The 922,746-nt window shown below is 39.8% G+C and carries 815 protein-coding genes, 18 tRNA genes, 2 other RNA genes, 6 pseudogenes and 1 riboswitch (2 of these 842 cut by a window edge); of the genes and pseudogenes, 475 read left to right on the forward strand and 366 right to left on the reverse strand.

From position 1 onward, the window contains the following. A protein-coding gene (locus J9318_RS02945; RefSeq protein ID WP_210561059.1) for a DUF3630 family protein crosses the window boundary here: on the forward strand, positions 1 to 104 show its 3' end. 145 nt of this gene lie to the left of the window's left edge; only the last 104 of its 249 coding nucleotides appear in the window; its start codon lies off the left edge, out of view; it ends in the stop codon at positions 102 to 104. Between the two features lie 178 nt (positions 105 to 282). On the opposite strand, the gene speE is transcribed toward J9318_RS02945, so the two are convergent. After that, entirely contained in the window at positions 283 to 1,137 is an 855-nt protein-coding gene (gene speE, locus J9318_RS02950) for a polyamine aminopropyltransferase (protein ID WP_210562347.1), read from the reverse strand. A 212-nt stretch (positions 1,138 to 1,349) separates the two neighbouring features. Here speE and speA point away from each other — a divergent pair, with 212 nt between their 5' ends. Genes speA through J9318_RS02965 form a run of 3 tightly spaced genes read left to right on the forward strand, consistent with a single transcriptional unit; the run spans position 1,350 to position 5,038 of the window. Continuing rightward, complete coding sequence (speA, locus tag J9318_RS02955; protein ID WP_210561060.1) at positions 1,350 to 3,242, forward strand: biosynthetic arginine decarboxylase; 1,893 nt, start codon at positions 1,350 to 1,352, stop codon at positions 3,240 to 3,242. A gap of 11 nt (positions 3,243 to 3,253) precedes the next feature. Beyond that, on the forward strand, positions 3,254 to 4,138 hold the full coding sequence (locus J9318_RS02960) for an acyltransferase (RefSeq protein WP_210561061.1): 885 nt from the start codon (positions 3,254 to 3,256) through the stop codon (positions 4,136 to 4,138). Positions 4,139 to 4,147: 9 nt separating this feature from the next. Further along, the gene (locus J9318_RS02965) at positions 4,148 to 5,038 is read left to right on the forward strand and encodes an acyltransferase (protein ID WP_210561062.1); all 891 of its coding nucleotides are present in this window, start codon (positions 4,148 to 4,150) and stop codon (positions 5,036 to 5,038) included. A gap of 127 nt (positions 5,039 to 5,165) precedes the next feature. On the opposite strand, the gene J9318_RS02970 is transcribed toward J9318_RS02965, so the two are convergent. The 4 genes from J9318_RS02970 to J9318_RS02985 form a co-directional block, all read right to left on the reverse strand. Continuing rightward, positions 5,166 to 5,843 (reverse strand): hypothetical protein, encoded by a 678-nt coding sequence (locus J9318_RS02970; protein WP_210561063.1) that lies wholly within the window; start codon positions 5,841 to 5,843, stop codon positions 5,166 to 5,168. Between the two features lie 100 nt (positions 5,844 to 5,943). Continuing rightward, positions 5,944 to 6,387 carry a DUF2489 domain-containing protein gene (locus tag J9318_RS02975; protein ID WP_210561064.1) on the reverse strand — a complete coding sequence of 148 codons (444 nt, stop codon included), beginning with the start codon at positions 6,385 to 6,387 and terminating at the stop codon, positions 5,944 to 5,946. Between the two features lie 6 nt (positions 6,388 to 6,393). Then, positions 6,394 to 6,966, reverse strand: a complete 573-nt coding sequence (gene yihI / locus J9318_RS02980; RefSeq protein ID WP_210561065.1) for a Der GTPase-activating protein YihI — start codon at positions 6,964 to 6,966, stop codon at positions 6,394 to 6,396. A 766-nt stretch (positions 6,967 to 7,732) separates the two neighbouring features. Then, positions 7,733 to 8,359, reverse strand: coding sequence for a c-type cytochrome (locus tag J9318_RS02985; protein WP_210561066.1), 627 nt, complete (start codon positions 8,357 to 8,359; stop codon positions 7,733 to 7,735). Positions 8,360 to 8,548: 189 nt separating this feature from the next. Between J9318_RS02985 and yihA the strand changes: the two genes are divergently transcribed. Then, on the forward strand, positions 8,549 to 9,274 hold the full coding sequence (gene yihA / locus J9318_RS02990; RefSeq protein ID WP_210562348.1) for a ribosome biogenesis GTP-binding protein YihA/YsxC: 726 nt from the start codon (positions 8,549 to 8,551) through the stop codon (positions 9,272 to 9,274). A gap of 510 nt (positions 9,275 to 9,784) precedes the next feature. Here yihA and polA read toward each other — a convergent pair. Further along, a complete protein-coding gene (gene polA, locus J9318_RS02995; RefSeq protein ID WP_210561067.1) occupies positions 9,785 to 12,607 on the reverse strand; it encodes a DNA polymerase I in 2,823 nt (940 codons plus the stop codon). 639 nt (positions 12,608 to 13,246) lie between these two features. Between polA and J9318_RS03000 the strand changes: the two genes are divergently transcribed. Beyond that, on the forward strand, positions 13,247 to 13,600 hold the full coding sequence (locus J9318_RS03000; protein WP_342345697.1) for a c-type cytochrome: 354 nt from the start codon (positions 13,247 to 13,249) through the stop codon (positions 13,598 to 13,600). A gap of 75 nt (positions 13,601 to 13,675) precedes the next feature. Here J9318_RS03000 and rep read toward each other — a convergent pair whose 3' ends face one another. Further along, on the reverse strand, positions 13,676 to 15,688 hold the full coding sequence (gene rep, locus J9318_RS03005; RefSeq protein ID WP_210561069.1) for a DNA helicase Rep: 2,013 nt from the start codon (positions 15,686 to 15,688) through the stop codon (positions 13,676 to 13,678). A 167-nt stretch (positions 15,689 to 15,855) separates the two neighbouring features. Between rep and traF the strand changes: the two genes are divergently transcribed. Together traF and ubiK are read left to right on the forward strand one after the other, a co-directional pair. Then, positions 15,856 to 17,409: a conjugal transfer protein TraF gene (traF, locus tag J9318_RS03010; RefSeq protein WP_210561070.1), complete on the forward strand. Its 1,554-nt coding sequence runs from the start codon at positions 15,856 to 15,858 to the stop codon at positions 17,407 to 17,409. Positions 17,410 to 17,540: 131 nt separating this feature from the next. After that, positions 17,541 to 17,807: a ubiquinone biosynthesis accessory factor UbiK gene (ubiK, locus tag J9318_RS03015; RefSeq protein ID WP_210561071.1), complete on the forward strand. Its 267-nt coding sequence runs from the start codon at positions 17,541 to 17,543 to the stop codon at positions 17,805 to 17,807. Between the two features lie 51 nt (positions 17,808 to 17,858). Here the strand turns inward: ubiK and J9318_RS03020 are convergent, their stop codons facing one another. The 7 genes from J9318_RS03020 to gmk form a co-directional block, all read right to left on the reverse strand. Next, entirely contained in the window at positions 17,859 to 19,088 is a 1,230-nt protein-coding gene (locus J9318_RS03020; RefSeq protein ID WP_210561072.1) for a diguanylate cyclase, read from the reverse strand. 86 nt (positions 19,089 to 19,174) lie between these two features. After that, positions 19,175 to 21,268: an ATP-dependent DNA helicase RecG gene (recG, locus tag J9318_RS03025; protein WP_210561073.1), complete on the reverse strand. Its 2,094-nt coding sequence runs from the start codon at positions 21,266 to 21,268 to the stop codon at positions 19,175 to 19,177. Positions 21,269 to 21,277: 9 nt separating this feature from the next. Continuing rightward, positions 21,278 to 22,060, reverse strand: a complete 783-nt coding sequence (gene trmH, locus J9318_RS03030) for a tRNA (guanosine(18)-2'-O)-methyltransferase TrmH (protein ID WP_210561074.1) — start codon at positions 22,058 to 22,060, stop codon at positions 21,278 to 21,280. Positions 22,061 to 22,107: 47 nt separating this feature from the next. Beyond that, the gene (locus J9318_RS03035) at positions 22,108 to 22,497 is read right to left on the reverse strand and encodes a RidA family protein (protein WP_210561075.1); all 390 of its coding nucleotides are present in this window, start codon (positions 22,495 to 22,497) and stop codon (positions 22,108 to 22,110) included. Positions 22,498 to 22,518: 21 nt separating this feature from the next. After that, the gene (gene spoT / locus J9318_RS03040) at positions 22,519 to 24,618 is read right to left on the reverse strand and encodes a bifunctional GTP diphosphokinase/guanosine-3',5'-bis pyrophosphate 3'-pyrophosphohydrolase (protein WP_210561076.1); all 2,100 of its coding nucleotides are present in this window, start codon (positions 24,616 to 24,618) and stop codon (positions 22,519 to 22,521) included. A gap of 120 nt (positions 24,619 to 24,738) precedes the next feature. Next, positions 24,739 to 25,011, reverse strand: coding sequence for a DNA-directed RNA polymerase subunit omega (rpoZ, locus tag J9318_RS03045; RefSeq protein WP_210561077.1), 273 nt, complete (start codon positions 25,009 to 25,011; stop codon positions 24,739 to 24,741). A 54-nt stretch (positions 25,012 to 25,065) separates the two neighbouring features. After that, the gene (gene gmk / locus J9318_RS03050; RefSeq protein ID WP_210561078.1) at positions 25,066 to 25,683 is read right to left on the reverse strand and encodes a guanylate kinase; all 618 of its coding nucleotides are present in this window, start codon (positions 25,681 to 25,683) and stop codon (positions 25,066 to 25,068) included. A 149-nt stretch (positions 25,684 to 25,832) separates the two neighbouring features. Between gmk and J9318_RS03055 the strand changes: the two genes are divergently transcribed. From J9318_RS03055 to J9318_RS03065, 3 genes are all read left to right on the forward strand, one after another. Beyond that, positions 25,833 to 26,375 (forward strand): heme NO-binding domain-containing protein, encoded by a 543-nt coding sequence (locus tag J9318_RS03055; protein WP_210561079.1) that lies wholly within the window; start codon positions 25,833 to 25,835, stop codon positions 26,373 to 26,375. A 151-nt stretch (positions 26,376 to 26,526) separates the two neighbouring features. Continuing rightward, positions 26,527 to 27,474 carry a zinc metalloprotease gene (locus tag J9318_RS03060; RefSeq protein WP_210561080.1) on the forward strand — a complete coding sequence of 316 codons (948 nt, stop codon included), beginning with the start codon at positions 26,527 to 26,529 and terminating at the stop codon, positions 27,472 to 27,474. Between the two features lie 76 nt (positions 27,475 to 27,550). Continuing rightward, positions 27,551 to 28,009, forward strand: coding sequence for a hypothetical protein (locus tag J9318_RS03065; protein ID WP_210561081.1), 459 nt, complete (start codon positions 27,551 to 27,553; stop codon positions 28,007 to 28,009). Positions 28,010 to 28,076: 67 nt separating this feature from the next. On the opposite strand, the gene J9318_RS03070 is transcribed toward J9318_RS03065, so the two are convergent. Then, on the reverse strand, positions 28,077 to 29,369 hold the full coding sequence (locus J9318_RS03070; protein ID WP_210561082.1) for a metal-dependent hydrolase family protein: 1,293 nt from the start codon (positions 29,367 to 29,369) through the stop codon (positions 28,077 to 28,079). 320 nt (positions 29,370 to 29,689) lie between these two features. Between J9318_RS03070 and J9318_RS03075 the strand changes: the two genes are divergently transcribed. Continuing rightward, positions 29,690 to 31,810 carry a TonB-dependent receptor plug domain-containing protein gene (locus J9318_RS03075; protein WP_210561083.1) on the forward strand — a complete coding sequence of 707 codons (2,121 nt, stop codon included), beginning with the start codon at positions 29,690 to 29,692 and terminating at the stop codon, positions 31,808 to 31,810. Between the two features lie 5 nt (positions 31,811 to 31,815). Here the strand turns inward: J9318_RS03075 and J9318_RS03080 are convergent, their stop codons facing one another. The 5 genes from J9318_RS03080 to J9318_RS03100 form a co-directional block, all read right to left on the reverse strand. Beyond that, positions 31,816 to 33,357, reverse strand: coding sequence for an AbgT family transporter (locus tag J9318_RS03080; RefSeq protein WP_210561084.1), 1,542 nt, complete (start codon positions 33,355 to 33,357; stop codon positions 31,816 to 31,818). 71 nt (positions 33,358 to 33,428) lie between these two features. Next, the gene (locus tag J9318_RS03085) at positions 33,429 to 33,920 is read right to left on the reverse strand and encodes an invasion associated locus B family protein (RefSeq protein WP_210561085.1); all 492 of its coding nucleotides are present in this window, start codon (positions 33,918 to 33,920) and stop codon (positions 33,429 to 33,431) included. 68 nt (positions 33,921 to 33,988) lie between these two features. Then, entirely contained in the window at positions 33,989 to 35,365 is a 1,377-nt protein-coding gene (locus J9318_RS03090) for a nidogen-like domain-containing protein (RefSeq protein ID WP_210561086.1), read from the reverse strand. A gap of 221 nt (positions 35,366 to 35,586) precedes the next feature. Beyond that, positions 35,587 to 37,257: a dipeptidyl-peptidase 3 family protein gene (locus J9318_RS03095; RefSeq protein WP_210561087.1), complete on the reverse strand. Its 1,671-nt coding sequence runs from the start codon at positions 37,255 to 37,257 to the stop codon at positions 35,587 to 35,589. 225 nt (positions 37,258 to 37,482) lie between these two features. Continuing rightward, positions 37,483 to 38,886 carry a nidogen-like domain-containing protein gene (locus J9318_RS03100; protein WP_210561088.1) on the reverse strand — a complete coding sequence of 468 codons (1,404 nt, stop codon included), beginning with the start codon at positions 38,884 to 38,886 and terminating at the stop codon, positions 37,483 to 37,485. A 276-nt stretch (positions 38,887 to 39,162) separates the two neighbouring features. On the opposite strand from J9318_RS03100, the gene J9318_RS03105 reads away from it, so the two are divergent. Further along, complete coding sequence (locus J9318_RS03105; protein WP_210561089.1) at positions 39,163 to 40,695, forward strand: bifunctional GNAT family N-acetyltransferase/carbon-nitrogen hydrolase family protein; 1,533 nt, start codon at positions 39,163 to 39,165, stop codon at positions 40,693 to 40,695. Positions 40,696 to 40,800: 105 nt separating this feature from the next. Here J9318_RS03105 and J9318_RS03110 read toward each other — a convergent pair whose 3' ends face one another. The 3 genes and pseudogenes from J9318_RS03110 to J9318_RS03120 form a co-directional block, all read right to left on the reverse strand. Further along, entirely contained in the window at positions 40,801 to 41,238 is a 438-nt protein-coding gene (locus tag J9318_RS03110) for a hypothetical protein (protein WP_210561090.1), read from the reverse strand. Positions 41,239 to 41,450: 212 nt separating this feature from the next. Further along, positions 41,451 to 43,187 carry a sodium:solute symporter family protein gene (locus J9318_RS03115; RefSeq protein WP_210561091.1) on the reverse strand — a complete coding sequence of 579 codons (1,737 nt, stop codon included), beginning with the start codon at positions 43,185 to 43,187 and terminating at the stop codon, positions 41,451 to 41,453. Continuing rightward, positions 43,187 to 43,439: pseudogene (locus J9318_RS03120) on the reverse strand (DUF4212 domain-containing protein). Before J9318_RS03120 ends, J9318_RS03115 begins: the two are co-directional and overlap by 1 nt. 237 nt (positions 43,440 to 43,676) lie before the next feature. Here J9318_RS03120 and J9318_RS03125 point away from each other — a divergent pair. From J9318_RS03125 to J9318_RS03135, 3 genes and pseudogenes are all read left to right on the forward strand, one after another. After that, positions 43,677 to 45,521: a putative nucleotidyltransferase substrate binding domain-containing protein gene (locus J9318_RS03125; RefSeq protein ID WP_210561092.1), complete on the forward strand. Its 1,845-nt coding sequence runs from the start codon at positions 43,677 to 43,679 to the stop codon at positions 45,519 to 45,521. Then, positions 45,521 to 46,282 carry an exonuclease domain-containing protein gene (locus tag J9318_RS03130; RefSeq protein ID WP_210561093.1) on the forward strand — a complete coding sequence of 254 codons (762 nt, stop codon included), beginning with the start codon at positions 45,521 to 45,523 and terminating at the stop codon, positions 46,280 to 46,282. Before J9318_RS03125 ends, J9318_RS03130 begins: the two co-directional genes overlap by 1 nt. 37 nt (positions 46,283 to 46,319) lie before the next feature. Further along, positions 46,320 to 49,759 (forward strand): annotated as a pseudogene (locus J9318_RS03135) (PAS domain-containing hybrid sensor histidine kinase/response regulator). Positions 49,760 to 49,834: 75 nt separating this feature from the next. On the opposite strand, the gene J9318_RS03140 reads toward J9318_RS03135, so the two are convergent. Both J9318_RS03140 and acs read right to left on the reverse strand, forming a co-directional pair. Then, complete coding sequence (locus tag J9318_RS03140; protein WP_210561094.1) at positions 49,835 to 50,485, reverse strand: response regulator transcription factor; 651 nt, start codon at positions 50,483 to 50,485, stop codon at positions 49,835 to 49,837. Between the two features lie 24 nt (positions 50,486 to 50,509). Further along, positions 50,510 to 52,453 carry an acetate--CoA ligase gene (acs, locus tag J9318_RS03145; RefSeq protein WP_210561095.1) on the reverse strand — a complete coding sequence of 648 codons (1,944 nt, stop codon included), beginning with the start codon at positions 52,451 to 52,453 and terminating at the stop codon, positions 50,510 to 50,512. Positions 52,454 to 52,659: 206 nt separating this feature from the next. Here acs and J9318_RS03150 point away from each other — a divergent pair, with 206 nt between their 5' ends. Then, a complete protein-coding gene (locus J9318_RS03150; RefSeq protein WP_244731836.1) occupies positions 52,660 to 53,703 on the forward strand; it encodes a DcaP family trimeric outer membrane transporter in 1,044 nt (347 codons plus the stop codon). A gap of 61 nt (positions 53,704 to 53,764) precedes the next feature. Here the strand turns inward: J9318_RS03150 and J9318_RS03155 are convergent, their stop codons facing one another. Beyond that, positions 53,765 to 55,435, reverse strand: coding sequence for a hypothetical protein (locus tag J9318_RS03155; protein ID WP_210561096.1), 1,671 nt, complete (start codon positions 55,433 to 55,435; stop codon positions 53,765 to 53,767). Between the two features lie 181 nt (positions 55,436 to 55,616). Here J9318_RS03155 and J9318_RS03160 point away from each other — a divergent pair, with 181 nt between their 5' ends. Further along, positions 55,617 to 56,252, forward strand: a complete 636-nt coding sequence (locus J9318_RS03160; RefSeq protein ID WP_210561097.1) for a YceI family protein — start codon at positions 55,617 to 55,619, stop codon at positions 56,250 to 56,252. Positions 56,253 to 56,329: 77 nt separating this feature from the next. On the opposite strand, the gene J9318_RS03165 is transcribed toward J9318_RS03160, so the two are convergent. After that, on the reverse strand, positions 56,330 to 57,613 hold the full coding sequence (locus tag J9318_RS03165; protein WP_210561098.1) for an acyltransferase family protein: 1,284 nt from the start codon (positions 57,611 to 57,613) through the stop codon (positions 56,330 to 56,332). 208 nt (positions 57,614 to 57,821) lie between these two features. Between J9318_RS03165 and J9318_RS03170 the strand changes: the two genes are divergently transcribed. Further along, on the forward strand, positions 57,822 to 58,679 hold the full coding sequence (locus J9318_RS03170) for a LytR/AlgR family response regulator transcription factor (RefSeq protein WP_210561099.1): 858 nt from the start codon (positions 57,822 to 57,824) through the stop codon (positions 58,677 to 58,679). On the opposite strand, the gene J9318_RS03175 is transcribed toward J9318_RS03170, so the two are convergent. Further along, entirely contained in the window at positions 58,672 to 59,793 is a 1,122-nt protein-coding gene (locus J9318_RS03175) for a M28 family metallopeptidase (RefSeq protein ID WP_210561100.1), read from the reverse strand. The two genes, J9318_RS03170 and J9318_RS03175, sit on opposite strands and share 8 nt — an antisense overlap. Before the next feature lie 381 nt (positions 59,794 to 60,174). On the opposite strand from J9318_RS03175, the gene cdd reads away from it, so the two are divergent. The 3 genes from cdd (at position 60,175) to J9318_RS03190 (ending at position 63,847) form a co-directional block, all read left to right on the forward strand. Beyond that, a complete protein-coding gene (gene cdd, locus J9318_RS03180; RefSeq protein WP_210561101.1) occupies positions 60,175 to 61,098 on the forward strand; it encodes a cytidine deaminase in 924 nt (307 codons plus the stop codon). A 77-nt stretch (positions 61,099 to 61,175) separates the two neighbouring features. Beyond that, the gene (locus J9318_RS03185) at positions 61,176 to 61,973 is read left to right on the forward strand and encodes a hypothetical protein (RefSeq protein WP_210561102.1); all 798 of its coding nucleotides are present in this window, start codon (positions 61,176 to 61,178) and stop codon (positions 61,971 to 61,973) included. Between the two features lie 95 nt (positions 61,974 to 62,068). After that, positions 62,069 to 63,847 carry a class I SAM-dependent methyltransferase gene (locus J9318_RS03190; protein ID WP_210561103.1) on the forward strand — a complete coding sequence of 593 codons (1,779 nt, stop codon included), beginning with the start codon at positions 62,069 to 62,071 and terminating at the stop codon, positions 63,845 to 63,847. Positions 63,848 to 63,877: 30 nt separating this feature from the next. Here J9318_RS03190 and J9318_RS03195 read toward each other — a convergent pair whose 3' ends face one another. Beyond that, positions 63,878 to 64,702, reverse strand: coding sequence for a hypothetical protein (locus J9318_RS03195; protein ID WP_210561104.1), 825 nt, complete (start codon positions 64,700 to 64,702; stop codon positions 63,878 to 63,880). A gap of 141 nt (positions 64,703 to 64,843) precedes the next feature. Between J9318_RS03195 and J9318_RS03200 the strand changes: the two genes are divergently transcribed. Beyond that, positions 64,844 to 66,202, forward strand: coding sequence for an outer membrane protein assembly factor BamB (locus tag J9318_RS03200; RefSeq protein WP_244731839.1), 1,359 nt, complete (start codon positions 64,844 to 64,846; stop codon positions 66,200 to 66,202). A gap of 52 nt (positions 66,203 to 66,254) precedes the next feature. Here the strand turns inward: J9318_RS03200 and J9318_RS03205 are convergent, their stop codons facing one another. Next, positions 66,255 to 66,773 (reverse strand): nuclear transport factor 2 family protein, encoded by a 519-nt coding sequence (locus J9318_RS03205; protein ID WP_210561105.1) that lies wholly within the window; start codon positions 66,771 to 66,773, stop codon positions 66,255 to 66,257. A 113-nt stretch (positions 66,774 to 66,886) separates the two neighbouring features. Then, positions 66,887 to 68,407, reverse strand: coding sequence for a winged helix-turn-helix domain-containing protein (locus J9318_RS03210; RefSeq protein ID WP_210561106.1), 1,521 nt, complete (start codon positions 68,405 to 68,407; stop codon positions 66,887 to 66,889). Positions 68,408 to 68,565: 158 nt separating this feature from the next. On the opposite strand from J9318_RS03210, the gene J9318_RS03215 reads away from it, so the two are divergent. Continuing rightward, positions 68,566 to 69,120 (forward strand): C40 family peptidase, encoded by a 555-nt coding sequence (locus J9318_RS03215; RefSeq protein WP_210561107.1) that lies wholly within the window; start codon positions 68,566 to 68,568, stop codon positions 69,118 to 69,120. A 25-nt stretch (positions 69,121 to 69,145) separates the two neighbouring features. Then, positions 69,146 to 70,726 carry an FMN-binding glutamate synthase family protein gene (locus J9318_RS03220; RefSeq protein WP_210561108.1) on the forward strand — a complete coding sequence of 527 codons (1,581 nt, stop codon included), beginning with the start codon at positions 69,146 to 69,148 and terminating at the stop codon, positions 70,724 to 70,726. A 109-nt stretch (positions 70,727 to 70,835) separates the two neighbouring features. Here J9318_RS03220 and J9318_RS03225 read toward each other — a convergent pair whose 3' ends face one another. The 6 genes from J9318_RS03225 to J9318_RS03250 all read right to left on the reverse strand — a co-directional run bounded on the left by J9318_RS03225 (position 70,836) and on the right by J9318_RS03250 (position 75,123). After that, positions 70,836 to 71,516 (reverse strand): GNA1162 family protein, encoded by a 681-nt coding sequence (locus J9318_RS03225; RefSeq protein WP_210561109.1) that lies wholly within the window; start codon positions 71,514 to 71,516, stop codon positions 70,836 to 70,838. Then, positions 71,516 to 71,860, reverse strand: a complete 345-nt coding sequence (locus tag J9318_RS03230) for a DUF4810 domain-containing protein (RefSeq protein WP_210561110.1) — start codon at positions 71,858 to 71,860, stop codon at positions 71,516 to 71,518. The genes J9318_RS03225 and J9318_RS03230 overlap by 1 nt, the downstream gene beginning before the upstream one ends. Next, on the reverse strand, positions 71,857 to 72,165 hold the full coding sequence (locus J9318_RS03235; protein WP_210561111.1) for a hypothetical protein: 309 nt from the start codon (positions 72,163 to 72,165) through the stop codon (positions 71,857 to 71,859). Before J9318_RS03235 ends, J9318_RS03230 begins: the two co-directional genes overlap by 4 nt. Further along, positions 72,165 to 73,115, reverse strand: a complete 951-nt coding sequence (locus tag J9318_RS03240) for a CsgG/HfaB family protein (protein WP_210561112.1) — start codon at positions 73,113 to 73,115, stop codon at positions 72,165 to 72,167. The genes J9318_RS03235 and J9318_RS03240 overlap by 1 nt, the downstream gene beginning before the upstream one ends. Positions 73,116 to 73,359: 244 nt before the next feature. Further along, the gene (locus J9318_RS03245) at positions 73,360 to 74,508 is read right to left on the reverse strand and encodes an iron-containing alcohol dehydrogenase (protein ID WP_210561113.1); all 1,149 of its coding nucleotides are present in this window, start codon (positions 74,506 to 74,508) and stop codon (positions 73,360 to 73,362) included. Between the two features lie 219 nt (positions 74,509 to 74,727). Beyond that, complete coding sequence (locus tag J9318_RS03250; protein ID WP_210561114.1) at positions 74,728 to 75,123, reverse strand: universal stress protein; 396 nt, start codon at positions 75,121 to 75,123, stop codon at positions 74,728 to 74,730. Positions 75,124 to 75,274: 151 nt separating this feature from the next. Here J9318_RS03250 and htpX point away from each other — a divergent pair, with 151 nt between their 5' ends. Then, positions 75,275 to 76,147 carry a protease HtpX gene (gene htpX, locus J9318_RS03255; RefSeq protein WP_210561115.1) on the forward strand — a complete coding sequence of 291 codons (873 nt, stop codon included), beginning with the start codon at positions 75,275 to 75,277 and terminating at the stop codon, positions 76,145 to 76,147. A gap of 109 nt (positions 76,148 to 76,256) precedes the next feature. Here htpX and J9318_RS03260 read toward each other — a convergent pair whose 3' ends face one another. Continuing rightward, positions 76,257 to 76,889, reverse strand: coding sequence for a hypothetical protein (locus J9318_RS03260; RefSeq protein WP_210561116.1), 633 nt, complete (start codon positions 76,887 to 76,889; stop codon positions 76,257 to 76,259). 412 nt (positions 76,890 to 77,301) lie between these two features. Here J9318_RS03260 and J9318_RS03265 point away from each other — a divergent pair, with 412 nt between their 5' ends. The 3 genes from J9318_RS03265 to J9318_RS03275 all read left to right on the forward strand — a co-directional run bounded on the left by J9318_RS03265 (position 77,302) and on the right by J9318_RS03275 (position 82,079). After that, a complete protein-coding gene (locus J9318_RS03265) occupies positions 77,302 to 77,511 on the forward strand; it encodes a hypothetical protein (RefSeq protein WP_210561117.1) in 210 nt (69 codons plus the stop codon). 97 nt (positions 77,512 to 77,608) lie between these two features. Continuing rightward, a complete protein-coding gene (locus J9318_RS03270; protein WP_210561118.1) occupies positions 77,609 to 79,522 on the forward strand; it encodes a CocE/NonD family hydrolase in 1,914 nt (637 codons plus the stop codon). Positions 79,523 to 79,763: 241 nt separating this feature from the next. Next, a complete protein-coding gene (locus J9318_RS03275) occupies positions 79,764 to 82,079 on the forward strand; it encodes a hypothetical protein (protein WP_244731842.1) in 2,316 nt (771 codons plus the stop codon). Between the two features lie 197 nt (positions 82,080 to 82,276). On the opposite strand, the gene J9318_RS03280 is transcribed toward J9318_RS03275, so the two are convergent. The 10 genes from J9318_RS03280 to J9318_RS03320 all read right to left on the reverse strand — a co-directional run bounded on the left by J9318_RS03280 (position 82,277) and on the right by J9318_RS03320 (position 95,621). Beyond that, on the reverse strand, positions 82,277 to 83,140 hold the full coding sequence (locus J9318_RS03280) for a DUF4145 domain-containing protein (RefSeq protein WP_210561119.1): 864 nt from the start codon (positions 83,138 to 83,140) through the stop codon (positions 82,277 to 82,279). 29 nt (positions 83,141 to 83,169) lie between these two features. Further along, a complete protein-coding gene (locus tag J9318_RS03285) occupies positions 83,170 to 84,192 on the reverse strand; it encodes a PDDEXK family nuclease (protein WP_210561120.1) in 1,023 nt (340 codons plus the stop codon). Between the two features lie 327 nt (positions 84,193 to 84,519). Next, a complete protein-coding gene (locus J9318_RS03290) occupies positions 84,520 to 87,684 on the reverse strand; it encodes a type I restriction endonuclease subunit R (protein ID WP_210561121.1) in 3,165 nt (1,054 codons plus the stop codon). Next, positions 87,681 to 88,922, reverse strand: coding sequence for an FRG domain-containing protein (locus tag J9318_RS03295; RefSeq protein WP_210561122.1), 1,242 nt, complete (start codon positions 88,920 to 88,922; stop codon positions 87,681 to 87,683). Before J9318_RS03295 ends, J9318_RS03290 begins: the two co-directional genes overlap by 4 nt. Further along, the gene (locus J9318_RS14010; RefSeq protein ID WP_244731847.1) at positions 88,919 to 90,265 is read right to left on the reverse strand and encodes a restriction endonuclease subunit S domain-containing protein; all 1,347 of its coding nucleotides are present in this window, start codon (positions 90,263 to 90,265) and stop codon (positions 88,919 to 88,921) included. Before J9318_RS14010 ends, J9318_RS03295 begins: the two co-directional genes overlap by 4 nt. After that, positions 90,255 to 91,994 carry a type I restriction-modification system subunit M gene (locus J9318_RS03305; RefSeq protein ID WP_210561123.1) on the reverse strand — a complete coding sequence of 580 codons (1,740 nt, stop codon included), beginning with the start codon at positions 91,992 to 91,994 and terminating at the stop codon, positions 90,255 to 90,257. The genes J9318_RS14010 and J9318_RS03305 overlap by 11 nt, the downstream gene beginning before the upstream one ends. A gap of 452 nt (positions 91,995 to 92,446) precedes the next feature. Further along, positions 92,447 to 93,256, reverse strand: a complete 810-nt coding sequence (locus J9318_RS03310) for a hypothetical protein (RefSeq protein ID WP_210561124.1) — start codon at positions 93,254 to 93,256, stop codon at positions 92,447 to 92,449. 100 nt (positions 93,257 to 93,356) lie between these two features. Beyond that, positions 93,357 to 93,812 carry a tyrosine-type recombinase/integrase gene (locus J9318_RS14015; RefSeq protein ID WP_244731850.1) on the reverse strand — a complete coding sequence of 152 codons (456 nt, stop codon included), beginning with the start codon at positions 93,810 to 93,812 and terminating at the stop codon, positions 93,357 to 93,359. Next, a complete protein-coding gene (locus J9318_RS03315; protein ID WP_244731853.1) occupies positions 93,767 to 94,567 on the reverse strand; it encodes a tyrosine-type recombinase/integrase in 801 nt (266 codons plus the stop codon). The genes J9318_RS14015 and J9318_RS03315 overlap by 46 nt, the downstream gene beginning before the upstream one ends. A 190-nt stretch (positions 94,568 to 94,757) precedes the next feature. Continuing rightward, the gene (locus tag J9318_RS03320; protein WP_210561125.1) at positions 94,758 to 95,621 is read right to left on the reverse strand and encodes a YicC/YloC family endoribonuclease; all 864 of its coding nucleotides are present in this window, start codon (positions 95,619 to 95,621) and stop codon (positions 94,758 to 94,760) included. Between the two features lie 148 nt (positions 95,622 to 95,769). Here J9318_RS03320 and J9318_RS03325 point away from each other — a divergent pair, with 148 nt between their 5' ends. The 7 genes from J9318_RS03325 to J9318_RS03355 all read left to right on the forward strand — a co-directional run bounded on the left by J9318_RS03325 (position 95,770) and on the right by J9318_RS03355 (position 102,167). Beyond that, a complete protein-coding gene (locus J9318_RS03325; RefSeq protein WP_210561126.1) occupies positions 95,770 to 96,492 on the forward strand; it encodes a hypothetical protein in 723 nt (240 codons plus the stop codon). Positions 96,493 to 96,688: 196 nt separating this feature from the next. After that, positions 96,689 to 98,596, forward strand: coding sequence for a DEAD/DEAH box helicase (locus tag J9318_RS03330; RefSeq protein WP_210561127.1), 1,908 nt, complete (start codon positions 96,689 to 96,691; stop codon positions 98,594 to 98,596). 142 nt (positions 98,597 to 98,738) lie between these two features. Then, positions 98,739 to 99,452, forward strand: a complete 714-nt coding sequence (rph, locus tag J9318_RS03335; RefSeq protein WP_210561128.1) for a ribonuclease PH — start codon at positions 98,739 to 98,741, stop codon at positions 99,450 to 99,452. A gap of 125 nt (positions 99,453 to 99,577) precedes the next feature. Then, the gene (gene pyrE / locus J9318_RS03340; protein ID WP_210561129.1) at positions 99,578 to 100,219 is read left to right on the forward strand and encodes an orotate phosphoribosyltransferase; all 642 of its coding nucleotides are present in this window, start codon (positions 99,578 to 99,580) and stop codon (positions 100,217 to 100,219) included. A gap of 57 nt (positions 100,220 to 100,276) precedes the next feature. Then, a complete protein-coding gene (gene pip, locus J9318_RS03345) occupies positions 100,277 to 101,251 on the forward strand; it encodes a prolyl aminopeptidase (protein WP_210561130.1) in 975 nt (324 codons plus the stop codon). A 16-nt stretch (positions 101,252 to 101,267) separates the two neighbouring features. Continuing rightward, positions 101,268 to 101,705, forward strand: coding sequence for a D-aminoacyl-tRNA deacylase (gene dtd / locus J9318_RS03350; RefSeq protein ID WP_210561131.1), 438 nt, complete (start codon positions 101,268 to 101,270; stop codon positions 101,703 to 101,705). A 96-nt stretch (positions 101,706 to 101,801) separates the two neighbouring features. Next, positions 101,802 to 102,167, forward strand: a complete 366-nt coding sequence (locus tag J9318_RS03355) for a hypothetical protein (protein ID WP_210561132.1) — start codon at positions 101,802 to 101,804, stop codon at positions 102,165 to 102,167. Positions 102,168 to 102,213: 46 nt separating this feature from the next. Here the strand turns inward: J9318_RS03355 and J9318_RS03360 are convergent, their stop codons facing one another. Further along, the gene (locus tag J9318_RS03360; protein WP_210561133.1) at positions 102,214 to 103,023 is read right to left on the reverse strand and encodes a spermidine synthase; all 810 of its coding nucleotides are present in this window, start codon (positions 103,021 to 103,023) and stop codon (positions 102,214 to 102,216) included. A gap of 47 nt (positions 103,024 to 103,070) precedes the next feature. On the opposite strand from J9318_RS03360, the gene J9318_RS03365 reads away from it, so the two are divergent. After that, positions 103,071 to 103,979, forward strand: a complete 909-nt coding sequence (locus J9318_RS03365) for a bifunctional GNAT family N-acetyltransferase/hotdog fold thioesterase (RefSeq protein ID WP_210561135.1) — start codon at positions 103,071 to 103,073, stop codon at positions 103,977 to 103,979. A 1-nt stretch (position 103,980) separates the two neighbouring features. Beyond that, positions 103,981 to 104,829 carry an NAD(P)H-binding protein gene (locus J9318_RS03370; protein WP_210561138.1) on the forward strand — a complete coding sequence of 283 codons (849 nt, stop codon included), beginning with the start codon at positions 103,981 to 103,983 and terminating at the stop codon, positions 104,827 to 104,829. 16 nt (positions 104,830 to 104,845) lie between these two features. Here J9318_RS03370 and J9318_RS03375 read toward each other — a convergent pair whose 3' ends face one another. Further along, positions 104,846 to 105,292 (reverse strand): YaiI/YqxD family protein, encoded by a 447-nt coding sequence (locus J9318_RS03375; RefSeq protein WP_210561140.1) that lies wholly within the window; start codon positions 105,290 to 105,292, stop codon positions 104,846 to 104,848. A 118-nt stretch (positions 105,293 to 105,410) separates the two neighbouring features. Here J9318_RS03375 and J9318_RS03380 point away from each other — a divergent pair, with 118 nt between their 5' ends. Beyond that, a complete protein-coding gene (locus J9318_RS03380) occupies positions 105,411 to 106,502 on the forward strand; it encodes an alpha/beta fold hydrolase (RefSeq protein ID WP_210561142.1) in 1,092 nt (363 codons plus the stop codon). Positions 106,503 to 106,509: 7 nt separating this feature from the next. Here the strand turns inward: J9318_RS03380 and J9318_RS03385 are convergent, their stop codons facing one another. Further along, positions 106,510 to 107,208, reverse strand: coding sequence for a 2OG-Fe(II) oxygenase family protein (locus tag J9318_RS03385; protein WP_210561144.1), 699 nt, complete (start codon positions 107,206 to 107,208; stop codon positions 106,510 to 106,512). Between the two features lie 121 nt (positions 107,209 to 107,329). Here J9318_RS03385 and trmL point away from each other — a divergent pair, with 121 nt between their 5' ends. The 3 genes from trmL (at position 107,330) to J9318_RS03400 (ending at position 111,663) form a co-directional block, all read left to right on the forward strand. Beyond that, the gene (gene trmL / locus J9318_RS03390) at positions 107,330 to 107,794 is read left to right on the forward strand and encodes a tRNA (uridine(34)/cytosine(34)/5-carboxymethylaminomethyluridine(34)-2'-O)-methyltransferase TrmL (RefSeq protein ID WP_210561154.1); all 465 of its coding nucleotides are present in this window, start codon (positions 107,330 to 107,332) and stop codon (positions 107,792 to 107,794) included. 105 nt (positions 107,795 to 107,899) lie between these two features. Next, positions 107,900 to 109,864, forward strand: a complete 1,965-nt coding sequence (locus J9318_RS03395) for a putative bifunctional diguanylate cyclase/phosphodiesterase (protein WP_210561156.1) — start codon at positions 107,900 to 107,902, stop codon at positions 109,862 to 109,864. A gap of 8 nt (positions 109,865 to 109,872) precedes the next feature. Next, complete coding sequence (locus J9318_RS03400) at positions 109,873 to 111,663, forward strand: GGDEF domain-containing phosphodiesterase (RefSeq protein ID WP_210561158.1); 1,791 nt, start codon at positions 109,873 to 109,875, stop codon at positions 111,661 to 111,663. Here J9318_RS03400 and J9318_RS03405 read toward each other — a convergent pair. Together J9318_RS03405 and rraA are read right to left on the reverse strand one after the other, a co-directional pair. Continuing rightward, positions 111,660 to 112,709, reverse strand: coding sequence for a formimidoylglutamase (locus J9318_RS03405; protein WP_210561160.1), 1,050 nt, complete (start codon positions 112,707 to 112,709; stop codon positions 111,660 to 111,662). The two genes, J9318_RS03400 and J9318_RS03405, sit on opposite strands and share 4 nt — an antisense overlap. Continuing rightward, a complete protein-coding gene (gene rraA / locus J9318_RS03410) occupies positions 112,709 to 113,194 on the reverse strand; it encodes a ribonuclease E activity regulator RraA (protein ID WP_210561167.1) in 486 nt (161 codons plus the stop codon). Before rraA ends, J9318_RS03405 begins: the two co-directional genes overlap by 1 nt. 286 nt (positions 113,195 to 113,480) lie before the next feature. On the opposite strand from rraA, the gene J9318_RS03415 reads away from it, so the two are divergent. Further along, entirely contained in the window at positions 113,481 to 114,335 is an 855-nt protein-coding gene (locus J9318_RS03415; RefSeq protein ID WP_210561169.1) for a lipase family protein, read from the forward strand. Between the two features lie 10 nt (positions 114,336 to 114,345). Continuing rightward, complete coding sequence (locus J9318_RS03420; RefSeq protein WP_210561174.1) at positions 114,346 to 115,455, forward strand: DUF4785 domain-containing protein; 1,110 nt, start codon at positions 114,346 to 114,348, stop codon at positions 115,453 to 115,455. A gap of 90 nt (positions 115,456 to 115,545) precedes the next feature. Here the strand turns inward: J9318_RS03420 and purH are convergent, their stop codons facing one another. The 4 genes from purH to prmA all read right to left on the reverse strand — a co-directional run bounded on the left by purH (position 115,546) and on the right by prmA (position 119,790). Continuing rightward, the gene (purH, locus tag J9318_RS03425; RefSeq protein ID WP_210561176.1) at positions 115,546 to 117,159 is read right to left on the reverse strand and encodes a bifunctional phosphoribosylaminoimidazolecarboxamide formyltransferase/IMP cyclohydrolase; all 1,614 of its coding nucleotides are present in this window, start codon (positions 117,157 to 117,159) and stop codon (positions 115,546 to 115,548) included. A gap of 131 nt (positions 117,160 to 117,290) precedes the next feature. Further along, entirely contained in the window at positions 117,291 to 117,581 is a 291-nt protein-coding gene (gene fis / locus J9318_RS03430; RefSeq protein ID WP_155695828.1) for a DNA-binding transcriptional regulator Fis, read from the reverse strand. 70 nt (positions 117,582 to 117,651) lie between these two features. Next, complete coding sequence (gene dusB / locus J9318_RS03435; protein WP_210561178.1) at positions 117,652 to 118,614, reverse strand: tRNA dihydrouridine synthase DusB; 963 nt, start codon at positions 118,612 to 118,614, stop codon at positions 117,652 to 117,654. Between the two features lie 294 nt (positions 118,615 to 118,908). After that, entirely contained in the window at positions 118,909 to 119,790 is an 882-nt protein-coding gene (gene prmA, locus J9318_RS03440; protein WP_210561179.1) for a 50S ribosomal protein L11 methyltransferase, read from the reverse strand. 161 nt (positions 119,791 to 119,951) lie between these two features. On the opposite strand from prmA, the gene J9318_RS03445 reads away from it, so the two are divergent. Next, a complete protein-coding gene (locus J9318_RS03445) occupies positions 119,952 to 120,806 on the forward strand; it encodes a 23S rRNA (adenine(2030)-N(6))-methyltransferase RlmJ (RefSeq protein WP_210561181.1) in 855 nt (284 codons plus the stop codon). A gap of 56 nt (positions 120,807 to 120,862) precedes the next feature. Beyond that, positions 120,863 to 121,756, forward strand: coding sequence for a class I SAM-dependent methyltransferase (locus tag J9318_RS03450; RefSeq protein ID WP_210561183.1), 894 nt, complete (start codon positions 120,863 to 120,865; stop codon positions 121,754 to 121,756). Positions 121,757 to 121,821: 65 nt separating this feature from the next. On the opposite strand, the gene J9318_RS03455 is transcribed toward J9318_RS03450, so the two are convergent. Next, complete coding sequence (locus J9318_RS03455) at positions 121,822 to 122,121, reverse strand: DUF6482 family protein (protein WP_210561185.1); 300 nt, start codon at positions 122,119 to 122,121, stop codon at positions 121,822 to 121,824. Positions 122,122 to 122,305: 184 nt separating this feature from the next. Here J9318_RS03455 and purD point away from each other — a divergent pair, with 184 nt between their 5' ends. Continuing rightward, the gene (gene purD, locus J9318_RS03460) at positions 122,306 to 123,586 is read left to right on the forward strand and encodes a phosphoribosylamine--glycine ligase (RefSeq protein ID WP_210561187.1); all 1,281 of its coding nucleotides are present in this window, start codon (positions 122,306 to 122,308) and stop codon (positions 123,584 to 123,586) included. A gap of 6 nt (positions 123,587 to 123,592) precedes the next feature. Here purD and J9318_RS03465 read toward each other — a convergent pair whose 3' ends face one another. The 3 genes from J9318_RS03465 to J9318_RS03475 are packed head-to-tail and all read right to left on the reverse strand — an operon-like array spanning position 123,593 to position 125,678. Then, positions 123,593 to 124,348, reverse strand: a complete 756-nt coding sequence (locus tag J9318_RS03465) for a DUF481 domain-containing protein (protein WP_210561189.1) — start codon at positions 124,346 to 124,348, stop codon at positions 123,593 to 123,595. Positions 124,349 to 124,368: 20 nt separating this feature from the next. Then, positions 124,369 to 124,779 carry an MAPEG family protein gene (locus tag J9318_RS03470; RefSeq protein WP_244731856.1) on the reverse strand — a complete coding sequence of 137 codons (411 nt, stop codon included), beginning with the start codon at positions 124,777 to 124,779 and terminating at the stop codon, positions 124,369 to 124,371. 8 nt (positions 124,780 to 124,787) lie between these two features. Next, the gene (locus tag J9318_RS03475) at positions 124,788 to 125,678 is read right to left on the reverse strand and encodes a TolB family protein (RefSeq protein WP_210561194.1); all 891 of its coding nucleotides are present in this window, start codon (positions 125,676 to 125,678) and stop codon (positions 124,788 to 124,790) included. A 107-nt stretch (positions 125,679 to 125,785) separates the two neighbouring features. Here J9318_RS03475 and J9318_RS03480 point away from each other — a divergent pair, with 107 nt between their 5' ends. From J9318_RS03480 to J9318_RS03505, 6 genes are all read left to right on the forward strand, one after another. Continuing rightward, positions 125,786 to 126,688, forward strand: a complete 903-nt coding sequence (locus tag J9318_RS03480) for a phosphoribulokinase (protein ID WP_210561196.1) — start codon at positions 125,786 to 125,788, stop codon at positions 126,686 to 126,688. 234 nt (positions 126,689 to 126,922) lie between these two features. Beyond that, complete coding sequence (gene glnA, locus J9318_RS03485; RefSeq protein WP_210561198.1) at positions 126,923 to 128,329, forward strand: glutamate--ammonia ligase; 1,407 nt, start codon at positions 126,923 to 126,925, stop codon at positions 128,327 to 128,329. A 128-nt stretch (positions 128,330 to 128,457) separates the two neighbouring features. Continuing rightward, a complete protein-coding gene (locus tag J9318_RS03490) occupies positions 128,458 to 128,985 on the forward strand; it encodes a DUF4124 domain-containing protein (protein WP_210561203.1) in 528 nt (175 codons plus the stop codon). A 78-nt stretch (positions 128,986 to 129,063) separates the two neighbouring features. Further along, complete coding sequence (gene glnL / locus J9318_RS03495; protein ID WP_210561209.1) at positions 129,064 to 130,173, forward strand: nitrogen regulation protein NR(II); 1,110 nt, start codon at positions 129,064 to 129,066, stop codon at positions 130,171 to 130,173. Further along, positions 130,166 to 131,578: a nitrogen regulation protein NR(I) gene (gene ntrC, locus J9318_RS03500; RefSeq protein ID WP_210561211.1), complete on the forward strand. Its 1,413-nt coding sequence runs from the start codon at positions 130,166 to 130,168 to the stop codon at positions 131,576 to 131,578. The genes glnL and ntrC overlap by 8 nt, the downstream gene beginning before the upstream one ends. A gap of 126 nt (positions 131,579 to 131,704) precedes the next feature. Then, positions 131,705 to 132,565, forward strand: coding sequence for a PEP-CTERM sorting domain-containing protein (locus tag J9318_RS03505; RefSeq protein ID WP_210561213.1), 861 nt, complete (start codon positions 131,705 to 131,707; stop codon positions 132,563 to 132,565). Between the two features lie 33 nt (positions 132,566 to 132,598). On the opposite strand, the gene J9318_RS03510 is transcribed toward J9318_RS03505, so the two are convergent. From J9318_RS03510 to hutC, 7 genes are all read right to left on the reverse strand, one after another. Beyond that, positions 132,599 to 133,558: a hypothetical protein gene (locus J9318_RS03510; RefSeq protein ID WP_210561215.1), complete on the reverse strand. Its 960-nt coding sequence runs from the start codon at positions 133,556 to 133,558 to the stop codon at positions 132,599 to 132,601. A 21-nt stretch (positions 133,559 to 133,579) separates the two neighbouring features. After that, positions 133,580 to 134,710 carry a hypothetical protein gene (locus J9318_RS03515; protein ID WP_244731858.1) on the reverse strand — a complete coding sequence of 377 codons (1,131 nt, stop codon included), beginning with the start codon at positions 134,708 to 134,710 and terminating at the stop codon, positions 133,580 to 133,582. Positions 134,711 to 134,741: 31 nt separating this feature from the next. After that, positions 134,742 to 135,404 (reverse strand): PLP-dependent aminotransferase family protein, encoded by a 663-nt coding sequence (locus J9318_RS03520; protein WP_210561219.1) that lies wholly within the window; start codon positions 135,402 to 135,404, stop codon positions 134,742 to 134,744. Between the two features lie 80 nt (positions 135,405 to 135,484). Next, positions 135,485 to 136,426: an LPP20 family lipoprotein gene (locus J9318_RS03525; RefSeq protein ID WP_210561225.1), complete on the reverse strand. Its 942-nt coding sequence runs from the start codon at positions 136,424 to 136,426 to the stop codon at positions 135,485 to 135,487. A gap of 118 nt (positions 136,427 to 136,544) precedes the next feature. After that, positions 136,545 to 138,062: a histidine ammonia-lyase gene (gene hutH / locus J9318_RS03530; protein ID WP_210561227.1), complete on the reverse strand. Its 1,518-nt coding sequence runs from the start codon at positions 138,060 to 138,062 to the stop codon at positions 136,545 to 136,547. Beyond that, a complete protein-coding gene (gene hutU / locus J9318_RS03535) occupies positions 138,062 to 139,759 on the reverse strand; it encodes a urocanate hydratase (RefSeq protein ID WP_210561228.1) in 1,698 nt (565 codons plus the stop codon). Before hutU ends, hutH begins: the two co-directional genes overlap by 1 nt. A gap of 136 nt (positions 139,760 to 139,895) precedes the next feature. Continuing rightward, a complete protein-coding gene (gene hutC, locus J9318_RS03540) occupies positions 139,896 to 140,603 on the reverse strand; it encodes a histidine utilization transcriptional repressor HutC (RefSeq protein ID WP_210561233.1) in 708 nt (235 codons plus the stop codon). 118 nt (positions 140,604 to 140,721) lie between these two features. Here hutC and hutI point away from each other — a divergent pair, with 118 nt between their 5' ends. From hutI to J9318_RS03555, 3 genes are all read left to right on the forward strand, one after another. Next, on the forward strand, positions 140,722 to 141,966 hold the full coding sequence (hutI, locus tag J9318_RS03545; RefSeq protein WP_210561235.1) for an imidazolonepropionase: 1,245 nt from the start codon (positions 140,722 to 140,724) through the stop codon (positions 141,964 to 141,966). Positions 141,967 to 142,033: 67 nt separating this feature from the next. Then, positions 142,034 to 143,641: a phosphoenolpyruvate carboxykinase (ATP) gene (gene pckA / locus J9318_RS03550; protein ID WP_210561240.1), complete on the forward strand. Its 1,608-nt coding sequence runs from the start codon at positions 142,034 to 142,036 to the stop codon at positions 143,639 to 143,641. Between the two features lie 170 nt (positions 143,642 to 143,811). Further along, positions 143,812 to 144,333, forward strand: coding sequence for a paraquat-inducible protein A (locus J9318_RS03555; RefSeq protein ID WP_210561242.1), 522 nt, complete (start codon positions 143,812 to 143,814; stop codon positions 144,331 to 144,333). A gap of 16 nt (positions 144,334 to 144,349) precedes the next feature. On the opposite strand, the gene J9318_RS03560 is transcribed toward J9318_RS03555, so the two are convergent. Further along, on the reverse strand, positions 144,350 to 145,651 hold the full coding sequence (locus tag J9318_RS03560; protein ID WP_210561247.1) for an inosine/guanosine kinase: 1,302 nt from the start codon (positions 145,649 to 145,651) through the stop codon (positions 144,350 to 144,352). 91 nt (positions 145,652 to 145,742) lie between these two features. Further along, complete coding sequence (locus J9318_RS03565; protein ID WP_210561249.1) at positions 145,743 to 146,006, reverse strand: GrxA family glutaredoxin; 264 nt, start codon at positions 146,004 to 146,006, stop codon at positions 145,743 to 145,745. 266 nt (positions 146,007 to 146,272) lie between these two features. Between J9318_RS03565 and amrB the strand changes: the two genes are divergently transcribed. From amrB to cspE, 3 genes are all read left to right on the forward strand, one after another. Continuing rightward, positions 146,273 to 146,977 (forward strand): AmmeMemoRadiSam system protein B, encoded by a 705-nt coding sequence (gene amrB / locus J9318_RS03570; RefSeq protein WP_210561251.1) that lies wholly within the window; start codon positions 146,273 to 146,275, stop codon positions 146,975 to 146,977. 31 nt (positions 146,978 to 147,008) lie between these two features. After that, positions 147,009 to 147,170 (forward strand): DUF1289 domain-containing protein, encoded by a 162-nt coding sequence (locus J9318_RS03575; protein ID WP_342345698.1) that lies wholly within the window; start codon positions 147,009 to 147,011, stop codon positions 147,168 to 147,170. A 250-nt stretch (positions 147,171 to 147,420) separates the two neighbouring features. Next, positions 147,421 to 147,630, forward strand: a complete 210-nt coding sequence (gene cspE / locus J9318_RS03580) for a transcription antiterminator/RNA stability regulator CspE (protein WP_155695803.1) — start codon at positions 147,421 to 147,423, stop codon at positions 147,628 to 147,630. Positions 147,631 to 147,765: 135 nt separating this feature from the next. Here cspE and queG read toward each other — a convergent pair whose 3' ends face one another. Then, positions 147,766 to 148,911, reverse strand: a complete 1,146-nt coding sequence (gene queG, locus J9318_RS03585; protein WP_210561258.1) for a tRNA epoxyqueuosine(34) reductase QueG — start codon at positions 148,909 to 148,911, stop codon at positions 147,766 to 147,768. A gap of 15 nt (positions 148,912 to 148,926) precedes the next feature. Here queG and J9318_RS03590 point away from each other — a divergent pair, with 15 nt between their 5' ends. The 4 genes from J9318_RS03590 to tldD are packed head-to-tail and all read left to right on the forward strand — an operon-like array spanning position 148,927 to position 156,857. Next, positions 148,927 to 150,510, forward strand: coding sequence for an NAD(P)H-hydrate dehydratase (locus J9318_RS03590; RefSeq protein ID WP_210561260.1), 1,584 nt, complete (start codon positions 148,927 to 148,929; stop codon positions 150,508 to 150,510). Between the two features lie 48 nt (positions 150,511 to 150,558). Continuing rightward, positions 150,559 to 154,560, forward strand: coding sequence for a YhdP family protein (locus tag J9318_RS03595; protein ID WP_210561262.1), 4,002 nt, complete (start codon positions 150,559 to 150,561; stop codon positions 154,558 to 154,560). Positions 154,561 to 154,562: 2 nt separating this feature from the next. After that, positions 154,563 to 155,384 (forward strand): carbon-nitrogen hydrolase family protein, encoded by an 822-nt coding sequence (locus tag J9318_RS03600; protein ID WP_210561264.1) that lies wholly within the window; start codon positions 154,563 to 154,565, stop codon positions 155,382 to 155,384. 33 nt (positions 155,385 to 155,417) lie between these two features. Beyond that, positions 155,418 to 156,857, forward strand: coding sequence for a metalloprotease TldD (gene tldD, locus J9318_RS03605; protein WP_210561273.1), 1,440 nt, complete (start codon positions 155,418 to 155,420; stop codon positions 156,855 to 156,857). Positions 156,858 to 156,957: 100 nt separating this feature from the next. Here the strand turns inward: tldD and J9318_RS03610 are convergent, their stop codons facing one another. Both J9318_RS03610 and yjgA read right to left on the reverse strand, forming a co-directional pair. After that, a complete protein-coding gene (locus J9318_RS03610; RefSeq protein WP_210561275.1) occupies positions 156,958 to 159,453 on the reverse strand; it encodes an Ig-like domain-containing protein in 2,496 nt (831 codons plus the stop codon). A 10-nt stretch (positions 159,454 to 159,463) separates the two neighbouring features. Beyond that, positions 159,464 to 159,979, reverse strand: coding sequence for a ribosome biogenesis factor YjgA (gene yjgA / locus J9318_RS03615; protein ID WP_210561278.1), 516 nt, complete (start codon positions 159,977 to 159,979; stop codon positions 159,464 to 159,466). Between the two features lie 88 nt (positions 159,980 to 160,067). Between yjgA and pmbA the strand changes: the two genes are divergently transcribed. Beyond that, positions 160,068 to 161,411: a metalloprotease PmbA gene (pmbA, locus tag J9318_RS03620; RefSeq protein ID WP_210561280.1), complete on the forward strand. Its 1,344-nt coding sequence runs from the start codon at positions 160,068 to 160,070 to the stop codon at positions 161,409 to 161,411. Positions 161,412 to 161,549: 138 nt separating this feature from the next. Here the strand turns inward: pmbA and J9318_RS03625 are convergent, their stop codons facing one another. The 13 genes from J9318_RS03625 to J9318_RS03685 all read right to left on the reverse strand — a co-directional run bounded on the left by J9318_RS03625 (position 161,550) and on the right by J9318_RS03685 (position 171,757). Continuing rightward, positions 161,550 to 162,398, reverse strand: coding sequence for a CvfB family protein (locus tag J9318_RS03625; RefSeq protein WP_210561282.1), 849 nt, complete (start codon positions 162,396 to 162,398; stop codon positions 161,550 to 161,552). 56 nt (positions 162,399 to 162,454) lie between these two features. Further along, on the reverse strand, positions 162,455 to 163,810 hold the full coding sequence (gene mgtE / locus J9318_RS03630; protein ID WP_210561284.1) for a magnesium transporter: 1,356 nt from the start codon (positions 163,808 to 163,810) through the stop codon (positions 162,455 to 162,457). Between the two features lie 99 nt (positions 163,811 to 163,909). Then, complete coding sequence (locus J9318_RS03635) at positions 163,910 to 164,179, reverse strand: HPr family phosphocarrier protein (protein WP_210561286.1); 270 nt, start codon at positions 164,177 to 164,179, stop codon at positions 163,910 to 163,912. Between the two features lie 13 nt (positions 164,180 to 164,192). Continuing rightward, positions 164,193 to 165,053 (reverse strand): RNase adapter RapZ, encoded by an 861-nt coding sequence (gene rapZ / locus J9318_RS03640; RefSeq protein ID WP_210561288.1) that lies wholly within the window; start codon positions 165,051 to 165,053, stop codon positions 164,193 to 164,195. 2 nt (positions 165,054 to 165,055) lie between these two features. After that, complete coding sequence (gene ptsN / locus J9318_RS03645; RefSeq protein WP_210561290.1) at positions 165,056 to 165,505, reverse strand: PTS IIA-like nitrogen regulatory protein PtsN; 450 nt, start codon at positions 165,503 to 165,505, stop codon at positions 165,056 to 165,058. Between the two features lie 91 nt (positions 165,506 to 165,596). After that, the gene (hpf, locus tag J9318_RS03650; protein ID WP_210561295.1) at positions 165,597 to 165,884 is read right to left on the reverse strand and encodes a ribosome hibernation promoting factor; all 288 of its coding nucleotides are present in this window, start codon (positions 165,882 to 165,884) and stop codon (positions 165,597 to 165,599) included. Between the two features lie 33 nt (positions 165,885 to 165,917). Further along, positions 165,918 to 167,411, reverse strand: coding sequence for an RNA polymerase factor sigma-54 (locus J9318_RS03655; protein WP_210561297.1), 1,494 nt, complete (start codon positions 167,409 to 167,411; stop codon positions 165,918 to 165,920). A gap of 52 nt (positions 167,412 to 167,463) precedes the next feature. After that, entirely contained in the window at positions 167,464 to 168,189 is a 726-nt protein-coding gene (lptB, locus tag J9318_RS03660; RefSeq protein ID WP_210561299.1) for an LPS export ABC transporter ATP-binding protein, read from the reverse strand. Positions 168,190 to 168,204: 15 nt separating this feature from the next. Beyond that, positions 168,205 to 168,693: a lipopolysaccharide transport periplasmic protein LptA gene (gene lptA, locus J9318_RS03665; RefSeq protein WP_210561306.1), complete on the reverse strand. Its 489-nt coding sequence runs from the start codon at positions 168,691 to 168,693 to the stop codon at positions 168,205 to 168,207. Beyond that, on the reverse strand, positions 168,686 to 169,243 hold the full coding sequence (gene lptC / locus J9318_RS03670) for an LPS export ABC transporter periplasmic protein LptC (protein ID WP_210561307.1): 558 nt from the start codon (positions 169,241 to 169,243) through the stop codon (positions 168,686 to 168,688). The genes lptA and lptC overlap by 8 nt, the downstream gene beginning before the upstream one ends. Continuing rightward, entirely contained in the window at positions 169,243 to 169,809 is a 567-nt protein-coding gene (gene kdsC, locus J9318_RS03675; RefSeq protein WP_210561309.1) for a 3-deoxy-manno-octulosonate-8-phosphatase KdsC, read from the reverse strand. The genes lptC and kdsC overlap by 1 nt, the downstream gene beginning before the upstream one ends. Continuing rightward, a complete protein-coding gene (locus J9318_RS03680; protein WP_210561311.1) occupies positions 169,809 to 170,774 on the reverse strand; it encodes a KpsF/GutQ family sugar-phosphate isomerase in 966 nt (321 codons plus the stop codon). The genes kdsC and J9318_RS03680 overlap by 1 nt, the downstream gene beginning before the upstream one ends. Positions 170,775 to 170,791: 17 nt before the next feature. Beyond that, the gene (locus J9318_RS03685) at positions 170,792 to 171,757 is read right to left on the reverse strand and encodes a calcium/sodium antiporter (RefSeq protein ID WP_210561313.1); all 966 of its coding nucleotides are present in this window, start codon (positions 171,755 to 171,757) and stop codon (positions 170,792 to 170,794) included. A gap of 237 nt (positions 171,758 to 171,994) precedes the next feature. On the opposite strand from J9318_RS03685, the gene mlaF reads away from it, so the two are divergent. From mlaF to murA, 7 genes are read left to right on the forward strand one after another with little or no spacing between them, the layout of a single operon-like run. Then, on the forward strand, positions 171,995 to 172,828 hold the full coding sequence (mlaF, locus tag J9318_RS03690) for a phospholipid ABC transporter ATP-binding protein MlaF (protein WP_210561315.1): 834 nt from the start codon (positions 171,995 to 171,997) through the stop codon (positions 172,826 to 172,828). After that, the gene (gene mlaE, locus J9318_RS03695) at positions 172,825 to 173,601 is read left to right on the forward strand and encodes a lipid asymmetry maintenance ABC transporter permease subunit MlaE (RefSeq protein WP_210561317.1); all 777 of its coding nucleotides are present in this window, start codon (positions 172,825 to 172,827) and stop codon (positions 173,599 to 173,601) included. The genes mlaF and mlaE overlap by 4 nt, the downstream gene beginning before the upstream one ends. A 15-nt stretch (positions 173,602 to 173,616) precedes the next feature. Beyond that, on the forward strand, positions 173,617 to 174,087 hold the full coding sequence (gene mlaD, locus J9318_RS03700) for an outer membrane lipid asymmetry maintenance protein MlaD (protein ID WP_210561319.1): 471 nt from the start codon (positions 173,617 to 173,619) through the stop codon (positions 174,085 to 174,087). A gap of 3 nt (positions 174,088 to 174,090) precedes the next feature. Further along, complete coding sequence (locus tag J9318_RS03705; RefSeq protein WP_210561321.1) at positions 174,091 to 174,726, forward strand: ABC transporter substrate-binding protein; 636 nt, start codon at positions 174,091 to 174,093, stop codon at positions 174,724 to 174,726. 6 nt (positions 174,727 to 174,732) lie between these two features. Further along, positions 174,733 to 175,032 carry an STAS domain-containing protein gene (locus tag J9318_RS03710; RefSeq protein WP_210561323.1) on the forward strand — a complete coding sequence of 100 codons (300 nt, stop codon included), beginning with the start codon at positions 174,733 to 174,735 and terminating at the stop codon, positions 175,030 to 175,032. A gap of 15 nt (positions 175,033 to 175,047) precedes the next feature. Continuing rightward, positions 175,048 to 175,305, forward strand: coding sequence for a BolA family protein (locus tag J9318_RS03715; RefSeq protein ID WP_210561325.1), 258 nt, complete (start codon positions 175,048 to 175,050; stop codon positions 175,303 to 175,305). A gap of 12 nt (positions 175,306 to 175,317) precedes the next feature. Further along, positions 175,318 to 176,577, forward strand: a complete 1,260-nt coding sequence (gene murA / locus J9318_RS03720) for a UDP-N-acetylglucosamine 1-carboxyvinyltransferase (RefSeq protein WP_210561327.1) — start codon at positions 175,318 to 175,320, stop codon at positions 176,575 to 176,577. A gap of 83 nt (positions 176,578 to 176,660) precedes the next feature. Here the strand turns inward: murA and J9318_RS03725 are convergent, their stop codons facing one another. Continuing rightward, positions 176,661 to 177,566 (reverse strand): hydrogen peroxide-inducible genes activator, encoded by a 906-nt coding sequence (locus J9318_RS03725; protein ID WP_210561329.1) that lies wholly within the window; start codon positions 177,564 to 177,566, stop codon positions 176,661 to 176,663. Between the two features lie 148 nt (positions 177,567 to 177,714). Between J9318_RS03725 and ahpC the strand changes: the two genes are divergently transcribed. Both ahpC and ahpF read left to right on the forward strand, forming a co-directional pair. Next, the gene (ahpC, locus tag J9318_RS03730) at positions 177,715 to 178,278 is read left to right on the forward strand and encodes an alkyl hydroperoxide reductase subunit C (RefSeq protein WP_210561331.1); all 564 of its coding nucleotides are present in this window, start codon (positions 177,715 to 177,717) and stop codon (positions 178,276 to 178,278) included. Positions 178,279 to 178,335: 57 nt separating this feature from the next. Beyond that, positions 178,336 to 179,895 carry an alkyl hydroperoxide reductase subunit F gene (gene ahpF / locus J9318_RS03735; RefSeq protein ID WP_210561333.1) on the forward strand — a complete coding sequence of 520 codons (1,560 nt, stop codon included), beginning with the start codon at positions 178,336 to 178,338 and terminating at the stop codon, positions 179,893 to 179,895. A gap of 1 nt (position 179,896) precedes the next feature. Here the strand turns inward: ahpF and J9318_RS03740 are convergent, their stop codons facing one another. The 3 genes from J9318_RS03740 to J9318_RS03750 form a co-directional block, all read right to left on the reverse strand. Then, on the reverse strand, positions 179,897 to 180,970 hold the full coding sequence (locus J9318_RS03740; RefSeq protein ID WP_210561335.1) for a trypsin-like peptidase domain-containing protein: 1,074 nt from the start codon (positions 180,968 to 180,970) through the stop codon (positions 179,897 to 179,899). Positions 180,971 to 181,076: 106 nt separating this feature from the next. Further along, the gene (locus J9318_RS03745) at positions 181,077 to 182,459 is read right to left on the reverse strand and encodes a DegQ family serine endoprotease (RefSeq protein ID WP_210561337.1); all 1,383 of its coding nucleotides are present in this window, start codon (positions 182,457 to 182,459) and stop codon (positions 181,077 to 181,079) included. A gap of 110 nt (positions 182,460 to 182,569) precedes the next feature. Then, positions 182,570 to 183,010: a ZapG family protein gene (locus J9318_RS03750; RefSeq protein ID WP_210561339.1), complete on the reverse strand. Its 441-nt coding sequence runs from the start codon at positions 183,008 to 183,010 to the stop codon at positions 182,570 to 182,572. Positions 183,011 to 183,134: 124 nt separating this feature from the next. On the opposite strand from J9318_RS03750, the gene zapE reads away from it, so the two are divergent. The 8 genes from zapE to J9318_RS03790 all read left to right on the forward strand — a co-directional run bounded on the left by zapE (position 183,135) and on the right by J9318_RS03790 (position 189,304). Beyond that, positions 183,135 to 184,232: a cell division protein ZapE gene (gene zapE / locus J9318_RS03755; RefSeq protein WP_210561341.1), complete on the forward strand. Its 1,098-nt coding sequence runs from the start codon at positions 183,135 to 183,137 to the stop codon at positions 184,230 to 184,232. 210 nt (positions 184,233 to 184,442) lie between these two features. Then, positions 184,443 to 184,871, forward strand: a complete 429-nt coding sequence (gene rplM / locus J9318_RS03760) for a 50S ribosomal protein L13 (RefSeq protein ID WP_210561343.1) — start codon at positions 184,443 to 184,445, stop codon at positions 184,869 to 184,871. A 14-nt stretch (positions 184,872 to 184,885) separates the two neighbouring features. Further along, positions 184,886 to 185,278: a 30S ribosomal protein S9 gene (rpsI, locus tag J9318_RS03765; protein ID WP_210561345.1), complete on the forward strand. Its 393-nt coding sequence runs from the start codon at positions 184,886 to 184,888 to the stop codon at positions 185,276 to 185,278. Positions 185,279 to 185,486: 208 nt separating this feature from the next. Continuing rightward, a complete protein-coding gene (gene petA, locus J9318_RS03770; protein ID WP_210561347.1) occupies positions 185,487 to 186,083 on the forward strand; it encodes a ubiquinol-cytochrome c reductase iron-sulfur subunit in 597 nt (198 codons plus the stop codon). Continuing rightward, entirely contained in the window at positions 186,083 to 187,351 is a 1,269-nt protein-coding gene (locus tag J9318_RS03775) for a cytochrome b (RefSeq protein WP_210561349.1), read from the forward strand. Before petA ends, J9318_RS03775 begins: the two co-directional genes overlap by 1 nt. Beyond that, the gene (locus tag J9318_RS03780; protein ID WP_210561351.1) at positions 187,351 to 188,100 is read left to right on the forward strand and encodes a cytochrome c1; all 750 of its coding nucleotides are present in this window, start codon (positions 187,351 to 187,353) and stop codon (positions 188,098 to 188,100) included. Before J9318_RS03775 ends, J9318_RS03780 begins: the two co-directional genes overlap by 1 nt. Before the next feature lie 97 nt (positions 188,101 to 188,197). Next, entirely contained in the window at positions 188,198 to 188,821 is a 624-nt protein-coding gene (gene sspA / locus J9318_RS03785) for a stringent starvation protein SspA (RefSeq protein WP_210561353.1), read from the forward strand. Between the two features lie 6 nt (positions 188,822 to 188,827). Then, positions 188,828 to 189,304: a ClpXP protease specificity-enhancing factor gene (locus J9318_RS03790; RefSeq protein WP_210561355.1), complete on the forward strand. Its 477-nt coding sequence runs from the start codon at positions 188,828 to 188,830 to the stop codon at positions 189,302 to 189,304. 76 nt (positions 189,305 to 189,380) lie between these two features. On the opposite strand, the gene dolP is transcribed toward J9318_RS03790, so the two are convergent. From dolP to J9318_RS03810, 4 genes are read right to left on the reverse strand one after another with little or no spacing between them, the layout of a single operon-like run. Continuing rightward, on the reverse strand, positions 189,381 to 189,941 hold the full coding sequence (gene dolP / locus J9318_RS03795) for a division/outer membrane stress-associated lipid-binding lipoprotein (RefSeq protein ID WP_210561356.1): 561 nt from the start codon (positions 189,939 to 189,941) through the stop codon (positions 189,381 to 189,383). 25 nt (positions 189,942 to 189,966) lie between these two features. Beyond that, the gene (locus J9318_RS03800) at positions 189,967 to 190,554 is read right to left on the reverse strand and encodes a D-sedoheptulose-7-phosphate isomerase (RefSeq protein WP_210561359.1); all 588 of its coding nucleotides are present in this window, start codon (positions 190,552 to 190,554) and stop codon (positions 189,967 to 189,969) included. Further along, positions 190,551 to 190,922, reverse strand: coding sequence for a YraN family protein (locus J9318_RS03805; protein ID WP_210561367.1), 372 nt, complete (start codon positions 190,920 to 190,922; stop codon positions 190,551 to 190,553). The genes J9318_RS03800 and J9318_RS03805 overlap by 4 nt, the downstream gene beginning before the upstream one ends. Continuing rightward, complete coding sequence (locus tag J9318_RS03810) at positions 190,897 to 192,738, reverse strand: penicillin-binding protein activator (RefSeq protein ID WP_210561369.1); 1,842 nt, start codon at positions 192,736 to 192,738, stop codon at positions 190,897 to 190,899. Before J9318_RS03810 ends, J9318_RS03805 begins: the two co-directional genes overlap by 26 nt. Before the next feature lie 102 nt (positions 192,739 to 192,840). Between J9318_RS03810 and rsmI the strand changes: the two genes are divergently transcribed. The 7 genes from rsmI to J9318_RS03845 all read left to right on the forward strand — a co-directional run bounded on the left by rsmI (position 192,841) and on the right by J9318_RS03845 (position 199,894). Then, entirely contained in the window at positions 192,841 to 193,677 is an 837-nt protein-coding gene (gene rsmI, locus J9318_RS03815) for a 16S rRNA (cytidine(1402)-2'-O)-methyltransferase (RefSeq protein ID WP_210562353.1), read from the forward strand. A 57-nt stretch (positions 193,678 to 193,734) separates the two neighbouring features. Next, an RNA gene (gene rnpB, locus J9318_RS03820) (RNase P RNA component class A) lies at positions 193,735 to 194,134 on the forward strand. A gap of 363 nt (positions 194,135 to 194,497) precedes the next feature. After that, the gene (locus tag J9318_RS03825; RefSeq protein WP_210561371.1) at positions 194,498 to 195,964 is read left to right on the forward strand and encodes a methyl-accepting chemotaxis protein; all 1,467 of its coding nucleotides are present in this window, start codon (positions 194,498 to 194,500) and stop codon (positions 195,962 to 195,964) included. Continuing rightward, positions 195,945 to 196,475, forward strand: a complete 531-nt coding sequence (locus J9318_RS03830) for a DUF6436 domain-containing protein (protein ID WP_210561373.1) — start codon at positions 195,945 to 195,947, stop codon at positions 196,473 to 196,475. Before J9318_RS03825 ends, J9318_RS03830 begins: the two co-directional genes overlap by 20 nt. A gap of 140 nt (positions 196,476 to 196,615) precedes the next feature. Then, entirely contained in the window at positions 196,616 to 197,854 is a 1,239-nt protein-coding gene (locus tag J9318_RS03835) for a hypothetical protein (protein ID WP_210561376.1), read from the forward strand. Continuing rightward, on the forward strand, positions 197,854 to 198,300 hold the full coding sequence (locus J9318_RS14020) for a hypothetical protein (RefSeq protein ID WP_244731861.1): 447 nt from the start codon (positions 197,854 to 197,856) through the stop codon (positions 198,298 to 198,300). The genes J9318_RS03835 and J9318_RS14020 overlap by 1 nt, the downstream gene beginning before the upstream one ends. Continuing rightward, positions 198,287 to 199,894, forward strand: a complete 1,608-nt coding sequence (locus J9318_RS03845; protein WP_244731864.1) for a sensor domain-containing diguanylate cyclase — start codon at positions 198,287 to 198,289, stop codon at positions 199,892 to 199,894. The genes J9318_RS14020 and J9318_RS03845 overlap by 14 nt, the downstream gene beginning before the upstream one ends. A gap of 28 nt (positions 199,895 to 199,922) precedes the next feature. Here J9318_RS03845 and J9318_RS03850 read toward each other — a convergent pair whose 3' ends face one another. Beyond that, positions 199,923 to 200,891: a PstS family phosphate ABC transporter substrate-binding protein gene (locus J9318_RS03850; RefSeq protein ID WP_210561384.1), complete on the reverse strand. Its 969-nt coding sequence runs from the start codon at positions 200,889 to 200,891 to the stop codon at positions 199,923 to 199,925. Between the two features lie 165 nt (positions 200,892 to 201,056). Beyond that, a complete protein-coding gene (locus J9318_RS03855; protein WP_210561386.1) occupies positions 201,057 to 201,959 on the reverse strand; it encodes a porin in 903 nt (300 codons plus the stop codon). 269 nt (positions 201,960 to 202,228) lie between these two features. On the opposite strand from J9318_RS03855, the gene J9318_RS03860 reads away from it, so the two are divergent. Genes J9318_RS03860 through J9318_RS03870 form a run of 3 tightly spaced genes read left to right on the forward strand, consistent with a single transcriptional unit; the run spans position 202,229 to position 204,604 of the window. Next, complete coding sequence (locus J9318_RS03860; protein ID WP_210561388.1) at positions 202,229 to 203,152, forward strand: Dyp-type peroxidase; 924 nt, start codon at positions 202,229 to 202,231, stop codon at positions 203,150 to 203,152. Positions 203,153 to 203,198: 46 nt separating this feature from the next. Next, complete coding sequence (locus J9318_RS03865; RefSeq protein ID WP_210561390.1) at positions 203,199 to 204,134, forward strand: SPFH domain-containing protein; 936 nt, start codon at positions 203,199 to 203,201, stop codon at positions 204,132 to 204,134. An 11-nt stretch (positions 204,135 to 204,145) separates the two neighbouring features. After that, positions 204,146 to 204,604: an NfeD family protein gene (locus tag J9318_RS03870; RefSeq protein ID WP_210561392.1), complete on the forward strand. Its 459-nt coding sequence runs from the start codon at positions 204,146 to 204,148 to the stop codon at positions 204,602 to 204,604. A gap of 20 nt (positions 204,605 to 204,624) precedes the next feature. On the opposite strand, the gene argR is transcribed toward J9318_RS03870, so the two are convergent. Then, positions 204,625 to 205,089 (reverse strand): transcriptional regulator ArgR, encoded by a 465-nt coding sequence (argR, locus tag J9318_RS03875; protein ID WP_210561398.1) that lies wholly within the window; start codon positions 205,087 to 205,089, stop codon positions 204,625 to 204,627. A gap of 145 nt (positions 205,090 to 205,234) precedes the next feature. Here argR and mdh point away from each other — a divergent pair, with 145 nt between their 5' ends. After that, complete coding sequence (gene mdh, locus J9318_RS03880) at positions 205,235 to 206,176, forward strand: malate dehydrogenase (protein ID WP_210561400.1); 942 nt, start codon at positions 205,235 to 205,237, stop codon at positions 206,174 to 206,176. Positions 206,177 to 206,211: 35 nt separating this feature from the next. Here mdh and J9318_RS03885 read toward each other — a convergent pair whose 3' ends face one another. The 3 genes from J9318_RS03885 to ispB all read right to left on the reverse strand — a co-directional run bounded on the left by J9318_RS03885 (position 206,212) and on the right by ispB (position 208,499). Then, positions 206,212 to 206,865, reverse strand: coding sequence for an SdpI family protein (locus J9318_RS03885; protein ID WP_210561401.1), 654 nt, complete (start codon positions 206,863 to 206,865; stop codon positions 206,212 to 206,214). After that, a complete protein-coding gene (locus tag J9318_RS03890; RefSeq protein ID WP_210561403.1) occupies positions 206,862 to 207,146 on the reverse strand; it encodes an autorepressor SdpR family transcription factor in 285 nt (94 codons plus the stop codon). Before J9318_RS03890 ends, J9318_RS03885 begins: the two co-directional genes overlap by 4 nt. A gap of 381 nt (positions 207,147 to 207,527) precedes the next feature. Continuing rightward, entirely contained in the window at positions 207,528 to 208,499 is a 972-nt protein-coding gene (ispB, locus tag J9318_RS03895; RefSeq protein ID WP_210561405.1) for an octaprenyl diphosphate synthase, read from the reverse strand. 244 nt (positions 208,500 to 208,743) lie between these two features. On the opposite strand from ispB, the gene rplU reads away from it, so the two are divergent. From rplU to J9318_RS03920, 5 genes are all read left to right on the forward strand, one after another. After that, entirely contained in the window at positions 208,744 to 209,055 is a 312-nt protein-coding gene (gene rplU, locus J9318_RS03900) for a 50S ribosomal protein L21 (RefSeq protein WP_210561407.1), read from the forward strand. An 18-nt stretch (positions 209,056 to 209,073) separates the two neighbouring features. After that, positions 209,074 to 209,331: a 50S ribosomal protein L27 gene (gene rpmA / locus J9318_RS03905; protein ID WP_210561409.1), complete on the forward strand. Its 258-nt coding sequence runs from the start codon at positions 209,074 to 209,076 to the stop codon at positions 209,329 to 209,331. A gap of 140 nt (positions 209,332 to 209,471) precedes the next feature. Continuing rightward, on the forward strand, positions 209,472 to 210,617 hold the full coding sequence (gene cgtA, locus J9318_RS03910; RefSeq protein WP_210561411.1) for an Obg family GTPase CgtA: 1,146 nt from the start codon (positions 209,472 to 209,474) through the stop codon (positions 210,615 to 210,617). A gap of 76 nt (positions 210,618 to 210,693) precedes the next feature. Next, positions 210,694 to 211,188, forward strand: a complete 495-nt coding sequence (gene folA / locus J9318_RS03915; RefSeq protein ID WP_210561413.1) for a type 3 dihydrofolate reductase — start codon at positions 210,694 to 210,696, stop codon at positions 211,186 to 211,188. Positions 211,189 to 211,267: 79 nt separating this feature from the next. Continuing rightward, positions 211,268 to 211,639 (forward strand): DUF3718 domain-containing protein, encoded by a 372-nt coding sequence (locus J9318_RS03920; protein ID WP_210561415.1) that lies wholly within the window; start codon positions 211,268 to 211,270, stop codon positions 211,637 to 211,639. A 61-nt stretch (positions 211,640 to 211,700) separates the two neighbouring features. On the opposite strand, the gene J9318_RS03925 is transcribed toward J9318_RS03920, so the two are convergent. Then, the gene (locus tag J9318_RS03925) at positions 211,701 to 214,190 is read right to left on the reverse strand and encodes an EAL domain-containing protein (RefSeq protein WP_210561417.1); all 2,490 of its coding nucleotides are present in this window, start codon (positions 214,188 to 214,190) and stop codon (positions 211,701 to 211,703) included. A gap of 154 nt (positions 214,191 to 214,344) precedes the next feature. Between J9318_RS03925 and queA the strand changes: the two genes are divergently transcribed. The 6 genes from queA (at position 214,345) to J9318_RS03955 (ending at position 221,041) form a co-directional block, all read left to right on the forward strand. Beyond that, positions 214,345 to 215,406, forward strand: a complete 1,062-nt coding sequence (queA, locus tag J9318_RS03930; RefSeq protein WP_210561419.1) for a tRNA preQ1(34) S-adenosylmethionine ribosyltransferase-isomerase QueA — start codon at positions 214,345 to 214,347, stop codon at positions 215,404 to 215,406. A gap of 119 nt (positions 215,407 to 215,525) precedes the next feature. Beyond that, positions 215,526 to 216,668, forward strand: coding sequence for a tRNA guanosine(34) transglycosylase Tgt (tgt, locus tag J9318_RS03935; RefSeq protein WP_210561420.1), 1,143 nt, complete (start codon positions 215,526 to 215,528; stop codon positions 216,666 to 216,668). Between the two features lie 110 nt (positions 216,669 to 216,778). Continuing rightward, positions 216,779 to 217,114, forward strand: coding sequence for a preprotein translocase subunit YajC (gene yajC / locus J9318_RS03940; protein WP_210561422.1), 336 nt, complete (start codon positions 216,779 to 216,781; stop codon positions 217,112 to 217,114). Between the two features lie 61 nt (positions 217,115 to 217,175). Beyond that, positions 217,176 to 219,035, forward strand: coding sequence for a protein translocase subunit SecD (gene secD, locus J9318_RS03945; protein ID WP_210561423.1), 1,860 nt, complete (start codon positions 217,176 to 217,178; stop codon positions 219,033 to 219,035). 15 nt (positions 219,036 to 219,050) lie between these two features. Then, positions 219,051 to 220,025 carry a protein translocase subunit SecF gene (gene secF, locus J9318_RS03950; RefSeq protein WP_210561425.1) on the forward strand — a complete coding sequence of 325 codons (975 nt, stop codon included), beginning with the start codon at positions 219,051 to 219,053 and terminating at the stop codon, positions 220,023 to 220,025. A 656-nt stretch (positions 220,026 to 220,681) separates the two neighbouring features. Then, complete coding sequence (locus tag J9318_RS03955; protein ID WP_210561431.1) at positions 220,682 to 221,041, forward strand: YacL family protein; 360 nt, start codon at positions 220,682 to 220,684, stop codon at positions 221,039 to 221,041. A 15-nt stretch (positions 221,042 to 221,056) separates the two neighbouring features. On the opposite strand, the gene J9318_RS03960 is transcribed toward J9318_RS03955, so the two are convergent. From J9318_RS03960 to ygfZ, 3 genes are all read right to left on the reverse strand, one after another. Continuing rightward, positions 221,057 to 222,700, reverse strand: a complete 1,644-nt coding sequence (locus tag J9318_RS03960; RefSeq protein ID WP_210561434.1) for a methyl-accepting chemotaxis protein — start codon at positions 222,698 to 222,700, stop codon at positions 221,057 to 221,059. Between the two features lie 182 nt (positions 222,701 to 222,882). Next, positions 222,883 to 223,368 (reverse strand): FKBP-type peptidyl-prolyl cis-trans isomerase, encoded by a 486-nt coding sequence (locus J9318_RS03965; RefSeq protein WP_210561435.1) that lies wholly within the window; start codon positions 223,366 to 223,368, stop codon positions 222,883 to 222,885. Positions 223,369 to 223,376: 8 nt separating this feature from the next. Continuing rightward, on the reverse strand, positions 223,377 to 224,210 hold the full coding sequence (gene ygfZ / locus J9318_RS03970) for a CAF17-like 4Fe-4S cluster assembly/insertion protein YgfZ (protein ID WP_210561437.1): 834 nt from the start codon (positions 224,208 to 224,210) through the stop codon (positions 223,377 to 223,379). Between the two features lie 151 nt (positions 224,211 to 224,361). Here ygfZ and J9318_RS03975 point away from each other — a divergent pair, with 151 nt between their 5' ends. Together J9318_RS03975 and J9318_RS03980 are read left to right on the forward strand one after the other, a co-directional pair. Next, positions 224,362 to 224,664 (forward strand): FAD assembly factor SdhE, encoded by a 303-nt coding sequence (locus tag J9318_RS03975; protein ID WP_210561439.1) that lies wholly within the window; start codon positions 224,362 to 224,364, stop codon positions 224,662 to 224,664. Between the two features lie 26 nt (positions 224,665 to 224,690). Beyond that, positions 224,691 to 225,083: a hypothetical protein gene (locus J9318_RS03980; protein WP_210561440.1), complete on the forward strand. Its 393-nt coding sequence runs from the start codon at positions 224,691 to 224,693 to the stop codon at positions 225,081 to 225,083. On the opposite strand, the gene nadB is transcribed toward J9318_RS03980, so the two are convergent. Next, positions 225,080 to 226,693: an L-aspartate oxidase gene (gene nadB, locus J9318_RS03985; RefSeq protein ID WP_210561443.1), complete on the reverse strand. Its 1,614-nt coding sequence runs from the start codon at positions 226,691 to 226,693 to the stop codon at positions 225,080 to 225,082. The two genes, J9318_RS03980 and nadB, sit on opposite strands and share 4 nt — an antisense overlap. A 163-nt stretch (positions 226,694 to 226,856) precedes the next feature. Here nadB and rpoE point away from each other — a divergent pair, with 163 nt between their 5' ends. The 11 genes from rpoE to acpS all read left to right on the forward strand — a co-directional run bounded on the left by rpoE (position 226,857) and on the right by acpS (position 236,406). Then, positions 226,857 to 227,438, forward strand: a complete 582-nt coding sequence (gene rpoE / locus J9318_RS03990; protein ID WP_210561445.1) for an RNA polymerase sigma factor RpoE — start codon at positions 226,857 to 226,859, stop codon at positions 227,436 to 227,438. An 18-nt stretch (positions 227,439 to 227,456) separates the two neighbouring features. Beyond that, the gene (locus J9318_RS03995; protein WP_210561447.1) at positions 227,457 to 228,083 is read left to right on the forward strand and encodes a sigma-E factor negative regulatory protein; all 627 of its coding nucleotides are present in this window, start codon (positions 227,457 to 227,459) and stop codon (positions 228,081 to 228,083) included. A gap of 116 nt (positions 228,084 to 228,199) precedes the next feature. After that, a complete protein-coding gene (locus tag J9318_RS04000) occupies positions 228,200 to 229,228 on the forward strand; it encodes a MucB/RseB C-terminal domain-containing protein (RefSeq protein WP_210561449.1) in 1,029 nt (342 codons plus the stop codon). A gap of 1 nt (position 229,229) precedes the next feature. Next, on the forward strand, positions 229,230 to 229,703 hold the full coding sequence (locus J9318_RS04005) for a SoxR reducing system RseC family protein (RefSeq protein WP_210561451.1): 474 nt from the start codon (positions 229,230 to 229,232) through the stop codon (positions 229,701 to 229,703). A gap of 198 nt (positions 229,704 to 229,901) precedes the next feature. Continuing rightward, a complete protein-coding gene (lepA, locus tag J9318_RS04010; protein WP_210561457.1) occupies positions 229,902 to 231,692 on the forward strand; it encodes a translation elongation factor 4 in 1,791 nt (596 codons plus the stop codon). 65 nt (positions 231,693 to 231,757) lie between these two features. Continuing rightward, a complete protein-coding gene (gene lepB, locus J9318_RS04015) occupies positions 231,758 to 232,678 on the forward strand; it encodes a signal peptidase I (RefSeq protein ID WP_210561459.1) in 921 nt (306 codons plus the stop codon). A 23-nt stretch (positions 232,679 to 232,701) separates the two neighbouring features. After that, on the forward strand, positions 232,702 to 233,373 hold the full coding sequence (rnc, locus tag J9318_RS04020) for a ribonuclease III (protein WP_210562357.1): 672 nt from the start codon (positions 232,702 to 232,704) through the stop codon (positions 233,371 to 233,373). Positions 233,374 to 233,471: 98 nt separating this feature from the next. Then, a complete protein-coding gene (era, locus tag J9318_RS04025) occupies positions 233,472 to 234,335 on the forward strand; it encodes a GTPase Era (protein ID WP_244732012.1) in 864 nt (287 codons plus the stop codon). Between the two features lie 59 nt (positions 234,336 to 234,394). After that, positions 234,395 to 235,195, forward strand: a complete 801-nt coding sequence (recO, locus tag J9318_RS04030) for a DNA repair protein RecO (protein ID WP_210561461.1) — start codon at positions 234,395 to 234,397, stop codon at positions 235,193 to 235,195. Between the two features lie 92 nt (positions 235,196 to 235,287). Further along, positions 235,288 to 236,025 (forward strand): pyridoxine 5'-phosphate synthase, encoded by a 738-nt coding sequence (pdxJ, locus tag J9318_RS04035; RefSeq protein ID WP_210561463.1) that lies wholly within the window; start codon positions 235,288 to 235,290, stop codon positions 236,023 to 236,025. A gap of 3 nt (positions 236,026 to 236,028) precedes the next feature. Beyond that, complete coding sequence (acpS, locus tag J9318_RS04040) at positions 236,029 to 236,406, forward strand: holo-ACP synthase (RefSeq protein ID WP_210561465.1); 378 nt, start codon at positions 236,029 to 236,031, stop codon at positions 236,404 to 236,406. Between the two features lie 11 nt (positions 236,407 to 236,417). Here the strand turns inward: acpS and J9318_RS04045 are convergent, their stop codons facing one another. Then, positions 236,418 to 237,287 (reverse strand): patatin-like phospholipase family protein, encoded by an 870-nt coding sequence (locus J9318_RS04045; protein WP_342345699.1) that lies wholly within the window; start codon positions 237,285 to 237,287, stop codon positions 236,418 to 236,420. Positions 237,288 to 237,422: 135 nt separating this feature from the next. On the opposite strand from J9318_RS04045, the gene J9318_RS04050 reads away from it, so the two are divergent. The 5 genes from J9318_RS04050 (at position 237,423) to J9318_RS04070 (ending at position 244,235) form a co-directional block, all read left to right on the forward strand. Then, entirely contained in the window at positions 237,423 to 239,576 is a 2,154-nt protein-coding gene (locus J9318_RS04050) for a recombinase family protein (RefSeq protein ID WP_210561469.1), read from the forward strand. 1 nt (position 239,577) lies between these two features. Then, complete coding sequence (locus J9318_RS04055; RefSeq protein WP_210561471.1) at positions 239,578 to 240,624, forward strand: patatin-like phospholipase family protein; 1,047 nt, start codon at positions 239,578 to 239,580, stop codon at positions 240,622 to 240,624. A gap of 270 nt (positions 240,625 to 240,894) precedes the next feature. Then, positions 240,895 to 241,905, forward strand: coding sequence for a hypothetical protein (locus J9318_RS04060; RefSeq protein WP_210561473.1), 1,011 nt, complete (start codon positions 240,895 to 240,897; stop codon positions 241,903 to 241,905). A gap of 86 nt (positions 241,906 to 241,991) precedes the next feature. After that, entirely contained in the window at positions 241,992 to 242,741 is a 750-nt protein-coding gene (locus tag J9318_RS04065) for a hypothetical protein (RefSeq protein ID WP_210561475.1), read from the forward strand. A 438-nt stretch (positions 242,742 to 243,179) separates the two neighbouring features. Next, positions 243,180 to 244,235 (forward strand): hypothetical protein, encoded by a 1,056-nt coding sequence (locus J9318_RS04070; RefSeq protein WP_210561477.1) that lies wholly within the window; start codon positions 243,180 to 243,182, stop codon positions 244,233 to 244,235. A 78-nt stretch (positions 244,236 to 244,313) separates the two neighbouring features. On the opposite strand, the gene J9318_RS04075 is transcribed toward J9318_RS04070, so the two are convergent. Beyond that, positions 244,314 to 244,508: a hypothetical protein gene (locus tag J9318_RS04075; protein WP_210561479.1), complete on the reverse strand. Its 195-nt coding sequence runs from the start codon at positions 244,506 to 244,508 to the stop codon at positions 244,314 to 244,316. Positions 244,509 to 245,032: 524 nt separating this feature from the next. Between J9318_RS04075 and J9318_RS04080 the strand changes: the two genes are divergently transcribed. From J9318_RS04080 to J9318_RS04115, 8 genes are all read left to right on the forward strand, one after another. After that, positions 245,033 to 245,413: a hypothetical protein gene (locus J9318_RS04080; RefSeq protein WP_210561481.1), complete on the forward strand. Its 381-nt coding sequence runs from the start codon at positions 245,033 to 245,035 to the stop codon at positions 245,411 to 245,413. Positions 245,414 to 245,474: 61 nt separating this feature from the next. After that, positions 245,475 to 246,128, forward strand: a complete 654-nt coding sequence (locus J9318_RS04085; RefSeq protein ID WP_210561483.1) for a hypothetical protein — start codon at positions 245,475 to 245,477, stop codon at positions 246,126 to 246,128. Further along, positions 246,125 to 246,409 carry a hypothetical protein gene (locus J9318_RS04090; protein WP_210561485.1) on the forward strand — a complete coding sequence of 95 codons (285 nt, stop codon included), beginning with the start codon at positions 246,125 to 246,127 and terminating at the stop codon, positions 246,407 to 246,409. The genes J9318_RS04085 and J9318_RS04090 overlap by 4 nt, the downstream gene beginning before the upstream one ends. 237 nt (positions 246,410 to 246,646) lie before the next feature. After that, complete coding sequence (locus J9318_RS04095) at positions 246,647 to 248,713, forward strand: type I restriction-modification system subunit M (protein ID WP_210561487.1); 2,067 nt, start codon at positions 246,647 to 246,649, stop codon at positions 248,711 to 248,713. Continuing rightward, positions 248,713 to 250,083 carry a restriction endonuclease subunit S gene (locus J9318_RS04100; RefSeq protein WP_210561488.1) on the forward strand — a complete coding sequence of 457 codons (1,371 nt, stop codon included), beginning with the start codon at positions 248,713 to 248,715 and terminating at the stop codon, positions 250,081 to 250,083. The genes J9318_RS04095 and J9318_RS04100 overlap by 1 nt, the downstream gene beginning before the upstream one ends. 2 nt (positions 250,084 to 250,085) lie before the next feature. Continuing rightward, positions 250,086 to 251,084, forward strand: a complete 999-nt coding sequence (locus J9318_RS04105; RefSeq protein WP_210561490.1) for a hypothetical protein — start codon at positions 250,086 to 250,088, stop codon at positions 251,082 to 251,084. Position 251,085: 1 nt separating this feature from the next. Further along, positions 251,086 to 251,658 carry a hypothetical protein gene (locus J9318_RS04110; protein ID WP_210561493.1) on the forward strand — a complete coding sequence of 191 codons (573 nt, stop codon included), beginning with the start codon at positions 251,086 to 251,088 and terminating at the stop codon, positions 251,656 to 251,658. Between the two features lie 9 nt (positions 251,659 to 251,667). Then, positions 251,668 to 254,859, forward strand: coding sequence for a type I restriction endonuclease subunit R (locus tag J9318_RS04115; RefSeq protein WP_210561495.1), 3,192 nt, complete (start codon positions 251,668 to 251,670; stop codon positions 254,857 to 254,859). A 58-nt stretch (positions 254,860 to 254,917) separates the two neighbouring features. On the opposite strand, the gene J9318_RS04120 is transcribed toward J9318_RS04115, so the two are convergent. The 3 genes and pseudogenes from J9318_RS04120 to J9318_RS04130 all read right to left on the reverse strand — a co-directional run. Next, a complete protein-coding gene (locus tag J9318_RS04120; RefSeq protein WP_210561497.1) occupies positions 254,918 to 255,676 on the reverse strand; it encodes a HEPN domain-containing protein in 759 nt (252 codons plus the stop codon). Between the two features lie 26 nt (positions 255,677 to 255,702). Next, positions 255,703 to 256,788 carry a DUF262 domain-containing protein gene (locus tag J9318_RS04125; RefSeq protein ID WP_210561500.1) on the reverse strand — a complete coding sequence of 362 codons (1,086 nt, stop codon included), beginning with the start codon at positions 256,786 to 256,788 and terminating at the stop codon, positions 255,703 to 255,705. Positions 256,789 to 256,902: 114 nt separating this feature from the next. Then, positions 256,903 to 257,025 (reverse strand): annotated as a pseudogene (locus J9318_RS04130) (patatin-like phospholipase family protein); the annotation flags it as partial. A 154-nt stretch (positions 257,026 to 257,179) separates the two neighbouring features. Between J9318_RS04130 and J9318_RS04135 the strand changes: the two are divergent. From J9318_RS04135 to J9318_RS04145, 3 genes are all read left to right on the forward strand, one after another. Further along, positions 257,180 to 259,351, forward strand: coding sequence for a S46 family peptidase (locus J9318_RS04135; protein WP_210562358.1), 2,172 nt, complete (start codon positions 257,180 to 257,182; stop codon positions 259,349 to 259,351). Positions 259,352 to 259,476: 125 nt separating this feature from the next. After that, positions 259,477 to 260,178 (forward strand): ABC transporter ATP-binding protein, encoded by a 702-nt coding sequence (locus tag J9318_RS04140; RefSeq protein ID WP_210561502.1) that lies wholly within the window; start codon positions 259,477 to 259,479, stop codon positions 260,176 to 260,178. Beyond that, on the forward strand, positions 260,168 to 261,493 hold the full coding sequence (locus J9318_RS04145) for an ABC transporter permease (RefSeq protein ID WP_210561504.1): 1,326 nt from the start codon (positions 260,168 to 260,170) through the stop codon (positions 261,491 to 261,493). Before J9318_RS04140 ends, J9318_RS04145 begins: the two co-directional genes overlap by 11 nt. Positions 261,494 to 261,506: 13 nt before the next feature. Here the strand turns inward: J9318_RS04145 and recJ are convergent, their stop codons facing one another. From recJ to xerD, 3 genes are all read right to left on the reverse strand, one after another. Next, positions 261,507 to 263,261 (reverse strand): single-stranded-DNA-specific exonuclease RecJ, encoded by a 1,755-nt coding sequence (recJ, locus tag J9318_RS04150; protein ID WP_210561506.1) that lies wholly within the window; start codon positions 263,259 to 263,261, stop codon positions 261,507 to 261,509. A 7-nt stretch (positions 263,262 to 263,268) separates the two neighbouring features. Then, positions 263,269 to 263,991 (reverse strand): bifunctional protein-disulfide isomerase/oxidoreductase DsbC, encoded by a 723-nt coding sequence (dsbC, locus tag J9318_RS04155; protein ID WP_244731868.1) that lies wholly within the window; start codon positions 263,989 to 263,991, stop codon positions 263,269 to 263,271. A 105-nt stretch (positions 263,992 to 264,096) separates the two neighbouring features. Continuing rightward, positions 264,097 to 264,993 carry a site-specific tyrosine recombinase XerD gene (gene xerD / locus J9318_RS04160; protein WP_210561508.1) on the reverse strand — a complete coding sequence of 299 codons (897 nt, stop codon included), beginning with the start codon at positions 264,991 to 264,993 and terminating at the stop codon, positions 264,097 to 264,099. A 108-nt stretch (positions 264,994 to 265,101) separates the two neighbouring features. Between xerD and fldB the strand changes: the two genes are divergently transcribed. Beyond that, positions 265,102 to 265,626, forward strand: coding sequence for a flavodoxin FldB (gene fldB, locus J9318_RS04165; RefSeq protein WP_210561510.1), 525 nt, complete (start codon positions 265,102 to 265,104; stop codon positions 265,624 to 265,626). Here fldB and J9318_RS04170 read toward each other — a convergent pair. Then, entirely contained in the window at positions 265,621 to 266,934 is a 1,314-nt protein-coding gene (locus J9318_RS04170; protein WP_210561512.1) for a winged helix-turn-helix domain-containing protein, read from the reverse strand. The genes fldB and J9318_RS04170 overlap by 6 nt on opposite strands. Before the next feature lie 242 nt (positions 266,935 to 267,176). Between J9318_RS04170 and J9318_RS04175 the strand changes: the two genes are divergently transcribed. Continuing rightward, complete coding sequence (locus tag J9318_RS04175) at positions 267,177 to 267,461, forward strand: peptidylprolyl isomerase (protein ID WP_210561513.1); 285 nt, start codon at positions 267,177 to 267,179, stop codon at positions 267,459 to 267,461. A 101-nt stretch (positions 267,462 to 267,562) separates the two neighbouring features. On the opposite strand, the gene J9318_RS04180 is transcribed toward J9318_RS04175, so the two are convergent. The 3 genes from J9318_RS04180 to J9318_RS04190 all read right to left on the reverse strand — a co-directional run bounded on the left by J9318_RS04180 (position 267,563) and on the right by J9318_RS04190 (position 271,042). Further along, entirely contained in the window at positions 267,563 to 267,976 is a 414-nt protein-coding gene (locus J9318_RS04180; protein WP_210561515.1) for a group I truncated hemoglobin, read from the reverse strand. 1 nt (position 267,977) lies between these two features. Next, the gene (locus tag J9318_RS04185) at positions 267,978 to 268,952 is read right to left on the reverse strand and encodes a DUF3034 family protein (protein ID WP_210561517.1); all 975 of its coding nucleotides are present in this window, start codon (positions 268,950 to 268,952) and stop codon (positions 267,978 to 267,980) included. Positions 268,953 to 269,131: 179 nt separating this feature from the next. After that, positions 269,132 to 271,042 (reverse strand): endonuclease, encoded by a 1,911-nt coding sequence (locus J9318_RS04190; RefSeq protein WP_210561519.1) that lies wholly within the window; start codon positions 271,040 to 271,042, stop codon positions 269,132 to 269,134. Between the two features lie 664 nt (positions 271,043 to 271,706). Between J9318_RS04190 and J9318_RS04195 the strand changes: the two genes are divergently transcribed. From J9318_RS04195 to glpQ, 13 genes are all read left to right on the forward strand, one after another. Next, a complete protein-coding gene (locus tag J9318_RS04195) occupies positions 271,707 to 271,964 on the forward strand; it encodes a DUF3081 family protein (protein ID WP_210561521.1) in 258 nt (85 codons plus the stop codon). A gap of 263 nt (positions 271,965 to 272,227) precedes the next feature. Next, positions 272,228 to 272,836, forward strand: coding sequence for a TlpA family protein disulfide reductase (locus J9318_RS04200; RefSeq protein WP_244731871.1), 609 nt, complete (start codon positions 272,228 to 272,230; stop codon positions 272,834 to 272,836). Positions 272,837 to 272,876: 40 nt separating this feature from the next. Continuing rightward, a complete protein-coding gene (locus tag J9318_RS04205; RefSeq protein WP_210561523.1) occupies positions 272,877 to 273,101 on the forward strand; it encodes a DUF4266 domain-containing protein in 225 nt (74 codons plus the stop codon). Further along, the gene (locus J9318_RS04210) at positions 273,092 to 274,378 is read left to right on the forward strand and encodes a DUF3570 domain-containing protein (protein ID WP_210561525.1); all 1,287 of its coding nucleotides are present in this window, start codon (positions 273,092 to 273,094) and stop codon (positions 274,376 to 274,378) included. The genes J9318_RS04205 and J9318_RS04210 overlap by 10 nt, the downstream gene beginning before the upstream one ends. A 19-nt stretch (positions 274,379 to 274,397) precedes the next feature. Continuing rightward, complete coding sequence (locus tag J9318_RS04215) at positions 274,398 to 275,306, forward strand: FAD:protein FMN transferase (RefSeq protein ID WP_244731874.1); 909 nt, start codon at positions 274,398 to 274,400, stop codon at positions 275,304 to 275,306. Beyond that, positions 275,303 to 275,956 (forward strand): response regulator, encoded by a 654-nt coding sequence (locus tag J9318_RS04220; RefSeq protein ID WP_210561527.1) that lies wholly within the window; start codon positions 275,303 to 275,305, stop codon positions 275,954 to 275,956. The genes J9318_RS04215 and J9318_RS04220 overlap by 4 nt, the downstream gene beginning before the upstream one ends. After that, complete coding sequence (locus J9318_RS04225) at positions 275,957 to 277,324, forward strand: ATP-binding protein (protein ID WP_210561529.1); 1,368 nt, start codon at positions 275,957 to 275,959, stop codon at positions 277,322 to 277,324. 4 nt (positions 277,325 to 277,328) lie between these two features. Continuing rightward, positions 277,329 to 277,748, forward strand: coding sequence for a cupredoxin domain-containing protein (locus tag J9318_RS04230; RefSeq protein WP_425314326.1), 420 nt, complete (start codon positions 277,329 to 277,331; stop codon positions 277,746 to 277,748). Then, positions 277,741 to 278,475 carry a hypothetical protein gene (locus tag J9318_RS04235; protein ID WP_210561530.1) on the forward strand — a complete coding sequence of 245 codons (735 nt, stop codon included), beginning with the start codon at positions 277,741 to 277,743 and terminating at the stop codon, positions 278,473 to 278,475. The genes J9318_RS04230 and J9318_RS04235 overlap by 8 nt, the downstream gene beginning before the upstream one ends. Continuing rightward, positions 278,472 to 279,170 (forward strand): hypothetical protein, encoded by a 699-nt coding sequence (locus J9318_RS04240; protein WP_210561532.1) that lies wholly within the window; start codon positions 278,472 to 278,474, stop codon positions 279,168 to 279,170. The genes J9318_RS04235 and J9318_RS04240 overlap by 4 nt, the downstream gene beginning before the upstream one ends. Positions 279,171 to 279,279: 109 nt before the next feature. Next, entirely contained in the window at positions 279,280 to 280,533 is a 1,254-nt protein-coding gene (gene nhaD, locus J9318_RS04245) for a sodium:proton antiporter NhaD (protein ID WP_210561534.1), read from the forward strand. 63 nt (positions 280,534 to 280,596) lie between these two features. After that, positions 280,597 to 282,240 (forward strand): phosphoethanolamine transferase, encoded by a 1,644-nt coding sequence (locus J9318_RS04250; RefSeq protein ID WP_210561541.1) that lies wholly within the window; start codon positions 280,597 to 280,599, stop codon positions 282,238 to 282,240. A gap of 242 nt (positions 282,241 to 282,482) precedes the next feature. Further along, on the forward strand, positions 282,483 to 283,580 hold the full coding sequence (glpQ, locus tag J9318_RS04255; protein ID WP_210561543.1) for a glycerophosphodiester phosphodiesterase: 1,098 nt from the start codon (positions 282,483 to 282,485) through the stop codon (positions 283,578 to 283,580). 24 nt (positions 283,581 to 283,604) lie between these two features. Here glpQ and J9318_RS04260 read toward each other — a convergent pair whose 3' ends face one another. Further along, positions 283,605 to 284,060: a GNAT family N-acetyltransferase gene (locus J9318_RS04260; RefSeq protein WP_244732015.1), complete on the reverse strand. Its 456-nt coding sequence runs from the start codon at positions 284,058 to 284,060 to the stop codon at positions 283,605 to 283,607. Positions 284,061 to 284,337: 277 nt separating this feature from the next. Between J9318_RS04260 and J9318_RS04265 the strand changes: the two genes are divergently transcribed. Continuing rightward, complete coding sequence (locus J9318_RS04265; RefSeq protein WP_210561547.1) at positions 284,338 to 286,863, forward strand: zinc-dependent metalloprotease; 2,526 nt, start codon at positions 284,338 to 284,340, stop codon at positions 286,861 to 286,863. 154 nt (positions 286,864 to 287,017) lie between these two features. On the opposite strand, the gene J9318_RS04270 is transcribed toward J9318_RS04265, so the two are convergent. Then, positions 287,018 to 288,934: a methyl-accepting chemotaxis protein gene (locus tag J9318_RS04270; protein ID WP_210561549.1), complete on the reverse strand. Its 1,917-nt coding sequence runs from the start codon at positions 288,932 to 288,934 to the stop codon at positions 287,018 to 287,020. A 336-nt stretch (positions 288,935 to 289,270) separates the two neighbouring features. On the opposite strand from J9318_RS04270, the gene mraZ reads away from it, so the two are divergent. From mraZ to J9318_RS04375, 21 genes are all read left to right on the forward strand, one after another. Continuing rightward, entirely contained in the window at positions 289,271 to 289,729 is a 459-nt protein-coding gene (gene mraZ / locus J9318_RS04275; RefSeq protein WP_210561551.1) for a division/cell wall cluster transcriptional repressor MraZ, read from the forward strand. Between the two features lie 33 nt (positions 289,730 to 289,762). Next, positions 289,763 to 290,698 (forward strand): 16S rRNA (cytosine(1402)-N(4))-methyltransferase RsmH, encoded by a 936-nt coding sequence (gene rsmH, locus J9318_RS04280; protein ID WP_210561553.1) that lies wholly within the window; start codon positions 289,763 to 289,765, stop codon positions 290,696 to 290,698. Further along, positions 290,695 to 291,024, forward strand: coding sequence for a cell division protein FtsL (gene ftsL / locus J9318_RS04285; RefSeq protein WP_210561555.1), 330 nt, complete (start codon positions 290,695 to 290,697; stop codon positions 291,022 to 291,024). Before rsmH ends, ftsL begins: the two co-directional genes overlap by 4 nt. Beyond that, complete coding sequence (locus J9318_RS04290; protein WP_210561557.1) at positions 291,021 to 292,862, forward strand: penicillin-binding transpeptidase domain-containing protein; 1,842 nt, start codon at positions 291,021 to 291,023, stop codon at positions 292,860 to 292,862. The genes ftsL and J9318_RS04290 overlap by 4 nt, the downstream gene beginning before the upstream one ends. Continuing rightward, entirely contained in the window at positions 292,846 to 294,450 is a 1,605-nt protein-coding gene (locus J9318_RS04295) for a UDP-N-acetylmuramoyl-L-alanyl-D-glutamate--2,6-diaminopimelate ligase (protein ID WP_210561559.1), read from the forward strand. The genes J9318_RS04290 and J9318_RS04295 overlap by 17 nt, the downstream gene beginning before the upstream one ends. 3 nt (positions 294,451 to 294,453) lie before the next feature. Beyond that, complete coding sequence (locus tag J9318_RS04300; protein ID WP_210561561.1) at positions 294,454 to 295,911, forward strand: UDP-N-acetylmuramoyl-tripeptide--D-alanyl-D-alanine ligase; 1,458 nt, start codon at positions 294,454 to 294,456, stop codon at positions 295,909 to 295,911. Further along, positions 295,905 to 296,987 carry a phospho-N-acetylmuramoyl-pentapeptide-transferase gene (gene mraY / locus J9318_RS04305; RefSeq protein WP_210561563.1) on the forward strand — a complete coding sequence of 361 codons (1,083 nt, stop codon included), beginning with the start codon at positions 295,905 to 295,907 and terminating at the stop codon, positions 296,985 to 296,987. Before J9318_RS04300 ends, mraY begins: the two co-directional genes overlap by 7 nt. A 22-nt stretch (positions 296,988 to 297,009) precedes the next feature. After that, positions 297,010 to 298,401, forward strand: a complete 1,392-nt coding sequence (gene murD, locus J9318_RS04310; RefSeq protein ID WP_210561566.1) for a UDP-N-acetylmuramoyl-L-alanine--D-glutamate ligase — start codon at positions 297,010 to 297,012, stop codon at positions 298,399 to 298,401. Further along, a complete protein-coding gene (gene ftsW, locus J9318_RS04315; RefSeq protein WP_210561567.1) occupies positions 298,398 to 299,606 on the forward strand; it encodes a putative lipid II flippase FtsW in 1,209 nt (402 codons plus the stop codon). Before murD ends, ftsW begins: the two co-directional genes overlap by 4 nt. Further along, a complete protein-coding gene (gene murG, locus J9318_RS04320) occupies positions 299,590 to 300,690 on the forward strand; it encodes an undecaprenyldiphospho-muramoylpentapeptide beta-N-acetylglucosaminyltransferase (RefSeq protein ID WP_210561570.1) in 1,101 nt (366 codons plus the stop codon). The genes ftsW and murG overlap by 17 nt, the downstream gene beginning before the upstream one ends. A 33-nt stretch (positions 300,691 to 300,723) precedes the next feature. Further along, the gene (gene murC / locus J9318_RS04325) at positions 300,724 to 302,136 is read left to right on the forward strand and encodes a UDP-N-acetylmuramate--L-alanine ligase (RefSeq protein WP_210562363.1); all 1,413 of its coding nucleotides are present in this window, start codon (positions 300,724 to 300,726) and stop codon (positions 302,134 to 302,136) included. Next, positions 302,133 to 303,092 (forward strand): D-alanine--D-alanine ligase, encoded by a 960-nt coding sequence (locus tag J9318_RS04330; protein ID WP_210561572.1) that lies wholly within the window; start codon positions 302,133 to 302,135, stop codon positions 303,090 to 303,092. The genes murC and J9318_RS04330 overlap by 4 nt, the downstream gene beginning before the upstream one ends. 2 nt (positions 303,093 to 303,094) lie before the next feature. After that, on the forward strand, positions 303,095 to 303,841 hold the full coding sequence (locus J9318_RS04335) for a cell division protein FtsQ/DivIB (protein ID WP_210561580.1): 747 nt from the start codon (positions 303,095 to 303,097) through the stop codon (positions 303,839 to 303,841). A gap of 18 nt (positions 303,842 to 303,859) precedes the next feature. Next, complete coding sequence (gene ftsA / locus J9318_RS04340) at positions 303,860 to 305,089, forward strand: cell division protein FtsA (RefSeq protein WP_210561587.1); 1,230 nt, start codon at positions 303,860 to 303,862, stop codon at positions 305,087 to 305,089. 26 nt (positions 305,090 to 305,115) lie between these two features. Next, complete coding sequence (ftsZ, locus tag J9318_RS04345) at positions 305,116 to 306,267, forward strand: cell division protein FtsZ (RefSeq protein ID WP_210562364.1); 1,152 nt, start codon at positions 305,116 to 305,118, stop codon at positions 306,265 to 306,267. Between the two features lie 90 nt (positions 306,268 to 306,357). Then, positions 306,358 to 307,269 carry a UDP-3-O-acyl-N-acetylglucosamine deacetylase gene (gene lpxC / locus J9318_RS04350; RefSeq protein WP_210561589.1) on the forward strand — a complete coding sequence of 304 codons (912 nt, stop codon included), beginning with the start codon at positions 306,358 to 306,360 and terminating at the stop codon, positions 307,267 to 307,269. 243 nt (positions 307,270 to 307,512) lie between these two features. Continuing rightward, complete coding sequence (gene hppD / locus J9318_RS04355; RefSeq protein WP_210561591.1) at positions 307,513 to 308,589, forward strand: 4-hydroxyphenylpyruvate dioxygenase; 1,077 nt, start codon at positions 307,513 to 307,515, stop codon at positions 308,587 to 308,589. A 97-nt stretch (positions 308,590 to 308,686) separates the two neighbouring features. Further along, entirely contained in the window at positions 308,687 to 309,232 is a 546-nt protein-coding gene (locus tag J9318_RS04360; RefSeq protein WP_210561593.1) for a VOC family protein, read from the forward strand. A 12-nt stretch (positions 309,233 to 309,244) separates the two neighbouring features. Next, a complete protein-coding gene (locus tag J9318_RS04365; RefSeq protein ID WP_210561606.1) occupies positions 309,245 to 310,255 on the forward strand; it encodes a fumarylacetoacetate hydrolase family protein in 1,011 nt (336 codons plus the stop codon). Between the two features lie 154 nt (positions 310,256 to 310,409). After that, a complete protein-coding gene (locus J9318_RS14100; RefSeq protein WP_210561608.1) occupies positions 310,410 to 312,194 on the forward strand; it encodes a patatin-like phospholipase family protein in 1,785 nt (594 codons plus the stop codon). A 1-nt stretch (position 312,195) separates the two neighbouring features. Then, a complete protein-coding gene (locus J9318_RS04375) occupies positions 312,196 to 316,011 on the forward strand; it encodes a non-ribosomal peptide synthetase (RefSeq protein WP_210561610.1) in 3,816 nt (1,271 codons plus the stop codon). 19 nt (positions 316,012 to 316,030) lie between these two features. On the opposite strand, the gene J9318_RS04380 is transcribed toward J9318_RS04375, so the two are convergent. Both J9318_RS04380 and J9318_RS04385 read right to left on the reverse strand, forming a co-directional pair. Further along, positions 316,031 to 317,305 carry an HlyC/CorC family transporter gene (locus J9318_RS04380; RefSeq protein ID WP_210561612.1) on the reverse strand — a complete coding sequence of 425 codons (1,275 nt, stop codon included), beginning with the start codon at positions 317,303 to 317,305 and terminating at the stop codon, positions 316,031 to 316,033. A gap of 70 nt (positions 317,306 to 317,375) precedes the next feature. Continuing rightward, positions 317,376 to 318,185 (reverse strand): cytochrome C assembly family protein, encoded by an 810-nt coding sequence (locus tag J9318_RS04385; protein ID WP_210561620.1) that lies wholly within the window; start codon positions 318,183 to 318,185, stop codon positions 317,376 to 317,378. A gap of 222 nt (positions 318,186 to 318,407) precedes the next feature. Between J9318_RS04385 and ffh the strand changes: the two genes are divergently transcribed. From ffh to J9318_RS04420, 7 genes are all read left to right on the forward strand, one after another. Then, positions 318,408 to 319,781, forward strand: a complete 1,374-nt coding sequence (gene ffh / locus J9318_RS04390; RefSeq protein ID WP_210561622.1) for a signal recognition particle protein — start codon at positions 318,408 to 318,410, stop codon at positions 319,779 to 319,781. Between the two features lie 194 nt (positions 319,782 to 319,975). Continuing rightward, positions 319,976 to 320,224 carry a 30S ribosomal protein S16 gene (rpsP, locus tag J9318_RS04395; protein ID WP_210561624.1) on the forward strand — a complete coding sequence of 83 codons (249 nt, stop codon included), beginning with the start codon at positions 319,976 to 319,978 and terminating at the stop codon, positions 320,222 to 320,224. Positions 320,225 to 320,254: 30 nt separating this feature from the next. Further along, positions 320,255 to 320,794 carry a ribosome maturation factor RimM gene (rimM, locus tag J9318_RS04400; protein WP_210561625.1) on the forward strand — a complete coding sequence of 180 codons (540 nt, stop codon included), beginning with the start codon at positions 320,255 to 320,257 and terminating at the stop codon, positions 320,792 to 320,794. A gap of 5 nt (positions 320,795 to 320,799) precedes the next feature. Further along, positions 320,800 to 321,564, forward strand: coding sequence for a tRNA (guanosine(37)-N1)-methyltransferase TrmD (trmD, locus tag J9318_RS04405; protein WP_210561628.1), 765 nt, complete (start codon positions 320,800 to 320,802; stop codon positions 321,562 to 321,564). 32 nt (positions 321,565 to 321,596) lie between these two features. After that, a complete protein-coding gene (gene rplS, locus J9318_RS04410; RefSeq protein ID WP_210561630.1) occupies positions 321,597 to 321,965 on the forward strand; it encodes a 50S ribosomal protein L19 in 369 nt (122 codons plus the stop codon). 89 nt (positions 321,966 to 322,054) lie between these two features. Further along, the gene (gene tyrA, locus J9318_RS04415) at positions 322,055 to 323,185 is read left to right on the forward strand and encodes a bifunctional chorismate mutase/prephenate dehydrogenase (protein ID WP_244731877.1); all 1,131 of its coding nucleotides are present in this window, start codon (positions 322,055 to 322,057) and stop codon (positions 323,183 to 323,185) included. A 123-nt stretch (positions 323,186 to 323,308) separates the two neighbouring features. Next, positions 323,309 to 324,151, forward strand: coding sequence for an HDOD domain-containing protein (locus J9318_RS04420; RefSeq protein ID WP_210561632.1), 843 nt, complete (start codon positions 323,309 to 323,311; stop codon positions 324,149 to 324,151). Between the two features lie 137 nt (positions 324,152 to 324,288). On the opposite strand, the gene rdgC is transcribed toward J9318_RS04420, so the two are convergent. Together rdgC and J9318_RS04430 are read right to left on the reverse strand one after the other, a co-directional pair. Next, the gene (gene rdgC / locus J9318_RS04425; RefSeq protein ID WP_210561634.1) at positions 324,289 to 325,197 is read right to left on the reverse strand and encodes a recombination-associated protein RdgC; all 909 of its coding nucleotides are present in this window, start codon (positions 325,195 to 325,197) and stop codon (positions 324,289 to 324,291) included. 81 nt (positions 325,198 to 325,278) lie between these two features. Continuing rightward, positions 325,279 to 327,018 carry a sensor histidine kinase gene (locus J9318_RS04430; RefSeq protein WP_210561636.1) on the reverse strand — a complete coding sequence of 580 codons (1,740 nt, stop codon included), beginning with the start codon at positions 327,016 to 327,018 and terminating at the stop codon, positions 325,279 to 325,281. A gap of 164 nt (positions 327,019 to 327,182) precedes the next feature. On the opposite strand from J9318_RS04430, the gene ung reads away from it, so the two are divergent. Further along, entirely contained in the window at positions 327,183 to 327,854 is a 672-nt protein-coding gene (gene ung, locus J9318_RS04435; RefSeq protein WP_210561638.1) for a uracil-DNA glycosylase, read from the forward strand. A gap of 13 nt (positions 327,855 to 327,867) precedes the next feature. Here the strand turns inward: ung and J9318_RS04440 are convergent, their stop codons facing one another. The 4 genes from J9318_RS04440 to tal all read right to left on the reverse strand — a co-directional run bounded on the left by J9318_RS04440 (position 327,868) and on the right by tal (position 331,802). After that, positions 327,868 to 328,050 (reverse strand): DUF3545 family protein, encoded by a 183-nt coding sequence (locus J9318_RS04440; RefSeq protein WP_210561640.1) that lies wholly within the window; start codon positions 328,048 to 328,050, stop codon positions 327,868 to 327,870. A gap of 201 nt (positions 328,051 to 328,251) precedes the next feature. Further along, complete coding sequence (locus J9318_RS04445) at positions 328,252 to 329,166, reverse strand: DMT family transporter (protein WP_210561642.1); 915 nt, start codon at positions 329,164 to 329,166, stop codon at positions 328,252 to 328,254. 26 nt (positions 329,167 to 329,192) lie between these two features. Then, complete coding sequence (gene pgi, locus J9318_RS04450) at positions 329,193 to 330,836, reverse strand: glucose-6-phosphate isomerase (protein WP_210561644.1); 1,644 nt, start codon at positions 330,834 to 330,836, stop codon at positions 329,193 to 329,195. A gap of 12 nt (positions 330,837 to 330,848) precedes the next feature. Then, on the reverse strand, positions 330,849 to 331,802 hold the full coding sequence (gene tal / locus J9318_RS04455) for a transaldolase (RefSeq protein ID WP_210561646.1): 954 nt from the start codon (positions 331,800 to 331,802) through the stop codon (positions 330,849 to 330,851). A gap of 286 nt (positions 331,803 to 332,088) precedes the next feature. Between tal and J9318_RS04460 the strand changes: the two genes are divergently transcribed. The 5 genes from J9318_RS04460 to J9318_RS04480 all read left to right on the forward strand — a co-directional run bounded on the left by J9318_RS04460 (position 332,089) and on the right by J9318_RS04480 (position 340,167). Beyond that, positions 332,089 to 332,574 (forward strand): DUF3429 domain-containing protein, encoded by a 486-nt coding sequence (locus J9318_RS04460; protein ID WP_210561648.1) that lies wholly within the window; start codon positions 332,089 to 332,091, stop codon positions 332,572 to 332,574. A 74-nt stretch (positions 332,575 to 332,648) separates the two neighbouring features. Further along, a complete protein-coding gene (gene yaaA / locus J9318_RS04465) occupies positions 332,649 to 333,425 on the forward strand; it encodes a peroxide stress protein YaaA (protein WP_210561650.1) in 777 nt (258 codons plus the stop codon). Further along, entirely contained in the window at positions 333,361 to 336,351 is a 2,991-nt protein-coding gene (locus J9318_RS04470; protein ID WP_210561651.1) for an FAD-binding and (Fe-S)-binding domain-containing protein, read from the forward strand. Before yaaA ends, J9318_RS04470 begins: the two co-directional genes overlap by 65 nt. A gap of 146 nt (positions 336,352 to 336,497) precedes the next feature. Further along, on the forward strand, positions 336,498 to 338,150 hold the full coding sequence (locus J9318_RS04475) for an electron transfer flavoprotein-ubiquinone oxidoreductase (RefSeq protein ID WP_210562366.1): 1,653 nt from the start codon (positions 336,498 to 336,500) through the stop codon (positions 338,148 to 338,150). 166 nt (positions 338,151 to 338,316) lie between these two features. Next, positions 338,317 to 340,167, forward strand: coding sequence for a DUF885 domain-containing protein (locus tag J9318_RS04480; protein ID WP_425314331.1), 1,851 nt, complete (start codon positions 338,317 to 338,319; stop codon positions 340,165 to 340,167). Between the two features lie 142 nt (positions 340,168 to 340,309). Here J9318_RS04480 and pulA read toward each other — a convergent pair whose 3' ends face one another. From pulA to purE, 5 genes are read right to left on the reverse strand one after another with little or no spacing between them, the layout of a single operon-like run. After that, the gene (pulA, locus tag J9318_RS04485) at positions 340,310 to 343,063 is read right to left on the reverse strand and encodes a pullulanase-type alpha-1,6-glucosidase (protein WP_210561654.1); all 2,754 of its coding nucleotides are present in this window, start codon (positions 343,061 to 343,063) and stop codon (positions 340,310 to 340,312) included. An 8-nt stretch (positions 343,064 to 343,071) separates the two neighbouring features. Further along, on the reverse strand, positions 343,072 to 344,043 hold the full coding sequence (gene rlmF, locus J9318_RS04490; protein ID WP_210561656.1) for a 23S rRNA (adenine(1618)-N(6))-methyltransferase RlmF: 972 nt from the start codon (positions 344,041 to 344,043) through the stop codon (positions 343,072 to 343,074). A 3-nt stretch (positions 344,044 to 344,046) separates the two neighbouring features. After that, complete coding sequence (locus J9318_RS04495) at positions 344,047 to 344,655, reverse strand: carbonic anhydrase (protein WP_210561658.1); 609 nt, start codon at positions 344,653 to 344,655, stop codon at positions 344,047 to 344,049. 18 nt (positions 344,656 to 344,673) lie between these two features. Beyond that, entirely contained in the window at positions 344,674 to 345,846 is a 1,173-nt protein-coding gene (locus tag J9318_RS04500; RefSeq protein WP_244732018.1) for a 5-(carboxyamino)imidazole ribonucleotide synthase, read from the reverse strand. A 33-nt stretch (positions 345,847 to 345,879) separates the two neighbouring features. Then, positions 345,880 to 346,365: a 5-(carboxyamino)imidazole ribonucleotide mutase gene (gene purE / locus J9318_RS04505; protein ID WP_210561662.1), complete on the reverse strand. Its 486-nt coding sequence runs from the start codon at positions 346,363 to 346,365 to the stop codon at positions 345,880 to 345,882. A 185-nt stretch (positions 346,366 to 346,550) separates the two neighbouring features. On the opposite strand from purE, the gene nhaA reads away from it, so the two are divergent. Continuing rightward, positions 346,551 to 347,708: a Na+/H+ antiporter NhaA gene (gene nhaA, locus J9318_RS04510; RefSeq protein ID WP_425314327.1), complete on the forward strand. Its 1,158-nt coding sequence runs from the start codon at positions 346,551 to 346,553 to the stop codon at positions 347,706 to 347,708. Positions 347,709 to 347,738: 30 nt separating this feature from the next. Here the strand turns inward: nhaA and J9318_RS04515 are convergent, their stop codons facing one another. The 12 genes from J9318_RS04515 to J9318_RS04570 all read right to left on the reverse strand — a co-directional run bounded on the left by J9318_RS04515 (position 347,739) and on the right by J9318_RS04570 (position 359,271). Next, positions 347,739 to 349,094 carry a magnesium transporter gene (locus J9318_RS04515; RefSeq protein WP_244731880.1) on the reverse strand — a complete coding sequence of 452 codons (1,356 nt, stop codon included), beginning with the start codon at positions 349,092 to 349,094 and terminating at the stop codon, positions 347,739 to 347,741. A gap of 2 nt (positions 349,095 to 349,096) precedes the next feature. After that, positions 349,097 to 349,966, reverse strand: coding sequence for a mechanosensitive ion channel family protein (locus tag J9318_RS04520; RefSeq protein WP_210561666.1), 870 nt, complete (start codon positions 349,964 to 349,966; stop codon positions 349,097 to 349,099). Positions 349,967 to 350,123: 157 nt separating this feature from the next. Further along, on the reverse strand, positions 350,124 to 351,356 hold the full coding sequence (locus J9318_RS04525; RefSeq protein ID WP_210561668.1) for an SAM-dependent methyltransferase: 1,233 nt from the start codon (positions 351,354 to 351,356) through the stop codon (positions 350,124 to 350,126). Between the two features lie 34 nt (positions 351,357 to 351,390). Next, entirely contained in the window at positions 351,391 to 352,179 is a 789-nt protein-coding gene (locus J9318_RS04530; RefSeq protein ID WP_210561670.1) for a DUF1365 domain-containing protein, read from the reverse strand. A gap of 11 nt (positions 352,180 to 352,190) precedes the next feature. Then, positions 352,191 to 353,444, reverse strand: coding sequence for an NAD(P)/FAD-dependent oxidoreductase (locus tag J9318_RS04535; RefSeq protein WP_210561672.1), 1,254 nt, complete (start codon positions 353,442 to 353,444; stop codon positions 352,191 to 352,193). Between the two features lie 19 nt (positions 353,445 to 353,463). Beyond that, positions 353,464 to 354,210: an SDR family NAD(P)-dependent oxidoreductase gene (locus tag J9318_RS04540; protein ID WP_210561674.1), complete on the reverse strand. Its 747-nt coding sequence runs from the start codon at positions 354,208 to 354,210 to the stop codon at positions 353,464 to 353,466. 3 nt (positions 354,211 to 354,213) lie between these two features. Then, positions 354,214 to 354,693, reverse strand: coding sequence for a nuclear transport factor 2 family protein (locus J9318_RS04545; RefSeq protein WP_244731883.1), 480 nt, complete (start codon positions 354,691 to 354,693; stop codon positions 354,214 to 354,216). Between the two features lie 3 nt (positions 354,694 to 354,696). Next, complete coding sequence (gene phrB, locus J9318_RS04550; RefSeq protein ID WP_210561676.1) at positions 354,697 to 356,133, reverse strand: deoxyribodipyrimidine photo-lyase; 1,437 nt, start codon at positions 356,131 to 356,133, stop codon at positions 354,697 to 354,699. Further along, positions 356,133 to 357,083 (reverse strand): YbgA family protein, encoded by a 951-nt coding sequence (locus J9318_RS04555; protein ID WP_210561677.1) that lies wholly within the window; start codon positions 357,081 to 357,083, stop codon positions 356,133 to 356,135. Before J9318_RS04555 ends, phrB begins: the two co-directional genes overlap by 1 nt. Positions 357,084 to 357,263: 180 nt before the next feature. After that, positions 357,264 to 357,989, reverse strand: a complete 726-nt coding sequence (locus J9318_RS04560) for a ChrR family anti-sigma-E factor (RefSeq protein WP_210561679.1) — start codon at positions 357,987 to 357,989, stop codon at positions 357,264 to 357,266. Further along, complete coding sequence (locus J9318_RS04565) at positions 357,982 to 358,557, reverse strand: sigma-70 family RNA polymerase sigma factor (protein ID WP_210562369.1); 576 nt, start codon at positions 358,555 to 358,557, stop codon at positions 357,982 to 357,984. Before J9318_RS04565 ends, J9318_RS04560 begins: the two co-directional genes overlap by 8 nt. A 129-nt stretch (positions 358,558 to 358,686) precedes the next feature. After that, entirely contained in the window at positions 358,687 to 359,271 is a 585-nt protein-coding gene (locus J9318_RS04570) for an LON peptidase substrate-binding domain-containing protein (protein WP_210561682.1), read from the reverse strand. A gap of 150 nt (positions 359,272 to 359,421) precedes the next feature. Between J9318_RS04570 and J9318_RS04575 the strand changes: the two genes are divergently transcribed. After that, a complete protein-coding gene (locus J9318_RS04575; RefSeq protein ID WP_210561684.1) occupies positions 359,422 to 360,027 on the forward strand; it encodes an NAD(P)H-dependent oxidoreductase in 606 nt (201 codons plus the stop codon). Further along, positions 360,028 to 361,884, forward strand: a complete 1,857-nt coding sequence (locus tag J9318_RS04580; protein WP_210561686.1) for a monovalent cation:proton antiporter-2 (CPA2) family protein — start codon at positions 360,028 to 360,030, stop codon at positions 361,882 to 361,884. Between the two features lie 56 nt (positions 361,885 to 361,940). Here the strand turns inward: J9318_RS04580 and J9318_RS04585 are convergent, their stop codons facing one another. The 3 genes from J9318_RS04585 to J9318_RS04595 all read right to left on the reverse strand — a co-directional run bounded on the left by J9318_RS04585 (position 361,941) and on the right by J9318_RS04595 (position 364,964). After that, on the reverse strand, positions 361,941 to 362,696 hold the full coding sequence (locus J9318_RS04585; protein ID WP_210561688.1) for a cytochrome b/b6 domain-containing protein: 756 nt from the start codon (positions 362,694 to 362,696) through the stop codon (positions 361,941 to 361,943). A gap of 386 nt (positions 362,697 to 363,082) precedes the next feature. Then, positions 363,083 to 364,060 carry an alpha/beta hydrolase gene (locus tag J9318_RS04590; protein WP_210561690.1) on the reverse strand — a complete coding sequence of 326 codons (978 nt, stop codon included), beginning with the start codon at positions 364,058 to 364,060 and terminating at the stop codon, positions 363,083 to 363,085. Between the two features lie 37 nt (positions 364,061 to 364,097). Next, positions 364,098 to 364,964 carry an alpha/beta fold hydrolase gene (locus J9318_RS04595; protein ID WP_210561700.1) on the reverse strand — a complete coding sequence of 289 codons (867 nt, stop codon included), beginning with the start codon at positions 364,962 to 364,964 and terminating at the stop codon, positions 364,098 to 364,100. 180 nt (positions 364,965 to 365,144) lie between these two features. On the opposite strand from J9318_RS04595, the gene J9318_RS04600 reads away from it, so the two are divergent. Next, entirely contained in the window at positions 365,145 to 365,390 is a 246-nt protein-coding gene (locus J9318_RS04600; RefSeq protein WP_210561702.1) for a type II toxin-antitoxin system CcdA family antitoxin, read from the forward strand. Next, the gene (locus tag J9318_RS04605; RefSeq protein WP_210561704.1) at positions 365,390 to 365,707 is read left to right on the forward strand and encodes a CcdB family protein; all 318 of its coding nucleotides are present in this window, start codon (positions 365,390 to 365,392) and stop codon (positions 365,705 to 365,707) included. The genes J9318_RS04600 and J9318_RS04605 overlap by 1 nt, the downstream gene beginning before the upstream one ends. An 87-nt stretch (positions 365,708 to 365,794) precedes the next feature. Here the strand turns inward: J9318_RS04605 and J9318_RS04610 are convergent, their stop codons facing one another. The 7 genes from J9318_RS04610 to J9318_RS04640 form a co-directional block, all read right to left on the reverse strand. Continuing rightward, the gene (locus tag J9318_RS04610; RefSeq protein ID WP_210561711.1) at positions 365,795 to 366,184 is read right to left on the reverse strand and encodes a hypothetical protein; all 390 of its coding nucleotides are present in this window, start codon (positions 366,182 to 366,184) and stop codon (positions 365,795 to 365,797) included. Positions 366,185 to 366,284: 100 nt separating this feature from the next. Next, the gene (locus tag J9318_RS04615; protein WP_210561713.1) at positions 366,285 to 367,073 is read right to left on the reverse strand and encodes a trypsin-like serine protease; all 789 of its coding nucleotides are present in this window, start codon (positions 367,071 to 367,073) and stop codon (positions 366,285 to 366,287) included. A gap of 151 nt (positions 367,074 to 367,224) precedes the next feature. Then, on the reverse strand, positions 367,225 to 368,115 hold the full coding sequence (locus tag J9318_RS04620) for a putative phage abortive infection protein (RefSeq protein ID WP_210561715.1): 891 nt from the start codon (positions 368,113 to 368,115) through the stop codon (positions 367,225 to 367,227). A gap of 154 nt (positions 368,116 to 368,269) precedes the next feature. Then, positions 368,270 to 368,647: a hypothetical protein gene (locus J9318_RS04625; protein ID WP_210561717.1), complete on the reverse strand. Its 378-nt coding sequence runs from the start codon at positions 368,645 to 368,647 to the stop codon at positions 368,270 to 368,272. Between the two features lie 129 nt (positions 368,648 to 368,776). Beyond that, positions 368,777 to 369,514: a hypothetical protein gene (locus J9318_RS04630; RefSeq protein WP_210561719.1), complete on the reverse strand. Its 738-nt coding sequence runs from the start codon at positions 369,512 to 369,514 to the stop codon at positions 368,777 to 368,779. Positions 369,515 to 369,680: 166 nt separating this feature from the next. After that, positions 369,681 to 370,013: a hypothetical protein gene (locus tag J9318_RS04635; protein ID WP_210561721.1), complete on the reverse strand. Its 333-nt coding sequence runs from the start codon at positions 370,011 to 370,013 to the stop codon at positions 369,681 to 369,683. A 616-nt stretch (positions 370,014 to 370,629) separates the two neighbouring features. Then, positions 370,630 to 371,784 carry a hypothetical protein gene (locus tag J9318_RS04640; RefSeq protein ID WP_210561730.1) on the reverse strand — a complete coding sequence of 385 codons (1,155 nt, stop codon included), beginning with the start codon at positions 371,782 to 371,784 and terminating at the stop codon, positions 370,630 to 370,632. 285 nt (positions 371,785 to 372,069) lie between these two features. On the opposite strand from J9318_RS04640, the gene ssrA reads away from it, so the two are divergent. Further along, positions 372,070 to 372,437, forward strand: a transfer-messenger RNA (tmRNA) gene (gene ssrA, locus J9318_RS04645). Positions 372,438 to 372,590: 153 nt separating this feature from the next. Here the strand turns inward: ssrA and J9318_RS04650 are convergent. The 5 genes from J9318_RS04650 to J9318_RS04670 form a co-directional block, all read right to left on the reverse strand. Continuing rightward, a complete protein-coding gene (locus J9318_RS04650; RefSeq protein ID WP_210561732.1) occupies positions 372,591 to 373,475 on the reverse strand; it encodes an LOG family protein in 885 nt (294 codons plus the stop codon). Between the two features lie 18 nt (positions 373,476 to 373,493). Then, entirely contained in the window at positions 373,494 to 374,912 is a 1,419-nt protein-coding gene (locus J9318_RS04655; protein ID WP_210561739.1) for an MBL fold metallo-hydrolase RNA specificity domain-containing protein, read from the reverse strand. 15 nt (positions 374,913 to 374,927) lie between these two features. Beyond that, a complete protein-coding gene (locus tag J9318_RS04660) occupies positions 374,928 to 377,294 on the reverse strand; it encodes a phosphoketolase family protein (RefSeq protein WP_210561741.1) in 2,367 nt (788 codons plus the stop codon). A 118-nt stretch (positions 377,295 to 377,412) separates the two neighbouring features. Continuing rightward, positions 377,413 to 380,079 (reverse strand): ATP-binding protein, encoded by a 2,667-nt coding sequence (locus J9318_RS04665; RefSeq protein ID WP_210561743.1) that lies wholly within the window; start codon positions 380,077 to 380,079, stop codon positions 377,413 to 377,415. Between the two features lie 12 nt (positions 380,080 to 380,091). Further along, positions 380,092 to 381,372, reverse strand: coding sequence for an ABC transporter substrate-binding protein (locus tag J9318_RS04670; RefSeq protein ID WP_210561745.1), 1,281 nt, complete (start codon positions 381,370 to 381,372; stop codon positions 380,092 to 380,094). A gap of 280 nt (positions 381,373 to 381,652) precedes the next feature. Between J9318_RS04670 and J9318_RS04675 the strand changes: the two genes are divergently transcribed. The 5 genes from J9318_RS04675 to J9318_RS04695 all read left to right on the forward strand — a co-directional run bounded on the left by J9318_RS04675 (position 381,653) and on the right by J9318_RS04695 (position 390,601). Next, positions 381,653 to 383,065, forward strand: coding sequence for an efflux transporter outer membrane subunit (locus tag J9318_RS04675; protein WP_244732024.1), 1,413 nt, complete (start codon positions 381,653 to 381,655; stop codon positions 383,063 to 383,065). Continuing rightward, entirely contained in the window at positions 383,058 to 384,344 is a 1,287-nt protein-coding gene (locus tag J9318_RS04680) for an efflux RND transporter periplasmic adaptor subunit (RefSeq protein WP_210561748.1), read from the forward strand. The genes J9318_RS04675 and J9318_RS04680 overlap by 8 nt, the downstream gene beginning before the upstream one ends. Next, the gene (locus tag J9318_RS04685; protein WP_210561751.1) at positions 384,341 to 387,427 is read left to right on the forward strand and encodes an efflux RND transporter permease subunit; all 3,087 of its coding nucleotides are present in this window, start codon (positions 384,341 to 384,343) and stop codon (positions 387,425 to 387,427) included. The genes J9318_RS04680 and J9318_RS04685 overlap by 4 nt, the downstream gene beginning before the upstream one ends. Before the next feature lie 157 nt (positions 387,428 to 387,584). Then, the gene (locus J9318_RS04690) at positions 387,585 to 389,504 is read left to right on the forward strand and encodes a methyl-accepting chemotaxis protein (RefSeq protein ID WP_210561753.1); all 1,920 of its coding nucleotides are present in this window, start codon (positions 387,585 to 387,587) and stop codon (positions 389,502 to 389,504) included. Positions 389,505 to 389,701: 197 nt separating this feature from the next. After that, a complete protein-coding gene (locus J9318_RS04695) occupies positions 389,702 to 390,601 on the forward strand; it encodes a mechanosensitive ion channel family protein (RefSeq protein WP_210561755.1) in 900 nt (299 codons plus the stop codon). A 35-nt stretch (positions 390,602 to 390,636) separates the two neighbouring features. Here J9318_RS04695 and J9318_RS04700 read toward each other — a convergent pair whose 3' ends face one another. Next, positions 390,637 to 391,200, reverse strand: a complete 564-nt coding sequence (locus J9318_RS04700) for a hypothetical protein (protein ID WP_210561757.1) — start codon at positions 391,198 to 391,200, stop codon at positions 390,637 to 390,639. Positions 391,201 to 391,436: 236 nt separating this feature from the next. Here J9318_RS04700 and J9318_RS04705 point away from each other — a divergent pair, with 236 nt between their 5' ends. Next, positions 391,437 to 391,814, forward strand: coding sequence for a MerC domain-containing protein (locus J9318_RS04705; protein ID WP_210561759.1), 378 nt, complete (start codon positions 391,437 to 391,439; stop codon positions 391,812 to 391,814). Between the two features lie 30 nt (positions 391,815 to 391,844). On the opposite strand, the gene J9318_RS04710 is transcribed toward J9318_RS04705, so the two are convergent. Both J9318_RS04710 and J9318_RS04715 read right to left on the reverse strand, forming a co-directional pair. Continuing rightward, the gene (locus tag J9318_RS04710) at positions 391,845 to 392,351 is read right to left on the reverse strand and encodes a DUF6702 family protein (protein WP_244731889.1); all 507 of its coding nucleotides are present in this window, start codon (positions 392,349 to 392,351) and stop codon (positions 391,845 to 391,847) included. A 95-nt stretch (positions 392,352 to 392,446) separates the two neighbouring features. Continuing rightward, positions 392,447 to 394,936 carry a M1 family metallopeptidase gene (locus J9318_RS04715; RefSeq protein WP_210561760.1) on the reverse strand — a complete coding sequence of 830 codons (2,490 nt, stop codon included), beginning with the start codon at positions 394,934 to 394,936 and terminating at the stop codon, positions 392,447 to 392,449. Between the two features lie 280 nt (positions 394,937 to 395,216). On the opposite strand from J9318_RS04715, the gene J9318_RS04720 reads away from it, so the two are divergent. After that, positions 395,217 to 396,716 carry an Hsp70 family protein gene (locus tag J9318_RS04720; RefSeq protein ID WP_210561762.1) on the forward strand — a complete coding sequence of 500 codons (1,500 nt, stop codon included), beginning with the start codon at positions 395,217 to 395,219 and terminating at the stop codon, positions 396,714 to 396,716. A gap of 59 nt (positions 396,717 to 396,775) precedes the next feature. On the opposite strand, the gene J9318_RS04725 is transcribed toward J9318_RS04720, so the two are convergent. Both J9318_RS04725 and xseA read right to left on the reverse strand, forming a co-directional pair. Beyond that, positions 396,776 to 397,975: a serine hydrolase domain-containing protein gene (locus J9318_RS04725; RefSeq protein ID WP_210561764.1), complete on the reverse strand. Its 1,200-nt coding sequence runs from the start codon at positions 397,973 to 397,975 to the stop codon at positions 396,776 to 396,778. A 31-nt stretch (positions 397,976 to 398,006) separates the two neighbouring features. Beyond that, complete coding sequence (gene xseA / locus J9318_RS04730) at positions 398,007 to 399,284, reverse strand: exodeoxyribonuclease VII large subunit (protein WP_244732026.1); 1,278 nt, start codon at positions 399,282 to 399,284, stop codon at positions 398,007 to 398,009. Positions 399,285 to 399,551: 267 nt separating this feature from the next. Between xseA and guaB the strand changes: the two genes are divergently transcribed. Further along, positions 399,552 to 401,021, forward strand: coding sequence for an IMP dehydrogenase (gene guaB, locus J9318_RS04735; protein WP_210561773.1), 1,470 nt, complete (start codon positions 399,552 to 399,554; stop codon positions 401,019 to 401,021). Between the two features lie 110 nt (positions 401,022 to 401,131). Next, positions 401,132 to 402,715, forward strand: a complete 1,584-nt coding sequence (gene guaA, locus J9318_RS04740; RefSeq protein ID WP_210561775.1) for a glutamine-hydrolyzing GMP synthase — start codon at positions 401,132 to 401,134, stop codon at positions 402,713 to 402,715. Between the two features lie 43 nt (positions 402,716 to 402,758). Here guaA and J9318_RS04745 read toward each other — a convergent pair whose 3' ends face one another. Together J9318_RS04745 and J9318_RS04750 are read right to left on the reverse strand one after the other, a co-directional pair. Next, complete coding sequence (locus J9318_RS04745) at positions 402,759 to 402,929, reverse strand: hypothetical protein (RefSeq protein ID WP_210561777.1); 171 nt, start codon at positions 402,927 to 402,929, stop codon at positions 402,759 to 402,761. A 49-nt stretch (positions 402,930 to 402,978) separates the two neighbouring features. Continuing rightward, positions 402,979 to 403,221: a hypothetical protein gene (locus J9318_RS04750; protein WP_244731893.1), complete on the reverse strand. Its 243-nt coding sequence runs from the start codon at positions 403,219 to 403,221 to the stop codon at positions 402,979 to 402,981. 256 nt (positions 403,222 to 403,477) lie between these two features. On the opposite strand from J9318_RS04750, the gene tadA reads away from it, so the two are divergent. Beyond that, positions 403,478 to 404,002 carry a tRNA adenosine(34) deaminase TadA gene (gene tadA / locus J9318_RS04755; RefSeq protein WP_210561779.1) on the forward strand — a complete coding sequence of 175 codons (525 nt, stop codon included), beginning with the start codon at positions 403,478 to 403,480 and terminating at the stop codon, positions 404,000 to 404,002. On the opposite strand, the gene J9318_RS04760 is transcribed toward tadA, so the two are convergent. Further along, complete coding sequence (locus tag J9318_RS04760; protein ID WP_210561781.1) at positions 403,999 to 404,163, reverse strand: hypothetical protein; 165 nt, start codon at positions 404,161 to 404,163, stop codon at positions 403,999 to 404,001. The two genes, tadA and J9318_RS04760, sit on opposite strands and share 4 nt — an antisense overlap. Further along, positions 404,160 to 405,635, reverse strand: coding sequence for a membrane-bound lytic murein transglycosylase MltF (mltF, locus tag J9318_RS04765; RefSeq protein ID WP_210561783.1), 1,476 nt, complete (start codon positions 405,633 to 405,635; stop codon positions 404,160 to 404,162). The genes J9318_RS04760 and mltF overlap by 4 nt, the downstream gene beginning before the upstream one ends. A gap of 146 nt (positions 405,636 to 405,781) precedes the next feature. Here mltF and purL point away from each other — a divergent pair, with 146 nt between their 5' ends. The 3 genes from purL to J9318_RS04780 all read left to right on the forward strand — a co-directional run bounded on the left by purL (position 405,782) and on the right by J9318_RS04780 (position 412,408). Beyond that, positions 405,782 to 409,684, forward strand: a complete 3,903-nt coding sequence (gene purL / locus J9318_RS04770; RefSeq protein ID WP_210561784.1) for a phosphoribosylformylglycinamidine synthase — start codon at positions 405,782 to 405,784, stop codon at positions 409,682 to 409,684. A 189-nt stretch (positions 409,685 to 409,873) separates the two neighbouring features. After that, positions 409,874 to 411,448: a glutamate--cysteine ligase gene (gene gshA / locus J9318_RS04775; RefSeq protein WP_244731896.1), complete on the forward strand. Its 1,575-nt coding sequence runs from the start codon at positions 409,874 to 409,876 to the stop codon at positions 411,446 to 411,448. Positions 411,449 to 411,796: 348 nt separating this feature from the next. Beyond that, on the forward strand, positions 411,797 to 412,408 hold the full coding sequence (locus J9318_RS04780) for a transglycosylase SLT domain-containing protein (RefSeq protein WP_210561786.1): 612 nt from the start codon (positions 411,797 to 411,799) through the stop codon (positions 412,406 to 412,408). Position 412,409: 1 nt separating this feature from the next. Here the strand turns inward: J9318_RS04780 and J9318_RS04785 are convergent, their stop codons facing one another. From J9318_RS04785 to murQ, 3 genes are all read right to left on the reverse strand, one after another. Continuing rightward, entirely contained in the window at positions 412,410 to 413,177 is a 768-nt protein-coding gene (locus J9318_RS04785; RefSeq protein ID WP_210561788.1) for a formyl transferase, read from the reverse strand. Between the two features lie 39 nt (positions 413,178 to 413,216). Continuing rightward, positions 413,217 to 414,548, reverse strand: a complete 1,332-nt coding sequence (locus tag J9318_RS04790) for an exo-beta-N-acetylmuramidase NamZ family protein (protein WP_244731900.1) — start codon at positions 414,546 to 414,548, stop codon at positions 413,217 to 413,219. A gap of 130 nt (positions 414,549 to 414,678) precedes the next feature. Further along, on the reverse strand, positions 414,679 to 416,619 hold the full coding sequence (gene murQ, locus J9318_RS14125) for an N-acetylmuramic acid 6-phosphate etherase (protein ID WP_210561790.1): 1,941 nt from the start codon (positions 416,617 to 416,619) through the stop codon (positions 414,679 to 414,681). Between murQ and J9318_RS04800 the strand changes: the two genes are divergently transcribed. After that, positions 416,569 to 418,788, forward strand: coding sequence for a glycoside hydrolase family 3 protein (locus tag J9318_RS04800; protein WP_210561792.1), 2,220 nt, complete (start codon positions 416,569 to 416,571; stop codon positions 418,786 to 418,788). The genes murQ and J9318_RS04800 overlap by 51 nt on opposite strands. Before the next feature lie 60 nt (positions 418,789 to 418,848). On the opposite strand, the gene J9318_RS04805 is transcribed toward J9318_RS04800, so the two are convergent. Beyond that, positions 418,849 to 420,219 (reverse strand): Na+/H+ antiporter NhaC family protein, encoded by a 1,371-nt coding sequence (locus J9318_RS04805; protein ID WP_244732032.1) that lies wholly within the window; start codon positions 420,217 to 420,219, stop codon positions 418,849 to 418,851. A 420-nt stretch (positions 420,220 to 420,639) separates the two neighbouring features. Here J9318_RS04805 and acnB point away from each other — a divergent pair, with 420 nt between their 5' ends. The 13 genes from acnB (at position 420,640) to J9318_RS04870 (ending at position 434,908) form a co-directional block, all read left to right on the forward strand. Then, the gene (gene acnB, locus J9318_RS04810; RefSeq protein WP_210561796.1) at positions 420,640 to 423,234 is read left to right on the forward strand and encodes a bifunctional aconitate hydratase 2/2-methylisocitrate dehydratase; all 2,595 of its coding nucleotides are present in this window, start codon (positions 420,640 to 420,642) and stop codon (positions 423,232 to 423,234) included. A gap of 119 nt (positions 423,235 to 423,353) precedes the next feature. Beyond that, a complete protein-coding gene (locus J9318_RS04815; protein WP_210561798.1) occupies positions 423,354 to 423,788 on the forward strand; it encodes a DUF2177 family protein in 435 nt (144 codons plus the stop codon). A gap of 103 nt (positions 423,789 to 423,891) precedes the next feature. Further along, positions 423,892 to 424,563, forward strand: coding sequence for an SOUL family heme-binding protein (locus J9318_RS04820; protein WP_210561810.1), 672 nt, complete (start codon positions 423,892 to 423,894; stop codon positions 424,561 to 424,563). A 189-nt stretch (positions 424,564 to 424,752) separates the two neighbouring features. Then, a complete protein-coding gene (gene trmJ / locus J9318_RS04825) occupies positions 424,753 to 425,475 on the forward strand; it encodes a tRNA (cytosine(32)/uridine(32)-2'-O)-methyltransferase TrmJ (protein WP_210562374.1) in 723 nt (240 codons plus the stop codon). 22 nt (positions 425,476 to 425,497) lie between these two features. After that, entirely contained in the window at positions 425,498 to 426,307 is an 810-nt protein-coding gene (gene cysE, locus J9318_RS04830) for a serine O-acetyltransferase (protein ID WP_210561812.1), read from the forward strand. A 219-nt stretch (positions 426,308 to 426,526) separates the two neighbouring features. Continuing rightward, positions 426,527 to 426,997, forward strand: coding sequence for a Fe-S cluster assembly transcriptional regulator IscR (gene iscR, locus J9318_RS04835; protein ID WP_210561814.1), 471 nt, complete (start codon positions 426,527 to 426,529; stop codon positions 426,995 to 426,997). A gap of 44 nt (positions 426,998 to 427,041) precedes the next feature. After that, the gene (locus J9318_RS04840) at positions 427,042 to 428,256 is read left to right on the forward strand and encodes an IscS subfamily cysteine desulfurase (protein WP_210561816.1); all 1,215 of its coding nucleotides are present in this window, start codon (positions 427,042 to 427,044) and stop codon (positions 428,254 to 428,256) included. Positions 428,257 to 428,353: 97 nt separating this feature from the next. Continuing rightward, positions 428,354 to 428,737 (forward strand): Fe-S cluster assembly scaffold IscU, encoded by a 384-nt coding sequence (iscU, locus tag J9318_RS04845; RefSeq protein ID WP_210561818.1) that lies wholly within the window; start codon positions 428,354 to 428,356, stop codon positions 428,735 to 428,737. Positions 428,738 to 428,798: 61 nt separating this feature from the next. Continuing rightward, on the forward strand, positions 428,799 to 429,122 hold the full coding sequence (iscA, locus tag J9318_RS04850; protein ID WP_210561826.1) for an iron-sulfur cluster assembly protein IscA: 324 nt from the start codon (positions 428,799 to 428,801) through the stop codon (positions 429,120 to 429,122). Between the two features lie 82 nt (positions 429,123 to 429,204). Beyond that, on the forward strand, positions 429,205 to 429,723 hold the full coding sequence (hscB, locus tag J9318_RS04855; RefSeq protein ID WP_210561827.1) for a co-chaperone HscB: 519 nt from the start codon (positions 429,205 to 429,207) through the stop codon (positions 429,721 to 429,723). Positions 429,724 to 429,746: 23 nt separating this feature from the next. Then, positions 429,747 to 431,606, forward strand: a complete 1,860-nt coding sequence (gene hscA / locus J9318_RS04860; RefSeq protein WP_210561829.1) for a Fe-S protein assembly chaperone HscA — start codon at positions 429,747 to 429,749, stop codon at positions 431,604 to 431,606. Between the two features lie 24 nt (positions 431,607 to 431,630). Beyond that, positions 431,631 to 431,969, forward strand: coding sequence for an ISC system 2Fe-2S type ferredoxin (gene fdx / locus J9318_RS04865; RefSeq protein ID WP_210561831.1), 339 nt, complete (start codon positions 431,631 to 431,633; stop codon positions 431,967 to 431,969). Positions 431,970 to 432,142: 173 nt separating this feature from the next. Then, positions 432,143 to 434,908, forward strand: coding sequence for a CHASE domain-containing protein (locus tag J9318_RS04870; RefSeq protein WP_210561833.1), 2,766 nt, complete (start codon positions 432,143 to 432,145; stop codon positions 434,906 to 434,908). 52 nt (positions 434,909 to 434,960) lie between these two features. Here J9318_RS04870 and suhB read toward each other — a convergent pair whose 3' ends face one another. The 3 genes from suhB to J9318_RS04885 all read right to left on the reverse strand — a co-directional run bounded on the left by suhB (position 434,961) and on the right by J9318_RS04885 (position 438,728). Further along, a complete protein-coding gene (gene suhB, locus J9318_RS04875) occupies positions 434,961 to 435,767 on the reverse strand; it encodes an inositol-1-monophosphatase (RefSeq protein WP_210561835.1) in 807 nt (268 codons plus the stop codon). Between the two features lie 185 nt (positions 435,768 to 435,952). Continuing rightward, positions 435,953 to 436,312, reverse strand: coding sequence for a DUF2750 domain-containing protein (locus tag J9318_RS04880; RefSeq protein WP_210561837.1), 360 nt, complete (start codon positions 436,310 to 436,312; stop codon positions 435,953 to 435,955). 106 nt (positions 436,313 to 436,418) lie between these two features. Further along, positions 436,419 to 438,728 (reverse strand): YgiQ family radical SAM protein, encoded by a 2,310-nt coding sequence (locus tag J9318_RS04885; protein ID WP_210561839.1) that lies wholly within the window; start codon positions 438,726 to 438,728, stop codon positions 436,419 to 436,421. A gap of 235 nt (positions 438,729 to 438,963) precedes the next feature. On the opposite strand from J9318_RS04885, the gene J9318_RS04890 reads away from it, so the two are divergent. The 7 genes from J9318_RS04890 to J9318_RS04920 all read left to right on the forward strand — a co-directional run bounded on the left by J9318_RS04890 (position 438,964) and on the right by J9318_RS04920 (position 443,692). Next, a tRNA-Arg gene (locus tag J9318_RS04890) sits at positions 438,964 to 439,039 on the forward strand. Between the two features lie 62 nt (positions 439,040 to 439,101). Beyond that, positions 439,102 to 439,710, forward strand: coding sequence for a FlgO family outer membrane protein (locus tag J9318_RS04895; RefSeq protein WP_210561840.1), 609 nt, complete (start codon positions 439,102 to 439,104; stop codon positions 439,708 to 439,710). 9 nt (positions 439,711 to 439,719) lie between these two features. Further along, positions 439,720 to 440,532: a FlgO family outer membrane protein gene (locus J9318_RS04900; RefSeq protein WP_244731902.1), complete on the forward strand. Its 813-nt coding sequence runs from the start codon at positions 439,720 to 439,722 to the stop codon at positions 440,530 to 440,532. A gap of 28 nt (positions 440,533 to 440,560) precedes the next feature. Then, positions 440,561 to 441,331 (forward strand): FlgO family outer membrane protein, encoded by a 771-nt coding sequence (locus J9318_RS04905; protein WP_210561842.1) that lies wholly within the window; start codon positions 440,561 to 440,563, stop codon positions 441,329 to 441,331. Positions 441,332 to 441,379: 48 nt separating this feature from the next. Further along, positions 441,380 to 441,922, forward strand: a complete 543-nt coding sequence (locus tag J9318_RS04910; RefSeq protein WP_210561844.1) for a hypothetical protein — start codon at positions 441,380 to 441,382, stop codon at positions 441,920 to 441,922. Positions 441,923 to 442,016: 94 nt separating this feature from the next. Continuing rightward, complete coding sequence (locus J9318_RS04915) at positions 442,017 to 443,219, forward strand: dipeptidase (protein ID WP_210561846.1); 1,203 nt, start codon at positions 442,017 to 442,019, stop codon at positions 443,217 to 443,219. Positions 443,220 to 443,347: 128 nt separating this feature from the next. Further along, positions 443,348 to 443,692, forward strand: a complete 345-nt coding sequence (locus J9318_RS04920) for an outer membrane protein assembly factor BamE (protein WP_210561847.1) — start codon at positions 443,348 to 443,350, stop codon at positions 443,690 to 443,692. A 60-nt stretch (positions 443,693 to 443,752) separates the two neighbouring features. On the opposite strand, the gene J9318_RS04925 is transcribed toward J9318_RS04920, so the two are convergent. Continuing rightward, a complete protein-coding gene (locus J9318_RS04925) occupies positions 443,753 to 444,100 on the reverse strand; it encodes an RnfH family protein (protein ID WP_210561855.1) in 348 nt (115 codons plus the stop codon). Then, entirely contained in the window at positions 444,093 to 444,524 is a 432-nt protein-coding gene (locus tag J9318_RS04930) for a type II toxin-antitoxin system RatA family toxin (protein WP_210561857.1), read from the reverse strand. Before J9318_RS04930 ends, J9318_RS04925 begins: the two co-directional genes overlap by 8 nt. 110 nt (positions 444,525 to 444,634) lie before the next feature. On the opposite strand from J9318_RS04930, the gene smpB reads away from it, so the two are divergent. The 3 genes from smpB to J9318_RS04945 all read left to right on the forward strand — a co-directional run bounded on the left by smpB (position 444,635) and on the right by J9318_RS04945 (position 446,414). Then, positions 444,635 to 445,114 carry an SsrA-binding protein SmpB gene (smpB, locus tag J9318_RS04935; RefSeq protein ID WP_210561859.1) on the forward strand — a complete coding sequence of 160 codons (480 nt, stop codon included), beginning with the start codon at positions 444,635 to 444,637 and terminating at the stop codon, positions 445,112 to 445,114. An 87-nt stretch (positions 445,115 to 445,201) separates the two neighbouring features. Next, entirely contained in the window at positions 445,202 to 445,714 is a 513-nt protein-coding gene (locus tag J9318_RS04940) for a DinB family protein (protein ID WP_210561866.1), read from the forward strand. Then, on the forward strand, positions 445,692 to 446,414 hold the full coding sequence (locus J9318_RS04945) for an NRDE family protein (protein WP_210561868.1): 723 nt from the start codon (positions 445,692 to 445,694) through the stop codon (positions 446,412 to 446,414). Before J9318_RS04940 ends, J9318_RS04945 begins: the two co-directional genes overlap by 23 nt. Here J9318_RS04945 and J9318_RS04950 read toward each other — a convergent pair. From J9318_RS04950 to tolC, 4 genes are all read right to left on the reverse strand, one after another. Next, entirely contained in the window at positions 446,400 to 448,037 is a 1,638-nt protein-coding gene (locus J9318_RS04950; RefSeq protein ID WP_210561870.1) for a vWA domain-containing protein, read from the reverse strand. The two genes, J9318_RS04945 and J9318_RS04950, sit on opposite strands and share 15 nt — an antisense overlap. 41 nt (positions 448,038 to 448,078) lie before the next feature. After that, positions 448,079 to 448,675 (reverse strand): TcpQ domain-containing protein, encoded by a 597-nt coding sequence (locus J9318_RS04955; RefSeq protein WP_210561872.1) that lies wholly within the window; start codon positions 448,673 to 448,675, stop codon positions 448,079 to 448,081. Between the two features lie 9 nt (positions 448,676 to 448,684). Next, positions 448,685 to 449,671, reverse strand: coding sequence for an LpxL/LpxP family Kdo(2)-lipid IV(A) lauroyl/palmitoleoyl acyltransferase (lpxL, locus tag J9318_RS04960; RefSeq protein ID WP_210561874.1), 987 nt, complete (start codon positions 449,669 to 449,671; stop codon positions 448,685 to 448,687). A gap of 152 nt (positions 449,672 to 449,823) precedes the next feature. Beyond that, positions 449,824 to 451,146, reverse strand: a complete 1,323-nt coding sequence (tolC, locus tag J9318_RS04965; protein WP_210561876.1) for an outer membrane channel protein TolC — start codon at positions 451,144 to 451,146, stop codon at positions 449,824 to 449,826. A 200-nt stretch (positions 451,147 to 451,346) separates the two neighbouring features. Here tolC and J9318_RS04970 point away from each other — a divergent pair, with 200 nt between their 5' ends. From J9318_RS04970 to rraB, 14 genes are all read left to right on the forward strand, one after another. Then, complete coding sequence (locus tag J9318_RS04970) at positions 451,347 to 451,985, forward strand: NUDIX domain-containing protein (RefSeq protein ID WP_210561878.1); 639 nt, start codon at positions 451,347 to 451,349, stop codon at positions 451,983 to 451,985. Between the two features lie 12 nt (positions 451,986 to 451,997). Then, positions 451,998 to 452,462, forward strand: a complete 465-nt coding sequence (locus tag J9318_RS04975) for a DUF1249 domain-containing protein (RefSeq protein ID WP_210561879.1) — start codon at positions 451,998 to 452,000, stop codon at positions 452,460 to 452,462. A 22-nt stretch (positions 452,463 to 452,484) separates the two neighbouring features. Continuing rightward, positions 452,485 to 453,060 carry a YqiA/YcfP family alpha/beta fold hydrolase gene (locus J9318_RS04980; RefSeq protein ID WP_210561887.1) on the forward strand — a complete coding sequence of 192 codons (576 nt, stop codon included), beginning with the start codon at positions 452,485 to 452,487 and terminating at the stop codon, positions 453,058 to 453,060. A gap of 58 nt (positions 453,061 to 453,118) precedes the next feature. Next, positions 453,119 to 455,020, forward strand: a complete 1,902-nt coding sequence (parE, locus tag J9318_RS04985) for a DNA topoisomerase IV subunit B (protein WP_210561889.1) — start codon at positions 453,119 to 453,121, stop codon at positions 455,018 to 455,020. A gap of 22 nt (positions 455,021 to 455,042) precedes the next feature. Further along, entirely contained in the window at positions 455,043 to 456,980 is a 1,938-nt protein-coding gene (locus J9318_RS04990; RefSeq protein WP_210561890.1) for a hypothetical protein, read from the forward strand. Between the two features lie 21 nt (positions 456,981 to 457,001). Beyond that, the gene (gene parC, locus J9318_RS04995) at positions 457,002 to 459,314 is read left to right on the forward strand and encodes a DNA topoisomerase IV subunit A (protein WP_210561892.1); all 2,313 of its coding nucleotides are present in this window, start codon (positions 457,002 to 457,004) and stop codon (positions 459,312 to 459,314) included. A 296-nt stretch (positions 459,315 to 459,610) separates the two neighbouring features. Next, positions 459,611 to 460,867 (forward strand): efflux RND transporter periplasmic adaptor subunit, encoded by a 1,257-nt coding sequence (locus tag J9318_RS05000; RefSeq protein WP_210561894.1) that lies wholly within the window; start codon positions 459,611 to 459,613, stop codon positions 460,865 to 460,867. 76 nt (positions 460,868 to 460,943) lie between these two features. Then, positions 460,944 to 461,675, forward strand: coding sequence for an ABC transporter ATP-binding protein (locus J9318_RS05005; protein ID WP_210561896.1), 732 nt, complete (start codon positions 460,944 to 460,946; stop codon positions 461,673 to 461,675). Position 461,676: 1 nt separating this feature from the next. After that, on the forward strand, positions 461,677 to 462,990 hold the full coding sequence (locus J9318_RS05010; protein ID WP_210561898.1) for an ABC transporter permease: 1,314 nt from the start codon (positions 461,677 to 461,679) through the stop codon (positions 462,988 to 462,990). A gap of 9 nt (positions 462,991 to 462,999) precedes the next feature. Continuing rightward, a complete protein-coding gene (locus J9318_RS05015) occupies positions 463,000 to 464,205 on the forward strand; it encodes an ABC transporter permease (protein WP_210561900.1) in 1,206 nt (401 codons plus the stop codon). Positions 464,206 to 464,268: 63 nt separating this feature from the next. Continuing rightward, positions 464,269 to 465,687: a sigma-54-dependent transcriptional regulator gene (locus tag J9318_RS05020; RefSeq protein ID WP_210562376.1), complete on the forward strand. Its 1,419-nt coding sequence runs from the start codon at positions 464,269 to 464,271 to the stop codon at positions 465,685 to 465,687. Further along, complete coding sequence (locus J9318_RS05025; protein ID WP_210561902.1) at positions 465,687 to 466,985, forward strand: sensor histidine kinase; 1,299 nt, start codon at positions 465,687 to 465,689, stop codon at positions 466,983 to 466,985. Before J9318_RS05020 ends, J9318_RS05025 begins: the two co-directional genes overlap by 1 nt. A gap of 120 nt (positions 466,986 to 467,105) precedes the next feature. Further along, the gene (locus tag J9318_RS05030; RefSeq protein ID WP_210561904.1) at positions 467,106 to 467,852 is read left to right on the forward strand and encodes a 1-acylglycerol-3-phosphate O-acyltransferase; all 747 of its coding nucleotides are present in this window, start codon (positions 467,106 to 467,108) and stop codon (positions 467,850 to 467,852) included. A gap of 2 nt (positions 467,853 to 467,854) precedes the next feature. Further along, entirely contained in the window at positions 467,855 to 468,196 is a 342-nt protein-coding gene (gene rraB / locus J9318_RS05035) for a ribonuclease E inhibitor RraB (protein WP_210561906.1), read from the forward strand. Positions 468,197 to 468,413: 217 nt separating this feature from the next. Here the strand turns inward: rraB and rpoD are convergent, their stop codons facing one another. The 4 genes from rpoD to rpsU all read right to left on the reverse strand — a co-directional run bounded on the left by rpoD (position 468,414) and on the right by rpsU (position 473,150). Continuing rightward, positions 468,414 to 470,255, reverse strand: a complete 1,842-nt coding sequence (rpoD, locus tag J9318_RS05040; protein WP_210561908.1) for an RNA polymerase sigma factor RpoD — start codon at positions 470,253 to 470,255, stop codon at positions 468,414 to 468,416. Positions 470,256 to 470,458: 203 nt separating this feature from the next. Beyond that, positions 470,459 to 472,210 carry a DNA primase gene (gene dnaG, locus J9318_RS05045; RefSeq protein WP_210561910.1) on the reverse strand — a complete coding sequence of 584 codons (1,752 nt, stop codon included), beginning with the start codon at positions 472,208 to 472,210 and terminating at the stop codon, positions 470,459 to 470,461. 245 nt (positions 472,211 to 472,455) lie between these two features. Next, the gene (locus tag J9318_RS05050; RefSeq protein WP_210561912.1) at positions 472,456 to 472,902 is read right to left on the reverse strand and encodes a GatB/YqeY domain-containing protein; all 447 of its coding nucleotides are present in this window, start codon (positions 472,900 to 472,902) and stop codon (positions 472,456 to 472,458) included. Positions 472,903 to 472,934: 32 nt separating this feature from the next. Next, the gene (gene rpsU / locus J9318_RS05055) at positions 472,935 to 473,150 is read right to left on the reverse strand and encodes a 30S ribosomal protein S21 (protein ID WP_105053374.1); all 216 of its coding nucleotides are present in this window, start codon (positions 473,148 to 473,150) and stop codon (positions 472,935 to 472,937) included. Positions 473,151 to 473,347: 197 nt separating this feature from the next. Here rpsU and tsaD point away from each other — a divergent pair, with 197 nt between their 5' ends. Next, positions 473,348 to 474,406 carry a tRNA (adenosine(37)-N6)-threonylcarbamoyltransferase complex transferase subunit TsaD gene (gene tsaD, locus J9318_RS05060; protein WP_210561914.1) on the forward strand — a complete coding sequence of 353 codons (1,059 nt, stop codon included), beginning with the start codon at positions 473,348 to 473,350 and terminating at the stop codon, positions 474,404 to 474,406. Here the strand turns inward: tsaD and plsY are convergent. Continuing rightward, positions 474,389 to 474,979 carry a glycerol-3-phosphate 1-O-acyltransferase PlsY gene (plsY, locus tag J9318_RS05065; RefSeq protein ID WP_210561920.1) on the reverse strand — a complete coding sequence of 197 codons (591 nt, stop codon included), beginning with the start codon at positions 474,977 to 474,979 and terminating at the stop codon, positions 474,389 to 474,391. The genes tsaD and plsY overlap by 18 nt on opposite strands. Before the next feature lie 129 nt (positions 474,980 to 475,108). On the opposite strand from plsY, the gene folB reads away from it, so the two are divergent. Then, positions 475,109 to 475,480 (forward strand): dihydroneopterin aldolase, encoded by a 372-nt coding sequence (gene folB, locus J9318_RS05070; RefSeq protein WP_210561922.1) that lies wholly within the window; start codon positions 475,109 to 475,111, stop codon positions 475,478 to 475,480. Positions 475,481 to 475,522: 42 nt separating this feature from the next. After that, positions 475,523 to 476,317, forward strand: a complete 795-nt coding sequence (locus J9318_RS05075; protein ID WP_210561924.1) for an undecaprenyl-diphosphate phosphatase — start codon at positions 475,523 to 475,525, stop codon at positions 476,315 to 476,317. Between the two features lie 84 nt (positions 476,318 to 476,401). Here the strand turns inward: J9318_RS05075 and J9318_RS05080 are convergent, their stop codons facing one another. Further along, the gene (locus J9318_RS05080) at positions 476,402 to 477,628 is read right to left on the reverse strand and encodes a multifunctional CCA addition/repair protein (RefSeq protein ID WP_210561927.1); all 1,227 of its coding nucleotides are present in this window, start codon (positions 477,626 to 477,628) and stop codon (positions 476,402 to 476,404) included. Between the two features lie 151 nt (positions 477,629 to 477,779). Here J9318_RS05080 and J9318_RS05085 point away from each other — a divergent pair, with 151 nt between their 5' ends. Both J9318_RS05085 and J9318_RS05090 read left to right on the forward strand, forming a co-directional pair. Further along, positions 477,780 to 478,643: an ExeA family protein gene (locus J9318_RS05085; protein ID WP_210561929.1), complete on the forward strand. Its 864-nt coding sequence runs from the start codon at positions 477,780 to 477,782 to the stop codon at positions 478,641 to 478,643. After that, positions 478,640 to 479,662, forward strand: a complete 1,023-nt coding sequence (locus tag J9318_RS05090; RefSeq protein WP_210561931.1) for a general secretion pathway protein GspB — start codon at positions 478,640 to 478,642, stop codon at positions 479,660 to 479,662. The genes J9318_RS05085 and J9318_RS05090 overlap by 4 nt, the downstream gene beginning before the upstream one ends. A gap of 46 nt (positions 479,663 to 479,708) precedes the next feature. Here the strand turns inward: J9318_RS05090 and J9318_RS05095 are convergent, their stop codons facing one another. Next, a complete protein-coding gene (locus J9318_RS05095; protein ID WP_210561933.1) occupies positions 479,709 to 480,878 on the reverse strand; it encodes a cyclic di-GMP phosphodiesterase in 1,170 nt (389 codons plus the stop codon). Between the two features lie 25 nt (positions 480,879 to 480,903). Beyond that, positions 480,904 to 482,052, reverse strand: a complete 1,149-nt coding sequence (locus J9318_RS05100) for a cyclic di-GMP phosphodiesterase (protein WP_244731906.1) — start codon at positions 482,050 to 482,052, stop codon at positions 480,904 to 480,906. Between the two features lie 218 nt (positions 482,053 to 482,270). On the opposite strand from J9318_RS05100, the gene hisS reads away from it, so the two are divergent. The 9 genes from hisS to yqfB all read left to right on the forward strand — a co-directional run bounded on the left by hisS (position 482,271) and on the right by yqfB (position 493,102). Then, on the forward strand, positions 482,271 to 483,554 hold the full coding sequence (gene hisS / locus J9318_RS05105) for a histidine--tRNA ligase (RefSeq protein ID WP_210561937.1): 1,284 nt from the start codon (positions 482,271 to 482,273) through the stop codon (positions 483,552 to 483,554). Between the two features lie 45 nt (positions 483,555 to 483,599). Beyond that, positions 483,600 to 484,247: a YfgM family protein gene (locus J9318_RS05110; protein ID WP_210561939.1), complete on the forward strand. Its 648-nt coding sequence runs from the start codon at positions 483,600 to 483,602 to the stop codon at positions 484,245 to 484,247. Positions 484,248 to 484,259: 12 nt separating this feature from the next. After that, positions 484,260 to 485,531: an outer membrane protein assembly factor BamB gene (bamB, locus tag J9318_RS05115; protein WP_210561942.1), complete on the forward strand. Its 1,272-nt coding sequence runs from the start codon at positions 484,260 to 484,262 to the stop codon at positions 485,529 to 485,531. A gap of 106 nt (positions 485,532 to 485,637) precedes the next feature. Next, a complete protein-coding gene (gene der, locus J9318_RS05120) occupies positions 485,638 to 487,203 on the forward strand; it encodes a ribosome biogenesis GTPase Der (RefSeq protein ID WP_210561943.1) in 1,566 nt (521 codons plus the stop codon). 145 nt (positions 487,204 to 487,348) lie between these two features. Next, positions 487,349 to 488,647 (forward strand): peptidoglycan DD-metalloendopeptidase family protein, encoded by a 1,299-nt coding sequence (locus J9318_RS05125; RefSeq protein ID WP_210561945.1) that lies wholly within the window; start codon positions 487,349 to 487,351, stop codon positions 488,645 to 488,647. A gap of 11 nt (positions 488,648 to 488,658) precedes the next feature. Next, on the forward strand, positions 488,659 to 489,783 hold the full coding sequence (locus J9318_RS05130; protein ID WP_210561947.1) for an anhydro-N-acetylmuramic acid kinase: 1,125 nt from the start codon (positions 488,659 to 488,661) through the stop codon (positions 489,781 to 489,783). A 112-nt stretch (positions 489,784 to 489,895) separates the two neighbouring features. After that, positions 489,896 to 491,116, forward strand: a complete 1,221-nt coding sequence (locus tag J9318_RS05135; protein ID WP_210561948.1) for a GGDEF domain-containing protein — start codon at positions 489,896 to 489,898, stop codon at positions 491,114 to 491,116. A gap of 131 nt (positions 491,117 to 491,247) precedes the next feature. Continuing rightward, the gene (locus J9318_RS05140) at positions 491,248 to 492,795 is read left to right on the forward strand and encodes a DUF418 domain-containing protein (RefSeq protein WP_210561950.1); all 1,548 of its coding nucleotides are present in this window, start codon (positions 491,248 to 491,250) and stop codon (positions 492,793 to 492,795) included. Position 492,796: 1 nt separating this feature from the next. Next, a complete protein-coding gene (yqfB, locus tag J9318_RS05145) occupies positions 492,797 to 493,102 on the forward strand; it encodes a N(4)-acetylcytidine aminohydrolase (protein WP_210561952.1) in 306 nt (101 codons plus the stop codon). Positions 493,103 to 493,122: 20 nt separating this feature from the next. Here yqfB and J9318_RS05150 read toward each other — a convergent pair whose 3' ends face one another. Beyond that, complete coding sequence (locus tag J9318_RS05150; RefSeq protein ID WP_244731909.1) at positions 493,123 to 494,673, reverse strand: tryptophan halogenase family protein; 1,551 nt, start codon at positions 494,671 to 494,673, stop codon at positions 493,123 to 493,125. 157 nt (positions 494,674 to 494,830) lie between these two features. Then, positions 494,831 to 497,878 carry a TonB-dependent receptor gene (locus J9318_RS05155; protein ID WP_210561954.1) on the reverse strand — a complete coding sequence of 1,016 codons (3,048 nt, stop codon included), beginning with the start codon at positions 497,876 to 497,878 and terminating at the stop codon, positions 494,831 to 494,833. Positions 497,879 to 498,319: 441 nt separating this feature from the next. Here J9318_RS05155 and J9318_RS05160 point away from each other — a divergent pair, with 441 nt between their 5' ends. Further along, a complete protein-coding gene (locus J9318_RS05160; protein WP_210561956.1) occupies positions 498,320 to 501,259 on the forward strand; it encodes a pullulanase-associated domain-containing protein in 2,940 nt (979 codons plus the stop codon). Positions 501,260 to 501,540: 281 nt separating this feature from the next. On the opposite strand, the gene J9318_RS05165 is transcribed toward J9318_RS05160, so the two are convergent. The 3 genes from J9318_RS05165 to J9318_RS05175 all read right to left on the reverse strand — a co-directional run bounded on the left by J9318_RS05165 (position 501,541) and on the right by J9318_RS05175 (position 504,105). After that, a complete protein-coding gene (locus tag J9318_RS05165) occupies positions 501,541 to 501,693 on the reverse strand; it encodes a DUF5989 family protein (RefSeq protein ID WP_244731912.1) in 153 nt (50 codons plus the stop codon). Then, the gene (locus J9318_RS05170) at positions 501,693 to 502,199 is read right to left on the reverse strand and encodes an SxtJ family membrane protein (RefSeq protein ID WP_210561958.1); all 507 of its coding nucleotides are present in this window, start codon (positions 502,197 to 502,199) and stop codon (positions 501,693 to 501,695) included. Before J9318_RS05170 ends, J9318_RS05165 begins: the two co-directional genes overlap by 1 nt. Positions 502,200 to 502,269: 70 nt before the next feature. Then, positions 502,270 to 504,105 (reverse strand): carbamoyltransferase family protein, encoded by a 1,836-nt coding sequence (locus tag J9318_RS05175; RefSeq protein WP_210561960.1) that lies wholly within the window; start codon positions 504,103 to 504,105, stop codon positions 502,270 to 502,272. A gap of 151 nt (positions 504,106 to 504,256) precedes the next feature. On the opposite strand from J9318_RS05175, the gene J9318_RS05180 reads away from it, so the two are divergent. From J9318_RS05180 to J9318_RS05205, 6 genes are all read left to right on the forward strand, one after another. Next, a complete protein-coding gene (locus J9318_RS05180) occupies positions 504,257 to 506,002 on the forward strand; it encodes an SGNH/GDSL hydrolase family protein (protein WP_210561962.1) in 1,746 nt (581 codons plus the stop codon). Then, entirely contained in the window at positions 506,003 to 507,847 is a 1,845-nt protein-coding gene (locus tag J9318_RS05185) for an SGNH/GDSL hydrolase family protein (RefSeq protein ID WP_210561963.1), read from the forward strand. Positions 507,848 to 508,003: 156 nt separating this feature from the next. Further along, a complete protein-coding gene (locus J9318_RS05190) occupies positions 508,004 to 512,236 on the forward strand; it encodes an alpha-1,6-glucosidase domain-containing protein (protein WP_210561965.1) in 4,233 nt (1,410 codons plus the stop codon). 128 nt (positions 512,237 to 512,364) lie between these two features. Then, positions 512,365 to 513,081 carry a VC0807 family protein gene (locus tag J9318_RS05195; RefSeq protein WP_210561972.1) on the forward strand — a complete coding sequence of 239 codons (717 nt, stop codon included), beginning with the start codon at positions 512,365 to 512,367 and terminating at the stop codon, positions 513,079 to 513,081. A gap of 52 nt (positions 513,082 to 513,133) precedes the next feature. Next, positions 513,134 to 515,611, forward strand: coding sequence for a glycoside hydrolase family 31 protein (locus J9318_RS05200; RefSeq protein ID WP_210561974.1), 2,478 nt, complete (start codon positions 513,134 to 513,136; stop codon positions 515,609 to 515,611). A gap of 109 nt (positions 515,612 to 515,720) precedes the next feature. Continuing rightward, complete coding sequence (locus J9318_RS05205) at positions 515,721 to 516,017, forward strand: hypothetical protein (protein ID WP_210561976.1); 297 nt, start codon at positions 515,721 to 515,723, stop codon at positions 516,015 to 516,017. Here J9318_RS05205 and J9318_RS05210 read toward each other — a convergent pair. Then, on the reverse strand, positions 516,007 to 516,510 hold the full coding sequence (locus J9318_RS05210; protein ID WP_210561978.1) for a hypothetical protein: 504 nt from the start codon (positions 516,508 to 516,510) through the stop codon (positions 516,007 to 516,009). The genes J9318_RS05205 and J9318_RS05210 overlap by 11 nt on opposite strands. 403 nt (positions 516,511 to 516,913) lie before the next feature. Here J9318_RS05210 and J9318_RS05215 point away from each other — a divergent pair, with 403 nt between their 5' ends. The 4 genes from J9318_RS05215 to J9318_RS05230 all read left to right on the forward strand — a co-directional run bounded on the left by J9318_RS05215 (position 516,914) and on the right by J9318_RS05230 (position 520,826). Further along, on the forward strand, positions 516,914 to 518,398 hold the full coding sequence (locus J9318_RS05215; RefSeq protein ID WP_210561980.1) for an MFS transporter: 1,485 nt from the start codon (positions 516,914 to 516,916) through the stop codon (positions 518,396 to 518,398). A 71-nt stretch (positions 518,399 to 518,469) separates the two neighbouring features. Continuing rightward, complete coding sequence (locus J9318_RS05220) at positions 518,470 to 519,057, forward strand: NADPH-dependent FMN reductase (protein ID WP_210561982.1); 588 nt, start codon at positions 518,470 to 518,472, stop codon at positions 519,055 to 519,057. Between the two features lie 231 nt (positions 519,058 to 519,288). Continuing rightward, positions 519,289 to 520,323: a LacI family DNA-binding transcriptional regulator gene (locus J9318_RS05225; protein ID WP_210561989.1), complete on the forward strand. Its 1,035-nt coding sequence runs from the start codon at positions 519,289 to 519,291 to the stop codon at positions 520,321 to 520,323. 23 nt (positions 520,324 to 520,346) lie between these two features. Further along, positions 520,347 to 520,826, forward strand: a complete 480-nt coding sequence (locus J9318_RS05230) for a glutathione peroxidase (RefSeq protein ID WP_210561991.1) — start codon at positions 520,347 to 520,349, stop codon at positions 520,824 to 520,826. Positions 520,827 to 520,930: 104 nt separating this feature from the next. Here the strand turns inward: J9318_RS05230 and J9318_RS05235 are convergent, their stop codons facing one another. The 7 genes from J9318_RS05235 to J9318_RS05265 all read right to left on the reverse strand — a co-directional run bounded on the left by J9318_RS05235 (position 520,931) and on the right by J9318_RS05265 (position 529,680). Next, positions 520,931 to 522,943 carry a methyl-accepting chemotaxis protein gene (locus tag J9318_RS05235; protein ID WP_210561992.1) on the reverse strand — a complete coding sequence of 671 codons (2,013 nt, stop codon included), beginning with the start codon at positions 522,941 to 522,943 and terminating at the stop codon, positions 520,931 to 520,933. Positions 522,944 to 523,060: 117 nt separating this feature from the next. Then, entirely contained in the window at positions 523,061 to 523,885 is an 825-nt protein-coding gene (locus tag J9318_RS05240) for a symmetrical bis(5'-nucleosyl)-tetraphosphatase (RefSeq protein WP_210561994.1), read from the reverse strand. 10 nt (positions 523,886 to 523,895) lie between these two features. Further along, positions 523,896 to 524,258 (reverse strand): Co2+/Mg2+ efflux protein ApaG, encoded by a 363-nt coding sequence (gene apaG / locus J9318_RS05245; protein WP_210561996.1) that lies wholly within the window; start codon positions 524,256 to 524,258, stop codon positions 523,896 to 523,898. Positions 524,259 to 524,263: 5 nt separating this feature from the next. Continuing rightward, positions 524,264 to 525,115 (reverse strand): 16S rRNA (adenine(1518)-N(6)/adenine(1519)-N(6))-dimethyltransferase RsmA, encoded by an 852-nt coding sequence (rsmA, locus tag J9318_RS05250; RefSeq protein ID WP_210562002.1) that lies wholly within the window; start codon positions 525,113 to 525,115, stop codon positions 524,264 to 524,266. Then, positions 525,116 to 526,114 carry a 4-hydroxythreonine-4-phosphate dehydrogenase PdxA gene (pdxA, locus tag J9318_RS05255; protein ID WP_210562004.1) on the reverse strand — a complete coding sequence of 333 codons (999 nt, stop codon included), beginning with the start codon at positions 526,112 to 526,114 and terminating at the stop codon, positions 525,116 to 525,118. Then, entirely contained in the window at positions 526,114 to 527,403 is a 1,290-nt protein-coding gene (gene surA / locus J9318_RS05260; RefSeq protein WP_244731915.1) for a peptidylprolyl isomerase SurA, read from the reverse strand. The genes pdxA and surA overlap by 1 nt, the downstream gene beginning before the upstream one ends. 15 nt (positions 527,404 to 527,418) lie before the next feature. After that, positions 527,419 to 529,680, reverse strand: coding sequence for an LPS-assembly protein LptD (locus J9318_RS05265; protein WP_210562012.1), 2,262 nt, complete (start codon positions 529,678 to 529,680; stop codon positions 527,419 to 527,421). Positions 529,681 to 529,858: 178 nt separating this feature from the next. Between J9318_RS05265 and djlA the strand changes: the two genes are divergently transcribed. Next, positions 529,859 to 530,704, forward strand: a complete 846-nt coding sequence (djlA, locus tag J9318_RS05270; RefSeq protein WP_244731918.1) for a co-chaperone DjlA — start codon at positions 529,859 to 529,861, stop codon at positions 530,702 to 530,704. A gap of 5 nt (positions 530,705 to 530,709) precedes the next feature. On the opposite strand, the gene J9318_RS05275 is transcribed toward djlA, so the two are convergent. Then, positions 530,710 to 531,612 carry a DUF3530 family protein gene (locus J9318_RS05275; RefSeq protein WP_210562013.1) on the reverse strand — a complete coding sequence of 301 codons (903 nt, stop codon included), beginning with the start codon at positions 531,610 to 531,612 and terminating at the stop codon, positions 530,710 to 530,712. Positions 531,613 to 531,817: 205 nt separating this feature from the next. Between J9318_RS05275 and hemH the strand changes: the two genes are divergently transcribed. After that, positions 531,818 to 532,897: a ferrochelatase gene (hemH, locus tag J9318_RS05280; protein WP_210562015.1), complete on the forward strand. Its 1,080-nt coding sequence runs from the start codon at positions 531,818 to 531,820 to the stop codon at positions 532,895 to 532,897. An 84-nt stretch (positions 532,898 to 532,981) separates the two neighbouring features. Further along, positions 532,982 to 534,325 (forward strand): Na+/H+ antiporter NhaC family protein, encoded by a 1,344-nt coding sequence (locus J9318_RS05285; RefSeq protein WP_210562017.1) that lies wholly within the window; start codon positions 532,982 to 532,984, stop codon positions 534,323 to 534,325. Between the two features lie 111 nt (positions 534,326 to 534,436). On the opposite strand, the gene J9318_RS05290 is transcribed toward J9318_RS05285, so the two are convergent. From J9318_RS05290 to J9318_RS05305, 4 genes are all read right to left on the reverse strand, one after another. After that, on the reverse strand, positions 534,437 to 535,630 hold the full coding sequence (locus J9318_RS05290) for an amino acid aminotransferase (RefSeq protein ID WP_210562018.1): 1,194 nt from the start codon (positions 535,628 to 535,630) through the stop codon (positions 534,437 to 534,439). A gap of 35 nt (positions 535,631 to 535,665) precedes the next feature. Further along, the gene (locus tag J9318_RS05295; RefSeq protein WP_210562019.1) at positions 535,666 to 536,337 is read right to left on the reverse strand and encodes a GAF domain-containing protein; all 672 of its coding nucleotides are present in this window, start codon (positions 536,335 to 536,337) and stop codon (positions 535,666 to 535,668) included. Between the two features lie 107 nt (positions 536,338 to 536,444). Next, on the reverse strand, positions 536,445 to 538,103 hold the full coding sequence (locus tag J9318_RS05300; protein ID WP_210562020.1) for an ATP-binding SpoIIE family protein phosphatase: 1,659 nt from the start codon (positions 538,101 to 538,103) through the stop codon (positions 536,445 to 536,447). 10 nt (positions 538,104 to 538,113) lie between these two features. Next, positions 538,114 to 538,419, reverse strand: coding sequence for an STAS domain-containing protein (locus tag J9318_RS05305; protein WP_210562021.1), 306 nt, complete (start codon positions 538,417 to 538,419; stop codon positions 538,114 to 538,116). A 215-nt stretch (positions 538,420 to 538,634) separates the two neighbouring features. On the opposite strand from J9318_RS05305, the gene J9318_RS05310 reads away from it, so the two are divergent. The 4 genes from J9318_RS05310 (at position 538,635) to bamJ (ending at position 540,935) form a co-directional block, all read left to right on the forward strand. Next, positions 538,635 to 538,979 (forward strand): SUI1 family translation initiation factor, encoded by a 345-nt coding sequence (locus J9318_RS05310; RefSeq protein WP_210562022.1) that lies wholly within the window; start codon positions 538,635 to 538,637, stop codon positions 538,977 to 538,979. Between the two features lie 38 nt (positions 538,980 to 539,017). Then, positions 539,018 to 539,821: a response regulator gene (locus tag J9318_RS05315; RefSeq protein WP_210562023.1), complete on the forward strand. Its 804-nt coding sequence runs from the start codon at positions 539,018 to 539,020 to the stop codon at positions 539,819 to 539,821. A gap of 27 nt (positions 539,822 to 539,848) precedes the next feature. Next, positions 539,849 to 540,244 carry a DUF2391 family protein gene (locus J9318_RS05320; RefSeq protein ID WP_210562024.1) on the forward strand — a complete coding sequence of 132 codons (396 nt, stop codon included), beginning with the start codon at positions 539,849 to 539,851 and terminating at the stop codon, positions 540,242 to 540,244. A 73-nt stretch (positions 540,245 to 540,317) separates the two neighbouring features. Next, on the forward strand, positions 540,318 to 540,935 hold the full coding sequence (bamJ, locus tag J9318_RS05325; protein WP_210562025.1) for a BamJ family beta-barrel-assembly machinery protein: 618 nt from the start codon (positions 540,318 to 540,320) through the stop codon (positions 540,933 to 540,935). 124 nt (positions 540,936 to 541,059) lie between these two features. On the opposite strand, the gene J9318_RS05330 is transcribed toward bamJ, so the two are convergent. From J9318_RS05330 to J9318_RS05345, 4 genes are all read right to left on the reverse strand, one after another. Next, positions 541,060 to 542,556 (reverse strand): aminotransferase class V-fold PLP-dependent enzyme, encoded by a 1,497-nt coding sequence (locus J9318_RS05330; protein ID WP_210562026.1) that lies wholly within the window; start codon positions 542,554 to 542,556, stop codon positions 541,060 to 541,062. A gap of 153 nt (positions 542,557 to 542,709) precedes the next feature. Further along, the gene (locus J9318_RS05335) at positions 542,710 to 543,168 is read right to left on the reverse strand and encodes an Lrp/AsnC family transcriptional regulator (RefSeq protein WP_210562027.1); all 459 of its coding nucleotides are present in this window, start codon (positions 543,166 to 543,168) and stop codon (positions 542,710 to 542,712) included. A 124-nt stretch (positions 543,169 to 543,292) separates the two neighbouring features. Next, a complete protein-coding gene (locus J9318_RS05340) occupies positions 543,293 to 544,003 on the reverse strand; it encodes a DUF3379 family protein (protein ID WP_210562028.1) in 711 nt (236 codons plus the stop codon). Next, positions 543,996 to 544,511: a sigma-70 family RNA polymerase sigma factor gene (locus tag J9318_RS05345; protein ID WP_210562029.1), complete on the reverse strand. Its 516-nt coding sequence runs from the start codon at positions 544,509 to 544,511 to the stop codon at positions 543,996 to 543,998. The genes J9318_RS05340 and J9318_RS05345 overlap by 8 nt, the downstream gene beginning before the upstream one ends. A gap of 112 nt (positions 544,512 to 544,623) precedes the next feature. On the opposite strand from J9318_RS05345, the gene J9318_RS05350 reads away from it, so the two are divergent. The 3 genes from J9318_RS05350 (at position 544,624) to J9318_RS05360 (ending at position 547,456) form a co-directional block, all read left to right on the forward strand. Continuing rightward, positions 544,624 to 546,390 (forward strand): bifunctional lysophospholipid acyltransferase family protein/GNAT family N-acetyltransferase, encoded by a 1,767-nt coding sequence (locus J9318_RS05350; RefSeq protein WP_210562030.1) that lies wholly within the window; start codon positions 544,624 to 544,626, stop codon positions 546,388 to 546,390. Positions 546,391 to 546,401: 11 nt separating this feature from the next. Next, positions 546,402 to 547,130: a 1-acyl-sn-glycerol-3-phosphate acyltransferase gene (locus J9318_RS05355; RefSeq protein WP_210562031.1), complete on the forward strand. Its 729-nt coding sequence runs from the start codon at positions 546,402 to 546,404 to the stop codon at positions 547,128 to 547,130. Between the two features lie 119 nt (positions 547,131 to 547,249). Beyond that, positions 547,250 to 547,456 (forward strand): hypothetical protein, encoded by a 207-nt coding sequence (locus J9318_RS05360; RefSeq protein WP_210562032.1) that lies wholly within the window; start codon positions 547,250 to 547,252, stop codon positions 547,454 to 547,456. A gap of 119 nt (positions 547,457 to 547,575) precedes the next feature. Here the strand turns inward: J9318_RS05360 and J9318_RS05365 are convergent, their stop codons facing one another. Both J9318_RS05365 and J9318_RS05370 read right to left on the reverse strand, forming a co-directional pair. Further along, positions 547,576 to 548,757, reverse strand: a complete 1,182-nt coding sequence (locus J9318_RS05365; protein WP_425314332.1) for a chorismate mutase — start codon at positions 548,755 to 548,757, stop codon at positions 547,576 to 547,578. After that, positions 548,753 to 551,155 carry a penicillin acylase family protein gene (locus J9318_RS05370; RefSeq protein WP_210562034.1) on the reverse strand — a complete coding sequence of 801 codons (2,403 nt, stop codon included), beginning with the start codon at positions 551,153 to 551,155 and terminating at the stop codon, positions 548,753 to 548,755. Before J9318_RS05370 ends, J9318_RS05365 begins: the two co-directional genes overlap by 5 nt. Positions 551,156 to 551,275: 120 nt before the next feature. On the opposite strand from J9318_RS05370, the gene J9318_RS05375 reads away from it, so the two are divergent. Then, positions 551,276 to 554,092 (forward strand): bifunctional diguanylate cyclase/phosphodiesterase, encoded by a 2,817-nt coding sequence (locus J9318_RS05375; protein WP_210562035.1) that lies wholly within the window; start codon positions 551,276 to 551,278, stop codon positions 554,090 to 554,092. Here J9318_RS05375 and J9318_RS05380 read toward each other — a convergent pair. From J9318_RS05380 to J9318_RS05405, 6 genes are all read right to left on the reverse strand, one after another. After that, positions 554,089 to 555,828: a BatD family protein gene (locus tag J9318_RS05380; protein WP_210562036.1), complete on the reverse strand. Its 1,740-nt coding sequence runs from the start codon at positions 555,826 to 555,828 to the stop codon at positions 554,089 to 554,091. The two genes, J9318_RS05375 and J9318_RS05380, sit on opposite strands and share 4 nt — an antisense overlap. Continuing rightward, entirely contained in the window at positions 555,822 to 557,774 is a 1,953-nt protein-coding gene (locus J9318_RS05385; RefSeq protein WP_210562037.1) for a VWA domain-containing protein, read from the reverse strand. Before J9318_RS05385 ends, J9318_RS05380 begins: the two co-directional genes overlap by 7 nt. Then, complete coding sequence (locus J9318_RS05390; RefSeq protein WP_210562038.1) at positions 557,771 to 558,748, reverse strand: vWA domain-containing protein; 978 nt, start codon at positions 558,746 to 558,748, stop codon at positions 557,771 to 557,773. The genes J9318_RS05385 and J9318_RS05390 overlap by 4 nt, the downstream gene beginning before the upstream one ends. Beyond that, positions 558,741 to 559,298, reverse strand: a complete 558-nt coding sequence (locus tag J9318_RS05395) for a DUF4381 domain-containing protein (protein WP_210562039.1) — start codon at positions 559,296 to 559,298, stop codon at positions 558,741 to 558,743. The genes J9318_RS05390 and J9318_RS05395 overlap by 8 nt, the downstream gene beginning before the upstream one ends. Before the next feature lie 8 nt (positions 559,299 to 559,306). Beyond that, positions 559,307 to 560,275: a DUF58 domain-containing protein gene (locus tag J9318_RS05400; RefSeq protein WP_244731922.1), complete on the reverse strand. Its 969-nt coding sequence runs from the start codon at positions 560,273 to 560,275 to the stop codon at positions 559,307 to 559,309. A gap of 76 nt (positions 560,276 to 560,351) precedes the next feature. Continuing rightward, complete coding sequence (locus J9318_RS05405; RefSeq protein WP_210562040.1) at positions 560,352 to 561,308, reverse strand: AAA family ATPase; 957 nt, start codon at positions 561,306 to 561,308, stop codon at positions 560,352 to 560,354. A gap of 320 nt (positions 561,309 to 561,628) precedes the next feature. On the opposite strand from J9318_RS05405, the gene fadI reads away from it, so the two are divergent. Both fadI and fadJ read left to right on the forward strand, forming a co-directional pair. Beyond that, a complete protein-coding gene (gene fadI, locus J9318_RS05410) occupies positions 561,629 to 562,939 on the forward strand; it encodes an acetyl-CoA C-acyltransferase FadI (RefSeq protein WP_210562041.1) in 1,311 nt (436 codons plus the stop codon). Positions 562,940 to 562,968: 29 nt separating this feature from the next. After that, positions 562,969 to 565,149 carry a fatty acid oxidation complex subunit alpha FadJ gene (gene fadJ, locus J9318_RS05415; protein ID WP_210562042.1) on the forward strand — a complete coding sequence of 727 codons (2,181 nt, stop codon included), beginning with the start codon at positions 562,969 to 562,971 and terminating at the stop codon, positions 565,147 to 565,149. A gap of 114 nt (positions 565,150 to 565,263) precedes the next feature. Here the strand turns inward: fadJ and J9318_RS05420 are convergent, their stop codons facing one another. The 4 genes from J9318_RS05420 to msrA (J9318_RS05435) form a co-directional block, all read right to left on the reverse strand. Then, positions 565,264 to 565,722 carry a Fur family transcriptional regulator gene (locus J9318_RS05420; protein WP_244731925.1) on the reverse strand — a complete coding sequence of 153 codons (459 nt, stop codon included), beginning with the start codon at positions 565,720 to 565,722 and terminating at the stop codon, positions 565,264 to 565,266. A gap of 51 nt (positions 565,723 to 565,773) precedes the next feature. Further along, entirely contained in the window at positions 565,774 to 566,673 is a 900-nt protein-coding gene (locus J9318_RS05425) for a ketopantoate reductase family protein (RefSeq protein WP_210562044.1), read from the reverse strand. Next, complete coding sequence (locus J9318_RS05430; RefSeq protein ID WP_210562045.1) at positions 566,666 to 567,025, reverse strand: VanZ family protein; 360 nt, start codon at positions 567,023 to 567,025, stop codon at positions 566,666 to 566,668. Before J9318_RS05430 ends, J9318_RS05425 begins: the two co-directional genes overlap by 8 nt. A gap of 395 nt (positions 567,026 to 567,420) precedes the next feature. Further along, a complete protein-coding gene (gene msrA / locus J9318_RS05435) occupies positions 567,421 to 567,957 on the reverse strand; it encodes a peptide-methionine (S)-S-oxide reductase MsrA (RefSeq protein ID WP_210562046.1) in 537 nt (178 codons plus the stop codon). Between the two features lie 145 nt (positions 567,958 to 568,102). Between msrA (J9318_RS05435) and J9318_RS05440 the strand changes: the two genes are divergently transcribed. Further along, complete coding sequence (locus J9318_RS05440) at positions 568,103 to 568,792, forward strand: DUF2982 domain-containing protein (RefSeq protein WP_210562047.1); 690 nt, start codon at positions 568,103 to 568,105, stop codon at positions 568,790 to 568,792. A 69-nt stretch (positions 568,793 to 568,861) separates the two neighbouring features. Continuing rightward, entirely contained in the window at positions 568,862 to 569,191 is a 330-nt protein-coding gene (locus tag J9318_RS05445; protein WP_210562048.1) for a hypothetical protein, read from the forward strand. 63 nt (positions 569,192 to 569,254) lie between these two features. Here the strand turns inward: J9318_RS05445 and J9318_RS05450 are convergent, their stop codons facing one another. Next, entirely contained in the window at positions 569,255 to 570,055 is an 801-nt protein-coding gene (locus J9318_RS05450) for a substrate-binding periplasmic protein (RefSeq protein ID WP_210562049.1), read from the reverse strand. 114 nt (positions 570,056 to 570,169) lie between these two features. On the opposite strand from J9318_RS05450, the gene J9318_RS05455 reads away from it, so the two are divergent. Beyond that, a complete protein-coding gene (locus J9318_RS05455; RefSeq protein ID WP_210562050.1) occupies positions 570,170 to 570,754 on the forward strand; it encodes a hypothetical protein in 585 nt (194 codons plus the stop codon). Positions 570,755 to 570,824: 70 nt separating this feature from the next. After that, complete coding sequence (locus J9318_RS05460; RefSeq protein WP_210562051.1) at positions 570,825 to 571,028, forward strand: hypothetical protein; 204 nt, start codon at positions 570,825 to 570,827, stop codon at positions 571,026 to 571,028. Positions 571,029 to 571,059: 31 nt separating this feature from the next. Here J9318_RS05460 and J9318_RS05465 read toward each other — a convergent pair whose 3' ends face one another. Both J9318_RS05465 and J9318_RS05470 read right to left on the reverse strand, forming a co-directional pair. Next, entirely contained in the window at positions 571,060 to 573,138 is a 2,079-nt protein-coding gene (locus tag J9318_RS05465; RefSeq protein ID WP_244731928.1) for a sensor domain-containing protein, read from the reverse strand. A 277-nt stretch (positions 573,139 to 573,415) separates the two neighbouring features. Beyond that, positions 573,416 to 576,112, reverse strand: coding sequence for an insulinase family protein (locus J9318_RS05470; protein ID WP_210562052.1), 2,697 nt, complete (start codon positions 576,110 to 576,112; stop codon positions 573,416 to 573,418). Positions 576,113 to 576,324: 212 nt separating this feature from the next. Between J9318_RS05470 and sixA the strand changes: the two genes are divergently transcribed. Then, positions 576,325 to 576,807: a phosphohistidine phosphatase SixA gene (gene sixA, locus J9318_RS05475; RefSeq protein WP_210562053.1), complete on the forward strand. Its 483-nt coding sequence runs from the start codon at positions 576,325 to 576,327 to the stop codon at positions 576,805 to 576,807. Positions 576,808 to 576,837: 30 nt separating this feature from the next. On the opposite strand, the gene smrB is transcribed toward sixA, so the two are convergent. Beyond that, complete coding sequence (smrB, locus tag J9318_RS05480; RefSeq protein WP_210562054.1) at positions 576,838 to 577,455, reverse strand: endonuclease SmrB; 618 nt, start codon at positions 577,453 to 577,455, stop codon at positions 576,838 to 576,840. A gap of 86 nt (positions 577,456 to 577,541) precedes the next feature. Here smrB and prmB point away from each other — a divergent pair, with 86 nt between their 5' ends. From prmB to J9318_RS05505, 5 genes are read left to right on the forward strand one after another with little or no spacing between them, the layout of a single operon-like run. After that, on the forward strand, positions 577,542 to 578,486 hold the full coding sequence (gene prmB / locus J9318_RS05485) for a 50S ribosomal protein L3 N(5)-glutamine methyltransferase (RefSeq protein WP_210562055.1): 945 nt from the start codon (positions 577,542 to 577,544) through the stop codon (positions 578,484 to 578,486). A gap of 19 nt (positions 578,487 to 578,505) precedes the next feature. Then, positions 578,506 to 579,600, forward strand: a complete 1,095-nt coding sequence (aroC, locus tag J9318_RS05490) for a chorismate synthase (protein ID WP_210562056.1) — start codon at positions 578,506 to 578,508, stop codon at positions 579,598 to 579,600. Positions 579,601 to 579,641: 41 nt separating this feature from the next. Beyond that, positions 579,642 to 580,292, forward strand: a complete 651-nt coding sequence (locus tag J9318_RS05495) for an elongation factor P hydroxylase (RefSeq protein WP_244731930.1) — start codon at positions 579,642 to 579,644, stop codon at positions 580,290 to 580,292. Further along, entirely contained in the window at positions 580,270 to 581,421 is a 1,152-nt protein-coding gene (locus J9318_RS05500; protein WP_210562057.1) for an ATP-NAD kinase family protein, read from the forward strand. Before J9318_RS05495 ends, J9318_RS05500 begins: the two co-directional genes overlap by 23 nt. Next, positions 581,422 to 581,706, forward strand: a complete 285-nt coding sequence (locus tag J9318_RS05505) for a YfcL family protein (protein WP_210562058.1) — start codon at positions 581,422 to 581,424, stop codon at positions 581,704 to 581,706. It begins immediately after the preceding gene. Positions 581,707 to 581,856: 150 nt separating this feature from the next. On the opposite strand, the gene J9318_RS05510 is transcribed toward J9318_RS05505, so the two are convergent. The 4 genes from J9318_RS05510 to nhaB form a co-directional block, all read right to left on the reverse strand. Further along, positions 581,857 to 585,774: an EAL domain-containing protein gene (locus J9318_RS05510; protein WP_210562059.1), complete on the reverse strand. Its 3,918-nt coding sequence runs from the start codon at positions 585,772 to 585,774 to the stop codon at positions 581,857 to 581,859. A 101-nt stretch (positions 585,775 to 585,875) separates the two neighbouring features. Then, positions 585,876 to 588,074: a S8 family peptidase gene (locus tag J9318_RS05515; RefSeq protein WP_210562060.1), complete on the reverse strand. Its 2,199-nt coding sequence runs from the start codon at positions 588,072 to 588,074 to the stop codon at positions 585,876 to 585,878. Between the two features lie 161 nt (positions 588,075 to 588,235). Next, positions 588,236 to 588,766, reverse strand: coding sequence for a disulfide bond formation protein DsbB (dsbB, locus tag J9318_RS05520; protein WP_210562061.1), 531 nt, complete (start codon positions 588,764 to 588,766; stop codon positions 588,236 to 588,238). A gap of 2 nt (positions 588,767 to 588,768) precedes the next feature. Next, positions 588,769 to 590,352: a sodium/proton antiporter NhaB gene (nhaB, locus tag J9318_RS05525; protein WP_210562062.1), complete on the reverse strand. Its 1,584-nt coding sequence runs from the start codon at positions 590,350 to 590,352 to the stop codon at positions 588,769 to 588,771. A 202-nt stretch (positions 590,353 to 590,554) separates the two neighbouring features. On the opposite strand from nhaB, the gene fadR reads away from it, so the two are divergent. The 4 genes and pseudogenes from fadR (at position 590,555) to J9318_RS05540 (ending at position 593,927) form a co-directional block, all read left to right on the forward strand. Continuing rightward, entirely contained in the window at positions 590,555 to 591,268 is a 714-nt protein-coding gene (fadR, locus tag J9318_RS05530; protein WP_210562063.1) for a fatty acid metabolism transcriptional regulator FadR, read from the forward strand. A gap of 151 nt (positions 591,269 to 591,419) precedes the next feature. Continuing rightward, positions 591,420 to 591,530 (forward strand): annotated as a pseudogene (locus J9318_RS14130) (DUF1289 domain-containing protein); the annotation flags it as partial. A gap of 51 nt (positions 591,531 to 591,581) precedes the next feature. Further along, a complete protein-coding gene (locus tag J9318_RS14135) occupies positions 591,582 to 591,707 on the forward strand; it encodes a hypothetical protein (RefSeq protein ID WP_342345700.1) in 126 nt (41 codons plus the stop codon). Between the two features lie 111 nt (positions 591,708 to 591,818). Next, positions 591,819 to 593,927 carry a TonB-dependent receptor plug domain-containing protein gene (locus tag J9318_RS05540; protein WP_210562065.1) on the forward strand — a complete coding sequence of 703 codons (2,109 nt, stop codon included), beginning with the start codon at positions 591,819 to 591,821 and terminating at the stop codon, positions 593,925 to 593,927. 101 nt (positions 593,928 to 594,028) lie between these two features. On the opposite strand, the gene J9318_RS05545 is transcribed toward J9318_RS05540, so the two are convergent. Further along, positions 594,029 to 594,595, reverse strand: a complete 567-nt coding sequence (locus J9318_RS05545) for a YceI family protein (protein WP_210562066.1) — start codon at positions 594,593 to 594,595, stop codon at positions 594,029 to 594,031. 77 nt (positions 594,596 to 594,672) lie between these two features. Beyond that, the gene (locus J9318_RS05550; protein ID WP_210562067.1) at positions 594,673 to 595,233 is read right to left on the reverse strand and encodes a cytochrome b; all 561 of its coding nucleotides are present in this window, start codon (positions 595,231 to 595,233) and stop codon (positions 594,673 to 594,675) included. Between the two features lie 490 nt (positions 595,234 to 595,723). On the opposite strand from J9318_RS05550, the gene J9318_RS05555 reads away from it, so the two are divergent. The 5 genes from J9318_RS05555 (at position 595,724) to J9318_RS05575 (ending at position 599,425) form a co-directional block, all read left to right on the forward strand. Further along, the gene (locus J9318_RS05555) at positions 595,724 to 596,200 is read left to right on the forward strand and encodes an RNA polymerase sigma factor (protein WP_210562068.1); all 477 of its coding nucleotides are present in this window, start codon (positions 595,724 to 595,726) and stop codon (positions 596,198 to 596,200) included. Between the two features lies 1 nt (position 596,201). Beyond that, entirely contained in the window at positions 596,202 to 596,798 is a 597-nt protein-coding gene (locus tag J9318_RS05560; RefSeq protein WP_210562069.1) for a hypothetical protein, read from the forward strand. 124 nt (positions 596,799 to 596,922) lie between these two features. Beyond that, positions 596,923 to 598,347 (forward strand): serine hydrolase, encoded by a 1,425-nt coding sequence (locus J9318_RS05565; protein ID WP_210562070.1) that lies wholly within the window; start codon positions 596,923 to 596,925, stop codon positions 598,345 to 598,347. Between the two features lie 483 nt (positions 598,348 to 598,830). Continuing rightward, positions 598,831 to 599,238, forward strand: coding sequence for a hypothetical protein (locus J9318_RS05570; protein ID WP_210562071.1), 408 nt, complete (start codon positions 598,831 to 598,833; stop codon positions 599,236 to 599,238). Beyond that, on the forward strand, positions 599,228 to 599,425 hold the full coding sequence (locus tag J9318_RS05575; RefSeq protein WP_210562072.1) for a helix-turn-helix transcriptional regulator: 198 nt from the start codon (positions 599,228 to 599,230) through the stop codon (positions 599,423 to 599,425). The genes J9318_RS05570 and J9318_RS05575 overlap by 11 nt, the downstream gene beginning before the upstream one ends. A 57-nt stretch (positions 599,426 to 599,482) precedes the next feature. Here the strand turns inward: J9318_RS05575 and J9318_RS05580 are convergent. Next, a pseudogene (locus J9318_RS05580) lies at positions 599,483 to 599,581 on the reverse strand (endonuclease III); the annotation flags it as partial. A gap of 27 nt (positions 599,582 to 599,608) precedes the next feature. Further along, the gene (locus J9318_RS05585; protein ID WP_210562073.1) at positions 599,609 to 601,648 is read right to left on the reverse strand and encodes a winged helix-turn-helix domain-containing protein; all 2,040 of its coding nucleotides are present in this window, start codon (positions 601,646 to 601,648) and stop codon (positions 599,609 to 599,611) included. A 147-nt stretch (positions 601,649 to 601,795) separates the two neighbouring features. On the opposite strand from J9318_RS05585, the gene J9318_RS05590 reads away from it, so the two are divergent. Further along, positions 601,796 to 604,111: a CocE/NonD family hydrolase gene (locus tag J9318_RS05590; protein ID WP_210562074.1), complete on the forward strand. Its 2,316-nt coding sequence runs from the start codon at positions 601,796 to 601,798 to the stop codon at positions 604,109 to 604,111. Positions 604,112 to 604,285: 174 nt separating this feature from the next. Here the strand turns inward: J9318_RS05590 and nth are convergent, their stop codons facing one another. From nth to J9318_RS05645, 11 genes are all read right to left on the reverse strand, one after another. After that, positions 604,286 to 604,945, reverse strand: a complete 660-nt coding sequence (gene nth, locus J9318_RS05595; protein WP_210562075.1) for an endonuclease III — start codon at positions 604,943 to 604,945, stop codon at positions 604,286 to 604,288. Between the two features lie 21 nt (positions 604,946 to 604,966). Beyond that, positions 604,967 to 605,668 carry an electron transport complex subunit E gene (locus J9318_RS05600; protein WP_210562076.1) on the reverse strand — a complete coding sequence of 234 codons (702 nt, stop codon included), beginning with the start codon at positions 605,666 to 605,668 and terminating at the stop codon, positions 604,967 to 604,969. A gap of 1 nt (position 605,669) precedes the next feature. Next, positions 605,670 to 606,332: an electron transport complex subunit RsxG gene (rsxG, locus tag J9318_RS05605; RefSeq protein WP_210562077.1), complete on the reverse strand. Its 663-nt coding sequence runs from the start codon at positions 606,330 to 606,332 to the stop codon at positions 605,670 to 605,672. A gap of 5 nt (positions 606,333 to 606,337) precedes the next feature. Beyond that, a complete protein-coding gene (rsxD, locus tag J9318_RS05610; protein ID WP_210562078.1) occupies positions 606,338 to 607,399 on the reverse strand; it encodes an electron transport complex subunit RsxD in 1,062 nt (353 codons plus the stop codon). Then, the gene (gene rsxC / locus J9318_RS05615) at positions 607,399 to 609,444 is read right to left on the reverse strand and encodes an electron transport complex subunit RsxC (RefSeq protein ID WP_244731934.1); all 2,046 of its coding nucleotides are present in this window, start codon (positions 609,442 to 609,444) and stop codon (positions 607,399 to 607,401) included. The genes rsxD and rsxC overlap by 1 nt, the downstream gene beginning before the upstream one ends. A 35-nt stretch (positions 609,445 to 609,479) precedes the next feature. After that, positions 609,480 to 610,037 (reverse strand): electron transport complex subunit RsxB, encoded by a 558-nt coding sequence (gene rsxB / locus J9318_RS05620; RefSeq protein WP_210562079.1) that lies wholly within the window; start codon positions 610,035 to 610,037, stop codon positions 609,480 to 609,482. Beyond that, the gene (rsxA, locus tag J9318_RS05625; protein ID WP_210562080.1) at positions 610,037 to 610,618 is read right to left on the reverse strand and encodes an electron transport complex subunit RsxA; all 582 of its coding nucleotides are present in this window, start codon (positions 610,616 to 610,618) and stop codon (positions 610,037 to 610,039) included. The genes rsxB and rsxA overlap by 1 nt, the downstream gene beginning before the upstream one ends. A gap of 140 nt (positions 610,619 to 610,758) precedes the next feature. Beyond that, complete coding sequence (locus tag J9318_RS05630) at positions 610,759 to 612,690, reverse strand: EAL domain-containing protein (RefSeq protein ID WP_210562081.1); 1,932 nt, start codon at positions 612,688 to 612,690, stop codon at positions 610,759 to 610,761. 172 nt (positions 612,691 to 612,862) lie between these two features. Then, a tRNA-Asn gene (locus J9318_RS05635) sits at positions 612,863 to 612,939 on the reverse strand. Between the two features lie 22 nt (positions 612,940 to 612,961). Continuing rightward, positions 612,962 to 613,038, reverse strand: a tRNA-Asn gene (locus J9318_RS05640). Between the two features lie 35 nt (positions 613,039 to 613,073). Continuing rightward, positions 613,074 to 613,150, reverse strand: a tRNA-Asn gene (locus tag J9318_RS05645). A gap of 619 nt (positions 613,151 to 613,769) precedes the next feature. Between J9318_RS05645 and J9318_RS05650 the strand changes: the two genes are divergently transcribed. Then, positions 613,770 to 615,140, forward strand: coding sequence for an MATE family efflux transporter (locus J9318_RS05650; RefSeq protein ID WP_244731937.1), 1,371 nt, complete (start codon positions 613,770 to 613,772; stop codon positions 615,138 to 615,140). Beyond that, positions 615,140 to 617,161, forward strand: coding sequence for an excinuclease ABC subunit UvrB (gene uvrB / locus J9318_RS05655; RefSeq protein WP_210562082.1), 2,022 nt, complete (start codon positions 615,140 to 615,142; stop codon positions 617,159 to 617,161). The genes J9318_RS05650 and uvrB overlap by 1 nt, the downstream gene beginning before the upstream one ends. A 130-nt stretch (positions 617,162 to 617,291) precedes the next feature. Here the strand turns inward: uvrB and J9318_RS05660 are convergent, their stop codons facing one another. Next, a complete protein-coding gene (locus J9318_RS05660) occupies positions 617,292 to 618,944 on the reverse strand; it encodes an AMP-binding protein (protein ID WP_210562083.1) in 1,653 nt (550 codons plus the stop codon). Positions 618,945 to 619,213: 269 nt separating this feature from the next. Continuing rightward, complete coding sequence (metG, locus tag J9318_RS05665; protein ID WP_210562084.1) at positions 619,214 to 621,292, reverse strand: methionine--tRNA ligase; 2,079 nt, start codon at positions 621,290 to 621,292, stop codon at positions 619,214 to 619,216. 111 nt (positions 621,293 to 621,403) lie between these two features. Between metG and J9318_RS05670 the strand changes: the two genes are divergently transcribed. The 4 genes from J9318_RS05670 to J9318_RS05685 all read left to right on the forward strand — a co-directional run bounded on the left by J9318_RS05670 (position 621,404) and on the right by J9318_RS05685 (position 625,857). Continuing rightward, positions 621,404 to 622,516, forward strand: a complete 1,113-nt coding sequence (locus tag J9318_RS05670) for an Mrp/NBP35 family ATP-binding protein (protein WP_210562085.1) — start codon at positions 621,404 to 621,406, stop codon at positions 622,514 to 622,516. An 18-nt stretch (positions 622,517 to 622,534) separates the two neighbouring features. Further along, positions 622,535 to 623,125 (forward strand): dCTP deaminase, encoded by a 591-nt coding sequence (dcd, locus tag J9318_RS05675; RefSeq protein ID WP_210562086.1) that lies wholly within the window; start codon positions 622,535 to 622,537, stop codon positions 623,123 to 623,125. 43 nt (positions 623,126 to 623,168) lie between these two features. Then, on the forward strand, positions 623,169 to 625,721 hold the full coding sequence (locus J9318_RS05680; protein WP_210562087.1) for an EAL domain-containing protein: 2,553 nt from the start codon (positions 623,169 to 623,171) through the stop codon (positions 625,719 to 625,721). Positions 625,722 to 625,780: 59 nt separating this feature from the next. Further along, positions 625,781 to 625,857: transfer RNA gene (locus tag J9318_RS05685), tRNA-Pro, on the forward strand. 240 nt (positions 625,858 to 626,097) lie between these two features. Here the strand turns inward: J9318_RS05685 and J9318_RS05690 are convergent. Beyond that, entirely contained in the window at positions 626,098 to 627,513 is a 1,416-nt protein-coding gene (locus J9318_RS05690; RefSeq protein WP_210562088.1) for a YfcC family protein, read from the reverse strand. A gap of 166 nt (positions 627,514 to 627,679) precedes the next feature. Here J9318_RS05690 and msrA (J9318_RS05695) point away from each other — a divergent pair, with 166 nt between their 5' ends. Both msrA (J9318_RS05695) and J9318_RS05700 read left to right on the forward strand, forming a co-directional pair. Next, positions 627,680 to 628,987, forward strand: coding sequence for a peptide-methionine (S)-S-oxide reductase MsrA (msrA, locus tag J9318_RS05695; RefSeq protein ID WP_425314329.1), 1,308 nt, complete (start codon positions 627,680 to 627,682; stop codon positions 628,985 to 628,987). Between the two features lie 122 nt (positions 628,988 to 629,109). Beyond that, the gene (locus tag J9318_RS05700) at positions 629,110 to 630,714 is read left to right on the forward strand and encodes an AbgT family transporter (RefSeq protein WP_280518178.1); all 1,605 of its coding nucleotides are present in this window, start codon (positions 629,110 to 629,112) and stop codon (positions 630,712 to 630,714) included. A gap of 131 nt (positions 630,715 to 630,845) precedes the next feature. Here J9318_RS05700 and J9318_RS05705 read toward each other — a convergent pair whose 3' ends face one another. The 4 genes from J9318_RS05705 to J9318_RS05720 all read right to left on the reverse strand — a co-directional run bounded on the left by J9318_RS05705 (position 630,846) and on the right by J9318_RS05720 (position 636,365). Then, positions 630,846 to 631,895, reverse strand: coding sequence for a hypothetical protein (locus tag J9318_RS05705; RefSeq protein WP_210562089.1), 1,050 nt, complete (start codon positions 631,893 to 631,895; stop codon positions 630,846 to 630,848). A gap of 15 nt (positions 631,896 to 631,910) precedes the next feature. Beyond that, the gene (locus J9318_RS05710; RefSeq protein WP_425314330.1) at positions 631,911 to 633,392 is read right to left on the reverse strand and encodes a S10 family peptidase; all 1,482 of its coding nucleotides are present in this window, start codon (positions 633,390 to 633,392) and stop codon (positions 631,911 to 631,913) included. A gap of 130 nt (positions 633,393 to 633,522) precedes the next feature. After that, entirely contained in the window at positions 633,523 to 634,392 is an 870-nt protein-coding gene (locus J9318_RS05715; RefSeq protein ID WP_210562091.1) for a helix-turn-helix transcriptional regulator, read from the reverse strand. A gap of 119 nt (positions 634,393 to 634,511) precedes the next feature. Continuing rightward, positions 634,512 to 636,365, reverse strand: a complete 1,854-nt coding sequence (locus J9318_RS05720) for a tetratricopeptide repeat-containing diguanylate cyclase (RefSeq protein WP_210562092.1) — start codon at positions 636,363 to 636,365, stop codon at positions 634,512 to 634,514. Positions 636,366 to 636,556: 191 nt separating this feature from the next. Here J9318_RS05720 and ligA point away from each other — a divergent pair, with 191 nt between their 5' ends. The 53 genes from ligA (at position 636,557) to J9318_RS05985 (ending at position 694,024) form a co-directional block, all read left to right on the forward strand. After that, the gene (gene ligA, locus J9318_RS05725) at positions 636,557 to 638,593 is read left to right on the forward strand and encodes an NAD-dependent DNA ligase LigA (RefSeq protein ID WP_210562093.1); all 2,037 of its coding nucleotides are present in this window, start codon (positions 636,557 to 636,559) and stop codon (positions 638,591 to 638,593) included. A gap of 131 nt (positions 638,594 to 638,724) precedes the next feature. Beyond that, entirely contained in the window at positions 638,725 to 640,218 is a 1,494-nt protein-coding gene (locus tag J9318_RS05730) for a sigma-54 interaction domain-containing protein (RefSeq protein WP_210562094.1), read from the forward strand. 129 nt (positions 640,219 to 640,347) lie between these two features. Beyond that, positions 640,348 to 641,559, forward strand: coding sequence for a sensor histidine kinase (locus J9318_RS05735; protein ID WP_210562095.1), 1,212 nt, complete (start codon positions 640,348 to 640,350; stop codon positions 641,557 to 641,559). Next, positions 641,556 to 642,905 (forward strand): sigma-54-dependent transcriptional regulator, encoded by a 1,350-nt coding sequence (locus J9318_RS05740; protein ID WP_210562096.1) that lies wholly within the window; start codon positions 641,556 to 641,558, stop codon positions 642,903 to 642,905. Before J9318_RS05735 ends, J9318_RS05740 begins: the two co-directional genes overlap by 4 nt. Before the next feature lie 257 nt (positions 642,906 to 643,162). Continuing rightward, positions 643,163 to 643,516 (forward strand): flagellar hook-basal body complex protein FliE, encoded by a 354-nt coding sequence (gene fliE, locus J9318_RS05745; RefSeq protein ID WP_210562097.1) that lies wholly within the window; start codon positions 643,163 to 643,165, stop codon positions 643,514 to 643,516. Positions 643,517 to 643,612: 96 nt separating this feature from the next. Further along, positions 643,613 to 645,277, forward strand: coding sequence for a flagellar basal-body MS-ring/collar protein FliF (fliF, locus tag J9318_RS05750; protein WP_244732042.1), 1,665 nt, complete (start codon positions 643,613 to 643,615; stop codon positions 645,275 to 645,277). Further along, positions 645,270 to 646,325 carry a flagellar motor switch protein FliG gene (gene fliG, locus J9318_RS05755; protein WP_210562098.1) on the forward strand — a complete coding sequence of 352 codons (1,056 nt, stop codon included), beginning with the start codon at positions 645,270 to 645,272 and terminating at the stop codon, positions 646,323 to 646,325. The genes fliF and fliG overlap by 8 nt, the downstream gene beginning before the upstream one ends. Positions 646,326 to 646,358: 33 nt before the next feature. After that, on the forward strand, positions 646,359 to 647,318 hold the full coding sequence (gene fliH, locus J9318_RS05760) for a flagellar assembly protein FliH (protein ID WP_210562099.1): 960 nt from the start codon (positions 646,359 to 646,361) through the stop codon (positions 647,316 to 647,318). Beyond that, complete coding sequence (gene fliI, locus J9318_RS05765) at positions 647,318 to 648,643, forward strand: flagellar protein export ATPase FliI (protein WP_210562100.1); 1,326 nt, start codon at positions 647,318 to 647,320, stop codon at positions 648,641 to 648,643. The genes fliH and fliI overlap by 1 nt, the downstream gene beginning before the upstream one ends. Before the next feature lie 12 nt (positions 648,644 to 648,655). Continuing rightward, positions 648,656 to 649,108, forward strand: a complete 453-nt coding sequence (gene fliJ / locus J9318_RS05770; RefSeq protein ID WP_210562101.1) for a flagellar export protein FliJ — start codon at positions 648,656 to 648,658, stop codon at positions 649,106 to 649,108. 121 nt (positions 649,109 to 649,229) lie between these two features. Continuing rightward, a complete protein-coding gene (locus J9318_RS05775; RefSeq protein ID WP_210562102.1) occupies positions 649,230 to 651,284 on the forward strand; it encodes a flagellar hook-length control protein FliK in 2,055 nt (684 codons plus the stop codon). 148 nt (positions 651,285 to 651,432) lie between these two features. Beyond that, a complete protein-coding gene (gene fliL / locus J9318_RS05780; protein WP_210562103.1) occupies positions 651,433 to 651,957 on the forward strand; it encodes a flagellar basal body-associated protein FliL in 525 nt (174 codons plus the stop codon). Between the two features lie 32 nt (positions 651,958 to 651,989). Then, a complete protein-coding gene (fliM, locus tag J9318_RS05785) occupies positions 651,990 to 653,057 on the forward strand; it encodes a flagellar motor switch protein FliM (RefSeq protein WP_210562104.1) in 1,068 nt (355 codons plus the stop codon). Between the two features lie 31 nt (positions 653,058 to 653,088). After that, complete coding sequence (gene fliN / locus J9318_RS05790) at positions 653,089 to 653,475, forward strand: flagellar motor switch protein FliN (RefSeq protein ID WP_210562105.1); 387 nt, start codon at positions 653,089 to 653,091, stop codon at positions 653,473 to 653,475. A 70-nt stretch (positions 653,476 to 653,545) separates the two neighbouring features. Continuing rightward, positions 653,546 to 653,914 (forward strand): flagellar biosynthetic protein FliO, encoded by a 369-nt coding sequence (fliO, locus tag J9318_RS05795; RefSeq protein ID WP_210562106.1) that lies wholly within the window; start codon positions 653,546 to 653,548, stop codon positions 653,912 to 653,914. A 24-nt stretch (positions 653,915 to 653,938) separates the two neighbouring features. Next, positions 653,939 to 654,691, forward strand: coding sequence for a flagellar type III secretion system pore protein FliP (gene fliP, locus J9318_RS05800; protein ID WP_210562107.1), 753 nt, complete (start codon positions 653,939 to 653,941; stop codon positions 654,689 to 654,691). Between the two features lie 12 nt (positions 654,692 to 654,703). Then, entirely contained in the window at positions 654,704 to 654,973 is a 270-nt protein-coding gene (gene fliQ, locus J9318_RS05805; protein ID WP_210562108.1) for a flagellar biosynthesis protein FliQ, read from the forward strand. Between the two features lie 8 nt (positions 654,974 to 654,981). Continuing rightward, a complete protein-coding gene (gene fliR / locus J9318_RS05810; RefSeq protein WP_210562109.1) occupies positions 654,982 to 655,755 on the forward strand; it encodes a flagellar biosynthetic protein FliR in 774 nt (257 codons plus the stop codon). Between the two features lie 11 nt (positions 655,756 to 655,766). Then, on the forward strand, positions 655,767 to 656,897 hold the full coding sequence (gene flhB / locus J9318_RS05815) for a flagellar biosynthesis protein FlhB (RefSeq protein ID WP_210562110.1): 1,131 nt from the start codon (positions 655,767 to 655,769) through the stop codon (positions 656,895 to 656,897). Positions 656,898 to 656,978: 81 nt separating this feature from the next. Further along, a complete protein-coding gene (gene flhA / locus J9318_RS05820; protein ID WP_210562111.1) occupies positions 656,979 to 659,081 on the forward strand; it encodes a flagellar biosynthesis protein FlhA in 2,103 nt (700 codons plus the stop codon). 22 nt (positions 659,082 to 659,103) lie between these two features. Beyond that, positions 659,104 to 660,657, forward strand: coding sequence for a flagellar biosynthesis GTPase FlhF (gene flhF, locus J9318_RS05825; RefSeq protein WP_210562112.1), 1,554 nt, complete (start codon positions 659,104 to 659,106; stop codon positions 660,655 to 660,657). Continuing rightward, complete coding sequence (locus J9318_RS05830; protein WP_210562113.1) at positions 660,650 to 661,504, forward strand: MinD/ParA family ATP-binding protein; 855 nt, start codon at positions 660,650 to 660,652, stop codon at positions 661,502 to 661,504. The genes flhF and J9318_RS05830 overlap by 8 nt, the downstream gene beginning before the upstream one ends. Positions 661,505 to 661,514: 10 nt before the next feature. Then, positions 661,515 to 662,240: an RNA polymerase sigma factor FliA gene (locus J9318_RS05835; protein WP_210562114.1), complete on the forward strand. Its 726-nt coding sequence runs from the start codon at positions 661,515 to 661,517 to the stop codon at positions 662,238 to 662,240. Positions 662,241 to 662,309: 69 nt separating this feature from the next. After that, positions 662,310 to 662,693, forward strand: coding sequence for a chemotaxis response regulator CheY (gene cheY / locus J9318_RS05840; RefSeq protein ID WP_210562115.1), 384 nt, complete (start codon positions 662,310 to 662,312; stop codon positions 662,691 to 662,693). Between the two features lie 17 nt (positions 662,694 to 662,710). Beyond that, complete coding sequence (locus J9318_RS05845) at positions 662,711 to 663,454, forward strand: protein phosphatase CheZ (RefSeq protein ID WP_210562116.1); 744 nt, start codon at positions 662,711 to 662,713, stop codon at positions 663,452 to 663,454. A gap of 17 nt (positions 663,455 to 663,471) precedes the next feature. After that, positions 663,472 to 665,640 carry a chemotaxis protein CheA gene (locus tag J9318_RS05850; protein WP_210562117.1) on the forward strand — a complete coding sequence of 723 codons (2,169 nt, stop codon included), beginning with the start codon at positions 663,472 to 663,474 and terminating at the stop codon, positions 665,638 to 665,640. Between the two features lie 10 nt (positions 665,641 to 665,650). Beyond that, a complete protein-coding gene (locus tag J9318_RS05855) occupies positions 665,651 to 666,859 on the forward strand; it encodes a protein-glutamate methylesterase/protein-glutamine glutaminase (RefSeq protein ID WP_210562118.1) in 1,209 nt (402 codons plus the stop codon). After that, a complete protein-coding gene (locus J9318_RS05860; RefSeq protein ID WP_210562119.1) occupies positions 666,852 to 667,601 on the forward strand; it encodes a flagellar motor protein in 750 nt (249 codons plus the stop codon). The genes J9318_RS05855 and J9318_RS05860 overlap by 8 nt, the downstream gene beginning before the upstream one ends. A gap of 12 nt (positions 667,602 to 667,613) precedes the next feature. Beyond that, positions 667,614 to 668,591, forward strand: a complete 978-nt coding sequence (locus J9318_RS05865) for an OmpA family protein (RefSeq protein WP_210562120.1) — start codon at positions 667,614 to 667,616, stop codon at positions 668,589 to 668,591. An 8-nt stretch (positions 668,592 to 668,599) separates the two neighbouring features. Beyond that, positions 668,600 to 669,367, forward strand: coding sequence for a ParA family protein (locus J9318_RS05870; RefSeq protein WP_210562121.1), 768 nt, complete (start codon positions 668,600 to 668,602; stop codon positions 669,365 to 669,367). 4 nt (positions 669,368 to 669,371) lie between these two features. Further along, positions 669,372 to 670,388, forward strand: a complete 1,017-nt coding sequence (locus tag J9318_RS05875; protein WP_244731940.1) for a chemotaxis protein CheW — start codon at positions 669,372 to 669,374, stop codon at positions 670,386 to 670,388. Positions 670,389 to 670,414: 26 nt separating this feature from the next. Next, positions 670,415 to 670,909, forward strand: coding sequence for a chemotaxis protein CheW (locus tag J9318_RS05880; RefSeq protein WP_210562122.1), 495 nt, complete (start codon positions 670,415 to 670,417; stop codon positions 670,907 to 670,909). 17 nt (positions 670,910 to 670,926) lie between these two features. Continuing rightward, positions 670,927 to 671,388: a DUF2802 domain-containing protein gene (locus J9318_RS05885; protein WP_210562123.1), complete on the forward strand. Its 462-nt coding sequence runs from the start codon at positions 670,927 to 670,929 to the stop codon at positions 671,386 to 671,388. Between the two features lie 120 nt (positions 671,389 to 671,508). Continuing rightward, on the forward strand, positions 671,509 to 672,276 hold the full coding sequence (gene flgF / locus J9318_RS05890; protein ID WP_210562124.1) for a flagellar basal-body rod protein FlgF: 768 nt from the start codon (positions 671,509 to 671,511) through the stop codon (positions 672,274 to 672,276). Between the two features lie 24 nt (positions 672,277 to 672,300). Next, positions 672,301 to 673,089 carry a flagellar basal-body rod protein FlgG gene (gene flgG, locus J9318_RS05895; RefSeq protein ID WP_210562125.1) on the forward strand — a complete coding sequence of 263 codons (789 nt, stop codon included), beginning with the start codon at positions 672,301 to 672,303 and terminating at the stop codon, positions 673,087 to 673,089. Between the two features lie 68 nt (positions 673,090 to 673,157). Next, a complete protein-coding gene (gene flgH / locus J9318_RS05900) occupies positions 673,158 to 673,841 on the forward strand; it encodes a flagellar basal body L-ring protein FlgH (RefSeq protein WP_210562389.1) in 684 nt (227 codons plus the stop codon). A gap of 9 nt (positions 673,842 to 673,850) precedes the next feature. Further along, entirely contained in the window at positions 673,851 to 674,945 is a 1,095-nt protein-coding gene (locus J9318_RS05905) for a flagellar basal body P-ring protein FlgI (RefSeq protein ID WP_210562126.1), read from the forward strand. 32 nt (positions 674,946 to 674,977) lie between these two features. After that, positions 674,978 to 675,385, forward strand: a complete 408-nt coding sequence (locus tag J9318_RS05910; RefSeq protein ID WP_210562127.1) for a hypothetical protein — start codon at positions 674,978 to 674,980, stop codon at positions 675,383 to 675,385. A gap of 269 nt (positions 675,386 to 675,654) precedes the next feature. Beyond that, positions 675,655 to 676,719, forward strand: coding sequence for a flagellar assembly peptidoglycan hydrolase FlgJ (gene flgJ, locus J9318_RS05915; RefSeq protein ID WP_210562128.1), 1,065 nt, complete (start codon positions 675,655 to 675,657; stop codon positions 676,717 to 676,719). 12 nt (positions 676,720 to 676,731) lie between these two features. Then, positions 676,732 to 678,753, forward strand: coding sequence for a flagellar hook-associated protein FlgK (gene flgK, locus J9318_RS05920; RefSeq protein WP_210562129.1), 2,022 nt, complete (start codon positions 676,732 to 676,734; stop codon positions 678,751 to 678,753). Positions 678,754 to 678,759: 6 nt separating this feature from the next. After that, positions 678,760 to 680,283 (forward strand): flagellar hook-associated protein FlgL, encoded by a 1,524-nt coding sequence (gene flgL / locus J9318_RS05925; protein WP_210562130.1) that lies wholly within the window; start codon positions 678,760 to 678,762, stop codon positions 680,281 to 680,283. A 326-nt stretch (positions 680,284 to 680,609) separates the two neighbouring features. Further along, positions 680,610 to 682,175 carry a flagellin gene (locus tag J9318_RS05930; RefSeq protein ID WP_210562131.1) on the forward strand — a complete coding sequence of 522 codons (1,566 nt, stop codon included), beginning with the start codon at positions 680,610 to 680,612 and terminating at the stop codon, positions 682,173 to 682,175. A gap of 362 nt (positions 682,176 to 682,537) precedes the next feature. Beyond that, positions 682,538 to 684,082, forward strand: a complete 1,545-nt coding sequence (locus tag J9318_RS14105) for a flagellin (protein WP_210562132.1) — start codon at positions 682,538 to 682,540, stop codon at positions 684,080 to 684,082. Positions 684,083 to 684,273: 191 nt separating this feature from the next. Next, positions 684,274 to 685,785, forward strand: a complete 1,512-nt coding sequence (locus J9318_RS05940) for a flagellin (RefSeq protein WP_210562133.1) — start codon at positions 684,274 to 684,276, stop codon at positions 685,783 to 685,785. Positions 685,786 to 685,905: 120 nt separating this feature from the next. Continuing rightward, complete coding sequence (locus J9318_RS05945; RefSeq protein ID WP_210562134.1) at positions 685,906 to 686,355, forward strand: flagellar protein FlaG; 450 nt, start codon at positions 685,906 to 685,908, stop codon at positions 686,353 to 686,355. A 39-nt stretch (positions 686,356 to 686,394) separates the two neighbouring features. Then, positions 686,395 to 687,786 carry a flagellar filament capping protein FliD gene (gene fliD, locus J9318_RS05950; protein ID WP_210562135.1) on the forward strand — a complete coding sequence of 464 codons (1,392 nt, stop codon included), beginning with the start codon at positions 686,395 to 686,397 and terminating at the stop codon, positions 687,784 to 687,786. Continuing rightward, entirely contained in the window at positions 687,786 to 688,067 is a 282-nt protein-coding gene (locus J9318_RS05955) for a hypothetical protein (protein ID WP_210562136.1), read from the forward strand. Before fliD ends, J9318_RS05955 begins: the two co-directional genes overlap by 1 nt. Before the next feature lie 33 nt (positions 688,068 to 688,100). Then, positions 688,101 to 688,478, forward strand: a complete 378-nt coding sequence (fliS, locus tag J9318_RS05960; RefSeq protein ID WP_210562137.1) for a flagellar export chaperone FliS — start codon at positions 688,101 to 688,103, stop codon at positions 688,476 to 688,478. A gap of 74 nt (positions 688,479 to 688,552) precedes the next feature. Then, the gene (locus J9318_RS05965; RefSeq protein ID WP_210562138.1) at positions 688,553 to 690,124 is read left to right on the forward strand and encodes a flagellin N-terminal helical domain-containing protein; all 1,572 of its coding nucleotides are present in this window, start codon (positions 688,553 to 688,555) and stop codon (positions 690,122 to 690,124) included. Between the two features lie 96 nt (positions 690,125 to 690,220). Then, positions 690,221 to 691,906, forward strand: coding sequence for a flagellinolysin (locus tag J9318_RS05970; RefSeq protein WP_210562139.1), 1,686 nt, complete (start codon positions 690,221 to 690,223; stop codon positions 691,904 to 691,906). Between the two features lie 119 nt (positions 691,907 to 692,025). Beyond that, positions 692,026 to 692,835, forward strand: coding sequence for a flagellin N-terminal helical domain-containing protein (locus J9318_RS05975; protein WP_210562140.1), 810 nt, complete (start codon positions 692,026 to 692,028; stop codon positions 692,833 to 692,835). A 70-nt stretch (positions 692,836 to 692,905) separates the two neighbouring features. Continuing rightward, complete coding sequence (locus J9318_RS05980; RefSeq protein WP_210562141.1) at positions 692,906 to 693,538, forward strand: DsbA family oxidoreductase; 633 nt, start codon at positions 692,906 to 692,908, stop codon at positions 693,536 to 693,538. A gap of 33 nt (positions 693,539 to 693,571) precedes the next feature. Then, complete coding sequence (locus J9318_RS05985) at positions 693,572 to 694,024, forward strand: DUF2919 family protein (RefSeq protein ID WP_210562142.1); 453 nt, start codon at positions 693,572 to 693,574, stop codon at positions 694,022 to 694,024. 129 nt (positions 694,025 to 694,153) lie between these two features. On the opposite strand, the gene J9318_RS05990 is transcribed toward J9318_RS05985, so the two are convergent. Beyond that, positions 694,154 to 695,782, reverse strand: a complete 1,629-nt coding sequence (locus J9318_RS05990; protein WP_210562143.1) for a response regulator — start codon at positions 695,780 to 695,782, stop codon at positions 694,154 to 694,156. 205 nt (positions 695,783 to 695,987) lie between these two features. Here J9318_RS05990 and J9318_RS05995 point away from each other — a divergent pair, with 205 nt between their 5' ends. Beyond that, positions 695,988 to 697,247: an MFS transporter gene (locus tag J9318_RS05995; protein WP_210562144.1), complete on the forward strand. Its 1,260-nt coding sequence runs from the start codon at positions 695,988 to 695,990 to the stop codon at positions 697,245 to 697,247. A gap of 26 nt (positions 697,248 to 697,273) precedes the next feature. On the opposite strand, the gene J9318_RS06000 is transcribed toward J9318_RS05995, so the two are convergent. Then, positions 697,274 to 697,774 (reverse strand): lactoylglutathione lyase family protein, encoded by a 501-nt coding sequence (locus J9318_RS06000; RefSeq protein WP_210562145.1) that lies wholly within the window; start codon positions 697,772 to 697,774, stop codon positions 697,274 to 697,276. Between the two features lie 97 nt (positions 697,775 to 697,871). Here J9318_RS06000 and J9318_RS06005 point away from each other — a divergent pair, with 97 nt between their 5' ends. Further along, entirely contained in the window at positions 697,872 to 698,756 is an 885-nt protein-coding gene (locus tag J9318_RS06005; protein WP_210562146.1) for a LysR family transcriptional regulator, read from the forward strand. 69 nt (positions 698,757 to 698,825) lie between these two features. On the opposite strand, the gene add is transcribed toward J9318_RS06005, so the two are convergent. Continuing rightward, a complete protein-coding gene (gene add, locus J9318_RS06010) occupies positions 698,826 to 699,821 on the reverse strand; it encodes an adenosine deaminase (RefSeq protein ID WP_210562147.1) in 996 nt (331 codons plus the stop codon). Between the two features lie 173 nt (positions 699,822 to 699,994). On the opposite strand from add, the gene tkt reads away from it, so the two are divergent. The 3 genes from tkt (at position 699,995) to J9318_RS06025 (ending at position 704,470) form a co-directional block, all read left to right on the forward strand. Further along, a complete protein-coding gene (tkt, locus tag J9318_RS06015; protein ID WP_210562148.1) occupies positions 699,995 to 701,986 on the forward strand; it encodes a transketolase in 1,992 nt (663 codons plus the stop codon). A gap of 165 nt (positions 701,987 to 702,151) precedes the next feature. Next, the gene (gene epd, locus J9318_RS06020) at positions 702,152 to 703,189 is read left to right on the forward strand and encodes an erythrose-4-phosphate dehydrogenase (protein WP_210562149.1); all 1,038 of its coding nucleotides are present in this window, start codon (positions 702,152 to 702,154) and stop codon (positions 703,187 to 703,189) included. 117 nt (positions 703,190 to 703,306) lie between these two features. Beyond that, entirely contained in the window at positions 703,307 to 704,470 is a 1,164-nt protein-coding gene (locus J9318_RS06025; RefSeq protein ID WP_210562150.1) for a phosphoglycerate kinase, read from the forward strand. Positions 704,471 to 704,649: 179 nt separating this feature from the next. Here the strand turns inward: J9318_RS06025 and pxpA are convergent, their stop codons facing one another. Beyond that, positions 704,650 to 707,178, reverse strand: a complete 2,529-nt coding sequence (gene pxpA, locus J9318_RS06030) for a 5-oxoprolinase subunit PxpA (RefSeq protein WP_210562151.1) — start codon at positions 707,176 to 707,178, stop codon at positions 704,650 to 704,652. Positions 707,179 to 707,343: 165 nt separating this feature from the next. On the opposite strand from pxpA, the gene J9318_RS06035 reads away from it, so the two are divergent. Both J9318_RS06035 and fba read left to right on the forward strand, forming a co-directional pair. Then, positions 707,344 to 708,078 carry an alpha/beta fold hydrolase gene (locus J9318_RS06035; RefSeq protein WP_210562152.1) on the forward strand — a complete coding sequence of 245 codons (735 nt, stop codon included), beginning with the start codon at positions 707,344 to 707,346 and terminating at the stop codon, positions 708,076 to 708,078. A gap of 173 nt (positions 708,079 to 708,251) precedes the next feature. After that, positions 708,252 to 709,286 carry a class II fructose-bisphosphate aldolase gene (gene fba / locus J9318_RS06040; RefSeq protein WP_210562153.1) on the forward strand — a complete coding sequence of 345 codons (1,035 nt, stop codon included), beginning with the start codon at positions 708,252 to 708,254 and terminating at the stop codon, positions 709,284 to 709,286. A 242-nt stretch (positions 709,287 to 709,528) separates the two neighbouring features. Here the strand turns inward: fba and J9318_RS06045 are convergent, their stop codons facing one another. Further along, positions 709,529 to 710,260 carry a glutathione peroxidase gene (locus tag J9318_RS06045; protein ID WP_210562154.1) on the reverse strand — a complete coding sequence of 244 codons (732 nt, stop codon included), beginning with the start codon at positions 710,258 to 710,260 and terminating at the stop codon, positions 709,529 to 709,531. Positions 710,261 to 710,483: 223 nt separating this feature from the next. Then, complete coding sequence (locus tag J9318_RS06050) at positions 710,484 to 713,828, reverse strand: amidohydrolase family protein (RefSeq protein ID WP_210562155.1); 3,345 nt, start codon at positions 713,826 to 713,828, stop codon at positions 710,484 to 710,486. A 171-nt stretch (positions 713,829 to 713,999) separates the two neighbouring features. Between J9318_RS06050 and J9318_RS06055 the strand changes: the two genes are divergently transcribed. Both J9318_RS06055 and J9318_RS06060 read left to right on the forward strand, forming a co-directional pair. Continuing rightward, positions 714,000 to 714,824: a HupE/UreJ family protein gene (locus J9318_RS06055; RefSeq protein WP_210562156.1), complete on the forward strand. Its 825-nt coding sequence runs from the start codon at positions 714,000 to 714,002 to the stop codon at positions 714,822 to 714,824. A gap of 360 nt (positions 714,825 to 715,184) precedes the next feature. Beyond that, positions 715,185 to 715,925, forward strand: coding sequence for an enoyl-CoA hydratase-related protein (locus J9318_RS06060; protein WP_210562157.1), 741 nt, complete (start codon positions 715,185 to 715,187; stop codon positions 715,923 to 715,925). Positions 715,926 to 715,959: 34 nt separating this feature from the next. On the opposite strand, the gene smrA is transcribed toward J9318_RS06060, so the two are convergent. Further along, the gene (gene smrA / locus J9318_RS06065; RefSeq protein ID WP_210562158.1) at positions 715,960 to 716,547 is read right to left on the reverse strand and encodes a DNA endonuclease SmrA; all 588 of its coding nucleotides are present in this window, start codon (positions 716,545 to 716,547) and stop codon (positions 715,960 to 715,962) included. A 337-nt stretch (positions 716,548 to 716,884) separates the two neighbouring features. Between smrA and J9318_RS06070 the strand changes: the two genes are divergently transcribed. Further along, positions 716,885 to 717,268, forward strand: coding sequence for a response regulator (locus tag J9318_RS06070; RefSeq protein ID WP_210562159.1), 384 nt, complete (start codon positions 716,885 to 716,887; stop codon positions 717,266 to 717,268). A 20-nt stretch (positions 717,269 to 717,288) separates the two neighbouring features. Next, on the forward strand, positions 717,289 to 717,591 hold the full coding sequence (locus J9318_RS06075) for an ArsR/SmtB family transcription factor (RefSeq protein WP_210562160.1): 303 nt from the start codon (positions 717,289 to 717,291) through the stop codon (positions 717,589 to 717,591). Between the two features lie 41 nt (positions 717,592 to 717,632). On the opposite strand, the gene J9318_RS06080 is transcribed toward J9318_RS06075, so the two are convergent. Further along, on the reverse strand, positions 717,633 to 718,385 hold the full coding sequence (locus tag J9318_RS06080) for an outer membrane protein assembly factor BamD (RefSeq protein ID WP_210562161.1): 753 nt from the start codon (positions 718,383 to 718,385) through the stop codon (positions 717,633 to 717,635). Between the two features lie 129 nt (positions 718,386 to 718,514). Between J9318_RS06080 and rluD the strand changes: the two genes are divergently transcribed. The 7 genes from rluD to J9318_RS06115 all read left to right on the forward strand — a co-directional run bounded on the left by rluD (position 718,515) and on the right by J9318_RS06115 (position 727,811). Then, a complete protein-coding gene (gene rluD / locus J9318_RS06085) occupies positions 718,515 to 719,504 on the forward strand; it encodes a 23S rRNA pseudouridine(1911/1915/1917) synthase RluD (RefSeq protein ID WP_210562162.1) in 990 nt (329 codons plus the stop codon). After that, on the forward strand, positions 719,479 to 720,240 hold the full coding sequence (gene pgeF / locus J9318_RS06090) for a peptidoglycan editing factor PgeF (RefSeq protein WP_210562163.1): 762 nt from the start codon (positions 719,479 to 719,481) through the stop codon (positions 720,238 to 720,240). The genes rluD and pgeF overlap by 26 nt, the downstream gene beginning before the upstream one ends. A 121-nt stretch (positions 720,241 to 720,361) precedes the next feature. Continuing rightward, positions 720,362 to 722,947, forward strand: coding sequence for an ATP-dependent chaperone ClpB (clpB, locus tag J9318_RS06095; protein WP_210562164.1), 2,586 nt, complete (start codon positions 720,362 to 720,364; stop codon positions 722,945 to 722,947). A 92-nt stretch (positions 722,948 to 723,039) separates the two neighbouring features. Continuing rightward, positions 723,040 to 723,879 carry an ABC transporter ATP-binding protein gene (locus J9318_RS06100; RefSeq protein WP_210562165.1) on the forward strand — a complete coding sequence of 280 codons (840 nt, stop codon included), beginning with the start codon at positions 723,040 to 723,042 and terminating at the stop codon, positions 723,877 to 723,879. Next, a complete protein-coding gene (locus tag J9318_RS06105) occupies positions 723,872 to 724,906 on the forward strand; it encodes a FecCD family ABC transporter permease (RefSeq protein WP_210562166.1) in 1,035 nt (344 codons plus the stop codon). The genes J9318_RS06100 and J9318_RS06105 overlap by 8 nt, the downstream gene beginning before the upstream one ends. Positions 724,907 to 724,915: 9 nt before the next feature. Then, a complete protein-coding gene (locus J9318_RS06110; protein ID WP_210562167.1) occupies positions 724,916 to 725,794 on the forward strand; it encodes a helical backbone metal receptor in 879 nt (292 codons plus the stop codon). A gap of 11 nt (positions 725,795 to 725,805) precedes the next feature. Next, a riboswitch (cobalamin riboswitch) is annotated at positions 725,806 to 725,946 on the forward strand. Positions 725,947 to 725,993: 47 nt separating this feature from the next. Continuing rightward, positions 725,994 to 727,811 (forward strand): TonB-dependent receptor plug domain-containing protein, encoded by a 1,818-nt coding sequence (locus tag J9318_RS06115; protein ID WP_210562168.1) that lies wholly within the window; start codon positions 725,994 to 725,996, stop codon positions 727,809 to 727,811. Positions 727,812 to 727,818: 7 nt separating this feature from the next. Here J9318_RS06115 and J9318_RS06120 read toward each other — a convergent pair whose 3' ends face one another. Continuing rightward, complete coding sequence (locus tag J9318_RS06120) at positions 727,819 to 730,362, reverse strand: PilZ domain-containing protein (RefSeq protein WP_210562169.1); 2,544 nt, start codon at positions 730,360 to 730,362, stop codon at positions 727,819 to 727,821. 123 nt (positions 730,363 to 730,485) lie between these two features. On the opposite strand from J9318_RS06120, the gene radA reads away from it, so the two are divergent. Then, positions 730,486 to 731,850 (forward strand): DNA repair protein RadA, encoded by a 1,365-nt coding sequence (gene radA / locus J9318_RS06125; protein ID WP_210562170.1) that lies wholly within the window; start codon positions 730,486 to 730,488, stop codon positions 731,848 to 731,850. A gap of 17 nt (positions 731,851 to 731,867) precedes the next feature. On the opposite strand, the gene J9318_RS06130 is transcribed toward radA, so the two are convergent. Next, entirely contained in the window at positions 731,868 to 732,230 is a 363-nt protein-coding gene (locus tag J9318_RS06130; protein ID WP_210562171.1) for a PilZ domain-containing protein, read from the reverse strand. A 128-nt stretch (positions 732,231 to 732,358) separates the two neighbouring features. Beyond that, positions 732,359 to 734,032: an energy-dependent translational throttle protein EttA gene (gene ettA, locus J9318_RS06135; protein WP_210562172.1), complete on the reverse strand. Its 1,674-nt coding sequence runs from the start codon at positions 734,030 to 734,032 to the stop codon at positions 732,359 to 732,361. A 222-nt stretch (positions 734,033 to 734,254) separates the two neighbouring features. Between ettA and J9318_RS06140 the strand changes: the two genes are divergently transcribed. The 10 genes from J9318_RS06140 to J9318_RS06185 all read left to right on the forward strand — a co-directional run bounded on the left by J9318_RS06140 (position 734,255) and on the right by J9318_RS06185 (position 742,851). Then, the gene (locus J9318_RS06140; protein ID WP_210562173.1) at positions 734,255 to 735,361 is read left to right on the forward strand and encodes a response regulator transcription factor; all 1,107 of its coding nucleotides are present in this window, start codon (positions 734,255 to 734,257) and stop codon (positions 735,359 to 735,361) included. 147 nt (positions 735,362 to 735,508) lie between these two features. Then, the gene (glyA, locus tag J9318_RS06145) at positions 735,509 to 736,765 is read left to right on the forward strand and encodes a serine hydroxymethyltransferase (protein ID WP_210562174.1); all 1,257 of its coding nucleotides are present in this window, start codon (positions 735,509 to 735,511) and stop codon (positions 736,763 to 736,765) included. A gap of 80 nt (positions 736,766 to 736,845) precedes the next feature. Further along, positions 736,846 to 737,346: a transcriptional regulator NrdR gene (nrdR, locus tag J9318_RS06150; RefSeq protein ID WP_210562175.1), complete on the forward strand. Its 501-nt coding sequence runs from the start codon at positions 736,846 to 736,848 to the stop codon at positions 737,344 to 737,346. Between the two features lie 8 nt (positions 737,347 to 737,354). Beyond that, positions 737,355 to 738,554, forward strand: coding sequence for a bifunctional diaminohydroxyphosphoribosylaminopyrimidine deaminase/5-amino-6-(5-phosphoribosylamino)uracil reductase RibD (gene ribD / locus J9318_RS06155; protein ID WP_210562176.1), 1,200 nt, complete (start codon positions 737,355 to 737,357; stop codon positions 738,552 to 738,554). 26 nt (positions 738,555 to 738,580) lie between these two features. After that, positions 738,581 to 739,240 carry a riboflavin synthase gene (locus J9318_RS06160; protein WP_210562177.1) on the forward strand — a complete coding sequence of 220 codons (660 nt, stop codon included), beginning with the start codon at positions 738,581 to 738,583 and terminating at the stop codon, positions 739,238 to 739,240. A 25-nt stretch (positions 739,241 to 739,265) separates the two neighbouring features. Beyond that, on the forward strand, positions 739,266 to 740,375 hold the full coding sequence (gene ribBA / locus J9318_RS06165; protein WP_210562178.1) for a bifunctional 3,4-dihydroxy-2-butanone-4-phosphate synthase/GTP cyclohydrolase II: 1,110 nt from the start codon (positions 739,266 to 739,268) through the stop codon (positions 740,373 to 740,375). 90 nt (positions 740,376 to 740,465) lie between these two features. After that, entirely contained in the window at positions 740,466 to 740,930 is a 465-nt protein-coding gene (gene ribH / locus J9318_RS06170) for a 6,7-dimethyl-8-ribityllumazine synthase (RefSeq protein WP_210562179.1), read from the forward strand. Positions 740,931 to 740,939: 9 nt separating this feature from the next. After that, on the forward strand, positions 740,940 to 741,359 hold the full coding sequence (gene nusB, locus J9318_RS06175) for a transcription antitermination factor NusB (protein ID WP_210562180.1): 420 nt from the start codon (positions 740,940 to 740,942) through the stop codon (positions 741,357 to 741,359). Between the two features lie 28 nt (positions 741,360 to 741,387). Beyond that, positions 741,388 to 742,365, forward strand: a complete 978-nt coding sequence (thiL, locus tag J9318_RS06180) for a thiamine-phosphate kinase (protein WP_210562181.1) — start codon at positions 741,388 to 741,390, stop codon at positions 742,363 to 742,365. Positions 742,366 to 742,371: 6 nt separating this feature from the next. Next, the gene (locus tag J9318_RS06185; RefSeq protein ID WP_210562182.1) at positions 742,372 to 742,851 is read left to right on the forward strand and encodes a phosphatidylglycerophosphatase A family protein; all 480 of its coding nucleotides are present in this window, start codon (positions 742,372 to 742,374) and stop codon (positions 742,849 to 742,851) included. Here J9318_RS06185 and J9318_RS06190 read toward each other — a convergent pair whose 3' ends face one another. After that, complete coding sequence (locus J9318_RS06190; RefSeq protein ID WP_210562183.1) at positions 742,852 to 743,640, reverse strand: chemotaxis protein CheW; 789 nt, start codon at positions 743,638 to 743,640, stop codon at positions 742,852 to 742,854. 68 nt (positions 743,641 to 743,708) lie between these two features. Continuing rightward, a complete protein-coding gene (pssA, locus tag J9318_RS06195) occupies positions 743,709 to 744,527 on the reverse strand; it encodes a CDP-diacylglycerol--serine O-phosphatidyltransferase (RefSeq protein ID WP_210562184.1) in 819 nt (272 codons plus the stop codon). 82 nt (positions 744,528 to 744,609) lie between these two features. On the opposite strand from pssA, the gene J9318_RS06200 reads away from it, so the two are divergent. Further along, on the forward strand, positions 744,610 to 745,035 hold the full coding sequence (locus J9318_RS06200) for a DUF4124 domain-containing protein (protein WP_210562185.1): 426 nt from the start codon (positions 744,610 to 744,612) through the stop codon (positions 745,033 to 745,035). A 78-nt stretch (positions 745,036 to 745,113) separates the two neighbouring features. On the opposite strand, the gene rnt is transcribed toward J9318_RS06200, so the two are convergent. Continuing rightward, complete coding sequence (rnt, locus tag J9318_RS06205; RefSeq protein ID WP_210562186.1) at positions 745,114 to 745,812, reverse strand: ribonuclease T; 699 nt, start codon at positions 745,810 to 745,812, stop codon at positions 745,114 to 745,116. 156 nt (positions 745,813 to 745,968) lie between these two features. On the opposite strand from rnt, the gene J9318_RS06210 reads away from it, so the two are divergent. Then, positions 745,969 to 746,886 (forward strand): flagellar protein MotY, encoded by a 918-nt coding sequence (locus tag J9318_RS06210; protein ID WP_244731944.1) that lies wholly within the window; start codon positions 745,969 to 745,971, stop codon positions 746,884 to 746,886. Between the two features lie 39 nt (positions 746,887 to 746,925). Here the strand turns inward: J9318_RS06210 and mnmC1 are convergent, their stop codons facing one another. Further along, positions 746,926 to 748,233, reverse strand: a complete 1,308-nt coding sequence (gene mnmC1, locus J9318_RS06215; protein WP_210562187.1) for an FAD-dependent 5-carboxymethylaminomethyl-2-thiouridine(34) oxidoreductase MnmC1 — start codon at positions 748,231 to 748,233, stop codon at positions 746,926 to 746,928. Continuing rightward, on the reverse strand, positions 748,226 to 748,951 hold the full coding sequence (gene mnmC2 / locus J9318_RS06220; protein WP_210562188.1) for a tRNA (5-methylaminomethyl-2-thiouridine)(34)-methyltransferase MnmC2: 726 nt from the start codon (positions 748,949 to 748,951) through the stop codon (positions 748,226 to 748,228). Before mnmC2 ends, mnmC1 begins: the two co-directional genes overlap by 8 nt. Before the next feature lie 186 nt (positions 748,952 to 749,137). Between mnmC2 and fabB the strand changes: the two genes are divergently transcribed. From fabB to J9318_RS06275, 11 genes are all read left to right on the forward strand, one after another. Next, entirely contained in the window at positions 749,138 to 750,346 is a 1,209-nt protein-coding gene (fabB, locus tag J9318_RS06225) for a beta-ketoacyl-ACP synthase I (protein ID WP_210562189.1), read from the forward strand. Between the two features lie 74 nt (positions 750,347 to 750,420). Further along, complete coding sequence (locus J9318_RS06230) at positions 750,421 to 751,596, forward strand: 4-phosphoerythronate dehydrogenase (RefSeq protein ID WP_210562190.1); 1,176 nt, start codon at positions 750,421 to 750,423, stop codon at positions 751,594 to 751,596. Positions 751,597 to 751,603: 7 nt separating this feature from the next. Next, entirely contained in the window at positions 751,604 to 752,623 is a 1,020-nt protein-coding gene (locus J9318_RS06235; RefSeq protein ID WP_210562191.1) for an aspartate-semialdehyde dehydrogenase, read from the forward strand. Between the two features lie 248 nt (positions 752,624 to 752,871). Continuing rightward, on the forward strand, positions 752,872 to 756,405 hold the full coding sequence (locus J9318_RS06240) for a FimV/HubP family polar landmark protein (RefSeq protein WP_210562192.1): 3,534 nt from the start codon (positions 752,872 to 752,874) through the stop codon (positions 756,403 to 756,405). Between the two features lie 77 nt (positions 756,406 to 756,482). Then, positions 756,483 to 757,262: a tRNA pseudouridine(38-40) synthase TruA gene (gene truA, locus J9318_RS06245; protein ID WP_210562193.1), complete on the forward strand. Its 780-nt coding sequence runs from the start codon at positions 756,483 to 756,485 to the stop codon at positions 757,260 to 757,262. Between the two features lie 149 nt (positions 757,263 to 757,411). Further along, the gene (gene accD / locus J9318_RS06250; protein ID WP_210562194.1) at positions 757,412 to 758,284 is read left to right on the forward strand and encodes an acetyl-CoA carboxylase, carboxyltransferase subunit beta; all 873 of its coding nucleotides are present in this window, start codon (positions 757,412 to 757,414) and stop codon (positions 758,282 to 758,284) included. Continuing rightward, a complete protein-coding gene (folC, locus tag J9318_RS06255; RefSeq protein WP_210562195.1) occupies positions 758,284 to 759,585 on the forward strand; it encodes a bifunctional tetrahydrofolate synthase/dihydrofolate synthase in 1,302 nt (433 codons plus the stop codon). The genes accD and folC overlap by 1 nt, the downstream gene beginning before the upstream one ends. Positions 759,586 to 759,602: 17 nt before the next feature. Further along, positions 759,603 to 760,262, forward strand: a complete 660-nt coding sequence (locus tag J9318_RS06260) for an SPOR domain-containing protein (RefSeq protein WP_210562196.1) — start codon at positions 759,603 to 759,605, stop codon at positions 760,260 to 760,262. Positions 760,263 to 760,327: 65 nt separating this feature from the next. Next, a complete protein-coding gene (locus J9318_RS06265) occupies positions 760,328 to 760,819 on the forward strand; it encodes a CvpA family protein (RefSeq protein ID WP_210562197.1) in 492 nt (163 codons plus the stop codon). Positions 760,820 to 760,832: 13 nt separating this feature from the next. Next, positions 760,833 to 762,347: an amidophosphoribosyltransferase gene (gene purF, locus J9318_RS06270; protein ID WP_210562198.1), complete on the forward strand. Its 1,515-nt coding sequence runs from the start codon at positions 760,833 to 760,835 to the stop codon at positions 762,345 to 762,347. 31 nt (positions 762,348 to 762,378) lie between these two features. Further along, positions 762,379 to 763,791 (forward strand): tetratricopeptide repeat-containing sulfotransferase family protein, encoded by a 1,413-nt coding sequence (locus tag J9318_RS06275; RefSeq protein ID WP_210562199.1) that lies wholly within the window; start codon positions 762,379 to 762,381, stop codon positions 763,789 to 763,791. A 191-nt stretch (positions 763,792 to 763,982) separates the two neighbouring features. On the opposite strand, the gene J9318_RS06280 is transcribed toward J9318_RS06275, so the two are convergent. After that, positions 763,983 to 766,916, reverse strand: coding sequence for a TonB-dependent receptor (locus J9318_RS06280; protein ID WP_210562200.1), 2,934 nt, complete (start codon positions 766,914 to 766,916; stop codon positions 763,983 to 763,985). 311 nt (positions 766,917 to 767,227) lie between these two features. After that, on the reverse strand, positions 767,228 to 768,082 hold the full coding sequence (folD, locus tag J9318_RS06285; RefSeq protein ID WP_210562201.1) for a bifunctional methylenetetrahydrofolate dehydrogenase/methenyltetrahydrofolate cyclohydrolase FolD: 855 nt from the start codon (positions 768,080 to 768,082) through the stop codon (positions 767,228 to 767,230). Positions 768,083 to 768,365: 283 nt separating this feature from the next. Here folD and J9318_RS06290 point away from each other — a divergent pair. From J9318_RS06290 to J9318_RS06345, 12 genes are all read left to right on the forward strand, one after another. Beyond that, a tRNA-Pro gene (locus J9318_RS06290) sits at positions 768,366 to 768,442 on the forward strand. A gap of 33 nt (positions 768,443 to 768,475) precedes the next feature. Beyond that, a tRNA-Arg gene (locus J9318_RS06295) sits at positions 768,476 to 768,552 on the forward strand. Between the two features lie 28 nt (positions 768,553 to 768,580). Then, positions 768,581 to 768,656 (forward strand) — tRNA-His (locus J9318_RS06300). 7 nt (positions 768,657 to 768,663) lie between these two features. Next, positions 768,664 to 768,748: transfer RNA gene (locus J9318_RS06305), tRNA-Leu, on the forward strand. Between the two features lie 22 nt (positions 768,749 to 768,770). After that, positions 768,771 to 768,847: transfer RNA gene (locus J9318_RS06310), tRNA-Pro, on the forward strand. Between the two features lie 193 nt (positions 768,848 to 769,040). After that, the gene (gene tig, locus J9318_RS06315) at positions 769,041 to 770,348 is read left to right on the forward strand and encodes a trigger factor (protein WP_210562202.1); all 1,308 of its coding nucleotides are present in this window, start codon (positions 769,041 to 769,043) and stop codon (positions 770,346 to 770,348) included. A 92-nt stretch (positions 770,349 to 770,440) separates the two neighbouring features. Then, positions 770,441 to 771,079 carry an ATP-dependent Clp endopeptidase proteolytic subunit ClpP gene (gene clpP / locus J9318_RS06320; RefSeq protein ID WP_210562203.1) on the forward strand — a complete coding sequence of 213 codons (639 nt, stop codon included), beginning with the start codon at positions 770,441 to 770,443 and terminating at the stop codon, positions 771,077 to 771,079. Between the two features lie 82 nt (positions 771,080 to 771,161). Next, the gene (clpX, locus tag J9318_RS06325; RefSeq protein ID WP_210562204.1) at positions 771,162 to 772,430 is read left to right on the forward strand and encodes an ATP-dependent protease ATP-binding subunit ClpX; all 1,269 of its coding nucleotides are present in this window, start codon (positions 771,162 to 771,164) and stop codon (positions 772,428 to 772,430) included. A gap of 123 nt (positions 772,431 to 772,553) precedes the next feature. Next, positions 772,554 to 774,905, forward strand: coding sequence for an endopeptidase La (lon, locus tag J9318_RS06330; RefSeq protein WP_210562205.1), 2,352 nt, complete (start codon positions 772,554 to 772,556; stop codon positions 774,903 to 774,905). Between the two features lie 200 nt (positions 774,906 to 775,105). Next, positions 775,106 to 775,378, forward strand: a complete 273-nt coding sequence (hupB, locus tag J9318_RS06335; protein WP_210562206.1) for a nucleoid-associated protein HU-beta — start codon at positions 775,106 to 775,108, stop codon at positions 775,376 to 775,378. Between the two features lie 17 nt (positions 775,379 to 775,395). After that, positions 775,396 to 775,472: transfer RNA gene (locus J9318_RS06340), tRNA-Asp, on the forward strand. Between the two features lie 86 nt (positions 775,473 to 775,558). Continuing rightward, entirely contained in the window at positions 775,559 to 777,424 is a 1,866-nt protein-coding gene (locus tag J9318_RS06345; RefSeq protein ID WP_210562207.1) for a SurA N-terminal domain-containing protein, read from the forward strand. Between the two features lie 59 nt (positions 777,425 to 777,483). On the opposite strand, the gene J9318_RS06350 is transcribed toward J9318_RS06345, so the two are convergent. The 6 genes from J9318_RS06350 to pspF are packed head-to-tail and all read right to left on the reverse strand — an operon-like array spanning position 777,484 to position 783,882. Continuing rightward, on the reverse strand, positions 777,484 to 778,257 hold the full coding sequence (locus J9318_RS06350; RefSeq protein ID WP_210562208.1) for an ATP-binding cassette domain-containing protein: 774 nt from the start codon (positions 778,255 to 778,257) through the stop codon (positions 777,484 to 777,486). Next, a complete protein-coding gene (locus J9318_RS06355; RefSeq protein ID WP_210562209.1) occupies positions 778,257 to 779,252 on the reverse strand; it encodes an oligopeptide/dipeptide ABC transporter ATP-binding protein in 996 nt (331 codons plus the stop codon). The genes J9318_RS06350 and J9318_RS06355 overlap by 1 nt, the downstream gene beginning before the upstream one ends. 6 nt (positions 779,253 to 779,258) lie before the next feature. Further along, positions 779,259 to 780,152: an ABC transporter permease subunit gene (locus J9318_RS06360; protein ID WP_210562210.1), complete on the reverse strand. Its 894-nt coding sequence runs from the start codon at positions 780,150 to 780,152 to the stop codon at positions 779,259 to 779,261. Beyond that, positions 780,139 to 781,173: an ABC transporter permease gene (locus tag J9318_RS06365; protein WP_210562391.1), complete on the reverse strand. Its 1,035-nt coding sequence runs from the start codon at positions 781,171 to 781,173 to the stop codon at positions 780,139 to 780,141. The genes J9318_RS06360 and J9318_RS06365 overlap by 14 nt, the downstream gene beginning before the upstream one ends. Continuing rightward, on the reverse strand, positions 781,170 to 782,798 hold the full coding sequence (locus J9318_RS06370) for an ABC transporter substrate-binding protein (RefSeq protein ID WP_244731948.1): 1,629 nt from the start codon (positions 782,796 to 782,798) through the stop codon (positions 781,170 to 781,172). Before J9318_RS06370 ends, J9318_RS06365 begins: the two co-directional genes overlap by 4 nt. Then, positions 782,785 to 783,882: a phage shock protein operon transcriptional activator gene (pspF, locus tag J9318_RS06375; RefSeq protein ID WP_210562211.1), complete on the reverse strand. Its 1,098-nt coding sequence runs from the start codon at positions 783,880 to 783,882 to the stop codon at positions 782,785 to 782,787. Before pspF ends, J9318_RS06370 begins: the two co-directional genes overlap by 14 nt. Positions 783,883 to 784,097: 215 nt before the next feature. Between pspF and pspA the strand changes: the two genes are divergently transcribed. The 17 genes from pspA to J9318_RS06460 all read left to right on the forward strand — a co-directional run bounded on the left by pspA (position 784,098) and on the right by J9318_RS06460 (position 794,338). After that, a complete protein-coding gene (gene pspA / locus J9318_RS06380) occupies positions 784,098 to 784,769 on the forward strand; it encodes a phage shock protein PspA (protein ID WP_210562212.1) in 672 nt (223 codons plus the stop codon). Between the two features lie 25 nt (positions 784,770 to 784,794). Next, positions 784,795 to 785,034, forward strand: a complete 240-nt coding sequence (pspB, locus tag J9318_RS06385; protein ID WP_210562213.1) for an envelope stress response membrane protein PspB — start codon at positions 784,795 to 784,797, stop codon at positions 785,032 to 785,034. Positions 785,035 to 785,053: 19 nt separating this feature from the next. Beyond that, complete coding sequence (gene pspC / locus J9318_RS06390; protein WP_210562214.1) at positions 785,054 to 785,491, forward strand: envelope stress response membrane protein PspC; 438 nt, start codon at positions 785,054 to 785,056, stop codon at positions 785,489 to 785,491. 187 nt (positions 785,492 to 785,678) lie between these two features. Then, complete coding sequence (gene megL, locus J9318_RS06395; RefSeq protein ID WP_210562215.1) at positions 785,679 to 786,923, forward strand: methionine gamma-lyase; 1,245 nt, start codon at positions 785,679 to 785,681, stop codon at positions 786,921 to 786,923. Positions 786,924 to 786,929: 6 nt separating this feature from the next. Then, positions 786,930 to 787,724 carry a phenylalanine 4-monooxygenase gene (phhA, locus tag J9318_RS06400; protein ID WP_210562216.1) on the forward strand — a complete coding sequence of 265 codons (795 nt, stop codon included), beginning with the start codon at positions 786,930 to 786,932 and terminating at the stop codon, positions 787,722 to 787,724. A 147-nt stretch (positions 787,725 to 787,871) separates the two neighbouring features. Then, positions 787,872 to 789,437, forward strand: a complete 1,566-nt coding sequence (gene tyrR, locus J9318_RS06405) for a transcriptional regulator TyrR (protein WP_210562217.1) — start codon at positions 787,872 to 787,874, stop codon at positions 789,435 to 789,437. A gap of 2 nt (positions 789,438 to 789,439) precedes the next feature. Then, positions 789,440 to 790,078 (forward strand): maleylacetoacetate isomerase, encoded by a 639-nt coding sequence (gene maiA / locus J9318_RS06410; RefSeq protein ID WP_210562218.1) that lies wholly within the window; start codon positions 789,440 to 789,442, stop codon positions 790,076 to 790,078. A 121-nt stretch (positions 790,079 to 790,199) separates the two neighbouring features. After that, positions 790,200 to 790,847 (forward strand): UvrY/SirA/GacA family response regulator transcription factor, encoded by a 648-nt coding sequence (gene uvrY / locus J9318_RS06415; protein ID WP_210562219.1) that lies wholly within the window; start codon positions 790,200 to 790,202, stop codon positions 790,845 to 790,847. 7 nt (positions 790,848 to 790,854) lie between these two features. Next, complete coding sequence (gene uvrC, locus J9318_RS06420; protein ID WP_210562220.1) at positions 790,855 to 792,687, forward strand: excinuclease ABC subunit UvrC; 1,833 nt, start codon at positions 790,855 to 790,857, stop codon at positions 792,685 to 792,687. A 50-nt stretch (positions 792,688 to 792,737) separates the two neighbouring features. Beyond that, entirely contained in the window at positions 792,738 to 793,331 is a 594-nt protein-coding gene (gene pgsA / locus J9318_RS06425; protein WP_210562221.1) for a CDP-diacylglycerol--glycerol-3-phosphate 3-phosphatidyltransferase, read from the forward strand. 152 nt (positions 793,332 to 793,483) lie between these two features. Next, a tRNA-Gly gene (locus J9318_RS06430) sits at positions 793,484 to 793,559 on the forward strand. 25 nt (positions 793,560 to 793,584) lie between these two features. Continuing rightward, a tRNA-Cys gene (locus tag J9318_RS06435) sits at positions 793,585 to 793,658 on the forward strand. A gap of 21 nt (positions 793,659 to 793,679) precedes the next feature. Further along, a tRNA-Leu gene (locus J9318_RS06440) sits at positions 793,680 to 793,766 on the forward strand. A 59-nt stretch (positions 793,767 to 793,825) separates the two neighbouring features. Continuing rightward, a tRNA-Gly gene (locus tag J9318_RS06445) sits at positions 793,826 to 793,901 on the forward strand. 59 nt (positions 793,902 to 793,960) lie between these two features. Further along, positions 793,961 to 794,036: transfer RNA gene (locus J9318_RS06450), tRNA-Gly, on the forward strand. A 61-nt stretch (positions 794,037 to 794,097) separates the two neighbouring features. Beyond that, positions 794,098 to 794,184 (forward strand) — tRNA-Leu (locus J9318_RS06455). A 78-nt stretch (positions 794,185 to 794,262) separates the two neighbouring features. Further along, positions 794,263 to 794,338, forward strand: a tRNA-Gly gene (locus tag J9318_RS06460). A gap of 98 nt (positions 794,339 to 794,436) precedes the next feature. On the opposite strand, the gene J9318_RS06465 is transcribed toward J9318_RS06460, so the two are convergent. Together J9318_RS06465 and J9318_RS06470 are read right to left on the reverse strand one after the other, a co-directional pair. After that, positions 794,437 to 795,339: a mechanosensitive ion channel family protein gene (locus J9318_RS06465; RefSeq protein WP_210562222.1), complete on the reverse strand. Its 903-nt coding sequence runs from the start codon at positions 795,337 to 795,339 to the stop codon at positions 794,437 to 794,439. Positions 795,340 to 795,348: 9 nt separating this feature from the next. Beyond that, entirely contained in the window at positions 795,349 to 796,320 is a 972-nt protein-coding gene (locus J9318_RS06470) for a magnesium transporter CorA family protein (protein WP_210562223.1), read from the reverse strand. A 258-nt stretch (positions 796,321 to 796,578) separates the two neighbouring features. Between J9318_RS06470 and J9318_RS06475 the strand changes: the two genes are divergently transcribed. Next, a complete protein-coding gene (locus tag J9318_RS06475; protein ID WP_210562224.1) occupies positions 796,579 to 797,301 on the forward strand; it encodes a YebC/PmpR family DNA-binding transcriptional regulator in 723 nt (240 codons plus the stop codon). Between the two features lie 214 nt (positions 797,302 to 797,515). Here J9318_RS06475 and J9318_RS06480 read toward each other — a convergent pair whose 3' ends face one another. From J9318_RS06480 to J9318_RS06490, 3 genes are all read right to left on the reverse strand, one after another. Then, the gene (locus J9318_RS06480) at positions 797,516 to 798,235 is read right to left on the reverse strand and encodes an RluA family pseudouridine synthase (RefSeq protein ID WP_342345695.1); all 720 of its coding nucleotides are present in this window, start codon (positions 798,233 to 798,235) and stop codon (positions 797,516 to 797,518) included. Beyond that, positions 798,198 to 798,536, reverse strand: a complete 339-nt coding sequence (locus tag J9318_RS06485) for a PBPRA1643 family SWIM/SEC-C metal-binding motif protein (protein WP_210562225.1) — start codon at positions 798,534 to 798,536, stop codon at positions 798,198 to 798,200. The genes J9318_RS06480 and J9318_RS06485 overlap by 38 nt, the downstream gene beginning before the upstream one ends. Positions 798,537 to 798,638: 102 nt before the next feature. Continuing rightward, the gene (locus tag J9318_RS06490) at positions 798,639 to 799,451 is read right to left on the reverse strand and encodes a class I SAM-dependent methyltransferase (protein WP_210562226.1); all 813 of its coding nucleotides are present in this window, start codon (positions 799,449 to 799,451) and stop codon (positions 798,639 to 798,641) included. A 214-nt stretch (positions 799,452 to 799,665) separates the two neighbouring features. Between J9318_RS06490 and J9318_RS06495 the strand changes: the two genes are divergently transcribed. Then, positions 799,666 to 800,697 (forward strand): substrate-binding domain-containing protein, encoded by a 1,032-nt coding sequence (locus J9318_RS06495; protein ID WP_210562227.1) that lies wholly within the window; start codon positions 799,666 to 799,668, stop codon positions 800,695 to 800,697. A gap of 49 nt (positions 800,698 to 800,746) precedes the next feature. On the opposite strand, the gene gtfA is transcribed toward J9318_RS06495, so the two are convergent. Continuing rightward, complete coding sequence (gene gtfA / locus J9318_RS06500) at positions 800,747 to 802,204, reverse strand: sucrose phosphorylase (RefSeq protein WP_210562228.1); 1,458 nt, start codon at positions 802,202 to 802,204, stop codon at positions 800,747 to 800,749. A 278-nt stretch (positions 802,205 to 802,482) separates the two neighbouring features. On the opposite strand from gtfA, the gene J9318_RS06505 reads away from it, so the two are divergent. The 4 genes from J9318_RS06505 to J9318_RS06520 all read left to right on the forward strand — a co-directional run bounded on the left by J9318_RS06505 (position 802,483) and on the right by J9318_RS06520 (position 807,710). Beyond that, a complete protein-coding gene (locus tag J9318_RS06505) occupies positions 802,483 to 803,730 on the forward strand; it encodes an MFS transporter (RefSeq protein ID WP_244732055.1) in 1,248 nt (415 codons plus the stop codon). Positions 803,731 to 803,834: 104 nt separating this feature from the next. Next, positions 803,835 to 806,225, forward strand: coding sequence for a TonB-dependent receptor domain-containing protein (locus J9318_RS06510; RefSeq protein ID WP_210562229.1), 2,391 nt, complete (start codon positions 803,835 to 803,837; stop codon positions 806,223 to 806,225). A 115-nt stretch (positions 806,226 to 806,340) separates the two neighbouring features. After that, complete coding sequence (locus tag J9318_RS06515) at positions 806,341 to 807,291, forward strand: carbohydrate kinase family protein (protein ID WP_210562230.1); 951 nt, start codon at positions 806,341 to 806,343, stop codon at positions 807,289 to 807,291. Between the two features lie 92 nt (positions 807,292 to 807,383). Further along, positions 807,384 to 807,710, forward strand: coding sequence for a hypothetical protein (locus J9318_RS06520; RefSeq protein ID WP_210562231.1), 327 nt, complete (start codon positions 807,384 to 807,386; stop codon positions 807,708 to 807,710). A 106-nt stretch (positions 807,711 to 807,816) separates the two neighbouring features. On the opposite strand, the gene J9318_RS06525 is transcribed toward J9318_RS06520, so the two are convergent. From J9318_RS06525 to J9318_RS06570, 10 genes are all read right to left on the reverse strand, one after another. After that, on the reverse strand, positions 807,817 to 808,287 hold the full coding sequence (locus tag J9318_RS06525) for a YehS family protein (RefSeq protein ID WP_210562232.1): 471 nt from the start codon (positions 808,285 to 808,287) through the stop codon (positions 807,817 to 807,819). Positions 808,288 to 808,419: 132 nt separating this feature from the next. After that, positions 808,420 to 808,881, reverse strand: coding sequence for a lipocalin family protein (locus J9318_RS06530; RefSeq protein ID WP_280518179.1), 462 nt, complete (start codon positions 808,879 to 808,881; stop codon positions 808,420 to 808,422). A gap of 131 nt (positions 808,882 to 809,012) precedes the next feature. Then, positions 809,013 to 809,582, reverse strand: coding sequence for a hypothetical protein (locus tag J9318_RS06535; protein ID WP_210562233.1), 570 nt, complete (start codon positions 809,580 to 809,582; stop codon positions 809,013 to 809,015). A 9-nt stretch (positions 809,583 to 809,591) separates the two neighbouring features. After that, a complete protein-coding gene (locus tag J9318_RS06540) occupies positions 809,592 to 810,488 on the reverse strand; it encodes a pentapeptide repeat-containing protein (protein ID WP_210562234.1) in 897 nt (298 codons plus the stop codon). Next, positions 810,485 to 811,465: a hypothetical protein gene (locus tag J9318_RS06545; RefSeq protein WP_210562235.1), complete on the reverse strand. Its 981-nt coding sequence runs from the start codon at positions 811,463 to 811,465 to the stop codon at positions 810,485 to 810,487. The genes J9318_RS06540 and J9318_RS06545 overlap by 4 nt, the downstream gene beginning before the upstream one ends. 88 nt (positions 811,466 to 811,553) lie before the next feature. Continuing rightward, on the reverse strand, positions 811,554 to 812,162 hold the full coding sequence (locus tag J9318_RS06550; RefSeq protein ID WP_210562236.1) for a fumarylacetoacetate hydrolase family protein: 609 nt from the start codon (positions 812,160 to 812,162) through the stop codon (positions 811,554 to 811,556). A gap of 44 nt (positions 812,163 to 812,206) precedes the next feature. Next, positions 812,207 to 812,941 (reverse strand): SIMPL domain-containing protein, encoded by a 735-nt coding sequence (locus J9318_RS06555; RefSeq protein ID WP_210562237.1) that lies wholly within the window; start codon positions 812,939 to 812,941, stop codon positions 812,207 to 812,209. A 74-nt stretch (positions 812,942 to 813,015) separates the two neighbouring features. After that, complete coding sequence (locus tag J9318_RS06560) at positions 813,016 to 813,411, reverse strand: ACT domain-containing protein (protein WP_210562238.1); 396 nt, start codon at positions 813,409 to 813,411, stop codon at positions 813,016 to 813,018. Between the two features lie 96 nt (positions 813,412 to 813,507). Further along, on the reverse strand, positions 813,508 to 814,185 hold the full coding sequence (locus J9318_RS06565) for a 2OG-Fe(II) oxygenase (protein WP_244731952.1): 678 nt from the start codon (positions 814,183 to 814,185) through the stop codon (positions 813,508 to 813,510). A 111-nt stretch (positions 814,186 to 814,296) separates the two neighbouring features. Beyond that, positions 814,297 to 814,548, reverse strand: a complete 252-nt coding sequence (locus tag J9318_RS06570; RefSeq protein WP_210562240.1) for a TIGR03643 family protein — start codon at positions 814,546 to 814,548, stop codon at positions 814,297 to 814,299. Positions 814,549 to 814,811: 263 nt separating this feature from the next. Between J9318_RS06570 and J9318_RS06575 the strand changes: the two genes are divergently transcribed. Together J9318_RS06575 and J9318_RS06580 are read left to right on the forward strand one after the other, a co-directional pair. Continuing rightward, a complete protein-coding gene (locus J9318_RS06575) occupies positions 814,812 to 815,690 on the forward strand; it encodes an EamA family transporter (RefSeq protein ID WP_210562241.1) in 879 nt (292 codons plus the stop codon). A 7-nt stretch (positions 815,691 to 815,697) separates the two neighbouring features. Beyond that, positions 815,698 to 816,660: an ATP-grasp domain-containing protein gene (locus J9318_RS06580; protein WP_210562242.1), complete on the forward strand. Its 963-nt coding sequence runs from the start codon at positions 815,698 to 815,700 to the stop codon at positions 816,658 to 816,660. Here the strand turns inward: J9318_RS06580 and J9318_RS06585 are convergent. The 10 genes and pseudogenes from J9318_RS06585 to J9318_RS06630 form a co-directional block, all read right to left on the reverse strand. Continuing rightward, positions 816,631 to 818,277: a SulP family inorganic anion transporter gene (locus tag J9318_RS06585; protein WP_210562396.1), complete on the reverse strand. Its 1,647-nt coding sequence runs from the start codon at positions 818,275 to 818,277 to the stop codon at positions 816,631 to 816,633. The genes J9318_RS06580 and J9318_RS06585 overlap by 30 nt on opposite strands. 160 nt (positions 818,278 to 818,437) lie before the next feature. Beyond that, the gene (locus tag J9318_RS06590; RefSeq protein WP_210562243.1) at positions 818,438 to 818,731 is read right to left on the reverse strand and encodes a YkgJ family cysteine cluster protein; all 294 of its coding nucleotides are present in this window, start codon (positions 818,729 to 818,731) and stop codon (positions 818,438 to 818,440) included. A 7-nt stretch (positions 818,732 to 818,738) separates the two neighbouring features. Beyond that, complete coding sequence (locus tag J9318_RS06595) at positions 818,739 to 819,506, reverse strand: EAL domain-containing protein (protein ID WP_210562244.1); 768 nt, start codon at positions 819,504 to 819,506, stop codon at positions 818,739 to 818,741. A gap of 243 nt (positions 819,507 to 819,749) precedes the next feature. After that, complete coding sequence (locus J9318_RS06600) at positions 819,750 to 820,781, reverse strand: alpha/beta fold hydrolase (protein ID WP_210562245.1); 1,032 nt, start codon at positions 820,779 to 820,781, stop codon at positions 819,750 to 819,752. A 96-nt stretch (positions 820,782 to 820,877) separates the two neighbouring features. Continuing rightward, a complete protein-coding gene (locus J9318_RS06605; protein ID WP_210562246.1) occupies positions 820,878 to 821,144 on the reverse strand; it encodes a hypothetical protein in 267 nt (88 codons plus the stop codon). Positions 821,145 to 821,178: 34 nt separating this feature from the next. Further along, positions 821,179 to 821,722, reverse strand: a pseudogene (locus tag J9318_RS06610) (IS3 family transposase). Between the two features lie 73 nt (positions 821,723 to 821,795). Continuing rightward, positions 821,796 to 822,332, reverse strand: coding sequence for a GNAT family N-acetyltransferase (locus tag J9318_RS06615; protein ID WP_210562247.1), 537 nt, complete (start codon positions 822,330 to 822,332; stop codon positions 821,796 to 821,798). A gap of 99 nt (positions 822,333 to 822,431) precedes the next feature. Beyond that, on the reverse strand, positions 822,432 to 822,863 hold the full coding sequence (locus J9318_RS06620; RefSeq protein WP_210562248.1) for a hypothetical protein: 432 nt from the start codon (positions 822,861 to 822,863) through the stop codon (positions 822,432 to 822,434). A 100-nt stretch (positions 822,864 to 822,963) separates the two neighbouring features. Then, the gene (locus J9318_RS06625; RefSeq protein WP_210562249.1) at positions 822,964 to 824,097 is read right to left on the reverse strand and encodes an alpha/beta hydrolase; all 1,134 of its coding nucleotides are present in this window, start codon (positions 824,095 to 824,097) and stop codon (positions 822,964 to 822,966) included. A 174-nt stretch (positions 824,098 to 824,271) separates the two neighbouring features. Next, entirely contained in the window at positions 824,272 to 824,625 is a 354-nt protein-coding gene (locus tag J9318_RS06630) for a hypothetical protein (protein WP_210562250.1), read from the reverse strand. Positions 824,626 to 824,781: 156 nt separating this feature from the next. On the opposite strand from J9318_RS06630, the gene J9318_RS06635 reads away from it, so the two are divergent. Both J9318_RS06635 and J9318_RS06640 read left to right on the forward strand, forming a co-directional pair. Further along, positions 824,782 to 825,021 carry a type II toxin-antitoxin system ParD family antitoxin gene (locus J9318_RS06635; RefSeq protein ID WP_210562251.1) on the forward strand — a complete coding sequence of 80 codons (240 nt, stop codon included), beginning with the start codon at positions 824,782 to 824,784 and terminating at the stop codon, positions 825,019 to 825,021. Position 825,022: 1 nt separating this feature from the next. After that, complete coding sequence (locus J9318_RS06640) at positions 825,023 to 825,313, forward strand: type II toxin-antitoxin system RelE/ParE family toxin (RefSeq protein WP_210562252.1); 291 nt, start codon at positions 825,023 to 825,025, stop codon at positions 825,311 to 825,313. A 119-nt stretch (positions 825,314 to 825,432) separates the two neighbouring features. Here the strand turns inward: J9318_RS06640 and J9318_RS06645 are convergent, their stop codons facing one another. The 21 genes from J9318_RS06645 to J9318_RS06745 all read right to left on the reverse strand — a co-directional run bounded on the left by J9318_RS06645 (position 825,433) and on the right by J9318_RS06745 (position 841,064). Next, entirely contained in the window at positions 825,433 to 826,431 is a 999-nt protein-coding gene (locus J9318_RS06645; protein WP_210562253.1) for an alpha/beta hydrolase, read from the reverse strand. Positions 826,432 to 826,588: 157 nt separating this feature from the next. Beyond that, positions 826,589 to 826,822: a hypothetical protein gene (locus J9318_RS06650; protein WP_210562254.1), complete on the reverse strand. Its 234-nt coding sequence runs from the start codon at positions 826,820 to 826,822 to the stop codon at positions 826,589 to 826,591. Positions 826,823 to 826,978: 156 nt separating this feature from the next. Beyond that, positions 826,979 to 827,344 carry a hypothetical protein gene (locus J9318_RS06655; protein ID WP_244731956.1) on the reverse strand — a complete coding sequence of 122 codons (366 nt, stop codon included), beginning with the start codon at positions 827,342 to 827,344 and terminating at the stop codon, positions 826,979 to 826,981. 109 nt (positions 827,345 to 827,453) lie between these two features. Continuing rightward, positions 827,454 to 827,777 (reverse strand): hypothetical protein, encoded by a 324-nt coding sequence (locus J9318_RS06660; RefSeq protein WP_210562256.1) that lies wholly within the window; start codon positions 827,775 to 827,777, stop codon positions 827,454 to 827,456. 79 nt (positions 827,778 to 827,856) lie between these two features. Beyond that, positions 827,857 to 828,237, reverse strand: coding sequence for a hypothetical protein (locus J9318_RS06665; protein ID WP_210562257.1), 381 nt, complete (start codon positions 828,235 to 828,237; stop codon positions 827,857 to 827,859). Between the two features lie 1,634 nt (positions 828,238 to 829,871). Further along, a complete protein-coding gene (locus J9318_RS06670; protein ID WP_210562258.1) occupies positions 829,872 to 830,198 on the reverse strand; it encodes a hypothetical protein in 327 nt (108 codons plus the stop codon). Positions 830,199 to 830,270: 72 nt separating this feature from the next. After that, positions 830,271 to 830,660 (reverse strand): hypothetical protein, encoded by a 390-nt coding sequence (locus J9318_RS06675; RefSeq protein ID WP_210562259.1) that lies wholly within the window; start codon positions 830,658 to 830,660, stop codon positions 830,271 to 830,273. Between the two features lie 113 nt (positions 830,661 to 830,773). Next, a complete protein-coding gene (locus tag J9318_RS06680) occupies positions 830,774 to 831,214 on the reverse strand; it encodes a putative NADH:ubiquinone reductase complex subunit (protein WP_210562260.1) in 441 nt (146 codons plus the stop codon). A 107-nt stretch (positions 831,215 to 831,321) separates the two neighbouring features. Continuing rightward, entirely contained in the window at positions 831,322 to 832,110 is a 789-nt protein-coding gene (locus J9318_RS06685) for a toll/interleukin-1 receptor domain-containing protein (protein WP_210562261.1), read from the reverse strand. A 112-nt stretch (positions 832,111 to 832,222) separates the two neighbouring features. Further along, entirely contained in the window at positions 832,223 to 832,402 is a 180-nt protein-coding gene (locus J9318_RS06690; protein ID WP_210562262.1) for a hypothetical protein, read from the reverse strand. A 1-nt stretch (position 832,403) separates the two neighbouring features. Then, positions 832,404 to 832,643, reverse strand: coding sequence for a hypothetical protein (locus J9318_RS06695; RefSeq protein WP_210562263.1), 240 nt, complete (start codon positions 832,641 to 832,643; stop codon positions 832,404 to 832,406). A 135-nt stretch (positions 832,644 to 832,778) separates the two neighbouring features. Beyond that, entirely contained in the window at positions 832,779 to 834,386 is a 1,608-nt protein-coding gene (locus J9318_RS06700; protein WP_210562264.1) for a hypothetical protein, read from the reverse strand. Further along, positions 834,376 to 835,398: a hypothetical protein gene (locus J9318_RS06705; protein WP_210562265.1), complete on the reverse strand. Its 1,023-nt coding sequence runs from the start codon at positions 835,396 to 835,398 to the stop codon at positions 834,376 to 834,378. The genes J9318_RS06700 and J9318_RS06705 overlap by 11 nt, the downstream gene beginning before the upstream one ends. Positions 835,399 to 835,526: 128 nt before the next feature. Then, a complete protein-coding gene (locus tag J9318_RS06710) occupies positions 835,527 to 836,834 on the reverse strand; it encodes an AAA family ATPase (RefSeq protein ID WP_210562266.1) in 1,308 nt (435 codons plus the stop codon). A 152-nt stretch (positions 836,835 to 836,986) separates the two neighbouring features. Further along, the gene (locus J9318_RS06715) at positions 836,987 to 837,718 is read right to left on the reverse strand and encodes a leucine-rich repeat domain-containing protein (RefSeq protein ID WP_210562267.1); all 732 of its coding nucleotides are present in this window, start codon (positions 837,716 to 837,718) and stop codon (positions 836,987 to 836,989) included. 92 nt (positions 837,719 to 837,810) lie between these two features. Further along, positions 837,811 to 838,257, reverse strand: a complete 447-nt coding sequence (locus tag J9318_RS06720) for a GyrI-like domain-containing protein (RefSeq protein ID WP_210562268.1) — start codon at positions 838,255 to 838,257, stop codon at positions 837,811 to 837,813. A 117-nt stretch (positions 838,258 to 838,374) separates the two neighbouring features. Then, a complete protein-coding gene (locus J9318_RS06725; protein WP_210562269.1) occupies positions 838,375 to 838,782 on the reverse strand; it encodes a hypothetical protein in 408 nt (135 codons plus the stop codon). 129 nt (positions 838,783 to 838,911) lie between these two features. Continuing rightward, positions 838,912 to 839,283 carry a hypothetical protein gene (locus J9318_RS06730; protein WP_210562270.1) on the reverse strand — a complete coding sequence of 124 codons (372 nt, stop codon included), beginning with the start codon at positions 839,281 to 839,283 and terminating at the stop codon, positions 838,912 to 838,914. Positions 839,284 to 839,416: 133 nt separating this feature from the next. Further along, positions 839,417 to 839,809, reverse strand: a complete 393-nt coding sequence (locus J9318_RS06735) for a hypothetical protein (protein ID WP_210562271.1) — start codon at positions 839,807 to 839,809, stop codon at positions 839,417 to 839,419. 503 nt (positions 839,810 to 840,312) lie between these two features. Continuing rightward, entirely contained in the window at positions 840,313 to 840,612 is a 300-nt protein-coding gene (locus J9318_RS06740; RefSeq protein WP_210562272.1) for a hypothetical protein, read from the reverse strand. A gap of 125 nt (positions 840,613 to 840,737) precedes the next feature. Then, entirely contained in the window at positions 840,738 to 841,064 is a 327-nt protein-coding gene (locus tag J9318_RS06745; protein ID WP_210562273.1) for a hypothetical protein, read from the reverse strand. 322 nt (positions 841,065 to 841,386) lie between these two features. Here J9318_RS06745 and J9318_RS06750 point away from each other — a divergent pair, with 322 nt between their 5' ends. Next, a complete protein-coding gene (locus J9318_RS06750; RefSeq protein ID WP_210562274.1) occupies positions 841,387 to 842,349 on the forward strand; it encodes an integron integrase in 963 nt (320 codons plus the stop codon). Here the strand turns inward: J9318_RS06750 and J9318_RS06755 are convergent. From J9318_RS06755 to J9318_RS06795, 9 genes are all read right to left on the reverse strand, one after another. Further along, positions 842,340 to 843,623: an ABC1 kinase family protein gene (locus tag J9318_RS06755; RefSeq protein ID WP_244731959.1), complete on the reverse strand. Its 1,284-nt coding sequence runs from the start codon at positions 843,621 to 843,623 to the stop codon at positions 842,340 to 842,342. The two genes, J9318_RS06750 and J9318_RS06755, sit on opposite strands and share 10 nt — an antisense overlap. A 95-nt stretch (positions 843,624 to 843,718) precedes the next feature. Continuing rightward, entirely contained in the window at positions 843,719 to 844,996 is a 1,278-nt protein-coding gene (locus J9318_RS06760) for an MFS transporter (protein ID WP_210562275.1), read from the reverse strand. 3 nt (positions 844,997 to 844,999) lie between these two features. Next, entirely contained in the window at positions 845,000 to 845,515 is a 516-nt protein-coding gene (locus tag J9318_RS06765) for a GNAT family N-acetyltransferase (protein ID WP_210562276.1), read from the reverse strand. Between the two features lie 167 nt (positions 845,516 to 845,682). After that, positions 845,683 to 846,594 carry a hydroxymethylglutaryl-CoA lyase gene (locus tag J9318_RS06770; protein ID WP_244731962.1) on the reverse strand — a complete coding sequence of 304 codons (912 nt, stop codon included), beginning with the start codon at positions 846,592 to 846,594 and terminating at the stop codon, positions 845,683 to 845,685. A gap of 2 nt (positions 846,595 to 846,596) precedes the next feature. Then, on the reverse strand, positions 846,597 to 848,612 hold the full coding sequence (locus tag J9318_RS06775; RefSeq protein ID WP_210562277.1) for an acetyl/propionyl/methylcrotonyl-CoA carboxylase subunit alpha: 2,016 nt from the start codon (positions 848,610 to 848,612) through the stop codon (positions 846,597 to 846,599). An 11-nt stretch (positions 848,613 to 848,623) separates the two neighbouring features. Beyond that, positions 848,624 to 849,505: an enoyl-CoA hydratase/isomerase family protein gene (locus J9318_RS06780; protein WP_210562278.1), complete on the reverse strand. Its 882-nt coding sequence runs from the start codon at positions 849,503 to 849,505 to the stop codon at positions 848,624 to 848,626. Positions 849,506 to 849,518: 13 nt separating this feature from the next. Then, positions 849,519 to 851,129 (reverse strand): carboxyl transferase domain-containing protein, encoded by a 1,611-nt coding sequence (locus tag J9318_RS06785; RefSeq protein ID WP_210562279.1) that lies wholly within the window; start codon positions 851,127 to 851,129, stop codon positions 849,519 to 849,521. 121 nt (positions 851,130 to 851,250) lie between these two features. Then, positions 851,251 to 852,420 carry an isovaleryl-CoA dehydrogenase gene (locus J9318_RS06790; protein ID WP_210562280.1) on the reverse strand — a complete coding sequence of 390 codons (1,170 nt, stop codon included), beginning with the start codon at positions 852,418 to 852,420 and terminating at the stop codon, positions 851,251 to 851,253. Between the two features lie 165 nt (positions 852,421 to 852,585). After that, entirely contained in the window at positions 852,586 to 852,996 is a 411-nt protein-coding gene (locus J9318_RS06795) for a MerR family transcriptional regulator (RefSeq protein ID WP_210562281.1), read from the reverse strand. Between the two features lie 216 nt (positions 852,997 to 853,212). On the opposite strand from J9318_RS06795, the gene J9318_RS06800 reads away from it, so the two are divergent. Continuing rightward, on the forward strand, positions 853,213 to 854,397 hold the full coding sequence (locus J9318_RS06800; RefSeq protein ID WP_210562282.1) for an acetyl-CoA C-acyltransferase: 1,185 nt from the start codon (positions 853,213 to 853,215) through the stop codon (positions 854,395 to 854,397). A gap of 105 nt (positions 854,398 to 854,502) precedes the next feature. Next, positions 854,503 to 855,651, forward strand: coding sequence for a CNNM domain-containing protein (locus tag J9318_RS06805; protein WP_244731965.1), 1,149 nt, complete (start codon positions 854,503 to 854,505; stop codon positions 855,649 to 855,651). On the opposite strand, the gene J9318_RS06810 is transcribed toward J9318_RS06805, so the two are convergent. Both J9318_RS06810 and J9318_RS06815 read right to left on the reverse strand, forming a co-directional pair. Next, entirely contained in the window at positions 855,610 to 856,035 is a 426-nt protein-coding gene (locus J9318_RS06810) for an MAPEG family protein (RefSeq protein WP_210562283.1), read from the reverse strand. The genes J9318_RS06805 and J9318_RS06810 overlap by 42 nt on opposite strands. Continuing rightward, positions 856,035 to 857,846 carry a M1 family metallopeptidase gene (locus J9318_RS06815; protein WP_210562284.1) on the reverse strand — a complete coding sequence of 604 codons (1,812 nt, stop codon included), beginning with the start codon at positions 857,844 to 857,846 and terminating at the stop codon, positions 856,035 to 856,037. Before J9318_RS06815 ends, J9318_RS06810 begins: the two co-directional genes overlap by 1 nt. A 215-nt stretch (positions 857,847 to 858,061) precedes the next feature. Here J9318_RS06815 and J9318_RS06820 point away from each other — a divergent pair, with 215 nt between their 5' ends. Next, positions 858,062 to 858,991 (forward strand): patatin-like phospholipase family protein, encoded by a 930-nt coding sequence (locus J9318_RS06820; RefSeq protein WP_210562285.1) that lies wholly within the window; start codon positions 858,062 to 858,064, stop codon positions 858,989 to 858,991. Between the two features lie 103 nt (positions 858,992 to 859,094). On the opposite strand, the gene asnB is transcribed toward J9318_RS06820, so the two are convergent. Further along, positions 859,095 to 860,867, reverse strand: coding sequence for an asparagine synthase B (asnB, locus tag J9318_RS06825; RefSeq protein WP_210562286.1), 1,773 nt, complete (start codon positions 860,865 to 860,867; stop codon positions 859,095 to 859,097). Positions 860,868 to 861,234: 367 nt separating this feature from the next. Next, on the reverse strand, positions 861,235 to 862,851 hold the full coding sequence (locus J9318_RS06830; protein WP_210562287.1) for a M28 family metallopeptidase: 1,617 nt from the start codon (positions 862,849 to 862,851) through the stop codon (positions 861,235 to 861,237). A gap of 129 nt (positions 862,852 to 862,980) precedes the next feature. On the opposite strand from J9318_RS06830, the gene J9318_RS06835 reads away from it, so the two are divergent. From J9318_RS06835 to J9318_RS06845, 3 genes are read left to right on the forward strand one after another with little or no spacing between them, the layout of a single operon-like run. Beyond that, complete coding sequence (locus tag J9318_RS06835) at positions 862,981 to 863,811, forward strand: DUF3025 domain-containing protein (RefSeq protein WP_210562288.1); 831 nt, start codon at positions 862,981 to 862,983, stop codon at positions 863,809 to 863,811. A 51-nt stretch (positions 863,812 to 863,862) separates the two neighbouring features. Next, complete coding sequence (locus J9318_RS06840; RefSeq protein WP_210562289.1) at positions 863,863 to 865,065, forward strand: PQQ-dependent sugar dehydrogenase; 1,203 nt, start codon at positions 863,863 to 863,865, stop codon at positions 865,063 to 865,065. A 9-nt stretch (positions 865,066 to 865,074) separates the two neighbouring features. Continuing rightward, on the forward strand, positions 865,075 to 865,320 hold the full coding sequence (locus J9318_RS06845) for a DUF6868 family protein (protein WP_210562290.1): 246 nt from the start codon (positions 865,075 to 865,077) through the stop codon (positions 865,318 to 865,320). Here J9318_RS06845 and hisF read toward each other — a convergent pair. Further along, the gene (gene hisF / locus J9318_RS06850) at positions 865,317 to 866,090 is read right to left on the reverse strand and encodes an imidazole glycerol phosphate synthase subunit HisF (RefSeq protein ID WP_210562291.1); all 774 of its coding nucleotides are present in this window, start codon (positions 866,088 to 866,090) and stop codon (positions 865,317 to 865,319) included. The two genes, J9318_RS06845 and hisF, sit on opposite strands and share 4 nt — an antisense overlap. A 242-nt stretch (positions 866,091 to 866,332) precedes the next feature. On the opposite strand from hisF, the gene J9318_RS06855 reads away from it, so the two are divergent. Both J9318_RS06855 and J9318_RS06860 read left to right on the forward strand, forming a co-directional pair. Further along, a complete protein-coding gene (locus J9318_RS06855) occupies positions 866,333 to 868,123 on the forward strand; it encodes an alpha-amylase family glycosyl hydrolase (protein ID WP_210562292.1) in 1,791 nt (596 codons plus the stop codon). 204 nt (positions 868,124 to 868,327) lie between these two features. Then, positions 868,328 to 870,022 carry an NAD-dependent malic enzyme gene (locus J9318_RS06860; RefSeq protein ID WP_210562293.1) on the forward strand — a complete coding sequence of 565 codons (1,695 nt, stop codon included), beginning with the start codon at positions 868,328 to 868,330 and terminating at the stop codon, positions 870,020 to 870,022. A gap of 86 nt (positions 870,023 to 870,108) precedes the next feature. Here the strand turns inward: J9318_RS06860 and J9318_RS06865 are convergent, their stop codons facing one another. The 12 genes from J9318_RS06865 to J9318_RS06920 form a co-directional block, all read right to left on the reverse strand. Continuing rightward, positions 870,109 to 871,047 carry a M14 family metallopeptidase gene (locus tag J9318_RS06865; protein ID WP_210562294.1) on the reverse strand — a complete coding sequence of 313 codons (939 nt, stop codon included), beginning with the start codon at positions 871,045 to 871,047 and terminating at the stop codon, positions 870,109 to 870,111. A gap of 1 nt (position 871,048) precedes the next feature. Continuing rightward, complete coding sequence (lipA, locus tag J9318_RS06870; RefSeq protein ID WP_210562295.1) at positions 871,049 to 872,020, reverse strand: lipoyl synthase; 972 nt, start codon at positions 872,018 to 872,020, stop codon at positions 871,049 to 871,051. Continuing rightward, positions 872,017 to 872,700 (reverse strand): lipoyl(octanoyl) transferase LipB, encoded by a 684-nt coding sequence (lipB, locus tag J9318_RS06875; RefSeq protein ID WP_210562296.1) that lies wholly within the window; start codon positions 872,698 to 872,700, stop codon positions 872,017 to 872,019. Before lipB ends, lipA begins: the two co-directional genes overlap by 4 nt. 13 nt (positions 872,701 to 872,713) lie before the next feature. Continuing rightward, positions 872,714 to 872,986 carry a DUF493 family protein YbeD gene (ybeD, locus tag J9318_RS06880; protein ID WP_210562297.1) on the reverse strand — a complete coding sequence of 91 codons (273 nt, stop codon included), beginning with the start codon at positions 872,984 to 872,986 and terminating at the stop codon, positions 872,714 to 872,716. A 52-nt stretch (positions 872,987 to 873,038) separates the two neighbouring features. Beyond that, entirely contained in the window at positions 873,039 to 874,193 is a 1,155-nt protein-coding gene (locus J9318_RS06885) for a serine hydrolase (protein WP_210562298.1), read from the reverse strand. Positions 874,194 to 874,273: 80 nt separating this feature from the next. Then, a complete protein-coding gene (locus J9318_RS06890; RefSeq protein WP_342345696.1) occupies positions 874,274 to 875,056 on the reverse strand; it encodes a septal ring lytic transglycosylase RlpA family protein in 783 nt (260 codons plus the stop codon). A gap of 1 nt (position 875,057) precedes the next feature. Continuing rightward, positions 875,058 to 876,176: a rod shape-determining protein RodA gene (gene rodA / locus J9318_RS06895; protein WP_244731970.1), complete on the reverse strand. Its 1,119-nt coding sequence runs from the start codon at positions 876,174 to 876,176 to the stop codon at positions 875,058 to 875,060. After that, the gene (gene mrdA, locus J9318_RS06900; RefSeq protein ID WP_210562300.1) at positions 876,169 to 878,112 is read right to left on the reverse strand and encodes a penicillin-binding protein 2; all 1,944 of its coding nucleotides are present in this window, start codon (positions 878,110 to 878,112) and stop codon (positions 876,169 to 876,171) included. Before mrdA ends, rodA begins: the two co-directional genes overlap by 8 nt. Positions 878,113 to 878,114: 2 nt before the next feature. Further along, positions 878,115 to 878,585 carry a 23S rRNA (pseudouridine(1915)-N(3))-methyltransferase RlmH gene (gene rlmH, locus J9318_RS06905; RefSeq protein ID WP_210562301.1) on the reverse strand — a complete coding sequence of 157 codons (471 nt, stop codon included), beginning with the start codon at positions 878,583 to 878,585 and terminating at the stop codon, positions 878,115 to 878,117. Positions 878,586 to 878,591: 6 nt separating this feature from the next. Next, the gene (gene rsfS / locus J9318_RS06910; protein WP_210562302.1) at positions 878,592 to 878,921 is read right to left on the reverse strand and encodes a ribosome silencing factor; all 330 of its coding nucleotides are present in this window, start codon (positions 878,919 to 878,921) and stop codon (positions 878,592 to 878,594) included. A gap of 80 nt (positions 878,922 to 879,001) precedes the next feature. Continuing rightward, positions 879,002 to 879,328: an Mpo1-like protein gene (locus J9318_RS06915; RefSeq protein ID WP_210562303.1), complete on the reverse strand. Its 327-nt coding sequence runs from the start codon at positions 879,326 to 879,328 to the stop codon at positions 879,002 to 879,004. 11 nt (positions 879,329 to 879,339) lie between these two features. Beyond that, the gene (locus tag J9318_RS06920) at positions 879,340 to 879,981 is read right to left on the reverse strand and encodes a GNAT family N-acetyltransferase (RefSeq protein WP_210562304.1); all 642 of its coding nucleotides are present in this window, start codon (positions 879,979 to 879,981) and stop codon (positions 879,340 to 879,342) included. A 132-nt stretch (positions 879,982 to 880,113) separates the two neighbouring features. Here J9318_RS06920 and J9318_RS06925 point away from each other — a divergent pair, with 132 nt between their 5' ends. Next, positions 880,114 to 880,344, forward strand: a complete 231-nt coding sequence (locus J9318_RS06925) for a DUF2789 domain-containing protein (RefSeq protein WP_210562305.1) — start codon at positions 880,114 to 880,116, stop codon at positions 880,342 to 880,344. A gap of 106 nt (positions 880,345 to 880,450) precedes the next feature. Here the strand turns inward: J9318_RS06925 and J9318_RS06930 are convergent, their stop codons facing one another. Genes J9318_RS06930 through J9318_RS06945 form a run of 4 tightly spaced genes read right to left on the reverse strand, consistent with a single transcriptional unit; the run spans position 880,451 to position 883,016 of the window. Next, a complete protein-coding gene (locus J9318_RS06930; protein WP_244731973.1) occupies positions 880,451 to 880,882 on the reverse strand; it encodes a DUF4426 domain-containing protein in 432 nt (143 codons plus the stop codon). A gap of 12 nt (positions 880,883 to 880,894) precedes the next feature. Beyond that, positions 880,895 to 881,437, reverse strand: a complete 543-nt coding sequence (locus tag J9318_RS06935; protein WP_210562306.1) for a YggT family protein — start codon at positions 881,435 to 881,437, stop codon at positions 880,895 to 880,897. A gap of 1 nt (position 881,438) precedes the next feature. After that, positions 881,439 to 882,284 (reverse strand): pyrroline-5-carboxylate reductase, encoded by an 846-nt coding sequence (proC, locus tag J9318_RS06940; RefSeq protein WP_210562307.1) that lies wholly within the window; start codon positions 882,282 to 882,284, stop codon positions 881,439 to 881,441. A 24-nt stretch (positions 882,285 to 882,308) separates the two neighbouring features. Then, positions 882,309 to 883,016 (reverse strand): YggS family pyridoxal phosphate-dependent enzyme, encoded by a 708-nt coding sequence (locus J9318_RS06945; protein WP_210562308.1) that lies wholly within the window; start codon positions 883,014 to 883,016, stop codon positions 882,309 to 882,311. A 33-nt stretch (positions 883,017 to 883,049) separates the two neighbouring features. On the opposite strand from J9318_RS06945, the gene J9318_RS06950 reads away from it, so the two are divergent. Next, complete coding sequence (locus J9318_RS06950) at positions 883,050 to 884,108, forward strand: type IV pilus twitching motility protein PilT (protein ID WP_210562309.1); 1,059 nt, start codon at positions 883,050 to 883,052, stop codon at positions 884,106 to 884,108. A gap of 9 nt (positions 884,109 to 884,117) precedes the next feature. Continuing rightward, positions 884,118 to 885,242, forward strand: a complete 1,125-nt coding sequence (locus J9318_RS06955; protein ID WP_210562310.1) for a PilT/PilU family type 4a pilus ATPase — start codon at positions 884,118 to 884,120, stop codon at positions 885,240 to 885,242. A gap of 104 nt (positions 885,243 to 885,346) precedes the next feature. Here the strand turns inward: J9318_RS06955 and rne are convergent, their stop codons facing one another. Beyond that, a complete protein-coding gene (rne, locus tag J9318_RS06960) occupies positions 885,347 to 888,340 on the reverse strand; it encodes a ribonuclease E (RefSeq protein WP_210562311.1) in 2,994 nt (997 codons plus the stop codon). Positions 888,341 to 888,876: 536 nt separating this feature from the next. Here rne and rluC point away from each other — a divergent pair. Beyond that, positions 888,877 to 889,848: a 23S rRNA pseudouridine(955/2504/2580) synthase RluC gene (gene rluC, locus J9318_RS06965; protein ID WP_210562401.1), complete on the forward strand. Its 972-nt coding sequence runs from the start codon at positions 888,877 to 888,879 to the stop codon at positions 889,846 to 889,848. Between the two features lie 94 nt (positions 889,849 to 889,942). Here the strand turns inward: rluC and J9318_RS06970 are convergent, their stop codons facing one another. Beyond that, positions 889,943 to 890,554, reverse strand: coding sequence for a Maf family protein (locus J9318_RS06970; protein ID WP_210562312.1), 612 nt, complete (start codon positions 890,552 to 890,554; stop codon positions 889,943 to 889,945). 135 nt (positions 890,555 to 890,689) lie between these two features. On the opposite strand from J9318_RS06970, the gene yceD reads away from it, so the two are divergent. The 14 genes from yceD (at position 890,690) to acnA (ending at position 903,491) form a co-directional block, all read left to right on the forward strand. Continuing rightward, on the forward strand, positions 890,690 to 891,223 hold the full coding sequence (yceD, locus tag J9318_RS06975; RefSeq protein WP_210559241.1) for a 23S rRNA accumulation protein YceD: 534 nt from the start codon (positions 890,690 to 890,692) through the stop codon (positions 891,221 to 891,223). A 9-nt stretch (positions 891,224 to 891,232) separates the two neighbouring features. Continuing rightward, positions 891,233 to 891,397: a 50S ribosomal protein L32 gene (gene rpmF, locus J9318_RS06980; protein WP_208832017.1), complete on the forward strand. Its 165-nt coding sequence runs from the start codon at positions 891,233 to 891,235 to the stop codon at positions 891,395 to 891,397. A gap of 19 nt (positions 891,398 to 891,416) precedes the next feature. Beyond that, a complete protein-coding gene (gene plsX / locus J9318_RS06985) occupies positions 891,417 to 892,442 on the forward strand; it encodes a phosphate acyltransferase PlsX (RefSeq protein WP_210559242.1) in 1,026 nt (341 codons plus the stop codon). Between the two features lie 34 nt (positions 892,443 to 892,476). Beyond that, positions 892,477 to 893,439 (forward strand): beta-ketoacyl-ACP synthase III, encoded by a 963-nt coding sequence (locus tag J9318_RS06990; RefSeq protein ID WP_210559243.1) that lies wholly within the window; start codon positions 892,477 to 892,479, stop codon positions 893,437 to 893,439. 28 nt (positions 893,440 to 893,467) lie between these two features. Beyond that, positions 893,468 to 894,394: an ACP S-malonyltransferase gene (gene fabD / locus J9318_RS06995; RefSeq protein WP_210559244.1), complete on the forward strand. Its 927-nt coding sequence runs from the start codon at positions 893,468 to 893,470 to the stop codon at positions 894,392 to 894,394. 15 nt (positions 894,395 to 894,409) lie between these two features. Next, positions 894,410 to 895,153, forward strand: coding sequence for a 3-oxoacyl-ACP reductase FabG (gene fabG, locus J9318_RS07000; RefSeq protein ID WP_210559245.1), 744 nt, complete (start codon positions 894,410 to 894,412; stop codon positions 895,151 to 895,153). A gap of 155 nt (positions 895,154 to 895,308) precedes the next feature. After that, entirely contained in the window at positions 895,309 to 895,542 is a 234-nt protein-coding gene (acpP, locus tag J9318_RS07005; RefSeq protein ID WP_210559246.1) for an acyl carrier protein, read from the forward strand. A gap of 94 nt (positions 895,543 to 895,636) precedes the next feature. Next, positions 895,637 to 896,875, forward strand: a complete 1,239-nt coding sequence (gene fabF, locus J9318_RS07010) for a beta-ketoacyl-ACP synthase II (protein WP_210559247.1) — start codon at positions 895,637 to 895,639, stop codon at positions 896,873 to 896,875. A 74-nt stretch (positions 896,876 to 896,949) separates the two neighbouring features. After that, a complete protein-coding gene (gene pabC / locus J9318_RS07015) occupies positions 896,950 to 897,762 on the forward strand; it encodes an aminodeoxychorismate lyase (protein ID WP_210559248.1) in 813 nt (270 codons plus the stop codon). Beyond that, positions 897,755 to 898,789 carry an endolytic transglycosylase MltG gene (gene mltG / locus J9318_RS07020; RefSeq protein ID WP_210559249.1) on the forward strand — a complete coding sequence of 345 codons (1,035 nt, stop codon included), beginning with the start codon at positions 897,755 to 897,757 and terminating at the stop codon, positions 898,787 to 898,789. Before pabC ends, mltG begins: the two co-directional genes overlap by 8 nt. Positions 898,790 to 898,804: 15 nt before the next feature. Then, positions 898,805 to 899,437 (forward strand): dTMP kinase, encoded by a 633-nt coding sequence (tmk, locus tag J9318_RS07025; protein WP_210559250.1) that lies wholly within the window; start codon positions 898,805 to 898,807, stop codon positions 899,435 to 899,437. Further along, positions 899,437 to 900,333, forward strand: a complete 897-nt coding sequence (locus tag J9318_RS07030; protein WP_210559251.1) for a hypothetical protein — start codon at positions 899,437 to 899,439, stop codon at positions 900,331 to 900,333. The genes tmk and J9318_RS07030 overlap by 1 nt, the downstream gene beginning before the upstream one ends. Continuing rightward, complete coding sequence (locus J9318_RS07035) at positions 900,334 to 900,660, forward strand: PilZ domain-containing protein (protein WP_210559252.1); 327 nt, start codon at positions 900,334 to 900,336, stop codon at positions 900,658 to 900,660. It begins immediately after the preceding gene. Positions 900,661 to 900,827: 167 nt separating this feature from the next. Continuing rightward, positions 900,828 to 903,491, forward strand: a complete 2,664-nt coding sequence (gene acnA, locus J9318_RS07040; protein WP_210559253.1) for an aconitate hydratase AcnA — start codon at positions 900,828 to 900,830, stop codon at positions 903,489 to 903,491. Here acnA and J9318_RS07045 read toward each other — a convergent pair. Next, on the reverse strand, positions 903,460 to 904,998 hold the full coding sequence (locus J9318_RS07045) for a sensor histidine kinase (RefSeq protein ID WP_210559254.1): 1,539 nt from the start codon (positions 904,996 to 904,998) through the stop codon (positions 903,460 to 903,462). The two genes, acnA and J9318_RS07045, sit on opposite strands and share 32 nt — an antisense overlap. Before the next feature lie 89 nt (positions 904,999 to 905,087). On the opposite strand from J9318_RS07045, the gene nosR reads away from it, so the two are divergent. Beyond that, complete coding sequence (nosR, locus tag J9318_RS07050; protein ID WP_210559255.1) at positions 905,088 to 906,374, forward strand: response regulator c-di-GMP phosphodiesterase, NosR family; 1,287 nt, start codon at positions 905,088 to 905,090, stop codon at positions 906,372 to 906,374. Here the strand turns inward: nosR and J9318_RS07055 are convergent. Both J9318_RS07055 and J9318_RS07060 read right to left on the reverse strand, forming a co-directional pair. Next, positions 906,371 to 907,840: a DUF3413 domain-containing protein gene (locus J9318_RS07055; protein WP_210559256.1), complete on the reverse strand. Its 1,470-nt coding sequence runs from the start codon at positions 907,838 to 907,840 to the stop codon at positions 906,371 to 906,373. The genes nosR and J9318_RS07055 overlap by 4 nt on opposite strands. A 30-nt stretch (positions 907,841 to 907,870) precedes the next feature. After that, complete coding sequence (locus J9318_RS07060; RefSeq protein ID WP_210559257.1) at positions 907,871 to 908,095, reverse strand: YejL family protein; 225 nt, start codon at positions 908,093 to 908,095, stop codon at positions 907,871 to 907,873. A 63-nt stretch (positions 908,096 to 908,158) separates the two neighbouring features. On the opposite strand from J9318_RS07060, the gene J9318_RS07065 reads away from it, so the two are divergent. Genes J9318_RS07065 through J9318_RS07075 form a run of 3 tightly spaced genes read left to right on the forward strand, consistent with a single transcriptional unit; the run spans position 908,159 to position 909,880 of the window. Further along, positions 908,159 to 909,172, forward strand: coding sequence for a nucleoid-associated protein (locus tag J9318_RS07065; RefSeq protein WP_210559258.1), 1,014 nt, complete (start codon positions 908,159 to 908,161; stop codon positions 909,170 to 909,172). Between the two features lie 3 nt (positions 909,173 to 909,175). Beyond that, complete coding sequence (locus J9318_RS07070; protein WP_210559259.1) at positions 909,176 to 909,409, forward strand: hypothetical protein; 234 nt, start codon at positions 909,176 to 909,178, stop codon at positions 909,407 to 909,409. A gap of 3 nt (positions 909,410 to 909,412) precedes the next feature. Then, positions 909,413 to 909,880: a hypothetical protein gene (locus J9318_RS07075; protein ID WP_210559260.1), complete on the forward strand. Its 468-nt coding sequence runs from the start codon at positions 909,413 to 909,415 to the stop codon at positions 909,878 to 909,880. On the opposite strand, the gene J9318_RS07080 is transcribed toward J9318_RS07075, so the two are convergent. Both J9318_RS07080 and J9318_RS07085 read right to left on the reverse strand, forming a co-directional pair. After that, the gene (locus J9318_RS07080; protein WP_244731588.1) at positions 909,870 to 910,121 is read right to left on the reverse strand and encodes a hypothetical protein; all 252 of its coding nucleotides are present in this window, start codon (positions 910,119 to 910,121) and stop codon (positions 909,870 to 909,872) included. The two genes, J9318_RS07075 and J9318_RS07080, sit on opposite strands and share 11 nt — an antisense overlap. 200 nt (positions 910,122 to 910,321) lie before the next feature. Continuing rightward, a complete protein-coding gene (locus J9318_RS07085; protein ID WP_210559262.1) occupies positions 910,322 to 910,621 on the reverse strand; it encodes a YciI family protein in 300 nt (99 codons plus the stop codon). A gap of 153 nt (positions 910,622 to 910,774) precedes the next feature. Between J9318_RS07085 and J9318_RS07090 the strand changes: the two genes are divergently transcribed. After that, positions 910,775 to 912,196 carry a sodium-dependent transporter gene (locus tag J9318_RS07090; RefSeq protein ID WP_210559263.1) on the forward strand — a complete coding sequence of 474 codons (1,422 nt, stop codon included), beginning with the start codon at positions 910,775 to 910,777 and terminating at the stop codon, positions 912,194 to 912,196. A 123-nt stretch (positions 912,197 to 912,319) separates the two neighbouring features. Here J9318_RS07090 and J9318_RS07095 read toward each other — a convergent pair whose 3' ends face one another. Next, positions 912,320 to 912,709, reverse strand: coding sequence for a ribonuclease E inhibitor RraB (locus tag J9318_RS07095; RefSeq protein WP_210559264.1), 390 nt, complete (start codon positions 912,707 to 912,709; stop codon positions 912,320 to 912,322). Between the two features lie 11 nt (positions 912,710 to 912,720). Then, a complete protein-coding gene (gene queF / locus J9318_RS07100; protein ID WP_210559265.1) occupies positions 912,721 to 913,569 on the reverse strand; it encodes an NADPH-dependent 7-cyano-7-deazaguanine reductase QueF in 849 nt (282 codons plus the stop codon). Positions 913,570 to 913,634: 65 nt separating this feature from the next. On the opposite strand from queF, the gene syd reads away from it, so the two are divergent. Then, entirely contained in the window at positions 913,635 to 914,192 is a 558-nt protein-coding gene (gene syd / locus J9318_RS07105; RefSeq protein WP_210559266.1) for a SecY-interacting protein, read from the forward strand. 76 nt (positions 914,193 to 914,268) lie between these two features. Here syd and J9318_RS07110 read toward each other — a convergent pair whose 3' ends face one another. Next, a complete protein-coding gene (locus tag J9318_RS07110) occupies positions 914,269 to 914,544 on the reverse strand; it encodes a hypothetical protein (protein WP_210559267.1) in 276 nt (91 codons plus the stop codon). A gap of 159 nt (positions 914,545 to 914,703) precedes the next feature. On the opposite strand from J9318_RS07110, the gene J9318_RS07115 reads away from it, so the two are divergent. Beyond that, the gene (locus J9318_RS07115; RefSeq protein ID WP_210559268.1) at positions 914,704 to 915,096 is read left to right on the forward strand and encodes a DUF3192 domain-containing protein; all 393 of its coding nucleotides are present in this window, start codon (positions 914,704 to 914,706) and stop codon (positions 915,094 to 915,096) included. 106 nt (positions 915,097 to 915,202) lie between these two features. Here the strand turns inward: J9318_RS07115 and J9318_RS07120 are convergent, their stop codons facing one another. Beyond that, a complete protein-coding gene (locus J9318_RS07120) occupies positions 915,203 to 916,567 on the reverse strand; it encodes a dicarboxylate/amino acid:cation symporter (protein WP_210559269.1) in 1,365 nt (454 codons plus the stop codon). Positions 916,568 to 916,757: 190 nt separating this feature from the next. Here J9318_RS07120 and J9318_RS07125 point away from each other — a divergent pair, with 190 nt between their 5' ends. Then, positions 916,758 to 919,502: an Ig-like domain-containing protein gene (locus tag J9318_RS07125; protein ID WP_210559270.1), complete on the forward strand. Its 2,745-nt coding sequence runs from the start codon at positions 916,758 to 916,760 to the stop codon at positions 919,500 to 919,502. A 94-nt stretch (positions 919,503 to 919,596) separates the two neighbouring features. On the opposite strand, the gene astB is transcribed toward J9318_RS07125, so the two are convergent. After that, positions 919,597 to 920,943 carry an N-succinylarginine dihydrolase gene (astB, locus tag J9318_RS07130; protein WP_210559271.1) on the reverse strand — a complete coding sequence of 449 codons (1,347 nt, stop codon included), beginning with the start codon at positions 920,941 to 920,943 and terminating at the stop codon, positions 919,597 to 919,599. Between the two features lie 393 nt (positions 920,944 to 921,336). Between astB and topA the strand changes: the two genes are divergently transcribed. Next, a protein-coding gene (topA, locus tag J9318_RS07135; protein WP_210559272.1) for a type I DNA topoisomerase crosses the window boundary here: on the forward strand, positions 921,337 to 922,746 show its 5' portion. 1,269 nt of this gene lie beyond the right edge of the window; the window shows 1,410 of its 2,679 coding nt (coding positions 1-1,410); it begins with the start codon at positions 921,337 to 921,339; its stop codon lies off the right edge, out of view.

Genomic DNA, 922,746 nt, shown 5'->3' on the forward strand with positions numbered 1-922,746 from the left:
ACTATGGAATGGATAGACATCAAGTGGATTACGAACTTAATGGTGAGCGCTTTTTACTTCACTATGAGCATTACTCGCAGTCGGTTTGGATTGAACGGCAGTAACCAAGTGGCGATCAAAAATTCAGTAGAATGTAATTAGAAAACGAATAAAGAATAAGAAAGGTCAGAATTAAATAGGCACAAAAAAAGCGGCTAGTTAAATAAGCCGCTAATTTATCATCCTTACCAGTTACCAGTTACCAGTTACCAGTTACCAGTTACCAGTTACCAGGCATGGTAATTACTTTTGAGAAGAGAATGCGCGTTTCACAAAGTTTGGTAGTGCTTGTGAGGCAACATGCATATCTTCGTTGTAATATTGTAATGCCGAGCTTTCAGCCAATGCTTTTGCATCATCTTGTCGGAAGCCGTCAAACTCACCAGACTTTTTAGCTAATGTGCCACTCCACCAGCCTGAAGGGTAAATCATCTGCGGAAAGTTCACGTGTTGTAGTGAACTAAAGCCGACATCTAACATAGCTTGGCGCATGTCTAATAGTAGCGGTAAGTGCAATAGTGGTGACTCACTTTGTTGAACAAAAATACCGTCTGAGCGCAACGCACGTAAACAGTTTTTGTAAAAGGCGTGATTAAACAAACCTTCGCCAGGGCCAACAGGATCGGTGCTATCTACAATGATTACGTCAATTGAATCGTCAGCAGCTTCGGCCATGTATTTAATGCCGTCGTCAAACATGATGTGTGCACGAGGGTCATTATTAGACTCGCAGAGCTCAGGAAAGAACTCTTCGGCCATGTCAGTAACCACTTTATCAATGTCGATTTGATGAACAGACTCTACCCCTTTATGGCGCAATACTTCACGTAAAGTACCGCAATCGCCGCCACCAATAATCACAACGTTTTTTGGATTTGGATGCGAGAACATGGCCGGGTGACTCATCATTTCATGATAAAGAAAGTTTTCGCGGCTAGATACCATAGTACAGCCATCTAACATCATTAGATTGCCAAATTCTTCCGTTTCAAAAATTTCAACGAGCTGAAAGTCAGATTGTTTGCTGGCTAATTTACGTTTGGTTTTTAAGCCGATCGCGGCGCCATTATTAATTTCGTTGCACCATTCGTCGTTCATTAACGAAGGTGTAGATGTGTGTTGAGTAGTCACTCAAGTCTCCAAAACAATTAAAAGCGTTTATTTATGAGAGTATTTTCGTTGATAATTGCCGTTAGCGCAATTTTTACTTTTTGTTTGTGGTCATTTATAGGCTAAAATGCGCCATCTATTTTACGTCGGTCTCTAGCTTTATTGATTCGACCGTGAGCTCTGTTTTTCGAGGATAATTAATGGCTAATCCAGCAGTGCAGTTTGCAAAAAAAACCTACAACGTTAAGCGTTGGAGTGAAGGCTACGTTGATATTAATGACAGCGGTGAGCTGTGTGTTAATCCAATGAGTAAAGCGGGCGGCACGACCATCAACTTAGCGACCTTAGCAGAGCAATTAAAAGAGGAAGGGTTAACCCTGCCAATTTTAGTGCGTTTTACCGATATTCTTACTCATCGCGCCAGTTCATTAGTTAGCGCTTTTACCAAAGCAAAAAAAGAGCGCGAATATCAGGGTAAATATACCGCGGTATATCCAATTAAAGTGAACCAACAGTTTTCCGTAGTTAAAAAACTAGTTTCACATCCGTCTAATAAAGTCGGCTTAGAGGCGGGCAGTAAGCCAGAGCTAATGGCAATTCTTGGTGTGTCTGAAAAACCGCTTACTATTGTGTGTAACGGCTATAAAGACAGTGAGTTCTTGCGTCTTGCCTGTATTGGCCAAGCATTAGGGCATAATGTTAACGTTGTTATTGAAAAGATGACGGAAGTAGAAGCATTAGTCCAGGCCGCACAAGAAATTGGTAGTATGCCAACTATCGGCATTCGAATTCGTTTGAACTCTATTGGTAAGGGCAAGTGGCAGAATACCGGTGGTGAAAAAGGTAAGTTTGGGCTTTCCGCTAATCAAGTTCTGCAAGTGGTTGATAGCCTTAGACAAGCTGGGAAGATAGAGCATTTAAAACTGGTGCATTTCCATATTGGCTCACAAATCGCTAACATTCGAGATATCCATAATGCGATTCGTGAATGTGCTAGGCATTATGTGGAGCTGCGTCAATTAGGCGTACCAATCACTATTATTGATGTTGGTGGTGGCCTTGGTGTTGATTATGAAGGTACAGGTTCTCGTAGTGCATGCTCAATGAATTACACAATGGCGGAATACGCTAAAAATGTAATAAACCCAATTGCAGAGGCGTGTGAGCTATTTGATTTACCACACCCAGATATTATTACAGAATCTGGCCGCGCCATGACTGCACATCATGCTATGTTGATCACGGATGTTATCGATGTTGAAAAAGCACCAGTACCTGACGTCATTAGTGAGCCAACCGAAGACTGTCCAACAATAATCTCCGAACTTTGGCGTTCTTATCAAATGATAGATAGACGTCATGCGCTCGAGTCTTTTCATGATGCCGTACATTTATTTGCCGATGCGCATCAACAATATGTAGTTGGCTTAATAAGTCTTACGCATTGGGCAAAAGTAGAGCAGTTGTATTTCAAAATTTTGAGTTTAGTTCGTGAAGAATTAGACCCTCGCTCTCGTTCTCACCGTGAAGTTCTCGATGAGATCAATGAAAAGTTGGCTGACAAGCTGTTTGTTAATTTTTCGTTGTTCCAATCATTGCCAGACGTGTGGGGTATTGAGCAACTATTCCCTGTTATGCCGATAAAATACTTAGATAAACCGCTAGTAAATAGAGCGATTATCCAAGATATTACTTGTGACTCAGATGGCCAAATCCGCCAATATGTCGATGGCGCTGGTATTGAAAGCACCTTAGCGTTACCGCCTTACACCGACAACAATGATTATTTAATTGGTATGTTTATGGTGGGAGCGTATCAGGAAATTTTGGGTGATTTACATAACCTGTTTGGTGACACCGACTCGGTTCACGTCGAACTGAATCCTGATAGCGAAAAAGGGTATGAGTTCTCTATGTCACTCAAAGGTGAAAACGTAGCAGATGTATTGCAACACGTTCAATTTGATAGTGAAAAGCTGATGCGCAGTTATGAGCAACAAATCGAAAACGCACAAATAGACGTAACAAAAGCAGAGCAATTTATTACAGAATTACAAGCAGGCCTGACCGGCTACACTTATTTTGAAGACTAGTTGAGGGAACAATGATAAGAGCGCTATTGTCATTTTTACTATATTCCGTAAATACAATCTTTTGGTTCACGCCGATTATTATTTTAGCGGTATTTAAGCTTATTCCAATATATGCAGTTAGAAGACTCATTACAATTGGTTTGGATTTTTGTGCCAGTAGTTGGGTTACGGTCAATACCGGTATCCAAAAGTTATTTGGTGATTACAAGTTACATGTTAGCGGTCAAGCGGAGCTGTCTGAAAAAGAATGGTATCTAGTTTTGGCGAACCACCAGTCTTGGACTGATATTTTAATATTACAGAGAATGTTCAATGGCAAGGTGCCATTTTTAAAGTTTTTCTTGAAACAAGAATTATTGTATGTTCCTGTATTAGGGTTAGCTTGGTGGGCACTAGACTTTCCATTTATGCGTCGATACAAAAAGAGTTTCTTAGCGAAGTATCCTCATCTTAAAGGTAAGGATTTAGAAACCACAAAAAAGGCGTGTGAACGATTTAAATATAAGCCTGTATCGGTTATGAATTTTATTGAAGGTACTCGTTTTACGCCAGCGAAACACAAAATTCAAGACAGCCCATATCACGGTTTACTCAGACCTAAAGCGGGTGGGGTTGGATTTGTTTTAACGGTAATGGGTGAGCAACTTCATAAAGTAATAGATGTAACTATCTATTATCCTGGAAAACAGATCCCAACGTTTTATCACTTTTTATCTGGTCGTATTAAAGATGTTTATTTACATGTTAATTTGCACGATATTACCAAAGATTTATTAGGTGATTATGCAAATGATGCCGAGTATAAAAAGAGGCTGCACCAGTGGGTTAATACTCTGTGGGTAGAAAAAGAAAGAACATTGCTGAAATTAAAGCAGCAATCAGAAGTTACGCAGTAAGGATTTAATATGTTGTCATTTTTGCCAGGATGGATCTTAATTTTCATCACAATACCTCTATTTTTTACTATAACGATGGTCTTAGGTGGATCGATATTTTTGTTTGGTTTGGTGAAGTTTTTTATACCGTTAAAACCAGTGTCTCTAGCGGTCGCGTTTATCAATAACTTTTTATTTCGTGGCTGGGCATTGTGTAATTTGCTAGCGATGAATTTGACCAATCCAATTAAGTGGGAAATTGAGTCGGATGACAACTTTAACAAAAAAAGTTGGTACTTACTGATTTGTAACCACGTAAGTTGGGTGGATATTTTAGTACTTGCTCAGGTTGCATTACATCAATTACCAACGCCTCGTTTTTTCTTAAAAAATGAACTGAAATGGGTGCCGTTTATCGGTATGGCTTGTTGGGCGATGGACATGCCGTTCATGAAACGCTTCAGCAGCAGTTATTTGAAAATGCACCCTGAGAAAAAAGGTCAAGATATTGAGAGCACAAAAGCGTCTTGTGCCAAGTTCAAATACATTCCAACGACCATTATTAATTTTGTAGAAGGTACACGTTTTTCAAAAAGTAAGCATGTGAGTAGTGGCAGTGACTTTGAAAACTTATTACCACCTAAAGCCGGTGGTATTGCATTTACATTAGCAGCTATGGGTCACTTATTTTCTGGTGTATTAAACGTAACACTCAACTACCCTGATAATAAAGTTCCTGGGCAAGACATGCTTCTGGGTAAACTAAAACGAGTACAAGTTAAAATAGAAGTGCACGAAGTTAGTGATGAGATAGTAGGTGACTACTTTAATGACGATGCATTTAAAGCTCGTTTTCAAGGCTGGTTAAATGATGTTTGGGTTAAAAAAGACAAGCTTATTGCCAAGTTAAATAATCAATAATTATTAATTAACTTAGAGCTTTGCATTTTGAACTTTGGCTTCTCGTTTTCCTTGAAAGTTCACTTTTAAACCTCAACTCTGAAACCTCAATACTAAAACCTCAACTCTGAAAAGGTGTTGAGGTTTTTTATTGCCTAATGCCCTTAATAAAACCACATTTAACTATATAACTAGAGTCATTCAGAGGAACTAGTTTAGTAATATTAACAGAGCCCAGCATGTCAGTTTGTTGGCTAAAGCTAAACTCAAAATACAAGTTAATCCAAGGTTCATCTCTTTCAATAAATAAGTAGGTAGAGTCTAGTATTGACCAGTTGCCTTTTGCATCGTCACCGCCTGAATATTGATACGTCCATTCACCTGATTGTTTAATGGACAGTGAGGCGTCGTGTTCACAGTTATGGGTAACATAGTCACCGACCATTTTGTCGTTAATAGTTTGCTTAGCCGGTTTAAAGTCGGCAGGAAGCAAATAGAGACCAATTGAATCTTTGGTATACCAATGATTTGAGTTGGCTAACATATCAACCTGCACGACCTGATAATCACGTTTTTTGACGGTGGATAGTACGGTATTTACTGAGTCTGTGTTTTTTATAAGAGGTGAGTAGATAATAGTGGGCTGTAAATGATTGCCGGGAAAATCAACTTTATTGGTGACAACGTTAAACCCTGCTGTGGTTAGGTCGGTTACTATTTTTTGTTGTGCGTCTTGATCAAGATATTTTACATTTAAATGCACTGTAGTTGGTGCGGTGCAAGCAACAAGCAGAAAAGAAAAAATGAGTGCTACAACAAGCTTCATCCTAAATCCTAAATCCTAAATCCTAAATCCTAAATCGTGTTATCGCGCGGATAAATAGGTAATAAAAAAGGGCAGTGATAGCCCTTTATTTGAAGCGCGGTTAAAATTCTTTTAAAAGAACTTCTAGATCTGTTTCGATTTGTTGTTCAAACTCTTTTTCAGCATCCCAACGTTTGGTATCCATTTCAAAAATTTCTTTTTTACTGAATTTCTTACGCGCTTCGTGCGTAGGCATGTCTTTAACGACTTCGTATAAGTTAGCGAAGCCAGGGTATAATGCCTTGTAGTCTTTAGGGGCAGTTTGAGCAGCGTTGTAATGGTCTAATAAAACCCATATACGTAAAACACCTTCAGAGTACTCACATTGCTTCGCATGCATTGCTTTTGCTATATGTGAAACACTCTCAGTTATATAAGTAAGCTTCTTACTTTTTTCCTGTTTTTGCGCTTCTTCTTGTGCCTTCACTTTCCACAACAACTGACCAGCGTAAAATGCTAAGCCAGACACTACTAAAACAGCAATTGTTATAAGTGCATACCACATATCTAATTATTTCTCGTCATCTAATAAGTCATCCCACTCAGATCCACCAAGCTTACTCAGGGCATCAAGTTCGTCTTCATCTTCGTCATTATCTGAGTCTGGGTCAATACCTAACTTTTCAAGTAGCTGATCTAATCTTTCCATCTGTTTATTAAAGTATTTAGCTTCTTTGCCAGATAATAATTCGCCTTCCTGGACGCGCTCGACTAGCTCAATTAAACGCTCATCTGATTCTATATTTGCTAACTCTTGTTCTGGCGTAAGCACAGCAGGCCCGGCTTTTGTTAATTTAGCAGAAGGTTTAGTTTTAGAATGATCGACCTGTTTAACTTCTTTTACTTGTGGTTTGTCAGCCGGAAGCAAGCTAATAGGTTTTTTGCTTCCTAGCTTTGGATTTGTTTTTTTGTCTTGATTTTGAGGTGTACTAATTACGTTTTCCTCGATAAGACTATTTCTATTACCTGAAGGCTGTCCTTTAGGCTTTTTATTGCGACGTGGTTGCTTAGTGTCAGCTGGACGAGTTTCTTGTTTTCTGGTGCCGATGCTACCGATTTTTCTGCTCTTTTTTTGACGAGTCATGGAGTCCCCACGTTATGGATAAATAGATGAAAGAAGTTTGGATTGCGGATTCTACTGATTTGCCAAATTTTAGGCAATAAAAAAGGCGACAGTGTGACCGCTATCGCCTCTAATTCTAGCAAGTGTTCAAATAAAAATCTGACACTTCTCCTATTTTAATTTCGAAATCCTTCCGAACGCACGACACCTTGTCTTGTCACAACTGCTAATTGTCCATTTTGTTTTTGTTTAACATTCCATGTATGTATTTATATATTTATTGACCATCAATGGTACTTTTTTGGTTCATCCATGTTTGCCAACTTAGCAAAAATATAAAATTATTTACCACCCCACTTCCTTGGGTTAAATCCTTTTTGTTATCCATTACGTGGCAACGAGGTATAATTTACCCGACCTGATCTATTACTCAAGCATTTATTAATATTTTTTTACATTTCAATGTTGGTTAAAAAGTGAACTCTTTATTAAACAACAACTTAGTAAATATACACTTGTATTTTTACGAAATTGCTTATAGTAGGAATGGTCAATGTCTCACAAATGGTGGGGGATATTCTTAATGGAGCTTTATTCTAACTAATACAATACGGTAATTATTTTTCTTTGATCACATCTTTTTCGTAATAAAAATTTTATTTACCGCCTCAAAATAGTAAATCTCTTTTTAAAGTAGACCGTAGATATTCAAAAAAGTACTCGCTTAACAAAAATATTAGATACAAAAAAAGCACCCGTAGGTGCTTTTGGCGTTCAAATATGAGGCCTAATGTAAGCCAGAAACGTATTTAGATATTGCATCAATGTCTTTATCGGTAAGCTTCATTGCGATATCACGCATCATACCGTTCATGTCGTTAGCTCGTTCACCAGAACGGAATAATTCTAGTTGCGACTTAATATACTCTGGGTTCTGGAATGAGATTTTAGGGAAACCAGCTAAGCTGTGGCCTACGCCTCTAGGACCATGACAAGCTTGGCATGAAGGAATTCCACGTTCCATATCACCACCACGGTATAAGGCTTGACCTGCTGGAATGACATCTTCAGGCGTTGAGCCCGCTGTCATTGTTTGTGACGCAAAATAAGCCGATAAGTCTTTCATATCTTGATCAGATAATGGCATCACCATACCACCCATTACAGCATTCATACGGCCCTCTTTGCCGCCTGTTTCCATCGCAAGCTTAAACTCTTTTAGTTGCTTGTATATGTAGCCTTCATGCTGACCTGCAATTTTTGGGTACATGCCAATAGTGCTGTTTCCATCTGGGCCATGACAAGCTGCACAGGTTGCTGATTTAGTTTTACCTGCTTCAACATCGCCGTCTGTAGCTTGAGCTGAACCGATGAGTCCGAATAGCATAGTAAGTGATAATGCAATATTTCTCATATTAGTATCTCTATTATTTAAGTTATTCTAAATCCTTTGGCTATGAAGCAGTTCACGCAAAGAGTATAATTAGCCATATTCTACACCAAATGCCACAATGTGAAAGATTCTTCGACGTTATATTTGATACAAGTTGTTGAATTTCTAACGTTCAGTTTCACAGCGAGAGGATTATCCGTGTCAAAATCGATTATTAATTACAGAAAAGCTTCATTTTTTACGTCTGCACCAGACATTCGTCGCCTTCCACCAGATACTGGTTACGAAGTTGCGTTTGCTGGACGATCCAATGCAGGTAAATCTAGTTCGTTAAATACATTAACGCAACAAACTGGTTTAGCAAGAACAAGTAAAACGCCAGGTCGTACTCAGCTTATTAACGTGTTTAGCCTTGAAGAAGAAGACCGTCGCCTAATAGATTTGCCAGGGTATGGCTTTGCGAAAGTACCTTTGCAAATGAAGTTAAAATGGCAAAAATCATTAAACGAATATTTAGAGAAACGCGAATGTCTTAAAGGCTTAGTTGTTCTTATGGACATTCGTCACCCAATGAAAGATCTCGACCAAAATTTAATTTATTGGGCCGTAGAAGTTAATTTACCTGTATTAGTGTTATTGACCAAAGCTGATAAATTTAAATCAGGTAGACAAAAAGCCGAGCTATTAAAAATACGGGAAGCGGCATTGGCGTTTCAAGGCGATGTCACTGTTGAGCTATTTTCTTCACTTAAAAAACAGGGCATTGTGCAGCTATCTAGGATGTTAGACAAGTGGCTAAATGCGGCAGAGCTTGTTGAGCCTAACCCAGAGTATGATGGTGAACCAGAAGTTAAAGAACAATTAGAACCTGTCGTAGTGGAAGAAAGCGTGACCACTATTATTGATGCGCAAGACGGTGACAAGAAAGCCGATTAATTGTCATAGATAAATACGTTAAAAAGAGCGGAAACGCTCTTTTTTTGTAACTAATTTACAAAGAGTTGATGTTTATTGTTAAATATCAGGCAAAAAAAAACCGACGCTCAAAGAGCATCGGTCATAGCGAAAGGGGAGAGGCTATTAAATGTCAAATATCAACAGGGTCAACTCATTCGAGAGACATAACTATAATAACCAATCAGGAATGAAAGTAAAGTATATACTCTAATTTTTTTAAAAGTTTTTTAGTTATATATAATAAGGCTTTGCGAGCTTCTTGCTGTTTATTTAAACAAATGTTTTTACAAACAATCAGTTAGTTTATGTAGTGGGTAACGTTTTAAGTCTAAAAAAGTTGGCGAATTTAAGCTAACTAAACAGTAATACTAATAATTAATTAACTTTTTGGGGAAAGTTTCATTTTTGTAACTAGGTTACATGTTGGGTGGCCGAATAGTTCAGGAGCTATTTTAGCCTCCCTCGTATTCGGCATGACGTCACGAGTGTTTAGTGAGCTTCATCCCAGTTGTCACCTTGGCCAGCTTCCGCTGTTAAAGGGACATCTAATTCTGCGGCTTGTTCCATTTGCTCAATTAGCTTTGGCACCAACTCATCAACTTTTTCTGTTGTTATTTCAAATACCAATTCATCGTGCACTTGCATAACCATCTTTACATCATTCTGTGCATTATCAATGATCCATTGATCAACCGTTAGCATGGCTCTTTTGATAATATCTGCAGCTGTACCTTGCATTGGTGCATTTATCGCAGCGCGTTCAGCCGCTTTTTTACGCATATTATTTCTTGCGTTAATGTCAGGTAAATAAAGTCGGCGACCAAATACCGTTTCAACATAACCATTTGCCAGTGCATTTTGTCGTGTAGTTTCCATGTAAGTTAATACACCAGGAAAGCGTTCAAAATATTTATTGATATAGTCTTGTGCTTGACCTCGCGCAATATCTAGCTGGTTAGCTAAGCCAAATGCTGACATACCATAAATTAACCCGAAGTTAACCGCTTTTGCTGCACGACGTTGTTCTGTTGTTACTTCATCAAATGGTGTAGCAAAAACCTCAGATGCCGTTGTTTTATGAATATCTAAGTTATTAGCAAAGGCATCAAGTAAGGCTTTATCTCCACTTAAATGCGCCATAATTCTTAATTCGATTTGTGAATAATCGATAGCGACAACCTTTTTCCCCTCAGGAGCAATAAATGCCTTTCGAATTCGTCGACCATTTTCGTTTCGAATTGGAATATTCTGCAGGTTAGGATCGGTAGAGCTTAATCTTCCTGTTGCTGCGATGGCTTGATGATACGAAGTATGCAAACGACCAGTGGCAGACTTAACCATGGTCGGTAACTTGTCCGTGTAGGTGGATTTTAGTTTACTCAAGCCTCGATATTCGATAATTAACTTTGGTAATTCGTATTTATGAGCTAGTTCTTGTAATACGTCTTCTGCTGTTGAGGGCGCACCTTTAGGCGTTTTTTTGATAACCGGCAACTCAAGCTTGTTAAATAAAATTTCTTGTAGTTGTTTGGGGGAGCCCAAATTAAACACTTCACCGGCAACATCATGCGCTTGTTGCTCAAGTGTTTGTAGTTTCCCTTCAAACTCACTACTTAATTCATGCAATACATCAGAGTTTATCAATACGCCGTTTTGCTCTACTTTTGAGAGAATTGGCATTAACGGCAATTCTATATCATTAAATACAGCATTTAATTTAGGCTCATTACGTAGTTTTTCTGAAAAATAATTGTATAGTCGTAACGTAACGTCAGCATCTTCTGCGGCATAAGGTGCTGCTTGGTCTAATGGTATTTTGTTAAAGGTGATTTGTTTTGCACCTTTTCCTGCAATATCTTCAAACGAGATACAATTATGCCCTAAATACTTAAGTGCTAAACTGTCCATGTCGTGGCGGGTAGACGTGCTATTAAATACATATGATTGCAACATAGTATCACCGACGACACCGGCAATAACTAGGGAGTATTTAGCCAAAACATTAATATCATATTTTAAGTTTTGTCCCACTTTACTTATGGTTTTGTCTTCTAATAGTTGCTTTAAGCTAGGCTTAATATCTTCAAGTGATATTTGTTCAGGCGCACCTTCATAATCATGAGCTAATGGAATATAAGCTGCCTTTATTTTACTTTCGTATTTATAAGCAACAGAAAAGCCGACCAATTCAGCTTCCATATAATCTAAAGATGTTGTTTCGGTATCAAAGGCAAATAAACCGGCCTCTTTAATTTCTTTTAGGCAAGCTTGCCAATCTTCAATAGAAAATAAGGTTTGATATTGGCTACGATCAAGCGTTATAGCCTGTATTGCTGGTTCATCATGGTTACTGGAGTTTGTAGCATCAGCCTTACTAGATGGCTTGCCCTTTGATGGTGCTGATGTTTGGGATTCTTGTCCCGATAAAATTTCTTTTAGCCATCGTTTAAACTCACATTCTTTAAATAACTCGGCAAGTTCGTCTTTATTTGGTTTCTCCAAATGCATTAATTCATCGGTAATACCGTGTTCAACATCTAGTTTAATGGTGGCGAGTTCATATGAAAGTAATAGTTGTTCTTTGTGCTCTTCGAGCTTTTTAGCCATGGTTTTTGAACCACGGAAACCAAGATCAGCAACCTTATCTAAATTCTCATAAATAGACTGAATACTGCCAAGGCCTTGTATTAATGCGACAGCTGTTTTTTCACCAACACCTGGAACGCCAGGAATGTTATCAACCTTATCACCCATTAGCGCAAGGTAATCAATAATCAATTCAGGTGGTATGCCAAATTTATCAACGACACCATCGGGATCCATTACAGTATTTGTCATCGTATTAATTAAGGTGACGTGTTGATTAACCAACTGCGCCATATCTTTATCGCCAGTACTAATTAATACATCATTACCCTTTTTAGACTGCTCATCTGCAATCGTGCCAATAACATCATCGGCCTCAACGCCCTCAATAGCGATCAACGGCAACCCCATTGCTTTAATAATCTTATGCAGAGGCTCAATTTGATATCGCAAATCATCAGGCATAGGTGGACGATTCGCTTTATATTCGCTGTACATTTCGTTTCTAAACGTGGGGCCTTTGGCATCAAAGATCACTATCATACGTTCAGGAGAGTATTGCTTTACAAGACTTTTCAGCATGTTCACCACACCGTATATAGCGCCGGTCGCTTCACCCTTAGAATTTGTTAGGTGTGGCGGCGAGTGATAAGCACGAAATAAATAGGAGGAGCCGTCAACTAAAACCAGTGGCTTATAAGCTGATGATAAGTCTTGTTTTGTCATGTGGATTGTTTCCGTGTCGCTTTGGATAAATTGGTGAATAAGAATGCCATAAAGATTGTAAAGTCGCCATATATATGAGGTGCGCAGAAAGTCAGCAAGTGTTAATAAATATCACTTCCTGTGGATAACTTAGTTGATAAGTACAATAAACCTTGGCAATCAGGCGGTTAATCCTTAGCTGGCCAATAGGAACATTATCTAGAAAAACTACGCAGTGTTCCGCTTTTATTATTGTTGTTCTACAGCGAATACCAGTGAAAATTTGAGGGCATTCAGAAAGCTCAAAATCGATTTATTTCGAGCGGATTGATAATTTACACTCGAATATTAAATTGATCCAGTTTTTTAGAGAAAAAAACTGATCTTTTTTTTGGATCCTATTTTAGTGCCTACTAAACGCCCATTTTTAAAGGTTTGTGTAGAAATAGCGTGGATCATTTGTGGTACAAACAATAAGATCAATGCTATATTTTATTTGAAAAAAATTAACGTCTACCTAAAATTTATCAGTAATAACTAAGGTTATATATTGCAAGGGTTTACCCAATAGGTAGAATGTACAAAGTATAAAATTCTATCCCATAAGGTGAATTCAAAATGATCAAAATGCTTTTGACCATAGTGACAGTGTTTGCAGTTATGACCGCAAATGCATCAACTGATAAAAAAACTGAAATTGAAAAACGTATTAAGCCAGTTGGCCAAGTTTATATTGCCGGCGCTGAGCCCGTAGCCGCGGTTGCAACAGGCCCACGTTCAGGTGAGCAAGTTTATCAAAGTTCATGTGCAGCTTGTCACGGTGCCGGTATCATGGGCGCGCCTAAGATGGGTGATGCAGGTGCTTGGTCTCCTCGTGTTGCACAGGGTATGGATGTGTTAGCGCAGCATGCAATTAATGGTTTTAATGCAATGCCAGCAAAAGGTGGTTGTGTTGCGTGTTCAGATGATGAAATTAAAGCGGCAATTGTCTATATGGTTGATGCTTCTAAATAGGAAGCGCATGCTGGTTATTAGTTGACCCTAATTTATCGAAACAAAAAAGCTCCTTATATAGGAGCTTTTTTTTCACTATTTTTTTAGTAGCGATCTTAAATTTGCAATATTTGCTTTGTTCTTTTCTTTACGTTCGGCTTCAGGGATGGCTTGCCCTAATTTTTCCCAACGAAGATCTTTTTGATCAAGCTCTTCTAAAAATCTAGATGGTTCTGTGGTAATAGTTTCACCATATTGACGCCGTTCTTTTGCATAAGTTAAAAATAAGCGTTGTTGGGCACGAGTAACACCTACGTAGGCAAGTCTGCGTTCCTCTTCGACATTATCCTCATCAATGCTTGATTGGTGAGGTAGTAAGCCTTCTTCCATACCAACCATAAATACATATGGGTATTCTAAGCCTTTTGAAGCGTGCATCGTCATTAGCTGTACTTGGTTATTAGCTTCTTCTTCTTCGTTACGTTCCATCATGTCGCGTAATGTTAATTTACTCACCACTTCAGCAAGTGTTAATGGCTCATGCTCATCATCGCCATCTAACATTTGGGTAATCCAGCTATAGAGTTCACTGACGTTTTTCATACGCATTTCGGCGGCTTTAGGCGATGAACTAGTTTCAAACAACCAGTCTTCGTAATGAATGCCTTTCATTAGATCTTTTACCGCTTCTTTTGGATCACTACGAACCACTTGATCGCTTAACTCTACAAACCAGCGAGTAAAATATTGAATCGCATTTTTCGCAGGTCCGTTGATCATGCCTAAGAAGGCGTTATCAAATGCGGCTTCAAATAAACTGCAATGTCGATCATTTGATAATATGCCTAACTTCTCTAAGGTAGCTGGCCCTATTTGTCGCCTCGGCGTATTGATAATTCGTAAAAACGCATTGTCGTCATCTTGATTCACCAATAATCGTAAATAGGCCATGATGTCCTTGATTTCGGCCCGAGAGAAAAAGCTCGTTCCGCCACTTATTTTGTATGGAATGCGGTTTGATGTTAATAACTTTTCAAAAATGCGACTTTGATGATTGCCACGATACAAGATTGCATAGTCACCGTAATTGGTTTTATTAGTAAAGCGATGGCCAATGATTTCAGCGATGACTCGCTCCGCTTCGTTGTCTTCATTTTTAGTTTGAATAACACGAATGGGCTCACCGTATTCCATATTTGTTTTTAGCTTTTTATCGAATACGTGTGGGTTTTTATCAATTAATACGTTAGCCGCGTGCAACACACATCCAACGGAACGATAGTTTTGTTCTAATTTAATTAAATTTAAATTAGGGAAATCTTTGCTTAGTAAAACTAAATTTTGTGGTTTTGCGCCGCGCCAAGAATAAATGGACTGGTCATCGTCACCTACAACAGTAAAATGTGCGCGTTTTCCGACTAGCGACTTTACCAATTCATATTGGCTTGTATTGGTATCTTGATATTCATCAACCAATAAGTAGCGAATTTTGTCCTGCCAACGAGCACGAACCTCATCGTTTGTTTTAAATAGTAAGGTGGGTATCAAAATAAGATCGTCAAAATCTAACGCATTGTAAGCTCTTAGTTGATTTTGATAGCGCATGTAAAGTTCTGCATATAACGCAGATTCAGAGTCAGTCGCTTCGGCCACGGCTTGTTTAGGCAAAATAAGATCGTTTTTCCAGCTCGAAATACGATTAATAAGCTGATAAATGCTTTCTTTGTCTTCTTGTAACTCAGGCTCTGTCAGTTCTTTTAACAGCGAAAAGCAGTCTTGATCGTCAAATAAAGAAAAGTTTTTCTTAAATCCTAGTATTTTTATTTCTTTTTTTATGACATCCAAGCCAAGTGTATGGAAGGTTGAGATCCGTAAGCCTTTGATCTTACTTTTATCCATAGATGCGGCAATACGTTCACGCATTTCTTTAGCGGCTTTATTAGTGAAAGTTACCGCCGCTATATTTTTGGCGTTGTAGCCATGATTTTCTATAAGGTGAGTAATTTTATTAATAATTACTCGTGTTTTACCTGAACCTGCGCCGGCTAAAACGAGGCATGGGCCACTTACATAATTAACAGCAGATTCTTGTTCAGGGTTTAAACGCATTAAATTTGAGCACCTTATAAATTAGCGCGACATGATAACAAAATAGCAGCGAGTTTCGCATTAGAGAATGTACCCAAACGAATAATAATTTTTGCTTTTGAAGTGTTCATTTATTCGACTACAATGTATGGGCTTATTCGCTGTTATCTATGAAAAGAGGATTTATCATGAAAAAATCAGCAGTATCTTTGGCCATCACCCTTGGCTTATTTAGTACTTCAGCATTCGCTGTCGATAGTTTTGTTCAGTCAGCAAGAAACTTAGGTAGCGGTGGAGCTGGTCTTACTTACGCTCACTGGTCATCTGCTGCAAATTATAATCCAGCCTTATTAGGCACAGCCGCAGGTACTGACAACGACTTTTTCTTTGTTTTGAATGCAACGGGACGTGTTGCAGATACAAAAGATGACGGCGATAGCATAGATTTATTTGAAAGTTTAGAGGAAGAAGTATCTAACTTTGAAGACCTCGATAACTTAGACCTACTTGAAGGCGACGTACAAAGTCTTCAAAACACTATAGATACAGCCAATCGAATAGTATCTAACTTTGAAGACCTAGATGGTGCTGGCCTGCAGAGCACACTAGGCTTTAACGCGGGTTTTGGTATGGCGTTTGAACGTGTTGCTATTTCATTTAACGCGATGGTTAAGTTTGATGTTGGCGGTACGGGTGACATCTCACAGAGCGATATCGATTTATTAAGACGTTACACAGGGCTTGGCCAAACGTTGTTAACGAATGTTCGTCCGTTATATGATACAGCTTTAGCTTATGAGTCAGAGTTTGAAGCGCTACAAGCTGAATTAGAAGCCTTACAAAATAGCGGTACTGCAACGCAAGATGAAATAAATAGAGCACAAGAACTTGCCGATGAAGCCGAAGTGCTTTTCACGCAAGCTGAACAATTAGCTGAAGACGCTAAGTTAGACCAAACGACGTTAGAAAATGACTATGGCGATATTTTTGATCAAAACAGTCAAAGCATAGTATTTAACGAAGATGAGCTAGACTCAAAGGCGCGTTTTGCCGCGATAGGTTGGGCCGAAGGTGGCGTGACATTGGCGTCGAACTGGAAGCTAGAATCAGAAAAAACATTAAGTGTTGGTGCGACGGTAAAAGCGGTACGCTTAGAGTTTATTGACTATCAATCAGCGTCATCTGACTTTGATGAAGATAATATTGATGGTGATGATTACCGCAGTACAAAAGACTTTGTTACCGCTGATTTTGGCGCAATTTTGGCGATGGATAACATGGACAAGTGGCGTATCGGTGTAACGGTTAAAAATATTATTGGCGAAGAGATTGAGTCTCGTCAAGAAACATTAAAGCCAGGTCAAGAGTCATTAATCTATAAAGTTGAACCACAAATTCGAGTTGGAACTAGTTATAACGCAGGTTGGATTCGGCTAGCTGCTGATATTGACTTAACTGAGTCTAGAGGACCTGAGTTTGCTAATGGCGATCAGTTTTTCCGCGGTAGCCAGTATGCCAGTTTTGGTGCAGTGTTAAATGCATACGACTTTTTAGAGTTGCGCGCCGGTTATCGTCATAACTTAGCGGATAAGGTTGGTAACTCTACATCAGACGAAAGTGATGGCCTAATTACCGTCGGCGCAGGCTTATACTTAGCCGGCATTCAGTTTGATCTAGGTTTGCAAGCTTCACCTGAGTTAGATGATGTTGGTGGTGGTTTACAAGCAATGATCACTTGGTAATATTCAAACGTAAGATTAAGTTAAGAAATTGACCTAGACTTACCGTATTTCAATAATTAAAGGTCAGCAATGCTGGCCTTTTTTATTGCAGCAATTACAATGAGCACAGCAAAAATGATTAAGGTACTAAAATGATAGATGCAAAAAAGATTGAGCAATTTGCTGCTCAAGTTGCGGATGCATTGCCTGCTGGTGTTAAAACTATGGCGGACAATGTTGAAGATAAAGTTAAAACAGTATTGCAGAATAAACTTTCACAACTCGATGTGGTCAGTCGTGAAGAGTTTGACGTACAAACTCAGGTTTTAGCGCGGACACGTGCCAAATTAGAAGCGTTAGAAAAAGAAGTTTCTGAGCTAAAAGCGTCATTAGAGAGCGGCGTGTCTAATAAAGAATAAGCTTATTTTGCTATATTTAGGCCGTAACAGGCCCACAAATAAAGGGTGGTATTAATCGTATACCACTTTATTTTTTCCTTGTTCTTTTGCTTTATATAAAAGTTGGTCCGCGTGTATTAATAGGCCGTCTAATCTCTCACGTTTATCTTTACAAACGCCAATACTGACAGTGCAATTTATTGTTCGCTCACCGATATCAATATTTTTATTGGCAAGTTCAGATCTAAAGCGCTCTAATTTTTCTGCTGCATCAGTCAAGTCCATTTCAGATAAAAAGACACTAAATTCTTCGCCTCCCAATCGGGCAACTATATAATCTTGGCCAAAGTGCTGTTTTAACAGCTCAGAGATCGTTTTTAATACAATATCACCTGCATCATGACCATATGTGTCGTTAATAACTTTAAAATTGTCAATATCCATCATGGCGATGGTCGCCGATTGTTGTGATTGGATTATTGGCTGAACGGTGTCAAAGAAATAACGACGATTTGCTAACCCCGTTAAATAATCGGTGTTGGCTTGTTTTCTGATAATGTCGATACTTTGTACGTATTCAATATTCTGTACAACTCGACAGTAAAACTCTTCTAAACAAAATGGTTTTCGTAAAAAGTCGTTCGCACCATTTTTGATAAATTTTGCAGTAAGTGACTGTGACGCATTACCCGAAATACCAATAATACCGACTTCTTCTTTGGTAAAGTTTGCTCTTATTTCGTTGCATAACTCTATGCCGTCCATATTGGGCATTTCTTTGTCGGTAACAACCAGTTTAATATCTGGGTTTTCCTTAAGTGTAGCCAATGCAGATAAGCCAGAATCAGCAAGCAAAACTGTAAAGTTATGACGAGTTAACAGCTGCTTTAGGTAGTTTCTGGTGATGCCAGAGTCATCAACAACAAGTATTTTAATATGATGATTAGTTTGTAGTTTAATAACTAGAGCGAGTAAATATTGAAAGGCTTGTTTACTTTCTTTAGTAATATAATCGATTACGGGTAGTTTAAGAATGTGCTCACGTATTTTATCGTCGAGCATACCAGTCATAACAATGCCCGGCACATTTTTCGATAAAACGTAATCGATAGCTTCACCGTTTTGAGCGTCTGGCAGACTGTAATCGATTACAGCGCAAAAGAAGTCATCAAACTGAGAGGAAAGCTGTTTTACTTCCGCAAAAGTTGTTGCTACTACTGGGTCTAATCCGGCCTTTATGGCAATACTTTTATGCAATGCAATAATTGGCAGACTATCCTCAACAATTAGAATTTTCTTCATGCACTCCGCTTCTAGTCATTTTAACAATAGAATCATTTCTATAATCTAGCTGTAAAGTATTGTTTATATGTTTAAAAATTGCAATGTTAAGCGTTGCCGTATAGCTGTTTCTCTCCTAACCAGCGACTAATTAAAATAGGTATGCGCTCTGGTTGTGAAATAAGAAGATCATTTGCAACGACAATAGCGCGCTCACATAGTGTGGCATCTCTGTCTAAATCTGCAATTTTAAAATCAGCAAGGCCGGTTTGACGAGTACCTAATATTTCACCTGCTCCGCGAATTTCCAAATCTTTTTCGGAGATAATAAAGCCGTCGTTGGAATCTCGTAATACCGCTAAGCGTTGTTGTGCCGTTTGTGACAAAGGGGCATGGTAAAGCAACACGCAGTGAGATTGTAAAGCGCCACGGCCTACACGCCCGCGAAGTTGATGTAGCTGAGCCAGTCCTAAGCGTTCGGGATTTTCAATGATCATTAAGCTCGCGTTTGGCACGTCAACCCCAACTTCAATAACAGTAGTAGCAACGAGTAAATTAAGCTCGCCATTTTTGAATGCTTGCATTACGTTTTGCTTTTCATCCGCTTTCATTCGACCATGAACAAGGCCAATCTTAAGCTCAGGTAACAGGCTCTGTAGTTCAATCGCCGCATCTTCAGCTGCTTGGCACTGCAATGCTTCACTCTCTTCAACTAATGTACACACCCAATAAGCCTGTTGCCCCGTTGTAATACAAACATGTTTTACTCGTTCAATGACCTGTTCACGCTTGGTATCTGGGATTACAACAGTTGTAATCGGCGTCCTACCCGGTGGTAACTCGTCAATAATTGAGCAATCTAGATCGGCGTAGGCGGTCATTGCAAGCGTACGCGGGATTGGCGTTGCCGTCATGACGAGCTGATGAGGGTATAAAATGGTGTCTTCAAAATGAATAGCGCCTTTATTTCTAAGCGACAGTCGTTGGTGCACGCCGAATCGGTGTTGTTCATCAATAATGATGAGCGCTAAATTTGCAAATTCGACTTGGTCTTGAAAAATAGCGTGAGTGCCCACTATCATTTTAGCTTCACCGTTTCCAATAACTTCAAGTGCGTCACGTTTTTCTGCCGCTTTAGATTTACCGGCTATCCAAGCTACATTAATACCTAATGGCTCAAACCAAGCTCTAAAATTATTTGCATGTTGCTCGGCAAGAATTTCCGTCGGCGCCATTAATGCCACTTGATATCCTTGAGCGATAACCGTTAGCGCTGACAAAGCCGCAACAAGTGTTTTACCAGATCCTACATCCCCTTGAACTAGTCGCATCATAGGCAATGGCTGGTTTAAGTCTTTTGTTATATCGGCAACTACTCTTGATTGCGCAGCTGTAGGAGTAAATGGCAACGAATGAAGAAATTTATCGATATAGTCATTCTTAATTGGGAACGCGACTGCGGATACTTGTTGGGAGTCTTTCTTGATATTGAGCATACTTGCTTGATATGCGCATAATTCTTCAAACGCTAAACGTTGTTGCGCTGGATGTATGCCTAAGTCTAGTAGTGAGGTGTCAGTATCAACTGGAGGCCGATGACATATCTGTAAGGCTTTAACTAGCGAATATTGATTGGGTAATGATTCGAATGGAATAAGCTCATCGACTCGATATTTTTCAAGTCTAGAAAGCGCTTGCTCGGTAATCGTTCGTAAAGTCGCTTGTTTAACCCCTTCCGTAGTTGGATATATTGGTGTTAACGACTCTTCTACTATAACGTCATTCGGTCCGTTTATTTTTACATAATCTGGGTGAAGTATCTCTGGACCAAATTTGCCGCCTCTAATTTCACCAAAGCATTTTATCCAAGTTCCATCTTCTAACGAGTTTTTTTGTGCCGCAGAAAAGTTGAAAAACCTCAGAGTCATACCACCGGTAGCATCACCGATTTTTACAACCAGCATTCTCTTTCGACCAAACTGAATATTACAAGATGTGACTTGCCCAACAACGGCAACATGAGTACCGACCACGGTATGCGCAATAGGATAGACACGACTCCGGTCTTCATAACGCAACGGCAAATGAAACAAGGCATCCTCAATACAGAAGATACCTAGTTTTTTTAATTTTTCTGCGACTTTGGGGCCAACGCCTTTAAGCGTTGTAATTGGCACTGAAGAAAGAGAGGTTAGCGCCATATTAATCCATTAATTACATTTATCAGTTACAGAGCCCGGCTCAAACTCAAATGTTTGATCGGTATGAGTAAAGTCTACACGGCGAGATTTTTTATCGGCTGGTAAAAGATTATATTTATCTTTTAATTCAGTATACCAAGACTTAGGCGCATCAATTTGACCTTCCTCATCTAAAGGAGGATATGGCGTGTCGGTTCTTACACAAAGTTCAGCATAAATAGGATGGCCACCCTCAAATAGCATTTGATGGCGGATAGCATCGCTAATTACAGGTTTATCATACATACCCGCAACTAAGCGTTGGCGTTGCGCTTCATACATGATTAGCGCCCCTGCAACACTGACATTTAGCGACTCAACCATACCAAACATTGGCACAACGACATGATGGTCGGCTAGCTCTAGCGCTTCATCGGAAATGCCATCACGTTCTTGGCCTAAAATTAATGCCGTTGGTTTTGTGTAGTCAATCTCTCTAAAGTCTTTCGCACGTTCAGATAAGTTAGTCGCTAATACTTGCATGCCTTGTGCTTTAAACTGTTTTATAGCCGTTGCGGTGTCAGGTTGCTCGGTTACCTTTACCCACTTTTGACTACCTGACGCTCGTCCACCGGATAACCAGCGACTTTCAGTTGTATATATCGCGTGTATGTTATGAATGCCTATTGCATCGGCGGTACGAATGATTGCGGACAAGTTATGCGTTTTATGCACTTGCTCCATACACACGGTCAGGTCTGGCTGGCGCTTATCAAGGATCTCACTAATACGTTTAAAACGTTCCGGTGTCATATTTAAAAACCTAGTTTTACTAAATGATTATATGAATAAAGTGCGATCTAAACGTCAGAAAGCTCTAACACACCATCAATTTCAATTTGTACACCCTTTGGCAAAGCTGCTACTTGAACCGCGGCGCGAGCAGGATAGGGTTCCACAACATACTTAGCCATTATTTCATTAACTTTTGCAAACTGGCCTAGATCCGTAAGAAATATATTTAGTTTAACGGCATTTTCTAGAGAGCCACCGGCCGCTTCACAAACGGCTTTCAGATTTTTAAATACTTGTTCGGCTTGTGCTTCAAAGTCTTCAGAAATAATTTCCATTGTTTCTGGAATCAGCGGTATTTGACCGGACAAATAAACGGTAGTACCTACTTTAATAGCTTGATTATAAGTACCAATAGCGGCGGGTGCCGCATCTGTGTTAATAACAATACGAGTCATGTTGAATTCCTGTTGAATAAACTATTTGCGGCTAATGCGTTGCACGTCCGGCATAGTTCTTAATTTTTTGATGACGCGAGCCAAGTGAATACGATCTTTGACGGTAACATCAGCGGTGATTACATATATATTTGATTCTTTTTCTTCGGTAAATATATGTTCTACGTTTGAATTACTCTTTGAGATTAGATGCGTTACTTTAGCAAGCGCGCCTTGATGGTTGATAAGTTCAATTTTTAGTGTGGTGACATAATCTCTATCAGACGTGTCATCCCATTTTACTTTGAAAAACTTAGCGGCTTCTTTTTCCCAATTCCGGCAGTTAGGGCAGTCTTCTCTGTGAATAGTTAAGCCTTTTCCTTGCGATACGTGAGCAACAATTTCATCGCCAGGAATAGGGTGGCAACATTTACTGTAAGTGACCAACATGCCTTTTGCGCCGACAATAGGCGTTTTATCGATTCTTTCTTTGTTGGTTTGCTCGGAGTCTGAATTTAGTAAGCGATTACTAATAGTAAGGCCCATTAAATTACCTAAGCCGATTTCTCGATAAAGATCTTCTATGGTACTTAAATTAAAGTCAGTTAATAACTTAATGATATCTTCAGGTGATATTTGTTCAATCTCAACTTCACCAAGCGCCGATTTTAACAAACGTCGACCTAAGTTAATGGCTTCATTCGATCTTTGATGTTTAAGGTAATTACGAATGCCTAAACGTGCTTTGGCGGTTACTACAAAGTTAAGCCAATTTGCGTTTGGTTTAACATTTGGTGAAGTAATAATTTCTACTGTTTGTCCAGTGTCTAAAGCGCGACTAAGAGGATGAGGCTTACGATCGACTTTCGCGCCAACGCAAGTGTTACCAACGTCTGTATGAACAGAATAAGCAAAGTCTACCGGTGTAGCGCCCATTGGCAATTCATGAATTTTACCGTCTGGTGTAAATACATAAATTTCCTCAGGGAACATCTCTGTTTTCACGTTTTCAATAAATTCAAACGATGAACCAGCGCTTTGTTGTAGCTCTAATAAAGTTTGCATCCATTGGCGAGCTCGTTGCTGTGCTGTGTTTCCAGCTGTATCGCCAGCGCCTTTATACGCCCAATGTGCCGCAATTCCTTTGTCAGCCAGCTGATCCATTTCTTTAGTACGAATCTGAATCTCAATAGGGATACCATGCGGGCCAATCAATGACGTATGTAAAGATTGATAACCATTTGATTTCGGAATTGCAATGTAGTCTTTAAAACGAGTTTCAATTGGCTTATATAAGCCATGCATTGCACCAAAGACTCGATAGCAGGTGTCAATATCATCAACCATGATTCGAAATGCATAGATATCCATTACTTCGTTAAACATTAATTCTTTGTTTAACATCTTTCGATAGATACTAAATAAATGTTTTTCTCGACCTCTAACTTCGCCGGGGATCCCAACCTCGTCTAATCGAGTTTCTATTTCTGACTGGATATTATGGATAATCTCTTTACGGTTACCGCGAGCCTGCTTTACGGCATTTTCTAACGCACGGGAGCGCATTGGGTATAGCGCCTGAAAGCCGAGGTTTTCGAGCTCGTTTTTAAATTCGTGAATACCAAGGCGATTGGCAATTGGAGCATATATCTCTAGTGTTTCTTTAGCGATACGACGCTTTTTATCGGGCCTTAGGGCACCAAGCGTTCGCATATTATGGGTACGGTCAGCAAGCTTTATCAGAATGACACGAATATCTTGCGTCATCGCCATAACCATTTTACGGAAGTTCTCTGCTTGGAACTCTTTTTTATCTTTGAAATGAAGTTTGTCTAATTTAGACACACCCTCTACTAAATCCGCAATAGTATCGCCAAATTCGTCAGCTAGGTCTTGTTTGGAAACTGGCGTATCTTCAATAACGTCGTGCATTAGGGCTGCCGACAGGGTTTCGTGATCTAACTTCATATTGGCAAGCAGCACAGTAACTGCCACCGGATGAGTGATATAAGGATCACCACTTGAGCGCATTTGGCCTTCGTGAGCATCACGCGCGACGACATAAGCTCTTTGCACAATGGCAACTAACTCTGGTGGCAAATAGGCCGAAATTTGTTGTTTTAAACCTTCAAATAGATACACCAAACGACTCAGTAGAAAAAACGATTAGATATGAGATGAGTATAAACTAAAGGAAAATAGGAAGGAAAGCCAACACGTTAAAAAAACATGCTGGCTATATAGAAATTGTACGTTGGTACGTTATTCGTTGCCAACGATTGCAGCTACTGCTGCCATTTCTTCCGCTTCACGAACTGTCTCAGCTTCGTTATCTTGACGATCCATGATCTCGTTGGTGATTAAACCAGCTTCAATTTCGCGAAGCGCAGTTACAGTTGGCTTATCATTACCAGCGTCAACAAGAGGCTCTTTACCTTGAGTTGCTAATTGACGTGCACGACGAGCAGCAACCAAAATTAAATCGAAACGATTTCCTACTTTTTCAACAGCGTCTTCAACAGTTACGCGAGCCATTCAGTATCTCCAATGAGGCAAAAAAATATTAAGGGGCGTAATATTACACCAAGGTTAGCTTTTAGCCAATAGCTGAGTAAGCAGTTGACTGTTTTTACTTTGCTGATTTTTTGTTTTTAACCGGTGCGCTAATACAATTTGTTCAAAGTTATTAAGCGTTTCTTCAAAATTATCGTTAATTAACAAAAAGTCATATTCATTATAGTGCGACATTTCGCTTTGTGCTTGTGCCATTCTTTTTTCAATCACTTCGGCGCTATCTTGACCGCGTTTATTTAAACGGCTTTCTAACTCTTCGCGTGATGGCGGTAATATAAATAAAGTAATAATTTCAGGCACTATTTTGCGCATTTGTTGGGCGCCTTGCCAATCAATGTCCAAAAACACATCTATGCCTTGGTCTAGTTGATCCTGTATGGCTTGTTTAGAGGTACCGTAATAGTTGCCAAATACTTCTGCCCATTCATAAAAACCATTATCTGCAATCAGGCTTTTAAAAGCGTTAACATCGGTAAAGTGATAGTGAACGGCGTCTTCTTCGCCAGGTCTTGGCGCGCGGGTCGTGTGCGACACAGAAACTTTCATATCATTATGTCTTTGCAAAAGTGCAGAGATTAAACTGGATTTACCCGCACCACTCGGTGAGGAAACAACAAATAAATTACCTTGCATAGTTATAAATACTTTAACGTTAATGAAGTGAGGTTTATAAATTATTGGGTAGTTTAACACATCACCAATAATAGACGCCCAATAAATATCGCCATGACGAATACTTTTTTGTCTACACTTAATATAAAAATAAAGTTAAGAGGTAGCTAATGCTGGGAGTTATTTTTACTAATTTAATCGAGATGATGGAGCAAGAGGTTGGCTTAGAACTAACAGGCAAAGTCCTAGACGACGCTGACTTAGCCTCAAATGGTAGCTATACCAGTGTTGGGTTTTACCCGCCAGAGGAAATTCTTTCTATCGTAGCAACATTGTCGAAGCACACCGGCATACCCGGGCCTGAATTAGTTGAACGTTTTGGCTATTTTTTATTTCAACGACTCGCCGAATATCATCCTCCTGCAGTTCAAAACAAAACATCAATAATAGAAGTTTTATCTATTTTGGACTCAAATGTTCATGTCGAAGTTCAAAAACTCTATCCAGACGCTCAGCTGCCAACCTTTGAAACCATTGAAGAGTCGAAAAGGCATATCGAACTTTTATACACGTCACCAAATAACATGGAGGCATTAGCAAAAGGATTGATATTGGGAGGGGCTAATTATTTTAATGAAAATGTGAATGTAACCATTACGCCTAAGTCAGCAACATCTTCTTACATCAAGGTTGAAAGTTTTAGCCAAGATTAGAATATCTAATGAAAAATATAACCGCCTTAAAAACCTTTGTTAGAAAGTTTACCTTACTGGCGCGAATGGCTACTATGCAAATTAAGCAATTCAGGTCTCAATATAATCAATATCTTGAATTCGCTTTCAAAAAATAATAATAGGGGTAAACATGAATTTAAAATATGCAAAGTTGTTCGCATCTGTGACATTAGGTCTCGCTGCTGTAACAACATCACAATTACACGCTGCGAGTGCGAACGAAGTGGCTTTTTCTCATGCAAATGAAAATGCATCATTTCTTAGGTGTGGTACTAAACACCCTTCGTTAAAAGAAGCGGAATTAAAAGAAAAGCATTTTAAAAACTTACGTTCAAACGCCGCTGGTAAAGGTAAACCTGGTAGCGGTGGTGGTGATGGCGGTTCTGCCGATCAACCTAGAGCGGCCGGTTCAGTGGTTATAGATGTTTACTTCCATGTGATTACGGATTCTAATGGTAACGGTGCTTTGTCTGCAGGTGATATTGCTTCGCAAATGAATGTATTAAATAATGCATATGCCAACACGCCATTTACTTTTAACTTAGTAAGTTCTCAAACAGTATCAAATGATGCTTGGTTCACAGCTGGTTATGGTACTCAAGCAGAGACTTCTATGAAGTCGACACTTCGTCAAGGTGACGCAGGTGATCTTAACTTTTACACCAACAACATGGGCGATGGCTTGTTAGGTTGGGCAACGTTCCCGTCTGACTACGCGTCTCGACCAATGAACGATGGTGTTGTTGTGTTATTTGAAACTTTACCAGGTGGAAACGCAGCACCTTACAACCAAGGTGACACAGGTACTCATGAAGTAGGTCATTGGTTAGGCCTTTATCACACGTTCCAAGGTGGCTGTAGCGGCAGTGGCGATTACGTAAGCGATACGCCAGCAGAAAAAAGTCCGGCTTATGGTTGCCCAACAGGTCGTGATAGTTGTACAAAAGGGAAAAACGCGGCTGGAGCGGATCCAATAAATAACTTTATGGATTATACCGACGACGCATGTATGTATGAGTTTTCGTTTGGACAGGCATTACGTGCTGACCAACAGTCAATCACATACCGTGGTTTATAATCGTTAGTATTTGTTAACGCGTTTAAAAGGCACTTAGGTGCCTTTTTTAGTTTATAAATCGCTAAAATGTAAGAATATGAGCTTTGAGACGTTATTGCTTAACAATATGGTGGTATTTGATATGTATTTAACAAAATTAGTCATCCCTTTAGCTTTAATCATTTTGAGCACTTTTGCTATTGAGGATGCACATGCTGCTGATAAGAGGTTAAGAGTACCAGATTTTGTAACGTGTGATAGAAATCAGCTTACGTCGTGGCAAGGGGTTGCTAGCAAATATCAGCGAGATAACGGACATTTAGCAATAACTATTAACACTAGCTATGGTACGGAAGAATCATTAAAACTGGAGTTTGACTCGAAGGATGCACTTGCAACAAACTTTCGTCTAAATGGATTACCATTCAATGAAAATAACTGGGCGGAAATTGAAAACGAAAGTGGCGTATTAAAAGATTCAATAAAAGTGATTGTGTGGGTGTGTGAAACGCCTTTAGTAAAACCAATTATCGATTGGAAATTACCTAAACGTTAAGCGCAGCTTATAAAAAGACGACACACTTTGAGTGGCCGCCTTTAAATCTAATTAATTCAAAATTTAACTACTTAATAAACTTGTAAACTTTGCCATCTTTCATAACAAAGTTAATGTTCTTCATTAAACTTATATCTACTAGCGGATTTCCTTTTACCGCAACAATGTCAGCCAGTTTACCCTTTTCGAGGGTACCAAGTTCGTCTGATATTTTTAGAAGCTTAGCTCCATGGAAAGTAGCACTTCGAATCGCATCGATAGGTTTCATGCCAGCACGAACCATTAATTCAAATTCTAATGCGTTGTCGCCATGAGCAGAAACACCTGAATCTGTTCCAAACGCAATGTTTACGCCCGAAAAGTATGCTTTCGCAAATGTCTTTTCAATTAATGGACCGATAGATGCCGCCTTAGGACGAACTAATTCTGGAAAAAAACCATCTATTTTGGCTTTTTCAGCAACCCAATTACCCGCCATAACCGTTGGCACATAATAGGTGTCATATTTTTTCATTAACTTAAAAATTTCTTCATCCATGAAAGTGCCGTGTTCAATTGAGTCTACGCCAGCTTCAATTGCTCGCTTCATGCCTTCTTTACCATGAGCATGCACCGCTACTGTCATATCATAATCCTTAGCGGTATCAACAATGGCTTTTAATTCATCGGTCATAAACTGTGGGTTTTGGCCGCTTTTAGCAACACTTAATACACCACCAGTTGCTGTTATTTTAATTAAGTCTGCACCATCTTTATAACGCTGACGAACCGCTTTTCGCGCTTCTGCAACGCCATTGATCACACCCTCTTTAGGACCTGGGTCGCCAGTTATCGCCATTGCACGACCATTGGTTGGGTCGGCATGACCACCAGTGGTCGCTATGGATTTTGCAGCAGTGTATATCCTTGGACCATCGATCATGCCATTATTGATAGCCTTTTTTAATGCCACTGATACGTTGTAACTGTCGCCTAAATTACGAACGGTAGTAAATCCGGCATCTAACGTTTTTTTTGCGTAAACAACACCTTTTAACGCATAGTCCGCCTCATTTAATTTAAAGCCGTCTAAGTAACTCGCCAGTCCATTATGCTGAGAGCTAATGTGCGTATGCATGTCCATCAATCCTGGCATAACGGTGTAGTCTTTTAAATTAATCACCGTGTCTTTGCTTGTCGGTGTTTTAAAACCTGATTCAATAGCTTTGATTTTGTTACCGTCAATAACAATGGTCATGTTGTTTTTAACGTCATTATTGTTAGCTTTAATAACACGCCCAGCATGAATAAGTGTGTCCGCGAAAACGGTTTGGCTTAATAAAGCTAGCCCCACTATTGATAAGTTAGAAATACGTTTCATGTAGTTTTCCCTAATGAGCTACCTGTAAAGCGATAGCGTGAAATTGTGAACTTAATCTAGCAGACAAGTGAGGTTAAAAAAAGAGCAATTAAATTTATAATAAATGCATTAATTATTAGTTGGTTACCTTTGTTATCCAAGTTTGTACCTATAACTTACATTGTAAAACTAGCATCGTTTCCTAGTATTAAAGTAACCTCAATAACCAGTGATGATTTATGGTAAAGCAGTTGCGCCTGCCTCTTAAGGTAATACTTTTAATATTTACTCTTCTCATATCGATCCTTCTGTATTCAATCAGTGCAGTAGCGGATACCCCTGTGAAAAATAAAAAACCTCATGTCGACTACTTCGATTTAAGTTTAGAGCAGCTGTTAAATATTAAAGTAGATATAAGTGCGGGTACTGAATCTAGGCAACAGTTTGTTCCTTCAGCGGTGACTATCATTACCAGCAATGACATTGCTGAGTCTGGCGGTCGAACTTTAAACGACGTATTAAATTTGCATGTTCCCGGTTTCTTTAAAGCGGAAGATAAAGACGACACTATTTCTTCTTTTCGTGGACTCGCACCCGACAATAATACGAAAGTACTACTGTTAATAGACGGTGTTAAAGTAAACGCAGAATGGTTTTGGGGACCAGCGGACAGTATATTAAATGGTCTAGGTTTAGACTTTATTGAACGCATTGAAGTTATTCGTGGTGCGGGAAGTGTTATTTTAGGTCAAGGTGCACAACTGGGCGTGATAAATATAGTCACGAAGGAAGCGGAGGGAGCCGAACTAAACTTATCCGTAGGTGAATTTGGTGGACGCTCGGTTAGTGCAGCAGCGAGCTTGGAACACAATGGTTTAAAATATCAATTTATTGGATCTACTCACAATTTTGACGGTTTTTATTTACCGAGCATAGGCTGGGCTAGCGAAGTAAAAGAGAGCGACTCATCACACCCGTCTTTTCCCGCAGACAGAGGCAACAAATTAAACCGTATCGAATCGACCAGACTTATCACTAAAGTATCAGACTTTGATTGGCAAATATGGTTTCAACACCATCAACAAACTCGAGATTTATATAATTGGACCAAAGATAGAGATCAGGTTGAACAGCGGATATCTATTATTGCCGGCGACTATTATTATCCAATAAATGATGAGCTGACTATCAAGCTAATCGGCAACTGGCAAAATGATGACTATGCCCTATACGATCATTATTCTGGCTTAACAACAGCAGGAGCTAACGAACAAAGAGCTTTTGGGCAGGTTAGGATGTTTACGAGAAAAAACGAGCAAGGTATCAGTTGGTTACTCGGTGCCGAATTAGAGCACATTAAAACAGGTGATACTAATTGGCAGGGGGATAATTTTTTAGTAAACAAAACTGAGAATTTGACGACTAATTTAAATGAAACGAATACCTGGCTGTTTGAAGATAGTTATACCAATAAAGCGTTATTGGGTGAGCTAAACAGCGAATGGCAGAGTGCATTAAAAGCGAATATTGGCTTTAGATATGATGATCATGGTCATTGGGGTGAGCATTTTACGCCACGGATGAGTCTAACCTATCAAAGCGAGCCAGAAGCGAATGTTTATCGATTGACTTATCAACGCGGTTTTAAAGGGCCACCAGGTGTACATTATACTGGGGGCTTTTTAGGTGACGGCTTGTTATCTGAGCAGAACTTTAGTCAGCTGGAAGGTTCAGGGATGACATCCTCAACGACAGGCGAACCAATGCTAAATGTAAGCCCTCCTAAACCAGAATCTATGACTAGTTACGAGTTCTCGGTGAAGGGGGTGGCAGATAAGTATTGGAGTTACGAAATTGCGACATTTTATAATCGAATCAACAACTATATTCTGACGTTATCGACTAGAAATGGAGTCCCGGGGAAATCCATAGGAACGGATCGGGTTGGAGACTGGGGGGGCGTTTTTTATTACGCAAATCAGCCAGGCGAATTAAAAATTCGAGGCATTGAGCTGTCGTCAGTTTGGAAAAAAAACAATTGGCGTCATAAATTATCTTACAGTACCCATGATGTTGTTAGTGCAGAAGGTTTCGATTTTGGAATGAAATCACCAGTGGCCGGTAACCAAGACGACATCAACGCCAACGGCATGCCAGAGGGTATTTGGCGATATCAAGGATTTGTAAAGCTGAACAATAAATTTAGTTTATCTTATCAGCATATTTTATTTGAGCGCTGGTGGGCGCCTTGGACAAACTCAGCAGAGCCCGGTTTAGGTTGGGGTAATGTTTCGGTTAAATGGCAATATAACCAGTCGTTAAACTTGATGTTGTTGGTAAATAATATATGGAATGAAAATGGGTTATACCCAATTAGGGCAAGAGGGAATGGAAACGATACTCCAGGTACGCCAGCGTTAGAGCCAAGAAACCTGTCGTTAACAATGAAGTATCGTTTTTAAATATACTATTTTGCTGGTACGTAATCGTAACTAGCTTGCAGTCCTAGCGGTAAATCCAATCCCCAGTAAGCCAGTAAAAATATTGTCCAAGCAATTAAGAAAGATATTGAGAATGGCAACATCATTGCCGTCAATGTTCCTATACCAGCTCCTTTCACGTATCGCTGACAAAATACAACAACAAGCGGGAAGTAAGGCATTAGTGGTGTAATGATATTGGTACTTGAATCACCAATTCTATAAGCGGCTTGCGCTAAATCTGGCGATATACCAAGCTGCATAAGCATAGGAATGAATATTGGCGCTAGCAATGCCCATTTTGCAGAAGCAGAGCCGACGAATAGGTTTATAAAACCTGTTAAGAATATTATTCCAGCAATAGTTACGCCACCTGGTAGCGCCATCGCTTTCAAAAACTCAGCACCTTTAACAGCGAGTAAAATACCCAAATTAGATTGGCCAAAAGCGTAAATAAATTGGGCGATAAAGAACATGATAACCAAATAGTACCCCATGCCAGACATCGCTTTACTCATGCCTTCAATAAACTGTTTACTGTTAGTAATAGTGCCTATGGCAATGCCGTAAACAACGCCAGGGATTAAAAATAGTAAAAATATAAGTGGGACTATGGATTTCATCAACGGTGCTGCAAATGCAGTCAAGCTGCCATCTGGTGCACGCCATGGTGATGACTCAAAAGACGCGGTGATAAATAATAACGCTAAACTAACAACAATAGATCCAAGTGCTAAGCGCAAAGCTTTACGCTCATTATCTGATAACGGGTCCATTGTCGGTAAGTCTGACAAGTCGCCGTCTAATTTATTATTTTGCAATTTAGGCTCAACAATTTTATCAGTGATAAACCAACCTAAGCCGGTAATTAAAATTGACGATGCTGTTGTAAAATAATAGTTATTAAGCGGGTTTAAAGTAACCGAAGGGTCTAGCAACTGAGCACCGGCCTGGGAAATGCCTTGTAACATTGGGTCAAGAGCTGATGGAACAAAGTTAGCAGAAAAACCACCTGACACGCCAGCAAACGCGGCGGCAATACCGGCTAAAGGATGACGACCAGCCGCATAAAATATTACACCACCTAATGGAATAACAAGTACATAACCAGCATCAACTGCAGAGTGGCTAACAATACCAATTAAAATAATCATTGGGGTCAACAGCCACTTAGCGGTTACAGAAAGTAAAGCTCGAAGACCAGCGTTAATGAAGCCTGAATACTCCGCCACACCTATACCCAGCATTGCAACTAAAACAACGCCGACAGGGTGAAAGTGAGAGAAGTTAGTCACCATAACGGAGAAGAACTGGGTCATTGCACTACCGGCTAACTGATTGTTAATGATTAACTCTTCGCCAGAGCGAGGATCAATAACATTAAAATCTATGCCAGACAGTGCCCAGGATAATACCCAAACAAAAACCATAAGTGAGATAAATAACGCTGCTGGGTCTGGTAGTTTGTTACCCCACACCTCAACTTTATTTAATATTCTCTGCATAACAGAAGACGATGGATTACCCATTTTTAGCCCTTTTTGTAATTATTATATCGACGAAATAACCTACGACAAAAAGGGTTAAATTTACAGTGTTTTTAATGATTTTTTAGGGCTTGGTACGCTTTAGAGTAGTTTTTTAAACCAAAGGGCAAAGTAATTTGTTTTTTAGAGTTCTTATCCAAATAAACCAATTGCATCAAGGTTCCATTGGTTAACTCTTTTTGCATTTGCTCATCAATGGCAATATTGGTTTGACATAACTGCGCATTACACTCAAGAATTTTAGCTTTAATATCTTTGTTGTTATCAATTTTTATTCCGATACCAGCTTCTTTTAACGCATTACTACCAAGTCTAACGGAAAGGACATCCATGTTTTTTGGCATTAGAGCAACATTAATAGATGCAACGATACCGGCTTTTTTGCCGTTATCAGCAACGAGCGATTGATGGATATAGCATAAACTAGATTTACAACTTAATGTCCATTCACCAAACTTCTCCGGTGTAGCTTGTGCTGAATTGGAAAATACGGAAGCTGAATTAGAAAGCAATAAAAAGCCAAATAATAACGTATGAAATTTCATTTTTACTCCATTAAAAAAGGGGACGAATCCCCTTAGTTAAACATAATACATTTAGAAATGCTCTAATGTTACAGAAGCTTTTTCTTACGGCGAGCAACTAAAACTAAGCCACCCATTGCAATTAACATTAAAGCTAAACCGTTTGGTTCATTTACAGAGGTGACAGAATCATCAACAAACTCAGTAATTGCTACCTGTCTAACTTGCGCATTTACCGAAGCACCCGCTGGATCACCAACAAAAGAAACACCAGTAACAAATGCGACTGGATCATTCGGGTCTAGCATAGTGTCAACATCAATACCTAAAATACGGAATGAAGACACGCCACCTTGTGCAAAAACGTGCTCAACACCACCGGTAAGAATTTGATCGAAAACCCAGCCATTGGCAGTCATTAACCACAATTCAAACAAGTTGTCGTCAAATCCAGTAGGTAGCACTACAGAATAGAAATTAACACCAGAATCCGAATAGTAGTCATAACCAACAGCAACATCCGGATCAATAAACACCACTTGTTCAGGCACTACCACTAAATCGAAGAACCAGCCTGGTAAATCAGACACACCTTCAACAGGCATAAACGGGTCATCGTTTGTACCAGAACCAGTTCCTGTGCTTGTTGGATCTTGAGGAACAGGCGGCTCTTCAGCAAGTACGTTATCTAACGAGTTTGTAAGTTGTCCATTTGTGTAGCTAAAACGCCAAACACCTGCTTCGCCAATGTTTGAGCCAGTGGTTAACTCTTCTGTCACACCAACAGTGCCTGATTTAGGCAACAAAGTGCTTTGTTCAACACCGTCTACTTCAGTAATAATGCCAGCAACGCCGATGTCTTCAGCACTACCCAGTGAACCGTCCCATTCTAATTGGCCGTATCTGAACTCAATATCATAGTCCGTCGCGACAGGCCTATCATTGAAAAATTCTGTTACGTTACTTGGATCTGTACGGTCGATAATAACTAACTGGAACGTATTTCGTGCTTGGCTCTCACTGCCTGCTTCGGCAACTCCATCCCACGTATAGGCAATAGTAGAATAGTCGTCGCTTATCCCAAAATAAACAGAACCGCAGTCATCGCAACTAACATCCACAGAGCTAGTGAATGGCGCTAATATGCCAAAGTCAGTAGGGCCACCATTTGAAAAGTCAAGCGAGCGAATCTCAAGGGTTGGGATTTCACTTTGTCTAGCACTTACGTAACCATCTTTTGATAGTGAGGCCGTATTGATTATAGTATCTTGATATTTAAAGGTTTTGTTACCAATAAAAAAACCGCTATAGTCATAATTCTTATTAATTATTTCACTACCGTAAGTGCCCGAGTTAGCATCAATACCAACGTCATTAAAGCCAGTAAGGATAGGATCTGCATTTGAAACGAATGGCGACAAGCCAATCATTAAACCTGCAATTAAAGAAAGGGATTTATTTTTCATATTGGAAAAGTCCTTTTAATTGAAATTTGAGCTCTACTCACCAAAAGCAAGATTTACGCCATATATAGGGGCTGTCGTAGAGATCATTTACACTGCTATGACCAATCGCCCTAATTTATTATGATAGAGCGTTTTTAATTTTAAGTGTCCATACATAAGCGTTTGATAAAACTTTAAAAAGTGTCAGCTATTGTAAAAATAACTGACACTAAACGGTGTGTTTATAAGCCTAACACTTGTTTACCTTGCTTAAAGGTAATATCTACAGGAATATTCGCTTTAGTCAGTTTGGCTAAGTCAGCTCTAAGGTCTGCATTAATCAAACCTTTTTCGGCTACTAATTTAGCAACGCCGTCATAATCACCATCACCTTGAAGCTTTAAGATGATGTTAGATAGACCGTCAATAGCGGCTTTCATTTTTTCAATATCTACACTGTAAAAGCCTTGTTCATCGCGGCTAAACGCACCTTGCTCTTTAAAGTAGTTAAAGCGAACCATGTTGGCTTTACCATGGGCACTTGATGCGCCAAAACGAACAGAGCGGAAGATACCGGCCATGAATGTCGTGTAATAGTCTTCAAGCGTACCCTCATCAATTGCGCCTTTTTCTAGTAACTGACGGATCATATACAAACCTAAAATATCCGCTTTGCCTTCTTCAAGTGCAGAAGCGTGTTCTTTTAACGCGCCTCGAACAGTTTGATCAGAACCAACGACCTGTTTGATGCCTAGACCATGAGCGACTTCGTGGAACATAGTATTGGCAAAAAACGCAGTAAAAGTGATATTTTTACGTTGCTCAGGCACAATTAATTGCTCAGCGATTGGAACTAGTATGTGATCAAACTTAGCTTGCATAGCGTTTTTAAGCTGTAAGCGTCGCGTACCTTTTTGAAGTTGTACTTCTTCATCGTTTGGTAAATTAATCGCAATGGTTTTGCTGCCCGCATTTGAATGGCCCGCGTAATAGATAACGTCATAGGCATTTAAGTCAGCATCTGATCCAGGCGTTTCTGCTTTATATTTTGCAGGAACTGGCAAGCCTTGTTGTAATTCTGGTAAGTATGCAGCGTATTTTGCTAATCGCTCGCTCCAGCTCATGTCTTTTACCAATACATAAGATTCAAATGCCGCGCGATAACCAAATAACTGGTCTTCATAAGTTTCAATAGGTCCAATAACAACATCAATTGGGTTGTTCTTCATGTCCATCCAAGCGAAGTCTGATGCTTGATATTCGTCGGTTACCAATGCTTCAGCACGCATAGTTAGGTAGTTTTTGAACTCCTCATCTTCTGCATAAGAAGCTGCGGTAATTAACAACGAAGCTGCACGGCGCATTTCACCTTGATACTCTTGATGATAAGGCGCGATTTCTAATTTGCCTTTTTTGTTGCGTTTAATCACTGAATACAAACCATCTTTATTATCAAGCTCTAGCTTCTCAAACTCAGATTTGGTCATATCCGCAGGATAAAACTCAGCGCCTGGAGACTTTTCTTTGTAGCCAGATAAAAATAATTTGTCGCCGTTTAATCGATCCCATGGGCCGTAGTTAATTTCTGCGAATGCACGTACTTTAGGATCTTTAATTTTGTCTAAAAACTCAGTTTTGTCTTCACCAAAGGCTTGTAACCAAAATAAGTCGTCCATTATTTCAGATGCATCAATAAGAACTCCCAGCATCTCTTGTTGTTTTTGACTTAAGTGGCTTAAATCAGCGGTTAGTTCAACGGGATGATAAATATCTAGTCGTGATTGCTCGCCGATATATTCAACGGATTGCTGGCCGTTCGAGTCAATTCCAGAATCAGATGGTGCTTTAGAGCAGGCCACTAACAAACTAGCAGCTATGGCTGTAAACGCTATTTGCTTAAGTTGGGTTTTCATATTGAACCTCAGGAGAATAATATTGTGTTGTTATTAAAATTCATCACACGCCATCTCATTTTGTAAATAGAATAATAGTGGCGCAGAGTATCTGTCGTTTTTATCATTTATAACGCTAACTTGCATTATTTAAAGCAAATCGATCATGAAATTGTAGAAAAGTTTGCAACAAAAAAGGGACCGAAGTCCCTTTAAAACAATAAATAGTTAAAAGCTATTTAGCGATTACGCCACATTTACCTTTTTCTTACGCTGTAATGCTAAGAAACCACAGCCAAGAAGTAACAGTAGTAACGGGCTAGGCTCACTCACATCGGTGGCATCTGCCACGAACTCAGTGATAGGAACTTGACGGATTTGTTGATTACCCGAACCAGTAAATGTAAGGCCAGTAACAAATGCATTTGAGTCTGTAGGGTCAACCATATTTGAGATATCAATACCTAATATACGGAATTCAGTAACACCTAATCCACCAAAAAAGTACTGCTCGTCTGCGTTTAGGAAAGCAGAGAATTCCCATACACCGTTAACTAATAGCCACAGTTCGTAGTTTGCATTAAAGCCGCTAGGTAAAATAACAGAAGCAAAGCTAGAGCCGTTATCAACAAAGTAGTCATAACCAACCGCAACATCAGGGTCGATAAATACGATTTCACCAAAGTCTACGTTGAAATCAAATCCCCAACCATTTTCATCTTCAGAAATTGGCATAATTGGGTTTGACGGAGTTTGACCAGGCTCTAAAAACGTTCCATCACGGAATGAAAACGTCCAAATACCGTCTTGACCCGTATTTGAAGTATTAGCCAACTCAACAACATCTTGAGATAATGCACCTGGAAGTGAGTAATAATTTACCGACTCAATACCTTCAACAGTAAGTTCGCTAGACGCTAATTCTACTACTTGAGGAGTTGGGATGCTTTGTGGAAAATTTACAGGGCCACATTCTTCAACAGGACATTCACAATCGCCATTTGGACACTCACAGTCTCCACCCGGACATTCACAGTCGATTTCACAACCATCGCCTGGGCCACCGCCATTAAAACCGTTGCCCGCGGCAAAACCAGCTTGTGCACTATCGGCCCACTCTAATTGTTGGTAACGAAATTCAATATCAAAGTCGCCGTCTACACCAGTATCGCCAGAACGATCAATGAGCACTGCTTGGAACGTATTACGTTCGCCAGATCCTGAATTCCCATACTCTGCAACGTCATACCAAGTCACAGCTGTTACGCCTTCTTCTGGCGACCCAACATAAATATTTCCGCAACTAGGGTCTTCTTCCGAACCACAAGATACATCAACATCGCCCCAGTAAGGTGCAATCATAGGACTAGAGACGGTTTCAAAACTCTCTGGTGTGAAGTCTCTATAACCACTACCAAAAGTTAGGTTACCGTTAGAGTTCACAAAAAATGTGTTATACGAATTGTTAAAAAAATTAACATTAAAAGGTAGGTTTAATGCATTGCTAGAGCCGTCATCAATAAGAGGTAAAGCTTGTACGCCAAGCCCTAATTCTCCGCCCATGCCGGTTAAGATAACGTCAGCCTTGGATTCTTGCGATAGTGCAAAAAATACCACCACTGCGCAAAATAACGTTTTAATAAACTTCATTCAAAAGATGTCCTTATTAGAGTTTTAAAATATGATGTATCTTGTTGCGACAAAGCAAAAACAAAGCCAATACTTAAACCGTTGATTTCAATGAGTTTTTTAAAACAATATTGGGTTGGTGTAAAAATAGTCGACAATAAAGCTAAGTTTTTCAATGACTTGTACTCTAATTGGGTACGCTTTTTATGAACAAAAACGGTTGTTATTGAACTAAAATAAACGCGTTTAAGTATTTGAACGTGTTAATGCAAAGATATTTTAATAATTGGAGTAGGTATGTCTGTGGAAAAAACGCATTTAGAGATCTGTAACCTTACTAAAGGGCAATACCCGGAAATTAAGACCTTAATGGATCGAGCTTACCCAGACCTTGGCGGAGCATGGCCTTCTCACACTATTTTTAGACTAATAGATCAGTTCCCAGAAGGGCAAATCGGCATTGTTGATGATGGTGTGTTAGTTGGGATTGCTTTGAGCGTACAAGTTGATTACGCACGTTTTTCAAACCCACATACCTATGAGGACATTGTTGATGGTCATGACCGTGTATACTCCGATGAGGAAGGTGATGCGTTATACGGCCTTGATGTTGTTATATCACCTACACACCGAGGCATGCGACTAGGCCGACGATTATACGATGCAAGGAAAGAGCTGTGCCGACAATACAATTTAAGGGCGATTTTAGCGGGCGGTCGAATTCCGCTTTATCATAACTACAGTGACGACATGTCACCAACGGAATACATTGAAAAAGTAGACCACAAAGAATTGTATGACCCTATTTTGAGCTTTCAACTATCTAATGACTTCCAAGTAAAGCGACTACTTAAAAAGTACTTGCCTGAAGATCAGGGCTCAGTCGGTTATGCCACTTTATTAGAGTGGAACAATATCATGTTTGAGCCCACCGACACTGTGCTTGAGTCGACCAAGTCGATTGTTCGTGTTGGAGCGGTGCAATGGCAAATGCGTTGTGTTGAGTCAGTTGAAGAATTGTTGAAACAGGTGGAATATTTTGTTGATACGGTATCAGACTACCAAAGTGATTTTATTTTATTCCCAGAATTTTTTAATGCGCCACTTATGGGCTTAACTGAACAAAGTAATCAAACAGAAGCTATTCGTTATTTAGCAGAATATACAGAAACATTTAAAAACGCGATGTCGCGTATGGCAATTGAGTACAACGCCAATATTATTACCGGCTCAATGCCTCTGGCTGAAGGTGACAAGATTTATAACGTTAGTTATTTATGTCATCGAAGCGGAAAAATAGATGAGCAACGAAAAATTCATATAACGCCTCATGAGCAAAACGATTGGGTTATTCAAGGCGGTGATAAAATTGCCGTATTTGATACCGATGCAGGACGTGTAGGAATACAAATTTGTTATGACGTTGAGTTCCCTGAACTGTCACGAATCTTAGCCAAACAAGGCTTAGATATTTTATTTGTGCCATTTTGGACAGATACGAAAAACAGTTACTTACGAGTACGTCATTGCGCGCAAGCTCGAGCTATTGAAAATGAATGTTATGTTGTAATCGCAGGCTCAGTGGGCAATTTACCAGAGGTTGAAAGCCTTGATGTACAATATTCACAATCTGCGGTACTAACACCGTCGGACTTTTCGTTTCCACATGATGCAACATTAAATGAAGCAACGCCTAATACCGAAATGCTGCTGTTTAGCGACTTAGATATGGACAAATTAAAGGTATTGCACAGTGAAGGTACAGTACGAAACTTAAAAGATCGCCGTGAAGATTTATACAAAGTGCTGTTAGTGAACGAACCGCAATAATAGCTGAAACTAGAGTAGCTGGAATTAAATTAGCCTAAATTAACGCAGCCTAAATTAACCTAGCCTTCATTAACCATGAAGCTGTAAGCTAAGACTTAGGCTGCATTAGGTTCTTTTAGTGACAAACTCGCTAATGTATTTTCCACCTTTTATTTGAGCGATTACACGCATAGTTCGTGAATCCCCGGGATTAGTTAATTGTGCTCGAATTGGGGTGGGAAGTTTCCAATAAAATGCGTTGTCCTCTTGTGCTAATGAGTATTCAACAGCATCACCGTTATCATTAACAATAAATAAAGTCGCTGCATCTAATGCAAACGTAGAGTTTACGTAGGTTTCGCCATTTTTATCGTAAATGTTTAATTGTAAATCTCCCGCTTCTAAAACACAGATTTGCTCAAGAACATCGCATATACCTTGCTGCTGCATGATCACAACTTTGTCTTTGGCGGCCTGACTCTCCACCCACATATCAGACAAAATATAACCACCCAATATTAAAAAAGGCGCTACGTATAATGCCATTTTGGTGTGTTTATTCATGTTAAACCTCGGTTGCTTTATTTAAGTCGTTCACTAAATAACTAAATAACTAAATAACTAAATAACTAAATAACTAAATAACTAAATAACTAAATAACTAAATAACTAAATAACTAAATAACTAAATAACTAAATAACTAACTCAATTTACCAGAAAAAATGGCTTCCCAAATGTAGAATCAAATGGGAAGCCAAAGGGTAAAAACACATGTTTAGTGTGCGTGCGCTTTTCCAGCTCCATGAGGGACACGGAAGTTATCTACCATGTCTTGGATTTCTTGTGGTGCAGGGCCAGTAAACTTAAGCATGATAAATGCAACAGTAAAGTTCACGATAGCGCCTACAGCACCAAAGGCATTAGGCGAAATGCCTAAGAACCAGTTTTCTTCCATGCCACCTAAGAATGAAGTGCCCGGTATAAACATGAATCCTTTATGTTGGAATACATACAACATAGTCACGCCTAAACCTGCACACATACCTGCTACTGCAGCTGTGCCACTCATTTTTTTAGAAAATATACCCATCATTAATGCTGGGAATAAACTTGATGCAGCTAAACCAAAGGCCAATGCAACAGTACCAGCGGCAAAGCCAGGCGGATTTAAACCAAGGTAGCCTGCAACAATAATGGAAATGGTCATTACCACTCGTCCGGCCATGAGCTCGTCTTTTTCAGAAATATTAGGAGTTAACACCCCTTTCATTAAGTCATGGGAAACCGACGAGGATATTGCCAACAATAAACCAGCGGCGGTTGACAGTGCCGCGGCAATACCACCTGCGGCCACAAGAGCAATCACCCAGTTAGGTAGGTTTGCTATAGCAGGGTTCGCCAATACCATAATGTCACGATCAACCTTCGTCATTTCATTAGTTTCAGCATTTGCTGTGTATTGGATTTTACCGTCGCCGTTCTTATCTTCGAACTGTAATAGACCTGTTTTTTCCCAATCTTTAAACCACTGAGGACGCTCAGCATACTCTAGGTTTTGACCAGCAACAGGCTCTACCGTGTTCATAAGGTTAAGACGAGCCATTGCGCCAACAGCAGGTGCTACTGTGTATAACAGAGCGATAAATACTAATGCATAACCTGCAGACGAACGTGCCGCTTTAACAGAAGGAACCGTGAAGAAACGCATAATTACGTGAGGTAAACCTGCTGTACCAATCATCAGCGATAAGGTGTACGCGAACATATTTAAAGTGCCACCCATATTATCAGTGGTGTATTCTTTAAAGCCTAAATCCGTTACAACCAGGTCTAGTTTGTCTAATAAATACATGCCACTGCCATCGGCCAAGGTACTACCTAAACCAAGCTGCGGAATTGGGTTACCAGTTAGCTGCAGTGAAATAAACACGGCAGGAATGGTGTAAGCAAAAATAAGTACGCAGTATTGTGCGATTTGCGTGTAGGTAATACCTTTCATGCCACCAAGCACAGCATAAACCCAAACAACGCCCATACCTATGTATAAACCTAAATCGTAGTCAACTTCTAAGAAACGAGAGAACGCAACGCCCACACCCTTCATTTGACCAATGATATAAGTAAGCGATGCCACAATTAAACAAACAACAGCAACAATACGTGCCGTTTTTGAATAATAACGGTCAGCAATAAACTCAGGTACAGTAAACTTACCGTGTTTTCTCATGTAGGGAGCAAGCAACATGGCTAGTAAGACGTAACCACCTGTCCAACCCATTAAGAATACAGAGCCGCCGTAGCCTAAAAAGGCAATTAGTCCGGCCATAGAAATAAATGATGCGGCACTCATCCAGTCAGCACCAATTGCCATGCCGTTTTGGAATGGTGTTACGCCACCGCCAGCAACATAAAAGTCACTGGTTGAGCCTGCACGAGCCCACCATGCAATGGCGAAATAAAGAGCAAAAGACCCAAAAACCGCAATATAGGTATAGAGTTTTAATTCATCCATTATTCGTCCTCCACCTTGTATTTGGCATCGAGTTTATTCATTTGCCTTGTATACCAAAAAATTAAACCAACAAATGTATAAATAGACCCTTGCTGAGCAAACCAGAATCCTAGTTTGTAACCGCCAAGTCTAAATTCGTTGAGTTGCTCAACCAGCAAAATGCCAAATCCATATGAGACAACAAACCATATGATGAGGCATATAAATATTTAAGCGCAGATTTTCCTGCCAATATGTTGTTTTATGTTCCACGACACGCTCCAAATTAATCTTTGTTAAACAAAGTTAGAATTTGTACATCAACCGTCGTCCACCCAATTGCTGTTTGACATCTAATCGATATACAAATGACTGAGCTTAAGTTAGCAAGAAGGCGTTCTACAAAGGTATTAAACTTTAGTCTAAGACCCTCGGTTATTCGTTGCATTTCGGCTTGAAAGCGCCTAAAACAGTAGGGTGAAGAAAATAAAATAAGTGAAAAAGGATGCCATGAATACAGAATTGACCGAGCAAATCGCGTTTATCGCTGCCATTCCTGCATTCGAACCTTTGCCGAAATCCGCATTGGGTGACCTGGTTGCTTGTTTTTCTATTAGTTATCTTCGGCATCAAGAAACGTGTGAAACGACCTTAGTGCAAGAACAGCCGGTCATGTTAATTATTAAAAAAGGCGTTATTGCACAGCACAATAATAACCACGTAATAGCCAAATATAGTGATGGCGACGTTATTGTTATAGATAGCATGGCTTTAGCGAGTGAGCTTGAAGTAGAAGAAGACGCTCTTGTTTATCTTGCCAATATTCAAAAATTGCAGCTGCAGTTAAAGGACTATCCAGAAATTTTAGCGCATTGGTTAAAAGCCCCCGAACAGCGCATACACGACTCACTTATTTCTCAGCAATTGAGCGAAGTTGAGCGCTCTCCACTGAATAACATGACGGTACAAGACTTTGCGAAATGTCCAGTGGCGACAATCGAGCAAAATGAGTCCATTCAAAATGCAGCAATTAAGATGACAGAACTTGGGTACTCAAGTTTAGTGGTCGTCGACAGTACCACGCATCTTGGCATCGTTACCGACAAAGACATTAGAGCCCGCTGTGTCGCCTTAGCGTTAGATCCTCAATTGCCCATCCGTAACATCATGACCGAAAAAATGGCAACGATAGAAGCAGATCAAATCGCCTTTGATGCGTTACTGATCATGATAGATAAGGGTATTCATCATTTGCCGGTTACTAAAAATAATGATTTATACGGTATGTTAACACTTACCGACTTAATGCATAAAGAAGGGCAAAATGCCGCACATTTAACAAGTGCAATACGTAAGGCAGGATCAACAAACGAACTTGCACAAATTGCACAGCTGTTGCCCCAGTTACAAATTAACTTAACAAAATTAGGCATTTCCGCGGCGCCTATCGCCAAAAGCATAACGGCGCTTTCAAAAGCCATTACGGTTAGATTAATACAGCTGGGCGAAGTGGAATTGTCTCACCTAGATCAGCCATCGGTTCCGTTTGCTTGGTTATGCGCTGGTTCTCAGGCTCGTGGAGAGCAGCTAGCCTTTTCCGATCAAGACAATGCGTTGATATACGGTGACGGAGCAACGGATTCAGACAAACACTATTTTGCAACATTAGCCGACTGGGTCTGTGATGGTTTAAACGACTGCGGTTTTGTTTTTTGTCCCGGTGATATTATGGCGAGCAATGCAAAGTGGTGTCAGAGCGAATCAAAGTGGCAGGGTTATTTTAATCAATGGGTTTCTACACCTAGCCCACAAGCCTTATTAAACAGTAGTGTATTTTTTGATTTGGAAGCGATTTATGGCGAAAAACAATTACTGAAAAATATCAAAAATAAAGTTTTATCAGCAACTAAAAAAAACACGTTATTTATTGCGCACTTAAGTCGCAACGCCATCGCAAATAAACCACCGCTGGGTTTTTTTAGAGATTTTGTTTTGATCCCATCAGGCGAAAACAAATCAACCATGGACTTAAAACACAACGCGATTGCACCCATTGTCGACTTAGCAAGAATTTACGCGTTAGCGCTAGGCTTACCGAATAATTCTACGTTAGAACGATTAAAGCTAGCATCCGGAACGAGCATACTGTCAAAACCTGCGGGTCGAAGCTTAATTGCCGCGTATGAGTTTTTAATTCAATTGCGCATCGAGTTGAATGCTCAACAAATACAAGACAATAAAAAACCAAGTAACTTTTTATCACCCAAAGATATTTCTAGACTTCAGCGCAGTTATTTAAAAGACGCGTTTAAAGTCATAAAAGATCTGCAAGATGCAAGACAGGTTGTCTATTAATGCGTTTATTATCCAAGTGGTTTTCACCCAAAAAGTATCAGTACGAAAGCCAACGAATAGCCACAAAGAATCAGTTTCAAATGGTTTTGGAGGACTCTAAGCCACACCATGACATAATTGATTTTGAGCCTGACTTATATGCCGGAATTCGTGCCTTTTTATCAACACCCTTGCCCGACTTATCAACATCACTTGGTACAGTACCGATCGTGTCAGTGGACTTTGAGACGACAGGTCTGCATCCTCAAAGGGACAAACTACTTAGCGTCGGCTGTGTTGATGTTATGCGAAAACAAATATTTTTAGCCAAGCACTATCATCAAATCATTGATGTTGAACAACAATTAGACAATGATAATGTTTGTGTACATCAAATTACCGAACAAGAAAGTCAAGCTGGTAAGTCGCTAGATGTCGTGGTTAATGAATTACTCTTAGCGATTGCAGGAAAAGTAATGTTGGTGCATTTTAACAAAATTGAACGAGCTTTTTTAACTCAAGCCTGTTGGGAACTCTATGGCATAAAGCCGCAGTTTCCAATGATAGATACGTTGTTATTGGCCAACGAGTCGTTGCGTAAAAAAGGCTTTATTATTGAACCTCGTGATCTTACGCTGAGCAACTTGCGGCAGCGTTATTATTTGCCAAATCACAATGCGCACAATGCGTTAGGTGATGCGGTGGCAACAGCCGAGCTTTATTTAGCCATGATGTCAGAGCGAGATTTAGCGTCACTTACCCTCAAAGATGTGGTGGTATAAACGTGAGTAGGGCAATAACAACCATCAAGGAAACCGTATGACTTTTGCTATTTTTGCCGTTTCAATTGTTTATGTCGGCATTATGTTCATGCTTGCGCGTTGGGGCGATAAAGGTGGCACATTATCTCAAAAAGTAACGCATCATCCGATTATCTACAGTTTAGCGTTAGGTATTTATTGTACCAGTTGGACGTATTTTGGCGCCGTAGGGACCGCGTCCACAGAGGGTTGGCAATTCCTGCCCATTTTACTTGGCCCCATTCTGTTATTTACCTTTGGTTATCCAATACTCGCTAAGCTGGTCACAGTAAGTAAAAAGCAAAATGTAACCTCAGTTGCCGACTTCATTTCATCGCGTTACGGTAAACGTCAGCAAACGGCGCTTATTGTCACTATCATTGCCACATTGGCGATTATTCCCTACATAGCACTGCAGCTTAAAGCCATTAACGCCAGCTTTAGTGCATTTTCGGTGATATCCAATATTGAATCAGAACAAGCCACTTCTGCATTAGTCGCGACCTTTGTTATTGCATTGTTTGCCATTTTATATGGTGCGCGAAAAGCCGATGTGACCGAGTATCGCTCGGGACTTATTTTTGCGATTGCCTTTGAGTCTATGTTTAAACTACTAGGCTTAATTATTTCTGCTTCAATCGCGGTAACCTTACTTAGTGATTCTGCTGCAGAGGGCGTATCCGTTTCCACAAGTCAGTGGCAATGGTCAACCATGACGTCAACGGATTTTATTGTCCAAACCTTTATGGCCGCAGCAGCAATACTTTGTTTACCAAGACAATTCCATGTCATGGTGGTGGATAACTCAGACAAAAGAAACTTAAATACGGCACGTTGGCTATTTCCGTTATATTTATTGTTAACCATTGCTGCGATAGTGCCTATTGCAACCGCAGGGCATCATTTTTTGGCAGATAGCGGCGTTAGCAAAGACATATTTACCATGCAGATGCCAATGTTTGTAAACAACCAGTGGGCAACGTTGTTGGTATTTATTGGCGGCATATCTGCAGCAAGCGCAATGATCATCGTTGCTACGCTAACTCTGAGTACCATGATCACCAACGATGTATTTATGCCTTTGGTATTAAAGCGTGAACAGCAAAAAATACTAGCTGAAGGAAAATATCAGCATCGTATCGTCCAACTTCGTCAGGTGACCATTGGCGCAATTTTGTTTTTATCATTTGCTTATTACTTTGTTTGGGCAAAACAAACGTCATTGCATAGCATTGGACTGATTGCTTTTTCATTAGTCATTCAGTTGCTTCCACCAATTATAGGTGGTTTATATTGGCGAAAAGGCCATGCCAATGGTGTATATGCAGGTTTGCTTATGGGATTTTTAACTTGGCTTATGTTCTTGTTAATGCCACTTGCATCGTCAACAGACCCAGGCAGTCAAAGCTCGGTGATTAGCCAAGGTGTCATCATCTCACTTATTGCAAATAGCGTAGGTTATTACATCTTTTCTTTGCTCGCGAACGACTCATTGACAAAATTCAAGCGACTGCATTTGTTTATCCTAATACCCGTGCTGATTTGTCCGGCCAAAAATTACGTCATACTCAAGCCAGAGTAAAAGACTTACAAGATTTACTTATGACGTTTTTAGGCAGCGAACGCAGTGCCCAACTTTTTGTTGAGTACCAACAAGAGCATCGGCTTAACTTAAACGAAGATGACGACTTAACCCATCAATTTGTGAATTACTGTGAACGAATGCTCGGCGGTGTTTTAGGTGCGTCATCGGCCCAGTCATTGGTAAATATTGTACTGTCCGGCAAGCAACTTGATGTGGAAGATGTGGTTAACTTCTTTGATGACACCACACAAGCATTAAAAAACAATCAGGCAATCTTATTTAGCTCTCTTGAGAACCTTAGCCAAGGCGTCAGTGTGGTAGACGCTAATTTGAATTTGGTCGCATGGAATAAAAGATATTTAGAGCTGTTTGAGTATCCTGATCATATGGTGCAAGTTGGCTTACCAATTAAAGAGTTGATTCGTTTTAATGCCGAGCGAGGCGAATGCGGACATGGCGAACTAGAAGACTTAGTCAATAAACGTCTATCGCACCTTAAAAGCGGCAAGAGTCACACCTTTATTCGCAGAAGAACCGACGGTAAAGTGATTGAGATGGTGGGTAACCCTTTACCAACGGGCGGATTTGTTACGAGTTTTAACGACATTACCAGTTTTGTTGAAACCGAAAAGGCCCTAAAGGATGCCAACATCAATTTAACAGATACCGTACAACGACGCGTTAATGAAATTAGTGAAATTGCCGAAGAGTTAAAAAAAGCCAAACAAGAAGCGGACGATGCTAACGCTTCTAAATCGAGATTTTTAGCACTGGCGAACCACGATGTTTTGCAACCTCTAAATGCAGCTCGTTTGTACTTGTCGTCATTAAGTGAAGATGCGCTAAACGCAGAACAGCAGGGCACATTAAATAAAGTCGATCAGTCACTATCGGCAATGGAAGACTTGTTATCCACTTTGTTGGAGATTTCAAAATTAGAACAAGGTGCGCTTAAACCAAGCCTGAGCCACTTTAAGCTAAGTACTATATTGGCACAGTTGTGTGATGAAATTTCCGCCCAATGTAAAGCAAAAAACCTAGAGTTTGTTCAGCATTGGCAAGATGTTACCGTGCATTGCGATGCAACCTACTTGCGTCGTATTTTACAAAACTTCTTATCAAATGCGGTTAAGTACACAGAAACAGGTAAGGTATTAGTTGGGCTACGTAAGGGTGGACAAGGTGTACGAATTGAGGTATGGGATACGGGAGAGGGCATTTCAAAAGCCGAGCACGATCGCGTGTTTGACGCCTTTTATCGAACCCATAGCGGCAGTGCCAAAGGTTTAGGGCTGGGGCTCAGTGTTGTTGAACGTATGAGTTCGCAATTAAAATGCCCAATAAAAATGACTTCAAAGTTAGGTAAAGGTTCGTGTTTTGGTGTGACCGTACCGTTAGGATCAGAAAGTCTAACGATACAAAATAATCAGTTTGAACAATTTGAATCGAGCCAGTTTAATCAACTTAACGTTATTTGCATTGACGATGAAATTCAAAACTTAGACGCCACTAAAACCTTGCTCGAAAAATGGCAATGCCAATGTTTATGTTTTTCGAGCGTTGAACAAGTCAGTGATTTTTTAGCCAGTTGTGCGCCTGATAGCTCAAACCCAAGCTTCACCAAACCCGATGTATTGCTGGTGGACTATCAGCTAGTGCCATCTAATATAACCGGCTTAGAGCTTATTCAGTCTATCCGTTCACATTTTCAAGAAGCGATACCGGCCGCATTGGTCACCGCAATGAAAGATGAGGAGCTCAAAGCGCAATGCGATGCGTTAGGGGTAAGGTACATGTTAAAACCGTTAAAACCAGCACCGTTAAAATCGTGGTTAAAGAGCCTTATTCAAAAAGCACAACGTGATGCAGACTAATTTGGTTGGCCTCTTTGGCTAGGAGCTTATCTTAGATAAGTGGGTAAGATGTTTGTTAAAATACTTTGTTAAAAGCTAGGCTGGCTCAACGGGAGTTAGTTGGAGTTTCTCAGCGAGCAATACCGCCTGAGTGCGGCTGTTAATCCCAAGTTTGCGGAAAATAGCGGTGATATGTGCTTTTATCGTTGCTTCCGTTACCTGCAACTCATAGGCAATTTGTTTGTTAAGCAAACCTTCGTGCAATAAGTAGAGCACTTTGTATTGTTGTGGTGTGAGTTCAGCAACCCGATTGGCTAAATCAAGATCGTCCTTGCTCAATGCTTTAATTTTCCCAGCCATGCCTTCAGGTAACCAGCTATCGCCGTCTAAAATGCAGTTAATAGCACTAGCAATTTGCGCCGACGGTGACGACTTAGGAATAAATCCCATAGCACCAAAGCCCATAACTTTTGAAATAACATCAAGCTGTTCAGAGCCAGAAATAACGGCTACAGGAATGTCAGGGAAGTCTTCGCGGATACGAATAATGCCGTACAGATCACCACTGCCCGGCATGTGTAAGTCTAATAACACCAAATCAAGATCTGGGTTTTGATCAATTTGTTGAATGGTGGATTCTAACGAATCCGATTCGGCCACTTCCAAGTCTGCAAATTGCAAACGTAAGGCACCAATAAGTGCCTCACGAAATAAAGGGTGATCATCTGCAATTAAAAAGTGAGCCATAAATGATCCATTTGAGCAAAACTGCTATTTATTTAGTCTGTTCTCAATGATGTTATCAACAACACTCGGATCTGCCAAGGTGGAAATATCACCTAATTGATCATGCTCATTGGCAGCCACCTTGCGTAAAATACGACGCATAATTTTTCCTGAGCGTGTTTTAGGCAAACCAGGCGACCATTGAATCATATCTGGCGTAGCAATAGGGCTTAAGTCATGACGAACCCAATCACGCACCGACTTAGTCAGCTCAGGCGTTATTTCCGTGCCCGATATTGGCGTTAAATAAACATAAATGCCTTGGCCTTTAATATCGTGCGGGTAACCCACAACGGCAGCCTCAGCTACTTTTTCATGCGCCACTAAAGAGCTTTCAATTTCTGCCGTACCTAAGCGGTGACCAGACACATTTAGCACGTCATCAACGCGGCCAGTAATCCAGTAATAACCATCGGCATCGCGCTTACATCCATCGCCAGTAAAGTAAACATTGTCGTAGGCCGAAAAGTAAGTTTGACCAAAACGTTCGTGATCGCCATGAATAGAACGAGCTTGTCCAGGCCACGAATCTTTAATGATGAGGTTACCTTCAGCTTCGCCTTCTAATTCATTACCATCACTATCTACGAGTGCCGGTTGTACACCAAAAAATGGTAACGTTGCTGAGCCAGGTTTTAAATCTGTCGTACCCGCAAGTGGCGTGATCATCGCGCCGCCCGTTTCAGTTTGCCACCAGGTATCTACAATCTGACACTTCTTCTCGCCCACTTTTTCGTAATACCATTGCCATGCTTCAGGGTTTATTGGCTCGCCAACGGTACCAAGTAATCTTAGTGAGTCGCGTGTTGAATCTTGTGCGGCTAAATCACCTTTACACATCAAGGCTCTAATCGCGGTGGGCGCGGTATATAAAATACTAATTTGATGCTTATCAATAATTTGACCAATTCTACGCTCGTCTGGATAGGTAGGCACGCCTTCAAACATTACCGTCGTTGCGCCATTAGCCAGTGGCCCGTATACAATGTATGTGTGGCCGGTAATCCAGCCTACATCAGCGGCACACCAATACACTTCGCCAGGTTTGTAGTTAAATATCTTTTCATGGGTCATCGACGCCCACACTAAATAACCGCCAGAAGTGTGAACTAAGCCTTTCGGTTTACCAGTAGAGCCAGAGGTATAAAGTACAAACAAAGGATCTTCCGCGTTCATTTCTTCTGGTTCACAGGTCATGGCGCAGTTTGATACTAAGTCATGCCACCACACTTGTGTGGTTGCGAGCGGATTGATTGGCGCACCGTTATTAAATACAACAGTGTGTTTAATACAATTAACGTCATCACGCTCTAGCGCTTCTTCAACGTTTTCCTTAAGTGGTAATGGCTTGCCACCACGTTTGTTTACATCGGCAGTGATAACAACGCTAGCACCACAATCTATAATTCGGTCGGCAATCGCGTTAGGAGAAAAACCAGCAAAAACAACAGAGTGAATAGCGCCAATCCGAGCACACGCTAACATGGCATAAGCAGCTTGAGGCACCATTGGCATGTAAATAATGACACGGTCGCCTTTTTTAACGCCAAGTTTTTTCAGGCCATTAGCTAGTTTACAAACCTCGTCATGCAGTTCTTGGTAGCTTACGCGTTTATCAACGCCTGGAGAGTCGCCTTCCCAAATAATAGCCGTGTCTTTTGCGCGTGTTGGCAGGTGACGGTCAATACAGTTGGCACTAACATTTAACGTGCCATCTTCAAACCATTTAACTGATACGTTGTCTTTTTTAAATGAGGTGTTTTTTACTTTGGTATAGGGTTTCATCCAATCAAGACGCAAACCTTGTTCGCCCCAAAACTCATTTGGGTGATTGATAGAAGATTGATAAAGCACTTTGTACTCTTCCATTGAAAGTGCGTTGTCGTGTTTATATTCAAAATCCGCAACGGGATACAAGCTAGCAGTCATGTCAATTACCTTTGTTTAAACTATCACCTAAATTCATCGTAACTGTTTTAAAGCTTTAGGTCTAAAAAAGGTATTAGACCATAGTCGAATAGACTAAAGACTAATTGTGCATTTATATAGCCAATAGATACTGTGATGCAGTGTTGAGGAGGCAAGTGAGAGTTGGGTCTTGCTCCTCATATAATAAATAAACTTGGGGAAGCAGGATGAAAAACGCGAACAAACTACTTTTGGTGTCGATGTTAGGCTTAGGAATGGGCTTTAGCACGATAGCCAATGCCGCCTACGAAATTCAAATTAGTGACGATCAAAAAATTAAATTTGGTGGTTATATAAAAATTGATGGCCGTTATGTTGATGGTGATATCGCTTATCGAGACTTTTGGATTGGTTCCGGTACGGTTTTGGCTGAAGATGTATCGCAATTTAAAATGTTTGCCAATGAGTCACGTATTAATACGACATATAGCAATGGCGACGTAACGGCATTTGTCGAGATGGACTTTTTTGGTGGCGGCGGGAACGAAATTATTTCAAATTCATCGCATCCGCGTTTACGTCATGCCTTTATTAAATACAAAGACGTATTAATTGGTCAAACGTGGACCACCTTTATGAATACCTCAGCACTTGCTGAAACTGCAGACTTTGCAGGCCCAATGGTAGGCGAGGCTTTTGTTCGTAATAACCAAGTGAGATACACCAATGGTAATTGGCAGTTTGCGATTGAAAACCCAGAGTCATACGGTGGTGATCCAACGCAAGATGTTATGCCAGATGTGGTAGCAAAATATAACTTCAAAGGCGACTGGGGTAATGTTTCAGTGGCTGGATTATTTAGACAGCTGCATACACCAATGGATAACAGCGAAACAGCATTTGGTATATCGGTAGCCGGTAAGATTGTAACAACTGGCAAAGACGATTTTCGTTTCCAAATTCACACAGGCAATGTAGGCCGTTATGTTGGTGTAACGGCAGCGCAAGACATAGTTGGCGAAGAAGCTGAGGAGTCGACTAGCTACATGGTTGCTTATCGCCATTTTTGGAACGAGGATACTCGAAGCTCAGTCTTTTATGGCAATATCACCACAGATAAAACCGACGTAGACAGAACCCATTGGGGAGTAAATGTATTTAAAAACTATACATCGAACCTCGCTATTGGCGTAGAAGTGGGTAGCTTTGAAATGGCCGAACAAAACGCCGAATCAACTTACGTTCAATTTAGTGCTAAATACAATTTGTAATTACGCAGATCATGAAATAAAAAAAGAGAAGCAAAGGCTTCTCTTTTTTATTGCCGAGTGATTACATTAAATTAAATAAGGGCATATCAAAGGCAACAAACAATAACATTCTGCTTTCACTGCTTGCTTGCTCGTCAAATTTAGCGCCTTTTTGATAAGCAACACCAACCACTAACGGCCACTTCTGTAGTCCATAACTAACGGCCAAAGAAGGCGCAAATATTTCATCCACCTCAAAGTCTTGCTCAATACCATTTAGCTTTAAGTTGATGGGATAACCAAAATCAAAAGGCGCAACCATAATACTCAGTGCCCCTTCGTTTAAGCCTAGCCAGTCGCGATCAACGGTGTATTCCAAACCAATAGGCACATAAAAGCCATTGTTATGACTTTCACTATTCGAACTTGCTAAATCATTAGACTTCATATTGTACGCGGCACCAAAATATGAGGTGACCATCAAGTGCGGCTCCGGTGTTCGCTTTTGCCAAAAACCCGTGGCTGGCAGAGCAAAGGTCGATAAAATCCCTTTAACTTCATCAGCCGTGTTCGCATCACTTAACAAAGCAAAAAATTGAATATGTTTGGATAGTTTCCACAATTCTTGGTTTTCAGTGTCATTAGGATGTTGCACCTTCCACCATTTTTTTATCAAAGCTAGGGCTTGTTGTGCTAACTCAGACGTAGACTGTTGATTATTTTGAGTATTTGATTGCACAGCCTTTACACTGTCATAAAGTTTTTTAATTGGGCTGATTAAGGCTTTGTAATCAGCCAACAAGGTTTCAATATCACCAGAATCTGGCAGTACCGCCATGTCATTTATCAAATAAGCCTGCGCATCAAAGCCGGGTTGCAAACTAAACGTTGTGATCAGTTGCTGAACAAAATGTTCACGGCTGGTACAAGCTTGAGGACTTTGAGTATTGGCTTTTTCACAAACGGCTTGCCAAGCTTCAGACTCAGTTGGAAACTTAGTTAACAATTGGGCAGAAGGGCGTAAATCCGCTTGGTGCTTTTTAACGTGCTCAAGCCAGGTTTTTAAGGTGTCAGGTAAGGCGGTTAAGCCATTAATTTGTTGGGTAAATTGAAGATAGTTAAAGCGAGGTAAGTTACAAATACTGCCAGTCTCGCTAGGCGTGTAGGCTTTAAATACGGCTAAACTGGCCAGCAATTCCTCAAAAGGTTGATAAAAGGCCTGCATTTTTTTGCGTGACTCAGAATCAGCGTCAAACATAGTCACTGTTAATGGCGAATAAGCTGTTGCGCCTGTCGTTGTCGTGTACCGAATATCTAGTTGCTGCATAATACCGATGACGGTATTGGCAATAGGCACTTGTTTGTTGCCGAAGTTAACATTAGCTTCGATTTCTTTTGCGAAACTACGAACCAGCAGGGTTTCCATGTCATTTCGAATCGCATTTTGCCACTGCGCTTTAGAACTGATAAAAATCTTTAAAGTCCCTTGTTGATAGCTGTTTAGCGTGTCGTAAGTGGTTGGAAAGTAACACTGTAAATTTTTGTTATCACGGATACTTTGCTCGTATAAATACAAAGCAGTGTCTTGTGCTCGTTCTAATAAAAAGTCGGCTACGCCATTAATGCGCGCACTATGATTTTGGTTTTGTTGAGTAGTAGAAGTATTAGCGTGAATTGAGTTTGAAAAGAGTGATAAAAGCAGTACGACAGTATAAAGCTGTATCAACCCTGATTTAAGCTTAAATAGGCGCATAATATTTTCCTTAATGGCCAGATAGAATTATTAGCATACTCTTCTGGTTAAATAATGCACGATTTGATTTTTGCTTGCTGTTCAACGGCTACACGTTTGATCTTTTGTCGCTAAAGTTTAGTATTCCTATTAAAATTATTTTAGTGCCTGCTCAGGTATTCAATTATTTAAAGGATCCATAATGAAACTCGAAAACCTATTATCAATCAAACCGCTACTACTTACATCTGTATTGGCTATGTCAGTATTTGGATCATCCTTTCAAGCATTAGCCGGCCATCATAAAAATAGTGTCTACGAATTGAAAAGCAAACAATCTTTACTTACGTTTTTCTCAATAAAAAGCGGCAGTATTGGTGAAGTTCATGAATTTAAGTCGTTAAATGGCCACATCGATAAAGAAGGGTTAGCGACAATAACAATAGACTTAACGAGCGTTGAAACCGGCATCGAAATTCGAAACGAACGCATGAAGTCTATGCTTTTTAACACAAACGAATTTACCACGGCCCAAGTGCAAACCGAGGTTTCTCTAGATGCACTTAAAGCGCTAAAAGTTGGTGAATCATTTCATCGTCACGTACCGGTTACCCTAAACTTGCACGGCCAAAGCCAAAAGTTGATCGCTCATTCAGACGTGGTAAAGATAGCCGACAATAAAATTGTGATTTACAGCACCAAACCAGCGGTAGTGGATGCGTCACAGTTTGGACTGGTTGATGGCATTGCCGCCTTGCAAAAAATTGCGGGCTTACCGTCAATTGCTACATCGGTTCCGGTCACCTTTAAGTTAACTTTTGAACTACCTAGCAAGTAATACAACTAGTTACCAAGTAAATACCAGCTAACAGGTAAATACCAAGCACTAGGTATTTAAGCACCAAATCAAATTAGCTAAAGCAGTAAGGTTAGCGCCAGTGGTAAAATTAAAATACTGGCGCAAACATATCCAAGCCGCTGGGCTTGATTAGAATAAGCCACCGCTTGTTTCATGCCAAATAAAGGCCGTAAAAGCGAGCTTCGTCTAATCACCTCATAACAACCTAAACATCCGGCTATCGTGATAACGACTACAGCAATAGGCTCTAATACCGCGCCAAAACCACCAAAATCGACGCGTGATAGCCAGTAAGCCGCCACAATAAGAATGCTTTGATGCAAGATATAAAAAGGGTATACGCCTTCAGACCAATAGTTGAGTTTGTCTGATTTTACATTTAGGTAGGTATAGGCCAGCGACAATAACGTTAATACCCCTAGCGTTCGAGAAAGACTGTAACTAATTAGGCCCAAAATCTGTAAAGCTGGGTGCGAATCGTCGCCAAACGGTAGCCACATAAATTGGTAAAAACAAACAAAACTAATTAGAACAATCGGCGTGACTTTGAGCAACAAAGGCAACCCTGCTTTTAAGCGTTGCCAAAATAACGGTGACCAGCCAATAACATACCCGTAAAGCATAAAGGTGAATCCCAGTGGATAACGAACCGTGTCGGGATCCCAAAATGTTTGCAACAAAAAAATAGGCAGTGTCATTATTGCAGTGGCCACCGCAGAGTGTTGACGCAATATCCAATGAAAAAGTTGCTCAACCCAGTGTGCGTTTAGTAACGGCAATAAACAAACTAACGCCAAAGAGTATTGCCATAACGATCGTAAATACCACAGATGATTAACATCGACATGGGGCCATATCCCGGCCTGAAAGTCGTCAAATAGTGTGGTGTCAGCAGAGAAAAACTCCAGCATGAATTGCCAGTAGGACATATCGAGTGCGGCTTTTTGAGTCATTTCAACATACAGCTGTGGCGGCACAATCACCAAAATTCCAAACAACAAAGGGAGCAACAAGCGAATTGAGCGCAGAAAAATAAAACGCTCAATAGACACTTTCACCAATAAAAAACGAATAGCGACGCCCGATATCAACCATAAAATTGCCATACGCCATGGTGAAATCATCAACATCGCTAATTCCAAACCTTGCCACTGATATTGGCTTTTGTAGTGATAGCCCCAATTTTCAACATAAAGCATACCAATATGAAAAAATATCAGTAATCCAAATACACCAACTCGTAACCAATCTAAATCAAAGCGGCGACCAGGCAAATCAATGCGACTCGGTACAAAGTAATGGTTGAACAACTGGTATAAATTGTTAATGCTAAATTTCATCACGGGCTTGCTCCATATGCTCTTTTACAACATCAATTTCTATAACGACAGTTTGTCATAGCGTTGTCGGAATAAAGTGGGAAAAGTGTTTGGTGACGGGCTATAGGGACAAGCGGTGGCTGAGTGTGATGAATTACTTTCAGAATATAGGGAATAATGCGACCGAATAATATATCGTAATAAGGTCAATCACTTGTGAACAAAATAAATGAACTACTTATCTCACTTTCAGCGTTATAAATTCAGGTATGAAGTTAGCGCATTAATTGCGTACTTTTTAATTAATGCCACGGTGTTGGCGACCTCCGTCATCATGGAAAAAAGTCGAGTGACGGATGCATTACCCTTTAGTCTGTGGGAGCCCTTTGTTTGGGAATATTCTAGCGGATTAAGCTCGTTACTATTGTTTCCCGCCATAGTCTACTTACTAAAAAAATACCCATTTCAATGGCAGAGCATAAAACGTTCACTGGCATTTTATTTTTTAATTTCGATACTGTTCTCGTTAAGTCATGTTGGCCTAATGGTAGGCATGCGCGAGATTGCTTATGCGCTGGTAAGTCGTGATTATGATTTTGGCCAAGTGGGTTTCGAACTACTATACGAATATCGAAAAGATCTGTGGAGCTTCATCTTTTTTGTGATTGTTATTAAAGGGTATCAATTTATTGTTGGTCAGCTGCAAGGTGAGGCTAATCCTATTGCTCAAGGCGAAGACAACAGCGACAAACCGGCCATGAACCTAGACCGACTGCTCGTTAAAAAGCTAGGCAAAGAATTTATAATAAAAATTGACGACGTAGAGTGGCTAGAGTCATCGGGCAATTACGTTAATTTACACATTAACCAACGCATATATCCAATTAGAACAACGCTTACGGCTTTAACTAAACAGCTGAGTGAACGCGGTTTTTGTCGTATCCATCGCTCTCACGCTATTCGGCTCGATATGGTTGAATCTATTACGCCATTAGCGAGTGGCGATAGTGAAGTGAAACTTAAAAACGGCAAAACACTCATGTTGTCTCGCCGTTATAAAGACGCTTTTAAGCAAACGTTTACTTAACCCACTTATTTGCTTGTTTCACAAACTCCAGCAGCACCTTCACATTTTGTTGTTGCTGGTTTTTTAAGTGCTCTTTCATCACTGGAAATAGCGCCGTCTTTTTATCAAATTTAGTGTGCCAAATTTCGCCCCAGGCTTTTTCATCATCACGGTTACAGCTGGTTAAGTTTTTCTCGTCAAAACAATCCCAGTAAGCCTTATCAGCCACTTGAGAATAACCGTCGTTGCCTCGTTTACCGTTTAATGCAAAGTTAGTGGCTTCAATATAGGCTGTGGTTACGCCGCTGCAGGCAAACGGAGAATGATCCGACCAAGATCCAGTTTCGCCCTCAGGGTAACCTTTGTATTCTTGGTGTAATAAGTGAGGTGTGTCTGGGTAAAGTTGTGTTGAAACCGCTCGAATACCTTCACGCAGCTCAGTGCCGCTTACGTAGTTGATTTCTTTTATGTAGTCACAGCGATAAGGTTTTGAGTGTGCGCTGTGTACGTACAACTTGTCGCCGCCAATAATCGTATCTAAGTTAATCATACCTATCATGTTGCTGGTGTCATTGTTATTTACATAGGCGACAGAGCCTTGCAAACCGCGTTCTTCTGCACCAAAAGCAATGAGTCGAACGGTATAAGGTAAAGTTGTGTTTTCCTTTGAAGACGCAGCGTTAGCACTTAATAAGTCAGCGAGAGACAACAACGCCGCCACACCTGAACCATTATCAATTAAACCTTGTGAGCCTGATTTTACACCTACCGAGTCATAATGCGCGCCGACCACTAATAACTTGTCCGATTGACCTTTTATATCAATAAACAGGTTTTGAGAATTATAGTTTTTAGTACGCAGAGTGTAACTAAAGGCTTGCATTGTGACTTCGTAACCCGCTTTTTTCCATTCCGACGCTATCCACTCAGCAGTTTGTTTTTCTTGCTCTGAGCCACCAACACGGTCGGCTTTAATTTCAATATAATCGGCTACTTTTACAAACTCAGACCAAGCCGAGCTCTCTGCTGAATTCTCCGCTGAATTTACGGCAGTACCGACGGCTGTGGCACTCATTGCTGTAGTAATTAAAATAAGTGAAATGGATAACATGACCGAACGTTTAATAAAATTCACACCGACTCCAAAGTTAGTATCTAGCTTTTTGAAAAAGCTGGTAAAAAGGTTTGTTAAATAAAACTCAATAAATTGTAACCTTTATTTTATGTATAGGAAGTGAAAACACTTAGTTTTAAACTTGTGTAGCCTTAAGTTCAACACAGCGAGTAACGCGCTACCATTAACTAAGGAAGGTTATTTTTAAAAACAATAGTTATATAAAGGGTGTTTGTCATCTATTGCCTTAACCTTCTGCAACCTCGCTAGTATTAAGTTTGATTAAAAATAGCCGAGAAAACCCGCGAACACGTTTAATCTAGAGGTGATGGGTAAACTTTCACTTCACTCTCTAGGCATTTTTATTTATAGTACTGTGCCTTAAGCAACGTCATTTTATGTATGAATCATTGCAACGCAACAGACCCAAAAAGCTCGCTAAGCCAATGTGAGTTACAAGACCTTTTCGAACTTATCGCCATGCAAGGCGGTGTATTAAAATCTCATCAAGTTTTGTCGTTAATGACACAGCACGCCGTTTCTTTTGACACAATAAAAGAAATGCTGTTACCGGTTTGTGAATTGTTCGCTATCGCGCCTATTTCTAAGTTTCACGCTGGGGCTATAGCGCAAGGGCAGTTAACCGATGTTGTGGAAAACACCAACACCAAGCAGCAAGTGGCGAATTTGTATTTTGGCGCCAATTTAGAATTTGCTGGTGAGGCACTTAACTTAACGGTTCATGCAGAACAAGCCGCCATTAATAATGCATGGCATCATGGCGAATCAAAAATTACTGCTATGGTTATCAACGCTGCACCTTGTGGATTTTGCCGACAGTTTATTAATGAAGTAAGAGACGCGCGTTTAATGCCAATGAATATTGCAGGTAAAAGCGTGAGCTTAGACGACTTACTGCCTGATCCCTTTTCGCCAGAAGTATTAGGCAGCGATGTGATGTTGTTTGATACCATTAATAACGGCATTGCTTTTACTGACATTGATAAAGACCTGTTGCACGCGGTGAACTCGTCGTATGCGCCTTACACTAAAAACCCAAGTGCAGTAATGATTGAATGCCATGGCGACACAAAATTTATTGGTCGATATGCCGAGAATTGTGCCTACAATCCGAGTTTGTCACCATTGCAAAGTGCACTAAGCATAATGGCGCTGCATGGGCTTAACCCAAACAAACACCCAATTAAACGAATTACCTTAGCAGAAGTGAAAGGCCAAGCTAATCAACTGGGCGCAACCAAAAACGTATTAACCAGCTTGCCGCAAGGTATTGAATTTGTTCATTTGTTAGGTGAAAAAGTATAGGTAGTTGTATATAGTCCAGTGAGTACATTTAAACGCTATATTTAATTAATAGCTAGGTTGATAAAAACAAGGACGTTATGAATACTCACAATGACAACGCATTAAAACCACTGCCAGTTATACAAATACTAACCGTTAGCTTGCGCTTACCTTTTGAAAATGCCGCTACAATTTTTCGTTTGGGCTGGCCGTATCTAATCGTTGCATTATTGCTTCCTGTATTGGCTACTCAAATGGGTAACAGTGCCTTCAACATAGTTTTACTTCCATTTGTAATTGCCACCAGTGTACTTGCAGGCGTTGCTTGCCATCGAATATTTTTGTGCCCTCAAGAAGAAGTAAAGCAGTTATCAACATTCCGTTGGGCGAGCTCTGAAGCTGACTTCTTTGTTGCTGGTTTAAAGTTAATATTTGCATTAATTGTAGGGCTATTATTAACGGTTGGTCTTGGCTCAATGATTGTTAATATCTTCGACACACAGTTAGTGCCAACCGAGGTCTATTTCGGATACAACCTAGCCGAATGGGCTGGTATGCTTGTATTTGGTTACGTGTTTTCAAGAATTAGCTTTATTTTACCTGGCGCTGCGGTTGGCCGTTACTTCAATTTTAATACTTCATGGGCGGCAACAAAGCCTTATGCTTTGCGTCTATTTTTTGTCATTTCTTTTTTGCCAATACTATTGGCAACGATAGTAAATAGATTTACTACTACCATGATGAGTGACGTTTCAGGTAACCCTCTTGGTTTGCAATTAGCAATATCAGTGTTGTCCATCGTCGGCGCTGTTATTGAACTATGTATATTGTCGAAGTCTTTTGAGTGGGTAACTAGCCAAATGCCAGAAGAGCACCAAGAACCCACCACTGAATAAGGAACTTTTTTAGGGCTCGAATCGTTGGCTCGGGCTCCAACTAACTAGCAGAAGCCCATAGTTTTAATGTTCACAGTAATAAACAAGGAACGCGAGTGAGTAACGAGTTTTATAATTTGAATGCACAGGAAGTGTCAGCGCAGTATCTAAGTAAAAGCTTTGAGCAAGTGCATCAAAGTTGGATTCACTTATTACCAGCCACTCTTAATAAAACAAGTGTACGAATTTTAGATGTGGGTGGTGGCTCTGGTCGTGACGCCAAATATTTTGCTGAGCAATTGCAAAACATTAACAGCAGTCAAAGCTCAGGCCAGTCTACTGAAAGCACAGGTCAGGTGTTTGCCATTGAGCCCGCCGCCGAACTAGCTAAATGGGGAGAGCAAACTACCAAAGGCTTAGGTGTAACTTGGTTGCAAGATACCTTGCCAGCGTTGGAAAATACCACCAAACTCGAAATCAGCTTTGATCTTATTTTACTCAGTGCGGTGTGGATGCACATACCACCAACTGACCGCGCTCGCGCCTTTCGAAAACTCACTAATATATTGAAGCCGGGTGGCCAGTTAGTTATTTCACTGCGCCACGGTCATACCGACGATGAACGAAAAAATCGTAATATGTATGATGTCAGCGCCGACGAACTAAAAAAGCTCGCCAGTGAACATGGCTTGTTTGTAAAACTTGAAACCGAACTAGACAAAGATCAATTAGGCCGTGGCCATGTAAGTTGGCAAACTGTTGTTTTGGCAATGCCTGACGACGGTACAGGTGCTTTTCCATTTATTCGGCATGTCGCGATTAATGACGGAAAGTCAGCGACCCATAAATTGGCACTGATGCGTGTTTTATTGAGAATCGCAGACGGTCATGCTGGAGCTGTTTTAAGAAGAGAGTCCTCGCCTGATGGTGATCGAGTAATATTACCAGCAGGTTTAGTTGCGCTTTATTGGTGTCATCAATATAAAGATTTAATAGATTTACATGGCCTTTTTCAAACGCCAGCTAAAAGCGCTAATATGGGTTTCATGAAGGAAGATGGGTGGCATAAGTTAACTCACCGAGTCGCATCTGACTACCGGATAGGAAATCTATTTAACGGTGATGATGCCAAAGCGCTTCATAAAACACTGTCGGCAGCCTTACGAAATATAAAAAATATGCCTTGTAAGTATATTACGTTCCCCAACAGTTCAACGCCTGTGTTCGAAGTAGAAAGCAAAGTTGTGAAAGCCAAAGATAGCTTGTTTCTTGATCTAACGACTCTTGAGCAGTGGGGTGAATTTTCACTGCCTGAATCAACTTGGTTAGCATTTAATCGTTATGCTTGTTGGATTGAGCCTGTACTTGTGAGTGAGTGGGTAAAAACCATGGCAAGTTACAAAGGTAATGAAAAGTATTCACATCCTGAGGCCCAATATCAACTTTATAAAGCGCTAGACTGGTTAGAACCTAAACGGACAACAACAGAAGTTCGGCAACGTGTCGAAACCTTAAAAGCTTCACAAAAAGTCGAATGTATATGGTCCGCAAAAGCAATTAAGCAAAAATTCGACATAGATCACAGTATGCCGTTTTCAAGATGGCCAAATAATGATTTGTGGAATTTGGTTCCTAGTGACAGCAAAGTTAATAACGAAAAGCGAGATCGTCTACCAACGGAGCATAAGTTAAAGGCTTCGAAGGATAGAATGCAGAGTTGGTGGATTAATGCGTGGCTTAGTGATGAAAAAAAATACGAGCAACGCTTTTTTGCAGAAGCTAATATTGCGCTACCCGGGTTAGACTCAAACAACACATCAATTGATGATTTATTTGAAGCACTAATGATGCAAAGAGGTCGATTGAAAGAAATGCAGCAATTGCGAGAGTGGTAATTTTTAGTGTTTTCAACACCATTAATAACCCTAACGCTCAACCCTATACAACTGAAACGAGGCCGTTTCCAGCGCTTGTCCCTTGTGATATGAATACCAGTGGCCGCTTATCATATTCTTGTTTTGCTGGTGCAGTACAATTTGATTTGCAAAGGTTGGGTGACTGGTTTTAATTGTAATGAACGGGTTATCTTTGTCGCTATTAAGTATGATGTCATCACTGTTAAAGGTCGATTTAATCACGACGTCTGAGCCATTAGCAAAATAAACAAATTCAGATGACTCGCCTGGCTGAACATTTAAAGCGATGAGTTGTTTTTTATTATGATAATCAGCAACGCCAATCCAAAATCCATTGATTCCGTCATAATCAGGTCGCTCGCTTTGCATTAGTTTGAGTGTGTTGCTGTATAGGTTAATAAATTCACGAACGGTAGAAGGACCGTTTTTTTTCTCCAGTTGGTAGCTTTGGCTAAGTACTGGCTTTTCATATGAAAAGGCGGTTTCTAAAACATGCAGTGAGTCCGTATTGCCTAGCGCTGGCACAATAATAAAACGGAGTGCTCTTTTGTTGTTTTTAGGGCTTGTTACAGTCACAGTGCATTCAGATTGCGTACAGACAATGTCATTATTGGTAAAAGGTATGCGCTTACCATCGCGAAATGCGCTGGAGAAATTGGCAGTGAAAAAAGCATGCTCGCCACCTTCATTTATTTGTAACAGGTGATAGTCCAACCCCACAGAGTCGCTAATGCCTTCCCATAAACCAGTTTCAAGCTTTAATGGTTTCTGTTCGGCTAATACCCAAGGCGACAAAAGTGCCATAAACATCAAACTTAAAAAAATATATTTCATCTGGTATTTGCTTTCCGACAAATAAGTAAATTTTTAGTAGTTATTATAAACGTTAATAAATACAATGTTTTGTGCAAATAATAAACTAAAGTGGCGTTTATAAATACAAGCCCAAGAATACTAACGTAAGGATACACCCGAATGAACAATTATCTTAAATTAGCGCAAATACTGACTTTTACTGCTGTGCTTGCAGCCTGTGGCGGTGGAGGAGGTGGCTCTTCGGATGGCGGTTCAAGTTCTGGTGGTGAGTCTGGTGGCAGTTCAGGCGGTTCTAGTAGTGGTTCAAGTTCTCGATTGGTTTGGGATGCTGCCCTGCCAACGACGAGTTTTGCCTATTACTCGTCTCCTGCGTTAAGTGCAGACGAGCAAACGATTTATGTAGGCACTGCAAAGAATGTTAGAAATGCATCAGCGGGCAACGACGTTATGGCAGCATACGACCGAAATGGCAATGTTAAATGGCAGTACACCTTGCCTAATGCTGAAGAGGTTCGCTCGAGCCCAGTGGTGCACAAAGGCAATATTTATTTTACCGTTGATAAGCGTACTGCCGAATTTAATAAAAGCTATCGAGACTTAGTGGCATTAAGCGCCGCAGGTAATGAAATTTGGCGACAACGTGTATCAGAATACGGCAGCCAAACTGGCTCAGGCTTAACAAAAGTGGTGGCAACGGGCGATCAAATTATTTACACCGGCTTAGATGTTTTCGTTTTTAACGCAGATTCGGGTACTAAACTTTTTGAGCGCTTATGTAATTGCAGTGGCCGCCAAGATCGCTTTGTAAATGGTGCGCTAAATAATAACGGCGAGCTGGTTTATTACGATGAAGGTAGGTTACTTAAATTAAACCTAACCACTTATCAAGTGTCTGGTGAGTTTGCTGATATCGAAACTTTTCCACAAGACTTAGTATTGTCTTCGCCAGCGGTTGACTCAAACAACAATGTTTATTTAGGCTCTGAAGCTGGCATTTTATATGCGTTTAATGACAATTTAGAGTTGCTTTGGGACTTTAGATTAACCACACCTAACGTTATTGAAGCGCCGCATATTCGCTCGTCGGTAGCGATTGATGAGTCTAGACAAACGCTATACTTTGGCACAAAGAGTAACGAAAACAGTGAATTTTATGCGCTAGACATGAACGACCAAAGTGTGAAATGGAAAGTGTCTATCCCGGGTGATGTATACGTTTCACCAACTATTGGCGACAACGGCAATATCTACTTTGCATCAGAAACTGACTTGCTTTATGCCTACACTCCAAGCGGTACATTAGCCTGGCAGTATGACCTAAAAGTGAATGTCACTTGGTCATCTCCGGTTATCGACAGCTCAGGCATTTTGTATATTGGTGGCTTATCTGAAGCGGAATTATCGTCGTCGAGCGCAACGGGTAAAGTGTTTGCTATTCAAACTGACAGCACCGGCTTAATGACAAATACGTGGGCTAAAATCCACCGTGATAATCAAAATACCGGTGTATCTAAATAAAGTACAGCAGGTTAATACAATGCCTTTGCTCAGCCTGATAAGCGTTACAAGGTTATTGTTCAGAAGTAAATGAATACACCACCGAGGCTATTTTCCAGCCTTGGTTGGTTTGTATCATTTGCATATTTTCCTGTCCCCAGTGAACCTTTTTGTTGTTTTTATAAAATTCATAATCGAAAAAAACAGAGGCGATATTGCCATCAGTTTGTATTTTTACATTACTGATCCTTTCTTCTACAGGACCTTTGTTATTTGAACTCATTGCTATCAGTTTTTTAGCAGATGTTGTCCAGTAGCGGGTGGCAACAAAATTTTTATTATCGCGTTTGTTAATTTCTGCAACTCCGGCTCGTCGTAACACCATAGTTTTTGGTGAGACAATACCATACATGGGCGCCTCAGGATCTATAAATAAGCTTAAAAACGTGTCTTTATCTTTGTTAATAATCGACTGCTCAAAAGTAGCGATCACCTCTTTAATGTTAGTCAGTTCATTTGAGTTTTGATTTTCATTGGCGTCACAAGTGCCTGAAAAAATAACGAATATCATGATAAATATTAAGTGCTTCATAATTATTCCTTTTTAATTGATTAAGCACTTATGTTGTAGGCTAACCACTAGTAGTAATACCAATAAAAAGTTCTATAATTATCTAAAGTCTTTGTTTTTAATAAATAAAATAGTTACAGCCATTGCGCTTTTGTTTGTTGGTATAACGCTGTTTGCCAGTGCAGTTCGCGACTAGTTGATATCTTGATGGCCTCATCGAGTGCGTGATGAAACTCACTTTTACTGTCATTCATTTTTGCAATTTGTGCGAGCTTAGCCCACGAAGCCGACTCTCCCACGGGACAGCGTAAAACCTTATGGTAGGCTTTTCCTTCGTGAACCAATCGTGCGGCTTCTTGGTAGTCTTTTTGATTAATCGCAATGTTGGCCATTTGATCTTTTAAATAGGCCATATACAGCCAATCATTATTTTTCGTGGCAATACTCAGCGCCTGTTTAGCAATCGCCAAGGATTGTGAGTCATTCATTGTCACGTAATAATACAATGACTTAGAAAATAGCAATTGCGTTAACTCGGTATCGTCATTTAGCGCTTCGGCGATAGGGATAGCAATATCTAGTCGCGCTTTGCCTTGTTCAAATTGTTTTAATCTGAAAAAGCTATCCACTAATAAACGCTGTGCAGTGAGGTTGTTTTCATCTCTAATTACAATACTAGTAAGTAAAGACTTACTTAATTCATAATTTCCATTCATATTGCTTTCTAAAGCAGCAACAAGTAGCTCGTTATCAAAGTCAGAACGGCGTTGTTGGCTTGGATTATCTTCGTTTTGATTATCCAATTGCTGTGCAATGATCTGAGTGAATTTGTCGGTCATTGCCTGCAGGTCTTGATTGACTAACGCGCCCGAGGTATTTCCATTTCGATAGTAAAAGACATAAATCAGTTGATAATCGCTAGCCGAGCCGCCCAACGTTGAATGCACAATAAGCTCAGCACCAGAGACTTTAAAAATTTGCTGAATATCGGCAGGGCGGATAGCAGCGGTTTTACTTTCAGGTAATGCAATGTCGGCACGTTGTAATACCTCTAAAACGTAGTCCGTTTGTAAAACTTGGTGGTTGTTTGAATTGTTTAATCGACTAATCACTTGATCCATCATGCCGAGCCTGACCCAAGCATGATCATTCCCGGCAACTTGGTTTAATGTGGGTAATACAACAATGGAGCCGGGGGTTTTGTTTGAAGGATAAAGCGTTGTTGAAGTAAAAAATGCAAAAGCGGTCAATAGGAACAGGCAGGCAATAGCAAGCCTTACACCTGAAAAAATAGAAGATTTATTGGCGTTTAATGAGTCAGTTTGAGGCGCCTGAGATTGAGGCTCTGTGCTTTCAACTGAAGTAACTTCGGGTAACCATACATAGCCTTGTTGAGGAATGGTTTTTATTACATCTTGATTTGGAAATAGCTGTCTAATTTCGTTTATAGATTGAAATACCACTTGTTCACTAACCACGGTATTTGGCCACACTTGTGAAAGTAAATTTTGTTTGTTGATGGGCGTGTTAGCGCTTTTAAGCAAAACAATTAGCAGCTGGCACGTTTTAGGACGTACTTTTAATTGCTTACCATTTTCATTACAAACCGTCAGCGCCTGCTCATTAATATTATGGCTAAGTGTTTGGTAAATCAAAATAAGTACATTTCCTTGTGTGATTGCTATTCACTATAGAGCGTTAACTTTCCAAACACAAATCATGTTAAGAATAGAATACTTTGTTTAAAATTCGTGCTATTGGTAGTCTTGTAAATTAAAAGGATTTAACCGGACTTACTTAAGGACAGCTAAGCATGGGACTATTTACGTTAACTGATGCAGAAAAGTGCGCCGTATTTGACTATACCTCGTTAGTGCCAGGAGACATTTTGGTGAGTGACTTTAGTTTTGGGCCTATAGATTATCAGCATTGGTCATTAGTATCCGACAGACGTTGTGAGCAGGGCATTTACATGCTGATTTCTGCTACAGAGCGCACCGGCACTGTATGTGAAGAGCCCGCCCATGAAGTTATTCAATGCGCAAATACCTACAAAGCTTTGCATAAGTCCCTGTGGCCGGTACCAAAAAGTATTGCCTTGGCGCGCAGCCATATTGGCAAATGGGATTACTCGGTTACCGAACGAAACTGTCAGCACTTTATTAATTTAGTCACGGGATTGGGGCTAAGGTCTAGTCAGGTTTATGCGGGAATAACGTCGGGGCTTATTGGCGGCGTAGGCACGGCGCTGTTAAAAAAAGACGCTTCCTGGTTAGAGATTTTAAGTGTCACGGTAGCAGGTATCGCTAGTGGCGTAGTGGCTTCAAAAGCGTTGCAAAAAGGCTCGGATCCATTAACGGAAACATAGATTTATTCAAATTGAAGGAGCGTTTATGAACGTTAGAGTTACGGTGGTTTTGATTTTAGCGGCATTAATTTTAGGTTCGGCGCTTATTCAATTTTATTGGCTCACTGCCGTGTTTGTCGCACTATTAATCATGGCTTTAGTTGATATTACCCAACGCAAGCATACGATTTTACGCAATTACCCTCTGTTAGGTCATATTCGGTACTTCATGGAGTTTATTCGGCCTGAGATTCAGCAATATTTTGTGGAGTCTAATCTAAGTGGCCGACCGATTAACCGAGAATATCGCGAACTGGTTTATCAGCGTTCTAAACAAGAGTCTGATACAAGACCCTTTGGGACACAATTTGATGTTTACCGAACGGGTTACGAATGGATGTCTCACTCATTGCACCCAATACATATAGAGAACAAAAACCCACGAGTAAAGTTTGGTGGGCCAGATTGCACCTTGCCATATATGGCGTCGCCATTAAATATTTCTGCTATGAGTTATGGCGCATTAAGTAAAAATGCGGTTTTGGCCTTGAACAAAGGGGCAAAAGAAGGCGGTTTTGCTCACAACACAGGTGAGGGAGGGTTAAGTCCATACCATTTAGAGTATGGCGCTGATGTGATTTGGCAAATAGGTACAGGTTACTTTGGTTGTCGTACCGAAAGTGGTGGTTTTGATGCAAACCTTTTCTCGGAAAAAGCGACGCTTGATGTTGTTAAGATGATTGAAATAAAGCTTTCACAAGGAGCAAAACCCGGTCACGGTGGGATCTTGCCGGCGGCGAAGCTGACCAAAGAAATTGCGGAGATTAGACATGTGCCTCTTGGTAAGGATGTTATATCACCGGCTGCGCATTCGGCATTTGATTCACCTATTGGATTACTCATGTTTGTTAAACAGTTACGTAAATTATCCGGTGGCAAACCTGTTGGGTTTAAACTGTGTATTGGTCAGCGACATGAATTCTTAGCGATTTGTAAGGCCATGCTAGATACAGGCATTACACCTGACTTTATCACGGTTGATGGCTCAGAAGGTGGCACTGGAGCGGCGCCAATCGAATTTACTAACTCTGTTGGTATGCCACTGACCGAAGCCGTTGTATTTGTGAATAACGCGCTAATTGGTATTGGTGTTCGCGATAAAATTCGAATTATTGCAGCTGCTAAAATTTTTTCCGCTTTTCACATCGCAAAAGTAATGGCGCTTGGTGCTGATACGGTTAACTCGGCTCGTGGCATGATGTTAGCGCTTGGTTGTATTCATGCTAGAAACTGCAATAACGACAAATGCCCAACGGGGATCACAACACAAAACCCTAATCGCTATAAATTGTTAGATATCGACTTAAAAGGCACCCGAGTATTTAACTTTCATAAGGCCACGATAACTAACTTATTAGATTTGGTTGGTGCTTGCGGGATTAATGATCTTAGTCAGATCACGCGAAGTCATGTAAATAGACGTGTAAGTGCAACCGAAGTAAAAACTTATCATGAAATATACCCATTATTTACACAAAACTGCTTGTTGGACATCAACACCATTCCAGAGCTTGTTCAGCAAGACTGGCAACGAGCAAATTCGAGTGACTGGGCGGCAGTAAATTAAAATAAAGTTCGGCAATGAAAGTAAAAAACAGAGCCGACAATTAGGCAGTAAAAAGGCGCATAAAGCGCCTTAAAAATTTACATCAAAGAGACTGGCTCTTCCTAACGTTTTATTTCGCTTTAAAGCGGTTCACACTAGGAGTTTGCTGATCTTTGTTATGTTGTTGATGGTATTGACCGACTGGTGCAGAGCTTAACGCCATAAAGTTAACGCGTTTAGCAATTGGCACATAGTCAGTTGTGGCCGTTTTTATAGCCGTAGCAATAGCATTTACCAATAATCCAGCAACACTGCCGCTATTATCATTACTAGATGTATCAACAACTAGGCTGTCGTTATAAAACCATAACTTTTCGCCAGTTTTAGTTGAAAACAACTCATATTGCAACGCAACTTCAACATTACCAGACACTACGTAGTAGTTGGTTTGCCATTTGTTAATTGATACAAACAGTACTGCATCAACGCCAAACTGCTCGCCAAATACGCTTGGATCAACATTTGCTAATTGCGCGCCATCTAGAATGCCTTCTTGTTGAAAGATACTCTGGACTAACTCGATTGGTGCAACATAAAAACCGTGATAAGACAGCGGCTCTGCTAATGTTGTTGTTATGAAGTCAGTAGACTCAGGTGCGGTTGTGTTATTAATCGCGGGCACGACTAAAATAGAAGCCGGTTGTTCGTTATACATCTTCGGAAACGCTTCCGATTTAGTGACGTATGTTGATTGACAGCCCGTTAAAAAAATAGCGAAGGCTAACATGCCAAAAAGTTTTATTGATTTCATTATTTGGCTCCTACCATTTGAATCATTCTATCCATAAGTAATGCTGATTCAGGGTACGTTGCTTTTTCTTTTTCGAAATAAACTAACGCATCGGCTTTTTTGCCTTGCTTTAACAATAGTGTTGCATACTCTGCATTTACGCCAGGAGGCACTCGTAAGCCATATTCTTGTGACTTATTGAATACGTCTTGAATACTCACATAGTGTTGAGCAAGCGTCTCTTCACTAGGTTCAGCTTTATACTGATATAGGGTTGCAGAATAGTCACCCCAGTAATACATGGTTGGTTTTGCAACACAAGCTGCAAGAACCAAAGCCATACCTGCGATTAATATTTTTTTCATGGTAATGTTACTTCCCTGTTGTCGTTATTCGATAAGAATAACTTTCTGTTTAAAATAAGTTTATCCGCCTTATATACTTGAAATAGCACTGTACCTAATGGCACTTGTACTCTCACCGTATCCATTTTTGATTCAGGGAACGCCACTGGTGTACTGTTGTTTACACTGTATGTCTTATTAGCTACATCACCTTTTACCACTATGTAAGCTGCTTCTTCGGCTTGTGATGTTGTATGTGTAACTGTTCCGCATGCAGTAACAAACGTTAGCGAGATGCCTAAAATGATCGACTTTAATAAATTCATTATTCACCCTCTTCCATGATGTAATAGTCGTTAAGGTTATTAGTGTTCAGGTTTTCACTAGTGAATGAAGCCAACGACACTTCGTTATCGCCAGTGCCTACAGTTTGAACAACTGTAAGTTGACCTACTTTTTTACCTGGTAATTCAATCATTAAGCCGTTTTGAGGGTTCTTGATTTTTTTGCCACGTTTAAAGATACCAAAGTCGCTACCCGCTTTTATACCTTGTGATGCGCCGCCTGATATCACTAGCATATCGTCTTGTTTATCAAGAATATAAGCTCTCCAAGGCTTGTCCATCAGGTTTTCAACAACGTCGCTGATCATTTTAGAAATGGCCGCTGAGATCGCCTTATCATTAATGCTTGAGTCATAACCGGCACGACCACCAACACCTAGAGTTGTGCTCGCTTCAACTTCAGCCTCACCAGTACCTTCTTGTGAATAGATAATCTGGCCATTGCTTGTGTCGATCAAACGGATGTTCACGGTTGCCGTTGCGATTTGTTTGTTAGTGCGACTAAAAACACCAACATCGCTGACATTTTTACGGCCAAATTCAGATACCGAACCAACAATTAAATAATCAGCTTTTACTTTTTCCATCGCTTCTGAAGAGAAGGCGGCTTCTTCAGTTAATTTACCTAGCTCTTGACGCTCTAATAGAATGAATTTGCCAGTAGAGGCAAGTCGGCTTGATAAAATATCAGAAGCTTGTTTACCAATAACGTCACCATCTTTGTCAGTAAAAAAGAAATTTTTACCTTGTTTGGTTTCGTTGGTAAATCGAGAAATTGCAACAACGCGTTTTAATACTTTTTCATCTTGTACTAAAGTCGGGCTAGTAGTCGCAACACTTGGTGCTTTAACTGTTGGAGCAGGGGTTGATTGGCAACCGGCTAAAAATAGGGCAGCCGATAGCACTGATAAAGGTATAATTTTTGTATTCATTTTGGTCCTTGTGTTGAATGGCTTCAACTTTTAATTTTCCGTTTGATTACACAGAGGTTGTGTTTTCAACTTGAATTTATAGCAATCGAACGCGTATTTCAAACAAAAAAGTGTATCAAACTAAGGTGGGAACAAAAGGTGCTTACAAGATGAACAACTTAATATGATAAGAAAAAGGCGCACTAGGCGCCTTTTAAAAGAGAAGTCGCCGAGTGGCAACATTTAATAGCAGGAAGGTATTGGCTTAAGCCGCTAATTCTAAAATAGTGCGCGCTTTAGCAGGGTCAATATCTCCATGTTCACCTAACGCGGTCATGCCATTGTTTTCTAAACTCGCAATAAGTTTATCAATGGCTACGTCTGTTGAGTCACCATTTAAGTCATAATCTGACATTTTTGTTTCAACGCCCATGTCTTCAAAAAAGCGAACAACGGCTTGAATCGTTTCGTCAATGCCGGTAACGCCAAATACACGTTCACCAAGTTGAAGAATTTTCTCTTTTTTAGATTCAGCTTGAACCTTCATTAACGCAGGTAAAACAATGGCAAGTGTTTGTGCGTGATCTAAGCTGTAAAGGGCCGTAAGTTCATGGCCAATCATGTGTGTTCCCCAGTCTTGAGGCACACCTTTACCTATTAGGCCGTTTAGCGCCATGGTTGCCGACCACATAACGTTGGCTCTTACGTCGTAATCTTCTGGGTTTTCTAACGCCTTAGGGCCTTCGGTAATAAGTGTTTGCATAATGCCTTCTGCAAATCTGTCTTGCAGCGGGGCGTTAACAGGATACGTTAAATACTGTTCAATAACATGAACAAAGGCATCTACGGCACCGTTGCTCACTTGGCGAGCTGGCAATGAAAACGTATATTCTGGGTCAAGCACAGCAAAAACAGGTTGAACCGTTTCAGAAGAAAAACCACGCTTTTGTGCCGTCTCTTTTTTAGTAACTACCGAATTTCCGTTACTTTCAGAGCCCGTTGCCGGAAGGGTTAACACGGCACCAATAGGCAATGGGTTTTCAAAGCTTGCGCCTTTAATTAAGATATCCCACGGATCGCCAGCAAAGTCTTTAGCAGCTGCAATAAATTTAGCACCGTCAATAACGCTACCGCCGCCAACAGCTAAAATAAAATTAACATCATTGTTACGAACAACTTCAACCGCTTTCATTAATGTTTCGTACGACGGATTAGGCTCAACACCCGCAAATTCAAAAATTTCTGCATCTTTTAGGGTCGTTAAAACTTGGTCGTAAATACCATTCTTTTTAATCGAACCACCGCCATATAAAAACAACACCCTAGCATCGCTTGGTAGTCTCGACGACACTTGTGAAATCTGACCTTTACCAAATAAAATCTCGGTCTGGTTTTTAAACGTAAAATTAAGCATGAAGACTCCTGTATGTAAGGAAAATAAAAATCCGTAAAGGATATAGAAACAAGTTGTTGTTAAGTGGGGATGGGTTTTTAAATTTAAACCTTTTTATACGTAAAGGTACAAAATGTTACTGTTTTTTTAGGTAATAGGTAATAGATGATACGAGATAGTAGATAGGAGTGAAGTGGGCGAGTTCTAAATGTGAACTTAATAACTCGCCAACTTGGTAATTTAGATTTTTACTAGCGATACGTCACATTTGGCGTAGTTAACAACACCGTTTGCTGTTGAGCCGATAAGGGCCTGAATGCCTTTTTTAGAATGAGTACCGATTACAATTAAGTCGGCTTCTTTCTTTTCGGCCAATGTGCAAATTTGCTCGTAAGGTTTGCCTACTTTTACAAAGACTTTTTTCGGCGGAATTTCGAAGGCTGTTGCTATCTCATTAACGGCCGGCAATGCTTCTTCTTGCAGTGTCTTTTGGTAGTCTTTTGGAAGAATGGTGTAAGGGATAACATTGATTACATATAACTTTGCGCCGCAGAGTTTGGCTAGCGTGTGAGCTTTCTTTAAAACAATTTTACCTTCATCGCTGGCTTCTATGGCACAAATAATTTTTTTATACATTTGCTAACCTCTATTTTTATTATATTTAATAAAAGATAGTGAAATTAAGTTGGTAAGTAAAGATTCTGTTGAATATTCAAGCAACACATAATATGTTCCACTCATCCTAGGTATGTAACCTAAAACAACGATTTATTAGTAGGAAATAAAAATGTTTCGAATTGGTTTATTTATCATTTCAAATATAGCAATCATGGCATTGCTAGGCTTAACGTTCCGTCTGTTTGGTTTAGAGGGATTGCTGGCACAAAATGGTGTAGATTTAAACCTACAGGCTTTGCTCGTATACGCTGCGGTACTTGGCTTTTCTGGCTCAATTATTTCTTTGTTATTGTCTAAAATGTTGGCAAAACGCTCAATGCGAGTCGAGCTTATAACTCGCCCTCAAACACAGCAAGAACGCTGGTTGGTCAGTACGGTTGAGCGACAAGCAAAACAAATGAAAATAGGAATGCCAGAAGTCGGCATTTTCCCAAGTCGCGATCCAAATGCGTTTGCAACTGGTTGGAATCGTAATAATGCCTTAGTTGCGGTAAGCCTTGGCTTATTAGAACAAATGACTCAAGACGAAGTAGAGGCTGTACTTGCTCATGAGGTGAGTCATATAGCAAATGGCGATATGGTAACCATGACTTTGTTGCAGGGGGTGATGAATACCTTTGTGGTGTTTTTGTCACGAGTGATTGGTCACGTTGTCGACCGAGTTGTGTTTAAAGTTGAACGCGGACATGGACCAGCGTTTTGGATAGTGTCTATTGTCGCTGAGCTTATTTTAGGTGTGTTGGCAATGATTATTACCATGTGGTTCTCTCGCTATCGTGAGTTTCGTGCTGATGCGGGTGCCGCGTCGATAGTTGGCAAACAAAAAATGATTGCGGCATTACAACGTTTACAAAGCCATAAAGGTGAGCCTGCGGTACCGGATGAAATGGCAGCGTTTGCAATTAATGCGGGACGAGTGCATGCCTTATTTTCCAGCCATCCGCCGCTTGAGAAACGCATTGAGGCATTAAAAAACAGCTAGCATGGCAATAAAAAAGCTAACTAATTACTTAGTTAGCTTTTTAGTTTAGACGTTTAAGTCTTCACTTATAGAGTCGTTGTAAAAAGGCTGTGTGTTTATTCACAACAAGCTATTTAGCAACCATAAAACCATTCAAGAAGTTATCGATCTCATCTTGGTAGTCTTTAACTAAATTTGCACCTGTGTAGGTTAGGTATTGCGTTACGCCAGCATCATTTGAGTGGTAGTAACCAAGGTATCTAAACTTAACGCCTTGGATAGTGCCTTCCATTTCTAAATAAATCACTTTATTGCCGTTAACCATGCGGTATTCTTTTTTTACAATACGCGTGTCTGGCGCAGCATCTTTGGCATTTTCCAGCGCTTGATCTGCCAATGAGTCTAAGTTCATTGCAAGACGTTCAGTAATGGCCATTGCGTATAAGTCTTCACCTTTTAGCTGAAACGTATACTCAGAAGGCGCGTTACCATCTTGGTTTTTTTCAAACTTCCACTTTTTAGGGTTTATCCAAAAGTTTGCATCGGTTTTGCCACTTTTGATTTTAAAGCTGGCACTGTCTGGTTTAGTAAATGTGCCCGGATTCATTTGTAGCTCAGCCTCAGACTGAGGTATGGCACTTTCATAAACCCATGTGCCATCGTCGTTAAGAATAACCACGTCGCCATTTTCCGTGACGGCTTTTTTACCTGCAACAGCAAAGGTACTAAATAAAACTAACGCTAAAATAACAAAATATTTCATTTTATTTCCTTATAAGTAGGCCAATCACTCTGATTGACTTTGCTGGGTAGTGAACAATAAGTTCATTATAAAATCAAGACGTAACATGTGTTTGGTTCGCCGCAATTGGTCGAACAATTCCGTTTGACTGTCTTTTTTGCTTAAAAAGTAAATTCGACAATGTATGACAATGTTAAGTTTACATTCAGGGAGAGCAAAATATGCAGGTGTTTATTTATAACGCGAGTTTAACGTCAACAGGAACTAGGGCATTGTTGTTAACACCTGTTTTCATCATGATCTTGTTTTTTCCTCAACTCAAAAGTTAGACACCAAGTCACAACCATTTGCATTGCAGTGGGCCTTTGTCCACTTACCGCCGATAGCTTTTTTAGATAAAGAAGGCAGAGCGCAAGGTGAGTTAGCCGAGCTTATGAATAAGGTAAGCGAACTAAGTGGCGTGCCTTATGAAGCATTTGAGTTTCCAAACATAAGAGCAATCTCCAACCTTAATCGTCATCAATTAAACTTTTCTATTGGCGTCAAAACATTAGTTAATCAAGTTGATGATTTGTCTGGCAAGCGACTAGAAACCGCATTTTTGGATTACCAAACCAAAGATTTAGACTCTCTCAAGAAATAACCCATCGTAAGATAGCCCGCAGTTGTCTCATCTTTATTGTGTTGTTTGATTAAAAATAATACAACCATTGCAGCAAACAAAATAAAAGGGAATCAATATGCGAGCGTTCACCACTCGACTAGTCATTTTTTGTCTATTAGTCTCAAGTGCCATGGTTACGACCTCTGTGGCCTATGCAGCAGATAAAGCCAATCCTCGCGCGGACTATATTCGCGCAAACTACACTAAGTATGAATACCAAATTCCAATGCGCGATGGCATTAAGTTGTTTACTTCGGTTTATATACCAAACGACGACTCTCAATCTTATCCAATGATGTTCCAACGTACCCCGTATCGTGTTGCGCCATATGGCGCTGATAACTACAAAACCTCATTGGGGCCAAGTGAGTCGTTTGAAAAAGAGAAGTTTATTTTTGTATTTCAAGACGTGCGCGGGAAGTACATGTCGGAAGGCGAATTTGTTAATATGCGACCGCAAGATGCCTACAAACGCGGAAAAGGCGCCACCGATGATGCTACTGATACCTACGACAGTATTGATTGGTTAGTTAAGAACATACCGACGAATAACGGTAAAGTGGGGATGTGGGGAACCTCTTATCCTGGTTACTACACGTCAGTTGCCTCAATTAACAGTCACCCAGCGTTAAAAGCAATATCGCCACAAGCGCCTATCGCAGACTGGTTTTTTGATGACTTTCACCGTAATGGGGCCTTTGTGACGCCAATGGCGTTTATCTTTTTTGACAGCTTTGATAAAAAACGAGCAGGCCCACAAGCACATAACGAAAAACGGATGGACTCAGTAACACCAGACGGCTATCAGTTTTTTAAAGAGCTAGGCCCATTGAGCAATGTCAATAAAAAGTATTTTAACGGCACGCGTCCCTTCTGGAACGAGTTAACGGAACATCCAAATTATGATGATTATTGGAAAGCGCGTGACGTACTGCAGCATTTGGGTAATACCAAACCTGCTACCTTAGTTGTTGGTGGTTGGTACGATACAGAAGATTTATACGGTCCACTTTATACTTATCAAACCATGTCGGATAACAATAAAAAAGACCATATCAAACTGGTGATGGGGCCTTGGTATCATGGTCAGTGGAACAGTCGTTCTGGCGGTTCTAAGCTAGGCGAAGCCAACTTTGGTTTTGATACCAGCAAATGGTTTCAAGAGGAAATTCAGCTGCCGTTTTTTAAAGAGCACTTAAAAGGCAACGCGTCGAACTCGACAAATAGTAAACAAGCTAAGGCATCGAATATCGCCACTGCGACTATTTTTGAAACGGGCAGTAATCGTTGGAGAAAGTTTGATGTTTGGCCGCCAAAAGAAGCCAAAGCTCAAACCTTATACTTAAGTGGCAATGAGTCTCTTAGTGCAAACAAGAGTGACTCTGGTGCAAGCGAATACATTAGCGATCCAAACAAACCGGTTCCACATTCTGCAAAAATAAGCCGTGGTTGGGACCGTCCTTACATGGTTGAAGATCAGCGCTTTGCAGCGCGCCGCCCTGACGTTTTAGTGTTTGAAACCGAAGTGTTGGATAACGACTTAACGTTAAGTGGTGCCATTGATTTAGACTTATGGTTTTCAACCACGCAATCGGCCGCCGATATTGTGGTGAAGCTGGTGGACGTAAAGCCAGGCAAAGATGAGACAAACAATAGAGTGGATCGTGCAACGGGCAATCGTCACGAGCTCGTTAGGTGGGGCGTGATTCGTGGGCGTTTTAGAGACAGCATGAGCGAACCAAAACCGTTTAAACCTAATACGCCAACACAGGTGAAGTTTGAACTTTATGATGTGCTGCATACCTTTAAGCGTGGCCACAAGCTGCAAATTCAAATACAAAGCAGCATGTTCCCGTTTATCGACATCAATCCTCAGAAATACGTAGATAATATTTTTGAAGCGAAAGAAAGTGATTTCAAGCGTGCCTTCCACAAAATTTATCACACCAAAAAATACCCAAGTGCGATTAAATTTAAAACCTTAAATTAGAAGGTAAAGATTGGAAGGTAAATATTAGAAGTTTTTGAATTAAATTTTTGGTCAGAAAAAGCGCCGACATCTGATAATTTATGGATGTCGGTTTTTTTAAATAACATATATATATTAGCCATTTAGTTTCCCCTAAAAAAAGCTCACTCCAAATTAGTATTTCTTTGATTTATAAACTAGGTTTTATTAATCGGTTTATTTTTGTACACAATCGTGAGAAAAATCATTAGGGAATGAAGTCATGGCAAATACAACAAAGTCGGGCGGCAAGTCGCCAAAAATAGAACCTACTCTAGATCAAACTAATTCAAACACTAGCCTGTCTGAGGATGCTGTTTTAGAGAGAGAGGACGCCATTGAAGCGGATGTAAAAACGCAAGTTGAAAGCAATGCTGTTGTTGCAAAATCACCAGGCGACTATAAGTATTTCACGGAAGATGACTTAAACAAAATTCTTCAAAACTTAGATGTATTGCGTGGCGACGTTTTACCTAAGCCGGTTGTGGCTGAAAACGCCGAGCCCGTTGAGACTAATTTCCCTTCTGTTTGTTTAATAGGGCTTGGTCGCTGTGGGTCTAACATTGCGTTAGACGTGGCTACCTTGGTGCATAACGCTCGGGTATTTTACCTTAATGACTTTCACGATGCAGAAGACAAACACAAAGAAAAAAACCGCAAAGCACTTAACTGGATACAGCGCAGTTTAAAAATTCAACCAGAAGAAGATTTACAGCCGGTATTTTTAATTGAGCCTCTGGTGATGTTGGGCGATTTAGATAAAGACATTCGTGGTCGAATTCAGTTTTCGGCTAAAAACGGTGGCATTAACTTTTTAAACGAATATACCAAATTAAAGATCATGGACTTGTCAGAAGTTCATGCAGGCGGTGCTGGTAACGCGCCAATTTTAGGCCAGTACTTAGCTAAAGTAATTTTAAATAAAGAAACGGAAAAATTTAGCAACGAAGACTGGAAGTTCATTCATTCTTACCTTATTGATTCTTGCGGTATTAAAGCCAACCAATCACGTTTGTACTTTTACATATTCAGTGCGGGAGGCGGTACCGGCTCGGGTATGGCATCTGAATTTGGACTTGCGCAGCAATACTCTTACATGAGTAAAACCTTTGATATTCGTACCGAACAAGAAATGCAGGCGCACAACCAGTCCTTTGTATTTGAACCAATATTTACCAGCGGTATTTGTATATTGCCTAACATTACTCATCGTACAGTTGAAATGTCGGAAGCCTTACACATCAATGCGGGGCGACTGTTATGTAAATACTTGTCGGAAGAGTGGAATTTTTCTTACAGCATGGATAATGACGGCAGTGACTCGGACAGCATTAAAAAGCGTATTCGTCCTTGGAATGCCATGATGTTGATCTCTAATGACATTATGCGTTACGCCGAAGAAACCGACGATTCAAATATTGGCGAAAATGACAATGGTCAGTTTATTGATGTCAACGCTATGGAGAAACATGCTAACCAATACATTAGTCAGCAAATATTTAATATCTTAACGGCACAAGCCGTGACTACGGATTACGATGAAAATTATTTTAGACGTGCCGGAATCGACATAGGCGAGACGATACGTTTAGACGCTAACGACTTATTTATGAGTCTGGCGGGACCTATTGCGGTGGCTTATGCGGAGTCGGTCGTGCGAGTGCGCGATTCCCATGAAGGAAGAGTGGGCTTTTTTGATAAATCGAGTGAAGAGCTCGACATTGATGATTTGTTTTATCGCTCAATTGATTTACCGCACTTTAATAAACAGACTACAGCAATCGAGGGTATTAGCCTGTTGCCTGTAGAGTCAGAGCGTTATAAAAGCTCACTTAAAAAGTATCGTGAAAGTGGTTATGATGCGAAACATTTAAAAGATTTACACTTCTTCAAAAACTGTTCGTCAGTGGTGTCCATTGTATCTTTACCGAAAGACTATAAATTGTCGTATATGGATTTGAACAAGCTGAAACTGCATCTAAATAGCTTGTTCCCGAATACCACGCTTAAACGCTTTGCATTGGTTATTGGTGCGTCGGCTAATTTGTCGTTAACTACGTTAGTAGCTAAAAGCCCGTGTTTAAGTGACGACTTCTTAACCCTCATTGTTTCGTACATTAAACGTTGTTTTGCAAAAGAAAACTTTGCCTTTGATGAAACCTTAGACAAAGCCATAATCGAATTTATCACCGCGCCAGAGTTTGACGAAGCTAAGTTAGAAGGCATGTTAGAAGAGTTTGAAAATCCAGCTAAGATTCTAGATACCAACTGGTTTGCCATCAAACCTATGTACGAGAAAAAGTATCGTGAGCTCATTCACGACGAAAGTAAGTTCACTTCAATAAACGACATTCGACTCAGCATCACCAGTGTCAAACAGGCGATTTACTATTTACGTAAAATCTACCGCCACCGCATTGGCAAAACAAACGTTGTGTCGCTTAACAATGTGTCTATGTTTGATGCCGACCCCGCGCCAGAAAGCAGCGCTCAAGCTGAAAGCAGCGCACCAGCAGGAAAAGGTAAGTCGAAAAAGTAGGTTTAAATATGAGTGCTTAAATAGAAAGGCCCAGCATGACTGGGCTCTTTTTATATGTGTTTAAACGTATTTGGGTTTATTCAATATTTTGGATCTGAATGTTGATTTGACTTCTCAAGTCCTTTATTTTGCTGTATTTGTGTGTATTTTAGGTTTTCTAAATTTACATTAGTAACCATATTGGTTTGCCTTTGAGTTTAGGAAACTTTAGGTACTTCTTTATTTGGTTCAAACTTATCAACGAGTTGTTTGGCTCGGGTTTTCAAGTCTTCCAGCTTTTTGAGTTTTCTAAATATTTGAAGCACCTCTTCAACAATGTCGAATGCAATTAATAAGTCCTCTTCTTCAACACCATTGGAGTGCGTGCCTTCATTCCCAATAAGCCTGATTGCATGTAGGAGTTTGGTTTCAATAGGATACTCCTCAGATAGTTCCTTTAATTGTCTTGCCAAACTATTAGGTTTTGCTTTAAGTTCCAAGCAGAATGCTTCAACAGCCTTCCTTAGTTTGTGAGCAGAACCGTTGGTATCAAAATGAAAATAACTGAATGCATTGTATAACTCTGACTTTATTGAGCTGGGGACTTCTTTGTCTAAATGGATAATAGGAATAGGTATGGAGAAATAATCTACTTTGTAGATATCTGCCTTCTTTTTTTCATTTTCGTTTTTATTAATATGTTTCTGTTTTAGACCTGAACATGAAATGTTCCCATCACAAGCGTCACACACTAAAAATGCATTAAACAGTTCAAATTTAATTTCTGGTGCATTTAGCTCTTGAAGCCCGATGAAAATACCGCTGACTATCCCCAAAACTGGGCTTGTCTCATATATTTCTTTTACATTATTATGCTTAGCCTCCTGAGCAACCCGTTTACGTTGTTGCTCTAATTTGTAATGTCGAGAAGCGAGCTTTTTATAATTTTCAGTTAATGGCCTAGTTTGGATCGAACTTTTGTCAAAATTAAGAGAGACAGAGTTGCAGAGAGGGCAGGGTAGATCTGGGTAATTTTCTATCTCTACAAAACCAAGAATTGACTTCCATGTACTGCGATTCACATTTGTTCCTTTTCTTTTTGTTGTTTCTATTAATCTTTATGTAATTCAAAAGTAATTTGAGGGAAAGTCGTAGTCACCTTCTGTGCGAATTGAGCTGCACTTTCTTTTCCCCAATTTCGTGCAACGTAGTAATCTCGTCCGTTATAAGTAAGTTCAGGTTCACGTGATACACGGTATTTTCTGTATTTCTTATTTGTTTCAGTGACTTCAGATTCGAGTTTTATTAATTGAAAGGCACATGTAGTATCCTCTCTCAAAAACTTAAAGGCTTCGTCATCTATTAAGTTATTCTGACTTAGAGTTTTGACGGTACAATAACCTATATCAGCCTTCTTGATACGAGAGTGAACTACATCGCCGTTATAGCTGATAGAATACAGGCTTCTGTCTTTTGTGCTTTCTCTTGATGCTCTCTCCTTTTGGCGTTTTTCACGGATCTTAACTTGGTAATCTTCAATTTCAGGAATAGGAATGACTGATTGAATATCCAAGAGAATTTTACCATTACTTTCATATGGATGCATTCGTACACAGCGTATTGATAAGCCATAGTCATTTAACCACATGACCGTTGTTGTCAGCTCTCTAGAAAATTCAGCAGAGGCTAAAACGATTTTTACTTCCTGTGCAAATTCATCTTCGTCTTTTTCATCCCAGCCTAAAAATTCTAATATCGATGATTCGGCATCTAAATCTATGTCATTTACTTTCAAGTAATCCGAATAGATATCAACTAAACGGTCAAACGTAAGTGTAGAAACCATTGCGGCATAACGAACCGCTTGCAGTTCCATATGGCCGCCATCTTCTGTTCGCTTAAGTTCGATTACAACGATGTTTGCTTGTTTATCAATGCCTAGTAGATCGATACGTCTGCGACTTTCATCCCATTCGCCAAACTCTTCAGCAACAACTAAAGTGTCTGGCGAAATTATCTCAATTTGATGTTTTAGCAGACGTTGTAAATCTTCACGTTCTTTTAAACCTGATTCAGAGAAGGTGGTGCGTGAAATTGTTTTAATTTCGTTGTCTGTTACTTGGTAAATTGGCATTATCCATGTACCTATTATTTCTTATAAACTTTATAAAACTAATTCGCAAAACCAATACATAATTATATCTAGTGTATGCTTTAATATTGTTAAGCAGAACTATGAATCGAACTACTAATCTAGATTCTTCTCAGCTGTTCTTGATGTCGCTTTTTCAGGCCGTACTGGCGAAATCATATCAAGGGAATCTTGTTTCGTTTATATTTGTAAACATTTAGATGTAATTGAAGCAAATTTATTTAACTTTTTTGTGCATTCGCTTCAGCATTTTGTTTACACTAATAACGAGGAATAGAATATTCTCCACCATCGTAGGTTAATTCCAATTTAACTGCTCCATGAATTAGATAGCAACTCTGCTTGTTTTAACACCAGGTCAACAGCTTCAGCGGCTTTGTCAGGTGGATATTTATAACGCTGCAATGTACGGCGCACCAGTATTTTTAATTTAGCTCGAACGCTGTCACGAACCTGCCAGTCAACTGTGGTCGATTTTCTGAGTTTGTCAGTAATTTCGACAGCAATCTTTTTAAGGATCTCATCACCAAGTTCACGTACTGCACTTTCGTTGTTGGCTAGAGCATCATAAAACGCGATTTCATCTGGATTTAACCCCAGTTCAGCCTCGCGCATCATTTCTTCCTGAAACTCTTTGGCCATTTGAATAAGTTCTTCAATGACCTGAGCTGTTTCAATGGCGCGGTTATTGTACTTTCTAAGCGTTTCTTGCAAGCGGTCTGCGTATTTCTTCTCTTGCACAACGTTATTACGTGTTTTCGCTTTAATGTCATCCTTGAGTAATTTTTCAAGTAACTCAACGGCGAGGTTGCGCTCTGGCATCTGTCGCACGTCTTCTAAAAACTCATCCGATAGCAAACCAATATTGGGTTTATCCAAGCCACAAAGTGCGAACACGTCAGCAACGCCCTCGGCAATCACGGCATTATCGAGAATCTGTTTCAGTGCCGAGTTCTTTTCTTCCTGAGTAAGCTTTTTATCAACGCTGGTAAATTTGCTGATAGCGGCCTTGATAGCAGAATAAAAGGCAATTTCTTTCCTTAATTCTTTTGCCTCATCCAAGGTACTACATAGTGAGTAAGATTTTGTTGCCGCCAACACTAAGTCTAAGAAACGCTTTTTACCATCCTCCAAGCCGAGCACATAGTTAGCGGCAGGCACCAAGAGTTTGTGCGCTTGTGATTCATAACCCGATATGTCCAAACCATCGGATTTTGGCGTTTTACCGAACATGCCTCGGATAGCATCCATTTTTTCTAAAAGGATTGAAAACGCTTCCTCTGCATTGAGTGTTGGCTCGCCTTTACCTTTAGAGTCTGTATAGATTTTTAATGCTTGCTTAAGTTCATTGGCTATTCCGATGTAATCAACGATTAGACCGCCTGGCTTATTTTTGAATACGCGGTTAACCCGAGCAATGGCCTGCATTAAGTTATGGCCCTTCATCGGTTTATCCACGTACATAGTGTTACAACAAGGCGCATCAAACCCCGTTAACCACATGTCCCTAACAATGACGAGCTTCAGTGGGTCGTTAATATCCTTAAAGCGCTTCTCTAAGCGTTTTTTGGTTTTTTTGTTATAGATATGGGGTTGCAGCAATGGCTTGTCCGAAGCAGGCCCTGTCATAACAATCTTAATCGCCCCTTTTTCAGGATCATCCGAATGCCATTCAGGACGCAATGCAACAATTTCATTATAGAGATGCGCACAGATATCACGGCTCATACCAACAATCATGGCCTTGCCATCCATAGTGGCATTGCGTGTCTCAAAGTGCTCGATCAAGTCAGCCGCAACTTGGCTTAATCTAGGAGTCGCGCCAACAAGCTTTTCAAGACGGCTCCATTCCCCTTTAGTTTTCTCACGGTTGCTGACGTCCTCTTCATCCTCGACCACTTCATCCACTTGATCGGACAACTCAGCGATTTCGGCGTGGTTCAAATCAAGCTTTGCCAAGCGAGATTCATAATAAATCGGAACCGTGGCACCATCATCTACTGCATCTTGAATGTCGTAGATGGACACATAGCCACCAAATACAGCGCGAGTGTCTTTGTCTTCTTGTGAAATGGGTGTACCAGTAAAACCAATAAAGGAAGCAGACGGTAGCGCATCGCGCATATGCTTGGCGTAACCAAACTTATATTGACCATCTGCACTTAAGGTGGCTTTCAGGCCATATTGGCTGCGGTGTGCTTCGTCTGAGATAACAACTATATTGTGACGATCATTGAGTATTGGATGATGCTTCTCGTCTTCAAGCAGGGCAAATTTTTGCACTGTGGTAAAAATGATACCGCCGGACTCTCTTTCAGCTAATAACTGTCTTAACGCATCTCGGTCAGAAGCTTGAACAGGTGTTTGCTTCAATAGCTCTACTGCGTTGCAGAAGGTGGCATAGAGCTGACCGTCTAAGTCATTGCGGTCAGTAACGACAATCAGGGTTGGGTTATTCATAGCCTTTTGCTGAAGCAACATACCGGCATAACAACACATTGAAATACTTTTTCCGCTGCCTTGAGTATGCCAAACCACACCTGCTTTTTTACTACCAGGTACAACCTCATCACCATAGGTTGCCCGCTTCTCTGTTACGCCATCAATTTGCTGAGCAGCAATGACTGTCGCCTTTACCGCTTCTCGCACAGCATGAAACTGGTGATAACCCGCAATCTTTTTGATGATCGTCTCACCATCTGTTTCAAACAATACAAAAAATCGTATGTAATCCAGCAACAACTCGCGGTCAAAGAAACCGCGAACCATGGTTTCTAGTTGCCACTCCAGTAGCGGTTTGTCATCTTCATTTTTAATGGTACGCCAAGGCATAAAACGCTCTTGGTTAGCAGTTAGAGAGCCTACCCGAGCGGTGTAACCATCACTGACAACTAACGCCTCATTGAAGATGAAAAGGTCTGAAACTTCATCTTTATAGGTTTGCAGCTGATTAAAGGCATCCCAAATATCGGCATTTTCATCGCTTGGGCTTTTCAGCTCAAGCACAGCAATCGGTAAGCCGTTGATAAAACAAATGACATCAGGCCGACGTGGCTGTTTAGTGCCTGTAATGGTGAACTGATTGACAACTGAAAAGGTGTTGTTGTTTAGATTATCGAAATCAATGATAAAAGCATGGTCAGTTACTGGCTCGCCATCCTCTTTTTTGTATTCAACAGGCACACCCTCCAATAACAAGCGATGAAATGCGCGGTTATTGGTTATTAAATCCAAGCTTTCAGGCTTTAAAACAATCGCTTTAAACTGCTCGAAGCAATGTTCTATCTGCGCGGCAGGTAAGTGTTTATTAACCGTTTCAAATGCCGCTCTAAGTTGCTCATCCAATACCACTTGCGCGTAGTCATTACGCAGTGGGTTATCGCTATCTGGCGCAATATCAGGGCCATGCAAAACATCCCAACCACCTTCGTTGAACCAGTCTAAGCAGAGATTTTCTAGTTGTTCTTCGTTCATTGGTTACTCCCTCCACCAACAACTTCCAAAATATTCTCGACGATGGTATCTCTCGCATTAACGGGGTAACCATATTTACGTAATAATACGCGGGTAGCATTTTTCATTTCGGCTTGCACCGTGTCGCGGGCTTGCCAATCGACAACCATCGACTTTGAAAGGTATTTATTTAGCTCATCGGCAATTAGCTGAACGCGACTCGGTTCTACCTTTTGGCTTTCTGGTGTGGATTTTAGTAATTCGAGGATGGAACCAGCATTTTGGCTAAGAGGCAGTGCTGTTTGCTCTGGTAGGGCCGATGCTTCAGTCGCAGGCTCGCGGGCAGCCACAACTTGCTTGCTCTGCAAGGCTTTATCACGCTCAACCTCTGCCATAAAGATATTGCAATAATCAGCCGCACCAATTAAATCAGGAAATAAGCTAGCATGGTGAACATTCATGCGCCTTAGGTGTTTTAAACACTCTTGTTGTTCTTCGTTTTTGATGTACACCTTGCAGATATATTTAGCGAGAATGCCCGCTTGCTCTCCCTCAGCCGCAGTTTTTAGTTCGTCATCTGGAAAATCGTCATTGGTTAACACTTCGGTTAACTTGTTTTCAATAGTGGCGTCATAAGGCGAAAAGGTAAACAGCCCTGCTTGGCTCACCAAGCGCCCATGATCATCTTTTTTCGGCTCAAATACACGAATATCCGAGCAAAGTTCATCATCCGATATAAAACTTTTATTTAGGATATAAACGGCCCGATAAGGGTTGTCTTTTTCGTCTGTTTGATCTTCTTTGGCGAAAGCAAAAAACAAAGCTACATAAGGTGAGTAGGTCCAATCTAGCAATGGCGTCATCAAACCGTGATGCTGACCGATTGACCATAGTTCATCATGCTCACGCTCATTTTCATCATCGAGCAATGAGTGGTCTGCAATACGACCTCTAATGGCCTTACGGAACAAATCTAGCTGCTGTTTTGCAATCTCTTCTGTTACAATGCCATTATCGGTAACACGAGCTAACGTTGGTGTCATCTCCCAATCAAAGCGACGGTGGCCACGAAAAATAGATTGCTGGTCAATACGATTAAAAAACGGGCTTTCCAGCAAAGAAGAAAAATCGCGCCAATGCTCTACACGAGTAACCGGAATTCGACCACTAACGTGATCAGCCGTAATTTCGAAACTTTGGCTTGGACTTTCACTATTCCATAGGGGGATTTTATCCCAATAAGAAGTTGAGGTTGTCATGCAACAACCTCACTCGCTAAGTCTATTTCGCCGGAAAGTAATTTAGGGAGTAGCGCATCACGAAGAAGCTCTAGTTGTTTAGACTCACGCCTCAATGATTCGATCATCAAGTACTTAGTGGTAACTAATTCTGTATAGCTTTCTGCCAGTTTTTTTGATGGAAGAACAATGTCTTTAATAATGAACTCAGACCAGTGACGTCGATACTCTTGGAACTCTTGCTTTCCTTGAATTGCGAAGTAGGTCCAAATAGTTGGCCGTACAGATCCTTTCAAAGGAATAACGTTCGAAGATATATCGAAGCTTGAGCAAGATAAATGTGTTATACAAGTGTGATCACCAAAAATAAAAATAGGATCTTTGGGATTTGCTTCAAAGCCAGCATCATCATTGTGAAAACCAAGAAGAATACTAGCTCCTTGCTCATAGACAGGAGTCTTGCCATGAGGCTCAACCTGTTTCTTGCTGTATCGTTTATTTGGTTTTAATCTTTTAACTATGTCACCAATTCGAACTACATCCCACCCCTCTGGTATCCCACCAAGTTCAGAGTCTTGCATTGCCGCAGGAAATAGGGAAGCGGTTTGGGCAAGTTTGTTAAATGCCTCGAAATTGCTGGCTTTTAAACCGCTTAGCTCATCAAGTGTTTTGGCAGAAATAACACGCATGGCAGCGAGCTCTGCATCGTCAGCGCTACCACCCGCTGCCAAAGCTTCAATTTTGGCTTTGACCGGATCAAAATCGACAAACCAGCTTTTGAAGATTGCTTGAGCGATTTGTTCTAAGGTTTGGCTGGTTTGGGTGTTGTTTTTTTGCTTAGTATTTAGGTTAAAAGCCAAATCATTTATAACCCTTAAACTATCTTTATCTGGCCAGAAGATAACAGCATCTTCAATTTCTTTCGGATTAAATGCTGGGTAAGTACCACCATCTGCAACTCGGACAAGATGTTCGTTAAATAGTTCTGAAGTAATAACACTATACAAATACCATTCTGTTCCTGTCGCAATCGCTGAAACTACAACAAAACCTGTTGAGGCTATCCAGTTTTCATGAACTTCATCCAAAAAAACATACTGTTTTAAATTTGGTCTAACAGTTGACATAATGAAGTCATTCTTTTTGACTATTCTCTTGGCTCTAGACGGAGCATCGGCATAAATCATATGTTTTGGAGGCTCGAACGAACCATTAGAAACCGATGAGATATCGATATAATATATTTCGTCAGGAGCATCTTTTTTTCTGATGGTGTTTGCATTAACTGTTGCTACATCACTAATTTTTTTATATCTCCATCCCTTTGGCAATGGCAAGTTATGCTCTCTAATATCAAAACTCATAATTAATCCCTGCCAGATTTTCCTTAATTGCCTTTTCTAATCGGTCAGACTCTTCAAACTGAGATTTTAATTGCGCGGTTAATCGCTGCATCTTCTCTGGGAAAGGCTCGCTATCTTCCTCAGCATCGGCTGCGCCCACATAGCGTCCTGGTGTTAGCACATAATCATGCTTTTTCATGTCTTGAAGTTTGGCGCTGAAGCAAAAACCTTTTTCGTCTTCATAGTCTGTACCAGCTTGCCAAGCATGAAATGTATTCGCGATTCTTTTAATATCTGTTGGATCAAAATCGCGCAATACACGATCTTTCATAAAACCGAGGTTGCGGGCATCAATAAACAACGTTTCACCACGGCGATCGCGCTTGCCTTTTTGACCTGGTGCCGTGCCACCTTTTTTGTTTTTGGTTAAAAACCAAATACAGGCGGGAATTTGCGTGTTGGTGAACAGTTGCCCTGGCAAGGCCACCATACATTCGACAAGATCTTCCTCAATCAATGCTTTACGAATTTCCCCTTCATTGTTGGTATTCGAGCTCATGGAACCATTAGCGAGTAATAAGCCCATTGATCCGTTATCGTTAAGGTGATGCAGCATGTGCTGTATCCAGCCGTAGTTGGCATTACCTTGCGGCGGAGTGCCATATTTCCAGCGGATATCCCCCTCTAATTTAGCATGCCACCAGTCTTTGATATTAAACGGTGGGTTAGCCATCACAAAATCAGCACGTAGGTCGGGATGTTGATCATCTAGGAAGGTATCGGCGTTCTTTTTACCAAAGTTAAAGTCGATACCGCGAATCGCCATATTCATGGCGGCTAACTTCCAAGTCGTCGGGTTACTTTCTTGACCATAAACAGAAATATGCTTGCGCTGTTCAGCTGCGTTGTAATGTTTATCAGCGGCATGAGCTTCGATGAACTTATCATTGCTCACAAAGAAGCCACCGGCCCCCATTGCCGGATCATAGACTCGGCCTTGATATGGCTGTAGCATTTCAACGATCAAGGTTACGATACTTTTGGGGGTGTAATATTGACCACCTTGTTTGCCTTCGGCTAAAGCGAATTGCCCCAAGAAGTACTCATAGACATGGCCCAAAATGTCTTTGCTGTGCAGATCGAGCTTTTCGCCGTTGTGAACTGGGTTATGAAATTGAGTCTTAGAAAACTCATTAATTAACGCGATTAAATTTTCATTTGATACTTCATAGCGTCCAACTCTCGGCAAAACACCTTTTAGCTTTGGGTTTGCCAGCTTGTCGTCAACTTTAAAGGTTTCGATTGCTTCTAAGGCATTGTCGATTAACTTGGATAGAGAAGTAAGCTTAAATGTTTCACCATGCTCTAATTCAATGTCATCACCAATGGATCTTGCTGCGGTGCTTTTAAGAAACTCCCAGCGAGATTGTTTAGGCACCCAGAAAACGTTTTTTTCCTGATAATACTCATGCAGCTCTAACTCTGCGTTTACTGCTTCGTTATATTCTTCTTCAGAGTCGTAATCTTCACGTGGCATAAAGTAGATGTTGTCGTCGCTATCATCTTTTGTGAACAACGTACGCAACTCTTGTTGGCGCTCTTCAAATGCGTCTGACACATACTTTAAAAAGATGATCCCTAGTACGACGTGTTTATAGTTAGCGGCATCAAGGTTATTGCGTAATTTGTCTGCTGCAGACCAGAGCTTTTGATCGAGTTCTTTTAAAAATTGCTGTTCTAAATTATTCATGTATGACCCAATAATGATTTGATGCGGTTGTAATTAACTTATTTGAGAAATTAATACCATTCTGGAAGTATGTGGACTGTTGTTTTCAATAACGATCTGTCTTCCATGTCAATTGCAATATCAAACTTAAGTTTAAGAGTTATAAACTTAGAGCTCAATTCTATATTCTATGTAAGCTCATAGAGTACTACAAACTAAGTCAATATTAATAGTAGTTACAACAAATTGAAAATTATGGAATTGTTAATTGGTATCCGGGTTAGTAACCTTTTTTTGAAATCGGCAAGCTAGGTGTCTATGAATTCAGGGGAAGATCATCCATCATCATTCCTTTTGTGTAAAATTACCGCCTAGTTCCGAAGCAAACAATTGTTGGCTAAACAGTGGCAAATAAATTTAACCATTTAAATTAAAACAAAAAAGTAGCTCTATCTCTGTGTGGAAACTCGAAGTTAATCATCCTGACTTGTCTTTAGTGACCAGCCAGGGGTATACAAAATAGAAGAATCTGAAACCTGTCTTTTAACAGTTCTTTGATCAACCTTTATGTCATTCCTACTGATTTTTGGAGCCTTAAAGGAAGGCTGGAGGCCATAGCCTATTTTTACATCACCCAAACTTGGTTGGGACTTAGGCTTTAGTGCCTTTTCAGCGTAATGACTGGTAACTAAATCCTTATTAGATTTATTATTGGGTTGCTCTAGTACAGGTGAGTTTTTTCTTAATTCGTTATTAAGGCCTGATTTGTTTTTAGGCTTTTGAGTACGTTCCACTAGCCCGAATTTAGACTCGTAAAAATATGTGTTATGCGTAATTTTCTTGTCATAAACTTCAGCATTCTCTTGGCTTATATAGGGATTATCAGAAAAATAATAATAGTCAAAATAATTTTTAGAAAACCAATCTCTTGCCTCAGCCATGACTTCATTGACTTTTTGATTGGTTATCTTCCCAGGATAAACCTGGGCAAATTTAATATGATTTTTGATGAAAATAATATTGTCGAAGTGAAGAGGATCTCTATTTGGGCTTATCAATGAAGGGGTGAACTTTCCGATATATGCTTTGGCCCATTGTAGAATCTTTTCTGCATTTTTTATTCTAAGAGTGGATAATGACCTTCGAGTTAAGTTAAATGCTCTGTTTATTGCTTCGGTCGACCCTCTATTTTGCAAATACTTAAGCATTCCATAATCAATGTCACGGAACAGTTCCTCCAAAATAAGCTGTTCTTTAATGCTTAACTCACTGAAATTAAACATGTTTTAATCCTCTATTATTCCTTTAAAACGCTTAAATCGAATTTTTTAAATTAAACATTATTTAATGTAGGTCAGCAAGACGTATTTAAATCCGCTATCTTTAAACTATTATCGGTTCGATTACCGACGATAGTTTTTGTAGTGCTTTTTTTCTGTCTTCAAAGTAGTCATGTCTGTCATATACACCAGCAACTCCTTTAATCTTATGATAAAGGCAACGCTCCGCTATGTCGTTAGCAGTGCCTAATTCAGAAAGTAAACTGCGGAATGTGCGTCTAAAGTCATGTACCGTAAAATGTTTAATTCCAGCGTCACCAAGAAAGTTTGGATAATTGCTCTTTTTTGAATAGCTTTTGGGGCCAAATAATTTTGATAGAGCATGATTTATGGTGTCATCCGAAATATATTCTCTATTTTTACTTTTTCTTCTAGAAGGGAATAAGTAGCTTGAACCAGCAGATCGGACTTTAAGCTCTTTTAATAAGGTGATTACGAGCTCGGGTAGAGGAATTACATTCTCAGAACCTGTTTTGTCCTCTCTTCTTCTAGCTTCCAAACCCCTTTCTCTAGGTCAAACTCTTCCCACTTTGCAGCTGTAAGTTCAGTTTTTCTTACCCCAGGACTAAGTAACAGTGATATTGCGAGGTAATTGTCCCTGACAAACATATCTTGGTTTTGTCGAAAAATCTCGAAGACAGTTTTCAACTCAGAAAAAGAGAGGACTATTGCTCGACTTTTTTGTACTCCACCAGCATCGGCTGGCTTAAATGCAGTAGCAGGGTTGTTGTTAGCTAAATCCAATTTACAAGCATGGTTAAACAACTTTTTACAGCATAACAAGGTCTTATTTGCGATAGAAGGGCGGTTGCTTTTTGTCACCTTGTCTATTATTCCTTTTATGTCCCTTGCATTTACATGACTAATTGTTAGGTCACCAATAAGAGGCCGTATCTCTTTTTCATAGTACCGTTTTGTTATTTCGGGGTGTTTTAAGTTTCTAACTAAATATTTATACCAGTCGTCAACAGTTCGAATTTTAACGGAATCGGCTCTAGCCTTTTCAGCCAAGGGATCTACTCCCTCTCTAACTTTCTGAATCAATGATGACGATTTATGCTTTGCAGTTGCAAGACTCATTGCAGGATAGGAGCCACCTTCAATACGCATAAACTTTCTTTTGTTGTTGATACTATAACGAACTTCCCAATAGGCCTTCCCTATTGTTTGAACTCTGATGTAAAGGTTGTCCGCGACTGCTTTTCGCCCTTTCGTTTGATCTTTCAAAAAAGATTTTATTTGTTTATCGTTCATATAATTCCATGCAGTGGTTACTAATTTCTTTTAATTGATATTTAGGGTGGTTACTAACCGTTCTAGTAACCAGTTTAGTAACCACTAAATTGTTAACTTAGGGCAACAATAAGAAACGCTATATAATAAAAAACCCCGCAATAACGAGGTTTTTCAGTGTTTTATGAATTGATGGAAACGGTTGGAAACTCTATTCGATATTCTGGATCTGCTCACGCATTTGCTCAATAAGCACTTTCAATTCTACCGCTGCATTTGTAACGTCTGCATTAATAGACTTCGATGCTAATGTATTTGCTTCGCGGTTAAACTCTTGCATCATAAAATCTAAGCGTCGGCCACAGGCGCCGCCTTTTTTCATTATTTTTTGGGTTTCGCTCACGTGCGACTTTAAGCGGTCTAGTTCTTCCGCTACGTCGGTTTTCTGGGCAAGGTAAATCAATTCTTGCTCTAGGCGAGCTTCATCAATATCGACTTTAGCGTCGGCGAGTTTGTTTTGAAGACGTTCTTTTTGCCATTCCATAATCGCAGGCATGTGTTGTTCGACTATCGCGGCTTGCTCAAGAATGTTTTCTAGGCGGGTATCAATCATGACTTTAAGGTTGGCACCTTCGCTGCCACGGGCTTCGATGAAGTCTTTTACTAGGCCATCAAAACCGGCAAGTATTTGCTTTTGAACTTCGTTCATGTCGGTTTCTTCAGCTTCCATCACGCCTGGCCACTTAAGAATATCGAGCGGGTTCAATTCGCCATTTGACGCTTCTGTTAAAATCCAATTTGCACTATCAATAAGCTGTTTCGCTAACTTTTTGTTTACCGTGAGTTGACTGATGGCTGATGGATTTGCCGTGTACTTTAAAAATACCTCAACTTTACCGCGTTGTAATTTTTTTCGAAGGCGTTCACGCAGTACCGCTTCTAACGAACGAAACTGTTCAGGAAGACGAATATAGGTTTCTAAATAACGTTGGTTAACAGATCGGATCTCCCACACTGCAGTGCCCCAATCGCCTTTTATCTCTTGTCTTGCGTATGCCGTCATGCTTTGAATCACAACAAATCCCTAACTTTTAATTTGAAATCAATTTACGAATAGTATAAACATGACTTATGGGTTCTCACAGGTTAATTTAGAAATTTTTGAGAACGTTGCTGTAATGGGGTGAATTAGTATTTATAAAACATTAATCATTGTTGTAGTTATGGGTTTTTATGTAGCCTCTGCCAATTCATTTCCTCTAACCTTAAACAACACTGGCAACACAATTATAAAAAATACTGATAATGACGTCGGTGTATCCTGTCCTGTTCCAAAACAACTGGTTTTTTCCTCGCTTAGACACCCAAAAATTCAAAAAGACATTCAACCCGTTTTAAAGCGTGCTTATAAACGACTAGGAATAGAAGTTGATTTTGTTGTGACCAGTTCCTATCGAGACTTATTATTAGTTTCTGAGAATAAGCTGATGGGGAGTGCGGCTTTTGCCGAAGATATCATCGACACAGTACCAAATGTGTTGCCCGTGTATCCGCCATTAACGGCGATGTCATATGTTTTACTGTGTCAAAAAGGGGTGGTTTGCGACAGTAGTATTTTTAATAATAGCGATAATCCAGAGGCGATAGTGGTGTCTACTGCGATGTCGAAAGGACTAAAAGATCATTACCCTCAGATTCGAGATGATCGCTTAACTACAACGAATGAAGTTAAAAATGTCATACGCTATCTAAAAGAAAACCGGGTTAATTACGGTATCTATCCTATATCTGACAAAACCAAAGGTGGGCTAAAAGAAATCCCGCCGAACGTAAACTATTCTATTTTATATGACTTACAAACTTTTCACGTAATTAGTAAGCAAATTTCCTGTCTATTACCTAAAATAGAGTTCGCACTGCGTGAAGAATTACACAAATTTAAGTAATTACTTTAATTTGTCGCTTTTTTAGTCAAAAAAGGTCGCTATTGTCTTAAAAAAAGCGTATGATTCGCGCCCTTTTGAATTCCCCCACAGACAGGCTAAGCTCAATTGAACACGTTGCAACACGGTTGCAGGCGTAAATGGTAATTGAGTGATGATGGACTACGCGTGAAGTTGGGGTAGAGATGTGAGTAATAAAATGACAGAAAATGTAACCCCAAAGTTTGTTGACTTAGGTTTATCCCCAGCAGTTTTAGAAGCCGTTCAACACGTAGGTTATGAGACCCCTTCACCAATCCAAGCCGAATGTATTCCGCATATTTTAAATGGCCATGATATTTTAGGTATCGCACAAACAGGTACTGGTAAAACAGCCGCTTTTGCATTGCCAACTTTGTGCCACTTAGACCCAAAGATTAATTCGCCGCAAATTTTAGTATTAGCCCCGACTCGTGAATTAGCGATTCAGGTAGCAGAAGCGTTTACGACTTATGCTGAAAAGTTAGATGGTTTCCACGTATTACCAATTTACGGTGGTCAAGATTTCCGTACGCAGCTTCGTGCCCTTAAGCGTGGTGTTCACGTTGTTGTTGGTACGCCTGGTCGTGTTATGGACCATATGCGCCGTGAAACGTTAGACTTATCTAACCTTAAAACAATTGTTCTTGATGAAGCTGACGAAATGTTACGCATGGGCTTCATTGATGATGTTGAGTGGATCATGGAACACGTTCCTGATGCAGCGCAAATCGCGTTATTCTCAGCAACAATGCCTGCGCCAATCTTAAAAGTGACGCAGAAGTATCTTAAAGATCCTAAAGAAGTTCGCATTAAGCCTAAATCAGCAAGTCACTCTAACATTACGCAACAGTACTGGATTGTGAACAACAACCAGAAGCTAGACGTATTAACGCGTTTATTAGAGTTAACTGAGTTTGATGGCATGATCATCTTTACCAAGACTCGTCAAAGCACGTCTGAGCTAGCGGATAAATTATCTGCACGCGGTCACGCAGCTGCGGCGCTTAACGGTGATATGAATCAGTCGCACCGTGAACAGTGTATCGAATCACTTAAATCAGGTCGTTTAGATATCATTATTGCAACAGACGTTGCTGCACGTGGTATCGACGTTGAGCGTGTAAGCCACGTAATCAACTATGACTTACCATATGATGTTGAGTCTTATGTTCACCGTGTTGGTCGTACAGGTCGTGCGGGTCGTAAAGGTAATGCAATCTTATTTGCTACACCACGCGAGCGCCGTCTTCTTAAGACGATTGAACGTGAAACTAAACAAACAATTTTACCTTATGAGCCACCTTCAAATGAAGAAGTAACTGCATTACGCGTTGCTGCATTTAAAGAGAAGATCGCTGATGTTATTGGTGGGCAGGATTTAGATTTCTTCAACAACTTAATTAGTGAGTTTGCTGCAGAATCAAATCAAGACGTAGCAACAGTTGCAGCTGCCTTAGCCCTTATGGCTCAATCAGAAGCTCCATTAATTGTGACTGGCCGTGGCATGCCGGGCAACAACAAATTTGACGATAGTCGTGGTGACCGCGGTGATCGTGGCGGACGCGGTGAAGGCCGTGGTCGTGACAGAGAACGCGGTGGTCGTGGTGAAGGTCGTGAGCGTGGCGGACGCGGAGATCGTGATCCTGGCGTTAAAATGCAAGCTTACCGTATCGAAGTTGGCCGTGAACACGGTGCAACGCCTCGTGATATCGTTGGTGCAATTGCAAACGAAGCAAACCTTAACTCGAAGTTTATTGGTAACATCAAGTTAATGCCTGGCTTCTCAGTTGTTGAGCTACCTGCTGATATGCCTGCTGAAACTCAACAGAAGTTAAAGCAAACTAAAGTTCGTAACCAAGTATTAGACATCAAAGTTGACCCACGTGGCGGCGAAGGTGTTGGTGGTCGCGGCGGTGAAGGTCGTGGTCGTGGAGAGCGTGGTGGACGCGGTCGTGATGATCGTGGCGGACGTGGCGGTGAAGGTCGTGGACGTGGCGGCGAAGGTCGTGGACGTGGTGCTGAAGGCCGAGGTCGTGGTGGCGAAGGTCATCGTGGTCGTCGTTCAGAGAACAAACCTCGCGACTAATCACAGCGTGTAAACAATAACTATCAAAGCAGCTTTCGGGCTGCTTTGTAGTAATTACTTATAGATGTTTCTATTTTAGTTTTCTCAAATAGAATACACTGAATAAATTCAACTTAATCAGATTCTTAGAAAGGTTTTTAATATGCGTCCAAGCGGAAGAACAACAGCCCAAATTCGTCCTGTTACTATTACTCGTAACTTCACAGCATACGCTGAAGGGTCTGTGTTAATTGAAATTGGCGACACTAAAGTTTTATGTAATGCCACTGTTGAAACGGGTGTTCCTCGTTTTATGAAAGGCCAAGGTAAAGGCTGGGTTACTGCTGAATATGGCATGTTACCTCGTTCAACTCATACGCGTAATCAGCGTGAAGCGGCAAAAGGCAAACAGTCGGGTCGTACACTAGAGATATCACGTTTAATTGCTCGTTCATTACGTGCAGCAATCGATTTATCAGCATTGGGTGAAAATACTATTACCGTTGACTGTGATGTGATTCAAGCGGATGGAGGCACTCGTACTGCGTCTATCACAGGTGCGTGTGTTGCACTTGTTGATGCGATTAATTACATGCGCAAAGAAAACATCATTAAAACAAACCCACTTAAGCATATGATTGCAGCTATTTCTGTTGGTGTTTACAAAGGCACACCAATTGCTGACTTAGAGTATTTAGAAGACTCTGAAGCAGAAACAGATATGAATGTAATCATGACTGAAGATGGTCGTTTAATTGAAGTGCAAGGTACGGCGGAAGAAGAGCCTTTTACCTTTGACGAAATGAATGAAATGATGAGCCTAGCTAAAAATGCTATCGGCGAGTTAGTTGATGAGCAGAAAAAAGCGTTGGCGTAATTTACTGTAAAATTTAATTTTTCAGCTATTTTAAGAAGTCGCCGTTTGAATAAAATGCGCGACTTTTGTGTATCTGGATTATGATTTATTAAACGATAAAGTAGAGTTCGAAGTAGGAGAATGAAGTGAAAGATTATCAGAAGGCGTTTATTGAGTTTGCGTTAGAAAAACAAGTGTTAAAGTTTGGTGAATTCACCCTCAAATCTGGCCGCACTAGCCCGTACTTTTTTAATGCTGGACTTTTTAATACAGGACGCGACTTAGCACGCTTAGGCCGATTTTATGCCGCTGCGTTGGTAGACTCTGGTATTTCATACGATGTTCTATTTGGTCCTGCTTATAAAGGCATTCCTATTGCCACGACAACTGCAGTGGCATTAGCAGATCATCACGATCACGACACGCCATACTGCTTTAATCGCAAAGAAGCAAAAACTCATGGTGAAGGCGGCAGTTTAGTGGGTGCAGAGCTTAAAGGTAACATCATGCTGGTTGACGATGTAATTACTGCTGGCACTGCAATTCGTGAATCTATGACTATTATTGAACAAGCTGGCGCGGCCTTATCGGGTGTTTTAATTGCGCTTGATCGTCAAGAAAAAGGTAAAGGTGAGCTGTCTGCCATTCAAGAAGTTGAGCGCGACTTTGGCACAAAAGTAATTTCAATTGTTACCTTAACCGACGTAGTCAGTTTCTTAAAAGAAAGCCCAGATTTTGCCGAGTTTTTACCAAGCGTAGAAGCGTATCGAGCTCAGTACGGTATCTGAGCTTCGGACAAGCCGAGAAGCTATCGTATCACCGCTACTAATTTCAAAGGATAGGTCATGAGAACGTTATACCCAGAAATTAAAGTTAACCAAACTTATATGCTTGATGTAGGTGACGGTCATACCCTTTATGTTGAAGAGTCTGGAAATCCAGAGGGTATTCCAGTTATTCATTGTCATGGTGGACCCGGCGGTGGCAGTTCGCCAACACAAAGGCGTTTTTACGATCCAGAAAAGTATCGCATTATATTATTTGATCAACGTGGTTGTGGGCAGTCAACTCCTCTTGCTGCGACGGACATTACCGCGACTTGGAACAATACAATAAGTCATATTATTCGTGATATGGAAACGATAAGAGACCACTTATCTATTACTCGTTGGGTGGTGACTGGAGGCTCTTGGGGCACTACGGTTGCCTTGTTGTATGCAATTCGAAATCCTGCTGTGGTACAGGCTATTATTTTGCGTGGTGTATTCTTGGGTCGACAGCAAGATCTAAATTGGTTGTTTGGTGCAACGGAAGGAGCGAGCCAAATATTCCCTGAGTACTACGCAAAATTTATCAAAGACGTTCCGTCCGATTCAGTAGAAGAAACGCTCGAGTACTACAAAGACAAGTTGATGGGTGATAATGATTTTGAACAGCTTGCTGCCGCTAAAAAGTTTGGCGCATGGGAGGCAAATATGATGGAGTTAAATTATCATTTGTCTCACCATGATTCACCTCATAAAGAGTTGTTAACAATGGCTATTTTGTACTGCCATTATTTTACAAACCATTGTTTTATTTATGAGTCTGAAATACTGAGTGAAATAGCCGCGATTCAACATATTCCCGGATATATTGTGCATGGTCGAAACGATGTGATATGCAAACCCGAGGGTGCGTTTGTGCTAAATAGTGCATGGACTGCAAGTGTGCTAGAAATGGTTCCAGCAGCCGGACATGCTTCAGTTGAGCCTGGTATTGTGGATGGTTTGATTAGAGCGAGTCAAAAAGTTGCTCGGTTTATTAACGAGAAAAAGTAAAAGTAGTGGTAGTAACGTGATTGGATTAATTCAGCGAGTAAGTCAGGCAAAAGTTGAAATAGCCGGTGATATATCGGGGCAGATTGACGGTGGTTTATTAGTGTTGCTTGGGGTTGAACAAGATGACGATGAAGCAAAAGCAAAAAAGCTAGCAGAACGTATAAGCAAATATCGAATATTTAATGACGAAAACGGCAAAATGAATTTAAACGTTCAACAAGTTAAAGGCTCGTTATTAGTAGTTTCGCAATTTACCCTAGTCGCCGATACCAAATCAGGTAATCGTCCAGGTTTCTCTCGAGGGGCAACACCTGAACATGGCAAGGCGATTTACGAGTATTTTGTCGAGTACTGCAAAACACTTGGTCTGCCAGTCGAGACCGGGCAGTTTGGAGCGGATATGCAAGTATCACTAGTTAATGACGGACCTGTGACATTTTCATTATCGGTATAAAGACTAATCCTCAACAAAACAAAACAAAACAAAACAAAACAAAACAAAACAAAACAAAACAAAACAAAAAATAATAATAAAACAGGAGTGTGCGCGGTGGGATTTTTAAAATTAATTACTGTATTAGTCGCTGGAGTAGCTTTGGCTATGAGCGGTTATTTGTATCAATTAATAGATCAAACTAACTTTTTTAACCAATCAATAGAAATTCCAGCCGATCAGATTTGGATGTACCACTTAGTCGCTGCGATTGTAATTGTGTGGTTAGTGATAAGTTTGTTTTTGAAGCTACTTCCGCCATTATTAATAGTGGGCTTGCTTATTGTAGCAGTAGGCAGCGAGGGCATGTTTGTTGGGCTTAATTTTAACGGCACAATTGTTGAGCAATCAGAGTTTATGGAAAAATTAGAAAATAGCGCTGAAGACTTAATGAAGAAGGCTGAAGACTTACTAGATAACTAGATAACTAGATAACTGTATTTTCTATAAAGGCCGGCTTATGTCGGCCTTATTTATTTTTGATTTGTTCAGCAATGTTATGTTGCTCAATCTCTTTGGGGAATACATATGCTGTTAATTTTGAATCAGTGTTGTCAGCAGGCGCTTTATGCGCAAGGTAAATATGATTCAGCATCCCGGGCACGGCAAAAAGTTTAACAGGGCCATTAAACGCATGTTCAATATTGTGCGCTATGGTTCGTAACACCTCGCCTTCTGATTTTAAACAATTAAAAATAAGCCATCCATCTTCATTTATTAACTGATAGCAACGTTTAAAAAAACAATCATCAAATACTTGTTCTGGTTCGCTTGAACCAAGAAATAAGTCTACCACTAACCAGTCAAAGCTCTGCTCATTGGCGAGAGCAGCATCAATATAAACAAAGGCGTCGGCAGCAATAATATTTAGATCAGCAGACTCAGGCATATACTGTACTACCGCGTTGATAACTTCTTGGCTATATTCAATACTCGTAAAATTTATTTGCGGCTGAGTGAGTGCCAGATACCGTTGCATAGACTGACCGCCACCACCAAGCTCTAGTATTGAAGTTGGGATTTTATGGTGGACTTGCGGCAACATCATGGTCAGGGTATGGGCTAGAACCGGTCTATATGGTGCGTGTAATTGGCAGGCGCTCTGAACCACGCCGTTTATTTCTAACCAAATATGGTGTTGATTTTGCAAGACTTCTAATCTGAAGTCAGTACACTGATAAAAATAGAGTTGTTGTTCAGCGGCGAAACTGTAGGTGATTTGCGTCGCATCCATAGATAGTTTTAAATACCGTAAGCTATTTTTAATACTTCTAAGCATAACAATAAGTTGCCTGTGCGCAACAGAGAAAATTTAGAGGATAAAATATGTATCAAGTTGTCGCCCCCCAAACTGAAGAAGAATGGGAACAGTATTATGAAATTCGCTGGCAAATACTCAGAGCTCCGCTGCAACAACCGAGAGGTTCAGAAAAAGACGAGTATGAGCAACATGCTTGGCACCGAATGGTTAAAGATGATAACGGCAAAGTCGTCGGTGTCGCTAGATTACACTTAGTTAGCAATGAAGAAGGGCAAATACGCTATATGGCGGTGGTTGAAGATCACCGTCGACGAGGTTTAGCCACTATGATGCTTGAATCACTTGAAGCCATAGGTCGACAAGAAGGTGTTGAGAGAGTCATTTTAAATGCACGCACTTCAGCAACTAATTTTTACGAGAATTTAGGTTATCAAGTAACGGGTGATGCGCCAGAAATCTTCGGCTCTATTCCCCATGTTCAAATGTGCAAGCCTCTTGATAAGGTGGAAGTCATCATTCGCCATCCGCAATGGTGCGTAGATTTACAAAACATATGGCATCAACAAATTCCTATTACGCAGTTAATGGGAATTAGAGTGTATCAATATACTGGTGATACGTTTGAAACGCGTGCCGCGCTCAATCCAAATATGAATCTTCATGGCACTATGTTTGCGGGAAGTATTTACTCACTTGCTACTTTAACCGGTTGGGGATTAGTGCACTTAACCATGAAAGAAAATGAGGTTGACGGCGATATTGTATTAGCCGATGCCAACATTCATTACCATAAGCCGGTTACTGAACTACCTCGTTGTATTGCTCATTTTGAGCATGTTAAAGGAGACTTTGAACCACTAAAAGAGAATAAAAAAGCGCGTATTCACGTGCAAGTTGATGTGATGGACGATCAAGTGAAAGTCGCAGAGTTTAGTGGCCAGTATGTGGTTATTCCAACAAAGAAGACGAACTAGAATGAATCAAAGAGTAGGCATTATTGGTGGTGGTTTCGTTGGCCGAGCATTAGCAGAGTCATTAAACAAGTCAAAATACAAGGTTAAGCTGTCTTTTAGGTCAAATAAGCCAGAATCATTGATTTTAGGGGTTGAATATTATTATTGTGATGTTCAAGAGTCCACGATAAAAGCTGAGGATCCTTTATTTGAAGTCGATTCACTCGTTATTTGTATTCCCCCAGGGTTTCGTCAGGATATGGGTGATTCTTATACAGCCAAGATAAAATCCTTAGTCGAAAAGGCCGAAAGTAGTAATGTCAAACAGGTTATTTTTACAAGTTCAATTGGAATTTATTCTAAAGACGGTATTAATGATGAAAATACTGACCTCGACTTGTCTGTAAATAAGGTGAGGGTCTTACACAGCGCGGAACAGACGGTTTTACAAAGTAGGTTACAATATAAACAGGTGTTAAGATTAGGTGGACTCATTGGCGGTAGTCGTCATCCAGGACGATTTAAAGTACCTATTACCCAAACGAATGCTAATGAAGCGGTAAACATGGTGATGTTACAAGATGTGGTTGGTTCAATTGAAACTGTCATTGAAGATATAAAGAATAACGAAGTATCGCCACAGGCAATTTTAAACGTTGTTGCACCGCACCATCCAAATAAGCAAAGCTTCTATCGTTATGCTAGGCAAAAGTTAAATACGCTAGATGGAATGCCTATTATTAACGACTACCAACCAGCAGATGAAACTCAGAATAATAGTGGCCCAATTGGGCGTGTGGTGCAGGGTGATCAAATTACCAAGGTGTTTGCTTTTACGTATCAGGTAGACAGCTTTTTTACCGCTTTTTAATTGTCTTGGTTACGACTTAACGATGTTTAGCTAAATATTTATCGAGTTGGTTGGCAAACTGTTGCTTATCTTTGTCGCCATATTTAGCTTGGCCACCTGATTGCACGCCACTTGCTCTCATGGTGTCCATAAAGTCTCTAATGTTCAGTCGCTGTTTTATGTTTTCAGTAGTGTAAAGTTCGCCCCTTGGGTTTAACGCAATGGCTTTTTTATCAATGACTTCTGATGCTAACGGTATATCAGCGGTGATCACTAAATCGCCTTCCTGAGCTTGCTCAACTATATAGTTATCGGCGACATCAAAACCTGAACTTACTTGCATGCTTTTTATTACTAACGATGGAGGAGTGGCGATGTATTGATTTGCCACTAAAATAAGTGGTGTTTTAGTGCGCTCGGCAGCTTTAAACAATATTTCTTTTACAGGCACTGGACAAGCGTCTGCATCTACCCAAATAGTCATGGTATGGTCTCTTGCTAATTATGGCTGCAGTGTATGTTATTCGTTAGAAGCTTGCAAAACAGAAATGCCACCAAAAAATAACAATCTTTTGTAAGATATCGCGTTAAAAGGCAATGATATGAAATTAATCAAAATCATTCTGCAATCTCTATGGCTATTTGCCCTGCTTAGCTCATATAATTGCCAAGCGTTGTCTAATTTATCAAATGACATGAAGGATTTTATGCTCGATTTTAAGCGTGAACCACAGTTTAGTAAGTTTATCTCTGAGACGATAGAGCCCTTTTGGGAGCGTTACGCAACGCCAGGTCAGTTCATTAACCGTCAAGGTTTAACCATTCATTTTGTTGAAGTTGGTAACGATGACGCGTCACACACAATTGTGATTTCCCCGGGTCGAGTTGAAGGTTATCTAAAATATAAAGAGCTCGCTTTTGATTTTGTTTCGCAAGGCTTTAGAGTCTTTATTATTGATCATCAAGGGCAGGGCTTATCATCTCGCCTATTAGTAAATCGCGAAAAAGGCCATGTACAACACTTTGACGATTATTCTAGTGATTTTAATCAGTTTTTAACTGAGATTGTTGAGCCGAAAGTGGTGGGTAGTTTGTCTTTAGTTGCTCATTCTATGGGATCTGCAATTGCACTAAGATATTTGCAAACACATCAACACAAGATCAATAAAGCTATTTTTTCATCGCCAATGTGGGGGTTGCCGACTGGACCCATTCCTGCGACGGTGTTAAAGCCTATGGTAAAATCAGCGGCATGGCTGGTTGAGCAGGTTAAGCCACAAAGCCCTTACTTTGTGGGAAGCATGGATTATGAAGCTTTACCGTTTGATAGTAATCCTCTTACTCACTGCAAAGTGCGCTATCAGTATTTTCGAGATACCTACGAGAAAAATCCAGACTTGAAGCTCGGCGGTATTACCTACAGCTGGGTATTAGCGTCTATTAACGCTTTAGACAAAGCGTATGAGCAATTAGACCGGGTGAATATTCCTGTGATGGTATTTCAAGCCGGCGATGACAATGTGGTTGATAACAGTGCGCAAGATAAATTTTGTGAACGCTTAAAAGAAGTCGGGAACGAGTGTGAAACAGGTGTGCCTATCGTTATGAAAGGTGCTCGTCACGAAATATTTATAGAACAAGATACTATACGCAATAAGGCGCTGAGCAAGGTGCTTAAGTTTATAAGAGAATAACACGGCTTTACTCGTACAAAAACTTGGCTTCTCTGAACATAACCCAAGATGCAATAACATACTTGTCGTTTGATATTGGCGTCAGTCCTCTGTGGGTGTGTGTAAAGTCACAAGGCGCTAATATTAGGCTGCCAGTCGCGGGCTTAACTTTGGCTTGTTGATAAAAAAATTCCGTTTCCCCACCATCTGCAATGTCATTTAAATAGAATAAAATGAGCAGGCTACGTCTAAGTGAACGCTGAGTTGTGTCGGTTGGATGCGGAAAGTGTTCGGAATGCCAATGTGGGTATCCACCTTGTTGTTTTTGGTATTTTTGAATATTCAGAATATCGAGTTCGTAAATTCTAGAAGCAATTTGGCTTATTTGTTCGTCTGACAAAGTGTTAACGTGCTCGTGGGATAAGGTTTTAACTTCACCGGTATGTGGATCTTGAAATGACGTGGATAGCGCGCCAGTTAATAACATAGGATGCATGCGTACGTATTGCACTAGAGCCTTGAGTAAAGTTTGAGATAAGGCGTTTTGGATAGGCTGCCAACTTTGGTGATGGTTGATGGTCAGATCAAGACTGTTCTTTTTAGATATATCAACGCCGTTGCCGGTTCTGCCAGGGTGTTTATTGGCATCATTTTCAAATTGATTAATAATTTGCTGACAGAAATCGGGTGATAATGCATTTTTAAACTCTAAAATAAACTGACTCATACTGCATGCCTTTATTGCTTTTAACTGAGTAATGCACGCAATGTGTCATGTTCTAACATATAATGTCAAAAATTCGAGCCAACAGGCTAGTTAATCTTATAAATTTAGTGAAGAGAGCAGTATGCTTAACATTGTTTTATTTCAACCAGAAATCCCACCAAACACAGGTAATATCGTACGCTTGTGCGCCAATAGCGGTTTTCAACTTCATTTAATTGAGCCGCTGGGTTTTGATCTTGATGAGAAAAAAGTACGTCGAGCAGGACTTGATTATCATGAATTTACTAAAGTAAAGCGCTATCCAAACTTTCAAGCTTATGTTGACGCAAACCCTGGTAGTCATTTATATGCCTGCACAACCAAAGGGCAAGGTTATCATAGTGACGTTGCTTACAAGCCTGGCGATAGTTTGGTGTTTGGACCAGAAACTAGAGGCCTACCGGACGATGTGTTGGCCTTGATTGGTCAACAAAATTGGGTGAAAATTCCAATGCAACCCGATAGCCGAAGCATGAACTTATCAAACGCGGTATCGGTATTTGTCTATGAATCATGGCGCCAATTAGGCTACGAAGGGGCAAAGTAAGCTAAAAAACTGATTTAATTGCTATTTACTTGGCACTTTACTGTACTACATCTATGCTTAATTGACGGTATATTTGGCTTATAGTACGGGAAGAGTGCCTTGCTGTTGATCAATCCCCACCAAATTTTTAACTTGTTTTACAAGCTACTACATTTCAGCAGTGACCTTGTCGCGCCTGCACTTCTAAAGTCTGATGAACCTCCACAAGTAGAGGAGTCTATTAATTTACTCATCACTCACGATACATTCATGATCGTAATTACCTTATTTTTCGCAGTGATCTTTTTAATTGTAATGTACGGTCGTTGGCTCAAAGTAAAGTTGGCTTTTCAGGCAACAAGCAAACAGTCTTTTATCGATTCACTACTATCAAATACAAAAGAGGGTATTTGGATTGCCAACAAAGATCGAGAAATTGAAAAGGTAAACGTTGCTTACACAGATATTATGGGTTTTGATGAATCTGAAACAACGGGTAAATGCTTTAAGGTTTTTAAGGACGAAGGTCGAAATTACGAAGTTGAAAATATTATTTGGCAAGAAGTGGTAAAAACGGGTTTTTGGCACGGTGAAATCTGGACTGTAACTAAAGACGGACATCGAATATCCGTAGATATGTCAGTGACACGAGTGGCCACAGAACAAAAGTTTACTGGCCAAGTAGACGTAAAATACGTAGGCATGATGTTTGATGTGACTGATCGTAAATATAACGAACGGGCTTTACATCAACTTGCAACACGAGATCAATTAACTGAGTTGCCGAACCGAACACTATTTGTCGAATATATTAAACACTCTATCGCCACAATTCAGCCGACGTTACCGCACTTTGCGGTGGTGTTTATTGATATTGATAATTTTAAAAAAGTTAATGCAAACGTAGGGTTACTGCAAGGCGATACTATTATTGGGCTTGTAGCAGAGCGTTTACAAAAGCAGTTAGATGCAAGTGTTACGCTCGCTCGATTAGGAGGTGATGAGTTTGCGTTGCTATTGCCAAGTCAATTGTGTGCAAGTCAGCCAATTAATTATATAGAAAAAGTTATTCATGACATTCAATCATGTTTTGTCGAAACTTTTAGATTAGATGATCATGAAGTTAACCTTACTACGAGCATAGGTGTGGCTATTTACCCTACCCATGGCGCGCAGTGTGATGAGTTAATGCGCTGTGCCGATACCGCTCTAAACCGAGTAAAGATTAGCAGTAGAAACGATGCCTTAATCTTTGACCATGTGATGGATGATATTTCCTCGGATAATTTAAACGTTGAAAGTGAGTTAGTAGCGGCCATCAACGGAAATGAGTTATCAGTGCACTACCAGCCTTTATTTCATTCAAAACAAGATCAAATATATGGATTTGAAGCCTTAGTCCGTTGGAATAGCAAAACTCGAGGTGTAGTACCTCCCGGTCAGTTTATCCACATTGCAGAGCAAAATGGACTAATAAGACAGGTTGACTTTTTAGTATTAAAAGAGGCGTTTGCCGCCGCTGAACGGTGGGATGAGTTGGGTTTGATGCGGGGCCGAATCGCGGTGAACATTTCGTCAGTAAACTTTCAGCAAGCTGAATTTGTCAGTCACATCAAAAAGCTAGTCGCTGATGTAAACGGTAACTGTAAGAATATCGAATTAGAGCTGACTGAAACCGCTATGATGATAGATGCGGATACCGTTGCAAAAAACATTTCAATTTTAAAAAGCATGGGGTTCACCATTGCGTTAGATGACTTTGGTACCGGGTTTAGCTCACTTGGCCACTTAAAACAATTTGATATTGATAAAGTTAAAATAGATCGCTCTTTTATTCACGAAATAGAGTTTAATGAGCAAGACCGAAATATAGCATCGGTAATTATACAGCTGGCGCACCATTTGCGACTTGATGTGGTTGCAGAGGGTATAGAGAACGAGCAACAAGCTTATTTGTTGCATGTTATGGGATGTCACCGTATGCAAGGGTATTTATTTAGTCGCCCGCTTACGGAGCCTAAGTTGATAGAATTTTTAAAAAGTGAAGAAAAAAATGTTATGGGCTTGTCAAAACGAATAAAAGTGAGTTAGGAATTTACATGGAGCTTTTGGGTTTATTGAATACTCTGTTTGGCGTTAATCTTGTTATTGCCTGTATGATACTCGCGCTTATTTTATGTTTAAAAAAACATGAGTATTGGTTAGGCTTTTTATCCAACATTTTAGCAGCTAGTTATTGTTTTTGTGCCACACAAGGCATTCTTTCGCCTGACTACCTTCCTGTTTTACTGTTAGCTTCTGTTGCAGCCGCACTGTTTTCTATCCCCCTGATTTGGAAAGATATGTTGTTTAACATTGTAGACCATGCTTATCAGTGGACGTTTTTATTGATAGTGGTCGGCGTTTTAACGATTAATCAGCTGCTACTAAATCAAATCGTCCTCTTTTTAGGTGCATCCATTTTAGTGTCTGCGATTATATTATTTAGAAGTATCCATCAGCATGGAGCGCTGATTCGACGGTTAAATATCGTGAGTAATGAGTTGGAGAGAGCGTCATTTAAAGTAGGGTTTGATCTTTCTACAGGCTTACCGAATAAAAACGGATTTGAAGAACGTATCGATAAATGGATATATGTAAATCCTAAAGTTAAAGTCAATATCGTTGCATTTAAGCTAACTCGCTTTGCGGAGCTGAACCGATTGATTGGTCATAACAATGCTGATTTGGTCAAGCTTCAGTTGGTAAGCCGAATTCGTAAAAAGTTAGAAAGTGTCGCAGAGATTATTCTTCTAAATGATGATAATGGAGAGGCTTATTTCGCCAGCGTTGGCGGTGTAGACTTTGTGGTCGCAATACGCGAAGACTTAAATAATTACGCAACCGAAAATATTATTAGTTTGTTAAACGGGAGTGTTAACGAACCCATCGTTGTGGACTCTACCGCAGTGGATGTTGGTATAGAGTTTGGAGTTTCATGTTATCCGGAACAAGGCAATGCCGTAAGTAGTTTAATCGAAAATGCATTTTTAGCGATGAACCAAGCACATGAAACGAATAGTTCTATTTATTTTGATACTGCGCAGCACACCAAACTCATCAATAAAAAAACCATCATAGTTCAGTTAAAAGAAGACTTCGACTTAGGGCGATTCAGTGTTTATGTCCAACCACAAGTTAATATCAAAACTAGGGAAATAATTGGTGGTGAGCTGTTGGTTCGCTGGAATCGGGAAGGAGAGGGCATCGTTACAGCGAAAGAGTTTATTAGCTTAGCGGAGCAATCAGGAATTATATATCAACTCAATATGTGGACAATAGAAAAGGCGATTCAAACGCTGGCCTCGATGAAAGCTGATGGTTTAGAGCAGACCTTATCGGTAAACGTCTCAAACCGAGAGTTATTACAATCCCATATGGTGGAGTCTATTTTAAATTTGTTAGACGAGTATATGGTTCCACCAGAGCAATTAATAATTGAAATAAAAGAGTCTGCTTTTGCTGAAAATAAATCCAAAGCATTAAAAGTGGCTAGATTGCTCCAACAATCAGGGGTTAAAGTGGCGATTGATGATTTTGGTAAAGACTTTACGGCGATAGAAACATTTAATCACTTTATGCCACACTACTTAAAAATAGACTGTCGCCATATCTCTGACAGTAATAAAGGTAGTCAGCTTAACACCTATACTAATGCGATAATCGGCGTCGCTAAGTCACTAAAAATACCTGTGGTAGCCCATGGCATTGAGTCTGAGCAAACTGAACAACAACTTTTGGATTTAGAGTGCGAAATGGGCCAAGGCTTTTTTTACAGTAAACCTTTTGAGTTGGTTGGCTTTTCTATTTGGTTAGAGCAATGGCGTCGTTCTCTGCAACGCAGAGACTAAAGTTTATTATTGCCAATTAAGTAGCTATAAGTGAGTTGAGTCAGTACCTGCGCAACTTCTAAACTTTTATGGTTTGGCGGTTCATTGCCATCTGGAGCCCCTTCACAGAGATGCAAATACTTATTTTGCGGCAGTCTTGCTAACTGGTTTACATAATACATAGCTTGCTCGGAGCTAAAGCCTGTTGCGCTGTAAGCGCTAGCTGGCATGTGCATAATACTGTCTAAGTCTAGCTCTATACCCACTGCATTTTTATTGTTATTTACATAAGACTTAGATGTCGCAACCGCTTCTTCAAAACGGACACTTCTTTCTACAAACATTTGTTGATAGGTAATAAATGAGAACTCGGCGTCAAGTAAGCCTTTTATTGTATCTGAGTTGTTCTTTTGTTCATGCAAGCCTAATACGCAGTAATGGCTCAGGTGTCCATTATGGTAGGCATATCTAAATGGGTTACCCGAATGTCGACCTTCCATTGCTCTAAAGTCTGCATGCGGATCAAGGTTAACGCATGCCACTGAAGTTTCATTTGCTTTACTAAGTGCTTCGATGATGGGGAAGGCATTATTATGCCCACCACCAATAATTATCGGTTTTAAGCCAAGTAAAAAAATAGGTGCGAGTAACTCTTCTACTCTTTGATCTAATTGGCTGCATAAATCTCTAAGCGAACTGAGTTTGTGGTCAGAAATTGTGGCGACGTTACTTTGTTTCTGTAAATCGCTAACGTCGAGCTGACCAAGCAATAAAACTGAATTCCAATTAAAGAATTGATTGGCTTGCTGACTTAACATCGTTGGTAAATATTGATGCCACGCGTTTTTAGCGCCGCCTTTGCCACAATTTGCTCTTGGTCCAATATCTTCTGGTATACCTAATATAACAAATTCAACGCCTTGCTCTTTTGCATGTTTAAGATTGTCAACGAGTGATAATCCATGCTTAGGAATTAAAATAACATCGGCCACATGGGTTTCGTTATTTCGACGGTTTTGAAATGACTCAATGTCGTTTAGTTCGGTATAAAGAAGGTAATCAGACATTATTCGATATCTAACGGATCGGCTGAAAGAATAGTACCAGTGCTGTCAGCGTATAAATGATCGTCTGGTAAGAAGGTTACACCTGCAAAGTTAACTGCGACATCTTCCTCGCCGGTACCAACGTCATCGGCACTTACTGGAATTGAGTTAAGGGCAAGAATGCCAATATTAATGTCTTCCAATGCATCAACTTCGCGAACGCTGCCGTTACAAACGATGCCTTCCCAGTTGTTTTCAGCGGCTAATTCAGCTATTTCGGCATCAATGAGTCCGCGGCGAGTTGAACCACCACCATCAATGACTAATACACGCCCCCGACCATCTTGGCTAAGTAAGGTAACAATTAAGGCGTTGTCTTCGAAACACTTAACGGTTTGAACTTGGCCACCAAAAGAAGTGATACCGCCGTAATGTTCAAAAAGTGGATCTAGCACATCAACTTGTTCAGCGAAGGTATCGCATAATTCTGATGTATTGTATTGCATAGTTACCCCAATGTTTTTAATTAAAAAGTAGCCAGTCCTTGGTATCTATCCCAAGTATATAATCCAAAACCAGCATTACCAATTGTTTATAAAAAAGAACAGTTAAAGCACATTTTGATAGCTCAATACGTAATTGGTAAAATTTTCTATCCAATCTTAATTAGAGTAATAATTCTAGACTAATTTGCTGTTATTTTAGAATTATATTGCAAAATTCGCAGTTTTATCTATCTTTCCTGTGGGGCGAAGATCCCAATAATAAAAAATAATATCAACAGGATAAAACATGAAACTACTAAAACTATACGCTTTTGCGTTCAGCATGTTGTGCTGTAACGCGTTTGCGAACGAGGGCGTGGCATTAATCCACGGTACCGGAAAGCAAACCGATGCTTATAATGACTATTGGACAGGCTCATTTGTAACTAAAGTGGCCAGTGGATTACCAAACTCAAATAACTACACTGTTATTAATTGTGATTTTGATCAGTTTATGTGGAATGCGGGTGCATCAGGTTGTTTAGCGGAGCAACTTACAACATTTATCAATTCTAAAAATATTAGTAAGTTAACACTTATTACACACTCCAATGGCGGAAACATAGTTCGCTGGATTATGTCGAACCCAACGTGGGACAGTCGATATCCAAATATCATTAATAAAACAGTCAAAGTAATCGCTTTAGCGCCGTCTAGTGGTGGAACGCCATTAGCAGACGCCGTTGTTGCAGGTAATTCATTTGAACAGTCGTTAGGCTGGTTACTTGGTTTTGGTAGTGACGCGGTAAAACAGCAACAGGTGTCTTGGATGGCGTCTTATAACGCTAATTGGTTAAACGGAACACCAGGCCGACCTGCGTTGAGTGCGCCTTTTGAATCTGTGGTCGGTAGTGACGTTGACTCTGCTATTTGGGATGGCGATAGCTATTGTGGTGGATATCAAAATCAAGTGGCCTTAGAAGTAACACAAAATTGGTTAGACTCATGTTCAGATGGTTTCCTTAATTGCTCATCTCAGTCTTTAGCTGGCACGGTATGGTTTACCGATAAGAGTAAAACGCGTGGTCGCGAGCCACTTAGTCATCAGCAAAGCCGACGTGATTGTTTTAATCTTCCGTCATTGATCAGCAACCGTATTTAGGAACATCGTAATGAAAAACTTATTATTAATTTTTGTACCGGTTTTATTACTTGGTTGTAACGCTCAAGACGATGACAGCAGTCAGGTTAACGAGAGTAGCCAAATTGAACAAACGGTGTATCAGTGGGCAAGTGTTCAAAAAGGCGGTACTCCGCAACGCAATGTTGTAAAGACGAGCGATGAGTATTGGCAAACCGTTACTGGACGTGAATTAAAGAAGGGCGTTGCCGTTTATCTAACGACTGACGACAACCTTATTCGCGTTGCACCTAAAGCAAGCTATTATCATGGTCAGGTCTTTAAAGCGAAAGGCATCGATATTGATCAGCTTGAGCTTTTAAATAACAATGCTAAAACTAAATATGACTTAACCGCAACAGCCTCACAAAGTGTCATGCAACAGGCGGGTTTTGATGATGGTAGCGTGGCATTAAAGGGACTTACAAATGGCGATAATGCTATTTTAAAAACGCGCCAAGCACTGTCTGACGATGATGTGTATTTAATTCATGTAAAGGAAAAAAACTCACCACATTTATTAACAATAAAAAGTGGGTTTGAGAAGTCTAATGAAGCTCAACGCCTTCCGGTAGAACTAAGCGTCGGTGATAAAGCTTTGTTAAAAGACGAAATAACCTTGTCACTCATTAGTCCGGTTTCTGAGCAGGTGAACGTACAATACAACGCAGGAACGGCAGAGTTTTCTCAACCTCTTGAGCAACTCGGTGCAATAAACGGCTTTTATGAGATTGAAGCTCGCGTAATGACTGAAATTAAAGGCAAGAAAGTAATGCGTTCGGTAAAAGTACCGTTCACCAATGTTACTACTACGGCTTTGTTAGGTGCGCCTAAGTATCAAACTAATGCAAATAAAGTGGTTGTTAACTTGCCAATTGAAGCTGAAATGCCAGGAAGGTTTGCGATAAAAGCGACATTAGCATCTAAAAATGGTGATGTTGTTACTCAGCTTGCGACTGTAGAGGTGGCTGCGCAAATCGACTCGTTTGAACAGTTATCTTTACCATTTGATATAGCAACCGCACCTAAGGGTGAGTTGTTCTTGATGAATGTAGAGTTGACAGATCAAACCCGAATGATGAAAACCTATCCGAAACTTTAATTCATAAGTGAAGACGGTTGGCTAACTAAACGTTAGCTAACCGTTTAATAAGAGGCTCAATCCTAACCGTAAGTGATTGAGCCTTTTTTATTAGTGTCTAAAGTGACGCATGCCTGTAAATACCATGGCAATACCATGCTCGTCGGCAGCTGCAATAACTTCTTCATCACGCATCGAACCACCTGGTTGAATGATGGCCTTAATACCCGCTTCTGCGGCAGCATCAATACCGTCACGGAATGGGAAGAACGCGTCGGATGCCATTACTGAGCCAGGAACTTCTAGACCTTCGTCGGCTGCTTTTATGCCTGCGATTTTGGCCGAGTAAACGCGGCTCATCTGGCCTGCACCTACACCAATAGTCATCTCATTTTTTGCGTAAACAATGGCGTTGGACTTAACAAATTTAGCCACTTTCCAGCAGAACAACATGTCTTTTAATTGCGCTTCGGTAGGTTGTACTTTTGAAACGATTTTTAAGTCATCAAGAGTGATCATACCTTGGTCTCGGTCTTGAACTAATAAACCACCATTCACTCGTTTAATGTCTGGAGCAGATGTTTTGTCTTTACCTGATAAATCCCACTCACCGCATTCTAATAAACGAACGTTCTTTTTAGCTGAAACAATTTGCACGGCTTCCGGGCTAATTTTAGGTGCGATAATAACTTCAACAAACTGACGAGAAACGATAGCTTCCGCTGTATCTGCGTCTAATTCACGGTTGAAAGCTATAATGCCACCAAATGCTGAAGTTGGATCTGTTTTAAAGGCACGGTCGTAAGCATTTAGAATTGAATCATCGACTGCAACACCACAAGGATTAGCATGTTTAACAATGACACAAGCTGGGCGGTCAAACTCTTTTACGCATTCAAGGGCAGCATCAGTATCGGCAATGTTGTTATACGACAATGCTTTACCTTGTAGTTGCTTAGCCGTTGAAATTGAAGCTTCCATTGGGCCTTGGCTACCGTTTTCAGTATAAAAAGCGGCTTGCTGGTGGCTATTTTCGCCGTAACGCATTTCCAGCTTTTTGGTAAATTGCATATTAACGGTGCGCGAGAACTTGGAATTCTCAACTTCGTCTTTATTGTCTGAATAATCAGGAACCATAGTGCCAAAATAGTTAGCAATCATGCCATCGTATTGTGCTGTGTGTTCAAAAGCTGCAATGGCTAAGTCAAAACGAGTTTCAAAGGTAGTAGCGCCTTGGTTAGCATTTAATTCGTTTGTGATTCGATCATAGTCTTTGGCATTCACAACAATCACGACATCTTTGTGGTTTTTTGCTGCGGCGCGAACCATTGTTGGTCCACCAATATCGATATTCTCGACCGCGTCTTGCAACGTGCAATCTGGGTTTGCAACGGTATTTGCAAATGGGTATAGGTTAACCACGACCATATCGATGGCAGAAATATTATTCTCTGACATCACCGCTTCGTCTTGACCACGACGAGCTAGAATGCCGCCATGAATTTTAGGATGAAGAGTTTTAACGCGACCGTCCATGATTTCTGGGTGACCAGTATGATCTGAAACTTCAATTGCGTTTACGCCGTTTTCTGTAAGTAGTTTGAATGTGCCGCCAGTTGATAATATCTCAACACCGTGAGTTACCAAAGTACGTGCGAATTCTACTATACCAGTTTTGTCTGACACGCTTAGAAGAGCGCGGCGAACAGGTCGTAATGTATCCATTGAGTAGTTAACCTTTATTTTGAGTTAATAGTGAGTTAATTGCTTAGTGAGTATATCGTTATTAAATAATTTTAGTGCAGAAACAAAAAAGCACCCGTTGGGGTGCTTTTTGCGGTTCTTCCGCGGCTGAATTAGTTCATGCCGTACTTTTTCAACTTCTTGCGAAGTGTGCCACGGTTAATGCCTAGCATATTCGCAGCTCTTGTTTGGTTGCCACGAGTATAAGTCATAATCTCTTCTAGAAGTGGTTTTTCTAGCTCAGATAAAACCAAGTCGTAGACTTCAGTAGAATCTTGACCATTTAACGTTTGTAAGTAGTTACGAACTGCTTTTTTAACTTCGTTACGTAACGGCTGAGGCTTGTCAGCTGTTTGGATGTGCGCATTTGTAATGAACGGAGTCTGTACGTTTTGATCAAACATGGTTTACTTCTTCTCTCTAAAATTGTTAAGACTAAAGTTACTGTGTTGTGGGCAGTAACTTTCTATTTATTTAAATTTGGTCGAAATACCCATTTAATGTTTCGATTTGAACCTCACCAGATTCAATTCCATTAAATAGTTTTCGAAAAGACCTATCCGTGTCTTGATCTTCTAGGTACCACCCAACATGCTTTCGCGCAATTCGGGGCCCCATCACATCGCCATATAGTTGGTGCAAATTCGCGACATGCTCCAACAATATGCTACGAACCTCTTCCTTTTCTGGTGGCGCCAGAATGTGACCGGTTCGTAAAAAGTGATCGACTTCTCGAAATATCCAAGGTCGACCCTGCGCGCCGCGTCCAATCATAAGACCGTCCGCGTTAGTAAACTCTAAAACTTCTTTAGCTTGCTGTGGTGTACGAATATCACCATTAGCAATCACAGGAATCTTTATTGCTTCTTTAATCTCTTTAATGGTGTGGTATTCCGCGTTGCCTTTGTACATGCAGGCGCGGGTTCGACCGTGTATTGCTAAGCATTGAATTCCATTCCGTTCAGCAATTTTCGCGATTTCCAAACCATTTCTATTGTCAGGATCCCAACCAGTACGGGTTTTAAGCGTTACTGGAACCTTAACTGCACCTACCACAGCCTTAACGATTTTCTCGACTAATTCTGGGTATTGCATTAAGGCAGAACCTGCCATTTTTTTATTAACTTTTTTAGCCGGACAACCCATATTAATATCGATTATCTGAGCACCGTTTTTTTCGTTAAATGCAGCCGCTTCCGCCATCAAATCAGGGTCCGCACCGGCAATTTGAACAGAACGTATGCCTGTTTCGCCCATGTGGTCCATTCGATTTAAAGACTTATCCGTTTTCCAAACCTTAGGGTTTGAAGACAACATTTCCGAAACGGCTAAACCAGCGCCCATTTTTCTACATAACTGTCGAAAAGGTCGATCGGTCACACCCGCCATTGGCGCAACAATTAAATTGTTGTCTAACGTGTAAGGACCAATTTGCATGTTAATACTTACCTTCTCTTAACGACTATGTTTATTGGCTGTCCCAAAAAAGGGCGGCAAGTTTACTGTTTTTTTCGACAAAATCAAAGGTTGTTTTTTAAACAAATTTTGTGTTTTTTTCGGTCTTTACTATTGACATTTAAATTTGAGTATTAACACTAAAAAAAATGTCTAGAATTGCTAATTAGTTAGTGAAAAAAGCAGTAAAAAGGCCGTGTGTAGGTTGACAAACGGCCTAGTTATTGAGTAGAGGTACAAGCTTTAAGATGTAATTATTTTGAAAAAAAATTTAGATTATTTTATTTTTCCGTTAATCCTTACCCACTCGTCTTCTTGTTCAGGTGGTAATAAATCAGTTAGGCTTTTGTAGGCGTCTGCTACATCATCGGCTTGCTCAGCCAAAATTCCCGAAAGTGCTACTAATGTGCCCGGTTGTCCGTATCCACAAATCACTTCTTTAAGCTCTTTTAACGGTCCCGCTAAAATATTGGCAACAATGACTTCAGTTTCAAACTGAGGTGCATCTTCTGGCAAGTACAATTCAATTTGATCTGCAACGCCATTTCTTTGTGCGTTTTCTTGGCTGGCGATGATCGCTTTAGGGTCGATGTCGATACCAATCGCTCGTTTGGCACCAAGCTTCAGCGCTGCAATGGCTAAAATGCCGCTGCCACAGCCAAAGTCTAAGACCGTTTTGTCGCTTAAATCCATCGCCTCTAACCATTTTAAACACAATGCCGTGGTGGCATGAGTTCCGGTACCAAATGCTAGTCCAGGGTCTAAAATAACGTTGATTGCTTCTGGATCTGGAATGTCGCGCCAGCTTGGACAAATCCATAAACGTTCACCAAACTTAATAGGGTGAAAGTTGTCCATCCATTCGCGTTCCCAGTCTTTGTCTTCAACTTGTTCAATTTTATAACTGAAGTCATTGTCCATATTTGGGTGGTTAGCAATAGAACGAACGACAAAGTCCATATCATCAGCGGCATCAAATAAGCCAACACAGGTAGATGTTGCCCAGTAAGTCACGTCGCCAGGTTTCAGCTCATAAATGGCCTGTTGCTCATTACTCGCAGTGAAGGTGACGGATTGACACCCAATATCCATTAAAAAGTCACTTATCGAATCTACATGATCCGCTAATACTGCAAATCGGATTTGCACCCAAGCCATAATTATTTCCAAACTGTAATTCTAAAGTGGCAATTTTAGTTTAATTTGAGCTTAGAAGGAATTGCCCATTGGAATAAACCTGCGCTTTTGTTCCCGCTTTATTCTTTCTGCTGTTAAAATAAAGACAATTTATTGAATACCACCCATTTAAGGCTTTATTTATGCTTAGTTATCGCCACGGCTTTCACGCTGGCAACCATGCCGATGTATTAAAACATACGGTTTACCAATTAGTTTTAAAGTATTTAGGCAAAAAAGATAAGCCATATAGCATTGTAGATACGCATGCCGGCGCAGGCGCTTATCAACTAATGGATGAGTTTGGTCAGAAAAACAAAGAGTATGAAACAGGTATCGGAAAATTATGGAACGCATCAACGACGAATATGCCAGAGGCGATTCAAGATTATGTATCGGCGGTTCGTCGTTTTAATACCGAGTCAGAGCAAGCCGATTTAAACGTTTATCCAGGCTCACCTTGGTTTGCTTTAGATGAATTGCCTTTAGAAGGAAAGGGCTTCTTTCACGAGTTACATCCAAGCGATTTTGAACTGTTACGCAGTTTTGTCCGCACAAATCGTTATCGAAAAGTAATTAAAGGCGATGGCTTTAAAGAAAGTGTGGGATTATTTCCACCGCCTAGTCGTCGCGGTGTTGCTATTATTGACCCTCCCTATGAATTAAAAGAAGACTACCATCGCGTTGTTGAATACGTAACGGCAATGAAAGCGCGGTTTGAATCTGGTGTTTATATGATTTGGTATCCAGTTGTAGACAGATACCGCATTGACGGAATGGAACACGCGTTGAAAAAGTCAGGCATCAGAGACATCCAAGTTTTTGAATTAAACGTACTTCCTGATACAGACGAGAGAGGTATGACTGGGAGCGGCATGATTGTTATCAATGCGCCGTATACACTTAAGCAACAAATGCTCGAGGTTTTACCTTATTTAGATGAGCAACTTGGTGAGCAAGGCAGTTCATGGCGATGTGAGCAACTTGTTGAAGAGTAATAGTTAATTGACTAGACTCGCTGTAATTGAATGTTTTTTACTCAAAGGATAAAAGAATGATAAAAAGTAACTTATTAAAAACAGTATCTGTACTTGCGCTAACAGCAGGTTTGGCAGCGTGTTCTGGAAATGGCGATAGTAACTCTGCTTCTAAAGCCGAAAGTGTATTAAATGAAAAAACTGGAAATGTCGTTGTTTCAGCTTCTAACGAAGCGATTAAAGCGGCGGTGAAAAATCCACTGCGTGGAGAAGCGTCAAAAAGAGATATGTATCGTCACCCGGCAGAGACGTTAGCGTTTTTTGGCTTGCAACCAAATATGACGGTCGTTGAAATTTTACCAGGCGGTGGTTGGTACACATCTATTTTGAATCCTATTTTAAGCGCCAAAGGCCAGTTATACGCAGCGCATTTTCATCCGTATGAAGGCGCGCCGGGTTATTACGCGCGTTCGCTAGCAGGCTTTAAAGAAAAAGTAGCGAACGATCCGCTTTATAAAGGAATTGAAGTAACTGAATTTCATCATATTAAAGCACATGATATAGCGCCGGAAGGTAGTGCTGACATGGTGCTAACTTTCCGTAATGTTCATAACTGGTACATGGGCGACGGTGATGAAGGCGTTGAGCAGGCATTTGCGGCGTTTTATAAAGCACTTAAGAAAGGCGGTGTGTTAGGGGTTGTTGAACATCGTATGCCAGAAAGCCAAGACCAAGCTGCGAATAAAAACTCTGGTTATATGAAACAATCTTACGTCATTGCTGCAGCGGAGAAAGCGGGCTTTGTTTTAGAAGCGTCGAGCGAAGTAAATGCAAACGCAAAAGATACAGCAAATCATCCAAAAGGTGTTTGGACTTTACCACCACGCCTAGCGAACGGTGATGTAGATAGAGAAAAATATGTTGCGATTGGCGAGAGCGATCGTATGACGTTAAAGTTCGTTAAGAAATAAGTAAAAAGAAGAATCAAAACTGGCGGTTTACTTAACGAACTCGCCAGTTTTGCTCCCCGAAAGTATTAGTGTTTAAAATTAAGTTCTATTTTTAACTCATTACTACCGCCCTCTGCACCACCACACATTTCATCGTAAGCAGATTGATGGACTAGGTATGCGCTTTTAACGCGACATTCATTAAGCGCTTCTTTCACTTGGCTGACATTTTTAAATTTAACGATATTATCTTGGTCGTCAAAAACATAGCCTTTGTGATCGTTGTAGTCGACTTCTAGAAGATAATCGCCCATTTCAAAAGAGTGGATGTTTATTTCAGGAATTTCAATGTCATTAAAGTTTAAATGGGACAATCTATGTTTCATTGGTCGCTCCAGAGAAGTCTAGTTTCGGGCTTTCGTTATAGGTGTTTAGGGTAAGTATTTTTGCCGTTAATAGATTTACGCTGACTTTTTCAAAATAGATTAATTAATCATCAATAAATTTACATTTTGACGTGTTATACTCCCGCGCAAATTTTTAATGACCTTCTATTCAGTGGATAAAGATATGAAAATATTGGTGATTGGTGGTGGTGGCCGTGAACATGCATTAGCGTGGAAAGCAGCTCAAAATGATTTGGTTGAAACGGTATTTGTTGCGCCAGGTAATGCAGGCACTAGCCTAGAGAAGAAACTTAAAAATGTAGATATTGGTGCTGAAGACATTGATGGCTTATTACAATTTGCCAAGCAAGAGCACATCGCCTTAACGATTGTTGGACCAGAGGCTCCATTAGTTATGGGAGTGGTTGATCGGTTTGAGCAAGCTGGATTAAAAGTATTTGGTCCTTCACAAGGCGCTGCGCAACTTGAAGGTTCAAAAGCATTTACTAAAGACTTCTTAGCTCGCCAAGCGATTCCAACCGCGGCATATCAAAATTTCACTGAAATAGAACCTGCAATTCAATATGTGCATGAACAAGGTGCACCAATTGTTATTAAAGCCGATGGTCTAGCTGCCGGCAAAGGCGTTATCGTTGCGATGACGCTTACAGAAGCAGAAGACGCCATCAAAGACATGCTAGCCGGTAATGCATTCGGCGAAGCTGGTTCTCGCGTAGTTATTGAAGAGTTCTTAACAGGCGAAGAAGCAAGCTTTATAGTCATGGTTGACGGTAAAAATGTGTTACCAATGGCAACTAGCCAAGATCACAAGCGCGCCTATAACGGTGATAAAGGCCCAAATACTGGTGGCATGGGTGCCTATTCTCCAGCGCCTGTTGTTACACCTGAAATTCATGATCGTATTATGGATGAGGTGATTTATCCTACGGTTAAGGGTATGGCGGATGAAGGTCACCCTTATACTGGTTTTTTGTATGCGGGTTTGATGATTGATGAGTCAGGCACACCAAAAGTAATCGAATACAACTGCCGTTTTGGCGACCCAGAAACGCAACCTATTATGATGCGAATGCAGTCGGACTTGGTTGATCTTTGTTTTACAGCATTAGCTGGTGAATTAGATAAGGCCACAATTGAATTTGATCCTCGTCCAGCTGTAGGAGTTGTATTAGCGGCTGCAGGATACCCTGGTAATTATCCAAAAGGAGATATTATCTCTGGTATTCCAGCGGCAACAGACGCGACAAAAACCTTTCATGCAGGCACAAAAGACCAAGATGGCAATGTGGTCACAAACGGCGGGCGTGTATTGTGCGCAACGGCGATGGGAGATTCGGTGACTTCTGCACAACAAGCGGCGTACCGACTTGTTGAGCAGATTAAATGGCAAGGTGTTGAATATCGTACTGATATTGCTTACCGTGCTATTCAACGAGAGTCGTAAATTCGTTTAGAATTCGTATGAAAAGCCAGCTTGGTATTTGATGTCCGTTTTCTTAACATCGAGTACCGGTTGGCTGTCATGCTCAACTAACAATCCAAACTTAAGCGATAAACTTTCGGTTAATTTAGACTTAATCGATAAACGGTTATAAGCCCTAAAGTCACTGAATTTGCTTATATCTGGTTGATAGTAAAGTGTATTAGATAACTCTGCGCCGTTGTTCAGTGGCACCGTAGTGACCCAATATAAACTTAAACGAGTTTGATCAAATTCGAGCGTTTGGCCGTTTACTTTATATTCTTCTTGTTCTTGAAAAATACCTAAGCCTGCTGTGTTTTTATCTGAAAACTCTTTTCTATAAGCAACACCAATAAGATTCCTAGATTCAAGTGACTTAAAGTCATCAGTATTACTTTGAGCGAACACTTCAAAAGCTTCGTTTGTTGAAAAGTAATAGTTATATCTAGCATGCAAAAATGAACTGTCTTCACTTTTAACATCGTTACTTTTTGCGTAGTCGCGACTAGCCATTACAAAACCAAAGTGTTCATTGCTTCGTTCTGAGTGATAGATACCAAATGAGAAATCTTCTTTGTCTGAGTTACCGCTTTTACCTGATAAGTCTAAAGATAAACTGGTGAAACTTGGTTTGTCTTGTGAGCGCTGACGTAATGATTCTGTTTCGTCTATCGCCGCAGCACCAGCGGACATGAGTAAAGAGGAGAGTATCGTTGACGCGATTAGAGTGTTATTAAACTTCATAACTTCCTTAGCCTGCTAAATTAGGGCAGGCAATTTATCATTATTGCAACTGAACTTACAATGCCAAGCAGCCAAACAGTACTACGAAGCTTGTCCCAGTTCAGCCAGTAACAGGCTAAATAGAGTAAACGACAGACAACAAAAGTAACGGACAATATTGCGATATTGCGAGTTACATTACCTGTAGCAATAGCTAGTAGTATGGCTGGCGCAAACAAAATAAGCGCTTCGAAAGAGTTTTCATGCGCCGCTAAACATCGAGCTCCGAAACCTTTTAATGCTCGTTGTTGCTCACGAGGGTGCTGATTGTCATAACCTGTGCGGTGGCTTGTACCTTGTTTGTGCATAGCAATCGCTAAGGGAGCTTTTGCTACGTATGGCAACAAGCAAGCGACAATTAAGCTATAAATCATCCATGTAAGTTCGTTCATAATTATTCCTATTTATTAATTGCACTTTCATTACAGACTAATGCAATTTTTGTTTGAATTGAGTTTACTGAAATTCGAGAAACACCTTCAGGGCAAATAGTGCTTACGTCTTGGAATAACGACCAGGCTTTATCTGTACCTAACTGCCAAGTAAATAGCTTACTTTTGCTGGCTGTAAGTAACGTGCTGTCATCAAACCAAGTGTAATATTGACTACGGGCAGGCATAGCAATAAGTTCAGTGGTTTTTTTAGTATTTGCGTTAAAGGCCCATATGGTTTGTTGCTGCTCATTTCCCTTTGAGTAGGTGAATAAGTCTTTAGTTGAGTTATAGCGAATACTACGGCCAATGTTTTTATCTACTTTAAGCGCGTTCGTGGTTTGATATTTATCAAAATACTGCAATGTCATTGGCTCACCTAAAACAAAAGTGGTTAAGTCTGACTGTTTTCCCCAAGCGTGATATCCAACGGGCTTAATAGCGCGATTTAGCATTTGTTGCTGACCGGTTTTGGTATCGACGGTCCAAAGGCGTTGCGTACCGTCAGGCTCAACTTTGATGATTGAAAGCTGTTGTTCCTTGAGTGGGGTTTCCAATGGCGAGTATTCGCTGCTTTGTATTGTTCTGGTTAGATTTGAGTGCGTGTTACTGGCAAAGTGATAATAAAAAATATCAGCTTGTTGCTCACCTAAATGGTTGTTTAGCATTTTTGTGTAGTACAAGCCTTGATGATCTTTGCTAAAAGAAGGTTGATTGTCATAACCTGCTCGGTTGGTAATATTTTTTGCACTTTCTATTTTTACGGTTTTATCACTATTGATATCGATTAACCAAATATCGGTTTGTGCATGGCTAGAAAGGCTTAAGGCGATTCCAACAGAGAAGATTAATTTGCGCATCAGGTGTTCCTTTTTGTTATTTTTAGATTTTTCCAGTCGGGGCAAAACTTGACGGTGTCGCTTTATCACTTTATAACAAAGCTTACTCATAACTAAGAAAAAATTCTATGTCGGTTAAACATCCAATTATTGCCGTTACTGGTTCATCAGGTGCTGGTACAACAACAACGACTAATGCGATTACCCATATTTTTAGAAATTTAAATGTGGACGCAGCGTTGTTAGAGGGCGACAGCTTTCATCGTTATGCGAGAGCAGAGATGGATGTTGAAATCCGCAAAGCCCAAGAGCAAGGCAAACATATTTCATATTTTGGCTCGGAGGCTAACGACTTTGGCGCACTTGAGTCGTTATTTAAGAGTTATTCAGAAACTGGCACAGGAAATGTGCGTAAATATCTGCATTCATTTGATGAGGCGGTGCCTTATAACCAGATGCCAGGCACATTTACCCCTTGGCAGGAATTACGACCTAATACTGATTGTTTGTTTTACGAAGGCCTGCATGGAGGAGCGGTAACGGACGAACACAACGTCGCCAAACATGTCGATCTTCTTATAGGTATGGTACCAATTGTAAACCTTGAGTGGATTCAAAAAATAATTCGCGATACAAATCAACGCGGTCATAGCCGTGAAGCAGTAATGAGCTCCATTGTGCGCAGTATGGAAGATTATTTTACGCATATTACGCCACAGTTTTCTCGGACTCACATTAACTTCCAACGTGTACCGACCGTTGATACTTCTAATCCTTTTAGCGCAAAAGACATCCCAACATTAGACGAAAGCTTTGTAGTTATCCGCTTTAGAAATCTTCAAGGTGTTGATTTTCCATATTTATTACAAATGATCGATGGCTCTTTTATGTCACGAATCAATACTTTTGTTGTGCCCGGGGGCAAAATGGGATTAGCACTTGAACTTATTATGACCCCATTAATCGAAAATCTAATAGAGAAGCGTCGCAAGCTCATTGGTCAGTTAGACTGGATAGACAATAAAAAATAACTGACAAAACTAATCTACACACTACACTTTTGTTGGCGAAAGAAGAACCTTTTTGGATCAATTTGGTGCACTGGTTGTGCCATTTTGGTGCGTACTTGTTTTTTTATTCGCCCTGCTTGTATTATGCTGTTGAATTAAAACAACTTTTATTATGGCACGAAATTAGCTCTTGGTTGGGCACAGGACAACAAGAGTTGTTTATAAAAAGACAATATTTATCATCTGGAGAAAAAAATGTCTGATTCGGTTTTAAACCTTATTAAAGAAAATGAAGTTAAGTTTATTGATTTACGCTTTACCGACACGATAGGTAAAGAGCAGCATGTGACTATTCCGGCGCATCAAATCGATGAAGACTTTTTTGAAGACGGAAAAATGTTCGACGGCTCTTCAATTGCAGGTTGGAAAGGAATTAATGAGTCTGACATGATTTTAATGCCAGATGCTGATTCAGCAGTTTTAGACCCATTCACAGAAGAAACAACGTTAAACGTTCGTTGTGACATTGTAGAGCCTACTACAATGCAAGGTTATGAGCGTGACCCTCGCTCTGTTGCTCGTCGTGCAGAAGATTACATGCGTGCTGAAGGTATTGCAGATGAAGTTTTCATTGGTCCAGAGCCAGAGTTTTTTGTATTTGATGATGTAAAATTTAAAACAGACATGTCAGGTTCGTCTTACAAAATTGATGCGGCCGAGTCGGCATGGAACTCTGATAAGCATTATGAAGACGGTAACATGGGTCACCGTCCGATGGTTAAAGGCGGTTATTTCCCAGTACCACCAGTTGACTCATCACATGACTGGCGTTCATCTACTTGTTTAGTAATGGAAGAAATGGGCTTAACGGTTGAAGCGCATCACCATGAAGTAGCAACAGCAGGTCAAAACGAAATCGCGACTTTGTTCAATACGCTAGTATTAAAAGCCGACGAAGTACAAATTTATAAGTATGTTGTGCACAACATGGCACATGCTTACGGCAAGACAGCGACTTTCATGCCTAAGCCAATCGTTGGTGACAATGGTTCTGGTATGCACGTGCATCAATCATTACAAAAAGGCGGCGAAAACCTATTTGCTGGTGATAAGTATGGTGGTTTATCTGAAACTGCACTTTATTACATTGGCGGTATCATTAAGCATGCTAAAGCAATCAATGCGTTTACAAATGCTTCAACAAACTCTTACAAGCGTTTAGTTCCAGGATTTGAAGCGCCAGTAATGCTTGCTTACTCTGCACGTAACCGTTCAGCTTCTATTCGTATTCCAGTAGTACCTTCGCCAAAGGCACGTCGTATCGAAGTACGTTTCCCTGACCCAACAGGTAACCCGTACTTAGCATTTACGTCTATGTTAATGGCTGGCCTAGACGGTATCAAAAATAAGATACACCCTGGCGATGCAATGGATAAAGACTTGTATGATCTTCCAGCTGAAGAAGCTGCAGCAATCCCACAAGTAGCTTCTTCTTTAGAAGAGGCGTTAAATGCGCTAGATGCAGACCGTGATTTCTTAACGGCTGGTGGTGTAATGACAGACGACATGATTGATGCTTATATTGAACTTAAGCGTAAAGAAGTTGAAAAGCTAAACATGACGACTCACCCGGTTGAGTTTGAAATGTATTACAGCTTATAAGCTAGAATTAACTTTTAATTTTAAAAGCTAAAAAATAAGCCCACTTTAATCAGTGGGCTTTTTTTCTGGTGTATTTTCCCAAAATTGGTTAAATTCTAACTATCTATACTTAATAAGGTTGAGAGGACATGAGGAAGTTCGTATTGCTGCTTTTGGTTTGCCTAATTGCAACTCAAACCTTTGCAGCGGCCAACAAAAAGATTTACGTTTGGCGTAACGCAGAGGGTGTATTGGTTTTTTCTGATTCGCCAATTGCAGACGTTAATGCAGATACAGTGGATGTGAATGCAACACCTAATATTATTAAATCCGTTGATACAAATATTTTGGAAGGCAAAAAAGATCCTGCCGAAAATAAGATATCTATTGAAATCCTTAAGCCAACAGCGGAAGAAACAATAAGAGATAATACAGGTTCAGTATATATATCAGGTGCAATTAAACCCTCTTTTAAACGCGGTTTGTCAGTTGTACTGAAGCTAGACGATAAAAAAGTAAAAGGCCCTCAAAAATCTGCCGTTTTTATTCTTAGAAATGTTGATCGTGGTGAACACCGAGTTCAATTGGAAGTTTGGAACGAATCAGGCAAGGTTATTGCAGTTAGTAAGCCGGTTACCTTTTTTCTTCACAGAGCGTCAGTTAATTCACCAAATTAGTGCATTTAGCTTTGAGTCAAAAGGAATTATGACTTAGACTAAATGTCCTATGCACCATAATGGTGCGGAGTGTTAACGGTGAGTAAATATCCTATTCAATCTTCAATTAGTGAACAAATATTAGAGCAACTTACTCTCGCCGTGGTTTTAGTGGATCGTGATATACGCGTGATATTTGCAAACCAGCAAGCTGCCACTATTTTTGGCCAAACACGTAAAAAGCTGATTTCTCAGCAGTTACTTAGACTGCCTATCAAACATAGTTTTCCTGAAGGGCTGTTTGAACAATTATGGAGTTCTCAACAGTCTTTTTCTGACCATGAAGTAGAGTGGTTTTTTATTGATGGACGCCATGTCATTTCAGAGGTCAATGCCGACCTCGTTATGGTTGATGGAGCACCTGCGTGTTTATTGCAGATACGTGATAATGACAACCTTCGCCGAATTAATAGTGAAAATGCTCATAAGCACCATATTAGTGCATCCCGACATTTGATTCGTGGACTGGCACATGAAATTAAAAATCCATTAGGTGGGATACGCGGCGCTGCACAGCTTTTGTCTCGAAGCTTAGATTCAGATGAACTTCGAGAGTACACGCAAATGATCATTGATCAATCTGATCGGTTAAAAGAGTTAGTAGATCGACTGTTAGGCCCAAATACACCACCGAAACGAAGTGCGACAAATATTCACAGTATTTTGGAGCGGGTTTGCAACTTAGTACAAATTGAATTGACCCACCATATTAATATTAAAAAAGATTACGATCCAAGCTTGCCGGAAATACTAGTTGATTCAAATCAGATAGAGCAAGCCTTATTAAATATCGTTCAAAACGCCTTATATGCAGCATCACAAGACTCGCATAGGAATGCCCACGAGTTAGGCGCCGTAACTATAAAAACTCGTTTTGAGGCCAGTAAAATCTTACATGGCAATACATTTAAAAAAGTGATCAAAATATCCATTATTGATAATGGACCAGGCATATCAGAACAAATTAAGTCAACGCTGTTTTATCCAATGATCACAGATAAACCCGATGGCAATGGATTAGGCTTGTCTATTTCCCAACGACTTATAGATCAACACAAAGGCGTTATAGAGGTTGATAGCTGGCCGGGACACACTGAATTCTCAATTTATTTGCCAATACAAGAAGCGGAGCAAAATCACAATGGTTAAAGTTTGGGTAGTTGATGATGATAACTCCATTCGTTGGGTATTGGAGAAAGCCTTGAGTCAAGGTGGCTTTAATGTGGAGTCTTTTGCGACGGGCGAACTAATATTACAACGTCTTGAACATGAGCAACCTGAAGCGATATTTTCCGATATTCGTATGCCTAACATGGACGGTATGCAGTTGCTGCAAAATATCCAGCTTCAATTCCCGGACTTACCCGTTGTGATCATGACGGCACATTCAGATTTAGACAGTGCGGTTAACGCATTTCAGCACGGTGCTTTTGAGTATTTACCAAAACCATTTGATATTGATGATGCTGTTTCTTTAGCAAAAAAAGCAGTAGAACATAGTAAAAACCTGGCTAAAAAAAATAAGCCAGAAGAGAGCAAACCTGGCTCGGAAATTATTGGTGAAGCGCCGGCAATGCAAGAGGTATTTAGGGCGATTGGTCGCTTATCTCGTTCGAGCGTTAGCGTACTTATTAATGGTCAGTCAGGCACAGGTAAAGAGCTTGTAGCCCATGCATTACACAAACATAGTCCAAGAGCCTCAGAAACTTTTGTTGCGCTGAATATGGCGGCGATACCAAAAGAGTTAATAGAGTCGGAGTTGTTTGGTCACGAAAAAGGCGCTTTTACCGGTGCAACTGCAACAAAAAAAGGACGATTTGAACAAGCAGACGGTGGTACTTTATTTTTAGACGAAATTGGTGATATGCCTCTTGATGTGCAAACTAGGCTATTAAGAGTATTAGCTGAAGGACAATTTTACCGAGTTGGCGGACATGAACCCGTGTCTGTAGATGTAAGAATTGTTGCAGCAACACATCAAAACTTAGAGCAACTTGTATTAGATAATAAGTTTAGAGAAGACTTATTTCACCGTTTAAACGTGATACGAATTCATATTCCCGCGTTAAAAGATCGCCAACAAGATATCGCGAAACTTTGCCGTCATTTCTTATATAAAGCCGCAGAAGAATTGGCCGTTGAGGTCAAAAGTATTAGTAAACCCGCGTTAGAATTTTTAGAAAATTACAATTGGCCAGGCAATGTCCGTCAGCTAGAAAATACCTGTCGATGGTTAACCGTTATGGCCAGCGGTAAAGAAATTCTATTTGAAGATCTGCCACCGGAAATGATAACGGCCAACAAAAACCAGGCAACAACTTCATCAGATATAAGTGAAGACGAACAGGCGTGGACAAATGTGTTTGAGAGTTGGTTAAAGGAACGTTTGGAACGCGGTGATAATGACATTATTTTGCAAGCCCAAGCGGACTTTGAACGGTCGCTGATAAACACGACTTTAAATTTCTGTAATGGCCATCGTCAAATGGCGGCAAAAAAAATTGGTTGGGGACGAAACACAATAAGTCGAAAAATGCGTGATTTGAAGCTGTAGAGAGACAAAGTTGGTTTCTTAAGTGTTTGATTTTTAAAAGGTTCAGGTACAGAATTACGCCGTTTTTTTTGCATTCTTGCTGCTAACTTACTAAGTTCTTTATTCAATAACGAATAGGGAACTAAAATGAAAAAACTTCTTAAAAAAGAATTACCTGTACTATTATTTTGCTCATTGTGTGGCGGCATATCAACAGCTCAAGCTGAACTTATTGGATACGACTTATTAAACGGCGATTTAAACGCCTCACTTGGACTCACGTATTATCAAAATAATGCGGCGGGTCAATTCTCAAGTGCTCAAGATGCATTTGCTAAATACCAAAGCTCGTTTGGCTCAACTAATAATGTACCTGATGGTTTAATAGACTTAAGTGGTCAAGGTTTACTCGATAACTTTGGTTTAGTGATGCCGGCATCAGACTATGCGTTTTTTGGCATATCCGACACCCTAAATTCAAGTAATCCATCTGGTGATGCGGAGGCTGAGTGGGGATTCAATATTGCCAATTATAATAATCTATCGGTAGATATAGACTTTGCGGCAATGGGTGACTTTGAAGCGAGTGATACTTATTCTTTAACTTATGCCATTGATGATGGGCCCTTTTCAACGCTATTTGCGTTTAATGCGGAAACCTCTCAAGCACTAAATTACACTATGGTAAACGGTAATCAGCGTATGCTTAACGATCCCATAAGTATCCGCAGCGCAAACAGCCCATTCTCATTTAATTTAACAAATAATTTTAGTCAATATTCCTCATATATCGCAGGTGAAGGCAGTACTTTAAGATTGCGAATGCAAGCAAATGCCGATGGTGGCACAGAAGGGTTTGGCTTTAGTAATATTCGAATCAATGGCACTGGGCTTTTAACTTCAACACCTGACTTACCAGACAACCCGACAACTAGTGTTAGTGAGCCAGGTACGTTACTCATTATGTCACTGTCTTTATTAGGTTTTGCTAGAAGGTTAAGGTGTTAAAGATTGCATCCGTACTCTCATTTTAGAGCACGATTACTTAGCTTGAAAACTAAGTCGCCCCGAAAGATCCATCATGGTCAAATGAACTTTAATTAGCTTGTTTAGTTGGGCGTCATTTGAAGCGTTAGCATTAGATTTACTGAGGCTAAAGGGGATAGCATCACTTTCCAGATTAATGGTCTCAGATTCACTTTTTATTTCTAGATTAACAAGGACGTTTTCTAGATTTGGCAATACAGTTAAATTTAAATGCCAATAAGCAGATTCGGGATTCATTTGCACTTCGAAGCCATAGTCACTTAAATACTGGTTGATTGCATTTCGATGCTTATCAGCAACGTTGACATACACGGTTTTATTCCGTTCATTAATAAAAGCTAAGTACTTGTCTGTATCAAACAGGTAATAGTTTTTTGTAATATTGTCGTCGATTAATGTTGTTACCTCTGTTGTTGCAGCGTTTATCCAGACGTCATTTTTTGGCCATTTATATTGGGATAGTATGTTTTTAACGTTCAGATTGTGTTCCGCTTCTGTAGCAATCCAGTGGTATTTACGTGGCGTAGAAAATGGAATTAAGGCACTGATATCTTCATCAAGATTGATTGTGAGTTCTGTGTTAGCCGTGCCACATAACTCGTTGCCTATTTTTTTGATATTTTGTTGTAAATTTATGGTGTCGGATTTAAACGCGGAACCAATTACCAGTTGCTCAGCTTGAGATTGGGTAACGCCATATTTTTTTTGTAGCTGTTGTTCAATATCGCTTTTATCGACAAAGAACTGCTTTTTAACAAGTTGTAAGCTGTATTCTTTTAAAGCCGAAGCATTTGACGCACCATACATACAAATGTTGGTTGCTATTAAAAATGCGCGTGGTGACGGTTGCACTTTGATATCTACAGTGTTCGCCGATGCAGCCCCAGCCATCAAAGCCAATCCAGCCAGCCCTATATAATTTCTTACTTTCTGCTTAAATGGGTGAATTATCACTGCGCGCTTTCCTTTTATAACTTACAGTCGGTTATCGACATAATCTTGCGGTAAACCAACCGAGACTGCAAACACGCGCTGATTCATTGGTGTTTGGTAAATTTTACCATCTGCTTTGTCTTTTATTTTTTCGGCAATATCGGTGTTTTTCCATTTAACGATTTGTGCAATAGCACTGTTGCTAGAAGGTTTTACCGTTGCGACGGCGATAGGCTCAACAAACCCTTGTTGGTATTGAAATAAAATCATTGTTTCGTTATTCAAAATACCTGCGTTGCGACCTCTATCTAAAGTAACTTGGTTGTTTTTAAAAGCAACGACTTGAGCACTTGATGGCATCTCGATTAATAAGCGTGATAACAACACGTCAAACGCTTTTGACGCCATGGAATTAAAAACAGCTTGAACGTTATCTTGATTAGAATAGTCAAACCCAGTGTAATAGCGGTTGTTCACTTCTGTGTATACAAGAGACTCTTTGCTACGAACGTCAGTACCTTTTACTCTAATTTTACCAAGGTTCGGATATGCTAGTTTTTGTTTGGTATAAGGGTCAATCACACTGGTTGTCATTTCTATCTGGTATTGAGCCAACCCGTTATGCTCACCATAAAATCGGTCCGCGGTTTTAATCGTATCTATTTTTACGGCATAGTCTGGACGCAATACTTTGCTGTTTTTGTTAAGTTCAGCGACGGTTTTTATATCTTGTTCAGTAAATTGTTTTTGCTTTTCTGCATTGATCACATCGTCATCGTTTGTGACGATTTTAAAACGATTAACACCCGCTAGTTGACTCTCTAACATCAGTCCTAATGTTTGGTTATTTAGCTTTGTCAACGCGGCAGACTCAGAAGCAAACTTGCTGTTTATTTGGTTATCGCCAAAATAAATTCGAATTGCTTTTTTATCTAATGGACAAGCACTCTTTTCTAGTTGAAAGTCATCATCACAAAATTGTAAGCCTTGGGTATCAAAGTTGGCAGGAACTTGAATGTCTTTATCTTCAAAATCATAGGCGCTTTTGGCGATACGCATTAATGATAGCTTTGATGTTGGTGCCGAAGTTTTCGTTTGTTCGGCCGGATATTGTATTGTTTGGCTCGCGCAGCCTGTTAGTGTTAATACGGCTGTTAATACAAGTAATTTCATGTTCATTCCCTAATACTATCTGTTGTGACAATCATAGTTTGGTGTCTAATATTTTCTGAATTTCTTTTGTTATTTCAATGACTGATTTTTCTTCTTCAATAAATTCGTTGGCAACACGAGTCATGTGAATACGAGCTTGGGCCAGTTCAAAACCTTGATTTGTCCGGTGTGCATTTAATAACATGGCGATGCCTTCTAGCTTGAGCATCTCCTCAAAATTATCTCTTAGAATAAGAGATAAACGAGCGCCTAGTAGAACTAACTCTGCAGCCAAGCGTGCATTTTCAGCTTGAATGCTATTGCTCGCTGCTTGATACTCTTTAAGTTTTGTGGCTATTTTCTCTTTATTATTTGAATGTCGCCGATCAAATCTTTCAGCTTCGATTTTAAGCTCCTGCGGCGTTTTGTCTTTGTTAGCCATTACAAATGACATAACGTCACGATGATTATCTACCAGTATTTTGTATTTTTTTAAAAGGCTACGCTGATTTCTAAACACACTCAGGATAGCCTGACTAACACTGTCGAAAATCGGTGAAACGGCATGATGGCGAAACCCGACTTTTTTCATGTCGTTGTCTATTCTAGTTACTCGCTGGTCACGGTCTAATTTTCGAGCTTGCTCCTTAGTTAACAGCTGGTGCTCACCAAACGCGACAAACGATTCGCCAAATTGGTTGACTTGTGTCTGCATTGCACACCCAGACAACCCAAAAAGCGCGATTGTAACCACGACTATTTGAAAAAGGTTTTGGTGTGTCCGCCACATCGTACTTATTTACTGCCTAATGATAATTGATTAACAAAGTTGTTTTGTGCAGCAACCATAACGCTGTCTTTATTATCACCTAATTCAAAAGCGGTAATAGGTCGTTGCACGACAATTTTTTTATTATAAGTAACAACTTGCTGTGCCTCTATTTTTACTGCATGAATGGGTGCTTGGTCAAAATACGAAATCGTCGGGCCTAAAATAATTATTTCTACTTTGTTGCTGGCATTTGGCTTTTTAGTTAATAGCGATTGATATTGAAGTTGTAGTCGGTCATTAATATTAATGAGTTGTGACGACTGTTGATGAGACTTATGTTGAGCTTGAGTTGCGCCAACAACAAGCGATATATCTGTTTCTGAAAGTATGTTTATAAAATGTTCTTTAAAGTTGCTTAACTGACTTTTTATAAAACGCTTGTCTTGGTTGTGCTGTGTAAGCAAAGACACATACTTTTCTACTTTAGTGAGTTGTGGCCACAACAAGACACCGTTACTAATTATCTGAGCTGAGTCTTGATTGCTCATTATTAATGGCACAACTTGAATGTCTAAATAATTATGAATTGAGTCAAAGACACTTTTTTTATCAACTTGCATTAACACGTGAACAACGCCGTTAACTTGTTGGCTTTTTAACACTGTCGCGTTAATAAAACTAAATTGTTCTGAATTAAGCACACCATAACTCTCAATGCTTTGAGTCACTTGGTTTTGTGCGTTTTTTACATTGTTAGTGAGTGTTGTATTTGCAACATCAACGATGAGTCGGTTGCTTAATTGCTCTAAGGCATTTGATTTTGCTGACTCTAAGTTATTGCCACTACCCGTAGTGATGAATAAATTTGAAGTATCCTGTGGTGGTGAAATTGACCAATCAGGAAATGTTGAGGAGCAGGCGGTTATAACGATTAGACTAAGGACCATCCATAGAGTTTTGTGCATAAAATCCGCCTGTATTAATGTTATTCTGCCAAATTAATGAGTCTTACAAAGTTAGTCAATGCAAGACTCATAAAGTTTCTTAACAAGATGTGTATTGCCTTGTTAATTTAGCATAATTTTAGTGAAGTAACTCGGCGAGAACGCGTTGTTCAAGCAATTGCTTGGCATGTTCAATATCAGGCGCAAAATAACGATCTTCATCATAAAACGGGACGACAGCACGCAATCTAGCCTTGCCTTCCTCTACCATCGCCGATGACTTGTGCGGCGCTCTGAAATCCAAACCTTGGCACGCAGCTAACCATTCAACCGCTAAGATCGCAAAAGTATTGTCTGCCATGTCTTGTAATCTTCTTGCCGCAAAGGTGGCCATAGAAACGTGATCTTCTTGGTTTGCACTGGTTGGTAAGCTATCAACTGAAGCTGGATGAGCGTAGCTCTTGTTTTCAGATGCTAAAGCCGCAGACGTAACTTGGGCAATCATGAAACCTGAGTTTACTCCGCCGTTATCCACTAAAAATGGAGGTAACTTGCTTAGGTTCGAGTCGATTAACATGGCCATTCGACGCTCTGAAAGCGCGCCAATTTCTGAAATCGCAATGGCTAAGTTATCCGCCACCATAGCGACCGGCTCAGCATGGAAGTTACCACCTGAAATAATGTCAGCGCCATCATCGTGTAAAAAAACGAGTGGATTGTCTGTTACACCGTTTGCTTCGGTTTTTAAAATATCGCCGGCGTGACGGATTTGCTGTAAACATGCCCCTAATACTTGAGGCTGACATCTTAATGAATAAGGGTCTTGGACTTTGTCGCATTGAATGTGTGATGCGCCAACACCCGATGTTTCAGTTAATACTTTTCTAAATGCCGCCGCAATGTCGATTTGACCTTGCTGACCGCGAGCTAAATGGATTCTTTCATCAAAAGGGGAACGAGAGCCAAGCGCTGCTTCTACCGTTGTTGCGCCAATCATAATAGAAGATGCTAATAAGTCTTGTGCTAAAAAGTAACCTTTTAATGCTAACGCCGTAGAGGTTTGGGTGCCATTTAATAATGCTAAACCTTCTTTAGGCGCCAGTTCTATTGCCGATAAACCAGCTTTTTTTATACCTTGTTCTGAGTGAACAATATCGCCATTGATTCTAACGACGCCTTCGCCCAACAACGGTAATACTAAGTGAGCCAGTGGCGCTAAATCGCCGGATGCGCCTACTGAGCCTTTAGCTGGGACGCAAGGGTACACCTCATTATTGACCAAGCTAATTAATGCTTCGATAACCGATAATCTAATGCCAGAAAATCCGCGAGCTAGTGAGTTGATTTTAAGCACCAGCATCAATCGAATGACATTGTCACTTAAGTACTCGCCAGTACCGGCTGCATGCGACAATACGATTTTGCGTTGTAGAATTTGCAATTCTTGTTTTGAGATTCGTGTATTGGCCAATAAACCAAAGCCGGTATTAATTCCATAAACGACTCTGTCTTCATCGATAACTTTTTGCACCGCTTGTTGGCTTTTATTAATAGCGTCTTTGCAAGACTCATCAAGACTAAGTTGAACGGGCGCATCGTAAATTTTACGAAGTGTATCAAGGTCTAACGTCCCTGGTGTAAGTACTAATTTGTTCATTATTTTACTTCCTTAGCTACCGCGTCATTTTCCAGCGACGGTAAGTTTAAACCTTGTTCTTTTGCACAATTAATTGCGATGTCGTAACCCGCATCGGCATGTCGCATAACGCCTGTGGCTGGGTCGTTCCAAAGGACGTTTGCCAATCTTTGCTCCGCTTCTGCAGTACCGTCGGCAACGATGACTACACCGGAGTGCTGGCTAAAGCCCATGCCAACACCACCGCCATGATGTAAGGAAACCCAAGTTGCCCCACCTGCGGTATTTAATAATGCGTTTAATAAAGGCCAGTCTGAAACCGCATCTGATCCGTCTAACATGGCTTCGGTTTCTCTATTTGGGCTCGCGACTGAACCTGAGTCTAAGTGATCACGACCAATCACTATGGGAGCCGATAACTCGCCGCTTTTCACCATGTCGTTAAAGGCTTTGGCGATTCGAGCGCGATCTTTTAATCCAATCCAACAAATACGTGCTGGTAAACCTTGGAATTGAATACGCTCTCTGGCCATATCTAACCAATTATGTAAGTGCAGGTTATCAGGGATCAGTTCTTTTACTTTGGCGTCGGTTTTATAGATGTCTTCAGGATCGCCTGATAACGCAACCCAACGGAATGGACCAATACCTTCACAAAATAATGGGCGAACATAGGCGGGCACAAAACCAGGGAAGTCAAAGGCATTCGTTACGCCTTCTTCTAGCGCCATTTGACGAATGTTATTGCCGTAGTCTGTTGTTGCGGCACCTGCGGCTTGAAGGTCTAACATGGCTTGGACTTGTTTCGCCATTGACTGCTTAGCGGCTTTGACAACAGCAGCTTCATCTTTTTTGCGCATTTCTGCGGCATGTTCCATGCTCCAGCCTAGAGGCAAGTATCCATTTAATGGGTCGTGAGCAGAAGTTTGGTCGGTGACCACATCAGGTGTGATGCCGCGCGTGACCAATTCAGGGAATATTTCTGCTGCGTTGCCAAGTAAACCTACCGACACAGCCTGTTTATTTGCGACCGCCTCATCAATCATGGACAAAGCTTCATCTAACGTTGTGGCTTTTTTATCAACATAGCCAGTACGTAAACGGAAGTCGATTCGTGATTCGTCACATTCAACAACGAGTGCTGCGTATCCCGCCATTGTTGCCGCTAGAGGCTGTGCACCACCCATTCCACCAAGGCCACCAGTTAAAACCCAGCGGCCAGAAGCGTCACCATTAAAATGTTGTTTTGCCATGGCAACAAAGGTTTCGTAGGTACCTTGAACAATGCCCTGCGAGCCAATATAAATCCAAGAGCCTGCTGTCATTTGGCCGTACATCATAAGGCCTTGCTTATCGAGCTCGTTAAAGTGTTCCCAGTTTGCCCAATGTGGTACTAAATTAGAGTTCGCAATTAATACTCTAGGGGCGTTGTTGTGTGTATTAAACACGCCCACTGGTTTACCTGACTGAACTAATAAAGTTTGATGATCTTCCAGTTGATCTAACACTTCTACGATTTTGTCGAATGATGGCCAATCTCTTGCTGCACGGCCAATCCCGCCATACACCACTAAGTTTTGCGGATGCTCTGCAACTTCTTCGTCTAGGTTGTTCATTAACATGCGCTTTGCGGCTTCTGTTTGCCAAGACTTCGCGGTGATTTCAGTTCCGCGAGGGGCGCGAATGACGCGCGTAGAATCGAAACGTTGATTTGACATGATGTATTCTCTTTTATAATTTTTTGTATTTGTATTTGTATTTGTATTTGTATTTGTATTTGTATTTGTATTTGTATTTGTATTTGTATTTGTATTTGTATTTGTATTTGTATTTGTATTTGTATTTGTATTTGTATTAGTGCTTGCCAAAGGTGAGCTGGCCACCAAGGCGGTAGCTAGAACCTGGATATATAATTCGAGCAAAACAAACGACGTTATTTTTACTCGACGTACGGCGGATCAATTGCAAACAGGGTTCTTGATTAAAAAGCTGTAACCATTCACAAACTTGTTCAGTTGGCGCAACAGCCTCAATGGTATGACGCGCTTCAGTGAGAGGAGCGACGTGTGATAAATATTCATGCGGTGAGGTGCTCGTGAAGTCTTGTGACAAATAGTCAGGCGCGGCCTTTGGGTTAATAAAGCGTTCTTCAACTTGTACGGCTTTATCATTGTCAAAATGGACAATAACAGAACGAAAAACTTCTGAGTCCACTTCTACATCGAGTGCAATAGCAATGGGAGCAATAGCCTGAATAGTTTCCAATTCAATAACGGTGGCTTTGTGCTGGTGGCCACGAGCGGTAATTTCATCGGCGATGTCTTTAATTTCAAACATAGACCCTTGGCCTTTAAGAGAAGCCACGTAGGTACCTGAACCTTTAGTTCGGTTTAGAATGCCTTGTTGGCTCAGCTCTTCAACGGCTCGCCGTGCTGTCATTCTGCTAACTGCAAAATCATCAGCTAATTTATTCTCAGAGGGTACAAGGGCGTTTTCTTGCCACTCGCCAGATTCAATTTTTTCTAGAATGTACTTTTTAATTTGTTCAAACTTTGCTGTCATCTTGCGCTACCATCTAGTTGTTATTGGCTGATTGAAACCTTTTATAAAAGGTGACACACTAAACCTGTATATACAACTTAAAGTAATTCATAACCTCAAAGATCGTCAAGGTTGTTTAATGAAAAATTCTGAAGCATTACCGCAAACGTTTGACTTAGTTATAAAAAATGTTCACTTATTAACAATGGACAAAAAAACGCACCACCAGGCCTATGGGCTTATAAATGATGCAGCGATTGCTGTATTAAACGGGGAAATTAGCTGGCTAGGTCAAGCGACGGATTTGCCAGACATACCTTGTAAAAACGTGGTTGATGGCCAAGGCCAATTCCTATCGCCAGGGCTTATTGATTGTCACACGCACTTAGTGTTTGCAGGTAGCCGAGCTGATGAGTTTGAAAAACGCTTAAACGGTATGAGTTATAAAGAAATTGCCGAACAGGGCGGTGGTATTTTAAGTACGGTTAACGCAACACGAGAAGCTTCTTTTGATGAGTTATTGGCGTTAGCCGAAACCCGAGTGAATACCTTGATGAAAGAAGGTGTAACTTGCATCGAAATAAAGTCTGGATATGGTTTAAATACAGAAACAGAGATTAAGATGTTAAAAGTTGCACAAGCGCTTGAGCAGTCTTTTCCTGTAGAAATCCGACGTACGTTTTTGGGGGCACATGCGGTTCCTCCAGAATTTAAAAATGATCCAGATGGTTATATTGATTATCTCATTACGGATACTTTACCAGCACTTGTTGAACAAGACTTAGTCGATGCGGTTGATGGTTTTTGTGAAAATATTGGATTTAGTACAGAACAGATCAAAAAACTTTTTGACGCAGCAAAAAAATATAATTTGCCGGTTAAATTGCACGCAGAACAGCTAAGCGATAGTGGTGGTACGGGTTTAGTCATCGACATGGAGGGCTTGTCTGCGGATCATGTAGAGTATTTATCTGAAAAAGATTGTATAAAACTATCCCATTCTGTAACCATTCCTGTATTATTACCAGGTGCCTTTCATTCTTTGTCTGAAACGCAGCTGCCACCAATCAAAATATTAAGGGAATTAAACGTCCCAATGGCGATAGGTAGTGATTACAACCCGGGGTCTTCGCCACTATGTTCATTAAAGTTAATGCTTAGTTTGGCCTGTACTCATTTTAAATTAACACCAGAAGAGTCTTTACTCGGTGTTACTTGTAATGCAGCAAAAGCGTTGGGTTTAGACAAAGTTGGAGCATTAAAAGTAGGCTACAGAGCTGATTTTTGTTTATGGGATATAAAACACCCTGCAGAACTTAGCTATACATTCGGGATAAACCCGTTAACGCGAATGTGGATTCGCGGGCAAACCTGCTTTTTATAACGAATTACTTTAACTCGTCGTCGTTTAATTATGGCGTAAATGCGAACAAAACTTTGGTGATGTAAATATGACAACAACTATCGACTTATCTCGTTATGGCATTAATGAGCCGACTGAAATCTTGCATAATCCGTCTTACGAGACTTTGTTTGCAGAAGAAACGAAATCTGAATTATCAGGTTATGAAAAGGGAACCGTAACTGAGCTAGGCGCAGTTAACGTAAACACAGGTGTATTTACAGGTCGTTCACCTAAAGATAAATACATTGTATTGGATGATGTTTCACGAGATACCGTTTGGTGGAATTCAGAACAAGCACCAAATGATAACAAGCCATTAGACCCAGCGGTTTGGACTGACCTTAAAGGTTTAGTTTCAAAGCAACTTTCTGGTAAGCGCTTATTTGTTGTTGATACATTTTGTGGTGCAAATGCAAAAGTTCGCTTAAAAGTGCGCTTCATTACAGAAGTTGCTTGGCAGGCCCACTTTGTTAAAAACATGTTTATCCGTCCTACTGAAGAAGAATTAGCGACCTACGGCGATCCAGACTTTGTGGTTATGAACGGCTCAAAAACGTCTAACCCAGACTTTGAAAAGCACGGCATGAACTCAGAAGTATTCACTGTATTTAACATGACTGAAAAAATGCAGATCATTGGCGGTACTTGGTACGGCGGTGAAATGAAGAAAGGTATGTTCGCGATGATGAACTACTACCTTCCTCTGCAAGGCATGGCATCAATGCACTGTTCTGCAAACGTTGGTAAAGATGGTGACACCGCTATTTTCTTCGGTTTATCTGGTACAGGTAAAACAACCTTATCAACCGACCCTAAGCGTGAGCTAATTGGTGATGATGAGCATGGTTGGGATGACGATGGCATCTTTAACTTCGAAGGTGGTTGTTATGCTAAAACTATCGACTTGGATAAAGAAAGCGAGCCTGATATTTATAAAGCTATTCGTCGTGATGCGTTGTTAGAAAACGTTGCGGTAGATGAAAATGGCGTTATAGATTTTACAGATGGTTCGGTTACTCAAAATACTCGTGTATCTTATCCTCTATACCACATTGATAACATTGTTAAGCCGGTATCAAAAGCGGGTCATGCTAAGAAAGTTATATTCTTATCTGCTGATGCGTTTGGTGTATTACCGCCAGTGTCTAAATTAACAGATGCACAAACTAAATATCACTTCCTATCAGGCTTTACCGCTAAATTAGCAGGTACTGAGCGTGGTATTACTGAACCTCAACCAACGTTCTCTGCGTGTTTTGGTAAAGCGTTTTTAACTTTACACCCATTACAATATGCTGAAGTCTTAGTGAAGCGTATGAACGATGCTGGTGCAGAAGCTTACTTAGTAAACACAGGTTGGAATGGTTCTGGCAAACGTATTTCTATAAAAGATACGCGTGCAATCATTGACCGTATTTTAGATGGCTCAATCGAAAAAGCGCCAACTAAAAACGTACCAATTTTTAACTTAGAAGTACCAACTGAACTTGAAGGTGTTAACCCTGCAATTTTAGACCCTCGTGATACATACGCGAATGAAGCCGAGTGGACTGAAAAAGCGGAAGACCTTGCTGGTCGTTTCATTAAGTACTTTGAACAATATACTGATTTAGAAGACGGCGCTGAACTAGTAGCAGCAGGTCCACAGCTATAAGCGGAACAGGCATGCTTAATGCGTGTCTTTCGCAGCAAGCTTTTCAAATTATTTGTTAAGCTATATTAGTAAATTGATAATTAAAGCCGGTCTAAAGACTGGCTTTTTTTATGCCGGTTTGTTACTTCTCTCTACTAACATCATATTCATAAGTTAAATTAGGAGCACGCGTGCAAGGTTTATCATCAAAGCGATATCGCTATAGCCTTTTAACGTTATTAATATTAACAACTGGATTGTTTTTATTAGGATTGTCTATGCCAATCATGACGGTGAGTAAGTTTATCTTTTTGGATAATACTTTTTCTATCGCGTCAGGTATCTACGACTTGTTTACCGAGGGGCGATATTTTTTATTTGTTGTGATCCTGAGTTTGAGTGTGCTGCTACCATTGTTAAAGCTAGGTGTGCTGTTTTATCTTTTGCTCAGTTTTGAGAAGTTAGAATATTTAAATAAAACCAAACGATTATTGAACCTTATGCACGACTACGGACGCTGGGCCATGCTTGATGTGATGGTGGTTGCTATTTTGATTGTGACGGTTAAGTTAGGTGCCTTTGTTAATATTCAAACTCACCAAGGTTTGTATGTATTTGGCATTTCGGTTTTACTTACAATGGCGGTAACTCATTTAGTGGTGCGTGTTGCCAATAAAAAAGACGACTCACAAGAGTCGCCTATTAACCTATAGCGTATTGCATAATTGACTAGTGCCAGTATGCAGACTCTAAACTATCTTCTCTGTCTGGTAAGCCTTTAGATAACCTTGGTGAACTTTGTGATAAGACTTCAAAGCTCACACGGTTTGCGTATTTACAAATCTGTGCAAGAGAAGAGTAAGAAATGGCAGGTATTGCGTGTTTACTAGACTCAGGAACATTCAGCTTATGGAAAACATTAGCGGTAATGTCATGGATCACAGCGGCTAATGCGCCATCGCCTGCACCATTTGTATTCTTAATCTCGTCTGGACCACCCATATACGGCGCAATATGCGAATATATTTTTATTGGGGCCTTACAGTTTTGTTTTAGCAAAGGACGAGAAAATTCGTACTTGTTAAACTCTGAAATGCTGCCAGGTAAAAGAGGATATTGAGTTTTACGTCTAAACTCTTTGTCCGTATAACCAGCCATATATAAGCCTTGTGGACCAGCAGTACATAATACTAAATCGGCAAGTTCTAATGCTTTTTCAGCAGCAAGTAGAGGATCTTTTGTGCCAACTAAGGCTTCTGCTTCTTCCTCATTCATTGCTAACACTTGCACGTGCTTTTTAATGAAGTCTCGCCACCACTCTGGTTTTTCATCAATCATAAAGCGGGTGCCTAGAGTAAGCACAACAGGCACTTGATGCTTATTCGCATATTCAATGGCTTGCATTGCTGCTTGATCTAGTGTGTCACCTTCGGAACAACGAGTGAAGTAAGCACTCACAACAAATGATGATGCATTTTTAATTAGATCTTCATCGATAAACTCAGGTGTCAGTTTATTCATGACACCAGAGTCAATGGCAAAGGTACGTTCACCATCTTCTGTGATTAGCGTGAAAGCTCGACCGATAGGTCCATCTACTGGCTGAAGGTGTTGTAAATCAACTCGTGATGACGTGTTGCATAGATAGCGGTATGCGTAGTTACCAACTTTTATGTTTTCACTCATCACGCCGTACAATACTGAACGATCATCGGCTAGCACAGAATAGTTGTGCATTGTATTGCCGATGGTACCGCCAGCATGTTGGTCTACAATTAAGTCGTTTTCAAAAATATAACGATATAATTCTTCTGCAAGCTCACTGCTGACTAGCTGCGATAAACCAATTTTTAAATTAAATTGATCTAAGAGCTCACGAGACACGTGGGCCTCAATATCAACGATGGTTTGATCCATACCAACCACATAAGGATGCTTTAACTTGCCATCCACTTTGATTTTGTTGGTTACAGGATCCTTTTTCTCTACCGGGAAATAATGTCGGTGTTTTCGTCTACCAGGAAATCTCATAGCTCAATTTACGCGAATAAAAAATTGGCGCGCATTGTATGACATTTTGGTTACATTATTAACCAATAGTTTATTCTATTTTGTAATAGATTTATTGATATAAGCCTAAATTCGCTTTTGCGTATGCTTCAAATTCTGTAAATCCACCTATATGTGTTTGATCAAGAAAGATTTGTGGCACAGTTTCTACAGGTTTGCCTGCAGACTTTTCTAAATCAGCTTTTGAGATCCCCTCGGCTTGGATATCTACATATCTAAATTTAAAATCGTCTCTCGACTCTGTTAGCTGCTCAGCTACTTCTTTAGCGCGAACACAATATGGACAACCTGGACGACCAAAAATAACGGTAAACATAAAATATCTCCTAAATGAATTACATACAGTTTAGCAAAATCTAAATCAGCGTAAATTCAATTTAATCGATGAGTTTGATAGAAACTATTGATGTATAAATTTTACTTTTTATTCCAAAATTTTATGAACTCCAAGCCATTGGTTTCTTATAGAAAACTTAATTTGTACCTATCAATTACTGCTTATGTCCCATTTTTAAAGGCTTTGGCAAGTGTACCTGTATATAAACCTTCTATAATAGTTAGTGATGCTATTAGGAGAAAAACATGATTGTTAGACCAGCCCAGGTCGCTGGGAAACTCTATCCTGCTGATGCGGATGACTTAATTACCGATATATCACAAAACTTATTGTATTTTCCCGTTGGAAATACCTTTCCATATGCGCTAGTTGTACCTCATGGCGATATGACACGTTGTGGATTGTCTAGTGCAGCTGCATTTCGTCATCTCTCTAAATATTACCCTTATATAAACAATGTGATAATTATTGGGTGTGCGTCAGTAGGTTCCATGGGCGCGTCATTACCGATATGTGACGAGTATTCAACGCCTTTAGGTCGAGTGAAGGTGGCGCAAAGGTACATGCAGAGCTTAGCATTGTTTCCCTTTGTTCATAAAAGTGACAAGGAGCATTTTAAATCAACGGCAATTGAGACACAGTTGCCTTATCTTCAAACTTGTTTAGCGGAGTTTCAAATCCTACCGATTTTAATTGGAGAAATGTCATTACTTGATATCAATTCGTTGTTAGCGAGTTTGCCACTTAATCGAAAAACACTCACAGTATTAGCGCTTGATATAGATAGAAGTGAACAACGCTGCTTTGATCATCGTGAACAGCAACTTTTTAATAGCTATTTAAATTATATAAAGTCTGAGAATAGGCACATAATAAATGCCGAACATTTGGGGATGCAGAACGGACTTAATTGCGTTAACTTGAACTACCAAAGTTACATAGTGCATTAATAAAAGAGAATTAAAATTGGATCAAAAAAAGGTGCCGTCGCCATGTGTAAGAAACTGTTGTTTAAACGAACAGGATGTCTGCATTGGTTGTTTTAGGGACATTTCAGAAATAATGGCTTGGTCGAGTATGTCAAATAGCGAAAAGGAAGAGACCCTTAAACATTGTAAACAAAGGGAATTAAAAGAAAATTAAAATTAAATTGAATTTTAACGTTCATTTAATGAGCTTTCTGTTTTTATTGTGTTATGATACGCCCCGTCTTTAACGAGACTTATTAAATTGTTTGAAAGCTTCATGATATATATATACCTATGTACTCAAATTTTAGTCGATTTTGAGAGACGTAATCTTTACATAAGTGACATTGCAATTGATTAAACTCCGCAAAGATACAGCTGATACATGTGTATCAAAAAAACATTGAAAATATATAGAGGTTATTATGTCTAAATCGACTGGTACAGTAAAATGGTTTAACGAAGAAAAAGGTTACGGATTCCTAACTCAAGACAACGGCGGCAAAGACGTATTCGTTCATTTCCGTGCTATCGTTGGCGAAGGTTTCAAAAGCCTTAAAGAAGGTCAAGCGGTAACTTTTGACGTTGAAGAAGGTCAAAAAGGTTTACAAGCTGCAAACGTTGAAGCTAACTAATTTAGCCTTTAATGTTTGACAAGAAGAGCGTCTAGAACGCTCTTTTTTTATGCCTGTTATTTGATAAAGCGTTAAAGCGAAGTGTTAACAAACTTCAAAACTTCAAAACTTCAAAACTTCAAAACTTCTACTGTATTAAGCGTCTCGAGGTAATCCAATTCTCACCGCTTTAATTAAGCGTCTTAATTTTCTATTTTCAATACCCGCTGTTTCTGCTTTTTCTTTTTGTTGTTCTAAAGCCCAAATTATATGCTCATCAACTAGCTCGCTTATTTCGCCTAATTTGCTCTCAAGCTCATTGATTACAGTGATCGAAAGTGGCGCGTTGCCGAGTGCTACCGCAATATTCCGCACCCAAGACTCGAATCCAATTCGTCGAATTGGTGATCCTTCAGTCACTTTTAAAAAGTAATCTTCTGTCCACTGCCATATTGCTAATAGATCTGGCTGATTTAATTCATTTCTAGGTAAAAAGTCAGGTTGCGTGGCAATTTGGGCGTGGCGATTCCAAGGACAAATAAGTTGGCAATCATCACAACCATAAATTCTGTTGCCCATCGCCTTTCTAAATTGCTCTGGGATAGCAGTTTTAAGCTCTATCGTTAAGTATGAGATGCATTTGTTACTATCTACTACATAAGGTTCAACAATTGCTTGGGTTGGACAAATTGTAATACAAGCGATACAAGAGCCACATTTTTCTTCTACAGGCTTATCATTGGGCAATTCTATCGGTAAAAATAGTTCACCTAGAAAGAACCAACTACCTGCACTTTCATCTAATAACAGTGAGTGTTTTCCTACCCATCCGAGTCCAGCTTTCTCAGCAAGAGGTCGCTCTAAAACCGGCGCCGAATCTACAAATGGTCGAAATACCATGTCTTTGTCGTCAATCTCGTTAGCTATTAAATTGCCAAGCTTTTTCAGTTGGTTTCGTAAAACTTTGTGGTAGTCACGGCCCAACGCATATCTGGAAATATAAGCGGTATTTGGGTTATCCAGAGTATTGGCAAATGCTGCACCTTCAGGCAAGTAATCCATTCTAGCGCTAACAACGCTGACCGTACCTGGCAAAAGCTCATTAGGTCTACATCGTTTTAATCCATGACGGGCCATAAACTCCATATCGCCGTGATAGCCATTTTCTAACCACTTTAAAAAGCGTGGTTCTTGATCGCTTAAATCGATATTTGTAATACCGACTTTTTCAAAACCAAGTTGTTCACCCCATTGCTTGATTTTATCTGCAAGTTGGTAATAGTTAGAAGTAGCTGAGGTCATAAGATAAGGTTTGTTATGCCAATCATTAAAGATAACGCTACTTTACCATCTAAACTGTTTGTTGCGGAACAGATAAAAGAATTAGAGCGCGAGGCAGCTAAAAAATTAGCCATTGATATGTACCAATTAATGGAGCGAGCAGGCCATGCTGTTTTTGAGTCGTTCATTGCACATTTTCCTAAAGCACATAGCTGTTTGATATTAGCAGGGGCTGGCAACAATGGTGGCGATGCTTTTGTAGTCGCGCGGTTGGCGCAACAATCAGGGATAAAAGTGTTGTTGTACGCCACGGAGCAGGGCCTAACACTATCAGGTGACGCATTGATCGCTAAGCAAGGGTTTATTTCCTCGGGCGGCGATATCTATGACCTTGAATCGTTACCAAGCCATGTATCAAAATTAAATGTCGACATGGTGATAGATGGCTTACTTGGAACTGGATTTTGCGACTCGTTACGTGACACTGAAAGGGCAGCGCTACAGGCTGTAAATAGTTTGCAGGCAGGTAAACTCGCCATTGATATACCTTCAGGCCTCGAATCTGATACTGGTCACGCCGATAAAGATGCGTTTAAAGCAGATGCTACGGTGACTTTTATTGGCTTAAAGCCGGGTCTTTTTACCGCAGATGGACCTGACATACGAGGCGAGTTGGTGTTTGCAGATTTAGAGGTAGGTCAAGTGTTTGAAAGGCTTGGTAAGAGCAAGATCTCACTGCTACATAAACATAGTGTCGGTGCCATTAAAAAACGCAAATTCAATAGCCATAAAGGTAGATTTGGTAGCGTATTGGTATTGGGTGGTGCTTTGGGAATGAGTGGAGCCGCTTACTTAGCCGGAAAAGCCGCGTTACGAAGTGGTGCCGGTAAAGTAAAAGTCATTTGTGCGCCTGGTAATGAAACTATTATTGCCCAGCTTAGTCCCGAATTAATGGTTAAAAGTTTTGATAATACTAGTTCCAGTTTTAGAAGTGAGCTTAGCGAAGAGGTGGCTCGAGCCAGCGTTATTATAATAGGACCTGGTCTTGGTTTAAGCGAGTGGAGTCGCAGCGTTTTTAACGCTTTTTTAGAAATAGACGATATCGAAAATAAAGTGGTTATTGTTGATGCAGATGCGTTAAATTTAATTGGCGATAATGTAAATAACGATAGCGCACGAATAGCTCAACTTAATTCAAATAAATACAAGCCTTGGGTATTCACGCCGCATCCGCTAGAGGCGGCTCGTCTGTTGGACCAGAACACGCTACAAATTAACACCAATCGACTAGCATCTGCGAGTAAAATTGCCAAACACTTTGGTGTTTGCTGTGTCCTCAAAGGCTGCGGCACTATAGTCGCTCATAGTGATGATTTGAGCATCAATACAAGTGGCAATCCAGGTATGGCAACAGCGGGAATGGGCGATGTTTTAACGGGGGTATTAGCCGGAGCAATTGTCAATCAGTTTAGCGGTTCAGGTGACGTCAAAAAAAATGTAGATTATGCTGTTTTTTTACATGGTTTTGCGGGAGATTTTACTGCAAAAGATGCGGAAATAGGTATGATAGCAACAGATGTATTAGAGTCTTTACCTATCGCAATTAAAGCGTGCCAATAAGTCCGACTGAAACTTATTGAGAAATGGATTGTCAGACTAATTGTGAGAATGGCGTTGTTAAAAAAACTATTATTAAGAAGCATAAAAACCGTGTGGGTCTTATTTGCCACTGCGGTGCTTGTGCTTGCAGTTATAATCAGTTTGTTAAAGGTGTTATTACCCTACGCCGATAACTATAAAAACGATATCGAAGCGTATTTGTATACCAACTTTAACGCTAATGTAACCATTGGCAGTATTGGTGCAAGTTGGCAACAATTAGGGCCAGCTATTGTTCTTAATGAGGTATCCTTATCCGCTACTGAGGATGCCCCGCTTGATATCACTATCATGGAAACCAAAGTCAGTATCGACTTTTGGCGTTCTTTGCAAGAACAGCGTCTAGTCACCGGAACGTTCCAACTTAATGGTATTAACACCTATATCAATAGCGACGTGTTTTTTAAAGTTCGTCCGCAGTCTCAAGGCTCGCAACTATTTGAGGGCTTAAGTCATTTATTTCTAGCGCAAATTCAACAATTCCAAGTTACCGACAGTACTATTATTGTTCGTCATCAAAGCGGTCAAAATCAAACTTTTCAAATAGATTATTTGTCATGGCTCAATGAAGGTAACCGACACCGAGGTCAAGGTGATGTTTACATAGATGGTTTTTCTGATAACTCATTGTCAATAAGAATGGATTTATACGGGCAACGCCGTAGCGAAATTTTTGGCATGATATACCTAGAAGCACAACAGGTTGATATTACACCTTGGCTTACACAGTTCATAGGTGAACATATTTCTGTGACTTCGACAGAGGGTAATTTCCAACTTTGGGGCGATGTAAGTGACGGTTTGGTAAAACAAATTCTGGTGGATGTGAAAAACACCGGCGTTCGCTGGCAAAAACAAAAACAGCCTAAAAAATTATTTATCAATGAAGCAACGTTAAAGTGGCAACAACTTAAAAGTGATTGGGCATTGGTGGCCAATGAAATTAAGTTAAAAACCGAACAGCAAGAGCCAGAACCGTTTGATTTAAATTTACTGCGTAAAAAGAACCAGACAGAGCTAATCGCAAATAACGTCGACTTAAATACTATTACACAGCTGTTCTCGCTTTTTTCCGCAACTAAAGAAACAAGTTTGTTAGCGGACACAAATGTAAATGGCGATGTTCGTTCTTTGCATATCGCTTGGCCTGATGATGCACCAATGATGGCGTCGATTGATGTCAAAGATTTTTCATTTTTACCAGAGTCTTCGCCAAACTCAGCCTACTTAGGGCTAAATGATTTAGACTTAAAAGGTGCGTGGAAAGGCAATGTTGGTCGTTTCTCGTTAACTGGAGCATTTGGTCAATTAGAGACAAAAGACACCTTTGCAAAACCATTTAGCTACGAAACTCTAGAAATGGTCACGGATATTCGAGTGTTAGATACTGGGGTTGAAGTTTGGCTGCCTAAAATTAAGTTAGTAAACGACGATATTCTTATTCGCGCGACCGCTGAGTTTTTATTGTTTGATGAAAGTCATTTAAAAGTTTATGCAGAAGTTGAAGGGCCGAAGACAGGTCAAATACCGAACTATTTACCTAAGTATCTGATTGGCAAAGATACACACGATTATTTAATACGCTCAATTCAGGCTGGCCGAGGAAAACTTACGCAAGTTGTTATTGATGGCGACCCCGCGGATATTCCATTTTCGGATGCCAATTCAACAGGCACTTTTATTGTGAGGGCAGAATTGGCAGATACATTATTTGAGTTTGACGAGGAATGGCCAGCGCTTGTTGATTTAAATGCAATTTTAACAGTTGATAAAATGGATATGTTTATTGATGCAAAAGATGGCGAAATAGGCCCTTTGACAGTAAATAATAATGTCCACGCTAAAATTGATTTAGCCGCTCAAAGTACTGTTCTTGAACTCGACATTAACCCAAATAATTTGGCTTTTTCAAAATTTCATACGCTGGTAAAAACAACACCATTAGCAGAGATCTTAGGCGATGTTTTTGACTTTGTGCAGCTAGATGGCAGCGGTGACGCTAAGGTTCACTTGTCTATTCCGTTAAGTGATACACCAAATGAGTTGGGTGTAATACCTGAGTTTGTAGCAAAAGGTAATGTCATCACGAAAGATGCTGGATTAGCTTTACCAAGTATTAACCTAGATATAAAAAATCTTACTTCAGTGGTTTCTTTTGAAAATGATGCATTCTCAATTTCTGATGCTTCGGGCCTATGGTTTGATTTACCAATTGCTTTTAATGTTACAGGTAGTGATGGTAATGGTGGTTACAAGATTGACGGACAAGTTGATGCAACATGGGAGCACCAGCAATTAGCCACGCAAATTAACGGGCCTATCGCTAACTATTTTGATGGTGAACTTAATTCTAGTTTAGCGCTCGCAGTTAACATTGAAGAGGGCGACGACTATCAGTATTTTGTAGATGCGAATGTTGACCTCAGTAACGCAAGTTACCGTCTAACGGGTCCACTTAATAAGTCGAACGGTGAGCCTGCAACAATTAACATTTCGGTTCTAGGTGACGCGAACAGCAACGATGTATATATCGACTTGGCCAATGATCTTAAGTTTATGGGTGTTATTCCAGCTACTTCAGGACGAATGGAGCAAGCTATTTTAGCGATAGGTGAGCACGATCAAGTCGCGAGTTTGTTGTTGCCTGAATCAGGATTTAACATAGATATAAAATTGCCAAATATTGAGTTTGATCCAACCTTATCTTTTGTAATGGATTTACTTGATTCATTGCCTTCTGGTGGCGAAGAATCAGGATCTTTTATGGATGCACCTCAGTCAATTAAAGGTCAATTCGATAACGTCTCTATCTTTGGTCAGCAATGGCAAAACATTGCTCTGACCGCTCAGCCAAATAATGATGATTGGCTATTTCATGCGGTTGGAAAAGATGTGGACGCAAAAGTGTTTGTGCCAAATCAAATTGACGTAGACGGTTTGACAATTAATGCAGACTATTTACACATTAAAAATGTGCCTGTAGAAGGTGAAAAAGTTTCAACACCAACGGTTAACTCCAAAAAGTTGATTAATGGAATACCAGCACTAAATGTAGTTTGCCAAAAATGTACTTATAACGATAAGCCTCTTGGTAAGATAAGTTTAAATACCTTTACGCGTGATGGCTCTTTATTTATAGAGAGAGCTGAAATGGAATATGAACGCAATAAGGTGTCGTTAACGGGAATATGGGCCGGTAATGAAGGTCCAGGTAAAACGACAGTAACGGGCGACATATACTCACGTTATTTAGGTCCTTGGATGCTGGATTGGGATTTTAACTCGGGTATTAAGCAAAGTGACTTAAAATCTAAACTTGCCCTAAGTTGGAATGGTGCGCCACAAGACTTTGAGTTTTCATCGTTAAATGGTGAGTTGTCGTTTGAGTTGGGAGAGGGTTACTTATCTGAAATTAGTGATAAAGGTGCCAGGATTTTTTCTCTGTTTAGTTTAAATTCGCTATATCGAAAGCTTAAGTTCGACTTTAATGATGTATTCCAAAAAGGTTTATTTTATAACGATATCAAAGGGTCATTGTTAGTAGAAAGCGGTGTTGTTTATACCGAGGATATTCGTATGGATGGTGTTGCAGGAAACATGAACATGCGAGGGTTTACTAATCTAAATCAAAGTATATTGGATTATGACGTTACGTTTAAACCCAAAATTAGCTCAAGTATCCCAGTAATTGCCGCTTGGTTGGCGCCTGGGTCTGCGGGTCTATCGCTACTAGCCGGAATCGCGATTGATAAAATTATAGAAAAAGCCGACGTAGTGTCAGAGGTCCGTTTGAAAGTGACCGGCAATCTTTCTGATCCGCAAGTCCAAGAGGTGAAACGATTTACCAAAACGATTTCAATCCCGCGACCGCCACAAAGGCCGATCACGCCGATTGATCCTAATGAACAACCGGCTGAAAAATCTGATAATAAGTCGACTGAGCAATCAAAATCTCAGTCAGAAGCTAAACCAGAAACGAATACCGACAAAAAGTCTGGTCAGGGGCAATAAATATGAATGCTTTTGTACTGCAAATGACGTCGACGCCAAGCATCGACGACAACATTAACTTTGTCATTAACTCGCTTAGAGAGAGTCGCCCGCCTGCCAATAGCCTTGTTGTTTTGCCTGAGTGTTTTGCGTGTTTTGGTGGAAAAGATAATTTAAACTTACGATTCGCTGAAAAAATTGGTACCGGTGATGTTCAAGATAAATTAAGCAAAATAGCAAAAGATTTTCAGATTTATTTAGTTGCTGGCTCCTTTCCGACACACTCAGCTAACCCAGACAAATTTATGGCGTCTTCTTTAGTTTTCGCACCTGATGGCAAACTAATTAGTGATTACCAAAAAATACATCTGTTTGATGTGGTTGTAGCAGACAGCACCGGCAGTTACCGAGAATCAGACTCAACAGTACCTGGTAATAAGCTGGCTGTTTTTGATACGTCGTGGGGCAAGGTTGGGTTAGCTATTTGTTACGATTTACGCTTTCCGGGCTTGTTTCAAGCATTAAGGCAATTAGGTGCAGATACCATAGTTTTACCAAGCGCTTTCACTGAGCGTACCGGAAGTGCCCACTGGTTGCCTCTGTTACAGGCTCGCGCAATTGAAAATCAAGTTTATATGGTTGCGGCAAATCAAAACGGTGTGCACCAAAACGGCCGAGAAACGTATGGACATAGTATGGTGGTTTCACCTTGGGGTAAGGTGTTAGCAAATGCTGAGCGTAATAATGGTTTATTTGGCGCTGAGCTAGACACGAATAAAATGCATGAAATTAGAAAAAACATGCCAGTATTTAACCATAATAAATTTCAAGCTCGTTTGAAATAATCAAACGACATTATCACGATAATAGGATCTATTTTGAATCAAGTTGAAGAACAATTATTAGCAGCAAATGGCCTAACACAACAAAGTGTTTATGACGGTCTATCTATGTTGTTGGAGCATCAACTAGACTACGCAGATTTATATTTTCAAGGAAGTTTTCATGAATCTTGGGTAATGGAAGATGGCATTATCAAAGACGGCAGTTATAACATCGAACAAGGTGTTGGTATCCGAGCAGTAAGCGGTGAAAAAACAGGGCTGTCATATTCAGATCAAGTTAACTTTGATGCGATTACTGAAGCTGCCAAAACAGCGAGAAGTATTGCAGGTGCCGGTGTGAATGCCAAGCAACAGGTCTTTAGCACAGCGCAAGCAAAAGAAATTATTATGCCTTGTCAGCCATTAGAAAAAATGACAAACCAAGATAAGGTGGAACTTCTTAAGAGTGTCGATAGCTATATTCGCCAACAATCGCCATTAGCGAAAAATATCGTAGTGAGTATGAGCGGTGTATACGAACAAGTGCTTGTTGCTGCCAGTGATGGAACTTGGGGTACGGATATTCGCCCTTTAATTCGTTTAAATTGTTCGGTTGTATTAGAAAAAGATGGTCGCAAGGAACGAGGCGGTGCAGGAGCTGGTGCCCGAACAGACTACGGTTTTTTCATGGAATTAATTGAAGGAAAAATTCGCTATCAAGCTATTGCTGACGAAGCCATTCATATGGCAACGGTGAACTTGGAAGCGATCGAAGCACCCGCGGGTACAATGCCAGTGGTATTGGGTAACGGTTGGCCAGGAGTACTATTGCATGAAGCTGTAGGTCACGGTTTAGAAGGTGACTTTAACCGTAAAGGCTCAAGTAATTACAGTGGTAAGATTGGTGAATCAGTCGCGTCTGAGCTGTGCACTATTGTTGATGATGGCACATTAAATGGCTTACGTGGCTCTTTAAATATTGACGATGAAGGTGTACCGGCTCAATACAATGTTCTCATTGAAAACGGCGTGTTGAAGTCCTATATGCAGGATAAGCTAAACGCTCGTTTAATGGGTGTGCCAGCGACTGGTAATGGGCGTCGTGAATCTTTTGCGCATATGCCTATGCCTCGTATGACAAATACCTATATGTTGCCAGGGCAAAGCACGCCTGAAGATATAATCGCTAGCGTTGATTACGGTATTTACGCCAATAACTTTGCCGGTGGCCAGGTTGATATCACGTCAGGTAAATTTGTATTTTCGGCATCGGAAGCTTATTTAATTGAGAATGGAAAAATTACTAAACCAGTAAAGGGTGCGACTCTAATAGGAAATGGCCCAGATGCAATGTCGCAAGTATCTATGGTAGGTAATGACCTAGCCTTAGACAAAGGCGTTGGTGTTTGTGGTAAAGACGGTCAAAGTATTCCTGTGGGTGTTGGTCAGCCAACGTTAAAGCTAGATGCAATGACAGTAGGTGGTACGAACTAAGTTCTGTTTAACTGCCTGCGATTAGACGTAAATTATCTAAATAAAAAAGCCAGCTTAGTTGCTGGCTTTTTTATATCAGAACGTTTGGATGGGCTAAAAGTTACAGCAGGTTTACTACGATAGAACCAGATGTTACCCGGCCTGAAGGAGTCGTTGCGTTAAACGTCAACGCACCTGAAACAGGGTCATCATCAGGCCCTAAATTATTAATAATAGTAAATGTAATAAACGTTGTGCCCGGTATTGCAGGATTTGATGAGCCAGCCGTGTTCGCTATTACAATATTACCACCCCCAATTAGTTCGCCCACGGAAGTGGCAATTGCGATGTTGGTGTCTCTCGGAAGTACTTGCGACTGTGTATCTGACATTTCGAGTGTGAATTGATTTGACGCGCCTCTAAGAATACTAATTTGAGCATTTGTCGCAGAGTTGTCATAGTTACTAGTCAATACGGTATCAGCACTGTCAAGGACTCGAAATAAAGCAGCAGAGCTTGATGTAATCAACACACGTGCCTTACGAATCGTAGAAAACTTACCTGTCGCACAGCCGCTTTGACATTGAGGACCATTAAATAAGCTGTCTTCAACTGTGTAATCGCCACTATTGTTTGAATCAATAAACAATTCACCTGAGTCACGAACGTAGTTCTCATTATCATCACGCCAAGCTTCTGGCATATCAATGAAACCACCTGATAGCGGGCTAATGCGGCCAAGGCCAGACTTGATTTCATTAATATTTGAGATTGAGCTATTCGCACTCAAACCGTCAGCGGTGTCGTAGATGTTATTACCGTTTACATCCACAAAGTGCTCATGGCCTTCTGCGGTTGCCAGTATAGTGACTCGGTGATTATCTGGATAAGGTTCCTGAGATACCCAAGTTACCGCACAGTTTCCTTCAACGGTTGAACATGAAGGCTCAATAGCGCCACCTTCAGTTGTGAAGTTGACTGTTGTGCCATCTGGAACTGGATTATTAAAGCTATCGGCTAAATAAGCTCTTACAGTAACTTCTGTACCCGTAATATTACGAGCTTCTGGATTAATAGTTGATAGTGAAAGGGTTAACGAGCTTTGATCTGGAAGACCCGTGTTAACAGACAGTAGATCAGACTGAGTCGCAATAGTTTCACCACTTGTGTTTGTGGTTGAAGCAGTGACTCGAACTGCGGTTGGTACTGAACCGGCTATTACCTTAGCACTTACTAACCCATCATTGTTAGTGACACCTGAATTAGAAGCTAAAGCTAACCCACCCACTTCAGTATTTAATGAAAACGCCACCGGTTGTTGGCTTAATGGGTTTCCTAACTGGCCTTTCACTAAAAAAGTCACCGTTGAAGTTTCCTGCTTGCCTTGGCCACCAGTACCCTTAAGTACAATAGATGATGGTGAGGCAGAAACAAACTCTACCGACCCTAAGCCTTCTGCTGATAGTGTTACGTCTTTTGTAGCGGTAAGGTCTGCTGAGTTAACTCGAACTGTCGCGACAATTGTATCGACATTACCTTGTGCACCGGCACAGCTAATATCTTGATAGGTGGATGTTGCAACGCCATTTATTGTTGCTGCATTCGCATCTAATGTAGCATCACTATTACTAGCACACGTAGATGTAAACGACACAGACGTTGCTGTTGTGATTGGATTAAAGTTTTCATCGACCAAAGATACTGATAAGCCTAAGGTGCCGCCAGCACTTATGGTGGTATCGCCATTAGCGTCGGTTAGCGATGACTTGATTTCACCCTCAATAAAGTTGCCCGCATCGTCAAATGAGCCAAATAAAACAGTGCTCGACTCTTCTAATGCGTCGGCAGAAACAATTTCGTAAGCTATTGTATCGGCATATGTAATACCGTTTATTGTTGCAGAAATAGTAGCAAGTGCAGCACCTAAATCGTTTTCAGTACCGGTTAACTCGACTTCGGCTAGGCCGCTGGCTGTTGTTAGTGCAGAACTGGCATTTAATGAACCTAGCTCAGCTGTAAAACTAACAATAGTATTTGCAATGGGGGCGCCGTTATCATCGGTAAGAATGACACCTAGTTGGGCAGCTTCATTTACTTTGAAGCGATTGACTGATTCACCATTACGTTTTAGGGTAACTGAAAGTGATGGCGACTGAACATTTTCTGTTGTGGCGGACAGCACTTCAAACGCTGTATCGATAGTTAAAGTTTCATCATTTACGACTGTACTTGCTGTTACCACTATAACACCAGAAGTTAGGTCAGAAGTATTTAACGAAACAGTCGTTGTGCCGTCTGTTGAAGTCAGTCTAGAGTTTGACGATAAATTACCAGAGCTAGTGGAAAAGTTAATTTGTTGGCCACTAATTGCAGTGCCATTTAAATCATTTAACGATACAACAATAGTTGCGATATTTCCGGTAGTAAAACTATTGGTTTCGTTGTTCAGTGCATCTTTTACGGCGATGCTCAACGTCGCTTCAGTCCCAGTTACCAGATCTTCACTAACAACGTTTTCATTGTGACCGTTACAGCCACTTAAAAAAAGTGTTGCTAATAATGCGATAGAAAACCAAACCTTTTTGAAGAATGATCCTTGTTGATTTAAGTAGTTCACTGCAAAGCTCCTAACTGCTAAGTCCGTCTTTTATGTACTGAAATAACTCTTTATAATTTTTTCCTGGTTTTTCTTTTTCTACTTCTTTTTTAGCCTGACGTGTCAATTGTCTTACTCTTTGACGCTCCAACGTTGGAGCCTGCTCTAAAAGATCATTAATGGCATCGTCACCTTTCTTAATTAACGCCTCTCTAAGACGTTCGATCTTTTGCATCTGAGCATCATTTGCTTGTCCAGGAGTCGTTAGCTTTTGATACTCGAGCTTTAAAGTATCAAGAGCTTCGTCTCTAAGCAACTTCGCCATGAATTGCATATGTCTGCGTAAAGCGTCCGGTTTAGTAGAAATTTTATCGGCAAGTTTAAATGCATCATGTAATTCGTCGCTTGCGGTTAGCTTTTGACGTTGAGACTTCGATAACTTAACGAGCTTTTCAGCGAAAATGCGTAAGTCTTTTGCTTCTTGTTTTATTTCTGATTTGCTGATGTAATTTTCATCATCAGGCATTAAATAGTATGGTTTTGTCATAACAATAGGATCATTAGAATTTGATAAGCGAATATATAGATTTATGGTATGCTCAAGTGACAAATTTAACCAGTATTTTTGAGCCTTTATGACGAATAATAGCGACATTTTTCAACAAATCAGTGAAGTGAAAACTGCAATTGCCGATTTGATAGACTTGAGTAAGCAACATGGTGCGACTTCAACAGAAGCCGTGATCAGTAAATCGAAGGGGATTTCGGTTTCTAGCCGTTGCCAAGAATTAGAAAATATCGAGTTTAACCAAGAGGGCGCATTAGGAATTACCGTTTATGTTGGTCAACATAAAGGTTCAGCATCAACCGCCGATTTGAGTCACGAGGCATTAGAAAGAACGGTTAAAGCTGCCATTGATATTGCTAAATATACCAATGAAGATCCATATTCAGGGCTTGTAGAGTCTGAATTAATGGCGACTGACATCCCAGATTTAGACCTATGTCATCCTTATGAAATTACACCAGAAGAAGCCATAACTTTTTGTTTAGAAGCGGAAAAAACAGCTTTTGAGACGGATTCTAGAATCACAAATTCAGACGGGGCGTCATTATCGTCATACCAAGGGTTTAAAGTTTATGGTAATTCCCATGGTTTTATTGAAGGCTACCCAAGCAGTCGCCATAGTTTAAGTTGCTCTGTAATTGCTGAGTCAGGCGATGAAATGCAGCGTGACTATGCCTATACAGTTCAACGTGTATTTGAGGAAATGGATGCGGCTTCAGTTGTTGGCAACAAAGCAGCAAAAGCTGCAATTGAAAGGCTTAATGCCAGAAAGCTAGATACTTGCCAAGTACCCGTGTTATTTCATGCAGAAGTTGCGTCTACACTATTTGGCCACTTAGTCTCTGCAATTAGTGGTGGTAGCTTGTATCGGAATTCATCGTTTTTAATGGACAGCATAGACACAAAAATTTTACCTGACTTTTTAACCATCGAAGAACGGCCTCATGTGCTTAGAGGTCTTGCAAGTAGTCCTTTTGATTCGGAAGGGGTGGCAACTAAAGACAGAAATATTATTGAAGCCGGTGTACTTACTACCTATTTATTAACCGGATATTCGGCACGTAAGATGGGGATGCAAACGACAGGTCATGCCGGTGGCATTCATAACTGGTTTATAAGCCAAACCGATCCAGATTTAGCGGCGATGCTTAAAAAAATGGATAAAGGCTTATTGGTGACTGAGCTTATGGGTCAAGGAGTGAATACAGTTACCGGCGATTATAGTCGTGGCGCAGCGGGTTTTTGGGTCGAGAACGGTGAAATTCAGTATCCTGTATCGGAAGTAACTATTGCCGGTAATTTAGCAACGATGTTTAAACAAATTGTTGCTATAGGCGGTGACGTTGAACGTCGTGGCGCTGTGCAAACGGGTTCAGTATTAATTGAAAACATGAAGATTGCAGGTAACTAAATACAATTTTTTTAAGGCAGTAGGTCAGATTGAGCCATGCTAAATCGACTGTTATTTCAACGTTATTGGCGAAGAATTGTTGTGAATAAAAAAGGAAGCCTAGGCTTCCTTTTTTTTATCAAATTGTGATTAGTCTTGCTATTCGCCAGACTCTTTTTCTACCAAACGAATACCCGTTTTCTCAATAACAATATCGCCAGATTTATAGAGCCCGCCAATTGCCTTTTTAAAGGCGGCTTTACTCATACCAAATAACTTGGAGATAACCTCGGGCTTGGATTTATCGTGAACGGCGGCGTAACCACCTTCTTTTTTCAAAAATTCCATAATGATCTTTGAGTATTTATCACGCGTAACTTGTCCACCTTGTAGGCTTAAGTTGATACGATCATCTGGTCGAATTTGTTTTACAAATCCTTTTTTAGTTTGGCCAAAGCTAAGTCGTTGGAATACATCTTGTTTAAATAACAAACCCCAGTGGCTATGATTAATAATAGCCTTGTAACCCAAATCAGTGCTATTTGCGATAATCAAGTCAACTTGCTGTTCAGGTTTAAACGTCCCTTCGTTTTCGTCTTTTACAAACTTATCAATTTTTGAAGAGGCAGTAGGGCGCTGATCTAAGTCATCTAAATACACATAGACTAAATAACGTTCACCCACTTCCATTGGTCTGTGCTGTTCACCATATGGAACGAGTAGTTCTTTATCTAATCCCCAATCAACAAATGCCCCAACGCGGGTTACATCAGTTACTTTTAGATAAGCAAATTGGCCTACTTCAACTTTAGGTCTTTGTGTCGTGGCGATAGGTCTATCTTCTGAGTCAAGATAAACAAATACTGTTACTTCATCGCCTTCATTTGCGTCTTTGGGAGCGTGCTTACGGGGTATTAGTAGCTCGTCGCCATTTCCAGCATCTACAAAAACACCAAAGTCGACGATTTTTGAGATAGGGAAGGTGTTGGTTTTTCCAACTTCAATCATTTAATTTTTCCAATTTTACTGAGAAGGCATCGCGACTAATTACTAATTAAACTAGGTTACAATAACAACCAAGTCGCCGTGCCTAAGAATGCAAATATGCCGACTATGTCGGTCACTGTGGTAAGTATAACACTACCTGCTAAAGCTGGGTCTATGTTCATGCGTTTTAATGCAAGTGGAATTAACACGCCAGACAAACCGGCTGCGACTAAGTTCATTAGCATAGCAAATGCGAGTACGCCGCCAAGCATTAAGTCCTGCTTCCAGATGGCAACAACACCTGCAATCAATACAGCCCAAATAAGGCCATTTAGGAAACCAATAGCAAGCTCTTTGCCAAGCAACCACCTAGAGTTTGAGTCTGTAACGTGACCCACAGCCATACCACGAATAACCAAGGTTAGTGTTTGGCTACCAGCGACACCGCCCATACTTGGGACTATGGTGTTTAATACGGCTAAAAAAGCCAGCTCATCAAGTGTTGTTTCAAATAAGCTTGATACAAACGCCGCGAGTAATGCTGTGAATAGGTTTACGCCAAGCCACAATGAACGCTTTCGGGTACTGTCCAATACGGGTGCAAATGTATCGGCCTCATCGTCAAGACCCGCCATGCTTAACATAGAGTGCTCAGCGTCTTCACGAATAATATCTACAACATCATCAATGGTAATTCGGCCGAGCAGCAAACCATGCTCATCGATAACAGGAGCTGTCATCCAATCATAACGTTCAAATAACGTTGCCACTTCGGATTCGTGCATAGAAGCGGGAATCACCTCGAAGTCGGTTTCCATCACTTCGGATATTAGTTTGCTGGGGTTAGAGGTGACGAGTGCCGACAAAGATACTTCACCAATAAAGTGATCTTGCTTATCGACCACATAAAGATAATCGGTATTTTCAGGTAATGACTCTTTTAATCGCAAATATCGCAATATTACGTCAACGGTCACATCAGGACGAACCGTGACGGTATCGGTATTCATTAGCGCGGCCGCAGAGTCTTCTTCATAAGACATTACTCTCTCAGCGCGCGCTTGATCTTGTTTATCCATGCTCTTCAGCACTCGACGATAAACAGCATCGGGCATACTTCTTAGTACTTCTGAAAAGTCATCGTCATCAAGATTGGTCGCGGCCTCAGCAACTCGTTCCGGTTCCATTGCTCGTAATATTGGGTTACGAACTTCATCGGAAAGTTCTTCTAAAACGTCGCCTTGAATACTACTGTCGATGAGTTGCCAAATAACAGCACGACTTTTGGGAGGAGAAGAATGCAACAACAGTGCAATATCATTTGCGGCCATAGAATCAAGCATATTCCGCACACGAACAAACATACCGTCACTGATGGCAGTATTAAGTTCATTAATAGGAATTGTATATTCTTGTTCTAGTAGTTCTGGCATTTCTTGAGCGTAGGTTTCTGTTGTTTACCTTGTGCACAAGTCTAACTTAGATTAGCGTTTTATGATAGTAACTGGTTGTTTTTGTAGCGAGATAATTAGTTATTCAGACTCATCAAAACGATTAGAAATTAGTTCGCAAATAGCTTCGAGAGCCTGCTTTTCATCACTCCCCGTTGCGGTAACGTGTATCTCTTTACCTTGATTACTTGCAAGCATTAGTAAGCCCATGACGCTATCCGCACTGGCGGTTTTATCAGCTTGTTGTATTTGAACTTTAGCATCAAATTGTAAGGCGAGTTGGGCCAATTTGGTCGCAGCCCTTGCGTGTAACCCAAGCTTATTCTGGATTGTAATTGTTCGTGATAACACTGGGCTTGTTACCTTACAGTTGCTCTAAATAACGGCTCATCTCTCGATGGCGAGTTTTTACATTTTTTCCACGAGAACGAAATTGTTCAGCGAGCGTTTCAGCAATATATACAGACCTATGTTTACCACCAGTACAGCCTATTGCGATCGTTAAATAACTACGATTATTGCGCTCTAAATGCGGTAACCAAGTGGACATAAAGTTATTGATTTGAAATATGAATTTATTCACAAGTGGTTGACTAGAGAAAAAGTCTTTCACAGGTAAGTCTAAACCGGTTAATGCTCTAAGTTCTGGTTCCCAGTGAGGATTTGGTAGAAATCGTGCATCAAATACAAAATCGATATCGTTTGGTACCCCATATTTAAAGCCGAACGACTCGAAAGTAATAATAAGTTCTTTATCTGACTTTCCTAATATCTTTTCTCTCACCATCTCGGTTAGTTGATGAACATTTAAATCCGAGGTATCAATATATAAATCGGCTCTAGACGATAACCCATCTAAAAGCTTACTCTCCTGTGCGATTGCATCAGGTAGTGACGCATCACCTTTGGTTAAAGGGTGTAGGCGCCTTGTTTCACTATAGCGACGAATTAATACGTCATCTTTAGCATCTATATATAGAACGGTCGTCTTTACGCCTTTGGGTAAGAAATCTAAATTATCCATTAACTCTTGTTCAGAGCTGGGCAAGTTTCTAACGTCAATACTGACGGCAACTTGAGGATAATTTTTAGATAAGGAGTGTGATAATGCAGGTAATAAATTAACCGGTAAATTATCTACGCAATAGTAGCCTAGATCCTCTAGTACTCTTAATACGACTGTCTTCCCTGAGCCTGAACGGCCACTAACGATAAATATATGCATGATTAAGCAGCTTCAATTATTTTGTAAAGATCATTATCAGTTTCGGCGCTTCTTATTTTACGAAGCATTTCTTTATTATCAAAAATTTCTGCGATTGACGCTAACGTATTTAAATGCACGTCACACTGATCTTCTGGAACAAGTAACGCAAAAAATACATCAACAGGTCTATTGTCTATTGCATCGTAATCAATGCCAGGGTGGATAACGATTAATACCGCCACTGGACTTTCATTTGGTGTTATTTTTCCATGAGGAATAGCAACGCCATTTCCTATTCCGGTACTCCCCAACTTTTCTCTATTCATAAGACTTGAGAGTATATCTGTGCAAGTGAGGTCTGGTAATTTTGTACTCGCGATCTCGGCAATATGCTCGAGGATCTTTTTCTTGCTTTGGCAATCTGTTAGTACTTTAGTGCACTCAGGTCGCAGGAGTAGCTTTACATTCATGGTTATCTTTTACTGCTTTACTCTTTTGATTTAAATCTCAAAAGATTGGTTAAAAGCACCGTCCATGGCGCTTTAAAATTAATAAAGAAAGTTAATGTCTGGTTAACTTTTCTTTGTGTTTAATGACTTGACGGTCAAGTTTATCAATTAAGGAATCAATTGCAGCATACATATCAGTATGCTCCGATGCAGCAAATAGTTCACCACCATTTACGTGCATAGTTGCTTCTGCTTTTTGGTTGAGTTTTTCAACGTCTAAAATCACATGGACGTTATTAATATGGTCAAAATGACGTTCTAACTTTGCAAATTTCGTATCAACATATTCTTTTAAAGACTCTGTTGCATCGACATGACGACAAGTTAAATTAATTTGCATATGCACTTCCTTCTGAATTGATAAAATGGATTGTTAAACCAATCGTTTTCTCTGGTTTGAAGGGGGAATGTTTAACGATTCCCGGTATTTTGCGATAGTTCTTCTGGCTACTTGGATGCCCTGTTCGGCCAGAATATCAGCAATCTTACTGTCACTTAACGGTTTTGCTTGGTTTTCTGCAGCAACTAACTTTCTTATTAAAGCCCGTATTGCAGTGGATGAACATTCACCACCATTTTCGGTGCTGACGTGGCTAGAAAAGAAATACTTTAACTCAAAGATTCCTCTGGGTGTGTGCATGAACTTTTGTGTTGTCACACGCGATATCGTGGACTCATGCATATCGACCATTTCTGCTACATCATTTAGAACCATTGGTTTCATCGCCTCTGGTCCGTATTCAAAAAATGCTTGTTGTTGTTGCACGATACAATTAGATACCTTCAATAAAGTGTCGTTTCTGCTTTCTAAACTTTTAATAAACCATTTTGCTTCTTGTAAGTGTGAACGAACAAATTGCGCGTCAGAGCTATTGGTTGAAGTTTTAGACAGTGAAGCATATTGTTCGTTCACTTTAATTTTAGGCATAGAATTAGGATTTAGCTCTACTAACCAACGACCTTTTTTCTTTACGACGGTAACATCTGGAATTACATAGTCAATTTCGTCTTTTATAACTAGGCTTGCGGGATTTGGATTCAGTTGTTGAATCAAGTCGAGTGCTTCTTTTAATTCAGATTCTTTTAATCTTGTTTTGCGGATTATAGTGCGATAATCACGGTTCGCTAACAGGTCGATATTTTCAGCAATGAGTTCAATAGCCTCTTCACGCCAAGGTGTGTCAGGGCTATATTGCTTTAACTGAACCAACAAACACTCTTGCAACCCTCGGGTGGCAACACCAATAGGATCAAAGTGTTGGATGCGTTTTAAAACCGCTTCAACTTCCTCTATTTCAACATCTTCGATGTCTACAGACTCAACAATGTCTTCAACAGATACCGTCAAAAAACCTTTGTCATCAATAGCATCAATAATGGCTGTTGCAATAGCTAAGTCATGTTCGGAAAAAGTGGATAGATTTAATTGCCATTTTAAATGGTCTTGAATATCAACAGTTGTTTCACCTTGATAAACGGTATCTTCACCGTCGTACGCAGGGCCTGAGCTCGCAGGAGCGGCGCTCATGTAGTCATCCCAAGTCGAGTCTGTGGGCAAGTCATCACTAATAGTTTGGTCTTGGATATTTTCGTTTGTATCGCGTTCTTCTCGCGTCCACTCGATATCGTCGTCGTTAGATGAAACTGAGGCTTCATTTTCATGACGATCATGGTTGTCTTGTGGTAATTCGATTTGTTCAACTGAGCCATGCTCTTCATCAGCTTCCAACAAAGGATTACTATCCAAGGCTTCTTGGATCTCTTGTTGCAATTCTAATGACGACAACTGCAACAGACGAATAGCCTGCTGTAATTGCGGGGTCATTGTTAACTGCTGACCCATTTTAAGTTGTAATGTTGGTCTCATTTGATCCCAGTAAAGTACTGACTAAAATAAACTTATTCGTGCTACCAAAATATCAAAGTTTGAACTGGTCACCAAGATAAACTTTCTTAACTATGTCACTTTCTAGCACTTGAGCCGGAGTTCCTTCAGCAATAAGCTCTCCATGACTAACGATATAGGCTTTTTCGCAGACATCAAGTGTTTCACGGACATTATGATCGGTAATAAGTACACCAATTCCCTTTGCTGTTAATTGTTGAATTATTTTCTTTATATCTATGACAGATATAGGATCAACACCCGCAAAAGGCTCATCTAATAGAATAATTTTTGGATCGGCAGCCAATGCCCTTGCGATTTCTACGCGGCGGCGCTCACCACCAGACAATGCCATACCAAGACTATCCCGAATATGATCAATATGAAATTCGGCAATTAAATCATCAAGTAAATCAGCCTGTTGGTTTGCATCTATGTCTTTTCGCATTTCTAGAACAGACATTATATTTTGTGAAACTGTCAGCTTTTTAAAGATAGACGACTCTTGAGGTAAATAACCAATGCCTTTGCGAGCTCTTACGTGCATAGGTTCGTGGCTCAAATCGATATCATCAAGCTGAATTAAACCTTTATCGTTAGGCACCAAACCAACAATCATGTAAAAAGTTGTTGTTTTACCCGCGCCATTTGGTCCTAACAAGCCAACTACTTGACCAGCTTCTACCGACAAGCTGACATCTTTAACAACTTGACGACTTTTATAGGATTTGGCTAAGTGCTTTGCCACCAACTTGGTCATATTTAATTTCTCTACTTAATTATTTGGCTGTGTTTTTTTTGTTTTTATCGTAGTAGTTACACGACCACCGGTTGACTTGTCGCCGTCAGCTTTGACTCTTTGTGCATTTAAATCAAATACGATATTACCACTTTCAACAATCGAGCTACCTTGCTTATATTTAGCTTGGCCATTCAATTCTAAAATACGTTCGTTAATCATATAAACGACTTCTAATGCTGTGGCCTCTAATGCTTCATTATTAGGATCATTTTGCAAAAAGCGAGCAGGTTTGCCTTTTGCTATTAGTTTTTCGCCTACGCCGTCTTTTGTTATTACATATAGTTCGTCAGCCGTGATCGTGAGCGTCCCTTGTTGTATTTTTACGTTACCGCTGAAATACATAGTGTTATTTTTGTAATCAAGATCTTGGTTTTTAGAATCAATAATAAGATCGTCATTAGCAAATGCATTAAGGCCAATACAAGCAAGTATAACAAGTGTCATCTTGATGAATTTAGTCATTTTTCGTCCCTTTTAAAATTGTTCTTACGTGATGTTTAAGTTTAACTGTTTGAGCTTTTAGATCGGCAGTTAGACCTTGCCCTTCAATAGTGGTTTTTTCACCGCGAATTATAATTGGCTTATCGGTCTCAACCACTTGAGTGTCGAGATCTATTTCTAAGTATTGGGTTTCAATACTGGTAACGAGCTCGTTATCGGTTAACTGATACATTTTAACGTTACTGTCTAAGGTTAGTCGGCCATCTTGCACACTGCCAAGGTCTGCGGCTAATCGCCAAAACGGAGCATCATTTTGATAAATAACAAATTCAGGCTGTTCAAAGTAAGTCAAAGCTAACTGGGCATAGTGTTCCATTTTTTGCGAGAACACCTCTTGCTTTAACGTACCATTTTTATCGAACATTTCTTGATGCAATAATGTTGCCGTGAAGTCAGGCGTTAACACAGGCTCTTCGGAGTCATCCGCATTACTTTGATTGGTAAAAGCTGGAAACCAAAGATAAAGGCTGATCCCAACAAAAATAAGTAGAACGAGTAATCTAAGTCTCATTAGGTACTTGAACCTTCAAAATGGCTGGTAATAAAGGTTTCACCTTTTTGTGCCATGGTTAGTAGATCGGTTAATTCACGCACGGCACCTTTTCCGCCATGAGTAACAGTACAATAGTGTGCAATCTCTTTTACATAAGGATGGCCGTCGGCTACTGATACCGCTAACCCAACTTTTTTCATCACAGGGACGTCAGGGAAATCATCACCAATAAATGCAACTTGTGATGGTGTTACTGATAACTCTTTACATAGTTTTTCATAACCAATTAGTTTTGTTTCCATACCTTGATATATGTATTTAACACCTAGGCTTGTCATTCGGTCTTCAACAATTTTAGAGCTTCGTCCGGTAATGACAGCAACTTCACATCCTATGTTCATTAAAGACTTAAGCCCGAAGCCATCTTTTGTATTAAAGGCTTTAAGTTCTTCGCCATTATTTGCCATATATACTGAGCCGTCAGAAAACACGCCGTCAATATCACAAATAAGCAACTTAATGTGCTGAGCGCGTGTAGTAACGTCAGTCGAAACTTTTTGATACCAGGTTGCAAACCGTTCCATTAAATAACTCCGGCCTTCAATAAATCATGCATATTAAGAGCGCCTATTGGCTTGTTTTGCTCATCAATAACAAATAAACAACTAATTTTTTTGGCTTCCATTAAAGTTAACGTTTCCGCCGCTAAAACATTAGCTTTCGAAGAGGTGGCATTTGTCGTCATTAAAGTGGTAATTTTAAGATCCGTTTTAAATGAGTCATGATCTAACCAACGACGTAAATCACCATCGGTAAAAATACCAATCAAGGTGTTGTCCTTGTCGGTTATACCAGTCATGCCAAGACCTTTGGCCGACATTTCTATTATTGCTTCTTTTAAGGTTGCTTGATCGCTAACAACAGGGATGCGGTCGTCTGTATGCATTATATCTTTGTTTGTTAGTAATAACTTACGGCCTAAGGCACCTCCGGGATGGCTTAGTGCAAAGTCTTCTGCTGTAAAACCTTTTGCTTCCAATAGTGAAACGGCGAGGGCATCGCCAAGTACAAGGCTTGCCGTCGTTGAAGCGGTCGGTGCTAAGCCTAACGGGCATGCTTCTTCTTCTACACCTGAAAATAGATGAACATCGCTGTTTTGCGCTAAAGTTGATTGTGTATTACCTGTCATGGCAATGATATGACAACCAAATCGTTTTAAAACTGGAAGTAGAGTAACAATTTCAGACGTTTCGCCACTGTTCGAAAGCGCAAGAACAACGTCTTGTTTAGTGAACATTCCTAAATCGCCATGGCTTGCTTCGCCTGGATGAACATAAAATGCAGGAGTACCTGTACTTGCTAACGTAGCTGCAATTTTATTAGCTATGTGTCCCGACTTGCCCATGCCCGTTACTATCACTCGGCCCTTGCAGTCCATAATAATATTACACGCGGCCACAAAATTTTCGTCACAAGATTGGACTAAATTTTCTATCGCATTTTTTTCAATTTCGATAACTTTTAATGCAGATGAAACTAAAGGATTCATAATTAAAACCTTAAAATTTAGGCAAATAGCAAGAATTGATAACCAACAAACGCACTCAGTAAAATAAAACCTTCAACGCGATTTATACGTCGAGTACGTTGCGCAAAACTCATTGCCATAATTAACAATAATACAGTTGCACCTATCATCACATAAATATCACGCGACGCAGCTGATGGGTCAATTTCGCTAGGGTTAATGAGCGCACCAATACCAAGTACCGCCAATATATTGAAGATATTTGAGCCTATGACGTTACCAATAGCCATGTCATCTTCACCTTTTAATACGCCGGCAACACTGGCGGCGAGCTCAGGTAAGCTTGTACCGATTGCTATAATAGTTAAACCAATAACGAGCTCGCTAATTCCAAAGTGCTGAGCAATTATGACTGCAGAGTCTACTAAAAAGTGAGAACTTAACGGCAGTAAAATTAAGCCTGCAATAATCCAAAACACGGCATTAAGAGTCGGGAGGTTATCAGGAATGTCACTTTCAACTTCGGCGAGGAGTAAATCAGTGGCAGCTGAGTTAGGGCGTTTTGCTAAGTAAATTAGGTAGCCGATAAATACAAAAAACAAAACTAAAAGTAATAATCCTTCATTTAAAGACAGGTAATTGTCGGCTAAAACCCACCAAGCCAATAGAGTAAACCCCAATAAAACCGGCATTTCTCGATACAACGTAGAGGAAGAAACTAATAACGGACGAACTAACGTAGTGATACCTAAGACTAAGAGAATATTGGTAATGTTTGAACCTATGGCGTTACCAACAGATGTGTCCGTAGCGCCTTTTAATGCGGCGTTAGCCGAAACCATAATTTCTGGTGCAGAGGAACCCATTGCAACTATTGTTAAACCAATGATCATTGGTGAAATACCAAGGTTTTTGGCTAAACCTGATGCACCGTATACAAACTTGTCTGCGCCCCATACTAAAACAGCAAAGGAGATAATTAGAATAATTGAAGCGATTAACATGATTAAGAAACTTAAAAATATTGATAAAATAGTACCGTTATTGTGGCGTTAGTCGCGCCAGAAAGCAAAATATATTGCTGTTTTCACTTATAGTTACTCAATTCTTAAACAAATTTATATTTAGACTAAAAAGTTATTTGTAATTCATAATTTTTAACATTTCAAACATAGCTAATTGACTAATTAATCAATACAATGTCCGATCAATAGGCATACCACTAATTAAGCGGAGACAAGGTGAATAAAAATTCTTCAGATTCTGATCACCAGCCTGAGGCTTTGGTAGAGTTAAAGAATGTTACGTTTTCTAGGGGCGACCGCGTTATCTACGATGATATATCGCTAAAGTTTCCAAAAGGAAAAATAACAGCGATTATGGGACCAAGCGGTATAGGCAAAACGACAATGTTACGGCTTATTGGTGGTCAACTTATGCCTGACACCGGCGATATTTTAGTCGCGGGTAATAATATTCCTAAATTGTCTCGTTCTGCTTTGTACAAAGTTCGCGAAAAAATGAGCATGCTGTTTCAAAGTGGCGCCTTATTTACCGATATGACCGTATTCGATAATGTTGCATTTCCAATTAGAGAACACACTTCATTACCTGAAGACATTATTCGCACTATGGTGTTATTAAAGCTTGAAGCCGTAGGTCTTAGAGGCGCGAGAGATTTAATGCCTGCCGAGTTATCTGGCGGTATGGCTCGCCGGGCTGCATTAGCACGTTCGATAGCGCTTGACCCAGAATTAATAATGTTTGATGAACCCTTTGTTGGTCAAGACCCAATCTCGATGGGTGTTTTAGTACGTTTGATAAGAGATTTAAATTCATCATTAAACTTAACAAGTATCGTAGTGTCACATGATGTTAAGGAAGTGATGGAAATCGCGGACTATTTGTACATCATGGCTGATAAGAGAGTTATCGGGCATGGGACTAAAGAGCAACTATTAGAAAGCGAGTCTGAGTTAGTGCAGCAATTCTTGCGAGGCGAAGCCGATGGACCTGTTCCTTTCCACTATGCTGCCGAAACACTGCAACAAGATTTAATGGCGGGGTCTAAATGAAGACGTTACAAACGTTAGGTAAAAATACCATCGAGAAAATGGCTTCAATTGGACGAGCATCTAGTATGCTATTTGGCGCAATTGTAGGTCGATTTAATGTTTTTAAAGCGTTCCCGTTATTTTTAAAACAAGTATATGTAGTAGGTGTGCAATCACTGATCATTATATTGGTTTCGGGTTTGTTTATCGGCATGGTACTAGCATTACAAGGCTATACTGTTCTTATTGATTATGGAGCTGAAGAAAGTTTAGGGCCAATGGTATCGTTAGCGTTGCTCAGAGAACTGGGCCCGGTCGTTACCGCGTTGTTGTTTGCTGGTCGTGCAGGTTCTGCATTAACCGCTGAGATAGGCTTAATGAAAGCAACAGAACAATTAACGTCATTAGAGATGATGGCCGTTGATCCAATTAAACGCGTAGTCGCACCACGATTTTGGGCTGGGGTATTTAGTATGCCAATACTGGCGTTGCTATTCTCATCTGTTGGTATACTTGGTGGGCACTTAGTAGGCGTTGAATGGTTAGGCGTAGATCACGGCAGCTTTTGGTCAATAATGCAGGCCAGTGTCGACTTTCGAGATGATGTTTTAAATGGCGTAATTAAAAGCGTAGTGTTTGCTTTTGTTGTTACCTGGATTGCTCTATATCGAGGATATGATGCAATACCAACGTCTGAGGGTATTAGCCAAGCAACCACACAAACAGTAGTACAAGCTTCGTTAGCGGTTTTAGGTTTAGATTTTGTATTAACTGCCGTCATGTTTGGCAGCTAATTTAAGGGAAAGATGATGACATCAAGAAAAATAGAAGTATTAGTTGGTTTTTTTGTGGCACTTGGTATTGCCGCGGTTATATTTTTGGCACTAAACGTAGCCAGTCAAGGTATGTCCGGCTCAGGAGAAACTTACCAATTAAAAGCTAAGTTTAGCAATATTGGTGGTTTAAAAGTTCGTTCAGCAGTTAAGGTGGGTGGTGTAGTTGTTGGCCGAGTAGAGTCTATCCAATTGGATCCGGTAGATTATGCACCTGTGGCGACACTCGCTATAGATGCTCAATATGATAACTTTCCAGATACCAGCTCTATTGCAATTTTAACATCAGGCTTGTTAGGCGAGCAGTATCTAGGCTTAGAGCCTGGTTTTATTGATGAGACTGTCGCAATTTTAAAAGACGGTGACTATATTGAAGATACTAAGTCAGCTCTGGTATTAGAAGAGTTGATAGGCCAATTCTTATTTAACCAAGGAAGTGATAATTAAGATATGAAAAAACTGTATGTAATTTTATTGAGTTTTTTATTGGTAAGTTTTATTGCTCCAGCAGCTAATTCTAATGACAATCCTTTTGAGTTAGTTAGAGGTGTAGCGGATGCGTTGTTTAAGCGTATTACTGCCGAGCAACAACAAATTGTTGAGAATCCGGAAGTTCTACGAGTGGTGGTTACCGAGCAATTAGCTCCTTCCATTAACCATAAATACGCAGCAGCTATGGTATTAGGCCCTTATTACCGAGTAAGTACGGAAGAGCAGCGCGAAGCGTTTTATGATGCATTCCAAAAGTATTTGGTGGCAACCTATGCGGGCATTCTGACGTTATATGATGATCAGCAAGTGGTTTTTGAACCTGCATATCCAATTGACGGTCAGAAAATAGTGGTTGTTAAGACTCGAGTATTAGACGAAGGTAAGCCAGATATTCGTATTGACTTTAAGTTACGAAAGAACTCCAAGACCGGCGAATGGAGCGCTTATGACATGATTGCTGAAGGCGTATCAGTGTTAGATAGCAAGCGAGCTGAATTGCAAAACCTTATTCGCCAGCAAGGTATCGAGTCTGTTACTCATTTATTGCTCGAGAAAGCAGAAAAACCGATCGTTAAAAAAGATTTAGGTAACTAAAATATTATGTCAGTGTCATTCACGTTAAACGATAATCATTTATTGATAACTGGTGCATTAGATCGCTTTGCGCTAGGGCATCCTAGTTGCTACAAATTTCCTGCTATCACCGGACCGACAATATTAGACTTATGTAAAGTTGAAAGCACTGATACAGCTGGCCTTGCATGGTTGCTTAAACTGATTTCTCACTACCAATCACACCAAACGGTATCAATAATAAATGCACCACAACAATTATTAGCTTTAGCCAGTATTAGCAACGTGTTAGAGTTACTACCATTGAAAAATGACAATTGTAGTTAGATATTTGGATTTGTGATGGATATTGAAAAGGTAAAAGAAGTTCTTTTAGAGAACTTAACGCTTGACGAAGTTATTGTAAAATCAGACGGTTCACACTATCAAATCACCGCTGTAGGTGAGGTTTTCGAATCGTTATCACGAGTTAAACAACAGCAATTGGTATACAAACCTTTGTTAGCGAATATTGCCGATGGCAGTATGCACGCCGTAAGTATCAAAACTTATACCCCTGCCGCTTGGCAAAAAGACAAAAAACTTCAATCACTGCTTTAGATAGAACTTCTTATGGAAAAATTGCTTATAAAAGGTGGCAACTCGCTAAATGGCGAAGTCACAATATCAGGTGCCAAAAACGCCGCATTACCTATTCTTATTAGTTCTATTTTGACAACGGAAGTGTGTCATTATGATAACGTCCCGAACTTAAGAGATATTACTTTTACCTGCCAGCTTCTAGAGCAGTTTGGTACCAAAGTCATTAATAACGGTCATGAAATCGAAATTAATGCGGGTAGTATTAACTCAACCGTAGCGCCTTATGAACTCGTAAACAAAATGCGAGCATCGATTTTAGTTTTAGGTCCATTGCTTGCTCGTTTTGGGCATGCTGAAGTATCACTTCCTGGTGGTTGTGCAATAGGTGCAAGACCGGTTGACTTGCATATTGAAGGGCTTAAAAAGCTAGGTGCAGAAATATCTGTTGAAGCAGGCTATGTTAACGCCAAAGTTGATGGCCGACTGAAAGGTGCTCGTATTTATATGAGCACAATAAGTGTCGGCGCGACTGAAAATCTAATGATGGCCGCGACGTTAGCAGAGGGAACGACTGTTCTTGAAAATGCCGCGCGTGAGCCTGAAATCGTTGACTTGGCTGTATGCCTAAACAAGATGGGTGCAAAAATATCTGGAGCAGGAAGCAATAATATTACTATCGAAGGTGTAGAGCAGCTTCACGGTTGTAAACACACGATTTTACCAGATCGCATTGAAACAGGAACATTTTTAGTTGCAGCAGCTGTAACTGGCGGAAAAGTAGTTTGTAAAAATACAGATTATCGCTTAGTTGAACCAGTTATTGAAAAACTGTTAGATGCAAATGCACTGGTCACTTGGGACGATACTAGTATCACTATTGATATGACGGGTCGTGAGTTAAAAGCAGTAAATATCAAAACCCTTCCTCACCCTGGTTTTCCAACGGATATGCAGGCTCAATTCACCATACTAAATGTAGTTGCAAATGGGGTTGGCACAATAACCGAAACTATTTTTGAAAACCGTTTTATGCACGTACCAGAATTACGACGCATGGGCGCGAACATTCAATTAGAAGGTAATACAGCTATCTGTCCTGAAAAATCAGATTTGATGGGTGCTCAGGTTGTTTCTACCGACTTGCGAGCCTCTGCTAGTCTTGTTATTGCAGGTTTAATAGCATCAGGCACAACTCAGTTGGATGAAGTGTTCCACATAGATCGTGGTTATGAAAATATCGAACAAAAGTTTGTTGGTTTAGGCGCAGATATTACTCGCGTTGATAATTAATCAGACGGTTATGTTTTAGTCTTAAATAATAAGAAAGGGCCATTGGCCCTTTTTTATTGCTTTAATATTTTGCTAAAGCTAATTTATTTAGTTTTGATTAACGACAATTGAGCTTTAAAAATATCCATTAAAATTTCAATATTTTTAGTGCCGCCGTAATTAGGTCTAATAATAAAAGCTAATCGTCTATGTGGGCCTGGCTCATTAAGATGCACTGCACGTAACTCAGACTCGGTATGTATAAGTTGATCCAGTGCCATCTCGGGTACTAATGTTGTGCCGAGTTTACCAACCACCATTTGAATCAAGGTGTTTAAACTGGTTGAGTTAAAATCAGCGTTATTATTGTGCTCATTAAAACTGCAAGCTGCTAAAGCATGATCTTTTAAGCAATGACCATCCTTCAATAACATCAGTCGTTCAATTTTCATGTCTTTGCTTGATATTTCTTGTAGATTACTTGGGCACTCATCTTTGTGAGAAACCCAATAAAAGTCTTCTTGCCAGAACTCAAACGCCATTAAACCTTCAATATCGTATGGTAGTGCCAAGATAGCGCAATCTAAGTCACCTTTTCTTACTTTATCAACAAGGACATGAGACTGATCTTCTACTAGATGAAGCTTAAAATTAGGGTATTGTTTTCTTACGTCTGGTAATACTTTAGGCAGTAAATAAGGTCCGATAGTTGGAATCACACCAATGTTCATTGGCGTACTAAGCGGTAATTTATTCATTTGGGATAATTTATATAAATCATCAACTTGTAATTTAATATTTTGTGCTGTTTTTAATAGTACTTGTCCTGCTGGGGTAACAAGCACTTGTTTATTGTTTCGTTCAAATATTTGTATGCCAAGCTGTTTTTCCAGTTCTGTAATGGCAGTACTCAGCGCTGATTGCGATACGTTACAAGCATCTGCGGCCTTTTTAAAGTGCATTTCGTCTTGAACAGCAAGGGCATAGGAGAGTTGTTTTAACGAGATCATGTTACGTGGTTCTGTTTTATTGAATATATAATTCAAATTAATCAATTTTTATAAATTACTCAAGTCCTCTATTCTCACTTCATCGAAATAAAGCACCTCACAATACAGTGGGTGTTACTTAAACATAAAAAGAAATGAGGAAATCAATATGTCTTTAATCGGAAAATCAATCCCAGAGTTTACGGCTCAAGCTTTTCACAATGGCGAATTTACAACAGTTACATCGGAAGATGTAAAAGGTAAGTGGGCTATTTTCTTATTTTACCCAGCTGACTTCACATTTGTTTGTCCAACTGAATTAGAAGATATGGCCAACCAGTACGAAGAGCTACAAGGCTTAGGTGTAGAAGTATACTCAGTGTCTACTGACACTCACTTCTCTCACAAAGCATGGCATGACTCAAGCGAAGCGATTGGTAAAATCAAATTCCCAATGCTAGGTGATCAAACTGGCCACATTACTCGTGGTTTTGATGTGATGATCGAAGAAGATCACATGGCAGATCGCGGCACATTCTTAGCGGATCCAGATGGCATCATCCAAGTTGCCGAGATTCATGCAGGTGGCATTGGTCGTTCAGCGAAAGATATGTTACGCAAAGTTAAAGCTGCGCAATACGTTCGCGACAATGACGGTGAAGTATGTCCAGCAGCATGGGAGCAAGGTGAAGCGACATTGACTCCAAGCCTAGATTTAGTTGGCAAAATTTAATAGATAGCAAAGTAGTAAGGTGCTCTTTTGAGCACCTTCGCTAAAGGAGAGTTAAAAATGTTAAGTAACGATATTTTAAAGGCCCTTAAAGCCTACACAGAAGACATGACGAATGATGTAACTTTAGTGCTGCAAACAGGCGAGCACCCAAAACGTCAGGAATTAAAAGAATTTTTAACTCAAGTTTGTTCAGTGTCTTCACAATTGCACATCGAAGAAAGAGATGCCTCTGAGGTATTAAGAAGCCCTATCAGTTTTGGTTTAGAAGTGGATGGGACGTTTAATGGTATTTTCTTTTCTGGAATACCTTCAGGTCATGAATTTAATTCGTTGATTTTAGCGATATTGCAGTCAGCGGGTACTGATTTAAAATTAGATAAGCAACTAATGCGTCTAATTCAAAACGTAGATAAAAAACTAAACTTTGAAGTTTTTATTAGTTTAAGCTGCCATAACTGTCCTGATGTAGTTCAGGCGTTAAACCAATTTGCACTGTTGAATGAAAACATATCTACCGAGATGATTGATGGCGGACTATATCCTGAGTTAATCGAACAGCGAAATATTCAAGGTGTTCCGAGCGTTTATCTGAATGGTGAAGTATTTGCTAACGGTAAAATTGATACTGCGCAGCTCGTAGATAAGCTATTAAAAGTAGCGCCTGTAGAGTTATCAGCTGATCAACAAGACGCATTGCCGCTTCAAGATGTAACAATTATAGGCGGTGGGCCAGCTGGCGTTGCAGCAGCAATATACAGTGCTCGTAAGGGTTTAGCAGTGACTATGGTTGCCGATAGAATTGGTGGTCAAGTCAAAGATACAGTTGATATTGAAAACCTAATTTCTGTTAGTAAAACAACCGGTACAGAATTAACAAATAACATGTTAGCTCACATGAACGATTACGAAATCACTCGCAAGGAACATTTGCGTGTAGATAAAGTAGAAAAAGGTAAAATTAAGAAAGTTTATCTAAGTTCAGGTGAAGTAATCGAAACTAAGTCTTTAATTATTGCCACTGGTGCTAAATGGAGACAACTTGGTGTACCGGGTGAAGTAGAGAATATTGGTAATGGTGTGGCCTATTGTCCGCACTGTGACGGTCCTTTCTTCAAAGGCAAAGACGTCGCTGTGATTGGCGGTGGTAACTCAGGCGTTGAAGCTGCACTAGACTTAGCCGGCATGGTTAGAAGTGTAACTGTATTTGAATTTTTACCTGAATTAAAAGCAGACAAAATATTAGTAGAGAAGCTATACGAACGTAAAAACGTTAATGTTATAACGAACGCGGCTACTTCTGAAATTGTTGCAACTAACGGTAAAGTCTCGAGCATTAAATACATAGATAGAGAAACCGAAACTAACCATGAAGTTGAGCTATCAGGTGTATTTGTTCAAATTGGCTTGTTACCAAACAGTGAATTCTTAAATGGCACTGTGGAGCGTACAAAGTTTGGAGAGATTATTATTGATGAAAAAGGTCAAACATCAGAGCAAGGGATATTTGCATGCGGTGACGTTACCACTGTTCCGTATAAACAAATCGTTATATCGATGGGCGAGGGGGCCAAAGCGTCACTAAGTGCTTTTGACTATTTAATAAGAGAGGGTCTGTAAGCTAGTCTATTTCTAGCTTACCAACCTCAACATTAATTTTAATTACTTTATTACTTCTTGATACTGTTAGGGAAATTGTTTCACCGGGTTCGACGTGTTCAACGATCCCTAACAGTTCGGAAAAGCTAACTAATTGCTTGTCATTTACCGCCAATAGTACATCACCAAACTTCAAACCAGATTTCCATGCAGGACCAAGAGGGTCGATGTACGTGAGTCGAATACCTGCAATTGATTCAATACTGCTCCTAACCGGTTGACCCACTTGATTAATGGCTTCACCTTCAAGACCTAAGTATCCGCGCTTTACTTCGCCATCTTCCATAAGTTTGTTCATGATACGTTTTGCAAGTTGATAAGGAATCGCAAAAAAGATGCCTTGAACACCATTTTTAGTACCTGGAGAAGCTGCGGTATTAATGCCCACAAGCATGCCTTGGGAATTTACAAGCGCACCACCTGAATTACCAAGATTAATCGCTGCGTCCATTTGTATAAAATCACTATAACTCGCGCCAGGGGTAAGACCTTTTTTACCCGTAGCACTTACAATTCCTTGGGTTATCGTTTGGCCAAAATTAAGCGGGTTGCCTATTGCTAAAACGATATCACCTACTTGCGGCTCTAAGTCTGATTGCTGTGGGATGGTAGGGAGGTTATTTGCGTTGATCTTTAAAAGTGCCAAATCGGTGACTTTATCTAAACCTATTACTTCGGCATTAAATTGTCTGCCATCTTGAAGGTGCACTAATATTGATTCTGCATTATCAACAACATGGTAGTTGGTAAGAATGTGACCATTACTCGTCATGATAACGCCAGAGCCTAAGTCATTAATTTTTTCTCTACGACTTATAGCTTGGCTACTTCCTGTTACTGAATATACGTTTACCACGGAAGGTGCAGCTTGTTGAACTGCAGAGGCAAATGACATTGCAGCAGGCCGCATGACGTTAGTGGTGAGTTTGTTGATTCCAAGATTGTTACGCAATTCAGGATTGAGAATAACGACAATTAAAGCAGCAGCCAATCCGTAGGCCACACTATTTAATACAAACTTAATCTTCTTAATCACGTTAATCCTGCGTTTTTATGGATGTTTTTTTTATTCTAGAACAAAAAGAGCCCACTTCATACCATCAAAGCAGGCTCATTTGTTACAGACTTTATTTATTATGTTACTAACGAATTAGTATATATAGAGAGCTATTTCCTCTAACGACATTAAGTGCCATCACACCTTTTGCTTCTTCAAGCGCATCGCGTAAATCAGATACACTCTGTATACGCGTTCGGTTAACACCAATAATAATGTCATTTTGTTCAAGTCCAAGCATAGAAGCTGGCGAGCGTTCTTCTAATTCAGTAACTTGAACTCCAGTCACACCATTTTCAGCTTTACCACTAGAGAAAGTCGCACCTTTTAAGGCAGGGTGGATATTGCCAGCTGTAATTGCTGGTTTGTCAGCCGCGCCAAGGACAACGACGACTTTTTTAACATCGCCACTGCGGTTAACGGTAAGCTCAATCTCGCTACCAGCGCCTTTTGTCGAAACTTTACTACGGAGCTCGTTAAAAGAGCTGATTTTTATACCATCAACGTGAGTGACTACGTCACCATATTTTAGACCACCTTTATCAGCCGATGAATCTGGAATTACTTGCTGAACAAACGCACCTTGAGCAATATCTAACTCAAATGTTTTTGCTAAATCAGCATTAAAGTCGTACCCAGTAATGCCAAGAACACCACGTTTGACTTCACCAAATTCGATAAGTTGATTAACTAGATTGTTCATCATGATAGATGGAATGGCGAAACCTATACCAACGTTACCGCCGCCAGGCGCAATAATTGCGGTATTAATACCAACAAGTTCACCTTTAAGGTTCACTAAAGCGCCACCAGAGTTACCACTGTTTATAGCGGCATCAGTCTGAATAAAATCCTCTAAGCCTTGTTGGCTAGGCGCTGATAGACCATGACGTCCCTTAGCACTTACAATACCAGAGGTTACGGTTTGACCAAGTCCAAATGGGTTACCAATTGCTACAACAAAATCGCCGACACGTAATTTATCTGAATCGGCAATTTTAATTTCAGATAAGTTTTCTGGGTCTATTTTTAGCAGCGCAACATCACTTTGAGCATCGCTACCAATTTTTTTTGCTTCAAATTGGCGACCATCTTTTAACGTTACTAAGATTTCGTCAGCATCGTCGATTACGTGGTTGTTGGTAACAACGTAACCTTTATCTTTATCGATAATGACGCCTGAACCCAAACCTTTAAATGGCCTTTCTTGAGTTTGGGGTCCTCTTCGGTTACCAAAAAAATATTGAAATGGGTCCATGCCGGCTTTAACTTCTTTACTACCGGCAACGGAGATATTTACTACTGCTGGGGTAACTTTTTCAACCATTGGAGCGAGAGACGGGACCTCTCCTTTTAAGCTAGTAAAAGGAATTGCCGCTTGTGCCGGCTGAACAAATTGAAGCGATGACATCAATATTGCCGCCAGCGCTGTTACTTTAAAAACTTTAGATTTAACCAAAACTGCCATAAATGGTGTACTCCTTTTAACGAATTACTCATACAGACAGACATAAAGCGTCTAAGTTCAGAAATAAAATACTTTTATATTCTTTATTTACTGATAAACGCTAAATAGGGTTATTGGGTTTTATTTTCAATATTATTTTTTTGTGGAACGCCTTTGAAGACACCAGAGCCAGCATTTGAGTAATCGAGTGGCTGGTTTGAAAGGTTAGATTTTTGACGCTTTTCTGATTGAGTTGTTTTTAGAAACTCAGTGGCTTCTTTTGAAAAAAATGGGAACGCGTTACTCGTCGGTGCTTTATGAAGCACCTGATTGGCATCACTGACTTGTTGATCTATTTGCGATGACAATTCGTTTAACTGTGATGAAATGGTTTTATAAGTAACAAGTTGATCTTGCCACTCTTGTTTGAGCTGTGCATTGTCCTGTTTGTATAGCTCGAGTTGCGTTTTGATTTCATTACTACCAGGAGATAGCTTGTTGCGAAGTAGCATAAACGCGATGCCTGCAAGTACACCAATTAAGAAGAATATAACGCCGTTAATAAATTCCATGATAAAAGCCTTAATAAATTAGCAGGGATTTGAGCAATCATTATGTCTCACATTGCTCTTACCGTGTTAGTATTTTATTTTCCAATTAAATTTTGTTAATACAATTATAAGTCATATGTCGAACATGCAAACACAATTTACGCCTTGGCAACAATATAAAATAGATTTAGAACGTGAAGACTTTCACCATGATGCTTCTCAAGAGAATGCGGTAAAGCATTTGCAACGTTTATATGATGACTTAACGGCCGAACCCAAAGCCCGTTCGTTTTTTTCAAAACTATTTGCTTCAAAACCAGAAAAAAGCGCGCAAGGCCTTTATTTTTGGGGTGGAGTAGGGCGAGGTAAAACATATTTAGTGGATACTTTTTACCACAGCTTACCGTTTGAGAAAAAACTAAGAATTCATTTCCATCGTTTTATGCATAAAGTGCATGACCAAATGAAGTCATTACAAGGTCAGTCAGACCCGTTAAAAATTGTGGCGAAAAATTTAGCGAATGAAGCGCGAGTAATATGCTTTGACGAATTTTTTGTTTCTGACATTACTGACGCGATGATTTTAGGGACGCTATTAGAAGAGCTTTTTAAATTGGATGTGGTTTTTGTAACGACTTCTAATATTGTTCCCGATGATTTATATAAAAATGGATTACAACGCGCTCGATTCTTACCAGCTATTAAATTACTAAATGATCATTGTGATGTTGTAAATGTTGACTCAGGCGTTGATTATCGCCTGCGTACACTTGAACAGGCTGAGATTTATCACTTCCCACTTGATCCTCAAGCAGAAAAAAATCTAGAGCATTACTTTTGTCAATTGGCGCCTGAAGAAGGTAAAAAAGATCAACAGATTGAAGTTGAAAATAGAATGATAGACACTCGCATGGTGGCTGATGGCGTGGTTTGGTTTAACTTTGATGCAATATGTAAGTCCGCTCGTTCTCAATTAGATTTTATTGAAATTAGCAAAATCTACCACACGGTTTTATTGTCTAATGTTGAACAAATGAGTAAAGAAAACGACGATGCTGCGAGACGATTTATCTCAATGGTCGATGAGTTTTACGAACGCAAAGTAAAGTTGATTATATCTGCAGCAGTTGCGTTGGATAGTTTGTATGACGTGGGTGGACTTGAATTTGAATTTAAGCGCTGCGTTAGTCGATTACAAGAAATGCAAAGTCACGACTACTTGGCCGAGCCTCATTTACCGTAAATATTTAAAGACAATTAAAATAGATGAAAATAATCGCTATCAGATGGTGATCTTTTCTACGGTTTCTGTATAATCCCGCCCCTACCCACCGTTACTAACCTTTTGTATTAGCCTACAACTGGTTGTGCACTCGAAGGGGTGCGAATGAAATGGTGTAGTTTGATAATCAAACTACTGGCTTAAAACTATTAATGTTAGGTTCAAGATAAAATGAAAACCTTTACTGCAACACCTTCAACAATCACTCGTGATTGGTACGTTGTTGACGCCGAGGGCAAAACCCTTGGTCGTATCGCAACTGAGATTGCTCTGCGTTTACGCGGCAAGCATAAACCTGAGTATACTCCGCATATGGACACTGGTGATTACATCATCGTTGTTAATGCAGAGAAAGTACAAGTTACTGGCAACAAAGGCCAAGGCAAAATGTACTACTCACACTCTGGTTACCCAGGTGGTATTAAAGAAATTAACTTTGATGATCTTCAAGCTAAAAAGCCTGAAATGATCATTGAAAAAGCAGTTAAAGGCATGTTGCCACGTGGTCCATTAGGTCGTGCAATGTTCCGTAAACTTAAAGTGTACGCAGGTGCCGAGCATAATCATGCAGCTCAGCAACCTCAAGCATTAGATATTTAAGGAGCATTATTAAAATGGCTGATACTCAATACTACGGAACTGGTCGTCGTAAGAGCTCTACTGCTCGTGTTTTCTTACGTCCAGGTACAGGCAATATTGTTATTAACAAACGTTCAATTGAAGATTTCTTCAGTCGTGAAACGGCTCGTATGGTTGTTCGTCAACCGTTAGAGTTAGTTGAACTTCTAGAGAAATTTGACCTTTACATCACTGTTACAGGTGGTGGTACTACTGGTCAAGCTGGTGCGATCCGTCACGGTATCACACGTGCTCTTATGGCTTATGACGAATCACTTCGTCCATCTCTTCGTCAAGCTGGCTTCGTTACTCGTGACGCTCGTCGCGTTGAACGTAAGAAAGTTGGTCTTAAGAAAGCTCGTAAGAAGACACAGTTCTCAAAACGTTAATATTTGCTTTGCAATTATTTGCTCAAAAAGCCCGCAATATGCGGGCTTTTTTATTTCAAAATGAAAATAATCTTCTATATTCTTATATTGCCTTGTTTTACATGGGGCTTTTTCGGTAGAATCTCTTAAATTACCAAATTTTTAAGAAGTGGGTCTGTTTAGAACACTTCATAATACGCTTATTAATCCTAATCGCGGAGAATATTGGATGAGCAATGCGCCTGTAGACAATAGTCGTCGTCGTTTCCTCACTGTAGCAACATCAGTTATTGGTGGTGCTGGGGCAGTGGCAGCGGCTGTGCCATTTATTGCTTCCTGGAATCCTAGTGCCCGAGCTAAATCAGCCGGTGCTCCAGTTGAAGTTGACATTACAAAAATTGAACCGGGTCAATTGATCCGAGTTGAGTGGCGAAGTAAACCTGTTTGGGTTATCTATCGTACTCCAGAGATGCTTAAAACAATTGAAGACATTTCTGCAGATGACTTAAAAGATGCAAACTCTGAAGTAGAGCAACAACCAGCATATGCTAAAAATCTTCATCGTTCTCAGCGTCCTGAAATATTTGTAGCTGTAGGTATTTGTACGCACTTAGGTTGTTCACCAACTTATATGTCTGAAGGCTATGAGGAAGTAGTAGAAGGTGTTAAATCAGGATTCTACTGTCCATGTCATGGTTCTAAATTTGATATGGCTGGTCGTGTATTTAGTGGTGTTCCCGCTGGTGCAAACTTACAAGTTCCTCCTCACTACTTTATCGATGATAACAACATCTTGATCGGCGAAGATCAGGAAGGAGCAGCGTAATGTTCAAAAACCTTGTAGATTGGATTGATGCTCGTATTCCTATGTCGCGTGTTTACAACATGCACATGGCGCAATACCCAGCACCAAAAAATATGAACTTTTGGTACGTTTTTGGTTTTTTAGCCACAATCGTATTAGTTAACCAAATCGTAACCGGTATATGGTTAACGATGAGTTATGAACCTTCTGCTGCAGGCGCATTTGCTTCTGTTGAATACATCATGCGAGATGTTGAATACGGCTGGATTATTCGCTACATGCACTCAACCGGTGCGTCAGCGTTCTTTGTTGTTGTATACCTTCATATGTTCCGCGGTATGATGTATGGCTCCTATCAGAAACCACGTGAATTGTTGTGGTTATTCGGTATGTTTATTTACCTTGCACTAATGGCTGAAGCCTTTATGGGTTACTTATTACCGTGGGGACAAATGTCTTACTGGGGTGCTCAGGTAATCATAGGTTTATTCGGTACGATTCCTGTTATAGGTGAAGACTTAGCGTTGTGGATACGTGGTGACTACGTAGTATCTGGTGCGACACTAAACCGATTCTTTGCATTGCACGTAATCGCACTACCTCTAATTATCGTTATCTTAGTATTCCTTCACATTGTTGCGCTTCATGAAGTTGGCTCTAACAACCCTGATGGCGTTGATGTTAAACGTCCTAAAGGTTCATTGTCAGATGATGAGAAAACAAAATTTGAATTCCATGAATACTATACGTCTAAAAAAGATTTATTGGATGATGTAGTACCATTCTTTCCGCACATGGTTCTTAAAGACTTAATGGCGTTTGGTATTTTTATATTCCTATTCTGCTATGTCATGTTCTTTAACCCTGATATGTACGGCAAGTTTATTGAGCATCCAAACTTTGAAATGGCGAATAACCTTAAAACGCCAGAGCATGTATTCCCTGTTTGGTACTTCACTCCGTTCTACGCAATTCTTAAAGCGGTACCAAATCCGTTTGGTGGTGTTGTAGCTATGTTTGGTGCAATCATTGTACTAGCGTTATTACCTTGGATTGACCGTGGTAAGGTTCGCTCGTGGCGTTACCGTTGTGGCCTACATAAGTGGAATCTGATTATATTTGCGATTGTATTTATTATCCTAGGTTACTTAGGTGGCACACCGGGTACTCCATTTAAAGAGATGATTTCTAAAGTCTTTACCGTTATGTATTTTGGTTTCTTTGTATTACTTTGGTTATACAGCAAAAACGAAAAGACTAAGCCACTGCCAGAAAGGATTACGAAATAATGAAAAAACTTATTCTTACTCTTGGTTTATTCGCTGGTTTAGTTTCTGCTTCGGTACTTGCTGCAGGTGGCGGTGCGTTGCCTTACAAAGCAGAAATCGACCAAACTGATAAAGCTTCGTTACAACGTGGTGCTAAGTTGTTTATGAACTACTGTGTTGGTTGTCACCAAATGCAGTTTCAACGATACGAGCGTACTTTTAACGACTTAGGCATTCCTCTAGACGTAGGTATGGAAAACTTAGTTTTTACTAAAGATACAAAAGTAGGTGAGCATATTAAAAATGCGATGCCTAAAGCTGATGGTGCAAAATGGTTTGGTGCAGCTCCTCCAGACTTGACACTTGAAGCTCGTTTACGTGGTCCAGATTGGATTTATAGCTACTTAAAGTCTTTTTACGTAGACCCTTCACGTCCGTTTGGCGTGAACAATACAGTATTTAAAGACGTTGGTATGCCACACGTATTACAAGAACTTCAAGGTGTACCTGAAAAAGTATACGAAGAACGTATGATCGACGGTGAAATGGTTAAAGAATTCGTTGGTATTAAATCTGACGGCTCTGGTGAGCTTAGTGAAGATGAATACGATCGTGCAATGTTAGATATCACTAACTTCATGGTTTACATTGGTGAACCTATGATTTTAGAGCGTGAAAGCATTGGCTATAAAGCACTACTTTACTGTTTCATATTCTGGATATTCGCAGTTTTGCTTAAGAAAGAATACTGGAGAGACATCAAAAAATAATTGTTAAGTAAATTAAAAACTTAACAACTATTTTACTTAAAAAGGGGTGTTTCGCCCCTTTTTTGATAATGCAATTTGAAAGATTTTGGAGAAATAAATGGCTGTGTCTGCAAACAAACGAGCGGTAATGACTTTATTTTCTGGTGCAAATGACATGTATAGTCATCAGGTTCGCATCGTATTAGCGGAAAAAGGGGTTAACGTGGATATTCACTATGTAACTCCAGATAACATGCCTGAAGACCTTTATGAAGTTAATCCGTATGGAAACGTTCCAACGTTGATTGACCGTGAATTAGGGTTATATCGTGCAAACATTATTAATGAATATTTAGACGAGCGTTTTCCTCATCCACCATTAATGCCAGTATATCCGGTAGCTCGTGGTCGTTGTCGTTTGATGATGGATAGAATTGAAAATGACTGGTATTCACTAACTCGTAAAATTGAGCAAGGTGATGAAGCTGCACGTCAAGAGTTAAAGGAAGGCATCTTAGCTATTGCACCTATTTTTGCTGAAGACCCATATTTTATGAGTGAAGAGTTTAGCTTAGTTGATTGTTACTTAGCTCCGTTATTATGGCGCTTGCCTTCGTGGGGTATCGAATTGTCAGGCCCTGCAGCAAAAGATATTAAGACTTATATGCTACGTGTCTTTGAGCGTGAGTCTTTCCAAGCCTCGTTAACAGATGTTGAAAAAGACATCCGTAGTACTTATTAAGTAATTATGGAAAATATGACTCCAAATCGCCCTTATTTATTGAGGGCGTTTTATGATTGGATTTTGGATAATGAGCATACGCCTTACTTAGTTGTCGAGGCAGACTTGCCGCATGTTCAGGTTCCACCGCAAAGTGTAAAAGACGGACAAGTGGTATTAAACATTAGCCCAAGTGCAGTTCAAAGCTTACAAATAAGCAATGAGCAATTAACATTTTCAGCACGATTTGGCGGTGTTCCATTTGAAGTATATGTTCCAATGTACGCCGTATCCGCGATTTATGCGCGTGAGAATGGTGCTGGAACAATGTTTCCGCCAGAGGACTATGACATTGACGGTTACGAATTAGCGCCTGTAGAAGGCGATACTTCTGAAGTCGAAGAGCCTGGCGCTTCATTTGAAGTGGTAAGCTCGTCAGAAAAAGATTCAAAAAAGGTCGATTCAACTGATAAAAAGCGTAGCCACTTATCAATTGTTAAGTAACTTGTTTGTAAATTTGAAAAAAAACCAGCATTTGCTGGTTTTTTTATATTTCAAGTTTTCATTAGGATTCGGAGAATTATTCGAATACCTTTATAACTCGATCAACTCCAGATATTTTTGACGCAACGGAAGCTGCCTCATTCGCTTGCTCTGGCGATACTATGCCAAGTAAATAGACTTCTTGAGCCTCGGTTATTACCTTTATTTTAGTACCTTCAATTTTATCATTGGCTAAAAACGCCGATTTAACTTTAGTCGTTATCCACACGTCCTTAGCTTTGCTTCCAATCGACGCCAAAGGACCTACTTTTACCTGATTATGAACTTTTATAACATGATCGACACTTTTCAAAATACCGTCAATTTTAGTGATTAAAGCTTGAGTAGGCGCTTGTCCTACGGCTAATAACTGGCCGTTGTAGCTCACTAATGTAATATTAGCATTGTCGCTTACTTCTTTATCTTTCATTAACTTAACAGTGGCTCGAACTTCAATACCATTATCGTCGATTTGGCTACCAACTGAACGTGGATCATTAGCAGCTGAAACGGCTGTCACTGCACTAGCAACGATTGCTGTTTCAACGCAACCTTGCACTAAAACAATACATAACAACAATATAAGGTGCTTTTTCATATAACTAATTCCTAAATCTAAACGATTACATAGAGAAAATAACTTCATCAATTAATTCACTTAATACGTGCACTGTGAACAACTGAATCTCTAAGGTCCTACTTGGCTTATTAGTCGGCAAACGAATCTCAATATCATTATCGCCTAATAGTCCTGCTATTTCACCGCCATCATCCGATGTGAAAGCGATAACTTGAATGTCACGAGTTAATGCTGTTTCGAGTGCAGCTTTAATAGATGGTTCCTTGTTATTCAAAGAAAAAACTACTAAAACATCTTGCTCATTGCCAATGGCCCTAATTTGTCTGGCAAAACGCTCTTGAAAGTTGGTCAAATTAATTTCATCTAGACCACAGTTTTGCACATGATCATTTAACGCTATTGCTGGCAAACATGGACGTTCGATCTCATAGTAATTTACTAAAATACCAGCGAAGTGCTCTGCCATCATTTTTGCCATTGAGTCGGCACAAGTTAGAACTTTATTACCAGATAGCAGTGTTTGAGCGATAACAGCTGCGGAAAGCGCAATGTTGTCTGCATTCTGCTCACCCGAAGCGATAAAGTTTTGTATATTTGAGGTGTAAAGTTGTTTTATTTTATTGTCATTCATGAAAATGCACTTTCAATCCAGTTTAGCTGGTTGTTTTCGAACGCGATTACGTCAAACCGTATATTTGGTGTTAGTTTACGTTTCTGCAGGTAAAAAATCGCGGCTTTTTTAATTTTTTGTTGTTTTTGATATGTTACAGACGCTGCTGCGCCGCCAAATTGATAACTTGATCTAAACCTTACCTCTATAAAAATATATGTATTGGTATTTGAACAGTAAAATATTAAGTCAATTTCACCTACTTTACATCTAAAGTTAGTGTCCACAAGGTTTAATCCTTGCTTCAGTAAATAATTTTTTGCTTCTAATTCTCTTGCATCACCAACGAGTTGTTTATGCGTTTTAGTTACTACCTTCTGATTGGACAATGACTTTTCCTTGCAAATATCGAGACCAGCTAAGTTGGCGTTTTATGGCTAGGTTATCTTTAACACTTAGTTTTCCCGTCAATCCGTATAAAGATTCTGAAGGTAAAATAGTAAGTTGTTTCAGAGCAAAGATTAGCTCGTAAGCATCATGGCCAAACGCGAATAGCTTTTTCAATTGTGTTTGTTGTTCGCCTATCGTCTCATATAATTTGTGGAGCTGTGGTTCAGTATTTTTAATTAACCATGGCATCTCAGTAAAAAACATACCATTTAGGTCGCGTTTTTGTTGAGTTGACTCATCAACAACATAACTTCGGCTGGACGCGTATATTGGCAGACGTTTGCCAAACGCACTGATATTGACATCGAAAAACGGTTTTATAAGACGAGTTTGTTGAGAGTTCGCAATAACGTAAACGGCGTCAATGTCAGACCTGCTTCTTGTCTCGGTTTCAAGTGCCGCGCCAAATAATCGCTTCATTTCGGCAATTCTCGCTTGGCTAGCATCAACATCAAGCAATTGCTGTACAGCGTCTCCCAGTTTAGAGCGATTTCTAAAGGCTATAGACTCTGCTTGTTTTTCCGTTGCGGCATACCAAGCAGCATTAAAGCGCTCATGTAATCGTCGGCCTAAGGAATTATCAGCGTAAATAACAGCAGGCGTTTTAACTTCCTTTTCTAAAAATAACTCAATAGCTTGATCTATCTCATCTTCAGGCGATAACGAAAAGTAGTAACTTCGAGCTAGGTTCTGTAATTGCGTAGGTAAAATTTCAGGTATGTTTAGGTTTAACCGAGGTACTGCCCTAATTACGTCGCTTTGTTGGAAACTAATTACCGTCTCTTTTTCTAGCGGTCCAACAATAAAATCAACGCCTCGCTCAACAATTATGTTTTCAATATCTTTGAGCTCAAGTAATCCTGTGTCCAATACGTGAACCGTAGTTAAGGAGTCAAACGGCTTAGCGGATAAAAATCCGTCGCGAATCGTCATTGCTTGTTTCGCTAATTTACCTGACAACGGCAGTAAAAGAGCAATACTTGTTGGTTGATAAGGTTCGACACTGAGGAGCTGCTGAACTTGCGTAGGCAACTTCGACGGCACAACAGTATCAGGATATATTCGTTTCCATCTAGCTAATTGAACTGGAAGTTCATTGGGGTCTGCAAGGTATTGTCTAACGATATTAGCTAATTGAATCCAAGCATCCGATGACTGGCCAAAGTCAGTGTTAAATCGGCTTAACGTTTCGGCAGGGATACTAAGAATATGTTTCCAGATCAGGTTGTTAATAAGTACTTGATCTGAAGAAGATAACTGCTGGTCATATAATGACTGTAATTGGAAACTTGCTTGAATAACTTCAATATGTTTGTTTTGTTGAGACTTCAATTGTGCATCTAGCACACGCATTGGAATTGCAAAGCGATTGGCTAAAGTACCTTGTTGTAATCTATTCACTACACCTTGTGCTTCATCAATTTGTTGCGCATACAATAACGCTTTTGCTAATTCGATATCTAACATGACTGAATTTAGCCTAGACGAGTCAACTTTTGACAAGATAGATTGAATAAATATGACTGGCTTTTTTTCGGCAATCGCGGCTTTGGCGGCTAGGATGTAAAAGCTCTGCTGCTCACTGTTAAGGTTTGTCGTTTGCGCTTGTTTAATATAAAACTGGCTGTCCTTGAATGTGCTAATTACAGCTTCATTGGTATCGTTATTTTTTTTGACAGCGATTTGCTGTTTTGGAGCACTGCCACACGCAGCTAAGAGAGAAACTATTATTATTATTACAATCGAACGAATCACAGTCATTTACCTTAGTTGGCGCAAAAAACAATATAAGTGGCATACTTAAGAAGGTATCATACAAGCGAATACTGCTATAAACAACGGCTTAAAGAGGTCATGATGTCGAATCCAGGAACTTTATATATTGTAGCAACACCAATTGGAAATTTATCCGACATAACGCAGCGCGCACTCGATACTTTAAATGAAGTTGACTTGATAGCAGCAGAAGATACCCGTCATAGTGGAAAACTACTTAGTCACTTTGGTATTAAAACTAAAATGTTTCCACTGCATGACCATAATGAAAAACAAAAAGCACAATCGCTACTTGATCAAATAGCCCAAGGTAAAAGCATTGCGCTAATAAGTGACGCCGGTACACCACTTATTTCTGACCCTGGTTATAACTTAGTTAACTTGGCTCGCGAGCAAAACGTTCAAGTTACTCCGATTCCGGGGCCAAGTGCCGTAATCACAGCCTTGTGTGCGGCTGGATTGCCGACCGATAAGTTTTTATTTGCTGGTTTTTTGCCCGTTAAACAACAAGCCAAATTAGCCATTTTGACATCCTATAAAAACGCCGACTTCACAACGGTATTTTATGAAAGCCCACGGCGAATTATTGATACATTAAAACATGTGGCCGAGGCACTAGGTGACGATAAACAAGTTGTCGTTGCAAAAGAGCTGACTAAACATTACGAAGCATTTAAATCGGGTACTGCACAGGAAGTCATCGATTGGTTCGGTGAAGATAAAGATCGTCAGCAGGGTGAAATGGTAATAATGTTATCGCCAAACAAAGAGGAATCCGCTCTGTCTCCTGAGGCAGAAATGCTATTAAAATCGTTAATGGAAGAATTGCCGACCAAAAAAGCAGCGGCAATTACAGCTAAAATTCATGATTTAAAGAAAAACGATTTGTACAAGTTAGCGCTGACTTGGCAAGACTAGCGATTCATACTAATCGTTAGATGCATTCTTGTTTATACTCGGCTATAATCCAGCCTGCGAGATGACCAGACAATCGCTGCTTTGTCGTTGTGTTTTTGAGTTTACTCATAAGCAGACGGACAGAGGGGAGGAAAGTCCGGGCTCCATAGGGCAGAGTGCCAGATAACTTCTGGGGGGCGTGAGCCTACGACCAGTGCAGCAGAGAGTATACCGCCGATGGCTAATTTATTAGCACAGGTAAGGGTGAAAGGGTGCGGTAAGAGCGCACCGCGCGGCTAGTAATAGTTCGTGGCACGGTAAACTCCACTCGGAGCAATTTCAAATAGGGTTCCAGTACTCTTGAAGTACAGGCGTGGCCCACGTCGGAACCGGGTAGAAAGCTTGAGCCAATAAGCAATTATTGGCCTAGACGAATGATTGTCCAAGACAAAACCCGGCTTATCGGTCATCTCGCACCTTTTTATCAGTGTGTTTCGTTTAAGGAATACGCAGCCTTCGACGAATATTCACTATCAGTAAATCAGAATCCTAAATAAATTATTCATCCCTGAATTTTTCAGGGTTCAAGTGATACTTGTTAAGTAGTCGCGTTCTAACCGCTCCCTAGCTCCTTTAAATTACGGGTGACTTTCACTTTTTTATTAATTACTTACGTTTATAAACTAAGTGTTGATTATAAGAGTACTACTTATGTTACGTAGCTACATCAATACAATATACAAAAAATATCTTCAAAATATAAAGAGCTACTACACTTAGGGTAACAATATTCAAAGACGATTAGTTTATCTGGCGGTATTTAGATTTAATGAGGACTTTTATGAACAAACAATCTAAATTATTTACTTTCTTATTTATTGCTCTGTTTATTGAGTCAATTCTTATCTCGTTTGTGAACAATACGCTATTAGAAGCCATCGTGATTGGTGGCCCAGCAATGGCGATTGGCTTGTTTATGATAAAAACAGCGCCTGAATCAGCGTTAACAAGACATGTTGCGGCTCTTGTATCTATGGTGTTTGCCTGCCTCCACATACACCAATTAAATGGTCTAATTGAAGTACATTTTGAGATATTTATACTGATGGCATTTCTCATTATTTACAGCGACTGGCGAGTATTTATTACCGCCATTGGTCTGATTGCTGTTCATCATTTTTCTTTTTATTTTATGCAAGTCAATGGCGCAGGAGTGTATATCTTTGACGAAGACAGACTGCATTTCACAACAGTACTTATTCATGCCGCTTATGCAATTGTTGAGGCCTGTGTTGCAGGTTATATTGCTAAACAATTATACGATGACAGCATAGTAGGAAATGAGCTGGCAAATTTAACGGGTTATCTAGTTTCTAATCCAAAAGAAATTGATTTAAAAGTTCGTAGTAAAATACCAGACAATCAAATTCTTGAGGGTTTTAATAACTTATTATCGCTTCTGAATAACACGATAGATGATGTTAAATCTCAATCTATTGAACTGATCGAAAATAACAAAAAATTGTCATCGGTTAAAAGTGGCCTTGAAACGTCAACTAAATATCGATCTGAAGAAATCAATAGCATTGCGTCCTCAATTGCAGAAATGGTTCATACGGTAAATCTAATTTCTGACAACGCATCACTGCTTAGTGCACAAATGGGCGAAGCGCTTAATTTAACGGAAGTGACGAAAACGTGTATTTCAGATATTAATACTAGCAACGAGACGTTAACGAACGCCTTAAATCTAACGAGTTCTGAAATAACTGAGCTGTCTAAATCTAGCGAAGCAATTTCCGCAGTATTGGCTGAGATTTCAGGTATTGCTGAACAAACAAATTTGTTAGCACTGAATGCGGCTATTGAGGCTGCCAGAGCGGGTGAGCAAGGCAGAGGTTTCGCTGTCGTGGCCGATGAGGTCAGAGCGCTTGCCAATAGAACAAAAGAAAGCACGGCAAAAATTACCGAAACGATTGCACAGTTGATGGAATACTCAAACCGCTCTACAGAGTCAATGAGCCAGTGTATCGAAATCGTAAGTAATGTAAATGAAGTGGCTAGTGATGCTGGTAGTAAAATTAAAGAAGCGACTTACCTTGTTGCGAAGTCTAATGATATTTCGATGGCTGTTGCTAGTTCCGTCGAAGAACAATCACAATCAATTAACCAGATTTCTGAGATTACAGATAACATCAGAAATTCAAGTGGCGAAGATGTTGATAGAATTAACGACCTTTCAGTTGAAGCTAAACGGATTGAGGCATCTATTTCATCGTTAGAGCATTATGTATCAAACTTCAAATAATAAGCTTCACTGGGGATACTATTTATTAACGGCAGTTTGGCTTACTTTAACTGCCGTTAGCGCTTATTATTTTGTTTCAAAACGCCTAAAGCCATTTGATCCAAATGGTCTTTTAGCAAATGCAAAGTCCGAAGATGTCGTTAAAAAACTAGTGTCTGTCCATCCTTTAAGTGGTTTAGCACAAAAGCGAGTTATTCATTTTACAGATCCAAACTGTGGGTGCAATAAAGTGCCATCCGAGCATAAGAAAGATCTTGATAAGGTATTTGAAGACCAAGGTTTTACCATTGAGATCGTCGAAGTTTCTGACTCTATTACATCGCTGATTCCGGCAACGCCTTCACTTGTTGTTTTAGATAAGGGCGAATTGGTGTATATGGGGCCTTACTCTGCTGGCTATAGTTGTTCATCAAATAACAGCTTTGTTGAAGTGGCGATGAATAACTATTCGCAAGGATTTAACCCAAACCTCATTGTCTCAAATGTTTCGGGCTGTTTTTGCCAAACATAACGCGCCGTCAACTTTCGCCGGTGTTAAAAAATCACCATAACTAGCTGAAATTAATCACCATCGTGTGTCAAAATCCAGATTTATGGCTATCCTTAAAGGTAATTCTTCAAATTAGGATTTACAGTAGCTACTGATAACTCATGATTAAATCTAAACACATTTTTATTGTCGCATTTTTAGCTGTAGTAAACGCTTTGTTTATTAAACATGTAAAAGCAAATGAATTTAATTTTAGTGGATTCGCTACTATTGGTGGCGTTCAAACTAACTCTTCACAATATGGCTATCGTGCGGATATGTCACAAAATATCGGAGCGAAATCCAATGAATTCAGGTTTACGCCGGTTAGCAACCTAGGCGTTCAATTTGACTATTCAATAAACGAGCATTGGGATGCGGTGGCGCAACTGGTTTATAAAAAGCAGGATAAATATGGTTTAGACAATTTAGCTCAATTGGCGTTTGTGCGTTACAAGGTCTCGCCGCAATGGAGCTTTCGTGCTGGCAGAACGGCTATTGATGTTTTTCAACTTAGTGATGTTCGCGAAGTGGGTATAGCTTATCCCTGGGTCGTAGTTCCAAACGAAGTATACGGTTTTGTGCCAAATAGGAGTACAGATGGATTCGACGCAACGTATTCAGGGAGAACGGATTTATTTAGTTATTCCGTGAAAGGCTTTTACGGGAAAACCGAAAGTGATTTCTCGTCATCAACATATGATCCTGTTTTTTTTGACGACTTAACTGGCATAAAGTTAGAGCTGTCCTCTTATTCTTGGTTATTTGCAGCTCGATATACCGAAGCTGCGGCAACAAATAGCTCTGATAATCTTGATTTCTATGTTGAACTTATCCCAACATTTTCTGCTATTTTCCCCGCGGCACCTGAGCTAGCAAACCAGCTAGATTTTACAAATAAACAAATATCTTACGGCTCAATATATGCAATGAAAGCATTCGGTAATTATGAAGTGTCTGCAGAGTGGGTTCATATCGACTCGGAAACCTTGCCGATAGAGCATATTGAAAATGGCTTTATAAATTTAAGCTATTTAATGAATGGGCATACCTTTTATGTTACCTATTCAATGGCAGAATCTGAAGAGTATTATTTTGATGAGATCCCTTTGGATTCCCCTATTAGTAGAGACATTGCCTTTGTAATAGAAGAAGTAGTAGCAATATTTAGACACAATCAAGAAACATTTTCTATTGGCTGGAGATGGGATGTATCTGAATCACTTGCAGTTAAACTACAATGGCAAAAAGTAAATGTTGATGAGCGCGGTGGCGGTTTGCAAAAATCAGATAAATTCCGTGTGGAGGGAACCGAAGAGTCCTTTAATAATGTGTTTGCGGCAGTGAGTTTTAGCTTTTGATGACAATAACTCGATTTTTATCAACAACCTTATTAACCTTTATGTTGTTATGCTCATGGGGGGCAATTGCCGACGCCAATAATTCACAAATCTTAGTGGTAACGAGCAAAGAAAATCCAGTTGATTCAATAAATAGAAAAGAGCTGATTGATCTATATATGGGCAAGTACTCGGCTTTTTCTGATGGGAATACGGCAAAACCAATAGACTTTTCTGGTGACAATAATATCAAATCTGATTTTTATAACGCGTTAGTGGGATTATCGCTGGCAAGAGTAAATGCCTACTGGTCACGGTTGAAATTTACAGGGCGTGTGCGACCACCGTTGGAACTTACTACGTTGGAAGATATTGAAACTATTTTAAAAAATGAAAAAAATGCAGTTTGCTACGTATATCGTTATCAGCTCAACGACTCAATGAAAGTGGTGTATGAATTTGATTAAAACAATGGGTATTGCCAATAGGTTAGCGTCGTTGATAATACTTTCGGCCTTTGCTATTGCGTTTACTTTTTCTCAATATTTTTACAATTTGACTTATAACGCTGAAATCTCTAATGCCAATTCATCTATCGAAGAGCTATTACAAATAGTCTCTCCTACTGCCTCTATCGCTGCATTTGTGTCTGATGAAGAATTAGCCAAAGAGGTTATTAACGGCTTGATGCGAAGCAAAAATGTAAAAGCGGCCGCATTTAAAAGTGATAGCATTAAATATGAAATAAACGCTAAGTACCTTCAAAAAGCAAACGTACAAACTTTTTCTATTTACCACCCATTCTTAACAGATGAAAAAATAGCTGAAATATTAGTAATGCCGGATTTTAGCAATATAGAACGTCAAGCTGCGCGTATTAGCACAGGGAATACCTATGCTTTATATCTATTAGCGGTAATCGTAACTCTGGTATCTATTATTATTTGTTATTTTTTAGTAACGCGGCCATTAAAACGGGTTAGCAATTCACTTCATGTTTTAGAGCCTGGTACAAAAGATCGCATTATTACTCCACGTTACCACGAAGGTACCGAAATCGGTGTCTTGGTAAGCGACACTAATGGTATTTTGAATAACGTTGAACAAAAAATAAAACAGGAGCGTAAATTAAGGGCTGAAATTGAAGCATTGGAACGACGATTTCGAATGCTTTTCGAAAATGCGAAGTCGTCAATCGTGTTATTGGATACGGAAGGAAAACTCGTTCTATTTAATGAAGCCTTTGTGTCTTTGATAGAATCGACAGGATTGTATATTAATAAGCAGAATACTGAATTCGGCGAGCTTTTAATGGAGTTGTTTTTGGAGCCCAAGCTTGTGCTTACGTCGGTTAGAGATGCGTTTACTCATGGAGAGATAGCCATGGGTGAATATCAATTACGTAGCTTTAATCAAGCCGCTAATATGTGGGTTCAGCTATTTGCAACGCAAATTGACACCGATGAAGGCGAACGATACTACCAAGTGATGTTAAACGATATATCTAAACGTAAATTAGAGTTAGAAGTATTAGCAAAACAAGCGGATTTTGACGTACTCACTAAAGTGTTAAATAGAAATGGCGGAGAGAAAGCAATACAAACAAAAGTACAACAAAAGGTTGAGTTTGCATTAGTCTTGATTGATTTAAACGGTTTTAAACAAGTGAATGACACCTATGGACATGACGCCGGGGATGAAGTGCTAATAAGTGTTGCAAATAGGTTAACCGATACCATTCGACACGATGATGTAGTGATACGCTGGGGTGGCGATGAGTTTGTTCTGCTACTGAAAACAGAAAATGGCAGAGAGGACATGGTTCGAAATGCCATGGATAAGGTAAGGAATTTAATAAAAAAACCAATAGAATTAGCTGGTAGCGGGTTATCGGTAACAATAGGAATGAGCGCTGGAGTAGCTTTTTACCCTGGCACAGCGAGTCGCGTAGACACTTTAATGAAACATGCGGATAGAGCCATGTACAAAGCGAAAGAAGTTAAACATACCGATCCAGATAACTATCTTTTTTTTGCCTCCACAAACAAAAGCGAGGACTAGCCTCGCTTAAGTAAAGAGTGTAGAGCTATTATTTTAATCCAAGTAATTTTAACTGTTTCTCTACAACGTTAGCTGGTACCGGCACGTAACCGTCTTTTTCAACAATTTGTTGTCCAGCTTGCGATAGTATCATTTTCACAAATTCTGCTTCCATTGGAGCAAGCGGTTTGTTCGGGTGTTTGTTTACATATACGTATAAAAAGCGTGATAGAGGGTATTTACCCGTTACCGCATTTTCCATAGAGGCAGTAATATAATTGTCACCACGCTTTGCTAGAGGAACGGCGCGAACACCAGATGTCTTGTAGCCTATACCAGAATAACCAATACCGTTTAAAGATGATGACACAGATTGGACAACAGATGCAGATCCAGGCTGTTCGTTCACGTTATTTTTAAAATCGCCTTTACACAGGGCTTTCTTCTTAAAATAACCATAGGTTCCAGATACTGAATTTCGACCAAATAGTTGAATGTCTTTTGCTGTCCATTCACCTGTTAAACCAAGATCACCCCAGCGGTCGATATCTGCATCACTGCCACACTTACGATTTGAAGAAAATATAGCATCCACGTCTGAAATACTAAGTCCTTTGATTGGATTGTCTTTATGGACAAATACGGCTAACGCATCTATTGCAACTGGAATTGCAGTAGGCTTATAGCCATGACGTTTTTCAAAAGACTCAACTTCTTTCGATTTCATTTTTCGGCTCATCGGGCCAAAGCTAGAAGTGCCTTCGGTAAGGGCTGGAGGAGCGGTAGATGAACCTGCAGCTTGAACTTGAATATTAACATTTGGATAGTAACGTTTAAACTCTTCTGCCCAAAATGTCATCATATTAGCCAGTGTATCTGAACCAACTGATGATAGGTTGCCTGATATACCGCTTACTTTTTCGTACTTAGGTATCTCTTTATCAACAGCGTTCGCAGTTGAACTTAATAGTGTGACTAAAGTGAAACCTAATGCGCTAACGAGTGCTTTTAATTTCATGTCTTGCTCCATAGAGAATTGAATTAGATCTTTATTAAACTATGGTCATGTTAGTAAATTTATATGACAGATATATGACATGGATTATTTAATTTAACTAAATTTTAAACAAAAAAAAGCTGCAAAATAATGCAGCCTTTTTATATTTAATTTAGGTGGTAAATCTTAGAATTTTTGTTCTAAACCAAGGCCTAAATAAGTTTCGTCTTCAGCCATATCAAAGTTAAATGTGGTGTAAAATGCAAAAACTTTTGAATTTTTTGCAAGCTTTCTGTCTACACCAAAGGTAAAGCCATTGTCATCTTCCAACGTTTGAAACTGACCTTTTAAATTATATTTACCAAGCTTATATTGTGCATTTACTAAGTAACCAGACTTATCTTCACCGGTCGCCACATTTTCTTGTGTTTGAAACATTGCTCCGACAATAACGTCGCTTACTTTAGTTGCGAATGTAATACGAGTAGCGTCATAACCTTTCACTTCGTTGTCCATAGCAACAGCCGCATAAAACTTGCCTTTCTTCAAAGCAGAATCACCGTATGCTAGTGATAATGAAGTCGAAGAGTCATCGTTAGCTTCGTCTAGGATATAACTTACACCAACTTGAAAGTTGTTAAACTTTGGTGATTTATAAGTGATTGAATCGTTCATACGATTCTCGCCTTTCCACAAGCTTTTTATATCGCCTTCAAGGTCAGAAAAGATATCGAATTTACCTTGTGACTGTTTTAATACGGTATCGTTACGGCCGACTAATAACTCACCAAATGCACCTCGGATACCAATATATTGGCTACGAGACGTTAGGTTTAGTTCTTTTGACTCATCAGAAACGTCTACTTGTACTTCATATTGGTAAACCATTTCCAGGCCGCCATCGAGTTTTTGCGATCCTTTTATGCCAATGCGTGATGCGTTGCTTTTTATTTCAGTTGTTGACTCTGTTCCGTCATCTGACGATTGCACAGTTAAATTAGCTTTGCCGTAAACGACAGGGTCTGCTAAAACAGCGGCAGGCATTGAAGCTAAAATTGAAGTGGCAACCAACGTCTTAAACATTTTCATATGAACACCTGTAAACGAAATTTAAATTAAACATAAGCCAAACTGACCTGGCTCGAATGCGCATCATTAAACAACAGAAATGTTACAGAAATATTTCAGACTTGTTTAATTATGACAATTTTTTAACAATTTTGTTAATTGTAGTAATAAAAGTCTAAAACTCTATAAAAGAGTTAACAGTAAACGCATAAAGTATAGTTAATATAATTTAGTTCACTTTTGAATAAATCTATTTAAAATAAGAAAAAATCGTACTAGTGGGTAGTCAAATGTCGAGAGAACAGTGGGGCATATGCAGTGAAGCAAATTTGCATGGTTTGCACTTGTTTTTTAATACCCATGAAGGATATGAGCCGGCAATAAGAGAGGCATTGAGCCAACTGCCTGCGTTATTCGATGAGATCAATGAGCAGTTTTCCGAAGCTATGTTTAGCGGTGTGGTTGCTATAGGTGCCAACTTTTGGTCGGAACTATATCCAGACAGTAAACCGGCCAATTTAAAACCATTCCCCTCTATGCACCATGAAGATCGACATATGCCTGCCGTGCCAGTCGATTTATTTTTTCAACTTCGCTCCGATAGACATGACGTTAATTATATCGCTAGCCGACGGCTACTTAATCTATTTGGTGAAATGGTTGAGTTAATAGAACAGGTTCCCTGCTTTAGATATTTGGATGGTAGAGATTTAACAGGTTTTATAAAAGGCACTGCAAATCCCAAAGGTCGTTTAAGGCGCAAAATTGCATTAATAGATGAGCCGGGTCCATTTAATAACGGTAGCTACGTGCATATTCAGCGTTATAGGCATAATATTAACAGATGGCAAGGTATCCCTACTGAAGAGCAGGAGCTCATAATTGGTCGCTATAAAAAGGATAATTCAAGAGTAAGCCAAGACGAACTACCTGAGACCGCACATGCGTTTCGGGCTCGATGTTTTGATTCTAATGGCGAGCCTATTCAGCTACTAAGACAAAGTATGCCTTATGGTAACCTTACGACGCAGGGGCTTCTATTTGTTTCGTATTGTGCTAATGCTGATAGCTTTGAAAAAATATTAGCAAATATGGTGTTTGGTAGCGATGCCGGAAACTATGATCATTTACTGAATTACACAACTGCAGAAACGGGCGCAGCCTTTTTCGCACCATCTATTGATTACTTGCTAAATCAAGGTAATGTTAATTAATCAATTATCCTCTCTATCTTTTTAACCGCTGTAAAAGGAATTTATTATGAATGAAATACTTAGCTCAATGATCTCGTTTGAGTTTGCACTTCTAATTTTAGTTGTCGTGTTACTGAAATCGTCTATTAAGTTTGTTCCTCAAAATCGAGCATATGTTATTGAGCGATTTGGTAAATTTAATAAATCTATTGAGGCTGGCTTAAACTTTATTGTGCCTTTTGTTGATGTTGTTGCTTATGACCGCTCTTTAAAAGAACAAGCCGTTGACGTACCAGGTCAATCTGCGATTACGCGAGACAATATTTCATTAATTGTTGATGGTGTATTGTACTTTCGAGTTTTAGACCCTTATAAAGCATCTTATGGTGTTGACGATTATGTATTTGCCGTTATTCAACTATCTCAAACGACGATGCGTAGTGAAATCGGTAAAATGGAACTAGACAAGACATTCGAAGAGCGTGATTCGTTAAATACCAATATTGTCGCAGCAATAAATGAAGCGGCTGGTCCATGGGGCGTTCAGGTTTTACGTTATGAGATTAAAGACATCATTCCACCGCAATCTGTAATGGAAGCGATGGAGCGCCAAATGAAAGCTGAGCGTGAAAAACGAGCTCAAGTCTTAGAGTCAGAGGGTGATCGTCAAGCTGCAATTAATGTAGCGGAAGGTCAAAAGCAAGCGCAAGTACTTGCTGCAGAAGCTGAAAAATTAGAGCAAATATTAAAGGCAGAAGGTGAAGCGAAAGCGATTATGCAAGTTGCGGTAGCAAAAGCGGAAGCTTTAGAAACAATTGGTAACGTTGCCAAGACCGAGCAGGGTCAGAAAGCGATTCAGCTAGACCTAGCAACAAAAGCAATTAGTGCTAAACAGGCTATTGCGAAGGAATCGTCGGTTGTTCTTCTTCCAGATAACGCCACTGACGCGAGTAGCATGGTTGCGCAGGCTATGAGTATTATTGGCACCATGAATAAAAGCTAAAGGAGACTGTGATGTCATTTTTTGAAAATACAGCTCAAATGTTAATGGCTGCGGGTGTTTTACTTGCTGTTATCGATATTGTTTTTTTAGGTTTTGCGACCTTTTTCCTAACTTTAATTGGATTGGCAACGCTAACAACAGGAGTGTTATTACAGTTCGGTATTATCAGTGATACATGGACAGTTATTTCGTTATGCATTGCGGTTTTGTCAGGGGTTTATAGTGCCATATTATGGAAGCCGCTATCTAATCTACAGAAAACGGAACCTGCGCATAATGTGCACTCTGATTTGTTTGGACACCAGTTTAGGTTAGAGACGGCTGTGTCGCCAACTCAGCCTGGCAGTTATCAATATTCAGGTATAACGTGGAAAATAGAAAGTGATGAACCGCTTTTAGCGGGTGATAAAGTTGAAGTAACCGACATACAAGTGGGTCTTATGACGGTCAAATCAGTTTCGAATAAATAGTCATTAATGTAGAGGTTGAGTTACACGGTTTCAAATAATGTTTTTACGTTATTAAGAGTGTGCTCAATCTCACTTACTTTTAACGGCGCTATAAAAATAGTGTCATCACCAGCAATAGTCCCCAATACACCTTCTGCTTTACCGACAGAATCTAATAATCGAGCAATTAGCTGAGCAGCCCCAGGACTAGTTTTGATAATAACCATCGCTTCGTTGTGATTAATATCTAAAACTAACTGACGCAATGGACTTTTTGCCGTTGGCATACCAAGCTCGGCAGGTAGACAATAAACCATTTCTTGTTTGGCATTACGGGTTCTTACTGCACCAAAGCGTGTTAGTAGCCGAGATACTTTAGATTGACTAATATTATCGAAGCCTTGGCCTTTAAGCGCATCGACGATATCTATTTGCGATCCGAAACGTTCCTCGTTTAAAAGCTCTTTAAATGCTTTAATTAGTGCTTCTTGCTTGTTTTGCGTCATTGTATTTTTTCCTTGCCAGCTACTCAGGCGGAATTTTAATGCATTTCATCATATAATACTAATTGCGAATTGAGTTTTCGCCGAACTTTCAGTATGGTTGCGGCAAAATTTACTTCTCGATCATTGATTAAAATTGGAGATTAATATGAAAGTTGCAGTATTAGGTGCCGCTGGTGGTATCGGACAGGCTTTATCATTACTACTTAAAACTCAGTTACCTGCTGGTTCTGAATTAGCCTTATATGACGTTGCACCGGTTGTTCCAGGTGTTGCAGTTGACTTAAGCCACATCCCAACTCAAGTTAAAGTTGAAGGTTTTGGCGCTGACGATCTTGCAAAAGCGTTAACAGGTGCAGACATCGTTCTTATTCCTGCGGGCGTTCCTCGTAAGCCAGGCATGGACCGTTCAGATTTATTTAACATCAATGCGGGCATCGTAAAAACATTAGTTGAAGGTATTGCTGACAACTGCCCAGAGGCGCTTACTGGTATTATTACAAATCCAGTTAACACAACAGTAGCAATTGCTGCAGAAACGTTAAAAGCCAAAGGCAAATACAACCCTGCTAAATTATTTGGTGTAACGACGCTTGACGTAATCCGTGCAGAAGCATTTGTAGCTGAAGCAAAAGGACTTAACTGTGAAGACATCGTTGTTCCTGTTATCGGTGGTCACAGTGGCACAACTATCCTTCCTCTACTTTCTCAAGTAGAAGGTGTTGAGTTCTCTCAAGAAGAAATCGAGAAGCTAACTACCCGTATCCAAAATGCTGGTACAGAAGTTGTTGAAGCTAAAGCTGGTGGCGGTTCTGCTACTTTATCTATGGGCCTTGCAGCTGCACGTTTTTGCTTAAGCCTAGTAGATGCTATTAACGGCGAAGATGATGTTTACGAATACACATATGTAGAAGTAAATAGTGAAGATGCTCGTTTCTTTGCTCAGCCAGTATTAATTGGTAAAGATGGCGTAAAAGAAATCTTCCATTACGGTGACCTAAGTGACTTTGAAGCTAAATGTAAAGCTGAAATGATCGAAGGTTTACGTGGCGACATCACACTTGGTGAAGAGTTCGTAAACGGTAAATAATAAAAACTAACGTGGTTTTTATTTAAAAAAAGCACCTAAGGGTGCTTTTTTTGTTCTTCTCGCCATAACCACCATGAATAGCCGACGGGTATTAGTGCGGCAGGAACAACAACAACAGGGATCACTAATTTTAGTAGCTCGTTGTTAGCAAAAGGTGCAACAAGCATTGTGATAACACCGGCTAACATAAACAATTTACCACCTAGCCTATGTGTTTTCCGCCAAACCTCGTCACTACTTAATGTCCAAGGCGTTCTAATGCCGATAAAAAAGTTACTTCTAGTTTTGCTCATATAATTACCAGCAACCATTAACACTAATCCTACCGATGCAAGAATGACTTTATGCATTTCGAATTCTACCCCTAATAGCATTGCTAAATAACCGGCTTCGATAATTGCAAGTAGAGCCACCACCGACGCTATGATTGCTCGCGCTGCAGTTAATGAATGAGTAAGGTTCTCTTTTCTCGGCTCTAAATGCTTTAATACAGTTAGAACCAAAAGAGACGCTATCATCAAAACAGGAGGCATTATTAGCGCCGTGGTAGCGTTAGTCATTCGATCTACTTCACCGCTAGCGTTCCAATGAATTGGGAGTTGTAATCCCTCGGGTACCAAATTGATGGCAATAGCAGCTACTACACACGTTATAACAGTGATAAAGATGCTGAATTTAACTAAGTTCATAAAGACTCCTTTTTACTTTCGTCTTTTTGTCCAAATATAGAAAATAAGCCACTCATTAATTCTTCTACCACACTGGCATTAAGAGAGTAGGTTATGGTGGTTCCCGTTTTTACTGTAATGACTAAACCCGCAGACTTTAGGACATTGAAATGTCCTGAAAGGGTGGACTTAGCCACATCAATTTGCTCTGCAATTTCACCGGCGGTGAGATCTTTCTTCTTTAACATAGAGAGGATCTCGCGCCTTACGGGGCTAGATAGTGCTTGAAAGATATCTGCCATAATTTTTACCGTTTTAAACTGTTATTTCGTAAATTACCGAAATAACATTAATTAGACAAGTGTTATTTCGTTTTTTTACGAAATAATAAGGTTTGCGGAATAATAGGTTTGCGATGTTGAACGGTTTAATTTTTATTGAAAAAGGAGGGAGCGAAAGGTTTTAAGGGAACTTTATCTTTAGTCGTCTTTACGTTAGGAATTTTTGCCCAAAGTATTGCTATTTCACGTTCTAAAATGCTCGTTTAAAGTCTCTAGGAGGGAATCCATTCACCCTTGAGCCCTAGGTCGTAAAACAATGTGTTTACATTGTACATTTGATAATGTGACTCACTCTGCAATTGCAACGTGATTATTAATAACGGCTTGGATTAAACTTAAACTTTAGGCAGTTCTATTTACAGCAGTATGAGCAAGCCCAATCAGCGCCTGTTTAAATTCGTTGTCTTGGATAGCGTCTAAGGCCATTATTGCTTTATCGGCTTCGGATTCGGCTTTCTTTGTCACATACTCAAGCGCTTTGGTTTCATGCAGAGCATTCATAATGTTATCAAAATGTTCCATGCCATTGGTATTTTCGATGGCGTCTTTAATTAAAGCAGCCTGTTCATCATTACCGTTCCACATAGCGTACAATAACGGCAGTGTCGGCTTGCCTTCAGCAAGATCATCACCTACGTTTTTGCCCATGTCATCGGCGTCAGAACTATAGTCCATTACATCGTCAATTAGCTGAAAAGCCGTTCCTAAATGCATGCCGTAAAGTTGCATTGCTTTTTCGATTTGCTCATCGGCACCCGCAATAATTGCGGCGAGTTGAGTTGCAGCTTCAAACAAACGGGCAGTTTTACCATAAATAACATCAAAGTAGCTTTGCTCAGATGTATCAGGATCGTTGCAGTTCATAAGCTGCAATACTTCACCTTCAGAGATAGTGTTAGTCGCATCGGCCAGGATATTCATTACGCGCATTGATTCCAGTGTGACCATCATTTGGAACGAACGGGTATATAAAAAGTCCCCAACTAATACACTGGCCTGATTTCCAAATACTGCATTAGCCGTTTCTTTGCCACGGCGCATAGTTGATTCATCAACCACGTCATCATGCAACAGTGTTGCAGTATGAATGAACTCGATAATGGCAGCCAAGGTATGATGTTTATCGCCCTGATAACCAAGGGCTTTTGCTGCAAGTACAGTCAGCATTGGACGAATGCGTTTACCACCACTATTAACGATATACATCCCTAATTGGTTGATCAATGCGACGTCTGATTTTAATTGCGTTCCGATACATGCATTCACGTTTTGCATGTCTTGTTCAGCCAGCTCTAGAATGTTTTTTATATTCATCTACTGCAGTTTTATAGGTTGCCTTAAATTTTGAAAACGAAGTTTACCTGACAATCAAAAAATTCCCAAAATTTTATCGTTTAAGCCCTAATTATTGAGGTTATATGGCTTGAATAATTAGCTAATAGAAATTTTATTAAATTAAAGACAAATTACACTTGCCTAATGTCTGTTAGTCATTTAGAATTCGCGCCCTGTTTTACAGAATTAATTTGTGCGAAAAGCGCACAGGAGACGGAGTAATATGTACGCGGTATTCCAAAGTGGTGGTAAACAACACCGTGTTGCTGAAGGCCAAACCATTCGTCTAGAAAAACTTGACGTAGAAACTGGTTCTACAGTTGAGTTTGATCAGGTGTTATTAGTTGCTAACGGTGACGATGTTAAAGTCGGTACCCCAGTAGTAGCTGGTGGAAAGGTTTCAGCTGAAGTTGTTTCTCACGGTCGTGGTGAGAAGATTAAAATCGTTAAATTTAAACGTCGTAAGCATTCACGTAAACAAGCGGGCCATCGTCAATGGTTCACTGAAGTGAAGATTACAGGCATTAACGCTTAATTAAGAAGGTACTTAAAAATGGCACATAAAAAGGCTGGTGGTAGTACTCGTAACGGTCGTGATTCAGAAAGCAAACGTTTAGGTGTTAAGCGTTTTGGTGGCGAATCTGTATTGTCTGGTAACATTATCGTTCGTCAACGTGGTACTAAGTTCCACGCTGGCTCAAACGTAAGCATGGGTCGCGATCACACGTTGTTCGCTACTTCAGACGGTAAAGTAAAATTCGACGTTAAAGGTCCTCTTAACCGTAAATACGTAAGCATCGTAGCTGAATAAGCATACGATAGTTACAAATTTGAAACCCCGCTATTGCGGGGTTTTTTGTTTGTAACAAACATAGTAGTAGCAGACTGGCAGACTTTGCAGTTCAGTCTTATAGTTACAAGTGATTTAATCCATAAAGTTAGTTGGCTAAAATGAAATTTGTTGATGAAGTTGAAATAAAAGTCGACGCCGGAGATGGTGGCAATGGTGCCGTTTCTTTCCGTCGTGAAAAATATGTTCCCATGGGTGGCCCCGACGGCGGTGATGGTGGAGACGGTGGCGACGTTTATTTACTAGCTGACGAAGGTTTAAATACCTTGATTGATTACCGTTTTGAGCGCTTTCACAAGGCTCAGCGCGGAGAAAATGGTAAAGGTCGCCAATGTACGGGCTCACGCGGTGAAGACTGTGTATTAAGAGTACCAGTAGGTACTCGTGCCAGAGACTTAGACACAGGCGAAATTATCGGTGATTTAACACGAGCTGACCAAAAGTTGCTTGTTGCTAAAGGCGGTTTCCATGGTTTAGGTAATACTCGTTTTAAAAGCAGTGTTAACCGAGCGCCTCGCCAAAAAACCAATGGTACTCAAGGTGAAGTCCGCAATCTTCAATTAGAACTATTGTTGCTTGCTGATGTTGGCATGTTAGGTCTACCGAATGCGGGTAAGTCAACATTCATTCGTTCTGTTTCAGCCGCAAAACCTAAAGTGGCTGACTATCCGTTTACAACATTAGTACCTAACTTAGGTGTTGTTCGTGCGGGTAATTCATTCGTTGTCGCGGACATTCCTGGTCTTATTGAAGGGGCAGCTGACGGAGCTGGACTAGGTATAAGGTTCTTACGCCACCTAGAGCGCTGTCGTGTATTGCTACATTTAATCGATATCCTTCCAGTTGACGGGTCAGATCCAGTTGAAAATGCTAAAGTAATTGTTAGCGAGTTAGAGCAGTACAGTGAAAAGCTAGCAGCAAAACCTCGTTGGTTAGTATTCAATAAAATTGATTTAATGCCAGAAGATGAAGCGAATGAGCGTTGTAAAGAAATTGCAGAGCAAATCGGTTGGGAAGGTCCAATTTATCAAATTTCAGCGTCACAGAGTTTAAATACAAAAGAACTTTGTAATGACCTATCAGACGCGCTCGAAGATATGCCTCGCGAAGTTATGACTGCCGAAGAAGAAAAAGTCGACTTCCAGTGGGATTCATATCATAACAACGCCATGGACGACATTGATGATGAAGATGACGATGATTGGAATGAAGATGATTATGATGTTGAAGTAATTTATAAGCCGTAAGGGTTTATAAAACGTCAGAACCTAATTATGATAGCCTTCCATTTGGAAGGCTTTTTTATACAAAGTAGTTGTAAATATGACAAAAATATCACTAATAGCAGCAATGGCTCACAACCGCGTTATAGGTAAAGATAACGATATGCCTTGGCATATGCCAGCAGATCTAAAACACTTTAAACAAGTTACACTAGGTAAGCCTGTTGTAATGGGACGAAAGACGTTTGAGTCTATCGGAAGGCCTTTACCAGGTAGGCGGAATGTTGTTATAACGCGAAACCAAGATTGGCAACACGATGGTGTTGATGCTGTAAATAGTACAGCCAAAGCTTTAGACTTACTTTGTAACGAGAGAGAAATAATGGTTATTGGTGGTGGTAATATTTATCAGCAGTTTTTACCTATGGCTAGCTTTTTATATCTCACGTTTATAGATTTACAAGTAGAAGGCGACACCCAGTTTCCGGACTGGCAAACAGTAGGTGAATGGCAAGAGATAGAGACTGTTAAGCATTTGAAGGATGAAAAAAACGCAAATGATTATCAGTTTGTTACTTTGCAGAAGATTGATTGATAAACTTCCATGAATTGGTTGGAGTTGATATACTCCATTTTTGTGGTAGTGTTCAAAAAAATTAATTATGAGAGTCAATATGAAGTCAATTGTAGCTTTTTTATCAACGGTTGTAGTTTTAAGCGTTATGTCTTTGAGCACACCAGCCAAAGCAAATGATGTTGCATCATTCTTAGCCGGTGTTTGTGACAACGTGGCTGACGACAACAAAGGGCGTTTTCGTAAAAAGCTTAAAAATGCCGGCGTTAAATTAAGAAATATCTATGATGGTGTAACTTGTGGTGGTGAACCATTAATTCGTTATGCTATCCAAAAAAATGCAAATGAAGTAGGTGTGTTTATGGTAAAACGTCTGCCGTCATCTCACTTTGCAGCTTCTGGCGATCTAGAGTGGGCCAATTCAAATGGTTTTGCAGACTCTGAAATAGCTAAAGCAATTGCGAGTAGATAATTATTTGCTATCGAAGTAATAAAAAAACCGCTTATATAGCGGTTTTTTATTATCAGAAGATTCACTCTGGTTTAAATTTAAAGGATAAGGCTTCTAGTAGCGGTAACGGCTTACTAATGTAATACCCTTGGGCGTATGTGACGCCAATCTCTTTTAGATTATTAAAAATTTCTTTATTTTCTACAAACTCAGCCACACTATGCTTATTTAATACAAGAGCGACATTTGCAATGGCTGTAACTAATGTTTTATCTACGTCATTCACATTCATATCTTTAACGAAGCTACCGTCTATTTTTACGGAATGGGCAGGCAGTTCTTTTAAATAAGAGAAGGTACTAAAGCCAGTCCCAAAGTCATCAATTGAAAACTGACATCCCATCAGGCTTAATTGCTCTATCATGCGTCGAGTGCCACTAACATTGGTTAAACTGGCTGACTCTGTTAACTCAAAGATAATGCGCTCGCCGGGGACTTTATAAATTGCTAACTTCTCTTTAATTAAAGGTAACAAACGTTCATCGGAAAAGGCTTGGCCAGACAGATTAATTGCCACTTTGTGCAACCCTGGGTTTTCACTTATTAATTTGATTGTTTTATTTATTACTTGATGATCTAAAAAACTGATGTCTTCAGCTCGTTCTAGTGCCGGAATAAACTCGTTAGGGTAAGTGATTTTATTGTCTATTTCTAACCGAACTAAAGCTTCAAAGTAACCAACACATTCATCAGCGTAATCCCAAACCGGTTGAAAATGCATAACAAGATTATCATCAATCACAGCTTGTTGTAGTCGTTGAACCCACTTCATGTTGTCTAACTGCTTGTTTGAATCTACGTCATCAGCTTCATAACTATGCGCTCGATTTCGACCCTTTTTCTTAGCAACATAGAGCGCGATGTCAGCTTGACGCAGATATTCCGCTGGCGTTGATTGGCCATCAATTTCAGATACACCAATAGATGCACTAATTTTGTATGTCGTATTACCAAATGTGAAATGAGCTGCTGCAATTTGTTGGCAGATACTTTCTCCAATATCGATGGCATTTTTCAACTTTGTCTCAGACAAAAGAATAATGAACTCGTCACCACCGACTCGGCATAAAATATCCGATTGACGCAAGCGCTGCGTCAGTATTAACGCGACTTCTTTTAATACTAAGTCACCCATTTGGTGACCTTCGGTATCATTAATTATTTTAAAGTGGTCAAGATCAATATACAACAGGCTATGAGTCTCTTTGCCTCTTGATGCAAGCAATGTAAGGCGACTTAGCTCGTTATCAAAATAATATCTGTTATATAGTCCAGTTAACGTATCGTGCAGTGCAAGATGTTGAAGTTTCTCTTCCGCTTGTTTGCGATCATCTATGTTATCCAACGTAGCCGTTAACCCTTGTACAAATCCGTCTTTTACAAGTTGATGCAGTCTAACTTCGACCCAGAGTGATTGATTTTTAACGTTTTTAATTTTAAGTTCGGTGGTGGTGCTAGTGACCGATTGCATTAGTATATCGTTTAATTGATGATTAAAGCGTTGGCCTCCTAGCTCGTCAAATTCGATAAACTCTATGAGTGGCAAATTTAATGAATCTTCTATTGGGTAACCAGTTAGTAACTCCCAAGCCTTATTTACAAACTTAATTCGTCCCGTGGTATCAAGCTCTAAAACCACAGAACTTAAATTTTCTAATAGCTTTGTGTGCGCATCTGACAGGTTTTGAAATTTCTGTTTACTCAGCTCAAGCAATGTCACTTTTTCAGCGAACTGTTTGTTACTTATAATAAAGTCATTACGTTGTGCAGCTCGTTCGCAAACATTTATAATTCTGGACACATTAATAGGGTTATAAATAAAATCACTCGCACCTTGCGTCATAAAAAATTCGGCGCGGCTTGTGTCGTTTTTTGGGATAATGACAACAACGGAAACTTCAGGCTTTTCTTGCCGAATAGTATTGAGTAGGGCCAGCGCTGTATCATTTTCTAAATCACTGTCTAAAACAACTAAGTCGATAGCTTGTTGGCGAATAATGGCTAAACCATGCTTAGCACTTTCTGCTTCTAGAGTTAGGAATTTACTAGAAAATAAATTATTTAGCTGGTCACTCAACGAAGGTTCACTAACCACTGTGAGAGTAGTAAGTCGCGTGTTTACCGGGATTTGACTCGAAAAGGCGTCTGCAAGTATTTGGTTTAATTGCGATATTTCTTCAGTTGTAACAACTGCATTAATACCGAATGATTTTGCGGTTGCCTCCGCAATCCGTTCGCAGTGTGTATCAGTTATTAAAACGATAGGTATTTTTTTATCACACAGATAGATATCGGAGCGAATTAAACTGGAAAGACTCCATCCATCCACTTTTCCTATGGCGATCTCAGAAATAATAAATTGGTATTTAGTCGACTTTAAATGTTGTATCGCAGTTTCACTATCAGGAACAGCATCAATTTCAAAGAGTTGCAGATTACTGATCTTTTGCATCAGTAGTCGTTTAATATGGAAGTTAGAGGTAATAAGTAATAACGGCAACAACTGCGACATTGACTAAACCATATAAAAAATAACTTGTCTTACTTTATAAATTAAATGGAGATTAAACAAGTAATGATATTTGTTTAGTCAATCTGTTTTAGTGGGGTCATGCAAAAAACACTGGTATAATACAGCGCAAATTTTTTAATTGTTGAGGTCTGTAGTGCAAGTCGCTGATTTTCATTTTGATTTACCAGAACACCTAATTGCGAAGGCGCCAAAAGCCGAGCGTAGTGCCAGCCGATTAATGCAACTTGATGGCAGTAATGGTGATATTACCCATCGTAACTTTGCAGAAATTATTGATTTGGTAGAACCTGGCGATTTGTTGGTATTCAATAATACCCGAGTAATTCCAGCTCGTATGTTCGGCCAAAAATTGACGGGCGGTAAAGTTGAAATTTTAGTTGAACGTATGCTTGATGAACACAGTGTGTTAGCTCATGTACGCGCAAACAAAGCGCCTAAGCCTGGCAATGTTATTGAATTTGACGGCGGCGCTCAAGCTGAAATGATTGCTCGTCATGATGACTTATTTGAATTACGTTTTTCAGGTGATTCGCCGGTATTAGCTATTTTGGAAGAGCATGGACACATGCCTCTACCGCCCTATATTGACCGTCCAGACACCGAGGATGATAAAGAACGTTATCAAACCGTTTATAATGAAAAGCCGGGCGCAGTAGCCGCACCGACAGCTGGATTACATTTTACAGAAGGCTTACTAGAGGCAATTAAACAAAAAGGCGCCAACATCGCCTTTATTACACTTCATGTAGGAGCGGGCACCTTTCAATCTATACGTGTTGATGAAGTTACCGAGCACAAAATGCATTCTGAGTACGCGGAAGTGCCAGAGTCTGTAATCGACGCAATTAAAGATACTAAACGAAATGGTAAGCGTGTTATTGCAATCGGTACTACGTCGGTTCGCTCGTTAGAGTCAGCCGCGTGGAAGTGCAATATGGAATCATCTGAGTATGACTCCTTGTTACCGTTTACTGGCGAAACGGATATTTTTATTTATCCGGGTTATGAATTTAAGTTGGTAGACGCCATGGTGACTAATTTCCATTTGCCTGAGTCAACATTGATCATGTTGGTATCGGCCTTTTCTGGAAAAGAAAACATCTTACGCGGATACAATGAGGCAGTAAGCAATGAGTATCGCTTTTTTAGTTATGGTGACGCTATGTTCCTTACTAAGCAGCAACTCAACAAATAAACAAACAAATACAGAGTAAAGTCGTCAAAGTAGGCGATTTTTAAAGCCGTATTAGATATAATAACGGCCATTTTTAAACTGGTTAGCCGGTTAAATTAAACAGAATTTAAGAGACACACATGAAGTTTGAATTAATGAATACCGACGGCAAGGCCCGTCGAGGAAAACTGCATTTTGAACGCGGCACAGTTGAGACTCCAGCATTTATGCCAGTGGGAACCTACGGTACTGTGAAAGGTATGACACCAGACGAAGTTAAAGAGACTGGTGCTCATATATGCTTAGGCAATACTTTTCACTTAATGTTAAGGCCGGGTACTGAAATCATCAAAAAACACGGTGATTTACACGACTTCATGAACTGGGATAAGCCGATATTAACTGACTCAGGTGGTTTTCAAGTTTTTAGTCTTGGCGACTTACGTAAAATTTCTGAAAAAGGTGTTGAGTTTCGTTCGCCGATCAACGGTGAAAAAATCATGCTTACACCAGAGCGTTCAATTGCTGTGCAGCGTGACCTAGGTTCTGACATTGTAATGATTTTTGACGAATGTACGCCTTATCCGGCGACACGTGAAGAAGCTAAATCATCAATGGAACTGTCTTTACGTTGGGCTGAACGTTCAAAACAAGAGCACGGCGACAGTGACTCGGCATTATTTGGTATAGTTCAAGGCGGTATGTATCCAGATTTACGTGAAATATCATTAGCGGGTTTGGAGTCTATTGGTTTTGATGGTTATGCTATAGGTGGCTTGTCAGTAGGTGAGCCAAAAGAAGATATGATTAATATCTTAGACACCACTGCATATAAACTTCCAGAGAACAAACCTCGATACCTAATGGGTGTTGGTAAGCCAGAAGATTTAGTAGAGTCAGTTCGTCGCGGCATAGACATGTTTGACTGCGTTATGCCAACACGTAACGCGAGAAATGGTCACTTATTTATCACTGGTGGTGTGATAAAGATCCGTAATGCACGACATAAAGATGACACGTCTCGTTTAGATGACAATTGTGATTGTTATACCTGTGAAAATTATTCACGAGCTTACCTACATCACTTAGATAAGTGTAATGAGATCTTAGGTGCTCGATTAAATACGATTCACAACTTAAGGTATTACCAACGTGTCATGCAAAGCTTACGTGATGCGATTGAGGAAAACCGCCTAGAGGAATATGTTGCTGAGTTTTATGCTCGTCGTGACTTACCTGTTCCACCATTGTCGGACGAAGGTGCGCCTCAGGCGTCAAAGTAATCGTAAATTATACAACTAATTATATGGCTAGCTATTGTAACTGCGATAGCTAGTCCTTATATCAAACTTCATAAATTAAAAATTATAAGAAACTACTTTAGGGGATTTTAATGAGTTTATTTATTTCTAACGCACACGCTGCTGCTGGTGCACCGGCTGCTGCTGCGGGTCCAGACATGATTATTATGTTAGTTATTTTCGCGCTGATCTTTTATTTCATGATTTATCGCCCACAGGCGAAGCGTGTAAAAGAGCACAAAAACCTAGTTAATTCATTAAGCAAAGGTGATGAAGTGCTAACAGCAGGTGGTTTAATTGGTAAAATCACGAAAGTATCTGAAGATAAAGACTTTGTAAAAGTGGAATTAGCAGAAGGTACAGAAGTGATGGTCCAAAAAGCTTCTATCAATACTGTATTGCCAAAAGGCACCATCAAGTCAATCTAATTTGCAACCAGCCGGATGTCGGCTGGTTTTTTTATATTTGAAAATCGAAAAGGGTTAGTTCGTGTTAAACAAATATCCAATGTGGAAATATATAATGGTGGTGATGGTTTTACTCATCGGCGCTTTATATTCTGCTCCCAACTTATATGGTGAAGATCCTGCTATCCAGGTGTCGGGTCTTCGTGGTGCCGAAGTTAATGAAGTTATTTTAGATGACGTTATTAGTAAATTAGACGCGGCTAATATTCCTTATAAAACCGGTGAAATTGCGGAAGATCGTATTTTAGTTCGTTTAAAAAATGAAGAAGATCAGTTAAAAGCAAAAGAAGCTATTGGTGATTCGTTAGGTGAAAAGTACATTGTTGCACTTAACTTAGCGCCAGCAACTCCTAAATGGCTGCAAGCTTTCGGCGCTAGCCCATTAAAACTTGGTTTAGATTTACGTGGCGGTGTTCACTTCTTAATGGAAGTTGATATGAACGAAGCCATGAATAAATCTTACACACAAATGGTCCAAGACTTTAGAGCTGACTTACGTGAAGAAAAGTTACGTTATCGTTCAGTTAGAAGAGAAGCCAAGCTTGACGCCGTTAGAGTTGAAATGCGCAGTGAAGAAGATTTAGATTCAGCAGAGAGTTTTCTTAGCAAACGTTACCCAGATTTAGTAGTTTCTGAAGACAGCAATACCGACGAAGCTGACTTATTGATCCGCATGAGCGAACAAAAAATAAAAGAGACTCGTCAATACGCTGTGGACCAAAATATTACCATAATTCGTAATCGAGTAAACGAATTAGGTGTCGCTGAGCCGTTAGTTCAACGCCAAGGCCAAGATCGTATTGTTGTTCAATTACCAGGGGTTCAAGATACCGCGAGAGCTAAAGAAATCCTCGGCGCAACCGCAACGCTAGAATTTAAAATGGTTTATCCAAATGGTGATATTAGTTCGGCATTAAACGGAAGAGTGCCGCCAAACGCTAAGCTTTATGAAAACTCTAAACGGGGTCCAATTTTATTAGAAAAACGAGTTCGTTTAACGGGTGATCATATTGTTGATGCGCAAAGTTCATTTGATGAGTACGGCATGCCACAAGTAACTATTAATTTAGATACCAAAGGTGGTAACAAAATGTCGGCAATGACCAAAGACAATGTTGGTAACCCAATGGCCGTTGTGTTTATCGAATATAAGCCGACTGAGCAAAAAGACGCGAATGGAGTTTCAAAACTTAAAAAGGTTGAAGAAGTTATCCAGGTTGCGACGATTCAAAGCCGTTTAGGCCGACGCTTTTCTATTACTGGTATCGACACTTCAGCAGAGGCGCATAACTTAGCATTAATGCTTCGTGCGGGTGCTCTTATCGCACCTATTCAGATTGTTGAAGAACGTACAGTTGGACCAAGCTTAGGACAAGAAAATATAAACGCGGGTATGAGTGCCGTATTACTAGGATTTGCTTTAGTTCTTGTATTCATGTTGTTCTACTATAAAAAGTTTGGCTTAGTTGCAAACGTAGCGTTGGCAGCAAACTTAGTACTCATCATTGGCGTTATGTCGATGATACCTGGTGCCACTTTAACACTTCCTGGTATTGCAGGTATTGTTCTAACAGTAGGTATGGCGGTTGATGCAAACGTTCTAATATTCGAACGAATTAGAGAAGAGATAAAAGAAAAGCGTAGCCCTCAACAAGCGATTCACCACGGTTATGATAGTGCATTTTCAACGATTGCTGATGCCAATATCACTACCTTTATTGCAGCAATAATACTGTTTGCAGTTGGTACGGGTCCTATTAAAGGTTTTGCTATTACATTAGCAATCGGTATTGCAACCTCTATGTTTACTGCAATTGTTGGTACTCGTGCCATTGTAAATGCAGTATGGGGCGGCAAGAAAATTGATAAGTTATCTATCTGATAAGGCGAATAAAAAATGCAATTATTGAATTTAGACTCAAAAGTTATTAACTTCATGTCAATTCGCCGTTACTCGGGTGCGTTGTCAATACTTCTTATCATTGCTGCTTTAGGCTCGTTTGTAACTAAAGGTATGAATTGGGGCTTAGACTTCACCGGTGGTAGTTTGATTGAAGTTTCATTTGAAAAAAGTGCTGATTTAACGAAAATACGCAAAGTTATGGATGACATTGGCTTTGGTGATGCGACGGTCCAAAATTTTGGGTCAAGTAAGGACGTATTAATTCGTTTGGCTCCTCAAAAGAAATCTCAAGGTGAAGCGAATGGTGAAAAGATCACAGCTGCCATGATAGGTGATGTGATTATGTCTGCGCTTCAAGAAATGGACTCAACAGCGGTAAAACGTCGCATAGAGTTTGTTGGACCAAGTGTTGGTGATGAGCTTCGTGATCAAGGCGGATTAGCAATGCTTACTGCGCTAATTTGTATACTTATATATGTTGCACTGCGCTTTGAATGGCGTTTTGCATTAGGTTCAGTATCAGCCCTTGCACACGATGTAATTATTACCCTTGGATTATTTAGTGCCTTAGAGATTGAATTTGACTTAACGGTATTGGCTGCAATTCTGGCTGTTATTGGTTATTCACTTAACGACACCATAGTTGTATCAGACAGGATACGTGAAAACTTCAGAAAGTTACGCGAAGGTTCGCCAGAAGAAATCATCAACGTTTCTTTAACACAGACACTTAATCGTACTATGGTAACGTCCATTACAACTGCATTAGTTTTAGTGGCATTGCTTGTTGTTGGTGGTGAACTTATCAAGGGATTCGCAACAGCATTATTATTCGGTGTAGTAATAGGTACGTATTCATCAGTATACGTTGCTAGTTCAATCGCTTTAAGCTTAGGTATTAGCAAAGAAGACTTAATGCCGACAGTGGTAGAAAAAGAAGGCGAAGACCAAGATCAAATGATGCCTTAATCATTTAATCTAAAACTTGTTTAAATTTATAAAACGCCTTAACGGGCGTTTTTTGTTTTTAGGTATAAAAAAAGCAGCCTAAGCTGCTTCTTTTATATACTTTCCGGCATCCTAAAACTGAATCCTTCAGTCCGTCTTCCTTATAGGCTCCATGCTATCAATTCCTTTGAAGTCCAGCTCCTTGTAATCCTCAATATCCCTATTAAAGCTCCTTGCTTTCCCCTTTCTATCCTTAACGCATCCTACGTATCCAATCCTTTTCTTCCTGGCATCCTGCCTTCCTTATTCCTTTCCGTTAGAATTATGCTCCTGCACTCCTAACAAATTCCTTAATCGCATCCAGCGGTTCCATTCCTTGTGTGACAAATCCTGTTGCACTCTCGTCGTTAAGTGCTGTCTATATTATCGAGAAATTTAAATCTAAGAATAATGAAAAAGATAAAATAATTATTTGTTAAAATTTTAATATTCAAGCTAAAGAAAAAGTCTTTTTAAAACAATGGTGTATGGATTGGTGGGTGATCAATTAAGCGGTATTTTCCGTTAAGTCTGTAATGCTTGTGAGATATGTCTTACAAACTTTCGGGCGATCTGTAGTTTATTGTTATACTTAAACCTCAGGTATAACCTTACTACTTTACCAACTAGGACCTAAAATGGATGTAGATTTTGTTTACGACACACATAAACGAGTACACCTTGTTGATATTTCGGGAGAACATGTAGCCGTCGCAAACTTTTTAAATTCTGTTTTCTCACCAGCAAGAAAAGAGACAAGAGATATTGAACTACTCATAACGCAAATAGAGCAACAACTTCCATCGATACTATACAAGGAGTGGACTCTAAGTATTGATGGAGATGACGTAACCATACAACACAACAGTTGCTTTGATCAAGACACCGAACACACCGAAGATACTAGTATTATGGATTGGGAGCTAAAGTCTAGTTGTAGCACCACAGATCTAACGGAACTACTCATCAATTGGGTCGATTTTATTGAGACTACATAGTGCGACAGCTACCTATTAGTTTTTATAAAATTGGATATTTTTCTGGACGGCTGAGCGCTCAGAATTACCTGTACTGTCGAAGTTAATACCGACAGTTATCTGACCATTATTATTTTTTTGCCAAACAATATGCGCAGCTAGCTCTATCGGTTTAGTTTGCTGGTATTCAGCTAGAGTCTTTTGAGGTAGCCTCAATTCCAAAGTGATTGGCTCGTTGTCACTTAAATTTGGAATGGCTCTTGTTAGTAGCGCGCCAACACCATTTTCACTAATGTAATTTGATACACCATCTAACTGGCCGAACTTACCTTTAATTCGAATTAGACTGTGTGCCTGAACGCGGAGGGTACGTCTTCGTTCATTGTTAGCTCGCCTCGTGGACGATGACTCTGTTGCTTCCTCTTTATTTATAATTAGTCCAGACAGTTGGCTCTGAAGATTAGAGGTCAGATTATTTAATGTAGTGGATATATTTGCCGAGTTGCTAATTTTTAAACTATTCATGGAAATGGTTAAAAACAGTGAATGTAACTGAGTATTTAACTCGTTAAAACTGTCAATTTGCTCGTTTACCACTTCTTCTATGCTTTTATTTAATTCGGAAGTGGTAATGATATCTGTTTGCATTATTTGAACGGCGTTTGCTGTTTCGGTGATTTGAGCTTGGCTTTTGCTAATGTTATCCACTAAGAACTTCATTGAAGATTGTGCATTAGTCACTTTGGACAACAACTCATCTAATATTTCAGTAATTTGCTCCGCTGAATTTTGCGATCGAACCGCCAAACTACGAACTTCATCTGCTACAACGGCAAAGCCTCTGCCTTGTTCACCGGCTCTCGCCGCTTCAATAGCAGCATTCAGTGCTAATAAATTCGTTTGTGATGCGATATCTTTAATCGTACTTAAAATAGAATTTATATTTCGGCTAAACTCGACAATTTCTTCGACTTGAGTTGACGTATCACCAATGTTTGTAGATACAGCCGTAAGTTGTTGAACAGATTGATTTAATGAAACTAGGCTCTTATTCGCCTGATGTTCGGCAGTTTCTGATTTACTATTGGCTTGGTGTGCAATGTTTTGAACCTGCGTTGCCACTTTATGCACCTTGCTTGTTGCAAGATTAATTTCTTGCTCTTTTGCTTTTTCAGCCTCACTCATAGACTCTATTTCATTGGAAATGGCGGCAATTTGAAATGCTGATTGGCCCATGTGAACGGTAGAGGATTCTACATTTGTAAGAATAGAATTTAGCTTTTTTAACACTAAATTAAAGTGAGCTTCTAACGCCCCAATTTCATCTTTGGAATGAATAATCACGGTTTTGGTAAGATCGCCACGTTCTATTGCCTCAAGCGACTTTAGCAAAGTTAAAATAGGCGCAACAAAGATCTTTGCCACCACCATAATAATAAAAAATTGCAAACTAAATTGCAGCAACGAGTCCCAAATTGAATTAACGTAAAAAGACTCTAATTGTCTTTGCATTTGACTATGTAGATCAGGGTTTGACGTTGATGATTCAACTAAGCTGATTAGACGTTTTAATTCGTTAGACGCAATAATGCGATTATAAATAGTCGTGATCATTGCAATGGCCATAAAGCCAAGTTGCAACTTCCACCTTAGGCTTAGATTTAACCAAAAAGATTTCATGCCGTTTAATTCTTATTATTTTATTATTGAGAGGGCTAGTATAAATGTCGACCAAAAAACAGATTACTTTAGTTGGCGGTTAAAAAGCAAAGTAAATGATACGCTGTCAGAAAATAAAAAGCCCCAACAAATAAACTCGTTGGGGCATGCAATTTATAAAAAATTGTTAAATAGGCTTACGCTTAGTGAGCGTGGCCACAACCGCCGGCACCGTGCACGTGACCGTGCGCGATCTCATCTGCAGTAGCCGCACGAACGTCTAAAATTTCAACATCAAACTTAAGGTCAACACCGGCTAATGGATGGTTGCCGTCAACGGTAACCGACTCATCATCTTTGTCGACAACAATGACTGTTTGCTCGCCATTATCAGTACTAGCGCGTAACTGCATGCCAATTTCAACTTCAAAATCGGCAAACATCTCACTGCCTACACGCTGCACTAATCCGTCCATTCGAGGACCGTAAGCATTTTCTGCATCTACCGCTACTTCAAATGTATCGCCTTTCTCGTGATCATTTAATGCGTTTTCTAACCCTTCAATTAAAAACTTAGAGCCTTGGATAAACACCAATGGATCGTTGTCATATGAGCTATCAATTAGGTTATCTTCTTTGTCTTTAACTGCATAATGCATAGTGACAACTGTGTTTTGTGCGATCTTCATAAGGATCCTTAGTCTTGTTCAAGTGAGTATGGGAGAGGTAATAAACGCAGTTGTTCATCATTCTCAGAGTCTAAATAAATTGTGTCGGTTAAATCTGTATCGTTTGGTAACACCAGTTGAAATACTGTTTTGCCATTAAAAAAGGCACTGTTAATAACTTTACCCGCTGAACGACGGTTGCCGTTCATAGCTTTATATACGTCATGACCAGGCGTTAGCTCATATTTGCCATCAATTTCAGCAATATATAGTGCGCGTTTGTTTTTACCCAGATAACGCATTCTAGCAACCATCTCTTGGCCCATGTAACAGCCTTTATTAAACGAGATATAGTTTAGCGCTTGTAGGTTTATCATCTGCGGCACATATTCACCCGAAGTATTGGCAAATAGGTGTGCACGTCCAGACATTACTTCGTTATACCACCATGAACCGTCATCCTGCTCGCAACCATCAATCATTTGTCTACTTAAAATTAAAAAATGATTAGGTGCTAATTCGATGCTTTTTAATTCAGAGTGGGCTTCTGTTGTGCCATATAGGTGCCAATTGCTGCTATCATCTGAAATCTCAGTTTTTGAGAAAACACCGTATTTGTTAAGTTCTGCTAATGACGGCTCGGCACTTTCTTTAGTCATAATAAGATAAATATCATTATCTTGCTCAAACGCAACAAAGGTGGACCAAGCCTTGCCTTTAGCATTGCAATGCGCACCAGCTTGCCAATCACGCTTGCTGATATCATCGACATTACAAGTTACTTGCCCTTGTAAAAAAGAGTGGCTTTGTTCACCGCTGAGTTTTATTACCGCAAATTTTGATAGTGAAACAATATTAGTCATGAGCTTCGGCTTAAAAATTAATAATCTCTATTAATGGGGATGAATTGTGTTAGAACAAGGCTATTTTAGCGAACATCAAAAAACATTGACACCTTTTTGAAAATGCTCGGTATAATCAACAAATCATCGTTAAAGATAGTGAAATGTAGATATGACAGAAGCAAAAGCACAAGTAGTTTACGTAGATAAAAGTGGAAAAAAGTTTCAATTGGACTCTAAACCTAAATTAAAATGGGCATGTCGACGCGGAATGCTTGAATTAGATGTTTTGCTTGAACCCTTTGTTGATGAAGCCTATGACGCATTATCAAATGATGACAAAGCGTCGTTCCAACGACTATTAGCTTGTGAAGATCCTGATTTATTTGCTTGGTTTATGGGTCATAAACCGTGTGAAGACGAAGCGTTAGATCGAGTATTAAAAATAATCCTGAACCGTGTAAAAGTATCTTAATACTAATTAGCGGCTAAACTGTTCATATGAACAATAGTCGCTCATATTTACCATCACCCAACTACTCTATTGAATTAGAAATAACAGCCGTTTCAAAATGGCACTTCCTGTACTGTCTAACACTCGCTTTATTAATCGGTTTCGAATTAACACTTATAGCGCTCTTTATTGCATTGCTAAATCGATTGATGCGCAGCAAACATAAAATACGGAAAAACATTTACGCCCATCGATTATCAAAAATGTTTGGTGGTTCAGTTGGCCCAGTTGCATTAATTTGTATGAAAGGGGAACGACTACAGGACTTTGAGTTGTTATGGCTTTTTAGCGATCAAGTGTCGATTAAGCAGTGGCGATTATTAAATTTATTATTAAAGGCACCGTTAAATGCCTTTAATGAAAGTCATATGCAAAGTTAGTTTGGCTCTAAGACGGTTGGGCTTGAACTGGGTAAGGTGTCAGGGTAGTCAATATTGTAGTGCAAGCCTCGGCTTTCTTTTCTGGATAGCGCACTTATTACAATCAACTGGGCAACTTGAACTAAGTTTCGTAATTCGAGTAAATTGTTACTCACTCTGAAGGAAGCGTAAAACTCATCAGTTTCTTGTTTTATTAATTCAATACGTTTTAATGCCTTATTCAAGCGGCGATTAGAGCGAACAATACCGACGTAATCCCACATTAATAGTCTGAGTTCATGCCAGTTGTGACTAATTAAAATATCTTCAGCAGATGTAGTAACTAAGCTTTCATCCCAATTTGGAATGCACATATCATTTAACGGCTCGTCTAAATTAGCCAATATTTGTTCGGCGGCACCTTGAGCAAAGACAATACACTCTAATAAGCTATTACTCGCCATTCTGTTTGCACCATGTAAACCCGTGTAAGCTACTTCACCGATGGCAAATAAATTATCGATGTCGGTTTTTCCTGTTAAATCCGTCATCACACCACCACAAGTGTAATGAGCTGCGGGAACAACGGGAATTTGCTCTTTAGTGATATCAATGCCTACTTTTAAACATGCAGCATAAATAGTAGGGAAGTGATCCAAAATGAACTCTTCATCTTTGTGAGTAATGTCTAGATACATACAATCTGCACCTAAACGTTTCATTTCAAAATCGATAGCTCTAGCGACAATATCTCTTGGCGCGAGTTCTGCTCGATCGTCAAAGTCCGGCATAAATCGGCTACCGTCAGGTCGTCGTAACTTTGCACCTTCACCTCGCATGGCCTCGGAAATTAGAAAGTTCTGTGCCTTCTCGTGATAAAGGCTAGTTGGATGAAATTGATTAAACTCCATGTTTGCCACTCGACAACCCGCACGCCAAGCCATGGCAATGCCATCACCACTGGCGATATCTGGATTCGAGGTGTATTGATACACTTTACTTGCGCCGCCTGTTGCCAGTGTGATGAACTTGGCATGAACAACTTCTACTCGTTCTTCATTCCGGTTCCATACGTACGCACCATGAACTTTGTTATTTGCGCTTGCCGATGCCTTATTTAGTTTTGGAGTGGTGACTAAATCTAATGCGTTAAAACGCTCAAATAAACGAATGTTGGGGTGAGCTTTTACACGATCTAATAACGTGGTTTGAACTGCTTTACCAGTGGCGTCTGCAGCGTGTAATATTCTTCTATGGCTGTGGCCGCCTTCTCGAGTTAGATGATATTTGCTCGCGCCGTCTGGGCCGGTTACTTGATCAAATGGAACTCCTTGATCAATTAACCACTGCATCGATTCTTTTGCATGACTTGCTGTATGAATAACAGCTTGCTCGTCACACAGCATTCCACCCGCAATTAACGTATCTTGAACATGAGACTCAATGCTGTCATTTTCATCGAACACTGCAGCTATGCCACCTTGAGCATATAACGTAGATCCCTCTTTTAATGCCGACTTACTTAAAATTATTACTTTGGCTTTATCGGCAATACTTAACGCTAAGGTTAAGCCGGCGGCACCGCTGCCAATTACCAAACAATCTGTGAAGTGTTGCGTTTCATTCGACATTAAAAATTTACCAATTTAGTCATTGTGTTAAGCTCATGTACGTCTATTTTATAAAAAAAATCAAAAAAAATAGAACTTTTTAATTATTACGCAGTCATAGAGACAGCAAAACGCGATATTAGCAGACTTAAGTCGCTAGCTAAAACTGGGAGTAGTGCTCGAAATGAGCGAGCAGAGTAAAGATTTAGGATTAGTCAGAAGAGCGCAAGCAGGCGAAAAAGCGGCATTTGATTTATTAGTACGTAAATATCAAAATAAAATTATTAGTTTGGTATCCCGTTACTTGGGCAACAATGGCGATGTTCAAGATGTTGCTCAAGATGCTTTTATCAAAGCATACACTGCTTTACCTGGATTTAGAGGTGAAGCAGCATTTTATACTTGGCTATATAGAATTGCGGTAAATAGTGCAAAAAACTATTTAATGGCAAGAGGTCGAAGGCCTGCCAATGTAGATGTGGATGCAGAGGGCGCGGAGTATTATGAAACAAATGAAGCGCTACGTGAAAATGCGTCGCCAGAGAGCTTAGCGCTTACTGACGAAATAAAACATGTAATTTTCAATACCATTGAAGAGTTACCTGAAGAGCTTAAAGTCGCTATTCAGCTAAGAGAAATCGATGGGATGAGTTATGAGGAAATAGCAACTGCAATGGGATGCCCGATTGGTACCGTTCGTTCACGAATATTTCGTGCTCGTGATGCCATCGATGCTAAATTGGAGCCGCTACTTGAAAACCGTTAAATGGAGCCGTTCGTAATTATGACGAATAAACACCAAGAACCTATATCAGCTATGTTAGATAACGAGTTAACTAATTCTGAATTAGATAAAGCGTTTAATAACATAAAAGATGATCAAGACTCAGTCCAAGCATTTGGCCGTTACGCCTTGATCGGTGATGTGCTTAGAAAAGAGCAAGAGTTAGTTATAGACGATACTTTTGTAAATAGCATTCAAGCAGCAATTGCGGACATAGAGCTACCTATGGTGGATCAGTTGGATGAAGGTAATGTAGCGTCGATAGCTAAACATCCGAAGTGGTATCAACGTGTCAGTCAAAAAGTCGTGCAGTTAGGTCAACACAAGGCGTTAAAAGGTGGGGCACAATTTGCCATTGCAGCATCTGTTGCCTTAGTAGCAGTTGTTGGGGTAAGCAATATGGAGCCTGGGCAAGATAAATTGACATCGCCAGTACTCAGCCCTGTACCATTAGTTCAAGGTTTGTCACCTGTGTCATTATCCAGTGATAGTTTCAAACAAAAGCCGACGGCGAATCAAGTGACTCAGTCTCGTATTAATGCGTTAATGGCAGATCATCATCAGCAATTAAGATCGACAGATGATCAAGTTAAGCGAGAGAAAGAAGAGCAAGACATCGAGCAATAAACATCTAACAAATGTTTTAAACTCTAGAAGCCTGTGGTGTTATCATCTAGTTGTGATGTCATCGACAGGCTTTTTTGTATCTACCGTATCAATAATTGGTTAGGGAATTGTATTTAGTGCGTAATTTATTTTTAGTGTTTTTTGTTTTTTTTAGTCAACTATCATTGGCAGCGACGCCTAAGCTAGATGTGTTGAATGCTGGTTTACCTAACGTCAGTCCAACAACACTCGAGTCTGCAAATGGTGAAAAGATCAATGCTGCATACTGGCTAAAACGATTACAAACCGCTTTAACCGAAAGTAATTTTGAAGCAGGTATAGTGACTATTAAAGGCAGTAAGACCGAGTCCTATCAATGGACACATGGCTTCTTTTCAGAGGAGTCCGGTAAATCTGTTGAAATTGAAAGGGTCTCGCCACTGATCGGCAATGGCATTGCGATTATCCGCAAGAATGACACTCTGTCTTATTTTGAAGCGAATAAAGAGCCTTATTCAGTTAAAGGCACCAGCATTCGTAACTTTATTCCAGCAATATTTTATAAGGATTTTAGCTCATTAGCTGACAGTTATCAGTTTGTTTTGGTGAGTAAAAGTCAAATAGCAGGACGTTCAGCACAGCTGATTCGAATTGAGTCGGTGGCCAAAGAAACTTATAATTTTTGGGTGTGGATTGATGTTATTAGTGGTTTGCCGTTGAGATTAGCTTATATCGACGAGAAGGGCGAAGTCGTTGAACAAGTGTTAATGACACATCTGTCTTATTTAACCGAACCAAATGATGAAATTAGAAAGTTAGCATCGTTAGATTTGCCAGAAATACCAAATGCGGCAGTTGCGATGAATCAGCAAACCAATAATTGGCAAATGGGTTACGTCCCGAAAGGTTTTGAATTACTTAAAAGTGACCGTCATCATGTTTCAATCAATAGAGAAGTGGCCGATTACTATTTATATAGCGATGGTCTTGTTGAGTATTCGGTATATGTTCAACGACCAATAGAAAGCTTTAACAGTCCGCTCGTTTTGCAAGATGGCGCGACTTCATTTGTTATGGTTCATGCTGACGGCTACGACGTGACTGTAGTGGGAATGATGCCAGCAGAAACTGCATTTAACATAGCGATGGGTGTGAAAAGCAAATAACATGATTAAAGAGTTAGGAATTGTTATTCAGCAGAAGAACGAGACCATTTGGGTAGAGACCGCAATAAAATCTACTTGCAAGTCATGTGCAGCCAAAAGTAACTGCGGAACGAGTAGCATTGCCGAGGCCTTTGCGGGCAAATCTGTGATTAATGAAGTCGCCAACACGTTAGACGCTAAATTAGGCGATGAAGTTGAAATTGGCATCCCTGAAGAAAGTTTGATTCAAGGTGCTTTTTGGATTTATTTAATGCCAATTTTTGTCGCATTATTATTTTGTTTAACAACTCAATACTGGTTGCCTAGATTCATCGAAGTTAATGAAGGGCTAGTGATTTTATCAACGTTCTTTGGTGGCTTTATAGGATTCTATTGGGCAAAGCAAAAGTTAGCGCGGATGCCAGAAGACAAATACCTTCCGCAATTGTTATCAATTAAACCGCAGAGTATTGCGATTAAATCTATTGATAGCTAAATATCGATTAAAAAAGTGGAGTGGCAGTAGATAAACGTGTAAAATTGCGCCCTTTTTACGCAGCTTTAAATTAGAAGCGAGTCTTAGATTTATCAAAGAACATCGCTAAAGCTAATCAGCGTCAGCATTAATTCGCTTATATTCAGAGACTAACAATTTGATTGGTCCCTAACGGCAACAGGTAAAATACAGTAATTTATGAAGCATATTCGCAACTTTAGTATCATCGCCCACATCGATCACGGTAAATCAACGTTATCAGATCGTCTTATTCAGCATTGTGAAGGCTTGACCAATCGTGAGATGAAAGCCCAAGTACTTGACTCGATGGACATCGAACGCGAGCGCGGCATTACGATAAAAGCACAAAGTGTAACGCTTAATTACAAAGCAAAGGATGGCGAAATTTATCAGCTAAACTTCATTGATACGCCAGGACACGTAGATTTTACTTATGAAGTCTCTCGTTCGTTAGCGGCTTGTGAAGGTGCATTACTTGTTGTTGATGCTGGTCAAGGTGTTGAAGCTCAAACAGTTGCGAACTGTTATACCGCGATTGAAATGGACTTAGAAGTTCGTGCAATACTAAATAAAATTGACTTACCTCAAGCTGATCCATTGCGTGTTGCTGAAGAGATTGAAGACATCGTTGGCATAGACGCTGTTGATGCCGTGCAGTGCTCCGCTAAAACAGGCTTAGGTATTGAAGACGTTCTAGAAGACATCGTTAAAAATATTCCACCACCGGTTGGAGAGCCTGACCAACCAGTTCAAGCTTTGATTATTGATTCTTGGTTTGACCCATACCAAGGTGTTGTTTCTTTAGTTCGTATCAAACACGGCAAACTAAAGAAAGGCGACAAGATTAAAGTAATGTCGACAGGTGAATCTCACCAAATTGATAAAATTGGTATCTTTACGCCAAAACAAACAGACACAGGTTCGCTTGGTACAGGTGAAGTTGGTTTTATTATTGCTGGTATCAAAGATATTTTAGGTGCACCAGTAGGTGATACATTAACCACAACGGTTAATCCAGCTTCAGCGCCGTTACCTGGTTTCCAAAAAATTAAACCTCAGGTTTATGCGGGTGTTTTCCCTGTTAGCTCAGACGACTATGAATCATTCCGTGATGCATTAGGCAAATTAAGTCTTAATGATGCGTCATTATTTTATGAGCCAGAGAGTTCAACAGCCCTAGGTTTAGGCTTCCGCTGTGGTTTCCTTGGTATGTTGCACATGGAAATTATTCAAGAGCGTTTAGAACGTGAATATGACTTAGATCTAATCACCACGGCGCCAACGGTAAACTACGAAATTCTTAAAAAGAATAACGACGTGATTTCAATTGATAGCCCGTCAGAATTACCAGCGCTTAATGATATTGCAGAAATTAGGGAACCAATTTGTAAAGCGGATATCTTAGTACCGCAAGAGTATCTTGGAAATGTGATCACTTTATGTATTGAAAAGCGTGGTACACAAACCGCGATGAGCTATCACGGTAAACAGGTATCTGTGAGCTATGACTTACCAATGGCTGAAGTCGTAATGGACTTTTTTGATAGATTAAAATCAACAAGTCGTGGTTTTGCATCGTTGGATTACAATTTTACTCGTTTCCAAGAAGCCGATATGGTTCGTGTTGACATATTATTGAATGGCGAACGCGTTGACGCATTAGCAATGATTTGTCACCGTGATTTTGCTCAAACTCGTGGTCGCCAGTTAGCCGATAAGCTAAAAGAATTAATACCACGTCAAATGTTTGATATTGCTATTCAGGCCGTTATTGGCGTGCACGTTATCGCTCGTACGACGGTTAAACAATTACGTAAAAACGTAATCGCCAAGTGTTACGGCGGTGATATTTCGCGTAAGAAAAAGCTACTTCAAAAACAGAAAGACGGTAAAAAACGTATGAAACAAGTGGGTAACGTTGAATTACCACAAGATGCGTTTTTAGCGATACTTAAAGTTGGTAAGTAGTAGGTTTGCAAATAATGAATGTGCATCATATAAAGATTAGTCGTTAAATTAAGGAATAAGTCAGTATGGCAGGGCAATTCGCGATATTTTTAGTAATAGTTACATTACTTTGTGGTGTGATTTGGTTGTTAGACGCAAAGTTGTGGGCACCCGCTAGAAATGCGAAAGCGCTACAGGCACAAGCTTCTGCTGGAGGAAGTCTTTCAGAGGACGACTTAGCAACACTGACCGAGCAGCCGGTTATTGTTGAAACTGCACAATCAATATTCCCAATACTGGCGCTTATTACAATTTTTCGCTCATTCCTATTTGAACCTTTTCAAATACCATCAGGTTCTATGATGCCAACCATGCTGGTTGGCGACTTTATTCTGGTGCAAAAATACGCTTACGGAGTTCATGACCCTGTTTGGCGTAAAGAGTTAATTGCAACAGGTCAACCTGAACGTGGTGATATTGCAGTCTTTAAATATCCTTTGGATGAGCGTTTAGATTATATAAAACGAGTTGTTGGTACTCCTGGCGATAGAGTTATTTACAAGAACAAGCAATTGTTCATACAAGCAAGTTGTGAAACGAGTCCAGCAAATTGTGACAAGTTGACTAGAATTGAGCTTAGTAAAGAAGCAGAAGGTGAATTTGAATCAATGGGGATCCCGTTGATAACGGCAAAAGAAAAGTTAGGTGATGTTGAACACAACATATTAATTAACCCTGCATACCCAGATATGGCTAAGAGTTTTTATGCTCAGCCAGGCACTCGACAAGGTGAATGGATTGTGCCAGAAGGTTATTACTTTATGATGGGTGATAACCGTGACAATAGTACGGACAGTCGATACTGGGGCTTTGTTAGTGAAGATCAAATGGTTGGCAAAGCGGTATTCATTTGGATGAGTTTTGTCTTTAATGATGGAAAAATTAGTTGGCTACCAGATTTTATACCAGTCGATATTCGCTTCTCACGCTTAGGTGGCGTGCAGTAACAGTTTAAGAAGAGTAAAACTTGATAAAAAAAGATTATAAACAGCTACAAAAGAAATTAGGTTATCAATTCCAAGATGAGTCATTGCTAATACAAGCACTGACTCATCGTAGTTTTAAAGGGTCGCACAACGAGCGTCTAGAATTTGTGGGTGACTCGTTACTTGGAATGTTTGTCGCAGAAGCGCTTTATTTTGAGTTCCCTAAAGCAACTGAGGGTGAATTAACCCGCATGCGCTCGCAAATTGTAAAAGGTCAAACTCTAACTTCCATTGCTAAAGAGTTTGAACTGAGCCAATGGATCAGACTTGGACCTGGCGAAATGAAAAGTGGCGGCTGTCGTCGTGACTCCATTTTAGAAGATGTAATCGAAGCTATTATAGGTGCGGTATATCTCGATTCAGGTATCGAGCAATGTAAAGAATTTGTTCTAAAATTAGTAAAAGAACGATTAGCCGATGTTGATCCAAGCAATGCACTAAAAGATCCTAAAACACAGCTTCAAGAGTGGTTGCAATCAAGAAAGCGACCATTGCCGGTATACGATGTTATAGAGACAACAGGGCAAGCACATAATCAAACATTCACCGTTAGTTGCACATTAGATGACGGTCAGCAACTCGAAGCGACAGGCACTAGTCGTCGCAAGGCAGAACAATCTGCCGCACGTAAAGCATTAGAGGTAATAAAAAAGTGAGTAAGTCAGAACAAAGCCAAGCGGAATTAGACGCGTTATTAAGTAATTTAAATAACCGTGCTGATTTATCACAAACTAAAAAGTGTGGTTTAGTTGCTATTGTTGGTCGTCCAAATGTAGGTAAATCTACGTTGATGAACCACATCTTAGAGCAAAAAATTAGCATTACATCGAAAAAACCACAAACTACTCGTCACCGTATTTTAGGCATTCATACGGAAGACAATGAACAAGTTGTTTATGTTGATACCCCTGGACTTCATAAAGAAGAAAAGCGTGCAATCAACAAGTTAATGAACCGAGCCGCGTCAAGTGCGTTAGGGGATGTAGAAGTTGTATTGTTTGTTGTTGAAGCTCTTAAGTGGTACGAAGACGATGAAATGGTATTGTCTAAAATTAAGCGTTCAAAAAAACCAGTCATGTTGTTGGTTAACAAAGTTGATGAGATAAAAGATAAAGAAACATTAATGCCGTTCTTACAAAAATTAGCGGCGTTACATGACTTCGCTGAAATTATTCCAATCTCAGCGGAAAAAGGCACCAATGTAGCGGCAATTAAAGATAAAGTTCGAGATTATTTACCGGAAAATCCATTCTTTTTCTCAGAGAATGACGTAACCGATCGTTCTTCAAGATTTATGGCTGCCGAAATTGTTCGTGAAAAACTGATGCGATTTTTAGGTGAGGAATTGCCTTATTCAGTTACGGTTGAGATTGAACAGTTTAAGTGGGACGAAAAGATTTGGCGCATCAATGCCTTAATTCTAGTTGAGCGTGAAGGCCAAAAGAAAATGGTTATTGGTTCTAAAGGTGAGAAACTAAAAGTCATTGGTCGTGACGCCCGTCAGGACTTAGAAAAGCTATTAGATGAAAAAGTATACCTAGAACTCTGGGTTAAAGTGAAAAGTGGTTGGGCCGATGATGAACGTGCATTACGTTCACTAGGTTACTCAGAAGACTAATCACACTGTACGTTTCATTAGGTATTATATAGTTATATTATTAAGAGCAGGTTCAGTTTATGTCAAAGGAATTGGAATACTTACCTGCTTTTATACTCCACACTCGACCGTTTAAAGAAAACCAACTACTAATGGAAATGCTGGTGGCGGGTGAAGGTCGTATTTCAATTATTGGCTATAAAGGCAGTAAAAAAAACACCGCAAAAACCGCATTAATGCAGCCATTTCGAGCATTAGTGGTGCAGTTTAAGAAAAATACTGGATTAAGAACCCTCAAAACACTCGATGAAAATCAACTGCTATCAAAACAACTATCGGCTTTAAAAAGCAAAAGCCTTTTTTGCGGGTTTTACTTAAATGAAGTGATTTGTCGTCTGTGTACCGCCGATGCTGAATATGAAACACTTTATCCACTTTATGTTTATTCGTTAAGAAACTTATCTGACTTATCATTAAGCTCTAACTCTCATTTAGACGATGCACACACTAACTTGTATTTAGAGTGGATTTTGCGACAGTTTGAACATCGTTTGTTACAAATGTTAGGTTATGGTATTAGCTTTGAACAAGAACTCACGATGCAACAATCGATTTGTGAGGATCTTCATTATCAATTGTTGGGCGATCAAGGTTTTGTTATTGATGCAGCTAAACCAAGTTCGCTTCATGGCAAAGATCTATTGGCAGTATCAGCACGCTTAAATACTCAAGTGTCTTTAGAGGACTTTGTTTTATTAGACAACGAAGCTTTCCTTGCATTTAAACGTGAACTAACAATCGCAAAGTCAATTTTACGCGTATGTTTACATAGGCATTTAGGCGACAAACCTTTAAAATCTAGAGAATTATTTAGACGTTAGCTTTTATTTAAATAAGACTATGCGTAGCTAGACTTTATTTACGTAAAATAAAATTTAGCACAAGACTGTATTTAAAATTAATTGGAGTAACCATGAGTGAAATTCATTTAGGCGTTAATATTGATCATATCGCAACTCTTCGGAACGCCCGTGGTACAAGCTATCCAGATCCGGTTCATGCGGCTGCAGTTGCAGAACATGCAGGTGCAAGTGGCATAACTATTCATTTAAGAGAAGATCGCCGTCACATAAAAGATAGAGACGTTTATACGTTAGCAAAAACGCTACAAACTCGAATGAATCTTGAAATGGCTGTGACTGAAGAAATGATTCAAATTGCCACAGACGTAAAACCACCGTTTGTTTGTTTAGTGCCAGAAAAGCGTGAAGAATTAACAACGGAAGGTGGTCTAGATGTTAAAGGTCAGTTCGATAAAGTAAAAGACGCGTGTGATAGATTGGCGGCAATCGGCTCAAAGGTTTCGTTATTTATTGACGCCGACAAATCGCAAATTCAAGCAGCTGCAGATTGTGGTGCGCCATTTATCGAAATTCACACTGGTCACTACGCTGATGCAGAAACCGATGAAGAGCAGCTTGCCGAACTGGCAAGAATAGCGGAAGGAGTAGAGTTTGCGGCTAGTATTGGTCTTGTTGTAAACGCTGGTCATGGCCTGCATTATCATAATGTTAAGCCTATCGCTGCCATAAAGGATATATACGAGCTAAACATTGGCCACGCTATCATAGCGAGAGCATCGATAGACGGCCTTGATAAAGCGGTACGAGATATGAAAGCGCTTATGAACGAAGCACGCCAGGGCGTATAGTTTATGTCAGTACTTGGTTTAGGAACCGATATCGTCGAGATAGTTCGCGTAAGCAACGCGTTGGTCAAGTCAAACCGATTGGCTGAGCGGGTGCTAACCGAAACCGAAATGACTCAGTTTTTAAATCATAACCAACCAGATCGGTTTTTAGCGAAGCGTTGGGCCGCCAAAGAGGCTGCTGCAAAGGCACTAGGTACTGGTATTGGTCGAGGCATCTCTTTTCACCACTTTGAAATTAGTAACGACGAGCTGGGTGCGCCAAGTATCCTGCTATTAGACGCAGCCAAAGAGGTTGCCAATCAAAAAGGCGTGAACGCAGCGTTAATTTCGATAAGTGATGAGCAAAACTATGCGCTTGCTACCGTAGTATTAAGTGCATAGTCTTTAGTAAACTAAAACGGTAAATCTTTTATGATTGCCGTTTCTGGTTTGTTCACCGCGTTTGAAAAGCTTTCCGCTAATCGCTCTGTCTGTTCGAAAACGTTATGCCAATATCTTATTCGAGTGGATGTATCTATTTTCTCAAAGTCGGTTCTGTCCGGTATTTTACTAAACGGCAAGCCACTCACAAACTCTTGTGAAGGCACTAGCATTACCGTTGAGTCGTAATTGTTCGGATTGGCCGTACGCTTTAAATTTTTATCAAACCAGCCAGCTTTTGGGCGCGAATTAAAATGTGGATAAAGAGTGAGGCCTTCAGACTCAATCTTGAAGTCGAAGTGATAGTCGATAATGCCACCATCGCGATACATACCGGCGGGCGCACCAGGAATATCTTTAATACCTAACATCACCATTGGAATAGCACCACTTGCCAATAGGGCTTGGTGAAAATTCTGTTCAGTTAAGTCAACATATTCCGTAGAAAAAACAGACGCCTCTTGGTACTTCAATGCTTGTTTTGAAGTTGAAAATACCACTCGCTGGTACTGCTGCGTTAGTCGCTGACGACCGAGAGCGTTATTAATTAAACTTTTAGTTAACCCAGCACCTTGATGTAATTTACTTTCTTTAGCTACGGCACCTGAACATAACGCGGTAATGAAATGAACCTTAAAGCGTTCATTGTTTAACACTTGTTGCATATGATCATGAGGCAATATTTGCGTTAATAACTGCTCTGCTGCTCGAGTTACGCCTTGTGGCGACGCATCTAATGTGAAGTCAGTTTCTGAATATCGATAAGCAAGTTCTGTTATTGCCGAAACAGGGTCCTTTTGCGCAAGACAAGATGCTCTAAATGCACCGGCAGATGACCCAATTAAATCTAAAGATGATTGTTTATCTTTGAAAAATTCGCCAAAAAGGTATTTGTCTAAGCCGAATAAGGTAAACCACTTCTTTTACTATACACCGATGTTGGTGTTAGTATTATTTTGGAATACAAAGGAATTACTATGACAGATAAAAAATTAGTAGAAAAGCCTCTAGTAGTTAGTTATTTACGTTGGAGTTCGGGTAATCAAAAATTAGGTGACTCAGAGCGAAGACAGCTAGAACAAGCCAATGAATGGATTGCAAAAAATGGTTATGAACTAAATGAAAATTTTGTGTTAAGAGATGATGGAAAATCTGGCTATCACTCTGAGAACTTTGGCAAGGACGGTGCGCTTGGGAAATTTGTAAGACAAGCCGAGGCTGGTGAAGTACCACGAGGAACCGTACTCATAATTGAAGACTTTTCTAGATTTTCTCGGTCGCATGTAAGGAAAGCTTTAAAGCACTTTTTAGGATTAATTGATGCTGGAATTCGAATTTATGTTGCAAAAGATGATATGGAATTCAATGAGAATAATTCTGATGAAATAAAAATAATAATTACTTTGTCAAAAATGGCTGCTGCTTATGAAGAATCTCATAGAAAAAGTAATCATTTAAAAAAATTCTGGAACGGTGCTCGACAAAGAGCCGCTAATAATTCTCATAGTAAACTTTTCCCTGTTTTATTACCTTCCACCTCTCCTGATTGGTTACGTAAAGTTACAAGCAAAGATGGTCAAAAATATTTTGAGCCAATTCCTGAAAGAGTTGCAGTAATAAAGCGTATCTTCGAGCTAGCAGACACTGGTGGTAAGGATGGACTTGGGCTTGGTTCGACTATTATTGCCAGAATTTTAGATTCTGAAGGCATCAAACCGTTTAAAGGAGAAAGGGCAAATTCTGCAATTTCTTTCAATGATTCATACATACTCAGACTTCTAAGAGATAGGAGGTTATTAGGATATCTTCAACCCTATATCAACCCTGTAGATGAAGTTTCTGGGAAGCGAAAAAGACAACCTGACGGAGAGCCAATTGCCAATTATTTTCCCCCACTGATTGGTTCTGATTTGTTTGAGCGTGTGAATTTTAAGATGGAACAACGAAAACAATACCAAGGTGGAAAAGTCTCACGAAAATTCACTAACCTTTTTACTAAAATAGGTAAATGCGCTTATTGTGGTAGTTCAATGACTTTGTTTACAAAAAGAGGGTCAAAAGCCGAAGGTGGACGCTCAGCTTACCTACAGTGTTCTGAAGGAACAAAGTTAAGAAAATGTGGAAACAAAGCTGTGAGATATTTTGATACTTTTGAAAAGTCAGTAATTAAGAGTCTGGTTGAATTAGATCTTTCAAGCTTGTTTCAAAGTAGCGAAGATAAGGGAAACCATCGGGCTGCTAATTTAAGAAAAAATATTTTCGAGTTAAAAAAACAACAAAAGAAAATAGCTTCAAAGATTAAAACCGCAACGAATCTATTGCTAGAAGACCCCAATGATAAAGACATTGTTGAAGCAAGAAATAGTCTTAAAAAAGACCGCGATGTAAACGAATCAGAAATCGAAAAATTAAATACAGAGCTAATAAGCTTGAGTCGGAAGTCGAACTATGAAGAGTTCAAAGATAGTTTAAAAATTGTATTAAATAGCTTTACAGAAGAAGATGAAATTAGCACCTACAATAAGCGTAGAGCTATTAATACCTACTTAATTGATGTTTTACAGTACATAGCAATTGATGGTGTAAAGCAGCAAGCATGGATTGTATTCGATATTGAATTTGCTAAAAACCTTATAAGGCAAAGCTTTAAACGTGGGCAAGAGGAAATGGAACGTCAAGTAATTCCTGGAATCCCTGCTCTTGTAAGTGAATACTCTGTCCCGTCAGAGAAGGAGATTGATGCATTTGCTGCTTGGGGAAGTCATATAAAACTTAAACTGAGACGGTTTGTTGACAGGCTTCCGAACCTTGATGATGTTATTGAAATGAGGGAGTTTTTTGAAGTGGCCCCTTCAGAGTTATTGAAAATAAATCGGATATGTAATGAAGCGATCAATAAAAACTGGCGTAGGAATAAAAGGCTTCGATACACAGTGTTAGATAATGAGTCATTCAATGAAGTTCGACAGCAAATTATAGATGAATTTTATGTACCTTTACCAGATGATTATGAACCTGATGAAGAGTGGTTAAATGCCTCCTCTCCAGAATATAAAAATGGTGATATTATTCCAAGACCTCAAGAAATATATGCTGAAATGAAGAAAAAGTTAGGAATAGAGAAAAAATAATATGTTAGATATTTATGCTGGCCAAGAAGCCCTTAAAGCTATTAAAAGTGAAGGCTTTAAACAAGACTTATTTACTAGCTTTTTAGGAGCCAGCGGAGGTCCAAAATGGTTTTGCCTTTTTGAATTGGACAAGTACCTCTTCGGTGATTTTTTTAAGGATAGAGAGCAGGAATTGAATTTAATTGGTTCTTCCGCAGGAGCATTTCGATCAGCATGTTTTGCTCAAAAAGATCCCGTTGCAGCTATATCTCGACTAGCAGAATCATATTCAGAGACAACTTATTCTGACAAACCAACACCAGCAGAAATAACTTTAAAAGCGAGAGAGCTTTTAGATTATGTACTAGGTGATGATGGGATAGATGAAATTATAGAAAATCCAGTTTTTAAGGCTCATTTTCTAGCAAATAAAACTAACGGTTTTGTATCTTCAGAAAATAAACTAATTCAAATGTTAGGGCTTTTAAGGAGTGTTGGAGCAAATTGGCTAAATAGAAAACTTATTCGAAATCAATATGAAAGGTTTGTATTTAAATCTCCTTCTAGTTCTTTAAACATTAATGATTATTGTAATTTTAAAACTCAGTACATTGATTTAAGCCCAGCAAACCTGAAAGAAGCACTATTAGCTTCAGGCTCTATCCCAATGGTGATGCAAGGCATCAAAGATATATCTGGCGCACCTAAAGGAATGTATCGAGATGGTGGCATTATTGACTATCATTTTGACTTTCAATTGGGTGAAAGTGGCGGTTTAATTTTATACCCACATTTCAATTCTACTCCCAAAGCTGGATGGTTTGATAAGAATTTAAAACGAAACGTTAAACCAGAAAATTATGACAATGTAGTTATGTTAGTTCCCTCTCCGAGGTTTGTAGCTTCACTACCGTTTTCTAAAATCCCCGACAGAAATGATTTTACTAAAATGGATGCGAGCCAAAGAATTAAGTATTGGAAAGTGGTACTTTCTGAAACGGAAAGGCTGAGTGAATCCTTTAATCAATTTTTAGTATGTCAAAATTTTGAGAACATACAGAAGATATAAATTTAGTTGTTTCACTTCTGATGGTAAACATTCTTTTTATCGAAATATTATGCTTTATCTTTATTGATTCGGGAGTTAAGAGGGGTTTTCCCTCCCCCTCTTGCAAGAAGGAATGTAACACCGTGAAATGAAGGTTTAAGAATTAAAGCTCCTATCTTGAACAGTCTCTACAAAAGTTAGGGTGTTAGGGCTTTTACAGTCTTTTTTTGATGTTGTTGTAAATCAAAATGAATGTGTTAAAACTTAATTAATAAAACTAATTAAGTTTAAGTGATAAAAAACTGGACGGTAACAGCAAGACAGATAAGAAACTCAGGCGTAAAGAGAAAATACGTTAAAAAAGGCAAGAGATTTGTTGCTACCTCAGATAAAGGTAGATTAGTAAAAAACGGTTTTATAAACCACGTCAATTACCTTGCTGATAGAAATAGGCCAGCGCACCAAAACACTCAAATTCACGTTATCTATGATAACGCCAAAAATATTCTCTCTTCTATTCACCAACGTCAAGAATACCGCACCATAAATTCGATACGAGGCGGTGGTGTAGTCAATTGGGCTACGTCATTTTGCTTATCACTTCCAGCTAGTTTTGATATTTCTATAACAAAATGGACTGGCGTTATAGATCAACTCATACAAGATGTTTCAGACTCGACTGGTTTAGACATTGATATTATAAAAGAGCACACACATGCGGTGCTGCATGATGAGTCAGCGAATATTGATAAGCACAGCCATGTACATGTATTGGTGGGCAATGTCATTGATCTGAACGTAGTTAAGTCAATATCACAAAAGAAAACATTACATAAAATAAAAAAAGGATTTAATAGTTCTGTGAAAAAGCTTTGGAATGTTGATCACAATAACTATGTTCCAAAAAATCAGAATCTACAAAATAAGCCTTTGTGGTTAGCTAGACAAGAAAAGCTCAAAGAATTAACGGCAAAAGAGCAAAAGTCAGAAGAGTCACTTCAAGAATATGAGCAAAAAATAATTAACGCTCAAAGAGGATTTAATCTCGTTTTAATGAAGTTAAAAAAAATCAAAAAACTTTTCGAAAAATGGGCATTTTCTTTCTTACAAGAGCAATTTATTTTAGCAAATAAAGCTGCAAAACCACTTTCTGATGGAATTCAAGACATTGGAAGTTCTTCCAGAATAATCAAAGAAGATCTCGAAAATACAATAAAAAGTGTGGAAGAAAACATACCAAACGCCCCATCAGAAGCGAAAGTAACCCCAAAACTAAAGAATAAGTCAAAGCCCAAACGTTAAATGGGTTTATTCATTTATTTACTTGAGGTTATTGAAAGAATTCGGATATGTGATATTCGTATAATTATAAAACTAAATAAAAATGTATGAATAACAAACCAATAGCAGATTCAAAACTCATCACTGATGAAATATACAAAAAACTCAAAATTAATAATCTAGCTGATAATGATTTTGAATCGGAAAACTTATTAGACCTAATAGACGAGTTAAAGTCTTCATTTCCTGAATTAAATTATTATTATCTTTATAACATTACAATTTCAGATGTTTTCAGAATTATAAATGAAAATGACCAGTCGATTGAATTTGATCTCACGGTTTCTGAGCCATGTAGTATCAAATTAGTTTTAAGTAACAGTGACAATGATAATGCTAAAGCAAAAAAAACAGAAAAGAGCATATTGCTACTGTTGGTCTTGTTATTTTTTCTACATCAAACTCATTTAGTAATTAACATCAAATTTAAGAATGATAAAAATAAACTCCTCATACCTTTTCAGCATTATTTGAGCTTTTTAAGCAGAAACTCGATTTTAATTACAAGTAATCATAACCAGAAATTTAGTTATGTTATGCCAGTAGAATCTGCAATATTTAACTATTGTAAAGGAGAGAAAACTTTTAATGATCAGATAGATTGTTTGTTGCAGAAAAAGATAAATAAATCACACCTGAGTCCAGATTCTTTATTAAATTATCCTGTGGCAGCGGATCTGCAACAGTATGAGTCACAGTACAAAAACTGCATGAAACAATCAGAATCATTGGCTGAAAAACTTGCAATGAGTACCAGTAATATATTTAAAACAAATAACAAGCTTCGGTTGTTTTAATTTTAAATGTTGTATGGACAATTTTTATTAATTTAAAAGTTAGATCATGCTTTTAATTAACGTATCTTTGATACGTCACGTCAGAAATATACAATATTGCAATGGATCTTAACTTTAAATTTATTACACAATTTAAGTTATTTATGTTTTTTATAAACAATAAAATGGCAATTAGATTTATGGGCTTATTTAATTTTTAGCGGTACAGTCAAATATTAAATCATGACATTGCTTGAAGTTAGTCATACAAATGTTAAAAGTAAAACAGTAGTTATTTAATCTCAATTTAAAAACTTAAGATTTCATACTAAATAATATACTTACTTTTTAAAAACGTTAATAAAGGCCAATAAGAATAAGGAAATTATATAAAGATAGTATCGGGTCAATGGAACGCTCAAATCGGGTCAATGGAACATTTTAGTATTGGAGAATTATTTGAAAAAAGGAAAAAGCTATAAAAAATTATTGGGTGAGATCAAGGGAAACAAAAATATCCCAATTGACAACTCACTCAATAGAACTTCACTCTTTAGTTCATGGAACAGTAATGAAATAAATTCTAGCATTGAAGGTGCAATTAGATGTAAGGGAAACACTTATTCATACGAGTTAATAGGCAGTCGATTGGATCAAAAGTTTGATTACCCTATTTTAGGGTTGGTAATAAAACATTGGTTAAACAACAGGCTGAAAATGACCGATGTTGATGAACCCGTTAAAGTATCTCTAGCGGAAATATCCAATTTATTTCAAAAATCTCACGCAGAAAACCGCCGTAAAAATTTTAAATGGCTGGATACTAGCCTGAATAGACTTTGCACTGCCGCAATTTATTTAAAGATTGAACGAAATCAGAGAACAATAGAAACTGATCGAGCAGCACTATTGTCAAGTGGCCGACTTTATTATGGTAAGGGAGATGATAAATATATTGAAGTCGAAATAGGGAAGATATTAAAAAAATTATATAAAAATCTGGATGTTACCAGTTTGGATGTTTCGTTCATGAATCTTGAACTACTAAGTCAACCAATGTCAAAAAATGCTAAAGTATTAATGCGCTATTTACTTACGCAACGTTCTGACTTTCGCAGGTTTTCTTTGCCTTTATTGCTTTCTTTGATTGAGCCAATAAAACCTGAAAAAAGCCAACCTAGTCATGGAAGAGACAAAGTTAAAAAAGCTATATTGGAATTGCAAAATAATGGATTCGTAACAGCTTTTCAAACTAATGAGGTGGTTGCATGGGACAATGTAACAATTATTACTAGTTTAGTAACAACAGATACATTTGAAGCAAAGCAAATTCTAAATAAAGGAAAAAGTAATTACGACCAATTTGCTTGGAAAAGAAAAGAAAATAGGCTTGCTGACAAAGAAAATGCTCCTGAGCCGACTCCAACTCTAACTGATAACACAGTTGAAATGGATGAAGACACAAAAGCAATTTTAAAAGATCCTTGGGATAACGATGACCCCTCTCGATTTTAGCGTAAAATCTCAACCTTAAATGTCGAAATCCAAAATTGATATTTTTTACCACCAAGAGACTTATAAAATATCTGCTACTTAATCTTCTTTAAGCTCCTCAGTTATTTCTTCCAATCGACTAATTATTTTACGCTCGGTATGAAGCATACCCATAATCAAATCAGGATTGAGTGACTCTGTTTCTTCAATTAATGCATGAGTTGAACGCAATATAAATGATAGCTCTTGTTTAAAGTCACTAAGTTTCTCTGCAAGTGATTCTTTATTTTTCACAATGATGTACTCCAGTTATTAAATCGGAGTACGTATAACACTCCACAACAAATATCCCAGTTTGGGATTTTTTAACTTCTATAACCTCAATCCTTGAAATAAATTCTGACCATCAAACGTACCAATTAGGCGTGGAAGGAGTCACAAACATAGAAGCGGAGCAAAAAAACGACTTTTTTTCTCAAAAAGTTAACTAAACATTGTTTTTGAAAAGACTTAACTAATTCATTTACTTAGCTATAGCCATAGATTCAGTTAACCTATGAAAATTATATTATAATATATAAGTTGTTGTTTTTATTGGGGTTTGTATTGACATGATGAAATGAAATATGTATAGTATGCACAAATCGAGAAATAATATTTTTCGGTATTCGAAGTACGAAATAACATTTCGTGCGAACTCATTCTAAGAAATTTGGAATATAGAAATGAAAAATCTTAGTAATAAAACTGAGTGGGAGGTGTGCAAGTAAAACTGCGCCTTTAAGCCTCCTTTTATCAAATAATTGGAGAATTAAATCATGAGCATGGTTATAAACAGAAAAACAAAAGGCAGATTTACTTTATCAAATCGAATAAAAAGAATTTTAAAAGAGTGGAAAGCGGACTTTGATTCATACGAAGCTGTGTCGAAAACCAAATTATCAAATAATGAGTCCCTTGAAAGAGAATTTTACAAGAGAGCCATAAAATCGAATCAGCTAAATATCTTGGACGTCAGTTTTCTTTATCAACTATCACAAAGAAAAATTATAAATACTCCGCTAGTCAATTACCTATCTGAAGTAGCACTTAACAACTCAAAAAAAGAGTCCGCAATTAATGCAATGACTGCCATTGCGGATGAAGCACTCGAAGTTAAAAGGTTCCTAAACAAGCATTTTGAGTTTCACCCTAATTAACTTATTTCAATATTAAAAACGTGAATAGATTTAAAAATAATTTAAAAAATAAGGATGAAACATGACTAAAAAAATAGAAAATGTATTACATAATAAAGAACTGGGTGAAATTAATGTAAATTCAAAGCAGCAGGAGTTGAATTCTGATCCACAGTCTGAGCTTTATCAGCTTGTTGCAGACGTAAAAAACAATACGATTATTTTAGGCTTTAGGTTGGTATACATACAGGAAGAAGAGCTTTACATAGATTGGGGTTACTCTAGCTTTACTGATTGGCTCAAGGACTTTAGCAATAAATCTGCTGTGAAATTGACCAAACTTTGGGATAGCAAAAAAATAGTTAAAATGCTGTTAGAAACGGAAACTCCATTTCATGAAGTGAGCAACGTCAGCATTAAAGGGTTATATCAAATTGCCCGAATTCAAAAGTCTACTCAGGACATTCAGCTAACTAAACGGCTAATCCTACAGCTTACTAATAGTGAAATAACAAACTCAGAATTAAAAACGAAGGCTAATGAAGTTATCAAACAGTTTGAGAAAAATACTATACCGAACCTTCTTGATTCGAGAAACAATTCCAATTTGGATAATTCAAAAGGATTTTTTAGACGAGTTATAAGAAGGATATTTTCTTTTTATCTTCTTTCAAATGTTATACCTAAAAACAAGAATCCTAGACCTAAAAGTTTAAATATAGGGAGGTCATTATGAAAATAAAATACGACTGTATTGATACAAATTATAATCGACACCTTCGAAAAGCAAGAGTCTACGCTAGAGGACTAGCAGGCTATGAAAGAGCTACAAAAATTTATAAATACTTTGAAGGGTGTGGGCATCCGCATCCTCGGCTTACATTTATAGACGTTAGAATGAATGACACTGAAGGCCAAACTGATAGACAGTTTGCCATCAATTTGATGAAAGAAATGGCTTATCTAACAGCGGTAAATGATATGCTTCGGTTAAAAAAGTCGAAAAATGATAAATAAAGTGGTGATACACAAAAAGCGGAGTTGATTGGCTTCGCTTTTTCACCCTCGATACAACCTTCAAGAATAGCTTAAGTCTTTAATAAAATTTCTGTTCGCACAATCAGTTACTTCATATCTAGGTACAGTGTGATAAATTACCCATTATAAAAAATAATATTCTTAAGTTTACTGCTACATCAACTTATAGCTAAAGCGAAAAGTTACGGAAAACTTAACTATTTTCAGGGTAATAATATGTCAGACAATTTTTCTTCTACGGCAGCATTTTTATGGTCAGTTGCTGATCTTCTTCGTGGTGACTTCAAGCAAAGCCAGTATGGACGTATCATATTACCATTTACCTTGCTCAGACGTTTAGAGTGTGTTCTGGAAGATACTAAGCCTAGTGTTTTGGCTATGTATGAAAAAGTCAAAGAAAAAGAACACCAAGCCCAAGAAAAAATTCTAACTCATTCAGCTAAGTTGAGTTTCTATAACACCAGTAAAATGGATTTGAACAAACTGGGTGAAACCAGTGTAGCGCAAAACCTTGAAAGCTACGTTCAATCATTTAGCACAAATGCGCGTGAAATATTTGAGCACTTTGATTTTTTTAATACCATCGACAAGTTAGCTGAGGCCGACTTACTTTATAAAGTGGCTAAACGTTTTGCCACTACTGATCTTCACCCTGAAGTAGTCGATAACCACAATATGGGCTTAGTGTTTGAAGAGTTAATTAGACGCTTCGCTGAAAGCTCTAATGAAACCGCAGGGGAACACTTTACTCCGCGAGATATTGTGCGTTTAACAACATCTTTAGTATTTTGTAATGATGATGACTTGCTTACTCAATCAGGTTTGGTTCGCAGTATTTATGATCCAACAGCAGGAACAGGTGGTTTCTTATCATCGGGCATGGAATATGTGCATGAGTTAAACGAAAAAGCTGCACTTTCTGCTTTTGGTCAAGAGTTAAACCCTGAGTCTTATGCCATATGTAAAGCAGATATGCTGATAAAAGGACAAAAGGTCGATAACATTAAATTGGGCAATACCTTATCCGATGATCAACTAACAACAGATAAGTTTGACTATATGCTTTCTAATCCGCCATTCGGAGTGGATTGGAAAAAAGTACAAAAGAAAATTAATGACGAGCATAAAGAAAAAGGTTTTGAAGGGCGTTTTGGTGCAGGTTTACCCAGAGTGTCAGATGGTTCATTATTATTCTTAATGCACCTTATCAGTAAAATGCGCCCTGTAGGTGGTAACAATGATACTAATACAGGTTCGCGTATTGGCATTATCTTAAACGGCTCACCATTATTCACAGGTGGTGCAGGCTCAGGTGAGAGCGAGATAAGGCGTTACATTCTCGAAAATGACCTACTCGAAGCTATTATCGCCTTACCTACAGATATGTTTTACAACACAGGCATTGCCACTTATGTGTGGGTGTTATCAAACAACAAATCTCAGCAACGTAAAGGCAAAGTGCAGTTAATAAATGCTGCCACTACACGAGCAAAAACTGGTGGTCGTGGTCGCAGTGGCGGAAGTGAATCGACTGAAGAAGTAGAGAACGTCTTCTACCAAGCAATGCGGAAATCACTAGGTAGTAAACGTAAAGAGCTTACTGAAGAAAGTATCGAAATTATTGTGAAAACTTATGGTCAGTTTGTTGAAAATGATTTTAGCAAAATATTTGATTATCAAGATTTTGGTTATAGACGTATTACGGTTGAACGTCCATTACAACTCGCCTTCTACCCTCACGATGAAGTTAAAAGAGAAGCTTTGTTTGCAGACAAAGCCTGGCAGAAAATTTCGGATACCAAACAAGATAAAATTATTTCTGTGCTTAATTCATCTAATGATGAATATCTATCAAGAGACGAATTTAAAAAATACCTTAAAGACACTTTAAAGGCCGAATCACTTACACCTGCTGAATATAAATTGATATTTAAACACCTCGGAGAACATAACGAAGAGGCTGAATATTGTTTATTTGAGTCAGGAAAGAACAAAGGCGAAAGAGAGCCTAATCCAGATTTACGTGACAACGAAAACATCCCTTTAAAACAATCAGTACAAGAGTATTTCGAGCGTGAAGTTTTGCCACACGTTCCTGATGCTTGGATTGATGAAAGTAAAGTAGATGAAAAAGATGGTCAAGTCGGCATTGTTGGTTACGAAATACCCTTTAACCGTCATTTTTATGTGTATCAACCACCAAGAGCATTAGAAGAAATTGATGCCGATTTAGATGCGGTATCAGCCGATATTATGAAGTTACTGCAAGAGGTGCATTCATAATGGCAGGACGTTATCAGCCTTACCCAGACTATAAAAATACAGGTATCAGTTGTTTAGACAAACTACCAACTCACTGGGAAACTACTAAGGTAAGATTTGAGTTTGAATTTGGAAAAGGGTTGCCAATTACAAAAGCTAATTTAATTGACAGTGGCATACCTTGCGTAAATTATGGTGAAATTCACTCTAAGTTTGGATTTGAAGTTGATCCTGACATGCATCCGTTAAAATGTGTTAGTGAAGATTATTTAAAATCTAATAAAAGCTCAATTTTAAATCTTGGTGACATAGTATTTGCTGACACCTCAGAAGATATTGAAGGTTCAGGAAACTTTACTCAACTCATAAGCGATCAAAGAGTCTTTGCGGGCTATCATACAGTAATTACTAGACCTAAAAAAAAGCACATTAGTCGTTTTTTGGCGTACTTATTTGATTCGTCTGAGTATAGGAAGCAAATCCAAAATACTGTGAAAGGAGTAAAAGTATTTACAATTTCGCAAGCCATTTTAAAGGGAACAAGTATTTGGATTCCTTCACCAGATGAACAACAAAAAATAGCCAACTTCCTCGACCATGAAACCGCAAAAATAGACACCTTAATTGCCAAACAAGAAAAGTTAATTAAGCTATTAAAAGAAAAACGCCAAGCCGTTATTTCCCATGCCGTTACCCGTGGCCTCAACCCTGAAGCCCCTATGAAAGACTCAGGCGTTGAATGGTTAGGTGAAGTGCCTGAAAATTGGATCGTTGCACCTATCAAGCGTATAGCTGAATTGACTCCTAAAAAATCAGAAATAGCCAATAAAAAAGAATTTAAGTGTAGCTTTGTGCCAATGGATAAACTAAAGCAAGATTCACTTGTATTAGACGAATCAAAGCTTATTTCAGAGGTTTATGATGGTTACACTTATTTTAAAAATGAAGATGTATTAATTGCAAAAGTAACACCATGTTTTGAAAATAAAAATATGGTTGTGGCAAGAGATTTAGTTAACGGTATTGGTTTCGGCTCTTCTGAGATTTATGTGTTACGCACAACTAAAAAAATATTGAATGATTTTTTGTATTACCGTTTGCAGGAAGAAGCATTTATGGATATTGCAACCGCAGCCATGACTGGTGCAGGAGGTCTTAAGAGAGTTCCTGCTAATGTTATAACAAATTTTTCTATTGCCTTACCTTCTAAAACTGAGCAAACGGAGATTGTGGTTTTTCTCAAAAAGCGTCTAAAACAGCTAGATTCACTTTGTGAAAAAGCAAAAGCAGCCATTGAATTGATGAAAGAGCGAAAAACAACTCTTATCTCTGCTGCTGTTACAGGCAAAATAGATGTAAGAAACTACAAAGCTGAAAAGGCAGGGATTTGAGCATGGCCAAGAAGAATGAACGTAATATTTTGTTTTTGGATTTTCATTTAAATACAAAAACAACAACACCAAAAATAAAAGGATTGCCAAATCAATTTGGCCTAACGGAGTTATTTGAAAAATTAATAGCCTATCGTGAAAAAAAAACTGTCAATATAGTTATTGGTTCTAAAGAAAAAAAAGAACTATACCTTGCAGATATTGAACACGATACTCAATCAGGTACTTGGCAACTATTAATAAATATAGTTGATACAAGCCTTGCAGATGAAGTTCATCGTAAAATTGGTGGGGCAGCTTCCACGCGAAAAGTACATTCAAAAACTATTGATGTTGGAACTGAGTTTTCGTGTCACATGATTATTCAAGATACTTTATCTGGTAGATCTTATTTGGCCTTATATGAACAGAATACAAATTTACCAATCAAATTAATTACACGGTATTTAAATGAATTATTTAAGCGTATAGCGAATGAATTCAAAACTGATTTTGAAATACCTCACCCACAAAATAAAACCGATGCGAAAGGTAAAGTTAAAACAATTAATACTTACAACCATGTTTTCTTTAACGGTCACCTGTCGTCTAAATTTAAAGATGATTTGAATAGTGGAGCATTTAAAGGCGTAACGCTAATGACTGGAGATTTAACCCAAGTAGATGGATATGACGTAAATAAACATTCTGAATTAAAGGAAGTACAAATTCCAATTTCGGTAGATAAAGGTGCGATTTTGAAAGCAGGTGGTAATCATAAATGGTTAGATAACCTAAGAAGTAACACAGCTAAAGATTTAAGTATGCAGGAAATAAAAGTGTCTTTTAGAGATGACAATGATGTTTCTCATACTGCTGAGATTGACGTAAATACGGGAAAATTAATTAACGATGATAAATATGTTAAGAAAGTAAAAATTAATGGTTTTAGTGAGCCGTTAACAACATCAGTAGACTTATTACATACTCCAATCGTATTGAAAATGTTGGAGCACTTATAGAATGAAAAAATATGGTGAAATTTTCTATCAACTCACTAGGCCTATCTCATATCTATTCTTAAATCATGATTCTGGCAAGGTTTATAACTGGAAAATACCATCTATTTGTACTTTTTTTACTTTGTTGGGGCTTTATTGTTTAGTCGGGTTAGAAAATGTAGCTGGGAAAGATGGACTTTTAGCTGAGTTGTCTGGTTTTATTGTTGGTTTACCAGGCTTTTTAATAGCAGCAATAGCAGCTATTGCTACATTCAACAGGCCTGTAATTGATCAAGAAATGATTAATGCTCCAACAATAAATGTGAAAGTCGGTGAGTCTAAAATTGAAGATATGAAATTGACCAGAAGAGATTTTTTATTAAGGCTTTTTTCTTACCTTACCGTGCTCAGTATCTTCCTAGTAATTTACCAAAAGTTAGGTTTGCTTACTTCAGTTCCAACCCTTTTAACATCAACTTTTTATATTGCAGAGTGGTTTTACGTTTCAGTATTTTTTCTGTTTTTCTGGCAATTATTAACGTTAATATTGTTTGGCTTGTATTACCTTTGCGAGCGATTGAATTTAAATTTATAAGGGATTGATATGAGCACTAAGGAAGTAGTATTTCAAAACGATATTTTAGAACAAATGCAATCACATGGCTGGATGTTAGGTGAGTCTAAAAACTTCAATAAAGAATTAGCTTTATATCCAGAAGACTTAATTGCTTTTGTTAAAACTACTCAACCTGAACAATGGAAAAAGCAGCTAGGTATACACCCCAAAAACCCAGAAGAAGCATTGTTAAAAACAGTGGTTCGTGATTTATCTGCCAACAATAAAGGTACGCTGTGGGTTTTACGCAATTTAATAAAAGATCGTGGGGCGAAGTTTAGTTTATGTGCTTTCAAGCCTGATCATGGTCTAAACCCTGACGCTATAGAGCGTTACAACCAAAACATCATGCGCGTAGTGCCAGAGTTAAAATATTCGCCTAATGACTATGATGGGCGGATTGATTTAACTCTGTTTGTTAATGGCATTCCTGTTGCCACATTAGAGCTAAAATCTGAATTTAAACAAGCCTTAGAAAACGCAAAAATTCAGTATATGAAGGATCGCCAACCAAAAGATCCTAAAACGAAAAAGCCTGAACCGTTATTAACCTTTAAGCGGGGGGCATTAGTTCACTTTGCTGTAAGCCAATATAATGTTGCAATGACCACAAGGTTGGCTGGCAAAAGGACCTTCTTTTTACCTTTTGATCAAGGCACAAGCAAAGGGGGGGCTGGTAACGATCCGTTAGATGATGGCTACCCAACGTCATACCTTTGGAATGAAATATTAGCCAAAGACAACCTATTAACTATTTTAGGCCGATATATCCACCTTCAAGTAGAAGATAAAGAACAACTTGATGGCACTATTGTTAAAAAAGAAACACTGATTTTCCCTCGTTATCATCAATGGTCTGCCGTATCGACATTATTAGACACTGTTGAACAAGAAGGTACAGGTGAAAAGTATTTAATTCAGCACAGTGCGGGCTCTGGTAAATCAAATTCAATTGCTTGGTTGTCACATCAATTAGCATCGTTGCACTATTACTCAGATCATGAAGCTCTTAAAAAGCAGGTTGGCGATAAGGTTTTTGATTCGGTCATAGTAATAACTGATAGAACAGTATTGGATAGCCAGTTACAGGATACGATTTACCAGTTTGATCATAGCGAAGGCATGATTGCGCGTGTTAACCGTGAAGAGGCTCAAGGCTCTAAATCAAGCCAGTTAGCAGGTGAATTAAAAGCCAGCACTTCAATAATTATTGTGACAATTCAAACCTTTCCGCATGTGTTAGAAGCTATTCGTAAAGATTCAACACTTGCGGGTAGAAGTTTTGCTGTTATTGCCGATGAAGCCCATTCAAGCCAAACAGGAACTACAGCACGTAAACTCCGCGAAGTTCTCATGGCGGAGCAACTGGGTGACGATGAAGAGTTAGATAGTGAAGATATTTTAAGATTAAGTTTAGAAGCCAGAAAAGGCTCTAGAAACATTAGTTACTTTGCTTTTACTGCAACACCCAAGGGTAAAACACTAGAGTTGTTTGGCCGCCCTCCTGAGCGTGACGAACCAATATCGGATACAAACAAACCAGAACCTTTTCATGTTTACTCTATGCGACAAGCCATTGAAGAAGGGTTTATTTTAGATGTACTGCAAAACTACACTAGCTATCGTGTAGCCTACCAATTAGCACATCAAAACCCTGAAAGTGACCAAGAAGTAGATAGTAAAAAAGCATCATCTAAAATGGCTAAGTGGGTTCGCTTACACCCACATAATATTGCTCAAAAAGTTGAAACCATCATTGAGCATTTTAATAGCAAGATTAAACACCTTTTAGGTGGCGAAGCTAAAGCAATGGTGGTGACTTCAAGCCGATTAGAGGCAGTAAGGTATAAACTTGCTTTTGAAAAGTACGTAGCGAGTAAAGGCTATGAAAATGTAAATGCTATGGTGGCATTTTCGGGTGAAGTTAATGACCCTGATCATCCCGATATTGCCTTTACAGAAAAGAGCATGAACCCTAACTTACGTGGCAGAGACATGCGTAAAGCATTTGATAGTGATGATTATCAAGTGATGCTCGTTGCCAATAAATTCCAAACAGGTTTCGACCAACCCAAATTGGTTGCTATGTATGTGGATAAACCATTAAAAGGGGTTGAATGTATTCAGACACTATCGAGGCTAAACCGCACTTACCAAGGCAAAGATAAAACCTTTGTTTTGGATTTTGTTAATGATCCAGAAGAAGTGTTAGCGGAGTTTAAAGTTTATTTTCAAACCGCAGAATTAGCAGGTGTTTCAGATCCAAATCTTGTTTTCGATATTATGGAAAAGCTGAATGCTGTTGGTATTTATCAATGGATTGAAGTTGAAAACTTTGTGGAAGCTTATAACAACAAACGTACCAAACAGGACAAATTAGCCAACATTTGTAAACCAGCGGTAGAGCGTTTTTCTGTTCGTTATAAAGAAGCTACGCATGTTTTAAACATTGCCAGAGCGGAGTTGGAAAAAGCTAAAGCAGAAAATAACGATAAGAAAATAAAGTTTGCTGAAAATAGTGTCAAAAATGCCAAAGAAGCACGAGACGTTATTGAAGTATTCAAAAAAGATTTAATATCATTCTGTCGTTACTACGAGTTTAGTTCTCAGATTGTAGACTTTGATGATATTGAATTAGAAAAGCTCAGCATTTATGCCAAACATTTACACCCATTGCTGCGTATAGATGCACTGCAAGACGATATTGACCTATCTGATGTTGCAATGACCCATTATCGTTTACATGAGCAACGTGAAGCAGACCTGCAGTTAGGTTATAAAATAGGTGAAGAATCAAAGCCGACTTTATCACCAACCAAGGAAGGTAGCGGAGCTACCCCAAAAGACGCTCAAACTGAATTACTGAACGAAATAATCAGCCGTATGAATGACCTGTTTGTTGAAGACGGGCTAACTGAAGGCGATATGCTGAACTATGCAAATACCATTGCAGGTAAAGTTTCAGAAAACGATACCGTAATGGATCAACTACGCAACAACACCAAAGAACAAGCTATGCTAGGCGCATTCCCTGAATCAATAAATGATGCGGTTATTCAAAGCATGGGCATACATGAAAATATGGCCATGAAGGTATTATCAAACGAAGCCGTAGCAAAAGGTTTTGCTGAGTTGATGTTTGATGTTTTGATGAAGGGGGGAGGAAATAAAAGCCTGTGATAAATAGGTTGATTTAAGCCCTAATAAATAGCTATTTTTATTAATGACACACTAGATACTATTTAGATATTAAACAACATGCGATGTAGATTAGAACTAATTGCAGTAACTTAGCTTTATTTCTTCTTCGCCTCAATGCGTCAATATTCTCGTCATTGCTAAAGGTATTTCCATGAGCAATAGCGTGGCGAATTTTATTAATCTCATCAAGAAACTCCTGCCAAAGAGTTCTACCTGAGTACTTTTCATATTTTAAATTGCACTGTTGCATTGATGCTTTATAGGGGAATGTATGAACACTTCTTTCGACAAAGTACTTTGCTATGACCAAAAGCCTTTGTAATCGATTATCTGATTCGAAGGCTTCGTCAAATAAAGAATTATGAAGTGATTTAAAAACGTCTTTTGAGCCCAATCGTTTAAATACTTCTTGGATAGAATCAGGCTTGGGATTTCTATTTTTATCAAAAATAAAAGGTTCGTGAGGTACTTTATAACCAGAACATTCGGACAGGTGTTGTATCATATCTTCTAATGACTCTTGATACCTTGGTATTGCTGTAGCATTAAATCCTAAATACCCTTGACAGCAAGTGTTTTGAATTGCTCTTGGAAGATCTTTAAAATCTAAGCTTGAGTTCAAATCTCTTATTAGGTTTTTAGTTAAGTCCTTAATAAAGCCTTCCATATGAGCAACTATTAAAACGGATGTGGAGCGACACACAGCGTTAAATAGATCTGGATTACTATTTTCACATTCACTTGCGGAACTTATTAGAACGTCCACTTCAGTCCATTGAGTTTCAAGTTGACTCAAATACTCCTTTATAAATGTACTCATTTTTATACTAATTCTTTAGCCAAATTAATTCGTAATTGGGTTTTTGAAACGTCATTAACACTGCCTTGGCATGCCTCAAAGAAGTTAGGTTTTTTGAATAATTCAACTATTTTTTCAGGGTTAATAGTTTTTCCTGATAAATAAAGCGTCCTATATAATGCAACAATTGCATCGAAAACAGCTGCATTAAACTTGGACATTCTTTTAAGTTCCCCAGAATCATCTAACTTATATTTTGCGAATGGGTTCTCATGATTGTGACTAGCTATAAGCTTCATCACATCAGAAAACTCAACTTCCAAATCTTTTATTTCTTTTAATTTAAGCTGATTGAGTTTCGACATTTTATCCGTTAAAAATTTTTTAAAACCACCTTTATACTCCATATATGCATCTTTATAAGTTAATGCGAAATATCTTAAAACCAGCTCCTCATCTTCCATCTTTTGAACTCTTTTGCCATCAGGCTCCAAGTTTGCAAGTCGAGTAAAGTGCTCGTTTTTGGAGAGTTTTTTAATTAATTCTTTAAAAGGCCCTCTGCATGTGGCATTTCTTAACTCTTGAGGTTCTAACTTTACCGAGCCAGAGTTCAATCTTTCAAATATGTCATATTTAACCTGCTGATCAACTGTAGAATCAATTCTCAAGCATTTGATACTTCGCTCTTCTAACCTGCGTATTAAGAATGGCGGGAGTTGACTATAGGTACAGCCATTCAAACTCTCTAATACATCCAATTCTGTAAGGGCGTACTTATTTTTAAAGAAGCCATGTATAGCCGTCAATCTTTGCTGACCATCAATTACAGAGTATCGAGCAACTCCATCTTCGAGCTCTTCGTCAACATCAACGTCTTGAGAAATATAGATGAATGGTATCGGAATATTAAGAATTAAACTTTCTATCAACCGTGAAGAGGCCTCAACACTCCACCGATGCTTTCGCTGATATTCAGGATTCAGTTTAATAACATTACGGTCAACCTTTTTGACCATTGTTTCTAAGTCGTACTCAATCGTTTGGGTTTTAACAGTACGCTCTTTCGCAATGCTTTGTAACTCTTCTAAATTATCAATTAATCGAGCCATGCTTATCCTTAATTTTCTTCGTTCAATCCATAATATCAATCATAAAAAGATAAAGGAAATACTAGTTAGAGAGAACAGTTACAATCTGATTTTAACTTTCGGTGTTTGGCTTTACAAAGTAAACCATTTGGGACCGCCACTGGCACCTAAAAAGGTTGAAAATAGCTCGGGGTTAAACCCTTGTTCTTGAATTTTTTGTTTTGCGACAGGACCCGCATAGATATCAAGCACACTCATTCCTTGCTAATTAAAAAGAACATCATATCAAAGTGTTTACATTTAGTGACAATTTGTAATCGTGAACAACGTGCAATTTATCGTATCTGGCATTATTTTATTGCCACATATGGTAAAAAGAACCGTAAAGACGGAACTCTAAGGGAAATCAATGATTAAAAAATTTTTATCGACGGGCGTTATTGCGTCTTCAATGCTATTTGGTGCTGCAATTGCAGACGAAGGCATGTGGCAACCACATCAGTTATCTGAAATTAAAGATAAGCTTAAAGCAGCTGGTTTAAAGTTAGACCCAGAAAAAATGGCTGACTTAAACCAATTTCCAATGAATGCAATCGTTAGTTTAGGTGGCTGTTCAGCATCCTTTTTATCAGAGCAAGGCTTAGTGATCACAAACCATCACTGTGCTTATGGTTCTATTCAGTATAATTCAACAGAAGAAAACAACCTGCTAGTGAATGGCTTCGTTGCAAAGACAATGAGTGACGAGCCACAAGCCTCTCCAAATGCACGAGTTTATGTTACTGAGTCGTTAACTAATGTAACAACGGACATTAAAGGGTCTATTCCAAAAGGGGCCGAAGGCGTTGATTACTTTAATGCCATTGAAAAGCGTGAAAAAGAATTAGTAGCAGAATGTGAAGCCTCTCAAGATTATCGCTGTAATGTTTACAGCTTCCATGGCGGCGCAGAATACTTCCTTATCAAGCAGTTGGCTATTCGTGACGTTCGCTTAGTTTACGCTCCACCTTCAAGTATTGGTAAGTTTGGTGGCGATACTGACAACTGGATGTGGCCTCGTCACACAGGTGATTGGTCTTTCTACCGTGCTTATGTAAATAAAGATGGTAAGCCAGCTGATTACTCGGAAGACAATGTGCCATTTAAGCCAAAAGCCTTCCTAAAAGTTAATGCGAATGGTGTTGAAAATGGTGACTATGTGATGGTTCTTGGTTATCCAGGTCGCACTAACCGCTACCGCACAGACGTTGAAGTAGAATCAACCTTTACCAACGTTTATCCGGCGTCAAAGCGTCTTCGTGAAGAGTTTATTGATGTTATCAAAGCTAACTCTGAAGACGGCAGTGAAGCGCGTATTAAATATGAGAGTACAATTGCGGGACTTGCAAACTACGCTAAAAACTATGGTTCTATGATTGAGAGCTTTAACAAAGGCGACATGCTAGAGCGTAGAAAGCAGTTAACAGCAGATCTTACAAAGTGGATAAACGCTGACAAAAAACGCAAAGCTAAATACGGTGATGCAGTAAATGATTTAGCTGCACTGATCATTGAGTCTAATAAAACGCAAGATGGTGACATTGTAATGGGCTACTTAGGTCGCAGTACAATGATGCGAGTTGCAAAAGGCTTATATCGCCTAGCACACGAAAAGCAGAAACCTAATGTAGAACGTCGTCGTGGGTTCCAAGAACGTGATATGAAGCGTTTTGGTCAATATATGGCGGTAGTTAACAAAAGTTATGACGAGAAAGTAGAAAAAGCATTGTTCATGCACTTTGTTAAAGAGTATGCACAATTGCCAGCAGACCAGCGTAACGCTACATTTGATAAATTCTTTGGTTTACAAAATGGCTTAGATTTAGCAAAAGTAGAAGCACAAATAAATGCAATGTACGCTAAGACTCAACTAGATGAAGCTGACACGCGCTTAGCATGGATGGATAAGTCAGTTGCAGAGTTTAAAGCCAGTGACGACCCGTTCATTAAGTTTGCAGTATCGCAATACGAAAATGACATGAAAGAAGAAGAGAAGAGCAAAGCGCTTGGCGGCAAGTTACAGCAAGCTCGTCCTGCTTACATGGAAGCTATGATTGCCTTTAAGAAAAGCAGAAATGAAGCCGTTTATGCCGATGCAAACAGTTCACTACGTATTACTTACGGCAATGTAAAAGGTTACTCACCACAAGATGGTTTGGTAGCAACACCATTTACTACGCTTGAAGGTATGCTTGCTAAGTACAAAGCGGGTGACGATGAGTTTGATTTATTTGAAAACATTCGTACGGCTATTTCTACAAAGCAATACGGACCATATAAAAAAGAGTCATTAGGTTCAGTACCGGTTAACTACCTTTCTACGCTTGATATTACTGGTGGTAACTCAGGCTCAGCAACATTAAATGCTAACGGCGAGTTTGTTGGATTAGTATTTGATGGTGTTTATGAGTCAATCATTGGCGATTGGGACTATGACCCAACTTATAACCGTTCAATCCATACTAGCGTTCCATTTATGTTATGGGTAATGGAAAATGTTGATGGCGCCGATAACATTATCGATGAAATGACGATTGTTAAATAATGCACGTCACTTAATGACACCCTGATACATTTGCTAAAAGCAGTGCCAAGCGCACTGCTTTTTTTATGTTTATTAGTTATTATTCGTTTTAAACGTTTTGTTGCTGGTTTAATTAGGAAAAGTAAATGCCACCCGTCATAACAATTAACGACTTAAAGTTTGCCTACCCAACAGACCGCGACACCTGTGTGCTGGACATACCTAGCTTGTCAATTGAGGCGGAACAGCATGTCTTTTTATTTGGTCCTTCCGGCTCTGGTAAATCGACACTATTAAATCTTCTCACCGGCTTATTATTACCTGACTCCGGTGAAGTGCGAGTGTTAAATCAAGACTGGAAGGCAATGAAAGGGCGCCACAGGGACTCGTTCAGAGCCGAGCATGTAGGTTTTGTATTTCAGCAATTAAATCTTATTCCGTATTTAACTGTGTTAGACAATATTCTATTAGGTTGCACCTTCTCTAAAAAGTCTAACTCGTACGAACAGCAATTGCCTGAGATTAAAGAATTACTATCTGATTTACAGGTATCAGTAGAATTATTAAATAAGCAAGCCAAAAACTTGAGTGTTGGTCAGCAGCAACGAGTAGCTATTGCACGAGCGTTAATTAAAAAGCCGGAAGTATTAATTGCCGATGAGCCCACTTCTGCGCTAGATGAAGCAAGCCGAAATGCATTTATGACGCTGTTATTTAAGTTGGCTAAAAAAGCAAAAACAACGCTGGTTTTTGTAAGTCATGACCAAACCTTAGCAAAGGACTTTGATAGGGTGATAGACATTCAATCGATTAATCATGTATCTAGGAGCTACAAAGATGTTTTTTAAAGTAGCCAAACAGAGCTTATTGAGTCGAAAATCTAGTGTGTTGCTAACGATATTAGCAATAACGATTAGTGTATTTGTTTTACTCTCGGTCGAGCATATCCGCCATCAAGCAAAACAAAGTTTTAACCGGACAGTGTCAGGCGTAGATTTAATTGTTGGACCTCGGACAGGGCAGCTAAACTTGTTACTCAGTTCGGTATTTCGGATTGGAGATTCTAGTAATTCAATAGAATTTAGTACAGTTCAAGAGTTAGAAAAGCACCCCATGGTTAGCTGGGTTATTCCAATTGCACTTGGTGATTCGCACAAGGGCCATCGTGTCATGGGAACAACAACGGACTATTTTGTTCATTATAAATATGGTGCAAAACAAGCGTTAACTTTTAGTGAAGGACAGGCATTCTCTGCGACATACGACTTAGTATTAGGTGCCGATATAGCTAAAAAATTCAATTACAGCATTGGTCAAAGTATTGTCTTGTCGCATGGTACTGGAGTAACGAGTTTTAGCCATCATGAACAAACCCCATTCACAGTGGTTGGCATTCTGAACCGAACCGGAACGCCCGTAGATCAAACTTTGCACGTTAGCTTTGAAGGGTTGCATCATATGCATGAAGCCGAGTCTTCAAATATGATTACTAATGAGCATCATGAACAGCATGACGAACATGACGAACATGACGAACATGACCACGAACACAAACACGACCACAAACAAGTAAACCAAGGCGCTGACAATCAACAATATGCGCATGACCACGATCATAAGGTGAGTGCTGTATTTGTTGGGCTAAAAGCCCGCTTCGCAAGTTTGGTCATGCAGAAATGGGCGTCTGATTATAAAAAAGAAGCACTTACGGCCATTATGCCAGGTGTTGCCTTAACGCAATTGTGGCGTTTAGTCGGTTCAATTGAAGTTGTTTTGCAAGTGATAGCAGTACTCGTTTTATTAACAACGCTAATTGGGTTAAGCACTATGTTACTAGCAACGATGCGCGAACGAACACGAGAAATTGCAATACTGAGGGTTTTAGGTGCCTCACCATTATTTTTATTCACTCTTATTGAGCTAGAGGTGCTAGTCATTACGATATTGGGTAGCCTGTTAGGCGTTGCAATGCTGTGGATTGGCTTATTGGTATCAGAGCCTTTGCTGGCCTCCAAACTCGGCTTGTTTGTAGATACAAATCCGGTATCGGAAAACGCTTTAATTGCTCTTGGGCTAGTAGTAATAGGCAGTTTAATAATGGGCTTAATACCTGCAATAAACGCCTATCGGCATTCGTTGCAGGCAAATTTAACTAATAACTAAAATCGAGTAATGGCTAATCTGCAGCAACAATTTCCCTGACCAATAGCTGCAGATTGGTATTGCCTCTAAATTCATTGATATCAAGTTGATATACGATATGAACTTGTCGAGCATTTGGGTTAGGCCAAAGTTCAAGGTCGGTGTTAAAGTGAATAGCATCAAACAGTTGACCAGCCGCATTGCACAAAACAAGTTTTAAATGCTTGGCGCCGACTAAACGCTGATTAATAACTTCAAACTGGCCATCAAACGTTGGCTCAGGAAACCCCTGGCCCCAAGGGCCTGCCAAATCGAGCTGTTGACTAAAGTCAGTGGTAAAGCATTCAGCTGGAAGCTCACCGTCGGTTAACGTCACTTGTGTGAGTACATCTTCAGAAAGGTGATTAAGTAAAACGGCATCAAAAGCGCGATTAAACTCGTCATAATGATCTTCACGAATGCTCAACCCTGCCGCCATCGCATGACCACCAAATTTAATGATAATGTTTGGGTAGCGAGTGTTCACTTCGTCCAATACGTCTCGAATATGGATGCCTGGAATGGAACGTGCGGAGCCTTTTAATTCAGTACTCGTTTGGCCGCTACTATCCGTTTTGGTCTCACCTTTAGCAAACGCAATGGTGGGGCGGTAATACTTTTCTTTTAAGCGCCCAGCTACAATACCAATTACACCTTGGTGCCAGTCGGGCTTATAAACGGAAATACCGTTTGGCAGAGCTCCATCGAGTACCTTTAATTTACTAACAACGCTTTCTGCCTCAAGTCTCATGCCTTGCTCTATATCTTTTCGCTCGTTGTTAAGATCATTTAGATCCTCAGCCATTTTTAAGGCTTGGCCGTAATCATCAGTTAGTAAACATCGAATGCCAAACGACATATCATCAAGTCTTCCGGCAGCGTTGAGCCTAGGGCCGATAACAAAACCGAAATCTGATGATTTTACTTTATGCAGGTCTTTGTTGCTCATTGCCAACATGGCACGAATGCCCGGGCGACATAAACCACTCTTTATTCGAGCAAGACCTTGGTGAACCAAGATGCGGTTATTCTCGTCAAGCTTAACAACATCGGCAACCGTTCCTAAAGCAACTAAATCGATAAACTCGGCAAGATTTGGGGCTGCTATTTGGTGGTTTTCGTACCAACCTTGATCGCGCATGTAGGCTCTTAGGCCTAATAGCAGATAAAAAGCCACGCCCACACCGGCTAAATTTTTACTTTCAAATTCACAGTCAGGTTGATTCGGATTAATTATCGCATCAGCGTTGGGAAGTTCGCGACCAGCTAAGTGATGATCGGTAACAATCACCTTGATGCCAGCTTGTTTTACTAGGTCTACACCGGCAAGACAGGAAATACCATTATCAACAGTGATAACAATATCAGTGCCTTGTGAAATTACATCCGCGGCAAGCTCTGGACTTAATCCGTATCCATAATCAAAACGATTGGGTACTTTATACGCAACATTCTCAAACCCTAATTTACGAAGACCTAGCATCATAAGAGCTGTGCTGGTAGCGCCATCAGCGTCAAAATCACCAACGATTGTAATATGCGATTGTTGTTTTAAAGCATCAAATAAAATGGGCGTTGCGTCGGAAATACCTTTTAGTGAATTAACAGGTAATAATTCGCCGGCTTTGCGTTTGATTTGGTCTGCAGATGTGATACCACGGCCGCTATAAATGCTTTGAATAACAGGGTGAAGTGAAGATGAAAAAAATGGCGCGTTATCACTAACACGCCTTTTAATATTTAAACTCATAAAAGATTTAACGCTTCAGGTCTTGAAGTAAGGCTTGCGGAGGTTTGTAACCTGGAATCATAGAACCATCTTCAAAAACGATAGCTGGTGTCCCCGTTACGCCCGCGGCTTGACCTAAGTTGTAATGCGCAAGTATTGGTGCGTCACAGCTCTCAGCACTTACGTTACTGCCGCCTTTGGCTAGTGTCATGGCTTTTTGCTGATCATCAGAACACCAAACCGCTTTTATTTCGTTAAACCCTTGGCTATTTGCACCTGAACGAGGAAACGCTAAATACTGAACCGTAATACCCAAGTCATTATACTGATCCATTTGCGAGTGCATTTTTTTACAGTAGCCACAAGTCGTATCGGTAAAAACCGTAACTCTGTATTTTTCGTCCTTGGCAGGAAAAACAATCATTGAGTCTTTAAACTCTTTTACACCACTTATTCTTAAATCTGCTAATGCCGCTTCAGTTATATTTACCATACCCGCATCTAAATCAAAGACACGGCCAGCTACGAAGAACTTACCGTCTTCCGATGTATAAAATAAACCGCGGTTGGTTTGAATTTGCAGTAAACCCGGTACTGGTGATGGTTCGATTTTATTTGCTTGTAAGCCAATTCGTAATAATTTCGATTTTATTGCCGCATTAATCTTCGCATCTTCCGCGTGACTTGCAAAACTGCCGACAAATAAGCTAAATGCAGTTAATACTACTGCGGAAAGTTTCATTATTTTCATTTTCATTCCTGTTGATGACTACATTAACAAGACCGCATAGTACCAACAAAAGTTTCCTACTACAGCCGAGATTTTTGTTTATTCACCGCTTTTACACAAATACCACTATCCGCGAGGGTGATGTTCTTGATGTAACGATTTTAATCGTGCTTTCGCAACGTGAGTATATATTTGTGTGGTTGATAAATCACTATGTCCCAGTAACATTTGTACAACCCGCAAATCAGCACCGTGGTTAAGTAGATGAGTTGCAAAAGCATGGCGCAATGTATGTGGCGATAAATGAGTATTAATGCCACAGATATTGGCGTAATACTTTACTCTATGCCAAAACGTTTGCCGAGTCATTTCATTACCCCGCCTTGACGGAAAAACCACGTCCGAAACACCTTTTAATAACTCATTCCGTTCGGTTTTTAAGTAATTGTAAATCAGCTCCGAGGCAATTTCTCCCATAGGTACCAAGCGTTCCTTATTGCCTTTACCAGTTACTCGCACTAAGTTTTGTTGCAAACTTATATTACTTAAGCGAAGACTTACTAACTCTGTTACCCTTAAACCTGTTGCATATAAGAGTTCAAGCATAACTCTATCTCTTACTTCAATTGGGTCTTCTAGGTTTTGGCAATTAAGCAGTCTTTCTACATCTTGCTCCGATAGTACTTTAGGCAGAGATGCCTGAATCTTTGGAGCCTGCGTCAAGGCTGTTGGGTTGTTTTTTCTTGCTTGTATTGCAATCAGGTATTTGAAAAAGCGCTTTATTGCGCTCAGGGCACGCGCATTCGTTCTATGCTTGTATCCAGATTCAATACGTTTTGCTAAAAAGGCTTCAATGTCTAAGTCAGTGCACTCAACAACATTACTGTCTATCGATGTTAAAAAAGCAGCAAAATGATTCAGGTCGGTTCGATAAGCTGACAAGGTATTGTCACTTAGCCCTTTTTCAAGCCAAAGGTGATCTAAAAATTGATTGAATAGCGTAAGGTTAGGGTTTTCAGTCATAAATCATTCATATAGTCGTTTGTGAGTCTTCTTTCAGTCTAAGCAGTTTGCTAAACTCCTCGGCAATTATCTTCGCTAGTAGTTTTACTTTACCGAATGGGAGCGTCAATGAAAATCGGTTTATTTTATGGTTCGACAACTTGTTACACAGAAATGGCAGCGGAAAAAATTCAAGCTCGGTTAAATACTTTATTTGATGCGCCCATTGTTGAGCTATTTAATATAAAAGATGTTCCTGTAACCGACATGTTAAACTTTGATTGGTTAATCTTAGGCATATCCACTTGGGACTTTGGTGAGCTTCAAGAAGACTGGGAAGGTCATTGGGATGATGTTGAAGGGCTCAATTTATCTGGCAAACAAGTAAGTATATTTGGTTTGGGCGACCAAGTGGGATATGCAGAGTGGTTTCAAGATGCGGTAGGCATGTTACATGATGTTGTGGTTGCTTGTGGCGCTGCTCCTATTGGTTACTGGCCAAACTCTGAAGAATATGACTTTATCGCTTCAAAAGCGTTAACGGCAGATAAGTCTCATTTTGTTGGGCTAGCATTAGATGACGAAGGCCAATACGAATTATCAGATAATCGTATTAACGCCTGGTGCGAGCAGTTATTAGAAGAGATCTCATAAAGAACGGTACAATTCGTCTTCGAGTTCATCTTTTAATTTAACAAGGCTAGTTGGGCGAATATCTTTCTGTAAAATATCAATTAGCTCCAACTTTCTTCCATTCATCACTATCAACTTATTATTGTTTAACCACTCTAGTGACTGAAGTTGGGCATTAACAGTAATAATGTGGGAAAGGGTATTTTCGTTAATATTAAAAATAAACACTCCGGTTTTTTCATTGCCTTCTTCCCGTAATAACGCCAGTTGTTGAGTATCGCTATTTACAGAGAATGTGTAGTCACCAAGCCCGTCTTTGGGTGTGTCTACTAATTGTGTTTTTTTATTTGTGGTTAAGTCTAACGCTATTATGGAGTGGTTTTTTGCATTACTGTCTTGCTGCGAATAAATAAGCGTATTATTGTCTAAATAAGCCATCTTTAATCGAGTATTCCAAACGCCACAACCTTCTATGTTTTTCGATTTATCTGTAATTTGGAAACCACCTTCATCCAATACAAGTGTCTTTATTTGGCATTGCCCATCCTTATTCAACATAAACGCGACCTCTGCGCCTGACGGTGCGAATACAGGAGCCGAAATTGCTTCGTTTTCTGAACGGTAAACTACACGTTGATTGGGTGAGAATGTATCTTTTATAACCAGAGAATAGCGATCGTTGCTCTGAATAATGAATGTTAAATACAAGCCATCCGGTGATAAAGCAACACTATTATTTTGAGTAACATCCTGATGGATAAGACTCCATTCGTGCGGCCCTAGTTGGCCTCTATCTTGTGTTGAGTTTTGAATATATCGAGAGGACAGCCAAGCAGTCAAAACAATTAACAATGTAAATATGAACGCCATTTGTTTGAAAGAAAAACGTGCGGCGTTTGCGCCTTCATGTTTCGGACGCGCTAGAATATCACGGTAAGGAGTGGAATCAGCCTGTTCATCAACGCCACGTGTTGCGCTTACATCTGCTAAAGTGCGGATTTCTTTGACGCTCACGTTACCGATAAACTGATAGCCAGCCTTTGGAACCGTTCGTATATATTTGCCTTTGGCATTTATTTTAGCTTCAAGGAGTTTTCTTAATTTAGAAACATACGCAGTGATCGTGCCGTCTGCACGGGCATTTTCTATACCGTATAATTCGTTATAAATCTCTTCTCGTGAAACCACAGTATTTTGATTGTTTAATAAAAACTGCAACAACAGCGACGTTTTTGGGTCGATAGCTTCATCTGGCAAAGCAGTGGCGTACTTCAACGTTAATGTTGACGGATCAAACGTCCAATCTTCAGTGACGTAAAGTTTATTCAATGGTCGGCCTCAACTTCATTACAAACCACACAATTATAGTGCAAATATTCATAGTTTTTCTTTCAGGAAATCCCTTAAGCCTTATCACTACATGAATGATTACCTACACAAAAAGAATGACCTATAATCGGTAATTTTAAACTGAACTAAAACGGTTTGTCACTACGTTAAGTTTAGTAATTTACTTTTAACTCATTTATCCTATGCATCATAGACTCTGAATCATATTAGGACGTTATTAAATGGCGAAAAAAACAGCATCTGCCTACCACATTCTGGTGAAAACTGAAAAAGAAGCTTCTGCTTTAAAAGAAAAACTAAAAAAAGGGGCTAATTTTCAACAGTTAGCAAAGCAAAACTCCCTATGTCCGAGCCGTAAAAAAGGCGGTGATTTGGGCGAGTTTTCTCAAGGCGATATGGTGAAACAATTTGATGATGTTGTGTTTAAAAAGCCGATTTTAGAAGTGCATGGGCCAGTAAAGACTAAATTTGGCTTTCACTTGATTAAAACCGTTTACAGAAGCTAGCCTTGTACACACGTAATATATGAATCGCGATAAGCGTCTACCTTAATGTTAAGCGTCATAGACCCTTTCACTAAGGTAGAAATAGAACGCGAAACGAGTTTTTAGCGATAAACAATCTGCGACTTCAATGGAGCCAATTTTTGTAAAATTAGGTTCTCTTGTTTTGAATTAAGACCAATATCGCGCATCGCACTTTGAACATACTCCACAAGAAGAAAAAATTCAGCATCGGTGATATTTAAGCCTTTATGGGATGTTGTCATCTTTTCGCCCTCGTACTTACAAGGCCCACCAATAAGTTCACATACTTGATTAGTGAGTTGCATTCTAAGATGCTTTTTAGGCACGTCTTTAAAATAATGGCCTATTTCTGGATCGTTATATATGCGAGATATGGCCAAACCAAATACTTTAGATAGGGTTTCTTTGCCTCCAATATCCTGATAAAGCGACTTAGATGGACTTGAACATGCCGTTACGGATAGACACAAAAAAACTAAAATTAAATATTTCATATTATAAATTCGCCGTAATGCTTAAGTAAAAACCGGTAGAGCTCGTTTGAAAAGGCAAATTACCTAAATCCACTATCGCACCGGTAACTGACCATGTTTTTGAGGGAAGGTAGGTAATGAAAAAGTCGGTTGCCGTGTCTGCTTTCGCAAGACCGCCTAATCGATCCGTTTGCTGTCGAACTTCTGCACCAATAATAGTATTTGTGCCAGTGAACATAGCTAAACTAGCCGCCCACTCTAACGCATAGTCATCATCAGTCGCTGAGCCAAATCCTAATAAACCAAAGGTATTTGCTTTGGTATAACGGGCCGTCGCGTTAAACAGCAAATTGTTGCCGTTTGCAGCACCTAACCAAACTTTAGTTGCACTCACATAAACATCGGCACCACTGTCATCTTTTGCGCCGAGCAGTGCTGGAACACCCGCATTCGGCACTGGTACTGAGGCATTAAATAAGCTCAAAGAGCTATCAAAGCTGCTATTTTTTTTATACTGAAGTCCAATTGCGACTTGTGGAAGGTATGCGCTTTCGGAGAAAACAGCATCACCAAAAACTTTATATTTTAGGCCAAAGACAGTTTGTTCTATTTGTGTGCTAGGTGCGATAAGTGCTGGTGTAGGTCCGCCAGTTAATGCATTAAAAACATTCGTTACTACGCCAGACGATACATCAAGGCTTTGTTTTTGAAGACTAACTTCAAATGTATCAAATGCACCAACCGAAATACCAAAGCTGTTAAGTTGGTACTCGCCGGTTGAAAGGTTCTGCAAATTGGCCGTAGCGGCAACTTCATCTTGACTGGCGTAACCGGCGATAAGTGCCCATGGTGTTAAACCACCTCCAGCGGAGCCTTCAAAGCTTGTAATACCGCCGGTTGCAATGAGTTTGCTGCCGGTGTCTGAAAGTGCGGGAAAAGATAATAAAATAGAGCTTAAAGCGAACGCATACAAACCGCGATTGCGTTGTGTAGTCATAAGAGAACCTTGTTTTAAATCATTGTTATTAACAATACTTGATTCTTATTGTGTTGCAATATTTGGCAATAAAAAAGCCCACTGAGATAAGCAGTAGGCTTTACGAGACTTAATGCCAACAATTGTACTTTAATAGATAATTGTTAACGAAAATAAGTTATCAACTTATATTCACCTATTTAAAAGGATTGGCCACTGTTTAACGAGCCTCTGCTAGCTCGACTTGGGCTGCTCCAGTTAAAATCACTATATTGTGAACCAGAACCTTTTAACTGCACTGAATAGTTACTAGCGGTGCCTGAGTTTTCAGAGACACCGGTATCATCAGAACTTGTGCCAGCTGCGGCACCATTAGAAGCCTGAATTGTACCTTCGTAGCTAATAAATTGAACCACTTCACCGGCGTCGTTAATTAATACTAAACCGTCAGGACCATTTTGTAATCCAGATGCGGTAAAGCCTAACGCACCAAATCCATTGCGCTCATTATCAATCGTGCCTGATAAACTAATGGTTTTATAAACTTGACCATTACCGCCATTAACCGCTTCTATTTTCCAGCCAGAAAGATCAGTGCCAGCAACGCCTGCAACTTCGATAAATTCATTTCTATCGGTGCCGCCATTGTCATAATGAAACTCATTGATCCATGGCTGAGCTTGTGTCGTGCCAATAAAGCTCTGATTAGTATTTGTGTTGCCAGAAGTATCAGCCATTACGGGTGACCAAGTAAAATCATTATAACTTGAGCCTGTGCCCGTTAACTGAAGTGAGTATCCAACAGGTGTTGAAGTTGTTTCACTCACACTAATATCGGTTGATGTTGCACCTACTGCTGGCCCGTTCGTTGCTGTGAAAGTGCCTTCATAACTTAAAAATTGAACAAGCTCACCTCTATCGTTTACTAAAGCAAGGCCGTCAGGTCCGCCGTTTTGTAATCCGCTGATTGCAAACGATACAGTTCCAAAACCACTGGCTTGATTTGGAATAGAACCAGATAAGTTTTTGGTTATATATGAAGTTCCATTGCTGCCGTTATAAGCAACAATTTGCCAACCAGATAAGTTTGTTCCAGCTGTACCAGCAACTTCGACAAATTCATTAATGTCGCTACTTACGTTGTCATAATGAAACTCATTAATCCATACACTGCTTACCGCCGGAGTAGTACCGCCGGTGCCACCAGTACCTGAACCACCACCTATGCCAGAACATATTGCTTCAAACACACATTTTACGTATTCCGGACGGTCTACAAATGGGTTTCTGTTGCCTTGAAAGCTATAAACGGCGTCGTTATGACGCTGCTCGTACGCATCAACAGGATCGTCATAATGCCATTGTAGCAATACTGACTTAAGACCCATGTACGCCACGTTTAAGTTCACGCCTTGGTTGGAGTTACCAATTAGAGTGCGGTCGTCTGTTAAAATTAAATCAGGTTCGCTGACACCAGTAACACCGTGAGTGCCACCTTCATATCTTACTGCTAAATACATAAGCGCTCGAGCCACGTCGCCTTTACGACCTGCCCATGTTTGCCAAGAACCAGTATTACCTGAACCTGCCGTCCAGTTTGATTCCGATGAAGCACCACCACGGCCATTATTTACTAACGTCGTTTTTTCTATGCAGGTTAAGTCGCAGTTTGCGTAAGGCTTGTTGCTTCGGCTTGAGTTATAGCTGCTATCAGCAATAAATAGGTGATGAGCGTCGGTATAAGCATAGTTTGTGCTGCCGTCTTTTGGAAAACCATAAGATTTTGGCCAACTATGCTCACGATTATAAAAAGTATTCCCGCCACCCGCTTTGGCGTAGCTGGCATTTTTATAGATATCAATCACATTGTTCGCGTTACTAGGATCTTGATCGGCTGCTTCTAATATATCCCAAGTGTCAGTTGACGAAGAGGAATAAGGGAAGCGAGTATGGTCATCAATGATTTCATGTAACGAAGCACGCAAAGTAGAAGCGTTACTCACATTTACAGAGTCGTAATAACCCGTTGGAACATCTGCGATTGCAGAACTTGAGACCACCAATGAAGCGGCTAAAAATGCCGACTTATTGTTAAATTTTTTAAAAAACATAATTTTTATTCTTTTATTTTTAGGTAAAAAAAAGAGCCAAAATGCAGGGCATATTGACTCTTGATGTTCTCTACTAAACTCTCGATGACTAACTTTTCATTGAAGGCAAAAATATTAAGACAATGAAACGAAGGGGGAAAAGAGAGGAAAAGCAGAGTGATGTTTGATAAATAATTAGTGTCGTAGCAATAGTGTGCTTTATTGCTCCTAGCTAGTGGCGGCGTCGATATGATAATTATATCTGCGGCCGAGGTAGCATCCGTGTAGTCGTTTGGATTAGACCTTCGACGGTCTAATATGTTCAGGTCCGCTTTCCGTGTGCAAAAGCGACTTAGACCTGGCTTTTCAGTGAATTTAACCTTTGAGGTCCTAAAAGAACAAATTTGGCGGTCAGCAAAGACCTTTATTAAAAAAGTTTTGCTGAAATAGAATTGTTTGAATATTAACTGAGTAACGTTCACAACAACGAGCCGTTTGGTCTTATTAAAAGGTCGGGCGCTATTGTGACCTGTTAAACAAAATAAAACAATTATCTAAATAACAAAGTTATATAAAAAATTATTCTATATTTTGTGGTTTTTAGTACAGGTTTAAGAAAATTGAACAAATACAGCCGATATACAGTATGGTAGTTATGTACTAAAAATTACGTCGAGGATTGACCATGAAAAATGATTTAGACCTTCATATGTTGTTGAGAGTATTTGATAAAATAAGAACGAAAGGCGACGCAATTGATCAGGGCCATCAATTAGAAGGCATAAAAGCAGTTTCTGATTTTGATGGATACACGGTAGTTTTAAGCGATGTACAGTGTAACTTAACCTTGTTTTTTCATAACAAGTACGAGTTTGATTATCCTACTGCAACCGCCCGTGAACAATTTGAAAAAAGAATTTTGTACATCGATAAGCACTTTTAATCAAAAACTAGGCTCAATCAAAGCTAAGCTTAATATAAGTAAGCTCAATATAAGCTAAGTTCAATATAAGTTATCTTCACATAAAAAGAGGTGCCCAGCCATCGTCGCGAGCCACTCGCAAATGGGCACCTTATTCTACCCGTCACTATTTCTTAGAATAACGTCAAAAATAATTATCTTAAGGTTACGTTAAGGTTGTGTGCCTATATTCAACCATACTTTAGAGATATTCCATCTTAAAATGAAACGGACGGTAAAGCCTTATGACTGGTATTTCCAAATATTTATCAATAAAAATAACGTTTATAACGGCTTTGAGCATTATGGTTCTTAGCACTCTAACAATAGGCGCTGCGTTAGCGAGTCCGACAAACTCCAGCGCATTAGACTCAGCAGAAAGCCAGCGCACCATTCAAAGCAATACTCAAAATAGCACTCAAAAAAGTATTCAAAAAAATTTACAGTCAGGGCAAGCAGAGCAGCAGCTAGACACCATGCTTAGGGAAAATAAAGGTAAGGTTATTTATCTAGATTTCTGGGCGTCTTGGTGCGTTCCATGCCGCAAGTCATTTCCTTGGATGAATAAAGTGCAAGCAGACTATGCCAATCAAAGTTTCACTGTAATTAGCGTAAATGTTGATAAAGACTTTGATTTAGCACAACGCTTCTTGGCTGAAATGCCGGCATCATTTCCTGTTATCTACGATCCAAATGGTGAGCTCGCTAGCAAATATAAATTACAAGGCATGCCAAGTAGCTTTTTGATAAATCGTGACGGCAAATTTGTGCGGGCTCACAAAGGTTTTTTCTCGAAAAAAATAGCCACTTACGAAACAGAAATTGAACAATTACTTGGTGATCAAAACCGTTAAATTAGTTACTACGATACGCCAATACCGGCGAGGAGTTTTTATGAAAAACAAACTGAAGCTCGTTTCAATTGTTACACTTATTAGTCTTACCACAGGCTGTGCTTCGTTAGGGGTGCAACCATGGGAGCGAGATTTGCTGGCGAAAAAAGAGATGTCATTAAATTCAGCGCCCGTTGATGCAGCGCTCGATGATCATATTTATTTTAGTAAAGAAGCTTCTAGCGGTGGCCGCAGTTTTGCGGGGGGAGGTTGCGGATGCAATTAAATAAAAAAAACGCAAGCCAACTATTGGCTATTGCAGCTGGCGCATTGCTTGGTTCAAATGTACAAGCCGCAGATGAGCCGGTTGTTAGTGAGTCAACATGGTCGTTTGATACAGCATTAATGATGTATAGCGAAACTGACCGCGTGTCGGCCGTTGAAGGCATTTTGTCCGCTACCAAAGACTATGGCGACTCCAGACTACTTAACTTAAAGTTAACCGTTGATAGTTTAACCGGCGCGTCGGCTACCGGTGCCGTTGCACAACCTTACGTGCAAAGCTTTACTAGGCCTTCAGGTAAAGGCAATTACGAAGTGCAACCGGGAGAATTACCACTCGATGATACTTTCCGAGATACCCGGGTTCAATTTAACGGTCAGTGGACTCAACCACTAGGCAGCGACTATACCGGCAGTGTCGGCGGTTATTTTTCCAAAGAATACGATTATCTATCTTTGGGCGTAAATGGTAGCTTAGCTAGAGATTTTTATAACAAAAATACCACATTGTCGGCAGGCTTTTCGTTTGCTCACGATGTGTTAAATCCAGTTGGTGGCGTATCAAACCCGTTAACACCAATATTGCCATCGGCGCAAAGCTATATGGAGGATCAGGGCTATCGTTTAAATGCACTAGGCGATGAAGAAACCAAAGACACTATCGATTTATTGTTTGGCCTAACTCAGGTTATTAATCGAAGAATGTTAGTGCAATTAAACTACTCGTATTCTTCGGTAGACGGCTATCAAAATGATCCTTACAAGTTAGTGAGTCAAGTAGATGATAGCGGTATTGTTCAGCAAAATTTATATGAGTCGAGACCCGATCAACGCACGAAACAAAGTTTATTTGCGCAAACCAAGTATCATTTTGAAGACTCAATTTTAGACTTCTCATATCGATACATGTGGGATGATTGGGGCATCAGTTCAAACACGTTTGATGTTCGTTATCGTGTGCCAGTTAGCACCGGCTATATCGAACCGCATATTCGTTATTATCAGCAAGACGCTGCCGATTTTTATCAGCCATTCATCTACGACTCGCAAGCACTACCTGACTACGTGAGCGCGGATTATAGAGTAGGCGATCTAGATGGAATAACGGTTGGGTTAAAATATGGCTTTCCTCTAGAAAACGGTGATGAACTATCATTCCGGTTAGAGTTCTTTCAACAAACACCCAATAACCCAGGTGTAGAATTGCCTCCAGAGTTAGAAAGTCTGCCAATGTTTGAAAAAGTGCAAGCAGTTGTGCTACAAGTAAATTATTCTTTTTAAGTAACAGTTAAGAGTAAATATGAACCAAAGGACACTCAATATTGAACATCGTGCAGACTGTATTGCCGTGTCCTTTTTTTCAATGGCGAGTCCCTGTGAAGTCTTGTTTGACAGTAAAGATGAAGAACTGATTACTCAACTGGCCAAATGGTTAACGCAAGAAACCTGGCGAATAGAGGACAAATACTCTCGTTATCAAACAAATAACGTAATGCATCAAATAAATAATAGTAACGGTCATGTGGTATCTATAGATGCTGAAACGGCACGACTATTAATGTTTGCAGATGCATGTTATCAAGCCAGTGATGGTATGTTTGATGTCACATCGGGTGTGTTACGAAAAGCCTGGAAGTTTGATGGTGGTAAACATATCCCTTCACATGAAGAAGTAGCTAAACTTCTTCATTTGATTGGTTGGCAAAAGGTGCAATTCACACAAAAACAGCTAGCTTTACCCGCTGGAATGGAGTTGGATTTGGGTGGGATAGGCAAGGAATACGCTGTTGATAGTGTTGCACAAGGGCTTATTCAACGGCTCACCGCGCAGCAACAGGAAGTACCGTTTTTAGTTAATTTTGGCGGTGATATATTTGCTTCCAGCCCTAGGTCAAATGGAAAAGCTTGGGTAGTAGCGATAGACTTAAAAGGCTTATCAAATACTGAGCAAAAAATCTTATCCATTGAAAAAGGCGGGTTAGCAACCAGTGGCGATGCGAATAGGTTCCTACTTAAAAATGGTAAACGGTATACTCACATTTTAAACCCTAAGTCTGGTTGGCCCATTGAAAACGCACCTCGTTCAATTACCGTCGCTGCAGCTACCTGTATTCAAGCTGGAATGATGTGTACCATCGCAATGACCTGCGGCGATAAAGCAAAAGAGTTTTTAACAGAGAATGCATTAACCCACTGGATATATACATGAGATTATTATTAGTAGAAGATGATGCTCCATTGGGGAGTGGCTTAAAACAGTCATTTCAACATGAAGGATATGCAGTGGACTGGGTTGAATCGGGTAAACACGCGGTGTTGGCCTTTACAGATTGTGACTTGGTGGTATTGGATTTAGGGCTTCCAGATATGGATGGCTTGCAGGTTTTAAAAGAAATTAGGCGTAAAGACGCTAACAAACCAGTACTTATTTTAACCGCGCGTGATGGCATCGAGAATAAAGTTTCGGGCCTTGATTTAGGCGCCGATGATTACTTAGCTAAACCATTTGAAATGGAGGAGTTACTGGCTCGAGTCCGGGTGCTTGGTCGTCGTCTTAATTCTATGTCGAGTAATACCATTGAGATTGCGGGGGTGGAATTAGATCTTCACGACCATAAGGTAACGGTTGAGTCTAAAGTGATATCGCTGTCTAGGCGCGAATACATGATTGCAAAAGCACTTATGGAAAACGCAGGTCGTATATTGTCAAAATCTCAATTAGAAACAAAACTGTACGAATGGGGCGAAGAAGTTAGTAGCAATACTATTGAAGTGCATATTCATAATATTAGGAAAAAGTTACCCGATGGTTTTATCAATACGGTGAGAGGCGTTGGTTATATTGTGAGACCAAGCTAGATGTCAATTCAACGACAGCTCACGTTATTAATTTTAGCAACGGTCACCTTAGCGACGTTTTTTGCGGGTCTATACGGGTATAAAAGTAGTGCTCAGCAGTTAGATAATTTTTTTGATAAAGAGCTCCAAGCCTACTCGTCTATTTTGTTAACTCAATCTGCATATCAAACAGACTTCATCTCACCGGCAAATCAAACATTACAATTCCAAATATGGCGTGGCGACCGATTAATTGCAAAAAGTGCAAATGCTCCTAAACAACGTTTATCCAATTCGACTAGGGGGTTTGATGATGTCAGCGTCGCAGGAAAAAGATGGCGTATTTATGTAGATTCATCGGCCAATAGTATCGTTGGCGATAACGAAAAGTCGGTTGTTGCAATTGTCGCTCATGCCAATGACCTTAGGTTAGCAGCCGCGGAAAGTGTTTTAATTGAAGCCATTGCCCCTTTGGTCGTTGCCTTACCGATTATTGCTTTTTTTGTATTTTACTTCATAAGAAAAAGTCTTAAACCGCTGGTGGCGTTATCAAATGCCTTAACCTCTAAAAATAGTAATGATTTAACTCAGATAGATATTAACAATGCACCCAAAGAGTTATCTCCGGTTATTAATCACCTTAATGAGTTATTGCGTCGCTTATCTCAAGCGTTTGTTCGTGAGCGTCAATTATCAGCCAATACCGCGCATGAGCTAAGAACGCCAGTGAGTGTCTTAAACATTAATCTACATAACGCCTTACAAGCTTTTAATCAAAGTAACTTGTCGAGAGAAAATATACAGGAGTTGCAGAGCAATACGGATCGCTTAGCGCATGTTATTGAACAAATTATTGCACTTCATAGATTTACCGAAGAAAACTTTAATGAACACCGAGTTGCTTGCGATGTTGAGCAAATATTGCAGCAAGTGATTGCTCAAAACTACAATGAAATTAGCGTAAAGAGTCAAACAATAGAGCTAAGTTGCAACGCTCAAGTGGTAATAGGGCATGAGTTTGCGTTGTCGACCATGTTTGAAAACATATTAAAAAATGCCATTAAATATACGCCAAACAAGGGGTCAATTTTTGTTTCTGTCGTTGAAAGTGATGCACACAATCACCCAGAGCTTAAAGATGTGTCGGGCAAGGTTGTCGAAATTTCATTTGAAGATTCTGGGGCTGGAGTTAGCCAACAAGATTTAGATAAACTTACAGAGCGATTTTATCGCGCCAAGCTAACTGAAGCTCAAAAAGGCTCTGGTTTGGGACTGTCCATCGTTAAACATATTGTTGAATTACACAAAGGCGTCCTTAAATTTGCTAACTCACCACTTGGTGGCTTAAAAGTAACTGTGTTGCTAGAAGCAAAGCAAGGTATTGAATGACAATATGAGTATAGCTATCTGCACAAAATATTTATCTAATATTCAATCACTCATGACACCGGCATGTCGATTTATGCTCGGTAAAGCAAGATACGCCGCTGTTATCTTTTTGGGAGTGGTCGGTTTTGACTCGCTAGCGGATGATTTTCGAGTTGTCTTAAAAAACCATGTTTTTGTTCCGGCAGAAATCATTGTCCCAGCCGGTAAAAAAGTTCGTTTAGTGATCTACAACCAAGATGAGTCTGCTGAAGAATTTGATAGCTTTGATCTCAACCGCGAAAAGGTGTTATTTCCAAACAAAAAAGCAGTGATATTTATTGGTCCATTAAAAGCGGGGCGATATGAATATTTTGGTGAGTTCCATCCTGAAAGTGCGCAAGGTGTTGTGATTGCCAAATCAATGGAAGAAATAAAAAATGATTAAAACAGTCATCATCTTTCTTCGAGACTTGCTTCCCGTTTTTATTTTGTTTGCTTATTTGCAAAGCTTATACCCAGCGTTTTTTAAAATAAAAATGTCATCGGTTTGGAAAGGCTTGGGCGCCGCGCTCGTCGTTATATCAGTTAAGCCACTGCTTGAATTAAGCAATGACTGGTTTGATGGCACTGGACCAGAGTGGGTATCAATCTGTTTAATTCTGGTTGTTGTGACGGGAATGTTGTTGCTTACCTCAGCTCTTAATCGTTACAGGCCTGCCGTTATTTGGACAACGATTATTTGTTTTACTGGCTTAAAGTTTTCTTCCTTTTTGCTGTACTTCTCCGTTGAAATGACCACATCTGATTCATTAGGCGCACTTATAGTAAGCAGTGTTATGGGACTGGGTATTTGTGTCAGTTTTTATATATTGTGGAGCTTTGTGTTAAATGAAGTCTATGGTTTTAAACCCGCTTTTGTTGGTGCTTGTATATCCATGTTTGTAGCAGGTCAAGCGGCAAAAGTAGTCAATCATCTACATCAAATTGACGCAATTTCTATTGGTTCAAATCGACTAGGAAGTGTAGAGCATTATATTTCTGAACAGTCGGAATTAGGACATATTCTTAAAGCATTAGTGGGTTTTGAGTCGGTACCGTCTCAACTTTTTATAGTTGTATATGTGCTTACAGCCATCGCAGTTTTTACCAATTTTTATAGGAATAAAATATGAAACGCCTAGCAATATTACTCCTGCTAGTTAGCTTAACGTCGGGGAGCGTAATTGCTGACGGCATCGTGGTAGATAAAGTTTATCATCCCCTAGTATTGGCTAATGAACAGGAGTTTGAGTGGCGCTTTTTGTCAAGTCAAACAGAGCAACAGAATCGGTTGGCGCAACGCTTTGGTTATGGTCGAGCACTCAGTGATACAGTTGCTGCCGAGCTATATTTGATCGCAGAACGCGATGACGTTGGCAACTTTCAATTTCAATCTTATGAGCTCGAAGTTCGTTGGATGTTAACTGAGCAAGGTCAATATTGGGCTGATTGGGGGGCGGTGTTCGAAATAGAACGTAATACCTTAGTGGGATCGTCAGAGTTAGCAACAGGGTTACTCTTCGAAAAGGAAATAGGCCGAAACAGTTTAACGTTAAATGCCATTTTGATATATGAGTGGGGCGACGGCATAGAGGATGAATTTGAAACGGAATTTAGAGCACAATATCGTTATCGCTATATGGCAGAAGTACAACCATCGATAGAAGTTTATGTTGGCGAAAACTATTTTGGAATCGGACCTGCTTTAATGGGTGTGCGCCGTTTTAATGGCCAAAAACAGTTAAAATGGGAAGTGGGCTTTATATCGGAGCTTAGTAATAACATTAAGGACCATAGTCTTCGATTTTCTCTCGAGTATGAATTTTAAACGTTAGCATTTAATTTTAGAATAAACAGACAATTGCGCTAGTAAAACGAAGGCAATAAACCTAAACTGCCGATCCAATCTTCGGCCTCTATACTTTAACGATTAAACTATGACTACCGCTATAATAATTCTTGCCATCATCGCACTTCTTTTTGTTATTTTTGAAGAGGTTATTCATGTAGATAAAGCTAAATCAACATTGTTTATTGGAACCTTAAGTTGGATATTGGTTTATTTATTTCCGTTTCATGGTTCAAGTGCCGCTAACATTACAGAACAACTCAATGAGAATTTGCTAGAAATTGCGACATTGTGGTTATTTCTTATGTCAGCCATGACTTTTGTTGCTTATCTCAATAGCAAAGGCTTTATATCAAACTTAGTTCAGCGATTGTTACCCAAGCAGTTGTCAGAAAGAAAGTTCATGTTCTTACTTGGTTTTTTTGCCTTTATATTTAGTTCATTTGCCGATAACGTGACGGCCACTTTGGTTTCCGTTGCCGTCATTGCTTCTCTTCAAGTACCAGCAAGGCAAAGACTAAAATACGCTACATTAATTATATTTGCGGTTAACAGTGGCGGTGTTTCCCTAATAACAGGTGATGTCACCACCTTGATGATCTTTTTAGATGGCAAGGTGAGTATAGGCAACCTATTACTTCTCATTTTGCCATCATTAACAGCGGTGTTAGTTTTAGCCGCGTTATTATCACGAAATATGAGAGGGCAGTTAACCTTTGAAGGCAAGCATGAAGCTATCGAAGGTAAAGACAAGATCATTGCTGGTGTGTTTATTCTCACCATATTTAGCACATTATATTTAAATGCTGCATATCAAATCCCACCAGTATTAACCTTTTTGTTTGGTTTAAGCTGTATGTTTTTAATAGGGCAATACTTGGTTCGTAAAACCAATAGAAATATTCTCAACTATATCCGCGAAATTGAGTTTGATACCTTGTTATTTTTCTTAGGTGTTTTACTCATTGTGGGCATGCTAAAAGAAGTTGGTGTGTTGACGCAGTTAACAACTATCTATCAAGTGTTTGATACAAGTGTTGCAAACTACTTGCTAGGTTTACTATCGGCAGTGCTTGATAACGTACCACTAACAGCGGCTTTGTTAAAAGCCGATATACAGATGGATACAGCTAATTGGTTGGCACTTACTTATGCCACTGGAGTTGGTGGTTCGGTGTTAGTAATCGGTTCAGCTGCCGGCATCATTGCTATGAGCAAGGTCAAGGAACTCAACTTTATTAGCTACTTGTCCATGGCCGGTTATTTATTAGCAGCGTATACGATTGGTTACTGGCTGAGTTATGCAGTAACTAGTTTTTCGCTTGTTCGCTTTGGAATTTAAATCGTCTTAAGCTTCCGTTAAGGAGGCCGCAATACAATTGCTCTACATTAAGTGGAGCAATTTATGTCAAACTTTTTAAAAACGAGCAGAAAGCTCGTCTTGTCGAGTAACCAAGTTTTATTACTTGTCGCGTGCTATTTTACATTAGTATTTAATTATCCATTTTTATCCCGCCTGGTTAAAGGAGGTTTGTCAGCTAACGACATTAGTTTCGTGTTTTTGCTGTCGTTACCTATCTTTTTAATGGCTTTAATTTCGCTGTTATTTTCGTTATTTATACCAACAAAAATAATGAAACCCATGCTTTTTCTATTGGTAATACTTTCATCCGTAATTTGGTTTGCTCAGGTCAATTATGGCATCGTTTTTGACTATTCTATGGTACAAAATGTATTTGAAACTGATAGTGCTGAGGCTTTTACATATTTAAATACAGCCGCTTTCGTTGAAGTGTTTGCTGTATCGTTTATACCGATTGTATTTATATATCTGGTAAAAATAGAGCTCAATAGTTTTTGGCCGTCAATAAAATCGAGAGTGGGGTTAATACTAACTTCCTTTGTGGTATTGCTCGGAGTAGTTTATCCACAATACTCTGACTTTTCAGCCGTGGGGCGTAATAATCACGATGCAATTAATTATATTATCCCTTTTAAGCTGATCGATTCTAGCTACAAATATATCAGAGATAACTATGTATATCCGGCTATGCCATATAAGGTGCTAGACGAGTCCCCAGAACTATTAACCAATGCAAAACAGCTTACTATTTTAGTTGTGGGTGAAACGGCACGCGCTCAAAATTTTTCGTTAAATGGTTATAAAAAGCCAACCAATACTTTTACCAACAAATTAAACCTTACATCATTTAAACATGTCACTTCTTGTGGAACTGCGACTGCTATTTCAGTACCTTGTATGTTTTCAAGATTAAATCACGATAGTTACGATAAACGGATTGCCGCAAATCAGCAAAACGTTTTAGATATTATACAAGCGGCGGGTGTATCGGTAACCTGGCTCGATAATAACAGCAGTTGTAAAGGGGTATGTGCGCGCATTACCTCTATAAAAGTTGATCCAACACAGGAGTCAGACTTGTGTGATGGCGAATATTGCTTCGATGAAATAATGATTAATTATTTAGACTCGATCATTGCTCAGATGCAATCCGACAACAAGCTTATTGTTCTTCATATGATTGGATCGCATGGGCCAACTTATTTTAGGCGTTATCCAGCTAGTCATGCGGTCTTTTTACCACATTGTAACCGTAGCGATATTCAAAACTGTACACAAGAGGAGCTACTAAACACCTACGACAATACGATTCGTTATACGGACTATGTACTCTCTTTGTTAATTAACCGACTAAAGAAGATCTCAAATCAAAATGGTACGAACACGCAGCTACTGTATGTTTCTGACCATGGAGAATCGTTAGGAGAAAATGGTGTTTACTTACATGGTTTTCCCTATACGCTAGCACCTGAAGACCAAACCCATATTCCAATGATATATTGGAATTCCCAACGTCTCGAACAACCCGAACAAACGTGCATAAAAGCGTTAGACAATAAACCAGTTAGCCATGACGAACTGTTTGATAGTCTTCTAGGTTTAATGAAAGTGAAATCAAGCACCTATCAACAAAACCATGATATATTTTTGCCTTGCACAAGGAGAACTCAGTTGGTTGCGAGATGAATAAGTACTCTCCAATCAGTGTTATGGCTAGTCATTCTTTTATATGCAGGCACGATACTATGATCCAGTTATAGGTCGTTTCTATTCGAATGATCCTGTTGTTTAGACTGCTGCCAACCCTAAAATGTCAGTGGATTTTTTTTTGTAATTAATAGTCCATGTAAGTATGCTAAAACAGACAGTAAGCCGACACTATAGTTGATGGTGGAAAAGTCAGTTTAAAACATGTTTAAGGAAAATAAATGAAAACGCTGCTAATCGTTATACTGCTGTCACTATTCCCACTTTTGGTTGGCTGTACAGCTAATGGTGAACTTAAAAAGACTAAGCTTACAAATCAAAAAGTTGTTATAGCACACCGCGGTGCAAGTGGTTACTTACCTGAGCACACTATGGCTTCTAAGGCGATGGCTTACGCGATGAAGGTTGACTATATAGAGCAAGACTTAGTGATGACCAAAGATGATCATTTAGTTGTATTACATGATCATTACTTAGACCGAGTTACAAATGTGGCGGAAAAGTTTCCAAAACGGAGCCGACAGGATGGCCGCTATTACGTCATCGATTTCACTCTGGCTGAAATTCAAACCCTTGATATGACAGAGGGCTTCTCGATAAAAGAGGGCGTGCTAGCCGCAAATTATCCAGACAGGTTTCCTATTTGGCAGTCTAAATTTAAAGTGCACACTTTTGCCGATGAAATTGAGTTAATCCAAGGCTTAAATAAAAGTACCGGTAAAAATGTTGGTTTATACCCTGAAATAAAGTCGCCTATATTTCACATATTAAATGGCAAAGATATTAGTAAAGCCGTGTTGCTTGAACTTAAAAAGTACGGCTACTCTAATCAAGATAGCAAGGTTTTTGTTCAAAGCTTTGATGCGAATGAGCTCATAAGAATTAAAATGGAATTGATGCCGGAGTTAGGTATCGACCTTAAGCTTGTGCAATTAATAGCGATGACGAGTTGGAAAGAAACCGTCAATATTAAAGATGGTGCTGCGAAGCCGTATAGTTATGATTGGATGCTCAAGCCTGAAAATATGAGCAAAATTGCTCAGTATGCAAATGGTATTGGTCCATGGAAACCTATGTTAATTACACAAAGTGAAAATAGTAAGTTTGCCAAGTCAAACGGGTTAACGGAAGCCGCACATAAGGCTGGCTTACTGGTTCACCCTTACACATTCCGTGCAGATAAGGGGGAGGTTCCAAAGTATGCCAAAGACTTCCCAACATTGTTACGATTCTTTTACTTTGAAATTGGTGTAGACGGTATTTTTACTGATTTTCCGGATAAAGCCGTGGATGTTTTATCTAGTGAGGCGCAAAACTAAAATGCTCAAGCTAACAGCGAGTGCTTACTTGCAGTCACGGCACATTACAATATTGGCACGAGTGTACACTGGGTGTTGTCCTTGTGATGTTGTTTTAAAGCCGTATTTTTTGTAGAGTCCAATCGCGGTAGTTAGTTTAGTATTAGAGACAAGGTAAACTTGTTGTGCGTCTATTGCGGTGAGTTTTGCTAAGGCATATTCAATTAATTTTTTCCCATATCCCTTTCCTTGACTGTTTGGTGACACGGCCATGCGAGCTAACTCAAAAATACCATTGCCATTATTAAACAGTGCGCACACTCCTTTTACAACGCCATCATCAACTAGGCTAAAAATGTAGCCACCATTAGTAATGACTTTCATAGGATCGCTTGCTAACTCTCGATCAACTTCTTCAATTTCAAAGTAATGTGATATCCACTCTTCGTTTAAGCGGATAAAGTCTTCTAATAGCTCTTGTCTATTTTCTAGTATTGTCACAGCGTTCAAAACTTAATTACTCCATAGACGTAGATCTGATGAAAAGAGAGATAGTAGCTCTTTCTCGACGTGTTTTGAAATTTTGTTCACCACATATGTTGATGTATTAAGTAACGTTAATTAGAGTAGTAATCAATTAACCTTAATAAATAAACGATTAGTCTCAGATAGATAGACTATTAGGTGAGATTAATTTATACAAAATAATAATAAGACACTTAAAAGAATATCGTTCGATAAGAAATGATCAATTTGGAATAGGAATCAATATACCGATATGAAGTTATTAAACAAAACTATGCTGGCCTTAAGCATCACCAGCTTTAGTGCCGCTGCGACGGTGCTGACACAAGCAGAGATTGACGCGCTAAGTAAGTCCAATACCAATGTTGCACCGGCTTACTCTTTGTTAGCAGCTGATAAAGCGGAAGACGCTGAAAAACCAGACGAAGCAGAAAAAGCAGACAAGAAAGATAAAAAAGACAAGAAAAAAAGTAAATTCAAAGATTATGCTGACATCGTCACAGACAAAGCCATAACGTCAAAAGGCATCTTTACCACTCACCTTGTTGATAACAAAGTTTACTTTGAAATCCCTGCTGCTGAGTTAGGTCGTGAGTTTGTATGGCAAGTTAAGACCTCAGGCACACAGCCTGGCAAAGGTCTAATTAGTGCCGACATTGGTCGCCAATATGTGGTTTTTGAGCGACATAATGACGACATATTATTACGTAGCCGCAATTACTCAGTAGTGTCTGAAGAAGGATCACGAGAATCTTTTGTGGTTAAAAAGGCTTCTATAGATGGCATTATTGCAAAGCTTCCAATTACGACTTTTTCTACAGATGACACAAAATCACCGGTTGTAGACATTACCAGCTTATACATGGGACAGCACAAAGAGCTTTTTCCAGCACCACGAGCGCCACGTAATCCAAAAGCACCAAAAGCACCGAATTTCAAACTGAATACAAAAACGTCTTTAATTACTAAAGTCAAAGCGTTTGAAAAAAATATTGAAGCAACCGTGTTAGCTCAATTCACAAGTGCAAAAGTGAATGACACTAAAGAGCTACGTCATTCAATCTTTGCATTGCCAGACACACCAATGAAACCGCGTTTTTATGACAAGCGAGTGGGTTACTTCACAGCGAACTATTCTGACTATAGTTCAGATAAAAACAAATTAGACTCGTTCAGCTACATTAAGCGCTGGCGTTTAGAAAAGAAAAATCCAGAGCTAGAAGTAAGTGAGCCAATAGAGCCAATCGTTTGGTACATAGACCGTGGCACACCTGAGAAGTATGTTGAAGCTGTTAGAGAAGGCATTGAGTTTTGGCAATCGGCGTTTGAACAAGCTGGCTTTAAAAACGGTATTGTTGCCAAAATGGCACCTAGCATGGAAGAAAATCCGGATTGGGATCCAGAAGATGCTCGTTTTTCTGTAATTCGTTGGATTCCATCAGGTATTCCAAACGCGCAAGGGCCACATGTTGCTGACCCTCGCTCAGGCGAAATTATTGAAGCCGACGTACGTATGTACCACAACGTAATCAAGTTACTTGAAGGTTGGTACTTTGCTCAAGCGGGCGCAACCGACCCAAGAGCTAAAAAGCTTCCTTTACCAAACGATGTGATGAGTGACTTAGTTCGATTTGTTGTTGCTCATGAAGTGGGTCATTCAATAGGTCTTCACCACAACTTTATTGGCAATAATTCTTACACGATTGATCAGCTCAGAGACCCTGAATTTGTAAAAGAATTTGGCGTTTCGGCTTCAATCATGGATTACGCCCGATTTAACTATGTAATACAACCAGAAGATGGTGTGTCACCAATTGATTATGATCCGGGTCCATACGACAAGTTTGCAATTGAATGGGGTTACAAAGAGTTTAAAGGCGACCTGACACCAAAAGAAGAATCGGTCTTGTTAAGTAAAATTGCAGACCGTCAGCTAAACGATGACCGACTTCGTTGGGATGCGTATTCTAAACCAAGCTATTTAGATCCTCGCATTTTAACCGAAGCAATTGGTGATGATCCTGTTGAAGCAACAAGACTAGGACAGAAAAACAAAAAGCGTATTTTAGAAAACCTAATCAACGCGACTAGTTTTGAACCCAACAAAGGCTATGACGAGTTAGACAACGCTTACAAAACGGTCATTCAACAACACGCTAGAGAGCTTGGGCATGTTGCTAAAGCGGTGGGCGGTGTGATGTATCGCAATGAGTTAACTCAGGATCATAAAGAAAAACAAGTATTTGAAATCTTCCCTAAGAAAAAACAAGAGCGTGCTGTTGAGTTTTTGATCGACAACGGTGTGAAGTTACCTGAGTTTTGGAACAACAAAGAGATTTTGAAACGTATTGGTCAGGATAAATTTGAACAATACGCTAGCTCCATCATTAGACAAGCCGTAGGTAGTCCGCTCGCAGCTCATCGCTTAGATTCATTGATTAAGTTACAAGCGGCTGGTGAAGACGTGATGGATCCGGTAAAAACTGTTAATAAGTTTGTTGATGCGATATATGGCGACTTCAAATCTCGTCGTGCAAAGTCAGACCAATATACAATAATGCTACAAGACTACTTTGTGACAAAATTGCTAGCCGACATTTCATCAACTAAGTCTTCACCGACTTTGGTTGCAATGTTAAGAGGCATAGCTACTGAGTTAAAATCTGATCTAAACGCTGCTGCGAGAAAGCACGATGGTAAGTTACAAGGTTACCGTTATGCTGGCCTAGCCGCTCGACTCGAGGAAGGTTTGGAACCGAAAGTAACGGTTAAAAAATAGCGCTAACCAAACACATAGCACTTCGATTTACGTAGCAAGGTGCTCTGGTTAGTGGTCATGGTCTAAGCATTAAGCTATACGTTGAGCTTAACTTAACCAGGCTAATAGATTAAAAGAAACTTCGATTATTCGGAGTTTCTTTTTTTTGCACCCATTAAATTTTAAATGTTTTCACAATAGCGTCTAATTCTTTCGACATGTTGCTAACTTGTTTTGTTATCTCTAAGGCGAGTTCGGCATTTTCCAATGAAGAGTTTGCCAGTTCATCTATCTTGGTGGTGTTTTTATTGATTTCATCAGACACATAAGACTGCTCTTCAACTGCGGTAGCAATTTGATAATTCATATCACGAATATCGGTAACGGAGCCTTTAACCGTTTGGATTGAGGACTCTGTAGATTTAGTTAATGCAACGCCACTTTCCGCTTGTTTGCGGCTATCGTCAATCACGCTAACGGCCTCTTTTACCCTAGTTTGTAAACTAGAGATCATTGAATTAATTTCTTCTGTTGAAGCTTGAGTTCGACTTGCAAGAGTACGAACTTCATCTGCAACAACGGCAAAACCTCGTCCTTGTTCGCCGGCCCGGGCTGCCTCAATTGCTGCATTTAAAGCAAGTAGGTTAGTTTGTTCGGCAATACCCCTAATCACATCTAAAACCGCTCCAATATTATTACTTTCGGTATTTACCAGAGAAATGACATCTGTGGCGTTGGATATTTGGGCAACGAGTTTGTCAATGGCATCAACGGTGTCCGACAAAAGTTCCAAGCTATGTGTCGATTCTTGCTCCGCTTTATCAGCTGACTTAGCTGCGCTATTACCGCTGTTAGAGACTTCGTGTATGGTACTTGTCATTTCTGTAATTGCAGTAGCGACGGATGTTATTTCATCTCGCTGATTTGCGGTATCCAAATTGATTTTATCCATCATTTGGTTGACCTCGTCGACTGAACGATTAAGGGCGCTGCTTGATGTACTAACATTTGATATTGCACTTCGTACTTTTTCAGCAAAATTATTAAAAGCCTTTGCAAGCCGAGCAAACTCATTATCGCCTACGACATTTAAACGTTTAGTTAAATCGCCATCTCCGTCGGCAATTTCAGTCATAGCCGTTACTGCGTCATTAAGTGGCCTTGAAATCATGATGGATATCCAATACGCAAACGTTAATCCAATGGCAAAGACAAACAAACTTATGATGAGTTTGTCTCGTTTAGCTGTGTTAATTTGCGTTACATAATCTGACCGATCCATGATCAACTCAATAACCCCAATTGAACTGCCAGCGTAGTCTGTGACTTTACCTGCATATAGAGCAAAGGTACTGTCGCCGGCTGATATTGTTGATGAGTTTGACAACGTTAAAGCGCTATTGAGCTCGGACGTTGTTAGGTAACGAGAGTTTGAGCTACTTGCGATTATATTTAGCTGGTTATCCTGCTTGGCATAAATATTAACGTCGACACCATATTTATCTTTTATTCGGGTGACAAAGCTGTTGTCCAGCGCCATACCAAACTCAACACTACCAATATGTTGGCCTTGAAAATTAACAGGAACAACACCTCGAATGCCTAAACCTGCTTTGCCGACTTCAATACCACTGACCGATTTTTTTGAGTTGTTAACGTCTACCACGGTATTTCTAAAACTACTTAGGTCATCACCGAATTTGTCTACTTTGTGCAATCGTAAAAATGAGGTCGCAGGCGGCGTGTGAAATTGAAACTGTTTAACGCCATACTGATCTTTTGCAATTGAAAAAAACGGCATATTTAGCGAGGTTAATTGTTCTCTGTTCTTATTGGAAAAGGCTTGTTGAATGGGAGCAAAATTGGCAACTGAATAGGCAAGAGAGGTGGCGAGTCTACCTTCGGCTTCAATCTCTGAAAGTACCGCTCTATATAACTGCGATAGTTCCCTTTTTTCAGCCTGATTCGACATAGTCGTTAATGAACTAAAAGTAGATATAGCAAAGGTTATAGTGACTAATAAAATGATAATTGCGAAAGCACCAAGCAACAGACTTCTCATGCTCAACGAGTACAGAATGTTTTTAGTCATATACCTTCCTTAAAAGTTCTTCGAACCAACGTTTATTAAAACTCTAGCAGAAAATATTAATTTGGCTCGAATAAGGGGTTGAGAACATAAAACTCCTTCGTCGGGGAAGAAAATTGTGATTATTTAAACTATTTAACCCACAATTTCCCACATTATTCAGTGTGTTATTTTTTACGTTTATTTTATTGGCTTTGGCCGGCAAAAACTTGCCGTATATTTGCTTGACAATGCGTTGATCTGGAGCCTAAACTGTGAACTAGTGGGAAATTGTGGGATATATTGGTACGCAGTCCCAAATTTGAACAGTGGAAATAACAACCACAATATGGAGCGATCATGTTTCGCGGTGCAAATACCTTATCTTTGGACAGTAAAGGACGGTTATCGATTCCAACTCGATATCGTGAGCTTTTGCTGTCTGAATCAGAAGGGAAAATGGTTTGTACAGTCGATTTGCACCAGCCTTGTTTATTGTTATACCCCTTGGTTGAATGGGAAGACATCGAATTTAAATTACGCCAGCTTTCTTCAATGAACCCTCATGAACGTCGTGTTCAACGTGTATTACTTGGTAATGCACATGAAGTTGATATGGATAAATCTGGGCGAATTCTAGTGCCATCACAGTTACGTCAACACGCCCAGTTACAAAAATCCATCGTATTAACAGGCCAACTTAATAAGTTCGAAATGTGGTCTGAAGAACAGTGGACTGCGCAAATGGCAGAAGATATTGCCACTGAATTAGAAGGCGACTTTGAGCTTTCTGACCGACTTAAAGAATTTTCATTTTAATAACAACTTAAACACGAGAGAACGGCAGCAAATATGACAGAACACGTATCGGTATTATTAACAGAATCTATTGATGGCTTGAATATTAAGCCGGATGGGATTTATATCGATTGTACGTTTGGTCGAGGTGGTCATTCTTCTCATGTATTAGCTAAGTTGTCGCAAGCTGGACGTTTAATCGCTATCGATCGTGATCCAACGGCAATTGAGGCTGCAAAGCGATTTGCCGATAACCCAAGCTTTACCATAGAACATACTCCGTTTTCAGAATTATTGGCTGTTGCCCAAAAACACGATGTTGTAGGTAAAGTAGACGGTATTTTGATGGACTTAGGAGTGTCTTCGCCGCAGCTAGATGAAGCTGACCGAGGCTTTAGCTTTATGAAACCGGGTCCACTTGATATGCGCATGGATTACACCAAAGGAATTTCTGCGGCAGATTGGTTAGCCAAAGCCGAAGAAGACGACATCGTATTCGCATTAAAAACATACGGTGAAGAAAAATTTGCCAAACGTGTTGCACGTAAAATCATTGCAACACGAGAAGAATCGCCGATTCTTACGACAACCGATTTAGCTAATTTAGTGGCTGCAACTGTACCGAAAAGCAAGGCAGAGAAGAAACACCCTGCTACTCGCACCTTCCAGGGAATAAGAATATATATAAATAGCGAGTTAGTAGAGATTGAACGTGCGTTAGATGCGTCGTTAGAAGTCTTGAAGCCTGCCGGTCGACTGTCAGTGATTAGCTTTCATTCTTTAGAAGATAGAATTGTTAAGCAATTCATTCGTAAGCAAAGCCAAGGTAAACAAGTACCTAGAGGTTTGCCTATGACGGAAGAAGAGCTAAACAAAGGAATAAAAATGAAGCCGATTGGTAAAGCAATAAAACCATCGGAACAAGAGATAGCTAGTAATAGCCGTGCGCGCAGCTCCGTCCTTAGAATCGCTGAAAGATTATCAACATGAACATAACAATAAAAAATGTCGTTGATACTCAATTAGCGCGGTATATTTTAAGCGACTTACGTAAGCATAAACTTACAGTGGGGCTTCTGCTGCTCAATGTTATCGCTGCGGTTGCAGTGGTGCACTGGGCACAGTTAAATAGGCAAATGGTCATTCAACAAGATGTATTGTTGCAACAACGTGACGATATTGATCTTCGTTGGCGCCATTTGTTATTAGAGCAAAGAGCTCTGGCTGAACATAGCCGAGTTGAAAATATTGCTCGTGAACGCTTAGAGATGGAACGCCCAACATCAGATCAAGAGGTGGTAGTTACGTTGCCATGAAGGACTGGTTGAATAATAAAAATAAAAAAACAACAACCAAACGTAGCACCAAAAAAGGGGCCCAAGCCAAGTCGGGCCTAAAATCTGGGAAACAAACCCAACAAGCCAAACAATTAACTAAGCCAAGTGTAAATCGTTGGCGCTTTCAGTTCGTCATTTCGTTTTTAGTTTTAGTCTTTAGCTCTGTAATTGGACGAGCGGCCTACCTGCAAATAATTCAACCTGAGAAGCTTATCCTAGAGGGCGATAAGCGTACCGTTCGAGTGAAAGAGTCATCGGTTCAGCGTGGCATGATCACCGACCGCAACGGTGTAGAACTTGCGGTTAGTGTTCCTGTACAAACGATTTGGGCTGACCCTAAGCGCGTATTAGAGTATCCAGAGTTTGAAACCGACGTGCGTTGGAAAGCGCTGGCTAAAGTACTTCAAATGGAAGAGCACGAATTATTAGCTAGGATCACCAACAACCAAGACAAACGTTTTATCTACTTAAAACGCAAAACAAACCCTGTTGTAGCTGATTATGTTCAGCAACTTAGAATTCCAGGTGTGCGATTACGAGAAGAATCGAAACGTTATTACCCAGCTGGCGAAATTACAGCACACGTAGTGGGCTTTACAAACATAGATGGCAAAGGCATAGAGGGTGTTGAACTTCGCCATAATGACTGGATGGTTGGTACGCCGGGTAAACGTAAAATAATTAAAGATGCAAAAGGCCGAGAAATTGAGGTTATTGAAGAAGAGCAAGGGTCAGAACCACAAAATATCGCCTTAACTATCGACCAACGAATTCAGTCAGCTGTTTATCAAGAGCTTAAAAAAGCAGTGCAAACTTATGAAGCCGCCTCGGGTAGCGCTATTGTAGTTGATATTGAAACGGCTGAAGTGTTAGCGATGGTAAATAGTCCTTCATTTAATCCAAACAATCGCATGAATGTTTCTATGCACCGTTTTCGCAATCGAGCCATTACCGATACGTTTGAGCCAGGATCAACAATGAAGCCAATTTCGGTACTTAATGCTTTGGAATATGGCTCATTCGGAACACTTGATTTAGTCGACACGTCACCGGGATACATGCGAATAGGTGGCCGTCGTATTTCAGATCCGCGTAACCGCGGCATGCTCAGTTTGGCGGATGTCTTAAAATACTCTTCTAATATGGGCTCAACTAAATTAGCGTTATCAACACCAAAAGAGTCATTTTTAGGATTGTTTTATAAAATGGGCTTGGTTGACAGTAGCGGTGTTGACTTAGTGGGTGAAAGTACTGGTTTATTTAACGATAGACGTCGTTGGTCAGACTCTGAGATTGCAAGCTTGTCGTTTGGTTATGGGATATCGGTGACAGCCGCTCAGCTAGCTCGAATGTACACAACCATTGGTGCAGGAGGCTTAAGTCGACCGCTGTCGATTATTAAAACAGATATTGAAAAACCATCAGAACGAATTGTTGCAGAAGACGTTGCTTATAATGTATTGGAGATGATGGAAAGTGTCATTTCTGAGGAAGGTTCAGGTAAAAACGCTATGGTGAAAGGGTATCGTGTAGCAGGTAAAACGGGTACAAGCCAAAAAGCAACCGCAGGTGGATACGGACACGATTATGTTAATACTTTTGCTGGAATAGGTCCGGTTTCCGATCCAAAAATTGCCGTTGTTGTTGTGTTGAACGATCCTAAAGGCGACTATTATTATGGTGGTGAAACCGCTGCCCCTACTTTTGGTAAAATAATGCGACAAACGCTACGCATTTTAAATGTAGCACCAGATGCAATCGGCGATAAAAAAATACAATTAGCAGACATTAGGCGAAAGAATGATGACGTTAACTGACGAGCACGACATCATTAAAGAGTTGCAACGACATCTCTTAAATAATGTTGATAAAAATCAAAACCCTAATAAAGCATCGCATCAGTCGATGCTTTCTCGTCGTTTAACACAAGACAGTAGACAGGTTGCCGAGGGTGACATTTTTGTCGCTTTAACCGGTCATGACCTAAACGGCGCTGACTATATTGATAAGGCAATTGCTCAAGGAGCAAGCGCTGTGTTAGTCGATAGTGCGTGTCAGATGCCAGCTAAAATCAATGAACTTTCCTCGCAAGCACTCGTTATTACAGTACCCAAGCTTCGACAAAAGTTAGCAGTATTGTGCAAAAGTTTCTATTTTGGCGAACAGCAACCTTTACCGGTTATCGGTATTACCGGTACAAATGGTAAGACTTCGATAAGCCATTTATTAGCGCAATTAGCAGACTTAGCTTCAGGTGGCGATGCTAATCCGAGCTTGTCGAAAAAAAGCTGTGCAGTTATTGGGACTATGGGCTCTGGTCATATAAATAATTTAACACCGAGTGCCAATACAACTCCGGGTATAACCGATGTATACAAATTGCTGGCGGCGTTTGCTAATGACAAAGCCTATGAATATCGTGCTGTTGCAATGGAGGTTTCGTCACACGCGTTGGCTCAAGAGCGCGTATCTGGACTTGAATTTGAAACAGCCGTTTTTACCAATTTGACTCACGAACATTTAGATTATCACGGTAGCATGGAGCAGTACTTTGATGAAAAAGCTAAATTGTTTATTGATTATCGCCCCAACAATGCAGTTATTAACGTTGACGATAGCTACGGGCTAAGACTTAGCAGCATGCTACACGAGTCGACAAGAGTGGTTGCATATGGTCAGTCTCAACATGTGTTGGCGTTTAACGAATATGTCTTTATCAAACAGGTCGATTGCCATAGTTACGGTTTACAACTTCAAATCGAATGGCAACTGGGTGGTCTAAAAGAATCTACAGAACTTAATTTGCCGTTGTATGGTGAGTTTAATGCAGAAAACATTGCCGCAGTGTTCGCTACAGCAATGCTTTGTGGTTGGACTTTAGACGCTGCCGCATTTTCCAAATTAAAACCAGTTCCAGGCCGGTTAGAATTATACGTAGAGCCAGAACAGCCTATCGCGATTGTTGATTATGCACATACACCTGATGCGCTTGAAGCATCACTTAAAGCAGTAATTCGCCATTTGTCTGGTCAACTATATCTTGTATTTGGCTGTGGTGGAGACCGAGATGCATCTAAACGCCCGTTAATGGCTGAAGTGGCTGAAAAGTATTCAAACGAGATAATTGTCACTAATGATAACCCTAGAACTGAAAGCCAAGAGCATATTGTTAATGATATTATGGCCGGTTTTAAAGCGCCGCAAAACGTAACGGTAGAATACGATAGAAAACGTGCGATTGAATTAGCTGTGTCTCGTGCTGGATATGGCGATGCGGTTTTAATAGCGGGCAAAGGGCATGAAGATTACCAAATAATTGGTACTCAAAAAATAAATTATGATGAACGTGCTTTTACAGCAGGTTTAATGGCAAGTCGCTCATGCGCAAGCCGGGTACAAGGGTAAATTATGATAAACGCAGACTTACAATGGGTAAGCAATGTTCTTGGTGTCGCGCCCTCAGGTGTGCCAAATGTTGATTTAACCGCGCCAATAGGTGAAATATCAACGGACAGTCGTGCAATACAAAGCGGCCAAGTATTCTTAGCATTAAAAGGTCCAAACTTTGACGGGTCTAAGTTTGTAGAACAAGTTAAACAAAAATGCGCAATTGCGGTAATTGTTGAGCGTCCTGTCGATACTGATATTGTTCAGTTTGTGGTTGAGGATACGCTTATCGCGCTTGGTAAATTAGGCCAAGCTGTGGCGAGAGCGGTAGACCCGAAAATTATTGCTATTACCGGTAGCGTTGGAAAAACGTCGGTCAAAGAAATGTGCGCAGCCATTATGTCTAGAAAAGGCAAAGTGCTTGCAACCGATGGTAATTTTAATAACCAGATTGGCGTCCCTTTAACCTTGTTACGCCTAGAGAAACAACATCAATATGCGGTGGTTGAGCTTGGCGCGAATCACATTGGTGAAATTGCTTACACTACGGGATTAACGCAGCCTCACGTCGCTATTTTAAATAATGTGGCAGAAGCGCATTTAGAAGGTTTTGGCGACATCTTTGGTGTCGTTCAAGCTAAAGGCGAAATATTCACAGGTTTACAAGCAAATGGTTTAGCGATTGTAAATGGTGATTCTGAACATAAGTCTTTTTGGCTTAGCAAGTTAGCGACTCAGTTTAATACTACGCCGGGTAAAGTTGTTGAATTTGGTTTTGGCGAAGAGATTCAAAATGCCAGCAACGGAATTACTGCAAATAACATTCAGCTAAATAGTGCCGGTTGCGCCACGTTCACTATGGTGTACCAAGGTCAGTCCGTCGACATCGAGTTAACATTGCCAGGTCAGCACAATGTAAAAAATGCATTGGCCGCGGCCGCAGCTTGTATTGAGTTGGGCGCAACACTTGAAGACGTGCAACAAGGCTTGACTCAAATGGTCATGGTACAAGGCCGAGTAAATTTAAAGCCAGTAAGCGATCGTTTATTGGTTATTGATGATACTTATAATGCGAATGTGCAATCGGTCAAAGCGGCTATTGATTTATTAGCGAGTTACCAAGGCAAGCAAGTGCTTGTGTTAGGTGATATGGCTGAGCTCGGACACGAGTCTACCAAGCTTCATACTGAAGTTGGTGAGTATGCACTTAACAAAGGAATCGATTTGTTATGTTCGTTTGGCGTGTTAAGTCAAAGTGCATCAAGTGTTTTACAAGCTGAAGGTAAAGGTACGCATTTTTCTTCAAAGCAAGCACTTACGGAAAGTATTAATACTTACATAAAACAGCAACTAGAACTTCAACCTAGTAGTAATGTAACGGTTTTAGTAAAAGGCTCTCGTAGCGCCAAAATGGAATTAGTGGTCGAGCAAGTTATTACCGATAACCAACAAAATAATAAGGCAGAACCATCATGCTAGTTTGGTTAGCAGAATATTTAACTCAATTTCACTCCGGCTTTAATGTCTTTTCTTATCTCACCTTTCGAGCAATTTTGAGTGTATTAACGGCGATGGGGTTGTCTTTGTACTTTGGTCCAAAATTAATTCGTCGCTTACAGTTAATGCAAATTGGTCAAACCGTTCGTGATGATGGTCCTGAAAGTCACTTTAGTAAAGCTGGTACGCCAACAATGGGTGGCATTTTAATATTAGCGAGCATTGTTGTGAGCACCCTTTTATGGGCGGATCTTGGCAATAAGTACGTTTGGGTAGTATTAACGGTTGTTGTTGGCTACGGCATTGTTGGTTTTGTAGATGACTACCGCAAAGTGATTCGAAAAGACAGCAAAGGTTTGATTGCACGTTGGAAGTATTTTTGGCAATCGGTGATCGCCATTGGCGTTGCAGGATACTTGTACGCGACAGCGCAAAGTCCGGAAGAAACGGCTCTATTAGTACCATTTTTCAAAGACATTATGCCGCAGTTAGGCATGATGTACTTGCTTGTTGTTTACTTTACGTTAGTAGGAACAAGTAACGCGGTAAATTTAACCGATGGGTTAGACGGTTTAGCTATTGTACCTACGGTAATGGTTGCTGGGGCGTTGGCGCTGTTTGCTTATGTAACCAGTAACGTGAATTTTTCGGACTATCTTAATATTCCTTATATTCCGCTAGCAGATGAACTAACGGTAGTTTGTACTGCGATAGTGGGAGCTGGCCTTGGCTTTTTGTGGTTCAACACTTATCCGGCACAAGTGTTTATGGGTGATGTAGGCTCATTAGCTTTAGGTGGAGCGTTAGGCATTATTGCGGTTTTAGTTCGTCAAGAGTTGGTCTTAATTATTATGGGTGGCGTGTTTGTGATGGAAACGCTATCAGTTATTTTACAGGTCGGTTCATACAAACTACGTGGTGAGCGTGTATTCAAAATGGCGCCAATTCATCATCACTACGAGCTAAGTGGCTGGCCTGAGCCAAGAGTTATCGTCCGTTTTTGGATTATATCGCTAGTCTTGGTTTTAGTTGGTATTGCAACGTTGAAGTTGCGTTAAGACTAATTTAATTGGATAAACAATGTTATATAAAGCGCAAATATTAGATCAGTTAAAACAGCACAAGGTAGCTTTGTTTGGCCTTGGTATAACTGGCATGTCGATGTTGCGCTTTTTGCTATCTCAGAATATATCTCCTGACGTTTTTGATACCCAACAAGTGCCACCAGAACATGCGCAACAGCATGAGCTATTGGGGCAAGTTACAACGTATTTTGGACCATTGGCAAACGATCAATTTGAGCAATACGATTATGTTTTAATTAGCCCGGGCATAAGTTTGAGTCTGCCGGCAATCGTCCAAGCCAAAGCAAAGGGGGTTCAGGTCTTTTGTGATATTGAATTGTTTGCTCAGGTTAATACAAAACCCGTATTGGCTGTAACAGGCTCGAACGGTAAATCGACAGTGGTTGCTTGGCTTACTGACTTTTTAAATCGAGTAGGTAAAAAGGCTGTGGTATGCGGTAACTTCGGGGTGCCGGTGCTCGATGTGATCAATGAAGACGTTGATGCTTTTGTTATTGAGTTGTCGAGTTTTCAGCTAGATACAACGGAAAGTTTGGTTTGTGAGGCTGGCTGTGTATTGAACGTGTCACCTGATCATTTGGACAGGTATGATAGTTTTGCCGATTATGCACAATCGAAAAGAAAGATCTATCAACACGCAAAAACGGCTATTTTTAATGGCGATGATGAACTAACGACACCAAGAGTTTTACAACCATCTAACGATGTGGACACAGATTCAGCTGCGCCCCATGTTGCATTTGGGATTGGCACTGAAGTTAAACCAGGTTTGTTATGGCGATATAACCCGAAAAATCAATTCTTGTACCACAGCAACAATGTCATTGCGGACTTTTCAACGTTTGCATTGAGCGGACACCACAATGCACTCAACGCCTTGGCAGTAATGGCGCTGGCTAACGCTATTGGTGTTGAAATAGAGAATAATATCGCGCACTTGGCTGAATTTTCTGGTTTAACCCATCGTTGCCAACATGTAAGAACATTAAATAATGTTGCTTTTATTGATGATTCGAAAGCAACCAACATCGCTTCTTGCCAAGCCGCTATTGGCGGTCTTGCTACCAAGAAAAATATAATTCTAATTGCTGGTGGTGATGCAAAAGGTGCTGATCTTAGTGAATTAAACGAAGTTATAGTAAATCACGTAAAAGCGGTTGTGGCGTTAGGGAAAGATAAAGATCAGTTTGTTAACTTTGTTGCCCCAGAAAAGTTACATTTAGTAACCTCAATGAAAGCAGCAGTTGATGTTGCCAATAGTCTAGCAGTATCACAGGATGTCGTTTTGTTATCTCCAGCGTGCGCTAGCATTGATATGTTTAGGAATTACCAAGCAAGAGCCGCAGCATTTATAGACGCGGTGACCCAGTTAGGGGACCAATCATGAGTAGAATTGGATTTGGCCTGGTAAACCTTGCGAGTCGAAAAACAGCAGAAGAGCTGGAACAACCGCCACAGCATTATGACAGAGGCTTGTTTTTACTCACGTTATGCTTGATGTGTTTTGGCTGGATCATGGTGACGTCTGCTTCGATGCCTGTCGCTGAAAAGCTATATAACAACGAGTATTATATCTCGATAAAACATGCGGTTTTTCTCGTTATATCCTTATTATCCATGACGACTGTGTTGTTATTTAAAATGGAGTGGTGGCGTAAATACAACATGCAACTTTTGCTAGTCGCAACGGTACTTTTAGTTTTAGTGTTACTGGTTGGTAATACGGTAAACGGTAGTCGTCGATGGCTGCCGTTAGGGGTATTTAACTTACAAGCTGCGGAAGTCGCCAAGCTGTTTTTCTTTGCTTTTTTGGCGGGATATCTAGTCCGCCAACACGAACAGTTATTAGAAAACGTCAAAGGCTTTATGAAGCCTCTAGGGGTTTTTACCGTTCTTGCCATATTACTGCTTAAACAGCCCGACTTAGGAACAGTGATCGTGATGTTTGTCACTACGGTTGCATTGTTGTTTTTGGCGGGGGCCAAAATTTGGCAGTTCGTAGCGCTTATTGCCAGTGGCTTGATGGCAGTTACAGGCTTGATTTGGTTAGAGCCTTATCGAATGCGACGAGTAATGGCATTTTTGGATCCTTGGGCCGATGCGTTTGGGAGTGGCTACCAGTTAACTCAGTCATTAATGGCCTATGGCCGCGGTGATTGGTTTGGTCTAGGTCTAGGCAACAGTATTCAAAAGCTCGATTATTTGCCAGAAGCTCACACTGACTTTATTGCCGCGGTGGTCGCGGAAGAGCTCGGTTTTATAGGATTGGCTGCGCTTGTTGTCGTGATGGGTGTACTGGTGTATCGCATCTTACTCGTAGGCTCTAAAGCAATGGAAAAAGGTCTGCACTACAGTGGCTATTTTGCTTACGCCATTGGAATTTGGATTGCGTTTCAGGTGTTTGTAAATATAGGTGCGAGTACCGGCTTATTACCAACTAAGGGATTAACATTGCCATTTATCTCGTACGGCGGCAGCAGTTTAATTGTGTTTTCCGTAGCGGTGGCCATCGTATTACGTATCGATTTTGAGTTACGCCAAAAAGAGCAGTTAGATTCGTCTTCGGAGGTGTCTTATGAAGTCGTCACCTAAAGCGATAATTATGGCCGGTGGTACGGGTGGCCATATATTTCCAGGAATTGCCTTAGCTGAGCAGCTCATTGCAAACGGCTGGACGGTGGATTGGATTGGAACGGCTGATCGAATGGAAGCGGAATTGGTTCCTAAACATAATTTACCTATTCATTTTATTGACGTAAAAGGTGTGCGTGGTAATGGCCTAAAACGTTTGTTAGGAATGCCATTGATGCTAATTAAAGCCTTTTTTCAGGCTAGAAAAGTTATTTCGTCTATTAAGCCTGACATTGTTGTTGGTTTTGGCGGTTACGCATCAGGACCAGGAGGCTTAGCCGCTAAGTCGCTAGGCGTGCCATTAATACTGCACGAACAAAACGCGGTGATGGGGATGACCAATCGCTATTTAAGTAAAGTTGCGTTAAAAACGCTTTTGGCGTTTCCTATTGTTGGTCGACCAGAGCAAGGGGTTAAATTTGAAGTTGTTGGTAATCCAGTTAGGGCCGAAATTTCAAAGTTAAATAAATTACCCAAGCGGTTACTTAATGAGCAAAGTTCAAAACATATTTTAGTGATTGGTGGTAGTCTAGGCGCCCAAGTTTTTAATCAAACTTTACCTACTTTATTGGCGTCACTTTTAACAAGTGAAGCAAAGCTTAAAGTGCGTCATCAAGCGGGTAAAAACAACAGCAATGATGTGCAAAAACGTTACGAAGATGCTGGGTTTACAAACACTCAGGTAGTTGTTTCTGATTTTGTCGATGATATGCAAGCAGCATACGCATGGGCCGATATTATTATTTGTCGAGCTGGAGCGTTGACCGTTTCTGAGGTCGCTGCCTCAGGTAATATGGCAATATTTGTTCCTTTGCCTTATGCCGTTGATGATCATCAAACAGCGAATGCAAATTGGCTAGTAAATGCTGGGGCTGCACAGTTAATTGCGCAACCCAACTTAGAAAAAGAATTGCCCACTATGCTGCATGAATTATTACATGCGCCATCTCTGATTACACAGATGCAGCAACGAGCTCGGCAAAATGCAAATTTAGGCACAACTGACCGCATGTTAAGTTTGTGTCAAGCAATTGGAAGAAAATAATTGAGTATTCAAGATAATATAGTTAATCCAGCAATGCGACGCTTACAAACGCTGCACTTTATCGGTATCGGTGGTGCTGGCATGGGTGGCATTGCTGAAGTGTTGTTGAATGAAGGTTACAAAGTGACCGGTTCAGATATTAATGAGAATGCCGTTGTGCAACGCCTTAAAGGTTTAGGCGCGACAATTACTATTGGTCACCTTAAAGAAAACGTAGAAGAGGCCAGTGTTGTTGTTGTATCTAGCGCAATTGACGAGACAAACGTTGAAATAATAGCTGCACGAGAAAAGCGAATCCCGATTGTTCGCCGAGCCGAAATGTTAGCGGAGTTAATGCGTTTTCGTTTTGGTATCGCAATCGCTGGAACGCATGGTAAAACGACTACAACCAGTTTAATCGCCAGTATTTTTGCAGAAGCGGAGCTTGACCCAACATTTATTATCGGTGGGTTGTTAAATAGCGCTGGCACCAACGCGCGACTAGGCAAAAGTCGATATTTAATTGCTGAAGCTGATGAAAGTGATGCTTCATTTTTACACCTTCAACCGCTTATTTCGGTAGTTACCAATATAGAAGCCGATCATATGGAAACTTATGGTGGTGACTTTGAGCAGATGAAGCGGACTTATGTAGATTTCCTTCATAACTTACCGTTTTACGGATTGGCGACCATGTGTGGTGATGATGAAGTGGTTTTAAAAATAGCGAAAGATCTGGGTAGACGAGTTGTTACTTATGGGTTTGAAGCTCATAACGATTACGTTATTACAAATTTTAATCAAACTGAAACTCGCACCACGTTCACAGTTAACCACAACGGTAAAAAGCTTGATTTGGCGCTAAACCTTCCAGGTCGCCACAATGCGTTAAACGCAACAGCTGCTGTCGCGGTGTCGCATGAAGAAGGTATTGATGACAAGTTTATTATTAGTGCACTGGAAAAATTTGAGGGCATTGGCCGTCGTTTCCAACAATACGGTGATTTTGATACAGGCAAAGGGATTGTTAAGTTAATGGATGACTACGGTCATCACCCGACAGAAGTGTCTGCAACCATTGATGCTGTAAGAGCGGCCTGGCCAGAAAAGCGCATTGTCATGTGTTACCAACCGCATCGATATAGCCGTACTCGCGATCTTTATGACGACTTTACCCATGTGTTATCGAAAGTAGACTGTTTGTTATTGCTTGAAGTATATGCTGCTGGTGAAAAGCCAATTGTTGGCGCAGACGGTCGCAGCCTTGCGCAGTCTATTAGACAAAGAAATGTAATTGACCCTATTTTTGTTGCCAAGCCAGAGCAATTACCAAATCAATTAGCACATGTCCTTCAAGACGGTGATGTTGTTATAACTCAAGGTGCTGGCAACATTAATTCTGTGATTAAAACCTTGATTGAATGTGAAATGAAAATTGCCAAACTCATGGAGGTGACTGAGCTATGACCGCGTTAGACACCAGTAGGTTTGGTAAAGTTGCAGTAATGTTTGGTGGTACGTCTGCTGAACGAGACGTTTCGTTAAATTCAGGCAAAGCGGTATTGGACGCCCTATTAGATCAAGGTGTGGATGCCTATGCTTTTGACCCAAAATTTGACTACTTAGACGACTTACTGAAAAAAGACTTTGACCGTGTATTTATTGTTTTACATGGTCGCGGTGGAGAAGACGGTAGTTTGCAAGGCGCGTTGCAATTAATGGGCTTGCCTTACACGGGTTCTGGCCCACAAGGTTCAGCTCTGGCAATGGATAAAGTTCGAAGTAAGTTTTTATTTAAGGGCGCAGAGCTTCCTTCCGCGCCTTTTGCTGTGGTAAAGCGAGGTCACGATTTTGATGCTGAGGAGTTATTAGCACAGCTATCTGGCCGAGTTATGGTTAAGCCTGCAAATGAAGGTTCAAGCATAGGAATGTCACAAGCTCGTAGTTCTGATGAATTGCAGAAGGCCGTTAAGTTAGCATTTGAATATGATGCAGAAGCGCTTGTTGAGCAATGGGTTGAAGGACGTGAAATTACTGTAAGTATAGTCGCAGGTAAGGCCATGCCATTGATAGAGATGCGCACGCCTAACGAGTTTTATGACTATGAAGCAAAGTATAAAAGCTCATCTACTGAATACTTGTGTCCAGCGCCGCTATCAGAATCGTTAACAAAGCAAATACAAGCGATTGCGGTTCAAGCTTTTGAGCTAGTTGGCGCAAAGGGTTGGGGCCGTGTTGACTTTTTATTAGATGAGAATGAAAGCCCGTTTATATTGGAAATAAATACTGTGCCAGGTATGACGACAACATCTTTAGTTCCTAAGGCTGCAGCACAACAAGGTGTAAGTTTTAAAGAGCTAGTTTTAAGTATTTTGTCTGAGACATTAGAGTCAGATGTAGACTTAAATAGTGCAGGAAAATAGCGGTGAATAAGACGACAGTTAAAAAGTGGCAAAAATCTAGTTTTTTAGTTGGATTTGTTTTCTTTTTAACGGTTATTTTATTGTTTGTATGGGGTTATAATAGCCTGTTCAAATGGGCACAAGACAAAAATGATGTGCCTATTAATGAAGTCGTGATACACGGTGAGTTAACGTATTTAAATCGTGATGCCCTTAAGAGTAAAATTGTACAACAACTTGAAGGTAGCTTTTTCACGTTAGATGTAGCAAAACTGCAATATAAGCTAGAAGAAAACCCTTGGATTTATGGGATTTCAATTCGTAAAGAGTGGCCACGCAAAATCCATGTATTTGTGGTTGAGCAAGATGTGTATGCAGTTTGGAACAATGACTTATTGTTAAATAAGTTTGGCGATGTATTTTATGCAGACGGTATCGACGTTCCAAGCACTCTGCCAAGGCTGTATGGGCCCGAAGGCAATGAGAAAGATGTATTAAAAGGGTATGTGCAGATGCAACATTTGTTGGATTTACACAACTTCAAAATTAGTGAGCTGGTTTTGTCTGAGCGATATGCTTGGCAAATCTGGCTGGAGCGGAGCATACATTTAAATTTAGGACGCTCCGATAAGATGAAACGAGTGCAACGATTTGTTGATTTGTACCCGCTTTTGTCTGACTATAGCGGTAAGGATATCGCTCGCGTAGATTTACGTTATGACATAGGTTTAGCTGTGTCGTGGCGCGATAACAATAATAACGAAAGCTAAGTGCGATAAGCGAAAAATATGAGTTCAAGTGCGAAAGCCAATGACAGAAATTTAATTGTAGGTTTAGATGTTGGTACATCTAAAGTAACTGCAGTTGTTGGGGAGATAACCCCAGATCAACAAATCAGCATTGTTGGCGTTGGTCATCATGCTAGTCATGGTATGGATAAAGGCGGCGTTAATGACTTGAATTTAGTCATTGGCTCTGTACAAAATGCCATCAATGAAGCCGAGTTAATGGCAGACTGTCGCATTTCGTCTGTTTACCTAGCAATCAGCGGTAAGCATATATCGTGTCAGAATGAGAGCGGAATGGTTCCTATTCACGACTCTGAGGTGACTGCGGAAGATGTCGAAAATGTAATTCATGCCGCAAAAGCAGTGCCTATGGCAGCGGAACGTAAAATGTTGCATGTTATGCCACAAGAGTTTTCCGTTGATATGCAAGAGGGCATAAAAAGTCCTATCGGTATGTCTGGCGTACGTATGGAAGCCAAGGTGCATATCGTTACTTGTTCTAATGATATGGCAAAAAATATTGTTAAGTGTGTTGAGCGTTGCGAGCTTAAAGAAGACCAGTTGATTTTTAGTGCACTGGCATCAAGTTATGCCGTGTTGACCGAAGATGAACGTGAGCTCGGGGTTTGTGTAGTTGATATGGGGGGCGGTACGTTAGATATCGCTATTTATGCCAACGGCGCTATTCGCCACTCTGCGGTTTTACCGGTCGCCGGTAATCAAGTTACTAACGATATAGCAAAAATATTCCGCACTCCAATCGGACATGCTGAAGATATTAAAGTTAAATATGGGGTGGCTTATAAAAATTTAGCCAGCTCAGAAGATAACATTGAGGTACCTAGCGTAGGTGGACGACCAGCAAGAATTATGTCGCGCCACACCTTAGCGGAAGTAATAGAACCTCGTTATCAAGAAATATATGAATTGATTTTGGATGAAATTCGAAAGTCAGGGCTGGAAGATCAAATTGCAGCTGGCATAGTTTTAACAGGCGGTACGGCAAAAATGACCGGTGCAGTTGATTATGCAGAGCAAATCTTCCAGATGCCAGTTCGAATTGGTACGCCAATTGGCGTGAAAGGACTAACAGAGTACGTGCAAGACCCTAGCTACGCTACAGCGGTTGGTTTGTTGTTATACGGAATGGAAAAGCAGCAAACAAACGAGGATGAAAAACCGCAAGATTGGTGGCAGAGAATTGTAAGTTGGTTCAAAGGCGAATTTTAAAGAATTTATAGACGGAGAGAATGACAATGTATGAGTTAATGGATAATCATAACGAAGAAGCAGTCATCAAGGTATTTGGTGTCGGCGGTGGTGGCGGTAATGCTGTCGATCACATGGTTAAAGAATCTATTGAAGGTGTTGACTTTATTGCAGCGAATACGGATGCCCAAGCACTACGTAATTCAGCAGCAGGCACAACGCTTCAAATTGGTACTGAAGTAACTAAAGGCTTAGGTGCTGGCGCTAACCCAGAAGTGGGTCGTCAATCGGCATTAGAAGATCGTGAAAATATCGCAGCAGCAATGCAAGGTGCGGACATGGTCTTTATCGCTGCTGGTATGGGCGGTGGTACAGGTACTGGTGCTGCTCCAGTTGTAGCCGAAGTTGCAAAAGACTTAGGTATCTTAACAGTTGCAGTAGTAACTAAGCCTTTCGCGTTCGAAGGCAAAAAGCGTTTGGCATTTGCTGATCACGGTATTCAAGACTTGTCTCGTAGTGTTGACTCGTTAATCACTATCCCAAATGACAAGTTGTTAAAAGTATTAGGTCCAAAAACCAGCCTTTTAGACGCATTTAAAGAAGCAAATAATGTCTTACTTGGTGCGGTTCAAGGTATTGCTGAATTAATAACTCGCCCAGGATTGATCAATGTTGACTTTGCAGACGTAAAGACTGTCATGTCAGAGATGGGTACGGCGATGATGGGCACAGGAACAGCATCTGGTCCAGACCGTGCGCAAGAAGCTGCTGAAGCGGCGATTGCATCACCATTACTTGAAGATATCGATTTAGCTGGTGCGAAAGGTATTTTGGTTAATATCACAGCCGGTATGGATATTAGCATCGAAGAGTTCGAGACTGTTGGTAATACAGTAAAAGCATTCGCATCTGAAAATGCGACAGTTGTTGTCGGTGCGGTAATTGACATGGATATGGCTGAAGAACTTCGTGTAACAGTAGTTGCAACAGGAATTGGCGGTGACAAGCGTGCTGACATTTCTTTAGTTCAACAGCCTCAAATGACACATGCAGTTGGTAATACACAAACTGTAACGGCTGCGAAACCACAGCATCAATCAATGCCAGAGCAAAAAGCATTATTAGAGCCTGAAGAAAAAAGAGATGAAGCAGAAAGTATCTTCGACATCCCGGCTTTCTTGAGAAAACAAGCTGATTAAATATTGAGCTATTGATCTGTGGTCTGATCTGTCGTATAATACGCGCCGCTTTTTAGGTTAAGAATTAGACAAGAGGTTTATCACGCAAATATGATTAAACAACGTACAATAAAATCTTCTGTTACTACAACAGGGATTGGATTACACAAAGGTGAGAAGGTTACATTAACTCTCCGTCCTGCTGCTGAAAATACCGGTATTGTATTTCTGCGCACCGACCTTACGCCTGTTGCTGAGTTTAAGTCGTCTCCTGAATTAGTAGGTGATACTCAGATGTGTACGTGTTTGATAAATGATGCGGGCCAACGCTTGTCTACAACTGAACATCTAATGGCTGCAATCGCAAGTTTAGCAATTGATAATTTGATTGTTGAAGTTGATGCGGCAGAGATTCCAATTATGGATGGTAGTTCGCTACCTTTCATATATTTGATGCAACAAGCTGAAGTCGTAGAGCAAAATAGTCTGCGTCGTTACATAAAAGTAACTAAGCCAGTGCGTGTTGACTTAGGTGATAAATGGGCAGAATTACGTCCTTATGATGGTTTCAAGATTGATTTTAGAATCGAATTTGATCACCCAGCTATCACTCAGTCAAAACAACGTATCCAGTTAGACATCACTGCTGAGTCGTTTCTAAAGCAAATCAGTCGTGCTCGTACTTTTGGATTCATGAGAGATATCGAGTACTTACGCGATAACAATCTAGCGCTCGGTGGTAACATGGATAACGCGATTGTTCTAGATGAATACCGTGTTCTTAATCCAGATGGCCTTCGTTATGAAGATGAATTTGTAAAGCATAAAATACTTGATGCGGTTGGTGATTTATACATGACCGGCACACCTTTATTAGCTGAGTTTGTTGCATTTAAATCGGGCCATGATTTAAACAACAAAGTATTAGTTGAACTGATGAAACAACAAGATTGTTGGGAATATGTGACTTTTGGCGAAGAAGCGCCAGAGGGCGTAACAGCAGCAATCCCTCAACTAGCTTAGTAATGTTCAAGAGTACATAAAAGTGCTCTACTTTTACTAAATGACATTCAATTATGAAAGCGCGGCTTTAGCTGCGTTTTTTTATGCGTAAAGAAATCTTTCCCTTAATTCCTACTACTAATACACAAAGCTTTTCTTGGATTCGACAACATTTGGTATATTGAGCGCCAACAAAAATGGGCTATATGACTCATTAATAACGTATAACAAAATTACAGAATACAAGATGTATAGGGGAAGGTAATGGCTGATTTATTCGAAAATCCAATGGGATTAAATGGCTTTGAGTTTGTAGAATTTTGTGCACCTAAAAAAGGCATTTTAGAAACAATGTTTGCGTCGATGGGTTTTACAAAAGTAGCGCGTCATCGCTCTAAAGATGTTGAACTTTGGCGTCAAGGCGACATCAATTTCATTACAAACTATGAAAAAGGCAGTCACGCCGACTATTATGCACAAGAGCATGGTCCTTCTGCTTGTGGCCTAGCATTTCGTGTAAAAGATGCACAATTTGCTCACACTGAAGCTGTTCGTAAAGGCGCGCAACCAGTTGAAGTTGATACTGGTCTTATGGAGTTGCGTCTACCAGCTATAAAAGGTATTGGTGGCGCTAACTTATACCTAATCGATCGTTATAAAGACGGTGAAAGCATTTACGATATAGACTTTAACTGGATTGAAGGTGTGGACCGTCGTCCAGAAGGTTGCGGTTTCCACACACTAGATCATTTGACTCATAATGTTTACCGCGGTCGTATGGGTTACTGGGCTGATTATTATTCTAATCTATTTAACTTCCGTGAAATTCGCTATTTTGACATCAAAGGTGAGTACACTGGATTATTATCAAAAGCGATGACTGCTCCAGACGGCAAAATCCGCATTCCTCTAAATGAAGAAGCTGCTGGTGGTGGTGGTCAAATTGAAGAGTTTTTGATGCAATACAATGGTGAAGGCATTCAGCACATTGCATTTGCATGTGATGACTTACTTGCTTGTTGGGACCGTCTAAAAGCTTCTGGTATAGAATTTATGACGGCGCCTCCAGCTACTTATTATGAAATGCTTGAAGAGCGCTTACCAGGACACGGCGAGCCAGTAGATGAGCTTAAAGCACGTGGCATTCTATTAGATGGCACAACTGATGGTGGTCAACCTAGACTATTATTACAGATATTCTCAGCGCCAGCGTTAGGACCGGTTTTCTTCGAATTTATTCAACGTAAAGAAGATGACGGTTTTGGTGAAGGTAACTTCAAGGCATTATTTGAATCGATTGAACGTGACCAAGTTGCCCGTGGCGTAATTGGCGATAAGTAATTCTTAACGTTATACATAATAAATCAGCGGCGACTATATTTCTCAATACTTGCCGTTGTTTACATTAACCGGGCATTAGCCTTGAAAAGGTAAATTTATGAAAATTAATCGAATTCATCATGTGGCCTATCGTTGTAAAGACGCAAAAGAAACGGTGGAATTCTATCGTGACTTGTTAAACATGGAATTTCAATTAGCTATCGCTGAAGACAAAGTCCCATCAACCGGTGAGCCAGACCCATATATGCACGTTTTTTTAGATGCGGGTCAAGGCAATGTATTGGCATTTTTTGAAATCCCAAATGCGCCTGAAATGGGGCGTGACGAAAACACACCAGCCTGGGTTCAACACATAGCATTTGAAGTGGGCTCGTTAGACGAGCTTATTGAAGCGAAAGATCGTTTGGAAGCAGCAGGAGTAGATGTTTTAGGTCCAACTGATCACGCAATTTTTAAGTCTATTTATTTCTTTGATCCAAATGGACATCGTATTGAGCTGGCGGCTAATACTGATAAGCCTGGTATGTTAACCGAGTTAAAACGAGTTGCACCAGATATGCTTGAAGAATGGGCTAAAACTAAAAAAGCGCCGAATCACGCAGCATGGTTACATAGCGGCGAAGATTTTAACGCAAAGTCTTAAGGAATAATTTTAATGAAATTAGCAAGTTTAAAAGCTGGTCGTGATGGCCAACTAGTTGTGGTTAATTCAGCATTAACAAAAATGGTTTCAGCAACTGACGTTGCACCAACTTTACAAGCTGCGCTTGATAATTGGTCTGAATTAGCACCTAAATTAGAAGCAATATTTAGTAAGTTAGAAAGTGGCGAAATCGCAGGTGAAGACTTTAATCAAGCAGACTGTCACTCTCCGTTGCCAAGAGCTTATCAATGGGCGGACGGCTCGGCTTATGTGAATCATGTTGAGCTAGTGCGTAAAGCAAGAAATGCTGAAATGCCAGCGAGTTTCTGGACTGACCCTCTAATGTATCAAGGCGGTTCAGATAGCTTTTTAGCGCCACAATCACCAATTGTTATGCCAACAACTGAAGGCTTTGGTGTTGATTTTGAAGCAGAAGTAGCCGTTATTACGGGTGATGTCCCTATGGGAGTGTCGGCTGAAGATGCGCTTGAGTATATTCAATTAGTCATGATTGTTAATGATGTGTCATTACGAGGCTTAATTCCAAATGAACTAGGCAAGGGCTTTGGCTTTTTCCAATCAAAACCATCAAGCGCGTTTGCGCCAGTTTGTGTAACACCAAGTCAGTTAGGTGATGCTTGGCAAGACGGTAAATTATCACTACCGTTAGTGTCTCATTTAAATGGCGAAATATTTGGTAAACCAGAAGCCGGTGTTGATATGACATTCAACTTTGGTCAGTTGATTGCGCACGCGGCTCGAACACGTCCTTTGTGTGCTGGTACAGTTATAGGTTCAGGTACAGTATCAAACAAAATGGATGGTGGTCCGGGTAAACCGGTTGCTGAGGGCGGTGTTGGATATAGCTGTTTGGCAGAAATTAGAATGATAGAAACTATTAATCATGGTGCACCTAAGACTTCGTTTATGGAGTTTGGTGATAACATTAAGATTGAAATGTTTGATAAATCAGGTCAATCCATTTTCGGCCAAATTAACCAAGACTTAGTAAAACAGCAGTAAACTTAGTTCGCACTTTACGAACCAATTTCACGAATATAAAAAGCCTTGTTTTTCAACGAGGCTTTTTTGTTTTTACGCTTTTTTTTAAAGGCGACAAATCCAAATAATTCTGCCATGATAAATTTTAGATTAGCGACTGCTTATAAAGAGAAATATGACCGTATCTACAAAAGAATTGTTTGAGCTGTTAAAAGCCAGTAATGATTTTAGTGATCTATCTAACGACGTTTTAGAATCACTTGCCGCTGCATTACGACTTGAAACAATTTCAGGTGGAAGTAAATTTATTGAAGAAGGCTCCAGTGCCGACTCACTTTTTCTGTTAGTTAGTGGTCGTTTGCGGGTAAGTCGAACAATACACGGTGGCAATAAGCTAATGTATAACGAAGTTTTACCAGGCGATTGCATTGGTGAAACAAGTATGATTTTAAGGCAAGCTCGAACGGCAGATATTTCAGCTACTCGAGAATCGGTTATTGCAATTTTAGATTATGAGAAATACGAGGAATTAGTCACCCAGTTTCCCATTGAACTTAATCGGGCTTTTTCGAATGCTATCTATCGCCACCTCAGACATGAACGACAAGTTGATAAACGACGTCGAGCACAAAGTTTTTATCTATTACCAATCCACAACTCAATTGATATTGATAAGTTTAGTGAACAGCTATTTAGCGCGTTATCCGAGTATGGCCAATGCCAGGCTTTAGATTGTAATAGCTTTGATAATGATCAAAATCACGGGCGTGCGCTAGATCAAGTCGAGGCCGTGAATGATTTTATCATATTTAAAGGCTCGTCTGATTTTAACCAAAAAGAGCGTACTAATTTTGAACACGCAGATCAGCTAGTATTAGTGGGTGATGGAAGCAAATCTATTGAGCTGTCTGAAATTGAGCAGCAATTAAATCAGCACCCAAATTATATTTTGATGAGACGCCACCTTGCATTGATATTGCCTGATTCAGCGAAATTTTGTGGTGACAGATTAGCATGGAATAAAGAGCGAGATGCAGAACGTGTTTATCCGATAAAGTATTCACAGCAAAGTGATTTTATGAGGTTGTCGCGGTTTTTGCTAGAAAAGGCGGTTGGTCTTGTTTTAGGTGGGGGCGGAGCGAGAGGTTTTGCTCATTTAGGTGTTATCAAAGCGTTTGAAGAAGCTGGAATTCCCATCGATCTAATTGGCGGCAACAGTATGGGAGCGCTCATTGGTGCTAGCTATGTCGCAGGTATGCCAAGAGATAAGATTCACCTTGAAATCCTAAAGCACGCCAAAAGAGGAATGAAGCTAACGTTCCCTATTGTATCGCTAATGTCGAATAGTAATTTAGCGAATGCGTTTCATGACGCTTTAGGGGATATTAATATAGAAAACTTGTGGACACCATTTTTTGCTGCAGCTTGCAATATTACGGATGCTGAAACTGCAGTTTTAGATCATGGTCCGCTTTGGAAAGCTGTACTAGCGAGTAACTCGCCTGCTGGATTATTTCCTCCAGTTATTAGTGATGGCAATTTGTTAGTCGATGGGGCCATTTTAGAAAACGTTCCGGTTAAGGCCATGCGCCAACGATTAAGTACGCCATTAGAGCGTCGTCGAGGAAATGGTTTGGTTATCGCTATCGATGTAGATGTAAGAGGGCGTTTTTCAGTTGATTCATCAACGACAGAGCTGAGTACTTGGAAAAAGGTAAAGTCACACTTTAGTAGTAACCAGGATACTCTTCCAGGGATTGTCGATATTATGTTGCAAGTGGCACATATTGGCGGTTTATCGCAACGACCTCATACAAAAAGAGGCGCGGATATTTATTTAGAGCCACCCTTATCTGATTTTAAAATAATGGATTACAAAAAAGCTGAGCAAATAATTGAAGTAGGTTATCAATTTACGTTAGATCATTTAGACCAGTTAAAAGAACAGGCAGAGCTATAAAATGAAGCTGTTGCCGTTATCCGTTCCACAAAAGGAAATTTGGACAGAATGGTTAGCTTGGTCTAACAGCGCACACCTTAATATAGGTGGTTATACCGAGATTACTGGTGTGTTAGATACAGGCTTGTTTGAAAAAGCATTACAGTTATTAGTACAGGAAAATAGTGCACTTAGGTTAATACCTAATATAAAAGGAAGCCAAGCCAGTAGGGATGATGTAATCCCAATATACGAGTTTGTGGACTTAAGTCATTGCGAAGATCCAAAACAGGCTATCATGGAGTGGCAAGAGCAATGGATGGAAAGAGAATTTGACTTTAAAAACGCCCCACCCGTACGTTTTGCATTATTAAAGGAGCATGACCGTCGCCATTATTTAGTCATCCAAGCAATGCATACAATCATGGATGGCTGGAGTTTATCATTAACGACGCAAAAACTTGGTGACTGTTATAATAGATTGATGACCAAGACAGTTAATAGTCTTGTTCCACAGGCGGATTACCTAGACTTTATTGAAGCGTCGAACGAATATTTACAAAGCAATACCTATAAAAAAGATCATGAATATTGGATCCATGCCTTCTCGAAACTGCCCGAACCACTTTTTACAGAGCGATATGGGAACATTGAGAAAAAAGCGACAGAGTTACCAAAAGCCTACATCGCTAAACATCACATAGATGAAACGCTACGAGTAAAAATAGCAACCTTCTGTAGAGACAACAAAGCCACCGCGTTTCAAGTCTATCTTGCTGTTTTATCTATCTATATATTTAAAAGTCAAAATGTATCTGAAGTCGTTATTGGTGTTCCAAGCCTGAACAGGGGAGGAAACAAGTATAAAAATACGCTAGGCATGTTTGTCGCGGTTTTACCCTTAACTATTTATCATAACGATGGTCAAAGTTTTAATGAGTTAGTAGCAGATATCGGTCGCTCGCTAAAAAAAAGTTATCGTCATGCAAAGTACCCACTCAGCGATCATGCTAAACGTTTAGAAGTCGTTCGTCGTGGCCGTGATCGACTATTCGACATTATTTTTTCGTATGAAGAATTTGAGTTTTCTAGCCAATTTGGTGATGCTGTTCTCTCCGAAACCAAACAGACATTTAATCCCTACAGTAGATATCCATTAGCTATTTCTTTGTGTGATTTTTTAGATGCTAAAGACACCGAAATGGTTCTAGAAACAGGGAGCACATTTTTCTCTGAAGCTGAGAGTCAATTGATCGGACCTCGCATTATCTCATTAGCATCGCAGTTGATAGGAGAGCAAAGAGTAAATGGTAATTTGCAACTGTGTACCGAGGCAGAGGTTGATATACAGCAAAAGCAATACGATAGAAATAGAACCTTAATCGACACAGAGTCCTTCTCTGAAAATATTATCAATACATCGTTAGTAACTCCGAAAAACATCGCGCTCATATCAGACGAAGTGACACTGAATTATCAACAGTTAGTTATTTGTGCTGCGCATTTAGCCGATCAGTTACACGTAGCGGGAGTAGAACCTGGTGATACGGTTGTTTTAGCTCTTCACCGTGGACCTGAAGTTGTGGTGGCTATGTTAGCGTGTAGTTTTATAGGCGCTATATTTTTACCAATCGACTTAGAGTGGCCCGACACAAGAATTCAAAATATTACCGAACAAACACGCTGCAATACATACTTTGTTAATAGCAGTAGTACTAGGTTTTTTTCGGGAACGACTTTGCCGGTAGATATTACTGACTTATGTAGCAAGCCTTATCAACTTTCCGAACTAGTTAAATACAACAAGGTAAATCATAAGCACGCTTATACATTGTTTACTTCAGGCACTACTGGCCACCCTAAAGGCGTCGTTGTTAGCCATAAAGCTTTAAAAAATAGATTAAATTGGATAGTTGATAATTGGGGTCTAACCTCTGATGATAGAGCGCTTCAGGCGACGCAGATAAACTTTGACCCATCGCTTATTGAAATGCTTGCGCCATTGATGGCGGGAGGAAGTGTTGCCTTCCCAAAAGCAGGACGCCTGCTTCCTGAATGGTTACCTGAGTTAATAACACATTTTAACGCCACTATGATGGCGTTTGTACCGTCAACGTTAACTCGATTTTTAGATGGTTTAGATTCACAAGTAGATTTACCGCTTAGAATTTGCTGCTGCGGAGGTGAAGTGTTGTCGTATGAACTGGCAAAACGCTTTTCGGAAGCAACAGGGGCGCAGTTATTTAACGTTTATGGTCCAACCGAAGCAACGATATTTTGCACCTCTTGGCAAATGCATCCTCAAACGCTCCGCAGTCGTCATATGCCTATTGGCAAAGCGATTTCAAACACTCAAATAATAATATTAAACGACCAGGATCAATTGCAACCGTTTGGCGTAGTTGGCGAAATTTACATAGCAGGAGAAAGTCTTGCAGAGGGGTATGTTAATAATGAGACTGAAACCCAGCATCGTTTTCGTATGCTTGAGACGCCTATATTAGGTCATCAACGTCTTTATAAAACAGGAGATCTTGGCTGGCTTGACTGTGATGGCGTTTTACATTTTTCAGGTCGAGTTGACAGACAAATTAAACTTCGTGGCTATCGAATTGAGCTAAATGAAATTGAGAATGCCATTTTGTCTATTTATGGTGTTGAACAGGCTGCGTGCAAATTGGTATCGGACAAATCTTCAAGTGCGATACACGCTTGGTATAGTAGTAAGTCGTTATTATCAAACGCTGAAGTTCGCGCCAAACTAGTGGCGACCTTGCCAGACTATATGCTACCGCAGCGACTGATGTTAATTGAGTCAATGCCAGTCACATCAAATGAGAAAATAGCCTACGATGAGCTGCCTCCTATTAATTTAACTGAACATTTAACAGCTTCTCGAGAACCAATAGGCAATCTAGAGAAACAAATGTTGTTGATATGGCAACGTGTACTAAACAGAGATTCATTGACGGTTAACAGCCACTTTTTTGAGTGTGGTGGAGATTCGTTAGCAGCCGTTATTATGTTGAATGATGTTGAGCATCTAATTACACAAAAATTATCATTACATCAATTAGTTGCTAATCCAACGGTTGCTAGCTTGGTTGAGTGTATTAACAGTCAACTGGATAAGCCAAGCCTACTTGTGAGTCTTGGCGATACAACTAGAAGCGCAAGCTTATTTGTTGCAGCGTCTGGAAATGGCGATTTGTTGAGGTTTAAGTCACTTGCCTTATGTATGAAAGGAGTGTCAGACCTTCATATGCTACAACCTCCTGGCTCTGTGGAAACATTGAGTATTGACGAGTTAGCATCGCTATATGCAGATAAAATTGCAGGTCGTGGCGATAAGGCCATTTATTTGGCTGGTTTTTCAGTTGGAGGCTTAGTGGCGGTAGAAACAGCACGAAAGCTTAGACTTAGAGGGATGGATGTTAAAACGGTTTTTATCGTTGATACGATATTAATGAAAATGCCTCAACTGTTCATCATAATCTGGCAGTGGCTGGCCAAATTGCTTGCTAGGTGGCATATCGCCCGACAAAGAACGTCTGGCTCCAAGATCCTTAGTGTGCTTCAAGATAAAGGTCTGTTATTACAAGTAAAAGCAATGCGTAAACATACTATGTCGAATTATGACGGGGATGCAATACTCATAAAGTCCTCAGCTTATCGGTTAATCCATAATTTGTTGTTGGGTGGTTGGCGAAAAGTACTAATTGGACGTCGAGATGAAGTAGAGATAGAAACGTCTCATAGTCATTTTTTTGAACCGGGTAAAGTAGATCAGTTGGCCGACGTCATCAAAGCTGAAATCAATAAAAAAGATGGCCGTTGAGCCATCTTTTATTTTTTGATTAGTCTTCTAACGCCACCTCAGGTGGATGGATTTTGGCTCTGGCGACCTTATTGTCATCAACGTCGACAATTTCAATTGGGTAGCCAGAAATGTTTAGGCAAACACCCACTTCAGGTATTTCTTCCAAAAATTCAAGTATCAAGCCATTAATTGTTTTTGGACCGTCAATGGGTAAGTCCCAAGACATTTCTTTATTTATTTCTCGAATATTCGCGCTACCTTCAATAACAAAGGAGCCGTCTTTTTGTTCTTCGACTTCATCACTAGTATAAACCGCAATGCCCGTTGTAAAGTCACCAACAATTTCTTCTAAAATATCTTCAAGAGTAAATAAGCCCTGAATATCGCCATACTCATCAACAACAAGACCAATTCGCTCTTTGTTTTGTTGTAACTTTTGCATTAGCGTAATTATCGATGTGCCCTCAGGTGTGAAATAAATTTCACGTACGGCACGTAGCAAATTATTTTTAGTAAAGTCGTCTTTTGATAACAAGCGTAACGCATCACGAACGTGAATAAATCCAACAGCATCGTCAATGTTGTCACGATAAAGCAATAATCTAGTATGTTGCGCGTTTGTTAAACCACGTTGTAAATCTTTCCAATCATCATTGATATCAAGTGCATAGATCTCATTTCTTGGCACCATGATGTCTTCAACTTTGATGTTTTCAATATCAAGTAAATTGACCAACATGTTTTGATGTTTATCTTCGAGTAAGCCACCAGATTCATTAACTACGGTTCTAAGCTCTTCACTGCTCAAGCTATGTTCTTGTCGGTCTTTTGCACTAATACGAAGCATTATTAAGATGCCATTAGTAATGTAATTTACAATAACGACAAATGGGTAAAGTACTTTTAATAAAATATTCAGCACCCAAGAGCTAGGGTAGGCAATTTTTTCTGGATGCAAGGCCGCTAATGTTTTTGGCGTTACCTCAGCAAAGATCAGAATGACAAAAGTTAATACGAACGCCGCGACGGCTAAACCGACATCGCCATACAAGCGTTGCCCTATTTCAGCAGCTAAGAATGAAGCGCCAATGTTAACCAAGTTGTTACCAATTAATATAAGACCAATAAGTTGATCAGGTCGAGCCATCAATTTTGATACGCGGATTGCGCCTTTATGGCCTTCGTTTTCCAGATGCTTAAGACGATATTTGTTTAACGCCATTAAGCCTGTTTCAGAGCTCGAAAAGTATGCAGATATAAAGATAAGTACAGCTAGTGCAATAAACAGCGTACTCGTTGATATGTCGTCCAAGCAGGTGGTTCCTATATAAAGTTAAGGTATATAAATAACATGTTCTAATTAGCTAGTTAAGCCCAATCAATCAGTTTAGAAGGATTTCTTTAACAAAGCGACTGCCAAAATATGCTAATGACAAAATAACGGCCGCTATAACGGTACCAATAGCACTGTTTGTACCGCGCCAACCGTATACTTTATGGCCAATGGTGAGTACTAAAAATATTCCCCAGGCGACTAACGATAATACGGTTTTGTGGGCATAGTCTTTTGACCACATAGTGTCTAAAAACATAAAACCAGTGAGCAGTGCTGCAGTTAACAACAAAAGCCCGAGTGTCATTAAGTTAAAATGTTGACGTTCTACAACATTAAGTGGTGGTAAAAACGAGTTTAAGGCTAATGTTTTCGCTTTTAGCTTGGAATCTATGTAATGGAATTGCAACGCATACAAAGATGCAATGACTAAAATGCAGTAGGCACTCACAGATAAAGCAATATGGATTATCATCGCGGCCGATGAAGCGGTGAGCCCACCTGTATACAGCGCGGAATTTAGCGGTGTTATTAGTAATAAAATAGACAGTAAAGCAGAAAAGCCATTGGTAACGATAATCATCATTGGATTTAGTTGCTTAATGGAACGGGCAACGATAGAGAGGTTAATTAAACCGGCAACAAGCAAAGACATCGATGCGAGCGATAGGTGTAGCTCATTGTCTATATACAAAGCTTGTCGAGCAATGACTAGCTGAACCGCAGTTGTGATAACTGATAAAATTATGATTAATTTAGAGTTATCAGATGTTTTAGAATAAATTGATTTTGCACATAACACTGAACTGGTTAAAAAACCAATGAAACAAGTTATTAAGCCTAACTCGATAAACGTCACCGCAGAATCCTTACTTTTAAACTTTTTAATAGTATCAACAGACAGAAAAATAACATGAAAGTTGCATGCAGACTATAAAAGAAATGCAGGTTGTAACACTTTGCGTAGTGCTTAACTATATTTTAATCTTGCACCTGTATATAATCGGCCCAATATAAAGAATTTAGAGTCTAGTAGTGGCGTTTTGCGTTGCTAAGTTAACTTAAAGAGCAGTGATAATTCATGTTTAGTAATTTATCCGATCGTTTATCCGCATCACTGAAGAAAATAAGTGGTCGTGGTCGTCTTACCGAAGACAATATCAAAGATACCCTACGCGAAGTCAGAATGGCCTTATTAGAAGCTGACGTTGCGCTTCCTGTTGTTCGTGACTTCGTTAAATCTGTAAAAGAACGTGCAGTAGGTGAAGAAGTTGGCAAGAGCCTAACGCCAGGTCAAGTATTTGTTAAAATTGTCCAAAGTGAGCTTGAAAAAGCCATGGGCGACAAGAATGAAGATTTAAATTTAGCAGCACAACCTCCTGCCGTTGTAATGATGGCGGGTTTGCAAGGTGCTGGTAAAACAACTTCTGTCGGTAAACTTGCTAAGTTCCTAAAAGAGAAAAAGAAAAAGTCAGTTTTAGTAGTGAGCGCCGACGTTTATCGACCAGCTGCAATAAAACAGCTAGAGACCCTTGCTACAGAAGTTGATGTTGAATTTTTCCCGAGCACCGTAGAACAAAAGCCAATTGATATAGTCAACGGTGCGATTGCCCATGCGAAGAAAAAGTTCTTCGACGTGTTGCTTGTTGATACTGCGGGTCGTTTAGCGGTAGATGAAGCGATGATGGCTGAAATTAAAGACCTACACGCTGCGGTCAAACCAGTTGAAACCTTATTTGTTGTTGACGCGATGACAGGTCAGGACGCTGCAAATACAGCAAAAGCCTTTAATGAAGCCTTACCTCTTACAGGTGTCATTCTTACCAAAGCGGATGGTGATGCAAGAGGTGGTGCTGCGCTATCGATTAGACACATTACTGGCAAGCCAATTAAATTTATTGGTATGGGCGAAAAAATAGATGCGTTAGACCCATTCCATCCAGAACGTATTGCCAGCCGAATTTTAGGCATGGGTGATGTTCTATCTTTAGTAGAACAAATTGAATCTAAAATCGACAAAGACAAAGCTGAAAAAGTTGCCAAGAAGGTAATGAAAGGCCAAGGCTTTGACTTAGAGGACTTTAAAGACCAACTAACCCAAATGCGAAGCATGGGTGGTATGTCTAGTTTGATGGATAAGATGCCTGGAATGGGCAACATACCGGATGCGGTTAAAGGACAAGTTAATGACAAACAGTTTAATCAAATGGAAGCCATCATTAACTCAATGACTAAAAAAGAACGTAAGTTCCCTGAGGTTATTAAAGGTTCAAGAAAACGTCGTATCGCTGCCGGTAGCGGCACACAAGTACAAGACGTGAATCGACTTTTAAAACAGTTTACACAAATGCAAAAAATGATGAAGAAGATGAAAGGCGGAGGCCTAATGAAAATGATGCGCGGAATGGGTGGCGGAATGCCAAAAATGCCAGGTGGATTTCCACGCATTAAATAAGGTTTTATCGCTATTCCGAGAGTGATATTCATCATTTTCGATAAAATATTAAACGGGCCATCATTGAATGGCCCGTTTTTGTCATTACTACTTGAAATTTTCCACCAGATCCGTACAATTGCGCGACCTTTTTTAGGGTGTCTAAAAAGGGTGGTGAATTTTCACCTTAACCATTAGTAATAATTGAGGAAATTATGGTAACTATTCGTTTAGCTCGTGGTGGCGCGAAAAAACGTCCATTCTACTCAGTCGTTGTTGCAGATAGCCGCCGTTCACGTGACGGTCGTTTCATTGAGAAAATCGGCTTCTTCAACCCAATCGCGACTGGTCAAGAAGAAAAAATCCGTATCGACCTAGATCGTATTGAACACTGGGTATCTACAGGTGCACAACTTTCTGATCGTGTTGCAAAAATCGTTAAAGACGCTAAGAAAGCGGCTTAATTGATTATGCAAAAGAGTGAAGGTAAATAAATGAGTCAGTTAACAAATTCAGACGAGTTCATTCTAGTCGGTAAAGTTGGTGCAACATACGGCATCAAAGGCTGGTTCAAAGTAAATGCCTACACTGAGGTTCCTGAGGGAATCTTCGATTATAGTCCTTGGCGCGTAAGCCTCAATGGACAGCAACATCTAGTGAAGGTTGCCGATTGGCGCCGACACAACAAAGGCCTAATTGCTAAGTTAGATGGCGTAGATTCAATTAATGACGCAGAAGCTTGGCTTCATGCTGAAATTTTTGTTGAAGCCAGCCAGTTGCCAGAATTGGCAGAAGACGAATTCTATTGGCGTGACCTTAAAGGCATGAAAGTAGTAAACGACGCTGGTTATAATTTAGGTACAGTTAACGGCTTGATGGAAACGGGTTCAAATGACGTTTTAGTAGTCGATGCAAATGCTAAAGATGCATTCGGCAAAACTGAAAGGTTGATTCCGTATATTCAGGATGACGTGATCAAATCGGTCAACAAGGAAGAAAACACCATTACGGTGGACTGGGATCCAGGATTCTGACAAGTATGAATTGTCAGTTATGGTTAGGCGTAATTACGCTCTTTCCAGAAATGTTTGACGCGATTACACAGCAAGGTGTGATTAGTCGAGCCATCAAAAACGGCACTATAGAATTTAACGCATGGAATCCTCGTGATTTTGCGCACGATAGACATAGTACAGTCGATGACAGACCATATGGCGGCGGCCCAGGAATGTTAATGATGGTGCAACCTTTAACAGATGCAATTCGCGCTGCGAAAACAGCTGCTGGAGAAGGGGCTAAAGTGATTTACTTGTCTCCGCAAGGCAAAAAGTTAGATCATGAAGGTGTTAAACAACTAGCGCAAAACAAAAAGTTAGTGCTAGTCGCGGGTCGATATGAAGGAATAGATGAACGAGTGATTCAATCGGAAATCGATGAAGAATGGTCGATTGGAGATTTTGTTCTAAGCGGTGGTGAATTACCGGCAATGACATTGATTGATTCGGTGTCGAGAATGATTCCAGGTGTGTTAGGGCATAATTTGTCCGCAGAGCAGGATTCATTTGCAGATGGTTTATTAGACTGTCCGCATTACACAAGACCTGAAGTACTGGCAGACCAACGGGTGCCAGATGTATTACTTAGCGGTAATCATGAAAAAATCCGACAATGGCGGTTAAAACAGTCATTGGGTAGAACCTGGTTGCGAAGACCTGATTTAATTAACAATCTAGCTCTGACTGACGAGCAGCAACGTTTGTTAAACGAGTTCTTAACAGAACAAGAAACAAATGATGTTGTTTAGATATCAGTGAATCCTAGAAAAGAGAGAAAATAATGAGCAAAGTAAGTCAAAACATCATTAAGGCTCTAGAAGAAGAGCAGCTTAAGACTGATGTACCAGCATTTATGCCTGGTGACACAGTAGTTGTAAAAGTACGCGTAAAAGAAGGCAACAAAGAGCGTCTTCAGGCGTTTGAAGGATTTGTATTAGCGAAGAGAAATCGCGGTTTACACTCTGCTTTCACAGTACGTAAAATTTCTAACGGTGAAGGTATTGAGCGTACATTCCAAACGCACAGCCCAGTTATCGAGAGCATCGAAGTGAAACGTCGTGGTGACGTACGTCGCGCTAAACTATACTACATGCGTGAACGTTCTGGTAAGTCAGCACGTATCAAAGAAAAGTTATCTTTCAGAAAGTAAACTAGTTTACTCGATGTTAAAAGAGGAGCACACAGTGCTCCTTTTTTTATGCTATAAAGAAAATCTGAGCACTTAGAAAGCGAGTTATCGTGTTATTAGAAGATTTACGTCAGGATATCGATGCAATCGATACCCAGCTAGTCGAGTTACTAGCTAAACGTCAGCAGATCACAAGTAAAGTTGGCGCATATAAAAAACAAATAGGTAAGGCTATTTACGATCCCGTTCGTGAAGCAGAACTTATATCTGAACGCCGAGAACTAGCGGAATCTCTCAATGTTAGTCCTGATTTGATTGAGGATCTTTTAAGGCGAATAATGCGCGAATCATATCAAAGCCAGCATAATTCGTATCGTTGCTTGATGCCGCAAGCAAAGATTGTAGTAGTCGGTGGTGCGGGTGCATTAGGAAGTCGTTTTGTTGATATGTTTTCACGGTCTGGCTACGAGGTTGTGGTTTTCGAACAAAATGATTGGGCAAATAGTAGCGATGTATTTTCTGACGCCAAGCTGGTCATTATATCAGTGCCAATTCAAGTAACGGCAGATGTCATATCTCAGCTACCTGACTTGCCTGAGGATTGTATTCTTGCTGATTTAACGTCACTCAAAGAACAACCGTTAAAGGCTATGTTAAATAAGCACACAGGTCCAGTGGTTGGTTTACATCCTATGTTTGGACCAGACGTACCAAACTTTGTGAAACAAGTTGTCGTTGTATGTAATGGACGTCATCAAGAGTCTTATCAATGGTTAATTGAACAGTTAACACTATGGGGCGCAATATTAGAAGTAGATGACGCTCAGCAACATGACAGTAGCATGGAAATCATTCAAGCAATGCGTCACTTTACAACTTATGTATATGGTCGCTTTTTGGCAAAACAGAACCCAGATCTACAACAGCTATTACGACTGAGCTCTCCAATATATCGCCTAGAGTTAGCAATGACTGGCCGTTTGTTCGCTCAGAATTCACAACTCTACGCCGACATTATTTATAATGCGGAAAATATTCAGGCGCTCGCAAAAAGTTTCTTTGAAGAACTGAATGAGGCTCTGGTGGAGTTGACAGAAAATGACAAAAAAGCATTCCAAGCATCCTTTGATGATGTTGCCGATTGGTTTGGTGACGCGTCTAAAGAATTTTTATTGGAAAGCCGAGCGATGCTTAAAACTGCACATGATGCAAAGTCTGTTAAGCAATTGAGTAGCAAATAAAAATATTCAAAATTATATTAATTTTTTCTGTATCTGAATTGGCTAAAACAAAATACTACGACTAAAATCGTTGTAAATAATAAAAATTCGTTAAGTTTACTCCAAGACTTTAAAGGACCCTTTATGTCTACAGAAAATGCACTATTAACAATTTTGGTTGAAAAGATTCAAAGTGACTCTTTAGTACTGCCTACGTTACCAGAAATAGCGATTAAAATTAGAGAAGCAGCAGACGATCCAGATGTAAACCTTCATATGATGGCCAACGTTATCTCACAGGATCCCGCTTTGTCTGCCCGTTTAGTAAAAGTGGCTAATAGCGCTTTTATGGGGCGTTCAGTAAAAGTTGATTCGCTAAATCAAGCCGTTACTAGAATAGGTCTTCGACAAATAAAAAATATTGCGACAGCGATAGCGATGGAGCAATTATTCGTTTCTAAAAATGAACTTGTTCGCGAATACATGCAAAAGTCTTGGGAAAAAACGGTAAATGTAGCTTGTGTCGCAATTGCTACCATGCAGAAATGGGAAAAAGGTCATAAACATACTTCAATTAATATTGATACATTAACACTAGCCGCGTTAGTTCACAGTATCGGCGTACTGCCAATACTTACAGAAGCCGAGCGACATGAAGAGGTGTTTGCTAATCCAAGCTTTTTGGAAGCTGCCATTAAGAGAATGGGCGGTAAACTAGGGGGCGCTATCATGCGTTCTTGGGGTTTTAGTGGTGACTTTATTGAAATTGCCGAAAAGTGGAATGATCTAGAGTATAAAACGCAAAGCGTAAGTTATATAGACTTTGTTCGAGTTGGAGCCTTGTATCATGATGTATTATGCAAAGGCCAAGCGGATATAGATAAGTACGAATTTTATGTAGAGAAAGGCGTTGTTGAAGATATTGAATACTTTAAGTCCGACGAGTTTAATAAAGCACTATTGGACATAAAGAGTGTTTTTTCATAGTTGATACTGTCTTACGGTACCAAGGTTCTTTATGACAGATAAAACGTAAGTAAAAAAGCTAACCATTAGGTTAGCTTTTTGTTTTAAGGAGTACAGTCTCTATGAACCGTCAGGGCAATTCGCGTCATTACCACGAATTAATTTTCGCCACTTGATACATCCCATACAGATACTAAGTCATTTAGTAGGTTATTTAATTCACCTGTCATTAATGCAAAGTCCGCATCAAATTTCGCTAATTTATCATCTGATGGTACATCGTCAGTTTGTTCTTTTACTATGTCTAAAAACTTGATTTGTTTAATAGCCGCTTCTTCATTTATTACAAATTTTGCTTTTTCATCCCAAACTAGGCCTAGCTTGTGTACAAATTTACCATTTGTGATATGAAGTTGTACTTCTTCTTCAGTGACATCATGATTTTTTAATTTAGCGACGGCAGCTTCTTCATCCAACGCTTTTAATTCAATATCGCTAGCGAATTGGAATGGACTTGGTAAAGCGTCATTTTTAACCCAGTTTGTCATTGCAAGCATCAAATCTTGCTCGGGTTTTAATGGAAGAATAGGCAATGAACCAATACATTGTCTTAGCATTGCAAGCAGGTTTTCTGCTTTATTAGCACTGCTGCTATTTACAACAACCCACTGGTTTTTTATATCTATGTAAGCGTATAAACGGCTACTTTTAGAGAAGGCTTTTGGTAGCAAAGTTTGAACAATTTCTTCTTTAATTGATTGTTGCTCTTTTTTGCCAACTTTCTGGCCACGCTCTTGCTGTATAAGTTGGACTTTCTCTTCTAAAGCTTCTTTTACAACAGATGACGGTAAAATTTTTTCTTCAGTCTTCAAGCAAACTAAAAATGTATTACCTGCTGCATGTAATAGTCCTTCAGTGCCTGGTATTGCAGGTACCCAGCCTTGCTTAAGCTGATCTTGACTACCACAAGGTCTAAAAAGGTGGTCTTGTAAGTGATTAGTAATTTCGTCAGCGGATAATTCAAAAGGCTTGGTAAATTTATAAATGAAGGCGTTGTTAAACCACATACAGCTAATTCTCTATAATAAACAGGGACTGAATCATATCAAACTAGCAGTATTTAACACCTGAATTTTTTGATAAAAGACCTAACTAAAAGACTTTGGGATCTTAATATTATAAGTCAAGCCTTCACCAATTTGGCTTTGAGCTGTTATTTCGCCGTGAAGCGTTTGCGTTACTATATTGTAGGCGATATTGGTACCTAACCCTGAGCCGCCTTCATCTCTTTTGGTCGTATAGAAAGGGTCAAATAGCTGATTAATTTGATCCCCACTGATACCGTGGCCGTTGTCTTTGTAAACAATGTGTATTTGATCTATGTCGTCAGATACGTCAATTTCAATTTGTCCTTCTTTCATGTCTTCAAAACCATGAATAACGCTATTGATTATAAAGTTTGTAAATATTTGTGAAATAGCGCCAGCGGTAATGGAGAGCTCTAAATCTAAAGGACAATTTATAACGACGTTGTGTTGACCTCGTTTGAGTTCGGGTTTTAAAGACGCAACAATTTCGTGTAAGTAAGAGTTAATATTGATTACTCGATTCACTTCACTCGTTTGATCTACCGCAATTTGCTTGAAGCTTGCAATGAGTTCACTGGCTCGCTGCAGGTTATTAGACAACAATTCAGTACTTAGTTTGCTTTCCAATAAAAAGTTTTTCATATCATTGGCGCTAAGCGTTTGATTAGTTAGCTTTGCTTCTATCTCTTTTATACGCTCGGTTAGTACACTCGTTGCCGTGACACTAACGCCAATTGGCGTGTTTACATCATGCGTAATACCCGCCACTAGCCCACCTAGTGCAGCAAATTTTTCTGACTCCACGAGCTTGCCGTGTGCAAGTTTCAGTGTTTCTATCGTACTTTCTAGTTCATGAGTCTTTGTTAAAAGTTGATTTTCAGTGCTATTGCGTGTTTCTATTTCTTGCTTTAGAACATTTTGATTACTTTCAAGTTGATATTTTTGTCGCTGTAAGTCCATCATCGCCTGACTCAAATTGGCTGTCTTCTTAGCCACCTCTTGTTCTAATAACAAGTTTTGTTGGTCAAGCATGTCGTTACTTTTCAGAAGCTGTTTTTGAGTTTGTTTAAGTTTTTCTTGTGACTCTGAAAATTGCGCAATGAGATCATTAAATGAACTTTGGATAACATCGAGCTCACTACCTTTTAAGCGGTTAACATTTAACTTAACGTTAGATAAATTATTCAGATCAATGGACTGTAACTGCTCTACAAGATCGCCCAATGGGTTCGTAAGATGTTTTCTAAATGCCATCATAAATAGCAAAACTAGGAATGTTGTTTTTGCAAATGCACTTCCTAGCATAAAATAAATGCTTAGCAGTATCCGATCAACAACGACATCACGAGATGAAAATAAAGTAACATCTCCAACTAACGTGCTTCGACCAGAAAACTCAAAAACCAAAGGGAACCGATAACCAAATAAGCCATTTGCCCCTGAGATCATTTTTCCACCGTGGGCGAGATCTGACTCTTCTTCGATCACGTCAAACTCAGAATTTCCTAATTCAGTTAGTAACTCACCATATTCGTTGCGTATTAGTACGCCCTCAATTTTGGGCATAGCCACTAACCCTTCAGAAATAGAAATGACTTGTGGTGTGTTTAACTCCCAGATGGCTCGAGTAAGACTTCGGCTAAAAGTATTTTCTAAGGTACGTAACTCTTTAGCAATATAAGCTTTCGTATTAACATATTCAGCCAATAATTGGACACAGGTAACAGCAAAAGTTAAGACAAAATATAGGGACAATACACTCACCAGTAATCGTCTTGAAATGCTTTGTTTTTGCTTCATTAATATGGCGGTCCTAGGTTGTGACATGAATAAATTAAAGAATTAAAACAGAATAATAGTAACTTAGTTTCTACTATGTCTATGTTATAACAAAAATAAGTTAATTTAACTAACTCTTATATCCTAGTAGAATGTGAAAAACTTGCCCACTAAAAGAAATATTTATGATAGAAAATACCAATTGGACTCAGTTTTTTAACCAACAGAAATGTCAGCCATATTATGAGCAGTTAACAAAGCAAGTTGAGGAAGCACGCAACAGTCATGCAACTATTTTCCCGCCTTCGAATCAAGTGTTTACGGCCTTTGAATTAACGCCAATAAATGAAATTAAGGTTGTTATTTTAGGTCAAGATCCATATCACGGATTAGGTCAGGCAAATGGTCTTAGTTTTTCGGTCAGTAAAGGCCAAAAAATCCCTCCATCATTACGTAATATTTATAAAGAATTAGCGTTAGAGTATGAAGACTTTGAAACTCCAAAGCATGGTGATTTGAGCTCATGGGCAGAGCAAGGCGTGCTATTACTAAACGCAGTTTTAACTGTTGAAGAGGGTAAGGCTAATTCGCATAAAGATTATGGCTGGCATACGTTCACAGACAATGCGATTAAATATATAAATGAAAATACAAAAGATGTTGTGTTTATATTATGGGGTGCGTTTGCGCAAAAAAAAGAGGTGTTGATTGATTTAACGAGACATTCTGTTTTGAAGTCAGTACATCCCTCACCGCTTTCAGCAAGAAGAGGCTTTTTTGGTTGTAACCACTTTAAAATGGCTAACCAAATACTAGAAAGTAAAGGTAAGACCAAGGTGAATTGGTACTTACCTTGATTACTTTGTTACCTTAAAACTCTAAATCTGCAAGATCGTAGTCTGCAGATGGGTCTATATCCTTAAGTTCATTGCGCAATCGGTATTTGTCTTTTATTGACTCGATTTCGCGCCATTTGCGTTTTGCTCCTCGTTTACTCGCGCGTTTACCAGTATCGTTTAAAGCATTTTCAAACAACTCAGCTAGCCCTTCCATATCGGCCCCCTTAACGTCTAATTATTATTGTTATAAGGATGATAGGTGGTGGATAGTCACACACCTAAAATGCACAAATTCGTTTTATCATAACGGGGGATAATGTAAAGACAAAAAGTGAAAAAAATATGAACAATTCTTGAAAGATATATGAACAATAGTGGTTTATTTATTGTTCGCTCAGATGTCTTTTTACCTAAGTTATTGTTGCTTAGCCTTTTTTAATCTTTGGTGCAGACCTGTCGTTAGCATAACGCCAGTTAAGATTAAAATTCCGCCAAAAAACATATTAATAAATAATGGCTCGTTTAAAAATGTACTGCCAAAAAAGACACCAAAGATAGGTATTAGGTAGGTGACCGACATAGCAATCGTTGGGCTGGTAAATTCTATTAATCGATAGAACAGAATATAGGCAAACCCAGTGCATAAGGCGCCCAATATAATTAGAGCTACCCAAGCGTGCAGCGAAACAGACATTAAATGAGTTATTGTGTCTCCTATAAAAAAGACAGGCAACACGATAAATGCACCAACAAACATAGTTCCGGAGGCAACAAGCAGGGCCGGTACGTTGTTTAGGTGTCGCTTTGAATAATTGGATGAAATGCCATACATACAAGTGGCGGTAATTACGGCACAAATCGCTAAGACATCATTATCAAAACTAAGCGACAATTTATGCAGTGTTAATACTATGACACCGATAAACCCAAGCAATAAACCGAACCAGCCACTTTTAGGTAATATAGCGTTAAATAACACCACCCCAAAAAAAGCGCCCCATAACGGCGTAGTTGCGTTTACGATTGATGCTAAGCCAGCCTCTAAGGTTAGAGCCGCATAGGCAAACAGAAAAAACGGAATAACTGAATTACCGACACTCACTATGATTAAATTTTTCCACAGGGTCTTTTTTTCTTGTTGTGGAAGAGGCGGGATATGCTTAGTTGCAACGATGATAAACACCGGAAGTAGCGTTATACCAGCAATGACAACACGTAATGCCGCCATATTAATAGCACCAAACTCGGGTGATGCTATTCGCATAAATAGAAATGAAGCGCCCCATATAGCCGCTAATAGAACAAGTTCTAGATAATACTTAGGGTTCACTTCATATCCTTATGATGGCTGTTCTGTTAATTGACGTGAGATTTAAATAAATCGACAAGCTGCTGAGTAGATGAATCGAGAGAATCGACCGTTTCCCCTTTGATAGCACTTAGCACTGTGTCGCCAAGTACTTTACCTAACTCAACGCCCCATTGATCAAAACTATTCACATTCCAAATGACGCCTTGAACAAAGACCTTATGTTCGTATAGAGCAACTAGCGCCCCGATTTGTTTTGGCGTTAACGATTCCATTAACAATGTATTAGATGGTCTGTTGCCTGGCATTCTTTTGTGAACAGCTAATGTTGCAGCTTCTTCAACTGAGAAACCTTTTGCAATTAACTTTTGATTCACTTCATTAATCGTTTCACCTTGCATTAATGCTTGAGTTTGAGCAAAGCAATTTGCTGCTAACATTTGGTGATGTTCGACTTCGCTATGGTTAGGAACAATCGGCATAATGAAGTCAGCTGGTATAACTGTATTTCCTTGATGCATTAACTGGTGGAAAGCATGTTGTCCATTTGTACCTTCACCACCCCAAATGATAGGCCCTGTTGCGTAATCAATCGGATTATTATCCATGTCGGTAGACTTACCGTTAGACTCCATATCTAACTGCTGAACATAAGCTGGAAAACCACGTAAATAATGGCTGTAAGGCAGTAGAACATGGGCTTGACTACCAAACATATTTCTATACCAAACACCGAGTACGCCCATAATTACAGGTAAGTTATCTTGCAATGGCGCAGTTTGAAAATGAACATCCATCTCATGACCGCCCGCTAAAATCTCCGCAAAATTGTCGTAACCTAAGGCAAGTGCAATAGGTAAACCGATAGCCGACCACAAAGAGTAACGGCCGCCTACCCAGTCCCACATTGGGAAGATATTGTCAGGGTCTATACCAAACTCTGTTGCTTTGCTGATGTTGCTCGATACGCACATAAAGTGCTTGCTGATATCTGAGAATTCAGCGCCTTGAGCTAACAACCAATCACGCGCCGTTTCTGTATTTTTTAACGTTTCTTGAGTGGTAAAAGACTTGGAACTCATTACAACCAAAGTTGTTTCAGCATTAAGTTTTTTAAGCACATCGGTAATATGATGCGCGTCGACATTGGCAACAAAGTGAACATTAAGCGACGATACTTTATAAGGCTTTAACGCTTCGGTGATGATTTTAGGCCCGAGAAATGAACCACCAATGCCAATTGCAACAACATCGGTAAACACTTTGCCGGTATAGCCTTTGCGCTGACCAGAATGTACTTCGTCAACAAAAGATTTTATTTTAAATAGTGTTTCATGCACTTCATCAACCACATTAACGCCGTCGACCAGCACGGACTTGTGTTTAGGTTGACGTAACGCAGTATGCAATACTGCTCGTTGCTCGGTTGTATTAATAATGCCGCCAGTAAACATGGATTTGGTTTTTTCAGCTAAACCTGAGTCATTGGCAAGTTCTAAAAGTGCATTAAATGCACTTTCATCAATGTTATTTTTTGAAAAGTCTAATGTAAAACCACAGGCCTTACGCGTGTAAGTTTTTGCTCGCGCTTTGTCTTTTGCAAACAAATCTTTCATGTGTACATTTTGTAGACGTTCAAAATGCGGTTTCAACGAATCTAAGATATCTTGATTCATAGCAGACTGATTCATATTTAATAGACCTTAAAGTTTTGCAGTTAACAATGCTTCTAGTTTTACCTGATCTTTCGCAAAGTTACTTATGCCCTCGGCTAGCTTTTGCGTCGCCATTGGATCTTCATTATGCTCCCAACGAAACTCTGCTTCAGTCATTTTATTCGGGCGCTCAGATTTGTTGCCTTCAAAAGATAACGCTTTCGGCAAAGGCTGCTCAATTGCGTCTAATTCTTCTAATAAAGCCGGTGCTATTGTTAAGCGATCACATCCAGCTAGAGCCATTATTTCATCTACGTTTCTAAAGCTTGCACCCATAACGACGGTTTCATAGCCGTGTTGCTTATAGTACTGGTAAATGTTGCGGACTGAGATCACACCCGGATCTTCCTCGCCACTAAACACTTGCTGCTCACCGTTCGCTTTATACCAATCTAAGATTCGTCCGACAAACGGTGAAATTAGAAATACGTTAGCTTCGGCACACGCCCTTGCTTGAGCGAAACTAAATAACAAGGTTAAGTTACACTGTATGCCTTGTTGCTCTAATATTTCGGCTGCTTTGATGCCTTCCCACGTTGAAGCCATTTTAATTAATACGCGATCACGGCCGATACCCGCTTGTTCATAAAGTTCGATTAATCTTAGCGCTTTAGTAACGGTTTTGTCCGTATCAAAAGATAGCCTTGCATCTACTTCTGTAGAAATGCGGCCAGGAATTAGCGCGTTAATTTCTTTACCAATTAACACGGCTAGCTGATCCGAGGTATCTTCTAATTGCTGAGCTTTGTCATTTGATTGTTGTTTTGCCCACGCCACTGCTTGATCGATATACTTTGAGTATTCTGGGATTTGAGCTGCTTTTAATAACAGTGAAGGGTTTGTTGTTGCGTCAACTGGACGGAACTTTGCAATTGCTTCAATTTCACCGGTGTCAGCAACAACAGTGGTCATTTCTCTTAATTGTTTTAATACACTAGACATTTTATCTTCCTGAAAACTTTTTGTGCCGAATAGACGTAGAATTGATTACTTTCTGGACACTAACAGTATAGTTAGCTTTGCGGCATTATGATGATTATTACTTGATGGTAAAACTACAAAGAAAGACAGATTTATTCAAGCATGATTCGTAATTAAACCACGGTTTTTGTAGACTATCAGCAGAAATTAAGCAAAACGATCGTAAAATTACGACAATTCCTTTTTACGGCTGTTAATGATCACATTATTACGCGACGTAAATATAATTTAAGTTAATGAGAGAAACATGAATACAGTTTCAAACGAATCAACAATTGACTCATCACTACAAAGTACGGTTACTCTATTTAGTTATTGTGGGTTGTTACCATTTTTATACTTTGCAGCTTGTGCTTGGTTCCCAGGGTTAAATTTATTTGAAACCGAGCCATTAACCGTTTTTAGGGCATATAGTGCCGTCATTCTCAGCTTCTTGGCTGGCACGCTGTGGGTGTTCGGATTAATTGCAACGCAATATCAACAGCAAGTTGAAGTGCGAAGCAAAAGTTTAATTTGGTCCGCTATATTTCTGTCGGTGATCGCTTGGGGAAATCTATTTATCGCCGGTAAGGCCGCACTTTTTGTAGCAGGCTTGTTATTTTTAGTGGTTTGGCAAATAGAGCAAAAAACTGAGTTAACAAAGTGTTATCCAGCTTGGTATACTGAACTTAGAGCAAAGCTAAGCATGATAGTGGGCGCCCTACATATTATTATCTGGTTAACTATTAGCTAACGCTTTGCTGAATACGCGATGCCGTAACCAGCAATTATGACCTTTTCAAATTTAAATATAAGAAGCGACTTTCTATGTTATACGTAATTTCTCCAGCAAAAAATTTAGACTATGAGACGGCCCCAGCGACGAACAAATATACTCAGCCGGAACTTATGTCGGATGCAACAGAATTAGCTGATGTGTGCAAGCAGTTAACGCCTCAAGACCTTAGTTCGTTAATGCATATAAGTGATAAGCTAGCAGGACTAAATGTCGCCCGCTTTGCCGAGTGGCAACCAGACTTCACACCTAAAAATGCAAAACAAGCCGTGCTAGCATTTAATGGCGATGTGTATACCGGGCTTGAAGCTGAGTCGTTCAGTGATGATGACTTTGAATACGCACAGCAACACCTCCGTATTTTATCAGGGCTGTACGGTGTATTAAAACCATTAGACTTAATGCAACCTTATCGACTAGAGATGGGAACAAAACTGACCAATCCTCGTGGTGAAAACCTTTACCATTTTTGGGGTGATATCGTAACCAACAAAATTAATGAACAAATTGACGCTGTTAGCGCCCCTTATTTAGTAAACTTAGCTTCAACCGAATATTTTAAGTCAGTAAAGAAAAAGCAATTAAACGCTAAGTTAATTACACCAACGTTTAAAGACTGGAAAAATGGTCAGTATAAAATGATCAGCTTTTACGCCAAAAAAGCCAGAGGCATGATGGTGCAATACTTAATTAAAAACAAAGTAGAAACGCTGGATGATTTATTAAAGTTTGATATGGCCGGTTATGAATACAACGCGGAGCTATCAAAACCAGACGCGCCTTGCTTTACCAGAAAAGAAACTGACTGAAGCTAATATGAAATTATCAGGGTCGCATTTAACTTTTTATCAGCAACTGTTAAACGTTGTTCCGGAATCTCAGTTAATTACCGACCCTTTTAAAACACTTGTCTATTCTACCGACGCTAGTTTTTATCGTTTACAGCCAAAATTCATTGTTGTTGTTGAAGACGAAGCGCAGATTCAATCCGTATTGCGCATTGCTTACGATCTTAACGTACCAGTTTGTTTTCGTGCCGCTGGAACGAGTTTGTCCGGACAAGCCATAACCGATTCAGTATTAATTAAACTGTCTGATAACTGGCAACATCTAGAGGTTCTTGATAACGGCCAGTCTATTAAAATGCAATGTGGAGTGTTAGGAAGTCAAGCCAATGCCGCGTTAGCAAAATACTCCTCAATTTTAGGCCCTATGCCGGCGTCAATTGATGCTGCTAGTGTGGGTGGAATGGCCATTAATAACGCAGCTGGCATGAATTCCCTTGATACTTACGGGCAAATGACAGACGCAAAATTTATTTTTGCTAACGGCAACGAGCTTGATACAAAACTGGTGAAATCGAATGAGCAATCTCGAATAGATTTTTTGCAACAGAATAAAATATTAGTAAATGGCATAACCGAGTTGGTTTCTTACGTTAAGTCTAATCCAATTTTAGTTAATACCATTAAGCAAAAGTACCGCATAAAAAACACCACAGGTTATAACCTAAGAGCGTTAGTTGAATTTGATGACATAGTTGATGTTATTTCCCACTTGATGATAGGTTCTGAAGGTACCTTAGGTTTTATTTCCCACATAACCCACAAAACAGTCGCGGTTTCACCTTTTAAATCTGTTTCGCTTATCGTTTTAAATTCGTTAGCTGATGCTGGTATTGCTGTTCAGCGTTTAAAATCAATTCAAACCAAACAGCAAGCGCTTATTGGGGCGGCAGAGCTCATTGATTATTTAGCACTTAAGGCAATTTGTAATGAGCCCGGTATGCCTAAGAGTCTGCAAACACTCACATGTGATAGTGTCGCCTTGCTCGTTCAAGTAGAGGCGAACGGGTTTGACCAATTAATGCAGAGCGTTCATTTAGTGTCTGAGCAACTAGCGAATTTAGATTTAGCGTCGCCGATTCAGTTTTCTCAAGACAAGCTGCAAATTCAGCAATATTGGCAAATGCGCAAAGCTATTTTCCCTGCCGTTGGCGCAAATCGTCCTGCAGGAACAACGGCTTTGATTGAAGACGTGGCATTTCCTATCGAACGCTTACCAGAAGCTTTAGTCGATTTACACTCGCTGTTAACTCGTTATGAATATTCTGATGCCGTTATTTATGGTCACGCGTTAGATGGCAACTTGCACTTTATTTTTTCACAAGCCTTCGCAACGCAACAGCAGATTGATAGATACGAAGCCTTTATGCGTGATGTGGTAAATCTTGTTGTTGATAAGTATCAAGGTTCACTTAAAGCGGAACATGGAACCGGGCGTAATATGGCGCCCTTTGTTGAGCAAGAGTGGGGCCCGTTGCTGTATGACGTTATGAAGAGAATTAAATCTCTATTTGATGATAGAGGAATCTTGAATCCTGACGTCATGATCACAAAAGATCAACGCTTGTTTATTAAAAATATCAAACCTTTAATAGCGGGTAATGAACTCATTGATAAGTGTATTGAGTGTGGCTTTTGTGAGCGTCAATGCCCATCGAAAAACATCACTTTTACACCTAGGCAACGCATTGTGGGTCAACGTGAAATTATGGCGCAAGAACATAATTTAATGTCGGTCGCGGATAAAACTGTGCGGTTAAAGAACCTGCAATCAACAAAAAAAACTTATGAGTATCAAGGTATTGATACATGCGCTGGTTGTGGATTGTGCGAGACAAGCTGTCCGGTAGGAATTAATACCGGAGACTTAATTCGTCAACAACGAAGGTTACAACATCAAAGTTCGCCAACGCGCAACATTACAACGAATGCGTTAGCAACGTTGATGGCTAATCAATTTGGCTTCATTACTAACGTTGCACGACTTGGCATAGCGATGAACTCGTTGTTGAAAAAATCAACCACACTAAGCCGTTGGTTAAGCCTGCCAACGTTGCCTTCAGTGGAAAAGTTATCGAATATCACTAACACTGTGAAAATGGCGAACGGCCAACACTCCTCGATTTCAAAAAAGGTGGTGTTATTCCCTTCTTGTATTTCTCGAGTTTTTGGAGCAACTAAACCCGAACAGTTGAATAAAGAGTCGGAAAAACAAAGCCAATCTCAAACCGAAGCGTTTGTGAGCATTTTAAACAAAGCGGGTTACGAGGTTGTAATACCAAAAAATGTTGATCAACAATGTTGTGGCTTGCCTTTTAAAAGTAAAGGTTTTCCTAATCAAGCTACCGAAAAAACAGCTCAGTTAATCAAAGAGTTAACTAGCGCAAGCGATCAAGGCCGATGGCCAATAGTGATGGATACTAGTCAATGTTTTGAACAGCTGCTAGAGGGATTTCATAAATCTGAACATAGTCAGTCAGGTGAGAACCTTGCGTTAAATAAGCCTGAATTCGATATAAGCGACCCACTATCATTTTTACACGATAACGTATTACCAAAGTTGAAAATTGTACCTAAGACCAAGCCGGTGACATTCCACCTAACTTGTGCAGCGCGAAGAGGTCAAAAAGACGCACTTGCATTGGCTATTTTAAAATCATGTGCTGAAAATGTGACTATTCCTGCTGATATTACTTGTTGTGGCTTTGCTGGTGATAAAGGATTTAGCGTGCCAGAATTAAACGCCAGTGCTTTAAAAGCGTTAAAACCACAAGTGAGCCATTGCCACAGTGGTTATTCAACCAGTCGTACATGTGAAATCGGTTTAACTACGCATAGTGGAATTTTGTATCAATCTATTGTTTATTTAATGGATGAGGTAAGTGAATAGTGCGAGAAACTGGCGATATGTTTACAAATTTTTACGCAAAAATACTGAATACTTGCAAATAACAGTGGCTCAAACAGCGCTCATGAGTAAAATGGTCGCTATAAAAATAATATAAGAATAGTAAAAGGGGACAAGGTTTGGCTGAGATTGAAAGAGAATCTATGGACTTTGACGTAGTCATTGTCGGAGCAGGCCCAGCTGGGTTATCGGCTGCCATTCGTTTGATGCAAAAAGCACAAGAAAACGAACAAGAATTGATGGTGTGTTGTGTTGAAAAAGGCTCAGAAGTAGGCGCACACATTTTATCGGGTGCAGTACTAGATCCAAAAGCACTTACTGAACTTATTCCTGACTGGAAAGAGCAAGGCGCACCATTAAACACAGCGGTCAGTAGCGATGAAGTTTACTTCTTACGTGGTGAGGAATCCGCATCAGCCATCCCAAGTTTATTATTTCCAAAAACGATGCACAATGAAGGTAACTACGTTGTCTCCATGGGTAACGTATCTCGTTGGTTAGCCGAAAAAGCGGAAGCGATGGGCGTCGAAATTTTCCCAGGCTTTCCTGCCTCAGACGTACTTTATGATGAAAGTGGCGCCGTTGTTGGCATTCAAACCGGCGATATGGGCTTAGACGAGGAAGGTCAGCCAAAAGACTCGTTTATGCCAGGTATGGAGCTTCGTGCTAAATACACAATTTTCGCTGAAGGCTGTCGTGGCCATTTAGGCAAAACATTAATTTCTAAATTTAAGCTTGATGAAGGTAAGTCGCCTCAGCATTATGGTTTAGGCTTTAAAGAAATTTGGCAAGTACCAGAAGAGCAACATCAGCCAGGTTTAGTTGTTCACACTGCTGGCTGGCCGTTAAACGACGGTGCGACCGGTGGTGGCTATTTGTATCATGCTGATGACAACCAAGTAGTATGTGGCTTAATCGTTGACTTAAACTATTCTAATCCACACCTAAGTCCGTTTGATGAATTCCAACGACTAAAACATCACCCTACTTACGCAAAACATTTAAAGGGTGCAAAACGCATCGCCTATGGTGCAAGAGCTATCACTAAAGGTGGTTTGAATTCATTACCGAAAATGACAATGCCTGGTGGCTTTTTAGTTGGATGTAACGCGGGTACATTGAACTTTGCCAAAATCAAAGGTAATCACGCAGCGATGAAATCCGGTATGTTAGCCGCCGAGGTTATTGCAGATGCACTTAAGTCAGGTGACGAGGGTCAGAAAGACTTAACTCAATACCAGGCCGCATTTGACAGCAGTTGGTTATATGATGAATTGTATTCGACACGTAACTTTGGTCCAGCCCTTCATAAGTTTGGCACTGTGATTGGTGGCGCATACAATACCATTGACCAAAATTGGTTTGGTGGCAAATTGCCGTTTTCGTTTAAAGATGAAACGCCTGACTATGCGGCATTAAAACCTGCTAATGAATGTAAGGTCATTCAATACCCGAAACCGGATGGGCAGCTTAGTTTTGATAAGCTTTCAAGTGTATTTTTGTCGAATACCAACCATGAAGAAAATCAGCCTGTTCATTTGAAGTTGAATGATGCGTCAATTCCTCTAGCGCAAAATCTACCTATGTATAATGAGCCAGCTCAGCGATACTGCCCAGCAGGCGTATACGAAATCGTAGAAGATGAAGAGGCGGGGCAAAAATTCCAAATCAACTCACAAAACTGCGTACATTGTAAGACTTGTGATATTAAAGATCCGGCCCAAAATATTACTTGGGTAACACCTGAAGGTGGCGGTGGTCCAAACTATCCGAACATGTAACAGCTATTTAAACCGGTTCTAAAAAACCGGTTTTTTGTTATCAGGCCTATTGCTTTCACCTTTCGCAAGCCTTTACTACACACAGACTTGATCTTTTTACTGAGCAAGGTAAAACAGTAAGGTGAACAATATTAATTTACTAAAATAATAAGAAACTATTATGAACTTGAATAAAACGTTAATTGCGATAGCTATCGCCTCCAGCTTTGCTATTGCCGGTTGTAATGGCGCTAAACCAACAAACTCATCAAACTCAACTGATGTTGTAGCCTCAGTGGCTGTTTCTGCAGATGAAATAAAGTCGGCATCAGTCGCTGCAAACACATTATTTGATGAAATATACATGGCTGGTGTTATGCGCAACCCAGTATTTCAAACTTATCTTGGCATTAAAGATGACTATGACAAATGGTTTGATTTATCTGCTGAATATGCAGAACAAGAAATTGCCATCGTTAAACAAGACTTAGCTAAAATAAAAGCCATAGATGAGAGTAAATTAGACTCTCAAACCAAAATTAGCCGCAAACTCTATATACAGCAACTAGAAAATGAAATTGCAGATTACAAGTGGCGTTTACATAATTACCCAGTTAATCAAATGTTTGGTACGCACTCGCAGATCCCGGCGTTCTTAATTAACCAACACTCAATAGCGAATGTAAAAGAAGCTCAAGACTATATTTCGCGTATAAAAGGCGCTGAAAAAGTGTTGTTTGATGTTGTTGAGAACTTAAAAATCCGTGAAGCGCAAGGCATTATTGCCCCTAAGTTTGTATTTCCACATGTGTTAAGAGACTCGCAAAACATTATAGTTGGTGCTCCATTTGATAGTGGTGATGACAGTACAATATTGGCTGATTTTAGCCGTAAAGTCTCTGCACTAGACATTGACGAGCAGACCAAAACAACCTTAATCGCCGAGGCTAAAGCCGCATTAATTTCAAGTTTAAAACCCGGCTACGTTAAGTTGGTTAGTTACTTAAAACAGCTAGAGCAAAAAGCCGATGACAAGGACGGAGCATGGAAATTTCCTGATGGCGAAGCCTTCTTTAACAATGCGTTAGCGCGTACGACAACCACTGAATTAACCGCAGACGAAATACACAAAATTGGTTTAGACGAAGTGGCTCGCATTCATCAAGAAATGACCGAGATTAAAAATAAAGTTGGTTTTGACGGCGATTTAAATGCCTTTTTTGAATATATGCGAAGTGATAAACAGTTTTATTATCCAGGTACGCCAGAGGGCAAACAGCAATACTTAGATGAAGCCGTTGCCTTAATTGATGATATGAAGTCTCGCTTAGATTCGCTATTTTTAACTAAACCGAAAGCGGACATGATAGTGAAACAAGTTGAAGCGTTCCGTGAAAAGTCTGCAGGCAAAGCGTTTTATCAACAACCAGCACCAGATGGATCTCGTCCAGGTATTTATTATGCAAACCTGTATGACATGGAAGCGATGCCTACTTATCAAATGGCTGCATTGGCTTATCACGAGGGCATTCCAGGTCACCACATGCAAATTGCTATTAAGCAGGAGCTAGAAGGCATTCCAATGTTCCGTAAGTTTGGTGGTTACACGGCTTATACGGAAGGGTGGGGACTATATTCAGAGCTAATTCCAAAAGAAATAGGTTTGTATGAAGACCCATATTCTGACTTTGGGCGTTTAGCGATGGAGTTGTGGAGAGCGTGTCGATTAGTCGTAGATACTGGTATTCATAGCCAAAAATGGACTCGCCAGCAAGGTATTGATTACTACGTTAACAATACACCAAACGCTGTGTCTGATGCGGTTAAAATGGTAGAGCGTCATATCGTAATGCCATCTCAAGCGACAGCCTACAAAATAGGCATGTTAAAAATATTAGAGCTTAGAGAAAAAGCCAAAGAGGAACTTGGTGATAAGTTTGATATTCGTGAATTCCACGATGTTGTTCTCAAAAACGGGCCGGTACCATTAAACGTACTTGCTGATTTTGTTGATGATTATATCGCTTCAAAAGCATAAGTTGCCAATAGAAACATCATTGAGCAATTAATGGCAGAATGTAAAAAGGGCTGATAAATCAGCCCTTTTTCATATCCAGACATAAAAGCCCAGGCTTTTATGTCTTCACTTTCATAAACCGTAAACGTTATTTACTCTGTGGTTATTGCAACTTAATAAAAACAGCCGTTGTTAAAGCTGGAACGGTAAAACCAACGTCACTGGCCTCAGAGGTTCTGACAACGTCGTCCGCACCCTCTAATTGTACTGGGTGCAGTTTGTAATCACTTGCATCAGTTGCAAAGGTTTGCGTCTTATCGCTACTATTAAATATCACAACAATCGACTCTAATGCTGGATCAATATCGACTAAACCACTGTCACCGAGGTACATCACGATAAGTCCTCGTTGTTTTAGTACGTCGTTATTTAAAAACGTCACATTATGTTTAACTTGCTCCGCGGTTCTTAGCCTAAACAACTTAGAACTGCTTCGTATCTTAATAAAATCTTGGAAAACACCAGAAGCAAACTCAATATGCTCTGATTGCACTTGGTCTCTGCCTTCATTTTTTTCTAATAACTTAGAAATAACCGGCCAATTATCAAAATCTTTTTCTGCTGGTGGTAAACCAACATTATAGTTATTGGTCTGATAGGAAAAATCGACACGGTTAAACCAATCTCCATAATCATAACTATCGCGTAAAAACGATTTTGAGCGCAATAGTTCCGATCCCATATGTAAAAACGGAATGCCTTGAGCCATTAATGGATACGACAGGGATAACAGTTGAAAACGAACACGTTGGTCTGTTGTGAGATTATAAGGTAAACGATACTGATTGTTATCCCATAACGTTTGGTTATCGTGCTTAGAAACATAGTTGATTGTATCAGCAGGGTCTTTGGCATATCCGGCGGGACCGTTACCATAGGGAACTTGAGAGCCCATTACCGTTTCCCCAAATGAATTTATCATAGAGTATTCAGCTAAATTTGCCACAAGCCCTAGTTTCACCTGATCCATTGAACGTAAGTACTCATCAACTTGTAGGTTGTCATCTTGCAAATCATTAGGCACCACGGTAAGTCCGTTACCTACGCCTTGGTCTCTGCGTAAGCCTTCTTTGGCCGTTTGGAAGTTACCACCTCGAATCGCATCACGAAGTCGGTCTGTAAAAGTACCTATTTCCGTTCCGGCTAATTCCGTTTGACTTGCTTGAACAAACTGACGGTTATTTGCAACCTCGCCGAAGTTCCAGCCTTCACCATAGAAATAAGTATCGGTATCAACTTGTTTTACTGCTTTTCGAGCTCTCAACATTGCATCTTTTGGTTGATGACCCATTAGGTCGAATCGAAAACCATCAATCTTATATTGTTTTGCCCAGGTCACTAAAGAATCGCTCATTAGTTTTTCCATCATGGCATTTTCTGTAGCCGTATTATCGCAACATGTCGACATTTCTAATGAGCCAGATACCGGATCGTACCTGTGGTAGTAGTGCGGGACTATTTTGTCTAGAACCGACTTTTCGGCAAGGCCAGAAGCAAATGTATGGTTATAAACAACGTCCATTATCACGCGGAAGCCTTTGCTATGGAGCGACATAACCATTTCTCTAAACTCAATAATACGAGAAAAGCCTTCTGGGTTTACCGCATAGCTACCTTCGGGAACTGTGTAGTGATATGGGTCATATCCCCAGTTATAGTTATCGCTACCACGTATTTGCTCCATAACTGATTGTGCTTTATCAGAACTTGGCTCATAGCTTGATAGCAGTTCATTGAGCGTTAAAGATTGAGCATTATCATCGTTACATACATCTAAGTCTTCAACGAGTGCACATACTTTTTTCATTGAGTCGAATAAATCAATGGCGTCCGCGGTGTTTTCGTTGATAGTAGAGAGGTCGTAGGTCGGTAACAAGTGAACTGTATTTAGTCCGGCTTCTTTTAGTTTAAGCAAGTGAGTCATGCCGTAACTATCAGTTTCGGAAAAAGCTTTGTATTTGCCACGATATGACGGCGAACTTAGTTTGCTGTCAAAAGCACTAAAGTCTCGAATATGAGTCTCATAAAGGATTAAATCCTCAGGTGCATCTACTGTAGGAACCGTCTGTGTCTTCCAACCTGCAGGCATAGTATCAGAAGCATTCAAGTCGATGACTTGTGAGTATTTACTGTTTATAGATAGGCTTAATGAGTAAGGGTCAGTTGTGATTAGACGCTCAAACTTACCTGTGCTTGGGTGAAAAACTTCAATTTGATATTGATAGTACGTACCAGAGGAAGCAATATTTGTTGTTGAGCTCCAAACACCGGTAGTTAAATCTTCTTTTAATTCAATTGGCTGAGATAGTGGTTGCTTGTTATTATCAAATAGCAATAACGACACATTTGCAGCCGTTGGCGCCCAAAGCTTAAATTGAATACCGCTGGCTGTAACGCTGGCGCCAAAGTCTTTAACTTCATTTGCGTCGTTACTTTGGCGAGTAAATATAAAATCAAGTAATGGCGCTTGTTGAATATAGGACTCAGCCACAAGTTCACCATTTCGGTACGACTCTACTAAGTTTTTTGATTTAACAATCGAGTTTAAGTCGAGCTTTTTGTTAACCTTAAAGGCAGTAAATTGTGACAAGTGTGGGAATTTTATTTTTAGGTCGTCAGATAATACGGTTTGCTCAAGAGCAATGGTCTCATCTTGGCCTAATCGATTTGTTGAAACAATTCGAACCGTATCAGCTTCGTTTTCTAATTTAATGACTAATGTATCACTAGTTAGCCAATGAGCTGCGCTGTTTTCAACAATATTAGTAGCGCTAAAAATATTTTTTGGTTGGCACGCGGTTATCAAAACTGCACTTGAGATTAGCAGGGCAGCGGCAAGTTTATTCTTTTGAAACATGTGGACCTCTATTGGGCTTTATGATCAAACCAAATTGAATGCTCTTTAGCAGGAATAAATGTCCATGCGACAAAACGGCTAATTTTATGCCCTTGGCCCATGTCTATTATTCTGTATTCCTGAACATTTGCTTTTTTGAGTTCTGACTCGATCACTTTGAGACTGTCTTTTTTAGAGACTAAACTTGAAAACCATAACACTTGCTGACGGATCTGAATACTTTCCCTAATCATTTTACATACGAATTCAATTTCTCCACCGTCGCACCATAACTCACTGTTTTGTCCACCAAAGTTAAGAGACTGAGCCGCTTGAGCTGGTAAGGATTTAGACTTAGCTAGATTTTCAACTTTTTGCGTATTGGCCGCCAAAGCTTCTTCAGCTGAACGATGAAATGGCGGATTACACATAGTAAATGTAAACGTTTGTTCTGGTTGAACTATGCCCTCAAAAATATATTCAGGGTTGGTTTGCCTTTTTACTTTTACGTGAGATTTTAAACTCGGGTTACTTTTAACTAACGTAGTGGCGCAGTCAAATGATAAGGGATTTAACTCTGAACCAACAAAAGACCATTGGTATTCATGACGACCAATGATTGGATAGATTAAGTTTGCGCCTGTACCTACATCTAGGCCTTTAACTTTTTTGCCACTTGGGATCACACCATTATTACTACTCGCCAATAAATCAGCTAGATGATGAATGTAGTCAGCTCGACCTGGAACTGGCGGGCACAGCACCTGTTCAGGGATTTGCCAAAAATGCACGCCATAATAAGCAAGAAGTAAAGAACGGTTGAGCTCTCTTACTGCATTTGGATCGGCAAAGTCTATGGTTTTATGACCATTACTTCGCTCGATAATATAACGAGTTAAATCCGGGTTGGCTTGAACTAAGTCATCAAATTTGTAAGCTACGCCATCAATCGCTTGATGACGATTTCGCGGGTGTAAAGTCGGGGTGGATTTAGTCTTCATATATTACACAGTAATAAATCGAGTTTGTTTTTCATCATATATTTCTACGTTACCGGTCTTGATGTCGTACATCCAACCATGAACTTGAATGTCGTGTGTATGTAATTTTGAAAATACAGCAGGGTGAGTTTTAAGATGATTCATCTGCAATATAATATTTTGTTTGGTAACTTCATCGAGATGCTCATCACCTAAATGGTCGTATTGTTGCTGAACCGCCTCTTTTGCTGCTCTGCAATGGTCTAACCAAACTTTTACATGCGGCAGTCGCTTAACACTTAAGGGTCTCATAGCCGCTTTCATGGCACCACAAGAACTGTGTCCGCAGATGATGATATGTCTGACCTTAAGCACAGATACTGCATATTCTATCGATGCCGTCATACCACCAGTTTCATGGGAATGAGGCGGAATGATATTTCCTGCATTTCGGCATATAAAAAGCTCGCCGGGCTCAGACTGAGTGATTAAATTTGGGTCTATACGTGAGTCTGAGCAAGTAATAAACAAAACGTCAGGGTCTTGACTTTGTGCTAGCGCTTCAAACTTTTGTTGATGTTGCGGATAAACTTCTGTCTGAAACTTCTTTAGGCCAGCAAGCAACTTTTCCATTAATAAAAATACCTTAGCTTAAATATCGATAATCGGAGCCAAATTTTTCGCAAGCGCATCAGGTAAAAAGTTTTTGACAGTATTCACACGAGCTAACATTTGCTCAGGCGTTGCGCCGGTAACATTTATATGACCCATCTTACGTTTTGGCCTTACTTGTTTATCGTACCAGTGAAGGTGAGTATTTGGCACTGTAAACAGGTCTGCTTTCGGTTTGCCATGGCCAACGTAATTTATCATGGCAACCGACGCCGTGACTTGTGTTTCCCCCAGAGGGTAGCCAGCAACAGCACGAATATGATTTTCGAACTGACTTGTTACAGAGCCTTGTTGGGTCCAATGACCTGAGTTGTGAACTCTTGGAGCTATTTCATTGACAATTAATTCGTCGCCGACTTGAAAAAATTCAATCGCTAACACGCCGCAATAGTCGAGTTTCTCGGATATTTTTTTATAAATGTTTTGAGCTAATTGCTCTAGCTCTAGCGTAACCTTAGGCGCAGGTGCGATAGATAAAACTAACTGACCGTCCGCATGATGGTTCTCGGTTAACGGGTAAAACTTGTGGTTGCCATTTTTATCTGTAACGCCAATAAGCGATAACTCTCTTTCAAAGTTAATACAACGTTCAGCGACTAGTGGCATTTTTTCAAAATTATGTTCTTTAAGCTGCGCTTTAACGTCTACTAAGTCTTGCTCTGAAAAAATACGCCATTGGCCATAGCCATCATAACCATCTCGACTTGTTTTTAATATAATTCGCGGGCCTAATTCATTTTGCGCTCTATCAAAATCTTCAACGTTAGAAATAACGACGTTTTGGCAATGTCGAACATTTACAGAGTCTAAAAGTCTTTTTTCTACGATTCTATCAGCGCCGGCTTGGATGGCTTTTTCGTTCGGTAAAAACTTCCCACTCAACTCTGCCTTTTTTAGCAAATCCAAAGGCAAGTGCTCAAACTCCGAGGTAATAACGGCCGCATGTTCAAAAGCTTCGTCTAACGTTATGTTTAAGATACTTTTATCAACCGGGTTAACACACTCTTTTGTATTGGCATTTACGGCAATGATATTCAAACCAAGTTGCGAGGCTTCTAAATACATCATTCTGGCAAGTTGACCATGCCCTAAAATAACGATTAGATTATTTTCATTTTGTTGCGTAGCACTACTAAAATATGAAGGAACCATCAATTTTCACTTATTTGGGATAGTTGATATTATTTAGAAATCGAGTTTATGATTGTTTAGGACATCTTGAGTTTGTTCGGCTCGAAATGCTTTAATTTTATCGGTAACGTCTTGATCATTCAGACCAATTATTTGTGCTGCTAATAAACCTGCATTTGCGGCTCCAGCCTCGCCAATGGCTAAAGTACCCACCGCGACACCTTTTGGCATTTGAACAATAGAGTATAGCGAGTCTACACCACTTAGCTTGCTGGACTTTACAGGTACACCTAAAACAGGAATATGAGTAAACGCAGCAATCATTCCCGGTAAGTGGGCTGCACCGCCAGCACCAGCTATAATAACTTGTATGCCTTTATCTGCTGCGGTTTCGGAAAATTTTTGTAGAAGGTGAGGGGTTCGGTGGGCGGAAACAACTTGAGCATGATACTCAATGCCAAATTTATCTAACATGTCGGCGGCATGTTTCATTGTTGGCCCATCAGACTGGGATCCCATAACGATTGCAACTCTAGTCATCTTTTTCTCTGTAAACTAAGTTAAAGCATTTTAAGTTGAAGGCCATATTAGCAAAGCTCAACGGCAATATCATTAACCTATTTACTGAATTAATACAAAAATAAGAAAGTTACGTATATTATCTATATATAAATTTTTTATGGAGAATAAAAAAAATAATGAGCAACCAGGATAATAATTTTATTATGCAATTTTTTAAGACAGAATCAGCCGGCGGTATCCTGCTTTTTCTAGCAGCGATACTCGCTATTATTTGTGCCAATACAGCGTTAGTTAGCTACTACGAGATGTTGCTATCGACGCCGGTAGAAATTCGAATTGGGGCTTTGGAAATAGCTAAGCCTTTATTGCTTTGGATAAACGATGGCCTGATGGCGGTGTTTTTCTTTTTAGTAGGATTAGAACTTAAGCGTGAATTAATAGAAGGTGAATTATCCGACAAACGAAATATTATTTTACCGGGTGTTGGTGCGATTGGCGGCATGCTAGTTCCTGCGCTTGTTTATGTCTACTTTAACGCAGATAACGAAGCCGCACTGAGTGGTTGGGCGATCCCCGCAGCCACTGATATTGCCTTTGCTCTTGGTGTTCTAACATTACTAGGCTCGAGGGTCCCTGTAGCGTTAAAAGTGTTCTTAACATCACTTGCAATATTTGATGATATCGGTGCAATACTTATTATTGCTTTTTTCTACACATCGAAAATTTCCATTACGGCATTAATTGTTGTTGCTTTATGTATACCGGTTTTAACGTATTTAAATAAAAGAAATGTAGTGTCATACAGCCCTTATATTTTCATTGGTATTATCATGTGGATTGCGACATTAAAGTCTGGCGTACATGCAACCCTTGCAGGTGTGCTACTTGCTATGTTTATTCCAATGAGAAGTAAAGAGAACCCAAGTTTTTCTCCGGTTAAAGAACTTGAACATGACTTACACTCTGTCGTTGCCTTTTTTGTGTTGCCAGTATTCGCTTTTGCTAATGCGGGTTTAAACTTAACAGGAGTTGGCGTAGAACAGTTGCTTCATCCCGTTCCGGTTGGTATCGCTGCGGGTTTATTTATTGGTAAGCAAGTAGGCATATTTGGATTATGTTGGTTAGCGGTTAAGGCCGGTTTAGCACAACTACCTAAAGGCATGAACTGGGCCTCGCTATATGGTACCGCCGCACTTTGTGGTATAGGCTTTACGATGAGTTTGTTTATTGGCTCATTAGCCTTTGAGGAAACCGGCGTAGACTTATTATTTGATGAACGACTTGGCATTATCGTCGGCTCAATTTTAAGTGGTGTTGTCGGTTATCTAGTTTTAAACAAGTCGCTTAAAAAAGTCCCTTAAAGGGACTTATAAAGGTTAGGTGTCAAACGGTTATATTAATATTAATGAGGCCGCACCTAAAAAGACAAAAAAGCCAACGATATCGGTAACCGTTGTTAGAATTACAGACCCGGCTAGTGCTGGGTCTATATTCATTTTATCGAGCGTTACTGGAATAACGATACCAAACAAGGCTGCTACCAACATGTTCACTATCAACGCACCTGCAATGATCATTGACAATGCTATGTTCTCAAACCAGTAGCCGGTAATAACAGCCACCAGTAAAGACCACGCAACACCATTTATCGCAGCGACAGCGATTTCTTTTCGTTTAAGTGACGATACGTTGTTAATACCTAGCTGACCTGTTGCTAAGCCTCTTATGGTTAAGGTAAGCGTTTGGCTCCCTGTTATACCACCCATACTCGCTACTATAGGCATTAGCACGGCTAACGCCACTACTTCGGCGACAACCTTATCAAAAACACCAATTACAAACGATGCCATAAATGCTGTCAGAAGATTGATACCTAACCATACTGCACGTCTACGAGCACTCAATGCCACAGGAGCAAATAGATCCTCATCGCTTACTTGGCCTAAGTGAGCAATTTGCGCTTCATAATGTTCTTGGAATATTTCTAACGCATCATTAATATCAAAACGACCAAGAAGTTCGCCATTCTCTGTAACAACAGGCAACATCGATTTTTTTGTGCTTTTTAACAAATTGGATGCATCGAGCAAGGGCAAGTCGGCATCCACAATGTGGACCGCTGTTTTTGCGATATCTGCAACTAAATCATTAGGCTCAGCACTAAACAATTCATTAACGGTAATTTCACCAATAAATATATTATTTTCATCAATCACTAAAAATGAGTCAGTATATTCAGGTAAATCAACACTTTTTAGCTCAACTAAAATGGTTTCGACGGTCGCTGCTTTATTTACGGTAAATACATTGTGATTGGCATAACGGCCAACTTGATCATCTGTGTAATTAAGTGATTCGCGAATTTGGTTTTGTGTTTCAGGCGAAAGTTTTTTAATAAACTTTTTGGCAACATTCGTCGGTAACACGTCAAGAACTTCAATGACTTGACTGGCGTCACTGTTGGCAAGTGCTTTATGTACGCTTTTGTTGGGTAGCGATGACACTAATTGCAAACGTGCATCTTCTCGCATGGCGGCTAAAACGGCGCTGGTATCGACATTTTTTAGATACGGCCAAATTAGGATCCGCTGCTCACTAACTAAACTTTCTAATATCCACGCCCAATCGTCCTCAGAAAAACTGTGACATAACTCTGGTAAATCGAATGGTTGGGCTTCTTCGGTTAGTGCTTTTAGCGCGGTTTGAATCTGGTTCATCACCGCTATACGAGACTCGACGTTAAGCATTATTAGCCTCCCTTCGAAGTGGTATCAGGTTCACTAATAGCGACTTCACTTGTTGGTATTTCAACATTATCAATTTGCTGATAATACAAGGTATAAAAATCACTGATGAGAGCTTGTTCGATTTTTTTCGCTTTGCTAGTTGGACAAAAAATAGAAAATACAAAAGCAGTTTTACCAATATCCGTTGTCTGCACTCTAAGTCCTGGCGCAGGACCTGCGATTTGTACACCCAGTCGGTTTTCTATTAATTTACTGTAGCGTTCTGCCACATCATTAAACTCAAGGCAGTAACTCTCAGCTTTAGAAAATAAACTAGGTATTAGGTTATACGGATTCACTTTGATGCCATCAATTACAATTGAAAATGTGTGATTGGTATAGCGTTTCATGTAATTCATGTTTTTAATAGGTAACGTCATCAACTGGTTATTCGGTAAGAATATTGTTTTACCGGTATACGCATAAGTTTCAGAGTTTATCTCTAATAAAGTTACTTTTGCCCAGTCCGTTTCGGCCACCTCACCAAATTGTGTATTGGTTTGAATCCAGTCTCCAACTCGAAATGGATTTGTACTGCTTATATACAAAAAACCAATAAAACATTGAATTAACTCTCTAGTTGCCAAAACAATAGCAACAATAAAAGCCGCAATAGACAAGGCGAAATTTTGAAGCTCATTACTCCACAACATCAATAGCGCAATAATAAAAACCATATTAATGGCGTTTTTGGCCGTATTAATATGCAGGCGACGATTAACCGAACCACCAGAGGAATTTCGATTAATGAGTTTTATTAACCCAATTTTTGCTAAATAAGTGGCTAAAAATAGTAAAAAACTAAAGAAGAGTTGGCTGTTAAAGAGGCTCAATGAACTTACCCAAAGTAATAAATGATAATACTATCAAGCCTAGCATGAGAGACGAATCGAGGTTAAATAAAAATTGCTATATGTGATAAATATTTAGCACAAAAAAAAAGGGCAACCACGGGTTACCCTTTTCGAAAGTAAATATAAGCCGAAGTTACTATTTTCGAGCTACAAAGTGGACCGTGCTTGTTGCACGTTGTAAAAACGCACCCTCACAATAGCTCAAATAATAATTCCAAAGTCTTCTGAAGCGCTCGTCAAAACCGAATTCTGTCAAATCCTGCCAGTTTTTGTTAAACCTAACTCTCCACTCGTTTAACGTTTGTGCGTAATCTAAACCTATATCGTGAAGCTCGTGCAATACCATGTCAGTGTCTTGTCGCAGGTGCTTGGTCATAAACTCTATGCTCGGTAAACAGCCTCCTGGAAAAATGTAACGCTGTATAAAGTCTACATTTGTACGGTAGTGATCAAATCGTTGATCGGCGATGGTAATTGCCTGTATCAGCATTTTGCCACCAGGCTTTAAAAGTGCATTACATTTACTAAAAAACTCGGTGTAAAACTCAAAGCCGACGGCTTCAATCATTTCAATACTTACTAATTTGTCATATTGACCAGTTAGCTCGCGATAGTCTCTTTTTAGCAGGGTGATTTTATCTTGCAGACCAAGCGCTTTGATACGTTGTTCGGCGTAGTCGTGTTGAGCATCCGATATGGTTGTGGTGGTGACTTTACAACCGTAATGTTGCGCAGCGTAAATAGCCAGTCCGCCCCAGCCTGTGCCAATTTCAACAAGGTGATCTTTGTCGGTAAGTTCTAACCGTTGGCATATTAAGTTTAGTTTATTTAACTGTGCGGCATCCAAGTCGGTCGCACCATTGCTATAAATGGCTGATGAATACATCATTTCAGGATCTAAGAAACGAGTATAAAGATCATTACCTAGGTCGTAATGGGCAAGGATATTTTCTTTTGATCCTGTTTGAGAGTTTTTATTTCGACGATGAAATAATTTGTTTTTCAGCTTTGTAAGCCAAGACATATTACTCTCTAATTCATCAAGTTGTTGTTGGCAAATTACAAACGCTTCGATGAGCCGAGTTAAATTTGGGCTAGACCATTGATTGTTAATAAAGGCTTCTGCGGCGGCAATGCTACCTCCAGAAACTAAGGATTTATAAACCCCTTGGTCATGGATATTCAATTGAGCCTGAATTTCCGCGTCGCTTTCACCAAAGAAACGGTTTCCATCACCAGGAAGTTGTGGATCATGTATGGTAAGGCCAACGCCAGTGATACGCTCGAGCACAGTAAATACTAACTTCTGATATAAACCAGAAGACCAGCTTGTGCTTGGTTCGCTGATTGGGGTGACTAACTTTTCCATTGCTGATTCCTCTTCAACTTCTTATTTTTAAACTTTATTTAGTTTCTGGGTGCCCAATAAAAGGCACCTTTTTAATAAACAACTTCAGCGCTTGCCAATAAATACCGGCAAATATCTTGGCTGTCATAACTGGTGTGGTCATGATCAGCTTAATAAGATGCTTATGTGTCATGGGCACTTTTTTTAATGCCACGGTTGCATCGAATACTTTTTCAATTTGACCTGTCTGCAAGGTATTTGGCAAAGGCCAATTCTCTATATGAACTAATAAACTGTTATTAGGTGGCGTTATTTTCCAGCGATATTCCATATCCATTTGCATAAAAGGCGACACATGAAAAACTTTTTTATTAATTAATCCATCACTACGTTGAGACGTGTCTAAATCGATCAAATAATAGTGCTTTTGATTCCAGGGTGTATTACTTACCTCGGCTAACATGTAGCGACAGATTTCGTCGCCATTATTGTTTTTCGGGTAGCAAAAATAGAAGTTGATCGGACTAAAATAAAGTCCAAAACAACGTGCTTGAGTCACCATTACAACTCTTGTACTAGAATCTAATGGGCAAACATTTTGTAATTTATTAACTTTATTGAGCACGTTTTGTTTGAACGCATCGGTACTTTTGAAATGGTCACCTTGTTTTATTCTAAGCGGGTTAAACCAACGTTGTCCTAATACCCAGCTTTGCTTGTAAACATCATCAGTCTCATCTAAATCGATAGCTAACATATACAAGTTGTAGCTAAATTTATGGTCTACTGGACTGAAACGACGGTGACGAACCGAACCTTGATAAATACCGCTTTTCGTAAACATTTAGTTAGGACTTACAAGTTGCAATCAAAGCGTCGAGCAACGTCAACGCCACTTCTCACGCCGTCTTCGTGAAAACCGTTATACCAATAAGCACCAGCAAAATGGGTATTGTTTTTTCCACAAATCGTGTCTCGTTTTAATTGCGCTTTCTGACTTTCAGTACTGAAAACAGGATGCATGTAGTTAAACTTTCTAATAATTTTACTCGGCTCGATAGCGTCAGTTTTATTTAAAGTAACACAGAATGTTGGTTTAACATCAAGGCCTTGCAGAATATTCATGTTGTAGGTAACCGAGGCCAACGCATTCTCATCGCCGGAAAGTAAGTAATTCCAGCTCGCCCATGCTAATTTTCGTTTCGGCAACATATTGATGTCGGTATGCAGAACAACTTCATTATTTACATAAGGCATCGCGCTCAGTAAGCGTTTTTCTTCGTCCGTTGGATCTGAAAGCAGAGCAAGGGCTTGATCAGAATGACAAGCAAAAATGACATCATCAAATTGCTCAGTGCGTCCTTCGTTGAAAGTTAGCTCGACACCATTATCTTTTCTAGATACCGAAACAATATGAGTATTAAGCTTTATTTTATCTTTAAAATCAGCCGTTAATGGCTCTATATAGCTACGTGAACCACCTGGGATTACATACCATTGTGGACGATCTTGAATGTTTAGTAACCCATGGTTGTAGAAAAATCGAATAAAAAAGCTCAGTTCAAACTGTTTAACTTGGTTTAGGCTAGATGACCAAATCGCAGCAGCCATTGGTAAAATATAATTTTGGTTAAAATACTCGTTAAATGAATTTATTTGTAAAAACTCACCCAAGGTTTGTTTTTCTGGTATGGCATTCTCGTCATATAGCTTTTTACATAGCTTATTGAATTTGAGTATTTGCGAGATAAGAGACCAAAACTTAGGTTTAAAGATATTCGATCGTTGCGCGAATAGGGTATTTAAATTATTACCATTATATTCAAGACCAGATACGGGATTGGTCACGCTAAAACTCATTTCAGTAGCTTGTTTATTGATATTGATTTGTTTTAACAGCTTTAAAAAATTAGGATAAGTTTTATCATTAAACACAATAAAACCGGTATCTATACTATAGTCTTGGTTGTCTAACTGAAAATCGATAGTGGCGGTATGACCACCAATATAATCATTTACTTCAAAAACTTGAATATCATGCTTTTGATTTATTAAATACGCGCTAGTCAGTCCAGATATTCCTGAACCTATGATCGCTACTTTTTTCATTGTTTACTACTTCCTGTGGTTATTGGTCGCTTTTTAACATAATGGAGCGCCACCATGTTGCTGGTAACCAATTCGCAATTTTTAAGCTCCAAATAAGACGCTTTGGAAACGCTATATGTCGTTGTCTTTTCTCTATCCCTGCATCAATACGCTGTGCAGCCTCTTCACTTGTAAGAAGAAATGGCATAGAAAAGTCATTCTTATCGGTTAATGGTGTTTTTATGAAGCCTGGCAAGACTAATGAGACGTCAATATTATGAGGCTTTAGATCAATATAAAGGGAGTCAGCAAGGTAACCTATTCCAGCTTTTGAGGCGCCGTAGGCTTCTGCTCTGGTAAAAGGCGCCATAGCAGCAGATGATCCGACAAACACTAACTGTGGGGTGTTATTATCGGTATCGAGTTTGCCGAGTAACTGTGAGACAAGAAAACCAACGGAAGTCAGGTTGATGTCTATAACTCGCTTGAATAGTGCAGCATCAAATTCCATCGCATTATCAATATACTCACAATCGCCGGCGTTTAACACGGCAATATCAAGGTGCTTTACTTCTGAAAGAGCAATTTTAGTTTGTTGTTCGTCTAGTTGATCAAATTGAACAAGCACTAATGTACCGCTTAATTCTTTGGTTTCATTCACAAGCTTTGCTAGTTTTTCCGCATTTCTACCACAAGCATAAACGAGGTGACCTTGTGATAAATATCTCCGCACGAGACTGTGACCAATACCCGATGTCGCTCCGGTAACTAATATACGTTTGCTCATAAACTAAGCTCCAGCTTTGGATTTAACAAAACGAACCAGACCGCCAACTACGGGAATGTTTTCATAAATCATCGCGCCAGCATCAAAATAATCTCGCTGGAATGTCACCTTACCATCAATTTGAATTAATTTACTGTGTCCCTCCAAAGTAATCGATTTACCTGATTTCAATTTTTTATGGTTCACAGTCATGGTCCAATAAATAGCGGCATCATTACCATCGCAGATATAATCTGTTAGCTCGAAGTGACAAGAGGTTAAGTTCACATAAAGATGTTCAAAATATTCTGTTAAGGCTTTTAGTCCCTCAACTCGGCTCAATGGATCGATAAACACCGCATTGTCCGAGTATATATTTCTAAGCAAATGCAGATTGCCCGCGTTTAGAATGTTATAGGTCCCAACATAATCTGTAAGCCACTGCGGGGCAGGGGCTTTTTCGGTCATATTATACTCGTCGATACTTTCAGCATTGCTTGTCATAGGTCACTCACTGCGTTTGTAGAAGTCTAGTGCGTTTTCTCTAGCAGTTTTGTGATCCACAATCGCAGGCCAGTACACCTTTAATTTTTCCGTTTTTATGGCCTTGTGTGGAAAGTGGATATCTTTGTTAGAGAAATTCTTCAATTCTGGTAAGTAACTACGAAGAAAATTTCCCTCTGGATCAAACCTTTGACTTTGGGTAATGGGGTTAAAAATTCGAAAATAGGGCTGTGCATCACAGCCTGTTCCAGCAGCCCATTGCCAACCACCATTATTATTTGCTAAATCTACATCAATCAAATGTTGAGCAAAAAACTGTTCGCCTAATCGCCAGTCAATTAGAAGATGCTTGGTTAAAAAACTGGCGACGATCATTCGAAGGCGGTTATGCATCCAGCCGGTTTGTACGAGCTGTCGCATCGCTGCATCAACAATTGGATATCCTGTTTTACCTTCTTTCCAGGCTTTAAATAAAAAGCCATTATTTGGCCAGTCTAAACCGTCGTATTTACTGTTAAAATTATTGTGTTTACACAAATTAGGATAATGAAACAGTAAGTTACGATAAAAATCTCGCCAAATTAATTGATTTAGCCATGAAAACTCAGGAATACTCGTATTGTCCAATATATTTGGTACTGTATGTATCAGTTGTGATACCAGTCTTCGTGCACTCAGTGCTCCAATGGCTAGGTATGGTGATAGCTTTGAGGTGCCTTCAATTGACGGTATATCTCTATCATCGGGATAACGAACAATAATACGTTCATAAAAATCGGGAATTAATTCATTCTTAACATTGGTAATTAGTGGCCATTGCGAGGAATCTACTTTTTGTGCCGTAAACTCAATGTTAGTTGGTTCGTTGATCTGTGTCTTTAACTTACTTTGATAATAGTCAGTTAACGCTTGCTTAGAGTCGGCAAGCTGAAAACCTTGATTAATAGCAACGGATAACCACTCTCGTTTAAAGGGGGTAAATACGCGATACATTTCGTGCTGTTTGTTAAGCACCTGACCTTTTGGCAACACTACATCGGCTTCGTAACTTGAGAATTCAATATCTTGCTGGTTTAACAGAGTTTCAAATGCTTTATCTCTATCAACTTCATTAATTTCAAGTTCGCTATTTACAAAAACATGAGTGATATCGTGTTGTTTGCAGATGTCTAGACACAGCTCAAGTTGGTGTTTAAAGTCTTTAGCGGTTTTAAATATTAACGATATATTAAACTCGTTCAGTTTGTCTGCGATGAGTTGTACATGTCGTTGTAAAAAGTCAATTTGGATGGCTGATCTATCATGTTGTTGCCACTGCTCAGGAGTTTCGATAAACGCAGCAACAAGTGGTTCACCTTTGCCCACGGCTAATCGTGCTGCTGCCTCAAGGGCAGGGTTATCATCTATTCGAACATCCGTTCTTAACCAATATAAAATCATTAATAACCGTACCTTAGTTTTAAATCTGCAGGGTAGGGGTCTAGGTATTTTTGATTAGCAATATATTCATCTGGATACATCATTAAATAATGCTTTAACAGCGTTAAAGGCGCCATTAACGGAATGAGGCCGGCACGATAATCAGCGATTTGTGTGGTTAGTTCAGCTTTTTGTTCTTTAGTAAGGTGTTTACTAAAATAGCCTTGAATATGATTTAACGTATTTGCGTGGGATTTACGACTCGCAATCGTTTTTAAAGCCGTCATAAACAAAACAATATATTCTTGTGCTAATGCATCCACTTCCGCTTCGCTAGTCCCTAATAAGCGACCTAGTTCTCGGTAGGCATTTTGGCTATGACTCATTAGCAGATATTTGTATTTGGTATGAAACTGAATAAGCTTATGTTTGGTAAAGCCATCTTTCATCATTTCTTGCCAGGTGTTATAGGCAAACACTCTAAGAACAAAATTTTCTCTAATCGCCGAGTCGTTTAATCGACCGTTTTCTTCGCATGGTAAAGCAGGATTAACTTCCATTATTTGTTTAGCAAACATACCAATCCCGGTCTGTTCGCTACCAATGGCTTTATCTTCATCGTTATAATGATAAATCTTTACTCTTTCCATGCCACAGCTTGGGCTTTTAGCAGTAAAAATGAAACCACTTAGGTCATCAATTTTTTTTGCGACACTTTGTCCATATTCAGCTAGCTCTTTGGTTACATCACCGGATTTATCTGGACGGCTTACCGTGATGACATTTTTGTATTTAATTTGTCTAATAGTCGGCCTGGGAACGGGTAGACCAATGGCTACTTCGGGGCAATAGGTTTTGAAGCTGACGTGACGAGCAAGTTCGTTCATACAAAAGTTGGATTTTTTGTGGCTTTTATCAAAGCGAACTTCTTGACCCGCTAAACAAGCACTTAATCCAATGGTGATGGTCATACTTATCCTTTGAAATTGAATGGATTTGTAACATATATATTAGGTTACGATACGCGATTTGTAATTGATCACAATGGTTATTTTTTTCTTTAAAAACCGCCGTTTTGGCAAAAAAAAAGCCACTAGCAAAAGCGTAGTGGCAACATACCAGGATTAAATCCGGTCTCAGGAAAAGTGTGTTTAGTACAACAGACTACCAATAGGATTAAATAGCTTATGGAAGCCTTCTGTAAATTGTAAAGCGTCGTCTGCGACGGTATAACATAAGCACCCTTCTTTAGTGCGAGGCTGATGGTTATGTTCGCCGTTCAGTTCTATAAAATCACCTGGGTGATAAGTTCCCATTTCGTCCTCAAAACTGCCATCTAAAAGCAAGGTAATTTCAAACCCTTTATGAGTGTGAGTTGGAACTTCACCATCCGCATCAATGTGAAGCAAATGACTATGAATAGCACCTTCATCTAGATTCAGGCTTGAGCGAGACAGTTTTCCAATGTTTAACCAGTTAGACATCCGTACATTGTTTAATGCATTAGGCAGTTCAAAGCACTTTCCACGAATTGATATGGATGTATTTCTGACCATAGACTGCTCGGAGATCTCGTCGTCAGCAGTAATAGCGGCAATCATGTTACCAAACTCCATGTCCATCGCTGCTTCGTTGTTTGCATGATTATCACGGATGTTAAATAAAGATGTGTCAAATTGTTCGTCTTCATATACCGTTTTAGACGTAATTTCCGCATTAAATAATTGCTCAGAAATTTGATTGGTTATTTTTTCAATTTCACCACTGCACTGAGGGCACATGTGGCTATGAATCGATACGCCAATCGCTATAGATGCTGGCAACTCTCCGGCTGCATATCCGGCAAGTAATTTGCTGCTTGGGTGGTGTTTAATCATTTTGTGCTCCCAACTGCTGTTTCAACTTTGTTACCGCTAATCGAATTCGGGACTTCACTGTGCCAACGGGTATATTCAACTGCTTCGCAAGTTCTTCATGTGTTAATTGTTTAAAATAAACCGCCGTCAAAGCCTCTTGCTGGTTTGGCGGTAGTTTTTTAACAAGCTCAGATAGTTGATTTGACATTAAATGATCTTGGAACGGCGATTCTTCAGAAATTTGTTCTTCGATAGGCCATATGTCATCACTCAACGATTCGGCTTGTTGACTTTTGTTTTTTCGCATAGCGTCAAATATGACGTTTCTCATGACAGTATAAACCCAAGTCGTCGCCGCTCCTTTTTCAGGAACAAACAAGTGAGCTTTGCGCCATACTCTAGTCATTGTTTCTTGCACTATGTCGAACCCTGCTGCGTCGTTATTTAGTTTTTGCGCAGCAATGCGTTTAATTTTTGGACCAAACCATGCAAACAATTTTGCAAAAGCTTGTTTGTCTCTGTCCGCAGCAACGGCCATCAAATAATGGCTTAGCTCTGCTGGTGCTGAGTCTTCAGTTGTTGTTGTCATTTTTCTCGTTTTCTTCGATGTAGCGATCGCGTTAGAACGAGTTGATTCAACCGTTGTTTGTTTCATGACATACCTCATCCGCTGTCCGTAGAAAGCATTACGATAAGCACCATTAACTAGATCACTAATTTATTCAAAAACAATTTCTGTTAAAAATTCATTTGCACGTGATAGTGAATTGGGTTGTGCAAACAGATTTTGTTCAGATTGTTTTAAAGGTAAAAGTTCTAGCCATCTTTGACATACCCACACGGGACAGTCAAACTTTGTTTCGTAATAAATCTTTGCTAAATCCGGATTTTGTTTAAATACCGTTTTTAATTCTTCGGTTAAGCTGTCAGCACACCTTATCTCTGTTGATGCGGAAACGTTCTCTTCCCAGTGATTAAATATTTCTGTATTGGCTTTTTTCAAACCATCCGATTCAATCTCAACATTTGATACTCGAACCATCGCTTCACATTTAACATCAATGTGTAAAAGCCCGTCTTTACCTTGAGAAAAATCTACTATTTTGACCAGACTTCCCCAATTGAGATTCTTGTCAGTTGAATTTTTCTCTACGGCACCTAGATTATTGATTGGTAAAATCACAAACCCTGTGTCTCCGGCAGATTCTTGAACTAAACGAATGTATCGAGGCTCAAAGACTCTGAGTCGGGTTACTCCTTCAGGTAACAAAAATACAGGTAGTGGGAACAGCGCTAGTTTCATATCTCTCTCTTAATAAAGTTGTCATCAGTTTGTACGAGAATTCAAACTTGTACGATCAATGAAATTAAAAAAGTTACCGCAAAAAGAGTAAAAAAAAGCTAAAGTAAAAGAGTGTGAAGCGCATATCTCAGGTTAAACAAAAGGATACCTATGCAAACGGTTTTATTAATATTAGCCCACCCGAATTTACAGCAGTCAAAGATTAATTATCATTTGTTGCAATATGCGAAAGCGTTACCGTTTCTGCACATCCATGACTTAAGTGAAGAGTATCCTGATGGTGTAATAGATATAGAATCAGAGCAAAAACTACTCAGTAAATTTGAGCATGTTGTATTTCAGCATCCCTTTTATTGGTATAGCGCACCATCAATGTTAAAAGAATGGTTTGACTTGGTGCTTCAATATAACTACGCATATGGACCTTACGGAGACAAACTCAAAGGTAAAAGTTGGCTGTCAATTATAACTACAGGTGGCGGTCAAATGGCTTATTGTGAAACAGGTCATAACCGTTTTACGATGGAGCAATTACTTACACCGTTTGAACAAACCGCGCATTTGTGCCAAATGCAATACTTGCCACCCTTTATAATTCATGGTGCTAGAAAACTATTTGACGACAAACCGCGCTTAGCAAGCGTTAAACAAGACTATATTGATCGACTGACGTTATTATCGAAAATGACAAAAGACAATTCCTCTTCTACTCAAACAACCCAACCAAAAACAAACCAAGAGTTTGGAGCGCTATAGATGGAACATAATTTGTTAGCTGACGCGGTGACCTACCTATTTGCCGCTGTCGTATCTGTGCCCATCGCCAAACGACTGGGGCTTGGTTCGGTATTGGGATATTTAGTGGCAGGTGTCATTATTGGACCTTTCGCTCTTAGTTTATTAAGTAACCCAAAAGATGTGATGCATTTTGCAGAATTTGGCGTTGTGTTAATGCTTTTTTTAATAGGCTTAGAACTTAAGCCTAGTTTATTGTGGAAGTTGAGAGTACCCATTTTGGGTAGTGGTGGATTGCAGGTGTTTTTAACCACTTTATTCGTAACTGCAATTGGTTTGTTTTTTGGTTTACCTTGGCAACAAGCGTTAGCGATAGGCATGATTTTATCATTAAGCTCCACCGCTATTGCGTTGCAAAGTTTACAAGAGAAAGGCCAAATGAAGTCAACGGCAGGGCAAAGTGCCTTTGCTGTTTTACTATTTCAAGATATCGCAGTAATTCCAATGTTAGCAATTCTCCCGTTGTTAGTTTCCGCAGACTCAATGGGCATAATTACTCAAACTGAAGGTTTACATGGTTGGAAAAAAGGACTGGTTGCTGGTGGCATCATAGCGGGAATAGTTATAGGTGGCCGTTTTCTAATGAATCCAATATTTAGTTTCATTGCAAAAAGCCAAATAAGAGAAGTCTTTACTGCAACTGCATTATTACTTGTAATTTCAGTGGCGTTGGCAATGCAAGCTATTGGCTTATCACCGGCACTTGGAACATTTTTGGCGGGTGTTGTATTGGCGGAAAGTGACTACCGACATGAATTAGAGAGCAATATAGAGCCATTTAAAGGCTTGTTACTGGGCCTGTTTTTTATCTCTGTTGGCGCAAGCATCGACTTTAATATTTTTGCCGCGGATCCTGCATTAATTATATTTTTAACCATTGGATTGATACTTTTGAAGTATATGATCTTACAACTGTTAGGACGTTTTACGCCAATGGCTAAACCAGATCGGTACACTTTTTCTTTTGTTCTAGCACAAGCGGGTGAGTTTGCCTTTGTATTGTTTGCATTTGCGCTAGGTGTGAACTTATTGCCTCAAGATTTAGTATCACAACTTACATTAGTAGTCGCACTCTCCATGTTACTGACGCCACTAATGCTGATCGTAAATGATAAATACGTGCAACCTATGTTCCGTGAAACGCGAACTGTACCGGCATCTGACAGTATCTCTGAAGACAACAAGGTCATTATTATTGGTTTTGGTCGTTTCGGCCAAGCAGTAGGGCGACTTTTGGCAGCAAATAAAATACCAACGACGATTCTTGATCATGATGCCAGCCAAATTGATATGGTTAGACGATATGGCTACAAAGTCTATTTTGGCGAAGGTGAACGGCATGAATTGCTACATGCCGCAGGTGCGGAGGATGCGGAAGTCATTGTTGTTGCGGTAGATGAACCAGAACGTAGTTTACGAATAATTAAATCTATTCAACGTCATTTTCCACATGTAAAGATTTTGGCTCGTGCGATAAACCGTCCACATGCAACGGATTTATTAAAAGCCGGTGTGACCGCCGTTGAACGTGAAACGTTAGCGGGTGGCTTGGAATTAGGTGCAAAGGTGATGACGCAACTGGGCTGGAGACCAAACGCTGCTTGGCGTGCAAGTCGCTTATTTAAAAAGCATGATGACGAGATGGTTGAACAGTTAGCGACCATGACAGGCGATGAAAAGATGTTCATAAATCACTCGTTAGAAACGCGAAGTTTTATAGAAAAGACGCTTGAGGAAGATCAACACTGGGAGCATGAAGTTGATGAGCATGCTTGGGAACGACCGGGTAAACTGAAAAAAGACACTAAGTTGGATTAGCGTATTTTTTTAACCCGGTTTACAACAAAATACAAGCGACTAGAAAAGGTTTATATTTAATCAACTTCCTTCTTGTCGCTGTGTAACTCTTGCAAATCTTTAGGTGTTTCAGTCAATATTTTTTTACCAGTAAACATGGCGGAGATTAATGTTCCACCTTCGCGAATCTCAGTTATGACTACCGCAATAATATGAATCACGATTGAACACAATAAGGCGTAAAAGCCAATCTCGTGAATCTCTATAAATGGCGCGCGAAAAGCTCGCATCGCGTCATACGCGGCTACATCATAAGTACTCTTTGCGTATGGGAGGAGGGTTGTCGGATCGACACCAGGCTTTGCTATCCAATCAGCAATCCACGATCCAAAAGGAGGATAGAATATGTCTGTTCCTGCGAGTACTAAGCCCGTAACGGCTTGAGCGAATAACAGAAAGAGTAAAAGCACAACGGCGATACGCCCAAGAGGATTATGACCTATATATTGCTGTGGACGGCCCGCCTTAAAAGCCGAAGCATAACTCTTTACCTCATTAAAATAGCCCTTTCCACCAGGCAAAATAGCTTTCCATCGTGCATTTTTATTACCTACAAACGCCAAGAGGAGACGCAAAAATAAATTAAATGCGAACACGTAGCCAATCAATACATGAACGGTCTTTAATAGGATTTTTCCGTCGTTTGATAAGCCTAACGAACCACCGTTCATAATTACTATACCAACGGCGACTAATCCGATGATACAAAGCACATTTATCCAATGAAACCATCGAACACTGGCATCCCAAGCTTTATACGATTTAATATTCATAAAAGTATCCTTTGAGTTAGGTTCCTACTGTAGGCTTAATAAATCAACGTTGTACTGATCCAGATCAATACTAGCTTTGTAGCTAAATTGCTTTTACCTCTTCTGCCACCTCTTCTAATAATCTCATTCGTTCCGCGACATCGTCTGGAACAAAAGGAGAATCGTAGGGCTGATCTTCCCTAGTAAAAATGGACACCATCGATTTTCAATTTAACGCCAATTCAACCTCAGCCGGTGTTTCATAGCCTAAACTCGAATGTAACCGCTGTTCGATTCTATCAATGTCTGCTTTTTTGAATTGCTGCAAGCCTCCATTCCTGCTTCGCGGTTCTCCACAACGGGAGCCGTTAAGTATGGAATCGATTCACGTAACCAAAATCCCAAATTTACTTGCTAGCTTTCGACTTTAGCCATTCTTGAATATATAAATGCTCTTGCGTTCCGATTATGCTCATACTAGGGTGGCTACGATCTTCTACTTTTATTACTGATATTTTAGGACTTGATAAAGAATCAAAATAACTAAAAGGTGCTACCTGATCTCTAGTTGAAGCAAAAATAAGTACTGGACTATTTATCGCTTCGAGAATTGGCTTTATATTAGTTTCCTCAACTGAAACATTAGCTTTATTTAAAGCTACAATAGCCCCTTGACGGATTACTTCTTCTGAAAAAAAAGTAGAAATTATTGGCGAATAACTCGAAGCATAATTAACAGTGGCTTCATCAAATATAGTCATTGGCGCCAAAAGAATAAGACCTGAAATATCATTGTTACTAGCTAAGTATGATGCTGTAACAGCCCCCATAGAATTACCCAGAAGATAAAGAGGATACTCAATATTTGATTTTCTTTTTAATAGTTCATTAATAATCTTACTATCATTTACACCAAAACTGATTTCTCCATCAGAGTCTCCATGACCTAACAAATCAGGAATGATCACATTAAAACCAATAAATCGAAAATAAAGAGCTGAATTAGTCATAAACTCTTTTGATGCTTTAAACCCGTGAAGTAATACAACGGTTCCATGAAAAGTTTTCGATAACTCATTCTTAGTAATTTCTAAGGTAATATTTTCTGTTTTTTTACTTGCTTCAATTGCAACATCATACCGTAGGGAGTTTTTATTAGTAAAAGGTTGTGCTTCAAGATAACTAATACAAATTGAATTTATCGTTGAGCAATATTTAGATTTTACATACCCCTGACGAAGTAGATTTTCATTACTGCTTATACTTTCAAGCCTAAAATTTTGCTGATTTGAGATGTATTTTGATACAACATTAGAACAGCCACTAATAAGCAGTGTGAGAGTTAATAATAAATATTTTAAAATATATGTACGTGAAATAGTCACCTAAACTCCCATCGAGAGCTAACGCCTTGCATAAGCCTCATTTCGTAACAAGTTCCTTAATGCTTTTTACAACCAAATCACGGTCTGCGATGTGCAGATGATGCTTTTCTGACTCCGAATAGATAATTCGGCTATTTGTAGATAAACTTTTAAAGTAACTCTCTGCATTTGCATATAGGGAGTCCATTGACTTTGCGATTTCCTCGGGAACAAAAGGAGGGTCAGAACGCTCTTCGGTCTGTTTTGAACGTAAAATTATAATTGGCTTATCACCGAACTTAGCTGCTTCAGATAGAATTTTGTAGCTTTTCATATGATCTACTTTTTCAGGAACTCTTTCAAACATTGGATCATGAACACTTTGCTCAAAATTATAAAGACGCTTCAATTTTTCATTGTTTGTTTTAAAGTTTTCTGGCCACCTTGTACCCATAGTGTAAAAGTAGCCTAAAGGAGGAGGATCAATCAGCACAGCCCCCATAACCTCTTGTGGGTATAGGTTATTGAATGCCGTAATTATATAAGATGCATATGAGCCACCAGTAAAGTAATACGGCATTTTAACACCGGCTACTTGAAGCAGCTTTTTTAGCCTTTTAGCCATATCATCGACGGTGAAAGGCACGGGACCTTTTTCACTTTTTCCAAGACCTGCTCGATCATATAAACAAATACTGAAATCATCTTTCAATTGTTTAATATTCTCCAACCAAACCCCATCAGAACCAGAGCGACCAAAACCTTGCTCAAGTATTAATTGAGGCTTGTCATTTTCGTAGCACTCAAGATACAACTTAAACCCACCAACATCATATAGTCCTGACGTTGTAGGTTGTAACTCTTGCTCTGTACCCAGTGCACCAAAGCTAATAAAAATAGAAAATAACCATATAATTGATTTCATTTAGACTCCATTCCCTCGATGAGGCTTAACGCCCCAATAAGAGGCTAAAAACTAGTTGGTTATACTTTAACGAGGAGCGAGCGACAAACCAACTGATTTTTGTCCGTTTTTATTGGCTTGTTATATGCCCGTACTTGCACTAACATTAATGCGTATTAACTATGCGCATTGGTGGTAATTATGAGAAATGTACATTCAACACAGCCAACAAAAAAAGCAACAAACCTAAGCTTGAATAGCGAACTATTGGCTGAGGCTAAAAGGCTTAACATTAACTTATCGGCAACAATGGAAAAAGCGCTTGAGCGAGAAGTCAGCGCTAAGTTGCGTGATGAATGGATACAACAAAATGCTGATGCAGTTGAATCTTGCAATAAGTTGACCGAAGAGCACGGATTATTCTCTGATTCATATAGGACGTTTTAATGCCTCAATTTTCTCTATATAAAAACAAAGACAAGTCCACATCTAGAGCCTACCCTTTCTTTGTAGATGTTCAATCAGACCTGTTGAATAGCCTTGATACAAGGATAGTTATTCCATTGACTTCGTTAGAACTTCTTGAAGGATCGGCCCCAACCCATTTATGTCCGATCATTCATCTTGAAGAAGGTGATTTTGTAATTCTCACTCAACAGACAACAAGTGTCCCAACTAAGATGCTGAAAGAGGAAGTGACTGATTTAAGGGCTTTCCGCAATGAGATTATCGGCGCACTCGACTTTTTGATTACGGGCATATAACGCCCGGTTATGGGGCGAGTTTAGGCTTGCTATACTTTGCGACGAAGGAGCCCGGCAAGCAGTGACGATACTTTCTTCAATGACTTGTTAGTTGCTTGTACTCGATACAATTGCAGCAAATAAAACTATTACTATTGCCCATACTACAAGCTTTAACTTATTAGATTTTTCAGCTTTCCCTGACTCAGCGATATCACAGAACTTATCGTAAATTTCCAGTAATGGCTCTGCATCAGCAGTTTCACAAAAAATATCATAAAAGCTATTGTCACCATATGGTTCACATACTTTGAAGTTTTCACCTCTGTATGTGAATTCACAAAAGTCCTCCACTCCATGAGCGTTGGTGAAAAAGGTGATCTTGGAGTCAGGCAAAGACTCTACAAAGTTTTTCACGTCCTTTTTGTGAAAGAATGTATTGGAGAATCCAAAACAGCGGAACTCCCCATCATCATTTAAGTATTGCTCAATCTTCATGTGCAACTAACGCCCTGTTAACAGGCAATAAAATAGGTGGTTAAAATAAGCGACGCAGGAGCAAAAACCAACTGTTTTTTTGTCCTTGTTTAACAGCTTGTTAGCTACCCAACACACCTAATATCCAGTCATGATAATTTGACACCCTAACTTGATAAGCAGTAGTACCATACAAGCCACCTTTAAATGTAGATATATCGCCATGCGCTAATTGCCAACTTGATAAACCCACAAGAAAAGGGACACCTTCTTGAAAGGTAACAGAGGGACCTCCGCTATCTCCTGAACCATGCATACCCTCAAGTGGTAATGCATTTTCTGGTTCATCGAATTTGAATGCTAACCAGTTACCTTCCGCGCTTTCAATAATATTTTGAAACTGGTTCATCACTCGAAGTGATTTAGTATCTAGGTCTTCGCCAATTAATCCGTTTCCAGTAGCTCCCTTACCATAAACGGTTATTGTTTTACCTTTTTCACTTTTGCCTTTGTATATTTTGATTGGATTAACAGCTGTAACCTTTGATGATAATTTGATTAGTGCAATATCACTTCTAGATTTGAAAAATTTCATTAAAGGCGCTAAATCGCCTTTAAGTAAACTTTTATTAGGTTCAATGTAATCAGGGTGTATATGAACGCTTTCAATTTCATATGCTTTTGAACCAACCACTAGATCTTTTCCAACATAATCATAAAAAATAGTGTGAGCTACGGTCAAAACCCATTGTGAATCTATTAATACACCATGGCCTTCATGGGGCATATCAATTAGATATTCAGGCATTTTATCAAGAACATAATTTTCAGGTGGAACATCATGTCTCTTCACAACAGAATCGCTGTATGTAGAAAAGAAAATAATAGATAAGAAAAATAAAACTTTCATATTGCGTCCATGTTCATTAATGGGTAGCTAACGCCTCATTAAGAGGCTAAAAATAGTTGGTTAAAATAAGCGACGAAGGAGCAAAAACCAACTGTTTTTTGTCCTTTTGAATGACTTGTTATAACTCAATACCATTTAGCTAAATAATACTTCAAAATGGGTGCGCTAAAGAGTACGTATGCAAGTAACTGCCTTCGGTTAATTTATCATCATATTTAGATTTAAAGTGATTGATTATGTTTTCACATTTCTTATCTAAATACGTGTTATTCCCAAATGCATAAGAATATCCATTTAAAATTGCAAAAGTTCGTTCATTGTTAGGAAGTTTATCTGCTCTTAAGTGCTCAAGAAATTCGTATCGTTCGAGTAATGCCTGATACAAAGATAAGTTATTTAAACCGGAGTAACTTGGTATGCAATTTAAGGCTAATACATGCAGTAATTTTACAGGAACAAAGCTTCTAACAATGCTGGCATACATTTTTTCATTTTCAGTTATGTTGTCTCGATTTGAAATATAACAATCACTAAAATTTCGTTCTTTATTATCTACATCATTTTTACAAATAAACTTTAGTAGTTGATATAGGATTCGAAAATACTGTGAAAGCTCTATATCGTTAAGTATTTTGTTTTGGACTTCAATTAGCTCGGCTTTGGGACAGCCCTTTGGATCTAGTAGTATATTTAGGTCGTGAAGAAAATGAGAGTTATCGTCGAATCGGCACTTGAGCTCAGACAGTGTTGTATTATGTTGGGAAAGTAAGGAATAGAAGTTATCCTCAAACCGTTGCTGTTTTTGAGCTTCACTATTATTTTTAAGCTCCTTCCTTTGCAATAGTACTGTTACCAATAAACAAACAAATGATAATGACGCGAACGTGGCTCCAACTATACCACCAATATACGCTCCAAGAGCTCCCCAATCAGAAGGGTTACCACTCAAATTACTATCATGAAATTTTAAAATATAAGGAAAAAATGCGCCTAACAGTACTAATAAAACGAAAGTACTTGCGAGATAAATATTTTTTGTCATGTGACCTTAGTGCTCTATATGAAAGCTAAAATTTTGAATTAAACTCGAACTTACGATTTTGAGTTATAACGCCTGGTTAAGAGGCGAGTTTAGCTTGCTAAAATGTTTGCCGAAGGCTCGAGCAAGCTATTACGAGACCTTCTTGAACCACTTGTTATATTTTTTGTACGCTGTTACTCAGTAATGTTGCTATGAGTAATGACGGAGCTGCTGCATAAGCCATTGAAACAAATGGCAAGCTAAGCGCTGCAAATACAATTAAGAATAAAACAATAGGTAACGAAAAGTAAAACAAGTTCTGCTTGGTGAATTGTGAACAAGCTTTGCGAAAAGTGAGTACAAAAATTGAAGATAATAAAGAGGCCAAAATAACGATTAACAGGTTGGAAAAGTAAAACGCTGCAGCACCACCAATTTCCTGAATAATCTGGGGAACTGGCAATGCGGCCACTTCAGCGATAATGAAGATAAAAGAATAAGACAGTACGCAACCGGCTATAAGAGAAAGAATGTTTTTCTGTAGATTATCCATATTAGACTCCGTCCTTTGATGAAAATATAACGCCTGGTTAAGAGGCGAGTTTAGCTTGCTAAAATGTTTGCCGAAGGCTCGAGCAAGCTATTACGAGACCTTCTTGAACCACTTGTTATGCGCCAAGTTCTATATCCAATTTATAACATTTACTGCCCAATCTCCCCAAGACTGTGTACGAAAGACTGTATTCATTGCTAAGGCGAGAGCGCAAAACAAGGCAAACGATAATAAAGTACTCGCGTAAATGCGACCAGCTGACTTCCAGTCATAAACCATTAGCACAGCGTAAATTAGAAACATAAAAGCAAACATAGAATAACCTGGAATCGCAAGTAAATGAATAATGCGATTAAGTCCCTCGGGCATCATTTGGATAGCCGCAGCAATCATGAATCGTTTATGATTAGCCGAACTTTTAATGTTAAGAATACCCAAAACATAAAGAGTTAAGAAAATTAACCATTGAAGGAAAGTCCCTCCTAAGAAACCACCGGCTCTAATTCTAGCTTGGGGGTCTTCAGTGCCGAATACACCAAAACCAGTTAGCCTATGATAGAATTCAAACGCCATTATCGAACCTGTAATCAAGATCCCAACGACTAAAAAAACGCTTAGTTTCCCCAAAGTGCTGTGTGCAGTGTAGTTTCCTTTAGCAGATAACCTAATTTGATTTAAAAGCAATACATACCACGCGGCACTAAATACACCATGTAACCCAATCCATAGAGTTATTCGGCTTAAGCTGTCAGGTTTAGAAAACCAGCTCAATGCAAATCCGCCAAAAACAATGAATGTAATAAAAAGTGATAATAAATAAAAAAATCTTGTATCACCACAGTATATATTTGAGGTATTAACTTTCACTTAGATAGACTCCATTCACTAAAATAGTCCAATGATGCAATTTTTATAAATTTTTAAAGACGCATAACGCCCCAATAAGAGGCTAAAAATTAATTGGTTATACTTTAGCGGTGTTTGCGTTGTAAACCAATTGATTTTAGTCCTGCTTAATTGACTTGTTATATAACTAATCACATTCAGGAAGAACAATGTTGCATTGTTTAAAATCAAAGATTGTAATTACTTCGGTATCATGTGAAATAGTAGTTAGTTTTGAGAGGCTTGGCAGTTCCTGAGTCAAGTAAACTGGAGGTGGCGGCACTTGGCATGCACAGACGACTTTATACAGAGGTTCGGAATAAGTCTGGTCAGAAATATTGTAATTAACTCGATTATCCCAATACTCTTGAATTTGATGTTCACTAATTTCAATGTTTTCCAGTCCTGAAATTTTCGCCATAACTACAAATAGCGCTGACGATACAAGGACTGAAAAAGATAAAATTACAAGGTACTTCAAAGCTATCCTTAGTTATATAACGCCTCAATAAGAGGCTGAGTTAAGCTTGGCTAAAATCCGTGAGGTACGAACGCGAGCCAAGCTTGACGCGTCCGACTTTATTGACTTGTTATACACCGAACTATTTATTAATTGAAAGAACTACGTAATAAAAGACGAATACCAATGTCAGCAAACCTACTGAGGAGCACATACCTCTTCCGTAATTACGTTCCGCACTGAAGCCCGTATCGAATGACTTTGGATAAGTACCTAAAGTAAATATTTTACATATCGGCCAGCCTACCCAATAGCAAATGGTATAAAAAAATACTTCTGCGAGTATGTAACCAATAGCTCGAAAAAATCCACTAACTATTTCTTCCATCCACAAATTTCCAATAGGTGTATAACATTATATTATGTGGACATTGCGGTAATTTGCGTCCACCCATTGGAATTAACTTATCATAATAAGTCTGTAGTTCAAGAGGTTATAGCGTTGATGCTAAAGAAAGTTGTGTTGAACGGTGGTTATGAAGAGTTCAAGGTAAAATGTTAAGCACTTACTAATAGTATTTTAAATATAATCATAGGTTTAGAGTGTTTTCGATAGTTGGTATGAGAGTTACTGCGACTACTCAGTAAACACTATGTTTTTTCCGGGAGTTATACCGGGCGAGTTACATGCGATAACCGAAAACTCATAATGTATGTCAGCCGTTTCCGACTTTTTAACGATCAGTATTTCATAATCATTGAGCTCAATTACTCTAGTATTTTCTGGATGAGCACAACGAGAAAAACTATCTGCTTCGTAGTTATAAATGAATGCTGCCAATATTTGTTTTTGTACCAAATGAACGTTATTACTTTTTCTTAAAAGAGTATCCCGGGAAAAAGCATGCTCTTCCACATTTGTGATATGTAGTGCTGCATCCTTTGAGTCTTCATTGACCTCTGAGCCTTCATTGGCCTCTGAGCCTTTATGGGCCTCTAAGCCTTTATTTGTCTCTAATGTTAATGAATTGGCTTTTTCGTCCGAACTTATGAAGCCTACAAATACAGAACCAAGCAAGGGACTGTTTTGGTTTAAAAAGCCAGATTGGATACTACCAAACAGAAAAAATAGTAATAAAAAAGTGGCTAACAAGTAGCGAATGAATGCTGTGACGATAGGGAATCGATAGTCTGGTTTGTGCCAAATCTTATGGATACCAAAAGGCTTAAGTAAAATCAGTAAAATGAGATAGATGGGGAGTAATATCTGGATCACTAACAGCATTAAAAAGCTGGATAAAATGAACCAAGTAGGGATGTTAATAATCAGCGCCATATTATGGCTATAAGTTAGGCTGTCCGCACTAACGTGGGTAACCTCATTAACCAAGCCAGATGCTGAAGCAAGCGCGGTGTTTGCCATGATTGCATAAAAGGTAAGAATGAATGCTTTACCCTGTAAACTATCCCAGACTTTTAAAAAGTGGGGCCAAAACTCATTCGTCAGACCAATTAAAATAATGACTACAGGTAGGGTTAGATGAGCAAGCTCTATTCCTTCAGGGAAAATCATTACGAATAAAAGAACAAACGATATCAAATAACATATTTGGGCAAACGTTAAGCTTGTCCAAAATGACTTTAACTTTGAAAATGTGCGCACGAGTTTAGTGTTTACAATTGAAACCTTTTCTATTGCTCGAGTGGCATATTTGCGTGACAGGCTAGGGACATGGTGTAGAGTTTGCTGGGTAATAGCTACAAACTTGCGTATGTGTGGTGAAACGTCCATTTAATCAAAGCCAGTAAAAATTGATTCGCCTATAATAACGGTTACTAGCGCTTAGGCAAGTGTCTGTTTCTGCTAACTGTATTGTTTTTTAATTTTAATCAGACTTGAATTTGCTGAAATAGCCACCAGTTACATAGGTGTGAGTAAGAAAGTCTTTTGATTGTAAATAAAAGAGAGTACACTTAAAAAACACTATCGGTATTAACCGTTGGTTCCAGAATTTTTACATGGCTTTGACACTCTTAAGAGTAGATTAAGAACAGTCAATACTGTGACCCGGCTTACGGGGCTGATTCAGGATTCGACAGGATTGATGATTCCGGCGGTGCACGTCGAGGGGCGGTTTGCCTCGTTAAAAGCCGCAAAAAAATAGTCGCAAACGACGAAAACTACGCACTAGCAGCTTAATACCCTGCTGAGAGCTCTTTTGCCCTAGCTTCCGTCCGTAAGACGGGGAACAACAAAAGATCAAAAACCAAACGGAATAGTGGCGCGACTCCAGCCTGAGAGGCAACCCACGAATTTTAAATCAGGATAGTCGTTGAGTGGCGTGTCTGTCCGCAGCTCCTCGGTGAATTTAAAGACTGACTAAGCGTGTAGTACCTAAGGGTGACCTTTTCTGGACGCGGGTTCGACTCCCGCCAGCTCCACCAATAACGAAACCTCGACCTAAACAGTCGGGGTTTTTTTATGCCTTAATTATCCATTACTAAACTGTTATAAGTGTTATCGTTACATGCATAATCAAAAGTTGAGGCTATTATTCCTAGAGTAACGAGAAGGTGTGGGTAAATATGCGGGCAAAATTACTGGGGATCACTCTGCCAATAATCATTTAAAATTTCCCACGCTTCTTGTTCGGTATCAACTATGAAAAACAGCTCTAAATCTTTGTATTGAATTGTGCCTTGCTCTGCAAGAAAGTTAAAATTAATGACTTGGTTCCAATAACTTTTTCCCATTAAAATAATTGGCATAGGAGCAATTTTTTTGGTTTGCATTAACGTTAACGCATCAAGCAGTTCATCCAAAGTTCCAAACCCACCTGGAAAGGCAACTAAAGCACAAGCTCGTTTTAAAAAGTGCATTTTTCTTATAGCAAAATAATGAAACTGGAAGGTTAATTCAGGGCTAATATATGGATTTGGGTTTTGCTCAAAAGGTAAAACAATATTAAGGCCAATGCTTTTTCCACCGGCATCGAATGCGCCTCTGTTGGCGGCTTCCATGATGCCCGGCCCGCCACCGGAAACGATGACATACTGTTTATTTTCATGCTCCATCGACAGTTTGGTAATTCTTTTTGATAGCTTACGAGCTTCATTGTAAAAAAGACTGTTTGCTAAAATAGATTGTGCAGTTTTAACTTTTTGCGCCGTTTCCTGGCAATTCGGTTGTGTTTCCTGTTGCTGTTTGGCCTTTTCCAGTCTTTGCTCTGCTAATTCAGGCTCTGGTATTCTAGCGCTTCCAAAAAATACAACGGTCGATTCTATCCCAAGTTCCTGTTGAATAATGTCGGGTTTTAACCATTCAAGCTGCAGCCTAACGGCACGGAGTTCGTCACGAAGTAGGAATGACTTGTCAGCATAAGCAAGAGCATATGATTGACAAATTTTATGACTATGTTGAGCTAATAATTCGTCATCAGCGGCTGATGGAAATATTGAATGAGGCTTTTTAGGTTTAGTCATAACGTACTCTTAGAATGATTAAAAATAAATGACGTCGTTTAATTGTGGAATATTGGCGTGCCATCCAACTTTTTTTGCTTCATTTTTTAGCGCCTCTTTTGCAAGCGTCTCTCCATGAACAATATATAAGTGAGGTTTTGGATCCGAGAAATTACTCAACCACGATAATAGTTGCGATTGGCTAGCATGTGCTGAAAAACCACCTAATGTATGAATTTGTGCATTAACAGCAATGGTTTCGCCAGCTAGTTTGAATGTCTTCGCACCGTCAACCAATGCTCGCCCGGGTGTCCCTTCCGCTTGATAACCAACAAACACAACATGAGACTGCCTGCGCCATAAATTATGTTTGAAGTGATGGCGAATTCGGCCACCGTTGCACATACCGCTGCCAGCAATAATAATCGCACCATTTACTATATTGTTGATCGCCATCGATTCTTTTGTGCTCTGAGAGTATCGCAATATAGGTAAAAATGAATGTAAACTCCGTAAGTTAGAGCGACCATTCCCCTTTGCGTCTTGAATTTGTTTTTGATCTTCGTCGTTATAAGTGTTTTGGTACTTGTGATATACCTCTGTAACGGCAATAGCCATAGGACTATCTAAATAGGCGACTTGATGCGTTAGCAATCCCTCTTGATACAACTCACCGAGTCTAAAAATAATTTCTTGGGTTCGGCCTACCGCAAACGAAGGAATGAGTATATTTCCACCGTCACGTGAAGCTTGCAGAATGACATCTTTAAATTCGTCTAGGGTTTCTTCCATAGACTTGTGTTCTCGGTCACCGTAAGTTGACTCAATTAATAGAATGTCAGCTTCAGATACCACGGCTGGGTCATTTAAAAGTGCAGCTTGTGAGTTTCCTAAATCGCCGGAAAATACTAATTTCTTTTTCTTATGGCCATCATCAACCCAGATTTCAACAATTGCTGAGCCAAGAATGTGACCAGCATCTCGATAATTTAATTCAATATCATCAGTGACGTTGAACCGATGACAATAAGGAACGCCTACGCAAAAGTTCATGGCACGCTCAGCATCGTCCTGTGTATAGATAGGATCAATTTCTTTTTTACCGGCGCGACGACGTTTTTTATTTTCCCATTCGGCGTCACGTTCTTGTAACGAACCAGCATCTTTAAGCAGAATATCAACAAGATCAAGAGTTGGGCGAGTCATAAAAATAGGACCGTCGTAACCCTCATTAATTAACAAGGGAATACGCCCGGAGTGATCAAGGTGTGCGTGCGAGATGATCACAGCATCGATAAAGGTTAAATCAAAGGGCAAGGTTTGATGGTTTTTCTTTTCTTCATCACGCCGCCCTTGAAATAAACCCGAGTCCAATAAGACAGAGCTATTCTCTGTTTTTAACAGATACATCGAGCCTGTTACTCCCTCTACTGCACCGTAAAATATTAGTTCAGCCATTGCTTTGTCCTCTATTTACCATCGCCACTGGTTTATTGCAGGGCTGTCTACCCCATGCTTATGCGCATAATCGATATGTGATTGCTGTTGCTCCTTAAGCTTGTGTTTTAATTGTAAGCCTGCAGATTGAAGTGCTGGCACGCGACTAATGGTTTCAATAGCAAGGCTAAAACGGTCTATTTTATTAATAATGGCAAGCTCTAAAGGGGTATTAATATTTCCTCTTTCTTGATAACCACGCACATGAAAGTGCTCGTGATTGTGTCGTTTGTATGTCAAACGATGGATAATCCAAGGGTAACCATGGAAGTTAAATATTACCGGTATGTTGGCCGGAAATAAGGCATCAAAGTGCAGATCACTTAGCCCCTTAGGATGAGTGTGTTCAGATGCGAGAGTGAATAAATCAATCACATTAATAACTCTAATTTTTAAGTCAGGAAAAGCGGTCATTAATATTTTTGTTGCCGCTAACACTTCCTTTGTTGGCACATCACCACAGCAGGCTAAAACAATATCAGGGGTGTTTTCTTCATCGGTGCTTGCCCATGACCACTTACCTATACCGGCATAAACATGTTGTTTCGCTTCCTCGTAGGATAGGTATTGAAGATGCGCTTGTTTATCACAAGTAACAACATTAATTAGGTTTTCGGACCGAAAGCATTTTTCCATCACATGTAATAAGCAGTTGGCATCAGGTGGGAAATAAGCTCGCACAACCTCTGGGTTCTTGTTTAACACTAAACTTATAAATCCTGGGTCTTGATGAGTAAACCCATTATGATCTTGACGCCAAACCGTTGAAGTAATTAGCATATTTAACGATGCAATGGGTGAGCGCCAGGTTATGTCCTTAGCGACTTCTAGCCACTTGGCATGTTGATTAAACATAGAGTCAATCACATGAATAAATGCTTCGTAAGTTGAAATTAAGCCATGCCGCCCCGTTAGCAAATAACCTTCTAACCAGCCTTCCACTGTATGTTCCGACAACATTTCTAATACTCGGCCACTTGGGCTAAGCTCTCCGCCATCCGCATCTTCAGGTAAGTAGTTGGCTAACCACAGTTTTTTGCTAACTCTATATATATCATCAAGTTTATTTGAGCTGTTTTCATCCGGACTAAACACCCGAAAATTTGTTGGGTTTTTGTCCATTATAGAGCAACAAAATGCGCCAAGAGGTTGAGTGTTAGAATGATAAGTCTGGCCAGGGCTGCCGACTGACACACAAAAATCTTTGCTATTAGGTAGGTTTAAAGGTTTCTTAATGCGACCAGCATTTGCATCTGGACTCAAGCTCATTTTTAAATGGTTGTCCGGTATAAATTTACTGATAGCGGCTAATAGCTGACCGTTATTATCAAATAGTTCTTCTGGCTTATAACTTGAAAGCCAATCTGCAAGTTGATTAAATTGTTCGGCATCAGTGTGAACGGACTTTAGTGGCACTTGGTGGGAACGCCAGAAACCTTCTAACTTTTGCTTATGACTGTATTTGGGACCTGTCCAGCCTTTTGGCGAGCGCAGGATAATCATAGGCCAGTGCGCCCGAGTTGCTTGATTGTTTTTGCGAGCGGTGACCTGGATGTGCTCAATTTGATCTAATGCCGCAGTGATCGCAGATGCCATCTCAATATGCATTTTATCCGGCTCGGATCCTTCGACAAAAATCGGGGTCCAACCATAACCACGGAATAAACTAGTGAGTTCCTCGTTGCCAATCCTTGATAATAGTGTTGGGTTGTTTATTTTATATCCGTTTAAATGCAGAAACGGCAGTACCGCGCCATCTCTAATTGGATTAAGAAACTTGTTGCTGTGCCACGCCGTTGCCAACGGACCGGTTTCGGCTTCGCCATCACCAACCACGACCGACACAATTAGTTTGGGGTTATCAAAGGCTGCACCAAAAGCATGCGATAAGCTATAACCTAATTCTCCACCTTCATGAATAGAACCGGGTAACTCCGGTGTGCAATGGCTTCCTAGTCCACCAGGGAATGAGAACTTTTGGCATAAGTTTTTGAGACCGTCAGCGTCAGCGGTAAACTCAGGATAATAGTGCTCAAACCCCTTCTCAAGAAAAACCGGCGCGATAACCCCAGGAGCGCCATGCCCTGGACCAGCAATAAATATCATTGGGCATGAACGTTGAATAATTTGCCAATTTAAATGGCAGTATATGAAGGAAAGTCCGGGACTCGATCCCCAGTGGCCAATTAAGCGCTCTTTTAAATCGGCTTGTTGAAGAGGGCGGCGGAGTAAAACATTATCGCGAAGAAAGATCATTGCTGTCGCAATGTAGTTACAAGTTCGCCAAAGCTTATCAATTCCATCAAAAGGAGGAGAGGTATTGTCGTTTTTTAATACTGTCATTATTTGCCTCCAAGGCATTAGGTGACAGAACTACGGCACCAAAGAACGCTTACCTTTAGATTAGTTCAATTTTAGCGATGCTGGATGACAATGTACGGCTTTAATGATCTAGAACAACTTATGTGGGTAAATGCTCGGATAAGAATTGGCTGAAAATATCGACAGTGAGTGGTTTCGTTAAGTAGTGATCGACACCCGCGGCAAAAGCCCGATCAAAGTCCTGTTTCATTGCGTTTGCCGAAAGTCCGCAAATCAAAAGGTCATTAAAGCCTTTTTCACGCAAATTTTTAGTTGCCTGGTAGCCATCCATGATAGGCATTTGCATATCCATTAGAACTAAATCATAACGTGTGCTTTCAGCGAGTTTAATTGCTTCTAATCCATTTTCTGCTAAGTCATAAGTCATTCCAAGTAATTCAATCATTTTTGAAGCAACCATTTGATTTATCTTATTATCTTCAACTAATAAAACGTGCGCATTAAACTGCTCGGTCGTAAGGTTATTGTTCGTTTCTGTTGATTTTTCATTTTGATGTGAATGCGCAAGCTTAGTCAGGAACTGTCGGAAATCATTAGGTGTTATTGGGTGACTCAACAAAGGCACATCAAACTCTCGACTTAGTTCTTTTAGATTAGTGTAATCGTTCGTGTCTCCAATCAAGCCAAGCCGAACGCCTTTTTCGTTGAGTATTAAAATCTGACTTTTTAAAGTAGTCACGCTACTTGTTTGGGGTTGCAAAACAACAACCTTACTGTCGAGTGGATCATTAGCCATATCAAACGGGTGTTGAAGCTCGTCGTTCGAAGATAAAAAGGTAACTTTTACATTATGTTGTTGCCAAAAGCGAGTCGGCATCAAAGCCTCATCCTCATTGCAAATATAATAAATGTGTTCGACAGAAGGGTGATCGAACCGAACATGGTTATTGTCGTTGACACTATCGAGAGGCAAGGTGACCGTAAACTTGCTGCCGTGGTTAAATTTAGATTCACACCTTATTTGACCATGCATGAGTTCAACTAAATTACTCACGATAGACAAGCCTAAGCCTGTGCCACCGTATTTTCGACTTGTCGAACCATCAGCTTGAGTAAATGACTCAAACACCTTATCTTGTTGTTTGGTGGTCATTCCCACACCAGTGTCGGACACAGAAATCTCTAAATAAGAATTGTCATTTTTGATGTAGTTAACAGAAATAGCAACATGACCTTGGTCGGTAAACTTTATAGCGTTATTACAAATGTTTAAAATTATTTGACCAATACGACTTGGATCACCTTTCAACAATGGGGGCATTGTTGAGTCAATATAAGCTCTAAGATTTAAATTTTTCTCGTAGGTTTTTGCCGTTAAACTATGGATTAGGGAATCGAGTAACTCATAGATAGAAAAATCGATTTCTTCGATAGATAATTTTCCAGCCTCTATTTTTGAGAAGTCCAGAATGTCGTTAATCACGCTCATCATAATGTTGCTAGAGTAATTAATTTTCTCTAAGTAGTTTTGTTGCGTTTTATCTAACTCTGTCATTCTAAGTAAATCGACAAAACCAATGATGCCATTCATTGGCGTTCTGATTTCATGGCTCATATTTGCCAAAAACATACTTTTTGAATTAGTGGCCTCTTCCGCTTTTTGCTTTTCAATTTGTAGCGCATTGTTTGTTTCGATTTGTTGCTTATTCTGAATTTCAGACTGTTCTAACAGCTTGATTGTTTGCTTGTTTTTGTCACTAAATACTTGAGCGGCCCGAGCTAATTGACCAATTTCATCTTTTTTATCTAATTCAGGAATTGACTTTACCGTCTCACCTTCGCTGAGCTTGGTGAACAAAGAGGTAATTCTGTGAATGGGCGATACGACACGGCGTACAAAAAATATTGCAGTCGACACTGACAATAGTATCGCTAAAATTAAAAAGCCGTTGGTATAACTGGAAAAAGTAGCAAGACTCTTTTCTGTACTGTCTCTGTTAAGTGCGACGTCTTGATTAACCAATTTTGATAATACGTTGGTAATATACAGAAACTCATTTGCAGAGCCAGACATCACGACATTAACTAAAAATATATAACCTCGGGTGATTTGAGTGAGTTGATTAAAACTCGTTTCTATTAATTTAATTTTATTCATCACCTCTTTGATGACTGGTTCCGGTAGGTTACTGCGAGTCACTAAATTGGATAAATTAACAAGGTGTCGTTTAAAACTTTCTATTTGCTCAAAAGTTGGGGCATTCAAATATTTAACTGCAGCTAGCTCAGTAGAAGTAACTTCAATTTCCAAGTTTTTAATAGTTATGTTGGAGTCACTACTTTTTAGAGAGGCTCGAATATCATTTAATGGTTGTTCAATATTGCTTTTGTAAAGCTGAGTGCGCTCTCTTTTGCCATTAACAACTTGTTGAAAATTTTCTTGATAATTAGTCAAATGCCCACGTAACGCTGATATATAACCTTCAATATCTTGTTCTGTCGTTTCAGAATATTGTTTGGATTCAAACTCTGAAATATTGTTATCTATTGATTCGATTAAGCTTAAGGTGCGTGTAAGGACTGAGGCACTGCTGGTTTCTTTAAAAATAAGAACGTTGCGCTGCATGTCTAACAGTTCTTTTTCTAAATTTGCCACAATCTGGACATTAGTAATAGTTTGCTGGTTAACAGTCTGTTGGGTCTTGAAGGTGTTGAAGGTAGCACGAAACAATACCACTTCTAAAAGTAGTAAAAACGTGAGTGAAAAAAGCACTAAAAGAAGCTGTGTTTTTAAAGACGTAAGCATCAATTTACCAATTTAGGAGTTAATAAACTCATACCATTTTTGCAAACTGTAATCATAAGATTGCATAACTGAATTCCATACCGCAACATTACTAAATCGTTTTTCATAACTACCACCACGCCTTATTTCGCCTTGTTTTACTACGGTTTTACCGTCAGTCCCCATAAGGTTTGAAGACGCTGGCTTTCCTTGGTACCAATAATCCCACTCGGCACCACTTAGATATTTTGCCGAACGTTGCGGATTACTAATGTAATAACCTTGTCGCGCTATAAAAGCACCTGGCCAGCCAGACAGCCACCAATTCATATAATCATAGGCCGCATCCTTTACTCGTCCCTGCGTGGCAGAGGATAGACACATCACACCATGCCAACCTCGATAGCCTTCTTTAGGTGCCGCATAGGTAACTGGAATGCCCATTCCATTTAACTGCGATGCAGCAGGAGAGAACATACTTTCAATATGGACCCTACCGGATTTCATAAATTGAACAGATTCAGGTACTGAGGTCCAAAATCCATTAAAGTGATCTTGCCGCTTTAATTCAATCAAAATATCAAAAAGCTTATCTAATTCATTATTAGAAATAGCACCGATATCGTTAAAAGTCATTAAGCCCTGTCCTTGAGCCGCTAAGGCTAGATCAAACACACCGATTGTTGGCGCGTTAACAATACCCACTTTTCCTTTGTTTTTGGGGTCTAATAACCACCCCCAACTCTCAGTCTCATAGGGAATGCCCTGTTTAATATGATTAGTGTTGTAGCCAAAGGAGTCGACATTATGTACATAAGGTAAAAAACTTAACTGGTCAGTGTGATCCGTGCCAAGTTCGCCGTTATTTTGAACGTGCAGTATTCTGTAAGGGGCGTCACCTGCACCAAAATTCGAATTCGTGTTTAGCTGCCCGGTCTTAGATAGGTTATTAATTTCATCCCAGTTTTGAATTCTTTTTTTATCAATCGCTTGAATGGCCTTCGAAGACCAAAGAACACGTATACTGTTTGACCATTGCTCATATAAGTCAAAGGATTGCGGTGCCATTGATGCTTTTTGTAATACAGCCGCGCTGCCTCTGGGCTCAAAAACTAAGTTAATTCCTAAATCTGCCATTGCTTGCTGTCGTAGCGTTTCTTGTAACGTGACGTGGGTTCCTAAAATACGAACTGTAGTTGTCGTTTTTGAAAAAACTAACGGAGCCTTACCCATTACCCAAGCCGAACCGGCGACTTTTCCTAGTAGTTTAATTGTATTGCGCTTGGGCTCGTTTATTTTATCGTTACAGGACATACAGTTAAATCCGTGATTAATATAAAAATATAGAGTTTTAAGCGTAGCCTAAAGCCACAGAGGTGCAATAACAGTTTACGCTATTTGTTATGGTTCGTTATTGCGAATTTAGTAATTCAGCGACGGTTTTTGGTGGTTAATCGAAAACAATGTCAATTAACGTAAATTTAATTGATTCATATTGAAGGTTTTCCGTATATAGACATACATCACTATATTTACACAAATTTTTATGGAAAAGGGTTTGACCTTGAAAACCACGTTACCCAGTCAATTTAAAATGAGCACGTTGGCTATTACCTGCATTGTGCTTAGCGCCTGTAGCAGTCATTATCAAATGCCAACTGCACTGAAGCAACAGACGCTTAATTCGGATACAACGCCCGAATCATGGAGCATAGGTGCTCAAAAGAGCAAGAATCTAATTTCAGAAGGCACGTTTCAAGAATTGAACGATGACCAAATTAGGCAATTAGTTAACCGAGCGCTTTCGAATAACCTGCAGTTACAGCAACAAAATGACTCACTTAAGATAAAAGAACAAGCCGTTATAGCCAGTGGTAGCAATTTATGGCCATCGCTAGAAGCGGGTTTAACGACTGGGCGCAGCAAGTCAGTTAATCCGAGTTCAATAAGTAATAAATTTGATGCGGATATTACCCTTCGGTACGAATTAGATTTATGGCAAAAGCTTGCGGCTTCTGACAAAAAAGCCAACTTAGAGTACTTAGCCGAACAGGCTTTATTTGAAGAGGCCAAGCAAGCCTTAATCGCAAATGTAGTATTAGCCTGGTTTGATGTGATAGAAGCCAATAAACTTTTGAGTTTGTACTCACAACGGATTGAAAACGCTAAACAAAACTTATCAATTATCGAGTCTGGTTATCAACAAGGTTTAAACGGCGCACTCGATGTTTATTTAGCGAGAAACGAGTTACACAGTGAAGAGTCAAGATTGGCCTTACAACAAACAACACAGTCAACGGCAATTCGTGCGCTTGAACGGCTAATCGGTGAATATCCTGCCGCTTTACTAGAAGTGAACGCTAATATTCCTACTTTTAAATCATCTTTAGATATTGGTATTCCTTCAGAGCTTATTAAGAAAAAGCCATCCTTAAAAGCGAGCTGGTATCAGTTAATGGCAAAAGACGCTGGGCTTGCCTTTGCTCACAAGCAGCGCTTTCCAAGTTTTGTATTATCCGCATCAACAGGCGATAGTGCTGCGCGTTTTTCCGAATTATTTAGTGCGTCTGGACTAGCCTGGAATTTAGTAGGCAACTTAACGGCGCCACTATTTGAAGGTGGAAGAATAAAAGCCAATGAGCGATCCGCTGAGTTTCAATTGCAACAAGCAGAAAAAAAATACCTAGACGATATCTATTCGGCTTTTGAAAATGTTGAAAACACGCTGTCAGCACAGCGCAGTTTAGTGGTGCGATACGAGTCAACAAAACAAGCAATGGAAAATGCCGTTGCGGCAGAAAAGCTAGCGTTTGAACAGTATCAAAGTGGCTTGGTAACTTACACCACAGTGCTAGATGCGCAAAGTAGAGCCTTTGACGCACAAAGCTCATTGATTCAAATAAAAAAACAGCGGGCCGCGAATCGCATTCAACTGCAACTACAGCTAGGCACTGCATTTATTGAAACTAATAACAATACATCGACAGGCGACACCAACAATGATTAATGTGAAAAAACTAATTCTTCCAGTAGCAGTGCTAACCGGGACTATGTTCCTTTACTCTTTTATCATGTCTAATCCACCTGAGGCGCAGCGTCGCGGTCCGTCGAAAGCTTCACAAATGTCGGTTCAAGTAGAAAAGATTGAAAGTAAAGACTATCCCATTGTGTTGGAGAGTTATGGAACGGTTCAACCAAGAACCCAGAGCGGTTTAGTTTCTCAAGTTGGTGGTCAAATTACTTATGTTAGTGATCAATTTAGAGAAGGTGGATTTATCAGCAAAGGAGATGTTTTAGTCATTGTTGATGATAGAGATTATTTAGCAGAGGTTAATATTGCAAAATCGGGGTTGCTATCAGCACAACAAGGTTTAGTTGAAGAGCAGGCTCGCGTTGATCAAGCCGCTACTGACTGGAAAAGACTTGGGAATAGTAAGACACCAAGCGATTTAGTACTGCGAAAGCCTCAATTAGAAGCGGCTAAGGCAAAGGTTTTGTCAGCTGAAGCACAGCTACAAAAAGCACGATTATCATTAGAACGAACAAAAATCACTGCTCCTTATAATGGCAGAATACTGACCAAACTGGTGGATTACGGGCAGGTCATATCCGGCAATACGAAAGTGGCTGATATTTACGCCACCGATTATGTAGAAATTCGTTTACCGATAAAAAATAAAGATTTGGCTTTAATGACTTTACCGGAAGAATTTCAAGATGAAGCCGGTACCGTGGCAGATGCCAAGCAAATCTTATTTAAGTCTGATCTAGTTGGTGACCAAAAATGGCTCGGAAAAGCCGTTCGCACCGAAGGTGCAATTGACGAAAAATCTCAACAGCTTTATATCGTAGGACAAATTGATGAGCCATTTGTAAAAGGCGCTCATAAAACTAATCAGCGTTCTGTGCCAATTAAAATCGGTCAATATGTGACAGCAGACATTCAAGGTAAAACATTGTCGGACGCCATCGTAATTCCAAATAAAGCGATATACCAAGGAAGTTACGTTTACATAGTTGTTGACGGCTTATTAAGAAGAACCGAAGTGTCAGTACGTTGGCAAAATGACGAAGATGCCGTTATAGATAAAGGCCTGTCTCCAGGCGATTTATTAGTTGTTACCTCGCTTGGACAAGTTAGTTCGGGGACTCGAGTTTCAATTATTGGTGACGATGAAGCAGCTCCAAGTGGTCAAATAGAAACAAGAAAAAAAACTCGTAAAGATGACGCTACCAGAGGCAACTCAGAACAAAAAGGTAAAGCGCAAAGAGGTGAACAACAATGATTGCATGGTTTGCGAGAAACGGTGTTGCCGCTAATTTACTCATGTTTTCGGTATTATTTGCCGGACTATTTAGTTTAAGCACCCAAATTCCTTTTGAAGTTTTTCCATCATTTGAGACAGATAGAATAAGTATTAACGTAACACTTCGAGGTGCTACACCTGAGGATACGGAACAAGGAATTGCAATTCGAATTGAAGAAGCTGTGCAGGACTTAGAGGGCATTGAGCAAATTACCAGTCGCTCAACAGAAGGCTCTGCTTCTGTAACAGTAGAGGTTGAGAGTGGCTACGATGCGCGAGAGATGTTGGCCGACATCAAAAGTCGGGTTGATGCAATAAATACGTTTCCTAGCGATGCTGAAAAGCCAGTAATTGCGCTAGCACAGCGTAAACGAGAAGTCATTGCGGTGGCGCTGTCTAGCGTTTACGGTGAAAAGGAGTTACATGAATATGCAGAGCAAATTAGAGATGATTTATTAAAAATCCAAGGCATCACTCAAATAGAGTTAAGTGGCGTTCGCAATTACGAAATTGCAGTGGAGATTTCAACAGATAAATTACGTCAATACGGTTTAACTTTGGGGCAGGTTTCTTCGGCTATTTCAAATTCAAGTGTGGATGTTTCTGCCGGTACGCTGAAAACAACCGGTGGTGACGTATTGCTTCGCTCAAAAGGGCAGGCATATCGACAAGACGAATTTGCTCAAATTCCAGTAAAAACCAACCCAGATGGCACGATTATTCGATTGTCTGATATTGCTATTGTTCTGGACGACTTTGAAGAAACGCCAATACGTACCCGTTTTAACGGGAACCAAGCGGCGTTTTTAGATGTGTATCGAATTGGCCAGCAAAGTGCTATTGAAGTTGCTGATAAAGTAAAAGCGTATATTGAGCAAAAGCAATTATCGTTACCTTATGGTTATGAGCTTAGCTATTGGGATGACGATTCACAAATCGTTAAAAACCGTATTTCAACGTTAACGACCAGTGCGCTGCAGGGGGGCTTTTTAGTTCTATTATTACTAACGCTATTCTTGCGCCCTGCTATCGCTTTTTGGGTATTCATTGGTATTCCTGTGTCGTTTATGGGCGCCTTTATTGTTATGCCTTGGTTTGGTATTTCTTTAAATGTGATGAGTCTGTTTGGTTTTATTCTCGTACTGGGCATCGTTGTTGATGATGCGATCGTGACTGGGGAAAATATTTATACACACTTACGAAATGCAGAATCAGGCGAAGAAGCCGTAATTAAAGGGACTCAGGAGGTGGCAACACCAGTGACGTTTGGTATTTTAACAACCGTTGCAGCCTTCTTACCTTTGTCGTTTATTGAAGGTGCTAGAGGTGCGTTATTCGCTCAGATCCCAGTTATTGTCATTCCCATTTTGTTAATGTCGCTGGTGGAGTCTAAATTTGTTTTACCATCACATTTAAAAAACTTAAAACTTCGTCGTGAAAAAAATCAGATTAGTAAGTTGGAAGCGTTTCAACATAGATTTGCAGACGGCTTTGAGCACTTAATCCTTCGTTACTATCAACCTGTTTTGCGCGTTGCCATTCGAAATAAATTCGCGACAGTAAGCTTATTTTTATCTGTATTTTTAATTATATTGGCGCTGATCATGAGTGGCTGGACAAAGTTTATCTTTTTCCCACGCATTCCAAGTGAAACAGTGCGAGTAAATATCTCAATGCCAGCCGGTACGCCATTTGAAGTAACCAACAAATACATCATTAAAATGTCAGATAAAGCAAAAATACTGCAAGACAAATATGTTGATGAGGATACAGGTAAGAGCGTCATTATGAATATTTTGGCGACAACCGGAGGTCGTGGCGGCGTTTCAAATCAAGGTGGTGTCCGTTTTGAAATCATTCCGCCGGAGCAACGTTCGTCTACAATAACTGCAAATGATTTAGCTAGAGAGTGGCGAAAACTAATCGGTCCAATCCCTGGAGCAGAAAGCGTGACTTTTAGATCCGAAATTGGCCGCACATCGAGCCCGATTGATGTTCAGTTGTCAGGTACGTCATTAGATACGTTAAAAGAAGTCGCAGATTTAGTTAAGCAACGACTTGCTACCTATCCAACCGTTTTTGATATCGCGGACTCACTGTCAGATGGTAAACAAGAACTGCAAATTGAATTAACGCAACAAGGTGTCGCGCTTGGGCTGACAAGAATGGAAGTATCGCGTCAAATTAGGAATGCTTTTTTTGGTGCACAAGTTCAAAGAGTTCAGCGGGGACGGGACGATGTGCGGGTCATGGTGCGACTGCCTCTATCCGAGAGAAACTCAGTCGCTCAGTTACAAGATATCTTAATTGTGACACCAGACGGTGGCACTGTACCGTTTGCACATGTTGCAAGTTTAAATGCTGGGCAAAGTCCATCCGCCATATATCGTATTGACCGATTTAGAACCGTGAACGTAACAGGCGATATTGATAAAGCCAATACCAACATGACGGTGCTACAGGCCGATTTGAAATCTTATTTAGATGAGGTTGTGTCTCAATATCCTGGCATTTCACATTCTTTAGAAGGTGAAGCGAAAGAGCAACGTGAGTCGTTTAGTTCATTGGGCTGGTCGCTACTATTTGTGTTCTTTATTATTTATGCGTTATTGGCGATTCCATTTAAATCCTATTCGCAGCCACTTATTGTAATGAGCATTATTCCTTTTGGAATGATAGGTGCAGTAATGGGACATTGGGTAATGGGTATGGAGTTAACTATCATGAGTTTACTCGGCATGCTTGCATTAATTGGGGTTGTGGTTAATGACTCATTAGTATTAGTAGATTATATAAACAAGCGACGTGCAGAAGGCTTTGAGTTGCAAGAGGCGGTTTTAACGGCGGGCAGTTCACGTTTCCGTCCGGTTATGCTTACAAGTTTAACGACCTTTATTGGTTTGATGCCATTGCTGTTTGAAAAGTCTACTCAAGCTCAGTTTTTGATACCTATGGCGGTGTCACTCGGTTTCGGTATTTTATTTGCAACGTTTATTACTTTGCTACTAGTACCAGTAAACTATTTATTGATGGCAAAGGCAAAGGCGTGGCTAACAAGTTAGCGCGTTAACAATCCTAGATATCACAAATTTATCCTTAAAAAAGCAGGCTTATTAGCCTGTTTTTTCACATCTTTACTATACTGAATTTGAAATTAGAGAAAGTGGCTCGCTTTCTCCTTGCGTTCACATTAATTCGATTCAGGAAAGTAGGATCAAAATGACTATTCAAAAGAAGTTTCTTATTGCGTTGGTTGCCTTTATTTGTGTGTTTTTAGTTATTCGAACTGCCGTTATTTGGTATGAAACAAAACAAGAGGTGAGTAACGAAGTAGAGTTGCAAAAAAGTATGATGGTCGATAAGGTTTCATCACTGTTAAATGTCACAAACGACATAATGTCAGAGCGAGTTGTAAGTAGTCTTACTTTATTAAAACAACGAGCAGCCAATTTAGGTTCACCTAGTTTAGGTGAATCCGTATCTGTAAATGGCACGTCAGCAAGAAACATCATGATTGGTGACTACTCAGTTGCAAATAACTATGCATTAGTCGATGGTTTAACTGAAGTTATGGGTGGAACAGCAACAATCTTTTCTAAACAGGGAGATGACTTCATCCGTATCAGCACCAATGTGATGAAGGAAGGTAAAAGAGCGACTGGAACCAAACTGTCACCGTCAGGTAAGGCGATGGCCGCGATAAAACAGAAAAAAGCGTACTTTGGTCAGGTCGATATTTTAGGAAAGCCATACCTAACAGCTTATGATCCAATTATTGACTCAAATGGTGATGTGATCGGTATTTGGTATGTTGGCTATTCAGCTAACCTTGGTGTATTGGCTGAACAAATATCAAAAGCTAGATTGCTCGAAAATGGTTTTGTCGCATTGCGAGATGGTAAAAAGCAACTAAGTCAGAATTCGTCACACTTAACGTCAAAACAGATAACCGACATTATAAATAGCGGTGATGGCTATGAAATAACAACAGTACCTTATACGCCTTGGGGTTATGAGATTATTCTGGGAGTTAATGACTCAGACGTTCAGGGATTGGTAATGAGCTCTATATTAGTTGGCGTAATTAAGCTGTTATTTACCATGTCATTATTCGGAGTTTTGGTCTTTGTTTTACTCAAAAAGCTTATCCTACAACCAATCCTTCAACAAACGGAAACCATACAAGAGTTAACAAAGGGTGAAGGCGACTTAACGGTTCGTATTGGTTCTGAACGCCAAGACGAAATTGGTGAAATGGCACGAGCGTTTGATGGTTTACTTGAAAAGATGCACTACACAGTTAAAAACGTTAAAGACAAAACAAATGTATTATTAAACTCAGTAGAAGAAGTATCCAAGTTAGCCAATAACATGACTAAAGATCAGGCAGAGCAACATCAAAAAGCAGATTTACTTGCTTCTGCCATTGAGGAATTTAGGGCTACCGCCGGTTTGGTTGCGTCAAATACAGATAATGCAAATAACGTATCGCAAAGTGTTTATGAAGAAGCGAAATCAGGCTCACTTACCCTTAAAGACACCACAGAACGCATCAAGCAGCAGTCACATAGTATAGCCGAATCCGAGTCTGTTATAGAAGAACTGGCTAAAGACAGTGAGTCTATCTCTACGGTACTTGATGTTATTCGTAACATAGCAGAACAAACGAACTTACTCGCATTAAATGCTGCAATTGAAGCGGCAAGAGCGGGAGAGCAGGGACGTGGCTTCGCTGTTGTTGCCGATGAGGTTCGTTCTTTAGCTAGTCGGACTCAATCATCGACAGAAGAAATTAATACCATGATTGAGAAACTGCAAAAACAAAGTAGCCGAGCAACGGAAATCATGTTTAAAAACCGTGAAGAAGCTGAACAGAATGTGCAGTTTACCGAGCAGGCGAATCAAGCATTCATGAATGTTTTAAATGCAATGCAACAAATTCACGAATTAAATGATGAAGTGTCTCGAGCAGCTAATGAGCAATCACAAGTTTCACAAACGATTGCAGAAGATGTAAGTGATGTATTTGACGCCAGTACTAGAAATAGTGAGAGAGCCGAGCAAGCGAAAGCAGCGGCCTCAAAATTAAAAGAGTTAGGAACACAAGTCGGTAAAGTATTAAATGAATTTAAGGTGTGAAAAAGTTACATCTATAAAAGTAGTAATTACTCACGTTAATAAAACAAAGCCACTGCAGATATAAATGCCGTGGCTTTTTTTTATCACGATCTATTTATTTTCTTTTAAATCATGGCTTTATTATTTTCTATTGGTTGCTGGGGCAATGGCATAGTGTTTGCGTAGTTATACGCTAAAGAACAAGAGGAGTTCTCAGTATGACACTACCAGATTTAACCCCTTATTATGGATTAATTGAAGAAAAGCTTGTGGGCTGGCTTGAGATATCAATAAAACACTTGCCCAACTTTGTTGTCTCTTTATTTATTGTGTTGTTTTTTTCATTGTTATCTAGGGTTCTTAGCAAGACCTTTAGAACAGTATTGCATAAGGCTTTAGAGTCTAGGCAGATTGCCGATTTACTCGCGTCTATTTTTAAAATAATAGTAATGACAGTTGGTATTTTTGTCGCGCTCGACTTTATGGGGCTATCGGGCACGGTTAAGTCATTATTAGCCGGTGCCGGAATCGTTGGCTTAGCAATTGGTTTTGCTTTCCAAGATATGACTGAGAACTTAATCGCTGGTATCGCCATGGGGATACGTAAGCCTTTTCAGATTGGCGATGTGATTAAAGCTGATGGTGTATTTGGCACTGTAAAGGCAATAAATTTAAGAAATACGCTTGTCGAAAACTTTTACGGACAATTAGATATAGTGCCAAATAAGGTATTATTTAGAAATACATTAACTAACTACAATACGACAGGGGAGCGTCGTGTCGAGATCGGAGTCGGAATCTCTTATGCCGATGATATAGAGTTGGCCTCTGAAGTCTTAGTTGAAGCAATTAATAAAAAAGACTTTATAAAAAACCAAGAAGAGACCGCTGTTTATGCTGAAAGCTTTGGCGACAGTTCAATTAACTTACTAGTGTGGGCTTGGATTGATTATCCTGGGCACGTAGGTTTTATGCAGGCAAGGCATGAACTTGTAGTGATAATTAACAAAACGCTTAAAGAGAATGATATTTTAATTCCGTTCCCAATCAGAACATTAGACTTTGGCATTAAAGGTGGTGAAAAGTTAAATAGCATGATTTCGAATAAAACGTCATAGTTGAATTATTGTTCAATCAAAAAATGACGGGTAGATTAATGGCCGGGTTTAAGCCCGGCCATGTTCTCTGAAATTAGAATATAGGTCTCTTGCGCAGAAGTTATCAAAACTGATCTTTCGATGTCTAAAATAGATAAAGTATCAATGGCAGTGAGTGTTTTTAACCAATCCCTTTCCAAATGACATAATTTTTTCCAAAAGCTCAACTCAACACTATATTTCTTGCCGATAGTTAACTCCATCAATGGAAATAACATTTTTGCGGTTTGTGAAAAACTGTCAAGCGCATAGCGAATTCCCCAATATTGTTGCTCTTTTGAGCCCAGCCCTAATGCTATAAAATTTGGTGCAGGAATGGGGAGATTACAGTCTAATAAGCTAGAGATATTGAGTAACTCTGCTTCTAATTGTGACAACCTTGAATTGTAGGGAGACGCTGGCAAAACGTTTACTTGCCGCTCTAATCTAATTAGACGCTTCTCGATTTGGATATACGAAATATAAAACCGACTAATAATATTAAAATATTGCTCAAGGGTAAGTTTTTTAGAGAGTACATTTGGGTTAATAACCGCTTGCTCCAGCTTTTCCTGCAACATTCTGGTTTTATCCTGAAGAACCTGGGAGTTTGATTTCTTACTGGTCGTTAGAATTTGACTAAAAATAGAATTTTGTTGGGAATAATTACTAAGCGCCATAATTAACTTTGGGTTTATAAATTCATTTTATAACTATAGTCGAAAATCAATTTTGGGCAGATTTATCTAAATAAAAACTGGCTCAAAAAAATGTAATGTTATATTATATCAAAAGTTGTTTTTTATAGGTGTTGCAAATGAGAGATATTTTGGGTGCATGGTTGTCAGTATTGTGCGTATTGCACTGCTCTTTGCCGATCCTACTCTTATCGTTTGGTGCAAGTTTTGGGCTACATGAGTTTCTGGAGTCTATCCATGACGAGTGGCTTCATGCTGCGCTGATCACGCCTATTGTATTTATACTTGGTATAAGCCTTCCAAAGGCTTATGCAGCGCATCGTAACGCTTTACCTATTTATTTAGCCGTACTGGGAGTTGTTACTTTGACGATGGCTGTTATTGGCGGACATCATTTTGAAACAGTACTAACAGTGATAGGGAGCGCGTTTGTGATCAGCGCTCACTTAATCAATCGAAAATCCTTACGCGGGCATGTCCAAGCGGTTATCGGCTAAACAATTATTGTATAATTTAAGCAATGGTGTTTATTGATTAACGTCCGGTAACGATACCGTTCGCCATACCTCAGAACCCTCAAATTGTAAGCTCTTCGCAGGCCCACGGCCTTCAATATTTACAATGTTAAATTGCTCGTCCCAGATTTCTCTTAGCGCATCTTGACGCACTCTTAATCCGGTTAAGCTTTTAGGCATTTTAAGCTCTTGATAAACCCAAAAATAGCCAGCATCATTTTGATACCCTACCAAACTAAATGGTAAAACATTACCGTTGTTATCTTGAACTTCAAATTTAGTTTCTACATATGCCGCAAACTTTGCTTGCGTCGTTTCATCAGCAATAATATCTGCCTTGGCATCAAATAATTGCCATGCGGCTTCTTCTGCGTCATGCAACATAAAGCGATGCATCACTTCGATGTGATTAGTACGTTCATTAAATAAAACAATAGTAAATGCTGACTTCATTTTGTGAGCTTGGATTGGCATCGCAGCGCACAACAATACAAACATAAATGTAACTAATCTAAACAAGCGCCTATCTCCTAAAAAAAATGCCCGATAACGTCGGGCATTTATTGTATCGCTAAATTAGCCTACGTAAAGCAGGCTATGCTAACAAATATTAATTAAGCTTCTGTCTCAGACTCAGACTCTTTTTTCTTTTTGTCTTTGTCTTCGTCAGTTTTTAACTTAGTTTTAATATCTTGCATAATGTCACGGCTCGCACCAGATGTGCTACGTTTTGACTTAAACGCTTCAACACGTGATGGGATAATACGACGCGGATACATGTTGTTTTCGTTGTTAACGTCAGCTGTGTCCCATGAAGGGTCAACATGAACGCTAACTAGCTCTTTCGCTTTATCGGTAACAACTAGCTTTTTAACGTGCTTAGGTGAACGTCTCCAAATTTCAGCCGGAATATAACGGTCTTCTTTAGTACCATCAGCATATTCTAATTGAAGAAGGATAGGCATTACTAAGCCACCAAGGTTGTTGAATTCAATAACGTAATAGTTTTTATCTTCTTCAACAGCTCGTTCAAATACGCGTTTTTCCCAAGGCTTAAGGCCTTTTAAGAAACTGTTGTACTTGTTACGTTCTTTGTTTGTTACCGTAAAACGGTCGTTTTCGTCATAGAAATCCGTTACGTCTGGGTTCAATTCAACCCATGTTTTCATACCCGCTTCTTTATTCATTTTCTCAAATAAAGGCATAGGTTTTTCATTTTCGATGTTACGCATACGAGCCATGTCAATGTCAGGGTTTTTAGTATCCATGCGCAGTTTGTAAACGCCGTCTACTGAGATATCAACATGATCCGTTGTGTAGAACCAACCAGTCCAGAACCAATCTAGGTCAACACCAGACGCTTCTTCCATTGTACGGAAAAAGTCAGATGGAGTAGGGCGTTTGAATTTCCAACGTTGTGCGTATTCTTTAAACGCATAATCAAATAACTCACGACCTAACACTACTTCACGAAGAATATTTAAGGCTGCCGCTGGCTTAGAATAAGCATTTGGACCTAATCGTAAAACGCTATCAGACTGGGTCATGATAGGAACTTGGACATTACTCTTCATATAGCTAGTAATGTAACGAGGCTCTACACCCCAAGGAATTGTTGGATCCCACTCACGACATGCAACCGCGTCTAAGAAGCTGTTAAGACCTTCGTCCATCCAAGTCCATTGACGCTCGTCAGAGTTAACCACCATAGGGAAGTAAATGTGACCAATTTCGTGAATAACAACACCAATTAAGAAACGTTTTTCAGCTTGCGTATAGGTGCGTGAACCATCGTCTTGTAATTTAGTACGCGGACCATTGAAGGTAATCATTGGGTATTCCATGCCGCCAACTGGGCCATTTACTGACTGAGCTGTAGGGTATGGGTAATCAAAAGAGAATCTTGAGTAAACTTCCATTGTGTGAACAATAGCTTCAGTCGAATATTTCTTCCAAAGATCGCCACCTTCTTTCGGGTAGAAAGACATTGCCATTACGAATGGTTGATCTTTACCACCTTGATCATATCCTTTGGCGTCCCACATAAACTTACGAGATGATGCCCAAGCGAAGTCACGAACGTTTTCAGCTTCAAAACGCCACGTTTTTAATTTGTTAGTGCCTTCTTTTTCGTTTTCTAAAGCTTCTTCTTCAGTAACAACAAAAACTGGACGTTTTGCTGTCTTAGCTTCTTCTAAACGTTTACGCTGCGTGCTGGTTAGTACATCTTTCGGGTTATCTAAAACACCAGTAGAGGAAACGATGTGGTCAGCAGGAACTGTGATTTCTACTTCATAGTCGCCAAACTCTAGAGTAAATTCACCACGACCGATGAACTCTTTGTTATGCCAACCTTCAAAGTCAGTAAATGCGTGTAAACGAGGGAACCACTGCGCTAGCAAGAAGATATCATTACCACCTTCACGAGCGTCATCAGGGAAGTGTTCGTAACCAGCACGAGCTGAAACGGCATCTTCTTCAACAATGTTAAAGCCAAAATCCATTTCAAACTCAACCGTTTTACCAGGCTTTAACGGACGATCTAAATCGATGCGAAGGTTAGTGCCAACAACCGTAATTTTTAACGGACGGTTTTTGCTGTTTCTAACGGCAAGTACATCATAACCAAGTTTATTATCAGCAAGGAACTGCTGACGGCGTAACTCACCTAGGCTCAGTTTAGCTGGTGAATTACCGTTGCCAGCTGACGTTGCAGGACCACGACGACCGATACCAGCAAATGCAGTGCCTGCTTCAGCAATTGAGTCTTCGTAATATTTGTTTTGTTCTAACTGCATCCACAAGTACTTTAAAGTGTGTGGCGAGTTGTTTTTGTAGGTAATGTTTTGAGTAGCATCTAAACGACGTTTTTCTTCGTTTAGTTTTACTTTGATTTTGTAATCGACTTTTTGTTGCCAGTATTTTTCACCTGGTTCACCCGTCGCAGCACGATATACATTCGGAGTTGGAAGAATTTCTTCCATTTGACGGAACTTGTCTTCGAAGTCCCCTTTTGTTTGCTTAACGGCACTTGCAGACGCTGTCGCACTGACAGTGATGGCAAATGCTAGGGTCAACAAACGTCTAAAATTACGATTGTTCATAATATTACCACGTTATCCTATTCATTTTGCTGGTTAAATTTGACCTAGAATCTTACGTTCTAGTCGCCAAGATTAGCTGATTAGACTAGCAAAAAAGAAACAGAAAAAACACAGTTTTAACCCTTTAAGACCTCCACTCATCGTAAACATCCAAGCTAGGGCTACTGATAAAACAAAATCATTGTTTTATCTAAATGCTGTAATCGGAAAAAAACGACTGGAGTTTTTTTTCGACTTGGATAGAATCGCCTACTCATTTTTTTTAGGAGACGCACTTTTCATGGTTACCATTGGCATCGACTACGGTACTTCAAATTCAGAAGTGGTTTGGTTTGACGGAAGTCAACATCACTATATCGAGTTAGATAAGGACTCAAAAACGCCTTTTAAGATCCGATCTTCAGTATTTATTTATTATGAAGATGACTTGCCATTGCCTCCAGTTGAAGTTATCGAAGACAAAGTGCAACGCATTAAAGCGTCTATTTCGATGCAGCTAGATAAAGCTAAAGATAAATATGAAGATGCGACTACGCCAGCGGAACAGCGTCGTTATTTAACACAAATAGATCAGCTTCGTGGCGAATATCACAATACTCCAAAGTTGCAGCGTCGTGCCATTAATGAGCTTTTAAAAAATCAATCAGTAGACGATCTTCCGTTACATAAAATGGTTGAAACTGGCACGTTTTTGTTCGGTGAAGCAGGATTTAAACAGTATTTAAAAACACCTGAAAAAGGTCGCCTAATTTATTCACCTAAAAACTTTTTGGGTGCAAACTTGCTGTCAGGTCAAAAAGACGCATTTGTTGGGTTAATTGCAAAACAGTTAGCGTTTTTTAAAGAAGCTGCAGAAAAACAATTGGGCCAAAAAGTAGGTGGTGTAGTTGTCGGGCGTCCAGTTAAATACCATGGCACACGTGGCGAAGAGGGCAATCAGCAAGCTATCACTATTATGACAGCAGCTGCCGAACAAGCTGGTTTTGAAAAAATTGACTTTCTTGAAGAGCCGATTGCAGCAGCATACCGAATCGAACAACAACTCGATAGCGAAAAAGTTGCCTTGGTCGTCGATATTGGTGGTGGTACAACTGATATCTGTGTAATTCGCCTTGGTACGCAAAAACAGCAAGATTATGACCGTCAACAAGACGTGTTGTCTGTAACCGGTACGCGTTTAGGTGGCATGGAGTGTGACAAAAACTTAATCTTAAAGTCGATTGCTCCAGAAATGGGACTTGGTACTGAGACGACCAATGGTATTCCAATTCCGCCATTATATTTTAATGATATGGTAGCGGTGGATGACATTCCTCGTTTGAATAAGTTTTTCTCTGATGAAATGGGATTAGAAATTTCGCAAACTATATCTGTTGCCAAAGAGCCTGAAAAGCTAGATAAGTTATTGATTGTGCAAGAAGAGAAATTGTCAGCGCGATTAGTAAACTCATCGAGACTGGCAAAAGAAATGTTATCAGAAAAAAGTCATATCGTTTTACCGTTAAAGTACATTCAATCAGACTTTAATGTTGAACTAACAGAAGCCGACTTAAAACGCTCTATGTTAGCTTGGATGACGCGAGTTAAAGGATTAGTAAAAGAGTGTTTGGATAAAACCGATGTGCAGCCAGAAATACTATTTGTTACAGGTGGTATGAGTTTATCACCTGTGGTTCAAGCAGAGATAAAAGCAATGTTGCCAGATTTACCAACGGTAACTGCAGATGCATTTAAATCAATATCTGAAGGTTTGAGTATTCAAGCCTCAAGAATGAAATAAACGTAAATTTCGTTTAAAGCTAAAAAATGAAATGCTAAAGCTGTCAAAGGGCAATAATGTTATTGCCCTTTTTCTTTGTCTATTGATATTTGTACCGCTCGATAAAATGAATCGTTTATTGAGGCATATTTAGAGCTAAAAGCCACAGGCCAATTACCATTTACTGCAATCACTAAATTTCTAGTCGGATCAACAAAAATACCCTGTCCAAATATCCCTTTTGCTTGGTAACTGCCATCGTTACTTGTCCACCACTGGTAACCATATCCATGTGTTTCATTTGTTGCTGTTTGTTTCGATGTCGCTTTTTTAATCCAGTCATTAGGAACTATAGACTCACCATTAATTTTTGCGCCGTTTAAGAAAAACTGTCCAAAAGTAGCAAAATCACGAGTTGACGCTTGTATACAGCAACCACCTATTTCATTCCCTGAAGGACCAAGAACCCAAGAGGCATCTTGCTCAACGCCTATTTTTGACCAAATTTTATCGGATAAATATTCAGCTAAAGGTTTGTTAATGGCCTTTTGTAATAACAAGCCAACTAAGTTTGTTTCGCCGGTACTGTATGACCACCGCGTGCCAGCGGGGTAGGCGCGAGGCAGTTGTCGCATGTAGCTTGCTATAGCGTCAACACCAGGTTCAGGTGTGTGAAAATTAAATTTGGATACATCAGATTGGATATCTTCATAGTCTTCATTCCATTGTACGCCGGAAGTCATCGTGATTAGTTGTTCTATGGTGACGTTGTCATACTCGCTGCCCTTCATTGAAACAATATAGTCACTGACTTTATCCTGCAGACTTTTTATATACCCGTCTTTTATTGCTGCGCCAATTAAGGTTGATGTAAATGACTTTGCTACTGAAAAGCTAGTCCACTTCTTATTTTGGTCAAAACCCAAGGCGTATTGTTCGAGTCGTATTTTACCGTTATGCAACACGACTAAGCCTGCAACTCGATTATCACGCATAAACTGGTCGATATCAGTTTGATTTAGCATTAGTGATTGACCAAGTTTTAATGTGGGCGGAATGCTTGAATTAGCTTTTATTGTATTTTTAGGAACAATAGGAAGTGTGTCGATAGATTGAAAACCTGCGTCTCTCTGCGCTTGGCTCCAAAATAGGACGTTTAGGTCGGTTGGTGGATTTAAGACTAAATAACGCACACTTTTATCAAGTGATAGCCATGCTGCCGATAAGCTTATCGCTAAACCTAAGGCTACTACTAAAGTCCATTTGAGCGATTTTTTCATCCTTTTCATCATTCCTTTTTGCTTAAAGCTATTATCTGTCTGTTATTTTAGCGTTTAATTCACCGTTGGCGAGGCGAATATTTACGACTTCGCCTTTTTTAACTTGTTTACTATCTGAAATAACGTTGCCCTGTTCGTTAGTGGTAATGCTGTAGCCCCTTGTTAATGTGGCTAATGGGCTAACAATATTTAGTTTTTCTGCCATTGAGACAAACTTGCGATTATTGTTTGCTATTATGCTTTGCATTAATTTAGGCAATGAAGAGCTAGCATAGGCCATTCGTTGTTTGGCTGCTGTCAATTCATGCTTTGGCGATAAGCCGTTTAAGCGTTCTCGACAAAGGTGTTCTCTTTGTTTTGCATTTTTTAATGTCTGTGTCATAGCGCGATGCAAAGCAATTTGAAGCTCATCATTTTTTTGTTGAGCGAGTTGTAATTGATAGCTTGGATGCAATAATGCCAGTGAACGCTTTAACTGATTTTGCTGGTTTTTATTTGCTTGATGCTGATGTGCGTACGCCCTAATTAACCGACTATGTAAGTTGCGTACTTTTGTCACAAGTTCACTATTGTCTGTTGAAACTATTTCTGCAGCAGCAGAAGGGGTGGGCGCTCTTAAGTCCGCAACAAAATCAGAAATAGAGACATCTACTTCGTGGCCAACCGCACTTATAATTGGAATCGCACTATTAAAGATTGTATGAGCAAGGCCTTCATCATTAAAACACCATAAGTCTTCAAGAGAGCCTCCACCTCGACCAACAATAAGTACATCGACTTCCTTTCGAACATTTGCTGTGTTTATTGCCCACATAATGTTGTCGGCCGCTTGTTTGCCTTGCACCATGGTGGGATAAATAATGACTTCAGTTTGTGGTGAGCGGCGTTGCAATACAGTTAAAATGTCATGGACTGCCGCTCCAGTTGGGCTAGTGACTAAACCGACACGTTTAGGCTCCACTGGTATGGCTTGTTTTGAGCTTTGATCAAACAGCCCCATTTGTAGAAGGTTGTTTTTTAATGCTTCGAATTCTTGCTTTAGTAGCCCTTCGCCAGCAGGCTCCATCAACTCGACAATTAATTGATAATCACCACGAGGCTCATATAAACTAAGTCGGCCTCTAACTAAAACCTGAGTTCCATTTTCAACTTGAGCACGAACGTTTCGGTTATTGCCTCGAAACATAGCGCCTTTTATCTGAGCTTTATTGTCTTTTAATGAAAAATACCAATGGCCGCTTGTTGCTTTGACTAAATTAGATATTTCACCACTGATCCAAACATTTAGAAATTCAGACTCAAGTAACATTCTGGCTTTTTGGTTTAGCTCGGAGACTTGATAAATCTTTTGTTGGGTAGGTTCAGGTGTGGTCACTATAATCACTTTAAATTGGGAGTAAGGCTAGAAGTCTAATGAATGAACATTGATAGTCAACTGCTTGTTGCTTTCAACCGCATGTATTACGGGTTAAATATATTACTTTATAATCAATTTTATGTTTACGGATGCGGACTTTTCGATTAAAATGCTACCGCAACATACTCCATCTACTTTTCATGTAAGGTACCAATTGCCATGTTGCGGATAGTCAAAGAAGCCCTAACGTTTGACGACGTTTTATTAGTTCCAGGTCACTCCACCGTTCTTCCTCACGAAGCCAATTTAAAAACACGCTTAACTCAAACTATTGAGTTAAATATTCCAATGGTATCTTCAGCGATGGATACTGTAACGGAAAGTCGCCTAGCGATTGCGTTAGCCCAAGAAGGCGGCATCGGATTTATTCATAAAAATATGTCTATTCAGGCTCAAGCGAATGAAGTTCGCCGCGTTAAGAAGTTTGAAAGTGGCGTTGTTTCTGACCCTGTAACAGTGTCTTCAGAAATTACTTTGGGTGAAGTTATGAAGCTTGCTCATGAGCACGGTTTTTCTGGCTTTCCGGTTGTTGATGATCACAATAATTTAGAAGGCATTGTGACAGGTCGCGACCTTAGGTTTGAAACAAATTTAAAAGCTAAAGTCAGCTCAGTAATGACACCAAAAGATAAACTGGTAACTGTGCATGAATCAGCGAATCGCAATGATGTTATGGCATTAATGCACGAGCATCGAATTGAAAAAATCTTAGTAGTTGACGATGAATTTAAACTCAAAGGTTTAATTACAGTAAAAGACTTCCAAAAAGCCGACAGTAAACCTAATGCTTGTAAAGATGAGCGTGGAAGTTTGCGCGTAGGTGCTGCGGTAGGTGTTGGTCCTGGCACTGACGAGCGAATTGATGCGTTAGTTAAAGCCGGTGTAGACGTTTTGCTAATAGATACGTCACATGGTCACTCTCAGGGCGTTTTAGATCGCGTTAAGTGGGCTCGAGATACATACCCTGAGTTACAAATTGTTGGTGGTAATGTTGCAACGGCAGAGGGAGCATTAGCTTTAGTCGAAGCTGGCGTTAACGCTGTAAAAGTAGGTATTGGCCCTGGTTCAATTTGTACAACTCGTATCGTTACCGGCTGTGGTGTTCCTCAAATTACAGCGATCGCAGATGCTGTAGATGCGGTCGCAGGTAAAAACATTCCGGTTATTGCAGACGGCGGTATTCGCTTCTCTGGGGATATTTCAAAAGCATTAGTAGCAGGCGCAAGTTGCGTGATGGTTGGCTCAATGTTAGCGGGTACTGAAGAAGCTCCTGGCGAAGTTGAATTGTATCAAGGTCGTTATTACAAGTCTTACCGCGGAATGGGTAGCTTAGGCGCGATGAATCAGAGTCACGGCTCATCAGACCGTTACTTCCAAAAATCCGATAGTAATGAGAAGCTAGTTCCTGAAGGTATAGAAGGTCGTGTTGCTTATAAAGGACCGATTGAAAATATTATTCACCAACAACTTGGTGGTATTCGTTCTGCAATGGGTTTAACGGGTTGCCACACTATCGAAGAAATGAACACTAAACCGCAGTTTGTTCGCGTTACTTCCGCAGGAATGGGTGAGTCACACGTACATGATGTGCAAATTACCAAAGAAGCTCCAAACTACCGTTTAGGGTAAGTTTTTCAAAAAAAAATATTCTGGCCGAGCTAATTCTAGCTCGGTCTTTTTACACCTAGTTAGCTATAGTTAAAAAACTTTATGTTAACCAACAATTAAAAGGCTAAAACATGTCCATCGAGAAAGACATTCACCAGCATAAAATTTTAATTTTAGATTTTGGCTCCCAATACACTCAACTTATCGCTCGTCGTGTACGAGAAATTGGCGTTTACTGCGAATTGTGGGCGTGGGATGTTACTGAAGAACAAATAAAAGAATTTGCGCCAAACGGTATCATCTTAGCTGGCGGTCCTGAATCGGTTACCGAGCATAACTCTCCACGAGCACCAGAGTATGTATTTGAAGCGGGTATTCCGGTACTAGGTATTTGTTATGGCATGCAAACAATGTCGCAACAACTTGGCGGCGCCGTAGAAACCTCAATGGAACGAGAGTTTGGTTATGCGAGTGTTGAGGTTGTTTCTGAATCTGCCTTGTTAAAAAATATCGAAGATTCCATTAATTCTGCTGGTAACTCCATGTTAGATGTGTGGATGAGCCACGGCGACAAAGTAAGTGCAATTCCAGCTGATTTTAAAACTGTCGCGAAAACAGATAACTGCCCTTATGCGATTATGTCGAATGAAGAAAAGCGTTTTTATGGTGTGCAATTCCATCCAGAAGTGACACACACTAAACAAGGGCTTCGTTTATTAGAAAACTTTGTTTGCACTATATGTGGTTGTGAAAAGTTATGGACAGCTGCTTCAATTATTGAAGACGCTATCCAAAAGATGAAAGAGCAAGTCGGTGATGACCAAGTTATCCTTGGCTTGTCTGGTGGCGTTGATTCATCAGTTGTTGCTATGCTGCTACATCGCGCAATCGGTAAACAGCTAACTTGCGTATTTGTTGATAACGGTTTGTTGAGACTCAACGAAGGTCAACAGGTCATGGATATGTTTGGTGATCATTTTGGATTAAATATCATTCATGTTAATGCAGAGCAGCGCTTTTTAGACCGATTAAAAGGCGAAAACGATCCGGAAGCAAAACGTAAGATCATTGGTAACGTATTTGTTGAAGTTTTTGATGAAGAAGCCTCAAAACTAGAAAACGCCAAATGGTTAGCACAGGGTACTATATATCCTGACGTTATTGAATCTGCAGCGTCGGCCACAGGTAAAGCACATGTAATTAAGTCACATCATAATGTTGGTGGCTTGCCAGAGCACATGAAAATGGGCTTAGTTGAACCGTTACGTGAATTATTTAAAGACGAAGTGCGTAAAATTGGTTTAGAGCTAGGTTTACCTTACGACATGTTATACCGCCACCCGTTCCCAGGGCCTGGTTTAGGTGTTCGTATTTTAGGTGAAGTGAAAAAAGAGTATGCCGATTTACTAAGACGTGCCGATGCTATTTTCATTGAAGAGTTACATAACGCGGATTTATATAACAAGGTGAGTCAGGCGTTTACGGTATTCCTGCCGGTTCGCTCGGTTGGCGTTATGGGTGATGGCCGCAAATATGATTGGGTTGTAAGTCTTCGTGCCGTAGAGACAATAGACTTTATGACGGCTCATTGGGCGCACTTGCCTTATGACTTCCTAGGTAAAGTTTCAAATCGAATTATCAATGAAATTGATGGCATATCACGAGTTGTTTATGACATTAGTGGCAAGCCGCCTGCAACCATTGAATGGGAATAGTAAACGGTTAGGTTTGTTATTGAACAAATATGAAAAAGGCGCTTTATGCGCCTTTTTTCTTTTTACGAGGAAAAAGTTTTGACCAAAATGCTAATTCAAAAAAGAAGCCAATAACGATGAACGCAAGTGCTCCAGCCACTATTCCCATTCGGTAAAAGGCAATAGCTGCTATTAATAATAACAAAGGTACTAAGCACCTCCGGAGAAACTTCATATTAACAATCCTTTTATTTTTTAATTAGTTAATCTACTTAATTATAAGGCTAGCTTGCTCTGTTTAGTGAGTCTATCTCTTCTTTAAGTGAATAATTTTTATCAGTAACAATTTTTTCTAGAACCGCGACACGCTCTTTGAGTTGTGCTAGCTCTTTGGCTACATTCTCATCGGCTGTTGAAGTACGATTCTTTTCTTTGGCAATTTGCAGTTTTACTTTTTGCTCGTAAGCTGAATATAAAAGACCACCAATAATTGCGACAATAGGAACGATATAAAGCATAGAAGACATAATTAATTTCCTTGTTGAATATGATTATATAGTTGTAATTGATAAACTTATACTTAGCAATAAACAACAATTGTGCCACTTGTTAACCATTTGTTTTTTATGGAAATTACTTTTTCATAATGTGGCCTCGTTGTTAATTTAGCCAATATTTGGGTGTTTATTATAAGTTTTAAGTTATTACGCTAAGTTGGGAACACAATACAAATAGTTGAGCTTCGGGCATTGAGCTTTATCTCTCTAATATCAAAGGTTTTTAATGACAACAATTGAATCACTAGCTTTAACGGATGAACCATTTATGCGAAGAGCCCTAGCGTTAGCCGCGCAGGCAGAAGCTATGGGAGAAATTCCTGTTGGGGCGGTTCTTGTTAAGGATGGACAAATTATTGCTGAGGGTTTTAACCAAGCTATTACCTTAAGTGATCCTAGCGCTCACGCAGAAGTCATGGCACTAAGGGCCGCGGGTACGAGTGAATCAAATTACAGATTAGTAAACACGACACTTTACGTCACGCTTGAGCCTTGTGTTATGTGCTCTGGAGCTATGGTACATGCTCGTGTCGAGCGACTTGTCTACGGTGCTAGTGATTATAAAACAGGTGCTGTTGAAAGTGTCATGCGCTTATTAGAACACGATAGTCATAATCATAAAGTACAGTACGTTGGTGGTGTTTTGCAGCAAGAGTGTAGCGAAATGTTATCTGCTTTTTTTAAGCGGCGCCGAGAGGAAAAAAAGAAACTTAAGGCCATACAAACCAAACAGCTAGAGAATGATGGCTAGTCGTTCTCTAGTTCATGTGCGGCTTCAAAGCTCGTATTAATCTGTTTGATTCGTCTATTCACCAATGCTTTTTTTGTTCCTTTTCTAGCTACTCTTCGTCGAGTTCTGTCCATTAGCGCTTTGCTTTTAGTTAATTTAAATGTACGTCTTCGCTTTATCATTTTAATCCCTGTGAAATTTTATTCGGTACATCGTTATCTACAAGTTCTTTTTGTTGTTCTATTTTTTGTTCAATTAACTGTTGTTGAATGGCTTGATCTTCAATCCAGTTTAATGTGTCGTAGTAACGTCTTATATTTGATACGTAGGTAACGGCTTCATCGCCTCGCGCAAAACCATACCGTGTCGTCTTATAATACTTTTTTTGGCGTAGTTTAGGTAGGTGTTGTTTCACATCTACCCATTTATCTGGATCCCCACCAAATTTTTCGGTCAAGCGTCGTGCGTCTTGAACGTGGCCCCATCCAATGTTGTACGCTGCTAATGCAAACCATGGCCTTTCTGATTCGTTTATTCGTTTAGGAATTCTTTGCATTAATAGATTTATATACTTAGCACCGCCACGAATGTTTGACTCTGCATCGAGACGTGACTTAACGCCCATTTGTTTTGCAGTTGGTTGAGTTAGCATCATAATGCCTCGCACTCCTGTCGGAGACTTGGCTCTTGGGTTCCAATGAGACTCTTGGTAACTTTGTGCTGCTATTAAGCGCCAATCAATATCACCGGCATACTCTTCAAACCAACTTTTATATTTTGGTAATACATTTTCAATTGCCTTAATAAACAGACGCGTATCTACATAGTTAAATGATTCCACGTGACCAAAGTATTTATCATCTAATGCGGTTAATTCACCATTCTGATGAAGCTCACCGAAAAACTCTATTAATGCCGCAAATAGTGAGTCATCATTGTCTTGAGGTAACAGCCAATTGAGTGGAACGTCTTTTTTTATAGTAAAAGCCACGCTGATATCTGGGTAGTATCGACGCATTAAGGCCAAACGGTGACTATCAGCAATAGTAAAAGAAAACTCTTCAGCCATAAGAGACTCGAGCAATTCAGTCGGATCGGTGTTGTCGATGACATTTAATTGAACGTCGGGGTGTAATGCGATGGCATCATTCATTACATCTATATGATCTGTGCCATAACCTACAGTTACCGGCTCTTCTAGTTCTTCAAAACTTTTTGGTCGTTCTCGACCTTGTTTAAAAACTAATTTTTGATCGATAAAAGAGTAGGGGGGCGATAATCGATACTGTTTATCTTTATCACTAATATTAGCCAACCCACCCACGACGATATCTACTTGCCCAGATGCCAATTTAGGAAGCAATTCGCTGAAGTTGTAGCTTGGAACTAACTCGACATTTACATCTAAGTAATCAGCAAATTTATTAACCAACTCGTATTCAAAGCCAGCAGCACCACTTGCGTCTATATAATAACTTGTTGGATCGAATAAAATGCCTACTTTGATTACGCTGTCTTGCTTAATTGTTTGTAATTTAGATGTAGAAGACACATCTGCACACCCTGAAAGGTAAACCCAAACACACAACAAAGCTGCGATTATAAATAATGCTTTAGGCGATAACGTAGATGTTTTGTGTAAAGTTATTGGCATGCGTATTTTTAGTACCAGGTTATGCGGATGAAAAATAGTTAATTTTTATTGTATTAAACTACCACACAATTCTGTTTATTGGTAAAAATTGCGGGTATAATACGGCCCTAATTTCTTTCCTTTCAACATGAATGGTGAATTGGCATATGTTAATCCTTCGTGGTGCCCCAGCTCTTTCTGACTTTAGAGTCAACAAGTTACTGTCTGCGTTTAAACAGCATGGACTCAGTATTAAAGATATCTATGCGGAGTTTGTCCACTTTACGGACCTTAATTCCGAATTGTCCGAACCTGAACTAGATAAGCTCAATGCTTTATTAGAATATGGACCCAAAATTCAATCTCATCCACCCAGCGGCTCATTAATTCTAGTAACACCACGTCCAGGCACCATTTCCCCTTGGTCCACCAAAGCAACAAATATCGCAAACAATTGCGGTCTCTCAAAAATAAAACGAATCGAACGCGGCCTAGCGTACTACATTGAAACTTCCAGCCCTCTAAATGACAACCAAATTCAAATGCTTCGATCAGAGCTTCATGATCGTATGACAGAGTCAGTTTTTGAGTCTTTAGATGCCGCGAGCGCATTGTTTTATCAAGAGTCGCCAAAACCACTTAAGTCGGTTGATATTTTAACAGGTGGTCGTGATGCATTAAGTAAAGCAAATCATGATATGGGCCTCGCGTTGGCAGAAGATGAAATTGACTACTTAGTAGAAAGTTTTACTCGACTTAAGCGTAATCCAAATGACATTGAGCTTTACATGTTTGCCCAAGCAAATTCTGAGCATTGTCGCCATAAGATTTTTAATGCCGATTGGACAATCGACGGAATAAAGCAGCCCAAATCATTATTTAAAATGATTAAGAACACGTTTGAACACAATCCAGAATATGTAACATCAGCTTACAAAGATAATGCTGCAGTTATGCATGGTTCTGAGGCGGGGCGATTCTTTGCAAATCCAGAAACTAGCGCTTATCAATACCATCATGAAAATATTGATATATTAATGAAGGTAGAAACTCACAACCACCCAACTGCTATATCTCCGTACCCGGGCGCAGCAACAGGCTCTGGCGGCGAGATTCGCGATGAGGGGGCGACGGGCAGAGGCTCAAAACCGAAAGCTGGATTGGTAGGCTTTACCGTTTCAAACCTTCGTATTCCTGGTTTTGAACAGCCTTGGGAAAAAGACTTTGGCAAGCCTAGCCGTATTGTAAATGCACTCGAAATAATGAAAGAAGGCCCGTTAGGTGGTGCTGCTTTTAATAATGAATTTGGTCGACCAAATATCCTCGGTTATTTCAGAACCTATGAAGATAAAGTAAATAGCTTCAACGGCGAAGAAGTGCGCGGTTATCATAAACCAATTATGCTTGCCGGTGGATTAGGCAACATTCGTCGTGAACATACTGAAAAAGGTGTAATTCCTGTCGGTGCAAAACTTATTGCACTAGGTGGTCCGGCGATGAATATCGGCCTTGGTGGCGGCGCGGCAAGTTCAATGGCTTCAGGTCAATCTAGTGAAGACTTAGACTTTGCTTCGGTGCAACGAGAAAACCCAGAAATGGAAAGACGTTGCCAAGAAGTTATCGATAAATGTTGGCAGTTAGGTGACAAGAACCCTATTGCATTTATACATGATGTTGGTGCTGGTGGACTCTCTAATGCGTTCCCTGAGTTAGTAAACGATGGTGAACGAGGCGGTATTTTTGATTTACGCAAAGTGCCGAATGACGAGCCAGGTATGTCGCCACTAGAAATATGGTGTAATGAATCTCAGGAACGTTATGTATTGGCTGTTGCGCCGGAAAATTTAGAGCTATTTGAACAGCTTTGCCAGCGAGAACGCGCGCAATACGCTGTAATAGGTGAGGCGACTGAAGAACGTCATTTAACACTTACCGACGATCACTTTGGCAACAAGCCGGTTGATTTACCGTTAGATGTGTTGTTAGGCAAGGCGCCTAAAATGCATCGAGACGTAGAGAGTAAAGCAACTACCGGCAGCGAACTAGACCTAAGTGACGTATCACCTTTGGACGCAGCCGAGCGAATTATGCGTCTACCGACCGTAGCGGAAAAAACCTTCTTGATAACAATAGGTGACCGCTCAGTGACGGGTATGGTTTCTCGTGATCAAATGGTTGGGCCATGGCAAGTACCAGTCGCAGATGTAGGCGTGACCGCGGCTGCGTTAGATAGTTATCATGGTGAAGCAATGTCGATGGGTGAACGAACACCAATCGCACTGTTAAACTATGGTGCGTCGGCTAGAATGGCGGTGGCGGAGTCTATTACTAACATTGCTGCTGCAGATATCGGTGAGTTAAAGCGCATTAAAATGTCCGCGAACTGGATGGCTGCTGCCGGTCATCCTGGTGAAGATGCAGGACTATATGAAGCGGTTAAAGCCGTTGGTGAAGAACTATGCCCTGCATTAGATTTAACCATTCCTGTTGGCAAAGACTCAATGTCTATGAAAACACAATGGCAAGATGAGTCAGGTCAAGACAAGGCGGTTACATCGCCACTGTCATTAGTTATTACTGCGTTTGCACGAGTAGAAGATATTCGTAAGACCTTAACGCCGCAGCTTAGAACGGATAAGGGCGCGACTAAGCTTATAGCGATTGATTTAGGTGCAAAACAAAATCGTTTAGGTGCAAGCTGTTTGGCACAAGTTTACAATCAGTTAGGTACGGTCGCTCCAGACTTAGATTCACCTGAGTTATTAAAAGGCTTTTTTGATGCGATTCAAGCTTTAAATGCAGACAACAAATTGTTGGCATATCACGATCGTTCAGATGGTGGTTTATTTGCTACGGTAGCGGAAATGGCCTTTGCTGGTAAAGCAGGCGTTAACATTGCACTAGATGGATTAGGGACAGATGCGCTATCAATTCTTTTCTCCGAAGAACTAGGCGCAGTGATACAAATACGAACGACTGATTTAGATGCTGTAATGTCAATGTTAGCAGCGCATGGCATGGAAAACTTCAGTCATGTTATTGGTGATGTGAATCAAGACGATAAATTGAACTTTACTTTAAATGGTGAAGCCGTTTTAAATACAACTCGTACGCACTTTAGAACAATATGGGCTGAAACCACTTATCATATGCAATCTCTGCGAGACAACCCAGATTGCGCTCAACAAGAGCATGATGCGAAGTTTGATGTGGATGATCCGGGTCTAAACGCAAAATTAAGCTTCGATATAAATGAAGACGTTGCAGCGCCAGTTATCGCTAAGTCGGGTGGAAATAGTCCTCGAGTGGCTATTTTAAGAGAGCAGGGTGTCAATTCACATGTTGAGATGGCTGCTGCATTTAATCGCGCAGGTTTTGAAGCAATAGACGTACACATGAGTGATTTGCAATCTGGACGCCTATCACTGGACTCATTCAAAGGTTTAGTCGCATGTGGTGGCTTCTCCTATGGTGATGTTTTAGGTGCCGGTGAAGGTTGGGCGAAGTCGATTTTATTTAATGATGAGTTATCGACGCAATTTAAAAACTTCTTCCATCGCGACGATACTTTCAGTTTAGGTGTGTGTAATGGTTGTCAAATGATGTCCAATCTACGTTCGCTTATTCCTGGTTCTGAACATTGGCCACGATTTGTGAAAAACAAATCAGAACGTTTTGAAGCGCGCTTTAGCTTAGTAGAAATACAAGAATCGCCATCCATTTTGTTTAAAGGTATGGCTGGCTCTAGAATGCCTATTGCTGTTTCTCATGGAGAGGGACGCGCTGAGTTTGTTAATCAAGACGCGATTACACAAGCAGTTCAATCTGGGACGGTTGCAATGCAATACGTTAATAACCGTGGTGAGAAAACTATTTCTTATCCGGCTAATCCAAATGGTTCTCCAGAAGGTATAACGTCACTAACTACAGCCGACGGTCGAGTCACTATTATGATGCCTCACCCTGAACGTGTATTTAGAACAACGAGCAATTCTTGGCATCCAGACGAGTGGTTAGAAGACAGCCCTTGGATGCGAATGTTTAGAAACGCACGTTTGTGGGTTGGATAGTCCGGCAATTTATCGCTATAGTGTAAAAACTGTAATATAAATGTATAAAAAGCCATCATGTAGATGGCTTTTTTCATTGAGATAAAAAATAATTTAATTAAATGAAATCTAGACCTTTATAATCAGGTCTTTAGACGCCATAAAGAGCGTTTATTCTGAATTCCGACAGTGTTAAGGAACGATAGTATTTTGACTACCATTAAACAACGTTTAGATGACTTATCTACAAGTGACTTCACCGGCGCCATCAAAGATATCCAGCGTGGTATTGAACGAGAAACGTTACGCGTATCACCTAATGGTAAAATTTCTCAAAAAGAGCACCCAAAGTTATTAGGCGCGGCTTTAACTCACCCTTATATTACTACTGACTATTCAGAAGCTTTATTGGAGTTAATTACTCCGCCATCGAATGATATAAATAAAACCTACGCGCAACTTCAAGATATTCATCATTTTGTAACAAAGCATATTGGCGATGAGGTTTTATGGCCAATGAGTATGCCTTGCTTTATTGAGCATCAAGATGAAATCCCACTGGCGTATTACGGTGAGTCTAATATAGGTAAAATGAAACGTACCTATCGTAAAGGATTAAAAAATAGATACGGCTCTATGATGCAGGCCATCGCGGGCATCCATTACAACTTTTCTTTACCTACTACGTTTTGGCTAGCATACCAAAAGCAACAAGGTTTAACCGGCAGTCTAATGGATTTCCAGTCTGAGCAATATATGCGAATGGTAAGAAATATTAAAAGGTACGTATGGGTTGTAACTTATCTTTTTGGCGCTTCGCCTGCTATGTGTCGTTCATTTTTAGAAGGTAAAGGTGAAGCGTTACCATTTGAAACCTTTGGTAAAGGCTCTGTTTATTTACCTCACGCCACGTCGTTAAGAATGAGTGACCTAGGTTACACAAATAGCGAGCAGTCTGCGTTAAACGTTGAATATGGTTGTTTAAAGGAATACATCACTAAGTTACGACAGGCGATTCGGACAGAGTCGTTAGATTACAAAAAGATAGGTGTTAAAATTGGTTCGGACTACCAACAGCTAAACCATAATATTTTACAGATAGAAAACGAATTGTATGCACCCGTACGTCCAAAACAAGTGGCTAAGTCTGGTGAGAAACCAACCGACGCATTGGAAAATCGTGGCATAATGTACGTTGAGTTAAGAGCTCTGGACGTAAATCCGTTTTCACCAGTAGGTATTTCTAAAGAACAAATGCGTGTGATTGATGTATTTATGCTTTTTTGCTTATTAACCGAGCAGGACCAGCTAACTGCTGATCAACAAGCCGAGGCAGAGGAAAACCAAGACCGCATCGTATTAAATGGACGAGCAGAGTCTTTAGATTTAGTTTTAAATGGCACTACAGTTTCACGTCAAGAGTGGTTAACAAATATTTTTGCTGAGCTTAAATCTGTGGCGTTATGGTTAGACAAACATATTGGCGGCGATCAGTATACCTTAGCGATAGATCAAATATCAGGCGCCATTACGGATCCTAATAAGACCTTGTCAGGACAACTCCTCAATACACTTCTAAAAGACGATCTCGATAATGGCTATTACGCTTTATCTTTGGCTGACCGCTATAAACAGCAAAATATAGCGCACCTTCCTAGCGTATTTAAACCGTCTTTCTTAGTGCAAGAAACTCAAACGTCATGGCAAAAGCAGCAAGACATTGAGGCCAGTGATACCTTGTCGTTTGATGAGTTTTTAGAAAACTACTTTACTTACCAAACTTAAATTTCAGACAAAAAAAAGCGAGCAAAGGGATATGCTCGCTAAAATAACAACAACTTCCAGGGAATGAAAAAAACTGCTTTCACTATGTTAGACTCCTTTAAACAAAAAAGTTCTCAGAATCTTCAATTAATTTCAATTTAAACTAAATATCTTTATAACCACATGATTTTAGTTAGTATTAAATTTACTCTTTAGTTCACATTATTTTCGGCTTGGACTTTAGCGTGACTAAATCGCAAGCAAAAAAAAACGAGTAAATTAAATTTACTCGTCAAACTAACAACAAAATTCAGGGAAAAATCTGTTACTGTAATGTTTGACAGGTTTCAGCAGGAAAGTTCAATTAAAATGAAAAAAAGTGTCATTATTTTAATTTTAATAATGTTAATTAGTGGTTGTGTCACTCCTCAACCAAAAAATATTTCTAACATATGTGAAATTTTCAAAGAAAGAGAAGACTGGTGGGACGCTGCTAACGATATGAATGACCGATGGGGAACGCCGATCCATGTCGTTATGGCAATGATGTATCAAGAAAGTTCGTTCAAAGCCGACGCTGCGCCACCGATGGAATATTTTTTAGGCTTCATACCAATTGGTCGAGCAAGCTCTGCTTACGGATACTCACAAGCAAAAACGGTCACTTGGGATGAGTATGTTAAGGAATCAGGCAACTCTTGGAGCAGTCGCTCTGACTTTGATGATGCGATTGATTTTATGGGCTGGTATACAGCAAAAACAAATCGACTAAATAAAGTCTCTAAATGGGACGCTAAAAATCAATATTTAAATTATCACGAAGGGTGGGGCGGCTATAAACGCAAAACCTACCGGAAAAAGGCTTGGTTAGTTCGTGTTGCTCAAAAAGTTGATAATCGAGCCAAACGATATGCTACCCAATTAAGAGGCTGCGAGGATTATTTGAATAGCAGCTGGTTGTGGCGATTGATGTTTCATTGATCTAACAAAATTCAATATCTGAGGGTTCAAAGAGTTTGAACCCTTTTTTATGGAAGGCTAAGATGCTTTCTTCTGTTGGGTAGCTAAAGTAATTCCCAGCGCTGGTTTGAGGTTGACCAACAAGTAGCCTTCCACACTCAATAGTTTGAATTGATTTTACTAATTCTGGAATACTTTGCTTATATACATTTAAGACATTCCACCAATATGACTTTGAACTTACAAGTTCAATTGGTATGCGAGTAATGATTTGACCGGTATCAATAGAGGCATCGTCAATACTATGGATTGTCGCCCCTATAAGCGAATCCTTTGGCTTAAATGTTGAATCTAGACTAGATGCTTTTTCTGTATTTAGCATTGCCCAAAATGTCGCCATTACGCCTTTAAATTCAGGTAGTAAGCCTGAGTGCAAATTTAACACACCAAATTTTGGTAGTTTTATAACTGGTTCCCTCAATATTTTGCCAAAACGGATAGATAAAATAACATCGGGTTTTATTGCGGAGAGTTGCTCCAAGCCCTTTGGCGTATTGATATTGTCGAGTAATTTGGCAGAGTGAAGAGGACTGTGTTTGAACTCAGGTGACTGTAGTAAATCAGACTCAAACTGAGCTAACTCTAGCAGCTCTTTTGGTAAATTATTGGTTCCCCCGACTTTACTGGATGTAAAAATGTGCACTTTGTGACTTTCAATAGCTGGTAACAACAGGCTTAAGGCATAGTGTGCGGGAACATCTCTATTTGTTAATACAATAATATTTAGCATAGAAAACCTAATTTTGGCTTAGTTCGTTTGAACAAAAGACTATTGATAAATTAAATAGGGCTGACGGTCTTTTAAAAATTGATTGAGCCCTGGCTGCCATTGGTTCCGAATGTCGCTGAGCGTTTTATTATTCTGCAAATCTTTTCTCAGTTGATCTGTGCCTGCCAATTTATCAAAAAACTCAGGTCGATCAATGAAGATATATTTGGGCCTTGATTGTGTGTTGCTTGTGTTTGCTGTTTGCATAAAAAGTTGATGCCATTGATACAGAAAACTTAAATCTAGTTGTGAGTTTATTAAGCCATCGTCCCTCCCATTTTCCGATAAGAGAAGAGTACCGGTGAGCGTCGTATTTTCCCACTTAGGATATTTAGAGACACCAGCAATGGAACGTGGCGTAAAAGAATAATTACCAATGAATAGCTCAGGGTGACCAATGACTTGAAACGGTTGTTGAGTGCCTCTACCTATGCTTACTGTGGTGGCTTCAAAAAGCACTAGCGAAGGATATAAAGTCACTGCCTGCGTATTTGGCAAATTAGGGCTTGGCGGAATAGGGAGACTATAATTTGCGGTACGTTGATAGTATTTAACGGGGATCACGGTAAGTTCTAGTGGAATTGATGCGGTTTGATTCGCTATTGGGTGAATCGAGTTTAACCAATTTTCTCCAACAATCATCTGTGCTAGCTCCCCAACGGTTAATCCATAAACCATAGGAACCGGCAAGAGCCCAACAAAGGATCTAAACTTAGGATCAAGCATCGGACCATCCACTTTTTGAAGGTGAGGGTTTGGTCGGTCGAGCACAATAAAAGGAATGCCCTGTTGCTGTGCTGCTTGCATCATGTAAAACATACTGTTGATATAAGTATAAAATCGAGCGCCAACATCTTGAATGTCGTAAACGATAACATCTAGCTCTGCAATTATTTGGTTAGGCGGCCGTTTGTTTTTTCCATAAATAGAAACGAGAGGAATACCGGTTTTAGCATCAACAGAGGATTTAACAATTTCGCCGTCGCTGTGATCGCCTCTAACGCCATGTTCTGGAGCAAAAACGAGAGTAACATTAATATTATTTTTAAGTAGCAAATCAAGTAAATGAATGTTTTTATCTTGAATACGTGTGCGATGTTTCGAGACACCATCACTAGAGTCATCATCTGCATCAACTTCAATATTTATTTCAAATGCAACGGACGTTTGATTGGCAACCAGACCAACTCGCTTACCTTTTAGTAATGGTAAGTAAGCCTCAATTTGTTCTGCACCAACCTGTATTGCATGTGCTTGATTAGCTCGACTTTCAACAGACCAACTGTATGAAAAAAAACAAATGGCACAGACAAAAAATCTCCATTGCTTCACAAATACGCTCCTTTTTGTTGTTGGTGTTATTAACTAAGTGCTAGGTGCCTAAGTCTCAAAGATTAAAACTCCCAAATAATTTAGGTAGTTAAGCACATAAGTATCCGAGTGTATTAAGCACAATTGCAAGTTATAAATTATTCAGTGCGCGTCTTAAAAAGCCATTATGATTGGCAAGATATTGCGCCGCTTGTGCTTGGTCTAAGCCAGACTTTTGCATCAAAATGGCCAGTTTCACATTGTTCTGAGCGCCAACTAATAGCTGTTCGGCTTGCTCAAATGAGATACCACAGGCCTGCTCAATGATACGACAGGCTCGTTTCACAAGTTTGTGGTTACTCGCCTTAACGTCGACCATGAGGTTTTCATAACATTTACCCAGCTGCACCATAGCGCCGGTGCTCAACATATTTATGATCATTTTTTGCGCGCTACCTGCTTTTAATCTAGTTGAACCTGACAATATTTCAGGCCCTAAATTAACAGCAATTGGAATGTCAGCAATGTCATTAATGGTAGCAACCGGGTTACAAGTGACACTGATGGTTTTGCAGCCTAGTGATTTGGCATAATTTAACCCGCCGATAACATAAGGCGTGCGACCGCTAGCCGCGATACCCACAACCACATCAGGGATGGCGAGATTTAAGTCAATAAGGTCTTTTTGGCCAAGTTCAGTGCTATCTTCAGCCCCTTCGACGGCTTTAAACATTGCGCCCTGGCCACCGGCTAACAAACCAATCACCGTATTGGGATCTGTACTAAAGGTGGGCGGGCATTCTACGGCATCAAGTACACCTAAACGGCCACTGGTTCCAGCCCCCATATAAATTAAGCGACCACCGTTATTTAATGAATGGGTGATTGTATCAATGGCTTCTGCGATATGTTGCGAAACAGTCTCTATTGCTTGTGGCACGATACTATCTTGATCATTCATTAAGGCTACAATTTGGTGGCTACTCATTAAATCTAGTTGAGTGGAAGCTGAATTTCGTTGTTCTGATACGAGCTTATCCAGCGATGTTAAATTGTTATTAACTTTCTCTCTCGTTTGAGGTTGCTCAATATTAGCATCACTTAAACTGTCTGCCATGGAGAGCGCGCCCATTAAACTGGGGCTGTCAATTAGCTTAATACGTTGGGCTATGTTCGGAATTAGGTTATTTGCTAATAAATGCTCAAGGGTTGAGCTTGCTAGCCCTCCCGTAAAGAATATTTTTGAACTTTTAATACTATTCAGTAAGTCAGCCACATCATTCAAATGCTGGTGTATGGCAAGCGCGGCTAGTTTTGATGACGAGGCATATTCAAAAACAGCAGGAGCAAGGCTAGCAAAGTCTGATTGCGACGCTTCTGACAACCATTGTAAAAGTTGCTCTTTCGTAGCTCCTAGTTGCATCGCAAGTTTGGTATATAAAGGGTCTTGGTTCAGTTTATGAAATTCAGGACCTTGAACTTGATTGGCATCCCACATTTTTAAAAAGTGATTAACTAAGTAGAAACCCAGTTTTGCGCCACTTCCTTCATCGCCGATTGGAAACCCCCAACCGCCAGAAAATATGTTTTTATTATTGTCTGAATGTGCAACAAAAGAGCCGGTACCTAACGTAATTAACGCTACGTCATTAGTTTGCGGAGCTTTATCATTAACCAATTGAGACTGCTTGAGTTTACGCACAAACGCACTGAAATCGTTGCCAGAGCCAGAATCAGCGCTGCTGTTGATGAGGGACTCACATTTTGCCCCCAAAAGAGCGGTCTCACAGTCTTCTACAATTACAATAGAGTTTATGCCGGTTTGGCGAACAAGGTATTCGTGACACCTGTCAACTAACCTACTATTTCCTGCACCCGCTACGCCGATTGCAATGCGAACGTTACTGCTATCGGTTTCAGCTTGCTGAATAAGATTGATGATCAGTAGCGATAATGTTTCTGACGCTTTATCAATACCTTGAGAAAGAGAGCTAGGACCCGTTGTAGCACTAAAGCTTTGGAAATTAGAGAGATTAATTATTTGTCCAACGGTTTTTGTGCCGCCGCCGTCTATGCCGATGATAAATTTCATAAAAATGGTATCCTGTTGTGCAACAACAATGTACTAAAAAAACAAGAGACTGGAAACGTAAATACAGTGCAGATTAAAAATAACTTTTTGTTCATCATATTTATTCTATTGTTTGGCTCAATTTATAGAGTTAATGCTACAGAGTTACCCCAACCCTTGCCTGTTATGCCAACGACAAACGATTGGATTGATGTTGCTTTAGCTCAAAAGATGATGTTGGATTTTCGGTTTTATTGCGACCAAACTCAGCGTGAAACACGAGCAAAGAGTTCTGCAAATAAACAAACTTGCCAAACCCCTTTAACTGCATTAAACCCAGAGCTAAAGCATTTTATTGAAGAGTCACAAATTGGCGGAGTTATTCTCTTTTCAGAAAATATACAAGACACACTACAAGTCACCGAGTTGAACAAACAGTTGCAGTTGGCGGCGTCTAATTCGGGTTTGCCTTTGTTTATTGGTATTGATCAAGAAGGTGGTCGTGTTGCCCGCTTACCTAGAGCTGAATATGCTGCATTTTCCGGAAACATGGCCATTGGCGCCACATATCATTCATACAAAACACACTATGCCAACGCTGTTGGGCAAGCTATCGGTCAGCAGTTGTATGATTTAGGCTTTAATCTAAATTTTGCTCCCAACGTTGATGTTAATAATAATCCTCACAACCCAGTAATAAATGTCCGTTCTTTTGGTGATAATTCAGAAGTGGTGGGAGAGTTAGGGCTGGCTATGTCTGAAGGCATGCGAAGTGCAAATATATTAACCACAGCGAAACACTTTCCTGGTCACGGAAATACATCTATAGACAGTCATTCGGGATTGTCAGCGGTGAGTTCTCCGCGTCAAAAATTAGAAAAGGTAGAGTTATTGCCATTTCGTTTTTTAAGCGAAACAGATGCGGTGGACTTTATTATGTCTGCCCACATTCAATTTCCAGCATTAGACAACAGCCAGTTAACCTCGAAGTCAGGTTTGCAAATTACTCGGCCAGCCACACTTTCCAGAAAAATCATTACCGACTTGCTTAAAAAAGAATATAAATTTAAAGGTTTAGTGGTTTCTGATGCTTTAGATATGGGGGCAATAGCCAAGCATTTTACCGCGGAGCAGGCGTTAATTGAAACCTTCAACGCTGGGGTTGATATCGCGTTGATGCCTATGGTGATTGATAGTCCATCGCAAATAAAAGCGTTTACTCGTTTATTAGCCAAATTAAAAGACAAAGTATTAGTCGGCGATATTAACAAACAAGAGTTATGGTCTTCGTATCAATCTATTCTAAAGACAAAAGCAAAATTAAAAACTGCCATTAAACAACAGTTTGACCGTCGTGTTTCTAAAAGCGCTGAAATAGCAATGCAAGATAAACACAAAGCGCTTCATCAATCGTTATCTGATAAAAGTCTTACCGTTTTAAAAGGTAACGGTCATTTAGCTATCTATCGTCATGAAATTAAAATAAACACCGACAATAGGCTCTATAGGCTTTTGGCCATCATGCCAGATACTGGAAAATGCCAGGCGTTTTCAAATGCTGTTTCTGAAGCTATGGTGCTGAAAAAATCAAAGAATCCTCAAGTAAAGCAAGTTGAATTAACCTGCTTGTCTGAGTCTTCCCTAACCGACATCGAATTAAGTGCTAATGACTCTTTAGAAGGCATATTAAGTCAAACGGATCATACTAAAGTTCATAAAAAGAACATTAACAGCAAAGCTAAATTTAGTAGTCACACAGTAAACTTTGATGGCTTAGTGATTGGCTCAATAGCACCTAAACAGTCACCTTATGAAATGGTGGGGGTTGGTCAAATGGAAAGACAACAATTGCGTTCTAAATCAAGAGTTCAATTAGCTGAGCGACATAAAGTTTTGTTTAAACTAGCTAACGCACATGGAATGCAAACTATATTTATTAGTATCAGAGCTCCGTACGAGACGGAAAACTTTCAATCAGACGTTGATTCTGTAATATCGACCTACAATTACAACGTTTATTTCCAATCTAACTCACATCAATCTGACAATAAAGATAACAGCTTAAAAAGCAACAGCATAAAAGGTGAGTCCTATGAAAGTATTGCTAAGCAGCTGTTTGGCTTGATTAAAACAAGCGGTAGGTTACCCGTCAGGACAATTGGAGCGGGTGAAAAGGCAGGAAAGTCGTAGGTTTAATTGAAAATGAAATAGGCACTAACCACTTTTAACGGTAGTTAGCGCCTCATATGGTTACATTACCAGACCGGCAATAATATAAAATACAACCGTTAAGCCACCTGCGGTAAGGGCGTAAGGCAATTGAGTTTTTACGTGCTCTAGCAAGTCACAGCCTGAAGCAACCGCCGATACAGCAGTTGTATCAGAAATAGGTGAGCAGTGATCGCCAAAAATGCCGCCACCTAATATTGCAGATAGGATCAGCGGCGCGGGTAAACCAAGCTCAACAACCAGTGGCATTCCAATTGGAATTAACAGCGCAAAGGTCCCCCAAGATGTTCCGGTAGAGAAAGACATCAAACCGCCAGCGACAAAAATAAGCGCAGGAATCAAAAACAGTGGGATATTTCCTGCAACAATGCCAGCGATAAACTTACCAGTACCAAGTTCTTTTAAACTTGCCCCAAGAGCTAATGAGAATAATACAATCACTACAAGAGGTAATAATTCATTCATGCCTTTAAAGCTAATCTCGGTCATTTTTTTATGACTAAAGCGACCGCTTGTGATCATCATCACATACGCTACTAAAGCAGCAAGTGCTGTGGCATAAAGCACGGAACGAGAGCCTGAACCGTCGGTAAAACTGCCATTGCCAGTCCAAAACATAAATCCAACCATAGATACAGACATAGTAAATAATGGAATTAACATAAAACGAGGTTTAGAGGCTTTTATTTCTATGTCTGTTGTTTCCAATGCTTGCTTAGGATTTGCTTCGGCTTCTTTCATTGGTCCGTGAGTTTTATCAGCAATAATGGTGTACAGCACAATGGCAATGGTAATTAACGCATAAAAATTAAGCGGGATTGTTTGGATTAGAGTGGATACAGCTGATTGTTCAAGTTCGTAACTGCTTACTAATCCAAGCACATAGGCTCCCCAACCATTCATCAAAATTAATATACAAATTGGTGCACTTGTACTGTCGATGATATATGCAAGTCGAGCTCGACTCATGTTGAATTTGTCAAACAGCCCTCGAGAGATAATGCCTGACATTAATACTGATAAATTGGACTCTATAAAAATCACTACACCGGTTAGAAAAGGTAACATTCTAGCTCGACGAGCTGTACCGCTTATGCCCTTTTTGATCAGGAACTCAACGGTAGCCGTCACGCCACCTGAATAACGCATAAAACCTAGTAAAGCGCCCACTAACATTGAAAAAGTTAATATTCGAGTATTGTCCGGTGAGCCAAAGACGCCAATAACACGCTCTACGCTGGCGATTGAAAATTCAGTCAAAGCTGGCTGCAAACCTTCTGAACCGAGTATTAGCAACAATTCAGAACAAAAGATGGCAACAAGAAGCGCTAAGATTACTTCTTTTTTCCAAAGTACTACAACAACCGCTAATAGTGGCGGTAAAATGGTCATCCATTCAGACACAAACATTCCCCAGTTATGATATACACAAAAATTGGTTCTTTTATACCATACTAAAATACAGTCAAACATAGCTAAAGTGAGTTCATTATCGACATCCGTACGGGTATTTGTATCTACAATTTATTTTTACTCAGTATTTGATTAAACTTTCGTATGTTTTTTCAGCAAGTGTATGATTCAAAAGTAAACATTAAAAACGTCGCTATGCCCTGTCTAATTTGGAGTTGAAGCAGAGTGGCAATTTAACTTGTCGCTATATCACGCATATTTATATTGAAAATATAGTTAAATATCATTCAGGTTATTCCTTTTAGCAGTTCCAGTCTCTATAATTACCCGCTTTCTGACATTCATGTCTATAGTTACTTTGTGCGAAGTAACACCTATATATAACAAGAGGACATAACTGTGCTTCAAGAATATCGTAAACATGTTGAAGAACGTGCCGCCGAAGGTATCGTTCCTAAGCCACTAGATGCAGCTCAAGTAGCTGACTTAGTAGAGCTAATTAAAAACCCGCCTGCAGGCGAAGAAGAATTCATTTTAGACCTTTTATCAAATCGCGTACCTCCAGGTGTTGACGATGCAGCATATGTTAAAGCGGGCTTTTTAGCCGCTGTTGCAAAAGGTGAAGCTAGTTCTCCAATCCTTAGCGCTGACAAAGCGACTGAGTTATTAGGAACAATGCTAGGTGGTTACAATATCCAGCCAATGATTGACTTGCTAGATGATGCGAAACTTGCAGAAACAGCAGCAACAGGCCTTAAGAAAACATTGTTAATGTTTGACGCATTCTTCGATGTTAAAGATAAAGCTGATGCTGGCAATGAAACAGCAAAATCGGTTTTAGAGTCTTGGGCAAATGCAGAATGGTTCCTAAATAAGCCAAAAGTTGCAGAAAAAATCACAGTTAAAGTATTTAAAGTAACTGGCGAAACAAACACTGATGACCTATCTCCTGCGCCAGATGCATGGTCTCGTCCGGATATTCCACTACACGCAACAGCAATGTTGAAGATGGAACGTGAAGGTATTAATCCTGATCAGCCTGGCACTATCGGTCCAATCGAACAAATTAAACAACTTCAAGAAGATGGTATCCCACTAGCGTATGTTGGTGATGTTGTTGGTACAGGTTCTTCTCGTAAGTCAGCAACTAACTCAGTGTTATGGTTCATGGGTGATGATATTCCTCACGTACCAAACAAACGTGCTGGTGGTGTTTGTTTAGGCGGTAAAATCGCTCCAATCTTCTACAACACAATGGAAGACTCAGGTGCACTACCGATTGAATTAGACGTTCAAAAAATGGAAATGGGCGATGTAATCGACATTTACCCATATGAAGGCGTTGTTAAACGCTCTGGTACTGACGAAGTTATCTCTACTTTTGAGCTATCAAAAGTATTGTTAGATGAAGTTCGTGCTGGTGGTCGTATCCCTCTAATCATCGGCCGCGGTCTAACAACACGTGCTCGTGAAGTATTAGGTCTTGAAGCGACAGATATTTTTGCATTACCAACTGATACAGCGGAATCAACAAAAGGTTACACGCTAGCTCAAAAAATGGTTGGTAAAGCTTGTGGTGTTGAAGGTGTTCGCGCAGGTCAGTACTGTGAGCCTAAGATGACTACGGTTGGTTCACAGGATACAACAGGTCCTATGACTCGTGACGAACTTAAAGATCTTGCATGTCTTGGTTTCCAAGCTGATTTAACAATGCAGTCTTTCTGTCACACATCTGCTTATCCTAAGCCAGTTGATGTTAACACGCATCATACATTACCAGACTTCATCATGAACCGTGGCGGTGTATCACTTCGTCCAGGTGACGGTGTTATTCACTCATGGTTAAACCGTATGTTGTTACCAGACACAGTTGGTACTGGTGGTGATTCACATACTCGTTTCCCTCTTGGTATTTCTTTCCCTGCCGGTTCTGGTCTAGTGGCATTTGCTGCAGCAACAGGTGTTATGCCTCTTGATATGCCTGAATCAGTATTGGTTCGTTTTAAAGGTGAAATGCAACCGGGCATCACGTTACGTGACCTTGTTCATGCAATCCCTTACTACGGAATCAAAGAAGGTCTACTTACTGTTGCTAAAGCAGGTAAAGTAAACGAATTCTCTGGCCGTGTTCTTGAAATCGAAGGCCTTAAAGGCTTAACAGTTGAGCAAGCATTCGAATTATCTGATGCTTCTGCAGAACGTTCTGCTGCTGGTTGTTCAATCAAGATGGACGAAGAAGCGGTTGCTGAGTACTTAAACTCTAACATCGTTATGCTTAAGTGGATGATCTCTGAGGGTTACGGTGATGTACGTACTATTGAGCGTCGTATCAACGCAATGCAAGAGTGGTTAGACAACCCGTCATTGATGGAAGCGGACGCTGATGCAGAATACGCACACGTGCTAGAAATCGATCTTAACGATATTAAAGAGCCTATTGTTTGTTGTCCAAATGACCCAGATGACGCGAAACTGTTATCTGACGTTGCGGGCACTAGCATTGATGAAGTATTCATTGGTTCTTGTATGACTAACATTGGCCACTTCCGTGCTGCTGGTAAATTAATGGCGAACTTTGGCGGTGTATTACCAACTCGTACTTGGGTTGCTCCACCAACGAAGATGGACCGTGACCAGTTAACAGAAGAAGGTTACTACTTCACATATGGTAAAGCTGGGGTTCGTATCGAAACTCCTGGTTGTTCACTATGTATGGGTAACCAAGCGCGTGTTGCAGATGGTGCTACAGTACTTTCTACTTCTACTCGTAACTTCCCGAACCGTCTTGGTACAGGTGCAAATGTATACCTAACGTCTGCTGAACTAGCAGCGGCTGGCGCAATCATGGGCAAAATCCCAACAGTTGCAGAGTACATGGAATACGCGAAGCACATAGATACGACGGCTGCGGATACATACCGTTACCTGAACTTCCATAAGATGACGCAATACACGGATAAAGCTGAAAAAGTTATTATTCAAAAAGCGGTTTAATTGTTACTTAACAGTTAATTAGCTAGCAAACGTAAGTAAAGTTTGCGCATAATAAAAGGCACACATTGTTGTGCCTTTTTTGATCTTTGTATTTATTAAATTGTAATTGGAGCAAATCTATGCGAGACAACATCGTCCGATTTTTATCAAGTATTGTTGTATCTATGATAGCCATATTGCTTTGTTTTGGGCTTTTAGACTTAATCTGGTTTAGCGTGATATCGGGGGATTGGTATCAGCAAGAAATGCAGAAATTAATGAGAGCAGACTTTATTGTATGGCCATGGTTAGTGTTTTATTTTTTATATGGCGGTGTGACCTTCGTATTAGCTGTTGTCGCCAATAGAGATAAACCTATTTATTACGCTGGCATTGATGGCGCACTATTGGGCTTGGCCAGCTACGGCGCATATAATTTAACAAACTATAGCATTATTGAAGGTTTCTCTTTATTTATCATGATGATCGACTGGTCTTGGGGAATATTTTTGACAAGTGTCAGTGCGATGGCCGGATGGGTTGGATTTCAAAAAATGAGAACGGATTTATTATAAAAAAGTTGATACTTTTAGTAGCTTGCCTCGTACTAACGCTTATAGCAGATTCGATGAGCGACAGCCGTCTATAAATAAATGAATAATCGAGGCAGAAAATATAGTGAAAAAACTACTTACCGTAATAGCGATGGCATTTTTAGCAGGATGCTCCATTGTGGGTGAAGCCGGAGTTGAATCAGCGCCATATGATTTAATAAAAACAGATATTGACTCCAAAACTGAAACTCAGCTTGAAATCCGTGAATATAAATCAATGGTTTTGGTCTCAACAAGTATGGATGATGGTGGAAGAAATAGCGCCTTTCGACGCTTATTTAACTATATCGCTGGCGACAATAAAGGACAAAAAGAAATTGCGATGACCGCACCTGTTTACATGGGTAATGACGCATCAGAAAATGCCTCCGGTATTAAAGAGCAGGGGACAAAAATTGCGATGACGGCCCCTGTATTTATGAACAACGATGCGGTTAAAAACTTACAAGGCAACGCAATGTCCTTTGTAATGCCAGCCGACTTTACTTATGCAACTACTCCTACACCTAACAATAGCAAGGTGATTGTATCTGAAGTTAAGAACTATAAAGTAGCCGCAATTACTTTTAGCTGGACGTTAAGTGATAGTAATGTAGAGAAACATACTAAAATATTACTGGATTGGTTGAAGAAAACGGACTACACCGTTGTAGGAAAGCCTTACACGGCGGCTTACAATGGGCCAATGACGCTGCCTATGTACCGTAAAAATGAAATCCTAGTACCAATTAAATAGTGTAATTGCGACAACAAATATAGTTTTTAGTTGTATTGAATCCGTACAACAGTCGCAATCTAAGCCTGAAATAACTCGATCTCAGGCTTTTATCATTTAAATATAATGACAGTGTTTTAATCTCTCCTATGCTTTGTGTTAAACTCGCGCGTATTCAAGCCCTGAGACTAATTGTAAGTAGAATCAAAGATCATGTTAGATAACGTTAGAATAGTACTAGTAAACACCTCTCACACCGGCAACATCGGTTCTGTGGCTCGAGCCATGAAAACGATGGGGTTGTCTGATTTAGTATTAGTTGATCCTGTAAAAGAGCCAGATAGTCATGCCTCAGCGCTTGCTGCCGGTGCTACCGACGTTTTAGGTAACGCTAGGATTGTTTCTGAACTTAAAGATGCTATTTCTGATTGTGGCTTAGCCATCGCGACTAGCGCTCGTTCAAGAACACTATCTTGGCCTATGCTTGAACCAAGAGAGTGTGGCAAAAAAGTCGTAGTCGAAGGAAAACAACATAAAGTTGCACTGGTATTTGGTCGCGAAAACTCTGGTTTAACCAATGAAGAGCTTCAACAATGTCAGTTCCATGTGCATATCCCAGCTAATCCAGATTATAGCTCATTAAACTTAGCCATGGCTGTACAGACCATTAGTTATGAAGTTCGCATGAACTTTCTTGAAGAACAACAAAGTCAATTTGAACCACTCGATGTTGAATACCCTAACAGTGAACAACTAGAAGGCTTTTATTCTCACTTAGAGGAAGCGTTAACAAAAACTGGGTTTATAGTGAAACAGCATCCTGGCCAAGTAATGACAAAGCTGCGTCGCTTATTCAATCGTGCAAGACCTGAATCTCATGAGCTAAATATACTTCGAGGCATCATGACGTCTATTACAAAAAACAAAGACTAAAATCTAACATACAGAGAAAGCCATGTTTGAGCGAATAAAAGAAGATATCAAAAGTGTGTATAGCCGAGATCCAGCGGCGCGTAGCAATATGGAGATTCTTTTTAATTATCCTGGCTTACACGCTATTTGGATGCAAAGAGTCAGCCATCGATTATGGCTCGCCAATTGGAAATGGTTAGCAAGGTTTATCTCCACAATTGCTCGATGGATTACGGGTGTTGAGATACATCCAGGCGCTACAATTGGTCGACGCTTTTTTATCGATCATGGCATGGGCGTTGTCATTGGTGAAACGGCAGAAATAGGCGATGACGTTACGGTATACCATGGCGTTACTTTAGGCGGAACAAGTTGGAATGGTGGTAAACGCCATCCTACTTTAAAAGACGGTGTTGTTGTTGGTGCTGGCGCAAAAATACTAGGTCCAATTGTTATCAATAAAAATGCGCGAGTTGGCTCAAATTCAGTTGTAGTTAAAGAAGTACCAGAAGGTGCAACGGTTGTTGGCATACCTGGCAGACTTGTTACCAAAGCCGCGCCTGAGAAACATGATAAGCGCAGTAAAATAGCCGAAAAATACGGATTTGACGCCTATGCCGTTTCTCCAGACAATCCAGATCCGGTCGCAAGTGCTATTGGCCGTATGGTTGATCATATTTCAATAATGGACGAAAAAATTGCTTCGTTGTGTACGGAAGTATGCAAAATGGGTGGCGATGTGTGTGATAAAGCATTACCAGAAATTGATCTTGAAGACGATTTTAAAGAGGCGGAACAAACCGCAGCTAAACAGCGCGAAGCTGGCATGGCAGGATTTGATCCCGCAATTTAATATCAACACAATCTATCACTGAACTAAATACAATAAATTATTGGCAATATATCGGGACACACTTAGGCCTTTTATTCCAATATTTAAATTGAAATTAGTTAATAACCTACTAAAATAGTCAGGTATTAATACTTGACTAATTTACTCAGGTTTGTAAAATGCGCAGCCAAGTAAATCAGGCTGTAGCGCGTTTTTAAGCAGGCTAATTAAGGATTCTAAATGAAACTATCTTCAAAAGGTCGATATGCGGTTACCGCAATGTTAGATGTTGCTTTGCATGCGTCTAATGGTCCTGTGCCTTTAATGGATATTTCTGAGCGCCAAGGGATTTCCCTGTCGTATTTAGAACAACTATTTGCCAAGCTTCGTAAAAGCCAACTTGTAAATAGTGTTAGAGGTCCAGGTGGTGGATATTTCTTAGGCAGAGAAGCCGCGGATATCTCTATTAACGAAGTAATAGCAGCTGTTGATGAAAGCGTGGATGCAACTAAATGTGCAGGCCAAGCAAATTGCCAAGGTGGCTCTCGCTGCTTAACTCACAAGTTGTGGGAAAACCTAAGTGATCGAATCGAAAGTTTTTTAAGTAACATCACCCTTGGTGAGTTAGTTGACCAAAAAGATGTTAAGCGCATTGCCGAGCGTCAGGATTCGAAAAACACCTCAATTCGCTTTGTCGCGGATAGTCTATAAATTTTTTAACTATTGTAAGCAAACAATAGAGTGCGGAGAAATTAATGAAGTTACCTATTTATCTAGATTATGCAGCAACAACGCCAGTAGATCCGCGTGTTGCAGAGCAAATGATGAACTGTCTTACAATGGATGGTACGTTTGGAAATCCAGCATCTCGTTCTCACCGCTATGGTTGGCAAGCAGAAGAATTGGTTGATATCGCACGTAACAACGTGGCTGAATTAGTTAATGCAGACCCAAGAGAAATCGTTTTTACTTCGGGTGCAACAGAATCAAATAACTTAGCAATAAAAGGCGCCGCGAACTTTTATTCTAAAAAAGGTAAGCACGTAATTACTGCTAAGACAGAGCATAAAGCCGTATTAGACACGTGTCGTGAGCTAGAGCGTCAAGGTTTCGAAGTTACCTACTTAGACGTTTTACCAAACGGTCTTATCGACTTAGACCTGCTTGAAAAAACAATGCGTGATGACACAGTGTTAGTTAGCATCATGCATATCAATAATGAAATTGGTGTTAAGCAAGATATTGCAAAAATTGGCGAAATGTGTCGCGAACGTAAAATCATCTTTCATGTTGATGCAGCACAAAGCGCAGGCAAAGTTGCAATTGATTTAGCAGAATTGAAAGTAGACTTAATGTCATTTTCAGCACATAAAATGTACGGTCCGAAAGGTATTGGTGCCTTATACGTGCGTCGTAAACCTCGTATTCGTTTAGAGGCGCAAATGCACGGTGGTGGTCATGAACGTGGTTTCCGTTCAGGTACACTAGCCGTTCACCAAATTGTTGGCATGGGCGAAGCCGCTCGTGTTGCAAAAGAAGACATGGAAAAAGATACGAAACACATCATCGAATTACGTGATCGTCTTTGGAATGGTATCAAGCATATTGAAGAGACTTATATTAACGGCGACATGGATCAACGTTACCCAGGTATCTTTAATGTGAGCTTTAACTTTGTTGAAGGTGAAAGCTTGATCATGGCGCTAAAAGATATGGCCGTTTCTTCAGGTTCAGCATGTACATCAGCAAGTTTAGAACCTTCATACGTACTAAGAGCACTTGGTTTATCTGATGAATTAGCGCATAGCTCAATTCGTTTTAGTATCGGACGTTTCACAACAGAAGAAGATATTGACCACGTTATTGGTCAGGTAAATAACTCTATTGATAAGTTACGCGAAATGTCACCGCTTTGGGAAATGTTTAAAGACGGTGTTGATTTATCAAAAATTGAATGGGCAGCGCACTAGTCGCTCATTGAACTAAGAATACCAACATGGCGTTGGTTTTAAATTCAGCGCCAACTTGAACAAAATTAAACTGCATCTAGCAGTGTAGGAGCTAAAAATGGCTTATAGCGAAAAAGTAATCGACCATTATGAAAACCCACGTAACGTAGGTTCGTTTGATAAGAATGATCCAAGCATAGCAACAGGTATGGTTGGCGCACCAGCATGTGGTGACGTAATGAAGTTACAACTTAAAATCGACAGCAACGGTATTATCGAAGACGCTAAGTTCAAAACATACGGTTGTGGCTCTGCAATTGCTTCATCTTCACTTGTTACTGAGTGGGTTAAAGGCAAATCAATTGAACAAGCTCAAGCACTTAGCAATACTGAGATTGCAGAAGAGTTAGCATTACCGCCAGTTAAAATTCACTGTTCTATTTTAGCGGAAGATGCAATCAAAGCAGCAATCGAAGACTACAAGTCAAAGCGTGGCGAGTAATTTCGTCACAATAATTGTAGTAGTTTGTATTTTTTGATTTAAAAGAGTTGGGATAGTAGTAATGGCAATCAGTTTAACGGATGCAGCAGCAGACCGGGTAAGAACCTTTTTAGCGAATCGTGGTAAAGGCTTAGGCTTGCGCTTAGGCGTTAAAACAACAGGCTGCTCTGGTTTAGCGTATGTACTTGAGTTTGTAGATGAGTTGCAAGAAGGCGATGAAGTCTTTGAACACAATGACGTTAAAGTGATTGTTGATGCGAAAAGTTTAGTTTATTTAGATGGTACACAATTAGATTTCGTAAAAAATGGCCTAAACGAAGGTTTCGAATTTACTAATCCTAATCAAAAAGATGAATGTGGTTGTGGTGAGAGCTTTACTGTCTGAACCCCACCCGATCTGAATTATTAAGGCCATCACGTAAAGTATGGCCTTCTTTGTTTCTAAATACGACGATAAAAGGTATACCATGCGGTATTTTGAATTGTTTGATTTGCCTGTCCAATTTGACGTAGATCTTGTGTTACTTCAAGATCGTTTTCGTGCGATTCAAAAACAAGTGCACCCAGATAAATTTGCAAATGGTAGCGACCAACAAAAGCTAATGGCGGTTCAACAAGCTTCAGAAGTTAATGATGCTTACGAAACGTTGAAGCACCCACTATCCCGCGCAGAATATATGGTTGCTCAGCACGGTCATGATGTTCGACATGAGCAAAAAACAATTCGTGATGGCTTGTTTTTAATGCAGCAAATGGAGCTTCGTGAGGAATTAGAAGAGATTGAATCGTCATCAGATCCCGAAGCGGCAATTGATGTTTTTTACAACGATGTAAAAAAGCTGATCACGCAGTACACTGAAGAGTTTAATAAAAACTTTGATAAAACAGACTTCAAAGCAGCCGCCTTGTCCGTTAAAAAGCTAAGATTTATTTATAAGTTAAAAGACGAAGCGCAATCGTTAGAAGACAAGTTACTAGACTACTAATTTAGGAAAGTTAACGTTTAATTATGGCATTACTTCAAATAGCAGAACCAGGTCAGAGCACCAATCCACATGAGCATAAATTAGCAGTAGGTATAGACTTAGGCACAACAAACTCACTTGTTGCGTCTGTTCGTAGCGGTCTACCAGAAGTATTAGCTGATGAGGAAGGTAACAAGTCGTTACCGTCAGCAGTACAGTATTTACAAGACTCAATTATCGTCGGTCACCAAGCTAAAAAGAATGCAGCCAGTGATCCTGAGAATACATTGGTATCGGTAAAGCGCTTTTTAGGGCGTGGATTAGCCGATATCAACCGTTTGTATGGTGACTTACCTTATCAGTTTGTTGAAAAAGAGCACACGGTCAATATTCAAACGTGTCAGGGCGAAAAAAACCCAATTGAAGTTTCAGCCGAGATCTTGAACAAACTTCATACTCAAGCGGTAGCTACATTAGGCGATGCTTTACAAGGTGCAGTAATTACCGTTCCTGCTTATTTTGATGACGCACAGAGACATGGCACCAAAGATGCTGCCGAGATAGCTGGCATTAAGGTACTTCGTCTGATTAACGAACCAACAGCGGCAGCAATCGCCTACGGTTTAGACTCAGGAAAAGAGGGCGTTATTGCAGTTTACGACTTAGGTGGTGGTACTTTTGATATTTCCATTCTGCGTTTAAACAAAGGTGTTTTTGAAGTCTTATCCACGGGCGGTGATTCAGCACTAGGCGGCGATGATTTTGATCGCGCAATAGTGAAGCTGTTACTTAAAAACGCTAGCGTAGACGTTAAATTGAGTCCAACAAGCCTTCGCAAGATGTATGATCTTGGTAGAGAGTTAAAAGAGTCACTAACCACTCAAGACGTAGTAACGTTTGACCTTTCTCTAGCAGAAGGCGAAATTAAAGGGCAAATATCTAAGTCTGAATTTGAAGCGGAAATTGCAACCTTAGTCAAATCAACCTTGAGAAGCTGCCGTCGTGCTATAAAAGACGCTGAAGTTGATGTTGAAGAGATTTTAGAAGTTGTAATGGTTGGTGGTTCAACGCGCGTTCCCCTAGTTAGAGAACAAGTTGAAACGTTTTTTAACAAGCCTCCACTAACTTCGATTAACCCAGACGAAGTGGTTGCTATTGGTGCAGCAATACAAGCTGATTTGCTCGTTGGTAATAAGCCCGACTCCGATATGCTATTACTAGACGTAACACCATTGTCTCTAGGGTTAGAAACTATGGGCGGATTGGTTGAAAAAGTAATACCTCGAAATACCACAATTCCTGTTGCTAGAGCGCAAGAGTTTACCACTTATAAAGATGGTCAAACGATGATGGCGATCCATGTTCTTCAGGGTGAGCGCGAAATGGTTGATGACTGTCGTAGTTTGGCGCGCTTTGTTTTGAAAGGTATTCCACCATTAACGGCGGGAATCGCGGTAATTAGAGTTACGTTTAAAATTGATGCCGATGGTTTGTTAAGTGTCACAGCAATGGAAAAGTCCACTGGAGTTGAAGCTTCCATTCAAGTGAAGCCTTCTTACGGTTTAGAGCAGTCTGAAATTGCACAAATGATTAAAGCTTCAATGTCTAACGCGAGAGAAGACATGGCCGCGCGTATGTTAGCGGAGAAAAAAGTAGATGCAATTCGGATGATTGAAGCGATTGAAATGGCAATTAATGAGTCAGGGCATCTGTTACAGTCTGATGAATTAGCAGAAATTGAACAGGCGATTAATGCACTTAGATTAACGACATCACAAACTGATGGCGATAAAATTAAACAAGCTATTAAAGCCTTAGATGACATCAGTCAGCCATTTGCAGCTAGAAGAATGGAAGACAGTATTAAACAAGCGTTGACCGGTCATTCTGTCAACGATGTATAAAATTTAGAAAGAAGAGACTTAACTATGCCACAAATTATATTTTTACCTCATGCTGATCTTTGTCCAGATGGGGCTGTTTTAGAAGGCGAGAAAGGCGAGTCAGTGCTTAACGTAGCCTTAAAAAATGATATAGACATTGAACATGCTTGTGAAAAAGTATGCGCATGCACTACTTGTCACATCATTGTTCGTGAAGGTTTTGATTCATTAGAAGAAAGCGATGAACTAGAAGACGATATGCTTGATAAAGCATGGGGATTAGAAGCAGAATCTCGATTAGGTTGCCAAGCTATTATTAGAGATGAAGACTTAGTGGTAGAGATCCCAAAATATAGTTTAAATCACGCTAAAGAAAATCATTAATATTTAGCATAAACAAACTATACTCTGTGATAAGCCCAATCAAAAATGATTGGGCTTTGTTTTTAGGAAAAAACTAATGACAGACTTAGCATATATCAGTAAATTGTTAAGAAGACTAAATAATAATTTATATAGCTGACTTTGCTGTTGAATTTAAATTATAGGAAGTTAATTTGGGTCTTTCAGAAAACAAAAGTGTAATAGTATTAGTCGCGTTTTTTAGCTATTACTTATTCGCAAAGTTAGGATTGTTATTTGCAATACCACCTGGCTTTGCAAGTGCAATATGGCCAGCGGCCGGTATTGGTTTAGCCTGCTATCTTATTTTTGGTGGCTGGGCCATTGTCGGTGTATTTTTGGCTTCACTGTTTGCAAACTACCAAGTTGCCTATAGCGCTGAAGTCCCGTTTTCTTATCAACTTTTTGTATTACCCGCAGTTTTAGCGTTCGGCACCTCATTACAATTAATCGTTACAAAATACCTTCTGACGCGTTTTTGTCATGTGCCTATTAAGGCAACCAGCCTAAAAAGTGTGATTCAATTTTTAGCGGTCGTTGGCCCTGTATCTTGTTTGGTGGCTTCTTTAATTAATACTACGGCAATATCTTTAGCCAATGATATCGAGATTAGTCAAACATTGTTTATTGCCCTCACGTGGTGGATAGGGGACTTTCTCGGCGTTATCTTTTTTACGCCAGTCATGTTATCTGTTTTTGACAATGACTTTTACCAGCAAAAAAAAGATCGCCTTAAAATCGCCATTCCCGCTTTGATGCTGTTTTTACTAGTTTCGTTTGTCTTTCATTTATCAAGAACAAACTATGAAGACACCCGACATGAAAATTTTGTTACAGAAACTGTTGCGTTCTCTCAAAAAGTTAACTTAATAGAAAATACAATTACCCAGCAGCTCGTTGCTTTAAAAGGCTTATTCGATAGTAGTACAAAGGTTAGCAGAGAAGAGTTTAAAGGTTTTACCCACAGCATTAACAATCCTGCAATTAAAATTAGAGCGATAGCCTGGCTCCCTAAAATTTTAGATGAAAATCGTGATGAGTTTCAAAACAGAATATCAGCGAATGAGTTTGAGGGTTATACGATTAAGCACTTTGTTGATGGTGAGTTTATTGTGGCAGAGCAACAAGATTATTACTTGCCGATCCTATACTCTGAGCCACAAGCCTTAAATAGTGCAGCAATAGGATTAGATGTTCGTCCTCATAGTATTGTCGGCGAGACGGTAAAAAAAGCCATCAATAGCGGTACAATGGCGGTATCTCCGCAGTTATCATTAGTACAACAGGTTGAGAAATTTAATACGGTTATTGTTTACTACCCTTATTTTGACGGCGGAACGACTCCCGAAGAGGGTGTTCGTGAAAATAAGTTGTTAGGTGTTTTCGAAGTTGCGCTGGAGTTAGATCAGCTTGTTTTAAGCATGTACGATGACACGATGAAAAAACACTTCGTATTTCAAACTCAGTATTTACAAGACCAGCAGACAACGGCTTTCTTTAATTCAGACTATCGCGAAGAGGCACTCTTTAAGCACAGTTCAACATATTCATTTTTTGATACTAACTTACTCGTGCTCTACTCAAGTACATCAGAATTTGATAACGCTTCGGTAGACTGGTCTAGCTGGCTGATAATTGTTATTGGCTGTTTAGTAAGTAGTTTTAGTGTGATATTCATCATCATAATGACGAACTTGAGTGAAATGCTTGAATCAAAAGTTGAAAGTAAAACTAAAGAGTTAAGTGACAAGAATGCAGAGCTGAGAAAAGCGAACGAGGCTAAAAGTCGCTTTTTGGCAAATATGAGCCACGAATATCGAACACCGCTAAATGCAATTATTGGTTTTGCACAATTAGGAATGAATGATCATAGTGGTAAAAAATCTGCTGAGTTTTTTGAACAAATACTGAATTCATCAAAGTTTTTATTAGGCATTATTAATAACGTGCTCGATTTTTCAAAAATATCAGAACACAAAATTGTTCTGGAAAGTAAGGCATTTGACGTAGGACGTTCAGTAGACACGATTTTTAATCTATTAAAAGAAAAAGCGCACTCAAAAGGTGTAAAACTTATAATAGATAAAAACAATCTTGATACTTATCAAGTCATCGGCGACTCCGTTAGATTAGAACAAGTCCTAATGAATTTAGTGGATAACGCCGTTAAATTTACTGCGATTGGAAGTGTGACTTTAGCGGCTAGTTTAAAAAATGTTAAGGGAAGCTCAGGCCAACTCTTCATTAAAGTGAAAGATGAAGGTATTGGAATTCCACAAAACAAGGTTGAATCACTTTTTCAAAGCTTTACTCAAGCCGATGAGTCTACAACTAGAGAGTTTGGTGGCACAGGCTTGGGATTAGCGATTGTTAAGCAGTTATGCGACGCTATGGGGGCAAGTATTGACGTCTACAGCCTTGAAGGCCAAGGTACAAGTTTTGAGATTTTGATGCCGGTTAAACTACAAGAATCAGAAATGATAGACAATGAAAAAGATACAGCATCATATTCAATAAACTCGTCAAAGCGAGGTATGAAGTTTAGTGCCTTAGTTGTTGAAGACAACAAAATAAATCAACTAATCGCAAACAAGCAATTAGAACTGTTACAAGTGAAGTCTCACTTAGCTGATGACGGTCAGCAAGGGTTAGATTATTTAGCTCTGCATAAGCCAGACATTGTTTTTGTTGACCTGCACATGCCGGTGTTAGATGGCTTTTCTATGATACGAGAAATGAAAAAGACCCTTGAACTCGCCTCTATTCCAGTGGTTATTATAAGTGCAAGCGTGAGTGAGGAAGATAGGGAATATGCCAAGATATTAGGTGTAAACGACTACGTAACAAAGCCGTTCATGTTAGAAGAGTTGGACAGGGTGGTTAAAAAGCTCTTGTGTGATAAACAAAAAAGCCAGCAATAAGCTGGCTTTTTCAATTTAGACTTCGCTGATACTAAGTATCAGGTACCCATTCTTAACGAAGCGTGCGTAAACCATCATTAAGGTGTGGGCGTATTGATTTAAGAATCGCACCTAGTACCTTTGGTGTTGCTACAACAATATTGCCAGACTTGTCGTGGTTGTTGCCACCTTCAAAATCTGAAACTACCGCACCGGCTTCTTGTGCGATAAGCTGGCCTGCCGCTGTATCCCAAGGACGTAAACCAATTTCAAAAAATCCTTCAACACGACCTGCAGCGACATAACAGATGTCAAGCGCAGCTGAGCCTGCACGACGCATATCAGCTACCTGTAGGAACAAGTCATTGAATATTTTCGAATATGCTTCAATTTGATGCTTTTGTTTAAATGGGAAGCCAGTTGCTAATACAGTACCTGATAAGTCTTTTGCTTTGGATACACGGATACGTTTTCCGTCTAACTGAGCGCCAGCACCTTTTGATGCAGAGAATAACTCACCACGAATAGGATCAAATACGACCGCTTGCTCAAGGCGACCATCAACTTTTAGCGCGATAGAAACCGCAAAGTGAGGAATACCTTTAACAAAGTTTGTTGTGCCGTCTAGAGGGTCGATAATCCATTGGTATTTTGAATTGCCAGCGATTACACCGCTTTCTTCTGCAACAAATGAATGATCAGGGTATGAAGCCTGAATTGTAGAGATGATTGCTTGCTCCGCTTCAATATCTACGTTGGTTACAAAGTCATTAGCGCCTTTCAGCTCTGACTTAACCATATCTAATTGCTCATATGCTTTAGCAATAATTTTACCAGCATTTCGCGCAGCACGGACTGCGATGTTTAACATCGGTTGCATTACAATCACCTATTTTTGAAAAGAACGTAATAAAGAATAGTAGTAAAAAAGCCAAAAAAAGCCCCACCTAAACTCAAATAAAGAGAGGTGTGCGCACTAATATTCCAAATTACTAAAGAACGTTTTTTAATCAGGCGCGCATTGTAGAGATTTTTCTACAAAAGTAAACCCAATTCGACGAAAACCTATAATTTTTCTAGGTCTGCAATACGTTGACTGAACTCACCAAGCTCCAGTTCTGGGCACTCACCATCGTCTTGCCAATCAAGCCCAACAATAATATTGTCCTGGCTTAAGTCTTCTACCCAAAACTCTAACCATTCCGCAACGGAAATTTGCGTCGGCGTATAACTTGCCCATTCTTCTGTACAGCTTTTTTGAGCTATAGATTCACGAGACCAAAGTAAAATTACATCTGTATCTTCAAATTGAATCGAATCGACTATCACCCAGCCTTCAGAGTCTTTGTCGTGCAGGGCCCAAATCATTTGGGTCGCTTTTACTTCTTCAAAAAATTCATTAATTGTTGTGCTGTCATTCTTCATATTTGTTCTCTAAATTCGTTAGTGTTTTATATAAAAAGAGCCTTCTTTAAAAGGCTCAATTCAAACTAGTTTATAAAATAGGGGCGCTATCAAAGCGTGATAATACTTAAATTCGGCTAGGCTTCTTTTTAGCTGGTGGGCGGCCCGAAGACTTACCCGCTGTTTTACCCTTCGCTTTAGGCTTATTATCAAACTGCTGTAAACCAGAGTGACGTGTAAGCGCTCTTTGACCTTTGTTTGCGCCAACTTGAGGCTTACGTCCACCGTTCCCTTTGCTGCGGTTCTCTTCATTTGGCGACGCAGGAGGCACTAAATGATTAGGACCATGACCAATAAGCTTAGTTAAACCCATTTCTTTTAGAGCGTGACGGATCATTTTCCAGTTTTGTGGATCGTGATAACGCAATATCGCCTTGTGTAAGCGTCGTTCTTTTTCGCCACGAGGAATAGGCACAACGTCATTTTGCTTTTTAACTTTATGTAACGTATCAATTTCAGTGTGATACATAGTTGTTGCAGTAGCCATTGGCGATGGATAGAAATTCTGAACCTGATCTAAGCGGAAACGGTTTTCTTTTAACCATAATGCCAAATTGATCATATCTTGAATTTCTGTTCCAGGGTGTGCCGCAATAAAATACGGTATTAAGTACTGCTCTTTTCCAGCTTCTTTTGAATACTTTTCGAAAAGCTCTTTAAATTGATAGTAACTGCCCATGCCTGGCTTCATCATTTTTGACAAAGGACCTTGTTCTGTGTGCTCTGGTGCAATTTTTAAATAACCACCAACATGATGAGTTACCAATTCTTTTACGTAACGCGGATCTTGAACCGCTAAATCGTAGCGAACACCAGATGCAATTAAGATCTTCTTAATGCCAGGCAATTCACGCGCTCGTTGATATAGATTAATCGTCGGTTCGTGGTCAGTATCCATATGACTACAAATGTCTGGATAAACACAGGATGCACGTCGACATGTGGCTTCTGCCTTTTCAGATTTACAACGCAACATGTACATGTTGGCCGTTGGTCCGCCTAAGTCAGAAATAACACCAGTAAAGCCTGGAACTGTATCTCTAATTTGCTCGATTTCGTTAATGATCGAGTCTTCTGAACGACTCTGAATAATGCGACCTTCGTGCTCTGTAATTGAACAGAAAGTACAGCCGCCATAACAACCACGCATGATATTCACTGAGGTTTTAATCATGTCATAAGCTGGAATTTTTTTGCCGTCGTATTTTGGATGCGGAACTCGTGCGAATGGCATACCAAAAACAAAGTCCATCTCTTCTGTTTCTAATGGAAATGCTGGCGGGTTAATCCAAACGCTTCTGTCCCCATGGCGTTGCATTAATGCTTTTGCGCAACCTGGGTTCGTTTCTTGATGCAAAATTCGGTTAGTGTGTGCGTAAAGCACTTCATTTTGCGAGACTACTTCAAAGGCAGGAAGTTTTACATAGACTCTATCCCATGGTCTGCGTAATTGAGATTTTGATTTTTGACGATCGTACGGCTGCACAACAACCGCTTGACTAACGCCGGTTGCATCGGCAGCACTTTCTTGAATAGCTTCGTCTTTATTACTACAGGTATTGGCATCGTACTCTTGATAAGGGTTCAACTTAGGGTCGATGATACCAGGCTTATCGATATGCGTAGAATCAATACCTTGCCAATCAGGTAATGCTTCCTTAACAACAATTGCGGTGCCACGAACATTCTTAACTTCTTTTATATCTTCGCCCTTGGCTAAGCGATGCGTAATTTCTACAAGCGGGCGTTCGGCGTTACCAAAGATAAGCATGTCAGCTTTAGAATCAAAAATAACAGAACGACGCACTTTGTTTGACCAATAATCATAGTGACCAATTCGACGAAGACTCGCTTCAATTCCACCTATTACAATTGGCACGCCTTTAAAAGCTTCGCGACAACGCTGAGAATAAACGGTTACCGCTCTATCGGGACGTTTTCCACCTATGTTATCAGGTGTGTACGCATCGTCGTGACGAAGTTTTCTATCGGCGGTGTAACGGTTAATCATTGAGTCCATGTTGCCAGCGGTAATGCCGAAGTACAGGTTTGGCTTTCCTAAACGCATAAAGTCGTCTTTGCTATGCCAATCAGGCTGGTCGATTATGCCAACACGGAAACCTTGTGCTTCAAGCATACGGCCAATAACAGCCATACCGAAACTTGGATGATCGACATAAGCGTCACCAGTAACAATAATAACATCACAACTGTCCCAACCGAGTAGGTCCATTTCTTCGCGTGTGGTCGGTAAAAAAGGTGCAGGTCCAAAACATTCAGCCCAATACTTTGGATAGTCCCAAAGTTTTTTATCGGTTTTTACCGTGGCCGCGGGCGGCTTAATTGGAGAAGTTGGTCGGGCTTTGTTTGCTTGCATTTGGACTACCTATATAGATTCAAGTTCACAGTAGCTGTGAATGGACGCGCGATTATACAGACTTTTAGGCTAAAGGTGAAAAGCATTAGAGAAATTAATCGTATATTTTTTAGACACAGGGCTATCTGTTTGAGGAATAGACAAATTTAAATGATTCGATGTGATTAAACGGACAATTATAAAATAATAGTTGCTAAAGGTTTTTGATACTGTGTAAATTAGTTCAAACTAAAATGTCCCCTTAGTTCAACTGGATAGAACAAGGGCCTCCTAAGCCTTAGATACAGGTTCAAGTCCTGTAGGGGACGCCAGGTTTAAACTGGCACTTTAATTGCTTTAATAAACTCAGTATTTCATTTTAGGCTTTAAATTTATGAAACTGTTGTTATTAATCATGGTGATTAGTTTAGCGGGTTGTACGACGATTGAGCGTCTGGCTGAGTTGCAAAATCCCCCAGTAGAAAAGGGGTATGAGCAATACGAGCCTAGTCGCCAAGGTCAGTCTTTTCATTATCACGTTGAACAATTAGCTCGTCAGTTGCTAAACACGACTAATCAATTTAATGTCAGTCAGCCTATATTAGTAGGCACATTTTTGCCATCTGATACATTATCGATGGAAACCAATCGATCCATTGCCCCTTTTGGCATTCAAATTCAAGAAAGTTTAGTAACGTTTTTAACGCAAGCCGGGCTTAAAGTCACTGAGTTTAAAGTTCAAACGCAGGCGGATATTGCGCCTACGGCTGATATTTTTATGAGTCGAAACGTAAATAGTTTAGAAAAAAATGTTACGGCCGATTACTTACTAGTAGGCCATTACATCCAGCAAGAAAATGAATTAATTGTTAATGCCAGACTGATCGACCTGTCTGACAAGACCGTTGTTGCAGCCGCAACAGATTATATTCCAATGAATACAATGTGGAGCCATGAAAAGGTGAAGCTTAAAAATGAACAACTTTATCGTGGCGAATACTAGGAGCAAGCAATGAAAAAAATTATTACCGCATTAATCGTAACAAATTTGGCCGCTTGTTCTTCAATGTCTGATTGGTCTTGGGAAGATTCTTATAGTCATGAAGAAAATATTGAACATGTAGCAGTGGTCGACGAAGAACAAAACATGACTGATACAGCGAACAATGATCAAGAGTTAGCTAACTCAGGTGAGGTTTCACAACAAAAGTCTCGTATTGATAGTGAACAAGTGCCGTCGGCAAGTGATGCAAGCCTTAAGTTTCAAAACGATTACCGCCAACATCTACTCACAAGAATGAACGAAATTGGTCGAAATCAGCCAAATCGTTCAAGTCGTGATAAAAACATTAATTTTTATGTTCGAGGTTTAATGCAAGACCTAGTTTCAAACATGAAATATGTGAACGCGAGTACGCCAATAGCGGTGACCAGCTTTGTGATGTTAGATAGCAATTTTCAATATGCCGATATTTTAGGCAAGCAACTGTCAGAAAGCTTCATTCACGAAGTGCACAAATTTGGCATTCCGGTTATTGATTTTAAAGCGACTGATTTTGTAAGAGTTACGCCAGATGGAGACTTTATTTTTAGTAAAGACTACCTTGAATTAGAAGGCGACTTACCTATTAAATATGCCGTTGCAGGAACATTGACAAAACAACTTAGTGGCTATTTAGTGAATGCAAGAGTGATAGGTGTTGAGTCCAAAGCCGTTGTCGCATCAGCGCAAGGATTTTTACCTAATAATGTTGTAAATCAGCTTGTGTCTAGTGGCTTTAATGACGGTATTCCATTAAGTAGTACGCAACGCTCAGTCGATTAATAAAATGACTCGAAGCAAGAAGGTATATATGAAATTTAATAACCTGAAAATTAAATTGTCGTTAAGCATTTGTATCGCCACTATTGTATCGGCATGCTCATTAACGCCTCAGCCCGAGGTCGTGGTTGAAGTTAAAAACGAAGATATTTGCATGAACAAAAAGGGTGATATTATCGATTGCCCACCTAATATTGGTCAGTTCGACGCTTTTGATGGTCCTTCTGAGAATAAGGTAATAGCCGCAAAACCAGTAAAGTCACAGTACTCACCAGAACCCAAAGTGAGAGCTGAGGACAACATGGTTTATATCCCGCAACATGGCTTAACCGGTAATCAACACTCGGTATTACTCAGTGAGTATGTTGAGCAAATATCGAACAAGTTAATAGCAAATTTATCGAATGAGACCAAGCATGCCGTTGTTGGTATTACCTCGTTTGTTGATTTTAGTAATGACTTAGGAACGTTAACGCCTGTCGGTAATATTGTGGCAGAGCATTTTACAACGGAGCTTTTTCAAAACGGCTTTACCGTTTCAGATTACAAGGTAAAAAGTGCCATAAGTGTCACACCACAAGGTGACTTTGTATTTTCACGCAATGCGGACAAACTCGGTGGTGCAGAATCGATGACACACGTACTAACAGGCACAATTATGTATCAACAAACAGGTCTGTTAATAAACGCTCGTATTGTTAATTTTGACAATAAGTGGGTTATATCAACGGCGAGTGGATTTATCCCTTACTTTATTTTAGATACTGTTATTCCTCATAACGCCAAACAAATCGTATTATAGAGTCAGCTGATGAAGAAGCGGTTGCCCTGTTTACTTACGACTTTGTTCATGAGTGGTTGCGCTTCGTTACCTCCTACCGTTGTGACTAAAACGGTATTTAACGTTACTGAGTATACAAAGCATCAGTTAGATGAAATAGAAGAGCAGCGTCGTACGCTAGGGTCGCCGGCCGACTTACTTGATCCTTTTTATACTCGTCTTAAATACTACTTATTAGTTGAAGCCGAAGTAAATAAGCTATATGACCAGCTAGCACCACATATTGAAGCGGAGACATCAACTCCAAAACTCAAATTGTTGCCAGTTCGAGGCAAAATAAAAAAAGCGGTATACCAAACTCGCGCCAATGAAATTATTAATGAGTTTGTTTTAAATCGTATTGAAGCGTACCAATTCGTTAATAAATCAAATTCATCTCCCATTCGACCTGTCTGGGTTATCCAACCTGAAGTAACTTTAGAAAATAATAAAGTGTACTTAAAACTGCAACTAATGGATGAGAATGGCAATATAAAACAGACGCTTGGCAATAAATCCACGGTAACAGACTACTTCTTTTTTAATTATATAGACGGCATCCGCTTTGACTAACTAAGTTAGTTTCATATCGTTTTTAAAAGTGTTTAAATAAGAAAATCTATTCTAGCTCTGCATCTTTATTAATTATTACAAAATAGGGAATATTATGAAGTCGTTATCCGTTACTGCTATTTATGCTGCTATGGCCTTGTCATTTCTGTCATCAAGCCAAGTGAATGCCATCGAAGTGTCTCAAAAGGCCAAAGATATCGCTCAAAATACAATTATTGTTGATAGCCATATTGACGTGCCATATCGTATAAATAGACGATGGGAAGATGTTACAGTAGCTACTGCCAAAGGTGATTTTGACTACCCTCGTGCCAAAAAAGGCGGCCTCAATGCGCCGTTTATGTCAATTTATCTTCCTGCAACAATGGAAGGGCCGGGTAAAGACTATGGGGTACAACTTGCGCACCAACTTATCGATTCAGTAGAGGCTATTGCCGCGCGCGCCCCTTCAAAATTTGCTGTAGCTTATTCAACAAAAGATGTAGAAGAGCACTTTAAAAAAGGGCTTATTTCATTGCCAATGGGAATGGAAAACGGCAGTCCAATTGCGGGTAGTCTAGACAATTTAAAAATGTTTTATGATCGCGGTATTCGCTACATCACGTTAGCGCATTCTCTATCAAACCATATCTCAGACTCATCATACGATTTGCGTCGAAACTGGAAAGGTCTAAGCCCATTTGGTAAAGAGTTAGTTGTTGAAATGAACAAGCTTGGCGTAATGGTTGATATTTCACACGTTTCGGATGCTGCTTTTTATCAAGCTATCGAAATAACAAAGGCTCCAGCTATAGCGTCACACTCGTCATTGCGTCGTTTTACACCAGGCTTTGAGCGTAATATGGATGATAAAATGATTAAGGCACTGGCAAAAAATGGTGGTGTTATTCAAATAAACTTCGGTTCTAGTTTTGTGTCTCAAGAAACTAGAGATTGGCAAGACAATTTAAGCAAAAAGTTTGAAGAAGCTGGCACCAAGTGGGGCGAGCCTAAAGCTAATGAGATTGCAGAAGCTTACCGTAAAGAAAACCCATACCCGTTTGCGTCGTTAGATACAGTGTTAGATCATATTGATCATGTAAAAAGCCTGGTTGGTATTGACTATGTTGGTATCGGATCAGATTTTGATGGTGTAGGTGACTCGTTGCCACGTGACTTAAAAGACGTTTCTTACTTCCCGCACCTTGTTCAAGGTTTGTTAAACCGTGGCTATACCGAACAAGAGATTAAAAAAGTATTATCAGGTAACTTTATGCGTGTGTGGAAAGAAGTTGAAAAAGTAGCGGCATCAATGTAGTACTTTGAATAGCCCTAGCGTACATTCTGCCTTACCTATCGGATATTTATCTGCTAGTATGACGGAACTTTTTGCTAGGGCATAGTTCCAATAGCGACACACTATCAATCTTATAAAGTAGTAATGGCATGAAAAAGATTTTTTTAATTTTATTAACCTTAACGGTTGTTTCTGGCTGTAGTAGTTGGGTTTATAAATACGATATTGTTCAAGGTAATTACTTGAACACAAGAGACATAGATAAACTTCGTGTCGAAATGACCAAGGAACAAGTTAAATATGTACTTGGTACTCCTGTTGTCTCGAATTCTTTTCGTGATGATGATTGGCACTATGTTTATACCATTCGTTTAGGCAAAAGTGACGAGTTTGTTAAGAAAGAGCTAATCGTTCACTTTGTAGATGGCAAGGTTAACAAGGTGACGGGTGATTTTGATCAACCCAAAGACTTTAATACGCCGTTAGAAGGCTAATAACCGTTAGACACTAAATCACTTGCCGCTCTACAGTGCAGGGTGAGATAAAAGCCGAAGTTAATCTTCGGCTTTTTTACGAGGGTTTGGTCTACCACCGGTGACTTTATCCGCGCGTCCTTCTTGAATTGCTTTTTCAGCGCGACGTTTACGGACCTCTTTTGGATCTGCAATGAGCGGGCGATATATTTCAATACGGTCGCCGTCTCTTAAGTTAGCGTCTAATTTACATGTTTTTGACCAAATGCCGACTTTCAAAACAGACAGATCAACCTCTGGATGACTCACTAAAATACCACTGGTATTTATAGCTTCCTCAACCGTTGCAGCTTTGTTCACCTGCAGCTCCAGTAAAGATTGTTTTTCTGGTAGTGCGTAGGCGACTTCAATAGTAATTTTTTCAGACATAAACTTGTTTTGCTCTTTGCGTAAACGCGGTTACCATACTGGTGGTAACATGATTAAATACTTTACCGAATGCCAATTCAATCATCTTTGAGGAAAACTCAAAGTCTAATTGTAGTTCTACTTTACAAGCGTTACTGTCTAATTCGGTAAAGGTCCAACTACCTGTTAAATATTTAAATGGACCATTTACTAATGTCATATTAATAATACGATTAGAGACTAGTTCATTTTTAGTGGTAAACCACTTGCTAATACCGGCTTTGTTAATTAACAATGAACCTTCTAATTCGGTTGCTGAGATAACTTTACAGATAGCATCGGCGCAGTTAGGAATAAACTGCGGATATGATTCGATATCGTTGACTAACTGATACATTTGGTCACAGCTATACATGACTAACGCACTGCGTGAAAGTTTTGGCATGGCTCCTACTTAACACTTATCATTGATTGTTGGTCGTTATTCTAACAAACTTACATAGAAAATAACGTATAAATGGTTATAATCGATGAGTATTCATTAAAGAAGTAATTATGGCTAAGAAAAAACCAAAAAATCCATCAAATACAATTGCCTTAAACAAGAAGGCGCGCCACGAATTTCAGCTTGATAAAAAGTTCGAGGCCGGTATCGAATTGCAAGGGTGGGAAGTTAAAAGTATTCGCGAAGGTAAGGTTAATATCTCCGATACTTACGTGTATTTAAAAAACGGAGAAGTGTTTTTATTAAACTCTGAAATTCAGCCATTAAACCAAGCATCAAGCCACGTTGTTTGCGAGCCAAATCGTTATCGCAAGTTATTACTTAAAAAACGTGAGATCATGGAACTTGTCGGCGCAGTAGAACGTCAAGGTTATACGCTTGTTGCAACGGCAATGTATTGGAAAAAAAGTTGGGTGAAAGTTGAATTTCATCTAGCAAAAGGTAAACATAGCCAAGATAAACGTGCTGATATCAAAGACAGAGACTGGGGTCGCCAAAAAGAGCGATTAATGAAACATTCAGGTCGCTAGCACGGCAATAATTAATATTTTGGAAGTTGAAATTTTTTGTATGTTTTGATGTTCTTATAACCTAGGAAATAAAAGTAATGGATGGTTATGTCACTAATTCAAGAAATTTCAAATGATAATAAGTTTGTCTTAAATCAGTTACTATCATTGACGGAAAAGCTCAGTGATAGTGAATTCAAAATCGTCAAAAAACAGCATAGTTCTTCAATAGGCGCACATGTTCGTCACATCATTGAACATTACCAATCATTTTTTTCGGCGAGTTTTATCGTCAATTACGACCAAAGAACCAGAGATCCGCTTCTAGAAAATTCGACATTGTTGGCTAATCAGGCCATTAATGACTTATTGACAAAATTGACGTGTGCTCAAAATGACCAGGCCGTGAATGTAATATGCGCAACAAATCCCCACAAAAAAAGCCTTCCGGTAGAAAGTTCATTAGCCAGGGAGCTCGTTTTTTTGTATAGCCACACAACCCATCATATGGCAATTATTAAGCTGTTAGCTGCCGATTTAAGTTTGTCTTTGTCAGCTGATTTTGGCAAAGCAGCATCTACACAGGCATTTGAGTCTCATGTGCAGCCTAAATTGGCGTAAGTTTAATGATCGTTTGTCTTTGGTATTTACCAGAGATGAATCGGTACTGAGAGCGCCGTCTTTGCCTCCGCAACGTTTTGCTAAAGGTGGTATTGAATATCTTATGCCGGTTGATCCTGTTGGTGGTGGAAGTTGGATATCGGCAAATAGTGCAGGCTTTATATTTTGTTTGTTGAATGATTATCAAGGTCAATTAAAATCAGCACAAGCCGACTTAGTATCAAGAGGGCAGCTTATAAAGCAGCTCGCAGAATGCAAGTCTATGGAACAGGTTCAACATGTTATCAAGTGCTGGCCTTATGCAAAATCCCAACCCTTTTATTTATTAGTTTTATGTAATACCAGTCAAACTATTTGGCATTTTGACGGAATTAGGGCCGTTACAAATCAACCAGCTCCAGAGCAGGTGTATTCATCTGGTCATCCAGATGTTGAAAGTATACAGTCGTTAAGAGCTAAATTCGTGAAAGAGAGCAATCCCAAAACTATTTCTGACTTGATAAGGCTTCATCAAAGCCATCAACCAGTCGTTGACAGTGATTTAGCATATAGTCTTTGTATGCACAGAGAGGAAGCTTGTAGTCAGTCTTTGACAGTGATTGAATTAGCGACAGGGGAGGTAAATATGAGGTATTGGCAAGGTCAGCCGTGTGAAGCCAACCTTGATAAACCAATAGTTAAATCACTATTGGTTACATAAATCTTCGTCTCGTCTGTTTTTGATAAATTCGAAGTCAGATTCATCATTAGACATCTTTAAATAACCATCTTGCGTGGCCAAAGTCTTATTATCAGTTACGGTAACTTGGACCATATTGAACGAATCGCTAGGTCGGGTGAAGGTAACTAACTTACCATTACGACTAATATCATAATCAATTGACCCAACACAATCTTCAACTTCCCACTGTAACGCGGGCTCAGCGTTGCTCCAGCGAACTTTTGCTTCCCATGTTACGGTAGGCGAAACCGTTGCTCTAATACCACTTAGTTCAACCGTAGGCACAACGTCGACGTAGCCGTCAGCGTTAAAATCGTATGTTACGCTATCAACACAATGAGTAATAAAACCAGTATCTGAAACTTGTTGAGTCTCGCTGTCATTTACGGGACTATTACAATCATAGTTATCATTAGCAGCAACGCCAAGTTTATGATTTCCTGCTCGTTTTGGCGTCGCGTAACTCAGTAAGTAAAGGCCGTTTTCATAACTTTTTGCAAATTGTAAAGTGCTATCTAATACGGCCCCAAGTTCGTTAAAATCACTAATGGAAAAAATATTTGAACTGTCCGTAAAATTCTCCAACACGCTTGTATTCGACTCACTGCCAATAGTAATAAAATAGACATCTTTATTACCAATTGCTGCTCGAGCAGTTTCTTGAGAAACAATATCAGACGTATCGTTGCCATCAGTAAATAAAATTAGACTACCGTAACTAACCAGGCTCAAGGAAACTTCGTTTACCCAGCTATCGGCACTGGCGGCGATCGCCCCAAATAAGTTAGTACTATTACCACCTACTTTTATATTGTCTAACGCCGTGAAAATCGTATCTAGGCTTTGGCTTGAAGTAACAATATTCTCAACAGCACTATCAAACGTGAAAATTGATACACGTTGGTTAGCTTGTAGCAACGAGTTGCCATCTTGATCACTAATCGTATTTTTAATACTTGTGGTTATTTGTTGCAGGTCACCAGCGGTCATAGACGAGCTAATATCAATAGCAAAAACCGTTGTATATTGAGCATCAATGCCGACTAGTTGTTCAATCTCTAAAAATGATTCTAATGGTGAAATGGCTAATTCGTTTTCCGTAATTGTTAGATAGTCTCTCACATTGTCGGTGGTGAGGGCTTCTACTGCTTTGCCAGTAAATCGGTCAACAATGTGAAATGCAAACGTCAATATAGACTTTGATGCTTCGTTAAACGCTAATGGATTTAAACTGTATGCAGTGCCTTGAATGCCAGTACAGTTAATCTCAATATTACTGACGTTACTGATTGCGTTGCCAGAGCCGTTGTTAATGACACAATTTAATCCAGCTGGTTGTTGAACTAACTGAACCGAGTAGTCTTGATTGACTGGAATACGAGTGACAAATGTGAAGTCACCATTGGTTTGAAGTGTTTCTTCAGTACCATTTAAACTCACGACAATCGTGTCTGCTAAGCCGGTAACAGTGCCACTGATTGACACATTGTTATCACTTTTTTCTGGATTTTTATTTGAGTCGCCTCCAGAGCATGCTTGTAAAACAAGCGTAGCTATAATGATAGGCAGGGTAAAAAGAGCTCTATAACCCTTTGAAAACATAAACTTTCCTTAATTGAATTGCAGGCTGTTGAAAGCTAAAGCTATCTTGTTGGCTGACAATGCTTACTAATGTAGGTATCGGTTTTATCCGTAATTACGAGTGCTCGTGCGTCTTTGCAAAAATACGTTTTAACTTGGCCACTATAATCGCCACTAACAACAGAAGATATTTTGTTGACTAGCGATTTAAAGTCACTACTTTCAGTAAAGTGCTCTTTTACGATGTAGTCGTATTTTAAATCCCAAATCAACTCCATGCCTTCTGTTCTTGCATAGGTTTCAAGTGCGGTTTTTAACGTATCGTTTTGTTTAAAAGAGCGTTTTATAGAGGCTCCTTGCCAATTGTCAGATGCGGGCTCAACGGTTCCGTCTAATGAGGCAAGTTGTTGAACCATAGATTGCTCTGGTTCAGGTAGTTTAATTGTATAATCATTTAGGCGTTCAGCACCTGGCTTAAGGGCCTGGCGAACTTCAGCGTAAAACTTGGCAACACCTTTCGCTACCGCATTTTCACTAGTTTTATTACTTTCGTCACTACCCCAATAAACAAAACCAACAATAATTAAGATAAATATGACAGGGGCTAATATTTTACCTAAATACCCAGATTGCTTCTTTTTGCTTTTATTTTTATCCATAAGTCCCTCTTAATATAACGATTCAGGGGCGTCTTCAGGTCTAGTTTTAAACCGACGGTGTACCCACATATATTGTTCCATATTATCTAAAACAGCTTCTTCGACCCATTTATTTATCATCTTAGCGTTTTCTAAAGAGTCGTCACTAGGATAATCGGTTAAAGCTGGTAAAAATTCAATCTCATAACCACCGTTATTCGGTAATCTTTTTAATTTAGTTGGAATGGTAACTGCGTTTTTATGTCGAGAAAAAATTTCAGTTCCAGTTGTTGTTGCCGCTTGTTCAACATCAAAAAACGGAGCAAATACACTTCGGTTTGGTCCATAATCATGATCAGGTAAATAAACAGTAACCTCACCGTTAGATAAGGCTTTTAGTAAGCCTTTAACATCTCGCTTACCAATCATATATCTGTTTGAGCGACAGCGACCTCGGTACTGAACCCATTCAAGCAGTTTGTTGTTGTGGGGGCGGTAAAAACCAACGCACGGGTAACCAGCTTCGCCTAATACTCTGGCCATCATTTCCAATGGCAAGATGTGGAAAAATAGTAGAAAAATGCCTTTGCCTTGTTGCAACGCGTCATCAATATGCTCTGTTCCTTTAACATGGCATATTGGCTTTGCTCGCCAAGACGGCCACCACCAAGATATGCCACTCTCGAAAAGTGCGATGCCAGCATTTTCAAAATTTATTTTAACTAACTTGTCTATTTCAGTCGCTGACATATTTGGAAAGCACAGTTGTAGGTTGCGACTGGCGATGTTTTTACGTCGCTTTAAAACTTTCATTAATAGTCTGCCGATGAGTCGACCCATAGCTAATTGCAGTTTATATGGTAGCCAACTAAGTAGATATAGTGTTGAGATCGTTAACCAGGTCAGCCAAAATTTAGGATGCAAAAAACTCAAAGAAAATGTAGGGGCGATAAATGAATGACTCGATTCTCGTTTACTCAAAACTGGATTCCGTGCTTGGTGACAAGTTAAAAACATAAGTATTCTAACCGATATCGACAGATTATGGATAACCATTTTTAGATGGGCATATTTATTAGTAATACAGGTAGGAAATCACGTCATAAAAAAACGGAGCAGGTGCTCCGTTTTTAGTTTGATATCAACGTGATTTTTTAAGGTCAGGCTGTTTATTTAAGACCATTGTTAACGGCTGTTAAATCTTGACCGTTAAGTTGGCCGGCAGCTTGTTTTAATGACAGCATGGCTAGAATGTAGTCGTAACGGCTCGTTGCTAGGTTACGCTTAGCGTTATATAAGTTTCTAGTACTGTTTAGAACATCAACAATTGTACGAGTACCTACATCAAAGCCAGCTTGAGTTGCTTGCAATGCACTCTCTGCAGAGACGACAGACTGATTAAGTGCTTTTAACGTAGACACAAGCGAAGAAACATCAGCAAAAGACGTTCGTACATTGCGAACTACGGCACGATAAGCCGCTTCACGATCTTCGCTAGCAAAGACGTAATTTGCTTGCGCTTGCTTAATCGCAGCGGTGGTGCCACCACCACTATAAATAGGTACATTAAGATTAATGCCGATAGAAGATGAGTTTAGACCAGGGCCATCAATATCTTTACCTGCATCATTGTGATTAATACGTGCAGTTAAATCTAACGTTGGATAATGACCTGCATCCGCACGTTTAATTTCAAATTTTGCTGCATCAACAACTAATTCTTTGCCTTTTAAATCTAGGTTGTTTTGCTCTGCTTTTTCAACCCATTGCTGAACGTCGTTAGGCGTTGGTAATGAAGCTTCAAAACGCTCGGTATTAAGTGCATTAAAGTTGTTGTAGAACTTGCCGGTAATTTCTCGTAGAGCTTCTTTCGAAATTTCCAAATTGTTCTTACTGCGAATTTCCGTTGCAACCGCAGTGTCAAAGTTTGCTTGAGCTTCATGTACGTCGGTAATCGCAGTTAAACCTACTTTAAAACGTTCTTTTGTTTGCTCTAATTGACGCTCGATCGCTTTTTTCTCTGCTTGAACAAACTCTAAATTGTCTTGTGCCTTTAATACGTTAAAGTAACTTGTCGCAACACGTTGGATTAGCGTTTGCTGTGCTAAATTAAAGCTAGTTTGTGCTTGTAATGCACGTTTTTCAGATGCGTCTAAGTTGTACCAATCACCCATTTTGAAAATGTTTTGGGTTAATGTAATGCCATAGCTTAAATTACTTGAATCGTAATCATACACTTCACCAGTGGTCGTACTTACAGCTTCCGAGTTGCCCATGGAATAACCAGCTGAGAAAAAAACATTTGGTAATAATCTAGAGAAAGCTTGTTCTTCTAATTGCAAACTGGCTTCATAATTCGCCTTTGCTTTGAGTGTCTGTGGATCGTTTTGTACTGCATCTTTGTAGGCATCTAATAAGTTTGTCGCTTGACTTTGCATAGATACGCTGGCAAAAAATAGCGCTATTGATGCAGTTAATAAAGACTTTCTCATACTGGTTCCTTAACAGAAAATTTATTGCAATCTTGACGTTTACCGATAATTGGCTTCATTGTAGCCTTTCTCTTTGTTTCACGTAATGTTTTTATTGTAAATATCTATTCAGCAAATGTAACAGAATATTGAATTGTAAATAAGCTGATAACGTTTTTTATGTTAAACTGGCGCGCGCATTTGAACGGTAAGGATCACAAATGGCGAACTCAAAATATACCCCTCTATTTGATAACAAAAATATTGAAATCAAGTCTGTTGAGCGAGTATTCAATGGATTTTTTAAAATTAATAAGTTTACATTTCGTCATTCATTATTCAAAGGCGGTCAAAGTAATTGGATTGAGCGAGAGATCTTTGAGCGTGGTGACGCTGTAGGAGTGTTACCTTACGATCCTTTTTTACAAAAAGTTGTGCTAATTGAGCAAGTGAGAATTGGCGCTCAGGCATCAAAGGATACACCTTGGTTATTAGAGGTGATCGCGGGTATGGTTGATAAAGAACATGAAGATTTAGAGGATGTCGCGAAAAGGGAGTCGTTAGAAGAGGCGAATTTGCACATTGATACATTGACACCTATGTTAAGTTATTTATCCAGTCCGGGCGGAACTAGCGAGCGACTTTATTTATACTTAGGTGTGATAAATAGTGAAAATGTTGGTGGGGTTCATGGCTTAGATGACGAAAACGAGGATATAAAAGTTCATGTGATGGATGTTGAGCATGCGTTTGAACTTCTAGATTCAGGAGTCATTGATAATGCAGCGACTGTGATTAGCCTGCAATGGCTCAAATTAAACAAAGATAAGATAGACAGTAACGCTTCTGTTACAGAGTAAAATAGAGAATATATGAATACAGTCAAAAAAGAGAAGTACGTAGTTGATCTGCAAAAGTTACAAAGTATTTGTAGTCGCAACTATGCGTTATTGCTTCGATTACTGCCACTGGATTATTCAAACCAGCAAACTTGGCAGATTGAGCTTGGACAAGGTCTCTATTTTATATTGTCTGTTCTTGACGTTACGCCCTATACAGAGCAATTTAAGCTAGTTCAAAAAAGTAATTTGCCAACATTAGTTGGACAACTAGAAATAGAGTTTCGACTTTATCACGACGCACAAATGGTGGAAGTGACAAAGTATCAGCAACAAGACAGAATTAGGGCGAATAATCCCTATCCAAACTCTAAGTTGCATCATAAAGACGAGAAAACCCAGATTAACGCTTTACTAAAAGATTGGTTAAACCTGGCCATTGATCATCAATTCAATAAGTCCAAAGAGGCGGTGTTGCGAAACTCAGCATCAAACTAAGTTAACGATAAAAGAAGTCACCATGCGTAGTATTATATATCTCCACGGATTTCACTCTTCACCAATGTCCGAAAAAGCAAAGCAGTTTGTCGAATATGTTGAACAAAACTATCCCGATATTAACGTTTATGCTCCTCAGTTAGCGGTATATCCTATTGATGCAATTAACACAGTAGAAGGTTTAGTTACTGAACTAAAAAATAGTAGCGAGCTACTTGGTATTGTAGGAAGTAGCCTAGGTGGGTATATAAGCACTTACATTCACAATAAGTACGATGTGCCAGCGGTGGTGATTAATCCAGCCGTAAAACCGTTTGAATTATTAGAAGAATACATCGGTGAGCAAATTCATCCAATCACCGGTGAGCAGTATGTGCTTGAACCTCGACATATGTTGCAACTACAACATATTTATCAGCCAACAATTAAGTGTCCCAACAAAGTTTGGTGCTTACAGCAAGAAGGCGATGAAGTGTTAGATTATCGCCAAGCTAGTGAGCATTATAAAGAGTCAGTATTAACCTTGGAGCCTGGTGGCGATCATAGTTTTGTTGGCTTTAATCGATACTTACCAAAGATAGTAGAATTTTTCCTTTAAGTTTGACTCAATCCTAGTTAACCTTCATTTAGAACCTAAAATTAGAATAATAAGCGCTATGACAAATCAATCTTATAATGCAGAAGCAATCGAAGTATTAAACGGCCTAGAGCCTGTTCGTCGTCGCCCTGGAATGTACACAGATACAACGCGTCCAAATCACTTGGCGCAAGAAGTCATCGATAACAGTGTCGATGAAGCACTTGCTGGTCACGCGACTAACATAGTGGTGACTTTGCACGAAGATAATTCATTAGAAGTATCAGACGATGGCCGTGGTATGCCGGTTGATATTCACCCGGAAGAAGGTATTCCAGGAGTAGAATTAATTCTTACTAAACTGCACGCTGGTGGCAAGTTTTCTAACAGCAATTATGAGTTCTCTGGTGGTTTACATGGTGTAGGTGTTTCAGTCGTAAATGCTTTAACTACCCGAATGGAAGTACGAGTTCGCCGTGACGCACAAGAATACCTTATTGCTTTTGAAAATGGTGACAAGGTTCAGGACCTCGAAGTTATTGGAACGGTTGGCCGACGTAATACGGGTACCACCGTTCGTTTTTGGCCAGATGCATCTTATTTTGATAGCGCAAAATTTTCTAATTCTCGACTGATACATAACCTCAGAGCAAAAGCGGTACTTTGCCCAGGTTTAAAAATTAAATTCAATAATAAACAGCTCAAAGAAACACACGAATGGTATTACCAAGATGGTCTTAAAGATTATTTGGTTGATGCGGTAAAAGGCTATGTGAATTTGCCTGAAGACCCATTCATTGGATCTTTCAGCGGTAACCTAGAAGCGGCGGATTGGGCAGTAACTTGGCTACCTGAAGGTGGCGACTCTATTGGTGAAAGTTACGTTAACCTGATCCCAACGGCACAAGGTGGTACTCACGTTAATGGTCTTCGCCAAGGTTTATTAGAGGCTATGCGTGAGTTTTGTGAATTTAGAAACTTGGTTCCTCGAGGCATTAAATTAACTCCAGAAGATATTTGGGAACGCTGTAGCTATATTTTATCGGTGAAAATGCAAGACCCTCAATTTGCAGGTCAAACTAAAGAACGACTTTCTTCGAGACAGTGTGCAACCTTTGTTTCTGGCGTAGTAAAAGATTCATTCAGCTTATGGTTAAACACACATACTGACATCGCTGAATTACTTGCAGAAATGTGTATCAGTAATGCTCAAAAACGACTTAAAGCGGCAAAAAAAGTTATTCGTAAAAAAGTAACGCAAGGACCAGCATTACCAGGAAAGTTAACGGACTGTTCGAGTCAAGAAAATGACCGTACAGAACTATTTTTGGTAGAGGGTGACTCAGCTGGTGGTTCGGCAAAACAAGCTCGAGACCGAGAGTTTCAGGCAATTATGCCATTACGAGGAAAAATACTTAACACTTGGGAAGTAGAAGCCGGACAGGTTCTCGCGTCTCAAGAAGTCCATGATATCTCTGTTGCAATTGGCATGGATCCTGACTCTTCTGACTTGAGCCAACTACGTTATGGCAAAGTGTGTATTCTCGCCGACGCTGATAGTGATGGTTTGCATATCGCGACCTTGTTGTGTGCACTGTTTACTCGACACTATAGAACCTTAGTTGAAGCTGGTCATGTTTATGTCGCTATGCCTCCGCTTTATCGAATCGACGTGGGTAAAGAGGTATTTTATGCACTTGATGATGGTGAAAAAGATGGGATTTTAGATCGTATTGCCGCTGAAAAGAAAAAAGGTAAAGTGAACGTGCAGCGCTTTAAAGGTTTGGGTGAAATGAACCCGCTGCAATTACGTGAAACAACGATGGATCCTAATACCAGACGCTTGGTGCAGTTAACGATAGACGAAATTGAGCCTACGATGGAAATGTTAGACATGTTGTTGGCTAAAAAGCGCGCAGGAGACCGTAAGTCGTGGCTTGAAAGCAAAGGCAATAAAGCGGACGGTTTAATATCACTCTAATATTAGTGTAGATAGGAAAGTTATGGGTATCGCGACAGCGTGGAAGAAAAAAAACGCATTGTTATCAATTTTGACGATAGCAGTCGTGCTTACACCTATTTTTTCTGTCTATGCAACCTTTGATGTCAGTAACTCCTCTGAAAAAGTTATAAAAGTAGGGCAATTATCTAAAGCCAAATCTCAATTTAAAAAAGAGTACGGTTCTTTTGCAAACTTTATCGCACAAGCAGAGTCGCATATATCGAAAGATCCAACTTGGGTGTTAACGGGCGTTAGATTTTTTAATGCTGACTTTGATGCTAACGATGACCTAACAATTGCGCAGCAGATTCAACTAAACATGCTCCATGTGGAAGCGTTAGTTGAACTTGCTCGGTACGGACAAGCCCAATTGGCATTGCACAGAATGTCTACGCTTATAGAAGTGGCAAGCTTAGACATTCAACTTCGTTGGCACGAATTGTCTATCGAAGTGGCATTGAAAAACCTTAACTTCGATGTCGTGTCGACTCATTTTGAGCAGGTATTTACAATATTAAATGCTGTTTCCGTAGATGATTATGTTGGCGTTTATTGGACTATCAAACGTGGTCAGTTTTATCGTTATGTTCAAGATTACCAAAAAGCAAAGTTCTGGTTGACAGCAGCAGAGCATAAGGCGCAGCACAGTGAGCAAATAGCGCTAATAGTATGGAGTCAAAAAGAAGTTATTCATTTGTTAATAGATGAAAACAATCTTTTTTTGGCAAACCAAGCCTATCAGCGGTTAGTTGAACTTTTGGAGGAGCAAAGTCTAGCGGTATTGGCTGAGCAATTAAAACTGGACTGGGCGTTGTTAAATCGTCACCAGCTAAAATATAGGTTGGCAGATAAGCGTTTAGAAGCTGTTTATGCATATGCGGATAACAATAAAAATCGTCATTTGCAATTAAGGGCCTTAATAGAATTAATTAAGAGCCAGATAGATCAGAACAATCTAGGCTACGCGCAACAGTTGATTAAAGCTGCAAATACACTCAAAGGTTTACCTGGAGCGTTAGGCAGAAATGATGACGACAAAAGACAAACGCTCAATGAATTAAACTTCTCAGGTGCGAGATTAGCGTTGTTAAATAATACATTTCAAAAAGCAGAACGTCTGTTGAAAACGATTTATATCTCACATCAAAACGCTCGTATTCAGCTGGGTGGACAATCAGATGTAAAATCTCAGTTGTCATTAGTCGATGTTAATGTACTAAAACGAAAGGTTGCGGTTGCTCAACATAATTGGCAACTAGTGGCTCAATTAGATGCATTGATTGCTTTTCAAAGTAACGAAGTTCATGCATTACAAACAAAAAAGCTCGCTAGCTACAGGGCATACGAACAACAGCAAATACAAAAAGAAAACGAACGTCAATTGCTCGAGTATCAGGTAATGAATCAAGATTTGTCGACGGCATTTTTAGCGCTCGCAGATAAATTATCAAATACAAGGTGGCTGATATTAATTTTAGTATTCGGGCTAGTATTCGCTATATACAATGCGGTATTACGGCGCCAAGCTGGTCGCAGTGCGCTGTCTGGTCATTTGGTATTGCAAAATGCTGAAAAAGCGGTCAATCAGATGATGGCAAGTGAAAAAACGTTCAGCATTGTAGCGATTGATTTTAATCACGTGTCATCACTTAATAACGCTTACGGAGTATTAAAAACCGACTTGGCCATTAACGATAAATTGGCAAAAATTAAGCAACTAAATACGCGTTATCAAGTTTTACCAATTAGCGGTCATCGATATTGGTTAATCGCAGAAGGTTACAACTCAGATCAAGCGGGAGTTTTGGTGACGCGAATAGAAAAACAATTAGAACAAACACAGCCACTACTCTCGGCTCGTTATGAAATCTGTGAGGTTTCTGAGCCTACAGAATTTATGACAATATTAAATCAATTAGAATCGAACTTAGCCAAATAAGAAGATAAGAAGGTATAGGTAATGACAGAGGCAATCAGCATCAGCAGTGACGGAATTGAACAATTACCGTTAAGGCGTTTTACAGAAGATGCCTATTTAAACTACTCCATGTACGTGATCATGGATCGAGCGCTCCCTCATATCGGTGATGGTTTAAAGCCTGTTCAGCGCCGAATCATTTACGCAATGTCAGAGCTAGGTTTATCTGCGGCTGCAAAATATAAAAAATCTGCACGTACCGTTGGTGATGTATTAGGTAAATATCATCCGCATGGTGATAGTGCATGTTATGAAGCAATGGTGTTGATGGCTCAACCATTTTCTTATCGTTATCCTTTAGTAGACGGACAAGGAAACTGGGGTGCAGCAGATGATCCTAAATCATTCGCTGCCATGCGTTACACCGAAGCTCGTTTATCAAAAGTATCTGAAATTTTATTGTCTGAGTTAGGTCAGGGCACCGTTGAGTGGCAACCTAACTTTGACGGTACAATGAAAGAACCAGTTACCTTACCAGCACGATTACCTCATATACTTTTAAATGGTATTACCGGCATAGCTGTTGGTATGGCTACTGATATACCGCCACATAACATAAGAGAAGTAGCGCAAGCGTGTATTCACTTACTTAAAGAGCCTAAAACAGAACTTCCGCAATTGATGGAATACGTTAAAGGTCCAGATTATCCAACTGAAGCTGAAATTATCACGCCAAGCGCCGATATCGCGAAGATTTATGAAACCGGCAAAGGCAGCATTAAAATGCGCGCTACGTTTGTTGAAGAAAATGGCGATATTGTTATTAACGCGCTGCCGCATCAAGTATCAGGCGGTAAAGTTTTAGAACAGATTGCGGCGCAAATGCAGGCTAAAAAGTTACCTATGGTAACGGATCTGCGCGATGAGTCTGATCACGAAAACCCAACTAGAATCGTTATTGTTCCGCGCTCAAACCGAGTTGACGTTGAACAAGTCATGCAGCATTTGTTTGCATCAACGGATTTGGAAAAAAGCTATCGAGTAAACCTTAACATGCTTGGTTTAGATGGTTTGCCAAAAGTAAAAGGCTTAAAACAAATACTAACGGAGTGGATTGAGTATCGCCGAGGTGTTGTTACTCGTCGTTTGCAATATCGTTTAGACAAAGTGTTAGCTCGACTTCACATTCTTGAAGGCCTGTTAGTCGCGTTCTTAAACATTGATGAAATCATCGATATCATTAGAACGGAAGAGCACCCTAAACAAGTATTAATGGAGCGCTTTGGCCTATCAAATACGCAAGCGGAAGCTATTTTAGAAATTAAATTACGTCAGTTAGCTAAGCTTGAAGAAGTTAAAATTAAAGCGGAACAAGCTGAGTTAGCCAAAGAGCGTGATCACCTGCAAAGCTTATTAGGTTCAAATACCAAATTAAACAACCTTATTAAGAAAGAACTTGCTGCAGACGCTGAAGCTTACGGTGACGATAGACGCTCGCCAATTGTAGTGAGAAGTGAAGCAAAAGCGATTTCGGCCAAAGACCTAGTACCAAGTGAGTCTGTGACCGTTGTGTTATCAGATAAAGGCTGGGCACGCTGTGCAAAAGGCCATGACGTTGAGCCTGAAAAACTAGGTTATAAATCCGGTGACGGCTTTAAATCTGCCGCCAAAGGCAAGAGCAATCAACCTGTTGTCTTTATTGACAGCTCAGGGCGAAGTTTTAGTGCCGATGCACATTCACTGCCGTCAGCCCGAAGCCAAGGTGAGCCTTTGAGTGGACGTTTTAGTATTGTTGCTGGCGAGACGCTGGAACATACTTTGATGGCTGCTACTGAGCAACAGTATTTAGTGTCATCAGATGCGGGTTATGGCTTTGTCTGTAAGTTTGAGGACATGCTCACTCGCCAAAAAGCCGGTAAAGCTTTGGTTAGGTTACCAACTGGAGCTAAGTTATTAGCACCACAAACGGCTGGTGATATTCAGAATGAAGACTGTTTGGTGATTTCAAATGAAGGGCGCATGTTGGTCTTCCCGCTTAAAGATCTGCCTGTATTATCAAAGGGTAAGGGTAATAAAATCATAAACATTCCTTCTGCGCGTGCTGCTAGTAGAGAAGAGGTTGTTAGCCAGATTGTTGTTGTTCCTGAAAACGCAAACGTAGTGCTACATGCTGGAAAGCGAAAACTCACTCTAACGGCAAAAGACATAGATCATTATCGTGGAGAGCGAGGTCGTAGAGGCAGTAAGTTACCTCGCGGGTTGCAGCGAGTTGATCGTGTTGAAGTTGAAATGAAAGTAACAAACGACGACATCATTAATGATGACGCGACCACAGAGGGATCGTCAGAAGGTTAATGTTAATCCCATAGTTATTTATGCAATGACTTGGGCATAGGTGTTTATTTTAAAGCCACAGATATTAAATTCTGTGGCTTTTTTACATCTAGCTCACCAGACTTCTAAGTTGTTAAATATAAAGTGTCCGATCGGACACTTCAAACTGTCCGCGGACGCTTTCAAATCATCCTTTTCTTGTTTTTATCTTATTTATCAGTTGTTTAGATTTTGGCACGGTCCTCGCTTTAACCAGCTTACTGTATTAGTTATACGACGCATGAATGAGTCCATTCATGGTCAATGGAGCAGAAAAGATGATTAAGGATACAAGCGCACAAGATGTTGCCGTTGAGTCTAAGCCAAACATAAAAAAAGTTGTAAGCATCACGCTAGTTTTAATTATCGTGCTTGCGTTCACTATTAAGGCTCTGATGAGCGGAGCTTCCGTTAGCCACTCGTTTAATCGTTCATCAATGCAAATTGCCAAGGTTGAGATGGGTGAGTTGATAAGAGACATTGTTTCTAATGGGCGCATTGTTGCGGCCAACGCACCTCAAATTTACAGTCCAGAACAAGGTTTTGTTTCACTAAAAGTAAAAGCAGGAGACGAGGTGGAGCTTGATCAAGTTGTCGCAACGGTAGAAAGCCCTGAACTTGCTAACCAGTTAAAACAAGAAACCTCGGAAATGGAACGACTTAAAGGGGAACTCGCGCGTCAGGAGTTAGATGCCCGTAGTCAAACATTACAATTAACAAAACTGTTGGATATTGCGCAAGTAGATTTAGAAGCCGCGCAACGAGAAAATCGTCGGGCACATGCGTCAATGAAGAGTAATTTAATTAGCCAAATTGATTTTGAAAAAGCGGTGGATGACCTAGCAAGAGCGGAGCTAACTCACAAGCACGCCAAGGAAGAAGTGAGTATCGCGAAAGAGCGTTTAGCTTTTGAATTAGCCAGTGCTAAAAGTACAGTGTCACGCCAAGCATTAGTGTTAGAAGAGCTAAAACGTAAGATTAACGACCTAAATATACTTGCGACAGTAAAAGGCGTTGTTGGTAATTTAATTGTTCAGCAGCGGGCGTTAGTCAAAAAGAACGACGCGTTAATGACGTTAGTTGATTTAAGTGCATACGAAGTTGAGTTAAACGTGCCAGAGAGTTATGCCAATGACATTGGTATTGGAATGCAAGCTGAAATAAATATCGCCGGCAGCACCTTCTTGGGCAAGCTTTCTGCAATTTCACCAGAAGTAAAAAATCGCCAAGTTACGGCACGTGTGCGCTTTGAACAGCAGCAATTAAATGGCATCAGACAAAACCAGCAAGTCTCAGCCAGGGTGTTACTCGAAAACAAAACAAATGTAATGAAAGTACGCCGTGGCAGCTTTATGCAAGCCGGTGGATTTTATGTTTTTAAAGTTGAAGGCGATATTGCCAAAAAGGTCGATGTTCAGCTTGGCGCAATAAGCATGAGAGAAGTGGAAATACTGTCAGGCTTAATAGCTGGCGATGAAATTATTATCTCCAATTATGACGAATACAGTAAAGCAGATACGTTCTTATTAAATTAATAAAAGCGCCAGCTATCAATTTGTTTTATCAAAAATTTGCGACGTGAACCAGTTAAATTCAGAAAGGAATAACACAATGTTAAACATGAAAAATATCAGCAAAGTCTATCAAACGGAAAAAGTCCAAACTCACGCATTACGCGACTTTAATTTAGAAGTAAAAGAGGGTGAATTTATTGCCGTGACTGGACCGTCAGGCTCTGGAAAAACAACGTTCTTGAATATTGCCGGTATGTTGGAACCATTTTCGAGTGGTGAATTTATGCTGGATGACGTGAATGTTGGTTCATTGAGTGACAATGAAAGAGCTGACTTAAGAAACCAAAAGATTGGCTTTATTTTCCAAGGTTTTAATCTAATACCTGATCTGAATTTATATGAAAACATTGAAGTTCCTTTACGCTATCGGGGTATAAAAGCAGCTGAACGTAAAATTAGAATTGAGGAGTGCTTAGAAAAAGTTGGGTTAGCCAGTAGAGCCAAACATTTACCTCAACAATTATCAGGTGGTCAACAACAACGCGTAGCAATTGCGAGAGCATTGGCTGGCAAGCCACGCTTTTTGTTAGCCGATGAGCCAACGGGTAATTTAGATAGCCTGATGGCCCGTCAAGTAATGGAGCTGTTGGAGAATATCAACACCGAAGGCTCTACTATCATAATGGTGACGCATGACCAAGAGTTAGCTCGCAGAGCGCCGCGCAATATTCAGGTAGTTGATGGTCAGTTAGCGGACTTTACCTTGTACCAAAATAAATCTTCAGATTCCGTATCGGCGCGAGTCGAACAGTCTATTGCGGAGGTGTAATATGTTTCTTCATTACATAGACCTGAGTTGGCGCAGTCTAAAGCGCACACCTTTGGTATCAGCGCTTATGATTCTCGCCATAGCAATTGGCATTGGTATAACGATGACGAGCTTATCGGTTTATCACATGATGTCTATGGATCCTATCCCACATAAAAGTGACCAACTTTTTGCAGTACAACTTAATACAACCGATGATGGCAATAACTGGTGGACACCAGATGATGTACCGTATCAACTTACCTATAAAGACGCCCTGTTTTTGCATAATGCAGAAATGCCTGTTCGAAAAACGGCGTCTATTCGTACTGCGTTTACTGTTCATATGAATAATCAAGACGTTAAGCCCGCATTATCAAGTGTCCGAGCAGCAGGGAAAGACTTTTTCAGCATGTTCGATTTAGAGTTTATTTATGGCTCGTCGTGGAGTGACGCTCAAGAAGCCGCTGCTGAGTCAGTCGTTGTAATAAACGAAGAAACTAACAATAAGTTGTTTGGCGGCCAAAATTCTGTAGGTAAACAAATATATCTAGACGACACGATTTTTACTGTTGTAGGCGTTACTAAAAGTTGGGACATTCATATTAAGTACTACGACTTAAATAACGGATCGTTTAGTGCGCCTGAGCCTATCTTTATTCCAATTACATTATGGGAACCAATGCGACTCGTTAGTCGAGGTAACACCAACGGCTGGAAGCATGAAAACGTAACGACGTTTGAAGGCCAGCTGCAATCGGAAATGTTTTGGGTACAGTTTTGGGCAGAACTGCCAACGGAGAAAGACGTCCAAAAGTACCATGACTTTTTGTTTGCGTACTTAACTGAACAAGGTACCAAAGGCCGATATACACGCGAAGTACCGCAGTTCAACTTAAAAGATGTTAACGAATGGATGGAATACAATAACGTGGTATCGGAAGACAACAAGATATTGGTTGGATTAAGCTTTATGTTTTTGGCCGTATGCTTAGCCAATATTTTAGGCTTGTTACTCGGTAAGTTTATTCGAAGAGCTCCAGAAATTGGCGTGCGACGAGCACTCGGTGCAAGTAAACGTCAGATATTTCTCCAGCATCTAGTGGAAGTCTCGGTACTTGGACTATTAGGTGGATTGATTGGTATTGGCATCGCGCAACTTGGCCTGTGGGGCGTGCGCGTTACGAGTAGCGAATATGCAGAACTCGCTGGTATGGATTTCACAATGATTTTAACAGCACCAGCAATAGCAATTGGTGCTTGTATCATCGCAGGCCTTTATCCCGCTTGGCTTGTATGCAAGACACAACCTGCCATCTACTTAAAGACGCAATAGGAGCACATCATGTTAGAAATTAAACCTATATTTAATTCATTGCTTCGCTCTAAGGCGGGCGCAGTAATGCTGCTGATCCAAATAGCTATTACCACTGCCATCGTGAGCAACGCCTCATTTATTGCCAATGATCGCATTGAATTCTTAACCCAAGAAACGGGTTATCCAGAAGATGAAATCTTTAGTTTTACGACAATGACGTTTGATAAGGAGCTCGACCTTTCTCAAAAGTTTGAAGAAACTGAGACTATGCTTCGAAACATTCCCGGTGTAAAAAATGCGGCATTGTTTAACGCTGTACCGTTATCTGGAAGTGGTTCTGGCGGTGGATTAAGGCTAACACCAGCGACAGAAGGTGGCCAAGACGTTCGAACATCGTATTTTTTATCCGATGAAAACGCGCTAGATACGCTGGGTATTAATTTAATAGAGGGTAGGAACTTTCGTCTTGACGAAGTGATAATATCTCAAAGCAGAGACGTATTTCCTGAAGTTGTAGTGGTTACAAAAGCATTGGCCTTAGAGTTGTTCCCAGAGGGCAATGCGCTTGGACAAACCGTTTTCTTTGGTGTATCGCCGATGAAAATTATTGGTATTACTGAACCAATGAAGAGTGCATGGTTAAAAGACAGTAGACCAGATAATGTATCTATAATGCCTTATGTTGGCGCGTCGATGTTTCAAAAAATCATTGTTCGTAGTGAGCCTGAACAACGCTCTGCCATCATGCGACAGATTGAAGACTTGATGATTCAAGACCATAACAAACGTGTCATTATTGGGTTACAAGGTATGGATGACGATAAACGAGAAAACATTTCGTCAGATATTTTAATGTTGCGTATGCTTATTACGCTTATTGTGGTGCTTGTTCTTATTACAGGTCTAGGCATATTTGGTTTGACAGTATTTAATATTAATAAACGTACTAAACAAATAGGCACACGCCGAGCACTTGGCGCTAGAAAGTCTGACATTGTAAGATATTTTTTAATTGAGAATGCGATTATTTGTGTATTCGGTATTGCGCTTGGTGTCGTCGCCGCCATTTTAATGGGCCAGATGTTACTAGAGAACTACTCAATGCCAGCGTTAAATACAACTTATGTAGCCGTTACCGCTGTGTTTATTTTTATTGCAAGTTTGTTGTCGGTCGTTATGCCAGCTTCTAAAGCTGCAAATATTTCGCCGAGTATCGCAACTCGTAGTATTTAGATCGCATAATTGATAGGCTTAATTCATTGAAGCTATTAGAAATATTCAAGCAATGAGTAGATGATGGACAAAATATTAATCGTTGATGATACACCCGCCGTTTTACAAGCCTTGTCCTTGTTGCTTGAAATTCATGGTTACGATGTTGTTACCACAACGTCACCTGTAGAAGCCCTACAATACGCTAACCAGCTACGTGTCTCTCTTGTTATTCAAGATATGAATTTCACGGGCGACACAACATCTGGGGAAGAAGGCAAAACGTTATTTTATCAACTGCGCGAACTTGACCCACATTTACCTGTTATTTTAATCACGGCATGGACAGATCTAGAGCAAGCCATTGAACTCGTTAAAGCAGGAGCCGTGGATTACATTGCCAAACCTTGGGATGACCAGAAACTATTAAACACAATTGCTAATTTGGTTGCTTTAGGTAAGGCGAATCAAGCCAAAGCGAAATTACTGCGCCAGCAGTCAGCGGATGACAGCACAAAATCAAAGGCCAGTAGTGTTGGTTTAGTTTATGCCAGTGCAGCCATGCAGCGTGTCGTTGATATGGCAGTACAAGTCGCAAAATCAGATATCTCCGTATTAATTACTGGAGCTAATGGTAGCGGCAAAGAAAAAATAGCCGAAGTGATCCAGGCTAATTCTCTTATTGCAGATAAACCATTTATTAAAGTTAATTGTGGCGCGTTACCGGCCGACTTAATCGAAGCTGAGTTATTTGGTGCTGAGGCAGGCGCGTATACCGGAGCCAATAAAAAACGAATTGGTCTGTTTGAAGCCGCCGATGGAGGCACTCTATTTTTAGATGAAATTGGCAACTTACCTTATTCTGGACAGACAAAGCTGTTGCGAGTGATCCAAACAGGGGAATTTCAACGCCTTGGTTCAGTAAATACCATTAAAACAAATGTCAGGGTTATCTCTGCCACAAATAGTAATCTTTTAGATGCCATTGCAAGTGGTCACTTTAGGGAAGATCTATTTTATCGGTTAAATGTTATTGAACTTAACGTTCCTCCTTTATCGAGTCGGTTAGACGATATTATGCCGTTGGTACATCACTTTTTACCAAACAGAGAGATTAGTTTGTCGGCCGAAAACGCGCTTAAAGCTCATCATTGGCAGGGCAATGTAAGAGAATTAGAGAACAGCTGTAAAAGAGTCGCAGTATTGAAACCGACGGGTGTAATTGAAGCTATAGACTTTGCGTTTAACCAACAAATGAATATCGCTACACCAACGAGAATAGCTGCCCAAGTTAATTTGATTTCTCAAACTGATGGAACTTCTCAAGCCAATTTAGCTTCGCAAACAAATACATCAAAACCCGCCACTTTAGAAGTCTCAAAAGAAGCATTAGAAGCTGCTATGAGAGGTGAAAAAGGCGTGATAGCTCGTGTTGCTCGTCAATTTGGTTTAAGTAGACAAGCTTTGTATCGGCGCTTAGATAAATATGAGATCCCTTACTAATGTTGAACAAGGTTTTATCTAAAATACTAACGGTTGTTGCGCTAATCAGCAGTATTTGTTGCATACCGCTATTCCTGTTAGATGGACTATCTCTAAATATTAAAATACTCAGTGCCATAACAGTGGTGAGTGTGAGTGTGTTATTAGGGCGCTATTTGTTAAGAGACATTAGAGAGGGCTTGTCTGCATTAGAGCTTGGCTTGTTGAATTTAAAAGACGGTGAGTACTCCACAACTTTGTCTTATCAGAATAAAGATGAGTTGGGTAAGTTATGTTCGCTTTATAATTCCACCGCGTTACAACTTAGAGAAGAGAAACATTGGATTTATCAACGGGAATTGTTGCTAGATAAAGTCACGCAAAGCTCTCCAGAAGCGCTTTTTCTAGTTAATGACCAACAGCAAGTTATTTTCAGTAATATTGCTGCTAGACGTTTTTTTAACTATTCAAAGGGGTTGGATGGCAATCTTCTTTCGCACTTATTAAAAACGGCTCCCAAAGGCGCCCAAGCCGCTATTGCCGAAAAGAAAGAGGGCCTCTTTTCAATCGTTTTTGATGAGGATGAGCCGCAAACTTGGCATATGTCTACAGGGAAGTTTTCATTAAATAACCAAGGGCATACTCTGTTTATTTTAAAACAAATGACTCGAGAACTTAGCCGCCAAGAAGTAGCTGTGTGGAAAAAAGTCATTAGAGTGATAAGTCATGAATTAAACAATTCTCTGGGACCAATATCATCCATGCTACATAGTGGCGGTATTATTAGCGAAAAGCTCAAAGAAGAGCGTTTGACGCGCGTATTCTCAACGATTGATGAGCGAATCCAGCACTTAAGTGACTTTGTGCAAGGCTATGGTAAGTTTGCCAAGTTACCTGAACCAAATGTCCAACCTATTAGCTGGGATCAATTGATTGCAACACTTAAGTCTCAATGGCGATTTATTGATTTATCAGAGTCTGGGCAAACCGTTTATGCGGATCCAATTCAATTAGAACAATTGATAATCAACCTATTAAAGAATGCACATGAATCAGGTTCGTTACCTGGTGACGTGAGTATTCAACTTGAGCAACGACAAAACGAATCTTGTATTTCGGTAATGGATAAAGGCAAAGGTATTTCCGAAAGCGTGATGGCAAATGCATTAATACCTTTTTATTCTACTAAGCCTAGTGGCAGCGGTCTTGGACTCGCGTTATGTAGGGAAATTACAGACGCACACCATGGTCATATCGGACTTTTTAACCGAGATGAAGGTGGTTTAGCGGTGAGAGTAGTGCTTCCATTCAAAAACTAACATGCGATTCTATTGCTCTATCTACAAATAGTGAAATTGACTCCGATTTAACAAAACTTTAGCTTACAGGTGTTCGCTGACTTTGCTACAATGCGCCTTTAAATTATTGGAGTTCTATTTGTGCTGGCTATTTTACGTGTATTGCTTTTAGGTGTGTTCTTTATTTTATCTACAGCCTTCCTCCTTTTATATCTAATCATTAAGCCGTTTCAGCGAAATAATGTTCACATGGTAGCAACCGTCTACGGCTCATTTGCAAAAATGCTTGGCTTAAAAATTGTACTTCGTGGTAAAGAAAATCTTTTATCAGAGCCTGTGGTTTATATTGGCAATCACCAAAACACTTGGGACATATTTACAGCCTCTAACGCGGTTAGAAAAGGCACGGTAAGTGTTGGCAAAAAAAGCTTAAAGTGGATGCCATTTTTTGGGCAGGTATATTGGTTGTCTGGCAACATCTTGATTGACCGTGCCAATCGCACTAAAGCTCATGGCACAATTGGTCAAGCGGCTCAAAAAATTCGTGAAAAGAAAATATCTGTATGGTTATTTCCAGAGGGAACACGTTCACGCGGCCGTGGTTTAATGAAGTTTAAAACAGGTGCTTTTTATACGGCATTTATGGCGGGCGTTCCTATGGTTCCCGTTGCAATAAGCAGTACGCATGAGCGTATCAAACTTAATCGTTGGGATAACGGTGAAGTTATTATTGAGTATATGAAGCCTGTTGCAATTGAAAGCGATGAAAAACAATACATAAGAGCCAAAGCAGAAGAAGTAAGAGAATTAATGTCTAAAAAAATTGACGAATTAAACTCAGAATTAGGCTATATTCCACAATCAGAAGAGACAGGTAAAAAAGGTTAATAATGGAACCGATAGATTGGCAAGAATTTAGTAACGACATTATCGAACAACTTATAGAAGATGGCTCTAATACAGAAGCTATGTATGGCATAGAACACCACTTTGTTGCAGAGACTGCTGATGCTGCAGACAAAGCTCAGCAAGCGGCGTTTTTAAAAGGCTGGGACATCTCTGAAATAGAACAAGTTGAAACAGAAGATGGTGAGTTAGTATTTTGCTTTGATGTTGATACAGAGTGTCCATTAGATGAAATAATTATAAATGAAGAAGTAGAAGAGATGGTGGCATTCGCAGAAGCTCATGATCTTGAATATGATGGCTGGGGTACTCACTTCGAAGAGTGATTTGCGCCAACGTTATATAAAGAAGCCCACTGTCGTTAAACGACGTGGGCTTTTTTGATCGCCCTACATTATCGGACAGTCTAGTTTTATAATGTAATTAATGAACGCTAGCCATACCAAAGTTGAACCTACGCGCCTTACTTAGAAAGCTAATGATGAGATAATAAAAAACGGCCCTTAAAGGACCGTTCTGTCATTTTACTCAATAGCGTTTAGACTATTCGTCTAAGAATGTCTTAAGTGGCTCTGAGCGAGAAGGGTGACGTAATTTACGTAGTGCCTTCGCTTCAATCTGACGAATACGCTCACGGGTAACGTCAAACTGTTTGCCTACTTCTTCTAGCGTATGGTCGGTATTCATATCGATACCAAAACGCATACGAAGAACTTTTGCTTCACGAGCTGTTAAACCAGATAGTACATCACGAGTGGCGTTTTGTAGGCCTTCTGATGTAGTAGTATCTACTGGAGAAGAAATCGTAGTATCTTCAATAAAATCACCTAAGTGCGAATCTTCGTCATCACCAATTGGTGTTTCCATAGAAATTGGCTCTTTCGCAATTTTTAAGACTTTACGAATCTTGTCTTCTGGCATAACCATACGTTCTGCTAGTTCTTCAGGCGTTGGTTCACGACCCATTTCTTGTAGCATTTGACGTGAAATACGATTTAATTTATTGATCGTTTCAATCATATGGACAGGGATACGAATTGTTCTAGCTTGGTCTGCAATTGAACGTGTAATTGCCTGACGAATCCACCACGTAGCATAAGTAGAGAATTTATAACCACGACGATATTCGAACTTATCAACCGCCTTCATCAAACCAATGTTACCTTCTTGAATTAGATCCAAGAATTGTAAACCACGGTTTGTATATTTTTTAGCAATCGAGATTACTAGACGTAAGTTCGCTTCAACCATTTCTTTTTTAGCACGACGAGCTTTTGCTTCACCGATTGACATACGACGGTTGATATCTTTAATAGACTCTACGTTTAATAGAGTTTCTTCTTCAATATCACGCAATTTCGAAATGCTACGACGAATTTCAATGTCTACGTCGATTAGCTTTTTCGCAACAGGATCGTCACCTTTTTGCAATAAGTCTAACCAAGACGTCTTGGTTTCATTACCAGGGAAAATTTTAACAAAGTCTTTCTTCGGTAACTTTGCATATTCACAACAGTGTTTCATGATTAAACGTTCTTGAATACGAACTCTGTCCATCATGTCACGCATGTTTTTTACAAGGCGATCAAACTGCTTAGGAATTAGTTTAAATAGGCGGAAATGTTCACCAAGTGCCGCAATTTTTTCTTGCGTGTCAGGGTGAGCGCGACCTAATTCATTAATTGAAACCGTTGACTCATCATATAAGCGACGTAATTCAATAAAGTGTTCACGAGCTTCTTCAGGATCTGGACCTGTATCAACTTCTTCTTCGTCTTCATCATCATCGTCATTATCATTGTCGCCATCTTCATCAGCTAACTGATCTTCAGACAATTCTGAACCAACATGCGTTGCAGCAGGAGCTACATCATCTTCATTTGGATCTAAGAAACCATTGATAATATCGCTAAGTCGAATTTCTTCTGCTTCGTATTGGTCCCATTGGTCCAATAAGTAGCTAATTGCTTGAGGATACTCGGCAACTGAAGACTGTACCGTGTAGATACCTTCTTCAATACGTTTGGCAATGACAATTTCGCCTTCACGTGTTAAAAGTTCAACGGTACCCATCTCACGCATGTACATACGAACAGGGTCGGTAGTACGGCCGATTTCTTTTTCAACAGTTGCTAATGCAGCTGCAGCAGCCTCGACAACTTCGTCATCGCTGGTTTGTTCTTGCATTAATAATTCGTCGGCATCAGGTGGTGTTTCACACACCTTGATACCCATGTCGTTGATCATCTGAATGATGTCTTCGACCTGATCGGCGTCGATCATATCCTGTGGAAGGTGATCGTTAACTTCAGCAAAAGTTAAATAACCTTGCTCGCGACCTTTAATTATAAGAAGTTTTAATTGAGACTGAGGAGTTTGCTCCATACAGATTATCTTCCACCTACTAGTTGAACATCAAATTCTGGAAAAGAAATTCCCTATGTTTGGAATAATTTAAACCAAGCATGGAAAAATCGAACTGCATATTATAACAGCAGAATCTTTATCTGGCTATGAAATAAAGGAAACCAAATTAAATATTCTGTAGCTCAAGTGTAGTCGAGAGCTCAGGATAAGATAGATGAAAGTTATTTTTTTAAAGCTGACATTAAAGCGACGTATTCTGATTTTTCAGTAGCATCTAATCGGCCTGTTTTAAACTTTATTAACAAACCTTCTAAACGCTTTTCTAAGTAGCTATCTTGTAACGACTTAAATGTTTCTGAGAACTCCGCAATAAGATTATCTGGATGAATTTGATGTTCCCATGCGATGAGTTGAGCTAAGTATGGGTACTCTTTGCTGTCTCGAAAGCGCTCTAATAAAACCGGTGAACTAAGGTTTGGTTCATCGACTAAGTTTTTTTGTATGCGAATAAATAAATCAAAGCCCGGCAACTCAGCGTTCGCTAATGCAGGAATAAAAGGAATTTCGCTAGCCAAAGCAGGGTGCTGAAGCATTAAGCCAATCGCACGTCTCATAGGCGTTATTTGAAACTCAGTTTGACGTTGCTTAACGTCTGCAACTGGAGAGCGAGAAGCTATTTTAATTTGATCGACTTGTTTCCCAACCAAGCGTGCCAGCTTAGCTAATAACGCCTCTTTGTAATAATCGCTCGGTATAAGCGAGATAAGTGGTTTCGCTTGAGCTAATAGAGCTGATTTGCCGGCATCATCAGTTAGGTTTAATTGATCAACAAAATGCTCAAAAAAATAATCAATTAATGGTGTTGATTTGGCTAAACGTTGCTCAAATGCTTCTTTGCCTTCTTGTTGAACCATAGTATCTGGGTCTTCACCATCGGGGAGAAAACAGAATCGTAAGTCCACACCATCTTTTAATTGAGGTAAGGCGTTCTCTAGCGCTCGCCATGCCGCATCCCTTCCTGCACGGTCTCCATCATAACAACAAATAACTTTTCGGGTTGCTCGAAACAGCATTTGCATGTGGTCTTGTGTTGTTGCTGTGCCCAATGCTGCAACGGCATAGCTTATACCTTGTTGCGCCAATGAGACAACATCCATATAGCCTTCTACTATTATTACCTGGTCTAGGTTTTTATTAGCCATTTTGGCTTGGTGGAATCCATACAGCTCTCGACCTTTGTGAAATATACGTGTCTCTGGGGAGTTGAGATATTTTGGTGTGCCGTCATCCATTACTCGACCACCAAAACCAACAACTCTGCCTCTTTTATCTCGGATAGGGAACATCACACGGTTTCTAAAAAAGTCGTATGTACGACCTTTATCATTAGAGGTTAGTATTTTTAAATCAAGAAGTTGTTGTTTGGCTTCCGAGGTTTTACCGAGCGTTGTTAATGCTGAATCCCACTTGTCTGGGGCAAAGCCGATACCATATCGTTGGGCAATTTCCCCGGATAATCCGCGTGATTTTAAATATTCAATAGCGCCAGGACCATTCTCATCATGTTTTAATTGATGTTGATAAAAGCGAGAGGCATTTTCCATCAAATCGTAATCGGATTGTTTTTGTTCTTTGCTTACGGTTGGGTAGTGTTTGGTTTTACCGCCTGATTGCTCTCTTGGAACATCCATGGAGTTTAAGCGAGCTAATTCTTCTATTGCTTCTACAAACTCGAGCTGTTCATACTCCATTAAAAAACTAACGCTATTACCATGCACACCGCAACCAAAACAGTGGTAAAACTGCTTATCGGGACTTACTGAAAACGATGGCGATTTTTCATTGTGAAAAGGACAACAGGCTTGATAGTTTTTCCCAGCTTTCTTAAGTGGGACTCTCGCATCTATTAATTCTACAATATCTGTGCGAGCGACAACGTCATCAATAAAACCTTTTGGAATTCGTCCTGCCAAAGTGCTCTCTCATTTATATAAATAATGTGGGTGTGAATTATTGCAGAAAAGTGAATTTAAGAAAATGAAAAGTTAGAACTTCAATGTTTTACTGTACTGCCTACTTTACTGTAATAACGCTATTCTATAGACCGAGTGCCACTAAACAGTATTTGCGCAAGGCTTACTAATTGTATAGCTTAACGTTTAGGCATAAAAAAACCACAAATAAAAATTTGTGGTTTTTTTAGCAATAAAAGCTGTGATTACTTATTTAAATACGTTCTCACAAGGCCACTGACCTTTCCCATATCAGCACGACCAGTTAAAGTCGGTTTCAACTCTGCCATTACTTTGCCCATATCCTGCATACCTGACGCGGAGGTAGATTCAATAGCATTCGCGATAAGTGATGACACTTCTTCCTCAGACAATGGCTGAGGCATGAAGGCTTCAATAACTTTAATTTCAGCCGCTTCTTTTGCTGCTAACTCTGGACGATCTGCTTGTTCAAATTGTGATTGGGAATCACGGCGCTGTTTAACCATTTTGGTTAAGATAGCGATAACTTGCTCATCATCCAGTTCAATTCTTTCGTCAATCTCTTTTTGCTTTACGGCTGCTAAAACCATGCGAATTGCACCAAGACGTTCTTTGTCTTTGTTACGCATTGCATCTTTTTGCGCATCTTTAAGCGTTGTAACTAAGCTCATTTGCTTCCTTACGAAAAGAGATTAAACCAATATTAGTAAAGCTTGATACGACGAGCGTTTTCGCGAGACACTTTTTTCAAGTGACGCTTAACAGCCGCAGCTTTCTTACGCTTACGTGCCCAAGTTGGCTTTTCGAAGTGCTCACGACGACGTACTTCAGAAAGGATACCTGCTTTTTCACATGAACGCTTGAAACGACGAAGAGCTACGTCAAACGGTTCGTTCTCTTTTACTTTAATTACTGGCATTTAAAAATTCACCTCAGTATTTGTGTATTAATGGTTATCTATTTAACCAAGACTAATAAAAATGGTGCCGTATTCTATAGCCAAATTACTCACAAAGTAAAGTCTTTATTTAAACGTGAATAGATTAATTCTCTGGAGCATTTAATGGAGGTTGGGTAGAATGCCGTCGTTAATTATCAATCGCTGTGGAATTTAGAATGTTAATATTAGCTATAGAGTCTTCTTGTGACGAAACTGGTGTCGCTTTATACGATACAGAACAAGGCCTTATTGGTCACGAAGTGTATAGCCAAATAAAAATCCATGCGGATTACGGTGGTGTTGTTCCAGAACTAGCATCTCGAGATCATGTTCGTAAGACAATTCCAATTATAAAAGCATTAATGGCCAAACATGACTTAAATAAATCTGATATTGCAGGTATTGCATATACAGCGGGGCCAGGTCTTGTTGGTGCACTTATGGTTGGAGCTTGCATAGCAAAGTCTTTGGCGTTCGCATGGGGTGTGCCAGCTATTGAGGTGCATCATATGGAAGGTCATTTGTTAGCGCCGATGTTAGAGGATAAACAACCTGAGTTCCCATTTGTTGCTTTATTAGTATCGGGCGGGCACACACAAATTGTTGAAGTAAAAGGTATCGGTGAGTACCAAATTTTGGGTGAGTCAATTGATGATGCCGCCGGCGAAGCCTTTGATAAAACAGCAAAGCTTCTTGGGCTGGATTATCCAGGAGGCCCAATGTTGGCTAAATTAGCGTTAAATGGCGAGCCAGGACGTTTTAAGTTTCCACGACCTATGACTGATCGACCTGGTTTGGATTTTAGTTTTAGCGGCCTAAAAACCGCAGCAGCAAATGCGATTCGAAAAGAGGGGATTCATTTAGCGGGCGGTCAATCTAGTCAAGTAGATGCCCCTGCAAATGTAGAGCAGACAAAAGCCGATATTGCTCATGCGTTTCAGCAAGCGGTTGTAGATACAATTGCAATCAAATGTCGTAGGGCGATGGAACAAACCGGACATAAAACGCTGGTCATTGCTGGTGGCGTAAGTGCCAACACTGAGTTACGTGAAAAGCTTGAGGTGTTGATGAAAAAGCAAGGCGGTTCTGTATTTTATCCTCGTCCAGAGTTCTGTACTGATAATGGCGCTATGATAGCTTACGCGGGGGCTCAAAGGCTTCATCAAGGGACTACTGACTTAAAAGTAAAAGCGAAACCACGCTGGTCGATTGAAGAATTACAACCTCTGCTTTGATTTAGGCTCTTCACCTTTAATTAAGCGTAAAATATTTGGGATGTGCCTCAAAATAATAAATATTGCCAGCATAGTTACAGGCAGTGTGTATTTTGGGGCTATAAAATAAGTTGCTATTGGAGAGACGCCAACAGATACAATAGCAGCGAGCGACGAATAACCTGTTAATTTGAAGACAGCGATCCAGGCCAATAATAAAACCGCACCTAAACTAATTCCAACGGGTAGTAAGCATCCTAATGCGGTAGCAACAGCCTTGCCGCCTTTGAATTTGAAAAATACTGGAAACATGTGACCTAAACAGCAAGCAATCGCGGTAAAACCAATTTCCATAGGTGATAAGCCAAGATAGTAACTTCCCCACGTTGGCACAATACCTTTTAATATATCTAATCCAAGCACTTTTAAAGCCGTAGAACGACCTGCGATACGATATATATTTGTAGCACCGGGGTTGTTCGAACCTTGTGTTCGAGGATCAGGCAAATCTTTAGTCCGGCTGATTAAAATCGCAAAATTAATCGAACCGATCAGGTAGGCAACAACAATTGTTATGAAAAAGTCAAAAGACATCAGTTCCTCAACAGATGAATATACGCTAGAATTCGCGCTCGAATTATTTTCGAACAAATTGCATGGTATCTGAGCAATCGCCGGACTTCAAACCATGAACGCGAAATATTAACAATATCAGGGCAAAACATGATTCAAGACATCGTTTTTATAGAAGCGCTAAAAGTAGATACCGTCATTGGTGTGTATGAGTGGGAAAAAAGCATTCAACAAACGCTTCAGTTTGATGTTGAAATGAGAACGGATATTAGCGCAGCCGCCAAAGTCGATGATTTGTCGAAAACAGTAGATTATGCCGTTGTTGCTGAAGATATTGTTCGATTGGCCAAAGACAATCAAGCCGAGTTAATTGAAACGGTTGCCGAAAAAGTGGCAGAGCAAATTCTGACACACTACTCGGTTAATAGTGTAAAGATTACATTAAGAAAGCTTGGCGCAGTTGCCAGTACAAAAAGTGTTGGCGTAATAATAGAGCGTGACTCTAGCCAGTATGCGAAATAAATAATCATTGGATTTATCAAAGAATAACAAGGATATAAAAGAATGGGTTTGATTGAGATTATCGTATTGGCAATCTTGCAAGGGTTAACTGAGTTCTTGCCGATATCCAGTTCAGCGCATTTAATCTTGCCGTCACAAATGTTTGGTTGGGATGACCAAGGACTCGCATTTGACGTTGCCGTTCATGCTGGTAGTTTATTTGCAGTTGTACTTTATTTTAGGAATGAAGTATCAGCCATGACTGTTAGTTGGGTAAAATCTTTCTCAGGGCGTAAAGATAAAGAAAGCAATTTAGCTTGGTTAATCATTCTTGGTGTAATACCGGCAGGTTTGATTGGTTTTGCATTAGATGACTTTATTGAAGGCAACTTGCGAAGCTCTGCGGTTATTGCCACTACGACCATCATATTTGGCTTGTTGCTATGGTACGCCGATGCAACTGCAAAACAAAATACCGATGAATATCAAGTCACAGTTAAAAAAGTCCTTATCATAGGTTTTGCTCAGGTGTTGGCGTTAATCCCTGGGACTTCAAGAAGTGGTATAACAATTACGGCCGGCTTGATGGTTGGTTTGACTCGTCAAGCTGCAGCGCGATTTTCATTTTTATTATCGATACCGCTTATTCTAGCTGCTGGCGGTTATCAAACTCTTAAGCTAGCTCAACAAACTATGCCTGTTGATTGGGCAGCAATTGGTCTTGGAACCTTGTTGTCTTTTGTATCAGCTTACGCATGTATCCACTATTTCTTAATATTAGTTGAGAAAATAGGCATGCTACCTTTTGTTATCTATCGATTACTTCTTGGTGCTATCCTAATATTTTTCTTTATCTAAACTAGAAAAATGTAGCTGTTAACTTGAGGTGGTAATTCAACCCGGTTAATAATCCACATTAAGACTAGCCTTCGTTCAACTACGTTAGGCTAGTTTTGATTTAGCTTGAGTAATAGCTTCAATTCGACGCTGACGAACTTCTTCTTTTATTTCTGGTCCTTTGAAACCTGCCGCAATGACATCTTTAATCGCGACGCTATTAGCGACTTCAAATATACTTCTTAAATAATCAGTCTGTTTATATTCTGCATTCTCGAAGCCTGTGCGCCCTCGCATGTCAGCTGTACAACAAGTTAGAAACTGCTCAAACCTTATTGGTTTTCGCCACGCATCTAGTCGGTCAAAAAGTTTTATCAATGTTTCAGGTTTTAATTCATAAGCGCGGTGCGTGTGTGTATGAAACTCGCTAAGTAATATTGCTAAATCGCGTGGTTCATTTGGTACTCTGAGACGCTCACAAAAGGCCTTAATCGGTACTATGCCGGATTTTTCATGGCCGTGATGTCTAGGATAATCCACTGGCTTTGTTAGGCCCTTGCCAAAGTCATGACATAAGCAAGCAAAACGAACGGCTAAGTCATTTGACAGCAGTTGAGCCTGTTTGACTACCAACATGGTATGTATTCCAGTGTCAATTTCAGGATGCCATTTAGGAGGATTAGGAACGCCCCATAAAATATCAAGCTCCGGCATAATAACTTTCAAGGCACCGCATTCTCGTAAGACTTCAAAATAGACTTGTGGGTCCTGTTCATTTAGCGCCGACTCGGTCTCTTGCCACACTCTCTCCGGTACTAAAGCGTTAACTTCGCCGTTTGACACTATTTCTTTCATTAGAGCCAGCGTTTCTGGAGCCACTGAAAAACCAAGGTGATGGTACCTTGCTGCAAACCTGGCGACTCTAAGAACTCTTAACGGATCCTCAACAAACGCGTTGGATACATGTCGAAGGAGTTTGTTATTTAGATCGACCTGACCGTTATACGGGTCATGAATCGTACCATCCTCGCTCATAGCCATTGCGTTTATGGTTAAATCTCTACGCTGTAAGTCCTGCTCTAGCGTGATGTCTGGTGTAAACTCACAGGTAAAGCCCGTGTAACCCGAGCCTTGTTTTTTTTCAGTGCGAGCGAGGGCATATTCCTGTTTGTCAGTAGGATGTAAAAAAACAGGAAAAGATTTACCGACTTGCTGATACCCAAGATCAAGCATTTGTTTGATTGTCGCGCCTGTTACTAAATAATCGTTATCTTTAACGGGATAATTTAGTAGCTTGTCACGAACAGCACCACCAACTAGATATATTTGCACAATGACTCCCACCGCATACTGCTTTATAGATTAAGTATATTCTGAAATACAAAAAAAGTCCTTGTGGAAAGTAGTTGATTTTTCGAGGTTGGTCGGTATGGTTGGCTCAATTCAAATATTTATCAAACCGCACCAGTTGTGAGCAAGTTTCATGTACCTAGAGTATTTTCAGTTAAACCAAGAACCGTTTAATATAGCGCCAAACCCAAATATGATGTACCCAAGTCAGCGCCATCAAGAAGCAATTGCTTACTTACAGTATGGGTTACGTGGTAACGGCGGTTTTGTTATGTTGACGGGAGAGGTTGGTACAGGTAAAACCATGGTCTCGCGCGCAGTACTGTCTGATTTACCCGATGAATTACATGTTGCGTACATTCTCAACCCAACATTGAATCGAATTCAATTATTACAGACTGTATGCGACGCTTTTGAATTGCAACTCGATGAGACATCTGACCATAAAAAGTTGTCAGATGCATTGCAAGCCTTTTTAGTGACAAGTCATGAGAAGGGTGAAAGTTGCCTGCTTGTAGTAGATGAAGCTCAATTATTGGATGTTGACGCTCTTGAACAATTGCGTCTATTTACCAACATTGAAACTAACGACAAGAAGTTATTACAGATAATTTTAATTGGGCAGCCAGAGTTACAAGAAAAATTAGCGCAACGTGAGTTGCGTCAGTTGGCCCAGCGAATAACAGCACGTTATCACTTGCTGCCACTTACTGAACAAGAGACCTCGGCATATGTAAATCATCGATTGCAGTCAGTGGGGGCTAGTCGCCCATTATTTGATAAAAAAGCGATTAGTGCCTTGTTTAGATACTCAAAAGGAACGCCTAGATTGATAAATTTATTGGCAGATCGTGCCTTAATGGGGGCGTACGCGGGTAACCGCTTCTATGTTGATGCAAAACTAGTAAAACAGGCATCGAGTGAAATTTTAGGTATTGCAAATGAGACAAGTAGACTCTGGTCATGGCTGTCATTTTTAAAGGGAAAAAGAGCGTGAGTTTTTTATACAAGGCATTGTTAAAAGATCAAGGCAAGCAAAGCCAACAAGCCAACCAGGACCAACAAGGTCAGAATCAAAATTACACGAATCAGGCCAGTCACGCAGCCGCCTACAATAATCAATATGCCTATTCAGAAATATCAGATCCGAGGTTTGCCAATCAAAATAATCGCCCATGGTTAGCTTGGTCTGCCATCGCATTTTTACTATTAATTATTGGTTTATTGGCTGGGTACATATTAGGAACGGAAAAAGTCTCTCCGCAAATTAAGGTGGGCTCTCACATTTTAGAAGCTGAGCGCAGTCAGACTGAGTTAGTTGGCGCTAATGCTAACGGTAAGGGGGCTGACCAGCCTAGTTCTGAACAAACAAATCCTAATGTTACTTATAACGACGTCAAACATGATGGTACGGCAGAAAGTAAGCAACCACTTGAGTCTGTGACCGCACAATCATTACCGCAAGAGCAGCAAGTTGTTAATGTTAGCACACCGGCTGAGTCATCACTGAATCAGTCAGCGACAAATAATTTGAACGTAGCCAATGTAACTGAGAATCTTACCGATTCAGTCGATGAAAATATAGTGGAGGACGAGCCTCAAGTAGTAATTAATGTTGCAGACATTAATAGTTCAAATATAACACTAGATGAAGTTCCCAGTGACTTACAAGCTAAGTTTGCGTTAGCCCTAGAGGAAACCGATACTGAAAATAACAAAGGTTTAAAAGGTGAAACTAGCAACGACAATCGCATTCAGGTCGAAGTTGATTCTAGTTTGGTTGATATTAAAGAGTTAAAAGGCAGTGATAAAGCGCTAATCCCGGAACTATTATACGAAATGCACATTTATTCTTCAGATGTAAATGAGCGTTGGGTAAGAATAAACAACATCACTTTATTTGAAGGCGATCGACTAACGCCTTATTTACGAGTTGCTGAAATTAGACAAGACTTAATCGTGTGGGAAAGCAGAGACAGACGTTTTATTCAAGTCGCACTTGAGGACTATCGCTAAATAGCAATTAAGCGGTATTTTGAATTATGGTTGATGGGACTGTTTGTTATAGATAATTCTCAGCAAAAATTCCGCGTTTGTTGCCGTAGTATAAACCTTCAATTTCTTCGTTGCGGCTGGTCTCTAGGTTAAAAACTTTAGCCGTTACATGATGACCAAGGTTTTCATTATAAATTACCTTAACAAATGGTCTTAAGTGATTGCCAACGTTATCTAGCACTAAACCGACTTTACCACTTTTTAGCTTAACTAAAGTGCCAGGTGGGTAAACCCCAATATTTTGAATAAACCGCTGTAACATATCATTATCAAACTCGCCATCTAGTGTCATCAGCTTTCGGTACGCCTGTAAAACACCGATTGGTTTGCCGTTAATTCCAACTCTAGTTAAATTGTCAAAGGCATTAACAATGCTAAATATACGTAAAGCGTCATTGATATCTGTTAGTTTTTTGCCCGCAGGATAACCAGAGCCGTCAATTTTTTCATGGTGTAGGCGAATGACATCTATGCTTTCTCTGGTTAAACTGCCGACCGACATTGCAATCTCTAAACCATTTTCAACATGATCAACGACTAAAAACTCATTTTCTGCTCGTTGCTTGTTGGTCAGCGTTTTGTCATTCGGCTGTTGGATGCTTTTAGACATAGTGAGTTTGCCTATGTCATGCAGTAATGCACCCATTACCCAGTTTTGTGCTACGTCAGTTGGCCACTTCATCTTTCTTAACATTGCGGCATAATAAGCAGCGCAGCGCAGTGCATGGCCAACTTGAAAATCTTTGTAGTGTTTAACACGCACAAGCGCCAGTGCTGGTGCCGAGTTTCGGTAAATAGATGCGATGAACTCCATAGCGGCGAGGTGCAGTGCGTTCACATCAAACAAGTTTTCATTGCGAATATAATCGAAGCTTTCCTCTAAAACAGAGGTTACGTTTTCTACAGACGCTTTGGCATTTTCAATTTCTTGACTAAATGGCACTCGGACAAATTGATCTTGGAAACTAAAGTCATCTGCTTCTAATTGATTTGCATTTTGGGTGGTATCAATAGTTACGCTAACAATGCCTTTAGCAACGAGCTCATTGATTTCCTGTTGCGTTCGTACCCAGCCAGAAGAAGCGACTTTCATGTGACCAATTTGCTGAGAGATATCCACCACATATTGCCCCGGCAATAGTCTGGTAATTGGAATTCGCTGCAATCCGTCACTCATGGGTTATCTCTTGTTTACTTTAAAATTAGTCTAATATTTCAGTCATGATACGGTTAATGTCAATTCCGTAATCTTCCGGTTTTACGCTTTGGGCAATTTCATCTTCGACACCCGGAGCGCCCAAATCAATTGTTTTTGATGGGATATAGCCTTTATTGGCCAAACTGTAAAAAACTTTAACAACAGGACATAAAGGGTTAACAAAGTTTGATTTTATTACAATACCAAGTTTATTACTTTTGGTTTGAATTAATGTTCCAACTGGATGGACACCCATACAATTTATAAATTCCGCTACTAAATTTGCGTCGAAACCAGTACCACTTTCTTTTCTTAGTATCTTAAATGCCATTATCGGCGTTCGAGCATTTTGATACACGCGAGATGCAGTAATAGCATCATATGTGTCACAGATACTGATCATTTTGGCAAACTGACTTAATTCATTTTCATTTTTGCCATTTGGATAACCGGAGCCATCTAAACGTTCATGGTGGTCTCGAACAACCTCTAAAATGGTCGGTGATAAATCGCTAGACTCTCTTAGTATGTCGTAACCTAATGTAACGTGCGAACGCATGATCACCATTTCATCATCAGTTAATCGCCCCGGCTTATGCAATACTTCATCAGGAATGTTTATTTTTCCTAAGTCATGCAAAAGGGCGCCGGTTGCTAAGTCATGAATTGTTTTTTCATCGATCTGTAAATGTTTAGCAAATATAGTCATGATGATAGAAACATTTATGGAGTGCTCCATTAAATAATCATCTTTTTGACGCATTCTTGTCATACAAGCCAGCGCGTCTTGATTTCGAAAAATAGAATCAATAAAACCATCAGCGACCTCTTTCATGCCACCGGTATCAATGGGTCGACCTGCTTTCATGTTTTTTAAGGCTTGACGTTGAAGTGTTTTAGCTTGGTTATATAGTTTTTTTGCTTTACCAATTTCATCTTTAAACGATGTCTTTGGTCGAACTTTTTCAACAGGAACTGCGGTGCTAACAGGCGCAACTTCAGGTTCTTTTTCATGTTCACTTTTGTCTAAGTCAACTAAAACCTTAGAAACACCTTTCGCTAAGAGATTATTTATCGATTTTTGGCTTCTAACAAACCCACCAGATTTAACGGAAAACCGTCCCGTTTGTTCAGTTACTTCGGCAACAAACATATTGCACTTGAGATCGCTAACTAAAAATTCTTTTAACATCGTATGAGTAGAGTTTGGTAGTTTTTAATCTAATCAATTTAACAAAAAAACGCATTTGAACCTATAAAAATATATAAAAACTTAGTCGTGAATTGGTAATCATTTACAACGGCAATTTACCTTAGGCGACAAAGCGCATATAATACGGCACTATTTTTTATCTAAGGGTTTTTCTAGTCGTGTCAAAACCGATCCAAGCCATTCGAGGCATGAATGATATTCTGCCGATTGAAACCGCTCAGTGGCAGCAAGTTGAAGCTGTATTACGCCAAACTGTAGCCAGTTATGGTTATTCAGAGATCCGCTTTCCAATTGTTGAATTTACGGACTTGTTTAAGCGTTCTGTTGGTGAAGTTACTGATATCGTTGAAAAAGAGATGTATACATTTGACGATCGTAACGGCGATTCATTAAGTTTACGTCCCGAGGGTACCGCAGTGTGTGTTCGTGCTGCAAATCAGGGCGCACTGTTATATAACCAACAGCAACGTCTTTGGTATACAGGCCCTATGTTTCGTCATGAACGTCCTCAAAAAGGTCGCTACCGCCAATTTCATCAGTTTGGAGTTGAATCTTATGGTTTTGCCGGTGCCGACATGGATGCAGAAGTTATCATGTTATCTGCTCGTCTGTGGAAAGCGTTTGGTATAACTGAACATTTAAAACTTGAAATCAACTCATTAGGAACCAGCGAAGCGCGTCAAGAGTACACAGCAGCATTAGTTGAGTTTTTGAAAAAACACGAAGACAAGTTAGATGAAGATTCAAAACGCCGTTTAGGTACTAATCCGTTAAGAATACTCGATAGTAAAAACGCGGATGTGCAAGAAATACTAAAAGATGCACCTCGTTTGTCTGAGCATTTAGATGAAGAATCAGCAGAAATGTTCAGTGAGTTAAAGGCAAGACTGGATGCCGCTGGCATTGAATACGTTGTAAATGAGCGCCTTGTTCGTGGTTTAGACTATTACAACCGAACTGTATTCGAGTGGGTTACTGAGAGTTTAGGTTCACAAGGAACAGTGCTTGCTGGTGGCCGTTACGACGGGTTAGTCGAGCAGTTAGGTGGTAAATCTACACCTGCAGTCGGTTTTGCAATGGGTATTGAGCGTTTGGTGCTTTTATTGCAAACATTAGGTATTTTAGTTGAACCAACATCAAGTGCCGATGTCTACATCGTAGCTCAGGGCTTAAGCGCAGAATTAAAAGCGGTTGAAATTGCCGAGCAATTACGACATTCTGCCCCTAGTTTGCGAGTTGTGAACCATTGCGGTGGTGGCAACTTCAAGAAACAAATGAAGCGTGCTGATAAATTAGGCGCTAAAGTCGCCCTAATTTTAGGTGAAGACGAAATAAATAATGAACAGGTTACTGTTAAAAACCTAGTTGTACAGGGTGAACAACAAACAGTAAGCTGGAGCGACGTAGCCAACCGAGTTCAAGAGTTGGTAGGACAAAATTGATATCTACGCCTAGTGCGTTGATGCAGTGCAAAATATGAGGTTGTAATGGAAATTTACTCAACAGAAGAACAACAAGAAGAAGCAATCAAGTCGTTTTTTAAAGAGAATGGCGTACAAATACTTGTAGGCGCAGCATTGGGTTTAGCTGGTTTTACCGGCTGGAATATGTATGTCGACAGTAAAATTGAAGCGCAAGAAAACGCATCAATGCAATTTGAAGAATTTATCAAAGTGGCCGGTGTAGAAACGGCTAAGTCAGAGTTAGTTGACGCAGAACTGGATAGTTTTGTTAAAGCACATGGCGAAACAGGCTATGCAATTTTTGCTAACCTGATTGCCGCTAAAAAAGCAGTAGAAGCTGGTCAACTTACTACAGCAGAAACTCGATTACTTGCAGCGTCAAAAGAAACTTCTGAAGTAAGCCTAAAAGGGTTGGTTGATATTCGTTTGGCTCGAGTACAAATTGCTTTAGAAAAGTACGATGTAGCACTTACGACATTAGCATCAATCACAGAATCAGCATATGAAGCTCGCGTAGCCGAAATTAAAGGTGATGCACTCCTTGCACAAGGTAAAAACACTGAAGCTCGTCAAGCTTATCAAACGGCTGCGGATAAAGGTGGCTTGGATGGAAATGCGATTTTAAAGATGAAGCTTCAAGATTTGGCATTGTCAACAAACGTTGCTAGCTAAAAGGCAGACAATATGCTGTTAAAAAGTGTTAAAACGAGTGGTATAAAGCTCGCGTTGTTAGCGTCTCTAAGTGCATCAATGTTGATGGGTTGTGAGACAACAGAAGAAAATGAAGCAACACGAATTGCCGAGTTAAAACCAATTAACATCACAAGACATGTTGATGTTGAATGGCGAGAGCAAGCGGGTTCTGGTGTCGATAATTATTTTTCTAACCTTCAACCTGCCATCGTTGGTGATTTAATCTTTGCTGCAAGCAGGAAAGGTGAAGTAATAGCTTACAACAAGCTGACCGGCGAGACTGTTTGGGAAACTGACACGCGTATTAATACGCCTTCTTTGCTTGATAAAATATTGTTGAATGATAATGAAACTGACAAGTTAAGCGGTGGTATTACGGCAGCATATAAAAATATTTATATCGGCTCAGAAAATGGTGAGATAATCGCGCTTTCGCAGGCTGATGGTAAACTACTTTGGCGTCAAAAAGTACCAGGTGAAGTAGTTGCTGCCCCTGATGCTGGTGATGGTTGGATAGCAGCATCGACAACATCTGGACATGTTGTTGTATTACATCCTGATACAGGCGAGCAACGTTGGCAGTCTGAAACGACAGTTCCAACGTTAACGTTGCGCGGTACCTCTTCGCCTACCATTGCAAGTGGTGGCGTGCTAGTTGGTACGGCGACCGGTAAGCTACAAGTAATGCTGTTAGAGCAAGGCCTACTTGCTTGGGACTCCCCAATAGCAGTAGTAAAGGGTACAACAGAGCTAGAGCGTTTAATTGACGTTGATAGTAAGCCTGTGGTCGTTGGTAGTGAAGTTTTTATGATCGCATACAACGGTAACTTAGCTTCGGTTGATATTCAGTCTGGTCGTATTAATTGGAAGCGTGAGTACTCGTCGTATCGCAACCTGACTTTAGATGCTGGTGTTATCTACTTAACTGACTCCAAAGGATTTGTAACCGCAGTAGATGCTGCGACAGGTACGGAGAAGTGGACAAACAACGACTTTTATAATCGCCGCTTAACACAGCCAGTCGTATATAAAGACACGATTGTAGTGGGTGATTTTGAAGGTTATTTTCACTTCTTAGACAAATCGTCAGGTATTGAAATTTCGCGCTATAAGCTTGATGACTATGATTACTCAGTATTCCATTGGTTTACAAGCTGGTTTACGAGCGAAGACCGTCGCGCGTATACTGCTCCGGTTGCGTCAAATGAGTTGTTATATATACAAACTCGAGATGGCGAACTGACCGCTTTACGTCTACCGTAATAGTTAGACATTTTTAATAGGCTTTGTAGTCCATATTGGTTACGAAGCCTTTTTCGTTTTTATTATTTATTGGTTTTTTACTAAATCAAACTTTTGAGGTGAATTCATGCTACCTGTAGTGGCTCTAGTTGGTCGTCCTAATGTTGGAAAGTCAACCCTGTTTAATCGCTTAACTAAGACGCGCGATGCGTTGGTGGCGGACTTTCCTGGACTTACACGTGACCGTCGTTATGGACAAGCCAGTCATGACGAAAACAACTTTATTGTTGTAGATACAGGAGGTATTGATGGAACGGAAGAAGGGATTGATGTGGAAATGGCTGAGCAGTCGTTACTCGCGATTGATGAAGCAGATGTCATTTTATTTTTAGTTGATGCTAGAGCGGGTCTAACGGCCGCTGATGAAGCTATTGCGCTGCATTTACGTAAAAAAGACAAACCGACGTTTGTTGTTGCAAACAAAGTCGATGGTATTGATGGTGATTCTTATAGTGCTGAGTTTTACTCTTTAGCACTAGGTGATGTTCATCAAATAGCTGCGTCTCAAGGTCGTGGTATTAGCCAGCTGTTAGATTATTCATTAATGCCAGTTGTAGAGCGCTTAACGGCGGAATATGAAGCTGCAATGGATGAATTGGCTGAAGCTGAACGTTTGTTAGAAAGCATGGGTGATGAACACGCTGAGACTGACGGTGATGCAGAGCCAAACGTTAAGAAGTTACAATCCCTTGAAGATTTAGCACTTGATCATGAGCATGATGAAAAGAGTGATGAAGAGGCGGTCCCTTTTGAAGATTTACCAATAAAGTTTGCAATTATTGGTCGACCTAACGTAGGTAAGTCTACACTAACTAATCGTATGTTAGGTGAAGAGCGCGTTGTAGTTTATGACATGCCGGGTACAACTCGTGACTCAGTTTATATTCCAATGACACGCAACGACGAAGACTTTATTATTATTGATACAGCCGGAGTTCGACGTCGTGGTCGAATTAAGCAGTCTATCGAGAAGTTCTCAGTCGTTAAAACCCTACAAGCTATCGAAGACGCCAATGTAGTGTTATTGCTATTGGATGCGCGAGAAGGTATTTCTGATCAAGATTTAAGCTTGCTTGGTTTTGCTTTGAATGCGGGTCGTTCAATAGTAATCGCAGTTAACAAATGGGATGGCTTAGACCAAGGCGTAAAAGATGATGTTAAGAGAGAATTGGATCGTCGCTTAGGCTTTATTGATTTTGCTCGTCTGCACTTTATTTCTGCATTACATGGCACTGGTGTTGGACATTTATACGAGTCAATTGTTGAAGCTTATCAGTCAGCAACCAAGCGTATTTCAACCTCTATGGTAACTCGTATCATGAAAATGGCTCAGGATGATCATCAGCCGCCTATGATTCGTGGTCGTAGAATAAAACTTAAATACGCCCATGCTGGTGGTTATAACCCGCCTCGTATCGTAATTCACGGTAATCAGGTTGATGAATTGCCAGATTCTTACAAGCGTTACCTAATGAACTACTATCGTAAGGCGTTGGATGTAATGGGCACGCCAATAAAAATTGAATTCAGAGAGGGCGATAACCCATTTGAAGACAAAAAACAGAAAGCCATGACATTGTCTCAACAACGTCGAGCTGGTGGCTTTATTAAACGTCACAGCAGAAGAAATTAAGTCTAGACATTTAGTGTCTTATTTTAGACTGTGAAGATTGAAGCCAACCCTAAAAAGTTGGCTTCCGCATTTTTGAATGCTATTCTCAGGGCTCAAATTGAGAGATTATTATGTTCCGAGTGACTTTTATTGCGAGAAGTAGGTAATGAGAGAGTTTATACACAGTTTTCCGAAACAACACAGATATGCCCTGTTAGGTGCGTTGGGTTTGTTGTTTGTTTTACTTTTATTACCATCTGAATCTGCAGAAGCGTCAAAAGATGTCATTCATGTTGCCGCTGATTATCAAGAGTTAGCTGTTGGTCAGGAATACCCGTTACCTCTAGAAATAAAAGCAACTTCTCATTACAGTCAAGCAAATACCTCGACTAAACAAGTACGTATCAAAAGTGGTGACTCTCTCGCTACAATATTTCAGCGTCAAAACGTACCACAAAAAACCATGTTACAGATCACTCGTTCGGGCAAGCTATCTCAACAATTTACCAAACTAATACCTGGCAAATATCTAACGTTTACCTTCGATGAAAATAACGAGCTTATTGAGCTTCAATACGCGACCCAAGCGGTTGAGACCTTAGTGGCAAAAAGACTAGATGACGGCAAGTTTGAGACAGAATTAGAACAAAAAGAAACAGTAGTAACAGAAAAGTATTTTGAAGGAACCATTAATAGTAATTTCTGGAACGCTGGCGTCATGGCAGGCTTAAACGATAAGCTTATAATGAACTTAGCCAATATATTTCAATGGGATGTCGATTTTGCATTAGACATTCGTGAGGGCGACCATTTCTCAGCGCTCGTCGAACAGATTTTTATCGATGGTGAGTTTGCCGGTTATGGAGAAATACTTGCAGCCGAGTTTACCAACCAAAATGATGACTTTAGTGCCGTTCGTTATTCTGATGGGCGTTATTACACGCCAAGTGGCGACAGCATGCAAAAAACCTTTTTACGAGCGCCAGTGAGCTTTAAATACATCAGCTCAAGCTTTAGCAACCGTAGATACCACCCAGTTCAAAAGCGATATAAAGCACATCGTGGAGTAGATTATGCCGCGAGTACAGGCACACCTGTTTTTGCTGCGGGTGATGGAAAAGTAATAAAGTCAGGATACGATAGATTTAACGGTCATCATGTTTTTGTTGAACATGGCGGCGGTATTACCACAAAGTATATTCATTTCTCAAAAAGAAAAGTTCGTAAAGGCGCAAAAGTTAAGCAAGGCCAAGTTATTGGCTTAGTGGGCGCAACGGGTTTGGCTGCGGGTCCACACTTACATTATGAGTTTTTGGTAAATGGCGTTCACCGCAATCCGAGAACGGTTTCGTTGCCAAAGGCAAATCCTATATCGAAAGATGAAAAACAACGCTTCTTAGCCTTGGCAGAATCTCGTATGGACATGTTGCAGCACAATAAAAACCTTCTATTGGCCATGCGTTAAAGGCGAATTCAGTGTCAGACTATTATATTGGTATAATGACTGGCACCAGTTTAGATGCAATTGATATTGCACTAGTTGAGTTTGCCGACACCCCCCTCTTAATTGCCAGTGACTCCGTTCCTTTATCTGATAAGTTAAAGCAAGGTTTATCAGATATAAGCTTACCAAATGCTCAAATCGAATCTTTAATAGCAATTAAAATGCTAGAGCAGTCATATACCAATAGTGTTATAGCTGCTTTAGATTTATTTCTTGCGAACCCCGAAGTAGAAAACCTCCGTAGTAACATTAAAGCCATTGGTTTACATGGTGTGACAGTTTCCCATGAGCCTAACTTGCCGATGCCGTTCACCTGGCAATTAGTGGACGGTCACAAGGTTGCCGCCGCACTGAATCTGGATGTCGTTTACGATTTCCGTAGTAAGGATGTTGCACTTGGTGGTCAGGGTGCCCCCTTGGTACCAATGTTTCATTATTCGGTATTTAAAGATGTTGGACTAGACATCGCGGTGCTGAATTTAGGTGGCATCGCCAATGTGACAAAGTGGGCGTCAAAAGACAATATAATTGGTTTTGATACAGGGCCCGCCAATACCTTGTTAGACTTTTGGATACAAAAGCAACAAAATCTTGCTTATGACAAAGGCGGTCAGTGGGCGAGCAGTGGTAACGTAAACAAAGCATTGTTAAATTATTTATTAGACGAAGACTACTTTCATCAACCTTACCCTAAAAGCACTGGTAAGGAATATTTTAACGAGTCGTGGTTAAACGCTAAATTAGCACTGTTTTTAAAGAATAATACACCACTTCATTCACAAGACGTCCAGGCAACTTTGGTGCAACTAACCGTAGAAAGTGTCGTGTTAGCTATTAAGCAACTAGCCGAAATAAAAGTTCTGGCAGTCTGTGGAGGAGGTGTGCATAATCAATTTTTAATAGCTAGGTTAGCAGCAGCATTACCTAAGGTTGAAGTTTGTAGTACAGCTAAGTTTGGTATTTGCCCCGATAATATGGAAGCGATGGCATTTGCTTGGTTGGCTAAATGTAGGATTGACAACATTCCGGCTACACTGCCGACAATTACTGGTACGTCTAAGCCTGCGGTATTAGGAGCTTGGGTGTCGTCAGCTTAGTTGTGGTGGCACAACCGTACTTTAGTTAATTTAAAACAACATTAATCACGAAATAATAAAAAATAATACAGCACTATAAAACTAATAAAAACTATAATAATAGGGTCTAAAATTGTCGTATTCTCTACAAGCATTTTTCCGCGCTATCGCGTTTCCAACACTTTTGTTCATTGGTGTTATATCCGCTGTTGAAACAGGCTTTGCAAACCTAACACCATGGCAAGATCTTATCTTACAGACACCACTGCTATTATTCGCAGCTACTATTATTCTCGCATTACGGTTTAATCAAACCCGAGTGATCTATATTGTGCTTTTCCTCGCATTAGCTTGGGCGAATAGCGGTAAGGTCGAGAACATCGACTATTTCTCATTTCACCCTAGTCTGTTTTTTATCTCTCAGTTATTTGTGCTCATGGCCTTTAGTTTTGATCAAAATAAAATGGTTTGGGGGCGTCATGGTCTAACTCGAGTTTTAGTTTTATTTGCCTTGGTATTTATCAATTACAAATTTAATCACTCAATAACGGTTAATGAAATCTTATCCTCGCAAGTCATTTCACTGTCAGCAGATTCAAAAATATCGCCTTATTTTCAAATAGAGTTTATTGTTTCAGCTATTTGTTTATTTACTTTAGCTACTCGTCAAATAATGAAACCAAGTCAATTAAACGCGAGTATTTGGGCGCTGGCTTTTGGTGTTATTGTGATCCAGTTTGGTGACTTTACTTATTACACAACGATTGTGAGCTACTGTTTATTTGGCGTCCTTATCATTCATGCTGTGCTTACCGATTCATACCAAATGGCATTTTCCGATGAGTTAACAGGCTTATCAGCGAGGAGAGCATTACTCCAATCATCTATTTCATTAGGTAAGCGATACACGGTCGCAATGATGGATGTAGATCACTTTAAGAAATTTAACGACACCTACGGCCATGATGTTGGTGATCAGGTATTGCGACTGGTTGCGAGTAAAATTAACGATGTAAAAGGCGGCGGCAAGGCTTATCGATATGGTGGCGAAGAGTTTACGATCATATTTCCTAATAAGTCTGTAAGTTATGCTATTCCATTTTTAGAGCAAGTACGCGAAGAAATCGCAAACTACCAGATGGCAATACGAAACGATGATCGCCCTGAAGACCAAAAGAAAGGTAAGTCGTCTCGTAAAAAGTCAGAGTCGAAAACCAAGTTTGTAAACGTCACAATCAGTATTGGTGTCGCTGAGCGAGAAGGGCAACTAAAAGACTTTGACCAAGTCTTAAAACAGGCAGATGAAGCCTTATACAGAGCGAAACAAGCGGGCCGAAACTGCTTAGCGGAATAGTTGCTAATCTTTAAACTTGATTGCGCTTTACGACTAACAGTTTGTAACAATTAAAAATTGTATGTTTTCTTAATCGCGCTATTCTTCGTCACAATAAAAAGTATCAGTTGTATAAGAATGGAAACGCAGAAATGACAACCAATGAACCTCTTCAACCGCAAGAATTAGCGCCGGTAAAAACACAAGAACGCATCGTTATAATGGACCTACTAAGAGGTTTTGCGTTAATTGGTATTTTGCTAATGAACATCGAATGGTTTAACCGACCAATTTCGGAGTTACTGAGTTTTGACTATAGCTCTACTGGAGCTGATTATGCCTCTAGTTGGTTAGTCTTAGTTTTTGTGCAAGGCAAGTTTTATAAATTATTTGCACTGTTATTTGGTATGGGTTTTGCGGTGATGCTACTTAGAGCGGAGCAAGTTGGTCGACCGTTTAAAGCCTGGTTTACCAGACGTATGCTGGTGTTGTACTTAATTGGTTTAGCGCATATGGCATTTTTATGGGGTGGTGACATTTTACATGACTATGCTGTCGGCGGCATGATGTTATTAGGTGTTGTTTTGTTAATGCGTACAAAGCGCTTTGCTAAGCGAAACCGTCCAGCGGTGTATGCAAAAATTGGTTTTTATATGATTTTCATCCCACTGACAATATCTGTAATCGCAGGCGCGGTATACGGAACAGTGAAAGATCAAACCGAGATGAAAGTTGGTTGGCAAAAGGAGCAACAAGTCATTCTGTTGGCCGATAAACTGATCGCTGAAAGCAAAGAGAACGGTACTTTTAACCTCACCCAAGCTCAATATGACGCACTAAAAAATAGTGATAACAGTGAATATGATCACGCTGCAGATGACATTTCTTCAGAAGTTACCGAACAAGATTCCAACTCAGAAGCGCTGACCGAGAGCGATTCGGTGACAGACACCCAAGAGCTTATTGAACCTGAGTTAACAAACGAGCAATTAGCACAAAAGCGGCTTGAAGCTGCTCAGAAGAGAGATTTCCGTTATGCTAAAGAAGCTGAATCGCTATTAAATCCAAGCTATTTGGAAGTGACTAAGTACCGTTGGGATTACGCGGTAAGTAATTTATCAAACTCTATTATTTTTGGTTTAGGCGTTATCTTGCCATTATTTCTCGTAGGCTACTGGTTAGTCGCGAGCGGTAAAATGAGCAACATAGAAAAGCATAGAACCTTCTTTAAAGTCATGTGTGTTGGTGGGCTAGCTTTTGGTATTCCGGTTAGTATTGGCGCTGCATTAATTATGAATCACCCAGCAACTAAAGGTGCCATTGAAATTAATTCGGTAAGTAATAGTTTATTTTATTTTGGCCAATTTGCATTATGTTCAGGTTATCTTGGTGCGATTGCTTTATTAAGTTTAAAAGCTGGGTTTGTTCGTTGGTTTGGTTGGTTATCACCTATCGGTAAAATGGCATTAACTAATTACATTATGCATTCGGTTATCTTATCAAGTATTTTTTATGGATATGGTTTTGCGCAGTTCGGTAACATCCCAAGAAGTGAACAGATGCTGATGGTTGTCGCGATAATTGTATTCCAAGCTATTGTAAGTAGTTTATGGTTAAGAGTATTTAACTATGGCCCACTTGAATGGTTATGGCGATGCGCAACCTATATGAAACTTCAGCCAATGAAGCGAGTTTCTTAGCGTGGATAAAATCACCTTTTTTGAACGTTTCGAAGCGGACATTTTAAGTGGTGTTAAAACCATAACAATCCGCGATGAGGCCGAGTCTCATTTTAAGCCAGGCAGTGAAGTCGATGTAGCAACGTTTGAGGATAACCGCCATTTTTGTCGAATAAAAATTAAATCAGTTGAACCTATTAGTTTCGCTAATTTAAATGAACGTCATGCTCTGCAAGAGAACATGACATTGACTCAGCTCAGGCAGGTTATAACCGACATTTACCCAGGCATAACCCACTTTTTTGTTATTAGCTTTGTTGTAATTTAGCACTTATTTGTGCCGGTAAATTAAGCTTTAAAGGGACAGTTTTTCATTAAATACATTTCATGGCTTACCGCACTCGTTGCGGTTTGTTTCATGTTGTTATATATCGACTCTAACGTTTTATTCAAATCTAATGCATTTCGCGATGCCATAACTGGGCCTACTGATTGTGGCAATACGTTTTGTCCAGCTAATACCGCCATCCAGTTTTCATGCTTAAACAACTCTTTATCATGAATCATTAAGTGACCATGCTCTTTGTATAGCGCTATACGTGATTTTAGTGACTCCGGAATGTCTATGTTTGAGCAGTGTCGCCAATATTCGCTGTCGTCTCTCTCGGTAGCGTTATAGTGCAAAATAATAAAGTCTCTAATCGCCTCATATTCTTTAACTGTTGAGTTATTGTATTCTTGTTGAAGGGTTTCACTCATCGACATGTCAGGGAAAAGTCGAACAAGCCTCATAATGCCCGATTGAATTAGATGTAGGCTAGTGGACTCTAGTGGTTCTAGAAAACCAGCAGACAAGCCGATTGCCACACAGTTCTTTTGCCAAAATTGCTGGCGACGACCTGTTTTAAACTTGATGTGTTTCGGCTCGGTTAATGTTGGACCTTCAACGCTGCTGAGCAACAGAGCTTCTGCCTCTTGTTCACTCATATATTGGCTTGAGTAAACATTGCCATTACCCATTCTGGTTTGCAGCGGGATACGCCATTGCCAGCCTGCATGGTGAGCAATAGAACGAGTATATGGGCTTAGCGTTTTCATATGAGCAGTTTGAACAGCTACCGCTCTGTCATTCAGTAAATAGTGTTGCCAAGACTCAAACCCAACGCCTAAGGCATCGCCAAGTAATAAAGCTCTTTGCCCGGAACAATCAATAAAAAAATCCGCCGATAAAACATCACAACCAGAATGCTCAGAGTTTTGCTCTAACTCAAGCTTACTAATATTTCCTGAATGAGGGCATAACTGAACGTTTGATACCTTTCCTTCAATTCGTTTAACCCCTAGGCCTTCAGAATAGTTTCTTAAAAATAACGCGTATTGGCTAGCGTCAAAATGAAAGGCATAGTCAAAGGTTGATGCCAATGAATTGCGGTCTAGACTTGGCGGGTGGAATTTATTATTACTGGCCAAGTGCCAAGCATAAGAAAACTCTTCTAGATTACGTTGATAACCCTCTGCATTTGCCTTTAACCAATAATAGGGAAACGACATATAATCAAAATCAGCAGCAAAGCTTCCAAACGGATGCATGTATTTGTGGCCGATACGGGTCCAATTCTCAAACTCAATAGCAAGCTTAATGCTACCGTTACAAAATGATAAAAACTCGGTTTCGTCTATACCTAAAATTCGGTTAAAGTTTTTAATCGGTGGAATGGTCGCTTCGCCAACACCTATGGTGCCAATTTCGTCAGACTCAACCAAAGTGATCGAGACACGTTGTCCTAATTGTTTGGCTAACATCGCAGCTGTCATCCAACCTGCGCTACCACCGCCCACTATGACAATGTTTTTAATATGTTGACTGTTGTCCAAAGAGGGGCTTTGTATCTTTGACATGCTAAGTACTTTCCGATTCAAGTTTAGTTAAAGTCTGTTTTCGACTTTGGGTTAACTTTTAGATATCTAATTAGATTAACTAGATTAAATGATGAACTCCAGATAAAAAAACTGCCGCATAAGCGACAGTTTTAAATCAAGGAATATCAATGTTGGATTAGAACTTAGCGTTCAGTCCAAAATAGAATTGACGACCAAAGTACTGCAAAGTACCTGTCGCAGCTTCATTACCAAAGTACGAACGGTTAGGCTCATCAGTAAGGTTATTTACTGAGAATACGCCCTGAAGCTCTTCTGTAAATTGATAAGACGCTTGGAAATCAACAACCAGCTCTTCAGCGAAGTAAGCTTTTTGCTCATCACCGATAGCAATCTGATTGCCAACATACTCTTCACGGTAGCGTGCATTAACGCGAGTCGAGAAAGTGTCATCATAATCATAGAACACAGTTGCAGACCAAACACGTGGTGAAAGGAATGGGTAAGGTGTCGTTTGATCACCTAAACCAGAAACCGCTTCGAATTCTGAAGTAACTTCACTCTCTGTGTAAGAGAAGCTCGCTGCAACACCTAGGCCTTGCCATAACTCTGGTAAGAAACTGAATGTTTGCGTATAAGCAATTTCTGCACCGCGGAAGTAACCGCCTTTACCGTTGTTTAACAATACCGAGTAGTCACCAGAGGCAACAGGTACACCGTTATTATCAACACTTGGCGCTGTGATGCCATCGGCCGCGAAGTCATAGTTTTGAATAGTTACTTTCTCAGGGAAGTTTTCAATGTCTTTGTAATAAAGAGCAAAAACAATGGCGCCATCTGTTTCTACAAAGTAGTGCTCTAATGAAAGATCAAACTGTGTAGCGTAGAAAGGGCGAACTTCAGGAGAAGTATCACGATTTAAATCGGCTTCTTTAACTGACTCATCAAACTCGTCCGTATTGTATGACCAAGCACCGCTCACGGCCATGTCACTCATGTTTGGACGTGACATAACTTTTGCAGCGGCAAAGCGAAGTTGATCTTGGTCTGTCAATTGGAAGTTCAAGTTAATCGACGGTAAAACATCAGTATAATCAATACCTAAAGTAGTATGTTTGTATACCGTTTTTGTCACACCAAAGTCGTCGGTAATTGGGTCACCATCGTTTTTAATTACAGGATCTTCAACACCAGTTGCATTTTGCTCGGTATGAATAACACGAACACCAACGTTACCGGTAAGCGGTAAACCAAATAACTCAGTGTCTAAGTTTGCTTGGAAATAAGCCGTCAACGTTTCTTCTTTGATTTCGCTTTCTTGCCAAATTGTCCAGTCATAACGCCAGTCTTTTCGAGCCTGAGTATCTTCGCTGCCTAACCACACACCTTCAATGTATGAGTTATCTACAGAGATAAAGGCAGGGAAGTTGGCAAACTCACCTTGTAGTTGAACGATTTCATAATCGCCAGCTTGTAATTGATAAGGACGATAAGTCTCACTCTCAATTGGTTGGCCATTTTCGTCATAACCTAGGATGTAGTTACCGTTACGAAGGTTGATGCCGTATCCAGCAATGTCACCGTAGTTGTAAGCTTTACGAGCACTTTTATAGCTACGATCGGCCCAACGCACACCCGCTTCAAGCGATGATAAGTGATCATTGTCTAAGGTGTATTTAAAGTCTACGCGAGCTGAATTTGACTCATTGTTTTCAAGGTGAGGATACTTTTCTAGCGATCCAACCATCATACGATTTGGGTCGGTCAGAGCATTAGTAACATCTTGATTAAATGAAAGGTTTGGTAAATTTAAACCATTAGTTTCTATGTTAACAACGATGTCATCGGTAACTACTGGGTTCATCGCAGATGCATCTTGGAAAATAGCAAGTCGCATAACTTCATCGCGATAGTCCGACTCACCTTCTGAGTGAGCAATGTCAAAATCAACAACAAGGTTGTCATTAACAATCCATTCTGCATTAACACCAAACGACATAACTTCACTTTCAGTAGTATTGTCATCGGCTTGAGTTTGCAAGGTTAATGTATTGTTAAAACGAGGATAAGGAGGATTGTCATTAACATCGCCACGGTCACGATAATAAGTACCGCCAACGATATATTCACCGTTCTCACCCGCTAAAATTGGATTTTCAAAGTCGATAGATGAACCATCTAAAATAGAGCCGATACCGTTTACACGGTAACCTCGGTCGATGCCTTGTGAATCAAACTTAGAGTAAAAACCATCCGCTTTTATCGTTAACGATTCGTTAGGTCTAAATGAGATGGAGCCCATTAAGCCTTGGCGAAGTTCTTCACCACCACGAGCCATTAATTCAAAGCCCTGAGGAACAATATAGTTACCAGACTGAGTACCGTCTTGAACACCATTCTCGTCGTAAGTCGGTAGCGTTAGGCCACCATCTTGCGCACCGTCAAACGGCAATACGCCTAAACGTGGTTGATAGTTAACAAACTGCGTAGAAATACGAGGTTGCTGTAAACGCGCATATCCAAGGGAAACACCAACGGTGTCGTCCATGAATTTACCTTGGTAAGAAAAACTAAAACGGTTACCAAGTGGGTCTGCATCTGGGTGCTCGTCTGCTGAATCGTTGTAACTCAGTTTTGTTTGTACTGTGAAGGTGTGCTCTTGATCGTTATCAAGTGCATCCGCCGTTTGCAGTTCAATTGAACCGGCAACACCACCTTCAACTAAAGATGCTTTTTGTGATTTATAAACTTGAACCTGATTGATAAGCTCTGAAGGGTACTGGTCAAACTGAACAGAGCGACCGCCCTGGTCGGTAACCACTTCACGGCCATTCAATGTTGCAAATACAAAACCGCCAGACATACCACGAATGTTTAATTCACTAGACTGACCGCCAGAGCGAACAGCCGTAACACCAGGTAGTCTAGAAATAGCGTCGGCGATGGAAACGTCAGGTAACGAGCCCATGTCATCGGCGGAAACTGCTTCTACAACAGTATCTGAATAACGTTTAGTATTAAGTGATTGAATTAAGCTGCGTCTAAAGCCGCGAACTTCGATAACCTCTACATCAGAATCTTTTTCTGCTTCAGCTTTGGCTTTTGCCTCAGCGATTGCCTTTTTGTCTTTGTCGGTTTCTTCAACCGCCATAGTAGGCATCGAAGCAATAGTGACGCCGCCCAGCATTAAAGCTAGCGTTAGCGCACTTGGCTTGAACTTTTTCATGTGTGTTCCTCAAAACAAGTTGTTGTTATGTTTTTGAAGAGTGTGATTTCGCTTGTCGGACTAAACAATTCACTTTAAATAGCGTTTATATACACTTATATAACGTTTATTTATATTGGCAACGTATGCAAAGATAGAGAGTTGTTAATAAATATACAAGTGCGCATTTGCACGCATACGTATTCATGCCGTAAGCCTATAAAACAGTATATACAAAGCACCATGGCTTGTTTAAATTCGATATGTTGAGTGTATTGCAATCAACGTTTTTCGGACCGGTAATTAATAAGTTGTGACCAGGCAACACCAATCACAACGATATAATAAATATTAACAGGGTTAATCAATTACCTACACCTCGCTATTTCGCCGTCAGCGGGTGGACAACATACTTTAATAGCACCTAAAAACTAAAACACTAGTTAATTGGAGTTATTTCCTATGAATTTTAAGTTAAAGCCTTTGTCGCTAGCTGCGTTAGCGACGGCTACAGTCCTGAGTGGTTGTGGTACAGAGGAAGAAACGATTCAAAAGACCAAAGTTTTTGATGATGAAACAAAAACGGGTCTTTGGTGTAAATTGCCGGACATCGTGCAAACGGTTGATGCTGATTTCCATCCTCTCACAGCAGCAGAGATTGATGCACTAGAAACAGTTGCATTATCAATTGCGAATGCAGATGACACATTTACTGATCAACAAGTAGAAGACTTTAAAGCTTCGTTTAATCCTTATGACTTTGATTATGGAACTTATGACCTATATCAAACTCTTGGGTTAACTATGGAAGAAGAAGCACGTCGTTTAGTGGCGAAAGCTGAAGCGCGTGAATTCAAAATTAACCAAAAACAAGATGTTATCTTCGGGGATGACTTTGATACTTGGTTTGATGCGTGGTTTGATACGGTTCCATATACGGACTATCTAGGTAAATCTCAGCGCTTACCTAAAGCCGCATTAGGCATGCAGTTATCTTTATCTGCGACTAATAACGGTGAAGAAGCATGTTATACACCACCGACAGAATGTCCTAACTATCAAGTTATTGATGAGTCTGGTAAATACAACTGTATTATTCCTGAAGAAAACCCAATTGAAGATGTACCTGCACTTCCTCAAGCTGTTGTTACCGCAGCAGCAACGGGGGAAAAAGCAGTCATATTTTATCGTAAGAATGGTGAACAAGTAGATTCAAACTACGAAAATATCACGATTCATACCTGGAATGATGCAAACTGTACTGCGTATAACGAGGAAACCTCTACAACTCAATGGGGTTCTGGCTTAGCTGCAACAGATGTAGATGATAATTTCGGTATGTACTGGATTCTTGATCTTCAAGAAGGTCACGACGCTTGTGGCAACATGATTGTTTACAACAAGAGCACTGGCGACAAATTCATTACACAAAACGACGCTATGATCCCGCTTGGTAAATCAGGTGACGTTGTATTCCATAACTTAGATAAAATTTCATACTTCCAAGATGGATTCCCAGCAAACTTATTAGACGGTGCTTACTTAGCTAACCAACACCCATATTTTGGTGCGGCGGCAGGAAGCAAGTCATGTGGTTGGGGTACAAGCTTAGATGAAGCAGGTGAAGCCTGTGTCGGTCAAGCTATTGATAACTGTCCTGAAGGCACTTATGCCGTCGGTGTCGGCCAAGTTGATATTCCATCAAAGTGTGTCGCAGAATTTGACCCAGAAACGACGTTTTTATTACGTGGTGGCTTTAACGGTTGGGGTAATCCAACTGAAGGCACTGAGTTTGAAAAAGTAGCTGATGGCGAATACCGTAAAATTTTCACTTACGGTGAACATCCTACTGATGCGGCATTAGAGTTTGCTGCAGATGCGTCAGTTGAAGTAACAACAGGTGTAGGTGCAACATTAACGTTTGTGCAACCGGTTGACGAGGAAGGTACAGCGGTTGATTTCACACTCGACCTAAATAACATTCCTAAAGACACAGTGTTTACTATGGCTGATGGCACACAAGTGACGTTAGCTGAAAGTGGCAACGTTGTTACGTTACCAGAAGGTGCGACGACTCCAGTCGTTGAAGAACTTGCAATTACACTTCCTGAAGGCACATTGTTAACGTTAGCAGCCGGTGCAAATCATAGCGATTTCGCATGTACAGAAGACTGTGTAACTAGCTATAGCTTTAAAATTGCGGATGCGGACTGGTCCGAACCGGCTTCTTACGGTGGCGTAAGCGGTGGCGATGCACTTGTGATTGGTGGTAGTCCAAAACCTTTAACAGCCGGTGAAAACGTGGGTCAAGATCTTGGTATCAAGATGCAAGACACAAGTTATTACCAGTTTGTGTTTAGAGCACCAGCAGCAAATGAAGCAACATTAGAAGTAGACCAAGTGCCGGTTAATGCTTATCCAAACCTACTTTTAGGTAGTGACACGATTAGCATGAATTACAAAGGTGACAGTGTTTATCAAGTGACTAAGCGAGAATTGACCGCGGGAACTTACACGGTTGCATTCGCAGATACGGCGAATGACTTTGCTCTTGGTGCTGATACAGACAACGCTGCTGATGTAAACGAAGAGGTTATGTTAAAAGCCGATGGTTCGGTAATTACATTAACGATACCTGTAGATGAAAAGTATGATTTCTTGCTTGATCTATCGGACGCTGACAAGCCTTCGTTTAAAGCACAACCGTCTAAGCCACTAGGTGCAAATGTAGCTTACATTCGTGGCTCAATTAATGGTTGGGGTGCGCCAGCATCGGATGAAATCATTTACAATGAAGACTCAGTATCATACTCAGTTATATACGGACTTGAAGCATCTACAGACGCTCACGCGTTTAAGTTTGCTTCTGAAGATTGGTCATCAGTTGATATCGGTTTTGGATCAGTAACTATCTCAGAAGATGATGATGCACTGACTATTACTGAAGCGGGTGGCAACATGCAAGTAATTGCTGATGAGTCTACTTCGTATAAATTTGAATTAACTTACGACGCTGCTGATTTTGAGAAGAAGCCTGTGCTTAAAGTGTCAAAACTACCAATCTTTATTCGTGGTGGTATGAACGGTTGGGGTGAAGTAGACAAACTCGCCTTTAATGCAGTTACTCCGGCTAGTACTGGAGAGGATAAAGAAGCTGGCCATGAGTACACAGCAACGTTAAGCCTTGGTGCTGACAACGTATTCTTTAAAGTAGCAACAGGTGATTGGTCAACTATCAACCTGGGTTCTGCAACTGATGGCGTTGAAGCGGTTACCCTTGATACACCAGTGGTACTTGGCAGTGCAAATGATAATAACTTGTCATTTGACCCAGCAGCAGCCGGTGACTTTAAGTTTATCTTTAATGATAAAACCAAGACGCTAACAATTACTCAAGATTAATGAGTAAAGCGTTGAGATGAAATGAGCGTAAAGAACGACTCATTTAATGAGAAAAACCCAGCTTAGGCTGGGTTTTTTATTGTTCGAATATTGTATTATGTAGGGGTATTCCCTCAACGGTAACAGGATATAAAACCGAACAGCAGGCAATAAAAAAGCCCATGGGTTTATTCATAGGCTTATATTAGTATCGTTGGCGTCATTTAACTCAAGCGTCATTCAACTCAAGCATCATTAAACTCAAGCATCGTCTCATTCACGATCATCTAGGTTAGCAGTACCTAAAACAGCGTGTATATGAAGGTTGCTAATGCACTTTGTTGAGTCGCAACAACAAGGCCGCCTAATAAACTTAGAATGACGATAATAGGCAACAACCAAATCTTTTTACGAACGCGTAAAAACGCCCATAAATCTGACATAAATTCCAACATTAAAAAGGATACTCCAGGTTCTTTTTATCTGATTTTGCCTCAACCTTTACGTAATTAGAAGGGGCGTTCTGATTTGATTTTTCGTCACTGCTTTTAATTGAGTTTTTACTAGCTGCGCTTTTGCTAATAGAAGTGTAGCTAGTTGAACGTTGGCTGATTTTAGTTTGGTACTGAAGCTTGCCAAACAGTCTTAAAGTAAAGCCAATAGGCGCAACTAAAAGATAAAAGCATAGTCCTAAAATAACCCGAGTATTAAACCAGCCAATAGCTCCTGCAATAGTCATCCAAATACGATGCGGTAGCCATAACCACGCTGGCTTCACCAAATATAAGCTCATTAATACTAAGCTGATAGCCAAAGGCCAAAGCTGCCATGCATAATTAAATAACCAAGGTAATATCACGGAAAAAAACAGTGGAAATGCCCAACTAATGGTTAAGGCAAACTCTTTAAGTTCGGTTTCTGTAGGCTTATTCTTGTGTTGTTTTAAGTTAAGTTTATTCATTTTCATAATTTAGTTGTGACTCGCTTTTAAAGTTCCTTCGAGTTCCTTTAAGGCTAGATATCTTTCAGGTCTAGTCTCTGTCAAATTTGGTTTGTTTTGCCAAAGCAATGGCGAACTCTGGCTGCTCGGCTTTTTTAAGCACAACATTATTCATGACTAAGTAATCCATTTCCGTGGCTAAAAAGCAGCGAATAGCGTCAGCAGGGGAACAAACGGGCGGCTCGCCGCGCACATTAAAACTCGTATTTACTACCACAGCACAATCTGTTTTTTCTTTAAAAGCAGAAATGAGCGCATGAAATTCAGGGTTAGAGTCAGCGTGCACCGTTTGAATTCGCGCTGAATAATCAACATGGGTAATAGCGGGCAAAGTAGAACGTTGCTGTAATAACTTATCAATTCCAAACAAGGACTCGTCCGTTTGTAGTCGAAGCGCTTTTTTAACATTGGCTACTAGTAACATATATGGGCTTGCGCATTTGTGCTCAAAGTAGTCACTGACGTCTTCGGCTAATACAGCAGGAGCAAAAGGCCTAAATGACTCGCGGTATTTGATTTTTAGGTTCATGGTGCTTTGCATTTTGGTATTGCGGGGATCGCCAATAATGCTTCGGTTACCAAGGGCTCTTGGTCCAAACTCCATACGACCCTGAAACCATCCCACAACATTACCCTGTTCTAATAAGTCGGCGGTAAAAGGGTATAAATCCTCTTGGACATGAGCCGTTAAGCCTTTTTCTTTGACGGCACTGAGTATTTCATCATTGCTATATTCAGGGCCCAAATAGCTACCTTGTTGACTATCTTGGTTTTGTTTGACGGTTCTTTTGCCGTCAAAGTAATGATGATAAGCCACTAAGGCTGCGCCGAGTGCGCCACCTGCATCACCCGCCGCTGGTTGAATCCAAATGTTTTGGTAAGGACCTTCACGTAACAAACGACCATTAGATACACAGTTTAAAGCCACGCCACCCGCTAAACAGAGGTTGTCACTTGGCGCCAAGGTGTATAAATGATGTACAATTTTTAGCACAATTTCTTCTGTGACCACCTGAATAGAGCGTGCTAAGTCCATTTGTTTTTGCGTCACTTCTGCATCATCAGGTTGGCGAGGTCCGCCAAATAAGTCATCAAACTTACTATTGGTCATAGTGCTACCAACGGCGAAGTCAAAATAGCTCATATTTAAGTGAAAGCTACCGTCATCGTGCAGGGTGACAAGCTTTTCTAATATGACGTCAACGTACTTAGGCTCTCCGTATGGTGCTAAACCCATTAACTTATATTCACCAGAATTTACTTTAAATCCGCAGTAATAGGTAAACGCGGAATAAAGTAAGCCTAACGAATGTGGAAATTGAATTTCCCATAACGGCGTTAATTGATTTCCCTTTCCTTTCCAAGCAGTGGACGTTGCCCACTCTCCAACGCCATCAAGACAAAGCACAGCGGCTTCCTCATATAGCGATGGGAAATAGGCAGAGCCTGCATGAGATAAGTGATGTTCTGAAAAAAGGAGTTGAGGTATTTTGGCTTTTTTATCTAGGCCCGCGAGTTGTCGAAATTCACGCCTTAATACGGTTTTTAGATAGAGCTTTTCTTTTAACCAAATAGGCATCGCTCTAATAAAAGATCTGATACCGCGAGGCGCATTCGCAAGATATGTTTCTAGTAAACGCTCAAATTTAAGTAATGGTTTGTCATAAAAGATAATGGCATCAATATCGGCAAGTTTTAAATTGCCTTCTGTTAGACAGTAATCAATGGCTTGTGCTGGAAAACTAGGGTCATGCTTAAGTCTAGTAAAGCGCTCTTCTTGAGCTGCAGCGACAATTTTACCATCTACAATCAGTGCGGCTGCGCTGTCGTGATAATACGCAGAGATTCCTAAAATACGTTTACTCATCTAACCCCAAAATTCCTTTATAAGTCATCTTATTAAATCGTGACATTTTTAAGCAGTATATAGCATTTTAGGCTTGCGAGAATAGTGTCAATTGGATAACGTTACAGGTTAATTCTGGTATTTTTCTCACCTTAACAAACGAGTGTTTTTAGTGAATTCAAACAAGGCCGTTAAATCAACGAAACCGCTCTTTTATTTAATTGCGATTTTAATCCCTATTGTGGTTTTAGTTGGCTTGGAATCATTGCTTCGAGTATTAAATTACGGCGAAAAACAGGCCGCGTTTATTCCAGTTCCGCAATTGTCAGGGTATTTACAACCAAACCCACGCTTAATTGAACGTTATTTCTCTGTTCCAGAACTGGCGCCTAAAGTCAGTCCAGACACCGTGTATTTTAAAGCGCAAAAAGCCAAAGATACCTTTCGAATTGTTATTCAAGGAGGCTCGTCGGCCGCTGGTTTTCCGTTTGGTCGATTTGGCTCTTTACAAGGCATGTTGCAGCAGCGCTTTAAACTCGCCTATCCAGACAAAAACATTGAAATAATTAACACAGCGATGGCGGCGGTGAATACGTTCACACTCGTGGATATACAAGATGAAATACTCCAACTTGAGCCAGACCTTGTACTCGTTTATGCAGGCCATAATGAATATTTAGGTGTGCTAGGCGCTGGCTCTGTTATGGGAGCGCAAAGTAGTTACGGCACAACACTGATGTATTTGAAGTTAAAGTCACTGCGGTTATTCAAGTTTTTAGAAGCTAGCTATCAGCATTTTAAGGTAGATGCAGTTCCATCGGACCAAGCGAACAGAACGGTTATGGCCAGTGCAGCTAAAGGACAGAATATTCCAATGGACAGTGCCGTTTATCAACAAGGCATCCATCAGTTCTCCGGCAATTTAGACCTATTACTATCAAAATACAAACAGGAAGGTGTGCCAGTTTACATTGGTAACTTAGTGAGCATTGAGAAAGATTTAATTCCGTTTTCAGGTATGAACCAAGCCTATCAGCATGCACTTGGGCTCTTTGAAGCTAAAGAGTATGAACAGGCAAAGCAGTCTTTTATCCTTGCTAAAGATCTCGATGAGCTTAGATTTCGAGCGCCGTCGGAGTTTAATGACATTATTAAAGCAAAAGCTAAAGAGTATGATGCCACGCTGGTGGATGTAGAGACTAAATTTAGAGAGGCAGCGCCACAAGGTATTCTTGACCACAGTTTATTATTAGAGCATGTTCACCCGACCAAGCTGGGATACTTTTTACTCGCCGATGCATTTTTTGAGTCGTTAGTAACAAGTGAAATACCTTGGGTAGCTAACCTTGAAACCAATAACGCTAAAGAATGGTCGCCGATTAGTGAGCTTAATGAACGGTATGCTGTTTTAAAAATGCAAAACCTGATGAATGGTTTTCCCTTTACTGACACCCCAAAAATCTTGCCAAAAATAGCAGTGGAAACCGCTTTTGACCAATTGTTATTGCGCAGATTAAAGGGTGAAAATTGGTTGTTGTTGCAACAAGACTTACTCAAATTTTATCTTCAAGCCAATAACTTAAAACAAGCTGCGTTGGTCGCAGGAATTATTGCCGACGCATTAGTCGCCTCGGCTGAAAGTCACAACACAGCTGCGAACTTATTTCGGAAAGCTAACCAATTGAATTTGGCATTGTATCATCAGCGTCAGTCATTACGACTCGATCCTGACTCAGAAAAATACCAAATGAATTTAGCTTTTGATTTATTTTTAGCGAATCGTTTTGATGAAAGCTTGTTGTTGTTGCACAACGTAAAACAAAACACTCAGGATTTACCGAGAGTGACGTTTTTTATTGATAAAGTTAGCACAGCTAAAGAAGCGTTTAGCAAATTTAAAGAACTACCGGAGCGTTAAATGCAAGCAAGTAAGTCAAAACTATGGGCGTTTAGAATTATTACTCTTTTGCTTCCCTTTTTAATTTTAGGCGCACTTGAACTTACTTTGCGGATCGTGGGTTTTGGACAATCCACGCCGTTATTTATTCAAAATCCGCAAGCCCCTGAGTATTTATTGCCAAAGCCGGATGTAGTGAATCGGTACTTTTCAAAGCCAGAAAATGGTCCAAATGTCACAATAGAAACTAACTTTTTTTTGAAGCAAAAACCTGAAAACGGCTTAAGAATATTTGTACAGGGTGGCTCCACCGCAGCCGGCTTTCCATATGGATTTGGTGCATCAATCGCGGGAATGTTGGATTATCGACTTAAACAAACTTATCCAAACAAAGAAGTTGAAGTGATAAACACCGCTTTGTCGGCCGTTAACAGCTACACCTTATTAGATTTTGCCGACGAGATTATTGCTCAAGCGCCAGATGCGATTGTGATATATGCAGGTCATAACGAATTTCTAGGCATAATGGGCGTTGGCTCTACGTATTCAACGTACAATTCTAGAAGTGCGAATTTACTATTTTTAAAGCTGAAAAACCTACGTTTGTTTCAGCTCATGCAATTAGCCTATGACAGTATCAAACTGGACACACAAGCCATTGGCGCAACAGAAGAACGTCAATCAAGAACCGTTATGGCAAAAGTGGCGAAACATAAAAATATTGATATTAATCATCCACTATTTACAGCAGGAATTGACCAATTTAAGCAAAATATGACTTTGTTATTGGCTAAATATAAAAAAGCAGGTATTCCAGTTTTTTTGAGCACAATAGCAAGTAATTTATCCGATCAGCCCCCGTTTGAATCTGATTTATTATCCAAAGAATATCATACGATATTGCAACGTCCGGTAGAGTCCTGGTCGACTATAGAACAGGCTATTTTAGAACGACAAATCGAAGTTCAAAAAAGTAGTGCTAATGCGTATTTTAAACTTGGAAAAAGATACCAGTATCTAGGTGATCATGCGAAAGCAAAAGTGGCCTTTGAAAATGCCAGACAGCATGATTTATTAAGGTTTCGCGCGCCGATGGAAATAAATCAAATTATCCGTCAGTTGGCGCTAGATACTAATGTCACTTTGGTGGATGCTGAAGCGCAATTATCAGCCGTCGCTAAAAATGGCATCATTGGCCAAGCTTTGATGTTGGAGCATTTACACCCAACAATAAAAGGCTATTTTGAGATTTCAGATGCCTTTTATAACCAATTGATCGCGTCTGAGTCTTTGCCAAAAGCCCCGAATAAGGTTGCTCGTTTTAACGCTATTCAAGACTTACCTATTTTTGATGCGGAAGTTTACAAAGGACACGCAATAATAGCGGGTTTAAAGGCTGATTATCCATTTAGTGCAGAGCCTCAAATCTCGGTGTTACCGCCCGTTAGAAATGAGCAAGAACGACTGGGCCTTAAGCTTCATCAACAAAAAATATCGTGGCTTGATGTTGCACAAAGCTCACTAAAACAAGCTGAGAAAAAGGGTGATAGTAAAAGCATGGTTAAAGCAGCGAAGCTTATCTCTGATGCAATACCAAATAATCCCGAGTTTGCTTATCAAGCAGGTTCAATGTTGATTTATACTAAACAAGCGGAGCAATCTTTCCGTTACTTAAAACGTGCGCTGCGTCATAAGCCTAATTATATTAATGCACAACTTGCATTGGCGCATGCCAGTGCTGAAATTAACGACTACAAGCAGGCAGAGCAGTGGTTATTATCGGTGCAAAAGTTAGAGCCAAATAACAGTGTGGTGAAGCAAAACTTACCGGAGTTGCGAAAGGCTTTACGTAACCAACAAAACTAAATATACATCTTGAATCAACAGAACACGCCATTCATCTCAAAGGCGTTCATTTACATACGTATTCAACAGATACTTGTCACGGTTCTTTTTATAGTAGGGCAATAAAAATACCTATAAATACAATAAAAAATAAGAATCTATCAACAGGAATACACTATGTTAAATAAGTCATGGTTTAGTCGGACCTTGTTATTATCAGCAATGTCCGTTGCTTTAACCGCCTGTGGTGGCGGTGGCGGAGATGATGGCGTTAAGCCACTTCAGTGCGCAGCACCAAAAGTATTAAACGAAGCAAAAAACGCCTGTATCACTCCTGAGACCGAAGCGGAAAATACCGCGCCTACTTTTACATCTTCAGCAACACTGAGTGTAGAAGAGGCAACGGCTAACGGTACGCTTATTTACACAGCGTATGCGACTGACGCCGAAAGCAACACTATTACTTACTCTTTGCTAGACCCGAAGTCAGCGTTTACTATCAACCCTGCAACAGGTGCTGTTACGGTTGATAATCAAGATAACTTAATAGCAAGTAACTCTGCGGGTTACACCATTACCATTACGGCCACAGATAATGGTTCGCCAGCTAAATCGACAGATCTAGTGATTGCGGTTACGATTACCGAGGCCGCCGTTTCTTATCCTCAGCCTGCCGTAAAACCTAGTGAGTCACAAGGTGTTGTTTATTATTACCGTGCTGACGGCGACTATACTGGCTTTGTTTTGCATGCTTGGAATAACGAGACGTGTAATGCTTATGCGCAATTTGAAGATCCTGGTGCATCAACTGGCACCGGAACTGAATGGACTGCAGGATTGGCGCCGACAGATACCGATGAGAACTATGGTGTTTACTGGCTGTTTGATACTAAAGACCAAGCCTCTTGCGCTAATTTTATTGTTCATAAAGGGGACTTGAAAGACCCAGACTCAGATCAGCAGCTGTCTCTAAACGGTGATAGATGGGTATTTGTAGTTTCCGATGTGGGTGTATTTACTGATCCTGCAGATGTTAGTTTAGTACCGCCGTTTCAAATTAAAGATGCGTCAGCACACTGGCTAAACAAGAATACTATTGTTTGGAATGGAACCAGCGATAATGCAAAGTTATTGTGGTCATTAAATGGTGATTTGGACGATAACTTCACAACAGACAATAGTTTAGAGTTAACTAAAGTTGAATTTCCTAATTCATTAAAAGAAGTAGCCCCACACTTAGTGAGCTGGCAAGCGTATCAGTTTGAAGCAACAGCTGCACAACAAGAACAGCTAGTTAAGAGTCAGTTAGTACTAACATCACTCGATGGTAACGGTGAACCAGAAACAGCAACATACGTTCAAAAAGCAAAAGCCTTTGACGATATATACACAAGTGATGCAAACGATGCAGACGAGCAACGTTTAGGACTGTTTTATAACACCAATGGCAATATAGAACTAGATGCTTGGGCGCCAAGTGCTCAGAGTTTGCAATTAAAAGTGTTTAACGCGGCTAAAGAGTTAGTCGCAACTCATGACATGATAGAAAATAAAGCGACGGGTGTGTGGCATTTTGAAACCGACAGCTCGATGAACTACGACCGCTTATATTATCGATTTGCTATTCAGGTATATCATCCGTTAACTAAAAAAGTAGAAGACCTGTGGGTGACTGATCCTTATTCAGTTAACACTTCGACTAATGGACGTTATTCTCAATTTGTAAATATGACAGACGCCGATTTGTATCCTGCTGGTTGGCAAGGTCATGCAGTCCCTACCATTGAGCAACCGGAGCAGGCTGTGCTGTTAGAAGCACATATTCGCGACTTTAGTATTCGTGATGAAAATACGTCTGTAAGTAATCGTGGTAAATACAATGCATTTACTGAAACCGGGTCAGGTGCAATGACTTACCTGAGCGAAATGAGTAACGCTGGTGTCACCCATTTCCATATGTTGCCAGCGAACGATATCGCCACAATAGAAGAGGATGTTTCTAAACGAATTGATTTACAAAATACAGTTGGCGAATTATGTGCAAGAAATAGTGCAGCGCCAGTGTGTGGAGTGGAATCAAATTCCGATACCTTATTATCTGTTCTAGAGAGTTATTCTGCAGACACAGACGACGCAAAGAAACTGGTAGAAAGCTTCCGTGGTTTTGATGGATTTAACTGGGGCTATGATCCTCATCATTTTAATACAGTGGAAGGCAGTTATGCGTCTACTCCAGAGGGCGTAGCTCGTATAAAAGAATTTCGTGGCATGGTATTGGCGCTTCATGAAACTGGTTTAAGAGTAATTTTAGATGTTGTTTATAACCATACCAGCGCATCGGGTATTTATGACAATTCGGTATTTGATAAATTAGTTCCAGGGTATTATCACAGATATAACGAAGTGACTGGCATTATAGAGAACTCCACATGTTGCGATAACGTAGCCACCGAACACAAAATGATGAGTAAGTTTGTGGTTGATTCGCTTGTACATTGGGCACAACATTACGGTATGGATGGCTTTCGTTTTGATGTGATGGGACACTTGCCCGCTCAGTTACTTTTAGACGGCCGTGCCGCAGTTGCTGCTATTGACGCCGATACTTACTTTTATGGGGAAGGTTGGAATCTAGGTGAAGTAGCGAACGACCGCCTATTTAAACAAGCAACTCAATATAATCTAGCCGACACACAAATTGGTACTTTTAACGATCGTCCTCGAGACTCTATTCGAGAGCAAGCGTTATCAATTACATCACCAGACTTAAATAAATCGGATCATATTCGTTTAGGTTTAGCCGGCACCTTACAAAACTTCGAACTGGAAGATAAATCAGGGGTGGTTAAAAAAGGCATTAATTTTGATAAGTCATCTTATGGTTTAGACCCTGCTGATATCATCAATTATGTATCAAAGCATGATAACGAAACGTTATATGATTATTTACAATATAACTTTGACGATAGCACTACTGCAGCAACGAGAGCTCGTGTGCACATGTTATCTGCTGCGATTCCATTAATGAGCCAAGGTATTCCATTTTTCCAATTGGGCGTTGATAAAATTCGTTCAAAATCAATGGATCGAAATACCTATGATGCAGGTGATTGGTTTAACTACGTCGACTATACAAACAATTCAAACAACTGGAATGTTGGTTTACCAATTGAACGCGACGGTCAGTACAATGTTGCCTTAAGCTCAAATCCAAATGCACAAGTAGCAATGACTGATATTCAGCAGTCAAGCGCGGTATTCAAAGAGTTTTTGAAAATTCGCACTGGCAGTCCGTTATTTAGCTTAACAACAGAGCAAGATGTCATTAACCGCGTTGGTTTTCATAATACGGGTAGCACACAAACGGCTGGCGTTATTGTAATGAGCATTGATGATGGTATTGGTCTTACCGATTTAGATAGTAATTTTGATGCGATCGTTGTGGTAATTAACGGTACGGCTGTAACTCAAGATTTAGACGTTAAGTCGGCGAGTGGTTTTGTTTTACATGATGAACAGTTAGCTTCAGCCGATTTGATAGTAAAAACCGCGAGCTTTAGCGAAGATGCCACTAATGGCACATTCACGGTACCTGGCCATACGGTTGCGGTGTTTGTTAAACCACAAACCGGCGCGCAAGGTGAAGGGTTAGCAACGGATCCGGATCGAGTCGCGTCGCCGTATAATGAGACTGTGATTGGGATTGAAGGCTTAAACGAGATTGAATTTACCGCATTAGAATATGACCAACGAGGGACATACTCAGGCTCAGTAACACTGGAGCCTGGCACCTACGAGTTTAACCTTGGTGATGCCACATTAAGCATAGAGAACATTGCTTTTGCAGATGTAAGCATAGGCGCCAATTCAGAAACTATTGTGGCTGGTAATACCGATAGTTTTGCTGTCACGGTTACTCAGTCTGGTGCTTATTCTGTGTCATTAAACGTTGAGTCGAGTACGCCTGTTCTGTCTATTGAGTTTGATAATGCATGTGCATTGCAAAATGCGGAAACACAAGGCCCGTTTGACGTTGCGGGCGATGGCTACCTTTATGTTAAAGGCGATCACTCTGCTTGGAACGCGGTTAGTGACTACCAGTTAAAGTATAAGGGCAATAATGTGTATCAAGCGGTGGCAAATTTTGATGGCGCAATGGCCTTCAAACTGGCCTCTAGCGACGGTAATTGGAGTACTCAGCTTTGGGTACAAAATAACGATGGTAGCATTAACACGAGCAATTTAGTTGTTGGGACGAGCTATGACGTCGCTTATGGCAATGCTGGAACTGATAACAACAGTACCACTTTGGCTGCTGGAGTTTACAGTTTCAAACTCACGCTAAATGAGTCGAATCCGACGCAAGGACAAGGCGTTGGAACATTGCTAATTGAGCAATGCAGTAACTAACAGGTTGACGTTTAAACAAGTCATTTATAAAGCGGCTATTTAGCCGCTTTTGTTAGCGCTCGCACTTATTAATTCGCTGGGGTAATATCTAGCTTATATTTAAATGAAGATTAGTAATAAGTAGTAATATGACTGACAATTCGACATCACAGCAACGTCCTGCCAAGCCAAAAAACAACACGTTTTTGGAGCTTATTTTTAATATTATTATACCCTCACTGATCCTGATGAAGTTATCAGGTGAAGAGTACTTAGGGATAGTTCCTGGTTTATTAGTGGCGCTTGCATTTCCCGTTGTTTACGGCATTTATGACTTTGTTACTACCCGAACGTTTAACTTTATATCGTTGCTTGGTTTTTTAAGCACGTTATTGACGGGAGGCATCGGTTTATTTGAATTAGACGCTGAATGGCTCGCGATAAAAGAAGCGGCGATTCCTGCCATTATAGGTTTGGTTGTTTTAGTTTCGGGCTTTAGTGGTAAGCCGCTATTGGCGAAACTGATGTTAAACCCAACGTTATTTAATCTAAACGTTATATATGACGCCTTGGCAGAGAAGAATAATACCTCGGTTTTTAAGGCAAAAATCAATCGCGCTAATCACTTGTTAGCTTCTACTTTTGTATTTTCAGCATCGGCAAATTACATACTCGCTAAAATTATAGTGACGAGTAACGCCGGTACGGTAGAGTTTAATGAGCAGTTAGGCGAAATGACATTAATTAGTTATCCAGTTATTGCAATACCATCATTGATTATGTTGATAGGTATCATGGTTTACGTTGTAAAAACGATTACCCGCTTAACTGGATTGAAGTTCGAACAAGTATTACAACAAGAGTAGTTAGTGGCTGCGCCATAATGCTAGCGCTAATGTATTCAAAGGGATAGGTAAAATGAGAGCGGGTATTTTTTTTAGTTGGTTAGTTGTTCTGTTGTGTTATTCAAATAACAGTTTCGCAGATTCGTATATTAGCCATAGCTTAAAAGACCAATCATTATTAGTACAGCATGAGCAAGGTATGTTAGAAATTACCGCCTTGCATGATCTTGCGTTTGAGGTAAGACCATTAGGTAGTGCGTTAGTGCGCGAGGACTTTCCTAGTTTTGCTAAAGATCCTGAACAGCAATTTCGTCCTGCAATAAAAGTTATCAACAGTAAAACATCACTGACTTTCGCCACTAAAAAGTTGGCAGTAAAAATTGATAAGGCAACGCTTCAACTGTCATTTATCAAAAATGATCAAATTATTTTGGCCGAAGAGGCCGGTTTTTTTGCTACACATAGCTTACAAGGTTTTCGATTTAAGTTAGATGAAGATGAAGCTTTAATGGGTACAGGTGAACGCGTCCTAGGTATGAATAGACGTGGACACAAGTTACCTTTATACAATCGCGCTCATTATGGTTATGAAACCTATTCTGAACAGATGAATTTCAGTATTCCTGCGGTCATGTCTACTAAAAAATACATTATTTTATACGACAACCCAGCTAAGGGATTTATTGATCTTGGTAAATCTGAGAAAGATATTTTGCAGTTTGAAGCCGTTGGTGGTCGACAAGCCTATATCTTTATCGCTGGTGATACTTATCCAGACCTTATCCATCAATTTGTTAAAGTAACGGGTAAGCAACCGTTACCGCCGCGTTGGGCTTTTGGTAATCATGCATCTAGGTTTGGCTATCGTACTCAGGAACAAGTTGTTGATACAGTAGAACGGTTCCGCCAAGCACAAATCCCAGTGGACTCCGTTATTTTAGATTTGTATTGGTTTGGGAAAGATATAAAAGGGCATATGGGCAACTTAGATTGGGACCGAAAGTCTTTTTCTGATCCAGACAAAATGATTTCTGATTTAACTAAACTGAGCGTTAAAACAACGTTAATTACAGAACCATTTATTTTAACTTCTAGTAACCGTTGGCAAGAAGCTCTAGAGAGTGACATTCTGACCAAAAACATTTCAAATACTGAAGTAAAGACGTTTGATTTTTATTTTGGTAATACTGGCCTCATAGATGTATTTAATGAACCAGCAGCAATTTGGTTTAAAGATATTTATAAAGATTTAGCTCACCAAGGCGTCCATGGCGTTTGGGGCGACTTAGGCGAGCCGGAAGTTCATCCATCAGATATGTTACATACGTTATCTGATGCTGGAATTACGGCAACGAGCGATGAAATACATAACGTATATGGCCATCAGTGGGCTAAATTAGTCCGTGACGCGATGAATGAAGTCGCGCCTAATACTCGTCCGTTTATTTTAATGAGGGCTGGTTATGCTGGCTCACAGCGTTTTGGGATGATTCCTTGGACTGGAGATGTCGCCAGAACCTGGTCAGGCTTAAAACCACAGCCAGAGCTTACAATGCAAATGGGCTTATTAGGAATGGCTTACACACATTCGGATTTAGGTGGGTTTGCTGGTGGTGAGACCTTCGATGCAGAAATGTATACTCGTTGGTTACAATATGGTGTGTTTCAACCTATTTACCGTCCTCACGCGCAAGATAATATTGCACCAGAAGTGGTTTTCCATGACAAAGCGACCCAACAAATTGTTGGCAAATATATCAAGCTTAGATATCGCTTATTGCCTTACTTATACTCAATGGCTTATCAAAACTCTATGACCGGAATGCCGTTAATGCGCCCAATGTTTTTTGAAGAAGTAAGTGCGGAGTTTTTTAACATAACGGACCAATTTATGTGGGGTGACGCTTTTTTAGTTAAAGCGATTACTGACCCGGGAGTAGAGTCAACCAAAGTAACTTTACCAAAAGGTCAGTGGACCGACTATTGGACCGACACGGTATATGACGGTGGAACAGTGATAGATTATCCCGTGACACTAGAAAATATACCTGTGTTTGTTAGAGGCGGTTCAATCATACCTACGGTTAATGATTTAATGACAACAGAGTCATATTCTAGCCAAGCGTTAAACCTCGATGTTTATTATGAGAAAAACAAACTATCTACCGTTAACGAAGTTTATGAAGATGATGGTGTGTCGGAGAATGCAATCGCAGCGGGAAAATACGAGAAATTAATTTTTAACGGTGCGGCATACCAACAAAATGGTGCTAATCGTTACTCTCTTAGTATGGAACGTCAATTGGGCAGCGCAAAGGCTTATGTTGGTATGCCAGAGGAACGCAATTTATCTATTCGAATTCATCACTGGCCAACAACGCCAATAAATATAATGTTTGACGATAGTGAAATAGCATTATTTACTAATTTTAAGGAATTTAAGCTAGCCCAAAGAGGCGCTTTCTTTGATAAAAAGAATAATATTGTTTTTGTTAAATTTAATTGGAATCATCAACAAGCAAATAAGGTCGCGTCGTTAATGATTAAGTAATTCGGTACTTGCGGCTAGCTGAAAAGCAACTATCTTTAATACTAGTTTACGGATAGTCGCTTTTCGCTCGATCAACGGATTGGTCTTCTCTTGGTTACAAGGATTTATTATGCAAGTTAAAAAAGCTTGGCAGTTTTTATTGGTCAATGACCAGTTGGGTTACTACACAGGATATAAAGGTCCTGAAATGTTTGGTGAATTAGACCGCGCAAAGGTCTATCGTACTCATGGTGAAGCTCACATGGCGGCCCTAGGCATTAAGCATCCATTAGAAGTTGAGTCGGTATTAATCTGGCACCGTACTCAACAGGATAATGAAATTACCGATAACATTAACCCTAAATCGACAAACAACTCTGTACGAAATCATCTAAGGGTTGTTTCATCAAACTCATTTAGTGAATAACTTTATTGGTTTGGTAATTTTCTTTGTATTTAGAGACCACCAAGTAATCAATAATGTTTCTATGCTTATCGACTAGGGCATAACCCTCAATAATTTCATTATTGTGCCTAACAGGCGCATGTGTTTTAAACGACCAGATCGTATTGTCGTCATCTGTTTGTTGTTTTAGTGCTTGCCACTGCGAATGCAAACGACCAAACGGTAACTCTGGTGCAATGTTGTTTGGGTCTCTAACGAGTTCGCGTTCTTCAACAGAGTTTATGTTAACTGGTAACAACAAATCCTTTCCTTTTACTTTAGATTTTTTGACGGCGATATCTGGCGATGATTCAAAAAATATAAACAGTAATACAAATGGCCAGAATAAGGCGGTTAAAAATATTGCCTTAATTACAGTGGCACTTTTGGATACTGTGACGGCTGTCGATTTATCTCGGAATACATAAAGTATAAGACTGACAGCCATTCCGGCTGCTAAATATAATGCAATCATGGTATCTACTCTCTTATTTGCCCGTTTTAGATGCATATATCTAAGCCATTCGGGCTGAATTATTCTTATTAATTTAAACTGGTACAGCTGATTAACAATTCTTAGAGTTGTAAAATTTATCCAGTGAAGACCTTTAAGTTTTGCAGTAGATTGAGTTTTTGCCAGTAAAAAGAATAAAAAAAGTATGTATTTTAGGTAAAATGTTGTAACTGCGACGATTTTAAATTTAAGCTAAATGTGTCATGGAATTAACATTCAAGTTTCAATTTCTATTACTTTGAATACGTATGTACTTATTTGTTTGCAGTTGTGCTTCGTTATAGTCTGAAGCGTTATTTTAAAGTCATTAATAATAAATAAAAAAAACAATAATAATCATGTGCGTTTACAACAGGACAACAATATGAATCAACCGAAACTCTCCTTTTGGCAAGTTTGGAACGTCAGCTTTGGCTTTCTTGGAGTACAAATAGGCTTTGCATTGCAAAATGGTAATGTCAGCCGAATTTTATCCGACCTCGGCGCCGATCTTTCTTCACTCTCACTTTTTTGGTTAGCCGCGCCAATTATGGGTCTATTGGTTCAACCTATTGTTGGTGCACTGTCAGATCGAACTTGGAACCGAATGGGCCGACGTCTACCATTCATTTTTGGTGGTGCTATTGTCGCTGCGCTAGCAATGGCTTTACTGCCAAACGCTTCGCTACTAGTGGCATTTATACCGCCGATGATTTTTGGTTTGATCATATTCGCTATAAAAGATGCTGCGTTTAATGTCACCTTTCAACCTTTTCGTTCTCTGGTTTCCGATATGGTTCCAAAAGAACAACACAATATGGGTTATTCAGTCCAAACCTTATTAATTAACATTGGTGCGGTTGTAGGATCTATTTTGCCGTTTGTGTTAACGAATGTTATTGGCCTAGAGAATGCTTCAAAAGCCGGTGAAGTTGCACCATCTGTTGTTTGGGCTTTTTATATTGGTGCTACCATTTTATTAGGCTCTGTGCTTTGGACCGTATTTAGAACAAAAGAGTATGCGCCTGAACAATATAATGAATACAAAGGACTTACCGTTGAGCAAAGCAACAATATGTCTGAACAAAAGCTATCAACGTTTGCCAAGCTATCTGGTTTTTGGGCGCTATTAAAAGAGTCTCCAGAAATAATGAAGCAATTGGCCGTTGTGCAGTTTTTCTCTTGGTTTTCACTTTTTATCATGTGGACTTATCTACCGGCTGCACTCACACAAAATACATGGGGAGTTGCCATACACTGGTTCGATCCAGGTTATTTAGCGAGTAATCCGGTTCCAGAGTCCATTTCAAAAGCGAAAGGTGCAGCAGGGGACTGGGTTGGTATTTTATATGCAGCACAAGCACTATTTTCTGTCGCGTTTGCTGTTGTCTTAACTAAGCTTGCTAACACATTCGGGCGAAAGCTGGTGTACTCTATGTCATTACTGGCTGGTGGTTTAGGTTATATCAGCATGATTTTATTTACTGACCCAACAATAACCGAAGTTAATCTTTACATAACCTCTGTAACGGTGCCACAAGGCGCGGTTGGCATTGTACTTTCGATGATTGGTGTTGGTATTGCTTGGGCTGCAATACTTGCTATGCCGTATGCTATTTTAGCCGGTGCATTGCCTGCCGATAAGACAGGTGTGTATATGGGTATATTTAACTTCACTATTGCTGCTCCACAAATCATTTCAGGCTTAGTGAGTGGTTGGATTTTAGGGGCTGTTTTTGCAAATGAAGCAATATATATCATTATCTTGGCTGGGGTCTCTATGATCTTGGGGGCAATATCAGTGTTCTTTGTTCGTGACAGTGAGCCTAAAAAAGAATCTATAGTGCTAGAAGACAAAGTGTCCGCTTAAGGTTAGTATTAAGTAAATTAAACCCAGCATTTGCTGGGTTTTTATTAACAAGAACAAAGACTAGGCGAACTATGAAAATTACAATTATCTCGGGTAGTACAAGAAATAACTCAGCAAGCTCAAAAACCTCTCGCTATTTAAAAAATCAATTGTTAGAGATTAACAACAAAAATACCGTTGATATTTTTGACTTATCAGAAGCGCAACTGCCTCTTTGGGACGAGTCCTTAGACTTAACTACATTGTCTGCTCATGCTGACTCGCTTGAAGCGTCGGACGCGTTTGTGTTTGTAGTGCCTGAGTGGCATGGAATGGCTCCGCCTGCATTAAAAAACTTATTCTTTTTATTTACTGGTGTATTTAGACATAAACCTGCATTTATTGTATCTATTTCAGCGGGAACCGGCGGTCGTTACCCAATTCAAGAGCTACGCTCTACTGTGTATAAAAATACTTACTTAAACTTTATTCCTGTAAATACAATTATTGACCGAGTTAATACTATTATTGACGAAGATGGAAATTACATCGGCGAAAAGCAGTTTGTCGCTAATAGAGTAGATGAAGGGCTTAAATTACTTCTAGAGTATGGAAGTGCTTTCCAAGTGATTCGAAAAAGTGACATTGTACTAGAGAAACGTTTTCCAAATGGTGTTTAATTAACCATAAAGTTGGGCAATAGCAAAGTTAGTTCATTTTGCTATTGTCCGACTTGTCCTTTGTGCATAAAATGCATTTAGATATAACTCTTATTCTCTTCCCTATTTTTCATGCCTTGAATACGTATGCACTATGGTGCTACTACTTGATTAATTTAGCTAAATGTAGTTTACACCCTTTTTTTAGCTAGGTACTATGACACTATCATTCCCTACATATGTGGATTATTTGTGAAAGGTAAAGCAACCTCATTTGATATCGCCTATCGAGCCGGTGTTTCTCAATCTACGGTATCGAGGGCGTTAAGAAATAGCCCTCTAGTCAGCGAAAAAACCAAAGAAAAAATTCGCGAAATAGCGAAAGAGTTGAACTATACCGTTGATAAAAACGCTAGCAGCTTGCGTTCGCAAACCAGTACTACACTTGCATTGTTATTGTTTGAAGATCCCAGCAGTGATGACTCCTTAGTAAATCCGTTTTTTCTCTCTATGTTAGGAAGTATCACGAAAGAATGCGGAATACTTGGATATGACTTACTTGTATCATTTCAAGAATTAGATGCTGATTGGCACTCTGTTTTTAAAGATAGTAATAAGGCTGATGGTCTTATTTTACTTGGTTATGGTAATTATTTAGACTACGAGTCGAAGCTACATGAACTCGTAAATCATGGCACGCCATTTGTTCGCTGGGGAGCGGAAACACAAAGTGTTAAAGCGAGTTCTATAGGCTGTGACAACTTTCATGGCGGGCAGCAAATTACAGAACACCTAGTCGGTTTAGGTAGAAAACGGTTTGCATTTGTTGGCAACGTTGATGATGGTTCCCCCGAGTTTCTTGCTCGATATCAGGGGCATTGTGCTGCGTTAAAAGAAGCTCGGTTAAATGTAGACAAAAATCTTCAGCGAGATGCTGTGAATACTGAAGAAGCAGGCTATTTAGCTACAACCAGTCTACTAAGTACGAAAACCGATATTGATGCAATTGTCGTGGCGAGTGACTTGATTGCGACAGGTGTTCTTCGCGCGTTAGAAGATAAAGGCGTAAGAGTTCCAGAGGATATAGCGATCGTAGGTTTTGACGATATTCCGGTTGCTAGGTATACAAAACCTGCGTTAACAACATGCCGACAAGACTCAGCTCAAGCTGGCGTCTTATTGGTTGATAAGTTGGTTGCATTGATTAATGGTGAAGAAACATCGAGTAATTTTATGCAAACCGAGCTCATTGTTCGGGACTCATGTGGCGCTAATTTAAAACAATAATTCAAGTATAAATAAGGATTCCAATGAGCAAGTTTTATGGCTTTTCCGCGACATCAATTAGCGGCGAAAAAATTGAGATGTCAGACTATAAAGGCAAGGTTGTGCTAGTCGTTAACACTGCAAGTAAGTGCGGTTTTACAAAGCAGTATGACGGCCTTCAAGAGCTTTATGAGCAATACAAAGATCAAGGACTAGTTATTTTGGGCTTTCCTTGCAACCAGTTTGGCGAGCAAGAAAAAGGTGGGAGCAGCGAAATCCAAGAGTTCTGCCGCTTAAACTTCGGGGTTAATTTTCCAATGTTTGAAAAAATTAATGTGAACGGCCCTGATGCTCATCCAATTTATCAGCATTTAAAATCTGAAAAGCCAGGTGTGCTTGGTACAGAAGGCATTAAATGGAATTTCACAAAATTTTTAATCAATAAAGAAGGTGATGTAGTTGAGCGATTTGGGTCAACAACCAAACCTGAAAAATTAAAAGCCAAAATTGAGAAGTTGCTGTAGTGGCAAGTTCACATTGATTCATAGATAGGATGACACTTCTTTGCATAAAAAAAACGCCCAAGGGCGTTTTTTTATTATCGTATAAAAGATTAAATTGAACCGAATTAAAGCCTAAATTGCTCTACAGACTGTCTAAGCTCTTCAGCCAAACGAGCCACCTCTTGAGAGGATAAATCAGTTTGTGTTGCCCCTGAGGCGGTTTGCTCTGCAATAGCAACTATCGACTCAAGACGTTCACTAATCTCGTTACTAACCTGGTTTTGCTCTTTGGCCGCAGAAACAATTTGTTCACTCATGTCATTAGCCTGGTGAACGGAATCGGTAATGTTATTCAGTGCTAATGTTGCTTGCTCTGTTTGTGATACACACAAGTCAGCTTGTGTTTTGCTATGGTTCATTACACTAACGGCTGATTTCGAACCGCGTTGTAACTGCTCAATCATATTTTGTATTTCTTGAGTCGACTCTTGTGTTTTACTCGCTAAAGAACGAACTTCATCAGCTACGACCGCAAAACCTCGACCTTGTTCACCGGCGCGAGCAGCTTCAATGGCGGCGTTTAAAGCAAGTAAGTTTGTTTGTTCGGCAATACCACGGATAACGTCTAAGATGCCTCCAATGGCTGCACTATGCTCGTTTACTTCATGTATAACGCCAGAAGCCTGTTCTATTTCGCTAGCTAAGCTTAAGATGGTTTGTTTGTTGTTATCAGAGATTGTTTTAACGCGTTCGGCATCTTCGTCAGCCTGTTTTATATCGGCTAATGCTTCGTTAGCTCTATCCATAACAGAATACGACGTGCTTGCCATTTCCGTTGTCGCTGTTGCTGCTTGCTCTACTTGGGAGCGTTGCTCGTTTATTGCGACAGTTGACTCTTTTACAACCATAGAGGTTTCTTCAGACGCGGTAGCAAGTTGGTTTGAACGGCTTACAATGCCGTGGATCAGTTCGCGTAAGCTATCAATTAGCTTGTTACAGTTTTTCGCTAATTCACCAAATTCATCATTATTGCTATCATCTAATTTAACAGTTAAATCACCAGTTGATACAACATTAAGTACTTCATTTACTTCGCTTAAAGGTCGTGTGACACGCACAACGGTTTTATAACCGATGAAAATCGAAAACAATAATGACACGCCCATTACCGCCCAGTTTTGCGATACACCATTACCAACTGCGTCCTTCACGCTCTCGGTAGTTATTTGCAACTCTTCTTTTACTTTTGTACCTAAAGACTTAAGTTGAACAATACTTTGCTCAGAAAGTTGAGTCGTTTTATTTAATAGCACTCTGGTTTCGTCGATTTTATTTAGTAACGCAATTTTTGTTGCTCCAACCGAGTCATTTGAATCAATCATTCTGTTTACAAGGTCGATTTGCTCAAGTAAAGATGATACACCCTCATAACCTTTGCCGGCCGTTTCAGTTTTTAAAACCGCGACTGATTTATTCATATTGTCTTGTAAAAAGTCGAGCTCTTTACGAATAGTAATTACCGTATCCCTATTGTTGTTTTTACTGATATCTGTAATAGCCGTAATAATGCTCAGCATATTTGCTTCTATGCTAGTTGCAGCTTGGGCTGCTGGGTTATCACTCGGAAGCTCATTTAAGTCTGTGAAATCAAGAATAAGAGTTGCTGCATCATCAGCTGCAAACTCAGTTTCTTCTAGTTGTGATATCACTTTATCAGCTAACTCTAGGGTGTTCTTTTTGGCGGTAAAAAGTTGGTATGCAGATGCGGTAAATTCTTGGAATGACTTTTTAACTTTTGGAACTTGTGATTCCAAAATATCAACACCGGCGACAATTGAAGTGAGGCTGTTTAGCTCCTTGTCCATTTCCGTAGCTTGACTATTAAATGTAGCGACGGAACCTTCAATGTCATTGTAATTGTCCGCATAATAATCTAATAGTGTGGTTTTACTCATAGCAACAAACTGTTGTTGTAAAGCTGCACTTGACTCCATCGCAGGAACAGAAAGATTATTTACGGTTTCTGTCGACTTCGAAATGTCATTTAAAACTGCAACTGAGCTAAATCCTAAAAATAGTAATAGAATAGCTGTAATTGAAAAGCCTCCAATTACTCTCATTGCAACGGTTAATTTCATAAGTTCTCCATGTGCGGACTGCTAACTTTTTAATTATTCAAAGGTTATCGGCCAAATTTATATTTTTATTAGATTAAATTGTTTAAACAACTCGGTTGTTCGGTAAATTTACCACGTCTAAGGGCTGCGCTCAGCCATTATTTTAAATGTTTGCTTGGTTTGCCAATTTAAGACAGTTAGGTAATTGCCCCAAACATATCCTGTATCTAAAGGGATAATGTTTGGATTAACACTTTGCCCCATTAGTGACGCCCAATGTCCAAATACCCATTTAGTATCATTAAATCTATCAGCTTGAAATTCGAACCAAGGCACGAGTTTTGAGTCTGGAGATAAAGTGTTAGGCGCCTCTTTATAAGACAAGTCCAGTTTACCTTCTTTTGTACAATAACGCATTCGAGTTAGGCCATTAACAGCATAGACCAGTTGTTCGGAAACTGATAAATCTGGTTGCCAAAAGTCCGGCTTATTGCTGTACATGCTTTTTAAAAAGCTGACATAATCTTTATGAATTAGCTGCTTATGTATTTCTTTTGCAAATATATTCGCGTCGCCAATTGACCAATTAGGGGGCAGTCCAGCATGGCTCATAAAACCAGAACCATCGGGTAATTCTAATAAAAGGGGCTGGTGTCGAAGCCAATCACAAATTTTGACAATGTTAGGAGAGGACAGTAAATCTTGGAGTTTGTCTTTTGGGTTTGCACTTTTTACTTGATTTGCAACGGACAGTAAGTGTAGGTCGTGATTTCCTAGTACTGTTCGAATATGGCTATCGTTTTTAATAATAAACGCTATTGTTGCTAGCGAGTTTTCACCACGCGCGACTAGATCACCCGTTAACCAAAGAGTGTCTTTGCCACCGCAATAACCTATTTCAGCAAGAGCATGTTGTAATCCATTAAAACACCCTTGGATATCTCCGATAAAATAATCGGCCACGAACTTTTCCTTAATGCAATATATTTGGAACAGCTAGTCGAAATACAGGAATTGGTACTTGGATGCTATTGGTGTCGGTTTTAAAATCATAAAAGCCTTCCATAGTGCCTACTTCGGTTTCCAGTATGCACCCGCTGGTGTATGTATAACTTTCGCCAGGTTCAATAGTTGGCTGTTCACCTACTACGCCAGCTCCTTTAACTTCGGTTTTTTTACCATTTGCATCAGTGATAAGCCAATATCGGCCCAGCAGCTGGGCGCTATAAGCATCATTGTTTGTAATAGTAATCGTGTAGGCGAAAACAAAACGATGCTGTGAAGCATCACTTTGCTCTGGGATGTCTCTAGTTACAACTTTTACTTCGATATCCATTTTTTTTAGTTTTCGCTCTTTGATTTTTCATACCACTGAGCGATTTTAATATAATCATCGAGAGATAAATTTTCCGCTCGTACGGTGGCATCAATACCTAAAGACTCTAGTTGTTCTACGGTTATGATATTTTGCAGGCTGTTTCTAAGCGTCTTTCGGCGTTGATTAAAGGCTTCTAAACAAACAGTATTTAACATCGCTGGCGACACTTGGTTTCGTGCATCGTGTTCTTTAGGTATTAATCTAATTACAGCAGAGTCTACTTTTGGTGGTGGCACAAAAGAAGATGGCGGAACATCGGTAACAGGCACAGTTCGGCAGTAGTATTGTGTCATTACGCTTAGTCGGCCAAAGGCTTTGGTGTTAGGTGCGGCACACATTCTGTTTACAACTTCTTTTTGTAACATAAAGTGCATGTTTTCGATGTTGTCGAGGTATTCGTATAGGTGAAACAGTAATGGTGTCGAAATGTTGTATGGCAGATTACCAAACACTTTTAGTTTTTTATCTTCACGCACGACTTGGCTAAAATCAAACTTCAACGCATCGGCTTGATAGATGTTTAGCTTGTTGCCAATAAAAGGGTGGGTTTTTAGTCGCTCAGCAAGGTCTTTATCAAGCTCAACAACGTTAAGGATATCAGTGCGCTCTGCAACAGGCTCAGTTATAGCACCTAAACCTGGACCGATTTCAACAATGTTATCGCCTTCTTTTGGGGCAATAGCTCTTACAATTCTTTCAATAATATCTTCATCGGTTAAAAAGTTTTGACCAAAACGCTTTCTCGCTTTGTGACCTTGATGAATGCCTTTTGCTGGGTCAAAATGTTTTTTATTTGATGTTTTATGTTTGCTCATTTAGCGTTTAGCCTTGTTTTCTAATGCCATTTTTATAGCGTGTGCAATTGCAACTTCCATACTTCCTGTATTTGCAGTTCCGGTTCCTGCTAAGTCTAAAGCAGTGCCATGGTCCACTGACGTTCTAATGTAAGGTAAGCCTAGGGTAATATTGACCGCGTTACCAAACCCTTTGTATTTTAAAACGGGTAAACCTTGGTCGTGATACATGGCCAATACCGCGTCTGCATCATCTAAATATTTAGGCTGAAAGAGCGTGTCGGCAGGTAAAGGGCCGATAAACTCCATACCTTCGTTGTTCAGTTCTTGTAATATAGGTTCTATGATCTCTATTTCTTCTTTACCTAAATGCCCACCTTCACCGGCATGCGGGTTTAAGCCACAAACTAATACTTTGGGTTTGTTTATACCGAACTTAATTTGAAGGTCTTGGTATAAAATCGTTGCTACTTTTCTTATACGTTCAGGTGTAATTGCTTTTGCTACGTAAGCTAGCGGAATATGTGTAGTAACTAGTGCGACTCGTAACCCTTCAGTCGCTAGTAACATAACTACATCTGATGTGTTTGAGTGATTAGCAAAAAACTCAGTATGCCCGCTAAAGGGAACGCCAGCTTGGTTTATAATGCCCTTATGGACTGGGCCGGTAACAATAGCATCAAACAAGCCACTCATGTTGCCAACGCTGGCAGTCGTTAAAGTATCTACTACATATCGACCATTGTTTTCATCAAGTACACCAATTTGTGCAGGTTTAGCAAGCTCGTGAGGAACAATAAATAACTCGCCAGGAGTGTGTTGTATTGGCGGTTGCGTTTCATCAAAAGTCTTTAGGACAATATTTAAACCTAAAACGCTGGCACGCTGTTGCAGAAGCTCCATATCGGCCAACGCAATTAGTTGCGCGGGCCACTCTTGCTGGGCTACTTTTAATACTAAGTCCGGGCCTATGCCAGCAGGCTCGCCCGGTGTGATTGCAATTCTAGGAATATTAATCATTACCCAGTGATGACCTCGATAAAGGCTTGCTCTCGAATCTCACGTAACCAAGACTCTTGTTCTTCGGCAAATTTACGTTTAAAAATTATTTGATAAGCACGGTCTTTTTTAGTTTTTTCTGTGGTATCTGCTTTTCTTGTGTCCATTAGTTGAACGACATGCCAACCGAATTGTGTTCTAAATGGAGCGCTAAATTCTCCTATTTTTAACTCGGCGATAGTGTCTTTAAAATTGGGAGCATAAACATCAGGGTTTGCCCATCCCAAGTCTCCGCCACGCAATGCTGAGCCAGGATCTTCGGAGTGTTCTTTGGCTAATTCTGCAAAATCAGCTTTACCTTCTTTTACATCACTCACAAATTGATTAAGCATGTTTTTGGCTTTTTCTTCACTCAATATTATAGAAGGGGTTAGTAGAATATGGCGAGCATTCACCTCTTTAATTTCTACCGTTTCACGACCTCGAACATCAAGGATTTTTACAATGTGAAAACCAGCACCAGAGCGCAATGGTCCTACAAGTGAGTCTTTTGGCTGACCTTTAACATTTTCAGAAAATAACGAAGGCATCTCATTCACGCTCATGTAACCCCAGTCACCACCTTCTAATGCCTTAATGCCAGATGAGCTAGCAATTGCTACTTGTTTAAAGTCACTACCTTCGTTTAATAATTCAATTACTTTATCTGCTACGTCTCGTCGTTCTTCAACTTCTGCTTGTGTCGCATTACTGTCCACAGCAATAAGAATATGACCAATTTGGTATTCTTCTTTGCTCGTTTGCTGTTCAATTATTTTTACCAGTGTGTCAATTTCTTGCTCCGAAACATTAACACGACGTCGAACATTGGCGCGTACTACTTCATTTAAAGCGATTTCGTTACGTAGCTCTTCTCTATAGCGTTCAAAGTTTTCGCCTGTTGATTCTAGCTGTTGGCGAAATTCATCAACAGAGATATTTTGACGTTCAGCGATGCTTTGTAATACTGAGTCCAAATGGGCATCACTGATTTGAATACCCATGCGTTCGGCCATTTGTAACTGGATGCTAGTTAAAACTAATTTATCAATTGCTTGAGCTCTTAGTGCTTTATCACTTGGTAATACTTGGTTAGCAAGTGCAGCTTTGGCTCTAACATCAGCGACAATCGACTTAATTTCACCTTCCAAAATTACACCGTCGTTTACAATAACTGCAACGTTGTCCAATCGTTTTAATTCTGCATTTGCAGTAACACTTGCAAGTGCAGTAAGTGCTACTAGACTAGCCATAAACGTATTTCTAAACATATTTACTCTCATTCGTTATTTTGTAATTAGGTATGGTCGGCGATATGCAAAAATACTGTTTGAGAACATTTTTGATATCCTTGATGCCGTGTCGCCACCTAAACCACTTAATGTGAAATTAATGCTGATGCCATTTTCATACTCAACATTAGAATTTACGTTAAAATCGGGATTGTTTAAATCCAAAACTACCTGACGCTGTGCCGAAACTTGTACACTCCAACAACAAGACCGATATTCAAATCCCACAAGCCCATCTAAATTAATATTTCTTTCTGAATCATAATGATAACTGGCTGCTACCGACCAATTCTCATTTAATTTATAGCTACCAAACAAACCGGTTTGGTTAATTGTAATATCCGCCACATCGCGCACATAACGTTGATTTAACTGGATGTTTTTATTTTCATCTAACCAATAGTCTAACGCTATAAAGCCGGTATCAACTTTACTAGTATCACGGTTATATAAAATACCACCGTCTATTTGCCAGTTTGTTGATAACTGACCAAAAACCTCTATTGCTAGTGCAGGCTTAGAGGCAGTTGACTCTACATTAGTTCCCTCATTTAGCTGAACAGTCGAGAATTTATGAACTTGTCCTATGCCAAAGCGAAATAATTCTTGGTTTTGTTCATCAAAAATACTGGTCGATACGCCCAGGGTTACTTGATCCATTGCTTCTATACGGTCGATGCTAGAATAAGTTTGATCACGAAAGAGGGCGAAGTAATCTTCTTTTAAACGCTGAGAGTCATATAGCCCGATCTCACTTTGTTCTGCACTTTCTACATAAACGTATTGCAGTTTAGGCTCTAATGTTTGTCTAACGTTTTTACCAAAGTAGCTCGTTTGTTTTTCAAAGCTTAGCCCGGTAAGTAATCTAAATTTACCAACGCCTCGATCAACCGTGTTTTTGTTTAAATCATCTTTGAACTCTTGCTCATAGCGAGTTGCAAGATACGAGATACTTGACTCAAATTGAAAGCTAGGTTGGTAATATTGATAACTTAGCTCCGGCTCTAAGTGAAGACGGTCTACTTTATAAACATTCTTCTTATTATTACTAAACTGAGTATAGCTGGTTTTCATCTGAGCCTTGAAGCCATTACCATCTGCAAAAGTTGACCAGTTAGCATCGAGTTGCACTGGAATTTTATACGAGGGATCATGCTGTCCAAGTTCAGCCATATCTTGTGTAAATAGGTTAAATTGCAACGTGTCGGTTGTATAGCGTAAAAACGCAAAATTATTTAGATGAGTATCCGCTTGATGGTGGTAGTCACTCTTAAACTCACTGATATAGTTATCATCACTGAGTTCTGTCCACTGAACTTGTAAATTCCAATTTTTACCTAACGTTGATTCATGTTGAATAAAGCCTAGATAACGCTCTTCTAGCTCTACATACTGTTGATCTTCATTAATATATTCGAGCTGCAAAATATTATCTGATGACTCTGACAAATGACGAAAATTACTTTCGAGCTGCCACCCTCGCTGAGACATATAGACAGGAGTTAGCGTTAAGTCGTAGTTGCTCGCTAAGTTAAAATATATAGGTTGCGCGTAATAAGCTCCAAATCTACTAGAACTGCCAAACTCAGGGAAAAGTAATCCACTTTTTCTTACGTCAGTTAGTGGGAAAGTAATATAAGGCACATATAAAACAGGTACATCAGCAATTTTAAATACCGTGTTCCATGCCTCGCCCCAGCCTTCATCTTGTTTGATGTTTATTTCGCTGGACTGAAACAACCAACTTGGGTCGTCGCTTGGACAAGTGGTAAACGTCGCAGAGTCTAAAGAAAGCTGATTGTTATCTTTTATCGCGAAAGACTGCGCAGTACCGCGACCTGCATTAAAGCCAAATCGATAGTCGGCATCGAGCAGTTCAAAGTTTTTGTTTTTTTCGTCTATGAAAATTGACTCGCCAAATACAGTTGCCGTTTTTGACGTTAATTCAACATTACCTTGCGCTAAAAATTGCCCTGTTTCTTCATCGAAAGTAGCTTGGTCCGCTTGCACGGTTTGCTGTTTTTGAAAGATGATGACATCACCATCAAATTGGATTCGCTCACCTCTGATGATATCAGTGGAGTCACTTTGAACAATAAACGTATCATTTGGAATTGTATTTGAAAAACCATTAGACACTGATAAAAGAGCCTTTTTGGATTGTAAAGGTTGTTGACAGACTGTCTCCGCTAAGGTCGGCAAAGATGCTAACCATAGGGTGAAAAATAACGCTGTATTTTTTGTTTGCTTGTTCAAACTTTCGATAACCTCAATCAACCATACCAGAAGCGTGGAACGCGTAAATTCGCTGGCGAAAAATAATTTTAATAGCCGATGAATTCTATATGATTTTTTTACTGTATACTACGCAACGAACGGAATTTGAGTATAAATAATCCGGTTTAAACGTTTTATTAGTTGGAAGTGAATTGTAGTGATAGGAAAAATTGCAGGTACAGTATTTGGATTCTTGTTAATTAGACACTTTGTAGGTGCGCTAGTTGGACTGTGGATTGGGCATTTATTCGATAAAGCAATGCAGCGAATGAATGACAAAGGCAATGTTGAAGAATGGTTAATCAGTAATGATGCAAAACAATCGATCTTCTTTTATACAACATTTTCAGTAATGGGGCAGATGGCCAAATCAAGTGGCCGTGTTACGCCGGAACATATTAAAACTGCTAACGATTTTATGGCTCAAATGCGATTGTCTGAGCAGCAAGTTGCAGAGGCAAGAGACGCATTTCGCGAAGGTAAGCTTCTTGGGTTTCCACTAAAAAAGAAAATTAAGCAGTTTAAAGAGCACTTTGGCAATAGACGTGATTTATGTCAGTTTTTTCTAGAAATTCAAATTCAGACTGCCTATTCAGATTCGATATTAGAACCGGCTGAATATAATTTACTTGAAGATATTGCCAAGCAGTTAGGTTTTAATAAACGGCATTTGACTCAACTTATTGCTATGTGGGAAGCGGAAATGCGCTTTCAAAACTACAAGCAGCAACAACAAGAAAAATATAAACAATACGATCGTAAAGATAATTCAGCTTCTCAAGCGAAAGCGCCAAGTTTGCTTGATGCCTATGCTGTTATCGGGGTTAGTGATAGAGATTCCGTTAGAGATATAAAACGCGCATACAAAAGGCTTATGTCGCAGAATCATCCGGATAAATTAGTCGCGAAAGGTTTACCACCGGAAATGATGGAAGTCGCCAAACAAAAAACTCAAGACATTCAGTCAGCCTATGAAATAATCAAAAAAGCGCGTGACTTCTAAACGCGCTACATACCCACGGCCACTGTGAAACCATAGATTTCTTTTATTACACGACGTTGCTGATCTTTATAGTCAAAAAAGTACGTCAGTTCACGTTGCCTATAATTCGTTTTAAAGTTTTTGCGCGCCATTTTTTGTCGCCATTCTTTAACTGCGATAGCCCAGTGGTTACTTCGCTCAAAAATGATATCTAAAACCGGGTACTCGGCTTTAGCAACTTGTTCAGCAAATTTCAAATTAAGTTCTTTTTGAGGCATATGTGCACCTATCATTATTAGTGCATCAGGTTGTGGCACAATATTTTTTTCTATTAGGTTGGTTAGCCAAAAACAAGACTTTCCTTCACATATCATTAGATAAAAGCCGGGAAAAGAACGAGCAAAATTAAACGCTGAGTCGAGTCTTTCGCCAATTTCTAGTTCGAGTTGCTCATTGAGTGCATCGTCAAATGTTGTCGGTACATCTTGGTATTCGGCGTAATTATTTGGTGTGTCTGTGTTCTCTACTTCAGTAGTATCGTTTGCGTTGGTATTCGGCGCTTCCGGGTCTGGTTGAGTATTGCTTTGATTTTGTTCCGCAGTAAGTTTAGTTCTAATTTCCGCAACGTATGGCATAGTTAATGAAATACTTGTCCATCCATAATTGTCCAAGTCTTGGTACAACGCGCTTGTGGTGGCTTGCCTAAAAATAGTCTGATTTATATCGGGTAAAATAAAAGCGATACCTTTGGGGATCCCAGTGGTTTGCTCTTTATGGAGTGCGATAAATTGATTATTCGATACTGTTTCGAGTACTTTTATATTTTGATCTGGAATATAGCGTTTTAAATCTTGAAACAATAGCGAGCCAATATCGAGTTGTTCTGATAACGTAGATTTTGTTGTGTCAGAACCCGTCGTGGCAGACACTAAATAGCTGTTAAGCATAAAAGTTATCAACAAAACTAGTTTTAACACGCTAGAATACATATAAATCTCAATGGAGCCGCTACTAATTACTCATATCGGCATATGTCCAGGAATCTGAAACCCTTTTCCGGATATTATGAAAAGTAAACGAAAAATCAATTTGATACGTAGTGGTCTCAGTCATATTTTTAGTAAAGAGAAATAAATGAAGTACCAAAATACACCAAACTTTAGTCATGGACAGGCCGATAAAATCGGTATTTTGCTAACCAATCTTGGAACGCCAGATGCACCAACTAAAGGAGCCTTAAAGCCCTATTTAAAGGAATTTTTGTCAGACCCTAGAGTTGTTGAGATCCCGAGAGTAATTTGGTGGTGTATTTTAAACGGGGTCATATTGCCACTTCGTTCACGTCGCTCAGCTAAAGCCTATGAAGGAGTTTGGACTGAGCAGGGCTCTCCGCTACTAGTTAACACAAAAAACTTAAGCAATAAAGTTGCTGAACACCTTTCCGAAAACAATAATCTGATCATCGATTTTGCTATGAGATATGGCAATCCATCGATAGAGAGTAAGTTACAAGGATTGCTCAATCAAGGCGCCCGTAAAGTCATTGTATTGCCTCTTTATCCTCAATATTCAGCGACGACCACGGCTTCAACTTTTGATGCGGTTGCAGACGTGTTTCGTAAAACTCGTTTTATTCCAGAATTACGATTTGTAAATCACTACACCGATTCCAAGAAGTTAATTACAGCTATCGCTAATAAAATTAAAAAAACGTGGGAAGTAGAAGGGCGAGCTGACAAATTAATTTTTTCATACCATGGTATTCCAAATAGGTATTGGCACAACGGTGACCCTTATGCCTGTCAATGCCATAAAACCTCTCGTTTGTTAGCGGAAGAATTGGGATTGAAAAACGACGAGTTTATGACGTGTTTTCAATCTAGATTTGGAAAAGAAGAGTGGGTAAAACCTTATTTAGACCACACTTTAAAAGGCTTGCCGGAGCAGGGAGTAAAATCAGTACAAGTAGTGTGTCCAGGCTTTTCTGCAGACTGCTTAGAAACAATTGAAGAGATAGGCGAAGAAAATAGAGACTACTTTTTGGAAGCGGGCGGAGAAAAGTTCACCTATATTAGTTGTTTAAATGATGAGCCAGAGCATGTAGAAGCCATTGCTGAAATTATAAAGCAACAACTACTGGGCTGGGACGTCGAGCAGAATGTAGAGCCACGACAACAACGAGCTGAGTCACTGAGGCAACAACAAAAAAGTTAAACATATAGACGTCTATACGTTTGGCTATCCATGTGCTACATTCGCGCTATTGAATTAATACGTGCAAATACGCCGAGGATAAGTATGAACGAAACGCAAAAATCTGGGTGGGCATTACTGCCCCTCGGACTCTTTATCCTGTTATTTTTAGGAACAGGAATTTATTTACAATCTATTGGCGTTGAATACGCCTTTTATCAGCTACCAGCCCCCGTCGCTATTATACCTGCTCTACTACTAGCGCTTTACTTTAATAAATTATTAACAACAGAAAAAAATACGTTAGACGATGGCATTGCCGTTCTAATTAAAGGAATGGGTAACAACAATGTTATAACTATGTGTTTGATTTACTTATTGGCCGGCGCGTTTGCATCAGTTGCAAAAGAAACTGGTGGAGTCACGGCTGTGGTAAATTTAGGGCTAAGTGTTATCCCTAGTGCTTACCTAATTGCTGGTTTGTTTGTTATTTCAGCGATAGTGGCAACAGCAATGGGAACTTCAATGGGGACAATAGGAGCGGTAGCGCCAATTGCATTTGGTGTTATCGAGGCAACCCAAATTGATGCGGCAATAATGGCAGGTGCTATTGTTGGTGGTGCAATGTTTGGAGATAATTTGAGTTTTATTTCGGATACTACGATTGCCTCTACCAAAACTCAAGGCGCGGAGTTAAAAGACAAGTTTAAGGAAAACTTAATATTTGCTTTACCTGCGGCATTAATTGTTCTTGTGGTTTACCTAATACTCGGCGGGGAGCCAACGCAGAGTTTAGATAGCACTGCAGAATACAGTCCTCTTTTAGCACTTCCTTACTTCTTTATAATAATACTTGCGGTGATGGGACTTAATGTTTTTGTCGTATTGTTGTTAGGTATTCTGTTATCGGCGTTATCAGGAGTCTTGGTAGGAGAGTATGCATTTGGATCGTTAGGCCAAGATATTTATGCTGGTTTTTCTAACATGCAGGAAATATTTTTACTGAGTTTACTTATTGGCGGTTTAAGTGAATTGATGAAACATCAAGGTGGATTAAGATTTTTGGTGGCGGCAATTAGCAAGTCATTATCTAAAGTCTCAAACTCGGCATTATATTTCAAAAATCAGTTGGCAATCGCGTCACTAGGGTTAGTAACAAATAGTGCAATAGCAAATAATACAGTAGCGATTATAGTGTCAGGTGAATCAGCGAAACAACTTGCCCAAGAAGCTCAAATTACACCACGACGTAGCGCGAGTTTATTAGATATATTTAGCTGTATAACGCAAGGCCTAGTGCCCTACGGCGCGCAAGCTCTATTAGCTGCAGCGAGCTTTGGTATATCACCGTTAGAGGTCGTTTCGCATGTTTGGTATTGCTTGATATTATTTGTGGTGAGTTTGTTCGTTATGTTTGTAAGACGTTCAAAGGAAGACTTGTCGAGATAGGTATGGCTTGTATTGCTACCTTACTGAATAGCAATAACAAAAAAGGAAAGCGAAATGCTTTCCTTTTTTATGTCACCGGTTTAGAAAGTAGCGGTCTGCTATTTCAAATAACTATCTACTCAATACGTCGGCTAACGCTTTTGCAAGGTAGTCGGCATTGTTATTATTAACCCCGGCTACATTTATACGGCTCGATCCAACAATGTATATGCTGTACTCATCTTTGAGTATTTGAATTGCTTCTTTGCTTATGCCTAAAAATGAAAACATACCATTTTGTTTAGCAATAAAGTCAAAATTTCCTGGGACGTTATGTTCTTTAAACTTCTCTACAATGAAACTTCTTAAGCCGTTAATTCGAGTGCGCTTTTCTGTTAACTCTTGTTCCCACAGTGCTTTTAACTCAGGTGTTGAGAGAATATGAGCTACAACAGCTGCACCATGTGCCGGAGGCATAGAATAGATCGCTCGAATCACATTTAGAGCTACACTATAAGCTATGTCGGCTTGCGCTGAAGTGGCAGTCATGACACTGAATGTGCCAACGCGGTCTCTGTATAAGCCAAAGTTCTTAGAACAAGATGCACTCACCAATAACTCGTCTAGTTGACTCGCTAATAGTCTAACGCCTGCTGCGTCTTCATCTAAACCTTCACCAAAACCTTGATACGCTGAATCGATTAAAAATGTAAATTTCTGTTTTTTAGCAATATCAGCAACAATTTGCCATTGCTCAATTGTTAAGTCCATTCCGCTTGGGTTATGACAACAAGCATGGAGAAGCACGACATCACCCTCAGGAATGGTATTGAGTGAGGCAACCATTTCCTCAAATTTTAACCCCATGGTGTCAAAATCAAAATAAGGAAACTCGTTGGTCGTTAACCCAGCAGCGCCAAAAATACTGAAGTGATTTGCCCATGTTGGATTGGTAACCCAAATTGTGGCATTCGGGTTAGAGCGCTTAATGAATTCCGCAGCCACTCTTAGTGAGCCTGTACCACCAGGTGTTTGTGCCGTTTTAATACGACCAGCTTTAACGGCATCGTGATCACCAAATACAAGCGATGTCATTAAGTCATTAAACTGGACATCACCAGCAAGGCCTAAATAAGACTTAGTTGTTTCTGTGTCTAATCGCTGTTGCTCAGCTTTTTTTACAGCGCGCATCACAGGAGTGTCACCTGATTCATTTTTATAAACACCAACACTTAAATCTACTTTTTTAGGATTAGTGTCCGCTTTATATTCGGTCATTAGTCCAAAAATAGGGTCGGTTGGTACAGGTTTTAATTGCTCAAACATAAAAGGTCTCTTGCAGTTCGGCCATAAATGGCGGGCTAAGGCAACGACAGTAGACTTGATAACTTCGCACATACGGCAACAAACTTTTGTTGCGTTTGTTCATCAAAACTATGAGTTGCAAAACATTCTGCGTCTATAATACCAACTATTTTTTGATTAGGGCTAGTCTCAACAAGATTATTATTTTTAAATGGTTGTAAACAATTGTTGTGATGCGAAAAGATTGGCCAACATAATTCAGATTGTACCTTCGGGTCGCAGGTATAATACTCTCCACCGCTCGCTCTATACTCGCTTACATCGTTTATTACTTTATGATGGCCCGTCAACGCTACGGTGACATTATTACTAATTTTTGAGAAGTCTTCGTTAAGTGGGAACTCAGCGCGCGAGGGGACACCAAAATAGGCAAGTTTTGTAAGCACGCGTTCTAACGATTTATTATCTCTTGCCAAGTAAACACCAAACCAATCAACGTTGGTATTTGCATGAACCCAATCAACAACCGCTTGTACTTGTTCCAAAACGTCCAATTCATGAGCTTGTAGCTCTGAGGCTAGATCAAAAGGCGTTTCATCCAGCTCGCCAAATAACGAACAAGTTCCCCCTTCGCCAAGCAAAGGAACTTGATAAGACAGGTTTAGAGCCGGCTTGTGAGACTCACACCACTGATTAATTTGCTCTAAGTATTTATTTGTTTCAATCACGACTTCACAATCCTAAAATGCCCATACAAACGTTTAGACGTCTAAACGTTAGGAATGCTAGATCATGATTCTAAGAAAGTAAACAAAAAGGTGTCGTATAACTTTATTTATTCTAATAATAGATAATCGATAGAGACTGAATTGCCCGCTTTGTTATAACGGACCTCAGTCGCTATTTCGTTGAGTAACTTAATTCCTCTCCCGAAGTCGTCGTTTTCATTGCTAAAAGAGGTATTTGAATTGACTTCAAACCCATCGCCACTATCCGTGATTTCAATATTAAGAATATGAAAATTAGGTCGGTAATTAATTTTAATATCGATAAAGTGGTTTTCTAACGTGGCAAGCTTCTCTGCTCTCTCTGCATAATATTTAAAGAACCCGTCCTTTTGCCTTTTAAGCGCAGAATTCATCTTTAATACACCGTGTTCAAGTGCATTGTTATAGGCTTCAGAAAGAATTAAAAAGATATTCGATTTGTGACGGAGAACGCCTTTGATAGAGCAGATACTTTCAGTTATTTCATCAATTGGATTAACCGTTTTTATATCGTCAGCATTAAATTTAAACTGATATTGATGTGGGATTTTTGAAAAAATGGGATCGCTTTGACTTGGTAATTTTACCTTCTGACACTTTAGTTCAATTATCGTTATGTCGTCATTTTGACGTGCGTTTTCTTTAAATACATCTAGTGTTTTTATTAAGCTTGGTACACAAGAGTTATTTCCGTCGCTTAAAATCGAACGCAATCGCTCCTCACCAAACAGTTCACCATGTGGATTTTCTAGCTCGATAACACCATCGGAACAAATAAATACTCTGTCGGTATTTTCAATTTTGTATACCTCAATTTCATCGTCGAATTCTTGATTATCTAATACGCCTAGAGGCATATGTTGTGACTCGATAACTTCGCGAACGCCGGTCAGTTTATTAACTAAATATAGGTCTGGCACACCACCGGCCCAAATAGAAATGTGAGTAGCGCTATAATTCATCTCAACGATAGCAGCCGCACAAAACATTTCGGTTGGTAAAAGGCTATATAATATTTTGTTAATTTCATTAGCAATATCAGGAACCGATAAGCCTTTGCGTGTTAGCGCATAAAATGCTTTTGAAACAGGCAAGGTGCCAATTGAAGCTGCTAAACCATGGCCAGTAAAATCCCCCAAAAAAACATAGACATTACCGCTTGGACTCAGTGCGGTTAGTACTATATCCCCATTAAAAGTCTCAGCGGGAGCCAAATGAGTGGTAATTATGTCTTCATTAATAAAATTGTCTGATAATGCTCGTTCGTAAATATGTTCAATTATTTGGAATTCGCGTTCCGTTTGGTATTTATAGTAGTCAAGCTTCTTTTTTTGTTGGAACGTTTTTATGCTTAACTCTCTCGTTCTGGCGTGCGCTTCAATCTTTGCAGCAAGAATTACCTGATCAAACGGCTTACTTAAAAAGTCGTCACCGCCAACTTCAAGGCACTCTTTTAAACTGTTTTGATCATCAAGTGCCGTTAAAAATATAATTGGTAAGTATACCGTCGGAGAAAGGGCTTTTAAGCGAGGAGCGGTTTCGAATCCATCCATTACCGGCATTATTACATCGAGTAACACTATGTCTGGCGACTCTAATGTGTATTGCTCAATGGCTTCTTGGCCATTTGCCGCAGTGACAACAGAATGGCCGTGCAATTCTAATGAGCGAGTTAATATGGTTCGATTGATGTTTTGATCATCAACAACCAATATTTTTAATGCCATTTGTTAGGCCTTAATCAATATCAAACTTCTTATCAAAGCGAGAGATTTGTAATATTTTTTTTATTTGAGGGCGACAGTTGGAAATTTTGAACGTTTGCACTTTTTCACATAATAACTTTTGCATGTTCAATAACATGCCAAGTGCAGAGCTATCCATATATTCGGTTTCTCGCAAATCAACAATGACAGTATCAACATCTTGCCCAACATTCGCGTAGGCGAGTCTAAAGTCTTGCACTAAATTAAAATCAAACTTTCCTTTTACATGAATGCTAAATGTAGTGCCATCTGATGATATTGATGTGTTTAAGCTCATTTATTAGCCCTTTATTTTTGAATTTTCGTAAATTTAATAGATGCTCTTAAAATACCATCTATACTCAAAATGGTTTACAAAAGAATTAACCTATTAAAGTTTATAGACCAAATGTGGGTAGCTGACAAATCTTAACTACTGAGATAAAAGCATTTTTAATTAAAATGAGGTGTGGTAAATTCCTGCCCCTTTGTAATTGTTTAAAAAGGACAAATATGTCTGATTGGCAAAATCAATTGAGCAAACTTGTATACTCCACAGAAAGTGGCAAAGTTGATGATAAAGACAATGAAGTTGAAATATTGGGTGAGTCATACAACGACGGTTATTTGCGCATCCAAAGGCAAACGAAAGGTCGAAAAGGTAAAGGTGTTAGCGTCATTACGGGTATCGAATTACCAATCGATGAGTTCAAACAACTAGCGCAGACGCTCAAGAAAAAATGTGGAAAAGGTGGTTCTGTTAAAGATGGAACGATAGAGATCCAAGGAGATGATCGAGAGCAAATTAAAACCGTTTTAGAATCTTTAGGCTATAAAAGTAAACTAGCCGGCGGTTAGAAATTTATAGTGTATTCTTTAAATTAAGAGAAAGTTTTATGTCGAATTTATCCCCGAGTGATTTATCAATACTTGTTGTTGAGCCATCAAGAACACAGCAAAAGTTTATCGCTAAAGAATTGGCAAAAGAAGAAATCACTCAAGTAGACTTTGCCGATGGTGTACAAGCCGCACTCCAACAAATCGGTAACTCTGTCCCAGACTTAATTACAAGCGCCATGTATTATGAAGACGGCACGGCATTAGAATTAGTTCAGCAATTAAAAAGCAATGCTGCTTTTGCTGATATTCCGTTTATGCTGGTTTCTAGTGAACACAAAAAAGAGCAACTTGAAGTATTTAGACAATCTGGCGTTGTTGCCATTTTACCTAAACCTTTTACACCGGAACACCTCGGAACTGCGTTAAACACCACAATTGATTTACTAAGTGCCGATGAACTTGAATTGTCTTATTTCGATATTAAATCAGTGCGCGTTTTAGTTGTTGATGATAGCCGAATGGCAAGAAACTTTATTAGTCGCGTATTATCAAACTTGGGAATTGAAAAAATAACTCAGGTTACTGATGGCTCAGAAGCGATAGAAATTCTAGGTCATGAAATGTTTGACTTGGTGGTCACTGACTACAATATGCCAGAAGTAAATGGTGAAGAGCTTACTCGTTTTATTAGAACGCAAAGCGGTCAATCTCATATTCCTATTTTAATGGTTAGTTCAGAAGCGAATGACACGCACCTAGCAAACATTGAGAAAGCTGGAGTTAACGCACTTTGTGATAAGCCGTTTGAGTCTGATAACGTCAGGAAGATCCTATATAACTTATTAGAGGGTGATGAATAAGCATCGATCATTGTCGCAGGAAGCAGTATGCAATTAAGTTTTAATTTAGAAGACGCGGGACAAGTTACTATAGGTGCTTTTGCACTTGCTGTGCCTGTGTCATTTTCAGAAGAAGCTTGGAATCTTGGTGAAACATTACCACTAATAAACCTGTTGTTAGTGTTTACTTTGTCCATTGCATTTTTGGCGCTATTTGCCTACGGCAGTGTATTTCAGGGGAACATTAAGTATCGAGTTCCTGTGTTTGTTTCTAGAATCATCATTGCATATTTATTAGCGGCGTTAGTCGTCGCTTTAATTCTATTAGCATTAAACAAATTTCCTATACTAGACGACCCAGCGATAGCATTAAGACGTTTAATCGTCATTACGATGCCAGCGTCAATGGGCGCAATTATAGTCGATAGCTTCGATAAAGAATAAACTGCACCTTTATAAAAAACCTCACTGTGCTAACATCCGCTTTTTATTTTAAGCAGAAAAGAGAAAGGTTTTTATGTCTCAGTTTACATCAGTAGAACAACAAGCAAGCTACGGCATTGGCCGTCAAATTGGCGACCAAGTAGCAAGCAACCCTTTTGAAGGTCTAGATGCTAATGCAGTAGCTCAGGGTGTTATCGATTCTTTAGAAGGTAATGATTATGCAGTTGAAGTTGAAGATTTACGTGCTGCTTTTGGCGTGATTAACGAGCGTATGCAAGCTGCGCAAGCAGAAAAAGCAAAAGAAGCGTCTGCTGAAGGTCAAAAATTTTTAGATGACAATGCAAAGCGTGATGGCGTTACAGTAACTGAGTCTGGTCTTCAATTTGAAGTAATCACTGAAGGTTCTGGTGAGAAGCCAACTGCGGCGAGCACAGTTAAAACTCATTACCACGGTACATTAATTGACGGTACTGTTTTTGATAGCTCTTATGACCGTGGTGAGCCAGTTGAATTCCCAGTAGGTGGCGTAATTAAAGGCTGGACCGAAGCGCTTCAGATGATGACTGTTGGCTCAAAATGGCGTTTAGCGATTCCTTATGAGCTTGCATATGGTGAGCAAGGTGCTGGTGGCGCGATTGGTCCTTTCCAGACACTTGTATTTGATGTTGAGCTTTTAGAAATCGTAGCTTAATCAATCCAAGTAATAAAAACAAAAAGAGAGCGATTGCTCTCTTTTTTTGCCTCAAATATTTGTCTGTAAACCTAACTCATAAATAAAAATCAGCCCCCTGATTTTTAAAAAGGCGCTTAGGTCACTAAGACACCATAGACAACAAGGGTCTTTGCTCCTCTGTACTTTTGTCAGCTGCGTTTGGTAAAAAGTCACCTAAGTAGCTATCAAACGTGTATTCGCTTTTCCAGTCATCCGCATTCTTCACAATACTGGTTAGACTATCAATGACAAATTTAGCTTCTTTGTCTGTGTTAGTAGGGTGCAACGAAATACGAACCCAACCCGGTTTTTGAGATAAGTCTCCACTTGATACTTGATCAACAATTTTTTTAGACTGAGATTTGTCGACATTTAATAAAATATGGCCATAGGTGCCAGCACAACTACAGCCACCTCTAGCTTGAATGCCAAATTTGTCATTTAACAGACGAACAATCAGGTTGTGGTGCAGGCCTTCAACATAAAAAGAAACAATACAAAGCCTATTTCTATTATTCGGTTCTAAAATTTTTAGCTTTGGAATTAATTCAAATCCATCCATCAGTAGCTTTCGTAGGTGATTTTCTCGCTGTTCGATATTATCCACACCCATTTTATCTTTTAAGTCTAAGGCAAGTGCAGCTTTAATTGTTTGTAAAAAGGCTGGTGTACCGCCGTCTTCTCGCTTTTCTATATTTTCATAAAAAGCTTGTTCACCCCATGGATTGGTCCATAACACAGTGCCACCACCAGGCTTGTCAGGTGCTTGGTTGTGACGGGTATAAAGCTGTTTATTAAACACTAAAATACCGCAAGTACCTGGACCACCTAAAAACTTGTGTGGAGAAAAGTAAATGGCATCCAATTGTTCAAGAGGATCGTCAGGGTGCATATCTATATCTACATAAGGCGCGGAGCATGCATAGTCAATTAAGCATACGCCACCGGCTAAATGCATGGTTTTCGCCAACAATCCAACGTTAGTTTTTATACCTGTGACATTGCTACACGCTGTAAATGCCCCAATTTTTAGCTCAATATTTTTGTGCTCGTTAAGTCGTAACTGCAAGTCTTTGATACAAGGCTGGCCATCAGGTGCTCGTTTGATAACCTCGACGATTACATTTAGTGTGTTCCAGCTAGTATGATTTGAGTGGTGTTCCATATGACTAACAAAAACAACTGCTTCTACCGGTTTGGTTGAGGACCGAAAAGGATTTAGCCGATTAAAGAATGACAAGTCGGTTTTTTTAGTTAAGTTTTGAGTAAGGCCCATTAATCGTTGTAATTTATTTATCGCAGAAGTTGCCCCTGCGCCTGTACAAATAAGGACATCATTAGCATTAGCGTTGACATGTTTTTTTATTTTTGCACGAGCTTCTTTGTAGGCGTTAGTAATATGCCGGCCAGTCTCGGTATTTTCGGTATGAGGGTTCGCTACGTAAGGGCCAATTTCATCTACTAAAAAATCTTCAATAGGACGATAAAGCCTGCCGCTAGCGGTCCAGTCTGTATAAAGTAAATTGTGCTTTCCTGTTAAGCTTCGTAGTTCATGACCTACCGTGTTTTTTCTAAATGTAGAAAAATATTCTTCCAACATGTTAACCCCCGACCTAAATCTTCTAGGTGTATTATGAGTCAAAGCGGAAAAATGTTTTTGTTAATTCGCCGAAAATAAAAAGCCTTTGAGAAAAATATTTCCTCAAAGGCTTGGTAATTAGTAATTAAAACTTTGTTATGCGATGCCGTAGTCTTAGCTATAAGTTAACGGTACTTCTGTAGAGTACTTCATTTTTTCCATTGCAAAGCTTGAGCTAACATCACTAAATCCAGCTTGGCGAATGAGCTTTTGATAAAAGTTATCATAAGCTTTCATGTCAGGAACTAATACTTTCATGAGGTAGTCTGTTTCACCACTTAATCGATAAAACTCGACGATCTCCGAAGAACTATTTGCAAAAGCTTGAACTGACTCTGACCATTCTGGCGTGTGTTGATTTGTCTTTAAGCTCACAAATACCGTTAAACCAACATTGAGTTTATCAGAGTCTAATAACGCCACTCGCTTTCGAATGACACCACTTTGTTCTAATTGTTGAATTCTTCTCCAGCAAGGCGTTTGACTTAACCCAATTTTTTCAGAGATCTCAGCCAATGAGCGTGACCCGTCTTCTTGTAATAATGCAAGAATGTGACGATCAAAACTATCCATATTTATTCTCCTAGTCCTGTATAGTAATTATATCTACCGATAACAGGTATGATAGCTAGAAAATTTCGCCTTGAATAGAAGGGATAACCAAATTATACGCCTTCTCATCGTACCAAACCTTTCATTAGGCTTTTTGCCAATTAATTTTGCTAATAAGCTTTTGTTTTAAGCTGTTTGCTGTTGAAGAATCGGGTGTTATAACAACTAAATCCGCATTGGCTTTTGAGACGCTAGTTCCGTAATAGTTGCCATCATTTATATCAGATTGAGCCAGCAGACCACTGCTTTTTGGAACAACAAAAACGGTGACATCTTTGCCTTCATCTGTCATGACAATATGTAAACTTCGAGTCCCTTCAAATCGACAAAAACTGACAAATTTTATTGTTCCAATGTTATCAATCAAGGTTCCTCCAAACTCAGCTAACTTGGCGTTAACTTGAGCAAGGGTATAACTACCTTCAGTTGGGATGTGGTCTAGCTCAGATTGCATATGCATTAAAGCATGTGTAACTAGCTGGTTAGTTGACTTGTTAATATTAAAAAAGACACTACCCAAGCCGACTGAAAAAATGACTGAAGCGGCAACAAGCCAATGCGTTTTCCGTTTTTTAGCTATGTTGTTTTGATTTTGTATATGTTTATTTAACAAAATTCGTTCTGCGAGATTGTCTGGAACATCAACGAACATAGCGCGATTAATTTTTTCGTCAAAGTCGATTAGCTCCGCCTTAAATTTCGCTTTTTTAGGATCAGATATACAGGCTTCTTTAATATCAGCGCCTGAATCTTGAGGGTCAGCATAAATTCGTCTTCGGAATGTTAACTCATCCATTTTGTGCCCCTTTTTGTAAAGTATTTGTATCAAGTAGTTCTTTCAACTGATTACGCGCTCTAAAAAGTCTAGTCATTACTGTGTTCTTGTTTAAGTCTAAAATTGCTGCTATTTCATCACCGGAAAAACCGCCAATAACTTGGAGTACTAAAGGCTCCCGGTACTCGTCAGCTAATTTTAGAATTTGTCGCTGTAATAAATGATTTTCTATCTCTTGATCGGCGCTCGGCGTTACAGAGTCGCTAACTTCAAAGTCATCAATATCAACCAGATCAAGTTGCTTTCGCTCAAAACGTCGTGCATTTTCTCGTCGTAATATTGTTATTAACCATGCTTTAGCTGCATTTGTATCGTTTAATGATTCCAATGACCGCCATGCTCGCAAAAACGTTTCTTGAACAATGTCATCCACTACATTTGCATCGCGACACAGCCAATAGGCATAGCGATACAAATCCTTGCTGTAAGCACGGACTAGTGTTTCGTAAGTTAAGTATTTTGATTTCATGTAGTAATAGACCCTTTGGTCTCAAAAAAAATTTCCCAACCATTGCAATGAAATGGTTTAATTTAAAAATAATTAAAATCGACATCAGTAATGAGTGTAAATAGCATTAACTATGACATTAAAAAACACGACCTCTCACATTAGTTTACATTCAATTTATCCAAACGGCTCATCACACTTTTTGGGTAAGCATCTACTAAATTTTGCAGATAAAATTATGGGGCTAAAAAAGCTCAATAGCATTTACAGTAATAGTCATCTACCAGGATTAGCTGCGAATACGTTTTGCAAAGAGCTCTTGGCGTTGCTGAAGACACCTCTAATGGGAACAAAAGATTTACACGTTAACCTACCCGACACTGGGCCAACAATAATTGTCGCAAATCATCCCTTTGGCTGTTTAGAGGGTGTTGCGCTAGCGCACGAGGTAAGGAAAATTAGACCTGATGTAAAAGTTTTAGCGAATAGGGCGTTATCTATGTTCAAAGAACTAGAAGAGCTCTTTATATTCATCGATCCATTGCGCCCAAACGATCCCAAAAACATCACAGCACTTAAGCAATGTAAAATGCATTTAAAACAAGGTGGTGTGTTAATTATCTTTCCAAGTGGCAAGGTATCGGAATATTACTTTTTAAAACGACGCATTTGTGACGATAGCTGGAATAGAGTCGCGGCACAGTTGGCCAAGTCTTGTGAAGCTAGTGTACTACCAATATTTTTCGATGGACATAACAGTAAAATGTTTATCCGTTTGGCCATGGTTTGGTCGAAACTTAAATTATTGATGTTATTTAGGGAGGTACTAAAGCGGCGCGGTACGCCAATTAAAATGCAGGTAGGCCAATTACTTACACCAAAACAACTCGCTAAGCTTAAAAATGTAAATACAATTAATGATTATTTAAGAGTGCAAACCTACGCGTTAAATCCGCAATATAGTTATGAGTGGCCTGACGATCAAATCGACACTCTGCAGCCACTAGCTCTAAAACTCCCAAGAGAAAGAATTAAAACTGAGCTAGCACATCTTCCAGCTGAACAGTGTCTCGTCAAATATAAAGGCTTCAGCGTTTATTACAGTTACCAACAACAGACTCCGTCGATAGTTGAAGATATAGCAAGGGAGCGCGAAAGAGTCTTTAGGCTTCATAATGAAGGCTCTGGTAACCCTATCGACACGGATGCGTATGATGCAAGTTATGTACACTTGTATATTGTTGAAGATGAATCGTTAAATATTATTGGCGCTTATCGCATGGGACAAACGGATGTTTTACTCAAAGAAGGTGGTCTAAAAAGTTTATACCTTAGTAAAATGTTTAACTTTAAAAAGGAGTTTATCAACCAGAGGGAGCCGTGTTTAGAGATGGGGCGTTCATTTATAGTTCCTGAACACCAACGAAGTTTTTATGGGTTATATCTTCTTTGGCGTGGTATTGGTGAATATGTAGTTCGTCATCCTCACTATCGTACCTTGTATGGCACAGTATCAATTAGCAAGCTATATTCACCAATAAGTGTGGAGTGTATGCGGCAACTAGCATTACGTCCAAGTGTGAAAGTTGAGGCGAAATGGCCATTTAATGTGCCGAACAACCCTGAGTTGTCGGAGTTTATCGCTAAACATCGAGAGCAAAATGTTATACTATCGGCACTCGTTCAAGGAATCGAGCGGGATAAAAAAGATGTTCCAGTGTTAATGAAGCAGTATCAAAAAATGGCGGCTCGGTTCTACTGCATAGGTATAGACCAAAACTTTAACGACACTCCTGGTATGTTGCTGAGTGTTCATTTGCCAAGTGCTCCCCAAAAATCATTAAAACAATATCTAGCTAATGGATTAGACAGTTATTTAGCTTTTAAAAACGATCAATAAAAGGGTTTAGAATGCGTGCGAATCGCTTTGCGCAATGTTTTAGTTTTACTGTTATGTCAACAGTAAAGATAATTAGTTTTTTGTTTTATAAGTTCGAAATCAAGTGGTTAAGTGAAAAGAAGTTTGAGGAACTTGATGACGTTAAACTGATTGTTTTGTTAAACCATACAAGTTTGTTTGAAGCGCTGTTTGTGCGACTGGCACCGTTTCGCTTTTTGTGGAAAATTGCCAGACATTTGTTAATTCCGATAGCGGATATTACTGCGAGTCGTCCAATTGTGGGAAAGTTTTTTCACGCTTTGGTGCCAGGTTTGGTTCCAATTAGTCGAAAAAGAGATGAGTCATGGGAAAACTTTTTAAAACGAGCCAACGATGACGCCATTGTCGCTATTTTGCCAGAAGGGCGCATGCGTCGTCATGACGGCAACGACAAACATGGTAACCCAATGACAGTAAGAGCGGGCGTAGCTGATATTGTTGAAGAGCTAGAAGGCGGGAATGTATTATTTGTATATAGTGGTGGCATGCATCATATTCAAATTCCAGGTCAAACCTTTCCTAGGCTTTTTAAAAAGATAAAAATAAACATGGAAATCTTATCGATTGATGATTACAAAGACGCATTACATCACCCTGAAAAGAAAAACCGCAAAACTGCAGTAGTTAAAGATATTCAAGCTAGGTTAGAAGCATTAACGCCATTTTGTGAACGTCAGCCTTATAATAAAAACAATCAATAACTAAACTTTTATCCTAAGTTGTTAAGTTTATTGGAAAAATAATATTACAATTTTAGACATTGATAAAAGCGATTTGTTAGGGCAAGATTTCACTAGAAATAAGACAATTGGGAAGAGATATGTCTCAAATTAAAGAATCATTGGACAAGCTTAGAGAAGCAACTGAGGCATTAGAACATAATGTTAGCGCTCAATGCGTTGATAGTCACAGCGTTGAGAACCTTCATAAAACGTTAAGTCAGGTGCAAGATCATGTTGAGTTTATCAAACAAAGTCTAACTCAACACGAGTCATCTCCGATTCGTTATGTCGATGAATGTGGTTAATATAGCGACAAGAAAAGTCACCACGTAATCTAATACTGACCTGTCAGAAAAACAAAAAGGTAACTAAGGTTACCTTTTTTTGTTATCAAAATTTAGCCAAAGTACACTGTACCAGTTACTCAAGCCGTTACTTTTGCAGGCGGAACATCTTCAGTAGGATAACAGCCAAGCACCTTCAAAAACCTTGTTGTCGCTCGAAGTTCTTCTATCGCATTATGCAGGTTACTGTCTCGAATATTGCCTTCTACATCGACATAAAACATTTCTTCCCAAGGATTGCCAGTAATAGGTCTAGACTCTAATTTACACATATTAACGCCATGTGACTTTAGGATTAATAATGCATCAACAAGCGCTCCAGGCTTTTGTTCAGTAGACATAATCCATGTAGATTTTGCAGGGACTTGATTTGCTACGGCGATTGGTTGGTTAGCCAATACGATAAAACGGCTATAATTTTTCTTTTGATTAGCCAACGCCTCCGCAATGATATTCAGTCCATATAACCGCGCACCTTCGCCACTACCTAACGCCGCTACAGTTCCTGTCGTGTCATTTTGTATCGCTTCAAATGCGGCAGATGAGGCTTCACAGTGTTCAATATCAACACCATCAAACTGGGCTAGGAAGTGACTACATTGTGCGTAAACCTGAGGGTGAGCATATAATTTAGTGATTTTATCCAACGATGTGGGTACAGCGCTAACCATGCAATGATTTATCGGCTGAGTAATTTCACCAACAATTGATAAATCGGTATGTTGTAATAAGTCGTAAACGTCGTTAATGCTGCCAGATGAGGTATTTTCAATTGGCAAAATTCCATAATCAGCATGCTTATGCTCTACCTTTTCTATGATTTCCAAAAAGCTAGAACACCCCATCGCTTTTAGTTGACCTGGAAATCGTGAAAAATATTTATGACAAGCCAAATTGCTGTATGAGCCATGACTACCTAAATAAGCAACTCGGTTAACCCCATTTTCACCTGCTGGCATGTTAAGGTGCTGTTGCAACAGTGCTTGCTGATGTAACACCGAGTCTTCAATGATAGTTTGGAAAACTTGCTTGACGTAATAAGGATCCAACTCGAGTTTCTGACCGCGTTCTATTAGATCGATTAGCATAAGTTCTTCTCGTTGCAGATCTCTAACGGGCTTGTTGTTTTTTATTTTTTCTTCTGCTACGGCTTTTGAGAGGGCGCGTCGTTGCGCTAAAGTAGTTAATAACGAAGAGTCTAATTCGGAAATCTGATCGCGAATCGTTGATAAAGGGTTAACCGTATTGTTCAAAAACTTAATCCTGTAGTGATGGTTGTAATATTAATTTGTATTTTGTTTTGCTTGGTAGCAATGGTGTTGCCGTTCCATCAGCCCAATCGTTATGGCCATTGCCATAATAAGGACTTAACGGATGCGCAGATTGACCGCTTGGCATATGTAAAATTGCGGAGTTTTCGTTACCAGGAGAGACAACAAACCGCTCTGATGCGCCAAATTCTCGCCCCTGAACTCTCGGCATGTAACTGTCTCCAGTGACTTCTTGTGATGGCATATCTAAGAGCCAACTAAGTGCTGGAATTGCTTTTGATAACGGATGTTGAATGTTTGTTCTGTTCACATTTCCCCAATTTGCGTTAGCCAGTGTGCCATACTTTTCTTTTAGTTCGTTAATGGTAAATAACATCTGACTTTGCAAAAAGTCGGTCCAATTGTTAAAACCTTTTGGCATTATATGATCTGGCTGTTCTGTAATTAGTGCCCACATTGGCGTTTCAAGTTGATGTCGAATAGGGCGAATGTCTAAATCACGAATATTCACTTTTTTAATGGGTGACAGTAAGTTGTCAAACAAAGATTGGCGTACGTTTCTTCGAAAGGCTTCGACGATTGTATATCCAACAGAGTCAACTGAAGCGGACTGTTGCCAGTCTTTTATATGTTCTAAAGCTACATGTAAGTTCTGCTCGTTAACATAGCTCTCGGTTAGCACTTTTTCTAATATTAAGTCATGCCAGCGATCTAAAAATAATGCCCTATGATCGTTTTGTATGTCTAAAAAGTCTTGTTCAGAAAATATTTGACGAGCAAACAGTCCATCTCTTATTTGTTGGCCTCTTGCGCCCAATGCATAACCGCCGTTGCCTATTCTTTCTAGCATTTCATTGCCAACAATACGGCTATTAGCGGTCCAAATTCTATTGGACTTAGGGTTAAAAACAGTAGGCTTTTTTGATGCGGCTAAATAGCCTAACCATTTATAATCTCCGTTGCTCCAATCTTGCGGCGTTTGCCAATCTGGTGAGTCAACGTTAGCGATTTTATTTGGCATAGGGCCAGCAATAGTCCAGGCAATATCGCCGTATCTATCGGCTACAACAATATTTTGCGCCGGAATAGCCATTGTATGTGCAACTTCAATTGCACTTTGAGTGTTTGCGACGGTTTCTAAATTAAGTAAATTAAAATTGATGCCTTCTGGATCATGTGCTGTCCACCTTAATGCATATTGCTGACCATTGCTGTCTTGCGATACGACAGGACCCCATTGCGTAACTTTAATATTAATTTTACGCGGCTCTTGCTGACCTTTGACTTGAATAATTTCACTCTCATAACCAAATGACTTATAACCTTCTGGTGTTAAATACTGACTCCCGTCTGGTGTCGTTTTCAAAGCAATGAGTTCGCTCCAGTCACCATAACTGTTGGTGAATCCCCATGCCACATGTCTATTAGAGCCAACTACCATGGCGGGCGTTCCAGGTAGTGTTACCCCATCAATTTCAACTTTTGTTTGATCATTAAAGTACTTAAAGCCAGCGCGATACCAAATATTGGGAACCCGGATGCCTAAATGCATATCGTTAGCCAGTAACGCAGCGCCACTAGATGTGAGCGTTCCCGCAACTACCCAACTATTACTGCCTGATAAGGCCTCATGAGGCGAGTCAAACAAGTTTTGTGGCTGTTGTGTTTTGGCAAGTGCGTCAATAATAGGAACCGGTTGAAAGCTGTTTTTGGGGATAGGGCTAGCAGTCATTTCGGTATTATCAATGGGCGCATCCCAGCGTGAGCCTTTAGGGTTTAAGAAGTCATACACATCGCCCATTAAATTGTCTTTTAATATGCCAAGGAGTTGTTCACGTTCACCAAATTCATACTGTAGGTCAATATACATGCTGTACAAAACCAGCAGGCTATCTTCTGACGCCCACTTACTTGGCGTTTTGTTAAGTAAAAGGTATTCAAAGGGGCGAAGAGTTAGTTGCTTTAAGCCGGCATTTACGCCATTGGTGTAGTGCTCGAGTATGCGCTTGTGTTGCTCTGGAAGATTATGCAGATATTGCGATGCTCGCTTTCTAAATTGATGTAACCTTATTTTTGAATCAAAACCCAACGCTACTTTGCCAAACAATTCGGATAATTCTCCAGCAGAGTTTTTTCTTAATAAATCCATTTGAAAAAAACGTTCTTGAGCGTGTAAAAAACCAAGTGAATAGGCCACTCCCTCGCGAGTCGCCGAGTTTATGGTGGCGATGCCATTTTTATCTCGTTCTATAGTGGCGGGCACCAAAATTGGTGTTTCAATTTGACCGTTTAACGTCGGCTTACTCGAATTTAAGCCAACATAGACTAGAATGAAAAAAAGAACCATTAGAATCAAAATGGCCTTTAAAGATCGTGTTAACCAAGTCATTATATTTTTCTCATTTTTAGTCGATGTATTGAGATGCACAGTTGGTAATTAAACTATCATTTTATTTTAAAATACACCATATTAGTTCAGCGAATATCATATCTGGTCAAGGGGTTATGCTTGTTAGTATTTTTGAAGTTTAGAAGCATCAGTTTTAAACTGGGTTTCGCGGTTTTAACAGTAACTATAAGCATTTTATTGATACTGTTTTTAATGTTTTTTAAAGCAGAAAAAAAGCACCTGACTGATAACGCAATATTAAAACGTGAGTTAATCTTGGCCGGTCAGGTATCAAAAATAGAAGGACGCTTTAGGACTATCATTGATTCTCTCAACGACGTTCGTTTTTTGTTGCAATCGAAAAAGAACGTAACTTCAGACGAGATCAAAAACACAATCACTACGCCTCCATTTCAAGAAGGTATTGTATTTTTTGTTAGCACAAACGGTAAGCTGGTTAGTTCAGATCAGGAATGGTCTTCGGAGCAAGAAGGCCTTTTAACATTTAGCGAAAATCAATACTCTAATTTCAGCAAAGTGCTAAATAGAGAAGGTTCATCACAAGGGGGATGGTCCTCTATTTACCTTGACGAGAGCCTTAAACAGTATGTAATTACTTACACTGCGCCACTATACAATCAAGCAGAATTCATAGGCACATTAGGTTTGTTGATAACAATTGATCCAATTATTAACGAGGCTACAAGCGCAATCAATGGGGTTGATGTTTTTATTCACAATAGCGTCGGCGACTTAATTTATCATCCAGACTACGGCTTTAAGTTTATTCGTGAAAGTGATAATTATGGAAAAGGTTTTTCTACACAAGGATACTTAACTGCCGGGCTAGCGTCATATATAAAGCAAAATCTACAAGGATTAAATCCTCAATATTTTACAGAAAGACAAAATCGATTTTTGGTTAATAGCGCCACGTTACAAAGTATTGACTGGACTTTTGTGAGTTACCAAAATGAAAATGATGTTTTAAAAGAACTTAAGCAAAAGGTTTTGCATTATTTTCTAGTAAGCGTCGCTTTGATTATTTTTTCATTACTAGTGGTCGCCTTGTCCGTAAAGACATTTCTAACGAAAGAAATCGCCCAAATTACGGCAATGATTAAAAGTAATAATTTATTATCGGCATTAAAAAAGCGTCGTAAAATTGATGATGAGTTTTCCCTCCTGGTCGACGCGTCTGCGTCTCAATTCGAGAAGTTACAATCTGAAATAGTCCAATCAACTAAAAAAGCTCAAGAACTAGAAGATAAGTTTCTAGAAAGTCGGGGACTAGCTCAAGCAATTAGTTATTCAGACAGCGCAGTGATGACTATGGACCTAGACTTTAATATTATTTTTGTCGACGTCAAAACCCTTCATTTGCTTGGTATAGAGCGAGACGCCATGGTTGGACATTATTATTTTGATTTCGTGCACCCGCATATGGCATTTATGCGTGAACAAATTAGAAATGAAATACGTCGTAAGCAAAGTTGGCGCGGAGAATTGGCATTGTTGGGGGCTAATACTGATGCAGAAGTATGGAGTAACTGTACAATTTCACCTATGCGTGACGATGATAGCAAGGTATTTCGCTACGTGATCTCGTTACAAGATATCTCGTCAATAAAAGACACACAGAGCAAAATAGAACGTTTAGCTTATTCGGATGATTTAACGGGTCTTTCAAATAGAACTTTTTTTGTAGCTCAACTCGAAAAGTTAGTTGAGATCAGTAAACGAGGACGTTATGACTTCGCTTTGGTCTATTTCGATATTGATGACTTTAAAAAGGTGAACGATTTATTTGGCCATGAAGTAGGTGATCTACTATTGAAAGAGTTTTCGTTAAGGTTACAACAAGAAATTAGAAATGAAGACACACTGGCTAGAATGAGTGGTGATGAGTTTGCCATGTTATTAGGTGGCATTAAGTCTGAGCAAGATGTCATAGTAAAAGTGAACTCAATAATTAACGCAGCTAGTCAACCGTTTATGATTAAAGAGCATGTAATTACGTCTGGCGTTAGCATTGGTTTGACCATGTCACAAACGGATACTCAAGATCCGGAGCTGTTGTTACAACATGCTGACTTAGCTATGCATGAAGCAAAATCACTTGGCAAGAATACATACCACTTTTATAGCAAAGCATTAAATGATACGACACGTCTTCGAATTCAAATGGAAAATGCGTTGTCGAAAGCGATTGAGAATGATGAGTTGGAGCTGTATTTTCAACCTAAAGTTAACTGCCAAACTTCGCAATTAGTTGGCTTTGAGGCATTGTTACGTTGGCACAATCAGGAACTTGGTTATGTTTCTCCAGAACACTTCATTCCTCTTGCGGAACAAAGTAATTTAATTTTAAACATAGGGCACTGGGTCATTCAGCAAGCGGTTGCATTTGTTAGTCAGCTACATAATAAGGTGGCTGTTTCAATTAATCTAAGCGCTAAGCAGTTTGAGTCTGGCAACGTTATAAATGAAATTAAAGAGGCACTGGATCGGTACAGCATAAGCCCAAATTTAATTGAAGTTGAAATTACCGAGTCAAGCTTAATGAGAGATGTTGAGGATGCGATTCGCCAGTTATACAGTATAAAAGCTTTAGGTGTTGGTATATCTATAGATGATTTTGGTACTGGTTATTCTTCGCTTTCATACATTAAACGGTTCCCAGTCGAAACGCTTAAAATAGACAGATCGTTTATTAAAGATATTCCAGATGATGAAAACGACATGGAAATTACCGCCGCCATCATTGCAATGGCACAAAAGCTTGGCCTCAAGGTCATTGCCGAGGGCGCTGAAACCAAAGAGCAGGTAAAATATTTAGCAGATAATGGTTGTGATTTAATTCAAGGTTACTTCTATAGTAAGCCATTATCGGCTGCCAAGGCGCTTATTTGGCAGCCGACGCAACACAAATTTTAATTTAGAGGGGGAAGCTCAGAATTTAGATCAGACTCTTCAGAAGACACTCCAGCAGATTTTATTGCCTGCCATAATGTTTCGCCTTTCCAATCTTTCTTAGTATTGCTAAAACGAGCTTCATTTAACTCATCTATAGCCTCTACTAACTCTCTGCTCATCAAAGGTTTTGCTTCATCATAAGACGTACAGCCAGCAAATTGAATGGTAATCCATTGATTAAGAAAGTTACTGACGACGTGTTTTTGATGGCTTAGACACGCTCGTTTGAAGGCCTTCATATCAAAATTACTTACAGAGGAAGCCACTTCGCTATTGTTTTTATCAGCGTGTGAGTGAGAGCCTTTTTTTCGTCGATAATATAGGGAGACGATCACGCTTAATATAAACGCCATCCAACCGCTTAGTAATATTAACCAATGACTCAATTCATTATTATGCTCATTTAGACGCGTTGCAGCTTGTTCACATTGACATTCATTGACCTTGTCGCCGGAGCTAGAGGGCATAGCATCACTTGGCGCGGTATCTAAGGGCACAGAGACAGTGCTATTTCCTGTTACCTTAATGATCTTTGCGGGCAGTATTGCGACTTCTTGACGCTTAGTTTTGGTATTAAACCAATTAATTTTGATTTCAGGGAAGGTATAAGTACCGGGCGCATTCGCTACAATTGCCTCTATGTTTGTTCGCTGTGATACCAAAGCATTTTGTCTTACTGCAGAGTATGTTGAAGACTGATCTGGATACACTTTTACATTGCTAGGGTAATTTCCTTTAATTTCAGGTAATTGTTCTTCGTTTACATTCAGTGCCGTTAGCGTAATGGTTCGGGTAATAGGCTCACCTACTTCAAAGGTTGCTTTGTTTGGTGACCACTCTTCATTTAGCTGTACAATGGAGCTTGGTAACCAAACACCAGTGTAGTTCGTCGGAATGGGCTTTACATCAATACTAAAGTCTTCACCAAAAGCAGTAACAGGTTTGCTTTGTGTAAAACTTGAAAAGCTAGAGCGTCGTCGGGAATTCGTTATAACATCACCATTAAATGTAGGTGACTCTAGAGAGAACTTGCCACTAGATTGAGGTGTAATAGTGTAAATTCGCTCAATGACTCGATATCGTATACCGTTCACTATTTCGCTTGTATCTTTGTCTTTGCCTTGTTGTTGAATAAATGCACCTTCTAGTTTTGGCTCGGATAAGCTACCACTTTGTAAGTCAACTTGCGGCGAAATGAATAGTTTAGTGGTTAATTTTATAGATTGTTGAACGTAGAGTTCATTGGTTTCAATATTGTTTTGAATAAAAATACTTTCATTGCGAGTATTGTTAGCAGTCGATGTTTTTACTACCTCAACATTTATTGGTTGGCTACTCGCGCCCTGCACTGAAAATGAAGGGATAGTGTAATTGCCAGCGGACTTTGCCACTAAAACGACACTCCAAGTTGTACTCTTTTGTATCGTACCATTAATGATTTGAGTTTGAGAGCCAGTGGCTGTTCGCCCAACGATAAAACCTGTTTTTTGAAGTTGAGATAAATCTAGATCGTTAGTGTTTACCGAGTCATTAACTTCAATTTTTAATACAAAGGACTCTCGTTCCATCACTGGGTTTCTATCAACACTTGCGGTCAAAGTTGTTGCTGCAGATGTTTGTAAACTAATAAAAAGGGCAAAAGCAACAAACGCTCTAATTAACAAACTTGATATCGATACATTTGAATGGCTTACCACGACTTTGTTGCTCCTTTCACTCTTCTTCGCTCTTGTTGACGACGACGACTTTCTAAAATCATTTTATTTCTGAGTAATACAGAAGGGTCATCATCTACCTTTCTAAGTAATTGTTTTATTTTTTGTTGTTGTTCTTTCTCGGCAATTTGCTCTGGCGTTAGCGGTTGTTGATTCTGTTCGCCTTGTTCGCCGGTTTGTTCATCAAGTTCACTTTGTTGTTGAGCTTGCTGCTGAGTATTTTGTTGTTGGTTTTGCTGTGAATCACTCTCATTATTGCTTTGTTGTTCAGACGGCGTATTTTGTTGGTCGCTTTGCTGTGACTGGTTTTTTTCAGACTCATTTTGTTGTTGAGACTTCTCTTGTTGAGATTGCGCCGAATTCGATTGTTCTGACTGTTCTGACTCAGATTGCTCTGACTCTGATTGTTGTCTCTTGTCTGCCTCAGAGTTAGAGTTCTCGGAATTCTGACTGTCGTTTTGTTGCTGATCGCCGTTCTGCTGTTGCTGTTGCTCTTTAAGCTTTTCTAAAATGTCTTTGTTTGATTTGGCATCTTGAAGATTTGGATTGAGCTGAATTGCTTTATCGTAAGCCTCGATTGCTTTGTCTATTTCCATCATTTGTGCCAACGCATTGCCTTGGTTGTAATAACCCTCGGCGCTTTTGTCTTTACTGAAATATTCTAGAGCTTGTTCGTAGTCGGCCGCTTTGTATGCGGCTGCGCCTTTCCACTGTTCATTTTCAAACAAATCTTTAGCTTTGGCATATTGTTGTTGTTTAAAGGCTTGGCTGGCCCGTTGGTCATCGGTTTTAAACATAGTATTTAATATTGTGTCACCAGATGCTTCATCGGCAGACTTTGGAGCATTTACATTAGTGTTTGCCGCGGCGCTGGCTACGTTTGGTGTCAGTCCGCCAATAAATAAAATGCCACATAAAAATACAGACAGTGTCACTCCGCGTCTAAACAAGACTAATATTAACGGCATTACAATTAAAATTAGATAAGGGCCAAACTCTTGCCAATCGTCACCGGTGATCTCGCTATTTGTTGACTCTAATTCATTAGCGCTATTGCTTAGTTTCTGTTGCTGGGAACGATCGACTAGCGTTGTAATATCTTTATCATTGGCGGTAAAACGTTGATAGGTGCCCCCCGATGTATTGGCAATATCAGCTAAAGCAGATTCATTTACTTTTGGCATGACGATACTGCCGGTATCGTCTTTTAATAAACCACCATCGAGCATTTTAATCGGTGCGCCAGATCTGGTGCCGACAGACAAGACATTTATTTGGTAAGCTGTTGTCGCTGCTAATTTATTCAGTTCGGCAACGTCATCATATACAACACCATCTGTTATCCAAAAAATCTGACCTGAAAGATATCCAGCCTGTTGCATTAATGATTGCGCTTGTTCTAACCCTAGTAATGGATAACTACCTGGAATAGGCATGATCTCAGGCGCCAAGCTTGGAATTAATGCCGCAATATTTCGAGCATCTTGTGTTAATGGTGAAATGGTAAATGCATCTCCGGCGTATGCGACTAAACCAACTTCACTATCGCCTAAAGACTTAGCTAAATCGATCGCTTTAAACTTAGCTTTTGTTAGTCTATCAGGCTTTACATCTGTACTTCTCATCGACATCGACATATCAAGAACGATGACATTCGCTACTTGAGACTTAAAGACAGGCTTTTCAATTTTTTGCCAAGTAGGCCCTGCTAATGCAATGGTTAAAATTAACCAAACGATACCTAAGCCAATCACAAGTCTGTTACTCGATAGCTGTTTGGTATTTGCAAACAAGGTGTTCGCTAAATGTTTTGGGATCCACTGTTGCCAATCACTTTGTTGTTTATCTCTGAGTTTAAAAAACCAGATAACTGCCAACGGAATAAAGAGTAAAAACCATTCTGGACGAATAAAATGAAAATCATTCATGATCTGATTCGCCTTTTAAGTAATAAAAATAAAATGTAACCAGCGGATAAAAGTAGAGCAAAACCCAAAGGCCAGTAAAAGAGAGCTTGTTGTGGTCGCAGTTGAATAGGATCATCTTCCACCGGCTCTAATTTATCTAACAAGTCGTAAATAGTGGCTAACTCAGAAGTGTTTCGTGCTCTAAAGTATTGGCCACCCGTTTCTTTGGCAATTTTTGTTAACAAGCTTTCGTCTAAATCAGCGGATGGGTTTACTTTACGAGTTCCAAAAAAGCTTCTAACTAACATTTCATCGGCGCCAATGCCTATGGTGTAAACTTTTATACCGGTTTGTTTGGCAATTTCTAACGCTTCATTTGGTGTGATATTACCTGCGGTATTCTGGCCATCGGTAAGTAATATTAAGATACGATTAGATTCACCTTTGTCATTAAATCGTTTAGCTGCAAGCCCAAGTGCGTCACCGATAGCGGTTTTATCTCCAACTAATCCAAGTTCTGCTTCTTCCAACATTTGTTTCACGGTCGCACGGTCAAAAGTTAGCGGAGTTTGCACGTAGGCTGTATCGGCAAATAAGATAAGGCCTAGTCGGTCACCCACGCGACGCTCAATAAAGTCATTTAGAACGTATTTTAACATTGTTAATCGGTTAACCGTTTGACCTTGGATTTTCATGTCTTCTTCGTTCATCGACGCAGATAAATCAACGGCAACAATCATTTCGCGTCCTTCCTGTGGCACGGTGATAGGCTCACCCAACCATTGGGGACGCATGCTTGCAAATACTAAGGCCGACCATACCAAAAACCATACCCAGGGAAAGCGCAACGGGTTTGATGTTTGACTCTGTTCTGTTAACAGCCCAAACGTTGGTAAGTATAAAGCTGGTTTGTCAGACTCTTTCTCTGGCAAAAGCCAAATAACAAGAGGCAAAGGTAACAGTATCGCTAACCAGACCCACTCAAAACTAAACATGACTCTGCTCCTTTGCCATATTTTGATGAAGGCTTTGTGGTGCATTTATGCGTTGAGCAACGATATTGTGTGCCGCCAATTTTTGAGTGGAAGATAGCGGTAGCGTATGTTTTATCCAAGCTTTAGCCTGCTCTAAATAGGCGTCGGCTTTTTGTGCCGAACATTTAGGTTGATATGCTAGTTCAACATAGTCTGCGGTAATCTTATGCTTGTCGCTGGCAAGTGTATTTAGTAGGTTAGCCCAACTCGCGCTATTTAAACTGGCTACTTGCTCTCGAGACAAATAAACCAACATCACACGCTTTAAGATATCGTTTATCGCAATAACCGTCTTATGTGGGTGAGGTTCTTTACTTATTTCTGCAAGCATAGCTAAGGCTTGTTTTTTAGCTTTGTTGTTACTGATGTAGCGGATTAACCATTTTATTGTAAATGCTAAAATAACAATAGATAACACGATGATAAGCCACCATCCCCATGCGAGCGGCCAAAAGCCTATGGGATCTGGAGTTTGGATGTCTTTTAATTGATATAGTGGATTGTTCTGCATAGTTAACCCTACAACTGCTCGTGCAACGGAAGACCGGCACTGATCGGTAACCATTTAATATTAAATTGCTGTAAATGCTGTTTTTGAGTAAAAAAGCGTTTCTGTGCATTATCGTTGTATTGAGCAATTTGTGTCGCACTAGAAATGACTTTCACCTTATTACCGTCGGTAATAGCTAGGTTATTTCCTGCATAATGCGGTAAGGCCTGTTCGATAGGGTCGTAAATAGCACACGCGTTTACTTCACAGTGCTTTTGTAGCTGAAAAAGGTGCTGTAAAGCCTGTTCCGACATATTCTGAAAGTCGCTAATGATATAAATTAAGCTACCAGGGTGTGCGACTTGGCGTAAATGTTTACATGCGTTTTCAAAGTGTTGCGGTAAACTCTTTAACGAGTCAGCTGAACCTGAAGGGGATGCTGATCCCCCTTTTTTATTAGATAGGGTTTGATGGCCCTGAACCAATTGGTTTAGCCAATGCAATAGGGCTTGTTGTCGGGCCCTAGGTTTAGATTCGAACAACTGTTGTTTTGTTAAGACTAAACCACCAACTTTATCGCCATTCTTCTTTGCTTTCCATGCTATGAGCGAAGCTAAATGGCAAGCTTGTACGGATTTGAATAGTAATTCACTGCCAAAATACATGGTTGGTAACAGGTCACACAAAATAAAAATAGGGCGATCTTTTTCTTCACGGAAGATTTTAGTGTGGGTTTTTCCTGTTCGTGCCGTTACTCGCCAGTCGATCGTACGTACATCATCGCCCGGCTGATAATGTCTAGCCTCATCAAACTCCATGCCTCGACCTTTTGTTTTAGCGAGGTACTGTCCTGATAAATGGTGCTTTACATTTGAACTAGGCTTAGTGTTCAGCAAATGAATATAACGTTGGTACATTAGTAACTCGTCCAACTCACATTGAACCCCGCTAATGCCGTTTGTATTCATCCACTCTAAATGCGCGTTAACTGTCATCATTACCCTAAACATATATTAAACAATGGTTTGCCGACTAACTCAGAGACAGCTTTAATTGTATTCGTTGCTATTAACGTTAAGGTACCGCAACGAGTTGCAGGATTTTTCGTAACACTTGGTTTGCATCAATGCCAGCCGCTTCTGCCTCGTAACTTAAAAGTAGGCGGTGGCGGAGGCAATCAAAAAACACGGTTTGGATATCATCAGGTGTCACGTAATCTCGGCCGTCTATCCAAGCGTTTGCTCTGGCACACTTATCTAAACTGATGGTTGCTCTTGGAGACGCACCAAACGCTATCCACTTAGCAAGCTCTGCGTCGTATTTAGCTGGTTGTCTTGTCGCAATAATAAGATCAACCAAGTATTGCTCTAATTCTTCCGCCAGATGAATGGACAGTACTTCTTTTCTGGCATCAAATATTTCAAGTTGTGTAAGAGGCGTAGGAGGTTCTACTTTTTCTGATAATGCCTCGCCGCGGGTTAAACGTAGAATTTCGATCTCAGTTTCGGCACCTGGATAATCTATCTCTAAATGCATTAAAAAGCGGTCTAGTTGTGCTTCCGGTAGAGGATAAGTACCTTCTTGTTCTAACGGATTTTGTGTTGCCATGACCAAAAATAAAGAGGGAAGTGGGTAAGTCGTTTTACCCACGGTGACTTGTCGCTCCGCCATGGCTTCAAGTAGCGCTGACTGAACTTTAGCTGGAGCACGATTAATCTCATCAGCCAACACTAAATTATGAAACAGTGGCCCAGCTTCAAATACAAACTCACCTGTTTCTGGTCGGTATATATCTGTTCCCGTTAAATCAGCGGGTAATAGATCGGGAGTAAATTGAACTCTATGGAAGTCGCCTTCGAGACCATTGGCGAGTGCATTAATAGCTCGAGTTTTTGCTAATCCCGGAGGACCCTCAACCAATAAATGTCCGTCTGCCAGTAATGCAACTATAATGGCTTTAGTAAACTGGGGTTGACCGATAACTTGCGAATCTAGATATTTCTTTAGTTGTTCAAATCGAGATACTGACATTTATCCTACACTTCCTCTACGGCTAACACTTAAATGGCCGATAAAATTGAAAAAAAGTTTGATTTTAAAGCGACTTGCAATAACGCTTATCATAGTGATGTTTACAATACCACTTACGACACGTTTGTGAATATAAGGTTCAATGAATAAAAAACAAGTGGATGTTTTTTATTCGAAAAAATTACGACGTTTCTTATTTAAATAATGCCGGTAAGTGATAAAAGTGCGTAGAACTTTGACTTTAGACAAGATCTCGTTAAAATCGGGCAATAATTACAGGTCAGACCAGATTTGTTACAGATTCGATAATAGGAAAGAACATGACAGCAAACAAACTACTAACTAGAAATGGCGATCGCATTGCGGTTGTTTCGGGCCTTAGAACGCCTTTTGCAAAACAAGCTACAGCTTACCACGGTGTGCCAGCATTAGACCTAGGTAAAATGGTTGTTGGCGAAATGTTACAACGTGCAGAATTAGACCCTAAAGAAATTCAGCAGCTTGTTTACGGACAAGTTGTGCAAATGCCAGAAGCGCCAAACATTGCTCGTGAAATCGTGTTAGGTACAGGAATGGACGTCAATACCGATGCTTACTCTGTGTCACGTGCGTGTGCAACGAGTTTCCAATCTACAGTGAATATTGCTGAGTCTATGATGGCTGGCTCTATTGATGTTGGTGTTGCGGGTGGTGCTGACTCTTCTTCTGTTTTACCAATTGGCGTGACTAAAAAATTGGCGCGCGCTTTAGTTGACTTAAATAAGGCTCGTACTCTTGGTCAACGCTGGAACATTCTTAAAAAATTACGTTTAGCTGACCTTGCTCCGCAACCACCTGCAGTAGCAGAGTATTCAACTGGCTTGAGCATGGGCCAAACGGCTGAGCAAATGGCTAAAACACATAACATTAGCCGTGAAGATCAAGATGCATTGGCACACCGTTCACACTCTTTGGCGACTAAAGCTTGGGAAAGTGGCATTTTTAAAGATGAAGTAATGGCCGCACACCCAGAGCCATTCAGCCAATTCATTGAAATGGATAATACTATCCGTACTAATTCTACAGCTGACGGTTATTCAAAGTTACGTCCAGTATTTGACCGTAAACACGGTTCAGTAACAGCGGCAAACTCAACAGCATTAACAGACGGTGCCTCTGCTATCTTAATGATGACAGAAAGCAAAGCAAAAGCGTTAGGTTACGAGCCTCTAGGTTACATACGTAGCTTCGGTTTTGCGGCAATTGACGTTTGGGAAGACATGTTAATGGGTCCTTCTTACGCAACACCAATTGCACTAGAACGCGCTGGTATGAAGTTATCAGATTTAGACTTAATTGAAATGCACGAAGCATTTGCAGCTCAAACACTAGCGAACATGAAAATGTTTGCCAGCAAGAAGTTTGCACAAGACAAGCTTGGTCGTGGTGAAGCAATTGGCGACATCGATATGACTAAATTTAACGTTAATGGTGGTTCACTAGCATACGGTCACCCATTTGCTGCTACTGGTACTCGTTTAATCACACAAACTATCAATGAGCTGCGTCGTCGTGGCGGTGGTGTTGGTCTAACTACAGCATGTGCTGCTGGTGGTTTAGGTGCATCAATGATTGTTGAAGTAGACGGTTAATAGCGGACTTATAAGGAAAGGATAAAAAGATGACGACAGAATCAAATAACACGTCTGCATTTACATTATCAACGCTAGAAAATGGCATTGGTGTGATCACAATTGACGTTCCAAATGAGTCAATGAATGTATTAAAAGCAGAATTCGCTGAACAGATTAATGCGGTTTTTGCTGAAGTAGAAAGTAATACGCACGTTTCGGGCCTAATCATTACTTCTGGCAAGTCAAACTCGTTTGTTGCCGGCGCTGACGTATCTATGTTGGATGCTTGCGAAAGTGCTGAAGAAGTAAGAGCGATTGCAAAAATTGGTCAAGACCTTTTTGATAAAATTGAAAACATGAAAATGCCTGTAGTTGCTGCAATTCATGGCCCTGCGTTAGGCGGTGGTTTGGAATTAGCAATGGCGTGTCATGCGCGTGTAGTATCAGATGACAACAAAACAGTACTTGGTTTACCAGAAGTACAGCTTGGTCTTTTGCCTGGTTCAGGTGGAACACAACGTTTGCCTAAATTAGTTGGTTTGCAAAAAGCCTTAGACATGATGTTAACTGGTAAGCAGTTACGAGCAAAACAAGCGGTAAAAGCCGGATTAGCTGAAGATATCGTTCCTCAAAGTATTTTGATGGACACTGCTGCTGAAATGGTTGACGCGATGCGTCACGGTAAAAAAGTTCGTAAAACTAAGAAAAAGTCAGCAATGAATCGTTTCTTAGAAAACACATCAGCCGGACAAAAAATTGTTTTTGACCAAGCGACAAAACAAGTTATGCGTCAAACTAAGGGAAATTACCCAGCGCCACTTCGCATTATCGAGTGTATTCGCACAGGCGTATCGAAAGGCACTAAAAAAGGCTTGGAAATTGAGGCTCAGCGTTTCTCTGAGCTTTGCATGACGCCAGAGTCTAAAGCATTACGTGGTCTTTTCTTTGCAACGACAGAGATGAAAAAAGAAAACGGTGTGGCTGGTGTTGAACCGAAAAAGGTTAAAAAAGCAGGTATATTAGGTGGTGGCTTAATGGGCGGAGGTATTGCCTTTGTTACTGTCACAAAAGCTGGCGTTCCTGCGCGTATCAAAGATATTGCACAAGAGGGTATTCGTAACGCATTTAAATACAGCTACGATATTTTAAACAAAAAAGTTAAGCGTCGCTTTATGCGCAAATCGGAAATGCAAAAGCAGTTAGCAATGTTAAGTGCAGGCACTGACTTTGTCGGTTTTAAAGATGCTGACATTATTGTAGAAGCGGTATTTGAAGACCTTAGCTTGAAGCAACGCATGGTTGCAGATATCGAGGAAAATTGTAACGAAAATACAATTTTTGCTTCGAACACATCTTCGCTACCAATTAAAAATATCGCTGAAAAAGCGGCTCGCCCTGAGAATGTGATTGGTCTGCATTACTTCTCTCCGGTAGATAAAATGCCACTAGTTGAAGTTATTGCGACTGAAAAAACATCGGACGAGACGATTTCTACAACGGTAGAATTTGCGCGTCGTCAAGGTAAAACGCCTATTGTTGTTAAAGACGAAGCTGGATTCTTTGTTAACCGCATTTTAGGTCTTTACATGAATGAAGCTGCGAACGTTGTAATGGAAGGCGAACCAGTAGAGAAGATTGATAAAGCCTTAGTTAAATTTGGTTTTCCTGTTGGCCCAATGACGCTACTAGACGAAGTTGGTATTGATGTTGGTTCTAAAGTTGCTGGTATCTTATACGACGCATTCGGTGAGCGTTTTGCACTGCCAACAGCAATGGACAAGTTAACAAAAGATGAGCGTAAAGGTAAGAAGAACCAAAAAGGTTTCTACGTATATGGTAAAGCGGCTAAACCTACTCTTATGGACAAGCTAACCTTTAAGAAAAAAGGCAAGCAAGTTGATGAGTCTGTTTATCGTGTCCTAGGCGTTTCGCCAAAGAGCACAATGAGCGAGGAAGCCATTGCTGAGCGTTGTGTAGTTCAACTATTAAATGAAGCGGCTCGTTGTCTAGATGATGGTATTGTACGTAATCCTCGCGATGGGGATATTGGTATGATCTTCGGTACTGGTTACCCTCCATTCCAAGGTGGTCCTTTCCGTTATATGGACAGCATGGGGATTGCTACACTAGTTGAAAAACTGGAAGGTTATGAAGCTAAATATGGCAACCGTTTTGCACCATGTGACTTATTGAAGAACATGGCAAAAGAAAACAAAACGTTTTATTAAGCTTTGCTAAAGAGCCTTATTTTAAATAAGGCTCTATGTTTAGAAGGTAACTCAAACGAAACGTTATCAGCTAAACCTGGTTTACATTCAATAAAAAAGCGCCGGTTGGCGCTTTTATTTTGAGTTACAATCTGAGCATATTCCTTGTAACTCTAATTGCTGTGTCGTTAACTTAAATCCCGTCTTTTCGACACTAGCCCTAAGTTCATCAATAACATTATTGATCACGCCAATTTCTGTCACTGATTGACACTCTTCACAAATTAAAAATTGTGGTATTTCATGGTTGTGTGAGCAAGAGATATGTGAACATGCAATATATTTGTTTGCAGATGTCAGCTTGTGAACTAAAGACAGCTCAACCAAAAAGTCTAAAATTCGATAAACAGACATAGCAGGAATAGTTTGCTTAAATTCGTCTCGGTAAATGTCAGCTAATTCATAAGCTGATACGGCCTCACCAGCTTTAATAATAGAGATTAAAATATTCTCTCGTTTGGTGGTCAGCTTTACGCCTTCTTCTGCGCAATTTACTTTTGCTTTATCGATAATTGATTGAATTTGTTGTTCCACAGACATCTCTATTAACAGTTTTTAACATAGGCAGTTTATTACTCTACCGATCTAAAGTAAAACCAACTCTTTTACTTTTTCTACTATCGAGTGATTGGCAGGAACATCAATGTCATATTGTTTAGCAAGCTCTACGATGTAACCATTTATGAAGTCTATTTCAGTTTTTCTTTTTGCTAACACGTCCTGTCTCATGGATGAGGAGTTGTTTTTTGTATTAGTCGCGACATTAACAACACTTTCTTTTAGCGATTGAAAAGACAAGGCAATTCCATTTTTATTTGCAACCATGATCAGTTCAAGCAAAATTTTATCGATAAGTTCGTCGTATTGCGGTTTTAATACATCGCCATTAATAATGTTTTCGATAGCTGTGATTGGGTTTATGACTGAATTAACCGCGAGTTTGCTCCACAGCACTACATTTAAATTTTCAACGTAAGACGCATGATAAAAAAGAGCATTAACAATCTGAGTTACGAATGCTCTCGCTTCTGTCTTATGTGGACAAAGAGAAATCGTACTCCATTGTGACAGACCTTTTCCAGCTAGGAAAACCGAATTACCATCGGTATAAGCGCCTGTACTCGTTGTACAAAAATAAATATCCGCTATATCGCCGATTAAACGTTTACTTGTCTCTAATGTACCAAGCCCATTGTGGGTGATAACTACTTGTGCACCGTGTTTTAATAGCGGTCTTATGCTGGTCAAAACAGGCTCTACGTCAAACGCCTTTACTGGTAAAACTAAGAACTCAATTTGTGAAACATGACTTATTAGCGTTTTATTCGTCAACGCTATGCTTTCATTATCTAAAACAACGACGCTGTTGGTAAGAGATGAGTGCCTTACAATTTGAATAGCATCTATGTTTTGCTGTATAGCTTTTGCGGTAATTAAGCTGCCAACAGCGCCACTACCGACAATGTGAATAGGAAACTCAATCATCATTTCGCATTGTGAAAATTTGTTGTATTTTTGGCTGCAAATATACAAATGCAATAACACCTAACATATCGGCAATTAAGTCTGGAATTGATGCGCTTCTATAAGCTAACAACCCTTGAGTTAACTCCACCGCAAGACCGTAACAAAACGCAAGTATGTAAACTGTTTTATTAGATGGTTTAAAGCCAAGGGTAAGTAAGCCAGAAAGGACAAAAAAAACGCCAAAATGAGCGACCTTATCAAAATGTGGGATACCTGGGCCAACATTGTCTAATGGTATAAGAAAGTAATACGTTGAAATAAATAAAAATAAGAAAAAGAATATTTTAAAAGGAAGTTCAATACTTTTCATAAATCAACACGTTTGGTTAGGTGAATGGATTGTAACAAAATGACAGATAAAACGAATAAAAACTGGCGGTTAAATTATATTTTTTGATGTGACCACTGGTCATTTTTGCTTTTTGGTATTGAAAATTAAATGTAATGATTGTTTTATGATTTCGCTTTAAAAATGAGCGATGGTTTTTATATTTATCATTAACAGTGAGTTATGAATTTAATTCAGTCTTTTTGTTGCTTCATTTGTGCCCAAAAAGGTAACAAGACTTGCGGAGTTTACTCACTAGATTTTTCAAAGGATTTCTAAAATTGAAACAAGTATATTTATTACAGGACTTCGGTTCTAGGAGGGTATGGCTCCCATCAGCATTGCTACTTCCGTGCTGTTCCATGCCCTCCGAACATTTATTTTAACCAATCCGCGTATTGGGTTTTGAATCGAGCAAGTTTGGGTCCAATTAAAATCGCACAGTATGGTTGGTTAGGGTTTTTTAAAGCGTAACCTTGGTGATAATCCTCTGCTGCATAAAACGCTTCGTATTTCTTCAACTCAGTAACAATTGCATCATCCCATATTTTTTGTTCTGTAAGTTCCTGTATTATTTGTTCCGCCGTTTTAAGTTGCTCCGCGTCATGATACAGAATAATCGAACGGTACTGTGGGCCCTTGTCATTACCTTGTCTGTTTAATGTAGTAGGGTCGTGCAGCTGGAAAAACATGTTTAATAGCTGCTCAAAACTTAATAAATCGCTGTTATACTCGACTTGAACAACCTCCGCATGACCACTCACTCCCGTGATCACTTGTTCATACGTTGGGTTGGCACGATGACCACCTGAAAAACCCGATGTTGCTTTAATTACGCCTCGCACTTGGTTTAGTGCAGCTTCAATGCACCAAAAACAACCGCCACCAAATGTTGCTATCTTTGTTTTTGCCATATACTTTATAGGTCCTAAATTGGAGTTATTAATGATCTTTAAGTCAGATTGTCCATACTGTAATACAATACGTGCAATTCTCCTCTGGGGGGGCATCTGTTTGTTAATTTATTTTATATTTAAGCCGTTTTAGTTGGAAAACCTCATGTTTCCAATCAACATGCCCTCAAAAGTATCGTCTCATCTTTATATTATGAGGTTAATTGCTTTTACCGTTGCTGCCATATTCACTTTAGTATTTGCTTTATTTGATGTGTTTAATAGTAAAGTTTTATTAATTGTTTACGCTGTTTGTATCATCGCATTCTTTCTTGGCTATATTTTTTCTCAAGAGCCTGAAAATACGCTTTCTCTAACTGAAGAAGGGATCAAATATAATCATAAGTATGGGTCGGTATTTTTACCTTGGAGTAATATCCAAAGGATTGGCATCCCCACAACTTATGACTTTCTGTCGCAGAAAGAACTTAATTATATCGGTATAAAGTTAAAGCATTCGGTTCAACACTATGAATCTATCCCACTTAGAATGGCAAGTAGGGTATTGTTAGAACAACGAGAACTGCAAACCCTTATCGTTAAAGAAAACTGCGGTAAAGGCGGCTGTAGTTTTGAATCATTTGTTGATCAAATTGAGTGGACTGATAAGTCCGGCAATAAGTTTGAGGGCTTAGTCGCGATGTACGCAAATCGTAGCGAATTGCTAAGCCAATATCTAGGTTATCATGTGTTTATTTCCGGAAACGCCTTTCATGATGAAATCGATGTCGTCCTAAATAGACTTATGTCGGCTAAAAAGTTAACAAATGTGCATCTAAACTACAGACAACCTTGATCATTTTATTGCAAAAGGCTAAGGTTGAGGTAGAAATATTTTCTTTGAATTTTTTGGTAGAACACCATTATGACAGATGCTCCTTATATAAGAAGTGGACGAAATACCATCATCCATAAAGTTAGAAAACTCGACTTGTTGCTGGTTAATGATCTTGAAAATCCAGTAGTTAAAGTTACTCAAAATGGCGTAATTGAATATTCAGGTGATGTGCCTCGTAATAGACGTGAAGCTAAAGATGCCTATGTAGAAGTAGTTAACATATCAAGCCCAGACGTGTTCGGTGAGCCTAAAACACTACTGTTCATTCAGTGTTTAAATGGCAAAGAATACAAAGTTGATTATTCAAAAGCAGGAACACCCTTATTTGTTCGCGTGCATCAACAAAGTTTCTTCTAAAATATAAGCTAAACAATAGAGAAAAGAGCCTAAAAAGGCTCTTTTTTTTGACGTAAAAAATGGCTAATTATAAATCTCATATCTGTTTTTGAGAGACCGATATTCTTTTGTTAGAGAGTATTTTTTAAAAGCAGAATTGAATATTTCCACTAGGTTAGGATCTTTAAAGGCCACGGAGTATGGACTATCTGGAAATATTGGATGAATATTTGGCTCACTAGTCGTTTCTTGTCCGATTAATGTTTTATAAATATGGTTAAAGATATTGATATCCATTACTAACAAATCCACGCGTCCCTCGAGTAATAATTGAACTTGTTGAAATTGATTAGGTACTTCAATGTAACTTGGATTTTTCGCGGCAACTTTAGAAAACTCGTAGCCTAAATATTTGTGTGCATATTGAAATGCAGCTACTTTTTTATTATTAAGATCTGCAATAGTATTTACTTTTAATGCTTTATTTTTTAGTGAAATAGCAACATTTTTATAAGAAATATATGGCACTGTCCTTATCTCATCATTTGGCACGATAAACTTATTGATAGTTAATAACGCTTCGCCCATTCCTTGATCTAACAAACTAACACTCCGCCCTAATGGTACATAAATATAACGAGGCGAGATGTCCATCGTTTTAAATACAGCGCTAATAAGCTCTAACTCATACCCTTTATCGTCTTTAGGGATTACATAGGGTGGCTTAGCCAGACCAACAACGACATCTAAAACCCTATTTGTATTATGAGGATATGTTTTTTTTAGTGTAACGTCAGTTGATGTAGCTAAACTAATATTGGGTAGTATCAAAGCGAGCAATATAATAAGCTGACAACACTTTAATGTTTGTGTAATTCTAAACATATAATTTTTGACCATCTGTAATGACTGATGGCAACTTACATAAGTTTGCTGTCGCCAATCGAATTCATAATCGCTAATTGAACAATTATTAGCAAGTAAACAATCGAGACTAATATGAAAAAATTTATATCAACCGCTTTGGGTTTCTCACTAATAGCACTTAGCAGCTATTCAATCGCTTCAACCTCTAATTTGATTACTGAAGAAACAAAAGTTGTCAACGCAAATACCCTACCTTTTGATTCAAACTTAGCAAAGTTTGAAAACTACTTAGGAGGCTGGACGTCAACTTTTGGTGGGTCAGCAGATAAACCTCCTGTTACAGATGTGACGCTATTTGAGAAAGTATTAAAGGGAAAGGCACTAAGAACAACCCACTCTATTAACAATGGAGCGTACGGTGGTGAATCGATGGTCTATTGGAATAACAAAAACCAGAAGCTGGAATTTTATTATTTTACAACGGCCGACTTCTTTACCTCAGGTTGGATGGAGTTTATTTCTGAGAATACTTTTGTAGCTTATGAAAATGTTAGTGGTGAAAGTGCGATGAGTTCAGGTATTTCACAAGTGAAATCAACATCTACACTGGAAAAAGATACAATGACTGTTTCAACATCCTACTTAAAAAATGGTGTATGGACTGAACCTGAATCACGGGTTTACCGAAGAACAACCAAGAACGTTGTTTTTAAATAGAACAAAACGCTCGAAAAATACACAAACTTCTGTACAATATGCGCCCTTACATTTGCAGTAGAGGTGGTTTATGTTGTTTTTTGTTGTTCTGATGGTTTTGTTGTTGTCGGCTTGTTTATTGTCAGTGGAAGCTATGAAAAATGGTTTAGGTAAAAAACGCTGGTTTTTCTCTGGACTGTTACTCGGACCCGTGGTGTGGCCGATGCTTAATGTAAAAAAACAAATGATGCTGCGTAAGCAAATTGGTTGCGCAATTGTCTTCTTAAAAGCGTAGTAAACAGAAACCTCAAATAAATATTAAAAGGCTAAGCTGTCTCTTCATAAGGCAGTTTAGCACTACTCATTTTATCCATCATCGCAAATTGGCTGAACTCTAAGGCCGATAATGGCTTTGAGTATAAATATCCTTGCAAAACGTCACATTCCATTAATGTCATGAACTCTCTTTGCTCGGCGGTTTCCACGCCTTCAGCAACGGTAGAAAGGCCTAGGTTTCGGGCGATCGTTACAATAGTATCAATCATAGCTTTGCCAATGTCAGAGCTCGCATCATCAACAAATGCTTTATCAATTTTTAACGTGTTTAAAGGGAATTTTCTTAAATAAGACAAGCTTGAATATCCAGTACCAAAGTCATCCATTGCTAAATGTATGCCTCGGTCTCTTATCTGGTACATTGTTTCGATAGCATGTTTGGCATTATTCATAACTGTACCCTCGGTAATTTCAAGCTCCAGGTTATGAGGGCTTAGGCCTGTATCAAGGAGAATCCGATCAATTCGTTGCATTAAGTCTGGTAAGTTAAACTGGCGGGCTGAAAGGTTTACCGCTACACGACCTTCAACGATGCCTTCATCCAACCATCGCTTCATATCGATGCATGCCTTTCTTAAGACAAGATCACCAATCTCTACAATTTGGCCAGTTTCCTCTGCAATAGGAATAAAAGTACCCGGGCTTACCACACCGTTTTTAGGCGTTATAAATCGAACTAGGGCTTCCATTCCCATTAAACCACCATTAGCAAAACTCATTTTTGGTTGGTAGTACACTTGAAAATAATCTTCTTTTAAGCCCAAACGAATTAAGTTTTCCACTTGAAGTCGCTTTACTGCCTTTTTATTCATTTCGTCACTAAAAAACAAATAGCGATTACCACCATCTTTAGCATGGTACATCGCAGTATCAGCATTTCTTAGCAGTGTTTCAGGCTGTTTCCCATCATCTGGATACAACACTATACCGATACTACCGGCAACAACAAATTCATGTTTTTCGATTCGAAATGGCGTAGATAATTTTTTAAGAATTTGTTTTGCAGCTGTTGTGACTGATGAAACATCGTTTGTTTTTTCCATAACTAATGCAAACTCGTCACCACCTAAGCGGTATAAAGTATTCAAGTTATTTGTCAGAGGTTTCATTCTTTTAGCTATTTCTATCAATAATGTATCACCGAGTTGATGTCCTAAAGAATCATTAATTTTCTTAAAATCATCTAAGTCAAAAACTAACACAGCGGTTGGCTGTTTTTTATCAACACAGGCTTGGAGGTTAGAGAAGAATACATTTCTATTTGGGAGCTTGGTTAAGGAGTCGGTACTTGCTAGTTTAAGAAGTTTCGCCTCAGCGGTCTTTCGTCTTGTTGTGTCAGATACGATGGCAACATAATTCGTTATAGTGCCTTCATTATCTCTAATACAGTTTGCCGTGATGTATGCCAAAAACATTGAGCCATCTTTGTTCTGACCGGTAATGTCACCACGCCAATTTCCAGTACGGTCAACTTCAGTTTTTATGTCGTTTATTACTGACGAAGAAAGACTAGTAAGTCTTATTTTGTCGCCAAGCACTTCGTTAGAATTGTAACCAGTGATTTTTGTGTAACCTGGATTAACATGAACAACATTTAATAAAGGGTCAAAAATAATGACGCCTTCGGATATGTTTTCAATGCTTTTGGCAAAAATTTCTAATTCAGATTCAGCTGTCTTTAACTGTTGAATATCTTTAAATATACCCGTCATTCTCAGTGGTTTGCCGCGTTCGCTTCGAATTACAATGCGACCTTTATCTAAAACCCAGCGCCATCCCTCTTTGTCTCGTAACCGATATACACATTCAAAAGAGTCAGTGCTGCCGTTAATATGATTAGCAAGTTTTATTCGTACACGCTCTATATCGCTTGGGTGAATATATTGCTTGTTTGGCGGAAATACGTTTGGGTTTACTTTAGAGAGAGGGTAGGTGCCACGAGAGTTTGTTCTAAATAGCTTTCCTTCGTTAATGTGCCAATCCCACATTTCATCACCGCTGGCCCATAACGAAAAGTTTAAACGTTGATCGCTATGCAACATTGCTTTTTGATATCGTTTAAAACGCATAATGCCGTAAAAAGAGATGAGGGCTAGTATTATACAAAGACAAAAAAGCAAAGGGACAAGCATAGACACGCCTGCAAAACTTGAGCTTGCAATACTTTCACTATTTGCTTGAGTCGCCAGAGAATAATTACTAACAAACAGCAAAGGAATAAACGATAAAACGTTATTATTATTTTTATTTTTTAGGCACACAAAAAATCTTAAATACTACAATTGGAATGCACAGCCAAGATAACCAATGAAAATTGAAGTGTCAAAGCAATTAGTAAATATTTAGCTACTTGCTATTTACCAAGATTCCTTTGTTAAGCAAAGGTGAAAATAACGCAGAGTACCAACTAACCATATGTTGCTTAGTCAGCCCTAACAGTTCATTTACGATTTTGTCTTTTTGGTTGAACTGATAGTCTTTATTGCTAATTGAGACCCAAAGCTGCTGGCTTTGCTGTGCAAGATTAGTTGGTTTTTCTTTGTATTGCATAATAACGGCTGATTTATGTCGCTCGAAATCCTCAAGTGACAACGACTCAAGTTCATCAATAAAATTCAATAAACAGTCGTGCAACTCAGACGTTAATCGCTCGCTGCTGTAGTCATGAGATTGTACATAAACCGCTAAGCCTGGAATGTTAGAAATAGGCATGTAGCCACCACCTACCATATAACCTAGTTGTTTTTCTGTTCTTAATAAATTAAATGTGTAAGGGGCGAGAATTTGACTTGCTAAGATAAAGTACGCTTTCTCTATTTCGTTGTTTGTAACCGATTCCGTATGAAGCCCTTGCAAGTAAAGTAGAGATGCAGAATCTTGGTGATCTATCTTTTTACTCAATTCTAAGATGCCATTATCTTCGAGTAAGCGAAATTGCTTAGGCAATTCTTCGACTCGAGTGCTGTTTTCGAATAAATGTTTTACATCTTCATTGATTACGGTGGCCTGCGATGTTGTCCAGTTACCATAAATCAAAATCTCAACATATACGTCACTAAATAAGGTAGTGGCAAATTCGTTATATTCTTCAACGGATATATGCTCCAGCTCTTGTGCCAGTTGTTGTGATGTAGCTGCAGTCGGTAACAAGTGAGCGTTAAGCAAACTGAACAATTGGCTAATAGGTTTATTAGATTCTGAATTGCGCCAGTGCTTAACAAGCTGTCGTTTAACTTCTTCAAATCGACTTCTTGTTGGCGAAATAGTAGGAAGGCTCGACACCAGCTTATTAATTAAACTAGCTTGGTTGGCGCTAAGGCCGGAGGTATACAAAGTAATCCCAGATGTATGAGCATATAAATTGTAATGTAGCCCAGCCATTTCCGACTGATAATGTACGTCCGCCATTTCGTCCATAAACAACTCACAAAACAAGCGCATTAGAGCTTGGCTTTTATTAGAGGAAACACCGTGAGGTAAATCAAGGCCTATGTATATGTTGCCCTTGGGAACCATGAAACGTAAATCTTGCTTAAACCAGCATTGCCAGCCGAGCTCTTGATTTAAACTAATAGGTATTGTTGAGTGGAAGTCTTTTTGCTCAATTTGGATGTCGTGTTCTAAATATGGATTAGGACTCGGGTATGCAAAAGTCCCATCATTTGGACAAAGACCTTTTAGCTCGTCAATAACGCTTTTATCAATGTCTTGTTCGGAGTAGGGCGTATGATACCAATGCGCTTCTTTATCGGGCGAAATGTTCTGACTTGCTAATGTAATGCGCATATTGTCAGGTTCAAAGAAGTTAAATATTTGATTCCAATGCCCTAGCTCAAAGCCGTCCATGCGAAAGTCTCCATACAGGAAATCTTCTTCAGGGTAATGATGCATATTCAATGCAATTTGATTAGAAAGCTTGATTGCTTTTGTTGGCTCTTGGTAATCAAAGCCTATTTGGGCCATTTTTTGTTGTTCAATGTAGAGGTACTCTGGCGGCAAATTAGCTTTCATGTAATTAATAAAGCTAAATAGTTGCGTCATTATTAAGTCTAAACGACTTTCGCCTAACTCGGTTAATTCGACTGAGATATTAAAGTCTTTAAAGTTCTGACCAGAAATTCCATTCCCAGCGGATAAACCATTAATCAATCCCTGACGCTTCAGGCTTTCGTATAGTGAACCACTGCCCTCATGCCCTATGATATGAGCAATAAAACTCACCATTTTATGTTGGTATAAGTGATCTATGGACGGTAACGCAAAGGTTAAATTTAGTTTGTGCAGCTCTTTAACTGGACGAATACAAATAAAACGGCCTAAGTCTTTTTTCGAATAAAGTGGTTGGGTTATTACCGGTTTCGATTGTAGTGGGTTTTTCGAACTAATTTCCGATAAAAGTTGCTGTGCTAAATCGAACCATTCAAAACTCTGAGCAACAATCGCGACCGTCATAAACTGGGCCTGATAGTTATTTTGCCAAAACGTTAATATTTCATCTTTGACCGGGCGTTGAGGTAAGTCAGATAGGGTTTGACGATTACCAACTGCAAACTTATGAAATGGATGCTTAGGATTGCATGTTTCTTTGTGAACCTGCTGTATGCGACGGCTATCATCTCGTAATTTAAGTTTGTACTCAGCGTGAATTGCCTCTTGCTCTCGCTTTATCGCGTCGTCAGTGAATAAAGGTGAAATGAATAAATTTGCAAACTGGTCCAAAGCTGAGGCAAAGCTGTCATGGTTAACGTCAAAGTGGAAGCTACTATGCTCAGTTGCGGTCCAAGCGTTTATATGACCACCATGTTTAGCGACAAAATCTGGTAGAGAGTTAGGTGTCGGGTATTTTTTGTTGCCATTAAAAAGAAGGTGTTCAATAAAGTGGGCAAAGCCTGGGCGGTCTGTTGGATCATCAAAACTACCTGTATTAACCACTAATGAACATGCGCTCTTATTACATGCTTTATCCTCAACATATACAAGCCTAATGCCGTTACTTAATGTAACAGACTGATAATTCCTGTTGTCGTTTGGACTTTTTTTCATTAATAGCCTTGTTGTAATAAATGCTTGATGTCCTTGCGCAAATACAATAAATATCCGTTTATTTATCCTAGCTTGTTTTTAACAAAAATCGAACTTATTTAAATTAAGTTAACAAAATAAAAGGATAAAATTGTTAATTTTTACGAAACTGTCGTAGTCTATGTACCTAGTTTGTTAAGTTCGCTCTGAACTGATTTTTATTGAGATGTGTTATGTCAATTTTTCTTTATGTGGTTCGACATGGAGAGGCTGAATCTATCCAAGTAAACGATGAAACTCGGGTGCTAACCGAAATCGGTAAGATAGAAGCAAAAAAAACCGGCAACTGGTTAAAAAGCCAAACAAATATCTTCGATTTGGTGATTTGCAGTCCATATTTGCGTGCTCAAGAAACAAAAAATATCATCTTAACTGCATGTGAAACTTCAGACGAAGTGACCTCATCATCCTTTATTCCTTCAAGTATTCCTGCGACAGCGACGGACGAAATTTTCGCCTATGCGCAAAAAATTAACAAACAAGACCAACATATATTGTGCGTTTCACATATGCCTCTAGTTAGTTATTTGATTGGTGAACTTTCAGGGCACACTCCGATTATGGCAACAGCCGCTGTGGCAAAGTTGAAATTAGATATCAATAAGTGGAACGGGCAGCTTGAGACTATTATTTCGCCTGAACAAATGGAAGAATAACAAACGTTAATTTCAACGTATTGTTACCGATTACAAATCTCGGCCTAATAAGTGAGTGAGTTCTTCACCTAAATTTATAATAAGTACGATGGCACCTTGTCCGCCCCATTCTAGTGGCGCTTGATGAAAGGCTAATATATCAGGGTGTTGCATTAAGTAATGCGGTACTTTCCTTTTTAATACGCCTCCGCTAACGCCATGTACAATGCAGGCACAAGGTATATGTTGTTTGATGCAATCTAAAACTAGGTCCGAGATGTCCTTTTGAGCTTGTAGTTTGGTATAGCCGTGCAAATCAAGAATCAATTCCGGGACCACATCGCCACGTCTCAAAACTTTGGTCAAATAGCTAGGAAACCCTTCACGGACAAAGCTCAACGTTTGCGACTCGTCAATAAATGGCTCGTATTCGTCAGAAAACTCAAATCGTTGTGCAGACTTCGCTTGATCGCTCAAAGCAAATTTATCGATATCACTGTGATTTGACGGTTTATCTTGCGCACGCTTATTGGTATTGTGACGGAAATGAAGTTTATCTTGTTTAATTGGCTTAATTCCTTTCATTTCTGAAGCAAAATCGAACTCAGTATCGTCGGCCTTGTTGTCCGTTTGCTCTAGTAAAGATTGAAAAGTTGATTTTTTTGACATGAAACTCATTTCCTAATGGCGCAGCCTTGGCCGTCTATTGTAAAATACAGAAATCTTAACGACTACTACTTATTAGGTTTAATTAAATGTCTGAACAACCAACGTTGTCTCTACTAGCTCAAGAAGCGATAGAAGAACTTTTAACAGCAAACGATATTTTACGCTGGGCGGTCAGTCGATTTAACGAATCGGATGTCTATTACGGTCATGGTACAGATAACCCGTGGGATGAAGCCTTTTCTCTGTTGGCGTGGGGATTGAACATAGGTCCAATGCTAAACAGTGAAGTATTATCATCAAGACTAACAATAAGTGAAAGAAAGCGCATTATTGATGTCATTGTTGCTCGTATTGAATCAAAAAAACCGGCGGCCTATTTAACCAATCAAGCCTATTTTGTCGATTTACCTTTTTATGTTGATGAAAACGTACTGGTACCTCGCTCGCCAATCGGTGAGCTTATTAAAGAACAATTTAAATCAGTTATCGATTTTACGCCAAATTCAATCTTAGATTTATGTACAGGCTCCGGTTGTATTGCAGTGGCTTGTGCTTATGCTTTTGAAGAAGCCTATGTGGACGCTGCTGATATCAGTCCTGATGCACTTGCTATCGCAGATGAAAATATTCATCGCTTGGGCGTATCGGATAGAGTAGTCCCTTTATTGTCTGATGTTTTTTCAGGTTTAGGCGGTCAGCGATATGATCTAATTGTTTCAAATCCACCGTATGTGGATGCAGAAGATATTGGCGATATGCCAGAAGAGTTTCATCATGAACCAGAGATCGGTTTAGGCAGTGGCCCAGACGGATTAGATTTGACACGAATCATACTAAAAGAAGCGTCACAATACCTTACCGAACAAGGCGTTTTAATTGTTGAAGTTGGAAACTCAATGATTCATTTAGTTGAGTTATTGCCAACCGTTCCATTTAACTGGATAGAGTTTAAAAATGGCGGTTTGGGTGTGTTCTCAATTACTAAGTCTCAGCTTGATGAATATCAAGAAGTGATTAATTCTACTCTTTAAGTAAAGGATACAAAAAGCAATGGCAGGCAATACGATAGGCGATGTATTTAGAGTAACAACTTTTGGTGAAAGTCATGGCGCAGGTCTTGGCTGCATAATAGATGGTTGTCCTCCAGGCCTAGAAATAGATGAAGCCTTAATCCAAATCGAATTGGACAAGCGCAAGCCTGGCACTTCGCGATTTACAACACAACGTCGTGAGGCAGATGAAGTTAAGATTTTAAGTGGCGTATTTGAAGGCAAAACCACGGGCACACCGATAGGTTTGATAATAGAAAATACAGATCAGCGTTCAAAAGATTACTCAGAAATAAAAGATAAGTTTCGACCAGGCCATGCTGATTATACTTATCTGCACAAACATGGAATACGAGACTACAGAGGTGGTGGTCGTTCATCTGCACGAGAAACGGCGATGAGAGTCGCAGCCGGGGCGATTGCGCAAGCTTGGTTAAAGTCGAAAGGTATTACGATTGTTGGTTATATGTCACAACTGGGACCGATTGCCATTGAATCGGTAGACGAACGTGAAATTCGCAATAATGACTTTTTCTGCCCAGATGTTAAGACGGTTCCGAAATGGGATCAGTATATGAGAGATTTGAAAAAAGCCGGTGATTCGGTTGGCGCCAAAATTACTGTGGTCGCTTCTGGCATGCCAGTTGGTCTTGGCGAGCCAGTTTTTGATCGATTAGACGCCGATGTAGCTAAGTCATTAATGAGCATTAACGCCGTTAAAGGGGTTGAGATTGGTGACGGTTTTGCTGTTGTGTCACAAAAGGGCTCGGAGCATAGAGATGAGCTCACACCAAATGGCTTTTCGGCAAACCATAGCGGCGGTGTTTTAGGTGGTATTTCTACAGGGCAAGACTTAGTTGCACATATCGCGCTTAAACCAACATCGAGCATTAGTGTGCCAGGTAAAACTATTGATATTAACGGCCAGACACAAGACGTAATTACAAAAGGTCGGCATGATCCTTGTGTTGGTATTAGAGCTGTACCAATCGCAGAGGCAATGTTAGCACTGACTATTATGGATCACTTTTTACGAAATAGGGCGCAGAATGCAGATGTAGTGGTTTCTACGCCAGTTATACCAGCGTCTTACTAATCGTTTGTCCTAATAACCGTTCAATGTGCAGTGAATGAACAATGATTAATCAAGTAATGAATAGCCAAAATGAAATTGAATGTGACCATCATATTCGAGACATAATTCGTTTGTTTGACGACAGCTTTTCAGAGACCTTCAATACTCGGTTAGTCAAAGGAATGGATGAACCAATCTATTTACCTGCTAACCAGGGGGATGGTCTGATTCCAGCGCAATCTTATGCGCAAGTGGTGTTCGCTCACGGCTTTTATGCAAGCGCTTTGCATGAAATAGCACATTGGTGCTTGGCGGGTGAACAACGTAGAACCTTAATCGATTATGGTTATTGGTATTGTCCAGATGGGCGAACATCAGAACAACAAGCAAAATTTCAATCGGTTGAAATTAAACCGCAAGCCATTGAGTGGGCTCTATCAGCTTCTGCTGGTTTTCCGTTTCAAGTGAGCTGCGATAACTTGGCGGGCGACGAATTAGGGCAACAACCAGATCGGCATGCATTTCAACTCGATATCGTTGAGCAACTAAAAATCTATTTTCAAAATGGCTTTCCTTCGCGCGCTCAACTATTTATGAAGGTTCTTGCACAGTATTACAAAAGACCAGCCATTACCGACATAAAGCAAATTACCTATCAATTTGAACAACAAAATAGTAGTAGAGAAGATAATGACAAACAAACTGCAGCGTAAATTTCGCTTAGGTCTCATTGTCAATCCGCTGGCTGGCCTTGGAGGCACAGTTGGCTTGAAGGGCTCTGATGGACAAGACACCGCGGAGTTAGCATTGCAAAAGGGTGCAAAACCTTTAGCGAACGAGCGAATTAAAATAGCACTTAAAGAAGTAAGTGATTACTACCAAAATCTAGAAGTGTTCACCGTTTCTGGTGATATGGGCGAAAGCACGTGTAACGCACTTGGCATACCCTGTCACATTGTTCATTCGCCGGTGGTGAATCACAATGGAGCTACTAGTTTTGAAGACACAGAATCAGCTGCTCGAATAATGTCTGAGCTAAATCTGGATTTGCTATTGTTTGCTGGTGGGGATGGAACGGCACGCAATATATGTGCGTCGGTTGATAACACAACTGTGTTAGGCGTACCTGCGGGTTGTAAGATTCACTCAGGTGTATATGCAATAACACCAAAAGCAGCCGGTCGAATTGTAAAAATGCTAGTCGCTGGTGAGTTAGTGTCGTTGACTGATGCTGATGTGATGGATATTGATGAGACCTTATTTAGGCAAGGCATCGTAAAAGCAAAACGCTATGGTGAATTACAAATTCCAGCAGAGTTGCGTTATGTGCAAAATGTAAAAATGGGCGGCAAAGAAAGCGACGAATTAGTGCTTCAGGATATCGCGGCTCACGTTATTGAGGAAATGGAAGAAGATGAGCTTTATGTGATGGGCTCAGGCAGTACGGTCGCTTTTATTATGGAGGAGCTCGGTTGCGACAATACCTTGCTTGGCGTTGACGTTCTTCTGGATCAACAAGTCGTAGCATCTGATGTAACGGCTGCGCAATTGCTCGATATAGTCGCTGGAAAGCGCGCTAAGCTCGTTATTACGTTAATAGGTGGCCAAGGCCATATCTTTGGTCGAGGCAATCAGCAGTTGTCTCCACAGCTAATTAAAGAAATAGGTCGCGACAATATAATTGTTGTGGCAACTAAAACCAAATTACAAGCACTAGAAGGTCGTCCACTCATTGCTGATACCGGTGATGTTGAGTTGGACAAAATGTTATCGGGGCCAATTACAGTGGTAACTGGCTACCATGACCAAGTTATTTACCCAGTCGGCTACGAGGAGTTATAGATGGTTGATTTAGAAGCATTGAGTGATAAGGCTCAAGAATATTTTGATGGTTATGTAGCAGAAGGCACTGATGATCAATTGTTTGCAAGTGGCTATTTAAGAGGGCATGTTGATTTAGTTATCGGTACCGCTATTGTTAAACAAGAAACGTTAACATTAGAATCGCTGGTTGATGACGTAGAGAAAAGTGTAAACAAAGCTATTAAGAATGGTGAGTTAGAGCAAAATGATATTGAAACGGTTAATGATATGTTAAACCGTTTAATTAAATATTTAGCCGAATAAGGTTAGACGTAGGCATGCTTGAGTCATTGCAGTATTTCAAATAAGGCTACTCAAAACCGACAGCGGAATAGCAAAAAAGGGCGATAAGCCCTTTTTTATTGTCTAACGGATAATCAGCACTAGCTTATATCGTGATTAGTAATTACAGAGTTAGCCAATGAGGTCTAATTTCCATGTGCTTTTATCAGCGAACTCTTCGCTCACAAACTTCATAAAGTCAGCATGTGGCAGAGGACGACTGAAGAAGTAGCCTTGGATATATTGGCAGCCGTAATTATCAATAATTCGTAATTGCTCCAATGTTTCGACGCCTTCAGCAACTACATTTAACTGCATTGTTTCAGCAAGTAGCATAATCGCTTTTACAATAGCAGCATCATTTTCATTGGTATCAATATCAACAATGAACGATCGATCTATTTTTAAGGTATCGATTGGGAATTTTTTCAAATAACTCAGTGATGAGTAACCAGTTCCAAAATCATCGACGGCGATTCGAATGCCCATGTCTTTAAACATCTGTAGTCGGCCTATGTTGTCTTCTACATCCGACATGACGGCGCTTTCGGTTAACTCCAACTCCAGTAAGTGTTTTGGAAGTTCGCTAAGCTCAAGCGCATTCCTAACATTATCAACTAAATTTGTTTGTTTGAATTGAATACTCGAAACGTTTACTGAAACTCGAATATCATGTCCCGCGTCACGCCACTCTTTTGCTTGCATACAAGCTTGCTGAAGGATCCAGTCTCCTAGTTCAACAATTATTCCAGACTCTTCGGCGATAGGTATGAAATCAGCTGGCGAAACAAAACCCAGCTCTGGGTGAATCCAACGAAGTAGTGCCTCAGCCTTGGTGATTTGGTTGGTCTTTAAATCGACTTGTGGCTGATAGTAAAGCTCAAATTCTTGATTTTTTAGTGCTGAACGAAGGTACTCTTCTAATTGCAGTCGCTCCATTGCTCTATCATTGAGAGAATTAGAGTAATATTTAAAGGTTCTGCGTCCGTCCTCTTTGGCCTGATACATCGCCACATCAGCATGTTTCATTAATTCTTGAACCGTGCTTCCATTTTCCGGGTACATAGCAATACCAATACTAGGCGTCACTGAAACCTCGTAGCCATCTACCGTAATTGGTTTAGAAATACTTTCAATAATCCGTTGAGTAACGTTTGTTGTTTCTTCTGGGCTATCAAGATGGCTTAGGAATACAGTAAATTCATCTCCACCTAAACGAGCTATTTCATTTTTAAATGATTTTACATCGTAGTTTCGGCCGACAAAGTCACTGTTCCTAACGCTTTGGCGTAACCGTTCAGCAACTTGCATTAAGACTTTGTCACCAAAGTTGTGGCCCAATGTATCGTTTATTCGTTTAAATCGGTCTAAGTCGATAAACATTACGCCTGCATTGTAATTACCGCGCTTAGCTAAGGATAAAAAGCGTTCCATACTCTCATAGAAGCTTTGACGATTAGGCAAACCCGTTAAGCTGTCAAAATAAGCGAGCTTATGTAGTTTTTTCTCATTTGCAATTTGCTGTTGGATTTTAATCTGTTGCTGCCTAACAAGTATTAAAAATAAAACACTCGCGGCAACAAAATAAAATAAATAAGCGTACCATGTGCGCCACAAAGGAGGCATCACTCGAATTGGAATAGCAAGTTCGTCACTCCAAACACCGCCGTTGTTACTCCCCTTTACTTTAAGGGTATAAAAACCATCTGGCAGCGATGAAAATGATATGTGATTGCTGGTCCCAAGATCAGACCAAATTTCGCTTAAGCCTTCCATCTTGTATTTATAACGATTTAATTCCGGTTTTGTGTAATCTAAAGCGGCAAATTCAAAGTCGATTACAGTTTCATCGTAATCTAAAACCAAAGTACCATTCTTGTTAAAGAGTTGGTGTATTGGTGTTTCATTATTTGATTGGCTAAATTTAGTAAGCCTAATAGGAGGCTTGTACGTGTTTAACGAAACTTCACTTGGTATAAATGTGTTAAAGCCATTTGGTCCGCCAAAAAACATGCGGCCTGATTTTGATTTAAAAAATGAGCCACTGTGAAAGTCATTACCCTGTAAACCATGGCTAGTATTAAAATTGACGGAAAATAGGTTAACCGGATTTAAACGACTGAGCCCTTTAGAGTGGCTAATCCAAATTAAGCCGTTCTCGTCTTCTAACACACCATAGGTAAAACTGCTGGCTAAACCTTGGTCTGTACCAATATGTAAAAAGTCGACAATACCTTGCTCAAGTTTTGCTTTGTCCAGTCTCGCTACACCCGCATCTTTAGTCGCCAACCATAGATAATCTTTAGTATCTAACAAGCCTAGAATCGAATTAGACTTAATCGTATTTGGATTGTTTTTATCAATTTTGAAGACTTCAACTTCACCAGTCTCTAAGTTTATTTTGTTTAGGCCGTCACCGAGTGTACCAGCCCAGATATGCCCTTTTCTATCTTCTGTAACATCTATAATATAATTCGAAGATAGGCCATCGGAAGCAGTAAATTTAGAAAGGTTCATTTCAGAATCGAAAATATTCAGTCCTCCACCATAAGTAGATACAACAGTAGACCTCTCTTTAGTTTCTATTATTTTGGATATTGCATTTGAGGATAGTGCGTTTTCACTGTTAGAAGTATTTTCAATGTTGTATTGAGCTAATTGCCCATTTTCTAAATTTTTAACATAAACACCAGCGTCCATTGTGCCAATCCACAACTTGTTAGAAGATGAAACATTTAAACTCGGCACAGCAATCGGTTGTTTTGGCCCCATTTCCTCAGATAGTGAAAAATGACTGAGCGAATTAGACACTTTTTCATATTTACTTATTCCTCCCTCCAAACTGCCAATATATAAAGTATTATCCTGCGTTTCTGCAAACGATAAAATGTCGTCACTCTCCATTAAAGGTGATGTTGCACTGCTGATATGTTGGAAAGGTCTGCTAGATGCATTCCAGTAGTTAACTCCTTTAATAGAGCCTAACCAAATTACACCTCCATCATCTTCAAATATAGAGCTAATCTGATTGCTCAATAGGCTTGTATTCCGATTGTTCTCTGCAATATACCGTGTGAAGCTTTGGGATTGAGAATTAAACTTGCAAAGGCCATTTTGCGTAGCAAACCACGACGAACCGTTAGAGTCTTCCATGACATCATTTACCATGCTGTCACAAAACGAATATGGGTCAGATTTATCAGGCTTGAAATGTCTCGTTTCTCTTGAATTTAAATTGACTAAAAGAACTCCGTGATATTCTGTACCAGCCCATAGGTGATTGTCGTGTGTTACATGAAGTGTTCTTATATCGTTTATTTGTGACTTAGAGTTAGTCTCTATTGTTAACTGGTGAAACTTTGATTCGGAAAAATTTTTGACGTTTATTCCCTCGTCATATGTTGCGACGTACATCGTTCCATAAGTGTCGAAGGTTAAATCACTAATACGGTTAGATGATAGATTCGACAGTTTGTCTGCAGTATACTTGGTGAATGAGTTTGTGTTCGGATTAAACTGAACTAGACCTGATTTTGACGTGCCAAACCAAATGTTTTTATCTGGACCTTCGGCGATTGTTACAAATTCTAATCCTTTGATAGAATTGTAGTCTTTATGTTCCTCGAAGCTTAAAAACGTATTTTTTTCAGGCAAAAATAAACTCAAGCCCCCATCGCGTCCAATCCATAACCTTTCCTCTGAATCTCTAAAAATAGTTCTGATTAGGTTACTATTGAGCTTTAGTCTATCGCCAATTTTAAATTTGAAGTGTTGAGCAGTTCTACCATCATATTTAATTAAACCATCATTTGTACCAATCCAAATAAAGCCAAGTTTATCTTGAGCAATGTCATTGACTGTATTATTAGAAAGAAGGTTATTCGAGTCTAAAGAAGAAAATATAATTGTGGATTGGAGAAACGTTTTTGGCTCGCTGAGATTAATATTCGAAATATTCATCTCTGATGCTTGAGAAGTGAAGTTTATTAATACTGAGATTAATACTATAGAAAATGTACCGATAGTTCTGAAAAGCTTTGGAAAACTCATAACGACCAAAAAAAAGTGAGAAGTTGTTAGTTTATATCATGTAAAAACTCATATGTCACATGACAAAAAAGGCTCCTCAATTCATGAGGAGCCTTTTACTTTTATTCTTGATTTACCCAATTTGTTGTCACTTTCTTGTGAGGTAAATCTTTACTAGAACCACCTGGCGGCCAAATGATAGCATTTGTTTTTAAATCTTTGCTAGACCCACCGGGAGGCCAAATAATAGCATTTGTCTTTAAATCTTTGCTAGACCCGCCGGGAGGCCAAATGATCGCATTTGCTGTAGTTTCCTTTTTCTTCGGGTGAGGTAAGTCCTTACTTGATCCACCAGGAGGCCAAATAATAGCATTTGTCTTTAAATCTTTACTAGACCCGCCGGGAGGCCAAATGATCGCATTTGCTGTAGTTTCCTTTTTCTTCGGGTGAGGTAAGTCTTTACTTGAACCACCAGGAGGCCAAATAATCGCTTGAGTTGTTAGTGCATCTTCAGCAGTACCATCCCATTCGAACCCATCGTTTTCTAAAACATAGTATTCTTCAGTTTCAGGGTTCCAGCGTGCTGGACCAGAGTAAAACTCTTCTGCCTGAAGTGATTTTTTGATGTCCATACCCGTATTGGCGCAGCCAGAAGCTTGGCTCATTACTGCCTCATAGGCATCAACCATACCAGCGCCTTGACGGAAAATACTAAAACCTAAATCGCCTTCTTTTGTTTGCGCCATACGTGCAGTGTCAATTAAACGGCATTTAACATCGTCTGGAGAAAGGTTTGGCTGGTCTTGTAGCATTAGCGCAACAATACCTGACGTTACGGCTGTCGCTTGAGAGGTGCCAGATAATAGGAAGTAACCGTTGTTGTCATCATAAACGCTATAGTTTTTAAATAGAGACGACTTTTCTGACATTAGACCTTGTAAGTGCGCGCCAGGAGCAACTAATTCAGGTTTAATAAAGCCTGCATGAGTAGGACCAGAGCTTGAGAAGCTAGCAACAAAGTCATCTTCAAAATTAAAAGGCGTGTAATTATCAGAAGTTGCACCAACAGTAATTAAATATGGATTGTTACCCGGAACACCAACTGTCATGCCGTTAGGGCCTGTGTTACCAGCAGAAGTAATAACTGTAATACCGGCATCCCATGCAGCCATTAAAGCAACGTTAATAGGATCGTAGAAATACAAGGATTGAACTTCAGAACCAAAGGATAAGTTTAATACTTTAATATTTAGGCGATCTTTATTTTCGATAACATAAATAATGGCAGTTAAAATATCTGAATATGTAGAGTCACCGTTTTTATCAAATGCTTTGATAGAAATTAGATCAACATCCGGAGCGATACCGTTGAAAGAGTTAGTAGGTTGCCCATCTTCAGTGTAAGTCACTTCGCTATTTGCGATAAGGCTGGTTACGTGAGTACCGTGACCAAACTTGTCTTTTTTACCACCAACCAGTGATAAGCGGTGGATTTCACGCTTTTCGCCAAATGAATTATATTCAAGTTGTTCAAAATTAGCTAAACCAGAGTCTATTACAGCAACACCGACGCCGCGACCAGTAATACCCATTTCGTGTAGCTCATTTGCACGTACTTGAGTCGGAAAGTAGGTATCACGCTGTTCATTGCGAGTAATATTTTGCTTAACGGAGTCTAGTTCAACAACAGATCCATCAGATAAGTTTAAAGCGATGTAATAATCTGAGTCTGAAACACTTGATAGAGAATCAAACTTCATGGCCAGTTTTACTTTACTACCACTTTGAACAGAAACTAAATTATCGAAATAGTGAGTATAAGAATTGCCGTCAACATTTTTAACTAGCTTTTCACCGTTAACTTTTAAGTTTTTTAACGCACCGTTTGCAGCAGGCCAGTTAATAGTGATGCTCTCTAGTTCTGCATCTTCACTAGTTTTATTTTTTGCTGTCCAAACCACTTTACTCTGTTTAGCTTTGAAACGAAGAGGCTTTTTGTTATGCCATTCATCCGATTTACCATCCAGCTTTACTTTCGCGTCTGAGAACAGACGAATAAGTGGGTTATTCTTTTTAATTGCTGAAACTTGATCGTCTGTCAGCATGGCAGAAATTGCCGGTATTACGGCAAAGTCATGCACAACTTCACCACCAATTTCATTTACTAATGAAATCATTGAACCTTTGCTAGCACCCTGCAAAATGTATGCTTGGTGTGATTGGTAGCTTTTCATTCCAGTCAGAGTTAATAGGACTGCAACAAGACCTACAACAGCAAACGACAAAGTCCATTTTTTATTGCTCAATCTTGGTAAAAACATAATGCTTAAAACCTTTTATTATTATTATGAAACAAATAAAAAGCAGTTTTTGTGCCAAAGTTTGCCTGTTTAAATAAAAAGATTGTTTTGGGTGGAGGAGCGCTGGAAGCTCACATTTTCAGGAGCCTCCAGCTATTTATGATGGGAAAAAAGAACAGATTTTATAATGACTTATTTTTGACAAGGCGAACAAAGAGGAAAAATATTGCCGTCAAAAAGTAAATGCTAAAGGTGATCACCATCCATTGTGGCATCGACAACGACAAAAACACCCAGTCGATATCACCGCAGGTTCCTCGTGGTTCAAATACGTTTGGAAACCATTGGTGTAATTGAAGCCAACTTGGGAAATTTGGATATATGTCACAGGTCATCAGCAGCATAAAGTTGTCTGGATTTTGCATTCGAACGTGTTCAATCGCTAACTTTAGGCCCCAAACAGATGCAACAATCCATGCTAAAAAACTCACAGCACGGAATAGTATTACATCAGGGCGAATTAACGCAGGAATAGCCGCAATTAACACACCTAATACTGCGACGCGTTGATAAACACACATAATACATGGCTCTAACCCCATGCCATATTGGAAATATAAGGCGGTTAACTCTAATACGAGAGCACTAAGCGCCAATATAAACCAAGGCCAGCGCGAAGCTGGCCAAGTGGAAAGGTTATTTACTACCGACATTATTAGTGTCCAGCAGAACTCGGCTCACCAAGGCCCACATGATGCTCAATCCAGTGGTTTTGGTACAGCCATTCGGTTGCTTCATACAAACCGTAATAGGTAGCCAATATTCCAACTACCGACAGCACAACCGTGTATGGGATTGCCATAAATACCATTCGACCGTATGACAATCTAATTAATGGTGCTAGTGCAGATGTTAGTAGGAACAAGAATGCGGCTTGACCATTCGGTGTCGCAACAGACGGCAAGTTTGTACCTGTGTTAATCGCAACAGCTAGCATGTCAAACTCATCACGAGTAATGATACCTTTTTTAAGTGCAGCCGCTACTTCATTAATATAGACGGTACCTACAAATACGTTATCACTGACCATAGATAATAAGCCGTTGGCTATGAAGAACATAACGAGTTTCGTTTTGCCCTCGAAAGTGAGCACCCACGAGATTACCGGAGCGAACAAACCTTGATCGATAATTACCGCAACAACGGCAAAAAACACACATAGTAAAGCAGTAAACGGCAATGCTTCTTCGAACGCTTTACCAATTTGATGCTCGTCTGTGATACCAGCCGCGGATGTTGCTAAAATGATAATGGTTAAACCTATTAAACCAACTTCAGCTAAGTGAAGAGCTAATCCAACAATAAGCCAGATCGCGATCACGACTTGAGCAGCAAGCTTAACTTTGTCACGTTTTGTCATTTTTGCGTCACTGTCAGCGTCGTAATCCATAAGAATTAAGCGAACAGGTTCAGGAAGTTTCGCGCCATATCCAAAAACTTTGAATTTTTCGACTAAATAAGTAGTCAATAAGCCGGCAATAAGAGTCGGAATTGTAATTGGTGCCATTCTTAGAGCAAACTCTACAAACTGCCACCCAGCACGCTCAGCTATTACTAAGTTTTGTGGTTCACCAACCATGGTACAAACGCCACCTAAAGCTGTACCAACACCTGCGTGCATCATGATGTTTCGCATGAAAGCTCGAAACTCTTCTAAATCAGAACGCTTTAAGTTGTCTAAATGGTCGTCCGAAGTGTGGTCGTGTTCAATATGATTAAACTGTTTTCCCGATGCCACTTTGTGGTAAATCATGTAGAAGCCAGTAACAACGGTAATGATTACGGCTACAACGGTAAGTGCGTCTAGAAAAGCTGATAAAAATGCGGCTGCAAATGTGAAAGATAAGGAGAGTGCGATTTTAGATTTGACTTTAAGTAACATCTTTGTGAAAGAGTACATCAACAAGTCTTTCATAAAGTATATGCCGGCAACCATGAAGATAAGAAGCAATAGTACGCTTATGTTCGCGGATATCTCCTGCTGAACATGACCGGGACTTGTCATTCCGATGGCAACAGCCTCGATAACGAGTAGTCCACCAGGTTGAAGCGGATAGCATTTTAAAGCCATAGCCAATGTAAAGATAAACTCTATAACTAGCGCCCAGCCAGCTACGTAAGGGTCTATCATGAATATAATAGGGTTGATTATTAAACAGGCAATAATTGCAAGTTTGTACCATTCAGGAGAGTTTCCTAAAAAGTTTTGATAAAAAGCACTCAGAGAACTTTGCTGCATACTTTCCTAGCCTTCCTTCTGATTATTAAGGTTTTTCACTTTTAGTATCATAGCAATGTACTAAAAATAAAATTGAATTGATAACTAATTTAGTGCTTTTTAACGGTTTTTGTTAGTTTCGAACACTAAAAATTGATTTGTTGTGCAATTTAAAGCATCTGGTACAATCAGTTTTTTACTAAAACCAGATACGAATATTTACATGAAAATAATAAAAGCGCAGAGCCCAGCGGGGTTTGCCGAAGAATATATTGTAGACTCTATTTGGAATGATCGCTTCCCTCCAGGTTCAATTTTACCCGCGGAACGCGAGCTTTCTGAGCTTATTGGCGTTACTCGCACAACTCTTCGAGAAGTTCTTCAGCGATTAGCTCGTGATGGATGGTTAACGATACAACACGGTAAACCAACTCGGGTAAATAACTATTGGGATACATGTGGCGTCAATATTTTATCCACGCTTGCAAAACTAGATATCGACGGCGCGGTAGATTTAATTGATCAGCTGCTGTCAGCTCGAACTAACTTAAGCGCCATTTATATTCGTGGTGCAATTAAAAATAATCCACAGCGAGTCATTGAATTAGCGCAAGAAGCTTTAGAGGTGTCTGATGATCCTCAACAGTTTGCTGACTTTGACTATCGTTTAAACCATGAATTAGCCCATGCTTCCGGTAACGCAATTTATGTATTAGTACTAAATGGCTTTAAAGGTTTTTGGGAAAAGATTGCTGGTCACTACTTTTCAAATGACGAAGCTAGACAGTTAGCAAGAGACTATTACGCAGATTTAGAAAAGTTTGCGAGTGCTGAAAAGCACGATGAATCAATCTACATGATACGAAAGTACGGTATTGATTCGGGAAAAATTTGGACTCAAATGCGCGATGCGTTCCCAACCGATTTAATTGAATAAATTAAATATCAAATATAATGGCCCTGCAAACGCAGGGCTTTTTTTGCCTTGTTAAAACCTACCGTATAAACAATTAGTTATTGTTATTACTATTTATCCTCAAAACACGGCGATTGTTGCATAAAAATAATCCGTCACTTAAACTCAAGAAATGCCTCAGTTAGAACTATTTCAAATTCCCAGCCCATGCATTGGACTCTGTCAAAACGGACCCAATGGTTATTGTTATGGTTGTTTTAGAAGTAGAGACGAACGTTTTGGCTGGACCAAACTGGGTGACGAGCATAAACGGCATGTCATTAAGCTATGTCAGATGAGAAAGCGTCGTTGGCTAGCCAAAAAACTTGAGCTTAAGCAAATTAATAACTTGGAAGAACAGGGTGTTGCTAGTCCTGAAAATGAGCCGACGTTAGATTTGTTTTCCGACCCTAAAAAATAATATTCATTCGCGACATAAAATTTAATGTTGGGCGTTTCCAAATAAAATAAACTATTACTTAAGTTATTACGTAATTCAGCTAGTTAAGCTTATTTTGGAAAGGACATCTCAGTGCACTCACGTTTCATTTTTTCATTTATCACCCTATCTATACTTTCTTCTTTTAATGCGACAGCATTACAAACTAAAGATATAAAGGCTTTAGAAGAGGAAACTCCCGAATCAGCAAAAAACAACAAGATTGAAAAAATTCGAGTTGTTGGCTCTAAAGATGCTGGATTAGAGCTCAGCTCAGATAAAATTTTAAAAGTACCTGGTGCTGGTAACGATCCTATTCGAGCAATAGAAAGCCTTCCTGGTATTGTTCTAGCGCGAGGGTTTGCCCCAGCAGTCAGAGGTAGTTCACCGGAAGACATGTACTATCAATCTGATGATGTGCCTGTGGGCAACGTCTTCCATATTGATAGTTTTAGCACATTTCATCCAAACTTAATCCGTAGCTTTGAACTAAAAACAGGCGCTTGGGAACCAGAATTTAATGATGCGATTGGTGGTGTTATAGATACTCGCCTAAAAGATCCTGAGATTGTTGACCCAACCGCGATATTCGATATTAGTTTTTTAAGAACAGGCCTATTGTTCGAGTCAAAAATTAACGAAAATTCGGCATTTTACTTCGCAATGCGACAGAGCCTTGTTCATTTATATATAGAAAAAGTGCTTGATGACGAAGAGCAGTTTGAGTTTGATCAAGCGCCAATTAATAACGACTACCAATTCAAATACGTTAACTATATAGACGACAATAACAAACTCACAGTGCAGGCAACAGGTTCAAACGATGAAGTCGCGTTATTGTTTGATGATGATGCCGATGAAGTACTACAGAACCCTGATTTAAAAGGGGGCATTGGTGTAGACCAGTACTACCACAATCAGAGTGTAATATGGACAAACTACAGTAGTTTTGGTGAAACAAAAACAATTGTTAACCGCCTAGAGCGCAGTGGCGACATTGTTATTGGTAGGTTATTAGATCTAGACGCCACAACAACTGACTACATGTTTAAGGTTAAGAATAACCAAGACGTAGCCGATGGTTTACTCCACAGTGGTATAGAAGTTAGAAGTCAAACTGTTGATTATTCGGTGACAGGTAAGCAACAGCCTTGTAATAATGAATTTGAGGTATGTCCGCCAAGTTATTATGCCGATACTGAATTTGAAAGTAGTGAAATCGACATTAATTTTTACAATCTATACGCAGATTACGATTGGGATATTAACAGTGATTGGTCTTCTCGATTGGGCGTTGCTTATTCCTACAATGACTACACAGAAGAAACATTTATTGAGCCTAGATTGACGTTACGATATCAATTAAATGATGAGTACAGATTAAAGCTCGCTGCAGGCCAACACCATCAATGGTTTAGACAGTACAAATACTTGTCTGATACGTTTGGCGCCCCAGACTTAAAGTTAAGTCAGTCAAACCACTATGTGTTAGGTATCGAATACTTAGGTGAATCTGATTGGGCATGGCGACTTGAAACGTATTATAAAGATATGGACGAATTAGTGGTAAGTAACCCTGATTTACAGGTAACCAGTTTAGGTGGTGTGCCAAGTGGCAGTCAAGACAGCAACTACTTAAACGAAGGTGTCGGTGACGCTTATGGTGTAGAGTTATTGATAAATAAAGCGATATCCAACGATTGGTATGGTTGGTTAAGCATCGCGTACAGTAAAACTGAACGTGTAAATCAAATAACCGGCGAAGAATTCAGTTATCAATATGATTTGCCTTGGATTATTAACTTGGTTAGTAATTATGAAATAAATGAGCGCTGGCAGATAGGTGGACGCTGGCGTATGCAAAGTGGAAGCCTATACACGCCGATCGTTGGTGCTGATCCGGTTTACCCGCAAAGCGATAATGGACAACCAGACACAAGCCAACCACCGATTTTTTATGATCCGGTTGAAGCCGCTTTTAACTCAGACCGCCTAGAGTACTTCCATAGACTTGATATTCGTTTAGATTATGAGACCACATTGTGGGGTAAAGAAGCAAATATCTACTTTGAAGTACTAAATTTATATGGGCAAAAGAGTGTTCAAGGTTATGAATACAACGCTGATTATTCCGAGAGAGAAGAAGAGTACCAATTCCCAGAATCGCCAATACCTTCAATAGGTTTGCAAATCGTATTTTAACGAAAACGATATTGTCACTCCAACTAACAATCAGTTATAAAAAAAGCCACATACTAGTGGCTTTTTTTACTGACTAAGGAACACACCTCTACTACAGATGTTTATTGCTTAATCCCTTCAATATGAAGCTCTAGTTGAACATCGCCAACCCAAGCACTTTTGAAATCGTAGTCTGCAACGTTGATTGTTGTTGTACCAGAAAAGCCTGCACGGTATCCACCCCATGGATCTTTACCTTCACCAATTTTAACAGCGTCAATTACGATTGGTTTAGTCACGCCATGTAACGTAAAGTCACCTTCAACTTTTAATTTATTGTCGCCCAAGTCAGTTATCTTAGTGCTTACAAACTTTGACTCTGGAAACTTATCAACAGATAGGAAATCAGCGCTACGAAGATGCTTGTCACGCTCAGCATGATTACTGTCTACACTCGAAGGGTCTATTTCAATAACAATTTTACTAGCTTCTGGATTGTTAGCATCATAGCTAAAGCTACCGTCAAATTTATTAAAGCGACCTGTTAACCAGCTGTAACCTAGGTGGCTTGCTTTGAAGTTAATAAAAGCGTGAGCACCTTTAATATCAACTTTGTAATCAGCTGCTTGTGCAATATGACTTGCGCCTAATGCGACAATAGCGGCCAATGTGATCATTAACTTTTTCATGTTGTGTCCTTTTGTTAGATTTAGTTATTAATGTATAAATTTTTGTATAAAACGTTTATTTACTTAGAGCTGAATTGTCAGTCTTTAGGTAATTCTTTCTGAACTTTCATCATACGAACCAAAGTCTTATCTTTATCAATAAAGTGATGTTTTAACGCAGCGATACTATGCACAACAACAAGCCCAATTAAAATGTATGCGGCCCACTCATGGATATCCCCAGCAATGTCTTCTTGGTTTGGCACGAACTCACCTAAGCTTGCTACTTCAAATAATCCAAACCATTCAATACCACGACCATCAGCAGTAGAAATTAAGTAACCGCTTATCATAATTGTTAGCAGTAAAGCATAAATTCCTATATGCGCTAAGTTTCCTAAAATGTTTTCTAGTTTATTACTAGATAACGGCTTAGGCGAAGTGTTTACCAGCTTCCAAATTATTCTGAATAAAGTTAGAGCAAGAAGGGTGAGGCCAAAGGATTTATGTAAATCAGGCGCCGTGCGGTACCACTCGCTGTAGTAATTGAGATCAACCATCCACAAGCCAACACCAAATAGCCCAAACACAAATAATGCCGTTACCCAATGAATTACAATGTTTACGATGCCAAAGCTAGTACTTGAGTTTTTTATCACTGAGTTCAACTCCTTCATTTCCAATCCGTTTAGTTTATATTCTTATTACTGAAAATAAATCTCTAAAATTAAGATAAACAGTTCTAAAAAATAGGACGGTTATTTGTTGAGCTATTTCTTTAGGGCGAACCAAAAGTATAGCTGTGACAGTGGGACGCGATTTAAATCAGCTGAGAGAGAATTGTTTGATGTTATGTCGGAAGGTATCCCAAAAGGGCAACTTGATGACGTTGTAAATACTCTTCAAAAGCTTCATTTAAATTTACAAGGTAGTGTGCGGTAAATATGCACAAACCACCAATCATAAACACATCCCACTCAGGCGTACGAGCATTATAGAGGGACCTTAGCGCTTTAAGTATTAATAAAGAAGCAGGGCGATTTAACAAAGGGAAAAAGTTAATTACAAAAATATTTATCCATTGTGACACAATCGTGTTTTATCACCGACTAATTAAATATCTAACCAATTGGAAATATGCAGATACAGATGCGTAAAGAATTCGAACAAATGATTATCAATAATCAAGGACGCATACGTTATATCGCGTCTCGATATAGTCATGACGGTGAGTTTGACGACATGTATCAAGAAATATTGCTGCAGCTTTGGAGAAGTTTCGCGTCGTTTAACGGCGAGTCGAAACAAGAAACTTGGGTCTATAAAGTGGCACTGAATACGGCCTGTACATTTGTACGGGCAGCAGTGAAGCAAAAAGAGATTAAACAGTCTCCTTTGCATCAATCAGCGCAAGACATTCAGCCCGAGCATGAAAACTGCGAAGCTGACATTCTAAACAGCTTTATGGACGGTCTAAGTGACATAGATGCGAGCTTGCTGATGATGTACTTAGATGGACTATCTTCGGATGACAGCGCCACTGTGCTTGGTATTACTTCTAATGCTGTTCGATCGCGCATTAAGCGCATTAAAATTGAATTTGAAACCAATTACATAGGAGATTGATGTGAAGCTAGATGATTTAAAGCAAGATTGGCAACAAGCCATTGAAACTGAATCAACTCCTGATAATTTAACTGAGGTGATAGACATGATTGAGCAACAAACCACTAAGATTGATAAAGAGATTAAACGTCGCGACTTTCTCGAAATTGGAATAGCAGTACTTCTTATCCCAGTTTGGATATGGGGTTTATTAAATTCGGCAAGCACGATGCAAAGCATTGGTTTAGTCGTAGCGATTGTTGCTTGTATGTATATACCATATCGACTGATATCTGCGAAAAAAGTAGACCCCAAGAAAAGCGGTAGCGTTAAGGACTTCTTAGTCCAAGAAAAACAAAAGATTCAGCAACAAAAACAGATGTTGGAGTCGGTTGTATGGTGGTACATAGCTCCGCTGACGGTTGCCATTTTACTCATCACGTTAGGGGCAAAGGTGAACGAACAAGGTATTCCTCAAATATCGTCGGGCATGTATTGGTATTACGCTTGTGTTGGTTTGCTGGTTGTGGGTGTGTACTTCTTAAATAAACGCGCTGCCAAAAACAAGTTTGCCCCATTGCTAAAGAACATTGAGCAACGTTTGGCAGAAATGAGCTAACGAACCAAACACAGACTTTTTGTTTCTAATCTCTCTTATTCACATCCCTTTAAGGGCGCTTTGAGCTAACTTTGAGAAGTCGCTTGCGGCAAATGCGGACAAAGTTTACTAAGGAATTTCGACTATGATCAACCAGAAAACAAATAACAAAAAAACAAACAGCAAACATCAACGTAATAAGAAAGCCTCTTCTTCTGCGATTGTGGTCGTCTTGATCACATTAATGATTGCGATAGCCTCTGGTAACTCACAGGCAACTGCAGAAAATGCCGAGCTAGAAAGGGTGCTTAAACACAAAGTAGAAACTGAAAAACTGAGTGCTGGGATCGCCGTTGCCATTATCGAAAATGGTCAAGTGAGCTTTATTAACGTTGGTGTTGCAAACAAGGAAACGGCTCAAGAAATCGACCAGAACACCTTGTTTGAAATTGGCTCAGTTAGCAAAGTAATGACATCTACCGCACTTGCGACCTTTGTTGACGAAGGAAAGTTGAAACTGTCCGAACCCGTTCAAAACTACTTGCCTAAGCCAGTCAAATTGCCAATGAAAAATAACAAAGCCATCACTTTTGAGTCTTTGGCAAATCACCGTTCGGGTTTACCTAGACTTCCAAGCAATATGCCGTTTGGCGACCCATTAAACCCTTACGCCGATTACACGACAGAAATGATGTACGAGTTTCTTAATCAATACACCTTGCCCCGTGAGGTAGGTGAGTCACCAGAATACTCAAACCTGGCCGTTGGTTTATTAGGACACACGCTTGCTGAAATTGATGATATGAATTACGAACAAATGTTGATGAAACGCGTTCTAAAACCCCTAAAGATGAACGATACCTTTGTTGACGTGCCGAAGTCTGCGCTGACAAGAAGAAGCAAAGGCCACAATGGAAATCTTGAGTCAACCGACTATTGGCAACTACCAGCAATGGCTGGCGCAGGTGCTGTTGTTTCAGATTCTTCTGATATGGCACTTTATTTAAAAGCCAATATGCAAAAAAACAAGTTAGCGTCGGCAATCAAATTGACCCACCAGCCTACGGCCGAATTTGGTAACTCTAGTACTAAAGTGGGGCTAGGGTGGATCATCCAAGGTACAGCAGACGGTGATGTTTATATGCACAATGGTCAAACTGGCGGATTTGCTTCGTTTATTGGCTTTAATCCTACGTTGCAGAGGGGCATCGTCATTTTATCGAACACCTCTATATTGATGGATGAGATAGGGTACAGTTATTTGACGAATTCTTTGGCATCTTTAAAACTAACGACGCCTGTGAAAGTGGCTGAAGAAGAGTTAGCGAAATTGATTGGGAGCTATGAACTCGTACCTGGTTTTATATTGTCGATAACTCACGATAAGGATAAGTTATTTGTCCAAGGTACAGGACAACCAAGGTTGCCTCTAACCGCTAACTCAATCAACGAGTTTGTTAATAACGCAGTAAAAGCGAGAATAGAATTTGAGCTTGATGTAGATGGCATAGCAACGTCACTTACTCTGTATCAAGGTGGTCAAACACTGCCTGGCAAGAAGCTGAAATAGAGACATTTATTTGCTTCTCAGAACTCTTCATTTTGCGCCTTTTTATAAGGCGTTTCTTTCTTATTCCGTTTTATCATTGAACCCACACAAATCTTCAATCATACAAGCACCACACTTAGGCTTACGCAGCGTGCAAACATAGCGGCCATGAATAATTAAGCAGTGGTGCACATCGAGTTTAAATTCTTTGGGCACGACTTTTTTGTATAGGGACAAACTTATACTGAGAGGCCATGGCAGGCAAATGAGCAGTGCAGTAGCTTTTGTTCTACAGCAACCACATCTTTACTCTTAAAAACTCTAAATCAACACAAAAGTAACTAAGACAGGTTGCGATCTCCTGTAACAAGACAACCTGACAAAATGTAAGGCTGTCTTGACACTGCTAATAAGTAGATGTAAGGTAAACATGACATAATGTAGTCTGGTCATGAAATTTGAAAATCAAGTTGATTTTAATTTAAAGTTAAACGGGGAATTAATATGAGTAATGTATTAGAGAAAAATGAAAAGAAATTCATAGTGAAATTTCTTTTGTATATAGCAATGTTTTTAGGTGTTCTTGGGGTATCTGTGGTGATAAATGAAATCAATGATTTTTCTACATATAGCAAAGGATTTCTCGCTATGTCACCCGTGGTTCCTATCATTTTTTTATTACGTTTAGTGGTGAATCAATATCGGTTGTTTGACGAATATATTCAAAGGGTAATGGGAGAGAGTTTGCTTTGGGCTGTGGGAGTAGTTGGTTGTATAGCTATGGCTTACGGTTTACTCGCTGAAATGGTTGATGTACCAAGCGTTAATCCAGCGTTTATGTTGCCTGTCATTGCGGTGTTCTTTGGCATAGCACAATTCATCCAGTTGAAAGGTGATGCCTATGAAGAATAGGTTAAAGGTGCTCCGTGCAGAAAATGGATGGTCTCAAGCAGCTCTAGCTGAACGGTTAGAAGTATCGCGACAAGCGGTTAACGCTATCGAAACAGGTAAGCATGATCCTTCGTTAACCCTTGCCTTTTCAATTGCTGAGACTTTTGGAAAAAGAATAGAGGAAGTTTTTTTTCCTAAAGAGTCGTAATATTGAATTTTATTATTTATCCACACTTTGTCGCTTAGTTTTACACGAAGCGACTATTCACTCTGTTTTATCTTTATACTCACACAAATCTTCAATAATACATGAGCCACATCGGGGCTTGCGGGCTATGCAGGTGTATCTATCATGCAATATTATTTAACAGATTATACTTATCTGTCCTGCTTAATGAAGGGGTACACTGTAGGTTTGATAAATGTCACTGTCATTTACTTTTGATGATCTTTGACTGGTTAACACTATGTTTCCTTTCATCGAGAAATGGCCTATTTGGCTGTCTAAAGTGATAAGCGGCTTTGTAGTTTGATTTTTATAGATCTCAACTTTACCTAATTGCCAATTGTAAAGCGCAATATATTCACCACTTTTCTTAACATTAAATTGTCTACCATAAAAAACGGGTAGGTGCTGTTTAGGCATGTTTAAGTGGTTGGCATTTTCCCCCTGATACCAATGCCCGTCTTGATCAACCCATAACCAGTCATCTGATACTACGTCATACTGAACACTTTGCCATTTGGGGTTGAGGCGCGTCATTGCATTGTCATCTATATTATATTCAACAACTTGCCAACTCGAATCTAGTTTCATGCTAAAGGCAACTACGTTAGGTGATTTAAAAGATATACCTCGAAACTCCTTTTCGGGTAGTTGTAATAATCTTGCCTCACCCGATTTCAAATCTATGAGATGAATGGAGTTCAAAGTAAGTGCTGCTACTTTTAACTGATCAGGTGACCAAGTTAAATCTACATAATGTCGACCATCCTTGAACTGGGTGATTTTCTTCTTTTTGCTTGTATTGCGATCAAATAGCCACAGTTCTTCATTACCCGACGTTAAACTTATATAGGCGATTCGCTCTGTATTAGGAGACAATACGGCAAGTCTTTCATCAAAGGTATCATTTAAAATCGACTTCGATGTGTTGTTTGTCATGTTGTACTCTTCAACATCTAAATCATTCTTAAACGCGGTAAAAACATAGTCATGGCCATTACTATGACGCTCAGGCCTATGCAGATTTTGTGAGCCAGTAAATACAACCCTGCTATCACTGCCATCAAGTGTATATTGAACAATGTCTCGAGCTGGGTGTTCACCCATTAAGACAACATGTTCACCATCATGAGACCAAATACCACAACAAATATAGGCATTGAGTTTAAACAACAGGCTAAGTTGCCGTGTTTCTAAATTTAGCTGATAGAAGCCTTCCCATTGCTGTTTATCGGGTGACGAGATAAGCAGTTTGTTTTCTGTAGGATGCAGGTCAAATTGGGAGTTTCCTCCCAGATAAATATCAGGTTGAGGAAGCCATTGGGTTTTTCCAGAATCAAGCTCAAGTGAATATAAGGAGTATGCCTTTCCTTGTTCTGGCGCTTCAGAGAAAATAAGTAGATTGTCATCATGAGTAAATTTAATTGCACCAACGCTGCCTGCGTTACAGGTATAGATTAGTGATGGCGCTGACATCTCTAAACCATTAAACTCGCGAATAAAATACTGGCAACTATTTTGAGAGCCGACTAAATAGACTAATTTGGTTCCGGCCTTATTCCAACTACCAGGACCAACACCCATGTCTTTTCCGTGATCAATTTCAATTTGCTCACCGGAATATATGTTCTTTACATATAGCCTGAATTTTTCACCATCATGGTTCATATAGGAAAGGCGAACACCGTCAGCTGCAAAGCTCGGGAAATATTCACTTCCCTTATTTGATGTGACGGCTTTGGCAGACACTATTGCGCTAGGCACTGTTTTATTTTGCAATGCAAACCAGACAAGAAAGACAATAACGCAAAATGGAATGAAAAAGAGATAAGGCTGATGTCGTGATTGTTTGGGTGAAGAGACTTTTTTATCGGCTACTGATACTTTTGTTTCTTTAACTTGTTCGGCTTCTGCGACAAATCGATAGCCTCTTTTAGGGACTGTGACAATAAATATAGGATTTCGAGCGTCATCCTGTAGGACTTTCCTCAGTTTAGTAATAAGTTTGCTGACGGTATTGTCACTGACATAACGACCGTGCCACACATCATCCAGTAATTGCTCCTTACTGATAATTTGATTTTGATGGCGACAAAAATATCCTAGCAAATCACTTATCATAGGCTCCATGCGAACCTTGTATTGCTGATTTATTAAGGTTTGTTGTTGCTCACAAAACTCAAAACTTTTTATTTTCCAGCGCATATCAATCCAGTTTTTTTGCTACGCAGGCCTTTAAAATTAAAGCTGTCATAAAAATTCACAACTATTCATCTCTTTGTCAGGACTTTAATCATACATACCAATACAGTGGCGCCACTATCTAAGCAATCTGAAGAGAAGAAAACGAAAATGAAAAAAATAAGTTTAATGTCGAAGGCGATCTATTCGACCGTTATCTTACTAACTTTTCTAGCAAATATCTACGCGGCTAACAGTGCTGAATACCCAATGCCAGCAGTTATAGGAGCGACTGATTTGAGCCAAGGGGAAGGGGTAGAAAAGATACTATTATCTGAAAATCTTAAACGTGATTTAAGGTCATTTGCAGCAAGTCTTAGCAATGATGATATCGCCCAACAAAGTATGTTCAATAAAATTGCGCTGCTGTCATTGCGAGGCGATCTTACCGCCATTAATAGCAACATCACTCAACAAAAGAATACAATTGAGTTCTCTCATTACCAATTATTTCTCCAAACACGATTAGCTCTGGGTGAAAAAGGTGTGTCAAAACAGACCTTTTCTGACAAAGCTTATTCCTTAATGACAAGTCAATTTGAAAATTTTAATGACGAAGAGTTTGTGCAGATGTCATTGGCACTCGGCTGGTCTGTATCTGGCGCTAAAGATTACGTTTTTAATATATACAAGCAACTACATAATAAGCCATCACTCTCGCAAAATGATATGGTGAATATTGCCGTCAATACCCATTTGTATCATGTACTAGAGGCCATCATTCCAGTTGCCAATAAGGTGATGAGCTCTGAACAAAAACGCCGCTTTATCATACAGCCCGATGTGTTGGTAAAACTAAATAATGGTATTGAGCTATCAACCACAATTGTGCGAAGCCGAGATCAAGTAAAACCTAACAGTACGGCCTTGCAATTTACTATTTATGCTGACGAAGCCGCGCACATTAAAACCGCCATGCATGCCGCTGCACACGGATACATTGGCATCGTTGCCAACTCACGGGGTAAACGTTCAAGTAGCAACCATATTGTTCCTTGGGAATTTGAAGGTGAAGATGCTTTCGCGCTTATCAATTGGATCACCAAGCAAGTGTGGAGCAACGGTAGCGTTGTTATGTACGGTGGCAGTTATAATGGCTTTACCCAATGGGCCACCGCTAAGCATATGCCAAAAGGACTAAAAGCTATGGCTCCTTATGTTGCTGCAAACCTAATAACAGGTTTACCTTATGAAAATAATATTGCGTTGACTGGCAATTTTGAATGGCCTTTGTATGTTACAAACAATAAAACAGTCGACAACAGTATTTATAATGATTGGCAACGCACAGATAAGATCGTTAATGAGCTATATACAAGTGGTCGTCCAATTGTAGATATTGATAAAATAGCCAATAAACCTAGCCCCTGGCTACAAAAGTGGTTAGCACACCCAGAAGATGATGTATTTTACCAAAATATGGTTCCTCATCAAAAAGATTACCAGCGCATTAATATTCCAGTACTGAGTATCACAGGGTATTTCGAAGGTGGTCAGATATCAGCGCTCAACTACCTGCATGAGCACTACAAGTACAATTCGAATGCTAATCATTCATTGTTAATTGGTCCCTACAACCACTGGTCTGCACAAAACAAACCTCGCTCTCACCACAGTAACTATGAACTTGATCCGGTCGCACTCGAGAAAGATACCGAAGAAGTAGTTTTCGAATGGTTTGATCATGTTTTATATGGCAAACCGAAGCCCAAATTGGTGCAAGATAAAGTTAACTATCAGGTCATGGGCGCAAATCAGTGGCGTTTTGCAGACTCGCTACAAAATCTGAATCAACAAACATTAAGTTTTTATATTCAGCAGGCTAAACCAAACGAAAAGCAAAATTATTTACTAGGTCGAGAGGCGTCACTACAGCCGGAGAAATATATTGAGCAAACCATTGATATGACCGATAGAAAAGAGCAGCGCAATCTTGCTCCGTGGCCAGTGATTCAAGAGAGTATTAACAAACAAGGTGGCATTCAAATCGAAACGTCAGCGTTTGTGCAGGATATGGAACTAACCGGGGCTATCACAGGATTTTTCGATATTGCAATCAATAAAAAAGACGTAGATATTGGCTTTAACTATTACGAAGTGACAGCAAATGGGCAGGTGTTTCATCTAAATAACTATCGTAGCCGAGCTAGCTATGCAGATGATATGAGTGAAAGACTATTATTAGTCCCCAACACAAAACGTCGTGTTCCAATCGTTAACGCACGTTTTACTTCTAAGCTCATCAAAAAAGGCAGTAAAATCGTACTTGTATTGAATGTGAACAAAAATGAACAGGCCCAAGTAAACTTGGGAACAGGAAGACCCGTCAATTATGAGCATATTTCAGAGGCCGGCGAACCCCTGAATTTGAAATGGTATCTATCATCACAAATTAAATTACCCCTAAAACCATGGGTGAATAATTAATAGACTTGCCTTAATTATCGCACTCATGCCAATGCTTGATATGTTCGAGTGGGCATGAGCGACTTGATTTACGATTCACAAAAGCTACTAATATTTGACGATGTGGGACTTTAAGCAGTGCTCTTGGGATCCGAATAGCGTTATTTATAAAAAGATTGTCGCTGTACATTAATGCTATTCAACTTTATCTTTAAACTCACACAAGTCCTCAATAATACAAGCACCACACTTGGGTTTTCTTGCTGTACAGATATATCGGCCGTGAAGAATAAACCAATGGTGTAAATTAAACATAAATTCTGTTTTGTTAGGCGTGTTCTTTATTATTGCTTGTTCTGTTTGTTCGACCGTTTTGCCTTTGGCATAACCAGTGCGGTTTGCAAGGCGTTGGATGTGAGTATCTACTGCTAAAAAGTATCTACCTTCATTATCTTTTAGCCAACCAAACGCAGTATTTAATACGACATTAGCGGTTTTCCTTCCAACGCCTGGAAGGGCTTCAAGGGCTGCACGGTCCTCTGGTACTTGCGAGTCATGCAAGTCGACTAACATCTGACAGGTCTTGATGGTGTTTTCGGCTTTTGAATTAAACAGCCCAATTGTTTTTATATATTCTTTTAATCCATCAACGCCTAAATCAAGAATAGCTTGAGGTGTATTGGCGACAGGATAGAGTTTACGCGTTGCCTTGTTAACACTAACGTCGGTGGCTTGCGCACTGAGTAAAACCGCTATAAGCAACTCAAACGGCGTAGTAAATTCTAATTCGGTTGTTGGGTTGGGGTTTTCATCTCGAAGACGCGTTAAAATTTGATGACGTTTTTCTTTATTCATTTTCCCAAACCTTGTTGCCTTTTAGTTGCTTACCGTTGTGACTCGAGCACGCTCTACTTTTTTGGTTTCTTTTGATTTTTGATTTGCAGCTTGTTTCGCATCAATAACATTCTTTATCGCAATAATTAAGCCCATCCCAATAAACGCTCCTGGCGGCAAAATAGCTAATAAAAATTGCTGTTCAAATTCGAATATTTGTACTGTCATACCTTTGGCCCATTCACCAAATAGAAGATGAGCGCCATCAAATAACGTACCTTGTCCCAAAATCTCGCGAGCTCCGCCAAGAAACAGAAGAATAGCAGTGAAACCTAGTCCCATCATTAAACCGTCTAATGACGATTCTACAGGCCCATTTTTTGAAGCAAAGGCTTCTGCTCGACCAATAATGGCGCAGTTGGTTACAATTAATGGGATGAAAATACCTAACGACACATAAAGGCCAAAGGTGTAGGCATTCATTAATAATTGAATGATGGTAACAAATGACGCAATGATCATGATGAAGACTGGAATTCGTATTTCCTTGGTAACCCACTGCTTAACAAGGGAAATAGTTAAGTTTGAAACGACTAAGACGAGTAACGTTGCTATGCCAAGGCCAAGCGCATTGATGAACGTATTCGTGACGGCTAATAAAGGGCATAAGCCTAGAAGCTGAACCAGTGCTGGGTTGTTTGTCCAGAGACCATTACGAACGATTTCTTTCCATTCACTTGTCATATTAGTTTTTCACCTCAATGGATACGCACTCATTTGGCAACGAAAAAATATCATCAAATTGTTGTGATGTATTGAATATGCTTTGACGTAACTGATTGACGATTGCCCTAGGGGTAATTGTCGCACCAGTAAATTGATCAAACTGACCGCCATCTTTTTTCACGAACCATTTTGAATCAGATTCACTTTTTACGGTTTTACCGTTGAAGTCGAGCACCCAATTTGATTTTTCTAGTTCAATTTTATCGCCAAGCCCAGGAGTCTCTTGGTGAGCTATGGAGCGGACGCCTTGTACTTCGCCGGTGGCATTTATAGCGACCATCACTTCAATACGGCCGTTGTAACCTTGTTTTGTTTGGGTTTGAAATATAAGAGCGTACGGCTCGTCATTTAATGTAGCTCGGTAGACCTTGGACGGCTTATTTATCCCAGTAATACTCGCGTCGTTGATTGATGTACAGTTTTCTAAAGGGTTATTATCAAATTTGTCTTGGTTCAAAACTTGGGTTAGCTTTCGTAGAATATCTTGTTGCTTTTGCTCTTCTATAACTGGCGCGGTAATGATGTGGGTAACCGCAACAAATAATGTACAAACAGCTGCAAAAGCAGTGAGAAGCAATGCGTTTTTTTTACTTTTTATAAGAGCAATATTATTTTCTGTCATGTTATTTACCTCTTATGGCCGTAAACCGTCGGTTGCGTGTAATGGTCAATCAACGGAACACACATATTTGCAAGTAAAACAGCAAAGGCCACGCCATCCGGATATCCACCCCATTGACGAATAATAAATATAAGCGCGCCTATTATGGCACCAAAAACAAGCCGGCCTTTAGCAGTGGTAGAAGCCGAAACAGGATCCGTTGCAATAAAAAATGCTCCCAGCATTGTTGCGCCAGTAAACAACTGTTGTACAGGCGGGTAGGTGCTGTCTGCGCCAACGGCAGATGAAATAAAAGATAGCAAAAACAGCGTAATGAGAATGGAAAGTGGAATATGCCAACGAATAATGCCTTGTTTAAGCAGTAATAACCCACCTAGTAAATATGCGGCGTTTACCCACTGTGATCCGACTCCTCCATATTCACCATAAATTGGTAATGCTAACACCTCAGATACGGTTTGTTGCTGTGCCAATGATGTTTTAAATTGATCAAGTGGAGTAGCCATTGTGGTGCCATCTGCCAACATGCTAAGTTGCTGAAGGTTATAACCTTCAAAACTAAAACCGGTAAAGATGACCCAAGCAGTATCAGCAAGAGACAATGAGTGCAGTAACAGTGGCTGAATAGGTTGCCAACTCGTCATAGCAACAGGAAAAGAGATAAGCAGTACAACATAGCCCGCCATCGCAGGGTTGAAAAGGTTAAAGCCTAATCCGCCATATAGTTGTTTTACAATGATAATAGCGAAGGCGACACCAATCACACTTATCCACCAAGGTGCTAAAGGCGGAATACTAAGTGCTAGTAACACGCCTGTTAATACCGCTGAACCATCGGATAGTGTACGACGAATTCTTTTTTCTCGTAGGCTTAAAACAATAGCTTCACTAAGTACGGCTACCACAATACACAGTACAAGTTGAACAAGTGAGCCCCAACCATAAAAATATAATTGAGCGATAAACCCAGGAATCGTGGCATAACTCACCATTCGCATGACCTGGTTTGTTGTCATTCCCATGGCACCGTGTGGTGAGCTTTTAAACATGCTAGAAAATATAGTCATTAGGTATCACTTTTCGATTTTTTTGCTTTAGCTTTGGCTATAGCAGCTGCAACTTTTTGCTTTCGTATTTGTTCAGGTGTTAGTGCCTCTGGTTGGGCTTCTTGCAGAATATCACTTGATTCTGTCGCTTTAGTTTTAGTCTCTGAACTTTCAGCTTCTGAACTAACAGTGTCAGTAGCTGCTACTGTCTTGGGATCAGAGGCGACACTTTCTTGTTTTTTCTGTTTAGCTCTCGCAATCGCGGCCGCAACTTTTGCTTTACGCTTTTGCTCTTCAGTCAGCTGCTCATTGTCACGGTGATTAGCTTTCTCTTGTTTAGCTGTTTGTGTTGCCTCTGGAGTCTCTACTAGTGCAGAGTCTTCATCGTCCTGTTTTTCTGCTATTTGTTTTGCTGCTTTTTTGGCTTTCGCGCGAGCGATGGCTTCCGCTACCTTGTCTTTATTGGCATTAGGCACAACTTTAGCTTCTGAATCCGATACGTTTGCGGTGGAGTCATTTTGGCTTTGTTTTTTCGCTTTTGCTCTTGCCAGCGCGGCTGCAATTTTATCTTTCGCACTTGTGTCTTTTTCTAGAGCTTTGGCGCGTTTTTCTGCAGATGCCTTATGTTTTTCGAGTCGCTCTTGCTTCTCACGCTCCAAACGTTCCTGGCGTTGTTCAAATCGAATTCGTGCTTTCTCAGACTTGATTTTTTCTTGTTCTGCTTCTCTAATTTCAGCTTTGCTGGTTCGATAATACTGAACTAACGGGATTTGACTTGGGCAAACATAAGCACAAGCGCCGCACTCAATACAATCAAAGAGATTATATTCTGAGAGTTTGTCATGATCTTTGGCTTTCGCAAACCACTGAAGCTGCTGAGGTAGAAGTTCAGCTGGACAAGCATCAGCGCACAAGCCGCAACGAATACATGCTTGCTCGTCGCCTTGTGGTGGCAACTTTTTAGCTGATGGCGCTAGAATACAGTTTGTCGTTTTTACCACAGGCATACTGGTATCAAGTATGGCAAACCCCATCATAGGGCCACCCATAATGATGCGTTGCTGTTTTTCTGCTTTAAAGTCAGCAAACGTTAATAGATCTTGTACGGGAGTGCCAAGTTTGGCCCAAACATTTTGAGGTTTGTTAAGCGTTTCGCCAGTAATAGTAACAACTCGCTGAGTTAGTGGGAGGCCATCTATTATCGCTTCCTTTACCGCGAATGCAGTTCCAACGTTTTGCATAACGATACCTAAGTCAGCGGGTATCTTGCCACTAGGTACTTGCATGCCAGTTAACAGTTGTATTAATTGTTTTTCGCCACCAGAAGGGTATTTTGTTGGTACAACTCGTATTTCAATATTTTCAAATTCTTTGGCTGCTTTTTTCATAGCATCAACAGCGTCAGGTTTGTTGTCTTCGATAGCGACAATACAAACTTTACTTTGCAAAACATGTTGAAGAATTAAAGCACCTTCGATAATTTCGGCACTATATTGCTTCATTAGCGTATCGTCAGCGGTTATATATGGCTCACATTCCACACCGTTTAGAATAAGCACATCTATATCTTGAGTCGGGTGCATTTTGATATGAGTTGGAAATCCGGCACCACCCATGCCACTGATGCCCATTCTTTTAATCTGCTCAACAAGCTCAAATTTTTCTACTGTTTGCCAGTTATCTATTTTTTGTGGCTCTACCGATTGTTGTAATTCATCGGCTTCTATAATAACCGAAAGCTCTGGTTTTGCTGATGGATGGGCAGATACATGCGGTGCTATTGCGATGACTCTTCCTGCTACCGGAGCGTGGACCGGTACCGTCATCGTTAAATTTGCGGCGGTTAAAGGCTGGTTTGCTAAAACTTGTTCGCCGACGGTAACAATAACGTCGTCAACAGAGCCTATGTGCTGTTTTACCGGTACATAATACTTTTTACTTAACGGCAAGTTTATAATTGGCGTTTGGTTAGACAGTTCTTTTTGTTCAGGCGGATGAATTCCACCGGGAAATGTCCAGATTTTCTGAAGTTTAATTTGTTCTAACAAACTTAATTCTGATTGCAAAATCTAACCTTTGGCGTCTAAAAATGGGTTGAAAATCATTCTACGTTTTTGATTGGAATTAATGGATCATTCCACTTCCAATGAGTCAACGGTGACTGAACAGGCACCATATCAATACAGTCTACGGGACAAGGCTCGACACATAAGTCACAGCCAGTGCACTCGTCGACTATTACGGTATGCATAACTTTTGATGCGCCAACAATTGCATCAACAGGGCAGGCTTGAATACATTTAGTACAGCCGATACATTCATCTTCTCGAATATAAGCGACTTTTTTAACATCTTCTTCACCATGTGCTTCATCAAGCGGTTTTGGATCGACGCCCATTAATTCGGCTATGTTTTTTATCGTAGCTTCGCCACCTGGAGGGCATTTATTTATTTCATCACCATTTGCGATCGCTTCAGCATATGGTTTACAGCCAGGGTAACCGCATTGGCCGCATTGAGTTTGTGGCAGTAAATCGTTAAGTTGGTCGACTAATGGATCTGCTTCAACTTTGAATCGTTCTGAAGCGTAGCCTAGTAGAGCACCAAAAATGATTGCTAAAACAACTAAGGCAACAAGGGAAAATATAAGAATATTCATTAGAACGACACCAAGCCAGCAAAGCCTAAAAACGCTAACGACATTAATCCTGCCGTAATCATTGCAATGGCCGAGCCTTTAAAAGGACTTGGGACATCAGCGGCCGCTAAGCGCTCACGCATTGCAGCGAATAATATTAATACTAATGAAAAGCCAGCCGCCGCACCAAAACCATAAACAATAGATTGAGTGAAGTTATGCTCTGCGTTTACATTAAGTAACGCAACCCCTAGTACTGCGCAATTAGTGGTAATTAAGGGTAAAAAGATGCCAAGTAAACGGTATAGCTTAGGACTTGTTTTATGTACAACCATTTCAGTAAATTGAACAACAACAGCAATTACTAATATAAAAGCAATGGTACGAAGAAACTCTAGTTCTAAAGGCTGCAAAATATAACTATTGATTAAATAGCTAGTCATGGAGGCAAGGGTCAACACAAACGTTGTTGCCATCGCCATTCCTAATGCCGTTTCTATTTTGCTAGACACACCCATAAAAGGGCATAGTCCTAAGAACTTAACGAGCACAAAATTATTGACGAGCACGGTACTGACGAGTAGTAAAAAGTATTCAGTCATTAGATTCAGCTATAAAATAATAATACAGATATTATCCTTTTTTATGTGGCTTTTAACAACATACGAATTGTAAGGATATTTCGATTACATAAAAAAAAGCGCCGTATTTGACGCTTTTAAATCAACAAGCTCTATTTTTATTATAATGGTGCTGGTTTACCTATGTAATAACCTTGGCAACCATCAACAAATAGTTTTTCCAACACGTGTTTTTCTTCTTGTGTTTCGACACATTCAGCCAATACATTTACGCCTATGCGGTGAGATAAATCGACAATCATTCGAATGAAGTATTGATTATTCTTTTCATCAGCGATATCTCGCGTGTAGCTTCCGTCTAACTTAATAAAATCAGGCTTCAACTCTTGGAAAAATTTAAATGAAGTGATCCCGACACCAAATTTTTCTACGGTTACTCGCGAACCTGCTCTGTGAAGCATGTCTATAAAACGACGTGACGAATTTACATTTTGTTGTAAACCAAACTCAGATATTTCAAAAATTAGTTTAGTGGCTAAATTCGCTTCTTTTAATAAGCGCCTTTCTAACCAGATCATAAACTGGTCGTTGTGTGCAGATGCTGGAGAAATGTTAATACCAAAAAATTTATCAGCCATGTTCTTTGTTTTAATAATTTCAAAGACTTTCTCAACAATCATACGATCAATATCAACGACGCGATTCAACTTTTCCGCCATTGCTAAAAATGAGGCGGTTGGTAGCATTTGACCATCATCAAGCTTAAATCTTGAGTACACCTCTGTGTAGGCTTTACTACTTCGATTCGCTGCATTAATTGGTTGAAACAAAAGCGTGACGTTAGCTTTTTGAATAACCTCATCAATAATATTACGCCAGTTTTGATTACCAAACGCAGATGTTGAACTTTGTTGTAAATTAGAGTCTTTTTGAATATGCCACGCGTTAACGTGTTTAGTTTGAGCAAGACTAATGGCAGTATCGGCAGCCGCAAGCAATTCACCCAAAGGCTTATCTTTTCCATAACTAACAATTCCCGTACTACCAATCGCTGATAGCTCAGATGCGCGCATGAACTCATTTAATCTCGAGTGAATGTTTTGTGCCATAGAGTCGGCTTCTTTGATAGTTATGTTAGGAATTATCATGCCAAAATCTGAGCCATTTAACCGGTAAATAGTCGCGCCGTTATAAGTATGAATAACTTTAGAAAGGATCTCAGACAGACCTTTTATGTACTTGTCGCCTTCTTGATAGCCTTTAGATTGATTAATATGTTGCAACTCAGTGGCCCTAAGTAAAGCTAGTACGCCAAACGGAGCCTGTTTGTCAGAGTTTATTATCTCTGATTCAAAGTATTCTACAAAACGAGTACGATTTGGCAGGTTAGTTAAACTATCTTTAAAGGCTTCTATTTTTAATTCAGACGATGATTTTTCAAATTCACTTAAAGTATTGTTTACAAATTTGCCTAAACGTTTAAGTGCTGAAATTGTTGCACCAAACTGCAGCGGGAATTTTTTGAAAGTATCACTATTGTCGATAGGTTTATTTTTAGAAATTTTGGTAATAACCTCAGCGATAAGCTCTGACGTTTGGGTAAACGTCACCTTCACAAACGATTTAAATAAACCAAAGCTAACCAATATTACGATAACAGGAAGAAAAAATAGCCCTAAAAAGACATCGAATAATGGCGCTAATACCGCAGCGTAACTTGAATGAAATTTTATAATTAGATTACCGCTGTTTGTTGCAACAGTGCGAGGCTTTGTGTACAAGTCGACCTCAACTAACAGTGTTGCTAGGGTAGGGCGAACAGCAGAAGTGTCATCAAAACTATATAGTTGGTTACCTTCGCGATCTTTGATTAACAAGGATTCTAAATCGATTGCATCTTTAAGTTGTTTCGAAAGTACTTTTGCATCGCCTGTAATATTATTATCAGCAAGTACCTGCACCAACTTAGTATTCTCAATTTGCTGTTGTTCAATCAACGCGGACGTCATAAATAGTCCAACAATAACAACAATTAGCCCAATAAATATTCCACTAACGAACTGAATAACAAGCAGATTTCTCAGCTTATTCATGTTTGCTCCTCGGTTGAAAAACATAATTTGGGCTGCAAGAATGGCTAGCCGAAATAATGATGAAATTCAAAGATCTTTATATAGACGTATTAAATCAGAAAAAATTAGTTAAATAAACAATTTAGAGATGATAAAGCTTACAAGAAAGAAGGAATTGGATTTGGAGTTTTATTGGCTCCCCCTCCCCGACTCGAACGGGGGACCTGCGGATTAACAGTCCGTCGCTCTAACCAACTGAGCTAAGGGGGAACAATAAAATTGATTTACGAAATGGCTCCCCCTCCCCGACTCGAACGGGGGACCTGCGGATTAACAGTCCGTCGCTCTAACCAACTGAGCTAAGGGGGAATTTCGTAATAGTAGTAATTGATTACCACTTAAAGTGGCTCCCCCTCCCCGACTCGAACGGGGGACCTGCGGATTAACAGTCCGTCGCTCTAACCAACTGAGCTAAGGGGGAACTACATGTTATTGAGTAATAGTGCTCAACAACGGGGCGCAATGTTAATTACAGGACTCTTTACTGTCAACCTTATTTTGTTGTGAAGTTTAACATTTTTGTCTGTTTGTTCACGGATTGAGCAGATATAAAAGGGTGGTTTTATTATTGTTCGAAAAACAGCTTGTTTTGGTACAAAAATTGAACTTGTGTTGGTCCGATGATCCTTAACTTAACAAATTCAAGGTCTGTAGCTTGTTATCCACTGTTTCTGTGGATAACTCTGTGAGTTATATTGTAATATAATCTCCGAGGCCAATAGAACCGTGTGTCAATAGGATCGGTGTTGTTTTTATTAAATTTTTAACTATTTTAATGAAATCAAAGGTTTAACATGGTTATTGCGTTTTTTTTGTTGTCTTGGTTTGATTTTTGAGCGGCCTGCTAAGGTTCTGGATTAGACCTGTGTACAATGTCAGTATTTTTTACAGAAAAACAAAAATAATTCTTGAAATTAGTTAAAAAATGGTTTTCTTTTGTTGTCCCTAAGTTTAAAGATCAAAAATAGTTAAAATGAAGGGTGAACAGAACAGAAACATTCTTTAGAATAGCTTTTTTACAACCTGTTTATATGGAACCTATGTCTTCTTCTCAAGATCTTCTCACTGGCCCAATAGCTCCAACACTTACTAAAATGACAAAACAGGTTATGTACGGCATGATTATGCTGATGTCTTTTAACCTGGTGGATACGTTTTTTATCGGGTTATTAGGGACAGAACCGCTCGCTGCAATCAGTTTTACTTTTCCGGTTACTTTTACCATTATAAGTTTGGCCATTGGTTTAGGCATCGGCACATCGGCAATTGTCGCAAAAGCTAATGGTAGCGGTAATAAAGAAGAATCAAAAGAGGATGGTCAAGGCGCACTCATACTTTCGTTTTTACTAGTTATATTGTTAGCTATTGTTATGTATAACTTAACCGACATCATATTTTCAGCATTAGGTGCGTCACAAGAGTTAATGCCGTTAATCCATAGTTATATGGATGTATGGTATATCGGCTCGGTATTCCTCATGTTGCCAATGATAGGCAACGCAATTTTAAGAGCAAACGGCGATACTAAAACACCAAGCATATTAATGGGAGGAACAGGGTTAATAAATGCGATTCTGGATCCTATTTTAATTTTTGGCTTAGGCCCGGTTCCTGCGTTTGGGATAATGGGAGCGGCAATAGCAAGTGTTGTTTCTTGGGGAGTCGGTCTATTAATTATTATTTACATATTAGCCGTCCGTAAAAGATTGATATCAACACAGCTCATTAATTTTAAAGAGCTAATTGCAATAGCAAAAAAGATTTTGAAAATTGGTTTGCCGGCAGCTGGGGCTAATATGTTAACGCCTATCGCAATGGCTGTGCTAACGGCAATAATTGCTAGTTATGGTACCGCAGCAGTAGCTGGTTTTGGAGTAGGTTCTCGTATAGAAAGTATTGCAAGTTTAGTTGTTCTTGCTCTGTCAATGACGTTACCTCCGTTTATTTCACAGAACTTTGGTGCGAATCAATGGCAACGGGTTTTTGATGCATATAAACAAACCACTAAATTTGTCATGATTTGGCAATTTATTGTTTACTTAGTACTTTGCTTAGCAGCAGGTTTAATTGCTTTTGCGTTTGGAAAAGATGATCCAGAAGTTATGTTTGTTATTAAACTTTTCATTTGGACTATGCCTATAGGATATGGTCTTCAGGGCATTATTATTCTGACTAATTCATCCTTTAATGCTCTCCACAAACCGATGTTAGCACTTGTACTATCTGTTGTAAGACTGTTTGTCTTCTTTGTTCCATTTGCTTATATAGGTTCACACTTTTATGGTTTACCTGGATTGTTTGTTGGGGGCGTAATAGGCAATGTATTTACCGCGCTGATCGCTTACCGTTGGTTTGTGCGTACCGTTGAGAGTTCAATAGAAAATGGCAAGATTAATTTGGAGCAGATATAGTGGAAAAGTTAGAAAAGCCATTTACCTTAGTTAGTGATTACAAACCTAGTGGTGACCAGCCGGGTGCGATAAAGAAGTTAACCGAAGGTCTTAATGACGGTCTTGCCTATCAAACCTTGCTTGGTGCAACCGGTACAGGCAAGACGTTTACAATGGCTAACGTTATTCAAGAAGTCTCAAGGCCAACCTTAATTATGGCCCACAACAAAACACTCGCGGCGCAACTATATGGAGAGATGAAAGAGTTTTTCCCAAATAACGCCGTAGAATATTTTGTATCTTATTATGATTATTACCAACCAGAAGCCTATGTGGCGTCTACCGATACGTTTATAGAAAAAGATGCTTCGATAAACGAACATATAGAACAAATGCGACTGTCGGCTACAAAAGCGCTAATGGAACGTCGTGATGTTATTATTATTGCTTCCGTATCAGCTATTTATGGTTTAGGTGATCCAGAGTCTTACATGAAAATGCTTTTACATCTTCGTGAAGGCGACATGGTGGATCAACGTCAAATATTAAGGCGTCTTGCAGAGTTGCAATATAAGCGCAATGACGTTGACTTCCAGCGTGGCTGTTACCGTGTTCGAGGTGATGTGATTGATATTTATCCAGCGGATTCTGATAAGTTCGCCGTAAGGGTTGAGCTATTTGATGAAGAGATTGAACGTATTACTGAGTTTGATCCGCTTACAGGTGCACTAGAGCGAAAAATCACTCGCGCTACTATTTTCCCTAAAACACACTATGTTACGCCTCGAGAGAAAATTCTGAAGGCGATTGATCACATCAAAGATGAGCTTCGAGAGCGCAAAAAGCAGCTTAAGGACAATAATAAGTTAATTGAAGAGCAACGGATCAGTCAGAGAACATTGTTTGATATCGAAATGATGCAGGAGCTTGGTTATTGCTCGGGTATAGAGAACTATTCGAGATATTTATCAAATCGTGAGCCAGGCGCGCCACCACCAACATTGATTGATTATTTTCCTGCCGACGGTTTGCTTATTATCGACGAATCACATGTTACTGTTTCTCAAATTGGTGCCATGTATAAAGGTGATAGGTCTAGAAAATCAAACTTGGTCGAATACGGCTTTCGTTTGCCATCAGCAATGGACAATAGACCACTTCGATTTGAGGAGTTTGAGCGTTTAGCGCCTCAGACAATTTATATTTCAGCTACGCCAGGAAACCATGAGCTTGAACGCAGTGATGGAGAAATAGCTGAGCAAGTTATCCGTCCAACCGGGTTACTCGATCCAGAAATAGAAGTTCGACCTATTGCAACTCAAGTTGATGATCTAATGTCAGAAATCCACAAGCGTGTTGCTGTCAACGAGAGGGTATTGGTCACGACACTAACAAAGCGTATGTCGGAAGATTTAACGGACTATTTGTCTGATCATGATATCAAAGTGAGGTATTTGCATAGTGATATTGACACGGTGGAGCGTATCGAAATTATTCGCGACTTGAGAGCTGGTAAGTTTGATGTATTAGTCGGTATTAATTTATTACGGGAAGGCTTGGATATGCCTGAGGTCTCTTTAGTTGCGATTTTAGATGCAGATAAAGAAGGCTTTTTGCGAAGTGACCGCTCACTTATTCAAACCATTGGCCGAGCGGCCCGAAACGTTAGAGGCAGAGCGATCTTGTATGGCGATCGTATTACTAAGTCAATGCGCAAAGCTATTGATGAAACGGAGCGTCGCAGGGCGATACAAGAAGCATACAATATTAAACATGGTATAACGCCGAAGGGAATTTTCAAACGCATCGGCGATATTATGGATGTGGGTGATGCGACTAAGCCAAAAAATGCCGCACAAAGGATACTTGTTGCAGAAGGTTTAGCTGAATATCAGTTAAAAACACCAGTAGAAATTTCGAAAGAAATAAAAACGGTGGAAGCGCAGATGATGGCGGCTGCTAAGAACTTAGAATTTGAAAAAGCGGCAGAACTGAGAGATCAGGTTCAAAAGCTACAAGAACAGCTTATTAAAAACTCATAATCTCCCAGCCAAAGCCGAAAACGTAGTATAAAAAAGCCAGCTTTAAGCTGGCTTTTATTTTATAAAAGTATCGGTTACTTGAATTCCGGCATTTTATAACACAGACATTTAAGTTGAATGAGGAATCGAGCTAAAGCTCAGACTCCCATAAGATAACTTGACCTTTTAACTCTTCGACACGAGATGCATACTTTTCGTGAAGTACGTGACGTTTGATTTTTAAAGTAGGGGTCAAAATGTCATTTTCTGGTGTCCATTGCTCTTCTACAACAACAATAGCGCCAACCTTTTCATGAGACTCCAAGTGAGCATTTACAGACGTTAAGGTCTCTTTTAACGAACGTTCTACTTGTGCTCTAGGCATTGCCATTGCACCTTCAGAAAGTTGCACAAGAGTCACCGGAGCGGCCATACCAGCACCGACTACACATAGCAGTTCAATGTAAGGGTCTTGTGCAAGACGCTTCTCGATTGGCACAGGTTGAACAAACTTACCTTTGGCTGTTTTAAAGTTATCCTTTACTCGACCTATTAGACGAACGGCACCATTGTCTTCAATCTTGGCTAAATCGCCCGTTTTGAAGAATCCATCTTCGTCAAATGCGTCTTTAGTCGCTTCAGGGTTTTTATAATAACCATCGAACAAGCCTCCACTTTTGAATAAAAGCTCATCATTGTCAGCAATTTTTATTTCGCATCCCTCTAATACAGGACCTATTGTGCCGATCATATCTTGATTGAATGGGAAGTTACCAATAGCGTAGATACAATTTTCCGTCATGCCCCATGCTTCGCAAATATTGATATCAATTTTTTGATACCACTCAATTAGGGCAGGGGAGATAGGTGCCGAACCTGAAGCAGCAATTTTTGCATGTTCAAGCCCTAAGCCTTTTTGAATTTTCGTTTTAATTAATCCTGATACGATAGGAACTTTTAACAAAAACTCTAATTTTTTATGGCCAATCTTATCGATGATATTTTTTTGAAACAGGCTCCACAAACGAGGAACAGAGAAGAAAATAGTCGGTTTTGCATAGTTTAAATCTGCAACAAAATGCTCAAGTGACTCAGTAAAGTAAATTGTCATATTACAGTGATATGCTGCGCCTTCTACTAGGCAACGTTCTGTAATATGCGCCAAAGGTAGATAGGACAAAAAGCGAGCTTTTTGATCAAATCCAAGTACATTCACAATTTTAGTGTTCGCCCAGTTATAAGCTCTATAGCTAATCATTGCGCCTTTTGGATTACCAGTACTACCAGATGTGTATATGATCGACATAAGATCATTCATCTCAGGTAAAAATTCTTCTATTGGTGCGCCAAGCGATTGGAGTTGTTGCCAATCATATTGAACAGGAATGGTTTGATAGCTCATCCCTAAACGAATGATATTTCCGCTAACACCTTTATCAGCCAACTCTTCTTTATCTAGCTTGCCAACAAAAACCGCTTTAGCTTCAGAGTGATTCAATACATATTGAATAGTATCTGCGTTTGCTGAAGGATAAATAGGAACACTGACCATACCTGCACGCATGATGGCTAAATCGGTAATAAACCATTCGGCACAGTTTTTGGCAAGAATAGCCACTTTATCACCTTTAACTAAACCTAAGTGATGAAGACTCGCTGCAATTCCTTCAACTTGTTGTTTAATTTGAGCCCAATTATGAGTTTCAATTTGACGATTTTTTGGCTGATGTAAAAATACTTTCTCTGGCGTTTCTGAAGCCCAATGATTTAACCAGTGAACCGGACTGAATAAAGAGGTGTCCATAATTGATTCCTTCTGCTGATATTTCTTATTTTTATTATTGTTAACTTAGCTAATAACCGAACTGATAACCGAGTTATTAATTCAGCGTTTGTATAATTAGTGAATTTTTATGACTTTATTATGTATAAAATTACATTGATTAGCCAACTTAAATGTTGCGAATTGCATGAATAAAAAACATAAATGTAAATAAGTGACGATAAAAAAAGCCAATCGTAAGGATTGGCTTAAGTATTTTTACCGCATAAATTAGATCTGAGTAACGCGAATTACATCACTCTCATACCTGGCTGCGCGCCGTCATGTGGTTCTAAAATCCAAAGGTTTTTACCGCCAGGTCCAGCAGCTAGAATCATTCCTTCAGACATTCCAAAACGCATTTTTCTTGGTTTTAAGTTTACTACAACAACGGTAAGCTTACCGATTAAGTCTTCAGGAGCATAAGCCGCTTTTATTCCTGAGAATATTTGACGCGTCTCACCAGCTCCAATATCCAGTTGAAATTTAAGTAGCTTTTCAGCGCCTTCAACATGTTCTGCAGAAACAATTTTTGCAATGCGCATATCGACTTTAGCGAAATCGTCAAACTCAATCTCATCGGCAATAGCTTCAATTGGAGTTTCGGCCATATCATCTTTATTAATTTTAGATGCTTTTTCAGATTTGCCATTCGCATTGTTACTCGGTTTAGTAGCCACTAAATTTTCTTTAGAGTCTTCTACCATTTTCTCTACTTTATCCATATCTACACGTTGCATTAGTGCTTTAAACTTATTGATTTCATGTCCTGTAAGCGGCTGATCAATTGCATCAAAGCTAAGTGAGTCATTTAAAAACAACTCCACTTCTTTTGCCATTGCAGGCAACACAGGCTTTAAATAAGCCATCAGAATACGGAATAGATTAATACCCATTGAGCATACGTCATGAGTTTGTTGCTGTAATGCATCGTCTTTTACAGAAACCCAAGGCGCTTTGTCATCAATGTATTTATTTGCTAGGTCAGCTAATGCCATGATTTCACGGATGGCTTTTGCAAATTCGCGATTCTCAAATAGCTCAATAATTGCAGGCTTAGCCGTTTGAAACTTTGCTAATAATTCAGGGTTATCAATGTTATCCGATAACTTGCCATCGAAACGCTTTTTAATAAAACCGGCACATCTGCTGGCAATGTTAACTACTTTACCAATTAAGTCGCTATTGACCTTTTGACTAAAGTCTTCAAGATTTAAATCTAGGTCGGTAATACCGCTGTTTAGTTTTGAGGCGAAGTAATAACGAAGGTATTCTGGGTTTAAATGCTCTAGATACGTGCGAGCTTTAATGAACGTACCACGAGACTTAGACATCTTTTCACCGTTCACAGTGACAAAACCGTGTGCAAAGACATTCGTTGGTTTACGCAGATTCGCGCCTTCTAACATCGCTGGCCAAAATAGGCTGTGGAAGTAAATGATATCTTTACCAATAAAGTGATATAGCTCAGTGTCACTTCCTTCATTCCAAAACTCATCAAAGTTCACATTAGAGTTAGCGTTGTCACAATAGTTTTTGAAACTAGCCATGTAACCAATAGGCGCATCTAGCCATACGTAAAAGTATTTACCAGGAGCATTTGGAATTTCAAACCCAAAATAAGGAGCATCACGACTAATATCCCATTGCTGTAAGCCTTGCTCAAACCATTCTTCCAATTTATTGGCCATTTCAGTTTGAATACTGCCTGAGTGCAACCACTCTTTTAACATTGGCTCGAATTTAGGCAAATCAAAAAAGTAATGTTCTGAGTCTTTTAATACTGGAGTCGCGCCTGAAATAACCGACTTAGGTTCTTTTAAATCAACTGGGCTATAAGTCGCGCCACATTTATCGCAGCTATCGCCATTTTGATCTAACGCTCCACACTTAGGACAAGTACCAGTAACAAAGCGATCTGGCAAAAACATATTTTTTTCAGGATCAAATAACTGACTAATTGACCGCTTAGCTATATAACCTGCATCATTTAAACGATTATAAATCATGGCAGATAGTTCACGATTCTCTTCGCTATGCGTGCTGTGATAGTTTTCAAATTCGATATGAAAATCAGCAAAGTCTATGATGCGTTCTTCTCTAACCGCTGCCACCATTTCTTCTGGGCTAATCCCTTGCTGCTGAGCTTTAAGCATGATTGGTGTTCCATGCGCATCGTCGGCACAAACGTAATAACATTCGTTACCTTGTGCTTTTTGGAAACGAACCCAAATATCTGTCTGGATATACTCCATTAGATGGCCTAAATGCAACGACCCATTCGCGTATGGAAGGGCGCTAGTAACAAGAATTTTGCGGGGTGCTGTCATATCTCAAGAAACCTTTATTAGAATCGATAGTAAAACACTACTATTTAAGGTCGTGATGTTACATAATTTGCAACAAATATGCACCATCCTAAATGTTGATAGGTCGATTAAATGAAGTTTTCTAATTGGTTCGGTAAAAAGCCGGACCAGAGCAGTCTAAAAAATAGCAAAAAAGAGCCACAAGTCGCCTTTACGATACAAGAATTAAAACAGCAACTTTTTAACGGCTTGAAGAACATTTCAACAACACATTTTCCGACAGGGGTGTTTGGCCAAGTAAGTATTCAGATTAGTAAAAATGAGAATAATGATCACGAGGCTATTATTAGTTTGCCGTTTCATACTCATGCAGTAGATCAAGAACTTCGTGACGCAGTGTTAAATACACTCTCTTGTCCAGTTGAAATAACCTTTGATTATCAACCAAGTCAGCCGCCAGCCTCATTACCCAAGCAGGCTAAATTAGTGATAGCCGTGGCGTCGGGTAAAGGTGGAGTAGGAAAAAGTACCGTTACTGCCAATTTAGCAGCTGCCGCGGCGCAGTTAGGTCATAAAGTTGGCGTAATTGATGCGGACATTTACGGACCATCAATGCCTATGATGTTTGGGTTACAAGGTCGCAACATTACTAGCCGTGACGAAAAAACAATGGAGCCGTTTTATCAATATGATGTGGCATTAAATTCAATTGGTTTTTTAGTACCTGAAGATAAAGCAACAATTTGGCGTGGACCAATGGCATCCAGAGCGCTTATGCAGTTAATAAATGAAACCAATTGGCCAGAACTAGATATTTTGTTTGTTGATATGCCACCGGGCACGGGAGACATACAATTGACTCTATCTGAACAAATTAAATGTCATGCGGCGGTAATTGTTACAACGCCACAGAATGTAGCCTTGGCAGATGCCGAAAAGGGCATTCAAATGTTTCAAAAGGTTAACACTCCGGTATTAGGTATCATAGAGAATATGAGTCAATTTATATGTTCAAATTGCGGTGTATCTCATCATTTATTTGGCGAGGGTGGAGGTGTGCGTTGTGCCACAAAACATGATGTTCCTTTGTTAGCTCAGTTAAGCTTAAATACAGAAACAAGAGAATATGGCGACTTAGGGTTACCTTTTTCTCTAAAAGATAAAAACTTTGAGTATCAGAAATTGGCATTTTCTCTTATTATGCATATGTCAAAACAGACACAACAGCTTATTCCTACAATTTAATTAAAAACGGACTCAATCATGCGCCTTTGCGACACCGATATTATTGCTAAACTTGACCAAGGTGATATCACTATTTTACCTCGCCCATCTAATGAGTTTATTTCTGGCATTACCGTCGATTTAACACTGGGGAATAAGTTTCGAGTATTTCAAGATCATCAAGCTCCTTTCATTGATTTAAGTGGTCCAAAAGAAGAGACTCAACGAGCACTTGAATCGGTTATGGGTGATGAGATTGTTTTAAATCCAGAGCAAGCGTTTTTTCTTCATCCTGGTGAATTAGCATTGGCAATTACACATGAGTCGATAACTTTACCAAATGACTTAGTTGGCTGGCTGGACGGACGTTCATCTTTGGCTAGACTTGGTCTTATGGTTCATGTAACGGCTCATCGAATTGACCCGGGTTGGTCAGGCAATATTGTCCTCGAATTTTATAATTCAGGTAAACTCCCGTTAGCGTTAAAACCACATATGAAAATTGGCGCATTAAGCTTTGAGACAATGACTGGCCCAGCAGCAAGACCATATACGTCGCGTGCTGATGCCAAGTATAAAAACCAAGATGGCGCTGATGGCAGTCGAATTAACCATGATACTCAAGATTAATACTTACGATGTTAATAGCTAAATAAAGACCGGAGTTTGCTAGGTGCCTTATACTAAGCCAAGTTATATGGTAGTGATATTGTCGTGGCTGATGTTGTTAGTCGCGACATTAATTTACGCGATTTACTATTCTCCAGATAAGCACGATACCGGCATATACGACTTTTTTGATGTTTATTATTTAGATGATTCAGCAAATCCGTTGAATATTAACCAAGTTAAAAACCTACCAGACAGTCTATTTGAATCTGAAAAATTAAAAGTGCATTCACCGGATTCATTAGATTTCGCCTTGTGGTACAGAATCAAAACCAACATTAAAACTGGCTACGAAGAGCCAATTAGTATAAGTCTAGATAACCCGACGTTAGATACCATTCATTTTTATGTTTTGTACAAGGGGGAGGTTGGCTTTGAAAAAGTATTAGGTGATCAACATCCAACCCAATACGCAATAGATCATGTCTCTCCGAAGGTTACCTTGTTTGGTGGGTTATCTACCGAAACCGAAATTTACATCAGAATTAAATCTAAGGGCTCACCCGCTACGCCTGTATTGATTGAGTCAGTGACAAGCTCACAGTTTCGCAGTAGCTCTCAACTTGTTTTATTAGGTGCGTTATTTGGCATCGGTTTGATCATGATTATTTATAATTATTTTATGTACCGAGGAGTAGGTGAACGCTCGTTTCTTGATTACATTTGGTATGTGGCGACGACAGTCTTAGCGATATCAATGATTAATGGTTTTACTTTTTTAATTTTGCCTGAAGATATTGCTATTTGGGCGAATAAAAACTTAATAGTTTCAGTTCATTTTTTATCGGCCGCCTTTGCCATTCGTTTTGGGATCAAATTTTTAAGATTTGAAACGATAAGACCTCTGTTTGCAAAAGTAGCTTTAGCCTACTCAAACGTTATCCTTTTGCTAGCGGTAGTTGCTATATTTTTTGATGAAAGCGCTATGTTACCTTTATACATAGTCGTACTGGCTTTGATTTATGTCCCAGCAGTAGCAGTTATCGCTATGGTTTTTTCAACACGATTAGTCTGGGTTCAATATTATCTGGCCTCTTGGGTACCGCTATTGGCCGGTGCGATGCTCACTATTGCGGCCTTCAATGGTGTTGTAAATTACAACTTTCTCACCAGAAATGGCTCTCTCATTGGTGTTGTCGCTGAAATATGCATAATGGCGATTGCGTTATTAGATAGATTTAGAGCAAACCAAATTGACCGTGAGTATAGAATTAATCATGATTTAGCTACAGGTTTGCCGAATCAAGTGTTACTTGAAACCGCCATCAAAAAAGTTGGCCAAAGTCGGAAACCTATGTCGCTAATGGTATTTGACATTCCGCAAGCGAAAGATCTCATCCCGTCACTTGGTATAGAAACCGCGAATGTGTTTTTTAATCAATTGTTTAATAACATCGAAATGTATGCTGCAACAATGCGGGGAACATTTGCGTTTGCTAAAGACAGTAATGACAAACGCTATCATATTGTTCGTATTGATGAATCACGTTTTGCGGTTATGTTTGTTGGTGAATTTGACGAACAAGAGTTAGCACAAAATGTTACCGCGATTCAGGAAGCCGTGGCTATTATTGTAAATCTTAATGGCGTGACAATGTCGGTAAGCAGTATCGCTGGTATCGCATGTTATCCAAAAGATGTGGCTGAGCCTGAAGGGCTACTAAGCACAGCGATTCAAGCGCTTATAGCAGGAAGAAAATCGGATAAGAAGTGGGCTCGTTTTGATGAGCAAAGAAATATTGATGTTCAGCAAAGGTTTAGGCTAGCTGCAGATCTACAAAAAGCGATAGAGCAGGATGACCTTGAGTTATACCATCAACCTCAAATCGACATGGTCCACAACAGAGTTTACGGCAGTGAGTTATTATTACGTTGGCAACATCCTGTTGAAGGATTCATTAACCCTGCTCTTGTAATTGAAATAGCTGAAGAAACTGGCGTCATTCATCAATTAACAGAATGGGTTATTGAAAGAGGGTTAGAACAACACGCTAAATTATGTAAGCTAGGGCTTGGCACAAATACTTCAATTAATATATCCGGAAAAGATTTTAATGATAATGGCTTAGTCGCGCATATCCTGACTACTAGTGCTCGGCTAGAAATTGACAATAACACAGTAACGTTTGAGGTGACTGAGTCAGCAACCGCAGATGATCCAGAACAAGCGAAAGAAGTATTAACGGAGCTTTATAATCAAGGTTTTAAGATTGCGATTGATGATTTTGGTACTGGATATTCAAGTCTCGATTATTTGAGCCAGTTACCATTCCATGAACTAAAAATCGACCGTTGTTTTATGGATATTGACATCTCTGAACGTAACAGGACGATTACTGAAGTTACTCTGTCATTAGCCAAGCGACTGGGTGTTAATGCGGTAGCGGAAGGGATAGAAAATGAACGTGTTGCTGAACTGTTGAAGTCGTTTGGTTGCCCAGTAGGGCAAGGATACCTATATTCAAAACCAAAACCATTTATTGAACACATGCGTTGGATGCAAGAAATTTATAAAGTTAATCGTGACTTAGTGTTGGATAAACCATCAGTTGAGTAAACAATATAAATAATAATCTTGCATTAAAATCATAGTTTTATATTATCAAGGCTGTTAGTCGGACTGTAGCGCAGCTTGGTAGCGCACTGTCATGGGGTGTCAGGGGTCGCTGGTTCAAATCCAGTCAGTCCGACCAATTCTTTTACTCTAGGTTCCCCAAAATTATCACTCACTCAAAACGAGCAGAAGTCCCTCTGGATTTAGAGCCAGCGAAGCGGTTCACTGGATTGTCAGGAACAATCCAGAACGTCATTCATGACGGCCGTAGGGCAAAAAACAGGACGTTTTTTGTAAATCCAGTCAGTCCGACCAATTCTTTTACTCTAGGTTCCCCAAAATTATCACTCACTCAAAACGAGCAGAAGTCCCTCTGGATTTAATTCATCACTTCCAATAGTGGTTGCACATCACTGCCGTAATCAAAGACCACAGCTAACACCAACACGAGCGACGCAGCAACCATTAACTTTAAGATTAATGGAATACAGAATCGGAACCAAAGGTGATAAGGCACACCGGCCATACCAATTATTCCCATTAAAACCGCATTGGTTGGGATGATCATATTCGAAAAGCCATCACCGAATTGATAGGCGAGAACAACAATTTGACGATTAACCCCCACCAAATCACCAACTGGCGTTAATAATGGAATAGTGACATATGCCTGGCCGCTGCCCGATGGGATAAATAAATTCAGCAAGGTTTGCATCACAAACATACCAACAGCGGCAAGTTCGGAGCCTAACATTGATAATGGAGATGACATACCGTGGACTAAAGAATGCAAAATTTGACCGTCTTCCATAATAAGAGCAACACCACGAGCGACACCAATTAACATTGCGGTTGAAGCTAAATCTTTAACGCCTTCAATAAAATTATTAGCAGCAACATCAGCATTAAGTTTGCCAACTATTGAAGTGAATAACCCCCATAAGATAAATAAAGCGCCAAGTTCGTATAGATACCAACCTTTTTGAGAAATGCCCCATACAGCGGTAATAATAGTTGCGACTAATCCGAATAGGATTAACTGATGGCGTAATTCAAGTTTTGGGTATTGTGTTATTTCTTTACCACCGAGTGGACAGGGTAATGAAGCTGTCATGGATGAAGCAGGATCATTAAGCACCTTAGTGGCGTAACTCCATACATGATGAAAACCAATTAGAACAAACGGAATAAAAATCGCTAAACGCAATTCAATCCCCGAGTAAACAGGAATGTCCGCTACATTTTGTGCAACCATGACGGTAAAAGGGTTGAATGCAGAAACGCCATACCCAATACCATAACCAGTAACGATCATGCCGACAGCAGTCATAGCGTCAAGCCGCATTGCTTTACATAAACCAACCAGTATTAGTACAAAAGGAATGTACTCGCCCGCCATACCAATTGCACCAGATGCTAAGGCAAAACAAAACACCACCATGAATATCAATAAATTAGGTTTTTGACCAAAGCGTTCAAGTAAACGTCCGATTAGCGCATCTATTGTTCCTGTTGCTCTAGCAATGGCTAATACGCCACCGACGATAAAAACAAAGAAAATAATGTCTTGAGCAGCAGCTAATGCTCTTGGAAGTGCAACTAAGAAGTCCATTGGCGTTAAACGAATTTGCTCTTCAGCTAATTCAAAAGTACCAGGTACGACAGTACTTCGACCATTCTCTAGGGTTACCGTTTCAAAATAGCCTTGCGGTACAATCCATGTCGCTATGTAAGCGACAAGCATCATTGATAGTAACAGAACAAGCGTATGTGGAACTTTAAAAGGTTTTGTCATGGTTAAACCGCGCCTAGCGTTAAATTGATGTATTAAATGCGTTAAAGAATAATTATTTTAAAGGAACTATACAACTGATCGTTCCAATTCATCATTGCGTTAAATAAACAGATATTTTGAAAGTTTTTAGTAAAAACCACGGTTTACTATTACAGAGGTGGGTGTGATGATGAAATTTGCTGTAAAAATTGGACTAGCTACATTGATATTTGTTGGCTTTTATTTAATGAGTGGGCCGCTTTTAGCTTACAACAAATCACCAACAGCGCAAACAATGCAGCGTCAGAGTCTCGTGCTAGGCCTTGGCTGTTTTTGGGGCGCAGAAAAACGTTTTGAAGCCTTACCTGGCGTAATAAATGTAGAGTCTGGTTATGCCGATGGGCGAGGCTTAGAGCCTAAGTATGATGAAATTGTAAAGTGGAAAAATCGTTTTAATCCAAACAACTTTGCTGAAGTTATCCGTGTTGAATACAACCAAAGTCTAATAGATACAACAACGTTACTTAAAATATTTTTTGAGATGCATGACCCAACGCAAAAAAATAAACAAGGTAACGATGTTGGTACTCAATACCGCTCCACTATCCTTGTTCAGTCTGACAAACAAGCATCACTTGCTCAAAAGCTGGCAGAACAATTTCAGCAACGTCTTAATGAAAAAGGACGTGGAGTCATCCAAACGGTAATAAAACCGCTCGATAAGTTTTACGCGGCAGAGGATTATCACCAGGATTACATAGCTAAAAACCCAAATGGTTATTGTCCAGACCACAGTACGGGTGTGACGTTTGGCCCAGAGCCTTTATTAGCAAAATATATGAATGTAGAGCCTTCAAAAGAAGTGGATAACTTACCACTGTTAACTGGAAAACATATCGTGGTGGTTGATGCGCCAAATTGTCCATATTGTGAAAAATTCAAAGAAGACGTCACGAATGAATATCAAGGAGACGTTCCTTTGCATTTTCGATTAGCCAATCAACTTAATCAGTTAACAATAAAGTCAGCGACGTTTGGTACGCCAACCATCTTATTTTTAGAAAACGGGGTAGAGCGCTTAGGTCATATGGGCTATCTATCTCCTGAAGAATTTTATCAAGCTCTGGGAGCATTTAAGCTTGGTGATACAGAAGCATTTCAAGTCGCGTTTAACAAAGGAACCGATAATCGCTTTTGTAAAGCCTACGAAAAGTTTCAAAACACTCCTCCAGGACAGTTTATCGACAGTCTATCGGGAAAAGCGTTATTCGATACAAAAGACAGATTTGACTCTGGTTCAGGATGGCTCTCGTTTACACGACCAATCGAAGGTGCGGTCACTTATCATCAAGATAACTCATTTGGTATGCGCCGCACGGAAGTAAAAGCAAAAGTATCAGGTATCCATTTAGGCCATGTATTTGATGACGGACCTAATGGCAGTAAACGTTATTGCATAAATGCCACCGTATTGGATTTTGAGCCGAGAACCTAGGTCAACCTAAGTGGCTTATGCGCTATTAGGATCAGATATTTAAATTAGGCATTAAACTTTCTTTGAGCTATTCCTCTTTTTTCAATAGACTAAGGGCTGGATATTTTATTGAGGTTATTGTTTTGTCTAATATTTCACCAGGCTCACAGGGAGCAGTTGAAAATCGAAATTGGTTTAATCGCTTTTTAGCCACAGTCGAATGGCTGGGGAATCTATTACCACACCCAGTTACTTTATTTGCCTTGTTTGCGGCGGGTGTTGTAGTACTAAGTGGTATATTGGGATTCTTCGATGTTAACGTTGCCGACCCTCGTCCAGAGGGAGCTGCAGGTCGAGCATCGAACGGGTTAATCGAAGTCGTTTCGTTAATGAACGCTGAGGGCTTGCAAAGAATATTTACAGGCTTAGTGACGAATTTCACAGGTTTTGCGCCGTTGGGAACCGTGCTTGTGGCAATGTTAGGTGTTGCTGTTGCTGAACATTCGGGGCTGTTATCAGCCGCAATGCGAGCGTTGGTTATGAATGCGTCAAAACGAGCAGTCACAGTAACGATAGTGTTTGCTGGTATTGTTTCAAATACAGCTTCAGAACTTGGCTATGTGGTATTAATTCCATTAGCGGCGATGATTTTCCATTCATTAGGACGCCACCCTTTAGCAGGTTTAGCCGCCGCATTCGCAGGGGTGTCGGGTGGTTATTCAGCAAACATTTTTTTAGGTACGGTTGATCCGTTATTAGCTGGTTTTACCGAAAGTGCTGCGCATCTAATAAACCCAAATTACGTTGTTGGGCCGGAAGTAAACTGGTACTTCATGTTTGTTAGTACTTTTGTAATATCAGCCGCCGGTGCATTTGTAACTGAAAAAATCGTTGAGCCACGTTTAGGTCCATATAATCCAAAAGACGCGTCGATTGATTTGGGCGAACAAAAAATGGATACTCCATCCGATGCCGAGCGACAAGGTTTAAAAGCCGCAGGATTAGCCTTGTTAGCTGTTACTGCACTATTAAGTATTACTATCATACCAATAGACGTGCCAGGCTTTGGAGCATTGTTAAACCCTGAAACGGGCAACATAACAGGCTCTCCGTTTTTAAAAAGTATTGTTGTTATTATTTTTATTGTATTTGGCTTTGTGGGTTTTGTTTACGGCCGTGTAGCTGGAACAATGAAAAATGATCGAGACGTTATTGATGCAATGTCAAAGAGTATTGGTAGTCTTGGTTTGTATATAACGTTAGTTTTCTTTGCTGCACAATTTGTTGCTTTCTTTAAGTGGACTAATTTAGGAACTGTTTTAGCAGTAAAAGGCGCAGCATTATTGCAATACTTGGGGCTAGATGGACCTGAAGTGTTTGTCTTGTTTATTATTATGTGTGCGATTGTAAATTTAAGTTTAGGCAGTGCATCGGCGCAGTGGGCAATCACCGCACCGATCTTTGTACCTATGCTAATGTTGATTGGTTATGCACCTGAAGTTATTCAAGCCGCCTATCGTATTGGTGATTCTATCTCGAATTTGATCACGCCAATGATGAGTTACTTTGGGTTAATCCTTGCGATGGCAGCTAAATACAAAAAAGACTTAGGCTTAGGTACGCTAATCGCTATGATGTTGCCATATTCTATGGTGTTTTTTGTAGTGTGGACCGTATTCTTTTATGTCTGGGTATTCTTATTGGGCATGCCAGTAGGGCCGGGCGCAGCAACTTATTACAACCCGTAGTAGCGAGTTGTAACTCTTATAAAAATGGAGCCTAAGTCGGCTCCATTTTTTTTATCCATTGAACCTAATTCAAAACCAAATTCTGATTTAACTATTTACTTTGTATCAAACATAAGCAGATTTTTGTCAGACTAAAAAGTGATTTTTACTACAGTGTCATCACCACCAACAGCAATACAGTAGTTGCTGGTGCAATCAATGGCCCACATATCAAGTGATGAAATAAGTTGCCACTTTGGGCTATTAGGTTTCAGCATTGCAATGCCATCTGGGCTTGTTGCAAAAATATGCCCTTGATTAATGGCCGAGCCGTAAATAGCGCCATTAATTGGTAGGTTAGGTAGGGCAACCCAACTTTCTTGCTTGATGTTATATTGATAAGCAAGTGCCGGATTGTCTTTAGTTTTTAAAGTACCGCCGAACGCATAAACATTATTATCGCTCAGTTGCACAGAAAAAATACCTGCGGCTTCACCACCTTTAAATGGCGATTCGACGCTTTGCCAATCACTATTAACCTCTTTTATTAAGAGGCGTGGTTTTATCGTGTTGCCGGTTGCTATTACTAGGTCACCTCGGTTACTTGAGTTAATACAAGTCCCGCTTGAAGCAAACCCGCCCTCTAATGCTCGTGCATCATAAGGAAGGCGCTCAGGTTGCCAACTATTCGCATCGTCAGTTGACTTGAACACGGTTAAGTTTGAGTTAACAGAATCACCGTATAACCAATATGTTTGGTTTGCCTCAGTGATACAGTTATAAAAGTCGGTTGGTTTATGGCCTTGTAAAGTAAGTTGCCAGGACAAGCCGTTATCTTTTGATACATACACTCGTGACATGGCACCTTCACCGGCGGACATCAAAACAAGTCTTTGCGGGTCCGCGTACACATCTCTAAATTGAAGTTTGTCTTTTTTTGCTGGCGCTTTTAAAGCTAGCCAGGTAAAACCCGCATCTTCACTCTTGTAAATGCTTGAGTTTGTGCCACTTACAAAAATAGTCTTATCATCAACAATTTTTACGGCTTGAAAACGGTTGCCGGTTGAAATTTGTTGTGCAGATACTTCAATGTGCAATTCTTGATTTTGTGCACTTACCAATGTTGGACAGGCGAGTGCAAAAAGCGCAGTCATATACCAATTACGATTTCGTTTACTTGAGTTGACTCGATTTAAATTCAAACTAAAAGCCTCGCATTAATATTTTGCTGGTGTGTTGCTATTTGGTATCGTGTTTTTGATAAATTCACGAATGTCTTGATTTGACTGTTTTAAGTCCTCTTTTCGAAGATACATCATGTGGCCACTTCTATAACCTTTAAATGACAAGCGATCTTTCATTTTTCCGCTTTGGTCTAGTTGCCACATAGAATATTTTGCATCGAAATAATTGGTTGCGCCGTCGTAATAGCCAGCTTGAATCATGACATTTAAATATGGGTTTTGAGCCATTGCTAAACGTAGGTCTTTACCGGTTGTGTTATTGCTTCTGTCCCAAGGGTATACGTTACCAAACATGTTGTACTTAAGATCAGTAATATAGCCGAGTTCTTCACGCAAGTAGTAGTTTATTGCAGGAGTGAAACTATGTAACCAGGAGGTTAATTCTGCGTTGTAGTCGGGGCGAGTACCTGATTCTTTTTCGTCTATTCCTAAGTATCTAGAGTCAAGCCGGCCAACTGTTTGTCCTTCATTTCGTAACAATGCCTTCCAAAAATATGACGTGCTGATATCAAGATTGTTTTGTAAAACCACTTCTTTTGTCAAACCTGAATAGGTAGCAACTTTTGCGGCAATGTTGGCTTTTAATTCGTTTGAGATAAAACCACCTTGTGCTAAGGCTGGCAAATACTGACCTATGGTAAAAGATTCTACTTCGTTTAGAACATCGATTAAATCTCGAGATTGTAAATCATCGCTTAACTTGTTGTGGTACCACGCTGCCGCAGCAAAGTAAGGAAGTCTATTGGCCGCTTTAACAGGCCCATCTCGTTTCATACCCATATCAGTAGGGGAAACAAGTATAACGCCATTCAAATACATCCACTGGCTGTTTTGAAGCTCATGCGCCAAGCCTGCCACGCGAGTTGTGCCATAACTTTCACCAATTAAATACTTTGGCGATCTCCAGCGATTATTCCGAGTTACAAAGGTAGAAATCCAATCAGCTAAATAAGTGATGTCAGCATTAACGCCAAAAAACATCTCTTTCTGTTCAGGCTTCGAAGGCATTTTGCCTTCTTTGTTTGGAAGTACTCTTGAGTAGCCGGTATTTACAGGGTTTACATAAACAATATCGGCAACATCTAAAATAGAATAGGGATTGGATTTTGTTCCGTAGGGCTGCAGAGGGTAACCTTCATCATCGACGTTTAAGATTTTAGGACCGGTATAGGCCATATGCATCCAGACAGATGCTGAGCCAGGGCCACCATTAAAAGATATTATAAGTGGGCGTGTCTCCGAATTTTTAACGCCAGTACGCTTATAATAGGTATAAAAGAGAGTAGCTGTAGGCTCGCCATTTTCATTCCACACAGGCTGGTTACCGATAGTAGCGGTGTAAGACAATTTTGAGCCATTTATGCGTGTAGAAAACTCGTTGGTTGTGCTTTCATCAATTTTACTTTTTACGTCGTATTCTGAACTCATCGCATGTATATGAGCACTAATAGACATAAGAACGCCTATAATAAAAATGCGACTATATTTGGTGATATTAGTGTGAGTCATACAACATCCTGTTAATTTAATAATAGATGAACAATTTATAACACTTAATAATACTTTTTGTACAAAACTGAGGTAGTTAGTCAAATACCCAAGGTCGAATTAGATCTAAATTATCAATGACTATTTGTTGAGCCTTAGGATCTGCATTTATGGTGTGAATATCAATGTTCAATGAACGAAGTAAGTAGGCGATTAAACTTGCTCTTATGGTAATTTCTAATTTCCCATTATCCATTCCGTAATCACATTCTATGACTGCCTGTTGTTCATGAGTAAGGCGACGGTCAGGGATAAGAATGACGGTAATATATTGATTCCAATTAACATCGTCGGATTCAGTTTTTGTACTTTTGGCGTCTTCGATTTCTGGAGCCTCGAAAAATCGCGTTAAAACGAAGTCTCTAAATGACTGGTTTTTTTCACAATACGCTCTTACATGCCAGCGGTTTGCAGCGAATACTAATGAGTGTGGAGCAATAACTCGACCGTCGGGCTTAGGATCGTTAATAGAACGGTAGTCAACTTCAAGGCGTAAATTATTGTGGCAGGCTTTTATTATCGGTCGCAGAATATCGGCGCTAATTGAACGGTTTGGAAGTGGAAGCTGGTGGCAATGACCAAACCCTAAATCGAGTCGTTCAAAGTGAAGATTTAAATCACTATTACGCTCTAATAGATGCAAATACTCTTCTGCGGTGCCTTGAGTTAAACGAGGCGAAAATTCTGGGCTTGGCAAATAACCTTTTTGTGAGGAATCATATATAAGGTTTTCTGGTGCTATTTCTTCAAGATACTTTTTTATATCTTTTGAAGCTTGTTGGCGACGAATACCAAAGTAGTCACATAAATGTTTAGTAGTTAATCGACCTTCCCATAGCGCCACAATTTCAATAAGCCTTAATCGAAGAAGCAAGTCATATCGGTAGGGCCAATGAGCGTCCGTCATGTTTAATCCTTTAAATGTGTTTCCAATCTAGGTAGTTTAAAGGCTTTGGTTAAACATGTATATGAATTAAAGGGCGGAGAAAGTTAACGTGTAACCATTGGATACACGTTGTTGAGTGTTCAAAATACAGCTTTGTTACGTCCAGTCTCTTTCGCTTTGTAAAGATTTTCATCTGCGCGATTGATGGCTTTATTAAGGTTTGCATCTTTTATATCTACTTGCGTCGCGCCAAGACTAAATGTGATTTTGTAATCACTTGGAATGTTTGATAGCTCAATAGCGTTCAAGTTTTTAGTCACTCGGTCAAAAATTAGTTTTACATCGTCAACGGTGGTGTTGGTTAAAACTAATAACCATTCTTCACCGCCGTAACGACCGAACCTGTCCTGATTACGAATGGAACTACTAAGCGCCGTTGAAAATGCCTTTAAGACATCATCACCTACATCATGGCCGAAGTTGTCGTTAATCGCTTTGAAAAAATCAACGTCAATAATAGCAATGGTTAAAGGTGAACGATTGCGTTTTGATATTTGAAACTGTCGCTCAGCAAACTCTAAAATAGCGCGCCTGTTAGGAGAGCCAGTAAGGTGATCTTTAAGGGCCATTTCTTGGAAGTGATTTTTATTTACGAGTATGCGACGAAGTAAGTAGCCGATAATAAGCATTAACACAACCGAAAATGCCAACGCTAATCGCCAGATTGTTGTTTCTTTTTGCTCTTGCTTTAATCGCAACTCTTGAAGTTCATTTTCTTGTTGCAAAATACGGTTGTCGGTCTCCTTCTTCTGACTATCGTAAGCTACTAACAACTCTTGAATCTGTTTGTTATTTTGTTTTTCGAACTGTTCGATATATTGCTTGGTTACATCTACTTGCAATTCATAGGCGACTTTAAAGTCTTTTTGCAATGCCGCCAGCTTAGCTTCCATTCTTGTATAACTAACATCCCATCTGTCATCTGCATATTCGTCAATGATAGGTTTTAACGCGAGCAGTTCTTGATTTACTTCATCTGACTTTTCTAATTCAATTAGACAGTTAATTTTACCAATAGAGGTAGATACAATATTGTTCTTGTCGTTATTTTCTTTAAAAAAAGCTAATGCTTGCTCGTAATACAACAACGCCTTTTCAAAGTTCTTTTGTTTTTCAAATAGCTCACCAAACGCTTGGTTTGTCCATGCAACGCCAGCTAAGTCGTCTATCTCGCGATTTAACGCTAATGTTTGAGTTAATGTTTCTTGAGCTTTAGCGTAGTCATTCTTGGCGATGTAGTTACCAGCTAAATTAAAAAGTGTTACAGACTCACTGTATTTGTCGTTGCTTTTAATCGAAATCTGTCTCACTTCTTCTAAATATTTTATGGCAATATCGTATTCAGCTCTTTGTGAGAAGATATTTGCTAAGCCGTTGAGTGTACTGGAAAGGCCAACTTCATCGCCGAGCTTTTCGTAAAGTGCTTGCGACTTTTTAAAGTAATTTAACGCTTGTTCAGTTTTGCGGTTGTTATAAGCATTAATTCCTAGCGCATTTATAATACCAGCTACAACCTTTTCATCTTCAATAAGCAATAAATTCTCTTCAATGTCATTGATGAGTGATGAAACGGGTTTATTTTGTATTGTATTGATGGTGAGTTGAATTAATTGAAAGCGAGTTCTTGACTCGAGTAAGTGAGCCGCAGTGGTTCTTGGAAAGTATAGATCTACTATTTGTTGGGCGGATTGAATTTGTTCAAGCGCTAATAATAACTCGGCTTTATAAACTTGAGCTCGTATTTCTGAATGACGCCAGTCTTCGGCTTCGGCTAATAAAATTAAAGCTTCTAATTGCTCTAATTGTTGTTTTGGCGTTGATGCGTAATCCACAGCCATTACGTCCAATTGTTTCTTAAACTCCACTTCATTTGAAGGTTCTGCTAGCACCTTGCCAATCGAGAGAAAGAAAATAAGGATTATAAGAATTCGCATAGGCTGTCTAAAAAGTCCTAATGTAAACAAATGTTTCTAAAAAAGTACAAGCGTAAAATGACATAAAACTGCATAAAAATCACCTCTTTTGTGCATAAAATATCAGTATAAAAATAAAGTGTTTTAATTAAATTTAAAAATAGCATTAAATACCTATAAAATAGCTCTAATTAAAAAAAACGATATCTAATATGACTTTATCTAGTGACATTAAAGAGCAGATTTCTGCATTAGCCAATCTACTCCACAAATATAACCATGAATATTATGTTTTAGACCAACCAACGATTCCTGACGCTGAATATGATCGCGTATTTAGGGAGTTGCAAGCGCTTGAACAGTCCAACCCTGAACTGAAACTTGCAGACTCACCAACGCAAAAAGTGGGCGGAAAAGCGCTAGATAAATTTGAACAGGTTAGCCACGAAGTACCTATGTTGTCGCTTGATAATGCGATGGTAGAGGAAGAGTTTGTCGCGTTTAACAAACGTATCAGTGAACGTGTTAAATCGATAGATGAGTTAGAGTTTTGCTGTGAGCCAAAGTTAGATGGATTAGCGGTTAGCTTACTTTATGTTGATGGTGTTTTAACTCAAGCTGCAACACGGGGCGATGGTAGCGTTGGCGAGAATATTACGGCCAATGTAAAGACGATAAAATCAATTCCACTGCGTTTATCTGGGGAGGCCATTCCGAAGCGTGTAGAAGTGCGTGGTGAGGTATTTTTATGGTTAGATGGCTTTAACGCGTATAACGAAAAAGCGCTCAAAGAAAATACTAAACCTATGGTTAACCCTAGAAATGGTGCAGCGGGTAGTTTACGTCAATTAGATTCAAAAATTACAGCGTCTCGACCATTGGGTTTTTATGCATATAGCTTAGGTGTTGTAAGCGATGAAATAAACTTGCCACAGACCCATTATGAACGACTGAAATTAGTTAATTCTTGGGGGCTACCGCTTTGTCCTGAAGTAACCGTCGTTACAGGTGTCGACGGGGTGCTCGACTTTTACCAAGATATCCAAGAAAAGCGTAGCAGTTTAAATTATGAAATTGATGGTACCGTTCTTAAAGTAAATAGTATCGACTTACAAGAACAACTGGGTTTTGTGGCGAGAGCGCCGCGTTGGGCCATTGCTTATAAATTTCCCGCTCAAGAAGAGCTTACCGTTTTAAATGATGTTGAATTTCAAGTCGGACGCACAGGTGCAATTACTCCAGTCGCTAAGCTTGAACCGGTTTTTGTTGGTGGTGTCACAGTATCAAATGCGACATTACATAATAGTGAAGAAATTGAGCGCTTGGGGATAAAAATTGGTGATACCGTCATTATTCGACGTGCCGGTGACGTTATTCCACAAGTGGCAGGCGTTGTTTTAGATAGAAGACCGGACAATGCGCAAACGATCACGTTTCCTAATGAGTGTCCGGTTTGTCAATCACATGTCGAAAAACTGGAAGGCGAAGCGGTAACTCGTTGTACGGGGGGCTTAGTGTGTGGTGCGCAACGTAAACAAGCCATCAAACATTTTGCGTCTCGGAAGGCTTTTGATATCGACGGTTTGGGTGACAAAATTGTTGATCAACTTGTAGACGCAGATCTAATTCAATCACCTGCTGATTTATTCGATTTAGAACAATCCCAAATTGAAAGTCTTGAACGAATGGGACCAAAGTCAGCTGCAAATCTTATTGACGCTTTAGAAACATCTAAAGTAACTAGCTTACCTAAGTTTATTTACTCTTTAGGAATCCGGGAAGTAGGTGAAGCTACCGCAGCTAACTTAGCGGCATACTTTTTAACGTTAGAGGCAATACAATCGGCAAGTGTTGAAGAGTTAATTGAAGTAAATGATGTGGGTAATATTGTTGCTCAACATGTATTTTCGTTTTTCAGAGAACAACATAACCTCGACATTATCGATAAACTTAAAACCGCTGGCGTAAACTGGCCTAACATCGAGAAAAAATCTGAAGATGAACAACCGTTAGCAGGCTTGACCTATGTAATCACTGGCTCATTGAGCGTAGTAAGCCGAAATGATGCAAAAGCACTTCTGACAGGTTTAGGAGCTAAAGTTGCTGGTAGTGTGTCAGCTAAAACAGATTATCTTGTTGCCGGTGAAAAAGCAGGTTCAAAACTCACAAAGGCACAAGATTTGAATGTTCCTGTATTAGATGAAGCGGGGTTGCTTGAGTTACTTGACGGGCATGGCGTTAATTACTAAATACTACTGTTAGCCTGTCAAAAATTAGTCAAACCGAGCGCTTTCGTCAATTTATTGTCGGAAGTGCTTGCAAGTCCGATCTTCACGGTTACAATCAATGTATAAAATCAATAAGATAGTATTCATAGAACATGGCTAAAGAACAGTACAGTGTCGCGAAAGGCGGACTAGGTAAAATTATTATCCTCGATGAGAATGAGAAAAGGGCGCAATTGATTGCGAACTTACTCAACTTTATTGGCGAACCTTGTGAGCTTGTCACGGAAAGTAATTTATCAGACGCCTGCCAGCCTGAAGAATCAGTTTTAGCTTGTGTTTTAGGTGCCTTATCATCAGGCGATCATGAGCGCATTGTTGCCTCCCAGCCAGCGGTGCCATTCCTCGTCTTAGGCGACACACTTAAATACTTGTTCGATAAGAAAAATGTCATTGGCCTATTAAGCGAGCCACTGGCATATCCAGTCGTTGTTCAACAAATTCGAGATTGCCAAGAATATAAGCGTTTAATTCCAAAAAGAAATGCTTCAACTGACGGTTCCATGTTTGATGGTTTAATTGGCCAAACAAATGCCATGCAAACAATACGTTTCTTGATAAAACAGGTTGCTGAAAAAGAAGCTAACGTACTTATACTGGGCGACTCAGGAACTGGTAAAGAAGTTATCGCAAGAAATGTTCACTTGCTGTCTAATCGTGCTAAGGGTCCATTCGTCCCTGTTAACTGTGGTGCGATACCAGGTGAATTACTTGAAAGTGAATTGTTTGGTCATGAAAAAGGAGCGTTTACTGGAGCAATAAGCTCTCGTAAAGGTCGTTTTGAATTAGCCCAAGGCGGCACATTATTTCTAGATGAAATAGGTGATATGCCACTGCAGATGCAAGTTAAGCTACTGCGAGTGATACAAGAGCGCACTTACGAAAGAGTTGGCGGGAACAAACCTATTAAGGCTGACGTTAGAATTATTGCGGCGACTCATCGTAATTTGGAAACGATGATCGAGGAAAATAGGTTTAGAGAAGACTTGTACTACAGATTAAATGTATTCCCAATTGAATCACCATCATTAAAAGACAGACGTGACGACTTAGAAGTACTTATACAAGAGTTCATTGCTCGTTTTGAAAAACAGCATCAAGCCCGTTTTAACCTTACCGAACGTGCATTAGAGTCTTTAAAGCAACACACTTGGCCAGGCAATGTTCGCGAATTAGGTAATTTGGTTGAACGTTTGTTAATTATGTTTCCAAATCAAATGGTTGATGTGCACGACTTACCGCAGAGATATTGCTATACCGACGAAGCACCATTTGTTCCTGAGTATCCAGATGAAATTATGGAACGTCAGGCATTAAATGATATTTTTGCATTTAACGATGAGTCAGATGAAGACGATTCTGATGACTTTGTAATGTCTGCAACCTCGTTAGCGGATCCAACCACAGTGATGCTTCCGGAAGAGGGTATTGACCTGAAAGAGTTTTTAGCAGAGTTAGAAGTTAACCTTATTGAGCAGGCGCTACAAAGCTGCGATTACGTAGTATCTCGTGCTGCTGAACAATTATCTCTGCGACGCACCACGCTAGTAGAAAAAATGAGAAAGTACGATTTAAATAAAGATGAATAATCTTTGTCAAAAAATTGTAAACCCATCCATTCACTGAAAAGCCTAAGTAAGTTGTTGAAATTAAAGGGTTAAAAAGTTGGCACAATAGTTGTTTGATTCACTGTGTATTAACACAAGTGAGGCAGTATTATGTCAGCCAGATTATCTACAGCAATTACAGAGCAGCGCGTTATCGATGCAAATATTAAATTAGCATCATTCACGTCTAAATTTCGCAGCTTTGCCGAGCCTGAGGCGGCTAATTCTCCAAGCGTGTCAGTGGCTAAACCAACTGACAAGTTAACAACACAACAAATTGAAGAACTTCGCCAGCAAAACGACGATCTAAGTCATCTAGTTGATGTGTTACCAAATGGTGTCGTCGTTTTAGACAATAAAGGTATGGTTCAACAAGCGAATAAGTTTGCAATAGCACTTTTAGGTGAACCTCTTGAGGGCGAGAAATGGCGTACTGTTATAGCGCGTTCATTTAAACCTCGCGAAGATGATGGTCACGAAGTATCTTTAGTTAATGGTCGTCGCGTTAAATTAGAAATTATGCCACTTAAGTCGGGTCAACTTATTGTAATGACCGACTTAACGGAAACTAGACAATTACAAGAACGTATTAGCCATTTGCAGCGCGTTTCTGCCTTAGGACGAATGGTCGCAAGTTTAGCGCACCAAATACGTACACCTTTGTCTGCCGCTATGTTGTACTCCGCAAATTTAGCAAACAATCGATTAAAATCAGAACAGCGCAGTAATTTCGTCAATAAATTGTCATCTCGACTTTCCGACCTTGAGAAGCAGGTTAACGATATGTTGATGTTTGCTAAGAGTGGTGAAAATCAAGTGCTAGAGCAAGTCTCATTGCAACAACTACTAACTAATGTTCATCAAAGCTCTGAAGCTATGGTGCAGCCAGCAGGTACAATGACGGTTGAATTACCTGAGCCAGATATTTTATTGCTTGCTAATAAAACAAGTCTTGCCAGCGCTATTACCAATTTAGTTCACAATGCCGTACAGGTCGTTGGTGAAGGCGTTCATATTCACTTAGCTGCGCGTCGAGTAGAAAATAATCCAAATCAAGTCTGTATTTCTGTTGAGGACAACGGCCCAGGAATAGATGCCAGTTTAATTGATAAAATATTTGAGCCGTTTTATACAACTCGCTCTCAGGGCACGGGTTTAGGCTTATCTGTTGTGAAAACAGTAGCGCAAGCTCATCAAGGCAAAGTGGCGGTGAAGAATAAAGTTTCAGGCGGAGCCGTATTCTCTATTTATCTGCCAATTAAACTAGCACCACAAAACGAAATGCATTCAGTAGAAACTGTATCTCAGGAGGTTATCGCATGAACCAGTCACAAATATTAGTTGTTGAAGACGACTCAGGTTTACGAGAAGCGTTAGTCGATACACTCTCTATCGCAGGTTATTCTGTTGTGGAAGCCGAGTCGGCGGAAACAGCTTTGGTAAAACTAAAAGAAACTGTCATTGATTTAATCGTATCAGACGTTCAAATGGGCGGGTTGTCAGGTTTAGACTTATTGAAGTCGGTTAAAAAACTATACCCTAATACACCATTTTTATTGATGACCGCTTACGCAACTATTGACCATGCTGTTGAGGCGATGAAATATGGTGCTATCGACTATATGGCAAAACCATTTGCGCCAGAAGTACTATTAAATATGGTCGGTCGATATGCTCCGGTCAAACAGACCGATAGACATGATCCAGTTGTGGCAGATAAAAAGAGTATTGAGCTTTTAAAGCTGGCCGCAAAAGTTGCAGCGTCTGATGCATCGGTAATGATCACGGGCCCAAGCGGCTCTGGTAAAGAAGTGATGGCAAGATATATACATGACCAATCGCCACGTTCTGAGCATGATTTTATTGCGATAAACTGTGCGGCTATTCCGGATAATATGCTTGAAGCAACATTATTTGGTTATGAAAAAGGTGCCTTTACTGGTGCAATACAAGCTTGCCCTGGAAAATTTGAACAAGCGCAACACGGTACTATCTTGCTCGATGAAATTACTGAAATGGACTTGAACCTTCAGGCTAAACTTCTTCGAGTTTTACAAGAGCGTGAAGTGGAACGTTTGGGCAGCCGTAAAACGGTAAAACTAGATGTGCGAGTGCTTGCAACATCAAATCGAGATTTAGCGACGGCCGTCAAAGAAGGGAAGTTTAGAGAAGATTTATTTTATCGCTTAAACGTATTTCCGATTAAGTGGCTACCACTTAGCGCTCGCAAAGATGACTTACTACCAATCGCAGAACATCTTTTAAGTCGTTACTGCATTGAAACTGGTAGAGAGATTCCGGTAATTGGGGCCGGAGCTATGCATAAATTAATGCAACATAATTGGCCTGGTAATGTTCGCGAGCTGGATAATGTGATTCAACGAGCACTTATTCTTTGTACTGCCAATACCATTGAAGCTGAGCATATTCTAGTGGAAGAGTTTGCTGTTGATAACATTGCAGCCAATATTCAGGCGACAAATCAAATTGACGACAGTGGCGACTTCAAAATGGAAATCCGCGATCAAGAGAACCGAATTATTCTTGATGCATTGCAAGCCTGCCAGGGTAAACGAAAAGACGTAGCTGAAAAGTTAGGCATTAGTCCTAGAACCTTACGCTACAAACTTGCAAAAATGCGTGAGCAAGGGATTGAAGTACCTGCGTAACCGACTATCTAAGTTTGCCCGCTAATTAACATGATGAATGTTTAGCGGGCTTTTTTAGGTTGTCGTCTCAATTTATGCTTTTATATCAAGCCACAAAGTCACTAAAAAACAGTGGTAGTCAAAACTCCGTCACTATCTAGCTATAGAATTCCCGTCAAGATAATCATTAAACTATTGATTTGTAACGATAATAAATTGGCATCATTCGTGCTTTATCTAGTTCAGTAAAGAAATGCTCCTGAATAGAGGACTCGATAATGAACATTCAAGCTAACAACTTATATGCAGAGTTACAAAGCATGGCGTCACAAGCGTCAAGCCAAACAATTCGTCCAAATAATGAGATCAATCCTTTTGCTCAGGCGCAAAAAGTCAATAACCCGTCGTCAGCTAATTTTGGTGAGCTATTAGAGCAAGCCGTTAATAATGTAAATGACTTACAAAAAACATCTGGCGAGTTAAAAAATCGATTAGAAATGGGCGACCGCTCAGTTTCTCTTGCTGAAACAATGATTGCATCGCAAAAAGCAGGCATTGCTTTTGAAGCAACGGTTCAAGTTCGTAACAAACTTGTCGAAGCCTACAAAACAATAATGAGCATGCCTGTTTAGGCTTTATTCAGCAGTTAAATATAGAATTAAGGGTTTAACGTGGCAGACGAACTAACTACTCAAATGACAACACCTGGACAAGATGTCTCTAACGATATGGTATCGCTAAACGGCGATATGGATAACGTTGAAGAGCAAAAGTCTGGTTTTTTAAGCGCAGCATCAAGTGCAGACTTATTACGCCAAGGTGCGTTGATATTAGCGTTAGTAATTTGTATTGCGATTACGATTTTCATTTTTATGTGGTCTCGAGAGCCTGAGCTTCGCCCGCTTGGTCAGTTTAATACTGAGCAACTTATCGAAACACTAGATTTCCTTGATGCTCAAAAAGTTGAATACAAATTAGAGCAAAATACTATTTTAGTGCCAGCTGATGCTTATCAAAATATCAAACTATCTTTGGCTCGTGGTGGTCTTTCTCAAGCGCCGTCAGAAGGTTCTGAAATTTTAATGCAAGACACTGGGTTTGGTGTTAGTCAGCGTATGGAAACAGAGCGACTTAAACATAGCCGAGAGCAGCAATTGGCGAGAACCATAGAAGAACTAAATTCAGTAGGTAGAGCACGCGTTTTACTGGCTATTCCAAAAGAAAACATCTTTGCTCGTCATACGAAACAACCTTCTGCTACTGTTGTCGTTACTCTACAACGTGGTCGTATGCTTAAAACAGAAGAAATAGACAGTATCGTGGATATAGTGGCATCAGCGGTTCAAGGTTTATCTACATCGCGTGTCACTGTGACCGATCAAAATGGACGACTACTAAATTCTGGTTCACAAAACTCACTTTCTGCTCTTTCACGTAAACAATTTGAAATTGAGCAAAAACGTGAAGATGAATACTTACAAAAAATTAATTCAATTTTATCTCCTGTCATCGGAATGGAAAACTATACCGCGCAGGTTGATGTAACAATGGACTTCACGCAGGTTCAAGAAACACAAAAGACTTACAACCCTGACTTACCAGCGATTAGAAGTGAATTTATAATTGAAGAAAATCAAACGGGTAATGGTCCTGTAGGCATTCCAGGTGCATTATCAAATCAGCCACCATTAGAGTCTGATATTCCAGAAGAAGCTGGTAATGCGAGAAATCGTGGTGCAACTGGCCGTTCTCACAAAGAACAAACAAGAAATTACGAATTAGATCAGACAATTAGCCACAAGCAAAATCAAACGGGCGTGGTACGTAGACTGAGCGTATCAGTTGCTGTCGATTACATTGTTACAACAGCGGAAGACGGTACGATTCAAAAAACGCCTCGTTCACAACAGGCATTGGTTAACATTCGTCGATTACTGCAAGGCGGTATCGGTTTTGACCTAAACCGCGGTGATACGCTTGAGGTAGTAACCATTCCATTTAATAAGGTCGATGCACTGTCAACAGAAGATGTGCCTATTTATTTACAAGAGTGGTTCCAGCCAATGATAAAAACGGTTGCGGCTATGCTTGTTATCATTGTTCTTATTATCTTCTTAGTTCGTCCATTATTGAACAAGTTGATTAGTCCAGAAGATACAACCGATAAATATGAAGAAGATGCTCTCGGTGGTGTAGACTTAGGTGATGAAGCATTAGATATGCTTAATACAGAATTTGATGAGAAAGACATAGGCTTTGCGGCCGACGGAACGCTACAATTACCAGACTTACATGGTGATGAAGACTTGCTTAAAGCAGTTAGAGCATTAGTAGCAAATGAACCAGAATTGTCGTCGCAAGTAGTTAAAGGGTGGTTATTAGAAGATGAATGATGTCGTAGCAGCAGAAAACACAAAACCAGCGGGTAAACCGGCGTTTGATGTAGAGAAGCTTGAAGGCGTTGAAAAAGCCGCCATCCTTTTATTAAGCTTATCAGAAGAAGACGCAGCACAGATACTTAAACACTTAGAACCTAAACAGGTGCAAAAAGTGGGTATCGCAATGGCGCAGCTAGATGATTTAAGCCAAGACAAGATATCCGCCGTTCATAGTTTGTTTATCGAACAAATTCAGGACTACAGTACGATTGGCTTCCAGTCTGAAGACTTTATTAAGAAAGCGTTAACAGCCGCATTAGGTGAAGATAAAGCCGCGACGCTTCTAGACCAAATAATCTTAGGTGGCGGAGCGAAAGGTCTTGATTCCTTAAAATGGATGGACTCCAAGCAAGTTGCGAACATTATTCGAAACGAACACCCTCAAATCCAAACCATTGTTTTGGCTTATTTAGCACCAGATCAATCGGCGGAGATATTGAGTCAATTCTCTGACAAGGTTCGAATTGATTTAACCATGCGTATAGCCAACCTTGAAGAAGTTCAACCAGCAGCACTTCAAGAATTAAATGAAATCATGGAGAAACAGTTTGCCGGACAAGCAGGTGCTCAAGCAGCGAAAATGGGCGGTTTAAAAGCGGCAGCAGAAATCATGAACTTCTTAGATACCAATATCGAAGGTCAATTGATGGATGCTATGCGTGAGCATGACGAAGAAATGGCACAACAAATTCAAGATCTTATGTTTGTATTTGATAACTTAATTGATGTAGATGACCGAGCGATTCAGGCAATACTTCGTGAAGTACAACAAGACTCATTAATGAAAGCTATTAAAGGTGCGGACGACGCATTAAAAGAGAAGATCTTAAAGAACATGTCGAAACGTGCTGCCGATATGATGGCAGATGATTTGGAGGCGATGCCACCAATTCGAGTTTCGGAAGTTGAAACAGCGCAGAAAGAAATCTTAGCTATCGCTCGTCGTTTAGCAGACGCGGGTGAAATTATGTTAGGCGGTGGTGGTGGTGAAGACTTCTTGTAAGTCTTCATTTTAAAAAGTCTAAGTGAGTAAATTGTGACTGAAAAATTGACTAATAAACCGATAACGCCAACTCGAGAAATGTTAGAAATTCTTGAGGAATGGGCCGCGCCTGATGTTAGTGCGTCAAAAAAAGCAACAGTCGTAGGTAAAACAAATTTTTTAGGCGTACCGATTGAGGAGCTATATAAAGCCAAGCCTCAATTAATTGAACCTGAAGCAGAAGAAGTGCCACAACTTACTGCAGCTGAAATTGAAACCATTCGTCAAGAAGCTTTTGAAGAGGGATTTGCAGAAGGGCGTCAGGCAGGTATAGAAAAAGGTTATGAAGAAGGATTGGCTCAAGGTAAAGAGGAAGGTCTTGAATTAGGTCATAAAGACGGTTTTGAAGCGGGCAAAGAAGAAGGCGCTGATGACCTTAAGCAACAGTTAGCTCGTTGGGAAGGCCTACTTCAACAGTTATATAACCCAATTGAGCGTGTTGATAAGTCTACCGAACAGCAATTATTAAACTTGGCTGTAATGCTTGCCGAGTCAGTACTTAGAACCGAAATTAAGTCGAATAAAGACAGCCTTTTAGCGGCGTTACACGAATCTGTTGCAGCTTTACCTTTTAATACCGAATTTGCTGAAATACACATGCATCCGGATGATTTAGCTTTGATTCAAGAGCAGTATTCAGAAGCCGAGTTAGCAGAACAAAAGTGGATTCTCAAGCCTGAAGCACATTTCAACATTGGTGATGTGATTGTTGCAACCCCTAACTCTTTGATAGATCGAACACTGGAGCAACGCATTAAACAGACATTCGATGATTTTATTGAAGACATGGGCTTACAATCTGAATCGAACAAAGGTCCATCTGTAGGTCAGGCAGTAAGTTTAGATGAAAACAACCTTGATACAAATACTCCGGAAACAGAGCCAACACATCAGGCCGAACAGCAAAATGATACTGGCAACGCAGATGCAATTGATCCGCAGCAGGACTCATAATGATATCGCTCACAGACAAAATCATTAAAGCCCAGCGACGTGTTAAAGATGCAGTCCCTGAGGTATCAGGACGATTAACTAAGGTGAATGGTTTAACACTCGAAGCGGTTGGTGTTTCTGTGCCATTAGGCGGGCATTGTCGAATTCAGACGATGACTGGTGAAGTGGACGCGGAAGTTGTCGGTTTTGAAAACGATAAAATATTCTTAATGCCAACAGACCAAGTTGAAGGCATCGTGCCACGAGGTCGAGTTACTACATCTAGTCGTAGTCAAAAATTACCATTGTCTTTATCGTTACTTGGACGAGTTATAGATCCGGCGGGTCAACCACTTGACGGTTTAGGTCCAATAGAAACTGATGCAGATGCAAATCATAAATCTAAGCCAATTAACCCGTTATCAAGACGACCGATTAAATCTTCCATCGATGTCGGGGTAAAAGCAATTAATGGTATTTTGACGGTTGGTCAAGGTCAGCGAATGGGTTTATTTGCAGGTTCTGGTGTAGGTAAGTCCGTATTACTAGGCATGATGACAAAGGGGACAACTGCTGATGTAGTGGTCGTCGGTTTGATAGGCGAGCGTGGTCGAGAAGTAAAAGAATTCATTGATGAAATTTTAGGTGAGGAAGGCAGGCAAAGAGCCGTAGTTGTCGCTGCACCTGCAGATATGGCACCTATTCGTCGGTTAAAGGGTTGCGAAACTGCAACTCAAGTGGCTGAGTACTTTAGAGATCAGGGCTTAAACGTATTACTGCTTATCGACTCAATCACTCGATATGCTCAAGCGCAGCGAGAAATTGCCTTGGCAATTGGTGAGCCACCTGCAACAAAAGGTTATCCAGCATCGGTATTTGCCAAGCTACCAGCTTTGGTAGAGCGTGCAGGTAACGGCGGTGACGGCCAAGGTTCAATAACGGCATTTTATACTGTGTTATCAGAAGGAGATGATCTGCAAGATCCAATTGCTGACGCCTCTCGTGCGATTTTAGATGGTCATATTGTGCTATCACGAGACTTAGCCGATGCAGGGCATTATCCGGCAATAGATGTCACTAAATCCATAAGCCGAGTAATGCCACAGGTCACATCACCAGAACATCTTCAAATGGCGCTTCGATTTAAAAAATACCTATCAGCTTACGAGCAAAATAAAGATCTTATTTCAATCGGGGCTTATGCCTCTGGTAGCAATCCAGTTGTTGATAAAGCCATTCAACTCAAGCCCGTGATAGATGCTTATTTACAGCAAAAAATGTCTGATATATACCCTTATGATCAATCGTTAATGCAGCTTCAAGCGCTAACTAATGAAATGCCATAATGGAGTTTATGTATGAGCAAAGACGATAACCAACTATTAGTTTTAAAAAAAATAGAATCTGATAAAGAGCAACAAGCTATTACGGCGATGCAGTCGGCTCAGGCATACTTGCAATCGAATGAAGCTAAACTTAGAGAAGTGCAATCTTATAAGTTAGACTATTTGAAACGTATGCAAGAGCGAGGTGTTACGGGTATTGGTGGCGCAAGCTATCAACATTATCAGCGGTTTATTGTGCAATTAGACCAAGGCATTAGCGCTCAAGCGAACGTTGTAGATATTGCAAAGCAAGTGGTCGAGCAACGCAAACAAGAATGGTTTATGCAAAAAAATAAAGTAAAAGCCGTCGACACGTTACTTACAAAAAAAGCCCAAGAAAGGCAGCAGCGTATTGATAAGTTCGAACAAAATCAGTCAGATGAGTTTGCATCTCAGCAATATATACGCCGTAAGTTAGCGATTTAGCATTTCCTATAACAGCCCACGCTCAATTAAATAAAGTGACTTTCTTCCAGGTTGGAACGATCCTTGAATAATAAATCAATAATTAAGTGACTTTGATGCCGAATATTGGTTAGGAGCAATCATGCTACAACAACACAGAATTTTACCAGAGCCTTTGCCTACAAAGCCTGTAGAGCGAGATGTGAGTGTTAAAAGAAATCAGTATGAGTCTAAATCTAACGATACGAGGCAAGATTTTGATAGTGCCATGGTGGCAATTAATAGACGGCAAAAGCAACGTCAAGTAGAAGAACATCAAGCTTATAAAAGAGAGCAGAGTCGAGTTGACAACGCCAGAGATCGAAACTCACGGGATAATGAAGTCTCAGCGAGCGCTAAAACCGATTATTCAAATAATGACAAGGTTACCGCAAACAAAGATCGAAATATTACGAATAATGATAAGCGAGCGAGTTCGGACATCGAGCCTGGTGAGACTCGTTCTTCTAATAGCAAACAACACTTAAATGAAGGCGACAAAGATAAGCTTACGGTTGCCATGTCATCGTTACAAAAAGACGAAAAAGCAAATGAAGTTTTACAGGAATTGGCCACTAAATTTTCTGGTAAAGAGCTTGTACAAAAACTTAATCAGCTATTGAATTCTTTGATTCAAGCGACCGGCGACGAAACTTCTCAACAATCAGCATCTGATCCGTTAGTTGGTAAAGACTCTGAGTTGTTTGATAAATTGTTAACTCAATCAAGTAATTCTGAGCTCGCAACCTTTGTTAATCAATTGCAAAAGTTACCTGATGTTGACCATTTGTCTAAAGAACTGCAAATGCAACTTAAACAGTTGCTGGCCCGTTTCTCTGACATTATGAATAGCGTCGATGCGTCAAGTCAATCCAATAAAACTGAAGCAGAGGCGACAGACGCTCTTTTTGATAGTGCTGAATTAACCGCGAGCCATAATGACGACACATCCAACGGTCATGAATTTAACGCAGCACAAGATCAGTTAGGAGACTTTTTAAAGAAGCTTATCTTAGGCAATGAAGCTCTATCAAAATTGACTGTTCAAGACATATCGACGGACGCTGAAGTTGCGACTGAAAATAAGCAACCATTGAGTTGGTTAAACAACCTAATGTCGCAAGTTAAATCGGATAGCCCAAACAATACAGAGGCAACTGAACTTCAAAATAGCGCAGCTATTGATGCTTCATCAAAAGGCCAAAAGGCGCAAGTATTATTAGATGCCGATAATGTAAGTAACTTGAAAACATCACAAGTTCAAGAACAACATCAAGATCACGAGCAATTGCAACAAGCTGCAGTAATGACGATGAATATCGCATCTGACAGTGCTACAAAAGGGGCATTGCAAGCTGCAATTAATACACCATTTAAAGCAAGCCAGGTTAATGCATTATTAAATACAGCGACCAGCGCTCAATTTACTAATGGCCAGGCGATTAATGCAAGTTTTGCGCAACTTCAAGCGGATCCAAGTCAGTTACAAGCCTTAGCTGCAGCGAGCGAATTGGGGCAGCTTAATGAATTGAACTTTGAACAGTCTCGACTCTCAAAATTGATAGCAAATAGCGAACCTAGTTTGGTATCACCGCAAGTTACTGACGTAAGAGCAAAAGCTGACGTCGTAGATGTGTTAGGTGTCCAGCTTGACAAAACACTTCAAGCGCCAAAGTTAGAAAGTGTTGCACAAGCTAAAAGTGAATTGATGATCAAAGAAAATATATTATTTAACAAACAAGAACTGGCATCCAATATTCAGCAACAAGTTGGCTTAATGATGGCGAGAAATATGAAGTCTATTGATATTCGTCTTGATCCACCTGAACTTGGAAGTATGCAAATCAAATTAAGTCTTGGCACAGAGCAAGCGTCGGTGAGTTTTGTCGTGTCTAATCAACAAGCCAAAGATGCACTGGAAAATAGTATACCTAGGTTGCGAGAGCTCCTTGAGCAGCAAGGTATGCAATTAGCGGATAGTAATGTAAAAAAAGATAACTCGAATGGCCAAAGTGGTACTGAAGCGGACGCTCAATCAACTGAGTTAGGTCAAGCCAATACCGCAGATACTGACGGTGAAGGCGACGCAAACGACCATAAAAATAACCAACAGAACTACAATATCGCCTCACCTTGGCAGGTGGACTATTACGCATAATTAGGTATTAGAACTTTCGTTGTATGTAAATACATCGATTAGTGAATTTTATTTGTGTAATTTTGACTGTGACAAGCATATTGTTTGCTAAAACAGGCAATCGACAATACCATATAAAGGTCGGAAATAATTACAGTTGGAACTTAACATGGCAGATGAAAACGAAGAGTTAACGCTAGAAGAGGAAGGTGGTAAAGGCGGCAAAATGAAATTAATCATTATTGCTGTTGTTGTGATAGTTGTTGGCGCTGTAGCTGCTTTTTTTCTGTTAGGTGGGGATGATGCTCCTGTTGATGAAGCTGCAACAGAACAAACTGAAGGCGCGCCGAAAGAAGAGAAGCCTGTTGAAGTTGGAACGGCAAAATATGTCACTATGCCTCGCCCATTTACGTTTAACGTGCCGGGCACGTCGCGAGATCGACTCGTTCAAATAAAAGTTCAGTTAATGGTACGCGGCGACAATAATGAAGAGCTTGCCCAAAAGCATATTCCATTAATTGAAGGTGCGTTACTAAAAGCGTTTAGTACAGGCAATGCTGATGCACTAGCTACGGCAGCCGGAAAAGATGCATTAAAGTTAAAAGCGGCACAAGAAGTGCAGAAGTCTGTTATTGATGTTGCTGGTTCAAAAATTGTTGAAGAAGTATTATTTACCGGTTTTGTTATGCAATAGGCAAACAAAGCTAATTTAATTAAGAGAAAACTATGACTGATTTACTGTCACAAGACGAAATTGACGCGCTACTCCACGGTGTCGATGACGTTGAAGAAGAAGAGATAGATGAGGATAGCGGCGGTGGCCGTGGTATGTCCGACTATGACTTTTCTTCGCAAGATAGAATTGTCCGAGGTCGTATGCCAACACTTGAGTTGGTTAACGAACGATTTGCTCGACATATGCGAATCAGTCTGTTCAACATGATGCGCCGCACTGCAGAAGTGTCAATAAACGGTGTACAAATGATCAAGTTTGGTGAGTACATACATACGCTATTTGTACCAACAAGCTTAAATATGGTTCGTTTTCGTCCTTTAAAGGGAACTGGGTTAATTACAATGGAGGCGCGACTTGTCTTCATTCTAGTGGACAACTTCTTTGGTGGTGATGGTCGTTACCATGCAAAAATTGAAGGACGCGAATTTACGCCAACCGAGCGTCGTATTATACAAATGCTCCTCAAGTTGATTTTTGAAGATTATAAAGAAGCCTGGTCCCCAGTAATGGATGTATCTTTTGAATATTTGGATTCAGAAGTAAACCCGGCAATGGCAAACATAGTGTCGCCAACAGAAGTGATTGTCATTAGCTCGTTTCATATTGAGCTAGATGGCGGCGGCGGTGACTTCCATGTTGCTTTACCATATTCAATGTTGGAGCCAATTAGAGAATTACTAGATGCGGGTGTTCAAAGTGACCGTGAAGATACGGATTATCGTTGGAGCAAAGCGCTACGCGATGAAATAATGGATGTTCATGTTGACTTACATACGCAATTACTCGAAATGCAACTGCCTCTTCATCAAGTAATGGAACTTAAAGATGGCGATATTATTCCTATCGAAATGCCAGAGTTCATTACCGTATTTATTGAAGAGTTACCAACCTATCGCGCCAAGTTAGGTCGCTGTAGAGATAATGTAGCATTGCAAATTGCAGAAAAAATAAAACGACCAGAATCGGCTAAGTCAGAAATGAACGTACTGACTAAAGGTGGCCGTCGCTTAGATGACGACTCAGAATTATTAGCACTTGAAGACGATTTAGAACTTTAAGTGGTAGCAGAAAAACACAAGGGCATAAGTTATGAGTGAAGACCAAGATACTATGGACGAATGGGCAGCAGCGTTAGCTGAAGCTGAAGGTGATGATGTTCAGCCTGCCGAACTCGATGAGCTTACCGATACAAGTGGTAAATTAAATGAAGAAGAGTCGGGTAAGTTAGAAACGATACTTGATATTCCTGTAAACATTTCGATGGAAGTGGGTCGCAGTAAAATCAGCATTCGTAATTTATTACAGCTAAACCAAGGCTCTGTTGTAGAGCTTGATCGCGTTGCCGGTGAGCCGCTAGATGTATTAGTAAATGGTACGCTAATCGCACATGGTGAAGTGGTTGTGGTCAATGATAAATTTGGTATTCGTTTAACAGATGTGATTAGCCAAATTGAAAGAATTAAAAAGCTTCGCTAATAAAGTCCTAACGGGACTGCTTGCTAGTAGTTGTTGGTCCGCCGCCGCAGCTACCACAGGTAAGTCCTCTGTGGCATCTAACCCAAACTTAAGCTCGCCAACCGATGGCGCTTTGCTTCCTATGTTAATGGCATTAATAGCCATTGTTGTTGTTATCTATCTAACAGCTTGGGTTGCTAAAAAGTTTAATCTCACGCCTCATCAAAGTAATCACATGAAAACGATTACCAGCCTGTCACTAGGTGGAAGAGAGCGTATTGTCATTATTGAAATTCAAAATCAACAGTATGCTATTGGGGTTACACCTAATAGTGTGAACACTTTATTTAAGCTCGATGAAAATATAACGCCAACAAGCTTTTCGGTTCCCGATAATAAATTACTTAACAAATTAACCGAATTGCTGAACAATGGACTTCCAAAAGCTAAAAAAAACTAATTATTTAAAGGACCTGCAAAGTCTATGAAAGTATTTGCCTCAATCTTTGTTATCTTTTTATTGGCGTTTGTACCAGATGTAATGGCTGATAATGGGGCAATTTCTGCTGTGACCGTGACGGACAATCCTGACGGTAGTAAAGAATACAGCATAACCTTGCAAGTCTTAGCTATGATGACGGCGCTGAGTTTTATTCCCGCCATCGTCATGTTAATGACCTCGTTTACTCGGATTATCGTTGTATTAGCTATTCTTCGCCAAGCGTTAGGCTTACAGCAAACACCAAACAGTCAGTTGCTTGTAGGGATGTCTTTATTTCTCAGTTTCTTTATTATGGCGCCCGTATTTGATGAGATTCATCAAAATGCAGTCGAGCCCTACCTAAATGAAGAAATTACCTCATTACAGGCCTATGACATTGCTAAAGTGCCAATGAGAGAGTTTATGTTGGCACAAACGCGAATATCTGACCTTGAGACCTTTGCTGAAATTGCTGGTTACACTGAAGTCGATAGCCCAGATGATCTGCCTTTAACGGTAATTATTCCTTCTTTTGTTACCTCTGAATTAAAAACCGCCTTTCAAATTGGTTTCATGTTTTTTATACCATTCTTGATAATAGATTTAGTTGTCGCATCGGTACTGATGGCGATGGGTATGATGATGCTGTCGCCAATGATAGTGTCATTGCCATTTAAACTCATGATGTTTGTTTTAGTTGATGGCTGGACCTTGGTTATGGGGACCTTGGCAAAAAGCTTTGGTCTTGGAACTTAGGGGGAAATACAGATGACACCTGAAGTATTTGTAGACATTCTTAGAGAAGCGCTTTGGTTAATTATTATTTTGGTCGCCATAATGGTAGTGCCGGGTTTAATTGTAGGCTTGATCGTGGCGGTATTTCAGGCTGCTACATCAATTAATGAACAAACGCTTAGTTTTTTGCCACGACTTATTGTTACTTTACTTGCCTTGATGATGGCTGGACATTGGATAACCGCGATGATTATGGACTTTACTTGGCAACTTGTTGAACGAATACCGTCGATTATAGGCTAACCAACATCATGGATGCCTTGCTGCAACAAATCATGCAATACCAGGCAGACTTACTGCTCCCATTTGCTCGTATCTCAGCCATGATGATGATAATGATAGCCATTGGTGGTAAGACAATACCGGGACCAATAAAAACGGCTTATGCGGTGGCATTTACGATTATGGTAATGCCGGTGCTACCTCCATCCACGTTTACTAATTTATTTTCATTTGAAATGGGCATTAGAGTTTTTCAACAAATCATGATTGGCAGTGCAATAGGGTTTGTTTCGGTTGTTTTTCTCCAGGTTTTTGTTGTTGCAGGTCAAGCAATCGCGATGCAGTCAGGTTTAGGTTTTGCATCTATGGTTGACCCTACAAACGGTTTGAGTGTTCCCGCCGTTGGTCAATTTTACTTGATACTCTCAACTTTAATGTTTTGGTCTATTGATGGGCACTTAGCCATGATGCAAATGGTTGTAAAGAGTTTCTATGTGTTACCCATTTCTGATGTTTGGTTTGCAACAGGCAAATTCTATGATTTAGTCTTATTTGGCGGTTGGATGTTTGCAGCTGCATTAATACTGGCATTAGCGCCTTTAATCGCTATGCTGGTGATCAATTTAAGTTTTGGCATCATGACTCGTGCCGCACCGCAACTTAATATCTTTTCTATTGGTTTTCCATTTACCATGATGTCTGGTTTGATAGTCATGTGGTTAACCTTAGAAAATTTTGTTTTTCATTTTGATAAAAACTGGCAACGGTCTATTGAAATGATGTGCACCTTGATTGGCTGTTAAAGTAGAGCAATATGGCTGAAGAATCAGATCAAGAAAAAACGGAAGAACCCACGGCCAAGCGTCTCGAAGACGCTCGAAAAAAAGGTCAAATTGCGCGTTCTAAAGAGCTAGGTACAACCGGTGTGCTGGTGGCAAGTGCTGCGGCGATGTTGATGTTTGGTGACACGCTGGGGAAAAAGCTACTTGAAGTTATGTCTAGCCAATTTTCGTTAGACAGAGATGATGCTTTTGACCCAACTAAGATGTTTACCGTATTTGGCGATATGATCATGCATATTGCTGCGCCATTAGTTGGTATATTTGCGCTTATTTTAGTTGCGGCATTTGTTTCAAATAGTCTGTTGGGGGGCATTAATTTTAGTTGGGAAGCTATGGCTCCCAAGCTCTCTAAGATGTCGCCATTAAAAGGCTTTAAGCGCATGTTTGGTCCGCAAGCAGCTGTTGAGTTAATAAAGTCGATATTAAAAGTTGCTGTTGTAGCATCTGTGGCAATTTTGCTCATTAATGCTTTTTTGCTCGATATATTGTATTTGAGTTTAGAAGACTTGCCAGGAAACACGTACGATGCCAGTGAACTGTTAGCATGGATATTCTTAGGCTTGTGTTGTTCTACAATTGTTATTTCTATTGTTGATGTACCGTTTCAAAAGTGGAATCACAACAAGCAATTAAAAATGACCAAACAAGAGATCAAAGACGAATACAAAAGTACTGAGGGTAACCCTGAAATAAAAGGTCGAATCCGTCAAACTCAACGGGAAATATCGCAACGCCGCATGATGGCTGAAGTACCTACTGCTGATGTAGTAGTAACAAACCCAACGCATTATTCTGTTGCCATTAAGTACGATACAGAAAAATCAAATGCACCGTTTGTTGTTGCAAAAGGCGCAGACTTAATAGCTATGCATATCAGAAAAATAGCAAAAGAGCGTGAAGTGCCAATGATTGAAACACCAATGCTAACGCGTTCTATTTATTACACCACTGATATTAACCAAGAAATACCAGAACAACTGTTTGTAGCTGTTGCGCAAGTCCTTGCCTACGTTTATCAATTAGACATGTATGAACAGGGCAAAGGCAGCAAACCGCAACCAATTGATCAAAATCCAGATATCCCACCTGAATTGCGTTATTAACACTCAGTCATTTTGTTGACATACAATTTGGCCTAAACATTGCTGAAAGCACTATAACTTAGGTGTTTTTTGGTTGTTGTGATGGAATTAACTGCAAAATTTAATCAGCTTTTTAATAAAGAAAATACTAAATATATTAATGGTTTAGGTGCGCCGATTTTCATTTTGGCAGCGTTAGCTATGGTAATATTACCGTTACCAGCTTTGATGCTCGACATCTTATTCTCGTTTAATATCGCGTTAGCTCTCGTAATTCTGCTCGTTACTGTCTACACCCTTAAACCACTTGATTTTGGTGCTTTTCCCTCGGTTATATTAATCGCGACTGTATTACGACTTGCTTTGAACGTCGCTTCAACCCGAATTGTATTATTAGAAGGTCATCAAGGTGGAGACGCTGCCGGTAAAGTTATTGAGGCGTTTGGTAGTGTCGTAATCGGCGGAAACTATGCTGTTGGTTTAGTGGTATTTGCGATTTTGGTCATTATTAACTTTGTCGTTGTAACAAAAGGTGCAGGGCGTATCTCTGAAGTAACAGCTCGCTTTACGCTAGATGCTATGCCTGGTAAACAAATGGCAATAGATGCCGACTTAAATGCAGGCTTTATCACCCCAGAACAAGCAAAGGCGCGACGAGAAGAAATAGGCAAAGAAGCGGACTTCTACGGCTCAATGGACGGTGCGTCAAAGTTTGTTAAAGGTGATGCGATTGCAGGTATCATTATTCTTTTCATAAACATTATCGGTGGTTTATTCATCGGTATGATCCAGCATGACTTGTTGTTTGGCGAAGCGGTAGAGATTTACACAATTTTAACGATTGGTGATGGTTTGGTTGCTCAAATACCAGGTCTGTTATTATCAATCGGTACTGCTATTGTCGTTACTCGTCAAAATACTGACCAAGAAATGGGGCAGCAATTCTCAACTCAGCTTGGCACAGAAAAAGTTCTTTATGTTGCAGGCGGGGTGTTGTTATCTATGGGATTAGTGCCTGGCATGCCGCATCTTACCTTTTTAGGTTTTGGTGCAATCTTAGTCGCGACCGCTTATTTTGTGAATAAAAAAGCGACAGAAGCCGCTAAACAAGCCGAAAAAGCCGAATCAGAAACGCCACTTGAATCTCCTCATGAAGCCGCTGAAAACAAAGATGTAAGCTGGGATGATGTTAATCATGTTGACACTATCGGCTTAGAAGTTGGCTATCGTCTTATCCCATTAGTAGACAAGGGCCAAGGTGGTGAATTGTTATCAAGAATTAAAGGTGTGCGTCGTAAGCTGAGTCAAGAATTTGGCTTTTTAGTTCCTGCCGTTCATATTCGCGATAATTTAGACTTAGATCCGAATGTTTATAGAATCACGTTAATGGGCGTAACGATAGGGGAAGCGGAAATTCGTCATGACCGTGACTTGGCAATTAACCCAGGGCAAGTGTTTGGAAAAGTCGAAGGTATTGAAACGGTGGATCCAGCCTTTGGTCTAGAAGCCGTGTGGATTGAAAACACTAATAGAGATAAAGCTCAGAGCTTAGGTTACACAGTAGTTGACGCTGCAACTGTAGTGGCAACGCACATAAGCCAACTGTTAACAAATAACGCTGCTCAATTATTAGGCCACGAAGAAACACAAAACCTTTTAGAAATGATCCAGAAAAACTATCCAAAATTAGTCGATGGTTTGGTTCCAGAGATGTTGTCGTTGTCGGTATTAACCAAGGTGCTACAAAACCTTTTAAGCGAAAACGTGACGATTCGCGATATGCGTTCAATCATTCAAACCTTGGTTGAATACGCACCTAAGAGCCAAGATCCTGATGTTTTAACAGCAGCATGCCGAATTTCACTAAGAAGATTTATCGTTCAAGATATCGCGGGTTCGACTAATGAAATCCCTGTCATAACCTTGGCGCCTGAGTTGGAACAGATGTTGCAACAGTCCTTGCAGTCAGCTGGAAATGAAGGCGCTGGCATTGAACCTGGTCTTGCAGAGCGAATTCAAACATCACTTGCAGACGCCCACAGGACTCAAGAATTATCAGGTGAGCCGTCAATATTATTGACCTCGGGAATGTTACGAAGTGTGTTATCACGTTTTGTTAAACATAGCTTACCAGGCATGGTTATCTTGTCTTATCAAGAAATACCGGAAGAAAAACAAATTAAGATTGTCAGTTCAGTTGGTTAGAGCTGTTTGACGGAGGTTTAAAGTGAAAATTAAGCGTTATTTTGCAAAAGATATGAGAACGGCACTTACTCAAGTGAAAGAAGAGCTAGGTCCTGATGCTGTAATTATGTCGAATAAAAAAACCGCTACCGGTGTTGAAATCGTCGCTGCGATTGATGCCGACGCTAAGCCTGCCGTCCCGTCGACAGCTACTACGACTGCTCAGATGCCTAACAGTACTGATTCTACTAGTCGATTTGATGGCCCGAATGCAGAAGGTGCAGCTAAAATCGCGAGTTCACTTGAAGAGTTACTTAAGCGTCAAAGGGCTGATAACGCTGGTAAGCCTGATACTTACCAGCCAGCCCAACCTTCAATGCAATCTCAGCCTCAATTCCAACAGCAGGCTCAAACACCAGCAAGGTTATCTCAAGGTACTGATTTGTCTAACCAACAAAAGTCAGAGCTGGCAACACAAGCATTATCCCAGCAAGCAGAATCAGAGTTTGAACAATGGTTAAACCGTGCTCGCAATACCGTACAAGACCAATCACAAGAGACTCACAGTTCGCCACTGAACGTAAATCCGTCTTTTAACAATGATGTTAACCATCAAAACCAAACACAAGTTCATTCAAATTCTAATGTAGTGCAGGGGCAATTTGATCAGCAATTATCTGACTTAAAAAGCGAAATGAATTCAATTAAAGAATTACTGAAACATCAAGTTTCAGCGCTCATGTTACAAGACGCAGATCGTAAAACACCGGTAAAATCTATGTTAATTAAAAAATTAAATAATATGGGTTTATCTTCAAAAGTAGCAGAACATCTATCTCACTTTATTAGTGATGACTTAGAAGCTCAGCAAGCTTGGCCGAAAATGCTTGAATTACTAACCGAGCAGCTAAACACAACAGATAATGAAATCATTAAACGCGGTGGTGTTTATTCTCTTGTTGGTCCTACCGGCGTTGGCAAAACAACGACGATTGCTAAATTAGCCGCGCGATTTGCACAAATTCATGGTGCTGACAAAGTTGGTCTTATAACGACCGACACATTCAGAATTGGAGCGCTTGAGCAACTTGGTACGTATGCAAAAATTTTGGGTTGCCCTCTAAAGCAAGCAAAAAATACTGAAGAACTTTCAGAAGCTATCTACCAATTACGAGATAAAAAGCTATTGTTAATAGATACAGCCGGCATGAGTCAAAGAGATATTAAATTGACGGAACGTTTGAATCATTTATTAACAAAATCAAGAGTTAATATTAAGAATTATTTAGTACTTTCTGCAACGTCTCAAGTGAGTGTTTTGCATGAAAGTGTGCAACATTTTAAAACAATTCCACTGTCTGGCTGTATCTTTACTAAAATAGATGAGTCTTTAAGCTTAGGTGAGTTAATTAGTGTTGCAATCCATAATCGTTTGCCAATTGGTTATTTAACCAACGGTCAACGGGTCCCTGAGGACATAAGGGTTGCAAATGCACAGAAAATTGTGCAAAAAGCTAATCAGCTATTTGAACTTAAAGAAAAAGTTTCTCATAAAAATAATAAGGTAGTGCCAAAAGCAGTGGGCATGTATGATTAAAAATATTACTTCCGATCAAGCTAGTGGTTTACGAAATATGTCGATGGCCAAAAAAACAAAAGTTATTGCGGTGACAGGTGGAAAGGGCGGAGTGGGTAAAACCAGCGTATCGCTAAATACAGCAATTGCTTTGGCGCAAACAGGTCTAAACGTACTTGTACTTGATGCTGACTTAGGTTTAGCAAATTGTGATGTTATGTTGGGCTTACGTGTTCACAAAAACCTCTCACATGTGTTGTCAGGTGAAGCCGAGCTAGATGATATTCTGGTAGAAGGTCCAAGTGGAATAAAAATAGTGCCAGCAACATCAGGTTCTATTGATATGGTTGAATTATCCCCAGCTCAACATGCTGGTCTCATTAGAGCGTTTAGCGAAATGAGAACGCCTGTAGATGTCTTTATTGTCGATACAGCTGCTGGCATATCAGACATGGTTTTATCTTTCTCTAGAGCTTCTCATGAAGTTCTCTGCGTTGTATGTGACGAACCTACATCAATTACTGATGCTTACGCTTTAATTAAAATTTTGAATCGAGATCATGGTGTGAGCCGCTTTAAAGTTGTTGCCAATATGGTAAGGACGATTAAAGAAGGGCAGGACTTATTCAAAAAATTGACTATGGTTACAGATAGGTTTTTAGATGTAACTTTGGAATTAACAGCTATTATTCCATTTGACGATAATTTAAGAAAAGCAGTGCGACGTCAAAAAGCGATCGTAGATGCATTTCCTCGTTCTCCTTCAGCAGTGGCGTTTAAAACGTTGGCTGCTAAAATCAATAAGTGGCCCACGCCATCTCACGCGTCGGGTAATTTGGAATTTTTTTTAGAGCAACTGGTCAACTAAGAGGTCTCTGTTGAACAATAAAGTAGCAACTGCCTACGAAGCTCAACAAACACTATCGAATGTAGTGGAAAAACATTCTGTATTGGTAAAAAGGATTGCTCACCATTTAGCAGCTCGACTGCCTGATAGTGTTTTGGTTGATGATTTGATTCAGGCTGGCATGATAGGTCTAATCGAAGCTTCGAAAAACTTTGATCATAGCAAAGGCGCTAGTTTTGAAACCTATGCGGGTATTAGAATTAGAGGCTCTATGCTGGATGAAATGCGAAGAGGCGATTGGACACCACGATCGGTCCATAGAAATTCTAGAATGGTTGCTGAAAGAATATCTCAATTAGAGTCTGCACTTGGCCGTGATGTGAAAGACATTGAGGTGGCCGAGTCTCTTGGTGTTTCGATTGATCAGTACCATCAAATGTTAAAAGAAGCGACTAACGGTAAAATCTTAGGAATGGAAGATCTTGGCGTTAGTGATGATATTATTGCCCCAGCAAGTGAAATTGGTCGTGATTTAACGTATGGTGGCATTGAAAAAAGTGCGTTTAATGCGAGTCTAGCTAACACAATTAAAACCTTGCCAGAACGAGAAGCAATGATTTTGTCACTTTATTACGATGATGAACTAAATTTAAGAGAAATCGGTGAAATTCTTAACATAAGTGAGTCCAGAGTGAGTCAAATTCATAGCCAAGCACTTGTTCGTTTAAAGTCAAGATTAAAAGATTGGTTGATTTAACTTGTATAATGACGATTTTTATCAATAATAATTACTGTAAATTAATAATTTACCTCACTGGAGGATGCTTTGAATAAGAATATGAAAATTCTGGTTGTTGATGACTTTTCAACAATGAGAAGAATCATCAAAAACCTTCTTCGTGACTTAGGCTTTACTAATGTCTCAGAAGCAGATGATGGCAGCACAGCGTTGCCAATGTTACAAAACGGTGACTTCGACTTTGTTGTTACTGACTGGAATATGCCAGGCATGCAAGGCATTGACTTGCTACGTGAAATTCGTAAAGACGACAAACTAAAGCATATGCCGGTGATGATGGTAACAGCAGAAGCTAAGAAAGAGCAGATTGTTGCTGCAGCGCAAGCAGGTGTAAACGGCTATATTGTGAAACCATTCACGGCTGCTACGCTGAAAGGCAAGCTTGATAAAATCTTCGAACGTTTAGAATAATCTGATAAGGGGTCATTATGTCTGAAGAGACTAACCCGCAGATTTCGTTGGAAGACGCAAAAGCGCTAGTTGAAGCGCTTGAGGCTGGAGACAATACTTCTGCTAACAAAATATTACGTGAAGTTACAAGCAAAGAGCATAGTGAGCTGTTTGGTGAGGTTGGCAAGTTAACAAGACAACTTCACGACTCGTTAAGTAATTTTCAGTTAGACCCTAAGATTGCTAACTTAGCGACAGACGATATCCCTGATGCGAAAGAGCGTCTAAACTATGTTATGAAAGTAACAGAAGACGCAGCGAATAAAACGATGGACGCCATAGATGAAGGCCTCCCTCTAACGGATAAGATTAATAATGACATTGTAAAACTTAAACCAGAGTGGGATAAGTTAATGCAACGTCAAATTGAATTGGGCGAGTTTAAAAGTTTGTGTTATTCCATCAATGAATTTATGGAAGGCGCAGAGGCTGATACCGCTAAGATTCATGCAATCATGACTGAAATTCTGTTGGCTCAAGATTTTCAAGATTTAACTGGTCAGGTAATTAAACGAGTTATAGAACTTGTTAAAGATGTTGAAGAAAGCCTGATTCATTTATTAACTGTATTTGGTGAACCAAATCAAAAATCCGTTAATGAAGTGAAGAAACCAGTCGATAACAATGGGGCTGAAGGACCAATTATTGATGCAGAAACGCGTGAAGACGCAGTTTCTAATCAGGACGAAGTAGACGACCTATTGTCTAGTTTAGGCTTTTAAATTAGGGGAGATGCCGAATGGCATTGGACGTGGATCAAGAAATACTACAAGATTTCTTAATTGAAGCAGCAGAAATATTAGAGTTGCTATCTGAAGAATTAGTTGAACTGGAAAACGATCCGGAGAACGCTGATTTATTAAACTCTATATTTCGAGGTTTTCATACCGTAAAAGGTGGTGCCGGATTTTTAGCATTGACTAATCTTGTCGATGCTTGTCATGGCGCAGAAAACGTGTTTGATATTTTGAGAACCGGTAAAAGAAGCGTAACGCCAGAGTTAATGGACGTTATTTTGCAAGCACTTGATACTGTCAATGAGATGTTTGAACAGGTCAAAGCTGGCGACCAGCCAGAGCCTGCAGCTCCAGAATTGCTTGCCGCACTCCACCACTATTGCTCCCCAGCTGGCGAAGAGCCAGCGGTCGAAGCTGAACCTGTAGCCGCCGATGACGACTTTTTTGATATTGATACGATGGATGAGTCGCCTGCCCAAGATAACTCAGTTGAAGAGTTCACTGAAGATGAATTTGAAGCTCTTTTAGATGAGTTACATGGTAAAGCAGACGAGAAACCTACTGAAAATGCCAAGTCTATGTTCGATAGTGGCGATGACATCAGTGATGATGAATTTGAGTCTTTATTAGATGAATTACACGGCAAAGGCTCGTTTAAAGTAGAAGATACGAAGCAGCCTTCGGCTCCGCCAGCAAAAGCTCCTGGTAGTGAATTTGCAAGCGGTGACGAGATCACAGATGATGAATTCGAAGCTCTCCTTGACGATATTCATGGGAAAGGCGGTGGTCCTACAGCTAAGGCTCCTGCAGCTAGTTCAGCACCTAAGTCTGAAGCACCTAAAGCTGAACCTCCAAAACCTACACCGGCGCCTAAGGCTCCAGCAGCAAAACCTGCGGCACCTAAAGCACCTGTGACGCCAGCAGCTAAACCTCCTGCGCCAGCAGCTAAACCAGCTGACAAAAAAGCAGCAGCTCCAGCTGAAACGACTGTTCGTGTAGACACAAAACGTTTAGACGAAATTATGAATATGGTCGGCGAGCTAGTACTTGTTCGCAACCGCTTGGTAAGTCTAGGTGTAAACTTTGGCTCAGACGAAGCGATGACAAAAGCGATTGGTAATCTAGACGTTGTTACTGGCGATTTGCAAGGTGCCGTAATGAAAACGCGGATGCAACCAATTAAGAAAGTATTTGGTCGTTTCCCTCGCGTTGTTCGAGATTTAGCGCGTACTTTAAACAAAGAGATAACGCTAGAGCTGGTCGGTGAAGAGACTGACTTAGATAAAAATTTAGTAGAAGCATTAGCGGATCCACTAGTCCATTTAGTCCGTAATTCGGTTGACCATGGTATTGAAATGCCAGATGACCGTGAAGCCGCGGGTAAGAAAAGAATGGGTATGGTTAGGCTATCTGCTTCACAAGAAGGCGATCATATCTTACTTACCATTGAAGATGATGGTAAGGGCATGGACCCTGAAAAACTAAAAGAAATAGCGATTAATAAAGGCGTTCTTGATCCTGATGCAGCACAGCGTTTATCAGACAAAGAAGCATACAGCCTAATATTTGCACCAGGATTTTCTACAAAAGAAGAAATCTCGGACATATCTGGTCGTGGCGTTGGTATGGACGTTGTTAAAACTAAGATAACGCAGCTTAATGGTTCCGTTGAAATCAATTCAGAGCTGGGTAAAGGCACCACGTTAGAAATTAAAGTTCCGTTAACGTTAGCAATATTACCAACATTAATGGTTGTGGTTGGCGGCTTAATATTTGCGTTACCTCTTTCTACTGTTAATGAAATTATTCATTTAGACTTAACAAAAACTAATATTGTTGATGGTCAGCAAACGGTAATTGTTAGAAATAAAGCAATTCCATTATTCTATTTGGAAGATTGGCTAATAAAGTCTTCTAAAAATGGTGCAAATAGAAGCGACAATAAAGGTCATGTAGTTGTAATTCAGATCGGTGTTCAACAAGTTGGGTTTGTTGTTGACTCATTGATTGGCCAAGAAGAGGTGGTTATAAAACCTCTAGATGCAATGCTTCAAGGTACACCTGGCATGGCTGGCGCAACAATTACCTCTGATGGCGGCATCGCGCTCATCTTTGACGTCCCTAATTTGCTTAAGCATTATGCTAAACGTTCAAACTTAAGGTTTAAATAATAATTAAATAATGACCATTAAAGTTCTTGTTGTAGACGACTCGGCGTTTTTTCGACGCCGAGTAACGGAAATTCTGAATGCCCATACGGAACTAGAAGTAATTGGTGATGCATCTAACGGAAAAGATGCTATTTCTCAGACAGCGTTGCTTAAACCAGACGTTGTTACAATGGATATCGAGATGCCAGTTATGGATGGTATTACTGCTGTTCGTGAAATCATGGCGGCAACACCTACCCCTATAATCATGTTTTCTTCACTGACACATGATGGAGCAAAAGCAACACTAAATGCACTTGAAGCTGGTGCATTAGACTTTCTTCCGAAACGTTTTGAAGATATAGCCAAAAATAAAACCGAAGGTATTCAACTTTTACAAGACCGTGTTTTGCAGCTAGGTAAAAAAAGGTCTGCTCCTCGAACTATTAGTAGTGCAACAGTTATTCGAAGCGAGTTAGCACCGGCAAATCGTCCGGTATCGAGAACATCACCCACGACTCGAAAGAATAAAGTTGACCTCAAAAGCAGTGATAAACCTTCATTAGTTGAGCGTACTCGAGCTCGGTTAGCTAGGCAACCAGTGCCTAAAGAGCCGGTAACACCGATTACACGAACTAAACATCTTAGGGCATCAGGTAAAAGCTATAAGCTTTTGGCTATCGGGACATCAACCGGTGGCCCTGTTGCACTTCAAACGGTGTTGTCAGAAATACCGGCAAACTACCCTTTGCCTATTATTATCGTCCAGCATATGCCCGCCGCATTTACGCCAGCCTTTGCGAGTCGTTTAAATACGCAATGTAAAATTTCAGTTTCAGAGGCGACAACTGGCGATGTTTTAAAACCAGGTCATGCCTATTTGGCACCGGGTGGCAAACAAATGCTGCTAGAAAGCAGGGGTGGCAAAACAAATATTGTTATTAGAGATGATGATTCAGAGCGTTTAACGTACAAGCCAAGTGTTGATTTATCCTTTGGAAGTGCAGCAAAAGCGTATGGTGGAGAGGTTTTAGGCATAATATTAACTGGTATGGGTGCAGATGGGCGCGAAGGTTGCAGGATGTTAAAGCAACGAGGCGCAACAATTTGGGCCCAAGACGAAGATACCAGTGTTGTTTATGGCATGCCGCAAGCAGTAACCGTTGCCGGAATTGCGGAGCAAAATTTTGCATTAGACAAAATTGGTTCAGCAATTTTAAAGGAGACTTCTGGTGGATAGGTTAGCAATAGCGGGTGTAATGTTGGCACTTGTAGCTGTAATTGGTGGATATGCGATTGAAGGTGGTGGTATCTCCGCCTTATTTCATTTCCCAGCTTTTATTATTGTTATAGGCGGCTCATTTGGTGCTGTGATGTTACAAACTCCGTCGACGTACTTTTATCAAGGTTTAAAAATGTTCGGCAATGTTTGGCATAAACAGCCGGTCGATTTTTATTCTGCACAGCAAATGATTACACGTTGGGCCGATATCTCACGTCACAAAGGCTTTTTGGCACTCGAAGACGATATTAATGGCCATGATGATGCTTTTATCAGAAAAGGGCTAGGCCTGTTGGTTGATGGTGTTGAATCTGATGTTATGCGAGCCTCTTTAGAGCTTGATATTGAACTAGATAGTGATCGACAATATCGCTCAGCTAGGATTTATGAGGCCCTAGGTGGATACAGTCCAACGATAGGTATCATAGGTGCTGTTCTTGGTTTGATTCAAGCAATGGCCAATATTGACGATCCATCTGCTTTAGGGCATGGAATCGCAACCGCTTTTGTTGCCACCATTTATGGTGTCGGCGGAGCCAACCTCTTCTTTATTCCAGTGGCGCAGAAATTGCAATCCCAGATCGACAATGAAGTATTATATCGAGAAATGATTGTGGAAGGTCTTTTGTGTGCAGCCAATGGTGAAAACCCCAATAGTATTGAGCGCAAATTAGAAGCCTATTCACGTGTCGCTGTATAGAGGGCGGAAGAAATGGCGAGAATTAGCAAGCGCTTAAAATCTAGGCAACAAGACAACTTAGACCGTTGGTTGGTTTCTTATGCTGACTACATGACGTTGATGTTTGCATTGTTTGTTGTCTTATACGCATTGTCGATAGTGAAAGAAAAGTCATTTGATACCCTCTCTCAATCTTTAGGTCAAATTTTTCATATTACAGGTGACAAAGGTAAAGGAACCGCAGGTGACGGGATATTGACGAATCAAATAGCCCAACAAGATGTGTTTGATGGCAATTCGTTAAATGAAGAAAAAGGCCCTGAACTTACCGATCAAGAATTACTAATTAATGAGTCAAAAAATAAAAAGCTCGGCAATCCTTTGCAGGCTTTGAAACAAGACTTACAAACTGCACTAGTTGATGTTGCAGATACCGGTGATGCTAAACTAAAATTAAACGATGATTGGTTAACTATCGAGTTGTCTAGCGGCGTGTTATTTGCTTCAGGAAGCGCCACAGCAAACCCCCAAGCGTTACCTATCATTCAAGAAGTCGCCAACTCCTTATCAGAAGTAAACAATTATGTAGAGGTTCGCGGTTATACCGACGACCTGTCAATAAATAATGAGATTTACTCTTCTAACTGGGAGTTATCTGCAGCGCGAGCGGCATCGATAACGAACTTACTTGAGCAGTTTGGGATTGTGCAAGATAGGTTAAGTATTAAAGCTAACGGTCCAAATGATCCCATTGCTAGTAACGAAAATGCCGAAGGCCGATCTCGCAATAGACGAGTTGTTATAGCTCTGTCGAAATACTCCTATTTACAGCCTCGTCCAGAAGAACCTAATAAACAGCAGCTACAGCAAAAGATTGCTGATAAATTTCCAAATGAGACTAATAATGGCAATGAATTACGAGTAATTCAGCTTCCTGGTGGCGGAATTCGAATCACTACTCGACAAGAGGCCGAGAATGAGCAAAAATCGAATAACGATGGAAACGAATAGGTTGTACGATGAAAGTTTGGACGGTAGCTAACCAAAAAGGTGGAGTAGGGAAGACGACCACTGTTATTACTTTGGGAGCAATTTTAGCTCAACAGGGTAAAAAGGTGCTTATGATAGACACCGATCCACATGCCTCGCTAACTTATTATTTTGGTTTAGACTCTGAACAACTCGAGTATGGTGTTTATGACGTATTTACTCGTTCAGACACGATGGACCAAGCGTATTGGAATAAATGCACTTGGCAATCTCCAGTACCAAATTTAGATATTCTTCCCGCCACAATGGCAATGGCAACGCTTGATGGGGTACTTAGTAAAAAGTCCGGTATGGGATTGATTATTAAAAAAGCGCTCGCAAAATTTGCTACCGAATATGATCACGTAATCATAGATTGTCCGCCTATTTTAGGTGTATTAATGGTTAATGCATTAGCCGCGTGTGATAAAGTATTGATTCCAGTTCAAACTGAGTGTATGGCACTAAAGGGTTTAGAGCGGATGTACCGTACGATGGAGTTAATACAGTCATCACAATCTAAAGAATATGATGTGTGTATCATACCAACCATGTATGATAAAAGAACAAAAGCTTCTAAGGTTGCATACAAAGAATTAAATCACATGTATGCTAATAAAGTTTGGCAAGGTGTCATACCTATTGATACTAATTTTAGAACAGCTAGTATGGAACGGACACCATTACCAATATTTAACAAAAATTCTCGAGGCGTATTTGCCTATCAAGAACTATTAAAACAAATAGAGAATAATTGACGTTATGTTTGCCAGTGAAAATGTGATGAAGGATTATTTGGATCAGTTACTTACTGATGACACTGATAATCTGGAGCATAATAATAATAATAAACCGTTAAAAACGGTCACCCAAATAGAAGATGTTAAAACAACATCTACTAATCGCCTCGCAGAATCTAAATACAGTGCTAAAATTAAACAAGATTTTAGTAATGTAGAAGATTTACCTGAAAAAAATAAACTAAAATTAAAGCCTATAGAGAAAGCAATTGTTGCCGATAAAAGCTTGCCTGTTAAAGAGGTTGAGCCAGAGGTTAACTCTCTAGAGCAATTGTTACTTGCTGTTAGTATTCAGCAGCAAGAAGCTGCAGAGGCGCTAGCGCTAAAAGAGCAGCAAAAGGCTTTAGAAGAAACAACAGTAGAAATACCAGTTGAAAAAGCTGCTGAAGTTATTGTTGAGCCAAAAGTTGAAACTAAACCTAAAGTTCAAGTTCAACCTAAAGTTACGGTTAGCTCAGAAACTGCTGTTGAGTCTAAAGTAGAAATTGAAGCACAAGTAGAACCGGTGATAACACCTTCAATTGACAAAATTGAAGAGCCTTTTCAGGCATTGTTCTTTGAAGTAGCAGGCTTAGTGCTGGCGGTTCCATTACACGAACTTGGTGGTATTCATAACTTAGATGATGTTACCAGTTTATTTGGAAAACCCGATTGGTTTTTAGGTGTAATGGTAAACAGAGACAAAAAAATTAATGTTGTTGAGTCAGCCAAATGGGTAATGCCAGAAAAATATGATGACTCATTACAAGCAAAATTAGACTATAAATACTTAATTATGTTGGGTGAAAGTAATTGGGGTTTAGCGGCAGAAAAGCTCGTTACTACTGAGTATATAAAACCAGATGACGTTAAATGGCGTACTCAGCCTGGTAAGCGCCCATGGCTATTAGGCACGATTAAAGAAAAAATGTGTGCTTTATTGCATGTCAATGATTTAGTTGCCATGCTTGATAAAGGCATAAATGCACGACAAGAATAAAGTTATTCAATTTAGGAGTTGCTCAAATGAGTGAAGAAAGAGCCCCAGTCACTAAGTTAACAGACGGCAATGATGAAGTCTTGCAGTGGGTGACGTTTCGTTTAGAAGATGAAACTTATGGTATCAACGTAATGCAAGTTCAGGAAGTATTGCGATACACAGAAATAGCTCCTGTTCCAGGCGCTCCTGAATATGTACTGGGTATTATCAATCTTCGTGGTAATGTTGTAACGGTTATTGATACACGTGCTCGCTTTGGTTTGACCAATGGTGAAGTCAGCGATAACTCTCGAATCGTAATTATTGAGTCGGATAAGCAAGTTATCGGTATTTTAGTCGATAGCGTGGCTGAAGTTGTCTATCTGAAAACGTCCGAAATAGATAGTGCACCAAACGTAGGCACAGATGAGAGTGCTAAGTTTATACAAGGTGTTAGTAACAGAGGTGGTGAGTTACTTATTTTAGTTGATTTGAATAAGCTCATGACCGATGAAGAATGGGACGAAATTTCAGATATCTAAATCTGGGAAGCGAATATATGATGGTGTCGACAGGGATTTTAATTGCAGTTTTAGTAGTCTGTTTAATTGGATTATTAATTTTAATGTCACGCCATCGTAAGTTATCTACTAAGCAACAGCTTTTGCATGATCAGCTCCAAGAGTCCATGCATTACCAAGACGAAGCGTTGGTCCAACTCAAACAACAGCTTCAAAATGAGAAGCTATTGCACTCAAAATCTGATCAGTATTTACAGCAATTAAAAGAGCTAGTACTTCAGCTGCAAACAAATCAACAACAACAGCTAGATGTAATTACCGAGTTAAACAACAAGGTTTTGCTACTAGAGCAAGAAAATCAACCCAACCCTTTATATACACGCGCTAAAAAAATGATTGAGTTAGGCGCAGACGTCGAAGAAGTTATTCAAGAATGTGAAATTTCTCGTTCAGAAGCTCAACTACTCGTTTCGATGCACAGACAAAACAAAACAGCCTAATCTACCACGTTACTTCCTTACCCAGTTTAGCCCTTTTAAAATAAGCCTTTCAAGCTCTGGCACGATTAATGCTTTTACAAGATAAGTATTTTTAACGTCGAGCAATTGACGGAGGCAAAGATGGATAAGCTCTTATATGTATCCATGTCCGGAGCGAAACAAAATCTAATTGGTATTTCAATGAATGCCAACAATCTAGCCAATGCAAAAACGGCTGGTTTTCGTTCTGACTTTGAACAACAACGATCAATGCAAGCCTTTGGTGATGGCCTTCCTACGCGTGTTTTTGCTATGGAAGAACGCCCAGGTTCAAAAATGCATCATGGTGCAATTTCAACAACAGGCCGTGAGCTTGATGTTGCCATATCGGGACGCGGATGGTTGGCGGTTCAAGATAAAAATGGTGAAGAGGCTTACACACGAGAAGGCAACCTCCAAATTACACGTGACGGCTTATTGACGACTGCTAAAGGTACGCCAATTTTAGGCGAAGGTGGGCCGATAGTTATTCCTGTTCCAGTAGAAAAGGTTGAAATTGGACCGGATGGCAGCATCACGGTTCGTCCTCAAGGTGCCCCAGCTAATTTTTTAGAAGTCGTTGACCGGTTAAAGGTTATCGAACCGCCAAGTGACAACGATTTGACAAAAGGGCTTGATGGTTTATTTCGATCTAAAGATGCAGTGCTTTCAAATGAAGCCTGTGGGTTTTGTGAAGCATCACCCAACATACGTATTGTTAGTGGCGCTCTAGAAATGAGTAACGTTAACCCGGTTGAAGAAATGGTGGCGATGATATCGCACCAGCGTCAATACGAAATGCAAATAAAAATGATGAAAAAAGCGGAAGACATAGATCGTTCGCAAGACACGTTGTTAAGAATAGTTTAATTAGAATTAATTGAGGAGGCGGCTATGCATCCCGCACTTTGGATAAGTAAAACAGGCTTAGATGCCCAACAAACAGATATTGCTGTTATTTCAAACAACTTAGCTAATGCCAGCACAATTGGTTTTAAGAAAAGCCGAGCTGTATTTGAAGACTTGCTATATCAAAATATAAATCAACCAGGAGGGCGATCATCTCAAGATACTGAGTTACCGAACGGTCTGATGTTAGGTGCGGGTACTAAAGTTGTCGCAACTCAAAAGAATTTCTCGCAAGGCAATATGTCTACTACCGAGAATAGTTTGGATTTTATGATCCAAGGCGATGGATTTTTTGAAATTCAACGACCAGATGGAACGTTGGCGTATTCAAGAAATGGACAATTTTCGTTAGATGAGAATGGTCGAATCGTTACATCCGGTGCAGGTTTTCCTCTGCAACCTGAGATGAACGTACCGCCTGAAGCAAAATCAATTACCATTTCCCAACAGGGCGAAGTTACTGTGCAGTTGCCTGGGCAGGGTGCTGGTGTAGCGATTGGTCAGCTTACGATTAGTGACTTTATTAATCCGGCCGGTTTAGAACCAATAGGTCAAAACTTATTCACTGAAACAGGTGTAAGTGGCGCTCCGGTTCAAGGTAACCCTGGCGTAAATGGCTTAGGCATTATTGTTCAAGGCGCGTTAGAGACATCAAATGTGAACGTGACAGAAGAACTAGTGAACATGATTGAAAGTCAGCGAGTTTATGAAATGAACTCAAAAGTCATTTCATCAGTTGACCAGATGCTTGGTTTCATTACGCAGCAACTTTAATTACTAGACGTTTTCGGAGCATGATTATGAACATCAATCGTTCGCTAAATCAATTAAACCAAACCATCATGGATGTGGCTAAAACTAGTACGTTACTGATTGGATTAGGCTTATTGAGTGGTTGCGCTATGAACCATGATGTTGTCGAAGAAGATCCATTTTTCGCACCTATTATGCCGGAAATTCCAACAGAAGAAGTTGTAGCAACCGGTAGCTTGTATCATACCGGTTGGTCTAATGGCCTTTACTCAGACACCAAAGCCAGGCGTGTAGGCGACATCATTACGGTGATGTTGATGGAAAATACACAAGCGTCTAAAACAGCAAAAACAGAAACAAAAAAAGAAACAGATGCAAGCCTTTCACCGTTAGTAGGTTTAAACGGACTCGCACCAACAATTAACGGAAATACGTTAGAAATGGGTATTGAGTCTGATAGCACGTTTAAAGGCGATGCTAAGTCGAATCAAAGTAACAGCCTAAATGGACAAATAACAGTTCACGTTTTACGTGTGTTGCCAAATGGTAACTTGATTATTCGTGGCGAGAAGTGGTTAACGTTAAATACAGGGCAAGAATTCATTCGTCTGACAGGCATCGTCAGATCAGAAGATGTATCGTCTGACAATACCGTTGATTCTACTCGTGTAGCAAACGCTCGAATTTCATATAGCGGCAAAGGTTCCTTGGCTGAAGCCCAAGAAACTGGCTGGTTATCACAATTCTTCATGAGCACAATGTGGCCGTTTTAGGGGAATGAGATGAAAATAGTATTAAGTATAGTCACCGTGATAGGCCTGTTATTAAGTAGCAGTGTAAATGCTGTCCGTATCAAAGATGTATCAACGGTTCAAGGAATCAGATCAAACCAATTAGTAGGCTATGGTCTAGTGGTAGGTTTACCTGGTACAGGCGAACAAACAAGTTTTACTGAGCAAAGTTTTAAAGCAATGTTAGGCAATTTTGGTATTCAATTGCCAGCTAGTCTTAAACCAAAAATTAAGAACGTTGCAGCTGTTGCGGTACATGCAGATTTACCGGCATTTTCAAAGCCAGGCCAAAACATAGATATAACAGTCTCGTCAATTGGTAGCGCGGGAAGTTTACGAGGTGGCACGTTACTACAAACTTTCCTTAAGGGCGCTGATGGTAAAATATATGCAGTTGCTCAAGGTTCCTTAGTCGTTGGGGGCTTAGGTGTGCAAGGTTTAGACGGTTCACAAGTTGTGATTAATACCCCAACTGTTGGTCGCATACCAAATGGCGCAACAGTAGAACGCAGTGTACCTACACCTTTTGGCAACGGTGACCACATCACTTTTAATTTAAATGAGCCAGACTTTACCTCCGCAAAAAGGCTTGCTGATACCATTAACAACTTAGTCGGTCCAAACACTGCAAAACCAATGGATTCAGTGTCTGTTAGAGTTATAGCGCCTCGTGATATTTCACAGCGAGTGGCCTATCTATCAGCGATAGAGAACTTAGAGTTTCAACCTGCGAGTACCAGCGCGAAGATTATTGTTAACTCTCGCACCGGCACAATAGTAATAGGCAAAGATGTAAGGTTAAAACCTGCTGCGATTACTCACGGTAATTTAACAGTAACCATTGCCGAAAACCAACAGGTTGATCAACCAAACCCGCTAGCCCAAGGGCAAACGGTAGTAACAAATCAAACAATAATTGATGTAGCTAGAGATGATACTCGAGCATTTGTTTTTGACCCTGGTGCGAATCTTGATGATTTAGTACGCGCCATAAACCAAGTGGGCGCAGCGCCTGGCGACTTAATGGCAATATTAGAAGCCCTTAAACAAGCTGGTGCAATAGACGGCCAATTGGTTGTGATTTAACTTTTAATTTAAATAATAGAAGGAATAACACTATGGCATTTTCACAAGTATTGCTAAGTGATGTAACTGCGAATAAAGACACGAATCAGGCGATATTAGAGTTGTTAGACATTAACGAGTCTCACGACCTTCAATATCATGTTTATGAAATAGCCTTCGGTGACAAGCAAATATTTTGCTGTTTATCTGGTGGTAGCATTGAAAATGGTGTTATCGAGTTTACTCCAGTTGGCTTAGCTGCGTTTGAAGCATTAACGAACGTTAAGGAAATTTCTGATACAGAATATTTCGCTGATTATATTAGTACGGAAGAAAATATCGCTGAGCAAATTGAAACGGTATTTTCTCGAGTACCCAATGGCGCCAAAGTTTGTTTTGTCGGTGACATTACCGGCGAACTAAAAGAAGAGTTGTCTAAATATTTCACTATGATTCATTAGGATTATGGTATGACATTAGCCCACTGATGGACTGTAATTAATTATTGCGGTTCATCGGGCACCTTTCCTTGTTATTCTTATAACTGCTTTCTTAACTTTAGCTAGCTCTTTACGCTTCCTTTCACTCCCTTTACGTTTACCTATATCACCTTACTTAAACATTAATCATTTTACATGTGGCAAAACCGCTGTTGGCACAAGTCTTGATATAACTAAATTATGATTAATTTATAGGCTTGCTTTGATGCGAAAGTGTCAAAAAAACGACAATGAATAGTATTGGTGATTCAAGTAACTCTCTAGACCTAATTGGACTTCAAGAACTAAAGTCCAAGTCTCGATTAGATCCTGGAAATAAAGAAGCGCTGCACAAAGCTGCACAACACTTTGAGTCGATATTTATTGGCATGATGCTCAAGTCTATGCGAGAAGCAAACGCAGTATTTGAAGAGGGCAATCCCATGCACTCAAATACGACTAAGTTCTTCAGAGATATGTATGACTCACAGTTGGCCACTGATATGTCTGAGCAAGGCAGTATGGGACTCGCGGACATTATTGTTGATCAACTGAGTGGTGACAACGATAAGTATATAAATGCAGGTGTACTGCGAAATGATAACCGGTTTGATGAGTTAGTTGGCAAAATATCGACAAATAACAACATTGACAACTCAATTGAATCGGTAGAACCGACAGCTCAAAACCTTGGCTTTGTTACAAGCGACGATGCCGTCAAGCAACGATTATTTGCGACGGCTGAAGAAAATTCAAAAACAGTCCAACTAACAAATAACGCAAATGCCAAGACTTCAGAAAAAGTAGAAATTAACTTTGATTCACCAGAGTCTTTTGTCGATAGCGTTTGGCACTTTGCGAAACAAAACGCCGCTAAAATTGGTCTAAACCCAGCGGTGATGATTGCACAATCAGCCCTTGAAACAGGTTGGGGCAAACATGTGTTGAAAGATAAGGACGGTAATTCAAGTTTTAACTTATTCAATGTTAAAGCACTGCGAGATTGGGATGGCGATAAAACTGCGCAGTCTACACTTGAATTTGAAAATGGCGTCGCTGTGAAAAAAGTTGAACCTTTCCGTGTTTACAACAGTGTTAATGAGTCATTTGGCGACTTTATCAACTTCCTAAAATCAAGTAACCGCTATGAATCAGCCCTTGATAATGCCGACAATCCGGAACAGTTTTTGCAAGGTCTACAAGACGCTGGCTATGCAACCGATCCAAACTATGCAAATAAGATCTTAGGCATATTAAACAGCGACAATTTCAAAGAAATGATTGGCAAATTTTCTGAACCAAGTGATGGCGAATAGAGGAAATAGATAATGGCTGGCGGAATATTAGGTACGGGAGTTTCTGGTTTATCAGCAGCTCAACATGGGCTCGATACTACTGGACACAATATTGCCAACGTAAATACGGAAGGTTTCAGTCGTCAACGAGTCGAAACTCAGTCAACGGTTGGACTAGCATTTCGTAGCACCTTTCTAGGTAACGGCACACAACTCGCCGCAATTACTCGCACATTTAATGATTTTAATTATCAAGAAGTCATATTCAACGCCAGCCAGTTTAATTCAAATAATACTAAGTATGTGAACGCATCGAGAATGGATAATCTATTGGCCGATCCTGAAACTGGAATCACCACGTCATTCGAAGAAATGTTTGATGGGATAAATGGTATTACAGAAGAGCCAACCATTATTTCGGCAAGAAACGTATTGATCGCTCGGGCCGAAACCGTGGCAAAACGATTTAATACACTTTACGAAGAAATATCAGGTCAACACTTAGGTGCAGTAAACGAAGAAATTATAACTACGGTTGAAGAGATAAATGCGATAGGGGCAGAGATCGCCAATCTCAACGGTAAGATTCAAGTTGAAAATGCCGTAAGTGGAGATGGGTTTCCGCCAAACGATTTACTTGATAAGCGTGATTTATTGCTCAAACAATTAAGCGAAAAAATACAAGTTGATACCATTAAGCGAGATGACGGTACGATTAATGTCACAATTGGTAAAGGTATTACACTAGTGACTAACTCATTTGCGTTACCACTGTCGATTGAACGAAATGAATTTGATTCAAGTAAATTGGAAATTGGTATTGCCACTAGAGCAGACACAGTAAATAAAACATACATTACAAATCAATTATCAGGCGGTTCTCTAACTGGCTTATTTGACGCTAGAGACAATCTAATTTTACCGACATTACAAGAGATAGGTAAGTTAGCAATTGGCTTGGCGGACAACTTTAATCGGCAACAAACATTAGGCCGTGATTTAAATGGTGAGTCTGGAGAGTACCTGTTTAAAGACATTAATGAACCACAGGCCGTTTTGAGTCGAACGCTTAATTCTCAATTTAATACAAATGAGACAAAGTTTGAAGTCTATATTCGTAATACAAATGAGCTATCGGGTGACGACTATCGATTGGATTATGACGGCACAACCCTTGATATGAAAGATATGCAAGGGAACCTTATCACTCAATTTAACGCTGCTGATATCGCTGCTATGACCGGTGGCGCACAAATTGCCGTTCAGGGCGTGGGCATTTCCCTATCGATTGATACAAATAATTTAACTGCCGGTGATAGTTTTATGATCCGTCCTACCCTCACCGGTGCAAGAAGCATAGAGCGAGTTTTAGAAGATCCTAAAAAAATTGCAGCAGCTGATAACGCGCTAGCTATATCAGCGACAAACAATCCTAATAATATCGAATTAAAGCTATATGAAATGACAGCGCCTTCTGCTCCGGTTGCCGCCTTACCAGCGCCACTGCCAGATAATTCGATTTCAATTGAGATTGATGCCGCAGCAACAAACTATGTCGTTAGGGACTCTGGTGGCACCATTATTAGTGGACCTACGGCCATTCCAGCGGATCAAATTATCGATGATACAGTTGCAGGCTTTAGATTTGAGCTTAAAGGTGTGCTAGCGGGAAATGAAGTATTTAACGTGGTTCATGCCGATAACCCAGGCTTTGACGAGACCAAGAAGTTTGGTCCGGGCGATAATACGAACATGCTAGAAATGTTGAGCTTTCAATCGCAAAGAAAACTTGATAATGGCACCAATAGCTTGTCAGAAAGTTACGCTGACTTAGTGACCACGATTGGTGTAGAAACAAAGAGCCGCGAAATATCTACATCATCATTCGAAACGTTATTGAGTGGCTCAGAACAAAGGCTTGCAGGTATTCAAGGCGTTAACCTTGATGAAGAGGCCGCAAATTTAATCCAATATCAACAAGCGTATTCCGCAGCGGCAAGAATAATTACGGTTGCTAGAGATATCTTCCAAACATTATTACAGGCAGCAAGGTAGACTATTATGACAATGCGTATAGCCACAAGTAACTATTTTGAACGAAGCTTAACGAACATGCAGAATCGTCAGTCGGCGCTTGACCGAGCGCAGATGGAGTTGTCTACAGGTAAAAAGATATTGCGTCCGTCAGATGATCCAACTGGGGCAAATACAGCAATTAGACTGAGAAAAGAACTTGACGTTTCTGACAGGTATCTAACTGCGCAGAGCACTGCCGAGCGTTTCAACTTATTAAGTGAGAATGCGGTTAGCAGCATGACCGATATCATTTTTCGTGCTGAAGAACTACTGCTAACATCTATTAACGGTACGATGGATCAAAACAGCTTAAATGCGATCGCAGAAGAGTTACAACAGCGATTAACACAGTTTGAAGGCTTGGCAAATACTACCAATGCTAATGGCGACTTTATATTTTCAGGTTATCAGACTACGACTCAGCCTTATCAAAAAGATGACTATGGATATAACATATACAAGGGTGACGATGGTCAACGCGATGTGTTAATTGCTGCTGGTTTTAAAGTAGAAGTGAATGATCCTGGTAGTCAATTTATTGATAATGTTCCGTCGTCAACGGCGAGTTTTATCCCAACCAGAAATCCTGCCAACCCATCTAATACCGAGATCTCTTTAGGTTTTGTAACTAAAAAAGCCGAATTTGAAAATACGTTGCCACCGGTTTATCCAGCACCTTATACCGTAAACTTTATTGCAGGTGCTGCACCGGGCAGTATTCGTGTAGAAGTTAGAGATAATGGTGGCGTAGCCGTTCCTATTGAACCTAACAAATCTGCCTTTTTAGACATTGCACCTGGCGATAGCGTGGAATTTAATGGCATTCAGTTTAAAACACAAACTAATCCAGCACCTGCGGTAGGTGATTCGTTTCAATTCGACAGTTCACCAGACACGAGTATTCTGTGGACACTTCAACAAGCAATTGACGCTATGTCTATGGTAAGCACCAGTTATAATGCGTCTAGAGATGCAGGTAACGGATCAACTGCGGAGCTAACAATTGGCAATATTGTTGATCCATCATCTGGACATCTATTTGACGACTACACGGTAAATATTGTTGCTGGCGGCAACTTTGAGGTTTATGACAGCCAAGGTACTTTAATTGCCGGGCCGGAAGACTATACGGCAAATAATCAAATATCTTTTCGAGGTATTAAATTTGATATCTCAGCGGTACCAGCGGTAGGTGATGTGTTTCATATAGACAGACCTGAGAGTCAAGCTCGAGTTGATTTGGTTGGTGGTTTGCTTAGTGAATTAAAAGCAGGGCTGACAACAATAGATAATACACGATCTGAAATGGGTGCTCGGTTAAATGCAATTGAAGTTGAGATCACCGCACAATACCGATATCAAGAAGTAACCAAAAGCACGCTTGCTACGGTAGAAGAAATTGATATCTATGAAGCCATCAATAACTTAGAAAGTAATAAAGTTGGTTTACAAGCTTCGCAACAAAGCTTCGCAAAGATTCAAAATTTATCTCTATTTAACTATCTATAAGAATGACGGGTTATTTGTTTCCGCTTAAGCGGATCAAGTAGTCAAAAAAACGGCAATTATGATCCTTTTTCATTGTTGCCGTTTTTTTTTATCAAATATTTGTCATTCATTATTTTTCATTTGAGTTCTTTAAATCACGCTAATTAACTATTGTCAGGAGCAAATGAACGAGTTTTTCCGGTTTTAAGCTGTTGTTTTTAATTGTTTTTAATTGTTTTTCTTGGCGTTTTATAAAAAGGGATATAAAACTGGCACATAGAATGCAAAGTCAAGTGTGAGAAAGAACAGCAGGGGCAATCCCCTAGTTAAGTTCACAGGAGAAAACAATGGCTTTATTCGTAAATACTAACGTTGCTTCCATTAATGGACAGCGTAACTTAATGGGTTCGACCAACAATCTAGAAACATCTATGAATCGTTTGGCATCGGGCTTAAGAATTAACAGTGCTCGCGACGATGCTGCGGGTTTACAAATTTCAAACCGATTAACATCGCAAATTAACGGCCTTAATGTTGCTATGCGAAATGCCAATGACGGTATTTCAATGGCGCAAACCGCTGAAGGTGCGATGCAAGAATCGACAAATATTCTGCAACGTATGCGAGACTTGTCTATTCAGTCTGCAAACGCAACGAATTCAACGGTTGACCGTAAGGCGTTGCAAGAAGAAGTAATTCAACTTAAATCAGAGTTAGATCGTATTGCCAATACAACGACTTTTGGTGGCCAAAAGTTAATTGATGGCTCGTTTGGTGTTCAACAATTTCAGGTTGGTTCACAAGCAAATGAAACGATTGCTATTTCTATAAACTCTGCACAGGTTGATGATTTAGGCAGCGCTCGTTATAAAATGGGCGGAACAAACTTAGCAGGTTCTCCAGCAACAAACCTGGGTACTGCAGTTACTGGTATAGGTCATCCTCTTGCTGATGCCGCTGGTGAAACACTTACTATTGGCGGTATTAATCCATCTCAAGTATCTATCAATCAAAATGACTCTGCTGCCGATATGGCGGCAAAAATTAGCTCTGTATTTAATACAACGGGTGTTAAAGCGGACGCTAAATCGGTTGCTCGTATTGAAGGTCTTACTAATGCTGCCAATGGCGATGGTATTAGTTTTGTGTTGGCAAATGGTGACCCAACAGATTCTACGGTCGGTCAATCTATTGTTTCGTTTACCGCAAGTGGCGTAGTAGAAGATGATTTACAAACTTTGGTTAATAAAGTAAACGAAAACTCTGCAGTAACTGGTATTGGTGCTAAATACGATGCAGCAACAACGTCAGTGATTTTAACATCGGAAGATGGCGATAATATCGTAATCCAAGACTTTACTGACTCAGGTGCAGGTGCAGCAGCGACTTTTAATATGCAAGGTCGTAACTACGATGATGAAGACGATATCGGTGCAGCGGTTGCGGTAACTTCTGGCGGTGCGAACGATGTTACTGTTAAAGGTCAATTGCAACTTGATAGCACAGTATTATTCAGCGTATCTTCTGATACAGCTGGTGGTGGTGCCTCAGACCTAACAGGTTTAGCAGATACAGTAGTTGCTCAGGCAAATGAAGAAAATATTCAGTCTGTAGACATTACTACTTCAAAAGGCGCACAAAATGCGATTGCTATTATCGATGGTGCATTAAGCAAGATTGATAGGAACAGAGCGACACTAGGTGCAGTTCAAAACCGTTTACAATCAACAATTCAAAACTTAGCAAACATCGTGGAAAACTCATCGGGTGCACGAGCTCGTATCCGTGATACAGACTTTGCTAAAGAAACAGCAGAGTTAACCCGTAACCAGATCCTACAACAGGCTGGTACGTCAATTCTTGCACAGGCTAATCAGTTGCCACAGGCAGCGTTATCTTTATTAGGTAACTAATGATTAATCCTAGTTAGGCTAAGCCTAACAATATTGTTTTCTCAACTTCTCATTTAAGAAGCCCCGTTTGGGGCTTTTTTGTTTTTGCGGAAAAGCATTGCCAGATCCGTTGATTGTTAATGAGGCATTTAATTGCCGGCTTTTTCAATTCAAAACTTTGAAGTGACGAGTAAGTGATAGTACTTCGAGTAAATGTCGGCTGCAGGCTTTTAAAAACGGCAATTAAGTCACTGTTTGTGTTGATATTCATATGTTTAATTTTAAGTGTCTTCGTTGGCACGAATGTTGAATATTAAACAATACATACAAATGGTAGTAACCAAACCTAATTTGATTTAGTAACAGTCTGAAAGGAGATTGTGATGGCATTAACAGTAAATACCAATGTGGCATCGCTTAACGGCCAGCGAAACCTTATGGGTTCGAGCAAAGGTTTAGAAACCTCTATGCAACGACTCGCATCCGGTTTAAGAATTAACAGCGCTCGAGATGACGCCGCTGGTTTACAAATTTCAAACCGTTTAACTTCTCAAATAAATGGCCTTAATATCGCAGTTCGAAATGCCAATGACGGTATTTCAATGGCACAAACCGCTGAAGGCGCCTTGCAAGAGAGTACAAACATACTTCAACGTATGCGTGACTTATCTATTCAAGCTGCCAACGCTACGAATACAACTGTTGACCGAAAAGCTCTACAAGAAGAAGTCGTTCAGTTAAAAGCCGAACTTAATCGAATTGCTGATACCACTACATTTGGTGGCCAAAGCCTATTAGATGGCTCATTTGGCAACCAGCAGTTCCAAGTCGGTGCCAACGCCAATGAAACAATTGGTTTAGCGATAAACTCTGCACAAACCGATGACTTAGGCAGTGCTCGTAGTTATCTAAACGGTGGCTCGATGGCGGTAGCGGAAGCTGGAGCTACCTTAACTGCAGTTCAAGGTGATGCTGACTTTTTATTACCGGCGCAAACGTTAACCATCGATGGTATTAACACCGCAAATGTTGCGTTAAGTCAGAATGACTCAGCCGCTGAAGTGGCCTCTAAGATCTCGGCTGAATTCAATACTACCGGCGTTAAAGCGGATGCCCGTACATTAGCTCGGTTAGAGGAAGCTGGTGATACTAACTTTGATGCCGGTGAAACAGTAACTTTTGAATTGAGCAACGGAACAGGTGCTGATCCAGAAATTATTAGCTTTACTGCGTCAGGCTCTCTTTCAGAAGATTTACAAACGCTTTCGAATAAAATTAATGAAAAAGCAGCTGTTACAGGAATTGGCGCCAAATTTAATGCGGCAGAAATAGCGATTGATTTGACTTCAGAAGCCGGCGATGACATTGAAATTGCAGCGTTTGGAGAAGGTGGCGCTACAGCAAATGATCTTACGTTATCTGCGATTACTGAAACCGGTGCTGTTGTCGCGCCTGTATCTGGCCCAATTGCAGCTGCAACTCCAGCAGCAATCGTTAGAGGGTTTGTGCAACTAGACAGTACATTGTTGTTTAATGTTTCATCGACTGAAGCACTAGCAGCCGACAGTGTTGTTAATGCAGCTACAGGTACTGCGGTTCAAGCAACTGAAATATCAGTAGACAGTGTTGACCTAACTACGGCAGATAGTGCACAAAACGCAATCGCTGTAATTGATGGTGCATTGGCAAAAATTGACCGTAATCGTTCGACATTAGGTGCGGTTCAAAATAGATTGCAATCGACAATTAATAACCTGTCATCTATTTCTGAGAACTCTTCTGCTGCTCGCTCTCGAATTCGTGATACAGATTTTGCGACAGAAACAGCGCAGTTAACGAAGAACCAGATCCTTCAGCAGGCAGGAACAACAATTTTAGCTCAGGCTAACCAGGTTCCTCAGGCTGCGTTAAGTCTATTAGGCGGATAATCGTACCTAAATAGTCAAATAATGAAAATAAATAAGGACAGCCAAAGTGCTGTCCTTTCTGCGTTTGAGACCTTTTAGAGAGGTGTTGATTCAAAAAAGTTAAAAAAAATATTAAAGGCGTTCATAAAAGCGCCGATAACATTTTTGAACGAAATATTAACTTTCACCCGCTTAGGGGTAGGAGAATCAACATGGCATTAACAGTAAACTCAAATCCAGCCTCAATAAACGCTCAAAACAAACTGGGCATGGCGTCTGGTGGTCTTAAGACTTCAATGGAGCGTTTAGCATCTGGTCTACGCATTAACAGTGCAAAAGACGATGCAGCGGGTCTACAAATTTCTAACCGTCTTACGTCACAAATCAACGGTCTAAACGTTGCGGTACGTAACGCTAATGACGGTATTTCAATGGCGCAAACAGCTGAAGGTGCACTTCAAGAAAGTACAAACATCTTACAGCGTATGCGTGACCTGTCTGTTCAGTCTGCTAACGCGACAAACACAACAGTTGACCGTAAAGCACTTCAAGAAGAAGTGACTCAGTTAAAAGCTGAACTAGACCGTATCGCCGATACAACTACGTTTGGTGGTCAAAACCTACTAGACGGTTCATTTGGTAACCAACAATTCCAAGTCGGTGCTGATGCAAACCAAACTATCGGTTTGGCGATTAACTCTTCTCAAACTGACGATTTAGGCAGTGCTCGTGCAATTCTAGATGGTACGGGTTTAAGTGAAGGTACAGCATCAAATACAACATTAGCGCTTGCTCGTACAGCTAATAACTTAACTGCACAGACGCTAACTGTAAACGGTGTAAACCCTGCGTCAGTTTCAGTAGCATTAGATGATTCAGCAGCTGACATCGCAAGTAAAATTAATGCAGAATTTAATACAACGGGTGTTAAAGCTGATGCAATTACTGAGGTTCGTTTAACTTCAGGTGCAGTTTTTGATACAGGTGAAACAATCAGTTTTGATTTAGGCAATGGTGAAGCAAATGAAACAATTTCATTTACAGCCACTGGTGTTGCAGCAGACGATTTACAAACATTAACTAACAAAATTAATGAAAAAGCGTCAGTTACTGGTATTGGTGCAAAATTTGATGCACAAAATACAGCAATAAGCCTAACATCAGAAGCGGGTAATAACATCGAAGTGAATAACTTTGCTGAAGGTAGTACAACAACGGCCAATGACCTTGTTCTTCAAGCGTTAGACGCAGATGGTGCAACTACAGGTGCAGCTTCAACTGTAACTACAACGAACATTGCAGCGTCTGTGCGTGGCCGAGTTCAGTTAGACAGTACATTGTTATTTAACGTTGCATCATCGGTTGCCGCTGAAATTACAACTGGTACAGCTCAGATTGCGACAGAGAAAAACATCAAAAATGATATTGATTTGACTACGGCTCGTGGAGCTCAAGATGCCATATCTGTAATTGATGGCGCATTAGCGAAAATTGACCGTAACCGTTCAACTCTAGGTGCCGTTCAAAACCGTTTAAGCTCTACGGTGAATAACTTAAGCTCAATCTCTGAGAACTCAACAGCTGCGCGTTCACGTATTCGTGATACAGACTTCACTGTTGAAACTGCTCAATTGACTAAGAACCAGATCCTACAGCAGGCTGGTACTTCAATCTTAGCTCAGGCGAACCAGTTACCTCAGGCAGCGCTTAGTCTTCTAGGTTAATAAAGACGAGCCACTGGCCACAATGACGACTAATAAAAGTTAGTCGTCTATACTAAAACCAATGGCAGTTTACTGACCATTGGTTTTGTGGTTTAAGCAGTTGATAAAATGGTGATTACAATGAATACTATCAACGCTGCTTCTACAGCAGCAATTCAAAATCAAGAACGGTCTGGCGCAAGTCAAGCCACCGACCTTAACAAAAAAGCAGAGACGCAAGCGATTGCGAACAAAGCAGTGTCGGATGTGAATGGCGTTGAGTCGGTGGAAGCAATAGCCGGAAAAGATCAAATCAGTAAGGTTGTTAAAGAATCGCAAGCGGGTGATGAACAACAAGTTTTAGAAGAAGTGGCATCTAACTTGCAAAACTTTGTTAATTTAATTGATAAAGAATTAAAGTTTACGGTCGATACAGAGACAGGTAGGCAAGTTGTTACAGTTAAAGATGGAACCAATGGTGAAATAATTCGCCAAATACCATCTGAAGAAGTTTTAAAACTGGCACAGAATCTTGCGAAAATTACTGATGTCTTCCATGTTTCAGGAAATATATTGGAAACAAAAGTATAGGCAATCATCAGTAGTATATTAATTTGACGGGGGCTTATTATGGCTGGTTTATCTTCACCTGGTATTGGTTCAGGATTAGATGTAACGGGAATCGTTACAGGCTTAGTTCAATCAGAAAAAGTACCTTTTGATGCGCGTATCGCTCAACAGGAAGAACAAGCAACCGCAAAAATTACTGCTTTTGGTAGTCTAGTTAGTGCCGTGTCAGCATTTGAAGACGCTGCCAAAAAGCTAAACGATGCAAATAATTTCGAATTAAACAAAATCTCACCCACGTCAAATGAATTTTTTAGCACGTCGGTAACTTCTGAGGCCGCACCAGGCTCGTTTAAAGTAGAAGTTGTTTCTATCGCTCAAGGTCAAAAGCTCACGTCGGGTGGTTATGCCGAAACGGATACCGTAGGCTCTGGAACAATGAGTTTAACGGTGAACGGTTCTACGCTTGATTTAACTTTAGATGGTACTGAGACGCTCAGGGATCTAAAAGATAAAATTAATGAAGCTGATGGTAATCCAGGTGTTACCGCTTCTATAGTGACAGACAATGATGGTCAGCACCTTGTTTTTACTAGCGATGATATTGGGTTAGATAATGCAATTACTATTGCTGTTGCTGATTCAGATGGCAATGACACCGACAATTTAGGCTTGTCAAAATTTGCGTTTAATGGCGTGGACACAGCCGATATGCAACAAACTCAAGAACCCAAAGATGCAGAAATACTCATCGATAACTTTTTACGTGTGACGCAAAGTAGTAACTTATTTACTAACGCAATTGAAGGCGTATCAATTAACGTATTAAAAGCGAATGATGTAGGTGATAACAACGCCATTACCGTTAGCCAAGATAAATCTCAAGTAGGAGAAGCGCTGGCTGAGTTTGCATCGTCTTACAATAAGTTTCTAGAAACATCGATATCATTAGGGCGTGTTAATACTGACTCTAAGATTGTCGGAAAATTAGTTGGCGAGTCACTTCTTCGCTCATTAACAGCCCAAGTAAAAAACATTTTAAGCTCGGCAGATAGTTCATCTGGTCTAAGTCTTGCTGCTCTTGGAATTACAACAAACCGTGACGGCACCCTAGACGTAGATGAAAAAGTTTTAAAAGAAGGTGTTGATAATAACTTTGACGCAGTAAAAGACTTGTTTGTAGGTGACAATAGCGTCATGGGCAAACTAACAGATACGTTAAAAGGCTACACTGGCGGTGATGGTTTAATACAAGTAAAAATTGATAGTTATAAAACATCTTTAGACAGACTTGAGGATGAACGCGCCAAATTTGCAGAAAAAATGACAGCACTAGAAAATAGATTATTTAGTCAGTTTAATGCGATGGACTTGTTAGTTGGCCAGTTGAACTCTACCGGAAGCTACTTGGCAGCCCAGCTCGAAAACCTTCCTGGCGTAGTTAGGAAAGACTAATGGACAGTTTTTTAACGTCTCTTGAAGCTGACTTTAAATCAGCGATAGAATCAAATGATATTGCGAGTATCGAAAATATCCTGATTGATTTTGATAAAGCATCGAAAGAAGCAATTAATTATGAAAATGACGTTGTTAAAAAAGAAGAGTTAATTAGAGCGTGTATTAGACTGCATGACGAGTTTGAGTTGAGCTTATTAACAACTAAAAAACAGATCCAAGAACAAATACATAGTGCCAAAACAAATGGCAAAAAGATTAACAAATATCTAAACGTATAATTAGTATATTGAAAAACAACGAAGAGAGTAGGTATGCGCAGAGCAATTAAAATGTACAACCATATGAATGCTCAGACACAGTTAACTGACGCGTCACCGCATAAAGTTATACAACTGTTGATGGCTGGTGCTATAGATCGGTTAATTAAAGTATCGGCAATGATGGAAAATGGCAGTGGTAATTATCATGACACCCTTGCTAACGCAATTGACATTATTTTAGCGTTAAACAGTGCACTAGATATGGAAAAGGGTGGCGAGATCTCTGAAAATCTAAATGCACTATATGATTACATGCAACTTCAATTAGTTCAGGCCAATATTGAAAAAGATCACAAAAAGGTTGATGAGGTTGTTGACCTAATTAAAACGATTAAAGAAGGTTGGGATCAGATATCTGATCAAGCATAATTTTTTATTAATAATTGGCATGAATATTCCATAGAGTAACCCTAAACGGGTTACTTTTTTTTTGGAATTTTGTAATGCAAATAATGACAAATGCCGCTGCAATAAAACTTGGAAATGAAATTTCATCTAATTCATTATCCTTATCAGATAGAATGAGTACACTTAGTAGTGGTAAGCGAATTCAGTCTGCGTCAGATGACAGTGCAAACTTACAAATTTCCAACCGGCTAAATAAGATGGGCATGGGTTACCAAGTGGCAATACGCAATGCCAACGACGGTATTTCAGTGATGCAAACCGCCGAAAGTGGTATGCAAGAAAGCACAAAGATACTGGGGCGAATGCGAGACCTGTCTATTCAAGCTGCAAATGCAACAAACCAAAGTAGTGATTTAAAGTCGTTAAATGATGAGTTTACTCAACTCAAACAAGAGTTGAATCGGATTGCAGAACAAACGACGTTTGGTGGCCAGAATATATTAAATGGCTCATTTGGCGTGCAAGCCTTTCAAGTTGGCGCTGAAGCAAATGAAATAATCAATGGCACTCTGACGTCTGTATATCCTGAAGATATGCAACTATTTGAGTTTACAGCTGCAGGTCAGGCGCTTGGTGGCATATATACCGGTGCAAGCTTAGGTGCTGCTGACTCGGCATTATCGTTAAACGGGTTTGGAAATGGAGCACCTGGAGCAAGTAGTGAAATTATCACTATTAATGGCTTAAAGTCAGATACTGTGCAACTAAACTCTTCAGACTCTGCAAAAGAAATGTCCAACAAGATCAATACTGCTTTTAGCGATACGGGTGTAAAAAGTGAAGCTGTGAATAATGTAAGTCTACATATTCACAGCGGTATCGCCAGTGGACGCGTAGCCTTTGAACAAGGTGAGCAAGTCGAGTTTAATATCGGCAATGGGCAAAATATTGCCACAATATCGTTTACCGCGACGGGCGACTATGGCAATGATTTAGCGTCATTAATGAACAAAGTAAACGAACAAGCTGCAGTTACAGGTATCGGTGCAAAGATTAACAGTAATGACAGTTCATTAACGCTAACAAGCGCAAGTGGCGATAACATTAGTATTTCTAATTTTAAAGAAAGTTCAGAAGGAGTAAATAATGTTATAGAGCTAGGCTCGTTAGACAAAAACGGTAACATAAATAATACCACCTCTATCAATAACGATGGTAGCAGTGCAATAGTTCGCGGTTATGTGTCATTTTTCGCGCCAACAGGGGATAGTTTTTCCATTAGCTCAAATGCTGACTTTGGCATCATCCATAACGGTCTTGGCACGAGCGGAAATAATGAATTTGCGTCAACGGTGAGTGTGTCTGAAGTGAATATATTAACTCAAGCGAATGCACAATCCGCAATTTCTGTTATTGACGCAAGTTTAGCCACAATAGATCGCGCAAGGGCAACCGTGGGGGCGATTACAAATCGACTAGAGTCGACGATTAATAATCTTGCTAATGTTTATGAAAACACTGAAGGCTCGCGTTCACAATTAGTTGATGCCGATTACTCAAAGGAAGCGGCAGAGTTGGCAAAGTTGCAAGTCACGCAACAAGCCTCAACAGCTATTCTAAGCCAGGCAAACTCTATTCCTCAACAGGCAATTTCGTTGCTCGGTTAAGCCTTGTAAAAAACTTTAAATAAAAATATAAAAACACTAAAGTATAAAATTTAACCGCCGATAAGAATGTTAACGAATTTTTATCGGTGGCTTTGCATGCAAATCCAAACTAACATTAATGCGCTACAAATCAGCTCAGTGTTTCGAAGAAACACGGACGCGCTGACTAGTACGTATGAAAAGTTAGCCTCGGGTTCCAGAGTCAATTCAGCCGGTGACGACGCCGCAGGCATGCAAATTTCAAATCGACTGAATGCCCAAATACGGGGTTATGGAGTCGCAATTCGAAATGCCAATGATGGTATATCAATGCTGCAAACCGCAGAGGGTGCCCTTCAAGAGTCGACAAATATTCTACAACGTATTCGTGATATCGCAGTTCAGTCTTCAAACGCTACAAATACCGTCGTCGATCGCAAAGCGCTAAATGAAGAAGTAGTCGCATTAAAACAAGAACTCAATCGAATTAATGAAACAACCACATTTGGTGGTCAACGGCTATTTGAAGATGCACCAAATTCCAGGGTTCCTGGGGAATATGACGACAGATTAGCATACTTACAAACCTGGTTAGCGGAACCTGAATTAAGGATCAGTGAGTATTTTGGCATTGATCCAAAGGCCTTGCCTATGGCCGTTACATTCACACCAGACATAGCAAGTGGCGCATTAGCCACGGTATCTTCGGGGACGTTTGATGCTCAAGGTAGAGCAACGGCGGTGACACTTGACATATCATTAGCGGATATCAGTTTTAATCAAGCCAATGGGCCAAGTGGTAATGATGCTGGTGGTGGTGTGTTCGCCGATAGAATTATTGCTCATGAAATGGTACACGCAGTGCAGTTCGCAAACTGGAATTTGGGTACACCTGGCGCCGTAGCAACTTGGTTTGTTGAAGGTTCTGCGGAATTAATTCACGGTGCTGATGAGCGACTCGCAGCAGACGGTAAAGCAGCTGTTACCGCAGTCAACTTAAGTGGTGCCTGGGGTGGTTCTTCTGCGGAATACAGTGCAGGCTTTTTAGCGACAAGATATATGCACGATGCTATTAAGGCGAACGGCGGAGAAGGCATCAAAGAAGTTATGCAAAATTTAGCAACCGGCAATAGTGGTGCACCTATGACTTTAGACCAAGCGTTGGCAGCTGAAGGTACCTGGGCGAGTGAAGCTGATTTTATTGCCGACTTTGACGCAAATAAGTCAACGTTTTGGGATACAGATATTAACTTAACCAACGATGATACCGGCGCTATTGGCGGGCGCGACGCAGATCAAGGTGCGGTATTAAATTCCGAGGATATCTTTGCTAATGCAGTGTCTAGCCGCGAATATAGCTCCTTTATTGAAGATTTAGCGGAGCCAAATTTACGTCCAGGCTCTGGCTCTACTGTATTTACTTTTCAAATAGGTGCGAACGCCAATGAAACCTTATCGGTGAGAACAAATTCATTTGGAACCACGTCATTAGGTATTAAAGATTTATCGGTTACCTCTTTTGCAAGCTCACAAAGAGCTATTACAGAAGTTGATAAGGCACTCGCGTTGATCGATTTTGAACGTTCGAATTTTGGTGCAGCAATGAACCGTATGGAAAGCACTGTTAACAACTTAAACAATCAAAAAGAAAATTTATCCGCGTCTTTTTCAAGAATAAGAGACACTGATTTTGCACAATCAACCGCAGACTTATCTCGGTTACAAATTATTCAGCAGGCATCTGCTTCCTTATTAAGTCAAGCCAATCAGTCGGGAAGATTAGCGCTCAGCTTGCTAAGTTAAATATCTTATGCATCTTAGCTTTCACCTCGCTACAGCTATACAACTCCTAAACCCCTAGCCTTGTGTAAATTTAAATCACTTCTTATACTTAAGTACGCCTTTTATTAAGGAGCACAATCATGAAAATTAACTCTGGTTCACCAAATTTTAATGCGAGTAACATTAATAGTGTCAAAGAGCAGCAAGAAAAGTCTCTTGAAAGATTGGTCACAGGCTTAAAAATAAACTCGGCCGCAGACGATGCCGCTGGGTTTCAAATTGCCAATCGACTGTTTGCTCAGGCCTCAGGAACGCAGGTGGCTATTCGAAATGCCAATGATGCGTACAGTTACGCCTCGGTGGCCGATTCTGCATTGTCTGGAATTAATGATGCGTCTCAGCGAGTTAATGAACTGTCGCTACAAGCTGCAAACGGTACTTTAAATGCATCAGATAGACAGGCGATTCAGCAAGAAATTAGCCAAATTCAACAACAGGTTTCTGACATTCAAGCGAATACTAGTTTTGCGGGTCAATCACTGTTTGGTAGCTCCGAAAATAGAAACTTTCAAGTAGGCGCCAACGCAGGTCAGCAAATAGGGTTAAGTAGCCGTACTTTGAATGACCAAATCTCGCAGCTTAAAAGTATCGATGTCACTTCACAAAGCGGCGCTCAGCAAGGTATAGAAACTAGCCAAGCCGTTTCTGAACAGATAACCCAAAGTCGCGGCGAAATTGGAGCTTTTCAAAATAGAATAAGTTCTACGATTAATAACCTTAACAATACTTATGAAAATACAGAAGCGGCAAGAAGTCGTATTGAAGATACTGATTTTGCACGTGAAACGGCAAATTTAACACAGCAGGGGATCCGTTCGAACATATCGACGGCGATAGCAGCGCAAGCCAATAGCGATAGAGCCATTGCCACAGCTTTATTAGGTGATTAATTACTGAGTTTAATCAGGTCGGAATGTAAATTGCTTAGTAATAAGCCTGTTAACTAATTGATAATTAGAAATGATTAAAGTTGAATTCTGGCTAAATGCGTTTGATCCTTATTCTTACATAGCAAAACTGCACTTTGACCAAGCATTAGCGATGAGTCCTAGACTCAAACATGAAGTGAACTGGATCTGGTTTGCTGACGAAGGCACAGCTATGAGTCAGTCGATTAGCGATAATGTTGAAAATAGCGGCTCAGAGTTTTCTATTTTCAAAAAGCTTGCAAACCAGTTTAAGCAGTCGGAAGTGTGGGCTCAGTTATTACTTGAAGATTTTTCTCAACAGGCAACGGCATTAAACCGGAATCTCCATGTAAAGGATATCCAACCGGCTGAACCAATAGATTATGCCAAGATTATTAAAATGGTAGGCAGCACGGCTCAGCAAGGAAAATTAGTTAACTGGTTGTTTCATAGTTATTGGGAAAAAGGCCAAAGTATAACAGTAGAGAGTATTAACGAGGAGTTTAGCTTGCCCGACTACGCCAGCAGTGATGTTATTCAAAACGTACAATATGACCAAGACCTAACTCGCGAGCTTGGTATTACTGAAGCCCCGTTCATGATCATAAACGAGGAGATTGGTTTAGCAGGCATTCAGCCAATTGAACATTTAGTTGAAATACTTTCTATGGCACAATCAAACTAAGTTTCATATTATTCTATCTATTAGGCGCCACGTTTGTATTACAACGATTTTGATTTGGATGGCAGGGTAAAGGTACCCGTTGGTTTTTATTTAGTTTTGCTTTATCTTCTGCGCGGTTATTTTATTTGGTTAATGTCATTGACTCACCGCCAAGATCCAACCTTAATTTTATCGCTTGTTTACAACGATAGTCGAACGTTCCTTTCCGCGCTTGTTATGGGCATTACGGCATTGATTGTTTATGCTTTATTTCTGAGTAAAGGTCGTATTATTAATCGTCTTGAATTAATACTTTGGCGTTATGCAAACATCGCAATTTTACTTACGTTGCTAGTCGATTTGGGATTCCAGACCTATAGCTTTATTGGTAACGGACTCATAGCACATTGGTCGGCCCCGGCCATTTTTATTCTGGGTGTCTATTTAACATGGTACTGGCTGTCTTCTAAAAAAATTAAGCGTTTTTTTAGCAATTGGCTTTTATAGTTGAAGCGGTGGTTTCCGTGTTTATACGTTGGTTTTGTGACAAGACTAATCACTTAGCTTACGAGGTCGCGAAACACAGAGGCTTTTAAATCAAAATCAGTGTCTACCGCAGCACGATAAATTAGCGCACTAAACTCTTTCTTCGGTTAATGAAGCCTTAATTTTATTATAACGAAGCGTTTGCTCATCATTGAGGTTTGCCGAATTAATCGTGTTTTTACATTGCTCGATTAATGTCTGAACATCACTTGAAGACAAGTCTAAAAATTGGCTTTCAGCAATAGTTTGCAGTAGGTTTAAGGCTATGGCTGGACTTTTAGGCATCACCCTAAAAGCCGTTTTGAACGCCTTTAACGCTTCATTTAACTTACCTCGAGTATAAAAGCCGACGGCATTGTTATTTAATTCTTTTGGTGATGATTTAACATCTTCCCGCAGTTGTTTTTCGGCATTGATGAATAGAGAAAAAAGCGGATTAGTTAACGATGCAGACTCTTTTACTATTTCACTAAAAACCTTTTCTGAGTCCCTATAAAAGCCTAGTTCATGTAAGGCTTTTGCAAAATCGAGCGCATCTTCCAGATCATCTACTACAAACTCGCGATTATCATCAATTTTCATTTTAATTAAATGCTTCGCCTTTTCCGATTCATTCTTTAAAAAGTGGATACGAGCTGTTGCTATGTCTATTTGTTCATTTAAAGGTGTTTTTGGAAATTTTCGCTTTAAATTATCAAGTATATGTTGGCTTTGCTGGGCTAACCTTGAGACTTCAGTTTCGTTAAACGTGGTTAGGCCGTAGTCGATATTTGCCCGAATTGCATTGAGGTATAGCCCGGGAGCTTCATACATAGAATATCGTAAGTGGCGAATAATGTTATTACTGGCTAAATACTGAGATTCAAAGTCTTGCGTAATTCGAGCTAAATCGATTAGATACTTTTGCCGTTCGATATTTCTAGGGGATAACAAGCTTGCGTCTTTTATATAACTTAATGCGTTCTCCCAGTCTTTGTCTTTTTCACATAAAAAAGCGAGTAGGTCCAACGCCTGTAGTTTGGTTGACGGATTATCAACTAACTCATCAAGTAGATGTTTTGCTTCCGGAAGTCGATTTAGATGCATATAACATTCAACTAAACCGAGTTGCGCCCAAGAAAAATACCTAATCTTTAATACCGATTGATAAAAAGCTTCGGCCTTTTGCCAGTCTTTTTCTTGCTTTAAAATATTTCCTTTTAACCGAATTAAAAAAGGCGTCCAATTAGGGTGTGTATTTGCGCTGATGAACTGGTCTATATGCTCTAACGCACCTGATATGTTTTGTTTTTCAAGACATTCAAAAACGGGCTTAAAGGTTAACTTTTTTATTAATGCTCGTTGAATGCGAGACTCGAGTTGTTTTGAGGTAAAAGGCTTTAATAAAAAGTCATCGGGTTCGAGTTCTATAATACTTTGACTAAGCGACATATCGTTTTCTGAACTCATGAAAATAAACGTAGTACTTATATGCATCAAACCTTGTTTGGTAAAACGTTCAAAAAGTTGGTAGCCGTCGCTTCCTTTATTTAATTCATAAGCGCACAAAATCAATTGATATTGGCGTTTTTGCAATGCCTCTATCGCAAGGTGAGCACGATCGACAAAATCAATACGATCAAAACCTAAATGTTGTAATGAGTATTTAATATGGCTTTGAGCTAAAGACTGCTGCTCAACAACGAGGGCAGATAAATATTGATCTTTTAATTCGTCCATTACCTAATCGTGGTGAAAATTTAACCTTATATCCATAGTAGGAACTTTTTATCCTAATGAAAAGAACGAATGACAGGATTTGTAATTAAATCGTTAATTTTAGTGCTTTTCATAAGCTTATTTGTATTAAGTATTAGTTTAATTGTGTGGCATTCGTTAAGCCTTACGAGCATAATTATTTTCTTATTTCTAATATGAGTTTGTTATGTTTTTGGGTTTGTCAGCAAAGTTATGGGTTGCATTATGTGTTACCTTGTTAGCTTGTATGGGTTTGTCATTACCTTACCCTGTATTAACACCGCTGTTTATCGATGCTCCTATCACTGCGTTAAATTCTTACGCTGGGCTGTCGGGTGAAACTCTTCTAACAATTCTATTCGCAATTTATCCTCTAGGCATTTTTATTGGTAGTAGCTTTATTGGAGCACTATCAGATCGCTTTGGTCGACGACGAGTTCTTAGTCAAACTCTTATCATTTGCTTTTTCGGGTATTTAGTCTCCGCGTACGCGTTATTCATTGAAGATTATTTTTTATTAGTATTGAGCCGATTTTTAACCGGCATTACTGAGGGAAATATAGCGATTGCTCGAGCGATAGCTCTAGATATTGGCGAAGAGGCCGCGAAAGAGAAAAATGGAGATCATAATGATCTCGCGAGGCTTTCTGAAGAGAAAACTAGAGCCGTATCTTTAATAAACAGTGCGGTATTTGTAGGTTGGTTACTTGGGCCATTAATTGGTGGCGTATTGGCGCAATATGGCGCTCATTCAGCCATGTTTGCTGCTGCAACCGCATCAATGTTATGCGTTGTGTTAGTGAAGGCGGTACTAGAAGAAAGTAATCACGATATACCAGAGTTTAAGATGTCGATTCTTCAGTCGGCGTACAAAGAAAATTCCCTTCGATTAATAAAAGAACCGTGGATGAGAAAGCTATTTTTCACTTATTTCTTTTATGCATTAGCAATGAATTTGTTTTATGAATTCTACCCAGTATGGTTAGTCGATACGCAAGGTTATGACTCGTTAGGGATTGGTCTTGCCACTACTAATATGACTATATTTATGACACTAACATCACTTTTTGTTGTAACCATAGTACAGAGAAAATTTGGCCTCTTAAAACCAATGCGCCGGGCGATGTTTGGTTTAGCTTTGATGTTATTTATTGTGCCATTTACTGGCGGCGTGAGTACATTGATTGTGTTTTCAATAACAGGAATTTTAGTTGCAACATTTAACGGTTTATTACCTGTTTATATAAGTGAAAACCAATCGGGTAGAAAAAACGGTGCGGCGATGGGGTTATTAACGACGACATTTTGTATAGCTAATGTATTTGCAGCAGTTTGTGGCGGCGTGTTACTTCAGCTAAATTCGCAATGGCCTCTATTTTTATCATCAATGTTTTATATTGTGTCGCTTACCCTGTTGTATCGATATTTTGTAGCCTCGACGGATTAAATCACCCACCGAAGCTAACGTTCAGGCTAATAAGCGCCAGCTGCGTAAGTTAATTCATAACTATGACTGTATATCTCTAGAATATTACCAAACGGGTCTTCCATATAAATCATGCGATATGGCTTCTCGCCCGGGTAATAGTATCTCGGTTTTTCCATGCGTTTTTTGCCACCAGCGGCAACAATTTTTTCAGCTAACTCTTCTAAGTTTGGGTCTTGAACACAAAAATGAAATATCCCCGTTTTCCAGTATTCAAAGTTGTTGTCAGGTTGTTGCTGGTTTTTAAATTCAAAGATTTCAACACCAATACGATCGCCTGTTGATAGATGAGCAATTTTGAATTTTTCCCAGTTGGGACCAAAAACATCAGTACACATTTCACCAATTGCGGACTTGTCTTCGTTAATTTCCGTCGGTTCCATAATCAAATACCAGCCCAAAACTTCGGTATAAAATTTAACGGCTTTTTCCACATCCGGCACTGAAATACCAATATGTGAAAAAGTTCTTGGATAGGTTGATGACATAATATATTTCCTACTTGTTCATTAGATATGGTGTATTTTAGGGGTAAATGCCATAATTAAAAATTATCATTTGGCATCAAAATGAGAACGTAGGGAAATGATTAATCAGGTTTGGTTGCGCACTTATTGCACGTTAGTTGATACTGGCCATTTTACAAAAACGGCAGAACAACTTTACATGACGCAGTCTGGCGTTAGTCAACAAATAAAAAAGCTTGAAGGTCAATTGGCGGTTCAATTGCTAATAAGAGAAGGCAAGTCTTTTACCTTAACAAGTGCAGGACAAGTGCTATATAAAAAAGGAAAGGAGCTTTTAAGTTCAATTAATGATTTAGAGCTAAGAATAAAAGAAGATAGCTCGACAGTTGGGAATATTTCATTAAGCAGTCCAGGAAGTATAGGCTTAAAGTTATATCCTGAGCTCTTAGCTCTTCAAAAAAAGCATCCAAATTTAACGATAGAGTATGCGTTTGCGCCAAATCAGATGATAATTAAACACGTTCAAAACAAGGAAATTGATATAGGCCTTGTCACACGTAATTCTTTGGAGCCTGACATACAATTTGAAGCTATAGGTCAGGAAGAGCTGGTGTTAGTCACACCCAAGAATACAATTAATCCAAGCTGGCAAAATTTAGAGACACTGGGATTCATTGATCACCCAGATGCGTCTCATCACGCTCAACTTTTGCTAGGCGCAAACTACAAACTGTTCACAACCGTAACTCAGTTTACTCGAACTGGTTTTTCTAATCAGATAGGTTTGATATTGGAGCCTGTTGCTCTCGGGCTCGGCTTTACGGTGTTACCCAAATTTACAGTTCATGCATTTAATCGTTGTGATGAAGTGATGGTTCATCGATTACCGAAGGCGGTATTTGAAACTATTTATTTGGTATCGAATAAAAAGAACTATAAGACTAAACGTGTTGCTTTTGTTGAGTCTAAGTTGATTGAGTTTTTAGAGGAAGAAGCGAGGTAATGTCGCTTCTTCCAAACTCTAGTAGGTGTGGTATCAGTTCGCCACCATATAAATGAATAAGACAGTGACTTAGCGCTTTGAGTCTAACAGAGCCTGCTTTTCAGCATCTGATAAGAACGCGGCCTTTACACCATTTTTTTGGATTTGGCTCAATTCGTCGCCGTTAAAGCCCAAAATATCTTGAGCAACACGGTATTCATTTAAAATATCGATATTGGAGACTGCAGGGTCGTCGGTATTCAAAAATACGTTTACACCATGATCAAAGAAAGTTCGCAGTGGGTGTTTTTTAATATCATCAATTGTGGCGGTTTGATAATTTGAAGTAGGGCAAGACTCAATTGAGATGTTATTTTCTACTAAGTAATCCATTAGCTTTAAGTCTTTGATGGCTGCAACTCCGTGCCCGATTCGGGTCGCGCCTAACAAGTTAATAGCGTCCCAAATGCTTTCAGGGCCGCGAGCTTCACCAGCGTGCACAGTAATATTTAAACCAGCGTCACGCGCCAATTTAAAGTGGTCAACAAACATCGTTGCCGGGAAGTTAAATTCATCGCCCGCTAAGTCTAACGCAATAACTTTATCTTTATGCGCTAGGATAGCTTGTAACTCTTTCATACAAGTGTCTACGCCAAAGGTGCGACTAAGAATACCAATTAGATTCGCTTTTACGCCAAAATCTCTGCTACCTGCGGCAACAGCATCAGCCACAACGTTTACCACCTCAGCCATGTCCAAGTTATAGGCCATTGCCATGTAGTGAGGAGAGAAACGCAGTTCGGTATAATCTATTTGCTGAGCTTTAGCGTCCGCCATATTTTCATAAGCAACGCGGTAGATAGCGTCATAATCAGCAAGTACAGATACGCCATAATCCAACTTTTGCAAAAAACCTAACAAATCTGATGACTGACCTTGAATTTGGGCATGCGGCGTAAATTCTTCTAGGTTACTACCTGGTAAGTCAATGTTGTGCTTTTGGGCAAGTTCCCAAACGGTTTTCGGCGCAATATTGCCGTCTAAGTGACGGTGTAGGTCAACCAAAGGAAGCTGTTTGTTGATCATGATTATCCATAATTGTGTTTTGATTAGAAGGGGCATTATAACGCAATAGAATTATTTGTAATTAACAAAGTTAATAGAAAATTCATAATAAAAGCCGTATTGACGTTGCTTTACGGGCCAAATTTAGGTCAAATAGCGACTTGCCCAAAACCAATATAAATATAGGAATTAGCATGGCGTCTAGAACAGACTTAGCAAATGCCATTCGTGCGTTAAGCATGGATGCGGTCCAAAAAGCAAAATCAGGTCACCCAGGAGCTCCAATGGGGATGGCTGACATCGCAGAGGTACTATGGCGTGGTTTTCTAAAACACAACCCAAATAACCCAAATTGGGCTGATCGTGACCGTTTTGTTTTGTCTAATGGACACGGCTCAATGCTAATTTACTCGCTATTGCATTTATCTGGTTACGATGTGTCAATTGACGACATCAAGAATTTCCGTCAGCTGCATTCAAAAACGCCAGGTCACCCAGAATATGGTTACACACCAGGCGTTGAAACAACAACAGGCCCGTTAGGTGCTGGTGTATCAAATGCGGTAGGTATGGCGATTGCGGAAAAAACCTTAGCGGCACAGTTTAACCGTGAAGACCACAATATTGTTGATCATTTCACTTATGTATTTTTAGGCGATGGCTGTTTAATGGAAGGCATTTCACATGAAGCCTGTTCATTAGCTGGTACATTAAAGCTTGGTAAATTGGTTGCATTTTATGACGACAATGGCATCAGTATTGATGGCGAAGTAGAAGGTTGGTTTACTGAAGATACGGCTATGCGCTTTAAAGCATATGGCTGGCATGTAGTAGAAAATGTAGATGGACATAACCCGGAGGCAATTGCGAATGCAGTTACTGAGGCACAATCTGTTATCGACAAGCCTTCAATTATTATTTGTAAAACAACAATTGGCTTTGGTTCACCAAACAAACAAGGTACTCATGACTGCCATGGTGCGCCATTAGGTGATGACGAAATTGCGGCAACTCGAGAGTTCTTAAACTGGCCACACGCACCATTTGAAATCCCTGCGGACGTTTATGAAATGTGGGATGCAAAACAAGCGGGTGACGAAGACGAAGCAACATGGAACGAACAGTTTGTTGAATACAAAAATGCGTACCCTGAACTAGCTGCAGAGTTTGAGCGACGAGTGATCTTGGGTGAATTACCAGAAGATTTCTCTGAAAAGGCTTACCAATATGCGTTAACGACACAGCAAAAAGCGGAAAGCGTTGCATCACGTAAGGCCTCACAAAATACGATTGAAGCGTTTGCTCCATTGTTACCAGAGTTATTAGGCGGCTCAGCTGACTTAGCCGGTTCAAACTTGACGCTTTGGTCTGGTTCAAAAGGTATTCAAGATGATGCTGCAGGTAATTATATTTATTATGGTGTTCGTGAATTTGGTATGAGCGGCATCATGAACGGTATTTCATTGCATGGTGGATTCATTAACTACGGTGCAACATTCTTAATGTTCATGGAATATGCGCGTAATGCGGTTCGTATGTCTGCATTAATGGGTATTCAAAATATATTCGTTTATACACATGACTCAATTGGCCAAGGTGAAGACGGCCCTACCCACCAACCAATCGAACAAATCGCAAATTTACGTATGACGCCAAATATGCATACATGGCGTCCAGCTGATGCGGTTGAGTCAGTTATAGCGTGGAAGTCAGCGTTAGAATATAACGAAGGTCCGAGCTCGTTGATCTTTTCTCGTCAAGGCTTACCAGCCCAAGAAAGAACAGAGCAGCAAGTTGAGATGATTCAGCAAGGCGGCTATATCCTAGTAGATAGTGATGGCGAGCCTGAAGTTATCTTGATAGCAACCGGTTCCGAAGTTGCTCTTGCAGTTGAAGCGGCTGCGCAGCTAAATTCAGCAGGAACGGCAACTAGAGTTGTTTCTATGCCGTGTACGAATCTGTTTGATGAGCAAGACGAAGCATACAAACAGACGGTTCTACCAAACTCGGTAACTAAACGAGTTGCTATTGAAGCGGCCCATGTTGATTACTGGCATAAATATGTTGGCTTTAGCGGTAAAGTAGTGGGCATGACGACGTTTGGTGAATCAGCACCGGGTGGCGACTTAATGAAACACTTTGGCTTCACCGTTGAAAATGTGATTAAAACTGTACAATCACTTTAAAATTTAGCTCGAGGCTTATTATCAAGTCTCGTTCTACAATTTAATATTAGATAAAAAGCGAGTATTATATGTGCTCGCTTTTTTTGTTTTATTCGTAAAGCAGTTTTATTTTTAGCAGTAAATGCTTTGCAAACTTACTTAGCAGGGCTTCAGGAAATTAACGTCATGTCAGAGAACGCTCGTCCTATTAATATCGCAATCAACGGTTTTGGTCGCATTGGTCGCAATGTATTGCGTGCTATTTATGAAACAAACCGCAGTGACGAGTTTAACGTGGTGGCAATTAACGAAATAGCCGATCCTGAAGGCATCGCCCACCTATTAAAATATGATACATCGCATGGTCGCTTTGGTTTTGACGTTCATTTAAATGAGCAACAAAATTTAGTGGTTGATGGTGATCATATTGAGCTTTTACATATAGAAGATTTACATTCGTTACCTTGGAAGCTTTTGAAGGTAGACGTAGTTTTAGAATGTACTGGCGTTTTCAAATCAAGAGAAGAGGGCGCATCGCACATAACGTCTGGTGCACAAAAAGTTATATTTTCGCACCCAGCAGACCCAGATGTGGATAACACAATCATTTTTGGCATTAATCAAGATTCATTAACAAACGATCATGATGTGATCTCAAATGGCTCATGTACAACAAACTGTGTAGTGCCTGTGATTCAAGCTATCGATGACGCTTTTGGCGTAGATAGCGGCACTATTACCACTATTCACTCTTCTATGCATGACCAACAGGTTATTGATGCCTACCATCCAGACTTACGCAGAACTCGAGCTGCAAGCCAGAGTATTATTCCTGTCGACACAAAATTAGCTGCGGGAATAGAACGAATATTACCTAAGTTTGCCGGGCGATTTGAAGCCATAGCGGTTCGTGTTCCTACAATTAATGTGACGGCGATGGATTTGAGTTTAACCGTCAACACGGACGTTACTATTAACGATGTAAACCAAGCAATTGTTACATCTTGTAATAATGGTCTTGCAGGAATATTAGGGTATACAGAAGAGCCTTTAGTTTCTGTTGATTTTAACCATGACCCGCATTCCGCAATTGTAGATGGCAATCAAACACGCGTTAGCCATAAAAGGTTAATCAAGCTTCTTGTATGGTGTGACAATGAATGGGGTTTTGCCAATAGGATGTTGGATACAACCGCCTCTTTAAAACCATTTTTGAAGCTTTAAACAAGCGAACTTAAACGTTTAGTTGCCATGTTAAATAATGGACTTGCTTGAGATAAATAATTAGAACCCAATTTAAACAATAAAATTATCGATATAAACAGAGTTGAAGGATTTGAAATGACAGTAATCAAGATGATGGACTTAGATTTAGCCGGTAAAACCGTACTGATCCGTCAAGACCTAAATGTGCCAGTTCAAAATGGTAAAGTGACCTCTGCTGTTCGCATTGACGCTTCTATTCCGACTATTCAAGCTGCATTGGATAAAGGCGCCAAAGTATTAGTAATGTCTCATCTAGGACGACCAACGGAAGGTGAATACAATGAAGAATTCTCATTACAGCCTGTTGTTGATAATTTAAATGAAAAGTTAAGCGCACCTGTATCGTTAGCTAAAGATTACCTAAATGGCGTTGATGCAAAAGCAGGCGAAGTTCTTGTTCTTGAAAACGTTCGTTTTAATGTTGGTGAGAAGAAAAATGACGATGTTTTAGCGAAACAGTATGCTGCCTTGTGTGATGTGTTTGTCATGGATGCATTTGGTACAGCGCACAGAGCACAAGGCTCTACGCACGGTGTTGCTAAGTTTGCACCAGTTGCAGCTGCCGGCCCTTTATTGGCGGCGGAACTAGAAGCATTAGGTAAGGCATTAGATAATCCGGCACGCCCGTTAGTTGCGATAGTAGGTGGCTCTAAGGTTTCTACTAAGTTAACGGTACTTCAATCACTGTCTACAATTTGTGACCAACTTATTGTTGGTGGCGGTATTTCTAATACATTTGTTGCAGCTCGTGGTTATAACGTTGGAAAGTCATTGCACGAAGTAGACTTAATTCCTGAAGCTAAACGTTTAATGGCTGAACTTGATATTCCTAATGTTACAGACGTTAGAGTCGCGACTGAATTTTCAGATACGGCCGAAGCTGTCATTAAAGATGTATCAGAAGTACAAGACAATGAGCAAATCTTGGACTTAGGCCCAGAGTCAGCACAAGCATTAGCAGACATATTAAAGAATGCAAAAACAATTCTTTGGAATGGCCCTTGTGGTGTATTTGAGTTTGATAATTTTTCTAAAGGCACAGAAGTGGTTGCGCAAGCGATTGCAGAAAGCGATGCATTCTCAGTTGCTGGTGGCGGTGATACGTTAGCGGCAATTGATAAATATGGCTTATCAGACAAAATCTCATACATCTCTACTGGTGGCGGTGCATTCTTAGAGTTTGTTGAAGGTAAAGTGTTACCTGCTGTTGAAATTTTAGAACAACGCGCTAAAGCTTAATCTAATTTTAGGCAGCAATAATTGTTTGTGTTCAGGCTTAATAAATTAAAGCTTGAACACAAACTCTTTTAGCTAAGTTTTTCAAAATTCAAAATTCAAAATTCAAAATTCAAAATTCAAAATTCAAAATTCAAAATTCAAAATTCAAAATTCAAAATTCAAAATTCAAAATTCAAAATTCACTTGGCGCTGAGTGATGTTGCTTTAAAGCGAATATGAGTCCCAGGTCTAGCTTGCGCTAACTTATTAACACCCTCACTGCTTAATGTTCCAACTTTGGGATAACCACCTAACGTTTGACGATCAGCCATCATGACAATTGGCATTCCGTCTGGGGTTATTTGTATCGCACCAAGTTGTATACCTTCAGGTGATATTGAAAGCGAATGTTTTAAGTCGTTGTTGTTCTGTTCAATATGCTCAATTGGCTGTAAACGCACTCCCATTCGGTCGGAGTCGGCTGAGACTTGAAAGGTTGTTCCAAAAAAGCTAGCTAGCAATTTACTGTTTTCGACTTCCAGTTCAAAAACATGGCTGCTAGTTACAACCTCTAGCTCTAAATGTTGTGGATAACTTGGCACATGTTTAAATGATAACGAGCGAATGTTTGTGCCTACTTTGCTTTTTCCCGTGCTCCCATTGTTGTCACCGTTGGTTGTTGGTACTTTCCCAACCAAAATATTATTGGTTTTGAGTACTGTGCCTAATTGCTCTCTTATACACGTAGAAACACTACCGAAAGAAGTCTCACTTAAAAATCCACCCGCCACTGCTAAATATATTCGTAATCCTGTTTTGGCGTAGCCTAGTTTTATGCGCTGGCCTACAGTTACTGGAATAACTTGCCATTGAGGTATGCTTTTACCATCGAGTAAGCATTTTACTTCTGCCCCTGTTATGCAAACAAAACCATTAGCTAGAATTTCAAATTCAGCGTTACCAAGGGTAATTTCAATACAAGGAGCATTGGGATTATTGCCTAACAACTTATTTGCCCAGTAAAAGGCAAAACTGTCGATTGCGCCCGATGTTGTGATGCCAAACTGAGAGACTTGATTTCTACCGGAGTCTTGCATCGTGCTAAGTGCACCGCTTTTAATCACCTTTAAAATTGGACTTCGAGTATTTCCCACTTGCTGCAAGTTTGCATTTGTTGTTTTAGAGAGGTTGGTGCTTGGCTTATTTTCAGAACCAGAACCAGAACCAGAACCAGAACCAGAACCAGAACCAGAACCAGAACCAGAACCAGAACCAGAGTATTGAGCTTTTAGCGTATTGAATTCAGCTATCTCAATTTCATAAAATGACACATTGTCGCCTGTTTTATAGGGAATAGGGCAATTGTCGTTTAAAGGATCAAATAGTGGCATTGGACATTGGCCAATAATATTCCATCCGCCGGGCGAAGATTGCGGATATATTGCAGTCATGTCTTCTGCTATTGCTACCGAACCGGCCGGTAAACTTGTTCTCGGCTGTTTATGTCTTGGTATTTGCAATTGCTTTGGGATACCTTTTAAGTAGGCAAAACCCGGGGCAAAGCCAATAGCGCCAACCTCATAAGTTGAACTAAGATGTAGGTCAATAATTTGTTGCTTTGTCAGCCCAGTATTTTTAACTATATGAGGCATATCTAACGAAACTTCATCACCATAATAAATAGGCAATTTGATAATGCTCATTTTTTGATTTTGGTGTTCGGTCAGCAGATTTTTTGCTAAACAAAATGCTTGATATAACAACTTTTTGACGCCTTCTTGAGCCAAAGTTGATTCAATTAACAGCGAGTTAAAAGCGATAGTGCTTACTTGAAGCGATTCATTAAACTGACTGTCCAGTTCATTTTTGAGCTGAACCAGTGATAATTTGCTGTTAGGAGCCAGCTTAAAAATGAATGAAGTGGGCGTCAAAATATCAAGGGTTAACTCGCTATCGATACTCAGTTTTAGCAGTTCCATTTCACTAGCTGCTTGCGGGTTATCACCATGCACGCAAATAGAAGTTGCGGAAATCTTTACAGGTAAACCCTGATTATCAATGACGCCTGAATGCGCTTTTAACATTTGTATTTGTTGAAGGGCATCTAAAAAATCAAGTTGTGCTTGTGGGTTCTTTGAGCCATCTTCTAGAAAACGAGGAGTCAGTTGGCCATTTGCTAAGTATCGCCTATCTGCGAATGCTTCAAAGATCAATGTAACGGAGTATTGTTCGGCAAGACTAACGACAAAGTCCGGCGCCGAGGACAATACCATGAGCGTTAAATTGCTATCTGGGTTGGTAAGGTTAACCTCTGCAACGGCTTTAATAACCGACTCTGCTATCTCTCTATTTTTCACTAAATCGTTATACAAGGCGCCATGTGGTTTTACATACTGAGGTAAATAATGTTCATCTCTTGCAATATAAATAAAGTCGGTTAATTGTTTTTTTAAACTAATAATGAGTTCGCGTTGTGGGAGTTTAACGCTTACACGACCAAAGTTTTGTTTATCTGGATAACTAGGGTGCGCACCAATTATCACGTTGTAATTTTTAGCGATACGAATGGTTGCTGCGATCGTTTCTTTATTTCCTGCGTGTCCACCGCAAGCTATGTTGGCCATATTAATGTGGGGCATAACGTAATGCTCTACACTGTTTGGCGTGATTAATTCGGTTTCGCCTAAATCACAGTTTAAATACATTCTATTCTCATTACTTAAGGCCATTTATCGCTATTAATCGCTTTTTCTGGGTGGATAATTATTAGCCAATAGCGACGGCTTCCGTTTTATTTTAGCTAATGTCATTATAGGCTTAAAAGTAAGACGGTGTGAATTGTAAGAGAAGCGAATTGCAAAGGGTATGAATTGAAAAAGATGTCTGAGTTTTAAATGAAAACAAAATTAGTGTTAATTCCGGGGACACAATGTGACTCTAGGCTGTGGGATAAACTTCGTTCTCTATTGTCATCAGACATAGATGCGACACACTTTGAAATACCTAAACTGCCGATTAACGAGGTGTTATTACAGCTGCATAAAGCTATACAGAGTGTGGCCGTTGAAGGGCAACCGGTATTCTTGCTAGGATTCTCATTAGGAGGCTATATCGCGTCATCGTATTTAGCGTCGCTTAATGAAGGTGATTTAACGCTTGATAGCGCAATTAATATTCAGTTTTTTATTTGTTCTAACACACCAACTGCATTACCAAGCCGAGAGTTGAGGCAACGCCGAAGGATAATCCAAAACATAGATGCAAAACCCTACTCGGGCGCAAGCAGCAGTCGCGTGAAATACATGCTGAATGAAATTCACCATGACGATGAAAATATGATTCAACTTATTCAGTCTATGGATCAAAAGCTCGGGGTTGAAAGCTTAAAGCATCAATTGAGCTTTACAGGAGAGCGTCGGGATTTAAAAGGTGTGTTTTGGGATGTGGCGAGTCAATTTTCTATTCAATTTTTAGCCAGTGACACCGACCCTTTATTAAATTATGAATGGCTTGAGACTTTACCTTCTTCGATAAAAGTTAAGCTGTGCAAAGGGTGCAAGCATATGTTGCCGTTAGAACGTCCAGACTTTATAGCCGATGCTGTAAATGCTGCAGTTTTAACAGGATAAGTCTCAAAAAGCTTATTTGAAAATAAACGTTATGTATTAAATAGCTTCCAAATTTTAATCTACAATTAAAAGAAATTGAAAAAGATGAAAGACATTTTGAAAGTCGTTCTGTAGAATTACAAAATAGATTACAAAAACTTTCAACACGAAGAAAAATTCGATAGGAGTGGAATGTGGCTTTAATTTCAATGCGCCAACTTTTAGACCATGCAGCCGAGTATGGTTATGGTGTACCAGCGTTTAACGTTAATAACTTAGAGCAAATGCGCGCCATTATGGCCGCTGCGGACAAAACAAATAGTCCGGTTATTGTTCAAGCATCAGCCGGTGCTCGCAAATATGCAGGTGCGCCGTTTTTACGTCATTTGATTTTAGCTGCAATTGAAGAGTTTCCTCACATTCCTGTTTGTATGCACCAAGACCACGGTACGTCTCCAGCGATTTGTCAGCGTTCAATTCAATTAGGTTTCTCATCAGTTATGATGGACGGTTCACTAATGGAAGACGGCAAAACACCGTCTGATTACGACTATAACGTTGATGTTACACGTCGTACGGTTGAAATGGCTCACGCTTGTGGTGTATCTGTTGAAGGTGAACTAGGCTGCTTAGGCTCTTTAGAAACTGGACAAGCGGGTGAAGAAGACGGTGTTGGTGCTGAAGGTATTTTGACTAAAGAGCAAATGCTAACAGATCCTGTAGAAGCGGCTGATTTCGTTGCGAAAACTAATGTTGATGCGTTAGCGATTGCTTGCGGTACTTCACACGGGGCTTATAAATTCACTCGTCCACCAACAGGTGACATCCTTGCGATTGACCGCATTAAAGCGATTCATGAAAGCATTCCAAATACGCACTTAGTTATGCACGGTTCGTCTTCTGTTCCTCAGGAATGGTTAGCAATTATCAATGAATTTGGTGGCGAAATTCCAGAAACATATGGCGTTCCAGTTGATCAAATCGTTGAAGGTATTAAATACGGTGTTCGTAAAGTTAATATCGATACAGACTTACGTTTAGCTTCTACGGGCGCGGTTCGTAAATTCCTTGCTGAAAACCCAAGTGAATTTGACCCTCGTAAATATCTAGCTAAGACAATTACTGCAATGCAAGACATTGTTGAAGCGCGTTATGAAGCGTTTGGTACAGCAGGTCACGCGGACAAAATTAAAGTTATCTCTTTAGAAAATATGGTATCTAAGTACTAATTCCTTATTAGATAATTTTACTTTCGATACAACTAGAAAGCTTTGCACTTGGCTTGTTTGAATTTTAAACAACTGAAGTTCAGAGCTTTTTTATTGCCTAAGAATATTACAAATGCCTTAATCTTAAAAAATAAAACTGTTGATGGCAGGGGTACTACACTTGATTACATTCAAAAACTTAAGCTTTGATGTAAGAGCGTTTTGGAGAATGAAAGGGCCAACAGGCCCTTTTTATATTTATACTAATTGGAAAAGTATTCTGCTAATTCGTCGCTACCGCCAATGTGTTTGCCATCGATAAATACTTGAGGCACTTTCTCACGGCCTGTCATTGCTTTTAGGCTTGTTAGTGTTGCTTGTTGTCCTAGTACAATAGTTTCAAACGGCATATTACGCTCGTTTAACATATCTATTGCCGCGGTACAAAATGGGCAACCAGGCTTTACAAAAAGTGACACTGGCACGGGTTTTTTAGCCTTCGGGTTAATGTAATCCAACATTGTATCGGCATCAGAAACTTCAAACGGGTCACCTGGTTTTTGAGGCTCAATAAACATTTTCTCAATTTTACCGTTTTTTACTAACATCGAATAACGCCATGAGCGCGTACCGAAACCGGCTTGCGCCATGTCTACCAACATGCCCATCTGTTTGGTTAGCTCGGCATTTCCATCTGGCAACATTGTGATATTTTCAGCCTCTTGTGAGCTAGCCCAGCTATTCATTACAAAAGTGTCATTAACAGATACACAAACAATTTCATCAACACCATTTTCTTTAAAAACAGGCGCTAATTCATTAAAGCGAGGTAAATGAGTTGAAGAGCATGTTGGTGTAAAAGCCCCTGGCAAGGCAAAAACAATAACAGTGCGGTTGTTAAAAATGCTGTCGGTACTTACTGTTTCCCATTGATTGCCTTTTTGAATGGCTATATCAACATTTTGAATGGTATAGCCTTCTTTGTTTTCAAACATAATATCTCTCTTTTTAATGTAACTAGTTAATAACTTATGTGGTTAGAGTAGAGGTGATTTGTTGTTTAGTATAATTGTATAAATTTAATATGTTGTTCAAATAAATTGAATCATGCACGTTCAGTGTTTGTTGCTGGTCGCAATATAACTTTAGCCAAAAATAAAAAAAGGGCCATAAGGCCCTTTAATAAAATAGAGATTGTTAATTTACATTAACTTTCTACTAATGATGCTTCCAGTGATACTTCTCTTCTTTTTGTTTAAGCTCAGTTGCGGTTGCAGTAGGCATCGCATTGATATTTAAACGGTCAAAGAAAAGAGGTTTTGCTTTGTAGTTACCGGTTGCTACTTCGTTCATGGTTTTAGCGTCAAATAAACGACCATTGATCATCGTATGAGATACATACTCTGACTTGCGAATATCCGAAAGTACATCTTCTTCAATGATCACGATGTCAGCTAATTTTCCGGCTTCAATTGAGCCCAAATCCTTGTCCATACCAAGTGCAACAGCACCGTCGTAAGTTGCTCCACGTAGTGCTTCCCAAGGAGTAAATCCACCTTGCGCCATCATCCACATTTCCCAATGAGCCGCTAAACCTTCACGTTGGCCATGCGCACCAATTAATACACGAACGCCATTATCACGGAGCGTTTTAGCGTATTTAGCTATTTCAATGTGGTTGTAGTGGTCTTCCGGCGCTTTTTCGCGACGAATAGACACAGGTTCTATAATATAACGAGGGGCAAAGCGCATTAGACGCTCGTTTTCCCATACGTTGGTTTTATCATACCAATAACGCTCACCAGATAAGCCGCCATAAGCAACAACAAACGTTGGGTTGTAAGCTGTTTCTGTTTGGCTCCACATTTGCGTTAAATCTTTATAGCCACGTGGAATATTTAACGAATGCTCTAGAGTTGTATGACCATCAATAACCATCGTCATATTTTGATATAACTTACCGCCACCTTCAGGTACAACATTTACGCCTAGCTCACGAGCTGCCGCTAAGACTTGCTGGCGGGTATCTCGACGAGGATGGTTGTAACTTTTAACCGACACGGCGCCGTTATCTTGAGTTCGCTTGATGTGGTATTTTGCATCATCGTAGCTGTCGATTTTAGCCGTAGCGCCAGGTGAATAACCCGCATAAAGAATACGACCAGTAGAGAAAATACGAGGTCCTACAATTTTACCGGTGCGCTGCAATTCAGCCGCTGCAAATATTTCACGATTATCATTGGAAGGGTCGTGAAGTGTTGTTACGCCAAAGCCAATAGACGAAAAGTTTTTCCAGTTTTGTTGAGGAATAATTTGACGTGTTCCTTGAGAGCCATGCGCGTGTGAGTCAATGATACCAGGCACCAAAGTTTTGCCTGAAACATCAACGGTTTTATAGCCTTTCGGAATTTGCACGTCGGAACGATTACCTACTTTTACAATTCGATTGCCTTCAACTAAAACAACACCGTTTTCAATTATCTCTTGCTTGTTATCGGCGTCACGCATAGTGACAACCTTACCACCTACGAGTGCTACTTTAGAGTCAGGAATGTCGGCTTTTACTTCAAAACTAAGATCGATGCCTTCGCTCGTTGGCTCTGGCAAGGCTTCATCGCCTTTTGCTAGATGCTTAAGAGTATCTTCTACCTTTCTTGAATAAAGAGTAGAAGCGTTTGACCAATGCAAAGTCTTGCTATCTGCTGACCAATGCATTTCTGAGCCACTTGTTTTAGATGCTTGGCCAACAGGAACCCAAGATGATTTTGGTCCAATTGACTGTAAAGTACCTACCTTTGAAAATGGCGCCACATAAGCATTGAATTGATAAGTAAATGCGATCCATTGGCCATTAGGCGATACTTTAAATTCGGTAACTTTGTCACCTTTTAAGACATCTCTTTGGTCAAAACCATCTAAATTTACTTCTACAAGTTTACGTTTGGTACCATAAGAACCTGATTGATATGAGGTATAGAAAATTTTGTCGTTATCTGCGCCAAAGTGCGCATCGCCGCCACTTTTGATAACGCGCTTCATTTTATCTCCGTCAATGTCTGCAACATAAACGCCAGGCTCCATTGACCATTCAGGAGAAGTTAAGTAGCCACCGGTAAAACGATTGAATACTACTTTTTCGCCATCTGGTGAGAAACGTGGTTGCATGTAATGACCCGGCTCAGTTGAGATAACTTTGCCTTTTCCGCCTCTAGCTTTAACAACACGAACGCTACCTAACTTTTCATCATTCCACGTTGTGTACGCAATGTATTTGCCGTCACGAGAGAAACTAGGGTAGAACTCGTCATGATCGTTTTGTTTAGTTAGTCGTTTTGTTTTACCAGACTTAACATCACGAATATATAATTTGCCTAATGCTTGATAAACAATTCTATCACCAGTAGGTGACATTGTTGCCCATCGAGTTTGTTTAACTTGAACCGTATCTGGGGCTACCTCTACAGCAACACGTATGGCTTTTTGAACTTGCTTTTCAACTGCAACATTAAATGGAATTGCAGTAACTTTTTTATCTTTAACATCAATGCTTTGGAATTTGCCATTGCTCCAAAAAACAATGTTTTTACTGTTTGGTGTCCAGTCAAAATAGGCATAGTTGCCTTCGGTACCAAATGTTTCCTGATGATCTCGTTCCATTTCAGTATATAAACGAGTATCAAGCCCACTCTTTAAATCTTTAATATAAAGAACTGTTTTTGTATCTTCGCGCTTTAGGTAAGCCATGTATTTGCCATCTGGCGACGGAGTAGGAATGACAGCACCACCAGCACCACCGATATAACGCTCTTCTTCACCAGTATCTAAGTCGTGACGAATAATATTAAACAACTCGGTCGTAGAATTTTTGTTATATTCCCAAACGCGACCGCTGGTCACATCCTGGGTGTAATATAAGTATTTTCCATCTGGGGAGAACTTAGGGTCTGTGATATTTTTCTGGTTAAATGCACCATAAGAACCAGCTTTTACTTTTGTACCGCTGCCACCTGTGTGGTGGTATAGCCATATTTCGCCAGCTGCAACAGAGCGAGAGGACATGACACCACGAGTCACTGCAATAAATTGGCCGTCAGGGCTCCAAGTCGGAGTATGGATAGTGTGACTTGTTTGTTTAGTAATTTGAACGGGGTCGCTACCGTCTGCGTTCATAACCCAAACGTTCATCATGCCATCACGGTCACTTAAAAACGCAATTTTAGAGCCATCAGGACTGTACGTCGCCTGCATGTTCCAGTCATAACCTAATACGAGTGGCGTCGCCTTGCCACCGTTGATTGGCATAGTGTATAGGTCTCCCAACATATCAAAAATGATAGTTTTACCATTCGGATGCACATCTAAATTAGACCATGTAGACTCATCAGTGTTGATTGAGATCGTTTTCATTTCACCCGTTGGGTTTTTTACGTCCCATTTTTTGTCTTCTTTGCTTGCAGCCTCTTCAGTCGCTGCGCTTTTGTCGGCGACAAATGCATGTGCAGGAGCAACATACGCCGAGGTTAAAGCAACACTTAGCAGTGTTAGTTTTAATGCGTTTTTCATAGGTAATCCCTGAAATATTGTTATTGTTTTAAAAACTAAAAATAGTGTACTTAGCTTTTACGCATACGTCACCTTCTTGCGATGAAAGGTGAAATATCATAGTTAATTGAAGTGTTATGTTTGTTAGGACAGGTTAAAATAGCGTTCGTTTTTATATTCATGGAAAAGATAATGTTGTCAAAAAGCGCAGAGAATAAGTCATATTTTAAATTAATAATTAAATTACAAAGTTTATTATTTTTTGTATGTCTGTCATTTTTTAACCTAGCGCAGGCCTCACAAGCATTGAATGTGCCTGAGAACAATTATGTGGCTAGTCAAGATGCGTTAAGTACACAGGCTGAACCAGACAAAAAAACATTGCCAAAGCCATCGCCTGAAATGTTAAAAGCAATGGAAAGTCTAAACGATAAAAGTCGTGCATTAGATGATGGCTTAACCAATAAAGAACGTATACAAAAATATCTAAAAAGTGGCTTTGTACATATTTTACCTATGGGGCTAGACCATATTCTTTTTGTATTGGCACTTTTCTTTTCAACAGTAGTTTTTAAAAAGCTGTTTTGGCAAATTACGGCATTTACACTGGCTCACTCAGTTACTTTAGTTATGTCTAGTTTAGGTTTGATATCTTTAAGTGGAGACATAGTAGAGCCACTAATTGCGTTGAGTATCGCGTGGATGGCGATAGATAATATACGAAATGAAAATACTAGCTCAATGAGAATTTGGTTGATTGTATTCTTTGGCTTATTACATGGGTTAGGGTTTGCGTCTGTGTTGAGTGAGTTTGGTCTACCTCAAGACGCATTTTTGTCAGCGTTGTTTGCATTTAATATTGGTGTCGAATTAGGTCAATTAACGGTTTTGCTTGGCGCAACGGCTCTGTTTTATTACTGGTCTAAAAAGCCATCATACCGAGCGTTTATTCAAGTACCAATGTCTATAATAATCGCATTGGTTGGGCTTTTTTGGTTTTTTGAAAGAATTATGTAATTTGCTGTTGAAAAGCTAATTTTTATTATTTAGTATGCTTGTTAGGTTGGTGAATAAAACGCCAATTGTTCAGTTTCAACTAACAAAAATAATAAAGGTCTGACAGATGTTACCATCGTCTTACAATAAAGGTTTTGGCCTAGGTCACGTGTGTGTAGTGGTTGCTATACTTGCCGTGGTAACCTTCGCAACACAGCTTTAATTGTGTCATTGCAAATTTCTGAAAAACGTGAAGGTTGTTGGTAATCTTTGCGTTTTTCACTAGTATACCTATTCTTTTTTAGAGCTCGATTTTTCGGGCTTTAAACACTTAAAATTCAAAGCTAAAATTAATATCACCTATCCCCATAAGGATTTGCTATGTCATTTATCAGTACCTCATCATCTGATGGTGTTTTAACTATTACCATTGATCGCTTAGCGCAAAAAAATGCACTGTCGTTAGAAATGTATAAAGACTTAACAGCAGCTTTGTTGGAACTAGAAAAAAACAATGAGCTTAAAGTTGCAGTTATTCAGGGTGATACCACTTGTTTCACTGCGGGTAACGACTTAAACGACTTTTTGACTGGTGGCGCGTTAACTGAAGCTCACCCTACGGTGGTGTTTCTTCGTACGTTAGTCACACTAACTAAACCTCTAATTGCCAGTGTCGCAGGCCCAGCCATAGGAATAGGTACTACGTTATTAATGCATTGTGATTTAGTTTACGCAGCCGATAACGCGGTATTTCAATTGCCATTTTCAAAACTAGGTTTATGTCCTGAAGCAGGATCTAGTGCAATATTGCCTATGCTATCCGGTCGTGTAAAAGCATTTGAATTACTAGTATTGGGTAATAAATTTGATGCAAACGAAGCACAACAAGTTGGGCTTATAAATAAAGTGGTAAAAGTCGAAGACTTATTTAGCACTGTAGATGAGGTTGCTCATCAAATTGCTAATTTACCAGCCATGTCGGTTAGAGCGTCAAAAGGTTTAATTGTTGACTCTCAAAAAGAAAATATTAACCAAGTGATTACTCACGAATTAAAATACTTTGAGCAACTACTTGGTAGTGAAGAGTGTAAAAGTATTATCTCAAGCTTTTTTAAAAAGTAACTGTAGCTAAGCAATATAAAATGTATCGGAGGCGCTAAAAATTTGCGCCTCTTTTCTGATGCCGCTCCTTATTATCTAGCCTAGCTTCATCACTTTTCTTCAATAACACATAAGTAGAGCCGCTTCCTCCGTGGAAAGTTTGAGCTGAATGGAAGGCGAGAACGGCCGGCAGTTGACGTAACCATTTATTAATGTAACTTTTCAGAAGGGCTTGGTGGGGTTGACTCTGCAGACCTTTACCGTGCTGAATAAGTACACAACGCATATTGTTTTTGTTTGCATCAGTAATAAAGAAATACAGATTTTGTCTCGCGTTTTTAACTGAAACACCATGTAAATTTAATACTGAATTGATGTCGTATTTGCCAAGTCGTAAGTTTCTGTAGACTCCTTGTTGCACGCCATCTTTTTTATAGCTCAATATATCTTCGGGTTGCAGTAACTCGACATTTTCTGTTGCTAACGGATTACCATCAATACTACTCTTATTTTCAGCACTTTGACGTCTTGCCGCTATGGTTTCAGGAGTGAGCTGATTTGCAGGCTTAACAGTGCTTGTTGGATCTTGCTTTATAGGTTTTACATTACCCATTTCTTTGATGAATTCGTTAAATTCACTCATTGGAAACTCCATGGTTATTGCAGTCTATAGTCTAATACGTGATTTGTTTTATAAAAGTTTTATATATTGAATTAGAAAAATTGTTGGTTTAGCAGACTCCGTCTATACTCAACTATCTGTGAAATAAGTGATTATCACAAGTAGACTGTACAGGTACAAGTAACAAAACACGTGCTTTACTGTAATCCCAGTTTATCGCGACAACTTAATTATTTAATCAAAATCTAATAAAATTAAATGATTAGACATGAAACTTTGATAGGATACTTAGATCCGATAAATGGATTCAATGACAAATTAAAGACGAACTAAAGAACTCAAATGAGGCACTGTTTAAATGTCAGAATTTAGCACTACATCTTTTCTAGTTGTAGATGATGTAAGCTCGGTAAGAGCGTTTTTACAGCAAACTTTAAGTCAACTTGGCGCTATGGAAATATTGCAGGCGAGTACAGGTGAAGAGGCCTTGGCTCGTTTTACCGAGAACTTACCAGATGTTGTTTTTTTGGATATCGAGCTACCCGACATGGACGGGCAGCTAATTTTAAAAGAGATGAAAGAGATGAAGAGCAACGTGCACGTCATTATGGTGACTGCACATGGCACGGTTGATAATGTTAAAAAGTCTATCGAACTTGGTGCGTCTGGATTTATAGTCAAACCCTTTTCGCCACGAAAAATTAGTTCAGTAATAAAAACCGTTACCAAACAAGATAATTAAGAGTTGAGAATATTTTTTTAATGAACATTCAGCAAATGCGTCAATGTGCTCCAAAGGCCCTTGCACTATTAAAAATCATGTCCAATGAAAATCGCTTGTTTATCTTGTGTAATTTGCTGGAAGGTGAGCTTTCGGTGAATGAATTGGCAGCTAGGGTTCAGTTAGCTCAATCGGCACTATCTCAGCATTTAGCTTTGTTGCGTGAGCACAACTTTGTTAAAACAAGAAAATCTTCTCAAACTGTATACTACTCACTAGACAGTGATGATGTAGTAAAAATGATGACACTACTTCAAGAGCTATACGCAGGAAAGCCCAAATAAAAAAAGGAGCCTTAGGCTCCTTTTGTTCAAAAAATCAAAACTTAATTAGATGAATTAGCATCCAATACTTTCTGTGCATCTGCCTTCATCTGGTCTAATCCAAGTTTGTCATAAGCGTCAACCATAATAGTTAATGCAGGTACTACAGACGAACTATCTTTATAGTACTCGACTACGTATTTACAGCGGTTTACTGCCGCAATATATGACGAACGGCGCATGTAATATTGGGCTACTAAAATTTCATGTTCAGCTAATCGATTTAACACTGCTACCATACGTTTTTTGGCATCTTCAACATACATACTGTTTGGGTATTTATTAATTAGCTTTTTGAAATCTGAAAAAGCAGCGCGAGACGACTCCATATCTTTATCAGCATTAGATAATCCAAAAAACTCTTGGAATCCGTTGATCCCTTTTTCTTGATTGACTAAACCACGTAAATAAACGACAAAATCACTTTGTGGATGATTAGGGTTTAATTTTAGGAAACGTTCAATTGCTGGCAATGCTTCTTCAAATCTTCCGGCCTTGTAATAGGCAAACATAAGGTCAATCTGAACTTGTCGAGATAATGGGCCATATGGGTAACGACTTTCTAAATCATTTAAAATTGTAATAGCACGATTATATAACTCACTATTTATAAAATCTTTTGCATCTTGATATCTGGCTTGAGGTGAACGGTCGGAGATACGCTCTAATTCATCTGGAGATGAAGTACAGGCTGATAACACACCGCTTAATACTATTAACAAACTAAAGTGACGAACAAACTTAAAATTCAACATTATTTTCAACCTGGAAAGTTTTCTTTTCTCGTTAAGTAAAAATTCGAGTAGAATGAATACATCTACATCATTCTATCTCAGTCAGATGCTGCATGCACTGGCAAATTCACTTAATTCACATTAAAGATCATGAATAAAGAACTTATTGAACTACAAGCAGAAGCAAATGAACAGCATTTTGGTAAACGATTAGATCAGGTAATCGCCGATTTGTTCCCGGAATATTCAAGAAGTCGTCTAAAAGATTGGATTTTAGCCGAAAAAGTATTGGTAAATGGCAAAGTTGTCACTAAAGCTCGTGAAAAAATGCTCGGTAATGAAGTCGTTACCATTTTTGCTGAACTAGAAGTAGAAGTTCATCATGAAGCAGAAAATATTGAATTAGATATTATCTATGAAGATGATTATTTGATGATCATTAATAAACCGGCCAACTTGGTCGTACACCCAGGAGCGGGAAATCAATCTGGAACAATGTTGAATGCGTTACTTCATCATTTCCCCGCAATAGATCTAGTACCTCGTGCAGGTATCGTGCATCGGCTAGATAAAGATACAACGGGCTTAATGGTTGTTGCTAAAACAGTGCCAGCTCAAACTCAGTTGGTTGCTGATATGCAAGAGCGTTTGATCACTCGAGAATATGAAGCGGTATGTTTAGGTCGTTTAACAGCCGGAGGGACGGTAGATAAGCCAATCGGTCGTCACCCAACAAAGCGAACTAACATGGCAGTTAATCAAATGGGTAAAGAAGCGGTTACCCACTATCGAGTGATAAATAAGTTTAGAGCGCACACCCACATTCGTTTGAGACTGGAAACCGGACGCACGCATCAAATCCGAGTGCACATGTCTCATTTACGTCATCCATTAGTCGGTGATAGTCAATATGGTGGCAGAGTGCAAACCCCTAAAGGCGCTTCGGATGAACTGTTGCAAACACTGCGTGGTTTTAGACGACAAGCATTACATGCTGCAATGCTAAAATTCTATCATCCAATAACTGGAGAGCCACTAGAGTTTCATTCTCCTTTACCAGATGATTTTGTAAACCTACTAAATGCATTAAAGTTAGATGTTGCAGAGAACCAAGATGACATGGATTTCGGCGTCTTTTAAAGGCCTGACAACTCAAGCTAAAAATAAAGTTCATGCTGGCACCACTACTCGTATTGGTGGCGTTAGTATGGACGATTATAAAGGGTTAAACTTGGCTTCGCATGTAGGCGACGCTATCAATTTAGTTAATCAAAATCGCGCGATAATATCAAAGTATCTAAATTTACCATCTGCGCCAATCTGGCTTAATCAAACGCATACCAACAAAATAGTTGAGTTACCTCGAACTCTTACCCAAGCCGATGAATTTGACGCCAGCTTTACTAAACAAAAACAGTTAGTTTGTGCTGTTATGACAGCCGACTGTGTACCTATTGTTATTACTGACATCCATGCTCGTTTTGTTGTAACGATTCATGCTGGATGGCGTGGATTAGCAAATGGAATTGTGGCAAATAGTGTTGCAATGCTAATTAATCAAACGGATAGTGATATATCTGAATACACAGCTTGGATTGGACCCGCAATAGGTGCAAGTGCCTTTGAGGTCGGAAAAGAAGTTAAAGATATTTTTCAACAAAAGTTCGTATCATCAGAGTCGTATTTTATACCGAATGGGAACCAAAAATATCTGGCTGATTTACCCGGCCTTGTAGAATTAGCGCTTAAAGCCGAAGGTATTAGCTACGTTGTTCAATCTAACTTATGCACTTATTCAGACCCAAAACTTTTTTACTCTTATCGTCGTGATGGCCAAACGGGTCGTATGGCGACATTTGCTTGGCTCTCGTCTTAACATTAAGTAATAAAACTGTGATTTAAATCAAAAATTACGCAAAGTTCGAAAATTAAACATTGAAAAAGTCACCTGTCGGCCTAATTTTGTATATAAGCAAATATTAAAGTCGAGGTAGACGATGCGTTTAGATAGATTAACAAATAAATTTCAGCAAGCCATCGCTGATGCGCAGTCGTTAGCGGTAGGAAGGGACCACCAATATATAGAGCCAATTCATATATTGCACTCGCTAATTAATCAAGAAAACAGCTCGGTTATCGCAATTCTTAATCACGCGAATGTTAACGTATCAGAGCTAAGAACAAAACTCTCCCGAGAACTTGAGAAGGTTCCAACTGTAACTGGAATTGCAGGCGACGTTCAGCTATCTAGAGCTACGGCTGCTGTGCTCAATGTTTCCGATAAGATCACCCAAAAACGTAAAGATAAATTTATTAGTAGTGAGGTGTTTTTACTGGCGCTATTTGATGAAAATGGCAGCATTAATCAAATCTTTAAACTAATAGGTTTAACAAAAGATAAAGTTGAAAAAGCCATAGACTCCGTACGTGGCGGCCAAAAAGTAGAAGATCAGAATGCCGAAGATACCCGCCAAGCATTAGAAAAATACACGGTAGATCTCACAGAGCGAGCAGAGCAAGGTAAATTAGATCCTGTTATCGGTCGAGATCAAGAGATTCGACGTACCATTCAAGTATTGCAAAGACGGACCAAAAACAATCCAGTGTTAATTGGTGAGCCTGGTGTCGGTAAAACAGCAATTGTCGAAGGTTTAGCGCAACGAATCATTAACGGCGAAGTACCAGAGGGGCTTAAAAATAAGCGCGTACTCTCATTAGATTTTGGTTCTTTAGTAGCTGGTGCTAAATATCGAGGAGAATTCGAAGAACGACTTAAATCTGTACTGAATGAGCTTGGTAAAGAAGAAGGGCGAGTCATTCTATTCATTGATGAAATCCACACTATGGTGGGCGCTGGTAAGTCAGATGGTGCGATGGATGCCGGTAACATGTTAAAACCTGCGTTGGCTCGTGGTGAGTTGCATTGTGTTGGAGCTACAACCTTAGACGAATATCGTAAGTATATTGAAAAAGATGCGGCCCTTGAGCGTCGATTCCAAAAAGTACAAGTAGATGAACCAAATGTTGAAGACACCATTGCGATTTTACGTGGGTTAAAAGAGCGATACGAAATTCACCATTCTGTTGATATTACTGATCCGGCGATTGTTGCGGCGGCTAGCTTATCGAATAGGTATATCAGTGACCGTCAATTACCAGATAAAGCAATTGATTTGATTGATGAAGCTGCCTCTAGTATTCGTATGCAAATAGACTCTAAGCCTGAAGAGCTCGAGCAACTTGAGCGCAAAATTATCCAATTAAAATTAGAGGATAATGCGCTGTTAAAAGAAACTGACGAGGCAAGCAAAAACCGACTAATGCTAATCCGAGATCAAATTAATGATTTAGAGAAAAAGTATCAAGAGTTAGAAGAAATTTGGTATTCAGAAAAAGCAGCACTGTCGGGCACCCAAAATATAAAAGAGCAGCTTGAGCAAGCTCGTTTAGACTTAGAAGTAGCAAGCCGTGCCAGCGACTTGCAGCGAATGTCTGAGTTACAGTATGGCCGCATTCCTGAGTTAGAGAAGCAACTCGATTTGGCTTCTCAAGCGGAAATGGGCGATATGACATTACTTCGCAATAAAGTCACAGAGTCTGAAATTGCCGAGGTACTGTCACGCTGGACCGGTATCCCAGTAAATAAAATGCTGGAGTCGGAGCGTGATAAGTTACTGCAAATGGAAAAACAGCTACATACTAGAGTTGTTGGACAATCAGAGGCTGTTGAGGCTGTTGCCAATGCAATTCGTCGCTCTAGAGCCGGGTTAGCCGATCCTAACCGACCAAATGGTTCGTTTTTATTCTTAGGGCCTACCGGTGTGGGTAAAACCGAGTTAACAAAAGCGTTGGCGCACTTCCTATTTGACTCAGAAGAAAACATGGTCCGAATTGACATGTCTGAGTTTATGGAAAAACACTCGGTTGCACGTCTTATTGGTGCACCTCCAGGTTATGTAGGTTATGAAGAGGGGGGATATTTAACGGAAGCCGTTCGCCGCAAGCCATACTCGGTGATATTGTTAGATGAAGTAGAAAAGGCACACCCAGATGTCTTCAATATCTTATTACAAGTTCTGGACGAAGGTCGTTTAACGGATGGTCAAGGACGTACGGTAGATTTTCGTAATACCGTTATTATTATGACATCTAATTTAGGGTCTGATGTAATTCAGTCAAGTTATGCGGCAGATGTTGACCAAAGTTATGACACGATGAAATCGTTAGTAATGGAAGTGGTTGGGCAACATTTTAGACCTGAATTTATAAACCGAATTGACGATACTGTAGTGTTTCATCCGTTAAATAATGATGAAATTAAGCAAATTGCAGAGATACAGTTAATTGGTTTACGTAAACGATTAACTGAACAAGATGTTGAATTAGAGGTTTCAGCAGCAGCATTGACTCTATTAGGAAGGGCTGGTTTTGATCCTGTCTTTGGCGCAAGGCCACTTAAGAGAGCTATTCAACAACATGTTGAAAATACGTTAGCTCAAGCTTTATTGTCAGGTGAAATAAAACCTAAAGATAAAGTAACAGTTGATGTTGTTGACGATAATTTTGTGATTAGACATCATTAAAGGCAATATGCGCGTTAATTAAATTGGCGTAGACCTAAGGTCGTAGGTTACTATCACTATCTAATGATAACTGTTCATGTTAGATAGAGACTGTGCCTACGACTCCCTTATTTCAAATTACTAACCTCTGTTGGAACATATCCACAAAAACAATTCTCGACAAGGTTACGTTAACTATTCCTCGTAATAAGATTATTGGCATCATAGGGCCAAATGGAGCCGGTAAAACCAGCTTGTTAAAAGCAATGCATGGCCAAATAGCTACAAGTAGCGGCTCTGTACGTTTTAACAATTCACTCATTCAATCTTTTAGCTTAAAAGAACGTGCCAAACATATTGCCTATACTGCGCAACATCCAGACTTTGCATTTGATATCAGTTTATTTGATGTTGTATTAGCCGGTCGCTTGCCATACCAAAAATTATTTTCTTTTTCTAATAAGCGAGAGCACTCATTAGTCTTTGACGCATTAAAAAAAATGAACTTGCTCGGCAAGGCTAAACAAGCCTTCAATACATTATCTGGTGGCGAACAACAGCGTGCTTATTTAGCACGGGCAATGGTGCAAGAAGCGACAACATTGTTGCTGGATGAGCCAACAAACCATTTGGATATTCGATATCAGCTGGAGTTAATGCAAAAGCTGCAAGAATTTGATGGCTCTGTGGTGCTTACTATTCATGACTTAAATATGGCTAGCTATTACTGTGATTATCTTGTGCTCCTAGACAAAGGCGAAGTAGTGAAATTTGGCACTCCAAAAGAAGTTTTAACAAAAGCCCTAATATCAAAAACTTACCAAGTTGAAACAGAAATCCGCTCCAGTGAGTCAGGCGCTCCGCATTTGTATTTTTGCTTACCAAATCATGGGAGCAATGTCGAAAAGCTAAAAGCGGTAAAAGCAGTCGATGAAAAGGGTCGTCATGAATAGTAAAAAAAGCGGTACTTTGCAGGCATCAGAAAAGAACTCGACGAGCCTTTTTTTAAAGAGCTTTATTGCCATTGCCATTTTATTATTTAGCGTTATGTTTGCATTAAGTTTTGGTGCCGTAGAGGTGCCTGTAGATCAAGTAATCTCGTGTTTGTTTCAAGACTGTGATTCGTCAATTAATACTATGATTGTGCAAGAGTTAAGATTGCCAAGGGTGCTATTAGCTTTGTTTGCGGGAGCAGGCCTCGCGTTATCAGGTGCAATGTTACAAAATGCCACAAATAATGCACTCGCTGACCCTTATCTATTTGGTATTGTTTCTGGTGCTGGTTTAGGCGCTATTGTTTACAACTTGTTAGGAATTGAGCTTGGCTCAGTTGGAATGACGTTTTTTGCTTTTGCAGGAGCATTGATTTCGGTCTTATTGGTAATGTCGGTTGTTATTAATAAAGCCTTTAAAAGACCGGAGATAATTGTTTTAACGGGCGTTGCGGTTTCATTCATGATGGCCGCGCTTTCACAGTTTTTACTCTATGTTTCAGAGCCACTCGCCGCAAATCGAATTATATTTTGGTTAATGGGTAGTGTGTCTTTTGCTAGTTTTAATTCAGTTTACCTAGTTGCTACTGTCGTCACATTATCGAGCGTTATCTTATGGTTAATGAGAAGTAGTATCGATGCTTTATTATTAGGAGATGAACAGGCAAAAAGCATTGGTGTAAATGTAGACGCGATTCGCATTATTTTATTACTTTTTTCTGCCGCGATGACAGCCGTCATCGTCGCCTTTTGTGGTGGTATCGGGTTTGTGGGACTAATGATACCGCATATCGTGAGATGGTTTGGTTTTACAAGAATGAGCACCCTAATTCCAGCTGTACTAATCACTGGTGGGTTGTTGTTGTTATGGGTTGATGTGATTGCAAGAACGAGTATTGAAAATCAAGAGATCCCGCTAGGCGTTATAACTTCAGCATGTGGTAGTTTGTTTTTCTTATTAATATTGAAGAAAAAAGCTAGAGTTTGAGGTGGAATAATGCAACAAAAAAAAGCAAAAATAATCATTTCAATAGTTCTCGTATTTTTCACTATCAGTGCATTGGCTAGTCAAAAGTCAGAAAAGATCGATACAGCACCAAATAAAATAATTGCGTTAGCGCCGAATCTAGTTGAAATCGTTTTTGCGTTAGGAGCTGGCGACCAATTAGTTGGTGTTAGTGAACATTCAGACTTTCCTGAAGTAGCAAAAACACGACCGACAGTTTCAAATTATTTAACGGTGAATGCCGAAGCAATCGTTAAACTGAACCCGGATTTAATAATTGTATGGCAAGGAGGAACGCCTAGCAAAGGGATAGAGAAATTACAGTCATTAGGTTTTGAAGTACTGACATTTAACGCGACTGACTTTAAGACTATGATTTCTGAAATCACGCGACTGGCGACAAGACTTGGTAAAACACAAGAAGCGTTGGTCATGACACGCGAACTAATGATCAAATATAAGAAAGTAGAACGGGATTATTCATCCAAACGTCAATTGAATGGTTTTATAGAAATTTGGCCGGAACCACTAACTACAGCAACGAAAGGAACGATAATTGACCAGGCTATTGAGCTTTGCGGAGTGAAAAATGTCTTTGATTCGAGGCTTGCCAAAAACAATACCTATCCGCAAGTTTCCTTAGAAATGGTGATTTCTAAGCCGGTCGATATTATTATTCAACCCGTTTCCAAAACTCAGCCCGCAGCGATAAAAGACTGGCGCTCTTTTAAACACCTAAACGCGGTAAAGTTTAATTCGATCATATCCCCAGACAGTGATGTTTTATTGCGGTGGACGCCGAGGTGGGTGAACGCTTTAGCTGAGCTTTGCAAAGATATTGATGAAACGCGTTTGACGCAAAATCCTTAGTTATTACCTTATTGCTATTAAACCAGTTATATTTACTGTATAAGCCAACCTGAAACTAGAGTTTGCAATTAGGAAGTTGGAAAGCCAACACTGCCCCCGCAACGGTATGCGTAAATCGCCAGTCCGGAACTAATGCAAACTCTTTATTTGTGATCTTACGATCAAAACTAGGTGCGGAGGGCACCTAAGGAAGAGGTTAATGAAAAAAACAACTATTTCGGTCGCGCTGGCGGCTACCATCTACTCATCTTTTACACTTGCCAATAACGATTTAGAAGTGATTACAACAACAGCGAATAGAACGACTGTGCCATTAAAAACATCGTTGTCATCACAAATTGTTATAACCCAAGATGATATTGAACAACTCAATCCAATCTCAATTTCAGATTTACTTCTCAGCTATGCAGCAATTGATGTCTCTTCAACCGGAGGTAGAGGTCAAAATGCATCTCTTTTCTTAAGGGGAGGCAATGCCGGTCATACGCTAGTCTTAATTGATGGTGTGCGAGTAAGTTCGGCAACATTAGGGTTAACAGATATTCAAAAGCTATCAGTAAGTAATATTCAACGAATAGAAATTGTCAAAGGTGCACGTGCTTCGCTTTGGGGTTCGGAAGCCATTGGCGGAGTTATTCAAATTTTTACCAAGCAAACATCAACGCCAGAGCTTTCTCTGACCTTTGGAACAGACAAATTTAAGTCTTTAGCATTTGAAGGATCGTTAAAACACGGTGATGGCCAAACGTCGTTTTTAATCGATCACCAGGAAAGCGATGGCTTTGATGTATTAACAAATGTTGAGCCTGACAATGACGGATATTCGTATCGTTCTTTCGCTGTAAATGGTTATCAAAATATTGATCCAATGTTGACACTAAATTGGTTAGTAAATATTGATCAAGGTGATAATGAATACGACTCACAATGGCTTGGTGGTTCCAACGCGTCAGAACACTCAAATAGGTTAATTCAGTTGGGTGGCACCTATAAATGGGAGGATAACTTTAGTCAGTTTAGTGTGTCAGATCAAAAAGATGACTCCAGAACATTTGTTCAAGGTAGTGCCATTAGAAGTGGTGAGCGAGTTATTTCCCAAAGAAGGCAACTTAGCGCATCAAATACGACGTCATTATCAGAACACGCTTCTTTTACTATAGGTACCGATTTGCAAACTGAATCAATAGGCGGAGATTTATCACTATTGATAGATGAGCGAGACTTATCAGCGTTGTTTGCACAGTTATTATATACAGAGAGTAACTGGTTTTTAGAAACCTCTGCTCGCTACGATTATATTGAACAGGTTGACGCAGAAACTACTCATAACGTTGCAGTTGGCTATCAGTGGACACCTTCGGTCAAAGTATCAGTGTTACATGGCACTGGCTTTAAAGTTCCAACATTTAATGATTTATATTGGCCAGCAGATGCTTATTCTAAAGGCAATGAGGATCTGGTATCAGAGCGTTCCGACAATATTGAACTTCGCTATGTCCAAAGCTTCACAAATGCAGAACTCAATATTAGTTATTTTGTAAACGATATTAGTAATTTAATTCAATGGATGCCGGATAGTAATTTTGTATATCAGCCTGAAAATGTGGCAAATGCATCAATTACTGGTATTGAGTTAGGTTTAAATATGTCGGCTTGGGGATTGGAACACAACCTTTCTGTGAGTTGGACAGATGCTATAGACGAATCTAATAATCAGCAATTGGCATTACGAGCAAAACGCAAAGCCGGTTACATAGCAAGCTTTGGTGAATCTGATGATATATCGGGTTCAATCGAGCTTAGGCATATTGGTGAGCGACAACAACTAGCGTGGGATGGTGGTGTAACCAAACTTGATAGTCATACGGTTATAAACTTTAACATCGGTTATCAATTAAACACGCAGTTAAAACTAAATATGTCGTTAAAAGATGTATTTGATAAAGCACAACCTACGGCGGTCGGTTATAACGTCGCCGGTCGACAAGCTTATGTTGGATTGCAACTTTCGCTGTAGTGTTAGATTAAACTTTCCAATTATTTAGCAGGTCATTTTTTATGGCCTGCTGTTTAGTTATGATGTCGGAGTCAATACCGTTTCTCATCATAACCTCGTCAGAAATATCAATCACGTCAGCTATCCCCACTACATCCCAAAGTTTGCCTTCAATTTCTTTCGCCTTGTGCATGGCATAATAATTTATATATTTGATTTCATTAGCAACATAGTCCATATCTGGACGACCTGTTTTAGACACATATATTCTAAACGCTAAAAAAACATCTTTTCTGACGGCAGCCATAACAAAACTTTCTAACATATCTTGGGCTAAAAATTGGTCTCCAAAATAACAAACAAAACTACGTTCTACTGTTGCTTGATTTGGACGGTAGCGAATATAGAAGTCTAATGTTTTTGGCTTATCTGTGCGCTCTAGCGCATTAAGAATAGGAGTAACTACATTTTGTACTGTATTATCTTTTACGAGCGGATATAAATTGATCGCCCCTTTTTTTACAGGAAACTGCTTCATTAAATGATGAAGTAAGTTTTGGTTAGGGCTTTTGCCAACCATGCTAATAGTTAATTTTTTGTTTTCTTTACTAAAGTACAGCGCCATGTTTCTGGTGGTTTTTGCAAAAATATTCCGAAGTGCTTTAGATAAACCAGGGTACTTACTTTCTATCTGCGCTGGAGTTAGTTTGCTGACATTTTGACGAATAAGCTTATAAAAAAACTGTCGACCTTGATGCCCGCCACGAGGGTCAAATATTCGCAAATTCATAACAAGCTTGTCTCGCGAAATTGCCATCACTTCATATGGTAATTTGGTTAACTTGTATTTGCTTGTAACTCGCTGCAAGTCCGGTAACGACAACAGCAAGATATCACCCTTATTAAAGGCTGTCGGTTCGTCTACAACAACTTGCAGACCATAACTGGATATGTCGCGACTAGTACCGGATGCAAATTGCTCATCCTGTTCGGAAATCTCAATTTGAATCTGCGTTTTATATAGATATCTTTCTTCTGAGCGCAAGTTAACATAATCGATAGTATCAACTTCTACATTGACGTACTTTTGCAATTTCGGATGACTAAATGCTTTTAGTAGATGTAATTTCGACTGTTCGTATTGAAAATTTTCTTGGTAATTTTGGGTATCGTCACTATTTGTTAATGACGTGAGCGTAGTTATGTACGATACATCCTTTAATAACCCTTGAACTCGCGGCGGAGGAGGGCGATTTAACTTTTTAATCTCACTACTAGCTGTATCGGGAATAGAGAGTGGAAGATGTGCGTCGTTTATGTCCGTTTTTGTAAGTTGAACTTTAAATACCTGCCAGCTTTCTTTTCGGCTACCAAAACCTATAAACTGTTGTTTTAACGTTTCATCAGCGTTTAACTCTTCAAGAGTTGCAGAGTAAAAATAAAGTCGGCCAGCTTTAGCATGTGTGAAGCAAAATAAAACAGTTTGTTTTATATCTACGTCTTGAGTAATCAAGCGCATAATGCGCTTTTGAGAAAGAATCTGTTGGAATACCAAGTTTTTATTCTCGTCGCTAAAATAACCTAGCACATGTTTATTATTTTCGGTCGCGAGCGCTAAGGTCGGGATATATCGCTCTTGTACATGCCTAAGGTACAGAGGCAGAGATGTCACACGAGGCAAATAATATTGCTCAAAGCCTTTTGTCGTTGCAGCTTCAAGGGTGTTATCAAAGTTAACTTTATATCTGCGTTTGTTACCATTAATGAAGTTACCTAAGAACTCATCAAAGGCATCAATATCTTCAGTAAAAGTTCGTTTTAAACGAATGTATTTGTAAGTCTCATTGATTGCGTCGATACCAACAATTTCGTATTGAATGCCGTCTTTTAAGCCTAACTCAAACTCTTCTTCTAAGCCCGTCAAATAAATGGCAATTTTCTGCCCGACAGAAGTTTCCTTTATTTTTGGAATTTTTATTTTTATACCACCAACTGATAAGTCGCTACTTTGCGCCTTTAAAGTATCACCAAGCCCAAATTGAAGCTCCACTGAAATACTAAAGTTCATGCGTTCTTCGGCACGAATTCCATAGTTTGTAAATTCGAGTGTTTTACCAATGTACTCGATAGGTGACTTAGGTGATTTGGTGATTGTAGCTGATGAAGAGCCTGATTTAGGGGTTCCATTAACTTGTTCGATACGTTCTGTTTGTTCTTTTTTATGGAGTACCCTGTGGTTATTTTCCGCATTCATAACAGCTTCATAACAGCCTACGGTGTATTGACCGAATTTTTCAACTTGTTGCTCAAAAATTTGCTTCGCGACCTCATCAAGGTAGTGAGTCTTGTCTTGATACTCAAACTTGCTTGGTTCACCAACGACATGCCCACGTAAATCAATTAATCGACTTGTAGGCTGAGCCAAGCGTTTTAATTCCATTTTAATAAGAAATTGTTTTGCTTTAGGAACGTCAATAGTCTTTGACTTAAACTCTTTGTCAAAGTTAGGTTGGTTGATAACTGATTTTAGATCTTCAATTAAGTCATTGAATTCTTGAAGTTCAGAGGTCATTGACGGGCTTTATTCCTTTTTATTGAATTAGTACTTATCAGCACTAGACAGCTAGACTATAATTTGTCATTTTTAACAGTAATAAGCAACTTACGTGCCACGCAATTATAGTAGGAAGGTGACATGGCGAAAAGTAAAACAGCATATGTTTGTAGCGATTGTGGTGCCGAGTTTGCTCGTTGGCAAGGGCAATGTGGTGAGTGCCGGGAATGGAATACTATATCTGAAATAAAGTTGGCTCCTAAGTCAACAAAAAGTGCTTCAAGATATGAGGGTTATGCAGGTAAAGTTGAAACAAAAGTCCAGACATTAGATAAGATTAACCTTCAAGAATTGCCTCGGTTCAGTACTGGTTACAAAGAGTTTGATCGTGTGCTTGGTGGCGGTGTAGTACCCGGCTCTGCAATATTAATTGGTGGTAGCCCCGGGGCTGGTAAAAGTACCTTGTTATTGCAAACTATGTGTCATTTGTCTGAGCAAATGTCTGCGCTTTACGTGACTGGTGAAGAAAGCTTACAACAGGTTGCAATGCGAGCCCACCGTTTAGGTTTACCAACAGATAAATTAAATGTACTGGCAGAAACGAGTGTTGAGTCTATTTGTACTCATGCAGAAAACCTTAAACCGCAAATTATCGTGGTAGACTCCATTCAAGTGATGCATGTTCAAGATATCAGCTCGGCGCCTGGTAGCGTGTCTCAAGTACGAGAAGGGGCCGCGTTTTTAACTCGATTTGCCAAACAAAATAACATTGCTGTTTTTATGGTTGGTCACGTAACAAAAGATGGCACTTTAGCCGGGCCTAAAGTATTAGAGCATTGTATTGACGCAAGCGTTATGGTCGACGGTGATGCAGATGGTCGGTATCGAACGATGCGAGGCCATAAAAACCGTTTTGGGGCGGTTAATGAGCTTGGTGTTTTTGCCATGACGGATAAAGGCCTTAAAGAAGTGAGTAATCCATCTGCGATATTTCTCAATAGAGCGGATGGTGACTCCTCAGGCAGTTCGGTAATGGTTCTTTGGGAAGGCACTAGACCCTTACTGGTGGAGATCCAGGCTTTGGTTGATAGCTCTCAACTAGGTAACCCGCGAAGAATTGCCGTTGGTCTAGAGCAGAATCGTCTTGCCATGTTGCTAGCCGTGTTACACCGTCATGGTGGCTTAATGCTAGGTGATCAGGATGTTTTTGTTAATGTGGTTGGTGGCGTAAAAGTTACTGAGACTGGGGCAGATTTAGCCTTACTTCTGGCGATGGTATCAAGTTTTCGAGACCAACCATTAGAACGGGATTTAGTGGTATTTGGTGAAGTTGGTTTAGCGGGAGAGATACGTCCTGTACCAAGCGGCCAAGAAAGGCTAAAAGAAGCCGCGAAGCATGGCTTTAAAAAAGCAATCGTCCCTAAAGCTAATATGCCAAAAGAGCCGATTCAGGGAATGAAGGTTATTGGGATCTCACGCCTAAGTGAAGCGCTCGAACATCTGTGATAATAAACCGAGTGTCATTAGTCAGCGTCGGTGAGGTGCTCTAATTGACGCTCTAACAAGTCTGAGTCACCTACATTTAATTCGAGTAATCTACGTAGGTGAGTCATACTTTCTATATCAATTTTTGTCCACGATAAGCCAACGCTTTGTGGTTCGCAATGAGCAATAAAACCTTCCATATCAATATGTATTTCAGACCCTTCTAGCAAAAACGATAATGTTGCCTCTTTGCCGCGGTTATCCCCTAAAGAGTCAGGAGTCGAAATTAACGCGCCTTTTAAAGACAAGTCGATAATACTGGTATCAAATACTTTGTGATCGACCTTAAGTACTGCAGGTGTCGAGAAGAGGACACGAGTATAATGTCGTTTGTTTTCCATTGACCATCCTTTCGCATTTCTATTGTAATAGTAATAGCATGTAAGTGGATGATTAAAAAGTAACGAGGGTAAAAAAAATACAAAAAAAACGTCACACCAAGGTGACGTTTCTCATAAATATTAGATAGTTACTTTAATCTTTTGTACTTAATTCTATGTGGCTCAGCGGCGGCTGCACCATAGGTTTTTTTCAGCCACTCTTCATACTCAGTGTAGTTACCCTCAAAAAACTCAATATGGCCTTCATCGCGGTAATCCAGAATATGCGTAGCGATACGGTCTAGGAACCAACGGTCATGAGATATCACCATTGCGCTGCCAGGAAACTCCAATATTGCGTTTTCTAGTGCTCGTAGCGTTTCGACATCAAGGTCATTGGTTGGCTCATCGAGAAGTAAAACATTACCACCCGCTTTAACAAGTTTGGCTAAGTGAACTCTGTTTCGCTCACCACCAGATAAATCGCCAATACGTTTTTGTTGGTCAGAACCTTTAAAGTTAAAACGACTAACATAAGCACGTGAAGGCACTTCGAAGTTGCCAACTTGAATGATATCGCTTCCTTCTGATATCTCTTCATAAACCGTCTTAGAATCATCCATGTTGTCACGGAACTGGTCAACAGACGATAGTTTGACAGTTTCACCAACCACAATGTTTCCTGAGTCAGCTTGTTCAGCACCACTTAATAGCTTAAACAAAGTGGACTTACCTGCACCGTTAGGACCGATAATACCAACAATACCACCTTTTGGAATTGTGAAGCTTAAATCATCGATGAGAACTCGATCTGAAAAACTCTTACGAAGATGCTCAACTTCAATAACTTTGTCGCCTAATCTAGGACCCGGCGGAATATATAGCTCATTGGTTTCATTTCGTTTTTGATAATCGTTTTGTTGCATTTCTTCAAAACGAGCTAAACGAGCTTTTGATTTAGATTGGCGGGCTTTAGGATTAGAGCGAACCCATTCCAACTCTTGCTGTATCGACTTTTGACGTGACTTTTCAGTGCGTTGCTCTTGCGCTAAACGCTGATCCTTTTGCTCAAGCCAGCTTGAATAATTGCCTTCCCAAGGAATGCCTTCACCACGGTCTAGTTCTAATATCCAGCCGGCTACGTTATCAAGGAAATATCTATCGTGCGTAATAGCAACAACCGTCCCTTCGTATTCATGTAAAAAGCGCTCTAACCATGCAACCGACTCTGCATCTAAGTGGTTAGTTGGCTCATCTAAAAGTAACATGTCAGGCTTATCTAGCAAGAGTCGACAGATAGCAACTCGGCGACGTTCACCGCCTGAAAGGTGTTCAATTGTAGCGTCCCAAGGCGGTAATCTAAGAGCGTCAGCTGCGACTTCAAGTTGGTGCTCTAAGTTGTGACCGTCTTTAGCTTGAATAACGGCTTCTAGTTCACCTTGTTCTTTTGCTAATGCGTCAAAGTCTGCATCTTCTTGGGCGTACTCTGCATATACTTCATCAAGACGCGTCAACGCATTCTTCACGTCAGCAACAGCTTCTTCAACTATTTCTCGTACTGTTTTAGATTCGTCTAAAACCGGCTCTTGAGGAAGGTAACCGATATTGATGCCAGGCATAGGTCTAGCTTCACCTTCAATTTCAGTATCGAGTCCTGCCATTATTCTTAGCAGGGTAGACTTACCTGCACCATTTAAACCTAGAACGCCAATTTTTGCGCCTGGAAAAAAGCTTAATGAGATGTCTTTTAATATTGTTCTTTTTGGTGGAACCACTTTACTTACGCGGTTCATTGAGAAAATGAATTTATCAGGTAAAGCCATTTGATTTCTTTCTTTTTTGAACTAATTGGTGAGATATTTTAGGACATAGCTAACGGTTATAGCAAATTACTTTTGGGGTTAACGGAAGTGACATTAACGAGCGCGAACAAAATGTACCTATTTTAATGCTAACCAGATAAATTCAAGACGATTTTTTGCGCAATCTGAGTTTATGAATTAGGCTTTTTATATCTGGTCTAACTTGATGGAGCTCCTTTAAAAATGGCAGACAAGAAAAAGATACTGGTTGCGGATGATGATCAAGGAATTAACCTATTATTGGTTAACTCACTTTCTCAAAAGTTTGACGTTCATTCGGCATTTTCGGGTGCTGGTGCCTTGTCTGAATGTGCAATTCACAAGTTTGATTTAGTGCTATTAGATGTCAATCTCGGCGACATCAACGGTAAAGAAGTGTGTAAGACATTAAAAAATAATGAAGCTGAAAAACCTCCATTAGTCATTTTTATATCAGGCGATCAAGATCAAGAAAATATTATCAGTTGTTTTGAAAATGGCGCGGATGACTTTATTGCAAAACCTTTCTCGCCATTGCAAGTGTTAACAAAAGTTGAGGCGTTACTAAAATATGACGTCATGATTGAAAGTCTGCAATCTCAGAGTCAAGAGTTAACCAGCCTAGTTACGACGACCATGTCGCAAGCTTCTAGCTATGGCTCGTCATTACAGATGGTAAAACAACTTAATCACGCCAACTCTGAGAATGAAATTGCCCAAACGGTATTTAGTTTCCTTGCATCGCAAGGTTTGCATGCCGCGATTTATTTAGTAAATGACAAAAATACGAGCTGTTTTGATCAAACCTCAACCGTGTGTTCACCTATTGTGAAAGAGGTATTCGAGCTTACTCACAATAAACAACGAATTAAGAACTTAGGTAATCGCCTAATGGTCTCAGATACCCATTGCTCTATATTAGTTTTAGATCCGCCTAAGTCTGACGAAGAAGCATATGGTATTTTTATTGATATCATTACTGTTGTCATCGAGGCTGTTGAGGCTAGGTTTATCGGCTTTTTAAGAGAGCAGGAACTGAAGTCGTTGAACAAGGAATTATCGTTAGTAATAAGTCAAATAAACACAGATGTTGAGCAAGTAAGGCAAGATAAGCAGCAGTTAATGGACGATATCATAATGCAGATTGGCTTGAGTTTTCATAAGCTCGATTTGACCATCGAACAGGAAGAATATTTTACAAAACTGATGGAGCAAACGTTACTGTCTCATGATGAAAACAACAATGTTTTGATGACACTTCAAGGCCGACTGCAAACGCTCGTTAACGAAATGAAAACGCTACTGAGTTAGCATAGTCCTGCGTTTTAAATAACAAGTTCATAAAAGTAATCGATTTAAGTTAAAAAATCTCATTGTTAACATATAGGCTTTTGATAAAGAAGTGCGTATTATAAGCGCCTCATTTGTTTGTTATATAACCAGTACCGAGGTGTAATAATGTTAACTCGTGATATGAACATCGCAGATTTCGACCCAGAACTATGGGAATCAATGCAACAAGAAACTCAACGTCAAGAACATCATATTGAGTTGATTGCTTCTGAAAACTACACAAGTCCACGCGTTATGCAGGCTCAAGGCTCTCAATTAACAAACAAATACGCCGAAGGTTACCCTGGTAAGCGCTATTATGGTGGTTGTGAGTATGTTGATGTAACTGAACAACTAGCAATTGACAGAGCTAACCAGCTTTTTGGTTCTACCTATGCAAATGTTCAACCGCACTCAGGCTCTCAAGCAAACTCGGCGGTTTTTCAAGCTTTATTAAATCCGGGCGATACTTATTTAGGTATGAGTCTCGCGCATGGTGGCCATTTAACACACGGTTCACATGTTAACTTTTCTGGTAAAACGTATAACGCGATTCCATACGGTCTTGATGAAGAAACTGGCGAAATAGATTACAAACAAGTTGAGCAACTTGCCGATGAACACCAGCCAAAAATGATCATCGCAGGATTTTCAGCTTACTCAGGCATCGTAGATTGGGCACGTTTTCGTGAGATTGCTGATAAAGTAGGTGCATATTTATTCGTCGACATGGCACATGTAGCTGGCTTAGTGGCTGCTGGTGTTTATCCGAATCCGGTCCCTCATGCACATGTTGTTTCTACAACTACTCATAAGACCTTAGCGGGCCCGCGTGGAGGTTTAATCATCTCGGGTGCGAACGATGAAGATCTGTATAAAAAATTAAATAGTGCGGTTTTCCCAGGTGGACAAGGTGGACCTTTGTGTCACGTTATTGCGGCTAAAGCAGTAGCCTTTAAAGAGGCACTACAACCTGAATTTAAGGAATACCAAGCTCAAGTTTTATTAAATGCACAAAAAATGTGTTCAGTAATGCAAGAGCGCGGTTACAACATTGTTTCAGGTGGCACTCAAAACCACTTGTTCTTAGTTGATTTAATCAATAAAGATATTACTGGCAAAGAAGCTGACGCTGCATTAAGTAAAGCGTTTATTACAGTAAACAAAAACTCTGTACCAAATGATCCTCGTTCTCCGTTTGTAACCTCAGGACTTCGCTTGGGCACACCAGCGGTTACTCGTCGTGGCATGAAAGAAGCGGAAATGGTAGAGCTTTCTAACCTGATTTGTGATGTGTTAGATGATATTAACAATGAAGCGAGCCTAGCTGCGGTGAAAGAGAAAGTTGTTGCGTTGTGCGCACGCTTTCCTGTTTACGCTTAGTCTATTTTTTACAGCAAAAGCTGTGTTAATATTTAAAGCCGTGGAAACACGGCTTTTTTATTATTCCTAGGAAAACACATATGCATTGTCCATTTTGCACGGCAACGGAAACCAAAGTAATTGACTCGCGTCTTGTTGGCGGTGGCTCGCAAGTGCGCAGGCGCCGTGCATGCAATGAATGCAATGAAAGGTTTACCACTTTTGAAGGTGCCGAGTTGGTCATGCCGAAAGTGGTAAAACGAGATAGTAAACGTGAGCCATTTAATGAAGAAAAGATGAGTGCTGGCATTCTACGCGCTATTGAGAAAAGACCCGTTTGTACTGAACAAGTTGATCAACTTATCCTTTCAATCAAAAAAGAAATCAGGAATACCGGAGAGCGTGAGATCTCCTCAGAGTTCATTGGTAGTCTTATTATGGATGGACTCGTTCAGCTAGATAAGGTTGCATACGTCAGATTCGCCTCAGTCTATCGTTCCTTTGAAGATATCAAAGAGTTTGGTGAAGAAATTGCTAAAATAGGTCAGCAAGTAGACTCAGCTAAAGAACTAAAAAGCCGCCAATCGAAACTATTTGAATAAGACAAATAATGCCTGAAAAAAGTCCAAGTAAGCACTACACTCTTCAAGAACATGAGTTCATGGCCCATGCTATTCAGCTTGCAAAAAAAGGGACATATACCACATCACCAAACCCAAACGTAGGTTGTGTTATTGTTAAGAATAACAAGATAATCTCGCAAGGGTGGCACAAAAAAGCGGGTAGTGGTCACGCCGAAGTCAATGCGCTGGCCGATGTATCCGTGGAGGACTCTTTAGGTGCTACGGCCTATGTAACATTAGAGCCGTGTAGTCATTATGGCCGAACCCCACCTTGTGCACTTCGGTTGATTGAGGCTAAAGTGGCAACCGTGTTTGTCGCTATGCTTGATCCGAACCCGCAAGTTGCAGGTAATGGTATCGCAATACTTAAAGGAGCTGGTATCGAAGTGCATGTCGGTTTGTTAGAGGCCGATGCTCGAGCTTTAAATTACGGTTTTTTTAGTCGTATGGAAAAAAACAAGCCTTTTGTCCGGGTAAAACTAGCAAGTTCATTGGATGGAAAAACAGCCCTTAGCAACGGCGAAAGTAAATGGATAACAGGTCCCTCTGCGCGGGCAGATGTGCAAAAATATCGAGCAGCGAGTTGCGCTATTCTAACAACAGCACAAACGGTTTTAGTTGATAATGCAAGGCTAAACGTTCGTGAAGAACAACTCGAGTTTATGTACCCTTACAATGGTGTTGTTACTCAAATTCGTCAGCCAATTAAGGTTATTTTAGACGGACACAATAGAATTAAACGCTCGACAATCGATGAGCTTGATTTGTTTAATATTGACTTGGACTCAAATAGCGCAGATACCCCAGGTATTGTGATTATAAAATCAAATACTGGTTTGTCAGAGTTCCAAAAAGAGTTTAAAGACAGAGGCGATATCCGCATTATAGGTGCGAACTATGACCAACAAAGTGGTTTTGATATAGCGCAAGTGTTAGCTATTTGTAGTAGTTTGCAAATCAATAACCTATGGGTGGAAGCAGGAGGTAAGCTTGCTGGTTCTTTTATCGTTAGTAACCTATTTGATGAGCTTATTGTCTATGTCGCACCAAAACTGATGGGTATAGGCGGAATGGATTTAGTTCCTTTTGGTCCACTTGAAAATATGTCTCAAACAAAATCACTCAATTTACTAGACTGTAGAGTTGTAGGCGAAGATATTCGTTTAACATACTCACCAAAAGTTTAACAACGCTAATAAGATATGGGAATACTGTGTTTACAGGAATAATTGAAACAACTGGCAAAATCAAAAGCATCAATCGTCTTGGCGAAGACTTCCGAATAGAGGTCGAGTCATCAACCTTTGATTTTTCTGATGTGCATTTAGGCGACAGTATCGCTACAAACGGCGTTTGTTTGACCGTTGTATCAAAAAGTGCGAACTCCTACCAAGCCGATGTATCGAATGAAACTATAAAGTACACGGGCTTTAAGCATTATCAAGCCGGACAAACTGTAAATTTAGAGAAGGCGATGTTACCAACAACTCGCTTTGGTGGCCACATGGTTAGTGGTCATGTCGATGCTGTATGTCACATAGCGTCTATATATGACAATGGCAGAGCAAAAGATATTTGGATTAGCATACCTAGCCAACTTTCAAAATATGTCGTAAAAAAAGGCTCAATTACGGTTGATGGTATAAGCCTTACTGTAAATGATGTTACGGATGGTCAATGTAAGTTGACAATTGTCCCCCATACTTTTGCTGAAACTACGTTAGCGAATGCAGTGGTAGGTGATGCAGTAAATATTGAAATAGATATAATAGCAAGATACGTAGAACGACTGCTCGGACAGGCAGCTGGTGGAGAGTCTTCATCAGGTGTTGATATGTCTTTATTGGCGCGAGCAGGTTATCTGAAAAAATAAGCTTCACCCTAAATTGGTAGAAAAAATGAAATTAAATACACCAGAAGAAATAATTGAAGATATTCGTCACGGTAAAATGGTTATCTTGATGGACGATGAAGACCGAGAAAATGAGGGTGATCTGATAATGGCGGCAGATATGTTGACGCCAGAGCATATAAACTTCATGGTGACACACGCTCGAGGTTTAGTTTGTTTGCCGATGACAGAAGAGCGAGCTCGCGCGCTAAACCTAACGTTAATGGTTGATAATAATAATGCACAGTTCGCTACGAACTTTACTGTATCAATAGAGGCTGCTGAGGGCGTTACCACAGGCATTAGTGCTGCTGATAGAGCAAGAACAATTCAAGCAGCTGTAGCAGCCGACGCTAAACCATCCGATATCGTCCAGCCAGGGCATATTTTTCCACTGGTGGCTAAAAAAGGTGGTGTTCTAACTCGTGCAGGACACACAGAGGCTGCTGTAGATTTGGCTCGATTAGCTGGCCGCACAGACTCGGGTGTTATTGTTGAAATTTTAAATGAAGATGGCTCGATGGCGCGTCGACCGGATTTAGAAATTTTTGCGAAAAAGCATGATTTAAAAATTGGAACGATCGCCGATTTAATTGAATACCGAAACCTAAATGAAACGACGGTAGAGCGCATTGCAAGCTGCAAAATACCTACGCAGTTTGGTGAATTTAACTTAGTTACATTTAAAGACACCATCGATGAGCAACTACATTTTGCAATGGTAAAAGGCGATTTAAACGCAATGGAAGCGCCGCTAGTGCGTGTTCATTTACAAAATACTTTCAGTGACTTATTGAGCTCTGACCGTTCAGTTAACAGAAGCTTTTCAATTGACTCAGCATTAAAGAAAATTGCTGATGAAGGCGGGGTTCTTGTCTTATTAGGAAAACAAGAAAGTAACCAAGAACTTATTAATATTGTTAAACGCTTTGAAGCTGAAGACAATGGCGATAATTTACCGCCAGCTAAATGGCAAGGTACCTCTCGAAATGTTGGCGTGGGCTCGCAAATACTTGCACAGCTTGGCGTTAACAAAATGCGCTTATTAAGTTCACCTAAAAAATACCATGCACTTTCCGGCTTTGGCTTAGAAGTTGTTGAGTATGTAAGTGAATAAGATCTAAGATCGCGCGATCTGCTAACATCTACTAATATGTTGTGGTATTATCGCGCAAAATTTTTTAAAGATAAGAAATAAGGTTTACGAATGAACGTAATCGAAGGCAATTTTCGTGCTACAGGTAAAAAATTCGCAATTGTAGTATCTCGCTTTAACCACTTTGTGGTTGATAGCTTGTTAGAGGGTGCAGTTGATGCATTAGAGCGTCACGGCGAAGTGAATCAAGACGATATAACAATTGTTTATGTTCCTGGAGCTTATGAATTACCATTAGCAGCGAAAAAGATTGCAAAGCGTGGCGATGTAGACGCTATTATTGCGATTGGCGCAGTTATTCGCGGCGGTACGCCTCATTTTGATTTTGTTGCAGGCGAGTGTAACAAAGGCTTAGCTACTGTCTCTCTTGAGTTTGATATTCCAGTAGCGTTTGGTGTCATTACGACTGATAGCATCGAACAAGCGATAGAGCGTTCTGGCACTAAAGCCGGTAACAAAGGTGGCGAAGCTGCCCTTGGTGCGCTTGAAATGGTCAACGTAATGGATCAAATCTAAGGCACTCTAATGAAACCAGCAGCACGAAGAAAAGCGAGAGCGTTAGCGGTACAAGCTATTTACTCATGGCAGATTAGCCAAAATCACGTTAGTGATATTGAGCAACAGTTTTTATTAGACAATGATGTAAACAAAATTGATGTCGAATTTTTCAAAGAAGCGATTCGCGGTGTGGCGGCTCATTACAAAGAGCTAGATACGGCTTTAACGCCATATACGGAACGCCCATATGAAGAAGTGGATCAAATTGAAAAAGCAATCATGCGTTTATCTGCCTTTGAACTTAAGTTTAGAGTTGATGTGCCATATAAAGTAGCTATTAACGAAGGTATTGAGCTTGCTAAAAAGTTTGGTGCTGACGATAGCCACCGTTTTGTAAACGGTGTACTTGATAGAGCCGCAAAAGATCTTCGAATTCCTCTAAGATAATTCTACTGATACCAGAAGGGAAATGGTTATGAAAGAGTTTGAAATGATTCAAACTTACTTTTCAGGCCGTGGTCCGCAACGTAAAGATGTTACTGTCGGCGTCGGTGATGACGCCGCTTTAATAAAGATGCCGCAGGATAAGCTGCTCGTTGTTGCAACAGATACCATGGTTGAAAACACTCACTTTTTTACAGATACAAGCGCTCGCTCAATCGGACATCGCTGTCTAGCAGTTAATTTGAGTGACTTTGCTGCAATGGGGGCAGAGCCAGCATGGGCGTCTGTTGCTATTACATTGCCTTCGGCAGACGAGCAGTGGGTAAAAGAGTTTGCAGACGGTTTATTTGAAATTGCCGAATACTATAATGTTCAAATTGTTGGTGGCGATACCACTCAAGGTCCTCTTGCTGTAACCGTAAGTTTGAAAGGTTTTGTCACTGAAGATAAAGCACTTTTAAGATCAGGAGCAAAAGCAGGTGATTGGATCTATGTCACCGGTGAACTGGGCGAGTCTGCGTTAGCGGTTGAGTCAAAGTTAAAAGGTTTAACTTTTCCAAGTGATATCGCTGAGCACATTCAGCAACGCTTTGACTTTCCAGTAGCTCGAATTGCGGCTGGGCATGTAATTAGGCATGCTGCAACTTCGGCATTAGATATTTCGGATGGGCTGATTCAAGACTTAGGGCATATTCTTAAAGCTTCAAGTGTTTCAGCACGAATTGATGTTGAACGTTTGCCTATCTCACACACGCTTTACGATGCGGTTGGACAAGAAAGAGCAATCAATTTGGCATTAACAGGTGGTGAGGATTATGAAATTTTATTCACAGTACCTGAGCAAAAAAAAGGTTATCTCGAGCAAAACGCGACAGCAATGGGCGTTAAGTATACCTGTATAGGTCAAATATATGGCGGGAATACAGGTATTGAATTGACCTTTAACAATGAACCATTTGAATTAAAAGGTGAAAAGGGCTTTCAACACTTTTCACATGACGACGAGTAGTATTAAATGGAAAATCCAGCAGTAAAGTTCAATTTGTGTAATAAAGTTCATTTACTTGCTACTGGTTTTGGTAGTGGATTAGCGCCTTTTGCACCTGGTACATTTGGTACGTTAGCTGCTATTCCTCTTTACCTTGCTTTTGTATATAGCCCAGCATATTTGTTTTACATATTTACTGTGTTCACCTGCTTGGTGGGTCCATATATTTGTGGTAAAGCTGCGTCTGACATAGGTGTTCATGACCACAAAGCGATAGTGTGGGACGAATTTGCAGGGATGTTTATTACACTTTGTTTTGTGCCATTTAGTTGGACGGCGATTGCGGTAGGTTTTGTTCTATTTCGCTTTTTTGACATCGTAAAGCCTTGGCCAATTAGTTACCTCGACAAGCATGTTCATGGTGGTCTTGGCATTATGATTGATGATATCGCTGCTGGTTTTGCCGCAGGTATTTCATTGTATTTTTTAATGCCTCTAATTTCATAGTCATGCTGTTTCAGATAAATCAGATAGCTTGATAGAGCCTGAATCGGGAAGCTTGAATAAAGCCGCCGGATCAATTATTAAGCTATGCTTACCGTCAAGTTGAATAAGGCCTTTTAACATCGCCTTGGTATCATTGTCTAAATCAAAGCCCACCGAAGTAACACTATCTAACCCTTTAATGTCACTTTCTTTTACGTGAATGTTATCTTTTACTTTGTCTACGAGTAAACCAACATGCGGATTTCTATCGTCTATCGTGGTAAAAATAATAATAGGTTTATATGTATATTCAATATGCTCAATAGCAGAGTCAAAAAGTTGGTTGATTTTTGTTAATACTTTACTTACTTCTATATTCTCATCACTTTGCACGGCGCCGCGTTTAGAAGCTTTTGCTAATAGGAGTTCAATGCTTTCAGCAATTTTTGAGAGTGCAATCGATAAGTCTGAATCTTGGCTTTTAAAGGACTCAAGCCATTTTTTGAAAACAACTGGCTCACATGGGTTAATTTGATTAGAAGTTGAGTCAAACCAACTGTTTAATGATTGTTTATGAAGCTGTAACTGCTCTATTGTTTTTAAATTAAACTCTTTTGTTGACCTATTATTTAAAATCCGGCCTAAGTCAAATATTGGAACCGGGACATTCATAAACTCTTTTGCACCAAGAAAATTAGGATTATTGTTTGGTACTTCCGTCAAATTGTTCCGATACTGCTCGGTCAGTAAGATATTTAAAATGGCAAGTGATATGGTTTTCGAACCAACCTCAAAATTGACAAAGTCCATTAGCTACTCCTATGTTCTTGTATTTTATTTAGTCTAGTTGAGACGTCATAGACTACAAGAATTTAATGCTAATCCTTTGATTTAGTATCAGATGAAGTTATATCGTTGTTTTCAAAAGTGGTATCTTTCTCAAAGTCAGCATCCGCTGCGGTGGAAAAAGATGACAGCTTAATTGAGCTAAAGCCAAACGCTGGGCCGCTAAATGCGTATAGCAGAAAAACAATAAAGAGAACTTCCGCAGGCCTCGCTGCAATAACGACGAACAACAGAACAACAATCAAAAGACTTAAAAATGTATGTTGTTTCGCCCACTTTATTTGTTTAAACGCACTATATCTAAAATTACTAACCATTAGTAAGCCAGCACTCACTGTTATGATCGCGGTTAGTAAAGCACTTAATTGATTATTAATATCAAAACTTTGTTGAATCCAAACCGCGCTCGCTAGTAAAGCCGCGGCTGCCGGAGAAGGTAAGCCCTGGAAATAGTTTTTTGAGGTCGTCGATAGTTGGGTATTGAATCGCGCTAGGCGCAGTGCTGCACACGCAACAAAAATAAATGCTGATAGCCAACCTAACTTTCCAAATGATGTTAAACAAAAATTAAACGCGAGCAGTGCTGGCGCAATGCCAAATGATACGATATCAGCCATACTGTCATACTGTGCACCGAATTCACTTTGTGTGTTGGTCATTCGAGCCACACGACCGTCTAATCCGTCAAAAATCATAGCGATAAAAATAGCAATAGCAGCATGTTCAAAATTACTATTGATCCCAGATATAATTGCAAAAAAACCAAAAAACAAACCTGCGGTAGTTAGTAAGTTTGGCAATAAATAAAATTTTTCTTTATGCTGAGACTTTGACGAATTATTACTATTCATGAAATATTCTTTTATTTTCTTGGTAAATAAGGATATAAAAGCACAATAGCATATAAAAATTAAAGGACAAAAAGGGGACTAGATGAAGTTTTTGATAATTTTCTGCGTGTTCTATATGGGAGTTCTGCACGCTAGTTCTCAAAAAGTGAAAGTTTATCGCTGGATTGATGAGAAAGGCGTTGTTACCTTTAGTGAGTATCGCCCACAAAATAGTAAATATGAAGAGCTAGAAATAGAAGGCGATCGGGTTTTACGAGGCAAAGAAACGTCAAATGCTATTGAATTGCCATTAAGTAAAAACAAAGATGAAGATGGCTCAATGATAAATGAACTTAATACCCAGGCTAAACTCTATTGCGATAAAGCAAAACATAACTTAAAAGTTTTAGAGTCGTTTAACTCGGTTCGTGTTTTGGATGAAAAAGGAAAGCCAAAAACGCTATCTGAAAAAGACGTCGCGCAACAAAAGCGCCTTGCCAACCGACAAATAGAATTGTTTTGTAATTAAATTGTTTTAAAAACTTAATTGTTTGAAATGAGCAGCGAAATAAAATGTAAAACGCTGCTTATTACTTATTACACTAATTTATTCGCTTTCTTTTTCGGACTCACCTACATCAGCGACTTCTGGTATTGGCCAGCCGCCAAGGTCTTTCCAGCGATTTACCATGTAGCAAAATAAGTCAGCGGTTTTTTCAGTGTCGTACTTAGCCGAATGAGCCTCTCGGTTATCAAAACCTAATCCTGCGCGTTTACAAGCTTCTGCTAGCACGGTATGACCTAAGCTTAGTGCGGCAAAAGAGGCCGTGTCAAAAGTTACAAAGGGGTGAAATGGAATTCGTTTGTAATTGATCCTCTCAATGGCGGCCATCACAAAGCCATGATCAAAAGCAGCGTTATGAGCAACGATTACTGAACGGTTGCAACCGGCAGCTTTTTGTCCTTTTCGAATTTCCTTGCATATTTCCTTTAAAGCATCTGATTCACTTACTGCGCCACGCAACGGATTGAATGGATCAATACCGTTAAATTCAATAGCAGCCTGCTCAATGTTCGCGCCTTCAAAAGGCTCAACATGAAAATGAATTGTTTTGTCTCTATGCAAAACGCCATTTTCATCCATTTTTAATGTAGTGGCAGCTATTTCTAGTAATGCATCTGTTTTAGCATTAAAACCAGCCGTTTCGACATCAATGACAACAGGATAAAAACCTCTAAAACGAGAGCTCAATAAATTTGGATCCGATTTGGTTTTCTGATTTGTTTCGTTGGAAGATTCTGTCACGGGACTCACATAAGACTGTTTAAGTTACTCAGTTATTATCACACGAACTAGGTTATTTTTCATTTACTAATTATACTTTAATACATGGTACACGACTTGCTTTATTTCTATGAGTGTATTGTAAGTTAGCCATAATTTTTGACGATAGAAGTGAAGATGAAATCTATGAATTCAGGCCCAGCACAGTTATTAAATAGATGCGTAATAGTCGTGACTATTTTGCTACTTAGTTTTTTTCAAAGCCTGCCAAGCTTTGCTAAGTCTAGCCTTAGGACTTATTCGGCGACGTTAGAGAATTCGGTATGGCAACTTGCAGACAATAATAAGTTGCAGTGTGAGTTACAACATACAATCCCTAATTACGGCACGGCAATATTTAGCAGTGTGGCAAATAAACTCGCCAATTTAAACTTTGAACTCGACTTGAGAAGACTGCCAGCAGATTATTCGTTAGCACAGATAGAGTCAGTACCACCACAATGGCGTCCAGGGCAGGGTGCAACACATATCACGGATTTACAATGGAGAAAGCAGTTTAATGGCGATGTAGACCAAGACTCTGCTTGGGTAATGTTAACTGAGCTTGAAAAAGGGTATTTCCCAACTTTATATTACGCAGATTGGCACAATAAGTCTGACCGTGTTGCCGTTGCTTTAGCTGCAACCAATTTTAGAGGCGTCTACTACGATTTCCTTACTTGCATGGATAATTTATTACCCTACAGCTTTGATGATATTTCATACACAGTGCTTAATTTTGAGAAAAATAGTGCAACTCTTGATAAAGCCTCGAAAAAGAAACTTGCTCAAATTGAAGAGTACTTAAAACACGATACCAATATAGAGCGTATTAAAGTTAAGGCCTATAGTAGTTCTTGGGGCGGTCGATATACCAACTTAAAAGTGTCGCAAAAGCGAGCAAACGAAGTTAAAGATTTATTCGTTCAATTTGGAATCGATAAAACTAAAATTGACGTTGAAGGTTTTGGTGAAAAACGCCATATAGCCTCAAACGAAACAATTCTTGGGCGCGCAGAAAACCGCAGAGTTGTTATTCAAATGGAAAAACCCTAGTAATAGTAAACTTGATGTAACCTCAACATCGCTGATCTATTAGTTTGGTTTGCCTTTAGCACGTTTATACTCCCTCAGCATAAAACGCACAGGTGCGACGGTTGGTAATACCGATGCCACTGCGTTATTAGAAAATGGCTCGTTTGCTAACACGCTACTAAGCATATCCGCAAGAATAGGGGCTGAGGTAATTCCTCTGGCGCCAAGTCCAGTTAAACAATAAAGCCCTTGTAGCGGATTATCGTGGGAGCCGCGTATTTTATCTGCACGTTTATATTTCCCATTGTTATTGTCTATGTAATGCTCGACCCAAGCCCAATCAATTATTTCTCCTGCAATAGGCAAATGATCAGGTGTTGTCGCTCTAATAGCGGTATTGTCGTGGTTAATATCGTTTATGCTTATCGATTGCGCCCAATTTGTATTCGGGAACACTTTTTTTATCTGGTTTATGTTTTGTTGCCTAGCTAATTCAGTAGGCTCATTGTTTTGCCATGATTTTTCAAAGGTCGCTCCAAATGCTTGATGTTCCCCATCACTAGGGGTTATGTAGCCTTTATGACAAAGCACAGTGCGAAGTTTGTTAATCGTGGTATTAGGATTAAAACTAGAGACTTGGCCTAACACGCCGGCAATTGGGATTGTATTACCATCACTGTAATCTATATTTGGTGAGTCTACCCCTGTACATAATACAACGCGGTCGAAGTCACGCTGTTTTTTATCGAAATGTAATGACCAAACATTATCGTTATCGTTTCGTTGCACTTTTTGTACTTCAGTATTGTATTGGATGGTAAAGTCGTGACTACTTTGTAACTCTACACCCAGCCACTGACAAAATCGCAGTGGATTCAGCCAACCGCCATTGGCAAAATAGAGGCTACTGTAGGGCGTATCTATATTTGCAATTTTAGAACTGGTTTTGTCATCAACAAATTCAACAATACTGGACCACTTAGTCGCTATTTCCTCAAACTTTGTCGGCATACTCTCGTTAAAGGCTTGTTGCAAAACCCCAGTCCATTGATGCGGAACCGTCGCGTAGTCAGGAAGCCGTCCTTTATAATAAGTAATAGCATGTGCAAACGCTCGACCATAAAAGTTGGAGATAAGAGAGTCGCCAGCTTGTAATAACGGATAAATAGCACCCTGCTTATTACTGGAGCCTTGTTGTGCGAGGTCAATGTCTTTACAAATAAGTGTTATTTTTAGATTTGGCAGCTTTTTAAATAAGTAGTCAGCTAACACTAAGCTCGAAATACCACCACCAACAATAGCCACGGTCTTGGGTGTATCAAGTTTGCTCGTGAAACTTTCTGGAGATGTAGTCTGGTCGCTATTCATAATCAACCCCTCGAGTCGCAACCATTTCTCTTTTAAAAGCAAAACCTTTGTATTTTATAACGTCAAAACCGGCTTCGCGTAATCCTCTGCGAACTAAGCCTGCTGCCGTGAAGGTAGCAAGGGTGCAGTCCGGCTTGGATAATCTATACATGTTTTCAAATAAAACAGGATTCCACATTTCAGGGTTCTTGCTCGGTGCGAACCCATCTAAATACCAAGCATCAACTTTGTGGTCATTTTGCAAATCTAACGTACGCATGCAATCGGTAACATCACCAATTAACAGTCTTAATGTTATTAATCCATCCTCAAGAACAAGTATGTTGTCTGTTTGAAGTGAATCGGGATATGCTTCAATTAGTTGTGACGATATTGATGCAAATTGTGGCCAAAGTTTTAGCGCGGCAGCTAAGTCAGATTTACTTAAAGGGAATTTCTCAAAAGTGGTAAATGTGAGTTTTAATGGTGTTTCCTTGGACTTGTTAATTTCAATTAAATGTGACCAAGTTACCAGTAAATTTAAGCCTGTACCAAAACCAGTTTCGGCAATATGGAATGTTTTGATTTGAGCGCTAAAGCGAGGAATGATTTTATTGTGTTTTAAAAAAACATATTCCGTTTCAGCAACACCGTCACGCCTCGAAAAGTAAATGTCGTCAAACTCTGATGAATAAGGCGTGCCATTTTCGTCAAATTGTAACTTTGCGTTTTTAATCAAAATTTCATCTCGGTCGTATATGTTAGTTACGTAAATTTTACGTGTTTGTGCTTAAAAAGGTAATGCAAGTTTAATAAAAAATTAATTCGGCTAACACTTGTGCGCTGAAATTAGACCAGTTAGATTGTAAAAGTGCGTAGAATACTGAAAAAAATTTAAGTCATACAATCAATAATTAGGATAGTTATGAAAAGAGCAGTGATTACTGGTATGGGTATTGTGTCGAGTATCGGCAACAATAAGGATGAAGTATTGGCAAGCTTAAAAGCTGGTAAATCAGGTATTTCCGCTTCGGAGCAATTTAAAGAATATAACTTACGCTCTCAGGTTTGGGGCAACATTGATATTGATATTACCGAGCACATCGACCGTAAAGCAATCCGATTTATGGGTGAAGCATCTGCGTATGCTTACATAGCTATGAAAGAAGCGATTGCTGATGCAGGGCTAACGGACGAAATGGTTTCAAACCCTCGAACTGGACTGTTGGCTGGCTCGGGAGGTGCATCTTCAAAAAATCAGATCATTGCTTGTGACACTCTGCGTGAAAAAGGTGTGAAACGCGTTGGTCCATATCAAGTACCTCGTACAATGAGCAGTACTTGTTCAGCTACTTTGGCAACACCGTTTAAGATAAAAGGCGTTAACTATTCAATAAGTTCAGCGTGTGCGACATCAGCGCATTGTATAGGGCACGCTTTAGAGCAAATACAACTAGGTAAGCAGGATATTGTATTTGCAGGTGGCGGTGAAGAAGTCGATTGGACATTAGCAGGTATGTTCGATGCGATGGGAGCGTTATCGACTAAATACAATGATACGCCAGAAGTTGCTTCAAGAACATACGATGCGGACCGCGATGGTTTTGTTATATCAGGCGGTGGCGGTATGGTAGTGGTTGAAGAATATGAGCATGCAAAAGCGCGTGGCGCAAAAATCTACGCAGAAATAGTGGGTTACGGTGCTACATCCGATGGTTTTGATATGGTTGCTCCGTCGGGCGAAGGTGCAGAGCGTTGTATGCAAATGGCGTTAAGCACGGTTGATTCACCAATTGATTATTTGAATACTCATGGAACGAGCACGCCAGTGGGTGATGTTAAAGAGCTAGGAGCAATTCAAAATGTATTTGCCGGTAAATCACCAATGATTTCAGCAACCAAGGCAATGACAGGTCATGCACTAGGTGCAGCCGGCGTTCACGAAGCTATTTATAGTTTATTAATGATGGAGAACAAATTTATTGCGCCATCGATTAACATTTCAAATCTTGATGAAAAAGCGCAAGGTTTGAATATAGTAACAGAAACAACGCCAGCAGAAGTTACCACTGCTATGTCTAATAGTTTTGGTTTTGGTGGTACAAATGCCACACTGGTCTTCAAAAAAATATAAATAGTTTATAAAACAATTCTTTCAAACCCGAATAGGCGCTAAACTTATTCGGGTTTTTTATTACTGGGGTGCTAATGAAATTTTTAATAGACGAGAACATTCCATTTGCTGATGAGTTTTTCTCAGGTCTTGGAGAGGTTACACGGTTCCCGGGTCGCGATTTAGCGCCAGAGCAGCTAATTGATGTCGATGTTTTATTAGTGCGTTCAATTACCAAAGTAGATGAAAAGCTAATCGCTCTGGCTAATGCATTAAAGTTTGTGGGAACGGCAACAATTGGTGAAGACCATATTGATAAACAGTTACTTAGCGAAAGAGGCATAGCATTCAGTTCTGCACCAGGATGCAACGCAAATTCTGTCGCTGAATTTGTAATAAGTGCTTTGTTCGTTCTAGCCGAAAAATACCAAATTGATTTTAGTGAAAAAACAGTCGCAGTCATAGGTGTTGGTAATATTGGCCAAAACTTACAACAAAAATTGTCAGTATTAGGTATAGAGCTTTTACTATGTGATCCATATCGAGCTAACGATGATAGTTTAACCAATTACGTTACGTTAGAAGCAGCACTTACTAAAGCCGACGTAATAAGCTTTCATACACCATTAACTCGAACTGGGCCTTATCCGACCTATCATTTATTAAACGGAAAAAATTTGCCGTTATTAAAAGATGATGTATGCATTGTGAATGCGAGTCGAGGTGAGGTGATAGATAACCAAGCCTTGTTGACTCATATACAGTTCCGTCAAAAACACGGTAAACCAGCCATAAGGTTAGTGCTAGATGTTTGGGAAGGTGAGCCAAATCCGCTTAAAGAATTAATTCCATTTTGCGATTTAACGACTGCGCATATTGCAGGATATAGTCTTGAGGGAAAAGCCAAGGGCACGGAAATGCTCTATAAAAAAGTGTGTGAGTTATTCAAGTTAAAAACTTCGGTATCTTTGGCGAATACTTTGCCAAAAGGTCTAATAACCGATATTCATTTAGACTATAAAGTTGACTCCAACAAAGAGCAAAGTCTGGGTTTGAAGTTATCATCCACAAGCTTGTTAAAAATACTCATTCATACCGTGTATGACGTTAGACGCGATGATGGTGTCTTTCGACATAACTTAGATAAAAATAGTTTTGATTGGATAAGAAAAAACTATCCAATACGTCGCGAATGGTCGTCAATTTCTGTAAACTGTAACCATCCTGAAGTAGCCGACTTTTTACGTTTGTTAGGCTTCAACACTAAGTAGAGAAAGAATGTCAGAACAAAAATATAATATTGCTGTATTGGGGGCCACAGGTTTAGTTGGCCAAAACATCATAGAAGGGCTAGCGGAAAGAAACTTTCCTGTTGGGGAGCTGTTCCCGTTAGGGAGTGAACGTTCAGCAGGTGACAGCATTTCATTTAAAGGGAAAGATATTGAAGTGCAAAACGCGGCTGATTTTGATTGGGCACAAGTCCAATTAGCAATCTTTAGTGCAGGCTCTGATGCATCTAGACGTTATGCGCCGATTGCAGCTGATATGGGCGTGGTTGTTATCGACAACACATCTTATTTCCGTAACGAACCAGATGTACCTCTTGTGATCCCTGAAGTTAATCCTCATGCGCTAGCTGACTTTAGAAACAGAAATATAATTGCGAATCCAAACTGTTCGACTATTCAGATGTTAGTTGCATTAAAACCGTTACACGACGCGTATGGAATTGATCGTATCAATGTCTGTACATATCAATCAGTGAGCGGTGCAGGCAAGGGGGCAATTGATGAATTAGTGGCTCAAACCGCCCAGTTGATGAATGGCCGTCCAGTAGAAACGGAGCATTTTCCTGTACAAATGGCATTTAACGTTATCCCTCAAATAGACAGCTTCGAAGACAACGGATACACCCGTGAAGAAATGAAGATGGTTTGGGAAACGCATAAAATAATGGGTGACGAATCAATTCGAGTAAATCCAACGGCGGTTCGAGTGCCTGTCTTTTACGGTCATGCAGAGTCTATTCATGTTGAGTTACGCCAACCCGTCTCTGCAGAAGATGTAAAGAACGTACTAGCAAATGCGCCTGGCGTTGCATTAATGACGGAAGATAAAGACTATCCAACTCAAGTAACACACGCTAGTGGGCAAGATCAAACCTTTGTTGGCCGTATTCGCGAAGATATTTCTCATCCAAATGGTATAAATTTATGGGTAGTGGCCGATAACGTTCGTAAGGGCGCGGCAACGAATAGTTTGCAAATTGCGGAACTACTCATTAAAGAATATCTGTGATTTAAATAAATATTTTATAAGCCTCGAACCTACCGAGGCTTTTTTTTGGTCTAAATTTAATAAACCGACATAAAGTTGACAGAATTAAGTGGTACAAGCTTTGCTTTACTTTTTTAAAGTGTTTAAATAATTAATGATGACTTGAGTTATTTTTGTAGTGTTTTCATCTAAGTTTTTATTGAAAATAGCTCGAGACAACAACCTATTACCGCAAATTGGCGGAATTATATTGAATCTGGAATTTATCAATGCGCTCTAGCTTAAAATTATTTGCTCTGTTTATGTTCATCTTGTCGTTCTCAACGGCAAATTCGGTTTATGCAGATAACAAACTAAAAGGCCCTAAAGGGGTCGACTATGGCGAAATGGGCGAAACATATGGGCCTATCACCAGCCGTGACACCATGTGGAAACTGGGTAATAAATTTAGACACAGAAATAATGTTTCTGTGTATCAAGTTATGGTTGCTGTTTTAAAAAAGAACCCAAATGCTTTTGATTATAATAATTTAAATGGCTTAAAAACGGGTAGTATATTAAAAATACCTAGCCATAAAGAAGTAATGGCGATAGAGCCGTTATATGCAAAAGAACGGGCTGATGCAGACGATAAACTGTGGCAAGACATAATTAGTGGCAAGTTGGACCAAAGTAAAATTGATATCGCATTGGCGCCGATAGAAGCGGCAAAACAAGTCGATGTTACTAACGCAAAAAAAGAAATATCAAAAAAGATAGAACAAGTTGAAGAGAAGCAGGTTAAAGCTTTTGAAACAATCCAAACACAGCTCGATAGTGCAAAAACCCAAAATCAGTCCCTTCAAGAAGAAAACTTAGCCTTGCAAGATAAGCTCTCTGCATTGTCGGATAAATTAACAAACGTAGAGCAAGCAATTGGCAATGAAAGTCAATTAAGACAAGAAACTCAACAAATACTCACTAAACTTGAAGAGTTGTTGTTAAAACAACAAGAAGAATTGGCACTTGCAAAGGCTCAAGCAGAAGATAAAAGTGTTTTCGATGAAATAAATGAGTTTTTATCGTCAACAACAGGAATTATTGTTCTGTCTACCTTACTTTCGTTATCTGTTTTAGTAGGTTTAGCGTTATTTCTCAAAAAGAAATCAAACACTGAATCGAACCCTTTAATGGATCCGTTATCTGCACCTCTTGATTCGCCAATGGCAGGAAGTTTTAGTGAAGCTCCAGATTTAGATATCGCCTCTGATTTAGATGTAGATGACAGTCTAGACTCATTGGATCCATTTAGTGATGACCTGTCTGGTTTAGATGACGCGCTAGAAGATGATCTCGATGGCTTAGATATGGACGATGATCTATTAGATGATGACTCTTTAGACGATGTTTCATTGGATGACGATGAGCTGTTATCCGATGAATCCGCATTTGATGACTCTGCTTTCGATGATTCTATTGATGACGATCAGTTACTCGACGATGGCTCTGAGTTACAAGAAATAGATCTTGCCGATGATGAAGAAGAGTCAATCGTACAAGCAGGTGACATTGATGCCTTGCTGGATATGGATGACGACGACTCACTTGATGCATTAGATGATGATCTTACCGATCAGCTTAGCGAAGACATGGATGAAACTGATATTGTGACAGATGAATCTGTTGCAGCCGATATCGACCAAGGTGCAGCACCTGACGATGATATGGATACAGGTGTAAATGATTTAGACGATGAGCTTGGTTTAGATGAAGACGACTTCGACATAGATTCGTTGATTGAAGAGGCCGGCGATACCGAGGCAATAGACGAAGAACCAGAAGTATTGACTGGTGATGACTTTGATATTGACTCTTTGATTGAAGACGAAACTGATTCTGAAAAGGAAACTAGCGAACAGCCAGATTTAACTGAAGATGACATTGAAGAAGTAGCGCTAGAGGATGACGACTTTGATATTGACTCGCTAATTGATGGTGCTGCCGGTTCAGCAGAGCCAGAATTAGAAGCTGAGCCAGAAGCTTCGTCAGAAATAGATGCCGGCGATATTATATTAGAGGATGATGATTTTGATATCGACTCTCTAATTGATGATGCCGCCGAGTCAACTGAACCTGAACCAGAAGCTTCGTCAGAAATAGATGCCGACGATATTACATTAGAAGATGATGATTTTGATATCGATTCTCTAATTGATGATGCTGCCGAGTCAACTGAACCAGAACTAGAATCTGAGCCAGAAGCTGAACCAGAACTAGAAGCTGAACCAGAATTAGAAGCTGAACCAGAATTAGAAGCTGAACCAGAGCCAGAACTAGAGGCTGAACCAGAACTAGAATCTGAGCCAGAAGCTGAACCAGAGCCAGAACTAGAGGCTGAACCAGAACTAGAGGCTGAGCCAGAACTAGAGGCTGAGCCAGAACTAGAAGCTGAACCAGAATTAGAAGCTGAACCAGAACTAGAAGCTGAACCAGAATTAGAAGCTGAACCAGAACTAGAAGCTGAACCAGAACTAGAAGCTGAACCAGAACTAGAAGCTGAACCAGAAGTCGAAGCTGAGCCAGAATTAGAAGCTGAACCAGAACTAGAGGCTGAGCCAGAACTAGAGGCTGAGCCAGAACTAGAAGCTGAACCAGAACTAGAAGCTGAACCAGAACTAGAGGCTGAGCCAGAACTAGAAGCTGAACCAGAATTAGAAGCTGAACCAGAATTAGAAGCTGAACCAGAAGTCGAAGCTGAGCTAGAACTAGAGCCTGAACCAGAATTAGACGCTGATGAAGCTGACGAAATAATTGAAGACCTATCTCATGAAGACGTTGATCTCTCATCAGATGAACAAGAAGACGACCACCCGGTTTCAGATGTGGAGCCGAGTGCAGAGTTAGACGAATATCCTGAGTTAGAAATGGACGATGACGCAGAGCTATCGGAAGAAATTGATAGCGAGTTGCCACCTGTTTCTAATGAAATAATTGACGATGACAATATAGAATTATTTGATGAAACAGAAACAGAAGAGCGTTTAGAAGATACCGATGAAAATGAATCGGTTGAGTCTGAATCTGAAAATGTCGATATTGATGAATTAGGAGACGACCTAGCCGAAGGTGTTGATCTTGGGGGCAACGGCTTTGGCGAGGAAAATATATCAAACCTGTTATCAGAAGGTAGTGATATTGACGACGGTTTCTTAGATGACGATTTAATAAATGCGAGCTTCGATGAAAGTGATATCCACAGCCTTCTAGCTGATGATGAATCACTCATAGGCGAGTCTGTAGAAGATGAAATTGAAACGTCGAGCAAAACTGATGATGTTTCGTTTGAGATCGATGAATTAGAGCAAGCCGATTTTGACCAGTTATTAGCTGAACTATCTGATGAGAACCAACAGGTCAATGAAGCCACTGAAGCTGAACCTGAAGCTCCAAATTTAAACGAAGCAAATGAGCAGTCGGAGATAAGCAGTGATAATATCGATGACGACCTACTTGATGATCTAGATGAAGACTTTTTAAGTGTCGATAATCTAATGGATGACCTAGATGATGATGATTCAGAAATTCCTGAGGATTTAGACATTGATGTGGGGCTAGACGATTTTGATGAGTTAGCGTCAAGTAGAGGCTCGGTCGATGTTGATACGGAAGCTGGTGGAATGGCTTCGGAATTAGATCTAGCAAAAACCTACATTGAAATGGACGATGTGGAAAATGCGAAGCTAATTTTAGATAAAATTGCTTTAAGTGATAATAAAGAAGCTAAAGAGCAAGCGCTCTCATTATTAGATGAGTTAAATGGTTAAAACCAAATAGTAATTCATAGTATAATCAACGCAGATTTTTTATAATTCTGCGTTTTTTATTTTTAGGGCAATATAATATGCGAATAGCGTTAGGTATAGAGTACGACGGTGCACAGTTTTTTGGTTGGCAGAGACAAAGAGATGTCACCACTGTTCAAGAGTGCTTAGAAGCTGCGCTGTCAAAAGTTGCAAATCATAAAGTTGATGTGTTTTGTGCCGGACGAACTGACGCTGGCGTTCACGGTACAGGTCAAGTTGTTCACTTTGATACAGAATCCATCCGTGGTGAACGAGGCTGGACGATGGGCATAAATGCAAACCTTCCAGATGCAATTGCCGTCACTTGGATGAAAGAGGTCCCTGATGACTTCCACGCACGTTTTTCAGCAACAGCACGACGTTATCGCTACATTATTTATAATGAAAAGTTACGACCAGGAATCCTAAACAAGGGGTTAAGTCATTATCATATGCCCTTAAATGCTGACAAAATGCATGAAGCTGCACAGTGCTTACTTGGCGAAAATGACTTTTCTTCGTTCCGAGCCGCGCAATGCCAATCGAACTCTCCAAATCGCAATGTTCATTTTGTTTCAGTAACACGCCAAGGCTCGTTCGTTATCATAGATATTAAAGCAAATGCCTTTGTTCACCATATGGTAAGGAACATAGCGGGTAGTCTTATTGCAGTGGGTAAAGGTGAGCAGGAAGTGAGTTGGATGGCTGACTTACTTGCAAAAAAAGATCGAACTCAAGCCGCAGAAACCGCGAAACCGAATGGCCTTTATTTAATCGATGTAGATTATCCTGAAGAGTTTAATTTACCGAATTCCAAACTTGGTCCTCTTTTTATCTAATGTTGTGACCATTTCTGATTCTTTTTTAATCTTTTTACCGACAAATAAGACCAGTTTAAGCAAGTTTTTATATAAAGGTTGTGTTTTAATAGGCGCAGATTTTTCATCTTGAATGAATAAAGTGGACAACTTTTATAAGGCAGTAACAAATGAGCTGGATAGAAAAGATTCTACCAAAGACAAATACCTCAACTAAACGAAACATTCCTGAAGGTGTTTGGACAAAGTGCACAAGCTGTGATGCGATTTTATATAAAAACGATTTAGAAAAAGAACAAGGCGTATGTCCTAAATGTGATCATCACATGCGTTTAACGGGTCGTAAACGACTAGAGTTGTTTTTAGATGCGGGTGAAAAAACGGAAATTGCAGCAGATTTAGAGCCACAAGATGTGCTGTCATTCAGAGACACTAAAAAATACAAAGATCGTATTTCAGCGGCACAAAAGCAGAGTAAAGAAAAAGACGCGATGATCGTACTAAAAGGTCGTGTCAAAGGTGTTCCATGTGTTGCTGCATCATTTGAATTTTCATACATGGGCGGTTCCATGGCAACGGTCGTGGGTGAAAAGTTTGTCCAAGCTGTGAATGTTTGTATCAATGAAAATATCCCATTAATTTGTTTTTCAGCATCAGGTGGTGCTCGAATGCAAGAGGCTCTATTCTCTTTAATGCAAATGGCAAAAACGAGTGCTGCATTAGCAAAACTTAGTGATAAAGGGATTCCATTTATATCAGTGCTCACTGATCCAACAATGGGTGGAGTTTCGGCAAGCTTAGCAATGCTAGGTGATATTAATATCGGTGAGCCTAAAGCTCTTATAGGCTTTGCTGGCCCTCGCGTTATTGAACAAACTGTGCGAGAAAAGTTACCTGAAGGATTCCAACGAAGCGAGTTCCTTCTGGAGCATGGTGCCATTGACATGATTGTGGATCGACGAGAAATGCGCAATACAGTAGCGAGATTGTTTGCAAAAATGTGTAAACTACCGTCACTGGAAAAAGAACATAGAACCGCGTAATGAGCAATTCAACATTTCAAAGCCAGTCACTAAACGACTGGCTTTTTTATTTAGAGCAACAACACCCTACTGAGATTGACCTTGGTTTATCAAGAGTCGACTCTGTTGCAGTAAAAGCAGATATTAAAAATCTAGGTGCTAAAAAAACAGTACTTGTTGCGGGAACCAATGGTAAAGGGACAACAATACGATTTATTGAAATGACCCTACTTAAATTGGGTTATAGGGTTGGTGTGTTTAGCTCGCCGCATTTGTTTAAATACAATGAAAGAGTTCGTATAGATGGTGAATTACTCGATGATGAAACACACGTAGAGGCTTTTGAGTTTATTGAGCAACACAAAGAAGGTACCTCGCTTACTTATTTTGAATTCTCAACGCTAGCTGCATTTAAAATTTTTCAAGATTCAAAGCTCGATGTGGTTCTAGTGGAAGTTGGTTTAGGTGGGCGTTTAGACTCAACAAACATTATCCAGCAAGATATATCTGTAATTACTAGTATTGGTTTAGATCACACTGACTGGTTAGGAAATACGCTTGAAGCGATAGCCTTTGAAAAAGCGGGTATCTTTAAAAAAGACAATTTAGCGATTATAGGCGAAACTAACCCTCCTAAAACGATAAAGCAACAGGCAGATTCGTTGCAGGTAAGTCAGACCTTATGGAGTGGCAAAGAATTTAAATTTAGCAATGCAAAAATGGGTGAAAATGCTCAAGAGTTTGCTGCATCTAGATGGCACTATAATTATGGCAATTTAGAATTCAAAAACTTACGAGCTAACTTCGTTCCCAAACAAAATATAGCAACCGCCATCACAACGCTAATTGCATTGGAAGTAAATTTAAATGAAGCAATACTAAACCAAGTTATTGCAGATTTTTCACTGCCTGGAAGAATGCAAATACTTAAGACTCAACCCTTGCAACTTGTTGACGTTGCGCACAACCCACATGCAGTTAACTACCTAAATGAAACACTTATAGCGAATCCGTTATTTAATCAACGTAAATGCACTCATGCCGTTGTTGCTATGATGAAAGACAAAGACATTAAGGACACATTAGAGCTACTAATTGATAGAATAGATCACTGGCATTTAGGTGATCTTCAGGGTAACAAAAGGGCGGCAAGTGCTACGGATATACAAGCAATTTTATTAGATTTAGGTGCGAAGCAAGTTTCTGTATATGAGTCACTACCTAAGGCTTGGCTTGAGGCTGAAAAGCATCAGCAGACAGAAGAGCTTTTACTTGGCTTCGGTTCGTTTTACACTGTGTGTGAAATTCTTAAACTCCAATAAAAGATAAAGAGGCAAAAGTGACAGATTTAATTAAACAGCGATTATTAGGGATGTTAATAGTTGTTATTGTGGGAGTCGTATTTATTCCTGATCTATTGGATGGTAAGAAAGAAACGACAAAAGCCGACTTCAAAAAGATTCCTGACAAGCCTATGTTCGACCAAGAGGCAAACAACGAAGAATTTCCGGTAGCACTGGTTGAAGAGACTATATCTAAAGTTCCTCAAGAAGCTGATGAAAAGGCGATTGATGATGAAGTTACAGAAGTTGAAAATGTCGAGGTTCAGTCGGTAGCAGAGCAAAATAACCTTGATGAATCACAACCAGAAGTGGTGTTGGAAAATAGTGTTTCAGCTACGATTGCAAAAAGTGAGAAGACCAGTTCACAGCCTCAAGAAGCGCAAGTTTCTGTAACTAAGTCTGACTTTAAAAAGCCAATGTGGATTTTACAGCTTGGCAGTTTTAAACATAAAGAAAACGTCGTCACACTAAGAGAAAAATTACGCGAAGCTGGCATTGAAACCTACACTAAGCCAGTACAAACCAAAGCTGGGATACTTTCCAAAGTTTACGTAGGGCCAGAGCAAGACAAAGAAGTGCTGGAAAAAACTCAAATTAAAATTAAAGAAATTAATGGTCTTGTAGGTAAAATTACACGTTTTGAAACGAGAAATTAGTAGCAGGTGCTTTACGCATCTGCTAGACTTCGCGCCGAAAATTACCAGTGGAAAAGTTGTTTTTTATGGTATGGATTGATTACGCAATAATAGCAATTATCGCTATTTCATCGTTGGTTAGCTTGGTTCGAGGTTTTGTAAAAGAATCTGTATCACTTGCCGTTTGGATTGCCGCCTTTTTTGTGGCCAGTCAATTTTATCCCTATTTAGCAACGTACCTAACTGGTATCGAAAAAGAGCTTGTTCGAAACGGCTCAGCCATTGCAATTTTATTCATAATCACCCTTATTCTTGGCGCAATGGTTAATCATATTCTTTCTGAAATAGTCCAGTTCACTGGACTCACAGGCACAGACAAAATGCTTGGAATGATATTTGGTGGCCTCAGAGGCGCTCTAATCGTTGCAGCAACTTTACTCTTTTTAGATACTCTAACGCCAGCTAGCGATTCGCTATGGTGGCAATCCTCAATTCTAATTCCTGAATTCGCTTTTATCGTTGAATGGTTTTTTGAATTGTTACAAGAAAACTCAAGTTTACTGTCTACACAACCTTGATGGAGAACGTATCATGTGTGGTATTGTTGGAATAGTTGGCAAAGACCCGGTTAATCAAATTATTTATGATGGCTTAACGGTCCTTCAACATAGAGGTCAAGATGCCGCCGGTATCGTTACCATTGATGAAGGGAAGTTTCGTCTTAGAAAAGCAAATGGTTTAGTTCGAGATGTGTTTCAAGAACGCCATATGCAAAGACTGCAAGGTAACATGGGAATAGGGCACGTACGGTACCCAACAGCTGGCAGTTCTAGTTCAGCGGAAGCCCAACCATTCTACGTAAACTCTCCATTTGGTATCTCACTCGCCCATAACGGCAATTTAACAAACGCAACTGAACTCAGAAAACATTTATTTAAAGAAGCTCGTCGTCATATAAACACGACATCAGACTCTGAGCTCCTTCTTAATATTTTAGCGCATGAGCTGTGTGAATCTAAGCTAATGGAATTATCAGCTGATAACATGTTTTCTGCGGTACGTCGTCTGCATCAAAATGTGCGTGGCGCATACGCGGTCGTTGCGGTCATTATCGGTCATGGATTACTTGCGTTTAGAGACCCAAATGGGATTCGCCCTCTTGTACTAGGTGAGCGTGAGACGGACAAGGGCACCGAGTACATGGTTGCTTCTGAAAGTGTTGCTCTTGATATTGACGGCTTTAAATTAATCCGTGACGTTGCTCCAGGTGAAGCAATATACATTACAGAGCAAGGTGAATTGTTTACAAAACAATGTTATCCAGATCCTAAGTGTGTTCCATGTATTTTTGAATATGTATATTTTGCTCGCCCAGATTCTAAATTGAACGATATTTCTGTCTACGCATCTCGCGTTAAGATGGGAACCTATTTAGGTCAAAAGATTAAAAAGGAATGGTCTGATTTAGACATTGACGTTGTCATTCCAATCCCTGAAACCAGTTGTGATATTGCATTACAAATCGCTCATGAATTAGATCTACCGTACCGCCAAGGCTTTGTAAAAAACCGTTACGTTGGTAGAACTTTTATCATGCCAGGTCAGGCTCAACGTAAAAAGTCTGTTCGCCGAAAATTAAATGCAATAGGTGAAGAGTTTAAAGGGAAAAACGTATTATTGGTAGATGATTCAATTGTACGTGGAACTACTTCTGAGCAAATAATAGAGATGGCTCGGGACGCTGGTGCCAAGAAGGTGTTTTTTGCGTCTGCGGCTCCGGAGATTCGTTTTCCGAATGTTTACGGTATTGATATGCCGTCACCAAATGAGTTAATTGCTTATGGCCGTGAAGCTGACGAAGTGGCATCATTAATAGGTGCAGACAAATTGATTTATCAATCATTAGAAGACTTAGAGTCTGCGGTTAGAGAGCAAAACCCAGGTATTGAAACGTTTGAAACGTCAGTGTTTGACGGTGATTATGTAACTAAAGATATAGATCAAACGTATCTTGAATCACTTGAAAGTACACGTAGTGATAATGCCAAAGCAAAAGTTACTGAGCCACTTGAAAATGGTTTGGAAATGCATAACGAAGAAAGCTAGAGTGTAGAGAATTTAAAAAGGAATCATTTAAATGGCTGAACATATAAATATTGCAAAAGCGGCGATCGATGATGCCCAAAAGGGGCTACGCGCACCCTTTGTAAAAAAAATCACTGGCTTAGTAGAAAATAAAGCGCCTCTTGGTCCGAATTGGCTTTATTTGGCGCAGTCCTCAGCACAACTAGGCGAACTTAGCTTAGTTAAACAGTGCTTAAAATTTATTGGAAATGATCAAACAAATGTTAAAGAAGTCATTCAAAAGGGCGGATTACTTGCCCAATTAGGACTTGTTGACGACGCGATGATAACTTTGGCCTCAATCCCAGCAGAGAAAAGAGACCACGCATGGTTTCACTTTGCAGGTGTTTTAGCGAGTCAAAAAGGTCAGTTTGATGAAGCTGAAAAGCTACTAGATAGTACGTTAGAGGTTGCTCCGCTATCAGGTCCAACATGGCTTGCGTATGCGAAACTTGGCAAAGTCAATATGGAGAGGTTTAAACAACTTCAACAACTAGAAAACCAGTTCGCTAAAACAGACAAGCTTAATTACTGCCAGTATTTGTATGCAATGGCTGAGCTTTATGATTTGTATGATAACAAAGCCAAAGCAGATAGTTTTTATGATCAGGCAACCGCGGTTGCTAGAAGCATTTCAAGTCCAGAACCTTATATAGTAGAAGAACAACAAGCATTAGTTGAAAAAATTATCACTCAACATGGTGACGAGTTCTTTGATAAATTTCCTGAATCGAGTTCAACTGACACGCCAATTTTTATTATTGGTCAGCCGCGAACTGGCACGACGTTGCTATCTAAGCTACTTACATCGCACTCAATGATACATGGCGGTGAGGAGCAAGTGTTATGCAGTAAGGCGCTTTCTCCTGTCAAAATAGGACAAATTTTTGATGAAAAGACAAAAGCGATTCCTATGGAGCAACATTTAGGGTTAATGGAACACTTTTTATCGCAACACAAGCACCTTTTAAATCAAAAGGGCGTTGCTTCAGCGCATTTGAATGTAGATAAAACACTCGACTTAATTAACTATGTTGGCTTTTTATCAAAAGTGTACCCAAAGGCTTGTTTTGTGTTTGTTGAGCGCGAACAAAGTGATGCAAAATGGTCTTGTTATAAAAACTTCTTTAACGTGGGTCTTGGTTGGTCTTACGACAAAAACCTAATTGATAGCTATTTCGCTGAGTTTGAACGACTCAAAGCTCACTGGTTTAAACATTTAGGTGATAAAGCGATATCAATTAACTATGAGAAACTTGTCACGTCGCCGAATGATGAACTTCAAAAGCTGTGTGAAAGCTTAGATGTATCATTTGAAGATAACATGTTAGCATTTTACAAAACATCAGAAGCAGTTCAAACAGCAAGCTTCAGGCAAGTACGTAATCCGCTTAACACAGATTCAATAGGCCAGGGTCGATTTTAAATAACCCAACATAGAGTATTTAAAAGCCAGCATCCGCTGGTTTTTTTATGCCTGTGTATAGCGCTCTTAATAATTTATAACAGCAATCTTTAACTTTAATAGTGCCTTCATCCGTTTGTTAGATAACATCGATTTATAGGCAAAAAAAAGGCCGGAAAACCGGCCTTTTGTTAATAACTATTTAAGTTATATTAGAAACGGTATGAAGCACTTAGGCGAACATAACGTGGAGACTGCCAGTTTGAAGCTAAACCAAAGTTAGGGTTAACTTGAACGTTTGCAGCATCGTAGTCTTGACCGTCTAAATCGTGAATTTCGTCAACTTCTGTAACAGTATCAGAGTTTAACACGTTAAACACGTCAGCACGGAATGTAACTTCAGACTCGCCTAAAGGCATAGTGTAGCTAGCAGATAGGTCGATAGACAATACTGAATCAGTACGGCCTTCTGAACCACGTGGTGCTAGTACACCCGCTTTGTAGAATGACTCTGAACCGTATTCACGAGCAAATACGTCTGTTGGGTGGTAACCAAACGCGTTTACAGGACGACCTGACTGCCAAGATAAGTTAGCACCTAGGTTGAACTGTTCAGTGATTTGGTATGAACCATACGCTTTAATTTGGTGAGTACGGTCATTAGGAAGTAAGCCGTATGCGCCATCTAAAAGTCCTGGTTGGTCAAATAGAGTTGTTAGACCAGCATCATCCTGTCCGTTATCTGAACGAACGTAACCTTCGTTGTTACCTTCAGATTTAGACCAAGTGTAGGCTGCTTTAAACATCCATACGCCGTCCCAACCTTTTTCAACAGAAACGTCGATTGCTTTGTATTTACGGATTGACTCAGGGTAGTTTAAGTCAGAAGCCGGAATAGTATAAGCTTGTTCTTTAAGAGGACCGTCACCATCTGGGTCAGTCGTGATTGTCATGTCTGTGCCTGGGTTACCCAATACATAGTAGTGGAAACCAGAACATTCAGTACAGCTTGAACCAAACTCACGCTCTACATATTTGTTTAAACCGAAGTCAACTGCAACGTCTTCGATTGTTACACCTAGCTCACGGTATGTACCTTGAACAGCCATGCTCCACTCATCGTTAAGTTGGAACTGGTAACCTAAGATGAACTCGTCTGAGTACATAGGATCCATGTTCGCATCTACGATAGACTTTTTATCTGGAACGTCGCCGTCAGAGAATACTTGGTCAGCACGAGTTTTTGCACCAGAGATTACTGGAATACCTAGCGCTTCGTTTTCATAACCGTTAAATGCCCAGAACTCATGAATATAAGTTTCAGCACCTGCTAAACGAATGTTTGTATTCGCAGCAACAGGTAGGTAGTAACGACCAAAGCTAGCCCAGATTTTAGACTCGCCATCGCCATTTACATCATAAACTGCGCCTAAACGAGGAGCCCACTGGTTGTTAAGTTCAACAAATGACTCGCCCGCACCGTTCAAGTTTTCAAATGAATCGTTACGAAGACCTAAGTTAAGAACTAGTTTGTCGTTTACTTGCCATGTGTCTTGAATGTAATAAGCAAAGTTACTAGATTCAAATGAACCACCTGAACTATATGTACGACGACGGACTTCAGTTTCAACTGGGTTCGCTGGATCTGAATCGTCTAGGTAGAATAGGTAGTATGCGCCACCAGACATTACTGTCTCTTGGTTTGCAGTTAGTTTCTCTGAGTCAACACCAACGCGGATTTCGTGATCGCCTAGGTAGATATCAGCATCAACACGGAATACTTCACGTTTGTCATCGCCAGCACCAATTGAGAAGTTAGCCCAATCGCCGCCAGGTACAAATGAGTTAGTAGACGCGTAGTTGTAGTATACAGCTGGGTTAGCATCTAATGCACTTTGAGTTGTACGGTCTGTTTCGTTTACACCGTACTGTGCAGAGATTGATAAGCTGTCGTTGATTACAGAAGTATATTTAAGTGTCCAGTTCAGACCACCAACTTCAGAGAAACCAGCTTTAGGGGTTTCAGATGCAGCACCGTTAAGTGTTGGTGTACGAATGTTATCTACAGTACCTTTATCAGAGAATGATGTAAGTTCAATGATGTTGTCGTCATTGATGTACCAGTCTAGTTTTAAGCCCCAGAACGCATCTTCATCTACGTTTTCGTAGCTGCTGCTGATTACGCCATCTGCGCCAAGTGTTTGAGAACCTTCGTATTCAAATACGTCTGAACGTGGGTTATACAATGTGTAGAAGAATAATTTGTCTTCAATGATTGCACCAGAAGCCCAGATGTTAACGTCCCAAAAGTCGTTCTTGTCTTTTGTGTTGTTAATGCGGTAAGTACCGTTGTCACGAATTTGTGAAGGCTTGTCTTCACGTAACGCGTCTGGTTCGAATTGAGCATTGATGCCCCATTTGAACTCGTTGCTACCAGATTTAGTTTTTGCATTGATTACGCCGCCCATTGCGCGACCGAACTCTGCAGAGTAACCACCAGTTTTAACTTCGAAAGACTCATACATTTCGAAAGGAGGTTGAGAGCTACCAACACCCGTACGGAAGTTAGTAAGGTTTAGACCGTTTACAAAGTAAGCATTCTCAGCAACTGACGCACCACCAATTGATGGTAAGTTACCGAATGCGCTGTCACCTTTAGTTGTACCAGGAGCTAATAGAGCAACACCAGTAAGGTCACGAGGTACCGGGACTTTATCGATAGTTAAGCTATCTACTACGATACCAGTGTTTGAGCTAGTTACGTCAACTAGAGAAACAACACGACCTGTAACAGCGATACGCTCAATACCAGCTTCTTGAAGTTGGATATCAAGGTTTACTTTACCACTGATACCAACATTTACGTTGTCTTGAACAGTTGAAGTGTAACCGTCTTTACTTGCTGTAACCTTATAGGTACCAGCCGGAAGAAGAGGAAAACGGAACGTACCTGAAGCGTCAGAAACAACTGTACGACTTAGGCCCGTATTTTTGTTTTCGATTTGTACCGTAACTGAACCTAGAGTGGCACCAGTAGTAGAAACAGCGTTACCTTGGATTGCACCGCTATTTGCCATTGCTGGCATAGCAGAACCAAGTGCAGCAGCGACCGTGATCGCAGCTAAACTTTTATTGAATTTTTTCATTGTTAGTTCCTGAAAGTTATTTTTAGTTTTACTAGTCAAAATTGTTGTAATATTTAGAACCGATGACCAGCATCTGCTATTGATACTAAAGTTGGTTGGATAATTCAACCATTAACAGCAAAAATTGTTAAAGAAAGTGTAAAGTTTGGAAAGGTTGATTGAAAATCGAACAGGAAAAGGCCGGTTTCATTTTTTGTTAATAAATACAACGAAATGTTTAAATTAACAAAATAGAGGGTATAACAAGTTTATTCCCTCTATTAATGTATCTTTTATAATCCTGATATTTAACTAAATTAGTTTAAATTGAGTTAGCTATGAAATTTTTCACAAGCCTCTAAAGTGTTTTCTACTAATGAAGCGACTGTCATCGGGCCAACACCACCAGGAACCGGCGTAATCCAAGATGCACGCTGGAAAGCTTCGTCAAATTGAATATCTCCAACTAAACTTCCGTCCGCTAAGCGGTTGATACCTACATCAATAACAATAGCGCCAGGCTTCACCCAGTCTCCAGGAATAAACTCAGGCTTACCTACTGCCACCACTAAGATATCAGCCTGACGAACTTGCGCTTCTAAATCCTGCGTAAACTTATGGCAAACTGTAGTGGTACAGCCAGCAAGTAATAATTCAAGTGACATTGGACGACCCACAATATTGGATGCGCCAACAATAACCGCATGTTTACCTTTATAGAATACATGCGTGTTATCTAACAGCGTCATGATGCCTTTAGGTGTGCATGGACGAAGGGCAGGGACTCGTTGTGCTAGTCGTCCTATATTATAAGGATGAAAGCCATCAACGTCCTTGTGCGGATGTATGCGTTCAAGTACACGCTCAGGGTTTAAACCATGTGGTAATGGAAGTTGAACTAATATGCCATCTATCTCAGCATCGTTATTTAGCTCATCTATTAATGCGAGTAATTCTTTTTCTGTTGTAGTTGCTGGAAGGTCATAGGATTTGGACGTTAAACCTACTTCTTCACACGCTTTCTTTTTATTGCCTACGTATACTTGTGATGCAGGATCTTGACCTACAAGTACCACAGCGAGTCCAGGCGCTCTTCTATTTGCTTTAATTCTGGCACTTACACCTGTTTTTACTTTATCTCGAACGGTTTGGGCGATGGCTTTACCATCTATAAGTCTGGCAGTCATTGAACACTCTTATATAGTAGAAGTTAATTTTGCAATGTGATTGTAAACCTTTGCAAATAAAATCTCATTGATAAAAGCACACTTAATGAAAAAAAAGTTGGCTATAAAATTATGAAATGGAGCGTTTTTTATACTAAAATAGCGGTTATCGAATAAAACATTAGCAAGTTGGGTTAAAAATCACCAAACAGTATAAATTCTTTAAAAAAGTGTTTGACTGAAATGGGGGTTATCCGTAATATGCCGCTCTGTCGCGAGGCAACAAGTTCTCAAAGCAAAAAGTCGGTGTTTAGCGCAGCTTGGTAGCGCACTTCGTTTGGGTCGAAGGGGTCGCAGGTTCGAATCCTGCAACACCGACCATCTTTTGTTTTTAGAATGTAGCCCGTAGGTTATGCGCCCGTAGCTCAGCTGGATAGAGCAACGCCCTTCTAAGGCGTCGGTCGTAGGTTCGAATCCTACCGGGTGCGCCATTTGTTTCGTTGACAAGTCTATATTGCGGTGATTGTAGCTCAGTTGGTAGAGCCCCGGATTGTGATTCCGGTTGTCGTGGGTTCAAGTCCCATCAGTCACCCCATCTTTTTGCGGGAGTGGCGGAATTGGTAGACGCGCTGGATTTAGGTTCCAGTATCGCAAGGTGTGAGAGTTCAAGTCTCTCCTTCCGCACCATTATCTACTTATATAATATTGTCGGTGTTTAGCGCAGCTTGGTAGCGCACTTCGTTTGGGTCGAAGGGGTCGCAGGTTCGAATCCTGCAACACCGACCATTATTATTATCTCCGTTACACACTCATAAAAATCAAAATATCTTCCCTAAGTGCACATTATTTATTCTATTTCGGTCCCTTTTGCGTGGACGATTCAAAAAGACACAGCTATAATGCGCCGTCATTTTAAGAACAATAATATTGGGCCCGAGATTTTCATATTGGTCACAAAGTTAATTAATTGAGGTAGAACATGCAGGTTTCTTTAGAAACGACTCAAGGTTTAGAGCGTAAAATTACTATCACTGTTCCAGCTGAAACAGTTGAAACTCAAGTTAAAGCACGTTTACGTGAAGTTGGTAAAACAACTCGTATCGATGGTTTCCGTAAAGGCAAAGTACCAGTTTCAGTTCTAGAGAAGCGCTACGGACAGTCAGTATTTGTAGAAGTTGCTCAAGAACAGATGCAACAAAACTACATCCAAGGCATTATCCAAGAAAAAGTAAACCCTGCGGGCGCGCCTTTCTTTGAGCCAAAGAACATGAAACGTGGTGAAGACTTAGAGTTTTCAGCGACGTTTGAAGTATACCCAGAAGTTTCGTTAGATAACGTTGATAAAATCTCTGTTGAACGTCCAGTAGCCGAAGTAACAGATGCTGACTTAGATAACATGATGGTTACACTTCAAAAGCAACAAGCGTCATGGGTTGAGTCAGACGAAGCTGCTGCTGAAGGTCACCGTGTTAATATCAACTTTGTTGGTAAAATCGATGGTGAAGAGTTTGAAGGCGGCAAAGCGGAAGGTTTTGATTTAGAGCTAGGACAAGGTCGTATGATCCCTGGTTTTGAAGACGGAATCCTAGGTAAAAAAGCTGGTGAAGAAGTAACTGTAAACGTTACATTCCCTGACGAGTACCACGCTGAAAACCTTAAAGGCAAAAAAGCAGAGTTCGCTGTTACAGTAAACAAAGTTGAAGCGCAGCAGTTACCAGAATTAAATGACGAGTTTGTTACTAAGTTTGGTATCGAAGAGGGTGGCGTTGACGCACTTAAGGCTGAAGTTAAAAACAACATGACTCGTGAATTAGGCCAGGCGCTTAAAGCTAAAGTTAAAGAGCAAGCGATTAAAGGTTTATTAGAAGCTCATGAGCTTGAAGTTCCTAAAGCGTTAATCGATCAAGAAGTGAATGCATTACGTCAACAAGCGATGCAACGTTTTGGTGGTCAAATGGACGCGAGCAACATGCCTGAGCTTCCTGCTGAATTATTTGAGCAACAAGCAAAAGACCGTGTTCGCACTGGTTTGTTACTTGGTGAATTCATTCGCACAAACGAAATCAAAGCAGATGACGCTAAAGTAAAAGAAATCATTGAAACTCAAGCTTCAGCTTATGAAGATCCTTCAGAAGTAGTAAACCACTATTATGGCGACGAAAAGTTAATGGAAAATATCCGTAACTTAGCGACTGAAGATCAAGCGATTGAAATGTTACTTGAGAAAGCCAAAGTTGAAGAGAAATCATTCAGCTTTGACGAAATTATGAACCCTAAGCAAGCATAATTAAAAATCGCATTGACTTAAGGGTTGAATAAAGGATTTAATGGCTCGATATACAAAACGTATGTCGAGCCATTTTTGTTTAAGGAAGTTTTATGATTAACCACAATAGTAATGTGGTAGCTGGATTTGATGATCCAAGCAACGCATTAGTCCCTATGGTCGTTGAGCAAACGGCAAAAGGTGAACGTTCTTATGATATCTATTCTCGCCTTTTAAAAGAACGTGTCATTTTTTTAACCGGTCAAGTTGAAGATCAAATGGCGAACTTGATCTGTGCTCAGCTTCTTTTTTTAGAGTCTGAAAACCCAGATAAAGACATTTATCTTTATATAAATTCACCTGGTGGTTCTGTAACTGCAGGTATGTCAATTTATGACACAATGAATTTCATTAAGCCAGATATTGCTACTGTATGTATGGGCCAAGCGGCTAGTATGGGTGCATTTTTATTATCAGGCGGTGCTAAAGGTAAGCGTCACTGTTTACCGAACTCTCGTGTAATGATTCACCAGCCATTAGGTGGATTTCAAGGTCAAGCATCTGATTTTGAAATTCATGCAAAAGAAATTTTGTATATCAAAGAAAAACTAAACCGTTTAATGGCGGATCACTCTGGTCAACCATATGAAAAAGTCGCAAAAGATACAGACCGCGATAATTTCTTAACGCCAGAAGATGCGTTGGAGTATGGTTTGATCGATTCTATTCTTACTCGTCGCGATTTAAAGTAAGTTTATTAGTTAACCCACTGGGTTAATACGAAATATTTGACTAACATTAATATTAGTCAAGCTAGCAAAGTGAGGTGACTCTATGTCAGAACCTACAGAAAATGACAGTAAGCTACTGTATTGTTCATTTTGCGGCAAGAGCCAGCATGAAGTTCGAAAACTAATTGCCGGTCCTTCTGTATATATCTGTGATGAATGTGTTGATTTGTGTAACGACATTATCAGAGAAGAAATTAAAGAAATATCGCCAAAGCGTGATGCTGAATCATTACCAACGCCACGAGATATTCGTGAGCATTTGGATGATTACGTTATCGGCCAACAACATGCTAAGAAAGTGCTAAGTGTCGCGGTTTATAACCACTATAAGCGTTTACGTAATGCGGACACAAATAATGGTGTTGAGTTAGGCAAAAGTAATATCTTACTGATAGGGCCTACTGGTAGCGGTAAAACGTTATTAGCTGAAACGTTGGCTCGCTTCCTCGATGTTCCATTTACCATGGCCGATGCAACAACATTAACTGAAGCTGGTTATGTTGGTGAAGATGTAGAAAACATTATTCAGAAGCTGTTACAAAAATGTGATTACGATGTAGAAAAAGCGCAGCGCGGCATAGTATACATTGACGAAATAGATAAGATTTCTCGTAAATCTGATAATCCGTCGATCACTAGAGACGTGTCTGGTGAAGGTGTACAACAAGCTTTACTTAAACTGATTGAAGGCACAGTTGCTTCTATTCCACCGCAAGGCGGGCGTAAACACCCTCAACAAGAGTTTTTACAGGTTGATACCTCTAAAATACTATTTATATGTGGTGGTGCTTTTGCAGGTCTAGATAAAGTAGTTAGTGCGCGTTCTGAGACAGGTACAGCTATCGGTTTCGGTGCCGAAGTTAAGTCGAGTAAAGATGAGACGACGCTAACAGAGCACTTTCAAAACGTAGAGCCAGAAGACCTGGTTAAATATGGATTAATTCCAGAATTTATTGGCCGTCTTCCGGTAGTTGCAACTTTAGGTGAACTAGATCTGGATGCGCTCGTACAAATACTAAGTGAACCTAAAAATGCGTTAACTAAACAGTATGGCGCGTTGTTCGATTTAGAAGGTACTGAGCTCGAGTTTCGTGAAGATGCACTTAAAGCGATAGCTGCAAAAGCAATGGCACGTAAAACAGGCGCTCGAGGATTGCGTTCAATTATTGAAGCAACCTTGCTAGATACAATGTATGAACTACCTTCTATGGAAGATGTTTCAAAAGTTGTTATCGATGAATCTGTTATTGACGGTCAGTCTGATCCTATTTTGATTTATGACAATCAAAAAAGTAAGGCTTTGCCTGAGTAATATTTGCGCAAGTATCGATAAAAAGGAGTCATTTGACTCCTTTTTTGCTTTCAGCAATTGAACTTTTTATGAGTCACCCCATATACTTAATTATTACTATTAGAATGCAGAGAACTCATCAATATGACGCATGAAGCAGAACATTCAAACATTCCAGTTTTAGCACTTAGGGATGTTGTCGTTTATCCCCATATGGTTATTCCCCTTTTTGTTGGTCGGGAAAAATCTATCGCATGTTTAGAACAAGCAATGGAAAAAGATAAAAAAATCTTTTTAGTAGCCCAGGTTGATCCAGCTAATGACGATCCAAAGCCGGATGATATGTATAAAGTGGGTACCGTCGCCACTATTCTTCAGTTACTAAAACTTCCTGATGGGACAGTTAAGGTTTTAGTAGAAGGAAATGTTCGCGGAAAAATTATCAAATTTACTGAAACAGATGATTACTTCGAAGCTGAAGTTGAGCCAATTGCAATCGCAATGGCAGATGAGCGTGAAGAAGAAGTTTTGATTCGTTCTGCAATTAATCAATTTGAAGGCTACATCAAGCTTAATAAAAAAATTCCTCCAGAAGTGCTCACTTCCGTAACTGGTATTGAAGATGCGGACCGACTAGCAGATACCATGGCGTCCCACATGCCACTTAAAGTCGAAGAAAAACAAAAAGCATTAGAAATAGAAGATGTTCATGAGCGTCTAGAATACTTAATGGCGCTGATGGAAGGCGAGATAGATCTCCTTCAAGTTGAAAAGAAAATCCGTAGCCGTGTTAAAAAACAAATGGAGAAAAGCCAGCGCGAGTATTATTTGAATGAGCAGATGAAAGCAATTCAAAAAGAGCTAGGCGAAACGGAAGACGGCGTAGATGAGTTTGACGCGCTTGAAGCAAAAATTGCAGAAGCAGAAATGCCAGAAGAGGCAGAACAAAAAACCAAAGCTGAACTTAAAAAACTTAAAATGATGTCAGCCATGTCTGCAGAAGCAACCGTTGTTCGCGGTTATATCGATTGGATGACAGGCGTTCCTTGGAAAAAGCGCAGTAAAGTTAAAAAAGACCTAAATAAAGCGCAGGATATTTTAGATTCAGACCACTATGGATTGGATAAAGTTAAAGAACGTATTTTAGAATACCTAGCAGTACAACAGCGAACTAGTAAATTAAAAGGTCCAATTTTGTGCTTAGTCGGGCCTCCAGGTGTAGGTAAAACATCACTAGGTCAATCTATTGCTAAGGCAACGGGACGTAAGTATGTGCGCATGGCATTAGGTGGCGTTCGTGATGAAGCTGAGATCAGAGGTCATCGCCGCACTTACATTGGTTCCATGCCAGGCAAAATCATCCAAAAAATGAGTAAGGTTGGTGTTAAAAACCCGTTATTCCTATTGGATGAAATAGATAAGATGAGCTCTGACATGCGTGGTGACCCGTCATCAGCATTGTTAGAAGTTTTAGATCCAGAGCAAAACGCAGCGTTTAACGATCATTATCTAGAAGTTGACTACGATTTATCTGACATCATGTTTGTCGCAACGTCAAATAGCATGGACATTCCAGGTCCGTTGTTAGATAGAATGGAAGTTATTCGTCTAGCTGGATACACAGAAGATGAAAAGTTAAACATTGCAAATCAGCACTTAATTAGTAAGCAAATCAAACGTAACGGTTTAAAAGCCAATGAGTTAACGTTAAAAGACAGTGCAATTATCGATATTGTTCGTTATTACACCCGTGAAGCTGGTGTACGAAGTTTAGAACGAGAGATATCTAAAATATGTCGTAAAGTTGTAACGCAAATATTAACGAATAAAGATACGAAAAGCGTTGTTGTTGATGGCGAAAATTTAGCTGAATACCTTGGTGTGCGCCGCTATGATTATGGTAAAGCCGACGAAGATGATCGTATTGGACAAGTTACGGGTCTAGCTTGGACTCAAGTTGGCGGTGATTTACTTACCATAGAGTGTGCAACGGTACCTGGTAAAGGCAAGCTTGTTTATACTGGCTCTTTAGGTGACGTTATGAAAGAGTCGATTCAGGCAGCTATGACTGTAGTGAAGAGCCGCGCAGAGGGCTTAAGAATTAACGCTGACTTCTCAGAGAAACGCGATATTCATGTTCACGTGCCAGAAGGTGCAACACCAAAAGATGGGCCAAGTGCCGGCATCGGCATGGTAACAGCTTTGGTATCAAGCTTAACTGGTAACCCAGTTAAGGCCGACGTTGCAATGACAGGTGAAATCACGCTTCGTGGCGAGGTTCTTGCGATAGGTGGACTGAAAGAAAAACTATTAGCAGCACATAGAGGTGGAATTAAAACAGTTTTGATCCCGCATGAAAATGAACGTGATTTGGAAGAAATTCCAGATAACGTTAAGAAAGACTTGATTATAAAGCCTGTGAAGTGGATTGATGAAGTTCTAGATGTCGCGTTAAGTCAGCCAATTGAGCGAATTTCGACTGAAAATTGCGCATAAGTGAAGTTTTTTTTATAAATTTTAAAAAAAAGGCTTTTCAAAAGCGCCGACTGTGCTAGTTTATTGGGGCTAGGAGGGTTGGTGCGCCTACCTTCACTATTAAAATTGATTTCTATCGTTTATTAAAACGGAATAAATATGAGCCTAACAAAAATAATAAGGGCTCAGATAAATAAAAAAACAATATAGGGGATGAAATTGTGAACAAGTCTCAATTAATCGAAAAAATCGCTGAAGGTGCTGACATTTCAAAAGCTTCTGCAGGTCGTGCATTAGACTCATTTATTGAGTCAGTAACTGGTGCTCTTAAAGATGGTGATTCAGTTGCATTAGTTGGTTTTGGTACTTTCTCAGTACGTGACCGTGCAGCGCGCACAGGTCGTAACCCACAGACTGGTGCGACTATTGAAATTGCAGCTGCAAAAGTTCCAGCATTTAAAGCGGGTAAAGCGCTTAAAGACGCGTGTAACTAATTAAAACTTTTTGATGGGGAGCGGTAGTTCAGTTGGTTAGAATACCGGCCTGTCACGCCGGGGGTCGCGAGTTCGAGTCTCGTCCGTTCCGCCAATAAAAAAGTTCAAGCATTAAAGCGCATCTGTTAAGATGCGTTTTTTTTTACTAAACAATTTCAAACTCAGCAAAGAGAAGTAACAATGCTAGAAAGAATTAGAGAAGGTTCTCAAGGAATCGCAGCCAAAGTTATCCTTGGCTTGGTGATACTTACGTTTGCCATTAGTGGTATAGGTAGTTACATCAACAGCAAAGCTGATACTGCTGTCAAAACAGTAAATGGTGTCGAAATAACACAAACTGCAGTAGAAGAAGCGTTTCAAAACGAGCGTAATCGTATGAAACAACAGTTTGGCGATGTTGTTGAGCAGTTAATGGCAGATGAAAGTTATGTTGCAAACTTTAGACAAGGTATCGTAGATAAACTTGTTGTTGAAGAGTTACAGCGCCAACAAGCAAAAGACTTAGGTATTCGTGTAAGCGATGAGCAAATTAAAAAAGCAATTGTTGCTATGCCTGAGTTTCAACGAAACGGTCAGTTTGATAACGAAGTTTATTTAGCGTTGTTACGTCAAGCTGGTTTCACGCCAACGCAGTTTAGAGATTATTTGCGCCAGCAAATGGTTCGCTCACAGTATACAGCATCTTTAATGGGCTCGGAGTTTGTTTTAGAGCACGAAAAAGAGCAATATGCTGCTTTGAATAACCAAACAAGAACATTCCTACAAGTCCTTGTATCAAGCAAAGCACTTGAGTCAAACGTTGAGTTAACAGAAGAAGACATCCAAGCGTATTACGATAACAATAAGTTTTCGTATAAAACCGCAGATAAAGTTGCCGTTGAATATATCTTGATCGACGCACAAAAACTTGCAGAGGCAGTTGCGGTATCAGCAGAGCAACTTGAAGAATACTACGAGCAGAACATCGTAGAGTTTACAAAACAAGAACAACGCCGAATCGCTCACATTTTAGTGGAAGCTAAAGAAGGTGCCGAAGAAAAAATTAATCAAGCTAAAGAAAAGCTAGCCTCTGGTGAATCATTTGCTTCAGTGGCAGCAGAGTTTTCTGAAGATACATTCAGTGCCGAAAACGGTGGTGACTTGGAGTGGTTCGAAGCAGGTGTATTTGGCGAAGCATTCGACCAGGCGGTATTAGCTCTTGAGAAAGCGGGTGATGTAACACCTGTATTTGAATCAGAGTCAGGCTTTCATATTGTAAAAATGACTGAATACGAAAAAGCAGAAAGTGCATCGTTCGAAGATGTTAAAGCACAAATTGCTTCACAACTTCAACAGTTAAAAATAGACGAGCTTTATATCGAAGCGCAGACAAAAGTATCTGAAATATCTTTTGAGATTCCAGATACCTTAGAAGATGCAGCTGAAGTTGCAGGTCTTGAATTAAAAACAACGGGTTTAGTAACAGCTAATCAACTACAAGGCATCGTAAGTAGCCCATCAGTAGTATCAAAAGCGTTTGATGAAAACTTTATTAGTGAAGGCCTAAACAGCGAACTGATTGAGATAAACGACACTAAATCAATTGTATTTAGAGTAACAGAAAATCAACCAGCTCGAGTTCAACAGTTAGAAGAAATTAGAACGCCTATTACAGTTGCTCTTACGCGAGAAAAAGCGTCTGAACTAGCATCTAAAAAAGCATTAGAAGTTGAAGAAAAAGTTAAAGCCGGTGCAGAGCTAGCAGAATTGAATGCGGATCCGGCCGTGACGACATCAAATCAAATTGATGTTGGTCGCTTTGATACAAAAGTTAACGCAAATGTAAGAGACGCTGTTTTTGAATTACCAAAGCCAGAAAATGGTCAACCAGAGTATGACCTAGTTGAACTGCCGAATGGTGACGCAGCTGTTGTATCACTAACATCAGTAACGACTAAGCCTGCTCTTGTAGAGGCGCCTGTTTCAAACCAAGTACTTAACGTGATTGGTCAGCAAGCAGTAAAAGCGTTGATCGATGCGAGTAAAGCGAACGCCGACATAGAGTAAACATCAAGGTTACTTTAAAAAGGTAATAAAAAAGGCTCCTTAGGAGCCTTTTTTATTGTCTACATATCCATGGACTTAAGTAGTTTTTGTGTTTTAGGGTGCTGAGGAGATTCAAAAATATCATCAATACTGCCAGCCTCAATGATCTTTCCTTGCTCCATTATCATTATGCGGTCACTCAAATAGCGAACTAAAGACATTTGATGTGATATGAGCAAATAAGTGAGCTGAAGCGTCTCTTGTAGCTCTAAAAGTAAATTAATGACTTGAGCCCTTAAAGAAGGGTCTAATGGCGCTAGAGCCTCATCAATGATAACCACTTGGGGATCTAATATTAACGCTCGAGCAATGCCAATTCGCTGTGCTTGACCACCCGAAAACATATGGGGGTAATATTCTGCGTGTTCCGGTAAGAGACCCACTTTACGTAGAGACTTATTGATACGTTCCTTGCGCTGTTTTTTATTTAAGCGTGTGTTGAATAGAAGTGGCTGTTCTAATTGCTCACCAATTCGCACCGTTGGATTCAGTGACTTCTGAGCATCTTGGAATATCATTCTTATGTTTTGACAAAAAAACTTTGCATCATGCCAATTAACTCTGTCGTCTCCTAGATATAATTCACCAGAGTCAGGCAATTCTGCCCCCGCCAAAATTCTTGCAATAGTACTTTTGCCTGAGCCGGCTTCACCGACGATAGCAAGTGTTTCACCGCGATGTAAATCAAATGAAATGGGGCCAATTTCAACATTACGCCCTTTTTTAAACCAGTTAGATTTATCTTTATACGTTTTTTTAATTTCTCTTACCGAGAATAACGGGATAGATTCCACTATTTGAGTTCCTCAATTAATGGATAATGACATCTGAACGATTGTCTCTTTATTTTTTGTTGTTCAGGCATAATGACACATGCTTTTTGTGCGTTCGGGCAACGAGGTCCTAAGCGACAACCTGCCGGCAAATGTTGCAATGTCGGAATGGTCCCCTTTAGCGTATATAAACGTTGCTTACTATGCATATCGACTGTACTGAAGTCAGGTTCGCTATCAAATAACGCTTTGGTGTAAGGGTGTTTAGGTGCTGAAAGTAATTTTTTTGTTGGACCACTCTCAATAAGCTGGCCGCAGTACATAACATTTATCGTATCTGCCCAACTCGTAATCGTGTTTAGGTTATGAGTAATAAAGATTACGGCCATGTCTTTAAGCTGATTTAAACTCTTTAGTAGCTTTATTACTTGTAATGACGTTGTGCTTTCTAGTGCCGTTGTTGGCTCGTCAGCGATGAGCAGTTTAGGCTCTTTTGCAATAGCCATCGCAATCATTATTTTTTGGCATACACCTTCTGATAACATGTGCGGGTAGCTATTGAATATAGCGACATGATCTTTAATACCGACTTTGTGCAGTAAGTTGCTGCACTTTTTAACTCTTAGTTCTTTTTTCGCTCCAAACCAACCGGAATAATCACCGTCGGGTAAGGACTCTTCGATTTGAGAAAATATATCAGCGGTTGGATCAAGACAACGTCGTGGCTCCTGGTAAATCATCGAAATATTAGAGCTAATGATTTTACGTCTATTTGTTTCAGAGAGCTTATTTAAATCTTCACCCATAAAGTGAAGGCGATCAGCGGTCACATTCCAACGGTTATTTAAAACACCAACCAATGCTTTAGCTATTAAGCTTTTACCAGATCCTGACTCACCGATTAAGCCACTTACATCTCCCATTTTCATAGCAAAATTAACTGACTCAACGGCACGAATAACTTCGTCATTCGTTTGTAATTCTATGTTCAGATTTCTAATATCTAATAAGCGCATATTTACCTACTGTAAGCGACGGTCTTTAAGGGCTCGGCGCAAACCGTCACCAACAATATTCACAGACAAAATACATATAAATAGTATCAAACCCGGTAACATTACTGTCCATGGGCTTAGATAAAATACATCTAAACTATCCGCAATCATAGTACCCAGTTCAGGCTCAGGTGTTTGAGCGCCTATACCGATAAAACCAAGAACAACAATATCTAAGATAGCTGAAGAGATGGCCATAGCAGAAAAAATCACGATGCCTTCAACTAGATTTGGTAGTAAGGCATATTGGAATAATTGTATTTTATTCGCGCCATCTAACTTGTATGCAATAACAAAGTCTTTATTCAACAAGTCAGCCACTTCCGTACGAACATGATGAATAAACTGCGGAAGCATGGCTAACACAACCGCCCAAAAAGTATTCGCAATGCCAGGACCTAGGACCGCAACAATAACAATTGCAATCAGTAACGAGGGCATAATCAATGCTATATCAAGAACATGGTTCAACACGCTTGCACGAATACCTTTACTAAATCCAGCCAGCGTACCAATAAGCACACCTATGGTAAGTGCTAAAATAACCGCAACGATTGCCAGACCAAAAGAATAACTAATGCCAATTAATACCCGAGACAAGATGTCGCGCCCAAGGCCATCCGTTCCAAATAAATAATTAATTTGTCCTTCAGGCTCCCAAGCGGGGGGCACTAATAGGGCTTCTGGATGTTGTTGATAAGGAGAGTAGGGCGCGATAAATGGGCCAAATACTGAAATAACCAACATGATAAGGAAAATCCAAAATGCCACTAGAGCAAAATGGTTACGCTCGAATAAACTCCAAAGCTGCTTTAATGGGGAATAATTGCTTGGCGAAGAAAATAATCTAAATTTTGCCATGTCCATGCCTTCTTGCCAGTGGATCAAAAATCATATAAATAACATCGAAAATAATCGTGGCGACAAACACCATTCCAGACATTACCATTAAACCACCTTGAATCGCAGGGTAATCTCGCTGGTGTATTGCGTCGACTAACCAAAGGCCAATACCTGGCCAGGAGAAAATAACTTCAGTAACCATGGCAAGAGTAATAAGAGTACCAAAATGAATTCCCAGCATTTGTATTACAGGTAACAAACCGTTTCGAAGAGCATGTCGCTTTAAAACCTGGAAGTTTGATAGCCCTTTGGCTTTAGCAGCTTTCACATAACTTGTATCAAGAACGTTTTGCATTGACTGGCGTGTTGTTCGTATAAGTACTGTCGTTGGATAAGCGGCTAATACAAAGGTCGGCATTATTAAATGTTTTAAAGCATCTAGCATAGCCTCCATTTTATATGGTAACTCTGAAATCCAGATATCAACGAGCATGAATCCAGTAGTGACTGGAATATCATATATTAGACTAAGTCTGCCAGATACAGGGAACCAACCTAAGTTAATTGAGAAAATCAAAATCATAATCAGCGCAAGCCAAAATATTGGCATCGAAAAGCCAATCAATGACAATGCCAATATAGGTTTATCTAACCAAGGTCGGTTAGAGTCAGAAGCCAAAATACCAAGCGGTAGCGCAACGATAAAGCTGTAAAGTAATGCATAAACAGCGAGTTCTATTGTTGCTGGAAGAGCATGAAAAACTTGATTAAATATACTAGTGTCATTGATAAAAGACACGCCCCAGTCTCCATTTGTGATCCTGTGGATATAAGCGAAGTACTGGAAAATAACATTTTGGTCTAGACGATACTCTTCACTCAAAATCTGTCGTAATTCTGGTGAGATATTTAAGTTTCCAGTCATATTTGACAATACATCGCCAGGAAACAAATAATTTAATGAGAATGCAAATATCGTTACCCCTAGCGTAACGAAGATTAGTAGGTAACATTTTCTCAACACATAATTTAACATTATTGTTTGCCCTTTTTCGTTGCTGAGAAATCTATCCCACCATAAGGGTTGATGTTAACGTTCTTAATATAATTATGATGAACCTTGTGTCTTGTAGCATGAGCGATGGGCACTAAAGGTACTTCTCTAGTAATGATATTTTCGGCATTAGTGTAAAAGATTTTACGTTTGTCCTGATTAGCAGTAGAAAGTGCCTGTTTCACGTTACTATCGTAGTCGTCGTTGCACCACAAACTTCTGTTTGAACCTGACACTGCTGCTGCACAACTTAGTAGAGGGCGATAAAAGTTATCGGGGTCTGAGTTGTCAGCCAGCCAGCCAATAAGAACAGAGTCATGTTCACCATTGGCCAGTTTTTTTCTAAACGTCCCCCAGTCATAGGTCACAATATTAACTTTAATATTAAGTTCTTTTAAACTCTGCTGCAGGATCTCCGCCATTTTTCCAGCATTTGGGTTATAAACACGCTGTACAGGCATTGCCCAAATGTCCATTTCAAAACCATCAGAATATCCAGCTTCGTTGAGTAACTCTTGAGCTTTTTGTAAGTTATAACGGCTAATGTAAGAGTCGCCGTTGTAGGCCCACGAGGTTGGGGGTAACAAGCTTGTGGCAGGCTCGGCTAATCCAAAGTAAACGGCATCGATAATTGCGTTTTGATCAACGGCATAAGACAACGCTTTACGAACTAGGGGATTGTTAAAAGGCTCAACCTCTGTATTGAACGCCCAATAACTCACATTCATTGAGGTTGTTTCTACAATATCAACCTCTTTTCGCTTATGTAGAAAGCCAACGTCAGATGCCGAAGGGTAACCTAAAACATCACACTCTTTCGTTAAAAGCTTTGCAAGTCTTGTTGAGTTGTCCGGAGTTATATCAAACACTATCTGCTCTAAGTTTGACTCTGACTGCCAATAATCGTGGTGTTTTAGGTAACGAATGTAGTGATCTCGCTTGTAATCTTTAAACTTAAACGGACCCGTACCGATAGGCTTTTGATCAATAAGCTCTTTCTGACCAGACTCGATGAGCTGTTCTCCGTATTCAGCGGATAAAATAACGGCAAAGTCAGTGGCCATATTAGCTAAAAACGAAGCCTGAGGATCATTTAACCTAAACTCAATTGTTAAATCATCGACGACAATAATTTGCTCAATTAATTGTGATAAGCCAATACCGCTGAAAAAGGGATATTGACCACCACCCACATCGTGAAATGGATTGTCAGTATGAAGAATTCTGGAAAAGGTAAATAAAATATCAGCGCTGGTTAAGTTCCTTGTTGGCGTAAAGTAATCTGTGGTATGAAACGTAATGTCTTTACGTAAATAAAATCGATACCGCATTGCATCATTGGATACGATTACTTTTCGGGCAAGATCGGAGACAACTTGACCGTTGCTTGGATCTATTTTTACTAACCGGTTGTAGATTTGTTGTGATACGGCATCAATCGTGGTGCCACTTGTAACTAACTGAGGGTTAAAAGACTCGGGAGAGCCCTCACTGCAATACAGTAGCGTTTTTGATGCTAGTTCTGAATCTTGTTCAATATCGCACCCTAGTATGCTTGTAACGCCAAACATAACTAATACGGCTTTTATTAAACCTTTAATCTTCACCATTGCTGTCCAAAAGATTGTATTTCTTTAAATAGCCACGTAACTGATGATACGTAACACCAAGCTGCTCTGCTGATTTCTTCTGATTATAGTGGCAATTCGCTAACGCCTTTTTAATCAGATTAATTTCAAACTCTTGGCTGACTAATTTAAAGTCTAACGGAAATTTAGGCTCTAATTCTAATGGACTACTAGATTGATTGACAGAAGGATTTGTTATTTCAGTCGAGGAAGTTTTAGACGAACTTTGAATATTCGATATTTCAGCCTGTCGATCTTGAGTTTTGACACGTTGTTTAGGTCTAAAGGGGCTATCGAAAGGGTCGATAACAATCTCATGGACGGGGACATGTGGATTGGCCGCTCTGTAAACGCTGCGTTCCACTACGTTTTTTAGCTCACGTACATTACCAGGCCACTCATACTCCATTAAAAACTCTTTGGCTTTTCTTGAAAATCCGCTGAATAACTCCCAGCCAAGCTCTTTTACCATTGATATTGCAAAGTGTTCAGCCAATACCATAATGTCTTCACGACGTTCTCTCAGTGGCGGTAGGGTGATTACATCAAAGGCTAATCGGTCAAGTAAATCAGAGCGAAACTCACCGGCTTCAGCAAGGGCTGGTAAGTCTTCATTAGTAGCGCATACTAGCCTGGTATCAACTTTTACTGTTTTACTTCCGCCAACGCGCTCAAACTCACCATACTCTATGACCCTAAGTAACTTTTCTTGAACAAGACCTGACGTATTCGCTAGCTCATCTAAGAAAAGCGTACCGCTATTTGCTCGTTCAAATCGCCCTTCGTGGCGTTTGCCGGCGCCAGTAAATGCGCCAGACTCATGACCAAACAATTCGCTTTCGAGTAGGTTTTCATTTAATGCTGCACAATTAAGAGTAACGTAGTTCTGATCCCATCGGCTTGATAGGTAATGCAAGCGTGCTGCGATAAGTTCTTTACCGGTGCCGCGCTCGCCAATAATTAACACCGGCTTATTGAGCGATGCCAACTGTGAAACTTTTTCGAGGACTTCTAAAAAGGAATTCGCTTGGCCAATTAGGTTATCTTTTTTTCTAAAATGATTCATAGTTTCAACAGTTGGTTAAAATGACTAATTAGTAGTGTATTTTAAAAACGCATAAACGGAAAGTATTCATTTTAATTATATTTATACCATATAAAACAAGCAGTTAATTGTTGGTGAAATGTTGGCAAGGTATCTGAATGTAACAACGCAACGTGACATAAGGTTACTGTTAAAAGAACGGCAACGTTCAAATAACCAATGATGAGGTAAGTATTATGGGAATTTTTTCACGCTTTGCTGACATTGTGAATGCAAACATTAATTCGTTATTAGATAAAGCAGAAGATCCTGAAAAAATGGTTCGCTTGATTATTCAAGAAATGGAAGACACCTTAGTTGAGGTTCGTTCATCGTCGGCAAGAACACTTGCCGATAAAAAAGATGTGGTACGAATTATTGAACGATTAAAGGCCGAAGCCGAGGATTGGCAAAGTAAAGCTGAGTTAGCTTTATCTAAAGATCGCGAAGACTTAGCTCGCCAGGCCTTAGCCGAAAAGCAAAAAAGCGAAGAGCAAGTAGTCGCATACGAAAAAGACCTAGGCGCGTTAGACGAGCAAGTGAGTCGTTTACAGGGTGAAATTGGTCAACTTCAGGTTAAATTAGAAGATGCCAAAGCCCGTCAAAAAACGATTCTGATGCGCGGTAAAACAGCATCTTCAAGGTTAAATGTTAAAAGTAAGTTAAGTAACGATAAACTCAATGATGCCTTGTCTCGATTTGAACAATACGAGCGCAAAATTGATAGTATCGAAGCGGAAGCTGAATCTTATGATTTAGGCAATAAAACGCTAGCAGATGAATTTGCAGAGTTAGAGTCATCTGAAAAGGTAGACAGTGAGCTTGCTGCATTAAAAGCGAAACTTAACTCAAATAAAAAAGATAAATAAAACGCACTAAGCGAAGGAGTATGTGATGAGTGACGTGGTAGGAATTTTAGTGGCGCCAATTATTATCTTTATGATTTTTGTAGCGCCAATCTGGTTAATAATGCATTACCGTAGTAAGAAGCAGGTTAGCCAAGGGTTGAACGAACGTGAACTTCAAGAGTTATATAGCTTAGCACACAAGGCTGAGTCACTAGGTGAACGAGTAAAAACACTTGAGTCTATTTTAGATGTTGAAGCGCCAGGATGGCGCGGTCAGCCTCGATAAAATGATTAGGAGGCTAATTATGACTAAGCAAACAAGTAAGAAGTTAATGCGTATTCCAAGTAAAGGAAAAGTGGCAGGAGTATGTGCCGGTTTAGCAGAGTTTACAGGGATCGAAACGTGGTTAATTAGAGTTATTTGGTTTAGTGGTATTATTTTCTCAGGTGGTTTTTTTATTGTCGCTTATATCGCTGCCTGGTTTATTTTAGATAAAGATGGAAGCGTGTCTCGTCGCGAAGGAGGCTTTCAAGCTGAATCAGCACCTTGGGCTAAATTCGAAAATGAAATTGATAAAGCGGTGCATGTAAAAAGAAATGTTTATCAGTCAGGCGAGCCACCAGTTCAGGCGTTTAGAGACATTAAAAGGCAGTTTGATGGAATTGAACAACGAATCAGAGGTATTGAAACATACGTCACCTCTAATGAGTTCACCCTGAAACGGGAGATAAATAAGCTGTAATTTATCACTCATAAAGTATAGAGAAGGCCGCATTGATGCGGTCTTTTTGTGTCTGATATGCTGTAAATTTTGATTTACATTCTAAGTGATGCTTTTCACTGGGTTAGATTATTAACTCTAACAAAAATTGTGCAAAGTCTAGCTAATAGCAAATGGCGATTTTAGCCGACTTTTCTAAGAGTACTTTATGACAATCAATAACAACAAAAATAAAGCGCCGCATCCTGATACGTTGTGTATTCACGCAGGAAAAGAAAAAGGTGCACATCATGGTGCCCTTACTAGTCCATTGTTTCAAACTTCAACATTTATATTCGAGAACGCAGCACAAGGGGCTGCGAGATTTGCAGGTGAAGAGCCGGGGTATATTTATACACGGTTAGGTAATCCAACAACGCGAGAACTAGAAATTAAAATAGCCGCGCTTGAAAAAATGGAGGACGCCGCAGCTACTGCAACTGGAATGGCGGCCGTATCAGGTGCATTACTTAGTTTTCTAGAAGCGGGCGATCACTTAATTGCTAGCAAAGCTATCTATGGTTGCTCTTTTGCGTTGCTTAATCATCAGTTGCCAAAGTGGGGCATCGAGGTGACTTTTATCGATATGGATAATGTTGAGGAACTTAATGCGGCACTGCAACCAAACACAAAAATGGTGTTCGCAGAAACGCCGGTTAATCCAAACCTTAAAGTGCTGGACTTAGCCATGATCGGTAAGTTTAGTAGTGATCACGGCTTAATTTCAGTTATCGACAACACCTTTATGTCACCGCTACTGCAAACACCGGTAGACTTTGGTATTGATATTGTTATACATAGCGCGACTAAATATCTAAATGGTCACGGCGATGTGATTGCTGGAGTTATAGCGTCGTCAGCAGAAAAGATAGAAACCATCAAACTCACGATACTAAAAGATGTAGGCGGTACGATGAGTCCACATGATGCGTGGTTGATTCTACGAGGATTAAAAACGCTTTCTGTTAGAATGGAGAGGCACTGTCAATCGGCACAAACCGTCGCAGAGTTTTTAGAAGGTCATCCTTTAGTCTCAAAAGTTTACTATCCGGGTCTGCCTTCACATCAAGGATACTCATTTTTAGGTAAGCAAATGCGTGGTGCTGGTGGAGTAATAGGGTTTGAACTTGATGGCACGATAGACGAAGGGCAAGCCTTTATTGATGCAACGCAGCTATTTTCTATAGCCGTTAGTTTGGGCGATGCAGAGTCATTGATTCAACACCCAGCCTCAATGACGCACTCTCCGTATACGCAAGAAGAGCGATTAGAAGCTGGTATTAGTGATGGTTTAATCCGTATTTCAGTAGGTTTAGAAAATGTAAGTGATATAGTCGCTGATCTAAAGCAAGCGTTTGACTATATACTTGCATTAAGATCAGATTCAGTAAGTACAGCAGTTAGCTGGAGGTAAAGTAACATGGCAAAGCAATCTTCATACAGTTCAAAGCAGTCGGACGCGAATGGTTTTATTCATTGGAGTGATGATGAAAACCAAGTTTGGAGCGAATTGATTGAACGCCAGTTAGAAGTAATCAAAGGTAAAGCGTGTGATGAATACTTTGAAGGCTTAGAAAAGCTGGATATGCCTAAGGACCGTGTACCACAATTAGGTGAAATCAGTGAAGTATTACTCGATACAACAGGCTGGCAGTGTGCTGAAGTCCCGGCACTTATCAACTTTGAGTCTTTTTTCAAACTATTGGCCGATAAAAAGTTTCCGACGGCCACGTTTATAAGACGACGCGAACACTTTGATTATTTGCAAGAGCCAGATATTTTTCACGAGATATTTGGTCATTGTGCGATGCTAACGAATCCGGCTTTCTCTGAGTTTACTCACACATACGGTAAGCTAGGTCTAGCTGCAACAAAAGAAGAGCGTGTTTATCTAGCTCGTTTGTATTGGTTTACTGTCGAGTTTGGTTTGATGAAGCAAAATGATGAACTGCGTATATACGGCGGTGGTATTTTGTCTTCTCCAGGTGAGACTGAATACGCATTCAACTCCGATGTCCCAGAGCGAAATGTGATGAACGTAATGGATGCTTTTAGAACACCATATCGTATTGATATTATGCAACCTAAATATTACGTTATCGACGGTATTGAACAACTGTTTGAAATATCACAGATGGACTTAATGGGTATGGTTCGTGAAGCCATGAAGCTTGGGTTGTACCCACCAACGTTCCCACCTAAAAGCGCTGCTTAAACCTTATTTAAGGTTGAAGCGTATTAAACAAAGGCACTGACAGTGCCTTTTTGCTTTCTAGGTGTAAATAATTGTTGCCAAGAAAGACATGTTGTACATACAATTGCAAACTTACAAAAACACTTTCAGTTTTTCCTCGGAGCAATAATGCGGTTACAAATTGCCTGCCAAGACCGAATGGGCTTAGCAAAAGAAGTGCTTAACATATTAGTCGATCACGACATCGATTTACGCGGTATAGAATTTGATAAGATCAGTAAATGTCTTTATGTCGCGTTTCCAAAAATTGACTTTGAGCCGTTTCAGCAGGTTATGGCGGCGATTAGGCGCGTTGACGGTATAACAGATGTTAAAACAACGAGCTTTTTGCCTTATGAACGTGAGCACAATGAACTTGTAACATTGCTTAGAATCTTGCCAGACGGCGTTATATCAATTGATAGCAAGGGTCATATTTTAACGGCCAATCAAGCCTCGCTAGTTGACCTCGGTCTTGCTGAGTCAGATATTATTGGTCAGCCGGTACAAAGTATTCTTAAAGGTTTTAATTTTGTAAAGTGGTTAGACTCAAAAGAAGTTACCGGCCAAACATTAAAACTAACGGGAAATAATGAAGAATTTGTAACCGACATATTGCCAATTAATGTAACCGATGAAGATGGCAATGTGCAATTAGCAGGTGCGGTAGTTAACCTAAAATCACACAGTCGTTTAGGTCAGCAAATAAATGCCTTCCGTGACGATAATAATGAGTCGTTTAACGATATATTAGCCAACAGCACAAGTATGCGTCGAGTCATTCGTGAGGCTAAAAAAATGTCTCAGTTAGATGCTCCTGTGTTACTCCAAGGTGAAACCGGCACAGGCAAAGAATTACTCGCTAGGGCATGTCACGATGCCAGCAGCCGCAGTGAACATCCTTTTATTGCTTTAAGTTGTGCGTCTTTGCCTGACAATGTGGCCGAGTCTGAATTGTTTGGTTTTAGTGGTGATGCATTTGACACTAAAGATACTTCCGGAAAACGAGGTATTTTTGAACAGGCTAATGGTGGCACTGTATTTTTAGATGAAGTGAGTGAAATGTCTGCAGAGATGCAAACAAAGTTACTGCGATTTTTACAAGATGGCACCTTTAGACGAGTTGCGGAAGAGAAAGAGGTTAAAGTTGATGTAAGAGTAATCTGCTCAACTCAAAAAGATCTTTCAGCAATGGTTCAAGAAGGGGAGTTTAGAGAAGATCTATACTACCGATTAAATGTATTAAGTATCACCATACCTCCTTTGAGAGAGCGCAGAATGGATATTAATCCACTGGCCAATCATTTTGTGCAGAAGTTCGCGACCGAATTAGGAAAGCGCGCACCGACTCTTTCAAAGAGTTGTTTGGAATATATTCAATCGTACCCTTGGCCTGGCAATACTCGCCAATTAGAAAATTGTTTATATCGAGCAATCAGCATATCTGAGAACGATATTTTAGAGCAAAGTGATTTAGAGTTGCCTTGTTATAGCAATGAGTTTGGCTATTTAGACGAAGGATTTGAGGGAAGCTTAGATCAAGCAGTAAAACGGTTTGAAGCAAGCTTGTTAAGAAAGTTATATCCGGCTTACCCTAGTTCACGACAATTAGCTAAAAAATTAGGACTTAGTCATACCGCGATCGCCAATAAACTTCGCGATTATGGCATCAACAAAAAAAGCACTAAGGTGTAAAGATGAAATTATTTGGATATTGGCGCTCTTCTGCGGCCTACCGAGTTCGTATTGCATTGAACCTAAAGCAGTTAGATTGTGAACTGATAAGCGTTCATTTAGTAAAAGATGGCGGTCAACAACACAGCAAAGATTATCAAGAACTGAACCCGAATGAGCTTGTCCCTACTTTAGTAGATGGAGACTTTACACTTAATCAGTCATTGGCAATCTTAGATTATCTAGAGCAAAAATACCCACAGTCGCCGTTATTACCAACAAATATTCAAGATAATGTTAAAGCAAAAGCATTGGCATTTGATATCGCTTGCGACATACATCCATTAAATAATCTACGTGTTTTGCAATACTTAACAAACGATCTTAACCAAGATGATGACAGTAAAGCTACGTGGTATAAACATTGGATAAGTGTTGGGTTTGCCTCGTTAGAAAAGTCTTTAGCACGTACTAAAGGCTTGTTTTGTTATGGTGATGAAATCAGTTGGGCTGATATTTGTTTAATCCCGCAAGTTTATAACGCCGAGCGGTTTAATGTAGATATGACCCCATTTCCTAACATAATGGAGATAACGAGCCGGTGCCGAGCATTGCCAGAATTTTGGAATGCGTCCCCAGAACAACAAGAAGATGCATCGTAAGGTGCTGATTTTAAAAATTTTATTATTTGTGTTTGTTTCCGTATTGGGAGCAAGAATTATATTGCCTTAATGCCAAATTGTGTTAATTTAATTTGCTATTTTGAGTCAGAGGAGAAAGGCTTTGATCAATATTTTATTGGTTGATGACCATGAGTTAGTACGCACCGGTATTCGTCGTATTTTGGACGATGTACGCGGAATGAAAGTAGTAGGCGAAGCCGACTCAGGGGAAGCTGCATTTCAATTTTGCCGTTCTAATGAACCTGACATAGTGCTGATGGACATGAATATGCCGGGTATAGGTGGTATTGAAGCGACCAAAAAAATAGCTCGATACTGCCCTGACGTCAAAGTCATTATATTGACAATGTATGCGGAAGATCCGTTTCCGACAAAAGTAATGCAAAACGGCGCTCAAGGTTTTTTAGCAAAAACAACATCACCAGATGACTTAGTTAATGCAATAAAACAGGTCAACGTTGGACAACGATTTATTTCAGCTGAAATAGCCCAACAAATGGCTTTGAATCACTTCAAGGGCGTTGATTCTGACAAGCCATTTGATTCTTTGAGTGAGCGAGAGCTACAAATTATGCTTATGATCACCAAAGGTGAAAAGGTACAAGACATAGCAACACAACTTAATTTGAGCTCGAAGACGGTAAACAGTTATCGATACCGCATGTTCGAAAAGTTAAACATTTGTAATGACGTAGAGTTAACGCATTTAGCGATACGACATGGTATGTTAGATATGGAAAAGCTTTAGTTCTCGTATGTCTTCTGAAAACTTTGACGCTTCTAAGTTTCTAAAACATGTAACATCAGAACCTGGCGTATACCGAATGTTTGATAGCGAACAAACGGTAATATATGTCGGTAAAGCGAAGAACCTTAAAAACCGCTTGTCTAGTTATTTCCAAAAAAATGTAGCGAGCGTGAAAACTCAAGCGCTCGTTGCTCAAATTGCCAATATTGAAGTGACGGTAACTGAAACCGAAACAGAAGCGTTAATTTTAGAAAATAATCTGATTAAAGAGTACCTACCTAAATACAATATTTTACTCAGAGATGATAAATCCTATCCCTATATTTTAATTACCGATCATAAACATCCTCGGTTAACAATGCACCGAGGAAAAAAACGCAACAAGGGCGATTATTTTGGTCCTTTTCCTAGTCCTGGAGCGGTTTGGCAAAGCTTACGGATAATGCAAAAAATATTTCCAGTAAGGCAATGCGAGGATGGCTTTTACAAAGTTCGAAGTAGACCATGTTTACAACATCAACTAAAGCGTTGTTCGGCACCATGTGTCGAGGGTTTTGTAACGGATGAGCAATACCAAGAACAGGTAGGTTTAGTTAAACAGTTTCTTACTGGAAAAAGCCAAGAAGTTGTTGATGTATTAATTGGTAAAATGGAGCAAGCGAGCGCTAAACTCCAGTTTGAGGATGCCGGATTTTATCGTGATCAGATAGGGGCTTTGCGCAAGGTAACGGAACAACAAAACGTAAGTGGCTCAATTGATGAGATAGATGTATTAGCCTTTTCTAGTGATAAAGGTTTGGCGTCTATGCATATTCTTTACATCCGCGATCAAAAAGTATTGGGGAGTAAAAACTACTCGCCAACAGTGCCGGCTAATTCGGAGCCAAGCGAGATAATAACCTCGTTTATCAGTCAATTTTATTTAAATGGGATTGGCGGTCAAAGTATACCGAAAACCATTATTGTACCGCCTGAAACAGAAGATCTTGAGGAGCTTGAAGCGGCGATAGCTAAAGTTCGTAATGCTAAGGTGGAGTTAGTAAAACCAAGGCGTGGTGAAAAGTTTAAGTATTATCAATTAGCTCAAAAAAATGCCGATATTGACTTAGCGACTAAGTTAGCGGATGGGCGAGCAATTAGCACTAAGTACAAAGAATTATGTGAAGTGCTAAAAGTGCCGAGCATTGAGCGTATGGAGTGTTTTGATATTAGCCATACGTTTGGTGAATATCCTATCGCATCTTGCGTTGTATTTGGCCCTGAAGGGCCACAAAAGTCGGCTTACCGACGATATAATGTAAAAGGTGTAAAAGGTGGTGATGATTATGGAGCCATGGAGTTTGCGCTAAATAAACGGTATAAAAACGTTGAGAGCGTTGAAAATGTGCCAGACGTGCTTTTTATAGACGGTGGTAAAGGACAGTTAAATAAAGCTGAAGCCTTTTTCGCAAACTGGCCGCATGAGAAAACCCCAATCATTGCAGGCGTTGCAAAAGGAGAGGGGCGCAAAGCCGGCTTAGAAATACTATATTTAAACGGTGGTGAAATAGAAATAGATTTGCCACCGACATCTATGGCCTTGCACCTTATTCAACATATTCGCGATGAGTCGCATCGATTTGCTATTACAGGACACCGAGCTAAACGCGGCAAGGCCAAAACACAATCGTTACTGCAAGATATACCAGGGGTTGGTGCTAAACGACGACAAATGCTATTGAAGAACTTTGGAGGTTTACAAGGAGTAATGTCGGCTAAAGCAGAAGATTTTGCAAAAGTTTCAGGAATTAGCAAACAATTGGCTCAAGATATACATGCCTTCTTGCATGACAAGGATTAAATAGGCATCATCTACACTAAATCCCCAAAACAATAATGTAGTAATTTTTTATGTGGAATATTCCGAATATTTTAACGTCGTTTCGTATCTTTTTAATTCCAGTCATGGTTTATTTTTATTATTTACCGGCCGACGTATACGAATGGAAATATTTTGTAACTGCATTTATATTTTGGTTCGCAGCAATAACGGACGCACTTGATGGTTATTTGGCTCGAAAATTAGACCAATCTACACCGTTCGGTGCATTTTTTGATCCTGTTGCAGACAAGGTCATGGTGGCCGTAGCCTTTATCGTAGCAGTAGACGACTATGCCAATGCTTGGGTCGCAGTACCGGCAATGATAATAGTCGGGCGTGAAATAGTTATTTCAGCACTTCGCGAGTGGATGGCTCAAATGGGTCACAGTGATGATGTTTCAGTTTCTATGGTCGGTAAGTTTAAAACGGCGGCGCAAATGTTAGCCTTAATTGGTTTGCTGTGGCATCCAAATGAATATTGGGTATTTGAAGGTTGGCTTTTAGGTCCTCTGTTAGATTATGCAACCTGGTTCTTTTTATATACAGCAACGATTTTAACGATTTGGTCATTGTTTATATACTTTAAAGCGGCTTGGCCAATCATATCGGGTAAAAAAGTTTGATTTTTGAGCGTGTGAGCTAAAAAAGCATCAAACAGCATAAAATTGTCATTTTTATTGCAATTAGCAGTTGACTACAAACAATCAAAATGTAGAATGCGTTTCCGTTGTCAGCGATGACAGCAAAGAAGTCTGAGAAGACGTTTGTAAGTGATGCGAGTGTAGCTCAGCTGGTAGAGCGCAACCTTGCCAAGGTTGAGGTCACGAGTTCGAACCTCGTTACTCGCTCCAAACAAACGTAGTCAAGCAATAGCTTGGCGGGTTGGCAGAGTGGCTATGCAGCGGATTGCAAATCCGTGGACCTCGGTTCGACTCCGGGACCCGCCTCCATGACTTCTTAAAATTAGTGTCGCCCGGGTGGTGAAATTGGTAGACACAAGGGATTTAAAATCCCTCGCTTAACAAAGCGTGCCGGTTCAAGTCCGGCCCCGGGCACCATTTACTGCTTAGCAGTAAGATGAATGGAACATACCAGAACCATTCGTTATCTATGTGACGCGAGTATAGCTCAGCTGGTAGAGCGCAACCTTGCCAAGGTTGAGGTCACGAGTTCGAGCCTCGTTACTCGCTCCAATTTAGATTGGTACAAAACATTAATTATGTGTAACTATGCAATGAAAGTTGTATGTGACGCGAGTATAGCTCAGCTGGTAGAGCGCAACCTTGCCAAGGTTGAGGTCACGAGTTCGAGCCTCGTTACTCGCTCCAAATTTTAAAGCTAGGAATAGCTTAAGTAGAGTGCCAACTTTACTATAAAAATACCCCCGATGCCCGGGTGGTGAAATTGGTAGACACAAGGGATTTAAAATCCCTCGCTTAACAAAGCGTGCCGGTTCAAGTCCGGCCCCGGGCACCATTTACTGCTTAGCAGTAAGGTTAAATGAAACATACCAGGTTCATTTAATTAGATAAATTGCACTAAAGTGTATGTGACGCGAGTATAGCTCAGCTGGTAGAGCGCAACCTTGCCAAGGTTGAGGTCACGAGTTCGAGCCTCGTTACTCGCTCCAATATCTACAATGATTATTCTATCTATAGCAAATCAAAAAAACACAAACCCACTGCAGTTCTAGTAGGCTTTAGCTAAAGTTAAGCACTAGAATCAATACTATTCGTGTTTTGAGTCATTCGACGCCAAACTGTCCTGTTGTTTCGCAAATCCGACATTGCTACTACGAATATGTAAATCGCGTTGTGGGAAAGGAATTTCAATGTTATTTGCTCGCAAAGCGTCATCAAGGGCCCATAAATAATCTGACATCAATGCCGTTGGTCGTTTAACTTGTTCATGCGAGACCCAAACACCTAAGGTAAAGTTAATTGAGCTGTCACCAAAACCAGTCATCCAGACTATTGGCTGTCGGCCTGGCATTGTAAGTGTGTAATTTACCGCCTTAGCAGCCTCAAGCGCGGCTTTTTTAACTATTTCCTTATCAGACCCATAAGCGACACCAAAAGGGATTCTAAAGCGTCTCACGTTGTCAGCAAGTGTCCAGTTGGTGACAATGCCCGAGACCAAATCCGCATTTGGAATTAAAATATCAATATTATCGTTAGTTCGGACTAGGGTGGCTCGCATATTGATTTCAATAACTTCGCCTACCAAGCCCGAACTTACTTCAATAAAGTCACCAACCTTTAAACTTCGCTCAAGCATTATCATGAGGCCAGATACGAAGTTATTCACCATGCCCTGTAAACCTAGGCCGATACCTATACCTAGTGCGCTGGCCATGATTGCCAACTCAGTGACTTTAAAGCCCAACATGGTTAGCGCGATAATAAAGCCGATAAATAAAACCAGGTAGTGGATAATTCGACTGATGATGTACAGGTGATGACTACTGGTATTGCCTTTTTGTTTTGCAATACGATTAAAACCAGCTTGCAAAATTTTGCTAACGATAGATGTAATAATAAGTACAACAAAAAACGATAAAAGTTGACCGAGTTTTAAACTGTACTCTCCAACTTTAAATAACTGTACGTCGAGCCATGCGGCATCAATCATTGTGAACTCCTAAAGCCAGTTTTTCTTTTTAAATAAACCAATTAAAGCAACCGCGATTAACGCCATAACCCCAATTAAAATAAAATATCCATTCTCTACTTTTAGCTCTGGAATATAGTCAAAATTCATTCCATATAAGCCAGCTAAAAAGCTCAGAGGAACAAAAACAGCGGTGATTACCGTCAATACCCTCATCGTTTCATTTAATTGGTGTGAGGTCACAGAAAGATAACCATCGACTAAGTCCCCACAAATGTCGTAGTAAAGTTGCGACAAACTCAGCAACCGATCTAATCGCTCGTTCAAATCATTGACCATATGGATTTCTTTGTCGGTAATTATTTGTGTATCGTCATCGTCAATATAAGACGCCAAAGCTTTACCTATATTTACATGGTAACTAAAGGCTCTGCGAAGCTTGACCAAACGAGAGCGATAAGTAGTAATTTGTCGCATTAACGAGTCGGAACCCTTTTTCTGAAATTTGTCTTCGATAATTTCCAACTCAGTTTCGAAGTCCAATAACTCACTTAGGTATAAGCCACAGCTGTAGTGGAATATACGAATCGCCAAATGCACAGGACTGCGCTTTAAATACTTAGTACCGCTGTCGTTGAACATAGCATTGATTGCTTTCGACTCTTTGTTATGACGTGATATAAAAATACGATCGCCAATGAAAAAGCTAATTTGAAGATGTTCAAATATTAGCCCCGGTTGTGCTTTATAAATTCCCCGGTATAAAAGAAACAAATAATCTTTAAACAGCTCAATTTTCGGAGGGTGTCGATCACGCTGGGCATCTGTGATTGCCAATGAATGGCAACCTAAACTAGCTAGTAATTTAGCTTCGGATTTTAAATCCTCATCTGAAATATCAATCCAAATCATAGAGTCACTGTCAGACTTCCACTGTTCGATGAGTTCGCTACCTGCAATTTGGCTTTTTCCCTTTGCATCAATTAGCATGCAATTAATCATATTGCTGTCCTAAGTAAAAATATTGTTACCGCATAATTATTTTCGTTATAGCAGTAGTTTAGCTCAAGTAAAACAAAAGATTTGATATTCATAGTGACAGAAATTAGCCAAGCAAATTCAAAATAATTGGCGTGAGTGATTCAAATTTTCCGAAAAATAGATTAATTTACGCAACCAACACTGCACGGCAACTCCTGTTGATGTATAATGCCGGGCTAATTAATCGCTGAAAATCATTCAATATAAAAAGAGACTAAGATGGGAAGAGCTTACCAAAACCGCAAAGAGTCAATGGCTAAAACAGCTAATATGAAAACAAAGGTTTACTCCAAGTATGGAAAAGAAATCTATGTGATTGCAAAAAATGGCGGTGGTGACCCGGATACAAATATAGCGCTAAAAAACATTATTGAACGTGCGAAAAAAGATCAGGTACCAGCGCATGTAATTAAAAATGCGATTGATAAAGCGGCTGGTGGTGCAGGGGAAGATTATTCTCCAGCTCGTTACGAAGGTTTTGGACCTGGTGGCTGTATGGTAATCGTGGATTGTTTAACTGATAACAACAACCGCACTATCATGGAAGTTCGTAACAGCTTTACTAAAACAAACTCAAAACTAGGTGCGCAAGGCTCAGCCGCTCATATGTTTGATCATGTTGCCCTGTTTGTTTTTGACGGTAACGACGAAGACGAAGTGTTAGAAGCGCTAATGATGGCGGATGTTGACGTGACAGACGTTGAATGTGAAGACGGAAAGATCACAGTTACAGCGCCTCATACAGAGTACAACAATGTAAAAACTGCGTTGGAAGAAGCTTTTGAAGGTGTTGACTTTGATGTTCAAGAAATCTCTTGGGAACCACAAACAACAACGCCAGTGACGGGTGACGACGTAGCCATGTTTGAGAAGTTTATGGACATGCTTGAAAATTGTGAAGACGTGCAAGATGTTTATCATAATGCAGAAATCGAAGGCTAATTGATCGTAGCAATTAAGTCGTTTAAAGGTTTCAATTAAGTTTTTTATTTTAAATAAGTTGTTTAAACCTGACGATTTGATCTTCGAAAAATTCAAAAAAAATAATAAAGCTCTGCCAATTTGGTGGGGCTTTTTTTGTGAATAGATTGAAATTGAATGGTTATAGAGAGATGTTTCGAGTCATAGCGAAACTGAAACTAATATTGTCATAACTTCAGAATGGACTCGGTGAGTAAAAGTGCATATTTTCATTAGACTTAGGGTGAAAAAATGACAAAGAGGTAGCGTGTAACATGAGCCGTTCAGCCTTAGAATACGAATCTGCTAAATCATAGAGATCGCATCCAATAATAGGGTGACCAATGGCCAAACTGTGCAGCCGAAGCTGGTGCGTACGTCCTGTTATCGGCTCAAATTGCACATGCGAGGTGTTAGTGTTAGCGTTATAACTTAGCACTTGATAGTGGCTGGTAGCCGGCTTGCCAGTGTCATAACAGACTTTTTGTAACGGAAACCCATCTACATCTTTAATTAACGGAAAAGTAATCTCACCTTGAGTGTCTGCTAGTTGCCCATCTAATATTGCTTCGTAGTATTTTTTAACTGACCGTTGTGCAAACTGCTCACACAACTGTTTATTGGTCTCTTTGTTTAACGCCAGTAACATTAAACCGGAAGTACCAAAGTCCAGACGGTGAATTAACGTGGCGGTTGGGTATTGCTGAACAATACGATAATGAACCGAGTCTTTGTTTAGTGGGTGTTTACCTGACAAGCTGAGTAATTTGGATGGTTTGTTGATCACAATAAAATCAGGGTCTTCGTATTCAACCCGAATATCTTCTAAACACGGCGGAACAATAAACGTGTCGGGTTGCGGCTGCATGGTCAGTGAATTACCCGCAGCACTTTTTGTACTTTTTCCCGCTGCCACAAAAGCAAGGGTCATTACGCGAAGGGGTTTTCTCTACCGTCACTGTGGTTGCTTTATTGAGTAATGTAGTGAGCTGCTCAATTGATTCTTGTGCATTTTCAGAAGTATTCACTTCAATATTTGCAAATAACTGGTGCTCGCTAAGTTGTTGTTCAATTTCTACTTTTCTCGCTTCAGAGGTGACAACGAGTTCCAGTGGGTATTTTTTACTGCCTGCCTTTTTTGACACATTCGGTTGGTAGCTTTTAATATGATTTTGTCTTGCGTCTTGGCGACCTTTAAAGAAAAACTTGTCTGACATGTTTGGAGTCCAAATAGAGTTTTGTTTGAAAAGGCATTACGCCTTTCTGATTGCCAAAATTATACCACACAGATAGAGCATAGTGAGCGAAGATACGCGATATTAAAGGATTGTTTGATGTTCAAGCCAATCTACATGATATTGCCACTGAGCTTTGTGAATACGTGTATTTTGATGAAGCACCCAATCTTCCGAGTTAGCAAAAGGTCCTTTCCGACAAAGCGGGCAATATCCTTTTTGGTTATATTTAAATGTCGTTAGTCTCGATTTAATACTGTGGACATTATTGTCTGAATAAACGTAAATATCACTGGCTTCATGTTTTACGCACTTGTCTCTATCCACGTTGCGAATTAAATAGTGCTTAAATAAAGACACGTCAAAAGCTTCACTACCGATAAACTCAACGAGACCGCTAGTATTACTGTTGCTTTCAACAATTGGCGTTAAGCTGGTTTCTATATGCCAGTGGCTATAGGGCTTTACAGATTTGGTGGTGATATAACAAAGGCGTTCGCCATTACTAGATAGTAACCATTTAAAACTGTGTTTTAAAAAGTGATACAACAGGTTTCGGTTCATGAGGTTAGCGGTTTTATTTCGCTCTTTTTGATATTGTGCGTACGTTTTTTGAGTAGGCACCAAAGGATGATTAAAAATCACAATGTCAGCGTGATTGGACGGTAACTGCTGGACACTCTTTGCGTTGGTTATATCAATGCCATGAAAAACTGAGACGCCAGCAAGCAATAAATCGTCTAATGCATTACTTTTGTACTTGCTTCTTAATGTCGACTCACTGTCGTAGGTTGACGCAATGAGGTTTTCAGGCGCGACATGAGCCAAAAGCGCTCGAGAAAAGCTAAGATCGCCGTCGCCAATGGTGAGTATTCGAGCGTTTGTCGGTAAATACATGTAAATAGCTTCAAAAAAGAACGTTGTGAAATTGTATCAAATCCAAAACGCCTGCGATATAAAGTAAAGACGTGCTAAAGGATAATCTAACTTACACAAAGCCATTATGTAATATAAGTTTGATTCAAAGCATTGTCGCTTACCTAGAGTTATTGATGACATTAGTGTTAAATTTCAATACTATTACCGGAACTCAATTAATTAGATAGTTGCTATGTCAAATCAACAAATTTGGACACTCAAATCAATAGCTAAAAAGCTAGGAGTCTCTAACGCAACGGTTTCTAATGCCTTTAATCGGCCAGATCAATTGTCAGCTAAAAAGCGTGAAGAAATATTAAAAGCCTGCGAAGAGCTGGAATATTTTGGACCTAACAAAGCCGCACAGTCACTTAGAAACGGGCGATTTAATATCGTTGCCTTGGTCTTACCCGATGCTGTTGAGTATATGATCACAGACCCTGTTGCCAGTGAATTTATGAGAGGCATGTCTAGCGTTCTTGAGTCAAACGAGATTAACGTATTATTGTTTTCTGGCTCTTCTCCGAACATCGCGAGTGTCGCTGACTTTGTTGACGGTTTCATATGTTACGGCCAACCAAGAAATGTTGAGCTCATTTCTCAATTAAAGAAAACCAGAAAAAAAGTGGTCACCGTTGACTTCAACATCAAACGAAATGCAGAAGTGCGAGTGAATAATAAACAAGCCGCTTACGATGTTGCCAAACTCGCCGTAACGTCTAAAAATGACAATGTATTAGTGCTTGGTTTACGGCTCAATAATAGTTCAGATATTGGCCCTGCTGATATAACGTCTGACTCAGACTCAACAAGCTCAATAGCTCACGAACGGCTTTTGGGCTATCAAGAAGCAATTAATGAAGTGGGTGCAGAGTTAATACCAAATGGGGTGTGGAATATACCAGAAAGTACTAGCAAAGCTGCGTTAAAAGCGGCAAAGCAAATTTTGGCGTTAGAGGCGTTGCCAAAAGTTGTGTTGTGCATGAGTGACTTAATTGCTCTAGCACTATTAAGAGCGTTAAAAAAACAGGGCATCACAGTAGGAGTAGACATTAAAGTAGCTGGTTTTGATGGCATCACAGCAACCAAACATAGCTCACCAACATTAACGACTGTGTATCAAAATAGTGCTGAAAAAGGTCGCTTGGCAGCTAGGTTATTTATAGATAATGCAAAACACTCAGTCACCGTTGACTATGGTCTCTATCAAGGTAAGTCTACTTAATTTATAGAAAATAAATAGAGCTTACCTTTACCAGTATGCTTAACGTGACTTACGACAACCAGTTCGCAATATCAATTGTTTTGTTGTTATGAATGACGGTTGCATGCAAGCTTGTCATATTAATGTTTAGTGAGATTTCGCTATCCCCTGAACTCCACGTTAATGTAATATCAACCTCGGTCGAGGAAACAGAAAAGTCGCCATTAAAGGCATCAACCTCGTTTCTTAACTTAATTAAGTGGCATAAACCCTGAGTGAATGGCGTATTCATCGCCGCTTCAACATGCTCTGTATCCAAGTATGGTCGGTTAATATCTCGGCCTACATTGGTTTTGTTAAGCAAAGGCATATCATTTTTCTGCCCCAATAAACCACCGTAATAAACTTGTGGAATGCCCGGCGCAAAAAACTGTATTGCTCTAGCGAGTAAGTTTAAGTAATTATCACCGCCTAGCGCGTCGTAATAGGTGCAATTTACTTGATACAAATCCACGTTACTAGCGGCATTGCCTGTTGCATGTAGGCTATCACCATGCGAATTTTGGTGAATTTTTTCTACTAAGTCGTCAATTTGTTTTGGCTTTAGCAAGCCAGATTTAGCTCCATCAGGGCCAACGTCTATAATTCCTATTCCGTCATGCGTATCTAACACAGTAATACAGTTTCGAGGGGCAAGCTGTAGCCAGTCAACCAATGCAGTCGCATCTTTTTGCAATAACGTATGTAACACTAAAGGTGGTAGTGCAAAGTCATAAACTAGTGAACATCGCTTAGCTATTTCTATTTGTGTTTGATAGTGTGAATGAATTTCAACAAGTGTTGTCATACCCCGTTCTTCCGCGGCCTTAGACAGCTCAGCGATAAAGTTAAACGTTTCTTCGAGCATAAAACACCGCGTTCCACGCCGTTTTATGGCATAACCTGCAGCATCGAGCCTAATGAGCTTAATGTTGGCTTGTTCAAAGCGATCTAAAATACGATTCAAATATGCTTTGCCTGCTTCAGATTCAACATTAATATCAATTTGATTTGACGTGAATGTTGTCCAAAACTCAACTTCTTCGCCAGTTGACAATGTGTAGGTAGAAAAGCAACTGCCCGGTCTAGGTCGATAAATAATGGCGGCTTCTTCATCTGTCATACCTCCTGGGAAAACGGTTTCACGGGTAATAAACAAGTCCCAATACTCAGACTCACGACCTCTTTTTAATACATCCTGAAACTCAGGCGATTGAGCAGACGTATGGTTGACTATAAGGTCGGCCATAATGTCATATTGCTCACCAATTGCTTTTACATCGGCCCAGTTACCAAGTCGTTCATCCACTTTGGTGTGATCTATTGGGTCAAAGCCAGCGTCGGCGCCATCAATAGGATAATAAAAAGGAAGAAGGTGAACACCACCAAAAAGATTACTCAGCTGGTTGTTTAAAAGGCCCTTGAGCTCAGGTAAACCGTGACCGGATAAACGGTCGACATATGTGATGAGTTGTATTTTGTTTTTCATAATTCCAACTTTTGGTTGTATAAAGCTTGTTTCTTAATCGATTAAGTATTATCTTTTACCAGAAGCAAAAAAGTTTCAAGTAAAAAAATAAAAATAAATTAAACGTCAAATACAGAAAATCATTATAGAGCAATTAGCCAAAATCGAAGAGACAGTTTATTGTTCAATGATGAAAAATTAAAGCAGGGCAATGTATGTCAGATAATATCGACAATAAAATTTCTGCACACTCAGACTCCCATAGGTCTGTGCGTGCGAGTAATCACACTGTCAATCGTATGAAGTGGCTTACCTATATGATGTTCTTCATTTTTGCGATGACGTCAGATGCAGTAGGTGTGATCATTCCTCATTTAGTAACAGAGTACGGTTTAACTCATACTCAAGCTAGTGCCTTTCATTATGCCCCAATGGTTTTCATCGCATTAAGTGGACTTCTGTTGGGCCACCTAGCAGACAAGCTTGGTAGAAAAGTAACCATTTGTATCGGTTTACTCCTTTTCTCACTTGCGAGTTTTAGTTTTTCACTTACCAATGAGTTTTTAGTATTTGTAAGTCTACTCAGTGTCGTAGGTGTTGCTATTGGTATGTTTAAAACCGGCGCCATAGGTTTAATTGGCGACATATCAAAAGACTCAGAAGAACACACAGAAACAATGAACAGAGTGGAAGGCTTTTTTGGCATAGGTGCCATGGTTGGGCCGGCAATTGTAAGTTACCTATTGATACAAGGCATGTCATGGAAATACCTGTATGTTTGTGCCGCCGTATTGTGTTTTATGTTGTGTTTAGTCACTTACCTAACGGTATTCCCAAAATCAAGTGGCGCTCATGATACTGCTAAAGTGCCATCAAGAACCTCAAACTCTGAACAAGCTGAAAAAAATGAAATCGTTGAAGAGCGTATCAACTTGAAACAGACCTTCGCGATGATGAAAGATAAATATGCATTGGGTTTTTCGCTCGCCGTTGCACTTTATGTGGCTGTTGAAGTGGCAATTTATGTATGGATGCCATCGCTTTTTGTTGATTACGACGGGAATTATATATGGATGGCCACCTACGCAATTACTATCTTCTTTGCACTTAGAGCAGCGGGACGATTTTTAGGCGCTTGGATGTTGAGCTTCTGTTCTTGGGAAGTAGTGTTGTTGGTAGCAACTGGACTTGTGGCTGTTTGTTATTTAGTTGCAATGATATTTGGGATACACGCAGCAATATGGGCGCTGCCAGCATCGGGCTTATTTATGTCGGTGATTTATCCGACCTTAAATTCAAAAGGAATTAGCTGTTTTCCGCGCTCACATCATGGTGCAGTTGCGGGCGTAATTTTGTTTTTCACCGCCGCAGCTGCAGCCATTGGCCCTTTAATTATGGGGATTATTAGTGACAGCTTTGGTGAAATAAAATACGGCTTTTACTTGGCAACTGGATTTTCTGTACTATTGTTTGGCTTTGCGGCTTATAACCTGATAGCTAAGCCAGCAAACGCGGTTTTAGCGAAGGACTTTAGTGCAGACGAGTAAATTAAAGTCCTGATTCACTATCAGGATTTTATTTTTGTTAAAAGCTTAATCGATTAAGGTTTGGCTAGTTTGTTAAAAAAAAATGACTTCAACAGGGGTTAAACATGAAAAATAATATAAGTAAAATTAAAAAATTTTCCGTTTGTCTTTTAGCACTGTCGGTTTCTCAAGCGCTTGCCGCAGATGAAGAGGCAAATAAAAAAGGACTAGACTTTGAGCGCATTGCCGTTACAGGTGTTGTAAAAGGCAAAAATGTAATGGACTCTAGCGTTTCTATTAGCAGTGTCGATCTCTCAAGTATCGAAGTGGCCACTCCACGAACAACCGCAGAAATCTTCAGACTTATTCCAGGTGTTCGTTCAGAAGCAACGGGTGGCGAAGGTAATGCAAATATTGCGGTTCGCGGGTTACCTGTAGCATCTGGCGGAGCCAAGTTCCTACAATTGCAAGAAGACGGGTTACCGGTATTGCAGTTTGGTGATATTGCTTTTGGTAACGCCGATATATTCTTGCGTGCTGACTCAACTGTATCATCAGTAGAATCGATTCGTGGTGGTTCAGCGTCAACGCTGGCGAGTAATTCACCTGGCGGTATTATTAACCTTATCAGCAAAACTGGTGAAGATGATGGCGGCAGTGTTGCAACGACCTTTGGCGTTGATTATGACTCTTTTAAGACTGACTTTGAGTACGGAACAGAGATAAGTGACACATTAAGATTCCACATCGGTGGTTTTGTAAGACAAGGTGATGGCCCACGAGATGCAGGTTATACGGCAAACAAAGGCGGACAAATCAAAGCCAATATCACCAAAGACTTCGATAATGGATACGTACGTTTATACTTTAAACATTTAGATGATAACTCAATAGGTTATTTACCAATGCCCGTGCGCGGCGATGGTAGCTCACTACCAGGATTTGACTCTCTGTCAGACACTCCACATTCAGCCTACTTCACTAAAACCTTCTCTAGAGGTAAAAATGGCGAATTACGCTCTGGTGATATCAGAGATGGTATGAGTCCTTTGGTAGACTCGTTTGGCGTAGAAGCTTCATTTGATTTGGGTAATGACTGGCAAGTCGAAAATAGATTTAGGAAGTCTTCAGTAAGCGGTACCTTTAATGCACCTTTCCCTGCAGAAGTTGGGGAAACATCTGCCGTTGCAGAGAGCATTGCTGGTTCTGGAGCAACATTAGAATACGCAAATGGTCCGCAAGCTGGTAATAGCTATAACGAAGACTATGTAATGAGGATCCATACATTTGATGTTGAAATGGACGACTTTGATAATATTGTTAATGATATTAAGTTAACAAAAACGTTAGATAGTACGAATGTGACCTTTGGCTACTACGTTGCAACACAAAATATTGGAATGAGCTGGTTATGGAATTCCTATCTATTAGAACAAAAAGGTGACAATGCAGCATTAGTAAACGCGGTTGCACAAGACGGAACTTCATATTCTGATAACGGTTTATACGCTTACGGAACGCCTTTTTGGGGTAACTGTTGCCAAAGAAATTATGATGCTGATTACACAATAACGGCGCCTTATGTTGCAGTTACAACAGATTATGAAGACTTTACTTTTGATGCAAGCGTTCGATACGACAGCGGTGAAGCTCGCGGTACTTACGCAGGTGCCACAACTAGCACTTATGATATGAACGGTGACGGCGTAATTTCAATGCCAGAAGTTGATGTTGTAAATATCGACAACGCCAATGCATCGCCAATTAACTATGATTGGAACTATACGTCGTACTCTGTCGGTGTGAACTATAAAATCGACAACGATACGGCTGTTTTTGGTCGTATTAGTCATGGTGGCCGAGCAAACGCAGACCGACTTTTATTTGGTAAGGTGAGACCTGATGGTTCTGTAGCGTCAGCTGATGCTATTGATGAAGTTGATCAAATTGAAGCGGGTGTTAAGTATCGTCAAAACGAATTGGCCATTTTTGCCACTGCGTTTTATGCAGAAACCGAAGAGCAAAACTTTGAAGCCACTAGCCAAAGATTTTTTGACCGACAATATGAGGCAATGGGGGTTGAGGTTGAAGCATCTTACTTCGTAGGTAACTTTGACTTAAGAGGACACATCACGCTAACTGATGCTGAAATCACTAAAGACGCACTAAATGAGTCCGTGGTTGGTAATACGCCTCGTCGCCAAGCTGACGTTGTTTATTCATTTACTGGCCGTTATAGCTTTGAATCAGCGGCTGTGGGCGCAAACTTCATTGGCTCAAGCGGCGCTTACGCACAAGACAGCAATGAACTTGAGTTTGATGCTTACACTCAATTTAACTTGTTTGCAGACTACAACTTAAGTGACAACTTAACAGTGTCGTTAAATATCAATAATGCATTTGATTCTGAAGGTATTACAGAGTCAGAAGAGGGGGCTTTACCAGCGAATGATATTATTAGAGCGCGTACGCTAACAGGCAGAACAACCTCGTTTACACTGCGTTACATGTTCTAAATATAGTGACAGTGAGATAGCGACAATAGCTATCCTATAATTTACGTCACAACTTAAGGGAAGCTCTCAAGCGGGAGCTTTCCTTTTTATTATTAACTAGGAGTTAAATGTAACTATGTTAAACGTTGTTTGTTTTGGTGAAGTGTTGGTTGATTTCATTCCTAATGAGTCTGGGCTTTTCACCCCTCACGCTGGCGGCGCACCAGCAAATGTAGCTGTGGCTGTTGCAAAACTCGGCGGTAATAGTCGTTTTGTTGGTGGAGTTAGCACAGACGCTATGGGAAATATGCTTGAAAAGTCTTTAGTTAATCATGGTGTTGATACTCATTCAGTGATAAAAAAAACAAATAAGACGGCTCTAGTGTTAATTAGCTTAGATGAACATGGAGAGCGTAGTTTTGAGTTTTATCGAGACAATACCGCCGACCTAGTAATAGATTCGGCTGATGTTAATTCGATATCATTTGAGCAAACTGGTTTTTTACACCTGTGCTCCAACACGCTGACCACTGACTCACTTTCACGAGCTACCTACACTCTTATCAATAACGCAAAAAAAAGTAAGACATTGGTTAGTTGCGATGTGAACCTGCGCTTGAACTTGTGGCCAGCAGGTACAGAAAGTGAAGCGATCGCGGCCAAAGTAGCCGAGTGCTTAACATATTGTGATGTGATTAAGTTTTCACAAGACGAACTTGCTTTTTTGGCCAAGCATTCAAGCCAAACGGAAAGCGAGTATGTAGCCTCTTTGTTAGAAAAAGGGGTAAGAGGTGTATTTGTCACAGATGGGCCAAATCCAATACAGTTTATATCATCAAGTGTGTCCGTGACCGTAACACCACAAAGTGCAGAAGCTATTGATACTACTGCTGCCGGGGATAGTTTTGTTGGTGGGGTAATATATAAACTGTGCCAAGCCCAAAGCCAAGAGCAAGTTAAGGCGAGCTTAAAGAGCGAAGAGTACGTATCAGAAGTTATTGATTTTGCAAGTCGATGTGGTGCCTATACCGTTACTCAACGAGGAGCGTTCGATGCTCTTCCTACAATAGAGCAACTGTTTAAATAAACTGGTTTTAAATTAAGCCGCAATGGGCATTAAGCGATTTGGCGAAGCTAAGGTATAATTTAGTATCTAAGTGCTAACTTAACTGAGAAAAAATGAAATCTTATACCAGTATTGAAGAATTAATTGAGCTGTTTGAAGCAGACATCGAAGAGCTTAATAGTAAAATTAAAACGCTTAAAACAAAACCAAAAAGCTTAAATGAAGAAATACTATTAAAATACATTGAAACGGCCAGCACAGGTAAAACAAAAGAGTTTGTAAGAGCTAAAGGTGTGCAGTCTGGAAGTGGCTCTATGTTTTCATCAGCGGATGTAAGTAAGTTAGTAAAAGACGGTGCAGGTGATGTATCTGAAGGTTTACTGGCGATAGCTCGCCAAGTGGGTGTATTGACAAAACGAAAAAACAAAAGTAAAAAATAACGCTTTCTCTACTCGGGCTAAATTTAGGCGTTTGCTTGATTTAGCTCAATAAAAAGACCGACTCAGAGGTTAATCTTTGCAGTCGGTTTTTTATTTTGAGCAGAGGTTATTTAGTTTGAATTGGCCTATATTTAAGCTGTACACCCTGAAGAAAGTTACGAAGTACCTGATCTTTGCACTCCCTGAAATTTTTTGTTCCTGGCTTTCTGAAAAAGGCACTTAGCTCATGCTTGCTAATATTAAAGTCAGCCAAGGCTAACACCTCTAACACATCGTCTGCATTAAGATGCAATGCGATACGAAGCTTTTGAAAAATCATATTGTTATTTAAACTAGTTTCATTTTTTGTTTCTACACCTTCACGTTTGCCACGTCTAGACGTTATAAAACCATTCAAGAATGCAGAGAACTGTCTGTCTTTAAGCTTTACATAAGCTGGGTCATCGTCTTTTTTTAACCACGTTGTGATCGACGAGCTATCGACGCTTTCATCAGCGAGCGCAAAGAGTTTAATAATGTCATTTTCTTTTAAGTCAAAAGTAAAACGAATGCGACGTAAAATATCATTGTTAGTCAAAATTTAGGATTCCTAATTATTGATGAGCCTAATAAATCGTGGACTCATGTCTAAGCGCTGCATTCTAACAGACTTGAAGCATATCATTTATGCTTAATCGAGATTATTTATGTTACGCATTAATGATTACTGTTATTGCTGTTCGACAAAGATCAACTTGCTGCTATCAAACCCCTTTGCTTCAGCGCTAGAAATAAAACGTGCTTTAAGCTCCGGCGATATAGTCGGTGTACGTGACAATAACCATAAATAATCAGTATCTGGGCCAGAAACAAAGGCATACTGATAATTTTCACGGTCCAACTCAAATACAACATATGAGCCGTAGAACGGACCAAAAAAAGAAACCTTTAAATAACCTTGATCTTCAGACTCAACAAAGTAGGCCTTGCCTGTCGCTTCGCTCCACTCATTTTCTTCAATGGAAAACCCTCGATTTAAGACTGATACACCACCATCATCTAACATAGAATATTCGGCAGTTACTTGACTTAAACCACGCTCAAAAGAATGATCAAGTCTGGCTATTTCATACCACTTACCTAAATATTTAGGTAACTCGAAGCTATCGACAGGTTTTACCTTTTCGGGCATACCTAAACACGCAGATAAGGCTATTAAACAAGACAGAGTAATAAATAATTTAAAGATTAGCTTTGTCAAAGAAGCTTTAGAAGATGTGATTATCATATAAAAGTTCGCTCAATTTGATTGATTAGTAAACGCTATTCATTTAGCCAAGTATGCTCTGAAACAATGTTACGAATACGTTGGTTGTACTTGTTATAGCCAACACTATTAAAGTTAGTGCTTTGGCTATTCATAAAGCCATGCTTATATTCACAAACATCAAGCGTAACCTGAGGAATAAAGGCTAAACGAGCAATTAAACTTGGTATGGAAAAGTGGTCTTCGTGTTCAGGAAACACTAAGTGGCAAGGAAATACAGGCTTAATATCAACATGGTGCCTAATTTGAGAGCCGTAAAACAGTACGCCTAATCTAATATTTTTATCGTCTAATTGATCGGATACAGACCATAAAGCTGCTGCTCCAGCACTAAAGGCAATAATCACGTGAGGGTGCGAAAGCGCCTTAAGTTCATTAGTAATGGACATTGCATACTGTTCAATACCGACGTGTTCCATAAAATAACAGTATGCTTCGGATTCGCTGTTGAACGAACGTTGCTCATTATTATACGGTTCAACAATCGCATATGGCGCGTTTAAGGTGTCTGCAAAGTCTTTAACAGCCTCGGTATGACCAAAAATGTCGGTAATAATGATGTACAAAATATTACCCTACCAACGACTTACAAAGCGGTTTGTAATAATGGAGATTAGTATACCTAGCATAAAATACCCTAATACATTTAAAGCTGTTTGAACCGGACCATTAGTTGCTGCACCAAATTGACCTTGGTTAATAAAGTGCAAAAGGGCATGGTGCCATGCGCTAGTGTAGTCGGAAAAAACATAACTTTTATACATACTAAAGTAAGCTGCAAACATACTGATCAATATTAAGGATGATGCCACCCACCGCTTTAAAGAATGACCAAAGTCAGACACTAAACCTATGACGGATGCAAATAAAACCCTTGGTAATTTAGAAAAGAAGCCAAGCTGTTCAATTTCCAGTAACAGCAAACTTAATCGATACTCTCTTGAACAATATTCAATAAACGGAGACAACTCTGTTCCTGACGTAAAAATAGTATGTTTAGCAGTTTTAGACTGTTTAAGTAAACGTAAAAAGTGCCGAGTACCGGTGACAAGTGCTGGTTTAAATTTGACTCTCAGTACTTTTACATTCCTAAAACTGGCTAAGTCAAAATCCACCATAGAAAAGTCTACGTCGTCCAAGCGACAATCATCCCAGTGCGAATCACGGCAGTTTGAACCTGATATTCTGGTAGTTCTAAACTCAGAGCTCGATAAATCAGCGTTATTAAAATTTGATTCAGTTAAACGACAACCAATCCATTCAGTATTTTGACATTTTGCCTTACAAAAGCTGGTGAAGGTGTTTTCATCGGAAACACATCGTTCAAATTTAGACCCCGACAAGTCGCAGTTTTCAAAGACCGTATTACTTAAATTACAGGTTTCAAACAGACAATTTCGTAAGTCTGTGCCAGTTAAATTTAAGCCTTTCAAGTCATCGTTTGAATATACTTTATTGTATTGTGTACTCATTGTTTGATAAATCCTGATAACGTGTTGTCCCGTTCCACAGGAAAGCGTTTGCTACTACCTGACTCAATAATCGCCTGAAATGTTTCTTGTGGCAGTCCATAAGGATCCCAAACAGGCGAGGTAAGTTGTTCATTCGCGATAAGCCCAACATCACTGTTTAGCTCCAAAAAAGACGCATAAATTGGCGAGTCAGCACGAATTCCATCGGCACTAAATAAATAGCCATTTGACTTTAACCAATGGCAATAGTTTGCACGTATCGGTTTAATCTTTTCAAAGTTCTTATACAACAATGACGTCATAAAGTGCTCGGTAATTAGATCAAAACTTTGTTCTGGAAATACATCTTGGCTTGATAAGTCACCTAATGCATATTTTACATCTAACTGTTTTAGCTCGTTTTGATATAACCTAACTTTCTTATCTAACGCCTTTGCACATTTAAACTTCTTATCACCTAATTCGAAGCTATATCTAAAAAATTTAGACTCTTGAATAGCAGCCAAAAACTGTTCAATTTGTTGAAGAGGAAACTGGCATCTATCAGTGAATGTAACTTCTATTTTCAAATCGTTATCTAATGCTTTAACTGCCTGTAAAATAATTAATAATTGCCCAAGCGCGTGAACATAACTTGCAACACCTGCTACCATAATTTTAAATGGGCCGTCCCCCGTATGTTCACGCAATTGCACTAGCAATGCTTTTTGCAACCATTCACGTTGCTCTTTCACTAAATACCAACTGCCAGCGGGAGGATGAGCTGCACAAAATAGCTTAGCTAAATGTGTGGCCCCTTTTGAAGGTTCCATGTAAGTGTGGAAGTTGTCACCACTGTCTGCTAACAGATCATCTTCTATTCCAGAAAATTCACAATAAACTCGACTTTCATGGTAACCACACGGCACGGGTTTACCATCGATGACTTGGCAAGTATGGGCAATATCATTTAACTTGGTTTGGATTTTTTGGCTCATAAGATAACGACTTATTTATAGAAATAATAAATAACATTGGATAATTTTAATCATATAGGTATGAGATTGAATAGCAACGAAAACTCTTTTATTTTGCGGTCCAGTATGACTCCAAAATGGGCTTTTCATTACACAAAACGATACCATGAAATTTATCGCCTTTTATTACCACGCCAACACCTTTTGGGGTGCCCGACATTATAATATCGCCGTCCTCAAGGGTCATAAACGAAGATATATCGTGCAAAAACTGTTCAGGTTGAAACATCATATGAGTAACTAGCCCGTGTTGCACAAGTTCGTCATTGATATAAAGTTTCATCGACAGGTCAGTTAAGTTGGCGGGGCATTGAACAAAAGGACTAAAAACAGCCGCGCCATCAAAAGCTTTTGCTCGCTCCCACGGTAATCCTTGCGCTTTCAGCTCACTTTGTAATTGACGTTTGGTTAAATCTAAACCAAACCCAACGCCACTTATTGTATTGTTCTTTATTAAAAAACAAATTTCAGCTTCATAGTGAATAGTTTCGTTATGTGAAGTTAATTGTGAAGAAATAGCGGAATTCGGTTTTAAAAAAATCACAGGCTCTGCAGGAATCGCATTATTTAGTTCATTAATATGTTCTAAATAGTTCCTTCCTATACAGACTACTTTAGATGGTGAAACTGTTTGTCCGATATATTCTATTAAATTCAAAGCTTTCTCCTGTCCCTGCTAGCACTTTGGTTGTCGTCGTTTCTTTAATTTAACTCTAGGTCAAAAACGACACTCACGGATGATGTAAATACAAGATTCTCTTGTAAGTATTTACCAGGTCTCGCGGTATCCGCTTCGCGTTGTGAAAACGTAATGTTTTCAACACTCTTATTGGAGCCGTATCGGCCGTAATTAGCAGATGACGATGCGTTGATACTATATATACGACCAAGTTTAGCGTCAAAAGATTGAGCCAGTTCACTGCCAGATGATTTGGCATCTTTTACGGCCAGCGCGGTAGCTTCTGCTTTTAATTGCAGTTCTTGTGATGACTTAAGCTCTATGTTGATAATTTGATTTATTTCGGCGCTAAGCGCAAAGTCTAAAAATTGGTTTAGTTTTGTAATGTCTTTTAACGAAACCTTAAGACTACGACTGGCCTTATAGCCGGTTAATACTTGTTGATTATTTACGTAGGTATACTTAGGTTGAGTGGCAATGCTCGAGGCAGAAATATCTTGCTCAGTGATATTAAATTTACTCGCACCGTCTAAAAACTGATTTACCCGAAAATCTACTTGCTGTTTTGCCGCAAGGCTTTCTTTTTGCGTGCTTTCAACAGACATACTTATCATAGCTATATCTGGCTTCGCTTGTACTTGTGCAGAACCCGTTACAGCAATATGGCGATTGTTGGGAAGGCTAGAGTTTGCAGAGGACAGAGGTGAGAAGGTTACGACAAAAAACGTAGTGATAATTAGGGAAATAATGGCTTTCATGATCGTCTTCTCGTTATTTTATGACAATGGTTAATTTATAAGTATAAGTATAAGTTAACAAGCGATACGTGCTTTTATTCGTTGAATTCACCAAGCGCCAATATAGCACCTTCAGCGCGGTCACTTTGTACAAAAATATGGTCGTGGTAATAGGCAGCAACCACGTTAGCGCTAATTCCTTTTGCGGCAAGTTTAGCAGCAACAGCGGCCGTTAAACCAACCGCTTCAAGACTCGAATGCACAGTTAACGTGATCATTTTATAGGTGCCACTATATTCAAGCCCAGCCAAATCAGCTGAGCATTTTGAGAGTATTAAGGTCAAGCCCTCTTTTTCTTTAAATGTTGCAATAGGATCAAAGCGAATACAATTTAACAAGCTTTGATTTACCGTGCAAAATACGTATTCGTCTTGATTTAGCTCTGGTCGCATAGAGCTTAGAAGTGTATTTAAGTCCTTTATTCCAGTCATGATACCGCTCGTTAATTCAGTAGTTTGATTTATAGTTAACTAATACGCTTATTTGATTAATATATAAGTAAATAAATAGGTTATGCAAACGGTTATTTAAACAGGCGGATCCACTTTATCTTTATTTGAGGTATTCACACGGAACCAACCTGCAATTGAGTAGCGATCTCGTTTTGCTGGTAACACTTCGTGGGGAAACTCTTCACTTAAAAATGCCACAATAGTGCCTTGAAGTGGTGTTACTTTGACACCTTCCTTATCAGTATCACTTTTATAAAGGACTAATTCGCCACCATTATGTAAAGCCCAGCCAGAGTTTAAATAAACAACTATAGACAATACTCTGTTTGCTTCGCCCTTAAAGGCGTCGACATGGCGCTTGTAATAATTGCCAGGGCCATAATGAGCAAAGTGGCTTTCGAACGAAAACAAGCCTAGAAACAATCGACGATTTAGAAAAACCTGAAGGGCTGTCGCCCAATTTAACCAACGTTGGCCCGCTTCTGTTTCGCCGGTAATCCAGCATATCTCATCGGTTCGGACAAACTCGTTTTTCGCATATAAGTTATCTCGACCAATACCAGCCTCTTTAAACTTTATTGACGGAATTGCTTGCTGTTGAATAGTTAACGCTTGTACAAGTGAGTCCGGAAGTGCGTTATGACGAATACTATAACCTTGCTGATAGATATCATCTGCAATTAGTCCAAATAGGGTGTCATCATGGCCGAAGTCGCCATTGGAAACCAAATCTTTAGTTTGTAACGCGTACAATACGGTGTGCCTTAAAAAGTGAGTATAACGGCGCGAGTCTAACGAATCATTGTACATTTACCAAACAAATTTTATATGCCAATTTTAAAACTTAATATCCGTAATTTAAGCCTATTTATGTTTGTATTGAGTAGGGCAGTGAGATCGACTAATTGCCGGGTTCCTAAGTTTTAAATGTTTACTACTTCTTCCACTCACTCGTTTACGCCAAAGTTTAAAACTGCTGGTTCTTAATGAAGCTCGCATTAATGAGATAACCTCTGGTTCACGTAAACCATAAAGTGTCTCTATGGCCTCAAAGGGAGTTCGATCTTCCCACGCCATTTCTATTATTCTTGATGTGTCTTCTTGTGAAAATTGCATTGCTTAGACTCGATTACTGTTCACACAAAGAAGCTAATACGCTTTTTATCTGCTTGTGGATTAATGTATAGATAAGAAAAAATATGAATAAAAGTCTTGAGTATAACTAATAGCAAATAACCATAATGGCGACTTTAAAATATCTTGAATAGGCTATAAGTCTCACTTAGACTTGCATCCACTTTAATACCATCTCTAAGCGTCAGTTTGGCAAGACTTTTTCTAAATCATTGCTCTCGGCGGTTTCTATTAAGAGCTTACTCATGACTTATCTTATTGCCGTAACTATTCTTTGGGCATTTTCTTTTAGTTTAATAGGAGTGTATTTACGAGATGTAGATCCATGGTTTTCTGTACTTATTCGCACGGTATTAGCCATGGTTGTGTTTTTGCCTTTTACTAACGTAATGCAGGTATTAGTAAAACAACAAAACTCAAAGGATGGACTTTCAAATCGATTTTACACTAAGTTAATGGCGATAGGAGCAATTCAGCTTGGTTTAATGTACGGGTTTTATTACCACTCATTTTTATATTTAAGCGTTCCCGAAGTACTTCTTTTTACTATCATGACGCCGCTGTATGTGACTTTGTTTAATGACGTTTTGGATAAAACATTTCACCCAAGGTTCTTTGTTGCAGCGCTGCTCGCGGTTTTAGGCGCATTAACCATTCGGTTTGATAATATAAATTCTGATTTTTTATTTGGTTTGCTGTTGGTTCAGTGTGCCAATATTTGTTTCGCTTTTGGTCAAGTTGCATACAAACGTTTGATGCCTAGCCGATCAGTTATTTCTCAACACAAGGTATTTGGTTTTTTCTATATTGGTGCATTTGTCTTAGCGCTTATTTTGTACAGTATTTTTGGCAACGTAGAACGGTTACCAACTACGATGACACAATGGGGAATTCTACTTTACCTTGGAGTGGTAGCGTCTGGGTTGGGATATTTTGGTTGGAATCGAGGCGCCACCGAAGTAAATGTTGGTACATTAGCTGCCATGAATAATTTGCTTATACCCGCTGGTATTTTAGTAAATGTGTTGATTTGGAATAGAGAAGCTGATGTCACTCGGTTAATGATTGGGGCTGGCATTATCATGTTGGCGTTATGGATAAGTACAAAAGTTAAACTTAAATAAGCATATTATGAAAAAAATCTACGTAATACATGAAAATAATGAATGGACAATTCATTTGCAAAACCGATTAGATGAGTTGCAATTGCCTTATGAAATGTGGCACTTGGATGAAGGGGTTTTAGACTTATCAATGCCGCCGCCAGAAGGTGTTTTTTACAATCGTATTAGCGCTTCGTCTCATACTCGAGATCATAGATATGCACCGGAATATACTGAAGCTGTTTTAGCTTGGTTAGAGCGTCATGGCCGTACCGTTATTAATGGCAGTAGGGCACTTCGGTTAGAAGTAAGTAAAGTGAACCAGTATATGGCGTTAAACGCAGCGGGTATCGAAACCCCAAAAACAATTGTCGCTGTGGGTAAATCACAGATTATTGAAGCTGCAAAGTCATTAAATCAAAACTCATTTATTACAAAACATAACAGGGCAGGAAAAGGGCAAGGAGTTCAGCTATTTCATTCTATTTCAGCCTTGTCTGATTATGTAAATGGTGCTGATTTTGATGAGCCTGTTGATGGAATTACGTTGATACAGCAGTACATTGAAGCACCTATGCCCTATATTATTCGTCATGAATTTATCGGTGGAAAGTTTTTATATGCAGTTAAGGTGGACACATCTGAAGGGTTTGAGCTTTGCCCAGCCGATGCATGTTCAATAGACGATCTGTTTTGTCCAGCACCAAACGAATCATTAAATAATTCAAAAGTTGGCGGAGCTAAGGTTGAAGCACTATCACCAAAGTTTGAAATACTTCAAAATTATAACCCTGACTTTATTGCGACTTATGAACAATTTTTAGCAGACAATAACATTCAAGTTGCCGGCATCGAAGCGATACTTGATAAAGCGGGCAACAGTTACGCCTATGACGTTAATACCAACACGAATTACAATTCTGACGCGGAAAACGCCGTTGATATTTATGCGATGCTTCACTTAGCCAAGTACCTTGCTACTTTCTTGTAAGTTAATGTAGTTTAGCGCTGCTTGCAGCGCTTGCTCTCTGCTTGAGAAATTATGCTCTTCATTTATTAGCTCTAATATATGAAACTTCTCAAGTTGCTCTTTAGTTTCCGTGTTAGGACACAATAAGAAAACTTCACAATCAACGTCTTTTGCATCTTTAACCGCATTTTCTAGAGCTAAGCCAACAGTTACATCAAACATGGGAACGTCGCTTAAATCTAATATCATTACCTTGTAGTCTGAAATACTAGAATGTTGGCGAGAAATTGCTTTAGATACGCTAAAAATCATTGGCCCTGATAAGTAAAAAAACAGCACCTTGCCCTTAGCACTGTCTAACAAAGAGCGCTCAACTTTATTTAGCGGCACATTATCTGTATCGGCGTCGCTAATAGCTTGAACGTGACGTTCTTGTTCTTTACTCAACTTTTCTATGAGCATGATATTTGAGATAAACACACCCAAGCCAACTGCAGCAATTAAGTCTACAAATACGGTCAGCAACATAACCCCATACATAATGATCATGCCTTGCGTGCTTACTTTGTGAGCCCGTTGAATAAAACTCCAATCTAAGATGTTAAAACCGACATAGACAGCAATGCCAGCTAATACAGCCATGGGAATTGGTTCCGTCAGACTTCCTGCAACGACTACCACCAAAGCTAGCATCACCGCTCTAATTACCCCTGACAACGGTGAACGCGCACCAACTTGAATATTCGTAACCGTGCCCATTGTCGCTCCCGCACCAGGCAGAGCGCCAAATAAACCTGAAATAAAGTTCGCCAAACCTTGGCCGCGAAGTTCCTTGTCAGAATCATGCTCTTTACGAGTTAAAGAGTCACCAATTACAGCAGTTAAAAGTGTATCAATACAACCTAAAGTACCAAGAACAAGCGCATCAATAACCATGGTGGTAAACATTTCTGCGTTAAAATTAGGGATCACTAATGAAGGTAAGCCTGCAGGGATAACACCTATTCTTCGAATGTCGTCGGCATCAAATAACAACACGGACAATAAGGTCACGCCGATAAGTGCAACAAGCTGAGCCGGTACATATTTTCGATATTGCTTCGGGAAATAAAAGAGGACCCCCAAAGTCAGCGCTCCAAGTAACAACTCGCTAAATTTTATGTTTGAGAGGATTTGTGGAAGCGAAGATACTGTTCCTATTACACCACCTGAGGGCGCTGATTGGCCAAGCAACGGGGCGAATTGAAGAATGATTAGTATGACACCGATACCAGACATAAACCCTGATATGACGCTGTAGGGCATTAAAGTGACGTATTTTCCTAATTTTAGATAGCCAAGCAACATCTGAAAACCGCCGGCCATCATAACCACAGTAAATGACATTGCCATGCCGGTTTCTGGATATTTAGCCATCATGCTCGTGACTACGGCGGTCATGATAACCGTCATAGGTCCGGTAGGCTCAGAGATAAGAGTGTTTGAACCACCAAAAATGGCCGCGAAAAAGCCAACTAATATAGCACCCCAAAGGCCCGCCTCGGCACCTGCGCCAGAGGCAACACCAAATGCGAGTGCTAAAGGAAGAGAAATAATTGCGGTGGTAACGCCACCAAACATATCGCCTTTAAGATTCATGGATGCAAATCGGTTATCAGTCAAAATTTACTTCTCCGCAGTCTAAGAATAACAATTATGGTTATACGCTTAACTATCTGGCGGGAAATTCTATATCAGGTGTGCTAAAAAACACAGATGTATAAGCGTATGTCAGTAAAAGAATATTTTAACGGGTGTCTTAATTTGTTGACGTATTTCGCTCTTCGATACACTCATAGGATCCCATTTCAAACTCTCTGCAAATCCACGGTCGTTGCTCGTAAATTGAACATAAAAAGGTGTCTCTATCTAAAGCTGAACACCAGCCATCAGAAAGTCTTCGCATCGTTTCACCTCCCCATTTATCGACTTGAATATGTTGTGCTGGCACACCAGTGTCCGAAATGATCATCACTTCTAATTTGCAACAATTTGCTTTACAGGTAGAACAAGTAACTTCGTCAGTTGCTATGTTTTTAACGTTAATACTCATAACACCCTCAAAAATGACTAAAGTCTACGTTAGGCAGACTCTCAAAGCCGGGTTTAGCAAACAGATAACCTTGCATCAATTCAATACCGGCTTCTTTTAACCACAACATTTCAGCGTGCGTTTCAATTCCTTCAACCAATGGGGTAATATTTAAATCTGCAAATAAATTTAAACAATTTATAATAATAGCCTGACGAGACTTGTCACTATCGATATTACGAATCAGCTCCATATCAAACTTTACAATATTAGTTTGAAAGTCCGCTAATAAACCTAGCCCAGAATAACCAGACCCAAAATCATCAATAGCGGTGGTAAATCCCATCGATTGATAATATTCGACAATTCGTTTAACCGTACTCGTGTCTTCAATCTTTTCTACTTCGGTGAACTCGAACATAATTTTATTGGTAGGAAAGTCGTAGGTTTTTGCCGCCTCTAAGGTAGTTCGAATGCAACGCTCAGGTTGATATATTGCCTTTGGCAAAAAGTTAATGCTTAACATTGATTGTAGGTTTAGTTTCGCAGCCAGAGCAATGGCTTTAACACGGCATAACTGGTCGAACAAATAGCGGTTATCATCATTTACTTGCGAGATGACAGAGTAGGCTGACTCTTGGTTTAAACCTCTAACCAAGGCTTCGTAACCGAAAATTTGTCTTGTTCTTACGTTTACGATTGGTTGAAAGGCCATTGTGAAATCAAAGTTGAGTTTGTCTTTGTTAGCACAGTTATTACATGAATGTATCTCACAAATGTTTTGAATATTATCCATTACTACGACCTTTCATTATGATTATAATCAAGCGTGTTTGTTGAAAAATAAAGAACTCCCAGTTAGGGCAAGTATTAAAAGAAATGGAGCGAGGATAATCGCGACAATTCTATGGAATTTACATAATTTCATGGGGCACCCAACGAATAGTTGATTTGTGTGAAAACCCCGAAAAATAGAACTTTCTACCGCCTTAGAGTAGCATAGTTGATGTACAAAAATGTGATTTAGAATAATTTCTAACTATTCAAAAGTATCAAGTGCTTTTAATATTAAACTTGGGTTCTGAAATATTACCATGTGATCACTATTGTTAATGGGTATATATCTACCCTTGGAATGTTTGCTTATTGACTTACTCCATGCTGAACCTTCTTGTTGCCATTTGATTAGACCATCAACAAATTCAGGCTCTGCACTCTTTATATCTTCAGATTCAAAGTCTGAGTCAATAATAGTGATAGGAACGGACGTGTTTATATCCAATTTTAAAGCTGTGTTTAAATCATCATAATAATTCATGATTTCTTTAGCTCGCGTGACCTGTTTATTCACAGCCGCACGACGTTGACTAATTAGGTCAAAATAGGACCAGTCCATTAAAGTACCAACGTCTTGTGGCACAAGGCTCGCAATTTCTTCACGCTCTGCAGCTAGTTTATCAATCGTTCGTTGTGTCCAATTTCCCTTCTGAAGGTGTGGAATGAGTGTTTCCCTTTGTTCACGATACCAAGCAACCGGATAGTCTTTATATAGACTTACAGAGTGTTCAAGTAGTATGTCTGGATCAATCCAAACCATCCCTTTCAAGCGACTGTGAACTTGTGACTCAGGTAAATTTTGCCATGCGAGCGCTAAAATATTAGAGCTTGCAAAGCTAACGATAATAAAACTATCCTCATTTAGTGCTGTTAGCGTTGTGTCGAGAGCAGGAGCAAATGAAAAAAAAGAAGGTTCACTAACATCACTACTAAAGCCACTTCCAAATCGTTCAATAGCATGCACTCTGTGTGTTTTGGCAATCAGTGGTTGTAATAAAGCAAACCAAGCACTGTCACTATGATAGTTTTTATTAAACCCTGATAGTAAAATTACGGCTGGCCCTTGATGTTCTAATCCCATACTTCGCACATGGACCTTTTTATCTTGTTGCGGGTTTACTTGGTATAAGCTTGAATACGAGTCTAGAGGAACATTGCCGACATTAGGACTGCAAGCTACCAGCAGAATGCAAGCAGTGACAAGTTTTAAAACTAAATATAAATGGTGATACATGTATTCTGCCTTTGTTGTGATTCGTCACGTCTTGTTGTTGCCTCAGTACCTTAGTCATGGACAAATGCTATTCAAAACTCGTAAGCATTAAAGTAGTTATATGACACCGACGGCTAATTCAGCCCAAACTAGTGAAAAGGTGAAAGCTAGCAAAATAGCGATAATAACTCTTTGTATATTTGAGGCTTTGCGTGAGGAAAAAATGAACAGAGAGCCAAATCCAAACACAAGTGATGCCATGACAATAAAGTCGCCAATCTTCCATTGGACTTCGTTGGTAAGTAGCATCCCAATTGCAGGAAATAGCAGTACAACTAACGTGATGACTCCCAGCCATACAAAAGCAAAATTTATTTTTAACATGATCTACCCCCGATAAAATGGACACCATCCATTTTCAATTTACCGCCAATTTAAATTCAGCGGGTGTTTTATATCCTAAACTCGAATGTAACCGCTGTCTATTGTAGAAATAGTTTAAGTAACCTTTTAGCTTGGTTAGTAGATTACTCATTGTTTCAAAACGACTTCCGCGAATTAAATCGGCCGTTAATGAGTGAAAAAAGGACTCAACTTCTGCGTTGTCTGTACCGCAACCTAGCGCTTATCCATTTCTTTACGTTTGTTTTGTATTTCTTTATAAAAGAATTTCACTTTAGCTGGCTTACTGTAAGTCTTAAGCGCTATAGCTCTCAAGCTCTCAAGCCATGCTCTCGCATTAAACACCGCTTTTATCTGCTGCAACAACAGGGCATCTTTCAAAGCTCTCGCAGAGGGTGGTCGATTACGCCAACGACTAAGCATTAATGGATGAATATCAAGCGCTATAGCGGCATCCTTTGACATGACATGACATTGTCGCTTAAGCTTAGCTCGATAACTTTGATTTTGAAATCAACAGGATAAAACCATGTTTTTTGGGGTTTAGTATATCTTGGCATTTGAGCCTCCTCAAAGTAATGAGGAGGTGTCCACTAAAACGGGGGAGGAACATGAGAGAACTTGAGCAACTTGTTATATTGCATTGTACTCATGATTAAGTAACCCTAACTTTAAATCATTACACCAACTGCCACCTAATTTAAAGTTATCTCGAATTGTACCTTCATGAGTAAAACCCAACGCTTTTAGTAAATTAAATGATGGGGAATTACCTTCAGTGACAGTTGCGATCACTTTATGGAAATTACATTGATTAAAGGCATATTCAATAACGGCAATAGTTGACTCTTTACCATACCCTTTGCCCTGAAATTCGGGACTTAGTAAAAAGCCAAGTTCAGCTTGTTGATATGGCTCCCATTCGGGATAAAAACCAGTTACGCCTATTTTAATGCCAGTTGCTTTTTCAATGATTGTTAAAGTTAACCAATGATTAGAGGTTTTTTTCCATTCGCCTAAGCGACAATTAAAACGTTCATTTATTTCAGATTCGGTAAATGGATCACTAACATACTTGAGTACATCGCTTGATTGATGAAGTTGCTCAAAAAGCTCCCTGTCATCTTTACAAATTGGCTTTAAAATGAGCCTTTGGGTTTCAATTTGCACAGGCTTTCCTTTGCTATATCACGCCGCAAATAAACGGCTAAAAATAGTTGGCTATACTTTAGCGACGTAGGAGCAGGTGGCAACTGTTTTTTGTCTTCCTTAATTGACTTGTATGGGTACGTGTTTCAGTTTAAAAAATACGCCATCCCATAACTTATATGCAAAACCATCATTTGATTTTATTAAGTCAGAACTTGCAATGCCAGAGCTGTTTTTACACTTAACATTAATAATTTGGGTCGATGAGCCATCTATTTCTAATTGTTTAAACGTGGCACTGAAGTATGAGTAAAACTTATTAGCTGTTAATTCTTTAGTTTCGTATTCTGGCGCAACGCAAATGTTATTTCTAAATTCAATTTTTGATTTCGAGTAAGTGGCAATATTTCCAAACCATAGTTCGGCCTCTGCTTTCCCAATAGCACTGATACCGGGAAACTTTGCGTCTACCACTTCCCACTTTCCTAAATACCACTCATCTGAATTGGCGGTTGTAGATAATAATCCCATAAGTAAAGCTAAATATTTCACGAAGTACTCTAACGCCCCAAGCAGGGGATTTTATGAGCGTTGTACAGCGAGTAAAATTCCCGCTGACTTGGCTTGTTAGGCTGTCAAACTAACTTTCATGCTAATTCAATAAGCCTTCAAGTTCTTCTTTTTGTTTAGAGCTAAGTTCATTTATCGACTTTATTGCATCTTCAATTGCTGATTTAGCAGCACCAGTTAAATTAAAGTGCAAGTAGGCATTTATTAAGGCTATATGAGCATTAAAAGATTGAGGGTAAGTTTTTCGATTCCATGTAAACAACTCTATGGCTTCATCTTTACGGTTCAAATACTGAAGCCATTGCCCGTAACCATTTGCTCTATCTTCTGGGATAACCATAGTTTCACCAAGTAACTTTGATCTAGAGCTAAAAATTGACTGCAAATCGGCCAATGTTTGGGGAGTGTTTGGTAATGCCCAACCTTGAAACAGGTGCTTTATACCGTGATATTGCCCAAGTAGTGTCGTTGAATCATGGGTTTCATCTTTAAATGTTTTTATTGAAATATTGAGGTTTGTACTTGGGTACTTTTTGGTTAACTCAACTAGCTTTTGAAAAGGTTCAGTCATAGTTGGTTCTTCATTCGCTATAGAAATGAATAAACGTCCATTAAGAGTTCCCTTTTTTAGAGCCTCCTCCGTCAGGTCAAGTAACTGATTATTATTCCAATACAATGAAGGACTTATAGCTATTACGCCATTGAACAAATTAGGTCGCTTAATTAATGCATTTACTGCAAATTGGCCTCCGTGCGATGTACCCGATAGTGCTTGATAATCTAAAGTGCGATAACGGCTTTTGACTAATGGAATAACTTCTTTTTCAATAAAAGCAAGAAAACGGTCAGCACCAGCTAACTTATCGAGTTGAGCTTCATTTTTTACCGTTAAGGTCAGCTCTTCATTTCGTTTATTCCTTGGGTTGACTATACCAATTACGATCATGCTGGGTGCTAGATCAAATTTTGCTAAAAAATCTAACGTTCCTGCTGTATGAGAGCCTTGTATATCTCCATCCGTAACATATAAAACAGGAAATTTTTGCTTCGAATCTTCATAGCCAGCTGGAAGATAAACTATCAATTTACGGCTTTCACCTAAGATTTGGCTATCTAAAGTATTTTCTTCAATTTTGCCGAATTTCACAGAAGCAAAAACGCTTAAGTGAAAAAAGCACACCAAAACAAGTATTAAATTTGAGGTTATTTTTTTCATCACTTTCCTTTTTAATAAGGTTTTCCCTTACTTAAACGAAATAAGGTTTGGGAATACGCCATTGAGCGCTAACGCTTCATTAAGAAGCAAAAAAACTTGTTGCTTATACTTTAGCGACGCAGGAGCAAAAGCCAACTGTTATTTGTCCTTCTGATTGCCTTGTTATATGCAAATTTACCTTAATAACCCTAAAACTTCTTCGCCATTAAAGCTAACATTTAATTTATTACAACCTTCAGTAGTGAGCTGAACATCAACGAATGAATCTTCAGCAGCACTATACATTTTCGCTTTCCAAGAGTTTGTAACTGAACTTAATGTGAGGCTCTTTAAAACAATCAGGCCAACTGCTTTGGGATTTAACTCATGCGATTGAACAAGCATTTCGGCAGTACTTAAATCTATGAAAAGCTTTGCAGGTTTTTCTGAGTGACTCCAAACACCAGCAATTTGACACTCGTTGCTTATAGCTACAGATGAAAATAGAGAAACGAAAAGAATCGCACTTAAAACTTTCAGCTTGAGCATGATCATCCTTTGCATATAGCGCTTCAATAAGAAGCTAAAAATAGTTGCATATACTTTAGCGAAGTAGGAGTAGGAGGCAATTGTTTTTGTCCTTCTTAATTGACTTGTTATGTTTTTGGTACCAAGATATATTTAATATTGGTACTGGGGGTTGGTATGGCGAAAAATACAAGTGTTACATTAGGTGAACATTTCGATTCATTTATTTCTCAGCAATTAGAGTCTGGTAGGTATGGGTCTGCAAGTGAAGTTCTAAGGGCTGGTTTACGAGCTTTAGAAGATCAAGAATTGAAAATGAACAATTTAAGAAATATGTTGGTTGAAGGAGAAAATAGCGGAATAGCTGACTATTCATATGACACACTATTAAGTGACTTGGATAAAGAAAATCATTGATATGAAATTTAATTTATCTAAAAAAGCTAAATTAGATTTAATAAAAATTGCTCGCTACACGCAACTTAATTGGGGCTGGCAGCAGAGAAATGACTATTTGAAGTTACTTGATAGTGCCTTCCATCAAATTGCAGCAGAGCCTGAACTAGGTTATGCCTGTGATTACATTAGAGAAGGCTACAGAAAGCGACCGCAAGGAAGCCATGTAATTTATTACAAAGAATTCGGAAGAGAAGAGGTTGTAATTATTCGAGTTCTGCATAAAAGCATGGATGTACACCGGGCTATCTGAAATATAACGCCCCACTAAGAGGCGAAAAATTGTTTGCTAAAATAAGTGAACGTAGTGAACAAAAAGCCAACTTTTTTTTGTCCTTTTAAGTAACTTGTTAGCTTACGGCAACACAAAGCCTATTTTATTTGTTCTTTAACTTTATCGACAACTATTTCCACAGCACTAATTACCACTGTAGGTTTTTCAAATTGTATATAGTGAGATGTGTTATGTAACAACTTTAAGTTACTATTAGATGACCATGATGCTTGGTCATTAAACATATAACGATCCTGCTCCATTACTGCCGGAACAATATCACGATTCAAACCTGCATTGGCAAGTTGTTGATCCGACATATCTATGTAGTTAACAATATTACCAAGAACAAACATTGGCCTTTCACCAAAGTCTCTTAATGAAGTAATTTGCTTTAACCCATCAGAGTAATTTGAAATTTCCTGAGCTAGTGTGGTATCAGATAATGGTGAAAAAGCTTTTATCGCCTGTTGATGATACTTTGATTGATTAGGAAAACTATAATTATCTAGCTTATTAATAAGACGAGTAAAACCAGTAATACTCATCACAGGTTTAAGTATTTTATTAACCTTATTGCTTACAGATAAAGTTAATGGCACTTCAATATCTTGAACTAAATCCATTTGTTCTGGGTGAGGTGAATCTACAAATACAATACCTGCAACTTTATCACCATAAAGCTCTGTAAACTTTGTGATGTATGGGCCGCCAAATGAATGACCGACCATAATGTAGGGAGGTTTCTCATTAGATATTACTAGTGCTTTGTTCAAATCATTTGCAATAGCTTGCATAAGATTGTTGGTATGAGGTCTCGGGCTACTCCACATGATACCAGCCCGATCGTAAGCACATGTTCTCGTTTTTTTTGCTAATTGGTCATGGACGGCAGACCAACTTAACGAGCCAAAAGTATCCAGCCCTGATTCAAGTATGACAATAGGACTTCCTTCTCCTCGACAATCAACGTGTAACAAGCGAGAACCAATATCAATCAAAGAACCATTAGCTGAATATTGTTCTAATGCACTTGCTCGGGATATTTGTTCATAAGCTATACCTGAGCCTATAAGTGACAGTATAAATACAGCCACACTTAGTAATATTTTATTTTTTAATAACAACGACAAATACCTGAACTGAATTTAGTAAGCTAACGCCTCACTAAGAGGCAAAAAATAGTTGGTTAAAATAAGCGACGCAGGAGCAAAAACCAACTGTTTTTGTCCTTTTGAGTGCCTTGTTAGCAGTTTATTGCACAGGCTTGCTTTTGGCCTTAATTAAATATCTTGCCAGAATTGTACCTAAATAAAATAACACCGCAAAAACGCCTAGATCTATGAGTAATTTTTGAATATCAAATGCATCAGAAAATACAGAGTACTCAAAAGAAAAATAGTAAAAGATACCTTTTGACCCCAAGTACGCAACTAAAAATGGAATTAGAAAGTTTAATACAGGTTTATTTGATTGGTTTTCATCCATGATTGAATCTCCATTATTATTTTAAAATACTTAACTTAGAAAAACTGCTAACGCTCGCCTAAACGGCGAATTAATAATGGGCTAAAATATTGAGCGCAGCGACAATAGCCCATTGTTAATTGTCCGAGCGAGCTTGTGAGCGAATTAAGGCTCTTGTTATGTTTTTTTGTACAGATAATACCTAAATAAAAGGGCTTGGAATAATGCCGCCAAACCTAATATTTTAGGGGAGTTATTAAACAAGCCACCAACCACAATTATTAGTGGTATTGCGATGTAAAAAGCATAAGATCCGTTAGTGTACTTTTTTACAAACCAGTGAACAGGAAAACCAACCACTAACCAACCAACGATAGAAATTATCAGGTAAACGCCAATATAAAGTAAAAAAGTAACTGCTAGTCCAAATATATCATTGAGTGATGAAGGAGCCAGGCCATTAAATAAAGACCAAATGGCGATTCCTATACCAACATAGCCAATACTCTTTATTACAGCACTGTCCCAGTTACTTGAACTCAACTGTGGGCTCCTCGAAAACATAACGCCTGGTTAAGAGGCGAGTTTTAGCTTGCTAAAATGTTTGCCGAAGGCTCGAGCAAGCTTTTACGAGACCTTCTTTAACCACTTGTTATGCAGCTTTACGGTGTTTCTTACTCTCGGTATAAATAAAAGATGCACCTAAAACCGTGAGAGCGATAAATGAAACAGTTAAATAAAATGTTAAGTTACCATCCCAAAACCCAAGTAAATAAGAATTTTCTTGTTCTAATTTGGTACAGGCACTTTCAGCATTTTCAAGGCAATTGGCAGATAACCTCATGAACTCTTCAGCTAACCGAACTTGGTTTGCGGTTTTAATAATAAAATAATTAAGTGTAATAAAAGATAGAACACTAATAATTCTTGATTTTGAAATCAAAACTCCATCTCCTTTAGCTGCATAACGCCCCAATAAGGGGCTTTTATTGTTGGCTAAAATAGTGAGCGCAGCGAAACCAGCCAACTTTTAAAAGTCCCGCTTGATTGGCTTGTTAGGTTTTCTTTTTTGCCCAAACAATTGTTGTAGTAATTAATATTGCAGGGATTGCTGCATATAGAAATGAAACAAGAGCAAAACTTGCTGCTATTTGTAGATAAATTAAATAAATGACAATAGGCAAAATACAAGATACTAAATGCTGTATGGAATTAAGCCTAAACACTTTACGAGCTAAGAACACAATAACGAATGATACTAATAATGAGATGAAAGAGGTCACTAACTCAGAATAGTAATTTACAGAAAAGTCAGTAAATTCCCTTAAAAACTCTGGAACAGGAGCTGAAGCGCCAAGACGAATAAACCAAAAGAAAGCGTAGGAGAGAAACAAACCTACAACAAAGGAAATAACATTTTTACGTAAACCAGTCATATTGAACTCCATCTCGATTGAAAACCTAACGCCTGGTTAAGAGGCGAGTTTTAGCTTGCTAAACTGTTTGCCGAAGGCTCGAGCAAGCTTTTACGAGACCTTCTTTAACCACTTGTTAGGTTTCGAATTCCAAATATTTATTACCGAAAATAACATTGATGGAAAGTATACAACGGTGTAATACAAAAAGTCTTTAGCATTACCATAAAGTGGATTGCGGGGTAGATCAAAATTTAACACCCCATAAATAGAGCTTGGAATCACTGCAAAAATACCACAAAAATACATCCCAAATATGACTACCAACAGAGCCTTTGCTACCGTAGCCTTAAATTTTCTAAATCTTGCGTTAAAGAGCAGAAGTACAATGTTTATCAATGTTAGAACAAAGGTAGAAATATTAAAAAAAGAGTAATCCCGAACATAAGCAAGCCCACTAAAGAATAGTAGACCTATCGTTGCCATTGCAACATTTTGCTTAATATTATGGCGTTTACTAAGTTTGTACACAAAGAATAAAACTACTAACCCAGCACATAAATACGCCTCCCAAAATAATATGTACCTGCTTTGCACAGTTTGATTTAGAAAGTAAAAAAAGTGAATCCAAACCACTCCTCCGAAGAAAAGAAGTATGTTTACAGTCCGATGTAAATCAAAATTTCGAAAGTTCAAAAGAAACCTAACGCTCCGCTTAGGAGCAATGTAGGTTGGTGTTAAACTTGGAGCTTGCGACAAAGATACCAACCGTAATCATTGTCACTCTAGAGCGGCTTGTTAGCGTATGCCCCAACAGGCAACTCAATACGTCAAAGTCTAAAGTTAACAACTCAAAATACGACGACTTCTCTAACAATAAAACTACCGTTAAACCACTAATACTTCAACAAAAAAGAAAGAAAAAGGAAGAGTGAAATTCACCGGGCATGCTTACAACAGCAGCGTTCCGAAATATTCACTTAGTAAACGAAACTCTAAATACGTCTGTTTGTTGTTCCATGCATAGGAAAGAGAATATGTCATGGTACGAGTTGGGTTTTTAACTCTACTTAGAGCCAGAAAGTCAGGGCAGGGCAAAAGGAAATTAAATAAGATATTTGAAGGCTAGCTAACGCTCCGCTTAGGAGCAATGTAGGTTGGTGTTAAACTTGGAGCTTGCGACAAAGATACCAACCGTAATCATTGTCACTCTAGAGCGGCTTGTTAGCGTATGCCCCAACAGGCAACTCAATAAGTCAAAGTCTAAAGTTAACAACTCAAAATACGACGACTTCTCGAACAATAAAACTACCGTTAAACCACTAATACTTCAACAAAAAAGAAAGAAAAAGGAAGAGTGAAATTCACCGGGCATGCTTACAACAGCAGCGTTCCGAAATATTCACTTAGTAAACGAAACTCTAAATACGTCTGTTTGTTGTTCCATGCATAGGAAAGAGAATATGTCATGGTACGAATTGTTTTTTAACTATACTTAGAGCCAGAAAGTCAGGGCAGGGCAATAGGAAATTAACTAAGATATTTGAAGGCTAGCTAACGCCTGGTTAAGAGGCGAGTTTAGCTTGCTAAAATGTTTGCCGAAGGCTCGAGCAAGCTATTACGAGACCCTCTTGAACCACTTGTTATGTGAACAATTACCGCTCAAATGGTCCGTACAGCATTCTGGAACCATCAAGCCCATTATATACATCAATAAAATTATTTTGCTCACTTTCAAGTATATATAAAGTAAACACAAGGCCATCCATTACAATTTCATTCCGGTCTTCGCAAACTTCAGAGTACTTAAGGCTACGGTAACGAATTTGTTTCTCCGGCAGTTCAAATCTATTCAATTCGGAAACGGACATTTGCACACGGATATATTCCAACTCGGGAGATGCACATTGTCTAATGCGTTGAGCTTGAGCAGCCAAGCTAACTAATAGTAATGAAAGAGACAACAAAAGTAGAATTTTCATGTTCACATAACGCCCGCCTAACACGCAATGTGTTGGCGCGGCTTTTTGCGTTGTTTGCCAAAACCATGACAACTAAACATTGTCGGTGTTAAGGCGTTTGTTATGTGACTTACAAACCTCGTCTATACCTTCTTTCCATGCATCAAAATCTGCAATTAATGTCATTTCAGTATTGGGCTTGCCATTAAGAGTTTGAAACTTCCAAATGCGATATGAAGCGAATGGCTCAAACGACTCCTCAATCAAAAATTCCATTTTTAAAGTTGCATTACTCCCACTTATCGTTTTTTCTTGATGAATAGGAACAACTTTATACTTATAGTTTTGGCAATTTTTACGGTTTTTATCTAATTCAATAAACTTTTCAATATAACCAATTGCTTCAGACGTAATTGGTTCCCATTCAGCTTGCGCAGGTGAGCAAATCATTAAAATACAAAGCAGCATTAATCGATTTAACATTGGACAACTCCATCTAGTCACATAACGCCTCGTTAAGAGGCAATAAAATAGTTGGCTAAAATTAGCGACGAAGGAGCAAAAGCCAACTGTTTTTTGTCCTTTTAAACGACTTGTTATATACCGATTTTCTCAAGAGCTAATTTTCTAAATTGAGAGTAATTTGAAGCATACTCCCAAATTGAATAAATGTGATTACCATTACTATCGATTAAACAAAAAACTTGGCAGCTCGGATAGTTTTTTGAATTCTTAAGTTCACTCCAGCTATATGAATTAGATGAGCCTTGAAAATTAAAACATATACCATTCTCGTCAAATTCAAAACTACCCTTGATTGTTTTGATAAATCGAATCAATAAATACATGCTTTTATAACCGAAAAAAGATACCACTATTGCAACCGTAGTGATAAACAAAGTAATCAGGATATCAGGGTTCAAAGTAGACTTATAAGTTGCATAAAACAAAGCCATAGAACCAAAAGCATATACAGGTATTAAGATCACAGCACAAAAGTAAGCAGAAATTTGAATTGATTTAGAATGTGAGACCATAGCTACCTTAGGTATATAACGCCCTGTTAACGGGCAAAATATAGTTGGCTAAAATACGCGACGAAGGAGCAAAAGCCAACTGTATTTTGTCCTTGTTAAACAGCTTGTTAGGCAACTTTTTTACCATTGACTAGCGGTATTGGCCTGAACTCACCTTGTTTCTTTTCGTGCATTACAGCCACTAATTTTAAGGTGCATCCTTCATTGGGAGTTAGCTCTACAACAAAAGGAAAACCGGGGGCTGTACTGCGCTCAATAGCAATGAATTTACCGTTATAAGTTTTACCATTATTAAGCTGTAAACCTTTATTAAAACCATTTCTAGTCATAGCGCTGCTAGTACAATTGAATGTAATTTCTGATTCGTCATTTTCTACTACAAAAAGAAAATTAGAAATTGCTTCCAAGTAGAATTCGGCATGACATTCAATTGTTGTTTTTTGTCCCTCAGTAGATACATATGCACGTAGATTTGAAAATTCTTGAGGTCCTCTTTGGAAGGTGTTTTTGCCTTGAGTAACATCAACAATTTGTCTTAATGCAACTTCTAAACCTTGACCAAATAAATCGATATAGAGTGATTGCATTAAAATCGGGGGCATCATGCAATCATCCATTTTAACAGGGATGATTTTAGTTTTGCCCTGTGTTGCTTTGATTACAGCATTTTGCCACTCAAGCTCAACCATTTTACTTTGTAAGCTATTTTTAGACACGAAAAATAAGAATAGCTCGCAGTCACCAAGACCTTTATTCATTTGATCAATAATGCCGTCACCAGGTTGTATTGACCAAGAATCATAGAACACTTGATCCTGACCGAATAGTTGACTGAGCCTTAATGCGATTTGCTCTACTACTGGTTTGTCATTGTAATTATGAGATAGGAATATCACCGAACCATCCTTAGTTGCCTAACGCCCAAATAACAGGCTTAAAAAACTTTGGCTATAATCGCGAAGCGAATGCCAAGCTTTTTAAGTCCTTTGTTAATTTGCTTGTTATGTTTTATTGCGTTTCATAATGCCCACAGGATTTACAGACAATATATTTCTGTTCAACCATATCTAGCAGCATGTTTAATATTCTATCAACTACTGTAGGCGGCAAGAAATTAGCTGTTTTAATCTCAGCTTTAGACATTAATTCAGCTTCTTTTTTTCCACACTTTTTACATTTAAGTTTCATATTACATTCCTTTAATATCTTCAGGCGAATAGCCTCTATATTTTAATTCTTGAAATGCCGCTGATGCTTTGAGAGGTGATCTATTTCTCTCATTATTAACAATTCTTGCTAGATCAGAATCAGATTTTGATGGCATTTCTGCTTTATACTCTCTACTCCGTTCATTTGCGGCTTTAGCTTCATCAACAATAGCGCCACCCGCTTTCATGGCTAGTTCACCAGCCTTCTTCCAGAAACTCATAAAACACTCCTTAGTTGAGTTACTACTTTAAAACATAACGCCTCATTCAGAGGCAATAAAATAGCTGGTTAAAATTAGCGAGGCACGAGCAAGAACCAGCTGTTTTTTGTCCTGCTGAAATGACTTGTTATAGCGCTAAAGCACTATGCCATTAAAATTAGATATTAGATCAATAAAACCTTCTCTATTTTGCTTATCTAAAATTTTACAGTCACTATGCAAACTATAATCAATAGCGTTGATTTCATTCTTGTTTTTATATTTATCACTATTATATTCCTCATCTTTTAAGGTTGAAGTTAATATAACCTGTCTACTCAATTTACTATATATATTGAGCATGCTTTCTTCTTTATTTGTTGATAATTCACCATCACGAAAAGAATCTACAATTAATGGAAAGTCATGATTCAGTGCGCGACTTAACGCGATCAATTTACAAAAATAAAATTCTTGCCCTTCACTACCTGAGAAAGTTGAGTCTCTTTTCGTAAAAATATCTTCAAACGTCAAATTTCCATTTGGATCTATAGATTTATAAATAGAACTCATGTCATTTAATAAGTTTAAGTCGAAGGTTTTCTTATCCGTTTTTAAAGCATCATCAATTTCTATTGATGATGCTAATTGATCTTGCAATGATTCTATTTCTCTAGATAACGAAAATGAGTCATTATCATAATTTTTTTCAGAAACAACTTGCTCGCTGTACAAAATTATTTGTTGAAAACTAGGAGGAGCTTCTTCCATTTCGTCATTGAGCTGATCTTGTAAAAAATTTATCTCTCTCGTCAGGTCATTAATTAGCTCAACTTTTTGCGTAATGTTTTCATAAATAGAATTCAAAATTCCGTTTCTAACATCGATATTACTAACCTCAAAAGTTAAATCAGTGTTCGAATATACTATTTTGTCGCTTCCGCAATCACCGCATTGTACATTCCCTTCACTTAAATCTCGATTTAGAGATTTCAGTTCAGAAACCAATTGCTCTAGCTTAGACTTCCGGTTTATTTCTCTTTGCCTCGAACGCCTTACTTTTGAAAGTTTTTCATTAATACCACTAATGGACTTGATTTTTTCTTGAACCTTATTTGAATCGAAAGTTTTAGAAAAAACTTCAGCAACGTTGGGGTTTTGCTTAATTATAGAGATTTTCTTTTTCGTTTCTTTTAGCTTTATTTTAAGCTCAGCTATCTTATTTTTTGTGGCTTGAATATCGCTTAGGTTTGCAGTGCTAGTCGATAAACCAGCTAAAGCATGTACCATATTTTTAAAGTCTTGTTTATTAAACTGCCCCTTACTGATGAGTCCTGATGGATTCCGACTATCTTGCCCAATAAAGAAAAGTTCATAGAGTAGACTTAAATCCACAAGAGTCGCTCTATTATCTTTTTGTACTTTCGGTATACGAAATACGAATTTATCTAAAAAGTACCTAAGCTCCCCCACTGAATTGAATATTTGCATCGCTCCATCTGTTTTTAAAGCAACGGTATTCTTTTTCCTTAAAAACTCATAAGACTCACCATTGACTTCAATCTCAGAATAAAAATATTTATCCTTATAGTGAAAAGAGCTCGGAAATATTGATTCATAGCCTAAGGAAAACATCAAACCTTGCATCACAAGAGTTTTCCCACGATTGTTATCATCGCTATAGATAACATTCACCCCACCAGTAAGCCTACTTTCAATAAATGCTTCCTGACTATCCCCAAACGCTATTTTTTTAATCTGCATTTTCAAGTCCTGTTTTGACAAGAGATATCATATATTTCACAGTATGTTCCGTTAAATATGGAGTTCTAATCTTTATTTTTGAAATTAAAACTTCATATATTTCAGTCATTTTATTTTTAGGGTTGTCTTTGAGCAACTCGATAATTTTTTCTGATAATTTCCAAAATTCCCTACACCCATTTTTATCAAAGAAAGCTCGACTTAAGTTTTCATTGCATTCTTGCAGCAAGTCTTTAATTTCTTCTTCATCTTTCCCTTCTATGACACTAAAAAATGCAATAGGAATGCCCGGAAACGAAAAAACATCAATTCCAATTAACCGATTAATCAACAATGTGTTAATTTCAGATTTAGTTATGTGCCTTTCAAACTTTAAGACTTCGGAAGGTTTAACAATACTTTCATTTTCAATATATGTGTTTTTCAGTGAAGCTTGAGCATTTCTAATTTCGTTGAAGATCCTCTCATATATTTCTTCGGTTATGGCTCTCTTATTTTTGAATTTTGAAATTTTTTTGATATATGTACTTATTTTTTTATTATCTTCAACGAAGGTTACTTTTGATAAAAAATCGACAAAAAGTGGTGGCACACTACCTAGATTATTACCGTTAATTTTTTCCTTAAGTTTCTTTTCTATCCCTTTTTTCTGCTTTAAATTTATATTTGAATACCCATACACGTTTAAGTCACTATCTATAAGGTAATCTCTCGTAAGCTTAGGTATAAATAAAATATATTCAGAAAAAGATATTGAGGAAATATAATTATCGTAGAGAGTCGATAAACTTTCTCCTATTTTGGAAGGTGGAAGGCTACTATGGTTTTTGCTTTGTACATCCCACAGCTTACTAAAATCAAGATTGGAACCTGTAACATCATTGAAGCAATCAACTGTAATTATTTCTATTTCAGCACTATCACTTCGCATCCCTAATAAATAAAGCATTGACTTTGTTTCAAAATCAGAAGCTTTCTTATTGTTAATTTCAGTGTTTTTAAAAGTGTACAATCATATTTCCTTTATAATCATCGTCGACAAAAACTTTCTGGTCACTATTAAGCGGCAAAATTGTTGGCTAAAATTAACGAGGCACGAGAAAAGCCAACTGTTTTTGTCCGTTTGAATGCATTACCACTCTATATATCCAAGCCGTCCATAGGGCATAATATTTCATCTTTAATGTGCTCAAGGTTGGCATTTTTTAAAAAGAAATAGAATGTAGAATCGACAATTTTTAACTGTCTAGAGTTTGAATCATATGCTATTACAGGCGGACGGATACCTTTGCTAGATTGTAATTCAGTTAACCCTTTTAGAGCTCTAGTTAATAAAGCACCATTAAGTGTTTCTTTTCTATGATGCACTTGTTTCAAAGCATGTAAAAGTGCTTCTTTGCTTATACCTCCATTAACACCATGAAAACCTAACTCCAAAATATGCATCACAATATAATAATGCAAAAAATATGGCATAGGTTTATCAGCAGAAATCGCAACACCATTCCCGCATGCCATAGACTCTAAATTTCTTAAATGTCGACCCGAATACTCTTCAGTTTTCGCTTGAATTGCTTGATCGTAAAATTCGGTATTATCAATAAATCTATTTTCTAATTGCTTTTTTATGACGCCACTTTTTATACAAGTGTTTTTTAATAGCTCTTGGAATACGCCAACACTTCCAAATGCATTTTCTATACAGCTAATTAAAATCACTGTCGAAAATGTAATATTCAGAATCTCCGAGCCTTTAGTTGCTATTGCTCTAAAATCGTCTTCTAGCCATGGTTCAACAGGGATTTCGAAAATCCTATCTTGCAGTTCGTTATTAAATTGCGCTAGCCTATTTGCTTCTTTCCAAACACCTAGGATTATGAACCGTACCTTTAAATCTTGGAATGTTCTTAAATCGTAGGCAAATGTTCTTTGCAGCTCTTCGGGAAGGTAATGGAAGTTTTCTAAAATTATAACTTTTTTATGACCAACTCTATGAATTAAATCAGCAACATCATCGGGTAGTTCTAAATTAAACTCTATTTCATCAAATTGCTCTTCAAGTTTTTTATTTTTATCTTTCTCTAATCCTACTTCTACTTTACCTTTTAAAACCATGGCTACAGCACCTTGGATAGAAGCTTTAGACTTTATTTTTGTGGTATCACCTGTTCCTTCAGTGAAAGAAGTCTTTAGAATTACACCTGATTTTCTCAGTATAGATTGGTAAATATCTTTGAGGGTTGTTCTCGGGGATAAACTAATAAGTATATTTTCTTCATACTTAATATATTTTTTGACTAAAGCTGTCTTCCCCTGTTTGGAAGCACCATAAATAATAATTTGCTTGTCGGTACGAAGGGCATCTTTAAACTTGTCATCGACTTGCTCCCTTTCTACATGGCTTTCAACTTGCTTTCCACTTACACCAAATACTTCTTCGACATTCACTGATATAACTTCCTTTTATGATGCTACGAACAACTCTAGTTGCGCTATAACGCTTCATTAAGAAGCGAGTTTAGGCTTGCTAAACTTATCGACGAAGGAACTCGAGCAAGCCGTGACGAGTCTTTCTTCAATGACTTGTTATGTTTTCTTTGCTACCAATCTCGCCATTCTTTCCAGTTTTTAAGCAACCTAGGGTTAGCTTTCTGTAGGGCGCTAATCTGGTCATCAGGCCACCACTCAGCTAAGTCAACACCTTTCAAGCCAGATAAACCATGTAGCGGTTCAAGGCTTTTATCAAGTACTCTTGTATTAACCAGTGTAAGTCGCTCTAAGCTAGTTAAACTTTCTACTGGTGAGAGAGTATTTAACTTTTGAGTGGTCCAAATACTTCCGTTTAAGCATAGAACTTTTAAGTTTGTTAATTTAGCAAGTTCGCTAATATCAGAAATACTCTTAATATTTTCAAATTCCAACCACTTGAGCTTTCTTAAATTTTCGATACCATCCAACGAATTTAGTTGAGTTGAACTACCCAAATTAAAATAAACTAAGTTTGACAGTTTGTTATAGTCGATGCTCTTAATGCTGGAGTGTTTTATCCATAGTCCTTTTAAGTTTGGCATTTCACAAATAGCATCAAATAACTTTTGATTTACTTTAGGAGCTACCCACAACATTTCGACACTTTCTAAAGTCGGTAATATATTAGCCCAGCCATCTCTCACCTTCTTTTCTTGATAAGCACTTAAACCTAGTTTATTAGAAGGGCCACACAAAATTAGTCTGTCGCTATCAAAGCCATCTTCAATATAAAACTGCTCTTCGGGTTTATCTAAAACCCATTCATAAGTTGAATAGTCAGCTTCATTCCAATTGATCGACAAATGCGTACTCTCCTGAAAACATAACGCCTTGCTCACCGAAAAATTGGGAGCGCAGCGAGTAATTTTTCCTTGTGCAGCAACTTGTTATGTAACTATTGAACCGCAATATGGACTTCTATTACATCGCTGTTTGGGTAATATTCAAAGTCTGTTGAAAATAACCTTTGATGCTCACAGTTCTCATTAGAGAAGTATTCCCATACCTCTGTCCATGCGTTGATGGCAATTTGAGGCATTTCTCCTTTTTGTGTGAACACTAGATACTTACCTTCGGGAATAGTTATTTGCTCAATATTTACACCTGATGGGTATGTCTGACCATCAAAACCAGCGAGAACGGTGAACATCCCGTTCTGATCTGATTCATAGTTGTAATAAGCACCGTAAACACGCTCACCATTTTTATAGTCAACAGGAATTTTTTCATCGAAAGATTGCCACAATGCGGGGATTTTTCCATTTGGACTCATTTCTGCCGCATTATTTGTTCTTGTCGATATTCCGTTAATAGTTTTTTCTGCAACGATTCTTAATTCCATCACAATACTCTTGTAGTTACATAACGCCCCATTCAGGGGCTGATAATAGCTTGCTAAAATTGTGAAGCGAAGCGGAACCGAGCAAGCTGTTAGCAGTCCCGTTACTGAAATGGCTTGTTATATTTTTTCTTGCAACCAGCTTTTAATATTTTTAGGCTGTTTTAAGGTAAATTCAATGTTTTCAATTGAAAGTTCTGAAGCTACTGCATCCAGTTCAGTCGACCAAACAAAGACATAATGTTGATTCTCTTCCGTGCTTATTAAACCACTCGTTTCAATAGAAAACTGCGCATTAGAACAGATACCTTTAAAACTGCTATCAAAACTTTGATAATAAAAACTAGCTTTATTGGTGCCCTTAATATTTCCGCTTGTTGTCTCAAGTGAACTCTTACTAAAAGCAGAGCTTAAAGTGCTTTGCAAATTTAAACATTTATTTACTAGGGAAAGCGCTGAAGGTTCAGTTGCACCTGCATTAAATATAAAAAACGGTAATGCTAAAGTTGATAGGTTTAGTAATTTCATAATTTTTCTTCCATGATTGACAAAAAATATAACGCCTTAATAACAGGCAATAAATCGTTGGCTAAACTTGGCGACTAACAGGAGCAAAGCCAACGATGATTGCCCTGTTAATTAACTTGTTAGCAAATACTATATGCTAATCAGCAAGTTGAAATAAAGTCCTGACATACCGACAATACAAAATCCTAAAAAAGCAATAACGGCTGTTCTATCAGGAATGGCGTGAATTACCAACGACGGCATCTTTTTCAAAATAGACACTGTAGGTAAGAAAAAAGTAGAATGAGATTCAAAGTCTTTAAATTTGTCCCAATATTTAGAAATAGCTAGCTTGATACCTGAAAGATACATCAATACAAAAGTAGACGCTCCAAGTGCCTCAACCAAAGCCATTAATTCCATACTGAGCATTATTTCAGGCCCAGCAATGAATAGAACAATAACACAAGCGAAGGTATACCAACTTGCCTTCGATAACATTTCTTTTAGCCGGTTTAGCACTGAACTTTCCTTGTATTGCTAACGCCTGCCTAAGCGGCAATTATTAATGGGCTAAAATTATTGAGCGCAGCGACAATAGCCCATTGTTAATTGTCCGAGCGAGTTTACGAGCGAATTGAGGCACTTGTTATGTTTATATACAGGTTTTATTACCTTTTAACCAATTTGATAACTTTCGATCAACTTCCCAAGGGTCTGTCATAGTAACTTTCCCTTCTTCAATAGAGATTAATACCTGACTATTTTCTGGATTAAGAACATGGATGTTAGCAAATGGCATGAATGGTATATCAGTATTGTTGCGGCCAATTACAAAAGTAACTTTGCCATTGCTTGCAGATTGCCGAGTTCTAATTTGATCGCTCGACATAGAAGCTTCTCTAGTCCAACAAGTTTGAGTGTACTCATTTATCAACGTGACCGTTTCTTCAAAAGTTAAGTTTGAGTTAAGTCTAGCCGTTTCACCTTTTGGGGCAGAAACACAGCCAGTTAAGAAAAGCAGAGTAATTAGGGGCCAGGTTTTCATCGATATTTCCTTATAAACATAACGCCTGGTTAAGAGGCGAGTTTTAGCTTGCTAGACTGTTTGCCGAAGGCTCGAGCAAGCTTTTACGAGACCTTCTTTAACCACTTGTTAGGTAACTTAACTTCAATTTAATCCTGTTTTTCAGAAATACCATTCTTGTCTGAGACAAAGTACTCTAAATACAAAAACTCTAGAAACGTATACAACACTAAAAAGAAGCAAAAAACAGCCACTATTACAAAGGGCCAAAACATTATTGTTTTACCATTACCCCAGTCAGAATAAGCAAAAAATAAACAAACCACTCCAACACATAACTCGAGCAAAAACATACTTACTCTAGTATTAACATGTTTATTAGGAGGACTGACATGAGTCCTATGCTTAACTTTAAAGCTCATAAATTGCAGTTACCTAACGCCTGGTTAAGAGGCGAGTTTAGCTTGCTAAAATGTTTGCCGACGGCTCGAGCAAGCTATTACGAGACCTTCTTGAACCACTTGTTATATTTCTTTTTGCAATGAACTAACCTGAGCTTCGAGACTGTTATCAGGAATACGTTTAGTCAGAATATCTAATAACTGCTCATAACTTGCTGACTTATAACGATAGTTGTGAGACACCGTTGCAATAATAAGAGCAAATGCCGCATAAGCAAACTCCTTTGAGTCAATGTAACCCAAATACATACAAAGAACAGTTATGAGCATAAGTGCTAATAGGAAAAGTTGAATAAGATGTTTGGACTTCCGCTCTCGAATAGCTGATTTAACTATTCGAATCTCTTTGTCTGATAATTCCATTTTTGATAAAACTCCACCGGAAATATAACGCCTGGTTAAGAGGCGAGTTTAGCTTGCTAAAATGTTTGCCGAAGGCTCGAGCAAGCTATTACGAGACCCTCTTGAACCACTTGTTATGTGAACAATTACCGTTCAAATGGTCCGTACAGCATTCTTGAACCATTAAGGCCATTATATACATCAATGAAATTATCTTGCTCACTTTCAAGCATATATAAAGTAAACACAATACCATCCATTACAATTTCATTCCGGTCTTCGCAAACTTCAGAGTACTTAAGGCGACGGTAACGCATTGTTTTCTCTGGCAGTTCAAATCTATGCAAATCGGAAACGGACATTTGCACACGGATATACTCCAACTCAGAGGATGCACATTGTCTGATGCGTTGAGCTTGAGCAGCCAAGCTAATCATTAGTAACGAAAGAGACAACAAAAGTAGAATTTTCATGTTCACATAACAGTATATTATGTACAGGGCTAAGTAACCTGTACTTTATTGATTAGCAAATAATTGCATAAAAGTATCAGTAGATCAAAACGTTATATTATAAAAATTTCAGGTATAGGATTCAAAAGCGTAATTACCTGTACTTCTATTTAATTCCAGACACTAGACTAAGTCTAAATTTTAATTAAATCAGTATGCTATAGATGTGGACTTGAACTTTCGGTAGTTATGTAGCGTGCGCAGTAATTGAAAGTACAGTCTAGTTTTGTTTGCAAGTTCGTCATTTTCATTAACACTGTTTATTAAAACAGTGGGGTGAAATATGGGGCAGTCTCCTTTTTTAGAGAGTATTAGAGCAGTACTTCGTACCAGGCATTACAGCCTACAAACCGAAAAAACTTATTTACTTTGGATTAAGCGTTTTATTTTGTATCAAAATAAGCGCCATCCGAAGGACATGGGTGAGCAAGAGGTAACAGAGTTTTTAACGCATCTGGCGCTAGAAAGGAAAGTGACGGCGGCAACTCAAAATTTAGCACTTTGCTCTATTGTTTTTATGTATAAGCATATTTTTGATCGTGAATTAACCTTATTAGATGAAGCGGTTAGAGCAAGAAAACCACGAAGAGTGCCTACAGTGTTAACGAACGACGAAGCGATGAGTTTGATTTCAGTAATGAGGCCACCATATTCGTTGATGTTTTCTATGTTATATGGATGTGGGCTGAGAAAAGCTGAATTACTATCGCTAAGAGTTAAAGATATTGATTTTGGAGGCAATTCTGTATTTGTATTTCGAGGTAAGGGAGCAAAGGACAGGGTAACACTACTGCCTAAGGCATTAGTTCCGGATATTGAGAGACAAATAAAAAAAGTGGCCGACATACATGAAAAAGACCTGATTGAAGGTGAGGGCAGAACAAGCCTCCCTCAGAGTCTTGCCCGAAAGTACCCCTCAGCGATTAAGGCATTGAAGTGGCAATACTTGTTTCCGTCGAAAGTACGCTGCATTCATCCACATGACGGCTATATTTGTCGTCATCATATTCATTGGTCAAGTCTCGCAAAGGTTCTGCGCACGGCGGTCAATGAAATTGGAATTCGTAAACATGTTACCGCACATACTTTTAGACATAGTTTTGCCACACAAATGTTATTAGCAGGGACGGATATAAGAACCGTACAAGAGCTGCTCGGGCATTCAGATGTGCGAACAACGCAAATTTATACTCATGTTATCGGGCAACATCAATCTGGTGCGATAAGTCCACTTGATCACAAGTAAGCTTGCATAAGTTGACGGACATTTACCTTGGCCTTTAGGTTGCTCGCTAATAAATATAGCCCGCCAATTTTACGGTGAATAAAAAGTGCATCTACTGGTGGCGTGTGCCACTCAGACTGGAAGTTTTTAATGTTCAGCGCAACGTCCCGAACGCGAGTTGCCAAATTACTACTCGCAAAGTCGTAGTCTTCATCACGTCGAAGTGGTTCACATGCCAAGTCGAATATCTTCATCACTTCGTTAAGGTATTCGGGCTGGATAGTATCGTCAAAAAAGCCAATTTGTTTTGCCGCAATGACCGCAGATTCGCTATCTTGATTTATACCAGCATTAATGAGCGCTAAATAACCGTCACTTGTGTGCGAAGGAATTTTTCTGGTTGCCCCGAAATCAAGCAAGCCGATACGTTTACTGTTTTTATCATAAACATAATTAGCAAAATTAGGATCGGTTTGCATTAACTTAAAAGAAAACAGTTCTTTTAGCATTAAATCAAGCAAATCGCTTATTATTTTATTGCGCTCGAGCTGGGGCAAATTATTAGTTTGTTCAATAGCAATACCATCAACATAGTCCATAACGAGAACATCTGTATTAGACAATGAACTGTGAACATACGGCATGTTAAAAGGAGAATCTAATAAATGGCGCTGAAAGGTCGCAACATGTTCAGCTTCAAGTTGGTAATCAGCTTCGTTTTGAAGTTGTTGTTTGGTAGCTTCAAGCAGTGGTGAAATGTCGACATGCTGTGGCAATAAACGTGACATTTTAAGTAATCTAGCAACATTATCTACATCACTTTCAATAGATTTCCGTACCCCAGGGTATTGCACCTTTACGGCTAATGCTTGACCATTTGCTAACGTCGCTTTATGAACCTGGCCAATAGAAGCTGCAGCAAAAGGGCGTAAATCAAAATGGCTAAAACTATCCAACCAATTTTCGCCCCAACTCGTCTTTAATAACTGCACTAATTGTTTGTGGGGCATGGGCTCTGCGTCAGCTCGTAAGCGAGCTAATAAGGCACTAAGTTCAGGAGACAACAACTCACCGGCATCCATTGAAATCATTTGACCTAATTTCATTGCCGCACCTCTTAAGGTGGCCAGTTTGTTAGCAAACTGTTCTATATTATTTGGCGTTAGGAGTAGATCTTGACGATTAGGTTTCTCACCGCGGCTAACTTGTTTAACACCGTCTACTAGCATATTGCCGGCAATACGCGCGGCCAACCCACCAAATTTAGAAAGCCTCGCTATACGCGAGCTCGGCACCTTATGGCCTGATACTTTTAGCTTAGAAATAACGCCTCCTAAATTTTTTATAGTCTGTAAACCATAAAACACAACGAGCTGGCGCGACTCTCGGATCAGTTTTTAACGGCAATAAACTGTGGCCGAGGTAACGTTTCCAAAATATGATATAAATAAATAACACCAAACGTGAGCACCCCAACGAAGATATAAAGCCAGAAGCCACCAAATAAATCCAAAATAATACCGCCACCAAGGGGAGCAAGCGCATAGCCAAAATCATAAATGGAAGCTGCGCCAAAGTAAGCCCCACGCAAGTGAGATGGCGCAATTCGATCAATATGCACATTCATCGTCGGGAATAATATCGCCTCAGCGAGACTCATCACCACGGTTGCGCCAATAAAGCCCCAGAACAGTGTAAGTGGATTAAAAGCTATCCAAAATTGAGATGCAGCCAATAACAGCAAACCAATCTTTACGCGAGTGACTAGGCTTTGCTTGGCCATTAGTTTAAGCAATAAAAACTGGCAACTAATAATCACTATCGCGTTGGTAAATATAATTGACGAGATCAACTCGAGTAAGTTCGGAACCTTGGCACGAGTTAAGTACTGTACGAGCGAACTATCCATTTGTGCATAAATAAACATACAAAGTACATTTGCTAAGATCAAACACTGAAACATCTTGTCTTGTTTGAGTACGGACAAGGTTGTTTTAAAACTCGTGTCAGGTGAGGCATGACCGGCTGCCGACTCAACGTTGGCATTATTTATGTTACGAATGCTGTCTGCTACCTCTAAACGTTTTTGGCCTCGAAAACCAATAAATAGCAAACCTAACAACAACACGAAGGCATAGGTGGTAATATAAAAACTCGATTGCTCTCCGGTTAACCCCAAAAACACGCCAGCAATTGGGCCGATAGCACAACCAACATTGACGATAAAATACATAGCTTGCATTGCCAACTCTCGAGTTTGGCTGTCTTTAATAATATCGCCGATCAGCGCGGAGGTTAAAGGGCGCCACAACGCAGTCGCTATTGAGCAGAGTGAAATAACGACGATAAAGCTCATAATAGTGTTGGCTTCAGCAAGCAACGCAAAAGAAATAATATAAAGAATACCCGTGCCATACATCATTAAATGACGGCCAAACTTATCTGAGAGTACACTGCCAATAAAGGTAGTCACAACAGAAACGACAGCAGATCCAGATAAGATCAGTCCCACTTCAGTTGCCGATAAGCCAAATTTTTCGTACAAAATTACCGCGAGAAATGGCCAAACCATATAAAAGCTGCCACGGGTAATAAAAGAGCCAAATAGTAAAATCCACATAAGTGGTGGAAATTGTTTTAAACGCTGAATAGAAATATCACTTCGCATTAATTACGTCTTTTTTATTAGGGGACGGATGTACTCAAAATACAACAACGTTTCATCCGGATCCGTTAAGTCTTTTGTGCCTTTAGCTTGAAAGCCCAAACGGTGTAGTAAAGCAATTGATCGGGTATTTTCCTCTTGCACAATGGCGCACAACGTTGAATAACCATTTTTTATTGCCCAGTTTCGAAGTCCAATACTTGCTTCAAGTGCGTAACCTTGTCCTTCGAATTCTGGTAAGAAGGCGTAACCAAGGTCGGGAAACTCCAATTGATCACGATTAATTAATGTCACCCCACCAATAGGTTGATTTGTACTTCTTAGACAAACAGCAAAAAAGCCAAAATGGGGATAACCAGTGGAGTAACGGTCGATAATTTCCTTTTGTGCTTTTTCAATAGTATCGACACCTCGGTCAGCAATATTTTGCTTAAACCCTTCAGTATTTAACAGCGCTTTTATAAAAGTCGCATCGTCGATAGTAAGTTCACGGATGATCAACCTTTCGGTATTAAGCTGCATAGAACATTCTTTCTGAAGTTTAAGTGAGGTGCTTAGAATATAGCGAAAAGGTAATTAAATAACAGTGTATTTTTCTAATCTGTACAATTAGATAAAGTAAAGCCCACACAAGGTGGGCTTAGAAAAGCAGATGTCTGAATATCAAAAGCGGGTATTTAACCTAGCCATTAACTCAAAATAGCTGCCGCGACTTTTGAATTTCCAGATTTACCAAGTGCTGTACATATGGTTTTTCCAGCTTTCGCTAATTTAGTTAAATCAACACCGTGTTCAATACCAAGGCCATTGAGCATATAGACAACATCTTCAGACGCTACGTTACCAGATGCGCCTTTAGCATAAGGACAACCGCCTAATCCGGCGACGGCAGAGTCTATGACGCTAACGCCTAACTCTAAACAAGCATATATGTTTGCCAACGCCTGACCATACGTATCATGGAAGTGAATAGCTAGACACTCCATTGGGACTGCTTGAGCAACCGACGCTAACATCAGCTTGGCTTTTTCTGGCGTACCTACACCAATAGTATCGCCCAGTGAAATTTCATAACAACCCATTTCATAAAGTGTACGAGCAACTTCTACGACTTTTTCGACGTCCACTTCACCTTCATAAGGGCAGCCAAGCACACAAGAAACGTAGCCACGAACGCGAACACCATCTTGCTGTGCACGTTCCATTATCGGTTGAAAACGCGCTAAGCTCTCTTCAATGGAACAGTTGATATTTTTTTGACTAAAGGCTTCGCTAGCCGCACCAAAAATAGCCACTTCTTTAACGCCAGCAGCCACCGCAGCTTCATAACCTTTCATGTTAGGCGTGAGAGCAGGGTAGTTAATTCCGTCAACTTGATCGATCATGCTGTATATTTCTGCAGAGCCCGCCATTTGTGGCACCCATTTTGGGGACACAAATGAACCTGCTTCAATAACGCTTAAACCCGTTTCAGATAACTCATTAATTAATGTGACTTTATCTTCAATGCTCACTGGCACTTCATTTTGCAGTCCGTCTCTTGGGCCAACTTCAACAATTTTCACTTTATCAGGAAAACTATTACTCATCACAATAGTCATGGTTACTCTTCCTCGTATTCAATGGCAAGCAACTCAGCGCCATCAGCAACTAAAGCACCCGGAGCAAAAAATACTTCCTTCACCACGCCGTCTTTTGGCGCTTTAATGGTGTACTCCATTTTCATGGCTTCCATAATGATCAGATTTTGATCTGCAGTAACCTTGTCACCCGCACTCACCATAACGTCAACTAATGTGCCATTCATAGGAGCAGTTAGCCCGCCGCCTTGCTCTAATTCAGCATTGGCATAATCAACTGGTACATCTTTGGCAAAGGTAGAAACGTCTTTATTGTTAAATACGGTGAGTTTATTCTCAAAATCAGCCACGGTAACCGTGATTTTATGACCATCAATAGAAGCCACAAGCTCATCATTATTAAGTGCACCAGAAACCGTAAATGTAGTACCGGACAACGTCATCAATAAGGTCATGGTGTTTGCATTTTCAACGCGTTCAGCTGAAACCACATGGGTTTCACCCGTCTTGTCCGTTAGTTTTACTGTAAACTGTTGAGCTTCATTAACTTTCCAGCCAGTAAACGCATGCCATGGTGAGTAAGGGTCGCTTGATGACTCGGCAAATATAGCGTTGTCATTGGCTTGTTTTAGCAATTGATACAAGGCTGCTAGCGCTAACGATTGTTTCTGATCTGTGTGATTAGGTGTAAACAAGGTGTCATTGTGCTTAGTGATAAAGTTGGTATCTAAATCGGCCGCTTGGAATGACTTATGTTCAAGTAAGCTAGCTAAAAACGCTAAGTTTGTGGTAACCCCAGCGATTCGATAATCATCTAAAGCACGCAACATACGTTGTAATGCGCGTTCACGGTTTTCGTCCCAAACAATTAGCTTGGCAATCATTGGATCGTAAAAGGTCGATACTTCGTCATTTTCACGAACACCCGTATCAACTCGAACGTGACTATTTTGCTCAGGCTGACGTAAATAATGAAGATGACCCGTTGCCGGTAAAAAGTCATTGTCTGGATCTTCAGCATAAATACGCACTTCAAAAGCGTGACCATTAACCGTTACGTCTTGTTGTGCTATTGGTAGCGATTCACCTGATGCAATTTGTAATTGCCATTCAACTAGATCTTGGCCTGTGATCATTTCAGTTACAGGGTGCTCAACTTGCAAGCGAGTATTCATTTCCATGAAATAGAATGAGCCGTCAACGTCGTATAGAAACTCAACGGTACCCGCACCTTCATAGTCAATCGCTTGCGCAGCTCTAACAGCAGCTTCACCCATGGCGATGCGTATTTCTGTTGGTAAACCCGGTGCTGGCGCCTCTTCAATCACCTTTTGATGACGACGTTGCACCGAGCAGTCGCGTTCGGCTAGATAAACACCGTTACCATGCTGGTCGCAGAATACTTGGATTTCAACGTGACGAGGTTTTGTTAAGTAACGCTCAATAAGCATTTTGTCGTTGCCAAAACCATTAATAGCTTCGCGTTTAGCTGAGGCAAGGGCATCGTCAAATTCTTTTTCATTTTCAACAATGCGCATCCCTTTACCACCGCCACCGTAAGCTGCTTTTAACAGTTGAGGGTAGCCAATTTTTGCAGACTCAGCTTTTAGGAATTCTGGGTCTTGATTGTCGCCATGATAACCAGGAACTAACGGTACATTGGCTTTTTCCATGATGATTTTAGCGGCACTTTTTGAGCCCATGGCTTCGATGGCGCCAATTGGTGGTCCAATAAAGACAATATCATTGTCGGCACAAGCTTGGGCAAACAAGGCATTTTCAGACAAAAAACCGTAGCCAGGATGAATAGCTTGCGCTCCAGATTTTTTGGCAACATCAATGATGGTTTCGTATTTTAAATAAGAATCTTTACTCGGTGCTGGACCAATTAAAAACGCTTCGTCCGCCATTTTGACGTGACGCGAATTAGCATCAGCTTCAGAGTAAACAGCTACACAACGAATACCCATTTTATGTGCCGTTTCGATAACGCGACAGGCGATCTCGCCTCGGTTTGCTATTAAAATTTTATTAAACATAAGAAATTCCATTAACCCTTATTTGACAGAGTATTCGTTAACCAGTTTGCGCTGCGTTTTTCAAAAAATGCCGACAAGCCTTCTTGACCCTCTTCCGATACTCTTATAGCAGCAATACGCTCGCTAGTATCATTGATTAGAGCACAAGGCTTTGAATCTACATCTAAGCCTTTAGAACTAGCATCAAAATTTTGCACATCAAAAACTAACTGTTTTGCGGCTTGCATCGCAACGGGACCATTGGCTAATAACGCGCCAATCAAAGCTTCCACTTGGTCGTCCAATTGCTCTAATGAGATAACTTCGCTCACCAAACTAAGTTGTTTTGCTGCTTCTGCCGAAAAACGTTCCGCCGTTTGAAAATACCGACGTGACGCGCGAGCGCCAATGGCATCAACCACATAAGGGCTAATCGTTGCTGGAATTAATCCTAGTTTAACTTCACTTAAACAAAAGCTTGCTCGGTCGGACGCAACTGCCATATCACAACAAGCCACTAAACCAACTGCACCACCAAAGGCGGCACCTTGCACTTTTGCAATGGTTGGAATAGACATGAAGTTAAGTACACGCAACATTTCAGCTAAGGCTTTGGCATCTTGCAGGTTCTCTTCATATGAATAACCGGCCATGCGTTTCATCCAGGCTAGGTCAGCGCCGGCACTAAAGCTTTTGCCGTTCGACGCAAGCACTAGGACTCTTGCTTTTTCGTTTTGCTCAATAGCTTGAAAGGCAGCGGTTAAATCACTGATAATTGCATCGTCAAAGGCGTTATGCTTTTCAGGACGGTTAAGGGTAACCGTTGCTACGCCGCGCTCATCAATACCAACAAGCACTGGCGATTCAGTCTGTTCTGTATTTAAAGGTACGTTGTCTACTTTATTTGAACTCATAATTAGGCTCCAATTACATTCTAAAGACACCAAACTTGGTGTCCTCAATTGGTGCATTTAATGACGCCGATAAGGCCAAACCAACCGTCATACGAGTTTGTGCAGGATCAATAATGCCATCGTCCCATAAACGGCCGGAGGCATAATAAGGGTGACCTTGTTTTTCGTACTGATCGGCAATTGGCTTTTTAAATTCCGCTTCTTGCGCTTCAGTCCACGTTTCTCCACGACGAGCCATGCCGTCTTTGGTCACTTGTGCCATTACGCCTGCAGCTTGTTCGCCACCCATTACCGAGATGCGAGAGTTTGGCCACATCCACATCATTGTTGGGTCATAGGCGCGACCACACATACCATAGTTACCCGCACCATAAGAACCACCAATTAACACAGTAAATTTAGGCACCTTGGCACAAGACACCGCCATAACCATTTTTGCGCCATGCTTAGCAATGCCTTGGTGTTCATACTTTTTACCAACCATAAAGCCAGTAATGTTTTGTAAGAACAATAAAGGTATTTTTCGCTGTGAACACAATTCAATAAAGTGAGCGCCTTTTTCAGCAGATTCAGAAAACAGGATGCCGTTGTTCGCAACAATACCAACAGGGTTACCAAAAATGCGAGCAAAGCCACATACTAATGTCGAGCCGTAATGTTGTTTAAATTCGTCAAAGTCAGAACCATCGACAATACGCGCAATGACTTCTTTAACATCAAAAGGTTTTTTCAAGTCAGTACCCACAATGCCATAAAGTTCTTTGGCATCGTAAAGTGGCTCTTCTGAGGGTTTTGTATCAAGGACTTGCAGGTTTTTATTGCGGTTGGTTCTGGCAATACAACTGCGCGCAATTTGCAACGCGTGCTCGTCATTTTGAGCGTAATGATCCGCCACACCTGAAATTTTACAATGTACGTCTGCGCCGCCAAGCTCTTCTGCAGACACTTCTTCGCCAGTAGCCGCTTTCACCAAAGGAGGGCCAGCTAAGAAAATAGTGCCTTGTTCTTTTACGATAATACTTTCATCAGCCATAGCCGGTACATACGCACCACCGGCTGTGCAAAGGCCCATAACTACAGCTATTTGTGGGATGCCTTTGGCTGACATATTGGCTTGGTTAAAGAAAATGCGACCAAAGTGATTTTTGTCCGGGAATACATCGTCTTGCTGAGGCAGGTTAGCGCCACCTGAATCAACTAAGTAAATACATGGTAGGTGACAACGCTCTGCTATTTCTTGAGCGCGTAAATGTTTTTTAACGGTCAGCGGATAATAAGTACCGCCTTTAACAGTAGCGTCGTTACCAATGATCATGCATTCAACGCCAGACACTCGGCCTATGCCGGCCACAACACCCGCACAAGGTGTGTAATCATCGTATACGTCAAAACCAGCAAATTGACCTACTTCTAAAAAGGCTGAGCCTGGGTCAATTAGTTTTTCAATACGGTCACGAACAAAGAGTTTTCCGCGTGACTCATGGCGAGCTTTGGACTTCTCACCACCACCTAATTTAATTTTATTTACGTTTTTCTGAACATCATCCACAACAGCCTGCATGGCATTTTGTTTATCCAAAAATTCTTGCGAGCGAGGATTTACCTTACTTGTAATCTTAGCCATAATTTTATCTTCATCTTCGAGTTAGTCAGAACAACAAAAGAGGAGAGCGGTAACGCTGATTCCTCTTTCTCGATAATTAAATTTCGTTATTTATATAATTCTTATTATTTAAATAACCAGATTATTTTGATTCGTTAAACAACTCTCGGCCAATAAGCATACGACGAATTTCTGATGTGCCTGCACCAATTTCATACAACTTAGCATCACGTAATAAACGTCCTGTTGGGAACTCGTTGATGTAACCGTTACCACCTAGTAATTGAATCGCATCAAGCGCCATTTTTGTTGCTAACTCAGCAGAATATAAAATAACGGCAGCGGCATCTTTACGAGTTGTTTCACCGCGGTCACAGGCTTGTGCCACTGCATAAACATAAGACTTAGCAGCTTGCATACCGGTATACATGTCTGCAACTTTGCCTTGTACTAGTTGGAATTCACCAATCGACTGGCCAAACTGTTTACGGTCATGAACATAAGGAACAACAATATCCATACACGCATCCATGATACCTAGTGGACCACCAGATAAAACCACGCGCTCATAATCCAAGCCAGACATAAGTACGCGAACGCCTTTATTTTCGTGGCCTAAAATGTTTTCTGCAGGTACTTCACAATCTTCAAATACTAATTCACAAGTATTTGAACCGCGCATACCTAACTTATCAAGCTTCTGGTGACGCGAGAAACCAGGATAGTCACGCTCTACAATAAACGCGGTAATGCCTTTTGAGCCCGCGGTTACATCTGTTTTTGCATAGATAACGTAAACATCAGCGTCTGGACCATTGGTGATCCACATTTTGTTGCCGTTAAGAATGTATTTATCGCCTTTTTTCTCAGCGCGTAACTTCATACTTACAACGTCAGAGCCAGCATTAGGCTCAGACATTGCCAATGCACCTACGTGTTCGCCAGAACAAAGTTTAGGAAGGTATTTTAATTTTTGTTCATGTGATCCGTTCTTGCTTAGCTGGTTTAAACATAAGTTAGACATTGCACCATAACTTAGGCCAACAGCAGCAGACGCACGACTGATCTCCTGCATAGCAACAACGTGCTCTAAATAACCTAAGTTTGAGCCGCCGTATTGCTCTTCGACGGTCATCCCTAATAAACCTAGCTCACCAAATTTACGCCATAAATCTTTTGGGAATTCGTTATCGATATCAATTTGCTCTGCACGAGGCGCGATTTCGTCGCGAGCAAACGCATTTACGGTATCGCGAATCATGTCAACGGTTTCGCCAAGGTTAAAATTTAATGATGAAAATGAACTGATCATAATAGGTCTCTTTTTCTGTTGAATTTGATATTTAATTTAAATTTTTATTATTTTGCGAATAACGAAACTTTCAATATCGTTACAGGCTTGGTTTTTCTATAGTTCAGCTTGTTGTTAACGTTTTTAGCTAGCGTGATTAACCAAATTAGTTAGCTACGTGGATGCTTACAGTTTAGCTAATGAATCTTTACAGCCGCTTTCTAATTCTGATAAATCCGCCAGTACGTCAGCAATATCTTTTTGTTGCTGAATTAATCGTTGCTTCTTTTCTTCGATTAACTCCAACATTATGTGCAATTGCTTTTCTTCGGTATCTTCGTTGTCGTACAACTCAAAAATAGTTTTGGTTTCCTGCAATGAAAATCCAAGGCGTTTACCGCGCAAAACTAACTTTAAGCGGGTGCGATCTTTGGCGCTGTATACTCGAGTCTGGCCATTTCTAGCAGGTGACAATAATTCCGCATCTTCATAAAACCGAATACTACGAGTGGTAATATCAAACTCTTTGGCCAGCTCACCAATAGTGTAGGTGATGGTGTCTTGAGTATGCGATGTTTCAGATTGTGTCGCCGCCATTATTGGTCCTAATCGTTAATTTAGCGTCTTAGTGTAGGGTAAGTTTACGTTAACGTAAACCTTGGCGTTGGGTAACATTTTGTTCAAATTAACCGTGATTATTTAAAAATGTAAATTTTTTGTGCCATTGTTTATGTTTAGTTCAGAGCGATGATATTTGGCAATAAATTTAATCAGGCGTAATATGCGGCCATAAAAATATAAAGAGGTTATCTAATGTCAAATAATGATCCAGTAGTAATAGTTTCAGCGAAACGTACGCCACTAGGTGGTTTTCAAGGTTCTTTGTCTTCAGTTTCGGCACCTGAATTAGGCGCGGTCGCCATAAAATCAGCCATTGAAAGTGCAGGCATAACAGGAACTGATATTGATGAAGTTATTATGGGTTGTGTTTTACCTGCTGGCTTAGGTCAAGCACCAGCACGTCAAGCAGCCATTAAAGCCGGTGTACAACTGTCGGCAGGTGCAACTACGATCAACAAAGTATGTGGCTCTGGTATGAAAGCCGCAATGATGGCCAATGATTTTATTCAAGCGGGTTCAATTAATGTTGCCGTTGTTGGTGGATTTGAAAGTATGACAAATGCACCGTATATGTTACCAAATGCGCGTGGTGGCATGCGTATGGGGCATGGTAAAGCGATGGACCACATGTTTTTAGATGGTCTTGAAGATGCATACCAAGGTAAAGCCATGGGTTGTTTTGCTCAAGATACTGCCGACGAATTTAAATTTACTCGTGAGTCTTTAGACGAGTACGCAATTCGTTCCCTAACTCGCGCTCAAGAAGCGATTGCGTCAGGTCGTTTTGATAATGAAATTGCCCCGGTGACTTACTCAACTCGCAAAGGTGATGTTACTGTTTCTGTTGACGAACAGCCAGGCGCTGCTCGAATTGATAAAATCCCAACACTTCGGCCTGCGTTTGCAAAAGATGGCACTATTACGGCTGCTAATTCATCGTCCATCAGTGACGGTGCTGCAGCATTAGTAATGATGAAAATGTCAGAAGCGCAAAAACGTGGATTAACGCCTTTGGCAAAAGTAGTGAGTCATGCAACAAATTCTATTGAGCCTGAAAAGTTCACAACAGCGCCAATAGGTGCCATGCAAGGTGCATTAGAGAAGGCCGGTTGGAGCACATCTGACGTTGACTTATTTGAAATTAATGAAGCCTTTGCAATGGTTACAATGGCCGCGATGAAAGAGATGTCTTTGCCAGCTGAAAAAGTGAATGTACATGGTGGTGCATGTGCGCTTGGTCATCCTTTAGGTGCGTCGGGTGCGCGAATTATTGTTACTTTATTGCATGCTTTACAAAATAAAGGCTTGAAAAAAGGCTTAGCGTCATTATGTATTGGTGGTGGTGAAGCAACGGCAATTACAGTAGAAATGCTCTAAAGCTAGACTATGCTCGTATATACGAGTTCAAGCATTTTTAAGCAAAAGGCTGCATGAGTAGCCTTTTTTAATGCCTCATTTAAATCAATAAGGAAAAGCGACGTCGTGACGTTATTACTAATTTATGGAGTTGTGGCGATAGGGATATCGTTTTTGTGTAGTGTACTAGAAGCTGTTTTATTAAGTATTACACCAAGTTATACCAGAGCGTATATGGATAAAAATCCAGTTGTGGGCACTCGTATTGAAAAGTTAAAGGCAAGGGTTGATCAGCCGTTAGCCGCAATTCTAACGTTAAATACGGTCGCTCACACGGCCGGTGCGGCCGGAGTAGGTGCACAAGCTGCTGCAATATACGGTGATGCCGCAATAGGTATTGCATCCGCTGTGATGACTCTACTGGTATTAGTTTTATCGGAAATTATTCCAAAAACCCTAGGCGCAAACCATTGGCGTACGTTGGCGCCTGTTGTGTCATTAGTACTTGTCGTAATGGTGCGCTTGTTAAAACCGTTCGTTTGGTTGTCCGACCAAATTACAACGTTATTTAGCAAACAAGAAGATGACAACAAACATGTTCGTGCTGAAATCGAAGCAATGGCGATGTTTGGCTCGCAAGTGGGCGCTTTACATCAGCAAGAATCTGAAATTATTAAAGGATTAATGAAGTTTAGGCACACGCCAATTCGTAACATCATTACGCCACGCAATAAGTTATTTCGCGTATCAAAAGAGTTGTCTGTAGAAGAATTTTGTAAACAACACGGTTCAAGCCCGTTCTCTAGAGTGTTAGTTTTTGACAAAGACCCAGATGACATCATTGGTTATGTATTTAAAAGTGACGCTATACTAGCGAACGTCCGGGTAAAACCAAATTATAGAATTGGTAAATTAACTAAACCGTTATATGTTGTTTCGGAAAGTATGAGCTTGCCAAGCTTGTTTACTAATATGTTAACTAAACGTACCCACATGAGCTTGATCATTGATGAGTATGGCGAAGTCAAAGGTATCGTTACGCTAGAGGATTTACTTGAGTCTTTATTGCAGGTACATATTTTTGATGAAAAAGACAGTAGCAGTGACGAAGAGACTGAACATTTAAAAAGGTGGTCTGAACTTAATAGCGATCCAGACCTCCTTGATATTCCACCCGTTGATATGAGTCTAGGTGAACAGACTACGCTCGATACGGGTGATAATAATCAAACCTTAGTGATTGAGCCCACTGCCAGCACTGACAAGAATAAATAGGTCAATCCACATAACAACGACTGCAAATACGCCAGCCCAAAAGCTAAGCATTCGTTTTATAAGGTTGTTGCTCGTCAGAAAGACAAAAGCATGGATGGCTCTAAATGCTACAAACGTCCATGCTGCAATACATCCTGTTAATGTGTCTAAGCCAAGCACCATGTAAGCTAGGCACACAACAAAAAACAATAATGGAAACTCAAACTGGTTACTGAAGCAGCGACCGGTTTTAAGCACAGCTTCCGGGATGTTATCGCCCTGCATCAATAAAAAATACTTAGGACTAACTTCTTTACTTTTAACATGCCCAAATCGAGCTCGCGCCGTCACTATACCAATCGCGAATATCAGCATAAACATGGCAAACATAGGATAAAACAACATTACTTCTCCGCCTTTACTAATTTTTTATTCTGTTTCATCATTTTAATTAAACGCTGCTCCTCAAGATATGACTTGTAGCGCTCAATATTTTCAAGATGACGTAATATTTTGCTATTTGGGTCGACAATAACAACATCCTTGCGGCGAACCTCAATGGTTTTAGGCTCATCTAAGATAAGCGTTTGTAGCTTACCATTAATACTGAGTTCGAGCGGTATAGGAAATGGACGATTGTTCTCAATAATCCAATTAAGTGTCATTTTTTTATCATTTCTAACGATATTTAGCTTTGGAAGCGCAGCTTGATAGATATAAACATCGAAAAACCATTGTAAATTTTCACCTGTTATTTCATTTACAATACTAATAAATTCATTTGTATCTGAAAAACGAGGGGCAAAATTGCCAGGCTCAGGAGTACGAGTGCCATAAACAAGTTGGCGAGTTGCTGCAAAAAATGCCTCATCACCAATCAATTCACGTAGCGAATGTAAGACTAGCGAACCTTTTGCATAAATATCATTGCCTGGACCAATCTGTCGGTTATAGACTTCTTCTACGGCTAAAGGCTTATTCGATACAATCGGAAATTTATTAATTAGACTCTTACGTTGTTTAAAAAGATGTGCTTGATAGGCCATGTCGCCATGTAAATATTGCGTATACAGCGGCTGCATGTAAGAGCCAAACCCTTCGTGTAACCACATATGATCCCAGTTGTTGTTTGTTAACTGATTACCAAACCACTCGTGAGCAAATTCATGATGTAATAACCAATCGTAGCCAAATTCATCCTTACGATAATTGTTGCCGTAGGCATTGATTGTTTGATGTTCCATCCCTAAATGAGGGGTTTCGGCCACGCCCATTTTTTCATTTCCAAATGGATAAGGGCCGATGACGGTTTCAAAAAAATCTAGCATAGGAGCGATTTCTTCAAACAAGACTTTTGATTTAGGTTCGTTTTCTTTTAAGTGGTAAAAAGCAACAGGAATCGTATTTCCAAAAACACTCTCATAGCTATCTTCTAATAAGCCATATGGCCCAATATTCAGCGCAATGGCATACGTATTGTGTAATGAAGAAGTCTGCCAGTGAAAGGTTTTTAGGCCATCTTGTTCTGTTACGCTTTGTAATACGCCATTTGAGGCTGCGACTAAGTCCTTTGGCACTGTAATGTGGATATCCATTTTTTCCACCTCGCCATAAGGTTGGTCAATGCATGGCCAAAAAAGATCACAGCCTTCACCTTGAACGGCGGTTGCAATCCAATGTTCACCTGTTGGCGTTTTTTTCCAATCAAAACCGCCATCCCATGGCGCCCTAATAGCTTCTCTTGGTTTTCCGTTGTAATTAATAGCTAGTTCAAAGTCGCCACTTACAGGAGTAGGTAGGTCAATCTGTAGTTCACCCATTGTATTGGAATATTGTTTTGAGTCTAATAATTGGCCGTTAACGCTAATTTGATTTATGTTAAAAACTCGGTCTAAATCGACTGAGATTTTTGAGGTTTGTTTTGCGGTATTTAAGGTTAATTTTGTTGCCACTGAAATCGACTTTTGGTCTGGAAAAAGAGTAAAGCGCAATTCAGCATATGACATCGATAAACCTTGTTGTCGCTCTGGTGCTATACCACCGCTTTTTTTTGAGTAGTCACTTGTGGCCTCAACAGAATTTTTTAGCCGTGACGCGCCGTCTGATGAATTGATTTTTTGTTCAGTGGAGGAACAAGCTGCTATAAGAGAACCAAGAGCTAGACTAACCAACGTTTTACGCGAAATTAGTTTGTTGTTTAGCGAAGATAAGCGCATTGTCATTCCTTTTACATTAAATTAGTAATTATATTTTTAACAAAACAAACTGAATAAATCGATATAAGTTATTCAATTTGCGATGAAATACCATTTAAGAATGTTAAGCCTAAATGATGATGTTCTATTTTTCTTAAGATTAACATCAGAAATTTGAAATTTTGTGAATCATCCCCATGCTTTATTATAGGAACTCTAAACGAAAGGGGTTAACAATGATTGGCGATACAGATTATTCACAAGTAAACATGACAGAACCACAAGAAGGCTTAGCGCTCGTTGCGGAGGGGGGCGGTCAGCGTGGGGTGTTTACCGCAGGTGTATTAGATAGCTGGTTATTATCTAACTTTAATCCCTTTGAAATATTGGTGGGAACGTCAGCTGGCGCACAGAATATTGCGAGTTTTATGAGCCATCAATTTGGTTATGCTTACAGCGCTATTTCAGACTTAACAAACAGTGATGAGTTTTTTAATGTTTGGAGTGCGTTCAAAGGCAAACACGTTATGGATCTTGACTGGTACTTTAACCAAGTAGAAGACTCTGCCTATCAACTAGATACAGAAACAGCGGCGCTTAAAGCGAAAAACAGAAAACTGTTCTTTTCATCAACCAAAGCAAATAGCATGGAAACAGCGTTATTGGATCCTAATAAAATAGGTTGGATCCCAGCATTAAAAGCATCTAGTGCAATTCCTTTTTTGTACCGCAGAGGCGTGACATTAAACAAAGAGCCTTTGGTGGATGGCGGCGTAAGTGCACCCATTCCAATTGAAGAAGCCATACATTTAGGTGCCAATAAAGCCGTGATAATTCGGACCTCTAAAACAGCAGAAACTGCAATAGGAGAAGTGTTAAAACGAGCAAAACCTATTTTTTGTAGTCGTAACAGAACGCCGCAAGTTTATAAAATCTTAGAAGTTCATGAGGCGTCGTATGCAAAAGCTCAATCAATGATTCAAAATCCGCCTAAAGGTGTAAATGTAGTCGAAGTTACACCGGCACGGCCGTTACAAAGTAAAGTTTTGGGAAGCACCAAAGAAGCATTAATTGCAGATTATAAAATGGGATTAAAAGCCGGGCATGACTTTTTAATTCAACACAACTTACTTAACCCCAAAAACACCAAACGACTGCACAGCTAATAACGGCTAAGACGGTTTATATAAACGCAATAAAAAGCCTGAATAAAAATTAATTCAGGCTCTTGTTGATTTTGATTAATGTAAGTCTACTGACGATACGTTATCAAGCTGACTTATCGGTATAGCCTTGCTCGTGAACATCAAACATAGCGCGCCCAGACGGATCGGCATTTTGGCTGAACTTTTCATCCCATGCCAATGCTTCAGGAGTAGAGCATGCCACTGATTTACCACCTGGAACACATTCAGCCGCTGAATCGAGCGGGAAATGCTGTTCAAAAATAGTTCGATAGAAGTATGCCTCTTTCGTTTGTGGTGTGTTATGCGGAAATCTAAACTCGGCACTCAGCATCATTTGGTCAGTGACCTGAGATTCTGCTTGTTCAACTAACGAGTCTATCCAATTGTAACCAACACCATCAGAGAACTGTTCTTTTTGGCGCCATAATACATCTTCAGGAAGATAATCTGCGAAAGCCTCACGAACTATGTGTTTTTCCATTTTTATACCTGCGCGGCCAAAACCTGGCGCACCGGTTTCTAAACGGTCTGCATTCTTACCACACATTTTTAGAGCTGGATTCATCGACATAGCTGTATCTAAAAAGGCCTTGTCTAAAAACGGAACTCGGGCTTCTACGCCCCATGCAGACATAGATTTGTTGGCACGAGCACAATCGAACATGTGAAGGCGGTCTAGCTTACGTACCGTTTCTTCATGGAACTCTTTGGCGTTTGGCGCTTTATGGAAATATAGGTAACCGCCAAATACTTCGTCTGCTCCTTCACCCGACAAGACCATTTTTATGCCCATGGCTTTTATTTTTCTTGCCATAAGATACATAGGTGTAGACGCACGAATCGTAGTTACGTCGTAAGTTTCTAAAAAATAGATAACGTCACGGATTGCATCAATACCTTCTTGAACCGTGTAATGAAGCTCATGATGGATAGTGCCAATATGATCAGCCACTTTTTTAGCGGCAATTAAATCAGGGGCACCTTTTAAGCCTACCGCAAAACTATGTAACTGTGGCCACCAAGCCTTACTTTGACCTTCGTCTTCAATTCGCTTTTTGGCGAACTTCTGCGCAACGGCTGCAATGACAGAAGAGTCCAAGCCACCAGATAACAGAACGCCATAAGGAACATCGGACATCATATGAGTACGAACCGCTTCGGTAAGCGCATCATGAACTAGCTTAGCATCACCGCCGGCGTCTTTTACTGTGTCATAGTCACGCCAATCACGATTATAGTAACGAGTAAATTTAAGACCAGACTCACTAATAGAAGTGTGAGTCGATGATAACCCGTCTTGCTCTTTTGATGATAAATAGTGACCTGGAGGAAACTCACTGACCGTTTTACAAACCGGAACTAAGGCCTTCATTTCAGAAGCGACATACAATTGACCATGTACGTCATAACCATAGTACAGAGGTATTATGCCTAAGTGATCCCGAGCTATTAGATAGCTGCCGTCACTTTCATCAAACAAGGCAAAGGCAAACATACCTTTTAACTGGTCAATAAACTGAACACCTTCTTGCTGATATAGCGCTAGAATTACCTCACAATCCGATTGAGTTTGGAATTGATAGTCAGTGGTTAACGCAGCTTCTAACTGCTTGTGATTATAGATTTCACCATTTACGGCTAAGATGTGATTTCGATTATTATTTATTAGAGGTTGCGCGCCATTCTCTAAATCGACGATAGCCAAACGTTCATGGACTAAAATCGCCTTATTATTGCTCCAAACACCAGACCAATCTGGCCCACGGTGTCTTAACATACCTGATAATTCTATTGCCTTTGGGCGTAACGCTGCGACATCAGTCTTGATGTCTAAAATACCGAAAATTGAACACATTAGTGAGTTCACTCCATTTTATTATTAATCGAAATTCACACAAGAGACGTCTGTAAGTCGGCGCGACAAAACGAAACTTGTTATATATTTAACCATTTTGTATTTAGAGCAACTACTTTAAATTTTGCTCTGAATTCAGACTGCCATGGTTAAAAATTGAAGACAAGAAAAGATTTGAAGTTATCGTTAGAATTTCAACATTCGCAGGCGCTTTGCGTGTTTTATGGTCAAATAAGCACAAATATAAAATGGCATGAGTGAATTTCATTCTAAAAATGAATAATAAAAATTCTGCTGAACGGACAACAAAAAAGGCAGCCTAGGCTGCCTTATCTAATAATTGCAAAAAAGAGATTTTCGCATCGAGTTATTTTGATGGGCGTTTAAATTCAGCGCCTTTTGACCAATTTGGCCATTTGTCGCTATTTGAGATCTGATAACCAACATCAAAAAATAATTGCACGTCTTGTTGTGCGCCCGATAAATCCCAGCTCTCGCGATATTTATCACAAGGCTGGTGGTAACAACCACGTACAATAAGGCTCATCTTTTTACGGTACTCGGCCGTTTTCTCGTCAACAGGCGTAACACCTCCGCCTGCATAAAGGGCAGGAATACCGACTTTTGCGAAGTTAAAGTGATCAGAACGATAATAATAACCAGCTGATGGATTTTCACCTTCAACTAATACTCGGTTCTGTTTTTTTACTGCGTTGGCTAAGTAATTGTCCATGTCGGACTTACCTTTACCTTGCACGTTGATTTCTTTCACTTTGCCCAAAACGTTTAAACTATCCATATTGATGTTTGCGACAGTTTTAGTCAGAGGAATAATTGGGTTTTGCGCGTAGTACTTAGAGCCTAATAAACCTTGTTCTTCAGCGGTTACTGCCAATATGGTTACCGAACGCTCTGGCTTAGTTTCTAACATCGAAAAAGCTTGTGCAATTTCTAACACACCACCAATCCCGGTTGCATTGTCATGAGCGCCATTATAAATCTGGTCGCCTTTCTTGCTTTTATCTACGCCGATGTGATCCCAATGTGCGGTATAAACAACATGCTCATCTGGGCGTTTAGTTCCAGGTAGCGTTGCAATAAAATTATAACTTTTTGAAGGTTTTACTTTTGAGTTTACTTTTACTGAGGCTGTAAGATCACCTAAGTCAATATTGGTAGGCTTTTGCATGGCTTGCTTTTTTAATGCAGCAAAGTCCAAACCAGCTTTAGTGAATAGCTCTTTAGCTACGTCTGCTTGAATCCATCCCTCAACATTAATACGCTCTTTGTTGCCATCGGCTTTAAATAAGCCATATTGTGGGCCTGTCCAAGAGTTTTCAACCACGCTCCATGGGTAGGAAGCTGGCGCGGTTTCGTGAATAATGATAGCGCCAGCTGCGCCTTGGCGACTTGCTTCTTCATATTTGTATGTCCAACGACCGTAGTAGGTCATTGTGGTTCCTTGGAATTTACTGTCGTCGCCAGACTCATATCCCGGATCGTTTACTAAGATTACTGCCGTTTTACCTTTCATGTCTAAACCAGCGTAATCGTTCCAATTGTATTCAGGCGCATTGATACCATAACCAACAAAGACCAATTCAGAGTCTTTTATTTCTTCAAATTCACTAGTGCGACTGGTTCCCATAACCATATCTTTTCGGTATGCATACTCTTTTCCACCAATACTTAACACCTGATCTTCCGAAGCGGTTATTTCAACAAGGTCGACCGGTTGCAAAAAGCTATCGCCATTTCCAGGCACAAAGCCATACGAAGTAAATTGTTTGGTAAGGTAATCGAGTAACAGTTTTTCACCAGGACCCGTTGGTAAGCGGCCCATATATTTATCATCAGCAATTTCTTTTACATGAACTTTTAAATCAGACTCACTAATAGATTGATAGGCTTTATCGAAGTCGTTATCCGCGGCAATGGCAGGTTGCAGAGCCAACAAAGATAGGGCGGCGATCTTTTTTATCATTATTATTTCCCTTTTAAATTAAAACAAATGCTTAGCTGCGTTATCATGGCAGTAATATTACGACTATATTCTAGAACGATTCGATTTTCGAGTCGTTTTGTTATCTGTTTATATGGGATTTGAAACGAAATGAAAAAGTTTTCTAGCTTTACCCACTGGACCACCGAATTTGCAGACCAAGGTTGCTTTACTGATATTAATCATGTTGCCGCGTTTGACGACTGGTTTCAGTGGCCAAGTTGTGCAGCTCTTGATTCATTATTGCCTTATGAAGTTGAAAATAACAATGGCAAAGTTATCCGTTTTGTTGAGCAGGCTGCCAGTAAAGACTATAACGCGGTTGAGTATGAAACTTTTATATACGAGACAGGTCAAGTACCTACACGTAAAGAGTGCTGGCATGACATATTTGGTGCGCTGGTTTGGAGTTTATTCCCTAAAACAAAGGCACTAATTAATGAGTTGCATTATAAAGACATTCAATCATCAGATTCTCAAGAACGATCTAAGCTAAGAAATGCACTTACTTTATTTGACGAATGTGGCGTAGTGTTAGTCACAAAAAACCAAGCAGTACTTACTGCGTTGAAGTCACACGATTGGAATACCGCTTTTATTGAACTTAGAGAAATGTGGCACAAAGCAAATGACGAAGGCGTCGCTGTTTATCAGTTTGGACATGCGAATTATGAAATGCTGACTAAGCCGTTTATTGGTTTAACGGGCAAGTGGCTTGTTATTGATAGTAGTGCGGAAATACGGGGATTGCCAAAAAATGTTCAATACCGATTACTTGACGAGCGATTAGCAACTAGAATTAAAGAAGGTGTTTTAAAAGATAATACACAAATGTCACCTTTGCCCCTGTTAGGTGTACCGGGGTGGCATGATGAAAACGAAGTATTAACCTTCTATGATAATACTGAATATTTTAGACCAAAGCCTGAAAATAAAGCTTAACGTATAACTCAAAAGGAAAACGAAATGGGAATATCGGCGCAAAGGAAATTGATGAAACCGTTTGTAACAATCTTATTAGGGTTATTGATGTGGCAAAATTATGCAGTGGCCAACAATCAGTTACTCTCGAGCAGTCTGTCACCAGTAGATGTTAAACTTAATACAACAACGCTATACGAAGGTTTACATAAACCATGGGGCATTGCGCATCTATCTTCAGAGTTATTTTTGATAACTGAGCGAAATGGTGAAGTACGTTTGTGGAATAATGCGACAGGCATAATGTCCAAAGCGAACAGTCAGTTTACTGATAGCGTTTATGAAAGCGGACAAGGTGGAATGTTAGATGTTATTGCTCATCCTGACTATGCGGACAATCAGTGGGTATATTTTACGTTTGCGTCCGGTCACAAATTTTCTAACGGCACTACGTTAGCAAGAGCAAAATTGAACATAAACACTCAACCTAAGGCAACAAATTTTACCTTTGAAAATATTGAAATTTTATTTAGAGCAACGCCACAAAAAGCGGCAACGTATCATTTCGCGGGGCGAATGGCCTTTCTGCCAGACACTACTTTAGTGTTTGGTGTCGGTGACGGGTACTCTTATATGGATGACGCTCAAAAGTTAGATTCTCATTTAGGTAAGATCTTACGCTTGAAGGATAATGGTGAAGTCCCGAGCGATAATCCATATATAAAAACGGACGGAGCCTTGCCTGAAATCTATTCGATTGGTCACAGAAATCCACAGGGTCTGTTTTACGACAAACACAGAAAGCTGTTGTTTTCAAATGAGCATGGCCCGAAAGGGGGAGATGAAATCAATATTATTAAGCCAAAATTAAATTATGGCTGGCCAAAAATAACCTATGGAATTGATTATTCTGGCCTTGAAATAACACCACATAATACTATGCAAGGTTTGGAATCGCCGCTAGTGAATTGGACGCCATCTATTGCCCCAGGCTCACTACTCATTTATTCAGGCGAAGAGTTTCCAGAATTCAAAAACACGCTCATTACTACAGCGTTAAAGTATCAAGAAATGCGAGTAGTTAAGTTGGCCGAGAAAAATGAGAGCACACCAGAATCACAGGTCTCAATAAGCCACAGTGGATTAGAGTTATCGTCTGAGCAAACCTACTTAAAAAATTTAAAAGAGCGACTACGCGATGTTGTTGAAGATGAGCAAGGGCGCTTACTGATAGTTACAGATTCAGGAAAATTAATTCGGCTTTCAAAACAATAAGGATTGATTATGACCATGCAAGAGATCACCACGTTATTTGGCTGGATGTCGATATTTCACATTAGCGCTTTAACTTTGGCATTTGTATTTATTACGTTGTTTGACGACTTTGTATTTACAATACACAAAAAGCTTTTTGGTATTGAAAAAGCGGTTTTGAAACCTATGTATTTAACGGTACTGGGGCAATACAAAATCTTATTATTTGTTTTTGCACTTGCCCCGTATTTTGCGTTGAAGCTTATGGACTATTAACGACGAATAGAAACTCCAGCATCGCTTAGGTATTCTTTAAGATCGCAAATATCAATTATTTTCTTATGGAATACTGACGCGGCTAACGCGCCGTCGACATTAGCTAGTTGGAAGGCGTCTTGAAAATGCACCATTTCTCCTGCGCCACCCGAAGCGATTAGTGGTACTTTGCAATGCTCACGAACTAGCTCTAATTGTTTAAGATCATAACCTTGACGAACACCATCTTGATTCATGCAGTTAAGTACGATTTCTCCTGCACCACGCTCCTGAACTTCTTTCACCCAATCGATGGTTTTTCGCCCTGAGTTCTGTGTGCGACTTTCGTCACCTGTAAACTGATAAACTTCATATTCACCGGTTTTGTCGTTGTAAAAAGAGTCAATACCAACAACAACACATTGTTGTCCGTAGGTATCGTGTAGGTCCGTAATAAGCTCTGGGTTTAGCAGTGCTGGACTATTTATTGAAATTTTATCCGCACCCATAGATAGTATTTCACCGGCTTGTTCAACGGTTTTAATTCCACCTGCAACACAAAACGGAATATCGATAACCTGAGCAATTCGGCTGACCCAGCTTTTATCAACAACACGAACGTCGCTCGATGCGGTAATATCGTAAAAAACCAATTCATCGGCACCTTCTTGAGCATATCGTTCAGCCAGCGGCACTATATCGCCAATTGTTTCATGATTTCTAAACTGAACGCCTTTGACAACTTTTCCGTCTTTTACGTCTAAACAGGGAATAATGCGCTTTGCTAACATATCGAATACTCATGCATGATGTTAATTACTTAGTTGGGCAAAGAGTATATCTATATTGTGATGGTGATTGTAGACCTATCCGTAGGTTAATTTCTGCAGATTGACGAGAATATCTAAGTTTCTGTATGAATAATGACTAGTTGCATACGTAGTCATGGTCACATTGCTCGTTTTTAATTCTAAATTATCATTAGTTTCGTTATGTTATATCCCTATCGTTACCTTTTTGGAACTCAATAATAATGAAAGCAAAGCAGCTCTATACTAAGCCAGCCATAGTTGGCTTGACTCTTCTTTCCAGTCTTGTTCTTTCGGCTTGTGGCCAATCTGTAGAGTCAGACGGCAATAGTAATAACCTCGCTAATATCAAAACTACAACATTAGCGTCAAGCAATCTTAAATTTAGTGAGCATTACTTGACCCGTGATGTTCGAGATGACGTTTTCTATTTTGTGATGCCTGATAGGTTTGATAACGGCGATAGCTCCAATGACAACGGCTCCAAAACGATACCAGAAAGCGCTGGTGGATTTGATAAAACCAGTAACGCTCATTACCACGGTGGAGACATTAAAGGTTTAACAAAACGTTTAGACTATTTAAAAGGTCTGGGCATCTCGGCAATTTGGCTTACGCCTATCCTTAGGAATCAAGCGGTACAAGGTGACTCTTCAGGTTATCATGGTTATTGGCCACTAGACTTTACTGAAATAGACCCACATCTGGGCACTAATGCAGATTTAAAAGAGTTTATTGATGCCGCACATGATAAAAATATGAAGGTGTTTTTTGACATAATTACCAACCATACCGCCGATGTTATTAAATATCAGGAGTGTCATGGCGATGGGAAACCGTTATTTAGTACATCAAAACAGTTATGTGAGTACGTTTCTCTTGCCGATAAAGCAGCAGGAAAAGGTTACACCCCATTTATACCCAAAGGCCATGAAAACCTAAAAACGCCTGCATGGTTAAACGACCCAAAATATTACCATAATCAGGGTGACAGTACCTGGCAGGGTGAAAACTCAATCTATGGCGACTTTATGGGGCTAGATGATGTCGATACTGATAACCCAGAAGTCGTAAAAGGCATGACAGAAATATTTAACAACATTATTAGCGAATTTAAACCAGACGGCTTTCGTATTGATACCGTTAAACACGTTAATATGGAGTTCTGGCAACAGTTTACACCTGCAATAATTGAGCATGCTAAAACGCAAGGCATTCCTCAATTTTTTGTTTTTGGTGAAGTATATTCAGGTGACCCGCAAGAGCTAAGTAAATTTACGACTGAAGGTGATATACCGTCGGTGTTGGATTTTGCCTTTCAATACCGTACTAAAGACGTTTTTGCTTATGAAAAAGGCACTGATAATCTAAACGACCTGTTTTCATACGATACGCTTTACAATGATCATAACAGTAGCGCTGACTACTTAATGAATTTTGTCAGTAACCATGATGTGGGTAGGTTAGCTTACACGCTCGATCAATCTTTACCAGAGGCCAGCGAACAAGAAAAAATTAAACGTTTCTTGTTATCAAATTCATTAATGTACTTTGCCCGCGGCATTCCAGTTTTATATTATGGCGATGAACAAGGTTTTACTGGTGATGGCGGCGATAGAGGTGCTCGAGAAGATATGATGCCATCGCTTACACCAGACTATAATGACAATAATTTGTATGGTACGGATAAGACCACAGCCGACGACAACTTTGATGTATCCCACCCAATATATAAAAAACTGGCGGAGTATGCCGAGGTTTACCACGGCCACGAAGTACTAAGAAAAGGCACTCAAAAAGTCATTGAGCATAATGACGAGCCCGGTATTTTTGCATTCACTAGAACGCTAAAAGATCATCCGAGTTATACGGTTATTTACAACTCAGCAAAATCAGCGAAAAAGTTTATAGCGGCGAATGCTGCAAATCATAAAGTTGTTTATGGTGAAGTAAACCAACAGAAAAATGAGTTTGAATTGGCCCCGTTGAGTTTTGTAATTATCAAAACTATCTAACCTTAGATTAACGGATATTAAAGTGCGGTGTTTGCCGCACTTTTGACTTATTTCTGCACAAATTAGTAAAAACCCTATTTAACAGGTATTACCAGTACCTTAACTTTTAGTTAATCCTCTACTATGCTTTAACAATTGACTATAATTGCACGTAAAATATGGTGTAAATCAAAAACATCCGACCCACATTCTTTCGGGATCTATATGAACCAAAAAGCTGAAAAAAGTCCGTTATATATTCACTATGCAGGACCTGCATTAATCGAAACGCCACTTCTTAATAAAGGTACCGCATTTTCAAAGTTAGAGCGCACCAACTTTAATTTAATGGGGTTATTGCCACCTCGTTATGAGTCGATTGAGGAGCAAGTTGAGCGTGCTTATTTACAGTACTCTAGCTTCCAAGAGCCAATTAACAAACATATCTATTTACGAGCCATTCAAGATAGTAACGAAACTTTGTTTTTTAAGTTGGTAAATCAGCATATTGCCGAAATGATGCCGATCATATACACACCAACGGTTGGTGATGCCTGTGAAAAGTTCTCCGATATCTATCGTAGTAATCGTGGTTTATTTATTTCGTATACTGAACGAGATCAAATGGACGACATTCTGCGCAATGCGACCAAACAAAAAGTAAAAGTTATCGTAGTAACCGACGGTGAGCGTATTTTAGGTCTAGGCGACCAAGGTATTGGAGGAATGGGCATTCCAATTGGTAAATTATCACTGTATACAGCATGTGGTGGCATTAGCCCTGCGTATACCATGCCTATTACTTTAGATGTTGGTACTAACAACCCTAAACTGCTAAACGATCCTATGTATATGGGTGAACGACATGAACGTATTAGCCAGTATGAGTACGATGCGTTTGTAGATAAATTTATCACCGCTGCACAAAAACGTTGGCCGGGTGTGATGATTCAGTTTGAAGATTTTGCCCAACCAAATGCGATGCCTTTATTAAAACGATACAGAGATAAAGTGTGTTGTTTTAATGATGATATTCAGGGTACAGCAGCTGTTACTGTGGGAACATTATTAGCGGCTTGTCGTAAAAAAGATCAAAAGCTATCTGAACAAAACGTGACTTTTGTTGGTGCGGGCTCTGCAGGTTGTGGTATTGCTGAGCAAGTCATTATGCAAATGGTTGCAGAAGGTTTGACTGACTCTGAAGCGCGTAAGAAAGTATTCATGATCGACCGTTTTGGGTTAGTAACAAACGGCATGAGCAATCTGCGAGATTTTCAACAAGCCCTAGCTCAAGAGTCTCGTGATTACGAGGAATGGAATATTGCTGGAGAATACCCAACACTTGTTGAGGTGATGGAGAACGCTAAACCGGGAATACTTATTGGTGTGTCAGGCGTTCCTGGTTTATTCACCGAACAAGCAATTAAGACAATGCATAAGCACGATGCTCAACCAATTATTTTTCCATTAAGTAATCCAATTAAACAAATTGAAGCACATCCAAAAGATGTCATAGAGTGGACAAACGGCAACGCGATAATTGCTACCGGTAGCCCATTTAATGTTATTGATTTTAATGGTCGTTCATTTGAAATAGCACAATGTAACAATGCATATATTTTCCCAGGCATTGGTTTAGGTGTATTAGCAGTAGGTGCGAGAATTATTTCTGATGAAATGATTATGGCGTCGAGTGAAACATTAGCTCAAAACTCTCCGCTGGTTAATGAAGGAGAGGGTGCTTTATTACCAGAATTGGTAGACTTACCAAGATTAAGTAAAGAGATTGCGTTTAATGTGGCTAAAGTGGCCATTGAACAAGGTCATGCATTGGCTATTACCGATGAAGAGATCCATCAAAGAATAGAGAAAAACTTTTGGACACCAGAATATCGCCCGTACAAACGAGTAAGTGCGTAGTGAGCATTGAATCATGTTAGCGAAATAAAAAAAGGTCTGTAAATACAGACCTTTTTTTATTACATGTTCTAAATCTAAATCTAAATCTAAATTGAGCCAGAAATAAATTCTAACGCTCCTGTGATCACAGCCACTTGAGCCATAATACAGTTTTCGTCATCAACTCGCGGGCTATCAGGATAAACTTCGGTTGTTGTTTTATATTCGGCATCTGTCATACCCATACACAAACCTAATGGACGAGCATCGTATTCAATAACCCCAAACTGCTGTAACGGTGCGCCTATCAAGCAACCCGTTTCATCTGCAGGGGCAATATGAGTGACCTTTTCAACAGACTTGATAATTGCTTCTTGAAATTCAGGCTGCGGATTTTGAGAATCAGCAACTAGATAAAAACCATCTGGGATATTCCAGTTTTTTTGCTCAATATCGTCTCTTGCAGATAGTGCAGGGCGAAATTCTGAATTATCCGTATCAGTCGTTTCATGTAAATCGATATGACAAATAGGATTAATGTTGTTGTGCTTTAAATACTGCATTAACAACGTCGCCTCTTGAGCTTTAGACCCCTCAAAAAACGAGCGATTTGGGTCGACGGCAAGCGGGTTCCAACGGTTTATCGTTTCGTAACCCCAAGGGCTTACGCAAGGTGCAATTATAAAATTATATTTTGATTCATAATGCTCGGCATGAGCAAGAGCAAACCTTAGCGCCCCTTGAACACCACTGGTTTCATAACCGTGCACACCGCCAGTGATCAATATCGTTGGCAGTTCATCACGCCAGTGAACGGATTTAATAATAAACAACGGATAATTATCAGCATCTTTGACAACAGGCAAGTCGGCATACTTTAAATAACCGTATTCTTGCGTTTCAAACTGTGCTGGCAAGTTTGCCAGCTTAGCAACAACGTGCTCTTGATATGAACGTTTAACTAATTGTTTAGCTAACCATTGATGCTTTTCTGCATCGCCCCATTTTTTACCAGGCGTGCCAATTGGATAAACTTGGTCAGTCATGTTACTTAACTTCCTCTCCAGCGGCTTGTTTGTCTGCGTGATAACTAGAACGTACAAATGGACCAGAAGCAGCATGTTTGAAACCTAATTCATCTGCTTCTTTTTTGAAAATATCAAATTCTGCAGGTGGAACATAACGCTCTACAGGTAAGTGATGTTTACTTGGCTGCAGATATTGACCAATAGTCAACATATCCACATTGTGCTCACGAAGATCTTTTAATACGGCAATAATTTCGTCGTTTGTTTCACCTAAGCCAACCATAAGACCAGATTTAGTATCTACTTCAGGATGCATTTCCTTAAAGCGCTTTAATAAGTCCAATGACCACTTATAATTCGCACCTGGACGCGCCAGTCGATAAAGTCGAGGTGCTGTTTCTAGGTTATGATTAAATACATCTGGTGGTGCAGTCGATAAGATTTCAAGCGCTGTATCCATGCGGCCACGGAAGTCAGGTACTAGAATTTCAACTTTAATACCAGGGTTATGCGCTCGAATAGCTTTTACGCAGTCTGCAAAGTGTTGTGCTCCGCCATCACGTAAATCGTCACGATCCACCGAAGTGATAACAACATATTTAAGACCCATTTCTTTGATGGTTAGTGCTAATTTCTCTGGCTCTTGAGCGCTTGGCGGTAATGGTCGGCCATGAGCAACATCGCAAAACGGACAACGACGTGTACATATATCGCCTAAAATCATAAACGTTGCTGTACCATGATTAAAGCACTCAGGAAGATTTGGGCATGATGCCTCTTCACATACAGAACTTAATCCTTGGCTACGCATCGCTTTTTTGATGTTATCAATCTTTTCACTAGATTTTGGCAAACGAATTTTTAACCAGTCTGGTTTACGTAACATGGTGTCACGCTCAGAAGGCATTATTTTTACAGGGATTAACGCCATTTTTTCAGCATCGCGCAATTTTACGCCTGCGGCTAACTTAGATGTTTTAACGGTTGTCATACTGCTCTCTTTTCTGTCAGCATTAAGTCTGGTAAACCTTGCTGATAGTCAATGTTAGAAGCGCCAAGCGCGATTGCCAATTTTTCAGTTAACGGCGTTGCAGCTTCTTGAATAGTTTTTGGACCACTTACCTGACTGGTTTGTACCATCTCCAATCCGGCATACCCACACGGGTTAATTCTTAAAAACGGTGTTAAGTCCATGTCTATATTTAATGCAAGACCATGAAAACTACATCCACGTCGAACCCTAAGTCCAAGTGATGCTACTTTTTTTTCATCAATATACACGCCGGGTGCGTCTTTTTTTGCATAAGCTTTAATACCAAACTCGCCAAGAGTGTCAACAATGGCCTGTTCAATGATGGTGACAAGATCACGCACGCCAATTTTTTTTCGACGCAAGTTAATCAGGAGGTACACCACAAGTTGCCCGGGCCCGTGGTAGGTAACTTGTCCACCACGGTCAACTTTAACAACAGGAATGTCACCGGTATTTAATAAATGTTCTTCTTTACCGGCTTGACCTTGGGTAAACACAGGATCGTGCTCAACAATCCAAAGCTCATCAATTACTGAGTCGTCACGATTGTCGGTAAACGACTGCATGGATTGCCAAATACTTTGGTAATTACCAGTATCAATTTGTCGAATAACGATGTGGTTATTTAAGTCTGACATAAAAAGGTACTAATTACAGAACGACTCGGACAAGATCAATATTGCCCAGCTCGTTGTAAACTAATTCCATATGTTCTTTACTTTCTACCTTTACGCTAATCGACACTGACTTATAGTTACCCTTGCTACTCGGCTTCTCTTTTGGGACAAAGTCACCTGGCGCAATTTCTTGAAGCACTTCAACAATTTTTATTGTTAACTCTTCGTGAGCAACACCCATAACCTTAAAAGTTTGGTGACAAGGGAAGTCTAAAAGTTCGTCAAATTTTGTATCTTTTACTGTCATTATATAACCCTTTAAAAAAAGCCTTCCCTAGACTTATTACTCAATAATAGTTTTATAGTTCAAATTTTTTGCGGAAGTAGTCAGTTACTCTTTTGAACAAACCACCTTCGTTTACTTGATCAAGTGCAACTAGCGGATACGTTGTTACAACATCATCTTCGATTTTTAGTGTTAAAGTGCCAACAACTTCGCCCTTGTTAATAGGGGCTTCTAGTGGTTTATCAAGTGTAAACGACGCTTTTAGTTTTTCACGGTAACCGCGAGGAATAGTAATCGGCGTGCTCTGATTGATGCCTAAACGAACTTGGTCTTTATCGCCCATATAAATTCGTTGTTTAGCAAACTCAGTTCCGGCTTCGTATGCGGTAAGTGTTTCGAAAAATCGGAAGCCATAATTAAGTAACTTTTTACTTTCTACTTTACGTCCACGCTGGCTATCTGCACCCATTACAACCGAGATTAAACGCATTCCGCCTTCAGTCGCAGAAGCAACCAGTGAGTACCCTGCAGCATCAGTGTGACCTGTTTTGATGCCATCGACATTTAAACTTTTATCCCACAGCAAACTGTTACGATTGATTTGCGAAATATTGTTGTACGTGAAGTCTTTTTCTTTGTAGATTGCATATTCTTCAGGTACGTCACGAATTAATGCAATACCAATTTTTGCCATATCACGCGCTGTTGATAAATGACCATCAGCCGTTAAACCGTGGCTATTTACAAAATTAGAATCAGTTAAGCCAATATCGGCACCATACAAATTCATAAGTTGTGCAAATTGCTCTTCACTACCAGCTATGTGCTCGGCCATGGCAACACAAGCGTCGTTGCCTGATTGAATAATAATGCCACGATTTAAATCAGCAACAGACACTTCTTTGCCAACTTCGATAAACATTTTTGAAGACTCAGGAAAGTTTTTTGCCCAAGCGTTACGGCTTACAGTTACCATATCGGTTAGTGCTATGTTGCCTTTTTGGATTTCTTTACCAATAACGTAGCTCGTCATCATTTTGGTTAAGCTTGCTGGGTTGAGGAGCTCATCAGCATTGCTCTCTGCTAACACTTTACCCGTATCAAAATCCATTAAAATGTAGGCTTTTGCATTAACCGACGGTGGGTTAGGTACAAGTACTTTAGCCTCTGCAAAATACGATAGAGCGAGGGACGAAATACTAACCAAAGAAATTAAAAATTTATTCATTGTGTTCCATTCATTTTTTATTGCTGAAAGAAAGAAAATTAAGGGCGGTATTATCCATGTACGGACGGTAAGTGTCCAGTTTATGGCGCTAATACGCTCTCTAGATTTACGGTCTGATATCCAAACTGTTTAATTTTTTGTACTAAGTCGTCAGCCATCAGTTTATCTTTAAACGGACCAAATATAACCTTATGTTCCTTATCTTGCTCAAACAAGGTGGCATCATGGTTTAACATTAGCGTTAAACCCTTTAACGACTCCTTCGCCTCTGATTCGTTTTTAAAACCAGTAAGTGCGACCTGATATAGACTATTTTCGGTAATAAAAGGTTCCTGATCTGGCAGAATTAATTCAACTTTAACGTCTGCCGTACCATTATCATAAACGCCAATTTTAAACGCCGCCGCATAGGATAAGTCAATTATTCTATCTTGGTGGAATGGACCGCGATCATTTACACGAACAATGGCAGATTTATTATTTGCTAAATTGGTTACTTTTACATAACTAGGTAATGGCAATGTTTTATGCGCAGCTGACATACTAAACATATTATATACTTCACCGTTGGAGGTGAGATGACCATGAAATTTTTTACCATACCAAGAGGCCGTTCCTTGTTGTGAAAACGGCTTGCGCTCTTTCATTGGGGTATAGTGCTTGCCGAAAACCTTGTAGGGTAGGTTACCTCGCCCAACTGGCTCGTGAATAACTTCTGGGTCTTGTTGTTCCGTTAAAGTGGGTGGGCGCACAGGAGCGCTATCATGCTTATCTGCGTACCTGCCTGAAGGGGCGCAACCTTGCAATACTATTGAGCCAACAATTAGTGCTAGTGATCCTGTTAGCAACTGCATTTGATTCATTTTATGTGCTCGCTAATAAACGTTTGTTTGTACCAATAGCCATTAAAATACCGAAGCTTGCCATTAATGTCACTATTGAAGTGCCGCCATAACTTACGAGAGGGAGTGGCACACCAACGACAGGTAGCAGCCCCGACACCATGCCGATATTTACAAATAAATACACGAAAAAAGTTAGGGTTAAACTACCCGCTAATAATTTTGTAAACGCTTCTTGAGCACGTGATGCGATTTGCATTCCTCGCAGAATGATAAAAGCATAAACAGCAAGCAGAAGTAACACGCCGATAAAACCAAATTCTTCACTAAAAACAGAAAATATAAAGTCAGTATGACGTTCCGGCAAAAATTCAAGTTGTGACTGAGTTCCTTGAAGCCAACCTTTACCGTCTGTACCACCAGAGCCAATCGCGATTTTTGATTGAATAATGTGATAACCAGAGCCTAGAGGATCGCTCTCTGGGTTTAAAAAGGTTAACACTCTTTGTTTTTGGTAACCATGCATTAAGTAAAACCACAGAATCGGCAAAAAAGCACTCACAGATATTGCAAGGCCTAAAAGAACTCTAATACTTAGTCCAGCTAAAAACATTACAAAAAAGCCGCTACTTGCAACTAATAATGATGTTCCCAAGTCAGGTTGCTTAGCGATTAAAAGGGTAGGAGTGGCGATGATAATAAAGCCCCACACGGTATTTTTAAAACTTGGTGGAAGGGTATATTTACTAAGGAACCAAGCCATCATCATAGGTAAAGACAATTTCATTACTTCTGAAGGTTGAAACTTAATTACGCCTAAATTGAGCCACCTTTGTGCGCCTTTGCCCATATCGCCGACAAGCAAAACCGCGATTAACAAAATAACGCCAGCCGCAAAAATATGGGGGGCCCACTTTTGATAGGTAAAAGGCGATATTTGCGCAACTAATAACATGACAAACAAGCCTAAACCCATACGAATCATCTGTCTGACGACCATATCCATACTTTGACTACCTGCACTGTAAACAACAAAAAGGCTGATTGTCATTAGCGTTAAAATACCAGCAAGCAAAGGTAAATCAATATGGAATCTAAAGAATAATGAACTTCGTCTGCGTTCGTTTTCTGTTTTAGCCACCGGCATTCTCCTCTTCCGTCACTGCTACTTCATTACTTATATTTATGACTTCACTAGAGATAGTTCTTTTGTTTGCAACACCAAGCGCAAAATACATATCCATCATTTCACGGGCAACGGGAGCTGCATTTGCACCGCCACCTCCGGCATTTTCAACCGCGACCACAATTACTATGGTTGGATCGTCATAAGGAGCATAACCAACAAACATAGCGTTATCACGTCTGCGTTCGCTAACCTTCTTTTCGTCGTACTCTTCATCCTCACCTAGACTAAATAATTGGGCTGTTCCTGTTTTTCCAGCAGCGGTATATACGGCACCGGCAAACGCACCACGCCCAGTTCCATCGGAGGCATTAACAGTCTCATACATAGTGTCTAAAATGGTGTCCCAATGTTTTGGGTTACTAATTTCGATTTTAGGCCTTTTTCTAATAGGCGTAGGCTCTAATTTACCATCGTTATTAATAGCGCTTACCACTTTCGGCTCTATTACTTCACCTTTGTTAACCAAGACTGAAGTCGCCATTGCCAACTGAATCGGAGTCGCAGTCCAGTAACCTTGACCTATTCCGACTGAGATAGTGTCCCCTTGGTACCAGGGCTGCCGTACCTTTTCTCGTTTCCATTCTCTTGATGGCATGGTTGCTCTGTATTCTTCCTGAATATCAATACCGGTATAACCGCCAAAGCCAAACTTTGATATAAAAGGGCTTATCTCATCTATACCCAAGCGGTATGCTAAGTCATAAAAATAAATATCACAGGATTGTTTGATGGCTGTTTCTAAATCAACCCAGCCATGTCCGCCGACTTTCCAATCACGAAAGTTACGTTGTGTTTCAACGTTAGGAAAACGCCAATAGCCGGGATCCCAAACCGTAGTCGTAGCGGTGACTAAGTTTTTATGCAACCCTAATAACGCTAATTGCATTTTAATGGTTGAGGCAGGCGGGTACTGACCTTGTGTTGTTCTATTGAGCATTGGTTTATCTTTAGAGTTTAAGATAACCGAATAGTCTTTTTGCGATATGCCAGTAACAAATAAGTTGGGGTCGTAGCTAGGATTTGAATACAGAGCCAAAATAGCGCCATCACGTGGGTCCATCGCCACAACTGCACCACGGTTATTACCTAGAGACTTTCTTGCTTGTTCTTGCATTTCCACGGCTATCGCTAAATGTAAGTCGGTGCCTGGTTTTGGAGGTTCGATACTAAGTTGTCTTAATACGCGACTACGATGGTTTACCTCTACTTCTTCACTTCCTGTCGTGCCATGTAATTCTTTTTCATAAAAGCGTTCTAGACCTAGTTTACCGATACTGCGTGTTGCCGCGTAGTTTTGTAGTTGCTCAGTCGCTTCTAATCGATTTAAGTCGCGTTTATTAATTTTGCCTACATATCCCAAAACATGCGTCATAGCGTCTGCATAAGGATAGTGTCGGTTTAAACGAGCCTCTATCGAGACGCCCGGAAAAAGGTGCTGTTTAACCGAGAATTCAGCAACTTCTTGCTCAGTCAGTTTTGTTTTTATCGGAATACTTTTAAAGCGACGTTGATACTTTATTACCCGCTTAAAGTGTTCAACTTGTTCATCAGGGATATGTGCTATCTTTTGCAGTTCGTTTAACGTCCAGTCCATGTCTTTAACCGACTCAGGGACAATCTCAAGTGAAAAACTAGGTTCATTAGCAGCAAGTATTTTTCCATTTATGTCGCGGATGACACCTCGGTTTGGCGGCACTGGTTGGACTTTAATACGGTTGTCGTTAGAGCGAGTTTGGTAGGTTTGGTATTTATTAATTTGTAAATAATAGAGATTGGCTATTAACACTCCCATCAAAAGGGCCACTGCAATTAAAGCGACAATTGCTCGCCTAGCAAATAGTATTGCTTCGGCGGTATGGTCTTGAATTCGATAGGAGTTTCTGCGCATAGTTATTCGCGATGGTAGGGGTGATTATTATTCAAGCTCCAAGCCCGATATAAACTTTCTGCTACAACAACGCGCACTAATGGATGAGGTAATGTTAATGCTGATAGTGACCACTTTTGTTCAGAACGCTCAATACAAGCGGGAGCTAACCCTTCTGGACCACCAACAAGTAAACTAACGTCCCGGCCATCCATTTGCCAACTAGACAGTTGTTTCGATAAGTCATGTGTAGTCCATGGCTTACCGGTAACCTCAAGTGTAACAATACGGTTAGACTTGGGCACCGCCGCTAACATTTTTTCGCCTTCAATATCAAGAATGCGCGCAATGTCGGCATTTTTCCCGCGTTTTCCAGGACTTATTTCAATTAACTCAAATGAACAGTCCCTTGGGAATCGGCGTTGATATTCCTGAAAACCTGCAGTAATCCAGTCCGGCATTTTGTTGCCTACGGCGACCAATTGTATTTTCATAGTGGATTAATTGCTCGATTTCTGCCAAAGCTTCTCTAATTGATAAAAATCACGAGTCGCATCCTGCATAACATGTAAAACCACTGGTCCCATATCAACTAAAACCCATTCACCTTCTTGCATGCCTTCTTGGCCAAGCGCAGGGTTGTCAGTTTGCTTAGCTTCCAATAAAACATGATCGGCTATCGACTGAACGTGTTTTTTTGACGTACCAGAGCAAACAACCATGTAGTCTGTAATTGATGATGTTTCTTTTACATCAAACGTCATCACGTCTTTGGCTTTTAAGTCATCTATTTTGTCTAATACGAAATCTAATATTTGTTTATTTTGCAAAACGTTTTTTACTCTCAGAAGGAAAATTTTTGGACGACCATTCTACCTGTGTAAGTACTTTTAGTACAGCGCTTACGCGACTAATCTAAGTCATGTAACTTCAGTTTTTGGTCTAGTTGTCCGGTTAAAAAGTCTTTCAGCATCACCCAGTCTGCAGCTAAACTATACAGTGGGTAATCAAATGTTGCTGGCCTATTTTTCTCAACAAAAAAATGCCCGACCCAAGCAAAACCATAACCTAAAAAAGGCAATAGCAGTAAATATAGAAATTGACTTGTAAGAAGCGCATAAAGAGCAACCAAAATAACGGACAAGCTACCTACATAATGCAAACCTCGGCATACAGGGTGTAAGTGCTCTGATAAATAGTATGGATAGAACGCTTTAAATGTTGTTATTTTTTGCATAAAAATTACTTTTATTTTTGTCTAAACATTAATGTGCCAGATACATTACCAATTTGAATATCTGTTAACGCCTGATAGTTATCGCCATCAAATAAAGGTTTATTTTTTTCTTTAGTAACAAAAATCGCAACGCCTTCACTAATCTCACTTTCATTAACTATTGAATCAACTGCTTTTACTAAATATTGGCCTAGACCATGATGTTGATGGTCAGGGTGAATCGCGATGAAAGTTAACAAATGATAGTGTTCATGCGGAATAGCGGCGGCCACACGTTTTTCCTTTTCTATCATGTTTTGTGTACTTAAATATCCAGCGTGTAGCATCATTTTTAAACGCCAATGCCAAAAACGTTCAGGCTCTAGCTCTCGCTGAGGTTCAATTAAACAGGCTACACCTAATAAATGCTCTCCAGAAAATAGGCCTATCATAGGCTGTTGAGTTTGCCAAAAAGCACCAAGTTCTTCGCGAATCGCACTTCTAAGACGCTTGTCGTAGTCTGGCTTGTCACCATCGAAGATTTCTTTAAAAACAGGGTCTTCGTGATAGGCAACATATAATAACGACGCCGCTAAATTAATATCTTCCGCGGAAAGCAAAATAGCTTTAATTGAATTATCTTCACTTAGTTGTGCAGTTGTACTCATTGGCATTAAATACTCTTTGTTGTTGTTATTTTAACCAACTTAGCAATATCTTTTATATTAGCCAAGAATATTTTGCGTGTTAACGTTAAAAGCACTACTTTAATATTAAATACTTTTATTTGAAATAAGGGGTTTTGTATGGATATGTCTCAACATTCGATATCGGGTTTATTTGAACAATTAGGTTTAGATGGCACACGAAGTGGTATTTACCACTTTGTTAAAGAACACAATATTCCAGATGATGTGACCATTGACGAGGCTTCATTTTGGAGTGCATCGCAAGCGTCATTTCTAAAAGACTCGCTAGAATCAGATGGTGATTGGAGCGAAATTGTTGATCAACTAGATGCAATGCTGCGGAAGTAAAAAGAACCAGGTGAATACAAACTCTAGGTTATTTGGGCAGTTTTATTAGATGTAAAAAGGAGCGGTTCACGCTCCTTTTTAATTGACCTATACAGTACACGTCTATTTAGTCGACGTAAAACTTCTGTTTGAATTTGATGTTTTCAGTTCGATTACCACGTTGTACATCAATCGAAAAATTAAATATTTCTTCGTTGCTGTATTTTAGTTGAGCCAAGTAATAAATAGACTCTCCTTCCTCAACCTTTTTAAACTCTAATTGCGTCGTTTGCCCTAATAAGTTTCTAGCCGTTCCAGTAAGACTAACGTTTTGCGCTTGTTGTGAGCTAGTTTCCAGCACCGAGATGTTAATAAGCGCCATATATCGACTACGTTCGAGTTGGTAGCTTCTTGCCGTCTCTGGCTTGATAAAGGCACTAGGAAACGCAATATAGTGTATATCCCAATTACCTTTGGTAATTTTTTGCTCTGCCATAGATAATCCAGAAAACAGCAGGCTGGCAACTAGAACTAGTAAAGTAAGTAGTGTTTTTTGCACGCTATTCTCCAATTATAAAAGTCGAGTTAATAAGTCATTAAAAAGTAATTGCAAGAATTGTAAGCCAATTAAAAACACTAGTAGACTGAGATCTAAACCGCCTAACGGAGGAATAACTTTTCTTACTGGTGCTAGTAGAGGTTCCGTGAGTTGATGCAATAATGCCTCAATAGGGTTGTAACCCTGACTAATCCAACTCAATATCGCTCTAATAATGGTGACCCAAAATAATAGGCTAAACACCTCTTTTACAACTGATATTAATGACGCTATGAGCAAACCAATCCACGGAAAAGACTCGCCAAAAACAAGTTGTAACGTGGTTACTTTTGCAAACGCAACTATAAAAATCAGCAATACGCCGGCCCAGTCAACACCACCAATACCCGGAATAACGCGCCTTAGAGGGATCAAAACAGGATTGGTCGCTTTAACAATAAATTGACTCACCGGATTATAAAAATCAGCACGGACGAGTTGTAACCACACTCGTAAAATCGCGACCATTAAATACAGGTCAAATAAGGTGTTAATTAAAAACTGAGTAGCTTGCATATTATAGTTGACTCATCTCTTGTGCTCTTGTTACTGCAGCGTCAAGCGCTTCATCAACAATAGCTTGTAATTTTTTATCGTTAAATACGTGCAGGGCTGCAGCCGTAGAGCCCCCAGGTGAAGTTACATTTTCTCGTAGCTCAGCAAAACTCTTGTCTTTGTTGAATGTCATCTTTGCGGCACCAATAGCTGTTTCTTGTACCATGATGTTTGCAACGTCATCGCTAAACCCAAAAGCTTTTGCTTTATTTGCCATCGCTTCCATAAATGCAAAAAAGTAGGCAGGTCCAGATCCTGATACAGCCGCAAGCTGATCAATTTCAGCTTCAGATTTTAACCATACAGCGGCACCAACATGCTCAAACAACTCAGTCGCTATTTGTTTATCTTGCTCTCGTATAGAAGCGTTATATTTGTTTACGTCTGAACCTAAATATAAACCAGAAACTCCATGACCAACTAATGATGGGGTATTGGGCATGCAACGAACAAACCTAACATTGCCAATAATATCGGTGTAACGCTTCACTAATAAACCCGCAGCTACGGTAATGACTAACTTACCTGAGAAGTCTGCACCACCTTCGACAAGATCACTCAATACATCTGCCATCATTTGTGGTTTTACGCCAAGAATAATAACGTCGGCCTGTTGGATTGCTTGTTGATTGTTTAACTCTGTTTTTATGCCAAATTTTGCTTTTAGCGCTTGTTGTTTTTGTTCGGTTCTATTTGTGGCAATTATTTGTGATGGTGAAACGCCACTGTTAACCATACCACCAATGATAGCGCCTGACATGTTGCCCGCGCCGATAAATGCATATGTAATATTTGTATTTTGAGTCATTAAAATCCCATAGTTATTATTGGTTTAACTTACCCTCGGGCCAAAAATAGCGGTGCCCAAACGAATCATGGTACTGCCAAATAATATAGCATCTTCCATATCAGCGGTCATGCCTAAGGATAACGTATCTATGCTTATATGTTTATGCTGCAACTGTAAAAAACAAGTGTGTAGCGCTTGAAACTCTTTATTTTGTATACTTTTGTCTTCATAAGCATCTGGGATTGCCATTAAACCTCGAACAGTTAATGATTTAAACTCGCGGAGCTCATCTATAAAGCTATCAACGTCTTGTAACGGTATTCCTGCTTTAGATGGCGATTGTGAAATATTAACTTGCACTAAAATATTGAGTTTTTTCCCCAGTGCCTGGCAATGCTGATCAAGTCGTTTGGCAATCTTAACCCGGTCGATACTATCTACCCAGTGAGCATTCTGTGCAACAATAGCAGTTTTATTACTTTGAATAGGGCCAATAAAGTGCCATTCAATACCCTGAAGCGACTGCAGTTGCTGCGCCTTTTCTTGTAGCTCTTGTGCGTAGTTCTCTCCAAATTTTCTCTGGCCAGCGTCATAGGCTTGTTGAACTTTATCACAGGACATCGTTTTACTAACCGCAATCAGAGAAACGTCGTTGACCTGTCGCCCAGCTTTTTGTATTGCAATCGTCATTTTATCGTGGGCAGTTGCCAGCCGATTTGCTATGGTAATGTTAACGTTATTTTCGGACATAAATTTGTCTTAGTTATTTAATAGGTTAGCCATATGGATATTACTGAATTACTTGCCTTTAGTGTGCAACATAATGCTTCAGATTTACACCTTTCAGCAGGTACTCCTCCAATGATACGAGTTGACGGTGACGTCAGACGAGTAAACATACCGGCATTAGATGCTAGAGAAGTACAATCGCTTATTTACGATATTATGAATGATAAACAGCGTAAAGAGTACGAAGAAAACTTAGAAACGGATTTTTCTTTTGCAGTTCCTGACCTCGCTCGTTTTCGTGTTAATGCATTTAACATGGATAGAGGCGCAGCTGCCGTGTTTAGGACTATCCCATCAGAAGTATTAAGTCTAGAAGATATTGGCGCCCCTGATATTTTTAAAGATATAGCGGAAAACCCTAGAGGACTTGTTTTAGTTACTGGTCCAACGGGATCGGGTAAGTCAACGACGTTAGCGGCAATGATTGATTACATCAATACTCAGCGCCACGACCACATATTGACCATCGAGGATCCAATCGAATTTGTGCATCAAAATAAGCAAAGTTTGATTAGTCAGCGAGAAGTACATAGAGATACACTTAGCTTTAGTAACGCCTTACGTTCTGCTCTTCGTGAGGATCCAGACGTTATTCTTGTTGGTGAATTACGAGATTTAGAAACTATCAGACTGGCAATGACAGCCGCGGAAACCGGCCACTTGGTTTTCGGCACACTACATACAACATCGGCACCAAAAACTATCGACCGTATTGTCGACGTATTCCCAGGTGATGAAAAAGACATGGTTCGTTCTATGTTATCTGAGTCGTTAAGAGCAGTAATATCGCAAACACTTTGTAAAAAAACCGGTGGCGGTCGAGTTGCGGCTCATGAAATTATGATTGGTATTCCAGCGATTCGTAACCTTATCCGAGAAGATAAGGTCGCGCAGATGTATTCATCGATTCAAACGGGAGCAGCGCACGGCATGCAAACTATGGATCAATGTTTATTGAACCTGATGAATAGAGGTTTGGTGAGTAGAGAGCACGCTCAAGCAAAAGCTCATGATAAAAATTTATTCAGCCAAGGGTTTGGCGGCGGATTCTAGGAGTAAAATATGGAATCGATGGAGCAAATATTTAATAAAATGGTGGCGGAAAAAGCGTCAGACCTTTTTATTACAGCTGGACTACCCATAAGTGCAAAGATCAATGGTGAGTTAACACCATTAGATCATGATGCTTTAACTGAGTTTGAAGCAGAACGACTCGTTCGCAGCTGCATGTCAGATAAACAACAAAATGAATTTGATACTGAAAAAGAATGTAACTTTGCCGTAGCAAACGATGCAGGACGTTTTCGTGTTTCAGCCTTTTGGCAAAGAGATAATGTCGGCATGGTGGTTCGCCGAATTGTGACTAACATTCCTGATGTAGATGAGCTTGGTTTACCAGCGGCGTTAAAAGACGTCATTATGGCAAAGCGTGGTCTTGTATTGTTCGTTGGTGGTACTGGCACAGGTAAGTCAACTAGCTTGGCAGCTTTATTAGGTTACCGAAATCGTAATTCCAAAGGACATATCTTAACAATAGAAGATCCAATCGAATTTGTTCATGAACATAAACGATGCATGATAACACAACGTGAAGTTGGCATAGATACACCATCTTTTGAATCGGCGTTAAAGAGCTCATTACGACAAGCGCCAGATGTGATTCTGATCGGTGAGATTCGATCGCAAGAAATAATGGAATACGCTCTATCATTTGCGGAAACTGGGCACTTGTGTGTTGCTACGTTGCACGCGAACAACGCGAACCAAGCAATAGATCGCATTATGCATTTGGTACCAAAAGAAAAGCACGACAAACTTAAATATGACTTAGCGTTAAATTTAAAGGCGATCGTTGCCCAGCAACTTATTCAAACGAGTGATGGAATGGGACGAGTGGCTGCAATCGAAGTTTTATTAAACTCGCCTATGGTAGGTGAACTAATTAAAAAAGGTGATATTTCTGGTATCAAAGAAGTGATGGCGAAATCAAAAGAGTTTGGTATGCAAACTTTTGATCAGGCGCTGTTTAACCTTTACCAAGAGTCTCGAATTAGTTATGCCGATGCTTTGCACCATGCAGATTCGCCAAATGACCTACGCCTAATGATAAAATTAAGGAATAATGAGCAAACCGGTTCAGGTTTCCTTCAAGGTGTTACCGTCGATGGCATTCAAAAAGACGATTAATGTAATGAATTAGATAACAAAATAAAAAACCGAGATAATCATCTCGGTTTTTTTGTACTTAACGCTTAGGGTCGCCGGCCTAAATTAATAGGCCATGCTTTAAGCTAAAGTGTTTTTTGCGTAGCAGATGTTGCTGAACTAGTTGCTGCAGACGCGCCTGCAGTTCTAGCCGATACGACAACTTTAGCACGGTTCTCAGTTGGCATTGCAGATGGCGTAGGACCTTCCGTTTTGCTTGCCGGAGCAGGCTTAGTCATAGGGGCACTAGCTGTTCCTTTGTATACCGGTGTTAGGCTAGCTGGCTCGTGCAATACTTTATCAACAGTCTGTTCTACAGGTGTAGGGTGAGTATGATTTTCTTCAAACTCAGTATCTGTAGCAGGATAACGACTTTCTACTACTTCATCCGCTTCTTTTTCCAAGTTAACGTTTGGTTTGTTGGCGTCAACCGAACTGTCAACCGAGCTTTCAACTGGAGTATCAACAGAAACTTCTTGCTCGTCTTTCACCTCAGACTTTTCAGATGTTGACTCAACCGCATCAACATTTATATCTTCAGCTTTAACGGCTTCAGTGTTTGAAGTTTCAGCCACAGCTTCACCGGCCTTTTGTTCTTCAACTGGCTGTGATAACTGAACGTCATTGTTAACAACTTCATCAGCTTTATCTAAAGATGAGTTCTCATCAGAGGCTTGAACTTCAGAAGGCGCTACTTTTGATTTTACTGCATTTCTACGCGACTCATTTTTCGTGCTGCTTGTTGATAAAGGCTTTTTACGCACTTTAACAGCTGGTTTAGTCGTTTCGCGTTGACTTTCGTTATTAGTCTCAACAACGGCATCTTCGCTGACGGTAGCTTCAATCGCCGTATCAACATTTTTGACAGATGTTTCTACTTTAGCTTGTTGAGTCTCTACCGCATTAGTGGCAACCGGCACCGTTTCCAGTTTCTCGTTTACCAAGGCGCTATCCGCTGAAGACGCTACTTTTGTATTGTCTTCCGTTTTCTCAATACGAACCTTCTTGCGATTACTGCGACGCTTACGACGTTCTTGAAGCTTTTCTTCTTTTGGTGCAGGTGCTTGAGAAGTCTGTTCATTACTTGTCTTTTCGTTGTTTTCAACCTTTTTGCGAGATTGATTGCGAGGATTTTTAGCTTTTGGACGTTTGTTATCCGTACGCTTATCATCATTGCTCTCTACGCGGTCGTTACGAGACTCAGCATCTTTTGTCTTGTCTTTATCCTGCGAACGATTACGAGTATTTCGGTTTCTATTTTTATTATTGTTACGACGATTGCCGTTACGATCATTTTTATCGTTACGGTCGTGTTTACCTTTGCCTTGAGGTTTGTTTTTACCCGACTTCTGTTTGTCAGACTCTTCAGATGAGAATAAGTCGCTTACAAACTTGGCTATCGTTGCAAATAAGCTAGGACCTTTTTCTTTACTTTCGGCTGGCGCTGAAACCTGTGGTGCTGGAGCTACAGGTGCAGGAGCCGCAGGAGTTGCAAAACCTTTTAATACAGGTTGTTCAATCTCTTTTTTCATAGGCACAACGATTTCTTTTACAAAATCATTTTGCTCAGGCTGTTTCACCATTTTAAAGCTAGTATCAGCAAGTTCTTCATCAACACGAACGCGCAATACTTCGTAGTGCGGTGTTTCTAAATGAATATTAGGAATTATAACAACGCTAACGTTATTGTTTTTCTCTATATGACGAACCGCATCACGTTTCTCATTTAGTAAGTAAGACGAAACAACAACTGGAACTTGAGCTTGAATTTGAGCTGTGTTCTCTTTAATCGCTTCTTCTTCAATTAAACGAAGGATAGAAAGAGCTAAAGATTCGTTAGAACGAATTGTGCCTTGACCGTCACATCGAGGACAAGTGTGCTGACTTGCATCTCCTAGTGAAGGGCGTAAACGCTGACGAGACATCTCAAGTAAACCGAAACGACTTATCTTACCTATTTGAACACGAGCTCTGTCTTGCTTTACGCTGTCTTTTAAACGGTTCTCAACATCACGTTGATGTTTAGGTGGTGTCATATCGATAAAATCAATAACTAAAAGACCGCCCAAGTCGCGAAGACGTAATTGACGAGCAATTTCTTCAGCGGCTTCTAGGTTAGTATTTAAAGCAGTTTCTTCAATGTCACTACCTTTAGTTGCTTTTGACGAGTTAATGTCAATTGAAACTAATGCTTCGGTAGGGTCAATTACAATTGATCCACCTGATGGTAAACGAACTTCGCGTTGGAAAGCAGATTCAATCTGCGACTCAATTTGATAGTGCGTAAATAGAGGGACTTCGCCTTGGTAAAGTTTGACACGCTCTAGGAAATCAGGGCGGAATAGTTCAATGTGACTTTTGGCTTCATTAAAAACATTTTGGTTATCAATAATGATTTCACCAACATCGCGTTTTAAATAATCACGAATTGCACGAAATACAACGTTGCTTTCTTGGTGAATTAAGAAAGGAGCAGGTCGGCTATCAGCGGCTTGCTGAATAGCATCCCAATGAAGAAGTAGGGCACGTAAATCGTATTCTAACTCTTCGTAAGATTTACCAACACCTGCAGTGCGCACGATTAAGCCCATGCCTTTAGGTAATTCAAGCTTACTTAACGCTGCTTTAAGCTGTGTACGCTCATCGCCTTCGATGCGACGTGAAATACCGCCGGCACGAGGGTTATTAGGCATAAGTACTAAGTAGCTACCAGCGACACTGATAAAAGTAGTTAAAGCTGCGCCTTTTTGGCCGCGCTCTTCTTTATCAATTTGGATGATTACTTCTTGACCTTCTTTAACAACTTCTTTGATGTTTGGACGACCACTAAATTTGTAGTCTGAAGGGAAATAATTGCGGGCAATTTCTTTAAGTGGCAAAAAGCCGTGGCGGTCGGCACCATAATCAACAAAAGCCGCTTCTAAGCTAGGCTCTACTCGAGTGATGGTACCTTTATAGATGTTGGCCTTTTTCTGTTCGTGGCCTGGGCTTTCTATGTCCAGATCGTACAGTTTTTGACCATCAACCAACGCAACACGCATTTCTTCTTGTTGCGTGGCATTAATTAACATGCGTTTCATGTATGTAGCTCTTCTTTTAGTAGTAGGCCACATTCCATTAATGTTCGATGCACTTGAATACACCTCGACACTGTGTAGTTTCTCAACTAGTTGTCTGTCAAATTGCAATCATCTCGACTGTAATTAAAGGTTTATCAATTCCAAATTTTTAGAATTCTGTCTGTGCCATTATCGTAAACAAAACGGGAATGGTGGCACTGGTTAAATAGACGCCTCGATTTGACTGGTCTGAACGGTTAAAGAAGAGGGCAATATGTTACTCGCATTACCTTACTTAAGTGGCGTGGAGGTTTGAGGTCTGGTGTTCGTTATTCGGTATGTTTGTTAAAAATGAAAGATAAACATACTCGTCTAATTCTGATATCATCGCGGCCTCAAACCCTGCTCCGTTACATGACTCTTACGTTCATTACGTGAGGCAGTTCAATCAGTTGCTTTATAAGCAGAGCTATTATCGACGTGAAAGTGGATTATAGCAACTGAAATTAAGCGATTAGTTGAATAAAATTATTATATTTGTGAGTGAATCAAAGACTATGTCAGAAAAAGCGATAAATTTCCCGAAAGTGCAACAAATTGAAATCGATGATGTTCATGAGGGACAACGCATAGATAACTTTTTGATCACCTTGTTAAAAGGGTGCCCTAAAAGCGTAATTTATAAGATTCTTCGCAAAGGCGAAGTGCGTGTTAATAAAGGACGTATTAAACAAACTTATAAACTTCAACTTGGCGATATAGTTCGTGTACCACCGGTGCGAGTCAAAGAAGAAAGTGAGGGCATCTCTGCTGGGTTAAGCTCAGTGCAAGCATTAGAAAAAGCCATCATATTTGAAGACAAATCTTTAATAGTTATGAATAAGCCGTCTGGCATCGCAGTTCATGGCGGTAGCGGTGTTAGCTTTGGCGTTATAGAAGGGCTTAGAGCCTTACGCCCAAAAGAAAAAATGATGGAATTAGTGCATCGCCTTGATAGAGATACATCAGGTATTTTACTGATCGCTAAAAAACGTTCTGTTTTAGTTTCCCTGCATGAGCAATTAAGAATTAAAACGATGAACAAGGTTTATTGGGCTTTGGTCAAGGGACATTGGTCAGAAAAACAAAAGTCAGTTCAAGAGCCGTTGAAAAAAATTACCACTAAATCGGGAGAACGATTAGTCATAGTGGACCGAGAAGAAGGTAAAAAGTCATGTACCTTATTTTCAGTATTAAGTAATTTTAAAGACTGTAGTTTAGTTGAGGCTCGTCCTCAAACTGGGCGTACCCACCAAATTCGTGTGCACACTGCTTGTCAAGGGCATATGATTGCATGTGATGATAAATATGGCGACAGAGAGTTTGATAAGTCTATGAAAGAGGTAGGCTTAAACCGTTTATTTTTGCACGCCAAAGAGATTTCATTTTTTCACCCTTTATCAGAAACGACGATGCGTTTTGAAGCGCCTCTTCAGCCTGAATTAGAGAAGGTTTTACAAAAGCTTGGTGAACAGGCAATGGAAGTGTAGCGTAACGGCGTTAACGTAATTAATTAACAAAGCAACATTAAACTACAATTGGCAATGTTGCTTTGTTGTGCTTTTTTTAGTTTGTTCTGCTCTTTTAAGATTTGTTCTGCTGTTTAAGAACCGAGTAATCTATTTTCTCTAATAACGAAACTAATTTAATTAATGGTAGGCCAACGAGCGAATTTGGATCATCTCCTTGTAGCTTATCAAATAAACAAATTCCTAAAGCTTCACTTTTAAAGCTTCCTGCGCAGTTATAAGGCGTTTCTGCGCGTAAATAAAACTCAATCATCTCTGCCGTTAAATTTTTAAACGATACTTTAAAGGGTTCTACTATTGTGTTTGTAATACCAGAGTTTGTGTCTATAACCGATAAGCCTGTTAAAAATGTTACAGTTTGACCCGAAAATTTAGTTAACTGAGCAACGGCATTTTCATGGGTATGTGGCTTTCCAAGAATTTCATCATTAAATACGGCGACTTGATCAGAACCAATAACAATTGAATCTTTGTGGCGAGCAGCGACAGCTTGTGCTTTTAACAAAGCCAGTCTTGCAACTAATTCTTCTGGTGTTTCATTATTTAATGGCGTTTCATCCACTTCAGGTTTGTCAGTTAAGAATGAGAGATTTAATTTTGACAGGATTTCTTTTCTAAACGGAGAGGTGGAGCCTAAAATAATTGTACGCGTTTCTTTATTACTCATAATGATTCTTTTTTAATCTGTTTCAAAGCGGTTAACTAAATATACGCTATTTTATACGTCTAATTTCTATTTTTTAAAGGAATAAGGTCATTTTCTTTTGACTCTAAGTTCCCTTCACTATAATATGCGCGCCCTATGCAAACGGTAAAAATTCCTCTCTCGATCGAGCCAGCGAAAGCTGCGTTAAAACGAATGACCTATGACGGTATAATCGTCAAGGGTAATCTGTCACGTCTAAACGAAGTGGCGGAAGTATTAACAGATCACGTGGATGTATCTATTGAATGTGGAGTTGATCCTCAGAATTTAGTTGTCATTCAAGGTAGTGCGACTGCTAGCTTAGAGCTAACATGTCAACGTTGTGGTAAAGGACTGGAGACAGAGGTAACAGCTGACTTCGTTTATACGCCTATACGTAATGCGGCTAAAGAAAGTGAAGATCCAATACCAGAAGCATATGATGAAATTGAATTAGACGAATTTGGCGCTATTAGCCTTGTTCATTTAGTTGAAGACGAATTAATGTTGGCGCTGCCTATTGTAGCAATGCATGAACCAGAAGACTGTGAACTTGGTAACAAGAACATGACCTTTGGTGAGTTAGCGCCAGAAGCAACGGTGCAGGAAAAACCTAATCCGTTTGAAGTATTAAAAAAACTTAAAAACTAGGAGACGGCAATGGCGGTTCAAAAAAGTAAGAAGTCCCGTGCTAGACGTGGCATGCGTCGTTCACATGATGCATTAACTATCGAAAATTTGTCTGTAGATCAAACGACTGGTGAAACTCACCGTCGTCATCACATGACAGCAGACGGCTACTACAAAGGCCGTAAAATTAAGTAAGGCTTAGCCTAGACTTAATATGCGTGATATCCACATCGCGCTTGATATGATGGGGGGCGATTATGGCCCCCGATCTACTATTCCTGCAGCCATCAAAGCTGTAGAAGATTACCCCTATTTGCATCTTTATCTCTGTGGTCATTCACAAAGCATTCATAGCGCACTATCAAAGCAAAACGTATTAGGCCATCCTCGACTTTCAGTCGTTCATTGTGAACAAGTTGTTAATCAAGACGAAAGACCCGACCTCGCTTTACGCAAAAAACCTAACTCATCCATGAGAAAAGCACTCGAGTTAGTAAACGAAAAAAAAGCAGATGCTTGCGTCTCAGCGGGCAATACCGGAGCTTTATTGGCGATTGCGAGATATGTATTAAAAACATTACCTTCAATTAAACGCCCAGCGCTCATTAGTGCATTGCCAACATACGAAGACGATAAAGTATTGTTATTAGACTTAGGTGCCAATATTCACCATTGTTCTGACACGTTATTCCAGTTTGCCGTAATGGGATCGGTTATGGCAAAAGAAGTGGAAGGTATCGATAATCCTCGTATCGCCTTATTGAACGTAGGTGAAGAAGACATAAAAGGTGCAGAGCACTTAAAACATACTGCTGAAAAGTTAATGCAGTGTGAGCACATCAACTATGTAGGTTTTGCTGAAGGGAACGATATATTTGCAGGGAAAGCAGACGTCATTGTATGCGACGGTTTTGTAGGAAACGTTGCATTAAAAACAATTGAAGGCGTAGCAAAACTTATTATCTCTAAATTGCGAGCCATGAGTGAAAGCTCATTTTTCAGCAAAATCATGATTGGCATACTCATGCCAGGTATAAGAAAACTCTTTTCAAAGATGAACCCCGACCACTACAACGGCGCTAGTCTGATAGGATTGCGCGGAATTGTTGTCAAAAGTCATGGCAATGCCTCTTCAAAAGCCTTCTACAGTGCAATTAAAGAGGCAATTAAAGAGTCTCAACGTCAAGTTCCAGCTAAAATTAAGGACAAAGTTGAGGTGATGTTAAAAGCCGATGACTAAATGAATTAGTCTATAAGACAAACTGAGAGGTTTCATGTTTTCAAAAATTATCGGCACGGGTAGCTATTTTCCATCGCAAATTCGCTCTAATAAAGACTTAGAGAAAATGGTAGAGACAAGTGACGATTGGATCACAGAAAGAACTGGCATAAAAGAACGCCGGATTATGGATGAGACCGATACGGTATCAAGTATGTCCACCAAAGCCGCTAAAAAAGCATTAGAAATGGCCGGTATTGACGCTTCTGAAATTGACTTAGTTATTGTTGGCACAACAAGTCATGCACGAGCATTCCCATCTGCAGGTTGTGAAGTTCAAAGAGATCTTGGTATTCCTTCTGGCGTCCCTGCTTTTGATGTAGCGGCTGCATGTTCTGGCTTTTGTTACGCATTAAGTATTGGCGATACCTACATAAAAGCGGGTACAGCCAAAAAAGCATTAATCATTGGTGCCGATTGTTTAAGTCACCTTATGAGCCCAACCGACCGAAAAACAATTGTGTTATTTGGCGATGGTGCCGGAGCAGTTATTATTGAAGCGACCGAAGAACCTGGTATTTTATCTACTCATATTCATGCTGATGGCAATGCGTCGGAATTGTTAAAGGCAGAGATGCCTGTACGAGGCAAAGAAGAATCAGTACATGAGGCATGGGGACACATGGAAGGTAATCAGGTATTTAAAGTAGCAGTGACTAAGTTATCTGAAGTAGTTGAGACAACCTTAAAACTAAATAAAGCAGAGAAATCTGACATTGATTGGTTAATACCTCATCAAGCTAACATGCGAATTATTTCAGCGGTTGCTAAAAAGCTTGATATGAGTATGGATCAAGTAGTAATAAATCTAGATAAATATGGTAATACGTCTGCGGCTACCGTTCCAACAGCGTTAGACGAAGCAATTCGAGATGGCCGTATTAAACGTGGGCAGACTCTATTATTAAATGCGTTTGGTGCAGGCTTTACTTGGGCCTCTGCGCTTATAAAATACTAAAAATAAATCCGTAAAGAGATCAAATAAAATGACAAAAGCAATTGTATTTCCTGGGCAAGGTTCACAAAGCGTAGGGATGTTATCTGAATTATATGAAGCGTCTGCTGTCGTACAAAATACATTTAAAGAAGCGTCAGATGCCCTTGGTTATGATATGTGGGCTTTAGTATCTAAAGACAGTAGTGAACAACTAAACAAGACTGAATTTACTCAACCTGCATTATTAACATGCTCAGTTGCCATTTGGCGCGATTATATTGCCAAAGGTGGCGAACTTCCCGCATATCTAGCCGGTCATAGTCTAGGAGAGTACTCTGCACTTGTATGTGCTGAAGTAATTTCTTTAGCAGATGCTGTTTTGTTAGTGCAAAAGCGTGGTCAATATATGCAACAGGCAGTTCCAGCCGGCACAGGTGCAATGGCAGCTATAATAGGTCTAGATGATGAACTAGTGAGTAAAGCTTGTACAGACAGTGCACAAGGCGACGTGGTGGCACCTGTTAATTATAACTCTCCTGGTCAAATAGTCATCGCGGGTGAAAAAGCGGCAGTTGAACGAGCTATGGTATTAGCTAAAGAATTTGGTGCGAAGCGAGCGTTACCGTTGCCTGTCTCGGTACCATCACACTGTGAGTTAATGAAACCAGCAGCTGATAAATTGGCTGCTGATTTAGAACAATTAAAATTTAATACGCCTGTCATACCAGTTATAAATAATGTAGACGTAGCAACGCCGAATAGCGGTGAAGACATTAAATTGGCGTTAGTCAAACAGCTATATAGCCCAGTTCGATGGACTGAAACTATTCAGCAATGTCATAAGCTAGGCGTTTCTGATGTTATCGAATTTGGTCCTGGTAAAGTCTTAACAGGGCTAGGTAAACGTATTGAGAAATCGATTAATTATAGTGCCGCGAATGATACGGCCACACTAGCAGCTGCTGTTGCTGAATAATAAAAGGGAAAAAATATGTCTTTATTTAGCTTAGAAGGCAAAGTAGTACTTGTTACAGGTGCTTCTCGTGGAATTGGCAAAGCCGTTGCGGAAACTTTGGTAGAGCAAGGTGCAAAGGTTGCAGGTACTGCTACATCGGAAAGCGGCGCACAAAATATCTCAGAATACTTAGGTGAAAATGGAAAGGGTTATGCACTGAACGTGACCAATCCTGATTCGATTAAAGAAACGTTAGATGCAATTAAGTCGGATTTCGGAGATGTAGACGTATTAGTAAACAATGCCGGTATCACTCGCGATAACTTGTTAATGCGAATGAAAGACGATGAATGGGCCGATATTATTGAGACAAACTTAACCTCAATATTTCGACTGAGTAAGGCTGTAATGCGACCTATGATGAAAAAACGTCATGGTCGAATCATCAATATTGGTTCAGTCGTTGGTACGATGGGAAATGCAGGCCAAGCAAATTATGCGGCAGCGAAAGCGGGCGTGATCGGTTTTTCTAAATCGTTAGCAAAAGAGATCGCTTCTCGTGGTATTACCGTAAACGTAGTGGCTCCAGGGTTCATAGATACGGATATGACAAAAGCGTTAGATGATTCACAACGCAAGGCTATTGCAGATCAAGTTCCAGCAGAACGTCTAGGTGACCCAAAAGAGATTGCAGCTACTGTTGCTTTTTTAGCGAGTAATGAAGCTGGTTATATTTCGGGCGAAACTATTCACGTAAATGGCGGCATGTATATGGTATAAACGTCGATCTTGTAGACATTTTGACGTTAACTTACTCGAATCTACTGATGAGGTTCGACCACCGGCAGATATTAAATAATAACTTGAACACGTCGATGAGTGTATTTACACTACGACACATAAAAATTACTTAAAAAAGAAAAAAGGAAAATAACATGAGCATAGAAGATCGCGTAGCTAAGATCGTAGTAGAGCAACTAGGCGTTAAAGAAGAAGAAGTAAAAGCTGAATCTTCTTTCGTAGATGATCTTGGTGCAGATTCTCTTGACACTGTTGAATTAGTAATGGCGCTTGAAGAAGAATTTGATACTGAAATTCCTGACGAAGAAGCTGAAAAAATCACAACAGTTCAATCAGCAATTGACTACATCAAAGCTCACGCTGAATAAGATTTGTTTTTAAAAGAAGGGCAGCCTAAGCTGCCTTTTTTTATATAAAAAATATAATAAATATACAGAAGTACAGGGTAATCGGAGAATACAAGTGACAAAGCGCAGAGTAGTAGTGACGGGTATGGGAATGTTATCACCAGTAGGCAATGACGTTGATAGCACATGGAAAAGCTTGCTAGCGGGTAAGAGCGGCGCAGAGTTGATAACTCATTTTGATACAGAGCAGTTCGGTACTAAATTCGCCGCTATGGTTAAAGACATCGACTTGTCCGAATACATTCCTCGCAAAGATGCCAAAAAAATGGACTTATTTATTCAATACGGCATTGTGGCGGCTATTCAAGCGATAAAAGATTCTGGTATAGAAATAAACGATGACAATGCTGATCGAATTGGCGCTGCAATAGGTTCTGGCATTGGCGGTTTAGGTTTAATCGAAGAAAATCATGCAAAACTGGTTCACAACGGCCCAAGAAAACTTTCTCCATTCTTTGTACCTTCTACAATTATTAATATGATTGCAGGCCAACTCTCTATTATGTTTGGTTTAAAAGGACCGAATATATCAATTACAACGGCTTGCACATCAGGTGTACATAATATTGGTCATGCCGCGCGCATGATTGCTTACGGCGATGCAGACGTTATGGTTGCCGGTGGTGCAGAAAAAGCGTCTACAGAGCTCGGTATCGGAGGTTTTGGTGCAGCACGAGCGCTATCGACACGTAATGAGGAGCCAACGAAAGCGAGCCGACCTTGGGACAAAGACAGAGATGGATTTTTACTAGGTGATGGTGCAGGAATGATGGTCCTTGAAGATTATGACCATGCTGTTGCTCGTGGCGCAAAAATATATGCAGAGTTAGTCGGTTTTGGAATGAGTGGCGATGCTTACCACATGACATCGCCTCCTGAAGATGGCAATGGAGCTGCTCGTTCAATGCAAAATGCTTTAAATGACGCAGGAATAGAGGCTTCTCAAGTCGGCTATATCAATGCTCACGGTACATCAACTCCAGCAGGTGATAAGGCTGAAACACAAGCTGTAAAAACGGTGTTTGGTTCATCGGCAAGTACAGTGCTTGTATCGTCGTCAAAATCGATGATAGGACATTTATTAGGCGCTGCAGGCGCAGTTGAATCAATCATCACAGTGATGAGTTTAATTGATCAAAAAGTTCACCCGACAATTAATTTAGATAACCCTGATGAAGGTTGCGATTTAGATTACGTAGCAGACGGCGCGCGTGACGTAAAAATGGATTACGCTTTGTGTAATTCTTTTGGTTTCGGTGGTACCAACGGAACGTTAATATTTAAAAAAGTTTAGTTTTAGTTCACTGACAGGTGAATTTCAGACGAAAATTTGATACAAAAGCTCAATGATTTCATTGGGCTTTTTTTATGACCTTTAATTGTTACGACAATAACTTAAATCTAACCGACTGTAGCAAGGATTGGTTTGAACAAAGAAGCTTTTTATTTGGCGATGGTCACTTTACTACAACTAAAGTTGAACTGGGCCGTATATTAGATTGGCCTCTGCACCTAAAGCGTTTGCAAGTTGCAAATGATCGCTTAAAAGTTGCGAGTATTAATTGGCAAAAACTATCGGAACTTGCCTCGACTCATGCACAACAAGTTAAAAACGGCATCATAAAAATTCAAATTAGCAGAGGTACTAGTGTCCGTGGTTATCAGGTGTCGAATGATATGACTCCTTATGTTTTTATCACAACAACCTCAACACAACTAGTGGATTTCGCTAAACTTAAGGCGCCGGTTGAATTAAATATTTTAGACACAAAACTTGGCATCAATCCAAGTTTAGCGGGCCTTAAACACGGAAATCGACTTGAACAAGCATTGATCAGCTGTGAACTAAACGACAAGATGTTAACCGATGGTATTGTCGCTGATATAAACGGGCATGTTATCGAAACTGCAAAGGCTAATTTATTTTGGTTTGATGGTAAGCAATGGCATACACCATTATTAAACCATTGTGGAATCGCTGGCATTGTTCGAGAAAAAATATTAACAAAAATACCATTCATCAAAGCAGATACGATAACCGAACAAAAGCTAATTGAAAATGCAGAGGCTATGTTCATCTGTAATTCGATATTAGGAATAGTACCTGTGAGTCAACTAGCAAATAAAAAGTTGCAATTGGCGCCCAGCGCTAAAATCCATGCCGAGGTTTTTCATGACTAATTTTTTTAAGCGTTGGTCAAAACTTAAAATATTGATCACTACATCATTTATTTTGTCCATAGCCATGCTTACAGCTTTTATATGGTTGCAAACCCAATTAGAAAAACCGTTAAAAATTCCAGAGCCGACTTTTTTTAAAGTGGAAAAAGGGGCATCAATAAATAAAGTTTGCCGTCAGTTTACCCAATTGAATTGGTTAGAGTCGTGCATACCTTTGAAAGTCATGTCTAAATTAGATACAAGTTTTAACAATATTAAATCAGGTACATACAAGCTTGACGGCACTGATTCTGTTTCTCAAATAGTACAAATGTTTACTAAAGGAGAAGTTCATCAGTTTGCTTTTACTATTGTTGATGGTGAAAACATTTATCAAGTATTAGATAAGCTCGCGGAGGTTGACTTTTTAAGCAATGATATTAGAGATTTAGACTTACAAGGGATAGCATCTGCTCTTGGTTTGAAATCGGATACACCAGAAGGCTTTTTAGCGCCAGATACCTATTTTGTTGAAGCGGAAACAAAAATTACCGACTTGTTAAAAAGAGCCGTTGCAAAACAGCAAGACCGACTAGAACAAGCGTGGAAGCAACGACAAGTTTTTAGGTTTAAAACACCTTATGAGTTATTAAAGTTAGCATCAATAATTGAAAAAGAGTCAGGTGTCGCCGCGGAACGGGGAGCAATCGCATCGGTATTTTACAACAGACTAGAGAAAGGTATGCGGTTACAAACGGACCCGACTGTTATCTATGGTATATGGCAAGAATACGATGGCGACATAAAACGCGTTCATTTAAAACAAAAAACACCTTACAATACCTATAGAATTAATGGGCTACCACCAACACCGATTGCAAATCCAAGTTTAAGTTCGCTTTTAGCCGCCGCGCAACCAGAGCAAACTGATTTTCTGTATTTTGTTGCTTCAGGAAATGGTGGTCACGTATTTAGTAAAACGTTAGCCGAGCATAATAAAGCAGTACGCTCATATTTAGCGATACAGAAACTCAAAAATAAAGAATAGAGTTAAAGGAATTTGATGAAAGCTGGAAAATTTATTGTTGTTGAAGGACTTGAAGGTGCGGGTAAATCAACTGCAATGTCACAAATACAATCATTATTAACGTCCAAGGGTATAGAATTCATTTGTACCAGAGAGCCAGGTGGAACGCCGTTAGCTGAAAAAATGCGTGAGATTGTAAAAGCAGAAACGGAAGAGCATTTAACAGCCGAAGCCGAGTTATTGTTGATGTACGCTAGCCGTATTCAGCTAATTGAAAATGTTATAAAACCAGCTTTAGCTAAAGGACAGTGGGTTATTGGCGATAGGCATGATATGTCATCGCTGGCATACCAAGGTGGTGGGCGTCAGTTGCCGGATACCCTACTATTACCTATTCGAAACGCCGTATTAAAAGATTTTCATCCAGACCTTACGTTGCTAATGGATATTGATCCTAAGGTGGGTCTTGCTCGAGCGGCCAACAGAGGAGAGCTTGACAGAATCGAACGTATGGATTTGTCTTTTTTTGAGCGCACTCGGAAAGTCTACTTAGACTTAGCGAAGTCAAACGACAAGATTATTATAATTAACGCCGAAAATTCACTAGAGCAAGTACAAGAAGATTTATATCAAAACTTAACCCATTGGTTAGAGAATACAGCGTTGTGATGTCAGTGACTGGAAAAGAATCAAGTGTTGTTGACCAGGTTATAACGTTAGCCAGCTCGGGTAAACTTGCACATGCCTACATAGTGGAAACACAAGATTCGAGTTCGACGCAACAACAACTCAACCATCTTTATGGTATGTTTTTATGTGAGCGTTCTAGCGCTACTAAGCTTCAATCGTGTCAGCAATGTAAAAGCTGTAAATTGTATAAAGCTGGCAGTCACCCAGACTTTAAAGCGATAGACGGCCAAAGCCAATCGATTGGCATTGACGATATTAGAGCGATTAGTGAATGGCTAAATAAAACCCCACAGATAACTGACAGTCAAATTGTATCCATTGTTCATGCTCAAAACATGACAGAAAACGCGGCAAATGCACTTTTAAAAACATTAGAAGAGCCATCACAAAACAGCTATTTGTTTTTAATCAATAGCAGTGCAAAAAAATTATTACCAACTATCGTTAGTCGCTGCCAAGTATTAAAACATCCAGTCCTTTCAAATAGTCAGTTGAAGGAAAAGTATTCTTCTGTTCCAGACTATTTAATAGGGTTCGCAAATGGTAATGAGAGTTTAGTAAGTCATTGGCAAGACGAAACAAATCAAGCTCCTTATACGAACGTATTTAGCTTGTTTATGGCTTGGTTAAAAAATCAATCAAGTGCCAATCAGTTGATTGCCGTTGTTCAAAAAGATATATCACTAACAGAATTTTTTGTATATCTGTGTGAGCGCAGATGTCGACAGATGTTACTTGCCGGTTATTCTGATAATGCAGAACAAGCGTTGAAAATATTAACAAAATTTAATTTTGCTCAAAAAAATATTAAAGGGCAGAATAGGGAAGTCGCATTTGTTGCGATGATAGAAAATTTGGAATCGTGGATTAAGTAAATGAATCGTCTAGTTGCAGAAATCGAAGATACAAAAGAGTTATTTAGATGCTACATGCCTTTCGTTAAAGGAGGTGGCTTGTTTATCAAAACAAATTTACCAGTAAAATTAGGTGAGACGGCATCGGTAATTTTAACCTTACCGGACGCTCTAGAGCCAGAATTGTTTGATGCTGAGGTTATTTGGGTAACGCCACAAGGTGCGCAAAATGTAAATCCTCCAGGAGTTGGCGTTTTATTGAATAACACTGAAAACAGATTACAAGTCAAAATAGAAAAGCTACTAGGTACCATGATTAATCTACCAGAGCCAACCTATACCATGTAGTAACTCACATAGCCTTGATTGAGTATTCGCAATGAATAATTAAATAAGAGTGAGTAGAAAGATAATAAAAAGTTTTATCTTGAGGTTGATCTAAATCACTTCTACCCTTAGTAAGGTATAAGAGCAAGTCATATAAATTCAAATATTTATGAATAATGGGAGCTATTATGTCTACACAGTGGAAGTCAGTTGCAAAGTTGCAACTCAGTAACAAAACCCTCAATTGCATTAGCTTTGAAAAGCTTGAGTCGAAGTACAACCTTACCAGATTGCCTTACGCCGCTAAAATTCTTTTAGAAAATTTACTTCGCCATGAAGAAAAACCCTTTGTCCAAGAACAAGATATTAAGGCCTTAGCTGAGTGGGATGTAACTTCAAGTAAGGAACAGGAAATATCATTCGTTCCAGCAAGAGTGGTGTTGCAAGACTTCACTGGCGTACCAGCAATAGTAGATTTAGCAGCAATGCGCGACGCCATGTCAACACTGGGCGGAGATGCCAACAAAATTAACCCATTTAATCCGGTAGAGCTGGTTATCGACCATTCTGTAATGGTTGACTATTTTGCATCTGACGACGCATTTAAAAAGAATACTGATATTGAAGTTCAACGAAATAAAGAGCGATACCAGTTTTTAAAATGGGGTCAATCAGCCTTTGATAATTTTAAAGTTGTTCCTCCAGGGCGCGGTATAGTCCACCAAGTTAATCTTGAGTACTTGGCGCGATGTGTGTTTGATGGCCAGTTTGACGGCGAGGAATGGGCATACCCAGATACTTTGGTTGGAACTGATTCACATACTACCATGATAAACGGTCTAGGAATTTTAGGCTGGGGTGTTGGTGGTATCGAAGCAGAAGCAGCGATGCTTGGTCAGCCTGTCACTATGCTAATTCCAAAAATAGTTGGTTTTAAACTTTCAGGAAAGCTAAATCCTGGCGTCACAGCAACAGACTTAGTCCTAACAATTACAGAACAACTTAGAGCGCATGGCGTTGTTGGTAAATTTGTAGAGTTTTATGGTGAAGGCTTAGAGCACTTGTCACTCGCTGACAGAGCAACAATCGCAAATATGGCTCCAGAGTATGGAGCTACCTGCGGTATTTTTCCCCTCGACAAAGAATCCCTTAATTATCTGCACTTAACTGGGCGATCTGAACAAGACATCGAACGAGTTGAGAAGTACGCAAAACAATTAGGTATTTGGCATGATACTTCAACGGTTGAGGCTGATTATCATGAACAAATCGACTTTGATTTATCGACAGTAAGACCAAGCATTGCTGGCCCTAAACGTCCACAAGACCGTATTGCATTAAGCGAAGCCGCGGAGCAATACAAGGAGTGGGGCGCTTTAAACGCGACCGCGACTAACAAATCTGATGTGATGGTCACTTACAATGATAATGAGTTTGAATTAAAAAATGGTTCTGTAGTAATAGCCGCCATAACCAGTTGCACCAATACTTCGAATCCGTCAGTGCTAGTTGCAGCTGGCCTGTTAGCACGAAATGCGGCTAAACTTGGAATTAAGTCTAAGCCGTGGGTGAAAACATCTTTAGCTCCTGGTTCACAAGTGGTGACGCAATACCTAGAAAATGCCGGCTTAATGGATGACTTGGAAGCATTAGGTTTTAACTTAGTGGGTTATGGATGTACAACCTGTATCGGTAATTCTGGGCCATTGCCAGACGAGATTGGTAAGGCAATAAGAGATAATAATTTGTCTGTAACCTCGGTTTTATCAGGCAATAGAAACTTTGAAGGTCGTATTCATGCTGATATCGCTGCTAATTACTTAGCTTCTCCACCGTTAGTTGTCGCATATGCAATAGCCGGCAATATGAATATAGACGTGGCAAATTCGCCACTTTGTAAAGATAGCCAAGGAAATGATGTTTACCTGAAAGACATATGGCCGTCAGATCAAGAAATTAAAGAGGTCGTTGCAGCATCTATTTCTCGATCCATTTTTACTGAAAAATATGCTGATGTATTTAATGGTGATGAGACGTGGAACTCTTTATCTTCTGGTGATGAAACTATCTATAGCTGGCCAGAATCAACTTATATAAAGCAACCTCCGTTTTTTGAGGGGATGGGTGCAACATCAAGTGATATTAAACCAATAGTCGAAGCTCGCTGCTTGGTGAAAGTTGAAGATAGCATTACTACCGATCATATCTCACCTGCAGGATCAATTGCGATTGATAGTCCTGCCGCGAAATACTTGCAGGAGCAAGGAGTTGAGAAGAGCGATTTCAATTCATATGGGTCTCGTCGTGGTAATCATGAGGTAATGATGCGAGGCACATTTGCAAATGTGCGATTACAAAATCAGTTAGCGCCAGGAACTAAGGGTAGTGCTACGACGCATTACCCTTCAGACGAGCAAATGTCTATATTCGATGCTGCAATGAAGTATAAACAAGAGAGCGTTGATACTTTGGTAATTGCTGGTAAAGAATATGGCACTGGCTCAAGTCGAGATTGGGCGGCTAAAGGGCCTGCTTTGCTCGGGATTAAAGTCGTAATGGCAGAAAGTTATGAACGTATTCACCGTTCTAATTTAATTGGAATGGGGATTTTACCACTTCAGTTTAAGTCGGGAGAAAGTGCAGAATCTCATGGTTTAACTGGCAAAGAGTTGTTTTCGGTGCCATCTGTTGATGCTGGTCAAAAACAAGTGGATGTGACAGTCGAGAGTGAGGGTAGTAAAAAAACGATTCAGTTTGACGTTAGAATAGACACAGCTAATGAGTTTGATTACTTTTCAAATGGTGGCATTTTATCTTATGTTATTCGTAATATGCTGGAAAGCTCATCGTAAAAGTAGTGCCCTGACCTAGTTGGCTATCAACTGAAATGTTTGCGCCGTGGTCTTGGAGTATCCCATAAGAAATGGATAGTCCAAGACCAGTTCCTACCCCAACAGCTTTAGTAGTGAAGAAGGGAGTAAAGAGTTTTTCAAGATTCTCTGGGCTAATACCGGTTCCAGTATCGGAAATTTTCACTATGACTTGGTCTTGTTCTTGTTCGGTAGAAACCGTGATAGTGCCACCGTCTTCCATTGCATGTTTCGCGTTAATTAACATATTTACTATAACTTGTTCAATTTGACCAAAATTGCCTTTTATATTGCTCACTACATCAAGGTGTTTCTCAACTTCACAATTATATTTAAGCTCATTCCAAACTAACTGAATAGAGTCTTCTATGCAGTCATTTAAGCTAATTGTTTCATAACTCTTACTGTCACTATGTGAAAATGATTTTAGTCCGGCAACAATGTCTTGAACACGTTTTAAACCACCTTTGGACGCTACAATTAGGTCATTAACATCAGTGCGAATAAAATCTACATCTTCTTCTTTCCATAAAGCCTCCACCTTATTTAATGCACTGGAGTCGTTTTTCGCCTCAACAATAAGATCCAACAGTGTATTTAGTACCGCAATATATTCCGCTAAAGTTTCATAATTGCTGATCACAAAACCAATAGGGTTGTTAATCTCATGTGCAACACCAGCGGCTAGTTGTCCTATAGATGCCATGCGTTCAGATTGAATAAGTTGGCGTTGTGTATCATCGAGTTTTTTATAGGTTTTTTCTAATTCTTTAAATCGGTTACCAAGATTAACGGTTGCCATTTGTCGTTGTACTGCAACCGCTAGCATAGAACGAGAAGACTCTACTGATTGCAGTTTCAGGATGTCTATTTGAGTCGAATCTGAATAAACAAAACAAGCGAAGCCTCGATTATTTTTAATGTGAAACAAAGGGACCAAATAAGCGTACTCAAAGCTACTTTCGTTATCAATTAAAGCATTCATAGGCAATAATGTACTTTCACCACCAGAGCCTTCCACCGAATCTAATATGGTTCCAAAGTTAAAAACTTTTACCAAATCTCTGATCTCTGAAGGTTGTTCGTTTATTTCGGTTCGCTTGTCGCTTTTAGCACCACTCTTATTTTTAGATGGCTGTTCAAGTTCCATTACTGAGGCTAATGTCCATTGATTATTTGGAGACTTTTGACGAAGTTGGAAAAATATACATTGAGCATTATCCAAGAACTCACTGGCCCGACGAAGATATACTTGAACCGTCGCATTTACAGAATCTGCGTTCCATATATCAGCCGACAACCCGGTAAAGAAAGACAGTTGTAACTGCTGCAACTTCGCTTCACTTGCTTGGTTTTTAAGGCTTTGATTTGACTCGAATATTTCCCTAGATCTTTGTTCTAAAAGAGTTTCGGCCATTTTTCTGGCCGCTTTCTCTCGTTCTAGTGCTTTTTCGAGTGCATCAATGCGATTTTGTATTTCGTCAGCCATATTTAACTATCTGTAGTTCCTTGAAAAGTGAGCTATAGTTTAAGAATAGTACGTTTTTACAGACTTTATTGATTAAATATAGGCGTTTTATGTCAGAAAAGTACAAAATATTATTACTAGATGATGAAGTTGAAATATTAAACTCGCTAAAGCGACTATTTCGCAAAGATTATGTTGTAGATACATTCGTAAATGGCGAGTTGGCACTTGAAGCGCTAGAAGAGAATGAATATGCCATCGTCATCTCCGATATGAAGATGCCCAATATGGATGGGGCAACTTTTTTATCCAAGGCAAAAGAGATATCTCCAGATTCAATTAGAATTTTATTAAGCGGCTATGCAGACATTGACAGTACAGTAAAAGCTATTAACGAAGGCGATATTTTTAATTACGTTTGCAAGCCTTGGAACAACGACAATTTAAAAGCACTTTTAAAAAATGCGATAGGCCGCTACACGCTCAAAGCTCAAAATACGGAACTGTCAGGGAAATTAGTAGCGGTCAATACAGAGTTGAAAGAGGCTAATGCAAAGTTAGAAGAAAAAGTCGCTGCTCGTACGAAAGAACTAAACCATAAAGCGGCGATGCTTAAACGCTCGACTATGAAACAAAGACGCTTCTTTCGCCAAATTCTCGATATGGTCAGCTTAATAATTGAAGACCGAGCAGGTCACGAAAATGGTCACAGTAAGCGCGTAGCTGCACACGGAAAAATATTGGCTGAAGAACTTGGTTTGAGTAGGGCGGAATCAATTAATATCTATTTGACTGGACTCCTGCATGAAGTTGGTAAGGTCGCAATTACCGATAAGTTACTTAAAACAGTGGAGTTTGAACGTACGACTGAAGAAAATCTTGCATTTAAAAAGCATGCTGTAGACGGAGCTAAAATACTCAGTAAGTTGCCAAACTTTAAAGAAGTTGCTGAAAATATAAAACATCAGTACGAAAACTATGATGGCTCCGGTTACCCAGATAATTTAAAGAAAGATGAAATACCCTTAGGGTCTAGAATTTTAAAAGTGGTGAGTGATTATGATTACCTACTGCTTGGTCATAAAGACGGTAATAAACTGTCTCCAGATAGAGCTGCGTTTCAACTGAAGGAACAACGCGGCAAACTGTATGATTATAAAATAGTGGATCAGTATTTAGATTTGCTAACTCGAATTCCTGATATTGAGGAGTTAGACGCCGACTATTGTGTCGCGACAAATAAACTAGAGCCTGGGATGATAGTGTCGGACGATGTCAAAAATAAAACCGGTGGTATTATGTTAACAAAGGATACGACCCTAACAGAAGCGGCTATTGCTAAATTAGTTAATTACGAAAAAGATAACGACTGTTTTCTAACCATTTTTATCTATTAATTTAATTCTGTTTTGACGCGTCGTTTTGTAAGATTATCAGCGGCGCGTTGCAATACATATATATCAACGGAGTCGTTAACCTTTTTATCTGTGGAGTAGGCTGTATTTTTTATTAACTGACCTTTTTTGAACAGTATCGCATTGTCTTTGTAAACAAAGTAAAAATGCTCTTCAGAAAAGTTAGTGGTGATATTATTTAAGTTAATTTCGCTAAGTGGCACGTCAACTAGGTTGTTAGCAACATAGTCTGGACAAAGCAGGACATCGTTAAGGTAACTTGCCACTAGATTTTGCGGGCTAAACGCCATATCGGGAGCTCTATCAAAACCTACCAATAATGCATTAGTTCGGTAAAAGATATCTTTTTTACTAGTATCGTAAAAGACATATATCTTTTTAGCGGCTAAGTCTCGGTAACCAGATGTTTCGTCAAAATTTGCACTCGATAGTTCAACAGATATTTTACTTGAATCAATGTGACTATTCACTTTTAAGTCCATTTCCGCAGACTCATATAACCCAGGTAATCCTGTTGTAAAATTGAACAATAAGATGTTTAAGTCTTTAGGAATAGAAAGTTGATTTGTTGCTTGGTAGTTAATGTTATTTGTTGATAACCACTTCTCAACTTGCAATTTATTGTTTTGAGGTAACAAAAATACCTGCAAATTAGGACTAGAAGTCACATCACATTGTACTGGTTTAGTATCAGATACTTTGTAGATACTATTGTTAACCAATGCTCTATTTGATTTTGAGTCGTTATATTTCTCTAAATCTAGCAGATCGTATCGGGCTAATAGTGTTTTGGCTGTTAATGGATAGTGCGCTGGAAACATTGAACCTTGCTTTGCAATATCTGTATTAAGAGTAGCATCTGCCCATATGTGCATAAGATGGCTAAAGAAGAAACTAGCGATTAAAGTTCCAGCAATTACATATCTTTTTGAAAAGTTCTGTAATACGTGAATTTTCTTCCAAGTGTAGTTGCTTGCAAAAAATTGATAGCCAAGTATCAACACATATACTGCTAATACCATAACAAAGTAACTATCGCCCATAATGCCCACATATACATCTTCTACTTCACTAATTTGATTAAATGAGCTAGAAGTTAAGTGGTAACCTAAACCTCTGTAGGCAAGCACATCTAAGAACAAATAGAGTTGGAAAAAAGACGCCATAACGGCAGAAACTCCGCGAATATGACGTTTGTATGGAAACAAAATAATAACGGGAAATATGGTAATAATGAAACAACTTAACGACAGGAACGCAAAATGCCCTAGCCAAGTGGTGACAAAATAAAGCCAACCAGAAAGAGTGACTGGTAGGCTATGTTCAACAATGTAGAAAAATGAAAACACCAAAGCTAAAAATAGATTAGCAAATGTAAACCAATGACCCCAAGATAGAAGGTTAAATGGTTGTTCGGTTTCCCATTGATCTTTAAGTTTTATTACCATTGATTTTAAATCAGTCCCTTGCTTGTCACATTAATGCTTTGGTGCACTTAATGAATTTAACAAAGCATCAGCAAAACTTTTAGCTATTTGTTGTTTTACATCAGGTTTGACGTTGTCGTCAATTACATTACTAACAGTATTACCGAGCGCAATTAGAGCTAAATCTACAGAAACTTTGTTTTTTTGTACAACTTGTAATAATTCTTCAACTAAATTATTAATCTCATCGTTTGAGTATTTTGATATGATTGGCATAACGATATCTTTATTAATGGTTCGAAGTGCGAATCTTAACACATTAGGTGACTAGGAAAACACATGTCATTAGCAGTAAATCAATTTTCTATCGCATTTTACGAAAAGCAGGCTGAAACAGAGTTTTCAACTAAATGGGCAGTAATGGCCGACGAAAGCTTAACCAAGGCTTTCACTTTTGTAGAGCAACTTCACAACATTTACAACGCAAAACCAAGTAAAAGTTACGCGGCGTTTTCAGAAGAAAAAAATACCGCATTCTCTCATCGCTTGCAAAGCTATCTGGGCAAAGAACTGCCTTTTGACCACCTGTCAAAAGAAGTGCTTAAAATTTTTCAAGCCGAGTTAGAGAAATATGAGTTTGAAGAAACTGGCTATTTGTTATTAATCGATTATGAGTATGTTGCGACTCGCTACGTGATGGTTGGTGTTGTTAATTTGACTGATCATTTCTCGGTAGACAATGAATTTGGTATTAAACGTGAACGTCATTTAGACATTAATAAGATTCAATTAGCCGCCCGAATTGACGTGAGTAGTTTGTTGCACAGTGCGGATGATTTAAAAACGATATCGTTTATTAAAGGTCGTGCCGGTAGACAAGTTAATGACTTTTTTATGGACCTATTAGGGTGTACAGAGACGATTAACGCTAAGTCGCAAAGTAAAGAGCTTTTATCGGCTATTGATGACTTCATGTCATCGGAAACGATGGACCCAAATGAAAAAGCTGAAACTCGAGAAAAAGTCTTTGAATATTGTAACGAACGCATTGCGAGTGGAGAAGATGCTCGACTAGCTGAGTTAAATGATACGTTATCAATGTCAGCAGATAATGAATTTAAAGACTTTATTAGCCAGCAAGACTACTCATTTGACGATAATGTAACTTTAGATAAAAGTACCGTTAGAAAATTGGTTAAACTGTCTGGAAGTGGGCAGGGGGTATCAGTATCCTTTGATCGAATCCTATTAGGTGATAGAGTAAATTATAACCCTCAACGAGATGAGCTTACGATTAAAGGTGTGCCAGCTTCCTTAAAAGCGGTATTACTAAATGAGTTTGGCTTAGAGTAAACAATGAACCTAAAAGAATCACTGAACCTTAAGAAAAAAGTAGCTGAAAAAGTGCGAGAAAAGGCAATAAAAAAAGCTGAAACTCGCATTATGCTGGCTGGGAAAACACCAAGTGATTTTAATGAAGCTCAATTAGAGATTCTAGTGAAAGAAGAAGAAGACAAAATCTATGGCAGCGCCAAAGAAAAAGGACTTCTTGTACTGGCATCTCTACTTGGGTTATCGCTTTGGAGCTAGATTATGTTTCAACATGTCGTCCGATGGACTTTTTTTATAACAATTTGGAAAAAGTACAAAGCGCAATTATTAACAACATTAGGCTACTTGCTTGCTTTACTATTGGTCTCGTTGATTCATAAAGACTATTTGGACTATGTCGCAACTTCCAATGACGGACAGGACTTTATTGCCACGTCGTTTATTTTGAAATGGATTGCTTACATAACCTTAACGGCTTCGTATTTTTATTTATTTTCGCGTTTTTCTAAAAAGGCTGAAATCGGGCACGAAAACCTAAGCTTTTTAAGAAAATTTCAAAAGCAGTCTCAGTCTTCAAGCAGCAAGAAAACAAATAAAGCAACAAACGGCAACGGCTCATTTGATAAGCCTAAAGAAGAGGGTGACCCTTTTGCAAACATCCGCACTAAAGCGAAGTTAAGGTCGGAAGCGGATTTATTAATGGACAAAGATAATAATGCTAAAAATTGAGTTCGCTTAATTCCTTTAACTTTTCTATGCGATCTTTTGTCATATAAATCTCACACTCTTTGGCTAGTGAAATTGAAGCAGTAACATCAGGTAACATAGAAATATATTGCCATTTACACGTCGCCTTTTTATATTTCTCAAAAAGTCTAACTGATGATTTATATAAGGCGATTGGATCATTGCCAGTTTCTGCTTTATTTAAATCTCTTAATATTATCTCGACGTTTGTTTCCCAAGTCATAAGCTCTCTTTCTACTTGTACATATGCTGCGTCGAGGCACAAGCTATAGTCCATAGGGCTCTTATGCTTTTTTTTACAATTATCAATTTCTTTAGAGTTATAGAAAAAATTGGCGTTCGCTGAAAAAGAAAACGCCAAGGGCAACAAGATTAATACCTGAACAAGTCGAATGAACAATCTAATACCTTTATCTTTTTTAATTAAGGTAAAACTTTCTTGTATGGTTTTACCGTGGATTTTGCATAAACACCCGCTTCAATATACGGATCTAGACTAGCCCATTTTTCAGCGTCCTGCAGTGAATCGAACTCTGCAATTACTAGTGAGCCTGTGAAACCAGCTTCGCCAGGGTTTTCACTATCAATTGCTGGTAGTGGGCCGGCAACCAATAAACGACCTTGTTCTTTAAGTTTAACTAATCGTGCTAAGTGCTTTTCTCTTGTAGCTAAACGCTTGGAAAGAGAATCCTGTACATCTTCAGAATAGATCATGTAATACATTTTAGTGTCCCTAATTATAAGTTTAGTAAAATAATTTGGCGGATCTTGCTTTAATTGACGGAAAAATCAAGTTGAATGGGAAGACAGTATGTTAATTACTTGATAGCATGAGGTATAAACAATTAAAAAATAATTATAATAAAGGTAGTTTGTATGAGTGCGGATAGAGAGCATTTTTCGTCAAAGCTCGGATTTATATTAGCAGCAGCTGGCTCTGCTGTTGGTATTGGTAACCTGGTTGGCTTCCCTGTAGCGGCAGCAAAAAATGGCGGGGGTGCATTTTTATTTATATATGCGTTATTTGTCATCATTATATGTTTGCCAGTCATGATGGCTGAAATGGCCGTTGGTCGACACACGAATAAAGATCCTCTAGGGGCGTATTCAAAATTGTCTGATAATGACAGCAAGTGGAAAATCGCTGGCTGGCTAGGGGTTATTACTCCGTTCATGATTGGCGTGTTTTATCTGGTAATTACCGTATGGATATTTGGTTACTTATTTGGTGCGGTTACTGGTGACTTAGAGTTATTAGCAAACCCTGCAACATTTGAAAGTTTTGTTACTGGCTCACAATTATTTATTTACATGGCGGTTGTAGCAGCAATAACAGGCTTTATTTTAATGAGCGGTGTAAAAGAGGGCATTGAAAAGGCTGCAAAAGTATTGATGCCGTCGTTATTCTTATTACTTATACTACTCGTTATTTATGTCTTAACGTTAGACAATGCGCTAGCTGGAGTGTCCTTTTACGTATTACCTGATTTTAGTAAAATAACCGCAAGTGTTGTTAGCGGTGCTTTGTCTCAAGCCTTCTTTTCGTTATCACTAGGTATGGGTATTTTGGTTACTTATGGTTCTTACATGAGTAAAAAACAAGATATTGCCGACTCATCAAAGTTAGTTGCTCTAACTGACACTGGTGTTGCCTTTGTTGCTGGTTTATTAATAATGCCAGCGATATTTAGCTTTGACCCACAGGTTGACCCTTCTGAGTTATCAGAGTCGTCTATTTCTTTGATTTTTGTTTTACTTCCTAAAATCTTCTTATCTTTACAAACCGATATCGGCTACTTTGGCGCGAGCGCTATAGCGTCACTGTTTTTCTTGCTTGTATTCTTCGCAGCGATAACGTCACTAGTATCTATTATTGAAGTACCAAACTCTGCGATTATGGGAGAGAAAAACTATTCTCGTAAAAAGTCTCTATCGACTCTAGCGGTTATGGTTGTATTGTTAAGCGTGTTTGCTTCTATGTCTTTTGGTATGTCAGAGTTTTTCACTAAGTTTGTAAGTTATGCCGGTGCTGATAAGTCGCTATTTGATGTGATATACGATGTGTTTTACGACACCATATTGCCGTTAAACGGTTTGTTAATATGTTTGTTTGTGTCGCATCGCTGGAAAAAAGCTAATTTTAATAACGAGTTAATGGAAGGCGCCGAGCCGGGGAAACATCAGTTCCTATTGAAGTATAGCGATTTTGCGTTATCCACCATCATTCCACTTGTACTAGCTGTGATTTTTATCAATACAGTAGCAATGAAGTTCTTTGCAGTGAATTTACTATTCTAAATTCGTAAAATACACATATTAGTTCTAAATAAAAAACCGCTGTGATAGCGGTTTTTTTATTTCTGGTGAGCAGTGCGACTAATTCTTTAGGTTTTAACGTAGCTATTTATTCTACGTAGCTATCTATTCTACGTAGCTATCCTCTTCATCATCGTAGTCTTCATCACCCATATAAACTCCCCAACCATCGGAGTAACCACTATGTTTTTCGGCAATACGTTTATAGTCTTTTTCAAATTCGCTAATCGTCTCGTGATTAACAAGTAAGACTTTTGACACTTGTAACTCAATAGCATCACTTGCTTCGCCGCCATGATCGTAATTGCGGCTTTCAACTTTTACGATTGGTTCTTGTTCATCCATCCTGCGTAAAAAGATCTTGGCTACTTTGTCCGCATCTTCTTCTTTGTGGAAGAGGGCAAAAAAGTCAACTACATACTCAGGAGTAAAATCAAAACCTGCATCAGCCATCTCTTTTAATATCTGGCCAGTTTCATCGTTAGGAAAATTCATTATTCGTCTACTTATTGTCGGTTTATTCGAGTTACAAAAGGTATATTATCGTATTTGTTTGAGCGGAACGGATTGATATCTAGGCCACCGCGGCGAGTATAGCGAGCATAAACGCTCAACTCTTGCGGTGAACAAAGTGCCATAATGTCAGTAAAAATTCGCTCTACGCACTGTTCATGAAACTCGTTGTGCATTCTAAACGATATTAAATACCGAAGCATGGACTCGTGATCAATCTTGCGTCCAGTATACTCAATAACAAGACTTGCCCAATCAGGTTGATTTGTAATTAAGCAGTTTGACTTTAACAAATGACTATTTAAGGTTTCTGTAACAACAATGTCATCTGGGCTACATTTTAAAAGTGATGTATCAAACTCATAACTTTCGATCTCAATATCAAGGTCATCAATGTTTTCACCCGGAAGCGCATGTATCTGAAAATGTTCCACTTCTTTTATATCAAATAAATTTACTTTGACAGGTTTACCAGCGCAATTTGAAAGGTCAGACTGCATTGTTTCATTGACCGAAGTCCAGTCGTTAAAACGAGTTTGATTAAAGCTATTTAAATAAAGCTTAAAAGATTTACTCTCAATTAAGTTTTCACTGTTAATTGGAACATAAAACTCCGCGATAGCGACAACGGGCTTACCTTTGTTATTCAGCCAACTGACTTCGTAACCTGTCCATAAATCAACGCCTTTAAATGGTAGTTCCTCACCAAGGTCCAAGTCATTTCTGTTTAAGCTACGTGGCACACCCTGCAATAAAGTTGCATCGTATGTGCTTGCATATTCAGTCACTTTCCCTAATGACAATTTTCCTAATACTTCGCTATCATTATATTTTGCTGTCATGATCAAAAATCTATATATTTACATGCCCTATATTGTAAATGCCAACCATTAAAAGTGAAGGTTTAATGTCTAAAAACCCCGATTTAAAACAAGTATTAGCTAATTTAGTGACACAGTGGACCAACTTAAGTGAAAAGAATGGTTATTTAACGGTTGAACAGGATCCAGATTGGCCGTCACCGTGCGTTCAAAAACAAAACGAACGTTTGATATGGAAACCGGTTTTGCAATCCCAGCACATTGAAAGTGAATTAAGCTTCGATAATGTAGGCGAGGCTTTTAATATTACTATAGACCCTCAGTATAGTTCGCTTTTTACCACGTATTTCTCAGACAACTTAAACATGGCTCATGTTAAAGGCGAGTTTCAGGTGTTACAGGCTTGGTCGTTAGAAGACTTTGAAAGGCTCCAACAAAACTTGGTGGGGCACCTGTTAATGAAACAAAAATTAAAACAAACACCAACTTTGTTTTTTGGTTTAACAGACCAAGAAGACCTGAACATAGTCGTTAATAATGACACTGGCGAAGTCTGTCTGGAGTATGTAGGAAAAGAGCCTCATGAGGTGTTAGCTAAGGATCTGGTTGCGTTTTTAAATGACTGTAGCATTTTGAAATTATAGAAAGAGAGCCAACACGCACCTTAAATTCAATTTATTATTAACGCTCTAATTCGATTTTAACTGAACGTTTAGCTCACTATTTAGTGAGCTTTTTTAACTCATCGGTAAGTACCTGAACCTGCCTCTCTAAGATTGATATTCTTTCCTCATTAGAAAGCGTTGTAACTTCTATCGTAGTCGTATTTTCGGCTTCAGTTATCATTTTAGGATTAGAGTTGTACTGCTTAATGCCAGCAATAATGACTGGTAGCTGTTTTGCACCACGCATTCTCGTTTTTACTAACGCTACTGAGGGTTGTTTGCCTTCAGCAACGAGCTGTTTACAGATATCGACGACTTCATTTGTATTCATTAATTGGTCTCATAGACTAATTTAGTGGTTAAATTCACAAGTTGGTAATTAACAATCAGTTTAAATTCGTTATAATACAACAGGTTAAAAGTTGGAATTAAAATTGTATTGAAAGTTTAAATTATAACAACTTGAATCAAAAAAAAAGGAATAATAATTATGAAAAACTCGGCTTTTAAACTTCTAATCGCTTTGCCATTAGCACTATCAATGACTGGTTGTATCATTGTCGCATCAGACGATGGTCATGACGCCGATTGGATTAGTTCAAAGTCTAACTCTGATTCACACTGGAAGGAAGAGCAACGGGTAAACAACGATAAAATTGCTAGCTTACAAATTGGTGATGAATTCGAAAAGGTGAGAGGCATAATGGGAACACCTAAGTTTAACGAAGCTTTTGAATCAGAAGGTAAGTCGGTTCAAGTCATATTCTATAGAACTCGTCACAAGCACTCTGATGGAGAGACGACTAAAGATGAATGTACGCCATTAATTTTTAAAGATGGCACGTTAGTTGGCTTTGGAAAGAAAGCGTATGAAAGGTTGTAGCCTCAAGGTAATAAAAATATAGCTACTAACGACTATGAAGTCGATAGATAAAAGCCCTTGAACGTCAATAGACGTACAAGGGCTTTTTTATGAAATAAGTAAAGCCTTAACTTTTCTCAGTACCTGAATTTTTTATATGATGAAAATCAACTTCTTCACTAGCAATGCCAGCGTTAGGATCGTTGAACCTATCGTAATCAAATTCATTTTCAGAAGTGGCTACAACACAACTTACCATACAATCACCCGTTACATTCACCGCGGTTCGTGTCATATCTAATAGACGGTCAACACCTAAAATTAATGCAATACCTTCAACCGGCAGACCGACTTGTTGTAAAACCATTGCCAACATTACCAAGCCAACCCCGGGAACAGCTGCTGTACCAATTGAAGCAAGTGTCGCAGTTAGTACCACCATTAAATAATCGCCAATAGTTAGATCAACGGCGAAAATCTGTGCAATGAAAACAGTCGCAACGCCCTGCATTATCGCAGTGCCATCCATGTTTAAAGTAGCGCCCATAGGCAAAGTGAATGAAGCTATAGAATTTTTAACACCAAGTTTTTTTGTCGCGGTTTCCATCGTTACTGGTAACGTTGCACCTGAACTTGACGTACTAAATGCAAAAAGAGCGGCATCTCGCATTTTTTTATAAAACATGACAGGGTTGAGTCCGGTAAGCGACTTTAACAGCACACCATAAATGACTAGCCCATGTATAAGTAGAACTGCGATAACAAGAAGGAAGTATTTACCTAAATTAGCAATAATAGCGAAATCCATTGTTGTCATAAGCTTTGCAAGTAAACAAAATACACCGTATGGCGCTAGGTTCATTAGGATGACAACAAGACGCATAATAACAGCGTTAATATCAACAAATATAGCAGCTAAGCGCTCACCAGGCTTACCGGCAAGGGCCATTGAAATACCAAATAGCAACGCAAAAACAATAACTTGAAGCATATTGCCATTTGCCATGGATGCAATTGGATTGGTAGGGAACATGTTAATTAGCACTTGCGCAAACCCGGGTGCTTCTTTTGCTGCATAGTTTGCGTCGGTCGCCATATTAACTCCCTCACCAGGTGCAATTACCAATGCAGCAACAATAGCTAAGGTAATGGCAATGGCCGTAGTAAATAAATATAGTGCGATTGATTTACCACCTAAACGGGCAAGTTTAGATGTATCGTTTAAACTGCATGTGCCAACCACTAATGAAACAAATACTAATGGGACGACGATCATTTTTAAACTAGCGACAAATATTGCCCCACCGACTTTAAATACGCCATCTACGAAAAAATCTTTAATAGAGAGTTCAGCAAAACCAAGCGGGATTTTAAAGTCTCCTTCGTTGCCAAACAGTACCTGAAAAAATATACCAACCGCGATACCGGAAAACATACCGATTAATATTCGCGCGGTTAATCCCATTTTTTTATTATCCTGTTGAATTGTCATTTGTCTTATTCTTATTTTAAGTTTCAAATTTGCGACAATATAACCATAAAATTTAATTAATTTCACCTTGAACATTGCTTGAGCGAATAAAAACTAAAAAAAAGCAGAAAACGTTTGTGTAATAAATTGATATTTATTAACTTAGCAACAAAGAATGCGGTAGTTGCATAAAATAATAGGGAGAGGTTACATGTTACCAGCGCTATTTAAAGGCTCATATAAAAGCTTTATAGTTGGTTTATTTACATTGTTTGTTGTCGCTTGTAGTGGGGATGGCACTTTGTCAGATGGTTCATCTACTGGTGGAACAGGAACAGGTTCAGGGAATGACGTCTACAAGTTAGCCGTTGTATATGCAAACACAGATGGTACTTCAAGTAGTTCATTTGATTTTGGCGACGTAGTTACAATTACAGCAACCCTAACACTTAATGATGAAAGTGTTGAGGGAGCCATTATCAACTTTGCAAATAGCGATTCATCATTAGCATCACTCAGTGTTGCACAAGCAACAACAGACTCTAACGGTCAAGCAACGACTCAATTAACAGGGGGCGTTGCAGCAGGAACTGGAACGGTAACTGTCTCTACTAGTACTGGGTCGTTAGATGCAATAATTACTAATTACACTTCTCTAGGTGATACAACAAGTACTACCAACCATACCGCATATCTAGTCCCTAGCTCCACTACGGTAGCGGAATACCCCAATTTAACTGGGTCTACTATTACAACGATTTCATCATCACAGCCAGGACGCATTGTAATTCAACTTAACGATGATAATTTACAACCTATACCTCGTGAAATCGTTTATGTAGAGCTTGATGAACGTTCAACTGAGTTGTTAAATTTAAGCGTTGATAATGGTGGTATTGCAACTAATGCCGATGGATATGCATCGTTAACTCTAGAAGCAACAGACGTAAGTGGCGCCGGGAAATTAAATGTTATCTACAACGATGAAGTTGTTGCCTACGTGGTATTTAACGCTGCAGGGGATGGCGATCAAGAAGTAACAAAAGATATTGGTACTGTAGAGCTACTTTCCGACGCATTCCAAATGGCTTCGTCGGGGGCGCAATTGGTTAATCTAATTGGCCTAGTAAAAGACGAGAACAATAATCTAATGGAAGGTGTAACGGTTTCATTCGTTACCACATCTGGCGGTATACGTGTTAATCAAGCGACTACAGGTCCAGATGGGAAAGCCATTGCGGTATTAGACACATTAAATGCACCGCAAACGAGAGCTATTGAGGTGACGGCAATTGTCGGTGATAAATCCGATACGGTAAGTATTTCAGTTACCGGCACAACAATTAAAATAAACGGCAATGACTCAATTGTTACTGGAAATGCCGCAGTTTTCAGTGCTGTATTACTTAATTCTGATGGTGTTGGTATTGCTCAAACAAGAGTTTATCTGGTAAGTGAGAGTGGTAATGAGCTAACGGATATGAGCGGCTCGGTGTTACCAATAGATAGTTCAAACGGCTTATCGTATGTGGAAACGGATGCCACTGGTAGCGCACAGTTTAAGTTTAATGCAACAACCAGCGGAACAGACACCATTGTTGCATCAGCGTTAGGTGAAAGTAGTGACTTTAATATATCGGTATCTCCTGATACTTTCGTTATTGAGGAGTTAAAAGTAAACGACAGCATAGTCACCACAGCTGAAGTGCCAATGATTCAAGGTGGAGTATTTAAACTAGTTTGGGAAAAAGATGGTAGTCCATTTGTCGGAGATGTGTTGTTCTCCACAACGCGAGGCCAAATATTTGCTAAAGGAGCGGATACCTCAACGGCGACGCCTATTACTAATGTCGTATCGACCGATGCGGAAGGTAATGTAGAGGTAATGTTAGTATCATCTAATGCTGGCCCAGCAATATTAACGGCTAAGGCGCCGGGGCTTTCAGCAACCTATGAGTTTGAGTTTGTAGCAGAGACTGCACATCAAATTACGCTACAAGCTTCTCCATTTTCAATTGGACCAAACGGTCAGCAATCAACAATTAGCGCGGTTGTACGAGATATAGACGGTAACTTAGTGAAAAACAGGCCGGTTAATTTTCAGTTATATGACGTGAGTGGTGGCGCTATTTTTCCTGCAACTAACGTGACTGACAGTAATGGATTAGCAACAACCGTATATAGTTCTAGTACTGTGTCATCTCGCGATGGCGTAGCAATAGCTGCTTGTACGGATACGACTGGTTCAGCTAGTAACTGTTCAAACACTAGAAATACCAATGGTAATAACGATAGCCTTGATGATACATATGCTTGTACCGTTAATGCTAAAGAGTGTGTTTCAGACAGCGTTAAAGTGACAGTGGCAGAGAGAGAGCTATTTATTACCGCTGGTTTAGGAAATGCTGTCGGTGAACCAACGGATCAAGAGTACCAATATGACGTTCCGGTTTATGTTACCGACGTAAATGGAAATCCTATCTCAGGCGTAGAGTTAAGTATCTCAGCCATTTCTACGCATTATGCAAAAGGTTTTTGGGTTCAAGAAATCGATCCAGAGGACGACTCGTTTATTAAATGGGTATCGTTTCGCTCTGTCACTTGCCCAAGCGAAGACATTGACCGTGATGGTGTGTTAGACGTGCAAGTAGATGGTGAAGGCTTTAACGAAGATACCAATGGCAATGGAGTGTTAGACCCGGGTAATATAGTCAGAACGTTAGGAGACTTTGTTACAGACGAGAATGGTGCAACGATGATTTCGTTAATCTATGCCCAATCTTATGCCGCTTGGGTTGATATTGAATTTGAAGTTGAGGCTAAAATGGCAGGTACTGAACACACCCGTACACTGCGTTTTACATTACCAATACTGCAAGATGATGTCTCTGATGAAAAGTTCCCACCAATTAGACATAACTACGGTACTGATACGAACTGCAACACGACGAACTAAATCTTAAAGTATGATATTAAGTTCAAAAAAGGAGGCAAATGCCTCCTTTTTTTATTAGCTAGATATTAGCTATTCGCAACGCAGTTTTAACCGGTTATCTTTGGAAGTCGTAAACCGAACCTAAGTTTAAGATCTGCGTTAGCTCATCTAACGCTGTTCTAGATTCCATAACTAAGCTTGGATCGATTAAGTCGTTTTCTGACAACTCATCACGGTAGTGCTTATCCACCCAGGTATTTAATGTAGTGAATAACTGATCTGACATTAAGACATGTTGGTTTGTTGCTGCTAGTTCTTGCTCACTAAGCGCGACTCGAAGTCTTAGACATGCAGGACCACCGCCATTTCTCATGCTTTGCTTAACGTCAAAAAAATGTACTTTTTTAATAGGCGTGTTTTGACTAACTAGCTGTTCAAGATAAGCAGAAACCGCAGAGCTTTCTTTACACTCCATTGGCGCGATAATAGCCATTTCGTTATTACCAATATCGACTAACTGAGTATTAAACAAATAAGTTTTAACGGCCTCGTCAACAGTAACTTGATCAGACCCAACTTTTACAAAATGCATATCTTTTTTGTTTTTTGCAGAATACTTAGCATTCAATTCAGCTAACTTTTGCTCGGTGTCTAAAAAAGCTTGTTCGTGATAGAACAACACGTTTTGATTACCTACCGCAATAACATCGTTGTGAAACACGCCTTGATCAATAACATCTGGATTCTGTTGTACATAAACAACACCAGAGTCATCTAGTTGATGCAAACGAGAAACAGCAGTACAAGCCTCAAACGTATGACGAGCTGGGTATTTAATCGGAGCTGGCTTGTTGTGATCAAAAGCGTAACGACCGTAAACAAACATCTCTATGCCACCTTCACCGTAATTGTCACAAAAACGAGTGTGGTTTGCTGCACCTTCATCACCAAAGTGATCATTATCAGGCAGATGACGATGATGTGCGAAGTGAGATTCGTTCGCAAACATGGCTTGTAAAATTCTGCCACTTGTTTCCGGCTCAAGTGAACGATGAAATTTATTTGTTAAGTTTGCTGGCGTGAAGTGTACTTTTTTATCAGCTGTGTCAGAACTAGGTGATACCGTAGCTGCATTCGCAGTCCACATACTTGATGCTGAATACACAGCTCGTAGAATTTGTGGAGCATGTTTTTTTGCTTGCTGAAGAATATTGGCATCAGATCCAGTAAAACCAAGACGACGTAACGCATTCATATCAGGACGTTCCTGCGGTGCTAAAACGCCTTGTTTGAGTCCCATGTCGTGCAAAGCTTTCATCTTTTGTAGGCCTTGCTTAGCTGCAGATTTTGGGTTTGATACATCTTTTGCATTTGATAAGGAGGCGACATTGCCGACTGACAACCCGGCATAATTATGTGTAGGGCCAACTAAGCCATCAAAATTTGCTTCAAAATACTTCATTAAATCAACACTCCTCAATATTTAGTTCCAAATAGATTTTTATTCAGAAAAAAAAATTATTATATTTGTAATTAAAGCTGATTATTTCGCTTTATCGAGCTTCAGCGTGGCGGAAAATAATTTTATAAATTTATTGAGCGAAATTTTATAAACTTCAAAAAACGCTGAAACACTTATAAACATTGCGCATAAGACGCTGTAAAACGTTTATATTATACGCAGTTAAGTTAAAAAATCTAAGTTAAAGACAGAAATTGATAGCGATTTGTGCTTGAAGTCGAATAGAATCGCATATATATCTTATAAGTTAGTATAACTACGCAAATAAACTAAAAACGCTACCGTGGCTTTAAAATTAAGCGGCGGACAAGTTTTATAAGCGATTGAGGAATTATGGGAAAATCTCTGGTAATAGTAGAGTCACCAGCAAAAGCAAAAACAATCAATAAATACTTGGGTAAGGATTTTGTTGTTAAGTCGAGCGTTGGTCATATTCGTGATTTACCTACGTCTGGTGGGCCTAAAAAGGCAGCAGAACGAACTTCCACTAAAGGATTATCTGTTGAAGAAAAAGCGGCGCTAAAAGCAAAAAAAGACAAAGAAGCTCTAGTTGGCCGAATGGGTATCAATCCTGAAAAAGGGTGGGCAGCCAAGTATCAGATATTGCCAGGCAAAGAAAAAGTCGTAACCGAATTAAAGAAATTAGCGAAAGATGCAGATCAAATATATCTTGCAACCGATTTGGACCGCGAAGGGGAAGCAATAGCATGGCACCTGAGAGAAATTATTGGTGGTAGCGATGATAAATTTAAACGAGTTGTATTTAACGAAATAACCAAGAGTGCGATCCAACAAGCATTCTCAAAGCCAGGTGAACTAAACATTGACCGAGTCAATGCACAACAAGCGAGACGTTTTTTAGATCGTGTTGTTGGCTTCATGGTATCACCATTGCTATGGAAAAAAATTGCTCGAGGACTGTCAGCAGGGCGAGTTCAGTCTGTTGCGGTTCGCTTGGTAGTTGAACGTGAGCGAGAAATCAAAGCGTTTATCCCAGAAGAGTTTTGGCGTTTACATGCAGACACAAATACAGCCGACCGTAAAAACATCATGCTTGAAGTTGCTAAGCAACAGGGCAAAACATTCAAGCCTGTTAATAAAGCACAGATGGATGCTGTTTTAGAAGATATAAAAGCGCAGACATTTACTGTTAGTAACCGAGAAGATAAACCTTCGAAAAGTAAGCCGTCAGCACCGTTTATCACATCGACTTTACAACAAGCAGCGAGCACTCGACTAAGCTTTGGCGTTAAAAAAACCATGATGATGGCACAGCGTCTATATGAAGCCGGTCACATTACTTACATGCGTACAGACTCGACGAACCTAAGCTCAGAGGCCGTGGGCGCGTGTCGTATGTTCATCCAAAGTGAGTTTGGTGAAAAGTATTTGCCAACATCACCAATGATGTATGGTAGTAAAGATGGCGCTCAAGAGGCCCACGAAGCGATTCGACCTTCGAACGTAGGATTGACCGCAGATAAGCTAGATGGCATGGAGCGCGATGCTGTGCGCCTTTATGAGCTGATTTGGAATCAGTTTGTCGCTTGTCAAATGGTTCCTGCAGAATATGACGTGACAAATGTCACTGTAAGTGCAGGTGATTTTGAACTTAAAGCTAAAGGTCGAGTTCTAAAATTTGACGGTTGGACAAGAGTTCAGCCGGCAATTAAAAAAGCCAACGACGATAATATTGAGCTTCCAGACGTTAAAGTAGGCGACAACCTAAATCTAAATGAGTTG

Source organism: Psychrosphaera aestuarii (assembly GCF_017948405.1).
GTDB lineage: Bacteria > Pseudomonadota > Gammaproteobacteria > Enterobacterales > Alteromonadaceae > Psychrosphaera > Psychrosphaera aestuarii.

What these genes read in the sequence shown, in the direction of transcription:
- J9318_RS06190 (WP_210562183.1), bottom strand. Translation starts at nt 743,640, where the DNA reads ATGGACTTTGTCAATTTTGAGGTTGGTTCGAAAACCATATCACTTGCC.
- J9318_RS06675 (WP_210562259.1), bottom strand. Translation starts at nt 830,660, where the DNA reads ATGTTAAATCGATTAATGCTGCTTTGTATTTTAATGATTTGCTCACCT.
- J9318_RS03685 (WP_210561313.1), bottom strand. Translation starts at nt 171,757, where the DNA reads ATGTTAATCGCTTCAATTATTCTAATTATCTCCTTTGCTGTTTTAGTA.
- J9318_RS06265 (WP_210562197.1), top strand. Translation starts at nt 760,328, where the DNA reads ATGGTATGGATTGATTACGCAATAATAGCAATTATCGCTATTTCATCG.
- J9318_RS03400 (WP_210561158.1), top strand. Translation starts at nt 109,873, where the DNA reads ATGGAGCTTTTGGGTTTATTGAATACTCTGTTTGGCGTTAATCTTGTT.
- J9318_RS06035 (WP_210562152.1), top strand. Translation starts at nt 707,344, where the DNA reads ATGAAAACAAAATTAGTGTTAATTCCGGGGACACAATGTGACTCTAGG.
- J9318_RS05505 (WP_210562058.1), top strand. Translation starts at nt 581,422, where the DNA reads ATGGTTGATTTAGAAGCATTGAGTGATAAGGCTCAAGAATATTTTGAT.
- fabB (WP_210562189.1), top strand. Translation starts at nt 749,138, where the DNA reads ATGAAAAGAGCAGTGATTACTGGTATGGGTATTGTGTCGAGTATCGGC.
- fadJ (WP_210562042.1), top strand. Translation starts at nt 562,969, where the DNA reads ATGACGACAGAATCAAATAACACGTCTGCATTTACATTATCAACGCTA.
- J9318_RS02965 (WP_210561062.1), top strand. Translation starts at nt 4,148, where the DNA reads ATGTTGTCATTTTTGCCAGGATGGATCTTAATTTTCATCACAATACCT.
- J9318_RS04990 (WP_210561890.1), top strand. Translation starts at nt 455,043, where the DNA reads ATGGGTATCGCGACAGCGTGGAAGAAAAAAAACGCATTGTTATCAATT.
- J9318_RS06505 (WP_244732055.1), top strand. Translation starts at nt 802,483, where the DNA reads ATGAAGTGGCTTACCTATATGATGTTCTTCATTTTTGCGATGACGTCA.
- J9318_RS04110 (WP_210561493.1), top strand. Translation starts at nt 251,086, where the DNA reads ATGAAAAAATATGGTGAAATTTTCTATCAACTCACTAGGCCTATCTCA.
- ftsZ (WP_210562364.1), top strand. Translation starts at nt 305,116, where the DNA reads ATGTATGAGTTAATGGATAATCATAACGAAGAAGCAGTCATCAAGGTA.
- J9318_RS05330 (WP_210562026.1), bottom strand. Translation starts at nt 542,556, where the DNA reads ATGTTGGAAGAATATTTTTCTACATTTAGAAAAAACACGGTAGGTCAT.
- J9318_RS05495 (WP_244731930.1), top strand. Translation starts at nt 579,642, where the DNA reads ATGATTAATCAAGTAATGAATAGCCAAAATGAAATTGAATGTGACCAT.
- acnA (WP_210559253.1), top strand. Translation starts at nt 900,828, where the DNA reads ATGTCTACACAGTGGAAGTCAGTTGCAAAGTTGCAACTCAGTAACAAA.
- J9318_RS06560 (WP_210562238.1), bottom strand. Translation starts at nt 813,411, where the DNA reads ATGACTGGAATAAAGGACTTAAATACACTTCTAAGCTCTATGCGACCA.
- J9318_RS03370 (WP_210561138.1), top strand. Translation starts at nt 103,981, where the DNA reads ATGAATCAAAGAGTAGGCATTATTGGTGGTGGTTTCGTTGGCCGAGCA.
- tmk (WP_210559250.1), top strand. Translation starts at nt 898,805, where the DNA reads ATGAAAGCTGGAAAATTTATTGTTGTTGAAGGACTTGAAGGTGCGGGT.
- J9318_RS03020 (WP_210561072.1), bottom strand. Translation starts at nt 19,088, where the DNA reads ATGAAGAAAATTCTAATTGTTGAGGATAGTCTGCCAATTATTGCATTG.
- J9318_RS05905 (WP_210562126.1), top strand. Translation starts at nt 673,851, where the DNA reads ATGAAAATAGTATTAAGTATAGTCACCGTGATAGGCCTGTTATTAAGT.
- J9318_RS04105 (WP_210561490.1), top strand. Translation starts at nt 250,086, where the DNA reads ATGGCCAAGAAGAATGAACGTAATATTTTGTTTTTGGATTTTCATTTA.
- J9318_RS05285 (WP_210562017.1), top strand. Translation starts at nt 532,982, where the DNA reads ATGAACGAAACGCAAAAATCTGGGTGGGCATTACTGCCCCTCGGACTC.
- ygfZ (WP_210561437.1), bottom strand. Translation starts at nt 224,210, where the DNA reads ATGACTAATATTGTTTCACTATCAAAATTTGCGGTAATAAAACTCAGC.
- trmD (WP_210561628.1), top strand. Translation starts at nt 320,800, where the DNA reads ATGAATTGTCAGTTATGGTTAGGCGTAATTACGCTCTTTCCAGAAATG.
- astB (WP_210559271.1), bottom strand. Translation starts at nt 920,943, where the DNA reads ATGAAGTATTTTGAAGCAAATTTTGATGGCTTAGTTGGCCCTACACAT.
- J9318_RS04600 (WP_210561702.1), top strand. Translation starts at nt 365,145, where the DNA reads ATGAGAAATGTACATTCAACACAGCCAACAAAAAAAGCAACAAACCTA.
- fdx (WP_210561831.1), top strand. Translation starts at nt 431,631, where the DNA reads ATGCCACAAATTATATTTTTACCTCATGCTGATCTTTGTCCAGATGGG.
- J9318_RS04420 (WP_210561632.1), top strand. Translation starts at nt 323,309, where the DNA reads ATGTCTACAGAAAATGCACTATTAACAATTTTGGTTGAAAAGATTCAA.
- smpB (WP_210561859.1), top strand. Translation starts at nt 444,635, where the DNA reads ATGGCTAAGAAAAAACCAAAAAATCCATCAAATACAATTGCCTTAAAC.
- fliR (WP_210562109.1), top strand. Translation starts at nt 654,982, where the DNA reads ATGGATGCCTTGCTGCAACAAATCATGCAATACCAGGCAGACTTACTG.
- J9318_RS04620 (WP_210561715.1), bottom strand. Translation starts at nt 368,115, where the DNA reads ATGACAAAAAATATTTATCTCGCAAGTACTTTCGTTTTATTAGTACTG.
- J9318_RS06510 (WP_210562229.1), top strand. Translation starts at nt 803,835, where the DNA reads ATGAAAAATAATATAAGTAAAATTAAAAAATTTTCCGTTTGTCTTTTA.
- J9318_RS03710 (WP_210561323.1), top strand. Translation starts at nt 174,733, where the DNA reads ATGTCAGTGTCATTCACGTTAAACGATAATCATTTATTGATAACTGGT.
- J9318_RS05850 (WP_210562117.1), top strand. Translation starts at nt 663,472, where the DNA reads ATGGCATTGGACGTGGATCAAGAAATACTACAAGATTTCTTAATTGAA.
- pmbA (WP_210561280.1), top strand. Translation starts at nt 160,068, where the DNA reads ATGACGAATAATAGCGACATTTTTCAACAAATCAGTGAAGTGAAAACT.
- fliL (WP_210562103.1), top strand. Translation starts at nt 651,433, where the DNA reads ATGGCAGATGAAAACGAAGAGTTAACGCTAGAAGAGGAAGGTGGTAAA.
- J9318_RS03270 (WP_210561118.1), top strand. Translation starts at nt 77,609, where the DNA reads ATGCGAGCGTTCACCACTCGACTAGTCATTTTTTGTCTATTAGTCTCA.
- J9318_RS03595 (WP_210561262.1), top strand. Translation starts at nt 150,559, where the DNA reads ATGGCGTTGTTAAAAAAACTATTATTAAGAAGCATAAAAACCGTGTGG.
- murA (WP_210561327.1), top strand. Translation starts at nt 175,318, where the DNA reads ATGGAAAAATTGCTTATAAAAGGTGGCAACTCGCTAAATGGCGAAGTC.
- pssA (WP_210562184.1), bottom strand. Translation starts at nt 744,527, where the DNA reads ATGAATAGTAATAATTCGTCAAAGTCTCAGCATAAAGAAAAATTTTAT.
- J9318_RS04500 (WP_244732018.1), bottom strand. Translation starts at nt 345,846, where the DNA reads ATGGTTCCTTCATATTTTAGTAGTGCTACGCAACAAAATGAAAATAAT.
- rlmH (WP_210562301.1), bottom strand. Translation starts at nt 878,585, where the DNA reads ATGAAAATACAATTGGTCGCCGTAGGCAACAAAATGCCGGACTGGATT.
- metG (WP_210562084.1), bottom strand. Translation starts at nt 621,292, where the DNA reads ATGACAGCACCCCGCAAAATTCTTGTTACTAGCGCCCTTCCATACGCG.
- J9318_RS06230 (WP_210562190.1), top strand. Translation starts at nt 750,421, where the DNA reads ATGAAATTTTTAATAGACGAGAACATTCCATTTGCTGATGAGTTTTTC.
- J9318_RS04665 (WP_210561743.1), bottom strand. Translation starts at nt 380,079, where the DNA reads ATGCTTACGTCTTTAAAAACACAGCTTCTTTTAGTGCTTTTTTCACTC.
- J9318_RS03480 (WP_210561196.1), top strand. Translation starts at nt 125,786, where the DNA reads ATGTCGGTTAAACATCCAATTATTGCCGTTACTGGTTCATCAGGTGCT.
- plsY (WP_210561920.1), bottom strand. Translation starts at nt 474,979, where the DNA reads ATGTCTTTTGACTTTTTCATAACAATTGTTGTTGCCTACCTGATCGGT.
- yceD (WP_210559241.1), top strand. Translation starts at nt 890,690, where the DNA reads ATGCAAACGGTAAAAATTCCTCTCTCGATCGAGCCAGCGAAAGCTGCG.
- J9318_RS03975 (WP_210561439.1), top strand. Translation starts at nt 224,362, where the DNA reads ATGACAGAAGCAAAAGCACAAGTAGTTTACGTAGATAAAAGTGGAAAA.
- pxpA (WP_210562151.1), bottom strand. Translation starts at nt 707,178, where the DNA reads ATGGCCTTAAGTAATGAGAATAGAATGTATTTAAACTGTGATTTAGGC.
- rsmH (WP_210561553.1), top strand. Translation starts at nt 289,763, where the DNA reads ATGACAGAACACGTATCGGTATTATTAACAGAATCTATTGATGGCTTG.
- J9318_RS06670 (WP_210562258.1), bottom strand. Translation starts at nt 830,198, where the DNA reads ATGAAAATTCTACTTTTGTTGTCTCTTTCATTACTATTAGTTAGCTTG.
- rsxD (WP_210562078.1), bottom strand. Translation starts at nt 607,399, where the DNA reads ATGACTATATTTTCTAGCATGTTTAAAAGCTCACCACACGGTGCCATG.
- dsbC (WP_244731868.1), bottom strand. Translation starts at nt 263,991, where the DNA reads ATGAAAATAATGAAACTTTCCGCAGTAGTATTAACTGCATTTAGCTTA.
- J9318_RS04225 (WP_210561529.1), top strand. Translation starts at nt 275,957, where the DNA reads ATGTCAATTCAACGACAGCTCACGTTATTAATTTTAGCAACGGTCACC.
- flgF (WP_210562124.1), top strand. Translation starts at nt 671,509, where the DNA reads ATGGATAAGCTCTTATATGTATCCATGTCCGGAGCGAAACAAAATCTA.
- J9318_RS07110 (WP_210559267.1), bottom strand. Translation starts at nt 914,544, where the DNA reads ATGAATACAAATGAAGTCGTCGATATCTGTAAACAGCTCGTTGCTGAA.
- J9318_RS03170 (WP_210561099.1), top strand. Translation starts at nt 57,822, where the DNA reads ATGAACTACTTATCTCACTTTCAGCGTTATAAATTCAGGTATGAAGTT.
- parE (WP_210561889.1), top strand. Translation starts at nt 453,119, where the DNA reads ATGACAAATCAATCTTATAATGCAGAAGCAATCGAAGTATTAAACGGC.
- J9318_RS04540 (WP_210561674.1), bottom strand. Translation starts at nt 354,210, where the DNA reads ATGAGCAAACGTATATTAGTTACCGGAGCGACATCGGGTATTGGTCAC.
- J9318_RS06820 (WP_210562285.1), top strand. Translation starts at nt 858,062, where the DNA reads ATGATTGGCGATACAGATTATTCACAAGTAAACATGACAGAACCACAA.
- J9318_RS04145 (WP_210561504.1), top strand. Translation starts at nt 260,168, where the DNA reads ATGTTTTTTAAAGTAGCCAAACAGAGCTTATTGAGTCGAAAATCTAGT.
- J9318_RS05910 (WP_210562127.1), top strand. Translation starts at nt 674,978, where the DNA reads ATGGCATTTTCACAAGTATTGCTAAGTGATGTAACTGCGAATAAAGAC.
- J9318_RS03245 (WP_210561113.1), bottom strand. Translation starts at nt 74,508, where the DNA reads ATGCTTAATTTTACGTTTAAAAACCAGACCGAGATTTTATTTGGTAAA.
- J9318_RS04750 (WP_244731893.1), bottom strand. Translation starts at nt 403,221, where the DNA reads ATGTCTTCTATGCTTTATATCGTTCCTATTGTCGCAATTATTGGTGGT.
- queF (WP_210559265.1), bottom strand. Translation starts at nt 913,569, where the DNA reads ATGACAGCAAAATATAATGATAGCGAAGTATTAGGAAAATTGTCATTA.
- pspC (WP_210562214.1), top strand. Translation starts at nt 785,054, where the DNA reads ATGACTAAGCAAACAAGTAAGAAGTTAATGCGTATTCCAAGTAAAGGA.
- J9318_RS03070 (WP_210561082.1), bottom strand. Translation starts at nt 29,369, where the DNA reads ATGAAACGTATTTCTAACTTATCAATAGTGGGGCTAGCTTTATTAAGC.
- J9318_RS06695 (WP_210562263.1), bottom strand. Translation starts at nt 832,643, where the DNA reads ATGAGTTTCTGGAAGAAGGCTGGTGAACTAGCCATGAAAGCGGGTGGC.
- J9318_RS03475 (WP_210561194.1), bottom strand. Translation starts at nt 125,678, where the DNA reads ATGCGCAAATTAATCTTCTCTGTTGGAATCGCCTTAAGCCTTTCTAGC.
- glyA (WP_210562174.1), top strand. Translation starts at nt 735,509, where the DNA reads ATGTTAACTCGTGATATGAACATCGCAGATTTCGACCCAGAACTATGG.
- recG (WP_210561073.1), bottom strand. Translation starts at nt 21,268, where the DNA reads ATGGCGCTAACCTCTCTTTCTTCAGTGCCAATTACAACGCTTAAAGGC.
- J9318_RS05730 (WP_210562094.1), top strand. Translation starts at nt 638,725, where the DNA reads ATGGCTAAAGAACAGTACAGTGTCGCGAAAGGCGGACTAGGTAAAATT.
- J9318_RS06115 (WP_210562168.1), top strand. Translation starts at nt 725,994, where the DNA reads ATGAAAAAAACAACTATTTCGGTCGCGCTGGCGGCTACCATCTACTCA.
- J9318_RS04885 (WP_210561839.1), bottom strand. Translation starts at nt 438,728, where the DNA reads ATGCAAGCAAACAAAGCCCGACCAACTTCTCCAATTAAGCCGCCCGCG.
- J9318_RS05210 (WP_210561978.1), bottom strand. Translation starts at nt 516,510, where the DNA reads ATGATTGCATTATATTTAGCAGCCGGAATGGCTGTCAGTCTTATACTT.
- J9318_RS04580 (WP_210561686.1), top strand. Translation starts at nt 360,028, where the DNA reads ATGGAACATAATTTGTTAGCTGACGCGGTGACCTACCTATTTGCCGCT.
- recJ (WP_210561506.1), bottom strand. Translation starts at nt 263,261, where the DNA reads ATGAGTTTAAATATTAAAAGGCGTGTTAGTGATAACGCGCCATTTTTT.
- nhaD (WP_210561534.1), top strand. Translation starts at nt 279,280, where the DNA reads ATGACTACCGCTATAATAATTCTTGCCATCATCGCACTTCTTTTTGTT.
- J9318_RS04915 (WP_210561846.1), top strand. Translation starts at nt 442,017, where the DNA reads ATGAAGTCGTTATCCGTTACTGCTATTTATGCTGCTATGGCCTTGTCA.
- J9318_RS04895 (WP_210561840.1), top strand. Translation starts at nt 439,102, where the DNA reads ATGAAACTGTTGTTATTAATCATGGTGATTAGTTTAGCGGGTTGTACG.
- J9318_RS04235 (WP_210561530.1), top strand. Translation starts at nt 277,741, where the DNA reads ATGATTAAAACAGTCATCATCTTTCTTCGAGACTTGCTTCCCGTTTTT.
- J9318_RS06950 (WP_210562309.1), top strand. Translation starts at nt 883,050, where the DNA reads ATGGATATTACTGAATTACTTGCCTTTAGTGTGCAACATAATGCTTCA.
- J9318_RS06570 (WP_210562240.1), bottom strand. Translation starts at nt 814,548, where the DNA reads ATGCAATTTTCACAAGAAGACACATCAAGAATAATAGAAATGGCGTGG.
- J9318_RS03055 (WP_210561079.1), top strand. Translation starts at nt 25,833, where the DNA reads ATGCTGGGAGTTATTTTTACTAATTTAATCGAGATGATGGAGCAAGAG.
- J9318_RS03835 (WP_210561376.1), top strand. Translation starts at nt 196,616, where the DNA reads ATGATTAAATCTAAACACATTTTTATTGTCGCATTTTTAGCTGTAGTA.
- prmA (WP_210561179.1), bottom strand. Translation starts at nt 119,790, where the DNA reads ATGGCTTGGGTGCAAATCCGATTTGCAGTATTAGCGGATCATGTAGAT.
- J9318_RS06625 (WP_210562249.1), bottom strand. Translation starts at nt 824,097, where the DNA reads ATGAAAAAAATAACCTCAAATTTAATACTTGTTTTGGTGTGCTTTTTT.
- ntrC (WP_210561211.1), top strand. Translation starts at nt 130,166, where the DNA reads ATGGTTAAAGTTTGGGTAGTTGATGATGATAACTCCATTCGTTGGGTA.
- J9318_RS06735 (WP_210562271.1), bottom strand. Translation starts at nt 839,809, where the DNA reads ATGAAAACCTGGCCCCTAATTACTCTGCTTTTCTTAACTGGCTGTGTT.
- J9318_RS06045 (WP_210562154.1), bottom strand. Translation starts at nt 710,260, where the DNA reads ATGTTTGAAAACAAAGAAGGCTATACCATTCAAAATGTTGATATAGCC.
- J9318_RS06370 (WP_244731948.1), bottom strand. Translation starts at nt 782,798, where the DNA reads ATGGTGAAGATTAAAGGTTTAATAAAAGCCGTATTAGTTATGTTTGGC.
- J9318_RS04605 (WP_210561704.1), top strand. Translation starts at nt 365,390, where the DNA reads ATGCCTCAATTTTCTCTATATAAAAACAAAGACAAGTCCACATCTAGA.
- J9318_RS05200 (WP_210561974.1), top strand. Translation starts at nt 513,134, where the DNA reads ATGAGAGCGGGTATTTTTTTTAGTTGGTTAGTTGTTCTGTTGTGTTAT.
- phhA (WP_210562216.1), top strand. Translation starts at nt 786,930, where the DNA reads ATGGCAAAGCAATCTTCATACAGTTCAAAGCAGTCGGACGCGAATGGT.
- J9318_RS05830 (WP_210562113.1), top strand. Translation starts at nt 660,650, where the DNA reads ATGATTAAAAATATTACTTCCGATCAAGCTAGTGGTTTACGAAATATG.
- lepB (WP_210561459.1), top strand. Translation starts at nt 231,758, where the DNA reads ATGGCAGGGCAATTCGCGATATTTTTAGTAATAGTTACATTACTTTGT.
- J9318_RS05320 (WP_210562024.1), top strand. Translation starts at nt 539,849, where the DNA reads ATGCAATTAAGTTTTAATTTAGAAGACGCGGGACAAGTTACTATAGGT.
- J9318_RS06885 (WP_210562298.1), bottom strand. Translation starts at nt 874,193, where the DNA reads ATGAATAAATTTTTAATTTCTTTGGTTAGTATTTCGTCCCTCGCTCTA.
- J9318_RS05300 (WP_210562020.1), bottom strand. Translation starts at nt 538,103, where the DNA reads ATGGCATTAAAAATATTGGTTGTTGATGATCAAAACATCAATCGAACC.
- J9318_RS05720 (WP_210562092.1), bottom strand. Translation starts at nt 636,365, where the DNA reads ATGCGAATTCTTATAATCCTTATTTTCTTTCTCTCGATTGGCAAGGTG.
- J9318_RS05650 (WP_244731937.1), top strand. Translation starts at nt 613,770, where the DNA reads ATGTCTTCTTCTCAAGATCTTCTCACTGGCCCAATAGCTCCAACACTT.
- J9318_RS04545 (WP_244731883.1), bottom strand. Translation starts at nt 354,693, where the DNA reads ATGACAAGCAATGCTGAAAGTATCGACGAGTATAATATGACCGAAAAA.
- parC (WP_210561892.1), top strand. Translation starts at nt 457,002, where the DNA reads ATGACAGAGGCAATCAGCATCAGCAGTGACGGAATTGAACAATTACCG.
- J9318_RS07125 (WP_210559270.1), top strand. Translation starts at nt 916,758, where the DNA reads ATGTTACCAGCGCTATTTAAAGGCTCATATAAAAGCTTTATAGTTGGT.
- J9318_RS04200 (WP_244731871.1), top strand. Translation starts at nt 272,228, where the DNA reads ATGACTGGTATTTCCAAATATTTATCAATAAAAATAACGTTTATAACG.
- J9318_RS03140 (WP_210561094.1), bottom strand. Translation starts at nt 50,485, where the DNA reads ATGGCTCACTTTTTAATTGCAGATGATCACCCTTTATTTCGTGAGGCA.
- rpoD (WP_210561908.1), bottom strand. Translation starts at nt 470,255, where the DNA reads ATGGAGCAAACTCCTCAGTCTCAATTAAAACTTCTTATAATTAAAGGT.
- J9318_RS06665 (WP_210562257.1), bottom strand. Translation starts at nt 828,237, where the DNA reads ATGACTGGTTTACGTAAAAATGTTATTTCCTTTGTTGTAGGTTTGTTT.
- J9318_RS07120 (WP_210559269.1), bottom strand. Translation starts at nt 916,567, where the DNA reads ATGACAATTCAACAGGATAATAAAAAAATGGGATTAACCGCGCGAATA.
- gtfA (WP_210562228.1), bottom strand. Translation starts at nt 802,204, where the DNA reads ATGAAAAACAAAATACAACTCATCACATATGTCGACCGTTTATCCGGT.
- J9318_RS07115 (WP_210559268.1), top strand. Translation starts at nt 914,704, where the DNA reads ATGAAAAACTCGGCTTTTAAACTTCTAATCGCTTTGCCATTAGCACTA.
- J9318_RS06055 (WP_210562156.1), top strand. Translation starts at nt 714,000, where the DNA reads ATGTTGTCAAAAAGCGCAGAGAATAAGTCATATTTTAAATTAATAATT.
- J9318_RS14105 (WP_210562132.1), top strand. Translation starts at nt 682,538, where the DNA reads ATGGCATTAACAGTAAATACCAATGTGGCATCGCTTAACGGCCAGCGA.
- J9318_RS06750 (WP_210562274.1), top strand. Translation starts at nt 841,387, where the DNA reads ATGGGGCAGTCTCCTTTTTTAGAGAGTATTAGAGCAGTACTTCGTACC.
- rpoE (WP_210561445.1), top strand. Translation starts at nt 226,857, where the DNA reads ATGAGCGAGCAGAGTAAAGATTTAGGATTAGTCAGAAGAGCGCAAGCA.
- J9318_RS06970 (WP_210562312.1), bottom strand. Translation starts at nt 890,554, where the DNA reads ATGAGTAATAAAGAAACGCGTACAATTATTTTAGGCTCCACCTCTCCG.
- J9318_RS04910 (WP_210561844.1), top strand. Translation starts at nt 441,380, where the DNA reads ATGAGTGGTTGCGCTTCGTTACCTCCTACCGTTGTGACTAAAACGGTA.
- J9318_RS04725 (WP_210561764.1), bottom strand. Translation starts at nt 397,975, where the DNA reads ATGAAAAAATCGCTCAAATGGACTTTAGTAGTAGCCTTAGGTTTAGCG.
- pulA (WP_210561654.1), bottom strand. Translation starts at nt 343,063, where the DNA reads ATGTTTCAAAAGAATAAACTTGCCGCTGCCCTGCTAATCTCAAGTGCA.
- fliD (WP_210562135.1), top strand. Translation starts at nt 686,395, where the DNA reads ATGGCTGGTTTATCTTCACCTGGTATTGGTTCAGGATTAGATGTAACG.
- J9318_RS06530 (WP_280518179.1), bottom strand. Translation starts at nt 808,881, where the DNA reads ATGCCCGAAAAGGTAAAACCTGTCGATAGCTTCGAGTTACCTAAATAT.
- pgeF (WP_210562163.1), top strand. Translation starts at nt 719,479, where the DNA reads ATGACATGGATTTCGGCGTCTTTTAAAGGCCTGACAACTCAAGCTAAA.
- J9318_RS06555 (WP_210562237.1), bottom strand. Translation starts at nt 812,941, where the DNA reads ATGAAAGCCATTATTTCCCTAATTATCACTACGTTTTTTGTCGTAACC.
- J9318_RS06240 (WP_210562192.1), top strand. Translation starts at nt 752,872, where the DNA reads ATGCGCTCTAGCTTAAAATTATTTGCTCTGTTTATGTTCATCTTGTCG.
- J9318_RS05660 (WP_210562083.1), bottom strand. Translation starts at nt 618,944, where the DNA reads ATGGACACCTCTTTATTCAGTCCGGTTCACTGGTTAAATCATTGGGCT.
- lpxL (WP_210561874.1), bottom strand. Translation starts at nt 449,671, where the DNA reads ATGTTTTTAACTTGTCACCAAGCACGGAATCCAGTTTTGAGTAAACGA.
- hutC (WP_210561233.1), bottom strand. Translation starts at nt 140,603, where the DNA reads ATGACAGCAAAGTTTGAACAAATTAAAAAGTACATTCTAGAAAAAATT.
- tyrR (WP_210562217.1), top strand. Translation starts at nt 787,872, where the DNA reads ATGCGGTTACAAATTGCCTGCCAAGACCGAATGGGCTTAGCAAAAGAA.
- J9318_RS03110 (WP_210561090.1), bottom strand. Translation starts at nt 41,238, where the DNA reads ATGAATAAACACACCAAAATGGCATTATACGTAGCGCCTTTTTTAATA.
- J9318_RS04940 (WP_210561866.1), top strand. Translation starts at nt 445,202, where the DNA reads ATGTCACTAATTCAAGAAATTTCAAATGATAATAAGTTTGTCTTAAAT.
- hscA (WP_210561829.1), top strand. Translation starts at nt 429,747, where the DNA reads ATGGCATTACTTCAAATAGCAGAACCAGGTCAGAGCACCAATCCACAT.
- J9318_RS03325 (WP_210561126.1), top strand. Translation starts at nt 95,770, where the DNA reads ATGGGTTTTTATGTAGCCTCTGCCAATTCATTTCCTCTAACCTTAAAC.
- fliN (WP_210562105.1), top strand. Translation starts at nt 653,089, where the DNA reads ATGAGTGAAGACCAAGATACTATGGACGAATGGGCAGCAGCGTTAGCT.
- murC (WP_210562363.1), top strand. Translation starts at nt 300,724, where the DNA reads ATGCGACGCTTACAAACGCTGCACTTTATCGGTATCGGTGGTGCTGGC.
- J9318_RS03890 (WP_210561403.1), bottom strand. Translation starts at nt 207,146, where the DNA reads ATGGCAGATATCTTTCAAGCACTATCTAGCCCCGTAAGGCGCGAGATC.
- hppD (WP_210561591.1), top strand. Translation starts at nt 307,513, where the DNA reads ATGGCTGATTTATTCGAAAATCCAATGGGATTAAATGGCTTTGAGTTT.
- J9318_RS05875 (WP_244731940.1), top strand. Translation starts at nt 669,372, where the DNA reads ATGTTTGCCAGTGAAAATGTGATGAAGGATTATTTGGATCAGTTACTT.
- J9318_RS05185 (WP_210561963.1), top strand. Translation starts at nt 506,003, where the DNA reads ATGCAAGCAAGTAAGTCAAAACTATGGGCGTTTAGAATTATTACTCTT.
- J9318_RS06475 (WP_210562224.1), top strand. Translation starts at nt 796,579, where the DNA reads ATGGGAAGAGCTTACCAAAACCGCAAAGAGTCAATGGCTAAAACAGCT.
- J9318_RS04905 (WP_210561842.1), top strand. Translation starts at nt 440,561, where the DNA reads ATGAAATTTAATAACCTGAAAATTAAATTGTCGTTAAGCATTTGTATC.
- rplS (WP_210561630.1), top strand. Translation starts at nt 321,597, where the DNA reads ATGAGCAAAGTAAGTCAAAACATCATTAAGGCTCTAGAAGAAGAGCAG.
- yaaA (WP_210561650.1), top strand. Translation starts at nt 332,649, where the DNA reads ATGTTATACGTAATTTCTCCAGCAAAAAATTTAGACTATGAGACGGCC.
- J9318_RS03200 (WP_244731839.1), top strand. Translation starts at nt 64,844, where the DNA reads ATGAACAATTATCTTAAATTAGCGCAAATACTGACTTTTACTGCTGTG.
- J9318_RS03705 (WP_210561321.1), top strand. Translation starts at nt 174,091, where the DNA reads ATGAAAAAACTGTATGTAATTTTATTGAGTTTTTTATTGGTAAGTTTT.
- ribD (WP_210562176.1), top strand. Translation starts at nt 737,355, where the DNA reads ATGCCTGAAAAAAGTCCAAGTAAGCACTACACTCTTCAAGAACATGAG.
- nusB (WP_210562180.1), top strand. Translation starts at nt 740,940, where the DNA reads ATGAAACCAGCAGCACGAAGAAAAGCGAGAGCGTTAGCGGTACAAGCT.
- J9318_RS05110 (WP_210561939.1), top strand. Translation starts at nt 483,600, where the DNA reads ATGGAAATTTACTCAACAGAAGAACAACAAGAAGAAGCAATCAAGTCG.
- J9318_RS03165 (WP_210561098.1), bottom strand. Translation starts at nt 57,613, where the DNA reads ATGAAATTTAGCATTAACAATTTATACCAGTTGTTCAACCATTACTTT.
- J9318_RS14135 (WP_342345700.1), top strand. Translation starts at nt 591,582, where the DNA reads ATGAGAAAGCGTCGTTGGCTAGCCAAAAAACTTGAGCTTAAGCAAATT.
- J9318_RS05355 (WP_210562031.1), top strand. Translation starts at nt 546,402, where the DNA reads ATGCGTGCGAATCGCTTTGCGCAATGTTTTAGTTTTACTGTTATGTCA.
- hscB (WP_210561827.1), top strand. Translation starts at nt 429,205, where the DNA reads ATGCGGTATTTTGAATTGTTTGATTTGCCTGTCCAATTTGACGTAGAT.
- J9318_RS03865 (WP_210561390.1), top strand. Translation starts at nt 203,199, where the DNA reads ATGAATGAAATACTTAGCTCAATGATCTCGTTTGAGTTTGCACTTCTA.
- epd (WP_210562149.1), top strand. Translation starts at nt 702,152, where the DNA reads ATGTCAGAGAACGCTCGTCCTATTAATATCGCAATCAACGGTTTTGGT.
- yjgA (WP_210561278.1), bottom strand. Translation starts at nt 159,979, where the DNA reads ATGACAAAACCATACTATTTAATGCCTGATGATGAAAATTACATCAGC.
- J9318_RS03800 (WP_210561359.1), bottom strand. Translation starts at nt 190,554, where the DNA reads ATGAATGACAATAAAATAAAACAACTTTACACCTCAAATATACAAAAC.
- J9318_RS05215 (WP_210561980.1), top strand. Translation starts at nt 516,914, where the DNA reads ATGAATCAACCGAAACTCTCCTTTTGGCAAGTTTGGAACGTCAGCTTT.
- phrB (WP_210561676.1), bottom strand. Translation starts at nt 356,133, where the DNA reads ATGATTTTATATTGGTTAAGAACGGATGTTCGAATAGATGATAACCCT.
- J9318_RS06105 (WP_210562166.1), top strand. Translation starts at nt 723,872, where the DNA reads ATGAATAGTAAAAAAAGCGGTACTTTGCAGGCATCAGAAAAGAACTCG.
- hpf (WP_210561295.1), bottom strand. Translation starts at nt 165,884, where the DNA reads ATGCAAATTAATTTAACTTGTCGTCATGTCGATGCAACAGAGTCTTTA.
- J9318_RS05670 (WP_210562085.1), top strand. Translation starts at nt 621,404, where the DNA reads ATGAAGTTTTCTAATTGGTTCGGTAAAAAGCCGGACCAGAGCAGTCTA.
- J9318_RS06210 (WP_244731944.1), top strand. Translation starts at nt 745,969, where the DNA reads ATGAAATCTATGAATTCAGGCCCAGCACAGTTATTAAATAGATGCGTA.
- J9318_RS03490 (WP_210561203.1), top strand. Translation starts at nt 128,458, where the DNA reads ATGAGGAAGTTCGTATTGCTGCTTTTGGTTTGCCTAATTGCAACTCAA.
- pckA (WP_210561240.1), top strand. Translation starts at nt 142,034, where the DNA reads ATGACAACAACTATCGACTTATCTCGTTATGGCATTAATGAGCCGACT.
- J9318_RS03680 (WP_210561311.1), bottom strand. Translation starts at nt 170,774, where the DNA reads ATGAATCCTTTAGTTTCATCTGCATTAAAAGTTATCGAAATTGAAAAA.
- J9318_RS06110 (WP_210562167.1), top strand. Translation starts at nt 724,916, where the DNA reads ATGCAACAAAAAAAAGCAAAAATAATCATTTCAATAGTTCTCGTATTT.
- mnmC1 (WP_210562187.1), bottom strand. Translation starts at nt 748,233, where the DNA reads ATGAATAGCGACCAGACTACATCTCCAGAAAGTTTCACGAGCAAACTT.
- J9318_RS04880 (WP_210561837.1), bottom strand. Translation starts at nt 436,312, where the DNA reads ATGAAGAATGACAGCACAACAATTAATGAATTTTTTGAAGAAGTAAAA.
- rluC (WP_210562401.1), top strand. Translation starts at nt 888,877, where the DNA reads ATGTCAGAAAAAGCGATAAATTTCCCGAAAGTGCAACAAATTGAAATC.
- J9318_RS04675 (WP_244732024.1), top strand. Translation starts at nt 381,653, where the DNA reads ATGAGCACGTTGGCTATTACCTGCATTGTGCTTAGCGCCTGTAGCAGT.
- J9318_RS06050 (WP_210562155.1), bottom strand. Translation starts at nt 713,828, where the DNA reads ATGAAAAACGCATTAAAACTAACACTGCTAAGTGTTGCTTTAACCTCG.
- J9318_RS04065 (WP_210561475.1), top strand. Translation starts at nt 241,992, where the DNA reads ATGAATAACAAACCAATAGCAGATTCAAAACTCATCACTGATGAAATA.
- J9318_RS05430 (WP_210562045.1), bottom strand. Translation starts at nt 567,025, where the DNA reads ATGAAAAGTATTGAACTTCCTTTTAAAATATTCTTTTTCTTATTTTTA.
- J9318_RS03525 (WP_210561225.1), bottom strand. Translation starts at nt 136,426, where the DNA reads ATGCACAAAACTCTATGGATGGTCCTTAGTCTAATCGTTATAACCGCC.
- J9318_RS03095 (WP_210561087.1), bottom strand. Translation starts at nt 37,257, where the DNA reads ATGAAAACCCAACTTAAGCAAATAGCGTTTACAGCCATAGCTGCTAGT.
- pgsA (WP_210562221.1), top strand. Translation starts at nt 792,738, where the DNA reads ATGTGGAATATTCCGAATATTTTAACGTCGTTTCGTATCTTTTTAATT.
- J9318_RS05570 (WP_210562071.1), top strand. Translation starts at nt 598,831, where the DNA reads ATGAGTAATGTATTAGAGAAAAATGAAAAGAAATTCATAGTGAAATTT.
- argR (WP_210561398.1), bottom strand. Translation starts at nt 205,089, where the DNA reads ATGACGCAAAACAAGCAAGAAGCACTAATTAAAGCATTTAAAGAGCTT.
- J9318_RS03515 (WP_244731858.1), bottom strand. Translation starts at nt 134,710, where the DNA reads ATGAAATTACTTGTATTAACAGCCGTATTAACACTAACAGGCTGCGCG.
- yajC (WP_210561422.1), top strand. Translation starts at nt 216,779, where the DNA reads ATGAGTTTATTTATTTCTAACGCACACGCTGCTGCTGGTGCACCGGCT.
- J9318_RS14010 (WP_244731847.1), bottom strand. Translation starts at nt 90,265, where the DNA reads ATGAGTTTTGATATTAGAGAGCATAACTTGCCATTGCCAAAGGGATGG.
- rpoZ (WP_210561077.1), bottom strand. Translation starts at nt 25,011, where the DNA reads ATGGCTCGCGTAACTGTTGAAGACGCTGTTGAAAAAGTAGGAAATCGT.
- J9318_RS03125 (WP_210561092.1), top strand. Translation starts at nt 43,677, where the DNA reads ATGAATACAGAATTGACCGAGCAAATCGCGTTTATCGCTGCCATTCCT.
- dolP (WP_210561356.1), bottom strand. Translation starts at nt 189,941, where the DNA reads ATGAAAAAGCACCTTATATTGTTGTTATGTATTGTTTTAGTGCAAGGT.
- purE (WP_210561662.1), bottom strand. Translation starts at nt 346,365, where the DNA reads ATGACTAGAGTTGCAATCGTTATGGGATCCCAGTCTGATGGGCCAACA.
- J9318_RS03850 (WP_210561384.1), bottom strand. Translation starts at nt 200,891, where the DNA reads ATGAAATTAAAAGCACTCGTTAGCGCATTAGGTTTCACTTTAGTCACA.
- J9318_RS04515 (WP_244731880.1), bottom strand. Translation starts at nt 349,094, where the DNA reads ATGCTTAACGTCGAGTCTCGTATAGCGGTGATGAACCAGATTCAAACC.
- nadB (WP_210561443.1), bottom strand. Translation starts at nt 226,693, where the DNA reads ATGTCGAATGAAACGCAACACTTCACAGATTGTTTGGTAATTGGCAGC.
- J9318_RS06725 (WP_210562269.1), bottom strand. Translation starts at nt 838,782, where the DNA reads ATGAAATTACTAAACCTATCAACTTTAGCATTACCGTTTTTTATATTT.
- J9318_RS06780 (WP_210562278.1), bottom strand. Translation starts at nt 849,505, where the DNA reads ATGAGTTCAAATAAAGTAGACAACGTACCTTTAAATACAGAACAGACT.
- J9318_RS04190 (WP_210561519.1), bottom strand. Translation starts at nt 271,042, where the DNA reads ATGTTTTTTAAAAAATTTAACAATAAGTCGGCATTTTTAGCCGCTTCA.
- J9318_RS05190 (WP_210561965.1), top strand. Translation starts at nt 508,004, where the DNA reads ATGTTAAATAAGTCATGGTTTAGTCGGACCTTGTTATTATCAGCAATG.
- lon (WP_210562205.1), top strand. Translation starts at nt 772,554, where the DNA reads ATGACGCATGAAGCAGAACATTCAAACATTCCAGTTTTAGCACTTAGG.
- J9318_RS03000 (WP_342345697.1), top strand. Translation starts at nt 13,247, where the DNA reads ATGACCGCAAATGCATCAACTGATAAAAAAACTGAAATTGAAAAACGT.
- J9318_RS03265 (WP_210561117.1), top strand. Translation starts at nt 77,302, where the DNA reads ATGAATAAGGTAAGCGAACTAAGTGGCGTGCCTTATGAAGCATTTGAG.
- J9318_RS06680 (WP_210562260.1), bottom strand. Translation starts at nt 831,214, where the DNA reads ATGGTCTCACATTCTAAATCAATTCAAATTTCTGCTTACTTTTGTGCT.
- msrA (WP_425314329.1), top strand. Translation starts at nt 627,680, where the DNA reads ATGATGAAATTTGCTGTAAAAATTGGACTAGCTACATTGATATTTGTT.
- J9318_RS05310 (WP_210562022.1), top strand. Translation starts at nt 538,635, where the DNA reads ATGTCTGATTGGCAAAATCAATTGAGCAAACTTGTATACTCCACAGAA.
- J9318_RS03185 (WP_210561102.1), top strand. Translation starts at nt 61,176, where the DNA reads ATGAATACTCACAATGACAACGCATTAAAACCACTGCCAGTTATACAA.
- J9318_RS05445 (WP_210562048.1), top strand. Translation starts at nt 568,862, where the DNA reads ATGACAGATGCTCCTTATATAAGAAGTGGACGAAATACCATCATCCAT.
- J9318_RS03405 (WP_210561160.1), bottom strand. Translation starts at nt 112,709, where the DNA reads ATGTCTGATTACCTTCTTTATACCGAACTAAACGACATTGAGTCATTT.
- rpsP (WP_210561624.1), top strand. Translation starts at nt 319,976, where the DNA reads ATGGTAACTATTCGTTTAGCTCGTGGTGGCGCGAAAAAACGTCCATTC.
- J9318_RS05205 (WP_210561976.1), top strand. Translation starts at nt 515,721, where the DNA reads ATGCAAGTTAAAAAAGCTTGGCAGTTTTTATTGGTCAATGACCAGTTG.
- pdxJ (WP_210561463.1), top strand. Translation starts at nt 235,288, where the DNA reads ATGAGTGAAATTCATTTAGGCGTTAATATTGATCATATCGCAACTCTT.
- J9318_RS04125 (WP_210561500.1), bottom strand. Translation starts at nt 256,788, where the DNA reads ATGGCTCGATTAATTGATAATTTAGAAGAGTTACAAAGCATTGCGAAA.
- der (WP_210561943.1), top strand. Translation starts at nt 485,638, where the DNA reads ATGCTACCTGTAGTGGCTCTAGTTGGTCGTCCTAATGTTGGAAAGTCA.
- J9318_RS03725 (WP_210561329.1), bottom strand. Translation starts at nt 177,566, where the DNA reads ATGATCTCGTTAAAACAACTCTCCTATGCCCTTGCTGTTCAAGACGAA.
- ahpC (WP_210561331.1), top strand. Translation starts at nt 177,715, where the DNA reads ATGTCTTTAATCGGAAAATCAATCCCAGAGTTTACGGCTCAAGCTTTT.
- pspB (WP_210562213.1), top strand. Translation starts at nt 784,795, where the DNA reads ATGAGTGACGTGGTAGGAATTTTAGTGGCGCCAATTATTATCTTTATG.
- ftsW (WP_210561567.1), top strand. Translation starts at nt 298,398, where the DNA reads ATGAGTAGAATTGGATTTGGCCTGGTAAACCTTGCGAGTCGAAAAACA.
- speA (WP_210561060.1), top strand. Translation starts at nt 1,350, where the DNA reads ATGGCTAATCCAGCAGTGCAGTTTGCAAAAAAAACCTACAACGTTAAG.
- J9318_RS06835 (WP_210562288.1), top strand. Translation starts at nt 862,981, where the DNA reads ATGAAAAAGTTTTCTAGCTTTACCCACTGGACCACCGAATTTGCAGAC.
- rsmI (WP_210562353.1), top strand. Translation starts at nt 192,841, where the DNA reads ATGTCGAATCCAGGAACTTTATATATTGTAGCAACACCAATTGGAAAT.
- J9318_RS05020 (WP_210562376.1), top strand. Translation starts at nt 464,269, where the DNA reads ATGGACAAAATATTAATCGTTGATGATACACCCGCCGTTTTACAAGCC.
- asnB (WP_210562286.1), bottom strand. Translation starts at nt 860,867, where the DNA reads ATGTGTTCAATTTTCGGTATTTTAGACATCAAGACTGATGTCGCAGCG.
- rplM (WP_210561343.1), top strand. Translation starts at nt 184,443, where the DNA reads ATGAAAACCTTTACTGCAACACCTTCAACAATCACTCGTGATTGGTAC.
- J9318_RS04640 (WP_210561730.1), bottom strand. Translation starts at nt 371,784, where the DNA reads ATGGACGTTTCACCACACATACGCAAGTTTGTAGCTATTACCCAGCAA.
- ettA (WP_210562172.1), bottom strand. Translation starts at nt 734,032, where the DNA reads ATGGCTTTACCTGATAAATTCATTTTCTCAATGAACCGCGTAAGTAAA.
- J9318_RS07080 (WP_244731588.1), bottom strand. Translation starts at nt 910,121, where the DNA reads ATGACTTGGGAAACAAACGTCGAGATAATATTAAGAGATTTAAATAAA.
- J9318_RS04950 (WP_210561870.1), bottom strand. Translation starts at nt 448,037, where the DNA reads ATGTTTTCAAAGGGTTATAGAGCTCTTTTTACCCTGCCTATCATTATA.
- J9318_RS04230 (WP_425314326.1), top strand. Translation starts at nt 277,329, where the DNA reads ATGAGTATAGCTATCTGCACAAAATATTTATCTAATATTCAATCACTC.
- J9318_RS06860 (WP_210562293.1), top strand. Translation starts at nt 868,328, where the DNA reads ATGAACCAAAAAGCTGAAAAAAGTCCGTTATATATTCACTATGCAGGA.
- J9318_RS05140 (WP_210561950.1), top strand. Translation starts at nt 491,248, where the DNA reads ATGACAACCAATGAACCTCTTCAACCGCAAGAATTAGCGCCGGTAAAA.
- J9318_RS05440 (WP_210562047.1), top strand. Translation starts at nt 568,103, where the DNA reads ATGTTTCCAATCAACATGCCCTCAAAAGTATCGTCTCATCTTTATATT.
- J9318_RS03090 (WP_210561086.1), bottom strand. Translation starts at nt 35,365, where the DNA reads ATGAAAAATAAATCCCTTTCTTTAATTGCAGGTTTAATGATTGGCTTG.
- flgH (WP_210562389.1), top strand. Translation starts at nt 673,158, where the DNA reads ATGGATGTGGCTAAAACTAGTACGTTACTGATTGGATTAGGCTTATTG.
- J9318_RS05990 (WP_210562143.1), bottom strand. Translation starts at nt 695,782, where the DNA reads ATGGACGAATTAAAAGATCAATATTTATCTGCCCTCGTTGTTGAGCAG.
- J9318_RS06540 (WP_210562234.1), bottom strand. Translation starts at nt 810,488, where the DNA reads ATGAGTACACAATACAATAAAGTATATTCAAACGATGACTTGAAAGGC.
- lipB (WP_210562296.1), bottom strand. Translation starts at nt 872,700, where the DNA reads ATGTCAGACTTAAATAACCACATCGTTATTCGACAAATTGATACTGGT.
- J9318_RS03205 (WP_210561105.1), bottom strand. Translation starts at nt 66,773, where the DNA reads ATGAAGCACTTAATATTTATCATGATATTCGTTATTTTTTCAGGCACT.
- truA (WP_210562193.1), top strand. Translation starts at nt 756,483, where the DNA reads ATGCGAATAGCGTTAGGTATAGAGTACGACGGTGCACAGTTTTTTGGT.
- glpQ (WP_210561543.1), top strand. Translation starts at nt 282,483, where the DNA reads ATGAAAACGCTGCTAATCGTTATACTGCTGTCACTATTCCCACTTTTG.
- J9318_RS03625 (WP_210561282.1), bottom strand. Translation starts at nt 162,398, where the DNA reads ATGATTGAAGTTGGAAAAACCAACACCTTCCCTATCTCAAAAATCGTC.
- plsX (WP_210559242.1), top strand. Translation starts at nt 891,417, where the DNA reads ATGCGTGATATCCACATCGCGCTTGATATGATGGGGGGCGATTATGGC.
- J9318_RS05175 (WP_210561960.1), bottom strand. Translation starts at nt 504,105, where the DNA reads ATGAGTAAACGTATTTTAGGAATCTCTGCGTATTATCACGACAGCGCA.
- rsxB (WP_210562079.1), bottom strand. Translation starts at nt 610,037, where the DNA reads ATGAATATTCTTATATTTTCCCTTGTTGCCTTAGTTGTTTTAGCAATC.
- J9318_RS03420 (WP_210561174.1), top strand. Translation starts at nt 114,346, where the DNA reads ATGAAAAACTTATTATTAATTTTTGTACCGGTTTTATTACTTGGTTGT.
- J9318_RS03565 (WP_210561249.1), bottom strand. Translation starts at nt 146,006, where the DNA reads ATGTTTACCGTTATTTTTGGTCGTCCAGGTTGTCCATATTGTGTTCGC.
- J9318_RS06990 (WP_210559243.1), top strand. Translation starts at nt 892,477, where the DNA reads ATGTTTTCAAAAATTATCGGCACGGGTAGCTATTTTCCATCGCAAATT.
- J9318_RS03130 (WP_210561093.1), top strand. Translation starts at nt 45,521, where the DNA reads ATGCGTTTATTATCCAAGTGGTTTTCACCCAAAAAGTATCAGTACGAA.
- J9318_RS05590 (WP_210562074.1), top strand. Translation starts at nt 601,796, where the DNA reads ATGAAAAAAATAAGTTTAATGTCGAAGGCGATCTATTCGACCGTTATC.
- J9318_RS05015 (WP_210561900.1), top strand. Translation starts at nt 463,000, where the DNA reads ATGTTAGAAATTAAACCTATATTTAATTCATTGCTTCGCTCTAAGGCG.
- flgJ (WP_210562128.1), top strand. Translation starts at nt 675,655, where the DNA reads ATGAATAGTATTGGTGATTCAAGTAACTCTCTAGACCTAATTGGACTT.
- J9318_RS06740 (WP_210562272.1), bottom strand. Translation starts at nt 840,612, where the DNA reads ATGGAATTATCAGACAAAGAGATTCGAATAGTTAAATCAGCTATTCGA.
- secF (WP_210561425.1), top strand. Translation starts at nt 219,051, where the DNA reads ATGCAATTATTGAATTTAGACTCAAAAGTTATTAACTTCATGTCAATT.
- J9318_RS06795 (WP_210562281.1), bottom strand. Translation starts at nt 852,996, where the DNA reads ATGGCGGCGACACAATCTGAAACATCGCATACTCAAGACACCATCACC.
- J9318_RS04265 (WP_210561547.1), top strand. Translation starts at nt 284,338, where the DNA reads ATGAAGTTATTAAACAAAACTATGCTGGCCTTAAGCATCACCAGCTTT.
- iscU (WP_210561818.1), top strand. Translation starts at nt 428,354, where the DNA reads ATGGCTTATAGCGAAAAAGTAATCGACCATTATGAAAACCCACGTAAC.
- yihI (WP_210561065.1), bottom strand. Translation starts at nt 6,966, where the DNA reads ATGACTCGTCAAAAAAAGAGCAGAAAAATCGGTAGCATCGGCACCAGA.
- J9318_RS02970 (WP_210561063.1), bottom strand. Translation starts at nt 5,843, where the DNA reads ATGAAGCTTGTTGTAGCACTCATTTTTTCTTTTCTGCTTGTTGCTTGC.
- J9318_RS06355 (WP_210562209.1), bottom strand. Translation starts at nt 779,252, where the DNA reads ATGCGCTTATTAGATATTAGAAATCTGAACATAGAATTACAAACGAAT.
- J9318_RS04655 (WP_210561739.1), bottom strand. Translation starts at nt 374,912, where the DNA reads ATGGCTGAACTAATATTTTACGGTGCAGTAGAGGGAGTAACAGGCTCG.
- J9318_RS03590 (WP_210561260.1), top strand. Translation starts at nt 148,927, where the DNA reads ATGCCAATCATTAAAGATAACGCTACTTTACCATCTAAACTGTTTGTT.
- rdgC (WP_210561634.1), bottom strand. Translation starts at nt 325,197, where the DNA reads ATGTGGTTTAACAACGCCTTCATTTATAAATTTACCAAGCCTTTTGAA.
- J9318_RS04610 (WP_210561711.1), bottom strand. Translation starts at nt 366,184, where the DNA reads ATGAAGATTGAGCAATACTTAAATGATGATGGGGAGTTCCGCTGTTTT.
- uvrC (WP_210562220.1), top strand. Translation starts at nt 790,855, where the DNA reads ATGTCTTCTGAAAACTTTGACGCTTCTAAGTTTCTAAAACATGTAACA.
- J9318_RS06640 (WP_210562252.1), top strand. Translation starts at nt 825,023, where the DNA reads ATGAAATTTAATTTATCTAAAAAAGCTAAATTAGATTTAATAAAAATT.
- sixA (WP_210562053.1), top strand. Translation starts at nt 576,325, where the DNA reads ATGTCAATTTTTCTTTATGTGGTTCGACATGGAGAGGCTGAATCTATC.
- J9318_RS03750 (WP_210561339.1), bottom strand. Translation starts at nt 183,010, where the DNA reads ATGGAATTTATTAACGGCGTTATATTCTTCTTAATTGGTGTACTTGCA.
- guaB (WP_210561773.1), top strand. Translation starts at nt 399,552, where the DNA reads ATGTTGCGGATAGTCAAAGAAGCCCTAACGTTTGACGACGTTTTATTA.
- J9318_RS04780 (WP_210561786.1), top strand. Translation starts at nt 411,797, where the DNA reads ATGAAAAAAAGTGTCATTATTTTAATTTTAATAATGTTAATTAGTGGT.
- J9318_RS04680 (WP_210561748.1), top strand. Translation starts at nt 383,058, where the DNA reads ATGATTAATGTGAAAAAACTAATTCTTCCAGTAGCAGTGCTAACCGGG.
- mrdA (WP_210562300.1), bottom strand. Translation starts at nt 878,112, where the DNA reads ATGCGCAGAAACTCCTATCGAATTCAAGACCATACCGCCGAAGCAATA.
- J9318_RS04470 (WP_210561651.1), top strand. Translation starts at nt 333,361, where the DNA reads ATGAATACAACGCGGAGCTATCAAAACCAGACGCGCCTTGCTTTACCA.
- J9318_RS05965 (WP_210562138.1), top strand. Translation starts at nt 688,553, where the DNA reads ATGCAAATAATGACAAATGCCGCTGCAATAAAACTTGGAAATGAAATT.
- iscR (WP_210561814.1), top strand. Translation starts at nt 426,527, where the DNA reads ATGAAACTATCTTCAAAAGGTCGATATGCGGTTACCGCAATGTTAGAT.
- guaA (WP_210561775.1), top strand. Translation starts at nt 401,132, where the DNA reads ATGTCCATCGAGAAAGACATTCACCAGCATAAAATTTTAATTTTAGAT.
- J9318_RS03955 (WP_210561431.1), top strand. Translation starts at nt 220,682, where the DNA reads ATGGATGTAGATTTTGTTTACGACACACATAAACGAGTACACCTTGTT.
- J9318_RS04615 (WP_210561713.1), bottom strand. Translation starts at nt 367,073, where the DNA reads ATGAAAGTTTTATTTTTCTTATCTATTATTTTCTTTTCTACATACAGC.
- J9318_RS14100 (WP_210561608.1), top strand. Translation starts at nt 310,410, where the DNA reads ATGACCGTATCTACAAAAGAATTGTTTGAGCTGTTAAAAGCCAGTAAT.
- J9318_RS04085 (WP_210561483.1), top strand. Translation starts at nt 245,475, where the DNA reads ATGACTAAAAAAATAGAAAATGTATTACATAATAAAGAACTGGGTGAA.
- purF (WP_210562198.1), top strand. Translation starts at nt 760,833, where the DNA reads ATGTGTGGTATTGTTGGAATAGTTGGCAAAGACCCGGTTAATCAAATT.
- J9318_RS06770 (WP_244731962.1), bottom strand. Translation starts at nt 846,594, where the DNA reads ATGACTATTGTGATGAGTAATAGTTTTCCTGATAAAGTGAAAATTGTT.
- prmB (WP_210562055.1), top strand. Translation starts at nt 577,542, where the DNA reads ATGTCTGAACAACCAACGTTGTCTCTACTAGCTCAAGAAGCGATAGAA.
- J9318_RS03995 (WP_210561447.1), top strand. Translation starts at nt 227,457, where the DNA reads ATGACGAATAAACACCAAGAACCTATATCAGCTATGTTAGATAACGAG.
- fadI (WP_210562041.1), top strand. Translation starts at nt 561,629, where the DNA reads ATGACAGCAAACAAACTACTAACTAGAAATGGCGATCGCATTGCGGTT.
- rimM (WP_210561625.1), top strand. Translation starts at nt 320,255, where the DNA reads ATGAGTCAGTTAACAAATTCAGACGAGTTCATTCTAGTCGGTAAAGTT.
- tadA (WP_210561779.1), top strand. Translation starts at nt 403,478, where the DNA reads ATGACAACAATTGAATCACTAGCTTTAACGGATGAACCATTTATGCGA.
- J9318_RS04930 (WP_210561857.1), bottom strand. Translation starts at nt 444,524, where the DNA reads ATGCCAAAACTTTCACGCAGTGCGTTAGTCATGTATAGCTGTGACCAA.
- J9318_RS03505 (WP_210561213.1), top strand. Translation starts at nt 131,705, where the DNA reads ATGAAAAAACTTCTTAAAAAAGAATTACCTGTACTATTATTTTGCTCA.
- J9318_RS05500 (WP_210562057.1), top strand. Translation starts at nt 580,270, where the DNA reads ATGACAAACAAACTGCAGCGTAAATTTCGCTTAGGTCTCATTGTCAAT.
- cysE (WP_210561812.1), top strand. Translation starts at nt 425,498, where the DNA reads ATGTTTGAGCGAATAAAAGAAGATATCAAAAGTGTGTATAGCCGAGAT.
- J9318_RS03455 (WP_210561185.1), bottom strand. Translation starts at nt 122,121, where the DNA reads ATGAAACATAGATTGTCCCATTTAAACTTTAATGACATTGAAATTCCT.
- J9318_RS03860 (WP_210561388.1), top strand. Translation starts at nt 202,229, where the DNA reads ATGTCGAGAGAACAGTGGGGCATATGCAGTGAAGCAAATTTGCATGGT.
- J9318_RS06635 (WP_210562251.1), top strand. Translation starts at nt 824,782, where the DNA reads ATGGCGAAAAATACAAGTGTTACATTAGGTGAACATTTCGATTCATTT.
- J9318_RS03385 (WP_210561144.1), bottom strand. Translation starts at nt 107,208, where the DNA reads ATGAGTCAGTTTATTTTAGAGTTTAAAAATGCATTATCACCCGATTTC.
- tgt (WP_210561420.1), top strand. Translation starts at nt 215,526, where the DNA reads ATGAAGTTTGAATTAATGAATACCGACGGCAAGGCCCGTCGAGGAAAA.
- J9318_RS05050 (WP_210561912.1), bottom strand. Translation starts at nt 472,902, where the DNA reads ATGAGCTTAGTTACAACGCTTAAAGATGCGCAAAAAGATGCAATGCGT.
- tsaD (WP_210561914.1), top strand. Translation starts at nt 473,348, where the DNA reads ATGTTAATATTAGCTATAGAGTCTTCTTGTGACGAAACTGGTGTCGCT.
- J9318_RS04970 (WP_210561878.1), top strand. Translation starts at nt 451,347, where the DNA reads ATGGCGAACTCAAAATATACCCCTCTATTTGATAACAAAAATATTGAA.
- flhA (WP_210562111.1), top strand. Translation starts at nt 656,979, where the DNA reads ATGGAATTAACTGCAAAATTTAATCAGCTTTTTAATAAAGAAAATACT.
- J9318_RS06520 (WP_210562231.1), top strand. Translation starts at nt 807,384, where the DNA reads ATGAAATCTTATACCAGTATTGAAGAATTAATTGAGCTGTTTGAAGCA.
- J9318_RS06845 (WP_210562290.1), top strand. Translation starts at nt 865,075, where the DNA reads ATGACCATGCAAGAGATCACCACGTTATTTGGCTGGATGTCGATATTT.
- fldB (WP_210561510.1), top strand. Translation starts at nt 265,102, where the DNA reads ATGAAAATCGGTTTATTTTATGGTTCGACAACTTGTTACACAGAAATG.
- J9318_RS04365 (WP_210561606.1), top strand. Translation starts at nt 309,245, where the DNA reads ATGAAATTAGCAAGTTTAAAAGCTGGTCGTGATGGCCAACTAGTTGTG.
- J9318_RS06575 (WP_210562241.1), top strand. Translation starts at nt 814,812, where the DNA reads ATGACTTATCTTATTGCCGTAACTATTCTTTGGGCATTTTCTTTTAGT.
- pspA (WP_210562212.1), top strand. Translation starts at nt 784,098, where the DNA reads ATGGGAATTTTTTCACGCTTTGCTGACATTGTGAATGCAAACATTAAT.
- radA (WP_210562170.1), top strand. Translation starts at nt 730,486, where the DNA reads ATGGCGAAAAGTAAAACAGCATATGTTTGTAGCGATTGTGGTGCCGAG.
- J9318_RS06515 (WP_210562230.1), top strand. Translation starts at nt 806,341, where the DNA reads ATGTTAAACGTTGTTTGTTTTGGTGAAGTGTTGGTTGATTTCATTCCT.
- J9318_RS04925 (WP_210561855.1), bottom strand. Translation starts at nt 444,100, where the DNA reads ATGTCTGAAAAAATTACTATTGAAGTCGCCTACGCACTACCAGAAAAA.
- J9318_RS06585 (WP_210562396.1), bottom strand. Translation starts at nt 818,277, where the DNA reads ATGAATCTTAAAGGCGATATGTTTGGTGGCGTTACCACCGCAATTATT.
- J9318_RS04815 (WP_210561798.1), top strand. Translation starts at nt 423,354, where the DNA reads ATGCGAGACAACATCGTCCGATTTTTATCAAGTATTGTTGTATCTATG.
- J9318_RS03290 (WP_210561121.1), bottom strand. Translation starts at nt 87,684, where the DNA reads ATGAACGAAGAACAACTAGAAAATCTCTGCTTAGACTGGTTCAACGAA.
- J9318_RS05165 (WP_244731912.1), bottom strand. Translation starts at nt 501,693, where the DNA reads ATGTTGGAATTTATGTCAGATTTATGGGCGTTTTTACGCGTTCGTAAA.
- fliG (WP_210562098.1), top strand. Translation starts at nt 645,270, where the DNA reads ATGAATGATGTCGTAGCAGCAGAAAACACAAAACCAGCGGGTAAACCG.
- J9318_RS04530 (WP_210561670.1), bottom strand. Translation starts at nt 352,179, where the DNA reads ATGTTTACGAAAAGCGGTATTTATCAAGGTTCGGTTCGTCACCGTCGT.
- ligA (WP_210562093.1), top strand. Translation starts at nt 636,557, where the DNA reads ATGACTTTATCTAGTGACATTAAAGAGCAGATTTCTGCATTAGCCAAT.
- J9318_RS05010 (WP_210561898.1), top strand. Translation starts at nt 461,677, where the DNA reads ATGTTTCTTCATTACATAGACCTGAGTTGGCGCAGTCTAAAGCGCACA.
- J9318_RS04695 (WP_210561755.1), top strand. Translation starts at nt 389,702, where the DNA reads ATGACACTACCAGATTTAACCCCTTATTATGGATTAATTGAAGAAAAG.
- dcd (WP_210562086.1), top strand. Translation starts at nt 622,535, where the DNA reads ATGCGCCTTTGCGACACCGATATTATTGCTAAACTTGACCAAGGTGAT.
- J9318_RS04210 (WP_210561525.1), top strand. Translation starts at nt 273,092, where the DNA reads ATGCAATTAAATAAAAAAAACGCAAGCCAACTATTGGCTATTGCAGCT.
- J9318_RS04805 (WP_244732032.1), bottom strand. Translation starts at nt 420,219, where the DNA reads ATGACCATTTTACCGCCACTATTAGCGGTTGTTGTAGTACTTTGGAAA.
- J9318_RS05585 (WP_210562073.1), bottom strand. Translation starts at nt 601,648, where the DNA reads ATGCGCTGGAAAATAAAAAGTTTTGAGTTTTGTGAGCAACAACAAACC.
- J9318_RS04300 (WP_210561561.1), top strand. Translation starts at nt 294,454, where the DNA reads ATGATAAACGCAGACTTACAATGGGTAAGCAATGTTCTTGGTGTCGCG.
- J9318_RS03215 (WP_210561107.1), top strand. Translation starts at nt 68,566, where the DNA reads ATGGGACTATTTACGTTAACTGATGCAGAAAAGTGCGCCGTATTTGAC.
- J9318_RS06200 (WP_210562185.1), top strand. Translation starts at nt 744,610, where the DNA reads ATGAAGTTTTTGATAATTTTCTGCGTGTTCTATATGGGAGTTCTGCAC.
- J9318_RS03925 (WP_210561417.1), bottom strand. Translation starts at nt 214,190, where the DNA reads ATGTCGCAGTTGTTGCCGTTATTACTTATTACCTCTAACTTCCATATT.
- fliP (WP_210562107.1), top strand. Translation starts at nt 653,939, where the DNA reads ATGAAAGTATTTGCCTCAATCTTTGTTATCTTTTTATTGGCGTTTGTA.
- J9318_RS03825 (WP_210561371.1), top strand. Translation starts at nt 194,498, where the DNA reads ATGAACAAACAATCTAAATTATTTACTTTCTTATTTATTGCTCTGTTT.
- J9318_RS04185 (WP_210561517.1), bottom strand. Translation starts at nt 268,952, where the DNA reads ATGACTACACAACGCAATCGCGGTTTGTATGCGTTCGCTTTAAGCTCT.
- fliQ (WP_210562108.1), top strand. Translation starts at nt 654,704, where the DNA reads ATGACACCTGAAGTATTTGTAGACATTCTTAGAGAAGCGCTTTGGTTA.
- J9318_RS04900 (WP_244731902.1), top strand. Translation starts at nt 439,720, where the DNA reads ATGAAAAAAATTATTACCGCATTAATCGTAACAAATTTGGCCGCTTGT.
- J9318_RS06935 (WP_210562306.1), bottom strand. Translation starts at nt 881,437, where the DNA reads ATGCAAGCTACTCAGTTTTTAATTAACACCTTATTTGACCTGTATTTA.
- rluD (WP_210562162.1), top strand. Translation starts at nt 718,515, where the DNA reads ATGAATAAAGAACTTATTGAACTACAAGCAGAAGCAAATGAACAGCAT.
- J9318_RS04705 (WP_210561759.1), top strand. Translation starts at nt 391,437, where the DNA reads ATGAGAGATATTTTGGGTGCATGGTTGTCAGTATTGTGCGTATTGCAC.
- J9318_RS06130 (WP_210562171.1), bottom strand. Translation starts at nt 732,230, where the DNA reads ATGGAAAACAAACGACATTATACTCGTGTCCTCTTCTCGACACCTGCA.
- flgL (WP_210562130.1), top strand. Translation starts at nt 678,760, where the DNA reads ATGACAATGCGTATAGCCACAAGTAACTATTTTGAACGAAGCTTAACG.
- J9318_RS03240 (WP_210561112.1), bottom strand. Translation starts at nt 73,115, where the DNA reads ATGAATACAAAAATTATACCTTTATCAGTGCTATCGGCTGCCCTATTT.
- J9318_RS03600 (WP_210561264.1), top strand. Translation starts at nt 154,563, where the DNA reads ATGAATGCTTTTGTACTGCAAATGACGTCGACGCCAAGCATCGACGAC.
- J9318_RS04670 (WP_210561745.1), bottom strand. Translation starts at nt 381,372, where the DNA reads ATGTCCTGTAACGATAAAATAAACGAGCCCAAGCGCAATACAATTAAA.
- J9318_RS03980 (WP_210561440.1), top strand. Translation starts at nt 224,691, where the DNA reads ATGAACAATAGTCGCTCATATTTACCATCACCCAACTACTCTATTGAA.
- J9318_RS04555 (WP_210561677.1), bottom strand. Translation starts at nt 357,083, where the DNA reads ATGACCATCACCATTGGATTAAGTGCTTGTTTAGCGGGTCAAGAAGTT.
- J9318_RS04270 (WP_210561549.1), bottom strand. Translation starts at nt 288,934, where the DNA reads ATGACTAAAAACATTCTGTACTCGTTGAGCATGAGAAGTCTGTTGCTT.
- J9318_RS04295 (WP_210561559.1), top strand. Translation starts at nt 292,846, where the DNA reads ATGATGACGTTAACTGACGAGCACGACATCATTAAAGAGTTGCAACGA.
- tal (WP_210561646.1), bottom strand. Translation starts at nt 331,802, where the DNA reads ATGTCTAGTGTATTAAAACAATTAAGAGAAATGACCACTGTTGTTGCT.
- J9318_RS06235 (WP_210562191.1), top strand. Translation starts at nt 751,604, where the DNA reads ATGTCAGAACAAAAATATAATATTGCTGTATTGGGGGCCACAGGTTTA.
- J9318_RS02985 (WP_210561066.1), bottom strand. Translation starts at nt 8,359, where the DNA reads ATGAGAAATATTGCATTATCACTTACTATGCTATTCGGACTCATCGGT.
- ftsL (WP_210561555.1), top strand. Translation starts at nt 290,695, where the DNA reads ATGAACATAACAATAAAAAATGTCGTTGATACTCAATTAGCGCGGTAT.
- pdxA (WP_210562004.1), bottom strand. Translation starts at nt 526,114, where the DNA reads ATGATTAATATTCCTAGAATTGCAATCACACCGGGCGAGCCTGCTGGC.
- J9318_RS05885 (WP_210562123.1), top strand. Translation starts at nt 670,927, where the DNA reads ATGATGGTGTCGACAGGGATTTTAATTGCAGTTTTAGTAGTCTGTTTA.
- rsxG (WP_210562077.1), bottom strand. Translation starts at nt 606,332, where the DNA reads ATGACAGAAAATAATATTGCTCTTATAAAAAGTAAAAAAAACGCATTG.
- J9318_RS05305 (WP_210562021.1), bottom strand. Translation starts at nt 538,419, where the DNA reads ATGAGCTTAAACACATCAATATCATCAGATGGCACTACATTTAGCATT.
- rpmA (WP_210561409.1), top strand. Translation starts at nt 209,074, where the DNA reads ATGGCACATAAAAAGGCTGGTGGTAGTACTCGTAACGGTCGTGATTCA.
- smrA (WP_210562158.1), bottom strand. Translation starts at nt 716,547, where the DNA reads ATGAGTGAATTTAACGAATTCATCAAAGAAATGGGTAATGTAAAACCT.
- mlaD (WP_210561319.1), top strand. Translation starts at nt 173,617, where the DNA reads ATGACATCAAGAAAAATAGAAGTATTAGTTGGTTTTTTTGTGGCACTT.
- J9318_RS03195 (WP_210561104.1), bottom strand. Translation starts at nt 64,702, where the DNA reads ATGAAATATATTTTTTTAAGTTTGATGTTTATGGCACTTTTGTCGCCT.
- J9318_RS06865 (WP_210562294.1), bottom strand. Translation starts at nt 871,047, where the DNA reads ATGACTGACCAAGTTTATCCAATTGGCACGCCTGGTAAAAAATGGGGC.
- trmH (WP_210561074.1), bottom strand. Translation starts at nt 22,060, where the DNA reads ATGACACCGGAACGTTTTAAACGTATTAGTGAGATCCTTGATAAGCGC.
- J9318_RS04585 (WP_210561688.1), bottom strand. Translation starts at nt 362,696, where the DNA reads ATGAATATTAAATCGTATAAAGCTTGGGATGCCAGTGTTCGATGGTTT.
- tolC (WP_210561876.1), bottom strand. Translation starts at nt 451,146, where the DNA reads ATGAGAAAGTCTTTATTAACTGCATCAATAGCGCTATTTTTTGCCAGC.
- J9318_RS07030 (WP_210559251.1), top strand. Translation starts at nt 899,437, where the DNA reads ATGTCAGTGACTGGAAAAGAATCAAGTGTTGTTGACCAGGTTATAACG.
- purH (WP_210561176.1), bottom strand. Translation starts at nt 117,159, where the DNA reads ATGGATACATTACGACCTGTTCGCCGCGCTCTTCTAAGCGTGTCAGAC.
- J9318_RS05335 (WP_210562027.1), bottom strand. Translation starts at nt 543,168, where the DNA reads ATGGATAGTTTTGATCGTCACATTCTTGCATTATTACAAGAAGACGGG.
- J9318_RS05405 (WP_210562040.1), bottom strand. Translation starts at nt 561,308, where the DNA reads ATGTCAGTATCTCGATTTGAACAACTAAAGAAATATCTAGATTCGCAA.
- ybeD (WP_210562297.1), bottom strand. Translation starts at nt 872,986, where the DNA reads ATGACAGTAAAAGATACAAAATTTGACGAACTTTTAGACTTCCCTTGT.
- J9318_RS03655 (WP_210561297.1), bottom strand. Translation starts at nt 167,411, where the DNA reads ATGAGACCAACATTACAACTTAAAATGGGTCAGCAGTTAACAATGACC.
- megL (WP_210562215.1), top strand. Translation starts at nt 785,679, where the DNA reads ATGACAATCAATAACAACAAAAATAAAGCGCCGCATCCTGATACGTTG.
- J9318_RS05515 (WP_210562060.1), bottom strand. Translation starts at nt 588,074, where the DNA reads ATGTTTTTACCAAGATTGAGCAATAAAAAATGGACTTTGTCGTTTGCT.
- polA (WP_210561067.1), bottom strand. Translation starts at nt 12,607, where the DNA reads ATGACAAAACAAGACTTATCATCAGCTTATAAGCCACTGGTTTTAGTT.
- smrB (WP_210562054.1), bottom strand. Translation starts at nt 577,455, where the DNA reads ATGTCAAAAAAATCAACTTTTCAATCTTTACTAGAGCAAACGGACAAC.
- ispB (WP_210561405.1), bottom strand. Translation starts at nt 208,499, where the DNA reads ATGAATATAAAAAACATTCTAGAGCTGGCTGAACAAGACATGCAAAAC.
- J9318_RS05290 (WP_210562018.1), bottom strand. Translation starts at nt 535,630, where the DNA reads ATGTTTGAGCAATTAAAACCTGTACCAACCGACCCTATTTTTGGACTA.
- J9318_RS03080 (WP_210561084.1), bottom strand. Translation starts at nt 33,357, where the DNA reads ATGGGTAATCCATCGTCTTCTGTTATGCAGAGAATATTAAATAAAGTT.
- J9318_RS05230 (WP_210561991.1), top strand. Translation starts at nt 520,347, where the DNA reads ATGAGCAAGTTTTATGGCTTTTCCGCGACATCAATTAGCGGCGAAAAA.
- J9318_RS05600 (WP_210562076.1), bottom strand. Translation starts at nt 605,668, where the DNA reads ATGACAAGTGAATGGAAAGAAATCGTTCGTAATGGTCTCTGGACAAAC.
- J9318_RS06815 (WP_210562284.1), bottom strand. Translation starts at nt 857,846, where the DNA reads ATGCGCTTATCTTCGCTAAACAACAAACTAATTTCGCGTAAAACGTTG.
- J9318_RS05395 (WP_210562039.1), bottom strand. Translation starts at nt 559,298, where the DNA reads ATGCAGAACAATCCACTATATCAATTAAAAGACATCCAAACTCCAGAT.
- J9318_RS03315 (WP_244731853.1), bottom strand. Translation starts at nt 94,567, where the DNA reads ATGAACGATAAACAAATAAAATCTTTTTTGAAAGATCAAACGAAAGGG.
- J9318_RS05715 (WP_210562091.1), bottom strand. Translation starts at nt 634,392, where the DNA reads ATGACGGACGCTCATTGGCCCTACCGATATGACTTGCTTCTTCGATTA.
- nrdR (WP_210562175.1), top strand. Translation starts at nt 736,846, where the DNA reads ATGCATTGTCCATTTTGCACGGCAACGGAAACCAAAGTAATTGACTCG.
- J9318_RS07045 (WP_210559254.1), bottom strand. Translation starts at nt 904,998, where the DNA reads ATGGCTGACGAAATACAAAATCGCATTGATGCACTCGAAAAAGCACTA.
- J9318_RS04595 (WP_210561700.1), bottom strand. Translation starts at nt 364,964, where the DNA reads ATGAAATCAATTATATGGTTATTTTCTATTTTTATTAGCTTTGGTGCA.
- J9318_RS05930 (WP_210562131.1), top strand. Translation starts at nt 680,610, where the DNA reads ATGGCTTTATTCGTAAATACTAACGTTGCTTCCATTAATGGACAGCGT.
- rsxA (WP_210562080.1), bottom strand. Translation starts at nt 610,618, where the DNA reads ATGACTGAATACTTTTTACTACTCGTCAGTACCGTGCTCGTCAATAAT.
- pspF (WP_210562211.1), bottom strand. Translation starts at nt 783,882, where the DNA reads ATGAATCATTTTAGAAAAAAAGATAACCTAATTGGCCAAGCGAATTCC.
- lipA (WP_210562295.1), bottom strand. Translation starts at nt 872,020, where the DNA reads ATGACAACCGTTAAAACATCTAAGTTAGCCGCAGGCGTAAAATTGCGC.
- J9318_RS04375 (WP_210561610.1), top strand. Translation starts at nt 312,196, where the DNA reads ATGAAGCTGTTGCCGTTATCCGTTCCACAAAAGGAAATTTGGACAGAA.
- J9318_RS03260 (WP_210561116.1), bottom strand. Translation starts at nt 76,889, where the DNA reads ATGAAATATTTTGTTATTTTAGCGTTAGTTTTATTTAGTACCTTTGCT.
- ung (WP_210561638.1), top strand. Translation starts at nt 327,183, where the DNA reads ATGATAGAAAATACCAATTGGACTCAGTTTTTTAACCAACAGAAATGT.
- J9318_RS04005 (WP_210561451.1), top strand. Translation starts at nt 229,230, where the DNA reads ATGATTAAAGAGTTAGGAATTGTTATTCAGCAGAAGAACGAGACCATT.
- J9318_RS06185 (WP_210562182.1), top strand. Translation starts at nt 742,372, where the DNA reads ATGGAAAATCCAGCAGTAAAGTTCAATTTGTGTAATAAAGTTCATTTA.
- J9318_RS04715 (WP_210561760.1), bottom strand. Translation starts at nt 394,936, where the DNA reads ATGAACAATCGTAATTTTAGACGTTTGTTGACCCTAGCATTTGCCATC.
- J9318_RS05125 (WP_210561945.1), top strand. Translation starts at nt 487,349, where the DNA reads ATGAGAGAGTTTATACACAGTTTTCCGAAACAACACAGATATGCCCTG.
- rsmA (WP_210562002.1), bottom strand. Translation starts at nt 525,115, where the DNA reads ATGAGCAAACATAAAACATCAAATAAAAAACATTTTGACCCAGCAAAA.
- J9318_RS04430 (WP_210561636.1), bottom strand. Translation starts at nt 327,018, where the DNA reads ATGAAGCAAAAACAAAGCATTTCAAGACGATTACTGGTGAGTGTATTG.
- ubiK (WP_210561071.1), top strand. Translation starts at nt 17,541, where the DNA reads ATGATAGATGCAAAAAAGATTGAGCAATTTGCTGCTCAAGTTGCGGAT.
- rpsI (WP_210561345.1), top strand. Translation starts at nt 184,886, where the DNA reads ATGGCTGATACTCAATACTACGGAACTGGTCGTCGTAAGAGCTCTACT.
- rraB (WP_210561906.1), top strand. Translation starts at nt 467,855, where the DNA reads ATGGAACCGATAGATTGGCAAGAATTTAGTAACGACATTATCGAACAA.
- J9318_RS03965 (WP_210561435.1), bottom strand. Translation starts at nt 223,368, where the DNA reads ATGAAGATCGCACAAAACACAGTTGTCACTATGCATTATGCAGTTAAA.
- J9318_RS05390 (WP_210562038.1), bottom strand. Translation starts at nt 558,748, where the DNA reads ATGTTTAGTTTTGAGTGGGTCTGGTTAGCGATACTGTTACCTTTGCCT.
- J9318_RS06790 (WP_210562280.1), bottom strand. Translation starts at nt 852,420, where the DNA reads ATGATCAGTTCATTTTCATCATTAAATTTTAACCTTGGCGAAACCGTT.
- clpP (WP_210562203.1), top strand. Translation starts at nt 770,441, where the DNA reads ATGATTAACCACAATAGTAATGTGGTAGCTGGATTTGATGATCCAAGC.
- J9318_RS05955 (WP_210562136.1), top strand. Translation starts at nt 687,786, where the DNA reads ATGGACAGTTTTTTAACGTCTCTTGAAGCTGACTTTAAATCAGCGATA.
- J9318_RS04140 (WP_210561502.1), top strand. Translation starts at nt 259,477, where the DNA reads ATGCCACCCGTCATAACAATTAACGACTTAAAGTTTGCCTACCCAACA.
- fliS (WP_210562137.1), top strand. Translation starts at nt 688,101, where the DNA reads ATGCGCAGAGCAATTAAAATGTACAACCATATGAATGCTCAGACACAG.
- mraZ (WP_210561551.1), top strand. Translation starts at nt 289,271, where the DNA reads ATGTTTCGCGGTGCAAATACCTTATCTTTGGACAGTAAAGGACGGTTA.
- J9318_RS04220 (WP_210561527.1), top strand. Translation starts at nt 275,303, where the DNA reads ATGAGATTATTATTAGTAGAAGATGATGCTCCATTGGGGAGTGGCTTA.
- cgtA (WP_210561411.1), top strand. Translation starts at nt 209,472, where the DNA reads ATGAAATTTGTTGATGAAGTTGAAATAAAAGTCGACGCCGGAGATGGT.
- J9318_RS06590 (WP_210562243.1), bottom strand. Translation starts at nt 818,731, where the DNA reads ATGAGTATTAACGTTAAAAACATAGCAACTGACGAAGTTACTTGTTCT.
- J9318_RS05510 (WP_210562059.1), bottom strand. Translation starts at nt 585,774, where the DNA reads ATGAGTTTTCCAAAGCTTTTCAGAACTATCGGTACATTTTCTATAGTA.
- J9318_RS03745 (WP_210561337.1), bottom strand. Translation starts at nt 182,459, where the DNA reads ATGGCAGTTTTGGTTAAATCTAAAGTTTTTAAAGTAACAGCGCTGGCG.
- kdsC (WP_210561309.1), bottom strand. Translation starts at nt 169,809, where the DNA reads ATGGAACGGTTTGCAACCTGGTATCAAAAAGTTTCGACTGACGTTACT.
- J9318_RS03250 (WP_210561114.1), bottom strand. Translation starts at nt 75,123, where the DNA reads ATGTATAAAAAAATTATTTGTGCCATAGAAGCCAGCGATGAAGGTAAA.
- J9318_RS03415 (WP_210561169.1), top strand. Translation starts at nt 113,481, where the DNA reads ATGAAACTACTAAAACTATACGCTTTTGCGTTCAGCATGTTGTGCTGT.
- J9318_RS05545 (WP_210562066.1), bottom strand. Translation starts at nt 594,595, where the DNA reads ATGAAAAAGTTAATGATCACATTGGCCGCTATTGTCGCATTAGGCGCA.
- flgG (WP_210562125.1), top strand. Translation starts at nt 672,301, where the DNA reads ATGCATCCCGCACTTTGGATAAGTAAAACAGGCTTAGATGCCCAACAA.
- J9318_RS06745 (WP_210562273.1), bottom strand. Translation starts at nt 841,064, where the DNA reads ATGAAAATTCTACTTTTGTTGTCTCTTTCGTTACTAATGATTAGCTTG.
- J9318_RS06025 (WP_210562150.1), top strand. Translation starts at nt 703,307, where the DNA reads ATGACAGTAATCAAGATGATGGACTTAGATTTAGCCGGTAAAACCGTA.
- J9318_RS05425 (WP_210562044.1), bottom strand. Translation starts at nt 566,673, where the DNA reads ATGATTGAGTTTCCTATTCACATTGTCGGTAGTGGCGCTGTTGGCAGC.
- J9318_RS05630 (WP_210562081.1), bottom strand. Translation starts at nt 612,690, where the DNA reads ATGAATAAGCTGAGAAATCTGCTTGTTATTCAGTTCGTTAGTGGAATA.
- J9318_RS03115 (WP_210561091.1), bottom strand. Translation starts at nt 43,187, where the DNA reads ATGGATGAATTAAAACTCTATACCTATATTGCGGTTTTTGGGTCTTTT.
- J9318_RS06595 (WP_210562244.1), bottom strand. Translation starts at nt 819,506, where the DNA reads ATGGATAATATTCAAAACATTTGTGAGATACATTCATGTAATAACTGT.
- nhaA (WP_425314327.1), top strand. Translation starts at nt 346,551, where the DNA reads ATGCAATTTTTTAAGACAGAATCAGCCGGCGGTATCCTGCTTTTTCTA.
- J9318_RS04240 (WP_210561532.1), top strand. Translation starts at nt 278,472, where the DNA reads ATGAAACGCCTAGCAATATTACTCCTGCTAGTTAGCTTAACGTCGGGG.
- clpB (WP_210562164.1), top strand. Translation starts at nt 720,362, where the DNA reads ATGCGTTTAGATAGATTAACAAATAAATTTCAGCAAGCCATCGCTGAT.
- J9318_RS03845 (WP_244731864.1), top strand. Translation starts at nt 198,287, where the DNA reads ATGAATTTGATTAAAACAATGGGTATTGCCAATAGGTTAGCGTCGTTG.
- J9318_RS04205 (WP_210561523.1), top strand. Translation starts at nt 272,877, where the DNA reads ATGAAAAACAAACTGAAGCTCGTTTCAATTGTTACACTTATTAGTCTT.
- J9318_RS03100 (WP_210561088.1), bottom strand. Translation starts at nt 38,886, where the DNA reads ATGAAGTTTATTAAAACGTTATTTTGCGCAGTGGTGGTATTTTTTGCA.
- J9318_RS05980 (WP_210562141.1), top strand. Translation starts at nt 692,906, where the DNA reads ATGATTAAAGTTGAATTCTGGCTAAATGCGTTTGATCCTTATTCTTAC.
- J9318_RS03715 (WP_210561325.1), top strand. Translation starts at nt 175,048, where the DNA reads ATGGATATTGAAAAGGTAAAAGAAGTTCTTTTAGAGAACTTAACGCTT.
- J9318_RS03560 (WP_210561247.1), bottom strand. Translation starts at nt 145,651, where the DNA reads ATGAGATTTCCTGGTAGACGAAAACACCGACATTATTTCCCGGTAGAG.
- J9318_RS04055 (WP_210561471.1), top strand. Translation starts at nt 239,578, where the DNA reads ATGTTAGATATTTATGCTGGCCAAGAAGCCCTTAAAGCTATTAAAAGT.
- J9318_RS03920 (WP_210561415.1), top strand. Translation starts at nt 211,268, where the DNA reads ATGAAGTCAATTGTAGCTTTTTTATCAACGGTTGTAGTTTTAAGCGTT.
- J9318_RS06760 (WP_210562275.1), bottom strand. Translation starts at nt 844,996, where the DNA reads ATGCGAAGTGATATTTCTATTCAGCGTTTAAAACAATTTCCACCACTT.
- J9318_RS06600 (WP_210562245.1), bottom strand. Translation starts at nt 820,781, where the DNA reads ATGTATCACCATTTATATTTAGTTTTAAAACTTGTCACTGCTTGCATT.
- J9318_RS04745 (WP_210561777.1), bottom strand. Translation starts at nt 402,929, where the DNA reads ATGAAGTTTCTCCGGAGGTGCTTAGTACCTTTGTTATTATTAATAGCA.
- J9318_RS07075 (WP_210559260.1), top strand. Translation starts at nt 909,413, where the DNA reads ATGTTTCAACATGTCGTCCGATGGACTTTTTTTATAACAATTTGGAAA.
- J9318_RS04975 (WP_210561879.1), top strand. Translation starts at nt 451,998, where the DNA reads ATGAATACAGTCAAAAAAGAGAAGTACGTAGTTGATCTGCAAAAGTTA.
- J9318_RS05940 (WP_210562133.1), top strand. Translation starts at nt 684,274, where the DNA reads ATGGCATTAACAGTAAACTCAAATCCAGCCTCAATAAACGCTCAAAAC.
- dusB (WP_210561178.1), bottom strand. Translation starts at nt 118,614, where the DNA reads ATGCAAATTGGTCCTTACACGTTAGACAACAATTTAATTGTTGCGCCA.
- J9318_RS04175 (WP_210561513.1), top strand. Translation starts at nt 267,177, where the DNA reads ATGGCGAAAAAAACAGCATCTGCCTACCACATTCTGGTGAAAACTGAA.
- speE (WP_210562347.1), bottom strand. Translation starts at nt 1,137, where the DNA reads ATGAACGACGAATGGTGCAACGAAATTAATAATGGCGCCGCGATCGGC.
- msrA (WP_210562046.1), bottom strand. Translation starts at nt 567,957, where the DNA reads ATGGCAAAAACAAAGATAGCAACATTTGGTGGCGGTTGTTTTTGGTGC.
- J9318_RS06485 (WP_210562225.1), bottom strand. Translation starts at nt 798,536, where the DNA reads ATGTCAGACAAGTTTTTCTTTAAAGGTCGCCAAGACGCAAGACAAAAT.
- J9318_RS04440 (WP_210561640.1), bottom strand. Translation starts at nt 328,050, where the DNA reads ATGGAAGGGCTAGCTGAGTTGTTTGAAAATGCTTTAAACGATACTGGT.
- J9318_RS04180 (WP_210561515.1), bottom strand. Translation starts at nt 267,976, where the DNA reads ATGAAATATTTAATTTTAGTTTTTTTGTGTCTATCCGTAACGGCATGT.
- accD (WP_210562194.1), top strand. Translation starts at nt 757,412, where the DNA reads ATGAGCTGGATAGAAAAGATTCTACCAAAGACAAATACCTCAACTAAA.
- J9318_RS05970 (WP_210562139.1), top strand. Translation starts at nt 690,221, where the DNA reads ATGCAAATCCAAACTAACATTAATGCGCTACAAATCAGCTCAGTGTTT.
- hutH (WP_210561227.1), bottom strand. Translation starts at nt 138,062, where the DNA reads ATGAACAAATTAGTACTTACACCAGGGACGTTAGACCTTGATACACTT.
- J9318_RS03375 (WP_210561140.1), bottom strand. Translation starts at nt 105,292, where the DNA reads ATGACTATTTGGGTAGATGCAGACGCTTGTCCAGTGCCTGTAAAAGAA.
- J9318_RS03035 (WP_210561075.1), bottom strand. Translation starts at nt 22,497, where the DNA reads ATGACTCGTATTGTTATTAACACAGATGCGGCACCCGCCGCTATTGGT.
- J9318_RS04460 (WP_210561648.1), top strand. Translation starts at nt 332,089, where the DNA reads ATGAATACAGTTTCAAACGAATCAACAATTGACTCATCACTACAAAGT.
- J9318_RS04080 (WP_210561481.1), top strand. Translation starts at nt 245,033, where the DNA reads ATGAGCATGGTTATAAACAGAAAAACAAAAGGCAGATTTACTTTATCA.
- acpS (WP_210561465.1), top strand. Translation starts at nt 236,029, where the DNA reads ATGTCAGTACTTGGTTTAGGAACCGATATCGTCGAGATAGTTCGCGTA.
- fadR (WP_210562063.1), top strand. Translation starts at nt 590,555, where the DNA reads ATGAAAATAATAAAAGCGCAGAGCCCAGCGGGGTTTGCCGAAGAATAT.
- J9318_RS04565 (WP_210562369.1), bottom strand. Translation starts at nt 358,557, where the DNA reads ATGACAACAACAACTGAAGACTCAGCACCAGCAGAGCTAAGCCATTAT.
- fliM (WP_210562104.1), top strand. Translation starts at nt 651,990, where the DNA reads ATGACTGATTTACTGTCACAAGACGAAATTGACGCGCTACTCCACGGT.
- tig (WP_210562202.1), top strand. Translation starts at nt 769,041, where the DNA reads ATGCAGGTTTCTTTAGAAACGACTCAAGGTTTAGAGCGTAAAATTACT.
- J9318_RS06890 (WP_342345696.1), bottom strand. Translation starts at nt 875,056, where the DNA reads ATGAATCAAATGCAGTTGCTAACAGGATCACTAGCACTAATTGTTGGC.
- rapZ (WP_210561288.1), bottom strand. Translation starts at nt 165,053, where the DNA reads ATGCATATATTTATCGTTAGTGGCCGTTCAGGCTCAGGGAAGACAGTC.
- fis (WP_155695828.1), bottom strand. Translation starts at nt 117,581, where the DNA reads ATGTTTGATCAAAACGTACAGACTCCGTTCATTACAAATGCGCACATC.
- J9318_RS03160 (WP_210561097.1), top strand. Translation starts at nt 55,617, where the DNA reads ATGAAACTCGAAAACCTATTATCAATCAAACCGCTACTACTTACATCT.
- J9318_RS03285 (WP_210561120.1), bottom strand. Translation starts at nt 84,192, where the DNA reads ATGCCAATTTACCAAGTAACAGACAACGAAATTAAAACAATTTCACGC.
- rpmF (WP_208832017.1), top strand. Translation starts at nt 891,233, where the DNA reads ATGGCGGTTCAAAAAAGTAAGAAGTCCCGTGCTAGACGTGGCATGCGT.
- J9318_RS06070 (WP_210562159.1), top strand. Translation starts at nt 716,885, where the DNA reads ATGTCAGAATTTAGCACTACATCTTTTCTAGTTGTAGATGATGTAAGC.
- mraY (WP_210561563.1), top strand. Translation starts at nt 295,905, where the DNA reads ATGCTAGTTTGGTTAGCAGAATATTTAACTCAATTTCACTCCGGCTTT.
- J9318_RS07035 (WP_210559252.1), top strand. Translation starts at nt 900,334, where the DNA reads ATGAATCGTCTAGTTGCAGAAATCGAAGATACAAAAGAGTTATTTAGA.
- folA (WP_210561413.1), top strand. Translation starts at nt 210,694, where the DNA reads ATGACAAAAATATCACTAATAGCAGCAATGGCTCACAACCGCGTTATA.
- cspE (WP_155695803.1), top strand. Translation starts at nt 147,421, where the DNA reads ATGTCTAAATCGACTGGTACAGTAAAATGGTTTAACGAAGAAAAAGGT.
- J9318_RS04945 (WP_210561868.1), top strand. Translation starts at nt 445,692, where the DNA reads ATGTGCAGCCTAAATTGGCGTAAGTTTAATGATCGTTTGTCTTTGGTA.
- J9318_RS06650 (WP_210562254.1), bottom strand. Translation starts at nt 826,822, where the DNA reads ATGGATGAAAACCAATCAAATAAACCTGTATTAAACTTTCTAATTCCA.
- J9318_RS05195 (WP_210561972.1), top strand. Translation starts at nt 512,365, where the DNA reads ATGACTGACAATTCGACATCACAGCAACGTCCTGCCAAGCCAAAAAAC.
- J9318_RS04920 (WP_210561847.1), top strand. Translation starts at nt 443,348, where the DNA reads ATGAAAAAGATTTTTTTAATTTTATTAACCTTAACGGTTGTTTCTGGC.
- J9318_RS05350 (WP_210562030.1), top strand. Translation starts at nt 544,624, where the DNA reads ATGACATTAAAAAACACGACCTCTCACATTAGTTTACATTCAATTTAT.
- J9318_RS04250 (WP_210561541.1), top strand. Translation starts at nt 280,597, where the DNA reads ATGTCAAACTTTTTAAAAACGAGCAGAAAGCTCGTCTTGTCGAGTAAC.
- J9318_RS03380 (WP_210561142.1), top strand. Translation starts at nt 105,411, where the DNA reads ATGAAATTAATCAAAATCATTCTGCAATCTCTATGGCTATTTGCCCTG.
- mltF (WP_210561783.1), bottom strand. Translation starts at nt 405,635, where the DNA reads ATGCCAATAACTTTACACAAAACATCTACGTTATCGCCTAAAGCATTA.
- J9318_RS04090 (WP_210561485.1), top strand. Translation starts at nt 246,125, where the DNA reads ATGAAAATAAAATACGACTGTATTGATACAAATTATAATCGACACCTT.
- J9318_RS05775 (WP_210562102.1), top strand. Translation starts at nt 649,230, where the DNA reads ATGCTACAACAACACAGAATTTTACCAGAGCCTTTGCCTACAAAGCCT.
- murG (WP_210561570.1), top strand. Translation starts at nt 299,590, where the DNA reads ATGAAGTCGTCACCTAAAGCGATAATTATGGCCGGTGGTACGGGTGGC.
- J9318_RS06275 (WP_210562199.1), top strand. Translation starts at nt 762,379, where the DNA reads ATGGCTGAACATATAAATATTGCAAAAGCGGCGATCGATGATGCCCAA.
- hutI (WP_210561235.1), top strand. Translation starts at nt 140,722, where the DNA reads ATGAAAAATTCTGAAGCATTACCGCAAACGTTTGACTTAGTTATAAAA.
- J9318_RS06490 (WP_210562226.1), bottom strand. Translation starts at nt 799,451, where the DNA reads ATGTATTTACCGACAAACGCTCGAATACTCACCATTGGCGACGGCGAT.
- J9318_RS04625 (WP_210561717.1), bottom strand. Translation starts at nt 368,647, where the DNA reads ATGGATAATCTACAGAAAAACATTCTTTCTCTTATAGCCGGTTGCGTA.
- J9318_RS04700 (WP_210561757.1), bottom strand. Translation starts at nt 391,200, where the DNA reads ATGTTGCAGGAAAAGCTGGAGCAAGCGGTTATTAACCCAAATGTACTC.
- J9318_RS05370 (WP_210562034.1), bottom strand. Translation starts at nt 551,155, where the DNA reads ATGACTTGGTTAACACGATCTTTAAAGGCCATTTTGATTCTAATGGTT.
- J9318_RS06140 (WP_210562173.1), top strand. Translation starts at nt 734,255, where the DNA reads ATGGCAGACAAGAAAAAGATACTGGTTGCGGATGATGATCAAGGAATT.
- J9318_RS07095 (WP_210559264.1), bottom strand. Translation starts at nt 912,709, where the DNA reads ATGAATTTTCCTAACGATGAAACTGGCCAGATATTAAAAGAGATGGCT.
- J9318_RS06470 (WP_210562223.1), bottom strand. Translation starts at nt 796,320, where the DNA reads ATGATTAATTGCATGCTAATTGATGCAAAGGGAAAAAGCCAAATTGCA.
- J9318_RS04840 (WP_210561816.1), top strand. Translation starts at nt 427,042, where the DNA reads ATGAAGTTACCTATTTATCTAGATTATGCAGCAACAACGCCAGTAGAT.
- flgK (WP_210562129.1), top strand. Translation starts at nt 676,732, where the DNA reads ATGGCTGGCGGAATATTAGGTACGGGAGTTTCTGGTTTATCAGCAGCT.
- proC (WP_210562307.1), bottom strand. Translation starts at nt 882,284, where the DNA reads ATGACTCAAAATACAAATATTACATATGCATTTATCGGCGCGGGCAAC.
- rraA (WP_210561167.1), bottom strand. Translation starts at nt 113,194, where the DNA reads ATGCAATACAATACATCAGAATTATGCGATACCTTCGCTGAACAAGTT.
- trmL (WP_210561154.1), top strand. Translation starts at nt 107,330, where the DNA reads ATGCTTAACATTGTTTTATTTCAACCAGAAATCCCACCAAACACAGGT.
- J9318_RS03365 (WP_210561135.1), top strand. Translation starts at nt 103,071, where the DNA reads ATGTATCAAGTTGTCGCCCCCCAAACTGAAGAAGAATGGGAACAGTAT.
- bamJ (WP_210562025.1), top strand. Translation starts at nt 540,318, where the DNA reads ATGTCTCAGTTTACATCAGTAGAACAACAAGCAAGCTACGGCATTGGC.
- J9318_RS05170 (WP_210561958.1), bottom strand. Translation starts at nt 502,199, where the DNA reads ATGAATAAACTTAACTTAAAACAACACAAGAATAAGCCTACAGAAACC.
- J9318_RS03105 (WP_210561089.1), top strand. Translation starts at nt 39,163, where the DNA reads ATGTCTGTGGAAAAAACGCATTTAGAGATCTGTAACCTTACTAAAGGG.
- J9318_RS03275 (WP_244731842.1), top strand. Translation starts at nt 79,764, where the DNA reads ATGGCAAATACAACAAAGTCGGGCGGCAAGTCGCCAAAAATAGAACCT.
- rlmF (WP_210561656.1), bottom strand. Translation starts at nt 344,043, where the DNA reads ATGAAGACTAAATCCACCCCGACTTTACACCCGCGAAATCGTCATCAA.
- J9318_RS05400 (WP_244731922.1), bottom strand. Translation starts at nt 560,275, where the DNA reads ATGATGACAGTTAACGCGCATTTAGAGTGGATGAATACAAACGGCATT.
- mltG (WP_210559249.1), top strand. Translation starts at nt 897,755, where the DNA reads ATGACTAATTTTTTTAAGCGTTGGTCAAAACTTAAAATATTGATCACT.
- J9318_RS04575 (WP_210561684.1), top strand. Translation starts at nt 359,422, where the DNA reads ATGCAAACGGTTTTATTAATATTAGCCCACCCGAATTTACAGCAGTCA.
- recO (WP_210561461.1), top strand. Translation starts at nt 234,395, where the DNA reads ATGTCAAAGGAATTGGAATACTTACCTGCTTTTATACTCCACACTCGA.
- ribH (WP_210562179.1), top strand. Translation starts at nt 740,466, where the DNA reads ATGAACGTAATCGAAGGCAATTTTCGTGCTACAGGTAAAAAATTCGCA.
- J9318_RS02960 (WP_210561061.1), top strand. Translation starts at nt 3,254, where the DNA reads ATGATAAGAGCGCTATTGTCATTTTTACTATATTCCGTAAATACAATC.
- rph (WP_210561128.1), top strand. Translation starts at nt 98,739, where the DNA reads ATGCGTCCAAGCGGAAGAACAACAGCCCAAATTCGTCCTGTTACTATT.
- J9318_RS05075 (WP_210561924.1), top strand. Translation starts at nt 475,523, where the DNA reads ATGGGTTTGATTGAGATTATCGTATTGGCAATCTTGCAAGGGTTAACT.
- J9318_RS05025 (WP_210561902.1), top strand. Translation starts at nt 465,687, where the DNA reads ATGTTGAACAAGGTTTTATCTAAAATACTAACGGTTGTTGCGCTAATC.
- J9318_RS03230 (WP_210561110.1), bottom strand. Translation starts at nt 71,860, where the DNA reads ATGAAAAAAATATTAATCGCAGGTATGGCTTTGGTTCTTGCAGCTTGT.
- hemH (WP_210562015.1), top strand. Translation starts at nt 531,818, where the DNA reads ATGAAGTACCAAAATACACCAAACTTTAGTCATGGACAGGCCGATAAA.
- mlaE (WP_210561317.1), top strand. Translation starts at nt 172,825, where the DNA reads ATGAAGACGTTACAAACGTTAGGTAAAAATACCATCGAGAAAATGGCT.
- J9318_RS04760 (WP_210561781.1), bottom strand. Translation starts at nt 404,163, where the DNA reads ATGATAAAGCGAAGACGTACATTTAAATTAACTAAAAGCAAAGCGCTA.
- J9318_RS05880 (WP_210562122.1), top strand. Translation starts at nt 670,415, where the DNA reads ATGAGTGAAGAAAGAGCCCCAGTCACTAAGTTAACAGACGGCAATGAT.
- aroC (WP_210562056.1), top strand. Translation starts at nt 578,506, where the DNA reads ATGGCAGGCAATACGATAGGCGATGTATTTAGAGTAACAACTTTTGGT.
- J9318_RS14020 (WP_244731861.1), top strand. Translation starts at nt 197,854, where the DNA reads ATGACAATAACTCGATTTTTATCAACAACCTTATTAACCTTTATGTTG.
- J9318_RS05155 (WP_210561954.1), bottom strand. Translation starts at nt 497,878, where the DNA reads ATGAAAAAGTTCAAGCCAAGTGCGCTAACGCTAGCTTTAATGCTGGGC.
- J9318_RS05995 (WP_210562144.1), top strand. Translation starts at nt 695,988, where the DNA reads ATGTTTTTGGGTTTGTCAGCAAAGTTATGGGTTGCATTATGTGTTACC.
- J9318_RS05470 (WP_210562052.1), bottom strand. Translation starts at nt 576,112, where the DNA reads ATGAAAAAAAGTCCAAACGACAACAGGAATTATCAGTCTGTTACATTA.
- J9318_RS03470 (WP_244731856.1), bottom strand. Translation starts at nt 124,779, where the DNA reads ATGAACGAACTTACATGGATGATTTATAGCTTAATTGTCGCTTGCTTG.
- lptA (WP_210561306.1), bottom strand. Translation starts at nt 168,693, where the DNA reads ATGACTAAATTCATCAAGATGACACTTGTTATACTTGCTTGTATTGGC.
- J9318_RS03310 (WP_210561124.1), bottom strand. Translation starts at nt 93,256, where the DNA reads ATGTTTAATTTCAGTGAGTTAAGCATTAAAGAACAGCTTATTTTGGAG.
- J9318_RS03305 (WP_210561123.1), bottom strand. Translation starts at nt 91,994, where the DNA reads ATGAATAATTTAGAACAGCAATTTTTAAAAGAACTCGATCAAAAGCTC.
- J9318_RS06000 (WP_210562145.1), bottom strand. Translation starts at nt 697,774, where the DNA reads ATGTCATCAACCTATCCAAGAACTTTTTCACATATTGGTATTTCAGTG.
- J9318_RS04360 (WP_210561593.1), top strand. Translation starts at nt 308,687, where the DNA reads ATGAAAATTAATCGAATTCATCATGTGGCCTATCGTTGTAAAGACGCA.
- glnA (WP_210561198.1), top strand. Translation starts at nt 126,923, where the DNA reads ATGTCTGATTCGGTTTTAAACCTTATTAAAGAAAATGAAGTTAAGTTT.
- J9318_RS03295 (WP_210561122.1), bottom strand. Translation starts at nt 88,922, where the DNA reads ATGACAACCTCAACTTCTTATTGGGATAAAATCCCCCTATGGAATAGT.
- J9318_RS05160 (WP_210561956.1), top strand. Translation starts at nt 498,320, where the DNA reads ATGAATTTTAAGTTAAAGCCTTTGTCGCTAGCTGCGTTAGCGACGGCT.
- J9318_RS06920 (WP_210562304.1), bottom strand. Translation starts at nt 879,981, where the DNA reads ATGCCAATGAGTACAACTGCACAACTAAGTGAAGATAATTCAATTAAA.
- J9318_RS03870 (WP_210561392.1), top strand. Translation starts at nt 204,146, where the DNA reads ATGTCATTTTTTGAAAATACAGCTCAAATGTTAATGGCTGCGGGTGTT.
- J9318_RS04195 (WP_210561521.1), top strand. Translation starts at nt 271,707, where the DNA reads ATGAAAAATGATTTAGACCTTCATATGTTGTTGAGAGTATTTGATAAA.
- rpsU (WP_105053374.1), bottom strand. Translation starts at nt 473,150, where the DNA reads ATGCCAGTAATTAAAGTAAAAGAGAACGAACCGTTTGACGTAGCTCTT.
- J9318_RS05845 (WP_210562116.1), top strand. Translation starts at nt 662,711, where the DNA reads ATGTCTGAAGAGACTAACCCGCAGATTTCGTTGGAAGACGCAAAAGCG.
- queG (WP_210561258.1), bottom strand. Translation starts at nt 148,911, where the DNA reads ATGACCTCAGCTACTTCTAACTATTACCAACTTGCAGATAAAATCAAG.
- J9318_RS05575 (WP_210562072.1), top strand. Translation starts at nt 599,228, where the DNA reads ATGAAGAATAGGTTAAAGGTGCTCCGTGCAGAAAATGGATGGTCTCAA.
- maiA (WP_210562218.1), top strand. Translation starts at nt 789,440, where the DNA reads ATGAAATTATTTGGATATTGGCGCTCTTCTGCGGCCTACCGAGTTCGT.
- fabG (WP_210559245.1), top strand. Translation starts at nt 894,410, where the DNA reads ATGTCTTTATTTAGCTTAGAAGGCAAAGTAGTACTTGTTACAGGTGCT.
- J9318_RS03065 (WP_210561081.1), top strand. Translation starts at nt 27,551, where the DNA reads ATGAGCTTTGAGACGTTATTGCTTAACAATATGGTGGTATTTGATATG.
- ribBA (WP_210562178.1), top strand. Translation starts at nt 739,266, where the DNA reads ATGAAATTAAATACACCAGAAGAAATAATTGAAGATATTCGTCACGGT.
- J9318_RS05710 (WP_425314330.1), bottom strand. Translation starts at nt 633,392, where the DNA reads ATGTCTATTAGTGCTCATATACATGCGATGAGTTCAGAATACGACGTA.
- J9318_RS05000 (WP_210561894.1), top strand. Translation starts at nt 459,611, where the DNA reads ATGATTAAGGATACAAGCGCACAAGATGTTGCCGTTGAGTCTAAGCCA.
- J9318_RS05945 (WP_210562134.1), top strand. Translation starts at nt 685,906, where the DNA reads ATGAATACTATCAACGCTGCTTCTACAGCAGCAATTCAAAATCAAGAA.
- cdd (WP_210561101.1), top strand. Translation starts at nt 60,175, where the DNA reads ATGAATCATTGCAACGCAACAGACCCAAAAAGCTCGCTAAGCCAATGT.
- J9318_RS06075 (WP_210562160.1), top strand. Translation starts at nt 717,289, where the DNA reads ATGAACATTCAGCAAATGCGTCAATGTGCTCCAAAGGCCCTTGCACTA.
- hisF (WP_210562291.1), bottom strand. Translation starts at nt 866,090, where the DNA reads ATGTTAGCAAAGCGCATTATTCCCTGTTTAGACGTAAAAGACGGAAAA.
- J9318_RS05220 (WP_210561982.1), top strand. Translation starts at nt 518,470, where the DNA reads ATGAAAATTACAATTATCTCGGGTAGTACAAGAAATAACTCAGCAAGC.
- J9318_RS05450 (WP_210562049.1), bottom strand. Translation starts at nt 570,055, where the DNA reads ATGTTTAGAATTACACAAACATTAAAGTGTTGTCAGCTTATTATATTG.
- J9318_RS03885 (WP_210561401.1), bottom strand. Translation starts at nt 206,865, where the DNA reads ATGAACTTAGTTAAATTCAGCATCTTTATCACTGTTATAACGTGTGTA.
- flhB (WP_210562110.1), top strand. Translation starts at nt 655,767, where the DNA reads ATGGCTGAAGAATCAGATCAAGAAAAAACGGAAGAACCCACGGCCAAG.
- J9318_RS04525 (WP_210561668.1), bottom strand. Translation starts at nt 351,356, where the DNA reads ATGGAAAAGTTAGTCACCCCAATCAGCGAACCAAGCACAAGCTGGTCT.
- J9318_RS03085 (WP_210561085.1), bottom strand. Translation starts at nt 33,920, where the DNA reads ATGAAATTTCATACGTTATTATTTGGCTTTTTATTGCTTTCTAATTCA.
- hutU (WP_210561228.1), bottom strand. Translation starts at nt 139,759, where the DNA reads ATGTCAAATCAACGTTTCGATTCTACGCGCGTCATTCGCGCCCCTCGC.
- pabC (WP_210559248.1), top strand. Translation starts at nt 896,950, where the DNA reads ATGACCTTTAATTGTTACGACAATAACTTAAATCTAACCGACTGTAGC.
- J9318_RS03960 (WP_210561434.1), bottom strand. Translation starts at nt 222,700, where the DNA reads ATGAAATCTTTTTGGTTAAATCTAAGCCTAAGGTGGAAGTTGCAACTT.
- J9318_RS07055 (WP_210559256.1), bottom strand. Translation starts at nt 907,840, where the DNA reads ATGGTAATAAAACTTAAAGATCAATGGGAAACCGAACAACCATTTAAC.
- J9318_RS03790 (WP_210561355.1), top strand. Translation starts at nt 188,828, where the DNA reads ATGGAAAATATGACTCCAAATCGCCCTTATTTATTGAGGGCGTTTTAT.
- surA (WP_244731915.1), bottom strand. Translation starts at nt 527,403, where the DNA reads ATGTTTAGAAATACGTTTATGGCTAGTCTAGTAGCACTTACTGCACTT.
- J9318_RS04535 (WP_210561672.1), bottom strand. Translation starts at nt 353,444, where the DNA reads ATGAAAAAAGTAGCGATCATAGGTTCAGGAATATCTGGACTGACTAGC.
- J9318_RS03775 (WP_210561349.1), top strand. Translation starts at nt 186,083, where the DNA reads ATGTTCAAAAACCTTGTAGATTGGATTGATGCTCGTATTCCTATGTCG.
- J9318_RS04690 (WP_210561753.1), top strand. Translation starts at nt 387,585, where the DNA reads ATGACTATTCAAAAGAAGTTTCTTATTGCGTTGGTTGCCTTTATTTGT.
- ahpF (WP_210561333.1), top strand. Translation starts at nt 178,336, where the DNA reads ATGTTAAGTAACGATATTTTAAAGGCCCTTAAAGCCTACACAGAAGAC.
- acpP (WP_210559246.1), top strand. Translation starts at nt 895,309, where the DNA reads ATGAGCATAGAAGATCGCGTAGCTAAGATCGTAGTAGAGCAACTAGGC.
- J9318_RS02975 (WP_210561064.1), bottom strand. Translation starts at nt 6,387, where the DNA reads ATGTGGTATGCACTTATAACAATTGCTGTTTTAGTAGTGTCTGGCTTA.
- J9318_RS06765 (WP_210562276.1), bottom strand. Translation starts at nt 845,515, where the DNA reads ATGCAGCTTAATACCGAAAGGTTGATCATCCGTGAACTTACTATCGAC.
- J9318_RS06810 (WP_210562283.1), bottom strand. Translation starts at nt 856,035, where the DNA reads ATGTTGTTTTATCCTATGTTTGCCATGTTTATGCTGATATTCGCGATT.
- J9318_RS04785 (WP_210561788.1), bottom strand. Translation starts at nt 413,177, where the DNA reads ATGCTAAATATTATTGTATTAACAAATAGAGATGTTCCCGCACACTAT.
- J9318_RS05095 (WP_210561933.1), bottom strand. Translation starts at nt 480,878, where the DNA reads ATGAGTGACGGATTGCAGCGAATTCCAATTACCAGACTATTGCCGGGG.
- J9318_RS05005 (WP_210561896.1), top strand. Translation starts at nt 460,944, where the DNA reads ATGTTAAACATGAAAAATATCAGCAAAGTCTATCAAACGGAAAAAGTC.
- J9318_RS05555 (WP_210562068.1), top strand. Translation starts at nt 595,724, where the DNA reads ATGCGTAAAGAATTCGAACAAATGATTATCAATAATCAAGGACGCATA.
- J9318_RS04955 (WP_210561872.1), bottom strand. Translation starts at nt 448,675, where the DNA reads ATGGATAAAAATAAAAGCAAAAAGAAGCAATCTGGGTATTTAGGTAAA.
- folB (WP_210561922.1), top strand. Translation starts at nt 475,109, where the DNA reads ATGATTCAAGACATCGTTTTTATAGAAGCGCTAAAAGTAGATACCGTC.
- J9318_RS06855 (WP_210562292.1), top strand. Translation starts at nt 866,333, where the DNA reads ATGAAAGCAAAGCAGCTCTATACTAAGCCAGCCATAGTTGGCTTGACT.
- J9318_RS06720 (WP_210562268.1), bottom strand. Translation starts at nt 838,257, where the DNA reads ATGGAATTAAGAATCGTTGCAGAAAAAACTATTAACGGAATATCGACA.
- J9318_RS03330 (WP_210561127.1), top strand. Translation starts at nt 96,689, where the DNA reads ATGACAGAAAATGTAACCCCAAAGTTTGTTGACTTAGGTTTATCCCCA.
- J9318_RS05870 (WP_210562121.1), top strand. Translation starts at nt 668,600, where the DNA reads ATGAAAGTTTGGACGGTAGCTAACCAAAAAGGTGGAGTAGGGAAGACG.
- thiL (WP_210562181.1), top strand. Translation starts at nt 741,388, where the DNA reads ATGAAAGAGTTTGAAATGATTCAAACTTACTTTTCAGGCCGTGGTCCG.
- dsbB (WP_210562061.1), bottom strand. Translation starts at nt 588,766, where the DNA reads ATGTCGGTAGTAAATAACCTTTCCACTTGGCCAGCTTCGCGCTGGCCT.
- J9318_RS04100 (WP_210561488.1), top strand. Translation starts at nt 248,713, where the DNA reads ATGGCAGGACGTTATCAGCCTTACCCAGACTATAAAAATACAGGTATC.
- J9318_RS03360 (WP_210561133.1), bottom strand. Translation starts at nt 103,023, where the DNA reads ATGCTTAGAAGTATTAAAAATAGCTTACGGTATTTAAAACTATCTATG.
- rne (WP_210562311.1), bottom strand. Translation starts at nt 888,340, where the DNA reads ATGAAACGCATGTTAATTAATGCCACGCAACAAGAAGAAATGCGTGTT.
- bamB (WP_210561942.1), top strand. Translation starts at nt 484,260, where the DNA reads ATGCTGTTAAAAAGTGTTAAAACGAGTGGTATAAAGCTCGCGTTGTTA.
- J9318_RS06925 (WP_210562305.1), top strand. Translation starts at nt 880,114, where the DNA reads ATGGATATGTCTCAACATTCGATATCGGGTTTATTTGAACAATTAGGT.
- nth (WP_210562075.1), bottom strand. Translation starts at nt 604,945, where the DNA reads ATGAATAAAGAAAAACGTCATCAAATTTTAACGCGTCTTCGAGATGAA.
- J9318_RS05975 (WP_210562140.1), top strand. Translation starts at nt 692,026, where the DNA reads ATGAAAATTAACTCTGGTTCACCAAATTTTAATGCGAGTAACATTAAT.
- J9318_RS05340 (WP_210562028.1), bottom strand. Translation starts at nt 544,003, where the DNA reads ATGGATGAGTTAACATTCCGAAGACGAATTTATGCTGACCCTCAAGAT.
- J9318_RS03225 (WP_210561109.1), bottom strand. Translation starts at nt 71,516, where the DNA reads ATGAAATCAATAAAACTTTTTGGCATGTTAGCCTTCGCTATTTTTTTA.
- J9318_RS05385 (WP_210562037.1), bottom strand. Translation starts at nt 557,774, where the DNA reads ATGAATGATTTTCATTTTATTCGTCCAGAATGGTTTTTACTCTTTATT.
- J9318_RS03520 (WP_210561219.1), bottom strand. Translation starts at nt 135,404, where the DNA reads ATGCAGACACAAGTCAACCAATTTGGCGAATCGTTTGTCGCGTTTGGT.
- J9318_RS04650 (WP_210561732.1), bottom strand. Translation starts at nt 373,475, where the DNA reads ATGACTAAACCTAAAAAGCCTCATTCAATATTTCCATCAGCCGCTGAT.
- tkt (WP_210562148.1), top strand. Translation starts at nt 699,995, where the DNA reads ATGGCGTCTAGAACAGACTTAGCAAATGCCATTCGTGCGTTAAGCATG.
- J9318_RS06345 (WP_210562207.1), top strand. Translation starts at nt 775,559, where the DNA reads ATGCTAGAAAGAATTAGAGAAGGTTCTCAAGGAATCGCAGCCAAAGTT.
- J9318_RS04980 (WP_210561887.1), top strand. Translation starts at nt 452,485, where the DNA reads ATGCGTAGTATTATATATCTCCACGGATTTCACTCTTCACCAATGTCC.
- J9318_RS04495 (WP_210561658.1), bottom strand. Translation starts at nt 344,655, where the DNA reads ATGGAAAAGTTGCTTGCTGGCCTAAAGAAGTTTCAGACAGAAGTTTAT.
- J9318_RS03445 (WP_210561181.1), top strand. Translation starts at nt 119,952, where the DNA reads ATGCTTAGTTATCGCCACGGCTTTCACGCTGGCAACCATGCCGATGTA.
- J9318_RS03465 (WP_210561189.1), bottom strand. Translation starts at nt 124,348, where the DNA reads ATGAAGTTTAATAACACTCTAATCGCGTCAACGATACTCTCCTCTTTA.
- J9318_RS06005 (WP_210562146.1), top strand. Translation starts at nt 697,872, where the DNA reads ATGATTAATCAGGTTTGGTTGCGCACTTATTGCACGTTAGTTGATACT.
- J9318_RS07085 (WP_210559262.1), bottom strand. Translation starts at nt 910,621, where the DNA reads ATGTATTACATGATCTATTCTGAAGATGTACAGGATTCTCTTTCCAAG.
- J9318_RS05565 (WP_210562070.1), top strand. Translation starts at nt 596,923, where the DNA reads ATGATCAACCAGAAAACAAATAACAAAAAAACAAACAGCAAACATCAA.
- mgtE (WP_210561284.1), bottom strand. Translation starts at nt 163,810, where the DNA reads ATGCCAGAACTACTAGAACAAGAATATACAATTCCTATTAATGAACTT.
- rplU (WP_210561407.1), top strand. Translation starts at nt 208,744, where the DNA reads ATGTACGCGGTATTCCAAAGTGGTGGTAAACAACACCGTGTTGCTGAA.
- J9318_RS05855 (WP_210562118.1), top strand. Translation starts at nt 665,651, where the DNA reads ATGACCATTAAAGTTCTTGTTGTAGACGACTCGGCGTTTTTTCGACGC.
- fliJ (WP_210562101.1), top strand. Translation starts at nt 648,656, where the DNA reads ATGAGCAAAGACGATAACCAACTATTAGTTTTAAAAAAAATAGAATCT.
- J9318_RS05460 (WP_210562051.1), top strand. Translation starts at nt 570,825, where the DNA reads ATGTTGTTTTTTGTTGTTCTGATGGTTTTGTTGTTGTCGGCTTGTTTA.
- J9318_RS03220 (WP_210561108.1), top strand. Translation starts at nt 69,146, where the DNA reads ATGAACGTTAGAGTTACGGTGGTTTTGATTTTAGCGGCATTAATTTTA.
- ftsA (WP_210561587.1), top strand. Translation starts at nt 303,860, where the DNA reads ATGAGTTCAAGTGCGAAAGCCAATGACAGAAATTTAATTGTAGGTTTA.
- J9318_RS05150 (WP_244731909.1), bottom strand. Translation starts at nt 494,673, where the DNA reads ATGTCAAAGATACAAAGCCCCTCTTTGGACAACAGTCAACATATTAAA.
- J9318_RS04570 (WP_210561682.1), bottom strand. Translation starts at nt 359,271, where the DNA reads ATGAAACTAGCGCTGTTCCCACTACCTGTATTTTTGTTACCTGAAGGA.
- J9318_RS06800 (WP_210562282.1), top strand. Translation starts at nt 853,213, where the DNA reads ATGTCAAATAATGATCCAGTAGTAATAGTTTCAGCGAAACGTACGCCA.
- J9318_RS03450 (WP_210561183.1), top strand. Translation starts at nt 120,863, where the DNA reads ATGATAAAAAGTAACTTATTAAAAACAGTATCTGTACTTGCGCTAACA.
- acs (WP_210561095.1), bottom strand. Translation starts at nt 52,453, where the DNA reads ATGACTGCTAGCTTGTATCCCGTTGCGGATTTTGAATATAAACACGAC.
- folD (WP_210562201.1), bottom strand. Translation starts at nt 768,082, where the DNA reads ATGACTGCCAGACTTATAGATGGTAAAGCCATCGCCCAAACCGTTCGA.
- murQ (WP_210561790.1), bottom strand. Translation starts at nt 416,619, where the DNA reads ATGAAATTTATCATCGGCATAGACGGCGGCGGCACAAAAACCGTTGGA.
- J9318_RS05690 (WP_210562088.1), bottom strand. Translation starts at nt 627,513, where the DNA reads ATGACAAAACCTTTTAAAGTTCCACATACGCTTGTTCTGTTACTATCA.
- J9318_RS06060 (WP_210562157.1), top strand. Translation starts at nt 715,185, where the DNA reads ATGTCATTTATCAGTACCTCATCATCTGATGGTGTTTTAACTATTACC.
- J9318_RS06545 (WP_210562235.1), bottom strand. Translation starts at nt 811,465, where the DNA reads ATGAGCCAAAAAATCCAAACCAAGTTAAATGATATTGCCCATACTTGC.
- xerD (WP_210561508.1), bottom strand. Translation starts at nt 264,993, where the DNA reads ATGACTGAAAACCCTAACCTTACGCTATTCAATCAATTTTTAGATCAC.
- nhaB (WP_210562062.1), bottom strand. Translation starts at nt 590,352, where the DNA reads ATGCAGCAAAGTTCTCTGAGTGCTTTTTATCAAAACTTTTTAGGAAAC.
- J9318_RS05345 (WP_210562029.1), bottom strand. Translation starts at nt 544,511, where the DNA reads ATGAAATCAAAATACTTAACTTACGAAACACTAGTCCGTGCTTACAGC.
- ptsN (WP_210561290.1), bottom strand. Translation starts at nt 165,505, where the DNA reads ATGAATGTAAAGCTACTCCTGCGACCTGAGTGCACTAAAGTACTAACA.
- purL (WP_210561784.1), top strand. Translation starts at nt 405,782, where the DNA reads ATGTTAATCCTTCGTGGTGCCCCAGCTCTTTCTGACTTTAGAGTCAAC.
- J9318_RS05735 (WP_210562095.1), top strand. Translation starts at nt 640,348, where the DNA reads ATGTCAGCCAGATTATCTACAGCAATTACAGAGCAGCGCGTTATCGAT.
- folC (WP_210562195.1), top strand. Translation starts at nt 758,284, where the DNA reads ATGAGCAATTCAACATTTCAAAGCCAGTCACTAAACGACTGGCTTTTT.
- fliI (WP_210562100.1), top strand. Translation starts at nt 647,318, where the DNA reads ATGATATCGCTCACAGACAAAATCATTAAAGCCCAGCGACGTGTTAAA.
- J9318_RS04215 (WP_244731874.1), top strand. Translation starts at nt 274,398, where the DNA reads ATGAACCAAAGGACACTCAATATTGAACATCGTGCAGACTGTATTGCC.
- J9318_RS06120 (WP_210562169.1), bottom strand. Translation starts at nt 730,362, where the DNA reads ATGACCTCTGAACTTCAAGAATTCAATGACTTAATTGAAGATCTAAAA.
- clpX (WP_210562204.1), top strand. Translation starts at nt 771,162, where the DNA reads ATGTCAGAACCTACAGAAAATGACAGTAAGCTACTGTATTGTTCATTT.
- pip (WP_210561130.1), top strand. Translation starts at nt 100,277, where the DNA reads ATGAGAACGTTATACCCAGAAATTAAAGTTAACCAAACTTATATGCTT.
- J9318_RS07070 (WP_210559259.1), top strand. Translation starts at nt 909,176, where the DNA reads ATGAACCTAAAAGAATCACTGAACCTTAAGAAAAAAGTAGCTGAAAAA.
- syd (WP_210559266.1), top strand. Translation starts at nt 913,635, where the DNA reads ATGTCTAAAAACCCCGATTTAAAACAAGTATTAGCTAATTTAGTGACA.
- lepA (WP_210561457.1), top strand. Translation starts at nt 229,902, where the DNA reads ATGAAGCATATTCGCAACTTTAGTATCATCGCCCACATCGATCACGGT.
- J9318_RS06700 (WP_210562264.1), bottom strand. Translation starts at nt 834,386, where the DNA reads ATGCAGATTAAAAAAATAGCGTTTGGGGATAGTCAGGAAGCATTTATT.
- J9318_RS07060 (WP_210559257.1), bottom strand. Translation starts at nt 908,095, where the DNA reads ATGCCAATCATATCAAAATACTCAAACGATGAGATTAATAATTTAGTT.
- J9318_RS06955 (WP_210562310.1), top strand. Translation starts at nt 884,118, where the DNA reads ATGGAATCGATGGAGCAAATATTTAATAAAATGGTGGCGGAAAAAGCG.
- J9318_RS06280 (WP_210562200.1), bottom strand. Translation starts at nt 766,916, where the DNA reads ATGAAAAAATTCAATAAAAGTTTAGCTGCGATCACGGTCGCTGCTGCA.
- add (WP_210562147.1), bottom strand. Translation starts at nt 699,821, where the DNA reads ATGATCAACAAACAGCTTCCTTTGGTTGACCTACACCGTCACTTAGAC.
- J9318_RS04115 (WP_210561495.1), top strand. Translation starts at nt 251,668, where the DNA reads ATGAGCACTAAGGAAGTAGTATTTCAAAACGATATTTTAGAACAAATG.
- J9318_RS04720 (WP_210561762.1), top strand. Translation starts at nt 395,217, where the DNA reads ATGGTTACCATTGGCATCGACTACGGTACTTCAAATTCAGAAGTGGTT.
- J9318_RS03855 (WP_210561386.1), bottom strand. Translation starts at nt 201,959, where the DNA reads ATGAAAATGTTTAAGACGTTGGTTGCCACTTCAATTTTAGCTTCAATG.
- J9318_RS06945 (WP_210562308.1), bottom strand. Translation starts at nt 883,016, where the DNA reads ATGTCCGAAAATAACGTTAACATTACCATAGCAAATCGGCTGGCAACT.
- J9318_RS04685 (WP_210561751.1), top strand. Translation starts at nt 384,341, where the DNA reads ATGATTGCATGGTTTGCGAGAAACGGTGTTGCCGCTAATTTACTCATG.
- purD (WP_210561187.1), top strand. Translation starts at nt 122,306, where the DNA reads ATGAAAATATTGGTGATTGGTGGTGGTGGCCGTGAACATGCATTAGCG.
- zapE (WP_210561341.1), top strand. Translation starts at nt 183,135, where the DNA reads ATGCAAACACAATTTACGCCTTGGCAACAATATAAAATAGATTTAGAA.
- pgi (WP_210561644.1), bottom strand. Translation starts at nt 330,836, where the DNA reads ATGAATCAGTCTGCTATGAATCAAGATATCTTAGATTCGTTGAAACCG.
- J9318_RS03830 (WP_210561373.1), top strand. Translation starts at nt 195,945, where the DNA reads ATGTATCAAACTTCAAATAATAAGCTTCACTGGGGATACTATTTATTA.
- J9318_RS07065 (WP_210559258.1), top strand. Translation starts at nt 908,159, where the DNA reads ATGTCATTAGCAGTAAATCAATTTTCTATCGCATTTTACGAAAAGCAG.
- J9318_RS04290 (WP_210561557.1), top strand. Translation starts at nt 291,021, where the DNA reads ATGAAGGACTGGTTGAATAATAAAAATAAAAAAACAACAACCAAACGT.
- nosR (WP_210559255.1), top strand. Translation starts at nt 905,088, where the DNA reads ATGTCAGAAAAGTACAAAATATTATTACTAGATGATGAAGTTGAAATA.
- J9318_RS05865 (WP_210562120.1), top strand. Translation starts at nt 667,614, where the DNA reads ATGGCGAGAATTAGCAAGCGCTTAAAATCTAGGCAACAAGACAACTTA.
- J9318_RS06465 (WP_210562222.1), bottom strand. Translation starts at nt 795,339, where the DNA reads ATGATTGATGCCGCATGGCTCGACGTACAGTTATTTAAAGTTGGAGAG.
- J9318_RS04050 (WP_210561469.1), top strand. Translation starts at nt 237,423, where the DNA reads ATGACAGATAAAAAATTAGTAGAAAAGCCTCTAGTAGTTAGTTATTTA.
- htpX (WP_210561115.1), top strand. Translation starts at nt 75,275, where the DNA reads ATGTTTCGAATTGGTTTATTTATCATTTCAAATATAGCAATCATGGCA.
- J9318_RS05465 (WP_244731928.1), bottom strand. Translation starts at nt 573,138, where the DNA reads ATGCGTTTTAAACGATATCAAAAAGCAATGTTGCATAGCGATCAACGT.
- J9318_RS03780 (WP_210561351.1), top strand. Translation starts at nt 187,351, where the DNA reads ATGAAAAAACTTATTCTTACTCTTGGTTTATTCGCTGGTTTAGTTTCT.
- lptB (WP_210561299.1), bottom strand. Translation starts at nt 168,189, where the DNA reads ATGACCAAGTTGGTGGCAAAGCACTTAGCCAAATCCTATAAAAGTCGT.
- J9318_RS05235 (WP_210561992.1), bottom strand. Translation starts at nt 522,943, where the DNA reads ATGAAATTAACCGTTGCAATGAGAGTAATTGGAGGCTTTTCAATTACA.
- J9318_RS03155 (WP_210561096.1), bottom strand. Translation starts at nt 55,435, where the DNA reads ATGCGCCTATTTAAGCTTAAATCAGGGTTGATACAGCTTTATACTGTC.
- J9318_RS06605 (WP_210562246.1), bottom strand. Translation starts at nt 821,144, where the DNA reads ATGTTAAAAATAAATTTTGCTTTTGTATGGCTGGGAGTCATCACGTTA.
- petA (WP_210561347.1), top strand. Translation starts at nt 185,487, where the DNA reads ATGAGCAATGCGCCTGTAGACAATAGTCGTCGTCGTTTCCTCACTGTA.
- J9318_RS06630 (WP_210562250.1), bottom strand. Translation starts at nt 824,625, where the DNA reads ATGCTCAAGCTGAAAGTTTTAAGTGCGATTCTTTTCGTTTCTCTATTT.
- J9318_RS04660 (WP_210561741.1), bottom strand. Translation starts at nt 377,294, where the DNA reads ATGACAGTATTAAAAAACGACAATACCTCTCCTCCTTTTGATGGAATT.
- J9318_RS07090 (WP_210559263.1), top strand. Translation starts at nt 910,775, where the DNA reads ATGAGTGCGGATAGAGAGCATTTTTCGTCAAAGCTCGGATTTATATTA.
- J9318_RS06830 (WP_210562287.1), bottom strand. Translation starts at nt 862,851, where the DNA reads ATGATAAAAAAGATCGCCGCCCTATCTTTGTTGGCTCTGCAACCTGCC.
- J9318_RS05085 (WP_210561929.1), top strand. Translation starts at nt 477,780, where the DNA reads ATGTACCTAGAGTATTTTCAGTTAAACCAAGAACCGTTTAATATAGCG.
- J9318_RS06775 (WP_210562277.1), bottom strand. Translation starts at nt 848,612, where the DNA reads ATGTTTAATAAAATTTTAATAGCAAACCGAGGCGAGATCGCCTGTCGC.
- traF (WP_210561070.1), top strand. Translation starts at nt 15,856, where the DNA reads ATGAAAAAATCAGCAGTATCTTTGGCCATCACCCTTGGCTTATTTAGT.
- J9318_RS05360 (WP_210562032.1), top strand. Translation starts at nt 547,250, where the DNA reads ATGTCTCAAATTAAAGAATCATTGGACAAGCTTAGAGAAGCAACTGAG.
- J9318_RS06840 (WP_210562289.1), top strand. Translation starts at nt 863,863, where the DNA reads ATGAAACCGTTTGTAACAATCTTATTAGGGTTATTGATGTGGCAAAAT.
- gmk (WP_210561078.1), bottom strand. Translation starts at nt 25,683, where the DNA reads ATGCAAGGTAATTTATTTGTTGTTTCCTCACCGAGTGGTGCGGGTAAA.
- J9318_RS03235 (WP_210561111.1), bottom strand. Translation starts at nt 72,165, where the DNA reads ATGAATTTATTAAAGTCGATCATTTTAGGCATCTCGCTAACGTTTGTT.
- J9318_RS05315 (WP_210562023.1), top strand. Translation starts at nt 539,018, where the DNA reads ATGTCGAATTTATCCCCGAGTGATTTATCAATACTTGTTGTTGAGCCA.
- J9318_RS06360 (WP_210562210.1), bottom strand. Translation starts at nt 780,152, where the DNA reads ATGGCAAAATTTAGATTATTTTCTTCGCCAAGCAATTATTCCCCATTA.
- J9318_RS05740 (WP_210562096.1), top strand. Translation starts at nt 641,556, where the DNA reads ATGAACCAGTCACAAATATTAGTTGTTGAAGACGACTCAGGTTTACGA.
- apaG (WP_210561996.1), bottom strand. Translation starts at nt 524,258, where the DNA reads ATGGATATCGAAGTAAAAGTTGTAACTAGAGACATCCCAGAGCAAAGT.
- J9318_RS06495 (WP_210562227.1), top strand. Translation starts at nt 799,666, where the DNA reads ATGTCAAATCAACAAATTTGGACACTCAAATCAATAGCTAAAAAGCTA.
- mdh (WP_210561400.1), top strand. Translation starts at nt 205,235, where the DNA reads ATGAAAGTTGCAGTATTAGGTGCCGCTGGTGGTATCGGACAGGCTTTA.
- J9318_RS04560 (WP_210561679.1), bottom strand. Translation starts at nt 357,989, where the DNA reads ATGATTAAACACCACCCAAGCAGCAAATTACTTGCCGGATATGCAGCC.
- fliF (WP_244732042.1), top strand. Translation starts at nt 643,613, where the DNA reads ATGGTATCGCTAAACGGCGATATGGATAACGTTGAAGAGCAAAAGTCT.
- xseA (WP_244732026.1), bottom strand. Translation starts at nt 399,284, where the DNA reads ATGTTACTTGAGTCTGAATTTCTAAATGTTTGGATCAGTGGTGAAATA.
- J9318_RS06080 (WP_210562161.1), bottom strand. Translation starts at nt 718,385, where the DNA reads ATGTTGAATTTTAAGTTTGTTCGTCACTTTAGTTTGTTAATAGTATTA.
- J9318_RS06690 (WP_210562262.1), bottom strand. Translation starts at nt 832,402, where the DNA reads ATGAAACTTAAATGTAAAAAGTGTGGAAAAAAAGAAGCTGAATTAATG.
- lptC (WP_210561307.1), bottom strand. Translation starts at nt 169,243, where the DNA reads ATGAGACTTAGATTACTCGTTCTACTTATTTTTGTTGGGATCAGCCTT.
- J9318_RS06915 (WP_210562303.1), bottom strand. Translation starts at nt 879,328, where the DNA reads ATGCAAAAAATAACAACATTTAAAGCGTTCTATCCATACTATTTATCA.
- J9318_RS05100 (WP_244731906.1), bottom strand. Translation starts at nt 482,052, where the DNA reads ATGTTTGTTGCCGAAGTAACTGAACAAACGGGACGGTTTTCCGTTAAA.
- fliE (WP_210562097.1), top strand. Translation starts at nt 643,163, where the DNA reads ATGAACATTCAAGCTAACAACTTATATGCAGAGTTACAAAGCATGGCG.
- fabD (WP_210559244.1), top strand. Translation starts at nt 893,468, where the DNA reads ATGACAAAAGCAATTGTATTTCCTGGGCAAGGTTCACAAAGCGTAGGG.
- J9318_RS04330 (WP_210561572.1), top strand. Translation starts at nt 302,133, where the DNA reads ATGACCGCGTTAGACACCAGTAGGTTTGGTAAAGTTGCAGTAATGTTT.
- suhB (WP_210561835.1), bottom strand. Translation starts at nt 435,767, where the DNA reads ATGCAACCGATGTTAAACATCGCAGTCCGTGCTGCGCGAAATGCTGGT.
- rep (WP_210561069.1), bottom strand. Translation starts at nt 15,688, where the DNA reads ATGCGTTTAAACCCTGAACAAGAATCTGCTGTTAATTATGTAAGTGGC.
- lpxC (WP_210561589.1), top strand. Translation starts at nt 306,358, where the DNA reads ATGATTAAACAACGTACAATAAAATCTTCTGTTACTACAACAGGGATT.
- iscA (WP_210561826.1), top strand. Translation starts at nt 428,799, where the DNA reads ATGGCAATCAGTTTAACGGATGCAGCAGCAGACCGGGTAAGAACCTTT.
- murD (WP_210561566.1), top strand. Translation starts at nt 297,010, where the DNA reads ATGTTATATAAAGCGCAAATATTAGATCAGTTAAAACAGCACAAGGTA.
- J9318_RS04095 (WP_210561487.1), top strand. Translation starts at nt 246,647, where the DNA reads ATGTCAGACAATTTTTCTTCTACGGCAGCATTTTTATGGTCAGTTGCT.
- J9318_RS06785 (WP_210562279.1), bottom strand. Translation starts at nt 851,129, where the DNA reads ATGGCTAAGATTACAAGTAAGGTAAATCCTCGCTCGCAAGAATTTTTG.
- amrB (WP_210561251.1), top strand. Translation starts at nt 146,273, where the DNA reads ATGATTGTTAGACCAGCCCAGGTCGCTGGGAAACTCTATCCTGCTGAT.
- ffh (WP_210561622.1), top strand. Translation starts at nt 318,408, where the DNA reads ATGTTTAGTAATTTATCCGATCGTTTATCCGCATCACTGAAGAAAATA.
- J9318_RS05455 (WP_210562050.1), top strand. Translation starts at nt 570,170, where the DNA reads ATGAAAAAATTTATATCAACCGCTTTGGGTTTCTCACTAATAGCACTT.
- J9318_RS06580 (WP_210562242.1), top strand. Translation starts at nt 815,698, where the DNA reads ATGAAAAAAATCTACGTAATACATGAAAATAATGAATGGACAATTCAT.
- sspA (WP_210561353.1), top strand. Translation starts at nt 188,198, where the DNA reads ATGGCTGTGTCTGCAAACAAACGAGCGGTAATGACTTTATTTTCTGGT.
- J9318_RS03150 (WP_244731836.1), top strand. Translation starts at nt 52,660, where the DNA reads ATGAAAAACGCGAACAAACTACTTTTGGTGTCGATGTTAGGCTTAGGA.
- J9318_RS03060 (WP_210561080.1), top strand. Translation starts at nt 26,527, where the DNA reads ATGAATTTAAAATATGCAAAGTTGTTCGCATCTGTGACATTAGGTCTC.